General features: G+C 64.7%; 730 protein-coding genes, 5 tRNA genes, 9 pseudogenes and 1 riboswitch (1 of these 745 running past the window's edge). Of the genes and pseudogenes, 413 read left to right on the forward strand and 331 right to left on the reverse strand.

Annotated features, from left to right (window positions below; translation table 11 throughout):
* Nucleotides 1-393, forward strand: the 3' portion of a protein-coding gene (locus BMX99_RS02135) for an NrsF family protein (RefSeq protein ID WP_093446602.1). 249 nt of this gene lie to the left of the window's left edge; 393 of the gene's 642 nt are visible here — the last part of the coding sequence; the start codon falls outside the window, past its left edge; the stop codon is at nt 391-393.
* Between the two features lie 207 nt (nt 394-600).
* Entirely contained in the window at nt 601-1710 is a 1110-nt protein-coding gene (locus BMX99_RS02140) for an NADH:flavin oxidoreductase (RefSeq protein WP_093446605.1), read from the forward strand.
* A gap of 217 nt (nt 1711-1927) precedes the next feature.
* On the opposite strand, the gene thrS is transcribed toward BMX99_RS02140, so the two are convergent.
* A complete protein-coding gene (gene thrS / locus BMX99_RS02145; RefSeq protein WP_093448390.1) occupies nt 1928-3907 on the reverse strand; it encodes a threonine--tRNA ligase in 1980 nt (659 codons plus the stop codon).
* A gap of 435 nt (nt 3908-4342) precedes the next feature.
* Between thrS and BMX99_RS02150 the strand changes: the two genes are divergently transcribed.
* The 3 genes from BMX99_RS02150 to BMX99_RS02160 all read left to right on the forward strand — a co-directional run bounded on the left by BMX99_RS02150 (nt 4343) and on the right by BMX99_RS02160 (nt 7517).
* Nucleotides 4343-5701: an MFS transporter gene (locus BMX99_RS02150; RefSeq protein ID WP_244525609.1), complete on the forward strand. Its 1359-nt coding sequence runs from the start codon at nt 4343-4345 to the stop codon at nt 5699-5701.
* Nucleotides 5702-5895: 194 nt separating this feature from the next.
* The gene (locus tag BMX99_RS02155) at nt 5896-6651 is read left to right on the forward strand and encodes an alpha/beta fold hydrolase (RefSeq protein WP_093446607.1); all 756 of its coding nucleotides are present in this window, start codon (nt 5896-5898) and stop codon (nt 6649-6651) included.
* A 158-nt stretch (nt 6652-6809) separates the two neighbouring features.
* Nucleotides 6810-7517, forward strand: coding sequence for an alpha/beta fold hydrolase (locus tag BMX99_RS02160; RefSeq protein WP_093446612.1), 708 nt, complete (start codon nt 6810-6812; stop codon nt 7515-7517).
* 4 nt (nt 7518-7521) lie between these two features.
* Here the strand turns inward: BMX99_RS02160 and BMX99_RS02165 are convergent, their stop codons facing one another.
* From BMX99_RS02165 to fsa, 3 genes are all read right to left on the reverse strand, one after another.
* On the reverse strand, nt 7522-8502 hold the full coding sequence (locus BMX99_RS02165; protein ID WP_093446615.1) for a tyrosine recombinase XerC: 981 nt from the start codon (nt 8500-8502) through the stop codon (nt 7522-7524).
* A gap of 10 nt (nt 8503-8512) precedes the next feature.
* On the reverse strand, nt 8513-9217 hold the full coding sequence (locus BMX99_RS02170) for a DUF484 family protein (protein WP_093446618.1): 705 nt from the start codon (nt 9215-9217) through the stop codon (nt 8513-8515).
* Nucleotides 9218-9383: 166 nt separating this feature from the next.
* Nucleotides 9384-10037 (reverse strand): fructose-6-phosphate aldolase, encoded by a 654-nt coding sequence (gene fsa, locus BMX99_RS02175; RefSeq protein WP_093446621.1) that lies wholly within the window; start codon nt 10035-10037, stop codon nt 9384-9386.
* A 156-nt stretch (nt 10038-10193) separates the two neighbouring features.
* Between fsa and BMX99_RS02180 the strand changes: the two genes are divergently transcribed.
* Nucleotides 10194-12389, forward strand: coding sequence for a primosomal protein N' (locus BMX99_RS02180; protein WP_093446624.1), 2196 nt, complete (start codon nt 10194-10196; stop codon nt 12387-12389).
* Nucleotides 12390-12604: 215 nt separating this feature from the next.
* On the opposite strand, the gene BMX99_RS02185 is transcribed toward BMX99_RS02180, so the two are convergent.
* Nucleotides 12605-13678: a YeeE/YedE family protein gene (locus tag BMX99_RS02185; protein WP_093446627.1), complete on the reverse strand. Its 1074-nt coding sequence runs from the start codon at nt 13676-13678 to the stop codon at nt 12605-12607.
* Between the two features lie 111 nt (nt 13679-13789).
* On the opposite strand from BMX99_RS02185, the gene BMX99_RS02190 reads away from it, so the two are divergent.
* Both BMX99_RS02190 and BMX99_RS02195 read left to right on the forward strand, forming a co-directional pair.
* Nucleotides 13790-15022, forward strand: a complete 1233-nt coding sequence (locus BMX99_RS02190) for an MFS transporter (protein WP_093446629.1) — start codon at nt 13790-13792, stop codon at nt 15020-15022.
* Between the two features lie 37 nt (nt 15023-15059).
* Nucleotides 15060-16364, forward strand: coding sequence for an MATE family efflux transporter (locus tag BMX99_RS02195; protein WP_093446632.1), 1305 nt, complete (start codon nt 15060-15062; stop codon nt 16362-16364).
* 137 nt (nt 16365-16501) lie between these two features.
* Here BMX99_RS02195 and BMX99_RS02200 read toward each other — a convergent pair whose 3' ends face one another.
* Nucleotides 16502-17284, reverse strand: a complete 783-nt coding sequence (locus tag BMX99_RS02200) for a VPLPA-CTERM sorting domain-containing protein (RefSeq protein WP_093446635.1) — start codon at nt 17282-17284, stop codon at nt 16502-16504.
* Between the two features lie 218 nt (nt 17285-17502).
* Between BMX99_RS02200 and BMX99_RS02205 the strand changes: the two genes are divergently transcribed.
* The gene (locus tag BMX99_RS02205) at nt 17503-18375 is read left to right on the forward strand and encodes a 50S ribosomal protein L11 methyltransferase (RefSeq protein WP_093446638.1); all 873 of its coding nucleotides are present in this window, start codon (nt 17503-17505) and stop codon (nt 18373-18375) included.
* A 147-nt stretch (nt 18376-18522) separates the two neighbouring features.
* Nucleotides 18523-18882, forward strand: a complete 360-nt coding sequence (locus tag BMX99_RS02210; RefSeq protein ID WP_093446641.1) for a hypothetical protein — start codon at nt 18523-18525, stop codon at nt 18880-18882.
* Nucleotides 18883-18988: 106 nt separating this feature from the next.
* Here the strand turns inward: BMX99_RS02210 and BMX99_RS02215 are convergent, their stop codons facing one another.
* Nucleotides 18989-19192, reverse strand: coding sequence for a DUF1127 domain-containing protein (locus BMX99_RS02215; protein ID WP_244525608.1), 204 nt, complete (start codon nt 19190-19192; stop codon nt 18989-18991).
* A gap of 363 nt (nt 19193-19555) precedes the next feature.
* Here BMX99_RS02215 and ruvC point away from each other — a divergent pair, with 363 nt between their 5' ends.
* From ruvC to ftsH, 13 genes are all read left to right on the forward strand, one after another.
* Entirely contained in the window at nt 19556-20050 is a 495-nt protein-coding gene (gene ruvC, locus BMX99_RS02220; protein WP_093446644.1) for a crossover junction endodeoxyribonuclease RuvC, read from the forward strand.
* Nucleotides 20047-20724, forward strand: a complete 678-nt coding sequence (gene ruvA / locus BMX99_RS02225) for a Holliday junction branch migration protein RuvA (RefSeq protein WP_093446647.1) — start codon at nt 20047-20049, stop codon at nt 20722-20724. Before ruvC ends, ruvA begins: the two co-directional genes overlap by 4 nt.
* Nucleotides 20725-20727: 3 nt before the next feature.
* Entirely contained in the window at nt 20728-21756 is a 1029-nt protein-coding gene (gene ruvB / locus BMX99_RS02230; protein ID WP_093446650.1) for a Holliday junction branch migration DNA helicase RuvB, read from the forward strand.
* 102 nt (nt 21757-21858) lie between these two features.
* Complete coding sequence (locus BMX99_RS02235; protein ID WP_093446653.1) at nt 21859-22506, forward strand: hypothetical protein; 648 nt, start codon at nt 21859-21861, stop codon at nt 22504-22506.
* A gap of 116 nt (nt 22507-22622) precedes the next feature.
* A complete protein-coding gene (ybgC, locus tag BMX99_RS02240; RefSeq protein WP_093446656.1) occupies nt 22623-23012 on the forward strand; it encodes a tol-pal system-associated acyl-CoA thioesterase in 390 nt (129 codons plus the stop codon).
* Between the two features lie 131 nt (nt 23013-23143).
* Entirely contained in the window at nt 23144-23839 is a 696-nt protein-coding gene (gene tolQ / locus BMX99_RS02245; protein ID WP_093446659.1) for a protein TolQ, read from the forward strand.
* A 3-nt stretch (nt 23840-23842) separates the two neighbouring features.
* Entirely contained in the window at nt 23843-24313 is a 471-nt protein-coding gene (gene tolR, locus BMX99_RS02250) for a protein TolR (protein WP_093446662.1), read from the forward strand.
* Between the two features lie 11 nt (nt 24314-24324).
* On the forward strand, nt 24325-25491 hold the full coding sequence (locus BMX99_RS02255) for a hypothetical protein (protein ID WP_093446665.1): 1167 nt from the start codon (nt 24325-24327) through the stop codon (nt 25489-25491).
* Nucleotides 25488-26849 (forward strand): Tol-Pal system beta propeller repeat protein TolB, encoded by a 1362-nt coding sequence (gene tolB, locus BMX99_RS02260; protein ID WP_261315401.1) that lies wholly within the window; start codon nt 25488-25490, stop codon nt 26847-26849. The genes BMX99_RS02255 and tolB overlap by 4 nt, the downstream gene beginning before the upstream one ends.
* Nucleotides 26850-26947: 98 nt before the next feature.
* Nucleotides 26948-27460 (forward strand): peptidoglycan-associated lipoprotein Pal, encoded by a 513-nt coding sequence (gene pal / locus BMX99_RS02265; protein WP_093446668.1) that lies wholly within the window; start codon nt 26948-26950, stop codon nt 27458-27460.
* A gap of 22 nt (nt 27461-27482) precedes the next feature.
* Complete coding sequence (ybgF, locus tag BMX99_RS02270; protein ID WP_093446671.1) at nt 27483-28331, forward strand: tol-pal system protein YbgF; 849 nt, start codon at nt 27483-27485, stop codon at nt 28329-28331.
* Between the two features lie 114 nt (nt 28332-28445).
* Nucleotides 28446-29696 (forward strand): tRNA lysidine(34) synthetase TilS, encoded by a 1251-nt coding sequence (gene tilS / locus BMX99_RS02275; RefSeq protein WP_093448394.1) that lies wholly within the window; start codon nt 28446-28448, stop codon nt 29694-29696.
* Between the two features lie 79 nt (nt 29697-29775).
* Nucleotides 29776-31689: an ATP-dependent zinc metalloprotease FtsH gene (gene ftsH / locus BMX99_RS02280; RefSeq protein ID WP_093446674.1), complete on the forward strand. Its 1914-nt coding sequence runs from the start codon at nt 29776-29778 to the stop codon at nt 31687-31689.
* Nucleotides 31690-31783: 94 nt separating this feature from the next.
* Here the strand turns inward: ftsH and BMX99_RS02285 are convergent, their stop codons facing one another.
* Nucleotides 31784-32380 carry a histidine phosphatase family protein gene (locus tag BMX99_RS02285; RefSeq protein ID WP_093446676.1) on the reverse strand — a complete coding sequence of 199 codons (597 nt, stop codon included), beginning with the start codon at nt 32378-32380 and terminating at the stop codon, nt 31784-31786.
* A 122-nt stretch (nt 32381-32502) separates the two neighbouring features.
* Here BMX99_RS02285 and BMX99_RS02290 point away from each other — a divergent pair, with 122 nt between their 5' ends.
* From BMX99_RS02290 to folD, 4 genes are all read left to right on the forward strand, one after another.
* Nucleotides 32503-33288, forward strand: coding sequence for a methyltransferase (locus BMX99_RS02290; RefSeq protein WP_093446679.1), 786 nt, complete (start codon nt 32503-32505; stop codon nt 33286-33288).
* A gap of 31 nt (nt 33289-33319) precedes the next feature.
* The gene (locus tag BMX99_RS02295) at nt 33320-33919 is read left to right on the forward strand and encodes an MOSC domain-containing protein (protein ID WP_093446682.1); all 600 of its coding nucleotides are present in this window, start codon (nt 33320-33322) and stop codon (nt 33917-33919) included.
* 625 nt (nt 33920-34544) lie between these two features.
* On the forward strand, nt 34545-36221 hold the full coding sequence (locus tag BMX99_RS02300) for a formate--tetrahydrofolate ligase (protein WP_093446685.1): 1677 nt from the start codon (nt 34545-34547) through the stop codon (nt 36219-36221).
* Nucleotides 36222-36366: 145 nt separating this feature from the next.
* Nucleotides 36367-37269, forward strand: coding sequence for a bifunctional methylenetetrahydrofolate dehydrogenase/methenyltetrahydrofolate cyclohydrolase FolD (folD, locus tag BMX99_RS02305; RefSeq protein ID WP_093446688.1), 903 nt, complete (start codon nt 36367-36369; stop codon nt 37267-37269).
* Between the two features lie 464 nt (nt 37270-37733).
* Here the strand turns inward: folD and BMX99_RS02310 are convergent, their stop codons facing one another.
* The 4 genes from BMX99_RS02310 to BMX99_RS02325 form a co-directional block, all read right to left on the reverse strand.
* Complete coding sequence (locus BMX99_RS02310) at nt 37734-38144, reverse strand: PaaI family thioesterase (protein WP_093446691.1); 411 nt, start codon at nt 38142-38144, stop codon at nt 37734-37736.
* A gap of 156 nt (nt 38145-38300) precedes the next feature.
* Complete coding sequence (locus BMX99_RS02315) at nt 38301-38978, reverse strand: metallophosphoesterase (protein WP_409371763.1); 678 nt, start codon at nt 38976-38978, stop codon at nt 38301-38303.
* A gap of 609 nt (nt 38979-39587) precedes the next feature.
* Nucleotides 39588-42056 (reverse strand): ligase-associated DNA damage response DEXH box helicase, encoded by a 2469-nt coding sequence (locus tag BMX99_RS02320; protein ID WP_093448395.1) that lies wholly within the window; start codon nt 42054-42056, stop codon nt 39588-39590.
* 189 nt (nt 42057-42245) lie between these two features.
* Entirely contained in the window at nt 42246-42830 is a 585-nt protein-coding gene (locus BMX99_RS02325) for a MarR family winged helix-turn-helix transcriptional regulator (RefSeq protein ID WP_093446696.1), read from the reverse strand.
* A 192-nt stretch (nt 42831-43022) separates the two neighbouring features.
* Here BMX99_RS02325 and BMX99_RS02330 point away from each other — a divergent pair, with 192 nt between their 5' ends.
* The gene (locus tag BMX99_RS02330) at nt 43023-44603 is read left to right on the forward strand and encodes an MDR family MFS transporter (protein ID WP_093446699.1); all 1581 of its coding nucleotides are present in this window, start codon (nt 43023-43025) and stop codon (nt 44601-44603) included.
* A 72-nt stretch (nt 44604-44675) separates the two neighbouring features.
* On the opposite strand, the gene BMX99_RS02335 is transcribed toward BMX99_RS02330, so the two are convergent.
* Nucleotides 44676-45989: an ATPase gene (locus BMX99_RS02335; protein WP_093446702.1), complete on the reverse strand. Its 1314-nt coding sequence runs from the start codon at nt 45987-45989 to the stop codon at nt 44676-44678.
* A 210-nt stretch (nt 45990-46199) separates the two neighbouring features.
* On the opposite strand from BMX99_RS02335, the gene BMX99_RS02340 reads away from it, so the two are divergent.
* The gene (locus tag BMX99_RS02340; RefSeq protein WP_093490899.1) at nt 46200-47678 is read left to right on the forward strand and encodes a hypothetical protein; all 1479 of its coding nucleotides are present in this window, start codon (nt 46200-46202) and stop codon (nt 47676-47678) included.
* Between the two features lie 6 nt (nt 47679-47684).
* On the opposite strand, the gene BMX99_RS02345 is transcribed toward BMX99_RS02340, so the two are convergent.
* The 12 genes from BMX99_RS02345 to BMX99_RS02395 form a co-directional block, all read right to left on the reverse strand.
* Entirely contained in the window at nt 47685-48176 is a 492-nt protein-coding gene (locus BMX99_RS02345; protein WP_093446708.1) for a prepilin peptidase, read from the reverse strand.
* Between the two features lie 4 nt (nt 48177-48180).
* Nucleotides 48181-49026 carry a tetratricopeptide repeat protein gene (locus tag BMX99_RS02350; RefSeq protein ID WP_093446711.1) on the reverse strand — a complete coding sequence of 282 codons (846 nt, stop codon included), beginning with the start codon at nt 49024-49026 and terminating at the stop codon, nt 48181-48183.
* 31 nt (nt 49027-49057) lie between these two features.
* Nucleotides 49058-49621, reverse strand: coding sequence for a tetratricopeptide repeat protein (locus BMX99_RS02355; RefSeq protein ID WP_093446714.1), 564 nt, complete (start codon nt 49619-49621; stop codon nt 49058-49060).
* A complete protein-coding gene (locus BMX99_RS02360; protein ID WP_093446716.1) occupies nt 49618-50622 on the reverse strand; it encodes a type II secretion system F family protein in 1005 nt (334 codons plus the stop codon). The genes BMX99_RS02355 and BMX99_RS02360 overlap by 4 nt, the downstream gene beginning before the upstream one ends.
* A gap of 18 nt (nt 50623-50640) precedes the next feature.
* Nucleotides 50641-51612 (reverse strand): type II secretion system F family protein, encoded by a 972-nt coding sequence (locus tag BMX99_RS02365; RefSeq protein WP_093446719.1) that lies wholly within the window; start codon nt 51610-51612, stop codon nt 50641-50643.
* 5 nt (nt 51613-51617) lie between these two features.
* Nucleotides 51618-53126: a CpaF family protein gene (locus tag BMX99_RS02370; RefSeq protein WP_093446722.1), complete on the reverse strand. Its 1509-nt coding sequence runs from the start codon at nt 53124-53126 to the stop codon at nt 51618-51620.
* Between the two features lie 19 nt (nt 53127-53145).
* On the reverse strand, nt 53146-54393 hold the full coding sequence (locus BMX99_RS02375; protein WP_093446725.1) for an AAA family ATPase: 1248 nt from the start codon (nt 54391-54393) through the stop codon (nt 53146-53148).
* Nucleotides 54394-54584: 191 nt separating this feature from the next.
* Complete coding sequence (locus BMX99_RS02380; RefSeq protein WP_093446728.1) at nt 54585-55247, reverse strand: OmpA family protein; 663 nt, start codon at nt 55245-55247, stop codon at nt 54585-54587.
* A gap of 5 nt (nt 55248-55252) precedes the next feature.
* Entirely contained in the window at nt 55253-56674 is a 1422-nt protein-coding gene (locus tag BMX99_RS02385; protein WP_093446731.1) for a type II and III secretion system protein family protein, read from the reverse strand.
* 195 nt (nt 56675-56869) lie between these two features.
* A complete protein-coding gene (cpaB, locus tag BMX99_RS02390) occupies nt 56870-57730 on the reverse strand; it encodes a Flp pilus assembly protein CpaB (RefSeq protein ID WP_093446734.1) in 861 nt (286 codons plus the stop codon).
* A gap of 170 nt (nt 57731-57900) precedes the next feature.
* On the reverse strand, nt 57901-58071 hold the full coding sequence (locus BMX99_RS19610) for a Flp family type IVb pilin (RefSeq protein ID WP_170848798.1): 171 nt from the start codon (nt 58069-58071) through the stop codon (nt 57901-57903).
* Between the two features lie 195 nt (nt 58072-58266).
* The gene (locus tag BMX99_RS02395) at nt 58267-58446 is read right to left on the reverse strand and encodes a Flp family type IVb pilin (RefSeq protein ID WP_093446737.1); all 180 of its coding nucleotides are present in this window, start codon (nt 58444-58446) and stop codon (nt 58267-58269) included.
* Nucleotides 58447-58850: 404 nt separating this feature from the next.
* Here BMX99_RS02395 and BMX99_RS20065 point away from each other — a divergent pair, with 404 nt between their 5' ends.
* Nucleotides 58851-59330 carry a hypothetical protein gene (locus BMX99_RS20065; protein WP_409371756.1) on the forward strand — a complete coding sequence of 160 codons (480 nt, stop codon included), beginning with the start codon at nt 58851-58853 and terminating at the stop codon, nt 59328-59330.
* Nucleotides 59331-59348: 18 nt separating this feature from the next.
* Nucleotides 59349-59681, forward strand: a pseudogene (locus tag BMX99_RS20070) (lytic transglycosylase domain-containing protein); the annotation flags it as partial.
* A 170-nt stretch (nt 59682-59851) separates the two neighbouring features.
* On the opposite strand, the gene BMX99_RS02405 reads toward BMX99_RS20070, so the two are convergent.
* The 5 genes from BMX99_RS02405 to dprA all read right to left on the reverse strand — a co-directional run bounded on the left by BMX99_RS02405 (nt 59852) and on the right by dprA (nt 66676).
* Entirely contained in the window at nt 59852-60475 is a 624-nt protein-coding gene (locus tag BMX99_RS02405; protein ID WP_093446740.1) for a 3-oxoacid CoA-transferase subunit B, read from the reverse strand.
* Nucleotides 60476-60536: 61 nt separating this feature from the next.
* The gene (locus BMX99_RS02410; protein WP_093446743.1) at nt 60537-61244 is read right to left on the reverse strand and encodes a CoA transferase subunit A; all 708 of its coding nucleotides are present in this window, start codon (nt 61242-61244) and stop codon (nt 60537-60539) included.
* A 246-nt stretch (nt 61245-61490) separates the two neighbouring features.
* Nucleotides 61491-62120, reverse strand: coding sequence for a L,D-transpeptidase (locus tag BMX99_RS02415; protein WP_093446746.1), 630 nt, complete (start codon nt 62118-62120; stop codon nt 61491-61493).
* Between the two features lie 181 nt (nt 62121-62301).
* Nucleotides 62302-64977, reverse strand: coding sequence for a type I DNA topoisomerase (topA, locus tag BMX99_RS02420; RefSeq protein WP_093446749.1), 2676 nt, complete (start codon nt 64975-64977; stop codon nt 62302-62304).
* Between the two features lie 463 nt (nt 64978-65440).
* The gene (gene dprA / locus BMX99_RS02425) at nt 65441-66676 is read right to left on the reverse strand and encodes a DNA-processing protein DprA (RefSeq protein ID WP_342028099.1); all 1236 of its coding nucleotides are present in this window, start codon (nt 66674-66676) and stop codon (nt 65441-65443) included.
* A gap of 161 nt (nt 66677-66837) precedes the next feature.
* Here dprA and BMX99_RS02430 point away from each other — a divergent pair, with 161 nt between their 5' ends.
* Entirely contained in the window at nt 66838-67476 is a 639-nt protein-coding gene (locus BMX99_RS02430) for a TetR/AcrR family transcriptional regulator (protein WP_139199397.1), read from the forward strand.
* Nucleotides 67477-67859: 383 nt separating this feature from the next.
* Here the strand turns inward: BMX99_RS02430 and tldD are convergent, their stop codons facing one another.
* The gene (gene tldD / locus BMX99_RS02435; RefSeq protein ID WP_093446755.1) at nt 67860-69278 is read right to left on the reverse strand and encodes a metalloprotease TldD; all 1419 of its coding nucleotides are present in this window, start codon (nt 69276-69278) and stop codon (nt 67860-67862) included.
* Nucleotides 69279-69478: 200 nt separating this feature from the next.
* On the opposite strand from tldD, the gene coxB reads away from it, so the two are divergent.
* The 11 genes from coxB (at nt 69479) to BMX99_RS02485 (ending at nt 79561) form a co-directional block, all read left to right on the forward strand.
* Nucleotides 69479-70384 carry a cytochrome c oxidase subunit II gene (gene coxB / locus BMX99_RS02440; protein WP_093446757.1) on the forward strand — a complete coding sequence of 302 codons (906 nt, stop codon included), beginning with the start codon at nt 69479-69481 and terminating at the stop codon, nt 70382-70384.
* A gap of 79 nt (nt 70385-70463) precedes the next feature.
* Nucleotides 70464-71402: a heme o synthase gene (gene cyoE / locus BMX99_RS02445; RefSeq protein ID WP_093446760.1), complete on the forward strand. Its 939-nt coding sequence runs from the start codon at nt 70464-70466 to the stop codon at nt 71400-71402.
* A complete protein-coding gene (locus tag BMX99_RS19615) occupies nt 71402-71572 on the forward strand; it encodes a hypothetical protein (RefSeq protein ID WP_170848797.1) in 171 nt (56 codons plus the stop codon). Before cyoE ends, BMX99_RS19615 begins: the two co-directional genes overlap by 1 nt.
* A complete protein-coding gene (locus BMX99_RS02450; RefSeq protein WP_093446762.1) occupies nt 71572-72147 on the forward strand; it encodes a cytochrome c oxidase assembly protein in 576 nt (191 codons plus the stop codon). The genes BMX99_RS19615 and BMX99_RS02450 overlap by 1 nt, the downstream gene beginning before the upstream one ends.
* A 32-nt stretch (nt 72148-72179) precedes the next feature.
* Nucleotides 72180-72980 (forward strand): cytochrome c oxidase subunit 3, encoded by an 801-nt coding sequence (locus BMX99_RS02455; RefSeq protein WP_093446765.1) that lies wholly within the window; start codon nt 72180-72182, stop codon nt 72978-72980.
* A gap of 89 nt (nt 72981-73069) precedes the next feature.
* Complete coding sequence (locus tag BMX99_RS02460; RefSeq protein ID WP_093446768.1) at nt 73070-73756, forward strand: SURF1 family protein; 687 nt, start codon at nt 73070-73072, stop codon at nt 73754-73756.
* Nucleotides 73753-75141: a threonine synthase gene (gene thrC / locus BMX99_RS02465; protein WP_093446771.1), complete on the forward strand. Its 1389-nt coding sequence runs from the start codon at nt 73753-73755 to the stop codon at nt 75139-75141. Before BMX99_RS02460 ends, thrC begins: the two co-directional genes overlap by 4 nt.
* The gene (locus BMX99_RS02470; RefSeq protein WP_093446774.1) at nt 75138-76400 is read left to right on the forward strand and encodes a M16 family metallopeptidase; all 1263 of its coding nucleotides are present in this window, start codon (nt 75138-75140) and stop codon (nt 76398-76400) included. Before thrC ends, BMX99_RS02470 begins: the two co-directional genes overlap by 4 nt.
* Complete coding sequence (locus BMX99_RS02475) at nt 76400-76984, forward strand: GNAT family N-acetyltransferase (protein WP_093446777.1); 585 nt, start codon at nt 76400-76402, stop codon at nt 76982-76984. The genes BMX99_RS02470 and BMX99_RS02475 overlap by 1 nt, the downstream gene beginning before the upstream one ends.
* 177 nt (nt 76985-77161) lie before the next feature.
* On the forward strand, nt 77162-78007 hold the full coding sequence (locus tag BMX99_RS02480) for an MBL fold metallo-hydrolase (protein WP_093446780.1): 846 nt from the start codon (nt 77162-77164) through the stop codon (nt 78005-78007).
* Nucleotides 78008-78124: 117 nt separating this feature from the next.
* Entirely contained in the window at nt 78125-79561 is a 1437-nt protein-coding gene (locus tag BMX99_RS02485) for an FAD-binding oxidoreductase (protein WP_244525606.1), read from the forward strand.
* Nucleotides 79562-79664: 103 nt separating this feature from the next.
* On the opposite strand, the gene BMX99_RS02490 is transcribed toward BMX99_RS02485, so the two are convergent.
* Together BMX99_RS02490 and BMX99_RS02495 are read right to left on the reverse strand one after the other, a co-directional pair.
* Nucleotides 79665-80435, reverse strand: a complete 771-nt coding sequence (locus BMX99_RS02490) for an EcsC family protein (RefSeq protein ID WP_409371764.1) — start codon at nt 80433-80435, stop codon at nt 79665-79667.
* Nucleotides 80436-80615: 180 nt separating this feature from the next.
* The gene (locus tag BMX99_RS02495) at nt 80616-81110 is read right to left on the reverse strand and encodes a GNAT family N-acetyltransferase (RefSeq protein ID WP_093446786.1); all 495 of its coding nucleotides are present in this window, start codon (nt 81108-81110) and stop codon (nt 80616-80618) included.
* 78 nt (nt 81111-81188) lie between these two features.
* Here BMX99_RS02495 and BMX99_RS02500 point away from each other — a divergent pair, with 78 nt between their 5' ends.
* Both BMX99_RS02500 and BMX99_RS02505 read left to right on the forward strand, forming a co-directional pair.
* The gene (locus BMX99_RS02500) at nt 81189-81794 is read left to right on the forward strand and encodes a flavin reductase family protein (protein WP_093446789.1); all 606 of its coding nucleotides are present in this window, start codon (nt 81189-81191) and stop codon (nt 81792-81794) included.
* Between the two features lie 212 nt (nt 81795-82006).
* The gene (locus tag BMX99_RS02505) at nt 82007-82732 is read left to right on the forward strand and encodes a hypothetical protein (protein WP_139216908.1); all 726 of its coding nucleotides are present in this window, start codon (nt 82007-82009) and stop codon (nt 82730-82732) included.
* Between the two features lie 96 nt (nt 82733-82828).
* On the opposite strand, the gene BMX99_RS02510 is transcribed toward BMX99_RS02505, so the two are convergent.
* Nucleotides 82829-84457 (reverse strand): SulP family inorganic anion transporter, encoded by a 1629-nt coding sequence (locus BMX99_RS02510; protein WP_093446795.1) that lies wholly within the window; start codon nt 84455-84457, stop codon nt 82829-82831.
* 231 nt (nt 84458-84688) lie between these two features.
* Between BMX99_RS02510 and BMX99_RS02515 the strand changes: the two genes are divergently transcribed.
* On the forward strand, nt 84689-85561 hold the full coding sequence (locus tag BMX99_RS02515; RefSeq protein WP_093446798.1) for an S-methyl-5'-thioadenosine phosphorylase: 873 nt from the start codon (nt 84689-84691) through the stop codon (nt 85559-85561).
* Between the two features lie 200 nt (nt 85562-85761).
* On the opposite strand, the gene ptsP is transcribed toward BMX99_RS02515, so the two are convergent.
* From ptsP to BMX99_RS02575, 12 genes are all read right to left on the reverse strand, one after another.
* Nucleotides 85762-88005, reverse strand: a complete 2244-nt coding sequence (ptsP, locus tag BMX99_RS02520; protein ID WP_093446801.1) for a phosphoenolpyruvate--protein phosphotransferase — start codon at nt 88003-88005, stop codon at nt 85762-85764.
* A gap of 147 nt (nt 88006-88152) precedes the next feature.
* Nucleotides 88153-89388, reverse strand: coding sequence for an aspartate kinase (locus BMX99_RS02525; protein WP_093446804.1), 1236 nt, complete (start codon nt 89386-89388; stop codon nt 88153-88155).
* Nucleotides 89389-89570: 182 nt separating this feature from the next.
* Nucleotides 89571-90230, reverse strand: a complete 660-nt coding sequence (locus tag BMX99_RS02530; RefSeq protein WP_093446807.1) for an SDR family oxidoreductase — start codon at nt 90228-90230, stop codon at nt 89571-89573.
* A complete protein-coding gene (locus BMX99_RS02535) occupies nt 90230-90697 on the reverse strand; it encodes a DUF1178 family protein (protein WP_093446810.1) in 468 nt (155 codons plus the stop codon). The genes BMX99_RS02530 and BMX99_RS02535 overlap by 1 nt, the downstream gene beginning before the upstream one ends.
* A gap of 126 nt (nt 90698-90823) precedes the next feature.
* Nucleotides 90824-91279, reverse strand: coding sequence for an NUDIX hydrolase (locus tag BMX99_RS02540; RefSeq protein ID WP_244525605.1), 456 nt, complete (start codon nt 91277-91279; stop codon nt 90824-90826).
* A gap of 285 nt (nt 91280-91564) precedes the next feature.
* A complete protein-coding gene (locus BMX99_RS02545; RefSeq protein ID WP_244525604.1) occupies nt 91565-92599 on the reverse strand; it encodes an energy transducer TonB family protein in 1035 nt (344 codons plus the stop codon).
* A 1-nt stretch (nt 92600) separates the two neighbouring features.
* Nucleotides 92601-92999 carry an ExbD/TolR family protein gene (locus BMX99_RS02550; RefSeq protein WP_093446816.1) on the reverse strand — a complete coding sequence of 133 codons (399 nt, stop codon included), beginning with the start codon at nt 92997-92999 and terminating at the stop codon, nt 92601-92603.
* Entirely contained in the window at nt 92993-93394 is a 402-nt protein-coding gene (locus BMX99_RS02555) for a biopolymer transporter ExbD (RefSeq protein WP_093448399.1), read from the reverse strand. Before BMX99_RS02555 ends, BMX99_RS02550 begins: the two co-directional genes overlap by 7 nt.
* 37 nt (nt 93395-93431) lie before the next feature.
* Nucleotides 93432-94124, reverse strand: coding sequence for a MotA/TolQ/ExbB proton channel family protein (locus BMX99_RS02560; protein ID WP_093446819.1), 693 nt, complete (start codon nt 94122-94124; stop codon nt 93432-93434).
* On the reverse strand, nt 94121-94597 hold the full coding sequence (locus BMX99_RS02565) for a hypothetical protein (protein WP_254771991.1): 477 nt from the start codon (nt 94595-94597) through the stop codon (nt 94121-94123). Before BMX99_RS02565 ends, BMX99_RS02560 begins: the two co-directional genes overlap by 4 nt.
* 112 nt (nt 94598-94709) lie before the next feature.
* On the reverse strand, nt 94710-94889 hold the full coding sequence (hemP, locus tag BMX99_RS02570) for a hemin uptake protein HemP (protein ID WP_175480259.1): 180 nt from the start codon (nt 94887-94889) through the stop codon (nt 94710-94712).
* On the reverse strand, nt 94877-95161 hold the full coding sequence (locus BMX99_RS02575; RefSeq protein WP_093446822.1) for a DUF2218 domain-containing protein: 285 nt from the start codon (nt 95159-95161) through the stop codon (nt 94877-94879). The genes hemP and BMX99_RS02575 overlap by 13 nt, the downstream gene beginning before the upstream one ends.
* 128 nt (nt 95162-95289) lie before the next feature.
* On the opposite strand from BMX99_RS02575, the gene BMX99_RS02580 reads away from it, so the two are divergent.
* The 23 genes and pseudogenes from BMX99_RS02580 (at nt 95290) to BMX99_RS02680 (ending at nt 123745) form a co-directional block, all read left to right on the forward strand.
* The gene (locus BMX99_RS02580) at nt 95290-96219 is read left to right on the forward strand and encodes a siderophore ABC transporter substrate-binding protein (protein WP_093446825.1); all 930 of its coding nucleotides are present in this window, start codon (nt 95290-95292) and stop codon (nt 96217-96219) included.
* A 157-nt stretch (nt 96220-96376) separates the two neighbouring features.
* Entirely contained in the window at nt 96377-97402 is a 1026-nt protein-coding gene (locus BMX99_RS02585) for an ABC transporter permease (RefSeq protein ID WP_093446828.1), read from the forward strand.
* Nucleotides 97395-98411 (forward strand): iron chelate uptake ABC transporter family permease subunit, encoded by a 1017-nt coding sequence (locus tag BMX99_RS02590; protein ID WP_093446830.1) that lies wholly within the window; start codon nt 97395-97397, stop codon nt 98409-98411. The genes BMX99_RS02585 and BMX99_RS02590 overlap by 8 nt, the downstream gene beginning before the upstream one ends.
* Complete coding sequence (locus BMX99_RS02595; RefSeq protein WP_093446833.1) at nt 98408-99160, forward strand: iron ABC transporter ATP-binding protein; 753 nt, start codon at nt 98408-98410, stop codon at nt 99158-99160. The genes BMX99_RS02590 and BMX99_RS02595 overlap by 4 nt, the downstream gene beginning before the upstream one ends.
* Before the next feature lie 111 nt (nt 99161-99271).
* Nucleotides 99272-101257: a TonB-dependent receptor domain-containing protein gene (locus BMX99_RS02600; RefSeq protein WP_093446836.1), complete on the forward strand. Its 1986-nt coding sequence runs from the start codon at nt 99272-99274 to the stop codon at nt 101255-101257.
* 258 nt (nt 101258-101515) lie between these two features.
* Nucleotides 101516-102100: an ANTAR domain-containing response regulator gene (locus BMX99_RS02605; protein ID WP_093446839.1), complete on the forward strand. Its 585-nt coding sequence runs from the start codon at nt 101516-101518 to the stop codon at nt 102098-102100.
* On the forward strand, nt 102097-103287 hold the full coding sequence (locus BMX99_RS02610) for a CmpA/NrtA family ABC transporter substrate-binding protein (RefSeq protein ID WP_093446842.1): 1191 nt from the start codon (nt 102097-102099) through the stop codon (nt 103285-103287). Before BMX99_RS02605 ends, BMX99_RS02610 begins: the two co-directional genes overlap by 4 nt.
* A 266-nt stretch (nt 103288-103553) precedes the next feature.
* Entirely contained in the window at nt 103554-104921 is a 1368-nt protein-coding gene (locus BMX99_RS02615; protein ID WP_093446845.1) for a CmpA/NrtA family ABC transporter substrate-binding protein, read from the forward strand.
* 168 nt (nt 104922-105089) lie between these two features.
* A complete protein-coding gene (locus tag BMX99_RS02620; protein WP_093446848.1) occupies nt 105090-106172 on the forward strand; it encodes an ABC transporter permease in 1083 nt (360 codons plus the stop codon).
* Nucleotides 106173-106177: 5 nt separating this feature from the next.
* Nucleotides 106178-107887, forward strand: coding sequence for an ABC transporter ATP-binding protein (locus BMX99_RS02625; RefSeq protein ID WP_093446851.1), 1710 nt, complete (start codon nt 106178-106180; stop codon nt 107885-107887).
* Complete coding sequence (locus BMX99_RS02630) at nt 107887-108816, forward strand: GAF domain-containing protein (protein WP_093446854.1); 930 nt, start codon at nt 107887-107889, stop codon at nt 108814-108816. Before BMX99_RS02625 ends, BMX99_RS02630 begins: the two co-directional genes overlap by 1 nt.
* An 11-nt stretch (nt 108817-108827) precedes the next feature.
* Nucleotides 108828-111266, forward strand: coding sequence for a nitrite reductase large subunit NirB (nirB, locus tag BMX99_RS02635; protein ID WP_093446857.1), 2439 nt, complete (start codon nt 108828-108830; stop codon nt 111264-111266).
* Entirely contained in the window at nt 111263-111595 is a 333-nt protein-coding gene (nirD, locus tag BMX99_RS02640; protein ID WP_093446860.1) for a nitrite reductase small subunit NirD, read from the forward strand. The genes nirB and nirD overlap by 4 nt, the downstream gene beginning before the upstream one ends.
* The gene (locus BMX99_RS02645) at nt 111595-114264 is read left to right on the forward strand and encodes a nitrate reductase (protein ID WP_093446863.1); all 2670 of its coding nucleotides are present in this window, start codon (nt 111595-111597) and stop codon (nt 114262-114264) included. The genes nirD and BMX99_RS02645 overlap by 1 nt, the downstream gene beginning before the upstream one ends.
* A complete protein-coding gene (locus tag BMX99_RS02650; protein ID WP_093446866.1) occupies nt 114261-115151 on the forward strand; it encodes a glycosyl transferase family protein in 891 nt (296 codons plus the stop codon). The genes BMX99_RS02645 and BMX99_RS02650 overlap by 4 nt, the downstream gene beginning before the upstream one ends.
* A 43-nt stretch (nt 115152-115194) precedes the next feature.
* Nucleotides 115195-116235 (forward strand): NAD(P)-dependent oxidoreductase, encoded by a 1041-nt coding sequence (locus tag BMX99_RS02655; RefSeq protein ID WP_093446869.1) that lies wholly within the window; start codon nt 115195-115197, stop codon nt 116233-116235.
* A 107-nt stretch (nt 116236-116342) separates the two neighbouring features.
* Nucleotides 116343-117224, forward strand: a complete 882-nt coding sequence (locus BMX99_RS02660) for a fumarylacetoacetate hydrolase family protein (protein WP_093446872.1) — start codon at nt 116343-116345, stop codon at nt 117222-117224.
* A 214-nt stretch (nt 117225-117438) separates the two neighbouring features.
* Nucleotides 117439-117987: pseudogene (locus tag BMX99_RS19840) on the forward strand (nuclease-related domain-containing protein).
* A 1399-nt stretch (nt 117988-119386) separates the two neighbouring features.
* Nucleotides 119387-119743 (forward strand): hypothetical protein, encoded by a 357-nt coding sequence (locus tag BMX99_RS19445; RefSeq protein WP_139199403.1) that lies wholly within the window; start codon nt 119387-119389, stop codon nt 119741-119743.
* A 381-nt stretch (nt 119744-120124) separates the two neighbouring features.
* Nucleotides 120125-120865 carry a HipA family kinase gene (locus BMX99_RS19450; protein WP_322788134.1) on the forward strand — a complete coding sequence of 247 codons (741 nt, stop codon included), beginning with the start codon at nt 120125-120127 and terminating at the stop codon, nt 120863-120865.
* A 16-nt stretch (nt 120866-120881) separates the two neighbouring features.
* Nucleotides 120882-121787: a hypothetical protein gene (locus BMX99_RS02675; protein ID WP_093446881.1), complete on the forward strand. Its 906-nt coding sequence runs from the start codon at nt 120882-120884 to the stop codon at nt 121785-121787.
* A 793-nt stretch (nt 121788-122580) separates the two neighbouring features.
* Nucleotides 122581-122754 (forward strand): hypothetical protein, encoded by a 174-nt coding sequence (locus BMX99_RS19620; protein ID WP_170848796.1) that lies wholly within the window; start codon nt 122581-122583, stop codon nt 122752-122754.
* Nucleotides 122741-123745 (forward strand): tyrosine-type recombinase/integrase, encoded by a 1005-nt coding sequence (locus BMX99_RS02680; RefSeq protein ID WP_093446884.1) that lies wholly within the window; start codon nt 122741-122743, stop codon nt 123743-123745. The genes BMX99_RS19620 and BMX99_RS02680 overlap by 14 nt, the downstream gene beginning before the upstream one ends.
* A 398-nt stretch (nt 123746-124143) precedes the next feature.
* On the opposite strand, the gene BMX99_RS02690 is transcribed toward BMX99_RS02680, so the two are convergent.
* Nucleotides 124144-124217 (reverse strand) — tRNA-Cys (locus BMX99_RS02690).
* Between the two features lie 178 nt (nt 124218-124395).
* On the opposite strand from BMX99_RS02690, the gene BMX99_RS02695 reads away from it, so the two are divergent.
* The 3 genes from BMX99_RS02695 to BMX99_RS02705 all read left to right on the forward strand — a co-directional run bounded on the left by BMX99_RS02695 (nt 124396) and on the right by BMX99_RS02705 (nt 128274).
* Nucleotides 124396-125049 (forward strand): protein-L-isoaspartate O-methyltransferase family protein, encoded by a 654-nt coding sequence (locus BMX99_RS02695; RefSeq protein ID WP_093446891.1) that lies wholly within the window; start codon nt 124396-124398, stop codon nt 125047-125049.
* A gap of 37 nt (nt 125050-125086) precedes the next feature.
* The gene (locus BMX99_RS02700) at nt 125087-126511 is read left to right on the forward strand and encodes a TolC family outer membrane protein (protein WP_093446894.1); all 1425 of its coding nucleotides are present in this window, start codon (nt 125087-125089) and stop codon (nt 126509-126511) included.
* 71 nt (nt 126512-126582) lie between these two features.
* Complete coding sequence (locus tag BMX99_RS02705) at nt 126583-128274, forward strand: hypothetical protein (RefSeq protein WP_093446897.1); 1692 nt, start codon at nt 126583-126585, stop codon at nt 128272-128274.
* A 496-nt stretch (nt 128275-128770) separates the two neighbouring features.
* Here the strand turns inward: BMX99_RS02705 and BMX99_RS02710 are convergent, their stop codons facing one another.
* Complete coding sequence (locus tag BMX99_RS02710) at nt 128771-130237, reverse strand: cobyric acid synthase (RefSeq protein WP_093446900.1); 1467 nt, start codon at nt 130235-130237, stop codon at nt 128771-128773.
* Between the two features lie 149 nt (nt 130238-130386).
* A complete protein-coding gene (locus BMX99_RS02715) occupies nt 130387-130707 on the reverse strand; it encodes a DUF6280 family protein (protein WP_009805987.1) in 321 nt (106 codons plus the stop codon).
* A gap of 234 nt (nt 130708-130941) precedes the next feature.
* On the opposite strand from BMX99_RS02715, the gene efp reads away from it, so the two are divergent.
* Nucleotides 130942-131505 (forward strand): elongation factor P, encoded by a 564-nt coding sequence (gene efp / locus BMX99_RS02720; protein ID WP_093446903.1) that lies wholly within the window; start codon nt 130942-130944, stop codon nt 131503-131505.
* Between the two features lie 117 nt (nt 131506-131622).
* Here efp and ygfZ read toward each other — a convergent pair whose 3' ends face one another.
* Nucleotides 131623-132375, reverse strand: coding sequence for a CAF17-like 4Fe-4S cluster assembly/insertion protein YgfZ (ygfZ, locus tag BMX99_RS02725; RefSeq protein ID WP_093446906.1), 753 nt, complete (start codon nt 132373-132375; stop codon nt 131623-131625).
* A gap of 61 nt (nt 132376-132436) precedes the next feature.
* Here ygfZ and BMX99_RS02730 point away from each other — a divergent pair.
* A pseudogene (locus tag BMX99_RS02730) lies at nt 132437-133042 on the forward strand (glycosyltransferase); the annotation flags it as partial.
* Here the strand turns inward: BMX99_RS02730 and BMX99_RS02735 are convergent.
* From BMX99_RS02735 to BMX99_RS02745, 3 genes are all read right to left on the reverse strand, one after another.
* Nucleotides 132978-134879: an ABC transporter ATP-binding protein gene (locus tag BMX99_RS02735; RefSeq protein WP_409371765.1), complete on the reverse strand. Its 1902-nt coding sequence runs from the start codon at nt 134877-134879 to the stop codon at nt 132978-132980. The pseudogene BMX99_RS02730 and the gene BMX99_RS02735 overlap by 65 nt on opposite strands.
* Before the next feature lie 77 nt (nt 134880-134956).
* Nucleotides 134957-135637 (reverse strand): tyrosine-protein phosphatase, encoded by a 681-nt coding sequence (locus tag BMX99_RS02740; RefSeq protein ID WP_093446912.1) that lies wholly within the window; start codon nt 135635-135637, stop codon nt 134957-134959.
* 118 nt (nt 135638-135755) lie between these two features.
* On the reverse strand, nt 135756-136877 hold the full coding sequence (locus BMX99_RS02745) for a flavin-containing monooxygenase (protein WP_093446915.1): 1122 nt from the start codon (nt 136875-136877) through the stop codon (nt 135756-135758).
* Nucleotides 136878-137033: 156 nt separating this feature from the next.
* On the opposite strand from BMX99_RS02745, the gene BMX99_RS02750 reads away from it, so the two are divergent.
* Nucleotides 137034-138230, forward strand: a complete 1197-nt coding sequence (locus BMX99_RS02750) for a pyridoxal-phosphate-dependent aminotransferase family protein (RefSeq protein ID WP_093446918.1) — start codon at nt 137034-137036, stop codon at nt 138228-138230.
* Nucleotides 138231-138284: 54 nt separating this feature from the next.
* Here BMX99_RS02750 and BMX99_RS02755 read toward each other — a convergent pair whose 3' ends face one another.
* Both BMX99_RS02755 and BMX99_RS02760 read right to left on the reverse strand, forming a co-directional pair.
* Nucleotides 138285-138470: a hypothetical protein gene (locus BMX99_RS02755; protein WP_093446921.1), complete on the reverse strand. Its 186-nt coding sequence runs from the start codon at nt 138468-138470 to the stop codon at nt 138285-138287.
* A gap of 197 nt (nt 138471-138667) precedes the next feature.
* Nucleotides 138668-139783, reverse strand: a complete 1116-nt coding sequence (locus BMX99_RS02760) for a pyridoxal phosphate-dependent aminotransferase (protein WP_093446925.1) — start codon at nt 139781-139783, stop codon at nt 138668-138670.
* Nucleotides 139784-140004: 221 nt separating this feature from the next.
* Here BMX99_RS02760 and BMX99_RS02765 point away from each other — a divergent pair, with 221 nt between their 5' ends.
* The gene (locus BMX99_RS02765) at nt 140005-140793 is read left to right on the forward strand and encodes a crotonase/enoyl-CoA hydratase family protein (RefSeq protein ID WP_093446929.1); all 789 of its coding nucleotides are present in this window, start codon (nt 140005-140007) and stop codon (nt 140791-140793) included.
* Between the two features lie 923 nt (nt 140794-141716).
* Here the strand turns inward: BMX99_RS02765 and BMX99_RS02770 are convergent.
* The gene (locus BMX99_RS02770) at nt 141717-144275 is read right to left on the reverse strand and encodes a hypothetical protein (protein ID WP_139199407.1); all 2559 of its coding nucleotides are present in this window, start codon (nt 144273-144275) and stop codon (nt 141717-141719) included.
* Nucleotides 144276-144474: 199 nt separating this feature from the next.
* On the opposite strand from BMX99_RS02770, the gene BMX99_RS02775 reads away from it, so the two are divergent.
* Nucleotides 144475-145185 (forward strand): thiamine diphosphokinase, encoded by a 711-nt coding sequence (locus BMX99_RS02775; protein ID WP_093446935.1) that lies wholly within the window; start codon nt 144475-144477, stop codon nt 145183-145185.
* Here BMX99_RS02775 and BMX99_RS02780 read toward each other — a convergent pair.
* Together BMX99_RS02780 and BMX99_RS02785 are read right to left on the reverse strand one after the other, a co-directional pair.
* Nucleotides 145103-146053, reverse strand: coding sequence for a DMT family transporter (locus BMX99_RS02780; protein ID WP_093446938.1), 951 nt, complete (start codon nt 146051-146053; stop codon nt 145103-145105). The two genes, BMX99_RS02775 and BMX99_RS02780, sit on opposite strands and share 83 nt — an antisense overlap.
* 118 nt (nt 146054-146171) lie before the next feature.
* Nucleotides 146172-147551 carry an L-serine ammonia-lyase gene (locus tag BMX99_RS02785; RefSeq protein ID WP_093446941.1) on the reverse strand — a complete coding sequence of 460 codons (1380 nt, stop codon included), beginning with the start codon at nt 147549-147551 and terminating at the stop codon, nt 146172-146174.
* Between the two features lie 258 nt (nt 147552-147809).
* Here BMX99_RS02785 and rpiA point away from each other — a divergent pair, with 258 nt between their 5' ends.
* The 7 genes from rpiA (at nt 147810) to BMX99_RS02820 (ending at nt 155782) form a co-directional block, all read left to right on the forward strand.
* Entirely contained in the window at nt 147810-148598 is a 789-nt protein-coding gene (rpiA, locus tag BMX99_RS02790; RefSeq protein ID WP_093446943.1) for a ribose-5-phosphate isomerase RpiA, read from the forward strand.
* Between the two features lie 405 nt (nt 148599-149003).
* A complete protein-coding gene (gene gor / locus BMX99_RS02795; RefSeq protein WP_093446946.1) occupies nt 149004-150365 on the forward strand; it encodes a glutathione-disulfide reductase in 1362 nt (453 codons plus the stop codon).
* Nucleotides 150366-150429: 64 nt separating this feature from the next.
* Nucleotides 150430-151587 (forward strand): FtsH protease activity modulator HflK, encoded by a 1158-nt coding sequence (hflK, locus tag BMX99_RS02800; RefSeq protein ID WP_093446948.1) that lies wholly within the window; start codon nt 150430-150432, stop codon nt 151585-151587.
* Between the two features lies 1 nt (nt 151588).
* The gene (gene hflC, locus BMX99_RS02805) at nt 151589-152590 is read left to right on the forward strand and encodes a protease modulator HflC (RefSeq protein WP_093446951.1); all 1002 of its coding nucleotides are present in this window, start codon (nt 151589-151591) and stop codon (nt 152588-152590) included.
* On the forward strand, nt 152587-152796 hold the full coding sequence (locus BMX99_RS02810) for a DUF2065 domain-containing protein (RefSeq protein WP_093446954.1): 210 nt from the start codon (nt 152587-152589) through the stop codon (nt 152794-152796). Before hflC ends, BMX99_RS02810 begins: the two co-directional genes overlap by 4 nt.
* Before the next feature lie 304 nt (nt 152797-153100).
* Nucleotides 153101-154525 (forward strand): DegQ family serine endoprotease, encoded by a 1425-nt coding sequence (locus BMX99_RS02815; protein WP_093448402.1) that lies wholly within the window; start codon nt 153101-153103, stop codon nt 154523-154525.
* Between the two features lie 534 nt (nt 154526-155059).
* Entirely contained in the window at nt 155060-155782 is a 723-nt protein-coding gene (locus BMX99_RS02820; RefSeq protein ID WP_139199411.1) for a hypothetical protein, read from the forward strand.
* 99 nt (nt 155783-155881) lie between these two features.
* On the opposite strand, the gene BMX99_RS02825 is transcribed toward BMX99_RS02820, so the two are convergent.
* Both BMX99_RS02825 and BMX99_RS02830 read right to left on the reverse strand, forming a co-directional pair.
* Nucleotides 155882-156400: a peptidoglycan-binding domain-containing protein gene (locus BMX99_RS02825; RefSeq protein ID WP_244525601.1), complete on the reverse strand. Its 519-nt coding sequence runs from the start codon at nt 156398-156400 to the stop codon at nt 155882-155884.
* Nucleotides 156401-156752: 352 nt separating this feature from the next.
* Nucleotides 156753-157175 carry an OB-fold nucleic acid binding domain-containing protein gene (locus BMX99_RS02830; protein ID WP_093446963.1) on the reverse strand — a complete coding sequence of 141 codons (423 nt, stop codon included), beginning with the start codon at nt 157173-157175 and terminating at the stop codon, nt 156753-156755.
* Nucleotides 157176-157299: 124 nt separating this feature from the next.
* Here BMX99_RS02830 and BMX99_RS02835 point away from each other — a divergent pair, with 124 nt between their 5' ends.
* Nucleotides 157300-157623 (forward strand): 2Fe-2S iron-sulfur cluster-binding protein, encoded by a 324-nt coding sequence (locus tag BMX99_RS02835; RefSeq protein WP_093446965.1) that lies wholly within the window; start codon nt 157300-157302, stop codon nt 157621-157623.
* A 109-nt stretch (nt 157624-157732) separates the two neighbouring features.
* Nucleotides 157733-158473, forward strand: a complete 741-nt coding sequence (locus tag BMX99_RS02840; RefSeq protein WP_139199412.1) for an FG-GAP repeat domain-containing protein — start codon at nt 157733-157735, stop codon at nt 158471-158473.
* A gap of 261 nt (nt 158474-158734) precedes the next feature.
* On the opposite strand, the gene purD is transcribed toward BMX99_RS02840, so the two are convergent.
* From purD to ftsY, 26 genes are all read right to left on the reverse strand, one after another.
* Nucleotides 158735-160012 carry a phosphoribosylamine--glycine ligase gene (gene purD, locus BMX99_RS02845; protein ID WP_093446968.1) on the reverse strand — a complete coding sequence of 426 codons (1278 nt, stop codon included), beginning with the start codon at nt 160010-160012 and terminating at the stop codon, nt 158735-158737.
* Nucleotides 160013-160112: 100 nt separating this feature from the next.
* Entirely contained in the window at nt 160113-161378 is a 1266-nt protein-coding gene (locus BMX99_RS02850) for a DUF3422 family protein (protein WP_093446971.1), read from the reverse strand.
* A gap of 225 nt (nt 161379-161603) precedes the next feature.
* Nucleotides 161604-162650: a hydrogenase expression/formation protein HypE gene (gene hypE / locus BMX99_RS02855; RefSeq protein ID WP_093446975.1), complete on the reverse strand. Its 1047-nt coding sequence runs from the start codon at nt 162648-162650 to the stop codon at nt 161604-161606.
* Nucleotides 162651-162676: 26 nt separating this feature from the next.
* Nucleotides 162677-163825 (reverse strand): hydrogenase formation protein HypD, encoded by a 1149-nt coding sequence (gene hypD / locus BMX99_RS02860; protein WP_093446977.1) that lies wholly within the window; start codon nt 163823-163825, stop codon nt 162677-162679.
* Nucleotides 163822-164148, reverse strand: coding sequence for a HypC/HybG/HupF family hydrogenase formation chaperone (locus BMX99_RS02865; RefSeq protein ID WP_093446980.1), 327 nt, complete (start codon nt 164146-164148; stop codon nt 163822-163824). Before BMX99_RS02865 ends, hypD begins: the two co-directional genes overlap by 4 nt.
* Nucleotides 164149-164151: 3 nt before the next feature.
* Nucleotides 164152-165624, reverse strand: a complete 1473-nt coding sequence (locus BMX99_RS02870; protein WP_093446983.1) for a sigma-54-dependent transcriptional regulator — start codon at nt 165622-165624, stop codon at nt 164152-164154.
* The gene (gene hypB, locus BMX99_RS02875; RefSeq protein WP_170848795.1) at nt 165624-166532 is read right to left on the reverse strand and encodes a hydrogenase nickel incorporation protein HypB; all 909 of its coding nucleotides are present in this window, start codon (nt 166530-166532) and stop codon (nt 165624-165626) included. Before hypB ends, BMX99_RS02870 begins: the two co-directional genes overlap by 1 nt.
* Nucleotides 166532-166873, reverse strand: a complete 342-nt coding sequence (gene hypA / locus BMX99_RS02880; RefSeq protein ID WP_093446986.1) for a hydrogenase maturation nickel metallochaperone HypA — start codon at nt 166871-166873, stop codon at nt 166532-166534. The genes hypB and hypA overlap by 1 nt, the downstream gene beginning before the upstream one ends.
* Nucleotides 166866-167846, reverse strand: a complete 981-nt coding sequence (locus tag BMX99_RS02885; protein WP_093446989.1) for a hypothetical protein — start codon at nt 167844-167846, stop codon at nt 166866-166868. The genes hypA and BMX99_RS02885 overlap by 8 nt, the downstream gene beginning before the upstream one ends.
* Nucleotides 167843-168676: a [NiFe]-hydrogenase assembly chaperone HybE gene (hybE, locus tag BMX99_RS02890; protein ID WP_093446992.1), complete on the reverse strand. Its 834-nt coding sequence runs from the start codon at nt 168674-168676 to the stop codon at nt 167843-167845. The genes BMX99_RS02885 and hybE overlap by 4 nt, the downstream gene beginning before the upstream one ends.
* Nucleotides 168673-169488: a hydrogenase expression/formation protein gene (locus BMX99_RS02895; RefSeq protein ID WP_093446995.1), complete on the reverse strand. Its 816-nt coding sequence runs from the start codon at nt 169486-169488 to the stop codon at nt 168673-168675. The genes hybE and BMX99_RS02895 overlap by 4 nt, the downstream gene beginning before the upstream one ends.
* A 74-nt stretch (nt 169489-169562) precedes the next feature.
* The gene (locus tag BMX99_RS02900; RefSeq protein ID WP_093446999.1) at nt 169563-169946 is read right to left on the reverse strand and encodes a thioredoxin domain-containing protein; all 384 of its coding nucleotides are present in this window, start codon (nt 169944-169946) and stop codon (nt 169563-169565) included.
* A gap of 4 nt (nt 169947-169950) precedes the next feature.
* The gene (locus tag BMX99_RS02905; RefSeq protein WP_093447002.1) at nt 169951-170271 is read right to left on the reverse strand and encodes a HypC/HybG/HupF family hydrogenase formation chaperone; all 321 of its coding nucleotides are present in this window, start codon (nt 170269-170271) and stop codon (nt 169951-169953) included.
* Between the two features lie 4 nt (nt 170272-170275).
* On the reverse strand, nt 170276-170884 hold the full coding sequence (locus BMX99_RS02910) for a HyaD/HybD family hydrogenase maturation endopeptidase (RefSeq protein WP_093447005.1): 609 nt from the start codon (nt 170882-170884) through the stop codon (nt 170276-170278).
* 344 nt (nt 170885-171228) lie between these two features.
* A complete protein-coding gene (cybH, locus tag BMX99_RS02915) occupies nt 171229-171969 on the reverse strand; it encodes a Ni/Fe-hydrogenase, b-type cytochrome subunit (protein ID WP_093447008.1) in 741 nt (246 codons plus the stop codon).
* Complete coding sequence (locus tag BMX99_RS02920; protein WP_093447011.1) at nt 171966-172169, reverse strand: hypothetical protein; 204 nt, start codon at nt 172167-172169, stop codon at nt 171966-171968. The genes cybH and BMX99_RS02920 overlap by 4 nt, the downstream gene beginning before the upstream one ends.
* A gap of 20 nt (nt 172170-172189) precedes the next feature.
* Entirely contained in the window at nt 172190-173983 is a 1794-nt protein-coding gene (locus BMX99_RS02925) for a nickel-dependent hydrogenase large subunit (protein ID WP_093447015.1), read from the reverse strand.
* 3 nt (nt 173984-173986) lie between these two features.
* Nucleotides 173987-175081 (reverse strand): hydrogenase small subunit, encoded by a 1095-nt coding sequence (locus tag BMX99_RS02930; RefSeq protein WP_093447018.1) that lies wholly within the window; start codon nt 175079-175081, stop codon nt 173987-173989.
* Between the two features lie 219 nt (nt 175082-175300).
* Nucleotides 175301-177556: a carbamoyltransferase HypF gene (gene hypF, locus BMX99_RS02935; RefSeq protein ID WP_093447021.1), complete on the reverse strand. Its 2256-nt coding sequence runs from the start codon at nt 177554-177556 to the stop codon at nt 175301-175303.
* Nucleotides 177557-177688: 132 nt separating this feature from the next.
* Nucleotides 177689-179119, reverse strand: coding sequence for a nickel-dependent hydrogenase large subunit (locus BMX99_RS02940; RefSeq protein WP_093447024.1), 1431 nt, complete (start codon nt 179117-179119; stop codon nt 177689-177691).
* Nucleotides 179116-180105 carry an NADH-quinone oxidoreductase subunit B family protein gene (locus tag BMX99_RS02945; protein ID WP_093448405.1) on the reverse strand — a complete coding sequence of 330 codons (990 nt, stop codon included), beginning with the start codon at nt 180103-180105 and terminating at the stop codon, nt 179116-179118. Before BMX99_RS02945 ends, BMX99_RS02940 begins: the two co-directional genes overlap by 4 nt.
* A 5-nt stretch (nt 180106-180110) precedes the next feature.
* Nucleotides 180111-181484: a sensor histidine kinase gene (locus BMX99_RS02950; protein WP_093448407.1), complete on the reverse strand. Its 1374-nt coding sequence runs from the start codon at nt 181482-181484 to the stop codon at nt 180111-180113.
* Between the two features lie 87 nt (nt 181485-181571).
* Nucleotides 181572-182438: a carbon-nitrogen hydrolase family protein gene (locus BMX99_RS02955; RefSeq protein ID WP_093447027.1), complete on the reverse strand. Its 867-nt coding sequence runs from the start codon at nt 182436-182438 to the stop codon at nt 181572-181574.
* Nucleotides 182435-183067, reverse strand: a complete 633-nt coding sequence (locus BMX99_RS02960) for an inner membrane-spanning protein YciB (RefSeq protein WP_093448409.1) — start codon at nt 183065-183067, stop codon at nt 182435-182437. Before BMX99_RS02960 ends, BMX99_RS02955 begins: the two co-directional genes overlap by 4 nt.
* A gap of 25 nt (nt 183068-183092) precedes the next feature.
* Complete coding sequence (locus BMX99_RS02965; protein WP_093447030.1) at nt 183093-184001, reverse strand: DMT family transporter; 909 nt, start codon at nt 183999-184001, stop codon at nt 183093-183095.
* A gap of 361 nt (nt 184002-184362) precedes the next feature.
* Nucleotides 184363-185691, reverse strand: coding sequence for a signal recognition particle-docking protein FtsY (gene ftsY / locus BMX99_RS02970; RefSeq protein WP_093447032.1), 1329 nt, complete (start codon nt 185689-185691; stop codon nt 184363-184365).
* A 776-nt stretch (nt 185692-186467) separates the two neighbouring features.
* Here ftsY and BMX99_RS02975 point away from each other — a divergent pair.
* Nucleotides 186468-187493 carry an alkane 1-monooxygenase gene (locus BMX99_RS02975; protein ID WP_093447036.1) on the forward strand — a complete coding sequence of 342 codons (1026 nt, stop codon included), beginning with the start codon at nt 186468-186470 and terminating at the stop codon, nt 187491-187493.
* A 215-nt stretch (nt 187494-187708) separates the two neighbouring features.
* Nucleotides 187709-188131, forward strand: coding sequence for a hypothetical protein (locus BMX99_RS02980; RefSeq protein ID WP_244525600.1), 423 nt, complete (start codon nt 187709-187711; stop codon nt 188129-188131).
* 178 nt (nt 188132-188309) lie between these two features.
* On the opposite strand, the gene xseA is transcribed toward BMX99_RS02980, so the two are convergent.
* On the reverse strand, nt 188310-189938 hold the full coding sequence (gene xseA / locus BMX99_RS02985) for an exodeoxyribonuclease VII large subunit (RefSeq protein WP_093447039.1): 1629 nt from the start codon (nt 189936-189938) through the stop codon (nt 188310-188312).
* Between the two features lie 627 nt (nt 189939-190565).
* Between xseA and infA the strand changes: the two genes are divergently transcribed.
* From infA to BMX99_RS03035, 10 genes are all read left to right on the forward strand, one after another.
* Entirely contained in the window at nt 190566-190784 is a 219-nt protein-coding gene (gene infA, locus BMX99_RS02990; protein ID WP_005978431.1) for a translation initiation factor IF-1, read from the forward strand.
* Nucleotides 190785-190895: 111 nt separating this feature from the next.
* The gene (locus tag BMX99_RS02995; protein ID WP_093447042.1) at nt 190896-191471 is read left to right on the forward strand and encodes a Maf family protein; all 576 of its coding nucleotides are present in this window, start codon (nt 190896-190898) and stop codon (nt 191469-191471) included.
* 103 nt (nt 191472-191574) lie between these two features.
* A complete protein-coding gene (locus tag BMX99_RS03000; protein ID WP_093447045.1) occupies nt 191575-192642 on the forward strand; it encodes a ribonuclease E/G in 1068 nt (355 codons plus the stop codon).
* Nucleotides 192639-192839, forward strand: coding sequence for a DNA gyrase inhibitor YacG (locus BMX99_RS03005; protein WP_093447048.1), 201 nt, complete (start codon nt 192639-192641; stop codon nt 192837-192839). The genes BMX99_RS03000 and BMX99_RS03005 overlap by 4 nt, the downstream gene beginning before the upstream one ends.
* 162 nt (nt 192840-193001) lie before the next feature.
* Nucleotides 193002-194306 (forward strand): histidinol dehydrogenase, encoded by a 1305-nt coding sequence (gene hisD / locus BMX99_RS03010; RefSeq protein WP_093447051.1) that lies wholly within the window; start codon nt 193002-193004, stop codon nt 194304-194306.
* Nucleotides 194307-194437: 131 nt separating this feature from the next.
* On the forward strand, nt 194438-194917 hold the full coding sequence (locus BMX99_RS03015; protein ID WP_093447054.1) for a UPF0262 family protein: 480 nt from the start codon (nt 194438-194440) through the stop codon (nt 194915-194917).
* Nucleotides 194918-194921: 4 nt separating this feature from the next.
* Entirely contained in the window at nt 194922-195383 is a 462-nt protein-coding gene (locus BMX99_RS03020; protein WP_093447058.1) for an arsenate-mycothiol transferase ArsC, read from the forward strand.
* Entirely contained in the window at nt 195380-195769 is a 390-nt protein-coding gene (locus BMX99_RS03025; protein WP_093447061.1) for a ketosteroid isomerase-related protein, read from the forward strand. The genes BMX99_RS03020 and BMX99_RS03025 overlap by 4 nt, the downstream gene beginning before the upstream one ends.
* Nucleotides 195766-196359 (forward strand): GNAT family N-acetyltransferase, encoded by a 594-nt coding sequence (locus tag BMX99_RS03030; protein WP_093447065.1) that lies wholly within the window; start codon nt 195766-195768, stop codon nt 196357-196359. The genes BMX99_RS03025 and BMX99_RS03030 overlap by 4 nt, the downstream gene beginning before the upstream one ends.
* Before the next feature lie 215 nt (nt 196360-196574).
* Complete coding sequence (locus BMX99_RS03035; RefSeq protein ID WP_093447068.1) at nt 196575-199007, forward strand: Hint domain-containing protein; 2433 nt, start codon at nt 196575-196577, stop codon at nt 199005-199007.
* Between the two features lie 21 nt (nt 199008-199028).
* Here the strand turns inward: BMX99_RS03035 and BMX99_RS03040 are convergent, their stop codons facing one another.
* The 5 genes from BMX99_RS03040 to BMX99_RS03060 all read right to left on the reverse strand — a co-directional run bounded on the left by BMX99_RS03040 (nt 199029) and on the right by BMX99_RS03060 (nt 204938).
* Nucleotides 199029-200972 carry a sulfotransferase gene (locus BMX99_RS03040; RefSeq protein WP_093447071.1) on the reverse strand — a complete coding sequence of 648 codons (1944 nt, stop codon included), beginning with the start codon at nt 200970-200972 and terminating at the stop codon, nt 199029-199031.
* A complete protein-coding gene (locus BMX99_RS03045) occupies nt 200969-201739 on the reverse strand; it encodes a hypothetical protein (RefSeq protein WP_093447074.1) in 771 nt (256 codons plus the stop codon). Before BMX99_RS03045 ends, BMX99_RS03040 begins: the two co-directional genes overlap by 4 nt.
* A 125-nt stretch (nt 201740-201864) precedes the next feature.
* Nucleotides 201865-202248, reverse strand: a complete 384-nt coding sequence (locus BMX99_RS03050; RefSeq protein WP_093447077.1) for an S-adenosylmethionine decarboxylase — start codon at nt 202246-202248, stop codon at nt 201865-201867.
* Nucleotides 202249-202386: 138 nt separating this feature from the next.
* Nucleotides 202387-203532, reverse strand: coding sequence for an acetate/propionate family kinase (locus BMX99_RS03055; RefSeq protein WP_093447080.1), 1146 nt, complete (start codon nt 203530-203532; stop codon nt 202387-202389).
* Nucleotides 203529-204938, reverse strand: coding sequence for a bifunctional enoyl-CoA hydratase/phosphate acetyltransferase (locus tag BMX99_RS03060; RefSeq protein WP_093447083.1), 1410 nt, complete (start codon nt 204936-204938; stop codon nt 203529-203531). Before BMX99_RS03060 ends, BMX99_RS03055 begins: the two co-directional genes overlap by 4 nt.
* 167 nt (nt 204939-205105) lie before the next feature.
* On the opposite strand from BMX99_RS03060, the gene BMX99_RS03065 reads away from it, so the two are divergent.
* Nucleotides 205106-205381 (forward strand): phasin family protein, encoded by a 276-nt coding sequence (locus BMX99_RS03065; RefSeq protein WP_093447086.1) that lies wholly within the window; start codon nt 205106-205108, stop codon nt 205379-205381.
* Nucleotides 205382-205569: 188 nt separating this feature from the next.
* Here the strand turns inward: BMX99_RS03065 and BMX99_RS03070 are convergent, their stop codons facing one another.
* From BMX99_RS03070 to BMX99_RS03110, 9 genes are all read right to left on the reverse strand, one after another.
* Nucleotides 205570-206373, reverse strand: coding sequence for an enoyl-CoA hydratase-related protein (locus BMX99_RS03070; protein WP_093447089.1), 804 nt, complete (start codon nt 206371-206373; stop codon nt 205570-205572).
* Between the two features lie 86 nt (nt 206374-206459).
* The gene (locus BMX99_RS03075) at nt 206460-207395 is read right to left on the reverse strand and encodes an AEC family transporter (protein ID WP_093447092.1); all 936 of its coding nucleotides are present in this window, start codon (nt 207393-207395) and stop codon (nt 206460-206462) included.
* Between the two features lie 7 nt (nt 207396-207402).
* Nucleotides 207403-208203: an MBL fold metallo-hydrolase gene (locus BMX99_RS03080; protein WP_093447095.1), complete on the reverse strand. Its 801-nt coding sequence runs from the start codon at nt 208201-208203 to the stop codon at nt 207403-207405.
* Nucleotides 208203-209015, reverse strand: a complete 813-nt coding sequence (locus BMX99_RS03085) for a TatD family hydrolase (protein ID WP_093447097.1) — start codon at nt 209013-209015, stop codon at nt 208203-208205. Before BMX99_RS03085 ends, BMX99_RS03080 begins: the two co-directional genes overlap by 1 nt.
* A gap of 34 nt (nt 209016-209049) precedes the next feature.
* Complete coding sequence (locus BMX99_RS03090; protein WP_093447099.1) at nt 209050-210213, reverse strand: DNA polymerase III subunit delta'; 1164 nt, start codon at nt 210211-210213, stop codon at nt 209050-209052.
* Entirely contained in the window at nt 210210-210884 is a 675-nt protein-coding gene (gene tmk / locus BMX99_RS03095; RefSeq protein WP_093447101.1) for a dTMP kinase, read from the reverse strand. Before tmk ends, BMX99_RS03090 begins: the two co-directional genes overlap by 4 nt.
* Nucleotides 210881-212083 (reverse strand): D-alanyl-D-alanine carboxypeptidase family protein, encoded by a 1203-nt coding sequence (locus tag BMX99_RS03100; RefSeq protein WP_409371766.1) that lies wholly within the window; start codon nt 212081-212083, stop codon nt 210881-210883. The genes tmk and BMX99_RS03100 overlap by 4 nt, the downstream gene beginning before the upstream one ends.
* Before the next feature lie 121 nt (nt 212084-212204).
* Nucleotides 212205-213296, reverse strand: coding sequence for an SPOR domain-containing protein (locus BMX99_RS03105; RefSeq protein ID WP_244525599.1), 1092 nt, complete (start codon nt 213294-213296; stop codon nt 212205-212207).
* A gap of 184 nt (nt 213297-213480) precedes the next feature.
* Complete coding sequence (locus BMX99_RS03110; RefSeq protein ID WP_093447103.1) at nt 213481-214380, reverse strand: VPLPA-CTERM sorting domain-containing protein; 900 nt, start codon at nt 214378-214380, stop codon at nt 213481-213483.
* Nucleotides 214381-214530: 150 nt separating this feature from the next.
* On the opposite strand from BMX99_RS03110, the gene BMX99_RS03115 reads away from it, so the two are divergent.
* The 3 genes and pseudogenes from BMX99_RS03115 to BMX99_RS20075 form a co-directional block, all read left to right on the forward strand.
* A tRNA-Ser gene (locus BMX99_RS03115) sits at nt 214531-214620 on the forward strand.
* A 148-nt stretch (nt 214621-214768) separates the two neighbouring features.
* The gene (locus tag BMX99_RS19845; protein ID WP_244525598.1) at nt 214769-215113 is read left to right on the forward strand and encodes an Arm DNA-binding domain-containing protein; all 345 of its coding nucleotides are present in this window, start codon (nt 214769-214771) and stop codon (nt 215111-215113) included.
* A gap of 15 nt (nt 215114-215128) precedes the next feature.
* A pseudogene (locus BMX99_RS20075) lies at nt 215129-215326 on the forward strand (phage integrase central domain-containing protein); the annotation flags it as partial.
* A 271-nt stretch (nt 215327-215597) separates the two neighbouring features.
* Here BMX99_RS20075 and BMX99_RS03125 read toward each other — a convergent pair.
* Both BMX99_RS03125 and BMX99_RS03130 read right to left on the reverse strand, forming a co-directional pair.
* Nucleotides 215598-216058: pseudogene (locus tag BMX99_RS03125) on the reverse strand (transposase); the annotation flags it as partial.
* Nucleotides 216059-216995: 937 nt separating this feature from the next.
* Nucleotides 216996-217532, reverse strand: coding sequence for a GNAT family N-acetyltransferase (locus tag BMX99_RS03130; RefSeq protein ID WP_093447105.1), 537 nt, complete (start codon nt 217530-217532; stop codon nt 216996-216998).
* A gap of 258 nt (nt 217533-217790) precedes the next feature.
* Between BMX99_RS03130 and BMX99_RS03135 the strand changes: the two are divergent.
* Nucleotides 217791-218356 (forward strand): annotated as a pseudogene (locus BMX99_RS03135) (transposase); the annotation flags it as partial.
* Here the strand turns inward: BMX99_RS03135 and BMX99_RS03140 are convergent.
* Nucleotides 218324-219517 (reverse strand): annotated as a pseudogene (locus BMX99_RS03140) (IS3 family transposase). The pseudogenes BMX99_RS03135 and BMX99_RS03140 overlap by 33 nt on opposite strands.
* Nucleotides 219518-219539: 22 nt before the next feature.
* Between BMX99_RS03140 and BMX99_RS03145 the strand changes: the two are divergent.
* From BMX99_RS03145 to BMX99_RS03155, 3 genes and pseudogenes are all read left to right on the forward strand, one after another.
* A pseudogene (locus BMX99_RS03145) lies at nt 219540-220591 on the forward strand (IS3 family transposase).
* A 600-nt stretch (nt 220592-221191) separates the two neighbouring features.
* On the forward strand, nt 221192-221560 hold the full coding sequence (locus BMX99_RS03150) for a DUF2946 family protein (protein ID WP_093447107.1): 369 nt from the start codon (nt 221192-221194) through the stop codon (nt 221558-221560).
* Between the two features lie 181 nt (nt 221561-221741).
* Complete coding sequence (locus BMX99_RS03155; protein WP_093447109.1) at nt 221742-223097, forward strand: PepSY-associated TM helix domain-containing protein; 1356 nt, start codon at nt 221742-221744, stop codon at nt 223095-223097.
* 60 nt (nt 223098-223157) lie between these two features.
* Here the strand turns inward: BMX99_RS03155 and BMX99_RS03160 are convergent, their stop codons facing one another.
* From BMX99_RS03160 to BMX99_RS03185, 6 genes are read right to left on the reverse strand one after another with little or no spacing between them, the layout of a single operon-like run.
* The gene (locus tag BMX99_RS03160; RefSeq protein ID WP_212632878.1) at nt 223158-224189 is read right to left on the reverse strand and encodes a DUF6925 family protein; all 1032 of its coding nucleotides are present in this window, start codon (nt 224187-224189) and stop codon (nt 223158-223160) included.
* Nucleotides 224182-224835 carry an adenosylcobinamide amidohydrolase gene (locus BMX99_RS03165; protein ID WP_093447111.1) on the reverse strand — a complete coding sequence of 218 codons (654 nt, stop codon included), beginning with the start codon at nt 224833-224835 and terminating at the stop codon, nt 224182-224184. The genes BMX99_RS03160 and BMX99_RS03165 overlap by 8 nt, the downstream gene beginning before the upstream one ends.
* On the reverse strand, nt 224832-225581 hold the full coding sequence (locus BMX99_RS03170; RefSeq protein WP_093447113.1) for an ABC transporter ATP-binding protein: 750 nt from the start codon (nt 225579-225581) through the stop codon (nt 224832-224834). Before BMX99_RS03170 ends, BMX99_RS03165 begins: the two co-directional genes overlap by 4 nt.
* Entirely contained in the window at nt 225578-226561 is a 984-nt protein-coding gene (locus BMX99_RS03175) for a FecCD family ABC transporter permease (protein WP_093447115.1), read from the reverse strand. Before BMX99_RS03175 ends, BMX99_RS03170 begins: the two co-directional genes overlap by 4 nt.
* Nucleotides 226558-227439 (reverse strand): ABC transporter substrate-binding protein, encoded by an 882-nt coding sequence (locus BMX99_RS03180; protein ID WP_244525597.1) that lies wholly within the window; start codon nt 227437-227439, stop codon nt 226558-226560. Before BMX99_RS03180 ends, BMX99_RS03175 begins: the two co-directional genes overlap by 4 nt.
* Before the next feature lie 16 nt (nt 227440-227455).
* Nucleotides 227456-229330, reverse strand: coding sequence for a TonB-dependent receptor plug domain-containing protein (locus tag BMX99_RS03185; protein ID WP_093447120.1), 1875 nt, complete (start codon nt 229328-229330; stop codon nt 227456-227458).
* A gap of 145 nt (nt 229331-229475) precedes the next feature.
* Nucleotides 229476-229693, reverse strand: a riboswitch (cobalamin riboswitch).
* Between the two features lie 401 nt (nt 229694-230094).
* Between BMX99_RS03185 and BMX99_RS03190 the strand changes: the two genes are divergently transcribed.
* From BMX99_RS03190 to msrB, 14 genes and pseudogenes are all read left to right on the forward strand, one after another.
* Nucleotides 230095-231012 carry an NAD(P)/FAD-dependent oxidoreductase gene (locus BMX99_RS03190; protein ID WP_093447123.1) on the forward strand — a complete coding sequence of 306 codons (918 nt, stop codon included), beginning with the start codon at nt 230095-230097 and terminating at the stop codon, nt 231010-231012.
* Entirely contained in the window at nt 231009-232223 is a 1215-nt protein-coding gene (locus BMX99_RS03195; protein WP_093447126.1) for a GTP-binding protein, read from the forward strand. The genes BMX99_RS03190 and BMX99_RS03195 overlap by 4 nt, the downstream gene beginning before the upstream one ends.
* Complete coding sequence (locus BMX99_RS03200; RefSeq protein WP_093447129.1) at nt 232220-232513, forward strand: DUF6525 family protein; 294 nt, start codon at nt 232220-232222, stop codon at nt 232511-232513. The genes BMX99_RS03195 and BMX99_RS03200 overlap by 4 nt, the downstream gene beginning before the upstream one ends.
* Nucleotides 232510-234009: an ABC transporter substrate-binding protein gene (locus BMX99_RS03205; RefSeq protein WP_093447132.1), complete on the forward strand. Its 1500-nt coding sequence runs from the start codon at nt 232510-232512 to the stop codon at nt 234007-234009. The genes BMX99_RS03200 and BMX99_RS03205 overlap by 4 nt, the downstream gene beginning before the upstream one ends.
* Nucleotides 234010-234017: 8 nt before the next feature.
* On the forward strand, nt 234018-234935 hold the full coding sequence (locus tag BMX99_RS03210) for an ABC transporter permease (RefSeq protein WP_244525596.1): 918 nt from the start codon (nt 234018-234020) through the stop codon (nt 234933-234935).
* Nucleotides 234932-235744 carry an ABC transporter permease gene (locus tag BMX99_RS03215; protein ID WP_212632877.1) on the forward strand — a complete coding sequence of 271 codons (813 nt, stop codon included), beginning with the start codon at nt 234932-234934 and terminating at the stop codon, nt 235742-235744. The genes BMX99_RS03210 and BMX99_RS03215 overlap by 4 nt, the downstream gene beginning before the upstream one ends.
* The gene (locus BMX99_RS03220) at nt 235741-237183 is read left to right on the forward strand and encodes an ABC transporter ATP-binding protein (protein WP_093447137.1); all 1443 of its coding nucleotides are present in this window, start codon (nt 235741-235743) and stop codon (nt 237181-237183) included. The genes BMX99_RS03215 and BMX99_RS03220 overlap by 4 nt, the downstream gene beginning before the upstream one ends.
* A gap of 41 nt (nt 237184-237224) precedes the next feature.
* A complete protein-coding gene (gene zrgA, locus BMX99_RS03225; protein WP_093447140.1) occupies nt 237225-237884 on the forward strand; it encodes a zinc uptake protein ZrgA in 660 nt (219 codons plus the stop codon).
* A gap of 7 nt (nt 237885-237891) precedes the next feature.
* Nucleotides 237892-238584 (forward strand): ABC transporter ATP-binding protein, encoded by a 693-nt coding sequence (locus tag BMX99_RS03230; protein ID WP_093447143.1) that lies wholly within the window; start codon nt 237892-237894, stop codon nt 238582-238584.
* Nucleotides 238581-239831: pseudogene (locus BMX99_RS03235) on the forward strand (ABC transporter permease). The gene BMX99_RS03230 and the pseudogene BMX99_RS03235 overlap by 4 nt, the downstream one beginning before the upstream one ends.
* Nucleotides 239828-240349 carry a DUF3299 domain-containing protein gene (locus BMX99_RS03240; RefSeq protein ID WP_244525595.1) on the forward strand — a complete coding sequence of 174 codons (522 nt, stop codon included), beginning with the start codon at nt 239828-239830 and terminating at the stop codon, nt 240347-240349. The pseudogene BMX99_RS03235 and the gene BMX99_RS03240 overlap by 4 nt, the downstream one beginning before the upstream one ends.
* Nucleotides 240340-240846 (forward strand): DUF3299 domain-containing protein, encoded by a 507-nt coding sequence (locus BMX99_RS03245; RefSeq protein WP_093447146.1) that lies wholly within the window; start codon nt 240340-240342, stop codon nt 240844-240846. Before BMX99_RS03240 ends, BMX99_RS03245 begins: the two co-directional genes overlap by 10 nt.
* Before the next feature lie 265 nt (nt 240847-241111).
* Nucleotides 241112-241663 carry a fasciclin domain-containing protein gene (locus BMX99_RS03250; protein ID WP_093447149.1) on the forward strand — a complete coding sequence of 184 codons (552 nt, stop codon included), beginning with the start codon at nt 241112-241114 and terminating at the stop codon, nt 241661-241663.
* 89 nt (nt 241664-241752) lie between these two features.
* Nucleotides 241753-242190: a peptide-methionine (R)-S-oxide reductase MsrB gene (gene msrB / locus BMX99_RS03255; RefSeq protein WP_244525594.1), complete on the forward strand. Its 438-nt coding sequence runs from the start codon at nt 241753-241755 to the stop codon at nt 242188-242190.
* 678 nt (nt 242191-242868) lie between these two features.
* Here the strand turns inward: msrB and trhA are convergent.
* The 4 genes from trhA to BMX99_RS03280 form a co-directional block, all read right to left on the reverse strand.
* Complete coding sequence (gene trhA / locus BMX99_RS03265) at nt 242869-243516, reverse strand: PAQR family membrane homeostasis protein TrhA (protein WP_093447156.1); 648 nt, start codon at nt 243514-243516, stop codon at nt 242869-242871.
* A 421-nt stretch (nt 243517-243937) separates the two neighbouring features.
* Nucleotides 243938-245992: an NADH:flavin oxidoreductase gene (locus BMX99_RS03270; protein WP_093447159.1), complete on the reverse strand. Its 2055-nt coding sequence runs from the start codon at nt 245990-245992 to the stop codon at nt 243938-243940.
* Between the two features lie 24 nt (nt 245993-246016).
* Nucleotides 246017-247069, reverse strand: coding sequence for a flavin reductase family protein (locus BMX99_RS03275; protein ID WP_093447162.1), 1053 nt, complete (start codon nt 247067-247069; stop codon nt 246017-246019).
* Entirely contained in the window at nt 247066-248337 is a 1272-nt protein-coding gene (locus BMX99_RS03280; RefSeq protein WP_093447165.1) for an aromatic ring-hydroxylating oxygenase subunit alpha, read from the reverse strand. The genes BMX99_RS03275 and BMX99_RS03280 overlap by 4 nt, the downstream gene beginning before the upstream one ends.
* Nucleotides 248338-248506: 169 nt before the next feature.
* Here BMX99_RS03280 and BMX99_RS03285 point away from each other — a divergent pair, with 169 nt between their 5' ends.
* Nucleotides 248507-249391 carry a LysR substrate-binding domain-containing protein gene (locus BMX99_RS03285; protein ID WP_175480260.1) on the forward strand — a complete coding sequence of 295 codons (885 nt, stop codon included), beginning with the start codon at nt 248507-248509 and terminating at the stop codon, nt 249389-249391.
* 80 nt (nt 249392-249471) lie between these two features.
* Here the strand turns inward: BMX99_RS03285 and BMX99_RS03290 are convergent, their stop codons facing one another.
* Both BMX99_RS03290 and BMX99_RS03295 read right to left on the reverse strand, forming a co-directional pair.
* Nucleotides 249472-250233 carry a beta-keto acid cleavage family enzyme gene (locus BMX99_RS03290; RefSeq protein ID WP_212632876.1) on the reverse strand — a complete coding sequence of 254 codons (762 nt, stop codon included), beginning with the start codon at nt 250231-250233 and terminating at the stop codon, nt 249472-249474.
* Entirely contained in the window at nt 250233-251552 is a 1320-nt protein-coding gene (locus tag BMX99_RS03295; protein ID WP_093447170.1) for an aspartate aminotransferase family protein, read from the reverse strand. Before BMX99_RS03295 ends, BMX99_RS03290 begins: the two co-directional genes overlap by 1 nt.
* A gap of 125 nt (nt 251553-251677) precedes the next feature.
* Between BMX99_RS03295 and BMX99_RS03300 the strand changes: the two genes are divergently transcribed.
* The 12 genes from BMX99_RS03300 (at nt 251678) to BMX99_RS03355 (ending at nt 265116) form a co-directional block, all read left to right on the forward strand.
* Nucleotides 251678-252544 carry a MurR/RpiR family transcriptional regulator gene (locus BMX99_RS03300; protein ID WP_244525593.1) on the forward strand — a complete coding sequence of 289 codons (867 nt, stop codon included), beginning with the start codon at nt 251678-251680 and terminating at the stop codon, nt 252542-252544.
* Between the two features lie 29 nt (nt 252545-252573).
* The gene (locus BMX99_RS03305; protein WP_093447174.1) at nt 252574-253542 is read left to right on the forward strand and encodes a TAXI family TRAP transporter solute-binding subunit; all 969 of its coding nucleotides are present in this window, start codon (nt 252574-252576) and stop codon (nt 253540-253542) included.
* A 146-nt stretch (nt 253543-253688) separates the two neighbouring features.
* Nucleotides 253689-256298: a TRAP transporter permease gene (locus BMX99_RS03310; protein ID WP_093447177.1), complete on the forward strand. Its 2610-nt coding sequence runs from the start codon at nt 253689-253691 to the stop codon at nt 256296-256298.
* Nucleotides 256295-256729: a universal stress protein gene (locus tag BMX99_RS03315; RefSeq protein ID WP_093447180.1), complete on the forward strand. Its 435-nt coding sequence runs from the start codon at nt 256295-256297 to the stop codon at nt 256727-256729. Before BMX99_RS03310 ends, BMX99_RS03315 begins: the two co-directional genes overlap by 4 nt.
* A 286-nt stretch (nt 256730-257015) precedes the next feature.
* Nucleotides 257016-258077, forward strand: coding sequence for an extracellular solute-binding protein (locus BMX99_RS03320; RefSeq protein WP_093447183.1), 1062 nt, complete (start codon nt 257016-257018; stop codon nt 258075-258077).
* Between the two features lie 63 nt (nt 258078-258140).
* Complete coding sequence (locus tag BMX99_RS03325) at nt 258141-259241, forward strand: ABC transporter ATP-binding protein (RefSeq protein WP_093447186.1); 1101 nt, start codon at nt 258141-258143, stop codon at nt 259239-259241.
* Entirely contained in the window at nt 259241-260098 is an 858-nt protein-coding gene (locus tag BMX99_RS03330; protein WP_093447188.1) for an ABC transporter permease, read from the forward strand. The genes BMX99_RS03325 and BMX99_RS03330 overlap by 1 nt, the downstream gene beginning before the upstream one ends.
* On the forward strand, nt 260095-260946 hold the full coding sequence (locus tag BMX99_RS03335) for an ABC transporter permease (protein ID WP_093447191.1): 852 nt from the start codon (nt 260095-260097) through the stop codon (nt 260944-260946). The genes BMX99_RS03330 and BMX99_RS03335 overlap by 4 nt, the downstream gene beginning before the upstream one ends.
* Nucleotides 260947-261062: 116 nt before the next feature.
* On the forward strand, nt 261063-261899 hold the full coding sequence (locus BMX99_RS03340; protein WP_093447194.1) for an arsenate reductase/protein-tyrosine-phosphatase family protein: 837 nt from the start codon (nt 261063-261065) through the stop codon (nt 261897-261899).
* Nucleotides 261896-262894 (forward strand): ArsJ-associated glyceraldehyde-3-phosphate dehydrogenase, encoded by a 999-nt coding sequence (locus BMX99_RS03345; RefSeq protein ID WP_093447197.1) that lies wholly within the window; start codon nt 261896-261898, stop codon nt 262892-262894. The genes BMX99_RS03340 and BMX99_RS03345 overlap by 4 nt, the downstream gene beginning before the upstream one ends.
* Nucleotides 262891-264192 (forward strand): organoarsenical effux MFS transporter ArsJ, encoded by a 1302-nt coding sequence (gene arsJ, locus BMX99_RS03350; RefSeq protein WP_093447200.1) that lies wholly within the window; start codon nt 262891-262893, stop codon nt 264190-264192. The genes BMX99_RS03345 and arsJ overlap by 4 nt, the downstream gene beginning before the upstream one ends.
* A gap of 147 nt (nt 264193-264339) precedes the next feature.
* Nucleotides 264340-265116, forward strand: coding sequence for an SDR family NAD(P)-dependent oxidoreductase (locus tag BMX99_RS03355; RefSeq protein WP_093447203.1), 777 nt, complete (start codon nt 264340-264342; stop codon nt 265114-265116).
* Here the strand turns inward: BMX99_RS03355 and BMX99_RS03360 are convergent.
* Nucleotides 265070-266149: an AraC family transcriptional regulator gene (locus tag BMX99_RS03360; RefSeq protein WP_093447206.1), complete on the reverse strand. Its 1080-nt coding sequence runs from the start codon at nt 266147-266149 to the stop codon at nt 265070-265072. The genes BMX99_RS03355 and BMX99_RS03360 overlap by 47 nt on opposite strands.
* Before the next feature lie 129 nt (nt 266150-266278).
* Here BMX99_RS03360 and dmdD point away from each other — a divergent pair, with 129 nt between their 5' ends.
* Nucleotides 266279-267073 carry a methylthioacryloyl-CoA hydratase gene (gene dmdD, locus BMX99_RS03365; protein ID WP_093447209.1) on the forward strand — a complete coding sequence of 265 codons (795 nt, stop codon included), beginning with the start codon at nt 266279-266281 and terminating at the stop codon, nt 267071-267073.
* 448 nt (nt 267074-267521) lie between these two features.
* Entirely contained in the window at nt 267522-267878 is a 357-nt protein-coding gene (locus tag BMX99_RS03370; RefSeq protein ID WP_093447212.1) for a YigZ family protein, read from the forward strand.
* Here the strand turns inward: BMX99_RS03370 and BMX99_RS03375 are convergent.
* Together BMX99_RS03375 and BMX99_RS03380 are read right to left on the reverse strand one after the other, a co-directional pair.
* Complete coding sequence (locus BMX99_RS03375) at nt 267875-268702, reverse strand: sugar phosphate isomerase/epimerase family protein (protein ID WP_093447215.1); 828 nt, start codon at nt 268700-268702, stop codon at nt 267875-267877. The two genes, BMX99_RS03370 and BMX99_RS03375, sit on opposite strands and share 4 nt — an antisense overlap.
* A complete protein-coding gene (locus BMX99_RS03380; RefSeq protein ID WP_093447217.1) occupies nt 268699-270423 on the reverse strand; it encodes an FAD-dependent oxidoreductase in 1725 nt (574 codons plus the stop codon). The genes BMX99_RS03375 and BMX99_RS03380 overlap by 4 nt, the downstream gene beginning before the upstream one ends.
* Before the next feature lie 122 nt (nt 270424-270545).
* On the opposite strand from BMX99_RS03380, the gene BMX99_RS03385 reads away from it, so the two are divergent.
* From BMX99_RS03385 to BMX99_RS03410, 6 genes are all read left to right on the forward strand, one after another.
* A complete protein-coding gene (locus tag BMX99_RS03385; RefSeq protein ID WP_093447220.1) occupies nt 270546-271454 on the forward strand; it encodes a LysR family transcriptional regulator in 909 nt (302 codons plus the stop codon).
* A 134-nt stretch (nt 271455-271588) separates the two neighbouring features.
* Nucleotides 271589-272587 carry a Bug family tripartite tricarboxylate transporter substrate binding protein gene (locus tag BMX99_RS03390; RefSeq protein WP_093447222.1) on the forward strand — a complete coding sequence of 333 codons (999 nt, stop codon included), beginning with the start codon at nt 271589-271591 and terminating at the stop codon, nt 272585-272587.
* Nucleotides 272588-272782: 195 nt separating this feature from the next.
* Nucleotides 272783-273352, forward strand: a complete 570-nt coding sequence (locus BMX99_RS03395) for a tripartite tricarboxylate transporter TctB family protein (RefSeq protein ID WP_244525592.1) — start codon at nt 272783-272785, stop codon at nt 273350-273352.
* Complete coding sequence (locus BMX99_RS03400) at nt 273352-274872, forward strand: tripartite tricarboxylate transporter permease (protein WP_093447228.1); 1521 nt, start codon at nt 273352-273354, stop codon at nt 274870-274872. Before BMX99_RS03395 ends, BMX99_RS03400 begins: the two co-directional genes overlap by 1 nt.
* Nucleotides 274869-275714 carry a shikimate dehydrogenase family protein gene (locus tag BMX99_RS03405; RefSeq protein WP_093447231.1) on the forward strand — a complete coding sequence of 282 codons (846 nt, stop codon included), beginning with the start codon at nt 274869-274871 and terminating at the stop codon, nt 275712-275714. The genes BMX99_RS03400 and BMX99_RS03405 overlap by 4 nt, the downstream gene beginning before the upstream one ends.
* Complete coding sequence (locus BMX99_RS03410; RefSeq protein WP_093447234.1) at nt 275711-277588, forward strand: bifunctional sugar phosphate isomerase/epimerase/4-hydroxyphenylpyruvate dioxygenase family protein; 1878 nt, start codon at nt 275711-275713, stop codon at nt 277586-277588. Before BMX99_RS03405 ends, BMX99_RS03410 begins: the two co-directional genes overlap by 4 nt.
* A 76-nt stretch (nt 277589-277664) precedes the next feature.
* On the opposite strand, the gene BMX99_RS03415 is transcribed toward BMX99_RS03410, so the two are convergent.
* Nucleotides 277665-278444, reverse strand: a complete 780-nt coding sequence (locus tag BMX99_RS03415; RefSeq protein ID WP_093447236.1) for an IclR family transcriptional regulator — start codon at nt 278442-278444, stop codon at nt 277665-277667.
* A 194-nt stretch (nt 278445-278638) separates the two neighbouring features.
* Between BMX99_RS03415 and BMX99_RS03420 the strand changes: the two genes are divergently transcribed.
* The 16 genes from BMX99_RS03420 to BMX99_RS03495 all read left to right on the forward strand — a co-directional run bounded on the left by BMX99_RS03420 (nt 278639) and on the right by BMX99_RS03495 (nt 296277).
* Entirely contained in the window at nt 278639-279409 is a 771-nt protein-coding gene (locus BMX99_RS03420) for an SDR family NAD(P)-dependent oxidoreductase (protein ID WP_244525591.1), read from the forward strand.
* Between the two features lie 53 nt (nt 279410-279462).
* The gene (locus BMX99_RS03425) at nt 279463-280686 is read left to right on the forward strand and encodes an ABC transporter substrate-binding protein (protein ID WP_212632875.1); all 1224 of its coding nucleotides are present in this window, start codon (nt 279463-279465) and stop codon (nt 280684-280686) included.
* A gap of 82 nt (nt 280687-280768) precedes the next feature.
* Nucleotides 280769-281659 (forward strand): SMP-30/gluconolactonase/LRE family protein, encoded by an 891-nt coding sequence (locus BMX99_RS03430; protein WP_093447239.1) that lies wholly within the window; start codon nt 280769-280771, stop codon nt 281657-281659.
* 124 nt (nt 281660-281783) lie between these two features.
* Nucleotides 281784-283901, forward strand: a complete 2118-nt coding sequence (locus tag BMX99_RS03435) for an acetate--CoA ligase family protein (RefSeq protein ID WP_093447242.1) — start codon at nt 281784-281786, stop codon at nt 283899-283901.
* Nucleotides 283898-284449 (forward strand): nuclear transport factor 2 family protein, encoded by a 552-nt coding sequence (locus BMX99_RS03440; protein WP_093447245.1) that lies wholly within the window; start codon nt 283898-283900, stop codon nt 284447-284449. Before BMX99_RS03435 ends, BMX99_RS03440 begins: the two co-directional genes overlap by 4 nt.
* A complete protein-coding gene (locus BMX99_RS03445; RefSeq protein ID WP_093447248.1) occupies nt 284446-284970 on the forward strand; it encodes a flavin reductase family protein in 525 nt (174 codons plus the stop codon). Before BMX99_RS03440 ends, BMX99_RS03445 begins: the two co-directional genes overlap by 4 nt.
* 122 nt (nt 284971-285092) lie before the next feature.
* On the forward strand, nt 285093-286724 hold the full coding sequence (locus tag BMX99_RS03450; protein ID WP_093447251.1) for a long-chain fatty acid--CoA ligase: 1632 nt from the start codon (nt 285093-285095) through the stop codon (nt 286722-286724).
* Between the two features lie 145 nt (nt 286725-286869).
* Nucleotides 286870-288021, forward strand: a complete 1152-nt coding sequence (locus BMX99_RS03455) for an acyl-CoA dehydrogenase family protein (RefSeq protein ID WP_093447254.1) — start codon at nt 286870-286872, stop codon at nt 288019-288021.
* Nucleotides 288022-288057: 36 nt separating this feature from the next.
* Nucleotides 288058-288843 (forward strand): enoyl-CoA hydratase/isomerase family protein, encoded by a 786-nt coding sequence (locus BMX99_RS03460; protein ID WP_093447257.1) that lies wholly within the window; start codon nt 288058-288060, stop codon nt 288841-288843.
* Entirely contained in the window at nt 288840-290009 is a 1170-nt protein-coding gene (locus tag BMX99_RS03465; RefSeq protein ID WP_093447260.1) for an acyl-CoA dehydrogenase family protein, read from the forward strand. Before BMX99_RS03460 ends, BMX99_RS03465 begins: the two co-directional genes overlap by 4 nt.
* Before the next feature lie 20 nt (nt 290010-290029).
* Complete coding sequence (locus BMX99_RS03470; RefSeq protein WP_093447263.1) at nt 290030-290806, forward strand: ABC transporter ATP-binding protein; 777 nt, start codon at nt 290030-290032, stop codon at nt 290804-290806.
* Nucleotides 290796-291509 carry an ABC transporter ATP-binding protein gene (locus BMX99_RS03475; protein ID WP_093447266.1) on the forward strand — a complete coding sequence of 238 codons (714 nt, stop codon included), beginning with the start codon at nt 290796-290798 and terminating at the stop codon, nt 291507-291509. Before BMX99_RS03470 ends, BMX99_RS03475 begins: the two co-directional genes overlap by 11 nt.
* Nucleotides 291510-291513: 4 nt before the next feature.
* Nucleotides 291514-292398 carry a branched-chain amino acid ABC transporter permease gene (locus tag BMX99_RS03480; protein WP_093447269.1) on the forward strand — a complete coding sequence of 295 codons (885 nt, stop codon included), beginning with the start codon at nt 291514-291516 and terminating at the stop codon, nt 292396-292398.
* Nucleotides 292395-293342, forward strand: a complete 948-nt coding sequence (locus tag BMX99_RS03485; protein ID WP_093447272.1) for a branched-chain amino acid ABC transporter permease — start codon at nt 292395-292397, stop codon at nt 293340-293342. The genes BMX99_RS03480 and BMX99_RS03485 overlap by 4 nt, the downstream gene beginning before the upstream one ends.
* A 12-nt stretch (nt 293343-293354) precedes the next feature.
* Nucleotides 293355-295001, forward strand: coding sequence for a flavin-containing monooxygenase (locus tag BMX99_RS03490; RefSeq protein ID WP_244525590.1), 1647 nt, complete (start codon nt 293355-293357; stop codon nt 294999-295001).
* A gap of 70 nt (nt 295002-295071) precedes the next feature.
* Entirely contained in the window at nt 295072-296277 is a 1206-nt protein-coding gene (locus BMX99_RS03495; RefSeq protein WP_093447278.1) for an NADH:flavin oxidoreductase/NADH oxidase, read from the forward strand.
* 51 nt (nt 296278-296328) lie between these two features.
* On the opposite strand, the gene betA is transcribed toward BMX99_RS03495, so the two are convergent.
* The 3 genes from betA to betI are packed head-to-tail and all read right to left on the reverse strand — an operon-like array spanning nt 296329 to nt 300185.
* Entirely contained in the window at nt 296329-297999 is a 1671-nt protein-coding gene (gene betA, locus BMX99_RS03500; RefSeq protein WP_093447282.1) for a choline dehydrogenase, read from the reverse strand.
* Between the two features lie 12 nt (nt 298000-298011).
* Nucleotides 298012-299484, reverse strand: coding sequence for a betaine-aldehyde dehydrogenase (gene betB, locus BMX99_RS03505; protein ID WP_093447285.1), 1473 nt, complete (start codon nt 299482-299484; stop codon nt 298012-298014).
* Complete coding sequence (betI, locus tag BMX99_RS03510; protein ID WP_093447288.1) at nt 299481-300185, reverse strand: transcriptional regulator BetI; 705 nt, start codon at nt 300183-300185, stop codon at nt 299481-299483. The genes betB and betI overlap by 4 nt, the downstream gene beginning before the upstream one ends.
* A gap of 107 nt (nt 300186-300292) precedes the next feature.
* Between betI and choX the strand changes: the two genes are divergently transcribed.
* The 4 genes from choX (at nt 300293) to BMX99_RS03530 (ending at nt 305453) form a co-directional block, all read left to right on the forward strand.
* The gene (gene choX / locus BMX99_RS03515; RefSeq protein WP_093447291.1) at nt 300293-301213 is read left to right on the forward strand and encodes a choline ABC transporter substrate-binding protein; all 921 of its coding nucleotides are present in this window, start codon (nt 300293-300295) and stop codon (nt 301211-301213) included.
* A 79-nt stretch (nt 301214-301292) separates the two neighbouring features.
* Nucleotides 301293-302129 carry a choline ABC transporter permease subunit gene (gene choW / locus BMX99_RS03520; RefSeq protein ID WP_093447294.1) on the forward strand — a complete coding sequence of 279 codons (837 nt, stop codon included), beginning with the start codon at nt 301293-301295 and terminating at the stop codon, nt 302127-302129.
* On the forward strand, nt 302126-303148 hold the full coding sequence (gene choV / locus BMX99_RS03525; RefSeq protein ID WP_093447296.1) for a choline ABC transporter ATP-binding protein: 1023 nt from the start codon (nt 302126-302128) through the stop codon (nt 303146-303148). The genes choW and choV overlap by 4 nt, the downstream gene beginning before the upstream one ends.
* A gap of 325 nt (nt 303149-303473) precedes the next feature.
* Complete coding sequence (locus tag BMX99_RS03530) at nt 303474-305453, forward strand: polysaccharide biosynthesis protein (RefSeq protein WP_093447298.1); 1980 nt, start codon at nt 303474-303476, stop codon at nt 305451-305453.
* A 197-nt stretch (nt 305454-305650) separates the two neighbouring features.
* On the opposite strand, the gene BMX99_RS03535 is transcribed toward BMX99_RS03530, so the two are convergent.
* Nucleotides 305651-305725: transfer RNA gene (locus tag BMX99_RS03535), tRNA-Gly, on the reverse strand.
* 221 nt (nt 305726-305946) lie between these two features.
* Between BMX99_RS03535 and BMX99_RS03540 the strand changes: the two genes are divergently transcribed.
* Entirely contained in the window at nt 305947-306369 is a 423-nt protein-coding gene (locus BMX99_RS03540; protein WP_093447300.1) for a hypothetical protein, read from the forward strand.
* Nucleotides 306370-306548: 179 nt separating this feature from the next.
* Here the strand turns inward: BMX99_RS03540 and BMX99_RS03545 are convergent, their stop codons facing one another.
* The 4 genes from BMX99_RS03545 to BMX99_RS03560 all read right to left on the reverse strand — a co-directional run bounded on the left by BMX99_RS03545 (nt 306549) and on the right by BMX99_RS03560 (nt 313330).
* Entirely contained in the window at nt 306549-309989 is a 3441-nt protein-coding gene (locus tag BMX99_RS03545) for a pyruvate carboxylase (RefSeq protein ID WP_093447302.1), read from the reverse strand.
* A 306-nt stretch (nt 309990-310295) separates the two neighbouring features.
* The gene (locus BMX99_RS03550) at nt 310296-311834 is read right to left on the reverse strand and encodes a tripartite tricarboxylate transporter permease (protein WP_093447304.1); all 1539 of its coding nucleotides are present in this window, start codon (nt 311832-311834) and stop codon (nt 310296-310298) included.
* A gap of 9 nt (nt 311835-311843) precedes the next feature.
* On the reverse strand, nt 311844-312275 hold the full coding sequence (locus tag BMX99_RS03555; protein ID WP_093447307.1) for a tripartite tricarboxylate transporter TctB family protein: 432 nt from the start codon (nt 312273-312275) through the stop codon (nt 311844-311846).
* 77 nt (nt 312276-312352) lie between these two features.
* A complete protein-coding gene (locus BMX99_RS03560; protein ID WP_093447310.1) occupies nt 312353-313330 on the reverse strand; it encodes a Bug family tripartite tricarboxylate transporter substrate binding protein in 978 nt (325 codons plus the stop codon).
* A gap of 252 nt (nt 313331-313582) precedes the next feature.
* On the opposite strand from BMX99_RS03560, the gene BMX99_RS03565 reads away from it, so the two are divergent.
* Genes BMX99_RS03565 through BMX99_RS03575 form a run of 3 tightly spaced genes read left to right on the forward strand, consistent with a single transcriptional unit; the run spans nt 313583 to nt 316712 of the window.
* Complete coding sequence (locus BMX99_RS03565; RefSeq protein WP_093447312.1) at nt 313583-314254, forward strand: response regulator transcription factor; 672 nt, start codon at nt 313583-313585, stop codon at nt 314252-314254.
* Nucleotides 314251-315675, forward strand: coding sequence for a sensor histidine kinase (locus tag BMX99_RS03570; RefSeq protein ID WP_093447315.1), 1425 nt, complete (start codon nt 314251-314253; stop codon nt 315673-315675). Before BMX99_RS03565 ends, BMX99_RS03570 begins: the two co-directional genes overlap by 4 nt.
* Nucleotides 315675-316712 carry an ABC transporter substrate-binding protein gene (locus tag BMX99_RS03575; protein ID WP_093447318.1) on the forward strand — a complete coding sequence of 346 codons (1038 nt, stop codon included), beginning with the start codon at nt 315675-315677 and terminating at the stop codon, nt 316710-316712. Before BMX99_RS03570 ends, BMX99_RS03575 begins: the two co-directional genes overlap by 1 nt.
* 400 nt (nt 316713-317112) lie before the next feature.
* Here BMX99_RS03575 and BMX99_RS03580 read toward each other — a convergent pair whose 3' ends face one another.
* Complete coding sequence (locus BMX99_RS03580) at nt 317113-318249, reverse strand: alpha-hydroxy acid oxidase (protein ID WP_093447321.1); 1137 nt, start codon at nt 318247-318249, stop codon at nt 317113-317115.
* Nucleotides 318250-318452: 203 nt separating this feature from the next.
* On the opposite strand from BMX99_RS03580, the gene BMX99_RS03585 reads away from it, so the two are divergent.
* Complete coding sequence (locus BMX99_RS03585; protein ID WP_093447324.1) at nt 318453-320888, forward strand: ATP-dependent helicase; 2436 nt, start codon at nt 318453-318455, stop codon at nt 320886-320888.
* A 463-nt stretch (nt 320889-321351) separates the two neighbouring features.
* Here BMX99_RS03585 and BMX99_RS03590 read toward each other — a convergent pair whose 3' ends face one another.
* Nucleotides 321352-321567, reverse strand: coding sequence for a DUF1127 domain-containing protein (locus tag BMX99_RS03590; RefSeq protein WP_093447327.1), 216 nt, complete (start codon nt 321565-321567; stop codon nt 321352-321354).
* A 308-nt stretch (nt 321568-321875) separates the two neighbouring features.
* On the opposite strand from BMX99_RS03590, the gene BMX99_RS03595 reads away from it, so the two are divergent.
* The 11 genes from BMX99_RS03595 (at nt 321876) to BMX99_RS03645 (ending at nt 335097) form a co-directional block, all read left to right on the forward strand.
* Nucleotides 321876-322943, forward strand: coding sequence for an Mrp/NBP35 family ATP-binding protein (locus BMX99_RS03595; RefSeq protein ID WP_093447330.1), 1068 nt, complete (start codon nt 321876-321878; stop codon nt 322941-322943).
* An 809-nt stretch (nt 322944-323752) separates the two neighbouring features.
* Nucleotides 323753-324280: a division/cell wall cluster transcriptional repressor MraZ gene (locus BMX99_RS03600; RefSeq protein ID WP_093447333.1), complete on the forward strand. Its 528-nt coding sequence runs from the start codon at nt 323753-323755 to the stop codon at nt 324278-324280.
* A 3-nt stretch (nt 324281-324283) separates the two neighbouring features.
* Nucleotides 324284-325279, forward strand: coding sequence for a 16S rRNA (cytosine(1402)-N(4))-methyltransferase RsmH (rsmH, locus tag BMX99_RS03605; RefSeq protein ID WP_093447336.1), 996 nt, complete (start codon nt 324284-324286; stop codon nt 325277-325279).
* Nucleotides 325276-325674 (forward strand): cell division protein FtsL, encoded by a 399-nt coding sequence (gene ftsL, locus BMX99_RS03610; RefSeq protein WP_093447339.1) that lies wholly within the window; start codon nt 325276-325278, stop codon nt 325672-325674. The genes rsmH and ftsL overlap by 4 nt, the downstream gene beginning before the upstream one ends.
* Nucleotides 325671-327464, forward strand: a complete 1794-nt coding sequence (locus BMX99_RS03615; protein WP_093447342.1) for a peptidoglycan D,D-transpeptidase FtsI family protein — start codon at nt 325671-325673, stop codon at nt 327462-327464. Before ftsL ends, BMX99_RS03615 begins: the two co-directional genes overlap by 4 nt.
* A gap of 16 nt (nt 327465-327480) precedes the next feature.
* On the forward strand, nt 327481-328971 hold the full coding sequence (locus BMX99_RS03620) for a UDP-N-acetylmuramoyl-L-alanyl-D-glutamate--2,6-diaminopimelate ligase (RefSeq protein WP_093447345.1): 1491 nt from the start codon (nt 327481-327483) through the stop codon (nt 328969-328971).
* Complete coding sequence (locus BMX99_RS03625) at nt 328971-330401, forward strand: UDP-N-acetylmuramoyl-tripeptide--D-alanyl-D-alanine ligase (protein WP_093447349.1); 1431 nt, start codon at nt 328971-328973, stop codon at nt 330399-330401. The genes BMX99_RS03620 and BMX99_RS03625 overlap by 1 nt, the downstream gene beginning before the upstream one ends.
* Before the next feature lie 24 nt (nt 330402-330425).
* On the forward strand, nt 330426-331508 hold the full coding sequence (gene mraY / locus BMX99_RS03630; RefSeq protein WP_093447352.1) for a phospho-N-acetylmuramoyl-pentapeptide-transferase: 1083 nt from the start codon (nt 330426-330428) through the stop codon (nt 331506-331508).
* Between the two features lie 113 nt (nt 331509-331621).
* Complete coding sequence (locus tag BMX99_RS03635) at nt 331622-332458, forward strand: M10 family metallopeptidase domain-containing protein (RefSeq protein WP_093447355.1); 837 nt, start codon at nt 331622-331624, stop codon at nt 332456-332458.
* Nucleotides 332459-332542: 84 nt separating this feature from the next.
* Entirely contained in the window at nt 332543-333958 is a 1416-nt protein-coding gene (gene murD, locus BMX99_RS03640) for a UDP-N-acetylmuramoyl-L-alanine--D-glutamate ligase (RefSeq protein WP_093447358.1), read from the forward strand.
* Complete coding sequence (locus tag BMX99_RS03645; protein WP_093447361.1) at nt 333955-335097, forward strand: glycosyltransferase family protein; 1143 nt, start codon at nt 333955-333957, stop codon at nt 335095-335097. Before murD ends, BMX99_RS03645 begins: the two co-directional genes overlap by 4 nt.
* Nucleotides 335098-335101: 4 nt before the next feature.
* Here the strand turns inward: BMX99_RS03645 and BMX99_RS03650 are convergent, their stop codons facing one another.
* Nucleotides 335102-336280 carry a BaiN/RdsA family NAD(P)/FAD-dependent oxidoreductase gene (locus BMX99_RS03650; protein ID WP_093447364.1) on the reverse strand — a complete coding sequence of 393 codons (1179 nt, stop codon included), beginning with the start codon at nt 336278-336280 and terminating at the stop codon, nt 335102-335104.
* 150 nt (nt 336281-336430) lie between these two features.
* On the opposite strand from BMX99_RS03650, the gene ftsW reads away from it, so the two are divergent.
* The 3 genes from ftsW to murC are packed head-to-tail and all read left to right on the forward strand — an operon-like array spanning nt 336431 to nt 340142.
* Entirely contained in the window at nt 336431-337597 is a 1167-nt protein-coding gene (ftsW, locus tag BMX99_RS03655) for a putative lipid II flippase FtsW (protein ID WP_093447367.1), read from the forward strand.
* 2 nt (nt 337598-337599) lie between these two features.
* On the forward strand, nt 337600-338718 hold the full coding sequence (murG, locus tag BMX99_RS03660; protein WP_093448431.1) for an undecaprenyldiphospho-muramoylpentapeptide beta-N-acetylglucosaminyltransferase: 1119 nt from the start codon (nt 337600-337602) through the stop codon (nt 338716-338718).
* A 26-nt stretch (nt 338719-338744) separates the two neighbouring features.
* Entirely contained in the window at nt 338745-340142 is a 1398-nt protein-coding gene (murC, locus tag BMX99_RS03665; protein ID WP_093447370.1) for a UDP-N-acetylmuramate--L-alanine ligase, read from the forward strand.
* Between the two features lie 49 nt (nt 340143-340191).
* Here murC and BMX99_RS03670 read toward each other — a convergent pair whose 3' ends face one another.
* Nucleotides 340192-340722, reverse strand: a complete 531-nt coding sequence (locus tag BMX99_RS03670) for a winged helix-turn-helix transcriptional regulator (protein ID WP_093447373.1) — start codon at nt 340720-340722, stop codon at nt 340192-340194.
* Between the two features lie 48 nt (nt 340723-340770).
* On the opposite strand from BMX99_RS03670, the gene BMX99_RS03675 reads away from it, so the two are divergent.
* The 11 genes from BMX99_RS03675 (at nt 340771) to recN (ending at nt 353300) form a co-directional block, all read left to right on the forward strand.
* The gene (locus BMX99_RS03675) at nt 340771-341139 is read left to right on the forward strand and encodes a VOC family protein (protein WP_093447376.1); all 369 of its coding nucleotides are present in this window, start codon (nt 340771-340773) and stop codon (nt 341137-341139) included.
* 100 nt (nt 341140-341239) lie between these two features.
* Complete coding sequence (locus BMX99_RS03680; RefSeq protein ID WP_093447379.1) at nt 341240-342430, forward strand: APC family permease; 1191 nt, start codon at nt 341240-341242, stop codon at nt 342428-342430.
* A 105-nt stretch (nt 342431-342535) separates the two neighbouring features.
* Nucleotides 342536-342847, forward strand: a complete 312-nt coding sequence (locus BMX99_RS03685; RefSeq protein ID WP_093447382.1) for a hypothetical protein — start codon at nt 342536-342538, stop codon at nt 342845-342847.
* A 63-nt stretch (nt 342848-342910) separates the two neighbouring features.
* Entirely contained in the window at nt 342911-343849 is a 939-nt protein-coding gene (gene murB / locus BMX99_RS03690) for a UDP-N-acetylmuramate dehydrogenase (RefSeq protein ID WP_093447385.1), read from the forward strand.
* Nucleotides 343850-343941: 92 nt separating this feature from the next.
* Nucleotides 343942-344877 (forward strand): D-alanine--D-alanine ligase, encoded by a 936-nt coding sequence (locus BMX99_RS03695; protein WP_093447388.1) that lies wholly within the window; start codon nt 343942-343944, stop codon nt 344875-344877.
* The gene (locus tag BMX99_RS03700; RefSeq protein ID WP_322788130.1) at nt 344865-345914 is read left to right on the forward strand and encodes a cell division protein FtsQ/DivIB; all 1050 of its coding nucleotides are present in this window, start codon (nt 344865-344867) and stop codon (nt 345912-345914) included. The genes BMX99_RS03695 and BMX99_RS03700 overlap by 13 nt, the downstream gene beginning before the upstream one ends.
* Entirely contained in the window at nt 345914-347248 is a 1335-nt protein-coding gene (ftsA, locus tag BMX99_RS03705; RefSeq protein ID WP_093447391.1) for a cell division protein FtsA, read from the forward strand. Before BMX99_RS03700 ends, ftsA begins: the two co-directional genes overlap by 1 nt.
* 499 nt (nt 347249-347747) lie before the next feature.
* Nucleotides 347748-349376: a cell division protein FtsZ gene (gene ftsZ, locus BMX99_RS03710; protein WP_093448435.1), complete on the forward strand. Its 1629-nt coding sequence runs from the start codon at nt 347748-347750 to the stop codon at nt 349374-349376.
* Nucleotides 349377-349656: 280 nt separating this feature from the next.
* Nucleotides 349657-350580: a UDP-3-O-acyl-N-acetylglucosamine deacetylase gene (gene lpxC / locus BMX99_RS03715; RefSeq protein WP_093448437.1), complete on the forward strand. Its 924-nt coding sequence runs from the start codon at nt 349657-349659 to the stop codon at nt 350578-350580.
* A 189-nt stretch (nt 350581-350769) separates the two neighbouring features.
* Nucleotides 350770-351615 carry an outer membrane protein assembly factor BamD gene (locus BMX99_RS03720; RefSeq protein ID WP_170848793.1) on the forward strand — a complete coding sequence of 282 codons (846 nt, stop codon included), beginning with the start codon at nt 350770-350772 and terminating at the stop codon, nt 351613-351615.
* A gap of 38 nt (nt 351616-351653) precedes the next feature.
* Complete coding sequence (gene recN, locus BMX99_RS03725) at nt 351654-353300, forward strand: DNA repair protein RecN (RefSeq protein WP_093447396.1); 1647 nt, start codon at nt 351654-351656, stop codon at nt 353298-353300.
* Between the two features lie 159 nt (nt 353301-353459).
* On the opposite strand, the gene BMX99_RS03730 is transcribed toward recN, so the two are convergent.
* Both BMX99_RS03730 and BMX99_RS03735 read right to left on the reverse strand, forming a co-directional pair.
* On the reverse strand, nt 353460-355412 hold the full coding sequence (locus tag BMX99_RS03730) for a LuxR C-terminal-related transcriptional regulator (RefSeq protein WP_170848792.1): 1953 nt from the start codon (nt 355410-355412) through the stop codon (nt 353460-353462).
* Nucleotides 355413-355526: 114 nt separating this feature from the next.
* Entirely contained in the window at nt 355527-356903 is a 1377-nt protein-coding gene (locus BMX99_RS03735) for an FAD-binding oxidoreductase (RefSeq protein ID WP_093447401.1), read from the reverse strand.
* Between the two features lie 130 nt (nt 356904-357033).
* Between BMX99_RS03735 and BMX99_RS03740 the strand changes: the two genes are divergently transcribed.
* A complete protein-coding gene (locus BMX99_RS03740) occupies nt 357034-358722 on the forward strand; it encodes a chloride channel protein (protein WP_093447403.1) in 1689 nt (562 codons plus the stop codon).
* A 100-nt stretch (nt 358723-358822) separates the two neighbouring features.
* On the opposite strand, the gene BMX99_RS03745 is transcribed toward BMX99_RS03740, so the two are convergent.
* The 4 genes from BMX99_RS03745 to BMX99_RS03760 all read right to left on the reverse strand — a co-directional run bounded on the left by BMX99_RS03745 (nt 358823) and on the right by BMX99_RS03760 (nt 363672).
* On the reverse strand, nt 358823-359164 hold the full coding sequence (locus tag BMX99_RS03745) for a DUF427 domain-containing protein (RefSeq protein WP_093447406.1): 342 nt from the start codon (nt 359162-359164) through the stop codon (nt 358823-358825).
* Nucleotides 359165-359235: 71 nt separating this feature from the next.
* Nucleotides 359236-361029 (reverse strand): aminopeptidase P family protein, encoded by a 1794-nt coding sequence (locus tag BMX99_RS03750; RefSeq protein ID WP_093447408.1) that lies wholly within the window; start codon nt 361027-361029, stop codon nt 359236-359238.
* Nucleotides 361030-361203: 174 nt separating this feature from the next.
* Nucleotides 361204-363078 carry a cobaltochelatase subunit CobT gene (gene cobT / locus BMX99_RS03755; protein ID WP_093447410.1) on the reverse strand — a complete coding sequence of 625 codons (1875 nt, stop codon included), beginning with the start codon at nt 363076-363078 and terminating at the stop codon, nt 361204-361206.
* A 210-nt stretch (nt 363079-363288) separates the two neighbouring features.
* Entirely contained in the window at nt 363289-363672 is a 384-nt protein-coding gene (locus BMX99_RS03760; RefSeq protein ID WP_093447413.1) for a hypothetical protein, read from the reverse strand.
* A gap of 223 nt (nt 363673-363895) precedes the next feature.
* On the opposite strand from BMX99_RS03760, the gene BMX99_RS03765 reads away from it, so the two are divergent.
* The gene (locus BMX99_RS03765; protein ID WP_093447415.1) at nt 363896-364501 is read left to right on the forward strand and encodes an NADPH-dependent FMN reductase; all 606 of its coding nucleotides are present in this window, start codon (nt 363896-363898) and stop codon (nt 364499-364501) included.
* Nucleotides 364502-364794: 293 nt separating this feature from the next.
* The gene (locus BMX99_RS03770; protein WP_170848791.1) at nt 364795-365526 is read left to right on the forward strand and encodes an MHYT domain-containing protein; all 732 of its coding nucleotides are present in this window, start codon (nt 364795-364797) and stop codon (nt 365524-365526) included.
* A gap of 205 nt (nt 365527-365731) precedes the next feature.
* Here BMX99_RS03770 and cobS read toward each other — a convergent pair whose 3' ends face one another.
* Entirely contained in the window at nt 365732-366715 is a 984-nt protein-coding gene (gene cobS, locus BMX99_RS03775; protein ID WP_093448439.1) for a cobaltochelatase subunit CobS, read from the reverse strand.
* A 181-nt stretch (nt 366716-366896) separates the two neighbouring features.
* Here cobS and BMX99_RS03780 point away from each other — a divergent pair, with 181 nt between their 5' ends.
* The 3 genes from BMX99_RS03780 to BMX99_RS03790 all read left to right on the forward strand — a co-directional run bounded on the left by BMX99_RS03780 (nt 366897) and on the right by BMX99_RS03790 (nt 368527).
* Nucleotides 366897-367439, forward strand: coding sequence for a sigma-70 family RNA polymerase sigma factor (locus BMX99_RS03780; protein WP_093447420.1), 543 nt, complete (start codon nt 366897-366899; stop codon nt 367437-367439).
* Nucleotides 367436-368143, forward strand: a complete 708-nt coding sequence (locus tag BMX99_RS03785) for an anti-sigma factor (protein WP_170848790.1) — start codon at nt 367436-367438, stop codon at nt 368141-368143. Before BMX99_RS03780 ends, BMX99_RS03785 begins: the two co-directional genes overlap by 4 nt.
* A 69-nt stretch (nt 368144-368212) precedes the next feature.
* A complete protein-coding gene (locus BMX99_RS03790) occupies nt 368213-368527 on the forward strand; it encodes a DUF1272 domain-containing protein (RefSeq protein WP_093447425.1) in 315 nt (104 codons plus the stop codon).
* A gap of 82 nt (nt 368528-368609) precedes the next feature.
* Here the strand turns inward: BMX99_RS03790 and BMX99_RS03795 are convergent, their stop codons facing one another.
* Nucleotides 368610-369239 (reverse strand): J domain-containing protein, encoded by a 630-nt coding sequence (locus BMX99_RS03795; RefSeq protein ID WP_093447427.1) that lies wholly within the window; start codon nt 369237-369239, stop codon nt 368610-368612.
* A 73-nt stretch (nt 369240-369312) separates the two neighbouring features.
* Between BMX99_RS03795 and BMX99_RS03800 the strand changes: the two genes are divergently transcribed.
* The gene (locus BMX99_RS03800; RefSeq protein WP_093447430.1) at nt 369313-369576 is read left to right on the forward strand and encodes a BolA family protein; all 264 of its coding nucleotides are present in this window, start codon (nt 369313-369315) and stop codon (nt 369574-369576) included.
* 48 nt (nt 369577-369624) lie between these two features.
* Here the strand turns inward: BMX99_RS03800 and BMX99_RS20045 are convergent, their stop codons facing one another.
* The 7 genes from BMX99_RS20045 to pepN all read right to left on the reverse strand — a co-directional run bounded on the left by BMX99_RS20045 (nt 369625) and on the right by pepN (nt 378273).
* Nucleotides 369625-370329: a DUF4177 domain-containing protein gene (locus BMX99_RS20045; RefSeq protein ID WP_093447432.1), complete on the reverse strand. Its 705-nt coding sequence runs from the start codon at nt 370327-370329 to the stop codon at nt 369625-369627.
* Nucleotides 370330-370566: 237 nt separating this feature from the next.
* A complete protein-coding gene (locus BMX99_RS03810) occupies nt 370567-371037 on the reverse strand; it encodes a thioesterase family protein (protein ID WP_093447434.1) in 471 nt (156 codons plus the stop codon).
* Nucleotides 371034-371546, reverse strand: coding sequence for an acyl-CoA thioesterase (locus BMX99_RS03815; protein WP_244525589.1), 513 nt, complete (start codon nt 371544-371546; stop codon nt 371034-371036). The genes BMX99_RS03810 and BMX99_RS03815 overlap by 4 nt, the downstream gene beginning before the upstream one ends.
* 196 nt (nt 371547-371742) lie before the next feature.
* Entirely contained in the window at nt 371743-373260 is a 1518-nt protein-coding gene (gatB, locus tag BMX99_RS03820; protein ID WP_093447437.1) for an Asp-tRNA(Asn)/Glu-tRNA(Gln) amidotransferase subunit GatB, read from the reverse strand.
* Between the two features lie 157 nt (nt 373261-373417).
* Nucleotides 373418-374620, reverse strand: coding sequence for a hypothetical protein (locus BMX99_RS03825; protein ID WP_093447439.1), 1203 nt, complete (start codon nt 374618-374620; stop codon nt 373418-373420).
* Between the two features lie 196 nt (nt 374621-374816).
* Nucleotides 374817-375560 (reverse strand): SDR family oxidoreductase, encoded by a 744-nt coding sequence (locus BMX99_RS03830; protein WP_093448443.1) that lies wholly within the window; start codon nt 375558-375560, stop codon nt 374817-374819.
* Nucleotides 375561-375720: 160 nt separating this feature from the next.
* Nucleotides 375721-378273: an aminopeptidase N gene (pepN, locus tag BMX99_RS03835; RefSeq protein WP_093447442.1), complete on the reverse strand. Its 2553-nt coding sequence runs from the start codon at nt 378271-378273 to the stop codon at nt 375721-375723.
* Nucleotides 378274-378455: 182 nt separating this feature from the next.
* Here pepN and BMX99_RS03840 point away from each other — a divergent pair, with 182 nt between their 5' ends.
* Both BMX99_RS03840 and BMX99_RS03845 read left to right on the forward strand, forming a co-directional pair.
* Nucleotides 378456-378650 carry a hypothetical protein gene (locus BMX99_RS03840; RefSeq protein WP_093447444.1) on the forward strand — a complete coding sequence of 65 codons (195 nt, stop codon included), beginning with the start codon at nt 378456-378458 and terminating at the stop codon, nt 378648-378650.
* A gap of 119 nt (nt 378651-378769) precedes the next feature.
* Nucleotides 378770-379549 (forward strand): gamma-glutamyl-gamma-aminobutyrate hydrolase family protein, encoded by a 780-nt coding sequence (locus tag BMX99_RS03845; protein WP_093447446.1) that lies wholly within the window; start codon nt 378770-378772, stop codon nt 379547-379549.
* An 89-nt stretch (nt 379550-379638) separates the two neighbouring features.
* On the opposite strand, the gene BMX99_RS03850 is transcribed toward BMX99_RS03845, so the two are convergent.
* Both BMX99_RS03850 and BMX99_RS03855 read right to left on the reverse strand, forming a co-directional pair.
* Nucleotides 379639-381885 (reverse strand): xanthine dehydrogenase family protein molybdopterin-binding subunit, encoded by a 2247-nt coding sequence (locus BMX99_RS03850; protein ID WP_093447448.1) that lies wholly within the window; start codon nt 381883-381885, stop codon nt 379639-379641.
* A 3-nt stretch (nt 381886-381888) separates the two neighbouring features.
* Nucleotides 381889-382350: a (2Fe-2S)-binding protein gene (locus BMX99_RS03855; protein WP_093447450.1), complete on the reverse strand. Its 462-nt coding sequence runs from the start codon at nt 382348-382350 to the stop codon at nt 381889-381891.
* Between the two features lie 115 nt (nt 382351-382465).
* On the opposite strand from BMX99_RS03855, the gene BMX99_RS03860 reads away from it, so the two are divergent.
* Complete coding sequence (locus BMX99_RS03860; RefSeq protein WP_170848789.1) at nt 382466-383068, forward strand: TetR/AcrR family transcriptional regulator; 603 nt, start codon at nt 382466-382468, stop codon at nt 383066-383068.
* Between the two features lie 78 nt (nt 383069-383146).
* Here the strand turns inward: BMX99_RS03860 and BMX99_RS03865 are convergent, their stop codons facing one another.
* Entirely contained in the window at nt 383147-383899 is a 753-nt protein-coding gene (locus tag BMX99_RS03865; protein WP_093447454.1) for an SDR family NAD(P)-dependent oxidoreductase, read from the reverse strand.
* Between the two features lie 370 nt (nt 383900-384269).
* On the opposite strand from BMX99_RS03865, the gene BMX99_RS03870 reads away from it, so the two are divergent.
* On the forward strand, nt 384270-385844 hold the full coding sequence (locus BMX99_RS03870; RefSeq protein WP_093447457.1) for a Re/Si-specific NAD(P)(+) transhydrogenase subunit alpha: 1575 nt from the start codon (nt 384270-384272) through the stop codon (nt 385842-385844).
* Nucleotides 385845-385857: 13 nt separating this feature from the next.
* A complete protein-coding gene (locus tag BMX99_RS03875) occupies nt 385858-387291 on the forward strand; it encodes an NAD(P)(+) transhydrogenase (Re/Si-specific) subunit beta (RefSeq protein ID WP_093447460.1) in 1434 nt (477 codons plus the stop codon).
* A gap of 358 nt (nt 387292-387649) precedes the next feature.
* Here BMX99_RS03875 and BMX99_RS03880 read toward each other — a convergent pair whose 3' ends face one another.
* The 3 genes from BMX99_RS03880 to BMX99_RS03890 all read right to left on the reverse strand — a co-directional run bounded on the left by BMX99_RS03880 (nt 387650) and on the right by BMX99_RS03890 (nt 391435).
* Entirely contained in the window at nt 387650-388588 is a 939-nt protein-coding gene (locus tag BMX99_RS03880) for an ABC transporter permease (protein ID WP_093448445.1), read from the reverse strand.
* Nucleotides 388589-388637: 49 nt separating this feature from the next.
* Nucleotides 388638-389645, reverse strand: coding sequence for an ABC transporter permease (locus tag BMX99_RS03885; protein ID WP_093447463.1), 1008 nt, complete (start codon nt 389643-389645; stop codon nt 388638-388640).
* A gap of 89 nt (nt 389646-389734) precedes the next feature.
* The gene (locus BMX99_RS03890; protein ID WP_093447466.1) at nt 389735-391435 is read right to left on the reverse strand and encodes a peptide ABC transporter substrate-binding protein; all 1701 of its coding nucleotides are present in this window, start codon (nt 391433-391435) and stop codon (nt 389735-389737) included.
* A gap of 272 nt (nt 391436-391707) precedes the next feature.
* Between BMX99_RS03890 and BMX99_RS03895 the strand changes: the two genes are divergently transcribed.
* From BMX99_RS03895 to BMX99_RS03905, 3 genes are read left to right on the forward strand one after another with little or no spacing between them, the layout of a single operon-like run.
* A complete protein-coding gene (locus BMX99_RS03895; protein ID WP_093447469.1) occupies nt 391708-393558 on the forward strand; it encodes an ABC transporter ATP-binding protein in 1851 nt (616 codons plus the stop codon).
* 2 nt (nt 393559-393560) lie between these two features.
* Complete coding sequence (gene argE / locus BMX99_RS03900) at nt 393561-394730, forward strand: acetylornithine deacetylase (RefSeq protein ID WP_093447472.1); 1170 nt, start codon at nt 393561-393563, stop codon at nt 394728-394730.
* A 42-nt stretch (nt 394731-394772) separates the two neighbouring features.
* Nucleotides 394773-395936, forward strand: coding sequence for a M20 aminoacylase family protein (locus tag BMX99_RS03905; protein ID WP_093447475.1), 1164 nt, complete (start codon nt 394773-394775; stop codon nt 395934-395936).
* Nucleotides 395937-396018: 82 nt separating this feature from the next.
* Here the strand turns inward: BMX99_RS03905 and BMX99_RS03910 are convergent, their stop codons facing one another.
* Genes BMX99_RS03910 through moaA form a run of 3 tightly spaced genes read right to left on the reverse strand, consistent with a single transcriptional unit; the run spans nt 396019 to nt 399423 of the window.
* Nucleotides 396019-397098, reverse strand: a complete 1080-nt coding sequence (locus BMX99_RS03910) for a glycosyltransferase family 4 protein (RefSeq protein WP_093447478.1) — start codon at nt 397096-397098, stop codon at nt 396019-396021.
* A 2-nt stretch (nt 397099-397100) separates the two neighbouring features.
* Nucleotides 397101-398405, reverse strand: coding sequence for a 3-deoxy-D-manno-octulosonic acid transferase (locus BMX99_RS03915; RefSeq protein ID WP_093447481.1), 1305 nt, complete (start codon nt 398403-398405; stop codon nt 397101-397103).
* Nucleotides 398406-398415: 10 nt separating this feature from the next.
* A complete protein-coding gene (moaA, locus tag BMX99_RS03920; RefSeq protein ID WP_093447484.1) occupies nt 398416-399423 on the reverse strand; it encodes a GTP 3',8-cyclase MoaA in 1008 nt (335 codons plus the stop codon).
* Between the two features lie 113 nt (nt 399424-399536).
* On the opposite strand from moaA, the gene BMX99_RS03925 reads away from it, so the two are divergent.
* Nucleotides 399537-399971, forward strand: a complete 435-nt coding sequence (locus BMX99_RS03925) for a hypothetical protein (RefSeq protein ID WP_093447487.1) — start codon at nt 399537-399539, stop codon at nt 399969-399971.
* A 12-nt stretch (nt 399972-399983) separates the two neighbouring features.
* On the opposite strand, the gene BMX99_RS03930 is transcribed toward BMX99_RS03925, so the two are convergent.
* Genes BMX99_RS03930 through glmU form a run of 3 tightly spaced genes read right to left on the reverse strand, consistent with a single transcriptional unit; the run spans nt 399984 to nt 403849 of the window.
* Entirely contained in the window at nt 399984-400676 is a 693-nt protein-coding gene (locus BMX99_RS03930) for a DNA alkylation repair protein (RefSeq protein WP_170848787.1), read from the reverse strand.
* Entirely contained in the window at nt 400673-402493 is a 1821-nt protein-coding gene (gene glmS / locus BMX99_RS03935) for a glutamine--fructose-6-phosphate transaminase (isomerizing) (protein ID WP_093447490.1), read from the reverse strand. Before glmS ends, BMX99_RS03930 begins: the two co-directional genes overlap by 4 nt.
* A complete protein-coding gene (gene glmU / locus BMX99_RS03940; RefSeq protein ID WP_093447493.1) occupies nt 402494-403849 on the reverse strand; it encodes a bifunctional UDP-N-acetylglucosamine diphosphorylase/glucosamine-1-phosphate N-acetyltransferase GlmU in 1356 nt (451 codons plus the stop codon).
* A gap of 163 nt (nt 403850-404012) precedes the next feature.
* Between glmU and BMX99_RS03945 the strand changes: the two genes are divergently transcribed.
* The 3 genes from BMX99_RS03945 to BMX99_RS03955 all read left to right on the forward strand — a co-directional run bounded on the left by BMX99_RS03945 (nt 404013) and on the right by BMX99_RS03955 (nt 407275).
* Nucleotides 404013-404675, forward strand: a complete 663-nt coding sequence (locus BMX99_RS03945) for an HAD-IA family hydrolase (protein ID WP_093447496.1) — start codon at nt 404013-404015, stop codon at nt 404673-404675.
* A 103-nt stretch (nt 404676-404778) separates the two neighbouring features.
* The gene (locus BMX99_RS03950; RefSeq protein WP_093447499.1) at nt 404779-406041 is read left to right on the forward strand and encodes a TCR/Tet family MFS transporter; all 1263 of its coding nucleotides are present in this window, start codon (nt 404779-404781) and stop codon (nt 406039-406041) included.
* A 34-nt stretch (nt 406042-406075) separates the two neighbouring features.
* Complete coding sequence (locus BMX99_RS03955) at nt 406076-407275, forward strand: DegT/DnrJ/EryC1/StrS family aminotransferase (RefSeq protein WP_093447501.1); 1200 nt, start codon at nt 406076-406078, stop codon at nt 407273-407275.
* 99 nt (nt 407276-407374) lie between these two features.
* Here BMX99_RS03955 and BMX99_RS03960 read toward each other — a convergent pair whose 3' ends face one another.
* Entirely contained in the window at nt 407375-407851 is a 477-nt protein-coding gene (locus BMX99_RS03960) for a pyridoxamine 5'-phosphate oxidase family protein (RefSeq protein ID WP_093447504.1), read from the reverse strand.
* Nucleotides 407852-407990: 139 nt separating this feature from the next.
* On the opposite strand from BMX99_RS03960, the gene BMX99_RS03965 reads away from it, so the two are divergent.
* The 39 genes from BMX99_RS03965 to BMX99_RS04145 all read left to right on the forward strand — a co-directional run bounded on the left by BMX99_RS03965 (nt 407991) and on the right by BMX99_RS04145 (nt 442345).
* Nucleotides 407991-409154 (forward strand): isovaleryl-CoA dehydrogenase, encoded by a 1164-nt coding sequence (locus BMX99_RS03965; protein WP_093447507.1) that lies wholly within the window; start codon nt 407991-407993, stop codon nt 409152-409154.
* A gap of 2 nt (nt 409155-409156) precedes the next feature.
* Nucleotides 409157-410713, forward strand: a complete 1557-nt coding sequence (locus tag BMX99_RS03970; RefSeq protein ID WP_093447509.1) for an AMP-binding protein — start codon at nt 409157-409159, stop codon at nt 410711-410713.
* Entirely contained in the window at nt 410710-412317 is a 1608-nt protein-coding gene (locus BMX99_RS03975) for a carboxyl transferase domain-containing protein (RefSeq protein ID WP_093447512.1), read from the forward strand. The genes BMX99_RS03970 and BMX99_RS03975 overlap by 4 nt, the downstream gene beginning before the upstream one ends.
* Nucleotides 412318-412420: 103 nt before the next feature.
* Nucleotides 412421-413383: an NAD(P)H-dependent flavin oxidoreductase gene (locus BMX99_RS03980; protein ID WP_093447514.1), complete on the forward strand. Its 963-nt coding sequence runs from the start codon at nt 412421-412423 to the stop codon at nt 413381-413383.
* 11 nt (nt 413384-413394) lie between these two features.
* A complete protein-coding gene (locus BMX99_RS03985; protein ID WP_093447517.1) occupies nt 413395-415320 on the forward strand; it encodes an acetyl/propionyl/methylcrotonyl-CoA carboxylase subunit alpha in 1926 nt (641 codons plus the stop codon).
* A 2-nt stretch (nt 415321-415322) separates the two neighbouring features.
* Complete coding sequence (locus tag BMX99_RS03990) at nt 415323-415985, forward strand: glutathione S-transferase family protein (RefSeq protein WP_093447519.1); 663 nt, start codon at nt 415323-415325, stop codon at nt 415983-415985.
* Entirely contained in the window at nt 415982-416650 is a 669-nt protein-coding gene (locus tag BMX99_RS03995; RefSeq protein WP_093447521.1) for a glutathione S-transferase family protein, read from the forward strand. Before BMX99_RS03990 ends, BMX99_RS03995 begins: the two co-directional genes overlap by 4 nt.
* Nucleotides 416647-417501: a hydroxymethylglutaryl-CoA lyase gene (locus tag BMX99_RS04000; RefSeq protein WP_093447524.1), complete on the forward strand. Its 855-nt coding sequence runs from the start codon at nt 416647-416649 to the stop codon at nt 417499-417501. The genes BMX99_RS03995 and BMX99_RS04000 overlap by 4 nt, the downstream gene beginning before the upstream one ends.
* A gap of 32 nt (nt 417502-417533) precedes the next feature.
* The gene (locus tag BMX99_RS04005) at nt 417534-418319 is read left to right on the forward strand and encodes a crotonase/enoyl-CoA hydratase family protein (protein WP_093447527.1); all 786 of its coding nucleotides are present in this window, start codon (nt 417534-417536) and stop codon (nt 418317-418319) included.
* A complete protein-coding gene (locus BMX99_RS04010; RefSeq protein ID WP_093447530.1) occupies nt 418307-418675 on the forward strand; it encodes a hypothetical protein in 369 nt (122 codons plus the stop codon). Before BMX99_RS04005 ends, BMX99_RS04010 begins: the two co-directional genes overlap by 13 nt.
* A gap of 422 nt (nt 418676-419097) precedes the next feature.
* Entirely contained in the window at nt 419098-419463 is a 366-nt protein-coding gene (locus BMX99_RS04015) for an NADH-quinone oxidoreductase subunit A (RefSeq protein ID WP_093447532.1), read from the forward strand.
* Nucleotides 419454-419987, forward strand: coding sequence for a NuoB/complex I 20 kDa subunit family protein (locus tag BMX99_RS04020; protein WP_093447535.1), 534 nt, complete (start codon nt 419454-419456; stop codon nt 419985-419987). Before BMX99_RS04015 ends, BMX99_RS04020 begins: the two co-directional genes overlap by 10 nt.
* A 12-nt stretch (nt 419988-419999) precedes the next feature.
* Nucleotides 420000-420608: an NADH-quinone oxidoreductase subunit C gene (locus BMX99_RS04025; RefSeq protein WP_093447538.1), complete on the forward strand. Its 609-nt coding sequence runs from the start codon at nt 420000-420002 to the stop codon at nt 420606-420608.
* A complete protein-coding gene (locus tag BMX99_RS04030) occupies nt 420605-421519 on the forward strand; it encodes a sulfotransferase (protein ID WP_093447540.1) in 915 nt (304 codons plus the stop codon). Before BMX99_RS04025 ends, BMX99_RS04030 begins: the two co-directional genes overlap by 4 nt.
* A 91-nt stretch (nt 421520-421610) precedes the next feature.
* Nucleotides 421611-422831 (forward strand): NADH-quinone oxidoreductase subunit D, encoded by a 1221-nt coding sequence (locus BMX99_RS04035; protein ID WP_170848838.1) that lies wholly within the window; start codon nt 421611-421613, stop codon nt 422829-422831.
* Complete coding sequence (locus BMX99_RS04040) at nt 422828-423109, forward strand: hypothetical protein (protein WP_244525588.1); 282 nt, start codon at nt 422828-422830, stop codon at nt 423107-423109. The genes BMX99_RS04035 and BMX99_RS04040 overlap by 4 nt, the downstream gene beginning before the upstream one ends.
* Nucleotides 423106-423258 carry a hypothetical protein gene (locus tag BMX99_RS19625; RefSeq protein WP_170848786.1) on the forward strand — a complete coding sequence of 51 codons (153 nt, stop codon included), beginning with the start codon at nt 423106-423108 and terminating at the stop codon, nt 423256-423258. The genes BMX99_RS04040 and BMX99_RS19625 overlap by 4 nt, the downstream gene beginning before the upstream one ends.
* Nucleotides 423258-424568, forward strand: a complete 1311-nt coding sequence (locus tag BMX99_RS04045; protein ID WP_093447544.1) for an NADH-quinone oxidoreductase subunit E — start codon at nt 423258-423260, stop codon at nt 424566-424568. Before BMX99_RS19625 ends, BMX99_RS04045 begins: the two co-directional genes overlap by 1 nt.
* 99 nt (nt 424569-424667) lie before the next feature.
* Nucleotides 424668-425285, forward strand: a complete 618-nt coding sequence (locus BMX99_RS04050) for an NADH:ubiquinone oxidoreductase (protein ID WP_244525587.1) — start codon at nt 424668-424670, stop codon at nt 425283-425285.
* An 8-nt stretch (nt 425286-425293) separates the two neighbouring features.
* Complete coding sequence (locus tag BMX99_RS04055) at nt 425294-425515, forward strand: DUF5337 domain-containing protein (protein ID WP_093448451.1); 222 nt, start codon at nt 425294-425296, stop codon at nt 425513-425515.
* 3 nt (nt 425516-425518) lie between these two features.
* Nucleotides 425519-426808, forward strand: a complete 1290-nt coding sequence (gene nuoF / locus BMX99_RS04060) for an NADH-quinone oxidoreductase subunit NuoF (RefSeq protein WP_093447548.1) — start codon at nt 425519-425521, stop codon at nt 426806-426808.
* Entirely contained in the window at nt 426808-427164 is a 357-nt protein-coding gene (locus BMX99_RS04065) for a lipoprotein (RefSeq protein ID WP_139199420.1), read from the forward strand. Before nuoF ends, BMX99_RS04065 begins: the two co-directional genes overlap by 1 nt.
* Nucleotides 427165-427315: 151 nt before the next feature.
* Nucleotides 427316-427732: a DUF5333 domain-containing protein gene (locus BMX99_RS04070; protein ID WP_093447552.1), complete on the forward strand. Its 417-nt coding sequence runs from the start codon at nt 427316-427318 to the stop codon at nt 427730-427732.
* A gap of 104 nt (nt 427733-427836) precedes the next feature.
* Nucleotides 427837-429891 (forward strand): NADH-quinone oxidoreductase subunit NuoG, encoded by a 2055-nt coding sequence (gene nuoG, locus BMX99_RS04075; protein ID WP_093447554.1) that lies wholly within the window; start codon nt 427837-427839, stop codon nt 429889-429891.
* A complete protein-coding gene (locus BMX99_RS04080) occupies nt 429891-430286 on the forward strand; it encodes a hypothetical protein (protein WP_409371767.1) in 396 nt (131 codons plus the stop codon). Before nuoG ends, BMX99_RS04080 begins: the two co-directional genes overlap by 1 nt.
* 6 nt (nt 430287-430292) lie before the next feature.
* The gene (gene nuoH, locus BMX99_RS04085) at nt 430293-431333 is read left to right on the forward strand and encodes an NADH-quinone oxidoreductase subunit NuoH (protein WP_093447556.1); all 1041 of its coding nucleotides are present in this window, start codon (nt 430293-430295) and stop codon (nt 431331-431333) included.
* Between the two features lies 1 nt (nt 431334).
* Nucleotides 431335-431637 (forward strand): hypothetical protein, encoded by a 303-nt coding sequence (locus BMX99_RS04090; RefSeq protein WP_093447558.1) that lies wholly within the window; start codon nt 431335-431337, stop codon nt 431635-431637.
* Nucleotide 431638: 1 nt separating this feature from the next.
* Nucleotides 431639-432133: an NADH-quinone oxidoreductase subunit NuoI gene (nuoI, locus tag BMX99_RS04095; RefSeq protein ID WP_093447560.1), complete on the forward strand. Its 495-nt coding sequence runs from the start codon at nt 431639-431641 to the stop codon at nt 432131-432133.
* On the forward strand, nt 432130-432531 hold the full coding sequence (locus tag BMX99_RS04100; protein ID WP_093447562.1) for a carboxymuconolactone decarboxylase family protein: 402 nt from the start codon (nt 432130-432132) through the stop codon (nt 432529-432531). Before nuoI ends, BMX99_RS04100 begins: the two co-directional genes overlap by 4 nt.
* Complete coding sequence (locus tag BMX99_RS04105; RefSeq protein ID WP_093447564.1) at nt 432524-432946, forward strand: carboxymuconolactone decarboxylase family protein; 423 nt, start codon at nt 432524-432526, stop codon at nt 432944-432946. The genes BMX99_RS04100 and BMX99_RS04105 overlap by 8 nt, the downstream gene beginning before the upstream one ends.
* On the forward strand, nt 432943-433548 hold the full coding sequence (locus BMX99_RS04110) for an NADH-quinone oxidoreductase subunit J (RefSeq protein WP_093447567.1): 606 nt from the start codon (nt 432943-432945) through the stop codon (nt 433546-433548). Before BMX99_RS04105 ends, BMX99_RS04110 begins: the two co-directional genes overlap by 4 nt.
* A complete protein-coding gene (locus tag BMX99_RS19965; protein ID WP_280140398.1) occupies nt 433545-433673 on the forward strand; it encodes a hypothetical protein in 129 nt (42 codons plus the stop codon). Before BMX99_RS04110 ends, BMX99_RS19965 begins: the two co-directional genes overlap by 4 nt.
* 13 nt (nt 433674-433686) lie before the next feature.
* On the forward strand, nt 433687-433992 hold the full coding sequence (nuoK, locus tag BMX99_RS04115) for an NADH-quinone oxidoreductase subunit NuoK (protein ID WP_093447570.1): 306 nt from the start codon (nt 433687-433689) through the stop codon (nt 433990-433992).
* A gap of 4 nt (nt 433993-433996) precedes the next feature.
* Nucleotides 433997-436114 carry an NADH-quinone oxidoreductase subunit L gene (gene nuoL / locus BMX99_RS04120; protein WP_093447573.1) on the forward strand — a complete coding sequence of 706 codons (2118 nt, stop codon included), beginning with the start codon at nt 433997-433999 and terminating at the stop codon, nt 436112-436114.
* Nucleotides 436114-437670, forward strand: a complete 1557-nt coding sequence (locus BMX99_RS04125) for an NADH-quinone oxidoreductase subunit M (RefSeq protein WP_093447576.1) — start codon at nt 436114-436116, stop codon at nt 437668-437670. Before nuoL ends, BMX99_RS04125 begins: the two co-directional genes overlap by 1 nt.
* A gap of 12 nt (nt 437671-437682) precedes the next feature.
* The gene (gene nuoN, locus BMX99_RS04130; protein ID WP_093447579.1) at nt 437683-439119 is read left to right on the forward strand and encodes an NADH-quinone oxidoreductase subunit NuoN; all 1437 of its coding nucleotides are present in this window, start codon (nt 437683-437685) and stop codon (nt 439117-439119) included.
* A gap of 4 nt (nt 439120-439123) precedes the next feature.
* On the forward strand, nt 439124-439882 hold the full coding sequence (locus BMX99_RS04135; protein ID WP_093447581.1) for a biotin--[acetyl-CoA-carboxylase] ligase: 759 nt from the start codon (nt 439124-439126) through the stop codon (nt 439880-439882).
* Nucleotides 439883-439898: 16 nt separating this feature from the next.
* A complete protein-coding gene (locus tag BMX99_RS04140) occupies nt 439899-440678 on the forward strand; it encodes a type III pantothenate kinase (protein WP_093447584.1) in 780 nt (259 codons plus the stop codon).
* The gene (locus BMX99_RS04145) at nt 440675-442345 is read left to right on the forward strand and encodes a ribonuclease J (protein ID WP_093447587.1); all 1671 of its coding nucleotides are present in this window, start codon (nt 440675-440677) and stop codon (nt 442343-442345) included. The genes BMX99_RS04140 and BMX99_RS04145 overlap by 4 nt, the downstream gene beginning before the upstream one ends.
* Here BMX99_RS04145 and BMX99_RS04150 read toward each other — a convergent pair.
* From BMX99_RS04150 to BMX99_RS04170, 5 genes are all read right to left on the reverse strand, one after another.
* Nucleotides 442317-442658 carry a PilZ domain-containing protein gene (locus BMX99_RS04150; protein WP_093447589.1) on the reverse strand — a complete coding sequence of 114 codons (342 nt, stop codon included), beginning with the start codon at nt 442656-442658 and terminating at the stop codon, nt 442317-442319. The genes BMX99_RS04145 and BMX99_RS04150 overlap by 29 nt on opposite strands.
* Before the next feature lie 66 nt (nt 442659-442724).
* Nucleotides 442725-444161: a DEAD/DEAH box helicase gene (locus tag BMX99_RS04155; RefSeq protein WP_093447591.1), complete on the reverse strand. Its 1437-nt coding sequence runs from the start codon at nt 444159-444161 to the stop codon at nt 442725-442727.
* 139 nt (nt 444162-444300) lie between these two features.
* Nucleotides 444301-445236, reverse strand: coding sequence for a glycosyltransferase family 2 protein (locus BMX99_RS04160; RefSeq protein WP_093447593.1), 936 nt, complete (start codon nt 445234-445236; stop codon nt 444301-444303).
* Between the two features lie 131 nt (nt 445237-445367).
* Complete coding sequence (locus BMX99_RS04165) at nt 445368-446975, reverse strand: peptide chain release factor 3 (protein WP_093448455.1); 1608 nt, start codon at nt 446973-446975, stop codon at nt 445368-445370.
* A 62-nt stretch (nt 446976-447037) separates the two neighbouring features.
* Nucleotides 447038-448063, reverse strand: coding sequence for a Hint domain-containing protein (locus BMX99_RS04170; RefSeq protein ID WP_093447595.1), 1026 nt, complete (start codon nt 448061-448063; stop codon nt 447038-447040).
* A 196-nt stretch (nt 448064-448259) separates the two neighbouring features.
* Between BMX99_RS04170 and BMX99_RS04175 the strand changes: the two genes are divergently transcribed.
* The 7 genes from BMX99_RS04175 to BMX99_RS04205 all read left to right on the forward strand — a co-directional run bounded on the left by BMX99_RS04175 (nt 448260) and on the right by BMX99_RS04205 (nt 454221).
* Nucleotides 448260-449039 carry an SDR family oxidoreductase gene (locus BMX99_RS04175; RefSeq protein ID WP_093447597.1) on the forward strand — a complete coding sequence of 260 codons (780 nt, stop codon included), beginning with the start codon at nt 448260-448262 and terminating at the stop codon, nt 449037-449039.
* A 42-nt stretch (nt 449040-449081) separates the two neighbouring features.
* Entirely contained in the window at nt 449082-450197 is a 1116-nt protein-coding gene (locus BMX99_RS04180; RefSeq protein WP_093447599.1) for a hypothetical protein, read from the forward strand.
* Nucleotides 450198-450281: 84 nt separating this feature from the next.
* Nucleotides 450282-451364 (forward strand): ABC transporter ATP-binding protein, encoded by a 1083-nt coding sequence (locus BMX99_RS04185; protein WP_093447601.1) that lies wholly within the window; start codon nt 450282-450284, stop codon nt 451362-451364.
* A gap of 254 nt (nt 451365-451618) precedes the next feature.
* Nucleotides 451619-451834 (forward strand): twin-arginine translocase TatA/TatE family subunit, encoded by a 216-nt coding sequence (locus BMX99_RS04190; RefSeq protein WP_093447603.1) that lies wholly within the window; start codon nt 451619-451621, stop codon nt 451832-451834.
* Between the two features lie 15 nt (nt 451835-451849).
* Nucleotides 451850-452359: a Sec-independent protein translocase protein TatB gene (tatB, locus tag BMX99_RS04195; RefSeq protein WP_409371757.1), complete on the forward strand. Its 510-nt coding sequence runs from the start codon at nt 451850-451852 to the stop codon at nt 452357-452359.
* Complete coding sequence (gene tatC / locus BMX99_RS04200; protein WP_093447607.1) at nt 452356-453372, forward strand: twin-arginine translocase subunit TatC; 1017 nt, start codon at nt 452356-452358, stop codon at nt 453370-453372. Before tatB ends, tatC begins: the two co-directional genes overlap by 4 nt.
* A gap of 6 nt (nt 453373-453378) precedes the next feature.
* Nucleotides 453379-454221, forward strand: a complete 843-nt coding sequence (locus BMX99_RS04205; RefSeq protein ID WP_093447609.1) for an ATP-binding protein — start codon at nt 453379-453381, stop codon at nt 454219-454221.
* Between the two features lie 181 nt (nt 454222-454402).
* Here BMX99_RS04205 and BMX99_RS04210 read toward each other — a convergent pair whose 3' ends face one another.
* From BMX99_RS04210 to BMX99_RS04320, 23 genes are all read right to left on the reverse strand, one after another.
* Nucleotides 454403-455569 (reverse strand): peptidoglycan DD-metalloendopeptidase family protein, encoded by a 1167-nt coding sequence (locus tag BMX99_RS04210; RefSeq protein ID WP_244525644.1) that lies wholly within the window; start codon nt 455567-455569, stop codon nt 454403-454405.
* A gap of 197 nt (nt 455570-455766) precedes the next feature.
* Nucleotides 455767-456420 carry a protein-L-isoaspartate(D-aspartate) O-methyltransferase gene (locus BMX99_RS04215; protein WP_093447612.1) on the reverse strand — a complete coding sequence of 218 codons (654 nt, stop codon included), beginning with the start codon at nt 456418-456420 and terminating at the stop codon, nt 455767-455769.
* A gap of 10 nt (nt 456421-456430) precedes the next feature.
* Nucleotides 456431-457213 carry a 5'/3'-nucleotidase SurE gene (gene surE / locus BMX99_RS04220; protein ID WP_093448460.1) on the reverse strand — a complete coding sequence of 261 codons (783 nt, stop codon included), beginning with the start codon at nt 457211-457213 and terminating at the stop codon, nt 456431-456433.
* A gap of 132 nt (nt 457214-457345) precedes the next feature.
* Nucleotides 457346-457717, reverse strand: coding sequence for a DUF1801 domain-containing protein (locus BMX99_RS04225; protein ID WP_093447615.1), 372 nt, complete (start codon nt 457715-457717; stop codon nt 457346-457348).
* A 5-nt stretch (nt 457718-457722) separates the two neighbouring features.
* Nucleotides 457723-458364, reverse strand: coding sequence for an SDR family NAD(P)-dependent oxidoreductase (locus BMX99_RS04230; protein ID WP_093447617.1), 642 nt, complete (start codon nt 458362-458364; stop codon nt 457723-457725).
* A 102-nt stretch (nt 458365-458466) separates the two neighbouring features.
* Nucleotides 458467-458721 (reverse strand): hypothetical protein, encoded by a 255-nt coding sequence (locus BMX99_RS04235; protein WP_093447620.1) that lies wholly within the window; start codon nt 458719-458721, stop codon nt 458467-458469.
* Nucleotides 458722-458936: 215 nt separating this feature from the next.
* Nucleotides 458937-460430 carry an amidophosphoribosyltransferase gene (gene purF / locus BMX99_RS04240; RefSeq protein ID WP_093447622.1) on the reverse strand — a complete coding sequence of 498 codons (1494 nt, stop codon included), beginning with the start codon at nt 460428-460430 and terminating at the stop codon, nt 458937-458939.
* Nucleotides 460431-460569: 139 nt separating this feature from the next.
* A complete protein-coding gene (locus BMX99_RS04245) occupies nt 460570-461124 on the reverse strand; it encodes a CvpA family protein (protein ID WP_093447625.1) in 555 nt (184 codons plus the stop codon).
* A gap of 45 nt (nt 461125-461169) precedes the next feature.
* On the reverse strand, nt 461170-462534 hold the full coding sequence (radA, locus tag BMX99_RS04250) for a DNA repair protein RadA (RefSeq protein ID WP_093447627.1): 1365 nt from the start codon (nt 462532-462534) through the stop codon (nt 461170-461172).
* 32 nt (nt 462535-462566) lie between these two features.
* Nucleotides 462567-463016, reverse strand: coding sequence for a paraquat-inducible protein A (locus BMX99_RS04255; RefSeq protein ID WP_093447629.1), 450 nt, complete (start codon nt 463014-463016; stop codon nt 462567-462569).
* A 74-nt stretch (nt 463017-463090) separates the two neighbouring features.
* The gene (locus BMX99_RS04260) at nt 463091-463834 is read right to left on the reverse strand and encodes an ABC transporter ATP-binding protein (protein ID WP_093447631.1); all 744 of its coding nucleotides are present in this window, start codon (nt 463832-463834) and stop codon (nt 463091-463093) included.
* Nucleotides 463831-464607, reverse strand: coding sequence for an MlaE family ABC transporter permease (locus tag BMX99_RS04265; protein ID WP_093448462.1), 777 nt, complete (start codon nt 464605-464607; stop codon nt 463831-463833). The genes BMX99_RS04260 and BMX99_RS04265 overlap by 4 nt, the downstream gene beginning before the upstream one ends.
* Nucleotides 464608-464612: 5 nt before the next feature.
* Nucleotides 464613-465656 carry an alanine racemase gene (gene alr, locus BMX99_RS04270; protein ID WP_093447633.1) on the reverse strand — a complete coding sequence of 348 codons (1044 nt, stop codon included), beginning with the start codon at nt 465654-465656 and terminating at the stop codon, nt 464613-464615.
* A gap of 108 nt (nt 465657-465764) precedes the next feature.
* On the reverse strand, nt 465765-466601 hold the full coding sequence (locus BMX99_RS04275; protein WP_244525586.1) for a DUF1194 domain-containing protein: 837 nt from the start codon (nt 466599-466601) through the stop codon (nt 465765-465767).
* Between the two features lie 129 nt (nt 466602-466730).
* Nucleotides 466731-468230 (reverse strand): replicative DNA helicase, encoded by a 1500-nt coding sequence (locus tag BMX99_RS04280; protein ID WP_093447635.1) that lies wholly within the window; start codon nt 468228-468230, stop codon nt 466731-466733.
* Between the two features lie 602 nt (nt 468231-468832).
* Nucleotides 468833-469513 (reverse strand): orotate phosphoribosyltransferase, encoded by a 681-nt coding sequence (locus tag BMX99_RS04285; RefSeq protein ID WP_093447637.1) that lies wholly within the window; start codon nt 469511-469513, stop codon nt 468833-468835.
* A gap of 69 nt (nt 469514-469582) precedes the next feature.
* Entirely contained in the window at nt 469583-470617 is a 1035-nt protein-coding gene (gene pyrC, locus BMX99_RS04290; protein ID WP_093447639.1) for a dihydroorotase, read from the reverse strand.
* Between the two features lie 41 nt (nt 470618-470658).
* A complete protein-coding gene (locus BMX99_RS04295; RefSeq protein WP_093447641.1) occupies nt 470659-471591 on the reverse strand; it encodes a phosphoadenosine phosphosulfate reductase in 933 nt (310 codons plus the stop codon).
* Between the two features lie 75 nt (nt 471592-471666).
* Nucleotides 471667-472725 (reverse strand): glycosyltransferase family 2 protein, encoded by a 1059-nt coding sequence (locus tag BMX99_RS04300; protein WP_093447643.1) that lies wholly within the window; start codon nt 472723-472725, stop codon nt 471667-471669.
* Complete coding sequence (locus BMX99_RS04305; protein WP_175480261.1) at nt 472725-473477, reverse strand: FkbM family methyltransferase; 753 nt, start codon at nt 473475-473477, stop codon at nt 472725-472727. The genes BMX99_RS04300 and BMX99_RS04305 overlap by 1 nt, the downstream gene beginning before the upstream one ends.
* A 13-nt stretch (nt 473478-473490) precedes the next feature.
* Entirely contained in the window at nt 473491-475848 is a 2358-nt protein-coding gene (locus BMX99_RS04310; RefSeq protein WP_093447649.1) for a glycosyltransferase family 2 protein, read from the reverse strand.
* Nucleotides 475845-476486 carry a sulfotransferase gene (locus BMX99_RS04315; protein WP_244525585.1) on the reverse strand — a complete coding sequence of 214 codons (642 nt, stop codon included), beginning with the start codon at nt 476484-476486 and terminating at the stop codon, nt 475845-475847. Before BMX99_RS04315 ends, BMX99_RS04310 begins: the two co-directional genes overlap by 4 nt.
* Nucleotides 476483-477577, reverse strand: coding sequence for a glycosyltransferase family 2 protein (locus BMX99_RS04320; RefSeq protein ID WP_093447651.1), 1095 nt, complete (start codon nt 477575-477577; stop codon nt 476483-476485). The genes BMX99_RS04315 and BMX99_RS04320 overlap by 4 nt, the downstream gene beginning before the upstream one ends.
* Nucleotides 477578-477841: 264 nt before the next feature.
* Between BMX99_RS04320 and BMX99_RS04325 the strand changes: the two genes are divergently transcribed.
* The 5 genes from BMX99_RS04325 to BMX99_RS04345 all read left to right on the forward strand — a co-directional run bounded on the left by BMX99_RS04325 (nt 477842) and on the right by BMX99_RS04345 (nt 484308).
* Nucleotides 477842-478753 (forward strand): AAA family ATPase, encoded by a 912-nt coding sequence (locus BMX99_RS04325; protein WP_093448470.1) that lies wholly within the window; start codon nt 477842-477844, stop codon nt 478751-478753.
* A gap of 112 nt (nt 478754-478865) precedes the next feature.
* On the forward strand, nt 478866-480125 hold the full coding sequence (locus tag BMX99_RS04330) for a vWA domain-containing protein (protein ID WP_093448472.1): 1260 nt from the start codon (nt 478866-478868) through the stop codon (nt 480123-480125).
* Between the two features lie 107 nt (nt 480126-480232).
* Nucleotides 480233-482086, forward strand: coding sequence for an OmpA family protein (locus BMX99_RS04335; RefSeq protein ID WP_093447653.1), 1854 nt, complete (start codon nt 480233-480235; stop codon nt 482084-482086).
* Nucleotides 482087-482341: 255 nt separating this feature from the next.
* On the forward strand, nt 482342-483304 hold the full coding sequence (locus BMX99_RS04340) for an XdhC family protein (RefSeq protein WP_093447655.1): 963 nt from the start codon (nt 482342-482344) through the stop codon (nt 483302-483304).
* A complete protein-coding gene (locus BMX99_RS04345) occupies nt 483301-484308 on the forward strand; it encodes a molybdopterin-binding protein (protein ID WP_093447657.1) in 1008 nt (335 codons plus the stop codon). Before BMX99_RS04340 ends, BMX99_RS04345 begins: the two co-directional genes overlap by 4 nt.
* A gap of 76 nt (nt 484309-484384) precedes the next feature.
* On the opposite strand, the gene infC is transcribed toward BMX99_RS04345, so the two are convergent.
* A complete protein-coding gene (gene infC / locus BMX99_RS04350) occupies nt 484385-484960 on the reverse strand; it encodes a translation initiation factor IF-3 (protein WP_457920578.1) in 576 nt (191 codons plus the stop codon).
* Between the two features lie 169 nt (nt 484961-485129).
* Here infC and BMX99_RS04355 point away from each other — a divergent pair, with 169 nt between their 5' ends.
* A complete protein-coding gene (locus tag BMX99_RS04355; protein WP_093447661.1) occupies nt 485130-485612 on the forward strand; it encodes a hypothetical protein in 483 nt (160 codons plus the stop codon).
* Between the two features lie 10 nt (nt 485613-485622).
* On the opposite strand, the gene BMX99_RS04360 is transcribed toward BMX99_RS04355, so the two are convergent.
* Nucleotides 485623-486084 carry an Lrp/AsnC family transcriptional regulator gene (locus tag BMX99_RS04360; protein WP_093447663.1) on the reverse strand — a complete coding sequence of 154 codons (462 nt, stop codon included), beginning with the start codon at nt 486082-486084 and terminating at the stop codon, nt 485623-485625.
* A 143-nt stretch (nt 486085-486227) separates the two neighbouring features.
* Here BMX99_RS04360 and BMX99_RS04365 point away from each other — a divergent pair, with 143 nt between their 5' ends.
* From BMX99_RS04365 to BMX99_RS04390, 6 genes are read left to right on the forward strand one after another with little or no spacing between them, the layout of a single operon-like run.
* A complete protein-coding gene (locus BMX99_RS04365) occupies nt 486228-487223 on the forward strand; it encodes an NAD(P)-dependent oxidoreductase (protein WP_093447665.1) in 996 nt (331 codons plus the stop codon).
* A complete protein-coding gene (locus BMX99_RS04370) occupies nt 487223-487522 on the forward strand; it encodes a DUF2849 domain-containing protein (protein WP_093447667.1) in 300 nt (99 codons plus the stop codon). The genes BMX99_RS04365 and BMX99_RS04370 overlap by 1 nt, the downstream gene beginning before the upstream one ends.
* A gap of 1 nt (nt 487523) precedes the next feature.
* Nucleotides 487524-489197, forward strand: a complete 1674-nt coding sequence (locus BMX99_RS04375; protein ID WP_093447669.1) for a nitrite/sulfite reductase — start codon at nt 487524-487526, stop codon at nt 489195-489197.
* A 7-nt stretch (nt 489198-489204) separates the two neighbouring features.
* Nucleotides 489205-489948, forward strand: a complete 744-nt coding sequence (locus tag BMX99_RS04380) for a phosphoadenylyl-sulfate reductase (RefSeq protein WP_093447671.1) — start codon at nt 489205-489207, stop codon at nt 489946-489948.
* Nucleotides 489945-490331: a DUF934 domain-containing protein gene (locus tag BMX99_RS04385; RefSeq protein WP_093447673.1), complete on the forward strand. Its 387-nt coding sequence runs from the start codon at nt 489945-489947 to the stop codon at nt 490329-490331. The genes BMX99_RS04380 and BMX99_RS04385 overlap by 4 nt, the downstream gene beginning before the upstream one ends.
* A 55-nt stretch (nt 490332-490386) precedes the next feature.
* Complete coding sequence (locus tag BMX99_RS04390) at nt 490387-491214, forward strand: ferredoxin--NADP reductase (RefSeq protein ID WP_093447676.1); 828 nt, start codon at nt 490387-490389, stop codon at nt 491212-491214.
* Between the two features lie 213 nt (nt 491215-491427).
* Here the strand turns inward: BMX99_RS04390 and BMX99_RS04395 are convergent, their stop codons facing one another.
* The 11 genes from BMX99_RS04395 to BMX99_RS04445 all read right to left on the reverse strand — a co-directional run bounded on the left by BMX99_RS04395 (nt 491428) and on the right by BMX99_RS04445 (nt 502433).
* On the reverse strand, nt 491428-492642 hold the full coding sequence (locus BMX99_RS04395; protein ID WP_093447678.1) for a DegT/DnrJ/EryC1/StrS family aminotransferase: 1215 nt from the start codon (nt 492640-492642) through the stop codon (nt 491428-491430).
* Nucleotides 492643-492731: 89 nt separating this feature from the next.
* Nucleotides 492732-494036: an NAD(P)/FAD-dependent oxidoreductase gene (locus BMX99_RS04400; protein WP_093447680.1), complete on the reverse strand. Its 1305-nt coding sequence runs from the start codon at nt 494034-494036 to the stop codon at nt 492732-492734.
* A 46-nt stretch (nt 494037-494082) separates the two neighbouring features.
* Nucleotides 494083-495444: a glutamine synthetase family protein gene (locus tag BMX99_RS04405; RefSeq protein ID WP_093447682.1), complete on the reverse strand. Its 1362-nt coding sequence runs from the start codon at nt 495442-495444 to the stop codon at nt 494083-494085.
* Nucleotides 495441-496136, reverse strand: a complete 696-nt coding sequence (locus tag BMX99_RS04410; RefSeq protein WP_093447684.1) for a type 1 glutamine amidotransferase — start codon at nt 496134-496136, stop codon at nt 495441-495443. The genes BMX99_RS04405 and BMX99_RS04410 overlap by 4 nt, the downstream gene beginning before the upstream one ends.
* 165 nt (nt 496137-496301) lie before the next feature.
* A complete protein-coding gene (locus BMX99_RS04415; protein ID WP_093447685.1) occupies nt 496302-497618 on the reverse strand; it encodes a glutamine synthetase family protein in 1317 nt (438 codons plus the stop codon).
* A 3-nt stretch (nt 497619-497621) separates the two neighbouring features.
* Nucleotides 497622-498461, reverse strand: a complete 840-nt coding sequence (locus BMX99_RS04420) for an ABC transporter permease (RefSeq protein WP_093447687.1) — start codon at nt 498459-498461, stop codon at nt 497622-497624.
* Nucleotides 498458-499333: an ABC transporter permease gene (locus BMX99_RS04425; RefSeq protein WP_093447689.1), complete on the reverse strand. Its 876-nt coding sequence runs from the start codon at nt 499331-499333 to the stop codon at nt 498458-498460. The genes BMX99_RS04420 and BMX99_RS04425 overlap by 4 nt, the downstream gene beginning before the upstream one ends.
* A gap of 65 nt (nt 499334-499398) precedes the next feature.
* Entirely contained in the window at nt 499399-500133 is a 735-nt protein-coding gene (locus BMX99_RS04430; protein ID WP_093447691.1) for a transporter substrate-binding domain-containing protein, read from the reverse strand.
* A gap of 179 nt (nt 500134-500312) precedes the next feature.
* Nucleotides 500313-501086 carry an ABC transporter ATP-binding protein gene (locus tag BMX99_RS04435; RefSeq protein ID WP_093447693.1) on the reverse strand — a complete coding sequence of 258 codons (774 nt, stop codon included), beginning with the start codon at nt 501084-501086 and terminating at the stop codon, nt 500313-500315.
* Nucleotides 501087-501207: 121 nt separating this feature from the next.
* Nucleotides 501208-501975: a phosphate/phosphite/phosphonate ABC transporter substrate-binding protein gene (locus BMX99_RS04440; RefSeq protein WP_093447695.1), complete on the reverse strand. Its 768-nt coding sequence runs from the start codon at nt 501973-501975 to the stop codon at nt 501208-501210.
* Nucleotides 501976-501983: 8 nt separating this feature from the next.
* The gene (locus BMX99_RS04445) at nt 501984-502433 is read right to left on the reverse strand and encodes a tellurite resistance TerB family protein (protein ID WP_093447697.1); all 450 of its coding nucleotides are present in this window, start codon (nt 502431-502433) and stop codon (nt 501984-501986) included.
* 264 nt (nt 502434-502697) lie between these two features.
* Here BMX99_RS04445 and BMX99_RS04450 point away from each other — a divergent pair, with 264 nt between their 5' ends.
* Complete coding sequence (locus tag BMX99_RS04450) at nt 502698-503234, forward strand: hypothetical protein (protein WP_093447699.1); 537 nt, start codon at nt 502698-502700, stop codon at nt 503232-503234.
* 142 nt (nt 503235-503376) lie between these two features.
* On the opposite strand, the gene BMX99_RS04455 is transcribed toward BMX99_RS04450, so the two are convergent.
* From BMX99_RS04455 to BMX99_RS04465, 3 genes are all read right to left on the reverse strand, one after another.
* Complete coding sequence (locus BMX99_RS04455) at nt 503377-505020, reverse strand: CTP synthase (protein ID WP_093447701.1); 1644 nt, start codon at nt 505018-505020, stop codon at nt 503377-503379.
* A gap of 170 nt (nt 505021-505190) precedes the next feature.
* The gene (gene secG / locus BMX99_RS04460) at nt 505191-505559 is read right to left on the reverse strand and encodes a preprotein translocase subunit SecG (RefSeq protein WP_093447703.1); all 369 of its coding nucleotides are present in this window, start codon (nt 505557-505559) and stop codon (nt 505191-505193) included.
* A gap of 167 nt (nt 505560-505726) precedes the next feature.
* On the reverse strand, nt 505727-506122 hold the full coding sequence (locus tag BMX99_RS04465) for a DUF6524 family protein (RefSeq protein WP_093448474.1): 396 nt from the start codon (nt 506120-506122) through the stop codon (nt 505727-505729).
* A 293-nt stretch (nt 506123-506415) separates the two neighbouring features.
* Between BMX99_RS04465 and BMX99_RS04470 the strand changes: the two genes are divergently transcribed.
* The 3 genes from BMX99_RS04470 to BMX99_RS04480 all read left to right on the forward strand — a co-directional run bounded on the left by BMX99_RS04470 (nt 506416) and on the right by BMX99_RS04480 (nt 509354).
* Nucleotides 506416-507708: an adenylosuccinate synthase gene (locus BMX99_RS04470; protein WP_093447705.1), complete on the forward strand. Its 1293-nt coding sequence runs from the start codon at nt 506416-506418 to the stop codon at nt 507706-507708.
* A gap of 84 nt (nt 507709-507792) precedes the next feature.
* Nucleotides 507793-508029 (forward strand): DUF2842 domain-containing protein, encoded by a 237-nt coding sequence (locus tag BMX99_RS04475; RefSeq protein ID WP_093447707.1) that lies wholly within the window; start codon nt 507793-507795, stop codon nt 508027-508029.
* Nucleotides 508030-508184: 155 nt separating this feature from the next.
* Complete coding sequence (locus BMX99_RS04480) at nt 508185-509354, forward strand: multidrug effflux MFS transporter (RefSeq protein WP_322788132.1); 1170 nt, start codon at nt 508185-508187, stop codon at nt 509352-509354.
* Between the two features lie 135 nt (nt 509355-509489).
* Here the strand turns inward: BMX99_RS04480 and BMX99_RS04485 are convergent, their stop codons facing one another.
* Together BMX99_RS04485 and BMX99_RS04490 are read right to left on the reverse strand one after the other, a co-directional pair.
* The gene (locus BMX99_RS04485; protein ID WP_093447709.1) at nt 509490-512636 is read right to left on the reverse strand and encodes a valine--tRNA ligase; all 3147 of its coding nucleotides are present in this window, start codon (nt 512634-512636) and stop codon (nt 509490-509492) included.
* Nucleotides 512637-512725: 89 nt separating this feature from the next.
* A complete protein-coding gene (locus tag BMX99_RS04490; RefSeq protein WP_093448478.1) occupies nt 512726-513160 on the reverse strand; it encodes an Lrp/AsnC family transcriptional regulator in 435 nt (144 codons plus the stop codon).
* A gap of 124 nt (nt 513161-513284) precedes the next feature.
* On the opposite strand from BMX99_RS04490, the gene BMX99_RS04495 reads away from it, so the two are divergent.
* The 3 genes from BMX99_RS04495 (at nt 513285) to BMX99_RS04505 (ending at nt 517886) form a co-directional block, all read left to right on the forward strand.
* The gene (locus tag BMX99_RS04495) at nt 513285-514403 is read left to right on the forward strand and encodes a type III PLP-dependent enzyme (protein ID WP_093447712.1); all 1119 of its coding nucleotides are present in this window, start codon (nt 513285-513287) and stop codon (nt 514401-514403) included.
* Between the two features lie 137 nt (nt 514404-514540).
* On the forward strand, nt 514541-516835 hold the full coding sequence (locus BMX99_RS04500; protein WP_093447715.1) for a xanthine dehydrogenase family protein molybdopterin-binding subunit: 2295 nt from the start codon (nt 514541-514543) through the stop codon (nt 516833-516835).
* The gene (locus BMX99_RS04505; protein ID WP_093447718.1) at nt 516816-517886 is read left to right on the forward strand and encodes a DUF2235 domain-containing protein; all 1071 of its coding nucleotides are present in this window, start codon (nt 516816-516818) and stop codon (nt 517884-517886) included. Before BMX99_RS04500 ends, BMX99_RS04505 begins: the two co-directional genes overlap by 20 nt.
* Nucleotides 517887-517901: 15 nt before the next feature.
* On the opposite strand, the gene BMX99_RS04510 is transcribed toward BMX99_RS04505, so the two are convergent.
* Complete coding sequence (locus tag BMX99_RS04510; RefSeq protein WP_093447721.1) at nt 517902-518411, reverse strand: PaaI family thioesterase; 510 nt, start codon at nt 518409-518411, stop codon at nt 517902-517904.
* Nucleotides 518412-518510: 99 nt separating this feature from the next.
* The gene (metF, locus tag BMX99_RS04515; protein WP_093447723.1) at nt 518511-519377 is read right to left on the reverse strand and encodes a methylenetetrahydrofolate reductase [NAD(P)H]; all 867 of its coding nucleotides are present in this window, start codon (nt 519375-519377) and stop codon (nt 518511-518513) included.
* Between the two features lie 92 nt (nt 519378-519469).
* On the opposite strand from metF, the gene BMX99_RS04520 reads away from it, so the two are divergent.
* The gene (locus BMX99_RS04520; protein ID WP_093447726.1) at nt 519470-520375 is read left to right on the forward strand and encodes a LysR family transcriptional regulator; all 906 of its coding nucleotides are present in this window, start codon (nt 519470-519472) and stop codon (nt 520373-520375) included.
* Nucleotides 520376-520450: 75 nt separating this feature from the next.
* Here the strand turns inward: BMX99_RS04520 and BMX99_RS04525 are convergent, their stop codons facing one another.
* Nucleotides 520451-520852 carry a hypothetical protein gene (locus BMX99_RS04525; protein ID WP_093447729.1) on the reverse strand — a complete coding sequence of 134 codons (402 nt, stop codon included), beginning with the start codon at nt 520850-520852 and terminating at the stop codon, nt 520451-520453.
* A 101-nt stretch (nt 520853-520953) separates the two neighbouring features.
* On the opposite strand from BMX99_RS04525, the gene BMX99_RS04530 reads away from it, so the two are divergent.
* The gene (locus BMX99_RS04530; RefSeq protein ID WP_093447731.1) at nt 520954-521784 is read left to right on the forward strand and encodes a LysR family transcriptional regulator; all 831 of its coding nucleotides are present in this window, start codon (nt 520954-520956) and stop codon (nt 521782-521784) included.
* A 99-nt stretch (nt 521785-521883) separates the two neighbouring features.
* On the forward strand, nt 521884-522672 hold the full coding sequence (locus BMX99_RS04535) for an inositol monophosphatase family protein (protein WP_093447733.1): 789 nt from the start codon (nt 521884-521886) through the stop codon (nt 522670-522672).
* Nucleotides 522673-522713: 41 nt separating this feature from the next.
* On the opposite strand, the gene BMX99_RS04540 is transcribed toward BMX99_RS04535, so the two are convergent.
* The gene (locus tag BMX99_RS04540) at nt 522714-523460 is read right to left on the reverse strand and encodes a rhomboid family intramembrane serine protease (protein WP_093447735.1); all 747 of its coding nucleotides are present in this window, start codon (nt 523458-523460) and stop codon (nt 522714-522716) included.
* A gap of 158 nt (nt 523461-523618) precedes the next feature.
* Between BMX99_RS04540 and BMX99_RS04545 the strand changes: the two genes are divergently transcribed.
* The 3 genes from BMX99_RS04545 to BMX99_RS04555 all read left to right on the forward strand — a co-directional run bounded on the left by BMX99_RS04545 (nt 523619) and on the right by BMX99_RS04555 (nt 527001).
* Nucleotides 523619-523704 (forward strand) — tRNA-Leu (locus tag BMX99_RS04545).
* A gap of 147 nt (nt 523705-523851) precedes the next feature.
* Complete coding sequence (locus BMX99_RS04550) at nt 523852-524412, forward strand: PDC sensor domain-containing protein (RefSeq protein ID WP_244525584.1); 561 nt, start codon at nt 523852-523854, stop codon at nt 524410-524412.
* 36 nt (nt 524413-524448) lie between these two features.
* Nucleotides 524449-527001: a methyl-accepting chemotaxis protein gene (locus BMX99_RS04555; RefSeq protein WP_093447739.1), complete on the forward strand. Its 2553-nt coding sequence runs from the start codon at nt 524449-524451 to the stop codon at nt 526999-527001.
* Nucleotides 527002-527069: 68 nt separating this feature from the next.
* On the opposite strand, the gene metG is transcribed toward BMX99_RS04555, so the two are convergent.
* Nucleotides 527070-528782: a methionine--tRNA ligase gene (gene metG, locus BMX99_RS04560; protein WP_093447742.1), complete on the reverse strand. Its 1713-nt coding sequence runs from the start codon at nt 528780-528782 to the stop codon at nt 527070-527072.
* A gap of 19 nt (nt 528783-528801) precedes the next feature.
* The gene (locus tag BMX99_RS04565) at nt 528802-529548 is read right to left on the reverse strand and encodes an ImuA family protein (RefSeq protein ID WP_244525583.1); all 747 of its coding nucleotides are present in this window, start codon (nt 529546-529548) and stop codon (nt 528802-528804) included.
* A gap of 126 nt (nt 529549-529674) precedes the next feature.
* Between BMX99_RS04565 and BMX99_RS04570 the strand changes: the two genes are divergently transcribed.
* Together BMX99_RS04570 and BMX99_RS04575 are read left to right on the forward strand one after the other, a co-directional pair.
* Nucleotides 529675-530727, forward strand: a complete 1053-nt coding sequence (locus BMX99_RS04570; RefSeq protein WP_093447744.1) for an aldo/keto reductase — start codon at nt 529675-529677, stop codon at nt 530725-530727.
* A gap of 66 nt (nt 530728-530793) precedes the next feature.
* Entirely contained in the window at nt 530794-531678 is an 885-nt protein-coding gene (locus BMX99_RS04575; protein WP_093448480.1) for a DMT family transporter, read from the forward strand.
* A 30-nt stretch (nt 531679-531708) separates the two neighbouring features.
* Here BMX99_RS04575 and BMX99_RS04580 read toward each other — a convergent pair whose 3' ends face one another.
* Both BMX99_RS04580 and BMX99_RS04585 read right to left on the reverse strand, forming a co-directional pair.
* Nucleotides 531709-532440 carry an NUDIX hydrolase gene (locus BMX99_RS04580; protein ID WP_093447747.1) on the reverse strand — a complete coding sequence of 244 codons (732 nt, stop codon included), beginning with the start codon at nt 532438-532440 and terminating at the stop codon, nt 531709-531711.
* Nucleotides 532441-532506: 66 nt separating this feature from the next.
* Nucleotides 532507-532914 carry a DUF983 domain-containing protein gene (locus tag BMX99_RS04585; protein ID WP_093447749.1) on the reverse strand — a complete coding sequence of 136 codons (408 nt, stop codon included), beginning with the start codon at nt 532912-532914 and terminating at the stop codon, nt 532507-532509.
* A gap of 311 nt (nt 532915-533225) precedes the next feature.
* On the opposite strand from BMX99_RS04585, the gene BMX99_RS04590 reads away from it, so the two are divergent.
* From BMX99_RS04590 to BMX99_RS04605, 4 genes are all read left to right on the forward strand, one after another.
* A complete protein-coding gene (locus tag BMX99_RS04590; RefSeq protein ID WP_093447751.1) occupies nt 533226-533756 on the forward strand; it encodes an EF-hand domain-containing protein in 531 nt (176 codons plus the stop codon).
* Between the two features lie 128 nt (nt 533757-533884).
* The gene (locus BMX99_RS04595; protein WP_093447753.1) at nt 533885-534481 is read left to right on the forward strand and encodes an RNA polymerase sigma factor; all 597 of its coding nucleotides are present in this window, start codon (nt 533885-533887) and stop codon (nt 534479-534481) included.
* Nucleotides 534474-534872 (forward strand): hypothetical protein, encoded by a 399-nt coding sequence (locus BMX99_RS04600; protein ID WP_093447755.1) that lies wholly within the window; start codon nt 534474-534476, stop codon nt 534870-534872. The genes BMX99_RS04595 and BMX99_RS04600 overlap by 8 nt, the downstream gene beginning before the upstream one ends.
* Complete coding sequence (locus BMX99_RS04605) at nt 534869-535384, forward strand: periplasmic heavy metal sensor (protein WP_093447757.1); 516 nt, start codon at nt 534869-534871, stop codon at nt 535382-535384. Before BMX99_RS04600 ends, BMX99_RS04605 begins: the two co-directional genes overlap by 4 nt.
* A gap of 241 nt (nt 535385-535625) precedes the next feature.
* Here the strand turns inward: BMX99_RS04605 and BMX99_RS04610 are convergent, their stop codons facing one another.
* Nucleotides 535626-537056 (reverse strand): diguanylate cyclase domain-containing protein, encoded by a 1431-nt coding sequence (locus BMX99_RS04610; RefSeq protein WP_170848783.1) that lies wholly within the window; start codon nt 537054-537056, stop codon nt 535626-535628.
* Between the two features lie 172 nt (nt 537057-537228).
* On the opposite strand from BMX99_RS04610, the gene BMX99_RS04615 reads away from it, so the two are divergent.
* A complete protein-coding gene (locus BMX99_RS04615) occupies nt 537229-537507 on the forward strand; it encodes a DUF3572 domain-containing protein (protein ID WP_093448482.1) in 279 nt (92 codons plus the stop codon).
* 15 nt (nt 537508-537522) lie between these two features.
* Here the strand turns inward: BMX99_RS04615 and BMX99_RS04620 are convergent, their stop codons facing one another.
* A complete protein-coding gene (locus tag BMX99_RS04620; RefSeq protein WP_093447762.1) occupies nt 537523-537993 on the reverse strand; it encodes a MarR family winged helix-turn-helix transcriptional regulator in 471 nt (156 codons plus the stop codon).
* A gap of 138 nt (nt 537994-538131) precedes the next feature.
* Between BMX99_RS04620 and BMX99_RS04625 the strand changes: the two genes are divergently transcribed.
* The 3 genes from BMX99_RS04625 to BMX99_RS04635 all read left to right on the forward strand — a co-directional run bounded on the left by BMX99_RS04625 (nt 538132) and on the right by BMX99_RS04635 (nt 540555).
* Complete coding sequence (locus tag BMX99_RS04625) at nt 538132-538830, forward strand: HAD family hydrolase (protein WP_093447765.1); 699 nt, start codon at nt 538132-538134, stop codon at nt 538828-538830.
* Nucleotides 538831-538921: 91 nt separating this feature from the next.
* Nucleotides 538922-539506, forward strand: a complete 585-nt coding sequence (locus BMX99_RS04630) for a heme NO-binding domain-containing protein (RefSeq protein WP_315855911.1) — start codon at nt 538922-538924, stop codon at nt 539504-539506.
* On the forward strand, nt 539503-540555 hold the full coding sequence (locus BMX99_RS04635; RefSeq protein ID WP_244525582.1) for a GGDEF domain-containing protein: 1053 nt from the start codon (nt 539503-539505) through the stop codon (nt 540553-540555). The genes BMX99_RS04630 and BMX99_RS04635 overlap by 4 nt, the downstream gene beginning before the upstream one ends.
* 530 nt (nt 540556-541085) lie before the next feature.
* On the opposite strand, the gene BMX99_RS04640 is transcribed toward BMX99_RS04635, so the two are convergent.
* Nucleotides 541086-542123: a siderophore-interacting protein gene (locus BMX99_RS04640; protein ID WP_175480262.1), complete on the reverse strand. Its 1038-nt coding sequence runs from the start codon at nt 542121-542123 to the stop codon at nt 541086-541088.
* A 608-nt stretch (nt 542124-542731) separates the two neighbouring features.
* Here BMX99_RS04640 and BMX99_RS04645 point away from each other — a divergent pair.
* The gene (locus BMX99_RS04645) at nt 542732-545266 is read left to right on the forward strand and encodes an SdrD B-like domain-containing protein (RefSeq protein ID WP_093447771.1); all 2535 of its coding nucleotides are present in this window, start codon (nt 542732-542734) and stop codon (nt 545264-545266) included.
* A gap of 103 nt (nt 545267-545369) precedes the next feature.
* Here the strand turns inward: BMX99_RS04645 and BMX99_RS04650 are convergent, their stop codons facing one another.
* The 4 genes from BMX99_RS04650 to BMX99_RS04665 all read right to left on the reverse strand — a co-directional run bounded on the left by BMX99_RS04650 (nt 545370) and on the right by BMX99_RS04665 (nt 549032).
* Nucleotides 545370-545567 carry a DUF2783 domain-containing protein gene (locus BMX99_RS04650; RefSeq protein WP_093447773.1) on the reverse strand — a complete coding sequence of 66 codons (198 nt, stop codon included), beginning with the start codon at nt 545565-545567 and terminating at the stop codon, nt 545370-545372.
* Nucleotides 545564-547195: an FAD-dependent oxidoreductase gene (locus BMX99_RS04655; RefSeq protein ID WP_093447776.1), complete on the reverse strand. Its 1632-nt coding sequence runs from the start codon at nt 547193-547195 to the stop codon at nt 545564-545566. The genes BMX99_RS04650 and BMX99_RS04655 overlap by 4 nt, the downstream gene beginning before the upstream one ends.
* Nucleotides 547196-547232: 37 nt before the next feature.
* Entirely contained in the window at nt 547233-548183 is a 951-nt protein-coding gene (locus BMX99_RS04660; protein ID WP_093447779.1) for an MBL fold metallo-hydrolase, read from the reverse strand.
* A 171-nt stretch (nt 548184-548354) separates the two neighbouring features.
* Complete coding sequence (locus tag BMX99_RS04665; protein ID WP_244525581.1) at nt 548355-549032, reverse strand: TetR/AcrR family transcriptional regulator; 678 nt, start codon at nt 549030-549032, stop codon at nt 548355-548357.
* A gap of 126 nt (nt 549033-549158) precedes the next feature.
* Between BMX99_RS04665 and BMX99_RS04670 the strand changes: the two genes are divergently transcribed.
* From BMX99_RS04670 to BMX99_RS04690, 5 genes are read left to right on the forward strand one after another with little or no spacing between them, the layout of a single operon-like run.
* Nucleotides 549159-550223 carry a C4-dicarboxylate TRAP transporter substrate-binding protein gene (locus tag BMX99_RS04670; RefSeq protein ID WP_244525580.1) on the forward strand — a complete coding sequence of 355 codons (1065 nt, stop codon included), beginning with the start codon at nt 549159-549161 and terminating at the stop codon, nt 550221-550223.
* Nucleotides 550220-550771: a TRAP transporter small permease subunit gene (locus tag BMX99_RS04675; RefSeq protein ID WP_093447785.1), complete on the forward strand. Its 552-nt coding sequence runs from the start codon at nt 550220-550222 to the stop codon at nt 550769-550771. Before BMX99_RS04670 ends, BMX99_RS04675 begins: the two co-directional genes overlap by 4 nt.
* Before the next feature lie 2 nt (nt 550772-550773).
* Complete coding sequence (locus tag BMX99_RS04680) at nt 550774-552075, forward strand: TRAP transporter large permease (protein WP_093447788.1); 1302 nt, start codon at nt 550774-550776, stop codon at nt 552073-552075.
* A gap of 14 nt (nt 552076-552089) precedes the next feature.
* Nucleotides 552090-552860: a cyclase family protein gene (locus BMX99_RS04685; protein WP_093447791.1), complete on the forward strand. Its 771-nt coding sequence runs from the start codon at nt 552090-552092 to the stop codon at nt 552858-552860.
* An 11-nt stretch (nt 552861-552871) separates the two neighbouring features.
* The gene (locus BMX99_RS04690) at nt 552872-553813 is read left to right on the forward strand and encodes a fumarylacetoacetate hydrolase family protein (protein ID WP_093447794.1); all 942 of its coding nucleotides are present in this window, start codon (nt 552872-552874) and stop codon (nt 553811-553813) included.
* 1029 nt (nt 553814-554842) lie between these two features.
* On the opposite strand, the gene BMX99_RS04695 is transcribed toward BMX99_RS04690, so the two are convergent.
* Nucleotides 554843-557662: a tetratricopeptide repeat protein gene (locus BMX99_RS04695; RefSeq protein WP_175480263.1), complete on the reverse strand. Its 2820-nt coding sequence runs from the start codon at nt 557660-557662 to the stop codon at nt 554843-554845.
* A 317-nt stretch (nt 557663-557979) separates the two neighbouring features.
* Between BMX99_RS04695 and BMX99_RS19970 the strand changes: the two genes are divergently transcribed.
* Nucleotides 557980-558102, forward strand: a complete 123-nt coding sequence (locus BMX99_RS19970) for a hypothetical protein (RefSeq protein ID WP_280140397.1) — start codon at nt 557980-557982, stop codon at nt 558100-558102.
* A gap of 116 nt (nt 558103-558218) precedes the next feature.
* On the opposite strand, the gene BMX99_RS04700 is transcribed toward BMX99_RS19970, so the two are convergent.
* Nucleotides 558219-559355, reverse strand: coding sequence for a DNA cytosine methyltransferase (locus BMX99_RS04700; RefSeq protein ID WP_093447800.1), 1137 nt, complete (start codon nt 559353-559355; stop codon nt 558219-558221).
* Between the two features lie 79 nt (nt 559356-559434).
* Nucleotides 559435-560487 (reverse strand): NotI family restriction endonuclease, encoded by a 1053-nt coding sequence (locus BMX99_RS04705; protein WP_093447803.1) that lies wholly within the window; start codon nt 560485-560487, stop codon nt 559435-559437.
* 918 nt (nt 560488-561405) lie between these two features.
* On the opposite strand from BMX99_RS04705, the gene BMX99_RS04715 reads away from it, so the two are divergent.
* Nucleotides 561406-562641 (forward strand): MobA/MobL family protein, encoded by a 1236-nt coding sequence (locus tag BMX99_RS04715; protein ID WP_093447809.1) that lies wholly within the window; start codon nt 561406-561408, stop codon nt 562639-562641.
* A 548-nt stretch (nt 562642-563189) separates the two neighbouring features.
* Here the strand turns inward: BMX99_RS04715 and BMX99_RS04720 are convergent.
* Nucleotides 563190-564869 carry a primase-helicase family protein gene (locus tag BMX99_RS04720; protein ID WP_139199422.1) on the reverse strand — a complete coding sequence of 560 codons (1680 nt, stop codon included), beginning with the start codon at nt 564867-564869 and terminating at the stop codon, nt 563190-563192.
* Nucleotides 564870-565643: 774 nt separating this feature from the next.
* Between BMX99_RS04720 and BMX99_RS04730 the strand changes: the two genes are divergently transcribed.
* The 3 genes from BMX99_RS04730 (at nt 565644) to BMX99_RS04740 (ending at nt 569176) form a co-directional block, all read left to right on the forward strand.
* Nucleotides 565644-565958, forward strand: coding sequence for a hypothetical protein (locus tag BMX99_RS04730; protein WP_093447819.1), 315 nt, complete (start codon nt 565644-565646; stop codon nt 565956-565958).
* Nucleotides 565959-566631: 673 nt separating this feature from the next.
* On the forward strand, nt 566632-568515 hold the full coding sequence (locus tag BMX99_RS04735; protein WP_093447822.1) for an ATP-binding protein: 1884 nt from the start codon (nt 566632-566634) through the stop codon (nt 568513-568515).
* A gap of 214 nt (nt 568516-568729) precedes the next feature.
* Complete coding sequence (locus tag BMX99_RS04740) at nt 568730-569176, forward strand: sigma-70 RNA polymerase sigma factor region 4 domain-containing protein (protein WP_093447825.1); 447 nt, start codon at nt 568730-568732, stop codon at nt 569174-569176.
* 603 nt (nt 569177-569779) lie between these two features.
* Here BMX99_RS04740 and BMX99_RS04745 read toward each other — a convergent pair.
* Nucleotides 569780-570997: a DUF3644 domain-containing protein gene (locus BMX99_RS04745; protein ID WP_093447828.1), complete on the reverse strand. Its 1218-nt coding sequence runs from the start codon at nt 570995-570997 to the stop codon at nt 569780-569782.
* Nucleotides 570998-571332: 335 nt separating this feature from the next.
* Here BMX99_RS04745 and BMX99_RS19460 point away from each other — a divergent pair, with 335 nt between their 5' ends.
* The gene (locus BMX99_RS19460; RefSeq protein ID WP_139199424.1) at nt 571333-571533 is read left to right on the forward strand and encodes a hypothetical protein; all 201 of its coding nucleotides are present in this window, start codon (nt 571333-571335) and stop codon (nt 571531-571533) included.
* Nucleotides 571530-572738: a site-specific integrase gene (locus BMX99_RS04750; RefSeq protein WP_170848782.1), complete on the forward strand. Its 1209-nt coding sequence runs from the start codon at nt 571530-571532 to the stop codon at nt 572736-572738. The genes BMX99_RS19460 and BMX99_RS04750 overlap by 4 nt, the downstream gene beginning before the upstream one ends.
* A 33-nt stretch (nt 572739-572771) precedes the next feature.
* Here the strand turns inward: BMX99_RS04750 and BMX99_RS04755 are convergent.
* From BMX99_RS04755 to BMX99_RS04770, 4 genes are all read right to left on the reverse strand, one after another.
* A tRNA-Glu gene (locus tag BMX99_RS04755) sits at nt 572772-572846 on the reverse strand.
* A gap of 104 nt (nt 572847-572950) precedes the next feature.
* Nucleotides 572951-574690: a single-stranded-DNA-specific exonuclease RecJ gene (recJ, locus tag BMX99_RS04760; protein WP_093447833.1), complete on the reverse strand. Its 1740-nt coding sequence runs from the start codon at nt 574688-574690 to the stop codon at nt 572951-572953.
* 158 nt (nt 574691-574848) lie between these two features.
* Nucleotides 574849-576135 carry a homoserine dehydrogenase gene (locus BMX99_RS04765; protein ID WP_093448491.1) on the reverse strand — a complete coding sequence of 429 codons (1287 nt, stop codon included), beginning with the start codon at nt 576133-576135 and terminating at the stop codon, nt 574849-574851.
* 204 nt (nt 576136-576339) lie between these two features.
* Nucleotides 576340-576591 (reverse strand): hypothetical protein, encoded by a 252-nt coding sequence (locus BMX99_RS04770; RefSeq protein WP_093447836.1) that lies wholly within the window; start codon nt 576589-576591, stop codon nt 576340-576342.
* Nucleotides 576592-576763: 172 nt separating this feature from the next.
* On the opposite strand from BMX99_RS04770, the gene BMX99_RS04775 reads away from it, so the two are divergent.
* Entirely contained in the window at nt 576764-577351 is a 588-nt protein-coding gene (locus BMX99_RS04775) for a TetR/AcrR family transcriptional regulator (protein WP_093447839.1), read from the forward strand.
* A gap of 193 nt (nt 577352-577544) precedes the next feature.
* Nucleotides 577545-578042 carry a hypothetical protein gene (locus BMX99_RS04780; RefSeq protein WP_093447842.1) on the forward strand — a complete coding sequence of 166 codons (498 nt, stop codon included), beginning with the start codon at nt 577545-577547 and terminating at the stop codon, nt 578040-578042.
* 134 nt (nt 578043-578176) lie between these two features.
* Here BMX99_RS04780 and BMX99_RS04785 read toward each other — a convergent pair whose 3' ends face one another.
* The 3 genes from BMX99_RS04785 to BMX99_RS04795 are packed head-to-tail and all read right to left on the reverse strand — an operon-like array spanning nt 578177 to nt 580721.
* Nucleotides 578177-578773: a TadE/TadG family type IV pilus assembly protein gene (locus BMX99_RS04785; RefSeq protein WP_139216907.1), complete on the reverse strand. Its 597-nt coding sequence runs from the start codon at nt 578771-578773 to the stop codon at nt 578177-578179.
* Nucleotides 578770-579294, reverse strand: coding sequence for a TadE/TadG family type IV pilus assembly protein (locus BMX99_RS04790; RefSeq protein ID WP_244525579.1), 525 nt, complete (start codon nt 579292-579294; stop codon nt 578770-578772). Before BMX99_RS04790 ends, BMX99_RS04785 begins: the two co-directional genes overlap by 4 nt.
* A 14-nt stretch (nt 579295-579308) precedes the next feature.
* Nucleotides 579309-580721 (reverse strand): TadE/TadG family type IV pilus assembly protein, encoded by a 1413-nt coding sequence (locus tag BMX99_RS04795; RefSeq protein WP_175480264.1) that lies wholly within the window; start codon nt 580719-580721, stop codon nt 579309-579311.
* 340 nt (nt 580722-581061) lie between these two features.
* Between BMX99_RS04795 and BMX99_RS04800 the strand changes: the two genes are divergently transcribed.
* Complete coding sequence (locus BMX99_RS04800; RefSeq protein ID WP_093447851.1) at nt 581062-582501, forward strand: Glu/Leu/Phe/Val family dehydrogenase; 1440 nt, start codon at nt 581062-581064, stop codon at nt 582499-582501.
* Nucleotides 582502-582577: 76 nt separating this feature from the next.
* Here the strand turns inward: BMX99_RS04800 and BMX99_RS04805 are convergent, their stop codons facing one another.
* On the reverse strand, nt 582578-583336 hold the full coding sequence (locus BMX99_RS04805) for a hypothetical protein (RefSeq protein ID WP_093447853.1): 759 nt from the start codon (nt 583334-583336) through the stop codon (nt 582578-582580).
* Between the two features lie 192 nt (nt 583337-583528).
* Here BMX99_RS04805 and dnaG point away from each other — a divergent pair, with 192 nt between their 5' ends.
* The 7 genes from dnaG to ribD all read left to right on the forward strand — a co-directional run bounded on the left by dnaG (nt 583529) and on the right by ribD (nt 591028).
* Nucleotides 583529-585475, forward strand: coding sequence for a DNA primase (dnaG, locus tag BMX99_RS04810; protein WP_093447855.1), 1947 nt, complete (start codon nt 583529-583531; stop codon nt 585473-585475).
* Between the two features lie 136 nt (nt 585476-585611).
* Nucleotides 585612-587597, forward strand: coding sequence for an RNA polymerase sigma factor RpoD (gene rpoD / locus BMX99_RS04815; protein ID WP_093447857.1), 1986 nt, complete (start codon nt 585612-585614; stop codon nt 587595-587597).
* 187 nt (nt 587598-587784) lie between these two features.
* Nucleotides 587785-588426: a VPLPA-CTERM sorting domain-containing protein gene (locus BMX99_RS04820; RefSeq protein WP_093447859.1), complete on the forward strand. Its 642-nt coding sequence runs from the start codon at nt 587785-587787 to the stop codon at nt 588424-588426.
* Nucleotides 588427-588527: 101 nt separating this feature from the next.
* A complete protein-coding gene (locus BMX99_RS04825; RefSeq protein ID WP_093447861.1) occupies nt 588528-588866 on the forward strand; it encodes a hypothetical protein in 339 nt (112 codons plus the stop codon).
* 72 nt (nt 588867-588938) lie between these two features.
* Nucleotides 588939-589352 (forward strand): secondary thiamine-phosphate synthase enzyme YjbQ, encoded by a 414-nt coding sequence (locus BMX99_RS04830; protein ID WP_093447863.1) that lies wholly within the window; start codon nt 588939-588941, stop codon nt 589350-589352.
* A 98-nt stretch (nt 589353-589450) separates the two neighbouring features.
* Nucleotides 589451-589918 (forward strand): transcriptional regulator NrdR, encoded by a 468-nt coding sequence (gene nrdR / locus BMX99_RS04835; protein ID WP_093447865.1) that lies wholly within the window; start codon nt 589451-589453, stop codon nt 589916-589918.
* A 3-nt stretch (nt 589919-589921) separates the two neighbouring features.
* Nucleotides 589922-591028 carry a bifunctional diaminohydroxyphosphoribosylaminopyrimidine deaminase/5-amino-6-(5-phosphoribosylamino)uracil reductase RibD gene (gene ribD / locus BMX99_RS04840; RefSeq protein ID WP_093447867.1) on the forward strand — a complete coding sequence of 369 codons (1107 nt, stop codon included), beginning with the start codon at nt 589922-589924 and terminating at the stop codon, nt 591026-591028.
* A 144-nt stretch (nt 591029-591172) separates the two neighbouring features.
* Here the strand turns inward: ribD and BMX99_RS04845 are convergent, their stop codons facing one another.
* From BMX99_RS04845 to BMX99_RS04855, 3 genes are all read right to left on the reverse strand, one after another.
* Nucleotides 591173-593305 (reverse strand): capsular polysaccharide biosynthesis protein, encoded by a 2133-nt coding sequence (locus tag BMX99_RS04845; protein ID WP_093447869.1) that lies wholly within the window; start codon nt 593303-593305, stop codon nt 591173-591175.
* A gap of 3 nt (nt 593306-593308) precedes the next feature.
* Entirely contained in the window at nt 593309-594394 is a 1086-nt protein-coding gene (locus BMX99_RS04850) for a polysaccharide biosynthesis/export family protein (RefSeq protein WP_093447871.1), read from the reverse strand.
* A 147-nt stretch (nt 594395-594541) separates the two neighbouring features.
* The gene (locus BMX99_RS04855; RefSeq protein WP_093447873.1) at nt 594542-595906 is read right to left on the reverse strand and encodes a capsule biosynthesis protein; all 1365 of its coding nucleotides are present in this window, start codon (nt 595904-595906) and stop codon (nt 594542-594544) included.
* Between the two features lie 158 nt (nt 595907-596064).
* On the opposite strand from BMX99_RS04855, the gene BMX99_RS04860 reads away from it, so the two are divergent.
* From BMX99_RS04860 to BMX99_RS04870, 3 genes are all read left to right on the forward strand, one after another.
* The gene (locus tag BMX99_RS04860) at nt 596065-596658 is read left to right on the forward strand and encodes a riboflavin synthase (protein ID WP_093447875.1); all 594 of its coding nucleotides are present in this window, start codon (nt 596065-596067) and stop codon (nt 596656-596658) included.
* A complete protein-coding gene (locus BMX99_RS04865; protein ID WP_093447878.1) occupies nt 596658-597236 on the forward strand; it encodes a hypothetical protein in 579 nt (192 codons plus the stop codon). The genes BMX99_RS04860 and BMX99_RS04865 overlap by 1 nt, the downstream gene beginning before the upstream one ends.
* Nucleotides 597237-597421: 185 nt before the next feature.
* A complete protein-coding gene (locus tag BMX99_RS04870) occupies nt 597422-598354 on the forward strand; it encodes an MBL fold metallo-hydrolase (RefSeq protein ID WP_244525643.1) in 933 nt (310 codons plus the stop codon).
* 127 nt (nt 598355-598481) lie between these two features.
* Here the strand turns inward: BMX99_RS04870 and BMX99_RS04875 are convergent, their stop codons facing one another.
* Complete coding sequence (locus tag BMX99_RS04875) at nt 598482-599756, reverse strand: serine hydrolase domain-containing protein (RefSeq protein ID WP_093447884.1); 1275 nt, start codon at nt 599754-599756, stop codon at nt 598482-598484.
* A 294-nt stretch (nt 599757-600050) separates the two neighbouring features.
* Here BMX99_RS04875 and ribB point away from each other — a divergent pair, with 294 nt between their 5' ends.
* The 7 genes from ribB to BMX99_RS04910 all read left to right on the forward strand — a co-directional run bounded on the left by ribB (nt 600051) and on the right by BMX99_RS04910 (nt 607080).
* Nucleotides 600051-601193, forward strand: coding sequence for a 3,4-dihydroxy-2-butanone-4-phosphate synthase (ribB, locus tag BMX99_RS04880; protein ID WP_093447887.1), 1143 nt, complete (start codon nt 600051-600053; stop codon nt 601191-601193).
* On the forward strand, nt 601194-601742 hold the full coding sequence (locus BMX99_RS04885; protein WP_093447890.1) for a 6,7-dimethyl-8-ribityllumazine synthase: 549 nt from the start codon (nt 601194-601196) through the stop codon (nt 601740-601742).
* Nucleotides 601743-601749: 7 nt separating this feature from the next.
* Nucleotides 601750-602250 carry a transcription antitermination factor NusB gene (gene nusB, locus BMX99_RS04890; RefSeq protein WP_093447893.1) on the forward strand — a complete coding sequence of 167 codons (501 nt, stop codon included), beginning with the start codon at nt 601750-601752 and terminating at the stop codon, nt 602248-602250.
* A 153-nt stretch (nt 602251-602403) separates the two neighbouring features.
* Nucleotides 602404-603657 (forward strand): sigma-54-dependent transcriptional regulator, encoded by a 1254-nt coding sequence (locus tag BMX99_RS04895; RefSeq protein ID WP_093447894.1) that lies wholly within the window; start codon nt 602404-602406, stop codon nt 603655-603657.
* 236 nt (nt 603658-603893) lie between these two features.
* Nucleotides 603894-604895 carry a DctP family TRAP transporter solute-binding subunit gene (locus tag BMX99_RS04900; RefSeq protein WP_093447895.1) on the forward strand — a complete coding sequence of 334 codons (1002 nt, stop codon included), beginning with the start codon at nt 603894-603896 and terminating at the stop codon, nt 604893-604895.
* 118 nt (nt 604896-605013) lie between these two features.
* Nucleotides 605014-605682 carry a TRAP transporter small permease gene (locus tag BMX99_RS04905; RefSeq protein WP_093447896.1) on the forward strand — a complete coding sequence of 223 codons (669 nt, stop codon included), beginning with the start codon at nt 605014-605016 and terminating at the stop codon, nt 605680-605682.
* Nucleotides 605683-605685: 3 nt separating this feature from the next.
* A complete protein-coding gene (locus tag BMX99_RS04910; protein ID WP_093447898.1) occupies nt 605686-607080 on the forward strand; it encodes a TRAP transporter large permease in 1395 nt (464 codons plus the stop codon).
* 102 nt (nt 607081-607182) lie between these two features.
* Here BMX99_RS04910 and tpiA read toward each other — a convergent pair whose 3' ends face one another.
* Nucleotides 607183-607932 carry a triose-phosphate isomerase gene (gene tpiA, locus BMX99_RS04915; RefSeq protein ID WP_093447901.1) on the reverse strand — a complete coding sequence of 250 codons (750 nt, stop codon included), beginning with the start codon at nt 607930-607932 and terminating at the stop codon, nt 607183-607185.
* 163 nt (nt 607933-608095) lie between these two features.
* Here tpiA and BMX99_RS04920 point away from each other — a divergent pair, with 163 nt between their 5' ends.
* Nucleotides 608096-608998: an isopenicillin N synthase family dioxygenase gene (locus tag BMX99_RS04920; protein WP_093447904.1), complete on the forward strand. Its 903-nt coding sequence runs from the start codon at nt 608096-608098 to the stop codon at nt 608996-608998.
* A 26-nt stretch (nt 608999-609024) separates the two neighbouring features.
* On the forward strand, nt 609025-609447 hold the full coding sequence (locus tag BMX99_RS04925; RefSeq protein WP_093447906.1) for a hypothetical protein: 423 nt from the start codon (nt 609025-609027) through the stop codon (nt 609445-609447).
* A 3-nt stretch (nt 609448-609450) separates the two neighbouring features.
* Here BMX99_RS04925 and BMX99_RS04930 read toward each other — a convergent pair whose 3' ends face one another.
* The 7 genes from BMX99_RS04930 to rimK all read right to left on the reverse strand — a co-directional run bounded on the left by BMX99_RS04930 (nt 609451) and on the right by rimK (nt 615158).
* The gene (locus BMX99_RS04930; RefSeq protein ID WP_093447910.1) at nt 609451-609849 is read right to left on the reverse strand and encodes a TfoX/Sxy family protein; all 399 of its coding nucleotides are present in this window, start codon (nt 609847-609849) and stop codon (nt 609451-609453) included.
* Nucleotides 609849-610199 (reverse strand): HesB/IscA family protein, encoded by a 351-nt coding sequence (locus BMX99_RS04935; protein WP_093447913.1) that lies wholly within the window; start codon nt 610197-610199, stop codon nt 609849-609851. The genes BMX99_RS04930 and BMX99_RS04935 overlap by 1 nt, the downstream gene beginning before the upstream one ends.
* A gap of 28 nt (nt 610200-610227) precedes the next feature.
* Nucleotides 610228-610962, reverse strand: coding sequence for a DUF3307 domain-containing protein (locus BMX99_RS04940; RefSeq protein WP_093447917.1), 735 nt, complete (start codon nt 610960-610962; stop codon nt 610228-610230).
* A complete protein-coding gene (locus BMX99_RS04945) occupies nt 610959-611600 on the reverse strand; it encodes a MarR family transcriptional regulator (protein ID WP_139199429.1) in 642 nt (213 codons plus the stop codon). The genes BMX99_RS04940 and BMX99_RS04945 overlap by 4 nt, the downstream gene beginning before the upstream one ends.
* Nucleotides 611601-611651: 51 nt before the next feature.
* Entirely contained in the window at nt 611652-612014 is a 363-nt protein-coding gene (locus BMX99_RS04950; protein WP_093447924.1) for an SUF system Fe-S cluster assembly protein, read from the reverse strand.
* Nucleotides 612015-612093: 79 nt separating this feature from the next.
* Entirely contained in the window at nt 612094-613368 is a 1275-nt protein-coding gene (locus tag BMX99_RS04955) for a Hint domain-containing protein (RefSeq protein WP_093447927.1), read from the reverse strand.
* A 371-nt stretch (nt 613369-613739) separates the two neighbouring features.
* Nucleotides 613740-615158, reverse strand: a complete 1419-nt coding sequence (gene rimK / locus BMX99_RS04960; protein ID WP_093447930.1) for a 30S ribosomal protein S6--L-glutamate ligase — start codon at nt 615156-615158, stop codon at nt 613740-613742.
* A gap of 299 nt (nt 615159-615457) precedes the next feature.
* On the opposite strand from rimK, the gene tgt reads away from it, so the two are divergent.
* The 6 genes from tgt to BMX99_RS04990 all read left to right on the forward strand — a co-directional run bounded on the left by tgt (nt 615458) and on the right by BMX99_RS04990 (nt 620228).
* Entirely contained in the window at nt 615458-616585 is a 1128-nt protein-coding gene (gene tgt, locus BMX99_RS04965; protein WP_093448493.1) for a tRNA guanosine(34) transglycosylase Tgt, read from the forward strand.
* Between the two features lie 157 nt (nt 616586-616742).
* Nucleotides 616743-617795: a cobalt-precorrin-5B (C(1))-methyltransferase gene (locus BMX99_RS04970; RefSeq protein ID WP_093447933.1), complete on the forward strand. Its 1053-nt coding sequence runs from the start codon at nt 616743-616745 to the stop codon at nt 617793-617795.
* Entirely contained in the window at nt 617792-618520 is a 729-nt protein-coding gene (locus tag BMX99_RS04975; protein WP_093447936.1) for a cobalt-precorrin-6A reductase, read from the forward strand. Before BMX99_RS04970 ends, BMX99_RS04975 begins: the two co-directional genes overlap by 4 nt.
* Nucleotides 618517-619131: a DNA-3-methyladenine glycosylase family protein gene (locus BMX99_RS04980; RefSeq protein ID WP_093447938.1), complete on the forward strand. Its 615-nt coding sequence runs from the start codon at nt 618517-618519 to the stop codon at nt 619129-619131. The genes BMX99_RS04975 and BMX99_RS04980 overlap by 4 nt, the downstream gene beginning before the upstream one ends.
* Nucleotides 619128-619793: an alpha/beta hydrolase gene (locus tag BMX99_RS04985; RefSeq protein ID WP_093447941.1), complete on the forward strand. Its 666-nt coding sequence runs from the start codon at nt 619128-619130 to the stop codon at nt 619791-619793. The genes BMX99_RS04980 and BMX99_RS04985 overlap by 4 nt, the downstream gene beginning before the upstream one ends.
* Nucleotides 619794-619922: 129 nt before the next feature.
* On the forward strand, nt 619923-620228 hold the full coding sequence (locus BMX99_RS04990) for a putative quinol monooxygenase (RefSeq protein WP_093447944.1): 306 nt from the start codon (nt 619923-619925) through the stop codon (nt 620226-620228).
* Between the two features lie 247 nt (nt 620229-620475).
* Here BMX99_RS04990 and BMX99_RS04995 read toward each other — a convergent pair whose 3' ends face one another.
* Nucleotides 620476-620898 (reverse strand): VOC family protein, encoded by a 423-nt coding sequence (locus BMX99_RS04995; RefSeq protein WP_093447947.1) that lies wholly within the window; start codon nt 620896-620898, stop codon nt 620476-620478.
* Nucleotides 620899-621125: 227 nt separating this feature from the next.
* Here BMX99_RS04995 and BMX99_RS05000 point away from each other — a divergent pair, with 227 nt between their 5' ends.
* Nucleotides 621126-621710, forward strand: coding sequence for an HNH endonuclease (locus tag BMX99_RS05000; protein ID WP_093447950.1), 585 nt, complete (start codon nt 621126-621128; stop codon nt 621708-621710).
* Here the strand turns inward: BMX99_RS05000 and BMX99_RS05005 are convergent.
* The 6 genes from BMX99_RS05005 to BMX99_RS05030 all read right to left on the reverse strand — a co-directional run bounded on the left by BMX99_RS05005 (nt 621683) and on the right by BMX99_RS05030 (nt 626489).
* Complete coding sequence (locus tag BMX99_RS05005; RefSeq protein ID WP_093447953.1) at nt 621683-622159, reverse strand: PACE efflux transporter; 477 nt, start codon at nt 622157-622159, stop codon at nt 621683-621685. The genes BMX99_RS05000 and BMX99_RS05005 overlap by 28 nt on opposite strands.
* A gap of 113 nt (nt 622160-622272) precedes the next feature.
* On the reverse strand, nt 622273-622806 hold the full coding sequence (locus BMX99_RS05010; protein WP_093447956.1) for a hypothetical protein: 534 nt from the start codon (nt 622804-622806) through the stop codon (nt 622273-622275).
* 162 nt (nt 622807-622968) lie between these two features.
* Nucleotides 622969-623493, reverse strand: coding sequence for a bactofilin family protein (locus BMX99_RS05015; RefSeq protein WP_093447959.1), 525 nt, complete (start codon nt 623491-623493; stop codon nt 622969-622971).
* The gene (locus BMX99_RS05020) at nt 623483-624820 is read right to left on the reverse strand and encodes a M23 family metallopeptidase (protein ID WP_093447962.1); all 1338 of its coding nucleotides are present in this window, start codon (nt 624818-624820) and stop codon (nt 623483-623485) included. The genes BMX99_RS05015 and BMX99_RS05020 overlap by 11 nt, the downstream gene beginning before the upstream one ends.
* 271 nt (nt 624821-625091) lie before the next feature.
* Entirely contained in the window at nt 625092-625904 is an 813-nt protein-coding gene (locus tag BMX99_RS05025) for a ferritin-like domain-containing protein (RefSeq protein ID WP_093447965.1), read from the reverse strand.
* 111 nt (nt 625905-626015) lie between these two features.
* Nucleotides 626016-626489: a peroxiredoxin gene (locus BMX99_RS05030; RefSeq protein WP_093447968.1), complete on the reverse strand. Its 474-nt coding sequence runs from the start codon at nt 626487-626489 to the stop codon at nt 626016-626018.
* A gap of 97 nt (nt 626490-626586) precedes the next feature.
* Here BMX99_RS05030 and BMX99_RS05035 point away from each other — a divergent pair, with 97 nt between their 5' ends.
* The 7 genes from BMX99_RS05035 to BMX99_RS05065 all read left to right on the forward strand — a co-directional run bounded on the left by BMX99_RS05035 (nt 626587) and on the right by BMX99_RS05065 (nt 636197).
* Nucleotides 626587-629973 carry a YhdP family protein gene (locus BMX99_RS05035; RefSeq protein ID WP_139199431.1) on the forward strand — a complete coding sequence of 1129 codons (3387 nt, stop codon included), beginning with the start codon at nt 626587-626589 and terminating at the stop codon, nt 629971-629973.
* Between the two features lie 106 nt (nt 629974-630079).
* Complete coding sequence (gene queA, locus BMX99_RS05040; protein WP_093447974.1) at nt 630080-631126, forward strand: tRNA preQ1(34) S-adenosylmethionine ribosyltransferase-isomerase QueA; 1047 nt, start codon at nt 630080-630082, stop codon at nt 631124-631126.
* 46 nt (nt 631127-631172) lie between these two features.
* Complete coding sequence (locus tag BMX99_RS05045; protein WP_093447977.1) at nt 631173-632441, forward strand: MFS transporter; 1269 nt, start codon at nt 631173-631175, stop codon at nt 632439-632441.
* Nucleotides 632442-632601: 160 nt separating this feature from the next.
* The gene (locus tag BMX99_RS05050) at nt 632602-633180 is read left to right on the forward strand and encodes a DUF924 family protein (RefSeq protein WP_093447980.1); all 579 of its coding nucleotides are present in this window, start codon (nt 632602-632604) and stop codon (nt 633178-633180) included.
* 147 nt (nt 633181-633327) lie between these two features.
* Nucleotides 633328-634719, forward strand: coding sequence for a dihydrolipoyl dehydrogenase (gene lpdA, locus BMX99_RS05055; protein ID WP_093447982.1), 1392 nt, complete (start codon nt 633328-633330; stop codon nt 634717-634719).
* 174 nt (nt 634720-634893) lie between these two features.
* Nucleotides 634894-635517, forward strand: a complete 624-nt coding sequence (locus BMX99_RS05060) for a choice-of-anchor C family protein (protein WP_093447985.1) — start codon at nt 634894-634896, stop codon at nt 635515-635517.
* 143 nt (nt 635518-635660) lie between these two features.
* Nucleotides 635661-636197, forward strand: a complete 537-nt coding sequence (locus BMX99_RS05065) for a class I SAM-dependent methyltransferase (protein WP_409371758.1) — start codon at nt 635661-635663, stop codon at nt 636195-636197.
* 64 nt (nt 636198-636261) lie between these two features.
* Here BMX99_RS05065 and BMX99_RS05070 read toward each other — a convergent pair whose 3' ends face one another.
* Nucleotides 636262-636618: a rhodanese-like domain-containing protein gene (locus BMX99_RS05070; RefSeq protein WP_093447990.1), complete on the reverse strand. Its 357-nt coding sequence runs from the start codon at nt 636616-636618 to the stop codon at nt 636262-636264.
* A gap of 159 nt (nt 636619-636777) precedes the next feature.
* On the opposite strand from BMX99_RS05070, the gene uvrA reads away from it, so the two are divergent.
* Nucleotides 636778-639666 carry an excinuclease ABC subunit UvrA gene (gene uvrA, locus BMX99_RS05075; protein ID WP_093447993.1) on the forward strand — a complete coding sequence of 963 codons (2889 nt, stop codon included), beginning with the start codon at nt 636778-636780 and terminating at the stop codon, nt 639664-639666.
* Nucleotides 639667-639723: 57 nt separating this feature from the next.
* Here uvrA and BMX99_RS05080 read toward each other — a convergent pair whose 3' ends face one another.
* The 7 genes from BMX99_RS05080 to BMX99_RS05110 form a co-directional block, all read right to left on the reverse strand.
* Entirely contained in the window at nt 639724-640167 is a 444-nt protein-coding gene (locus BMX99_RS05080) for a hypothetical protein (protein WP_093447996.1), read from the reverse strand.
* A gap of 103 nt (nt 640168-640270) precedes the next feature.
* On the reverse strand, nt 640271-640663 hold the full coding sequence (locus tag BMX99_RS05085) for an excinuclease ABC subunit A (protein WP_170848780.1): 393 nt from the start codon (nt 640661-640663) through the stop codon (nt 640271-640273).
* An 84-nt stretch (nt 640664-640747) separates the two neighbouring features.
* The gene (gene mmsB / locus BMX99_RS05090; protein WP_093447999.1) at nt 640748-641620 is read right to left on the reverse strand and encodes a 3-hydroxyisobutyrate dehydrogenase; all 873 of its coding nucleotides are present in this window, start codon (nt 641618-641620) and stop codon (nt 640748-640750) included.
* Nucleotides 641621-641622: 2 nt separating this feature from the next.
* Nucleotides 641623-642645 (reverse strand): enoyl-CoA hydratase/isomerase family protein, encoded by a 1023-nt coding sequence (locus tag BMX99_RS05095; protein ID WP_093448002.1) that lies wholly within the window; start codon nt 642643-642645, stop codon nt 641623-641625.
* Complete coding sequence (locus tag BMX99_RS05100) at nt 642642-643781, reverse strand: acyl-CoA dehydrogenase family protein (RefSeq protein ID WP_093448005.1); 1140 nt, start codon at nt 643779-643781, stop codon at nt 642642-642644. The genes BMX99_RS05095 and BMX99_RS05100 overlap by 4 nt, the downstream gene beginning before the upstream one ends.
* A gap of 93 nt (nt 643782-643874) precedes the next feature.
* Complete coding sequence (locus tag BMX99_RS05105; RefSeq protein ID WP_093448008.1) at nt 643875-644294, reverse strand: hypothetical protein; 420 nt, start codon at nt 644292-644294, stop codon at nt 643875-643877.
* Between the two features lie 168 nt (nt 644295-644462).
* The gene (locus BMX99_RS05110; protein ID WP_093448011.1) at nt 644463-645962 is read right to left on the reverse strand and encodes a CoA-acylating methylmalonate-semialdehyde dehydrogenase; all 1500 of its coding nucleotides are present in this window, start codon (nt 645960-645962) and stop codon (nt 644463-644465) included.
* A gap of 114 nt (nt 645963-646076) precedes the next feature.
* Here BMX99_RS05110 and BMX99_RS05115 point away from each other — a divergent pair, with 114 nt between their 5' ends.
* From BMX99_RS05115 to coaD, 3 genes are all read left to right on the forward strand, one after another.
* On the forward strand, nt 646077-646994 hold the full coding sequence (locus BMX99_RS05115) for a LysR family transcriptional regulator (RefSeq protein ID WP_093448497.1): 918 nt from the start codon (nt 646077-646079) through the stop codon (nt 646992-646994).
* A 30-nt stretch (nt 646995-647024) separates the two neighbouring features.
* Nucleotides 647025-647459 carry a CBS domain-containing protein gene (locus tag BMX99_RS05120; RefSeq protein ID WP_093448499.1) on the forward strand — a complete coding sequence of 145 codons (435 nt, stop codon included), beginning with the start codon at nt 647025-647027 and terminating at the stop codon, nt 647457-647459.
* Between the two features lie 152 nt (nt 647460-647611).
* A complete protein-coding gene (gene coaD / locus BMX99_RS05125) occupies nt 647612-648106 on the forward strand; it encodes a pantetheine-phosphate adenylyltransferase (protein WP_093448014.1) in 495 nt (164 codons plus the stop codon).
* On the opposite strand, the gene BMX99_RS05130 is transcribed toward coaD, so the two are convergent.
* The 5 genes from BMX99_RS05130 to tkt all read right to left on the reverse strand — a co-directional run bounded on the left by BMX99_RS05130 (nt 648072) and on the right by tkt (nt 654140).
* Nucleotides 648072-649070: an alpha/beta fold hydrolase gene (locus BMX99_RS05130; RefSeq protein ID WP_093448017.1), complete on the reverse strand. Its 999-nt coding sequence runs from the start codon at nt 649068-649070 to the stop codon at nt 648072-648074. The genes coaD and BMX99_RS05130 overlap by 35 nt on opposite strands.
* A 40-nt stretch (nt 649071-649110) precedes the next feature.
* Complete coding sequence (locus BMX99_RS19630; RefSeq protein ID WP_170848779.1) at nt 649111-649254, reverse strand: hypothetical protein; 144 nt, start codon at nt 649252-649254, stop codon at nt 649111-649113.
* Nucleotides 649255-649408: 154 nt separating this feature from the next.
* Nucleotides 649409-650422, reverse strand: coding sequence for a type I glyceraldehyde-3-phosphate dehydrogenase (gap, locus tag BMX99_RS05135; protein ID WP_093448020.1), 1014 nt, complete (start codon nt 650420-650422; stop codon nt 649409-649411).
* Between the two features lie 235 nt (nt 650423-650657).
* Complete coding sequence (gene gap, locus BMX99_RS05140) at nt 650658-651659, reverse strand: type I glyceraldehyde-3-phosphate dehydrogenase (RefSeq protein ID WP_093448023.1); 1002 nt, start codon at nt 651657-651659, stop codon at nt 650658-650660.
* A 462-nt stretch (nt 651660-652121) separates the two neighbouring features.
* Nucleotides 652122-654140 carry a transketolase gene (gene tkt / locus BMX99_RS05145; RefSeq protein ID WP_093448026.1) on the reverse strand — a complete coding sequence of 673 codons (2019 nt, stop codon included), beginning with the start codon at nt 654138-654140 and terminating at the stop codon, nt 652122-652124.
* Between the two features lie 296 nt (nt 654141-654436).
* Here tkt and BMX99_RS05150 point away from each other — a divergent pair, with 296 nt between their 5' ends.
* The gene (locus BMX99_RS05150) at nt 654437-654853 is read left to right on the forward strand and encodes a hypothetical protein (RefSeq protein WP_093448029.1); all 417 of its coding nucleotides are present in this window, start codon (nt 654437-654439) and stop codon (nt 654851-654853) included.
* The gene (locus tag BMX99_RS05155) at nt 654853-655251 is read left to right on the forward strand and encodes a cell division protein ZapA (RefSeq protein ID WP_093448032.1); all 399 of its coding nucleotides are present in this window, start codon (nt 654853-654855) and stop codon (nt 655249-655251) included. Before BMX99_RS05150 ends, BMX99_RS05155 begins: the two co-directional genes overlap by 1 nt.
* Before the next feature lie 569 nt (nt 655252-655820).
* On the opposite strand, the gene grxD is transcribed toward BMX99_RS05155, so the two are convergent.
* The 5 genes from grxD to BMX99_RS05180 all read right to left on the reverse strand — a co-directional run bounded on the left by grxD (nt 655821) and on the right by BMX99_RS05180 (nt 660902).
* Nucleotides 655821-656183, reverse strand: coding sequence for a Grx4 family monothiol glutaredoxin (gene grxD / locus BMX99_RS05160; RefSeq protein ID WP_093448036.1), 363 nt, complete (start codon nt 656181-656183; stop codon nt 655821-655823).
* A gap of 54 nt (nt 656184-656237) precedes the next feature.
* Nucleotides 656238-656474: a BolA family protein gene (locus BMX99_RS05165; RefSeq protein ID WP_093448039.1), complete on the reverse strand. Its 237-nt coding sequence runs from the start codon at nt 656472-656474 to the stop codon at nt 656238-656240.
* Nucleotides 656475-656562: 88 nt separating this feature from the next.
* Nucleotides 656563-658722, reverse strand: a complete 2160-nt coding sequence (gene purL / locus BMX99_RS05170) for a phosphoribosylformylglycinamidine synthase subunit PurL (protein WP_093448042.1) — start codon at nt 658720-658722, stop codon at nt 656563-656565.
* A 61-nt stretch (nt 658723-658783) separates the two neighbouring features.
* Nucleotides 658784-659674 (reverse strand): glycosyltransferase family 2 protein, encoded by an 891-nt coding sequence (locus tag BMX99_RS05175; protein WP_170848778.1) that lies wholly within the window; start codon nt 659672-659674, stop codon nt 658784-658786.
* A gap of 307 nt (nt 659675-659981) precedes the next feature.
* Nucleotides 659982-660902, reverse strand: a complete 921-nt coding sequence (locus BMX99_RS05180; protein ID WP_093448047.1) for a LysR family transcriptional regulator — start codon at nt 660900-660902, stop codon at nt 659982-659984.
* Nucleotides 660903-661056: 154 nt separating this feature from the next.
* Between BMX99_RS05180 and BMX99_RS05185 the strand changes: the two genes are divergently transcribed.
* The 11 genes from BMX99_RS05185 (at nt 661057) to BMX99_RS05235 (ending at nt 674374) form a co-directional block, all read left to right on the forward strand.
* Nucleotides 661057-664479, forward strand: a complete 3423-nt coding sequence (locus tag BMX99_RS05185; RefSeq protein ID WP_093448049.1) for an indolepyruvate ferredoxin oxidoreductase family protein — start codon at nt 661057-661059, stop codon at nt 664477-664479.
* Between the two features lie 289 nt (nt 664480-664768).
* Nucleotides 664769-665707, forward strand: a complete 939-nt coding sequence (locus BMX99_RS05190) for a lysophospholipid acyltransferase family protein (protein WP_093448051.1) — start codon at nt 664769-664771, stop codon at nt 665705-665707.
* 11 nt (nt 665708-665718) lie between these two features.
* The gene (locus BMX99_RS05195) at nt 665719-666531 is read left to right on the forward strand and encodes a glutamate racemase (RefSeq protein WP_093448054.1); all 813 of its coding nucleotides are present in this window, start codon (nt 665719-665721) and stop codon (nt 666529-666531) included.
* A 159-nt stretch (nt 666532-666690) separates the two neighbouring features.
* Nucleotides 666691-667719: an N-acetyl-gamma-glutamyl-phosphate reductase gene (argC, locus tag BMX99_RS05200; RefSeq protein WP_093448056.1), complete on the forward strand. Its 1029-nt coding sequence runs from the start codon at nt 666691-666693 to the stop codon at nt 667717-667719.
* A gap of 7 nt (nt 667720-667726) precedes the next feature.
* Nucleotides 667727-668173: a cytochrome c maturation protein CcmE gene (ccmE, locus tag BMX99_RS05205; protein WP_093448059.1), complete on the forward strand. Its 447-nt coding sequence runs from the start codon at nt 667727-667729 to the stop codon at nt 668171-668173.
* A 304-nt stretch (nt 668174-668477) separates the two neighbouring features.
* Nucleotides 668478-669089 carry a holin-associated N-acetylmuramidase gene (locus tag BMX99_RS05210; protein WP_093448062.1) on the forward strand — a complete coding sequence of 204 codons (612 nt, stop codon included), beginning with the start codon at nt 668478-668480 and terminating at the stop codon, nt 669087-669089.
* Nucleotides 669080-669658, forward strand: coding sequence for a holin family protein (locus BMX99_RS05215; protein ID WP_093448065.1), 579 nt, complete (start codon nt 669080-669082; stop codon nt 669656-669658). Before BMX99_RS05210 ends, BMX99_RS05215 begins: the two co-directional genes overlap by 10 nt.
* 95 nt (nt 669659-669753) lie before the next feature.
* Nucleotides 669754-671715: a heme lyase CcmF/NrfE family subunit gene (locus tag BMX99_RS05220; RefSeq protein WP_093448067.1), complete on the forward strand. Its 1962-nt coding sequence runs from the start codon at nt 669754-669756 to the stop codon at nt 671713-671715.
* A 17-nt stretch (nt 671716-671732) separates the two neighbouring features.
* The gene (locus BMX99_RS05225; protein WP_409371768.1) at nt 671733-672191 is read left to right on the forward strand and encodes a cytochrome c-type biogenesis protein; all 459 of its coding nucleotides are present in this window, start codon (nt 671733-671735) and stop codon (nt 672189-672191) included.
* A 63-nt stretch (nt 672192-672254) separates the two neighbouring features.
* The gene (locus BMX99_RS05230; protein WP_093448072.1) at nt 672255-673034 is read left to right on the forward strand and encodes an enoyl-CoA hydratase-related protein; all 780 of its coding nucleotides are present in this window, start codon (nt 672255-672257) and stop codon (nt 673032-673034) included.
* 170 nt (nt 673035-673204) lie between these two features.
* Nucleotides 673205-674374: a Hint domain-containing protein gene (locus tag BMX99_RS05235; RefSeq protein ID WP_093448075.1), complete on the forward strand. Its 1170-nt coding sequence runs from the start codon at nt 673205-673207 to the stop codon at nt 674372-674374.
* A 101-nt stretch (nt 674375-674475) separates the two neighbouring features.
* Here the strand turns inward: BMX99_RS05235 and gltA are convergent, their stop codons facing one another.
* Both gltA and gltX read right to left on the reverse strand, forming a co-directional pair.
* A complete protein-coding gene (gltA, locus tag BMX99_RS05240) occupies nt 674476-675771 on the reverse strand; it encodes a citrate synthase (protein WP_093448078.1) in 1296 nt (431 codons plus the stop codon).
* 86 nt (nt 675772-675857) lie between these two features.
* Entirely contained in the window at nt 675858-677258 is a 1401-nt protein-coding gene (gltX, locus tag BMX99_RS05245; RefSeq protein ID WP_093448081.1) for a glutamate--tRNA ligase, read from the reverse strand.
* 86 nt (nt 677259-677344) lie between these two features.
* Here gltX and BMX99_RS05250 point away from each other — a divergent pair, with 86 nt between their 5' ends.
* Nucleotides 677345-679414, forward strand: coding sequence for a ComEC/Rec2 family competence protein (locus BMX99_RS05250; RefSeq protein WP_322788133.1), 2070 nt, complete (start codon nt 677345-677347; stop codon nt 679412-679414).
* On the opposite strand, the gene lexA is transcribed toward BMX99_RS05250, so the two are convergent.
* From lexA to trpD, 6 genes are all read right to left on the reverse strand, one after another.
* The gene (lexA, locus tag BMX99_RS05255) at nt 679408-680109 is read right to left on the reverse strand and encodes a transcriptional repressor LexA (protein ID WP_093448084.1); all 702 of its coding nucleotides are present in this window, start codon (nt 680107-680109) and stop codon (nt 679408-679410) included. The genes BMX99_RS05250 and lexA overlap by 7 nt on opposite strands.
* Before the next feature lie 160 nt (nt 680110-680269).
* Entirely contained in the window at nt 680270-681454 is a 1185-nt protein-coding gene (locus tag BMX99_RS05260) for a molybdopterin molybdotransferase MoeA (RefSeq protein ID WP_093448087.1), read from the reverse strand.
* On the reverse strand, nt 681451-681957 hold the full coding sequence (moaC, locus tag BMX99_RS05265; RefSeq protein WP_093448090.1) for a cyclic pyranopterin monophosphate synthase MoaC: 507 nt from the start codon (nt 681955-681957) through the stop codon (nt 681451-681453). The genes BMX99_RS05260 and moaC overlap by 4 nt, the downstream gene beginning before the upstream one ends.
* A gap of 48 nt (nt 681958-682005) precedes the next feature.
* On the reverse strand, nt 682006-682830 hold the full coding sequence (gene trpC, locus BMX99_RS05270) for an indole-3-glycerol phosphate synthase TrpC (RefSeq protein WP_093448093.1): 825 nt from the start codon (nt 682828-682830) through the stop codon (nt 682006-682008).
* Nucleotides 682827-683480 (reverse strand): uracil-DNA glycosylase, encoded by a 654-nt coding sequence (locus BMX99_RS05275; protein WP_093448096.1) that lies wholly within the window; start codon nt 683478-683480, stop codon nt 682827-682829. Before BMX99_RS05275 ends, trpC begins: the two co-directional genes overlap by 4 nt.
* Nucleotides 683481-683482: 2 nt before the next feature.
* Nucleotides 683483-684511 (reverse strand): anthranilate phosphoribosyltransferase, encoded by a 1029-nt coding sequence (gene trpD / locus BMX99_RS05280; protein ID WP_093448098.1) that lies wholly within the window; start codon nt 684509-684511, stop codon nt 683483-683485.
* A 473-nt stretch (nt 684512-684984) separates the two neighbouring features.
* On the opposite strand from trpD, the gene BMX99_RS05285 reads away from it, so the two are divergent.
* A complete protein-coding gene (locus BMX99_RS05285; protein WP_139199435.1) occupies nt 684985-686808 on the forward strand; it encodes a divergent polysaccharide deacetylase family protein in 1824 nt (607 codons plus the stop codon).
* Between the two features lie 179 nt (nt 686809-686987).
* Nucleotides 686988-688436, forward strand: coding sequence for an IMP dehydrogenase (guaB, locus tag BMX99_RS05290; protein WP_093448105.1), 1449 nt, complete (start codon nt 686988-686990; stop codon nt 688434-688436).
* Between the two features lie 94 nt (nt 688437-688530).
* Here guaB and BMX99_RS05295 read toward each other — a convergent pair whose 3' ends face one another.
* Together BMX99_RS05295 and BMX99_RS05300 are read right to left on the reverse strand one after the other, a co-directional pair.
* Complete coding sequence (locus BMX99_RS05295; protein WP_093448108.1) at nt 688531-689322, reverse strand: IclR family transcriptional regulator; 792 nt, start codon at nt 689320-689322, stop codon at nt 688531-688533.
* The gene (locus BMX99_RS05300; RefSeq protein WP_170848777.1) at nt 689315-689722 is read right to left on the reverse strand and encodes an acyl-CoA thioesterase; all 408 of its coding nucleotides are present in this window, start codon (nt 689720-689722) and stop codon (nt 689315-689317) included. The genes BMX99_RS05295 and BMX99_RS05300 overlap by 8 nt, the downstream gene beginning before the upstream one ends.
* Before the next feature lie 88 nt (nt 689723-689810).
* Here BMX99_RS05300 and BMX99_RS05305 point away from each other — a divergent pair, with 88 nt between their 5' ends.
* The 9 genes from BMX99_RS05305 (at nt 689811) to BMX99_RS05345 (ending at nt 699538) form a co-directional block, all read left to right on the forward strand.
* Entirely contained in the window at nt 689811-690953 is a 1143-nt protein-coding gene (locus BMX99_RS05305; protein WP_093448503.1) for an FAD-dependent monooxygenase, read from the forward strand.
* 66 nt (nt 690954-691019) lie between these two features.
* Nucleotides 691020-692654, forward strand: a complete 1635-nt coding sequence (locus BMX99_RS05310; protein ID WP_212632871.1) for a benzoate-CoA ligase family protein — start codon at nt 691020-691022, stop codon at nt 692652-692654.
* A 36-nt stretch (nt 692655-692690) separates the two neighbouring features.
* Entirely contained in the window at nt 692691-693668 is a 978-nt protein-coding gene (locus tag BMX99_RS05315; protein WP_093448116.1) for a TAXI family TRAP transporter solute-binding subunit, read from the forward strand.
* A 71-nt stretch (nt 693669-693739) separates the two neighbouring features.
* Entirely contained in the window at nt 693740-695683 is a 1944-nt protein-coding gene (locus tag BMX99_RS05320) for a TRAP transporter permease (RefSeq protein WP_093448119.1), read from the forward strand.
* Between the two features lie 24 nt (nt 695684-695707).
* Nucleotides 695708-696403 carry a fumarylacetoacetate hydrolase family protein gene (locus tag BMX99_RS05325; RefSeq protein WP_093448121.1) on the forward strand — a complete coding sequence of 232 codons (696 nt, stop codon included), beginning with the start codon at nt 695708-695710 and terminating at the stop codon, nt 696401-696403.
* 102 nt (nt 696404-696505) lie between these two features.
* Nucleotides 696506-697228: an alpha/beta hydrolase gene (locus tag BMX99_RS05330; RefSeq protein WP_093448124.1), complete on the forward strand. Its 723-nt coding sequence runs from the start codon at nt 696506-696508 to the stop codon at nt 697226-697228.
* Nucleotides 697229-697234: 6 nt separating this feature from the next.
* Complete coding sequence (gene maiA, locus BMX99_RS05335) at nt 697235-697882, forward strand: maleylacetoacetate isomerase (RefSeq protein ID WP_093448127.1); 648 nt, start codon at nt 697235-697237, stop codon at nt 697880-697882.
* A gap of 34 nt (nt 697883-697916) precedes the next feature.
* Nucleotides 697917-699020: a cupin domain-containing protein gene (locus BMX99_RS05340; RefSeq protein WP_093448130.1), complete on the forward strand. Its 1104-nt coding sequence runs from the start codon at nt 697917-697919 to the stop codon at nt 699018-699020.
* Nucleotides 699017-699538: a DinB family protein gene (locus tag BMX99_RS05345; RefSeq protein ID WP_093448134.1), complete on the forward strand. Its 522-nt coding sequence runs from the start codon at nt 699017-699019 to the stop codon at nt 699536-699538. Before BMX99_RS05340 ends, BMX99_RS05345 begins: the two co-directional genes overlap by 4 nt.
* Nucleotides 699539-699608: 70 nt before the next feature.
* Here the strand turns inward: BMX99_RS05345 and BMX99_RS05350 are convergent, their stop codons facing one another.
* The 10 genes from BMX99_RS05350 to BMX99_RS05395 form a co-directional block, all read right to left on the reverse strand.
* Entirely contained in the window at nt 699609-701300 is a 1692-nt protein-coding gene (locus tag BMX99_RS05350; protein WP_093448136.1) for an ABC transporter ATP-binding protein, read from the reverse strand.
* A complete protein-coding gene (locus BMX99_RS05355; protein ID WP_093448138.1) occupies nt 701297-702238 on the reverse strand; it encodes an ABC transporter permease in 942 nt (313 codons plus the stop codon). Before BMX99_RS05355 ends, BMX99_RS05350 begins: the two co-directional genes overlap by 4 nt.
* Nucleotides 702238-703206: an ABC transporter permease gene (locus BMX99_RS05360; protein ID WP_093448141.1), complete on the reverse strand. Its 969-nt coding sequence runs from the start codon at nt 703204-703206 to the stop codon at nt 702238-702240. The genes BMX99_RS05355 and BMX99_RS05360 overlap by 1 nt, the downstream gene beginning before the upstream one ends.
* Before the next feature lie 132 nt (nt 703207-703338).
* Nucleotides 703339-704919: an ABC transporter substrate-binding protein gene (locus BMX99_RS05365; RefSeq protein ID WP_093448143.1), complete on the reverse strand. Its 1581-nt coding sequence runs from the start codon at nt 704917-704919 to the stop codon at nt 703339-703341.
* A gap of 222 nt (nt 704920-705141) precedes the next feature.
* Nucleotides 705142-705798 carry a helix-turn-helix domain-containing protein gene (locus BMX99_RS05370; RefSeq protein WP_244525577.1) on the reverse strand — a complete coding sequence of 219 codons (657 nt, stop codon included), beginning with the start codon at nt 705796-705798 and terminating at the stop codon, nt 705142-705144.
* A 148-nt stretch (nt 705799-705946) separates the two neighbouring features.
* Nucleotides 705947-707029, reverse strand: a complete 1083-nt coding sequence (locus BMX99_RS05375; RefSeq protein ID WP_093448148.1) for a M24 family metallopeptidase — start codon at nt 707027-707029, stop codon at nt 705947-705949.
* Between the two features lie 102 nt (nt 707030-707131).
* Nucleotides 707132-707935: a heme ABC transporter ATP-binding protein gene (locus BMX99_RS05380; protein ID WP_093448150.1), complete on the reverse strand. Its 804-nt coding sequence runs from the start codon at nt 707933-707935 to the stop codon at nt 707132-707134.
* Nucleotides 707932-709002, reverse strand: a complete 1071-nt coding sequence (locus tag BMX99_RS05385; protein ID WP_093448153.1) for a FecCD family ABC transporter permease — start codon at nt 709000-709002, stop codon at nt 707932-707934. Before BMX99_RS05385 ends, BMX99_RS05380 begins: the two co-directional genes overlap by 4 nt.
* A gap of 4 nt (nt 709003-709006) precedes the next feature.
* Entirely contained in the window at nt 709007-709894 is an 888-nt protein-coding gene (locus BMX99_RS05390; protein ID WP_093448156.1) for a heme/hemin ABC transporter substrate-binding protein, read from the reverse strand.
* Entirely contained in the window at nt 709891-710961 is a 1071-nt protein-coding gene (locus tag BMX99_RS05395) for a hemin-degrading factor (protein ID WP_093448159.1), read from the reverse strand. The genes BMX99_RS05390 and BMX99_RS05395 overlap by 4 nt, the downstream gene beginning before the upstream one ends.
* Before the next feature lie 214 nt (nt 710962-711175).
* Here BMX99_RS05395 and BMX99_RS05400 point away from each other — a divergent pair, with 214 nt between their 5' ends.
* Both BMX99_RS05400 and BMX99_RS05405 read left to right on the forward strand, forming a co-directional pair.
* The gene (locus BMX99_RS05400) at nt 711176-713182 is read left to right on the forward strand and encodes a TonB-dependent receptor plug domain-containing protein (RefSeq protein WP_093448161.1); all 2007 of its coding nucleotides are present in this window, start codon (nt 711176-711178) and stop codon (nt 713180-713182) included.
* 202 nt (nt 713183-713384) lie between these two features.
* Nucleotides 713385-713894 (forward strand): cytochrome b, encoded by a 510-nt coding sequence (locus BMX99_RS05405; RefSeq protein ID WP_170848776.1) that lies wholly within the window; start codon nt 713385-713387, stop codon nt 713892-713894.
* Nucleotides 713895-713927: 33 nt separating this feature from the next.
* On the opposite strand, the gene BMX99_RS05410 is transcribed toward BMX99_RS05405, so the two are convergent.
* Nucleotides 713928-714803 (reverse strand): glucokinase, encoded by an 876-nt coding sequence (locus tag BMX99_RS05410; protein ID WP_170848775.1) that lies wholly within the window; start codon nt 714801-714803, stop codon nt 713928-713930.
* Nucleotides 714804-714923: 120 nt separating this feature from the next.
* Between BMX99_RS05410 and BMX99_RS05415 the strand changes: the two genes are divergently transcribed.
* Together BMX99_RS05415 and BMX99_RS05420 are read left to right on the forward strand one after the other, a co-directional pair.
* Nucleotides 714924-716099, forward strand: coding sequence for an RsmB/NOP family class I SAM-dependent RNA methyltransferase (locus BMX99_RS05415; RefSeq protein WP_093448168.1), 1176 nt, complete (start codon nt 714924-714926; stop codon nt 716097-716099).
* A gap of 251 nt (nt 716100-716350) precedes the next feature.
* Nucleotides 716351-718597, forward strand: coding sequence for an ATP-binding protein (locus tag BMX99_RS05420; protein WP_244525576.1), 2247 nt, complete (start codon nt 716351-716353; stop codon nt 718595-718597).
* Here the strand turns inward: BMX99_RS05420 and BMX99_RS05425 are convergent.
* Nucleotides 718594-719184, reverse strand: coding sequence for a sulfotransferase family 2 domain-containing protein (locus tag BMX99_RS05425; RefSeq protein WP_093448507.1), 591 nt, complete (start codon nt 719182-719184; stop codon nt 718594-718596). The genes BMX99_RS05420 and BMX99_RS05425 overlap by 4 nt on opposite strands.
* A gap of 166 nt (nt 719185-719350) precedes the next feature.
* Between BMX99_RS05425 and recA the strand changes: the two genes are divergently transcribed.
* From recA to BMX99_RS05445, 4 genes are all read left to right on the forward strand, one after another.
* On the forward strand, nt 719351-720427 hold the full coding sequence (gene recA, locus BMX99_RS05430) for a recombinase RecA (protein WP_093448170.1): 1077 nt from the start codon (nt 719351-719353) through the stop codon (nt 720425-720427).
* 82 nt (nt 720428-720509) lie between these two features.
* A complete protein-coding gene (locus BMX99_RS05435; protein ID WP_093448173.1) occupies nt 720510-720746 on the forward strand; it encodes a hypothetical protein in 237 nt (78 codons plus the stop codon).
* A gap of 157 nt (nt 720747-720903) precedes the next feature.
* On the forward strand, nt 720904-723594 hold the full coding sequence (alaS, locus tag BMX99_RS05440) for an alanine--tRNA ligase (protein WP_093448176.1): 2691 nt from the start codon (nt 720904-720906) through the stop codon (nt 723592-723594).
* A gap of 1 nt (nt 723595) precedes the next feature.
* Complete coding sequence (locus tag BMX99_RS05445) at nt 723596-723883, forward strand: DUF1330 domain-containing protein (RefSeq protein ID WP_093448178.1); 288 nt, start codon at nt 723596-723598, stop codon at nt 723881-723883.
* A gap of 51 nt (nt 723884-723934) precedes the next feature.
* On the opposite strand, the gene BMX99_RS05450 is transcribed toward BMX99_RS05445, so the two are convergent.
* Nucleotides 723935-724516: a VOC family protein gene (locus tag BMX99_RS05450; protein ID WP_093448180.1), complete on the reverse strand. Its 582-nt coding sequence runs from the start codon at nt 724514-724516 to the stop codon at nt 723935-723937.
* Nucleotides 724517-724657: 141 nt separating this feature from the next.
* On the opposite strand from BMX99_RS05450, the gene BMX99_RS05455 reads away from it, so the two are divergent.
* A complete protein-coding gene (locus tag BMX99_RS05455; RefSeq protein ID WP_093448183.1) occupies nt 724658-725617 on the forward strand; it encodes a glutathione S-transferase family protein in 960 nt (319 codons plus the stop codon).
* Between the two features lie 46 nt (nt 725618-725663).
* On the opposite strand, the gene typA is transcribed toward BMX99_RS05455, so the two are convergent.
* The 3 genes from typA to ssb all read right to left on the reverse strand — a co-directional run bounded on the left by typA (nt 725664) and on the right by ssb (nt 729647).
* Complete coding sequence (gene typA / locus BMX99_RS05460) at nt 725664-727481, reverse strand: translational GTPase TypA (protein ID WP_093448186.1); 1818 nt, start codon at nt 727479-727481, stop codon at nt 725664-725666.
* A 68-nt stretch (nt 727482-727549) separates the two neighbouring features.
* On the reverse strand, nt 727550-728401 hold the full coding sequence (locus tag BMX99_RS05465) for a GNAT family N-acetyltransferase (RefSeq protein WP_093448188.1): 852 nt from the start codon (nt 728399-728401) through the stop codon (nt 727550-727552).
* Between the two features lie 724 nt (nt 728402-729125).
* Entirely contained in the window at nt 729126-729647 is a 522-nt protein-coding gene (gene ssb, locus BMX99_RS05470) for a single-stranded DNA-binding protein (RefSeq protein WP_093448191.1), read from the reverse strand.
* A 260-nt stretch (nt 729648-729907) separates the two neighbouring features.
* Between ssb and BMX99_RS05475 the strand changes: the two genes are divergently transcribed.
* Both BMX99_RS05475 and BMX99_RS05480 read left to right on the forward strand, forming a co-directional pair.
* A complete protein-coding gene (locus BMX99_RS05475) occupies nt 729908-730525 on the forward strand; it encodes a lytic transglycosylase domain-containing protein (RefSeq protein ID WP_093448193.1) in 618 nt (205 codons plus the stop codon).
* 172 nt (nt 730526-730697) lie between these two features.
* Complete coding sequence (locus tag BMX99_RS05480; protein WP_093448196.1) at nt 730698-731216, forward strand: hypothetical protein; 519 nt, start codon at nt 730698-730700, stop codon at nt 731214-731216.
* 71 nt (nt 731217-731287) lie between these two features.
* Here the strand turns inward: BMX99_RS05480 and BMX99_RS05485 are convergent, their stop codons facing one another.
* The 6 genes from BMX99_RS05485 to miaA form a co-directional block, all read right to left on the reverse strand.
* A complete protein-coding gene (locus tag BMX99_RS05485) occupies nt 731288-733384 on the reverse strand; it encodes a dipeptide ABC transporter ATP-binding protein (protein ID WP_093448199.1) in 2097 nt (698 codons plus the stop codon).
* A gap of 191 nt (nt 733385-733575) precedes the next feature.
* Nucleotides 733576-734772: an ABC transporter permease gene (locus BMX99_RS05490; protein WP_093448202.1), complete on the reverse strand. Its 1197-nt coding sequence runs from the start codon at nt 734770-734772 to the stop codon at nt 733576-733578.
* Nucleotides 734773-734780: 8 nt separating this feature from the next.
* Nucleotides 734781-735824, reverse strand: coding sequence for an ABC transporter permease (locus tag BMX99_RS05495; RefSeq protein ID WP_093448205.1), 1044 nt, complete (start codon nt 735822-735824; stop codon nt 734781-734783).
* Between the two features lie 195 nt (nt 735825-736019).
* Nucleotides 736020-737675 (reverse strand): ABC transporter substrate-binding protein, encoded by a 1656-nt coding sequence (locus tag BMX99_RS05500; protein WP_244525575.1) that lies wholly within the window; start codon nt 737673-737675, stop codon nt 736020-736022.
* A gap of 434 nt (nt 737676-738109) precedes the next feature.
* Nucleotides 738110-738943, reverse strand: coding sequence for an AraC family transcriptional regulator (locus BMX99_RS05505; protein ID WP_093448208.1), 834 nt, complete (start codon nt 738941-738943; stop codon nt 738110-738112).
* Nucleotides 738944-739115: 172 nt separating this feature from the next.
* Nucleotides 739116-740006 carry a tRNA (adenosine(37)-N6)-dimethylallyltransferase MiaA gene (miaA, locus tag BMX99_RS05510; RefSeq protein WP_244525574.1) on the reverse strand — a complete coding sequence of 297 codons (891 nt, stop codon included), beginning with the start codon at nt 740004-740006 and terminating at the stop codon, nt 739116-739118.
* A 115-nt stretch (nt 740007-740121) separates the two neighbouring features.
* Here miaA and pyrH point away from each other — a divergent pair, with 115 nt between their 5' ends.
* From pyrH to lpxB, 13 genes are all read left to right on the forward strand, one after another.
* Entirely contained in the window at nt 740122-740850 is a 729-nt protein-coding gene (pyrH, locus tag BMX99_RS05515; RefSeq protein ID WP_093448213.1) for a UMP kinase, read from the forward strand.
* A gap of 393 nt (nt 740851-741243) precedes the next feature.
* On the forward strand, nt 741244-741807 hold the full coding sequence (frr, locus tag BMX99_RS05520; protein WP_093448215.1) for a ribosome recycling factor: 564 nt from the start codon (nt 741244-741246) through the stop codon (nt 741805-741807).
* Between the two features lie 12 nt (nt 741808-741819).
* Nucleotides 741820-742545, forward strand: coding sequence for an isoprenyl transferase (locus BMX99_RS05525; RefSeq protein WP_093448218.1), 726 nt, complete (start codon nt 741820-741822; stop codon nt 742543-742545).
* Nucleotide 742546: 1 nt separating this feature from the next.
* On the forward strand, nt 742547-743332 hold the full coding sequence (locus tag BMX99_RS05530) for a phosphatidate cytidylyltransferase (protein ID WP_093448221.1): 786 nt from the start codon (nt 742547-742549) through the stop codon (nt 743330-743332).
* Nucleotides 743332-744501, forward strand: coding sequence for a 1-deoxy-D-xylulose-5-phosphate reductoisomerase (dxr, locus tag BMX99_RS05535; RefSeq protein WP_093448224.1), 1170 nt, complete (start codon nt 743332-743334; stop codon nt 744499-744501). The genes BMX99_RS05530 and dxr overlap by 1 nt, the downstream gene beginning before the upstream one ends.
* A 47-nt stretch (nt 744502-744548) precedes the next feature.
* On the forward strand, nt 744549-745889 hold the full coding sequence (gene rseP, locus BMX99_RS05540) for an RIP metalloprotease RseP (protein WP_093448227.1): 1341 nt from the start codon (nt 744549-744551) through the stop codon (nt 745887-745889).
* Nucleotides 745890-746058: 169 nt separating this feature from the next.
* The gene (locus BMX99_RS19975) at nt 746059-746190 is read left to right on the forward strand and encodes a hypothetical protein (RefSeq protein ID WP_261315443.1); all 132 of its coding nucleotides are present in this window, start codon (nt 746059-746061) and stop codon (nt 746188-746190) included.
* A 246-nt stretch (nt 746191-746436) separates the two neighbouring features.
* Complete coding sequence (gene bamA, locus BMX99_RS05545; RefSeq protein ID WP_093448230.1) at nt 746437-748794, forward strand: outer membrane protein assembly factor BamA; 2358 nt, start codon at nt 746437-746439, stop codon at nt 748792-748794.
* Nucleotides 748795-748816: 22 nt separating this feature from the next.
* Complete coding sequence (locus BMX99_RS05550; RefSeq protein WP_254771992.1) at nt 748817-749554, forward strand: OmpH/Skp family outer membrane protein; 738 nt, start codon at nt 748817-748819, stop codon at nt 749552-749554.
* A gap of 126 nt (nt 749555-749680) precedes the next feature.
* On the forward strand, nt 749681-750145 hold the full coding sequence (gene fabZ, locus BMX99_RS05555; protein WP_093448233.1) for a 3-hydroxyacyl-ACP dehydratase FabZ: 465 nt from the start codon (nt 749681-749683) through the stop codon (nt 750143-750145).
* Nucleotides 750146-750147: 2 nt separating this feature from the next.
* Complete coding sequence (gene lpxA, locus BMX99_RS05560; protein WP_093448236.1) at nt 750148-750951, forward strand: acyl-ACP--UDP-N-acetylglucosamine O-acyltransferase; 804 nt, start codon at nt 750148-750150, stop codon at nt 750949-750951.
* 1 nt (nt 750952) lies between these two features.
* Nucleotides 750953-751759, forward strand: a complete 807-nt coding sequence (locus tag BMX99_RS05565) for an LpxI family protein (RefSeq protein ID WP_093448239.1) — start codon at nt 750953-750955, stop codon at nt 751757-751759.
* Nucleotides 751759-752898, forward strand: coding sequence for a lipid-A-disaccharide synthase (gene lpxB / locus BMX99_RS05570; protein ID WP_093448242.1), 1140 nt, complete (start codon nt 751759-751761; stop codon nt 752896-752898). Before BMX99_RS05565 ends, lpxB begins: the two co-directional genes overlap by 1 nt.
* Before the next feature lie 160 nt (nt 752899-753058).
* On the opposite strand, the gene mnmA is transcribed toward lpxB, so the two are convergent.
* Nucleotides 753059-754201, reverse strand: coding sequence for a tRNA 2-thiouridine(34) synthase MnmA (mnmA, locus tag BMX99_RS05575; protein WP_093448244.1), 1143 nt, complete (start codon nt 754199-754201; stop codon nt 753059-753061).
* Between the two features lie 134 nt (nt 754202-754335).
* On the opposite strand from mnmA, the gene sciP reads away from it, so the two are divergent.
* From sciP to BMX99_RS19980, 5 genes are all read left to right on the forward strand, one after another.
* On the forward strand, nt 754336-754608 hold the full coding sequence (gene sciP / locus BMX99_RS05580; protein ID WP_093448247.1) for a CtrA inhibitor SciP: 273 nt from the start codon (nt 754336-754338) through the stop codon (nt 754606-754608).
* Nucleotides 754609-754723: 115 nt separating this feature from the next.
* Nucleotides 754724-755440 carry a response regulator transcription factor CtrA gene (gene ctrA / locus BMX99_RS05585; RefSeq protein WP_093448250.1) on the forward strand — a complete coding sequence of 239 codons (717 nt, stop codon included), beginning with the start codon at nt 754724-754726 and terminating at the stop codon, nt 755438-755440.
* Between the two features lie 133 nt (nt 755441-755573).
* Nucleotides 755574-757817: an NAD-dependent DNA ligase LigA gene (gene ligA / locus BMX99_RS05590; RefSeq protein ID WP_244525573.1), complete on the forward strand. Its 2244-nt coding sequence runs from the start codon at nt 755574-755576 to the stop codon at nt 757815-757817.
* Nucleotides 757817-759901 (forward strand): ATP-dependent DNA helicase RecG, encoded by a 2085-nt coding sequence (recG, locus tag BMX99_RS05595; RefSeq protein ID WP_093448253.1) that lies wholly within the window; start codon nt 757817-757819, stop codon nt 759899-759901. Before ligA ends, recG begins: the two co-directional genes overlap by 1 nt.
* A gap of 96 nt (nt 759902-759997) precedes the next feature.
* Complete coding sequence (locus BMX99_RS19980) at nt 759998-760120, forward strand: hypothetical protein (RefSeq protein WP_261315444.1); 123 nt, start codon at nt 759998-760000, stop codon at nt 760118-760120.
* A 234-nt stretch (nt 760121-760354) separates the two neighbouring features.
* On the opposite strand, the gene BMX99_RS05600 is transcribed toward BMX99_RS19980, so the two are convergent.
* Together BMX99_RS05600 and BMX99_RS05605 are read right to left on the reverse strand one after the other, a co-directional pair.
* A complete protein-coding gene (locus BMX99_RS05600; protein ID WP_093448256.1) occupies nt 760355-761809 on the reverse strand; it encodes a methyl-accepting chemotaxis protein in 1455 nt (484 codons plus the stop codon).
* A 57-nt stretch (nt 761810-761866) separates the two neighbouring features.
* Entirely contained in the window at nt 761867-762319 is a 453-nt protein-coding gene (locus BMX99_RS05605; protein WP_093448259.1) for an iron-sulfur cluster assembly scaffold protein, read from the reverse strand.
* A gap of 104 nt (nt 762320-762423) precedes the next feature.
* On the opposite strand from BMX99_RS05605, the gene hisI reads away from it, so the two are divergent.
* Nucleotides 762424-762780 carry a phosphoribosyl-AMP cyclohydrolase gene (gene hisI, locus BMX99_RS05610; RefSeq protein WP_093448262.1) on the forward strand — a complete coding sequence of 119 codons (357 nt, stop codon included), beginning with the start codon at nt 762424-762426 and terminating at the stop codon, nt 762778-762780.
* A gap of 25 nt (nt 762781-762805) precedes the next feature.
* Here hisI and gluQRS read toward each other — a convergent pair whose 3' ends face one another.
* The 4 genes from gluQRS to BMX99_RS05630 all read right to left on the reverse strand — a co-directional run bounded on the left by gluQRS (nt 762806) and on the right by BMX99_RS05630 (nt 767702).
* The gene (gluQRS, locus tag BMX99_RS05615) at nt 762806-763672 is read right to left on the reverse strand and encodes a tRNA glutamyl-Q(34) synthetase GluQRS (RefSeq protein WP_093448265.1); all 867 of its coding nucleotides are present in this window, start codon (nt 763670-763672) and stop codon (nt 762806-762808) included.
* Nucleotides 763673-764020: 348 nt separating this feature from the next.
* Complete coding sequence (gene trmFO, locus BMX99_RS05620; protein ID WP_093448515.1) at nt 764021-765400, reverse strand: methylenetetrahydrofolate--tRNA-(uracil(54)-C(5))-methyltransferase (FADH(2)-oxidizing) TrmFO; 1380 nt, start codon at nt 765398-765400, stop codon at nt 764021-764023.
* A 41-nt stretch (nt 765401-765441) separates the two neighbouring features.
* Nucleotides 765442-766755 (reverse strand): cytochrome-c peroxidase, encoded by a 1314-nt coding sequence (locus BMX99_RS05625; protein WP_093448268.1) that lies wholly within the window; start codon nt 766753-766755, stop codon nt 765442-765444.
* Between the two features lie 161 nt (nt 766756-766916).
* Entirely contained in the window at nt 766917-767702 is a 786-nt protein-coding gene (locus tag BMX99_RS05630) for an enoyl-CoA hydratase (RefSeq protein WP_093448271.1), read from the reverse strand.
* 58 nt (nt 767703-767760) lie between these two features.
* On the opposite strand from BMX99_RS05630, the gene BMX99_RS05635 reads away from it, so the two are divergent.
* On the forward strand, nt 767761-768204 hold the full coding sequence (locus BMX99_RS05635; RefSeq protein ID WP_244525572.1) for a PaaI family thioesterase: 444 nt from the start codon (nt 767761-767763) through the stop codon (nt 768202-768204).
* Between the two features lie 48 nt (nt 768205-768252).
* Here BMX99_RS05635 and BMX99_RS05640 read toward each other — a convergent pair whose 3' ends face one another.
* Nucleotides 768253-768738 carry a hypothetical protein gene (locus BMX99_RS05640; protein WP_093448273.1) on the reverse strand — a complete coding sequence of 162 codons (486 nt, stop codon included), beginning with the start codon at nt 768736-768738 and terminating at the stop codon, nt 768253-768255.
* Between the two features lie 279 nt (nt 768739-769017).
* On the opposite strand from BMX99_RS05640, the gene rplM reads away from it, so the two are divergent.
* Both rplM and rpsI read left to right on the forward strand, forming a co-directional pair.
* Nucleotides 769018-769479, forward strand: coding sequence for a 50S ribosomal protein L13 (gene rplM / locus BMX99_RS05645; protein ID WP_093448276.1), 462 nt, complete (start codon nt 769018-769020; stop codon nt 769477-769479).
* Between the two features lie 3 nt (nt 769480-769482).
* Nucleotides 769483-769983: a 30S ribosomal protein S9 gene (rpsI, locus tag BMX99_RS05650; RefSeq protein ID WP_093448278.1), complete on the forward strand. Its 501-nt coding sequence runs from the start codon at nt 769483-769485 to the stop codon at nt 769981-769983.
* Between the two features lie 205 nt (nt 769984-770188).
* On the opposite strand, the gene BMX99_RS05655 is transcribed toward rpsI, so the two are convergent.
* The 8 genes from BMX99_RS05655 to BMX99_RS05690 all read right to left on the reverse strand — a co-directional run bounded on the left by BMX99_RS05655 (nt 770189) and on the right by BMX99_RS05690 (nt 778433).
* Complete coding sequence (locus BMX99_RS05655; protein WP_093448281.1) at nt 770189-772024, reverse strand: methyl-accepting chemotaxis protein; 1836 nt, start codon at nt 772022-772024, stop codon at nt 770189-770191.
* An 83-nt stretch (nt 772025-772107) separates the two neighbouring features.
* Entirely contained in the window at nt 772108-772725 is a 618-nt protein-coding gene (locus BMX99_RS05660; protein ID WP_093448284.1) for a TetR/AcrR family transcriptional regulator, read from the reverse strand.
* A complete protein-coding gene (gene ppk2 / locus BMX99_RS05665) occupies nt 772718-773587 on the reverse strand; it encodes a polyphosphate kinase 2 (RefSeq protein WP_093448287.1) in 870 nt (289 codons plus the stop codon). Before ppk2 ends, BMX99_RS05660 begins: the two co-directional genes overlap by 8 nt.
* A 112-nt stretch (nt 773588-773699) precedes the next feature.
* Nucleotides 773700-774641 (reverse strand): alpha/beta fold hydrolase, encoded by a 942-nt coding sequence (locus BMX99_RS05670; protein WP_093448290.1) that lies wholly within the window; start codon nt 774639-774641, stop codon nt 773700-773702.
* Between the two features lie 3 nt (nt 774642-774644).
* On the reverse strand, nt 774645-775568 hold the full coding sequence (locus BMX99_RS05675) for a homoserine O-succinyltransferase (RefSeq protein WP_093448292.1): 924 nt from the start codon (nt 775566-775568) through the stop codon (nt 774645-774647).
* A gap of 74 nt (nt 775569-775642) precedes the next feature.
* Complete coding sequence (locus BMX99_RS05680; protein ID WP_093448294.1) at nt 775643-776500, reverse strand: ATPase; 858 nt, start codon at nt 776498-776500, stop codon at nt 775643-775645.
* A gap of 58 nt (nt 776501-776558) precedes the next feature.
* Nucleotides 776559-777482, reverse strand: coding sequence for a DMT family transporter (locus tag BMX99_RS05685; RefSeq protein ID WP_170848774.1), 924 nt, complete (start codon nt 777480-777482; stop codon nt 776559-776561).
* 51 nt (nt 777483-777533) lie between these two features.
* Nucleotides 777534-778433, reverse strand: coding sequence for a DMT family transporter (locus BMX99_RS05690; protein WP_093448299.1), 900 nt, complete (start codon nt 778431-778433; stop codon nt 777534-777536).
* A gap of 343 nt (nt 778434-778776) precedes the next feature.
* Here BMX99_RS05690 and hemA point away from each other — a divergent pair, with 343 nt between their 5' ends.
* The 3 genes from hemA (at nt 778777) to ispG (ending at nt 782778) form a co-directional block, all read left to right on the forward strand.
* The gene (hemA, locus tag BMX99_RS05695; RefSeq protein ID WP_093448301.1) at nt 778777-780000 is read left to right on the forward strand and encodes a 5-aminolevulinate synthase; all 1224 of its coding nucleotides are present in this window, start codon (nt 778777-778779) and stop codon (nt 779998-780000) included.
* Nucleotides 780001-780227: 227 nt separating this feature from the next.
* Nucleotides 780228-781469: a helix-turn-helix domain-containing protein gene (locus BMX99_RS05700; protein WP_093448303.1), complete on the forward strand. Its 1242-nt coding sequence runs from the start codon at nt 780228-780230 to the stop codon at nt 781467-781469.
* A 181-nt stretch (nt 781470-781650) separates the two neighbouring features.
* Entirely contained in the window at nt 781651-782778 is a 1128-nt protein-coding gene (gene ispG / locus BMX99_RS05705; RefSeq protein WP_093448305.1) for a flavodoxin-dependent (E)-4-hydroxy-3-methylbut-2-enyl-diphosphate synthase, read from the forward strand.
* A gap of 27 nt (nt 782779-782805) precedes the next feature.
* On the opposite strand, the gene BMX99_RS05710 is transcribed toward ispG, so the two are convergent.
* From BMX99_RS05710 to BMX99_RS05720, 3 genes are read right to left on the reverse strand one after another with little or no spacing between them, the layout of a single operon-like run.
* Complete coding sequence (locus tag BMX99_RS05710; RefSeq protein WP_139199437.1) at nt 782806-783480, reverse strand: thioredoxin domain-containing protein; 675 nt, start codon at nt 783478-783480, stop codon at nt 782806-782808.
* Entirely contained in the window at nt 783477-784220 is a 744-nt protein-coding gene (locus BMX99_RS05715) for a DsbA family protein (protein ID WP_093448519.1), read from the reverse strand. Before BMX99_RS05715 ends, BMX99_RS05710 begins: the two co-directional genes overlap by 4 nt.
* A gap of 27 nt (nt 784221-784247) precedes the next feature.
* Nucleotides 784248-785573 carry a M48 family metalloprotease gene (locus BMX99_RS05720; protein ID WP_093448309.1) on the reverse strand — a complete coding sequence of 442 codons (1326 nt, stop codon included), beginning with the start codon at nt 785571-785573 and terminating at the stop codon, nt 784248-784250.
* A gap of 85 nt (nt 785574-785658) precedes the next feature.
* Between BMX99_RS05720 and BMX99_RS05725 the strand changes: the two genes are divergently transcribed.
* A complete protein-coding gene (locus tag BMX99_RS05725; protein WP_093448311.1) occupies nt 785659-786765 on the forward strand; it encodes a pyridoxal phosphate-dependent aminotransferase in 1107 nt (368 codons plus the stop codon).
* Between the two features lie 25 nt (nt 786766-786790).
* Here the strand turns inward: BMX99_RS05725 and BMX99_RS05730 are convergent, their stop codons facing one another.
* Entirely contained in the window at nt 786791-787612 is an 822-nt protein-coding gene (locus BMX99_RS05730; RefSeq protein ID WP_315855920.1) for a helix-turn-helix domain-containing protein, read from the reverse strand.
* 220 nt (nt 787613-787832) lie between these two features.
* Here BMX99_RS05730 and BMX99_RS05735 point away from each other — a divergent pair, with 220 nt between their 5' ends.
* Nucleotides 787833-788237, forward strand: a complete 405-nt coding sequence (locus tag BMX99_RS05735) for a hypothetical protein (RefSeq protein ID WP_093448313.1) — start codon at nt 787833-787835, stop codon at nt 788235-788237.
* 127 nt (nt 788238-788364) lie between these two features.
* Here the strand turns inward: BMX99_RS05735 and ilvN are convergent, their stop codons facing one another.
* From ilvN to BMX99_RS05750, 3 genes are all read right to left on the reverse strand, one after another.
* Nucleotides 788365-788931 carry an acetolactate synthase small subunit gene (ilvN, locus tag BMX99_RS05740; protein ID WP_093448315.1) on the reverse strand — a complete coding sequence of 189 codons (567 nt, stop codon included), beginning with the start codon at nt 788929-788931 and terminating at the stop codon, nt 788365-788367.
* 102 nt (nt 788932-789033) lie between these two features.
* On the reverse strand, nt 789034-790788 hold the full coding sequence (locus BMX99_RS05745) for an acetolactate synthase 3 large subunit (RefSeq protein ID WP_093448317.1): 1755 nt from the start codon (nt 790786-790788) through the stop codon (nt 789034-789036).
* 463 nt (nt 790789-791251) lie between these two features.
* Complete coding sequence (locus BMX99_RS05750) at nt 791252-792109, reverse strand: delta-class carbonic anhydrase (RefSeq protein ID WP_170848773.1); 858 nt, start codon at nt 792107-792109, stop codon at nt 791252-791254.
* 261 nt (nt 792110-792370) lie between these two features.
* Between BMX99_RS05750 and BMX99_RS05755 the strand changes: the two genes are divergently transcribed.
* From BMX99_RS05755 to BMX99_RS05765, 3 genes are all read left to right on the forward strand, one after another.
* Nucleotides 792371-793456, forward strand: a complete 1086-nt coding sequence (locus BMX99_RS05755) for a TRAP transporter substrate-binding protein (RefSeq protein ID WP_093448319.1) — start codon at nt 792371-792373, stop codon at nt 793454-793456.
* Nucleotides 793457-793525: 69 nt separating this feature from the next.
* Nucleotides 793526-794419 (forward strand): TRAP transporter small permease subunit, encoded by an 894-nt coding sequence (locus BMX99_RS05760; RefSeq protein ID WP_093448321.1) that lies wholly within the window; start codon nt 793526-793528, stop codon nt 794417-794419.
* 12 nt (nt 794420-794431) lie between these two features.
* Nucleotides 794432-796786: a TRAP transporter large permease gene (locus BMX99_RS05765; protein ID WP_093448323.1), complete on the forward strand. Its 2355-nt coding sequence runs from the start codon at nt 794432-794434 to the stop codon at nt 796784-796786.
* A 119-nt stretch (nt 796787-796905) separates the two neighbouring features.
* On the opposite strand, the gene BMX99_RS05770 is transcribed toward BMX99_RS05765, so the two are convergent.
* The 4 genes from BMX99_RS05770 to BMX99_RS05785 all read right to left on the reverse strand — a co-directional run bounded on the left by BMX99_RS05770 (nt 796906) and on the right by BMX99_RS05785 (nt 799560).
* Complete coding sequence (locus BMX99_RS05770) at nt 796906-797736, reverse strand: arginyltransferase (RefSeq protein WP_093448325.1); 831 nt, start codon at nt 797734-797736, stop codon at nt 796906-796908.
* Nucleotides 797737-797967: 231 nt separating this feature from the next.
* Nucleotides 797968-798417, reverse strand: a complete 450-nt coding sequence (locus BMX99_RS05775; RefSeq protein ID WP_093448327.1) for an RDD family protein — start codon at nt 798415-798417, stop codon at nt 797968-797970.
* Between the two features lie 108 nt (nt 798418-798525).
* Nucleotides 798526-798984: a DUF2852 domain-containing protein gene (locus BMX99_RS05780; RefSeq protein ID WP_093448329.1), complete on the reverse strand. Its 459-nt coding sequence runs from the start codon at nt 798982-798984 to the stop codon at nt 798526-798528.
* A 108-nt stretch (nt 798985-799092) separates the two neighbouring features.
* Entirely contained in the window at nt 799093-799560 is a 468-nt protein-coding gene (locus BMX99_RS05785; protein ID WP_093448331.1) for a YbaK/EbsC family protein, read from the reverse strand.
* Between the two features lie 63 nt (nt 799561-799623).
* On the opposite strand from BMX99_RS05785, the gene glnE reads away from it, so the two are divergent.
* The 3 genes from glnE (at nt 799624) to BMX99_RS05800 (ending at nt 803283) form a co-directional block, all read left to right on the forward strand.
* The gene (gene glnE, locus BMX99_RS05790; protein WP_093448526.1) at nt 799624-802431 is read left to right on the forward strand and encodes a bifunctional [glutamate--ammonia ligase]-adenylyl-L-tyrosine phosphorylase/[glutamate--ammonia-ligase] adenylyltransferase; all 2808 of its coding nucleotides are present in this window, start codon (nt 799624-799626) and stop codon (nt 802429-802431) included.
* Nucleotides 802424-802714 (forward strand): hypothetical protein, encoded by a 291-nt coding sequence (locus tag BMX99_RS05795; protein ID WP_093448333.1) that lies wholly within the window; start codon nt 802424-802426, stop codon nt 802712-802714. The genes glnE and BMX99_RS05795 overlap by 8 nt, the downstream gene beginning before the upstream one ends.
* Nucleotides 802715-802965: 251 nt before the next feature.
* The gene (locus BMX99_RS05800; RefSeq protein WP_093448528.1) at nt 802966-803283 is read left to right on the forward strand and encodes a hypothetical protein; all 318 of its coding nucleotides are present in this window, start codon (nt 802966-802968) and stop codon (nt 803281-803283) included.
* Between the two features lie 1092 nt (nt 803284-804375).
* Here the strand turns inward: BMX99_RS05800 and BMX99_RS05805 are convergent.
* Nucleotides 804376-804720, reverse strand: a complete 345-nt coding sequence (locus BMX99_RS05805; protein WP_093448335.1) for an ArsR/SmtB family transcription factor — start codon at nt 804718-804720, stop codon at nt 804376-804378.
* Between the last annotated feature and the right edge of the window lie 246 nt (nt 804721-804966).

The raw sequence follows: 804966 nt of genomic DNA on the forward strand, positions 1-804966 counted from the left end.
CCGGGCCGCGCGCCGGGCCGCACGGCCTGGGTGATCTGGGCGGTGCCCGCGCTGACGGCGGCGCTGTTCGTCTGGGCCTTTGCCGTGACCCCGGCCGAAACTCGCATGGTCGATTTCCTGGGCCATTCGATCCCGGTCTGCCTGCCGGCGATCAACCTGATGTCGCTGCCGATCCTGGCCGGGCTGATCGCGGCCCTGCGGCGCGGCGCGCCGGTGGATCCGCAGAAGGCCGGGGCGCTGGCCGGACTGGCCGCGGCGGGCCTGGCGACCGCGCTGTATTCCACCTTCTGCACCGAGGATTCCCCGCTGTTCTACAGCGTCTGGTATTCGGTCGGCATCGCCATCACCACCGCCCTTGGTGCCGTGGCCGGGTCGCGCTGGCTGCGCTGGTAACCGCTGCGCCGACCGGTCCATTCTACCCGTCGGTCAATCTTGTGACCTAACGGAACTGTTGTCCTGCCGCCCGGTCAACGTATCACTTCCCCCGGGAGGAGGCGCAGCACAGACCAAACACCACCCATTCGCGCGCGCGCCCCGGACGTAAACACCTGTCGCAAACCGATTGATCCGGTGCGACACGCAAACCTTTGGGAAAGACCGATGGCCTCAGTAGATATCCTGTTCCAACCCGTTGACCTGCCGAAGCTGCAGCTGAAGAACCGCATCGTCATGGCACCCATGACGCGGACCTTCTCTCCGGGGAATGTGCCGAATGACAAGGTGGTTGAATACTACCGTCGCCGCGCCGAAGGCGGCACCGGGCTGATCATCACCGAAGGCACCTGCATCGATCACCCCGCCGCCAGCGGCTATCCCAATGTGCCGTCCTTCTATGGTGAGGCCGCCCTGGCCGGCTGGAAGAAGGTTGTGGACGCCGTGCATGAAGCGGGCGGCAAGATCGCCCCGCAGCTGTGGCACGTGGGCGGCATCCGTCGCCCCGGCGTCACCCCCGGCGGAGACACCCCCGGCCACAGCCCAAGCGGCATGGCCCGCCCCGGCAAGGTCACCGGCCACGCGATGGAGCAGGCCGACATCGACGCGGTTGTCGCGGGCTTTGCCAAGGCGGCGGCGGATGCCAAGGCCATCGGCATGGACGCGATTGAACTGCACGGGGCCCATGGCTACCTGATCGACCAGTTCTTCTGGGATGGCACGAATGATCGTGGCGATGCCTATGGCGGTGACCTGGCCGACCGGTCGCGCTTTGCGCTTGAGATCGTACGCGCAGTCCGCGCCGCCGTGGGCGAGGATTTCCCAATCATCTTCCGCTATTCCCAGTGGAAACAGCAGGACTACAGCGCCCGCCTGTGCGAGACGCCCGAAGCGCTTGGCGATTTTCTGAAGCCGCTGGCCGAGGCCGGGGTCGACATCTTCCATTGCTCGACCCGCCGCTTCTGGGAGCCGGAGTTCGAAGGCAGCGACCTGAACCTAGCCGGCTGGACCCGAAAGCTGACCGGCAAGCCCGCGATCACCGTCGGATCTGTCGGGCTGAACGCGGATTTCCTGCCGAACGACGGCACCGCCAATTTCCGCGAGGCCGAACCGGCCAGCATCGACACTCTGCTGGAGCGGTTCGAGAAGGACGAATTCGACCTGGTCGCCGTTGGCCGCGCCCTGATCGCCAACCCCGATTGGGCCAACCAGGTGCGGGACGGCAAGTTCGAGGGGCTGGCGGCCTATGAAAAGGACATGCTGGCCGAGCTGGTGTGAAGGCCAGGGGCCTGTGTCGCCTTTGCCCAACCGGGCACGGTGTGGCCGGCGTCGCGCGGCGGGGGGTTTTGCACCCCCCGCACCCCCCGCAGAGTATTTCCGGCAAGATGAAGATGGATCGTCGCCCCATGGCGAGGGGATGCCTGGGATGCCTAGGGTGGATGCAAAAAAGGGTGCCCTGGGGCACCCTTTTGTTTGTTTTGTGACGGGCTGAGGATCAGCGCAGGTCCGGCGGGGTCGCTTCGCCCTTGAGCTGGGCGATGATCTCGTCGAGGCTTTGCACCTTGGTCTGTTTCTCGCCCAGGCGACGGGTCGAGACCGTGCGGTCTTCGACCTCTTTCATGCCACAGGCGAGGATATAGGGCACCTTGCCGACGGAATGTTCGCGGACCTTGTAGTTGATCTTCTCGTTGCGCAGGTCGGCCTCGGCGCGGATGCCGGCGGCCTTCAGCGCCTCGACCACCTCGAGGCAGTAGTCATCGGCGTCCGAGACGATGGCGGCCACCACCACCTGGCGCGGAGCGAGCCAGACGGGCAGCTTGCCGGCGTGTTCCTCGATCAGGATGCCGATGAACCGTTCGAACGAACCAAGGGTCGCACGGTGCAGCATGTAGGGGCGGTGCTTTTCACCGTCCGGCGCGATGTAGCTGGCACCCAGACGCTCGGGCAGGTTGGGGTCGACCTGGAAGGTGCCGCACTGCCAGACCCGGCCGATGGCATCGGTCAGGTAGAAGTCGAGCTTGGGGCCGTAGAAGGCACCGTCGCCCGGTTCCAGCGTATAGTCGCGGCCCACGGCCTTGATCGCGTTTTCCAGCGCGTTCTCGACGTAGTCCCAGCTTTCCTCGGTGCCGACGCGCTTTTCAGGGCGGGTGGCGAACTTGATCTCGAATTTCTCGAAGCCCAGTTCGGCGTAGATATTGGCGAGGAAGTCGATGAACCGGGCGCATTCCGTCTGGATCTGATCCTCGGTGCAGAAGATGTGGCCATCGTCCTGGGTAAAACCGCGCACCCGCATGATCCCATGCAGCGCACCCGAGGGTTCGAACCGCGCGCAGGAGCCGAATTCGGCCAGGCGCAGCGGCAGGTCGCGATAGGATTTCAGGCCCTGGTTGAAGACCTGAACATGGCAGGGGCAGTTCATCGGCTTGAGCGCGTTGATCCGGGTGTGATCGCGGTTCTTGGCCGCCGCATCGTCGTTTTCACCGTCGCGGCTTTCGTCCACTTCGACGATGAACATGTGGTGCTGGTATTTCTCCCAGTGGCCCGAGGCCTCCCACAGCTTGCGGTCCACCACCTGGGGTGTGTTGACCTCGTTGTAGCCGCCCTTGCGCTGCTTGCGGCGCATGTAGTCCTGCAGCTCGGTGTAGATGGTCCAGCCGTTCGGATGCCAGAAGACCTGGCCCGGGGCCTCTTCCTGCATGTGGAACAGGTCCATTTCGCGGCCCAGCTTGCGGTGGTCGCGTTTCTCGGCCTCTTCGATCATCAGCAGATGCGCCTTGAGAGCCTTGCGGTCCTTGAAGGCCACGCCGTAGATCCGTTGCAGCATGGGGCGGGTGTTGTCGCCCAGCCAGTAGGCCCCGGCCACATGGGTCAGCTTGAACCCGTCTGCGGGCACCTGGCCGGTGTGCTGCAGGTGCGGCCCGCGGCACAGATCCTGCCAGTCGCCGTGCCAGTACATGCGGATCGGTTCATCGCCGGGGATCCGGTCCAGAAGCTCGACCTTGTAGGGCTCGCCCGTGTCCTCGTAGTGCTTGCGGGCGCGGGCGCGGTCCCAGACCTCGGTGCGGACGGTGTCGCGGGCGTTGATGATCTCTTTCATCTTCGCTTCGATCTGGCCCAGGTCTTCGGGGGTGAAGGGCTCGGCCCGGTCGAAGTCGTAGAACCAGCCGTGGTCGCGGACGGGGCCGATAGTGACCTTCACGTCCGGCCAGATCTCTTGCACGGCGCGGGCCATGATATGGGCCAGGTCGTGGCGGATCAGCTCAAGCGCCTGTTCGTCGTCCTGCATGGTGTGGATGGCGATTTCGGCATCGCCCTCGATCGGCCATTGCAGATCGTAATGCGCGCCGTTCACGGTTGCGCTGATCGCCTTCTTGCCAAGAGATGTCGAGATGTCAGAGGCCACCTGCGCGGGCGTGATGCCGGCGTCGACCTGACGTTGATTGCCATCGGGAAAGGTAAGGGTGATCTGGGACATGATCGTCTCCTCGTCAGTTTGGCGCCCACGGAACGCCCGGTTGCGGGTCATATGGTGCGCCCCTGATGCAGAGGCCCCCGGATCAAGTCAAGACCCACATCTGCGGCGGAAGGTGGTTTTTGCCGGGCCGTGGCGCAAGGCCCCCTCCCTGGGCCCCGCCTCTGACGCAAAAGGAAAATTCGGAAAATCGGGAACCCATTCCCGGCTGCGGCGTTCGGTATCCGAAGGCAGGATGCCGCAGGTCATGGAAATGCGCGACAAGCGCGGGACCGCAGCACTTGGGGGAGGGACTTTTCGCGACGCACCGGCGATGGCCACGCCGGGGTGTGTCGCATGTCGAAATTTTCCGCGAATGCCAGGCATGGGATCTGCCCATCCTGTCTTCACGAATTCTGCCCGCCTGCACTGGGCAACTAGCCCGTCAGGAGGCCCCGCATGACCACCACCCAGACAGACCCCGCCCGGACAGGGGCCGCCCGGACAGAGCCCGCCCGGACAGAAGCCGACAGCAAGGACGACAGCTGGGCCGCCCGGGGCTTTGCCCGCATCGCCGGCGTCGACGCGGCGGACGATCACCCTGATGACCAACCCGACGGGCGCGAGGGTCGCAACGGGCTGCGCTTTATCGCGTCGCTGTCGATGACCAAGGTGGCGGACGGGCTGATTGATCCGAAACTGGTGCTGTCCTGGCTGATGACCGCGCTTGGCGCGCCTGGCTACCTGGCCTCGGCCCTGGTGTCGATCCGCGAAGCCGGGGCGCTGCTGCCGCAGGTCGCCTATGCCGGGGTGCTGAACCGGATGACGCAGCGCCGCTGGATGTGGGTCACGGGATCCATCGGGCAGGGGCTGGCGGCACTTGGCATCGCGGGCGTGGCCCTGACGCTGGAGGGCACGGCGGCCGGGCTGGCCATCTGTGTGCTTCTGGCGGTGCTGGCCCTGTCGAGGGCGGCCTGTTCGGTCAGCACCAAGGACGTCTTGGGTCGCACCATTGCCAAGACACGGCGCGGCGCGGTGACGGGGCTTGCGGGATCCGTGGCCTCGGTCGGGGTGGTGATCTTTGCGCTGCTGCTGATGTCGGGGCTGATGCAACAACAGACGCCCGTGATCATCGCCATCGCCCTGGCGGGGCTGTTGTGGCTGACTGCGGCGGCGGTCTTTTCGTCGCTGGACGAACCGGGGGCCAAGGCCGACGCAGACGCGGGCCTTCCGCCCATCCGCAAATTCCTGAGCGAGGACAAGGCGCTGCGCCGCTTCATCCTGGTGCGGGGGCTGCTGGTTTCGACCGCGCTGGCCCCGCCCTGGCTGGTCGTCGCAGCACAGAAGGGCGGCGACGCGGTGCTGCAACAGCTGGGCGTTCTGGTGCTGGCTTCGGCGGCGGCGTCGCTGGTCAGTTCCTTCGTCTGGGGGCGGATGTCGGACCAATCCTCGCGCCGAGTGCTGGCGCTGTCGGGCGGGATCGCCGCGCTGGCGCTGGCCGCCATGGTCGGGCTGTCGCTGGCGGGGCTCGCGGGCCAGGTATGGGCCGCGCCGCTGGTGCTTTTCGTGCTGATGCTGGCCTATCACGGCGTGCGGCAGGGGCGGTCGACCTATCTGGTGGACATGGCCCCCAAGGACCGGCGCGCCGGCTATGCGGCCACGGCGAACCTGTCGATCGGGCTGATCCTTCTGGCCACGGGCCTGTTTGGCGGCGGCCTGGGCGCGATGTCGCCCGACTGGGCGCTGGCGGGCTTTGCGCTGATGGCGGCGGCGGGCGGGGCGCTGGCCCTGACCCTGAAAGAGGTCGAAGCGGCCTGAGCCCCCCGGATCCCGCACGGAAATCCGCCGACGCCGCCGCAGGCCGACCGTAGCGGCAAGATTGCGTCCCGCCCCGTCACATGGCAGGTTTTGCATGAATTGCGCCCCGGGGTTGCCCCAAAGGTTGCTCCTAGGCTGCGCCAAGGGGCGGGGACTTGCCCCCAAGAATGACTGACACAAGCGATGGACCCAAGATGACCGATCAGACTGCGCCCCAATACCTGACCACCTCGCGCGGCCGCCGCCTGGCCTATCGCAAGACCGGAGGCACCGGGCCGACGATCGTCTTCCTGGGCGGGTTCAAGTCGGACATGCTGGGCACCAAGGCGGTGGATCTGGAAGCCTTTGCCAAGGACCAGGGTCGCGCCTACCTGCGCTTTGACTATTCTGGCCACGGCGAAAGCGACGGCGATTTCCTGGATGGCTGTATCGGTGACTGGGCCGAGGACGCCGAAGCCGCGCTGGACCGGCTGACCGATGGCCCGCTGGTGCTGGTCGGCTCCTCCATGGGGGGCTGGATTTCGCTGCTGATGACGCGCCGCCTGCCGGAACGGATCGCCGGCCTTGTCACCATCGCCGCCGCCCCGGATTTCACCGAAGACAGCATGTGGGCGGGCTTCGATCAGGCGCAGCGCACCGCGCTGGACATGGTGGAACAGGTGTCGCTGCCCTCGGACTATGGTGAACCCTACATCATCACCAAGAAGCTGATCGAGGACGGGCGCAACCACCTGATGCTGCGCGACCGGATCGACCTGCCGTTCCCGACCCGCTTCCTGATCGGGACCAAGGATGAAGCTGTGGACCTTTCAGTGGCATACCGCCTGCTGGACCGGGCCGAAGGCGGCGACATCCGCCTGACGCTGGTCAAGGGCAAGGATCACCGTTTCTCGGATCCCGAGTGCATGGAGCTGATCAAACAGGCCATTCTCGAAGTCTCGGGAAGCTGATCGGCGCAGGGGCGTGGGGCGGTAAAGGCCGAATATCCGTGCAACATTCCGCCGCCCCGTCCCGCGAAAACCACCGTGCCCCTTGACCTGTCGCCCAGATATGAGACGATTCCCGCAACGATAAGGTCTGAAAAAACAGATAAGGCGGGCAGGCCAGCATGACAGAGCCGATCGTATTCCTTCCGGGATACCTGTGCGACCAGCGTCTTTTCTATGCGCAGGCCTATGATCTGGCTCGGGATCACATCGTCATTCAGGCCCCTCTGATCGGTGAACGCTGCGAGGAAATGGCATCCAGCCTGCTGCCGCATCTGCCGCGCCGCGTGACGCTTGTCGGGGCCAGCCTTGGCGGCATCGTCGCGCTGGAAATCCTGCGCCGCGCGCCGGACCGGGTGGCGCGGATCTGCCTGATCTCGGCCGATGCGCTGCCCGATGCGCCGAATGTCTCGGCCGATCGCGAACCCCAGATCATCCAGTGCCGCACCGGCCGGTTGGACGAAGCGGTCGCCGCCGCCCTCCCGGCCGAGGCGCTGGCCCCCGGTCCCGCCCGCCCCAATGCGCTGGAGTTCTTTCAGGACATGGCCCGCAGTCTTGGCCCCCGCGGGTTCGAGGTCCACACCCGCGCCCTGCAACGCCGACGCGATCACCAGTCGTCGCTGTATCGGGCGCAATGTCCGGTGCAGGTCATCGCCGGGGCGCATGACACGGTCATCACCCCGAAGCGTCAGGAATTTCTGGCCGGTCTTGCCCCGAACGGTGCCTTCACCCTGCTGGACACCGCCGGGCATCTGCCGACGCTGGAAGACCCGCAGGCCGTCACCGCGATCCTGCGCAGCTGGCTGAAGCCCAAGGCCCGCGCGGCCTGAGGGCCTAGTCCTTCGCGGCAGTGTCCGAATTTCTGTCCGAAGACGTCGCCGAGGCGGGCAGCTGTGCGCGGGGATGGGCGGCGTCGTAGACCTCCATCAGGCGGGCGGTGTCGACGGCCGTATAGACCTGCGTTGTCGACAGCGAGGCATGGCCCAGAAGATCCTGGATCGACCGCAGATCGCCCCCGGCGCTGAGAAGATGGGTGGCAAAGCTGTGGCGCATCGCATGGGGCGTCGCCGTCGCGGGCAGGCCAAGCGCCATGCGGGCCTGCTCCATCGATTTCTGCACCGATCGCGGGCTAAGCGCGCCGCCCCGGATGCCCCGGAACAGCGGCGTGCCGGGCGTGATCGCATGGGGCATGATGTCCATGTAGGCCTCGACCGCAGCGCGGGCGGGGGCGATCACCGGCACGATGCGTTCCTTGTCGCCCTTGCCGGTGATGCGCAGCGTCTCGCCCAGGGGCAGGTCGTTGACGGTCAGCGACAGCGCCTCGGAAATCCGCAAGCCGCAGCCGTAGAGAAGCGTGACGACGGCGGCATCCCGGGCGCGCACCCAGGGGCGGTCATCCGTGCTGCCCACGGCCTCGATCATCGCCTTTGCCGCATCCTCGGCCAGCGGCCGGGGAAGGGAGCGCTGGAACTTCGGTGCCCGCGCGGACAGCACCGGCGTGACCTCGAGCCCGTCGCGCTGTGCCAGCCAGCGATAGAAGGTCTTTACCGCCGACAGCTTGCGCGCCAGCGACCGTGCGCCCAGCCCCGCGCCGCGTTCCCGTGCCATCCAGGCCCGCATGTCCCGCGTGCCGACCGCGCCGAGTGCGGCGATCCCCTGCGGGCCGCCCAGGTGTTCGCCCATGAAGGCCAGGTAATCGGTCACGTCGCGCCGATAGGCATCCACCGTCGCCTGGGATGCCCCGCGCAGCGATGTCAGGGCCGACAGCCAGTCCGCCAGGGCATCGCGCGCCGCAGGTGAGATCGCCAGGCTCATCTCCGCGCCCTCAGTCCAGATAGCGGCGCATGGTCCGTTCGAACACGCCGGCGAAAAAGCCCAGCAGGTCGGTGCCATGCTGCGGCGTGAACTGATGCGGGTCCTCGGCCCCCATGACCAGCATGCCCGGCAGGCGACCGGGGCCGAAGTTCAGGCGCAGGCAGGCCTCGGAGCGGACATAGGCCCCGGCGTCCCCGTAGATCGACGGCTCGCCCTGCTGGACCTGCCGCAGGGTGACCTGACGCGGCGGCGCGCCCCGGCCACCGTCGGCATATTGGTTGCAATAGCCCGGCGGCACGATCCGCAGCACGTCGCCCAGACGGCCCACGGCCGGGTCGTCATCGGTCTGAACGGTTTCCAGAACCAGCCGCATGTGATCGACGCCAAGCGTGTCGGCCACCTCTCCGCCCAGATCGCGCAGGAAGGCTTCGAAATCCAGCGGGTCCAGCATGCGCAGAACCGCGCGATGCACCTGATTGGTGCCGGCCAGGTTCTCATAGGCCGCCGCGATGACAGACCGATGCGTGTCTTCCAGCCGATCCAGCCGCGCCTCGAGCCGCTCCATCGCGATGCCGCGCAGGTCGACCACATTGGCCCCTATCTCGCGGTCATTGGCCGCGATCAGCGCGTTCATCAGGTCACGGTCGTCGAGAATGGCGGCGGGTTCCTCCATGATTTTCGCACGGAGGGATTCGTCGATCTGAGGAGTGGTCATCTTGTCTTCGGCCTGCTCGGGTACGTTTTTTGTTTGGCCCGAGGTTAACAAAAAGGCCGGGAGAAATCCCGGCCTTTCTGTGGTCATTGAATGACATTCACCCGGGGTGGGACCTGAATGCGACAGCGATGTGCATCCTGGTTTACCCGGCCGGGCGACGATCCGGTCAGAGGATCGAGATGCCCGCCGACTTGATGTCGGCCAGGAAGGCGTCCAGGCCCTTGTCGGTCAGCGGATGCTTGACCATGGACTGGATCACGGCCGGCGGCGCGGTGATCACGTCGGCACCGATCTTGGCGCATTCCGAGATGTGATTCACCGTGCGGATCGAGGCGGCGAGGATCTCGGTTTCATAGCCATAGTTGTCATAGATCGTGCGGATGTCGGCGATCAGGTCCAGGCCATCCAGGTTGATGTCGTCCAGGCGGCCGATGAAGGGGCTGATGAAGGTCGCGCCGGCCTTGGCCGCCAGCAGCGCCTGGTTGGCCGAGAAACACAGCGTCACGTTGACCATGTGGCCGTCGTCCGACAGCGCCTTGCAGGCCTTCAGACCGTCCCAGGTCAGCGGCACCTTCACGGCGATATTCTCGGCGATTTCAACCAGCTTGCGGCCTTCGGCGATCATCGTCTCGGCATCCGTGGCGGTGACTTCGGCAGACACGGGGCCGTCGACCAGGTCACAGATCTCCTTGGTGACTTCCAGGATGTCGCGGCCGGATTTCTTGATCAGCGACGGGTTGGTGGTGACGCCGTCCACCATGCCTAGGTCGTTCAGTTCGGCAATGGCGGGGACGTCGGCGGTGTCGACAAAGAACTTCATGTCTGGCCTCTTTGGCTCGGGCGGGGCAGATTACGTGGTCTGCGGCCCGCCGGGGGTTGGAAAGTGCTCGCCCGCGATTTACCCGATAGGGGGGCTTTGCGTAACCCCCGATCCGCGCGCCGCTGGTGGCGCTAACCTTTTCTACCGGAGTACCCTTTGGACCTGCCTTCCTATTACGACCCCGGCGCGCTGGTTTCGGTCCTGACCACTCAGCCGATCGACCGGCTGCTGGACTACCGCGCGCCCGAGGGCGGGCTGGCGCAGGGGGCCTTTGTGCAGGTGCCCCTGGGTCCGCGGCAGGTGATGGGCGTGGTCTGGGGACCGGGGCAGGGGAACTACGACGCATCAAAGATCCGGGCGGTGACCAAGGTGCTGGACGTGGCCCCGATGCGCGACGAGATGCGCGAATTCCTGATCCGCGCGGGCGACTACACCCTGACCCCGATGAACGCCATGTTGCGGCTGGCGACCCGCGCGCCTGGGCTGTCCGATCCGCCGTCGATGCAGAAGGTCTATCGCGCCGGGGCGGACGAGCCCGACCGCATGACCGACGCCCGCCGCCGCGTGCTGGACGTGCTGCGCGATTATGGCGGGCTGTCCTTCACCCTGAAGGAACTGTCCGAGATGGCGGGCGTGTCCACCGGCGTGGTCAAGGGGCTGGTGACCCAAGGCGCCGTGCGCGAAGAGCAGGCCCCCCGCGACACGCCCTATCCCCGCATGGACACAGACCGCCACGGCAAGCCGCTGACCGACAGTCAGGCTGCCGCCGCCGCGCACCTGGAACAGGGCATGCGCGCCGGCACCTATGGCACCACCCTGCTGCGCGGTGTCACCGGGTCGGGCAAGACCGAAGTCTATCTGGAAGCCGTCGCTTCCTGTCTGGCCCAGGGCCGCCAGGCGCTTGTCCTGCTGCCCGAAATCGCGCTGAGCGAGCAATTCCTGATCCGCGTCGAACAGCGCTTTGGCGCAAAGCCGGTGGAATGGCATTCGGGCGTCACCATGACCGAACGCCGCCGCGCATGGAAGATGGTCGGCCAGGGCCAGGCCGAACTGGTGATCGGCGCGCGCTCGGCCCTGTTCCTGCCCTTCCGCGACCTTGGGCTGATCGTCGTCGATGAGGAACACGATACCTCGTACAAGCAGGAAGACGGGGCGCTGTATTCGGCGCGGGACATGTCGGTGCTACGGGCGTCCATCGCGGGGGCGCGGGTGGTTCTGGCCTCGGCCACGCCCAGTCTGGAAAGCTGGGCCAATGCGGATGCGGGCAAATACGACCGGATCGACCTGGATGCACGCTTTGGCACCGCTGTCCTGCCCGAGATGCGCGCCATCGACATGCGCAATGAACAGATGCAATCGGGGCGCTGGATTTCGCCGTCGCTGGCGCGGGCGGTGCGCAGCCGGATGGAGAAGGGCGAACAATCGCTGCTGTTCCTGAACCGGCGCGGCTATGCGCCGGTGACCCTGTGCCGGGCCTGTGGCGAACAGATCAGCTGCGATCATTGCGACGCCTCGATGGTGGAGCACCGGTTCCTCAAGCGGTTGATCTGCCACCAGTGCGGCGACAGCAAACCCGTGCCCGAGGCCTGTCCGAAATGCGAGGTCGAGGGCAAGCTGGCCCCGATCGGCCCCGGCGTGGAGCGCCTGGCCGAAGAGGTCGAGGCGGTCTTTCCCGAGGCCCGTGTGGCGGTGCTGTCCTCGGATCTGTTTTCCTCGGCCCGGGCGCTGAAGGCGGCGATTGCCGAGATCGCCGAGGGCGAGGTCGACATCATCATCGGCACCCAGCTGGTGGCCAAGGGGCACAACTTTCCCAATCTGACGCTGGTCGGCGTGATCGACAGTGACCTGGGGCTGCAAGGGTCCGACCTGCGCGCAGCGGAACGGACCTTTCAGCTGATGCGCCAGGTGGCGGGCCGGGCCGGGCGGGCCGATATCCCCGGCGAGGCGCTGTTGCAGACGCACCAGCCCGAGCACCCGGTGATCCGCGCCATCCTGAGCGGGGATGAGGAGGAATTCTGGCGCGCCGAGGCCGAGGCGCGGCGCGCCGCCGGAATGCCGCCCTATGGCCGGCTGGCGGCGGTGATCCTGTCGGCCTCGGACCCGCAGGCGGCCTTTGCCGCCGGGCAGGAGCTGGCCCGCCGCGCCGGTCCCCTGAACGCGGTGCAGGCCCAGGTCTTCGGCCCCGCCGCGGCCCCCATTGCGCGGATCCGGGGGCGGCACCGGGTGCGGATGCTGGTGAAGGCCGACAAGGGCGTGGCGCTACAGGGGGCCATGGCTCAATGGGTGGGCCAGCTGCGCCCCGACAAGGATCTGCGCGTGGCGGTGGACATCGACCCGCAGTCGTTCTTCTGACGCCGCGCGGGCTGTGTGTTGCTGCGCCCCTGATCCAAAGGCGCCCGCTGTGCGGGCATTCTATCTATTTTTTGGGAGTGAGGGGGCTTTGGCCCCTCGCGCCGGAGGCGCGGTTTTTTGAATGGAACGAGGGGGCTTTGCCCCCTCGAGCTCCCCCAGGATATTTGGGAAAACCAAAGAGGGGGAAGGGGGGCGCGGATGGAGGCGCCAGGCAATCAGGCGGGGAGGGGGTGGCGCTGGTCGAGGAGGAGGTCGGTGGCCATCGCTCCGATCCACATGAAGAATAGCGCCAGCCAGGCAGTGCCCACGAAGATCGACCCGCCGGTGACGCCCGCGCCGATGGCGCAGCCGCCGGCCAGCATGCCGCCGAAGCCCATGAGCGCAGCCCCGATCATGGCGCGGCGCAGGGGGGCGGTGCCCTCGAATCCCTGAAAGCGGAATTCACGGGTGGCCAAGGCGGCCAGGAAGGCGCCGAGGACCACGCCGGGCACCAGGCCGATGTCGAATTCGAGCACGGCGGGCCGGGTCAGAAAGAACATCAGCGTATTGGCCGAGGGGCCGGTGAAGGTGGCGCTTTCGATCTGCACCGGCTCGAACGCGAGCGAGGAGAGCGCGAAGGTCAGAACCCAGCCAAGCGCCACCGCAAAGCCCACGCCGGCACCGAAGATCAGCCGGCTGGCCCCGATGCGGTTGTGACGCGCCAGGCCCAGGGCCAGCGCCGCGAAGCCGAGGCCGATCGCCAGCCCCGCCCCCTGCGGCAGGTGCAGGGCCGACAGCAGGTCGAGGTTCTGCCCGCCCGAGGTGACCCAGACCCCGGCGATCCGGTCGCGCAGAGGGGCAAGCATGCCCGAGAGAGACATCTGCGCCACCACCGCGAAGATCAGCCCCGAGACCACGGAGCGCAGGTTGCCCGTCGCCGCCAGCACCAGAAGCCGCCCCGAGCAGCCCCGCGCCAGCACCATGCCCACGCCGAACAGCAGCCCGCCCAGGATCGCCCCCAACCAGGACCCCGGCACCGCCATCATCCGCGCATCCGACGCCCGCATCAGCCCCAGTAGCTGCGCCCCCTGGACCCAGACCACCGCCGTCGAGAAAGTCAGGAACCAGATCGTCAGCCGATCGCTGAGCTGCCCGCGGGCGAAGTCCACCGTCGCGGCGCGCAGGCAGAACCGGGACCGCTGCGCCGCCACGCCAAAGACCACCCCGGTGATCAGTCCGAAAAGCGCGGCACTGGGCCCGTCGCCCAGGCGGTCCACAAGCGGCAGGAGGATATCGGAGAGCACGGACATGGCAGGGGTTCCTTGCAGGGGGATGTCCTGCAGTCGCATTCCAATATTGCAATGTCTTTGATGTGAATCATCTCTCTCGCCAAGGTCGGAATTTGAGCGTAAGGAAATTGCATGACGACGACACTTAATCTTGCCGACGCCCGGCATCTGCCCCTCTGGCGGCGTCCGCGCAGCCTTCTGTTCCTGATGGCCGCGGCCATGCCCATTGCCTTTGCGACCTGGTCCGCCCTGCTGAACAACTTTGTCATCGAGGTGGCGCAGTTCGACGGATCCGACATCGGCTGGCTGCACACGGTGCGCGAGATCCCGGGCTTTCTGGCCATCGGGGTGATCGCCCTGATCATCTTCATTCGGGAACAGGTGCTGGGGCTGGTGTCGCTTCTGATGCTGGGGGTGGCGACGGCGGTGACGGCCTGGTTCCCCTCGCTCGGGGGGATCCTGACGATCACGCTGCTGTCGTCCATCGGGTTCCATTACTACGAGACGGTGAACCAGTCGCTGCAGCTGCAATGGCTGCCCAAGGCCGAGGCCCCGCGCGTGCTGGGCCTGTTGCTGGCCACCGGATCGGCGGCGACCTTGTGTTCCTACGGGCTGATCGTCCTGCTGTGGGAGCCCCTGGGCCTGACCTACAACATCGTCTACCTGCTGGCGGGCGGGATCACGACGCTGATGGCGATCTTTGCCATGGTGGCCTATCCGCAGTTCGAGGCCCCCAATCCGCAGGTCAAGAAGATGGTGCTGCGCAAGCGCTACTGGCTGTACTACCTGTTGCAGTTCATGGCCGGGGCGCGGCGGCAGATCTTCGTGGTCTTCGCGGGCTTCATGATGGTCGAACGCTTTGGCTTTGACGTGCACGAGGTCACGGGCCTGTTCCTGATCAACCTGGTCGCCAACATGATCCTGGCCCCGTTGATGGGCCGCGCCGTCGGCCGGTTCGGAGAGGCGCGTGTGCTGCGCTTTGAATACGTCGGGCTGGTCATCGTCTTTTCGCTCTATGGCGGGATCTACTACTTCGGCTGGGGAGTGCTTCTGGCCTCGGTGCTCTATGTGATCGACAACCTGCTGTTCGGCCTGGCTCTGGCGCTGAAGACCTATTTCCAGAAGATCGCCGATCCCGGCGACATCGCGCCCACGGCGGCGGTGGCCTTTACCATCAACCATATCGCGGCGGTCTTCCTGCCGGCGGGGCTGGGGTATCTTTGGCTGATCTCGCCCGGGGCGGTCTTTGTCATGGCCGCAGGCATGGCGGCCGGATCCTTCGCGCTGTCGCTGCTGATCCCGCGCCACCCCGAACCCGGACACGAGACGATCTTTGCCCGCGCCATCCCCGCAGCCGCCGAATAAACCCGCGCTCGAGGCGCGGTTCACCGAAGGCCCGGTCATGCGCCACGTCGTGGTGATGACGGCCAGCGGGTCCGTCGGCCTGTCTTTCATGTTCCTGGTCGATTTCCTGGCGCTGTTCTGGGTCGGCCAGCTGGACGACACGCGGATGCTGGCCGGGCTGGGCTATGCGGCGATGATGACCTTCCTGATGATCTCGGTCGCGCTTGGCATGATGATCGCAGGCGTGGTGCTGGTGGCGCGCAGCCTGGGGCAGGGCAAGGCGGAACAGGCGCGCGATTTCGCCAGCGCCTCGATGATCTTCACCACCGCGACCCAGGCGGTTCTGGCGCTGATCGCCGTGCCCCTGCGGCACGAGCTGATGGCCCTGACCGGAGCCGAGGGCGAGGTGGCCGAGATCGGCGCGCATGTGCTGTCGATCACCCTGCCGTCGCTGCCGATCATCGCGCTTGGCATGAACGCCTCGGGGCTGTTGCGGGCCGTGGGCGATGCCTGGCGGTCGATGCTGGTGACGCTGATCGCGGGGCTGTCGGTGCTGGTGCTGGACCCGATCCTGATCCTCTGGGCGGGCTGGGGCGTGACCGGGGCGGCGGCCTCGCTGGTCTTTTCGCGGGTGATCATGGCGGGGCTGGGTCTGTACTGGCTGATCCGCACCCACGATCTATTGAAACGCCCGTCGCTGCCCGCGCTGAGGGGCGCGGCACGGCCCTATTTCGGCATCGCCCTGCCGGGCATCGCGACACAGGCCTCTCCGCCCGCGGGGCAATGGATGCTGGCGCTGGCCATGGCCCCCTATGGACCCGAGGCGATCGCCGCCATGGCCGTCGCCATGCGGCTGATGATGCTGGTCTTTGGCGGGATCTACGGGCTGTCCGGGGCGATCGGCGGCATCATCGGCCAGAACTTCGGCGCAAAACGGCTGGACCGGGTGCGGCGCGCCTATCTCGACAGCATGATCTTCTGCACGATCTATACGCTGGTGGCCTGGCTGGCGCTGATGGCGCTGACCGGCCCGCTGACACGCGCCTTCAACCTGGAAGGAGAGGGCGTGGCCGTCATGCGCGCCTTCACCACAATCGTGACCCTGTCCTTCCTGCTGAACGGCATGTTGTTCGTGGCGGGGGCGGCCTTCAACAACCTGGGCAAACCGATGTGGGCGACGCTGTCCGCCTGGTTCCGCGACGGTGTGCTGGTGCTGCCGCTGGCGCTTGGGCTTGGCGCGGTCTGGGGGGCTGCGGGGGCGATGATCGGCTATGGCCTGGCCGCCGTGATCGCCGGGGGCGCTGCCGGCTGGGTCGCCTGGCGCCTGATCGACCGGCTGCAGGGGCAGGTGGACGCGGCCTGAAGCGGCGTGTCCGGCCACTTGCGATCGGAAGGCGGCAAAAAAGAAGGGGCGGCCTGGCCACCCCTTCCGTTTCGGGTCATCGAACCGAGATCATTGGACTGAGATCATCGGGCCGAGATCATCGGACTAAGCCTGGGTTACCCCCGCTTGCGCCGGGCGCGCAGGGCCCCGGCAATCCCGAAGGCCCCGGCCAGCATCGGCAGCGTGGCCGGCAGCGGCACGGCAGGCACTTCGCCGTAGAAGTCCACGTTCAGGGTCAAATGCGAATTGGCCCCCCACGCCTCGTTCCCCGGAAGGCCGAACTGGTAAGAGGCCATGGTCAGTTCCTGCAAAGCCAGCGTGTTCGGATCAGCGCCGGGCGTCAGAGTCCAGTCGCCCCAGATCGTGTCCAGAACGCTGTTCGTTCCAATAACAGCTTGGGCCGCATTCGGGTTCGCGTCACCTGGGGTGCCTGCAAAGCTGCCGACCATATTCCAATTGGTGCCGCCATTGTTGTTCAGGACCGAGATCGTGTAAATGAACCGCTCGGGTGCCATCACGTCGGGCAGGCTGATATCGACGAAGGTCCTTGCCGGGCTTCCGCTTCCGCCAGCCAGGAAATGCGTGGTGGTCTGCGAATGAAACAGGGTGCCCAGGGCGGCATTGCTGCCGGAAAGGTCCACGTTATAAAGGTTTACCTGGATGTCGGCGTCATAATCGGCCCCGTAATTCGATGTATCCCAGATCAGGCCCTGCAGGGTGGCGGGGCCAGACGACAGGGAAATGTCATCGCCCATGGTGGTCGATGTCCCCGCGCAGGTTGGGCAGAACCCTCCGGCAGGAGTATCCGGCGCTTCGTAAAGCGTTCCGGCCAGGCCGGGCGCGACTGATACCGTCAGGGCGGCAATTGCGGCGAAAGCATAATGCTTCAGGTTGTTCATATTCAATTCCTCATAACCAACTTTGCAAATTATGGTGGAAATAGTAATTAATAGCCTATCGCGAATGAATGTCGCCTGTCGGCCTTTAAAAATGGATATGCGCCCTTGTTGAAACACTGCGTTTCCGAACGGCCATCAATCCATCCGGGCGGCAAGGGTTCTTCTTGACCGTTCCCCTGGTGGCGACTACGCGGGGGCGACCCATCAGGAGCCGCGCCATGCCCACATTCACCGCCTTCACCACCCTGCCCAGCAAAGCGCAAGCGGAAGCCCTGGGGGAGGCGCTGGAAAACCTGACGCCCGAGCCCTATGGCATCGGCGTGATCGAGATCGAGGACGGCTCGGGCCTTTATGAAGTCGGCGGCTATTTCACCGAAAGCCCCGATGTGGCGGGGCTGGCGCTTTTGTCGACGATGCACGACGCCAAGGCCTTCGTGATCTCGGAACTGCCCGACACCGACTGGGTGGCCAAGGTGAAACGCGAACTGGCCCCGGTGCAGGCCGGACGCTTTTATCTGTATGGCAGCCATGACGCCGACACCGTGCCCGCAGACAGCATCCCCCTGCTGATCGAGGCCGCGATGGCCTTTGGCACCGGCCACCACGGCACCACCCGCGGCTGTCTCGAGGCGCTGGATCGCCTGGCGACCCGTGGGTTCAAGGCCGACACCGTGGCCGACATCGGCTGTGGCACCGCCGTTCTGGCCATGGCGGCTGCGCGGATCTGGCCGGTGACGCCCATTGCCTCGGACATTGACCCCGTCGCCGTCGACGTGGCCGAGGCGAACCTGGCCGCCAACGACATGGCGGGCCGCGTCACCTGCCTTGAGGCCACCGGCTTTGACCATGACCAGATCAAGTCCGGCGCGCCCTATGACCTGATCTTTGCCAATATCCTCAAGGGGCCGCTGATCGACCTGGCCGGTGATCTGACCGCGCATCTTGCCCCCAATGGCTATGCCATCCTGTCGGGTCTGCTGAACGACCAGGCCGATGAGGTCGCCGCCGCCTATGCCGCCCAGGGCCTGACCCGGGTCGAGGCGACCCAGATCGGCGACTGGTCCACGCTGCTTCTGTCGCGCCCGGAATGATCCGGCGGCGCTGACCGAAAGGCACCGCCCGACACATCCTGTACGCCCCGGCAAAAGGCCCGGGGCGCTTCACGTTCCGGTCAAACTCTGGCCCGAATCCCGCGCTACACCATGCTCGAAGCAGTGTAATCCTCGGGAGAGGCAGAGATGAAAGACGGATACGCACATTTCGACAGCCGGCTGGAACGGCTTGACGCGCGCAAGGCGGCCCTTCGCGAAGGCCACCGCGTCGACGTTGACGAAAACGGGTTGATGAAACTGATCCCCACGGGGGCCCGCCGCCGACAGATCGGCCGGCTGATGCCGGTACGGGCGTTCATGATCATGACCGCCGTCCTGCTGGGGTTCAAAGCCTTCCTTCTCTACAACCTCGGCTTCGCCGATTACGCCGCCAAGGTGACCGAGCTTGAGGCGGGCGCGACCATGGACCAGGTCGGGGCCTGGCTGATGCAGATCGAACCCGTGACGCTTTGGCTGCACAAGATGATCGTGATGGTGGTCGGCTGACAGACCCGCCGCGCGGGGGGCTTTCCCCCTGCGACACCCGGTTCCGGATACAACAAAGGCCGCGCCATTTGGGCGCGGCCTTTTGCTCGTCGAGATGTCCGAGGGATCAGGACAGCTCGTCGATTTCGTGGCGCTGCAGACCGATGTCGTTCAGTTCACGGTCGGTCAGGTTGCTCAGCAGGCGGCGCGTCACACGGCGGTCGTTCCAGGCCCGCAGGGTCAGGTGCAGGTCGGACAGGGTACGGCCGATGCGGCCGATCGGAGTGGACAGCCCGGTCTGGGCGCGGGGAGTCATCGTGTAAATGCTCATGGAGCGGCTCCTTTCAGGGGCGTTGAAGTTTTCAAACCGCCCAATATTCCAGCGCCTGCGCCCACGGAAGAGGCTTTTTCTGCATAGCAGCATTCTTGTTTTTGCATGGCAGAAATTTTCCCTAAGCGTCTGTTTGAAGGTGAAAAATTCGTGTCGCCTGCATGTCGGTTTTGCGACGTGAAGGGTCGTGGCTGCACGGGGTGTGGCCAATAGCGACATGCGCGTGTCGCAAACGGATCGCGCGGCGCATCTGCGCATGGGTCTTGGCGGATGTTCACTATTCGTGCTATTTGTCGGAAAAACACCGGTGCCCCGCCAAAAAGGGGCCAGGCAGGCCGTGGCGGGCAGGATGATGAGGGCAGAATGAAGGTTATCGGAATCGATCCGGGACTGCGCAGCATGGGCTGGGGGGTGATCCTGGTTCAGGGCAGCCGGCTAAGCCATGTCTCCAACGGCCAGATCAAGGGCGAAGGCGATCAGATGTGCGACCGCCTGATGTCCCTGCACGACGGGCTGTCGCGAGTGATCGCCGAACACGCCCCCGATGCGGCGGCCGTCGAACAGGTCTTTGTCAACACCAACGCCGCCGCCACGCTGAAGCTGGGACAGGCGCGGGGCATCGCCCTTCTGGTGCCCGCGCAGGCCGGCATCGCCGTGGGCGAATACGCCCCCAACACGATCAAGAAATCCGTCGTGGGCGTGGGCCACGCGGCCAAGGAACAGGTGCAGCACATGGTGAAACTGCAATTGCCCGGCGCCGCGCTGACCGGGCCGGATGCCGCCGACGCGCTGGCCATCGCGATCTGTCACGCCCATCACCTCGGCTCGGCCGCCAGCCTGGCGCGGGTGCGCGCATGATCGGGCGGATCGCAGGGCGCATTGATATGCGCGGCACGGATCACGTGCTGATCGACGTGCGCGGGGTCGGCTATGTGGTCTTTGTCTCGGATCGCACACTGATGGCCCTGCCCGGTACGGGCGAGGCGACGGCGCTTTATACCGAACTCCTCGTGCGCGAGGATCTGCTGCAGCTGTACGGCTTCCCGACGCTGGTGGAAAAGGAATGGTTCCGCCTTCTGACGTCCGTTCAGGGGGTGGGGGCCAAGGGCGCGCTGGCGATCCTTGGCGCGCTTGGCGCGGACGGGTTGTCGCGTGCCATTGCCCTGGGCGATCAGGCCTCGGTCAAGGCGGCCAAGGGGATCGGCCCCAAGACCGCGCAGCGCATCGTGCTGGAGCTGAAGGACAAGGCCCCCGCCGTCATGGCCATGGGCGGATCGGCCCCCGCCGCGCCCGCACCCGGTGACGCGCCGGACGATGAGGTCATCGAACCCACGCCCGCCACGAAACCTGCCCCCGCCGCACCGGCCCCTTCGGCCTCGGCCCAGGCCGAGGCGCTCTCGGCCCTGGGCAACCTGGGCTATGCGCCTGGTGAGGCCGCCGCCGCCGTCGCCGAAGCCGCCGGAGAGCTGCCCGAGGCCGACACCCCCGGCCTGATCCGCGCCGCGCTGAAAAAGCTGGCACCGAAGGGATAACGGATGACCTCTGACCCCACGCTCCGCCCCGATCCGCTGCCCGAGGACGCCGACGACACCCGCGCCCTGCGTCCGCAGACGCTGGATGATTTCATCGGCCAGCGAGAGGCGCGGGCGAACCTGCGCGTCTTTATCCAATCCGCCCGCCAGCGCGGCGAGGCGATGGACCACACGCTGTTCCACGGCCCGCCCGGTCTGGGCAAGACGACACTGGCGCAGATCATGGCGCGCGAGCTGGGGGTGAATTTCCGCATGACCTCGGGGCCGGTGCTGGCCAAGGCGGGCGATCTGGCGGCGATCCTGACCAACCTTGAGGCGCGCGATGTGCTGTTCATCGACGAGATCCACCGCCTGAACCCGGCCGTGGAAGAGGTGCTGTATCCCGCGCTGGAAGATTTCGAACTGGACCTGGTGATCGGCGAAGGCCCCGCCGCCCGCACCGTTCGGATCGGACTTCAGCCCTTTACCCTTGTCGGGGCCACGACGCGCCTTGGCCTGCTAACCACGCCCCTGCGCGATCGGTTCGGCATCCCGACCCGCCTGCAATTCTATACCGAGGACGAGTTGCACGACATCGTCACCCGCAATGCCCGCAAGATGGGTGCGCCGGCGGATGACCTTGGCGCGCGCGAAATCGCCCGCCGGGCCCGCGGCACGCCCCGGATCGCCGGTCGCCTGCTGCGCCGGGTCGTCGACTTCGCCGTGGTCGAGGGCGATGGCACCATCACGCAGGAGTTGGCCGACAATGCGCTGACCCGTCTGGGCGTCGACAATCTGGGTCTCGACATGGCCGACCGGCGCTATCTGACCATGATCGGAGAGGATTATCAGGGCGGCCCCGTGGGCGTCGAAACCCTTTGCGCCGCCCTGTCGGAAAGCCGCGACGCGGTGGAAGAGGTGATTGAACCCTATCTGCTGCAACAGGCCCTGATCCAGCGCACCCCGCGTGGCCGGATGCTGGCTGCCCGTGGCTGGCGGCACATCGGGTTAGAGCCTCCGCGCGCGCAAGGGCAGGGCGCCTTGTTCGAGTAACCCGGTTTTCCCCGTCGGCCTTTCCATGCCCGGTTTCCCTTGATCTTGGGGCCCGGGCAGGGCATCGACCCCGTGGTCCAAGGCGCAAATGGGGGCGATACTGTGATCGAGACACCGCAACCGGAAACGATTGAAACCTTCTTCACCCGCGAAGATGGGTCCTTCCATTTTGCCAGATGGGGCCGGCCGATCGTTCCCGTGGTCTTCGGCACGGACGAAAGCAGCCTGCCGCCCCTGAAAGGCGCGTTCGAGGCCGTGACCGCAATGATCGGCCACAAGATGGCCGAGACCGACCCGGAACTGGGCACCAACCTGATGGTGTTCTTCCTGCAGGACTGGGAGGAACTGGCCGCGCTGCCGGATCTGGACCAGATGATCCCCGGCCTTGGCGCGCTGGTGCCCCGGCTGATCGCGGGCAAGGCCACCCAGTACCGCATCTTCCGCTTTGACGATCACGGCGCGATCCGGGCGTCCTTTGTCTTTATCCGCATGCGCGGGGCACAGGCGCAGCTTCCGGCCGAGGAAATCGGGCTGGAGCTGATGGTCAAGGCCCTGCTGGACTGGGGGCCATCCGCCTTTGCCGCCCGCACGCCGCTGGTGCGCGGCCGTGACGGCGTGGCGCGAGTGAACCCGGTCTTCGCCGATGTGATCCGCGCCGCCTATGATCCGGTGCTGCCGCCCGCCGCGCGGGACGGGTCCCATGCGCTGCGGCTGTTCGCCCGGATGCAGCGCGATCAGGCACAGGGCTGACGCCCCGGGGCGCGCAAGCCATTGGGATCGCGCCTTTCGTCGAGGATTTCGGACAGACCGCCCTTGTGATCCGGTCCCCTGCGGTGTTTTGATGCGCCCACGGCAGAAGGGATCCCATGGCACATCATTTCCAATTGCGCGTCTATTATGAAGACACCGATCTGGCTGGCATCGTCTATTACGCCAATTACCTGCGCTTCATCGAACGCGCCCGCAGCGAATGGATCCGCACCCTGGGCATCGACCAGAAGGCGCTGAAGGCGGACGAGGGCATCGTCTTTGCCGTCCGCCGGATCGAGGCCGACTATCTGTCGCCTGCCCATTTCGACGACGAACTGGACGTGCTGACCACGACCGAGGCCGTAACCGGCGCGCGCATCACCCTGAAGCAAGAGGTCCAGCGCGCCGGAGAGACGCTGTTTGTTGCACAGGTCACGATTGTTGCCATCGCGGAAACCGGCCATCCTGCGCGGCTTCCGGCAAATATCCGCCTGTTGATGCATTAAATCCCCGGTTTGCACGCCCATTACAGGCTGCTCTCGCCAATGTGTTGGCGAAATCCGTTGTGATCCGCTACATTCCCTGCAACGAGGCCGCGCAAAGACGGCCCCCTTATTGTTTCTGACGAGCAGGCAGAATGGAAACCGAAACTCTCGCTATGGCGCAACAGGTGGATTTTTCCATGTGGGCGCTTTTCGCACGTGCAACCCTGACCGTGAAGCTGGTGATGCTGATGCTGATCGCCGCCTCTTTCTGGTCGTGGTCCATCATCATCCAGAAAATCATTAGCTACCGCGCCGCCCGGGCCGAGGCCGCGCGCTTTGACCGCGCCTTCTGGTCCGGCGAACCGCTGGACGAATTCTACGAACAGATCGGCCCCGAACCCTCGGGGCGGGCGCATCGCGTCTTTGCCGCCGGCATGACGGAATGGCGCCGGTCGCATCGGGAAGACGGCGGTATGATCGCCGGGGCGCAGGCCCGCATCGACCGGTCGATGGATGTCTCCATCGCCAAGGAGGCCGAGGGCCTTCAGGCCGGCCTTCCCGTGCTGGCCACCATCGGATCCACCGCGCCCTTCGTCGGGCTGTTCGGCACGGTCTGGGGCATCATGCATGCCTTCATCGGCATCGCGGAAAGCCAGAACACCAACCTTGCCGTCGTCGCCCCCGGCATCGCCGAGGCGCTGCTGGCCACGGGTCTGGGCCTGCTGGCCGCAATCCCTGCGGTGATCTTCTACAACAAGCTCTCGACGGATGTGGACCGCATCGTCGGCGGGTACGAGGCCTTTGCCGACGAATTCTCGACCATCCTGTCGCGCCAGCTGGACGCCTGAGCCATGGGTGCCGGTGTCATGAGCAAAGAGGGCGGCGGGGGCCGCAGGGGCCGCCGTCGCGGTGGCCGCGCCCGACCGATGTCGGAAATCAACGTCACGCCCTTTGTCGACGTCATGTTGGTGCTGCTGATCATCTTCATGGTCGCCGCGCCTCTGATGGTCGTCGGCGTGCCGGTCAAGCTGCCGGAAACTGCTGCGAACTCCCTCCCGACCGAGCAGGAGGAACCGCTGACCGTCACCGTCACCGCCGAAGGTGCGATCATGATCCAGACCACGGACACGCCCTCGGCCGAACTGATCCCCCGTCTGCGCTCCATCGCGGCCGAACGCGACAGCGACCGGATCTACCTGCGGGCCGATGGTGCTGTGCCTTATGAGCAGGTGATGCAGGTCATGGGCGCGCTCAACAAGGGTGGGTTCAAGAACATCGGGCTGGTCACGGATCCCGGCGGTCCGACCATGGGCGGGAACTGACGGGCCCCGCGATGCACACCGGCCATATCATATCCGGGGCGGGCCATCTGGCCCTGTTTGCCTGGGCCCTGATCGGAAGCTTTTCTTTGCCGCCGGATGACGCGATCCAGGTGACCGATGTCGCCTTGATCTCGCCCGAGGAATTCGCGGCCCTGACCCCTGCGGAAACCCCGCCGGGCGCGGATACGAACGTCAACGAACTGCCCGTTCCGGCGCCCGCCGATCAGACGCCCGAGACCCCGCAGACCGACGCGGCCCCCGCCCGGGCCCAGCCCGAGGCGGCCGAGGCCCCGCCGGCGGAAACCGCGCCCCAGGCCCCCGATCTGACCACCCCGCAGGCCGAGGTCGCCGACGCCGCCCCCGAGGTCGCGCCGCCCAGCCCGACCACGGATGACGTGACGGTCGTGGTGCCCGAACAATCCGAAGAAGCCCCGCGCGACATTCAGCGCGTCGCCCCGCGTCCGATCCTGCGCCCCAACCCCGATGCCGCTGTCGGCGATGCGCCCACGGCCCCGACCGCGCCCTCGGAACAGGCCGAAGAGGTCCTGCCCGCCGAGGAAGAAAAAGCGCCCGAGGAAGCCACGACCCGCATCCTGACCGAGGCCGACGACAAGGGCGACGGCCCGCCGAAATCCTCGAAACGGCCGCCCTCGGCCCGGCCCGAACGTGTTGCGGCAGCCGAACCTGAGCCGAAGCCCGAGCCGAAACCGGAACCCAAGCCCGAGCCGAAACCCGAAGCCAAACCGACCGAGACGCCGAAACAGGCCGACGCGATCAATGACGCGCTGGAAAAGGCGCTGGCCGGGGCCGCCCCCGCAGCCCCCAGCACCGATGCGCCCGCCGGTCCCGCCGGCCCGCCGCTGACCAGCGGCGAAAAGGATGCGCTTCGGGTGGCGGTTTCCGCCTGCTGGAACACCGGGTCCCTGTCCACGGACGCGCTGCGCACTACAGTCGTTGTCACCGTGGAGATGTCCGAAGACGGACGGCCGCGGACAGATACCATCCGGATGCTGACCTCTCAGGGTGGTTCGGGTGAGGCCGTGCGCCAGGCCTTCGAAGCCGCCCGCCGGGCGATCATCCGCTGTGGTGCAAATGGTTTTGGCCTGCCGGTGGACAAGTACGATCACTGGCGTGACATTGAAATGACATTCAATCCGGAGAAGATGCGGATCAAATGACCAAAGTTCTGACCCATTCCGTGACCCGCCCGCTGGCGCTTTTCGCTGCTGCGCTGTGTTTGTCCCTTCCTCTCGCCGTGCCCTTCGCCACCCCGGCGGCGGCACAGGACGGGCCGCTGCGCATCGAGATCACCGAAGGCGTGATCGAACCGCTGCCCTTCGCCGCCCCGGTGTTCGAGGCCGAAACGAGCGGCTCGGCCGAGCTTGCGGCGCAGATCACCCAGGTGGTGGCCGATGACCTGACAGGCACCGGCCTGTTCCGCGCCATCCCGCAAGAGGCGCATATCGCCCGCGTCACCAGCTTTGCCAGCCCCGTGCAATATGCCGACTGGAAGGCGATCAACGCCCAGGCGCTGATCACCGGCGCGGTGGCCGTCACCGGCGACCGGGTGAACGTGAAGTTCCGCCTGTATGACGTCTTCTCGGGGGCGGAAATGGGCGACGGGCTGCAGTTTTCCGGCACCACCGCCGGCTGGCGGCGCATGGCGCACAAGGTGGCCGACGCGGTCTATTCGCGCATCACCGGCGAAGGCCCCTACTTTGACAGCCGCGTCGTGCACGTGGCCGAGACCGGGCCGAAGAACGACCGCCGCAAGCGCCTGGCGATCATGGATTACGACGGTGCCAACGTGCAGTACCTGACCGACAGCTCGTCCATCGTGCTGGCCCCGCGTTTTTCGCCCACGGGCGACCGGGTGCTGTACACCAGCTATGAAACCGGCTTTCCGAAGATCTACGTGCTGGACGTGGCTTCGGTGAACCGCCGCACGCTGAACACGCCCGAAGGCACCATGTCCTTCGCGCCGCGCTTCGCGCCCAATGGCCAGACGATCGTCTATTCGCTGACCCAGGGCGGCAATACCGACATCTTCTCGATGGATATCGCGTCGGGGGCCTCGACCCGGCTGACCAGCGCGCCGTCCATCGAAACCGCGCCCAGCTTTTCGCCCGACGGCAGCCGCATCGTGTTCGAAAGCGACCGTTCCGGATCGCAGCAGCTGTACATCATGCCCGTGGGTGGCGGCGAACCGACCCGCATTTCCTTTGGGCAGGGGCGCTACGGCACGCCCGTGTGGTCGCCGCGCGGGGACCTGATCGCCTTTACCAAGCAATCCAAGGGCCGGTTCCATATCGGCGTCATGCGCACCGACGGGTCCGAGGAACGGCTGCTGACCGCGTCCTTCCTGGACGAAGGCCCGACCTGGGCCCCCAATGGCCGCGTCATCATGTTCACCCGCGAAACGCAAGGCGCGGCGGGTGAGGCGGCGCTCTATTCCGTCGACATCTCGGGCCGGAACCTGAAACGCGTCCGCACCGAGGGCGCGGCCTCCGACCCGTCCTGGTCGCCGCTGCAATAACGCGGCGGCAGGGCCCGCAAACACTTACGTTCACCACCCGCCCGGAAAATGCTAGACACATACCAGATCCGGGCAAACGAGAGACAATGAGGCACAAGATGAAACATCTGACACGCGCGATGCTGATCGTATCCGCCCTGGCGCTGGCCGCCTGTTCGCAGAACGAACGCTTTGACAATGACGTCGCCCTGGGCGGCGCGGGCGCAAATGGCGCCATCGTTCCCGGGTCGGCCAATGACCCGACCTCGCCGCTGTATTTCCAAAGCGCCGTGGGCGACCGCGTGCTCTTTGCCGTTGACCAGCACACGCTGTCCGACGCCGCGCGCCTGACGCTGAACGCCCAGGCCCAGTGGCTGATGGCCAACCCCGATTACACCGCCGTGATCGAAGGCCATGCCGACGAACAGGGTACGCGGGAATACAACCTTGCCCTGGGCGGCCGCCGCGCCAATGCCGCGCGCGAATACCTGATCACCCAGGGCGTGTCGCCTGCACGTCTGCGCACTGTGACCTATGGCAAGGAACGCCCGATCGAGATCTGCTCGGTCGAAAGCTGCTATGCCAAGAACCGCCGCGCCGTGACCGTCCTGGCCGCCGGGGCCATCAGCTAAGTCAGCCAAAAGGGGGCACGCCATGCGGAACCTCATCGCTATCGGCCTGGTCGCCATCCTGCCCTTCGGGGCGGTGGCACCGGCCACGGCCCAGTCGCGCGATCAGACCCTGGCGGACATCCGCCAGGAGCTGACAGTGCTGAACGTCGAGATCCAGAAGCTCAAGCGTGAGCTGTCCACCACCGGCAGTGCCTCGGGTGCCGCCGTGGGCGGATCGGTGCTGGAACGGGTCGACGCGCTCGAGGCCGAGGCTTCGCGTCTGACCTCGAAGACCGAAGAGCTTGAGTTCCGCATCAATTCGGTGGTGCGCGACGGGACCAACCGGATCGGAGACCTGGAATTCCGCCTGGTCGAGCTTGAGGGCGGCGACGTTTCCAAGCTAGGGCAGACCTCGACCCTGGGCGGCCCGCTTCCCGAAGGTCAGGCCGCGGCCCCGGTGATGCCCGCGCCCACGCCCGACACGCCGACCGGCCCCGTCGCCGAGCTGGCCATCGCGGAACGCGCGGATTACGAGGCCGCGCAGGCCGCGCTGGACGCCGGCAATGCCGCCGACGCCGCCGCACGGTTCGAGAAATTCCTGACCACCTATCCCGGCAGCCCGATGCAAGCCCAGGCCGAACTGGGTCGCGGCAAGGCGCTGGATGCCAATGGCGAAACGACCAAGGCCGCGCGCGCCTTCCTGGCCGCCTTTTCCACCGCGCCCGACGGCCCCGTTGCCCCCGAGGCGCTGTTGAAGCTGGGGCAGGGCCTGTCGAAGCTGGGGCAGGGCCCCGAGGCCTGCACCACCCTGGCCGAGGTCGGCAACCGCTTCCCCGGTGCTCCGCAGGTCGCGCAGGCGCAGCAGGCACGGGCCTCTCTGGGTTGCCAGTAAGCGGTCGGGGTGCGCGCGCCGTCCGACATGGGACAAAAGGGCGGGGGGCCTGACGAAAGGCCCCTGGCCCAGCCCACCCCCGGAACCACCGTCGCGGGCGTCATCGCCCGCGCCATGACCCCGCCTGACGGTCTGCCGCTGGATGGCCCCCTGGCCGTCGCGGTCTCGGGCGGATCGGACAGCCTTGGTCTTTTGCTCGTCCTTCGGGATTGGGCGGCGACGCGGGGCATCACCCTTCATGCGGTGACCGTGGACCACCGCCTGCGCCCCGAGGCCGCGGATGAGGCCCGCTTTGTCGCCCGCACCGCCGCCGAATGGGCCATCCCGCATGACATCCTGACCTGGGACGCAGGCCCTGCGCCGACCGGCAACCTGCCCGATCAGGCCCGCCGCGCGCGCTATGGGTTGTTGACGGACTGGGCGCGGGACAGGGGCATCGCGGCCATTGCCCTGGGCCACACCGCCGACGATCAGGCCGAAACGCTGTTGATGCGCCTGGGCCGGGGCGCAGGGATCGACGGGCTGTCCACGATGGCGGCCCGGCATGTCCGCGATGGCGTCGCCTTCCTGCGGCCCGCCCTGTCGCTGCGCCGCGAGGATCTGCGCAACGTGCTGCGCGCCGCCGGTCAGACCTGGGTCGAGGATCCGTCCAACGACGACGACAGCTATGACCGGGTGCGGCTGCGCCAGGCGATGCCCCTCCTGGACGAGCTTGGGCTGGGGGTTCCGGCCCTGGCCATGGTGTCGGCCAACCTGGCCCAGGTGCGCGACGCACTGGACCATTACACGCGGGCCGAGGCCGTGCGCCTGGTCACTCAGGATGCGGGCGGCGACATCCTGATGCCGCTGGACCAATGGGCCGCCCTGCCGCCCGAGATCGCCCGCCGCCTGCTGCGCGCGGGCCTGACCCATGTGGCCGGCCCCGGCTACCCCCCGCGTGGGCGGGCGCTGGATCAGCTGATGCAGGCGCTGCGGGCCGGGCGGGGCCAGCCCCTGGGCGGCTGCCTTGTGCAAGGGACCCGCAATACCCTGCGCATCACCCGCGAACCCGCCGCCGTGGCGGGGCTGATCGCGAGGCTGACTGCTGAGCCGGCTTCTGGGCCGGGGGCTGTCTGGGACGGGCGCTGGCAGCTGTCAGGCCCCTTTGCCGACACCGACGAAATCCGCGCCTGCGGTGAGGCCGGGCTGGCCGCCATCCCCGACTGGCGCGTCACCGGGCTGCCCCGCGCCACGCTGATGGCGACCCCGGCTGTCTGGCGGGGTGATCGGCTGATCGCCGCCCCCCTGGCCGGCTTTGCCAGCGATTTCAACGCAACCCTGCTGCGCGGGCTAGAAGATTTCGATGCGGCAATCCGCACGCATTGAACCTGGGCCAGCAAATCTTATTTTAGTTCCCAACTGGGTATGATACGCCCCGCCTATCCCCAATCAGGAGGAGCTTTCCTTGGGCAACGCGAGACAATTCGCCTTCTGGGTCGTTCTTTTGCTGCTGATCGTGGCGCTGTTCAACCTGTTCAGCGGTTCCGGCAACACACTGCAAAGCCGTGAGATCCCTTATTCCGACTTCGTGACAGCGGTCGAGGCTGGCAATGTCAGCTCGGTCACGCTGGATGGCGAACAGGTCCGCTATCGCGGGTCCGATGGTCAGGACTACGTGACCATCAAGCCGGACGATTCCGATCTGACCGACAAGCTGATCGACGCCAACATCCCCGTGACGGCCAAAAGCCAGGAGGAGTCGGGCTTCCAGACCTTCCTCGTGTCGCTGCTGCCGATCCTGCTGCTGATCGGTGTCTGGATCTATTTCATGAACCGCATGCAGGGCGGCGGGAAGGGCGGGGCCATGGGCTTTGGCAAATCCCGTGCCAAGCTGCTGACCGAAAAGCATGGCCGCGTCACCTTTGACGACGTCGCCGGCATCGACGAAGCCAAGGAAGAGCTGGAAGAGATCGTCGAATTCCTGCGCAATCCGCAGAAATTCAGCCGCCTCGGCGGCAAGATCCCCAAGGGCGCGCTTCTGGTTGGCCCTCCGGGCACCGGTAAGACGCTGCTGGCCCGTGCCATCGCGGGTGAGGCGGGCGTGCCCTTCTTCACCATCTCGGGCTCGGACTTCGTGGAAATGTTCGTTGGTGTGGGTGCATCCCGTGTCCGCGACATGTTCGAACAGGCCAAGAAGAACGCACCCTGCATCGTCTTCATCGACGAAATCGACGCCGTGGGTCGCCATCGTGGTGCCGGCTATGGCGGCGGTAACGACGAACGCGAACAGACGCTGAACCAGCTGCTGGTCGAGATGGACGGGTTCGAGGCCAACGAGGGTGTCATTATCCTGGCCGCCACCAACCGCCGCGACGTTCTGGACCCCGCGCTGCTGCGCCCGGGCCGTTTCGACCGTCAGGTCACCGTGCCGAACCCCGACATCAAGGGCCGCGAGAAGATCCTGTCGGTTCACGCCCGCAAGACCCCCCTGGGTCCGGACGTCGACCTGCGCATCATCGCGCGCGGCACCCCAGGTTTCTCGGGTGCGGATCTGGCCAACCTGGTGAACGAGGCCGCGCTGATGGCCGCCCGTGTCGGCCGCCGCTTCGTCACCATGGTCGACTTCGAAAACGCCAAGGACAAGGTCATGATGGGTGCCGAGCGCCGGTCGATGGTCTTGACGCCCGATCAGAAGGAAAAGACCGCCTATCACGAGGCAGGCCATGCCGTTGTCGGCCTGACCCTGCCCAAGTGCGACCCGGTCTACAAGGCGACGATCATCCCGCGCGGCGGTGCGCTTGGCATGGTTGTCTCGCTTCCGGAAATCGACCGCCTGAACTGGCACAAGTCCGAATGCGAAGAGAAACTCGCCATGACCATGGCCGGCAAGGCTGCCGAGATCATGAAGTATGGCGAGGGCGAGGTCTCGAACGGCCCCGCAGGCGACATCCAGCAGGCTTCGGCCCTGGCGCGCGCCATGGTTCTTCGTTGGGGCATGTCCGACAAGGTCGGCAACGTCGACTATGAACAGGCGCACGAAGGCTACAACGGCAACGGTGCTGGCGGCTTCTCGATCTCGGCTCACACGAAAGAGCTGATCGAAGAAGAAGTGAAGCGCATGATCGACGACGCCTACAAGCGGGCCTACCAGATCCTCACCGACAAGCACGAGGAATGGGAACGCCTGGCGCAGGGGCTTCTGGAATACGAAACCCTGACCGGCGACGAGATCAAGCGCGTCATGAACGGCGAACCGCCGCAATCCTCGGACGAGGATGAAGGATCTGACGAAGGCTCCGCCCCCTCGGTCACCGCGATTCCGAAGACCAAGCCGCGCTCCAAGCCCGGGTCGGGTCTGGAACCGGAACCGACGGCATAAGGCCTATAGCCTGAGATCGAATGAACGAAGGGCCGGGGGGCGACCCCTGGCCCTTTTGCTTTGCGTCTTGGCCCGAAATCGGGCGATCAGGCGATCAGGCGATCAGGCTTTCCATCGGGGCCCAGGGCCCGTGCGGCAGACCGTCGGGCAGATCGAAGGCAAAGACACAGCCTCCGCCGGCCAGCTGATCATGCCGCCGGTCGATCGGCAGCCCGGCCAGTGCGCAATACAACAGCGTGCCGACCCCGCCGTGCCCGACAAACAGCACATCGCCCGCATCATCCGCGGCCGGGATCTGCGCCAGCAGGCGGTGCACCTCTCCTACCACGCGGGCCTGGGCGGCACGGGCGGTTTCCCAGCCCCGGACGCTGTCGTCGGGGCGGGCAAAGAACCGATCCGCCGTCCGTTCGAACTCATCCGGTGGCAGGAACCCGGTGGCGCTGCGGTCGTTTTCATGCAGGGCAGGGCGGATCCACAGGTCCGCGCCCAGGGCCTGGGCCAGGGGTCGGGCAGTGTCCGTCGCCTTGACCTCGTCGCTGCTGATCACGTGCCGCGTGCCCCGCAGCGCGTCCGATGCCGCAAGCGCCGCAACCCGCGCCCGCCCCTTGGCATTCAGCGACCAGTGGCGAATGTCGATCAGGGAATCGATCTGCACCTCGGGGTGCGTGAGGTATCGGGCGATGCGCGGCATGGCACCACCCTAGATCCTGCCCGTGTCAGCGGTATGACGCGGGCCCACGCGCCTTGGGCGAACTGACCCTTTGCGCGTAGCGGGCCGCGCGCTATTCATTGGGCAGACCAGTGTGAGGTTTCATGCAAGATCAGCCCCTTGAAGTCCTGTCACGGACCGTCCTGCTGCGCCCGGGCGTCGATCTGACGATGCGTCTTCCGGCGCGCAGCGCGCCCGCGATCACCGATCTTGGCTGTGGCTCCGGGCTGCTGGGTCCGGTGCTGCGGGCGCGCTTTCCCAAGGCGCGGATCACAGGCGTCGATGCCGGGGCCGCCGCCCTGCAAGAGGCCTGGAAGACCGGCTCTTACGACGCGCTGGAAGAACAATCGCCCCGCGACTGGACCCCGCAGACGGCCCCCGACATCCTGATCCTGAACGATCCCGGCTGGTTGGGGCCCGACTGGCTGGACCCCGAAGCGGCCGCGCTGATCCCGCTGTTCGAACGGTTGGCCCCGGGCGGCGTGCTGGCGGTGCAGATGGCGAACCAGTCCCATGCGCCGTCGCATCGCCTGTGGCTTGACCTGGCCGCGGTGCATTTCGCCGACCGCCTGCCCAAGGATGCCATGCCCGCCAGCCCCGACCCCGCGGCGCTGTATGATCTGCTGGAGCCTCTGGGCACCCTTGGCCTGTGGGAGACCGAGTATTATCACCGCCTGCCGCTGGACGGCCCCGGCCACCCGGTGCGGCACCTGACCCTTTCCGCCGCCCGGACGGTGCTTGCCGCGCTGACAAAGGATGAGCAGAAGACCCTGATCGCCCATTACGACGAGGCGATGCGCAGCATCTATCCCCCGCGGGGCGAGGGTGCGGTGCCCCATCTGCTATATGCGCAGAAGCATCTTTTCTTTACCCTGACCCGTCCCGCCTGACCTGACCCGCAGAACCAATCCCGGAGGCCCCATGCCCGCGCTGAAACTGACCGATTTTACCTGCACGATCACCTGGCTGGGGCGTGTGACCGACCGTGACGCGGCCCTGGAATCGCAGCCCTCGGACAGTCTGCGCGCCGGGTTCGACGGGCCCGAGGGCGAATTCCACGGCGGCATCAACCGCCCGTCCTGTTCGCGGGTGATGCACCTGCACCCGCGCAATACGCCGATCCGCAATGTCCGCCAGTTCTCGATCCTGTCGCAGGAGGACCTGGACCAGATCGCCACCCGGATGGAGGTCGATGCCCTGCACCCCGACTGGCTGGGCGCGACCATGGTGGTAAAGGGGCTGCCCGATTTCACCCATCTGCCGCCCTTGTCCCGGCTGCAGGGGCCGGACGGCGTGACGCTTGTGGTGGATATGGAAAACCGGCCCTGTCAGCTTCCGGCCAAGGTGATCGAAGGCCATCTGCCCGGCATGGGCAAACGCTTCAAATCCGCGGCCAAGGGGCTGCGGGGCGTCACCGCCTGGGTCGAACGCGAAGGCGTTTTGTCCCTGGGCGACAGCCTGCGTCTTGCCATCCCCGATCAGCCCGTCTGGTCCCAGCTTGAGGCCGCCCGGAAAGGGTAACCCTTGCCGGGGCGACGATGTACGGATTGCGCCGGGGGCCTTGGGCAGGGGCGAATGGGTCACCGCGGCCCGCCCACAGGGATTTGCCGCCTCAGGCACCTTGGCGCAGACCACCCCCGAAACCGCACTTCTGATAAAGCAAACGGCCGCCCCGAAGGACGGCCGCTGTGCTATTCCCCACGAACAGCGTCCTGACAGGCAGTAGGGCGCAAAGGCGTGGGGAAACCGGGGAAATTCCCGAATCTATATGGCTAGATAACCTTCGTCTCAGACGGCGGTCAGGATGCCGGCCGCGATCAGAAGGGTAATCGCAAAACTTGCGTGAAAAACGATTGCAGCAGCTTTCATGGTCAATTCCTTTATGCGGTGCGAGGGGGCGGCAGATCACCCATCCCGCAGGTCCGTTCTTGATGAAATAACGCCAGTATACCACGGTTGGTTCCCGCACTTGACGACACTTGTTTCATCAAACTGTTTCCGATTCGCCCGGATCTACGGCGAAATCATCGTCTCAAAGGTCGTAATAATCGGTTAACGACGCCGGCAGTCAGGCTAACGAATAGGGGTGCCAACCGCCCCCGGCAGATGTATCTGCCAAAGGAGCCAAACGGGAGGAGACGCAGGGATGAGCCATCTGACGGACATCGAAATCGCCCGCGCCGCGCGCGCGAAACCCATTCAGGATATCGGGGCGAGCCTTGGCATTCCACCCGAACACCTGCTGCCCTATGGCCATGACAAGGCCAAGGTTGACCAGGGGTTCATCACGTCCCTCTCCGACCGTCCGAACGGCAAGCTGATCCTGGTCACCGCGATCAACCCGACCCCCGCGGGCGAGGGCAAGACCACCACCACCGTGGGCCTGGGCGACGGGCTGTCACGCATCGGCAAGAAGGCGGCGATCTGTATCCGCGAGGCCTCGCTCGGGCCGAATTTCGGCATGAAGGGCGGCGCGGCGGGCGGCGGCCATGCGCAGGTGATCCCGATGGAGGACATGAACCTGCATTTCACCGGCGATTTCCACGCCATCACCAGCGCGCATAACCTGCTGTCGGCGATGATCGACAACCACATCTACTGGGGGAACGAGCTGGAGATCGACGAACGCCGCGTGGTCTGGCGGCGGGTGCTGGACATGAACGACCGGGCGCTGCGCGATGTTGTGACCTCGCTTGGCGGGGTGGCTAACGGTTTCCCGCGCCAGACCGGGTTCGACATCACCGTGGCCTCCGAGGTCATGGCGATCCTGTGCCTGGCGTCCGACCTGCAGGATCTGCAGCGCCGGCTGGGCGACATGATCGTCGCCTACCGCCGGGACCGCAGCCCGATCTACGCCCGCGATCTGAAGGCCGACGGGGCGATGACGGTGCTTCTGAAGGATGCGATGCAGCCCAACCTGGTGCAGACGTTGGAACATACGCCGGCCTTCGTGCACGGCGGGCCCTTTGCCAATATCGCCCATGGCTGCAATTCGGTGATCGCCACGACCACCGCCCTGAAGCTGGCCGACTACGTGGTGACCGAAGCGGGCTTTGGCGCCGACCTCGGGGCCGAGAAGTTCATGAACATCAAGTGCCGCAAGGCCGGCCTGTCCCCCGATTGCGTCGTGCTGGTCGCCACCATCCGGGCGATGAAGATGAACGGCGGCGTGGCCAAGGCCGACCTGGGCGCGGAAAACGTTTCGGCGGTGGAAAGCGGCTGCGCCAACCTGGGCCGCCATATCGAGAACCTCAAAAGCTTTGGCGTGCCGGTGGTCGTGGGCATCAACCATTTCACCGGCGACACCGAGGCCGAGATCGCCGCCGTCCAGGCCTATGTCGCGGGCCAGGGGGCCGAGGCCGTGGTCTGCTGCCACTGGGCCGAGGGATCCCGCGGCATCACCGACCTGGCCACCCGCGTCGCGGCGCTGGCCGACAGCGGCCAGGCGCAGTTCGCGCCCTTGTACGGCGATGAGATGCCGCTGTTCGACAAGATCGACTGCATCGCCAAGCGGATCTATCGCGCCGACGAGGTGCTGGCCCCGACAGCGATCCGCGACCAGCTGCGCGCCTGGGAAGAGGCCGGCTATGGCCACCTGCCGATCTGCATGGCGAAGACGCAATATTCCTTTTCGACCGATCCGAACCTGCGCGGGGCCCCGACCGGGCATTCCCTGCCGGTGCGCGAGGTCCGCCTGTCCGCCGGGGCGGGCTTCGTCGTGGCGATCTGCGGGGACATCATGACGATGCCGGGCCTGCCACGGGTTCCGTCCGCCGAAAAGATCATGCTAAACGACGCGGGCGCGGTCACGGGCCTGTTCTGACAATCCATCCGACACCGGCCATGACGGCCGCGTGACGCGCGTGTCCGGCCCGTCCGGTCCGGCCACGACGCCCCACCCGCCGTCCCGCGGGTCCGCAAGGACCCCAAGGATGGCCCCGAACCCGCACCCTTGAAGGAGTGTCTGAATGAGCGCCCAGATCCTCGACGGCAAGGCCTTTGCCGCCACCATCCGTGCCAAGGTCGCCGACCACGTGTCGCGCCTGATGGCCGATCACGACATCCAGCCCGGCCTGGCCGTCGTGCTGGTCGGGGAGGACCCCGCATCCGAGGTCTATGTCCGCAACAAGGGCATCGCGACCCGGGAATGCGGCATGAAATCGGTCGAGCACAAGCTGCCCGCCGAGACCTCGGCCGAGGATCTTTACGCGCTGATCGACAGCTTGAACGCCGATCCCTCGATCCACGGCATCCTGGTGCAGTTCCCCGTGCCCGACCACCTGTCCGAACGGGACATCGTCGCCCGCATCGACCCGGCCAAGGACGTCGATGGCCTGTCGGTGGTGAACGCGGGCCTTCTGGCCAGCGGTCAGCAGGCCATGGCCTCCTGCACGCCGCTTGGCTGCCTGATGCTGCTGCGCGATACGCTTGGGGATCTGTCGGGCAAGGACGCGGTGATCATCGGCCGGTCGAACCTGGTCGGCAAGCCGATGGCCCAGCTTCTGCTGCGCGACAGCTGCACCGTGACCATCGCCCATTCCCGCACCAAAGACCTGGCCGAGACGGTGCGCCGCGCGGATATCGTGGTGGCGGCCGTGGGCCGTCCGCAGATGGTGCCAGGCGATTGGATCAAGCCCGGTGCCACGGTGATCGACGTGGGCATCAACCGCATTCCCGCCCCCGAGAAGGGCGAAGGCAAGACGCGACTTGTGGGCGACGTGGATTTCGACAGCGCCAAAGAGGTCGCGGGCCATATCACCCCCGTGCCCGGCGGCGTCGGCCCACTGACCATCGCCTGCCTGCTGGCCAACACGGTCACGGCCGCCTGCCGGATCAACGGGCTGGATGAGCCCGAGGGCCTGACGGCCTGATCTTTGTATAGCGGGGCAGGGCGGAGGTATCCGGCCTGCCCTTATTTGGCTAACCTCTAGCCGGGGTGAGCCTTGTGAGGATGCCTGCTTCGCAGGAAGGGCCTGTGAAGCGTCGGCCGGGCCTGCAGTCTGGCTGCGTCTCCGCGATACATGTCCAATCTTCCCGCGCGTTGTCCGGGGTTTGGTGACGCAAACCTCAGGTGCTTGTTAGGTCGGCCCGCACCAGTTCAGGTCGACCTAGTCTTGGCCGGACCATGGCCACAAGGGTTCGTCACCCGTCACCCGTCATCTTTGCTGGCGACACGTCCGGGATGAGCGTGGGTCGTGCTGAAACAGAGGGCGGATTGGGAAACGTGACCCGCGCCCGTGTCGGAAGCCAAGCCGCGAAGCGGCGGGGGCCTGAGCAAAAGGCTCAGCACGGGAAAAGCACGCAAACCCGCCAACCACGCGGTCAGGCACCCCCGTCAAAGCGCCATCATAGACCCCTGAAGCACCGCCACGTCCCGTGCCGTGCCGTCCTTCACCGCCGTCACCGTGGCCCCGACCACGAACAACCGGCGGCCCGGTTTGATCACGTGGCCGCGCGCTTCAAGGTAGTCTCCGTCCGCCGGGGCCAACAGGTTGATCTTGATCTCGGCGGTCACGACCTGATCGCCTTCGGGCATCATCGACATCGCGGCAAAGCCCGCCGCCGTGTCGCCCAGGGCAAAGCTCAGCGCGGCGTGGCCATGGCCGGTGTGCTGCCGCGCTAGATCCAGGATCGGGGCGCGCAGCACGACCTCACCGGGTTTGGCGGAAAAGACCTCGGCCCCGAGGGTCTGCATCATCGGCTGTTGCGCAAAGGCGTCGCGCACGCGTTTTTCGATCGGATCCATCTGGGTCTGTTCCTCTTCCCCGTCTTGTTCCCCGTCTTGCGGGTGCCTGTTCGTGGCGCTTATTCAGGGCCATGGCGGCGGCCGCTTGGTCCGGGCTGCTTGTCCCACGGCGTCTTGCTCCGATGGCCCGTCCCGCAGCCCGTCCTTTCGCGCCGTCTACCGCCGGGGCATCGGCACGGCCCGCGCCACCCGTCCGGTCAGAATGGCCAGAGCCTGCGGGGCCATCAACCCGGAAAGCGCCGGATCATGGCACCACAGGCCCCCGGTATAGGTGCCGTAGGCGGGCAGGATCAGGCGGGCCCGGTCCACCAGAAAGCAGCGATGCGCCCGGCCGGCAACCCGCGCCTTGGGGTGGTAATGGCCCGAGACCTCTGCCCGCGCGTCTGCCCCAGTCCCGGCCGCGCTGCTGGCCTTTGCGCTTTTGCTCTCCGGCGGGTGCCGAAAGGCCGGTTCAGACCGGCTGAAATCCGGCGTGGCGATATGGCGGAACAGCAGCGGGCCAAGCACCAGCTCGGCCAGATGGGTGCCGCCCAGGGCAAGGGGGCCAGGGTCGTGGTTCCCTTCGATCCAGGTCCAGTCGCGCCCGGCCTGCAACCGCATCAGCCAGTCCATAACCTGATCTCCCAGGCCCTCGGCGGCGGCGCGGTCATCGAAACTGTCGCCCAGGCACAGGACGTGCTGCGCGGCTGTTGCCTGCAGGTCGGCCTCGAGCCTTTCGAGCGTGTCCAGGGCCTCGTACGGGGGCAGGCTGGCCCCGCCCAGCCGCGCGATCCGTTCGGATTTGCCCAGGTGCAGGTCCGAAACCACCAGCAGCGACTGCCCCGGCCAGTGCAGCGCCCCCGAGGGCAGGGCGATGAGCGACGCGCCCTGAAGCTCGAACGGAAGCCCGGTCTGGGGTGTTCCCCGGGGCTGGCATCGGGACGTGTCTTGGGTCACGGGCGGATCATGCGTCCTGTGCGGTGGCGGGGCGGGGGTGGTCGTTCTGATCGGTTTTGGCAGGAGCCGTGGGGGGTGTCCAGATAGCGGTCTGTCCAGATTGGGGCAGACAGGCGGGCAGACAGGAGCGCAGACACTTGGGGCATTCAGGGACACATCAGTATCGCCGGGTTGGTTCGGACTGTCCGATTGTGCCTGGTCGGATGACGTGGGCCAAATGAAACGGGCCGATTGCGTCTGGCGGGTTGGCGCGGGCCTATTGCGGCGGGCGGACGCGCAGCCCGTTTAGGCTATCGGATCGGGCCATCCGCGTCGTGCAGGCAAATGCCCGGGTCATGGCGGAGTAGGTCGGTACGAAAATGGCCGGTCATGGGCTGGCCCGGTGCGCTCGGCAAAGACACAGGGCGGCGGTGCTGTTCGCCATCGACCAATCAGTGGCCCCCAACACTGCATTCGACCTAGGGCGGGACAGCGAACCGCGCCCCCCCCGGGACCGGACAGGCCGCGCTAGGGATCAATCCCTGACAACCCGGCCTCGGCCATCATGCGCTCGGCCTCTTCCGCGACCAGCCTTTCGCGACCCATGCCATCCACCGGCACCTTGCCGACCTCCAGGAACAGCGGGGCCGAGAGCGGCGTCACCCGGTCCAGGCGCATCACGTCGATGCGGCCTTCGACCCGCGCCAGCATCTCTTCGATGCGGCCGAAATCGACCAGCCCGCGCATGGCCTCTTCGCGGGTGATGTCCATCAACAGATGCTCGGGGTCGTATTTCATCAGCGTGTCATAGAGGATGTCCGACGAAAACGTCGCCTGCCGCCCGGTCTTGCGCTTGGCGGGGGCGTTGCGCTGGATCAGCTGGGCGATATGGGCGGCATTGCGGAAGGTGCGTTTCATCACCGCGTTGTCCGCCAGCCAGCGGTCCAGCCCGGCATGGATCGCGTCCGACCGCAACAGGGGCACCGGGTCCAGCACGGCCTCGAGCCCCCAGATCAGCACCGCGTAATCCGAGGTGACGAAGCCAAGCGGATCCAGACCCATCTCCTCCATCCGCTTGGTCAGGATCAGCCCGAGCGTCTGCATCGCATTGCGCCCGGCAAAGCCGTAGACACACAGCTGTTCGCGCCCGTCAAAGGGGAAGCTTTCCACCAGCAGATGGCCGGGGCGGGGCAGGGCCGAGATCTCTCGCTGAAGGGCCAGCCATTCGGCGGTGTGGCGCGGAAGCTCGGGCCAGCTGTCCTGCTGGAACATCGCCAGGATGCGCTGCGACAGCTGGGTTGAAGTGGCGAACTTGGTGCCCGCGAAGGTTGCGATCTTGGGTTTCTTGACGCTGGCGCGGGTGACCTCGATCGCGGTTTCCTTCAGGCTTTCATAACGCACGATCCGCCCGCCGATCAGGAAGGTGTCGCCACGCACCAGCTGGGCGGCAAAGCTTTCCTCGATCTCGCCTAAGGGGCGGCCGCCGCCAAAGCGCATCCGCACCTTGACCTTGTCGGTGTCGACGATGGTGCCCAGGTTCATGCGGATCAGCGCGGCGGCGCGGGGATCGCGCAGATGCCAGCGCCCGTCGGTATCCTGCATCAGCCTTTGCCAGCGGTCATAGGCGCGCAGCGCGTAGCCGCCTGTCGCGCAATACTCCAGACATTGATCGAACTGCGCGCGGGACAGACCCGCATAGGCCCCGGCGGTCTTGACCTCGGTGAACAGGGCGCGGTCGTCGAAGGGGCCGGCACAGGCGGTGGCCAGGATATGCTGGCACAGCACGTCGCGCGGGCCGGGGCCACGCGGATCGCCATCAAGGTCGTGGGCGCGCACGGCTTCCAGCGCGGCCAGGCATTCCACCACCTCGAACCGGTTGGCGGGCACTAGCAGCGCCTTGGACGGCGCGTTGTAGCGGTGGTTCGCCCGCCCGATCCGCTGCACCAGCCGCTTGACGTTCTTCGGTGCGCCAACCTGGATCACCAGATCCACGTCGCCCCAATCGATGCCCAGGTCCAGCGACCCGGTGCAGACCACCGCCCGCAGCCGCCCCTGCACCATGGCCTTTTCGACTCTTTCGCGCTGTTCGCGGTCCAGCGATCCGTGGTGGATGCCGATCGGCAGGCTGTCTTCGTTGGCAAGCCAGAGGTTGTGAAAGAAGATCTCGGCCTGGGCGCGGGTGTTGTGAAAGATCAGCGTGGTCTTGTGTTGGCGCACCTGGTCGAGGATCGCGGGGATGGCATAGGCCCCGCCGCCGCCGGACCAGGGCGGGGTGTCTTCGGTTTCCAGCATGCGGATGTCGGGGGCGGGGCCGGGATCGGCCTGCAGGATCGGACAGGGATCGGGATGGCGGGCCAGCAGCCGGGCGATGGCCTGGGGATCCTCGACCGTGGCCGACAGGCCGACGCGGCGCAGATCCGGGCAGAGCCGTTGCAGACGTGCCATCGACAGCCACAGCTGATCGCCGCGCTTGCTGTCGGCGAGGGCGTGGATTTCATCGACAATGATGCGTTTCAGGCCTTTGAAGGTCCGCGCCGCATCCTCGTAGGAACACATCAGCGCCAGGCTTTCCGGCGTGGTCAGCAGGATATGCGGCGGGTCCGCGCGCTGGCGTTTCTTACGAGAGGCGGGCGTGTCGCCGGTGCGATCCTCGACCCGGATGGGCAGGCCCATCTCTTCGATCGGGGTCGAGAGGTTGCGGCGGATGTCCGAGGCCAGCGCCTTGAGCGGCGAGACATAGAGCGTGTGCAGCCCTTCGTGGTCTCCCTCCGCCAGCTCGACCAGGGTGGGCAGGAAGCCGGCCAGGGTCTTGCCGCCGCCCGTGGGGGCAATCAGCAGAAGCGAGGGATCGCCCGCGCGGGCCAGCATCTGTTCCTGATGAGGGTGTACCTGCCAGCCGCGCGTGGCGAACCAGTCGTGGAAGCGCCGGGGCAGGGGGCTGGCGGCATCGTCGCGCGGATCAGTCGCGGTGTCAGGAGGGGTTTCGGGGGCGAACATACCGTGAATATAGAGGCGGCGCGCCAAAGGCCAAGGGGGGAGCAGCAGGCGACGCGCGTGCCCGTTCCGGTCACGACGCCCCGCCCGCCGTCCCTTTGGGTCGCCAGGCGTCCAGGTATATGGTGGAAAGGGCGAGAGGCAGGTTTTGCGGGGCCGGGGCGGCGGTCCCCCCGGCCTTAACTGGCAACCTCAACCCTCGGCCAGTTGCCGCGCCAGTTCCTCGCGCAGGGTTGCGACTTCGCGCGCATAGCGGTCCGAGGCGTGGCTGCCGATCTCGTCCTGCCAATGCGACAGCCGGTGCAGCAGGGGGGTGAGCGTGGCCAGCTCCTCCTCGCTCCAGTCTGAGAGGAAGGAGCCCAGGATCAGGAACTTGATCGTGCGCACCGCCGTCACCACGGCGCGTCCCTTGCCGGTCAGCGTCACGATGGTCCGACGGGCGTCCTGCTGGCTGACGGCGCGTTCGGCGTAGCCCTCGGCGATCAGCTCGGTCACCAGGCGCGAGGCCCGCGACGGGTCGATCCCGAGACGCGCGGCAATGGTCGCCACCATCGTCTCGCCCTCGCGGTCTTCGCTGAATTCGTTCGAGGGGGCCCAGATCGCGATCATCACGTCCAGCTTGGGCAGGTCCACCGGCACGCCCAATTCGCGCAGGGCCATCTGCCCGAGCTCGCGTTTCTGCACGCGACGACGCCAGGCCTGCAGGATCGCGTCCAGTTCCAGCGCGTGATCCATCGTGTCCCGGTTCAGGCCAAAGCCCTCTAGGACGTCTTTCATTGTGTCATCACGCGAAGCTATGGCCGTTCCTCCGGAATTTACGTGCTATTGACATGTATATGACATCGTCACATATATGGGTGCAAGCGCATACCGCACGACAGATATTTTTCCGCCCCCCGGATCGCAAGGTCTATGCAGGACCCAGGCGCGCATCGGGGGCCGCGGCGCAATCGCAGGCACCCCGTTCCTATGCAAGAGCACGAAATTTCGACAAATCCCAAAGCCTCCGAGGCGCATTCGGGGCTTCCGCTGACGGACATGCCCAGCCCGGATCCCGCCACCCTGCGGCTGATCCTGATCACCGTGGCCACGACGCTGTTCCTGGCTTCGACCGGGAACACCATCGTCACCACGGCCTTGCCCAAGATCGTGTCGGACCTGGGCGGGCTTGCGCATATCTCCTGGGTGGTGACGGCCTATCTTCTGGCCTCGACCGTGGGGGCGCCGATCGCGGGCAAGCTGGGCGACATGTACGGCCGCAAGATCGTGCTGCAATCCGCCATCGGTGTCTTCCTCTTTGGCGGGTTGCTGTGCGGCATCGCCCCGACGCTCGAGACGCTGATCGCCGGGCGCTTTGTCCAGGGGCTGGGGGGCGGCGCCTTGATCGTCGTGTCCATGGCGGTCGTGGCGGATGTGCTGCCGCCGCGTGAACGGGGCCGGGCGCAGGGCACCCTGTCCAGCGTCTTCGGCTTTTCCACCGTGGTCGGCCCGCTGATCGGTGGCGCGCTGGTGCAGGCGGTCAGCTGGCACTGGATCTTCTTCGTGAACTTCCCCGTCGGCATCGCGGCCTTCGTGATCCTCAGCCGCACGCTGAAGCCACAGGCGGACCGGGTGCCGCACAAGATGGACTTCGTCGGATCCGCGCTGCTGCTGATCCTGCTGTCGACCTGCGTGCTGATCGCCAACCTCGCGGGTACGGTCTATGCCTGGTCTTCGCTTCCGGTGCTGTTCCTGCTGGTGCTGGCACCGATGGCGCTGGTCGGCTTCATCTCGGCCGAGCGCCGCGCGGCCGAGCCGGTGATGCCGCTGGACCTGTTCCGCATCCGCAACTTCCAGGCGGCCAATTCGGTCAACTTCCTGGTCGGCATGGCGATGTTCGGCACCATCGCCTTCATGCCGATGTTCCTGCAGATCGTGAAACACGTCGACCCGGTGCGCAGCGGTCTTTACCTTGTCGCAATGATGACCGGGCTGATCGGCACGTCCTTCGTGGCCGGGCGCTTCATCTCGGCGACGGGGCGCTACAAGATCCTTCCGACGCTGTCGACGGCGATCCTGACCCTGGGCATGCTGCTGATGACGACGATTGGACCGGACACGCCGATGCCCCTGATCACGCTGTACCTTTTCCTGGTCGGCATCGGCATTGGCCCGACGATGAGCGTGGGCATCGTGTCGATCCAGGCCTCGATCCCGCGCCAGCACCTGGGCGTCGGCACGGCCAGCGCCAACATGTTCCGCCTGATCGGCGGGTCGATCGGCACCTCGGTCTTCGGGGCGATCTTCACCATGGGTCTTGGCACCCATGTGCAGCCGTTGATGCCGCGCGTGCGCGAGGTGCGGGAACTGACGTCGTCGATGGTGGATCAGCTGGATCCCGCGACCCAGGCGGCAGTGCTACAGGGCTTCTCGGATGCGCTGTCGCCGATCTTCATGGTGGGGGCGGCGGTTGCGGCGGTGGCCTGCCTGGCCTCGACCCGGCTGATCGAGATGCCCTTGGGGCCCTCGGCCTCGTCCCCGCGTCGGGGCCAGGAAACCCCGGCGGAATAGGGCGGCACGCGGGCGGCGCGCACGTCAGGGCGCGACAACCGCGCGCCCCGATCCGCCGCAAAAGCCGAAGCGTTACTTCGTGATCTCTTCGTGCTTGACGAACATGTTGCCCCAGGCGCGGTCGATCAGCTCGGGCGTCATCTGGTAGGGGATCCCCTCGAACTCGCAGATCGAGATCATCTGATCGATCAGGAACACCGGCTGATAGTTCGCAAATGTGTTGTTGATCTCGGGGTATTTCTTCTTCAGCAGATGCACCAGCGCGCCTTCGTCCAGCGGCATCTTCCGCTTCCGCGCCACCAGGGCAAAGATCTTCAGGAAGTTTTCCTGGCTCGGCCCGTCGATCTTGATCTTGAAGAAGATCCGGCGCAGCGCGGCCTGGTCGAAGATCTCGTTCGGGTGAAAGTTGGTCGAAAAGATCACCAGCGTGTCGAAGGGCACCTCGAACTTTTCGCCTGATTGCAGCGACAGGATGTCCTTGCCCTCTTCCAGCGGCACGATCCAGCGGTTGATCAGCGCCTGCGGAGGCTCGGCCTGGCGGCCAAGGTCGTCGACAATGAAGACGCCGCCGGTGGCCTTCATCTGCAGCGGTGCCTGATAGGTCCGGGCCACGGCGTTGAAGTTCAGATCCAGCATCGACAGCGACAGCTCGCCCCCAGTGATCACCGTGGGCCGTTCGCAGCGGATATAGCGGCTGTCGAACCGGTTGCCGGACCGGCGCAGCGCCGTGGGGTCGTCCACCTGTTCCTCGACCGCCGTATGCACGATCGGGTCATAGACCGTGATCACCTGGCCGGAATATTCCACCGCGCGCGGCACATAGATCTTGTCGCCAAGCGCATCGCGGATCCCGTTCGAGATCGAGGATTTGCCGTTCCCCGGCGGGCCGTACATCAGGATCGACCGGCCCGAGCTGACGGCGGGCCCGAGGTTCGAAATCAGGTCGTCCGGCAGCACCAGGTGCCCCATGGAGCTGGTCAGCTGATCCCGGGTGATGTTGATGTCGCGGATAGACTGGCGCTTGATCTGCTGCTGGTAGACATGCAGTGGCACCGGCATCGCGCCGAAATATTCGGACTGGGCCAGCGCATCCAGCGCCCGCGCCTTGCCGTTGTCGGTCAGCTGATAGCCCATCTCGCGATCGGCCGTGGCCTTCATCGTCCCCGTCGCCTCAAGCAGCATCTGTTCGCGCGCAAGGTCGACCAGTTCCTGAGTGACATTGGGGGGAAGGCGGACAGCGTCCGAGATCCGAGAGATCTTGTCGACACTTTTGCGGAACATCGTCTTGATCAGGATGTCACGCATCATCACCATCGGAAGATCAAGCTCTTCCAATGTTCGAGGAGGCGGGGGCGCGACCACCGCTGATGAAACCTGCATATTCATGAGCTTCTACTCATTTTCTTCTTCGCAAACAATCATAGCGTGTTTCGAATCACCGGGCTACGAAATTCCTGTGCAACAATCTTTTTCCATTTATACCGTTTAGGAATTCGTAACCGGATCTCGCCCATGTCGCGTCAAATACGTTCAATTCTATTGGCCGCCGGGGCCCTGGCCGCGCTGTATACCTCTTGTTTCCTAATGGCCGGAGGCTTGATCCTGACCGCGCACGAGGCCGACATGATCCATCTGTCGGACATGGTTCTGCGCATGGCAGACGGGCAGGTCCCGCATCGCGATTTCATGACGCCGATCGGCGGTTGGGCGGTGCAGCCCATGGCTCTGCTGTTTCAGGCCGGTCTGGGGCTGGGATCTGCCATGATCTGGGGGCAAGTCTTTGTCGCGCTTGCACTTTTGGCGATTTCCGCCTGGGTGGGTGCCAGTCGGTTGACCTTGGGGCAGTCCTGGGGGCTTTTGATCGCTGTTGCGGGGCTTGGCTTTGGCCTTGTTTCCGGGGGGGATCAGCCGCTTTTGTCGCTGTCTATGCACTACAATCGCTGGTGCTGGGCGGCGGCCACGCTGGTGGTGGTGATGACCTTTGTGACGCCAGATGGCGACAGGTACGCCACCCGCGACGGCGCATTGATCGGGGGGCTGATGGCGGCCATGGCCATGGTCAAGGTGACCTATGCCCTGGCGCTGGCCCTGCCCATCCTTCTGGCACTGTTGCACGCGCGCCGCAGTCGAGCGCTTTGGGCCGCCCTTGCAACCGCGCTTTTCGTGCTTCTGGTGGTCACCCTGTTCGAGGGGCTGGCCTATTGGCGGGCCTATGCAGATGACCTGCTGGCGGTCACCAGGTCTTCGCATCGGGCGATGCCCTCGGCCGGTTGGCGGGCGCTGGTCTTCTCGCCCTCGGGGCTGCCGCTGACGGCACTGATGCTGGCGGCATGGTGGGCGCTGCGCCGGGCGGGGCTGCGGCAGGCGGCGCTGGCACTGGTGGTCTTCTACCCGGCCTTCGTCTTCATCAGCTGGCAGAACTACGGCAACGATCCGCTGTGGCTGGTTGCGGTGGCTTTGGTGCTTTGGTCGCTGTCGGGGCGGGTGGCGGATCCGCTGGCGCGGAAGGTCACCCTGGCTGCGACGCTGGCGGCGGGGGTCATGATCCTGCCGGTCGGGGTCAACATCCTGACCAGCCCTCTGCGCCACGCCATCCTGCCGCAGGACCTGACCCGCCCGATGCTGCCCGACCACGGGGATCTGCGCATGGCCACGGCGCGGGGGCAGGGGGCCTGGATCAGCCGTGCCCTGATCCCCTCGGGTCAAGGCGAACCGACGGTCTTTCAGGGCCAGAGCCTGCCCGATTGCACCCTGACCGGTGGGCTGATTGCCGTGCTGGAACGCGACGGGGCGGCGCTGATGCGTCTGGATCCGGCTCTGGATCGTCAGCCGCTGGTGGCCGATCTGCTATCACCGCATTGGATGTTCGAAGGTCTACGCCCGCTGCGGGGGGCGGCCCCGTGGTACTATGACGGCCTGCCGGGCCTTGCGGATGCCACCCATCTGATGGTGCCGGACTGCCCCGCAGATCCTTCTGCGCGGCGGCACTTCCTGTCCCTGATCGAGGCCCAAGATCTGCGCTTGGCTCCGGCCGGTCAGGCCGAGGGCTTCACGCTATATCGTATTGAGCGGTAAGGGTTTTCAGGAAAACGCCGCCAGCGCGACGTAAAGCGTCAACGCGGTCGACAGCGCCGTGCCCATGGGGAAATCCTTGTCCCGCCGCCAGCTTTCCCAATCCGGGGCCAGCCGGCGCAGCGGCGTGCGTTTGATCACCCGGTGCGTCACGAAAGCCGCCAGCATCGTGGCCGCCAGCAGCATGAACATCAGCCGCAGATCGGCCAGCGCCACGAAGGGCGCGGCGGCCGCCAGGAACTTGGCATCGCCCGCCCCCATGACGCCCATGACCGACAGGGCAAAGCCCAGCACCAGGATCGCCACCAGGTGCAACAGCCGCGGCCCGTAGATGTCGAGAGGCAGGACAAAGGGCCCCAGCACGACAAAGACCCCGGCCAGCAGCAGAACGCTGGCGTTCGGAATGCGCATGCCGCGCAGATCCGTCCAGGAGACGTAAAGCCCGATCAGGGCGACAAAGGGCAGGAACACCCGCGCCGCATCCGGCGCAAGCCCCAGCATCACATCAGCTTTCGAGAGCGCGGAGCGAACGCACAGCGTCTTCGAAATGCTGCGGATGGGTGTCGATCGCCTCGCGCAGCAGCGTCTTGCCGGTCTGCACGTCGCCCTGTTTCACCGCGCTCAGACCAAGCGTGTGCAAAAGCTGCGCCCGTTCGGTCTGTTGCATCGGGATCACCGGCAGCGTGTAGTTGCGCTGTGCCCCCCGCGCGAGAACCAGGTTGTTCTTGGCGGTGAACAGGTCGGGATCCTGCTGGATCGCCTGGGAAAACAGCTTTTCGGCCTCGGCGAAATCGCCGCGCGTCAGCTTGGAATAACCCCAGTTGTTCAGCACGCCGCCGGGGCGGGTCGTCAGACCCACGGCGGTTTCATAGAAGCTGTCGGACTTCTGCCATTCCTTGTTGCTGTCGGCGATCATCGCCTCAAGCCGGTAACGTTTGTAGGTCTCGTGGGTCGGCGGCACGCTGTCCAGCGTTGCATCGGCCTTTTCCCACTGGCTGTCGCGGATCAGCGCATCGGCCAGATCAACGCGGTCTTCATCGGTGGCATCGGGGTGCTTGGACACGCGGGTCCAGGCGGTCACCGCCTCGGTCGGGCGCTTGGCCTTGACCAGGCTTTGCGCCAGGCCGCGCATCACGTCGATCCGGTCGGGATTATCCTCGAGCGTGCGCTGGAAATACAGCACGGCCTCGTTCGGGTCACCGACGGTGAGCATGATGTCGTTGAGATTGCTTTCGTCCACCACGTTCACATCGCGGAAAGCGCGATTGACTTCGGTGTTCTTGGATCCGGTACAGGCGGACAGGGCCAGCGCCCCCGCCAGACAGGAGATCAGAAATCCAGAGTGGCGCATGTGCCTGCGTCCTTTACTGCCGTCGCCCCAATCAAGGTTCCATTTGGCGCAGCCGGTACAGGCTTTGGCCCGATCGAACCAGGTCGAGTTCTTTTTCTATCTCCGGATCATAGACTGTTTCGCTTTGCATTGCGAGTGCCAAGCGCAGATTGTCCCGGATTTCGTCATTTTCCCCATTGGATAGGGCAAATGCGCGACGCAGTATTTCGATGGCCTCGGGCAATTTCCCGGTGTCGAGAAGCACCATTCCGAGGTTGTTCCAGGTTTCGGGCGCGGCATTGTCGAATTCAATCGCCTTGCGCAATTGCTTTTCCGCCTGGCCCAATCGCCCAAGGCCAAGGTTGGCGGCCCCGATGCCGGCGTAGATTTCGCCGGTCATGCCCTGGTCGGCGGCGGCGCGGGTGAAGGCATCCAGCGCCAGTTCGTATTGCTTGGCCTCCAGCAGACGGTTGCCGACGATCAGCCCGTCCACGGCCTCTTTGCGGTGGTCGACGCCGGGGGCATAGCCATTGTCGCCGGTAGGCTGGCTAAGCCCGCCCGCGCAGCCGGGCAGGGTGGCCAGAAGGACAAGGGCGGCACAGGCCGCCCGGATCACTTCACCTGCTCCTTCGCGGATTGCTGGGTGGACTCCGCCGTCATCTCGCCCATCTTGGTGATCCCGAGGATCGAGGGGCCGATCAGGATGATCAGCAGGGGCGGCACGGTCAGCATCATGGTGGCCAGCGTCATCTTGGTGGGCAGCTTGTTGGCCTTTTCCTCGGCCCGCATCACGCGCTTGTCGCGCATTTCCGCGGCATAGACCCGCAGCGCGTCCGCGACCGAGGTGCCGAACTGCGCCGATTGCACCAGCACGGTGACAAAGCTGGCGATGTCCGACACGCCGCAGCGTTCCGCCATGTCGTTCAGCACGTTGCCCTTATCCTTGCCAGCCTTGATTTCATGGCTGACCAGCGCGAATTCATCGGCCAGCGACGGATAGGAGATGCGGATTTCCTCGGACACGCGCAGGATCGCCTGGTCCATGGATTGACCGGCCTCGACGCAGACCAGCAGCATGTCGAGCGCGTCGGGGAAGCCATTGGTGATCTCTTCCTTGCGTTCGGTCATCCGCTTGTTGATCCAGTACTTCGGGATCATGTAGCCGACGCCGCCGGGGCCAAGGATGTAAAGAACCGTCTGCTGCGTGGTCGGATCGTTGCCGGCCATGGTGGCCATGAAATAGATCACCCCGCCCAGCAGGCCGAAGATGCCAAGCGCGAACTGCGCAAAGTGGAAATAGCGAACGGCGTCCTTGTTGCGATACCCCGCCTGGAGCATCTTGACCCGCATCGCCGACATTTCCTTTTCGTCCTGCGGTTCCAGGAACGAGGAATAGCGATCCAGCCGGTTCGACCGTTTCTTCTGACGCAGACGATCCTTGGTGGTCGCGGCCTCGGCCCGACCAGAGTTCTGCTTCAGCTTCTCAAGCGGATCGACCTGCGTGCTCATCAGGAAGGGCAGGGTGCCCAGCACCATCAGCACGCCCAGGCCGCCCACGGCGATCAGGGGGCCAAGTGGTCCCATCAGGTCGGTCAGTATCTGCATCACTGCGTTCATGGTCCCCTCCCGACCCGATCAGACCTTGATGTCCACCAGCTTGCGCATGACGATCAGGTTCACACCCAGGAACGCCGCCACGGCAAAACAGGCCGGAATGAAGAACGGGTGATCCATCACCTCGTCGTAGTAATGCGGATCCATCACGTTGATGGCGACTAGCGCCACGATCGGGAAGGCGGACAGGAACATGCCGGACCACTGCGCCTCGGCGGTGATGGCCTTCACGCGGCGGAACAGGCGAAAGCGGGCGCGGATCACATTGGCCAGGCCGGCCAGGATTTCCGCAAGGTTGCCGCCCGACTGCTGCTGGATCGTCACGGCGACCGCAAGGAACCGCAGATCCTGAAGCCCGATGCGTTCGGCCAGGTCCTTCAGCGCCTCGCCCATGTCGCGGCCATAGGCGTTTTCATCCGCGATCACCCCGAATTCGGATCCAAGCGGATCGGCCACCTCGCGGCTGACGATCTGGATCGCCGACGAGAAGGGGTGCCCCACGCGCAGCGACCGCACCATCAGCTCAACCGCGTCGGGCAGCTGTTCCTCGATCAGGGACATGCGCTTCTTGGCCTTCTGGTTGACCCAGAAATAGATCGCACCGACACCGATCACCGTCGACATCATCACCCGCAGCGGAAGCGAAGTCTGCGTCATGATCGTCAGCACCGAAAAGCCCACGAAGGACAGGCCCGCCATCAGCAGGATCAGCTGCTTGGGCGAAAAGGCGATGGCCGCCTTCTGCGCCTTGTCGGCCAGCAGGGAATACAGCGGCACGCGCTGTGCGGTCATGTGCTGCTGCATCTCCTTGCGCAGCACCTCCAGCACCTCTTCGCGGTTGCCGTTGGTCTTGTCGAGCATCTCGAGACGGCGGTTCACCTTCTTGTTCGAGCTGATCGATTTGCCGAACATCACCAGGTAGATGCCTTCGACCAGCGCAAGCACGCCAACGAAGATCACCACGTAAATGATCGTATCTGGATTAACGGTCATTGGCGTCACTCCACCCGGGTCGGATCAAAGATATGCGGCGGCAGGTCATAGCCCCACATGCGGAAGCGTTCCGAGAAGTTCGAGCGCACGCCGGTTGCCGTGAAATGCCCGATGATCTTGTTGTCGGGCGTCAGGCCGGTGCGCTGGAAGCGGAAGATTTCCTGCATGGAAATCACGTCGCCTTCCATCCCGGTGATTTCCGTGATCGAGGTCATGCGCCGCGTGCCGTCCTGCAGGCGCGAGGCCTGGACGATCAGATGCACGGCCGATGCGATCTGGCTGCGCATCGCCTTCAGCGGCATTTCTATCCCGGACATCGAGATCATGTTCTCCAGACGCGACACGCCATCGCGGGCGCTGTTGGCGTGGATCGTGGTCATGGATCCGTCGTGGCCGGTGTTCATCGCCTGCAGCATGTCGATGACTTCCTCGCCGCGCGTCTCACCGACGATGATCCGGTCGGGGCGCATACGAAGGGCGTTCTTCAGACAGTCGCGCGGCGACACCGCGCCCTTGCCTTCGACGTTCGGCGGGCGGCTTTCCATCCGGCCCACGTGGGTCTGTTGCAGCTGAAGTTCGGCGGTGTCCTCGATCGTCAGGATGCGTTCGGCATCGTCGATGAAGGACGACAGGGCGTTCAGCGTGGTCGTCTTACCCGAACCGGTACCGCCCGAGACGATTACGTTCAGGCGGGTTGCAACCGCGGCTTGCAGATATGCGGCCATCTCTTCGGTGAAAGCGCCGAAATTGACCAGGTCGTCGATGCCCAGCTTGTCTTTTTTGAACTTACGGATCGACACCAGCGATCCGTCGACGGCAATCGGCGGCACCATGGCGTTGAAACGCGACCCGTCCTGCAGGCGGGCGTCGACATAGGGGTTCATCTCGTCCACGCGGCGACCCACGGCCGAGACGATTTTGTCAATGATCCGAAGCAGATGCTTCTCGTCCTTGAAGGTCACGTCGGACAGCTGAAGCTTACCGTTGCGTTCAACGAAGATCTGGTGCGGACCGTTGACCAGAATATCGGAAACGGTGTCGTCCTTCAGCAGGCTTTCCAGCGGGCCAAGGCCTTTGACCTCGTCGTACAGTTCCTGGTTAAGGGTCGTGCGTTCCTCGCGGTTCAGCACGATGCCCTTTTCCTGAAGAACTTCGGTCGCGATCGAGTTGATCTCCAACCGCAATTCCTGTTCCGAGGCATTGTCCAGCGCGGCCAGGTTCAGGTTGTCCAGCAGGGCGCGGTGCAGCTCCAGCTTGATCTCGCCCAGGCGTTCCTTGCGCTTGCGGTTCTTGTCGGCCGCCACGGGGCTGGCCGCAACCTTGGTCGAGGGCTTGCGCATCGTGGCCGCAGCGGGGCGCGGGGCCTCGTTCGAGACCTGCTGCTTGGGGGCGGCTTCGCGAACCGGAGTCGCAGCGCCGGCAGCCCCGCCTGCGGGGCGGGGGGCGGCGGCCGGCTTCGGCCGCGGGGCCGACGCAGCGGCGGGTGCGGCGTCCTTCTTGTAGCGTGAAAACATCCCTGGCCCCCTTTACCCTCTATGCCGCTTCGGCATCCGTGTCCGAAACGCCGACCTCGAAGAGAGACCGGGCAAGTTTCTGGATTTCCTTCCGCATCGGGTTCTTGGCCGAGGTCATGGCCAGAGGCTGACCATGGTCACAGCTTTGCAGAACCTGACGGCCGCCATCGGGCAGCTGCAGTTCAATCGAAATATCAAGGCTTTCCGCCAGGCGCTTCACGCGGCCCTTGCCGTTCAGATCCAGCGACTTCGGCGCGCGGTTCAGCACGTAGCGCAGTTTTTCAACCGGCAGATCCTCGGCCTGGAGCGCACGCTTCAGGCGCTGCGCGTTCTGGGCGGACCGCATGTCCAGCTCCATCAGCGCGAAATATACATGGGCCGCGTTCAGCACGGTTTCCGACCACTGCACCAGGGTCGAGGGCATGTCGATGATGACGAAATCGAAATGCGACCGGGCCATGTCGATCAGCCGGGACACGTCGTCCGAGGTGATCAGGTCCAGCGGCAGCATCTCGGTCGGCGAGGTCAGCACATGGACCTTGCTTTCGAAATCCAGCAGCGCCTGCTTGAAGGCCTCGTCGTCCATCGACTCGGTGTCGGACAGAAGCTCATAGATCGCTTCGCGGCGGGGCAGGTCCAAATAGGTTCCCACGGCGCCAAATTGCAGGTCCAGATCGAGGATGCAGACTTTCGGGGGCTCTTCGCCCTTCTTGACCGACTGGGTCAGTTCCCAGGCCAGGTTGACGGCAAAGGTGGTCGCACCGACGCCACCGGCCAGCCCGTGGGTCACGAAGACCGCGCCTTCCTTGGTGCCCGCCGCCGCCTTGGGGCGGGGCATTTCGGCGGGAAGCTCGGGCTCGGGTTCCTGGATGCGTTCGATCGCCGCGGCCAATTCACCTTCGGGAAGAGGGTAGGGGACGAATTCGTCAGCCCCCTGGCGCAGCAGCTGGTGCAGGGCCGAGGGCGACACGTCTTCCGCGATCAGGATGACCTTGATCGCATTGTCGCGCGCCTGGCGGATGACTTCACCGACCATGCCGATGTTGTCTTCGTCCTCGTGGTCCATCGCGATTGCGATGAATTCCAGCGTCTGGGCTTCGGGTTGGTTGAAGAACATCAAGGCTTCGGCAAAGCCCAGGTCGCCCCAGGTGTCGCCAAGCACGGCCTCCATGTCCTCGATAAGCAGCTCGAACCCATCCGGCTCACGACGGATGGTGCAAGCTACGATCGGCTCTTCGCCGGAGTGTCCAGTCTCTTCCGTAGTCATTGCCTCAAGTCCTGTAGTCACGCGCGTCCGGGTTTTCCGCCCGACGGCCCGGTTTGTCCGGGTTCTGACGCCGGCCCGAGTTATTCGGACCCCTGCTTGACCCCAAAGGTGACCGGAAATCTGGGCAATAGTAGGGCCAAATTCAAATTATTGTGCGGCTCTGGTAAACGATCCGTCACCGCACAACAGAATTAGCCACCGCTGCCCGACGCGGTCAGGTCCGTGCCGGTCAGACCGGTCGGCGGTGCCGCGCTTTCGACATAACCGCGATAGATGACTTCGGCATATTTCCCGTCCAGAATCAGCGGGTTGTTCGCAACGAACCCGGTGACTTCGGTGACCGTGCGGCGGTTCTTGCGTTCCTGCCCCTGGGTGACGATCAGCGGCTGCGTCTCACCCTTGGAGACCAGCGCTTCAAGCCGGTGACGGCTGATGCCATGCGACACGAGGAAGTTGACCACGGCCTGCGCGCGACGCAGCCCCAGGCGGTAGTTGTAGTTGTTCGATCCAACCAGGTCGGTATGGCCGTAGACCTTGAACCGGACCTCGGGGAACTGGGCGATCCAATGCGCCTGCTTCAGCAGGGTCTGGCGCGCCGACGCGTCCAGAACAGCCGAGTTGAAGGCGAAGGTGACCGTGCTGTCGACCTCTTCCGCAAAGCGCTTGGCCAGGTTCAGGACAAAGTCCCGTTCGCCCGACTGCACCAGCGTGTTGTTCATCGTCGCGTTGCCAAAGCCCACGTCGTTGATGCCGCCGGCCTCGGAATAGAAGGACCGGGCGCTTTCCTGCGTGCAGGCCGCGATGGCGGTGATCCCCAGGGACCCTGCCAGGATCAGTTTTGCAAACCGTACCATCACCCTCACTCCATCACGTAGCCATAGGACCCGGTGAAGTCCTGTTTCGCCACTTCCTTGGCTGCGCCGCGCAGCTTGGTGTTGTCCTTGGACGTCTTGCCAAAGAGGAACAGATCCTTCTCGGACGGCGGCCGGAGCCGGTCTGTAGGCAGCGCCAGCGCCTCGCCCCGCGTCGGGGACACAAGATGCGCGGTGATGATGATGACCAGTTCGGATTGTTCGCGCTGGTAATCTGCGCTGCGGAACAGGGCGCCCAGAACCGGGATGTCGCCCAGCCAGGGCACCTGGCTGTTGGTGTCGCGGAAGTCGTCCTGCAGCAGGCCCGCGATGGCAAAGCTGTCGCCGTCGCGCATCTCGACCGTGGTCGAGGTTTCGCGGCGCTTGAAGGCATCGATCCGGAAGGCGTTGAGTTCAAAGCCATTGTTCGGGTCGATGGCCGAAACGGCGGCCTTCAGTTCCAGGTTGATGATGTCCCCATCCACCACGCGAGGGATGAAGTTCAGCTCAACCCCGAAGGGTTTGAATTCGACCGTGACGGTGCTGTTGTCCTGCGCCACCGGCACCGGATATTCGCCGCCCGCCAGGAACTTGGCTTCCTGACCGGAGAGGGCGGTCAGGTTCGGTTCGGCCAGCGTGCGCACGACGCCCTTGGATTCCAGCGCCTCGAGCAGAACGCCGACCTGAACGGCCCCGGCGTTGAAGCCCAGCATGGTCGCGCCGGCATTGGTGTTGGATGCGGGCAGGGTGCCCGCCAGCCCGTTGGCCTGGTTGCCCGCGTTGGAATAGCGGCCGTTGCCGCTGTTCAGGGCCAGGTTGCCCAGCAGGTTGCCATTGGTCGCCAGCGAAGCCGACAGCGATTTCGAGACCGAGCGCTGCATTTCGGCGAAGCGGACCTTCAGCATCACCTGCTGCACGCCGCCGACCGACATCAGGTTCGACACCCGTTCCGGCGCGTAGCGTTCGGCCAGGTCCAGCGCGCGCTGCAGCTTCTGCGGCGACGACACGACACCCGACAGCACGATGCCGTCGTTTGCGGTGCGCACCTCGATCTTCTCGCTTGGCAGGATCTGCCGCAGCCGTTCCTTGAACTCCGAGATGTCGGCCGAAACGACCACATCCACGTTCGAGATCAGCGTGCCCTGCGCATCCAGAAGCGTCAGTGTCGTCGTGCCGGGCTGCTTGCCCAGAACATAGATCGACCGGTCAGACAGGGACGAGATGTCCGCGATCTGCGGGTTGGCGATCGACAGTTCCGCAAAGGGCACGTCGCTTTCCACGACCACCGCGCGGTTGATCGACACCTTCAGCTGGCTATCGGAATTGCGGTTCACGATTGTCAGACGCTCCGCCTGGGCGGGGGTGACAATGCTAGTGGTTGCAAGGGTCAGCCCCAACAGGGCGACCCCAAGAAGTCTTCTATTGCTCATGTGACCTGCCTCTCGGATCACGCCTCGGTTCGGGTCTTTTTGCCCGTAATTGCCGCCATACTGCGGCATTTGCCTTTTTTGTGCAACATTCTTCACGCTTTGCATGGGCGCTGATGCAATGAAGCCGCAGGGCATTGCCTGCGGCTTCATCGGGAATTCTGCGGTCCGGGGACATGTGCCGGACCGATTGGCGGGTCACTTGCAGGCGATCGGGGTCTCCACGACCTCGGCGCCGCGGCGGGTCCGGATGGTGCAGACCTGCTGTCGCGGGGCTTCGCGGACCTCCTGGATCTGCGGGGCCTCGGCCAGGCCAAGCAGGGACCGCTGGTCAACCTCGATGGCCTCGGCAACGGTGTCGTCCAGGTTCCCGACCAGCGACAGCGACAGGCTGCCGGTGGACTGGGCCTGGGCCAGCGCGCCAACCTGCTGCGGGTTGACGGCGACGGTGACGGTCCGGGCGATCATCGCCTCGGAGTGGTCGCCATTGGCCATCTGGTCCACGGCGATCAGCTGCACGCCGGTTTCGATCAGTTTCGTCACCTCGCCCGAGCTGTTGCGGTCCATGCCGCTGACACGGCCGGTCCAGTAGACGTCGACCCGGTCACCGGGGCGCAGGAAGCCCGACACGCCCGATGCCACGTCGACCTTGATGGCAAAGGCGCGCATGCCCTTTTCCAGGCGCGAGGTCAGGCCGGCATCTTCGCCGGGTTTGGTAACCTTCACTTCCATGACGGCCTCGTTCTCCTCCATCGCGCGCAGCACGAACCGGGGGCGGGGGTCATTATCAGAGAACAGCGGGTTCTCTTCCGAGAAAAAGCCTTCGGGCAGGGCGGCGGCGGGCCATTCGATCTGACGCACGTCTTCGCCGGTGATTTCTTCGCCATATTTCAGGCTGCGGCTGGCGATATAGACCATCTTGGTCGGCACCTTGACCGGCTCGGCCACGCTGGCCTGTGCCATCTGGGCCTGCTGCGCCAGGTAGTCCTTGACCATCATGACCGCGAACCCGGCAAGGCCAAGGCCAACGGCAAGTACAATTCCGAAAACTGCTCTCATTTTCTTGTCCTTTCACTGCAGCCCGTTCGGGGCTGCCCCACCTCTCCTCCGGGTGGACGCCGGGGGATATTGCCTGAAGCTACCGGGGGAATATGGCGAAATCTGGGGGTCGGCGGGGTTGTTGTTTGGCGTTTTCCGCGCCGTCCCGAGTGGTGCCGCCCCTATTGCCGTTACTGGCTGGCCATATAGGTGCTGAGGTTCGTCGACAGATCCACTGTGCCCGTGCGCACGGCCCCGAAGGCGACGCCCATCAGGATGATGACGCTGGCGGTCAGAACGACCCAGTCGACGGTTACGGCACCGGAGTCATCGCGGAAGAAAGTCTGTAAAACACGCTTCATCGTACTGTCCTGCTTTGCGGGCCAGGGGGCCGGCCTCTTGTGCTGATCTACCTTCCCCCATGCGGGCTATTGCTGCCCATGCCGGCCCTGGTCTGGCGATGCCAGGTGGTCCGGTTCTTCTGCTTCGGGGGGTTAGAAAGGCCGCGCCCATCATCTGGGCGCGGCCTGTTTCATAAGGTCAAGCCGGGCATGACCTTAGTTCGGGTCGATGGAGCCCATGTAGGTGGAGACCTTTCCGGTCAGCGTGGTCGCGCCGGTTTCGATGGTGCCGTAAGCAGCAACGCCCAGGCCAACCACGGCTGCGGTCAGGACAACCCAGTCAACCGTGACTGCGCCGTCTTCGTCTTTGCGGAAGTTCTTGATAAACTTGGTCATGTCGTCGTCCCTCCAGAGGATCAAATGCTATATGCGTCCGCTTGGGATGCACGATGCCGGGCTCTCTCTTCCGACATCTCCTTTGCGGTACGGGGCTATATAGCCTGTACATTTGGGCAGGATTTGGGCGCGATTGCAGCGAAGTGAAAGAAATTTTAAATTTCTGACGGCGAGTTGCTAAGTCTCTGTTTTCGAATTGAAAGAGACATGTGTGCAGGTGTTTTTCCAGGGGATTTGGGGCAAAATTACCCGCAAATCCGGGCAAGACTTCCCAGATGCCGTGGATTCTGCGACACTTCGGGGAAACAAAACCGAAGCAGAGCAGGCATTTCATGCGATCGGATTCCAATTCCCGGCCCCGCGCCGCCCCTGCGCGTGCGGTCCGGCCGTCTGTGCGGCCCCCCTTGGCCCTGCGCTGCGGGCTTGTGCTGATCGCCCTGTGTCTTGGCGGGCTGTTGGCGCTTCCGGCCCCGGCCCAGGCACAGGTGCAGCCCTATGAGGATTTCACCTTCAAGCGGGTGAAGCCGCCCGGGGCGTCTTCGGGCAAGCGGATCGACATCCAGATCACAGAGCCCCTGCCGGCCCCGCGCAAATCCCCGAAACCCACTGAGGAGGGTGCCACTAACGCCGCGCCCGCCGCCCCGCTGGCGCGCTACGAGTGGTTCTGGGAGGGTGTCTCGGACCAGTTGGCGGATGCGGGCCCGGAGAGGCTGGATCCCGCGCTGCAACGGTTGTCGAACCCGCCCGGCGGGCAGGGGGTCCCGGCCCCCCGGCTGGACACGCTGCTGGCCATCACCCGGGACCACGGCGCGCACATCCTGATGTCCACGATCGGCACCCAGGTGTCCCCGGCGCTGGCCCTGGCGGTGATCGCGGTGGAATAGGGCGGGCGTGCCGATGCGGTCAGCCATGCCGGGGCCGAGGGCGTCATGCAGCTGATGCCCGCCGCCGCCGCGCGCTTTGGCGTGAGCGACCGGCTGGACGCGGGTCAGAACATCCGCGGCGGGGTGCAATACCTTGACCGGCTGATCAGCGATTTCGATGGCGATCCGGTGATGGTCCTAGCGGGCTACAACGCCGGAGAGAACGCGGTGCGCAAGCACGGCGGCGTGCCGCCCTTTGCCGAGACGCGGGATTACGTGCCCAAGGTGCTGGCGGCCTTTGCGGTGGCGCGGGGGCTGTGCCTGACGCCGCCCTTGCTGATTTCGGACGGATGCGCCTTTCGCCAGCCCTGATCGTGGGTCTTTGGGCGGGGGAGGCCGCGCCGGGGCATCGAGCCCCGCCACGGCCTTGTGCCTCCGGCGGGAGTATTTTTGGCAAAATGATCAGGGGGCGCGGGTTTGGTCGCGGCCGTTCGGGCAAAGAAAAACGGGCGGCTGAGGGCCGCCCGTTGGGTTTGGTATGATCAGACGATCGTGGCTTCGGTGGCGGCGCGAAGGTCCGCTTCGGTCACGCCGTCAGCCAGTTCGACGATCTTCAGCCCGCCCTCGACCACGTCGAGCACGCCGAGGTTGGTGATGATGCGGTCCACCACGGCGGCCCCGGTCAGCGGCAGGGTGCATTTCTTCAGCACCTTGGTCTCACCCGCCTTGTTGGTGTGATCCATCACCACGATGACGCGCTGCACGCCCGCGACGAGGTCCATCGCGCCGCCCATGCCCTTGACCAGCTTGCCGGGGATCATCCAGTTCGCCAGGTCGCCGTTTTCGTCGACTTCCATCGCGCCGAGGATCGCCGCGGCGATCTTGCCGCCGCGGATCATCCCGAAGGAGGTCGCAGAGTCGAAATAGGCGGTGCGGGGCAGTTCGGTGATTGTCTGCTTGCCGGCGTTGATCAGGTCGGGGTCCTCGTCGCCCTCGAAGGGGAAGGGGCCCATGCCGAGCATGCCGTTCTCGGACTGAAGGGTGATGTCCTTGTCGCCCACGTAGTTCGACACCAGCGTCGGGATGCCGATCCCGAGGTTCACATAGGTGCCGTCTTCGAGTTCCTGGGCCGCGCGTTCGGCCATCTGGTTACGATCCCAAGGCATTATGCGTCCTCCCGAAATTTAGACTGGTCGCCGCGCGGGCATGAAAACCGGGTCCCACGTTTCATTGCGCGTCCTCCCGGCTGCGAACAGTGCGCTGTTCGATGCGTTTCTCATGCTCGCCCTGCACGATGCGGTGCACGTAGACGCCGGGCAGGTGGATGTTATCGGGATCCAGCGATCCGGTCGGCACGATTTCCTCGACCTCGACCACGCAGACCTTGCCGCAGGTGGCGGCGGGCGGGTTGAAGTTACGGGCGGCCTTGCGGAAGATCAGGTTGCCGGTCTCGTCGGCCTTCCAGGCTTTGACGATCGACAGATCCGCGAACATGCCGGTTTCAAGGATGAAGGTTTCGCCGTTGAAATCCTTGTGTTCCTTGCCCTCGGCCACCTGGGTGCCGACGCCGGTCTTGGTGTAGAATCCGGGGATCCCCGCGCCACCGGCGCGCATGCGTTCGGCCAGGGTGCCCTGCGGGTTGAACTCCAGCTCGAGCTCTCCCGAGAGATACTGGCGCATGAATTCCTTGTTCTCGCCCACGTAGGACGAGATCATCTTCTTCACCTGTTTGGTCTGCAGCAGGATGCCGATGCCGAAATCGTCGACGCCCGCGTTGTTGGACGCAAAGGTCAGGTCCTTGGTGCCGGCCTGCTTGATGGCGTCCAGCAGCAGTTCGGGAATGCCGCAAAGCCCGAAACCGCCCGACGCGATGAACATCCCGTCGAACAGCAGCCCGTCGAGGGCCTCTGCCGCGGATCCGTAGATCTTATTCATGGAGTCCTCCTGATTACTGCCTTCGTCATGGCGGCTGCGATGGCCTGTGTCAACAATTTGCCGCAGTGCGGAATTCAGCGCAGGTGGCGCAGCGCGCGGGCCTGCATGACCCAGGGACAGGTTAGGGCGGTTTCAGAGGGGCACAGATGCGGACCGGGGCCTGCCGCCGATGCGGACAGGCCCCGGAAGGTCAGGTTGAAATGGGTCAGGCCCGGGGGCGGGGCGCGGCGCGGATCCGGGCCCCGATCAGATCACGCGGACCTGGGTGCCGATCGGAGTGATGGCAAAGAGTTCCTCGATCGAGGGGTTGAACAGGCCGATGCAGCCGTCCGAGCTTTGCCGTCCGATCTTGCGCGTGTCATGGGTGCCGTGGATCAGGTAGGCGGGCCAGGCAAGATACATGGCGTGGCTGCCAAGCGGGTTGTCCGGCGCACCGCCCGGAACCGGTTTCCAGTCGGGGAAACGCTCCATCTGGCTGGCGGTCGGGGTCCAGGAGGGGCCGACCTTCTTGCGCACGATTTCGGTGTAGCCGCGCTTGGTCAGCTCGTCCGTGCGCGGCACGGAGGTCGGGTAGATGCGGTAATCGCCGTCCTGGGACCAGAAATGCAACGCGCGAGAGGAGGTGTCGCAGACGATCGCCGCCGCGCCGAGCGTTTCGAAATGGTCCTGCCAGTCCTGGCGCACGAAGCTGGAAGTGTTCCGGCGCACGCCGGGCTCATCCTCGACGACGCCCTCGGGCAGGGCGGTGTTCGCGGCCTCTGCGGTGGTGGCGGTGTCCTGGGCGCGCAGCAGGCGCGGGGTCGACAGCACGGCGGCCCCTGCGATCCCGGTCAGGATCAGGCCACGGCGCGTTAGCGGGAATTTGGGGGATGTCATTGCTCTGCTCCGTTGCGGTTTCCCGTCTATCTGCGGCAAGGCAGGGCGCAGGGCCAATCACATATGCTTTATACGCGATATATCCCCGCAAGGCCGGGTTTGCCCGCCGCGAAAGGGCGGGGTCTGGTCTTGCGGGTCTGATCGGGCGGGCGGATCGGAGAAGGTCCGGGGCGGTGGCGGATTACTCCGCCGCGTCGTCCTTGTCCGATGCCTTGGCGGCCGGTTTCTTGGCTGCCGTTTTCGCCGTCGTCTTGGCCGGGGCTTTCTTGGCAGCAGGCTTCTTGGCTGCGGTTTTCTTTGCCGGAGCTTTCTTCGCCGGGGCTTTTTTCTTGGTGACCTTCTTGCCGGATTTCGCGGCGCGTTCGGCGATCAGTTCAACCGCCTGCTCCATGGTGACCGTCTCGGGATCGGTCTCTTTCGGCAGGGTGGCGTTGATTTTTTCCCACTTCACGTAAGGCCCGTACTTGCCTTCCATCAGCGAGACCGGTCCGCCGGCTTCGGGGTGATCCCCCAGTTCTTTCAGGGTCTTGGCCCCACGGCCCCGGCCACCACGGCTGGCCACCTTTTCGGCGATCAGCTGCACGGCGCGGTTCATGCCGACGGTCCAGACCTCGTCGATCCCGTCGAGGTTGGCATTGGTACCGCCCCGGTCCGAGGTCGACTCGGCGTGTTTGATATAAGGCCCATAGCGCCCGATGTTCGCCCAGACGTTCACGCCATCTTCGGGGTGGGTGCCGATCAGGCGCGGCAGCTGCAGCAGCATGACGCCCTGTTCCAGGCTCAGATCCTCGGGCACCCAATCTTTGGGGACCGACTGGCGCGGCGGCTTCTTGTTCTCTTCCGTGACTTCGCCGCGCTGGACGTAAGGACCAAAGCGGCCCTTGAACACGCGGATCTCGTCGCCGTCGTCATTGCCCAGCAGCTTGCCTTCGGGCGGGATGGCCGAGGCCTCGGCTTCCGCATCGGGGGGACCGAAGGGGCGAGTGTAACGGCACTCGGGGTAGTTCGAACAGCCGATGAAGGCCCCGCCCGAGCGCGCGGTGCGCATCGACAACCGGCCCGCGCCGCAGTTGGGGCACAGGCGCGGATCGCCGCCATCCTCGGTCGGGGGGAACAGATGCGGTTCCAGCACCTCGTTGATCTTGTCGAGAACCTCGGTAATCCGAAGCTCGGACGTCTCGGCGATCGCGGCCGAGAAATCGCGCCAGAACCGGCCCAGCACGTCCTTGTAATCGCGATCCCCGGCCGAGACATCGTCCAGCTCGCCTTCCAGGTCGGCGGTGAAATCGTATTCCACGTAGCGGCGGAAGTAATTCTCAAGGAAGACCGTTACCAGGCGGCCCTTGTCCTCAGGCAGCAGGCGGTTCTTGTCCTTGCGCACATAGCCGCGGTCCTGGATCGTCGTCACGATCGACGCATAGGTCGAGGGCCGGCCGATCCCCAGTTCTTCCATGCGCTTGACCAGCGTCGCCTCGGTATAGCGGGGCGGGGGCTGGGTGAAATGCTGTTCGGGCGAGACCTTGCGCTTGTCCATCTTGTCGCCCGAGGAGATCTGCGGCAGGCGCTTGTCATCCTCGTCCACGACATCGTCGCGGCCTTCCTCATAGACCCGCAGGAACCCGTCGAACAACACCACCTGACCGGTGGCGCGCAGGCCGACCTGTTCGTCGCGGCTGCCGATTTCAACGGTGGTGCGTTCCAGGCGCGCGCTTTCCATCTGGCAGGCCAGGGTGCGCTTCCAGATCAGATCATACAGCTTCTTCTGATCGCTTTCCGTCAGGCGCAGGCTGTCCGCATCGGCGGCCATATCCGTGGGGCGGATACATTCGTGCGCTTCCTGTGCGTTCTTCGCCTTGTTCTTGTAGACCCGCGCACTGGACGGCACGTAGTCCTTGCCATAGCGGTCGCCGATGGCGGCGCGGCAGGCCTCGACCGCCTCGGGGGCCATGTCGATGCCGTCGGTCCGCATGTAGGTGATGTGCCCGGCTTCATACAGCCGCTGCGCCGCCTGCATGGTCTGGCGCGCGCCCATGCCGAACTTGCGGCTGGCTTCCTGCTGCAGGGTCGAGGTCATGAAGGGCGGCGAGGGGTTCCGCGTACCCGGCTTCGCCTCGACCGACTGGACCGTCAGATCGCGCGAGCTGACGGCCTGAACCGCCAGTTCCGCCGCCGTGGCATCACTGATGTCGAACTTGTCCAGCTTCCTACCGCCCAGCACCGTCAGGCGGGCCTCGAACTCCTGCCCGCGCGGCGTCGCCAGAAGCGCGGTCACGGACCAGTATTCCCGGGCGCGGAAGGCCTCGATCTCCATCTCGCGCTCGACGATCAGGCGCAGGCAGACCGATTGCACACGACCGGCCGAGCGCGACCCGGGCAGTTTCCGCCACAGCACGGGCGACAGGTTGAAGCCCACAAGGTAGTCCAGCGCGCGGCGGGCGAGGTAGGCCTCGACCAGGTCGCCATCGACCTGGCGCGGGTTCTGCATCGCCTCGGTCACGGCGTTCTTGGTGATCGCGTTGAAGACCACGCGGCTGACCGGGGTGTCCTTCTTGATCGCCTTGCGGGCGCGCAGCGCCTCTTCCAGGTGCCAGGAAATTGCTTCGCCTTCGCGATCGGGGTCGGTCGCGAGGATCAGTGCGTTGTCGTCTTTCAGCGCGTCGGCGATCGCCTTGACGTGCTTTTTGCTGTCGCTGGCGATCTCCCATTTCATGTCGAATTCATGCTCGGGATCGACCGATCCGTCCTTGGGCGGCAGGTCCCGGACGTGGCCGTAGGACGCCAGAACCGTGTAGTCCGGCCCCAAATACTTGTTGATTGTCTTGGCCTTAGCTGGGGATTCGACAACAACGACTGGCATGAAACATCCTCTCGACTCTGGGTCGGCTATATGGCGGCGGACCATGTGTCCCGCAAGGGGGGATTGTCAATCAGACCATCAGGCCCGCGTCAATCCTGCGTCGTTTCGACCTTTTGGGGGCCTTTTTCTCGTGCATTTGCTTGTCGGCGGGATCGCCCATGGCGGACAGATGGGGCGGATTGCTGCGCAGCCAAGGGCAGGGCGGTGGATTGTCGTGTAGCGCACGGGACATCGGCGGGAGGGTGCCGGAAGGGCGGCGGTCTTTGGGTATTGGTCTACTTGCCGCGGGCGGACAGTTTCCCCTGTATCCAAAGTGTCGGCGTCCTCTCTTTGTTCCAATCGCTTGGGCGGGGTTGGTGGCCACGCTGCCAAAGCAATCGTCCCGAATTTCTCTCCTTCCCCTCTGGCCTGCTTCCCTCTCGCTATGAGCCTCTCAACCCAAACCCAAACCCAAGCCCAAGCCCTACCGGGCCAGGGCCAGCAATCCACCGGCCTGGCGCTGCAGGCGGCCGTCCAGTTCCAACCGGGTGATTTCGGGCGTGACCAGGTGCGGTGCGCGGGCGAGGTCGCGGATCAGCTGATCCTCGGCCATGGGGGCGGGGCCAAGACGCCCCAGGATTTCCGTGTGCAGCTGAGCGGTTTCCTGAAGGCTGCGGCGATCCGGTGGCGGAACGGGCGGGGTTTTGGCCACCGTGTTGACCCGAGAGCTGGCCGGGGCGGCAGAGGTCGCGTTGTCCGAAGTCATATCTGACGGGCGCGCAGCCTGACCCTCAATGGGCGCGCGCAGGTCGAACTCTCCCTGCCGGGCGGAAATGGCGGGCAGGGCATCCAGCACATCCCTGGCGGACCGCACCAGAAGCGCCCCGTCGCGGATCAGCATGTTGCAGCCGGCGGCGCGGGCGTCGAAGGGGTGGCCGGGCACGGCCAGAACCTCACGCCCCTGATCCAGGGCGGCGCGGGCGGTCAGAAGGCTGCCGGATTTCGCCGCCGCCTCGACCACGACAAGCGCGCGGCCAAGACCGGCGATGATGCGGTTGCGCCGGGGGAAATGGCGCGCCTGCGGTTGCAGGCCCATGGGCATTTCCGACACCCGCACGCCGCTGTCCAAAAGCGACTCGGCCAGGGCGGCATTTTCAGCCGGATAAAGGGCATCGACCCCGCCGGCCATCACCGCGACGCCGCCCGTGGCAAGGCTGGCCTGATGCGCCGCCGCGTCGATCCCGCGCGCCAGTCCCGAGACGACGACATAGCCGCCGGCCGCCAGATCTTCGGCTACCCCGCGCGCCATCCGCAGCCCCAGGGAGGAGGCATTGCGCGCCCCGACGATGGCGATCATCGGCCGTTTCAGAACCTCGGCCCGCCCCATGAGCCAGAGCATCGGCGGCGGGTCGGCCAGATCAAGCAGCTGCGTGGGATAGTCGGGCGTGCCCAGATAGATCAGCCGCGCACCGGCGGCCCGCCCGGCCCGCAGTTCCGCTGCCACGACGCCTTCGGGGCAGATGCGATAGTCGGGAACACCCGCCTGGGCGGCAATCTCTGGCAGGGCATCCAGCGCCGCGTGCGCCGTGCCGTGATCGTTCAGAAGCCGGTAAAAGGTCGAAATACCAACCCGGTAAGAGCGCAAGAGACGAAGCCACGACAGCCGTTCATCTTCCGTGGTGGGTGGGAGTGGGGGGTGAGTGGAAGGATGTAGTTCCACGACCGTCGCGCCTCCGCCTACTTGCGGAATCAGGTATAGGGTCGACCCGGTTAATTAAGAGTGAATATGATGGTTAACATCAGCCTTTAGTTGGTTTGGCTGTCAGTTTGTCAGTGGTTGACGTATGGTAAGCCCGAATGGGTGTGGTTAGGGGGTAGCGAATGGCACAGACAGATAGCGCGGCACGGCGCAGACAAATCGTGGAAGGGGCCTTTGCCGCCCTGCAGGCCCATGGGCTGCCTCACATCAGTTATGACAGGATCGCGGAATTCGCCGGGGTGACCCGCCAACTGATGCGCTATCACTATCCCGACCCGGATCTATTGATGAAGGATGTCTGCGACCTTCTGGCCGCCCGCTACCGCGAGGCGCTGGTCAGCACGGCGGGAAAACTGGATGGACCCGCGCGGCTGAATGCCTTTCTCGACTATTTCTTCGACCTGCTGGACGGCACACCCAAGCCACGCGACGACCGCGCCTATGATGCGCTGATGTCGCTCTCGGCCAGTTCCGCCACGGTCCGGGGAGAGCTTGCCGGGCAGTACCGCCTGCTGGGCGAGGTGCTAACCCACGAATTCAGCCTGCAGTTCCCCGACCTGACCGCCCGCGCCGCCGAGGAGCTGTCCTGGCTGTTCGTCTGCCTGATGTATGGCCATTGGAAAATGGTCGCCTCGCTTGGCTATGACGAAAGCCACAAGCATGTCACGCGGGCGGCCATGGACCGCTTGATCCAAAGCTACCGGCAGCAACCCGACACGCCGGGCCGCACCACGGGCATCTGGCTGCGCGGTGCCGAGTAGCCGTTTTTCGAACCGAAAAAGTTAATCAGGCAAACTCCCGGCAAGGCTCAATTTTTTGGTGTTTTCGCATCAGAAACCACTACCTCTGGGTATTTCTGCGCTGCGGCGGAATTTTCGGAATGAAAATCGTTCGACGCCTGAATTGACACTAGGGAAACTTCTGCCACATCATGCACTTACCCCGAATGGAAGCGTGAATTTGGTCCCCGCCCAGGTCTCCTTCCCGATCCGGAACCGCTTGTGTCTTGTTTTTGATTGTCCCGGTTACGCGGTTCCTCACAAGTCGACCAGCCTGGTGCCTACACACCGGGCTGGTCGCACGTTTTTCAGGATCGGTATGAAGGACCGGGCGGGGCATCGCTGCCCCCCCTGACCGGAAACGCCTAGGCCGAGCCGCCGACGGTCAGACCGCCGATCAGCACGCTTGGCTGGCCGACGCCCACGGGCACCCATTGCCCCTGCTTGCCGCAATTGCCCAGGCCCGGATCCAGCGCCATGTCGTTGCCAAGCGCGCGGATGCGGGTCAGGGCCTGCGGGCCGTCGCCGATCAGGGTCGCGCCCTTGACCGGGGCGCCGCGCTTGCCGTCCTTGACCAGATAAGCCTCGGTACAGGAGAACACGAACTTGCCAGAGGTGATGTCGACCTGGCCGCCGCCAAAGCCGACCGCATGGATACCGTCCTTCATCTCGGCCACGATTTCATCGGGGGTGGCGTCGCCGCCCAGCATGTAGGTGTTGGTCATCCGGGGCATCGGCGCATGGGCATAGCTTTCGCGCCGCCCGTTGCCCGTGGGCTCGACCCCCATCAGGCGGGCGTTCTGACGGTCCTGCATGTAGCCGACCAGCACGCCATCCTCGATCAACACGTTCTTGCCCGAGGGCGTGCCTTCGTCATCCACCGAAATCGACCCGCGCCGGTCGGGGATCGTGCCGTCGTCCAGCACGGTCACGCCCTTGGCCGCGACCTGCTTGCCCAGTAGCCCGGCAAAGGCCGACGATCCCTTGCGGTTGAAATCGCCCTCAAGCCCGTGACCGATCGCTTCATGCAGCAGGATGCCGGGCCAGCCCGGGCCCAGCACGATATCCATCACACCGGCGGGCGCAGGCACCGCATCCAGGTTCACCAGCGCAATGCGCAGCGCCTCGCGCGCTTTGGCCTGCCAGTCGGCGGGGTCCAGCAGCCCGTCCAGCCCAAGGCGCCCGCCGCCCCCGGCGGTGCCGGATTCGCGCCGGCCGTTCTGTTCGACGATGACCGAGACATTGACCCGCACCATGGGCCGGGCGTCGCGCACGATGCCGCCCTCGGGGCGCAGGATCTCGACCTCTTGCAGCGAGGCCATGATCGTGGCCGAGACCTGCACCACCCGGGGATCCAGATCGCGGGCAAAGGCGTCGATCTCGCGCAGGGTTTCGACCTTTACGGGGAAATCCGCCCCGGCAATGGGGTCTGCGTCGGTATAAAGCCGGGCGTTCGTGGCGCGCGGGGCAGGGGCCAGCGCCCCGCCACCGTCCCCGACCGCCAGCCGCACGGTTTCCGAGGCGCGCTTCAACGCCGCCTCGGTCACGTCGGTGCCATGGGCATAGCCGGTGACTTCCCCCGCGACGGCGCGCAGGCCGAAGCCTTCGCTGGCGTCATAGCTGGCGGTCTTCACCCGACCATCGTCGTAATGCACCATCTCGGACCGCTTGCGTTCCAAAAACAGCTCACCATCGTCGCCGCCGGCGACCGCATCGCGCAGGATCTGCAGGGCCCGGCCTTCGTCCAAAAGGGATTCGAAGGGGCGGAAAGGGGTGTCTGACATGGCTCGGGCCTCCTGTCGCCGGGCTGCTTCGGGGCGGTTTTTCTTGATTTGGATCAAAAAAGCGTCCGTTTGCCGCAAGCGTGATTGTTGTGGTGTTGCAAAGAATATGGTTTTAAACGTCCGCAAACAACGGGAGGCCGTCGGATTCCGGCCCATGCCCCCGTGAACGGATCACGAGACTTAACCGATCAGGGTGTCATATGCGTAAAATCACCAGCCTTTCGGCCCTCCTGGGCTCTTTCGCCGCCCTTCCTGCGATGGCGCAGGAGCTTGAGACCATCGGCAAGCCGACCCCCGGTGGCATTGGGTTCCAACAGGCCGTGACCGAAATCGCGCGCGACCTGCAGTGGCTGGATCACATGATCCTCTACATCATCACCGCGATCGTCATCCTGGTGACCGGCCTGCTGATCTTTGCGATCCTGCGTTTCAACCGCAAGGCCAACCCGGTTCCCGGCACCTTCACCCACAACTCCCCGCTGGAAGTGGCCTGGACGATCGTTCCGATCCTGGTGCTGGTCTTCATCGGGGCCTTCTCGCTGCCGACGCTGTTCAAGCAGCAGACCTTCCCCGAAGGTGACATCCACATCAAGGTGACCGGCTACCAGTGGTACTGGGGCTACGAGTACACCGACACCGAATCCGGCCTGGCCTTCGACAGCTACATGATCGGTCAGCCGGCGACGATGAACGCCGACGACGAAGCCGCCGGTGCCGCAGCCTACGTCAACTCGGACGCGATGGCCGCCAAGCTGGCAAGCTATGGCTACAACGCCGACGAATTCCTGCTGGCCACCGACACCGCCGTTGTCGTGCCCGTGGGTGCCACCGTTGTCATGACCGTGACCGGCGCCGACGTGATCCACTCCTGGACCATCCCGGCCTTCGGCGTGAAACAGGACGCCGTGCCCGGCCGTCTGGCCCAGCTGTGGTTCCAGGCCGACAAGGAAGGCATCTTCTTCGGCCAGTGTTCGGAACTCTGCGGCAAGGACCACGCCTACATGCCGATCACCGTCAAGGTCGTTAGCCAGGAGGCCTATGACGCCTGGCTAGCCGCCAGCGAAGAAGCCGGCGAATACGTCGATCCTTCGCAGCTGAACGGCTGACCCTTCTGCGTCCGGTATGGTCCGGGCGCATAGCGACGGCGCAGCGGCCCCCCGCTGCGCCTTGGCCAACAGGACAGACATGACCGACGCGAGCATTCAGACACGGACCGACAGTGGTGACGCGCAGTTTGGCGACTATGTCGCGCTGCTGAAACCGCGCGTGATGTCCCTTGTCGTGTTTACCGCAGCCGTTGGCCTTCTGGCCGCGCCCGGCAGCGTGCATCCCTTCATCGCCTTCTTCGCGGTGCTTTGCATCGCCATCGGGGGCGGGGCCTCGGGCGCGCTGAACATGTGGTACGACGCCGATATCGACCTGATCATGAAGCGGACCCAGGGTCGTCCGATCCCCTCGGGCCGGGTCACCCGCGAAGAAGCCCTGGCCGTCGGCCTGACCCTGTCGGGCTTCTCGGTGGTGATGCTGGGCCTGGCGTCGAACTGGGTGGCCGCAGGGCTGCTGGCCTTTACCATCTTCTTCTATGCCGTGATCTACACGATGTGGCTGAAGCGCTGGACGCCGCAGAACATCGTCATCGGAGGTGCGGCCGGTGCCTTCCCTCCGATGATCGGCTGGGCGGCGGTGACCGGTGACATCGCGCTGGAATCGGTGCTGATGTTCGGCCTGACCTTCCTGTGGACCCCGCCGCATTTCTGGGCGCTCGCCCTGTTCATGAAGTCCGACTACAAGGACGCCGGCGTGCCGATGCTGACCGTGACCCACGGCCGCAAGACCACCCGCCGCCATGTCTTTGCCTATACCTTCCCGCTGGCCGTGCTGGCGATCGGCCTGGCCTTCACCAGTGTCGGTGGCCCGATCTACCTGACTGTGGCGGTGATCCTGAACGCACTCTTCGTCAAAGGTGGCTGGGACATCCTGCGCCGCGACGAACCGACGTCCGAGGCCGACGGCTACAAGGTCGAGAAGCGCTATTTCGCCTTCTCCCTGCTGTATCTCTTCCTGCATTTCGGCGCGATCCTGGCCGAAGCGGCGCTGCGGCCCTGGGGCCTGGGAGGCTGGTGATGTCATTCCGTGAACCCCACGACCTGCACAAACGCCGCTGGAGCCGGAACCTTGGCCTTGGCCTGGTCCTTGGCATCTTCGTCGCGCTGGTCTTTGGCCTGACGCTGGTCAAAGTGTCCCAGAACCCGATCCAGCTGCCCAACACTGCAACCCAGGAAGGAGGCAACTGATGGCTCTTTCCGGACCGCAGCGCACCGTGGCCACCACCGTGGGTGTCGTCGTCGTGATGGCATCGCTTGGTTTCGCATCGGTGCCGCTTTACGACCTGTTCTGCCGTGTCACCGGCTTTGGCGGTGTCACTCAGGAAGCCGACGCCGGATCCGACGTGATCCTGGAGCGCACCATCAAGATCCGCTTCGATGCCAGCATCGACGCCGGCATGCCCTGGGAATTCAAACCCGTCCAGCGCGAGATGGAAGTCCGCATCGGTGAGACGGGCCTGGCCTTCTACGAGGCGCACAATCCCACGGACCGTCCCATTGCCGGCACCGCCAGCTACAATGTCTTCCCCTACGAGGCAGGGGGATATTTCACCAAGATCGACTGTTTCTGCTTTACCGAACAGGTGCTGCAGCCGGGCGAGACGGTGCAGATGCCGCTGACCTTTTACGTCGACCCCGAAATGGTCGATGACCGCGACGCGAAACATGTCCAGACGATCACTCTGGGCTACACTTTCTACGAAACCGAGCTTCCCGAGCAGCAGGCACAGCTTGCGACGGATCAAGCGAAAGATGTAAACTGAAGACCTCACGGTGAGGGAACGAGGGCCCCAATATGGCGCATGAGAAAAACCACGACTATCACATCCTGACCCCGTCGATCTATCCGTTCCTCGGTGCGGTTGCGGCGTTCGTCATGCTCTTCGGGGCGGTGCAGTGGATGCACGACAGCGGTCCTTGGATGTTCCTGATCGGCTTTGTCGCCGTTCTGTACACCATGTTCGGGTGGTGGGGCGAAACGATCAAGGAAAACAAGGCCGGCGATCACACGCCCGTCGTCCTGATCGGCCTGCGCTACGGCTTCATCCTGTTCATCATGTCCGAGGTGATGTTCTTCTCGGCCTGGTTCTGGACCTTCTTCAAGCACGCCATGTACCCGATGGGCGAAATGTCCCCCATCAAGGACGGCGTCTGGCCCCCCGCCGGTATCGAAACCTTCGACCCCTGGCACCTGCCGCTGATCAACACGCTGATCCTGCTGTGCTCGGGCTGTGCCGCGACCTGGGCGCACCACGCATTGGTGCATGAAAACAACCGCAAGGACATGAAGTCGGGCCTGATCCTGGCCGTGGCCCTGGGCGCGCTGTTCACCGTGTTCCAGATCTACGAATACGGCCACGCGGCCTTTGGCTTCTCGGGCAACATCTACGGCGCGACCTTCTTCATGGCGACTGGCTTCCACGGCTTCCACGTCCTGGTCGGCACCATCTTCCTGCTGGTCTGCCTGTTCCGCGTCTACGCCGGTCACTTCACCCCGGAAAACCACGTCGGTTTCGAAGCGGCGGCCTGGTACTGGCACTTCGTCGACGTCGTGTGGCTGTTCCTCTTTGCAGCTGTCTACATCTGGGGCGGCTGACCCTGCGGCGGGCTGACGCCCGCCCTTTGACCTGATTGAAAGGGCGCGGGGCTGATGCTTCGCGCCCTTGGCTTTGAAAAGGCGAATAGATGCTGAGAAAACTGATCGGACCCGTCATCTTCGGGATTGGCGGCGCGGCTGTCCTTGTGTCCCTGGGGATGTGGCAGGTCCGGCGGATGGAGTGGAAGGAAGGCGTGCTGTCCGCGATCGAGGCGCGCATCGCCGCCGCCCCCATTGCCCTGCCGCAGAACCCGACCGAGCAATCCGACCAATACCTGCCCGTCACCCTGTCCGGGCATTTCGGCGAAACCGGCCTGCGGGTCCTGTCCTCGCGCAAGCAGGTCGGCCCGGGCCACCGCCTGATCCACCGTTTCGAAACCGGCGACAGGTCGATCATGATCGACCGGGGGTTCCTGCCCAATGCCGACACCGCCCCCGCCCTGCCAAGCGGAGAGGTCACGATCACCGGCAACCTCGCCTGGCCGGATGAAACCGACAGCTTCACGCCGGAACCGGACATCACCGGCGGCCTGTGGTTCGCCCGCGATGTCGCCGCGATGGCCGCCGCCCTGGGCACGGAACCCGTTCTGGTCGTGGCCCGCGACACCAGCTATGACGCCGGGGCCGTCGGCCCGATGCCGGTGACCACGGTCGGAATTCCGAACGATCACCGCGAATATGCCATCACCTGGTTCTCTCTGGCCGCGATCTGGCTGGCCATGACCGGCTATCTGTTCTATCGCACCCTGAGACCGCAGAAAGGTGAAGCGACGTGAAATATATCTCGACGCGGGGCCAGGCCCCGGATCTGACCTTTGAACAGGCGATGCTGACCGGCCTGGCGCGTGACGGCGGGCTGTATGTCCCCGAAACCGTGCCGACCCTCACCAGTGATGAGATCGCGGCGCTGGCGGGTCAATCCTATGAAGAGGTCGCCTTCCGCATCATGCGCCCCTTCATCGGTGACACCTTCACCGATGACGAATTCCGCGAGATCATCGCCAAGGCCTATGCCGGCTTTGCCCATGACGCCCGCGCGCCGCTGGTCCAGCTGGCCCCGGGCCACTTCCTGCTGGAACTGTTCCACGGCCCCACGCTGGCCTTCAAGGATTTCGCCATGCAGCTGATCGGTCAGCTGTTCCAGGCCTCCCTGTCGCGGTCGGGCGAGCGGGTGACCATCGTCGGCGCGACCTCGGGCGATACCGGGTCGGCGGCGATCGAGGCCTTCAAGGGCCTTGATGCGGTGGATGTCTTCATCCTCTTCCCGCATGGCCGCGTGTCCGAGGTGCAGCGCCGCCAGATGACCACCCCGTCCGAGGCCAACGTGCACGCCCTGTCGGTCACCGGCCACTTTGACGATTGTCAGGCCCGCGTGAAGGACATGTTCAACGACTTCGACTTCCGCGATGGCGTGCGCCTTGCGGGCGTGAACTCGATCAACTGGGCGCGGGTGCTGGCGCAGGTCGTCTATTACTTCACCTCGGCCGTGGCGCTTGGTGCGCCGCACCGCAAGGTCAGCTTTACCGTGCCCACGGGCAACTTTGGCGACATATTCGCGGGCTATATCGCGCGCAAGATGGGCCTGCCGATCGACAAGCTGGTCGTGGCGACGAACCAGAACGACATCCTGCACCGCTGCCTGACAACGGGCAAATACATCCCCGATGGCGTGATCCCCTCGATCAGCCCGTCGATGGACATCCAGGTGTCGTCGAACTTCGAACGCGTGCTGTTCGATGCCTATGGGCGCGACGGCGCGGCGGTGTCCCAGCTGATGGATGAACTGAAATCCGGCGGCTTCACCGTCAGCCAGGGCGCGCTGCAGCACCTGCAGGACCTGTTCCTGTCCGGCCGCGTCTCGGAAGAGGAAACCACCGCCACCATCAAGGCCCTGCGCGCCACCACCGGAGAGATCCTGTGCCCGCACAGCGCCGTAGGGGCCAAGGTCGCCGCCGATCACCTGGATCCGGCGGTGCCCATGATCACCCTGGCCACCGCCCATCCGGCGAAATTCCCCGACGCGGTCGAGGCCGCAACGGGCATCCGCCCGGGCCTGCCGCCGCATATGGCCGATCTGTTCGACCGGGACGAAAAAGTCACCCGCGTCGAAAACGACCTGGCCGAAATCGAACATTTCATTCGGGAAAACATCGCGAATTGACGATCAATCTTCACACCCTCGCCAATGGGTTCCGCATCGTGACGGAACGGATGCCGGGGCTGCAGTCGGCCTCGGTCGGGGTCTGGGTCGCCGCTGGCGGCCGTGACGAGGCCCTTGAACAGAACGGCATTGCCCATTTCCTGGAACACATGGCGTTCAAGGGCACCACGACCCGCAGCCCCGTGCAGATCGCCGAGGCGATCGAGGACGTGGGCGGCTATATGAACGCCTATACCTCGCGCGAGGTGACGGCCTATTACGCCCGCGTGCTGGGCGGCGACGTGCCCCTGGCGCTTGAGGTGATTGCCGACATCCTGCGCAACTCGACCCTCGATGCGCACGAGCTTGAGGTCGAGCGGGGCGTCATCCTGTCCGAAATCGGCCAGGCGCTGGACACCCCCGACGACATCATCTTCGACTGGCTGCAGGAACAGGCCTATCCCGATCAGCCCCTGGGCCGCACGATCCTTGGCCCCGCCGAACGCATCCGCAACGTGCAGCGTGCCGATCTGGCGCGGTTCGTCGATGAAAACTATGGCCCCGAACAGATGATCCTGTCGGCCGCCGGCGATGTGGATCACGACGCCATCGTCGCCATGGCCGAACAGCTGTTCGGCGACATGACGCCCGTGAACCAGCAGCAGGCCGGGGCGGCGCGGTTCATCGGTGGCGAGGCCCGGGTGGTCAAGACACTGGAACAGGCGCATCTGGCCATCGGTTTCGAAAGCCCCGATTACAAAAGCGCCGACGCCTATGTGGCGCAGATCTATGCCGCAGCACTTGGCGGTGGCATGGCGTCCCGCCTGTTCCAGGAGATCCGGGAAAAGCGCGGGCTTTGCTACACGATCTTCGCCCAGGCCGGGGCCTATACCGACACCGGCATGACGACGATCTACGCCGGCACCTCGGCCGAGAAGGTCGGCGACCTGGCCCGCATCACCATCGACGAGATGAAGCGCGCCGCCGGCGACTTCACCGAAGAGGAAACCGCCCGCGCCAAGGCGCAGATGAAGGCGGGGATGCTCATGGGGCTGGAGGGCCCGTCCTCGCGCGCCGAGCGCATGGCCCGCATGATCCAGATCTGGGGCAAGGTGCCGCCGCTGGAAGACGTCGTGGCCCGCATCGACGCGGTGACGCGCGACCAGCTGCGCAGCTATGCCGAGGGCATGGCGACCCGCGCCCCCATGGCGCTGGCGCTCTATGGCCCGGTCGAGGGCGCGCCGGATCACGCTCAGCTGAGCCAGGCACGGGCGGCCTGATGCTTCTGACCCGGCGCAAGGTGAAGATCGAGACCGAGCGGCTGACGCTGCGCCCGCCGGTCCACGCCGATCATCGCCCCTGGGCCGACCTGCGCCGGGACAGCGAAGCCTACCTGCGGTCCTGGGAGCCGTCATGGGCTGCGGACCACCTGTCGCGCCGGGCCTTCACCAACCGGGTCTACTGGGCGCAGCGCTCGATCTCGAACGGGTCGGCGGTGCCGCTGTTCCTGATCCGCCGCGAGGACGAGACGCTTTTGGGCGCGATCACCCTGGACAACATCCGCCGCGGCCCCGCCCAGGCCGGCACCATCGGCTATTGGACCGGTGAACGCTTTGCCCGCCAGGGCTATATGCGCGAGGCGATCGAGGCCGTTGTCCACCACGCCTTCCACCGCATGGACCTGAGCCGGGTCGAGGCCGCCTGCCTGCCGGAAAACACGCCCTCGCGCGGGGTGCTGGAGAAATGCGGCTTCAAGTATGAAGGCGTCGCGCAGAGCTACCTGCAGATCGACGGGCGCTGGCGCACCCACGTCCTGTATGCGGCGCTGCGCATGGACCGGCGGGGGCGCACGGACGTCGGTTGATCGGGGTTTGCCCCCGGTTTTCTGATCTGTGCGCTTGTGACAGGGGTGGGATGCCTCCGGCGGGGATATTTTCAGCAAGAGGATGGAGGGGCGCGCGCGAAATTGGCGGGCTGACGTCTTTGTGAGCGAAGGGGCGGGCGCGGGTCTGCTAGCCTCGGTGTCCAAAGGAGGCCCTTCATGCGGGGATGGATCTTTGGAGCGGCGCTGGCTTTGGTGGCGGGCGCGGGGGACGAAGCGGGCGCGCAGGTGCAGCCGAGGGCCGAGGCGCGGGCGAGCCATTGCATTGCCATCGCAGACGCGGCCCCGGGGCTGCAGTATCTGCACAAGGCGTCCTTTCGCGATCCCGTGCCGGAGTATTCCGTGCGGATCTCATACGTGGCGCATTCGGCCTATCTGATCCAGACGCGGGGCGGGCTGTCGGTGGTGACGGATTATCCGGGCTTCATCGGATCGGCCGATTTCATTCCCGACGTGGTCACCATGAACCACGCCCATTCCAGCCATTTCACCCCTGTGCCGGATCCGGCCATCCCCCATGTGCTGCGCGGCTGGTCCGAGACCTTCGGGCAGCCGGCCGATCATCACCTGGACCTGGGCGAGATGCTGATCCGCAACGTGCCCACGGATATCCGGTCCATGGGCGGGGTCGAGGAAAACGGCAATTCGATCTTCATCTTCGAGGTCGAGGGGCTGTGCATCGGCCACCTGGGCCATCTGCACCACGAACCGAATGACGACCAGTACGCCGCCATCGGGCGGCTGGACGTGGTCATGGTGCCGGTTGATGGGGGGATGACGCTGGACACGGCCTCGATGGTGCGGGTGGTGAGCTGGCTGAAATCCTCGATTGTGCTGCCGATGCACTGGTTCTCGGGGGCCTCGCTTGGCTGGTTCCTGGATGGCGTGGCGGAAGAGTTCGATGTCGACGTGCGCGATGCCTCAAGCCTGACGCTGTCGCTGCGCGACCTGCCGCAGCGGCGCACCGTCATCGTCCTGCGGCCGGACTGGTTGCGCGACGACTGATGCCTGGCGGGGCGGGCACCGCCGGTGCGGGCCCGTGCTGATCGGCCAGGGGCCGGAAGGGGCGCGCGCGATTTTCACTGGGCGTGGCTGTGGGCGGGTGCTAGCACTTGGCGCATGATGGATACTGCGACCCCCATGCCCGCGCTGGCCCCCGCCGATGATGCCTTTGCCGACCGCCTTCGTGGCCTGATCGACCCGCGCGGGCTGCGCCCGGCGGATGCGCGATACCTGGAGGAACCGCGCGGCACCTGGGTGGGCGTCGGATACTGGGTCGCCGCCCCCGCCAACGTCGGCGAAGTCGCGGCCGTGCTGAGCGCCGCGCATGAGGCGGGCGTGGGCGTCGTGCCCTATGGCGGCGGCACCGGGCTGGTCGGCGGCCAGACCCAGCCCGAGGGCGCGCCCCCGCTGATCCTGTCGCTGGAGCGGATGACCGCCATCCGCAGTCTGGATCCGGTGGAAAACGTCGCCGTGGTCGAGGCCGGCGTGATCCTGGAGGATCTGCACCGCGCCGCCGAGGCACAGAACCGGCTGTTTCCGCTGACCCTGGCGTCGAAGGGCTCGGCCCGGATCGGCGGGCTTCTGGGAACCAACGCGGGCGGGGTCAACGTGCTGCGCTATGGCAATGCGCGCGACCTTGTGCTGGGGCTCGAGGCGGTGCTGCCCGACGGGCGGATCTGGAACGGGCTGACCCGGCTGCGCAAGGACAACACCGGATACGACCTGCGCAACCTTCTGGTCGGCTCCGAAGGTACGCTTGGGGTGATCACCGCCGCCGCGCTGAAACTGTCGCCGATCCCGGCGGGGCAGGGGGTGGCGCTGGCCGTGGTGCCGAACCCGCGCGCCGCGCTGGACCTTCTGTCCCTGACCCGCGACCGCGTCGGTGAAGCGGTATCCTCGTTCGAGCTGATCGCGGGCGAGGGGCTGCGGTTCCTGGAGGAAAAGCTGCCGCAGATCCGCCGTCCCTTTGCCGAAGCCCCCGAATGGATGGTGCTGATCGACCTGGGCCTGCCCGCGGGGCTGGACCCCGAGGCCGCCCTGGCCGGCATCCTGGAAGAGGCCTTCGAGAAGGAGCTGGTGAGCGACGCGCTGATGGCGCAGTCCCTGGCCCAGGCGACCGAGTTCTGGGAGGTTCGCGAACAGATCCCCGAGGCCAACCGCCTGATCGGATCGGTCAGCAGCCATGACATCAGCCTGCCGCTGTCGAACCTGCCCGGTTTCATCGACCGCGCCGGGGCGATCTTGCGCGACATGGGGCCCTTCCGGATCAATTGCTTCGGCCATCTGGGCGACGGCAACCTGCATTACAACGTCTTCCCCCCGAAGGGCGGCGACCTGCAGGAATGGCGCGCCCATACCAAGGCGGTGAAGCGCACCGTGCACGACCTGGTGCACGAGATGGAGGGATCGGTCAGCGCCGAACATGGCATCGGCCGCCTGAAGGTCGAGGATCTGGAACGCTATGGCGATCCGGTCAAGCTTGAGGTCATGCGCGCGCTGAAACAGATGTTCGACCCCAAGGGGATCATGAACCCCGGCACGATGCTGCGCCGCTAACGGCACCGGCTGCGGCGTGCCGGGCGCGCGGGCAAGCGGGGCGTCAGGCCCCCTTGCCGGACCCGGAAACCGGACCCGGAAACCGGGCGCAACGGTGACCCTGTCAGGACCGCTTCAGCCGGGGTTTGGCCACGCGGGCCTGAAGGTCGGCCACAAGGTCGGCATGGTCGTGATCCGTCTCGATCGCCAGCTTGCGCAGGCGGAAATGGATATGCGCCATCTCCTGATAATAGCTTGTGTAGGCGTAATTGGTCAGCGCCCCGGCAAAGGCCCCCAGGACCGGCATCGTCTGCGCCGCCAGCTTCTGCCCCAGCACGGTGGCCAGGCGGGGCGCGACCTTTGCGACCAGACCGTGCACGGCCGTGCCCGAAACGGCCACCCGCGTCGTCAGGAACGCCAGGTCGGTGCCGTCGTCCTGCGCCAGCGGCCCGGCCGAGGCGAAGACGCGGATGCAGTCGAATTGCACCCCGTCGCTTTCGGGATCGAAACCGTGTTCCACCGCCACGCCCTGGATGGTGCGCAGCAGGATCGTCGTGGTCACCGGCAGTTCCGCCAGGGCCGAGGGCAGCCCGCCAAAGCCGCCCGCCGCCCCCATGGAGGTCGTCACCACGCGGTTCACCCAGTCCGGCTGATCCGAGACATAGCGCCGCGATCCATGCGCCGCCTGCATGGCGGTGGTCAGCGCGGCCTCGGTCGTCTGGTCCAGTCGGGACCGCACACCCGAGGGCAGGCGTTTCAGCAACCCCTCGGCGCTGTCCCCCACGATGTTGAGGATCTGCAAGCCCACGCCACCCGCGCGGCGATAGCGCCGGGCGAGAAGGTCCAACTCTGCGCCAAGGTCGATCGTCTGTGCCTGGTCGTCCGTCAGCAGAATGGTCTGCGCACTGGTGCTGGGCTTGGTCACGGGGGTGCCTCCTGCTGTGTCCCTGGGCCTTATCTATAGATTTGGGCGCAATGGGATCAGATCAAGGGCCAAAGCGAAGGGGCCGGGCCGATGCCCCGGACGAAGGGGGACCGAACAGGCCGAAGCAAAGGGCGGCACAGGGACCGCCGGTTAGCCCGCAGGCAGATCGCGTTCGACGGCCCCGGTGATCCCGTCCCAGGCACCATCGCTCAGCTCCAGCCCCAGAACCCGGTCGGGGTTGGTGGGGGGCGGCATGACCACGCCGGGCAGATGGGAAAAGCCGAACCGCGAATAATAGGGCGGGTCGCCGACCAGCATGACGCGGTCCCAGCCGATGTCCTGCGCCTTGTTCAGCGACTGCGCAATCAGCAGCGCGCCGACCCCTTCGCCCTGATGCGTCGGGTGCACGGCCACCGGCCCCAGAAGCAACGCCCGATGGCCGGAGATCCGCACAGGCCAATAGCGGATCGCGCCGCCGATCACGCCGCTGGCGTCCCGCGCCACAAGGCATAGCGCCGCGACCTTCGGAACCTCGTCCCGCAGGCGATAGGACGACAGCGCCTCGCGACCGGGGGCGAAACACAGGTCATACAGTGCCTCGACCTCCCACCAGTCGTCCGGGGTCTCTTCCCTCAGCTCGAACACGCGCCGCCCTCTTTCCTCTTTCGGGGTTTTGTCCGGGTTAACATGACGATACCACTAGGGCAAATGAAGGAGAGAGCGATGTTCTACGAACCCAAGGACGGCCATGGCCTGCCCCATAACCCCTTCAACGCGATCGTCACGCCGCGCCCGATCGGATGGATTTCGACCCGGGGCAGCGATGGCGCCGACAACCTTGCGCCCTACAGTTTCTTCAATGCCGTGGCCTATGTGCCGCCGCAGGTGATGTTCGCCTCGACCTCGTCGAAGGACGACCGCGAGTTCGGCAAGGACAGCACCGAGAACATCCGCGACACCGGCGTCTTCTGCGTGAACATCGTCGAATATGCCGCGCGGGACGTGATGAACACGACCTCTGGCACCTGGGACAAGGGCGACGACGAATTCACCCGCGCCGGGATCGAAAAGGTCGACTGTTCGCTGATCGACTGCCCCCGCGTGGCCAATGCGCCCGCGTCGCTGGAATGCCGCATGACCCAGATCGTCAAGCTGGAGGGCGAGGCGAACTACCTGGTCCTGGGCGAGGTCATCGGCGTGCATATGCGCGACGATTGCCTGACCGACGGGATCTTCGACGTGACCAAGTTCAACCCGCTGACCCGGCTGGGCTATCGCGACTATTCGGTCGTGCGTGAGGTCTTTTCGCTGGCTCGCCCGGATGATTGAAACCAAATGATGGTCCCGCCGCGTGACCGGCGCGGGCAGGCGGTGCAACCCTGACCGCCCCTGCGGCCCCGACACCGGGGCCGTTCCCCTTTTGCGCGAATCTTGTGACTATCCTTCGTGCAATCCTTAACGCGCCTTAAATCCGGCCCGCCAATCTTACCTCAAATAATACTAATCCTTGGGGTAAGAGGAAAATGCACAGACATTTGCTGGTGACGGGCCACAATCGCGCGGGGTCGACCCTGCTGTATTCCATGCTGCAGCGCAGCCTGTCGGGGTTCAACATACCCGGCCCGGAATTCCCCGCCCGTGCCGTGCTGCACATGCCCGGCAACACCTGTTCGCGCCGGGGCTACGACATCTTCGACTTCGACAAGATCGTGCGCGCCGCCGAAGGCCGCAAGCGTCTGGACATGGTGGTCATGCTGCGGGACCCGCGTGACATCCTGACCAGCTATGACCCCCGCATGCCCGAGGACTACGCCTGTTCCGCCGACAAAAGCTATTTCGTGGCTTCTCAGGGCAAGCCGGAACAGATCCTGCCCGGCATCCTGCAAACCCACGAGCAGATCGAAAAGGTCATCGCCTCGGGGCAGCTTCCCGACGGCGTGGTGATGCTGAAATACGAACACCTGGTCGAGAACCCGCGCCGCATCCAGAACCTGCTGTCGGCGGGGCTGGAGCTGAGCTTCTCCGGCGATTTCGGCGACTTCCACAAGCGCGAGATTGCCAGCCACGGCAGTGACCTGATGGGCACCCGCGCGCTGGACACCTCGCGGATTGAAAAGTGGCGCGCGCCGCATCACCGCGACCGCATCATCGACCAGTTCACCCGCTTCCCGGCGCTGAACGACATCCTTGTTTCGCTTGGATACGAGGAAGACGCCAGCTGGTTCGAGGCCTTCAAGAACGGCGGCGATCTGGCCCTGACGGCCTGATCCCGGCGGTCCCGGCCCGATTGGTCTGGACCGAACAACCGGAAACGAAAAAGGGCGGCCCCGAAGGCCGCCCTTTCTGTTGGTCCCAGGGTCGGCTCAATGCCCGCCAAGGATCCCCGTGCGCACGTCATAATTGACGGCCAGCGCGTAATCGGGGTCATCCTCGCTATCCACGACCAGGTGGCCGGCCTTGGTCAGCAGGCGGTGACAGTCGCGGCTCAGGTGGCGCAGCTGGATACGCTTGCCGGCGGCTTCGTACTTGGCGGCCACGGCCTCGATCGCCTGCAGGGCGGATTGGTCCACCACGCGGCTGTCGGCAAAGTCCACGATCACCAGCCCGGGGTCGCCCGCCACGTCGAACATTTCCGCAAATCCGTCCGACGACCCGAAGAACAGCGGCCCCTGCACCTGGTAGACCTTCGCGCCCTCGGGGGTGGCATAGGTCTTGGCATGGATGCGCCGTGCGTTGTTCCAGGCATAGGCCAGGGCCGATACGATGACCCCCACGACCACCGCGACCGCAAGGTCGGAATAGACGGTCACCACGGTCACCAGAACGATGACGAAGGCATCGGTCAGCGGCACCTTGGCCAGGATCCGGATCGAGTTCCAGGCGAAGGTCCCGATCACCACCATGAACATCACGCCCACAAGCGCGGCCAGCGGGATCTGTTCGATCAGCGGTGCGGCAAACAGGATGAAGGACAGCAGGAACAGCGCCGCGGCCACCGCGGCCACCCGCGTCCGGCCGCCGGATTTCACGTTGATCATCGACTGGCCGATCATCGCGCAGCCGCCCATCCCGCCGAAGAACCCGGTCAGCACGTTGGCCGCGCCCTGGGCGACGCATTCCTGGCTGGCCCCGCCGCGCTTGCCGGTCATCTCGCCCACAAGGTTCAGGGTCAGCAGCGATTCAATCAGCCCGATGGCGGCCAGGATCACCGCATAGGGCAGGATGATTTCAAACGTCTCCCAGGTCATGGGCACCATGGGGATGTGGAAGGCCGGCAGCCCCCCCTCGATCGAGGCCATGTCGCCAACGCGCGGCACGTCCAGCCCGAAGGCGATCACGACCACGGCCACGATGCCGATGCCTGCCAGCGGGGCAGGGATCGCGCGGGTGATGCGGGGCATGACCCAGATGATCGCCATGGTCGCCGCCACAAGCGCCAGCATCGTCCACAGCGGCGCGCCGGACAGCCATTCACCGCCCGCCGTGCCATGGCCCGAGGCCTCGGCCGAGCCGGGCACCTTGAACTGCGTCATCTGCGCCAGGAAGATCACGATGGCCAGCCCGTTGACGAACCCCAGCATGACCGGATGCGGCACCAGCCGGATGAACTTGCCCCATCTCATCACGCCCGCGATGACCTGCAGGATGCCCATCAGGACGACCGTTGCGAACAGGTATTCGACCCCGTGTTCCGCCACCAGCGCCACCATGACCACGGCCAGCGCGCCCGTTGCCCCCGAGATCATGCCAGGCCGTCCGCCGATCAGCGCGGTCACCAGCCCGACGAGGAAGGCGGCGTAAAGCCCGACCAGCGGGTGCACCCCGGCGACAAAGGCAAAGGCCACCGCTTCGGGCACCAGGGCCAGGGCGACGGTCAGGCCGGACAGAAGCTCGATCCGCAGGCGCGCGGGGGTCAGCTTTTCGTCCGGCGACAGGCGAAGATCGGGCAGATCGAGACGATTGGCAAAGGATGCCAGAATGGATCGGGGCATGGGAAACCTGGAATGGGGATGGAATGCTGGCCCCCGGTTAGCGCAAGGGGGCCTTTGGGGCAAGGGCGGGGCGGGTTTCGGCCGCGTACTGTGGCCCTGCGGGCCGCGCTCGCCGGTCGTGGCGGGGCCGTGTTCAGGCCGCGGGCCCATCCGCCCGCTTTCGCCCTTGCCCCCGCCCGGCCCGGCGGGCAGGCTTTGACCTGAACCGGATCAAAGCAAGGACCCAGGCACATGAGCACCCCCTATCTGGCCGTGATCGGCGGCTCGGGCATCTATGACATCGACGGGCTGAAGGACGCCGCTTGGCAGGCCGTCACGACCCCCTGGGGCGATCCATCCGAGCAGATCCTGACCGGCACTTTGGACGGGCTGCGCCTGGCCTTCCTGCCGCGGCACGGGCGGGGCCATGTGCACAGCCCGACGGATGTGCCCTATCGTGCCAATATCGACGCGCTGAAACAGCTGGGCGTGACCCATGTGCTGTCGGTCAGCGCCTGCGGGTCCTTCCGCGACCACATGGCCCCGGGTGATTTCGTCATCCCCGACCAGTTCATCGACCGCACCGTTAATCGCGAAAAAAGCTTCTTTTCAAAGGGCTGCGTCGCGCATGTCTCTCTGGCGCATCCGACCTGCACCGTGCTGGGCGGCCTGGCTGCCGACGCCGCGCGCGCCCAGGGCGTGACGGTGCACGAAGGCGGCACCTACCTCGCGATGGAGGGGCCGCAGTTCTCGACCCTGGCGGAAAGCCGGATGTACCGCGAAAGCTGGGGCTGCGATGTGATCGGCATGACCAATATGCCCGAGGCCAAGCTGGCCCGCGAGGCCGAGCTGCATTATGCCACCGTCGCCATGGTCACCGATTACGACAGCTGGCACCCCGACCACGGAGAGGTCGACGTGACCGAGATCATCAAGACCCTTGGCGCGAATTCTACCCATGCGCGCGGCATGATCGCCGGCATGCCCGCCCGTCTGGGCGCGGATACGGGCTGCGATCAGGGCTGTGCCACGGCGCTGGACTTTGCCGTCATGACCGCGCCCGACAAACGCGATGCCGATCTGGTGGCGCGGCTGAACACCGTCGCGGGGCGCGTTCTGGGCTGATTTCTGGCGGGGCGAACGCTTTATTCACACTCTGCCGCTAGGCTGGCCGGGCTGTGTGGGACCGGCACTGCTTGCCTTCTGGTATCGCCGGCCTGGGGTCTGATCGCGGGATCTGCGCCGGCGGCACCTTCAATCCCGCAAGCTCGATCCCGCCAGTTTGATCCAAATTGGTCCGTTCCAAAGGGCGTGACGGGCCGGGGTCAGCCCTGAGTGCGCAGGAACTCCATCACCGGTTCACGAACCGATTGCCGGCCCTCGTCGCGGGCCTTGTCGATCACCGACCGCAGCGCGCCCAGGTCGGTGCGCATCAGCAGCGACTTGACCGGCCCGATCGACGCCGGGCGCATCGACAGGGTACGCAAACCCATGGCGGCCAGGCAGATCGCCTCGACCGGGCGGCCGGCGTCTTCGCCGCAGAAGCTTAGCTGCGTGCCGGTGCTGGCGCAGCGGTCGACGATGCCCTGAAGGAAGGTCAGGAAGGACACGTTCAGCGTGTCATACCGCCGCCGGACCCGTTCGTTTTCGCGGTCGGCCGCAAAGAAGAACTGTTTCAGGTCGTTGCCGCCGATTGACAGGAACTCGACCTCTTCGAAGAACTTGGTGGGGGCAAAGGCCAGCGACGGGGTCTCCAGCATGGCACCCAGTTCGACCTTCTCGGGCAGGGGATGGCCCAGGATCCGTTCCCGCTCCAGCGCCTTGTCCATCTCGGCCGAGGCGGCGCGGTATTCTTCGTATTGCGCGACAAAGGGGAACATCACCGTCAGCGGGCGACCATTGGCAGCCCGCACCAGCGCCTGAAGCTGCATCCGCATGACGCCGGGTTTGTCCAGCCCGACCCGGATCGCCCGCCAGCCAAGCGCGGGGTTGGGTTCGTCATTGGGCTTCATGTAGGACAGGACCTTGTCCGACCCGATGTCGAGCGTGCGGAAGACCACCTTGCGCCCCTCGGCCGCGTCGATCACACGGGCATACAGCGCCGAAAGCTCGGACCGTTTGGGCATCTGGTTGCGGATCAGGAACTGAAGCTCGGTGCGGAACAGGCCCACGCCCTCGGCCCCGGATCCCGCCAGCGACGGCAGATCGGCCATGAGGCCTGCGTTCATCATCAGGTGCACGCGCTGGCCGCACATCGACACCGCCGGAAGATCGCGGATCGAGGCATAGCGTTCCTGCGCCTTGGCCTGCATGGCGATCTTGTCGCGGAAGGCGTTCACGACCGTGTCTTCGGCGCGCAGGTGTGCGATGCCGCCGTCGCCGTCGACCAGGATGTGATCACCGTTCAGCGCCTCGGTGGTGATGCGGCCGGCGTGGATGACCAGCGGAATGGCCAGCGCCCGCGCCACGATTGCCGCATGCGACCCGACCGACCCGCCTTCCAGCACGATGCCCTTCAGCGACCGGCCGTAATCCAGCAATTCCGCCGGACCGATGTTGCGCGCGACCAGGATCGGATCGGCGGGCATTTCCGCCCCCGTGGCCTTGCCCTGGCCCGACAGGATCCGGAGCAGACGGTTCGACAGGTCGTCAAGGTCATGCAACCGGTCGCGCAGGTAAGGATCGGTGATCGTTTCCATCCGCGCGCGGGCGGTGGATTGTTCCTTTTCGACCGCGGCTTCGGCCGAAAGGCCGCGCGCCACGTCTTCTTCCATCCGGCGCAGCCAGCCCTTGGAGTTGGCGAACATCCGGTAGGCTTCCAGAACCTCAAGCTGTTCCTTGTCGTCATCGGCGATATTGGCCACCAGCGTATCGACGGCGTCGCGCAGCTGGTCCACGGCCTCGGCCAGACGCTCGCCCTCGCGGTGCGGATCCTCGGCAATCGGGTTGGTGATGACGACGCGGGGTTCGTGCAGCCAGACGTGCCCCTCAGCCGCGCCTTCCTGCCCGGTGGTGCCGCGAAACAGCACGGGCTTGGTGTGCAGGGCGGACAGCGCCGCGCCTTCACCGACAAAGGCCCCCAGTTCGGCCATCTCGGCCAGGACCATGGCGACCACTTCCAGCGCGGTGATCTCGTCCTCGGAATAGCGGCGGGCGCGTTTCGACTGCACCACCAGAACGCCCAGCTTTTCGCCCAGGCGCTGGATCGGCACACCTGCGAAGGAGGAATAGATCTCTTCTCCGGTTTCAGCCATGTAGCGGAAGCCGGGTTCCGACGGCGCATCGGGGGTGTTGACGATCCGCCCGGTGCGGCCGACGCGGCCCACAAGGCCTTCGCCCAGCTTCATCCGGGTCTGGTGCACGGCCTCGGGTTTCAGACCCTCGGTTGCGCAAAGCTCAAGCGTGTCGGCATCGCGGAACAGGTAGACCGAGCAGACCTCGGTCTTCATCGAATCCGCGATCAGATGGGTGATCTTGTCCAGACGCGCCTGGCCGGCCGCTTCCTCGGCCATGGCCGCGCGAAGCCGGGCCAGCATCTGCCGGCTGTCAGTCTGAAAATCGTTGCTCATACCGGCGCTGGCTGTCCTTTATCCTGTCCGTACGAATAGTACAGACGCGCAGGCAAGCCAAACGGTAATCTGGTCGCAGCCCGGGCGGCGGGCCGGGCGGGCGCGGAAAAGCGCCCGAAAACCGGGCACCTCAGGCCATCCGGGGGATCAGGCTTTTTCCAGCTCGAAGGCGTCGTGCAGGGCCTGCACCGCCAGTTCCATGTACTTCCGGTCGATCAGCACCGAAATCTTGATCTCGGAGGTGGCGATGACCTTGATGTTCACACCCTCGTCCGAGAGCGTCTTGAACATCTGCGCGGCAACGCCCGACTGCGACCGCATGCCGATGCCCACGGCCGAGACCTTGGCGACATTGGTGTCCGCCACCAGGTCGTGGAAGTTGATGTCGCCGCTGTCCTTGGCCGCGTTCAGCGCCTTTTCGGCACGCGCCACCTGATCGACAGGGCAGGAGAAGGTCATGTCGGTGCGACCTTCCTCGGCGATGTTCTGGATGATCATGTCGACGTTGATCCCCGCCTCGGCCAGGGGGCCGAAGATGGCGGCGGCGATGCCGGGGCGGTCGGCGACCGAGATCAGCGTCATCTTTGCCTCATCGCGGGAATAGGCGATGCCAGAGACCGGGCGGTTTTCCATGATTTCCTCCTCGGCACAGACCAGCGTGCCGGCTTCATCAGATTGTTCTTCGAACGACGACAGGACGCGCAGGCGCACGCCGAACCGCATCGCCAGCTCGACCGAGCGGGTCTGCAGCACCTTCGCGCCCAGGGAGGCGAGTTCCAGCATCTCCTCGAAGGCGATCTTGTCGAGCTTGCGGGCCTTGTCGGTGATGCGCGGATCGGTGGTATAGACCCCGTCCACGTCGGTGTAGATGTCGCAGCGTTCCGCACCGAAGGCGGCGGCAAAGGCGACGGCGGTGGTGTCGGACCCGCCACGGCCAAGCGTGGTGATCCGGCCCTCGGGCGAGATGCCCTGGAAGCCCGCGACCACGGCGACCTTCATGCCTTCCGCGAACTTCGCGCTGATGTTGTCGGTCGGGATCTCTTCGATCCGGGCCTGGGAATGGGCGCTGTTGGTTTTCAGCGGCACCTGCCAGCCCTGCCAGGAGCGCGCGGGCACGTCCATTTCCTGCAGGGTCAGGGCCATCAGCCCGGCGGTGACGTTTTCGCCCGAGGAGACCACGGCATCATATTCGCGGGCATCGTAGAATTTCGAGGTCTCGTTCACCCAGCCGACCAATTCATTGGTCTTGCCGGACATGGCCGAGACGATGACGATCACGTCATAGCCCTTGGCGACTTCGACGCCGACGCGCTTGGCGGCGCGTTTGATGCGATCCAGGGTGGCGACCGAGGTGCCGCCGAATTTCATCACGAGAACGGGCATGGAACTTCCCAGAATTGTTCCGCGGCGGTCTAGAGGCCTTTGTGCAAAAGCGCAAGTGGCCTTGGCGCTGCTCCTCCGCCCTTATGAGCGTCCTCGCGTCCGGTCACCGGTCCGGTGCCCTTGTCCGGCGGCAGTGCGGGCGGCGGGCGGGGCGGTGAGTATTTAAGGCAAGATGATGGGGATCAGAAGGGGACGGGCTGGCCATCCCAGGTCTCGAAGGTGCCGGTGGTGTCGGGGGTGAGGAGGTCGAAGCGCGCGGCCAGGCCGTTGACCGAGGTGGTGACGTCGATATCGGCCGCGGATCCGCCCATGTCGGTCTGCACCCAGCCCGGGTGATAGGCCCCGACGGCGATGGCATCGGCGGCGAGGTCGCAGGCAAGGTTGCGCGCGACATTGGCGGCACCGGCCTTGGAGGCGCGGTAGACGTAGGAGCCGCCGGGCGCGCGGGCCTGGCTGCCCATGGCTGAGGAGATGATCGCGACCCGTCCGGCCGTGGATTTGCGAAGCGCCGGCAGCAGCGCCTGGGTGGTCAGAAAGGGGCCCGCGACGTTCACCGCCATGGTGGTGGCCCAGGCGGCGGCCGGGAATCCGGTGTCGAGGTCGTGCCCCTTGTCGAGGTAGACGCCGGCGTTGCAGATCAGCAGGTCGACGGGATCCGCGCCCAGGGCCTCTTTCAGGGCGGTGAAATCCGGGGTGCCGGTCAGGTCAAGCGGCACGAGGCTGTCGGACCCGGTGGTCGAGGTGCCGATGACACTATCGCCACGGTCCCGGTAGAGATCGGCCAGGGCGGCACCGATGCCGCGGCTGGCCCCGGTGATCAGAACGCGTTTTGCCAGGGTCATCAATTGGCCTTTCGGTTCGTCAGGAAGGGCAGGGGGGTGATGGGGATGCCGTCTTCGATCAGCTGGCGGGCGTCTTCCAGCCGGGCCTCACCATGGATGGCGCGGGCATCGCTGTCGCCGTCGTGGATGCGCCGGGCCTCTTCCACGAAGCGGTCGCCGACGTAATCCGATTCCGCCTCGATCTTGCGGCGCAGGTCAGCCAGGGCCTGTTCGGCAGCAGAGGCGGGTGCGGACAGGGGGCGGTTGGCGTTGGTCTTGGGCCGGTCCCGGTCCTGACCCTGATCGTGAACCGTGGCGGTGTCGCGCGTCGAGACACGCGGGGCCATCATCGCCTTTTCCACCCGGGGCGAGCCGCAGATCGCACAGCTGACATGGCCCCTGGCCTGCAGGTCGTCGAATGCGGCTGAGGATTTGAACCAGCTGTCGAACCGGTGGTCATTGTCGCATTTCAGGCTGAACTGGATCATCGCCTTCCCATCCGTGGAACTGACCTATTACATAGCCACCCCTGAGGGCGATGCAAGCGCAGCAGGATCACGGTTCAGGTTGGCAAATCAACAGGCTGTCAGGTGGCTGGGCATGCGCAGGGGGCGTCAGCCCAGCTGCCTGGGGTCGAAAGTGCGGATCAGCGCGGCCAGGTCGGGTTCGTCGACCCGTTTCGCCGCCTTCTTGCGGCTGAACCACTTGCGGTCGCGTTCATTGGCCTCGGGGTATTCGGTCTTGAGCAGCCGGGTGTGCACCGCGAAGAGCAGCCCGATGCAGGGCACTTCGACCCCGTTGTCGAGCAGTTTCATATAGCTGTACTGGCCAAGCGGGTCTGGATAGGCGCGGCCGATCACCCCGGCTTCTTCCCGGGCTTCCTGCAGCGCGGCCTCGTGCGGGGCCTTGCCGCGCATCGGCCAGCCCTTGGGCACGATCCAGCGCTTGGTGCCGCGGCTGGTGATCAGCAGGACGCGGATCTTGTCGTTCACCACGCGATAGCACAGCGCCGCATATTGCGTGCGGATGTCCTTTGGGTCGAAGGATTCGAAAGCCGGCGGAAGTGGCAAGTTTCGCTGAAAACTCACGCGGTACCCTGTGTCATGAAGCGCCTGCTGCGCGGTGTATGCTCGAAGATGGGTCTTGGGTCTTAACTTTCCATGAAGATCATAGCGCAGATTTGCCGAAAATTCCAGCGGGATCCGACGCCGGAGGGCGTCAGGGGCCGGGTGTCAGGAGGTCTGCACAAGGATTGAACTGGGATTGAACAGGGATTGCGCAGCGATTGGAGGCCGCGCAGGGGGGCAGAACAGCGACGCCCCCGGGAAGGGGGTGCCAGGCCGCGCCGGACAGGATCAGCGCGTGAAGTCGATCGGGATGCGGAAGTCGCGCTGCGCCCCAGATGGCGGGTTCGGGAAGGGTGCGGCCCGGCGCACCATCGAAAGCGCCGCCTGGTCGATCTCGGCGCTGCCCGAGGACCGCGCGACCGAAAGCCCGCCCAGCCCGCCCGAGCCGGTGACCGAGAAGCGCACCGTCACGCTGCCCCGGCCGCGCACCTTTGGTTTTCGCACCCGCGACAGCTTGCGATAGACCTGGCCTGGGTAATTGCTGGCGCGGGCATTCCCGGCCTCGCGGGTCTTGCCGCCGCCCTGGCCCTTGGTCGTGGCCTGGGCGGTCGCCTTGCCGTCACTCGCGCCAGCGGTCGCCTCGATCTTCTGCTGCGTATTGCCCTGTTTCTGCGCCACTTTCGGCTTGGGTTTCGGCGCAGGCTTGGGGTCCGGTCTGACCGGCGTCTCAAGCTGCGGATCACGCAGCATGGGCCGCTTGGAGCTTTCGGCAAGCGTCGGCTCGGCCTCGGCTTCCAGCACCTCGGTCACCTCGGGCGTCTCTGCGGTTAGGGGCTCGGGCGGCGGGGCCTCGGCCAGCTCTGTCACATCGGGCAGCACCTCGGGCAGCGGTTCGGGCTGCGTCTCAACCAGCTCGGGCTGCGGGGCGAGGGGGATCATCCCGTCGGGCGTCTGGGGGATCTGCGCGGTCAGGGGCTGGGTGTCGACGGGTGTCTCCACGGGCGTCTCGACAGGCACCTCGACGGGCGGTTCGATCGGCGCGGGTTCCGCCACTTCGGCAGTCTCGACCGGCTCGGGCTGATCCTGGGGGATCTCCTCGGGCGGTGTTTCCTCGGCCAGCTCCTCGGCGTCTTCCGGGGTCAGGGTGCCCTGGCTGACGTCTTCAAAATAGGACCCGATCCGGGCTTCTGCGGCGCCGGCGCTGCCTTCCAGCAGGATCTCGGGTTCACTGTAAAGTCCGCGGACGACCACGGCATGGGCGGCAACGGCCAGGGCGATCGCGCTGACGGTGGCGAGGCGCGACATGGGAATGCTGCGGGACATGTCAGTTCAGACCCTGTTCGGTGACGACGACGACGCGGGTGGCCCCGGCCTGGCGCAGATCGCGCGACAGGGCGACCAGCGCATGGGCCGGCGTGTCGCGATCGGGCACAAGGCGGACAAGGCCGGTCTGGCGGCCCGGAAGCTCGGCCATCGCGTCCATATAGGCCTGGGCCGAGGCAATGGGCGTGCCGCGATAAGACAGGCTGCCATCGTCGAACAGCACCAGCGCATCGGGCGGTGCCACGCTGTCTAGGTCGCGGGTGTCCACCAGTGTCAGTTTCTGGTCCAGCGGAGGGGCAAGGGCCCCGGCAACCATGAAGAAGACCAGCATCAGGAAGACGATGTTGATCAGGGCGATGGTCGGTTCGCGTTCGGACTTGCGCCGTTTGGGCTTCACGATGTGCCCCCCAGGACGGTCGGAAGAAAGCCGCGCACATCGCGCAGCACCACCAGTAGGTCGGTCAGACGCTGCGCGGTGACCTCGGGCGTCAGGGCGACAATCAGCGCGCGGGGCGGGGTGTCGCCATCGGCGGTTGGGCTGGCGTTGTCAGAGGGTGCCGTCCCGGAGGCCGTGTTCAGATCGGCCAGGGCCTGCGGCAGATCCTGCATCGCCACTTCACGGGCGTTCAGCATCAGCGCCTCGGGCGACAGCCGCAGGAACAGCGGCGGACGGTCCGAAGGGGCCGAGGCACTGGCCCCGGCGGCGGTCAGCTCGACCTCGGCAAAGCGCGAGAAGGTCGAGGACAGCATGAAGAACAGCAGCAGCAGGAAGATCACGTCGATCAGCGACGTCATCGACATGCGGCGGGCGCGACGCCCCCGGCGCATTGGCTTAGGCCAGCGCGGGCTGGCCCGCGCCCCCTGCTTTGGCCGCCGCAGCGGGTTTGGACCCCATGGGGGCCAGCACCGTCTGGATGGCGCGTCCGGCGATCACGCGTTCGGCGTCCATGCGGCCTTCCAGCCAGCTCAGCGCGACCGAGGTCGGCATCGCCACCACAAGGCCCACGGCCGTGGTCAGAAGCGCGACCCAGATGCCTCCTGCCAGGACCGAAGGATCAACCTGCGAACCGGCGTCCTGCAGGGCCTGAAACGCCTCGATCATGCCCAGAACGGTGCCAAACAGCCCCAGCAAAGGGGCCAGCTGGGCCACGTTGTCCAGGTAGCGCAGCCCGCGTTCCAGCCGGGCAAAGCGGATCTCGGCTTCGGCCTCAAGCCGTTCCGAGGCCGAGGCCACGGCGATGTCGTCCCGCCCCTCGGCGTCCAGCGCCAGCGCCACGACCGGCGCCAGGTACGAGGTCGATTTGCCAAGCGCGGCCTTCGCGCCGGGGCGGTCGCCCGCATCCCAGGCGGTGATCGCCTGGGTCAACGCCTTGTGGCGCCCCACGCCCGCGGCCGAGAACTGCCAGATCTTGTAAAGAACGACCGCAAGGGTCACCAGCGACACGGCCATCAGGGTCATGACGACGGGGCCGCCGACCTCTGCGATGTTCTGCAGGCTGGCGATCAGTTTGTTCAGGAAAGTCATCCCAGGACCTCGATATCGGTACGGGTGGAAAGGCGCAGGTTGGACATGCAGGCCCCGGCGTCCTGGCCCTCGACCTGGCAGCTGTGCGCGCCGTTGAACAGAACCTGGCCGATGCCTTCGCAGGTGGTGCCGGGGATCACGAACTGACGCACGCGGGTCCGGCCCTGCGGCAGAGTGCCGAAATCGAACAGGGTCATGCGGTTCACCTGACCGGCGGCGTCGAAGATCACGGTTTCAAGCACGGTCTTTGTGGCATCGGCACCATAGCCGTTCTGCACCACGAAGGAGAGCTTGCAGCCGGTTTCCTGCGCGGTGGCGGCGTTCAATTCGATGCTCAGGCCGGGTGTCGGGGCCGGGGTCGCCGCGTCCTGCCCGACGGCAGGTGCGGCGGTCACGGTCATGCAAAGGGCCAGCGCCGAGGCCAGCGCGGCAAAGGGCGCGCGCGGGGCGGTCAGGGTCATCTTGTCATCCATCGGGGGGCTGCTTTCGTGCTGTAGCAATGGGCTGGGGCGCGGGGGCGGAAAGGGCGTCACAGCGCGGGCGGCAGGGCAGGGCGCGTATTCCCGCGCCCCCGCCCGGCAGGGGTCACTTGGTCAGGATCAGCTTGCCGGTCTTGGTGATCCGCAGGGTGTAAACCTGTTCGTCCAGCTCGATCTCGACGGTCGGATTGTCGCCCGTCAGCTCGCGCGCATTGTGGCGGCGGCGGGTCGCATCGCGGCCCGGCTCGCGTGTGGTCAGTTCGGGGTTGGGGGTCAGGTCGACCATGTCAGTCCTTTCGGGTCTTCACGGAAGGCAAAGCGCATCAGGTGATCTTCGATGATGAATTTGGCGCGGGTCAGTCCGACGTCGTCCTGGGCCGTGACTTCGACATCAAGACCGGACGAATCGCTGCGCATATGGGCGGGGCCCGGGGGCAGATCCGCACGTGCCGTCGTGTCGTCGAATTCGACCGTGACCTTGTGCGCAAAGTGCTTGCAAAGCTGGTGCATGTACTTCGCGCCGTTGGGCGTTTCGAACCTGCAAGTGGCGGTTAACATCTGCAATCCCGTTTTCCGATTCTTTTGGTAAGGTATTTTGTTGACGCAGATTTGCCAAGCCTCTAGCTGTCGAAAAAAACACGGAAGATCCCGGACGGGGTCGGATTGCCCAAAGAATGGAAACTCGGATGTCCTTGTTTAAAAGCGCCTTTCTCGCCGGTCTTGTCGGTTTTGGTACAGTCGGTCTTGCGAATGCCGACCCGGTGACCTTCGCCACCGCCGCAGGTGAACAGACCCTGAAGGCCGTGCCCGACCGCGTCGTGGCGCTGGATGTGTCGGCCATGGATACGCTGGCCGCCCTGGGCGTGACGCCCGTCGGCGTGGTCAGCCCGACCTATGTGTCCTACCTGCCCGAAGACGTGGCCGGCGCGACCCCGGTCGGCACCTTCTTTGAACCGGACATGGAGCGGATCGCGGCCCTTGGCCCTGACGTGATTGCCGTGGGTGCACGGGCGCTGGCCATGGCGGATGCCCTGGGGCGGGTCGCCCCGGTCGCGGATATGAGCGTGGGCACCGACGCCTATGCCGACGGCCTGGCCCGCCTGCGCGGCTATGGCCAGATGCTGGGTCTGGAAGACAGGGCCGAGGCCCTGGCCCAAGGGCTGGAGGAAAAGGCCGCCGCCCTGCGCGCCCGGATCGAGGCCACGGGCGGCAGCGCGCTGATCCTGATGACGAACGGCCCCAAGCTGTCGGTCTTCGGTGCGCATAGCCGGTTTGGCTGGCTGCACACGGAACTGGGCTTTGCCCCGGCGGTCGAAGGCATCACCGAAAACCGCCACGGAGAGGCCGTGTCCTTTGAATACCTGGCCGAGGCCAACCCCGACTGGCTGCTGGTTGTTGACCGCGCTGCCGCCATTGCCGCCGCCACCGGCGACAGCGGAGACGGCGCGCGGGCCACGCTGGACACCCCGTTGCTGGCGCAGGCGGAGTTTTCGCGCAAGGGGCAGGTAATCTACCTTTCTCCGGCGGAACTGTACATCGCTTCGGGCGGCGCGACCTCGCTGGCGCGCACGATGGACGAAATCTCGGCGGCGCTGGACGCGGCGGCCACGCAGTAACCGGGCGGTAAGGCATCCCCGGAGGCAGTTCGGCCCCGGGGCTTTCCCCGCCAAGGCGCCGCTATCCCCTCCGGCACGCCACAACAAAGGGCCCGCAGGAAAGCGAACCCAGGACAAAAGGGCCGTCGGACGATCCGGCCCACAGACGGACAGAGTGATGACATTTCGAACGCCAAGCCGGATCTTCCTGTCCGGCCTAGCCCTGCTGATGATCCTTTCGGTCCTATCGATCGGCATCGGTGTCTCGGATCTCGGGATCTGGGGCACCTTCAGCGACCCGGACGCCCGGCAGATCCTGTGGGAGGTCCGCGTGCCCCGCACCCTGGCCGCGCTTCTGGCCGGAGCCGGGCTGGCGGTTTCGGGGCAGGCGATGCAGATCCTTGTCCGCAACCGGTTCATTGAACCGATGTCCGCAGGCGCGGGCCAGAGCGCCGCGCTTGGCGTGCTGCTGGTCACGCTTCTGGTGCCCTCGGCCGCGATCTGGGTCAAGATGGTCGGGGCCTCGCTGGCGGCGCTGACCGGGTCGCTGGTGCTGATGGCGATCCTGCGCCCGATGCCGCCGACCCAGCCGCTTTTGCCCGCGCTGGTGGCGCTGGTCTATGGCGGGGTGATCAGCGCGGTGGTCTCCTTCATCGCGTTCCAGGGGGACCTGGCACAATTCCTCGGCTCCTGGCTGACGGGCGAATTTTCGGGCGTGCTGCGGGGGCGGTATGAACTGCTTTGGATCGCGGGCGGGGCCTCGGTCCTGATGTACCTGATCGCGGATCGCCTGACGCTTTTGTCCCTGGGCGAAGACGCGGCGCGCGCCCTGGGCGTCAACGTGGGCCTCATCACGGCCACGGCGGTGGCGGGCCTGTCGGTGGTCACCGCGATGATCGTGGTCAGCGTCGGATCCATCCCCTTTGTCGGGCTGGTGGTGCCCAACCTGACGGCCCGGCTGACCGGAGACAACCTGCGCCGCGCCCTGCCGCTGACGGCCCTGTGCGGGGCGCTGATGGTTCTGGGCGCGGACATCCTGAGCCGGCTGATCCGCTTCCCCTATGAGATCCCGGTGGCCACAACCGTCGCAGTGATCGGGGCGGTGCTGTTCCTTGTGCTGATCAACCGTGACCCCCGGTCGCGTGGCGCCGCCGGGGTGAACCCTGCGGCCAGCGCGGACCGGAAAGGGGGCAGCCATGTCTGATACGGCACTTGCCCCCGCCCGGTCCCGCCGCCGCATCCTGCCGCTGTCGCTGCGCCTGTGGGGGCTGCTGATCCTGCTTGTGGCCTGCGCGGCGGGCTACATGCTGATCGGGGCCGAGGCCCCCTGGTCCTTCCTGCTGCCCTATCGCGGCGCGAAACTGGCCGCGCTGGTGCTGGTCGGCGTGGCGCTGTCCGTGGCGACCGTGGTCTTTCAGACGCTGACCGCCAACCGCATCCTGACGCCATCCCTGATGGGCTTCGATGCGCTTTATATCTTTGTACTGACCCTGATGGTGCACAGCCTTGGCGCGACGGCCTATGCGAACATCCCCGTGGGGCTGATCTTTACCATCAACCTCGGGTCCATGGCGCTGTTGGGGCTGCTGCTGTTTGCCGTGCTGCTGCGGCTGGCGCGCGGCGACATGGTGCGGCTGGTGCTGACCGGCATCGTGCTGGGCCTGCTGATCCGGTCCATCACCGAATTCGTGCAGCGGCTGATCGATCCGAACGAATTCCAGACCGTGCAGTCGCTGTCGGTGGCGCGCTTCACCCAGGTGGACACGGGCCTTCTGGCGCTGTCCTCTCTTGCGATCGGGGTGGGGCTGGTGTTGGCCTGGCGGCTGCGGCTGCGTCTTGACGTCCTGGCCCTGGGCGACGCGGCGGCGACGGGTCTGGGCGAACCGCCCGCGAAGCTTCAGCGCCACGCCATGCTGGTGATCTGCCTTCTCGTGGCTTCGGCCACCGCTTTGGTCGGGCCGATGGCGTCGCAGGGCGCGGGGCCGTCCAGCTTTTTCGGGCTGATCGTCACCGCCATCGCCCATGTGCTGACCCCGACGCATCGCCATTCGGTGCTGCTGCCCTCGGCCGCGCTGATCGGCGGCATCATCCTGGTCGGAGGCCAGCTGATGGCCGAACGGGTCTTTGCCCTGGCCACCCCCCTGATCGTCGTGATCGAGCTGATCGGCGGCGGGGTCTTCCTGATTGTCCTGCTGAAAAGGCGCGCCGCATGATCCGTATCTCTGGCCTGTCCCATTCCATCGCCGGCACCCCGATCCTGCGGGATATCGACCTGACGATCCCCAGGGGCGGCATCACCGCGCTGATCGGCCCGAACGGGGCGGGCAAATCGACGCTGCTGTCGCTGATCGCGCGGCTGCAGAAGATCCAGACCGGCACGATCACCGTGGGCGATCTGACCATCGGCACGGCCAGCGATCAGGACCTGGCCCGCACCCTGGCGGTCATGGCGCAAAGCAGCCATGTGCAGGCCCGCCTGCGGCTGTCCGAACTGGTGTCCTTTGGCCGCTATCCCTGGAACCGTGGCAGGCCGGGGCCGCAGGACCACGCCCGCGTCGAACAGGCGTTGGAGCGGTTCGGCCTGATCCCGCTGCGCGACCGCTTCCTGGACGAGATCTCGGGCGGGCAGCGCCAGCGCGCCTTTGCCGCCATGGCCTATGTGCAGGACACGCCCTATCTGCTGCTGGATGAACCGCTGAACAACCTGGACATCGCCGCCGCCCGCGATCTGATGTCCCTGGTGCGGGACATGGCCGATACCGATGGCCGCACGGTGGTGATCGTGCTGCACGACATCAACTATGCCACCGCCTTTGCCGACCACCTTGTGGTGATGAAGGACGGAGCCATCGCCGCCCAGGGCCGCCCCGATCAGACCGTGTCCGAGGCGCTGCTGGAACAGGTTTTCGGCACCCGCGCGCGGGTGGAAATTCTGCAAGACCGGCCTGTCGTTCTGGTGTGATCACGCATAGTTGACAAAATTTATCAGACTTACTATCGCGATCCCGGTCGCCAGCCGGAACCTCCCTCGTATCCCGCCAGCCAACACATTCAGAGACTTGGGATATGGGATATGACACTTTCAACAAAGGCGCGGGCAAAAAAGGCGCGGGCCAGAAAGGCGCTGATACTGCTGGGTGCCACCGCCATCACACCTGTGGCCATGCCAGCCGTTGCGCAGGACGTGGTTGACCTGAACGCGATCCGGATTCAGTCCGACGCCGCGCAGGACCTGCTGGGCAACACCGAAATCACCGAAGAGGAACTGGAGGACCGCAATCCCCAGACCATGGCCGACGTCTTTGCCGGCGAAACCGAGGTCACCGCATCCGGCGGCGCCCCGATCGCGCAAAAAGTGTTCGTGCACGGGGTCGAGGAAAGCCTGCTGAGCGTCACCATCGACGGCGCGCGCCAGAACAAGGCCGCCTTCCACCATGCCGGCAACGTGCTGATCGACCCGACGCTGCTCAAGCGGGTCGAGGTCTCCTCGGGGCTGGCCCCCGCAGATGAAGGCCCCGGCGCGCTGGCAGGTTCGATCGCCTATGAAACCAAGGACGCCCGTGACCTGCTGCAGCCCGGCGACACCTTTGGGGGCCGCGCCTCGATCGGCTATTCCTCGAACAGCAACACCTTCCACCGCAGCCTGACCCTTTATGGTCAGCAGGGCGGTTTCGAATACCTGCTGTCCGGCACCAAGGCGACCGGCGACGATTACAAGGACGGGTCGGGCACGCAGATGATCGGCACCGGTGCCGGCCTGTCGAATTACGTGGCCAAGTTCGCCTATACCAGCGACACCGGCAAACGGCTGGAATTCAGCGCCGACTATACCGAAGACGCGGGTTATCGCGCCGGTCAGGCGGGGGGTGCGGGCAATTACATCCGCCCCGACTTTGCCAATGTGCGCGGCAACGTGATCCCGGTCTGGGCCGTCTCGACCCGCCGGTCCTTCAACTTCACCTACACCGACGAAGCCCCCGAGGGCATCTGGGCCCCGGTGCTGCAACTGTCCTATAACGAGCAGGAGCTGGAAGGCGACATCGTCACCGAAGGCATCAACACCAGCCTGTCGGGCAAGGTGCAGAACGACTTCATGATCGGCAACGGCATCCTCAGCGCCGGCGTGGATTTCTTCCACGACACCGCCGAGGGCACCGGCCTGGCCAACACCGGCACCGCATCCAAGGAAACGCTGAACAACATCGGTGTCTTCGCCCAGATGCGCCAGGACGTCAGCGACCGGCTGTCGCTGTCCTACGGTGTGCGCGCCGACTTTCAGGAGTTCTCGACCCCCGATGGTCAGACCTTCCGCGACGGTGGCGTCAGCGTGAACGCCTCGGCCGACTTCGTGCTGACGGAAAACCTGTCGCTGAACATCGGTGCGGCCTCGGTCTGGGGTGGCTACGAGCTTAGCGAAGCCTCGCTGATCAACACCTCTGCCGGCGCGTCGACCTTCACGCCCTGGACCTATTCCTCGATCACCGCGTCGCGCGCGAACAACGCCCGAGTCGGTCTGCGGTACGAATCCGGCAACTGGGTTGCGGATGGTGCGCTGTTCTACACCCAGATCCGGAACGCGCCCTACCTCTTCTCCGGGGATCGGTCCAACAGCCCGACGATCACGTCGCGCGGGCTTGACGCCTCGCTGCGCTATTCCACGGGCGCGGGCTATGTTCAGGCGAACTATACCTACGCCAAGGTGCAGCTGGACGGCGCGCAGATCGGCACGACCGATTACTACTGGGGCCGTCCCATGGGCCACATTTTCGGTCTGTCCGCAGCCTTCGAGGTCGCTGACGGTCTGACCCTGGGCGGGACTGCGGAAATCGCGCTGGACAACAACGAAGGCGCGTCGACCCTGCCGGGCTACGAGGTGCTGAACGTTTTCGCCAGCTACACGCCCAAGCAGTACGACAACGTCGAGGTCCGCCTGGATGTGCGCAACGTCTTTGACCAGACCTACACGCGCCGCAGCGCCGATGGCATGGGCTTTGGCCCCGTCACCCCGCTGACCGAGCCGGGTCGCACCATCGCCCTGATGGTGACGACCAAGTTCTGATTGGCCCCGGTCTAGTCGGCCCCGGTCTGATTGGCCTGGGTCTGATTGGCTGGATCTGATCCGTTTCCCTCGATGCCCCCTGCGGGGCGTCCCGGCCCGGTCCCCGTTGCGGGGGCCGGGCCTCTTGCTGCCCTGCCGCGCGATCTGCCTGTTGGCTGCACAACAAATGTGCAACTGCGCCTTTTCTGTGCGCCTGATCCGCCCCGACAGCGCCCCGACCCTTGCCAGCCCGCCCCCGCCATGGCGATTGGCAAAGACATGAGCGGGACACTTACCATTGTAGTCGTCGAAGAGGACCGGGATCGGGCCGTGGCCATCGTGGATGCGCTGATGGACAGCGGCGACCACGAGGTCCACGTGATCGCCGACCCTTCCGGGCTGGCGCGCAAGATCGCGGCCCATGCGCCTGACATCGTGCTGATCGACATCGACCATCCGACCCGCGACATGATGGAGGAGCTGACGCTTGCCTCCGGTCCGCTGGACCGACCCGTGGCCATGTTCGTGTCCGGCGCGGCGGGCGGTCTGGCGCAGGCCGCCATCGAAAGCGGCGTGTCGGCCTATGTGGTCGACGGGCTGGCCCCCGACCGGCTGAAGCCTGTCATCGACACCGCCATCGCGCGCTTCCGCATGTTCCGCCAGATGCGCACCGAACTGGCCGAGACGCGCCGCGCCCTGGAAGAGCGCAAGGTGATCGACCGCGCCAAGGGCCTTCTGATGAAGGCCAAGGGAATCGACGAGGACGCGGCCTATGCCCTGCTGCGCAAGACCGCCATGGATCAGGGCCGCCGCGTCGCCGAGGTCGCCGAGGCGCTGGTCACCGCATCGGGGCTGTTGTCATGATCCCGGTCAGCCTTCCCGTCGCCTATGTGCCACTTGTCGATGCCGCGCCGCTGATCATCGCCCAGGACATGGGCTTTGCCGCGGCTGAAGGCATTTCGCTTGATCTGGTCTCTGCGCCCTCCTGGTCCTCGGTCCGGGACATGCTGGCCTTTGGCCGGGTGGACGCCGCGCATCTTCTTTCGCCCATGCCCGTGGCCATGGGGCTGGGACTGGGCGGCGTGACGACCGAACTGGTCGCGCCTTATGTCCTGTCGGCCAATGGCAACGTGATCGGTGTCGGCCGCACGCTGGAGGCCCGCCTGCGCGAGGCAGGCTATGGTTTCGACTTCACCGATGCTGCCGCTGCCGCCACGGCCCTGGCCGCCGTGCTGAAACAGGGCGGCAATGCGCCTGTGACCTTCGGCGCGCCCTTTCCCTTCTCGATGCACGTCGAACTGCTGCGCTATTGGTTCGACAGCACGCCGCTGCGCGAGTGCCGGATCGACATCCGCGTGGTGCCGCCGCCGATGATGGCGCAGGCCCTGGCCGATGGCGATGTGGATGCCTTCTGCGTCGGCGAACCCTGGGGGTCGGTCGCGGTCGAACAGGGGGCAGGGGCCCTGATGCTGCCGGGCAAGGCGATCTGGGAATTCGCACCGGAAAAGGTGCTGGCCGTGCGCCGCGCCTGGGCCGAGACCGAACCGCATCTGCTGTCGCGCCTGATGCAGGCGCTGTGGCGGGCCGGGCGCTGGCTGTCGCAGCCCGACAGCCGCACCACCGCCGCCGAGATCCTGTCGCGCCCGGAATGGCTGGGCATTCCGCCCGAACTGATCGACCGCGCGCTGTCGGGCCGGTTCACCATTTCCACCCGCGCCGAACAGCGCGAGGTCGAGGGGTTCCTGAACTTCCACGACGGTGCGGCGAACTTCCCCTGGCGCAGCCAGGCCAAGTGGATCGCCGACCGCATTGCCTTGGCCAACGGTTTGGACCGCGCCGAAGCACAACGCATCGCCGGCGGCATATTCCGCGCCGACCTGTACCGCGAACACATGGCCGGCGGCGACGTCGATCTGCCCGGGGCGTCAGAAAAGCTGGAAGGCTCGATTCGTCACGGAACCGCGGTGGCGTCGCACAAAGGCGGGCTGATCCTGCAGCCGGATCGGTTCTTCGACGGGCGCATTTTTGACCCCATCCCGGACGAGTGCTGAAAAAAGCGTCACTCTGCCCCGCATTTCGGTGCAATCCGCCCCGAAATGGCGCTGCAGCGGCAAACCCCTCTTTTCGCAACTGCAGCAATGCGTCATCAATAAGACATCGAAGCACAATGGCGTGCTTCGTAACGAATTCTCCCGACGCTTGGGATCCTTGAGCAAGGCTGCTCGCATCGTGTTGACCTCCTCCCTGTCAGCACGCGCGGCGACCTTATGTTTTTGGTCCGGGCGTTCTTTCCCGGACTTCATGGAAAGGAAAGAGAATGAAGAAATTGCTACTTTCGCTGGCAGCGACGACCGCCCTGACCGCACCGGCCTTTGCCGAGATGCTGGAACTGGAAAAGGACGAGCTGACCTTTGGCTTCATCAAGCTGACCGACATGGCCCCCCTGGCCGTGGCCTATGAGCAGGGCTTCTTCGATGACGAAGGCCTGTTCGTGACGCTGGAAGCCCAAGCCAACTGGAAGGTCCTGCTGGACGGCGTGATCGACGGCACCCTGGACGGCGCGCATATGCTGGCCGGTCAGCCCCTGGCGGCCACGATCGGGTTCGGCACCGAAGCGCATATCATCACCCCCTTCTCCATGGACCTGAACGGCAACGGCATCACCGTCTCGAACGAGATCTGGGAACAGATGAAGCCGAACATCCCGACCATGGAAGACGGCCGCCCGCAGCACCCGATTTCCGCCTCGGCCCTTGCCCCGGTGGTCGAAAAGTACAAGTCCGAAGGCAAGCCCTTCAACATGGGCATGGTCTTCCCCGTGTCGACCCACAACTATGAACTGCGCTACTGGCTGGCCGCCGGCGGCCTGCACCCGGGCTATTACTCCACCGACAACATCACCGGCCAGATCGGCGCCGACGTGCTGCTTTCGGTGACGCCCCCGCCGCAGATGCCTGCCACGCTCGAGGCCGGCACGATCTATGGCTACTGCGTGGGCGAACCGTGGAACCAGCAGGCTGTCTTCAAGGGCATCGGCGTTCCGGTCATCACCGACTATGAGCTGTGGAAGAACAACCCGGAAAAGGTCTTTGGCATCACCGCCGAATTCGCCGAGGAATATCCCAACACCACCAAGGCCGTGGTCAAGGCGCTGATCCGTGCAGCCCAGTGGCTGGACGAAAACGACAACGCCAACCGTGAAGAAGCGGTCGAGATCCTGTCCCGTCCCGATTACGTCGGCGCGGATTACGAGGTCATCGCGGCCTCGATGACCGGCACCTTCGAATACGAAAAGGGCGACAAGCGCGAAGTCCCCGATTTCAACGTCTTCTTCCGCTACAACGCGACCTATCCCTACTACTCGGACGCGATCTGGTACCTGACCCAGATGCGCCGCTGGGGCCAGATCGCCGAGGCCAAGTCGGACGAATGGTATGACGAGGTCGCCAAGTCGGTCTATCGCCCGGACATCTACCTGGAAGCCGCCCGCCTGCTGGTCGACGAAGGCCTGGCGAACGAGGCCGACTTCCCCTGGGACAGCGACGGCTACAAGGCACCGACCCCGGCCGCCGACATCATCGACGGCATCCCCTACGACGGGAAAGCCCCGAACGCCTACCTGGAAAGCCTGCCGATCGGCCTGAAGGGTGCGCAGATCGTCGAAGGCTCTGAAGTCAAAGGCTGAATTGGATGGGGTGGGCGAATGCTCACCCCGCCCTGACCACCGCAAGACACAACCGCCACAGGGCGGGCCCGGTTCGAATGCCCGGCCCGTTCCCACCCGAACTGTACCTCGCGTCCCGCTGACAGGGCCGCCCCCGATAGATCCCAGCCGCCCGCAAGGAGCCGCCCCATGACCACCGCAGACCCGAATTTCAGCGAAAGCGCCGAAAGAGAGGCCCGCCGGGCCCGGCTGTTCACCCGTATCAACAAGGCCGACGCCTGGTTCCAGGTCCTGGGCCTGGCCTGGATCACGCCGATCCTGCGCGCCGCCGCCGGTGACAACCCCCGCGCGCAACTGAAAGAAATCTGGCGTCTGCTGGCGGTGCCGGTCATCGCCATCCTCGCCTTCCTGCTGCTGTGGGGCACGCTTGCGCCGAAGGTGCAGACCTCGCTTGGTGCGATCCCCGGACCCTCCGAGGTCTGGACCGAAGCGGTCAACCTGCACGAGGATGCGCAGGCCAAGGCCGCCAAGGAACAGCAGCACTATGACCGGGTCGAGGCCCGCAACCAGCGCTTCATCGACCGTGGCCAGCCGGAAAAGGTCAAGGATATCCCCTATACCGGTTCGCCCAGCTACTACGCGCAGATCTGGACCTCGATCAAAACCGTCTTCTTTGGCTTCCTGATCGCCTCGGCCGTGGCCATCCCGCTTGGCATCCTGGCCGGCCTGTCCGCCACCGCCAATGCCGCGATCAACCCGCTGGTGCAGATCTTCAAACCCGTCTCGCCGCTGGCCTGGCTGCCGATCGTGACCATGGTCGTCTCGGCCGTCTATGCCACGAACGACGGGCTGTTTTCGAAATCCTTCCTGGTCTCGGCCATCACCGTGACGCTGTGTTCGCTGTGGCCCACGCTGATCAACACCGCGCTTGGCGTGGCCTCCATCGACAAGGATCTCGTGTCGGTTTCCAAGGTGCTGAAGATGAACACCTGGACCAAGATCACCAAGCTTGTTCTGCCCTCGGCCCTGCCGCTGATCTTCACCGGTCTGCGCCTGTCGCTTGGTGTGGGCTGGATGGTTCTGATCGCCGCCGAAATGCTGGCCCAGAACCCTGGTCTTGGCAAATTCGTCTGGGATGAATTCCAGAACGGCTCGTCGCAGTCGCTGGCCAAGATCATCGTCGCGGTGCTGACCATCGGCATCATCGGCTTCCTGCTGGATCGGGTGATGTTCGCGCTGCAATCCCTCTTCACCTTCTCGAACAATCGGTGAGCGATATGACCAAGCAACCGATCATCCAGTTCAAGAATGTCCACAAAAGCTTTGGCGAGGGCATCCACGCCAAGCACGTGCTGAAAGACGTCGATCTTGCGGTGGAAGAGGGCGAATTCCTTGTGCTGCTGGGCTTCTCGGGTTCGGGCAAGACGACGCTGATCAACCTGATGGCCGGGTTGGAAATGCCCACGAAAGGCGAAGTCACCTACAAGGGCAAGCCCGTCACCGGGCCGGGGCCGGAACGCGGCGTGATCTTCCAGTCCTATTCGCTGATGCCCTGGCTGACCGTGAACGGCAACGTCGGGCTGGCGGTGGACACGATCTTCCCCGATCTGCCCAAGGCCGAACGTGCGAAGAAGGTCGCCCATTACGTCAAGATGGTGGGCCTGTCGCACGCCACCACCCGCCGCCCCGCCGAGCTTTCGGGCGGCATGCGCCAGCGGGTCAACGTGGCCCGCGCCCTGGCCATGAACCCCGAGGTGCTGTTGCTGGACGAGCCTCTGTCGGCGCTGGACGCGCTGACCCGCGCCAATCTGGCCGACGAGATCGAGGCGATCTGGAACGAGGAAAAGCAGACCTGCGTGCTGATCACCAATGACGTGGACGAGGCGATCCTGCTGGCCGACCGCATCATCGCGCTGAACCCCGATGGCACCCTGGGCGAGGAATTCCGCGTCACCCTGCCGCGTCCGCGCGACCGGTCGGCCATGAACACCGACGATACGTTCAAGACGCTGCGCGCGAAGGTCACCAACTATCTGATGGACGCGGGCATTCAGGCCAAGGCCGAAGGCAAGCGGGTGCTGCCGGATATCGAACCCAACCACCTGCCCTCGGCCGTTGTGGATGCGCAGAAGGGCATGATCGACAACAACTTCCTGTCCTTCGATCACCTGCACAAGATCTATCCCACGCCCAAGGGCCCGCTGACCGTGGTCGAGGATTTCAACCTCAAGCTCAACCGGGGCGAATTCATCTCGCTCATCGGGCATTCGGGCTGCGGCAAATCCACCGTGCTGACCATGGTCGCCGGTCTGAACGACGTGTCCAAGGGCGTCATCAAGCTGGACGGATACGAGGTGCGCGGGGCCGACCCGGAACGCGCCGTGGTCTTCCAGTCGCCGAACCTCTTCCCCTGGCTTTCGGCCAAGGAAAACGTCGCGATCGGGGTCGAGAAAGTCTATCCCAAGGCCTCGATGCAGGAACGCCAGGACGTGGTGGAATACTACCTTGAACGTGTCGGCCTGGCCGATGCCATGGACCAGCCCGCGTCCTCGATGTCCAACGGCATGAAACAGCGCGTCGGCATCGCCCGGGCCTTTGCCCTGTCGCCGAAACTGCTGCTGCTGGATGAACCCTTCGGCATGCTCGACAGCCTGACCCGCTGGGAATTGCAGGAAGTCCTGATGGAGGTCTGGTCGCGCACCAAGGTGACCGCCGTCTGCGTCACCCACGACGTGGACGAGGCGATCCTGCTGGCTGACCGCGTTGTCATGATGACCAACGGCCCGCAGGCCACGATCGGCAAGATCACCAACGTCGACCTGCCGCGCCCGCGCACCCGCAAGGCCCTGCTGGAGCATCCGGATTACTACAAGTACCGCCAGGAAGTTCTGGATTTCCTTGAGGAATACGAACACGGCGCAAAGCCCAAGGCCAAGCCCGCAGCTGTTGCCGCCAAGGGCACCACCAAAGGCAAGGAAGCCGCGTGATGGACGGAGCGACGGATATGACGACCCGGCCTTTCATCGAGGTCTCAGAGGTCTGGGTGCCCGAAGGCGACAGGCTGGTCCTGTCCAAGGGCACCTATGGCGACCTGGCCGAATTTGCCTCGGTTTCGGAACGCGAAAGCTTTGCCCGGGGCGAAGGCCTGCCGGGCAAGGCCTGGGACGAAGGCCGCCCCGTGGTCCTGAAAGAATTCGACGGCAGCTATTTCAAGCGGACCGAGGCCGCCAAGGCCGCAGGTCTGACCGCCGCCGTGGCCATCCCGGTCTTTGCCGGCACGCAGCTGAAGGCCGTGCTGGTGACGCTGTGTTCGGATGACGACAGCCGCATGGGCGCGATCGAGGTCTGGTCCGGCGAAGGCAACATGCTGACCCTGGAAGACGGCTATTACGGGGCGGCGAAACAGTTCGAGTTCGTCTCGCAGCACGTGCATTTCCAGCGTGGCCAGGGCCTGCCCGGCGGCGTCTGGGGGGCCAATACCCCGCTGCTCTTCCGGGATCTTGGCGCGGGCTACAAGTTCGTGCGCTCGGAAAGTGCGGGGCGTGCCGGTCTGACCTGGGGCCTGGGCCTGCCGCTGCCCTCGCCCACGGGGCGGCCCTATGTGCTGACCCTGCTGACGGCCACGGGCACCCCGCTGGCCCGCCGGTTCGAAATCTGGGACGCCCGCGCCGCCCGCGTCGGCACCGCCAACGAAGCGGTGCTTATCGACGGCATCTGCGCCCGCGAAGGAAGCCTGTACGACCACGACACCGAACGCCGGATCAAGGCGTTCCAGGGCCCGATCGGCCAGGTGCTGGGCACCGGCCTTCCTGTCGTCGACGCCAGCGCGGCAGGCCAGCACGGCTATCGCACGCTGGTGGCCCTGCCGATCCATTCATCCCGCGAAGTGACGCATGTCGTCGCCTGGTATTGCTGAAAGGTGAACCTATGAAGAAACTTGTTGTTATCGGGGCCGGGATGGCATCGGGCCGGATGCTCGAACATCTTTTTGATGCCGATCCCGCGGCCTACGAGGTCACGCTGTTCAACGCCGAGCCGCGCGGGAACTACAACCGCCTGATGCTGTCGCCGGTGCTGTCGGGTGAAAAGACCTATGAGGAAATCGTCACCCACGATGAGGCCTGGTACGCGGATCACAAGGTCACCTGCCGCTTTGGCGAAAAGGTCACCGGCATCGACCGCGACCGCAAGGTCGTGATCGGCGAAAAGGGCGAGGTGGCTTATGACAAGCTGGTCATCGCCACCGGGTCCAACCCCTTCATCATCCCGCTGCCCGGGCATGATCTGGAAGGGGTGATTGCCTATCGCGACCTTGAAGACACCAATCGGATGATCGACCTGGGGGCGCAGCCCGATGCCAAGGCGGTCGTCATCGGCGGAGGCCTTCTGGGGCTTGAAGCCGCGGCCGGCCTGCGCCTGCGCGGCGTCGATGTCACCGTCGTGCATATCATGGGCCACCTGATGGAACGTCAGCTGGACGAGGCGGCGGGTTACCTGCTGCGCAAGTCCCTGACGGAAAAGGGCATCAAGGTGATGTGCAAGGCCAACTCCAAGGAGATCCTGGGCGAAGACGGCAAGGTCCGCGCCCTGCTTCTGGACGATGGCACCGAACTGCCCTGTGACCTGCTGGTCATGGCCGTGGGCATCCGCCCCTCGACCGCGCTGGCGTCCGAGGCCGGGCTGGCCGTCGGCAAGGGCGTGCACGTGGACGACCAGATGGTGACCTCGGACGCCGATATCCTGTCGCTTGGTGAATGCGTCGAACACAACGGCGCAATCTTCGGCCTGGTCGCGCCGCTTTACGATCAGGCCAAGGTTCTGGCCAACACCCTGCTGGGCAAACCCGATACCTTCGTGAACAAAGAGGTCTCGACCAAGCTGAAGGTCACGGGCTGCGATCTGTTCAGCGCCGGCGACTTTGCCGAGGGCGAGACCCGCGAAGACATCGTTTTCCGCGATCCCGCGCGCGGTGTCTACAAACGCCTGGTGCTGGAAGGCAACCGCATCGTCGGGGCCGTCATGTACGGTGACACCGCCGACGGGGCCTGGTTCTACAGCCACATCAAGGACGCCACCGACGTGGCCGAGATGCGCGACACCCTGATCTTTGGCCCGGCGTTCCAGGGGGGCGGCACTGCGGACCCTTTGGCGGCCGTTGCAGCCTTGCCGGATGATGCGGAAATCTGCGGCTGCAACGGCGTTTGCAAGGGAACCATCGTCGACGCCATCAAGGGGGGGGCAGGGGATCTGCCCAGCCTGAAGGCCCAGACCAAGGCCAGCGGATCCTGCGGGACCTGCACCGGCCTGGTCGAACAGCTGCTGGAACTGACGCTTGGCGACAGCTACGCGGCACCGGCCGCCCAGCCGATCTGCGCCTGCTGTGACCTGACCCACGAAGATGTCCGTCGCCTGATCAAGTCGAAAGAGCTGAAATCCCAGCCCGCCGTCTGGCAGGAACTGGGCTGGAAGACCCCGAACGGCTGCCATGTCTGCCGCCCGGCGGTGAACTTCTACCTGCTGGCGGACTGGCCGCTGGAATATCAGGACGACCTGCAGTCGCGCTTCGTCAACGAACGCAAGCACGCCAACATCCAGAAGGACGGCACCTTCAGCGTCATGCCGCGCATGTGGGGGGGCATCACCACGCCCGACGAATTGCGCGCCATCGCCGATGCCGCCGACAAGTTCAAGGTGCCGACCGTCAAGGTCACCGGCGGCCAGCGCATCGACCTGCTGGGCGTGAAAGGCGAAGACCTGCCCGCCATCTGGGCCGATCTGAACCGCGCCGGCATGGTCTCGGGGCATGCCTATTCCAAGGGTCTGCGCACGGTGAAGACCTGCGTCGGCACCGATCACTGCCGGTTCGGCACGCAGGACAGCACCGGGCTTGGCATCAAGCTGGAAAAGCTGCTGTGGGGGTCCTGGACGCCGCACAAGGTCAAGCTGGGCGTTTCGGGCTGTCCGCGCAACTGCGCCGAGGCCACCTGCAAGGATGTCGGTATCGTCTGCGTCGACAGCGGCTATCAGGTCGGTGTCGCGGGGGCTGCGGGCATGGACGTGAAGGAAACCGAACGTCTGGCCGATGCCACCACCGAGGAAGAGGCGATCGAACTGACCACCGCCTTCATCCAGCTCTATCGGGAAAACGCCAAATACCTCGACCGGCCCTACAAATGGGTCGCGAAAGTGGGGCTCGACTGGGTCAAGGAACGCGTGGTCGACGACCTGGACAGCCGCCGCGCCCTGGTCGAACGGTTCGAGATTTCCCAATCCGTCTATCGCAAGGATCCCTGGGCCGATCACGTTGAAAACGAACGCAAACGCTATGCCCCCCTTGCAGATCTAACCCTGGAGGCCGCGGAATGAGCTGGATCGACATCGGATCAATCGAGGACATCCCCCTGCGCGGGGCCCGCGTGGTCAAGACGCCCAGGGGCTGCATCGCGGTCTTCCGCACCGGCCTGCAAGAGGCCTATGCCGTCTCGGACACCTGCCCGCACAAGGGCGGGCCGCTGTCGGACGGGATCGTGCATGACCGCAAGGTGACCTGCCCGCTGCACAATTGGGTCTTTTCGCTGGAAACAGGCCAGGCCCAGGGCGCGGACGAAGGCGCGATCGAGACCTTCCCCCTGAAGGTCGACGGCGGGCGCATCCTGCTGGACGGCACGTCTGTCGGCAACAAGAGCGCCGCGTGATGGACGGCGCGGCCCTGCCCGGATCCACCCCGGCCCCCGCCGCCCATGCGGGAACCGAGGTGCGCTCGACCTGCCCCTATTGCGGGGTGGGCTGCGGCGTGCTGCTGACGGCGGACGGGCAGGGCGGGCTTGCCGTCCGGGGCGACCCGGACCACCCGGCGAACCGCGGGCGGCTGTGCTCCAAGGGGTCGGCGCTGGCGGAAACCGTGGGGCTTTCGGGACGTCTGCGCGCGCCGGTCGTGAACGGGGCCGAGGCCGGCTGGGACGAGGCGCTGCAACTGGTCGCGGACCGTTTCCGCGACACGATTGCCGAACACGGGCCGGATGCGGCGGCCTTCTACGTCTCGGGTCAATTGCTGACCGAAGATTACTATGTCGCCAACAAGCTGATGAAGGGCTTCATCGGGTCGGCGAATATCGACACGAATTCAAGGCTGTGCATGGCGTCTTCGGTAGCGGGGCACAAACGCGCCTTTGGCACCGACACCGTGCCCGGCACCTACGAGGACCTGGAACAGGCCGACCTGGTGGTTCTGGTGGGGTCGAACCTGGCCTGGTGTCACCCGGTGCTGTATCAGCGGCTGCTGGCCGCCCGGGCAGAACGTGGCACCAAGATCGTGGTGATCGACCCGCGCCGCACCGCCAGCTGCGACCAGGCCGAGATGCATCTGGCCATCGCGCCGGGTGGCGACGTGCCGGTCTTCAACCGCCTGCTTGCGCGGCTGTACGAGGGCGGGGCGCTGGATAAGGAATTCCTGGCGCGCACCAATGGTTTCGACGATGCTTTGCGGGCGGCGCTGACCTCGGACCCCGATCTTGCGGGCGTGCCGGTCGCGCAGCTGGATGCCTTCTGCGACCTCTGGATGCAGCACGACAAGGTCGTGACGATCTACAGCCAGGGGGTGAACCAGTCGACCTCGGGGTCGGACAAGGTGAACGCAATCCTCAACTGCCACCTGGCCACGGGTCGGATCGGCACGCCCGGATGCGGGCCTTTCTCGGTCACCGGTCAGCCCAATGCCATGGGCGGGCGCGAGGTCGGCGGCCTGGCCAACATGCTGGCCTGTCACCTCGATCTGGAAAACCCCGACCACCGCAGCGCGGTGCGGGAATTCTGGGGCGCGCCCTCCGTGCCCGACGCCCCCGGCAAGAAGGCGGTCGAGATGTTCCGCGCTGTCGGCGATGGCCGGATCAAGGCGCTGTGGATCATCCACACCAACCCGGCCGTCACCATGCCCGACGCGGATGCCGTGCGCGCCGCCATCCAGGGCTGCGATTTCGTTGTGGTCAGCGACATCACCGGGGCCACCGACACCGCGCGGCTGGCCGATGTGCTGCTGCCCGCCAGTGCCTGGGCCGAAAAGGACGGCACCGTCACCAATTCCGACCGGACCATCAGTCGCCAGCGCTCTGTCCTCCCCGCGCCTGGCACGGCCCGCCCCGACTGGGATATTCTGGCCGAGGTGGGTCGTCGGATGGGCTGGGGCACGGCCTTCGACTATGAAACCCCGGCCGAGATCTTTCGCGAATATGCCGCGCTTTCGGGTATCACCGGCCAGTTCGGACGGGATTTCGACATCTCGGCCCTCAGCGATCTGGACGACGCGGGCTATGACGCCCTGTCGCCCGCACGCTGGCCGCTGACGCCGACGCGGCAGGGCGGGCGGTTCTTCGGGGACGGGCAGTTCTTTCATCCCGACGGCAAGGCACGGTTCATCCCGGTGACGCATCGCCCGCCGGCGGCGCGCACCGACCGGCGCTATCCCTTCCGGCTGAACACGGGCCGGATCCGCGACCAGTGGCACACGATGACGCGCACCGCCCTGTCGCCGCGCCTCTCGGCCCATCTGGCCGAGCCCTATCTGGATATCCACCCTGCCGATGCCGCCGAACTGGGCGTGTCGCCCGCCGATCTGGTGCAGGTGCACAGCCCCGCCGGTCAGGCCATCCTGCGCGCCCGCATCACCGATGCGCAACGCCGGGGCGAGGTCTTTGCCCCCATGCATTGGACCGGTGAAACCGCGCCCTCGGCCCGGATCGACGCGCTGGTGCCGGGTGAAACCGATCCCGTCTCGGGGCAGCCGGAAAGCAAGGCCGCCGTGGTCCGCGTGACCCGGCTGGCAGCCGCATGGTATGGCTTTGCGGTCTCTTCCGCCCCGATGGCATTGGACACGCCCTATTGGGCGCTGGCCCGCACCGGCGCGGGCTATCGCGCGGAACTGGCGGGGCTTGATCCGGTCGAGGACTGGGAAGACACGGCCCGCCGCCTGCTGAATGCGCCGGACAGCGCCCGCGCCATGATCGTCACCGATCCGGGCCGGGGCAGCGCCCGTGTCGCCCTGTTCGACGGCGACCGTCTGATCGGCGCGCTTTTCGTGGCGCGCGAACCGGTGGCGGTGATGCGCGATTACCTGGCGACCCTGCCGGGCAGCGAGGAACCCGGCGTGCTCTCGGGCCGTCCGGCGGGGGACCGCCCCGATCCCGGCCCGATCCTGTGTTCCTGCTTTGGCGTCGGGGTGAACACCATCGTCACCGCGATCGAAACCCAGGGGCTGGCCACGGTCGGCGCAATAGGAGAGGCCCTGCAGGCGGGCACCAATTGCGGCTCGTGCCGGCCCGAGATTGCCGCTATTCTTGCCCGTGTCCATCAACAGGAGGCGGCGGAATGACATTGGCGACCCATGTCCGTACCTTGGGGCGCGGACCGGGGCGATCGCGATCCCTGACGCGCGACGAGGCAACAGAGGCAATGCAGATCATGCTGTCAGGAGAGGCCGAGCCTCAGGCGGTCGGCGCGCTTCTGATGCTTTTGCGGATGAAAGGCGAAACCGCCGAGGAAATCGCCGGCTTTGCCGAGGCCGCCCAGGCGGCGATTGCGCCGGTGCAGGGCGTGGCGCTGGACTGGCCCTCTTATGCGGCGGGGCGCACCCGGGGGCTGCCGCATTTCCTGACCGCCGCCCGGCAGATCGCCGACGCGGGCCACCCGGTGCTGATCCACGGCTGGAACGGGGCCGATACGGCGGTGCGCGACGGCCTGACCGCGCGCGGCATCGCCCGCACCGAGACAGCGGAAGAGGCCAGCGACCGGATCGCCCGCGACGGCATCGCCTATATGCAGATCGAAACCGCGCATCCCGCGCTGTTTGCCCTGCTGAACCTGCGCGGCGTTCTGGGCCTGCGGTCCTGCGTCAACACCGTCTGCCGGATGCTGAACCCGGGCCGGGCCAGGGCCAGTGTGCAGGGGGTGTTCCACCCGCCGTACCGCCTTCTGCAATCGGATGCCGCGCAGCTTCTGGGCTGGCGGTCGCTGAGCGTGATCAAGGGCGGCGGCGGCGAATTCGAGCGCAACCCCGCCAAGGACATCGCCGCCTTTGGGCTGCGCGCGGGCCAGCCGTGGCAGGACACCTACCCGGCGCTAACCGACGAAACCCGGCGGCTGAATGCCGATGTGCAGGACGAGGCCTTCGAACGCGCTATCATTGAAGGCACGAAACGCATCGCCCTTGATACCCTGGCCGGACGCGACGCCCCGGCGGAAACCCACGAACCGGCCTGATCGCCGACCCACCACGCAGCCCTGACCCAATAGGAGCCACGTCATGAAAGCCTTCCCGATGTTCATTCGCACCACCGACCGCCGCGTGGTCATCGTGGGTGGTGGCGAACAGGCGGCCCAGAAGGCCCGGCTGATGTTGAAGACCGACGCGCAGATCGTGCTGGTCGCGCCCGAGCTGGACGAGGAACTGACCGCTTTGGTCGAAGAGGGCCGGGCGACGCAGGAAACGACCCTTTCGGCGGCCAGTTTCGACGCGGCCGCCATGGCCTTTATCGCCACCGGCTGCCCCGGCTTTGACGGGGCAGCCCAGGCGCTGGCCCGCGCTGCGCGCTGCCCGGTGAACGTGGTGGATCGCCCCGACCTGTGCGACATCACCACGCCCGCCATCGTCGATCGGGACCCGATCGTGGTGGCGATCGGCAGTGAAGGCACCTCTCCGATCCTGACGCGCGAGATCAAGACCCAGCTGGAGACCCTGCTGCCGCCGCGCATGGGCGCGCTGGCCGCGCTGGCGGGCCGTCTGCGCCCCGCCGTCGCCCGCGCCATCCCGCACCACCAGCGCCGCGCCTTCTGGGGCTGGGTCTTCCGGGGTGCCCCCCGGGCCGCCTGGAACCGCGGGGCCGAGCGTGAAGCAGCCACCGCCATCAAACAGGCCCTGGCTGAAGGGCGCGCGCCCGAAACCGACCGGGCCGGCCTTCTGTCGCTGATCGACGCGGGCGCGGGGCAGTCAGACCTGATGACCCTGCGCGCCGTCGCCCGCCTGCAAGAGGCCGATGTGATCTTCCTCTCCGGGGATCTGCCGCAGGACCTGCTGGAGCTTGCCCGCCGCGATGCCGAACGGGTGATCCTGCCTGCGCCCGGCTCTGGCACCGCCTTTCCGCTGGACGGGTTTGAACCCGCCCTTCTGGCCGAGGCCCGCGCAGGCCGCCGGGTCGTGCGCCTGAGCGGTGCAGCGGATTACGCGCATCTGTCTTGCCTTCCCGCGCCCTCGGGCTGTGATCTGGAACAGATCCCCGGTGTCGTGCTGGCTGAGGCCTCGGACAATCAGACGCGCACCCCTGGTCGCGCCGCGCCTTTGCGCTGACATTCCGAAAATCCCGCGCTAAGCATGTCCCCGACAAGCGGGCCCGTCACCGGGCCCGGGCCGGGGGGAGGAGCCCTGCGGCTTTGCCAGCCCGAAGGACCAGACCCATGCGCATTCTCCGTTTCACCCGCCCCGACACCCCTGAAGCACAGCCCGAGATCGGCATCCAGATCCAGGACCCCTCGGGCGATCTGGTGGTGCCCCTTTCGGCCGTGGCCCCCGATGCACCTCAGGACATGATCGCCCTGATCGCCGGCTGGGACGCCATCGCCCCGCAGTTGGCAGATGCCGCGTCGCATCGCGCCCAGGCCCTGCCGCTTGTCGATCTGACCCTGGCCGCCCCGGTGCCGAACCCGCAAAAGATCCTCGCCATCGGCTTGAACTATGCCGACCATATCGAGGAAACCGGCCTGCCGACCCCCACCAACCAATTGTGGTTTTCCAAGCTGCCCAATGCGGTGAACGCCCCCCATGGCGACATCGAACTGCCCCGCACCGGCACCCAGATGGACTGGGAGGTCGAGATGGTCGCGGTGATCGGCAAGGGGGGGCGCCACATCAGCGCCGCCGAGGCCCCCGCCCATGTCTTCGGCTATGCGGTCGGCAATGACGTCAGCATGCGCGACTGGCAGATGAAGACCCCGCAGTGGATCCTGGGCAAAAGCTTTGACACCCATGCGCCCTTCGGCCCCGCCATCGTGACCGCGGATGAGATCGGTGATCCCCATGGGCTGGATATCACGTGTTCGGTCAACGGTGAGATGCGGCAATCGTCGAACACCCGCCACCTGCTGTTTTCGGTCTGGGACCAGATCGAGGAGCTGAGCCGCGTGATGACCCTGATGCCCGGCGACGTGATCTTCACCGGCACCCCCGGCGGCGTTGGCATGGGCATGCAGCCGCCCGTCTACCTCCAGCCCGGCGACGTGGTCCGCTGCGCGATCTCGGGGCTTGGCGCGATCGAGAACCGGGTGGTGGCGGAAGGGTGAAGTAGGGGCAAAAACCGCGTCCCGCCGCCCTTCACCATCAAGGCAAAGGTTCGACACAGGCAACGGCCGCATTGCGCAGCGACGCCTTGCGAAGTCTTGGCAAGGGGCTATCCTGCCAAGATTGTAGGTTGGGTCTCGTTGTCCAATGGTTACCCAATACAGTTTCGATAGTATCGTTTTCGGCTCGGTCTTCGCCGCCTGTTTTCTGTTCTTCATGGTATTGGCGGCCTATCTCCGGTCGCCAGGTGCCAAGGGCAGGGCGGGCGAAAGACGCGTCCGTGCCAGACTGCAGCGCATCTTCAAGAAGACCAACGCCCAGATCCTCAACGATCTGACCCTGCCCAGCCAGGGCGGGACAACGCAGATCGACCATATCGTTGTCTGCAACACTGGTATTTTCGTCATTGAGACGAAGAACATGTCCGGCTGAATCTTCGGCGGGGAAAATGACAAAACCTGGACCCAGGTGATCTACGGCAGCAAGACGTGCTTACAAAACCCGCTGCGGCAGAATTTCCGCCATGCGAAGACGCTCGAGGACCTGCTGGGCGTGAACCCCGACATCCTGCGCAACATTGTCGTCTTCGTCGGAAGTGCCCGGCCAAAGGCTGAGCGCCCCGCCGGCGTCCTGTGGAGCCTGCGGGCCTTGACCGAATTCATCTCTGCCAGCCGTCTTGCCGCCCTGACGGACGCCCAGGTTATTGATAGCAGATCCGAGAGGCCGCGCTTCATAACACCCGCGCCACGCGAAAAGCGCATATAGAGAACCTGAAAGCCGAGACCGCGCAAAAGGCGCAGCAGGGCCCGTCATGCCCGCGTTGCAGCGGCGACCTCCATCAATCTAGCCGACCGTCAAAGTCTTGCGTCGCTTGAGGCGGGTGAGGGGTAGAGAGTGATCCGCCATCCTCGAAAGGGTCGGCACCGAATTGGATCGATCAAGGTTCAGGAAACACAACGCGGCCAAGTAAAAATGTAACGGTCTAGAATGTCGGATAAATCGCGTTTGGGTTGCGTGTGTCTATCACTGCACCTAGTGTCCCGGTATTGAAATTCTCTAGGTCCGCGAATTGTGAGCGACGAAATCAGATTTGATTTATCGGATGCCAATCAGCCCAAGCGGCGTAAATGGTGGCGTTGGGCAATCGGCATCCTACTGTTGCTAGCGTTTTGCGATGACGATGACGATAGGAAGCGCGAGTACTGTTATATATTCGGCGATGATAAGCGTCTGTGCTTCGATGACCCGTTGCCTCAAGACAAAGACTGCTACCTTGAGGCCGACGACAGGGTGCGCTGCTATGATCGTTAGAAAGCGCGCCGTGCACCGGTCATGTACCCCAGAGCACTGACGTTCGATCGACGAGTTGACGGTGTCGTGGTCCCTAGGTGGAAACAGAACGTACACGGCAACGCTGGCGAATGTGAAGACTCACCTCGCCATGCCGGTCATAAATCCGCTAAGTCATTGAAACCGTTTGGAGGCGAGTACCGGAATCGAACCGGTGTACACGGATTTGCAAGACTTGGTATGTGGCTGAAAATGCTGACTAAAGTGTTTAGATTGAAGGGCGAAATCGGCGGAACAATACGCGAATGTTTAGACCGTCGATCTTAGTGATGGTTGTCGATCAGAGCTAGGAGTTAGGGTTCTTTTCCCAGTTCTCGATTTTGGCGACGAACTCGGATAGTGCAGCGCTTCTGTTGATCTCAGAATCTAAGAAGGAGAATTCTTCGGAGACAATCGCTGATCCTGTTCTCTCTAGGGAAAACTCGTAGCAACCTCCTTCGGTGTCCAGATTTGGGTTGTACCGGACAACCCGCCAGAAACCCAACTCCTTGGTAGATGCATTCCGGACCAAGCCCCATGCGAACGAACGGTTGTAGCCTGAAGATATCCAACGCTCATGGTCGATCAGGTTGATTTTGTAAGGGAGAGGCATTCTTACGATCCACGCAGTTGAGGCGCACGCATATTGTATCGAACTTGGACGTTTCAGGTTAGGTTTGAGGGTTAGTTTTCGGTCCAAACCCAACATTGGTCAACACAAACCGATGCAGCGGTGCGGCACGAGAAAGCCACCGCTGGGCAGTATGAAAAATTTCAGGTTGCAGACGAATCCTTATCGGTCATCTTAGATGTGAAACAATGCAAGAGTGGGTTGATGTATACACTTGAGGACCTAGCGGAAGCCAAGGCGGAGCTTTGCACTTGGCTTGGACGTTTTGATCGATACACAGGCAATAATCCCCAAAAGTACCAGTCAAATATAAGGACGGCACAGCGCAAGGTCAGTGTAATCGAAAGCTCATTGAGGGCTGTCGGGGCGATCCCACTCTCCGCTGTTGAGTTGCTGGAGAAAGAGCTGGATGCAGCTTTCCCTAATGCCCAAAATAAGCAAATCGTAGAATACAATGGACGAAATTTTCAGCGGCGTTACTGGCCGGTCGAAAAGAGCCGATCCGGAAAGTCTGTGGTCAAGTGGGGAAAATTTTGGGCTGAAATTTCGCTTGACGTTTGACACCCGCTCTCGCCAAGCGCGATGGGAGGCGCGCTCTGAATCAGTCTGTCACGCAGGCTGCGGTGAGGGGCCGAGCAGCGCATTAACGCAAGGAAGGCCGCGCACAGCATGACGCCCAAAGTCTTCAAAAAGGGGTGGGAAGCGGAGGTTCATTGAGCCAAGTTGATGGTGGCCAAGTGAACCTGTCTGACGCACGGTGCCCGTCAAAGGTACGAGAGAAATGGAGCCATTCAACCCCAAACGCTGTTGATCTAAGGCTCATTGCGCTTTATGCCGCCACAGAGCATATATGCTGTGTGAGGCTACACGTTCGGCTGGGAGCAATTTGAATTGACGCCAACTACCGGAACGCTGAACGGAGACCCTCTGCCTTTTGATGCAGTGAGAAGCATAAACTCACTCTTTCGAGGCCAAGTTCAGTTAGAAGATGGTTCGGTTCAGCCGTGCCTTTTGAAGAACATTGACCGTATAGAGGTCGTGAACGAATTGATTTCCAATTTGATCGCGGCTCGCCTCGGGCTTCCAGTGCCGAGAGCGGTTCTAACTTTTGTGCCTGATGAATTTAATGGCAAAAATCAGTTCTCAAAAGCACACAAAATAAAAGGTGGTGTTGTCGTCTTTTCTAGCGTCGACGTGCAAACACCCAATCTCGCTCAACGCGTGAGCTCTGCGCACCCATTGGGCCAGAAAATAATTTCTCATGCTCTCAATGCATGGGCGAAGAAAAGTGGCCTGTATGGGTTTGATACTTGGGTTGCCAACGTTGATAGGCATGCGGGCAATTTACTATTTGGTAGCCGGAACGAAGTATGGCTGGTTGACCACGGAAGATGTTTTACAAAAGAAGATTGGTCCCCACATGATCTGAGGCCAAATATTCAGTACCTGAACAGGCTCAGGGAGTGGTACACGCAAATCATGGATCCCGCGACCCGAAGTGCTACTGTGTCGGAGCTTCCAACTGTTCAAGGCACGATCGGCGCTTTGAACGTTGGCTCTATCTTGACTGATAGTTTGGCTTCTGGCCTGACTGACGCTGGAGAACAGGATGCTTTGCGTGATTTTCTGACTACGCGTGTCAGTCGCATTACCACCGACGCCACCGCCGCGCTACAGCCGTAAAGGGGGATGAGGTCCAATGGTCGATATACAGTTTAGCGCCTCATCGTTTCCTTCACTTCAAGGGCGCGACGAAGCGCTCTGGGCACCTATTTTCTTGACGCCGATAGCTGGATCTCCGGAGCGCCTGGTTGCAGCGGTCGCCGTCGTGAGTGGCGAAGAACGGTATATTTCCGTTGCGACAGGGCTTGAGAAGCTAAGGTGTCTTTATGGAGAAAATTCGCAGCTTATCCTTGCAGCCACGCATGCTGCGCTCGCTGAGTTTGAAGCGGAGCTGAAAGACCGAGGTAGGATCGCTCTTACAACCCCTCTACAACAAGGAGGAATTATCTCTGTTGGAGAGGCGCGGAGGGTTGCAGCCAATGATCTTAAAAGCATGGCGCTAAATTGGCTTCGGACGATTTCGTCGTTGCACGACAATTTCGCGCTTCAAGTCATGCCTGGGAATGACATCGCCCCCCGAAAGCCTAGGGGGGAGCAGCTTCCCGCGAGTGTCTGGGATTTCGCTGTAAGGAAGAAGTCACCGATCAGTAACTACTTCAACGCTTCAATCAGGGATAGAAGTCGCAGGGGTGCGCCACTCTCCAGGGTGGATCTCGATTACCAAGGAAAACGAGTAATTGCAAATTTCAGCACTATTCGCTCTTATGTGGCTGATGTTCGAGGCGAATTTAATCGAATGACGCGACGCCTTTGGGAGTTAGATGTAAGTCAAGTGAGGGCCGGCCATTACGATAGCGACGCCGTGATATACGAGCTGATAATTCAAAAGCCAGTGCTGGAGGATTTCCAAAATAGAGCTGATCGCATTTCTAATGCTTTGGAGGACCTAAAGGGGCAGGCTGACGAGAAGAACCTCGTTCTTCGGCAGTTTGATAACGCCGGGCAAATCGTCGAACATCTCGAGCGCAAGGAAACCGCTTAGAAAAAGGATTGAGGTCTGACTAAGTCGTGAGGTGCGATGCAAAGTGCGCCTTGCGTCTATCGCCACGGTGCCAGCAGAACTACACAGTCTGCGGATACAGTACCGCAGCCTCAGGGGCTGCTTTCCGCTCGCGGTGTGGGCCAGAAAGACGGGCGGCCAAAGTGGCCCTCTAAATTTCGGCTTGCGGGGCGGGGGCAAGTACCTACGCGCGCAACGAATGCGCGCTCTCCGCCCGTTTTCCATCCTGCCCAGGCGCGGAGGCTAGGTCTCTTTTGGCGGAAATGTGGCTTAGGGCCACGGAGGCACGTTTAGATCGCCGACGTTGCCCTTTTAGCGTAGCTGGGGCGAGCGACGGACAAGGCGCAGCCCTCTAGCGCCCCACAGCGAGCTCAGCGGCCCATTGGAGCGCAACGATCAGCCTCTCGTCCCCGAAGACATACACATCGAAGGGGGCGGGAGGCGGACCACATGCTCTCACCCCTTGTTCCTGTATACATTTAGTGACACTCCCTCCGAACTTCTCTCCAGCGAGTGGACTTCATGGCGAACTAGCTTACGCTCAAGTCCTTCTTTTTGAGCTCAAGCGTCTGGTGTGTGGGGAACACAGCGCGAACAGAGTGAGGCGTACTGACACCCTCCATCAGAATCATCTGCTATCTACAGCCCGTCTGTTGCCAGGGATTCAGCCGGCGAATACCTTTGCTATGAGAACGATTGCATGGGCGGAAACGCACATTCAGACGAAAGGATGCGCGAGCGTACTTAGGTAAAGGCGCAGCAACGGTGGACGGAAATGGCACGCACTACGATTGAAGATAAAGCACTGAGATTGCTCAATGCTTTCGAACGTGCAGGGAGAACGGTGGGGCGTGTCACTGTCGACGGTCGTAAGATCGAACTTGTGTTGGCGGGTGATCAACCTGGTGACGAATTTGAGGGGATAGATATGCGCCATGGCAAAACGTGAGCTTCCGAAGCATGTCTATCGGCAACGCAACGGCATCTATTTTCAGCGCCGTGGTTGGCCTTCTCAGAAATTTCAAAGCGAATTCGGAACGCCAGAATTTTGGCAGGAATATGCGGCGATACTTTCTCAGAAGGATGGCCCGCGTACAGTTATCTCTCGCAACTTCGGGGCGCTGATTGACGATTATAGGAAATCGCCCAGGTATCGAAACCTGAAACCCCGTACTGGTTTGGACTACGACAAACATCTCGACTTCTTTCGCGAGATCATGGGCGAGGCGAACCCGGCCAAAATGCAGCGCAAGGATGTGATCCGAATGCGCGATGCGAACGCCGAAAAGGCCTATTTCGCCAACTACTCACTTCGCGTGCTCCGGGTTCTGATGGAACACTGCGTCGACCTGGGGTGGCGAGACAACAATCCTGTTCGTGGGGTGCCCGAGCTGAAGACCGTCAAGAAAGAGCGCGAGCCGTGGCCGCAGGAGTTGCTGGACACCTATCGCGACACTTGCGCTCTGGGCACGCGGGAACGGCTGGTGATGGAGCTCTGCGTCGGGACGGGGCAGAGGATCGGCGACGTCCTGGAAATGCGTTGGTCCGACATTCAGGACGGCGGCTTCGTGGTTCGTCAGAACAAGACCGGCAAAGAACTCTGGGTGCCAATCCTGCCGGAGCTCAAGATGGCATTGGACGCGGCCAAGCGGAATTCGGTCTTCATCCTGACGAATGAGCGGGGAACCAACCGTTGGTCCTATCGCGGGGCCTCTGCTGCCGTCAGAAATGTCAGGGAGCGCATCGGAGCTCTCGACTACGATATCCATAGCTGGCGGTACAACGCGGCCTGTGAGCTTGTGGAGGCGGGCTGCAATGATGACCTGGTAGCCTCTGTGACGGGCCAGAGCCCGGCTATGGTGCTGCACTACACAAAGAAAGTGCGCCAGAAGGTTAGGGCGCTACAAGCTCAGCAGCAGCGCACTAAGCTGACCCGTTGAGGTCATCCGTCATTAGACCTGCGAGGGTCCGATAATTTTGAATATCTAAATAGGGATAAATGATGGAAAATTTTTTCGCTGCGGTCCTCACGCTTGTGTGGGTGGTTGTCGTGATTTGGGTGTTTTGGCAACTGTACATCACAGTGCCAAGCACGATGGCCAGTTCCCGGCGGCGCAGCCCGGCGGCATGGGTTGTGATTGGTTTCCTCTTTAGTCCCCTAGTGTCGATAAGTCTGCTCTTCATGCTCGGAAATGCAGACTAGGCGACGTCCAAGGCTGGCCAAGCGAGGCCCGAGAGTCTGCCATCGTGGGAACAGAACAAAAACAGAATGTTTAGACGAATGTTTAGACTTGCGTCACCGCGTCAGCACGAAACCCGCTAAGTCATTGAAACCGTTTGGAGGCGAGTACCGGAATCGAACCGGTGTACACGGATTTGCAATCCGCTGCGTCACCACTCCGCCAACTCGCCTCGGAACGGTTCGCGTGGACTAGCCGATCTTGGCGGGTCCTGCAAGCACCTAGGCGCATCGCTGCAACGTTTTGCAAATTTGTGAAGGGCGATTAAGCCTTTGCGCAGGGTTGCCGTTGCCGCAAAGCGAAGTTTGTGGCATGACCGCCGCAACAGAATTCGAACGGACAATTGCTCTATGACCGATTTCGCAGCGCGTCGCGTCATGATGGTGGACAATCAGATCCGCCCTTCGGACGTCACCAAGTTTCCCATCATCGACGCCATGCTGGCCGTCCCGCGTGAAAATTTCGTGCCGGGCGACAAGAAGGAAGCGGCCTACCTGGGCGAGAATATCGACCTGGGCCAGGGGCGCGTGGTGCTTGAGCCGCGGACGCTGGCCAAGATGCTCGACACGGTCGACATCCAGCCCGACGAACTGGTTCTCGATCTGGGCGCGGGCTCGGGCTATTCGGCGGCCGTCATGGCCCGCATGGCCGAGGCCGTGATCGCGGTCGAGGAAGACACCGCCCTGATCGCCGACGCTGAACAGGCGCTGACCGCGGCCGGGGCCGACAATGTCGTCCTGGTCGAGGGCAAGCTGACCGAAGGCGCGGGCGAACACGGACCCTATGACGTGATCGTGGTGGAAGGGGCGGTGGAACACTTGCCCGAAGGCATCACCGATCAGCTGCGCGACGGCGGCCGGATCATTGCCCTGTTCGCCGAAGGCCGGCTGGGCGTGGTCCGCGTGGGATATCGCATAGATGGAAAGATGACATGGCGCTTTGCGTTCAATGCAGGTGCCCCGGTTCTGCCGGGGTTTGAAAAACACCAGGCATTCACGCTCTGACCATAAAAAGCCGGAAAACGGCACAAGAGGCAGGCAGATGAGCAGACAGAAGAACAGATTGAAAATCGCGGTGGCGGCCCTGGCCGTGACGGCGTCCACCGTGCTGGCCCCGGTCAAGGTCACGGCCGAGACGCTGGCCGATGCCATGGCCGCGGCCTACAAGCATTCCGGCCTGCTGGAACAGAACCGCGCCCTGCTGCGGGCCGCGGATGAAAACGTCGCCCAGGCGATGTCGGCCCTGCGTCCGATCGTCGGCTGGTCTGCCGACCTCAGCCGGACCTATTCCATCGGTGCCTCGGCCAGCACCGGCTTTGCCGAGGTCTCGTCGCAGTCCACCGCCGCCTCGATCAACCTGACCACGCAGATCGTTCTGTTCGACGGCGGCCAAAGCGCCCTTGGGGTCGAGATCGCCAAGGAATCCGTTCTGGCCACCCGCGAAGGTCTGACCGCTGTGGAACAGCAGGTCCTGCTGCGCGCCGCCGTGGCCTATCTGAACGTCCGCCGCACGTCCGAATTCGTCGCCCTGCGTCAAAGCAACCTGCGCCTGATCACCCAGGAACTGCGCGCCGCGCAGGACCGGTTCGAGGTGGGCGAGGTGACCCGCACCGACGTGTCGCTGGCCGAGGCCCGGCTGGCCGCCGCGAAATCCGGCCTGGCCGCCGCCCAGGGTGACCTGGCCCAGGCCCAGCTGGAATACCTGGCGGCCGTTGGCCACAAGCCCGGCGCGCTGACGCCTTCGGGCGCGCTGCGCAACCTGCCGCGGTCGCTGGATGCGGCTGCCGCTGCGGCGCTGCGCACCCATCCGTCGATGGCCCAGGCGCGCCGCCAGGTGACCATCGCGGAACTGCGCGTGCGCCTCGCGGACGCGGCCCTGTCGCCTAGCGTGTCGCTGAACGGGTCCCTTGGGCTGTCGGACACGCTGAACACCGCTGCCCACGGCCGGTCGGCCACTGTTGGCATCGGCGCGTCGCAGACGATCTATGCCGGCGGGCGGCTCAGCTCGCTCCAGCGGCAGGCGATGCAGAATCGCGATGCCGACCGGGCGAACCTGCACGTTGTCTCGCATAATATCCGTCAAAATGTCGGCAATGCGCTGGCCACGCTGCAGGTTGCGCAGGCCTCGATCCAGGCAAGCCAGCAGCAGGTGCGCGCCGCCCAGGTGGCCTTCCGCGGTGTCCGAGAAGAGGCGACGCTTGGCGCCCGGACGACGCTGGACGTGCTGAACGCCGAACAGGAATTGCTGGACGCACGGGCAAATTTGATCTCGGCACAGGTTGACGAGTTGAGCGCAGGGTATAATCTGCTCGCCGCGATGGGAGAACTCACCGCACAGAAACTGAAGCTCAAGGTCAGAATCTACGACCCCGCAGGCTACTACAATCTTGTGAAGGATGCCCCGGCGGGTCGGAGCGAACAGGGTCAGAAACTTGACCGTGTTCTGCGCAGAATCGGAAAAGAGTAAAATCCGCCGTATCCATTGAGTAGAAACGCCTATCGCGTTACCTTGACGCTAGGCAAATCGGCGGGAATACCATGTCAGATCCTGTAACCAATGTGCAGATCGAGGATGTTTTGTCCTCGATTCGGAAACTCGTATCCGAAGAGGTCCGGGCCCAAAGCCGGGATGTCGTCGCCGAGGCGATTCCAGCACGCGTTGGCAGACCTGGCACCAATGGCACGGCACAGACGGGCGAGGGGGCGGACAAGGCCCCGACCGAAGGTACTAAGCCCGATGGCCGTCTGATCCTGACCCCGGCGCTGCGCGTGGACACGCCCGCGCCGGTGGAACCGCTGCATGATGACCAGGACGATTCGGAGTCCTTTGCCGATCACGGGGCCGATCATGGCACCGACCAGATCGCCGAAGCCCGGTTCGTGCATGCCGAACCCGAGGATGAGCCCCGCGCCGAAGCCGACCTTCTCAGCCTGATGGACCGCGTCCGCGCAGCAGGGGCCAAGGCCGCCACGATCGAGGAAAAGCGCCCCGCGGGGATCTCGGCCGTGTCGCGGCCCCAGGCAGGGGCACCGTCCGAACCAACCTCGCCCGAGAACGCGATCGAGGCGGCGCTGGCCGCGCTTGGGTCCGACCCCTTTGACGGCGGGCGCGATGCCGATGCCGACGATGCCGCCGACATGGCTGATGTTCAGCCCGTCGCGGAAGACGCCACCGCAAAGGACCGCACTGCACAGGACGACACCGACGCGCAGGTCACGCCGCTGTCGATGCCGGCCTCGATCCTGAACGACGACGAATGGCTGGCCCAGCTTTCGGCGCTTGGGCTGACCCGCAAGGCGGCCGACCCGGACGAGGTCATCGCCACCGCAGCGGCCGCCCTGGACGAAGAAGACCTTTCGGACGAGGATATCGAAATCGGGTCCTACGCTCGCAGCGCCGCCCCGGCCGAGGACGAGGGCGACGACATCGTGCCGACCTTCCTGCGTCATCAGGGCATCACCACCCTGCGTCAGCGCGTGACCGAGGTCGAAAACGTTGTCACCGAACACGGCGGCGACTGGGAACCCGAAGCGGACGAGGAAACCGACGCCGCCCCCGGCCCGCAGGCCGGCCCGGTGCCCTGGATCGACGACGAGGACCTGGACGAGACCCGCAAGCCGGTCTTCGGTGCGGACGCCGACGATGACATCTGGGCCGTCGATCCGATCGACGATCCCGATCAGGCGGCGATGGATGTGGCTCTGGCCCCGGAAGCAACACCCGACATTGCCCCGCAAGCCCCCGCAGAAACAACCGCCCGCCCGGCCATAGAGACCGCGTTCCTGGCGCTGACCGCGAAACAACGCGCAGCCGCCGACGCGGACCGGCCCCCCATGACGGTGGTCTTCGATTCCGCCCGCCGCGCCCAACCAGCCGAACCTGCCGCGCCAGAGGTTGCAGCGTCACCGGTGTCTGATGCCGCTGTCGAACCGACGCAATCCGCGCCTGAGACTGTTGAGGCCGACACCCCGACCGAGGCCGAACCAGCCACCGACTGGCAGGACGTCGCGGATCAGGATGCCTTGGACCAGGAAGCCCTGGCGACCGCCGACCGCGAGGCCCTGACGGAAGAGCCGGTTCTGCTGGACGAAGACATGCTGCGCGACATGGTATCGGAAATCGTCCGGCAAGAGCTTCAGGGTGCCCTGGGCGAACGCATCACCCGCAACGTGCGCAAGCTGGTGCGCCGCGAAATCCACCGCGCGCTGGCGTCCTACAACATCGACTGAGTGTCTCTATGAGACGCGCACACAGGGCCCCACTGCGGGCCCTGTTTTTGTTTCTGCGTCATGTGGAGCGCCCTAGTGCGCGTCCTGTGGTTCTGGCTTTTCCTGTGGTTTCCGCAGGCTCGGTACGGAAGATGCGCAGCGGGATTTGGGGGGCGTGCCTGATGCTTGCGAGGACAGGCACGAGCCCATTCGCCAACGACTTGTCATCCTTGGAACGAGCTGACGACATCCTCTAGCGGACTTGGGGACCATGCGAGGGGAGGGGGACTACACAGGTGGCTTCCGGTGCGGTCATCGCGAGAGCCAGTCCGCAACTTTAGCCGTCGTCTGATAACGCCGAGAGGGGACCACCCTGCGGGCTGGCGCGACCTTGGCGAGCTGCGCAACGACATTGCAACGGGCCGCGTCTTTGCGCCCTACAGGGGCCGTTATCCGGCCTCTGGGCCGTCCCGGAGGGCTGCGAAGGCCCGTAGCCCCAGACCGCCCGCCCGGACCCTCAGCGCGCAACAGGGGCGGCGATGTCCCAGAGCGCGTCCAGGTCGATGTGCTGCGCCACATGGGCGGCCAGGGCGTCCAGGACCTCTTCGACGCCCGCCTCGTAGGACAGGCCCGAGGCCGCGCCCATCCGCGCCAGATCCGCCGCCCGGAATCCATCCGAGGCATAGAGCCCATGCAGATAGCAGCCGCGCACCCGACCGTCGGGGCTGGAGGCCCCCTCGGGCGTGTCACCGATGCGCAGCCAGGCGCGGGCGCAATCCGGCCCCGTGGTGCGGCCCAGGTGGATTTCATACCCCTTCAGCGCCGCGCCGCTTTCGGGATGCACCGCGTCGGTCAGGGTGACCCGTTTCGCCGGCGTCATGACCGTCTCGATATCCAGATGGCCAAGGCCCGGGTGACGTCCCGGCCGCCCCTCGATCCCCTCCGGGTCGTCGATCCAGCGCCCCAGCATCTGGTAGCCGCCGCACAGGCCCAGCACATGACCGCCGCGCCGGATATGCGCCGCCAGGTCGATGTCCCAGCCCTGGGTGCGGAAATGTTCAAGATCCGCGATCGTCGCCTTGGACCCGGGGATCAGCACCATGTCGGCATCGCCGGGCAGGGGGCGGCCGTTCGGGATGATCTCGACCTGGACGCCGGGTTCCGACGACAGCGGGTCGAGGTCGTCGAAATTCGCGATCCGGTTCAGCTTGGGCACGGCGATGCGGAAGGGGCGGTCACCCTGACCGGCGGGGCCCGAGCCAAGGTCGAGGACATCCTCGGCCGGCAGCCGCCAGGCCTGATCGAACCAGGGCACCAGCCCAAGCGCGGCCCAGCCCGTCCGGTCGGCGATTTCGCGCATGCCCTCGTCGAACAGCGTCGGGTCGCCGCGAAAGCGGTTCACCAGGAAACCCTTGATCCGCGCCGCATCCGCGTCGGCCAGCACCGCCTGGGTGCCGACCAGCTGGGCAATCACGCCGCCCCGGTCGATATCGCCCGCCAGCACGACCGGCACGTTCGCGGCTTCGGCAAAGCCCATGTTGGCCAGGTCGCCCGCGCGCAGGTTGATCTCGGCCGGGCTGCCGGCCCCTTCGATCACCACCAGGTCGACGCCTTCGGCCAGGCGGTGGAAGCTGTCCAGGATCCGCGCCATCAACGCCGGTTTCTCGCGCGCATAGTCCCGCGCGGACAGGGTGGCATAGCGTTCGCCCTGCACGATCACCTGCGCGCCGGTGTCCGTCTCGGGCTTCAGCAGCACGGGGTTCATGTCGGTGTGCGGGGCGATGCGGGCGGCGCGGGCCTGCAGGGCCTGGGCGCGGCCGATCTCTCCTCCGTCGTGGCTTACGGCGGCATTGTTCGACATGTTCTGCGGCTTGAAGGGCGCGACGCGCAGCCCGCGATCGGCAAAGGCGCGGGCGATCCCCGCCACCAGCAGGGATTTCCCCACGTTGGACCCGGTGCCCTGGATCATGAGTGCGCGCGTCATCCTGTCCCCCGCCTGCGTGATAAGGGCCCCGTCTTGCCGACATGGGCCCATCTGCCTTGCCAGCGGTTTGAGCATAAAAAAACGCGCCCCGAAAGGGCGCGTCTTTTTCTGGTATGGGCCGCGATCCCCGAAGGGATCAGGCCCATGCGTTATGCAGCGTCGGCTTGTTCCGCTGCGTGGCGGCGTTCGCTTTCTTCGCGCGACAGCGCGACCGAGGTGCGGACACCGCGGGACACGAACTCCATCAGGCCCGAAACGACACGTTCGTTCGGGTCGATGCCGGCGCAGCTCAGAACTTCGCGACCGTCGCGGGACCGGGCCCAACGTGCGATCTGTTCCGGGCCGTTTCCGTATTTCTTGTCATCGGCAATGGCATCGTCCAGGGCAGCCAGGACGACGGCAGCGAACAGTTTCCGCGAGCGGTTGCCCTGTTCGTTGTTGAATGCGGTGCCGTCAACGAAATCTTTCATATCTCGACCTTTGTTATTGCTCTTGCGATTAGGGCGTGGCGCCGTTTATGGCGATTTTGTGTCGATTCGGGTGGGCAAGTTTTTCAACCCTGTTATGCAGCAGATGCATATCTAATCAACACATTTCCCGTCGCGTTCCCCCAGGTGTCAGGCCCGCGCAAAGCTTGCCAGATACCAGAGGGCCAGATATAGGACCGCGTTGACAAGGATCAACCCGGATAGGCGGTATTTGGCATGCCAAAGATTAACGGAAACGAAATTCGGCCCGGAAACGTGCTTGAGCATAACGGCGGTCTCTGGGCGGCGGTCAAGGTCGACCACGTCAAGCCCGGCAAGGGCGGGGCCTTCGCCCAGGTCGAGATGAAGAACCTGCGCAACGGATCGAAGCTGAACGAACGCTTCCGGTCTGCGGACAAGGTGGAACGCGTTCGCCTGGAACAGAAGGACATGCAGTTCCTGTTCGAATCCGACGGCGTGCTGACCTTCATGGACACCGAGACCTACGACCAGGTCGAACTGCCCGCCGACCTGCTGGGCGAACGCCGCCCGTTCCTTCAGGACGGCATGACCATCGTGGTCGAATTCCACGAATCCGAGGCGCTGAACGCCACCGTGCCGCAGAAGGTCACCTGCAAGATCGTCGAGACCGAGCCGGTCGTGAAGGGCCAGACCGCTGCCAATAGCTTCAAACCCGCGATCCTCGACAACGGCGTCAAGGTCATGGTGCCGCCCTTCGTGGGCCAGGACGAAGACATCATCGTCAACACCGAGACCATGGAATATTCGGAACGCGCCTGACGTGGTCCGGCCCCGGTGCGGGGCAGGGTTCTGAACCATCATACATGGAAAAGGCCCCGGAGCGTCTCCGGGGCCTTTTTCGTTTGAACCTGACCGGCGCGGTCTAGTCTGGCGCGCTCACTCCGGCACGGTGACTGTCGCGCCTGCGGCTTCCATCCCGTCGCCGATCCGGTCGAACCGCAGATAGGCCAGCGCGCGGTCGCCCGCACGGCTCAGCAGGGTGCCGACCGGCTTGCCATCGCGCAGGATTTCGGTCCCGGGGGATGCGTCGCCGTCGACATGCACCAGCCGCAGGCCTTTGCGCAGTTCGGTCTTGTGCTTCATCCGGGCGGTGACTTCCTGCCCGACATAGCACCCCTTGCGGAAATCGACGCCGTTCAGCCGTTCGAACCCCATCTCCAGGATATAGCTGTCGGGCCCAAGGTCCCGGCCGCTTTCCGGCACCAGGTTTTCCACCTGAAGCGCGGTGAAATCGCTGCCGTCATCGCCGCCCTCGGGGCCATACAGCCGCCAGCCAAGCGCAGCGCTGCGCGGGTCCGTCACCGCGCCTGTGGGCGCATCGCCGGTGCCCCGCCGGACTGACAGGCCGGTCTCTTCGATCGTCACGTCGGCGCGCAGCTTGTACATGGTCAGGCGCTGTTTCAGCATGTCGGCCCAGACCTCGGCCACGTCCAGCAGCACGCCGTCGCCGTCGGCCACCAGGATGAAATCCGCAATCAGCTTGCCCTGGGGCGTCAGCAACGCCGCATAGACCGGCCCCTTGGACAGCTTGCCCAGGTCGTTCGTCACGAGGTTCTGCAGGAAATCGCGCCAGTCGGCCCCACCTAGACGCAGGATACGGCGGGCACCATCGGGCTTTTCACTTGTCATTCGTCTGCTCACTTTGCATGGCTTCGGGTCAGATATAACACTCCTGACCGCGGACAAAACCATGCGCGCCCCGATCTCTGTCATCATTCCCACGCTGAACGCAGGCGCGGCGCTGCCGGGCTGCGTCGCGGCCCTGATGGAGGGGCTGGAGGCCGGGCTGATCCGAGAGGTCATCGTGACCGACGGCGGATCCACGGACGACACCACAGCCATCGCCGATCAGATCGGGGCCGAGCTTGTCACCGGCGCGGCATCCCGCGGCGGGCAGCTGCGGCGCGGCTGTGCGGCGGCGGCGGGCGACTGGCTGCTGGTGCTGCATGCCGACACGCAATTGGCCCCGGGGTGGACCGATGCCGTCGCCGATCACCTGGGCCTGGACGCCCCCGCAACCTTCCGGCTGGGGTTCGATCAGGGCGGGGCAGGGGCCGCGATCACCTCGGCCTGGGCGAACCTTCGTACGAGGCTGTTCAACCTGCCCTATGGCGATCAGGGGCTGCTGATCCGGGCCGCACAGTTTGAGGCCCTGGGCGGCTACGCAGACATCCCCCTGATGGAGGATGTGGACCTGGCGCGCCGCCTACCAAAGATCACCCCTCTGCCGGTTACCGCCCGAACAAGCGCCGCCAGATACGTCCGGGAAGGCTGGTTGCGCCGGGGTCTTCGGAACCTGACCCTGCTGCTGCGCTATCGGCTTGGGGCCGACCCGCACGCGCTAGCGCAAGCTTATCGGCCGTCATCCCGTCGGTCCTGAACTGCAGGTCATGCAGCCGGGCGTATAGCCCGCCATGGGCCAGCAGATCCTCGTGCGTGCCTTCATCCACGACGCGGCCGCGATCCATCACCACGATCTTGTCGGCCTCGCGCACGGTGGACAGGCGATGCGCGATCACCAGAACCGTGCGACCATGGCTCAGCCGGTCCAGCGCGTCCTGCACGACCTTCTCGGATTCCGCATCCAGGGCCGAGGTCGCCTCGTCCAGCAGCAGGATTGGCGTGTCGCGCAGCAGGGCGCGGGCGATGGCCACGCGCTGACGCTGCCCGCCCGACAGGTTCGACCCGCGCGGCCCCACGGGGCTGTCCAGGCCCTGCGGCAGCTTGGGCAGGAAATCGGCCACATGGGCGGCCTTCAGGACCTCTTGCAGGCGCTCTTCGCTGACGTCGGTGCGGCCCAGCAGGATGTTTTCGCGCAGCGTCTCGTCGAACAGGGCGGCGTCCTGTGACACCACCGACATCAGACCGCGCAGGTCGGGCAGGGACATCCTGTTCACGCCCACGCCGCCGATCTGCACCTGGCCCTCCTGCGGGTCGACCAGACGGGTCAGTAGGTTGAAGACGGTGGATTTCCCCGCGCCCGAGGCCCCGACCAGCGCGGTGGTCTGCCCGGCCTTGGCCACAAGGTTCAGCCCGTGCAGCACCTGGGTGTCGCCATAGGACAGGTTCACACCTTTCAGCGCCACGCCCGGCACGCCCGTGGGGGCGGGGACAGGTTTGGCGGGGGACTGGATGGTCGGCACGACCTCCATCAACGCGCGGACCCGTTCGATGCCCGAGGCCGCGACCTGCCAGACGCCCGACACCGTGCCCAGACGGCGCAGCGGTTCAAAGGCAAAGCCGATGGCGGTGAAGAAGGACATGAATTCGCCCACGGTCTTCTCGCCCGAGATGATCTGACCGCCGCCAAAGATCAGCACGCCCAGGAAGCCGACCCCGGCCATCACGTCGATCAGACCGGGGATGGCGGCGGTGCCCAGGGTGGCGCGGACCTCGGCCCGGACCAGATCGTCGGTCAGCCCGGCGAACCGGTCGGACTGATAGCGTTCCAGCCGGTTCAGCTTGACCGGGACCATGCCGTGAAAGACCTCGTCCAGGCGGGTGGCCAGACGTGCGCCGAAATCCCGCGCCTCGCGCGACCGGCGGCGCACGAAGCGCTGCACGATGATCGAGGGCAGCACCAGGATCGGCGCGCCGACCAGCGCAATCAGCGTCCAGCGCCAGTCGACCGACACCGCGACCCCCATCAGGATCACCAGCGCCACCGCATCGCGGCCCGCGCCCGTCAGGATGGCGTTCCAGACATCGTTGATCGAGGTCACGTCGCTTTGCACCCGCTGGATCAGGTAGCCCGGCGGATGGGTCTGGTGGAACACCCCGTCCTGCCGCATCAGCCGCGCCAGCAGGTCCTTGCGGATCTCGGCCGAGGAGGTCTGGGAAATCCGCGCCAGCAGCACCTTCTGCGCCACCGAGGCCAGCGCCCGCAGCACGAAGATCGACAGGATCGCCGCGCCGACCCAGCCAAGCGCTCCGGTGTTGCCCTGGATGAAGACGTCGTCGAACATCGGCTTCATCATCCACGACAGCGCACCCAGCATGGAGCCTTCCAGCGCCATGAAGACCAGCGCCGCCAGCATCCACCAGATGTGCCGGTGCAGATATCCCCGCCACAGCCAGGTCAGAAGCCCGCGTGCGTGCTGGCCTCCGTCCGTGCTGGCGGTGGTCTTGTCCAGCTGGGGGATCGCCTGATCGGGCTGGGCGGCGGGCGTCTTGGCACCCGCAATCTGGCTTTGGTCCTGGGCTGTCTCGCTCACGCCGCGGCCTTTCGTGTCAGGTAGGATCTTTGCATGTCCTGGTGATCGTACTCGCTGCGGATCCAGTCTTCAAAGCTGATTTGTCCCTGGGCCAGCCGCGCCTCGTAGCAATCCAGGATGTGGTCCAGCACCCCGGTCTTGGTCCATTTGAAATGGATGTAGCGCGGGCTCAGCATCCTTCGGGCCTGGGCGACGGTTTCGCCCTCGTAAGTGATCAGCCACAGCGCGGCGGCCAGGCCGGACCGGTCGGCCCCGGATTTGCAGTGCATCACGAAGGGTTTCTCGGCCGCGCGGAAGGCATCGAAAAGCTGCAGGAAGAAGTCGCGCGGCGGGGCCATGCGGGCCACCATGTTCACGTCGATCATCCGCAGCCCCAGGGCCGCGCAATCCTGCTGTTCGATCAGATAGGGGGCCCCGCCATTGGTGCCGCGCAGGTTGATCACCGTGCGGATGCCAAGCGCCTTCATCTTCTCAAGATGCCGCCGGTCGGGGTGGTTCGACCGATAGACCCCCGGCGCGACCTGGTGGAAATTGGACCACAGCTTGCGCAGGATCCCGTGGTCGAAATAGCTGGTATAGAACTCGGCCCGTCGGCGCAGGGCGGGTGTGTCCGGGGCCACGTTGAAGGAATGGCGAAAGGCGCGCTCCTTCTCTTTCAGTCTTTGAAACAGGCCCATGGCGATGCCTCGGCTTTCCGGTTGATCCCTGATCCGGGATCAGCCCGGCCCGCCCCATGTAGGCGAGCGGCGGGCGCGGGGCAAGCGATCGCCCCTAACGGCGCCCCTGACCGCGCCCCTAACCGCGATTGGGCAGCGACGGGGCGACGGCCCTTGCGATCGCCCGCGCCTCTTGCGCGCTGGCGGCCAGCTGACCGGTGGAAGACGCGAAGTAAGAGCAGAAGAACAACCCCGGCTCGGGCGAGGGCGCGCCGCTGACCAGGGGATGCCCGTCATCGTCCAGCGCCGCGCAATGCGGCCCGAACAGCGGCCGCAGATCCGAGGTGTAACCGGTCGCGGCGATGATTGTGTCGAAGGGATGCACCGTGCCGTCGGTAAAGGCGACGCCCGCGCCGTCCAGCCGCGCGATCCCCGGGGCGACACGGATGCGGCCTTCGCGGATTGCGGCCAGGGCCCCGACATCGATCATCGGGATGCGCCCGTCTTCGGCCACCATGGTCGCCGGACCCTTTTCATAGGCGTTCAGCCCGTATTCCTCTGGCCGGCCGACCTGTCGGCGCAGGATCGGCGCGGTCAGGCGATCCGCCAGCCGGGGGCCCAGAAGCCGCGACATCAGCCCGAAGGACGTGATGGGCATGCCGAACAGTTCCTTCGGCAGGATCTGAACCGGGCCGCGCACCGACAGCGTGACCTCGCCCCCCGCATTGGCCAGGTCCAGCGCGATGTCCCCGGCGGAATTGCCGAAGCCCACCACCAGAACGCGCTGACCACGGTGAGGGCTGGGGTTGCGGTAGTCCTTGGAATGCAGGATCGGCCCGTCGAAATCGCCCGGCCAGTCAGGCACCTTCGGCTTGCCGTTCAGCCCCGTGGCCATGACCAGCGTCCCGGCCTCTTCCGCGCCCTGGGAATGGGTGACCCGCCAGACCGGCCCTTCGCGGCGGATCGACAGGACCTCGTGCCCGAACTTGGGCTTTAGGCCGTGGTGTTCGGCATAGGCGTCAAGATAGGCGATCACCGCATCGCGCGACGGATAGCGCCCGGCGCTTTCGGGAAAGGGCAGGCCGGGCAGACCCGAACGCCCCCGTATCGTATGCAGGGCCAGGCTGTCATAATGGCTGCGCCAGCTGGACCCGACCGTATCGGCGCGCTCCAGGATGACCGGGCGGGCCCCGACCTTTTGCAGGCAGGCCCCGACGGCAAGCCCGGTCGGACCAGCCCCCACAACGATCACCTGCTTCATGACAAACCCTTTCACCAATTGTGCGTCAGGACACACGCTGAGGTCGCATCTGTCAACGCCGCCGCCGCCCGTCAGGCCGGAATTGCACTGCAGCAGATTGACGCCGCTGGCGGTGCCGCTAACAGTGGGCCGTCACGAACAGATTACAGGTGCCAGATGACCCTTGCCGCAGGCCGCCCCTACCTTGCCATTCCCGGTCCCTCGGTCATGCCCGATGCGGTCCTTCAGGCGATGCATCGCCCGGCGCCGAACATCTACGAAGGCGCGATCGTCGACATGGTGCGGGCCATGATCCCCGACCTGACCGCCGTTGCCGGCACGAATAACAAGGTCGCAATTTACATCGCCAATGGTCACGGCGCCTGGGAAGCCAGCCTGAGCAATATCGCCAGCGCCGGGGAAAAGGTCCTGGTCTGCATCACCGGGCGCTTCGGCAATGGCTGGGCCGAGATGGCCGAGGGGCTGGGCATCGTCGCGGACCGCCTGGATTTCGGCAAGACCGACGGCATCGACGCCGCCCGCCTGGAAGAGGCGCTGCGCGCCGACACCAACCACGATTACAAGGCTGTCCTGTTTAGCCATGTCGATACCGCGACCTCGCTTCTCAACGACCCCCGGGTGCTGCGGAAGGCGCTGGATGCCGCCGGACACCCCGCGCTGCTGATGGCGGATTGCATCGCCTCCATGGGGTGCGAGGAGTTCCGCATGGACGACTGGGGCGTCGACGTGGCCCTGACCGGCAGCCAGAAGGGCCTGATGGTCCCGCCCGGCCTGTCGTTTGTCTTCGTCAGCCCCAAGGCCGAGGCCGTGCGCCACGCGATGCCGCGCGTCTCGCGCTACTGGGACTGGGTGCCGCGCCTCGACGCGGAATTCTTCTATCAGTTCTTCGGCGGCACCGCCCCGACGCATCACCTGTACGGCCTGCGCGCCGCGCTGGACCTGCTGCACGGCGAAGGCATGGAGAACGTCTGGAAACGCCACGACACGCTGGCCCGCGCCATCTGGGCCGCTTGCGAGGCCTGGGGATCGGGCAACGGCGCGCTGCGCATGAACGTCCAGGATCCCGCGCTGCGGTCCCATGCGGTGACCGCGCTGTCGCTTGGCGGCAAGGACGCGGCCCGGCTGCGCGCCTGGGTGGCCGAGAACGCCGGCGTCACCCTGGGCATCGGCCTGGGCATGGAAACCCCCGAGGATCCGCGCGGCGAAGGCTATTTCCGCATCGGCCACATGGGGCATCTGAACGCCCATATGGTGCTGGGTATGCTGGGCACGGTCCAGGCCGGCATGCAGGCGATCGGCGTGCCCTATGGCCCCGGCGCGCTGGATGCGGCGGCGGCGATCACGGCCGTCTGAAGGCCTAGACGCTGACAGATGGTGAAGACGGCTGGGGGCGGCATGCACGCGCCTTCAGTCTCGGCGCAGGCGGTCGATGCCCAGATTGATCAGCCAGCCTGCCGCCATCACCGCCGGAAAGCCGAACAGCGACCAGATCACGCCGAAGATCCACAGCAGGTTGAAGAACCCCATGACCAGCGTGGGGCCCGTGTAGTTCGGCGCGCGTGTCACGCGATTTGAGAGGCGGCGGTCAGACATCTTTGGTCCTGCGGCGATCCCGATGAACCCCTACGGGCATCCCCGCCAGGGCCATCCTGTGACGCCCTGGCAGGGTCCGGCGGGACCCATGGGGCATTCAGGAAATCTAGACCACGGGTCCTTTGCGTCACGTAAATTCTGCGTGCGCCGCTGCGCAGCATAGGCGCAGGGGTGTAGGAAGGCCGCGCGGCCTCGATCTAGCCCTGGGCGGTCTCGCGGGCGTCCTTCAGCGCCGGGCCGAAGTGTTCGGCCAGCACCGCCATATCAGCGTCCGTGCCGCAGGAGACGCGGATGCAGCGGTCCTGTGGGGCGACAAACGGCATCCGCACGAAGACACCGCGCCGGGCCAGGGCCGCCACCATCGCGCGCGCCTGATCTCCGGTGCCGCCCATGTCGACGGTCACGAAATTGGTGGCCGAGGGCAGGGCCGTCAGCCCGTGGTCCTTTGCGACTCCGGCAATCGTCGCGCGCGAAGCCCGGACCTGGTCCACGACCTGCGCCAGATATTGCTGATCCTCCAGCGCCGCCAGCGCGGCCACCTGGGCCGTGCGGTTCATGCCGAAATGGTTGCGGATCTTTTCAAACGCCCGGATCAGCGGCGTGGCCCCGATGGCATAACCGATCCGCGCCCCTGCCAGCCCGTAAGCCTTTGAGAAGGTGCGCATGCGGATTAGGCGGGGATCCTCGATATCCAGATCGACGGCGGCCTCGGCGGGCGCAAATTCGGCATAGGCCTCGTCCAGGACGAACAGGGTGTCCGGGTTCAGATCCTCAAGCGCCGTGGCGATGTCTTCGCCGCGCCAGTGGCTGCCCATGGGATTGTCCGGATTGGCCAGATAGACCAGCTTGGCCCCGGTGTCGTTCGCGCGGGCGATCAGGGCGGGCAGATCCTCGGCATCATCGCGATAGGGCACCATCTCCAGCACGCCGCCAAAGCCGTTCACGTGGTAGTTGAAGGTCGGATAGGCCCCGGATGAGGTCACGACACCATCGCCCGGTTCGACCACCAGCCGCACCAGATAGCCCAGAAGCCCGTCGATGCCTTCGCCCACGACGATATTTTCGGGCGTGATCCGATGGTGCGCGGCCAGCGCCTGGCGCAGGTCGTGACTGATGGAATCGCCGTATTTCCAGATCTCGCGGTCGGCCTTTTCCATCGCCTTCAGCACCCGGGGCGAGGGGCCGAAGACGCTTTCATTGGCCCCAAGGCGTGCGGCAAAGGGGGCGCCCCGGTCGCGTTCCAGCGTTTCCGGCCCGACGAAAGGCACCGTTGCGGGCAGGCTCTCGACCAGTTTGGTGAACCTTGGTGGCATTGCAATTCCTCCCCTTCCGGGCCGCTTCGGGCCGACGTGTCTGCGCCGGGATACCCGGGGCCATGGGGTGGGGGCAAGGGAAAGCCCTTTCGTGATGCCCCGGACGTGGTGCCCCGCGAATGACGCCCCGCTAGTGACGCTATGTCGGACTGGCGCGCGGACTGCCGCCGGGGCAGTCTGCCGCCAATTGATTTGGTCAATTGAATTGGGAGGACCGAAAGATGAGCCGAGTAGACACGCAGATCCGCGATCACGTTGCCCACGTGACCCTGACCCGCGCCGACAAGATGAACGCCGTCGATCCGGAGATGGCCGAGGCCATCGTCGCCGCCGGCGAAGCCCTGAAGGGCAACGAGGAGATCCGCGCCGTGCTGCTTTCGGCCGAGGGCAAGGGCTTTTGCGCCGGCCTTGACGTGGCCAGCTTTGGCCAGCACGCCAGCGGCGGCGACCAGACCGACCGTATCGTCGCCCGGACCCATGGGCCGTCGAACCTGATGCAGCAGGTCGCCATGGTCTGGCGCGAGGTCCCCGTGCCGGTGATCGCTGCGGTGCATGGCGTGGCCTTCGGCGCGGGCTTCCAGCTGGCCCTGGGTGCGGATGTGCGCATCGCGGCCCCCGGCACGAAATTCGCGGTGATGGAGGCCAAGTGGGGCCTGGTGCCCGACATGGGCGGCATGGTCCTGATGCCGAAACTGATGCGCTCGGACGTGATCCGTCTGATGACCTACACGGCCGAACCGGTCAGCGCCGAGAAGGGCGTCGACTGGGGGTTTGTCACCGAAATCGCCGAGGATCCGCACGCCCGCGCGCTGGAGATCGTGACGAATATCGCGCAGAAGTCGCCCTCGGGCACGCGGCTGGCCAAGTCCCTGATCGCCGTGGCGGAAAGCAATTCTTCCGAGGCCGAGGTGCTGATGGCGGAATCCGTCGAACAGGCCAAGCTGATCGGTGGCAAGCACCAGCAGGAAATCGTCATGGCCAACATGCAGAAGCGCGCGCCGAACTTCTGAGGTTTTGGGGTTCGTCGGGCTTCTGGTCCGGCGGACCGCCCCACGGCTGGCGTCGGGGGGAGTATTTCTTGCAAGATGATAGGGAACCGGGTCGCTTTGGATTTCGGGCCGGTTTTGGTCGGGGGGCTAGGGTTGTCTTGGGCGGAGCCATTGTCTGGCCGGGTGCCCCTGGGCGGGCCGTGCTGTTGAGTATTTTGGGCAAGATGATCGATCGGGCGGGGCTTGGAGGAGGGGGGGCGCTGAGTTCCATGCGGGTCTTTTGGGGACTTGGAGCCAGAGGGTTTGGCAAAGCCGCGCTTTGGCGGGGCGAACGGGCAAGAGTTTTAGGTGATTTGAAGGTGCGGGCGGCTCTTTATTTGATTGCCGGTGCTTTGGGCCTATCTGGAGCGGCCCGGGAGTGGTGCCTGTAGAGTTTTATCCTTCGGGGTGCGCTTTGGGCGCGTTGGCCGGGCGAGTGATCTTCGCAAGTTGAAGGGCGCGGGGGGCTGTTGCACCCAAAGGTTCCGTGATGATCCGGGTGAGTGCCCGTCCGCGATGTTCTTTTCGACTGGTGGGGATGAGCGAGCTTTGCGAGGCCGGGGGCGCTTGCCAGCCATTTGGCCGAGCAATCGGGGGTCACGGAAGAAACGAAGCAGTGGAGGGATCTGCGAGCGCGTTCTTTGTAGGCGTAATCTGAGGTTCTGTCCGCTAGGGATCGCGGTGCTATGGGGCAGATGTGTCGTGCGGCGCGGGAAGCTTAGGGCCGTGCTGAGCCGAAAGGAAGGGGTGCCTTTTCGCGGCACAGAGGAAGCGGTGGCGACGGCGAAGTAGTGGCGGAGATACGATGCATGGGCATACGATGCATGCTCTGAAGAAAGCCCTAATGTCACAAAGAAAAAGGCCGGCGCGGGTGCGCCGGCCTTTTCGGTTCGTCCTAGTGAAGATCAGCCTGCAATCCGTTCCTCGGGGCGGAAGTTGATCCGGTCTGAGACGGTGAACTGACCCGCCGCGACCTTGCGCAGCTTGCCTTCGCGCAGCAGGCGGCCGAAGTGGCGCAGCCCGTCCTCGCGAGAGAATTCGTCGGCCAGCGCCTGGCGCGCCTTGCCCATCAGCTGGGGCCGGGTGAATTCGTCACGGCCTTCGATGAAGGCGAGATAGGAGGCCGCGGCCTCGAGGATCTCGGGCAGCTCGAAGGCCCCGACGCGATCCGCGAATTCGGTGAAGGACGCGGCGTTGGCGGCGGCGGCGCGGGCGTGGGCCTTAGCCCCGTGGTCCATGTCTTCGTCGCGGATCTGGCGCTGCTCGGCCTCTTCCTCGCGCTGGGCGAGGTCGGCGACGCGGATGCGGCGGGGGCGCACCGGCCCGGCCGAGGCGTCACGGTCGACGCGCTGTTCGGCCACCAGTTTCAGCGGCGCGGGGCGGTCTTCGGCCCGGCGGGCCGGCGTGTCGCCGCGCAGGGCGGGGCGGCGCGGGCGGACCACCTGGGCCAGGTCGTCGCGGTAGGCGTCGGCCTTTTCCTGGCTGTCGTCCTCGGGTTCGACACCGGCTTGTTTCTCGGCCTTGGTGGCGGCCACGGCGGCGCGCAGATGAGCGATCGCCGACCGGCGGCGGGTGCCATCGCTGTCACCCAGCTGGTTGTTGGTTTCCGCCAGGATCCGGTCCATGTCGCCATCGGCGCGGTCCATCAGGCGGCGGCGCGGAGAGATGCGGGGCTGGTCGTCCTGCGCCGGGGCCGCGTCTTCGACGGCGGCCTGGGCGGCTTCGTCCTCTTCCCACTGGGCGATGTCGGCGGCGCGCTGCGCGTCCTCGACGTCGTCTTCGTCCTGGTCGTCCGCAACGAGCGCATCGTCATAGGCGTCCGCGTCGTCGGCGTCGTCCGCCGCATCCCAGGAGGTCGTGTCGAAATCCTCGTCCTGCGCGTCTTCGTCGTCGAGGCTGTCTTCGACCATGTCGGCACCGGCGATCTCATCCTCCAGCGCTTTCAGCTCGCTCTGAAGCTCGGCCTCGTCCTCGGGGCTGAGGGTGCTGTCGCCGTAGGTGCGGACGGGGGTGTCCTCTTCTTCCTGCAGGGTGCCGTCCTGAACGGCGGCGTCGAAGTCGCGGCGCTTGACCTTCAGCACGCGGGCCACGGGGCGCGCGGGGGCGGCTTCGGGTTCGGCCTGCTGAACCGGGGCCTCGGCCGGGATGCTGTCGTCAAAGCTGGCGTCGTAGCTGGTGTCGGGCTCGGCTTCGACGGCGTCCCCGTCATGAGCCGCGTCATAGGCTTCGTTATGGGCCACTTCGGCGTCTTCGGCTGCGTCGTCACCGGGCGTCTCGGCATAGGCCAGGGCGGCGGTCAGATCGAAACCCTCGTCAGCGTCCTCGTCCTCGACTTCGTCGGCCTGCATCCAGTCGTCGCCTTCAACGTCGTCCTCTGCTTCGTCTTCGGCCAGGGTTTCACCGATCGCTGCGATGGCGTCGTCGATCTCGGCCTCGGTCTGCGCGTCAGGGGCGTCGTCCAGGTCCTCATCGGCCATGGCGAAGGGCGCGTCGGCAGCTTCTGCGACGTCGTCATAATCATCGTAGTCGTCGTCGGAGGCGGCACTGTCATCCAGCAGCATCTCGGGCATGGGATCGGCGGCAACGGGGGTGTTGTCGACGTCCGACAGGTTGCCCAGCAGGGCGGCGTCGCGGCTGTCCAGCTGTTCGTCGGCGTGTTCGTCTTCGCTGAAATCCGAGGGGGTGAATTCGGTGTCAGTCGGGCGGTTCTTGCTGACCACGTCGCGGATGCGCTGCAGCTTGGCCGCGACCGAAGTCATCTCGGACACGGGGCGCAGGGGCGTGGCGGATTTCGGGGCCTCGGGCGCGTCGGCAACGGGGGCCTGGGCGGCTTCGATGCGGGCGCGGCGGGTCGGGCCGGTCGAGACATGCACGTGCTTGCGCGTGGCCAGCTTGCGCGGGGCCGGGCGGGGCGCGGCGGTTTTGGCGGGTACGATCGCCTGGGCGGTCACGGCACGGGCCTTGGGGGCAGAGGGCGCGGGGGCCTCTGCCTTGGGCGCGTCCTCGGCGGACGGGGCTTCGTCAGCGACGGCTTCGGTGATCTCTTCCGTGATCTCTTCCGGGGCTTCGGCCGCGGGTTCTTCGATGACATCCTGGGCGGTGTCTTCGTGGGCGTCTTCGGCAACGGGCTGGGCTTCGGCCTGCGCGGGGGGCGTCACGGCTTCTTCGTCAGCCACATCTTCTGCCACGTCGGCCTGGTCCAGCGTGGCACTGTCCTGACGCAGCACGATACCGGTGTCGTCCTGGCGGGCTTCGACCCGGCGGGCGGCGGCGCGGCTGGCCAGACGGGCCAGAAGCTCGGGGTCGGGGGTCGGCGGTTCGGCCCCGAAGAAACGGTCATCCGCAGCCAGGTCGCGGAAATATTCGGCGATCGCCTTCATCGTGGTGAAAGCGTCATCGAACCCTTCGAGAGTGCACGAAAACGTGCCATAGGACACGGTAAGAATTTTGTTAGACTCAGCCACGGTTTCTCTCGCCTCTTGTCACTGCCTGTATGGGGGGACATGACTTTTCCCACCTCTGTCGGCCCTGACGATGCGTCCCAACAGGTTCGAATCTAAGGAAGGGACCGTGTCATTTTGTGACAATTTCGTGGAAGCTGTCCACTTTGGCCCCTAATCAGAGACAATCCCAATCACTTCAATACCGGGTTTATGACCATCAATGTCTGAAGAAATCGTTAGCGCCGAAGGACCTGTGCTGCTGTTCGGCGGTGCTCTGACGCCTGCCGCACAGGCCGCGCGCGATGCGCTGATCCCCTGGGCAGAGCTGAAGGATGCGCCCCTTGTGGCCGCAGACGGCGGCGCGCGGCTGGTGCTGGGGGGCGGGCTGGTGCCCGATGCGGTGATCGGTGATTTCGACAGTTTAAGCGATGCGGACCGCGCGCAGCTGGACCCGGCGCGGCTGCACCACATCCGCGAACAGGAAACCACGGATTTCGACAAGGCGCTGCGGTCGATCCGCGCCCCGGTCGTGGTCGGCATCGGGTTCCACGGCGCGCGCATCGACCATCACCTGGCGGCGATGTCGGTTCTGGCGCGCCATCCCGACCGGCCCTGCATCCTGGTCGGGGAAGAGGACGTCACCTGCCTTTGCCCGCCCCGGATCACCCTGGACATGACCCCGGGCGACTGGCTGTCGCTGTATCCGCTGGCCCCGGTGACGGGCCGGTCAAGCGGGCTGGACTGGCCGATCGACGGGCTGGACTTTGCCCCCGACGCCCGCATCGGCACCTCGAACCGGGTCGGCGCGGATCAGGTCCGGCTGACGATGGACGCCCCGGCGATGCTTCTCATATTGCCGCGCCGGGCCCTCCGCCCGCTGCTTGCGGCGCTGTCACGGTCTGACGCGCGATGGCCCTCTCGCGCAGGATGACGTAAAGCCCCGCGCCGCAGGTGATCGCGATCCCGACCGAGGCAAGCCCGTTCGGCAGGTCGGAAAAGACCACCCAGCCGATCATCGTGGCCGCCGGAATTTCCAGGTATTGCATCGGGGCGAGCGTGGCCGAAGGCGCATAGCGCAGCGACCAGGTCATCAGCAGGTGACCGAAGGATCCCAGCACGCCCAGCACCAGGTACAGCCAGATCGCGCTGTCGGGGATCGCCGCGAAGCTCAGCCCGGGCAGATCCAGCGCCGCGCCCAGTCCGGCCAGCGGAAGCAGCAGGGCGACGGCCATCACGCCGCTGACCCCCTGCATGGCGATCGGATCGGTTTCCTTGGCGATCCGCCGGGTCACCAGCATGAAGAACGCAAAGCTGAAGGCGACAAGGACCGGCAGAAGAGCGGGCCAGCCGACCTGGGCAAAGCTGGGCTGGATCACCAGAAGCGTGCCGACAAAGCCGACCGCACAGGCGCTTAGGCGCCGCCAGCCGACCTCTTCCCCCATGAAACGCCAGCCAAGCAGCAGCAGGATGAAGGGCATCACGAAAGCGATGGCGATGGTTTCCGCCAGCGGCAGGAACCGGAGCGAGGCAAACATCAGCCCGACCCCCGCCACATGGGTCACGGTACGCAGGAAGACAAAGAAGGTGACCCGCCGCGACATGGCAAAGGGACGGCGCAGCAGATAGGCCAGCGGCACCAGGAACAGCGCCTGCATGGTGAACCGCAGCAGCACCACCTGGAACACGGGTTGGCCCAGCTCGGGCTGGCCCAGAAGTTTCGCGGTCGCATCGCTTAGGGGCGCAACAAGGCAGAAGCCCAGCATCAGCATGATACCCAGAACCGGGCGGTCTTCGGACATGTCTTTTCCTGTCAATTCGGGTCAGACATGAAGATCACGGGTGCCCCCTTCGGGTCCAGCCCGAAGGGCGCGCACGGCGCGACATACCCGCCTCTGCAGGGATGCGCCGGCGTGGGGATCAGCAGTTGGGCACGTTCACGGCCAGGCCGCCAAGTGACGTTTCCTTGTACTTTTCATGCATGTCGCGCCCGACCTGCCGCATCGTTTCGATCGCCGCATCCAGGGGCACGAAATGCGTGCCGTCGCCGCGCAGCGCCAGCGATGCCGCGCTGACCGCCTTGATCGCGCCCAGGGAATTGCGTTCGATGCAGGGCACCTGCACCAGGCCCTTCACCGGGTCGCAGGTCATGCCCAGGTGATGTTCCAGCGCGATTTCGGCGGCGTTCTCGATCTGCTCGGGCGTGCCGCCCATCACGGCGCAAAGCCCCGCTGCCGCCATGGCCGAGGCCGATCCCACCTCGGCCTGGCAGCCTGCTTCGGCACCCGAGATCGAGGCGTTGAACTTGACCAGCCCGGCAATCGCGGCGGCGGTCAGCAGAAAATCGGGCACGCGCGCCTCGGCTGCTCCCGGGACATGGTCCAGGTAATAGCGGATCACAGCGGGCACCACGCCGGCCGCGCCATTGGTGGGCGCGGTGATCACCTGTCCTCCGGCGGCGTTTTCTTCGTTCACGGCCATGGCGTAGATGGCGATCCAGTCGTTGACCACATGCGGCGCGGCCAGGTTCAGCCCGCGATCGCGGATCAGCTGGTCACGGATCGCCGGGGCGCGGCGGCGCACGTTCAACCCGCCGGGCAGGATGCCCTCGGTCTCCAGCCCCCGGTCCATGCAATCGCGCATCACCTGCCAGATCCGCAGGCTGCCCTGTTTCAGCGCGGCGGCCCCGCCGCCACTGCGCGCGACCTCGTTGCGTTCCTTCATCTGCGCGATGCTCAGCCCCGAGCTGCGCGCCATCTCCAGCATCTCTGCGGCCGACTTGAAGGGGAAGGGCACCGGTGCGCCTTCGTCGCTGGCGGTGCCAGCGGCCAGTTCATCCGCGGTCAGGACAAAGCCGCCGCCGATGGAATAGTAGATCTCGGACAGGATGACGTCGCCCTGGCTGTCCAACGCCTCGATCGTCATACCGTTTGCGTGGCCGGGCAGGGGGGCATCGAAATCGAACCGCAGGTCGGTTTCGGGGTCGAATTTGAGCGTGGGCAGATCCGCCGGGGTGATCTGCCGGGTCTTGTGGATCTCGGCCAGGGTCGCCTCGGCGGCCTCCTGGTCGAACGTGTCGGGGCGGAACCCCGCAAGGCCTAGGATCACCGCGCGGTCGGTGGCATGGCCCTTGCCGGTGAAGGCCAGCGATCCGTAAAGCGTCGCCCGCAGGCCCGAGGCGGAGAAGGGCGCGGCCCGCAGACGGTCCAGGAACCGCGCCGCCGCCACCATCGGGCCCATGGTATGGGACGAGGACGGGCCGACGCCGATCTTGAAGACATCGAAAATGGACAGGAACATGGGGCAGACCTTTGGTTTCTTCCATGATCCTGACCGATAACGGCGCGGACACACCACCGGAAACGACGCTCGCCCGCGCGAAAACGCCGGTCACCCTTGCAGTCGGGCAGGCAGTGGGGGCCTGGCTGTGCGATCTCGCACAATCCTGCGCCGTCGCCGTGGCGCAGGAACGCGATGCGCGACCGGGCCGACCAATTCCATCTCGCCCTTCGGGGTCCCGCGCCCTATAAGCGAGACACCCCAGAGGAGAGCACGCCCATGTCCGGAGATCTGTCACCCATCGACAAGGCCAAGTATGTCGCGGCCAAGCGATCCGTGGATTATGTCGAGGACGGGATGCGGGTTGGTCTGGGCACCGGCTCGACCGCCGCATGGATGGTGCGCTGTCTGGGCGAACTGGTGCGAGAGGACGGCCTGAAGATCAAGGGCGTGCCCACCTCGACCCGCACCGCACAGCTGGCCCGAGAGGTCGGCATCGACGTGATTTCCCTGGACGAGGCCAAGTGGCTGGACCTGACCATTGACGGGGCGGATGAATTCGACGGCGGGCTGAACCTGATCAAGGGCGGCGGCGGCGCGCTGCTGCAGGAAAAGATCGTGGCCACCGCGTCCGACCAGATGATCGTGATCGCGGACGTGGGCAAGCAGGTGGACACGCTCGGTGCCTTTCCCCTGCCGATCGAGGTCATCCCCTTCGGCTGGCAGACCACCCAGGCCCTGGTCGAGGAAACGCTGATCTCTCTGGACGTGCTGGGCCGGAATTCGACCCTGCGGATGAACGGCGCGACGCCCTTTGTGACGGACGAGGGCAATTACATCCTCGATCTGCACCTCAACCGCATCGGAGAACCGCGCCAGATGGCGATGGTGCTGAACCAGATGCCCGGCGTGGTCGAGAACGGGCTGTTCATCGACATCTGCGACTGCGTGATCGTGGGCTATGGCGACGGCCGGGTTGAGGTGCGCGACATCAACGCCGGCACGGTCGAGGAAAGCCGGCTGGATTTTCTGGAAGACGACAACCTGTTCGCCGATCTGGGGGATTGATCGGATGGGGGCCGGGGTCTCTAGTTTCTCTCGGAACGGTGGTTGAGTGAGCCGCTTGCGAAATCGCCTTGGTGACGTAGCCACCCTTGTTTTAATTTCGTCCGTACATTCGAGTTAAGTCCCGCCCGGCGGCACGCCGGGCAGCGCCGACCCGCCCCCCTGGGGCGGCGCTTTTGCGCCACCCCGCGGGCCGGCGCTGCCCTTTGCACAGACCTCAGAACTTGATGTGCCGGTTTGAAAGGGGATTTGCGCCCCAGGGCTCCGCCTGTGATCTGGCGGCCCGCACGCACATCAAACCCGCATGACCCTGCATGCCTGCAGGGCAAGGGCCATTGCACTGGCCATCCCCGCCCCCATGTGGGATAGGAATGCGCAACGACCCAAGGATGCCGGAAAGTGAGTGATATGAGCGATTTCGACTATGACCTCTTCGTGATCGGAGGCGGCTCGGGCGGGGTGCGCGCCGCCCGTGTGGCCGCAGGCGAAGCCGATGCCAAGGTCGCCATCGCCGAGGAAAGCCGCTATGGCGGCACCTGCGTCATCCGCGGCTGCGTGCCCAAGAAACTGATGGTCTTTGCCAGCACCTACAGCGACATGGTCGACGACGCCCGCGCCTATGGCTGGGACCTGAACGACGGTGACTTCCACTGGCCCAAGTTCCAGCAAAAGCTCTCGGCTGAACTGGAGCGTCTGGAAGGCGTCTACCAACGCCTGCTGGACGGATCGGGCGTCGAACGCTTCGACCAGCGCGCCAAGTTGGCCGATGCCCATACGGTCGAACTGGCCGACGGCACGAAGAAGACCGCCAAGCACATCCTGATCGCCACCGGCGGCACCCCCGTCCGCCCGGACCTGGAAAACGCCGACCTGGGCATGGTCAGCGACGACATCTTCGACATGAAGGACCTGCCCGGGTCGATCCTGATCATCGGCGGCGGGTATATCGCCTGTGAATTCGCCGGCGTCTTCAACGGTCTCGGGGTCGAGGTCACGCAATATTATCGCGGGGCGCAGATCCTGCGCGGCTTCGATGACGAAGCCCGCGGGCTGATCGCGGAAGAGATGCGCACCAAGGGCGTCGACCTGCATTGCGGCACCGACATCCTTGAGATGTCGAAAGACGGCGATGGCATCCGCGTCAAGGCCACCAACGGCACCGAAAAGGTCTTTGACAAGGTGCTCTTTGCCACCGGACGCCGCCCCAACAGCCGCGACATGGGGCTTGAGGACCTGGGCATCGAACAGGGTCGCAACGGAGAGATCCTGGTCGACGAATATTCCCAGACCAAGGTGCCTTCGGTCTATGCGATCGGCGACGTCACCGACCGCGTCAACCTGACGCCGGTGGCAATCCGCGAAGGCATGGCCTTCGTGGAAACGGTCTTCAAGGGCAACCCGACCAGCCCCGATCACGACCTGATCCCGACCGCGATCTTCACCCAGCCCGAGATGGGCACCATCGGCCTGAGCGAGGAAGCCGCCCGCGACCAGGAGCCGATCGAGGTCTACGTCAGCTCGTTCAAACCCATGCAGCAAAGCTTTGCAGGCCGGTCCGATCGTGTTCTGATGAAACTGATCGTCAGCCAGGAAACCCGCAAGGTTCTGGGCTGTCATATCGTCGCCCCCCAGGCCGGAGAGATGATCCAGCTGGCCGGCATCGCCGTAAAGATGGGGGCAACCAAGGAAGATTTCGACCGCACCGTGGCGGTGCACCCGACCATGGCGGAAGAAATCGTGACAATGCGGGTTCCGACCCGAAAGTCTTGAATTTTGCCCTGAAATGCACAGTTTTGGGGACAAGAGCGAACACAGGTAAGTGAGAAGGATAGCTATGGCTGGTAATTCGGGCGGCCCTTGGGGCGGCGGCGGTAATTCCGGCGGAGGGCGGCAGCAGCCTCCCTCTGGCGGCGGAGGGGGCGGGCGACGCCCCGAGGGGGATGGACCGCAGATCCCGGATATCGACGATCTGATGCGCAAGGGTCAGGACCAGCTGCGCGTGCTCATGGGCGGGCGCGGCAACGGCGGCGGGGCCAATGGCTCTGGTGGTGCGCCGGGCGGGCCCAAGCTGACCCGCGGCTCGGTCGTGATCGGCCTTGGCATTGCGGCGGCTCTTTGGCTGACCGCCAGCTTCTACACCGTCCGACCCGAGGAACAATCGGTCGAGCTGTTCTTTGGCGACTACTATTCCACCGGCAACCCCGGTCTGAACTTCGCGCCCTGGCCCTTCGTCACCTACGAGGTGATCCCGGTGACCCGCGAACAGACCGAGGATATCGGCGTGGGCGGTCAGCGCGGCGGTGACGCCGGCCTGATGCTGACCGGCGACGAGAACATCGTCGACATCGATTTCCAGGTGGTCTGGAACATCAGCGATCCCAGCAAGTTCCTGTTCAACCTGCGTGACCCCCGCATGACGATCCGCGCCGTGTCCGAATCCGCTATGCGCGAGATCATCGCGCAGTCCGAACTGGCCCCGATCCTCAACCGTGACCGTGGTGCCATTGCCGGCCGCCTGCGCGACCTGATCCAGTCGACGCTGGACAGCTACGACAGCGGCATGAACGTGGTCCGCGTGAACTTTGACAAGGCCGACCCGCCGGCCCAGGTCATCGACGCCTTCCGCGAGGTCCAGGCGGCCGAGCAGGAGCGCGAGCGCCTGACCAACCAGGCCGATGCCTATGCCAACCGCGTCCTTGCCGGCGCACGGGGTGAGGCCGCGCAGGTCCTGGAAGAATCCGAAGGCTACCGCGCCCGCGTCGTGAACGAGGCCGAAGGTGAAGCCAGCCGCTTCAGCGCGGTTCTGGAAGAATACGCCAAGGCCCCGGAAGTGACCCGCAAGCGTCTGTACCTGGAGACCATGGAAGAGGTGCTGGGCCGCGTCGACAAGATCATCCTGGACGAACAATCCGGTGGTCAGGGCGTCGTTCCCTACCTTCCGCTGAACGAACTCCAGCGCAACCGAAGCAACGATCAGCAGGGGGGCAACTGACATGAAACGCTCTGGTTTCCTTTTGATCGCAGTCGCCGTTCTGGTGATGGTCGCTCTCAGCTCGCTCTTCATCGTGGATGAACGCGAAAAGGCCCTGGTGCTGCAGTTCGGCCGCGTCGTCGACGTGAAGGAAGACCCCGGTCTCGCCTTCAAGGTGCCGCTGATCCAGGAGGTCGTGCGCTATGACGACCGCATCCTGTCGCGCGACACCGACCCGCTTGAGGTCACGCCGCTGGATGACCGCCGCCTGGTGGTCGACGCCTTTGCGCGCTACCGCATCACCGATGTGGAACAGTTCCGCCAGGCCGTTGGTATCGGTGGCATCTCGGCTGCGGAAAGCCGGCTCGATTCGATCCTGCGCTCGCAGATCCGGGAGGTGCTGGGTTCGGTGTCCTCGAACGACATCCTCTCGGCGGACCGGGCGGCACTGATGCTGCGCATCCGCACCGGCGCACGGGACGAGGCCGCGAACCTCGGGCTTGAAATCATCGACGTCCGACTGAAGCGCACCGACCTGCCGCGCGAAAACCTTGATGCGACCTTCGCCCGGATGCGGGCCGAACGGGAACGCGAGGCCGCCGACGAAGTCGCACGCGGCAACGAGGCCGCTCAGCGCATCCGCGCCCAGGCCGACCGGACCCAGGTGGAAATCGTCTCGGACGCAAACCGCCAGGCCGACATCATCCGCGGTCAGGCCGATGCGCGCCGGAACGCCATCTTCGCCGAGGCCTTCGGTGCCGATCCGGAGTTCTTCGACTTCTACCGGTCGCTGACCGCCTACCAGCGCGCGCTACAGGACGGGAATTCGACCATGGTGATCAACCCCGACAATGAGTTCTTCACCTATCTGAAGTCCACCGGTGGCGCTGCACCCGCGGCCCGCCCGGCGGCGGCCCCTGCGGCCGATGCGGCCCCCGCCGGCGCGGCTCCGGCTGATCCTGCGCCCGACGCCCCGGCCGAGCCGGTCACGTCCGGGACCGGAGAGGCCCCCGCGACCGAATGACGGGTCTGCTGATCCTGGCCTTCGGGCTTGCACTGATCCTGGAGGGGCTGGCCTATGCGCTGGCCCCTTCGCTTGTGGAACGCCTGCTCGAGGCGCTGAGGGCGCTGACCCTGGATCAGCGCCGCCTTCTGGGCCTGTCGGCGGTCACCCTGGGCGTGCTTCTGGTCTGGCTGGCGCGCGCGCTTGGCACCCAGCTGGGCGTCTAGCCGCGCCGCCCCCGAGAGCGTAAGCCTTTTCACGCCGCCTTCACGCGCCTTTGTCTATCCGCGATTGGCTTTGAGTTGCGGACATGCCACCCTACATATCAAACCAGTGATATCCGGCGCGCCGGGCAAGGCCGCGCCACGTTCCATTCAAGGAGAAACGGGAGTGAGCATTGAAATGACATCTCCGCAACAGGCACACCGACAGGACCGGGGGCAGGAACAGGGGCAGGGGCTCGGCGGCAGGACCCGGTCCGGGGCCCGCGTGATCGCACGGCCCATGAAGGCCGCGACAGGGGCGCAGCTGATGCGCTCGCGCGGGTTCGTGACGCTGCTTCTGGCGACCCTTCTGGTGCTGGCCCAGGCCATCCAGGCCATGGCGCGCCCCGAAAGCTTTGCCGACCTCGCCGACCGCTTCAGCCCGGCGGTGGTCAATATCACCACCTCGACCATGGTGGCGGGCCGTGAACAGGGCTCTCCGATCGTACCCGAAGGATCCCCGTTCGAGGATTTCTTCCGCGAATTCCAGGACCGCAACCGTGGTGACCGCGCGCCGCGCCGCTCCTCGGCGCTTGGATCGGGTTTCGTGATTTCCGAAGACGGCTACATCGTGACGAACAACCACGTCATCGCCGGCGCCGATGAGATCACCATCGAATTCTTCAACGGGACCGAGTTGGACGCCGAACTGGTCGGCACCGACGAAAAGACCGACATCGCCCTGCTGAAGGTCACCGCCGACAATGCGCTGCCCTTCGTCAACTTCGGCGACAGCGACCTGGCCCGCGTGGGCGACTGGGTCGTGGCCATGGGCAACCCGCTTGGTCAGGGCTTCTCGGTCTCGGCCGGGATCGTTTCGGCCCGCAACCGCGCGCTCTCGGGCACCTATGACGACTACATCCAGACCGACGCCGCCATTAACCGCGGCAACTCGGGCGGACCGCTGTTCAACCTCGACGGAGAGGTGATCGGCGTAAACACCGCGATCCTGTCGCCCAATGGCGGGTCCATCGGCATCGGTTTCTCGATGGCTTCCAACGTCGTGAAGGGCGTGGTCGACCAGCTGAAGGAATTCGGCGAAACCCGCCGTGGCTGGCTGGGCGTGCGCATCCAGGACGTGACCGAGGACATGGCAGACGCCATGGGCCTGGAAACCGCCTCGGGCGCGCTGGTCTCGGACGTGCCGGAAGGTCCGGCGATGGAAGCGGGCATGCAGGCCGGTGACGTCATCACCTCGTTCGACGGGGTCGAAGTGGCCGACACCCGTGGCCTGGTCCGCCAGGTCGGAGCCACCCAGGTCGGCAAGACCGTGCGTGTGACCGTCTGGCGCGATGGCAAGACCGAAACGCTGAAGGTCACCCTGGGCCGCCGCGAAGAGGCCGAGGCACAGGCCGTGCCCGCCGCCCAGCCGGGCGGAGAAGAGCCGGTCGAGAAGGACCTGATGGGCATGTCCCTGTCCTCGATCACCGCCGATCTGGCCGAACAGCTGGGGCTGGATGCCGATGCAAAGGGGCTTGTGGTGCGCGACGTCGACGAGGCATCGGAAGCCTATGAGAAGGGCCTGCGCGCCGGGGACCTGATCACCGAAGCCGGTCAGCAGCAGGTCTCCACGATCTCGGAGCTTGAGGAACGCGTGGCCGAGGCCGCGGACGCGGGCCGCAAGTCGATCCTGCTTCTGATCCGCCGCGAAGGTGAGCCGCGCTTTGTCGCGCTGCCGATCTCGGACCAGTGATCCGCTGATCCGATACGATCCGGGCCGGGCCATGCGGCCCGACCGACCCAATCCAACCCCGAAAGGCCGCGCCGATGCGCGGCCTTTCTGCTTGCGCAGCGCTGTTCGCGCGGGGCTGTGTACATGTTGCGGGGCGGAGGGGGAAATGACCCGGTCAATCCGGCCGCTCGCCTGTTAGTTGAACCGGGCGTAGGCGCAGGAGGAGCCATTTGGCACACTAGAGCCTGTGGTGAAAATCTTTGAAAACAAGGGGCTTAAAGGGCTTTCCCTACCCGAAAGAACAGGCCCGTTTCCACTTTGGCAACGAAACCTGCGCCGAAGCCTCAAACCGATCATTTCCGAAACTTTGCCATTTTTTCGTCCCAAATAGTAATTAATAAATACCCCGAGCAGATAGGTAGAGCAGGTAGAACAATGCTTACGGAATCTTCGAGCAAAACATCCCTGTGGGGTGGGCTCAGCGCGGGGGCGAAGACCGCCGCAATGGGCACGGCAGGGGTCGCCCTTTGGGGGTCTCTCGCGTTTTATTTCGTAGTGGGCGGAGAAGAAGCACAGGTCGCGGATACGCTGGAGCCGTCGGAACGGCTGTTCCTGCGGATGGAACTTCCCGAAACGGTGCTTCTGGACGGATGTGTCGAAAACTTTGGCGGGTCCGCCTGTGCCGACAAGGGCTGGATCATCATCTCGGAAAACAAGGAACGCGCACGGTCGACCATGATGCCGCGGGGCCTGACCGAGGCGATGCCCGCGCCGCTCTGGACCGAGGTGGTGGCGCGCCATTCCATGTCCGATGCCGACTGCAAGGCCACGCTGGAAAAGGAACTGCCCGAGTGGCTGGGCAGCGGATCCCGCGCCCGCCCGGGCCTGCACGCCACGCTGGTGCCCGACCGGTTCACCGCCTGCCAGGCCCGCGCGTCGGGCATTGATCCGGTGATCGACGCCCAGGCCTTCTGGATCATGAAGGACCACAAGATCGTTGCCGAACTGCGCTGTTCCCTGCCGGTTGAAGACCGCAGCGCGGATTGTCAGCTTTCGGCCTTCCCCGACCACGGCGACTATGTCGTGTCCTATTCGCGGCTGCCCGCCGCCAACGTGTCGTCCATCGTCGATCAGACGGGGCACATGATGGGCGTCCTGTCCTCGAACATGCCCGAAGGCATGCAGGACCGCGTCGATCTGAGCTTCCTGGATGGGAAGATCGCCTTTGACGAGGCCTCGGCCCATGCGCTGTCCTCGCTAGGCAACATGGTGCGCTGAGAGCTTTTTGAATCTGATGCGAAAGGGCGGAGCGATCCGCCCTTTTTCTTTTCCGGCCCGCCGATCTGCTCACCGCGCCCTGACGTGCGCGTTTCGCCCCTAAAGCGCGTCGGGATCCTGGCGCAGCTCGATCACCGCATCGGGCAGGGGGTCTCTTTCCACGTCGATCTCTGCCAGCCCCAGCTTGCGCGCGCCCGCCAGCGACAGGATCCCGCTGTCGAGCCCGAGCGGTGCCTGGTAGCGCCGCACCGCCTGGCGCGTCGCCTTGTCCATCAGCCCGTGTTCCCGCCCGCGATACAGCCCGCGCGCCTTCAGCGACCGCTGAAGAGAGGCCACGAAATCCCGGGTCAGCATGTCGGGGCAGGGGGTGCGGAACCACAGTTCGCGCCGTTCGCGGACGATGCGCTGCTGGGTTTCGGTCTTGTAGACGGCCGGGGCCTCGACCGTGCCGTCCGAGCGCACCTGCGCCGGCTGCATCAGGATCTGTTCGGTGACGGTTTCGATCACGGCGGGGCTGGCCTCCTGTCCCCAGCAGGCGTCGGCGGGGGATCCCGGCGGCGGGGTGGAGTGGATCTGGATGACCTCGGGTTCGCCCACGCCCGGGACGGGCAGGGGCATGTCACAGGCGACAAGGGCCGTGATGGCAAGCCCGGCGGTCAGCGACCGGATTTGGATGCCCCTTGCGGACCCCCGGGAGGGCATTGCGCGGTCTTGGGCACGGGGGGAGGCGCTGGCGTCCGGGCGGCGCGCATGGGCCACGCCAGGGGGGGCGGTGCGTCTGCCTGGGATCATCGGGGCCTGCTGCTCTCTCTCGGGTCGCGCGCCCTGAGGGCGGGATCTGGCGCAGTCTATCCGGTTTCGCGGGCCGGCGGAAGGGGCGGGGGCATGGCCCGGGATCGTCACCTTCGGGACGGTGCCGGACTGCGCGCGCCGGGTTTCGGCTCCCCGAGTGCTTTCCGGCGCGGCCCGATCAGCCTGGTCCAGGGTCGCCGGGCATATGGTCCCCCGGCCCGCCGGGGCGCAGCAGCTCATCCAGCATGTAGGAGATATCCTCGACCTCTTCGGCGATCACATGGGTGACCTCGTTCTCGCGCTGAAGCCGGCCTGTGACCCGCAGCATCCGCCCGGCAATCACCGCGCGGCGGAACCGTTCGTAAAGCTTGCGCCAGACGATGACGTTCACCACGCCGGTCTCATCTTCAAGCGTCAGAAAGATCACCCCCTTGGCGGTGCCGGGGCGCTGACGCAGGATCACCAGCCCGGCCACGGCGATCCGCGCCCCCTGTGGCGGCAGGTCCAGCATCCCGGCCGGAAGGCAGGCGGGCGGGCGCGGCCAGGGATGGGGATCGGGCTGGCGCGGATCGGGAAAGGGCGGGGGCGTGACATCGCGCATACCTGAACAAATAGCGAACAACGTAACGTCCTGCAAGCTTTGCGGGATGGCGCGGCAGATTGGGGGCTGGCAGGGCGGCAGAAGCATGTCTAGATACGCAGCGAACAGGTAAAGGAACAGCGTTATGGCCAAGATCACCTATATCGAACACAACGGAACCGAACATGTCGTGGACGTGGCCAATGGCCTGACCGTCATGGAAGGGGCCCGCGACAACGGTATCCCGGGGATCGAAGCGGATTGCGGCGGGGCCTGCGCCTGTTCCACCTGCCATGTCTATGTTGCGCCCGAATGGGTTGAAAAGCTGCCCGCCCGCGAGGACATGGAAGAGGACATGCTGGATTTCGCCTACGAGCCCGATCCCGCACGTTCGCGCCTGACCTGCCAGATCAAAGTGACCGACGCCCTGGACGGGCTGGTCGTGCAGATGCCCGAAAAACAGATCTGAGGTGGCGGGGGTGCTCAGGCCCTTCGGCTCGCGCGCCCCGAGCCCGCCCTTCGGGGCGCGGCGCAGGCGTTTGCGCCCCTGGGGCCCGCGCGCCCGCCGCGCGGCGTCCATGGCGGGCCTGTGGCTGGCGGCGCTGGCCCCCGCGGTCGGGATGACCTCTGCCGCCCGGGCCCAGAACGCCGCCACCCGCGCCAATGCCGCGCCCACGGTGCTGGCTGCCCGCTATGACGGCCCCACGACCCGCTACGCCCACGGCGTGCTGGGCGATGCGATCGAACATACGACCCTTGTCCTGACGCTGGACGACGGGGTGGAGCGCCGCTTTACCCTGCCCGAAACCCTGGTCTTCGAGGACACCGCCCCCCGGCTGGCCGATGTCTCGGGCGATGGCCGCCCCGAGGTGATCGTGGTGGAAAGCGACGTGAAGCTGGGCGCGCGTCTCGCGGTCTACACCGCCCAGGGCCGGCTGACGTCCACCGCTCCGATCGGGCAGGCCAACCGCTGGCTGGCCCCGGTCGGTGCCGCGGACATCGACGGCGACGGCGCGATCGAGATCGCCTATGTCGACCGCCCGCATCTGGCCCAGATCCTGCGCCTTGTGCGCCTTGAAGGCGACGACCTGATCGAGACGGCAACGCTGCGCGGCGTCACCAATCACCGGATCGGCTGGGACTATATCGTCGGCGGCATCCGCACCTGCACCGGCCGCCCCGAGATCATCCTGTCCACCGGCGATTTCCTGGCGAACCTGTCGATCTTCTGGGCCCGGGACCAGCGCCTTGATACCCGCGCCGAGGGCCGCTTTACCGGCCGCGACAGCCTCGAGGCCCTGCTGCGCTGCGAAGGGTAGGCCTAGGGCGGTTCCGCGGGTCACAGCGAACGCTTCACTTGTACCAGGCGGTCCGGCTCTCGGGAAAATACCTCTTAAAATCGGCTAGGCATCAAAGACCCACAGAGATTTCCAGACACAGGGCAAGCGTCATGCCCCCTCCTCCCCCTCTGCCACAACGAACCAATGCCGGGCCAATCGACCCCGCACGCAAAACCGGGCCAAACCCGCCCCCGACCAAACCAGACAAAGAAAAAGGGGCCCGAACCGGACCCCTTCACCTTACCCCAGCATCCGCCAGCCGATGTCGGATCGATAGAACCCCTCGGGCCAGTCGATCGCCTGCGCCATGGCATAGGCGCGGTCGCGGGCCTCCTGCAGGGTGGCCCCGCGGGCGGTGACGTTCAGCACCCTTCCGCCGGTGGCCAGAACCTGGCCCTTTGCTTCGCCCTGACCCTGGGTCGTGCCGGCGTGGAAACACACCTGGGATGAGCTCTCCTCCAGCGCGTCCAGACCGCGGATCACCGTGCCCTTGTCGTAGGCCCCGGGATAGCCCTTGGCGGCCAGCACCACGGTCATCGCATGGTCATCCGCCCAATTCGCCCGCGCCTTGTCCAGCGTGCCCTCGGCGGCGGCGATCAGCAGGTCCAGCGCCTGGGCCCCAAGCCGCAGCATCAGCACCTGGCATTCCGGGTCGCCAAAGCGGCAGTTGTATTCCACCAGCCGCGCCTGGCCGTCCTTGATCATCAGCCCGACATAAAGAACCCCGGCATAGGGGGTGCCGCGCTTCTCCATCTCGCGCAGGGTCGGATAGACGATCTGGTCCATCACCTGGGCCTGGATCTCGTCCGACAGGACCGGCGCGGGGGAATAAGCCCCCATGCCGCCGGTGTTGGGGCCTTCGTCGCCGTCAAAGGCGCGCTTGTGGTCCTGGGCGGTGCCCACGGGCAGGGCGTTGACCCCGTCGCACAGCACGAAGAAGGACGCCTCTTCGCCCTCCATGAATTCCTCGATCACCACTTCGGCCCCGGCGGATCCGAATTCACCGCCGAACATGTCGTCGATCGCGGCGAGGGCGGTTTCTTCGTCCATAGCGACGATCACGCCCTTGCCGGCGGCCAGACCGTCGGCCTTGACGACGATCGGCGCGCCCTCGGCGCGGATGTAATCCTTGGCGGGCCCGGCTTCGGTGAAACGGGCGTATCCGGCGGTCGGTGCCCCGGCGGCGTCGCAGATTTCCTTGGTGAACCCCTTCGAGGCCTCAAGCCGCGCAGCTTCTTTCGACGGGCCGAATACCAGAAAACCAGCATTTCGCAGGTCATCCGCCACCCCGGCGGCCAGAGGAGCTTCGGGCCCGACGATAATGAAATCGATCGCGTTTTCTTCGCAGAACTGGGCGACGACACCGCCGTCCAGGATGTTCAGATCCGCACATTCCGCGATCTTGGCGATACCGGCATTGCCCGGGGCCACGATCAGCTTGTCGCACTTGGGATTTTGCAGCGTGGCCCAGGCCAGCGCATGTTCGCGGCCGCCGCCGCCAAGGATCAGGATGTTCATGGACAGGTCCCCCGGGGATGCTTTTGCGGGGTTCTAGGCAGGCCGGGCCGCAAAGGCAACGGGCAAGGGGCCGCAGCGCGCAAACCCTCGCCCCAGGACCCTAGTGCAGCCGCTTGCGCACGGCCCGCAGCGCGGCCCAGGTGGCCAGGACCACCAGCGGCGTGATCCCCGCCGCCATCCAGGTCTTGCTCAGCCCGATTTCCTTGCCGAAGGGGGCCGCCACGTATAGCGCCAGCGAGGTCGCGTAGTAGGAAATCGCCACGACCGAGAGCCCTTCGACCGTGTGCTGCAGCCGCAGCGCCTCGTCCGAGCGGCGGTCCATGCTGACCAGCAGTTCGCGGTTCTGGCGCGACAGCTCGACCTCGACCCTGGTGCGCAGCAGCTCTCCGGCGCGGCGGGCGCGGTCGGTCAGCCGGGTCAGCCGGTGGCCCGTGGCCTCGACCGTGCGCATGGCCGGGTCAAAACGGCGCATCATGAATTCGCCAAAGGTCTGGCGCCCCTCGAACCGGGTCTCGTTCAGCGCGTCGATGCGGATCGTCACGATCCTCTCATAGGCCGCGGTTGCCGACATGCGAAACGTGGCCCGCGTCGCCAGTTGTTCCAGCCTGGCCGAGATGTCCAGCAGCGCCTGCAGCGACACCTCGGCTGCCCCGTCCGAGGTGCCAAGCGTCGCGACCTCTTGGGCCAGTCGTGTGCCCAGATCGCTTAACGCCGGACCCATTTCGCGGGCGCGCACCAGCCCCAGCATGGCCATGGCGCGATAGGTCTCGATCTCGAGCAGCCGTTGCACGATCCGCCCGACACGCCCGGGGCCCACATCGGGGCGCACCAGCACGGAAAACCGCATGTCGCCATCGGGGGCGGGGCGGAAATCCCCGGCGATCACGGCGGAATTGTCCAGCACGCGCGACGCGGCCAGGCTGTCGGGCGCATGATCGGACCGGATGATCGCCAGCGCCTCGGCGTCGTCCTCGATCCGGCGGATGCGGAACCGGGCCGAGGCCATGCGCAGCCCCGGGCCGTCGGCCAGCACGCGTTGCGCCAGGGCGGTGACATCGCTTTCCTCGGGGCCCCAGATCAGGATCGTGACGAATTCCGTGTGGCTTTCCCATTTCAGGTTCAGCGGCCCAAGCCGGCCCGACCAATGGGTCGCGTCCTCTTCGGGCGGGGTCTGGCAGGCTCCCTGAATCAGCCGGTCCAGCTGCGCCCGTTCCGCCGCCCGGTCGCGTTCGATCCGCCGTTCGGGGCGCAGGGCGACGAACCAGGCATGGGTCGGGGCCTCGATCGAGGGGAAGGGCCGCGCGTGCAATTCGTCCACGGTGGCGGCGCGGTGCGGGTGATCGGCGGTGCGGGGCGTGTCGGTCATCGTCAGGTCCGGGTTTCGGGTTGGGTGTGTCGGTTTTGTGCGTCGGGGCGGGCGGTCCCGGCGCAGGCTGTCGTTGCGTCAAGATAGCCGAAGGCGCGGGCGAAATCGCCCTGTGGCGGGGCCTTGGGACAGGATGCCGCAGCCCCGCGCGCGCCAATCAAGCCAGCAAGGGGGTTCCGGCTAAGCCTCCGGAAATGCATGCAAAAGTATGCCGGATTTGCCCGGTCAGCAGATCCGGGGAAGCTGTTCCCCGACCAGCATGTCGACGATCCTCTGGCCGCCGAAGGCGGTGCGCATCACCGCCGGCACGCTGCCCTTGGGGCCGGCCCGCCCGATCACGACGGCACCGCGCCCGGCCTCGGTCCCGCGCATGGCGGTCAGGGCGGCCTCGGCCTGATCTTCGGGCACAAAGACGACCAGCGTGCCCTCGTTCGCCAGATACAGCGGATCCAGCCCGAGGATCTCGCACATGCCCTTCACCTCGGCGCGCAGGGGCAGGGCGGTCTCCTCGATCTCGACCGTCACGCCCGCCGCTTCGGCCATTTCATTCAAGGCCGAGGCCAGACCGCCCCGCGTCGCATCCCGTGCGGCGCGGGTATCGGGTGCGGCCGCCAGCACCGCCTGCATCAGGTGGTTCAGCGGCTGGCAATCCGATTGCAGCGGCGTCGACAGGGCCAGGTCGCCCCGCGCGGCCAGGATCGTGGCACCATGGTCCCCTAGCACGCCGTTGACGATGGCGACGTCACCGGGGCGGATATGCTCGGCCCGGATGTCGCAGCCCGGCGCGATGACGCCCACGCCCGCCGTGGTGATAAACACCTGATCACAGGACCCGCGCCCGACGACCTTGGTGTCACCTGTGACGATCCGCACGCCCGCCTTCGCGGCCTCGGTCGCCATGGACGCCACGATGCGGCGCAGCAGGGCGATTTCGGTGCCTTCCTCGATGATGAAACTGGCCGAGAGCCACAGCGGCACCGCACCGCCCACGGCCAGATCGTTGACCGTGCCGCAGACCGCCAGCTTGCCGATATCGCCGCCGGGAAACTCCAGCGGGGTCACGACGAAACTGTCGGTGGTAAAGGCCAGCTGCGCACCGGGCTCTTGCAGCGCGCCGGTCATCAGCCGCGCCTGATCCTCGGATCCGGGCGGCAGGAAGACATCCGTGAAGACCTCTTCGATCAGGTCGCGCATGGCGCGCCCGCCGCCGCCATGGGCCAGGGTCACATGGCTGTCGCGCAGTCGGGAAGGTTTGGGGCTGGGGGCGTTCATATCGGGCCTCGTATCTTTGCTGGCGCTTATTCCGCCGGTTCCATCAGCCGCGCGCCGCCATAGGTCCAATAGGCCGCGCAGGCCCCTTCGGAGCTGACCATCAGCGCGCCAAGCGGCGTGTCGGGCGTGCAGCCGCGCCCGAACTGGGCGCAGGCCGTGGGCTTCATCCGGCCCGTCATCACCGCGCCACAAGAACAGCCCTCGGGTTCGGCAACGGGGGTGCGACCCCCGGCGGCGGCATAGCCGATGCCGAACTTGGTTTCCGCGTCATAGACCAGGTACCTGTCCCGGATCCGCAAGCCAGAGGCGTCGATTTCCCCCAGCCCCCGCCATTCGAAACTGGGGCGCGGTTCATAGACATCCGCAATCGCGGCCAGAGACACCGGGTTGCCATGCTCCGGCACAACGCGGGCATATTGGTTTTCGATCTCGGCGCGGCCATCGCGGATCTGTTCCAGCACCATCAGCACCGATTGCAGCAGATCCAGCGGCTCGAACCCCGCCACCACCAGCGGCTTGCCGTAGTCGTCCGCAATGAAATCATAAGGATGCACACCGATTACCATGGACACATGGCCGGGGCCCACAAAGCCGTCCAGCTGCATCATCGGATCGTCCAGCAGCGCCTTCAGCGGCGGCGGCACGGTGATGTGGTTGCAGAAGACGGTAAAGTTGGTCAGCCCCTCGCGCGCGGCCTGCTGGATCGACAGCGCGGTCGAAGGCGTCGTGGTCTCAAACCCCAGCCCAAAGAACACGACCTCACGATCCGGATTGCGGCGGGCGAGTTCCAGCGCGTCCAGAGGCGAATAGACCGTGCGCACATCCGCGCCGCGCGATTTCGCCTGAAGCAGCGATCCCTTCGCCCCCGGCACCCGCATCGCATCGCCGAAGGTGGTAAAGATCACCTCGGGCCGTTCCGCGATCTCGATACATTCATCGACGCGGGCCATGGGCAGCACGCAGACCGGACAGCCGGGGCCGTGGATGAATTCGATCCCCTCGTGCACCAGTTTATCAAGGCCGTAGCGGAAGATCGCGTGGGTGTGGCCGCCGCAGATCTCCATGATCCGGACGGGGTGATCCCTGGTCGCGCCGATCTGGTCGGTCACGCGGGCGATGGCGGCCAGCAGGGCCTTGGCGGCCTTAGGGTCTCGGAATTCCTCGACGTATTTCATTGGCTTCCCTCCAGCGCCTTGTCGGCTTGGATGTCACGGTCACCCGCAAGGGCGCGGTCCCCCTCGGCCATGGCCTCCAGCGTCTCCTGCGCTTCGCCCAACCCGCGCAGCGCCTCGAGCGTTTCCGCGGCCTCGTCCGCGTCGATCACCGCCATGGCGAAACCCACGTGGATCAGCACCCATTCGCCAACCAGATCGGCAAGGGGGCGATCGGCGACACAGGCCAGAGAGACCTCGCGCCGCACGCCAGAGACCTCGGCCATGCCCATCAGCCTTGCCTCATCCGTAATAGCCACGATCTGGCCGGGAATGCCCAGACACATTGCTTAATCCTCCTCGGCGATCGACGCGTGGGGTTCGATCCCATAGCGGTCGAGTTTTGCGCGCAGACCGACGCGGGACAGGCCCAGTTCGGCCGCCGCGCGGGATTTGTTCCACTTCAGTCGGGTCAGGGTTTCGCCCAGAATGCGCATCTCCATGATCTCGACCCGGTCCTTCAGCGTGCCGTCCAGCTGGGTGAAATCCGGCATGGTCCCGTGGCCTTCGCCCTGCGGGTCGCGCGCCTGCAGGATGTGGCGCGAAATCAGGTCGGCCCCAAGGGTCACGTCCTGCGCCAGGATCAGCATCCGGGTGATTTCATTGCGCAGCTCGGGCAGGTTGCCGGGCCAGTCGTAGGCTTCCAGGAAGACGATGGCGTCGGGCGCAATGCCGCGCGCCACCTTGCCGTGTTCGGTGGCGGCCTCGCGCAGGAAGGCCTCGGCCAGCAGGGCCACGTCGGTTCCGCGGTTGCGCAGCGGCGGCATGGTCAGTTCGGTCACCTGCAGCGCGTAATACAGATCGGTGCGGAACCGCCCCTCGGCCACGCGGTCGCGCAGGTCGCAATGCGACCCGGCGACAATGCGGGCGGTGGTGGTCAGCACCTCATGCGCGCCAAGCGGCTGGAACGCCCCTTCGGTCACGATCCGCAGCAGCGCCATCTGCATCACCGGCGACAGTGCATCAACGCCGTTCAGAAAGATTGTCCCCCGGTCGGCCTTCTGCAAAAGCCCGGTGCGCGACTGGGTGACGCCGGGCAGGGACCCGCGCCGCGCGCCGAAAAGTTCCGCCGCCAGGGCTTCATCCCCCAGGCCGGCGCAGTTGAGTTCATAGAACGGCCGGTCGGCGCGCAGGGACCCGTAATGGATCGCGCGGGCCAGGTCGGTCTTGCCGGTCCCCGGTTCGCCCGTGATCAGCACCGGCACGTCGAAACTGGCGAAATGGCGTGCCTGGGCGATGGTCGCGTTAAGCGAGGAATTCGCCCCCCGCAGCACCTTGTCAAAGCCCAGCCCGGCCTGCAGCAGACGCCGCCGTTCCTCGGTCCGGGCCGAGGCCGCGGTGCCCAGGTACTTCATCTCAAGCGTCATGCGTTCGTGGTCGCGCGCCAGTTCGAACAGCCGCGTGGCGTTCTTCACTGCCATCACCAGCTGATCGGGATGCCAGGGCTTGGTGATGAACTGATAGATGCCCGCGTCGTTGATCGCCTGGATCATGTCGCCGGTTTCCGTATAGCCGGTGACGATGATGCGCACGGTGTCGGGCCAGCGGTCGCGCACCTCGGTCAGCAGCTCGATCCCGGTCTTGCCGGGCATCCGCTGATCCGAGACGATGACCTGAACCCAATGGTCCTCCATCAGCTGCCAGGCCTGGGCGGCGTCGGCGGCCTGAAGCACGTTGAAGTCGTCCTCAAGCGCCATGCGCATGGCGGCGACGGAATGCGGTTCGTCATCGACGACCAGGATGGTGGGCAGGGTTTCGACCATCACTCGGCCGCCTTTGCCTGGCGTTTGGCCTGGGCTTGTGACCGCAACCAGCCGATCCACTGGTTCAGCCCCTCGCCAGTACGGGCGGAAACACGAATGACCTCGATCCCCGGATTGACCCGTTTCAGGTTTTCCTCGTACAGGTCCAGGTCGACGTCGCAATGCGGGGCCAGGTCGACCTTGTTCAGCAGCGCCAGCTTGGATGCGGTGAACATATCGGGGTATTTCAATGGCTTGTCCTCGCCTTCGGTGACCGAGAGGATCGCGACCTTGCAGTCCTCGCCCAGGTCGAAGGCGGCGGGGCAGACCAGGTTGCCGACGTTTTCTATGAACAGGGTCAGCCCGTCGCCGAGGGTCAGGTGATCCAGCGCATGGCCCACCATATGCCCGTCCAGGTGGCAGCCCTTGCCGGTGTTCACCTGCACCGCCGGCGCGCCGGTTTCGCGGATGCGGTCGGCGTCATTGGTGGTCTGCTGGTCGCCTTCGATCACTGCAACGGGGGCATCCCCCATGGCGCGGATCGTGGCACAAAGCAGCGTCGTCTTGCCCGACCCGGGCGAGGACACGAGGTTCACCGCATAGATCCCTTGATCCGCCAGTCGCTGACGGTTCACCGCCGCATAGCGGTCGTTCTGCGACAGGATGCCGGTCTCGATCTCGATCAATCGGTCCTGCGACATGCCGGGCACCTCGGTGCCGGCGGGGCCGTGGCCAAAGTGGATGTCATGCGGGTGATCGGCGTGGTGGTCGTGGTCCAGCTCGCCGGGGGTATGGTGGTGATGATCGTCGTGGGAATGCCCGTGATCATGGCCATGATCATGCCCGTGGCGATGGCCATAGTGGTGCCCATGGTGAGTCCCATGTCCGCCAGCCAGTTTCGCATCTCCGCATCCGCAAACGGTACACATCAGACGACCTCCATGTCCTTGATCTGCATTTCATCGCCGCCCTGGGGCAACAGCTTGCCGCCGCCGCAATCGGGGCAGGGTGACAGGCGCTCGGCGATCTCGACCTCTTTCATGCAATCATAGCAAAGCGCACGGCCCGGCAGGTCGATCATCTCAAGCGCCGCGCCCTCGGCCTTGGAGCCGCGCATGACGACCTCCCAGGCGAAGCTGAGCGCGTTTTTCTCGACCCCCGCGAATTTGCCGATTTCCAGCCGCACGCGGGTGACGCGGGTCACGTCCGGGCGGTCGGCGGCCTGATCGACCACACGGCGGATGCCTTCGCATAGGGACATTTCATGCATCGCAGGCCTCCTTTCCGGCGGGGTCCAGGCGAACCGGCGCACAGGGATCAAGGATATCCAGCAGCAGGGGCCCAAGGCCGGCCTTGTCGGAGGGCAGGCTGGCCAGCGTCAGGTCCAGCACGCCGCCCGGTGCCAGCAGGCTGTCGGTCGGGGTGATGCGGGTCAGGGCCGTCACTGTGTCGCCTTCGGTTTCGATGGCGACAGCATAGACGCCCCGCGTGGCGGGGACCATGGCCTGACCGGGGGCCAGCGCGCGGGGCGCGGGCAGGGCGCCGGCCAGCACCATCTGCACGTCGAACAGCCGTGCGGCGGCCCGCCACAGCGGCCCGCGCCCCCGGGTGGCGGCAAGATGCGCCATCACCGGATGGGCGAGATGGCGGGCAGCGGTGGAATTCTCGATGGCCGCCGCGCCCCAGATGGTTTGGTCGTCGGCCGCCGGTAGGGCATGGGCCGTGGCCTCGCCCGGGGCGAAACATTGGTCGATCCCGCGCAGGACCGGCGCGCAGCCCTGGTCCGAGGCCAAGAAATGGTCGAAATCCTGGGGCGTGGCCGGGGCGGTTCCGGCCGGGCCGAAAAGCGCCTTGGCCACGCCGGACCCCGCCGCCCCCGTGCGGGAGAGGAGACCTTGAGGGGCAGGGTGGGGATCGCTGTTGGGATCGGTAAGGGGCGCGATCGGCGGCACCGCCCGCGCACCCAGGCCAAGATGCCCGGGCCAGGCCACGCAGAGTTTCAGCAGATGATCGCGCAGGATCTCGCGCCCGATGTCGGCCCTCTGAATCTGCGCCTGCGCCGGATCGGGCCGGCCAAGCGCGGTCGTCACCGCCGCCGCCTGGGCCGCGCGGCACAGGGAAAACAGCCGGGGCAGAAGCGCCGCCACCTCTGTCACCGGCTTGCCAAGCACCAGCCGGTCCAGCGGAAGGCCGGGGCTGCGGCGCGCGACAAGCGGCGGTGAAAGGGGGGCGGCGAGGGTCATTCGGCGGTTTCCCGACGGTCGCCGGCCAGCCCGGCGGTTAGCACTGCGCGGCGGGTCGGGCTATCGGTCAGGATGGGCACCGGCTGCTCCTCCGGCCCTTGCGTGCCGGCCTCGCTCTTGGCCTGCGCCTCGGCCTCGACCGCCAGCGCCTCTTCCCGCGCGGCGCGGATGTCGGCGGCGCGGTCGGTTTCGGCGCGATGCTCTTCCTGGAATAGCGCCTGCATCACCGCCTGCGCGACCTCGACCGCGTCCTTGTGGCGGGTGAAATCCCCCATGGGCGAGAACAGCGAACAGGCCTTGTAGCCGCCGATCTGCGGCCGCGTGTTATGGATGAATTCATAGGTCCCCGAGGGGAAGTCGATGTGTTCTTTGGCCCCGGTTTCCAAGCTCCACTCCGTGCCATCGGGCAGCAGGATCAGGTTCATGAACCAGGGCGCGATCAGCACGCCCAGGATCATGCCGTCATGCGGACGGAAGCCCACGGCCTCGACCCGCAGCGCCTTGTTCACCAGGGGCACGTCGCGCATCTTGGAATGCCAGACCTCGTTGAAGTCATCGACCAGACGGGCGGTGATCTCTTCAATCCGGCGGGCGGTGATCATCGCCTCGGCACCGGGATCTTCCAGCACCATGAACTGCGCGGCAGGGGCGGAACAGGTCGGGCAGGACCAATCCTCGGGCAGGGCGGTGAAGGGCGTGCCGGCGTCGATCTGGCGGCTGTCGTCGCCTTCGGCCGGGTCATAGGGGGTCCAACAGACCTTGCATTCCATCACGGCCTGCGGGCTGATCTTGTCCAGCGCGCCCAGGTAGGATCCTTCGAAGGTGGTCATCGGATCGCCTCGATCACTTCGCGCAGCCGTTCGCCGCTGTCGGTCAGATCTTCGCGCGCGGCCAGGGCGACCTCGGGCATCTCGGTGACCTCGTAGGTGTCGAGGATCAGCTGATCGGTGGAATTGTAGAACTGCACGTGCCAGGTACGGGGCAGGGCGGTGGCGGTGATCCGGCAATTGCCATAGCCGCGCGACAGGATGTCGACCGACCCTTCGCCCAGACGCGCCGAAAGCCAGGCCAGGTCTTCCTCGGTATGGGGCAGCAGGGTCAGGTTGACCACATGCAGCGGGGCGGGACCGGCCCGGGATTTGTCCGTCAGTTCGTTCAGCAGGGCGGGGGCGTTGACGACGCCGGCACCTGCGGGATCCGAGGTGGCGGGGCGATAGGGTTCAAAGGCGCGCGACAGGGCGTCCTGCGGCACCTGGGCGACCTCGACCCGGTCCACCCCGGCCCCGGACAGGCACCAGACCCCGGCAAAGACCGATTCCTGCACCCGCACGGCGGGGATGCCGCGGATCTTCATGGCGACTTCGCCTTCGCCCAGGGTTTCGTCCACGACCTTGCGGGCCTCGGGCGGCAGGGCGGACAGATCGAAGGTTTCCGCCGGGCCGCCGGTGGCGATCCGGTCGCAGGCCTGCGCGACCGAGGTCAGCAGGTCCAGCGCCGCCTGAGGCGCACCTTCGACCTCGGGCAGGTGATGGGAATAGGTGCGCATGTCCTGCGGCATGGACATGTATTCCAGGTCCTCGCCCTCTTCGGGGGCCTGTGATCCGGGGCCGTAGCCCGTGGGCGGCAGGTGGAAGTTCTGCATTGTCCTCTCCCCTTTGGGTGCCATTGTGTGGCGGGTGCCATTGTCTGGCGGGTGTCTGTGTTCGGCAGGTGGCGTTATTCGGCGGCCTCGGGGGCGGCCAGAAAGCGCGGGATGCGCGCGATGTAGTCGTCCCAGTCGCGGACCCGGGCGATGCCGCCCAGGGCCGCGCCGTCGCGGAAGAAGATCAGCGACGGGGTCTTCAACACGCCCGTGGCCTCGCGCAGGGCGGTTTCGATGCTGTCGCCGCAGACCGCACAGTCAAAGGCGCGCTGGAAGGCCATGTGCAGTTCCGGCAGGACCACTGCCACATCCGGCGTCTCGAGGTTGCGGGCTGCATCGCCGGGCACAAAGACCACATGGGTGCCGGGGGCTTGGGTGAAGGCGTCAAGGTCGGCCTGGTTTTCCAGCCGGGGCCAGCCGAATTCGGTTGTCAGACGGTCAACTAGCGGGTGGGTCATGGTCCTATCCTTCGGTTCGGCCAGCGGCCTGAGCGGCCAGAAGATGCGGCGGAAGCTGCGGCCCCCGCGCGTCGATATCGTCAAAGGCATCGCCGCCGGTGCCGCCCGCCATCACGTCGCGCAACCCGTCCAGCGCGGCGGCGATCAGCGCGGCGTCCTGGGCTGAAATCACCTCTCGCGCCGCGCCAAGATGGGTCAGCACCCAGGTGCCCGGCGGCACAGGCCCGGTCAGCGACAGGTCGATCAGCGCCTCTTCGCGGCCATCGCTGGCGCGGGCGGCGATCCCGTCGACCGAGAGCACCTGCATGGGGACGCCGACGCACATCGGATCAGGCCCCGGCCGGGAAGAACCGGTCGTCACCGGTGCGGCAGGCGACATCCTCGGACGGGCGTTCGCCTTCATAGCGGTCGCGGGTCAGCGAGGCATCGGCCAGGTCCGGCGTCTCGGTCCGGCCGTCGGCGGCGTGGATACCACGCGCGGCCAGCCAGTCGCGGGCGATCTGCACGGCGGCGGGAATGCGGGCGGCGGTGGCGTCCCGCAGCCCGCCGCCAAAATCCTCAAGCTCGACCGGCTGCACGCCGATCAGCATGATTTCTTCGGGGCAATAGCCCATCAGCTGGGCGGTCGCGATCACGTCCTGGAACCCGGTCTGATGCAGCGACATCTTCTTGGCCCCCATGAAGGCGGGGACGTCCTCGCCCTCGACGATCTTCATGGTGCCGGGCGCGAGCCCGTAGTCGACGGCGTCGAAGACGACCATGACCTCGGCTTCTTCCAGGAACGGCAGCAGATACAGCCCCTGTGTTCCGCCATCGAGGATCTTCACCGTATCAGGGTAGGAGAGCGTTTCGGCCAGATGTTCGACGCAGCGCACGCCAAAGCCTTCGTCTGCCCAAAGCACATTGCCGATGCCAAGGATAAGCGCGTTGCGGCCCATGATGTCCTCCTGTTGCCTGATCGGGCTCCTCTTCCCGACGGGTGACTGGAAACTTATCGCTTTGAATGGGGCGGTGGATGGCCCGCATGCGGTTCTGGCGGATTTCTTGCAAGTTGCTGTTTTAGCGTGGGAAATGGTCAATTGTGTGGGGGCGGTGCATCTTTTGTGTGGTTATCGAGTGTCCGGCTTATTGTTAAACTGGTTACAAAATGACCATAGCTCCCGAATCCACCCTGCACAGCCCCGACCAAAGCAGCAAACGCCCTTCCATCCGCGCAGGAAAAAGGGCGGACCAGAAGGCCCGCCCGATCGCTGTTCTAAATGCCCGCAATCCGCGGAAACGATCACTCCGGATCGTCGTCCTTGAAGGTGCGGTGGCCCGAGATCATGGTCGAAACCATCGACTGACGGGACATGATGTCTTCGCGGATCGCGGCATAGATGTGGATCATCATGAAGATCACGATGAAATACATGCCGATGTGATGCAGCGTGTGCAGCACCATGGAATTGCCGATCCAGTCGCGCAGCGGCCCGAAGATCGCATCCAGCAGCGACCCATGCCCCAGCCCTTCCGCATAAAGCGCCATGCCGGTCACGATCATGAAGGTCATGCCGACCGTCATGAAGAAGAACATGGCGATCTGTGCCAGAGGGTTGTGGCCGACGTATTTCTTGGGCGTGCGCTCCAGAAAGGCGTACCATTTGATCTCATGCCAGACCTCGCGCCACCAGGACTTGCGGTGCAGCGGCACGTAGAACATCTGCCGGGCGTGGGAATTGCCCACGAAGGCCCAGTAGATGCGCCCGAAGAAGCCCACGGTCATGATCATCCCGGCGGCAAAATGCGCGAACCGGATATAGCCAAAGACGAACTGATGCGTGGCCTCGGCGATCTGCATCGAGGGCGGGGGCGATCCGATGAACCACCCCGTCACGATCAGGGTCAGGATCGCCGCCGCATTGATCCAGTGCCACAGGCGCACCGGGGCCTCGTAGACGTAGACGCTGGTGCGGCGGGTGATGGTGCGGCGGTCGGCCTCGGTGGCGTCGCCGGTCAGCTGTGTCGATGAATAATCGCTCATTCCCGCACCTCGTCGCTGTGCCGGCGGGCCTGCCGCCAGGCGATCAGCGCGGCAAGGGCAAGCGCAGCAAGCCCAAGCCCCGCCCCGAAATGCGCCATCCCATGGTCCGACACCGGCGCATGAACCCCATGCGCCAGGGCAGGTCCGGTGAAGCCCAGAAGCACCGTCAGGGTGCAAAGGTAACGTGCCGTCTGTTTCATGGTCTCTCCTCCCATCGAGATCAGCGGACCTTCACTTCGGTCAACTCTTCGCCCTCGGGCGACATGACATGCGTGGAACAGGCCAGGCAGGGGTCGAAACTGTGCAGCGTGCGCAGGATCTCGACCGGTTCTTCCGGGCGTTCCATGGGCGTGTTCATCAGGCTGGCCTCAAACGCGCCGATATTGCCGGCGGTGTCGCGGGGCGATCCGTTCCAGGTGGTCGGCACCACGCATTGGTAGTTCTCGATCCGGCCGTCCTTGATCTTGATCCAATGGCCAAGCGCCCCGCGCGGAGCCTCGGTCGCGCCGACGCCTTTGGCCTCTTTCGGCCAGGTCGAGGGATCCCACTTTTCGATATTCGCCGTGGTTTCGTCGCCGTTCTTGATGTTCTGCACCAGCTTGTCGAAGAAATGCTTCTGCAAACGACCGCAGTATTCGGATTCCAGCGCCCGCGCGGCGGTGCGTCCCAGGGTCGAGAAGATCGCCTCCATCGGCAGGTTCATGTCACGCAGGAAGCCGTCGACCTGGTTCTTGATGTCCTCATGGCCCTTGGCATAGCCCACCACGTAGCGGGCAAGGGGGCCGACCTCCATCGCGTGGCCGCGCCAGCGCGGGGCCTTGATCCAGGAATACTTGGCCGCCTCGTCCAGTTCCTTGATGTTGGTCTTGGTGCCCTTGGCATTGGGACCCAGTTCGAACTTGGCCTCGGTGACGCCGTCCCAGGGGTGCAGGCCCTTGCCCGGCTCGCCATAGGTGTACCAGGAGTGGTCGACGAATTCCTGCACCTGTTCGGGGTCGCGCATGTCGACGTCATGCACCTCGTTGAGGTTGCCGTTGATGATCGCGCCGCGCGGCAGGTGAAGCTGCTCGGGGCTGAAATCATTCGGGTTTTCTGGGATGTCGCCATAGGCCAGGCAGGCCTTCGACGACAGGCCGCCGCCATAGAGCCAGCTTTTGTAGAAGCCGCCGATCGCCTTGACGTCGGGAAGATAGACGTTGCGGTTGAATTCGTCGCACTTGTCGATGATCGAGGACACCAGGTTCAGGCGTTCCATGTTGATCGCGCCGACAGCCCCGGTGGAATGCACGTTGATCGGGCAGGGCACGCCGCCGACCAGCCAGTTGGGATGCGGGTTCTTGCCGCCAAAGATCGTGTGGACCTTGACGATTTCCTTCTGCAGGTCCAGCGCCTCAAGGTAATGGGTCGTGGCCATCAGGTCCGCCTCGGGCGGGAGAAGATAGGCAGGGTTGTCCCAATAGCCGTTCTTGAACAGGCCCAGCTGACCGGATTCCACGAACTTCTTCAGGCGGTTCTGCACGTCGCGGAAATAGCCCGGGCTGGACAGCGGATGCGACGGGCTGACGGCCTGCTGCAGTTCCGACGTGGCCTTGGGATCGGCGCGCAGCGCGTTGACCGGGTTCACCCAGTCCAGCGCATGCAGGTGGTAGAAATGCACGACGTGGTCGTGGATTTCCAGGTTCAGCTGCATGATGTTCCGGATCGAATTGGCATTGTCCGGGATCTTGATGTCCAGCGCGTCTTCCACCGCCCGGACCGAGGTCAGCGCATGGGTGCCGGTGCAGACGCCGCAGATCCGTTCGGTAAAGGCCCAGGCGTCGCGCGGATCGCGGCCCTTCAGGATCACTTCCAGCCCGCGCCACATGGTCCCGGTCGAGACCGCATTGCGGATGACGCCCTGGTCGTCCACGTTCACTTCGCAGCGCATGTGGCCTTCGATCCGGGTGACCGGGTCGACGACGATCCGCTTGCCGGAATTGTCTAGCTCAAAGCCGTTAGGGGTTTGAATGACCATGGGTTACGCCTCCTCGCGGGATCTGGTGTCCTGCGTCTTTCTCTGTGCGGATTTCAGGGCGGAAATGGCGGCATGGGCGGCGATACCGGTGCCCACGACGCCGGCGGCGGCCAGGCCGACCTGATCTGCGTTCTTCTCGACCCCGAACTGGGTCAGATCGGTGACGCGGTTGTAGAAGGACCCCTGATCCCAGAAGCCATCCTCGGAACAGCCGATACAGCCGTGGCCCGACTGGATCGGGAAGGACGTGCCTTCGTTCCAGCGCACCGTCGAACAGGCGTTGTAGGTGGTCGGACCCTTGCAGCCCATCTTGTACAGGCAATAGCCCTTGCGCGCGTTTTCGTCGTCCCATTCCTCGACGAACTGACCGGCGTCGAAATGCGGACGGCGATAGCATTTGTCGTGGATGCGCTGTCCATAGAACATCGCCGGGCGGCCCTGGCGGTCAAGCTCGGGCAGGCGGTCGAAGGTCAGCATATAGGTGATGACGCCGGTCATGACCTCGGCAATGGGCGGGCAGCCCGGCACCTTGATGATCGGCTTGTCGGTGATGACCTTGTGCACCGGCGTGGCGCGGGTCGGGTTCGGTTTCGCCGCCTGTACGCAGCCATAGGAGGCACAGGCCCCCCAGCTGATGATCGCCTTGGCGTCCTTGGCGGCATATTTCAGTTTTTCGACAAAGGGCTTGCCGCCCGAAATGCAGAACATCCCGTCTTCGTTCAGGGGCGGGTTGCCCTCGACCGCAAGGATATAGTTGCCCTTGTATTTCTCGATGGTGTCGCGCATCGCCTCTTCGGCGGCGTGACCTGCGGCGGCCATCAGCGTGTCGTCGTAATCCAGGCTGATCATCGACAGCACCACATCCTTGGCCAGCGGATGGGCCGAGCGGATGAACGATTCCGAACAGCAGGTGCATTCCAGCCCGTGCACCCAGATCACCGGCGTGCGCGGCTTGGTTTCCATCGCATGGGCGATCTTGGGCACGAAGGCCGGGCCCAGGCCAAGCGCCGAGGCGGTCAGCGAACAATATTTCATGAAGCTGCGGCGGGTGATCCCCTGCCGCCTCATGACGTCGTAGAAGGTCTCGATCTGGCTCAAGGCTGGCTCCTCCGTTCCCCTGGGGACCGGGCCAAAGGCGCAACGGTCCCGTCCTGATCGGCACAGGATCGCGCGTATGCCGGTGCATGCAGAGGGAAAAGGAACGCCCGGGCGCGGCCGGCGAATTTCAGTTTGTATTCAGGGGTATACAGGGCGGTTTTGACGGGGATTTCGCAGCCGCATCCGGAAGCCTCTTGTCCGGGCGCGGGGCGGCGCCGGTCAGCGGCTTTCCAGCTGCGCCAGCGCCACCAGCGCCTGCCCAAAGGCCAGCCCGCCGTCATTGGCCGGCACCTCGCGCGGCAGGCACAGCTGATATCCGTCCAGCCTCAGGGTCATTTCCCGCAGCAGCCGCGCGTTCTGGAAACACCCGCCCGACAGCGCGATGACCCGCGTGCCGGCCTCATCCGCCGCCGCCCGTGCCGCCGTGGCGAAGGCTTCGGCCAGCCCGGCGTGGAAACGCGCCGCGATGACACCGGGGACGACGCCCATGTCCAAGTCCTCGGCCATAGCCCGGATCATCGGCGCGGGGTCGATCTCGGCCCCTTCGATAGACATCGCATAGCCCCCAGCACCAATCGGCTGATCCGCCAGATCGGCCAGCGCCTCAAGTCGCATCGCCGCCTCGCCCTCGTAACTCTGACCCATGGGGCAGATCCCCAGGCACCCCGCCACCGCATCGAACAGCCGCCCCGCGCTGGAGGATGCCGGGGCATTCACGCCAGAGCCCGCCACCTGCCGCGCCAGCGCAAGCGGGGCCTGCGGGAACAATCGCCCGGCCAGATCGCCCAGCCCCGCCTGGTCCAGCCGCACCAGCGCATTGCGCCAGGGTTCCGCCTGCGCCCGGTCGCCGCCAATCAGCGGGGCAGGGCGCAGCGCCGCCACCCGACGGACGGCGCGATAATCGCCCAGCAGGACCTCTCCGCCCCAGATCGAGCCGTCCGGCCCCAGGCCCAGCCCGTCCAGGATCACGCCGACGGCCCTGTCGTCCGGCGTTTCGGGGTGCCACCCGGCCTCACCCAAGGCGGCGGCCATATGAGCGTGGTGATGCTGCACCTCGATCAGCCTCAGCCCCTCGGCCTCGGCCCGCGCGCGCCCGTGGCGCGTGGCGCGGAAGTCCGGATGCAGATCCACCGCCACCGCCTGCGGCGCGTGGTCGAACAGAGCCGCATAGTCCCGGTCCGCCTGCTGAAAGGCCTCCCAGGTCAGGGCCTCGTCCAGCTCTCCCAGGTGGTGACCCAAAAGTGCGCGGCCGCCCTTCACCAGGCAGATCGCGGATTTCATCTGCCCGCCATAGGCCACCACCTGCGCGTCGGGCAGCCCTTTTGGCAACGGCAGCGTCCCCGGAACCCGCCCCCGCGCGCGGCGCAGCACCATGGGCGGATCCGCGCGCTCGACCGAATCGTCCAGCCGCCGCGCAATGTCGCGGTCGTGCATCAGGAAGCCGTCGACAAACCCCGCCAGTTTCTCGCGCGCGTCGGCGTTGCCGATCACCTGCGGCTGCCCCGAAAGATTGCCGCTGGTCATCACCAGGGGCCGGTCCATCGCATCGCACAACAGATGGTGCAGCGGCGTATAGGGCAGCATCCAGCCCAGCTGCACCTGCCCGGGGGCCAGCGCCTCGGGAAGCGCCGCGCCCCCCTTGCGCAGCAGGACAATCGGCGCGGCGGGGTCCCTCAGGCGCTGCTCCTCGGCCTCTGTGACCTGCGCATGGCGCTTCACCAACTCAAGCCCCGCCATCAGCGCCAGCGGCTTGCCGGGCCGGTGCTTGCGCGCCCGCAGCAGGTCAATCGCCCCGGTATTCGTGGCATCCACACACAGATGAAACCCGCCCAGGCCCTTGATTGCCAGAACCTTCCCCGCGCGCAGGGCCTCTGCCGCAAGGGCGACCGCGTCACCGTCCTGCGCGCCGCGCTCCCCCTCGAACCACAGGCGCGGGCCGCAGGCGGGGCAGGCTATGGGTTGGGCGTGGAACCTTCGGTCGCCGGGATCGGCGTATTCCCCGGCGCATTCAGGGCAAAGCGTGAACCCCGCCATGGTCGTCTGCGCCCGGTCATAGGGCAGGGCCTTCAGGATCGAAAACCTCGGCCCGCAATTGGTGCAATTGGCAAAGGCATATCCCTGCCGCCGCCCGGCGCTGCGGATTTCCTCGGCGCAGTCGGGGCAGGTGGCCGCATCCGGCGTAACGCCGGTCTCGGCCCCTGCGGGGCCCGAGGCGCGGATCTCAAACTCCGCGCTCTCCTCAGGCTCCCACTCCGTCCCCTCTACCGCGACCACCCGCGCCAGCGCCGGGGCCTCGGCGACCAGAGCGACCTCGAACGCCCCCAGATCGCCACCCGCCACCGCAATCAAAACGCCCTCGGCATCGTTCAGCACCCAGCCGCGCAGCCCCATCCGCTGCGCCAGTTGCCAGACAAAGGGGCGGAACCCCACCCCCTGAACCTGGCCGCGTACCCGGATCAGCCGCCCCTTAGCCACGCCCTGCCTCTTTGGTTTTTACAAATATCCCTCGGGGGTCGCCGTCTGGGCCACAGGCCCGGACGGGGAAGGGGGCAGACAGCCCCCTGTGCGGCTTGCCGCACTCCTGCGCGCCCTTTCCGCCCAGACCGGTCAATGAACCGTGCAGACCATGCAGGGATCGAAACTCCGCACGATATGCTGCACCGAAAGGGGCGTTTCCTCGCCCGCGCCGACCTTGGCCCCGACAAGGGCGGCCTCGACCGGGCCGGGGGTGCCGCCCGCATCGCGGGGGCTGAAATTCCAGGTCGTCGGCGCGATGATCTGATAGCCCGCGATCCTGCCCTTCTCGACCCGCAGCCAATGACCAAGCGATCCGCGCGCGGCCTCGACCAGGCCCGCGCCCTGTCCGTCGCGCAGGGTGGGGGCGGGATCCATGAACCGCGCCTCGGGGTCCAGCGCGGCGGCCCAACCTTCCAGAAGGATCTGCGTCCGCGCAATTTCCAGCAGCCGCCCGGCAATCCGCGCCCGCACCGATCCTTCCGCCGCCAGCGCCAGGGCAAGCGGGTGGCCGTCGACCACCTGCCGCGCCAGGGCCCCGACCTCGACCACCGCGCCGCCCAGGCGGGGGGCCTTGCACCAGGAATAGGCCGGATCGCGCATGTCCTCGTCCGGCACGGTCGCGCCCTGCGTGGGATGCGCGGTGTCGCCCAGCATCCAGGCGTGGCTCAGATCCTCGACGATCAGCGCGGGATCGACCGGCCCCGTCGCGCCGTTCTGCCAGAGCCCGCGGGAAAAGCCGGGACCATCGGGCAGGGGATAGGCCCCGAAGGACATGTAGCGGCGCGGCCCCTGACCGATCTTTTCCAGCCCCAGGTCGCGGGCGATGCGGAAGAACAGCGCCGCATCGCCGCCCTCCCAGGCGTCCAGCTGATCGACGGTTTCCAGCGCGGCGAAAGCCTCGACCGGGGCGTCAAACAGCGCCTCTTCCAGGTAGCGGCGGAAAGCGCGCAGCGTGGCCAGGATCCGCACCCGGTCGCGCGCATCGGGGGTCTTGGTGACGCCTCCGGGCTGGATGGCCAGAGTATGCGGCCACTTGCCCCCCAGAAGCCCCGAGATATGCATCAACCGCGCCCGCGCCTCGGCCGTCACCCGTGCCGCCGACCCTTCCATCGCGGTGAATCGCGCCACCGCCCGATCGTGCCAGGCCCGGCCCGCATAGGCAGGGCGGGCGAAATCCGGCATGAAGAACAGGTTGAAATGGGTCACATGGTCGGCCAGGTTTTCCACCCCATGCAGGATCGCCGCCGCCAGCGCCCCCTGAGGCGCCATCGCATGGCCCCCCGCCGCCCCGAGCGCCAGCGCGGCCGCCGCCGACTGGCTGACCGAGCATATCCCGCAGATCCGTGGCGTCAGGGTCAGCGCGTCGCGCGGGTCCTTGCCCAGCAACATCATCTCGAACCCGCGGAACAGGGGTGAATTGGCATAGGCCGCCGCGACCTGGCCGTCGCGGATATCAAGGCGGATTTCCAGATCGCCCTCGACCCGGTTGAAGGGGCCGACCAGAAGCTGACGGTCCGTCATGGCTTGCGCCCCCCGCCGGGCGGCACCCGGATGCGGTCGGAATGGGCGTTGGCCTCGATCCGCTTGGGGGTTGCGGCCTTGGACAGCGACGCCAGCGCCATGAACCAGGCCTTTGGCATGTCCGAGGGCAGGCCCACGGGGATCCCCGCGATGGTCGGTGTCTCGGTAAAGGGATGGCGCGGTTCCTCGAACTCGGGCGCGGTGCAGTTGATGCAGGGGTATCCCCCCCGGGTGCAGGACCCGCTGCCGTTCCAGGGCCGGATGTTGCAATCGCCATGGGCCTGGGTGCCGACACAGCCCAGATGTTCCATCATGCAGCCAAGTTCTGACAGTTCCCGCGCGCTGGCCTTGTATTCGTAGAATTCGTTTTTCGGACAGGCGTGGTGGACAAGGTGATCGGCGTAGAACCGGGGGCGGCCCAGGTCGTCCAGATCGCCTTCGCCCAGCTTGTCCTCGGCCAGCAGAAGCAGGGTTTCGGTGACCCAGTCGGGATGCGTCGGGCAGCCCGCCACGTTGATCACCGGCCGCCCGGACCGGGCGCGGAAGCCTTCTGCCAGGGCCCCGCCGCGCAGCTTACCGTCATAGGCCAGGCCGACGGCCCCGGCAGGGTTCCCCCCGGCGGACGTCACACCGCCATAGGCCGCGCAGGTGCCCACGGCCACCACGTCGCGCGCCAGCGGGGCCAGCGCCCGCACCCAGTCCAGCATCGACCGGCCCGTGCCCGCCAGCATGTGAAACCGCCCCGTGCCCTTGGGGCCTGTCACGATGGATCCTTCGACGCAAAGCACGTCCAGCACCTGTTCTCCCGCCTCGATGGCGGCCAGAAGGCGGCGCACCTCGTCCCCCGTCTGGACCGAGACGGAGGGGTGCCACAGCACCTCGATCCCCGCATCGGCCAGAAGGTCGAAAACATTCGGGTCCTCGGCACAAAGCAGCGACATCGTGCAGCCGCCGCAGCCCGCCGATTGCAGCCAGAGCATGTTCATGCGCTTCATGGGCGCGCCTTTCCGCCAATGGGCAATTCCAGCCGGAAACATCCCCCCGGCCCGGGGCCAAGGGTCAAAGACCCGCCGTGTTCTTCCGCGATCTTGTGGCTGATCGACAGGCCAAGGCCAGTGCCCTGGCCGACCGGCTTGGTGGTGAAGAACGGGTCAAAGATTGCATCGCGGTTCTCGTCGGCGACGCCGGGGCCGCTGTCGCGGACCTCCAGAACGGCAGTGTCACCTTCGCGGGTGATCGACAGGTGGACCTGCGGGTCCTCAAGACCGCGCACCGCGTCCATGGCGTTCTGCACAAGGTTCATCACGATCTGCTGGATATGGCCCGGGGTGCCTGTGACCAGCAGGGCCGGCACACCGGTGATCTGCGGCGTGATCCCGGTTTTCGACCCGCGTTCCACCCAATTGGCGGCGATGCGCGCGGTTTCAACCAGGTCGAAACTGGCCTGGGTGCCGCTGCCCTCGGCAGACAGGCGGCGCAGATCGGCGACGATGTCGCGCACACGTTCCGCCCCGTCGCGCGCGCCTTGGATCGCCTCGCGCAGGTTTCTCAGGTTGCGCTCCAGCTTCAGCTCTTCGCGCAGGTGCACCAGTTCGGCCCGGTCGGCCCCGGCCTGGACACGATCGAAATAGGTCTCGAACCGGCCCAGGTATTTCTCAAGCGCATGGGCGTTGGCGTAGACAAAGCTGATCGGGTTGTTCAGCTCATGCGCCACGCCCGCCAACAACCGGCCAAGCGAGGCCAGCTTTTCATTGCGCACCAGCTGGCTTTGCGCGTCCTGCAACTGCTGGTGGCTGCGGGCGAGGTCGGAATAGGCCTGACGCAATTCGCCCAATGGCCGCCCGACCAGAACCGCGCCGATCAGCCGGTTGTGATCGTTCACCCGGGCGGACAGCGCGATTTCGAAGGGGGCGGGGCCGTCGGGGGTGATCAGATCGGCCTCGAACAGGGCGACGTTGCGCGACAGGCGCAGATCCTGCAGGGCCTGGGCCAGAAGCTGCGCGCCCTCGGGCGCGAAAAGATCCGCCACCGCCCGGCCCACGAGCGCCGTTTTGTCGACTCGCGTCAGCCCGGCGAGAGAGGCGCTGACTTCCTCCATGCGGCCTTCGCGGTCGACCACGGCCATGATTTCGTTCACCGATTCCATGATCGACACGATGAAACGCTGCATGTCGTGCAGCTCTTCGTTCTGCCGTTCCAGCTGTTCCTGGTGCGCGATCAGATCCGCATAGGTGCGGTCGACCGCCGACAGCACGCTGACCCAGGCCTCGTCGGTGAAGTCGCCTGCGCCGGAAAGCGCGCCAGGGGCCGTCGCGGAGGGCGACAGGGGAGGCGTCGATCTGCTGTCTGGCGGCTGCGGGGGCATGGCGGGATCCATCGGTGAAAGCTCAGCCTAACCGATTGGCCCCGCGTTGCAAATGATAGCCAGGCCGGGGTGGATTCGGGGGTTGCGTCAGGGCGTTTCGCGCGTCTCGCGGCCCAGCTGAAGCGGCCAGTCGGCGCGGTTGCGCACGCCGCCCTGCGCCCGGATATGTGCCAGGTGATCCAGGTCGATCTGCGCGATGGTCCAGCCCGCGTCGTCCAACGCGCCCTGAGAGACGATCCCGTCCTGCGGCAGGCCGATGTCGGGCGGGCAATAGATGCCGCCCGCACCATGGCTGACGTCCACCGCCTCGATCGGGTAGGTCCCAATGATCGAGGCCATGGCGGTATAGCATTGCCCCTCGAGCGCGCGGGCCATCGCCCCGATCCGCACCCGCCAGTATCCGCCCAGGGTTTCCGTGGCCGAAGGGATCAGGATCACGTCGCAGCCCGCATCGGTCAATTGCCGGGCGAGAAGCGGAAATTCACAATCATAACAGATCAATATGCCGATACGGCCGTGTTCGGTGTCGAAAATCTGCAAGGGCCCGTGACCCGAGACACCCCAGGGCGCGACCTCCCATGGGGTCATGATCTGCTTGTCCTGGTGCAGGATCCGGCCGTCGGGGAACAGCATATGCGCCCGGTTGACCAGCGTGTCGCCGTCGATGACCGGACCCGAGGGCGCAACGACATGCACCCCGTGCCGCTGCGCCAGATCCGACAGATGCGCCACCGCGCGGGGCATGTGATCCGCGACCGCCCGTGTGGCGGCACCCAGGTCCGCGGGATCGACGTTCGACAGGGACGCCAGCTCCATCGCGCCATATTCGGGGAACAGCAGGATCTGCGCGCCAGCGTCGGCGGCACGGGCCACCCAGGCGTCCATCTTGGCGGCATATCCGGCCCAATCCTCGAACCAGTCCAGTGGATAGGCCGCTGCCGCCAGGGTGATCATTTGGATGCCTCGTTGCCATCTGCGTCGGCGTCGTCATCAGGCAGGGCGTGGTCGCGGAAGATCCGCCCCTGCGCCATGAAGAAGATGAACAGCGCCGCCGTCAGGCCGAAGGTCTTGAAATAGACCCAGGTCTCGGTGCTTTGGGTGCGCCAGATGACTTCGTTTGCGACCGCAAGGCCCAGGAAGAAGGCGCAGAGCCGGCGGGTCAGCTTCATCCAGCCCTCGTGGTCCAGGGGCATCAGTTCTTCCATGACCATGCGCAGCCAGCTTTCGCCGCGCAGCAGGCCGACCCCCAGAAGGCCGCCGAAGATCAGGTAGATCAGCGTCGGCTTCATCTTGAAGAACCGGTCGTCGTTCAGCCAGACGGACAGCCCGCCGAAGACGGTGACCAGTACGGCCGTCATCACCTGCATCCGCGACAGATGGCCGGTCAGCTTCCACAGCACGGCCGTCGAGAAAAGGATCAGCGGGATGAAGGCGGCGGTGACAAGGATGAAGCCCTCGTACTCGGTGCCGCCGATGGTGAAGATCCGGTCCTTCAGCTTGAGGTAGGCTGCAAAGAACAGCACGATCGGACCCAGTTCGAGCCCGGTCTTCAGCCATGGGTTCACTTTACGCTTTTCGGACATTTCGCCCCCGTTGTTCCGCAGATGTTCAGCCGCCAAGTTCCACGATCACCGCCCCGAGGGCAATAAGCGTCATCAGCGCGATCCGTCGCGGCCCGACGGTTTCACGCAACACCAGCCAGCCGATCACGGCGGCAAAAACGGTAGAGGTTTCGCGCAGCACCGCCGCCTCGCCCACCTTGTCGAGCCGCGTGGCCAGCATCACCGACCCGAAGGAGCCGAAGGCGATCACCGCACCGAAAAAGCCCAGCCGGATCAGCTTGCGCGGGTCCGGGCGGGAGGTGGCGGGCATGTTGCGCCAGCGCAGCGCCGCGATCACCGGCATGTCGAGCGAACAGATCACGAAGAACCAGGCGAGGAAGGTGAAGGGATCGGGCGTGCCCCGGATCGCAAAGGCGTCATAGGTGGTATAGAGCGCAACCAGCGCGCCCGTGCCCGCCGCCAGCCAGAGCGCCGGCACCAACGTGTCGCGCGCCACCGTGATGGTGCGCAGGTTGTAGACCGCAAGCCCGAAGATCCCCGTGAGCAGCACCGCGATGCCCAGCCATTGGATCGGGGTGAAGACCTCGTTGAAGACGATCCAGGCCCCGATGACCGTGAAGACCGGCCCCATGCCGCGCACCACCGGGTAGACCACGGTGAAGGCCCCGCGCGAAAAGGCCAGGGCCATGCCGATCTTGTAGGTGAAATGGATGGGCAGCGCGCCCAGCACCAGCAGCCATTCGCTGCCCCGGGGCAGCGGCACGAGGAAGAGCGCGATCGGCAGGGCCAGCACCACGAGGGCGGCGTCGATCGCCCCGCGCGACAGCCAGGGATCAATGCGCCCCTTCTGGAGTGATCCGAAGATCGCATGCAGGAAGGCTGCCAGAAGCGCCAGCGCCAGGGCGGCGTGATGGCCTGCGGGGGTGCCTTCGATGGCGAGAACCCAGTCGCTCATGAGTGGTGTCCGGTCTGTCTGTCGGGGGTGTCGCTTGCCGGCCTTGCCGGTCCGGCGCGCTGGCCGCGGTGCCCCATGGGCTGCGGGGGGCTTTGGCGGAGGGGGAGGGGAAGGGGGCTGAAGAAAGGGGCGCTGCCCCTCTTGGCCCGTTGGGCCAATTCACCCCGGAGTATTTTCTGGCAAGATGATAGGGGATCCGGGAGGGCGCAGGTAGCCGTGTGGTGTGTTTTCGGGCGGGCGGCTGCGGACGATTTTGGGGCGTCGGGGCCGGGGTACGTGGTCGGCACAGCGGCCAGGACGGCAGGCGATGGTACTGCCCTGTGGGCAGGATCTGGCGCGGAGGGGAGCGGGCGGTGGCGGGTCAGCTGTCCGCTCCGGTCAGGGCGCGGGCGAAATCCTGGGGGTCGAAGGGGGCGAGGTCGTCGATCTGTTCGCCCACCCCGATGGCATGGATCGGCAGGCCGAACTTGTCGGCCAGCGCCACCAGCACGCCGCCCTTGGCGGTGCCGTCGAGTTTGGTCATCACCAGCCCCGTCACATCGGCCATCTTGCGGAAGGTTTCCACCTGGGACAGCGCGTTCTGGCCCGTCGTCGCATCCAGCACCAGCAGCGTGTTGTGCGGGGCGGAGGGGTCCTTCTTGCGGATCACGCGGATGACCTTGGCCAGTTCCTCCATCAGGTCGGCGCGGTTCTGCAGCCGGCCGGCGGTGTCGATCATCAGAAGATCAGCGCCATCGGCCTCGGCCTTGGTGAGCGCATCGAAGGCGAGGGCGGCAGGGTCGGAGCCTTCGGCGGCCTTGAGCACGGGGACACCGGCGCGCTGGCCCCAGACCTCAAGCTGTTCGACGGCCGCAGCGCGGAAGGTGTCGCCAGCGGCGATCACCACGGATTTGCCGGCCGCGCGGAATTGCGACGCCAGCTTGCCAATGGTCGTGGTCTTGCCCGAGCCGTTGACGCCCACCACCAGCACCACCTGCGGTTTCTTGGGAAACAGCGGCAGCGGCTTGGCCACCGGCTCCATGATGCGGGTGACCTCATCGGCGAGGAGGGTCTTGATTTCCTGCGTGGACAGGCGTTTGCCCATGCGCCCCTCGGCCATGTTGGAGGCCACGCGCAGCGCCGTGTCGACGCCCATGTCCGAGGCGATCAGCAGTTCCTCGAGCTGTTCGAGCATGTCGTCGTCGAGGGTGCGGCGGACCACCGGCGCGGCACCGGGGCGGGTGAAGAGCCGGCCCAGAAGACCGCCTTCGCGGGTGGGTTTCGTGTCGGGTTTCGGGGCTTCGTCCTGAGCGGGGGCGGGCACGGGATCCGGCATCGGCACCAGGTCGGGCGCAGGCGCGGGCACTTCCGAGGGGCCGGGCGATGGCAGGATCGAGGCCGGCGGATCCTGGGGGATCTCGTCGGGCGCATCGGGCACGGGGGCTTCCTGCGGGGTCTCGGCCGGAAGCTCCTGCGGTGTCGGGGGGGCGGGGTGCTCGGGCTCCGGCACAGGGATCGGCGTCGGTTCTGGGATTTGCGTCGGTTCTGGGGTCGGCTCTGGTGCGGGCGAAGGCGCGGACGCCGGGGCCGCGCCGGTCTGATCGGAGGACGCATCCGCCGTGCCGCCATCTTCGACGATGCTGTCGAGCCCCTCTTCCAGCTTGGAGGAGGATTTGAACAGACGATCCTTGAGTTTGGAGAAAAAGGCCATGGGTGCTCCGCCGGGTATCTCATACCCACCTAATGCCTTCGACGGCGAAGGGAAAGAGGCGGCGGTGCAACGCCAAGACGCCGATTTCGGCATGGCGTGGAAATCTCTGGCCCGGAGGGGCGCGGATTTGCTATGACCGGGGCAGGGGAAGGCAGAGGCCTGACCCCGGCCTATGCCTGCAGGGCTGCCGCTAGTGCAGTCGGGGTTTGGGGCCAGAGGAACGTCCGGTCTGCGAAGGCCGGGACGCAAAATTGGGTAGGGTTTGATCCCTGCATGGGCCCGGATATCCCACGGACCCGCAAGGCAGGCCAGAAGGCCGCCAAAAAGTCGCCAGAATGGCAATATCCCGACAGGCTTGTGCCGTTAAGACAGCCGAAAGCCCTGCGATATAAATGTGGGCCCTGGTGCGTTGTTCGGTGGGTATTCCGGTGCTGGCCGGAGCGAGGACAAGGCACAGCCAGTGACCGGCGTGGCGCGATGCGCGCCCCGAAGGCCAGGGGCAATACAGACGGCCCGAAGTCGGGCCCGACCATGGGCCAGACAATGGTCCAGACGGACGGCCAAGCACCCGGAGAGGTGCGGGCCAAAAGGTGAAGGAGCCGCGAAGGCGCAGGACCCGGGGGTGCAACGACGCCCCGCCCGTCCCGCGACCGGAATGGCAGCAGCGCCGACACGGCAGGCCCGGGGTCCCGCAGGGACTGGAACCGGACCGCCGAAGAGGCAACACAGCCCGAAGAGGCCGCAGAGCCCAAAGAGGCAATAGAGGTAGTGCAGACATGATCGGATTTCTGATCGCAACCCTGAGTCCAATTCCCCTGCTGATCCTGGCAAGCGCCATGGGCGGGGCCGTCGCCTGGGCCGTCCTGGCCTATCTGACGGTCTTCACCGCGCTGCTGGATCACGTCCTGCCGCAGAACTGGCGCAACCACGATGCGACCGAGGAATTCCGCGCCGGGCACGGGCTGTCCATCGCCCTGGGCGTCATGCATCTGTTCCTGATGGTCATCGCCGTGCGCTACCTGGGCGGTCCCGGCGGGGCCGAGGGCTGGGGGGTGCTTCCCGCCGTTCTGGCCTTCGGCGTCTACTTCGGCCAGGTCAGCCACCCCAATGCGCACGAGCTGATCCACCGCTCTGGCAAAGAGGCCGTGCAGCTGGGCAAGATCGTCTACACGTCGTTGCTGTTCGGGCATCATGCCTCGTCCCACCCAAAGGTGCATCACGTCTACGTGGCCACGCCCTATGACCCCAACACCGCCCTGCTGGGCGAAAGCTTCTATCGCTTCTTCGTCCGCGCCTGGATCGGATCCTTCCGCGAAGGCATGCGGATCGAGACACATGATCTGCGCCGTGCCGGGCGACCGCTGACCAGCCATCCCTATATCGGCTACGTGCTAGGGGCGCTGGCAATGATCGGCCTGGCCTGGCTGCTGGCAGGGGCCGAGGGGATCGGCATCCTTGTTGCGATCGCGGGATTTGCCCAGGTGCAGATCCTGCTGTCGGATTACGTCCAGCACTATGGGCTTGAGCGTGAAGAGCGTTCCGATGGCAAACTGGCCCCGGTGCGCGCGCAGCACAGCTGGAACAGCCCGCACCGGGTGACCTCGGCCATGATGCTGAACGCCTCGCGCCATTCCGATCACCACATGCATCCTGGCCGGATCTACCCGAGCCTGCAGATCGATCCGGACATCATGCCGATCCTGCCGCGGTCCCTTCCGGTCATGGCGATGATCGCGCTTGTGCCGGGCTGGTGGCGGCGGGTGATGAACCCCCATCTGCTAGAATGGCAGAGCGACATCTGATCCCTTCAGACTGCGATGGGCCGGGACCATCCGAAGTGGCGGGCGCGGAAGATCGCCCGTCGGGGTGACACGTGCGAAAGCCGCTTTCCTTGCGTCGCGGGCTTTGGCATCTTGCCGCCATGACTGGATTTTTTGCGTCTCACCGCCTGGCTCGTGCCGCGCTTCGCACCGTGCCTAGTACTGCGCCCCGGCCCGGGTCCCAGTGCCGGACCTGGATGCCCGTTTTGGTGCCGGTGCTGGCGGCGGCTCTGCTTCTTGGACTGGCCGGACTTCCCGGGCAGGCCCTGGCCCAATCCCCGATGACGGCCGAGGATTTCGACCGCTATTCCCGGGGCAAGACCTTCTATTACGGCTCCAACGGGCAGCCCTACGGGGTCGAGCAATATTTCGACAACCGCCGCGTCCGCTGGTCTTTCCTGGATGGCGACTGCGCCGAGGGGCACTGGTACGAACAATCCGGCATGATCTGCTTTGAATATGACGCCGACCCGGACCCGGGGCCGCAATGCTGGACCTTCTTCGAAGGCGCGGGCGGGCTGGTGGCGCAGTTCCAGGGCGACCCGAACCAGACGACCCTGTACGAGGTGCAGGATGCCCTGGACCCGATGCTGTGCCTCGGTCCCGAAGTGGGCGTCTGATCGCGCGGGGGGGCGGTCGGGTTCGGTGCCGGTCTCGATCTCGGTCGCCGGGCAGCTGGTATCGCGGGTTCCGGGCCGAGCTTTTTCCAGCACGCAGTCGTTCTAACTCACGCTCTATAGTTCCGCGTCGACGCAGCTATCCATGCTGACCGGATTTGTCGTCGCGGACCAGAACCGCCTAGAACAGGCTGCCCTGTTCCGGCGGCGTCTTGGGCGTTTTCTTCGGCGCGGCTTTGGCCTGCGGCTTGGGGGCAGGCGCGGGCTTGGACGGTTCGGCCGCCTGTGCAGCAGGGGGCGGCGGCGCGTCGGCCAGTCGGGCGGCCCCGACCTCGACCGTGCCATCCGAGAACTGGATCGACAGGCCCGCCGCCTCGGACGCCTTTTGCGCGCCAGTCAGAACGGCCCCCGCGTTGTCCCGCACCACGACATAGCCGCGGTCCAGCGTGGCCTCATAGCCCAGGGTGAGGCGCAGCCGGTCCAGCGCGGCCAGCCGGTCGCGCCGGGTCTCGACCCCGCGCGCGGCGACGGTGGCAAAGCGGCTGGTCAGCTGGTCCAGGTCGCGGCGCTTGCGGGCCAGGTCGCGCGATACGGTTTCCGGGCGCAGGCGCGCGGCGGTCTGGGCCAGGGCGCGTTTGCGGTCCGTGACGCCCCGCGCCAGTGCCGGGGCCAGCCGGTCCGCCTGATCCAGCCGTCCGCGTTCGCGCGCAATGCGGGATTGCAGCACCGAGGGGCGCAGCGATCCGCCCGCCTCGGACAGGGCCACCCGCCGCCGCGCCACGCCCGAGCGCAGCGCATTGGGAAGCCGCTCGCCCCAGGTGTCGAGCCGCTGCCGCGCGCCCTCGGTCAGCCGTTCGGGACGGGGCAGGGCGCGGGCCAGGTCGGCCAGCCGCTGGCGGCGCGACAGCACCGCCTGACCCTGCGCCCGGATCAGCCGCGCCTGCATGTCGGCAACCCAGGCCTGCAGCTCGGCCCGCACGGGCACGGCGATTTCCGCCGCCGCCGTGGGCGTCGGGGCCCGCCGGTCCGAGACGAAGTCGATCAGCGTGGTGTCGGTTTCATGGCCCACGGCCGAGATCAGCGGGATCTGCGATCCGGCCGCCGCGCGTGCAACGATTTCCTCGTTGAAGCCCCAGAGATCCTCGATCGAGCCGCCGCCTCGCGCCACGATCAGCACGTCGGGCCGGGGCACCGGGCCGCCGGGGGCCAGACGGTTGAAGCCCTCGATGGCGCGGGCCACTTCGGGCGCGCAGTTCTGCCCCTGCACCGCGACCGGCCAGATCAGCACGCGCACCGGGAACCGGTCGCGCAGCCGGTGAAGAATGTCGCGGATCACCGCGCCCGAGGGCGAGGTGACCACCCCGATGACCCTGGGCAGGAAGGGCAGGGGGCGCTTGCGCTCCTGCGCAAAAAGCCCCTCGGCCTGCAGCATGGCCTTGCGTTTTTCCAACAGCGCCATCAGCGCGCCTGCGCCTGCGGGTTCGACGTTGTCGACGATCAGCTGGTATTTCGACTGGCCGGGAAAGGTGGTCATGCGGCCGGTGGCGATGACCTCCATGCCCTCTTCGGGCTGAACCTGCATCCGGGCGACCTGGCCCTTCCAGCTGACGGCGGCAAGGACCGCGCGGTCGTCCTTGAGGTCGAAGTACAGATGCCCCGAGCGGGGACGCGAGACGCGACCGACCTCGGCCCGCACGCGGACATGGCCGAATTCGCCCTCGATCGTGCGTTTGACGGCCCCCGACAACTCGGACACCGAAAATTCATGCGCATTGCTGCCCGCGGCGGGGCCGTCTTCGAACATATCCATGGGCGCAACTTATGCCGCGTGCGGGGGGAGGGCCAGAGGGAAGCTGGGGGAATTGGGGGGCAGCTCTGCCGTCGGAGGTGTTCCCCGCCCGGCGTATGCGCCCGGTGTTCCGCCCGTGATCAGGCGACATCGTCTTGTGGACGATTTCCGGGAAGGCTGATTGCCTCCTTGGGCCAGACACTACCCTGTGCAACGACCGTTTGCATGGGCCGTGGCGGAGCGTCGTAAGTGCTGACTTCTGAAGTGTGTCCCGCCCGGCGTTTACGCCGGGCAGCGCCGACCCGCCCCCCTGGGGCGGCGCTATTGCGCCACCCCGCGGGCCGGCGCTGCCCTTTGGGAAGACCGTTTCGGAGGGGAGAGCCGGTTGGATGGTCGGCGCAGGTCACGCATTTTGCTATAAGCCCTCAACCCCCAATACCGGTGATTAAACCATGACACCCGCGCAAGCCTCGCCCGCCAAGCCCTTGGAACCGCAGCCCATTCCGAACCGAAGCACCCCCGGCCCCCGACCCGCAGGGCGCGCCCGGGGACCCATCAACATATTCGACTTGAAAATCCCCCCGTTTAGGCCCATTTAACGCGCACCCGCGCGGCTTCCCGCACGGATCACGTAAGAATGGAGACTACATGGCCAAGGAAGACACTCTCGAATTCCCCGGCGTCGTGAAGGAACTCCTGCCCAATGCGACATTCCGGGTCGAGCTCGAGAACGGCCATGAGATCATCGCACATACGGCAGGCAAGATGCGCAAGAACCGCATCCGCGTTCTGGCCGGCGACAAGGTGCAGGTCGAAATGACCCCCTATGATCTGACCAAGGGTCGGATCAACTACCGCTTCAAGTAATCCGCGTTGCCCCGGCCGCAAGGTCGGGGCCCGCATCCCCCGCGCGCCTGACTGGGGATCCCCCGCAGCCGCGTTCTTCCGGCCCAGAGCGGCCCCGAAAGAGGCCCCGCGATGAAACTGATCCTCGGATCCGGCTCTCCCCGTCGTCTCGAACTGCTGGCCACGCTTGGCATCACCCCCGACGACATCCGCCCCCCCGACATCGACGAAGACCCCGCCAAGGGCGAACTGCCGCGCCCCTATTGCGCGCGTGTGACCCGTGAAAAGGCGCAGGCCGTGGTGGCGGACCCCGATGACATCGTCATCTGCGCCGACACCACCGTGGCCCTGGGCCGCCGCATCATGGGCAAACCCCGCGACGCGGGCGAGGCGGCGGAATTCCTCTATGCCATGTCGGGGCGTCGCCACCGGGTGATCACCGCCGTGGCCGTGCGCCGGGGCGACCGGATCTGGGAACGCGACGTGGTGACCACGGTGAAGATGAAAGCCCTCTCGGACGCCGAGGTGAACGGATACCTCGCCACCGGGGACTGGCAGGGCAAGGCCGGGGCCTATGGCATCCAGGGGCCGGCCGGGGCCTTCATTCCCTGGATCCAGGGATCCTATACTGCGGTCATGGGGCTGCCCGTGGCCGAAACCGCCAGCCTTCTGACCGCCGCCGGTTACCCGGTCTGGACCCCGGGCTGACGGAACCGCCCGGCCACCTGGGCGCGGGCGAGCCATCTAGACACGCGGCCCCGCAAGGGCCCAAAACGACGCAAGACCCAAGAGGACGCGAAAGGATATCGCCATGAAAGGCCACCTGATCCTGCTGGACCATCTGACCGGCCCCGACGGCCCGGTCGAGGCCGCCGCCCTGCTGCGCGACGGCAAGCTGGAAGACCTGCATGTCGACAGCGATGCGCCGCGTCCCGGCGCGATCTATCGCGCCTCGGCCGACCGTCCCGTGAAGGGGCAGGGCGGCATGTTCCTGAAGACCCCCGATGGTCCGGCCTTCCTGAAACAGGTCAAGGGCCTGTCCCCGGGTCAGCCGCTTCTGGTGCAGGTCACCGGCCACGCGGAACCGGGCAAGGCGATCCCCGTGACCACCCGCCTGCTGTTCAAAAGCCGCTTTGCCATCGTCACCCCCGAGGCCCCGGGCATCAATGTCTCGCGTCAGATCAAGGACGACGACGCCCGCGACGCCCTTCTGGAAATCGCTCATGAGGTCTTTGCCGGGCACGAGATGGCCGCGCGTAATGCGGGCCTGATCCTGCGGTCGTCCTGCGACGGGGCCGATGCCGATGCGGTGGCCGACGACATCGCCGCCATGGCCGACCTTGCGCTTCAGGTGCTGAACGACGCCGAGGGCGAACCCGAGAAGCTGACCGAAGGTGACGGCCCGCATACGCTGGCCTGGCGTGAATGGGTCATGGAGGCGCAGATCGAAACCGAGGCTGGCTGTTTCGAACACCACGGCGTGCACGAAAAGATCGCGGCGCTGTTCCGGCCCGAAGTCTCGCTTGGCACCGGCGCGGGGTCCTTCGCGGTGGAGCCGACGCGGGCCTTCGTGGCGGTTGACGTGAACACCGGCGGCGATACCTCGCTTGCGGCGGGGCTGAAGGCGAACCTGGCCATGGCGCGCGACCTGCCGCGCCAGCTGCGCCTGCGTGGCCTGGGCGGTGTTGTGGTGCTGGACCTGGCCCCGATGCCGAAAAAGGACCGCCGATCCTTCGAGGGCGCGCTGCGCGCCTCCCTGAAGACCGACGACACCGACACGGTCATGGCCGGCTGGACACCGCTTGGCAATTACGAGCTTCAGCGCAAGCGCGCGCGGCTGCCCCTGTCCGAGACGGTGACCGAAAGCATGCTGGAATGAGCTGCCCGATCTGCCAGAAACCCTCGGACGGGGACTACCGCCCCTTCTGTTCGAAACACTGCGCCGATGTGGATCTGGCGCGGTGGTTCAAGGGCGGGTATTCCATCCCCTCGACCGATCCCGAGGACATGGAAGAAGCGCTGGACGCCCTTGAACGCGGCGTGACCGGCGAGGACGAGGAACCGACGCGCCACTAGGTTCTATTTGTGACGTGCGGGGGCCTGCTCTCCGCCCCGGAACCGGGTGCGGCTCGCCACCCGCGCATGCAGCTGGGCGCATTCGCCTCAGGACCCGGGCTTGTGAGGCGCGGCCGGGGTCGGTAACAAGCGACAAACCTCCCCTCCTGCCGGAGCAGCGCCATGCCCCATTTCCTGTCCACCACCGACGCCGATTTCGACGCCCGTTTCGCCGCGCTTCTGAACATGAAGCGCGAGGACAGCCCCGACGTGGACGACCGCGTGGCCGGGATTATCGCCGATGTGCGCGCCCGGGGCGACGCGGCCGTCATCGAGCTGACCCGCGATCTGGACGGGCTGACGCTGACGCCCGAAACCCTGGCCATCCCCGCCGAAGAGGTCGACCGCCAGTGCGCCCTGGTCACGGACGAGGAACGCGCCGCGCTGGAACTGGCCGCCGATCGCATCCGCGCCTACCACGAACGCCAGCTGCCCGAAGATGACAGCTGGACCGATGCCTCGGGTGCGACCCTGGGCTGGCGCTGGACGCCGGTCTCGGCCGCCGGGCTGTACGTGCCGGGCGGGCAGGCGTCCTATCCGTCCTCGGTCTTGATGAATGCCATCCCCGCCAAGGTTGCCGGGGTGCCGCGTCTGGCGATCACCGTGCCGACCCCGCAGGGGCAGGTGAACCCCCTGGTGCTTCTGGCGGCGCGGATTTCCGGCGTGGACGAGATCTATCGCATCGGCGGCGCGCAGGCCGTGGCCGCGCTGGCCTATGGCACCGACACCATTGCCCCGGTCGACAAGATCACTGGCCCCGGCAACGCCTATGTGGCGGCTGCCAAGCGGCGCGTCTTCGGTAAGGTGGGCATCGACATGATCGCCGGCCCCTCTGAGATCCTGGTGATTGCCGATGCCGAGAATGACGCCGACTGGATCGCGCTGGATCTTCTGTCCCAGGCCGAACATGACGCCAGCGCCCAGTCGATCCTGATCACCACCGATGCCGATTTCGGCCAGGCGGTGCACAGCGCGGTGGAAAAACGGCTGGAAACGCTGGAACGCCGGGCCATCGCCGGCGATTCCTGGGCCGAGAATGGCGCGATCATCACCGTGCGCGACCTGGACGAGGCCGCCGCCCTGTCGAACCGTATCGCGCCCGAGCACCTGGAGCTGTGCGTTGCCGACCCCGAGGCGCTGGCGGCAAAATGCACCCATGCCGGCGCGATCTTCCTGGGCCAGTGGACGCCCGAGGCGATCGGCGACTACGTCGGCGGGCCTAACCACGTGCTGCCCACGGCGCGCTCGGCCCGATTCTCATCGGGGCTGTCGGTGCTGGACTTCATGAAGCGCACCACCCTGGCCCGCATGACGCCCGAGGCCCTACAGGCCATCGGCCCGGCCGCGGAAACCCTTGCGCAGTCGGAAAGCCTTGAGGCGCATGGCCTTTCGGTTGCGGCCCGTCGGCAACGCTTGAATCAGGGCTGAACCGGGAAACGTAAATTCGGGGTGACAAAGGTAATTTTTTTACCCTAATTTTACGAAATTGTGGAAATACGCTGCAGTGCAGCATAGATTGCATGGGGGGAGACCCCATCCAATCAGAGGGAACCGGACCCATGTCCTATATTGCCCAGATCGAGTTGGACGACCGCAACCTGCCGCCGCCCACGCCCGAGATCGAACAGGAACGTCGTGTCGCGATGTTCGATCTTCTGGAAGAGAACTCCTTTACCCTGCCCAAGCGGGACGATCGTGTCGTGCCCGACGGCCCCTACAAGATCGCCCTGTCGATCCAGGACAAACGCCTGGTCTTTGACGTGCAGACCGAACACGGCAGTCCGGCGGCGCAGTTCATCATGTCGCTTGGCCCCTTCCGCCAGGTGGTGAAGGACTATTTCGCCATCTGCAAAAGCTACTTCGACGCGGTGAAGAACCTGCCGCCCGCACAGATCGAAACCATCGACATGGCCCGCCGCGGTATCCATGACGAAGGCGCGCGGGTACTTGTCGAACGCCTTGAAGGCAAGGCCACGGTGGATCATGACACCGCCCGCCGCCTGTTTACGCTGATTTGCGTGCTGCACTTCGGAGGCTGACCGCGTGGCAGCAGAACTTCCCCAGTCCGTGCTGTTCTGCTGCGACCACAATGCCGTGCGGTCGCCCATGGCCGAAGGCATCATGAAGAAATTCTACGGCACGGGCACCTATGTGCAGTCGGCCGGATGCTACAACGATCTGGAAATCGACGGGTTTGCCATCGCGGTCTGCGAAGAGATCGGGGTGGAGCTGTCGCGCCACCGGTCCCGGTCCTTCGACGAGATGGAGCGCTACGGCGACGACCTGTCCAGCTTTGACCTGATCGTGGCGCTGTCGACGGCCAGCCAGAAGCGCGCGCTGGACCTGACGAAATACTACCACCTCTCGGTCGATTTCTGGCCGATCATGGACCCCACGGGCATCGGCGAAACGCGCGAGCAGAAGTTGAACGCCTATCGCCAGTGCCGCGACCAGATCATCGACAACCTCCGCCGCCGCTTCGGCCCGCCAAAGGACAGCGCATGAGCATCGTTCAGACCTATTTCGACGCCTTCAACGCCGGTGACACCCAGGCCATGCTGGACTGCCTGACAGACGACGTGGCGCATCACGTGAACGAAGGCAACGTGCGCATCGGGCGCGGCAAATTCGCCGAATTCTGCGCCCACATGGACCATTGCTACAAGGAAACCCTGACCGAGATGGTGGTCTTCACCTCTTCGGACGGGACCCGTGGCGCGGCGGAATACATGGTCAACGGCACCTACCTGAATTCGGACGAGGGCTTGCCGCCTGCCAGTGGCCAGACCTATCGCCTGCCGGCCGGGTCCTTCTTTACCCTGCGCGATGGCAAGATCGCCCGGGTGACGACCTATTACAACCTGTCCGACTGGATCTCTCAGGTCTCGTGACCGCACTGCGCATCCTGACCGGGCCGGACCTGCTGGCCGCGCTGGATGACCTGGCCCGCCTGCGGATTCAGGTCTTCCGCGCCTGGCCCTACCTTTACGATGGCGATGTCGCCTATGAACGCGACTACCTGACTGCCTATGACGATCCGGGCGCGATCGTGGCTGCGGCCTATGACGGTGACCAGCTGATCGGGGCCGCGACCGGCACGCCCCTAGCCAAACATGCGGATGACTTCGCCGCCCCCTTCGCGGGCAGGCCCGAGCCGCTGGACCAGATCTTCTATTGCGCCGAATCCGTCCTGCTGCCCGGCTATCGCGGCCGGGGTCTGGGCCATGCCTTCTTTGACGCGCGCGAGGCCCACGCCCGCGCCCTTGGCCTGCGCTATTCCGTCTTCTGTTCCGTTCTGCGCCCCGACGACCACCCGTTGCGCCCCGAAGGGGCCCGCAGTCATGATGCCTTCTGGCGGGGGCGGGGATACGCGCCGCTGCCGGGCGTCATCGCGACCTTCCGCTGGCGCGACATCGACCAGCCCGAAGACAGCGGTCACCCACTGCAGTTCTGGATGCGTGACCTGACGTCGCGCGGCTGATCCGGACCTGGGACAAACTTGCCCGGAAACCCTGCAGCTGTTTGGGGATAAAGGGAAATTCCCACTCAGCCCTCGGGCGAAAAGACGTGTTTTCAGAACGAACGCCATATTTCTGCCCCAATGTTGCCCCAACTTGGTCTTGGCCGCATGGTGACAGGCGGACCCAATCATTTGATCGCAAAAACGGCGCAGAACCGGCGACGTGTTGAGGTGGTATGGCGGACGGCAAGTATGACGGTTCGTCGGGGTCTGACAATATCAACCGCACCTCGGTCGACGGGGGCGGCGACCAGGTCGACGGCCCTGACGGTCTGAACGATTCCATATACGGCTACGGCGGCAACGACACGATCGAGGCCGGGCGCGGCTCGGACACCGTCTATGGCGGTGAGGGTGCGGATTCCATCGAAGGCCGCAGCGGCGACGACGTGCTGTATGGCGGCGCGGGCCGCGACACGATCGAAGGCGACGCCGGCAACGACACGATCTACGTCGGTTCGGGCGATGACGACATCTATGGCGAATCCGGCGACGACCTGATCCGCGTGACCCGCGGCACCAGCGCCTGGATCGACGGGCAAAGCGGCGACGACACGCTGGATTTCTCGGGCCTGACCGGCACCACCATTTCGTCGATCAACTATTACGGCGGCGATCCCAGCAACGGCTACATCATCTTCGCCAATGGCGAGAGGATGGAATACCGCGGGATCGAAGCCATCACCGGCACCCAGGACGGCCGCGTCGATGGCAGCACGGGCGCGGACAGCATCGGCGACGGCTATACTGACGGGCAGCTGGATGCCGTGGGCGATGCCGATGGCAGCCACAACGACAGCATCTACGCCTATGGCGGCAACGACACCGTGGCCTCGGGCGCGGGCAACGACACCGTCTATGGCGGGGCCGGGACCGACGCCCTTTATGGTGGCGCGGGCAATGACGCGCTGGATGGCGGGTCGGGCGATGATGCGCTGTCCGGTGGCTCCGGCGATGACGTGCTGTACGGCGGTGAAGGCTGGGATACGCTTTATTCCGGGCTGGGCAATGACACCTACTACGGTGGCACGGGCCTGGATTACATCGACTTCGGGGCCGAAACGGGCGGGGTCTATGTCGACCTGAGCAACGGCACCATCGGCGGGGCTGCCACGGGCGACGTCATGGGCTCGGGTATCGACGGGGTCTTCGGGTCGAACCACGACGACACGTTGATCGGCTTTGATCCCTGGTCGCCCACGGGCGATGTCTACACCAACGTCTTCTTCGGTCGCGCCGGCAACGACGTCTTCGATGGCCGCGGATCGCCCGACTACATGGACGGCGGATCGGGCGACGATACCTTCCTGATGACCGGCACCCCCGGCAGCGACACCATCATCGGGGGCGAGGGCGGGTCCGATCAGGACGTCATCGACTTCTCTTCGGTCTCCGGTCCGATCACGGTCGATTACACCGGGGCCGAGGCCGGGACGATCACCCATGGCGCGGACACCGTCACCTTCAGCCAGATCGAACGGATCTACGCCACCTCTTCGGGCGACAGCCTGACGGGCGGCGCGGGCACCGACCGGGTGGAAGGGCGCGGCGGCAGCGATACGCTTTACGGCGGGGCAGGCGGCGATGAGCTTTCGGGCGACAGCGGCGACGACAGCCTTTATGGCGGCACCGGGGCGGATACGCTTTATGGCGGGCTGGGGGCCGACCGGATCGAGGCCGGGTCCGGCGACGACCAGATCTATGGCGGGGCCGGGGCCGATGCGATCTATGCCGGCCAGGGTGCCGACAGCATCTATGCGGCCAGCGGCGACGATGCGATCTATGGCGGCTCGGGCAGCGATGTCGTCACCCTGACCGGGCCCGGAAACTACGCGCTGTTCGGGGGCGAGGACGCGGGCGACGCGGATGTCGATGTCCTTGATATCTCGTCGCTAGGCGCGGGCGGGCAGGTGACGGCGATCACCTACAACTCGGGCGACGACGAAAGCGGCACGATCACCTTCTCGAACGGCGATGTGGCGACCTTCTCGGGGTTCGAGATGATCGTCTGTTTCGCGCAAGGCACCCGGATCGACACCCCGCGCGGCCCCGTCGCGGTCGAGGATCTGCGCCCCGGCGATGCGGTGATGACCGCCGATCATGGGCCCCAGCCTCTGCGCTGGACCGGGTCGCGCCGCGTTCCTGCGCGGGGCGGATCGGCCCCCGTGACCTTCGCCACCGGCGCAATTGGCAACACCCGCCCCCTGACCCTGTCGCCGCAGCACCGCGTGCTGATCACCGGCTGGAAACCCGAGATGCTGTTCGGCGAGGCCGAGGTGCTGGTCGCTGCGAAACATCTGGTCGACGGGCACGAGGTGACGCAGTCCGAAGGGTCCCAGATCACCTATCACCACCTCTGCCTGGACCGGCACGAGGTGCTTTTTGCCGAAGGCGCCCCGGTGGAAAGCTTCCTTCCGGCGGAAGAGGCGCTGTTTTCCCTGACCCCGGCGCAGCGCCGCGATCTGTGCGCCGCGCTGCCGGATCTGGACGCCGCCGCACGTCCCGCCCGCCCGATCCTGCGCGGATACGAAGCGCAGCTGCTGGGCCCCTCGCTTCCGCCGCCGGACCTGCGCCGCGCCGGGCACCGGATGGCGAACCGGATCCTTTAGACGGGCCCCTTGATCGCCCAGTCAGACCTTGGGCCGGATCAGCGCAGCTTCGGCGACCGCCGGATCGAAGCGCAGCCCCGCCGCCTCGATCACCGGGCGGATCTGGCTGAAATCCCCCGAAGACAGCGCATCACTGTCCACGTCAAAGACCCGCGCGCCGCTGGCCCGCAGCCGGTCCAGCCGATGCGCATAGGCGTTGCAGAAGGGCTGCCAGTATTCGGGGCTGGTGGAATGCCGCGCCATGAAGGACGTCCGGCATAGGCTGTCGATCACCTTCCCGCGGTCACGGGTCACGATGACCCAGATTGCCTGCGGATAGCTGCGGTCAAAGATCTGCCACAGCAGGCTCAGCTTGGGGTCCTTGAAGCCCCAGGGCCGCGTTCCGTCGTGGCCGTCAGTGCGCAGCGCCCGCGCCACCTGACGCGCCAGCGGCGGGCAGGGGGGCAGCACATCCCAGGGCGGCAGTGACCGCACGCCAAGCGGATCCACCCCCATGCCCGAGAGCAGCGGTTTCACGATGCCGTCGCGGATCGCCCGGTTCTCGAAATAGCCCTGGGGGTTTTCGCGGTTGCCGGGCACCGTATCACCCAGCCACAGCCCGTGGTCATGCAGCATCCGCATCGTCATCGAAGTGGCCGATCGCGGCAGCCCCGTCACCAGCACCGGCCTGCGGCGCAGCTCGGGCGTGCGGACGCGTGCCGCCACCGCGCGGCCGGCCCAGGCCTTGCGCGTGTCCTGCATCCAGGCGGCGACGTGATCGGCGCGCAAATCCGCCTTGGGCACCGTGGTCGCGCAGGGATAGGCGCTTTCCGCCCGTGCCTCCGGCCCCCAGAACCAATGCGCGGTGCGGTTCATGATCGCCAGGATCGGCACGTCGCACAGCCCCGCCATGTGCCAATTGGCCGAGTCGACGGAAATCACCCCGGCCAGCGGACGGATGATCGCCATGGTCTCGACCGGGTTCTGCGTGATGTCCGCCCCCGGGATCAGGCACCGGGCGTCGGCCTGCAGCACTGCGCGTTCCTCGTCCGTCATGTCGAATTGCAGCGCCAGGAACCGCCCGTCGCGCGGCAAGAGGTCCAGGAACATCCGCAGCGGGATATGCCGTTCCTCGCGCCGGTTCTGACCCGACCCGCCGCGCCAGCAGATCCCCCAGACCGGAGGCTCTCCGGTCCGGCGGAAGGGCGTGTCGAACTGCACCGGCGCGGCCACGCGGCCCGTGCGCCGATAGCCCCGCCCGACGAAATCCGCCGCGAGATGCGCACGCGGGCGCGGCGAGCCTCCGGGCAGATCGTCATGGGCGGTAAAGCGCGCCTTGGGGAAATAGCGCCGGATCAGCGTGCCGTATTTGCGCAGCCCCACGAAATGCGACGCCTCGTGCCGGCCTTCGGCGCGGATATGCGCCAGGTGGAACAGCACGTCGCCCAGGCCCTGTTCCAGGATGATGGTGTCTTCATCCTTGCTTGGATCCTCGGGCAGGGGCGCATGGGTCAGCCGCCCGGGCACCGTGCGCGGAAACAGGATCGCGTTGTGGCGGCTGGCATAAAGCGGAAAGCCCCGGTCATAGCGCCCGGCCCACAGCAGGTGCAGCCCGGCGGTGGTGCGGAAATCGTCCCGTTCCCGATCCGTCACGCCGGGATCGCGCCGCAGCCGCGCCGCCGTCAGCGGATCACGCAACCGCAGTGACAGCCGATAGCGCAGCGGCCGCCACAGATCGGTCGGCAGATCGGCGTTCAACCGCCGCGCGGCATCCAGATCGCCGGTGTAGTAAAGCGCACAGGCCAGTTGAAGGTAGGCCAGAGTCGTGCGGTCCCGCGCGCCTAAATTGGAAACCGTGCGGTCCTGCGCCCCGTCAGGCAGATCGCCCAGAAGCGGCGCGATCAGCGCGTGGCATTCGGACACGCGCCCCGCATCCAGCGCCGTTCGGGCGCGCTGCAACAGCGTGGAAGGGGCCTCGTCCGTCACGGTTTGCGCGGGCTGACCAGGGTGGTCGGGCGCACCCGCTCGGCCGCCTCGAACAGCGAAAAGGTCTGGTTCACGTAGTTCACCGCGCCCGAGATGTGATCCAGGTATCCCTTCAGCTCGGGCGTCATCTCGGCCTCGACCAGCTGCACGTTGCGCTCGGGGTGGTCGCATTCGAACTGGCAGTAGAACAGCGGCTCTCCGCGCCGGATAATGATCGGCTGCTCCGGGTCGTGCCATTCAAAGGCCCACATCAGCGGGCGCGGCCAGACGTCGATCGGGAACCGCCCGCCAAAGATCGTGCCGGGCAGAGGCTGGCGACGGTAGTGCAGATAGGCGTCCAGCTGGGTCAGATAGACCGGTTCATCCGACAGGAAGATATAGGGCAGCCTAAGCTGGATCATCGGTCGGTCGGGGTGGCGCCATTCGTTTTCGTTGGTGATCGACACCCGCTTGCCCAGGGTCGAGCCACGGATCGCGCTGGACCCGCCCGAGAGGTTCCGCAGGGTCGGTCGCCCCTTGTCGTCCCGCGCAAAGCCCAGGTTCAGGTCAAAGGGGCAGGGGATTTCGAAATAGCGCGCTTCCAGGTTCAGCACCGCCGGGCAGCGCGCGGCGCTTTTGGCATGGTCCTTGCGGGCGTCGCGGGAATTCACCCGGCGGGGCGGGTCGTAGATCACCGGGGCCTCGACCTCGGTCAGGCACCAGCCGACGCGCACGGGGCCGGATTTGGGGTCTTCATGCCCGCGCTGATAAGTGACCGTGAAATGCATGCCCGCCTTTCCCGGACCCTCGCAGGGCCCGCTTTTGGCAAAGTGGTACGCACTTCGCGGCAGGCTGACAAGCGGGACGGTGCCCGAGGCGCGCCACGGTCGGGCGCGCGGGTGTCAGGCGGCAGTCAGGCGGCAGCGGGCGGCAGCGGGGTGAAATCGTTGCGCAGCACGGCGCGGATCTGGGTCCAGTCCGGCAGCAGCGCCCGCGCCAGATCGTCGGCCAGCTGTTTCGCCGCGCCCTCGCCGGGGACCAGAAGATCCAGCGACATATAGTCCTGATCCGCCCAGCTTTGCACCGCCACGTGGCCCGCGCTGAGAAGGGCGACACCGGTCACGCCATCGCGGCCCTCGGCCGGCTGGATCATGACCTGCTGCGGCGGCAGGCCCCGGTCGGTCAGGGCCCGTGTCAGAACCTGTTCCAGAAGCGCCGGGTCGCGCATGCCCTTGCCGCCGCGATGGTCGACCAGAAGCTGCGTGCCGGGGGTGAAGAAATCATGTGTCTCGGTCATGGGGATGTTCTAGCGCTGCGCAGGGGCGGGGGGAATAGCGATCGTTCAGGCCCCCGGTGTCGGGACCGATTGGAAGGGCCGGTGTTCCGGGTCGGGCCACGGACGCATCCGGTTCCGTTCCGTCATTCCGATCCGGGTCTATCCACCAAGCGCCACGGCGGCGCGGGCGATGACGATTTCCTCGTCCGTGGGGATGACCATGACACGCACCGCGCCGTTGTCATTGCTGATCACCGGAGCATTCGCGGCATTGCGGGCGGCGTCCAGCGTGATGCCGATCCACTCCATCCCGTCGCAGACGCGGGCGCGAATGGGGGCGGCGTTCTCTCCGATGCCGCCACAGAAGACCAGCCCGTCGATCCCGCCCAGTACCGCCGCCAGCGCTCCCAGTTCGCGCCTGATGCGGAAGGTGTAATAATCCAGCGCCTCGCCTGCGCGGGGATCGTCCGAGGCGAGCAATTCCCGCATGTCGTTCGAGATCCCCGACATCCCCTTCAGCCCCGCATCCTTGTACAGCAGGTCCGAGATCTGGTCCGCGCTCATCCCCTCCTGCGCCATCAGGTACAGCACCACGCCGGGATCCAGCTGACCGACCCGCGTGCCCATGGGCAGGCCGTCGAGCGCCGAAAACCCCATGGTCGAGGCGACGGACCGCCCGTCCCGCAGCGCGCACATGGACGCCCCGTTGCCCAGATGCGCCACCACCACGCGCGACAGATCCGGCGCGCTGCGGGCCAGTTCCCCTGCGATGTAGTCGTAGGAGAGCCCGTGAAAGCCATAGCGCCGCACGCCCTTGTCGTAATAGGCGCGGGGCAGGGCGAAGGTGTCGTTCACGAAGGGATGGCCGCGGTGGAAGGCGGTGTCGAAACAGGCGACCTGCCGGGCCTTGGGGAAGGCCTCCATCGCCGCCCGGACCCCGGCCAGGTTGTGCGGCTGATGCAGCGGGGCGAAGGGCGACAGCCGGTCCAGATCCTCGACCAGCGCGACGTCCAGCAGGACGGGCGCGGCATGGTCCATGCCGCCATGCACCACCCGGTGGCCGACCGCGCTGATCTGCGCCTGCGGATGGCTGGCGCGCAGGTGATCCAGCACGGCCCGCAGCGCGCCCGCGTGGTCGGTGACCTGCGGCAGGGGGCGGGTGTCGGCACCATCGGGCACCAGTTGTGCCGCGCCGCCGATCCGTCCGACCCGCCCATGGGTGACCACGCGGGGATCCTGCGCCGCCTCGTACAACCCGTATTTCAACGAAGACGAGCCCGCGTTCAGCGTCAGCACATGGGTCATTTTGCCGAACCCTGTCCAGACACTTTCCCCGAAACCCGGTGATGGTGCAGCGCCGCCACCGCGCAGGAGGCAAGGCGCGACATGTCGTCATCCGCCCGGCTGTTCAGGATGATCGGCACCCGCGCGCCCATCACCACGCCCGCGGCCTCGGCGTGGCTGATATAGGTCAGTTGCTTGGCCAGCATATTGCCCGCGTCCAGCCCCGGCACCACGAGGATGTCGGCCTGCCCGGCGACGGGCGACACGATCCCCTTGGTCCGTGCGGCGGCCATGTCGACGGCATTGTCCATGGCCAGCGGCCCGTCGACGATCCCGCCTGTGATCTGCCCACGCTCGGCCATCTTGGACAGAAGCGCGGCGTCGATCGAGGACGGGATATCGGGATTCACCGTCTCGACGGCTGAAAGCACCCCGACCTTGGGCACCTCGATCCCGATGGCATGGGCGACGTCGATGGCGTTCTGCACGATGTCGACCTTGGTCTTCAGATCCGGCGCGATGTTGATCGCCGCATCGGTGACCAGCAGCGGATGGGCCAGGCCGGGCACATCCATCACGAAGACATGGGTGAACCGCCGCCCGCCGCGCAGGCCGGTGGCGCGGTCAATAGCCGGGCGCAGCAGCTGATCGGTGTGCAGATGCCCCTTCATCAGCGCGTCGGCGCGGCCTTCGTTGACCAAGGCCACGGCGCGGGTGGCGGCCCGGGCGTGGTCGGGGATGTCGATGACCTCGATCCCCGTCAGGTCGGCCCCCATGTCCTGCGCGGTGGCCCGGATCCGGGCCGCATCGCCCACGAAGATCGGGTCGATCAGCGTGTGATCTCGGGCGAGCAGCGCGCCGCCCAGGGAATTGGCATCCTCGGGGCAGGCAACGGCGGTGCGCAGGGCGGGCAGGGGGGCGGCCCGGTCCAGCAGCGCGTCGAAATGGCGGTGGCGCTGCACGATCAGGCCAGGCAGATCGGCCACGTCGCTGTGGATACGGACCTTCGGGGCCTCGACCACGGCTTCGCCCCGCAGGATCACGCTGTCGTCGCGGGCCTGCCGGACCTCGGTCTTCAGGGTGACACAGCCGGTGGCGGCGTCCTTGGCGATGACCTCGACCGAGGAGATCAGTTCGTCCCCCGCGCTGGCCCGGCCAAGGAAGTCGAACTGCTGCGACCGATAGAGCGTCCCGGCCCCGGGCAGCACATTGCCAAGCACCGCCGAGATCAGGGACCCCACGAACATGCCCGGGCACAGCGCCTCGGGGATGCCATCGCCGTCGCCATCGTGATCGGCCAGGTGCATCGGGTTGTGATTGCCCGAGACATTGGCAAAGACGATCAGGTCATCCAGCGTGCACAACCGGCGCAGCTCTTCCCGGTCGCCGATGGCGAGATCCTCGAACACCTTGTTTTCCAATAGCATGGGGCGGCCTCGCGCGTCTGATAAGGGTTTTTAAGGGCTTTGGCGGCACCGGAGTGCCCGTAAAATGGTCATTGCATGGGAAGGTGACAGGGATATTGACACCGATCAATGCGCCGGGCGGGTGACCTATGGTAAACCTCTGGATCATCACCGGAGGGACGAAAGAAATGGCAAAAGAGGACACCTTCCTGGCCCAGTTGGCCGGGATGAACCCCGCGCTGAAGGTCTATGAGGCCTGGATGCGCGGCACGACGGACCTGATGGCCTTTGCCGCGAAGCGGTTCGAAAAGGACCTGGAGTTTCAGAAATCCCTGATCACCGCCAAGCCGCAGGATCTGCCGCATCTGCAGATGCAGTTCTGGCAGGGCGTGCTGGACGACTATCACGAGGAAGCCGGCCGCATGGTGTCCTATGCCCGCGAGGCCGGGGTGCCCAACATCTGAGCCACCGCAAGGGGCGGGGGGCTTGCCCGCCTTTACGGGGTCGGGCGCGCCACGCGCGCCTGCCGGTGACCTGTGCCTTGCTGCGGTCGTCGGGCCGGTTGCCCGCGTCGCGGCGAGCGCCAGATCGCTGTGTCAGGTCGCTGCGACAGGCTACGACAGGGCCACCGGCTAAACGGGCCATACTGGTCTCAGGCCCCGCGGAACACCGGTTTGCGCTTTTCCACGAAGGCGGCGGCGGCTTCCTGGTGGTCCGCCGTCTCGGTCGAGCACTGGTGGTTGTCGGCCTCAAGATCCATCACCTCGACCAGCGACCCGCCCCCGGCGGCGAGGTTGAGGTTGGCCTTCATCCGGCCCAGGGCCAGCGGCGCGCCCTCAGCTAGCGGCGTGATCAGCGACAGCGCCTCGTCCAGGGCCTGGCCGGGTTCCACGGCAAGGGTGACAAGGCCCAGGCGCTCTGCCTCTTTGCCCGACAGAACCGGCGACAGCATGTACAGTTCCTTGGCCTTGGCCGTGCCCAGGATCTGGGTCAGGAAATAGGTGCCGCCGAAATCCCCCGACAGCGCGACCTTGACGAAGGCGGTGGTCAGCTTGGCGGTGTCGCTGGAGACGCGGAAATCGCAGGCCAGTGCCAGCGCAAGGCCCGCCCCGGCGGCGGCGCCTTCGATGGCGGCGATGGTCGGCTTGGGCATCTCGTGCAGCAGGCGCGAACATTCCATCCGGTCGCGCAGGTTCTTGCGCTGCGCATAGAACGACGTGTCGCGGCCGACGCCTTCGTTCATTAGCTTGACGTCCCCGCCGGCGCAGAAGGCCCCGCCCGCACCGGTCAGCACCACGGCGCGCACGCTGTCGTCCTTGGCGGCGGCCTCTAGCGTTTCGTGCAGCGCATGGATCATCGGGCGGCTCATGGCGTTGCGCCGTTCGGGCCGGTTCATGGTGATGATCAGGATGCCGTCGCGGCGTTCGGTCAGAAGATCCTGGGTTGCTTCGGTCATTGTTGTCCTCCCTGTTTGCGGAAGACTATTCCGCAGGTTGGAAGGCCTGTCCAGCCGCGCGCCGGAAAACCGCAAACTCCGCTACGTCACGGCAGCAGTGTCAGCCACATCCAGACGGTGACCAGCGACAGCGCCGTGGTCATCAGAACGGACGAGGCCGCGACCCGTTTCGCCCGGTCGTAGATCGAGGCGAAGACATAGGTGTTGATCCCCGGGGCCACGGCGGCCGTGATCAGGGCCGAGCGGAACTGATCCCGGTCCAGCCCCGCACCGGTGCCGAAGACCCAGACCAGCGCCGGATGCACCAGCAGGGTGATGACGCAGATCACCAGCACGACGCGCAGGTCGCCTTCGATCTTGTACTGGGTCAGCACGCCCCCGACAGCAAACAGCGCGGCCGGTATCGACGCCGCGACCATCATGTTGATCCCGGCCATCACCGGAACCGGCACAAGGATATGACCCAGGTTCACGACAAACCCCAGGAACAGCGCGATCACCAGCGGGTTGCGCCCCATCTGGCGGGCGATCTTGGCCAGGATCCCGAAGAAGTTCAGCCCCGTGCCACGGCCCCGCGCCGCCTCCATCGAGGCGATGCCGAGCGTGTAGCAGAACGGCGCATGGATCGCGATGATGGCAAAGTTCGCCGCCAGCGCGTCTTCGCCAAAGGCGCGTTCGGTGATCGGAAGGCCCAGCATCAGCGTGTTCGAGAACAGGCAGCAGAAGCCGATCACGATGCTGTCTTCGATGTCGCGGCGGAAGATGAACCGCGCGGCCGAGAAGCCCAGAAGGGAACAGATGAAGGCAGCCGCGTAATAGCTGCCCAGCAGCGGCAGATGGAATTCCGCGCCCAGGTCGATGGTCGCCACCGCGCGGAACAGCAGGCAGGGGAAGGCATAGCTTTGGGTGAATTTCATCAGCCCGTCGATGCCCGACTGGGGAAAGCCCGCGAAGCGCGACGCGATATAGCCTGCGCCGATCAGGAGGAAGACGGGCAGGATGACGGTGATCAGTGCAACCATGGGGGCCTCAGATCGGGTAGGTGATCTGCATCCCGTCGAAGGCGGGCGTGATGTGGTCGGGGGTCTCGGCCTCGACCGTCGCGTAATCCAGATCGATATGCATGTTGGTCAGCACGGCGCGCCTGGGCGCGGCGCGGTCGATCCAGGCCAGCGATTGTTCGAAATGCGAATGCGTCGGATGGGGATCGCGGCGCAGCGTGTCCAGCACCCAGCAATCCAGGTCCGTCACGGCCTCCCAGGCGGCGTCGGTCATCTTGGCCACGTCCGGCAGATAGGCCAGGTCCCGCACCCGGAAGCCAAGCGCGTCGATCGACCCGTGGTTGACCGAGAAGGGCGTGAAGGTGATCGACCCGCCCGCGCCGTCGATGACAAAGGGGCCGTCATCAATAGTCTTCATCTTTAGGATCGGCGGATAGGGCGAGCCCTCGGGCTGGACGAAGGCATAGGCAAACCGGTCCAGCAGCGCGGCCTGGGTGTCGCCATCGGCCCAGACGGGCAGGCGGGCGCGCATGTTGAAGACGATCATCCGCAGGTCATCCAGCCCATGCACGTGATCGGCGTGGGAATGGGTATAGACCACGGCGTCAAGTTCACCGACGCCGGCATCCAGAAGCTGCGACCGCATGTCGGGCCCGGTGTCGATCAGCACGCGGGTGGTGCCGCCGTCCTGTTCCTGTTCGACCAGCAGCGAACAGCGCCGCCGCTGGTTGCGCGGGTTCGCGGGATCGCAATCGCCCCAATGCCCGCCAAGGCGCGGCACGCCGCCCGAGGATCCGCAGCCCAGGATGGTGAACCTCAGCTCTCCCATCAGGCGGCCTGCGCCTTCTGCCAGTCCACGGCCTTCCAGAACAGTCGGTCGAAATTGGCCTGGGTCGCGGCTGCGAAGTCTTCCAGCGACAGGCCGAAGGTTTCAGCGCCGACCTTCGCGGTGTGCATCGTATAGGCCGGTTCGTTGCGCTTGCCGCGGTGCGGGGGCGGGGCCAGATAGGGGCTGTCGGTTTCCACCAGGATCCGGTCTAGCGGTGCGGCGGCGAAGATGTCGCGCAGCTCCTGGCTTTTGGGGAAGGCGGCGATGCCCGACATCGACAGGTAGAAGCCCAGATCCAGTGCGGCCCGCGCCAGTTCTGCGGAAGACGAGAAGCAGTGCATCACGCAGCTGAAGGCGGCATTGCCGTGTTCTTCGGCCAGAATGCGGGCCATGTCGTCATCCGCCGCGCGGGCGTGGATGATCAGCGGCAGACCGGTTTCCGCCGCCGCCTGACAATGGATCCGAAGCGAGTCCTTCTGCACCTGTGCGCTGTCGGCGGTGTAATGGTAATCCAGCCCGGTTTCCCCGATGCCGACCATCTTGGGATGGCGCGCGATTTCCACCAGTTGCTCGACCGTGACGGCGGGGTGATCCGCCGCCGACATCGGGTGCACGCCGAAGGTGTGGAAGACCTGAGGATGCGCCTCGGAAATGGCGCGGACCTTGTCCAGCCCCGAAAGCTTGGTGCAGATCGACACCATGCGGGTCACGCCGGCCTCGATCGCGCGGGCGATGACGGCCTCACGCTCTTCGTCGAAATCGGGGAAATCCAGGTGGCAATGGCTGTCGGTGATCTGAATGTCAGAGGTCATGAAGGCCCGAAGGTTTGGGGATATCCCGGACCGATCAGGCTGCCTGACCGCCGGCAATGGTTTGAAGCTTGAAGACGGTATCAAGGATCAGCGCGGCAGGGTCAAGGTTGACCGCCTCGCCGTGGCGCAGCCGGGCGCCGATCTCTTCTGCGCCGGTGGCCCAGGCGCGCCCCACTGCGGGCGAGGGTGACAGGCGCATCAGCATCTCGGCCTCGCCCGGCGCGGCCTCTTGCGCGGGGGGCTGGCCGATGGCCCCGGTGCGGGCCAAGCGGGCCAGGGCAAAGTCGATCAGGTGATAGATCAGCGCGCGGGTCTCTTCGCCGCCGCGCCCGGCGGCCAGATCCGCCAGCGCCTGCGCACGCGCGGCATCAAAGCGCGGCATCGTGGCCAGAAGGCCGACCAACCCGGCATAGATCTTCAGCCCGTCCAGCGTCACCATGCGCACCGCTTCGCCGACGGACCCGCCGGCAAGCTCGGCCAGGGCGGCGGGATCGCCCGGCACCTCGATCTCGGCCTGGGCCAGGGCGTCGGTGATCAGGGCAGGGGCCATTGGCGTCAAGCGCAATTCGCGGCAGCGCGACCGGATCGTCGGCAACAGCCGCGACGGCTGATGCGAGATCAGCAGAAGAACGGTACGCGCGGGCGGTTCTTCCAGCAGCTTGAGGATCGCATTGGCGGCGCTTTCGTTCAGGTCGTCCGCGCTGTCGATGATGACCACGCGCCGCCCGCCATCGGCGGAACTGAGGCTGAAGAACCCCTTCATCTGGCGCGTCTCGTCGACGCGGATTACCTTGGAAAACTTTCCGTCGGCGGCGTTCTTTTCGCGATCCTTGTCCGAGGTGCCCATGCCGCCCCGGCGCAGCAGGAACAGCCCGGGCTCTGCCCCGGCCTGCACCCGTCGCGCGACCGGATGGTCGGGCGCGATGTCCAGCGTTTCAGGCGGCGGAGGGGCCCCGAACAGCCCGTCGCCCTCGTCCATTGGGGTGGCGATCAGGAACCGGGCGATCCGCCAGGCCATCGTCGCCTTCCCGACGCCGCGCGGTCCGGTGATCAGCCAGCCGTGGTGCAGCCGCCCCGAGGTATAGGCGGTCAGAAACGCCGCCTCGGCCGCGTCCTGGCCCAGCAGATGCGGGGTTTCGCGGGGGTGGGGCGCACCTTCGATGCGATCGGGTTCGGGACGGTCTTCGGCGCTGCTCATGCAGGGTCTTCTGCCATGACCTCGCGCGCGACGTCCAGCACATCCGCCGCGACCTGATCGGGGCTGCGCGCACCGTCGATCACGCGGAAACGGTCGGCGTATTCATCCGCCAGGTTCAGGAAGCCCGCGCGCATCTTGCGCTGCAGGTCCGCGCCGAAATCCTCGAACCGTTCCTCGGTGCCCTGGCGGCCCTTGGCGCGGGCCAGCCCGACCTCGGGGTCCATGTCGATCAGCAGGGTGATGTCAGGCTCGATCCCGATCATCAGCCGGTGCAGCTTGTCCACCATCGCGCGCAGGTTGCCGCGCGACAGGCCCTGATACATCCGGGTGCTGTCGGCAAAGCGGTCGCAGATCACCACGGCCCCGCGATCCAGCGCGGGCTGGATCGTGCGTTCCAGGTGGTCGCGGCGCGCGGCGGTGAACAGAAGGATTTCGGTGCGCGCCGACCAGCGGTCGGGATCGCCCTGCAGCACCAGCGCGCGGATCTCCTCGGCCCCAGGGGAGCCGCCGGGTTCGCGCGTCAGCACCACCTCGCGCCCCTGGGCGCGCAGGGTTTCAGCCAGCATCCGGGCCTGGGTCGACTTGCCCGAGCCGTCGATGCCCTCGAAGCTTAGGAACAGCCCGCGTTTCAAAGCAGGGCGGGGGGTGCCAGCGGCGGCACCGCTGCTCATGAGGCGGCCTCTTCGCTGGCGGGCTCGGTCGTCTCGGCGTCGGAGGCGTCGGGCTTGCCGCCGCCGATCTCGGTCAGCAGGTGATCCAGCGCGGTGGCCATGGTGGTCATGAAGCCACCCTTGGCGACGGTTTCACCGGCGACCAGCGGCACCCGCGTTTCGGGCAGGCCCTCGGGGGTCAGGATCAGTTCCGCCACGCGGTCGCCCTTTTTGACGGGCGCGGTCAGCGGGCCGGTATAGACCACCTCGGCCTTGATCTCGGCCCCGGCGAGGGTGGGGACCAGCGTGTTCAGATCCTCCTGCGGGGTCAGGGTCACGGTCGGCACCTGGCCCATGAAGACCTCGGCCTTGGAGATCGTCTCACCGGCTTTCAGAAGCGTCTTCTGGGTGAACTGGCGAAAGGCCCAATTCACCACCGCCTCGGATTCCTGGGCGCGGGCGGCGGTGCTGCCCAGGCCCGACAGAACAAAGACCACGCGGCGATCGCCCTGGCGTGCGGATCCGACCAGGCCATAGCCCGCCTCTTCGGTGTGGCCGGTCTTCAGCCCGTCAGCCCCGATCCCCAGACCCAGAAGAGGGTTGCGGTTGGTGTTGTTCGACGCGGCGCGGCCGTCGAAGTTGAAGGTCTTCTGCGAGAACATCGGGTAGAAATTCGGGAAATCCTCGATCAGGCGGGTGGCCAGAAGGCCCAGATCGCGCATCGACATGCGATGCCCCGCCGCCGGCCAGCCGTTGGAATTGGCGAAGGTCGAATTGGTCATCCCCAGGGCCTGGGCGCGCTGCGTCATGTAGACGGCAAACCCGGCCTCGGTCCCGTCGGGCGACAGCGCCTCGGCGATGACGGCGCAGGCGTCGTTGCCCGACAGCACGATGATGCCCTGCAGCAGATCCTCGACCGTGACGCGGTCGGTGGTGTCCAGGAACATTGTCGAGCCGCCATAGGACATGGCATGCGACGACACCGGCAGTTTTTCGTCCAAGCGCAGCCGCCCGTCGCGAAGCGCCTCGAAGGCGATGTAAAGCGTCATCAGCTTGGACATCGAGGCCGGCGGCAGCGGCGTGTCGGCGTTCTTGGCCAGCAGCACGGTGCGCGTGGTCACGTCATAGACATAGGCCGCGCGGGCCTGGGTGTCGAAGGCGCGCGCAGGCTGCGCCAGGGCGGCAAGCCCGATGGCAAGGCCCAGCATCAGCGGGGCCATCAGCCGGTTCGTGGCGCGGGCTTTCAGCGCGCGCAGGGATCCTTGGGGGCGGCGAATGGAACGGGTCATTCTTCCTCCTTCAGGCGGCGCGCCTGACAGGCGCCTGGCGGGGCTGCCCCCATCAGTTGGTCACCGCGTAAGCATCAGTAAATCCGGCCGCCTTGACCTTTTTCAGCAGGGCGGCGCGTTCATCGGTCGTGGTGGCGGGGCCGACAGTGACCCGCCAGAAGGTTTTCCCCTGCGACGATTGCTCAAGCACATTGGGGATCATCCCCGCCTGACGCATGGCGACGGCGGTGTTCTGGGCGTTCTGTTCGACACTGAAGATGCCGATCTGCAGGTAGGGTTTCGCCAGGGCCGAGGCCGGTTTGGCCGGACGGGCGGCGGGTTTGACCGGGGTCGCCTGCGATTGAGCCTGAGCCTGAGCCTGCGCGGCCGGAGCGGCATCCAGCGTGGCGGTCTGCACATCCGCCGGCGCAATCGACCCGGTGGCGATGTCGCTGCCTGCGTCAACGGCGGTCTCGGCCGCGGTATCCTTCTTCTTCCAGAACCAGCGGCGTTTCTTCTTGGCGGCGGGCTCGCCCGCCTCTGACATGGCGGTCTCGCTGGCGGCGCTTGTGTCCAGCGTCGCGGTCTCGACCTCGGCCGGGGCAGGCATGGACGAGGCCACGTCGGTCGAGGCAGGTTCGGTCACGGCGGGTTCGGGTGCAGAGGATTGCGGGGCAGGGGTGGGTTCGACCGTCGCAGGGGCTGTCGGCACCTCTTCGCGGCGCAGCGCAGTGACCTGGATGTTCACCGGCTGGCCCGCCAACATGCCAAGTGCCTCGGCCGCATCGGACGAGACCTGGAAGCGCGGCCCGGCCCGGTCGAGCGAGGGTTTGAACAGCGCGCCAATGACGAATTTGTTGTTCGCGGTGTTGCGGATCAGCGCCCGTTCCGGTTCGCTGACGTCCGGATGTGCCACCCAGACCCCACCAAGCGAGGGGCGGCCATCCCAGAGACCGGCCTCGGAGGCCTCGAAGACCTCGGGGGCCTCGACGTCGCGTTCCACCAGCCGGGTCGATCCGCCCGTACCCGCCGTGTCCGCCCCGTTCGAGGTGAAAAGCGCCCCGCCGCCACCGGTTTCGGTGCAGGCCGTGGCCAGAACAAGCAGGCTGACGCCCGCCAAAAGCCTCAGCCCTGGCCGGCCGGTGTCTGTCATCCCGAGTGCCATTCTTCGCCCCTTTCCCGCGCGCGGGTCCCCGCGCGGCCGATGTGATCGGCCTGCCCTTTGTTTTCGGGCACTCTAGCCAAAGCGCGGGCGTCTGAAAAGTCCGGCCGGACGGGTCGGCGAAAAATCCCACCAGAACGTGAACGGCCCCGCATGGGGGCCGTTTCAATCGTGGTGTCGTCCCGGCTTAGCCCCGGCGGCGCAGCGCGCCCAGGGCCCCAAGCCCGCCGATCAGCAGCAGCGCGGGGGCCGGCAGCGGCACCGCAGGCGCGGACTGGCGGGGATCGATCCACTGGTTGTTGACGATGCTGGCGTTGGCGTCCGTCACCGAATAGCCCGTGGCGTCAAATTCGAAGGCCGTGGGTGCAAAGCTAAGCGTATTGCCGCCCAGTGCAGCCGCCAGGCCGCTGGCGGTCTCATGCGCCGTGTAGCTTGCGCCGCCGCGGAAATGCAGCTGCACCTTCACCTCTTTGGTCGGGTCGATGGTCAGCCAGCCGCTGGTCAGTGCGGCATCCAGGCCCTGACTGTCGACGGCATTGCGCGTCAGGCTGTTCGATGTGGCAAAGGCCTCGGCCTTGGCGGACATGTCGGTCGACCGCTCTCTTTTCAGGTTCCAGTCGAAGTAGGACACGGTCAGGATCGCCTCGAGCGATGCGGTGGCGGTCGCGGTATAGCTGGCGATGAACTGCCGCGCTTCGACCACGCCATGGGCCAGCGCGTTCACCTTCATCCCGACCGGGCCATTGGCCCCCGGCGGGGTGGCCAGGTTGAAGGTATATTGCGCCCGCGCCACCGCCTGGCCGGTCGAGCTTCCGTGGTCCATGCCCGCATTGGCCCCGCCGCTGACGGTGATACCCACGTGGCCGGCGCCGACCCCGGCGTTGGAGGACATGTCGCAGCCAGAGGTGCCAGTCGCCTTCGCGGCCGCAACGGCACCGCCGGAATTGCTCCAGGGGTCGGTGTGAGTGGACGTGCTGCCGCAGCCGCCGGCAGACGCCTGGGCATAGGATTGAACCGATGCGGCCTGAGACGTGGTGCCGGCAAGGCAGGCAAGGCCGATCAGGCCGGAAAACAGGATGTGTTTCATAAAGGGCGTCCCTGAAATTGGTTGTGTTCGAGTAATGGTCGGGACCCTAGCAAAGGCTTTTCCGATGCGACAAGGGGATTCTTGTCGCATTGAAAGCCCTGCATTCCCGTCTTCCAGAATCGCGGATCACCCGCTAGACCACCCCGACGCGGAGGTTTGGCAGAGTGGTCGAATGCACCGGTCTTGAAAACCGACGGGCGTGGAAGCGTCCCCAGGGTTCGAATCCCTGAGCCTCCGCCATCTCACCTTTATGCTGAGTACGACTTCAATGCTTGTTTTTGGTTTTTCCCTATAACTCATGGGGTTGGCGTTCTATTTGGCGTATCTTGGATTTCCTTCGTTTGCCGCCATTTTGTTTCATTGGGTGGTATGAAATGTGGTATAAATATTGGCTCTTTCCGGAAAGCTGACGAAGAAGCTGGTGGAGAATCTTCAGGCTGGCCGTCATGGCGATGGCAATGGCCTCTACCTGGTGGTGGATCCTTCCGGCGCAAGGCGATGGATCGTGCGGGTCGTGGTCAAGGGACAGAGAAACCGCAAAGGCGGGCCTCTGCGTACTGACTTCGGCTTAGGGAGCGCGGATCTTGTCACGCTGCCTCAGGCCAGAGAACGTGCTCTTGAATACAGGCGCATGGCACGACGGGGCCTGAACCCAAGGTACAACGGCAAACGGGAAGCGCCAACTTTCGAAGAAGTGGCCCAGCAGGTGCATATCGATCGCTTGCCGACCTAGAATAACGCCAAGCACGGGACGCAGTGGATCAATACGCTTCGGGACTATTCCTTCCCGAAGATTGACCAGATGCCGGTGGACAGTATCGGGCAACCCGAAGTGTTGATGTGTCTGTCGCCAATCTGGACCGAAAAACACGAGACGGCCCGACGATTGGCGCAGCGCATAAAGATCGTATTGGATGTGGCCAAATCCAAAGGGTTTCGTTCAGGTGAAAACCCCGTCTCTGCGATACGCGATGCCCAGGTTCTGCGCAAGGTGAAGGCGAAGCCGAAGCATCACGTTGCAATGAAGTGGCAGGATGTCTCGGTTTTCTTTGCCGAACTTGCAACAAAAAAGGCGATGTCGGCGAAGGCCCTGATGATGACGTGCCTGTCGGGGTCCCGAACCGGCGAAGTTCTGGGGCTGCGATGGACAGAGCTTCATTTCGATGATCGCATCTGGATCTCGGCAGCATGCTTTGCATGCGCCTGCCGGGCAATGGATGGCCGTAGACCTTGCCGCTGTCCACCCACGCCTCCTTCAGCATCTCGGTCTGCCGCTTGTCTTCTTGGGCTCGCCTGCTCAGCGGTGCCTTCAGCCAGGCATAGAACCCGCTCGGCTGTATGCGCAGGCAACGGCACATGGCCCTGATAGAGAACTGCCCGCGATGCTCGGCCACGAACGCGTATCTCACTTTGCATCCCTGGCGAAATACGCGGTCGCCTTTTTTAAGATATCCCGCTCCTCCGTCACTCTCAGGAGCTCACGCTTGAGCCGACGGATCTCAGCCTCTTTCTCGGCGTCACCAGATGACGCCTTCGCGAACTTCTTCTTCCAGGAGTAGAGCGAGTATTGGCTCACGCCCAGACGCTCGGCCACCTCCCTGACCGGGTAGCCCCGCTCCGTGATCTGCGCGACGGCGTCTCTCTTGAAATCGTCGCTGAACTTGGTGCTGCTCACCATGGCCTCCTTGCCTCAAAATTAGCAAAGAAGGCGTCCACGATACACGGGGCTATTCAAATCGACACCATCAACGGTTGCGACATAGCTCCCGTTTTTACCTCCCATAAGGATATCTTTTTTGCAACATTTCGAGTTATTTTGGCACGCAGAAGCCTGCGCTCTCAATTGTGAAGGCGGCGTCTGAAAATGAGTGGCTAGACATCCTAGCAGATCCATCTTCATGAATTGTGATTAGGTGTAGTGTGTTCAGGAAAATATCTGAAACATACGATACCGTATTTATGGTATCTGGGTTATCTATATCCAGTTGTCTAATTGCCGGAATTGAACTTTCTGGTAGAGTTATTTGAGGCCTTTTCCCGTCCTGTTCGTCTATCAGAATGCGAAAATTCGCATCGTTTTGACATTCGGATTCTTCATAACATCTTGTTGGAAAAGAACAGCTGAAACCGCTGCCAGTGGTTTCAGCTGTCAAAGCGTTGGCCATCCCGAAGACGGAACATGCGGCTGATATTATCCAGAAATCATTCATCATTTTACTTGCTGTGCTGGCGAATGTGCCATGCAATGCCCCTTGCTCGCGTTACTTGTCGAGCTACTCAAGTACGAATGAGCGGAAAATCGAGCTTCGCCGTTCTCAAATATTGTAATGAGGTGAACAGTGCTGTTCTTTAGTTGAGTGATATATGCCTCAGTCCCTGAAGTGAATTTGGGCATCTTTTCCTTCATTCTTATTACCGGAAATGCACTGCTGTTTCGAAGGGTGGCCACGTGTCGGTTTTCGTCTATTTTATTTATTGTTATTTCAAGAGGTTTTGCGCTTTCGCAACTAGAACCACCGTAGCAAATTTTTTGAAATATACATATATAGTCCTCTGCTTTCGCAGTGTGAGCGAGAGGGAGTATGGCAATGATTGCCGCCACAGTGGGGATTTTTTTATGCCGTCTCAACATAACTTCCTCCGACGAACTTATATCCGATGCGCTTGGCCAGTTTATGGGTTTGAGCGAGGTTCACATCGGACGTGACATGGAACAGGATTTCTTTTACGCCCCTGGCCTTTGACCAGGTTTTGACACCCCGAAACAGACCAAGAGCAATTTTGCCGCCAGACAGGGATGACCTGATGGTGCGGGAGACATTCATGTTGTGGATGGTGGTCAGGAGAACATCCGATCCGATATGATATTCGCCAACAGAACAGTAGACGAAGCCAACCGCCTGACCGTGCCTTTCTGCTATCATGACCGCATGGTGCTTTTGATCTTTGAACGCGGCTCTTGCGATCTTAAGAACCTTATCAGCGTTGAACGGAATGTAGCCAAACCTGCTTTCTTTGTGTGCCTTTCGAGCAAGTCGCACGATAGCTGGAAAATCAGAATCGGTCGAGGCTAGTCGAAAAGATAGTTCTGTATTGGCGTTCTTAGCGGCGACGCTCTCACCCTGTTGTGTCGGCTGTAAAATCTTAAGCATTCATGTCCCAATAGACGTATATCAAAACGGTTAACCTTTGTTTTCCGTAGACGGTGGTTTTTGTTACGTGCAATCTGAGCGTGAGCGGTCAACAGCTTAGGTGTTCCAAAAACTATGACAAAACGCTTGGACTTTTGGAAAATATTTTTGGCATAATGCAGTATGATTATTGGCTATGCCCTCTGACCTGCCCCCCCCTCCCGCACGAAATCCCTCACCGTGATGTAAAGTCTGCGCCAACTCTGAAGGAGCAGACACATGCGAAAGAGCCGTTTCACCCAGGCACAGATTATCGGGATGATCAAAGAGCAAGAGGCCGGCATACCGACTGCGGAGGTGTGCCGCAGGCACGGTCTGGGCACGGCGACATTTTATACGCTGAAGGCCAAGTATGGCGGGATGGAAGTGTCTGAGGCGGCCAGGCTGAAGGCGCTCGAAAACGAGAACGCCAAGCTCAAACGCCTGCTGGCCGATACCATGCGCGGCAACGTCGTGCTGAAAGACTTGCTGGGAAAGAGCTGACGACATTGACTAAGCGGCGAGACGCGGCGCTCCAGGTGATGCGGGATCATGACATCTCGCAGCGCAGAGCCTGCAAGTTGGCTGGTGTCGATCCTAAGGCAGTTCGGCGAGAACGACGGCCGGACTGTGCTGAGATCCGCAAGGAAATGCAGGAGATCGCCGGCAAGCGACGTCGGTTCGGCTATCGCCGGATTGGCGTCCTGCTGGAACGCAAGGGCCTGATCATGAACCACAAGAAACTTCACCGGATTTACCGGGAAGGGGGACCGTCAGTGAAGCGACGACGTGGCCGGAAGCGCGCGTGGCGTGCCCCCATCGGGTGGTCCGGTTTGATTGTTAGTGCATCGTGGGCCGGTGGTCCATTGGAACGATGCTCTGTCGCCTGGCGGGCGGTAGCCCAGAGAGTTGTGTGCCCTGACCGTGTTGTAGTGGATGCGCCATTGCTCGATCAGGATTTGCGCTTCGCGCAAAGTGTAGAACATCTCTCCATTGAGCAACTCATCGTGGAACCGGGCGTTGAAGCTTTCACAATATCCGTTTTCCCAAGGTGATCCTGGCTCGATATAGGCCGTCTTGGCTCCAACGGCTGCGATCCAGTCCCGCGCTTTGTGAGCGATGAATTCCGGGCCGTTGTCGGACCTTATGTGTTCCGGCGGGCCGCGCAAGATGAACAGGTCGGTCAGTGCATCCAGCACATCTAGTTGAGTTAAGTTTGCGATCGACACGGATCATCAGCGCCTCCTTGATGTACTCGTCTATGATGTTGAGTGTGCGGTAGGCACGACCGTCGATGGTGCGGTCCTGGACGAAGTCATAGGGCCAGACGTGGTTCGGCCGCTTAGGTCGCAGGCGCACGCAGGAGCCATCGTTCAGCCAGAGCCGCCCCTTTTTCTTCTGCTCTTGTGGGGCCTTCAGCCCTTCACGTCGCCAGATGCGCTCGACCCGCTTGTGGTTCACGTGCCAGCCTGCATTGTTCAGCAGGCCGGCAATCATTCGATAGCCATAGCGGCCGTATTTGTCGGCCAGTTCGATGATGTCGTCGGTCAGACGATCTTCATCTGCACGGCCCTGGGGCACATTGCGCTGCGTAGACCGGTGTTGCCCGAACGCGCGGCAGGCGCGGCGTTCCGATATGCCAAGCTCCTGCTGCACATGGTCGATGCACTTGCGGCGACGTGAAGGGCTTAGAAGTTTCCCTTCGCTGCTTCACTCAGAATGAGCTTGTCCAAGGTCAGATCAGACACCGCTCGACGCAGCCGCTGGTTCTCTTTTTCCAGTTCCTTCAGTCGCGCGAGTTGTGACCGCTGCATCCCGCCGTAGAGCTTCCGCCAAAGGTAAAGCGTTTGCTGCGTCACGCCTATCTGGCGCACTGCCTCGGAAATCGTCGCGCCTTGTCCTTGCAGAACTTCAACCTGCCGAAGCTTCGATACTATCTCTTCAGGCTTCTCTCGCTTCCCAGCCATCGCTGATCCTCCATTTTGAGGGATATCCTATCCCAGTTGGTGGACCACTTTCAGGGGGCTACTCCAAGGTAAGCAGGGCGCGCCCGTCGCGGAGATTTGCCGTAAAGTGGGCATTAGCCAGACGATCTACTTCAATTGGAAGAAAAAGTATGGCGGGCTGTTGCCGGACGAGAACACGCGGCTGGAGATGATCGTGGCGGATCTGACGCTGGACCGGGAGATGTTGCAGGACGTGATCCGGCGAAAGCTCTGATGCCTGGATGTCTGCGAGAGATCGTGACCGGGATGTGCGTCGAGTGGGGCTTGTCGATAAGGATGGCTTTTGGGGCCATCAGATTCGACACGCCCAGCACCCACTGCATATCCCGGCGGACGCACCAGGCTGCCTTCGAAAGGTGGATCAGGGAGATCTGCGAGACGTTTGTGCCGTATGGTTATCGCCGTGTGCATGTCCTGCTGCGACGGGAAGGATGGATGATCAACATGAAGAAGGCCCGTAGGGTTGACAATGAGTTGGGCCTTCAACTCCGGAACAGGCAACCGAAGCGCCGGGTGAAGTCCAAACTGCGGGAGGACCGTCAGGAAGCGGTCAAGCCGAACGATTTCTGAGCCATGGATTTCGTGTAAAATCAGCTCGCCATGGGTAAGAGGCTCCGCATCTTGACGGTAGTGGACACCCATTGCCGGCTCTTTCCGGCGGCCGATCCCCACTTCGCCTACCGACGCGAGGATTTCGTGCAGACGTTGGAGAAAGTCTGCGCGAAGATCGGCTACCCGAAAACCATTCGTGTGGACAACGGCAGCGAGTTCATATCGCGCGACCTGGAGCTCTGGGCCTATGCCGACAACGTCACGCTGGACTTCTCACGGCCCGGCAAGCCCACAGACAACGGGACCACCTCTGGCTTCAACAGGAAGCTGTGCTCGGAGTGCCTGAACGCGCACTGGCTTATGAGCCTTGCCGCCGCCTGCGAAAAGCTGGAAGATTGGCGTAGACGCTACAACGAAGACCGACGTCGCAGTGCGATCGGATACAACGGCCCGATCGCCCCATGCATTATCACGATGGCGTAACCGGCCCGTCATTGTGAGAGAGCTGGTAAATTCCAGCTTCCGGCGATCAAGAGTTGGGGAGCAGTGCGGTGGCATCATGCAATAGTCAGCGCCCGCACCAAGGTCGCGACCGTATGAAGAGAATATCTTAATAGCTCAGTCAGCGACCGACCCAACTCAGAGCTTTTGACGCTGTAATTTGGTCTAGTGTCGTGTGTGGTTTTTTATGTGGTATGTTTGATTTTCATACGTAAAAAATAACTTTAAATCAAATTTTTGCTGGTTGAGTGTAGATGACTGAGCCGTCCGCCATCTCACCTTCAGGGCTATGAGGTCGGTCAGTTTTGTCCGTCTTCGACGCCTGGGGCAAAGCTGGGGGCGGTCGGCTAGGACCTTGCAGCGCTGGTTCGGACTGTTCCGGCTGGGCGGGTCGACCTGGGTGCGCATCCGGCAGCACCCTGCCACCTTTCCTCTCATTTGATCGGGCGACTGCCAGACTGTCCCGTGCCTGCGTTTCGGGCACAGCACAGCTGTGCACCGAGATCCTAGGGCGGCAATCGGCACCGGCCGCAAGGAAAATCCCGCTGGCCTCCGGTCTCGGTGACAGTGTAGTCCAACCCCATGAGCCGCCTGCTGCATCGCCAATTTCTGCTTTGGACGACCGTGATCATCCTCACGATTGGCAGCGCTGTGTCCGCCGCCATGATGGCCCCCGATCGCACCGATGCGACGAAGGCGACGCTTGCCATGCTGGGCATGACCCTGGACGACATCTGCAGCGATCATGCGCATGCCGATCAGTCCCATGATGAGCATGAGCATCGTTGCCCCTATTGCCACCTTCTGTCCGAAACGCCCCTGCCGACCCCGGTCACAATTGCCTTGGTCCTGATGCCCTTCAGTGGCTGGCAACAGGCGCGGGACCTGCATCGCCGGGCGCAGGCGCGCGATCATGCGCGGTCGCCACGGGCCCCTCCGGTCTTCATCTGATCGCGGCCCTGACGGGCCTTCCGACCAGTCGCGGCAGATGCCGCAGTTCAGCGCAGGCAGCAGGCAGGACAGCCTGACCGCTCGGCTTGCGCGATCCGATGGAGATACCAATGACTTCCAACACCTTTTCCGGGGCGCGTGTTGCGCTGACCGGGTCCTTCGCCACAGCGGGGGCACGCAGATGACCGACACCACCACTCGCGCGGCCTCGTCCGCGCTGTACCGCGCCGTCTGGCGCTGGCATTTCATCGCGGGGCTGCTGGTCCTGCCCTTCGTGATTATCCTTGCCGTGACGGGCGGGATCTACCTGTTCAAGGACGAGATCAACAACGCAGCCTATCGCGACCTGCGGGTCGTCGCGCCCACTGACGGCCCGGCACAACCCGCGTCGCAGATCACCGCCAATGCGCTGGCCGCCCATCCCGGCACGCTGAAAGCCTATCATCCCGCCCCGGCACCGGACCGCACGGCCGAGGTGAAGATCCTGGGCGAGGACGGGTTGAAGAACTCGGTCTTCATGAACCCCGCGACCGGAGAGGTGCTTGGTACGCTTTGGGATGCCGGGGCCTCGGGCAGCCCGGCGATGCATGTCGTGCGCAAGCTGCATTCGCTTGAATACGTCGGCTGGTTCGGCAACCGGGTGATCGAGGCCGTCGCGGGCTGGATGGTGCTGTTGACTGCCTCCGGCGTCTACCTGTGGTGGCCGCGCGGCAAGAAGGTCGGCACCGCGACGATCAAGGCCAAGAAGGGGCGACCCTGGTGGCGGGACCTGCATGCTGTGACTGGAATTTATACCGCCGGGTTCATCGTCTTCCTCGCCATGACCGGGCTGCCCTGGTCGAAGGTCTGGGGCGGGTATTTCTACGACAGCGCCTATGCCCTGGGTCTGGGCATGCCGGATGGCTATTGGTCGGCCTATCCGTCCTCGACCGTGCCAGCGGGCGAGGCGCTGGATCGCACGCCCTGGATCATGGAGAAACAGGCGATGCCCCAATCGGCGGCGGCCAACGGCGTGCCGGCCGGGATCGATCAGGTGGTCGCCACGGTCGAAACGCTCGGGATCGCGCCGGGCTATGCGCTGAACATGCCGTCCGGGGACACGGGCGTCTTTACCGCATCGGTCTATCCGGACGACATCACGCAAGAGAGGGTCATCCACCTGGATCAATACACCGGTGAGGTCCTTTATGACGCCACGCTTGCGGACCTCGGGGCGCTTGGCTGGGCGGCCGAATGGGGTGTCTCGATCCACATGGGGCAGGCCTTTGGGCTGGCGAACCAGCTGATCCTGTTGCTGTCCTGCGTTGCCATGGTGGTCATGTGCGTTGCGGGTGGTGTGATGTGGTGGAAACGGCGGCCCTCTGGTGCGCTTGGCGTGCCGCAGATCCCGGCGGACTGGCGCATTCCGCGCACCCTGTTGGTCATGGCGATTGTGGCCGGTGTCTTCTTCCCGCTGGTCGGGCTGACGCTGATCGTCCTTGCCGTTATCGAGGGAGGCGTGCACCTGCTGTCGCGTGCCAAGTTGCGCGCGGCCTAGCGGCCCGGACCGTCCCGCCATCGCGGGGCGGTCCATATCATGCGGCCAGTGCCTGCCGCATCACGCCGGATGTTCGGGTGGAAGATCCTCGGGCTTGGCAGCCCCGTCGAAAAGGGCGCGCCAGGCGCTCAGGGTCGGCGTCTCTCCGTCCTCACGCGCGGCCTGACGGATGGCGATCCGCACGGCGGCCCGCATGTGCCGCCCCGGGGGCGGGGCAAAGACATCGGGTTGACTGCCCGCTGCGATCAGATCCCGCACCAGCGCCTTCAGCTCGGCCTGCCCGGAGGGGGCCCAGTCCCGGAACAGCGCCTGGAACGCGGCAAAGGCCGCGGGATCCCAGGGCTTGTCCCGACCCAGCTGATCCGAAAGCGCGCTTGCCGGATGCAGACCCGCGACTGGCACCAGCCCGTCCGGGATCGGCGTGTTGGCGGAATGTGTTCGTCCCGTCGCCATGAGTTTCGGCAGGATATGGGTGTGCGGCCCGACGGGGGATTTGCCGCCCGTGTCCGGCCCGCCGATTTTCTGGAACACCTCGACCCGGCCGATGCGGGTCACGGCGATACGGTGAGGATGGGCGGCCAGGATTGCGGGCATCGCGGGGTTGCCTGGCGTGAACAGCGACTGTCCCTCGGCCTGTGTCAGGACGTCGATCAACTGCGGGTCATCGGTGCGGATGCAGAAATCGACCTGAGGCTGGTCAAGCCCCATGTCGAACAGCATCGCACCGCGATGTTCCGGCAGCAGCGCACCATGATCCGGCCCAAGCGCGGTCAGGACCTTGTGGCGTGACATGCGCGCCGCCGCCTCGGGCAGGCACAGCGCAACGCTTTGCCCCCATCTGTCGGGCTTCGGGCTAAGGGTTTCATAGGCCACCGCCGTGCAGTCCGTCAGATCGGTAAAGGCCACGCCGCCGCGATCGGTGACCCGCGTGAAGACGTCGGGCCAAAGCGCACCGGGGTCCCCTTCGACCTGGTGGAATTCGGCAATCGCACCGAAGGACCCCATGGACCAGCCGGTCTGCCGGTCATTCAGCGCGGTCAGGATCACCTTGCCCAGTTCATGGGATGTTTCTTTGGGGTGTCCATCAGGCATACTGCCGTCGCCGGTTGTCGATAATCCAGTCGCGCGCGCCCGCCAGAACGGCGGCATAGGTGGCGTGGCCGATGGCCTCTCCTATGTCGGTGTGCAGGCCTGTGTAATCCGCCGGTCCGCGGGGCGCGGCCATGGCGATGCAGTCGGTGCCCGTGCCGGTTGCGCGGCCCGTCGGCAGGTCGACGCCTGCGTCGATCACGGCGGCGGTCCGGGCCTGGGCGATGATGGTCAGCGCCTCGATCATCGCCTCGGTGGTCAGGCCCCGGTTCAGACGGACGGCAATGTTGATCGTGCCCCAGGACTGCGCGCTGCGGTCCAGCCGCGTGCCAACCCGTTCGGCATTCGAAAGCCCCACGGTGGCAACCGCGATGGCGCGGGTTGTTCCGGCCTGGGCGTCCCTTTGCACATGCGATGCGATGCTGCGCGAGGTCAGGAAACAGACGGCATCCGTGGCACCGCGCCCGGCCAGCTGCTGCGCCAGCCAGTCGCGCGCATCAAGGCGGGGCGGCAGATCGGCATTGCGAACCTCGCGCCACAGGATCCGGCGGGCGGTGACGAACCCGGGCCGATGCGGCGCATGGCTCAGCACCTGCATCTCGGCCCCGAGGTCGAAATCCAGCCAGGGCGCGGAATGCACGACCGTCATCGGATCACCTGCGTCGGCTGGAACACGGGGCCGTCGGGCGTGTCGGCGTGAAAGGCCCGGATGTGAAAGGCGCGGGCCATAAGGTCGTCGGTCAGCACCTGCGCCGGCGGGCCGTCGGCCAGTATCCCGCCCTTGACCAGCAGGATCAGCCGGGTGCAATGGCGGGCGGCAAGGCCCAGATCATGCAGCGACAGGATCACCCCATGGCCGTCGCGGGCAAGGCCCGCAAAGGTGTCAAGCGTTGCGATCTGATGTTCCGGATCCAGCCCGGCGATCGGCTCATCCGCCATCAAAAGGGGTGTTTCCTGCGCCAGGGCCCGGGCGATCAGCGCGCGGGCCTGTTCGCCGCCCGAAAGACGCGTCGCGGTGCGGTTGCGGAACGGGTCAAGGTCCATCCGCGCGATCGCGGCGTCCACCGCAGCCCGGTCGGCCACGGTTCCGCGCTGGCCATGGGGCATACGGCCCAGGGTCACCAGCGCCTCGACCGACAGGGCCCAGGCGATTTCGCGCGATTGCGGCATCCACGCCGCCTGCCGCGCGCGCAGAACGCGGGGCAGGGCAGCCAGGCTGGATGCGCCCTGAGAGGGGATCAGCCCAAGCGCCGCGCGCATCAGGGTCGATTTGCCCGCGCCATTGGGGCCGATCAGCCCGACCAGTTCCCCCTGGCCAACGTCGAAAGAGACATCGCGCAGGACAGGCCGACCGCGCAGCGTGACGGACAGGTTCTTGACCGACAGAAGGCTCATACCGGGGTCCTCCCCGTGCGCCAGACCAGGTGCAGGAAGAAGGGCGCGCCAACCAGGGCGGTCAGCACGCCAAGCTTCAGGTCACGCCCCGGCAGCACGACTCGAACCGCGATATCGGCGGCCAGCAGCATCGCCGCCCCGCCTAGCGCCGAGGTGATCAGCAAGGGCCCGGGCCGCGCGCCGACCAGGGGGCGCAGCACATGCGGTACGATCAGCCCGATGAATCCGATGGCCCCGGCCACCGCCGTGCCCGCGCCGACGACACAGGCCGTACCCAGAACCACTTGCCAGCGCAGCCGGACAAGGTTGATCCCCATGGAGGCGGCGGCATCTTCGCCCAGGGTCAGCGCCTCAAGCGGGCGGGCCAGCGGCAGAAGAAGCGCCCAGCCGACCACCATGATCGGCAGGGCCAGCCAGACATGCAGCATCGACCGGTCAGTCAGCGACCCCATCATCCAGAAGACGATTTCGTTTGCGGCAAAGGGGTTGGGCGAGAGGTTCAGCACAAGCGAGGTCAGCGCCCCGGCCATGGCGGAAATCGCGATCCCCGCAAGGATCAGTGTCAGCGACCCGCCGCGTGGCCCGGCCAGCGCCAGCAGCAACAGGACCGCGATGACGGCCCCTGCCAGGGCCGAGAACGGCAGCGCCAGCGCAAAGGCGGCCGAGAGCCCGGTCTGGATCGACAGAACCGCACCAAGCGCCGCCGAGCCGGACACCCCGATCAGCCCCGGTTCCGCCAGCGGATTGCGCAGATAGCCCTGCATCGCCGCCCCCGCCAGCCCGAGCGATGCGCCGATGGCCACGGCCAGGATCATGCGGGGCAGGCGGATTTCGCGCATCACCAAAGTCAGCGGGCCCTCATCGCCGGCAACAAGGGCGCGCAGGCTTTCCACGGGACCCACGCCCGCCGGTCCGATGACCAGCGAGGAAAGGCAAAGCACCACGATCAGTGGCACGAGGATCAGCATCAGGGGTTTCATTCGGCCTCCATCCGGCGGCGGGTGTTTCGCATGTCGTCAATCGCCCGCAGCACGTGCGGGGTGCCGCAGATCCAGTCGCGATCCGTCAGCACGGCCCCGACCGAGGTATTGCGCAGCGCCTGAACGGCGGGATGATCCAGAACCTCTTCGGATCGTGACGCACCGGGGTAGGGGCGGCCGGTGATCACCGCCTCGGGCTGTGCCATCGCCAGAACCTCAAGCGGCAGATGCCCGCCCGAGGGCAGCCCGGCCTCGGCCGCGATATTGGTGAACCCGGCGGTGGCGATGATCTCTCCGGCCAGGGTCTTATCGCCCGAGGTATAGCCGTTGGCGTAATACAGCGCCGCGCGCGGGCGGCGGGCGACCTCATCACGCAGGGCGGTGAGGCGGGTGTTGAAATCGGTCACCGCCGCTTCGGCAGCGTCCATGCGCCCAAGGGCTGTGCCCATCTCGCGCAGCCGGTCGGGAATGTCGTCCAACCCATAGGCCGGGCGCAGGATCACGACCCGAACGCCCAGCCGGCGCAGCATGTCCACCGTTGCGCGGGTCGAAAAGCTGCCCGCGATGACCAGATCGGGCTGCATCAGCCAGATCTCCTCGGCCAACCCGCGATTGATGCGATAGGCCTTGGCGTCCTCGGCCATGGCTGACCCGCGCGGGTCGGCGGCCAGGTGGCTGACCGACAACAACTGGCCCGGCGCGGCCAGCATCATCGCCAGCTGATCAGTGCAGAGGTTCATCGAAACGACCCGCTGCGGTTGGACGGGCAGGGGCACCGCCGAGGGCTCCATCGGGGCCGCGTGACCCTGGGCGGACGCCGGTCCGGCCAGGGCGATCATCGCGGTCAGAGCCGCCAGTAGGGTGCCTATCCTGCCCATCCTGCCCATCCTAACCTCAGAAGCTGGAGCTTAGCCCAACATAGACCGTGCGGCCGCGCGATGCGTAGCCCCAGCTGTCGGAATAGGCCGTGTCGAAAAGGTTCTCGACCCGGGCCGTCAGACGCAGGTTCGCGTTGACCTCATAGCTGGCCGCCACATCGACTGCCCAATAGTCCGGCAGCTGTGCCGTGGCATAGGACCCGAAGTACCGCGTGTCGAAATTGCCCGCGACATAACGTGCATCCGCCGAAAGGGTGCCGCGCCCGCCAAAGGTGGTCAGGGTCGCGCCAAGCGCCAGTTCATGCTTGGGGCGGCGCACCTCGACCGAGCCATTGGGGTTGGTCGCGTCCAGATAGGTATAGCCGAACCGCAGGTCCAGATCCTCGGTCGCGGCAAAGCGGCCCGAGATCTCGATGCCCTGACGTTTGCTGTCGCCGGCCTGGTTGGCATAGCTGTAGGTCGTCGGCCCCGTCTGCACGGATGTGATTTCGTCGGTCAGGGTTTCGTTGAAATAGGTCACATCCACGAGGCCGCGCCCTTCGGCAAAGGGAACCTCGACCCCGATGTCGAAGGACCGGTTGCGTTCGGGGTTCAGCGCCGGATTGCCCAGATAGGTGATCCCGCTCCAGGTCGAATTTGAATACAGTTCCGAATAGCTGGGGTTGACCACCCCGGTCCCGGCCGAGGCATGCAGCCGCACGCCGCTGTCCATCTGATAGGACACTGCGGCGTTCCAGGTCACGCTGTCCCCGAAGACCGAGTTGTCGTCATAGCGGGCGCCAAGTTGCAGATCCAACCCACTGTCAAAGCTGCCCCGGTATTCCAGCGCAAGAGAGTCGTTCTTCCGCGCATAGACCGGGTTCGAGGACGCGCTGTCCGCCTCACGTTCGGCCAGCAGGCTTAGGATGTGGCCACCTTCGGACACCGCGCCATCCAGACCGTAGGACAGGCGCAGCTTGGTGGCCTCGCCCTTGGTCACGGTCGGGGTGAAGCCGTTGTAGCCCTGGGCATTTTCCGTGCGTTCATGGGACAGCCGTCCTGTCAGCCGCCCGCCCAGGGTTTCGTATTCGGCATAGACCTGCATCGTCTTTTCGTCACGGTTGCTGAACTGGCTGGGGTCGTCCACGACATAGCCAGACGGGGCCGTCGCGCCGCTGTTGGTGTTGTCATAATCGTACCGCTCTTCGGATGTGCGGTAGGTGAAGCCAAGCGTCAGCCCCTTAGCCACCTCGTAATCCCCGGCAAGGGTCAGGGTCTGGCGGGTGATGCCATCCTTTTCTCCGTCCGCGCCGGAGTAGTCCCAGCCTTCGTCGTCCCGCTTGGTCGCACCAAGCGACAGCCCGCCGCGATCGTCGCGGAAGGCAACAAACCCCGAAGCCATCCAGCCCGCGCCGTATTCCGCGCTGCCGCCGTATTCGAACCCGCCCGTGCCCTTCTTGGTGATGATGTTCACCACCCCGGCCGAGGCGTTGGAGCCGTAGTAGACCGACTGCGGCCCGCGCAGCACCTCGATCCGCTCGATGTTGGCGGTTTCCAGACCGGTCAGGATGTATTCGCCGTCACCACCCGCGGCCTCGACCCCGTCGATCAGGATCAGCGTGTGGTTGCCTTCACCACCCCGGATCCTGACCTGGGTAGAGCTGTGGCCGGTGCCGTTCACGGAAACACCCGGCACGGCACGCAGCGCGTCCTGCACCGACAGGATGCCGCGCTCTTCGATCTCTTGCGCGGTGATCACGGACGCGGCCCGGCCATAGCGTGCGGCTTCGATCGGGGTCAGCCCGCCCGAAATGATGATCGGAGACAACGTAACGGTGTCTTGCGCGTGCGCCGGTGCCGACAGGGCAACAGCGGAAAGGGCCGCGAAAGCGGCCGGGATGGTCTTGGTCATATCTGTCCCTTCCCTGCGACCCCGCAAAACACGGGACCCGCATGGCAATGCAAAAGATACCGATGGAAGGGAAATGCCCCGCCGCCGGCGTTGAGATGCCACCACGACGGAAAGGTCCGCAGCCTCGAACGCGCCCCGCGTCCGGACAAGGTGATCGGCGTCGGCAGGTCTCCTGACTTGCGGGTCAATGCTTGGCCGGGTCTTCCCATCCAGCCCTCATGTTCGGGGCAGGGACAGTGACGTTGTCCGGCTTCGCTCTCCGCTTACAGTTGCGGGGGCAGTCGCGGAATTGGGCCTGAACCCGCACCGCGTTCCCTTTTCACCAGACGCGCGAACGTCCGGACCGAAGCAGTGCGGAAGCTATCGACGGCATGCGGCGGCGGCAAGCGCGGATTTCTCCGGGCGCGACAACGTCTGGGCAAGTGCGGAATTGCAGTGGGGCTGAACCGCTTCTGAGCAAAGGACAAACCGGGCGCGGGTAGGGGGGCGGACCCCGTGAAGCCAAGGATTTGGGGCCGGTCTGCATCATCCCGAACAGGACGGCGGGGCGGTCGGAACACCGGCCTTGCCGCCCGGAAAGATGCCGGGTGCGAGAATCGGGGTTGCGCAGCGTTTGTGTTACAAGATAACAGTATCGATACGTTATAACATAACCAGAGCGGGCTCAGCCCTGCGCGTCTGCACGACAGGCGTGCCGCCACCTGATCCGACCCCACACCCCACAAACCCGGCGCTCTTGCGACCGGGACAGGAGGACAATTGCCATGATCGATGCCATCGTCATCGGAGGGGCCTTTGCCGGCCTCAGCGCTGCGCTGCAACTGGCCCGGGCCAGCCGCTCGGTCCTTGTCGTGGATGCGGGCCAGCCCCGGAACCGGACGTCTCCTGCCGCGCATGGCGTGCCGGGCTGGGACGGTGTGCCCCCCGCCGACATCCTGGACCGGTTTCGCGCGGATCTGGCGGGCTATCCGACGGTCGGCATCCTTCGGGATCGGGTCAACGGCATCTCGGGCCGCATCGACGCGTTTCAGGTCACCCTGGATCAATCCGACCAGGTCGAGGCCCGCCGGATCATCCTGGCACACGGGGTGCGCGATATCTTGCCCGATCTGCCCGGCCTGTCGGAGGCCTGGGGGCGCACTGTCCTGCATTGCCCCTATTGCCACGGCTACGAGGTCAGAAACCGCCCGCTTGCCGTTCTCGCCGCGGGGCCGATGGTGGCCCATCAGGCCCATATGCTGCGCGCGGATTGGAGCGATGACGTCACCCTTCTGCGCAATGGAGTTGAAGGTCTGGACAAGGCGGCCCTTCAGGGTGCCGGCATCCGGGTCGATGACCGCATCCCGCAGCGCGTGGGCGGGGCTAACACCCTGAAGATTGCCTTCGTCGAGGGGCCAGACATGGATGTCGCCGCCCTTTTCGTGGCCCCGCGGGTCGATCTGTCGGACACGCCATCGGACGCCCTGGGCGTCGGGCTGGCCGACGGGCCCATGGGCCCCTACGTCCGCACAGGCCCGATGCAGCAAACCGACGTGCCCGGTGTGTTCGCCGCCGGCGACCTCGCCACGCCGATGTGGAACGTCAACTTCGCCGTCGGTGACGGAGCCCGCGCCGGTACGGGCTGCCACCAGTCGCTTCTCTTCCCCGATTTCATTCCAGCACTTGAAAAGGAGGCCGCATGACGACCGCCGCTGACCCCCGCCTTCCCGTCACCGTCCTGTCCGGTTTTCTGGGCGCGGGCAAGACGACCCTGCTGAACCGCGTCCTGAACAACCGCGACGGACGCCGCGTCGCCGTCATCGTCAATGACATGTCCGAGGTGAACATCGACGCCGACCTCGTCCGCGCGGATACCGAACTGTCACGCACGGACGAAACACTGGTCGAGATGTCGAACGGCTGCATCTGCTGCACCCTGCGCGACGACCTGCTGCAAGAGGTCCGGAAACTGGCCGGGGAAGGACGGTTTGACTATCTGCTGATCGAATCCACCGGGATATCCGAGCCGCTGCCCGTCGCCGCCACCTTCGATTTCCGGGATGAGGCGGGCGAAAGCCTGTCGGATGTCGCGCGTCTCGACACGATGGTGACGGTGGTCGATGCGGTGAACCTGCTGAACGACTATGCCAGTCACGATTTCCTGCACGACCGGGGCGAAACCATGGGAGAGGAGGACGAGCGCACGCTGGTCCACCTGCTGACCGATCAGATCGAGTTCGCCGATGTGGTCATCCTGAACAAGGTCACCGACGCTGGCCCCGAGAAGGTAGATGCGGCGCGCAAGATCATCCGCAGCCTCAACGCCGACGCCCGGATCATCGAAACGGATCGATCGGACGTTCCGGCGGATACGATCCTGAACACCGGCCTCTTCGATTTCGAACGCGCACACGAACATCCCACGTGGGCGAAAGAGCTTTACGGCTTTGCCGACCACGTGCCCGAGACCGAGGAATACGGCGTCACCTCATTCGTCTATCGCGCGCGTCAGCCGTTCGACCCGTCCAAGGTCATGGAGGTCCTGAACGGCGATCTGCCGGGCGTGATCCGTGCCAAGGGGCATTTCTGGATCGCGACCCGGCCTGACTGGGTGGCCGAGTTTTCGCTGGCCGGAGCGCTGTCTTCGGTCACGCCGCTTGGCCAGTGGTGGGCCACCGTTCCACGCGACCGGCACCCCGATCACGACGGGGCCCGGGCGTATCTTGCGCAGCACTGGCAGGAGCCCTGGGGCGACCGGCGGCAGGAGATCGTGTTCATCGGCGCGGGCATCGACTGGCCATGGCTGAAGGCCCGGCTGGATGCGGCGCTGGTGCCCGAGAACATCGCGCCCGGCCCGGATGCCCTGCCGGACCTGCCCGATCCCTTCCCGGTTTGGAGGAAGGCGGCAGCATGAGGCGCAACGTCGCCACCACCCTTCGTCGTCGCCGCAGGCCGGCCGATCCGATGCAGGCCTACGACGCATTGCCGCGTCCCCTGCGCGCCTGGATGGCGCAGGCCGCGCTGCCCTGGTCGCCCGCCTCGTGCCGCCGGATCTGGGTCAAGGCCCGGGCCGAGGGCGCAAGCCCCGACGATATTCTTGCCCGGCTGACCCGGGCCGAACAGAAAACCCTGTCCCGCGACCGGCTTTCGCTATCCGCCCCAAGCCCCGCATCCCTTGCCAATCATCAGGAATACAATCGATGAAACACACCCTGGCAGTCCTTGCCGCCGCCCTTGTCACCTCGGCCACGCCGGTGCTGGCCGACGACACGCTGGACGTTGTCGCGCAGTTCGAAATCCAGTCGGCCGAGCCCTCGACCTCGGGCTATATCTTCACGCGCATGGGCGTGGCCGAGACGCTGACCAATGCCGATCCCGCCGGCGTGCTGGTGCCGGGCCTTGCCACCGACTGGGCCGCGTCCGAGGACGGTCTGACCTGGACCTTCACCCTGCGCGACGGCGGCCTGTTCCACGACGGCACCGCAGTGACACCCGATGCGGTTGCAAACGCCCTGACCATCGCGCGCGGCAAGCCCGGTCCGCTGGCCAAGACGCCTGTGACCGCGATCGAAGCCGGCGAGGGGGCCGTTGTCATCACCCTGTCCGAACCCTTTGCCGCGCTGCCGGCCTACCTTGCCCACTACAGCGCACAGATCCTGGCCCCCGCCGCCTATGGAGCGGATGGCGCAGGGGTTCAGGTCATCGGCACCGGGCCTTACCGGATCACCGATCTGGCCCCGCCGCTGCGTCTGAAGGCTGAAGCCTTCGCCGACTATTGGGGCAACGCGCCGCATGTGCCGAACGTCAGCTATGCCGCCGTCAGCCGGGTCGAGACCCGTGCGCTGATGGCCGAATCCGGTGAGGCGGATTTTGTCTTTGGCCTCGACCCGGCCTCGGTCGCGCGTCTGGATATGTCGGACGCGGCCACCGTGCATTCCGTCGCCATTCCGCGCACGCTGCTGATGAAGGTGAACGCCAGCCATCCCGCCCTGTCCGAGCCCGAGGCCCGGCAGGCCCTGTCGCTGTCCATCGACCGCGAGGGCATCGCCAAGGCCGTCCTGCGCTATCCCGAAGGCGCAACGCAGCTGTTTCCGCCATCGGTTGGGGACTGGCATGACGCGAACCTGGCCCCGCTGGCCTACGACCCCGAGGCCGCCAGGGCGCTGCTGGCCGATCTGGGCTGGACCGCAGGCAGCGACGGCATCCTCACCCGGGATGGCGAACGCTTTGCCCTGACCCTGACCACCTATCCCGACCGCCCCGAACTGCCGCTGGTGGCATCTGTGCTGGAACAGCAGTTCCGCGCCATCGGGGTGGAGCTGACGATCAACACCACCAATTCCTCCGAAATCAGCTCGGGCCATCAGGACGGATCGCTCGACCTGGGTCTGATCGCGCGGAACTTTGGCCTGATCCCGACCCCCGTCGGCACGGTGCTGTCCGACTATGCGCCGACCGGCGACTGGGGTGCCATGGGCTGGCAGAATGACGAGATCATCGCATTGGCCCGCAGCGTCGGTCGCGGCGACGGTGGTCTCGAGGCCCAGAAACGCATCGCCGAGATCCTGCAAACCGAACTGCCGATCATCCCGATTGCCTGGTATCGCCAGACGCTGGCCGTGGCCAAGGGCGTCGAAGGCGCGGTGATCGACCCGTGGGAACGGACCTTCGGCCTGCAAGATCTGAAGCTCGCACAATGAACACGTTGATGACACGGGCCATTCAGGCCCTGATGGTGGCGGTCCTGATCGGGGCCGCCACGTTTGCCATGATGCGCGCCCTGCCAGGCGATGCGGCCTATCGGATCGCCGCCGGGCGCTATGGCTACGACAATGTCGACACCGCGGCCGCCGATGCGGTGCGCGATGAACTGGGGCTGGGCGGTCCGGCGCTGCCCGCTTTCCTGGGCTGGCTGGGCGATCTGTTGCGGCTGGATTTCGGCACGTCGCTGGTCACCGGCCAGCCGGTGATTGAAGAGATCGGGCATCAGCTGGGCGCGTCGATGGCGCTGGCCGGGGTCGCGGTGCTATTGTCGCTGATCCTTGGGCCGCCCCTGGGTATCCTTGCCGGGTTGCGACCCGGAGGCGTGCTTGACCGCGTGCTTCTGGTTGTCTCGACGGGGCTGAAGGCGGTGCCGCAGTTCCTGATGGCGCTGATCCTCATCCTGATCCTGTCGGTGCAGTTCCGCCTGCTGCCCGCCGCCGGGCATGGCGAGGCGCGGCACTTCATCCTGCCCGCCCTGGCGCTGGCGCTTGGGCTGGCCGCCGTCAACGCAAGGATCGCGCGGGACGCCATGGCGCGGATCGGCGCGATGCCCTTCTACAGCTTTGCCCAATGGATGGGGCTTAGCCCGCGTCAGACGCTGTGGCGGCACGGGCTGCGCAATGTCTCGGTCCCGCTGCTGACCTATCTCGGGCTGCAATTCGTCACGCTTGTCGAGGGCGTCGTGGTGGTCGAGGCCGTCTTTGGCTGGCCCGGCATCGGTCATGCGCTGGTGCACGCGATCTTCTCGCGCGATGTGCCGATGGTGCAGGGCACGGCGCTGTGCCTGGGGCTAAGCTTTGTGCTGATCAACACTCTCATCGACCTTGTCACGCAGCGCATCGATCCAAGGAGGGCCGCATGACCGACGTCGTGATGATCCCGCGCCCCGCGGGCCATGCCACACGCTGCACGGGGGGCGTTCTGGTCGCCGCCGTGCTGATCTTTTCCCTGATCGGGCCACTTGCCGTGCCGGGCGATCCCTTTGCGCAATCGCTGATGAAGGCGCTGTCGGGGGCTGAACCGGGGGCGCCGCTTGGCTATGACCACCTTGGCCGGTCGATCTTTCACCGGCTGGCCCATGCCCTGCGCCTGTCGCCCGCCATCGCCATCGCGGCGGTGCTGACCGCCGGGCTTGGCGGGCTGGTCCTGGGCACCTGGGCGGCGGCGCGTGGCGGCTGGACCGACCGCATCCTGACCACTCTGGCAGACGCATTGCTGGCGCTGCCGGGGCTGCTGCTTGTGCTGATCGTGCTGGCCATCGTGCCCGGCACGGCGCTTGGCTTCTGGGCCGGACTGTCGCTGGTGCTGTGGGTCGAGTTCTTCCGCCTGAGCCGTGCGGCAACGCATGAAGTCCTGGCATCGCCCGCCGTGCAGGCAACGCGGCTGCTGGGCTTCGGACCTACCTACGTCTTCCGCACCCACATCTGGCCGGAAATCGCGCCCATGATGCTGACGGCCGCCGCCTTCGGCACCGCAACCGCGATCATGGTCATCGCCGCGCTTGGCTTCGTGCATGTGGGTATGCGGGCTCCGACACCGGAACTGGGCCTGATGATGGTCGAACTGCTGCCCTACTGGCGCGAGGCGCCGATGGCGCTGCTGTCGCCCGTGATCGCCACCTTCGCCCTGCTTCTGGGCCTGACCCTATTGGCGGGGAGCCGCGAGACATGAGCCTTCTGAAAGCCGAAGATATCACCGTATCGCAGGGTGGCACGCCGATCCTGCACCCCGTATCGCTGCATCTGGAACCCGGAGAGCCGCTGGTCATCCTGGGCGAAACCGGGTCTGGGAAATCGCTTCTGGCGCAGGCCATCATGGGCACCCTGCCGCGCGACCTGACGGCGCGGGGCAGGGTGGCTTTGGGCGATCACCTGTTGGATGCGGCTCGGCCGGGTGGCTTCCGGCCACTCTGGGGGCGTCAGATCGCAGTCCTCCCGCAGGAGCCCTGGCTTTCGCTCGATCCGCTGATGCGGGCCGAACGGCAGGTCACCGAGGCGCATCATCTGGTGCGTGGTCTGGGGGCGGCTGAGGCGCAGGCACAGGCGGCCAGCGACCTGAACCACCTTGGCCTGACCGGGGCAGGGCAGCGCTATCCGCACGAGCTCTCGGGAGGCATGGCGCAGCGCGTGGCCATTGCCGCCGCGCGGGCCGGGGGCGCGCGGATCGTCATCGCCGATGAACCTACCAAGGGGCTGGACGCCGCGCGGCGGGATGAGGTGGCCGACCTGCTGCTTGCCGAACTGGCGCGGGGTGGCGGGCTGCTTGTCATCACCCATGATCTGGCGCTGGCGCGGCGTATTGGCGGGCAGATGATCGTCCTGCGCGAAGGCCGCGTGGTTGAGGCCGGCGCGACCGCCTCCGTGATGAGCGCGCCGACGCAGGCCTATACCCGCGACCTGATCGCGGCCGATCCGGAAAACTGGGCCCCGCGAAAACCGGCGGCGGCGGGGCTGCCCATACTGACCGCGACGGGCCTGGCGGCCGAGCGGGGTGGAACGCGCCTGTTCTCGGACCTGTCCTTTGACCTGACCGAGGGTCGCATCCTGGGCATCACCGGACCGTCCGGCTGTGGCAAGTCCACGCTTGGCGACGTGGTGCTGGGGCTGACCGGTGCTTCCGCGGGGCGTGTGGAGAAGGCCGCAGGTCTGACCGCCACGGCATTCCAGAAGCTCTATCAGGATCCGGTCGCGGCCTTTCCCCGCCACCAGACCCTTGGCCGCACGCTTGCCGACGTCGCCCGCCGCCACGGCCAGCCCGAGACCCGGATCGACACGCTGATGCCGCGCCTTGGGCTGGCCCCTGCGCTGCTGACCCGCAGACCCGGCGCCGTGTCGGGCGGAGAGTTGCAACGTCTGGCCCTGCTGCGCCTTCTGCTGGTCCGGCCCAAGGTCATCTTTGCGGATGAACCGACCTCTCGCCTCGATCCGATCACGCAGAAACAGGTGATCGACCTGCTTTGCGAAACCGCCACGGCCGAGGGCTGCGCCATCATGCTGGTCAGCCACGACCCGGCGCTGGTGGCGCGGACGGCGGACCATGTCCTGTCGCTAGGACCGGCTGCGGCAAACGCGGATGTGACCGCCCCGCGTGTCGTCGGGGCGTTGCAATGACGCCGACACTTCTTCAACACTCATCTTCAAAAGGACCTACCATGAAACCGATCCTCCTGACGCTTGCCGCCGCGACCCTTGCCCTTCCTGCCGTTGCGCAGGACAGCCGTGAAATGGAGGCCCATGTGCATGGCGTGTCCAAGGCGGAAATCGCTGTCGAACACGGCGTGGTCGAAATCAACATCCACGCACCGGGCATGGACATCGTGGGCTTCGAATACGCGGCGGCGACCGCAAAGGACAAGGACGCCGTCGAGGCCGCCATCCGCACCTTCCTGTCGCCCGATAACGTGGTGACCCTGCCGAAGGCCGCGGGCTGTCGCCTGACGGAAGTGCTGGCACATCTGCATGGCGGCGATCATGACCACGATGACGCGCATATGGAGGGGGATCACGAAAAGCATGACCACGAAGAGCACGCCGGGGAAGGGCATGACCACGATCACGATCATGCCGAAGACCATGCCAAGGATGACCACGACCACGATGGGCATGACGATCACGCCGACGACGCCCAGCACAGCGAATTCCACGTCAGCTATGCCTTCGCCTGCGAGGACGAAGACGCGCTGACCACGATTGTCTTCCCGTTCTTCGACCGGTTCGGAAACGCGCAGGAGATCGAGGCGCAATTCGTCACCGAAACCGGTGCCGGTCAGGCCGAGGTCACCCGTGATGCCCCCGAGCTGACGCTGGAGTGATCCTGACATGACGGCAAGCCCGGCCCTGACTCTTAGCGACGTCCGCTTCCGCTGGCCGGGGCGGGCGTCCTTCGGTCTGTCGGTGCCGGGGTTCCGGATGGAGCAGGGCGAGAGCGTCCTGCTTCTGGGCGAAAGCGGGTCGGGGAAATCGACCCTGCTGTCGCTGATCTGCGGGATCGTCACCGCCGATACCGGGCTGGTCGCGGTCGGCGGCACCGACCTCTCGACCCTGCGCGCCGGGGCGCGGGATCGGTTTCGCGCCGAACGGATCGGCGTGATCTTCCAGCAGTTCAACCTGCTGCCCTATGCCAGCGTGTCGGACAACATCCTGCTGCCGCTGCGCTTTGCGCCCGAACGACGCAAGCGTGCGGTGCGGGACGAGGCCGCAACCCTATGCGCGGCGCTCGGCCTGCCCGAGGGGATCACCGGCATGACCGCCGGGCGTCTGTCGGTCGGTCAGCAGCAGCGGGTCGCCGTGGCCCGCGCCCTGATCGGGCAACCGCCGCTGATCGTCGCGGATGAACCGACCTCGGCCCTGGATGCGGCGACGCAGGACACGTTCCTTGGCCTGCTTTTTGACCGGATCGCCGCGACAGGATCGTCCCTGCTGATGGTCAGCCATGACGAGAGGCTGGGTGCCCGGTTTGATCGTGTCGTGCATCTGTCCGACATCGCAAAGACTGAAAGGCTGGCCGCATGATCCTGCGCCTTGCCTATCGCTCGCTGCTGGCGCGGGCGCTGACCGTGGGGATGACGATCCTTGCCATCGCCCTGTCCGTCGCGCTGTTCCTTGGCGTTGAAAAGGTGCGCACCGGCGCGCGGGCCAGCTTTGCCGACACGATTTCGGGCACCGACCTGATCGTCGGGGCGCGGTCGGGGTCGGTTCAGCTTTTGCTTTATTCCGTGTTTCGGATCGGCAACGCCACGAACAACGTGACATAGGAAAGCTATCAGGACATCGCCGCCCGGCCCGAGGTCGACTGGATCGTCCCGATCTCGCTTGGGGACAGCCACCGGCAGTTCCGGGTGATGGGCACGACGCAGGCCTTTTTCGACCACTACAAGTATCGCGGCGGTCGGTCGCTTGTCGTAGGCCAGGGGCAGGGGCTGGATGACCTATACGATACGGTCATCGGGGCCGAGGTCGCGGCGACGCTTGGCTATAACGTCGGCGATCCGATCGTCGTGTCCCATGGGCTGGCCAGCTTCACCGAACACGACGATCAGCCCTTCCGCGTGGCCGGGATCATCGAGCGCACCGGCACCCCGGTCGATCGCACCGTGATCGTCAGCCTTGAGGCGATCGAGGCGATCCATGTCGACTGGAAATCCGGCGCACAGATCCCCGGTCAGACCACGCCGGTCGACCGGATCCGGCAGATGGACCTGACGCCCTCGGCGGTGACGGCCGCGCTGGTTGGGGTGAAATCGCGCCTCCAGATCTTCGGCCTGCAACGGTCGATCAACGACTACCCCGAAGAACCGCTTCTGGCGATCCTGCCAGGCGTCGCGCTTCAGGAGCTTTGGCAGATCGTCGGCGTGGCCGAAACCGCGCTGATCGGGGTCTCGGCCATGGTGGTGGTCACAGCGCTTCTGGGGATGATGGCGATGATCTTCTCGTCCCTGAACGAACGGCGGCGGGAAATGGCGATCTGGCGGGCAATGGGCGCGCGGCCCGCGACGATCCTGGGCCTGCTGGTACTGGAAGCAGCGCTGATGGCGGCCATCGGCGCGGTGCTTGGGCTGGCGCAGCTTTATGCCGGTCTGGCGATCGCACAGCCGCTGGTCGACAGCGCCTTCGGCCTCTGGCTGCCGATCGAGGCGCCGACAGCTGGGGAGCTGAGCGTTCTCGCAGGTGTGATCGCCGCGGCGGCGGTGGCGAGCCTTCTGCCCGCCCTCAGGGCCTATCGCCTGTCGCTTGCCGATGGCATGATGGTGAGGATATGACCCCGCATCCGTCCAGACGCGCCTTCATGGCCTTCGCTGCCGCGACCCTCGTTCCAAGCGCAATGCCGGGGCGCGCTCTGGCCAGTCCGTACCGCGAAATCACCTGGCAGGATCTGATCCCAAAGGGCGTACCCTACGGAGAGATTATCGGCCCCGGCCAGATCGACGCGGTGAATGACACCTGGGTTCCGGAATACGACGACAACGCCAGCAAGGTGAACACCCGGCTGGACGGCAAACCTGTGAAGCTGCCGGGCTACATCATCCCGTTTGATGTGACATCCGACGGCGTGACCAGCTTCATGTTGGTGCCTTATGTCGGAGCCTGCATCCACACGCCGCCGCCACCCCCCAATCAGCTGGTCTTCGTGACCACCGAAAAACCCTGGCCAAGCGAGTCCATGTGGGATGCTGTCTGGGTCTCGGGGCGGCTGTCGGCCAAGTCGATGTCGACGCAGATCGCGGACGTGGGCTATCAGATCGCCGCCGAAAAGATCGAGGTCTACAAATGGGACTGATCCGACCTGACCGCCGTGCCGTCCTGTTGGGCCTGGCTGCAACCGGGCTGGCAGGTCGCGCCAGTGCCGAGGATGTGACCGACCTGGATTGGCGGGACCTTTTGCCCGCAGACGACCAGTCCCTGCCCGGCAGTCTTGCCGGCCTTTTGCCGCACGATGAAAGCAGCCTGGCCGCGCGGCAGCCGATGTCGACCGGGATGCGCACCGACTGGAACGGTCAGATCGTCCGGCTGTCCGGGTTCATCGTTCCGATCGACTACAAGGGAACTGGCGTGACGGCCTTCATCCTTGTGCCCTACGTCGGCGCCTGCGTGCACGTCCCGCCGCCTCCGGCGAACCAGCTGGTCTTTGTCACAACGGGCACGCCCTATGAAAGCGCGGGCCTGTTCGAGGCGGTGACCGTGACCGGCATGTTCGGTACGGCCTCTACCTCGACCCAATTGGCCGAGATCGGATATGCGCTTTCGGCCGAGGATATCCGGCCTTACCGCGCGTAGCGCTCTGCCCCAAGCTTTCTGTCCGGCGCGGCCGAATGTGCGCAAAGGTCAAAGCGCGGTCATTCGCTGCGCAGCGCCAGATCGTCAGTTTCGGGCACCCGCCCATCTGAGCTTTGGCTGTATCGGCCTGAAATTACACACTCCACAGCGCGCCGGGTCATCTATGACAAAAAAAATCGTGGCGTTTTGAAACTTTCCACCCGGATCGACCCGTGTCTCCTGTATCGCAAGGCAAAGACGTCTTGCTTCACAAGGGAGACTGACCATGACCTTCAAGACACTTTTTGCCGCTTCCACCGCAGCTATCGCTTTGGCCACGGCGACTTTTGCCGCCAACCCGACCGTCGGCGGTGCGCCCATGCTGGAAGAGCGCAACATCATCGAAAATGCCGTGAACTCGCCCATCCACACCACGCTGGTTGCCGCCGTGCAGGCCGCAGAGCTGGTGGAAACGCTGCAGGGCGAGGGCCCGTTCACGGTGTTCGCGCCGGTCAACGACGCCTTTGCCGCCCTGCCGGCTGGAACGGTTGAAACCTTGCTGAAGCCCGAGAATAAGGCGATGCTGCAAAAGGTGCTGACTGCACATGTCGTTGCGGGGGATTGGTCGGCGGCTGATATCATTGCTGCGACCAAGAAAAGCCGCGACGGTTTCTACCATTTCAATGCCGTCTCAGGCGACGCTCTCTCGGCCAAGGTCGTGAAGGGCAACGTCTATATCTTCGACGAAAGCGGCAATGCCGCCAAGGTGACGGTGGCCGATGTGGATCAGTCGAACGGCGTGATCCACGTGGTCAATTCGGTCCTTGTGCCCAAGTAACGTTTGCACAGGTTGACCAGCGCTCTCTCCGCCCCGGCGGAGAGAGCATCATCACAGCTACAGGAGGTCCCATGAAACGCCGATCAATGATGGCCGGACTGCTTGCCTGCACCGCATTCCCGCTTCGGGCCGCCGAAGGCCCGTTCGAGGTGACGCGCAGCCGCGCGGAATGGCGTGCGATGCTCTCGGATGCCGAATACAAGGTCCTGCGTGAAGAGGGGACGGAACGTGCCTATTCCAGCCCGCTGGACAAGGAAAAACGCGCCGGCACCTATCACTGCAAGGGCTGCGAGTTGCCGCTTTATAGCTCGAAGCACAAGTATGACAGCGGCACCGGTTGGCCCAGCTTCTGGCAAAGCCTGCCGAACGCGGTCGGGACCAAAGCGGACAACAGCCTTTTCGCCACCCGGACCGAGGTGCACTGCCGCCGCTGTGGCTCGCATTTGGGGCACATCTTCGACGACGGACCGCAGCCGACCGGAAAACGGCATTGCCTCAACGGTATCAGTCTGGTCTTTCGGACCTGAACAAGGCGCCTGGCCGGACAGCGGCCATTCGCTGCGTGCTTGGCGAGCGTTGGCTTCGGCAGATGAGAGTTGCGAGGCGTCACCCCCTTGCGCACAGGCAGTTTGCGGGAAGCCTTCATCTCTTTGAGCGACAGGTCGGAGCGGATACTGGTCACGCCAGGCAAGCATCGCAGTGTGCCGTTGACGATGGTGCCAAAGTCGCCCAGATCGCGTGCAACTACGGGTAGCGGGAAACGCCCTCGCCAATTGTGTCGAGGCAGGCAAAAATCTTGAACGTCGCCTTGCTTGTGCGTTGGAATTCGGCTGTGGCCGTCTGATCAGGCTCTGAGCAGTTTGATTGACCGAAGGCTATGACCCCGAGACCCAAATTTCTACGATTGAGCCGGGCCTGATACCCCCCAATACCGCCAGCCCTTTCCGGTTTCCCGGGCCGCCGCCGATACGGTGTCTCTCTCACCTTCAGGCGCTCGGCGCATTTCGCGTTGGTCATACGCCCGTCGCGTTGATGCAGTGAAAGAATACGGGCGTCACCTGTGACGATACCGAAGACGGAGAGAGTCTTCGCAGCATCGTTGCAGGTGGCGGTGGCTGCTCAAAATTCTCACTTGAGGCGGCGGAAATGCCGTTCCGATCTTCAGCACACCGGGCGCAACAAGGAATTCCCGGCCTCAACAAAGTCTACCATTGGGTGGACAGGGCGATCCAGATGCCTGCAAACATCAGCGCCCCGCCGATGTTCACCCATTTGTGCCAGACGGCATACCGGTAAGGCATGGATTTCCGGGCGTAGAACACCGTTCCGACAACATAGGCGGCGGACCCGGCCAGGATGCACCACAATGTCGCAACAGGCAGGTGGGTCAGGTCCGGCAGGGCGCTCAGCCCGATGGCACCCAGCCCAAGGTAGGATGCCGTTGACCAGCGTGATTTCACCGTCTCGTTCGTGATCTTGTTCCGGACCGCCAGGACCGTCAGCCCCCAGCAGATCCACAGCAGGGCCATGGTCCATGTCGTGCCTGCCAAAACGAAAAACGGTGTGAACGTGCCCGAAATGCTGGGGTAGATCGCGGCGTGATCAATGCGCCGCAACAGTTTGCGACGGTGGTGCCAGGTGGAAAAGTGATAGGCGAGGGATGCCAGGTTGGAGGCCAGCGCGCAAAGCACGTAGACCAGGACGGCAAGAACCAGCATGGGGTCGAGGCCGAGGATCGACTTGTAAACAAGCAATCCTCCGGCCGTCAGGATCGCCACAAATCCGATTGCATGGACGGCAAGGTCGGCATGGCGGTGCGAATGGACCGGGCTTGGAAATGTCGTGTCTGTCATCTTGGTTCCGGGGCAGAGTTTGACATGCGCTACACCCGGTCGCGCGGAATATCCATTGTTTCGACGCGTCACATCCTGGGGCTGAGACAGTTGACCGCGCTGTTCTGCGGGTTTGTCAGAACCTTTCTGCGCCCCGCCGTCTTGCGGGGCACGTGCACGTTAACAAAGCCCTGGGCAAGAGAGCAGTGACTTGGTTCCTTGACCCTGCAACCGGTGGGCAGGGCCCAGCTTGGCTGAAGGGCGGGGGCGTTGTCGAGGTCACCAAGGAAGTTGCAACCGGGCGCGCAGGTGCACGAAGGCGACAAGGCGTCAGCTGCGGAATGCCCCGCGCCTGGTCCAGTCGTTGGTGAAAAGCGGGCGGGCAGCGCACATGCCTGTGCTGCGCCCGCCTTGCCAGAGAGGCCACCGCGGACACAGCACCTTACATGGGGGCCACCAGCCGCAGCGCGTCGTAGATCGCGGCATGCGTGTTCCGCGCCGATACCGCATCGCCGATGCGGAACAGCTGGAACCTGCCTTCGGGATTGCGAACCAGGGTCTGGGGGCGGATGTCGATGAACGCCGCCTGGTCGATCGCGCCGCCGTTCAGGGACGAAGGCCGCAGGTCATGATACAGGTCATCCAGCGGCATCGTGCCATAGTTCACGACGATCTGGTCATAATCCGCCTGAGTCAGCCGGTCCGAATAGTCGGTCCCAATCAGGGCGCGCAGGCGGTTGCCCTCTTTCTGCACGCCGCGCAGGCGTCGGGTGACGGTAAAGGTGACCTCATCGCGTTGCAGGCTGCGCATGTAGGGCACCAGGTTCATCGCCATGACCTCGGGCGCGAAGGTGCGGTCGGGGGTCATGATCTCGACGGTGCAGCCGGCGGCCACGGCCATCTCGGCGGCCTGCAGCCCGCTGTGATCGCCCGCCTCGTCGTAGATCAGCAGGGATCCGGCGGGTTTCACGTCACCCGACAGAATATCCCAGGCCGAAACGACGTGATCGGGCGTGTCGCCTTCGTACAGCGTGGTGTTGGCCATGCCGCCGGTCGCGATGATGACGACATCGGGGTTTTCGGCCAGTACGTCCGCTTCCTCGGCATAGAGGTTATAGCGCAGGTCGACGCCGGCGGCTTCGCATTGCGCGACCCGCCAGTCGATGATCTGCATCATCTCGGCCCGGCGTTTCGAACGCGCGGTCAGAAGGATCTGGCCGCCGGCGCGGTTGGCGGCCTCGAAGAGGGTAACGTCATGGCCGCGCGCCCCCGCGACGCGGGCGGCCTCGAGCCCGGCGGGGCCGGCCCCGACCACGACGAACTTGCGGCGGTCGGGCGCGGGGGTGATGGCGTGGGGCAGCGCAAGTTCCCGGCCCGTGGCGGGGTTGTGGATGCACAGCGCCTCGCCCCCCTGGTAGATCCGGTCCAGGCAGTAATTGGCCCCCACGCAGGGGCGGATGTCGTGTTCGCGGCCCTGCTGGATCTTTTGCACGATATGGGGGTCCGCCATATGGGCGCGGGTCATGCCGACCATGTCCAGTAGCCCCGAGGCGATGGCGTGCCGCGCGGTGGCGACATCCTGGATCTTGGCGGCGTGGAAGGTCGGCATGCCGGTCGCGCGCCGGACCTCTCCGGCGAAATCCAGATGCGGGGCCGAGGGCATGCCCTGGATCGGGATCACGTCCGTCATGGCGGGATCGGTATGGATCCGGCCGCGGATGACGTTCAGGAAATCGACCTGGCCCGTGTCGCGCAGCAGCTTGGAAATCGCGATGCCTTCTTCGGCGGTGATGCCGCCGGCCTGGGTTTCATCCGCAGTATAGCGGATGCCGACGATGAATTCGGGGCCGACCCGTTTGCGCACAGCGTCCAGCACATCGGTGGTGAACCGCAGCCGGTTTTCCAGCGTATCCGCGCCGTAAGGCCCGGCCAGCTTGTTGGAGAGGGGGGACCAGAACTGGTCCATCAGGTGCCCGTAGGCCTGGATCTCGATCCCGTCCATGCCACCGGCCTGCATCCTTTCGGCGGCGGTGGCATAATCGTCGATCACCCGTTCGATATCCCAGTCTTCCATCATCTTGGGAAAGGCGCGGTGTGCCGGTTCGCGGTCCGGCCCGGCCGAGATCGACGGCAGCCAGTCGCCCTTGTTCCAGTTGGTGCGACGGCCCAGGTGCGTCAGCTGGATCATCGCCGCGCAGCCGTGTTCGTGCAGCGCATCGGTCAGCTCGCGGATCCAGGGCACGACCTCGTCCCGGTAGGCGAGGATATTGTTGAAGACCGGCGGGCTGTCGCGGCTGACGGCGGCCGAGCCCGCGGTCATGGCCAGCGCCACGCCGCCCTTTGCGCGTTCCTCGTGATAGCGGCGGTAGCGGGCCTTGGGCATCCCGTCCTCGGGGTAGGCGGGTTCGTGGCTGGTGGTCATCACCCGGTTCTTCAGCGTCAGGTGCTTGAGGGTATAGGGCTGAAGCAGCGGGTCGGTGGTGGCAAAGTCTTTCATGGCGGGCACTTTCTTCGGCGCGGTTCAGCAATCAAGGATGATGTCGGTCAGCGGGCGGCTGACGCAAGGCAGGATGAAGCCGCGGTCGATCTCGCGCTGGCGGATGCCGCCTTCGTGGGCCATGACGACCTCTCCTGCGTGTTTGAACGTCTTGCAGGTGCCGCACATGCCGCGCGCGCAGGACGAGGGCAGGGGCAGCCCCGCCTGTTTCAGCGCCGCAAGGATCGTGGTGGTTTCCGCGCATTCGAACGACTTGCCCGTGCGCGCGAAGGTCACCGTGCGGATCACCGCGTCGCCGCCGGCCAGGGCCTCGGGCGGGGGGGCGGAGAAATCGAAGCTTTCCTCGCCATAGCTGTCGTCGGGCACGCCGGCGGCCTGCGCGGCGGCGCGCACCATCTCCATGAAGGGCTGCGGGCCGCAGCACAGCACCGTGCGCGCGGCAAGATCGGGGATGACGCGCATCACCAGATCGGCATCGGGGCGCAGTCCGCCGGGGCCGCGCGTGATCGTGGGCAGATGCACGAAGCGCGGCAGGCGGCGGGCCAGCCCGTCAAGCTCGGCCAGGGCGACAAGGTCCTGCGGTGTCGAGACGACCTGCATCAGCACGACATCCAGATCCAGCCCCCGGTCGGCGGCCGTGCGCAGGATCGACAGCATGGGCGTCACGCCGCTTCCGGCCGCGATCAGCGCATAGGCCGACCCCTGCCAGGTGGCCGGGCCGAACCGCCCCGAGGGCCCCAGGGCTTCGATCTCGGCCCCCGGCACCAGCGTCTCGTGAAGCCGTTGCGCCCCCGCGCCCGCCTGGCGTTTCACCGTGATCTCGATCCCGCCGTCGCGCGCGGCCGAAGAGGCGATGGTATAGCACCTTTCGACGCGGCCGTCGGGGGTGTCGATGCGGAAGGTCATGAACTGTCCGGGCGCATGTTCGATCCGGCTTCCGTCCTGCGGCACCAGGAAGAAGCTGCGCATCTCGGGTGTTTCGTCCCACGCCGCGCGGCAGATAAGCGTGCCCCATCGATCCGGGGCGAACCGCCGCCGCCGCCGTGCGCCCCAATCTGCAAGATCCACTTCGGTCATGTCGCGTATCCGTTTGCCTGCATCCGCGCGACGTACCAGCCGGCGAATTCGTCCAGCGCCCGTTCGGTGTAGGGCGAATAGGGGCCGGGCCGATACCCGGGCGACGATACCCCGCGATGCGCCAGCCCGACCAGGTGCGCGTCTTCGGCGTTGGTCGTCTTCCAGACCGTGGTCAGCGTTTCGAGGTCGTAATCCTCGCCCTCCACGGCTTCGGCATGGACCAGCCACTTGGTGCGGACCAGCGTGCGGTCCGGGGCCAGCGGAAAGGCCGTCACGATGACCGCGTGATCGGACATGACGTGGTTCCAGGAGTTGATCCCCCACAGGTGCACATCGCCCATCCAGGGCCGGTCGGCCCCCTGGCCCAGGGGGATCTGCACGGCGGCGCGGGTGTCGAGGGTCTGGCTTTCGCCCAGCCCCGCGATGATCAGCCGCTGCGTGCGGAAATTGGTGGGCCAGCCGACGGTATGTTCCACCGCCTCGAAGGGCAGCCCTTCGTCGCGCCAGTACGTTTCATAGCTGGCATAGGCATCCAGCAGGGCGTTGGCCTCGGCCTTTTCGGTTTCGGTCAGCCCCTCGGGGTCATAACCGAAATCGGCGGCATGGAAGGACAGGCTCAGCTGCGGATGGTTGGAGGCGCAATGATAACATTCGCGGTTGTTCTCCATCGTCAGCTTCCAGTTCCCCTCTTCGATCAGGTCCTGTTCAAAGGCGACCCGGGCGTTGCGCAGGTCATAGGGCGCCAGGCGCGGTTCCATGATGGTGGCCAGCTGGTCGATGTCCTCGGGCGGATCCTCGGCCAGGCAGGCGTAAAGGATCCCGCCGATGTCCCGCAGGGCCACGGGTTTCAGGTGATGCAGCGACCGGTCGAAATCCACGCCCATGTGCGGGGCCAGCGCCAGCGCCCCGTCCAGGTCATAGGTCCACTGGTGATAGGGGCAGACCAGCTTGCCGACCACCGACCGGCCCGGCGGCACCAGGCGCGCGCCGCGATGCGCGCACACGTTGTGGAAGGCCCGCAGCCGGTCGTCGTCGTCGCGCAGGATCACGATCGACACCGGCCCGATGTCGATGGCCATGACATCGCCTGCTTCGGGCACGTCGCAGGTCACGCCCACGGCGATCCAGTGCCGCCCGAAGATCGCGTCGCAATCCGCCTGCCAGACCGCCGGCGACGTGTAGAGCGCCGCGGGAAGGCTGTGGCCGGGACGGCGGGACGCCAGCAGCGTGGCGATGTCTTTGGTGTCGGCGGTACCATGATCCAGCATTATGCCTCCTTGGCGTGCGGGCCGTCGTAGCGGGGGAGATCCTGGCGCGCATGCTGCGCTTGACAGGGAAAAGCGACAACCGCACAAATGAACCTCAATCCATACGCTCAGATTATGTATCTGACGTCAGTAGCCCGGGGGTTCCTTGTCCCATCCCATCCGACGCAGCGTGCCATCCCTGACCGCGCTTGTGGCCTTCGAGGCGGCAGGCCGGCGCGAAAGCTTCACCCAGGCCGCGGCCGAGCTTGGGGTAAGCCAGGCCGCCGTCAGCCGTCAGATCGCCGCGCTCGAGGCGGACCTGGGGCTGGCGCTGTTCGAACGGGCAAACCGGCGGGTGCGTCTGACCGTCGGCGGCAAGGCGCTGCATGATGCGGTGAAGGGCGGGTTCGACGGCATCGCCGACACCATCGCCGAGCTGCGCACAACCCACATCGACCTGACCGTCAGCGTGTCGGTGGCCTTTGCGCATTTCCGTCTTCTGCCGATCCTGTCGTCGTTCCGGGCGACGGCCCCGCAGATCGGCGTGCGCGTCATTTCCGAAGATGACTGGCGCGCGCCGCTGGACCGGACGATCGACATGGCCATCCGCTATGGCCGGCCGCCCTTCGACGGCATGACCATCGTCGGGTCGCTGAAGGAAACGATCGTGCCCGTCTGCGCGCCCGAGATCGCGTCGCGGCTGAAGGGCGTGTCGATTGATGAGCTGATCCGGCAGGCCGAGGTCGCGCTGATCGAAAGCGAAGCCCCGGAGCCCAGCTGGCTGAACTGGTCGCAATGGCTGTCGCAGATTGGCGCGGCCAAGCACGTGGTCCGCGCCGGGCTGAACTTTACCAGCTATTCGGACGCGGCCTATGCGGCGATGGCGGGGCAGGGCGTCATGCTGGGGTGGACCGGCCTGCTGGAACGCCCGCTTGCCGATGGCCGCCTGGTCGAGCTGGACCTGCCCCGCCTGGTCCCCGAGGAACGCCAGTATGCGGTCGTGCCCAAGCGGGGGCGCCCATCACATGCGGTGGACGCCTTTGTGCGCTGGTTCAGCGAGGACGCGTTTCGATAGGGTTGGCAGGTAATCGGTGGCCGTCAGCCCCCTTGGTCCCTTTCGTCAGCCCCTTGATAGGTCCCGTCAGGCACGGCCTCTCACCCCGCCGCGATCGCGGCCCGCAGCGCACGGACGCGGTCGGCGTTTGATGAAGCCAGGCTGCCGTCCGCATGCCACAGCGAATTTTCAAAGCCCACGCGCAGCTTGCCGCCGCGGCGGTGCGCCTCGACCAGGCAGTCGGTTTCGCCGGCACCGAAGGCGCAGACCATCCAGTCGGGCGTCAGCCCCGTGCCCGCCAGCCAGTCTGTGAAAGGATCCAGATCGGCGGGGAATGAATTCTGATCTTTGGCATAGCGCCCCAGCACAAAGATCAGCTGAAGCCCGGGATCCTCGATCAGCGGGCGGGGCAGCACCTGCATCAGCAGATCACAGTCCTCAAGGCCATAGAGGATATGCTGGATGGCGATGCCCCGGTCCGCGCAGGTCTGGTAGAAGGCGCGCGCGGTCTCGATCCCGTCGCGCGTCAGTTCCGCGACCGAGGCCGAGACCAGCGCAGCCCCGCTGTTCAACGCGATGTCGCGCTGCGTGGCGGCGTCATAGATCCCGACGGCCTCGGTCGTGATCTGGACCTGCATGTCCGGCAGGTCCTGCCGCAGCCGGTCCAGCGCGGCGCGATAGCCCGCCGCGTCCAGCAGGTGCCCGCCGCCGGCGTCGCGCAGGTGCAGGTGCAGCCCGTCGGCCCCGGCCTCGGCGCAGGCGCGGGCCTCGGTCACGATCTCGTCCAGGGTGATCGGCAGGGCGGGGTGGTCGGATTTCTGGCGGCGGGCCCCCGTGGGGGCGACCATGAGGTGGGGCAGCATCAAAGAACCTGGTCCATGGCGGTGGAAAGCTTGTCGACCAGTTCGGCGATCTGGTCGTCGGTGATGATGAAGGGCGGGGCCAGCAGGATGTGATCGCCCAGCCGCCCGTCGATGGTGCCGCCCATGGGATAGCAGATCAACCCATTGGCAAAGGCCGCCTTCTTCAGCTTGGCCGCCACGCCGAGGTCGGGGTCAAAGGGGGCCTTGGTGTCGCGGTCGGCCACCAGTTCGATGCCCCGGAACATGCCGCGCCCGCGGATGTCACCGACGTTCGGATGATCCCCGAACCGATCCGCCAGCGCCTGTGCCAGCGCCGCACCCATGCGGGCCGAACGGTCGACCAGCCCGCCCTCGGTCAGCTTGGTGACCACCACGTCGGCGGCGGCGCAGGCCGTGGGATGACCCACATAGGTGTGGCCGTGTTGGAAAAAGCCCGACCCGTCGCGCACCGCGTCATAGATCGCGCCCGAACACAGCATCGCGCCGATCGGCTGATAGCCTGCGCCCAGCCCCTTGGCGATGGTGACGATGTCGGGGCTGATCCCGTCCTGTTCGCAGGCAAACAGCGTGCCGGTCCGGCCCATGCCGCACATGACCTCGTCCAGGATCAGCAGGATGCCGTATTGGTCGCAGATCTCGCGGATACGCTTGAAATAGCCCTGAACCGCTGGAAGCGCCCCGGCCGTGGCCCCCACGACCGGTTCGGCCAGGAAGCCGATGACCGTTTCGGGGCCGACGCGCAGCAGTTCTTCCTCAAGCAGGTTGGCGGCGCGCAGGCCATATTCGGCCTCGCTTTCCCCCTCGGCGCGCAGGCGGTAGTCGTAGCAGGGGTCGATATGGCTGGCCGAGACCATGACCGGATCGAAGGGCGCACGCCGCCACATGTTGCCGCCCGTGCCAAGCGCGCCAAGCGTGTTGCCGTGATAGCTTTGCTTGCGGGCGATGAAACGGCTGCGGCCGGGCTGGCCGGTTTCGATCATGTACTGACGGGCAAGTTTCAGCGCCGATTCCACCGCCTCGGACCCGCCCGAGACCAGGTAGACCCGGTCAATCCCCGCGGGCGCATGGGCGATCAGCCGGTCGGCCAGCGATTCGGCAGGGCCAGAGGTAAAGAACCCGGTATGTGCAAAAGCGAGCGTGTCGACCTGGGCCTTGATCGCGGCAATCACATCCTGATCTGAATGGCCCAGGCAGGACACGGCGGCGCCACCGGAACCGTCCAGGTACTTTTTTCCTTCCCTGTCAAAAAGATATATGCCATTGCCCCGCTCCGCGATCGGGGGGTGGCTTGCGGTGTGTCTGGGAAAGACATGGGACATGGGCTGATCTCGCATGGGTTGGACGCTGCAGTTTGGATGAAACAGATCGCACAGCGTTTGACAATGACTGAAACAAAGTGAACAGTCCTGTCAACTGGCAGCTGTCGAAAACAACGGGAGGCCGCGTGCCGACGAGCTTCGAGCAACGCCTGGCGGCGCAGTATGGAAATCTAAGCGTGGCCCTGCGACAGGCCGCGGATTTCCTGCGTGCGAACCCGGTCGAGATCGCGACCCGTCCACTGCGCACCGTGTCCCGCGACAGCGGCGTGTCGCCGGCGGCCTTTTCACGGCTGGCCCGCGCACTGGATTACGACACCTTCGATGACCTGCGCGAGGAATTCCGCGCCCATCTGGGCAAGCGGGTCGGCAATTTCGCCGACCGGGCCGAACGCCTTCAAAAGGACCATGCCGAAGGCGAGGGCGATTTCTTTGCCGCCCATCTGGCCGCCAGCCGCGCCGGGCTGAGCGAGCTAGAAGCCAAGATCGACCGCGCCCGCCTGGGCGAGGTCGCCGACCGTCTGGCCGCGGCGCGCCGGGTGCTGCTGCAAGGTGCGCTCGGATCGACCGGGGTGGTCGAATACCTGGCATACATGGCCACATTTCATAGCGATACATGGTCCCTGGCCAGCCGGATGGGCGCATCCCTGGGCAGCAGCCTGATCGGCCTGGATGCCCGCGACGCGCTGATCGTGGTGACCATGCCCCCCTTTGCGACGCGGTCGATCAAGGCCGCGCAACTTGCCCATGAAAGGGGCGTCTTTGTCGTGGTCATCACCGACACGCCAAGCTGCCCGGCATTGCAATATGCGGCGGCGCGTTTCATCGTGCCTACAGAGTCGCCGCATTTCTACTCGTCCTACGTGGTGACGATGTTCCTCCTCGAAGCATTGATGGGGATGGTTGTTGCCAGGTCGGACAGTGCCTCCAAGACCCGGATTGCCGAGGTCGAGGCGGCAAACAAGAGCCTCTCGGAAGTGTGGGGCGACACGTGACAATCATGAACAGACCAAGGGAGTTTAGGATGTTCAACAATTTCAAATTCATTGCGACCGGGGCCGTGGCCGCCGTCATGATGGCTCCGGCTGCTTACGCAGAAGAGTTCATCACCATCGGCACCGGCGGTGTGACCGGCGTGTATTACCCGACCGGTGGCGCGATCTGCCGCCTGGTGAACAAGGGCCGCAAGGAACACGGCGTGCGCTGCTCGGTCGAGTCGACCGGCGGGTCCGTCTACAACATCGAAACCATCCGCGCAGGCGAGCTGGAGTTCGGTGTCGCCCAGTCCGACTGGCAGTACCACGCCTACAACGGCACTTCGCGCTTTGAAGAAGCCGGTGCCTTCGAAGGCCTGCGCGCCGTCTTCTCGGTCCACCCCGAGCCCTTCACCGTCGTCGCCCGTGCCGACAGCGGCATCAAGACCTTCGAAGACCTCAAGGGCAAGCGCGTCAACATCGGCAACCCCGGTTCCGGTCAGCGCGGCACGATGGAAGTGCTGATGGCCGAAATGGGCTGGACCACCGACGACTTCGCGCTGGCGACCGAGCTGAAGGCGGCCGAACAATCCGCCGCGCTTTGCGACAACCAGATCGACGCGATGGTCTACACCGTCGGCCACCCCTCGGGTTCGATCCAGGAAGCCACCACCGCCTGTGATTCCGTCCTGGTGGAAGTGTCGGGCGACGCCGTGACCAAGCTGGTCGAGGAAAACCCCTTCTACCGGACCGCGACCATCCCGGGCGGCATGTACCGTGGCAATGACGCGGACACGATGACCTTCGGTGTCGGCGCAACCTTCGTGTCCTCGGCTGACGTGTCCGAAGATGCGGTCTATGCGGTTGTCTCCTCGGTCTTCGAGAACTTCGAAGACTTCAAGGGCCTGCACCCCGCCTTCGCGAACCTGAAGCCGGAAGAGATGATCTCGGCCGGTCTGTCGGCTCCGCTGCATGCCGGTGCCGTGAAGTACTACAAGGAAAAAGGCTGGATGGAGTAATCCATCCCCCCAAAACACGGGCAGGGGCGCATGTCGCCCCTGTCCACCAAGCGACGTGGGCCCTGTTCCAATAGGGCGGGGGCCTTCGTCACCCTCATAATAAGAAATGAATTTATCAGGCCAACAGGGCCAGGGACGGAGGGGTGATGTCCGTTAAGGAAAACAAAGCGCTCAGCGAAGCAGAGCTACAGGAACTGGTTGCGGCATCCGACAGCGGTGCGCGGTCCGTTCCGGGCCGGCTGGGCCTGTTCATTGCGGGCATCGCGCTCGTCTGGTCGATCTTCCAGGTGCTTCTTGCATCGCCATGGGCCCCATACGTGCTGCCCTCGGATGCGATCAACAATTCGCGCCAGATCCACCTGGCCTTTGCAGTCTTCCTGTCCGCCATGGCCTATCCGCTGTTCAAGCGCGCGCCGACCGACCGGGTGCCATGGTATGACTGGCTGCTGGCCCTGGGCGGGGCCTTCTTTGCGCTTTACGGTTACTTCTTCTACGCCAAGATCGTGCAGAACGGCGGGCTTGCGGACCAGACCGACGCCTATGCGGGTCTGATCGGCCTGGCGCTGCTGTTCATCGCCGCCTACCGGACCCTGGGCCCGGTCATGGTCATCCTGGCGATCATCTTCCTTGGCTACGTCTTCTTCGGCTCGTCCGAGGTGGTGCCGGATCAGATCAGATGGGCCGGGGCGTCGCTGCGAAAGGCGATGTCGCATATGTGGATCACCTCGGAAGGGGTGTTCGGCATCGCCCTGGGCGTGTCGACCAAGTTCGTCTTCCTCTTCGTGCTGTTCGGCGCGCTGCTGGATAAGGCGGGCGCGGGCAACTACTTCATCAAGATGGCCTTCGGGGCGCTTGGCCACCTGCGCGGCGGTCCCGCAAAGGCCGCCGTGGTCGGGTCGGCCGCCACCGGCCTGATCTCGGGGTCGTCGATCGCCAACGTGGTCACCACGGGCACCTTCACCATCCCGCTGATGAAGCGCGTCGGCTTCTCGGCTGAAAAGGCCGGCTCGGTCGAGGTGGCATCCTCGGTCAATGGTCAGATCATGCCGCCCGTCATGGGGGCCGCGGCTTTCCTGATGGTGGAATACGTCGGCATTTCCTACGTCGAGGTCATCACCCACGCCTTCCTGCCCGCGATCATTTCCTACATCGCGCTGGTCTATATCGTTCACCTTGAAGCGGTGAAGAACAACATGCCGACCCTGGGCAACAAGGTCGTGTCCATGGGCAAGACCATCGGCGGCATGTTCGCCTTCTTTGCTGGCTTCGCGGCGCTGTGTTACCTGACGCAGTTCCCTGTGCGGCTGATCACCGACATGGTGCCGTCGGGTTCGGGCTGGGTGCTGTCGGTCCTGCTGGCGGCGATCTATGTCGGGCTGATCTACCTGGCGGCCTCGGTGCCGGACCTGGAACCCGACGATCCCAATGCCGAACAGGTCGAGCTGCCCGAGATCCCGAAGATCTACAAATCCGGGCTCTACTTCCTGCTGCCGATCATCGTGCTGGTCTATTTCCTGATGATCGAACGCAAATCCCCCGGCCTATCGGCCTTCTGGGCGACCTTCCTGCTGTTCGGCATCCTGCTGACGCAGAAGACGCTGAAGGCCTTCTTCCGGGGTGAGGACAACGCACTGTCGAAGCTGAAGGACGGGGTCATCGACCTGATCCAGGGCATGATCGACGGGGCGCGCAACATGATCGGCATCGGCCTGGCCACGGCCACCGCAGGCATCATCGTCGGCACCGTGTCCCTGACCGGCATCGGCCAGGTGATGGCGGATTTCGTCGAATTCCTGTCGGGTGGCAACCTGATCCTGATGCTGATCTTCGTGGCGATCCTGTCGCTGATCCTCGGCATGGGGCTGCCGACCACGGCGAACTACATCGTGGTGTCGTCGCTGATGGTGGCCGTGGTGGTCGAACTGGGCGCGCAGTCGGGCCTGGTGGTGCCGCTGATCGCCGTGCACCTGTTTGTCTTCTACTTCGGGATCATGGCGGATGTGACGCCACCCGTGGGCCTGGCCAGCTTCGCTGCCGCCGCCGTGTCGGGCGGGGATGCGATCCGCACCGGCTTCACCGCGTTCTTCTATTCGCTGCGCACCGTGGCGCTGCCCTTTGTCTTCATCTTCAACACCGACCTGCTGTTGATCGATGTGACCTGGGTGCAGGGGATCATCGTCTTCGTGGTCTCGACCATCGGTATCCTGGTCTTTACCGCCGGGACCATGGGCTGGTTCATGACCCGCTCGAAGATCTGGGAAACCGTGGCGCTTCTGGTCATTGCCTTTGCGCTGTTCCGGCCGGGCGTCTTCATGAACCAGATCCAGCCCCCGTATGAACAGTTCGAACCCGCCGCCTTCGCCCAGGTGCTGGAAGATGCGCGCCCGGGGTCCGAGCTTCGGACAACAATCTCGGGGCCGGATTTCGACACGCTGGACATGAAGGACCTGACCGTGGTTCTGACCGTGCCCGAGGCCGAGGGCCTGGACGCGCGGCTGGACGAACTGGGCCTGATCCTTGTCCCCGAGGACGGCGTGATGCGCCTGGACGAGCCGATGTTCGGCACGGATCTGTCCGACAAACTGTCGAGCTTCGATTTCTACGCCGATGATCCGGTTGCGATCACCAAGGTGCAGGGATCGGCCGATCAGCTTCCGAAAGAGCTGATCTTCATCCCCGCGCTGGCGTTGCTGGGCCTGGTGGCCTGGTTGCAGATCGGCCGGGCGCGCCGTCAGCCGGAAGGAGTAGCCGCATGACCAAGACCGTTCTCTGTGCCGTCGACATCAACCGGCCCGTCGAGGAAAAGCCGGTGCTGGAAACCGCAGCTAAGCTGGCCGCGCTGGACGGTGCCCAGCTGGACATCCTGACCGTGGTGCCGGATTTCGGGTCCACCGTCGTGGGGGCCTATTTCCAGGATCACCACGTCGCGACTGCCAAGCAAGAGGCTGGGAAGCTGCTGCGCAACCTGTCCCGCACGACCCTGGGCGACGAGGTGGACATGAAGGTCCGCCACATCGTTGCGGTCGGCAAGGCCTATGAAGAGGTCCTGAAGGCCGCGACCCATGCCGGCACCGATCTGATCGTGATCGGCGCGCACAGCCCGGACCTGAAGGATTACCTTCTGGGCCCGAACGCCGCGCGCGTGGTGCGTCATGCCAAATGCTCGGTCTACGTGGTGCGCAGCTAAGGCATCGCGGCGGCGGGGCAGGACCCCGTGGCCAGACCGGAAAAACAGCAGGGGCGCGTTCGGACATCCGGGCGCGCCCCTTGCCTTTGCAATTGACCCGGCGTCGGGCTTTTCCCGGCAAATCCAGGCGATTGCACGAATGAAATTTGCGCCTTTGCGCCCAGTGTCATGCCAGTTTCGTAATTTCAGAGAATAATGAACCTTCATGCGTCGGATAAAATTTGACCAATTGGTCCGCCCCGCGCATGCTGACGGGAATTACAGAACCAAACCAAAGGATATCCCCATGACCAGAACCATTTTGCTGGCCAGCACCCTGCTGGCAGGTTTCGCAGCCCACGCGCAGGCCGACACGCTGCGTCTTCTGACCTGGGGCGGCTATGCGCCCGACGAGGTCGTGACCATGTTCGAGGAACAGACCGGCCACACCGTCGAAGTGACGAAATCCAACAACGAGGAAATGATCGCCAAGCTGCGCGCCACCAGCGGCGGCGGCTTTGACCTGGCGCAGCCTTCGCAGGACCGTGTCATGGGCCCGCAGATGGAATTCGGCATCTACAAGCCGATCGACGTGTCGAAGCTGAACCAGGATCTCTTCATCCCTTCGATGCTGAAGGCGACCATGGCCAACACCACCGTCAACGGTGACGTCTATGGCGTGCCGCATGTCTGGGGCACCTCGGGCCTGGTGATGAACACCGCCGAGGCGGGCGAGGTCGTGAAAGACTATGCCGATCTGTGCGACCCGGCGGTTGCGGGCAAGGTGTCCTACCGCCTGAAGCGTCCGACGCTGATCGGTTTCGCCTTCTCCCTGGGGGAAGATCCCTTTGCCGCCTACGGTGACGAGGCAAAGTACAAGGAGATCATGGAAAAGGTCGAAGCCAAGCTGATCGAGTGCAAGGCCAACGTGAAGACCTACTGGGGCGGCGGCGATGAGCTGATGAACCTGGTCCGTTCGGGCGAAGTCACTGCCTCGATGGCCTGGGACACCGGCGGCTGGAAGCTGAACGACGACAACGCCGACATCACCTTCGTGGCACCTGCCTCGGGTGCGCTTGGCTGGATCGACACCTTCGTGCTGCCCGCCAAGGGCCAGGCCGACGACGTGGCCTATGAATGGATCAACTTCGTGATGCAGCCGGAAGTCGCGGCCATGATCACCGCAGCGGCCGGCAACTTCACCGCCTCCGCCGGGGCCGACGAATTCGCCGAGGAAGGCCTGAAGGCCAAGTACCAGGCCAGCTTCCCGCAGGAAGCGATCGACAACATCAAGTGGTATCCGCCGGTTCCCGCGGGCCTCGAGTCGATCGAAGGCGAGGTTCTGGACCGCGTCCAGGCCGCCAACTGATCCTGTCCTGACATTCAGGCGGCATCCGGTGACCGGGTGCCGCCATCTATCTGTGGAATTCTCATGACCCCCGATCTTGAATGCGTCGACCTGGTGAAGCGGTTCGGCGACACGACGGCCGTCGACAACGTGTCGTTCTCGGTGCCGCCGGGCAGCTTCTTTTCGATCCTCGGCCCCTCGGGCTGCGGCAAGACGACGATCATGCGCATGATCGCGGGGTTCCTGGATCCGACCACGGGCGATATCCGGATCAAGGGCGGGTCGGTCCTGGATACGCCGCCGAACAAGCGCCCCGTGAACATGGTGTTCCAGCACCTGGCGCTGTTTCCCATGATGACGATCGCCGAGAACATCGGCTACGGGCTGCGCCGTCGTGGCATGTCCAAGCCCGAAATCGCCCGCAAGGTCGACGAGGCGCTTGAGCGGATCGGCCTTCCCGGCATCGGCGCACGCAAGGTCGACGAACTTTCCGGCGGACAGAAGCAGCGCGTGGCCATTGCCCGCTGCATGGTGCTTGAGCCGGACGTTCTGTTGCTGGACGAACCGCTTGGCGCGCTGGACCTGAAGCTGCGCGAACACATGAAGGTGGAACTGAAGGCGCTTCAGGCCGCCTTTGACACCACCTTTGTCTATATCACCCACGACCAGTCCGAGGCGCTGGTGATGTCCGACCAAATCGCCGTGATGAATGCCGGGCGGTTCGAACAGGTCGGCACCGGGCAGGATCTGTATTACCGTCCCGAAACCCCCTTCGTGGCCGGGTTCATCGGCGACACCAACCGCTGGAGCGGCCGGATCGAGAAGGCGGAGGGCGGCACGCTGCAACTGCGCACCGAAAGCGGGCTGGCCATGCGCGCCAGCGGCGCGGGCCTGGCGCCGGGCGACATGGCCGAGATCTTCGTGCGCCCCGAAGCCATCCGCCTGGCCGCCACGGCCGAGGGGCTGGCAGGCTTCGACAACCACCTGTCCGGCACGGTGACCAGCATCCTGTTCAACGGCGCGGCCTCTCGCCTGCTGGTGCAGGACGCGGCGGGCGAGACGCTGGAAGTCACGCTGCCCCAGTCGGGCGAATTCGACCGGCTGAAGCGCGGCGACATGGTGCACATCGGCTGGGGGGCAGGGCAGGCGACCTGCTTTGCCACCGGCGCGGCCGGAGCGCGGTGATGCGCAACCAGTCCCGCGTCGCCTTTTACCTTCTGCTGATGCCGCTGGTGCTGTGGCTGGGCCTGCTGATCATCATTCCGCATATCGACATGCTGTTGATTTCCCTGCGGGAACGCGTGTCCTTTGGCGTCTATGACCGCAGCCTTGCACAATATGAAAAGGCGCTGACCGAACCGCTGTACCTGCGCACCTTCGCGCGGACGGCGGTGATGTCGGTGCTGGCCACGGCGATCACCCTGCTGATCGCCTTTCCGGTGGCCTATTACATCGCCAAGATGGCGCGCGGCCGGTTGCAGCAGGTGCTGTTCCTGCTGTGCCTTATCCCTTTCTATGTTTCGGAACTGGTGCGGACCTTCGGCTGGATGATCCTGCTGCGCGAAACCGGCATCGTGTCGAACCTGCTGCAATGGGCCGGGCTGGCCGATCAACCGGTCGAGATGCTGTACACCGACGCCACCATGATGGTGGGGCTGGTCTATACCTCGATGCTGTTCATGGTGGTGCCCCTGGTGACCACGCTGGAAAGCCTGGACGACAGCGTGATCGAGGCGGGCTATGATCTGGGCGGCAGCGGGCTTTCGGTGCTGCGCGAAATCATCATCCCCCATGCCATGCCGGGCATCGTTTCGGGCTGCATCGTCGTCTTCATGCTGTCGCTCGGCAATTACCTGACGCCCACGATGCTGGGCGGCAAGGACAGCCTGTGGTTCACGGAAATGATCTATAACCAGTTCATCGTCCGTTCGAACTGGGAACTGGGCGCGGCCTTCGGCTTCATGCTGCTGGTGCTGTCCTCGGTCATCGTCTGGGGCATGCTGCGCCTGACGGGCCGGACCCTGAAGGAGACCATGGGATGATCCCGACCATTCCCCAATCCCGCACGGTCCGCATCGTCTATGGCGGCTACGTGGCGCTGTTCTTCCTGTATCTCGCGCTGCCGCTGACGGTCGTGGCGGTCTTTGCCTTCAACGACAGCCAGTTCCCGTCCCTCCCGTGGGAGGGGTTCACCTGGAACTGGTTCTTCGGAGACACCCGCCCGCAGATCGGCGTCTTCCATGAACGGGGCATCCTGGGCGCGGTCGGAACCTCGGCCTTTGTGGCGGCCTGTGTCGCGGTGCTTTCCGTGGCGGTCGGCACCACCAATGCCTTCCTGTTCAACCGCTATGATTTCCGCGGCAAGGGGCTGCTTTACGTGCTGATGCTGCTGCCGCTGGTGATCCCCGGTATCGTTCTTGGCATCTCGATCCTGGTCTTTTCCTCGACGCTGGCGAACGGCATCTGGGACCTGGCGCAGATGGACATCCAAGCGCTGCGTCCCGGCCTGCTTCTGGTGATCCTGGGGCAGTTCAGTTTTATCACCACGATCGCCACGCTGGTGATCTCGGCCCGGCTGCAAAAGTTCGACCGCACCCTGGAAGAGGCCGCGCTGAACCTTGGCGCAGATCGGCTGACGGCGGTGCGCACGATCACCTTGCCCTTCCTCGCCCCCGCGATGATCGGGGCCGTGGTCGTCGCCTTCCTGATGAGCTTTGAGAACTTCAACACCACGCTGATGCTGGTCGGGTCCGACGCGCCGCTGACCATCGCGATGTTCGACCGGTTGAAAGAGGGCTCGACCCCGCTTCTGAACGCGGTGTCGCTGCTTTTGATGCTGGGATCCTCGCTGCTGGCGCTGATGATGATCCTGTTCCAGCGCCGGTCCTGATCCCGCCCGTCTGAACCACGCACCTGCGCACCCCCGCTTTTGGCGGGGGCGCTGTCATGGCAATGTCATCAAAAATTCACTTACATTCCGGCCCATATTTCATTAATCCATGAAATATGGAAAAAGAGATTCCCGATCAACTGACGGCCCTGGGCCATCCGCAGCGACTTGCGGTGTTTCGCCTGTTGATGCGGCGTCATCCCGATGCCGTTCCGGCCGGTGAAATCGCCAATGCGCTGGCGGTGAAAGCCAGCACCATGTCCACCTATCTGGCCGCGCTGGTCAGGGCCGGGCTGGTGACGCAGACCCGGTCGGGGACCTCTCTTCTTTATGCGGTCAATATGACCACCGCACGACAGATGTTCGATTACCTCTTCCTCGACTGCTGCCGCGGTCGCCCTGAAATCTGCCTGCCTCAAAGCTCGGGATCCTCTGCCATGACCGACCACCGCACCTATTCCGTCCTGTTTATCTGTACCGGGAATTCCGCCCGGTCGATCTTTGCCGAAAGCCTGCTGCGCCAGATCGGCGGCAGCCGCTTCACCGTCTATTCCGCCGGCACCCGCCCGTCGTCCGAGCTCAACCCCTTTGCGCTTCAGGTGCTGACGGACAAGGGGCACGACATCTCGGACTTGCGGGCCAAGAACGTGGCCGAGTTCAGCGGCCCCGACGCGCCCGATCTGGATTTCGTCTTCACGGTCTGCAACCAGGCCGCGAACGAAGAATGCCCCGCCTGGGAAGGTCAGCCCATCAGCGGCCACTGGGGCATGGTCGACCCGGTGAAGGCCACCGGCACCGATGCCGAGAAAAGCCTGGCCTTCCAACAGGCCTATGGGGCGCTGAAACGCCGGATCGAGGCCTTTACGGCCCTGCCCGTGGAAAGCCTGGACCGGATCGCCCTGCAATCCGCGGTCGATGACATCGCCCGCCTGACGAACGAGGAAACGCAATGACCAACTATGCCGTGAACGGCCTTGGCCGCATGGGCAAGCTTGCCCTGAAACCCCTGATCGAACGGGGCGCAAGGATTGCCTGGATCAACGATGCCGTGGGCGATGCGGCGATGCATGCCCATCTGCTGGAATTCGACACGGTGCATGGCCGCTGGCAGGCGGATTTCGCCCATGACGACAGTGCCGTGATCATCGACGGCACGCGCATCCCCTTTGTTGGCACCAAGGCGATCGAGGATCTGCCCCTGGACGGTGTCGACGTGGTCATCGACTGCACCGGCGTCTTCAAGACTGAGGCCAAGCTGGCCCCTTATTTCGCCGCCGGGGTGAAGAAGGTTGTCGTCTCGGCCCCCGTTAAAGACGGACCCACGGCGAATATCGTCATGGGCGTGAACGACGACAGCTTTGACCCGGCACAGCATCGGATCGTCACCGCCGCCTCCTGCACGACGAACTGCCTGGCCCCGGTGGTCAAGGTCGTGCACGAGACCTTCGGGATCAAGCACGGGTCCATGACCACGATCCACGACGTGACCAACACCCAGACCATCGTCGACCGCCCCGCCAAGGACCTGCGCCGCGCCCGGTCCGCGCTGAATTCGCTGATCCCCACGACCACCGGTTCGGCCACCGCGATCACGCTGATCTACCCCGAGCTCAAGGGCCGGCTGAACGGCCACGCGGTACGGGTGCCGCTGCTCAATGCCTCGCTGACCGACTGCGTCTTCGAACTTGACCGCGCCACGACGGTGGATGAGGTCAACGCCGCCTTCGAGGCCGCCGCCAACGGCCCCCTGAAGGGCATCCTGGGCTATGAGACCCGGCCGCTGGTTTCGACAGATTACACCAATGATCCGCGGTCCTCGATCATCGACGCGCCTTCGACCATGGTGGTGAACGGCACGCAGCTGAAGGTCTATGCCTGGTACGACAACGAATGGGGCTATGCGCAGCGCCTGGCCGATGTCGCCTTGATGGTCGGGGCCTCGCTGTGACCCAGCAGGCCCCCGGCACCCAGGCGGCCAGGCCCGAGAAACCAAAAAGACCCGAGGGCCTGTCCGCCTATATCGCCGTCACCGCGGCCTATTGGGCCTTCATGCTGACCGATGGCGCGCTGCGGATGCTGGTGCTGCTGCACTTTCACACGCTTGGCTTCAGCCCGGTGCAGCTGGCCTATCTGTTCATCCTCTATGAGATCGCCGGGATGGTCACCAACCTGGCCGCCGGCTGGATCGCGGCGCGCTTCGGCCTGACCTCGACGCTTTATGCCGGGCTGGGAATACAGGTGGTGGCGCTGCTGGCGCTGTCGCAGCTGGATCCCTCCTGGACCGTGGCCGTCTCGGTCGCCTTCGTGATGTGCGTTCAGGGGCTGTCGGGCGTGGCCAAGGACCTGGCCAAGATGTCGTCGAAATCGGCGGTCAAGCTGCTGGCCCCCAAGGGCGAGGGCGGGTTGTTCCGTTGGGTCGCCCTGCTGACCGGATCGAAGAACGCGGTCAAAGGGCTGGGCTTCCTGCTCGGCTCGGCTTTGCTGGCTGTGCTGGGCTTCACCGGCGCGGTGCTGGGCATGGCAGGCGTCCTGGCGGTGATCCTTGCAGCGGTGGTGATCTTAATGCCGCCGGGTCTGCCCCGGGGCCGCAAGGGCGCCAAGTTCACCGAGGTCTTTTCGAAATCCGCCAATGTGAACTGGCTGTCGGCGGCGCGGGTGTTTCTGTTCGGGGCGCGCGACGTCTGGTTCGTTGTCGGCATCCCGATCTATTTCTACGCCGTCCTCTCGGACGGGAGCGAGGCGGGCAACCGCGCCGCCTTCTTCCTGATCGGCACCTTCATGGCGGGATGGATCATCCTTTACGGTTTTGTCCAGGCCAGCGCGCCGCGCCTTCTGAAGGCCGCCACCCGGGGTGAGGATGCGCTGATCCGCGCCGCACGCGGCTGGGCCTGGGCGCTCTTCGTGGTGCCCCTGGTGCTGAGTGGCGCGGTGCTGGCCGCACCGGGGCCGCAGGACTGGCTGACGGCAGTTCTGGTGGCGGGTCTGCTGGCCTTTGGCGCGATCTTCGCGGTGAACTCGGCGCTGCATTCCTACCTGATCCTGGCGTTTTCGAAATCCGAACGGGTGACCATGGATGTGGGGTTCTACTACATGGCGAACGCGGGCGGGCGGCTTCTGGGCACGCTGCTGTCGGGGCTGACCTATCAGATCGGCGGGCTGCCCCTGGTCATGGGGGCGACGGCCGCACTGGTGGCATTGGCGGCGCTGACCTCGGGTCGGTTGGACGACCGGGTCGCCCTGGACTGAGCCGGGACTGACTTCGGGACTGACCTCAAGGCAGGGGCCAGACCGGTCGCTGCCCCAAATTCACATCCGTGTATTGCAGCCCCCGCCCGTTGACGCCGGCGCAGACCGCGCGCTTTGATTGACGCCACATCAGGGGGAGGACTGGCCATGTCTTGGCTGAAACTGCAGGGCCGTGTGGCCGTCATCACCGGCGCAAGCGGCGGCATCGGCCGCGCCATCGCCCAGGCTTTCGTGGACGAAGGTGTGCGGGTCGCGATGCTGGACCTGCCTTCGGACGCGCTGAACGCGGCGGCAGAGGATATCGGCGGCATCCCCGTGCCCTGCGACGTCAGCGACGGTGCGGCGGTGGCCCAGGCGGCGGCATCCGTGGACAAGGCGCTTGGCCCAGTCGACATCCTGGTGAACAACGCCGCCCGGTCGATCCCCGGCGGGCTGGACCGCGTGTCAATTGCCGACTGGCAGAAGATGCTGGACGTGAACCTGACCGGATACCTGCGCTGCGCCCAGACCTTCGGCATTCCGATGCTGGAAAGGGGCCGGGGCGCGCTGGTGCACGTCAGTTCCATCGCCGCGCTGCATGCCACGCCACAGGGCAACGCCTATGCCTCGGGCAAGGCGGCGGTGTCGATGTTGTCCAAACAGCTGGCGGTGGAATGGGGCCCGCGCGGGGTACGCTCGAACACCGTCGCCCCCGGCCTGATCCGCACGCCTTTGTCCGAGGCCTTCTATGCCGACCCCAGGGACCTGGCCGCACGCGAGTCCGTCGTGCCCCTGCGCCGCATCGGCCGCCCCGAGGATATCGCAGACGCGGTGCTGTACCTGTCGTCCGACCGGGCGTCTTACGTCACCGGGGACGAGCTGACCGTGGACGGCGCCTTCACCCGTGGTCTGATGAGCCATATTCCCCGCCCGGGCTACGACTGACCCCTGGCCCTGAGTCCGTCTTGCCCCGGCGGTGCGCCCCGGGCGTGTCCCCGGTCCAGCGCAGAAAGGCGCGGTGGAAATTCGCCGCCGAGGAAAACCCGAGATCCTGAGAGATCTCCTCGATACTGGCCGCGCTGCCGGACAGCGCGCGGATGGCCAGGTCGCGGCGCAGGGCATCGCGGATCTCGCGGAAGGCGGTGCCTTCCTCGGCCAGGCGGCGCATGCAGGTGCGCGGCGTCATGCCAAAGGCGCGGGCGACGGGGGCCAGCTGTGCGCAGCTCCAGTCGGTTTGGAACAGATGCGCCCGGATGCGCAGGGACAGGCTGTGGTCGCGGTGGCGGGTGAACAGCCAGTCGCGCGGGGCGCGGCGCACGAACGCCACCAGCTCTGCCTTGCTGCGCGACAGCGGCCTTGTGCCATCGGCTGCAAAGGTGATTGCCGAGGCAGGCGCGTCAAAGCTCAGCGGGGCGGGGAAGATCACCGGGTAATCGGCGGCGAAGCCCGGCCGGGCAAAGGCGAAATCCACCGCCCGCACCGCGACCTCGCGCCCCGCCAGCCAGGACAGCAGCCCATGCGCGAGCTTCAGGATCAGCATGTGGCCAAAGCGCTGCGCCGGGGCATCGCCGGTCAGCTGCAGCGACAGCACCATCCGGGCGTCGCGCAGGTCCAGCGTGAAACAGGCATCGTCCAGAAGCAGGTTCCAGAAGGTCGAAAACCTGAACAGCGCGGCCGCAAGGCTGTCGGCTGCGCTGACGCTGGTCAGAAGGTGTTGCAGCGCCCGGGCACGGATCGGCCGGGACCACAGGCCCATCATCTCGTCCCCGCTTTGCGTCGCGGCCACCTGATACAGCAGCACGATCTGATCGAGCGTCACCCGGGCGTCAGGCCGCCCCGCGTCTGCCGCCAGCCCCGCATGGCGCAGGAAGCCGTTGGTCCGGTCAGGACCGAACCGCAGGCGCATGGCGCTGATCCAATCCTCGATCAGGGCGCGCGACAGGGTCGGCAGGTCACCGGGTTCGGAACGAAAGGTCATGGGGCAGGGCTACGTGATTTTGTCACTTTGGGGAAGTCTGCTGTCACCCAGGGCCATTGAGGGCAGGGTGGCGCAGCAAATATTGTCGCTTCCGAACATATCGCATGACATCCCCGAAAGGATTGAAAGATGGCCCGTGACAGCTTTGACAACCTCCTGATCGAAACCCGCGACAGCGGCGTCGACATCGTGACCCTGAACCGCGCCGCCAAGCGCAACGCGCTGGATGTGGCCACGGTGGACGAACTGGTCGACTACTTTGGCACCGCGCATCGCCGGGGCGTCCGCGCCGTGGTGCTGGCGGGATCGGGCGATCATTTCTGCGCCGGTCTGGATCTGGTCGAACATTGGAAGGCCGACCGCAGCCCGGACGAATTCATGCATGTCTGCCTGCGCTGGCACGAGGCTTTCAACAAGATGGAATATGGCGGTGTCCCGGTGATCGCGGCGCTTCAGGGTGCGGTCGTGGGGGGCGGGCTTGAACTCGCCTCGGCGGCGCAAATCCGGGTGATGGACCAGACCACCTATTTCGCCCTGCCCGAGGGCCAGCGCGGCATCTTCACCGGCGGCGGCGCGACGATCCGGGTCAGTGACCTGATCGGCAAGTCGCGGATGATCGACATGGTTCTGACCGGCCGCGTCTATCAGGGGCAGGAGGCCGTGGACCTCGGGCTCGCGCAATACCTGGTCGAGGGATCCAGCTTTGACCGCGCGCTTGAGCTGGCCGAGAAGACCGCTGCCAACCTGCCGTTGACCAACTTCGCCATCTGCTCGGCGGTCAGCCACCTGAACAACATGTCGGCGCTGGACGCGGCCTATGCGGAATCGGTGGTGGCCGGGATGGTGAACACCCAGCCCGCCGCCCGCGAACGGCTGGAGGCCTTCGCCAACAAATCCGACGCGCGCATCCGTCCGAACGGGTGAGGGGCGGGGGGCTGCGGTCCTACCCCAGAGGTGGCTTCAGCATGAACCTGTCAGCCAGAGCCCTTTGCGCACAGCCTAAGATATAGGTCCCGCCCGGCGTTTGCGCCGGGCAGCGCCGTCCCGCCCCCCTGGGGCGGCGCTATTGCGCCACCCCGCGGGCCGGACGCTGCCCTTGGCTTTAAGATCAACGGATGCTCTGTATGGTGACCCTTGCCATATGGCTGGTGAGAAATCAGACCGAGCGGCGTCGTCGCGCCTCTGGGCTCCGCCCGAGATCAGGCGAAATCGTCCACTGGACGATTTTCGAGAAGCCTGATCACCCCCGCGGGCCGGACGCTGCCCTTACCAAAGACCTATGAAGCTTGCGCACAGGTTTCAGAGGGCCTTCGCCCTCCGAACACAGACCACAAACCTTGCCGCCCTCAGGCCCAACCCCTAAACCGGGGCCATGCGCATTCTCGATAACATCATCAGCGACCGGGGTTCGAAATACGCGGTCTCTGGCGGGCCTTGCCGCAACGAGGACGAGGCGAAGGACTTCATAAAGACGCTCTGCCGCAAGAAGAAATTCGCCAAGGCCACGCATAACACCTGGGGGCTTCTGGCCGGCGACACGCCGGTCAAGAACGACGACGGGGAATCCGGCGCGGGCATGGTGATCCTGCGGATGCTGGAACGCGAAGGGCTGCGCGATCACATCGTCGTCGTGACCCGCTGGTACGGCGGCAAGCACCTGGGCGGCGACCGGTTCCGCCATGTGCGGGACGCGGTGCAGCTGTATCTCGACACGCTGCGGTCGGGTTAAGTCCCGATTTCGTCCTGCCCGATCCTGGCCAGAAACGCCCGCGTCCGGCGCATCACATGGGCCACCGTGGCCTCGGGCCCATGGGCGGCGGTATGGGCGGTCATGGGCACCTCGAGCGCGAGGGGAAGATCGGCGGGCAGGGCGCGGACATAGGCCGACAGGTCGATCCCGCCGTCACCGGGGGGCAGGCGCTCGGCCCGGCCGGCGTGCAGCAGATCCTCGGTCGAATAGGGTGGATGCACCGGCGCGTCGCACAGATGGGCGAACCGCAGACGTTCGGGGGGCAGGGCTTGCAGCGTCGACAAAAGGCTGTCCGAGCGGTCGAAATGCAGGCTGTCGGGCAGGATGCCGATCGCGGGGCCGGCCTGTTCCACCACCGCAAGCGCGGCGCTCAGGGACGGCACGTTGGTCCAGGGAAAGAACTCCAATGACACCCCCAGCCCGCGATCCGCCGCCAGCTGACCCAAGCGCCCCAGGGTCGCGGCCAGTCGCGACAGGTCAGGGTCGTAGGGCGCAGTGATGACCTCTTTGGCACCCAGCTCGGCCCCGGCATCAAGGAAGGGGATCAGATCCTCGGCCCGCGTTTCGGGCGTGATCTTGACGAATTCGATGTCATGCACGGTGACGCCGGTCTCCCGCAGGGCCGTGCGGCTGGCGCGCATCAGCGCGGCGTCCTGCATCAAGGGATAGCCGGGAGAGGTCTCGGTCACCCGGATCAGCCGCAGCCCGACCGCGTCGAACCCCGCCCGGGCCGCCGCATGGATCAGCGCGGGCGGGGGCAGGTCGATGGCCGTCAGATGCGCAAGCGAGAGAAGGCGGCTCATCCCCGCGCCCCCGCCGCATGGCGCCCGGCGATATAGCCAAAGGTCAGCGCCGGCCCCAGGTTGATGCCGCCCGCCGGGTAATGCCCGCCCATGACGCTGCGCATGTCGGTCCCTGCGGCGTAAAGCCCGGGGATCGGCGCGCCGCCTGCGTCCAGCACCCGCGCCGCACCATCGGTCTGCAGCCCGGCGAAGGTGCCGAAGCTGCCGGGGATGACCTTGACCGCGTAGAAGGGGCCGCGTTCGATCGGGGCGAGGCAGGGGTTGGGCGTGACCTCTGGATCGCCCTGAAGCCGCATGTAGGGGGTGGTACCGCGGTGGAACGCCGGGTCTTCGCCCCGCCGGGCGTGGTCATTGAACTGCGTGACGGTTGCGGCAAGGCCTTGCGCGTCGATCCCGCAGGCCTGCGCCAGGGCCTCGATACTGCGCCCGGTCTTCAGATAGCCCGAGGCGATCCAGGGCCGCAGCGGCAGGGGCGCGGGCCGCACGATTCCCAGCCCATAACGGCGGATAAACCGGTGATCGCAGACCAGCCAGGAGGCGACCTCCTGCCCCTCGGGGATAGCGTCGAAAAGCGCCTGGACGTAATCGTAATAGCCCAGGCCTTCGTTGCAGAACCGCCGGCCATCGGCCAGCACGCCGATCACGCCGGGTTTGCCGCGTTCGATGATATGGGGAAAGACGCCGGTGCTGCCGTCGGGCCAGTCCACGCGCGACACCGGGCACCAGGCCCCCGGCGCGGCCAGGTTTGCCGCCTGATAGCCGCCTGCTGCCTCTCCCAACCGCAGGCCATCGCCCGAGGCCTCGGGGACCGCCAGGGTGGCGTGCTGATCGGGGCGGGGAAAACTCGCCGCGCGGCGGGGCAGATCCTGGGGATAGCCGCCACAGGCCAGCACCACGCCCCGCCGGGCGCGGATGCGGCGCGGGCCCTGGGCGGTGTCCAGAACGGCTCCGGTTACGCCACCATCGCCGATCAGCTGCGCCACACCCTGGCCGGTTCGGACGACAACCCCCGCATCCAGCGCCGCGCGTAGCAGCCGTGCCACCAAAGCGTTGCCATTGCGAAGCTCCATCCCCCGTCCATGACGGGCCAGCGACCACAGGTGCCGCGCCATCCGGCGGGTCACATGCAGGGCCGAGGCGACGGATCGCGTGGCGGTCATGAAGGCGCGCAGATCCGCGCCGGCCTGAATGGTCATGCCCCAGAATGACGTCTCGCGCAGGGGGCGGCGCAGCAGCGCGATGTCCCGGCCAAGCGCCTGACCGGGATAGGGCGCGGCGATCACCGACCGGCCGCCAGTGCCCGCGCCGGGCAGATGGCCATAGGTGTCGGGGATCCGCGCGCCGCATTCAAAGGCCAGCCCCCGGTCTTCCAGAAACCCGATCATCTGCGGCGCGGCCTGCAGGAAGGCATCGACCAGCGCGGGGTCGAAGGCATTGCCCTGCACGGCCTTCAGATACTGGCGCGGGCCGGAACTGTCTTCGTCAAAGCCATGGCGACGGGCGACGGGGTTGCAGGGGGCCCAGATCCAGCCGCCGGACCAGGCGGTGGTGCCGCCGATGACGTCGGATTTCTCGGCCAGGATGACCTTCAGCCCGCCCGCAGCGGCCGCCAAAGCCGCTGCAAGCCCGGCCGCGCCCGATCCTGCCACCAGCAGGTCGCAGTGGTCGTCCCATGCCGCATCCTGCGTTGCCTGTTGAGAAAATTCCCCGGACTTGGTCATCGGCCCCTCCGCGTCTGGCCCCCTCTCCTGCGGGGAAGTGTCCGGTTGCGAGGCGTAACGTCAAATGCTTGTTTGCGGCTTTCGGTAACATCAGGTTAATCTTGCCCAAAGGGGAGGGCCGCATGAAGGAAATCACCCTGCGCCAGGTCGAGGTCATCCGAGCAGTCATGCTGCGGGGCACGATCAATGGCGCGGCCGAACTGCTGGGGGTCTCGGCCCCCGGGATCTCTCGGCTTGTGAAACATACCGAGGAAACCCTGGGCCTGCGGCTTTTCGAACGGCGCGCGGGGCTGTTTGTGCCCTCGGTCGAGGCGGGCAAGGTCTTTGACCAGATCCGCGAGGTCTACAAGGGCGTCGAGAACCTGCAATCGGCCATCGACTCGCTTAAAAAGGGCGAAGAGGTGCAGCTGTCCTTCGCCAGCGCGCCCTCGGTCGCGCAGTTCATCGCCGCCCGCGCCCTGCGCACGATCCGCAAACGCTATCCCGACCTCTATATCGACCTGAACATCCTGAAGATCGAAGAGACGGCGGATTACCTGCTGCTGGAGCGCGGAGAGTTCGTGATCATGAGCTCTGCCGTGCACAACCCGGGCATCCAAAGCGAAAAGCTGGCCCATGGCCGCGTCGTCGCCATCTTGCCCGAAGGCCATCCCCTGGCCGCCCAAGAGGTGATTTCCGTACACGACCTGGCCAAAGAAGAAATGGTGGGCATCGACCCTTCGGACCCCTACGGGCGCATCATCTCGCGCCCCTTCCGCGAGGCGGGGATCGACCTGCGCCACACCATGCGCGGCCGCTTTGCCCAGACCATCGTCAGCCTGGTGCGTCACGGCATGGGCGTGGCGCTGATCGACGAATTCTCGGTGGCCGAGGTCTATATGCCCGGTGTCGTGCGCCGCCCGATTGTCGAAGAGACCTTCATCGACATCTACGCGGTGACCAAGAAGGACAGGGTGCTGTCGAACTTCGCCGAATACAGCATTGCGCAGTTCCGAAAGGAGCTGAACGAGGCCGGCAAGAACTGGGCCTGAGCGGCTGACGCGATTAACCTGATGTTACGGTATGCGAAAAAGCGGTATTTGACGTTAATCTTCTGATCGTCGAAAACTTCCCGCCATGGGACGCACGGAGGATCGCGTCCAATAGCTTTAACGGGAGGAACCTCATGAAGCGTTTCGTAATTGGTGCCGTTTCGGCGCTTGTCCTGGGTGCATCCGCTGCCGGTGCGGCCGACTATCCGTCCAAGGAAATCCAGGGCGTCATCCAGTGGGGGGCCGGTGGCTCTACCGATACGGTGATGCGGTCTGTCACGCCCCATGCCGAAGAGGCCCTGGGCGGCACGGTCGTCATGCAGAACATGACCGGCGGTGTCGGTGCGATCGCGCTGAACCATGTCGCGGGCCAGGCGGCCGACGGCTACACCCTGCTGATGGGCGCGGAAAACCCGCTGCTCTACAAGGTGATGGGCCTGGGCGACAAGGACTACTCGGACTTCACGCCGATCTCGATCCTGGCACGCGGCACCCCGATCCTGGTGGCCAACCCCGATGCCCCCTTCGACGATTATGCCGGCATGATGGCCTATATCAACGACAACCCCGGTGAACTGCGCATGGGCGCAACCGGCCCCGGCGGCCTGCCGTCGGTCGTGACCGCGATGATCAACACCGTTGAAGGCAAAATGGACGTGATTTCCGTGCCCTACGACGGCGACGGCCCGGCGCTGACCGCGCTGCAGGGTGGCGCGATCGACGTCATGCCCGCGGTTCTGGGTGCGGCCATCGAAGGCATCCGTGCCGGCAAGATGAAGCCGCTGGCGATCTTCGACGTGGCGGCCAACGACAAGCTGCCCGAGGTCCCGCCGGTCACCGACTTCAACGACGCCTACAACACTTACCTGCCCTGGGGCCCGTTCTTCGGTGTCTTCGTCAAGAAGGGCACGCCGGATGACGTGGTCGCCAAGCTGGCCGACGCCTATGCCAAGGGTGCCGAGAACCCCGCCTTTGTCGAGCTGATGGACAACCGCGGCTTCTCGATGATGGGCATTTCCGGTGCCGAGGCCGAGGCCTTCCTGTCGAAGTGGCAGCAGGGCACCACCTGGCTGCTGCAGGACGCAGGCCTGACCAAGGCATCGCCGGAAGACTTCGGCATCGCCCGCCCGTAAGGCGCGCAGGTCAAGGCTAAGGCACAGGTCCGGCAGCCTGCCGGACATCGGAAAAGACCGGCGCCTGACGCCACCTGAAACCAGTCGGCGCCGCACTTCGCACCTTGAAGTGCGGCGCCTTTCAGTTCCGCAGCCCGGCCGCCCGATGGCGACAGGCCGATGGCGGGACCTGCGGACAACAGGGGGAGGGAACCCATGAAGATCGAAACGGAACACCACGACGGCACGTCCGACGCGACGCCCGGCGGCTACGAGGGCCAGCGCCGCCCCGGAGAGCTGATCTTTGGCGCGGTCATGTTCCTGGGCAGCCTCTTCCTGGTCTTCTCGGCCTGGGGGATCGAAAACACCTTCGGGCCCAATGGCCTGTCCTCGCCCCGGGCGATCCCGCTGGCCACGACGATCGTCATGGCGATTGCCGCCGGGGTGATCCTGTTCAAGGACGCGCGCCTGCCGCGTGTCACGGGCGAGACCGTGATGAAGGACATCCTGCCGGTCAATGTCATCATCCTTGCGGTGATGCTGGTGGCCTATGGCGTGGCGCTGAAACCGATCGGGTTCCTGCCCACCTCGGCCGTGTTCCTGATCATCGCGATCAAGCTGCTGGCCCGGCGTGGCTGGGGCTGGACGCTTCTTGTCTCTCTCGGAAGCCTCATCCTGATCTGGATCGTCTTCCGCATCGTCTTCACCGTCCTCATCCCGGCCGGCATCGTCCCCGAGGCCGAGGTCATCCAGATGTTCCGCAGCCTCTTCCAGGGAGCCCCGTGATGGACGCCGTTCTTGCCTTTCTGACCGTCTTCACCCAGCCCGAGCTTCTGCTGCTTGTGGGCCTGGGCACCTTTGCCGGGGTCTACGTCGGCGCGATTCCGGGACTTTCGGTGACCATGGCGGTCTCGATCCTAATTTCCTTCACCTTTTCCTGGGATGTCTACCCGGCGATCTCGCTGATGATCGGGATCTACATGGGCGGGGTCTATGGCGGGTCGCGCACCGCGATCCTGCTGAACATCCCCGGCGCGCCCTCGGCCATTGCCACGGCGCTGGACGGCTATCCGCTGGCCAAGCGGGGCGAGGCCGGGACCGCCATCGGCGTCACCACGGTGATGTCCTTCATCGGCGGCTTCATCGGCATCGGCGTGCTGGCCGTGGCCGCGCCCTTCGTGTCGGATTTCGCGCTGAAGTTCCAGCCGCGCGACTACATGCTGCTGGCGGTTCTGGGCATCCTTCTGGTCGGATCGCTTTCGTCCGGCAGCCTGATCAAGGGCATCTTTGCCGGTGCGCTTGGCATCGCCATCGGGGCCGTGGGCCGTGACCCGCTGACCTTTACCGAACGCTTCACCTTTGACCTGCCGCTGATGCAGGGCGGGATCAGCTTTATCGCGGTGATGATCGGCATGTTCGGCGTCTCCGAGGCGCTGATGCAGCTGCACCACGTCAACAAGGATGCCGTGCGTCAGAAGATCAGCCGCATCGTGCCCTCGCTGAGCACCGTGAAGAAGCACCTGCCGCTGTCGCTGCAGACCTCGACCATCGGGGTGGTGATCGGCGCGCTTCCGGGCACCGGCGGGGACATCGCGGCGCTGATGGCCTATGACCACGCCAAGCGCGTGACCAAGAACCCCGAACGCCCCTTTGGCGATGGCGCCATGGAGGGCCTTGTCGCCCCGGAGACCGCCAACAATTCGGCCGTGGGCGGGGCCTTCATTCCGATGATGACCCTGGGCATTCCGGGCGATGCGGTGACCGCGATCATGATCGGCGCGCTGTTCATCCACGGGCTGAACCCCGGCCCGATGCTGATGGTCGATCAGCCCGATATGTTCTGGTTCATCGTCGGCGCGCTGGTCATGGCCAATGTCTTCATGCTGATCTTCGGCCTGACTGGCATCAAGCTGTTCACCAAGATCGTGGAAATGCCGCGCGCCGTGCTGATCCCGCTGATCATGCTGCTGTCGATCGTGGGTGCCTATGCGGTCAACAACTCGCTTTCGGACGTCTACTGGATGCTGGGCTTTGGCTTCTTTGGCTATTTCATGCGGCACTACGGCTATCCGCTTGGCCCCGTGATCCTGGGCGTGATCCTGTCGCGGCTGCTGGATGACAACTGGCGCCGGGCGATCATTTCCGAACGCGAAGACCTGGGCCGGTTCTTTGGCGGCATCTTCTCCAGCCCGCTGTCGACCGTGCTGCTGATCGCCGTGATCCTGATCTTCGTGTCGCAGACGCCGCTTTGGACCCGCGCCAAGGCGCACATCCTGAAGCCGCGTAACCAAGGGGTGCAGGGATGAGCAAAGCGCTGAAACTGGGCCTGATCGGCGACAATATCGCCCGGTCCCGCGCCAATGTCCTGCACGGGCTGGCGGGGGATCAGAACGGCGTCGCCGTGACCTATGACAGGCTGGTGCCGAAGATGATGGAAAAGGACTTTGACGGGGTCTTCGACCACTGCATCGCCACCGGCTTTGACGGCATCAACGTGACCTATCCCTACAAGGAAAAGGCCGCGCTGCGTGTCACGGTGGACGATCCCCTTGTCCGGGCCATTGGCGCGGTGAACACGGTGATCTTCCACAAGGACGGCCCCAAGGGGTTCAACACCGATCACTCGGGCTTCATGGCGGCCTATCGTGCCGTCCGGCAGGAACAGCCCACAGGCCCGGTGCTGATGATCGGCACCGGCGGCGTCGGCAAGGCGGTGGCCTTCGGGCTGGCGGGGCTGGGCACACGCACCCTGCGCCTGGTCGACCGCGACGTCGCCAAGGCCGAGGCACTGGCCGCCGCCCTGATCGCCGTGGCCCCGGACATGGACATCTCGATCTGGATCAGCGCCGAAAAGGCGGCCGAGGGCTGCGCCGGGCTGATCAACTGCACCCCCGTCGGCATGGTCGGATACGAGGGCACGCCGCTGGATCCCGCCGCCATGGCCGGGGCCGAATGGGCCTTTGACGCGGTCTATACGCCGGTCGACACCCAGTTCCTTCAGGACGCCCAGGCGGCGGGCCTGTCGATCATTTCCGGGTGGGAGCTGTTCTTCTACCAGGGCGTCCACGCCTGGACGCTGTTCTCAGGTCTTTCGCTGGACGAGGCGCAGCTGCGCTCCAGCCTGCAACAAGAGGTCGCGCCCGCATGAAAACCGCCATCGCCACTGTCTCGATCTCAGGCACGCTGACCGAAAAGCTGGACGCCATCGCCGAGGCCGGCTTCGACGGCATCGAGATTTTCGAACAGGATTTCGTCACCGACACCGGCAGCGCCCGCGACGTGGGCAACCGGATCCGCGACAAGGGGCTCGAGGTCAGCCTGTTCCAGCCCTTCCGCGACTTTGAAGGTCTGCCCGAGCCCTATCGCACCAAGGCCTTCGACCGGGCCGAACGCAAGTTCGACCTGATGCAGGACCTGGGCACCGACCTGATCCTGGTCTGTTCGTCGCTGCATCCGCGTGCCCTGGGCGGCATCGACCGGGCGGCGGACGATCTGCGTGCCCTGGGCGAACGCGCCGCCGCGCGCGGGCTGCGCATCGGGTATGAGGCCCTGGCCTGGGGCCGCTATGTGAACGACCACCGCGACGCCTGGGAAATCGTGCGCCGGGCGGATCATCCGAACGTCGGGCTGATCGTCGACAGTTTCCACACCCTTGGGCGCGGGCTGGACCCGGAAACCATCCGGCGCATCCCCGGCGACAAGATCTTCTTCGTGCAGATGGCGGATGCGCCCAAGATCGACATGGATCTGCTGTATTGGTCGCGCCACTTCCGCAACATGCCGGGCGAGGGCGATCTGCCCGTCACCGACTTCATGCGCGCGGTGCTGGCGGCGGGCTATACCGGCCCCGTCAGTCTTGAGATCTTCAACGACCAGTTCCGGGGCGGCAGCCCGCGCACCATCGCGCGCGATGGCTATCGGTCGCTGATCACCCTGCTGGACGACGTGCGCCGGGCCGAGCCCGAGATCGACGTGCAATTGCCGCCGATCCCCGCCCGCCAGGACGTTCAGGGCACCGCCTTTGTCGAATTCGCCACCCGCGGGACCGAGGCCGAGACGCTGAAATCCCAGCTGACCGCCCTGGGCTTTGCCGAAACCGGCCGCCACCTGGCCAAGGCGGTCACCCTTTGGCAGCAGGGCGACATCCGCATCGTACTGAACGAGGAACAGGGCGATTTTGCCGGCACCGCCTATAACACGCATGGCACCTCGATCTGCGATATCGGGCTGACCGTGTCGGACGCGGGCGACACGGTGGCGCGGGCCGCCGCCCTTGGCGCGAAACGCTTCAGCCAGAACCCGGCCGTCGGCCAGCTGGAAATCCCGGCGATCCGGGGCCTGGGCGGCAGCCTGCTGCACTTGCTGGACCACCGTCACGCCGACGTCTGGAAAACCGAATTCGGCGCCGGGACCGAAGGCCCCGAAGGCGCAGGCCTGCGCCGGATCGACCATATCGCCCAGACCATGACCTATGACGAAATGCTGTCCTGGTCGCTGTTCTACGGATCGCTGTTCAAGATGCACAAGGCCCCCATGGTCGACGTGATCGACCCCGACGGGCTGGTGCGGTCGCAGGCACTTGGCACCGAAGACGGGGCCTTCCGCATCACTCTGAACGGGGCCGAGACGCACCGCACCCTGGCCGGATCCTTCCTGGCGCAAAGCTTTGGCGCGCCGGTGCAGCACCTGGCGCTGAGCAGCGACGACATCTTTGCCAGCGCCGCGAAACTGACCGCCGCCGGGTTCGAGGCCCTGCCGATCCCCGACAACTATTATGACGACCTGGCCAGCCGTTTTGACATCGCGCCCGACATTCTGGCGGCGATGAAACGCCATCAGATCCTCTATGATGCGGACGATCACGGCACCTTCTTCCAGATGTATGGTCGTCCCGTGGTCAGCGGTTTCTTCTTCGAGATCATCCAGCGCGACGGATATCGCGGCTATGGCGCGCCGAACGCGCCCTTCCGCATCGCCGCCCAGAAACGCCTGGGCCGCACGCGGGGGATGCCGGCGGACTGACTGGACTGACGGGCCGCGACGGGCCGCGACGGGGAAGGGCGGGACCAGCGGAGGGGCAGGGGAGAGCTTGGGGGGATCAGACCTCGATCTGCACCGGCGTCTCGAATTCGTCCTCGGGGCTCAGCGCCTGCACCGCGCTGCGCAGCGCCCCGAGGTATTTGTCGAAATTCTTGCGGAACCGGTAGACCGCGCCGCCGATGGCCAGCGTCGCGGGCTGGCCCTGCACCTTCAGCGGCAGCAGCACCGCAATCGTCGCGCCGCCCTCGAAGGGCAGATCCTCGACCGAGGCATAGCCCTGCTGGCGGATCTTCTCGATCTCGCGCAGGACCACGTCCAGCTTCATGCGTTCCGACGGATTGCTGGTCGCGATATTGGCGCGGCGCACCATGTTCTCGATCTTGGAATCCGGCAGCGTCGACAGAAGGACCCAGCCCGCTGCCGACCGCGTGATCGGCCGCACCGTGCCTTCGTCGATGTGGAATCGCAGCGCATGCAGCGAATCCTTGGTCTTGAGGTATTGCAGGTAGACGTCGTTCTTGGTGCCGATGAAGGTGCCTTCGCGGGTGATCGCATGCACGTCGTTGATCGCATCCAGGATCCGCCCCGACCCGAACAGCGCGCGGGGGATCCAGTCGCCAAGCGTCGTCACCTTGGAGGTCGGGAAATAGACCCGCCGCGCCCGGTCGTAGTTCAGATATCCCATCTTCACCAAGGTCTTGAGAAGCACGGTGGTCGAGGACTGCGGATAGCCCAGGTCCGCCGCCAGTTCCGACATCGACCGTTCCTGCTGGCTTAGCTTGAAATGTTCCAGGACCTCGAAGGCCCGCATGGCGGACTTCACCTGTGCTTCGGACATGGTCTTTCCTCCCTCTCGAATTTCACAAGTGTGAAACTCGACCTCACATATGGATTATTTCTAGGCATGTCCGGGGGCGCGTGACAACCTTTCCACAAGGCTGGCACAGGGTGAGGAGACCCGAGGCCCGGCGTCAGGGATCCCGATTGCGGACCCTGGCGCAGGGGTGCCGGCGCAAAGGGAAGGGGGCTGTCGTGACAACCATCGTCAAGGACAGATTTGCAGGGCGTGTCGCCCTGGTGACCGGCGGCGGTCAGGGCATCGGCCGGGCCATCGCGGAACATCTGGCAGCAGAGGGCGCGCGCGTCGGCGTGCTGGACCTGAACGCCGAGCTGGCGGAAACCACCGCCCAGGCGCTGCGCGACAAGGGGGGCGAGGCCATCGCCCTGACCGCCAACGCCGGCAAGCGGGACGAGGTCTTTGCCGCCGTGCAAAAACTGCGCGAGGCCTTCGGGCCGGTGACCGTCCTGATCAACAACGCCATGTTCAACCGCTATGGCCCGCTGGAGGACCAGACCGAGAAGACCATCAGCCTGATGATCGACGTCGGCCTGAAGGGCGTGATCTGGGGCTATCAGGCAGTGCTGGCCGACATGCGTGGCGCGGGCGGCGGGTCGATCGTGAACATCGCCTCTCCGGCGGCGGTGATCGCGATGAAACATGGTATCATGTACTCGGCCGTAAAGGCCGCCGTGGCGGCCGCAACCCGGTCGGGCGCGGCGGAATTCGGCCCCGACAACATCCGCGTCAATGCCGTGGCCCCGGGGCCGACCCAGACCGACGGGGCCAACCTTGTCGTGACGGAAGAGGCCTGGGAACGCCGCCGACAGCGCGTGCCGATCGGCCGCCTTGGCCAACCCCAGGATTCGGCGGCCGCCGCCGTGTTTCTTGCGTCGGAAGACGCGTCCTTCATCACGGGCGACATGCTGTTCGTGGATGGGGGCATCACTTACGCGTTCTCTTGATCGCGTTTGCATACCGGCGGGAGGACGCCGGTTCTTTTCTCAGGGAGGAAGACATGAACTATCAGAAAAAACTAAAGGGAATGGCCATCCTGCTGGCCGGTACAGCCCTGGTCGCAACGCCGGCCGCCGCCGAATTTTCCGATGACGTCATCCGGATCGGCATCATGAACGACCAGTCCGGCCCCTATGCGGACAACTGCGGCACCGGTTCCGTCACCTCGGCCAAGCTTGCGGTCGAAGACCACGGCGGCGCCATCAACGGCACCCCGATCGAGATCGTCATCGCCGACGACCAGAACAAGCCCGACATCGGTGTCAGCCAGGCCCTGAAGTGGGTCGAGGAAGACGGCGTGGACGCGATCATCGGCTGTTCGGCCTCGTCCATCGCGCTGGCCGTGGCGGACATCATGGGCGACAAGAACGTGCCCTACCTGGTGGCCGGCAGCGCGACCACCGAGACGACGAACTCCAAGTGCAACGCCATGACCACCAACTGGGCCTACAACACCTATACGCTGGCCAAAGGGTCGGTTCAGGCGCAGCTCGATAAGGGGCTGGACAAGTGGTACTTCATCACCGTCGACTACACGTTCGGCAAGGCCTGGCAGGAAGACGCCACCCGCTTCATCGAAGCCGCCGGAGGCGAGGTCGTCGGATCCACCCTGCACCCGCTTGGGGCCACCGACTTCTCGTCCCAGCTGCTGCAGGCCCAGGCCTCGGGCGCGACGGTGATCGGCATTGCCAACGCCGGTGCCGACCTTGCCAACGTGCTGAAACAGGCGCGGGAATTCGGCATCATGGACGCCGGTCAGACGCTGGCCCCGCTTGGCCTTCAGGTGAACAACGTGCATGCCATCGGCCTTGAGGCCACCGGCGGCCTGGTTGTGTCCGCCCCCGCCTACTGGGCGATGAACGACGAAACCAAGGCCTTCACCGCACGCTACGGTGCGGCCTTCGACGACCGCACGCCGAACGAAAGCCAGCTGGTGACCTATTCCGCAGTCAACCACCTGCTGAAGGCGATGGAAGCCTCGGGCACCGACGGCGGCGAAGCGGTCATGGCCTCGATGCGGGAACTGCCGATCACCGACATGATCTCGGACAACGTGATGATCCGCGAAGACGGCGTCATCAACCGTCCGATGCTGAAGGTGCAGGTGAAATCCGCCGACGCCACCTCGGGCGGCTGGGACTATTACGACGTCCAGGGCTGGATCGATGCGGGCGACGTCTGGCCGCCGCTGGCCGACAGCGTCTGCCCCATGGTCAAGATGTGATCTGAATTCACGACGGGGCGGCCTCTTTTGGGGGGCCGTCCCAGCCAGGCCCGCAAGGGCCGACTGCGATCAGGGGGGCGCGATGACCAAGCATATCAAGACCGTGACGGCCAGCCGCATTTCCGAGGCACCGGACCTTCTGGGCGAAAGCCCGGTCTGGGACGATCAGCTGGGGCGGCTGTACTGGGTCGACAGCATGTCGAAGAAGATCCGGTACTATCATCCCGCCGATCACAGCCACGGCGACATCGACGTGCCGCAGATCATCGGATCGGTTGGCCTTGGTGCGCCGGGCACGCTGGTCGCCGGCCTGGCCGACGGCATCTATTCCATCGAGATCGAGACGGGCGCCGCCACGCCGCTCTACCGGTTGGATCCGCCCAATGACCGCGTGCGCTTCAACGATGGCAAGGTCGACCGCCAGGGCCGCTTTGTCTGTGGCGGCATGGGCATCTATGCCGAACCCGTGGGTGAGGTCCTGCGCGTCGCCCCCGATGGCACCGCCGAGGTTCTGGCCAACGGGCTGCGGATCACCAATTCCATCTGTTTCAGCCCCGATGGCGACACCTTCTACATGGCCGACAGCCTGGACAAGCTGGTGCGCGCCTACAGCTATGGCACCGGGGAAGAGGCATTGTCGGAACCGCGCATGCTGGTCGACACGAAACCCTATGCCTCGGGCCCCGATGGCGCGACCGTGGACAGCGAAGGCTGCATCTGGATCGCCCTGGTGCAGACCGGCCAGATCGCCCGCTTCACCCCGGACGGGGACCTGGACGCGCTGATCGAGGCCCCGACCGACATGCCGACCTGCATGTGTTTCGGCGGGCCGGATCTGAAGACCCTCTATGTCACCTCGATCAAGGACAGCGGCTCGGGCCGGGCGATTTCGCGTCACCCGCTTGGCGGCCACCTGTTTGCCATCGAAGGCCTGGGCGTCACCGGATTGCCCGAACCGCGATTTGCCAGCTGATCTGCCTGGTTGATCGGGCCGCCGCCCGCCCAGGCCCACCCCGTTGCGATGGCCCGGACAGCGGCCATCCAGAAACCCCCAAAGGCCCCGGGTCCGCTGGCCCTGGCCGTGAAGGATTGCCGTGATGACCCGCACCCTCTCTGCACTTCTGGCCCCCTCCAGCCTGGCGCTTGTCGGGGCGTCGGACGATGCCACCCGCATCGGCGGCCGTCCGCTGCGCTACCTGCGCGAGGCCGGGTTTGCGGGCCGGATCTATCCGGTGAACCCCAAGCGCGACAGCGTGCAGGGCTTGCCCGCCTATGCCGATATCGCCGCACTCCCCGAGGTGCCCGACACCGCGATCCTTGCCCTTCCGGCCTCGGCCACGCTTTCCGCGGTTCAGGCCTGTGCCGACCGGGGCGTGCCCACGGCGACAATCTTTTCCGCCGGTTTCGCCGAAATGGGCGAGGAGGGGCGCGCGCTTCAGTCCCGCATCCTTGCCACCGCGCGCGAAGCCGGGCTGCGCCTGCTGGGGCCGAACTGCCTGGGCGTCTTCAACCCGGCGGCGCAGTATTACGGCACCTTCTCGGTGATCCTGGACGGACAGCTGATGCAGCCCGGCCCGGTCGGCGTGGTGTCGCAAAGCGGGGCCTATGGATCGCACCTGGCGCATCTGGCACGCAAGCGCGGGCTGGGGATCTCGAAATGGGTGACCACCGGGAACGAGGCCGACATCGACTTGTCCGAGGCGCTGTCCTGGCTGGTCGAGGACCCGCAGACCCGGGTCATCATGGCCTATGCCGAAGGCGTGCAGGACCGCGACCGGTTCATCGCCGCGCTGGAAGGTGCGCGCCAGGCGGGCAAGCCAGTGGTCTTCATGAAGACCGGGCGGTCCAGCGTCGGGGCCGAGGCCGCGGCCAGCCATACCGCGGCCCTCGCCGGGTCGGACGCCGTGTTCGACGCGGTGCTGCGTCAGTACGGGGCCTATCGCGCCGCCACCACCGCCGAACAGATCGACGTCGCCTATGCCTGCGCCCGGTCCATCGACAGCGCCGGCGGCCTGCCATCGGGCAACCGCATCGGCATCTTCACCATGTCCGGCGGCTTTGGCATTCAGCTGGCCGATGACAGCGAAGCGGCGGGGCTGGATGTCTCGCCCATGCCCGAACCCGCCCAGGCCGAGCTGCTGAAGGCGTTGCCCTTTGCCGCCCCGCGCAACCCCGTTGACGCCACCGCCCAGGCGGTTACCGACATGGGCCTGCTGACCCAATCCGTGCGCGCCATGCTGGAACAGGGGGGCTATGACATCTTTACCGCCATCTTGGGCACCGGACCGGGCAGCCCGACATTCTCGGCCAAGCTGCGCGCCGCACTTCAGGCCGCGCAACCAGAGCAGGGCAGCAAGATCCTGCGCGCCCTCACCATGTCCGCCCCGGATGACGCCGTGCGCGCCTATGAAGACGACGGGTTCCTCGTCTACGAAGACGGCAGCGCCCTGGCCAATGCCTTGGGCGCGTTGGTGCAATTCTCGTCTGCCTTTGGGCGGCCCGCGACGGATCCCGCCACGCTGAGCATGGACCAACAGGACCTGCCCCAAGGCCCCGTCAGCGAAGCGGGGGCCAAACGCCTGCTGGCCCGTGCCGGCATTCCCTTCCCGCCGGAACATCTGGTCACCGATGCCGCCGGGGCCGCGCAGGCCGCCCGCGACCTGGGCGGGCCGGTGGTGATCAAGATCGCCTCGCCCGACATCGCGCACAAGACCGAGGTCGGCGGCGTCGCGGTCAATATCCCCGCCGATCAGGCCGAGGCTCGCGCCGCCCGCATGCTGGCCGACATCGCACAGGCCGCGCCCAAGGCCCGGATCGAAGGGCTGCTGGTCGCCCCCATGGCCCCCGAGGGCGTCGAGACCATCATCGGCGTCAGCCGCGATCCGGTACTGGGCCCGGTGGTGATGTTCGGCCTGGGCGGCGTCTTCGTCGAGGTGCTGCGCGACGTGACCTTCCGTGCCGCCCCCTTCGACCGCGCCGAGGCGCACCGCATGATCCGCGACATCCGCGGCTATCCCATGCTGGAAGGCGTCCGGGGCGCAGGGCGCGCGGATGTCGAGGCGCTGGCCCAGCTGCTGTCGGACCTGTCGCGCTTTGCCTTTGCGCATCGCGATCAGGTGGCGGGCATCGACCTGAACCCCGTGCGCGTCCTGCCCGAAGGGCAGGGGGTGCTGGCGCTGGACGCGCTGATCGACTTCGGAAAGGACCCCGCATGACCCAAGCCGTTGACATCACGATCGACACCCTGCTGGATCGCGAAAAGATCCGTGACTGCCTGTATCGCTACGCCCGGGGCGTCGACCGCGCGGACGAAGCGGCGCTGAGATCCGCCTATTGGCCCGACGCCAACGATTGCCACGGGTCCTACAACGGCCCGATCGACGGGTTCGTCGACTGGGCGCGCAAGGTCTGGGCGGCCAAGGCGCGCAACGTGCACCTGATCAGCAATATCCTGATCGAATTCGACGGCTCCGCCCCGCAGCCGGTGCTGGCGCAGGTGGAAAGCTATTTCCTGGCCCTGCAACGCGGCCCCGCCCCCACGGGCGGTGAGGCGCAGGTCCTGCTGGCGGGCCGCTATTGCGACCGGTTCGAAAAGCGCGGCACCGAATGGCGCATCGCCGACCGGGTGGTGATCTACGACTGGATGGATCCGCAGACCGCGCCTGACCAGGACGAGGCCACGCGCTTTGGCCCCCGCCAGCCGATCGGCGCGGCCTTTCCCGACGACGTGATTTACCGCTGGACACAAGGGGGACCTGCATGACCGACACAACGATCAGCATCGCGGCCCCGTCGCCCGCCTCGCAGCGCTTTGTCGATGAATACAAGACCGCCATGCGGCATGTCGCGTCGCAGGTCGCGATTGTGACCTATGGCCGGGGCGAGGATCGGGGCGGCATCACCTGCACCGCGATCTGTTCCGCCTCGACCGAGCCGCCGGCGCTGGTGGTCTGCATCAACCGCAGCTCTCCGGCGCGCGACGGCATCGCCCGCGCCGGGGCCTTTGCCGTGAACCACCTGACCGACGAGCAGTCCGAGATCGCCCGCGCCTTTTCGCAATCCTCGCAGGTCGCCGCCCCCTTCGATCTGGGCCAGTGGTCCACCGGATCCGAGGGCGCGCCGATCCTGGCCCAGGCGACGGCGAATTTCGAATGCCGGATCGATCAGTGCATCGAGATCGGCGGCCACACGATGTTCATCGGCTGGGTCGTGGCGGTTCAGACGGCTCCGGGCAGCACGTTGCTGTATCGGGACGGGTTTTTCAGACGGCTGGCGCAGGAGTGACCTCCCGGGTTTTTCACACTTGTGAAAGTAAACATCAGCCGGTCGAAAAACCTTTGTAACAAGGCCCGGATGGGCGAGAATTTGACAGACGTTCGGATCCAACCCCGAACGAGGGAGGACACATGTTGGGATTGATGCAGGACAGGCAATTGCTTGTCTCGGGGCTGCTGCGGCATGCCGAAAGCTACCACCCCGATGTCGAAATCATTTCGAAGACCTGCGAAGGGGCTGTCGTGCGGTCATCCTACCGCCAGCTGGGCGCGCGGGTGCGTCGTCTGGCCCGGGCGCTTGAGGCGCTTGGCGTCAAGCCCGGCGACCGGGTTGCCACCCTGGCCTGGAACACGCACCGCCACCTGGAGCTGTATTTCGCCGTCTCGGGCATCGGGGCCGTTCTGCACACGGTGAACCCCCGTCTTTTCCCCGAGCAGATCGACTATATCGTCAACCACGGCGGCGCGAAGTGCGTCTTCTTCGACATCACCTTCGGGGATCTCGTGGCCACGCAGCGCGCCGGATTCACCGAGGTCGAAACCCTGGTCGCAATGACCGACGCCGACCACATGGGTGACATGCCCGACGGCGCACTTGCCTACGAGGACCTGCTGGCCGATCAGACCGACGCGCCCTACGACTGGCCCGAGTTCGATGAGCGCACGGCCTCGGCCCTGTGCTATACCTCCGGCACCACGGGCAATCCCAAGGGCGTGCTCTATTCGCACCGCTCGACCCTGCTGCATTCCTTCGTGGTGACGCAGGCCGACGGGCTGCAGCTTAGCAATGCCGACAGCACGCTTTTGGCCGTGCCGCTGTTCCATGTGAACGCCTGGGGGGTGCCCTATGCCTCGGCCATGGTGGGGGCGAAACTGGTGCTGCCCGGCCCGCAGCTGGACGGCAAAAGCCTGTACGACCTGGCCCGGGACGAGGGCTGCACCTTCTCGCTTGGGGTGCCGACGGTCTGGCTGGGCCTGTTCCAGCATCTGGACCGCGACCCTGCGGCCGACGCCGGGGCCTTGATGCTGAACCGCGTGGTGATCGGCGGATCCGCCGCGCCCCGCGCCATCATCCAGCGCTTCCGCGATATCGGTGTCACCGCCATTCAGGCCTGGGGGATGAGCGAGACCGGCCCCGTCGCCGCGATCTGCACCCTTCTGGCCCGTCAGCGCGATCTGCCCGAAAACGAACAGGTCGACATCCAAACCCTGCAGGGGCGCGGCATCTACGGCGTCGAACTGCGCGTCGTCGATGACGAAGGCAACATCCTGCCGCACGATGGAAAATCCGCCGGCGATCTTCAGGTGCGGGGCCCCTGGGTCACCTCGGGCTATTTCCGGGGCGAGGGCGGCGATGTGCTGGACGGGGACGGCTGGTTCTCGACCGGAGATGTGGCCAACATCAACCCCGACGGCTTTGTCCGGCTGACAGACCGATCGAAGGACGTGATCAAGTCGGGCGGTGAATGGATCAGCTCGATCGACCTGGAAAACGCGGCCATGTCCCATCCGGCGGTCGAGGAGGCCGCGGTGATCGGACGCCCGCATCCCAAGTGGCAGGAGCGCCCGATGCTGATCGTGGTGCGCAAACCGGGGGCCGAGGTCACCCCCGAGGAACTGACCACACATCTGGAGGGGCTGGTGGCCAAGTGGTGGCTGCCGGACGCAACCGAATTCGTCGACGAACTGCCGCATACGGCAACCGGCAAGCTTCAGAAGATGAAGCTGCGCGAACAATTCGCGGACTACCAGCTGCCCGCCTGAGGCGGGGCTGCGGGACCAAGGGGCTGTCCGCCGCAAGGCGGGCAGGGAGGAACAGGAAGGCCATCCAGCGCCCCCCGAAGCGGGGCGGCGGGGGCCGGTAAAACGGCCTTCTGCCCGCAAAGGGCCGAAAGGGGAGGACCAAGACATGCCCAAGATCATCCTGGATGACCCGGATCAGACGCTTTCGATGCTGCGCGAGTCGGTCGAGACGCTGGCGACCCGCGTCGACGGTGCCGCCCGCCTGCGCCGCCGCCGTGCCGACGGGGGCGACCTGGACCGCGACCTCTGGTCCGAGATGGCCGCCGCCGGTTGGCTGGGGCTTCTGCTGCCCGAGGATATGGGCGGATCGGCCCTTGGTCCCGCGGAACTGGCCGTCCTGGCCGAGGGGCTGGGGCGGAACCTGCTGACCGAACCCTTTGCCGCGCTGGCCGTGCTGCCCGGGCAGATCCTCTCCGCAATAGGCACGCCCGCTGCCGCCACGATCGCGCAGGGGCTGGCCGACGGATCCCGCATCACGCCGCTGCTTTGGCAGGACGCGCAGGGGGCACGTGCGCCCCTGACGCTTGCCGGAAACGGCGAGGCGATGACCCTGAGCGGCACGGCGCATTTCGTCACTGCCGCGGCCTCGGCCACTGATCTGCTGGTGCTGTCCGAACGGGACGGCGTGCCGGCGCTTGTTGTCCTCCCTGCCCGAAACGGGCCTGCCGGGTCCGGGGGGATCACCGTATCCTCCCGACCCGGATTGGACGGGGCGACGATCGGGCAGGTCACACTGTCGGATGTCGCGGTGGCGCAAGATCAGATCCTGGCCCAGGGCACCGCGGTCGAGACCGCGCTGCAGGCCGCCATTCAGATCACCCGCTTTGCCCTGGCCGCTGAACTGGCGGGCGTTGGCGCAAAGGCGCTGGAAGACACCGTGGCCTATACCCGCGACCGGGTGCAATTCGGCCAGTCCATCGCCAGCTTCCAGGTCATCCAGCACCGGCTGGTGGACATGTGGTCGGACGCGGAATTCGCCTGTTCGGCCGTCACCAACGCGGTCGAGATGCTGACCGAGGACACCCCCGCCGCCGCCGCCCAGGCCGTGCTAGCCGCCAAGGCTCGCGCCGGCGACAGCGCCGTGACGATCACCCGCCGGGCGATCCACCTGCACGGGGCCATGGGTTTTACCGATGAATGCAACATCGGCCTGTTCAACAAACGGGCCATCACCCTGAACGCCATGCTGGGCCAGTCCGAAGACCTGCGGCTGGAATTCCTGGCGCAGGAGATGGCGACCAAATCCACCGCCGCCTGAGCGCCGCACCCCCGATTTCACAAAGGACATGATCCCATGCGCAACGAATTGATCAAGACCACCATCGAAGACCATGTCGCGGTCGTCACGCTGGACAATCCGCCGGTGAACGCCCAGTCCCGCGAAACCATGGAAGAGCTGATCGAGGTCTTCGATGAGCTGAATGAAACCAAGGGCGTGCGCTGCATCGTGCTCACCGCCACCGGCAAGGTCTTCAGCGCCGGGGCCGATATCAAGGGCCGCGCCAAGATGGCGCAAGAGGCCCAGGCCGGCGACACCTACCGCCACCTGCGCCGCGCGCGCGAGGTCGGTTTTGTCATCATGGAATCCAACATCCCGGTGATCGCGGCCGTCAACGGCCCCGCGCTTGGGGCGGGCATGGGGCTGGCGATCATGTCGGATTTCATCGTCGCCTCGACCAAGGCCAGCTTTGGTCTGCCGGAAATCGACGTGGGCCTGATGGGCGGCGTGCGCCACACGATGCGCGTCTTCCCGATCGGCCTGACCCGCCGCATGGTGCTGACCGGCTGGCGCGTCCCGGCCGAGGAACTGTACCGCCGCGGCCTGATCGAAGCCTGTGTCGAGCCGGAGGAACTGATGGACACGGCGATGGAATTCGCCCGCAACATCGCCTCGAAAAGCCCGACGGCCACCCGCAAGGCCAAGCGCGCGCTGAACACGGTCGAGACCATGGGCCTGAAGGACGGCTACCGGTTCGAACAGAACCTGACGGTCGAGATGACCCAGCATGAAGACAGCCGCGAAGCGATGCGTGCCTTCATCGAAAAACGCCCGCCCGTCTTCTCGGACGAAGTATCATGAGCACACACCCCGACTACAACGCGATGAGTGACGCGGAATTTCGCAAGATCTTCCGCGACTGGGTCGATGTCAATTGCCCGCAGCACCTGCGCTTCATGCGCAAGCAGCGCCCCACCTTTGACGAGGTGGCCGACTGGTATCACGCGCTGAACGACAAGGGCTGGCTGTCGCCGGTCTGGCCGGTGGACTACGGCGGCATGGGGCTCGATGCGGCGAAACACATCGTCTATGTCGAGGAATGGGCGCGCCTTGGCTGCCCGCGCATCCCCGACCACGGCATCGGGCTGACCGGGCCTCTGCTGATCGAACACGGCTCCGACGAACAGAAGGCCGAATTCCTGCCCAAGATCCTGACCGGCGAACATGTCTGGTGTCAGGGCTATTCCGAACCGGGCGCGGGGTCGGACCTTGCGTCGCTGCGCACCCAGGCGGTGCGCGACGGCGATGATTTCATCGTCAACGGGCAGAAGATCTGGACCACGCTGGCCCATTGCGCCAACTGGATCCTGCTGCTGGTGCGCACGACGAAATCCGACAAGCGCCAGCATGGCATCACCGTGCTGCTGGTGGAACTGTCCTCGCCCGGGGTGCTGGTCCGCCCGATCAAGAACCTGCGCGAAGAGGAAGACTTCTGCGAGGTCTTCTTTGAAAACGTCCGCGTCCCCGCCCGCAATGTGGTCGGAGAGGTCGACGTGGGCTGGGCGCTGGCGAAATCGGTTCTGGGTCACGAACGCATCTTCCTGGGCGCGCCCTCGCGGCCCGAATATGCGCTGACCCGGCTGGAGATTCTGGCCCGCGATCGCGGGGCCTTTGAAGATGCCGCCTTCCGGTCGCGCTATGCCAGGCTGCGGCTGGATCTTTACGACCTCGGCTCGGCCTTTGAACGCTTTGCCAAGGTGCTGCGCGAAGGTGGCACGCTTGGGGCGGATGTCTCGGTGCTGAAGATCTTCTGCAGCGAGCTGTACCAGCGCATCACCGAAGAAATGCTGACCGTCGCGGGCGAAGAGGCCCGGTACTACGACGATCTGCCCGTGGGCGACGCGGGCGGGGCGATCGACGTCATGAACCTGTACCTCGATAGCCGGGCCCCGGCGATCTTTGGCGGGTCTAACGAAATCCAGCGCGGCATCCTTGCAAAAGCGGTGCTGGGCTTGCCGTCCAGGTAAGGACGCGAAAGGGGGGAGAGGTGGAGAACTCGACTGCAACTGCCGGCGACTACGCGCTTGAGGCGCGGGGGCTGAGCAAATCCTTCGGATCGTTCTATGCGGTGAAGGATGTGGACCTGAAGGTCAGGCGGGGCACGATCCACGCGCTGATCGGTCCGAACGGGGCGGGCAAGACCACCTGCTTCAACCTGTTGACCAAGACCCTGACACCGACCGCCGGTCAGGTGATCTATGAAGGGCGCGACATCACCGGGCTGCGCACCGCGCAGGTCGCCAAGCTGGGGCTGGTGCGCAGCTTCCAGATCTCGGCCACCTTCCCGCATCTGACCTGCCTGGAAAACGTCCGGGTGGCGCTGCAGTCGAACCATGGCAAGTCGTTCCGCTTCTGGTCGCCGCTTTCGGCGATCCGGTCGCTGGACCCGCGCGCGGTGGAGCTGCTGGAGCAGGTCGGCCTGGCCGATGCCGCGCATCTTCAGGCGACGGAACTGTCCTACGGCAAGAAACGTGCGCTGGAAATTGCCACCACCCTGGCGCTGGATCCCAAGGTCATGCTTCTGGACGAACCCACGGCCGGCATGGGCCACGAGGATCTGGAACCGATCACCGAACTGATCCGCCAGGTCTCGGCCGGGCGCACGATCCTGATCGTCGAACACAACCTCTCGGTCGTGTCGAGCCTGTGCGAAAGGATCACCGTCCTGCAACACGGAGAGCTTCTGACCGAAGGCACCTATGACGAGGTGTCCAACAACGAAGACGTCATCACGGCCTACATGGGAGGTGTCGATGCCCTCTGATCCGCAACCCATCCTGAAGGTCGAGAACCTCGAAGCCTGGTACGGCGAAAGCAAGGCCCTGCACGGCATGAATTTCGACGTCCGCGAGGGCGAGCTGGTGACCCTGATCGGGCGCAACGGGGCGGGCAAGACCTCGACCCTGCGGTCGATCATGGGGATCGTCGGCAATCGCACCGGGTCGATCCAGTTCCGCGGCAAGGAACTGATCCGCAAGCGCACCTATCAGATCGCGCAGGAGGGCATCGCCTATTGCCCCGAAGAGCGGGCGATCTTTGCCAGCCTCTCGGTTGCCGAGAACATGACCCTGCCGCCGGTGCTGCGCCCCGGGGGCCTGTCCGACAAGGACCTGTTCGAGGCCTTCCCCAACCTGCACGCCCGCCGCAAAAGCGGCGGCAGCAAGCTGTCGGGCGGGGAACAGCAGATGCTGGCCATTGCCCGCATCCTGCGCACCGGATCGCGTTTCATCCTGCTGGACGAACCAAGCGAGGGCCTGGCCCCCGTGATCGTCAAGCAGATCGGAACCCAGATCCTGCGCCTGAAGGAACAGGGGTTCACCATCGTGCTGGTGGAACAGAACCTGCAATTCGCCCGCCTTGTCGCCGACCGCCATGTGGTCGTCGAGAACGGTCAAGTCGTCGACACGCTGACGCCCGAGGATCTCTCGGCCGATCTGGACCGTGTCAAAACCTATCTGGGGGTGTGAGCCCATGTTTGACGGAATCTCGACCCAACTACTGTTCGGCCAGGTGCTGATCGGCCTGATCAACGGGTCCTTCTACGCGATGCTGTCGCTTGGCCTGGCGATCATCTTCGGCCTGATGTCGGTGGTGAACTTCGCCCATGGCGCGCAATACATGCTGGGGGCCTTCATCGCCTGGGGGCTGCTGAACTACCTTGGCGTGCCCTACTGGGGGGCGCTGTTCATCGCGCCGGTGGTCGTCGGGGCCTTTGGCCTGGTGATGGAGCGGCTGATCCTGAGGCCGATCCAGAACCTCGACCACCTCTATTCCCTGCTGGCCACCTTTGCCGCCGTGCTGATCATCGAAGGGCTGGTGCGGCAGGAATTCGGATCCACCGGTCTGCCCTACAACTCGCCCCTGCCGGGCGGGGTGAACCTGGGCTTCATGTTCATGCCCTGGTACCGGCTCTGGGTGGTGGTCTTCTCGATCGTGGTCTGCTTCGGGACCTATATCCTGATCGAACACACCAAGCTGGGTGCCTATCTGCGCGCCGCCAATGAACGCCCCGAGATCGTCGAGAGCTTTGGCATCAACGTGCCGCGCATGATCAGCCTGACCTATGCCTTCGGCGTCGGCCTGGCGGGGCTGGGCGGCGTGCTGGCGGCACCGATCTATCAGGTCTCGCCCTCGATGGGATCGAACCTGATGATCGTCATCTTCGCCGTGGTCGTGATCGGCGGCATGGGGTCGATCCTGGGGGCCATCCTGACCGGCTATCTCATCGGCATCGTCGAGGGGCTGACCAAGGTCTTCTACCCCGAGGCCGCGAACCTGGTGATCTTCGTCATCATGATCTTCGCCCTGATCCTGCGACCGAACGGCCTGTTCTCGGGCAAGGAGGGATACAAATGACCCGCACTCTCTGGCTTGGCCTGCTTCTGGTCGCGCTGATTGCCGCGCCCCTGGCCATCTACCCTGTGCTGCTGATGTCGATCCTGTGTTTCGTCATCTTCGCGTCCTCGTTCAACCTGCTGCTGGGCTATGCCGGGCTGCTGTGCTTCGGCCATGCGATGTTCTTCGGCACGGCCGCCTATGTGGCGGGCTACCTGCTGAAGACCTACGGCGTCTCGGTCGAGGTCGCGCTGATCGCGGGCACCCTGCTGTCGGCCGCGATGGGATATGTCGTCGGCATCATCTCGGTCCGGCGGTCGGGCATCCAGTTCGCCATGATCACCCTGGCGATTTCGCAGTTCGTCTACTTCCTGTTGCTGCAGGCCGAGTTCACGGGCGGCGAGGACGGCATGCAGCGCATCCCGCGCTCGACCCTCTTCGGGATCTTCGACGTCAGCGACCATATGGCGTTCTACTACGTGACGCTTACCGTTGCCGTGCTGGCCGTGGCCTTCTTCTACCGGGTGGTGCATTCGCCCTTCGGGGAAATCCTGCGCGCCATCCGCGACAACGAACCCCGCGTGGAATCCCTGGGCTTCCGGCCCGAACGCTACAAGATCCTGGCGATGACCCTGTCCGCGGGTCTGGCGGGGCTGGCGGGCGCACTGAAGGCCATGGTCTTCCAGTTCGCCACGCTGACGGATGTCTCCTGGCCAATCTCGGCCGAGGTGATCCTGATGACCCTGCTGGGCGGCCTTGGCACCCTGACCGGCCCTATGCTGGGCGCGGGCATCGTCATCCTGATGAACGACGAACTGGCACAGTTCGGGGAATGGGCGCTGATTGCCCAGGGCGTGATCCTGCTGCTTGTCATCATCTTTTTCCGGCGTGGTGTCGTCGGTGAACTTTCCGCGCTGTGGCGTCGTCTGCGCCCCAGCCCTGACCAAAATCAGGATCGGGGCTGACCCGGTCGACACATGAGGGAGGAACCCATGTCGAAATCCAACTCCACCCAGGCCGAACGGGTCGACGTCTTGGTCGTCGGTGCCGGCTTCGGCGGCATGTACGCCGTCTACAAGTTCCGCGAGATGGGCAAGAAGGTCGTCGGGATCGAGGCCGGCAGCAACGTCGGCGGCGTCTGGTACTGGAACCGCTATCCCGGGGCCCGTTGCGACCTGATGAGCGTCGATTACAGTTACGGCTTCTCGCCCGAGATCGAACAGGAATGGACCTGGTCGGAACAATTCGCCGCCCAGCCGGAAATCCTGGCCTATGCGAATTTCGTGGCCGACCGGCTGGATCTGCGCAAGGACTTCCGCTTTGACACCCGCGTGACCTCGGCCATCTGGGACGAAGAGGCCAAGCTGTGGCGCGCCACCACCGATACGGGCGCGGTGCTGGAAGCCCCCTATGCCATCATGTCCACCGGCCCGCTGTCGATCCCCAAGGATCCCGACATCCCCGGCATCGACCGCTTCAAGGGTGAACTTTATCGCGCCCAGAAATGGCCGCACCATGACGTGGATTTCGCCGGCAAGCGGGTTGGTGTGATCGGCACTGGATCCACCGGCATCCAGATCATCCAGGAGGTCGGGCGCAAGGCCGGAGAGCTGTTCGTCTTCCAGCGCACCCCCAGCTTCACCCTGCCGATGCGCAACCGCGAGATCACGCCGGACTATGCCGCCGAGATGAAGAAACACTATCGCCAGATGCGCGCGGCGATGAAGATGAACCCTACGGGCGGCACGCGGCCCGTGACCTCTCGGCCCTATTTCTCGCTTCCGCCGGATCAGCGGATCGAGGCGATGGAACAGGCCTGGATCAACGGCGGCCATACCTTCCTGGGCACCTTCGCGGACCTCATGGTCAACGAAGAGGCGAACGAGGCCGTGGCGGATTTCGTCCGCGACAAGATCGGCCAGATCGTCGAAGACCCGGTGGCGGCCGAGGCGCTGAAGCCGCGCGGCTACCCGATCTTCGCCCGCCGTCCCTGCCTGGATACGGAGTATTACGAGACCTACAACCTGCCGAACGTGCATCTGGTCGACTGCAAGAAGGACGCCATCGTCGAGATCACCGAAAAGGGCATCCGCACCGAAAGCGGCGAGACCGAACTGGACATGCTGATCTTTGCCACCGGCTATGACGCGCTGACCGGCGCGCTGCTGGCCTTTGACGTGGTGGGCCGCAACGGGCTGCGCCTGAAGGACAAGTGGAAGGACGGCCCGGTTTCGCATCTTGGCATCACCATGACGGGCTTTCCCAACCTCTTTGCCACCACCGGCCCGAACGGCCCGGCGGCATTGGCCAATATCATCACCATCAGTGAAAACGACGTCGACTGGATCGCCGATCTGATCACCCATATGGAGGCCAAGGGCCTGAGCGCGGTGGAACCCACTCAAGAGACCGAGGATGCCTGGATGACCCGCGTGGCCGAACTGGCCGCGCCCTCGCTGATCCGCAAGGCCAACACCTGGTGGGTCGGATCCAACGTCAAGGGCAAGCCGACCGGGTTGACGATGTTCGTGGGCGGCTTTGCCAAGTACCGCGAAGCCTGCGAGGCCGTCGCGGCATCAGGTTACGAAGGCTATGCCTTCGACCGGGTCAGCGAACCCGCCTGAATCCGCAGCCAGGACCGGACCCGGCCCGCGCAGGGCCGGGTCCCCCATCAGACCCAACCCGGGGGTGCCCATGGCCGATCTTTTCACTCCGCTGGTGCTGGGCGGGATCACCTGTCCCAACCGCATCCAGGTCTCGCCCATGTGCCAGTATTCCGCCGTGGACGGCATCGCGCAGGATTGGCACCTGATCCATCTGGGCGGGCTGATGATGTCCGGGGCCGGGCTTGTGGTGGCCGAGGCCACGGGCGTCGAAGCCGCAGGCCGGATCTCTCATGGCTGCCTGGTGTTGGAGACGGACGCACAGGAACAGGCGCTGGCCGATCTGGTCGCGCGGCTGCGCCCGCTGTCGGACGCAGGCATCGGCATCCAGCTGGGCCATGCGGGGCGGCGCGCCTCGGCCCGGTCGATCCGGGATCGCGGCAAGGGCGAAAGCCTACCGCCCGAGGAAGGGGCCTGGCAGACCTACGCCCCCTCGGCGCTGCCCTATAACGACCAATGGGCCACCCCCGCCGAGATGACCGAGGACGACATCATCCGCATCACCCGGGCCTTTGCCCAGGCCACACGGCGGGCGGTGCGCGCGGGCTTCGACCTGGTGGAATGCCACGCCGCCCATGGCTATCTGCTGCATCAGTTCCTGTCGCCCCGCACCAACCGGCGCAATGACGCCTGGGGCGGTACGCTGGAGAACCGCATGCGCTTTCCCCTGGCGGTGGTGCAGGCGATGCGCGACGCGCTGCCCGCCGACCGGGCCCTGGGCGTGCGCGTCAACAGCACCGACTGGCACCCTCAGGGCGCAACGCTGGACGACGCGGTCCCCTTCGTGCGCGCGCTGAAGGACCTGGGTGTGGATTACGTCACCCTGTCGGCCGGGAACCTGGTGCCCGACGCGGTGATCCCCAAGGCCACGCCGGGCCATCAGGTCGGCTTTGCCGAACGGATCCGGCAAGAGACGGGGATGACCGTGGTGGCGGTCGGCATGATCTCGGACCCCGTGCAGGCCGATGCGGTGGTGCGCGAGGGGCGGGCCGACATGGTGGCGATCGGCCGGGCAATGCTGGACAACCCCAGATGGGGCTGGCACGCGGCGGCGCGGCTGGGGCACGATGTGCCATATCCGCCGCAATACCTGCGCGCGCGGCCCAACAACTGGACGGATTTTCAACGCATCCATCCCGGGGCACAGCCGGTTGTGTCCACGCAGCAGGCGGATCGCCCGTCAGGATCGACCTGGGATCGGCCCGAGACTGACAAGCCCGCCGCCCAGCCCAGCTGATCAAAGCGATCAGGCCCCGCGGAGGGAGGGACACCGCCGGACCTGGCCCCCTTACCGCTGAGCCGTCTGCCAGTCCGGATGCATCCAGGGCTGGGCATTCTCGCGGGGCAGGGGGCTGCGGCCCAGGATGTGATCGGCGGCCTTTTCGCCGGTCAGGATCGAGGGGCCGTTCAGGTTGCCATTGGTGATCTGCGGAAAGATCGAACTGTCCGCGACCCGCAGCCCGTCGACCCCGATCACCCGGCATTCCGGATCGACCACGGCCAGCGGATCGTCGGCCGCGCCCATGCGACAGGTGCCACAGGGGTGATAGGCGCTTTCGGCATGCTCGCGGATGAAGGCGTCCAGCTCATCATCGCTTTGCACCGCGGCACCCGGCTGGATTTCATGGCCGCGATAGGGGGCAAAGGCCTCTTGCGCGAAGATTTCCCGGGTCAGGCGGATACAGGTGCGGAAATCCAGCCAATCGTCCGGATGGGACATGTAGTTGAAGACGATCTTCGGATCATCCGCCGGATCCGAGGATCGCAGCGTGACCGCCCCGCGCGACTTCGACCGCATCGGCCCCACATGGGCCTGGAAACCATGGCCCTCGGCCGCGGCCTGACCGTCATAACGCACGGCAATGGGCAGGAAATGGAACTGGATGTCGGGATACTCCACGCCCGCGCGCGACCGGATGAAGGCGGTGCTTTCAAACTGGTTCGACGCCCCGACACCCGTGCGGGTGAACAGCCACTGCGCCCCGACTAGCGCCTTGCCGAAGAGGTTCCAGTACTTGAACAGCGACACCGGCTGGGTCGCGGCCTGCTGGATGTACAGCTCCAGGTGGTCCTGAAGGTTCTGGCCCACCCCGGCGCGATCCGCGACGACCGGGATCCCGTGCTCTTTCAGATGCGCAGCGGGGCCGATCCCCGACAGCATCAGCAGCTTGGGCGAGTTGATGGACGAGGCCGCCAGGATCACCTCTTGCCCTGCGCGCAGCACTTCGGTGCGGCCCTTCCGCTCGACCTCGACGCCCGTGGCGCGGCCGTCTTCCATCACCACCCGGCGGGCCAGACCGCGCACCAGCGTGACCTTGCCCGTGGCGATGGCGGGTTTCAGGTAGGCCTTGTAGGCGGACCAGCGTTCGCCCTTGTGGATCGTCGCGTCGAAGGGGCCGAAGCCTTCCTGCTTTTCGCCGTTGTAGTCATCGGTGGTCTCGTACCCGGCCTGGGCTCCGGCCTCGACAAAGGCCTTGACCAGCGGATTGGTCCGCGTGCCGCGCGACACATGCAGCGGGCCGTCCTTGCCGCGCCAGTCCGGGTCGCCGCCGTGGCCGCCATGGTCCCAGGATTCCATCCGCTTGAAATAGGGAAGCACATCCGCATAGGCCCAGCCCTGCGCGCCCATCTCGGCCCAGGTGTCATAGTCGCGCGCATGGCCGCGCACATAGACCATCCCGTTGATCGAGGACGATCCGCCCAGAACCTTGCCACGCGGCGTCGCCAGCTGGCGATTGCCCAGGTGCGGTTCAGGTTCGCTGCGATAGCCCCAGTCATAGCGCTTCATGTTCATCGGATAGGACAGCGCGCCGGGCATCTGGATGAAGGGCCCCGCATCGGTGCCGCCGAATTCCACGACCACGACCGATTTGCCCGCCTCGGCCAGCCGATAGGCGATGGCGCATCCGGCCGAGCCTGCGCCGACGATGACGTAATCTGCCAAGGGAGTTTCTTGCATCAGCTGTCCCCCTTAGAACGCGGCTTCGGTCGGGTTCATGCCGACATAGACCGTCTTGATCTGGCTGTAGTGTTCGATCGCCGCCTTCGAATTCTCACGCCCCACGCCCGACAGTTTCGACCCGCCAAAGGGCGCTTCGACCGGGGTCAGGTTGTAGGCGTTGATATAGCAGGTGCCGGCCTCGAAGGCGGCGGCAACGCGATGCGCGCGGGTCAGATCGCTGGTGAAGACACCGGCGGCCAGGCCAAAATCGGTAGCGTTGGCGCGGGCGATGCCTTCTTCTTCGGTTGTAAACCGCAGGACCGACATGACGGGGCCAAAGATTTCCTCGCGCGCGATGGTCATCTCATCGGTGACATCGGCAAAGAGCGTCGGTTCGATGTAGAACCCCGCGCCCTCGATCACCTTGCCGCCCTTGACCAGACGGGCGCCTTCCTCGGTGCCCTTGGTGATATAGCCCTGCACGATCTGACGCTGCCGGTCGGACACCATGGGGCCGACGGTCGTGGCGTCCTTCATCGGGTCGCCGATCACGGCGTTTTCCATCCGCTCGGCCACGCGGGCGACGAAACGGTCGTACACAGCGTCCTGTACGAAGACGCGGGTGCCGTTGGAGCAGATCTGCCCGGTGGAATAGAAATTGCCGTTGATCGCGGCCGAGACCGCGCTTTCCAGGTCGGCATCGTCGAAGACCAGGATGGGGGATTTGCCGCCCAGCTCCATCGTCACATGGCGGATGCCCTCGGCGGCGGCGGCATAGACCTTGCGGCCCGTGGGCACCGACCCGGTCAGCGACACCTTGTCGACGCGCGGATCCGTCACCAGCGACGCGCCGACCTGCCCATAGCCCTGCACGACGTTGAACAGCCCCTTGGGGGCACCTGCTTCGATCAGGATCTCGGCCAGTTTCAGCGCTGAAAGGGGCGTCATCTCGGACGGTTTGAAGACCATGGCATTGCCGCAGGCCAGCGCCGGCGCGGCCTTCCAGCTGGCGATCTGGATGGGATAGTTCCAGGCCCCGATGCCGACACAGACGCCAAGCGGCTCGCGTCGGGTATAGACGAAATCGCCGCCCGCCACGGGGATATGTTCGCCGGTCAGCGTACCCGCCAGACCGCCGAAATATTCCAGCGCATCCGCACCCGAGGCCGCATCGGCCACCAACGTTTCCGACATCGGTTTGCCGGTGTCGTGGGTCTCGATCACCGACAGGTCATGGTTGCGTTCGCGCATCAGGTCGGCGGCGCGGCGCAGCACGCGGCCGCGTTCGGTGCCCGACAGTTGCGCCCAGGCCACCTGCGCATCCTTCGCGGCGGCCAGGGCGGCGTCGACGATGGCCGGGGTGGCGGCATGCAGCGTCGCGATGACCTCTCCGGTGTGGGGGTAGATCACATCGATCTTTTCGCCTGCGGTATCCTCGACATAGGCGCCATTGATGAAATGGCTGGCCGCAGGTTGAAAGGCGGGGTGGGAAGATTGGGTCATAAAAGCTCCTGCGGTCCTGCAAGTGGGGCGATCGGGTCTGGATCGGCGTCGGGGATGGGGTCGGCGGGGCTGGCCTGGGCCAGCTCGCATTCGGCGGCAATGGCGCGCAGCACGTGGCGCGCGCCTTCGGATCCGTCAATCTGCGAGCTGTCGCGGCGGCAGGCGTCAGAGGCAGGGCCATTGGCCTTCGCATCCAAGCCATAGCGCAGGTACAGCCCGTCGATCAGGCCGCCGATCCGCCGGGCCAGGTCCGGCGCGCGGTCCCCGACCTTGGGGCGCAGCGCCGAGACAAGGTTGCTTTGCAGCCGCCGCTGGTACAGCGACAGCATGCGCCGCGCGGGGTCAGACCGCAGTGCGAGCGCGTAGAAGTTCACCCAGGCCGAGATCGCCTCGCGGCGGAAACTGGTCATGCCAAAGCTGGCGCGCACGATCGCCTGCAGCCGGTCATCGGCGGTGCGGGCCTGGCGCAGGGCCTGGCGGACATCTTCGCCGTAGTCAGTCAGGATCGCGCGCATGGCCGCCAGGAACAGCGTTTCCTTGTCGCGGAAATAGTGGAAGGCCAGCGCCGGAGAGACGCCGGCACTTTTGGCGATCTGGCTGGTGGTCACGTCCAGAGTTCCCGATGCGCCGATCTCGCGAATCGTGGCGGCGATCAGTTCGGCCCTGCGCTCTTCCTCTGTTTTCCGTGACTTACCCGCCATTTAGACGCTCTCTGCTACAAGCTGTTGCTTTTCTCGAATATGTCATTACTAATTGACGCGTCAATCAATAAGGCCGAATTTGATCCGGCCAATCGAAGGGAGCCCCCATGAAGATTCTGCTGACAACCTCTGCCCTCGCACTTTGCGCAACCACGGCCATGGCCGACTGTGGGAAGGTCACCTTCTCGGACGTGGGCTGGACCGACATCACCGCCACCACCGCGGCGACCACCACTGTGCTGGACGCCCTGGGCTATGACACCGAAGTGCGCGTGCTGTCCGTGCCCGTCACCTATATCTCGCTGGAAGAGGGCGACGTGGACGTCTTCCTGGGCAACTGGATGCCGACGATGGAAGCCGACATCGCGCCCTATCGCGAAAAGGGCACCGTCGACACCGTGCGGGCGAACCTCGAGGGCGCGAAATACACCCTCGCCACCAATGCCGCCGGCGCGGCCCTGGGCATCACCAGCTTCGGCTCCATCGCGGCACATGCCGATGCGCTGGACGAAACCATCTACGGGATCGAACCGGGCAACGACGGCAACCGCCTGATCATGGACATGATCGCCGACAACGCCTTTGACCTGAAAGACTTCGACGTCAAGGAAAGCTCGGAGCAGGGGATGCTGAGCCAGGTGGCTCGCCTGACCAAGAAGGAAGACCCGATCGTCTTCCTGGCCTGGGAACCGCACCCGATGAACGCCAACTTCGACCTGACCTACCTGGAAGGCGGCGATGACTGGTTCGGCCCCGATTTCGGTGGCGCGACCGTCTTCACCAACACCCGCGCTGGTTACGTCGCGGAATGCCCGAACGTCGGCAAGCTGCTGGAAAACCTGGAATTCTCGCTCGCCATGGAGAACGAGATCATGGGTGCCATCCTGAACGACGGTCAGGACGCAGGTGACGCGGCCAAGGCCTGGCTGACGGCCAACCCCGCCGTCCTGTCGGACTGGCTGGACGGTGTGACCACCGCCGACGGGGCCGAGGGCCTTGCGGCCGTGAAGGCCTCTCTCGGTTTGTAAGGGACCATCAGAACCGGCGGCCCCGCAGTTTTGCGGGGCCGTTTGATATTGGGCAACGCACCACGGAAGGGATCAGGGATTGGACTGGCTGACGGATAGAAAGCTGCCCGTAGGCGACATCGCCAGCGCGGGCTTCGAATGGGTGCGCGATCATGCCGAGGGCCTGCTGGACGCAATGTCCGTGGCCATGGAAGGCCTGATCGACGGCATCCTCTGGGTGCTTCAGACCCCGCCGCCGCTGGTGGTCGTGCTGGTCTTTGTCGCCCTGACCTGGATCCTTCAGCGCAACTGGAAAACCTGTGCCCTTGTGGCGGCCGGCTTCCTGTTCATCCTCAATCAGGACTATTGGGAGGAGACGACCGAAAGCCTGACGCTGGTGCTGTCGGCCTGTGTCGTCTGCATGGCCATCGGCGTGCCGATCGGCATCGCCGCCGCGCACAGGCCCCGGCTTTATGCCTGGCTGCGCCCGGTGCTGGACCTGATGCAGACCCTGCCGACCTTCGTCTATCTGATCCCGGCCATCGTCTTTTTCGGCATCGGCATGGTGCCCGGGTTGATCGCCACGGTGATCTTCGTGCTGCCCGCGCCGATCCGCCTGACCCAGCTGGGCATTTCCTCGACCCCCGAACGCCTGACCGAGGCCGTGCGCGCCTTTGGCGGCACCAACCGCGACGTGCTGTTCAAGGCCGAACTTCCCTATGCCCTGCCGCAGATCAAGGCCGGGCTGAACCAGACCATCATGCTGGCGCTGTCGATGGTGGTGATCGCAGCCCTGGTCGGCGCCGATGGCCTGGGCGTGCCGGTGGTGCGGGCGCTGAACCAGGTGAACACCTCGCTTGGGTTTGAAAGCGGGCTGGTGATCGTGGTCCTGGCCATCGTCCTGGACCGCATGCTGAACAAGGGGGACACGAAATGACCACCGCCGTCAAAATCGACAATGTCTCCATCGTCTTCGGCAAAAGCCCCGATCAGGCGCTGCCCCTGATGGACAAGGGGCTGGACCGCGCCACGGTGCAGGAAAAATGCGGCCAGGTGCTGGGCGTACACGACTGCAACCTCGAGATCCAGGAAGGCGAGATCCTGGTGCTTATGGGCCTGTCGGGATCGGGCAAATCCACCCTTCTGCGCGGCATCAACGGGCTGAACCCCGTGGTGCGCGGCGCGGTGCATATCCGCGACAACGGCACGCTGATCAACGTGACAGATGCCAGTCCCGCAGACCTGCGCCGCATCCGCCGCGAACGCCTGGCGATGGTGTTCCAGCAGTTCGGCCTTCTGCCCTGGCGCACGGTGGCCGAAAACGTCGGCCTGGGGCTGGAGCTGGGCGGCATGCCCAAGAAGGACCGCCGCGCCAAGGTGTTGGAGCAGCTGGACCTTGTGGGCCTGGCCGACTGGGCCGACAACAAGGTAGGCGAGATTTCGGGCGGGATGCAGCAGCGCGTCGGCCTGGCCCGCGCCTTTGCCACCGATGCGCCGATCCTGCTGATGGACGAACCCTTTTCAGCGCTGGATCCGCTGATCCGAACCAAGCTGCAGGACGAGTTGCTGGAGCTTCAGGCGCGTCTGAAACGCACGATCATCTTCGTGTCCCACGACCTGGATGAGGCCTTCAAGCTGGGCAACCGCATCGCCATCATGGAAGGCGGACGCATCGTGCAATGCGGCACCCCGAATGAAATCGCCAGCAACCCCGAGAACGACTATGTCGCGGAATTCGTGGCCCATTCCAACCCGCTGACCTTCCTGCGCGCGCGCGACGTCATGCAGGCAGATGGCACCACGGGCGACATCGGGCAAGAGGTCGGGGCAGACACCCCCGTGCTGGACTTTGCCGCCGCCATGTCGGCCGAGGGCAAGCCCGTCGCGGTCACCGAAAACGGGGCCCGGATCGGCACCGTCACGCCCGAGTCGCTTCTGGCCAGCCTTCTGCGCTAGCCGCGCGGCTGTCACGGGCGCGCCTTTGTATGCGCGCCCTGACTCACGGCGACCCGCCTGTCGGACTATGGAAACAGACTGTTTCCTGTTAATCTTCCCTTAAGGAAAGCATCGCAGTATGGTGCTGATGCGTAGTCGCGTCAGTCCGCTGTGCCAGGGCCCTGGTGCCCCGGCCGGCGGGCCGCCAATGGCATGGTGAAACCATCCGGGAACAGGCGGCATTCTGCCGGCAGGGAAGGGTGCCAGCATCGCTTGTTCCATTTCGGCGGTTTGGGTAAGACACTCGCGCAGGGCGTATTGGTCTTGTCGTACGGAAAGAATTGGAATGACTGGATTTCTCGATCAGATCACGGGACTGCGCCGGAAGCAGAAGATCGCGATCCAGATGGCCGTGGATACGGTGCTGATCATCGCCTCTTTCGCCGTGGCCATGCTGGTGCGCCTTGAAAGCCTGGACTTCGCCGCCGACCCGATGGTCTGGGTGCCGCTGATCGCGGTGATTCCCGCCACCGTCTACACCCTGCATGTCACCGGGCTTTACCTGACCCTCGTTCGCTATATCACCGGCCGGGTTCTGGTCTACGTGACCAAGGGCGTGCTGGTCTCGGCCATCGTGCTTGGCGTCGTGTCACAGTTGCTGAATGCCGGGGTGCCGCGGTCCGTGCCCTTCATCTATGCCGCCTGCCTGCTGATCAGCGTCGGGGGCCTGCGCTTTGTCATCCGTCATTTCTTCCTGAAACCCAGCCGCAGCGCCCGCCAGCCGGTCATCATCTACGGGGCCGGTGAGGCCGGTGTGATGGTCGCCAATTCGATGAAAAGCGGTGCGCAATACGGGGCCGTGGCCTTCCTGGACGACAACCCTGACCTGCATGGGCTGACCAAGGCAGGGCTCAAGGTCAGCTCTCCGGACCGGGTGGCCGATCTGGTCGCAGCTACCGGCGCGCGGACCCTGCTGCTGGCACTGCCCAGCCTGACCCGTCGCCGCCGCCGCGAAATCGTCCAGACCATGCAGGACCGGACCGCGCTTGAGATCAAGACGATCCCCGGCATGTCGGACCTGATCAGCGGCCGCGCCAAGATTTCCGAACTGCGCAACGTCACCCCCGAGGATCTGCTGGGCCGCGACCCTGTCGCGCCGATCGACCGGTTGATGCAGCGCAACATCACCGGCAAGGTCGTCATGGTCTCGGGCGCGGGCGGGTCCATCGGCAGTGAGCTGTGCCGCCAGATCCTGTCCCTGTCGCCGGAACGGCTTGTGCTGTTCGAGATTTCGGAATTCGCGCTGTACCAGATCCAGATGGAGCTGTCGGAAGAAGCCGCCCGCATCCGCGCCGATGTGGACATCGTGCCGATCCTCGGATCCGTGCAGCATCCCCGCCGCCTGGAAGCTGCGATCAAGGCCTGGTCGGTTCAGACGATCTATCACGCCGCCGCCTACAAGCACGTCCCCCTGGTCGAGGAGAACGTGATCGAAGGCATCCGCAACAATGTCTTCGGCACCCTGGAAATCGCCACCGCGGCGCAGCGTCAGGGGGTAGAGAACTTCATCCTGATCTCGACCGACAAGGCCGTGCGCCCGACCAATGTCATGGGCGCGACCAAGCGTACTGCGGAACTGATCTGTCAGGCGCTGGCGGCGCAGGGCGGCACGACGACCTTTTCCATGGTGCGCTTTGGCAATGTGCTGGGGTCCTCCGGTTCGGTGATTCCGCGCTTCCGGTCCCAGATCGAGGCCGGCGGCCCGGTGACCGTGACGCACCGCGACGTGAACCGTTTCTTCATGACCATCCCCGAGGCGTCGCAGCTGGTGATTCAGGCTGGGGCCATGGCGCGGGGGGGGGATGTCTTCGTGCTGGACATGGGGCAGCCGGTGAAGATCATCGACCTGGCGATTTCCATGGTGAAGCTGCACGGGCTGCAGCCCTACGTGATTGACGCGGGCGATGCCTCGGGCGCGGAAGGCGACATTGCCATTGCCATCACTGGGTTGCGCAAGGGCGAAAAACTGTACGAGGAACTGTTGATCGGCAATGATCCCGCGCCGACCCAGCATCCGCGCATCATGACCGCCTCGGAACGGTCGCTGCCCATGGGGCGGCTGATGCCGGTGCTGGACGACCTGCGCCGCGCCTGCGAACGCTTCGACCTGCCGCGCATCGGTGAGATCCTGCATGATCTTCCGCTGGATTTCTCGCCCTCGAATGCCGAGCTGTCCGACCTTCTCTGGACCCGTGCCGGCCAGCCCGTGATCGAGGCAGAGCCCACGGGCGGTCACCTGCGCATCGCACGCGAGGCGACGGCCTGATCGCCCCAGGCAGGGAAACAGCCGAACACCGCATCAAGCCCGGTACGTCCCGACGTGCCGGGTTTTTCTTTGGATCTGAGGGGGAGGGATTTGCCATCCGGGCCGATCTGGGCATCGGCGCAGGATACAGGGCCCTGAAACGAAAAAGACCGTCCGAAGGCGGTCTGTTTCCCATCCTCTTGGGTGAGAGGAAATTTTGGAGCGGGCGAGGCGATTCGAACGCCCGACCCTAACCTTGGCAAGGTTATGCTCTACCCCTGAGCTACGCCCGCTTCCTTTTGGTAGGGCAGGATGTACAAAAGGGGCGGGCGGGGTGCAAGCGGTTTTTTCGGGCAAAGTGAAATTTTTTTGACTGCTGCCCTGGGCGATTTTCTTGATCGGAAAAAACCCCCGAAGTATCAGAAGTTACAGCAAATTTTTTGACCTTACGGAATGCGCCCGACCCAGGGATGCGCCGTTTTTTGAAACAACACTATTCGCACGAGGTTCCGCCATGAATCCCCTTCGTCTTGCCCCGCTTCTCCTGTGTCTTGCCGGTGCGGCCTGCGTCCAAGATCGCGAAACCACGACCAAGTTCGAATTCCGTGGCGAAACCTACACCGTGCGCGTCCTGCTTTCGGGGAGGCCCTGGAACGAGGAATACGACCAGATCGACCATTTCGTCTATTACCGGGGCGAGAGGGTCTTTTGCGACGGCAGCGGCGATGACTGCGCCGAAAAACTCGCCGCCGCCTATGAAGAGATCGACAAGCGCTGGCTGGCCGAGCAGCGGGCGAAGGCAGCCGCGAAAGCCGCGCGGGAAGACGGCGATGGCGCGACCCCGACCGGCACGGGGGGCGGGTCCGGTGGTGGCTCTGGCGGGGGATCCGGATCGGGTGGCAGCGTCAGCCCGGGCGGCGGCGGGTCCGAGGCTTGAACCATGGCCCTAAGGGGTGCCGCGAACGTGCGATCCTGGGCGATCGCTTGTAGCTGGCGACGTCGAACTGTCCGCGTCTCCGACGCGGGGCAGGGCTGGACCGACAAGAAAAAGGGCCGCCCCATGGGACGGCCCTTTTCCGATGTCTTGCCCTTTGGCCGAGGGGAGGGCCCAGGCCCTTATTCGAACTCGATCAGCAGGTCCTTGGCGTCGATCTGCGCGCCTGCGCCGACATGGACGGCCTTGATGACGCCGTCGCGGTCGGCCGAGATGCCGGTTTCCATCTTCATCGCCTCGATGGTCAGCAGCAGGTCGCCCTGTTTGACCTTCGATCCCGCCGCCACGGCAAGCGAGGCAACAACCCCCGGCATCGGCGCGGCCACATGGGCCGGGTTCGCCGGGTCGGCCTTGGGCGCGGCGGCCTTGGCTCCGGTCGCCTTGCGGTCGGGCACGCGGACCACGCGGGGCTGGCCGTTCAACTCAAAGAACACCCGCACCTCACCGTCGTCCTGGGTGGACCCCACGGTAACCAGGCGGATCTCCAGCGTCTTGCCGGGGTCGATCTCGGCGGTGATCTCTTCCTCGGGTTCCATGCCGTAGAAGAAGGTCAGCGTGGGCAGGGTGCGCACCGGGCCATAGGTTTCGTGGCGTGCGGCGTAATCGGTGAAGACCTTGGGATACATCAGGTATCCGTTCAGATCCTCGTTGTCGATTTCGACCCCGCCGGCGGCCGCGCTGGCCTCCTGCCGCTTGGCCTCTAGATCGACGGGGGGCAGGTGCTTGCCCGGCCGTTCCAGGTTCGGCTTTTCGCCCTTCAGCGCCTTGGACACGATCGTGTCGGGGAAGCCGCCCGGAGGCTGACCAAGGTTGCCGCGCATCATGTCGATGACCGAATCCGGGAAGGAGACGTCCTTCTTCGGATCCTCGACATCCGCGCGGGTCAGGCCCTGTGACACCATCATCAGCGCCATGTCGCCCACAACCTTCGACGACGGCGTGACCTTGACGATATCGCCGAACATCTGGTTCACGTCGGCATAGGCCTGTGCGACCTCGTGCCAGCGTTCTTCCAGCCCCATTGACCGCGCCTGCGCCTTGAGGTTGGTGAACTGCCCGCCGGGCATTTCGTGCAGATAGACCTCGGAGGCGGGGGCCTGCATGCCGCTCTCGAACGCCGCGTATTGGCCGCGCACGGCCTCCCAGTAGTTGGACACCTCGCGCACGGCGGCGATGTCGATGCTACTGGCGCGATCGCCATGGTTGATGGCGGCCAGGATGGACCCGAAGGTCGGCTGCGAGGTATTGCCCGACAGCGCATCCATGGCCGCATCGACCACATCCACCCCGGCGGCCGAGGCCGTCAGGATCGTGGCGATCGCAGCACCCGAGGTGTCATGGGTGTGGAAGTGGATCGGCAGGTCGACCGCATCCTTCAGCGCCGGGAACAGCACCTGCGCCACCGGCGCGGTCATGACACCGGCCATGTCCTTGATCCCCAGCACATGGGCGCCGGCGGCTTCCATCTGCTTGGCCATGTCGACGTAATACTTGATGTCGTACTTGGCGCGGGCCGGGTCCAGCGCATCGCCGGTGTAGCAGATCGTGCCTTCGCAGATCTTGCCGGACGCCTGCACCGCATCCATGGCGACGCGCATGTTTTCGACCCAGTTCAGACTGTCGAAGACGCGGAAGACATCGACGCCGGTTTCCGCCGCCTGGCGCACGAATTCCTGCACCACGTTGTCGGGATAGTTGGTATAGCCCACGCCATTGGACGCCCGCAGAAGCATCTGCGTCAGGATGTTCGGCATGGCCGCCCGGATGTCGCGCAGACGCTGCCAGGGGCATTCCTGCAGGAACCGATAGGCCACGTCGAAGGTCGCGCCGCCCCAGCATTCCACCGAGAACAGCTGGCTCAGGTTCGAGGCATAGGTGGGCGCGATCTTGATCATGTCGATCGACCGCATCCGCGTCGCCAGAAGCGACTGGTGCCCGTCCCGCATGGTGGTGTCGGTGAACAGCAGTTCCTTCTGATCTTTCATCCACTTGGCGACGGCCTCGGGGCCTTCGGCGTCAAGCAGATCGCGGGTGCCCTTGGGCGCGGCGCCCTTCAGCGGCGGGATGCGCGGGGGCTTCAGGTCGGGGTGCGGCAGGGGGCGTCCCTGGACCTCGGGGTGACCGTTCACGGTGATATCCGCGATATAGGTCAGTACCTTCGTGCCCCGGTCCCGGCGGGGTTTGAAATCGAACAGCTCGGGCGTCGTGTCGATGAACTTGGTCGTGTACTGGTTCGACAGGAAAGTCGGGTGTTTCAGCAGGTTGATGACGAAGTCGATGTTCGTGCTGACACCGCGGATGCGGAATTCGCGCAGGGCGCGGTCCATGCGGCGGATGGCCAGTTCCGGCGTCGGGGCCTTGGCAGTCACCTTCACCAGAAGTGAATCGTAGTACCGCGTGATCACCCCGCCCGCATAGGCGGTGCCGCCGTCCAGACGGATGCCCATGCCGGTGGCGGACCGGTAGGCGCTGATGCGGCCGTAATCGGGGATGAAATTGTTGGTCGGGTCCTCGGTCGTGATCCGGGTCTGCAGGGCGTGGCCGGTCAGGCGCACGTCATATTGGCTGGCCTTGCCGGTGGCCTCGGCCAGGGTCTTGCCCTCGGCGATCTGGATCTGGGCCTGCACGATGTCGATGCCGGTGACCTCTTCGGTCACGGTGTGTTCGACCTGCACGCGGGGGTTCACCTCGATGAAGTAGAACTTGCCCGTCTCCATATCCATCAGGAATTCAACCGTGCCCGCGCATTCGTAACTCACATGGGCGCAGATCTTGCGACCCAGTTCGCACAGTTCTTCGCGCTGCGCCTCGCTGAGGTAGGGCGCGGGGGCGCGTTCCACGACCTTCTGGTTGCGGCGCTGGACGGAACAATCACGTTCATAGAGGTGGTAGATATTGCCCATCTTGTCGCCGAGGATCTGAACCTCGACATGGCGGGCGCGGGTGATCATCTTTTCCAGATACCCCTCGCCATTGCCAAAGGCGGCCTCGGCCTCGCGCCGGCCTTCCAGCACCTTTTCCTTCAGTTCCTTGGAGTTGGTGACAGGCCGCATGCCGCGTCCGCCGCCACCCCAGGAGGCCTTGAGCATCAGGGGATAGCCGATCTCTTCGGCCTCTTTGGTGATGGCGTCGAAATCATCGCCCAGCACCTCGGTCGCGGGGATTACTGGCACGCCGGCGGCCATGGCGACCTTGCGGGCGCTGGCCTTGTCGCCCAGGGCGCGCATGGTTTCGGCCTTGGGGCCGATGAAGGTGATGCCCGCCGCGTCGCAGGCATCAACGAAATCGGGGTTTTCCGACAGCAGGCCATAGCCCGGGTGGATCGCATCGGCCCCGGACATCTTGGCGACGCGGATGATTTCCGGAATCGAGAGATAGGCGGCCACGGGGCCCAGCCCTTCGCCGATCTTGTAGGCCTCGTCTGCCTTGAAACGATGGAGGCCCAGCTTGTCCTCCTCGGCATAGACCGCGACGGTCTTTTTGCCCAATTCGTTGGCGGCGCGCATGATCCGAATGGCGATCTCGCCCCGGTTCGCGATCAGGATTTTCTGAAAATCCGGCATGGGTAGGCCCCCCTGTAAGAATTTCGGCGAGCAAACCGCACGCTGCGACGCAGCGCAAGGGGAAAGTTTGCTAATTGCAAATGTACGAAATTGCGGAATGCAAAACCTGCAAATAGCGTCATGTTCTGGTTGCGCAAACGACATCGCAGGGCAAGGCGTGCGCGGCGTCCGGGCCATGGGCCCCCCCGCGCATGCGTGGGCGGGCGGTCGTTGCAACATTTGTCCGGCGCGAAGGGGCAGGGCAATGAAATCGGGCCACCCCGGCGGATGCGGGATGGCCCGGTGATGTCGTCCTGTGCAGGCGGATCAGTCGCTGATCGCGCCTTCTTCGTCCCGGCGCTGGCGCATCTTGGCCTTCACGCGGGCCCCGAAGATCAGCGGCAGGATGAAGCCGATGATCGCCACCGCCCAGAGCCCAAGCGACAGCGGGCTGTCGATCAGGGTCCACCAGTCGCCATTGTCGATGGTCACGGCGCGGCGCAGGTTGTTTTCCATCGCGTTGCCCAGAAGCGTGCCCAGGATGATCGGCACCAGCGGCACGTCCAGCTTGCGCAGGCCCCAGCCCATGACGCCAAAGCCGATCATGACCAGCAGGTCAAAGGTCGACCCCGAGATGCCGTAGATCCCCACGAAGGACACCATGGCAACGATCGGCATCAGGATCCGCGACGGGATCATCAGCACGCGGGTGAACAGGCCCACCATCGGGATATTCATGGCCAGCAGCATGAAGTTGGCGATGAACAACGCCGCGATCAGGCCCCAGACCACATCGGGGTTCTGGGTGAACAGCAGCGGGCCGGGGGTGATGTTCAGCGCCAGCAGCACTGCCAGCAGAACCGCGGTCGTGCCCGATCCGGGAACGCCAAGCGCCAGCATCGGCACCAGCGCACCACCGGCGGCGGCGTTGTTGCCGGCCTCGGGGGCGGCGACGCCACGCGGATCACCGGTGCCGAAGGTGCCTTCCTTGTCGACCAGGCGTTTCTCCATCGAGTAGGAGATGAACGACCCAAGCGAGGCACCCGCGCCGGGCAGAACGCCAGCGATGAAGCCCAGGAACGAGGTCCGCAGCATCGTCGGCGTGGTCTGCTTGATCATCGACATCGGCGGATAAAGCTTGCCGATCACCATCTTCTTGCCTTCCGCATCGGACCCGCCATGGCGGTTTTCCAGGAAGATGAAGACCTCGGACAGGGCAAACAGACCCACGATCGCCACAAGGAAATCCAGCCCGTCGTACAGGTGCACTTCGCCGAAGGTGAAGCGCGGCACGCCGGTCTGGGTGTCGACGCCGATGGTGGCCAGGCCCAGGCCAAGCGCCGCGGCAAAGGCCGATTTCGCCTGGTTGGTCGAGGACACGCCGCCAAGCGTCATGAAGGCCAGCGCAAACAGCGCAAAGTATTCCGCCGGACCGAACAGCAGCGCGATCTTCACCAGCTGCGGGGCCAGCAGGATCAGGCCCCAGGTGGCAAAGAAGGCCCCGACGAAGGACGCGATGCCCGACAGAGACAGCGCCTCACCGGCCAGACCCTTCTTGGCCATGGGATAGCCGTCGAGACAGGTCATCATCGCCGGCTCATCGCCCGGAATGTTCAGAAGGATCGATGAAATCCGCCCCCCGTACATCGCGCCGTAATAGACCGAGGTCAGAAGGATCAGCGACGGTGTCGCGCCAAGGCCCATGGTGAAGGCCAGCGGGATCAGGATCGCCACGCCGTTCGACGGGCCAAGGCCGGGCAGGGCCCCCATGATCGTGCCCAGAAAACAGCCCAGAAGGGCCAGCAGAAGGTTCTGCCAGGTGATTGCGATGGCAAAGCCGTCGCCAAGGTTTGCAAGCGTTTCCATGATGCCCCCTCAGAACCCGAACGGTCCGCGTGCCAGCGACAGGCCGAGGACAAGGTGGAAGATGACGTAGATGCCGACCGACGTGCCGACGCCGACGAAAACCGATTCAAGCGCCGAGGACCCCAGACGCCAGGCCAGGTAGGCGGCGGCAAAGGCGGTTGCGATGACAAAGCCCGCGACAGGCAGCATCTCGGCGTAAAGGATCATCACGACCACGGCCGCGGCGATCTCGGCCAGGCGGCCCAGGGTGGGCCATTGCGGTTCGGCATCGGGGCGCAGCACGATCGCCAGGCTCGACAGGCCCAGGATGGCGGCGATGATCAGGGGGAAGGCTTTGGGGCCGACGGCATCCGACAGAAAGCTTTCCTCGATGGCCAGGGCCGCGAAGACATAGCCGATGGAAAGGAGAATGCCGAAGACACCGAAGATACGATCGCTCATGGCAGATCTCCTCTTGGTGGAAGTTCGAAAACCCGGGGGCCTACGCGGGCCCCCGGCAGGTGATCCGGAAAACCGGATTACTTGATGATGCCGATTTCTTTGGAGATCGACTGAATCTGCGCGACCGAGTCCTCGACGAAGGACTGGAAGGCATCGCCCTGCAGATCAAGCGGGGCAAGGCCGTTGGCCGCCATCACCTCTTTCCACGCGTCGGTGGCGTAGAGGTCGGAAATTTTGGACACCCAGGAGTCATAGGCCTCGTCGGACATGCCGCCGGGGGCGTAGAACCCGCGCCAGTTGGCACCGATCGCATCGACACCCTGTTCCTTTGCGGTCGGGAAGTCGGCGAATTCGCCGTCCAGACGTTCCGGGGCCAGCACGGCAATGACCTTGATGTCACCGCTGTCGACGAAACCCTTGGCTTCAGAGATGTCGCCGGTGAAGCCTTGAACCGACCCTGCCAGCAACTGGGTCACGGCTTCGCCGCCGCCGTCAAAGGCGATGTACTTGACCTTGCGCACGTCCTCGATGCCATAGGCATTGGCCGCGATCAGAACCTTCAGGTGGTCCCAGCCGCCCACGGCAGAACCGCCCGCGATGGACACCGAGGTCGGGTCCGCCTTGATCTGGTCCAGCAGCTCAGGCAGCGTGTTGACCGCGCTGTCGGCCGCCACGGCGATCACGCCGTAATCCGCACCGATCGACGCCAGCCAGCGGACCTGGTCCATGGTGTTGCCGGGGTATGCGCCCTGTGCCAGGCGGGTCGCCGTCGCGGACGAAGCCGCCACGATCAGGTTGTTGTCATCGCCGCGCTTGTTCACGACTTCGGCAAAGGCCACGCCACCGCCGCCACCGGCCAGGTTGACGACCTGCATGGTCTTGTCGATCAGACCGGCGTCCTGCAGCGACTTGCCGACCTGGCGGCAGGTAAAGTCCCATCCGCCGCCCGGGTTGGCCGGTGCGATGCATTCCGGGTTTTCTTGTGCAGCCGCCGAAAACGCGGACAGCGACAGGGCTACGGCAGCCAGTGCGCCGCGAGTAACAGAGAGTTTCATAGGGTCCTCCTCAGGTCCTGGACAGCGCACTCCCACGCGCTGTAATCGGTCCCGCGGGGCAGTAGAGAGGAGGTCGCGATGCGACCACTTCCCCGCGGGTTGCGAATATGTAACCGTTGTTCCTGTCACGAAGCTGTCATCGCGACAGGTTTTCGGGAACGCGAGGGAAAGGGCCGGCAAGGGGCACGGAATTGGGCCAGGGAACAGGCCAGAAAACAGGCCTTACAACAGGCCAGAGAACGGAAACGGAAAATGCGCATTCTGATGGTCGAAGACGCCAGGGACCTGGCCGAGGGCGTGATCGCGCATCTGGCCCGGTCGGGCATCGTCTGCGATCTGGCCGTGACCATAGAAGAGGCGCGCGATTGCCGGGCCGTGCAGCGCTATGACGCGATCATCCTTGATATCAACCTGCCCGACGGCTCGGGGCTAAGCTTCCTGCGCGACATCCGCGCCGCCGTTGATCGCACGCCGGTGCTGATGCTGACCGCCCTGTCCGCCGTGGACGACCGGGTCGAGGCGCTGGACCAGGGGGCGGACGACTACCTGTCGAAACCCTTCGACCAGCGAGAGCTTGAAGCCCGGCTGCGCGCCCTTGTCCGGCGCGAGGCCGACCGCAAGGAAGAACAGATCACCCTTGGATCGCTGACCTACAGCCCCAAGGACCGCAGCGCCCGGCTGGGCGACCGCCAGCTGGATCTGACCCGGCGCGAGGCCGCGCTTCTGGACACGCTGATCCGCCATCGCGGGCAATATCTGTCGAAGGCGCGGCTGTATGATTCCCTCTATGGCTTCGACGACGCCGACGTGGGCGTGAACGCGATCGAGCTGTATATCGCCCGGCTGCGCAAGAAATTCGCGGGATCCGACGTGGCGATCACCACGCAGCGCGGCGTGGGCTATCGCATCGGGCTGGAGGCATGAGCACCGGGCCTGAACCGCACCCAAAGGCCCGCCCGGTGCGCAGCCTGGTGTCCCGTGTGCTGGGCACGGTCTTTGTCATCCTGCTGCTGGGCGGGGTGCTGGTCGCGGGCTCGACCTGGTGGAACGGCCAGCAGGCGGCCCGCCAGGCCTATGACCGGATCCTGGTTGGCGCGGCCAGCGACATCGCGGAATCGATCCGGGTGCAGCGCGGTGCGCCGCTGGTGGATCTTCCCGTTTCGGCCTTCCAGCTTCTGGCGCAGGCCCCCGAGGACCGGATCTATTACGCCGTCATCGGCCCCGGCGGGCAGCTGGTCACCGGTGTCGATCCCGATCACCGTATCACCGCGCCCGCCCGTGGCGGGGCCCCGGTGCGCTTCTTCGATGACATGCTGGACGGCGAACCGGCGCGTTTTGTCATCCTGACCCGGCGGTTTGTGGAGCGTGACTTCTCGGGGCCGGTGGACGTGGTCGTCGGCCAGACGCTGCGCGCCCGCAAGGCCATGACCCGCGATCTGGTCATCGACGCGCTGCTGCCGCTGGCGCTGGCGGGGATCGTCATGATCGGCATCGCCTTTCTGGTCATCCGCTCGGCCCTCGCGCCACTTGGTGCGCTGATCGAAGACCTGTCGCACCGCGACCCCTATGATCTGACGCCGATGCCGACCGAACGCCTGCCGCGCGAACTTCAGGTGATGCTGGGGGCGATGAACCGCTTCATGCAGCGGCTGGACACCCAGGTCGAGGCGATGCGCAACCTGATCTCGGACACCGCGCATCAGCTGCGCACCCCAGTGGCCGCAATCCGGGTGCATGCCGAAACCGCCATGTCCGACCCCGAGGAAGAGGCGCGGGGCAGGGCGCTGGACCGCCTTGCGCTGCGCACCCGGTCCCTTGGCACCCTGCTGGATCAGCTTCTGTCGCGCGCGCTGGTGATCCACCGCACCGACAGCATGCCCCGCACCCTGGTCGACCTGCGTGAAATCGCGCTTGAGATCATGGAACGGGACGATTCCGCCGTGCTGGCCCCGGGGGCCGAGCTGCGGCTGGAGATCGGCGAAGATCCCGTTCTGGTCCGCGCCGACGCCTTTTCCCTGGCCGAGGCCGCGCGCAACCTTCTGGGCAACGCTCTTAGTCACGGTGAGGCCCCGATTGTCATCGGCGCGGCGGAAGAGGATGGGCAGGCTGTTCTATGGGTGCAGGACAGCGGGCCGGGCCCCGAGGACCAGGTGATCGCGCGGCTGGGCGCGCGGTTCAACCGCAACGCCGGCACGCGCGAACAAAGCACCGGGATCGGCCTTTCGATCGTGACTTCGGTCGCTGCGGCCTTCGACGGACGGGTCGAGATGACCCGCCGCCCGGATGGCTTCCGCGCTGCGCTGATCTTCCCCATGGTGCCCGACACGATGAGAGAGGACGCCTGATGCTCCGCCTGTTCCTTGTGGTCCTGGCCCTGCTGGGCCTGTCCCATGCCGGCGCCGCGCAAGAGATGACGGCCCGGTTCGGCTCCGGCGCTACGCCCTTCCTGGTCCGGTCGACCACCGATGTGGCGATCATCCGCCCGGTGATGGAGCGTTTTGCCGCGCTGAACCCCGAAATCGCGATCACCTATGAACAATGGGGGTCCAACGGGCTGTTCGATCAAAGCCGGGCCGAGTGTCGCGATGGCACGCCGGGTGCCGATGCGGTGCTGTCTTCGGCCGTGCAGCAGATGGTCTGGCTGGTGAACGCGGCCTGCGCGCAGCCCTACCGGTCGGCCGAGACCGCTGCGCTGCCCACGACGCGCCGGTGGCGGGACGAGCTTTGGGGTGTGACGATCGAGCCGGCGGTGATCGCCTACAACAAGCGGCTTCTACCGGTGGACGAGGTGCCGCGCAGCCGCTTTGCCCTGCTGGACGCGCTGCGCGAACGACCGCAGGTTTTTCACAACCGGATCGCCACCTATGACATCGCCGAATCCGGGCTGGGTTTCCTGTTTGCCTATAGCGACAGCCTTGAGGCGACGACCTTTGGCGGCCTTCTGGAAGGTTTCGCGCGGGTCGACGCGGTGGCCACCTGCTGCTCGGCCGAGATCATTTCGGGTGTGGCCAATGGGCGCTATGTCATGGCCTACAACGTGCTGGGATCCTACGTGGCGAACGCGAATGAGCCGGACGTGGGCATGATCCTGCCCGAGGATTACACCCTGCTTCTGTCGCGCGGCTACATGATCCCCAAGGGGGCCGCCCGCGCCGATATCGCCGCCCGGCTGCTGGACTACCTGCTGGGGCCCGAGGCGCAGCGCCTGCTGGTGCAGGCTGGCCTGGTGACCGAGATGGACGATACCGAACCTGCCCTTGCGGTCAGCGCGCGGCGCTATATCGCGCTGTCGCCGACGCTGCTGGTGGCGCGGGATGCGAACCGCCGGACGCTGCTGCTGCAGTTCTGGTCCGACACTTTCCGTCAGGCCGCTTTTCCTTGACGTGCCACGGGATTGGCTGACCCTTTCCTCGGTCCTCGGTCCTCGGTCCTCGGTCCTCGGTCCTCGGTCCTCGGTCCTCGGTCCTCGGTCCTCGGTCCTCGGTCCTCGGTCCTCGGTCCTCGGTCCCAACCCAACCGTCTGGTGCCTAAGGCGCAGACCCCGACCGGCGCACAACCGGTCACAACCCGGTGGCCCCGCAAGCCAAGCCTTTAGTCCTCAGAATTCCTGAAGTTCGCCAGCCCGGACCAAGCCAATACCAGCCCCGAAGGCCTATCGTCTCCTCCATACAGGCCTCTGGCATTGGCCGTTCACAACCGGCCGGACCCATAGACCACACCCGAAGCCCTCAAAATTCCCGAAGATCGCCAGCCCAGAACAAGCCGCTAACAGCCCCATAGCCCTACCGTCCCGTCCAGACCTGACCCCGGGCCTCCTCTGGCCGGGTGATGCCCATCTGGATCATGGCCGAGGTCATATCCTCGGTCAGGATATGCGTCAGGTGATCGGCCCCGCGCGCCCCGAAGGCGGCGACGCCCCACAGCCAGGGACGGCCCAGCATGATGAAATCCGCACCAAGCGCGATGGCCCGTACCACGTCGAGGCCGGAACGGACCTCTCCGTCGAACAGCACCGGGGTAGCGGGGCCAAGCGCTTCGCGCACCAGCGGCAGCGCCTCGGCCGAGCCGGGGCAGCCGTCGAATTGGCGGCCGCCGTGGTTCGACACCCAGATGGCGTCAAAGCCAAGATCCCGCAGCCAGACCGCATCCTCGGGCACCAGCACGCCCTTGGCGACGATCGGCCCATCCCACATGTCACGCAGCCGCTTCAGCAGATCGGGGTCCGGGGCGGCGTGCGGGGCCAGGCCAACGTGTCGCGCCGGTTCATGCGGAGAGGCGTATTTCGCCAGGCCGCGCACCGAAGGCACGCCGCTGCGCGCAACCGCCAAGGACCAATGTGGCCGCAGCACCGACTGAAGGAACAGCCGCGGCGTGATCCGGGGCGGCGTGGTCAGCCCGCCGCGCCGCTGGCGTTCGCGCCGGGACGGGCCCGGCACATCGACGGTCAGCACAAGCGTATGGAACCCCGCGGCTTTCGCCCGCTGAACCAGGTCCGCGCAATGATCTTCGTCCCGCGGCGGATACAGTTGAAACCAGCCCTGATCGCCCACATGCGGGGCCAGATCCTCGACCGAGGCCGCGGCGACCGTGGACAACCCGAAGGGCAGGTTGGCCGCCACGCAATGCTTGGCCAATGTCACCTCGGCCCCCGGCCAGAACAGCCCGGTCATGCCGACCGGCGACACGCCCCAGGGACGGTCATACCGACGCCCGAGCAGGGTCGTGCCAAGATCCGGGACAGTCCGCCCCTTCATCACGGCAGGCTTCAGGGCAACACGATCCAGCGCCTCACGCGATCGGCGGATGGCGATATCGTCCAGCGTCCCGCTGTCCAGGTATTCCCAGGCGAAATGTGGCAGACGGCGACGGGCGCGATCGCGCAGGTCAGCAAGAGTCGGGTAGGCGAGATCAAGATCCATGGTTGCGCGACCTTGTCGCGCGCCCTGCGGTTTGGCAAGGCACCCCGATGCAATTCCGGGGCCTTTGTCCGCAGTCCTTACATATCACAACCCTCCGTCGGCAAAACGAATCCGGCAATCACGCCGGCAATTGTGAAGAATTCTTGTGAACAAGTGGTGAACATGCCCTTCCGTTTCGCGCGCCATATGCGTATTCTGCGCCCATGAGCAGCTTTGACGATCACGACGCCTTTGAAGGCGCTTCCCGGGCCTCCCTGTCTTCCCGCGCCATGGCCGCGCGGCCGATGCCCTATCTGGACGAGCTCAACTCCGCGCAACGCGAGGCGGTCGAGGCGCTGGATGGCCCGGTCCTGATGCTGGCGGGCGCGGGCACCGGCAAGACCAAGGCGCTGACCGCGCGGATCGTGCACCTGCTGAACACCGGGCGCGCCCGGCCAAACGAAATCCTCTCGGTGACCTTTACCAACAAGGCCGCGAAGGAAATGAAGATCCGCGTCGGCAAGATGCTGGGCGAGGCGGTCGAGGGCATGCCCTGGCTGGGCACCTTCCACGCCATCTGCGTCAAGCTGCTGCGTCGCCACGCCGAACTGGTGGATCTGAAATCGAACTTCACGATCCTCGACACCGACGACCAGATCCGGCTGCTGAAACAGCTGATCGCGGCCAATGGCATCGACGAAAAGCGCTGGCCGGCAAGGCAGTTGGCGGGGATCATCGATCACTGGAAGAACCGCGCCTGGACGCCCGAAAACGTCCCCTCGGCCGAGGCCTCGGCCTATAACAACCGCGGGACCGAGCTGTATGATCAATACCAGCGCCGCCTGCTGGAGCTGAACGCCACCGATTTCGGCGATCTGCTGCTGCATGTGGTGACGATCTTCCAGAAGAACCCGGACGTGCTGCAGCAATACCAGCGCTGGTTCAAATATATCCTCGTCGACGAATACCAGGATACCAACGTGGCCCAGTACCTCTGGCTGCGGCTGCTGGCGGGCGGGCACAAGAACATCTGCTGTGTCGGCGATGACGACCAGTCGATCTATGGCTGGCGCGGGGCCGAGGTGGGCAATATCCTGCGGTTCGAAAAGGATTTTCCCGGGGCCAAGGTGGTCCGGCTGGAACAGAACTACCGCTCGACCGAACATATCCTCGCGGCCGCCGGCGGCGTGATCCGTGGCAACGAAGGCCGCCTGGGCAAAGAGCTTTGGACCGAAGCCGAAGGCGGCGAAAAGGTCCGCCTGATCGGTCATTGGGATGGCGAGGAAGAGGCCCGCTGGATCGGCGAAGAGATCGAGGCGATGCAGCGCGGCACCCGTGGCATGCGGCCGATTTCGCTGGACGACATGGCGATCCTCGTGCGGGCCTCGCACCAGATGCGCGCCTTCGAGGACCGCTTCCTGACCATCGGTCTGCCCTACCGCGTCATCGGCGGCCCGCGCTTCTACGAACGGCTCGAGATCCGCGATGCCATGGCCTATTTCCGGCTGGTGGTCTCGCCCACGGATGACCTGGCCTTTGAACGCATCGTCAACACGCCGAAACGGGGCCTGGGCGACAAGGCACAGCAGAAGATCCAGGTCTGCGCCCGTCAGAACGGCGTGCCGCTGGTCGAAGGCGCGCGGATCCTTCTGGCCGAAGGCGGCATCACCGGGAAGGGCGCGGGCCAGCTGCGCGCCCTGGTCGACAACCTGGAACGTTGGGGCCGCATGACCCGCGTGCCCGTGATCAACGTGAATGACGACGCGGTTCTGGAAGACGACAGCACCGCGCAGGCCATCGAATACGCCCGCCCCGAGGTCAGCCATATCGAACTGGCCGAGATGGTCCTGGAAGAATCCGGCTACATCGAGATGTGGCAAAACGACAAGACGCCCGAAGCCCCCGGCCGGCTCGAAAACCTTAAGGAACTGGTCAAAGCACTTGAGAACTTTGACAACCTTCAGGGTTTCCTGGAACACGTCAGCCTGATCATGGACAATGAAACCGACGACCATGGTGCGAAAGTGTCAATCATGACGCTGCACGCCGCCAAGGGGTTGGAGTTTCCCGCCGTCTTCCTGCCCGGCTGGGAAGACGGGCTGTTCCCCTCTCAGCGGTCGATGGACGAAAGCGGCCTCAAGGGGCTCGAGGAAGAGCGCCGCCTGGCCTATGTCGGCATCACCCGCGCCGAGGAAATCTGCACGATCTCCTTTGCCAGCAACCGCCGCGTCTTTGGCCAGTGGCAGTCGCAGCTGCCCTCGCGCTTTGTCGACGAACTGCCCGAGGAACACATCGACGTGCTGACCCCTCCGGGCCTCTACGGCGGCGGCTACGGGGCCGCAGCCCCTGTGGGCGAGGTCCGATCCTCCATCGACCAGCGGGTGAGTGAGGCAAACGTCTATAACTCTCCCGGCTGGAAGCGCATGCAGGCCCGTGCCAGCCAGCGCCCCGTCAGCCAGCCGCGCGAGACTCGCAACCAGGTGATCGATGCCCAGGCCATCAGCGCCTACACGATCGGCGACCGCGTGTTTCATCAGAAGTTCGGCTATGGCGAAGTCACCGGGATCGAGGGTGACAAGCTCGACATCGATTTCGAAAAGGCCGGCACCAAGAAGGTCGTCGCCAAGTTCGTCATGGCCAGCACCGACGTGCCCTTCTGACGCGGCTCAGGCGCTCCGGCCCCTGATCATCCTCTTGCCCGAAATATCCCGGGGGAATTGAGCCTTCAGGCTCAAGGGGGCAGCGCCCCTGCGCGCGCACCACGGGCGTGCCCTGCGCAACCGCGCCAGGCCCGCCAAATCCACGCGCCGACCAAACCCAAGCTTTGGAAAGAAAAAACCGCGACGCCAGGGAGGAGGAGAGGCGCCGCGGTTCATTTCACGATCACCCAGGGAGGAGGAGAGGGCGACCGATCTGGTTGTGAAGTCCGGCGACCCCAGGGAGGAGGAGAGGGGCCGCCGGTCTTGCTATCACCAACCCAGGGAGGAGGAGAGGGCTGGTGCATTCTGTGCGGAGCGTCTTACCCGGCTCCGGGGATAGGCGCGGTGACATCAGGGAGGAGGAGAGATGTCACCGCTTAGTTTCAGTCGACCCAGGGAGGAGGAGAGGGCCGCCTGATCCAAATTACATCGTGCGGTACGCTTCTTCGCGTGCCAGCGACTTGATCATCGAACGGTGCAGACCCAGGTCGCGCAGTTCGCGGTCGTTCAGGGCCGAAAGCTCATTGACGCACTTGCGATAGGCTTTGTTCTGTGCGTAGCGTTCGGTCAGACCGGCCACAATACGCTGGAAGATGCCACCGTGGGCGACTGCGTTGCGGGTTTCGGTCATCATAGTCATGTCTTCGTACCTTTTCGTCTTGCCTTGGGGCCGTATGCCCGTTCAGCGCTGTGTTGAGATGAAATTAGGATTTATGCTGCGCATGCACAACGCCCGATGCTGCAACGCGGCTATGCAAAATGTGCATAGTCAACTACGATGTGCAGGGCATTGAAAAATAATGAAATAATTCAGTTTCGCCCAAAAGTTCCTCAAAAGATTTGTTTTCGGGGCATGATTGACGTTACGTCCGCAAGCCCCTTTCCTTGGGTGGTCATCGCGCAGGCGACCCCTTATCTAGGGGCAGTAAGCAGGAAAACAGGTGGAACATGGCGCTCACACGGGAATCGGTCATTGCTGCGCTGCAGCGAATTGAGCTGCCGGATGGCGGCACCCTTGTCTCTCGGGACATGCTGCGGGCCCTGACGGTCGAGGACGGCATGGTCCGCTTCGTCATCGAAGCCCCGTCGCCCGAGATTGCCCGCCAGATGACCGGCCTGCAAAAGACGGCCGAGGCCGTGGTGCGCGATCTGCCCGGCGTGCGCGATGTCAGCATCGTGCTGACCGCCCATGACACCGCCGCGCAGAAGCCGCCCAGCTTGAAGGTCGGGGGCCACCACACGCCCCAGACCGGGCCGATGAAGCCTGCCGGGGTCAAGCGCATCATCGCCGTGGCCTCGGGTAAGGGTGGGGTGGGTAAATCCACCGTCTCTTCGAACCTCGCCGTGGCGCTGTCGCGGGCGGGCAAGAAGGTCGGCCTGCTGGATGCTGATATATACGGTCCGTCCCAGCCGCGCATGATGGGGGCCAAGGGGCGCCCCGCTTCGCCCGATGGCAAGACGATCGAGCCGCTGCACGCCCATGGGGTCACGCTGATGTCGATCGGCTTCATGGTCGAGGAAGACAAGGCCGTGGTCTGGCGTGGGCCGATGCTCATGGGGGCGCTGCAGCAGATGCTGGGTCAGGTGAACTGGGGAGAGCTTGACGTGCTGATCGTCGACCTGCCGCCGGGCACGGGCGATGTGCAGCTGACCCTGTGTCAGCGCAGCGAGCTGTCGGGTGCTCTGGTCGTGTCGACGCCGCAGGACGTGGCGCTGATCGACGCCCGCAAGGCCATCGACATGTTCGGCACGCTGAAGACGCCCGTCCTGGGCCTAATCGAGAACATGTCGACCTTCACCTGCCCGAACTGCGGCCATGAAAGCCATATCTTCGGGCATGGCGGCGTCGTGGACGAGGCGCAGAAGATGGGCGTGCCGCTGCTGGGGCAATTGCCGATCGATCTGGACACGCGACTGGCGGGCGACGCCGGCACGCCGATCGCCGCCGGAGAAGGGCCGATGGCCCAGGCCTATGCGCAGCTGGCCCAGGGGCTGATCCGCGGCGGCATCGTCTGACCTTTCAGGGCGCAGGCGGCGGGTCTTTTTTCCGGCCTACTATATAGACTCTGACGTCCCGACTTGCCGTGCCGCCCTGCGGGGCGTCTGGAGCGGGCGATTTTTTGGGGCGTTCCAAGAAGGGACGCCCCTTTTCTTGTGACCTTCATGCACTGTTCTGGGGTGGGCGGGATTTCATGGTCCGCATGGGATGATTTGGGACGGCCGGCAAATCACCCCGCAAAACACCATGGGACAGGGGTGTCGTGGTCGCGATTCACCCCTCGATTCGAGGTCGAATTCAGGGCAAATCCCGTCCCATCCCAGCCCGCTGCCTGTTTTTTCGCAAGCTAAACGAAAAAAAATTCATCTACCTTGGATCGTATGGGACAGGTTGGGTGCGCGCAGTTTCACACCATATATGGTGTCTCGGTTCCGTGATCGACCGAGATAGGCGTGTTTTTGCCGATATCCACAGGCTGTGCATAACTTCCGGGGCGACCCGGATCCCAGTTCGTCCCAAGAATACAGGCAGATTTTCCTTGTTTCCCATAGATACCCATGGCATCCATAGATCATCAGATGAAACGGGAAACGGGGCGACAAAGACCCCATAAAAAATCCCTAGGCAGGACTCATACAGGCACCCGCTTTCATCAAACAAAGAGATCCGGCGCGCGAGCGAGCAGACATCCCCCCCAGGTGGCGCGCGCAGTCGGACATACCCGGAAACGGGACGAGGGCGGCGGATAGGGCAGTGGCAGCAGCTCCTATCCGCCGTTTTCGTTTCCGGGGTTCACGCAACAGATCGGGGGGGCGGGACGCAGGAATTGGCTTACATCGAGCGGTTCCATGGCAGCGAAGACATGAAGGTGGACAGCAAGTACCGGCTGTCCGTCCCTGCAGACTTTCGCCGTGTCCTTGAAAGCCAGGATCCCGACTGGACCCCAGGAAAAGCCCCCCGCATGATGCTGTTGACCGGCCCCCGGCTGGACGGTTTCGTCGAAGGCTATTCGATTGATTCAATTGCTGAAATTCAGGACGCCCTGTCGAATTCCCCGAAGGCCGACCCGAAGTTCAAGGCGCTGCGCAACCACTACATCCACTCCGCCGTCTCGGTCACCGTCGATGAAACCGGCCGGATCGTGGTGCCGCAGAAGGTCCGCGACAAGCTGGGCTTGGGCAAGGATGAATACGTCACCTTCCTGGGTGACTTGAAGACCTTCCAGCTGTGGAAGCGTGATGAGTACCAGGCCCGTTTCGCCGAAGAAGCGGACGAACTGGGCGAAGATTTCGATCCCGATGCCGCGATGGACGAGCTGCTGTTTGCCAACGCATCGCCCAAAGAGGTGGAGTAACCCATGGCGGCAAGCGCCCAGACCCCGGACGCGCCCCATATTCCGGTGCTTCTGCGCCCCCTTCTGGAAAAGGTCGCGCCGGTCGGCGGTGTCTGGCTGGACGGAACCTTCGGGGCAGGGGGCTATTCCAAGGGTCTGCTGGCCGCCGGTGCCGACAAGGTCATCGGCGTGGATCGCGATCCGCTGGCGCTGCAGATGGCCGAATCCTGGAAAGACGACTTTGCAGGCAAGTTGGAAATCCGCCAGGGCAACTTTGCAAACCTTGACGAGATCGCCGGAGAGCCGCTGGATGGCGTGGTCCTGGATCTAGGCGTCAGCTCGATGCAGCTGGACCTGGCCGAACGCGGCTTCAGCTTCATGAAGGACGGCCCGCTGGACATGCGGATGAGCCAGGACGGGCCAAGCGCCGCCGACCTGGTCAATGCCATGTCCGAAGGCGATCTGGCCGATGTGATCTTCCTTTATGGCGAAGAACGCGCCAGCCGCCGCATCGCCCGCGCCATCACCCGCGAACGCGCCCTGGCGCCGATCACCACCACGCTGCACCTGGCGAAGATCGTCGAAGGCTGCCTGCCGCGGTCAAAGCCTGGTCAGTCCCATCCCGCGACCCGCACCTTCCAGGCGCTGCGCATCGCGGTGAATGATGAATACGGTGCCCTGGCCGAAGGCCTGATGGCCGCCGAACGCGCCCTGCGGCCCGGTGGCATGCTGGCCGTCGTGACCTTCCATTCGGTCGAGGACCGGATGGTCAAACGCTTCCTGCAACTCCGCTCGGGCGGGACGGGGCGGGCCAACCGCTATGCCCCCGAAGCCCCCGAGGACAAACCCCGGTTCGACGTCGTCACCCGCAAGGCCGTGGGCCCCGACGAAGACGAGCTGGATCAGAATCCACGCGCCCGGTCCGCCCGGCTGCGCGTGGCGCGCCGGACAGAAGAGCCGGCCGAACCTATCGACCGCAAAGCATTGGGCATGCCAGTCTTTCAGGGGAAACTGCAATGAGAACGTTGCTTTACATCCTATCCTTTGCCGCCCTGTTCGGGCTTGGCTTCTGGGCATATCAGGAAAACTACCGCACCAAGCAGATCGTCAACGAAACAGAACGATTGCAGCAGGAAATCGCGAACGCCCGCGCCCGTCTGGGCGTGCTGCGGGCGGAATGGGCCTATCTCAACCGTCCCGACCGGCTGCGCGAACTGGCCGAGCTGAACTTCTCTCCGCTGGCGCTTCTGCCCATGACCCCCGACCAGTTCGGCCGCACCGACCAGGTGGAATACCCGGTGCCCGCGCCCGAACCCGACCTGATCATCAACAACCCGGTCGAGGTCTCGACCTTGTCGATGGATGCAGCCCAGGGCACAGCCCTGCAGGGCGCAGAAGCGGAGGACCGGCCATGAGCGACGCCCCCCTTCGTATCCCGCTGCGCCCGCTGGCCCGTGTTCTTGACGCCCGCCAGAAGGGCGAGAACCCCGATGCGATCGAAAAGGAAAACCTCCGCCTGAGGCATGAGGAAATGCGCGACCGGGCCCGCACCAGGGCCGAGGGTCGCATTCTTGTTCTGGGGGCCATGTTCGCGCTGGCCTTCGCCACCATCGGCATCAAGATGTGGGTCGTCGCCGAAAGCGAACCGGCCGAGCCGCGGACCTCGATCGCCGGGGCCCAGATCGTCGCGCAGCGCGGCGACATCGTCGACCGCCACGGCCGGGTGTTGGCCACCAACCTGGATACTTATTCGCTGTACGCCCATCCGCATCAGATGGTCGAGCCGGTCAAGGCCGCGAAGGAATTGGCGCGCATCTTCCCCGACCTGGAAGAGGACCGTCTGACCAAGGATTTCACCGGCAAGCGCCGCTTTGTCTGGATCCGCCGAAAGATTTCGCCGGAACAGCGCCAGGCTGTGCATGATCTGGGCGAACCCGGGCTGCTGTTTGGCCCCCGCGAAATGCGGCTTTACCCGAACGGCGCCATCGCCGCGCATATCCTGGGCGGCGCAAGTTATGGCGAAGAGGGCGTGCATGCGGCCGAGATCAAGGGCACCGCAGGGGTCGAACGCCAGTTCGACGACTACCTCACCGATCCGGCCAACGGCGGCAAGCCGCTTGAGCTGTCGATCGACCTGACGGTGCAGGCAGCCTCGGAAAAGATCCTTTACGGCGGCATGAAGCTGATGAACGCCAAGGGCGCGACCTCGATCCTGATGGACGTGAAAACCGGAGAGATCATCTCGATGGTGTCGCTGCCGGACTTCGATCCGAACGACCGCCCCGCGCCGCCGACCGAAGGCCACCCCGACGACAGCCCGCTGTTCAACCGCGCGGTGCAGGGGGTCTATGAACTTGGCTCGACCTTCAAGATCTTCACCGCCGCGCAGGCGGTCGATCTGGGGATCGCCAAGCAGGACACCATGGTCGACATCCGTGGCCCGATCAGATGGGGCCGCCATTCGATCCGGGATTTCCACTGGTACGGCAAGGAATTGTCCGTCGCGGATATCATCATCAAGTCGTCCAACATCGGCACCGCCCGCCTGGCCGAACAGATCGGCATCGAACGCCAGAAGCAGTTCCTGGCCGACCTGGGCCTGTTCGAACCCACCCCGGTCGAGCTGATCGAAGCCCCAAGCGGCGCGCCCCTGGTGCAAAAGCAATGGTCGGAACTGACGACCATGACGGTGTCCTTCGGGCACGGCATCTCGATCAGCCCGCTGCACATGGCGGCGGCCTATGCGACCATCGCCAACGACGGCCAGCGCGTGCAGCCGACGCTGCTGCGCCGCACGGAACCCGCCAATGGCCCGCAAGTCATGTCGAAACCCGCCGCCCGCGAAGCGCAGGACATGCTGCGCCAGGTGGTGACCAAGGGCACGGCCTCCTTCGCGCGGATCGACCATTACGACATCGCCGGCAAGACCGGCACCGCGGACAAGCCCAAGCCCACGGGCGGCTATTACAAGGACAAGGTGATCGCCACCTTTGCCTCGATGTTCCCGGCGCATGACCCGCGTTACGTGCTGGTGGTGACCCTGGACGAAGGGGTCGAGACCTCGGGCGACGAACCCCGCCGCACCGCCGGCTGGACGGCCGTTCCGGTTGCCGCCGAAATGATCACCCGCGTCGCGCCCCTGCTGGGTCTGCGGCCTGCGATTGCACAGAGCCCTCTCGCTGGTATAACGCTGACATCGAACTAAGCCGGAAAGGCAGACGATGGCGGCAGACAGCGGGCAGACCAGAACCTTGACGCAACTGGGCCTCTCGGCCTTGGGTGGACGGGACGCGCAGATCACGGGTATCGCCGTGGACAGCCGCGAGGTCCGGGACGGATTCCTTTTCGCCGCCATGCCCGGCACCCGGGTCCATGGCGGAGAGTTCATCCAATACGCCCTGCGGCAGGGGGCTGCGGCCATCCTGACCGATGCCGAAGGGGCCCGCATCGCCGAGGCCGCGCTGTCCGACAGCACCGCCGCCCTGGTCATCGCCGAAGATCCCCGCCAGGCCCTGGCCGGCACCGCCGCCCTTTGGTTCGGCACGCAGCCGCGCGTGATGGCCGCCGTGACCGGGACCAACGGCAAAACATCCGTGTCGACCTTCCTGCGCCAGATCTGGATGCTGCTGGGCCGCGAGGCCGTGAACCTGGGCACCACCGGGGTCGAGGGCTGCTATTCCGCGCCGCTGATGCACACCACGCCCGAGCCGATCACCCTGCACCGCATGCTGGCTGAACTCTCGGACGCGGGCATCACCCATGCCGCGATGGAGGCCTCGTCCCACGGGCTGGCGCAACGGCGGCTGGACGGTGTGATGCTGAATGTCGGGGGCTTTACCAACCTGACCCAGGATCACCTGGATTATCACCATGATTTCGAGGAATATTTCCACGCCAAGGCCGGGCTCTTCACCCGCGTCCTGCCGCCCGATGCGGCGGCGGTGATCAATATCGACGGTCTGCGCGGTCCCGACATGGCCGAAATAGCGGCCGATCGCGGGCTGGACGTGCTGACCGTGGGTACCGGCGACGACGCCGAGCTGTGCATCCTGAACCGGCGTTTCGACGCCGATGGCCAGACCATCCGCTTTTCCTTTGATGGCGATGTGCATCAGGTGCACCTGAACCTGATCGGCGGCTTCCAGGCGGAAAACGTGCTGGTGGCGGCCGGCATGGCGATCCTTGCGGGCGAGGATGCGGATCAGGTCTTCAACGTTTTGCCTGCGCTCGACACCGTGCATGGCCGGATGGAGCTGGTGGCCCGTCGCACCAATGGCGCGGCTGTCTTTGTCGACTACGCCCATACGCCCGACGCCGTGGCCACTGCGCTGAAGGCGCTGCGCCCGCATGTGATGGGTCGGCTGATCGCCGTGATCGGTGCCGGCGGCGACCGCGACCGCACGAAACGCCCCCTGATGGGCGAGGCCGCGACCGCTCATGCCGATGTGGTTTTCGTCACCGACGACAACCCGCGCAGCGAAGATCCCGCCGCCATCCGCGCCGAGGTTCTGCTGGGCGCCCCCGACGCGACCGAAGTGGGCGACCGGGCCGAGGCGATCCTGCGCGCAGTCGATGCGCTAGGCCCCGGCGACGCGCTGCTGATTGCAGGAAAAGGACATGAGACCGGGCAGATTGTCGGGGATACCACCTATCCCTTTGACGATTCCGAACAAGCCAGCGTTGCGGTCTCGGCATTGGATGGACAGCTGTAATGACGCTTTGGACTGCTGAAGAAGCCGCCCGCGCCACCCTGGGCGAGGCCCGTGGCGACTGGTCCGTGACCGGCGTTTCGATCGACACCCGCACGATCCGGCCCGGCGATCTGTTCGTCGCGCTGTCTGCCGCCCGCGATGGCCACGACTTCGTCGCCCAGGCGCTGGAAAAGGGGGCAGGGGCCGCGCTGGTGTCGCGGATCCCTGATGGCGTTCCTGCCGATGCGCCGCTGTTGATCGTGCCCGACGTTCTGCCGGGGCTCGAGGCGCTAGGCCGCGCCGCCCGCGCCCGTATCGACGGCAAGGTCGTGGCGGTGACGGGATCGGTCGGCAAGACCTCGACCAAGGAAATGCTGCGCACCGTTCTGGGCGGCCAGGCCCGCGTGCACGCGGCCGAGGCGTCCTACAACAACCACTGGGGCGTGCCGCTGACGCTGGCCCGCATGCCGCGCGACACCGAGATCGCGGTGATCGAGATCGGCATGAACCACCCCGGAGAGATCGCGCCGCTGTCGCGTCTGGCGCGCCCGCATGTGGCGATGATCACCACCGTGGGCACCGCGCATCTGGAAGCCTTCGACAACATCGACGGCATTGCGCGCGAAAAGGCGTCGATCTTTGCCGGTCTCATGCCCGAAGGCTGGGCCGTGGTGAACGGCGACCTGCCGACCACCCCGATTCTGTCCGCAGCCGCGAAGGACGCCGGGGCGAAGATCCTGACCTTTGGTGAGGCCCCCGCGAACCACCATCGCCTGCTGAACGTCGAGATCGTCGATCAATCCACTGTGGCCGAGGCCCGGATCTGGCGCGCACCGGCGCTTTTCCGCCTGTCCGCCGCAGGCCGTCACTATGCGCTGAACGCGCTTGGCGTGCTGGCCGTGGTCCAGGCGCTTGGCCTTGACCGGGCGCTGGCCTGCACCGATCTGGCACAATGGGCCCCGCCGGCGGGGCGGGGGATGCGCGAACGCATCCTGCTGGACCGGGTGGACGACCATCTGGCGTTCGAACTGATCGACGACGCCTTCAATGCCAACCCCGTGTCCATGGCTGCCTCGCTCGAGGTGATCGCGGCCGCGAAACCGCAGAACAACCTTGGCCGCAAGGCGCAGGGTCGCCGCATCGCCATCCTGGGCGAGATGCTGGAACTGGGCCCCGACGAGATCGCTATGCATGCGGGCCTGGCTGATCTTCCCGCCATGGCGCGGATGGACGTGGTGCATTGCGTCGGTGATCGGATGCAGGCGCTGTACGAGGCGCTGCCGCCTGAAAAACGCGGCCGCTTTGCCGGCAAGGCCACGGATCTGGCCGACAAGGCCCTGCGCCTGGTCGATGCCGGCGATGTCGTGCTGGTCAAGGGATCAAAGGGGTCGCGCGTCTCTCTGGTTGTTGACGCGCTGCGGAAATTGGGCCATCCCGCGCCGGATGGCTAGGGGCCCCGCACAGGAGAACGCGAGATGTTGTATTGGTTAACTGCCCTGTCTGACGGTGGCGACCTGTTCAACCTGTTCCGCTATATCACTTTCCGTGCGGGCGGCGCCTTCATGACGGCGCTGATCTTTGGCTTCCTGTTCGGGCGTCCGCTGATCAACGTGCTGCGCCGCCGTCAGGGCAAGGGCCAGCCGATCCGCAATGACGGCCCCGAGGGGCATTTCGTCAAGGCCGGCACGCCGACCATGGGCGGGCTGCTGATCGTGGGCGCGCTGCTGACCTCGACCCTTCTGTGGGCGCGGCTGGACAATGGCTATGTCTGGATCGTTCTGTTTGTCACCATGGGCTTCGGCCTGATCGGCTTTGCAGACGACTACGCCAAGGTGTCCAAACAGAACACCAAGGGCGTGCCGGGGCGCGTGCGCATCCTGCTTGGCCTGGTGATTTCGCTGATCGCCGCCTACTGGGCCTCGATCCTCCACCCGGAAGAGCTTCAGTTTCGCCTGGCCCTGCCGGTCTTCAAGGACGTGCTGCTGAATTTCGGCTATCTTTTCCTGCCCTTCGCCATGTTCGTCATCGTCGGCGCGGCCAATGCCGTGAACCTGACCGACGGCTTGGACGGTCTGGCGATCATGCCCTCGATGATTGCCGCCGGTGCGCTTGGCATCATCGCTTATACCGTGGGCCGCGTGGACTTTTCCGAATACCTTGACGTGCACTACGTGCCCGGCACCGGCGAAATCCTGATCTTCGTGGCTGGCCTGATCGGCGGCGGGCTGGGGTTCCTGTGGTACAACGCGCCGCCCGCGGCCGTCTTCATGGGCGACACCGGATCGCTGGCGCTTGGCGGGGCCATCGGGGCCATCGCCGTTGCCACCAAGCATGAAATCGTCCTCGGCATCGTTGGCGGCATCTTCGTGGTCGAGGCGCTCTCGGTCATCATCCAGGTGCTGTATTTCAAGCGCACCGGCAAGCGGGTCTTCCTGATGGCGCCGATCCATCACCACTATGAGAAGAAGGGCTGGGCCGAGCCGACGATCGTGATCCGCTTCTGGATCATTTCCCTGATCCTCGCCCTGATCGGCCTGGCGACGCTGAAACTGCGCTGAAACGGCACCACGGCGGCCGGAAAGCTTGCCCGAGAGTCCGGGATGTGATTCAATTCCGCCCCAAGACTTAGTGAATTTCGAGCCGTAAAAGTCAGAAAATCGGAGGGACATCCGTGAAGAAAACTCATGTCACCATTGCCGTGGCCGCAACATGTGCGACCATCGGCCTGACCACACAGGCCCAGGCCGTCACGCTTCCAACCGCTGCGGCCGCATTCGATATCCAGCTTAGCGCCACGGGCCTCAGCGCCACGCAGTCGACGATCTTCGACAACGCGGTGACCTGGTGGGAAACGCTGATCGCCGGCTATATCTATGACATCTCGGGTGTCAGCGCCTTTAACAACACGCTGAACATCACTGCCACGATCGAAGCGATCGACGGTGTGGGCGGCGTCCTGGGCTCGGCCGGGCCGGACGGATATTACTATCAGCCCGGGGCGGTCTCGCCCTTTGCCTATGCGACGGCGGGCTCGATGCGGTTCGACAGCGCCGACATTTCCAACATGGAAAGCAACGGGTCCCTGTTCGAGGTGATCGTGCACGAGATCGCCCATGTCATCGGTATCGGCACCCTCTGGGACGTGGTCGGCGCCTATGATGAGGTCAACGCACCAGGGGAATACACCGGGGCCTGGGGGCTTCTGGGCTATCAGGCGGAATGCGACGCCGGGGCCACCTTTGTTCCGGTTGAACTGGATGGCGGGACCGGCACGGCCCATGGCCACTGGGACGAAACCTGGAGCTGTACGGACGGCAATCAGGCACTGATGACCGGCTACATCAATTCGCCCACCTTCCTGTCGATGGCGACCGTCGGGTCGCTGATCGACCTGGGCTATGCCATCAACGTCACTGCCGTCCCGCTGCCCGGTGGCGGCGCGCTGGCCCTTGGCGGCTTCGGCGTGATGGGGCTGATGGCGCGGCGTCGTCGCAAGGCCGCTGCCTAATCGCTTTTACGGGCTGAGAATTTTGGCTATCTGGGAAGGGCGTGGGCTGATCCGCGCCCTTTCATGTGTCAGCGAGGCAATCACATGATTCCAGTCAAAGGTGTCGAAGGCGCGCGGATCGGCGTGCTGGGGCTGGGCCGCTCGGGCCTGATCGCGGCGCGGGCGCTGCGCGCCGGCGGGGCGGTTCCGATCTGCTGGGATGACAACCCCGCCGCCCGCGAAAAGGCCGAGTCCGAGGGGTTCGAGACCGCCGACCTGTCGCGCGCCGATACCGTCGGATCCCTGGCGTCGCTGATCGTCAGCCCCGGCATTCCGCATCTTTACCCCACGCCGAACCCGGTCGTGGCGCTGGCCCTGCAGCAGGGCGTGCCGGTGGACAACGACATCGGGCTGTTCTTCCGGTCGCTGGCGGACGTGGAATGGGGCGATTTCGACGTCGAACCCAAGGTGATCGCGGTCACCGGGTCGAACGGGAAATCCACCACCTCGGCGCTGATCCACCACATCCTGGAACACGTGGGCCGCGACAGCCAGCTGGCGGGTAATATCGGGCGCGGCGTTTTGGACATCGACCCGCCCGGCGACGGCGGCGTTGTGGTGCTGGAACTGTCCAGCTATCAGACCGACCTTGCCCGCGCGCTGACCCCGGATGTGGCTGTTTTCACGAACCTTTCGCCTGATCACCTGGACCGCCACGGCGGCCCGGGCGGCTATTTCGCGGCCAAGCGCCGGCTGTTTGCAGAAGGCGGGCCGGACTGCGCCATCGTCGGTGTGGATGAACCGCAGGGGCAGTACCTGGCCAATCAGCTGTCCGAAGGGCCGGCGGATGACCGGGTGATCCGCATCTCCTCGGGGCAGAAACTGGGCGGGCCGGGTTGGCTGGTCTATGCGCGCAAGGGCTTCCTGACGGAATGGCGCAAAGGCAAGCAGGTCGCGTCGATCGACCTGCGGGGCGTGCCGGGGCTGCCGGGCGCGCACAACCACCAGAACGCCTGCGCCGCCTATGCCGCCTGTCGGACGCTCGGCCTTGCCCCGCGCGTGATCGAGGCCGCCTTCCACAGCTTTGCCGGCCTGCCGCACCGCAGCCAGATCGTGGGCGAGGCGAACGGCGTGCGCTTCGTCAACGACAGCAAGGCCACCAACGTGGATGCCGCTGCCAAGGCCCTGTCGGCCTTCGAAAATATCCGTTGGATCTGTGGCGGTCTGGCGAAAGAGGGCGGCTTGGACGATCTGCTGCCGGCAGCTGAGGCGCATGTGCGCAAAGCCTATGTCATCGGGCGCGAGGCCGCCGGTTTCGCCATTGACCTGCGCGGGATCGAGGCCGAGGTCTGCACCGACATGGCCACCGCCGTCGCCCGCGCCATGGCAGACGCGGAAGAGGGCGACACCGTGCTTCTGGCCCCGGCGGCTGCGTCCTTTGATCAATACGACAACTTCGAACAACGCGGCGACGATTTCACCGCGCAGGTCACGCGGCTGATCGGCGGGGGGGCAGGGTGATCGATCCGGCGCGGCAATCCCTGTCCGGTCTGCGACTGTGGCTTGCGGCCGAACCCGACCGCGCACGGCGGACCGAGATCCGCATCCTCATGGCGCGCACGATGCGCCATCGCGGCATGTTCAAGGCCGCGCGCGGCGTGTTGCGCGAAGCGATGAAGGAAACCCCGTCCGACCCCACGCTGCGCCGGTCCATGGGGTTGGAATTGTTCCGTGGCGGGCAGATCCGCGAAGGGATCGAATTGTACGATTCCGGCCGCTGGAAGCTGGAGTCCTTCCGCAAATACTACCGCGCTTATCCTTTTCCGACATGGGGCGGTGAACCGCTTCAGGGGCGGCGGATCCTTCTGTGGGCGGAACAGGGGATCGGCGATCAGATCATGCAGCTGCGGGTCATTCCCCAGCTTGTCGCCGCCGGGGCCGAGGTCACGCTTGAGGCCGATCCGCGCCTGAAGGCGCTTCTGGGGCCCATTGCCAGGCAGGTGAACTTCGTGCCGCAAATGGTTGAGCTTGATCGCTCTTTGGCGCGGGCCCGGTTCGATTTCCAAAGCTCTCTGCTGTCGGCCTGGGTCTATATGCCGGATCCGCTGGAATGCGGCGACTGCCTTTTTCCCGATCCGAAGTTAATCGAAAATTACCAGGCCGCCTGGCAGAAGCTGGGGCGCGGCATCGACGTGGGCCTGTCCTGGCGGTCCTCGGCCAAGGTAAATGGCGCAGAAAGGTCGATCCCGCTGGAAGAGCTTCGCCCGCTAACCCACGGTAAGACTGCGCGTTTCCACAATCTTCAATATGGGGAACTGGACGTCACCGCAGCCTCGCGCGCCTTTGGTGCGCCGCTGTTAACCGACCCGGACAGCGACCCGTTAACCGATCTGACCAGGCAGGCGGCGCAGATTGCGGCGCTGGATCTGGTGATCACCATCGACAATGCGACGGCCCATCTGGCCGGGGCGCTTGGCAAGCCGGTCTGGATCCTGCTGCCCAAGGGCTCGGACTTTCGATGGGGCACGATGGTGCGCCCGAACGAACTGTATCCGCATCAGCGGCTGTTCCGGTCGGGCAACGCGGGGGATTGGTCCTCGGCGCTTTGGTCGCTGTTCGAGGCGTTCCAGCGCTTTCAGCCGGGCACCACGACGCCCTGAAGGCTCAGCCCCCGATGGCCCGCGCCGCCGCCATGGCCGAGGCCCAGGCCCACTGGAAATTATAACCGCCCAGCCAGCCCGTCACATCGACGCTTTCGCCAATGAAATAAAGGCCGGGGGCCGCTTTGGCCTCCATCGTCTGAGAGGACAGCCCGTCGGTGTCGACACCGCCAAGCGTGACCTCGGCGGTGCGATAGCCTTCGGTGCCGCCGGGTGTGACCTGCCAGCTGTGTAGCCGCGCGGCGACACCGTCCAGCACCTTGTCGGACATATCCGCCAGGTTGCCGGGCAGCCCAAGGTCCTCGGTCAGTGCATCGGCCAGACGGGCGGGCACCAGCGTCGACAGGGCGCGCGCCAGCCCGCGCCGCCCGGCCCGCGCACGTTCATCCCGAAGCGCCGCCATGGCGTCCCGCCCCGGCAGCAGGTCGATCGTCACCGGCTCCCCTTCGCGCCAGTAGGACGACAGCTGAAGAACCGTCGGGCCGGACAGCCCGCGATGCGTAAACAACAGCGCCTCGTCAAAGCTGGGGCCGGTCGCGGCCTGTCCCCGCACGGGCAGGGCAACGCCCGACAGCGGCGCGAACCGGCCTTCGGGGAAGGTGAAGGGCACAAGGGCAGGGCGTGTGTCGGTCACCGCCAGCCCGAACTGGCGCGCGATGTCATAGGCCAGCCCGGTCGCGCCCATCTTGGGGATCGACTTGCCGCCCGTCGCCACCACGACGCGCCCGGCCTGCACCTGAACGGCCGCGCCACCGCGATCCAGCGACACGGTATAGCCTGCGCCGCTGGCCTCAACACCCCTGACGGCAGTGCGCATCCAGATCTCGGCCCCCGCTGCCGCGACCATCCCGGTCAGCATGTCGACGATCTGCTGGGCGCTGTCGTCGCAGAACAGCTGGCCCAGGGTCTTTTCGTGCCAGGCGATGCCATGTTCGGACACCAGCGACACGAAATCCCAAGGCGTATAGCGCGCCAGCGCGGATTTGGCGAAATGCGGGTTCGAGGACAGGAAATTCTGCGGCTCGCAGCCGGTATTTGTGAAATTGCACCGCCCGCCGCCCGAGATGCGGATCTTTTCGCCGGGCTTCTTTGCATGGTCCACGACCAGCACCCGCCCGCCGCAATGCGCCGCGCACATCAGCCCGGCCGCACCGGCCCCAAGAATGATCGTATCCACCTGCATGACCCGCACATGCCCCAATCTTGCGCGGGGGGCAATTCCGTCCGTGCCGGCCCTGCATGCATTGAGACTGGTCAGAGCCGCCAATTTTGGCTAAACTGAGGCATCAGATCCCGAAAAAACGGGACGGACAGAGGCAGAAGGCAGTGTCCAATGACAGAAATGGTGTATGGCGCGCTCCCCGCAGCTGACGGAGAGCCGATCCTTCCCAAGTGGTGGCGAACCATCGACAGATGGTCGCTGACAACGATCCTTATCCTTTTCGGCATCGGCCTGTTGCTGGGCCTCGCGGCCTCTCCGCCGCTGGCGGAACGCAACGGCTATGCGCCCTTCCATTACGTGACGCGGCAGGCGGTCTTTGGCACGCTGGCCATGATCGCGATGTTCGTGACCTCGGTCCTATCGCCGCAGGCGGTGCGGCGGCTGGCGGTCATGGGCTTTTTCGCCGCCTTTGCGGCGCTGGCGCTGCTGCCGGTCTTCGGCACCGACTTTGGCAAGGGCGCGACGCGCTGGTATTCGCTTGGCTTCGCCAGCTTCCAGCCGTCGGAGTTCCTCAAGCCGCTGTTCGTCATCGTATCGGCCTGGCTGCTGGCGGCGGCGCAGGACCTGAACGGCCCTCCGGGGCGGCTGTGGTCCTTCCTGCTGATGGTGATCATCGTCGGTTTCCTCGCCGCGCAGCCCGATTTCGGCCAGGCCAGCCTGGTGCTGTTCAGCTGGGGCGTGATGTACTTCATCGCCGGCGCGCCGCTGCGGCTGTTGATGGGCATGGCCGGGGGCGTGATCGCCTTTGGTGTGCTGGCCTACAACAGTTCCGAACACTTTGCCCGGCGGATTGACGGCTTCCTGACGTCCGAGGTCGATCCGACCACCCAGATCGGCTATGCCACCAACGCCATCCGCGAAGGCGGGCTGTTCGGTGTCGGCGTCGGCCAGGGCGAGGTGAAGATGTCGCTTCCCGATGCGCATACCGACTTCATCATCGCCGTCGCGGCCGAGGAATACGGTCTGGCGCTCGTCGCGGTCATCATCCTGCTTTACGCCAGCTTCGTGCTGCGGTCCTTCCTGCGGCTGACCCGCGAACGCGACAATTTCGTGCGCCTTGCGGGCGTCGGCCTTGCGTCCTCGATCGGGGTGCAGGCGATGATCAACCTGGGCGTGGCGGTGCGGCTTTTGCCGGCCAAGGGCATGACCCTGCCGTTCATCTCTTACGGCGGGTCCTCGGTCATCGCCAGCGGCATCGCCGTCGGCATGTTGCTGGCCCTGACGCGCACCCGTCCCCAGGGTGAGCTGACCGAGCTTCTGGCAGGGAGAGGCCGATGAACATGCGCGCGCCGCTTCTGGTGATCGCGGCCGGTGGCACGGGCGGGCATATGTTCCCCGCCCAGGCCCTGGCCGAAACCATGCTGGCCCGCGGCTGGCGGGTGAAGCTGACCACCGACACCCGAGGTGCGCGCTATACCGGGGGCTTCCCCCCGGGCGTCGAGATCGAAACCATGTCCAGCGCGACCTTCGCGCGGGGCGGGGCGCTGGCCAAGGCGCTGGTTCCGCTGCGTATTGCGGGCGGGGTGCTGAAGGCGCTGTGGAAATTCACCACCGACCGCCCGGCGGTTGTCGTGGGCTTTGGCGGCTATCCGGCGATCCCGGCCATGGCCGCCGCGACCCTGCTGCGCCGTCCGCGGATGATCCACGAACAGAACGGCGTGCTGGGCCGCGTCAATCAGGTCTTTGCCAAGCGCGTCAATGCCGTGGCCTGTGGCACCTGGCCCACATCCCTGCCCGAAGGCGTGCAGGGCATCCACACCGGCAACCCGGTGCGCGGCGCGGTGCATGACCGGGCCGGCGCCGGCTATATCGCGCCCGGCGACTATCCGATGAGCCTGCTTGTCCTGGGCGGATCCCAGGGCGCGCGCATCTTGTCGGACATCGTGCCCCAGGCCGTTGCCGCGCTGCCGGAACATCTGCTGCGCCACATCCGCGTCGCCCATCAGGCCCGCGCCGAGGATCAGGAGCGTGTCGCGCTTTACTACGCCGATCACGGCATCGACGCCGAGGTCGAGCCCTTCTTTCACGATGTCCCCAACCGGCTGAGCGAGGCGCAGCTGGTCGTGTCCCGCGCCGGGGCCTCGACCGTGGCGGACCTGACGGTCATTGGCCGCCCCTCGATCCTTGTGCCGCTGGCGGCCGCGATCCGCGACGAACAGACCGCCAATGCGCGGGGTCTGGTGAACGCCGATGCGGCCATCCTGATGCCCGAAAGTCAGTTCACCGTGCAAAACCTTGCCGAGCAGATCGAAGGGGTCTTGTCTAACCCCGCCGCGGCCGAGCATATGGCCCGCGCTGCCCTCTCCGTTGGACGCCCCCGCGCCGCCCGCGACCTTGCCGACCTGGTCGAAAGCCTTGCCGGTGACGCCGGTCGGGGCATCCCGGATCGGGCGCAGTAATTCGGACGAGATAGAAGGACACTCCTGTGAACTCAGCGACGAAACTGCCCGGTGACGTGGGTCCGATCCATTTTGTCGGCATTGGCGGCATCGGCATGTCCGGCATCGCCGAGGTGCTTCTGAACCACGGCTACGTCGTGCAGGGCTCGGACCTGAAGCGGTCCAAGATCACCGACCGGCTGGAGAAGCTGGGCGCGCTGATCTTCGAAGGCCAGCGGGCCGAGAACCTGGAAAACGCCGAGGTCGTGGTGATCTCATCCGCGATCAAGCCCGGCAACCCCGAGCTGGACGAGGCCCGCCGCCGCGGTCTTCCGGTCGTCCGCCGGGCCGAGATGCTGGCCGAACTGATGCGCCTGAAGTCCAACATTGCCGTCGCGGGCACCCACGGCAAGACCACAACCACCACCATGGTCGCGACCCTGCTGGACGCCGGCAACCTGGATCCGACCGTGATCAACGGCGGCATCATCCACGCCTATGGGTCCAACGCGCGCGTTGGCCTGGGCGAATGGATGGTGGTCGAGGCTGATGAAAGCGACGGCACCTTCAACCGTCTGCCCGCCACCATTGCGATCGTCACCAATATCGATCCCGAACACATGGATCACTGGGGTGATTTCGACCGGCTGCGCCAGGGCTTCCTGGATTTCGTGTCGAACATCCCCTTCTACGGGCTGGCGGTCTGCTGCACCGACCACGCGGAGGTGCAGGCGCTGGTCGGCAAGATCACCGACCGCCGCGTGACCACCTATGGGTTCAACACCCAGGCCGACATCCGCGCCGTGAACCTGACCTACAAGGCGGGCGTGGCGCATTTCGACATCCTGCTGCAAGCCGAGGGTGACAAGATCGAAGGCTGCACCCTGCCGATGCCGGGCGATCACAACGTCTCGAACGCGCTGTCGGGAGTCGCCGTGGCACGGCACCTGGGCATGAAGAAGGATGAGATCCGCAGCGCCCTGGCCAATTTTGCCGGGGTGAACCGCCGCTTTACCAAGGTGGGCGAGGCCAATGGCGTCACCGTGATCGACGATTACGGCCACCACCCGGTGGAAATCGCCGCCGTGCTGAAGGCCGCCCGCCAGGCGACCGAGGGCCGCGTCATCGCCGTGCACCAGCCGCACCGCTATTCCCGCCTGCATTCGCTGTTCGACGATTTCTGCGCCTGCTTCAACGAGGCCGACGTGGTCGCCATAGCCGAGGTCTATGCCGCCGGCGAACATCCGATCGAAGGCGCGTCGCGTGATGATCTGGTCGCGGGCCTTGTCCGCCATGGCCACCGCCACGCCCGCGCGATCAACACCGAAGACGACCTTGAGGCGCTGGTGCGCGAACAGGCGCAGCCCGGTGACATGGTCGTCTGCCTTGGGGCCGGTACGATTTCCGCCTGGGCCAACAACCTGCCGAAACGTCTGGGGGGCTAGGCCTTCCGGGCCCCGTTCAGGTTTTGCCCGGGTTACGTCCGGGCCCTGCTCAGGCCACTACGGCCTGGGCGATGCGCGACCCCAGATCAACCGCGCGATAACTGGGGCGCGGCGGGCGGGCGGTTGTGTCCACCTCTCTCTCGACCATCTTTTCGGTTTCAAGCTTCAGCAGCGATTGCGACAGCGCACGGTCGGTGATCGGCGTCAGCTTTTGCCGGATTTCACCAAAGAAACAGGGCTGCGCAGTGACCACCAGAACGGGCACGGTCCAGGACCGGCGCAGCAACGGGGCTTCGGGGCGGTTGCGCACGGTGCCGATGATCCGGGCGGCAATGGGCGCGATCCTTTCGCCGTCCTGCGTCAGCCGGAATTCCGGGCGCAGCGGGTGGCCGTGGCCGGGGTTCCGCTCCAACAGGCCAAGCGACATCAGATGTGACAGGCTGGCGGCAAAGGCCGTGCGCCCCGCGCCGGTCGCCGCGATCAGCGGGGCCTGCCGACAGGGCGTGCCTTCGGCGATCCGGGCCAGGATGTCCAAGGACCAGGCCCGCGCGGTCACGTTGACAAGAAGAGTGATGTCCATAAAGTATAGTAACAATATTTATGATTCTAGAAAAGCGCCAGGAATCCCATGCCCACAGTGACTTTGACCAAAGATCTTACCCTTGCCCTATCCGTCCGCGACCGCCACGCCAGTGCGGATTGGTATGCCGAAAAGCTGGGGTTCACCCTGCTGCACCACATGGATGAGGCCGGGTGGAGCGAGATGCAGACCACGACCCCCAATGTGGTGCTGGGCCTTGGCGAACAGGCCGAACCCGCGCCCGGCAACCTGGTGCCGGTCTTTGGCGTGGCCGACATCGCCACCGCCCGCGCCGCGCTGGAGGCCGAGGGCGTGCGCTTTGACGGGCCCACGGAAACCATCGAGGGGATGGTCAGCACGGCCACCTTCTATGATCCGGACAACAACGCGCTGATGCTGGCGCAGGATCTGACCTGAGTGTCAGGACGTCGCAGGGCCGTCTTGGCCTGATCTCGATCAAAACGGGCCGCCCTGCGGCGTGCTATGCCTGTGCCGTTCCCTGGCAAAAGGCGTGCCCATGTCCGAACCCACCCTGAAACGCCGCATCGGCCCGGGCCTTCTGACCGCCTACGGCGTCGGCGTCATGGTCGGCGCGGGGATCTACGTGCTTGTCGGGGCGGTGGCGGCGCAGGCCGGGGTGCATGCTCCGCTGGCCTTCCTTCTGGCAGGGCTGGTCGCCGCGCCGACCGCGCTGTCCTATGCCGAATTCTCGACCCGCCTGCCGCGCGCCGCCGGAGAGGCGCTGTATGTCGCCGAAGGGCTGAACATCCGGGCGCTGTCGCTGCTGGTCGGGCTGGCAATCGTGGTGGCGGGCACGATCTCGGCCGCGGCGGTACTGCGGGGCGGGGCGGGGTATCTGCAGCTGGTGATCGAGGTGCCGCCCGTCTGGGCCATCGTCGGGATAGGTGCTGCGCTGATCGCCGTGGCCGTCGTCGGCGTTCTGGAAAGCCTGGCGTTGGCGGCTGTTTTCACCCTGATCGAGGTCGCGGGCCTGGGGCTGGTGGTCTGGGCCGGGATGCAGGCCCCGCCCAGTCCCGACCTGACTACCACATGGCCCGATCTGTCGCTGATGCCCGGCATAGCGGCGGGGGCGGCGCTGGCCTTTTTCGCCTTCATCGGGTTCGAGGACATCGTCAACATGGCAGAAGAGGTGCGCGATCCCGCCCGCACCCTGCCGCGCGCCATCCTGTATTCCCTGGCGATCACGGCGCTGCTGTATGGCGGGGTCACCTATGTGGCCGTCCGCTCCGTACCGCTGGAGGCGCTGTCGACCAGCGAACGGCCCCTGGCGCTGGTCTGGCAGGCGGGGCAGGGCGGAGAGGCGCGGTTCCTGTCGGCCATCGCCGTGGTCGCGGCGCTGAACGGGGTGCTGGCGCAGGTGGTCATGGCGGCGCGGGTGCTGTTCGGCCTGGGCGACCGCCACGCCGCGATGGCCCTGTTCCACCGCGCCCACCCACGCACCGGCACCCCGGTTCTGGCAACGCTGCTGGTCGGGGCCTGTGTCATCGCCGCCGCGCTGATGTTGCCGGTGGCGGTTCTGGCGGGGGTGACCTCATCCGTCCTTCTGGCCGTCTTCGGACTGGTGAACCTGGCGCTGATCCTGCTGAAGCGGCGGGACCCTGCGGCCCCCTTCCGGGTGCCCATGGCGGTGCCGGTGCTGGGGCTGCTTCTGTCCGTCGCCGCATTCGCGGCGACACTGTTGCCCTGAAGACTCATCCTCTGGTTGCCGGGGGCTGGATCGGCAAAAATATGCTTGCCCCACAGATCTTGATGGCGGACCATCGCCGATATCAAGGGATTGAGGAGGCTTGGGATGTTCTTTGTCCAAACCTACTACTTCTTCATCGTCTCGGGATTGGCCTTCCTGGCCGGCGCAAGCTATTGCTTTGCCGCCACCTCGGACGCGATCTGGCCCAAGGGGATCGTCCTGCCGCTGGTCGGCGCGGCCTTCCTGGCGCAGTCGATCTACATACCCATTCCCGGCACCGACGTCCTGCTGATCGAGGCGATCGCGCTGTGCACCATGACCGGTTCGGCGCTTGGCCTGTCCGGCCGCCTGTTGCGTCGCCGCATGCAGCGCCGCACCGCCCGCCGGATGCAATTCGCCGAGCCCCGGCTGGTCTGAGCGCCCGCCTTGCCGTCCCGCGCGCCGGTTGCTATCCGTCCCAGGACCCGCGCAGGAGAGACCATGCCAACCCCCGACCAGATCGAGACCCAAGGCCGGCTAAGCGCCGACCGCCCCCTGTCTGACCTGACATGGCTGCGGGTCGGCGGCCCGGCGCAATGGTTTTTCCAGCCCGCCGATGCCGATGACCTGGCGCAGTTCCTGGCGCAACTGGACGCGGATATCCCCGTCTTTCCCATGGGGGTCGGGTCGAACCTGATCGTGCGCGACGGCGGGCTGCGCGGCGTGGTGATCCGGCTGGGGCGCGGCTTCAATTCCATTGAAACCGACGGCAATCGCGTCACCGCGGGGGCGGCGGCGCTGGACGCCCACGTGGCCCGGCGCGCGGCGGATGCGGGTATCGACCTGACCTTCCTGCGCACCATCCCGGGTTCAATCGGCGGAGCCTTGCGCATGAACGCCGGCTGCTACGGCAGCTACACGGCGGATCATTTCGTCCAGGCCCGCGCCGTGACCCGCGACGGCCGGCAGGTCACGCTGACGGCCGAGGATCTGCAATTCGCCTATCGCCACTCGGACCTGCCCGAGGGGTGGGTGGTCACCGAAGTCACGCTGGAAGGGCCGGACGGCATCCCCGAAGACCTGCATGCCCGCATGGAAAGCCAGCTGGCCAAGCGCGACGAAACCCAACCCACGAAGGACCGCAGCGCCGGATCGACCTTCCGCAATCCGGCCGGGTTTTCCTCGACCGGGCGGGCGGATGACGTGCACGATCTGAAGGCCTGGAAGGTCATCGACGACGCGGGAATGCGCGGGGCCCGGCTGGGCGGCGCACAGATGAGCGAGAAGCATTCGAACTTCCTGCTGAACGCCGATCAGGCAACGGCGGCGGATCTGGAAAATCTGGGCGAGGAAGTGCGAAAAAGAGTTTTCCAAAACTCTGGAATAACGCTAGAATGGGAAATCATGCGCGTCGGTGAACACACCCCCAAAGAGGGTTAAGGCCGACGGCAGAGCAGAAATAAATTCAGACTACAGGACCATCCCGGTTCAAAAGTTAAAAAGGGCAGTAAGCCCGGAATCTGAGGCACACAGTGGGTTCGTCGAGCAGGGCAACCCCGAAAGTGGCGGTATTGTTGGGCGGTTCCTCTGCAGAACGCGAGGTGTCGTTGTCAACGGGGCGCGAATGCGCGGCCGCCTTGCGGGGCGAGGGGTATGATGTGATCGAGGTCGACGCCGGCCGCGATCTTGCCATGCGTCTTGCCGAGATTTCCCCCGATGTGGTTTTTAACGCGCTTCACGGTCGTTGGGGCGAAGACGGCTGTGTCCAGGGTCTGCTGGAATGGATGCGCCTTCCCTATACCCATTCTGGCGTGCTGGCCTCGGCCCTGGCGATGGACAAGGAAAAGTCCAAGGCCGCCTATCGCGCCGCCGGTCTTCCCGTCGCCGACAGCCGCCTGGCCTGCAAGGATGAAATTCGCGCCCGCCACGTGATGCCACCGCCCTATGTGGTGAAGCCCTATGACGAAGGGTCCTCGGTCGGGGTCTACCTGGTGCACGAGGCCGCGAACGGCCCGCCGCAGGTGGCCGATGACCTGCCCGAGGTGCTGATGGTCGAGGCCTTCATCCCCGGCCGCGAGTTGACTGTTTCCGTCATGGGCGTGGCCGAAGGCGATCCCGGCGCGCTGTGCGTGACCGAGATCCTGACCGACGGCTGGTACGACTATGATGCCAAGTACAAGCCCGGCGGGTCGCGCCACGTCTGCCCCGCCGTCCTGCCGGAAGAGATCACCGAGGCCTGCCTGGACTACGCGCTGCGCGCTCACAAGGCGCTTGGCTGTCGGGGCGTGTCGCGCACCGATTTCAGATGGGACGACAGCAAGGGGCTGGCCGGGCTGATCCTTCTGGAAACCAACACGCAGCCGGGGATGACGCCGACGTCACTGACGCCTGAACATGCCCAGGCCTGCGGCTATGACTTCGGCAAGCTCTGCCGCTGGATCGTGGAGGATGCCTCATGCAACCGCTGATCGCCACACGTCCGTCGCGCGGGACCCCGACCAAATCCGCCCGGCCCGAGCCCGCCAAGACCCCTGAACAGAGCGCGCAGGAAAAGCGCGCCAACCTGATCAGCCGGGCTGTCGCCAACGTGCAGGCCAACATGAACACGGGCAAGGGCGGGGCGAAACCCCAGCCCGATGGCGAACGGGTCAAGGCCGATCCCGCGCCCTCGCGCGCCGCCTACCGGATGCAGCGGGTCATGCTGACCCCGGCCTACCGCCTGACCATCCGGGTGATCTTTCCCTTCCTGATCGCTCTGGTCGTCGCCACCGTCTATCTTTCCGACGAGGAGCGTCGCGACAACCTGCTGCTGACCTTCAACGACGTCCGCAACCAGATCGAGACGCGGCCCGAATTCATGGTCAAGCTGATGGCGGTCGACGGGGCCTCGGACGAGACCGAGGCCGACATCCGCGAAGTGGCGCAGATCGATTTCCCGATCTCGACCTTTGATCTGGACCTGGATGCGCTGCGCGAAACCATTCAGGGCCTGCCGGCCGTGGGCCATGCCAGCGCCCGCATCCGCCAGCAGGGCGTGCTGGAAATCGACGTGGTCGAACGCGATCCGGCGCTGCTGTGGCGCAGCCGCGACGGCATCCGCGTGCTGGACAAGACCGGCATCGAAATCGCCGAGTTGGACACCCGCGCCGCGCGCCCCGACCTGCCGGTTGTCGCCGGTTTCGGGGCCAACGACCGCACGGAAGAGGCGCTGCGCCTGATCCGCATCGCGTCCCCCTTTGCCGACCGCCTGCGCGGGCTTGAACGGATAGGGAACCGCAGATGGGACGTGGTGCTGCATCCCGACATGCGGATCATGCTGCCGGACGAGCAGCCGGAACTTGCGCTGGAACGCGCGATCGCCCTGCACGAGGCGCAGGACGTTTTGAACCGGGATGTTGCGGCGCTGGACCTGCGCCTCGCCGCACGTCCGACCATTCGAATGAATGCCCCGGCGCTGGAGCGCTGGCGGCAGATCAAGGACGTGTATCTGGGGGCCGGTAACTGATGACGATGTTGTACGAAACGCAACGGGCAATGCGGAACATGCGCAAGGCTGCGCTTCAGCGGGGCGTGGTGGCCGTGCTGGACGTGGGCAGTTCGAAGATCGCCTGCCTGGTGCTGCGCATCGACCAGTCCGGCGTGCACTACCAGGGCGACAGCGCCGGATCGCTGGCCGGTCAGGTCGGCTTCCGCGTCATTGGCGCGGCGACCACCCGGTCGCGCGGCGTGAACTTCGGTGAAATCGACGCCATGCCCGAGGCCGAGCGCGCGATCCGCACCGCCGTGCAGGCCGCCCAGAAGATGGCAAACATCCGCGTCGATCACGTCATCGCCTGTTTCTCCGGGGCCGAGCCGAGGTCCTACGGTCTGGCCGGTCAGGTCGAGGTCGAAGGACAGGCGGTCACCGAACAGGACATCGCCCGCGTGCTGGCCGCCTGCGACGTGCCCGACTACGGGGCAGGGCGCGAGGTGCTGCATGCCCAGCCGGTGAACTTCGCGCTAGACCACCGCTCGGGGCTGTCGGATCCGCGCGGGCAGATCGGCCACACCCTGTCGACCGACCTGCACATGCTGACCGTCGATGCCACCGCGATCCAGAACCTGGCCTATTGCCTCAAGCGCTGTGATCTGGAACTGGCGGGCGTGGCGTCGTCTTCCTACGTCACCGGGATCTCTTCGCTGGTCGAGGACGAACAGGAACTGGGGGCCGCCGTCATCGACATGGGCGGCACGACCACCGGCATCTCGATCTTCATGAAGAAACACATGATCTATGCGGACACCGTGCGCATGGGCGGCGATCACGTGACCAGCGACATTTCCATGGCGCTGCAGATCCCCGCCAGCCACGCTGAGCGGATCAAGACCTTCTACGGCGGCGTCGTCGCCACCGGCCGCGACGACCTAGAGCGGATCGAGCTGAAATGCGAGACCGGCGACTGGAACCACGACCGGCGCGAGGTTTCCGTGGCCGAGCTGATCGGCATCATGCGCCCCCGGGTCGAGGAGATCCTGGAAGAGGTCCGCTATCGCCTGGATGCCGCCGGGTTCGATCACCTGCCCAGCCAGCAGATCGTGCTGACGGGCGGGGCCAGCCAGATCCCCGGTCTGGATGGTCTGGCCTCGCGTATCCTGGGCCAGCGTGTCCGCTTGGGCCGCCCCCTGCGCGTTCATGGACTGCCGCAGGCCGCTACAGGGCCGGGTTTTGCGTCCTCGGTCGGCATGTGTCTGTTCGCGGCGCGTCCGCAGGACGAATGGTGGGACTTCGAGGTCCCCGTCGATCGCTATCCGACCAAAAGCCTTCGCCGCGCCGTGCGCTGGTTCAAGGACAACTGGTAACCCTTTCACATCCGCGTCAGGCCGTCCGCAGGGGCGGCCTTTTGCGTTTTGGGGGCGTTCTGGGGCAGGGGGATCGGCGGCTTGGCGCCGAAATCGCGCCCCAGCCCCGCTCACGACCTTGTTTGCTTGGTGAAAAGCCACTTGCGCTGGTCAGGGCAGGCCAATTCATGCGAAACTGTGCAGACCATAAGGGCAAAGCCCCGAGTCGGCACGGGCAGTGACCGTCACAAAAGGATCAGGAGAATCGCGTCTGGGTGTAACCACCCAGATTTGCTGGAAGTTCGGACTATTCTTGCTCGGTTCATGGCTATTCTTGCGGGTTGGCTACTTCAAGATCTGGGCGTAACGGCAATATTCCGCTGGATTTCTCTGCTTTCGCCCCAGATTTTGGGCGAAATCCTCCGATTTAAGGGTGACCTCCCCCCAGACTCGGGTTATGGTGAGCAACGATAGGCATGAATAGACAGCGCCAGAGATGGCACGACAGGCGGACAAAACCATGGCATTGAACCTCTCGGTCCCCGGACAGGAAGAACTGAAACCGCGCATCACCGTGTTCGGTGTCGGGGGCGCGGGTGGCAACGCGGTCAACAACATGATCGACAAGGCGCTGGATGGCGTCGATTTCGTCGTGGCCAACACGGACGCGCAGGCCCTGCAGCAAAGCCGGGCCGAGCACCGCATCCAGCTGGGCGTGAAAGTGACCGAAGGTCTGGGTGCCGGGGCGAAAGCTTCGATCGGGGCCGCCGCCGCAGAGGAATCCATTGAACAGATCGTCGACCAGCTTGCCGGGTCGCACATGTGCTTCATCACCGCCGGCATGGGCGGTGGCACCGGCACCGGCGCTGCCCCGATCATCGCGCAGGCCGCGCGTGAACTGGGCGTGCTGACCGTCGGCGTCGTGACCAAGCCCTTCCAGTTCGAGGGCGGCAAGCGCATGAAGCAGGCCGAAGACGGTGTCGAGGCCCTGCAGAAGATGGTCGACACGCTGATCATCATCCCGAACCAGAACCTGTTCCGTCTGGCGAACGAAAAGACCACCTTCACCGAAGCCTTCTCGATGGCGGATGACGTCCTGTACCAGGGCGTGAAGGGTGTCACCGACCTGATGGTCCGTCCCGGCCTGATTAACCTCGACTTCGCGGACGTCCGTGCCGTGATGGACGAGATGGGCAAAGCCATGATGGGCACCGGCGAAGCCGAAGGCGAAGATCGCGCCATCCAGGCCGCCGAGAAGGCCATCGCGAACCCGCTGCTGGACGAAATCAGCCTGCGCGGTGCCAAGGGCGTCCTGATCAACATCACCGGGTCGGACGATCTGACCCTGTTCGAACTGGACGAGGCCGCCAACCGCATCCGCGAAGAGGTGGATCCGGACGCCAACATCATCGTCGGCTCCACGCTCGACACCTCGATGCAGGGCAAGATGCGCGTTTCGGTCGTGGCCACCGGTATCGACGTGGTCGAAATGGTTCAGGAAACCCCGTCGCCGCGCCGCCGTCAGCCCGAGCCGGTTGCAGAAAAGCCCGCTTTCGTGGCGCCGGCCCCGGTTGAGGCCGACATCGAAGTCGCAGCCGAACCCGCACCGGTCCAGACCCGCAGCTATGCGCCGGTGGAAGAAGAGGACGACGCGAACGAGCCGTCGCTGTTCCACGACTTCCCCCCGGTCGAAAGCCAGGATGACGTGGTCGAAGAGATGACCGACGACGGTCTGCCCGCACCGGCCTACCGCCCGCAGGTGGTGCAATCCGCACCCCAGCCCGCGCCGCAGCCCGTTCCCCAGCCGGCCCCTCAACAGGACCGCATGGCCTCGGACGAATTCGTGGCTCCGCGCGCCCCGCGTGTCGGACAGCCCTCGGCTGAAACCCTGGCCCGCCTGCAGGCTGCCGTGACCAAGGGCCCCTCGGCCCGCGCGCCGCAGCCCCAGGCCGAACAGCACGAGGAAAAGTCGCGCTTCGGGATCAACTCTCTGATCGGTCGCATGACCGGCGATCAGAAGGCCGCCGCGGCGCATCAGGCGCAGCCCCAGCCCGCCATGCGGACCCAGGAAGCGCCCCGCAAGGCAGAATCGAACCCCGAGCAGGAACGCATCGAAATTCCCGCATTCCTGCGTCGCCAGGCGAACTGATCGACGAAACGACCCGAACGTCACTGACGTTCAGACGACCTCGACCCGAACGTCACCGACGTTCAGATTACCTCGGAACGGCTGCCCTTGGGTGGCCGTTTTCCGTTGTGGGGTAAGGGGGTAGGGTGCTGCACGGCCATGTTGCAGGCCATGTTACATTCCGTTGCAAAGCGTGAATTGAGCATTATCCACACCCATCCTATCTATGGGCAACGGACGCGATCTGCGGGGGCAACCGCATCAAGAACGGATCGCACCTGTCCGGGAAAACGAGGAAGTCGTGCAAAAGACGCTGAAAGCTCCGGTCCTGTTCAAGGGTGTCGGGCTCCATTCCGGGGCCCCGGCCAATCTGACCGTGCGCCCGGCCGCGCCGAACCATGGCATCCTCTTCCGCCGCACCGACATCCGCCTTGGCGACAGCGAGATCCCGGCCCAATGGGACCGCGTGAACCGCACGCCCCTGTGCACGATGCTGGAAAACGCCGCCGGCACCCGCGTGTCGACCATCGAACACCTGATGGCCGCACTGGCCGGCTGCGGCATCCACAACGCGCTGATCGAGATCGACGGCCCCGAGGTTCCGATCCTCGACGGCTCCTCTGCGCCTTTCGTGCGGGCCTTCCTGGAATGCGGGCTGCGGGCCCAGTCCGCGCCGATCCGCGCGCTGGAAATCCTGCGCCCGGTCGAGGTCCGCGCAGGCGACGCCGTGGCCCGGCTCGAACCCTCGCGCGTGATGGAAATCGCCTTTGCCATTGATTTCGAAGATCAGGCCATCGGCAGCCAGACCAAGCACCTGACCATGGAAAACGGCACCTTCGTGCGCGAACTTTGCGATTGCCGCACCTTCTGCCGCCAGGCGGATGTGGATGCGATGCAGGCGCAGGGCCTGGCCCTGGGCGGTGTGCCCGGCGAAAACGCCGTGGTCTTCGACGGCGACGCCGTGGTCAGCCCCGGCGGTCTGCGCCGCACCGATGAACCCGTGCGCCACAAGATGCTGGACGCGCTTGGCGATCTGGCGCTGGCCGGCGGCCCGGTCCTGGGGCTCTATACCGGGACGCGGTCGGGCCATAACCTGACCAACACGCTGCTCCGCGCGGTTTTTGGTGATCCGGCGAACTATCGCTTTGTCGATTGCACCGCCGCGCAGGCCGCACGCCTGCCCGGTGCCGGCGTGCACCTGGACGAGATTCCGCAGGTCGCCTGAGGCCTGCCGCACCACGAGGATCCGGCGCAGGCGATGTGCGAAATCCTCCTATGCGCAGGAAAGGGTTAAAGTCGATTTGCCCCCCCGATTTTCTGTGCTAGACCCTTGGGGACAAACGCGGGGTCGCAGGGCTGCCGCGGGATGTGAGTCATAAAAAGACGGAAGAGGCGGCACGTGGGGGAGTTTCGATTGTCAGGCGGAAAAGCAAGCGCCGCAGCCCTTCTTCTGTGCGCTGTACTGGCCGGCTGTGGCGGCACATCGACCGACGGCAAGGGCATTGGCGGTGAACCGATCGAGGCCTTCACCGCGGAACAGATCTTTGGCCGCGCCGAATATGAGCTGAATCGCCGCAAGTTCGAACGCGCCGCCGAATACTTCGGCGAAGTCGAACGGCTGTATCCCTATTCCGCCTGGGCCAAGCGCGCGCTGATCATGCAGGCCTTTGCCCATCACAAGGACAAGGACTACGAGAATTCGCGCTCGGCCGCGCAGCGGTATATCGACTTCTACCCGACCGACGACGATGCCGCCTATGCCCAGTACCTGCTGGCGCTGTCCTACTATGATCAGATCGACGAAGTGGGCCGCGATCAGGGGCTGACCTTCCAGGCGCTGCAATCGCTGCGCACGGTGATCGAACGCTATCCCGAAAGCGATTACGCGCGGTCCTCGATCCTGAAATTCGACCTGGCCTTCGACCACCTGGCGGCGAAGGAAATGGAGATCGGGCGCTATTACCTCAAGCGCGATCACTTCAGCGCGGCGATCAATCGTTTCCGCGTCGTGGTCGAGGATTTCCAGACCACCACCCACACCCCCGAGGCGCTGCACCGCCTGGTCGAGGCCTATCTGTCGCTTGGCCTGACCGACGAGGCGCAGACCGCCGGGGCGATCCTGGGCTACAACTACCAGTCCACCGACTGGTACGAAGACAGCTATCGCCTGCTGACCAAGCAGGGGCTGGAAACCAAGGTGCGGGGCCGCAACTGGCTGTCGAACATCTACCGCCAGATGATTCAGGGCAAATGGCTGTGATCCGGCCCCTGCGGCGGGTCCGGTAACGGGATAGCAAGATGCTGCGCGGGTTGGACATCCGGGACATGCTGATTATCGACCGGCTGGAGCTTGAGTTCCAGCCCGGTTTGAACGTGCTGACCGGCGAAACCGGGGCCGGCAAATCCATCCTGCTTGATTCCCTTGGCTTCGTTCTGGGCTGGCGCGGACGCGCCGATCTGGTGCGGCAGGGGGCCGATCAGGGCGAGGTCACGGCATCCTTCGACCTGCCCGAAGGCCACGCCGCGCATCGCGTGCTGGAAGAGGCCGGGCTGCCCGGCGGGCCGGAGCTTCTGCTGCGGCGGGTCAACACTGCCGATGGCCGCAAGACCGCCTGGATCAACGACCGCCGCGCCAGTGGCGAGGTGCTGCGCGCCCTATCCGAGACGCTGATCGAACTGCACGGCCAGCATGACGACCGCGGGCTTTTGAACCCGCGCGGCCATCTGGCGCTGCTGGATGCCTATATGGCGCGCCCCGATCTGATCGCCGCCACCCGCGACGCCTGGCGCGCCCGCCGCGAAGCGCACCGCGCTTTGGATCAGGCCCGCGCCGCGCTGGAAGAGGTGAAGGCCGAAGAGGATTTCCTGCGTCACGCCGTGGGCGAGCTGGACAAGCTGGACCCCCAGCCCGGAGAGGACGAGGCCCTGGATGCCCGCCGCCGGCTGATGCAATCCGCCAGCAAGGTCCGCGAAGACATCACCCGCGCCGCCCAGGCGCTTGGCGGTGACGGGGCCGAAGGCCTGATGACCGATGCGCTGCGGCGGCTCGAGGATGCCTCGGACCACGCGGGCGACCGGCTGGAGGCCGCGCTGGCCGCCCTGTCGCGCGCCCTGACAGAACTGGGCGAGGCCTCGGACGGCGTGGAACGCGCGCTGGACGAACTGGATTTCGACCCGATGGAGCTGGAACAGACCGAAGAACGGCTGTTCGCCATCCGCGCCCTGTCGCGCAAGCATGGCATCGTTGCCGACGATCTGCCCGCCTTTGCGGAAACCCTGCGGGAACGTCTGGCACGGCTGGACGGCGGAGCCGACAACCTGGCCGCGTTGGAGAAATCCGCCAAGGCTGCCGCCGCCGCTTATGATGCCGCTGCGCAGGCCCTGTCCGACGCCCGGGCCGAGGCCGCGACGCGGCTGGACGCGGCCGTGATGACCGAACTCGCCCCCCTGAAGATGGAGCGCGCGGTGTTCCAGACCGCCCTGGCCGCCACCGAACCCGGCCCCGATGGCCGGGACGAGGCGACATTCACCGTGGCCACCAACCCCGGGGCCCCGGCGGGTCCGCTGAACAAGATCGCCTCGGGCGGAGAGCTATCGCGGTTTCTTCTGGCGCTGAAGGTCTGTCTGCGCGGTGAACGCGCCGATGCCACGATGATCTTCGACGAAATCGACCGGGGCGTGGGCGGGGCGACCGCCGATGCGGTTGGTCGCCGTCTGGCGGGCCTTGCGGATGGTGGTCAGGTTCTTGTCGTCACCCATTCGCCCCAGGTCGCGGCCCTTGGCGCACATCACTGGCGCGTGGCGAAAAGGGTCGAGGACGGCATGACGCTGTCCACAGTCACCCCGCTGGCCGAGGATGAGCGCGTCGACGAAATCGCGCGTATGCTGTCGGGAGATCGGATCACGCCCGAGGCACGGGCTGCAGCGCTTTCCCTGTTGGGTTGACGCTAATATAGGCAGACCCCGATCAACCATGCCGATTGACCGGGGCTAACCAGACACTTTTTACTACAGTATCCGAATACGTGAAATTCGCGGGCGCGTCATACACCATATGGGTGATGCCTACTGTCTTGAGAAGGATAGCGCCTTGCTGGCAAGGCTTCACGCTTTCGTGAGGTGCATCAATTCTTCCAATTGACGCAACACCTCGAAGCAGTGCTGGAACAGCAGAAAGATACCCGCATTTTGCACCATTATGATGCGAACCTGCGGAAAATCCACCCTGTATTCGCCGACCGTCTCGGGGGCGACGGCTTGATCATCGGAGCCGATCATCGCAACGACCTGGACGCTGTCGGCCATGGCGCGGAACTCCTGATGCCAATCAGTGACATGGAACACGCGGGTGTCCTCGATATAGGCGTCGCTTGCGTCGACGCCTTCGCCCATCAGGATCTCGGTTCCGCATTCCAGCGCGTCGAAGATCCGTGGCGACCGGGTGGTCGCCACGTCCGAGGGGCTGCCGGAATAGATCAGCCGCACGAATTCGGCCTTGCCCAGCTGCCGCGCCATGGCAAAGCCCGCGCGCGAGGCAAAGGACAGGAACTGCGGCGCAAACCGCGCAGTGCCCAGCACGAACCGGTGCCAGCGTCCCATGCGCTGGTATTGCGCATCCCGCAGGAAGGGAAGGGAGGCCCCGCAGCCCAGAACCCCCAGCACCCGGTCCGGCGCGATGGCGTGTAGCCGGGCGGCAAAGGGCATGTCTTCGTCCAGCACAAGGCAATGGGCGGCGGGAATGTCCAGCCGGTCCATCAGGGCGATCACATCCTCGGCCACGGCCTGGGCGCGGTCGATGCCAAGCGGAAGCGGGGTGGACCCGCCATAGCCCGGCCGGATCGGCACGATCACCCGCAACCCGGTCTGCCCGGCGGTGAATTCCCCATCCGCAGGCCAGCGGCACATGCCGAAATTGGCGCAGAAATAGATCACGGGCCGGCCGTTCGGATCGCCGAACTCCAGGAAATCCACGCTGCGCCCGTCAGGGCGGTACAGGACCTGGAAGGGTAGCTCGGGCAGTTCCAGCCCCGCGCGGGCGACCCGGCCGCTGATCATCGCAGCGGTGTCCAGCGGCGCATCTGGGGCCGAGATCGGCACCGAGGTCAGCGCCAGGCGCATCAGGTCCGCCTGGCTGGAGGTTTCGGTCTTGGATAGAAGGGATTTCACCTGCGTCCGCACGGTGTTCAGCGACCGTCCGCGCAGGTCTGCGATCTCGGCCAGGCTGTGGTTCTTTGCCAGCGCCGTCAGCACCTCAAGCTCGGCCTGGGACAGGCCAAGCGTATCGCGCAGCCGGGCCAGGGCGTTGGCGGTCCAATGGGTTTCGGTCGTTGCCATCAGCACGAAGGGCGGGTGACGGTCGGGACGGCACAGATGCAGGCTGACCAGCACCGCCTGGCCGTCCTTTTCGGTCCGGGCACGGATCAGGCTGGGCAGGGGCGGTTCATCGGCGGCCCGGGTGCGGAACAGCTCGACCGCGGCGCGAGAGATCGCACGAAGATCCTCGCGCTTCAGGTGCAGCCCGCTCAGCGCGACGCCGCGGGAGATGCCCAGCCGGTCATGGGCCGCGCGGCTGACCCCGGTGACGCGCATCTGCCGGTCCAGCGTCAGCGCCACGGTCATGCGATAGGGCATCAGGGCCAGGTCCTCGGCCCGCCGGTTCGACTGGCCGATGGCCTTCAGCAGCAGATCCTCGACCTGGCGGATGTGTCGCGGCAGCGACGACCGCGCCAGAAGTCCGCGCAAGCCCCCCTTGGCGGTCCCTTCGGGGCCATGCCATTGCGGCGCGATCATGCGTTCCCACAGATCCAGAAGTTCGGGCAGGGTGCTGGGATCCAGCGCGGGGCTGTAAAGCTTGTCCAGCACCTGCGACATCAGCGCGGCATCCTCGGGGCTTAGCCCGGGCTGGGCGTCGTCGGCGGTGCTGTCCGGCATCGTATCCGCGCTTACCGGATCGACGGATCGCACGGCAGAGGCATCCCGGCTGTCCGACGGCAGCGTGGTGCCCGCGCTGCCTTCGCTGGCCGACCTTGCAATGCGGCTGTCCGTCGCTTTCGACACCTGTGCCCCTGATACCGTACCCTGTCCTCGAACCGTCCCGCGGTCGGCGTTCAGCATGGGCCATTTCAGGGCCGCCGGTCAATCGGTCGCACCTGCAAAGGCAGGTTATTGTTGCTAATTGGCGTCAGGCACCATCTTGCCCGGGTTCATCAGGTTATGTGGGTCCAGACTGCGTTTGATGTCGCCCATCACGCCCCAGGCATCGCCATGTTCGCGCGCCATGAAGACCTTCTTGCCGGTGCCGATGCCATGTTCGCCCGTTGCCGTACCGCCCATGGAAAGGGCGCGGTCCACCAGCCGGTCGGCGGCGGCTTTCACGCGCGCCAGTTCTTCGGTGTCGTCGGGATCGAACAGCAGGATGGCGTGGAAGTTGCCGTCGCCCACATGGCCCAGGATCGGCCCGCGGATGCCCTGGGCGTCCAGGTCGGCCTGGGTGGCCTCGACCGCCTCGGCCAGGCGCGAGATCGGCACGCAGATGTCGGTGACCACGGCGCGGGTGCCGGGCCGCGTCTGCAGGATCGCCCAATAGGCGTGGTGGCGCAGCGTCCAAAGCGCCTTGCGCTCTTCCGCGCCGCTGGCCCATTGGAAGCCGTGCCCCTGGTGATCCGCGACGATCTCGCCAAAGCTTTCCGCATCCTCGGCGACCGAGGTCGGAGAGCCGTGGAATTCCAGAAGAAGATGCGGCGCCTCGGGCATGCCGGCCCCGGCGTATTCGTTGAAGACCTGCACGGTGGCCGCATCGACGAATTCGACCCGCGCCATGGGAATGCCCATCTGGATCGCATCCGTGACCGCGCGCACCGCATCCCCGATGGTGTCAAAGGCGCAGACGGCCGAGGTCACGGCCTCGGGCTGGCCATGCAGCCGCAGGGTCAGTTCGGTGATCAGGCCAAGCGTGCCCTCGGCCCCGACGAACAGCCCGGTCAGATCATACCCGGCCGAGGATTTCCGCGCCCGCGTACCGGTGCGGATCACCCGGCCATCGGCCAGCACGACCTCGAGCCCCAGGACATTGTCGCGCATCGTGCCATAGCGCACCGCCGTCGTGCCGCTGGCCCGGGTCGATGCCATCCCCCCGATCGAGGCATTGGCCCCCGGATCGACCGGAAAGAACAGGCCCGTCGCGCGCAGCTCCTCGTTCAGGACCTCTCGGGTCAGGCCGGGCTGCACGCGAGCGTCCATGTCGCCCTGCGAGACCTCGAGAATGCGGTTCATGCGGCTGAAATCGACGCAGATCCCGCCCTGGAACGCCTGGGCCTGACCTTCCAGCGATGTGCCCGCACCCCAGCCGATGACCGGAACCGAATGCGCCGCGCAAATGGTCACAAGCGCCGAAACCTCTTGCGTATTTTCCGGATAGGCCACCGCATCGGGCAGGGTCAGGGGGAAATAGCTTTCCGATGCGCCATGGGTTTCCAGTTCGCTCTTGGACCTCGTGATCCGATCGCCTAAGAGTTTGGAAAGCTCCGGCCAAGCCGCTTCTATCGTCATGAGGGTATCCTGCCAGTCAGATTTGCGCCCTTGTAAGGTAGCTCGCAGTCCAGCGAAAGGGCAGGCCGGGCCCTGAACGCGCGCAATTGGCCCGGTGCCGCCGGGCCGTGACTTGAAGGACAATGACCGGATGACGGGGCAGAGCCGATCGCAGGTGGCCGAACTGGCCGATGGCATGATCGCCACCCTGCGCAACGGCTGGCAGGTGATCCGGACGCGCGGCCCCAACCAGGTGCAGTTCTGGCTGATCGCCCTGGCCGTGGGGATCGTTGCCGGATCGGCCGCCGTGCTGTTCCGCAACGGGATCGCCGCGCTTCAGACGCTTCTTTATCGCACCGACGACGTGGCGCACCTGCACAGCTGGGCGGGATCCCTGCCGTGGTATTGGGTGCTGTGCATCCCCATTGCCGGCGGTCTGGTGGTGGGGCTGATCCTGCACGTCTTTACGCCCGACGGGCGGGTGCGATCGGTGGCGGACGTGATCCAGGGGGCCGCCCTGCACGAAGGCCGGGTCGAGGAACGCGCCGGCCTTGCCTCGGCCGCGGCGTCGCTGATCACCCTGGGCACCGGCGGGTCGTCGGGCCGCGAAGGGCCGGTGGTGCACCTGGCCGCCGTCATCTCGTCCCGGGTGCTGACCTGGCTCAAGGCCGACGGGGTCACCGGGCGCGACCTTCTGGGCTGTGCTGTGGCGGCGGCGGTCTCGGCCTCGTTCAACGCGCCGATCGCCGGGGCGCTTTTCGCGCTCGAGGTCGTGTTGCGGCACTTCGCCATCCATGCCTTTGCCCCGATCGTCATCGCGTCGGTTGCGGGCACGGTGATCAGCCGGCTGCAATTCGGCGATGTGACCGAGTTTTCGCTGCCGGCAGCGTCCTTCCTGCAATTCTACCAGGAGCTTCCGGCCTTCCTGATGCTGGGCGCGATCTGCGGTGTGGTGGCGGGCATGCTGATGCGCACGATCTTCGCGGCCGAGGACCTGGCGAACCACGTCCAGGCCCGCACCGGCATTCCGCGCTGGCTGCGCCCGGCACTGACCGGCGCGATGCTGGGGGCCATGGCGATCCTGTTCCCGCATATCATCGGGGTCGGCTATGAAACCACCTCGGCCGCGCTGACGGGCCAGCTGGGCCTGACGCAGGCGATCCTGTTTGCGGTCATCAAGACCATCGCCGTGGCGATCACCATCGGCGGGCGCATGGGGGGCGGAGTCTTTTCACCATCGCTGATGGTGGGAGCGCTGACGGGGCTGGCCTTTGGCATCATCGCGACGTCGGTCTTTCCCGATGTCTCTGGCTCGACCGCGCTTTATGCGCTGGCGGGGATGGGCGGCGTGGCGGCGGCGGTGCTGGGCGCACCGATCTCGACCACGCTGATCGTGTTTGAACTGACGGGCGACTGGGCGACAGGCCTTGCGGTGATGGTGACGGTTTCGATCTCGACCGCGATCGGCACGCGGCTGGTGGACCGGTCCTTCTTCCTGACCCAGCTGGAGCGCCGCGATGTCCACCTGGCGGCGGGGCCGCAAGCCTATCTTCTGGCGCTGTTCCGCGTCGCGGACGTCATGCGCCCCATGGGAGGAGAGCGCAGCCCCTCGGAAGAGGCCTGCTGGGAGCTGATCGAGGCGGGCGATTACGTCGACGCGCAATCCACGCTGGAAGCCGCGCTGCCCGCCTTTGACCGCACCGGCGCGGTCTTCTTGCCGGTGGTGCAGATCACTCGTGCGGATGAGCCGCCCAAGCTTCTGGGCGCGATCTATCACGTGGATGCGCTGCGCGCCTACAACCGGGCCCTGGCCGCCACGGCGGCCGAGGAACACAGCTGATCATCTGATGGGTTGGGCGCTGGTCGCCACCCTGGGGGCCGTCACCCGTTTTGATCGGCCCCCTGCTGATCGACCCCGTCTTGATCGCCCGAAGACGCGATCAGACCCGTTCGACCGCCACGAAATCCGTAGCGTAAAAGGCGATGTGGCCGGCGATGCGTTCGGCCCCGTCGATGGGGTTTTCATAGGACCAGGCGGCGTTTTCCAACGTCGTGCTTTTCGTGACGATGGAAAAATACGTTGCGTCACCCTTCTTGGGGCAATGGGTCGTGTGGCCGGTCTGGTCCAGAAAAGCCATCGCGATATCGGCGCGGGGGAAGTAGATGACCATCGGCAGGTCGCCTTCGCTCAGCTCCAGCGCGTCGCGGCTTTCGCCCAGAACGGCACCGCCGGCGCGGACAACCCAGGTGCCTTCGGCACGGTGAATGGTAATATCGGACATGAACGGCCCTCCCCAAGGCTTAGGATCTTGTGCCCGGTCAACATCACAGGATGGTGACAAGGGCCTATTATTCAAAGTTTTTCCGTCGCGACGTTGAACCATGTCCCGCAGTCTTCCGGGATCAGAGGGCCGATTTTGTCGCGGCAGATGGCGTGATAGCTGTCGATCCAGTCGCGTTCCTCTTGGGTCAGCAGATCCGGGTCGATCAGGTTGCGGTCTATGGGAACCCAGGTCAGGGTTTCGAAGGCCAACATGTCACGGGCGTCGCCGCCGGGCAAGGGTGCTGCACTTTCCACGGCGATCAGGTTCTCGATCCGGATGCCAAAGGCCCCTTCGCGGTAATAGCCCGGCTCATTCGACAGGATCATGCCGGGAACCAGCGGCACATCGCCGCCACGCGCCAGCCGCTGAGGCCCCTCGTGCACGCAAAGATAAGCCCCGACGCCATGGCCGGTGCCATGGTCGTAATCCAGCCCCGCCAGCCACAGCGGATAGCGCGCCAGCGCATCCAGGTGCGACCCGGCCACGCCACGCGGGAAGCGGGCGCGGGAGATGGCGATCATCCCCTTGAGCACCAGGGTAAAGGCGCGCTTTTCCTCTGCGCCGGCCTGACCCACCACAAGGGTGCGGGTGATGTCGGTGGTGCCGTCCGGATACTGCCCGCCACTGTCCAGCACGATCAGATCGCCTTCGCCCAGGCGGCGGTTGGTCTGGGCCGTGACGCGGTAGTGCGGCAGCGCCCCGTTCGGACCGGCCCCGGCGATCGTGTCGAACGAGATTTCGCGCAGCATGTTGGTGTCGCGGCGGAACCCTTCAAGCTGGGTGACCAGGTCAATCTCGCTCAGCCCGGTGTGATTTGCCGCGTTGAACCAGGCAAGGAACCGGCACATGGCCACGGCGTCGCGCAGATGGGCATCGCGCATGCCTGAAAGTTCGGCGGCGTTCTTGCAGGCCTTGGGCAGGCGGCAGGGATCGGTGCCGGGGATCAGGTCCAGCCCCGCCTGGTCCAGCAGAAGCGCCACGGCCTGGGGTGCGGATTGCGTGTCGACCCGCACCGGCCCCTGGGCGAGGTCCGAGAGGACGTCGGCCAGATCGCCTTCGGGCCGGATGTCGACCTGAGGGCCCAGGTGGTCGCGGACCTCGTCGCATTTTGCCGGATCGGTCAGCAGCACGGCCGTGCCATCGGCACGCAGCAGGGCATAGGCATGGGCGATCGGGTTGCGGGGAATATCCGCCCCGCGGATGTTGAACAGCCAGGCCACGGAATCGGGCAGGGTGATCAGCGCGGCCGCATGGCCCGCGCGGGTCAGATCCTGTGCCAGCCGGGCGCGTTTGGCCCCGTGATCCTCGCCCGCGAATTCCAGCGGATGCGGCAGCACCGGGGCCGAGGGCGGGGCGGGCTGGTCGTCCCAGATCGCGTCGATCGGGTTGGCGATTGGGCGAAGGTCATGGTCGGGAAGCCCGGCGGTCAGGCGGGCGATTTCATCCAGGCTATGCAGCCAGGGATCAAAGCCCACCACCCCGCCCGAGGGCAGGTCGCGCGACAGCCAGTCGACATGGGTGGTCATGGGCCAGTCCACGGGGGTGAAATCCGGCGCGACCTGGGCGCGGACCTGCACCGTGTAGCGGCCGTCGACGAAGACGGCGGCACGGGTCGCGGTCACCACGCAGAACCCGGCCGAGCCGGTGAAGCCCGTCAGCCAGGCCAGACGGTCGTCATGGGGCGCGACGTATTCGCCCTGAAACCGGTCGGCGCGCGGCACGATCACCGCGTCGAGGCCCTGCTCCGACATCAGCGCCCGCAGACGGGCCAGACGGGGCGGCCCCTGGTCGGGCGAGGTCGGGCTGTCGAAACTCTGGAACATATTGGGCCTCTTGACTGAATTTGCCGCAGGATAGCCATTTCGGCCGTCTTGGCCAGAGCGGGCGGGGGGCTTTGGCAGCGGGGCGCCCGGGCCACGGGCCATAGCGCCCCTGACCGGGTCAGGGAGCGGGGCGCTGCCCCGCACCCCGGAGTATTTTCGGCAAGATGATGGGGATCAGGAGGCGCGTTTGATGCCGACCATCCGCGCCCTTGCACGCGGGTCGCTGTCAAACAGCGCCGCCAGCTGTTCGGTCATTGCGCCGGCCAGCTGATCCACATCGGTGATGGTCACCGCACGGTCGTAGTAGCGTGTCACGTCATGGCCGATGCCGATGGCCAGAAGTTCGACCATCTTCTTCTTTTCGACCATGGCGATCACGTCGCGCAGGTGTTTTTCCAGGTAATTCGCCGGGTTCACCGAAAGCGTGGAATCGTCCACCGGGGCCCCGTCGGAAATTACCATGAGGATCTTGCGCGCCTCGCGGCGGTTGACCATCCGGCGGTGCGCCCATTCCAGCGCCTCGCCGTCGATGTTTTCCTTCAGCAGTCCTTCCTTCATCATCAGACCGAGGTTCTGATGCGAGCGGCGCCAGGGCGCATCGGCGGATTTGTAGACGATGTGGCGCAGGTCGTTCAGGCGACCCGGCTGCTGCGGGCGGCCGTCGTTCAGCCAGCGTTCGCGCGATTGCCCGCCCTTCCAGGCGCGGGTGGTGAAGCCGAGGATTTCGACCTTGACCGAGCAGCGTTCCAGCGTGCGCGCCAGAACATCCGCACAGATCGCCGCGATGGAGATCGGCCGGCCCCGCATCGAGCCGGAGTTGTCCAGAAGCAGCGTCACCACGGTGTCGCGGAATTCGGTGTCTTTCTCGACCTTGAACGACAGCGGGGTCGTCGGGTTGGCCACCACGCGGGCCAGGCGGCCGGCGTCGAGGATGCCCTCTTCGAGATCGAACAGCCAGCTGCGGTTCTGCTGGGCCTGAAGCCGGCGCTGCAGCTTGTTGGCCAGGCGGCCCACGGCCCCCTTGAGCGGTTCCAGCTGCTGATCCAGATAGGCGCGCAGGCGTTCCAGCTCGACCGGGTCGGCAAGGTCTTCGGCGGCGATTTCCTCGTCGAAATCGGGGGTGAAGACGGTGTAGTTCGGATCCGCCTCGGAGGCGGGGGGCGGCGGCGGAGGCTCCAGCGGGGCTTCGCCCTCGGGCATCTCGGCCTCTTCGCCCATTTCCTCGTCGGCCATGTCGTCGGTGTTGACGCTGGCCTCGGCGCTGTCCTGCTGCTGGTCCTGGGATTGCTCGGGGTTGGCCTCGGCGTCCTCTTCGTTGTCCGAGTCGCCGCTGCTGTCGGGCTCTTCCTGTTCGTCCTGACCGTCTTCGGCGGCGTCCTGGTCGTCGTCATCGGACTGGTCGGGATCGTCGCCCAGCTGATCGCCATAGCCAAGGTCGTCGATGACCCGACGGGCAAAGCGGGCGAATTCGGACTGGTCGGACAGGGTTTCGTCCAGGTTTTCCAGCGTCGTGCCGGCTTGTTGTTCGATAAAGCCGCGCCACAGTTCCATCACGTTGTCGGCCCCCTGGGGCAGGGGGCGGCCGGTGGCGAGATGGCGGATCAGGTAGCCGGCGGCGACAGGCAGCGGCGCGTCGGACATCTGCGAGATGCCCTCGTAGCCCATGCGCTTGGCCTCGGCCCCGATCTTGGCATCGATATTGCCGGCGGTGCCGGGCATGTCGCGGGCGCCCATGGCCTCGCACCGGGCGGTTTCCATCGCCTCGTAGAGGTCACGCGCCATGTCGCCCGAGGGCGCATATTTCGCATGGGTCGCGGCGTCGTGATAGCGGTGATGCATCGCCAGGGCATCCGCGGTGCCGCGGGCCAGCAGCACCTCGTCCCGGGTCATGCGGCGGCTGACCTGGGGCAGGCGCATGTTGTCTCCGGATTTGCCGGCGGGGTCGACCGAATAGCTGACGTTCAGGTCGGGGTCATTGGCCATGACCTTGGTGGCCTCGGCCAGGGCCTTCTTGAACGGATCGGCGGGATTGTCGCTTGGCTTGCTCATGCCAGAGGTAAAGCATCCCCGAAGGGGATCGGCAATCCCTGATACGCGGGCCTGGTGCCTGCCTCGTACAGGTGACGCGGCGGCGGGGGGGCCGGACATGTCGCCGTCATCCACGTCGCGGCGGGCGAAGGGCAGGCCAAGGCCGCTCATCCCCGGGGTGTCGCCATGGGGCGGCGCGAGCCGGGGGTGCGGAACGAACTGGCCACCGGATCAGCCCGGCAGCAGCGCTTCGCACTGGCGCAGCGCGGCGCGGGCGCGGGCCAGGGCGCGGCTGGCCGTGCCTGCATCGCGGCTGAAACTGGCGCGTTGCAGCAGCATGGCCTGGGCGAATTTGGCTTCGATGCGCCGCGCCAGAACCTCTGGCCCCCGTCCGGGGGGCAGGGCCGCATCCACCAGGTCGATCATCGCCAGACGTTTGCCGCGCACCGCCGTTTCATCGCGGCCGATCAGCCAGGAATGTTCCATTTCGGCAGAGAAGCGACCGGCGCAGCCGGCGAAGATCATCACGGGATCCCCCAGATCGGCAGGCGCAGCATGGGTGGCCCCGGGAAGGGCAAGCAGTAGTCCTAGCGTGAGGTGTCGCAGATACCACATGATCTGGATGATAGCGCACAATCTTTAATCACAAATAAAAAAATACACCCGATCCGGTCCTTTTTGGGAAAAGCACTGTTGACGACCTGTCAGTCGGGGCGATGGCCCGCCGGTCACGTGCTCTGCATTTTCGCGCACAGAGGATGTGCGGCCATCGGGATTTTCTGCGCCTGCAAAAAGCGTAGCTATAAGCCATCGAACGCAAACGCTGAAGGAGACAGCAATGTCCCGCACCCCCCGTATCGCCCTTATCGTCACCTCGACCCGCGACAGCCGTTGGGCCGACGTCCCCACCCAGTGGATGCTGGAGCAGGCCAAGGCCCGCACCGACATGGAGATCGAGCTGGTCGACCTGAAAGATTTCGATCTGCCGCTGTTCAACGAACCGGCGTCGAACATGTGGATGCCGTCCTCGGATCCGGCCGCCGTCAAATGGCAGGAAAAGCTGGCCGAATTCGACGGCTTCATCTTCTCGGTCGCGGAATACAACCACTCGATCTCGGGTGCGCTGAAGAACGCGCTGGACCAGGCCTATAACGAATGGGTCCGCAAGCCGATGACCGCCATCGCCTATGGCTCCATGGGCGGCACCCGCGCGCTGGAGCACCTGCGCCACATCGCGATTGAACTGCAGATGGTTCCGGTGCGCAGCGCGGTCCACATCGGCGGTGCCGACTTCTTCACCGTGCACCCGATGGCAGGTGGCAAGCCGCTGTCCGAGATCGAAGCCAACATCGCCCCGGCCGCAACCGCCGCGCTGGACGACCTGGTCTGGTGGGCGAACACCACCATCGCAGCCCGCGACGCCGAGGCCGCCAAGGCCGCCTGATCGGCACAGCAAGACCCCAGGGACCGGCGCGCAAACTGCATTGCAGAAATCCGCGCCGTGTCACAGGACCACGCAGCCCCGCCTGCGTGGTCTTTTTTTGGGCATAAAGGGGAGGGGTGACGCTATTTGGCGTCGAAATTTACGTTGCCGATCAATAATATGTGGTGGATATGCATATTTTTGCATACCCGGCTCTGCTGACGCTAGGGAGATTCTTTCCATCAAGGGGTCCCTTGGCATACCTTCGCGTCAAAAGGCGTACCTACGCCTCAATAAATAGAAGCAGGCACCACATGATCACGACTCTGATTGAAGGCGTTCTTGAAACGCGTTCGAACTTCATACTTGCTGCAGGTGCAGTATGTACCCTGACAGCAGCCACGATGTTGCTGCTGATGCGCAATGCCGATATCGCCACGCGGCAACAGCGGATCTTTGCGGCGATCTGGGTGGCCATCGTCGCCGGGGTCGGCGTCTGGACCACGCATTTCGTTGCCATGCTGGGCTATCGCCCCGATGCGGCGCTGACCTATGATCTTCAGCTGACGCTGATCTCGATCGTGGTCGGGGTGCTTCTGGTCGGCGTGCCGCTGGCTGGCACCATGTTCATCACCGAAGACCGCACGCGGATCATCTTTGGCATGATCGCAGGTCTGGGCGTCGCCGCGATGCATCTGACCGGCATGTCGGCCATAGAGAACTGCCTGGCCACCTATAACCCCTTTGTCCTGGCCCTTGGCGTGATCGCAGGCATGGGCGGGTTCACCTTTGCCATGTTGCAGGATCTCAGCGTGCACGGATCGCACCTGCGCAAGGGGGCGGGGATCGTCGGCGGTGTCTGCGCGCTGCACTTCGTGGCCATGGCAGCCGTATCGCTGGATCAGGTCGAGGCCGCGGTGCGCGGGATCGGCGGATCCTTCCTGTCGATCCTGGTGGCGATCATCTCTCTGGCGGTGTTCACCATGGCGATGCTGGCGACTTTCAACCACCGCCGCACGCTGGCACAGCTGCGCGCCGGGGTCTGATCCCTACGGCGACAGGCCACGCTGACTGAACGGGTCGGATCCCCTGGGTCCGGCCCGTTTTCCATTTGATCGACCTGAAGGGCGGTTGTCCGGCACAGACGGCCCGCGCAAAGGAAAAAGCCCGAAGGCGCGAACCTTCGGGCTTTTCTATTTCCAATGTCTTGCAGCTGCCCGTCGGGCAGGGGCCAAGCGTCAGACCTGACGATCAGACCGCGCCAGACGCGGCGCTTTCCGGCAGTTCCTCGTCGAAGCAGCGCTGGTAGAACTCGGCCACGGTCTGGCGCTCAAGCTCATCGCATTTGTTCAGGAAGGTCAGGCGGAAGGCATAGCCGACATTGCGGAAGATCTCGGCGTTCTGGGCCCAGGTGATGACGGTCCGGGGGCTCATCACGGTCGACAGATCGCCGTTCATGAAGGCCGTCCGGGTCAGATCCGCCAGGTGCACCATCTGGCTGACCGTCTTGCGGCCCTTTTCATTGTTGTAATGCGGGGCCTTCGCCAGGACGATGTTCGCCTCGGCGTCATGGCTGAGATAGTTCAGCGTGGCGACAAGCGACCAGCGGTCCATCTGCGCCTGGTTGATCTGCTGGGTGCCGTGGTACAGGCCCGTCGTATCGCCCAGACCCACGGTGTTCGAGGTCGCAAACAGACGGAAATACTTGTTCGGCGTGATGACCTCATTCTGGTCCAGCAGCGTCAGCTTGCCGTCGGTCTCCAGCACGCGCTGGATCACGAACATCACGTCCGCACGGCCCGCATCATATTCGTCAAAGACGATGGCGGTCGGGTTGCGCAGCGCCCAGGGCAGGATGCCTTCGTGGAATTCGGTAACCTGCTTGCCATCCTTCAGCTTGATCGCGTCCTTGCCGATCAGGTCGATCCGCGAAATGTGGCTGTCGAGGTTGACGCGCACACAGGGCCAGTTCAGCCGTGCGGCGACCTGTTCGATATGGGTCGACTTGCCCGTGCCGTGGTAGCCCTGCACCATCACGCGACGGTTGTGCGAGAACCCGGCCAGGATCGCCAGCGTCGTCTCGGGATCAAATTTGTAGGTCGAGTCGACCTCCGGAACACGGTCGGTCCGGTCTTCGAACCCCTTGACCGTCATGTCGGTATCAATGCCAAAGACTTCGCGGACCGAGATCTCTTCGGTCGGTTTTGCATTGATATCGGTCATTCCCTCGGCCATCGTCGGCTTGTCCTTCTCGCTGTCGGGCCCAGGTTTCGGCCCAGGCTGCACCATATCGAAGACATGGGTGAGGGAAAGGGCAAAATGGGCCTGCGTCCGGATCACGCGGGGATGGGCCTGCAAAGACAGAGTGTGACGCACCGTCACGGGCAGATCGCACCAGGGGGGCAGAGGGGGAAAGATGTCCACGCGCGAAGAAATCGAGGCCCTGATAGACGCCACCGCCACAGGTGACCGTTCGGCCTTTGCCGCGCTTTACGGTCATACCTCGGCGAAACTCTTCGGCGTGGTGCTGCGTATCTTGAAGTCAGATACCGAAACCGAAGAGGCCGTGCAGGAGATCTATCTGAAGATCTGGCGCAATGCGGATCGCTACCGGGCGGGGGGCTACAGCCCCATGACCTGGCTGATCACCATCGCGCGCAACCACGCGATCGACAAGCTGCGGGCGCGCCGTGCCACGGGTGCGGGCCTGTCCGAGGCGGAAGAGATCGCCGATGTGACCCCGGGTCCCGAGGCGCTTGCCATGGCGTCGTCGGACCGGGCACGGATCGTCAATTGTTTCGGGCAATTGCCGCTGGACCGGGCCGAGGCCGTGCGCCGCGCCTACCTGCAGGGGGAAACCTACGCCGAGCTTGCCGCCCGGTTCGAGGTCCCCCTGAACACGATGAGAACCTGGCTGCGCCGCAGCCTGCTGAAACTGAAGGAATGCCTGTCGGAATGAGCGATACGCCCGACATACCGCAAGACGCGCCCCTGGACGACGACCGCATCCTTGCGGCGGAATACGTCCTTGGCCTGCTGTCCACGGCCGATCATCGCGCGTTCGAGGCGCGGATGGACGGCGACCCGATCCTGCGCGCCCGCGTCGCCGAATGGGCCGAGGATTTCGTCACCCTGACCGCCGACTTCCCCGAGGAAACGCCGCCCGAAACCCTGTGGCGCGCGATCGAGGCGTCGCTGGACCGTCCCGTCGTGGAACCGATGCGCCGCCGCACCGGCCTTGGCCTGCTGGGATATGCGCTTGGGGGCCTGATGGCGGCGGGGCTGGCCTTTGTCGTCGTGAACTCGGGCATGTTGTCGCCGGCAGCCCCCGAATTCCAGGCCCGCATCGCGGCGCAGGACAACGCGGTGCTGTTTGCCGCGGCCTATGATGCCGACACCGGCCAGCTGGCGCTTGAATACCAGGCCGGCTCGCATCCGCCGGATCGGTCCTTTGAATTCTGGCTGATCGCCGAAGGCGAGGCCCCGGTGTCGGTGATCGTCTGGCCCGACGGCTCCCCGGCCGAGGTCGTCACCCTGTCCGACGAGCTGTGGGCCAAGGTGCCGGGCGCGGTTCTGGCGATTTCCGACGAACCGGCAGGCGGGTCCCCGACCGGGCAGCCGACGGGGGCCGTCGTTGCCGTGGGCCAGATCGAACCCATCTGATCCGCGCCTTCTGGCCAATCGCACATCCTGTCTGTAGCCTTTCCAGGGATCCCCTTGGAAAGGCGCAACATGCTGGAAATCCGACCAAATTGCGAATGGTGCGACCGCGACCTGCCGCCGGACAGCGCCGAAGCGCGCATCTGTTCCTATGAATGCACCTATTGCGCCGACTGCGCGGACAAGGTCCTGCACAATGTCTGCGCGACATGCGGCGGCAACCTAGTGCCGCGCCCGATCCGGCCAAAGGTGAACCACCGGGACGGCAAGGCCCTTGGCCTGGTCAACCACCCCGCGTCAACCAGGCGCGTGCATTCGCAATGGACTCTGGATCAGGTGCGCGATCAGTCGGAGCGGCTGAAGAACGTGCCGCCGGATCAGCGTTAGCCGACCCGGCCCCGTCTACCAGGCCCCGTCTGGCCTGAACTGGCCGCCCTGAACTGGCCGCCCTGAACCGAGCGACCAGAAGTTACTTGAAGTTGCGGCTGTCCTTGATCTGGTCCCAGGCCCAGACCACCAGCTGAAGCTGCTCTTCCTGGCTGCGGTCGCCGCCGTTCATGTCCGGGTGCAGCACCTTGATCAGCGCCTTGTAGGCCTTGCGGACCTCGGCCTTGGACCAGTGATCCTTGGCTTCCAGGATCTCGATCGCCCGACGCTCGGTCGAGGGCAGACGCTTGGTGGTGACACCCGCGGCGTTCTTGCCCGGGTTGCGCGTCGCATTCGCGCCCAGAACCTGATGCGGATCGTCGATGCCCAGACGCGCCCAGGCGCGTGCTTCGGGATCCGAGAACGACTTGGTCTCGCGTTCCCAGACCTTGTCCTTGGACATCTGGGCATTCATCTCGGCTTCGGTCGTGCCGTCGAAGAAATTCCACTTGAGGTTATATTCGCGCACGTGCTGCTGGCAGAACCAGTAATATTCATCCAGCACGTCCGGCGCCTTGGGCGCGCGGAACTTTCCGGCCTCTTCACAGCCCGGATGTTCGCACAGTTTGGTCGAGGTCTCAGACGCCCCCGACATGCCCCGCCGCCCGCGCGGGTTTTTCTTCTTCGCAGAAGAAACCGACATATCGAATCCGAAGGGGTCACTCTTGGTCATGCGATGTCCTTTCCGAGTCAGGCGGTGCAGTTTAGACTAACCGTCCAGAGATTGAAGAGGCGAGGCAGAAAAAATGTCGGTCACAGCGGAAATTCGCGACAGGTTGAAGGCGGCGTTCGACCCGCAACAAATTGAAGTCATTGACGAAAGCGACAAGCATATCGGACATGCGGGATACCAGGAAGGCGGCGAAAGTCACTTTCACGTGGTGCTGAGCACGACGGCCTTTTCCGGCATGTCGCGGCTGGCCCGCCATCGGGCCGTGCATGCGGCGATCGGGGCCGATCTGATCGGCCGGATCCACGCGCTCAGCATGGATCTGCACGACGGATCCTGACCGGATCCACGGGCGGTTCCGGGGCGTTCTGGCGGTTGTCCGGCGGGGTTACTTCGCGGCCGACCGCGGCGTCCGGCTGACCGGTGTGGTGCGGTCGTGGAATTCCAGCGTGTCGGTCCCGTAAAGCGATGCCGCCAGGTCGGAGTCCGGCCGGCTGGGGGCGTCGTGCTTGGTGGGCATCGGCCGGGTGCGCGGCAGGGGCAGGGTGCTGCTGGGTGCGCCCCAGTCCTCGCTCTCGTCTTCGTAGGCGTCCGCGATGGCGGGCATGGTGTCCTGTGCCTCTTGCCGGGCGAAGGGGGCGGCAGGGGGCGTGTCCTCCACCGGTGCGGCCTGGGTCATCGGCGCGGGCGGCGTTTCGGACAGACGTGCCGCACGGCGCTTCAGCAGCGCGCTCAGCCCGTGATCATCCGCCGGGACCTCGTCCTCCATCCCCGTGTCGACGGGGGTGTCGGGCGTGGGCAATAGCAGTGGGGCCGGGGCTTCGGTGTCGAAATAGCGCGGATCAAAGGCCGACAGATCGCCCGACCGACGCCGCCGGAACACCAGGATCGAGCGATAGACCGTCTGGCTGGACAGGCCGCTGCGTTCTTCCGACGGCAGCGTTTCGGCGCGCTGGTATTCCCAGCCCTTGGCGGCCATCTGGTTCATCGTCAGCTCGAGTGAGAAGGCAAAGCGGCCCTCGGCACCCTTGATGCCGCGGCCACGCGCCCCGCGTGTCGGGGCCGAGATCACCTTGTATTCATACTCGCTCATGTGAACCTACACGTCACGTGCCCCTCACCGGAGGCTTGTTAACGAATTATCCACATCTTTGGCGTCAACTCGACCCAAAACTTGAATTCATGGTAAAACCAACGCGAAATAGCGGCTTTGCTACAACCAAAAGGGGCTTTTCCGGGGGTATTTCGCCCTGCGCGCCCTGAGTTGTGCCGGGATTGGGCCGGGATATGACTGGATTTGACCTGCGCCGCTGCGCTGCTCAGGCCCCGGTCACTTGCGGATCTGCATCGGCGCGCCGACCCAATCCGGCACGGGCATATCCGCCTGCGCGGCCAGAAAGGCGTCCAGCTTGGCCTTGATTTCCGGCGGATAGGCGGCGACGCGGGGGCCGGACTGGTCGATATGCAGGCTGATGCCTTCGCCGGTGGCCGCAACCCAGCCGTCCTGGTGGATCAGCTCCTGGCAGAAGTGAAAGGCCTTGGGGCCGACGTCCAGCATCTGGAACCGCACGCGCACCCTGTCGCCCAGGTGCAGTTCGCGGATATAGCGGATGCGGAATTCGGCGGAATAGGTCGTGTGGCTGCCCTGGGTGGTATAGTCCCAGCCCAGCCCGAAATCCTTGGCAATCTCATCCATGCCGGTGTCGAAAAGAACCCCGTAGTAGGCCATGTTCAGATGGCCATTCTGGTCGATCCATTCGGGCTTGATCCCCATTTCGGGGGACAGGAACCTGTCGGTCATGAACGTACTCCCAAGTCTGCGCCGACCCAGTCCGGCAGGGGCCAGTCTGCGTGAATTTTCGCCATGTCATCAAGCAGTTTTCGCTTTTCGTCGCCATAGGGCACGACCTTGCGCTGCGCGATGTCCACATGCAGGTTCACCGCCTCGGCGGTGGCGGCGACCCAGCCGTCGGTGTGGATCAGCTCCTGACAGAAATGAAAGGCGCGGCTGCCCACCTTCACGATGCGGAAGGAACAGCGCACCCGGTCGCCTTCGTGCAATTCCCGTAGGTAGCGGATGCGCAGATCGGCCATCATCGTGGTCAGCCCCTGATCGCGGCGATAGGCCTCTCCGAAGCCCAGGGCGGTGAAGCCGTGATTGCAGCCGGTGTCGAACAGCACCCCGTAGTAGGCCATGTTCAGATGCCCGTTGAAGTCGATCCATTCCGGCCGCACGACAAGCGGGGGGCTTAGGAAACGGCCGTTCAGGTATTCACCCTCCATCGGGCTGTGGTCGAGGTATTGGGTCATGGGGGCTCCACCTGTTTACCTGTTGGTAGGTAAATCACGGCGCAGAGTAAAGTCCGGGTGCCGCGTCGCTTTGCAAAGCCGGTGGCGCGGATTTTCAAACCCGCCCAAACCATTGGTCAGGCGAGAAAAACAAAAAGGACCACGCGCCGGGCGTGGTCCTTCAAGACTTGGCAATCGGGGGGCGACCCCTGCGCGATCAGCTTTCGGCCAGCTTCTGCGCCACCAGATCGTTCACCGCCTTGGGGTTGGCCTTGCCGCCGGTGGCCTTCATGACCTGACCCACGAACCAGCCTGCCAGCTTGGGGTTTTCCTTGGCCTTGGCGACCTGCGCGGGGTTGGCGGCGATCACTTCGTCCACGGCGGCTTCGATCGCGCCGGTGTCGGTGACCTGCTTCATGCCTTCGGTTTCCACGATCTCTTCGGGGTCGCGGTCCTGGGTATAGGCGATCTCGAACACGTCCTTGGCGATCTTGCCGGAAATGTCGCCCTTCTTGATCAGCGCCACGATCTGACCCAGGCGTGCGGGCGAAATCGGGCCGTCGCCAATCGCGGTGTCGTCCTTCTTCAGGCGACCAAACAGTTCGTTGATGACCCAGTTCGCGGCCATCTTGCCGTCACCGCCCGTTGCCACGACCTCTTCAAAGAAATCGGCATTCTCGACCTCGGCCGTCAGCACGGATGCGTCATAGTCCGACAGGCCCATGTCATTGATGAAGCGCGATTTCTTGTCGTCCGGAAGCTCGGGCAGGGTGGCGGCGATGTCATCGACCCAGCCCTGTTCGATTTCCAGCGGCAGCAGGTCGGGATCGGGGAAGTAGCGGTAATCATGCGCCTCTTCCTTGGACCGCATCGACCGGGTTTCGTTCTTGTCCGCGTCATAAAGGCGGGTTTCCTGAACGACCTCGCCCCCGGCTTCGACGATGGCGATCTGGCGGCGGGCTTCGTAATCAATCGCTGCCTGGATGAACCGCATGGAGTTCATGTTCTTGATCTCGCACCGCGTGCCGAGATGCGAGAAGTCCTGCGTTTCCAGGTACTTCTCGTACTGGCCCGGACGGCAGACCGACACGTTCACGTCAGCCCGCAGGTTGCCGTTCTGCATGTTGCCATCGCAGGTGCCCAGATAGCGCAGGATCTGGCGCAGCTTGGTGACATAGGCGGCGGCCTCTTCGGGGCCGCGGATGTCGGGGCGCGACACGATCTCCATCAGCGCCACACCGGTCCGGTTCAGGTCGACAAAGGACATCGCCGGGTCCATGTCATGGATCGACTTGCCCGCGTCCTGTTCCAGGTGGATGCGTTCGATGCGCACCAGACGCGCGACGCCTTCGCCCATTTCCACCAGCACTTCGCCTTCGCCCACGATGGGGTGATACAGCTGCGAAATCTGGTAGCCCTGCGGCAGGTCGGGGTAGAAATAGTTCTTCCGGTCAAAGGCCGAATTCAGGTTGATCTGTGCCTTCAGGCCCAGCCCGGTCTTGACCGCCAGCGCCACGCAGCCCTCGTTGATGACGGGCAGCATGCCGGGCATGCCGGCGTCCACGAAGGCGACGTTGGAATTGGGTTCGGCCCCGAACTGGGTCGAGGCGCCCGAGAACAGCTTGGCCTTGGACGACACCTGGGCATGGACTTCCATCCCGATGACGAGTTCCCAGTCGTGCTTTGCCCCGGCAATCACCTTGGGCTTGGGCGCTTCATATGTCAGGTCGAGCATGGCCATCCTCTCGGTCAGATACGGATGGCGTTCTAGGCGAGCCGGACGACAGGGGCAAGAGCGGCCATGCCCGCCCTGGCCGCTGATCGTCGTGGCCGCAGTGCGGCTGCCCTGAAAGTGGAACCCGGGACCCATGGCCCCGGATCAAATCCGGCGATCAGGCGCTGCGACCCATCCCGGCGGGGGCGGGGTGCAGCCGGATCGACAATGCGGCCTCGACCGCGCTGCGGGCCTGGGCGGTGGCGGCGGCGATCCGTCCGGCCGACAGGGGCCCGGCATGGCTGGCACCGGGAAGCGCATCGGCACGGGCCCAGACCTGCGGGTGCAGTTCAGTCAGGTGGCGGCCCGTCAGGGCGGGCAGGGCGGCATGGATGTGCTGGCGCACGGCCATGGCCCCGGCCGACAAGTCATCGGGCGCGGCGGCAGGTTTCATCCCGTCCACATAGGCGCTGATCAGGTTGGCCAGATGCGCGTTTTCGCTGCTGGCCAGGATTTCGTCCAGACCGGCCAGGAACCGGTCCACGTCCAGTTCCTCGGCGGCTTCGGGATCCAGGCGCAGGGCGTCGAACCACATCCAGGCATAGGCCTGGTTGCCCCAGATCGGCTGCGCCTCCTGCGAGAGGGTCTCGCTCATCCGTGCAAGGTGGCTGTAGGAGCCGAACCAGCGCGGCAGAAGATGCACGCCATAGCTGCGCAGGCGACCCGGGTTGCCCGGATCGGCGCGGATCACGTCGCGGTGCAGCGCATCGACCAAGTCTTCGGCCCCCGGCACGGCGGCCAGAAGATCGCATTTCGTTGCCGCGACCTCGACGCTTTCCGGGGCCAGGGCCTCGGCCTGCGCCAGCAGTTCGGAAGCCACGTCAAAGCGGTCCAGGAAGGCCTCAGACGCGACGCGCGGCATGGCATAGGGGTCGACCTGGCCTTCATAGGCCCAGGCACAGTCGATCTGCGCCCGCGCGGCGACCAGGAAGATCGCATAGGTGTTGGGCATGTCCTGGGTCAGCTCGGTCAGGGCGTCGATCCCCGCGGGCACCGGACACTCCTTGCCCTGGATCGCCCCGCGCGCATGGCGCACCGCATCGTCGCGGGCCCCCACGGCCAGCAGCGCGGCCAGCGAGTCGCCCGCAGGCGTCGCGCCCTTGGTGCGGTCGGTTTCGGCGATCAGCCGGCCCAGCATGTCCCATCTGTCCTGGCGGGCCAGGAACTGACCCTTCTGGAAATAGACATTGCGGCCCCGGTCGTGGCGCGTCTCGTTCCGGACGGGCAGTTCACTTGGGGCGTGCTGCACCCCCGGGGCGGCCGAAGAACCCTGGCCGATACCATCATGACGTGACCGTTTGGAACGGGAGATGCCGAACATCTGGGACCTCTTGTGTTGGTTGGCCACAAGATGATCCCGCAATTCGACTGAAAGTGGGCAGGTCTCGGGTCTTTCGACGAAATCCGTCGCGCATCGCGCCTTCAATTTGGCACAATGCGGGCGATTTCCGCCGACGGCCCGCCGCGCGCCGCGCCCCCGTCACAATGCCGACCGATTGCCGGCGGCATCCCGCCGGTCAGCGCCCGCCCGCCACGTCCAGGATCGACCGAGTCGTATAGCTGGCCCGGTCCGACAGCAGCCAGAGGATCGCCTCGGCCACTTCTTCGGCCGTGCCGGGACGGCCAAGGGGTGGCGTATGGCCGATCTCGGCCAGGCGGGCGGGCTCTCCGCCCTTCGCGTGGATCTCGGTGTCGATCAGACCGGGGCGCACCGCGTTCACCCGGATGCCTTCCCCGGCCAGCTCATCCGCCAGCCCGATGGTGAAACAGTCGATCGCGGCCTTCGAGGCGGCGTAATCCATGTACTGCCCGCCCATGCCCTTGCGCGCAGCGGTCGAGGATACATTGACGATCCCGCCCCCCGCAGACCCGCGCCGCATCAGCGCAACCGCCTGTTGCGCCACAAGAATTGCGCCGGTGATGTTCACGGCGAACATCCGCGTCAGCCGCGCGGGCGACAGATCGGCCAGGCTGGCGCGCTGATCGACGATGCCGGCATTGTTCACCAAGTGCAGCGGCAGGGCGGGATCGGCCACCGCGGCCTCTTTCCCCAGACGCAGGACATCGTCGGGACGGCCGACATCGGCCTGGATCAGCGTGATTCTGGCCCCGGCGTCGCGCGCGGCTTCGGCGGCGGCCTCTGCCCCGTCGCGGTTGCGCCCGTAGTGCAGGATGACGTGATCGCCGGGGGCTGCCCCCAGTCGCGCGCAGGCCGCCCCGATACCCGAGCTTGCCCCGGTAATAAGTAATGTCCGTGCCATGTGGTCCCCCTTGATGCGGCGATCATGCATCGAAGCGGGGGCGGGGGCCATCCTGCATTCAGCGCGGCAGGCAAAAGGCCGGCACAGCAAAACCCCCGCCCGGCGATCGGCCGGACGGGGGGGGGGCGTAAAATACTGGGGGGCCGTAAAAACAGCCGTATCAGTCGCCTAGGATGCGGCCGACCATTTCACCTGTATCGCGGCTAAGCCCCTTCAGCGCCGAGATCCGCAAAAGCTCGTCCCGGATCATGCCCTGCCGGTCTGCATCATAGCGCCGCCAGGTCTGGAAGGCCGAACACATGCGCGCCGTGGTCTGCGGGTTCACCGGATCAAGCTTGACCAACCAGTCCGCCATCAGGCGATAGCCCGCGCCGCTGTCGTGGTGGAACCCGGCCTGGTTCATCGCCAGCGCGCCAAAGACCGCGCGGAAGCGGTTGGGGTTGGTCATGGCGAAATCGGGCCGCTGCGTCAGCGCATCGGCCACCTGGGCGGCCAGATCGGGGCGGGCATGGGCCACCTGGATCATGAACCACTTGTCCATCACCAGCCGCTCATGCGCCCATTGCTCGGCAAACGACGCCAGTTCGAGCGAGCCGAGATCATTGGCCAGAAGCGCTGAAAGCGCGCCCATCTGCTGGGTCATATTCCCCGCATCGGCGAATTGCCCCTGGGCCACCGCCCCGCCATCGCGGCGGGTGATCAGCGACAAAAGCGCGTTGGTCAGCGACCGCTTGCCCGATTGCTCGGCGTCCGGGCGGTAGGGTGCGCGCACCAGGTGACGGTCATACAGCGGCATCAGGTCTGCCGACAACACATCGGCCATCGCGGCGCGCATCACCTCGCGCCCGTCCCAGATCGCCTGCGGATCGGGGGTGCGGCCCATGTCGGCAAAGCTTTGCGCCAGGTCATCTTCGGAGGGCAGCCCCATGCACAGGGCGCGGAAGGCCGGATCCAGCGTGTCGTCGGTGACCAGCTGGCGCAGCGCGTCCAGGTAATCGGCATCCGGGGCCGCGCCATTGCCGATCATCTCCATCAGGGCGGATTTGGCCAGCTGGCGGCCGGCCTCCCATCTGTTGAAGGGGTCGGTGTCATGCGCCAGCAGAAAGACCTGATCGGCCTTCGAAGTCTCACGTTCCAGGATCACCGGGGCCGAGAAGCCGCGCAGGGGAGAGGCGACGGGGCGCGCCTGCAACCCGTTGAAGGTAAAGGTCTGTTCTTCCTCGACCAGCTCCAGCAGGGTGGTCGGCACGACCTCTTGGCCGGTGCGGTCCAGCAGACCGATGGCAAAGGGGATGACCTGGGGTTTCTTGTCGCTCTGGCCGGGCGTGGCGGGCAGCACCTGTTTCAGCGTGACCGAGAACTGGTCGCCCTTCCAGTCTTCGGTCATGACCACCTTGGGCGTGCCGGCCTGGGAATACCAGCGCTTGAACTGCGACAGGTCGCGGCCCGTCGCATCCTGGAATACCTTCAACCAATCCTCGATCGTGCAGGCCTGGCCATCGTGGCGGTCAAAGTACAGATCCAGCGCGCGGGCATAGGCGTCATCCCCGACCAGCCGTTTCAGCATCCCGATGACCTCGGCCCCTTTTTCATAGACCGTGGCGGTGTAGAAATTGTTGATCTCTTGAAAGCTTTCGGGCCGGACGGGATGCGCCAGCGGCCCGCCGTCTTCGCGGAATTGCCGCCCGCGCAGGTCCAGCACGTCGGAAATCCGCTTCACCGGTTCCGACCGCATGTCGGCGGTGAACTGGGCGTCGCGGAAGACGGTCAGCCCTTCCTTCAGGCACAGCTGGAACCAGTCGCGGCAGGTGATGCGGTTGCCGGTCCAGTTGTGGAAATACTCATGCGCGATGATCGCCTCGATCCGTTCGAAATTGGCGTCCGTCGCGGTGCGCGCATTGGCCAGAACAGCGGAAGAGTTGAAGATGTTCAGCCCCTTGTTCTCCATCGCGCCCATGTTGAAATCGTCGACGGCAACGATGTTGAAGATGTCGAGGTCGTATTCCCGGCCATAGACCTCTTCGTCCCAGGTCATCGACTTTTTCAGCGCCTCAAGGGCAAAGTCGCATTTGTCCTCGTCGCCCGGACGGACCCAGATGTTCAGCTCGACCTTGTTTCCCGACCGGGTGGTGAAATCGCCGGGCAGGTTCACCAATTCGCCCGCGACCAGCGCAAACAGATAGGCGGGCTTGGGCCAGGGGTCGTGCCATTCGGCAAAGCCATCGCCCGCCTCGCCCTTGTTGCCGTTGGACAAAAGCACCGGCAGGTCGCTCTCGATCCGCACGGTGAAGGGGGCCATCACGTCGGGACGGTCGGGGTAATAGGTGATCTTGCGGAAGCCCTGCGCCTCACACTGGGTCGAATACATGCCGTTCGACATGTACAGCCCCTCCAGTGCGGTGTTCGTGGCGGGCGAAATCTCGACCTCGGCCTCCCAGGTAAAGGGGCCTTCGGGGACATCGCAGGTCAGGCCCTGGCCGGTCACCTGCGGGGTGACATCCTGACCGTCGATCCTGGCCCAGATCAGGCTCAGCTCCTCGCCCTCAAGAAAGAAGCTGCGGTCGCTGACGGCGGCATTCGGCACAAAGCGCACCCGCGACACGACGCGCGTGGCCTTGGGCGACAGGCGGAAGGTCAGGTGCACATCTTCAACCAGCCAGGACGGCGGGGTGTAATCCTTCAGATAGATCGTCGGATTTGCTGCGTCTTTCATCCCTGCCTCCGGTGCGGTCGTGCCTGTGGTGTTCCAGCAGTCTTGTTCCAGCCGGGGCAGGGGGATGCAAGGGGCGGTGGCCGCGCCTGCCGTCGCGGCGCGGTCAATTTTGAACCGATCGGCGGGTTTTTGCGTTGGTCCCCCAGAGCAACCTGACCGCACAAGCAACAAAGGAACACGCCATGTCCGCACCGACCACCAATATCGAACGCCAGGCCGGCAACCATCGCGCGCCCATCTGGGGCATCCTCGCCGCGCTGGTCTTTGGCGGGCTCATGGGAGCCGCGATCACCTTCTCGGCGACCAACACCGACGACCCCGAGGGAGCGAATGCGCAGATCGACGGGCGCACCGGGGCGGTTGTCGAAACCGAGTGACCGCATCACTGCACAATTGCCGGGCAGAGCGAAGGGACTTTGCGCTGACGCACAGTCAGCGCCGTTCCCGCCCGGCTGGGGGCCGTGTATAAGGGGATAACACAAAGGATCGCACCCAAATGGCACGCCCCCGTATCGGCATCATCACCAACCTTCACATCGTCAACGACAGCTACCGCACCCATGCCGGTGGCGTGATGAATTCAGAAGCGGTGGCCGAGGTCTCGGGCGGGCTGCCCCTGCTGATTCCCGCCGATCCGCGCCTGTGCTCGGTCGAGGACCTGATGGAGAACTTTGACGGTTTCGTCCTGACCGGCGGCCGTCCGAACGTGCATCCCGAAGAATACGGCGAGGCCGAGACCGAAGCCCATGGGGCCTTCGACCGCGCCCGCGACGCCATCACCCTGCCGTTGGTGCGGGCCTGCGTCGACCGCGGTCAGCCGATCCTGGGCATCTGCCGCGGTTTCCAGGAGGTCGCAGTGGCCATGGGATCCGCCCTGCACCCCGAGATCCGCGATGTGGAAGGCCGGATGAACCACCGCATGCCCCCCGTCGGCACGGTCGAGGAACGATTTGCCCTGCGCCACAAGGTGACGCTGACCGAAGGCGGGCCGTTCCACCGGCTTCTGGGCGCAACCCAGGTGATGACCAACACGTTGCACGGTCAGGCGGTGATCCGCGCCGGGGAACGCTTTGTCATCGACGGCACCGCCCCCGACGGCACGGCCGAGGCGGCCTATGTCAAGGACGCCCCCGGGTTCACGCTGTCCGTGCAATGGCATCCGGAATTCAACGCCGGCCAGGATCCCGTGTCCCGCCCGCTGTTCGAGGCCTTCGGCGATGCCGCCCGTGCCTGGATGGACGCCCGCCGCCCCGTTGCCTGGGCCAAAAGCGCCTGAGCTTTACTGACGCCCCGCGCCCGCCCTAGGCATGCCACCAAGCGAGGCGCGCACGGCCGGGCGCGACAAGCGGCCCGACCGTTCCGTTTCTAGATCGCAAAGTCGAACTGATCCGCCAGCGGCAGTCGCCGCGCGCGAACGCCCGTCAGGTCGTACAATGCATTGGCGAGCGCCGAGGCCGCGGGCGGCGTGCCCGGCTCTCCGATACCGCTGATGCGGTGGCCGTTTTCCAGGATGCGGATATCCACCACCTCGGGCATCGTATGCATGCGGATCGCGTCGTAATCGTAGAAGTTCTGCTGTTCCGCCGCGCCATCGGCAAAGGTGATCTGCTGGTGCAGCGCCGCCGACAGCCCATAGGCCATGCCGCCAAACAGCTGCGCCCGAACGTTCTGCGGATCGATCGCGCGGCCGGGGTCGGCGGCGATCCAGGCCTTGGCGATCTTGATGCCCGCGTCGGTCTGCTGCACCTCGATCACCTCGGCCACCGGCGTGCCGAAGGAATAGCAGAAGCCCACGCCCCGGCCCACGCCCTCGGGCGTTGTGCCGGTCCAGTTGCAGGCATCGCCCACGGCCTCCAGCACCTTGGCGGACCGGCTGTCTTCCCCCCGCATCAGGTCCAGGCGGAAGGCCAGCGGATCGGTGCCCGCCGCATGGGCCATCTCGTCCAGGAAGCTGTCGAAGAAGAAGGCGTTGACCGACGACCCGACCGACCGCCAGGGCCCCACGGGCACGCCCACATCGGCCAGGTAGCCGCGGATGCGCGCATTGGGAATGCCATAGGGCTGGTCAAAGGCCCCCTCCACATGGCCCTTGTCGGGACCCGAGGGCGCAAAGCCAAACAGGATCTTCATGAAGGACGCCGTGGCCGATTGCCCGGCGATCCGTCCGTCCAGCATGACCGCCCGGCCATCCTTGACCGCACCGCGGAAGGACCCGATCGCGCCGGGGCGATAGTACCCGTGGCCCATGTCCTCTTCGCGCGACCACAGCAGCTGCACCGGCTCGCCCGGCATTTTCGCGGCCAGCCGCGCGGCATAGCGGGTGAAGTCCAGGAAGCCGCGCCGCCCGAAGCCGCCGCCCATCAGGGTGGTGTGCATCTCGACCGCCTCGACCTCCAGCCCGACCTCTTCCGCCGCGACCTTGCGCGAATGGATCGGGGCCTGGTTGCCCGACCAGATCTCAAGCCGGTCACCGTGGAACAGCGCGGTGGCGCTGAGCGGTTCCATCTGCGCATGGCTCAGGTAGGGCACGGAGTATTCCGCCGTGACCTCGACCGCGCGCTCGGGCAGGGGGGCCGTCACGTCGCCCCGTTCGAGCATGGTGGAATTCGCCTCTCCCTCCATCGCGCGGGCGATTTCGGCATAGATTTCGTCCGTGGTCTCGGGGTGGGTGCCCTTGACCCAGTCGATCACCACGGCCTCGGCCCCCTGCATCGCGGACCAGGAGTTGTTGGCGATCACCGCCACGCCGTCGCCCAGGCCCACGACCTTTTCGACCCCGGGCAGCTTCAGCGCCTCGGTGTCGTCAAAGCCCGCCATGGTGCCGCCCTGATGCGGGTTGCGTTTGAGCGCCGCGAATTTCATGCCGGGCAGGCGCACGTCGATTGAAAACTGGGCCGTGCCGGTGGCCTTGGGGGCCTGATCGTGGCGCGGCTGGCTTTGGCCGATCAGTTTCCAGTCGCGCGGATTGCGCAGGCGGGGCGTCTCGGGCTCAAGCACGGCCGCCTCAAGCGCCAGGTCGACATAGGTCAGCCTTGTGCCGTCGGGGGCGATCACCGCGCCGCCTTCGGTCTTCAGCTTGGACCGCGCCACGCCCAGCCGCTGCGCCGCCGCCTCTTTCAAAGTTTCCCGGGCCGAGGCCCCGGCCTGCCGCATCTTGTCGAACCCGTCCACCATCGAGGTGGAGCCGCCGGTGATCTGACCATCCAGCAGTTTGCCCGCGACGCTCAGGTAACCGCCCAGGGTCTCTTGCCAGCCTGACAGCTTGTAATCGGCCGTGGGGAACAGCTGCGTGCCCATGCCCCGGTTGTAATAGGCCTTGCCCGGCGGGCCGTGTTCGATGCGCAGGTCGGCGGGATCCATGTCCAGCTCTTCCGCGGCAAGGGTGGCCCAAGTGGTCTGCACGCCCTGGCCCATCTCGGCCTTGGGCACGATGATGGTGACGCCCTTTTCGTCGATCACCACGAAGGGGTTCAGCGCCACTTCGCCGTCTTCCGGCGTCAGCGGGTTCGGCGCGGGCTTGCGGGCGACATAGACGCCAAAGGCCACGCCGCCGACCACGGCGGCCGAGCCGATCAGGAACGTGCGGCGGGCGATCTTTCCAATACGCGACATGGATCAGGCCTCCTGCATCTTGGCGGCGGCATCATGGATGGCCGCGCGGATCCGGGGGTAGGTGCCACAGCGGCACAGGTTTCCCTGCATGGCGGCGTCGATGTCGTCATCCGTCGGGCGCGGCGTTTCCGCCAGAAGGGCGGCCGCCTGCATGATCTGGCCGGACTGGCAATAGCCGCATTGCGCCACCTGGTGGTCGACCCAGGCCTGTTGCAGCACCGACAGGTTTTCCGGCGTGCCGGTGCCTTCAATCGTCGTGACCTCTCCCCAGACATCGCCGATGGCGACCTGGCAGGACCGCACGGCCTCTCCGTCGATATGCACGGTGCAGGCCCCGCAGGCGGCCACGCCGCAGCCGAACTTGGTGCCGGTCATGTTCAGCCCGTCGCGCAGCGCCCAGAGAAGGGGCACCTCGTCGGGCAGGTCGACGCTGTGCGCCGTGCCGTTGATCGTCAGATTGGCCATGGATCTCTCTCCAGTCTCGCTGTCTGAATCACGCCTGAATGCGTTTATGACAAAATGGGCGCAAAGTGTCAGGGTGTCAATTGACAAAATAGCGGGGATCTGTCAGATCGTCAGAATGAACTCGCAGATCTCCATGCAACTGCTTCCCGACACAGGGGAAAAAGAGGCGCGCATCCTGAATGCCGCGCTGTCTGTCTTTGCGCTATATGGCTATCGCCGCAGTTCGATGGAGGATATCGCCAAGGCTGCCGGCATGTCGCGCGCGGCGCTTTATCAGCATTTCCGCAACAAGGATGACATCCTGTCCCGCGGGGTCGAGGCCTTCTTTGCCCTGGCCGCCCAGGACCTGGCCGCCGCCCTTGTTCCCGCCCGCCCGGTGGTCGAGGCGCTGCGCGAAGGCTGTCTGTCGCAGACCGGCGGGCTGGCCCAGGCGCTGCTGGACAGTCCCCATGGCGAAGAACTGATGTCCTTGAAGCTGGGCACGACCCAGGATGAGATCACCGAAGGCAATGGCCGCCTGGTGTCGATCTGGGCCGACTGGCTGGCGCAAGAGGCCGGCGCAGGCCGCATCACCCTGCACGGAGCCGCCCCCGCCGAGGTGGCCGAAGCGATCATGGCCGGGCAACACGGCCAGAAGATGATCGCCAGCGGGTACGAAGATTACCTGTCCCGGCTTAGGATTTTTGCCGAACTGATGGCGCGCGGCCTTCGGCCCTGACGCGGCTCAAGACAAACGCGGGGACACGTGCCATCCGGCGCATGCCCCCGACGTGAAGTGCTCCCAGATCAGACCAGATCAGACTTGGCCGCCGTCGATGGCAACTTCGGTGCCATTCACGCTTTCACACAGCGGGTTGCACAGCCAGATGGCGGCGGCTGCGACCTCTTCCGGGCGGATCAGCTTCTTGTGGCGGTTCTGGTTGACCATCATGGCGCGCGCCTCGTCCGCCGAAACGCCCGCGCGTTCCGAGATCGAGTCGGTGTTGCGGGTCACGATCGGCGTATCCACATAGCCCGGGCAGATCGAATTGAAGGTGTAGGGGGCTTCCAGGAAGTCCTCGGCAAAGGACCGCATCATGCCGATCACCGCGTGTTTCGAGGTCGCATAGGCCCCGGCCCCCGGTGCCCCGCGCAGACCGGCCACGGAGGAAATCGCGATGACCCGACCCCAGTCGGTGGTCATCATGGATTTCAGGGCTTCGCGCACGGTGAAGAAACAGCCGTCCAGGTTCGTCGCCATGATCTTGCGCCAGAAGGCGCTGTCGGTCTTGTGCAGCTTCTTGCCCTCGGCGATGCCGGCATTGGCGACGCAGATCTGGATCGGGCCGCGGGCCGCGACGGCCTCGGCCATGCGGTCGATGATCTGGGCCTCGTCGGTGACATCCATGACCATCGGGTGCATCCCCGGCTCGGCCACCTGTTCCAGCACTTCCAGCCGGCGTCCGGTGATCGTCACCTGCGCGCCCTCGGCCACCAGGGCCCGCGCAATCGCCAGGCCGATCCCGGTGCCACCCCCCGTCACGATCGCATGTTTTCCTTGCAGCATCATCACCGCTCCTCCCTTTGGCGGAAATTAATTCCGCGAAACCATACGCCAGCGCGGCGAAATCGCAAGCACTGCCCCGCCGCGCCGGATCCGGGCCATCGGCGGGCGGCAAAACCCGCTGCATGCCAAAGCTTTGCGCCTGTTTGCGGAAACACTGGAAATGCCACCTAAAGAGGATGGACAAGGCGCGGAAATCCGTGCTGACTCCGCAACGGAACGCCGCCTGACCGATAGTTCAGTTTGACTCTGCGCTGCAGAACGGGCAGATCGGCGGGGAATGGCCGCGCAACAATCTTGCGCGGCGCATCATCATTTGGTCGGATTATTCCGATTTTTTGGAAGTCGAAGCGAAAGAAAAGGGGGGACGGATCAGGTGAAAATCGGAACGCCCAAGGAAGTGTTCGAAGGCGAGAACAGGGTTGCGATGACGCCGGACTCGGCCGCGCAGCTGCAGAAGCTCGGGCACGAATGCTATGTCGAAGCGGGGGCAGGTGCCGCCGCAGGGTTCGCGGATGCGATGTATGAAGCCGCCGGTGTGACAGTGGTCAAGACCGCCGCGGCCCTCTGGAAAGAGGTCGACATCATCGCCAAGGTCCGCCAGCCGAACGAAACCGAGCTGAAGCGCCTGACCGCCGACAAGACCCTGATCTCTTTCTTCAACCCGGCCGGGAACGAAGAAGGGATGGAGCTGGCGAAATCCAAGGGTGCCACCGTTATCGCGATGGAAATGGTGCCGCGGATTTCGCGCGCGCAGAAAATGGACGCCCTGTCGTCCATGGCAAACATCGCCGGCTACCGCGCCGTGATCGAGGCCGGCAACAACTTTGGCCGCTTCTTCACCGGTCAGGTGACCGCCGCCGGTAAGGTGCCGCCCGCCAAGGTTCTGGTTGTCGGTGCCGGTGTGGCCGGTCTTGCCGCCATCGGCACCTCGACCTCGCTCGGGGCGATCACCTATGCCTTCGACGTGCGCCCCGAAGTGGCGGAACAGGTCGAATCCATGGGTGCCGAATTCGTTTACCTCGATTTCGAGGAAGAACAGCAGGACGGTGCCGCGACTGGTGGCTACGCCTCTGTTTCCTCTCCGGAGTTCCGCGAGGCGCAGCTGGCCAAGTTCCGCGAACTGGCCCCCGAAGTGGACATCGTGATCACCACCGCGCTGATTCCGAACCGCGAAGCACCCGAACTGTGGACCGAGGACATGGTCAAGGCCATGAAACCCGGGTCGGTCATCGTCGACCTCGCGGCGGAAAAGGGCGGCAACTGCAAGCTGACCGTGATGGATGAAAAAATCGTCACCGACAACGGTGTCACGATCATCGGCTATACCGACTTCCCCAGCCGGATGGCCACCCAGGCCTCCAGCCTTTACGCCACCAACATCCGTCACATGATGACCGACCTCACGCCCGAAAAGGACGGCGTGGTCGATCACAACATGGAAGACGACGTGATCCGCGGCGCGACCGTGACCCACAAGGGCGAAATCACCTGGCCGCCGCCGCCGCCCAAAGTGGCCGCGATCGCCGCCCAAAAGCCCAAGGAAAAAGCCCCCGAGCTGACGCCGGAAGAAAAGCGCGCCGCCGAAGTGGCCGCCTTCAAGGCGCAGACCAAACAGCAGGTCACCCTGCTGGGCGTGGGTGCGGTTCTGCTGCTGGCCGTGGGCCTGGTGGCTCCGGCTTCCTTCATGCAGCACTTCATCGTGTTCGTTCTGTCGGTCTTCATCGGGTTCCAGGTGATCTGGGGTGTCGCACATTCGCTGCACACGCCGCTGATGGCTGTCACAAACGCGATTTCGTCGATCATTATCCTTGGCGCGCTGTTGCAGATCGGATCGGGGAGCTTCCTCGTGATCCTGCTGGCTGGCCTGTCGGTCTTTATGGCCGGGATCAACATCTTCGGCGGGTTCCTCGTCACCCGGCGCATGCTCGCCATGTTCCAGAAGTCGTAAGGAGGCGGGTATCATGGATTATGGATTCACAACTGCGGCCTATGTGGTCGCTGCTGTCCTCTTCATCCTCTCTCTGGGCGGCCTGTCCGGCCAGGAGAGCGCGAAGCGCGCCGTCTGGTACGGCATCGTCGGCATGGGCCTTGCGGTCTTTGCCACGCTGATCGGACCGGGCTCGGGCCTGTGGCTGCTGTCTCTCCTGCTGATTGCAGGCGGCGGTGTCATCGGCATGTACGTCGCGAAAAAGGTCGAAATGACCGAGATGCCGCAGCTGGTCGCCGCGATGCACTCTCTGGTCGGTCTGGCGGCTGTCTTTGTGGGGTTCAACGCCCACATCGAAATGGCGCGTGTGGCCACGATGGACGAAACCGCCCGCGAGGCGCTCAAGGGCTTTGCCGCCCTGATCGCCAAGAAGAACGGCGTTGAACTGGGCATCCTGAAGGTCGAGCTGTTCCTCGGCATCTTCATCGGTGCCGTGACCTTCACCGGGTCGGTCATTGCCTATGGCAAACTGGCGGGCAAGGTCACCTCGGCGGCGGAAAAACTGCCCGGTGGCCATGCGCTGAACGCCGGTGCGGCGATCCTGTCGGTCATCTCGCTGATCTGGTACGTCAACACCGGTGGCTTCCTGCCGCTGGCGATCATGACCCTGGCAGCACTGTTCATCGGCTATCACCTGATCATGGGGATCGGCGGCGCGGACATGCCCGTGGTTGTCTCGATGCTGAACTCCTACTCGGGCTGGGCCGCGGCGGCGATCGGCTTTTCGCTGGGCAACGACCTTCTGATCGTTGTGGGCGCGCTGGTCGGCTCTTCGGGTGCGATCCTGTCCTACATCATGTGCAAGGCCATGAACCGAAGCTTCGTTTCGGTGATCCTCGGCGGCTTCGGCGGCACGACGGGCCCGGCGATGGAAGTCGAAGGCGAACAGAAGCCCATCGACGTCGACGGTGTGGCCCAGGCGCTGGATGAAGCCGACAGCGTCATCATCATCCCCGGCTACGGGATGGCGGTGGCCCAGGCCCAGCAGAACGTTGCCGAACTGACCCGCAAGCTGCGCGGCAAAGGCAAGGAGGTGCGCTTTGCGATCCACCCCGTCGCGGGCCGTCTGCCCGGCCACATGAACGTGCTTCTGGCCGAGGCCAAGGTGCCCTACGATATCGTGCTCGAGATGGACGAGATCAACGACGACTTCCCGGATACGGACGTGGTCATCGTGATCGGCTCGAACGACATCGTGAACCCGGCCGCACAGGAAGACCCCAATAGCCCCATTGCCGGCATGCCGGTTCTGGAATGCTGGAAAGCCAAGCAGGTCTTCGTGTCTAAGCGTGGGCAGGGCACGGGCTACTCGGGGATCGAGAACCCGCTGTTCTACAAGGACAACACGCGGATGTACTACGGCGACGCCAAGGACTCGATCGGCGCGCTGCTGGCCAAGATCGACTGATCCGCGCCTGCGCATCCTGAACATCGAAACGCCCGCCTCTCCCCGAGGCGGGCGTTTTCCTTTGCCCTAGCCCAACACGTGGCACCTGAATGGGTTGCGCGGCCCCCTGGGCCTCGCCGGGGGGGAGGGGGCTGTCTGCCCCCTCTTGTCCCTGAAGGGCCAATTCACCCCCGAGAGTACTTTCGGCAAGATGATGGGCGGATCGGGCTTTGGCCCGTGTGACGGCGATCCGAAATCATCTTGCCGACAATACTCCCGCCGGAGGCACCGCGCTCCTTTGAAGGAGGAGCGCAATGGATCGCGTGCGCCGCATGGCGCGCTATTGGATCAAGGGTGAGAGTTTTTGGTGGGGGGCGCCTCAGCGCCCCCGCAGGCGGGGGTCGAGCGCATCGCGCAGCCCGTCGCCCAGGTAGTTCACCGACAGCACGGTGAGCGAGATCGCCAGGCCCGGCAGGACCACTCGTTCCGGGTTCTGCTGCATGTAGTCGACACCGTCAAAAAGCAGGCGTCCCCAGGTCGGGAAGTCCGGCGGGAAGCCGAGGCCGAGGAAGGACAAGGCGCTTTCGGTGATGATGGCATTGGCGATGCCGAGCGTCGCCGAGACCACGATCGGAGAGATCACGTTGGGCAGGATGTGCCGGGTGATCATCTTGGCATTCGTCGTGCCGATCGACCGGGCCGCCAGCACGAATTCGCGTTCCTTCAGGGCCAGCACGTCGCCGCGCACGATCCGCGCCGTGGGCATCCAGGAGGTCACCCCGATGGCCACCACGATCAGGATGAAGATGCCCGTCTCGGGGCCGAAGGCCGCGTTCAGCGGTTCGCGGAACAGCAGCACCATCACCAGCAGAAGCGGCAGCAGAGGCAGCGCCAGGAACAGGTCGGTCGAGCGCATCAGCAGGTTGTCGAACGCCTTGAAATAGCCGGCCAGCACGCCCACGAGCGAGCCGAGGAATAGCGCCAGCAGCATCGCCGTGATCCCGACCGAAAGAGACACCTGCCCCCCGGCCATCAGCCGGGCCAGCATGTCGCGGCCCAGCTGGTCGGTGCCGAAGGGATGCGCCAGGCTGGGGCCCTGGTTGCGGGCACGGATGTCGATGAAAGTGGCGTCGATGCTCCAGGCCAGGGGGGCCAGGAAGACCAGCGCCAGGATCAGCAGGAAGACGAAGCCGCCGGCCATTGCGCCCTTGTGGTGGCGGAACTGGCTCCAGACCTCGGCCCATTGGCTGCGCGGCGGCGCAGAGGGCAGGGGGGCGGCCAGGATGTCGGCAGCACCAGCTTCGCCGGGGCCAGGCATGGGGCCAGGCATGTGGTCCGGACCGGTCTGGCTCTGAGGTGTCTTGTCGTCAGTCATAGCGGATCCTCGGGTCCAGGATGCCGTAAAGCACGTCGGCGATGAGGTTGAAGAGCACGATCAGCACCGCGAAGATGAAGGTCAGCGTCTGCACCATCGGCAGGTCATTGGCCTGGATCGCGGTGATCAGCAGCTGGCCGATCCCGTTCACCTTGAAGACCTGCTCGGTGATGATCGCGCCGCCGAAGATCTGCGGGATGCCAAGGGCAATCACCGTGACCACCGGGATCATCGAATTGCGCAGCACATGCGACAGGACCACGACCTTTTCGCCCAGGCCCTTGGCGCGCGCCGTGCGCACGTAATCCTGGTTCAGGTTGTCCAGCATAGAGGCCCGCATGAACCGCGCGATCTGTGCGGTGATCTGCAGCGCCAGCACCATGACCGGCAGGATCATCTGGCGCAGCTGCACCACGAATGTGTCCCAGTCCACCACCTTGTGCGTCGTGTCGTAGATCGACGGGAACCAGCCCAGGTTGACCGAGAAGATCACGATCACCAGCACGCCGGAAAAGAACGGCGGCACCGAAAATCCGATCATTGAAACGAAGGTCCCGACATTGTCGAAAACCGAATATTGCCGATAGGCGGAATAGATCCCGATCGGCAGGGCGATCAGCACCGCGACCACATAGGCCGTGCCGACAACCCAGAGCGTCTGGGGCAGGCGCTGGACCACGATGTCCATGATCGGCGACCGGGTCTGCCAGGACAGGGCGCGCAGCTCTCCCTCGGCTAGGGATGTCCCGAAGATCGCATCGAACAGCACCCGGGGTTCGACCCAGAAGAACTGCCGCAGCCATTTCCAGTATTGCACGTGCCAGGCATCGCCCAGGCCAAGCGCCTCGCGCATTTTCTGTTTCACTTCCGGCGGCACCGTCAGCGGCACGTTGGCCATGGGATCGCCCGGGGCCAGCATCAGCAGGCCGAAGATCACCAGCGAAATGAAAAGCAGCGTGGGTACGGCCAGGACCAGCCGTCTGATCGTGAAGGTCAGCATTCAAATCTACCCGTCGGAAGGAAGGCAGGTCGGGCGTGACGCCCCCCTGCGAGGGGCCGGGGACAGATCTGCCCCCGGCCTGGCTTGCATCAGTTCACGCGGTGCCAGTCGGCCACGTTCCACAGTTCCGAATCCCAGGTGTTCAGGATCACACCGCCCAGGGTGTTGGAATGTGCGGACACACGACCACGGTCGACCAGCGGCACGACGACATAGCTGTCCTTCGTCAGCATGTCGTTCAGCTTCTTGGCGATCTCGGCACGTTTGTCGAGCTCACCGGTCTTGCCCAGCTCGGCCACGAGGGCGTCGTATTCCGGGTCGCAGAAGCGGTTGATGTTCTCGCCCTGCCACTGCGAGGACGGCTTGGGCGCCTTTTCGCAGGTGTGCTGGGCCAGGTAGCTTTCCGGATCGGTGCCGTCGAAGTTGTTGGCGTACATTTCCACGTCCGCATAGAACTTCTGGAAGGTGTCGGGCGAACCCGGGTCACCGCCGAAGAAGACCGAACCCGAGATGTTGCGCAGCTCGGTTTCGACGCCGATCTCGCTCCACCACTGTTTGATCAGGGCCTGGAAGTCCTGGCGCACGGCGTTGGTCGAGGTCTGGTAGAGCAGCTTCAGCTTCATCCCGTCCTTTTCGCGGACGCCATCGGCGCCAACGGTCCAGCCGGCCTCTTCCAGCAGCGCCTTGGCACCTTCGATGTCCTGGGTCAGACATTCGGTGTTGTCCGAGGCGTAGATCTCGGGTGCGGGCACCAGGTTACAGGTCGGGCGACCGGCCTGGCCATAGCCGATTTCCACCAGAAGCGGACGGTCGATGGCCATCGACAGCGCCTTGCGGACCTTGATGTCCGACAGGATCGGGTGCGGATGCGCTTCGGTTGCGCGTTCGCCCTCGGGCAGGTTCGGCGAGGGATCGGTCATGTTCATCTCGATCCGTTCCACCAGGGTGCCGAAGGCCGAAACGGGCGTACCCTTGCCGCCTTCTGCCATCTTCGCGATGACTTCGGGGGCCAGCTGCAGGTTCCAGGCATAGTCGAATTCGCCGGTTTCCAGAACCGCACGACCGGCCGCGGCCGCGTCACCGCCACCTTTCAGCGTGGCCGTGGCAAAGGCGGGCTTTGCCGCGTCACGGTAGTTGGGGTTGGCTTCCAGCGAGATCACGTCGTTCGGACGGAAATCGGTGACCACGAAGGGGCCGGTGCCGATCGGGGCAAAGTTCGCCTCGGTGCACTCGGGGGCCTTGGCACCCAGGCACTCGGCGAATTGTGCCGCCTGGATGATCGGGGCCTGGCCGCCCATGAACGCCTGGTAGGGGTTCGGCTTGGGTTCAGCAAAGTTGACCACGATGGTCAGGTCGTCCGGCGTCTCGATCGAGGAGATGCCCTCGAACTTGGCCAGCTGCGCGCAACCGCCTTCGGGATGCATGCAGTATTCCGCGGTAAAGGCCACGTCGGCCGAGGTCACGGGCGTGCCGTCGGACCACAGCAGGCCTTCCTTCAGTTTCCAGGTGATCTGTTTCAGATCCTCGGTCACGCCACCGTTTTCGATGGTCGGGATTTCCTGGGCCAGGTAGGGCACCATGTTGCCGTCCTGGTCGAACCGGCCAAGCGGTTCGATGACCATCGAGGCCGCTTCGATGTCCTTCGTCCCCGAGGACAGATAGGGCGTCATGATCGAGGGCGCTTGCCAATAGATGATATTGACGTGGCCGTCGGCACCGCGTTCGGCCATGGCCATGGGGGCCATGCCGGATACGGCAACTGCGCCAAGCAGCAGGGTTTTGAGTTTCATTTTCCTCTCCATTGTTGGATTGGCGGTTCCGGTTCTGATGCCGAAGTCGCCCCCGCGAGAAGAATGAGGGATAGGGAACACGTAAAACGTGCGCAAACCTGCGCGCCGAAGTGTCCTCACTAACCGATCACATTCCCGAGTGCGGCCATCGAAAAGCGGATTTGTCAAAATTGCAAGCCCACTTACCAGCGACGCCGGGGAAGCCGGTTCCGTCGTTTGACATTTTGCGCAAACCGTCGCTAGCGTCAGGGCGAACCCAACAGGATCGTCTCATGCTGGATCATACCACCGCCCCCCTCTCTGGGGAAAAAGACCCCATTGTGCGTATCGAAAACCTGCGCGTCGGCTTTCAAACCAAGGACGGAGAGGTCTTTGGCGTCGAGGATGTCTCGTTCTCGGTCTATCCCGGCGAAACCGTCTGTATCGTTGGCGAATCCGGGTCCGGCAAGTCGGTGTCATCGCTGTCGTTGATGCGCCTTGTGGAATTCGGCGGGGGTCAGATTGCGGGCGGACATCTGTTCTTTGACCGCGCCCAGGGCGACAGCCTGGATATCGCCGAGGCCGACCAGAGCCTGATGCGAACGATTCGCGGCAACGAGATCGGCATGATCTTCCAGGAACCGATGACGGCCCTGAACCCGGTCTTCACCATCGGCCGCCAGCTGACCGAAGGCCTGCGCCTGCACTTGGATCTCGACCGGGACGAGGCCGACGCCCGCGCGATCGAGCTGCTGCGAGAGGTCCGCATCCCCGAACCTGAGCGGCGCATGAAGCAATACCCGCATGAGTTGTCGGGCGGCATGCGCCAGCGTGTCGTGATCGCCATGGCCCTTGCCTGCAAGCCCCGCCTGCTGATCGCCGACGAACCCACCACCGCGCTGGACGTGACCATCCAGGCCGAGATCCTGGCCCTGATGGACCGCCTGAAACGCGAGACCGGCACGGCGGTGATGTTCATCACCCACGACATGGCCGTGGTGGCCCAGATGGCCGATCGCGTGGTGGTCATGTTCCGCGGCAACAAGGTCGAAGAAGGCCCGGTTGCCGAAATTTTCAACAACCCACAGCACAATTATACAAAGGCGCTTTTGGCGGCCGTGCCCAAGCTGGGCGAGATGACCGGCAAATCCGCCCCCGAACCGATGCGCCTGCTGGGGGCAGAGGACAAAGAGGTCAAGCCGATCCCGGGCACCCAGGAGGTGCTGCTGGAGGTCAAGAACCTGACCACGCGCTTCCCGGTGAAGGGCGGTTTCTTCCGCCGCACCGTGGCGCAGGTCCACGCGGTCGAGGACGTGTCGTTTACGATCAACAAGGGCCAGACCCTCAGCCTTGTGGGGGAATCCGGCTGCGGCAAATCCTCGGCCGGGCGGTCGATCCTGCGGCTGGTCGAACCCAATTCTGGCCAGGTGCGGCTGGGCGGCACCGACGTGATGGCCCTGAACCAGCGCGACCTGCGCCGCGCGCGGCTCGACATGCAGATGATCTTTCAGGATCCCTTCGCCTCTCTGAACCCGCAGATGATGCTGCGCGATCAGGTGGCGGAACCGATGTGGAACTTTGGCACCCTGCGCGGGCAGGCGATGGAGGACCGCATCGCCATGCTCTTCGACCGGGTGCATCTGCCGCGCAGCTTCATGCGCCGCTATCCGCACGAGCTTTCGGGCGGGCAGCGCCAGCGTGTCGCCATCGCCCGTGCCCTGGCGCTGAACCCCAAGCTGATCGTCGCCGACGAAGCGGTCTCGGCCCTCGATGTTTCGGTCCAGGCGCAGGTGCTGAACCTGATGATGGAGCTTCAGGCCGAACTGGGCCTGTCCTTCCTGTTCATCAGCCACGACATGGCCGTGGTCGAACGCGTCAGCCACCGCGTCGGCGTCATGTACCTGGGCCGCATCGTGGAAATCGGGTCGCGCCAGGCCGTTTTTGAAAATCCGCAACACCCCTATACCCGCGCCCTGATGAAGGCGGTCCCGATCGCGGATCCCGCCCGCCGCAAATCCGAGCGCGAGTTGAACTTCAAACCCATCCCGTCGCCCATCCATGACCTTGACTACCGGCCCGAAGCCTCGGCCTATGACAAGGTCGGCGACGATCATTTTGTCCTGACGACGGACAGCGGTTACTGAAAATGCCCCAAAAATTGACGCCCTACGCCCTCATGGAGAAGCTGGTCAGCTTCCCCACGGTCTCCCGCGACTCGAATCTGCCGCTGATCGACTGGGTGCAGGACTACCTGGACAGCCACGGCGTCCGCACCTTCCGCCACCTGCACGCCAGCGAACCCAAGGCCGGGCTCTGGGCCCATGCAGGGCCCTGGGAAGACGGCGGCGTGATCCTTTCAGGCCACACCGACGTGGTGCCGGTCGATGGCCAGGATTGGTCGACCGATCCCTTCACCGTGCACGAGGCCGACGGGAAATACTTCGGGCGCGGCGTCTGTGACATGAAAAGCTTTGACGCCCTTGCCATCTGGGCGCTGGTCGAGGCGCAGGAAAAGGGCGTCACGCGGCCGCTTCAGCTGGCCCTGACCTATGACGAAGAGGTCGGGCTGATCGGGGCGGACCCGCTGATCCGTGACGCCATAGGCCAGTTCCCCCGCGCCTCGGCCGCGATCATTGGCGAACCGACCGAAATGCAGGCCGTCACCGGCCACAAGGGCGGTATGGCCTGGGACATCCATGTCCAGGGCTTTGAAATCCATTCCTCGATTGCCTATCGCGGGGTGTCCGCGATCATGGAAGGCGCGCGGCTGATCCAATGGGCCAACGAGGTGAACGCCGAAAGCGCCGCCGCGACTCCCTCGGACATCAACGCGCCCTTCGATCCGCCCTGGTCGAACCTGCACGTGGGCATGATCGAAGGTGGGACCGCCCATAACATCACCGCCAAGGACTGCCATTTCGTCTTTTCGATCCGCATGGTGCCCGGCGACGATCCCAAGGCCTGGACCAAGCGCATCTTCGACAAGATCGCCGAGATCGAGGCGGACATGCAGAAGATCCAGCCCGACACGCGGATCACCGTGACCGAACGCTTTGCCGGGCCCGGGCTGATGGCCGAACCCGGCGGCACGGCCGAGACGCTGGTGCGCCAGCTGACCGGGGACAATGGCACCCATGTGGTCAGCTATGGCACCGAGGCGGGGTATTTCCAGGCGCATGGCTTCGACGCCGTCGTCTGCGGCCCCGGCAATATCGAACAGGCACACCAACCCGACGAATTCATTCAGATTTCCCAGTTCAACGCCGGCCATGACTTCATGCGCCGCCTGCTGGATCACCTGGACCAAAAGGGCTGACGGCAGGGTGCCGATCCAGACCCGAACAGAAGGACCCAAGACATGCCCGTGAAGAACCGCTTTGCAGAGCTGCTGCCCGAGATCACCGAATGGCGCCGTGACCTGCACGAAAACCCCGAGATCCTGTTCGACACCTTCCGCACCTCTGGCGTGGTCGAGGAGAAGCTGAAGGCTTTCGGCTGTGACGAGGTCGTCACCGGCCTGGGCCGCACCGGCGTTGTCGGCGTGATCAAGGGCAAGTCCATCGCCTCGGGCAAGGTGATCGGGCTGCGCGCCGACATGGACGCGCTGCCGATCCATGAACGGACCGGGGTCGACTATGCGTCCAAAACGCCGGGCGCGATGCATGCCTGCGGCCACGACGGCCACACCGCCATGCTGCTGGGGGCCGCCAAGTACCTGGCCGAGACGCGCAATTTCGACGGCACGGTCGTGGTGATCTTCCAACCCGCCGAAGAAGGCGGCGGCGGCGGACGCGAGATGTGCGCCGACGGCATGATGGACCGCTTCGGCATTCAAGAGGTCTATGGCCTGCACAACTGGCCCGGCCTGCCCGTGGGCAGCTTTGCCATCCGTCCCGGCCCGACCATGGCGGCGACTGACGAATTCACCATCGTGGTGAAGGGCAAGGGCGGCCATGGCGCGAAACCGCACCTGGCGATCGACCCGGTGGTCGCGGCCTCGAACGTGGTGCTGGCGCTGCAGTCGATCGTCAGCCGGACCAATGACCCGGTCGAGGCGGTGGTGGTCTCGGTCACCTCGTTCGAAACCTCGTCCAAGGCCTATAACGTCATCCCCGACAGCGTCGAGCTGCGCGGCACGATCCGCACGCTGACGCCGGAAAACCGCAAGATGACGGAAGAGAAGATCAAGTCGATCCCCGTCGCCGTGGCCCAGGCTTATGGGGCCGAGGCGCAGGTGACCTATCATTCGAACTATCCGCCGACGATCAATTCGCCCGAACAGACGGAATTCGCGGCCTCGGTCGCGGCTTCGGTCGCGGGAAGCTGTGGCGAGGCCGAGATGACCATGGGCGGAGAGGATTTTTCCTACATGCTGGAAGAACGTCCGGGGGCCTATATCTTCATGGGCAACGGCGACAGCGCTGACGTGCACCACCCCAAGTACAACTTCAACGACGAAGCCATCCCCGCAGGCTGTTCCTGGTGGGCCGGGATCGTCGAACAGCGGATGCCCGCGGCCTGACCCGCGCCGCTCTCCGCGCCCTTGCAGGCGCGGCTCGCGTAAAACAAAGCCCCCGGTGCCTTGCGCCGGGGGTTTTTCGTGCTCAGGCGGGGCGGTCCATCAGCTGGCGATAGATCGCGATCAGCGCTGCCGCTTCGCTTTCCAGCCGGAAATTGGCCAGGACATGGTCGCGGGCCTGTTGGCCCATCCGGGCCAGCGCGGCGCGGTCCGACAGCAGATCCTGCCCCGCCGCCCGCATCGCCGGAATGTCGTCGGGCGAGATCAGCGTGCCGGTCTGGCCCGGCACGATCAATTCCTCAAAGGCACCGACGCGGGTGGCGAGGACCGGCACACCGCAGGCCATGGCCTCGAGCGGGGTCAGGCCGAAGCCCTCCCACCTTTGCGGAGCGACATAAAGGTCGAGCACACGGTACCAGTCGGCCATCTGCCAGACCGGGACCTCGGGTTTGAACAACAGGCGATCCGCATGGCCGCGCGCCGTGACGCGGGCGCGCAGGTCCTGTTCGAACCCCTGGTGTTTTTCGGTGGCGCGGCCCATCACGATGCCGACCAGATCCGGCACCTGGTCCATCAGGTCGAGCATGGCATCGACGAAGGCAGCGGTGCCCTTCTGCGCCCGGATCCGCCCGTAACAGCCCGCGATCACGGCGTTTTCCGGCAGGTCCAGCGCGCGCCGCAGCGCCGCGCGGTCGGCGACGGGCGCAAACTGATCGCAGTCGATGCCGTGGTGGATGACGGTGGCCTCACGCTCCAGATAGCCGGCGGTTTTGGCCGAGGTGGCCACCACATGTTCCATCCGGCGGATCAGCCATTTCGTCAGCCCGCTGTGCTGCCGCTGCGACGCCGAGGTGAACATCAGCGCCAGGTCCTTGCGCAGCAGGTGCTTCAGCCCAAGGCCTGCGATCATCTCGACGTTGCGGCGGGCGTGCCAGACGCGCCGCCCCGAGGGGCCGCGCCGCGACATGGTCAGAAGCGAAGACAGCGGCACCTGCGGCACATCCTCGGGCAGCGCGGGGGCGGCGGCGGCAATGGCGATATCGCGCGCCTGAAGCGGCACCAGACGCACCACGGTCGAGGTCACGCCCGACAGCCGCCGTTTGAAGTTCGGGGCCAGCACGTCGATCTTGGAAATATCGGGCTGGGAGCCAGCGGACTGTGTCATCTTTATCCTTCCTCTGCGGCGGGCAGGGGTGCCTGCATCACCTGGGTCGACAGCAGCGCCGCCAGATCGTCCAGCGCCGCCCCATTGCGCCCGGCCAGATCGCGGGCGGCCTGACCCAGGGCGCGGGCCTCGTCAGGGGCAGTCAGCAGCGCGGCGACCTGTTTGCCCAGATCGGCGGGGCGTTTGGCAATGCGCAGGGCATCGGCGGCCAGGAATTCTGCATAGACGTCGGCGAAATTGGCATAGCGCGGGCCGGTCAGGATGGCACAGCCCGATTGCGCGGGCTCATAGGGGTTGTGCCCGCCCGCCTGCCCAAGCGACCCGCCCAGAAAGACCACCCGCGCCAGGGCATACCACAGCCCCATCTCGCCCAGGGTATCGGCCAGGTAGACATCGGCCATGGGGGCCTCGCCTGCCGACCGGCGCGCGACGCTGAAGCCTTCGTCGCGGATCAGGGTTGCGATCCCCTCGGCCCGTTCGGGATGGCGCGGCACCAGCACAAGGCGCAGATCGGGGAGGGTCTTGCGGGCGATGGCATGGGCCTTGAGCACCTGCTTTTCCTCGCCCTCATGGGTCGAGGCGGCGAGCCAGACCGGTCCGGGCAGGGCAGCCTGCATCTGCGCCAGCATCTCGGCATCGACCGGCAGCGGCGCGGCAAAGCTTTTCAGGTTCGGGCCCAGTTGCACGCGGGCCTCGTCGGCCCCGACGGAGCGCAGCCCGTCCAGCGTGGCCTGATCCTGGGTGCGGATCACCTGGAACAGCCCCAGAAGGAAGCGCGCCGTGTGATCGAACCGCTGCCAGTTCTTCAGCGTCGTCTTGGACATGCGCGCATTGACCAGCGCCAGGGGCACGTCCTGCGCCGCGGCCTCGACCAGCATCTGCGGCCAGATCTCGCTTTCCACAAAGATCCCCGCATCGGGCCGCCAGTGATCCAGAAAACGCCGCAGCGCCCCCGCCTGATCCAGCGGCGCAAACTGATGCACCATGCCCGGGCCCAGCCGTTTCGCCAGGATCTGCGCCGAACTGGCGGTTCCGGATGTGATCAGCACCGAGAGCCCGGGCCGCAGCGCCTGCATCCGCGCCGCCAGGCTGAGCACGGACAGGCTTTCCCCGACCGAGGCCGCATGGAACCAGGCCAGCGCGCCATCGGGCCGGGGCAGGGTGGCATGACCCAGCCTTTCGCGCTGACGCTCGGGCGCGATGCCGGACCGTGCCAGCTTGCGCGACACGCTGCGCCAGACCAGCGGCGCACTCAGCGCCGCGACGGCGCGGTAGAAGTGATAGAAAACAGTGCCTTGCGGCTGCATTGGGGAACCCTTAGCCGCCCGTGTGGCTCATGTGGCGGGACACCTGGCCATCGGCCCGTTGCCGGGAATAGTCGAAGTCATGGCCCTTGGGTTTCAGCGCGATTGCCTCTCGGATCGCCTGTTCCAGCAGGGCGTTGTCGTCGGGGCTGGCGCGCAGGGGCGCGCGCAGGTCGGCCACGTCTTCCTGGCCCAGGCACATGTAGATCTCGCCGGTGCAGGTGATCCGCACGCGGTTGCAGCTTTCGCAGAAATTATGGGTCAGCGGGGTGATGAACCCGATCTTCTGCCCGGTTTCCTGAAGCTGCACGTAACGCGCCGGCCCGCCCGAGCGTTCGGCCAGGTCGATCAGCGTGTAATGCTGGCTCAGATCGGCGCGCAGATCCTTCAGCGACCAGTACTGGCCGATGCGGTCCTCGTTTCCGAGATCGCCCATGGGCATGACCTCGATCCAGGTCAGGTCCATGTCGCGGGCGGCGCAGAATTCGGTCAGCGTCAGAAGTTCATCTTCGTTGAAGCCCTTCAGCGCAACGGCGTTAAGTTTTACCCGCAGCCCGGCCGCCTGGGCCGCATCCAACCCGCGCAGCACCTGGGGCAGGCGGCCCCATCTTGTGACCCGGGCGAATTTTTCCTCGTCCAGGGTGTCGAGCGAGACGTTGATGCGCCGCACCCCGGCCGCATACAGATCCTTGGCATAACGCTCCAGCTGCGACCCGTTGGTCGTCAGCGTCAGTTCCTTCAGCGCGCCGCTGTCCAGATGCCGCGACATCGACCGGAAAAACGTCAGGATATCACGCCGGACAAGCGGTTCGCCCCCGGTGATCCGCAGCTTTTCCACCCCCAGACCCACAAAGGTCGAACACAGCCGGTCGAGTTCCTCCAGCGTCAGAAGTTCCTTCTTGGGCAGAAAGGTCATGTTCTCGGCCATGCAATAGACACAGCGGAAATCGCACCGATCCGTCACCGAAACGCGGAGGTATGTGATCGCACGGGCGAAGGGATCGATCAAAGGGGCCGACATGGGGGGAATTTATGCGCGCGGAGGGGGCGGGGCAAGGGCGATAGTCTGCTGCATTGGTCGCGTGTCAGGTCAGGGGTATTGACGCGCGCCCCACAAGGCGCACCATCAGGGGCATGACACGTCTTCTGAGCCCCGTGATCAGTCTTGCGCTGATCCTGCCCCTTGCCCTGTCCGCCTGTGCCAATCTGCGCCAGGTCGGGCCGTCCCCTGCGCCTGTTGCCGATGCGGCGCCCTACGATGGGCCGCGTCCGCCCGGTCGGCCGGGCGATATGCCCGTGGCTGCGGAAGCGACCGGGCCGCTGAAAACGGGCGATCTGGGCGTGACCATCGCCTCGCTTGGCAATGCGGCGGAACCCGGGGTCTGGCTGAAGACGCCGCTGGTGCAGCAACCGGGCGAAGGGCAGGTCAGCTATCAGGGGCGCAGCGTGACGGCGCAGCTGATCCCGATTGCGGGGCCCGCAACGGCCGGTTCGCGCGCGTCCTTGCAGCTGATGCAACAACTGGGCGCGCCGCTGACCGGGTTGCCAGAGCTTCGTGTTAGCCGCTAAGCACCTGAAGGGTCAGCCTTTCAGGTATTTCCCGGCCTCTTTCCGGGCAAAGGCCTTCATCCCGTCGCCATGCGCGTCAAGAAAGGCAACGACACGCGGGGCGTCGTGTTTCGACAGATCGCGCAGCCACCAGGCGATGGCCTTTTGGATGAACCAGTCGCGGTCGGGCACATAGCCCGCCGCCCAGCCCAGCACACGGTCGCGCGCGGCGGCCTCATCGGCGCTTGGGTGGTTGGATTTCGTCAGATAGAGCGTTGCGATCAGCGCCGCCCGCCGGGTCCACATGTGGTCGGACTGGGTCCAGCCCTCGACAACGTCCAGCCGGGCCGGATCGGCCTGAAGCCGCCGCCCGATGGCGCTGCAGGCATGGTCGGCAATGGCCCAGGCGTCGAACTGCGGCACCCAGGATTGCAGCAGGTCCCAGACCGCATCATCGGGCCGGATCCGCGCCTGTGTCAGCAGCTTACCCGCCGCAATCCGCGCTTCGTGGATGTCACTGTCCCAAAGGCTTTCGGCCAGCGTAACCCGTTGATCCAGCGTCAGATCCTTGCGCCAGTCGCGGGTCAGGTCGTTCAGCGCCGGATTGGGCACGCCCATGTAGACGCGCGGTGCCTTGTGATAGGCGGCGGAGCCTTCGGCCCGCCCCGGTTCGACATGGGCGCGCATCTGGGTCAGCGCGCCGTCCAGATCCAGCGGGGCCGTCATTCGACGGTGACGGATTTGGCCAGGTTGCGCGGCTGGTCGACGTCCGTGCCCTTGGCGACGGCCGTGTGATAGGCCAGCTGCTGCGCCGGAATGGCATAGAGGATCGGGGCCAGAAGATCCTCGACCCCCGGCATCTCGATGCTGCGCCAGATGCCGTCGCCCGCCAGCTCGATCCCCTTGCGGTCGGACACCAGAAGCACCTTGCCACCGCGCGCCATGACCTCCTGCATGTTCGACACGGTCTTGTCGAACAGCGCATCGCGCGGGGCCATGACGACCACCGGCACATTCGGATCGATCAGCGCGATCGGCCCGTGCTTGAGTTCCCCGCTGGCATAGGCCTCGGCGTGGATATAGCTGATTTCCTTCAGCTTCAGCGCGCCTTCCAGTGCAAGGGGATACATCTGCCCCCGGCCCAGGAACAGCACGTCGCGCGCCTCGGCGAGTTCATGCGAGATCTGTTCGGTCACGCCTTCGCTGTCCAGCGCGATGTTCAGCCGCGCGGGCAGGCCGCGCAGCGCCGACACCAGGTCCGCCTGACGGTCGGCCGACAGGGTGCCACGCTGGCGTGCGGCCTCTAGCGCGAGGGTCAGCAGAACCGTCAGCTGGCAGGAAAACGCCTTGGTCGAGGCGACGCCGATCTCGACCCCCGCCAGGATCGGCAGGGCAATGTCGCTTTCCCGCGCGATCGAGCTTTCGGCGACGTTCACGACCGACACGATCTTTTTCGCCTTGCCCTGGCAATAACGCAGCGCGGCCAGCGTATCGGCGGTTTCGCCCGACTGGCTGACGAAAAGCGCGATCACGTCATCGCCCACGGGCGGTTCGCGATAGCGGAATTCCGAGGCCACATCGACCTCGACCGGGATGCCGGCGAGCTTTTCGATCCAGTATTTCGCCACGACACAGGCGTAATAGGCGGTGCCGCAGGCGACCATGACCATGCGGTTCACGCCGTCAAAGCTCAGGTTGTCCAGGCCCCGGATCTCGTGCCCGCTGGCCCCGAAGTAGTGGCCGATGGCTTCGGAAATGACCTGCGGCTGTTCCGCGATCTCCTTGGCCATGAAGTGCTTGTAACCGCCCTTGTCGACCTGCGCGCGGTCGCGCTGGATCTCGCGCATCTCGCGGTTGGCCAGCGCGCCTTCGGCATCGCGGATCTCGATGCTGGTGCGGGTGAGGACGGCCATGTCGCCCTCTTCCAGGTAAGTGACCTTGTCGGTCAGAGGGGCCAGGGCGATGGCATCCGACCCGACATAGTTCTCACCCTCGCCATGGCCGATGGCCAGGGGCGATCCCTTGCGGGCAGCGATCAACAGATCCTCTTCGCCTTCGAACAGAAAGGCCAGGGCAAAGGCCCCGTCCAGCCGCCGCAGGATCCGTTCCACCGCCGCGCGCGGGCTGTCGCCAGATTTCATGTGCTGATGCACCATCAGGGCGATGGTTTCGGTGTCGGTCTCGGTCTGGATCTCGACGCCCTGCGCCACCAGTTCGGCGCGCAATTCGCGGTAGTTCTCGATGATGCCGTTGTGCACGACCGCAACCGGGCCGGCCTGATGCGGATGGGCATTGCGGGTCGAAGGTTCGCCATGGGTCGCCCATCTGGTGTGCCCGATGCCCGACTTGCCCGCCAGCGGCTGATGCACCAGCAGATCCGACAGGTTCACCAGCTTGCCGACCGCGCGGCGGCGATCCAGCGCACCGTCATGGACGGTGGCGATGCCGGCGCTGTCATAGCCGCGATATTCCAGCCGTTTCAGGGCCTCGACCAGAAAGGGCGCGGCCTCGTGCGATCCCAGATATCCGATAATTCCACACATTTACTCGGCCCCTTGCTGCTTTTTGGCCTTCTGTGCCTTCAGCATTTCGAACAATTTCCGTGCCAGCCCCGGTTTGGTCACCTGCTTGGCCCGACCGATGGCCAGGGCCCCCGGTTCGACGTCCTGCGTGATCACGGAGCCAGAGCCCGTCATCGCATCATCCCCGATCGAGACAGGCGCCACCAACATCGTCGAGGACCCGATGAAGGCCCGCGCGCCGATCCGGGTCTGATGTTTCATGACCCCGTCGTAATTGCAGGTCACCGTGCCCGCGCCAAGGTTGGCTTCCTCTCCAACTTCCGCGTCTCCAACATAGGTCAGGTGGTTGATCTTGGCACCCCGATCCACGCGAGAGGCCTTGATCTCAACGAAGTTGCCGATCTTCACGTCCTCGGCCAGTTCGGCACCGGGACGCAGGCGGGCATAGGGGCCGACAACGGACCCACGGCTGACGTGGCAGCCTTCCAGATGCGAAAACGGCCGGACGGTGACACCGGATTCCACCGAAGCCCCGGGGCCGAAGACCACATTGGGTTCCACCACGCTGTCACGGCCGATCACGGTATCAAAAGCGAAATGCACGGTGTCGGGGGCGATCAGGGTCACGCCGTCCTCCAGCGCCTCGGTGCGGCGACGGGCCTGGAAGAGCGCCTCGGCCGCGGAAAGTTCCGCACGGGAGTTCACTCCAAGGGTCTCGGCCTCGTCACAGGTGACGGCCCCGGCGGACAGCCCGCGCCCGCGGGCCAACCCGATGATGTCGGTCAGGTAATATTCGCCAGAGGCATTGTCGTTGCCGACCGCGTCGATCAGGTCGAACAGAACCTGCGCATTGGCGGCGATCACGCCGGAATTGCAAAGGGTTATGCGGCGCTCTTCTTCGGTCGCGTCCTTGAACTCAACGATCCGTTCAAGATTTTTCCCGTCCATCACCAGCCGCCCGTAGCGGCCCGGGTCCGCGGCCTCGAAGCCCAGCACGACCACGTCATGGGCGGCGCGCGCCTCGCGCATCTTTTCCAGCGTCTCGGTCTGCACGAAAGGCGTGTCGCCATAAAGCACGATCACATCGCCCTCGAACCCCTCAAGCGCGCTGCGCGCCTGGGCGACCGCATGGGCGGTGCCCAGCTGTTCGCCTTGCTCGGCGATGTCGACCATGGGCTGATAGTCCAGCGCGGCCTTGCCAACGGCCTCTCCTCCGTGGCCGGTGACCACGACGATGCGCGACGGGTCCTGGAATTCCGCCGCGCGGATGGCATGCACCAGCATGGGCGCGCCGCCGATCTGATGCAGAACCTTGGGCAGGTCGGAGTTCATCCGCGTCCCTTGCCCGGCCGCCAGGATGACGAAAGCGATGCTCATATGACCTGTGTCCTCGATCTTCTGCTCTGATGCCACGCCCCGGATCGCCCGGGGAACAAGGCCTGATTGTCTTTCACTCGGGGCCGTTTTATCCAACTGCTGTCAGCGTGCAAGGGCGCGCCGGATCAACTTGGGTTTCGGACCCGTAACAGGAGAGCAGCGGATGACCACCATCGTTTTCGATCTGGACGGGACCCTGGCCGACACCAGTGGCGACCTGCTGGCCGCGGCCAATGCCTGCTTTCGCGATCTTGGCCACGGGGACGTTCTGCTACCCTCGGATGCAGGCACTGCGCTGCGCGGCGGACGGGCCATGTTGCGCCTTGGAATGGGCCGGATCGGACGCGTCGGGGACGAGGCGGAAATCGACCGCCAGTACCCCCGTCTGCTACAAGCCTACGAGGCGGATATCGCCCATCATACAGTGCTTTACCCGGGCGCGATGGAGGCGGTGACTGCCCTGAAATCCGCCGGCCATCCGGTCGCCATCTGCACCAACAAACCCGAGGGGCTGGCGCGCATCCTGTTAAGCGAACTGAATGTTCTGGATGCTTTCGACGCGCTGATCGGGGCCGATACATTGCCCGTGCGCAAACCCGATCCGGAACCGCTGCGCGAAGCGGTCCGGCGCGCCGGCGGGGATCCGCTTGCCTGTTGTCTGGTCGGAGACAGCGACACCGACCGCAACACCGCCAGGGCGGCGGGCGTGCCCTCGATCCTGGTGACCTTCGGGCCAAGCGGCGAGGACATGGCCGCGCTGGAACCCGAGGCGCTGCTGCACCACTTCGACGATCTGCCGGGCCTGATTGCCACGCTGACGCGGTGAAATACCCGGGCCCGCACGCCAAGGATTGACCGGACCGCGCCCCGGACCTACCCGGGGAAGGACCCGGCCACAGGGCCGGAGCCGCCATGGGAAGTGATGCCCGATGTCCCAGACGTCCGCCCCAACACCTGTCCTGTCGCCCGCCACGGCAAGGCGCTCGACCATCTTCATCTTTGTGACGGTGCTGATCGACATGATCGGCATCGGGCTGATCTGGCCCGTGGTCCCGGCGCTTTTGCAGGACGTGGGCGGAGTCGATCTGGCGGATGCCACGGTGATCGGCGGCTGGATGTTCGCGGCCTATGCGTTGGCGCAATTCCTGGGCGGGCCGCTGATGGGCAACCTGTCGGACGCCTATGGGCGGCGGCCCCTGCTGCTGCTGGCGATCGGCGGGCTGGCCGTGGATTACGTCTTTTCCGCCCTGGCCCCGACCGTCTGGCTGCTGATCCTGGGCCGGGCCATCGCGGGGTTCTGCGGGGCCTCGCATGTCATCGCGACGGCCTTCCTGACCGACATCACCCCGCCCGAGGGCCGCGCCCGCGCCTTCGGCCTGATCGGCGCAGCCTTTGGCATGGGGTTTGTCATCGGCCCGGCCATTGGCGGGCTTCTGGGTGAACTTGGCCCCCGCGTGCCCTTCTGGGCGGCGGCCGCGCTGGCCGGGGCAAATTTCATCTTCGGCTACCTGATCCTGCCGGAATCCCTGCCGCCCGAGAAACGCCGCCCCTTCCGCTGGCGCAGGTCCAACCCCTTCTCGGTGCTGATGATCTTTCGCGGTTACCCTTCGGTTCTGCCGATGACGATGGTGCTTGCGCTCTATTTCTTTGCGGGCAACGTCTATCCGACGCTCTGGTCCTTCTGGGGCATCGCCACCTTCGGCTGGAGCGAGGCGATGATCGGCGCGACCCTGGCGATGTTCGGCGTCATGGCGGCGCTGGTGCAGGGCGGGCTGTCGGGGCCTTTGGTGAAACGCTTCGGAGAAGGCCGCATGGTGGTCTTCGGGCTGATCGTCGGCACCACCGGGGCGACGTGCTTTGCCTTTACGCAAAGCTTCACCTGGGTGCTGGTCCTGCTGCCGATCGTGGCCTTCGAAGGGCTGGTGCACCCCTGTATCACCGCGCTGATGACCCGTGACGTGCCCGACGATGCCCAGGGGGAACTCCAGGGCGGGCTGGCCAGCATCACCAATCTGTCGACGCTGTTTTCCGCGCTGTTCTTCACCCAGCTTTTCGGCTGGTCCGTCCGGCCCGAGGCCGCGCAGCCTTGGCCCGGCGCGGCCTTCCTTGTGGCGGGGGCGCTGATGGGGCTTGCGCTGCTGCTGTTCCTCGTGGTGAATCGACGCTCAGACCCCAGGGCGGCGGATCGCTGATCCATCGCCGCCCCAGACCCGCGCAGGAGGCCGCATGACCGAAAGGTTCACAGGCAACTTCACCCAGCAGGAGCCGATCCCAGACGCCGCCATCGACGCCGCGATGGAGGTCCTGCGCTCGGGTCGGCTGCACCGCTACAACACTGCGGAAGGCGAGGCCGGGGAAACCGCGCTGCTGGAGCAGGAGTTCGCCGCCGCCATGGGCGCGCGCTATGCGCTGGCCACGGCTTCGGGCGGGTCGGCCATCGCCACCGCCCTGCGCGCGGTGCAGGTCCAGCCCGGCGAAGAAGTCCTGACCAACGCCTTCACCCTGGCCCCGGTGCCCGGGGCGATTGCCTCGCTCGGTGCGGTGCCGGTCTATGTCGGCGTGACCGAGGGGCTGGTGATCGACATCGACCACCTGCAGACGTTGGCCGAGACCGGCACATACCGCGTGTTGCTGCTGTCGCACATGCGCGGGCATATCTGCGACATGGACCGGCTGATGGCGATCTGCGATGCCGCCGGGATCCTCGTGATCGAGGATTGCGCCCATACCATGGGCGGGGCCTGGGATGGCACCATGTCCGGCCAGCACGGCGCAATGGCCTGTTATTCCACGCAGACCTACAAGCACATGAACTCGGGCGAGGGCGGATTTCTGACTTCGGACGATCCCGACCTGATGGCGCGGGCCATCGTGTTGTCGGGCAGCTACATGCTGTATGACCGGCACCTGGCCGCGCCGGGGCCAGAGCATTTTGAACAGGTGAAATACGTCACGCCCAATATCTCGGGGCGGATGGACAACCTGCGCGCCGCGATCCTGCGCCCACAGCTGCGCGCGCTTCAGGACCAGTGCGACCGCTGGAACGACCGCTACCGCCGGGTCGAGGATGGGTTGCGCGGCACCCCCGGACTGAGTGTCATCGAACGCCCTGCGAAAGAGCGCTACGTCGGGTCCTCGATCCAGTTTCTGCTGCTGGACTGGTCCGACAAGGCCGTGAACGAGGTGCTGCGCCGTTGCGCTGCCCGCGGGGTCGAGCTGAAGTGGTTCGGCGGGGCCGAGCCCGTGGGCTTCACCTCTCGTTATGACAGCTGGCGCTATGCCCCGTCGCAGCCCATGCCGCGCACCGACCGGGTGCTGAAGGGCATCGTCGACATGCGCCTGCCGCTGACCTTTTCCCTGCAGGACTGCGATCTTCTGGCCCGCATTATCCGGGCCGAGGTCGGCGCGGTGTTTCAAAGCAGCTGAACGGCACCGCCCAAGCGCTGAACGCAGAAAGGCCCCGGACGTCTCTGGGGCCTTTCTGTTTGATCTTGTTGATCTTGCGGGGATCTCAATGCCTCCGCATCAGAAGCTGATGGATCCATGTTCGCCCATGTCCGGCGTGTCGTCCGACATGTTCGCCTTGGCGATCTGGTACAGGAACCCGGCCGCGCCGTCGGTCGCCCAGATCTCGCCCCGCGTCGGGCGGAAGGCCAGCAGGCGCACGTCGTCGTCTTCGCGGCCGTCCTCGAACCAGGCGGCGGCGACGGGGGACCACAGTTCATCCAGCTTGGCGGAATTGTCGGCCTGGGTCAGGCTGCCTTCGACCGTGCCATACAGCTTTGCGCCGCTGTCACCGTAGATCAGGCGCACGGTGCCGGCCCCATTGGCCGCCGTCTGCGCATCCGTACCTTCGGCGGTGATGAACCAGATGACGCCTTCGTCCTTGTCGGCATAGGGCGACATCGGCACCGCGCGGCCGTCGATTTCCATCAGAACGGCGCGGGCGTCGCCGGCGCGGTCCCAGAAGGTTTCCTTCAGATTGTGCACATGATCTTTCATCTCCAACTCCTTTGTCTGGGGTCATCTGCCCCGTTGAAAGGCCAACGCCCGAACCGCGCCGATGTTCCTGCCTCTTGACCCGACTCACGCGCTGTGATCCATATATGAACAAGTGTTCAATAAACGGGAGGAGGGGCCCATGTTCACCGCATCGATGAAATTCGATCTGGGCGAGGACGTGAACGCGCTGCGCGAGATGGTGCATCGCTTTGCGCAGGAACGGATCAAGCCGATGGCGGCGAAGATCGACGCCGACAATGAATTCCCGGCCGAGCTGTGGAAGGAAATGGGCGACCTGGGCCTGCTGGGGATCACCGTTCCCGAAGAATTCGGCGGATCCGGCATGTCCTACCTGGCGCATGTGATCGCGGTCGAGGAAATCGCCCGTGCCAGCGCCTCGGTCTCTTTGTCCTACGGCGCGCATTCGAACCTTTGCGTCAACCAGATCAAGCTGAACGGCACCGAAGAACAGAAGGCCAGGTTCCTGCCCGGCCTCGTCTCGGGCGATCACGTGGGCGCGCTGGCCATGTCGGAACCCGCCGCCGGATCCGACGTGGTGTCGATGAAGCTGCGTGCCGAAAAGCGCAATGATCACTACCGGTTGAACGGTGGCAAGTACTGGATCACCAACGGTCCTGATGCCGACACGCTGGTCGTCTATGCCAAAACCGACCCCGACGCCGGGTCCAGGGGCATCACCGCCTTCCTGATCGAAAAGTCGATGAAGGGCTTCTCGACCTCGCCGCATTTCGACAAGCTGGGCATGCGGGGATCGAACACGGCCGAGCTGATCTTCGAGGACGTCGAAGTGCCCTTCGAAAACGTCCTGGGCGAAGAGGGCAAGGGCGTGCGCGTGCTGATGTCGGGGCTCGATTACGAACGCGTCGTGCTCTCGGGGATTGGCACCGGCATCATGGCCGCCTGCCTGGACGAGATCATGCCCTACATGCGCGACCGCACCCAGTTCGGCCAGTCCATCGGGGACTTCCAGCTGATGCAGGGCAAGATGGCCGACATGTACACCAAGATGAACTCGGCCCGCGCCTATGTCTACGAGGTCGCCAAGGCCTGTGACCGGGGCGAGGTGATGCGCCAGGACGCCGCCGCCTGCGTGCTTTACGCCTCGGAAGAGGCGATGGTCGTGGCGCATCAGGCTGTTCAGGCCATGGGCGGGGCAGGGTATCTGAACGACAACCCCGTTGGCAGGATCTTCCGCGACGCCAAGCTGATGGAGATCGGGGCCGGCACGTCGGAAATCCGCCGCATGCTGATCGGCCGCGAAATGATGGCCTCGATGAGGTGACCATGCTGTCGCGCGACACGGATTTCGACAGCCTGACCAAGGGCTTCAGCTGGGACATCCCGTCCCGGCTGAACATGGCGACGCAGGTCTGCGACGATTGGGCTGCGCGGGAACCGGCGCGCACGGCGATCATCGACATGACCGGCCCGCGCCGGCGCGACGTGTCCTATGCCGCGCTGCGCGAAATGGCGGAAACCATGGCCACGGCGCTGCTGGATCGCGGCATCGTTGCGGGGGACCGGGTCGGCGTGCTGCGGTCGCAGGACGCCTGGTGCGCCGCCGCCCATATCGCGATCTGGAAGGTCGGCGCGATTTCCGTGCCGCTGTTCAAGCTGTTCCGCGAAGACGCCCTGCGCAGCCGGGTGATGGACAGCGGGCTGACGCTGGCGATCAGCGATGCGGAAGGCGCGGCGATGCTGGGCCCCCTTGGGGTGACGTCCCTGGTGCCAGAGGACGGGCTGCCCGACATGTTCACCCCGACGCTTCAGACCGGGGCCGAGGATCCGGCCGTCCTGATCTATACCTCGGGCACGACCGGCAAGCCCAAGGGCGCGCTGCATGCGCATCGTGTGCTGACCGGCCATCTGCCCGGCGTGGAATTGTCCCATGATTTTCTGGGGGGTGAGGGCGATTGCCTTTGGACCCCGGCGGACTGGGCCTGGATCGGCGGGCTGTTCGACGTGCTGATGCCAGGGCTGGCGCTTGGCGTGCCTGTGGTGGCGGCCAGGATGCCGAAATTCTCGGTCACCGCCTGCGTTGACCTGATCGCGGAGACAGGCATTCGCAACGTCTTCTTCCCGCCGACCGCCCTGCGTATGCTGAAGGCCGAGGGCGCGAAGATCCCCGGCCTGCGGTCCGTGGCCTCGGGCGGGGAACCCCTTGGGGACGAGATGCTGGCCTGGGGGCGCGACGCCATGGGGCTGACCATCAACGAATTCTACGGCCAGACCGAATGCAACATGGTCGTGTCCTCCTGCGGGGCCTCTTTCCCCGGTGCGCCGGGCTGCGCGGGCCGGCCCGTGCCCGGCCACGACGTTGCGGTGATCGACGCCGCAGGAGAGTTAACGGATTCCGAAGGCGATGTGGCCATCAGGCGAGGATCGGCCTCGATGATGCTGGAATACTGGCAAAAGCCCGACGCCACCGCCGAGAAGTTCCGCGGCGACTGGATGCTGACCGGCGATCGCGGCGTGATGGAGGGTGGCTACCTGCGCCTGGTCGGGCGCGAGGATGACGTCATCACCTCGTCCGGCTACCGGATCGGCCCTGGCGAGGTCGAGGATTGCCTGCTGACCCATCCGGCCGTTGCTACCGCTGGTGTCGTGGGTAAACCCGATCCGCTGCGTACCGAAATCGTCAAGGCCTACATCGTCTTGAAACCCGGAGCTGCGGCATCGCCCGAGACCGAGCAAGACATTGTTAACCATGTTAAATCCCGCTTGTCGGGCCACAACTACCCGCGTGAAATCACCTTTGTCGAGGCGCTGCCGATGACGGTCACCGGCAAGGTGATCCGCAAGGACTTGAAGGCCCGCGCCATTCAGGAGGCACAGTCATGAAACTACGTTCCGGGGCGATCGCATCGTCCGAAGACTTCCGCCGCAACCGCGATGGTCATCTGGCCGCGCTGCAAGTGGTGCAGGAGGCCGCCGAAGCCGCCGCCCTGGGTGGAGGCGAGAAATCCCGCGACCGTCACCTGAGCCGCGGCAAGCTGCTGCCCCGTGACCGTGTGGCCGGGCTGCTTGATCCCGGCTCGCCCTTCCTGGAACTGGGGGCGACCGCCGCGCATGACATGTACGGCAATGCCGCGCCCTGTGCCGGGATCATCACCGGCATCGGTCGCGTGCAGGGCCGCGAGGTCATGGTGGTCTGCAACGACGCCACCGTGAAGGGCGGCACATATTACCCGATGACGGTGAAAAAACACCTGCGTGCCCAGGAGGTTGCCGAGGAAAATCATCTGCCGTGCGTCTACCTGGTCGACAGCGGCGGGGCCAACCTGCCGAACCAGGACGAGGTCTTTCCCGACCGCGACCACTTTGGCCGGATCTTCTACAACCAGGCAAGGATGAGCGCCAAGGGCATCCCCCAGATCGCCGTGGTCATGGGATCCTGCACCGCCGGGGGGGCCTATGTGCCCGCGATGTCGGACGTGACGATCATCGTGAAGGAACAGGGCACGATCTTCCTTGCCGGCCCGCCGCTGGTCAAGGCCGCAACCGGAGAGGTCGTGTCGGCCGAGGATCTGGGCGGCGGCGACGTGCACACCCGGCTGTCGGGCGTTGCGGATTACCTGGCCGAGGATGATGCCCATGCGCTGGCCCTGGCCCGCCGCGCCGTCGGCAGCCTGGGCTTTGCGCCCCATGTCAGCCACCTGCAACTGCAGTCGCCCGAGGAGCCGGCCTATGACCCCGATGAGATCATCGGCGTCGTGCCGGCCGATCTGCGCACGCCCTATGACATCCGCGAAGTCATCGCGCGTATGGTCGACGGATCGCGGTTCGACGAATTCAAGCCGCGCTTTGGCGAGACGCTGGTGACCGGCTTCGCCCATGTCATGGGCATGCCCGTAGGCATCGTGGCCAACAACGGCGTGCTGTTTTCCGAGGCCGCCCAGAAGGGCGCGCATTTCGTCGAGCTTTGTTCGCAGCGCCGTATCCCGCTGGTATTCCTGCAGAATATCACCGGCTTCATGGTCGGTCGGAAGTATGAAAATGAAGGCATCGCGCGGCATGGGGCCAAGATGGTCACCGCCGTGGCCAGCACCAATGTGCCCAAGATCACCATGCTGGTGGGCGGATCCTTCGGGGCGGGGAACTATGGCATGGCCGGACGGGCCTACAGCCCGCGCTTCCTGTGGACCTGGCCCAATTCGCGCATCAGCGTGATGGGCGGGGAACAGGCGGCGGGCGTGCTGGCCACGGTGAAACGCGACGGCATCGAACGCACCGGCGGCAGCTGGTCCGCCGAGGAAGAGGCGGACTTCAAGCGCCCCACCATCGAGATGTTCGAACGCCAGTCGCATCCGCTTTATGCCTCGGCCCGGCTGTGGGATGACGGGGTGATCGACCCGCGCAAATCGCGCGAGGTGCTGGCGCTGAGCCTGCGTGCCGCGCTGAATGCCCCGATCGAAGAGACGCGCTTTGGCGTGTTCCGGATGTGATGGCCTGCGTTTGCGATAGCGGAGAGGGCATGGGGCGCTGCCCCGCCGCGCAAGGCGCGGCCCCCCGGAGTATTTCGGGCAAGATGATCGAGGGGGGCGCGCGATGATCGAGACGAGATTGACCAGGGCCTTCGGGCTGGAGAATCCGATTGTTTCGGCCCCCATGGCGCTGGCGGCGGGTGGGGCGCTGGCCTCGGCCGTGTCGGGCGCAGGCGGTCTGGGGCTGATCGGCGGCGGCTATGGCGATGCGGGGTGGATCGACACGGCGTTCCGCGATGCGGGCAATGCGCGGGTCGGCTGTGGGTTCATCACCTGGAAGCTGGCCGAAAAGCCTGAATTGCTGAACCGCGTGCTGGAGCATGATCCGGCAGCGCTGTTCCTGTCCTTTGGCGATCCGGCACCCTTTGCCGCGGAAATCGCCGCAGCGGGTGTGCCGCTGATCTGCCAGGTGCAGACGCTGGACCATGCGCGCCAGGCGGTGGCTGCAGGTGCGCGCGTGGTGGTGGCCCAGGGCGGAGAGGCCGGGGGCCACGGGGCCACGCGCGGGACCATGACGCTGGTGCCGGAAGTGGCGGATGTCCTGGCGCGGGAAGCACCCGAGGTCATCTTGCTGGCCGCCGGCGGGATCGCCGACGGGCGCGGGCTGGCGGCGGCGCTGATGCTGGGGGCGGACGGGGTTCTGGTTGGCACCCGCTTCTGGGCCTGCCGCGAGGCGCTGGTGCCCGAGGCGATCCGCGAGGCCGGGGTGGCGGCGACGGGGGATCAGACCCTGCGCTCGTCCTTGCCGGATATCGCGCGGGGGCTGGACTGGCCCGCGCCCTTCACGATCCGCACCGTGCGCAACGCCTTTACCCAAGCCTGGGAGGGCGATCCCGACGGGCTCCGTCAGCGCCCCGACCTGCACGCCGCCTATGCCAAGGCCGCAGCCCAGGGCAATGCCGAGATCGCGCCGCCCATTGCGGGCGAAGCCGTGGGGCTGATCCAAGACACACCGGGCGCGGCCGAGATCGTGACCCGCATGGCCCGAGAGGCCGAAGAGTTGATCACGGGCGGCTGGCGCCGCTGAGGAGGACCAAGATGTTCGACAAGATCCTGATTGCCAACCGCGGTGAAATCGCCTGCCGCGTTATTGAATCTGCCCGGGCCCTTGGGGTGAAAACCGTGGCCGTCTATTCCGACGCCGATGCCGCGTCGCGCCATGTGGCGATGGCGGATGAGGCGGTGCATATCGGCGGGCCGGCCCCGGCCGACAGCTATCTGCGCGGCAATGCGATCATTGACGTGGCGAAAGCCACGGGCGCGCAGGGGATCCATCCGGGCTATGGCTTCCTTTCCGAAAACCCCGATTTCGTCGAGGCGGTGGAAGCGGCCGGGCTGGTCTTTATAGGCCCCACGGCCAAGGCGATCCGCGCCATGGGGCTGAAGGATGCCGCCAAGGCGCTGATGGAGAAGGCCGGCGTGCCGGTCGTGCCGGGCTATCACGGTGAGGATCAGGCCGATGCGGTGCTGTCCGAAGCCGCCGATCAGATCGGCTATCCGGTGCTGATCAAGGCCGTGGCGGGCGGCGGCGGCAAGGGCATGCGTCTGGTCGAGGCCCCCGGCGATTTCGCCGATGCGCTGGCCAGTGCACGGGGCGAGGCCAAGACTGCCTTTGGCAACCCCGCCGTGCTGGTCGAGAAATTCGTCGAAAAGCCGCGCCATATCGAGGTGCAGGTCTTTGGCGATGGCACCCGTGCCGTGCATCTGTTCGAACGCGATTGTTCCCTGCAGCGCCGCCATCAGAAGGTGATCGAGGAAGCCCCCGCGCCGGGCATGACGCAAGAAATGCGCGAGGCCATGGGGCAGGCGGCGGTGCGCGCGGCCGAGGCCATTGGCTATAAAGGTGCGGGCACGGTGGAGTTCATCGTCGATGGCAGCAACGGGCTGCGCCCCGATGGCTTCTGGTTCATGGAGATGAACACCCGCCTGCAGGTGGAACACCCCGTGACCGAGGCGATCACCGGCGTCGATCTGGTGGAATGGCAGCTGCGCGTCGCCAGCGGCGAAGCGCTGCCCGCCGCCCAGGAGGATCTGACCATCACCGGCCATGCCTTCGAGGCCCGGCTTTATGCCGAGGACGTGCCGGCGGGCTTCCTGCCCGCCACGGGGCGTCTGGCGCATCTGGCCTTTCCCGATGGGGCGAGGGCCGATACCGGCGTGCGCTCGGGCGATGTGATCAGCCCCCATTACGACCCGATGATTGCCAAGGTCATCACCCATGGGCCGACCCGCGACATCGCGCTGAAACGCCTGTCGCAGGCGCTGGGCCAGACACAGGTGGCGGGCACGGTGACGAACCTGGCCTTTCTGGGCGCGCTGGCTGGCCACGAAGGTTTCGCCAAGGGCGACGTGGACACCGGGCTGATCGGGCGCGACATCGACGCGCTGGCGCGTGCGCCGCAGACGGGGGGCGAAGATATCGCCTGGGCCGGGATGGTGGCGCTTGGGCTGGATGCGGTGCCGCAGGGGCTGGGGGGCTTTACCCTGTGGGACGGGCTGACGCGCAGTGTCACCCTGCGCCACGGCGCAGATGACCTGACCCTGCACATCACCAGCAAGGGGGCAGAACACCGGATCGCCGTCGGGGAGCACGAGGTCATTGCGACCTACCTCAACGGCTGGCAGCTGAACGGCAAGGCGGCCCCGGCCTTCCACCGCGACGGCGACGACATCACGCTGTTTACCGGATACGGCCATGCCTTCACCCGTATCGACCCGCTGGATCGTGCGGCCGATGGGGGCGCGGGCGGCAACCTGATCGAGGCCCCGATGCCCGGTCTGGTGAAATCCATGCTGGCCGCGGTCGGGCAGCAGGTGACGGCGGGCATGCGCCTGGCCGTGCTGGAAGCGATGAAGATGGAACATGCGTTGACCGCCCCGCGCGACGGGGTTGTGGCCGAGGTCCTGGTGGCCGATGGTGCGCAGGTCGAAGCGGGTGCCCCGCTGATCCGACTCGAGGAGTAAGAATGACCACACCCGTCCTGCATCACGTTCCCGGCGCGCGTTCCTTCCGGACGCTCTGGCTGCTTCAGGAAATGGGCATCACGCCCGAGATCGTCGAATGGAAGATCCAGGACGGCTCGATGCGCAGCCCTGAATTCCTGGCCAAATCTCCGGCCGGGCGGATCCCCGCGCTCGAGATTGACGGCACGGTGATCTATGAAAGCGGCGCGATCTGCGAATACCTGTGCGAAACGCGGCCCGAACACGGGCTGGGCCGCGCCCCGGGCGATGCAGAGCGCGTGCCTTTTCTTGAGGCGATGCATTACGCCGAGACCATCGGCCATTTGATCGCCGGTCTGAACCTGCAGTGGATCTTCCTGCGAAACCCCGAGGACCGGTCCGACACAGTGGTCAAGATCGAGGCCAAGCGGCTGGCCGCCACGCTGATGCCGCTGGAACAGCTGCTGGGCACGCAGGACCACATCCTGGCCAGCGGGTTTTCGGCGGCCGACACGATGTACGGCTTTACCCTGACGGCGGCGGGCAAATACGTCCGGCTAGAGAATTTTCCGAACATTCAGGCCTATAACGCCCGCATGGCAGACCGCCCGGGACACAAGGCGGCCTGCGCGCTGGACGGCGAACGCAACTTTCCCGGCAAGGATTTCTACGAGGTCGGGGCGTGATCACCCTTCACCATTGTCCGCAGACCCGGTCGATGCGCGTGCTCTGGCTGTTGCATGAACTGGACGTCGATTTCACCGTCGTGCCCCATGCCTTCGACAAATCCCTGCGCGCGCCGGAATTCCTGTCGCTGTCGCCCGCGGGCCGTGTGCCCGCGCTGGAAATGGACGGTGAGACCTATTTCGAATCCGGTGCGCTTATGGAAATCCTTTGCGAACGCTTTCCCGAACGCGGGCTGGGGCGGTTGTCGGGGGATCTGGACCGGCCCGACTGGCTGGTCTGGCTGCATTTTGCCGAAACCATCACCCAGCATTCCGCCGCCCTGACCCAGCAGCATGTGGCGATCTACGATGACGCCATGCGCTCTCCCATTGTGATGAAGCTGGAGGCCGCGCGTCTGGCCAAATGCTATGCCGCGATCGAAGGTCGGCTGTCCACGCCGGTCGAGAACCGCGATTACCTGCTGACCTCGGGCTTTTCTGCGGCGGATATCGCCGTGGGGCAGGCGGTCTATCTGGCGCGCTTCTTCGCGCCGCTCGACGAATTCCCGGAAACGGCGAAATGGTTCGAACGGCTGGAAGAACGGCCCGCCTTCCGATCCTCGCTGCCACCCGAGGGCGGTGGCATCTACACCCAGGACTTCTACCCCGCATGGACGATCCAATGACCCAGGTTGAGATCTTCGAGGTCGGCCCCCGCGACGGGCTGCAAAACGAAAAGCGCGACATTCCCGTGGCCGAGAAAATCGCCCTGGTCGATTGCCTGTCGGGGGCCGGGTTCCGCCGCATCGAATGCGCCAGCTTCGTGTCGCCTAAGTGGGTGCCGCAGATGGCCGGATCGGCGCAGGTTCTGGCCGGGATCACCCGTACCAAGGGCGTGCGCTATGCGGCGCTGACCCCCAATATGCGCGGGTTCGAGGATGCCATGGCCGCCGGCGCGGACGAGGTGGCGATCTTCGGCTCGGCCTCGGAAGGGTTCTCGCGGGCGAATATCAACGCCTCGATCGCGGAAAGCCTGGAACGCTTTGCCCCCGTGGCGCAGGCCGCGATGGAAAACGGATTGCCGGTGCGCGGCTATATCTCTTGCGTGACCGACTGCCCTTATGACGGCGCGACCCCGCCGGGGGCCGTCGCCCGCGTGGCCGCCGCGCTGCGCGACATGGGGTGCTACGAAATCAGCCTGGGCGACACCATCGGGCGCGGCACCCCCGAGAGCATCGGCGAGATGCTGGATGCGGTGCTAGAGGAACTGCCTGCGCCCCGCCTGGCCGGGCATTACCACGACACCGCCGGGCGCGCGTTGGAGAATATCGAGGTCTCGCTGGAAAAGGGCCTGCGGGTCTTTGATGCGGCCGTCGGTGGCCTGGGCGGCTGTCCCTATGCGCCGGGGGCCGCAGGCAATGTGGCGACCGAGGCGGTGCATGACCGACTGACCGCGCTTGGCTATGACAGCGGGCTGAACCGCGATCTGCTGATCCGCGCTGCCGACATGGCCCGCGCCATGCGCAGCCCGGCCTGACGCGCAATACTCCGAAAGGGGGAGGGACCAGAATGAGCCATGAAACCGTAACCGTCGAGGTGGAGGGCCGGGGCGTCGCGACGCTCTGGCTGGATCGGGCGGACAAGCACAACGCCCTCTCGGCGCAGATGATCCGCGAGGTGCACGAAGCCGCCACCGCCATCAGTCAGGATGACGCGATCCGCGTGGTGATCCTGGCCGCCAAGGGCCGGACCTTCTGTGCCGGGGGCGATCTGGGCTGGATGCGCGATCAGTTCGACGCCACGCCCGAAACCCGCGCGAAAGAGGCCGGTGCCCTGGCCTATATGCTGCAGGCCATAAACCTGATCCCCAAGCCGGTGATCGGGCGCATCCACGGCAATGCCTTTGGCGGCGGAGTCGGCATGGCCTCGGTCTGCGACATCGCCATCGGCACGAGTGAGGTGACCATGGCGCTGACCGAAACCCGGCTGGGCCTTATCCCCGCCACCATCGGCCCCTACGTCGCCGCCCGCATGGGCGAGGCAAACGCCCGCCGCGTCTTCATGTCCGGCCGCGCCTTCAAGGGCGCAGAGGCGGTCGAGCTGGGTCTGCTGGCCCGCGCTGTCGCCCCCGAGGATCTGGACGCCGCGATCGAGGCCGAGGTCGCGCCCTATCTGCAGACCGCGCCCCAGGCCGTCGCCCGCGCCAAGGCGCTGCTGCGCCACCTGGGGCCGCCGATCACGCCCGAAGTGATCGAACATTCCATCGGGGAACTCGTCGCCTGCTGGGAGGGTGAGGAAGCCCGCGCCGGCATCAGCGCCTTCTTCGCCAAGGAAAAACCGGCGTGGCAGTCCTAGGCGGACTGATCTTCGCGGCCCTCGCCGTGGTCGTCGCCGGGTTCCAGCTGGGGCTGGCGGCGGGCAGACCCTGGGGGCATCTGACCATGGGCGGCCGCTATCCCGGCCGCCTTCCGCTGTTCATGCGGTTTTCGGCGCTGGTCTTTGCGCTGCTTTGGCTGGCGATGGCCTGGCTGGTGCTGGCCCATGTGCGCGGCTGGGCGGTGGTGCAGGGCTGGGGGCTGTATTCCGTACTGGGTCTGTGCCTGATGACGACCGTCCTGAACCTGATCACCCCGTCGCTGCCCGAACGCAGGCTTTGGGGGCCGGTCACGGTGGTGATGAGCCTGGCGATGATCCTGGTCGTCACTCTCTGATCCCGTACCTGGGTCGGGGGCGGGGCACGGATGAGCGGCTTTGTCGCATCCCCCCGCGCAGCGTCTGATCCGGGGCCATCGCCCGCGACATGCCACCAACCCCGAACCCCACACCCAGCCTTCGAAACACGGGCCTCCGCCCGTGATTACAGGGGGTTCTTCACCGATGGTTCAGCCCTGGCTGCTATGCCGGGATTCGAGGTGCTGTTCGGGCATAAATCCGACAAAAAGACTCGGGATAGGTTTCCTAAGGCTTTGGAAACCATAGGAAGATTGATTTCTGGCGAAATCGCCATACAAAGACAGACACTTCGCGAATGTCGGTCCCCTTGGTTGACCCTGACAAGGGGCAGGAGTAAACCGCCTACAGCATGGACAGATGGCTTACGCTCTGTCCTGGCCACAGAAAAGGAGCCATCCACGTGGAAGAGATGCTTCGGGAATACCTTCCCATTCTCGTTTTCCTTGTTGTCGCTATCGGGCTTGGCCTCGTCTTTATCATCGCCGCGATCATCATCGCCGTGCGCAATCCCGATCCGGAAAAGGTCTCGGCCTACGAATGCGGGTTCAACGCCTTTGACGATGCCCGGATGAAGTTCGATGTCCGGTTCTACCTGGTCTCGATCCTCTTCATCATCTTCGACTTGGAAATCGCGATGCTGTTCCCCTGGGCTGTGGCCTTCAAGGATATCTCGATGGCCGGCTTCTGGTCGATGATGGTCTTCCTTGGCGTGCTGACCATCGGCTTTGCATACGAATGGAAGAAAGGCGCCCTGGAATGGCAGTAAGCACCGCTCTCAACACCGCAGGCGCCGACAAGGAGCATGCGACCCAGGCGCTGAACCGCGAGCTTCAGGACAAGGGCTTCCTGCTGACCTCGACCGAGGATCTGATCAACTGGGCGCGCACCGGATCGCTGCACTGGATGACCTTCGGCCTGGCCTGCTGCGCGGTCGAGATGATGCATACCTCGATGCCGCGTTACGACGCCGAACGTTTTGGTATCGCGCCGCGCGCTTCCCCGCGTCAGTCCGACGTGATGATCGTTGCCGGCACGCTGACCAACAAGATGGCCCCCGCGCTGCGCAAGGTCTACGACCAGATGCCCGAACCGCGCTACGTGATCTCCATGGGGTCCTGCGCCAATGGCGGCGGCTATTACCACTACAGCTATTCCGTCGTGCGGGGCTGTGACCGGATCGTGCCCGTGGACATCTATGTCCCCGGCTGCCCCCCGACCGCCGAGGCGCTGCTGTATGGCATCATGCAGCTGGCCCGCAAAATCCGCCGCACCGGCACGATCACCAGATAAGGGCCCGGAGACATGACCGAAGCACTCAAGGAACTCGGCGCCTATATCGAACTCAAGCGCCCCGACTGCGTCCTGGGCTGGGACATCACCCTGGACGAACTGACGGTGGACGTGGCCCCGGCGAACATCGCCGGGCTGGTGGACTTCCTGCGCACCGATGCGACCTGCAAGTTCTCGACCCTGGTGGACATCACCGGCGTCGACTACCCCGCGCGGGGCAAGCGGTTCGACGTGGTCTACCACTTCCTGTCGATGTACCAGAACCACCGCATCCGCCTGCGCGCTTCCGTGCGCGAGGACGAGATGCTGCCCTCGATCACCTCGGTGCACCCCTCGGCCAACTGGTTCGAGCGTGAGGTCTTCGACATGTTCGGCGTGATCTTCTCGGGTCATCCCGACATGCGCCGCCTGCTGACCGACTATGGCTTCCGCGGCTACCCGCTGCGCAAGGATTTCCCGACCACCGGCTACACCGAAGTCCGCTATGACGAGACCGCCAAGCGCGTCGTCTACGAGCCGGTGAAACTGGTGCAGGAATACCGCCAGTTCGATTTCATGTCCCCCTGGGAAGGCGCGAAATACGTGCTTCCGGGGGATGAGAAGGAGGAGGGGGCGAAGTGAGCCGAATCGCCACCAAAGTCGAATTGTCTCATGGTCTGTTCGACCGCGATGTCCGAACGGTCGTGATTGGCGTAGGGGCACAGAAAAGTGGTACGACTTGGCTAGCCGCCCAATTGGCGCGCCACGTCAACGTGCATATGCGCGAAAAGGAAGTCCACTATTGGGACGTCGTGCGCTCGCCCTACATTCGCTGGGACAAAATGGCCTGGCAGGGGGGGGGAGGCACGTCGCCGACCCCCCGGATCAAGAAATTGGCTCGGTCTTTCATGCGCAAACCGAAGGATCGAGGAGAGGAGCTTTTTGGTGCGGATCCGGTTTCCCACGTTGATTATGCCAATTTTCTTTCGAGTGGCCGCACCGGGCAAGCAGTCGTGTCTGAGGTGACGCCGGCGTATTCTTTGTGCAGCGCATCCACTTTCGCCGAGATGATTGAGATCCATCCGGATGTCCGTTTTGTTTTCTTGATGCGCGACCCGGTTGACCGCCTTTGGTCTGGAGTCAAACAACGGTTCCGGCCATTGCTTACCGAAGACAGCAAGCTGGTGCGCGAAGGACGCCATGCCGCAGCGCTTGAAAAGGCCTTCCTTCGTGCTTGTGACGATGTCTACGACCCTGACTATCGTCGGTCCAGGTATGATGAAACGATCACCGCTTTGGAAATGGCGGGGGCGAACGCGATCTTCATGTTTTATGAAACGCTATTCACCAAAAAATCGATCAATCGACTTGGCGCTTTTCTAGGCCTAGATGGTCTGGAGGCCCGGTTCGACCAACGTGTCTACGGTGGTCTCGCCGGTGAAGTGGAGCTATCCGCAATTGCACGCCGCACTGCACGCGAAAGCTTGGCTGGGACATACGATTATGTCAGGTCACGCTTTGGAGCAGAGGTTCCGGAACAATGGATGACATGACAGTGACGCACGCAAGCTGGCGGCTTGGTGTCCTAGAGCCGCATCAAAGATTCAAATTGAAATTGTGCCTTCGCAAGGGAGACCTGAAATGATGGACGGCTCCAACCAGTTCGGCGACGCCCAGACGGGCGAACAGAAGATCCGCAACTTCAACATCAACTTCGGGCCTCAGCACCCGGCGGCGCACGGCGTGCTGCGGCTGGTTCTGGAACTCGACGGTGAGATCGTGGAACGCTGCGACCCCCACGTGGGTCTGCTGCACCGTGGCACCGAGAAGCTGATGGAAAGCCGGACGTACCTGCAGAACCTGCCCTACCTGGACCGGCTGGATTACGTGTCGCCGATGAACCAGGAACACGCCTGGTGCCTCGCGATCGAGAAGCTGACCGGGGTCGAGGTGCCGCGCCGCGCCTCGCTGATCCGGGTGCTCTATTCGGAAATCGGCCGGGTTCTGAACCACCTGATGAACGTCACCACCCAGGCCATGGACGTCGGCGCGCTGACCCCGCCGCTTTGGGGGTTCGAACATCGGGAAGAGCTGATGATCTTCTACGAACGGGCCTGTGGCGCGCGTCTGCACGCGGCCTATTTCCGCCCCGGCGGCGTCCACCAGGACCTGCCGCCCAAGCTTCTGGACGATATCGAGGAATGGACCGGCCGTTTCTACGAATTCCTCGACGATCTGGACAACCTGCTGACGGAAAACCGGATCTTCAAGCAGCGCAACGTCAACATCGGCGTCGTGACCGAGGAAGATATCCAGAACTATGCCTTCTCGGGCGTGATGGTCCGCGGTTCGGGCTTTGCCTGGGACCTGCGCCGCGCGCAGCCCTATGAATGCTATGACGAATTCGACTTCCAGATCCCCGTGGGCAAGAACGGCGACTGCTATGACCGCTATCTGTGCCGGGTCGAGGAAATGCGCCAGTCCACCAGCATCATCCTGCAGGCGCTGGAAAAACTGCGCGCGCCGGAAGGGCAGGGCGACGTTCTGGCCCGGGGCAAGATCACCCCGCCGAAACGCGGTGAGATGAAGACCTCGATGGAGGCGCTGATCCACCACTTCAAGCTTTACACCGAAGGCTTCAAGGTGCCCGAAGGCCAGGTCTATGCCGCGGTCGAGGCCCCGAAAGGCGAATTCGGCGTCTACCTCGTGTCGGACGGATCGAACAAACCCTACCGCGCCAAGCTGCGCGCGCCGGGCTTCCCGCATCTTGCAGCGATCGACCATATCGCCAGCGGCCACCAGCTGGCCGACGTGGCGGCGATCATCGGGACGCTCGACATCGTGTTCGGAGAGATCGACAGGTGACCCGTTTTGCGCTTTCCCTTCCCGTGATCGGCCTGCTGGCCGCCTGTGCCATGCCGCCCTCGGGCGTGCCGGCGGATGCGGTGACGGCCTATGACGATGCCGTGGCCTCGGTCGGTTGCGTGATGCGGTCCGACAAGGATTACCTGCCTGTCGAACTGCAGACCGGCATGACCCGCGACCAGGTGCTTGAGATGACCGCCTTCAAACTGGCCAACGGCCAGGCTGGAAAGCTGGAAGACGGCAGCGTGAAACTGATGACCGGAGCCTGTGCCGCATGATCCCCGCGATTGTCCCGACCCTGATCGCCGCCGCGCTGACCGCGCTGCTTCCGGTCTTTGCCGGGGCCGGGGCATCTGCCAGGACAGCGGACCGCCGGAGTGCGGCCCGTAGATTGACCATCGTAGACTTCAAGGGGCAAACCGACTGATGCTGCGCCGCCTGCACAAAGACCAACCCGCTAGCTTTGCCTTCACGCCCGCGAACCAGAAATGGGCCGAGGCGCAGATGACGAAATACCCCGAAGGCCGCCAGGCCAGCGCGATCATTCCGCTGCTGTGGCGTGCCCAGGAACAGGAAGGCTGGCTGACCCGCCCGGCGATCGAACATGTCGCCGAGATGCTGGGCATGGCCTATATCCGCGCGCTTGAGGTGGCCACGTTCTACTTCATGTTCCAGCTGCAACCGGTTGGATCCGTTGCTCATATCCAGATCTGCGGCACGCTGTCGTGCATGATCTGCGGGGCCGAGGACCTGATCGGTGTCTGCCAGGAAGAAATCGCGCCGAAAGCCCATCAGCTGTCCGCCGATGGCAAGTTCTCGTGGGAAGAGGTTGAATGCCTGGGGGCCTGCGCCAATGCGCCGATGGCCCAGATCGGCAAGGATTATTACGAAGACCTGACCGCGGAAGGCCTGCGCCAGATCATCAAGGACCTGGGCGCGGGCAAGGTGCCGGTGCCGGGTCCGCAGAATGGCCGTTATGCCGCAGAACCTCTCAAGGGTCTGACCTCGCTGACGGAATATGACAGCGGGCGCACGCAGTACAATGCCTCGGCCGCGCTGGCGACGGACATCGGTGACACGGTCAAGCGCATCGACGGCACCGAAGTACCGCTGCTGACGCCCTGGCTGAACCAGTCCGGTGCCAAGGCAACGCCCAAGGCCAAGCCCGAACCGCGCCCCGCCAAGGGCGAAGCGGCCGACAAGACCGGCACGACGGAACAGGAAGCCAAGGCCAAATCCGCCGCCAAGCCGCAGTCGAAAGACGAACCCGCCGGCACCGGCGCGGATGCGAAACCCGCCAAGTCCGGAACCGCGATCAAGACCGAAGCCGCCAAGGCGAAGGCCGCGAAATCCGCAGGGGCCGCGTCCGAAGCAACCAGTGACAAGGCCGCCGCAGCCGCTGCCGCCGCCGAGGGCCCGGGCAGCGTAACCCCCGCCGAAGGCGAAGGCCGCCAGCCCGAGGGCATCAGCGCCCCGCAGGGTGGCCAGGCCGATGATCTGAAGATGATCAAGGGCGTGGGCCCGGCGCTGGAAAAGATGTGCAACGACCTTGGCATCTACCACTTCGGCCAGATCGCCGAATGGGGGGCCGAGGAACTGGCCTGGATCGATGGCAACCTCAAGGGCTTCAAGGGCCGCGCCAGCCGCGACAACTGGATCGACCAGGCAAAGATCCTGGCCGAGGGCGGCACGACCGAATTTGCCAACCGTGTGAAAAAAGGGGACGTCTACGACTGATCGGGACGCAGCTGACCTATGGGACTGACGTGTAAGACAATTTGCTGGATTATCGGTGTCATCGCCGGCCTCGCGGCCTTTGCGATGATGACGCCGGGCATGTCCGCATTTCTTGCGCTGGTCCTTGCGGTCATCGTGGCAGGCATCGTCGGTTACGCGCTGGTCACCTTTGTCTGCAATGACGCGGCAGAGCCCGAGGGCACGTCCATGACGCCCCCCGCCACCACGCCGCTGACACCGACGCCGACCCCGATGGCCCCCAGCCCGGCCGCAGCGCCCGTTGCTCCTGTGCCGCCGGCGCCGGTTGAGGCACCCGGCGAAGCGTCAGACGCGCCGGCCGAGGACACCAAGGCCCCCGCAGCCGAGGTTACCGCGCCGCTCGCGGCCCCGGCAGAGGACACGACGCCGCCGAAGGCCGCCGACAGTGAAGGCACCCGCCCAGAGGGCCTGGAACAGGCCCGCGACGGTGGCGCGGACGACCTGACAAAGATCAAGGGCGTCGGCCCGAAGCTGCAGGGCATGCTGAACGAGATGGGGTATTTCCATTTCGACCAGATCGCCGCCTGGGGCCCTTCGGACGTCGCCTGGGTCGATCAGAACCTCAAGGGGTTCAAGGGTCGGGTCAGCCGGGACGCCTGGGTCGATCAAGCCAGAACGCTTGCCTCCGGGCAGGAGACCGAATTTTCAAGCCGCGCTTCCAAGGGGCGCGCGCAGTGAGTGGAATGATGACGAACAGGGAAGACGCCATTGCAAAGAAGGGCCGGATGGTCGCTTTGGTAATTGCAGGCGCAATGGCGATCTGGATTGCGGCTCAATTCCTGGGCCCGATGCTGGGCCTGCCGATGCGCTATGCCTTCCTGTTCGATTTCCTGGCCATCGCCGCCTTTGTCTGGGCGCTGGTGGTCACGTTGCAGATTTGGCGCGCGCGCCAGGATGACAAAGGGTAGAGCATGCTCAAGGATCAAGACCGCATCTTCACCAATATCTACGGCATGCATGACCGTTCCCTGAAGGGCGCGATGGCCCGTGGGCATTGGGACGGCACCGCTGGCATCATCCAGAAGGGCCGCGACTGGATCATCGACCAGATGAAGGCCTCGGGTCTGCGCGGTCGCGGCGGCGCGGGTTTCCCCACGGGGCTGAAGTGGTCCTTCATGCCTAAGGAAAGCGATGGCCGCCCCGCCTATCTGGTTGTGAACGCGGACGAATCCGAACCCGGCACCTGCAAGGACCGGGAAATCATGCGCCACGATCCGCACACGCTGATCGAAGGCTGCCTGATCGCGTCCTTCGCGATGAACGCGCATACCTGCTATATCTACCTGCGCGGCGAATATATCCGCGAGCGCGAGGCGCTGCAGGCCGCGATCGACGAATGCTATGACGCCGGTCTGCTGGGCCGCAACGCTGCGAAATCCGGCTGGGATTTTGATCTGTACCTGCACCACGGGGCAGGGGCCTATATCTGTGGTGAGGAAACCGCGCTGCTGGAAAGCCTTGAGGGCAAGAAGGGCATGCCGCGGATGAAGCCTCCGTTCCCTGCCGGGGCCGGCCTGTACGGCTGCCCGACCACGGTGAACAACGTGGAATCCATCGCCGTTGCGCCCACCATCCTGCGGCGTGGCCCGGAATGGTTCGCGGGCTTTGGCCGGGAAAACAACGCGGGCACCAAGCTGTTTGCGATCTCGGGCCATGTGAACAACCCTTGCGTCGTCGAAGAGGCGATGTCGATCTCCTTCGAAGAACTGATCGAGAAGCATTGCGGCGGTATCCGTGGCGGCTGGGACAACCTGCTGGCGGTGATCCCCGGCGGGTCCTCGGTGCCATGTGTGCGCGGCGAAAAGATGCGCGACGCGATCATGGATTTCGATTACCTGCGGGGCGAGCTTGGCTCGGGCCTTGGCACCGCGGCGGTCATCGTGATGGACAAGCAGACCGACATCATCAAGGCGATCTGGCGTCTGGCCAAGTTCTACAAGCACGAAAGCTGCGGCCAGTGCACGCCCTGCCGCGAAGGCACCGGCTGGATGATGCGAGTGATGGAACGCCTGGTGAAGGGCGAAGCCAGCCCCGAGGAAATCGACATGCTCTGGGACGTGACCAAGCAGGTCGAAGGCCACACCATCTGCGCCCTGGGCGATGCGGCCGCCTGGCCGATCCAGGGCCTGATCCGCAACTTCCGCGACGTGATCGAGGACCGGATCAAGCACAAACGCACCCCGGCGGTGGCAGCAGAATGATGATGAAACCTGTCCTGATCCTTTCGCTTGTTGCTGTGACCGCCCTGACCGCCTGCGGTCGCAAGGGCAACAACAACATGTTCGGCAACCGCCAGTCCTTTGACGGCCAGTACTTCCGCGTGAAGCTGGACAAGGACCGCGACAACCGCGCCGCATTCGTGGTCACGGTCAATGATGCCGGCCGGTCGGTCCTGGGCGCGCGCGAAGCGGCGCGGCACCGGGCGAACACCTATTGCATCCGGCAGTACGGCCGGTCCGATCTGACCTGGGACGTCTCTCCGGACGTCGAGGATGCCGAACTGCCGATCGTCAACGGCGCCCTGGTTCTGAGCGGGGAGTGTCAGGGATGGCGCTAAGCGCCCCTCATATCCCTGGGATCGGCGAATTCGCACGCATTCCAACCCCTTGCGGGCCGCGTTATTGCATAGCAATGGCCCCTGCACCCATCTGCGTAGCAGATGGGGCGGCCCGATTTGCCGCCCCCGGCTGCAAGAAAGGGGAACCGACATGCGCCTGAAGAAGATGACCAAGCTGACTGCACTGCTGCTGAGCGGAGCCATGGGGCTGAGCGTTGCAAGCGCCAGCGCCGGGACACCGCTGCGCGACGTGCCCGAGATCGACCGCCCGATGTTCTCGGTCGCGATGGCGATCGAGATCAGCGACCGCTGCGACACGATCAACGCCCGCACGCTCAAGGGCCTGGCCTTCCTGAATTCGCTTCGGGTCAAGGCCAAGGACATGGGCTATTCGGACGCCGAGATCAAAGCCTACGTCAAAAGCGACGAAGAGAAATCCCGCATGCGCGCCATCGGTGCGGAATACATGCGGTCCAAGGGGCTTGACCCCGAGACCAACGAAGACCTGTGCAAACTGGGCCAGATGGAGATGGCTGCCAACAGCCAGATCGGCGCCTTCCTCAGGTGATGGCCAGCGGCCCGGACCGCACGACCCGAAACAATGACCCCGGCGGAAGCGCCGGGGAAAAGACAGCGCCGCACCCCGGCACAAAGACAGCAAAGTGAGAGACCATGTCTGACCTGCGCAAGATCATCATCGACGATCAAGAGATCGAGGTCGATCCCGCCCTGACCCTGATCCAGGCCTGTGAGCAGGCCGGGATCGAGGTCCCGCGCTTTTGCTATCACGAACGTCTGTCCATCGCGGGCAACTGCCGCATGTGCCTGGTCGAGGTCGTCGGCGGCCCGCCGAAGCCCGCCGCCTCCTGCGCGATGCAGGTCAAGGATCTGCGCCCCGGGCCGGAAGGCGCGCCGCCGGTGGTCAAGACCAACAGCCCGATGGTCAAGAAGGCCCGCGAAGGGGTCATGGAATTCCTGCTGATCAACCACCCGCTGGATTGCCCGATCTGCGACCAGGGCGGCGAATGCGACCTGCAGGACCAGGCGATGGCCTATGGCGTCGATTTCTCGCGCTACCGCGAACCCAAGCGCGCCAGCGACGATCTGGATCTGGGCCCGCTGGTCGAAACCCACATGACGCGCTGCATTTCCTGCACGCGCTGTGTCCGCTTCACGTCCGAGGTCGCGGGCATCATGCAGATGGGCCAGACCGGCCGCGGTGAGGATGCGGAGATCACCAGCTACCTGAACCAGACGCTGGAGTCGAACCTGCAGGGCAATATCATCGACCTTTGCCCGGTCGGTGCGCTGGTCTCGAAACCCTACGCCTTCACCGCCCGCCCGTGGGAACTGACCAAGACCGAAACCATCGACGTGATGGATGCGCTTGGGTCGAACATCCGCGTCGACACCAAGGGCCGCGAAGTCATGCGCATCCTGCCGCGCAACCATGATGGCGTGAACGAGGAATGGATTTCCGACAAGACGCGTTTCGTCTGGGATGGCCTGCGCCGCCAGCGTCTGGACCGTCCTTACGTCCGCGAAAACGGCAAGCTGCGCCCGGCCACCTGGCCCGAGGCGCTGACCAAGGCGGCCGAGGCGATGAAGGGCAAGAAGATTGCCGGCCTGATCGGTGATCTCGCCCCGGTCGAGGCTGCATTTGCCCTGAAGCAACTGATCGAAGGTCTGGGCGGCACCGTTGAATGCCGCACCGATGGCGCGAAACTGCCCGCCGGCAACCGGGGGGCCTATGTCGGCACCGCCACGGTCGAGGATCTGGACAGCGCGCAGTTCATCCAGCTGATCGGCACCAACCCGGCGGTCGAGGCCCCGGTGCTGAACGCCCGGATCCGCAAGGCCTGGATCAATGGCGCAAACATCGGGCTGATCGGCGAAGCCGCTGATCTGACCTATGAATACGCCCACATGGGCACCGACCGTAAGGCGCTGGCCGATCTGCAGAACCACGACTTCGGGGCCGTCAAGGACGCCGCGTCGATCGTGATCGTGGGGCAGGGTGCCCTGCGTGAAGCCGATGGTGAGGCCGTGCTGGCCGCCGCCATGGATGTCGCCGCCAAGACCAACTCGAAACTGATGGTCCTGCACACCGCCGCATCGCGCGTTGGTGCCCTGGACATCGGTGCCGTGACCGAAGGCGGGCTGTCCGCTGCCATCGACGGGGCCGAGGTTGTCTATAACCTGGGCGCGGATGAGGTTGAAATCGCCCCGCGCTCAAGCAGCGAAGCGGTAGCGCATGAAAAATCTGCGCCGTTCGTGATCTACCAGGGCAGCCACGGCGACCGGGGCGCACACCGCGCCGACGTCATCCTGCCCGGTGCCGCCTATACGGAAGAAAACGGCCTGTTCGTGAACACCGAAGGCCGCCCGCAGCTGGCGCTGCGCGCCGGTTTCGCCCCGGGTGAGGCCAAGGAAAACTGGGCCATCCTGCGCGCCCTGTCGGCCGAGGCCGGCCAGGCGTTGCCCTTCGACACCCTGGCACAGCTGCGCCAGGCGCTGGTGGCCGAGGTGCCGCATCTGAAACAGATCGACCAGGTGCCGGAAAACGACTGGGTCCCGCTGTCGACCGGCAAACTGGGCGAGGCAAGTTTCGTCAATCCGATCAAGGATTTCTACCTGACGAACCCGATTGCCCGCGCCAGCCAGGTGATGGCGGAACTGTCTGCCAACGCCGCAGCCCGCGCCAACCCGGCCGTGGCGGCCGAGTGATCCGCGCCGCTCTCATAACCTCGGCGGGCCTGCTGGCCGCCTGCACCGCGCAAGACCAGGTGTCGCGCGCGGCCCAGGTGCCCTTTGCGCCCAGCTATGAGGGGATCGAGACGCGGCTTCTGGACAACGACCTGGTGGCCTTTCACGTCAAGATGCGCGGTGCCCGCGGTGATCAGGACGTGACCGACTATGCGGAATGCGCCGCCGCCCAGTACACGCTGATCCGGGGCTTTGGTTTTGCCCGGCATCTGCGCACGAAAACCGCGGAAGTCTCTGGCCTCTGGCAGGCGGATGCGATTTATACCATCTCGGCGGCGATCCCCGCCGGGCTACGCACGATCGACGCGGAAGTGACCGTCGAGAACTGCAAAAGCAACGGAATACCCACGGTGTGAGGACCTATGGCTGATTTCTTTTCCACTCACCCCCTCGGCATCCTTCTCCTGACCCTTGGTCAGGTCCTGCTGCTGGTGGTCCCCCTGCTGGTGGCTCTGGCCTTCCTGCTGTACGCAGACCGCAAGATCTGGGCCGCCGTCCAGCTGCGCAAGGGCCCGAACGTCGTTGGTGCCTTCGGTCTGCTTCAGTCCTTCGCGGACTTCGGCAAATACATCACCAAAGAGGTGGTGATCCCGGCGGGCGCTGACAAGTTCGTCTTCCTTCTGGCACCTATGCTGTCGTTCGTGTTGGCGCTGATCGCCTGGGCGGTGATCCCCTTCAACGACGGCTGGGTGGTGTCGGACATCAACGTCGCGATCCTTTACGTCTTCGCCATGTCCTCGCTTGAGGTCTACGGCGTGATCATGGGCGGCTGGGCATCGAACTCGAAATATCCGTTCCTCGGCTCGCTCCGGTCGGCGGCACAGATGATTTCCTACGAGGTCTCGATCGGTCTGATCATCATCGGTGTGATCATCTCGACCGGGTCGATGAACTTCGGCGACATCGTGGCGGCGCAGGACGGGGCCTATGGGTTGTTCTCCTGGTACTGGCTGCCGCATTTCCCGATGCTGTTCCTCTTCATCATCTCGGCCCTGGCGGAAACCAACCGCCCGCCCTTCGACCTTCCCGAGGCGGAATCCGAACTGGTGGCGGGCTACCAGGTTGAATATTCCTCGACCCCCTTCCTGCTGTTCATGATCGGTGAATATTTCGCCATCGTGCTGATGTGTGCCCTGGCGTCGCTGCTGTTCTTCGGCGGCTGGCTGTCGCCGATCCCGGGCCTGCCGGACGGCGTGCTGTGGTTCATCCTGAAGATGGTCATGGTCTTCTTCGTCTTCGCGCTGGTGAAGGCCGTGGTGCCGCGCTACCGCTACGACCAGCTGATGCGCATCGGCTGGAAGGTTTTCCTGCCCCTGTCGCTTGGCTGGGTCGTGATCGTCGCCTTCCTTGCCAAATTTGAACTGCTCGGCGGGGCCTATGCCCGCTGGATGATCGGAGGCTGAGATGGACTATGCTCTTCGCTACGATCACGTGACGAAACAAGGCTTCAAGCTGAGCTTGGTGCCCTACCTCAGCGAGATCCGTCCTGAAAATAAGGGATATTACCTTGCTGTCGATGACCAAATTGAGGGGCTTTGGCCTGGCGAAGAAGCGGCCAACGAAGCTCATGAAGATCTGAAATTCGGGCATATAGATGCAATTGTTCCAAGCCCAAAAGGCTACATGACATTCCAATCTCGCAATGATTTTTCTGTGAACAATCTGTCAGACTGGCAGTCCAAGAATGTCCTGAGAAAGGTCCTTTGAGATGACTCAGATCGACTATACCCGCGCTGCAAAATACTTCCTGCTGATGGACGTCTGGCAGGGCTTCAAGATGGGTTTGAAGTATTTCTTCAAACCCAAGGCGACGCTGAACTACCCGCATGAAAAGGGGCCCTTGTCGCCCCGCTTCCGCGGCGAACACGCGCTGCGTCGCTATCCCAATGGCGAGGAACGCTGCATCGCCTGCAAGCTGTGCGAGGCGATCTGCCCCGCCCAGGCCATCACCATCGACGCCGAACCGCGCGAGGACGGATCCCGCCGGACCACGCGCTACGACATCGACATGACGAAATGCATCTACTGCGGCTTCTGCCAAGAGGCCTGCCCGGTCGATGCCATCGTCGAAGGTCCGAACTTCGAATTCGCCACCGAAACCCGGGAAGAGCTGTTCTATGACAAGGAAAAGCTGCTGGCGAACGGTGAAAGATGGGAAGCGGAAATCGCCCGCAACCTGGAACTGGATGCGCCCTACCGATGAGCCTGGACGACCCCAATAAGGACGCCTATGCGCGTGGCAAGGCCTTCACCGAGGACACCAACCCCGGAATGGAAGACGCCTTGCGCGCCCGTTATGACGCGCTCTTGCCGGGATTGGCGCGTGATCTGGTCGAACAGAACGGCCGGCTCTACACGCGTGGCGTTCTGGATCAGAAGACGCGGGAACTTCTGACCATTGCGGCGCTTGCGGCCATGGGGGCGCAGACCCGCCCGCAATTGAAAATCCACGTCGCCGCCGCCCGCAAGCTGGGTGCCAGCCGCGAAGAGGTGGCCGAGGCGATCTATCAGATGTCGCTTTATGGTGGCATGCCCGCCATGTTCAACGCCCTGAACGCCGCGCTTGAGGTTTTTGCAGCCGAGGAGACCGCCGATGGCTGACGCCAAAACCCCGTTCGAGCTGATGATGAGCCAGGCGCAGGAAATGGTGAAAGCGATGAACCCCGCGCTGGAAACCTTCACGCCCAAGGGCTTCGACGCGCTCTGGCCGACCATGCCCAAGGAATGGATGGAGATGGCCTTCGGCAAGACGCTGAACACGGAAGGTCTGGACGCCAAGACCCGCCTGTTCCTGACGCTGGCCGGCCTGACCATGCAGGGTGCCCAGGCCGAGGCGCAGATCCGCATGACCGTCCGCCACCTGATCGAGGCCGGCGCGACGAAACAGGAAATCGGTGAATGCATCGCCCAGATGTCGATGTTCGCCGGACTGCCCGCCATGACCAAGGCGGGCGAGATCGCCAATGACGTGATGAAAGATCACGAAGCGGCGCAGAAAGACGAGGATACGGAATGACCGTCACCGCACTGGCCTTTTACCTCTTCGCGCTGTCGACGCTGGTCGGCGGGCTGTTCACCGTCATCGGCCGCAACCCGGTGCACTCGGTGCTCTGGCTGATCCTGACCTTCCTGTCGGCGGCGGGGCTGTTTGTCCTGCTGGGCGCGGAATTCGTCGCGATGCTGCTGATCATCGTCTACGTCGGCGCGGTCGCGGTGCTGTTCCTGTTCGTGGTCATGATGCTGGACGTGGATTTTGCCGCGCTCAAGGCAGAAATGGCGCGCTACATGCCGCTGGCCCTGCTGATCGGGGTCATCCTGCTGATGCAGTTCGGCCTGGCCTACGGCTCGTGGGAGACTTCGGCCATGGCCGAGGCGAACCGCCTGGCCGTCGCGCCCGAGGGGCAGAACACCCAGGGTCTGGGTCTGCTGATCTATGACCAGTACTTCCTGATCTTCCAGCTGGCGGGCCTGATCCTGCTGGTCGCGATGATCGGGGCCATCGTGCTGACCCTGCGCCACCGCACCGACATCAAACGCCAGAATGTGCTGGAGCAGATGTGGCGCGACCCGGCCCAGGCGATGGAGCTGAAGGACGTCAAACCGGGGCAGGGGCTGTGATCGCGCTGATCACGGCCGTGGCTGCCAAGCTGGGCGTGGCGGGACTTGCCGCGCTGTGGATTTTGAAAGCCGGGCTGGGGCTGATTGCACTCCGCGCCTGGAAACAAAGAAGAACGAAGGTCTAGGGGACTGAGGGACATGATTGGGATCGAACATTACCTGACAGTAGCCGCCGCGCTATTCGTCATCGGCATCTTCGGGCTCTTCCTCAACCGGAAGAACATCATCATCCTGCTGATGAGCATCGAATTGATGCTGCTGGCGGTGAACATCAACCTGGTGGCCTTTTCGTCCTTTCTGGGCGACCTGGCGGGTCAGGTCTTCACCCTCTTCGTGCTGACCGTCGCCGCCGCCGAGGCGGCCATCGGCCTGGCAATCCTCGTCTGCTTCTTCCGCAACCGCGGCACGATCGCGGTCGAAGACGTCAACGTGATGAAAGGCTGACCCCATGGTATCCATCATCCTCTTCGCGCCGCTGATCGGCGCGCTGATCGCGGGCTTCGGCTGGCGGATCATCACGATCAAGGGGGCCCAGTGGGTCACCACGGGCCTTTTGTTCCTGGCCTGCCTTCTGTCCTGGATCACCTTCCTGTCCCACGGGCCGGAAACCCAGCACATTGAAATCTTGCGCTGGATTGAATCCGGCTCGCTCTCGACCTCCTGGGGGATTCGGCTGGACCGCCTTACCTCGATCATGCTGATCGTGGTGACGACCGTCTCGGCCCTCGTGCACCTGTATTCCTTCGGCTACATGGCCCACGACGACAACTTCCGCGACGGCGAGGACAGCTATCGCGCCCGCTTCTTCGCCTACCTGTCGTTCTTCACCTTCGCCATGCTGATGCTGGTGACCTCGGACAACCTGGTGCAGATGTTCTTTGGCTGGGAAGGCGTGGGTGTCGCATCCTACCTGCTGATCGGCTTCTACTACCGCAAGCCCTCGGCCAATGCCGCGGCGATGAAGGCGTTTATCGTCAACCGCGTCGGCGACTTCGGCTTTGCGCTTGGCATCTTTGGCCTCTTCTACCTGACCGACAGCATCGCCTTCGACGATGTCTTCGCCGCGGCCCCGGGTCTTGCGGAAACCCAGCTGCACTTCCTGTGGCGCGACTGGAACGCCGCCAACCTGCTGGCCTTCCTGCTGTTCGTCGGCGCAATGGGCAAATCGGCCCAGCTGATCCTGCACACCTGGCTGCCCGACGCGATGGAAGGTCCGACCCCGGTGTCGGCGCTGATCCACGCCGCAACCATGGTGACGGCGGGCGTCTTCCTGGTCTGCCGCATGTCGCCGCTGATGGAATATGCGCCCCAGGCCATGGCTTTCGTGACCTTCCTGGGCGCAACCACGGCCTTCTTCGCCGCAACCGTCGGTCTGGTGCAGAATGACATCAAGCGCGTCATCGCCTATTCGACCTGTTCCCAGCTGGGCTACATGTTCGTGGCGGCGGGCGTCGGCGTCTATTCGGTCGCCATGTTCCACCTGTTCACCCACGCCTTCTTCAAGGCGATGCTCTTCCTTGGCGCGGGGTCGGTCATCCACGGGATGCACCACGAACAGGACATGCGGAACTATGGCAACCTGCGCAAGAAACTGCCCTATACCTTCTGGGCGATGATGATCGGCACCCTGGCCATCACCGGGGTGGGCATCCCGCTGACCCATATCGGCTTTGCCGGCTTCCTGTCCAAGGACGCGGTGATCGAGAGCGCCTGGGCCGGCACCGCAGGGGGCTATGCCTTCTGGATGCTGGTGATCGCGGCGCTGATGACGTCCTTCTATTCCTGGCGGCTGATCTTCCTGACCTTCTACGGTGAGGCCCGCGGCGACAAGCACACCCATGACCACGCGCATGAAAGCCCGACGGTCATGCTGGTGCCGCTTGGTGTGCTGGCGCTTGGCGCGGTCTTCTCGGGTATGATCTGGTACGGGTCCTTCTTTGGCGACCACAACAAGGTCAACGCCTTCTTCGGCATCCCGGCCCATGCCGAGGCATCCGACCATGGCGCAACGGACACGCATGGCGACGCCGCCACGTCCGGGGCGGAGGAGCAGCACGCCGCGCTGAGTGATCACGCTGACGCCGGTCACGCCGATGCTGGCCACGGCATGGCCCCCGAGGGCGCGATCTTCATGGCCCCCGACAACCACGTCATGGACGAGGCGCACCATGCCCCGACCTGGGTCAAGATCAGCCCCTTCATCGCCATGATCATCGGCCTTCTGATCGCCCTGTGGTTCTACATCTGGAACCCGGCCATGCCCGCGCGCACGGCGGCAACCTTCGGGCCGCTTTACAACTTCCTGCTGAACAAATGGTACTTTGACGAGATCTACGATTTCCTCTTCGTCCGTCCGGCTCTCTGGATCGGCAAGTTCTTTTGGAAACGCGGTGATCAAAACACCATCGACGGCGGCATCAACGGCGTGGCCATGGGCATCATTCCCTTCTTCACGCGGCTCGCGGGCCGGGCGCAGTCGGGCTACATCTTCACTTACGCATTTGCCATGGTGATCGGCATCGCGGTCCTGGTGACCTGGATGACGATCGGCGGAGGGGCGGAATAATGAGCAACCTTCTTTCGATCACCACCTTCCTGCCTGCGATCGCCGCGCTGATCCTTGCGGTCTTCCTGCGGGGCGATGACCCCGCCGGGCAGCGCAATGCGAAATGGGTGGCGCTGATCGCGACCTCTCTGACCTTCCTGATCTCGCTGTTCATCCTGGCGGGCTTCAATTCCGCCGACACCGGGTTCCAGTTCGTCGAGGAACGCGACTGGCTGATGGGGCTGAAATACAAGATGGGCATCGACGGGATCTCGGTCCTGTTTGTCATGCTGACCACCTTCATGATGCCGCTGACCATCGCCGCCTCCTGGGGGGTGAAGACGCGGGTCAAGGAATACATGATCGCCTTCCTGCTGCTGGAAACGCTGATGCTGGGCGTCTTCATGGCGCTGGACATGGTTCTGTTCTACCTGTTTTTCGAGGCCGGGCTGATCCCGATGTTCCTGATCATCGGCATCTGGGGCGGACAGAACCGCATTTATGCGTCGTTCAAGTTCTTCCTCTACACCTTCCTGGGCTCGGTCCTGATGCTGGTGGCCATGGTCGCCATGTATGCCGACGCCGGCACGACCGACATCCCGACGCTTCTGGCGCATGACTTCGGGTCTGAAACCTTCTCGATCCTCGGGGTGCAGATCATCGGCGGCATGCAGACCGTGCTGTTCCTGGCTTTCTTCGCCAGCTTCGCGGTCAAAATGCCCATGTGGCCGGTGCACACCTGGCTGCCGGATGCCCACGTTCAGGCCCCGACCGCCGGGTCCGTCGTTCTGGCGGCGATCCTGCTGAAGATGGGCGGCTACGGCTTCCTGCGGTTCTCTCTGCCGATGTTCCCCGTGGGCTCGGACGTGATGACGCCGCTGGTTCTTTGGATGTCCGCCATCGCCATCGTCTACACCAGCCTCGTCGCGCTGGTGCAGGAGGACATGAAGAAACTGATCGCCTATTCGTCGGTTGCGCACATGGGCTATGTGACCATGGGTATCTTTGCCGCCAACCAACAGGGCATCGACGGCGCGATCTTCCAGATGATCAGCCACGGCTTCATCTCGGGCGCGCTGTTCCTTTGTGTCGGCGTGATCTACGACCGGATGCACACCCGCGACATCGAGGCCTATGGCGGCCTGGTGAACAAGATGCCGGCCTATGCGCTGATCTTCATGCTGTTCACCATGGCCAATGTCGGCCTGCCGGGCACCTCTGGCTTTATCGGGGAATTCCTGACCCTGATGGGGATCTTCCAGGTCAACACCTGGGTGGCGCTGGTTGCGACCTCGGGCGTGATCTTCTCGGCGGCCTATGCGCTTTGGTTGTATCGCCGGGTGGTCATGGGCGACCTGATCAAGGAAAGCCTGAAGTCGATCACCGACATGACCTCGCGCGAACGGTGGATCTTTGCCCCGCTTGTCGCCATGACCCTTCTGCTGGGCGTCTACCCCAGCCTCGTCACCGACGTGATCGGGCCCTCGGTCGAGGCCCTGATCGCAGACCACACAACCGCGCTGGCCGCAGCGGATCGCCTGGGCGATGCGCAGATGGCCACCGCAGCCTCGCATTAAGGGAGCCTGCCGATGTCGGCCGATCTGAATATCATCCTCCCCGAGATCCTGCTCTCTGTCTTTGCCATGCTGGCGCTTCTGGTCGGGGTCTATACCGGCAAGGACCGCACAGCGCCCGCGCTGACCTGGATCACCGCCGGTGTCATGGCGCTGATCGGCCTGTGGATGGCCCTGACGGGCGAGGGCACGAATGCAGCCTTCGGCGGCATGTTCCTCGATGACGCCTTTGCCCGCTTTGCCAAGGTGACGCTGCTTCTGTCCGGGGCCGTCGTCCTGGTCATGGGGCAGGAGTATATGGAGCGTCGTAATATCCTGCGCTTTGAATACCCGGTGCTGGTGGCGCTTTCGGCCGTTGGCATGATGATGATGGTCTCTGCGGGGGATCTGATCGCGCTTTACATGGGGCTCGAGCTTCAGTCGCTGGCGCTTTACGTCGTCGCCTCGCTGCGCCGCGATTCCGTCCGCTCGACCGAAGCCGGGCTGAAGTACTTCGTGCTGGGCGCTCTGTCCTCGGGCCTGCTGCTTTATGGGTCCTCGCTGGTCTACGGCTTTGCCGGCACCACGCTGTTCAGCGGCATCGTCGCCGCGGCAGGCGAAGGCCAGACGGCCCTGGGTCTGCTCTTCGGGATCGTATTCATGCTGGCCGGTCTGGCCTTCAAGGTCTCGGCCGTGCCCTTCCACATGTGGACCCCCGACGTCTACGAGGGCGCGCCGACCCCGATCACCGCCTTCTTTGCTACCGCGCCCAAGGTTGCGGCCATGGGCCTGTTTGCCCGTGTCATGCATGACGCCTTTGGCGGGCTGGTCGCGGACTGGCAGCAGATCGTGGCGCTTCTGTCGGTGCTGTCGATGTTCCTGGGCGCCATCGCCGCCATCGGCCAGACCAACATCAAGCGCCTGATGGCCTATTCCTCGATCGCCCACATGGGCTATGCGCTGATTGGCCTGGCCGCCGGGACGGAACAGGGCGTCGGTGCCATGCTGACCTACATGGCGATCTACGTGACGATGAACGTCGGCACCTTTGCCTTCATCCTGTCGATGCAGCGCGAAGGCGAACCGGTCACCGATATCTCGGCGCTGAACCTGTACGCGAAGCAGGATCCGGCGCGGGCACTGGCCATGCTGGTGCTGCTTTTCTCGCTGGCAGGTGTGCCGCCGATGATGGGCTTCTTCGCCAAGCTGGGCGTCTGGCAGGCGGGTATTGCCGCCGATCTGGTGTGGCTGGTGGCGCTTTCGGCCGTTGCTTCGGCCATCGGGGCCTATTACTACCTGCGGATCGTCTTCTTCATGTACTTCGGCCAGGAAGGCGTGCAGATCGACACCGCCCGCTCGCCTCTGCTCTGGGGGCTTCTGATGGGTTCGGCCGCGGTGATGGTCCTTGGGATCGTCAACCTGTTCGGCATCGACGGCATCGCCCAGGCGGCCGCCGCTTCGCTGGTGAACTAAGAAGATGAGCAACGTCCTGTCATGGCCGCAAGGCCATGACCGCATCGTGCTGGAGAGCGTCGACAGCACCCTGAACGAAGCGCAGCGCCGGCATGCCGCCGGCGTCACGCGCCCGACCTGGATCCTGGCGCTGGACCAGACCGCGGCGCGGGGCAGGCGGGGCCGACCCTGGGCCATGCCCCCGGGCAATTTCGCCGCCAACCTGATCCTGCCGACGACGGACCGCCCAGACCGTATCGCCCTGCGCAGCTTCACCACCGCCTTGGCGCTGTTTGATGCCTGTGTCCTGGCCACCGGCCGCCCCGAAGGGCTGAGCCTGAAGTGGCCGAACGACGTCCTGCTGAACGGAGGCAAACTGGCCGGTATCCTTCTGGAAACGCTGCAATCCGGCGGGCTGGTCACCGCCGCGTCGATCGGGATCGGTGTGAACCTGGCCGCCGCGCCGCAGCCCGACCAGGTCGAGGCCCGCGCCCTGCGCCCCGTTGCGCTAAGCGAGGCCGGCGGCGACGTCACGCCCGAGGACTTCCTGACCCTTCTGGCCAATGCTTTCGACCGCTACGAGACGCAGTTTGTCACCTATGGCTTCGCCCCGATCCGCACCGCCTGGCTGGACCGCGCCGCGCACCTGGGCGACACGATCACCGCCCGCACCGGGGCCGAGGAATTCCAGGGCGTGTTCGACACCATCGACGACCACGGCCAGCTGATCCTTTCCACCCCGCAGGGCCAGCGCGCCGTCGCTGCGGCCGATATCTTCTTCTGAACCCGGAGGGGCCCTCATGCTTCTTGCCATCGACTGCGGCAACACGAATACCGTCTTCTCGATCCTGGATGGGAAACGGGTGCTGTGCACGCTGCGCACCGCGACCGAACACCAGCGCACCGCCGATCAGTATTACGTCTGGCTGTCGACGCTGCTGTCGCACCACCGGATCCCTCTGGACATCAACGCCGTGATCATCTCAACCACGGTGCCGCGCGTCGTCTTCAACCTGCGCGTCCTGTCGGATCGCTATTTCCACTGCCGCCCGCTGGTCGTGGGCAAGCCTGAATGCCTGCTGCCCCGGCAGCCCCGCGTGGACGAAGGCACCGTGGTCGGTCCCGACCGGCTTGTGAACTCGGCCGGGGCGTTCGACAAATACGGCGGCAACCTGATCGTCGTGGATTTCGGCACCGCCACGACCTTTGACGTGGTCGCCGAAGACGGGGCCTATGTCGGCGGGGTCATCGCGCCGGGCGTGAACCTGTCGCTGCAGGCGCTGCATGAAATGGCCGCCGCCCTGCCGCATGTGGACGTGACCAAACCGCAGAAGGTGATCGGCACCAACACTGTGACCTGCATGCAATCGGGCGTCTTCTGGGGCTACGTCGGCCTGGTGCGCGGCATCTGCGACCGTATTCAGGATGAATATGCGCAGCCGATGAAGGTTATTTCGACCGGAGGCCTTGCGCCTCTGTTCGGGCAGGGCGATACGCTCTACGACGAATTTGATGAATTCCTGACGATCCACGGACTTCGGATCATCTACGACTACAACCGTGAACAGGGTAATGCATGACAACTGAACGGCTGATCTATCTCCCCCTCGGCGGTGCCGGGGAAATCGGCATGAACGCCTATGTCTATGGCTACGGCGCGCCGGGGAAGGAACGGCTAATCCTTGTCGACATCGGCGTCGCCTTTCCCGACATGGACAGCACGCCCGGCGTGGACCTAATCTTTGCCGATATCTCCTGGCTTGAGGAACGGCGCGACCGGCTTGAGGCGGTGTTTATCACCCACGCGCACGAAGACCACGTCGGCGCGATCGGCCACCTGTTCGAACGCCTGGGCGGCCCCAAGGTCTATGCCCGCGCCTTCACCGCGAATATCGCCCGCGGGAAACTGGCGGAATACGGCATCGGCGACAATGCCGTGACGGTGGCGAATGCCTGGCCGGATCAGATCAAGGCCGGGCCTTTCAACATCAGCTTCCTGCCGATTTCGCATTCGATCCCCGAAAGCTCTGCGCTGGTGATCGACAGCCCAGAGGGCCGGGTGATCCACACCGGCGACTTCAAGCTCGACACCGATCCGGTGGTTGGCGACCCATTTGACGAAGACCTCTGGCGCGAGGTTTCGGCCCCTGGCGTGCGCGCGCTGGTCTGCGATTCCACCAACGTCTTCACCACTTACCCCGGCCGGTCCGAAGTCATCGTCGGCCCCGAGATCACCAAGTTGGTCAACCAGTCCACCGGCATGTTCGTCGCCACGACCTTTGCATCGAACGTGGCGCGGGTCAGCACGCTGGCCCACGCGGGGCAGGCGGCGGGGCGGTCGATCTGCCTTCTGGGCCGGGCTATGCGCCGCATGATCGAAGCCTCGATCAAGACCGGCGTCTTGTCCGATTTCCCGACCGTCGTGTCGCCCGAGGATGCCAAGAACATCCCGCGCGAGAACCTGATGCTGATCGTCACCGGGTCGCAGGGTGAACGCCGCGCGGCCTCGGCCTCTCTCTCTCGTGGGAAGCACCTGGGGATCGAGCTGAAAGAGGGCGACACCTTCCTCTTCTCCTCCAAGACGATCCCGGGGAACGAAAAGGAAGTCATCCGCATCATCAACAACTTCTCCGAGATCGGGGTGGATGTGGTCGATGATACCTCGGGGCTCTATCACGTGTCCGGGCACGCAAATGGCCCGGATCTGGAACGGATGCATGATATCGTGAATCCCCAGATCGTTGTGCCCATGCATGGCGAACACCGTCATCTGCGCCAGCACACGAAACTGGCGGAACAGAAACGGCGCAAGGGTGTCTTGGCTGTGAATGGCACCATGGTATCCCTTTCCGGCAATGCGCCCGAGGTGGTGGATTACGTCGAAACCGGCCGCACCTATCTGGACGGTTCTGTCCAGGTCGGCGCCTTGGATGGCGTGATCCGTGATCGTATTCGCATGGCGCTGAACGGCCATGTGACGGTGACGGTCGTTCTGGATGAACAGGACGAACCCCTGGGCGATCCCTGGTGTGACCTGATGGGCCTTCCCGAACTTGGCCGGTCGCATGCGCCCCTGCGCGACGTGCTTGAAGAAGACCTTGGTCAGTTCCTGAACCGCGCCGGCCCGGCTACGCTGACCGATGACGACAAGATTGAAGAATCCCTTCGTCGCATCGTGCGCCAGTCGTCCCAGAACGAAATCGGCAAGAAACCCGAGGTTACGGTGGTCGTAAGCCGCCTGACCTGATCTGGTCGAGAACCCTGGTTATTCCCGTCCGCGACAGGTCGGGGGACCGGAACTCCACCCCAAGCTGACGATCCCTGGACCACCGGAAGATCACCCGCTGGTCCAGCACATCCTCGATTCGCAGCACGCTTAGGGCTGGCATGTCATAGGCGCGGGCGGGCAGGGGAAGTTCGATCCGGGCACCGCCAAGCGACAGATCCAGCACGACCACGGGCGTCGACCTTGGGCCAAAGGCCAGGTCGCCGGGCAGATTGACCCGTAAACGGTCGAAACGCCTTCGATTTACTGCATGTTCAAGTGCTGCAAGTGCCATCAGACCACGCCAAACTAAGCCCGGATGGGCAAAGTTTGACGCAGATGTCTGAAGATTCGCTGAAGATCAGCCTGCGCGGCGCTCTTCAAAGCTTAGCGCGATAAAGCTGGGCATGTGATCGCCCATGCCGACAACCTTGTTGTCATTGTCGCGACCACGGCGGCGCCCACGCTCCTGCTTGGAGTGTTCCGCCTGAACAGGGGCTTCGGATTTCTCCTGAACCTTGTCTTGAAACTTTTCCTGGGGCGCGTCCTTGGGCTGGGCATCCGCCGATTTGCGCGACCGGCTGCGGCTACGCTTGGGCTTGTCTTCCTTCGCGGCCTCGGGGGCGTCTTCCGCCGCCGAAGTGGCCGGACGACCAGGGGTTTCAAGCCGGGGAATCTCTTGTTTCACAAGGGCTTCGATGTCGGCCAGGTTCTTTTCGTCGCGCGGTACGCAGATCATCACGGCCTTGCCCTTGCGACCGGCGCGACCGGTGCGGCCGATGCGGTGCACGTAATCCTCGGCATGGCCGGGAACGTCGAAATTGAACACATGGCTCACGTTCGGAATGTCCAACCCGCGCGCCGCCACGTCCGAGGCGACGAGGAAACGCAGCGTGCCTTCACGGAAGCCATCCAGCGTGCGCATCCGCTGCGACTGATCCAGGTCACCGTGGATCGGGGCCGCGTCATAGCCGTACTTTTTCAACGACTTGGCGGTGATATCCACGTCGGTCTTGCGGTTGCAAAAGATGATCGCGTTGCGGCAGCCTTCGCCTTCCGCTTCGATCAGATCCCGCAGCACGCGGCGCTTTTCGGACCCTTCGCGATCCTTGCGCGACGCCTTGAACAGCAGCACGCCCTGTTCAATGTTTTCCGAGGTGGTCGCCTGACGCGCCACTTCCACGCGCGTCGGCGCAGACAGGAAGGTGTTGGTAATTCTCTCGATCTCGGGTGCCATCGTGGCCGAGAAGAACAGCGTCTGCCGGGTGAAGGGCGTCAGGCTGAAAATCCGTTCGATATCAGGGATAAAGCCCATGTCGAGCATGCGGTCAGCTTCATCGACAACCATGATCTGGACGCCGGTGAGAAGAAGTTTACCACGTTCGAAATGGTCCAGTAGACGGCCGGGGGTAGCGATCAGGACGTCGACGCCGCGGTCGATCAGCGCCTCTTGTTCCTTGAAGGACACGCCACCGATCAGCAGGGCTTTGGTAAGCTTTAGATGCTTGGTGTAAGTGTCGAAGTTTTCGGCAACTTGTGCCGCCAGTTCCCGTGTGGGGCAAAGCACAAGGCTCCGCGGCATGCGGGCCCGGGCGCGGCCTTTGGCCAGCAGGGTGATCATCGGCAGCGTGAAGCTTGCGGTCTTGCCGGTGCCGGTCTGGGCGATACCAAGAACGTCCTTACCTTCCAGCGCCGGGGGGATCGCGCCTGCCTGGATCGGCGTGGGCGATTCGTAGCCAGCTTCGGTGATGGCCTTCAGGACCTTCGGGTCCAGATTCAGATCAGAGAATTTTGTCATGCGTATCCGTGGTTTGCGGACACGTCTTGGCCCGCGCGGCTGAAAGGACCATTTGCCCGTTTGGCGCAGACTATACTCTGCTTTGGTCCGAGTGACGCGGATTTAACGAAAAAACACTGTTTCGTCAAACTGATAACCGTTAGCGCCTGTCAATAGCGCCGGGGAAGTGCCTTTCGCGGATGGCATCCAGTGGAAGGCTGGCCTGATGAAGCAGATTATGGGCCGACAGGCGGGCGCGGTGGTCCGGCGTATCTGCGCAGACTTCCGTGAAGAATTCCCTAAGCGCGGCCTCACCTCCGTCCGCTTCGATCGTGGTGAAAAGGTCGTGAAGCGTCAGGCGGCCACTCTGCGCGGGCTTAAGCTCCGACCGGTAAGACCCCTTGTCATGACGATACCGATACTGCGTTAACCAATCTTCCCAAGACTTGGCGTGAAGATGGGCAAGGGGCAGGGCGGGGGCCTCGGCCGCGCCGGGGTTTTCCTGCCCGCCTACAGTGACATTGTGGATCTTGAAGTCGAGGTCGGGCAGCCCTGTACGCACCATCAGCTTGCCCGCAACATGGCTTAGGAACCCGCAGTCAAGGTAGCTTCCGTAGGTCGGCCAGATCCGAGCCGAGAGGTCCCTGCGCGCGGCCCGATCAAGCGTCAATCGCTTGAAATGATTGGGGTAACCATCGTCCCGCGCCAAGGCTTCCATCGGGCGCATGCGCAGGGTTTGCACCTGCGAAGGACAGGACGAGAGGACCGCGTCGACCGAGCCTTCGGGCAAAAGAAATTCGTCCACGTCGATATGGCAAAGCCAGTCGACATCGGCCTGCCTCCGGTAGGCACGGGTGGCGTTGCGGACCTGCCGAACCTGATGTTTGCGAGGACGGGATCCGTGTTTATCCCAATAATCCGCATCGGTGACCGTGGGCCGAATGCGGGGATGCGCCTTAAGGATATCGAAGGCGTCCGAAGGATCATCGTCAAGATAGATGAACAAACGATGCGCACCCAGTTCCAGGTGCCAGGCGGCGAAGTTCAGGATCGTTTTCAGATCCGCCTTGATCGTCGACACGACGCCCCAGGTCACGCGGAAATCCCGCGCAAACAGCCGTTTGGAAGCGAGGAAACACCCACCACCGCACAGCGATTTACGATCTGTTCACCACGTTCCAACGTCATGAACAGATCCTTAACCGCGCGCGGGGCAGGAGCAAGTCCTCAGCCCATCATCTCTTTGGTGGCGGTCAGCGTCACGTCCGGGTAGTCGCGTTCGACCCGGTCGATGTCCCACTGCAGCCGCGTCAGGTAAACGATGTCGCCATCGTGGTCCGTCGCGATGTGCTGCTTGTTGGCATCGGCAAACTTTTCAACGGCTTGCCGGTCGCCCTTCACCCATCTGGCAGATGTGAATTGCGAACTGTCGAAACGCACGGGCAGGCCGTATTCCAGCTCGATCCGGCTGCCCAGAACCTCGAACTGAAGCGCCCCGACGACGCCAACGATGAAGCCAGACCCGAAGGTCGGCTTGAAGACCTTGGCGGCCCCTTCCTCGGCGAACTGCATCAGCGCCTTTTCCAGGTGCTTCGCCTTCATCGGGTCGCCCGCGCGCACCGATTGCAGCAGCTCCGGCGCGAACGACGGGATGCCGGTGACGCGGATCGCTTCGCCTTCCGTCAGCGTGTCGCCGATGCGCAGCTGACCGTGGTTGGGAATGCCGATGATGTCGCCGGCCCAGGCTTCCTCGGCCAGCTCGCGGTCGGCGGCCAGGAACAGCACGGGGTTCGAGATCGTCATCGGTTTCTTCGACCGCACATGGGTCAGTTTCATGCCGCGTTGGAAGTGGCCAGAGGCCATGCGGACAAATGCAACGCGGTCGCGGTGCTTGGGGTCCATATTGGCCTGCACCTTGAAAACAAAGCCGGAAACCTTCTTTTCCTCGGGCAGGATCTGACGCGGCTCGGCGGTCTGGATCTGCGGCTGCGGCCCATAGGTCGCGATGCCGTCCATCAGTTCCTTCACCCCGAAAGAGTTGATGGCAGAGCCGAACCAGATCGGCGTCATATGCCCTTCGAGCACCGATTGCGGGTCGAGCGCGGGCAGAAGCTCCTTCGCCATCTCGACTTCTTCCACCAGTTTTTCCAGCAGATGCGCGGGCACGTGCTCGGCCAGCTTGGGATCGTCGAGGCCCTTGATCTCGATCGTTTCGGCGACGCGGTTCCGGTCCGCGCGGTCCATCAGTTCCAGCCGGTCACGCAGGATGTCATAGCATCCGACAAAGTCCGAACCCGACCCGATCGGCCAAGAAGCCGGCGTGACGTCGATCGCAAGGTTTTCCTGGATTTCGTCAATAATATCGAAGGTATCGCGGCTTTCCCGGTCCATTTTGTTGCAAAATGTCAAGATCGGCAGGTCGCGCAATCGGCAGACTTCGAACAGTTTCTGGGTCTGGCTTTCCACGCCCTTGGCCCCGTCGATCACCATGATCGCGGCGTCCACGGCGGTCAGCGTGCGATAGGTGTCTTCCGAGAAATCCGAGTGGCCGGGCGTGTCGACAAGGTTGAACCGGAAGGTCTTGAAATCGAACGACATGGCCGAGGCCGAGACCGAGATGCCCCGGTCCTTTTCCATCTGCATGAAGTCCGAGCGCGTGCGCCGCGCTTCGCCCTTGGCCCGCACCTGCCCAGCCATCTGAATGGCCCCGCCGAACAGCAGGAATTTCTCGGTCAGGGTCGTCTTGCCCGCATCCGGATGCGAGATGATCGCAAAGGTGCGACGACGCGCGATTTCGGGCGGCAATTCGGGGCGGTTTTCAGGCGTATCCAGCATGGCGCGCATATATCCGCGCGCCGCCCGCCGCGCAAGCGCGCAGCGCGTTGGATACTTGGCGGCTACCCGGTGGCGGCGCGGGTCGAAGCCAGGCGCAGCGCATCCACCGCATCGGGCCGATCCAGAAGCGCCTTTGCCACTTCGAACTGCAGATGCGGGGCAGTGGCGTGATCGGGTAGGCTGCGGGCCAGCACATCGTCCAGCTCGGGCGGGAGGGCGGCGCGGGTGCGGGTGTCCACCAAAAGCGTTTCGGCCGCGATGCCTTCGGCGTAGATGATTTCGTGCTGATCGAAAAGCAGTTGATAATATTCGACAAAACCGCCGTCCTGCCGGGTGATCGTATCGCCGTTCACCAGATGCCGCGCCTTCACCAGAAGTGCGTTGCGCCCGGCCCCAAGCGTATCGTGGCGCTGGTAGATGAACAGCCGGTGATCGGGGCTGACCACCAGATCATGGTCGTTGTTCAGCGCGCCCTTGGCGATCGAGATCGGGGCGAAATCGCCCACGGCCCGCACGGTGGAATGGCCGATCCAGCGGATTTCCTGCACGCCATTGTCGCGGGTCAGGACCTTGTCACCGATCTTCAGCGCCTCGATCCGTTTCTGCGTGCCCGAAGCCAGAGTGATCCGCGTGCCCTTGGTGAAGGACACACAGGCGACCTCGGCGAATTTGCGGGCGGCCTTTTCGCGGTCGATGCCGACCAGGGTGTAATCGACGCGCGGATGCAGCTCCGACAGGGGCAGGGCGTAGACCCGGGCCAGGTGGCCGCTTGGGTCGACCTCGGCCAGGACGATGACCTCGGTCGTGGTGCCGTCGGGGGACATGAAGGTCAGGCAGCTGTCCAGGTGCAGCGCGCTTCCCGGCGTGCCCACGGCACTGTCTTCGCCCACGGTGATCCGCCCCTGGTCCGAGGAATCCACGCGCAGCCGCAGGGGCTTGGCCCCGTCGGCAAACCCATAGGTGTCATCCAGCGACAGGTCATCGGCACAGGTCAGCGCATCGCCTTCATTGGCCCCCTGCACGCAGGCAAAGTCGCGCCCCCGGAGAACCGGGATCGAGGCTGCGGGCTTGGCAATGGCGGAAATCATGCGGGTATCCTGATCGTGAAGGCGCGCGACTGGGGTCGATGCCCGACTTTTCTGGACCGCGATTGTGGCACCTTGCTGGCAAGTCCCGGGTCATTTGCCGTCATTGTTGCGTTTCTCCGCGCCAATCGAAATAACAGGCGCAACGCACAACAGGAAACCGGGCCAGGCAGACATCGGCCCAGGGGAGGAGTTTCACATGGATCTTGGTATTTCGGGCAAGCGCGCCCTGGTTTGCGCATCCAGCAAGGGCCTGGGCCGTGGGTGCGCCTTTGCCCTGGCCGAAGCCGGGGTCGATCTGATCCTGAACGCCCGCGGGGCCGAGGCGCTGGAACAGACCGCCCAGGAAATCCGCGACGCCCATGGCGTCAGCGTCACCACCGTCGCCGCCGACATCACCACCGATGAAGGCCGCGCCAAGGTGCTGGAGGCCACGGGCGCGGTCGACATCCTGGTGAACAACGCCGGTGGCCCGCCCCCCGGCTTCTGGTCCGACTGGGAGCGTGACGATTTCATCAAGGCGCTGGACGCCAACATGCTGGCCCCGATCGCGCTGATGAAGGCGCTACTGCCGGGCATGATCGACAAGGGCTGGGGCCGCGTGGTCAACATCACCTCGGCTTCGGTCCGGTCGCCCATTGCGCAGCTTGGCCTGTCGAATTCCGCCCGCGCCGGTCTGACCGGGTACGTGGCGGGCACCTCGCGCCAGGTGGCCAAGCATGGCGTGACGATCAACAACCTGCTGCCCGGCCTGCATCAGACCGACCGCGCCGTTTCGCTGGCCCAGGCCACGGCCGACCGCGAAGGCATCACCCTGGACGAGGCCGCCGCCGCGCGCGACGCCGCCAACCCCACGGGCCGCATCGGCACCGCATCCGAATTCGGGGCCACCTGCGCCTTCATGTGTTCGGTACATGCGGGCTTTATGGTGGGGCAGAACGTCCTTCTGGACGGCGGTGCCTTCAACAGCACCGTGTGATCTGAAGGCACTGACAAGACGGGAAGAAAAGGGGGGCGGCCCATGGCCAAGGGGGATGCGCTGAAGGATCAGCTGTTCAATGCGGACAAGCTGTCCTATCTCGCCGGCCTCTTCCGTCGGGTCGACCCTTCCTTCGACCCGACGTTCGAGGCGCGCTGCCTGGCGCGCTTCCCCGAGCTTGAGCTGAAACAGCGCATCGACTGGATCGCCAACTGCCTGATCCCCGCGCTGCCTTCGGACTTTCCGCAGGCGGCGCAGGTGATCGAGGCGGCCCTGCCGCCGCCCCTGGATCCGACCCTGCGCGACGACGACTTTGGCGATTTCATCTTTGCCCCCTTGGGCGAATACGCCGTGCTTCAGGGGCTTGAGGATCATCCCGAACGGCTCCTTGATCTGCTCGAGGCGCTGACGCAGCGGTTTTCCATGGAATACGCCATCCGCCCGGTGATCAACCGCTGGCCGGACCTGGCCTTTGACCGCCTGATGCTCTGGACCGGGCACGACAGCTATCATGTCCGCCGCCTGGTCAGCGAGGGCACGCGCCCGCGCCTGCCCTGGGGGATCGGCTTGACCAGCGATCCCGCCCGCCCGCTTCCTTTGCTGGACAGGCTTTACGGGGACCGTGCGCGCTTTGTCACCCGGTCGGTCGCCAACCACCTGAATGATATCGGGAAAAAGACCCCGGACGCGGTGATCGACAGGCTCACCGCCTGGAACGCGGCCGGAACCGGGGCAGAGCTTGACTGGATCACGCGCCACGCCCTGCGCGATCTGGTGAAAAAGGGTCATCCCGACGCGATGGCGCTGCTGGGCTTTCCCATGGATGCGCCGGTGTCGGTCGATCTGACCCTGCCCGAAAGCGCCCGCATCGGCACCGCGCTTGAATTCACCCTGCACTTAAGCAGCCCCCAAGGCCTCTCGGCGCTGGTGGATTACGTGGTGACCTTCCCGCCGGCCACGCCCGGGGCCAAGGCGCGCCGCAAGGTGCACAAGCTGACCACGGCCGACCTGACGCCGGACACGCCCCTGCAACTGACCAAGCGGCACAAGTTGCCCGCGGATGCCACGACCTATCGGCTGCACCCCGGGCCGGCCCGGGTCGAGATCCAGGTGAACGGCCAGATCCGCGCCTCGGGGGACCTGGTGCTGACGACCTAAGCGCGCGCGACCTTCCGGCCCTTTACCCGCCGGGGCGGCTTTGCTACCCGTGCCAAAGCCTTGCACAAATGATCGGCCAAGCACGTGACAACGCCCCCCCGCCTGGAAATCCGCAACCTGACGCGCCATTTCGACGGCCGGGCTGTGGTCGATGACGTGTCTCTGTCCATCCAGCCGGGGCAGGTGACCTGCCTCCTGGGCCCCTCGGGTTGCGGCAAGTCGACGACCCTGCGGATGATCGCCGGGGTCGAGATGCAGGACAGCGGGCAGATCTGGGTCGACGGCACCCTGGTCTGCGACACCGTTTTCCGCGTGCCGGCCGAACGTCGCCGCATCGGGCTGATGTTCCAGGATTTCGCCCTGTTCCCGCATCTGACCGTGGCCGACAACGTCGCCTTCGGCCTGACCGGAAGCGCGGCGGAAAATCGCGCCCGGGTCGAAACCATGCTGGACCGGGTCAACCTGCGCCGCTTCATCGACGCCTGGCCGCATGAGCTTTCGGGCGGCGAACAGCAGCGCGTCGCCCTGGCGCGTGCCCTGGCCCCCGATCCGCGCATCATGCTGATGGACGAACCCTTCTCGGGCCTCGACAACCGCCTGCGGGACGAGATCCGCGATACAACCCTGGCGATTCTCAAAGAAACCGGAACTGCGGTGCTTCTGGTCACCCATGAGCCGGAAGAGGCGATGCGCATGGCCGATGACATCGCCCTGATGCGCCAGGGTCGAATCGTCCAGCAGGGCGCGCCCTACAACATCTACAACGCCCCCCGCGACAAAGAGGCCGTAGCCTTCTTCAGCGATATCAACGTGATCCACGGCACCGTCCGCAATGCCCTCACCGACACGCCCTTCGGTCAGTTCCTGGCCCCCGGCCAACCTGACGGGGCGCGGGTCGAAATCGTGATCCGCCCGCAGCACCTCAAGATCGACTTCGACCGCAACGGGCAGGGGCCTTTGCCCACGCCGCAGGACGGCACCCCGGCGCGCGGTATCGTCACCCGTGCCCGTTTCATGGGCAGCGAAAGCCTCGTGGAATTCCGCATGGATCACGACGGATCCATGATCAAGGCCACCGTGCCCAATGTCTTCCTGCCCAAACCGGGCAAGCCGCTTTGGCTGACGATCCGCCGCGACCGCTGTTTCGTCTTTCCCGTGACCCACTGATCTCTTTGGTTTTTTCCAAATATCCCGGGGGTGAACCGGCAAAGCCCAAAGGCTTTGACGGGAGGGGGCTGGCCCCCTGCCGCCGCAGGGCCCATGCCCCGGCCTGGGGCAAAGGCAATCTGTCGCGCCCGATCACGGGGTTTTTCCGGACAATCCAAGGATTACACCTTCCCCTTGGCCCCCTTAGCCATTAGATACTTCTGGACTTTCGCACCGGGCGGCCCGATCGCCCGGCGAACAAGGGGAGAGAAGTCATGCTCAACAATATCGGCCTTCCCGGCCTTCTGCTGATCGCCGTCGTCGTGCTCGTTCTCTTCGGACGCGGCAAGATCTCCTCGCTCATGGGCGAGGTCGGCAAGGGCATCACCGCCTTCAAGAAGGGCGTCTCGGACGGCCAGAAAGAGATCGACGACGCCACCGCCGACACGGCGCGCGACGTCACTCCGGAAGAAGAAAAAGACAAGGCGTAACCAGCCATGTTCGGCATGGGCTGGACCGAACTTCTGCTGATCGGCATCGTCGCGCTGATTGTTGTGGGCCCCAAGGACCTTCCGGTCCTGTTCCGCAACATGGGTCAGTTCGTCGGCAAGGCGCGTGGCATGGCGCGGGAATTTTCCCGCGCGATGGAAGACGCCGCCGACCAATCCGGCATGAAGGACGCCACGGACGCATTGCGCGGCCTGTCGAACCCGAAGAAATTCGGGCTGGACAAGGTCAAGGATGCTGCGGATTTCACCAAGTGGGAACCGGGCTCCAGCACCGCCAAACTGGCCGAGGATCGCGCCGAGGCGGCCAAGAAGATCCATGCCGCCAGCGCCGAAAAGGCCACCAAGCGCCGCGAGGCCGAGGCCGCCGCCCAGGCCGACAAGACCGCGCAGGACGCGGCTAAGGCAGCAGCCAAGGCAACCGGGTCGGGTGCCTCTCAGGCCGATGCGACACCCGATGCGGGTGCCGCCGCACCGCAGGCCGACACCGCAGGGGACAGCAAGGCATGAGCGCCGCGCAACAAGACACCACCAACGACGAGATCGAAGACAGCTCCGCCCCCCTGATCGAACACCTGGCCGAGCTGCGCACGCGGCTGATCCATTCGGTCGGGGCCTTCATCGTCGGCATGGTGATCTGCTTCACCGTCTGGAACCCGATCTTCAACTTCCTGACCGAACCGCTGTGTTCGGCCATGTCCGCGCGCGGCGAAACCGGCGATTGCGGGCTGATCCTGATCAAGCTGCAGGAAGGCTTCTTCGTCGCGATCTCGATCTCGCTTCTGGGCGGGCTGGTCCTGTCCTTCCCCTATATCTCCTACCAGATGTGGCGCTTCGTGGCTCCGGGCCTCTACCGGTCTGAAAAGAATGCCTTTCTGCCCTTCCTGATCTCGTCCCCGGCGATGTTCTTCCTGGGCGCGGCCTTCGCCTTCTACGTGGTGACGCCGCTGGCCTTCGACTTCTTCCTGGGCTTCCAGCAGCCAGGCTCGGTCCTCGGTGATGGCGACAGCGACACTGGCATCGCCGGCATCGCCTTCCAGGGCTCGGCCCAGGAATACCTCTCGCTGACGATCAAGTTCATCGTCGCCTTTGGTCTCTGCTTCCAGCTGCCCGTCCTGCTGACCCTGATGGGCAAGGCCGGCCTGGTCAGCGCCGAGGGCCTGGGCAACGTGCGCAAATATGCCGTGGTGGCGATCCTGGTGCTGGCCGCGCTGGTCACCCCGCCGGACGTCATCACCCAGGTGATCCTTTTCGTCGTGGTCTACGGCCTTTACGAAATCTCGATCTTTCTGGTCCGCCGCGTCGAAACCAAGCGTGAAGAACGCCTGCGTGCCGAAGGCTACTACGACGACGAGGATGAAACCGACGACGACGCGGAAGCCGAAGCCGACGCAGATCTCGCCGATGCCGAGGATCCCCTGCTGAAAGAGGACCCCCTGATGAAGGAGTTCGACGCGGCAGAGGACGACGACAATGACGGCACTGGGCCCGAAGATCCGAACGCGCCGAAAAAGACCGACTGAGGACAGATGACGGACGATACCGCCCTGACCCGCATCGCCGAGGCGCTGGAGCGTATGGCTCCCGCGCCTCTCGCCTCTCCGGATTTCGACGCAGCCGACGCATTTGTCTGGGAAACCGATCCCGAACGGCTCGCCCCGGTGTCGCGGGTGTCCCGCGTCGACCTGGACCTGCTGGTCGGCATCGACCGATCCCGCGATACGTTGCTGGCCAATACGCGTCAGTTCGCCAAGGGCCTGCCCGCCAACAACGCCCTGCTCTGGGGCGCGCGCGGCATGGGGAAATCCAGCCTGGTCAAGGCGATCCACGCCAGTGTCAGCGCCGAAACACCGCTGAAGATCGTCGAACTTCAGCGCGAAGACCTGCCCACGGTCGCCCGCCTGATGGACATCCTGCGCGGCTCGGACCACCGCTTCGTGCTGTTCTGTGATGACCTGTCGTTCAGCCATGACGATCAGCACTACAAATCGCTCAAGGCCGTGCTGGATGGTGGCATCGCCGGCCGGCCCGACAACGTGCTGTTCTACGCCACCTCGAACCGCCGCCACCTGATGCCGCGGGACATGATCGAAAACGAACGCTCCTCGGCCATCAACCCCGCCGAGGCGGTCGAGGAAAAGGTCTCACTCTCGGACCGCTTCGGCCTCTGGCTGGGCTTCCACCCCTGCAGCCAGGACGAATACCTGGCGATGATCGACGGCTATTGCGCCGCCCACGGTCTCTCGATCGATCCCGCCACCCTCCGGGCCGAGGCGATCGAATGGCAGGCCACCCGCGGCGCGCGCTCGGGCCGGGTCGCCTGGCAATTCTTCACCGATCTCGCCGGCCGCCACGGCACCCCCCTGCGCTGACTCCCTCGGCCTGCGCCGCCCCCCAACATCCTCTTGCCCAAAATATCCCGGGGTGAATTGAGCCCGCCTGCGGGCTCAAGAGGGGCAGCGCCCCTGAAAAACCCAACAAAAAGAAATGCGCGGCCCCCGGGCCGCGCACCGCTGGATCACATCATTGCCCCATCAGGGCCGCCTGCAAACCTCAGTTCAGGTAATCCATCGGATCCACCGCCTCGAGCCCCTTGCGCACCTCGAAATGCACATAGGACGCCTGGCCGCTGCGGATCTCGGCGATCTTCTGGCCGCGCGTTACGCTCTGACCTTCCGAGACGGCGATATTGTCGACGTTGGAATAGATCGTCAGCAGCTTGCCCTGGTGGCGTACCACGATCACCCGCACGTTGTCCGCGTCCGAGGTGATGGCCGCAACCGTGCCCGCATCCGCCGCACGCACGGAACTGCCCGCAGCGGCCGAGATGTCGATGCCGTCGCTCTTGCCACGGGCGTATTCGCGGATGATCTGGCCCTTGACCGGGTAATCCATGGCCGTCTGCGGGGCCGCGCTCTGGGTCTGGCCCAGGTCGGGCGCGACGCTCGGCGCGGGCTCGGCCGTGGCGGCTTGCTGCACGGGCTGGGTCTCTTCGCGGGGCAGGGGGCGCGTGGCCGAGGGCGGCACCGGCGTCGGCGTGCCCGTGCCCGGAGGCTCGGTCGTCTCGACCGCTGCGGCCTGCTGCGGCACCGGCTGGGCGGCGACGGGGATCAGCAGGTATTGGCCTTCGCGGATCGTGTAATTGCTGTCCAAAGAGTTCCAGTCCGCAAGCGACCGGACCGAGACATCGTAAAGCCGCGACACCGTATAGGCCGTCTCGCCGCGCTGCACCTTGTGGCGCACCGGCTCGGGCCCGGTCAGCTGATCGGGGGCGGCGGGCGGCAGGGTCTCGACCGCGACGCTCTGATCGCCGGCCCGGTCGATGGCATCTCCGGCCAGGCTTTGGATGTCGACCTGCCCCGCGGGCAGGTAGGGCCCGGTTCCTGCGGCACCGGTGGCGATGCTGGGTTCCGACACGCGGCCGGGCAGGGCCAGGATTTCCCCGTTGCGCAGCCGGTCATCGACGCGCAGCCCGTTGTATTCCGCCAGCACATTGGCATCGACGCCGATCCGGGTGGCCACATCCGCGACGCTGTCGCCGCGCTGCGACACCGCCACCTGGTAATTGGGATACGAGATGATGCCGCGATCGTCCGGCGCGGGCCGGTCGATGGTGGCCGTCATCGCCGCCTGGGTGGTCGAGAACCCGCCGAGGTTGCCGCGCAGATCCATGTCGACGGATTCACAGGCCGTCAGCGCGATCAGGGCGACCCCGCCCATCAAGCCGCGCAGGGCGACCCGGTTAAGCCCGGCAAACCGCGCAACTGTCCCCGCTGTTGCGGCCTTCCGGCCCATATCGCGGCCAATACCCTGGGGCGTGCCAAAGTCCTGCATCTGTTCGATCCCTCACCCGCGCCCCTGTCTCCGGGACGTCACCATGTCCGGCCATCTGTCCCGCATTCCGGGACAGGCGGCATTCAATCTTCTTTTGCCACCCCTTCGACCAGCGGCACGAAGCGCACCGATCGAAGTTCTTCGTAGTCATAGCCCGTTTCGTGCCTGTGCACCCGGATCAGGCTTTGCACGGTATCCGACTGCCCCACGGGCAGCACCATGATACCGCCGATCTTGAGCTGAGCCAAGAGAGGCCCCGGCGCGTCCTCGGCCGCGGCGGTCACGATAATACGATCAAACGGGGCCTGATCGGGCAGCCCATGGCTGCCGTCGCCGGTGAAGGTGGTGATATTGCCCTGCTCCATCCGGTCAAAGATCGCCTCGGCCTCGCGGACCAGGCGGGGATGGCGGTCGATCGTGTAGACCCGGCGCGCCATCTGCGCCAGTACCGCGGCCTGATAGCCGCTGCCGGTCCCCACCTCGAGCACCCGGTGCCGCGACGCGACCTGCAGCGCCTGGGTCATCAGCCCGACGACCGAGGGCTGGGAAATCGTCTGGCCGCAGGCGATCGGCAGGGGCATGTCCTCATAGGCGCGTTCGGCAAACAGCCCGCGCACGAAATCACCCCGGTCGACCTTTTCCATGGCCACCAGGGTGGCGCTGTCCGTCACCCCGCGCGACCGCAGGGTATAGAGGAACTGCATCTTGCGTTCCGCGATGGACGCCCCGTCGTTCATGGTCTGACGCTCACTCGATGCCCTTCAGTGCGTCCAGCATATCATGCGCGGTCAGATCCGCGCGCATCGGCGTGACCGAGATGTAGCCATTCAGGTTCACCGCCGCATCCGTCCCCTTGGCCGACGCCTGGCGCTGGTCGGTGCCCTTGGCCCAGAGGAACCGTTTCCCCGAGGGCGACAGATGCGGTTCGACTGAGAAATGCGTATAGGGGCGGATGCCCTGCGGGGCCACGCGCACACCTTTGACCGCATTGGCGGGGCAGGGCGGAAAGTTGATATTGTAGAACAGCTTGTAGGGGTTCTTGTCTTTCAAACCGGCCTCAAGCACCTTGCGCACAACGGCCGCGCCATGCTGCCCCGAGGCCTCGAAAGGATCGGAAATGTTGAAATTGTCCGGGCCCAGGTACTGCGACAGGGCAAAGGCGGGGATGCCCTGAAGCGCCCCTTCCATCGCGCCGCCAAGCGTACCGGAATAGAGCGCGTTCTCGGCCGAGTTGTTGCCCCGGTTCACACCGGACAAAACCAGGTCGACGTCCTTGCCGTTCAGAACGTCATGCAGTCCGGCCATGACGCAGTCGGCGGGCGATCCTTCGGCCGCATAGCGCCGTTCGCCCATCTGGGAAATCATCGTGGGATGGGTGTAGCTGATCATGTGGCCGACGCCGGATTGCTCGAACGCAGGCGCGACGACCCAGACTTCGCCGTCGTCTCCGGCCAGCTCGGCCGCGATCTTTTCAAGGACCTTCAGCCCGGGTGCGTTGATGCCGTCGTCATTGGTCACGAGAATGCGCATGATCTGCCCCATCTGCCTGTTTTGGCCTGAATACCTGCGCAAATCCGGCGGGGCAAGGCGGCAGGCCATGCTGCCGGCCGGGGAAGGGCGGCGCCCACCCCGTCATCTGCCGCGAATTCGGGCAGGAAGGGGCTAGTGCAGCTCTTCCAGGCGCAGGTGGATCATCTGGTCGATCACCGCCTCGGGCGGCAGCGACCCGATCGGCACATGCAGCGCGCTTTTCGTCTGGCTGATCCCGCGGGTCAGCTTCAGCATCTGCGGCAGCACCGTGCCGGAATGCGGATAGACGGCCAGGTGATCCTTCCAGGCTGCGTAGCCCATCAGCATCTTGCCGGTGCCGCGCCCCGAAAGGATGCGGTAGCCGGGCATGGAGTAGGACATGACCTCTTCGACCGCGACGCCCGCGTGGGCGATACGTCCGGCCAGGAAGGTCCGCAGGGTTTTCAAAGCCTTGGCCGAGGCTGCCGGATGCGCCGCGATATAGGATGCCGCGTCGTCCGACATGGGCCTTACTCCAGCAGGGTCAGAAGCCGGGCGGCTTCCGCATCGGGATGGGTCAGGGCCTCGCGGTCCTCACCGGGGTGGAAACGCGCGCGCAGGGCCGTCGGCATGGGCGCGGGCGTCAGGATCTGCACCTTGGGGCCAGACACGGCGCTCTCGGCGGCCCAGGTACGCGCCAGGGCGATCTGCGCGGCCTTGGTGGCCCCATAGGCCCCGTGGAACTTCTCGGCCCCGGCGGGATCGTCGAAGAAGACGGCGCGGCCGTCGGTGCCCAGAAGCGGTGCGACAAAGGGAATCAGATGCCCCATGGCCGAGACATTGGCCGTGACCGTCTTGGCCCAGTCCTTGGCATCGATATGCGGCGCGGGCGACAGGGGCGGGACATGCACGGCCGTGTGCAGCCACAGCGCAACACCGCCCCATCTGTCGTGAATGGACCGGCACAGTTGCGCCATGGCGTCCGCATTGGTCACATCCATCGGGGCCAGGGTGGCGCTGCCGCCTGCGGCCTGGATGGAGTCGTCCAGCTCTTCCAGCGCGCCGACGGTGCGGGCGACGGCGACGATGTGATGGGTCGGGGCCAGGGCACGCGCCAAGCTGGCACCCAGCCCGCGGGACGCACCGGTGATAAGGGCGATCTGATCAGTCATGACAGCGGTTTGGCCACTTTGCCCGGGGCCGTCAAGATCCCCGTTGGATCCGTCCGCGCGTCCGGTCCGACACGGGGCAGGGCAGGACGTGCCGAAAGGGCATCAGCCCTGCGGCATGGTCAGCACCTGATGCCCGCCAAAGCCCGAGATCTGGACCACGCCCGCCCCGATGGCCTGCACCTGGGCCAGGCCGATGCGGTCGCCGGGCGCGACCTTGCGCACATCGCCGCTGGCCGTGCGCAGCAGCGCCTTGGGACCGTCGGGCTGGATCATCGTACCCAGAAGGGCGATGCCGCCAAGGTCCAGCGCTTCGGTGTCGGTGGCCAGCTTGGCCACGTTTTCGGGAGTTCCCGCCATGATTGCCTCTTGCAGACGCAGCCCCTGTGCGGGTTGCGCCGCGGGCTTTGCCGCAGTGCGGCGGGAAAGAAAAGGGGGCCGGCCGGCCCCCGATTTCCCTTGGCGGGTTTTCGCTTTTGAAAGCCCTTCGGCCCTGCAGAACATGGCCGATCACGCATCCCTGACCGGGTCGTGAAGCGCCGCCCCCTTGCGCAACAGGGGGGCGGGTGCGGGTCTTATTCCGCCGCGCTTTTGGGTTTGAATCCCTGTTCGATCATGTCCTTGGGGGCAATGGGATAATCGCCCGTGAAGACCGCATCGTGATAGGCGGGGTTCTTCGGGTCGCGTCCGTTTTCCTCGCCCACGGCGCGGTACAGCCCGTCGATCGAAATGAACTTGAGAGAGGCCACACCAAGATATTCGCGCATTTCCTCTTCGGTCATCTTTGCGGCCAGCAATTCTTCCTGCGTGGGCATGTCGACACCGTAGAAATCCGGCCAGATCGTCGGCGGAGAGGCGACACGGAAATGCACCTCGGCCGCGCCGGCCTCGAGCACCATGTCCTTGATCTTGCGCGACGTCGTGCCACGCACGATGGAATCGTCGATCAGGATGACCCGCTTGCCCTTCAGCAGCGACCGGTTCACGTTCAGCTTCAGGCGCACGCCCATGTTGCGGATCTGTTCGGTCGGTTCGATGAAGGTCCGGCCAACGTATTGGTTGCGCACGATCCCCATCTCGAAGGGGATGCCGCTTTGCTGGCTATAGCCGATGGCGGCGGGGGTGCCGCTGTCGGGCACGGGGCAGACCATGTCGGCCTCGACCGGGGATTCCAGCGCCAGCTGGCGGCCGATCTCGCGGCGGACCTCATAGACGGACTTGCCGCCCAGAACCGAATCCGGACGGCTGAAGTAAACGTATTCGAAGATGCAGGGACGGGGTTTGACGTCTTCGAAGGGGCGGAAGCTTTCGATCTTTTCTTCGCTGATCACCACCATCTCGCCCGGCTCGATCTCGCGGATGAACTCGGCCCCGATGATGTCCAGCGCACAGGTTTCCGACGCCAGAACGGTGCCTTCGCCCAGACGGCCCAGAACCAGCGGGCGGATGCCCAGGGGATCGCGCACGCCGATCAGCTTGGACCGGGTCATGGCCACGACGGAAAACGCGCCCTCGACCTGGCGCAGCGCCTCTTTCATGCGGTCGGGGATCGTCCGGCCCATGGATCGCGCCATCAGGTGGATGATGCATTCGCTGTCCGAACGGGACTGGAAGATCGCGCCCCGGCCGATCAGCTCGCGCCGCAGCTGGTTGGCGTTGGTCAAGTTGCCGTTGTGGGCAATCGCCGCACCGCCCATGGCGAATTCACCGAAGAAGGGCTGCACGTCGCGGATCGCGGTGTTGCCCTTGGACCCGGCCGTGGAATAGCGCACGTGGCCGATCCCGATCGACCCGGGCAGGGTTTCCAGCAGCGATTTCGAGGTGAAGTTGTCGCGCACATAGCCAAAGCGGCGCTGGCTTTGGAACCCGTGTTCCTCGTCGTGGGTGACGATGCCGCCGGCCTCCTGGCCGCGGTGCTGCAGTGCGTGCAGGCCCAGGGCGACAAAGCTGGCGGCGTCGGTGACACCAATGACCCCGAAGACACCGCATTCTTCATGCAGCTTGTCATCGTCCCATTCGGTCTGGTGGTCTTCGACGTGCGTTTCGGTGAGGGGCGTGTGGCTGGACAAGGCGAGCTCCGAATCCGTTCAGTCTTGGGCTTCTCTTACGACCTGAGGCGCGCAGTGTCACGAAAGGATCACAAATCCCGGGCCGCGCGCCGTCAATCGTGATGACGCTGCGGCATCCGGGCCGGCAAACGGGGCCGGATTACTGCGTGCAGGTGCCGATCAGCTGTTCATATTGCGTGGTGACCCAGCCAAGCGCGACCTGGGGGTCTTCTTCCTCGAATTGGCCGGTCAGCTGGCCAAAGACCTGGGCCGAGCGGCTGTTGTCGACCACATCGGTCTGTTGCGACGAGAACATGGTGTTGTAGACAAAGAAGGCGATTGCAACCAGCAGCAGCCCGCGCGCCACCCCGAAGAGGAAGCCAAGCGCCTGGTCCAGCCCGCCAAGGGCCGAGCGTTGAACGACCGACGCGAAGAGCGGCGTGAACAACGATGCGATGAGCAGCACTACCGCGAAGACGGCGGCGAACCCGGTGATCATCGACAATTCGCAATTGTCCGAGATGAAGGGCCCGATGACCGGCACTTCCTTGACCAGCGGTGCGACCTGCGGCGCGAAGATGAACGACAGCACACCCGCCGCGATCCAGCCGCCGATGGCCAGCCCTTCGCGCACCAGCCCGCGTGAATAGGCGAGAAGCGCGGACAGAACCACAACACCCGCCACGATGGCGTCAATGATAGTGAAACCTTCCATCTGCCCGTCCTTTGCTTTCGGCCCATGCGCGGGCGCTTTGCGGCCCTATCCGGCGCCGAATACTTCGCCCACGACTGCCGTCAGATCCGGCATTTCCCGAAGGCTCATTCCATCCCGGCCCCGGATCTTTCCGCCCGCCGGTGCTATGGCCGAGGAAAAACCAAGTTTTGCCGCTTCTTTCAACCTGTTTTCCGTCTGACCGACGGGACGAAGCGCGCCGGACAGGGAAATTTCGCCAAAGACGACACATTCTGCCGGAACCGCCACGTCTTCGCGCGCCGAAAGGATCGCCGCCGCCACTGCAAGGTCGGCTGCGGGTTCGGACACCTTCAGCCCTCCGGCGACGTTCAGGTAGACGTCGAGCCCGGCAAAGGGGATGCCGCACCGCGATTCGAGAACCGCCAGGATCATCGCCAGCCGCCCGCCGTCCCAGCCCACGACCGTGCGGCGGGGCTGGCTGTGCGGGGTGGGGGCGACGAGCGCCTGGAATTCCACCAGCACGGGCCGCGTGCCTTCGATGCCGGCAAAGACCACCGATCCCGGGGCCGGTTCGCCGCGTTCCGACAGGAACAGCGCCGAGGGGTTCAGCACCTCGGCCAGCCCGCCGCCGGTCATCTCGAAGACGCCGATTTCATCCGCCGGGCCGAAACGGTTCTTCACGCTGCGCAGGATGCGGAACTGGTGGCCGCGCTCGCCCTCGAAATACAGCACCGTGTCGACCATGTGTTCGACCACGCGGGGGCCGGCGATCTGGCCCTCTTTCGTGACGTGACCGACCAGAATGACCGCCGCACCGCGCCGCTTGGCGAATGTCGTCAGTTCCTGCGCGGTGGCGCGAACCTGGCTGACGGACCCGGGCGCACTGTCCACATTGTCCGACCACATGGTCTGAACCGAGTCGATGATCACCAGATCGGGCCGTTCCTCATCCAGCGTCGTCATGATGTCGCGCAGCGAGGTTTCCGTCGCCAGCTGCACCGGCGCATCCGTCAGCCCCAGTCGCGCCGCGCGGAGCCGCACCTGGGCGCTGGCCTCTTCGCCAGAGATATAGAAGGTCTTCAGCCCCGCATGGGCGAATTTCGCCGCCGCCTGCAAAAGCAACGTGGATTTCCCGATCCCCGGATCGCCGCCCACAAGGATGGCCGAGGCCGGAACCAGCCCGCCGCCCAGCACGCGGTCCAGCTCGTCCATGCCTGATGCGGTTCTTGGCGGCGGGGCCTCTTTCGCGGACAGATCCGTCAGCGCCAGTTTCCGCCCGCGCCCGCCCTTCAGCGCCTTGCCGGGCCCCGAGGACAACGGGGCCTCTTCCTGCAGGGTGTTCCATTCGCCGCAGCCATCACATTGCCCCGCCCATTTCGTGGAATGGGCGCCGCAATTCTGGCAGGTATAGCTGATCTGGGGTTTCGCCATGGCTTATCTTGTGGCCGATCGCCGGGGCAGGGTCAATCCGCCGCGCGGGCCAGATCCCGCTTGGCCCACAGCGACAGCGCCAGGGACGCCAGCACGCAGAAGGTGAACAGATACAGCCCCCAGGCGGTTTCGACCCGGCCCACGCCCAACCCCTTGGCCAGGGTGATATAGAGCGCGATCAGGAAGACATCGGCCATGGCCAGCCGCCCCAGCCCGGTCAGCGGGGCCAGCCAGCGTAGCGGCGCGCGGCCCGATTGCACCAGCGCCAGCGCCAGCACCTTGGCCATGGGCGCGACCAGCGCGAACAGCGCCACCACCAGCGCCAGAAAGACATCCGTCTGCCACAGCGACGCGATCCCAGACAGAACCGAGATTTCCGACAATCCGAACAGCGGCAGGAACCCCGCCCGCACCAGCGGCGCGACCCAGGACAGCGGGAAAAGCACCAGAAGCGACAGGTTCAGATAGAAGGGCAGGGGCATGGCGAGTCCTCGGGGGCTTTTCGCAGATAGGGGCGCGGCCCGGTCCTTGCCACCCCGTGCAACCCTGGCGCCCCCTAGCGCACGGCGGCAATCGGCCCCTCGGCCCGGCCATGGATGAACTGATCCAGGTAAGGATCGCCCGAGGCATCCATCTGCGCCACCGGGCCGGTCCAGCGGATCTTGCCCCCGTGCAGCATGGCGATGTCGTCGGCAATGGCACGCACGCTGGTCATGTCATGGGTGATGGTCATGGCCGTCGCCCCCATCTCGACCACGATTTCGCGGATCAGTTCATTGATCACGCCCGCCATGATCGGGTCCAGCCCGGTGGTGGGTTCGTCGAAAAAGATGATCTCGGGGTCGGCGGCAATCGCACGGGCCAGGCCCACGCGTTTCTGCATGCCCCCCGAAAGCTCCGCCGGAAGGCGGTCGGCCACATCCGGGGACAGGCCGACGCGGCGCAGTTTCTCGATGGCGATCTCGCGCGCCTCGGCCTTGGGGCGTTTCAGCGCGCCGCGCGTCAGGCGGAAGGCGACGTTTTGCCAGACCGGCAGGCTGTCGAACAGCGCACCGCCCTGAAACAACATGCCGAACCGCGCCAGAAAGGCATCGCGATCCGCATCGCGTGCGGCGCCATCGACTGTGATCGTCCCGGCATCTGGCATCACCAGCCCCAGCACGCATTTCAGCAGCACCGACTTGCCCGTGCCGGACCCGCCGATGATCACCATCGACTTGCCCTTGGGCACCTCAAGCGTCACGCCGCGCAGCACCTGGTTCGCCCCGAAGGCCTTATGCACATCGTCAAAGCGGATCATGCCGAGAAGAACACCCCCGTCAGCAGGAAGTTGGCCGCCAGGATCAGGACCGAGGCCGCCTCGACCGAGGATTTCGTCGCCCGGCCCACGCCCTGCGCCCCGCGACCCGAGTTCATGCCGGAATAGCAGCCCATGATCGTGGCGATCACTCCGAAGGCCGCGCCCTTGACCAGGGATGAGATCAGGTCGAGCGGTTCCAGGAAGTCGACGGTGTTCTGCAGGTAGGTCGCCGGGTTGAACCCAAGTGAGCGTACCGCCACCTGGTAGCCGCCGAAGATCCCGATCACATCGCCCACGCCGACCAGAAGCGGCACGGTGACCAGCCCGGCCAGCACACGCGGCACCGTCAGGTATTTCATCGGATGGGTGGAAAGCGTCACCAGCGCGTCGATCTGTTCGGTCACCTTCATCGTGGCGATTTCCGCCGCGATCGAAGACGTCACCCGCGCCGCGATCATCAGCCCGACCAGCACCGGGCCCAGTTCGCGCACCATGCCGATGGCCACGATCTGCGGCACCACCGCCGCCGCGTCGAACCGCGATCCGCCCGCATAGATCTGCAGCGCCAGCGCGCCGCCGGTAAAGACCGCCGTCAGACCGACCACCGGCAGCGACAGCCAGCCGATGTTCAGCAGCGCCGACAGGAATTCACGGCCGTAGAACGGCGGGGTCACCAAGTGGCGCAACGTCTGACCGGCAAAGATCGCGACCCGGCCGATGCCGGCCAGAAGGGCCAGGACCTGCGCCCCGATACCCGCAAGGAAGCCGGCCACCTGTGTCACGCGCCCCGGTAGCGGCGTGTCATCCGCCCGCCAAGCGAGGTGAGGACCTCGTACCCGATGGTGCCGGCATTGTCGGCCACCACGTCGATCACCTGCTGCGGCCCCAGCAGGGTCAGCCCCTGGGGTTCCTCGGTCAGATGGGTGATGTCGACGCCGATCAGGTCCATCGAGATGCGGCCCCGGATCGGGCAGGCGATGTCACCCGCGTAAAGCGAGGTCTTGGGCCCCATGATCCTGTGGATCCCATCGGCATAGCCGGCGGCGACCGTGGCGATCACGGTGCGGTCGCGGGCGACCCAGCTGTTGCCATAGCCGACGCTTTCGCCCGCCTGAAGTTCGCGCACCTGGATGACCGGAAGGTCAAGACGCGCCACCGGCAGCGCCTCGGCAAAGGGCAGGCCGCCGTACATGCCGATGCCCGGGCGGGTCACGTCGAAATGATATTCGGGCCCCAGCAGAATGCCCCCGGTCGCCGACAGCGACAGCGGCACGCCCAGCCCGGCGGTCATCTCGCGGAACTGGCGCAGCTGCCGCGTGTTCATCGCGTGATCGGGTTCATCGGCACAGGCCAGATGCGACATGATCAGGTTGGGCGACAGATCCAGCGCGGTGTCGCGCACGGCCATCCATTCGTCCGGCTCCATCCCCAGGCGGTTCATCCCGGTGTCCAGCTGGATGCCGAAGCCATGGCCGGGCAGGGCCTCGACATGGCGCAGCATCTGGTCGACCGAGTTGATCATCGGGATCAGGTTCAGATCGCCGATCATGTCGGTGTCGCCGCGCATATGCCCCGAGAAGACGTTGATTTCGACGTTCGGGCCAAGGCAGTCGCGCACGGCGGCGCCTTCTTCGGCCACGGCCACGAAGAACCGGCGCGCACCGGCCTTCGCCAGGGCGCGGGCCACGGGCTGGACGCCCAGACCATAGGCGTTGGCCTTGATCACGGCCCCCGTCTCGGTGTTGGAGGAAGAGGCAGCATCAAGCGCGCGCCAGTTGGCGACCAATGCATCAAGATCAACGGTAAGACGTGCGGTACTCATTCCGCCTTTTTACGGCAGGTTAAAACCCGTGCAAGCACAAAGGCACGAAAGCGCAGGGGTTCGCCGCCTGTTCCGCAACGGCCCCGGGGGCTGCTGCTGGATCCGCGCTCATGGCTCCCACCCCTCGCGGTAGCGTTGCCAGATCTTTTCGCCAATCATGCAGTCGGTTGCGGATTGCACGGGGATGACGCGGGGACCCATATGCGCGTCCGGTGCCCCGGGGGGCGGAACCGTCAGTCCGGCGATTTCAAGCACCAGCTTGCGGCGCACGGCGGCGGCGAATTCCGACCAGTCGTGCACCGGCACCAGAAAGGCCCCCGGCCCGCCGATCACGCAGTCGCGGTAATACAGATCCAGATCGTCGATCGTCCAGATGTTGCCCAGCCCGTCGCGGGTCATCAGCGGCAGCCCGTTGATGGTGAACCCCTGCGCGATGACCTCGTCTCGGGCCTGCTGCACCGGGACGCCCGCGTTGTTCGGCCCGTCGCCCGACACGTCGATCACCCGGCGCAGCCCGTTGTACCCGTTGTCCTGAAAATACGCGGCCCCGACGCTTAGCGCGGATGAGATCGAGGTGCGGCGCATGCCTTCACCGACGCTGAAATGGATCGCCTCGGCAAAGGCAAGCGCGTCCTCGCGGCTGCGGATGATCGTCCAGTCCTGCACTACGCGCTGCGAATAGGCTCCGGCCCATTCGACGTAAGCCACGGCCACATTACCGACCAGCCCGCCCTGGATGGCCGTGAACACCTGGTCCGAGGCCAGCGCCTCGGCATAGCCGCGCCGCTGGATCGCCAGTTCCTGCGGCGACATCGACCGCGAGACATCGACCAGAAGCAAAAGCTCAACGTCCACCTCGATCGCGGCGGGGTCATAGGGGGTGACCTGCGCCGTGGCCGGGGCGGCCAGACCAACGAAGGCAAGGCAGCAGAACGCACGGATCATGCGCCAGTGTTGCCCAAGCCCGACGACGTGTCGAGGAAAACCGCGCCCGGGTCAGGGGCGCGGCGATCACGGGTCCGCGATGTCGGAAAGGCCCCTGGGGCCCGCGCAAGATCCGGGGCGACAGCCCGATCAATAGCCGGCGTCTTGGCCTTGCTGCCAGGGCTTCACCAGGTTGCCAAAGCGGGTGAATTCGGATTCGAACGACAGCTCGACCGAGCCGATGGGCCCGTGACGCTGCTTGCCGATGATAACCTCGGCCTTGCCATGCAGGTTCGCCATGCGATCCTGCCATTCCGCCATCTTGTCCAGCTGGTCGTCCGAGGGTTTTTCCCGTTCCACGTAATATTCTTCGCGGAACACGAACATGACGCAGTCCGCATCCTGTTCGATCGAGCCCGATTCCCGAAGGTCCGACAGCTGCGGGCGTTTGTCTTCGCGGCTTTCCACCGTCCGGCTCAGCTGGGACAGGGCGATGACGGGAATGCTGAGTTCCTTGGCGATCGCCTTGAGACCCATGGAGATCTCGGCGATCTCCTGCACGCGGTTGTCGGCGGTGCCGCGCACCAGCTGAAGGTAGTCGACGATCAGCAGGTCAAGCCCATGGGTCCGCTTCAAGCGACGCGCCCGTGCCGCCAGCTGGGCAATCGGGATCGAGGGCGTGTCGTCGATGAACAGCGGGCAGGCCTCAAGCGCCTTGGCGGCCTCGACAAAACGGCGGAACTCGGTTTCCGTCATGTCGCCCTGACGGATCTTGTGCGACGAGATTTCCGAGGCTTCGGCCAGAACACGGGCGGCCAGCTGTTCGGCGCTCATCTCAAGCGAGAAGAACCCGACCACGCCGCCACTGACCGCGCCCTCGGTGCCGTCCGGCATCGCACCGCGCTTGTAGGCCTTGGCCACGTTGAAAGCGATGTTGGTCGCAAGCGAGGTTTTCCCCATCGACGGACGACCGGCAAGGATCAGAAGGTCGGACTTGTGCAGACCGCCCAGTTTCTTGTCCATGTCGACCAGCCCGGTCGAAATCCCGGCCAGCCCGCCATCGCGCTGATAGGCGGCATTGGCGACGTTCACCGCATCGGTGACCGCCGACAGGAACGACTGGAACCCGGACTCGGCCGAGCCCTGTTCGGACATCTTGTAAAGCTTCTGTTCCGCCCGGACGATCTGTTCCTTGGGCTCGTTCTGCACGTCCATGCGCATCGCCTCGGCGGCGATGTCCTGACCCAGCAGGATCAACTCACGCCGGATGGCGAGATCGTGGATCATCTGGGCATAGTCGCGCACCGCATAGGCCGCGATGGCCGAGCCGGCCAGACGCGCCAGATAACCCGGCCCGCCCAGTTCCTTCAGGCCTTCGTCGTCTTCAAGAAACGCCTTCAGCGTCACCGGGGTGGCAAGGGCGTTCTTGGCGATCCGCGCGGCGGCGACTTCAAAGATGCGGCCATGCACGGGTTCATAGAAATGATCGGCGGTGATCAGCTGCGCGATGCGGTCATAAACATCGTTGTTGGTCAGCAGGGCACCCAGCAGCTGCTGTTCGGCTTCGATGGAATGCGGAACGGTGTCCGCCTGCGCGACCTCGGGCTTTGCCTCGCCGCCGCTGGCGTTGAAATACGAAAGATCGTTCATCGTCTGCTCTGTCCCCGGCCGTCTTGTCCTAGGCTGTTTGAAACGGAAGGGTGGGGTGCGTCCGCTGACGCACCCGTCCCCCGATTTCGTGCCTGTTCACTGTCCTGTTCCCCAGTCCCCGTGCGGCGTGTCGGATGACCCCCAAGTCTGTCATCGTCACGTCCCCCCGCCGGGGTGTTATCCAGATAGCGGAGCCCCCGCGGGCGAGGCAATCTGGAAAAGTCTGTGGATAACGCGGTATGATTCAAACCCACTATATCTGGTGGGCGGTGATGCGGCAACGCTGGCATCCTGTAGGGCGCCATAATCGCCGAACCGCCGGGCGTGAGCAAAAAGTCACCAGTCAAGATGCGGAGAGGGGCGAATATGAAAAAGCCGACATACGTTGCCGTATGCCGGTCATGAATTCTTAACGGAAATCTGCCCGCTTCGATTCGCTCAAGGGTCCGGGCGGGGTTTTCGCATAGCGCGATTCGAAGATGCGGTCCGGAAAGCGGGCGCGGTTGCGCCGGTGCCGGATCTGCCGGCGCGCAGGGCCGAAAGGCAGGCCCGATGCGCCCCCGGGATCAGTCCACGGTTCAGCCTCCGGATCAGCCCACGTATCAAGCTTTGCCGCGGGCTTCCTGCCAGGCGCGGGGGGCGTTCAGGAAGGTTTCAACCTCGTCCAGGGTCTCGGCGTCGAAGGATCCGCGGCGGCGCGCCTCGGCCAGGACATCCCACCAGGTGCACAGGTGATGCAGCGTCACGCCGTGATCGCCAAGCGTCTTTTCCGTTTCCGGGAAGATGCCGTAGTAGAAGATCACCGCCGTATGGGCACAGCTGGCCCCGGTGTCGCGGATCGCATCCACGAAAGAGATCTTGGAGCCGCCATCGGTGGTCAGATCCTCGACCAGCAACACTCGCTGGCCTTCGCTCATCGCGCCTTCGATCCGGGCGTTGCGGCCATAGCCCTTGGGCTTTTTCCGAACATAGGTCATGGGCAGCGCCATGCGTTCGGCCACCAGCGCGGCAAAGGGGATACCGGCCGTTTCGCCACCGGCGATATTGTCGAAAGCCTCCAGCCCCGCGTTGCGCATCACCGTCACGGTCAGTAAATCCATCAGGGTCGAGCGGATGCGCGGATAGGAGATCAGCTTGCGGCAGTCGATATAGGTCGGGCTGGGCAGGCCCGAGGCCAGGGTAAACGGTTCGCGCGAATTGAAATGCACCGCCTCGATATCCAGCAGCATGCCGGCGGCCAGGCGGGCGATTTCTTCCGGAGCGGGATAAGAGGAGGGGATCATGTCAGAACCTTTCGCGGGGGGAGGCGTCGGAGGCCTCCGGCGGGAGTATTTTCGGCAAGATGATGGGGATCAGGACCAATAGACCGGGAAGCCGGGGTCGAAGACGGTGACCGGGCCGGCACCGCTTTCGATCTTGGCCGGGAAGGCGGTGGCCTGATCGGATTTGGTCAGGGTGATCGTGTCGTCATTGGGGGCGAGCCCGTAGAAGGCCGGCCCATGCAGCGAGGCGAAACCTTCGAGCTTGTCCAGCGCATCCGCCGCCTCGAACACATGCGCGAGCAGGGGCATGGTGTTCGTGGCGGTGAAACAGCCGGCGCAGCCGCAGGCGTGTTCCTTCAACTCATCAGGATGGGGCGCGCTGTCGGTGCCCAGGAAGAAGCGCGCATCGCCCGAGGTCGCGGCCGCGACCAGGGCCTGGCGGTGTTCTTCCCGCTTGGCGACGGGCAGGCAGTAGTAATGCGGTTTGATCCCGCCCACGAGGATGTGGTTGCGGTTGATGATCAGGTGGTGGGTGGTGATCGTCGCGCCGAGGTCGCTGTCATGGGCGCGCACGTAATCGGCCGCCTGGGCGGTGGTGATATGTTCCATCACCACGCGCAGACCGGGGGTGGCGCGGCGGATCGGATCCAGCACGCGGTCGATGAACACCGCCTCGCGGTCGAAGATGTCGATGTCGTGGTCCGTGACCTCACCATGGGTGCAGAGCGGCATGCCGATTTCAGCCATCTTTTCCAGCACGGGGCGGACGCGGTCGAAGTCACGCACGCCCGAGGCGGAATTGGTCGTGGCCCCGGCGGGGTAGAGTTTGACGCTGGTGGCGATGCCAGAGGCATGGGCGCGGGCGACGTCCTCGGGGTCGGTGTCTTCGGTGAGGTAGAGCACCATCAGCGGGTCGAAGGACATGCCCTCGGGCAGGGCCTTGAGGATGCGATCGCGATAGGCCGCGGCCTGGGCCCCCGTCACCACCGGCGGCACGAGGTTCGGCATCACGATGGCGCGGCCGAAGGTGCGGGCGGTTTCGGGAAGGACGGCCTCCATCATCGCGCCATCGCGCAGATGCAGGTGCCAGTCGTCGGGGCGGCGGATCGTCAGGGTGCGGGTCATGGCTGCCGATTACACAGGAAGGGCGCGAAGGGGAAGCCCGTTCACGCCTCTTCCCCGTCCAATTCCCCGTCCAATTGGCGCAGCCGGCGTTGGAAGCGCGGGGCCTGGAAGCGGGCGGTCACATTCTGGCACAGCAGGCGGATCAGGTCGGGCCGTTCCTTCAGTTCCAGCCGCGACAGCAGCCGGCGCAGATAGGGCAGGTGGTTGCGGCGCGCGCGGTAGAGCCCGGCGAAGAAGCGCGGGGTCAGGCGATCCTCGGCCACGGCCTGAAGGATGGGAAACAGCCGCTTCATGTACAGAAGGTGGGTCTGCAGCGCCTCGCCCATGTAGCGCATCCGGTATTTCGCCACGTTCGGCGCGGTGAACAGCGCCGCATGCATGGCGTCCTGCGTCACGTCCGGGTCGTAGATCACATGCATCTGCTGCGCCGCGTCGATCATGTTCGGCGCATAGCCATAGCGAGAGGTAAAATCGAGCCGCCGCATGTCGGTGAACCGGTCGTCCCATTCCGCCACCGCAGGGTCCAGCGTCGCCTGCGGCTGTACCGCCAGCACCCGCGCGCCGGGAGCGGTCACCGAATAGGCCGCCGCCGCATAGCCGCAGGGACCGGCCCCGTAAAAGATCACCCGGTCGAATTCATCGAAGAACCCGTCATCCACCAGCTGATCGAAATAGGCATAGACATCCTTGTCGCGGAACCAGGTGTCCCCGTCAGAGGCCAGCAGCAGGCTGGACCAGCCCATCTTCTGTGACATCAGCCAGCCCAGGGGTCGGGCACTTTCCGTCAGGCTGCGCATGCCCTGGACGGTTTCGAAACTGACGAGAAGCACCGGCCCCGCCTTGACGAAGGCTGCAAAGTGCCGCCGCCCTAGGCGGTCGGCCGCGCCGCGGGCCTGGGCTTCGTCCATGATGCGGTCGGTCCAGCCGGATTTGTCGAGACCCGTCAGGTCCTGCACCGGAAAATTTCCGTCCATTCCTTCACCCCCACTGCGGTCCGATCAGAAGCAGGGGGCCGCGAATGCCGGGCGCAGGTCTGGCAGGACCGGGGCCTAATCCGCGGCCTCAGGATTCTCCTGTCGGCCAAGATTTGCGTAGCCTACCAGAAACCGCGCCTCGTTCAACGGAACAGCGCGTGTCGGAGGCGTCATCAATAGCCGCCCAAAGAGCGCGCGGAAGGGTTCCTGTTTCATCAGCGTCTCGAAGCGCTGATGCCGCCAGGCCACCGTATCGGCATGCAGCTGCGCCAGCTGCGGGTCGGATTTCAGCTGGGCCAGCTCTTCCTCCATCCGCGGGGCGAGGGCCAGGATCGACACGTCCTTGTCCTGGTTGAAGTTGCGTTCCACCCAGTAATCCGTGCCCAACATATGATCTGAATGCACCGCGCGGCCCCGGTCCGCCTTGAGCACATAGCTTTCCATCGCGCCAAGCGCATAGTGGTTCAGCTGCACCAGCTTGTAATTCGACCGGCCATAGTTGGAGAAGATCCGCTGCGTGCGGAACTTGGCGTCCAATTCGCGCCCCTCGCCGTCGAACCAGCGGGCGGCATCGACACGGGCGGGATCGGGCGCGCGAGGGCGATGCACCCCCAGCTTCCGATAGGTGCCGTCGTTGCGATAAAGCGTCTTGAACATGGCCGAGCGCCAGGGCCAGTACATCACCACCGGTGCCGCATGGGTGAAGGTGCGCGTCACCGGCTGATCATGAAACCGCGCCTGACCGCCACAGCCGAACAGACGCCAGGTCAGGGTGATGGCATCCGCCTGAGGCAGGGCCTTGAGAAGTGCGGGCAGGGTGCGGTCGCCGGTGTGGATATTGACGAATTCGTCCACGTCCAGCGTGGCGATCCAGTCGGCCTGGCGCACGATCTCCATCCGGTCGGCCTGTTTGTAGGCGGTGAACTGGATCCCGCCCTGGTCATAGGGGCCGTCGTTGCGCACATGGGTCAGCAGCCCCATGTCGTGCAACCGGTCCAGCATGGCATCGGTGCCGTCCTGGCAATCGTTGGAAAAGACAAGGAAATCCGTAAATCCCACGGCGCGGTGGTGGGCCAGCCATTCCAACAGGAAGGCGCCTTCGTTGCGCAGAGTGAGAACGGCGAGAAAGCGCATCAATCGCCCCTCGCAAAGGTCACGACCTTGTTGCTGGAATGGCGCGGCGCATAGATCAGCCCGGCCCCGTGCATCGTGTCAAAGACCCGCCGCACGCCCTCCAGCCCCGTAACCTTGGGGTGCAGCACGACCATGGTGTGGCGCACGGTCTCCAGATCCAGCAGCGGCAGAAGCGAAACCTCGGCCCCTTCGATGTCGCACAGGATCACGTCGGGGGTCAGCGCGGCGACGGTCTGGCGGGCGGGCAGCACCGGCACCTCGGTCACGTTGACGATGCCGTCGGTCGGTTCGCGGCTGGTCGAGCTTTCGAAGAACTTGCGCCGGACATAGAAATGCCGGCTGCCGCGCGCCTCGCCCAGAATGGCGTGATGCACGGTGATCGCGTCAAGCCCGTTTTCCGAATGCACCCGGCGGATGCAGGGGATCAGTGCGGTGTTGGCCTCGAACGTATGGACCTGGGCGGGGGCGCAGTTCCGTGCCACCACGGCCGAAAGATACCCCAGCCCGCCGCCGAATTCGACAACCCGGTCGCCCGGCTGCACGATCTTCAGCGCGGCCTGGGTTTCTTTTTCCTCGTAGGTGCCGCTGGCCAGCATGTTGCGCGCCTTGGGAAACAGCGGCGGCATGTCGGTCGGAAAGGTGACCCCGTGACAGCTGACATGCGCGGGGCGACCCATCTCGGCCAGCTCGGCGCGTTTGAACCGGTCCGAGGATCCGGGGAACTGCGCGGAATGGTCGGGATGCTCGGTCATCGTGTTGGACATCTCAGCTTTCCAGGTCCTGGGCCAGGGCATAGGCCACGCGTTCGGTTTCGGTCAGACGGATCGACAGCGCCTGATCGTAAAGGTCCTGAAACTCGGGCGTTGCGTGCAGATCCGCCGCCTTGTCCTGATGCCAGGCAAAGCCCGCGTCATGCAGGGCGCGCAGCTGCGGATCGGCCAGCAGACGGTCCATTTCCGCCCGCAGGCGCGGCAGATTGCGCTGAATCGTGACGTCGGAATAATCGCCCCAGTCCATGCGGATCCAGTAGTTCAGCCCGATCGACCGATCCACATGCAGCGCGCGACCGCGCTGACGTTTGATCAGGTAACTGTCGGCGCTGCGCAGGGCATAGTGGTTCAACTGGATCAGATCATAGCCGATTGACCGTTTCGAACTGCGCCAGCCGTTCTTGATCAGCTCGGCCGTGGCGTCCTGGCCGGACCCGTTGACCCATTTCACCGCCCCCGCCTTGTCGTCAGAGAGCTTGTTGGGCCGGTGGCAGGACAGTTTCGAATAGGCCCCGATATTGCGGAACAGCGTCTTGAAGCCCCAGACCGTATGCGGCTTGGGGCAGAATTTCGGCGCACAGGCGGTGAATTGTTCGATCACCGGGCGGTCGGCCAGATCGGTGACGCCGCCATGGCCGAACAGCCGCCAGGTCATCGCCACGTTCGTGGCGTCCGGGGCTTCGAGAAAGAATTCGTCCAGCGTGCCGTTGCCGCAGCGCACGTTGACGAATTCGTCCACGTCGATATGGGCGATCCACTCGGCATTTTGCAGCACGGGTTCGGTCAGCGCATTGTCCAGCGCATGGGTCTGCGGCGACCGCCCCTGCCAGCCGTCGTTGTTGCGGTGGTGCACGATGCCCATCTCGTCCAGCCGGGACAGGATCGCATCGGTGCCGTCGGTGCAATCGTTGGTGTAGATCAGGAAGGTGTCGAAGCCGATGGCGCGGTGATAGGCGACCCATTCCACGATATAGGGCGCTTCGTTCTTCATGCAGCCGACGATGACCCGGCCACTGCTGCCCTTGGGCAGGGCGCGGGGCGGGGCAGGGTCAAAGGGCACATCCAGCGCGGTTTCATTGACCTTGCCGATCCGGTTGTGCGGCCGGAAGGTCGACGTCTGAAGCCCGTTGAATTTCTCGATCGCCAGCGGCGTCATGATCTTTTGCGCAGTCTCGGAAAGCTGCGGGGTTGCCGGGGCAGGGGCCTCGGCCCCGTTCAGCTGCGCCACGTCGGCCTTGATCGCCTCGCCCTGATCGGCGGTCGCGCGGTCCAGCCGCCACATCCAGGCCAGCAGATATTGCGAGGCACGAAAGCCATCGGGCGCGGGCGGTTCCTGCCAGCGGGCGGCGGCGGGATCGGGGCGCAGCAGGTCGGGCCGCAGCCCCGGGTGCCGGGCGCAAAGCTGTTCGACCATCGGGGCGAACCGTGCTGAAACCTCCGCCAGCGCGCCGGGATCAATGGCCGGTCCGTCGACGGCCAGATCCTCCATAAAGCGTTTCCACATCGGGCGGGGCAACACGTGCTCTCCCTGCCGCAGCAGGCGGATCAGCATGGCGTTCATCTGTCGCGCCCGCGCCAGCCACCGGGCCGAGGGCTCGGTCACCGGATCGACCACTCTGGCCTTGCCGATCTGGTCGCGGATGTCGAAGGCCACCTGCAACTCCTGCGTCACCTCGGCCGAAGCCCACAGCACCGGATCATAGGACCGGAACCGCATCGTGCCCGCCCCGAAGATCGTTTCCCACCTTGCGCCCAGCTTGGCGTAATCCAGCCAGAAGGCCGGGGCCTGAACCGACGGGAATACTCCCCGGGCCGGATCCGCCTGCGGCGTCGCCGTCAGGCAGCCGTCCCACCAATCCTTCGCCTGGGTCAGGCCCAGCTCCATCTCCAGCCCCCGGGCGCGGCCTTCCAGGACCTGCGCCGCATAGACCCGCGCCAGCGCCCGCGCAGGTTCGTCCACATGGGCCGTGACCACGATGTCGTCCGACAGGGTGGTCAGCATCTCGTGCAGGGTCTCCATCTCTCCGCGGCCGATCAGCCCGCTGGCCAGCTGCGCGGCCGACAGGATCAGCACATCTGGATTGGCCCGCGCCACGTCCCGCTCAAGCTGCTCCATCAGCTGCTCGCGCAGGGCGGTCTGCTTGTCCTCGGTGATGAAGCCGCGGGCAAAGCGCAGCGGATCGACGTTTTCCGGGTCGGTCACGGCCATGAACAGCCGCGTGTGGTTCTTCGCCCCGGCCGACCGGGGGAACAGAACGCCCTTGCCCTCAAGCTGGGATCGCTTGTCCGCCAGCACGTCCTGCAGACGGTCCGCCCCGCAGCCCTCAAGCCCGATATGCAGATGGATCCTCACCCGCCGGCCTTCTTCAGATTGCGGTTCGCCAGATTTCGATTGGCCTGGCCCCACCACGGCATGTCGCGCCCGGTAAAGGCCTGCAGCTGTTCGCGGGCATTGGGTGCGGCCACGTCAAGGATCAGGAAGTTCGGATCCCCTGCAAAGATCGCTTCCAGAAAGGCATAATGCGCCTCGATCCAGCGGATGCGGTCGGCCTCTTCCTCTCCATAGCCCACGGGCAGTCCGGGCAGGGCAGCCTTCTGCATCCGCGCCACCATCGAGGTCCAGTTGAGCATCGAATTGCTCAGCTCCTGCGGGTCGCGCCAGCTGGCCACGAATTTCACCTGCGGATGGGCGGCGCGGATCGCCATCAGCACCCCGTGATCCATCTGCGGCCAGGCGGGGTGGCGTTCGCGCAGCACGGAAATCTCGCTCAGCGCCTCGAATTCGTCCAGGCGGGCCAAGGGATCGCCGGTGCGGTAATAGCCGTCATAGATCAGATCGGCGACAAAGGCCTCGGCCAGCTCGGGGCGCTGACTTTGATCCGCCTTGATCCGATGGTCGGCGGTGTGCAGCCCGGCGCGGCGCAGCGCGCGCGCCAGGGTCGTGGTGCCGGATTTCGGCAGCCCGAGGTTGATCACCTGCATCTTGCTCATCCCGTTTGCACCCCTGTCGTCCGTGTCGTCCCTGTCGTTGCGGCGAAGGGCGAGGGCGGCGGCTGCACGCCAAGCGATTGCAACAGCGCCTCTTCCGCCGGACACAGCGTGCCGGCCCGCATCAAGTGCGCCTTCATGTCCCGATAGGCCTGTTGCCTCAGCAGCGCGTCGCGCTTTGCCTCGTGCAGGGCGCAGGCCTCTTCGTGCAGCGTGGCAATCCCGGGCAGGGCCTTCAGCGCGGCCATCTCCCGCTCCAACGCGGGCAGATACCGCTGGATCGAGCGGTCCTGATAGGCCACGTCATTGCGTTCGCGCCAATAAGTGTCGTCAAAGGCCCGGTTTTCGCGGTTCACATCGCCCCGGTCGTTCTTGACCAGGTAACTGTCCAGCGAGCGCAGCGCATAATGGTTCAGCGTAGCGTGATCCCTTGCGCCGGGGGCGGGGAACTTGCGGATGCGGCGCGGATTGGCCGCCACCAGGAACTTGTGCGGCACGTCGCGCCCCGATCCGTCCGACCAGCTGGGCCGCGCCTCGGCCGGCAGCTTGCCACGAAAGAAGGGCCTGTGCGCGCCGTAGTATTGCAGCGGGAAATCCTTGCGCACCAGGGACTTCACCTCGATCGCGAATTCGCCGCACCAGATGTCGGGATTATGGCTGCGATCGAACTGGGCGATGATGGGCACATCGCGAAACCCTTCGACCCCGCCATTGGCCATGAACTGGAAGTTCAGCGAAATCGCCTGCCGGTCTGCCCCGCAGGCAGCAATCAGCGCCGGGATCGTGTGATCGCCCACGTGGATGTTCAGGAACTCGTCCACATCCGCGATCCAGATCCAGTCGGCCCCCGTGACGACCTCCTGCCGACGCGCGTCCTTCAGCGCCTCCATCTGGTAATTGCGCCCCTCCGCCGGGTTGGGCAGGTGATGCACGACCCCCTGGGCAGCCAGGGCATCCAGGATCCGGTCGGTGCCGTCGTCACAATCGTTGGAGTAAAACAGGAAATCCGTGCAGCCGATCAGCCGGTTGAAGGCAATCCATTCGATCAGGAACGGGCCTTCGTTCTTCACACAGGTAACCGCAGTGATGCGCATTCTATGTCCTGCACCGCCCGCTTCGGCGGCCTTGTTGTGCCCCGGTTCACGCGGGGCCTGCTCGGGATGTTGGTCCGGCCTGGCGGTCTTGGCACCCGCCCCGGGATCACCCTTGTTTGCTTGCGCCGGACTTTTGCATCCCTTGGGTGCTGCGTCAACGTGTCGGGGAAAGTGCGGGACAAAATGCTACATATGGCCAACTTGACCCCGGCCGCCGCCCATGCGCTGTTACGGGGATTGACCGCAGGAAAGGCCGCCCTGACCATGACCCAGCCGATCGACGCCATCGACGAAGTGCAACAGATGCTCTCCGGGCAGGATTACGTGGCTGGCCGCGCGCTATCGACCGTGGTCTTCCTGGCGCTAAAACTGGGCCGGCCCCTGTTCCTGGAAGGCGAGCCAGGCACCGGCAAGACGGAAATCGCCAAGGCCATCGCCACCGGGCTGGGCCGCCGACTGATCCGCCTGCAATGTTACGAAGGGCTCGACGCCGCCTCGGCGGTCTACGAATGGAACTTCCCGGCCCAGATGATCGCGATCCGCACCGCCGAGGCCTCGGGCCAGGCCGACCGCGCCGCGCTGCAGTCCGAACTCTTCAGCTCGGACTACCTGACCGAACGGCCGCTGCTTCAGGCCATGCGCCCAGATCCCGCCGGGGCCCCCGTGCTGCTGATCGACGAACTCGATCGCACGGATGAACCGTTCGAGGCCTTCCTGCTCGAGGCGCTGTCGGACTTCCAGGTCACGATCCCCGAACTCGGCACGATCAAGGCGCCCGAGCCGCCGATCGTCATCGTCACCTCCAACCGCACCCGCGAAGTGCACGATGCCCTCAAGCGACGCTGCCTCTACCATTGGGTCGACTACCCTGACTTCGAGCGTGAAATGCAGATCCTGCGCGCCCGCGCCCCCGAAGCCTCCGAAGCCCTCTCGCGTGAAATCGTCGCCTTCGTGCAGCGCCTGCGCACCGAAGACATTTTCAAGAAACCCGGTGTCGCCGAAACCATCGACTGGGCGAAATGCCTGCTGGCCCTCGACGTGGTCTCGCTGTCCCCCCAGACAATCGCCGACACCCTGGGCGCGATCCTAAAATACCAGGACGACATCGCCCGCCTCGAAGGCTCCGAAGCCAAGCGCCTCCTGGACGAGGCCCGCGCCACGATCGGCCCCGCCTGATGCCGCGCAGCCACGCCTTTGGGGACCCAAATCCCCATCATCTTGCCGAAAATACTCTGCAGGGGGTGCGGGGGATGCAAAATCCCCCGCGGCGCGGCTGATGCCACAGGGCATACCCGAATATGCCCCGCTCGACCTGCCGGACAACCCGCAGCTGGCCGGCAATATCACCCATTTCGCCCGTGCCCTGCGCAAGGCCGGGCTGCCGATCGGGCCGGGGCGCACGCTGGATGCGATCCGCGCGGTCCAGGTGGCGGGTTTCACCGACAAACGCGATTTCTACTGGACCCTGCACGCCTGTTTCGTCTCGTCCCCGCAGCATCGTCAGGTCTTTTCCCAGCTCTTCCGCCTCTACTGGCGCGACCCGCGCTACATGGAACACATGATGTCCATGATGCTGCCCGCCGTGCGCGGCGTGGCCGAGGATCGTGCTGCCGAAGCCGGGGAAAAACGCGCGGCCGAGGCGCTGCTCGACGGGGCCGATCAGCCGATGCCGCAACCTCAGGACGACCCCGAGGAAGAGACAAAAATCGAGGTCGACGCCTCCCTCACCATCTCCGAGGAAGAGCGTCTGCGCTCCCTCGATTTCGAACAGATGTCGACCGAGGAAATCGCCCGCGCCAAGCGCATGCTGGCCCGGCTGACCCTGCCGGTGAAACCCATGCTGTCGCGCCGTCGCGTCGCCTCGCCCCATGGCGCGCGGATCGACACCGCCCGCACCCTGCGCGCTGCCATGCGCACGGGGGGCGAGATCCAGGCATTGCACCGCGCCCGCCCGCGCCCCCGTTGGCCGGCACTGGTGACGCTCTGTGACATCTCCGGCTCGATGTCGCAATACAGCCGCATGGTGCTGCATTTTCTGCATGCGGTGGCCAATGAAAAGGGCGCGGGCTGGGCGCGCGTCCATGCCTTCACCTTCGGCACCCGCCTGACCAATATCACCCGCCACCTGAACAACCGCGACGTCGACGCCGCCCTGGCCGCCGCCGGGGCCGAGGCCCAGGACTGGGAAGGCGGCACGCGCATCGGCGACTGCCTGCACGACTTCAACCGCGACTGGTCGCGCCGGGTCATGGGGCAGGGGGCGGTGGTGCTTCTGATCACCGACGGGCTGGACCGGGGCGATCCATCTGCGCTGGCGCATGAGATGCAGCGCCTGCATTTGTCCTCGCGCCGGCTGATCTGGCTGAACCCGCTGCTGCGCTGGGACGGCTTCGCCCCCAAGGCGCGCGGCATCGCCGCCATGCTGCCCCATGTGGACAGTTTCCGCGCCGGCCATTCCATCGCCTCGATCGAAGATCTGGCCCTTGCCCTTTCCCGCCCGGATGATCGCGGCGAAAAGGACCGTCTGATCGCCTCGCTAAGTGCCTGAAGTCACACGCGCTATCCGATAACATCGAACTTTTTTCGCTGACGATGCGTTGAGCTTTCGAACCGCGGCCCGACTTGGGGCTTTCGCGGACCTGAAAGGACACCGAGATGAACAGCAAGTTTCTGAAATCGACCACCGCCATCGTGCTGAGCCTCAGCCTGGCCGTGCCGCATGTGGCGCTGGCCCAGACCGCGGCCGAGCTCGAGGCTGAACTGGGCGTCGACACCTCCAACCTGACCGAGGCCGAACTGGAGGACCTGCGCAAGCAGCTGGCCGACCAGCGCGCGGCCCAGGCCGCGGATGCGCCCTCCGCCCAAACTGAAGCCCCGGCAAACACCCAGGCCGAAGCCTCTGCCAATGCACCCGCTGACGCTCCGGCCGACAGTGCCGCAACTGCCGAAGCCCCCGTTGCTGAACCTGCCGAAGAGCCCGGCCTGCTGGACCGCGCCGTGGGTGCCGTAACCGAACAGCTGAATGCCGTGACCGGTAATGACACCTCCGCCGAAGCGGCCCCCGAGGCCAGCGCCGAGGCACCGGCAGACACCGTGACGCCCGAGGCAACCGCCGAAACCACGACTGAGGAAACCGCGACCGAAGCCCCGGCCGCAACCGCGGCCGAGACGACGGCGGAAACCACGGCTGAAACTGCCCCGACTGCAGAACCTGCGGCAGAACCGGCGGAAGAACAGACCGCGGAAACGCCGGCCGAGACGACTGAAACCGCGCCCGAAGCCACCGCTCAGGCCGATGGCAGCGTCGCGACCGAAGAGTCTTCCGAACCCCAGGGCACCATGCTGGAACAGACCGTCGACAAGCTGCGCGCCCAAGTCGAGGAACTGACCACCAACACCGAGGATCTGGCTGAACGTCAGGCCGCCTCCGAAGCTGCGGCTGCCGAAGCCCAGGCCGGTTCGATGGCCGCTCAGGCGGAAGGCACCGAAGGGGCCGAGGTCGTGGAAAGCACCGTGACCGAGGAAACCGCCCGCTCCTCGACCGAGGAATTCCAGACCGATGTCGCCTCGACCGAAGGGGCGACTGACGCTGAAGCCACGGCCACGTCCGAGAAAAAGGGCCTTGATACCGCTGGCAAAATCGCCCTGCTGGGCCTTGGTGCCCTGGCCGTTGGCCAGATCCTGAAGAACGGCTCCGAAGTGGTGTCGAACTCGGGCGACCGCGTGGTCGTGCAGCAGGCCGATGGCACCTACAAGGTGCTGAAGAACGACGACGCCGTGATGTTCCAGCCTGGCACCGACGTGAAGACCTTTGCCTATGACGACGGCTCGACCCGCACGGTCGCTGTCCGTCAGGACGGCACGCAGATCGAAACCATCCGCGCCGCCGACGGCACGGTTCTGCGCCGCGCCCGGATTTTCGAGGACGGCACCCGCGTGGTCCTGTTCGACGACACCCAGGTCGCGCAGGAGGTCGAGGTGAACAAGCTGCCGCAGGTCACCGATACGCAGCGCGAGATCAACATTCGCCAGGCCGAAGAGGACGAGCTGCGCGCCGCCCTGGCCGCCAACCTGCCCGAGACGGTCGATCGCCGCTTCTCGCTCAGCCAGGTGCGCAATATCAATGCCGTCCGTCAGCTGGTGCCGGAAATCGGCGTGGACAGCATCAACTTTGAAACCGGGTCGTCCGTGATCCGCCCCGAGGAGGCCAAGGAGCTGGCCGCCCTGGGCACGCTGATGCGCGAACGGATCAGCCAGAACCCCGGTGAGGTCTTCCTGATCGAAGGTCACACCGATGCTGTTGGCGCAGCAGGCTACAACCTGGCGCTGTCCGACCGCCGTGCGGAAAGCGTGGCCCTCGCCCTGACCGAATACTTCGACGTGCCGCCGGAGAACATGGTTGTACAGGGCTACGGTGAATATGATCTTAAGATCCGCACCGCCGAGGCCGAGCGTGAAAACCGCCGCGCCGCCGTGCGCCGCATCACCGCGCTTCTGTCGGGCAATTGATCCGGCCCCGCGCCAGGGATTGATCCCTGAAGTAGGCAACAGGAAGGCCGGGCATCGCTGCCCGGCCTTTTTGGTGTCCACCTGACGGGGAGACGCGCCAGATGGCCACATGCGCCCGATCCTGACAGGGCAAAAGCCCCCGCGCCATGCGACCTTGATCCGGGTCCTGCCGGTGCCAAAAGGGTGATATGCCCTTGCTTGCGCCGCCCCGGGGCCCCCCCTAAGCTGCGGTGCAGATTGGAAAAGGGGCGTGCCATGGATCGGATCGCGGAACAGGCCTGGGAATGGCATCTGGCCGGCAAGGGCGCGGCCTTGGCCACGGTGGTCGAAACCTGGGGCAGCGCCCCGCGCCGCGTGGGCGCGATGCTGGCGGTCTCGGGCGATGGCGACCTCGCGGGCTCGGTCTCGGGCGGCTGTGTCGAGGGCGCGGTGGTGACCGAGGCCTTCGACGCCCTGGAAACCGGCAAAAGCACCATCCTGACCTATGGCGTTTCGGACGACGATGCCTTTGCCGTGGGGCTGGCTTGCGGCGGCACGATCCGCATCCTGTTGCAGCCCGTCGGGTTCGATGCGGGTATCCCGGTCGACACGTTGACCGCCCTCTGCGCGGCGCGGGCCGCCCGCACCCCCGTGGCCCATGTGGTCGATACCGAAGGCTGGACCAGCCACACCGCCGGTGCCGAGGACTTCCCCGACCGCTTCCGCGCCGATCGCAGCGGGTTCGAGGATGAAACGACCTTTGTTGCCATCCACAACCCGCCCTTGCGCATGGTTGTCGTCGGTGCGGTACATATCTCCCAGGCCCTGGTGCCCATGGCCCGAATGGCTGGCTACGATCCGCTGATCGTCGATCCGCGCCCCGCCTTCGCCACGCCCGAGCGTTTCCCGGGCGAAGATGTGCGCGACGCCTACCCGGACGAGGTGCTGGACGGTCTTCTGGACAGCCGTACCGCGTTGGTGCTTCTGACGCACGACCCCAAGATCGACGACCCCGCGCTCGAGATGGGGCTGCGGTCAGATGCCTTCTACATCGGCGCGCTCGGGTCCACCCGGACCCATGCCAAACGGGTGCAACGCCTGACGGACAAGGGCTTTTCCGACAGCCAGATCGCCCGCATCCACGCCCCTGTGGGTCTGGATATCGGAGCCGCGGGACCGGCCGAAATTGCCATCGCCACAATCGCCCAGATCACCCAGGTGTTGCGGAAGGGCGCATGAAGTTCGGCCCTGTTCCCCTGTCCCAGGCGGAAGGCGCGATCCTGGCGCACTCCGTTGGTCTGCCTTCCGGTCGGCTGCGCAAGGGGCAGCTTCTGGACCGGGACCATCTGGATCAGATGGCCTCTGCCGGCCTTGCAGAGGTCATCGTCGCCAGTCCCGATCCCGGCGACATTTTGGAAAACGACGCCGCCCTTCGCCTGGCTCAGGCTTTGGTGCCGGATCCCCAGGCTGTGCACCTGACCCTGTCCCATGCCTTCACGGGTCGGGTGAATGTCACCGCCTCCGGCCCCGGTGTGGTCGTGCTGGACCCGGATCGTATCGCGCGCCTGAACGCGATCGACCCGATGCTGACCCTGGCCACGGTTCCCCAGCATCAGCAGATGGGGCAGGGCGGCATGGTTGCGACCGTCAAGATCATCTCATACGCAGTGCCCGAAACGTCCGTCGCGGCGGCCGAGGCGCTTTTGTCCGGCGGCACGCCCCTGGCCTTGCTTCCGCCTGTTTTGCGCCGCGCCCGGCTGATCGTGACCGAAATCCCCTCTGGTCCCGGCGAAAAGGGCGTAGAGGCGATCCGCAACCGTCTGAGCGCGCTGAACATCACGCTAGACCAGGTCATTTCCGTCCCGCATCGCCAGGATGCGATCCGTGACGCTTTGTCGGCCACTGGGGCGCAGGATCTGACGCTGATCCTGACGGCCTCGGCCACCTCTGACCCGTATGACGTGGCCCCCCAGGCGCTGCGCGACGCCGGTGGTCATGTCGAACGGTTCGGGATGCCGGTGGATCCCGGCAACCTTCTGTTTCTGGGCGATCTGCACGGACAGCCCGTGATCGGCCTTCCGGGCTGCGTACGTTCGCCGGCGTTGAACGGGGCAGACTGGGTGCTGTCCCGTGTAGCTTGCGGCGTCCCGGTCAGCGGGGCGGATATCGCGGGAATGGGCGTCGGGGGATTGCTGAAGGAAATCCCGACGCGACCGCAGCCACGCTCTGGTCGTCGCACATAGGGATTAACAAATAGAAAACGGCCCCGCAGGGCCGTCTGTCATCTTCGATAAAATTCGATCCAAAAAGCGCTTGGGCTTATTTGGCGACCGGTCCGATCATCATGATCATCTGGCGGCCTTCCATCTTCGGCATGTTTTCGACCTTGCCGATTTCCTTGATGTCTTCCGCCACGCGTTCCAGCAGCTCACGACCCAGATTCTGGTGCGCCATTTCCCGTCCACGGAAGCGCAGGGTGACCTTCACCTTATCGCCTTTTTCCAGGAATTTCACAACGTTGCGCATCTTGACTTCGTAATCATGCGTGTCGGTGTTGGGCCGGAACTTGACCTCTTTCACCTCGATGATTTTCTGCTTTTTGCGCGCTTCGGATTCCCGCTTTTGCTGTTCGTATTTGAACTTGCCGAAATCCATGATCTTGCAGACCGGCGGGGTCGCGTTCGGAGAAATTTCGACAAGATCCAGCTCGGCCTGTTCGGCCAGTTCCATCGCCCAGGCGGGCGACACAACGCCAATATTTTCGCCTTCGGCGCCGATCAAACGGATTTCAGGGGCGCGGATTCGGTCGTTGACGCGGGGGCCGGTGTCACGGGTCGGCGGCGCGTTATGGGGTCTGCGGGCTATGTCTCTGGTCCTCTTATGGCCGTATGTCAGTGATCGCGTAAATTAGTCCTGCCGGACCTTTCTTTCAAGCGCCAAATGCGCGAAACCTATGGGTGCAGGCAATTCCTTCCAAGTGGTTAAGGCCGGGGAGGTGGATCGATTGCGCCTCTGTCGACAGGTCTGCCCGGACGGATAGGTTCTCATTTGTTAAGGTCTTCACATGCGTCTGGTTCTCGCCTTGTTTGTTGCCGCGGTGGTGCTATCCGTCTGGCTTTTCGCGCCCATGCGTGAGGGTGAGCCAGAGGTGATTTCCATGCCGCAGGTCCTTCGGATCGCGCCGCCCGAGAAGGGCGAGGGACCGGCGGACATCGGTGATGCCATCAGTGCCGCAGTCGCAGGTGCCGCTGAAAAGTCTTCGCAATACCAAGGCAATGCCGAAGCGATCGCCGCCGATCAAGCCGAGGCCCTTCCGGATCCCAGGGAACTGGCCGCAGAACTGGGGCTGTCCAAGGAAGAGTTACGACGTCGGCTCACGCCACCGGATTTTGAACCGGAGTATGTGGTCGAGATCATTGATAGATCTTTGTTGTCGCCTGTAGAAAAGGCGCAACTGGTCGAAGAATTGACCGCTGTCGTCGACCAACCCGAAATCCTTGCCAAATACCTGACGGCGCTGCGGCAGAGCCTGGGCTTCGACGACTAGTGGGCTGATTTCAAAGGGGCAGGGCGCTGGTCGACTTGATTTCCTCCATGGAAAGCAGCGCCGTCACATTGTGGATCTTAACCTCGGAAATCAGCGCCTGGTAAAAGACGTCATAAGCCCGCGCGTTGGCGACCCGTACCTTGAGGATATAGTCGATGTCGCCGGCCAAACGGTGCGCCTCTTGTACCTCGGGACGTTCGCGCAGCGCCTTGAGAAATGCGTTCTGCCAAGCCGCATCATGTTCGGACGTGCGGATCAGGACGAAGAAACAGGCCTCGAACCCAAGTGCGTCGGCATCCAGAACAGCGACCTCGCGCTTGATGATCCCGCGTTCCCTCATCTTGCGGATCCGGTTCCACACAGGGGTCTTCGAAGACCCGACGGAACGGGCGATATCCTCGATCGAGGGGCTGGTGTCCTGCTGCAGCTGCAAGAGGATTTTCCGGTCCAACTCGTCCAATCGGTCTGCCATTCCTGTTTTCCCCGCTTTGCTAGGATTCCGGCCCATGGCCCTTGGGTGTCGGGAACGCTGTTCTTATTTGGGCGCGCTACTGGTGTCAGGGTGGGAATATTTCCTATTTTGAGTGCAGTCAATGACACCCGGATTCGATCACGATGCAGCACTTTCCGATCTTCGTAGCGATGCAGGACGCCCGTGTTCTGCTGTCCGGCGGCGGCGATGCTGCGCTGGCGAAGCTGCGGCTGCTGCTCAAGACGCCCGCCCGGATCGAGGTTTTCAGCCGCACCCCGGCCGAGGAAATTCGGACCTGGCACCGTCAGGGGCGTCTGCACCTGATCGCACGCGACCTGCAGCCCGGTGACCTTAACGGCGCGACCTTGGTCTATGCCGCCGACGAAGACGACGCGCTGGATGCCCGGACCGAGGCCTTTGCCCGCGCCGCCGGCGTGTTGGTTAACGTGGTCGACAACCTCGCGGCTTCGGCCTTCATCACGCCGGCCATGATCGACCGTGCCCCGGTCACCATCGCGATCGGGACCGAGGGAACCGCCCCTGTTCTTGCCCGTAAGATCAAGGCAGAGTTGGAAGAATCCCTTCCCGTCGTTACCGGTGTGCTGGCGCGCGCCGCTGCAGCCTTTCGCACTCGTGCAGAAGTTCTGGCGCATGGCGAACCGCGCCGCGCCTTCTGGTCCGACTGGTTCGACCGCACTGGCCCCGCCGCCCATGCCACCGGAAATGATCTGGAAAAGGCCCTGACCGAGCTTCTGACGCAACACCTTAATAATACTGCGACCACCGACCGCGTGACCCTGGCCTGGAGCGGATCCGACGATCCGGACCTTCTGGTCATGAAGACCCGTCGTGCCCTGGATCAGGCGGACGTTGTCGTGCATGACGCCGACATCGCGCCCCAAATCCTGGAGCTCGCCCGGAGAGAGGCGGATTTCCTGCCGCTTCATGGGCCTGAAACCGTTCCGCCGCTGCCCCAGCTTCTGGCGCGCCGGGCGGAAGGGGGACGGCACGTCCTTTACCTTTCGACCTGCCCGATCCCGGTGGCGTTGATCGCAAGCCTGCAGGCCATCGGTTTGCAGGTCACTGAAATTCCCGGCATTCCCGCCGAAATCGAACTCAAGAAACGGGGGCAAGCCTGATGCCACGCGCCTTTACACCCAAAGTCGTCACCGCGAACGCGCTGCTGGAAGGCGATGTCGTCTACCTCACCGCAGATGACCGCTGGACCCGCCAGCTGAGCGAGGCCGAACTGCTGACAGACGAGGCCGTCGCGGCCGAACGCCTGCTCTCGGCCGAGCGTCGCCAGGCCGAGATCGTCGGGGCCTATCTGGTGGACATGGTCGCGGGTGACAACGGTCCCGAACCCACTCATTTCCGTGAAGGCTTCCGGCGCACCGGTCCTTCGAACTACCACCACGGCAAACAGGCGGAGGTCTGAGATGTACCGTTACAACGATTTCGACACCGCTTTCCTGGCCGAGCGTAACGCACAGTTCCGTCAGCAGGTTGAACGCCGCATCGACGGGTCGCTGACCGAAGAGGAATTCCGTCCGCTGCGCCTGATGAACGGCCTTTACCTGCAGCTGCATGCCTACATGCTGCGGGTCGCCATCCCTTACGGAACCCTGAATTCTGGCCAGATGCGCCAGCTGGCGCTGATCGCCGAAAAGTTCGACAAAGGTTACGGCCATTTCACCACAAGGCAAAATATTCAGTACAACTGGCCGAAATTGCCCGATGTTCCGGATATCCTTGACGCTCTGGGCGAGGTGCAGCTGCACGCCATCCAGACCTCGGGCAACACCATCCGCAACGTGACCGCCGACCATTTCGCCGGTGCCGCAGCCGATGAAATCGCCGACCCGCGCCCCGTGGCCGAGCTGATCCGCCAGTGGTCCACCGACCACCCGGAATTCCAGTTCCTGCCGCGGAAATTCAAATTCGCCGTGACCGGGTCGCCCAATGACCGCGCCGTGACCCGCGCCCACGACATCGGCGTGCGCATGGTGCGCAACGCTGCCGGAGAGCCGGGTTACGAGATCCTTGTCGGCGGCGGCCTGGGCCGGACCCCGATGATCGGCAAGGTCATCCGCGACTTCCTTCCGCCCGAGGACCTGCTGCCCTACCTCGAAGCAATCGTCAGCGTTTACAACGTCTTGGGTCGCCGCGACAACAAGTACAAGGCGCGCATTAAGATCACCGTGCACGAAAACGGGCTCGACACCTATCGCGACCGGGTCGAGGCGCGCTTTGCCGAGATCAAGCCGCTGTTCTCGGGGGTCGACCAGCAGATGCTGCGCGAGATCGAGGATCACTTCGCCGCGCCGGCCTTCCGCAACGCACCGACCGACGCCTACGACGCCGCCCGCGATGCCAATCCCGCCTTCCGTGCCTGGTCCGACACCAACCTGGCCGAGCATAAGGCAAACGGCTATGCGATCGTTACGGTTTCCCTGAAGAAACATGGGGATACGCCGGGTGACGCCACCGCTGAACAGATGCGTGTTCTGGCCGATCTGGGCGAGAAATACAGCCATGATGAGCTGCGGATCAGCCACGAACAGAACGCGATCTTGCCGCACGTTCACAAATCCGACCTTCCGGCCGTTTACGCCGCGCTGCGCGAGGCCGGGCTGGCCACCGCCAATGTCGGCCTGATCTCGGACATCATCGCCTGCCCGGGCATGGACTATTGCGCCCTTGCGACCGCCCGTTCGATCCCCGTTGCGCAGGAAATTGCGCAGCGTTTCGATGACCTTAAGCTTGAGCACGACATCGGTCCGCTCAAGCTGAAGATCTCGGGCTGCATCAATGCCTGCGGCCATCACCACGTGGGGCACATCGGCATCCTCGGCCTCGACCGCGCGGGTGTTGAGAACTACCAGATCACGCTTGGTGGTGATGGAACGGAAACGGCCGAAATCGGGTCGCGCACCGGGCCTGGCTTTGCCTATGACGAGATCACCGACGCGATCGAACGCATCGTGCTGGCCTATCTCGACCTGCGCGAAAGCCCCGAGGAAACCTTCCTGATGGCCTATCGCCGGGTCGGAGCGGACCCGTTCAAGGCCGCGCTCTACCCAGAGGACAAGGGGAAAAGCCGTGCCGCCTGAAGCAGCTATGGATTTCGGCGCGCCCGCGCTTCCTGAACAGGAAGAACGCGTGCGCGTGCTGAACGATCGCTATCGCCATCACAGCGCGACCTCTGTTCTCGAGGGCGCGTTGCGCGACCCCGAGGCCGGGAAGATCGCGCTTGTCTCGTCCTTCGGGGCGGAAAGCGTCGCGCTTCTGCACCTTGTAGCGATGGTCGATTCCTCGACACCGGTGCTATTCATCGACACGCAAATGCTGTTCCAGGAAACCATGGATTACCAGGCTGAACTGGCCGAACGTCTGCACCTAAAGGACCTGCGCATCATCAAGGTCAACCCGTTGGATTTGCAGAAGGAAGACCCCGAGGACAACCTTCATCAGTTCAACACCGATGCCTGCTGCGACCTGCGCAAGACGCGCCCCCTGCAGCGCGCGCTGGACCAGTTCGACGGCTGGATCACCGGGCGCAAGCGGTTCCAAAGCTCGACCCGATCGACGCTGGAGTTCTTCGAGGCCGATGGCCCGCACCGGATCAAGGTGAACCCCCTGGCGCATTGGACGCCTGAGGATGTGCGCAACTACATGGAAGAAAACCGCCTGCCGAAGCATCCGCTTGTGGCCCGCGGGTATCCTTCGATCGGCTGCGCGCCCTGCACGTCGCCCGTGAAGCCGGGCGAAGACCCCCGCGCCGGTCGCTGGCGCGGTGAAGACAAGATCGAATGTGGTATCCACTTCGTTAACGGAAAAATGGTCAGAGGAGGCGCAGCATGAGCGTCCTAGTCACTGATAACGGTTTTGAAACCAACGATTGGGCCGCCGACCTGGCCGAGGATCAGATCCTCGACCTCGGCTCGGACACCGATGTGCCATCCCTGGATGCACCGGAAGGGATCACCCTGGTTCGCGTTGATTTCCCTGCGTTTTCCGACGGTCGCGGGTTCACCATCGCGCGTGCTTTGCGGCAGCGCGGCTACACTGGAAAGCTGCGGGCGAAGGGGCATGTGATCTCGGATCAATATGCCATGGCGCGTCGCTCTGGCTTTGATGAGGTCGAAATCTCGGATGATCTGGCTGCCCGCCAACCGGCGGAACAGTGGAAATTTCGTGCAGATTGGACCGCCCATGACTATCAGTCGCGGCTGCGCGCGGGCTGAGAGCTTTCTATTTCCTGACAGAAACGGTAGAGGGGGCCCAAAGGCCCAGTACAACATGACCGAGGCGACAGTGACCGAACTTGCAAAACCCAAAGCTCCGACTCTGCCGGATGCCCAGAAGATCACCTATGTAAAACACTGGACGGACAGGCTTTTTTCCTTCCGTGTGACCCGCCCTGCGTCGCTGCGGTTCCGTTCCGGCGAATTCGTGATGATCGGCCTGATGGGCGACAACGGCCGCCCGCTGCTGCGAGCCTATTCCATCGCCTCGCCGTCCTGGGATGAAGAGCTCGAGTTCTACTCGATCAAGGTTCAGGACGGTCCTCTTACGTCCCGCCTGCAACACCTTGAAGTTGGCGATGAATTGATCATCCGGCCCAAGCCTGTCGGCACCCTGGTGCATGACGCGCTTCTGCCCGGTAAACGGATTTGGTTCTTCGCCACCGGCACCGGTTTTGCGCCTTTCGCCTCGCTGCTGCGTGATCCGCAGACCTACGAGGACTATGATGAGGTCATCATCACCCACACCTGCCGTGAAGTGGGTGAACTGACCTATGGTGCTGAATTGATTGATTCTATCCGCAAGGATGAAATGCTGGTCGAACTGATCGGGGCCGAAAACCTGGCGAAGCTGCGCTACTATCCGACCACCACCCGGGAAGAGAGCCCGAAGATGGGGCGGATCACTGACCTGATGCGCTCGGGCGAGGTGTTCAAGGATCTAGGCATCGACCCGATCAACCAGGACAACGACCGTGCAATGGTGTGCGGCAACTTGGCCTTCAACTTGGAAATCAAGGAAATCCTTGAGGAATTCGGCCTTCGCGAAGGCGCCAATTCCGATCCAAAGGAATACGTGGTCGAAAAAGCCTTTGTCGACTAACGGTTTCGCGATCCTGCGGACAAGGGCCCTTCGGGGCCCTTTTTCAATGGGATGTCAGCCGAAATGGTTTTGAAGCCGCACCGGCGCAAAGGATTTGGCAGTCTTTCTTGCCAAAATCTTACCTGCCTTCCAGTGAAAGATCAGGCGAATTGACGATTTCGAAACGTCAAAGGGCGGCCCGGCAGGACCGCCCTTTGTTTATTCATCAACCGTTCAGGTGCCGTAGGCCTGAACCCGTCCCATGACATCCTCGGCCGCGGCGACCAGGGCCTCGGCCACCAGGCTGCATTGCTCGGGCGTAAGGCGGGCGGGCAGGCGGGTATCGCAGGCACGCATCAGCATGGCGCGTGTCTTGGGAAGCTCGGGCAAATCGCCCAGGAATTGCCAGTTCCAGAAGGCGCGCGCATTGTCGGTGGACATGCCGAAGACCTGTACTTTCACGCCGCGCGCTGCAGCCGCGTCCTGAAAGGCCTTGGTCTCTTCGTCGCTCAAGCCAAGCAGATTGAATTGCAGCGAATCCGGTGCGCGATCCTCTTGCGGAAGTTTGTCGGGCACCGTGATCCAAGGAGATTGCGCAATAATACCAGCAACATGGTCGTGATTGCGCCGACCGTCTCGGACCCTGCGATCCAGCTCGGGCAGCTGGGCGCGGGCGATGGTTGCGCTCATGTTCGACAGGCGAAGATTGTACAGCGGCAGCTTGTTCTGCCAGCGTTCCAGCGCGTCGATCAGATCGCGGGAATTCTCGCCGTGGCGCGACTTGTGCTTTTTCCACATGTGTTCGTAGGCGCCGGACATGATGATCGCGCGGGCCACCAGATCGGCGTCGTCGGTGACAAGGATTCCGCCCTCGCCCGAGTTGATCATCTTGTAGGACTGGAACGAGAAACAGCCGATACGGCCTATCGTACCGATTTTCCGGCCATTCCAAAGGGTTCCAAGCGAATGCGCCGCGTCCTCAACAACCGGCACACCGGCCGCATCGCAGGCGAGCATGATCGCATCCATGTCCGAGGTATGCCCGCGCATGTGCGAGATGATGACCGCGTCGACGCCGGGCAGTTTGGCGTAAAAGTCATCCAGATCAATGCGGTAGTTGTCTGCGCATTCGCAAAGCACGACCTCGCAATCCGCATGGACGATCGACGACGGCACGGCGGCGAAGGTAAACGCCGGGATCATCACCTTGGCACCACGGGGCAGGTCCAGGGCTTTGAGAGACAGGAAAAGCGCGGCAGAACAAGAGCTTACCGCAAGAGCATACCGCGTGCCCATCATGCCGGCGAATTCCGTTTCCAGCAGAGTCACAGGGGCGTTTTCGGGCGCGGTATAGCGGAACAGATCGCCGGATTGCAGCAGGCGCTCGATCTCCTCGCGGGCGGCTTCGGGGATGGGCTCTGCGTCATAGACATTCGGCGGGAGAGTCATCTTTTCGGCTTTCCTTAAGTGTTCTTTCGGAAAACCTAAACGATGCGCGCATGACAGCCAAATGAAATCTATACGACAGCCATCTTGCGCTAGACGCCCAGCCGATCCCGCAGGGCAAACCACGTCATGGCTGCGCGCAACAATGGTTGCCGCATCGAGGAGCCGCCGGGGAATGACGGGGCGGGCAGGTTGGACATGGCGTCGAAGCCGGCGGCCTGGCCCTGGATTGCATTGGCCATCAGCCAGCCCGCGTGGGTTGCCGTGCCGACCCCATGGCCGGAATAGCCCGAGGCCGACAGGATCGTGCGCCCGATACAGGTAAAAAAGGGTAGTCTTTTCATGGTGATGGCCAGGGTCCCGCCCCAGGCATAGTCGATGCGGACATCGCGCAGATGGGGATAGATCTCGGTCATCGGTTTGCGCACCTTGGCCGCGATGTCGGCAGGAAAGCGGTAACCATAACTCTCGCCGCCGCCAAAAATTAACCGTTTGTCAGCAGACAGCCGGTAGTAATTGACCACGAACTTGCTGTCAGCGACGGCGATGTCTTCGCCCAGGACCCGGGCGGCGTCATCGCCCAAGGGTTCCGTCGCGACAACGAAATTATTGATCGGCATGACCCGCGCCGCGACCTTTCGGTCGAGCGTGCCGAGGTAGCCGTTGCAAGCCAGGATCACGTGGTCGGCGTGGACCTGTCCGGAACCGGTGCGCACGATGTTCGGGCTGCCGGGGTCAAGCCGATGCACTTCGGAGCGTTCGAAGATCTGCGCGCCGGCTGACTTCGCCGCGCGGGCAAGGCCGAAGGCGAATTTCAGCGGGTGCAGATGACCTGCGTCCCAATCCACGATGCCACCCTTATAGGCTGGGGAGGGGATGGCGCGAGAAAACTGATCAGGATCAAGGATCTGGATATGCGGATAATCATAGCGGGCATTCAGATGGGCCGCGTAATCATGCAGATCATGCACCTCGCCCGCGCGCGAACCGGTCCAGGCGACGCCCGGCTTCAACTCGGCATCGATCCCGTGCCTGGTGATCAGCGCCTTGACCAGCGCCTTGGCCTCTTCACCAAGGCCCCACATCGTCCGGGCATCATCCAGGCCAAGCATCTTCTCAAGCGTCTGCTGGTCCTGACGCTGGCCCGAGCCAAGCTGTCCGCCGTTGCGGCCAGAGGCCCCGAATCCGACGCGCTGTGCCTCGACCAGGATAACGGACAGGCCGGCCTCGGCCGCGTGCAGGGCCGCGGAAAGGCCGGTGTAACCGCCGCCGATGACACAGACGTCGGCGCGCTGTTCCCCCTTGAGCACGGGGAAGGGCCCCGGGGCTTCGGCCGTCGCGGCATAGTAGCTTGCCGGGTATTCGCCGGGGCGGTCGTTGGAATGCAACAGGTTCACGCCGGTCCTCCGCTGCGCGAGATACGGGAAAGAAGCCCGCCGGGCATCAGACGTTCAGCAACAGGTGTTCGCGTTCCCAAGGGCTGATAACGCCAAGAAATTCCTCGTACTCCGTGCGTTTTACGATGGAATAGACGCGGCAGAATTCCTCGCCCAGGATTTCGGCGATGCCGGTGGCCTCGTCCATAGTATCCAGCGCCTCGCCCAGGGTGCGGGGGAAGTCGCCGTCGCCCTCGTAGGCGTCACCCCGGAATTGTTTGGCAGCGCGTTCTTCGCCCATCAGCCCCAGGTAGCCGGCGGCGAGCGACGCGGCGATGCCCAGATAGGGGTTACAGTCCATGCCGGCGACGCGGTTTTCCACCCGGCGCGAAGACGGATCGGAAATCGGAACCCGGATCCCGGTGGTGCGGTTGTCGCGGCCCCATTCCAGGTTGATCGGCGCGGCGTGGTCCTTCACGTAGCGGCGATAGGAGTTCACGTAAGGCGCAAGCAGCGGGATCACCTGCGGTAGATGATGCTGCAACCCGCCGATGAAGCTGTAGAAAGCGTCCGTTTCGCCCCCCTGGGGACCGGTGAAGATGTTCTTCCCCGTTTCGATGTCGAGGATCGAGTGGTGGATATGCATGGCGCTGCCGGGTTCGTCCCCGATCGGTTTCGCCATGAAGGTAGCGAAACATTCGTGGCGCAGGGCGGCTTCGCGGATCAGGCGTTTGAAATAAAAGACCTCGTCCGCCAGTTTGACCGGGTTGCCGTGGCGCAGGTTGATTTCCAGCTGTCCGGCCCCGCCTTCCTGGGTGATACCGTCGATCTCGAACCCCTGGGCCTCGGCGAAATCATAGATGTCGTCGATCACCGGGCCGAATTCGTCGACAGCCGTCATGGAATAGGCCTGACGCGCGGCGGCGGGGCGACCGGAGCGGCCCATCATCGGCTGGATCGGCTTGGCCGGATCAAGGTTGCGCGCGACCAGGTAGAACTCCATCTCGGGGGCGACAACCGGTTTCCAACCCTGGTCTTCGTAGAGTTTCACCACCCGTTTTAAAACGTTACGGGGGGAGAAGGGGATCGGGTTGCCCTTGCGGTCATAGGCGTCGTGGATCACCTGCAAGGTCCAGTCGCCGGTCCAGGGCGCGGCGGTGGCGGTGGAATAATCCGGCCGCAGGATCATGTCCGGCTCGATGAAGCCCTCGTCGCCCGCAGCCTCGCCCCAGTCGCCGGTGATGGTCTGGAAGAAGATCGAGTTGGGCAGGTGGAAATACTGTTGGCGGGCAAATTTCGACGCAGGCACGGCCTTGCCGCGGGCGATGCCGGGCAGGTCCGAGATGATGCATTCGACCTCGTCCAGTCGACGGTCCTGCAGATAGGCCTGGGCCGCTTCGGGGATCTGGGTGGTCCAATCGTCGCTCATGTGGGCACCTTCTGGAAGAAATCGGCAACATGCCGGGCCAGTCGCGCATTGTCGACGGGCCGGGCCAGGTCGGCCTGGGCCTTGGCCATCTCGGCCTTGCTCAGCACCTCGACGCCCTTGATCTGCAAGAGACCGGAGAGCTCGGGCGCGTTGAATTCGGGGTGGGGCTGCATGGTCAGGATCTGGTCGCCATAGGCCACCACCGCATTGCGGCAGGTATCAGACGAGGCAAGCAGCCGCGCGCCTTCGGGCAGCCTCAGGATCTGGTCCTGATGCCAGGCATTTAGCCAGAGATCCCCGTCGAAGGGCGCATCGGTCACCATGTGATAGGCCGTCCGGCCGATGGCCCAGCCGCCGTCGAACTTGGCCACGTGACCGCCCAGGGCCTGGGCAATGATCTGGTGGCCAAAGCAGATCCCGACCAGCGGGCGCTGGCTGTCGCGGATGTCGCGGATCAGCGCCTCGAGCCGGGGGATCCAGGGCAGATCTTCATAGGCCCCATGCTTGGAGCCGGAAATCAACCAGCCGTCACAGGCAGTTGGCCCGTCGGGGAAAGTGCCATCGCAGACCGGGTAGACCGCGAAGTCAAAGCCCTGATCCGCGAGGAATCTTTGGTAAATGTCGCCATAATCACCGACCTCTCCCTGAAGCTCGTCAGGGAAATGGCCGCATTGCAGGATGCCGATCAGCATGAGTCACCGAGGTTTGGAATACCGCGACGGTAGAGGAGCGCGCGGCGGGCGACAAGGGGGGGTAATCCGATTGTGCGCCGGGGGCGCATTCCTTTTATGCGACTGCGGTCCCAAGGGACCGCAGTGCGAGGCCTCCGGCGGGGATATTTAACAAAACCAAAGAGATCAGACCGCTTCGAGGTAGGTCTTCCAATGCGATTTGGGCGGTATTTCCGCCAGGCGCTCCATCTCCTGGCGCTTGGTCAGGGTCAGGTTGCGGATCAGCGCGGGCGAGAAGATGCGCGCGATCAGCGGGTCGGTCTCGAAGGCTTCGATGGCCGACAGCCAGTCGGATTTCAGCTGTGGGAGGTCCATGTCATAGGCGTTGCCGGTGATGGGCGGCGGCGCGACGAGCCCGTCTTCCATCCCGATCAGCGCGGCCCCGAGGATCGCGGCGAGCACGAGGTAGGGGTTGTTGTCCCCCCCGGCGACGCGGTGTTCGATCCGGCGGGCGGCGGGCGCGCCGCCGGGGATGCGCAGCGCGGCGGTGCGGTTTTCATAGGCCCAGCAGGCCCCCGTGGGGGCATGGGCCCCGGGCACGAAACGGTCGTAGGAGGGCCCGTGCGGCGCAAAGACCAGGGTCGACGCGGGCATCGCCTCGAGGCAGCCGGCAACGGCGTGGTGCAGCAGCGGCGTGCCGGCGGGGCCGCCGTTGCCGAAGATGTTGCGCCCTTCGCGGTCGGTGACCGAGAAATGCACATGCATGCCGGAGCCGGCTTCATCGGGCAGGGGTTTCGACATGAAGGTGCCGGCCATGCCGTGCTTGCGCGCCATGCCCTTGATCAGGGCCTTGAACAGCCAGGCGTCATCGGCGGCGCGCAGGGCCTCGCGGTGGTCGAGGTCGATTTCGAACTGGCCCAGCCCGGCCTCGGAGATCGTCGACTGTGCGGGGATGTCCATATCCTCGCAGGCCTCGTAGACGTCCGAGATGAAATCGTCGAAGGCGTCGAGCTGACGCAGCGACAGGATCGCATGACCCTGCAGCGGGCGGCCGGACTGCGGGTTTTCCGGCGGCGCAAGGTCCGGGCCGCTGTCGTCGACCAGGTAGAATTCCATCTCGATCCCGGCGCGCACGGTCCAGCCGTTGTCGTCGTAGCGTTTCAGCACGTCGCGCAGCGCATGGCGCGGGTCGCCGGCAAAGGGGATCCCCTGATCCGAGAACATCTCCATCGGGACGAGGGCCGAGGGCGTTTCCAGCCAGGGCATCGGCACGGGGCCGCGTTCCGTGGGCATCATCACGCCATCCGCATCGCCGGTCTCGAAGACCAGTGGGCTGTCCTTGATGTCGGCCCCCCAGATGTCGACGTTCAGCACCGACAGGGGCAGGCGGGTGTTGCCCTGGTCCAGCTTGTCGAAAGCCGAGCGGGGCAGGCGTTTGCCGCGCATCTGACCGTTCAGGTCAGCTGCTGCGACGCGGAAGGTTCGGATGTGGCCTAGGCTCATCTGTCAGCGCATCAATTGGGGGCGCGGGCGCAGGCGCGGTTTGCGGGCTTGCGGCAGGTGCCGGTTGAGGTGGCGGTAGACCCGCCCGTAGAGGAAGATGATCGCAAGCGAAAGCAGGATGAAATAGAACGCCAGGATCGGGTAGGAAATGAACGGGTTGAAGGTCTTGTCGGCGAAATAATTCGCGTAATACAGCGCATCGCCTTTCTGTTGCCAGGCCGGGAAGGACGAGAAATAGACCAGCGTCGTGGCATGGGTCAGAAAGATCGCCTCGTTCGTGTAGGCGGGCCAGCCCAGGCGCAGCATCGTCGGAAAGGTGATCCGGCGGAACTTCTTGAAGCCCGAGAAGCCATAGGCATCCGCGGCCTCGAGATCGCCCTTGGGAACGGACCGCAGCGCACCATGAAAGATCTCACCGGCGTAGGCCGAGGTATTCAGGAACAGCACGATCAGCGCGCCGGCGCCCGCGCGGGTCAGCCAGCGGGTTTCGGCGGTGAGGGTGGTGAAGCCCAGGTTCAGCTCCAGCCCGTTCTTGGGCAGCAGGGTGAAGGCCTCGTAGAACAGGAAGAACTGGATAAAAAGCGGCGAGCCCCGGAAGACGAAGATGAACCAATCTGCCGGTTTGCGCAGCCAGGGCGAGGCAGAATTGCGCGCCAGGGCCAGGCTGATCGACAGGCCAAAGCCCAGGATCAGCGCGCAGAGCGCGAAGTAGACGTTCCAGATCAGGCCCGAGCCGATCAGGGTGAATTGCTGGCACAGCGTGATGTCGGCCTTGGGCAAAAGCCGTTCGCCGATCCCGATGGACCGCAGGCCATAATCCGCGATGGTCTGAAGACAGCTCATGCCTTGGCCCCTTCCATGCCGGCCAGGGTGGCCTGCCCGCGGGCGAGGCGGCGCGATAGCCGGGCAAAGCCGATCTCGCTAAGTTTGGTCAATAGAAGGTAGAAGACCAGCAGCGCCAGGAAATACCACAGCCGCCAGTCGGGGTGCGGATAGTCGAAGGCCTGGGTCTTGCGACCGCCCAGTTCGCGCGCCCAGAAAACGACGTCTTCGATCCCCAGAAGGAACAGCAGGGGCGTCGCCTTGATCAGGATCATCCACAGGTTCGACAAGCCGGGCAGGGCATACGTCCACATCTGTGGCACCAGAATCCGCCAGGTCGCCTGGCGGCGCGTCATGCCATAGGCCTCGGCGGTTTCCATCTGGGCGCGGGGCACGGCATTCATCGCACCGGCCATGACAAAGGCGGCGAAGGCCCCGAAGACAAAGGCGAAAGCCGCGATCCCAAGCGCGATGGAGTAATATTCATGCACCCATTGCGGGGACGAGGACAGCGGCAGCTTGGCCTCGGCACAGACGACGAAATCGTTGCCCTGGCGGATCGCGTCGGTCCAGTCGGGGCATTTCACCTTGTGGCGCACCCATTCCAGGCCCTGGTCCAGCGCAAGCGGCATGAAAAGGAAAAAGGCGATATCCGGCACGCCGCGCACGATCGAGGTATAGCCCACCCCCAGCCAGCGCACGGGCGGGATATGCGACCGAGAGGCGAGCGCCCCGGCAAATCCCACGGCCAGCGCGATCGGGGCCGTGATCAGCATAAGGACGATGACGAAAACAAAGCTTTGATAGAACAGCATATGTTTGCCCGTCGTCAGGTAACAGGCAAGCCACTGGAATCCTTCAAGGCTTTTCGGGTCGGCGCAGAAGTCGAACATGCGGGTCCGGAATTTGGTCCGTCGGATGGAAACGGGGCCGTCAGACGGCCCCGTTCCTTATTGGATTATTCGTAGGTCTGGGCTTCTTCGCCGAAGTATTCGACCAGCCACTTGTTCAGCGTGCCGTCAGCCTTCATCGAGGCGATGGCCTCGTCCAGCTTGGCCTTCAGCTCGGTGTCGCTTTCGCGCACGCCCAGGCCGATACCGCCGCCCAGCTGCACCGCGTCGCTGACGAACATGAAGTCACCGTTGGATTCGTCCACGAAGGGCTTCAGGTAATCGGTGTCGGCGAAAACCGCATCCGCTTCGCCGTTCTGCAGCGCCGAGATGGTTTCGTCGGGCGTTGCGAATTCCACCAGGGTCGCGCCGGATTCGGCCACGTGACCGGCCTGGATCGTGCCAGTCTGTGCGGCGACCACGGCGGTCTTGACGTCGATGTCATCGCTCATCGCGATGTAGGACGAGGTGGCGGGCGGGAAGTAGTTCTGGGTGAAGTCGATGACCTCGTCCCGCTCGTCCGTGATGGACATGCCGGCGATGATCACGTCGTAGTTGCCGGACACCAGGTTGGGGATGATCGAATCCCAGTCGTTGGTGACCCATTCGCAGGTCAGGTTGGCGCGTTTGCAGATCTCGTCGCCCACGACGCGTTCGTAGCCGGCCACTTCGCCGTTGTCGTCGATGAAGTTGAACGGAGGATAGGCGCCCTCGGTGCCCAGGCGCACGGTCATCGAATGGCTTTCCGCCAGGGCCATGCCAGCGGTCAGGACCAGTGCGGTCGAAAGCATCAGTTTTTTCATCTTTGTCTTCCCTATTGTTGCCGGGGCCCGTGGTTGCGGGCCCTTCGGTTTCGTCGCCGGTCTTGGCCGGCCATGACATGGTAGCCTTGGCATGAATTTCTGCCGTGGCAAGAGGCACTCGCCCGAAAATTGCGCAAAACACCTCTGACGACGCGTTAAGCAGCGGGCCGAAGCCGGGTTCAGGCGGCGCTGGTGGCCGAGAGGAAACCGCGCAGACGTTCGGACTTTGGCGCACCGAAAACCGCGTCGGGCGTGCCTTCTTCTTCGATCAGGCCCTGGTGAAGGAAAACCACCCGGTCCGAGACATCGGCGGCCATCTTCATGTCGTGGGTCACGATCAGCATGGTGCGCCCCTCGGCGGCCAGGTCCTTGATCACCTTGACCACTTCCTGTTCCAGCTCGGGGTCCAGCGCGCTGGTCGGTTCATCGAACAAAAGCGCCTCGGGCTCCATGCACAGGGCGCGGGCGATGGCGGCGCGCTGCTGCTGGCCACCCGAAAGCTGCGCGGGCCAGGCGTCGGCCTTGTCGCCGATGCCCACCTTGGCCAGGTAGTCGCGGGCCTTCGCCTCGACCTCTTTGCGGTCGCGGCCCAGCACGGTCAGCGGGGCCTCCATCACGTTTTGCAGGATCGTCATGTGGGACCACAGGTTGAACTGCTGGAACACCATCGACAGGTTCGTGCGGATGCGCAGCACCTGTTTCGGATCGCCCGGACGGCGCGCCATGCCCTGACCGCGCCAGTGAACGCCTTCGCCCTTGAACAGGATCTCGCCCTGCTGGCTGTCTTCCAGAAGGTTGGCGCAGCGCAGCAGCGTCGACTTGCCCGAACCGGAGGACCCGATCAGCGAAACCACTTCGCCCTGCCGCGCCGTCAGGGACACGCCCTTCAGCACTTCCAGCGCGCCATAGCTTTTGTGTAGGTCGCGAATTTCGATGACGGCTTCGGTCTGCACTGGACCCCCTGCAAGCTTCCCCGGATGATCGCCCAATAGGATGCAGAAACGCGCAAAATGCAACCTTTCTGGCTGATTTGGCCGCACTGACCCGACGCAAGCGTATCCTGACGCTGCTATTTCAGGCCGCGGTGGCGTCTTCGGGGGCCGGGGTGGGCACGTCCAGATAGGCCTGCGCGGGCACATCGACCAGGTCGTGGATATGCAGGACCGCCCGGTCGCTGTCGGTCAGATCGCGCACGGCCGCAGCCACGGCCCGGCGCAGCAGCGCCACGGTCTCGGGCGGAGTGGTCGCGGCGGTGATCAGCGGCAGCCCCGGCGTCGGTTCGGTAGTGTCGATGATCTTCAGGGCATCCGCCCAACCGTCATAGGCCGAGATCATGCGCCAGGTCTGTGCGTCGATACAGGCGATATCAGCCCGCCCTTCCGCCACCGCGCGTGAAGCTTCGCGATGCGATCCGGTTTCCCTGGCCGAGGCAAAGAAGGTGCCCAGCCCGAAGGCGTGGTTCAGCATAGCCGCCCAGCCGGACTGGGACCGCAACTCGTTAAAGGCCATGCGCTTGTGCGGCCAGTGCTCTGGTCCGATCGCCTGGTCATCCGCCCGCACCACGATGTGGGACGCATAGTACCCCGGCGGACAACCCGGCAGCCGATAGTCCGGGACCGCTACGATCTGCACCTTGTCCTTCAGTCGCGCCCGGTAGGGCAGGCCGCAGGTCAGCGACAGGATCATCTGCGGATCCTCCCACTGTGCCCAAAGGTCGTCGCCTCGCGTCAGCGGCGGCAGGTCCAGCCCCTCCTGCGCCGCGTGATCCCGGATCAGCGCCCAGAAGGCATCATGCGCAGCGGCCGTTTCCGGCCGGTCGTACATCGGAAGCGATGCGATCATTCCCGCGCTCATCCCCAGGGGCTGCCCTTGCCGACCCGCAGCCGGGCGGCGTTGCTGTCCTGATCGGTCACCCCAAGCAGAGAGGCGGCCAGCCGCAGAAGCGCGTCCTCTTCCGGGTCGCGGCTGCCATCGGCCAGCACGACCTTCCACAGCGCCTCGATCACGCCCAGGCGGTCGTCATAAGCGACGCTGTCCTTGATCGCGCGGGTAAAGCGCACGGTGTCCGGCGCTTCGGCTTCCAGCGCCTCGGCACGGGTGGCCAGCGCCTCGGTTTCGGCAGAATCCAACTGGTAACGGGCGGCGATGATGCGCCGGATCTGGTTGCTTTCCGCGACGTCATACACGCCATCGCTCTTGGCGACACGCACCAGAAGGGCGGTCAGCGCAAGCTGGGCGTCCAGATCGGTCAGCGGGGCGGGGTCGGGGCGGACGAGCCGCGTTAGGAAATCGGCAAACATTTCTGGGATATAAGAAATTCAAGCGCGCCCGCCAATGGGCAAGATGGCCTGATGCCCGGAAAGTGAGGTGGCGAGATAGTCAAATTTAATGCATTTAATAGCTCTCGGTTAAGCTGTTTAATTGCATAGCTGTATACTGGATATAAATTAAATGCACCTTAAGGTTGTCGGGACAAATTTTCGCCTTAATCCGATGGTTGTGTGAGTTATCGGCATACCGCCGTTTCGAAAACACAATAACCCCCGAACGGGAAGGTCGAGCGCATGCTGGCAATTGTTCACAAAGATTGGGTCGCGATGCCCGCAGACCGTCAGGTGACGGTTCTGAAGAAGCTCAAACCCGAAATGTTATGTAGTTTCGTCCGCCGCATCGATCCGCTGACGACGGATGTATCGGTTCTACGCTGGATTGCAGCGCGACAGGAAATCGATCTGGCGACGGCACTGACGTTGTTCTTCAACTTCAATCCCAGGAAGCTGACGGCACAGCGGGCCGACAAGACCTCGGACGATATGCGCAACTATTGCTCTGTCATGGATGTTCTGTGCCAGCGCATCAATTGCGGTTTCTACATTCCCATGGCTTCCCGCGCGATGGACGACCCGGCGATGCTGCGCGCCTGGCTGGATCAGCAAGCGGCCACGCAACGCAACGGCCATCAGCTGCGCTGGACCCTCTCCGCCAAGATCCTTGAGCCGATGTTGCAGGGCGGCAAACCCGGGTTGCGTCCGACCAAGGCACGCCCCGGCCTGATCCAGGGTCTGTTCACGCCGCTTTTCGTTGCGAACCGCACACAATAATCGGTCAGGGGCAGGGCTGCCCCCGACCGTCTGAAGCCGACCTTCCGACACGGACCCGCCGAAAGGCACTGCGGGACAGATGATCCCCGCAAACAGAAACAGGCCCCGTAGGGCCTGTTTGTCGTGTTGGTTCTGTGCTGGCTTAGACCAGGCGCGAGACTTCTTTTGCGGCGCGCACGAAATCCTTGAACAGCGGATGTGGATCGAAGGGCTTCGACTTCAGCTCGGGGTGGAACTGCACGCCGATGAACCAGGGGTGGTCCTTGACCTCGACGATCTCGGGCAGGCGGCCGTCTGGCGACATCCCCGAGAATTGCAGACCGCATTCTTCCAGCTTGTCGCGATAGGCCACGTCGACCTCGTAGCGGTGGCGATGGCGTTCCTCGATCGTGGTATCGCCGTAAACCTGCGCGACCTTGGACCCTTCGGCCAGCGACGCGGTATAGGCCCCAAGGCGCATGGTGCCGCCCTTGTCGTCACCCACGGACCGCTTCACCTGATGGTTGCCCTGCACCCATTCCTTGAGGTGATAAACCACCGGTTCGAAACGCTTTTCACCGGCTTCATGGTCGAATTCCTCGGACCCTGCGTCGGACAGGCCGGCCAGGTTCCGCGCCGCTTCGATCACCGCCATCTGCATGCCAAGGCAGATCCCGAGATAGGGGATCTTGCGCGTGCGGGCGAATTCCGCCGCCTTGATCTTGCCCTCGGTGCCGCGTTCGCCAAAGCCGCCAGGCACGAGGATCGCGTGATAGCCCTCCAGATGCGGCGCGGCGTCGTCCTTGTCAAAGACCTCGGCATCGACCCATTCGACATTCACCTTGATCCGGTTGGCCATGCCGCCGTGGATCAGCGCTTCTTTGATCGATTTGTAGGCGTCTTCCAGCTGGGTGTACTTGCCCACGACCGCGATATTGACCGAGCCGTCGGTGTTGTGGATGCGGTCGGACACATCCTGCCAGACGGTCAGGTCGGGACGCGGGGCGGGGGCGATCTGGAAGGCATCCAGAACCGCCTGGTCCAGGCCCTCGCGGTGATAGGCCAGCGGGGCCTCGTAGATCGATTTCAGGTCATAGGCGGCGATCACCGACTCGGGGCGGACGTTGCAGAACAGCGCCAGCTTTTCGCGTTCCTTGTCGGGAATCGGCTGTTCCGAGCGGCAGACCAGGATGTCCGGCTGCAGCCCGATCGAGCGCAGCTCCTTCACCGAGTGCTGGGTCGGCTTGGTCTTCAGCTCTCCACTTGCCGCCAGCCAGGGCAGCAGCGTCAGATGCATGAAGATGCACTGCCCGCGCGGCTTGTCCTGGGCGAACTGGCGGATGGCTTCAAAGAAGGGCAGGCCTTCGATGTCGCCGACCGTGCCGCCGATCTCGCAGAGCATGAAATCGACCTCTTCATCCCCGATGTTGATGAAGTCCTTGATTTCATTGGTGACGTGAGGGATCACCTGAATGGTCTTGCCCAGGTAGTCGCCCCGCCGTTCCTTTTCCAGCACGTTGGAATAGACCCGGCCCGAGGAAATCGAATCCGTCTGCCGCGCCGCCACGCCGGTGAAGCGTTCGTAGTGGCCCAGGTCGAGGTCGGTTTCGGCACCATCGTCGGTCACGAAGACTTCGCCATGTTCGAAGGGCGACATCGTGCCGGGGTCGACGTTCAGGTAAGGATCCAGCTTGCGCAGGCGAACGGAATAGCCACGGGCCTGAAGCAGCGCGCCAAGCGCCGCCGAGGCCAGACCTTTCCCAAGGGACGACACAACGCCGCCCGTGATGAAAATGTACCTCGCCATGTGCGAAAGCTCCCGTGAAATCTGGTGCGAATGAACGCAAATCTGATCAGATTGCGTGCCAAAGCAACGCATCATCACGGGGTTTAAGCCCTAACAGATTCGCGACGGATTGTCTATGCGCACCGCAAGATGATGTTAACCTTGCGATGCGATACTCAAGGGGTGGTGGATCAGTCCGCGGACGGCGTCAGCGTGCCGCCAGTCGTGGGCGACGGGGGCAGAAGCGACCCGCCACCCGGCAGGGCCGGAGCCTCTTCGCCGGTGCTTTCCGTGGCTGCGCCGCCGGGCGTCAGACGGTCAAGGACCGAGGCATCGGCCGATTTTTCCGCCGCCACGATGGTCAGCGCGATCGAGGTGCCGATGAAGGCTGCCGCCAGGAACCAGGTCACCTTGCTCAGGGCCGTTGCGGCCGAGCGGCCCGACATGGCCCCGCCGCCACCGCCCATGCCCAGGCCACCGCCCTCGGACCGCTGCAGCAGCACCGAGACGATCAGCGCAAGCGCCAGAAGCAGGTGGACGATCAGGACGACATTTTCCATTTGGGCGGGCCTATCGGTTATGTTCGGCAGTCAAAGGGCACGGCACCGGAAAACCTCCGGCGCGGGCTTCGCGGCTAGATAGGCGTTTCACGTCCGGGCCGCAAGGCTTTTGCCAAGATGCTTGCCCCGCCGTCGTATTGGCGGTGTCGCCTGAGCGGGCGGGCGCGTCATTCATCCACGTCATCCACATCGGCCTGGCCAGAGAGCTTGCGTCGAACCAGGCTCCAGCTCAGGCCGATGCCAAGGACCAGCGACAGCGCCAGGATGCCAAGCCAGGTGTTCACCCCGGGATTGGACAGCCGCACGACCCCGAAATCCACCAGAACCCAGATCAGCGCCCCGAAGACCGCGGCAACCAGCCCCATGCCAAAGGGCCCGATCGAGCGCAGCGTGGCCCGAAGGTAGATCACGTAGCCCACGAAAAGCAGCAGGCCAAGCAAAACGGCCAGGGGCATCTGCTGAGGCCAGGTCTGTCCGACCCAGGCGGTATAGTTCCAGTCGGTCGGATTATAGGTGGCGGCGATCAGCAGGAAGGCCGCGCTCCATCGCAGTATGAATCCCATCTTCATCTTCCTTGCCGGATCGTGTCTGTCCTTCATCTGCCGGATGAGGTTCGCTCTGTCCAGCGTTGGAACTTTGGGCGGATTGACCCGCGACGCCCTGCCGATACGGGGCGCGCCTGTGGCAAAGGCGCACGGGGGGCTCGCCCCCCGAACGGGTCAAATGCCAGGGCATTTGACCCGACCCCCGAGGATATTTGGAAAAACCAAAGAGAGGGGGGCGCGAAAATCGGGTTTCGCCCCCCGGTTGCTTTGGCTAAAAGGACGCCGTTTGGACCCGAGCCGGAGGAAGTGCCATGGCCAATGTCGTTGTTGTCGGAGCCCAGTGGGGTGACGAAGGAAAAGGCAAGATCGTCGACTGGCTGTCGGAGCGCGCCGATGTGGTCGTCCGATTCCAGGGGGGGCACAACGCCGGCCACACCCTTGTGATCGATGGCAAGGTCTACAAGCTGCACGCGCTGCCCTCGGGCGTGGTGCGTGGCGGCAAGCTGTCGGTGATCGGCAATGGTGTCGTGCTGGACCCCTGGCACCTGATGAAAGAGATCGCGACCGTGCGCGAGCAGGGCGTGGAGATCACCCCCGCGACGTTGATGATCGCCGAGAACACCCCGCTGATCCTGCCGATCCATGGTGAGCTGGACCGTGGTCGCGAGTCGCAGAGCGCGGTCGCCAAGATCGGGACCACCGGCCGGGGCATCGGCCCCTGCTATGAAGACAAGGTCGGCCGCCGCGCCATCCGCGTCGCGGACCTGGCCGATGAAGCCACGCTTGAGGCCCGCGTCGACCGCCTGCTGGTGCACCACAATGCCCTGCGCCACGGCCTGGGGCTTGAGCCCGTCGATCGCGACGCGCTCATCGCCCAGCTGAAGGAGATCGCGCCCGAGATCCTGCCCTTTGCCGCGCCGGTCTGGAAGGTGATGAACGACAAGCGCAAGGCCGGGAAACGGATCCTGTTCGAAGGGGCCCAGGGCGCGCTTCTGGACATCGATTTCGGCACCTATCCCTTTGTGACCTCGTCCAACGTGATCGCCGGCCAAGCGGCCACCGGTGTGGGTATCGGCCCCGGCGCGGTCGATTTCGTCCTGGGCATCGTCAAGGCCTATACCACCCGTGTCGGCGAAGGCCCGTTCCCGACCGAGCTGCACGACGACGACGGCGAACGGTTGGGCACCCGTGGGCATGAGTTTGGCACCACCACCGGCCGCAAGCGCCGCTGTGGCTGGTTCGACGCGGCCCTGCTGCGCCAGACCTGCGCCACCAGCGGGGTCAACGGCATCGCCCTGACCAAGCTGGACGTGCTGGACGGCTTCGAGACGCTGAAGATCTGCGTCGGCTATGACCTGGATGGCGAGCGTCTGGATTACCTGCCGACCGCTGCCGACCAGCAGGCGCGCTGCACCCCGATCTACGAAGAGATGCCGGGCTGGAGCGAGTCGACCGAAGGCGCACGCAGCTGGGCCGAGCTTCCGGCGAACGCGATCAAATACGTCCGCCGCGTCGAAGAGCTGATCGAATGCCCGGTTGCGCTTCTGTCGACCTCGCCCGAGCGGGAAGACACCATCCTGGTCACCGATCCCTTCTCGGATTGATCGTTGATGGCTGGCCCCTTTCCGGGGCCGGCCAGATCGCCGCATACTTTGCTGGCGTGGCCCCCAAGAGCTGAGGACAAGACAATGAGCGCACCGAAGAAAGGCCTGAGCCACAAGGCAAAACGCCGCTGGTCGCTGGTCATCCTGCTGGTTGGCCTGCCGCTGTACATCGTGCTGGCGGTCAGCCTCGTGAACCTGTTTGAACGCCCCTCGATCCTGGTCGAACTGGCGATCTACATCGGTCTTGGCGTGCTTTGGGCGCTGCCCTTCAAGTTCGTCTTCAAGGGCGTCGGCCAGGCCGATCCCGACGCGCAGGACTGATCGCGCCTGCGTCTTTGACACCTGCCGAAATTGCGGGCGCATAGACTGTCTTGCAGGACGAAAACTTGCCTTTCCGGGTGGTTATCTGTCAGATGGCCGAAAATTCGGAAACGTTTCCCATGCGCGCTGCGACCACGCCCCCCCATCTTTGGACCTTGATCCTTCTGACCGGCAATTCGGTCCTGACCGTGAACATGTTCCTGCCGTCCCTGGCCCACATGTCCGAGGATTTCGGGGTCAGCTATGGGCGGATGAGCCTGGCCGTCGGCGGCTATCTTCTGATCACGGCCTTCACGCAGATCATCATCGGGCCGCTGTCGGACCGCTACGGGCGTCGGCCGGTGATCCTTTGGGGGATGGCGATCTTTACCCTGGCCTCGGTTCTTTGCGCGGTTACACGGGATTTTAACCTCTTCCTTCTAGGACGGGTGCTGCAAAGTGCGTCGGCCACGGGGATGGCGCTGTCGCGGGCGGTCATCCGCGACCAATATGACGATCGGGAATCCGCCTCCAAGATGGCGACGGTGGCAATGATCATGGCGCTGGCCCCCATGATCGGGCCAACCATGGGCGGCTTGCTGGATGCCGCCTTTGGCTGGCGGGCGAGCTTCCTGCTTTATACCGGGCTGGGTCTGGCGCTTTTCGTGCTGGTCTGGGTCGATCTGGGCGAAACGCACCACCATCGGTCCGTCACCTTCGGGGCGCAGTTCCGCGAATACCCCGAGCTGTTCCGGTCGCGCCGATTCTGGGGCTATGCCACCTGTGCCAGTTTCTCGGTCTCGACCTTCCATATCTTCGTCTCGGGCGCGCCGCTGGTCGTGGCCGCGGCCTTTGGCATGGGGCCGGCCAAGCTAGGCATGTTCATGGGGACGATCACGCTTGGTTTCGTCATCGGGTCGGGCATTTCAAGCCGGGTGTCGAAACACTCCGAACTTTCGACCATGATGATCGCCGGCCGCCTGATCGCGGTGATCGGGCTGGGCCTGCCTGCGCTGGCGATCTGGATGGGGTACCTGTCGATCCCGCTGTTCTTTGGCGCGATGGTCCTGTCCGGGCTGGGCAACGGCATGACGACGCCCAATGCCAATGCCGGCGCTATGTCGATCCGGCCGCATATCGCCGGCAGCGCCTCGGGGCTGTCCTCGGCGATGATCGTCTTTGTCGGGGCCTTTGCCACGACTTTCACCGGGGCCGTCCTGACGGAAGAGCAGGGGGCCTGGATGCTGCCCGCGATCATGTGCCTGGCCAGCGTGATCGGCCTGGTCGCCGCGCTGATCGTCCGTGCCATCGACCGGCAAGAGGCCCGGATGGCGACGGCCGGGTAAGCCCAGGGGCGCAAAGGAAAAGGCGGGACATCGGCCCCGCCTTTCAACCTGTGACAACTGCGCAACCGACGCGAGGCCGGGGCGCTTCAGCGGGCCGGAGGAGCACCCCGGCCCAAATATTTTGCCCAATAGCTATCAGCCCAGTTCGGCCATCCGCGCCAGTGCCGCTTCCAGCTTTGACGCCTCGTCCTGGCGCGCGGCCAGGTTTTCGCGGGCTTCCACGACAACCTCGTCCGGGGCGCTTTCGACGAACTTGGGGTTCTTCAGCCGGCCTTCCAGCCCGCCGATTTCCTTGGCCAATTTCGTCAGGCTCTTCTCCAGCCGCGCCTTTTCGGCCTCGACATCGATGATGTCGGCCAGCGGCAGGCCAAAGGTCGCGCCCTCTGCGGCGATGGTCACGCAGCCCTTGGGGAAGCTTTCCACCCAGGTCAGGCTCTCGACGCGGGCAAGCTTCTGGATCAGCGCCTCGTTCCGGCCCCAGGCGGCCTGCGCGGCCTCGTCCCAGTCGGTGACGACCAGCGCCACCTGCAGCCCGGCGGGCACATGCATCTGGGCGCGGGCCGAGCGGATATCCTCGATCAGGGAAATCACCCAGTTCATTTCGCGGTCGGCTTCGGGCTGGATCAGATCGGCCCCATAGGTCGGCCAATCGGCGTGGATCAGCATCTTGGCGCGGTCACCGGTCGCAGACCAGAGTTCTTCGGTGATGAAGGGCATGATCGGGTGCAGCAGCACCATGCATTGATCCAGCACCCAGCCCATCACGCGTTGCGTTTCCTCGCGCTCGCCCGCGTCCTCGGCCAGCAGGGGCTTGGCGAATTCCACGTACCAGTCGCAGACCTTGCCCCAGACAAAGCGGTACAGCGCCTGCGCCGCGTCATCGAAACGATAGGCGGCCAGCGCGGCATCAACCACTTCGCGCACGCGGGCGGTTTCGCCGATGATCCAGCGGTTCACCGTCGCGACGGCCTCGGGCACCTGGTCCGAGGGCGCGCCGCGATCGTAAACGCCGTTCATCTCGGCAAAGCGGGTGGCGTTCCACAGCTTGGTGCCGAAGTTCCGGTATCCCGCGATCCGCTGCGCATCCAGCTTCAGCACCCCGCCAAGCGACGCCATGGCCGCATTGGCGAACCGCAGCGCGTCCGCGCCGTATTCGTCAATGATCTCAAGAGGGTCGATGACATTGCCGACGGTCTTGGACATCTTCTTGCCCTTCGCGTCGCGCACCAGCCCATGCAGGTAGACGTCCGAGAAGGGGATCTGATCGACCACAGCCAGCTGCATCATCATCATCCGCGCAACCCAGAAGAACAGGATGTCCTGCCCGGTCACCAGAACCGAGGTCGGGAAGTATTTTGCCAGCGCCTCGGTCTGGTCGGGCCAGCCAAGCGTACCGATCGGCCAGAGCCCGGAGGAGAACCAGGTATCCAGCACGTCGCTGTCGCGCCAGATCGGATAGACCAGATGCGTCGGGTCCTGGCTGGCGGTGTAATCGGCCAGCGATTTCGCCAGCATCTCGCGCGCGGCGGCACGGTCGGCGACCTCAACCACGCGGGCGTGGTTCAGGGGTACGGGCAGGCGGTTCAGCACATCGGCAAACTGCCCCTGCACCGCGTCGAAATCGTGGGCGCAGCGCAGCTGTTCCTCGCCCCGCAGCAGGTGCTGGTCGGACAACAGGCGGGTCAGTTCCACCATATCCAGCGCGCCGTCGGCCTCGTCATCGCGGAAGCCCTCGCGGGCCAGGTCAAAGCCGTACCAGACGGGGATCTGGTGGCCCCACCACAGCTGACGCGAAATGCACCAGGGTTCGATATTCTCGAGCCAGTGGTAATAGGTCTTCTCGCCGCTTTCGGGCATGATCCGCACGGTGCCGTCGCGCACCGCGTCCAGCGCGGGGCCAACGATCTTTTCGGCGTCGACGAACCACTGGTCGGTCAGCATCGGTTCGATCACGACCTTGGAGCGGTCGCCAAAGGGCTGCATGATCGCCTTGGCCTCGACCAGCGGCACCTGCAGATGCGCATCCTCGGCGTCGGGCTTCAGCGCGGCCTTGCCCAGGCGCGGATCGTCGGCGCGGGTGGTCACGGCCAGGCCTTCGCGGGTGATTTCCTCGACGACCTTCGCGCGCGCCTCCATCCGGTCCAGGCCGCGCAGGTGGTCGGGCACAAGGTTCAGCGCGTCGACTTCCGTGCCGGTGAACTCGGCCCCGTTGGCGATCTCTTGTGCGCGGGCGGCACAGGTGGCGTAATCCTCGCCATCGGCGCGCATCTGGGCGCGGGCATCCATCAGGCGATACAGCGGAATGCCGCCGCGCTGCGCGACGCCATAGTCGTTGAAATCATGCGCGCCGGTGATCTTCACCGCGCCCGAGCCGAAAGTCTTGTCCGGGTAGTCGTCGGTGATGATCGGGATCAGCCGGCGGTGTTCCTTGGGGCCGACGGGGATTTCGCACAGCTTGCCGACGATCGGCGCATAGCGTTCGTCGGACGGGTGCACCGCAACGGCGCCGTCGCCCAGCATGGTTTCGGGGCGCGTCGTGGCGATCGAGATATAGTCCCGCGTCTCGCGCAGGGTGACATTCCCGTCTTCGTCCTTCTCGACGTATTCATAGGTCTCGCCACCGGCCAGCGGGTACTTGAAGTGCCACATGTGGCCCGCGACCTCGACATTCTCGACTTCGAGATCGGAGATCGCAGTTTCGAAATGCGGGTCCCAGTTCACTAGCCGTTTGCCGCGATAGATCAGCCCCTTGTCGAACATGTCGACAAAGACCTTGATGACGGCGTCGTGGAAATTCGCGGTCACCGTGTCGCGGTCCGGATCGCCCGCCGCGCCGCCCATGGTGAAGGCTTCGCGCGACCAGTCGGCCGAGGCACCCAGGCGCTTCAGCTGGCCGATGATCGTGCCGCGCGTCTTGACCTTCTGTTCCCAGACCCGTTCGATGAACGTCTCGCGGCCCATCTCGGTGCGCGAGGGTTCGCCATTGGCGGCCATTTCGCGTTCGGTCACCAGCTGGGTGGCGATGCCCGCGTGGTCGGTGCCCGGCTGCCAAAGCGTGTCGAACCCCTGCATCCGCTTCCAGCGGATCAGGATGTCCTGCAGCGTGTTGTTGAAGGCATGGCCAACGTGCAGCGACCCCGTCACGTTCGGCGGCGGGATCATGATCGAGAAGCTTTCCGCCTTCGAGGCATTCGCGCCGGCCTTGAAGGCCCCGCTGTCTTCCCAGCTCTTGTAGATCCGGTCTTCGGCCTCGGCCGCGTTGAAGGTCTTTTCCATCGCCATGATCGTCGCCTTTCATTCCACCGCGCCGGTCTACCCAATCCCGCCCGCAAGGGCCAGAGGGGAAACTGGGCCGGCTGGACGGCGGGATCCTAGCGGCTGCGATCCAGCTTGACCGACAGGTGGATCAGGCTTTCCGTCGATTTCACGCCGCGCGCCATGACGATCTGGTCCAGCGCGTCGTTGATCCTTTCGGTCGTGGGGGCGGATAGCTGTGCCATCAGGTCATAACGCCCCGAGGTGGTGATCACGCTGTCGACCTCCCGAAGGGCGGTCAGGCGTTTCAGCACCTCGGGCTCGCTGCGCGGCTCAACCGTCATCAGGACGGTGGCGCGAACGGCCGCGCGGACGGCCTGACCCAGCCGCAGGGTGTATCCGGCAATCGCGCCGCTGCGTTCCAGCCGGTCGATCCGCGTCTGAACGGTCGACCGCGCCAGCCCCAGATCCCGCGCCAAATCAGCGACGGACCGGCGGGCATCATCGGACAGCGCCGTCAGAAGCGCGCGGTCGGTGTCGTCGATCTGCATGGCAATCTCGTCAATATGTTCAGAATTTCCGTCATAATAGTCGATCTGCCCGGTGATATCGACCGTTTTCAGGGCGACAATAGGGTGCAGACACCTGTTCCAAAGACGCGAAAAGGACGCCCGCATGAAACACGCCCCGATCTCGACCCTGACGCAGCATCTTGTGGATCATGGTCCCGATCATCCGGTCCTGTTCTTCGCGCCCGAGCGTCTGCACCATTCGGCCCGGGTCTTTCAGCAAGGCTTCCCCGGTCTCACCACCTATGCGGTCAAGGCCAACAGCGATCCCGGCGTGCTGGAAAACCTTGTGACGGCGGGGCTTCATGCTTTCGATGTCGCCTCTCCGGCCGAGATGGAGGCGGTGCGCGCCGCCCACCCCAAGGCCGCGCTGCACTACAACAACCCCGTCCGCTCCGAGGCCGAGATCGCCGCGGCGCGCGCGTATGGGATTGCCTCGGCCTCGGTCGATGATCTGCGCGGGCTGATGACGATCGCACCGCTTGGCTGCGAAATCGCCGTGCGGTTTAAGCTGCCGGTGAAGGGCGCGGCCTATGATTTCGGGTCGAAATTCGGTGCCACCCCGGAGGAGGCCGAGATGCTGCTGCGGCGCGCCGCCGATCTGGGGTTGCCGCTGGCCATGACCTTTCACCCCGGCACCCAATGCACCGACCCCGAGGCCTGGGCCGTATATATCCAGACCGCCGCCCGCATTGCCGCCCGCGCGGGCGTCCGGCTGGGCCGTCTGAACGTCGGCGGCGGGTTCCCGGCACATCGCTATGGGCAGGCCCCGGATCTTCACCGTTTCTTCACCCGGATCGGCGAGGCTGTGGTTCAGGCCTTCGGCGCGGACACCCCCGCGCTGGTCTGTGAACCCGGCCGCGCCATGGTGGCCGATGCCTTTGCCCTGGCCACCCGGATCAAGGCCGTCCGCGACACCGGCGCGATCTTTCTGAACGACGGCATCTATGGCGGGCTGTCGGAACTGCGCGACATCGGTCCCAGTGACCGGATCCGAATCCTGTCGCCGCAGGGGCTGCGCCGTCAGGGGGCGGCGGAACCGCATATGGTCTTTGGGCCGACCTGCGATTCCCTAGACCACCTGCCGCAGCCGCTGGCGCTGCCCGGCGACGCAACGGAAGGGGACTATGTGATCTTTGACGGAATGGGGGCCTATTCCCTGTCGATTGCCACGCGGTTCAACGGTTATGGGCTGGGCGCTCCGATTGCGGTGACCGCTCTCTGACGGCCTTCTGACGGGCGTCCGCATAGGCGCAGGGCAGGGGCGGTGGTGCATTGCGCAGCGCCGCCCTCTCTCGGGTTCCGCTGGACATGCGCCCTGTGGCCGCTAGTGTCCGGGGAAAAGACCAGCGAGAGAGCCCAATGGAAAAATTCGGCAAAAGCCAGTCCATCGCCCGGACCGAAGATCTTCGTCTGCTGACGGGGCACGGTCGCTATGTCGATGATATCACCCCCGAAGGCGCGCTGTTCCTGCATGTTCTGCGGTCCCCGGTTGCCCATGCGACGATCACCGAACTGGACCTGTCGGCCGCGCGCGAGTTGGACGGCGTGCTTCTGGTGGCCACCGCGCAGGACCTGCACGACTACGGCATCACCGAAGGCCTGTCCTGCGTCACCGTGAAGAACCGCGACGGATCCACCGCCGCCAATCCCAAGCATCCCATCCTGGCCGAGGAAAAGGTGCTTTGGGTCGGCCAGCCCGTGGCGATGATCGTGGCCGAAACGCCCGAGGCCGCCAAGGACGCGGCCGAGCTGATCGGTTTCGACTATGACGAACTGCCCGCACAGATGGCCCTGGCCCGCGGCGACACCGACCTGCACGCCGAAGCGCCCGGCAACCTCGCCATCGACTACCTTCTGGGCCGCGAGGCCGAGACCCACGCCGCCTTTGCCGAAGCCGCGCATGTCGTCCGGGCCGAGGTTGCGGACAACCGGGTGCATGTGGCCTCGCTTGAACCGCGGGGCTGTTTTGCGGAATGGAAGGACGACCGCATCCATCTGGCGGTGAACGGGCAGGGGGTCTGGGGGCCGAAACGCGAACTTGGCCGCCTGATGGGGCTGGAAGATACTCAGGTCCATGTGACCACGCCCGACGTGGGCGGCGGCTTTGGCATGAAGGCCAAGCTCTATCCCGAATACGTCATGGCCGCCTATGCCGCGCGTTTCCTGGACCGCCCCGTGCGCTGGATGTCCGACCGGACCGAGGCGATGTTGTCCGACAATGGCGCCCGCGACCTGACGCATGACGTCGCCCTGGCCTTCGACGCCGATCACAATCTGATCGGTTACCACGTGAAGACGAAATCGAACCTTGGGGCTTTCAATTCCAACTTTGGCCAGCTGATCCAGACCTATCTGTTCGGCCGCGTTCTGATGGGCGTCTACGACTGCCAGAACGCGCTGCTCGAGGTCGAGGGCTATTACACCAACACCACCCCCACGGATGCCTATCGCGGGGCGGGCCGGCCCGAGGCGAATTACCTGCTGGAACGCGGCATGGATTACGCCGCGCGCGAATTGGGTGTTGATGGCTGGGAGCTTCGGCGCAAGAACTTCATCAAGCCCGATCAATTCCCCTACAAGACCGTCACCGACGAACTGTATGACGTGGGCGAATTTTCGCGTCTGCTGGACCGCGTGGCCGAAACCGCCGACCGTCCGGGCTTTGCCGCCCGCCGGGCCGAGTCCGAGGCGCGCGGAAAACTGCGCGGCATGGGGCTTTGTTACTATATCGAAAGTATTCTGGGCGATCCTTCCGAAGGCGCGAAGGTCGAATTTCTGGAAGACGGTTCGGTGAACATCTACGTCGGCACGCAATCGAACGGGCAGGGGCATGAAACGGTCTATGCGACCTTCCTGTCCGACCAGACCGGCATCCCGATGGACCGCATCCGCGTGATCCAGGGCGACAGCGACCTGATCGCCCAGGGTGGCGGCACGGGCGGGTCCCGGTCGGTCACCACCCAGTCGAATGCGACGCTGGCGGTGGTGGGCACGATCCTGACCGCCTTCACCGGCTATCTCGCCGACAAGATGGGCGTGGATGAAGGCGACATCAGCTTTGATGACGAAGCCTTCCGTATCAAGGGATCGAATGCCGCGCCCACGATGCAGGACGTGGCTGAAATGGCCCGCGAAGACGGCCGCGAAGACCTTCTGATGCACGAGGCGCGGGCGACATTGCCCGGCCGATCCTACCCGAACGGGGCCCATGTGGCCGAGGTCGAGGTCGATCCCGACACCGGCCACACCCAGGTCGTCGCCTATACGGTCGTGGACGATTTCGGAAACCTTATCAATCCGATGCTCGCCATGGGGCAGGTGCACGGCGGCGTGGCCCAGGGTCTGGGCCAGGCGCTGATTGAAAACGTCACCTATGATGAGGACGGCCAGCTTCTGACCGCCAGCTTCATGGATTACGCCATGCCGCGCGCCTCTGACATGCCCTTTGTCGGCTTTACCGCCGAACCGGTGCCTTCGACCGCGAACCCCATGGGCATGAAAGGCTGTGGTGAGGCCGGGACCGTCGGCTCCATGGCCTCGACCGCGAACGCCGTTCTGGATGCGCTCTGGTCGCGGGGGGTGCGTCGGGCCGATATGCCGCTGACCCCGCTGCGGGTGTGGGAGATGCTGGAAGATGCTGACACGGCTCAGTAAGGGCCTTCTTCGGGCGATACGGCCGCGCTGGCTTTTCCGGGCACAGCGCAAGGCCCCGGGGCTGCGCCGGGGCCCTGTCACCCACGTGGTGATCCTTGACGGCACCATGTCTTCTCTCGCCCCGGGCGAGGAAAGCAATGCCGGGCTGATCTATCGCCTGCTGTCGGAACAGCTGGGTCCGAACCTGTCGGTCTATTACGAGGCCGGGCTGCAATGGACCTCGTGGCGGAACACGCACGAGGTCATGATGGGGCGGGGCATCAATCGCCAGATCCGCCGCGCCTATGGATACCTTGCCTCTCGCTACCGGCCGGGCGACCGGATCTTCTTGTTCGGCTATTCGCGCGGGGCCTTCGCGGTGCGGTCTCTGGCCGGGATCATGGACCGCGTCGGCCTGTTGCGCGCCGATCAGGCGACCGAGAGGAATGTGCAGCTGGCCTATCGCCACTACCGCGCCGGGGGGCAAAGCCCCGCCGCCCATGCCTTTGCCCGCGAAAACTGCCACCCCGACGCGGTGGTCGAGATGATCGGCGCTTTTGACACGGTGAAATCCCTGGGTCTGCGCCTGCCGATCCTGTGGCAGCTGACCGAACCGGGCCATGCCTTTCACAATCACGCCCTGTCGCGCTGTGTGAAATCCGGCTTCCACGCGCTCGCGCTGGAAGAACGCCGCGCGGTCTATACGCCGGTCATGTGGCACAGCGATCCCGACTGGTCCGGCCGGTTGGAGCAGGTCTGGTTCCCGGGCACCCATGGCGATGTCGGCGGACAGCTGGGCGGGTTCGGCCCGGCGCGCCCGCTGTCCAACCTGCCGCTTGTCTGGATGCTGTCCCAGGCCGAGGATCGCGGCCTTCCAATGCCCGACGGCTGGAGGGATGCCTTCCCGGTCGATGACGCCGCGCCCTCGATCGGGATGTGGCGCGGCTGGGGCAAGATGTTCCTGATCCGTCAGAAGCGCACGATCGGCATCGACCCATCCGAAAGGCTGCACGACAGCGCCGCCGCCCGCGGGCTAAGCCTGCCGACCCACGATCCCACGGCGCACGCTTGACGGGACTTTTGTGGGTTACGTGTCCGTGGGAAGGGGCATGACGATGCAGGTGGTGGATCCGGTGGCATAAAGCTTGCCATCCTGCGCACCACGGATTTCGCCGTTGGCGATCCCGGTTGACCGACCGACATGCTGGGCAAATCCGCGGGCTTCGATTTCCATCCCGACGGGGATCGGGCGGATGATATTCACCTTGTATTCCAAGGTGGTATAGGTCGACCCCTCGGGCACGCGCGTCGCCACGGCACAGGCCATGCAGCTGTCCAGAAGCACGCCGTACCAACCGCCATGTACCGCGCCCATGGGGTTGCAGAACTGCGGTTGCGGGGTGCCGGTGAAGCTGACCTCTCCGTCCTCGACCGAGGCGATGCGATAGTTCATCACCTGCGCGATCGGCGGGCCAAGGCTCTCGTCGTTCAGCATGCGTCGCATGGCCTCAAGGCCGGTGTGGTTCAGGCGTTTGGCGTCACCCGCGCTTGCACGTGAATCGTTTGACGGCGTCCCGCCATCCTTGGTCGCTGGCATGAAAAATCCTCCCGACGTCACGCTATTTGCGCGACGCGGAAGGATCAACCGCTATGCGAATTTAAGGCTGGGTTTGGGCCCCTGTTTTCAGGCCCAGTATCAGGCGACGTTTTCCAGCCGTGCTTCGGGCGTGACGCCAAGCGCATGGCAGACGTCGCGCGTCAGTTCCGGGCGGTTCAGCGTGTAGAAGTGCAGCTTGTCCACGCCCTCGGCCAGAAGGTCGGTGCACATCTCGGTGCACAGCGCAGTGGCCAGCAGATCTTCGCGCCCGTCGCGGCCCGCCTTTTCAAAGGCTTCGTCCATCCAGGCCGGCACATTGGCCCCGCAGCGCAGGGCGAAATTGCGCATTCCCTTCCAGTTCTCGATCGGCAGGATGCCCGGCACGATCGGCGCGGTGATCCCGGCCTTGTCGCAACGGTCGCGGAACCGAAGGAAGGTTTCGGTTTCAAAGAAGAATTGGGTGATGCCTTCAGAGGCCCCGGCGTCCAGCTTGCGTTTCAGCCACTCGACATCCGCATCCGAGGACGGGCTGTCAGGGTGGCGTTCCGGGTAGGCCCCGACGCGGATGGTGAACTTGCCGGTGGCGGCCAGCGCCTCGATCAGCTCGACCGAATTGGCAAAACCGTCGGGGTGGGCGGTGAACTTGCCTTCGCCTTTCGGCGGGTCGCCACGCAGGGCCACGATCTCGGTCACGCCGGCGGCGGCAAAGCTGTCGGCGATGGCCAGCGTTTCCTCGCGCGTGGCGTTCACGCAGGTCAGGTGGGCGGCAACATTCAACCCGGCGTTCTTATGCAGCGTGGCCACCGCGTCGCGCGTCAGGTCACGGGTGGTGCCGCCGGCCCCGTAGGTGACGGAGACGAAGCGCGGGTTCAGCGGGGCCAGCACCTGAACGGTGTCCCACAGACGGAAAGAGGCTTCGAGGTTTTGCGGCGGAAAGAATTCGAACGAAACGGCAGGCGTGGTCATCTTGTGTCCCCTTGGGTTTGATCCCTTGTCCCAGATCGTGCTTTGTGAGACAAGCTCATAACATTCACGAACATCATGAGCATAACTCACATATGCATATCGAGTTCCGCCACCTGCGCACGATCAAGGCCATTCATGACGCGGGCGGGCTGCAGCGCGCCGCCGACATGTTGCACATCACGCAGTCTGCCCTGTCGCATCAGATCAAGGGGCTGGAGGACCAGGCCGGGGTCGAGCTTTTCGTGCGGAGGTCCAAGCCGCTGAAACTCTCGGCCGCGGGGCAGCGGATGCTGCGCCTGGCCGAAAAGATCCTACCCGAGATCGACGCGCTTCAGGCCGAATTTGAAGCTTTGGAAGAAGGCAGCGCCGGGCGGCTGCACATCGCGCTGGAATGCCACGCCTGCTATGACTGGCTGTTCCCGGTGCTGGAACAGTTCCGCCGCGCCTGGCCCGAGGTCGACGTCGATATTCGCCCCGGCCTTGCCTTCGACGCGCTGACCGCCCTGCGCCGGGAAGAGGTCGACCTGGTGATTTCCTCCGATCCTGAAAAGGATCCCGATACCGTCTTTGCGCCGCTTTTCGACTATTCTCCTATCCTGATCGCCCCGGCTTCGCATCCGCTGGCTGCGAAACCCTTTGTCGAGGCCGAGGATTTCGCCGGTGAAACCCTGCTGACCTATCCCGTCGACCGCACCAAGCTTGATATCTACAAGCTGCTGCTTCACCCCGCAGGAGTCGAGCCCGAAGCCATCCGGCAGGTCGAACTGACGCCCATGATCCTCATGCTCGTCGCGTCGGGGCGCGGGGTTGCCGTGCTGCCCGACTGGGTCATGAACTCTGCCCGCAACCGCGCGGAATTCATCACGCGTCCCCTGACCGAAAAGGGGATGACCCGCCGCATGTATGCCGCGTCCCGCGCCGATGACGCGGGAAAGCCTTATCTTGCGCATTTCATCCGCCTTGCCCGGACCGAGGCGGTGAAGCTGCAGCGGGGTTAGACCACCCCGCTGCAGCCAACCTATCACCGAAAAACCAAAGATCTGGTTAACGCGTGCCCGTCCGGCCCAAAGACCCTAGTCCGAGACGATATTGGTCACGGTCTCGCGGAAGAAATCTATTTTTCCATCGGCTTCGTGCGACAGGATATAGGTCACGCTCGTGACCTCTTCCTGGCGGACGCCATAGAAGAACCGCTGGTGAAACCGTGTCAGGTGCCAGCCCCCGCCAAGATCATGCGGCGCAATCTCAAGAGCATTGGTTCCCTTGGGAAAAACCTCTTGCCCTAGGCGCACGACCACGCCCATCAGCGCCTCTTTGCTGTCGGCACTCTGCCAGCCGGTGTCGGCCTCGTCGCGGTAATGGTCGATCCGGAAATCGACGTCATCGGCGACCAGCCCGAACAGGTTGGCATCGCCCTTTGCGAACAGGTCCAGAAGCTGGCCGATCACGGTAGTCTCTGCGTTTACAGGTGTCATTCGGGGGATCCTTTCGAAATGTTGGTGAACATCCCCTTGCTACGGGCCGCCAAATGTGAAGTTAATTGCTATAATGAGTATTGATTACATAGGCATTCGCTATGATTGACTTGACCGCGCTGAAATACTTTGCCGCCGCCTATGAGACGGGAACCTTCAGCCAATCCGCGCGGGTGAACAATGTCAGCCAGCCGACGGTTTCCGCCGCAATTCAAAGGCTTGAGGATCGTCTGGACACGGCGCTGTTCACCCGGTCGAAATCCGGGCTGACGCCCACGCCGCTTGCCACGCGGCTGTATCACGACGTAGTGGAAAGCGTCGGCCACCTCTCGGGGCTGGAGGCGCGGCTTCGCAACACGCCGCAGACCAGGCTGCGCTTGCACGTCGCCCCGGACATGATGGTGGGCCGAATTGCCCCCGCGCTTCAGGGGTTGCGTCGCCGCGATCCCACGCTGGTTTTCACTTTCTGCGATACCGCTGAAGAGGCTGATATCGCGTACCTTTCAGAAGACTGCATGCCGAAGGGGCAAGCCTTTATCGCCCTAGAGGACGAAGCGTTCATGATCGCGCTGCACCGCCTGCATCCGTTGGCCCGGCGCAACGCCCTGACGCTTGCCGACCTGACGGATCAGCAGATCATCCACCGCCCCTATTGTCCGCGTGCCGACCGGATGGACCTGGGCGTGCTGCCCACAGCCCCTGCGGCCGAGGTCACGAATGATGCGCAGCTGCTTGATCTGGTCGCCGCCGGTCTGGGCATCGCCTTTGTGCCGCGTGGCCATGGGGCAGGGCGGGACGATCTGATCCTTCTGCCCCTGGCGGACGCCGACGCGGGCATCCGCCGCACAGGTCTGGCACACCGGAAAACCGACTTTGCCACCCGGATCGCGCGCGATCTTGCTGCGGTCATTGCGCCTCAGCACAGGGCCTGACAAAACGGAAATACCAACGGCACGTCATCCCAGGGGCCTTCCCCCTTGGCATCGCACCCCCTTCAGTCTATACGCGCGACCTGATCCAAGGAGCCGACGATGACCCTTAGCGCAAATCTCAACATCATGAAGAAAGCTGCCCGCAAGGCGGGGCGGTCTCTTGTCAAGGATTTCCGCGAGGTCGAAAACCTCCAGGTGTCGATGAAAGGTGCCGGCGATTTCGTCAGCCGTGCCGACATCGCCGCAGAAGAAATCATCAAGGCCGAACTGATGGAGGCGCGTCCTTCCTACGGCTGGATCGGCGAAGAGGGCGGTGAGGAAACCGGCAGCGATCCGACCCGTCGCTGGATCGTCGATCCGCTGGATGGCACCACCAACTTCCTGCACGGCCTGCCGCATTGGGCGATCTCGATCGCGCTTGAGCACAAGGGCCAGATCATCGCCGGCGTCGTCTATGACGCCGCCAAGGACGAGATGTTCTTTGCCGAAAAGGGCGAAGGTGCCTGGATGAACGAAACGCGGATCCGCGTGTCGGGCCGTCACCGCATGATCGAATCGATCTTCGCCACCGGCGTGCCCTTCGGCGGACGCTCGGACCTGCCGAAGACGCTGAAGGACCTCGGTCGTCTGATGCCAGCCTGTGCCGGTGTGCGGCGCTTCGGATCTGCCGCGCTGGACCTGGCCTATGTGGCCGCCGGCCGCTACGAGGGCTTCTGGGAACGCCGCCTGAACGCCTGGGATATGGCTGCGGGCATCGTCATCCTGCGCGAAGCGGGCGGCCTGGTCGAGCCGATCAACCCCGAGGCCGACATCCTGGCCAGCGGAGAGGTCATCGGCGCGAACGAAGCGATCTTTGAACAATTCGCCAAGGTCATCCGCAACAGCTGATCGCTTTGCGGCGCTACGGATTTTGATCGAACCCCCGGCGCTTAACGGCGCCGGCGTACCTGTGGCACGTTTGATCGTGTCAGCCGGTATTCCGCCGGCGGGTGGTCCGGGTGGCCATGGGTGCGGTCCCAGAAGGCCGTGCCGCCCAGGCGTCGAAACAGCGGCAATGTCAGCGCGAAGCCCGCGATGAAGCCCCCCGCATGCGCCCAGTAGGCCACGCCGCCCGCGTTCATATCTGCGCCCAGCCCGTTCACGAATTGCAAGCCGAACCAGATGCCCAGCATGATCCAGGCGGGCACCGGGATCACCTTGAAAAACACAATGAAGATGAACAGGATATCGACCCGCGCCTTCGGGAACAGAAGAAGATATCCCCCCATCACCCCCGCGATCGCGCCCGAGGCCCCGACCATCGGCACCATGGATCCTGGTGCCGCGACATATTGCGCCAGCGCCGCCGCCACGCCAGAGGCAAGGTAGAAGCCCAGGAAGCGGCCATGCCCCATTTCGTCTTCCATATTGTCGCCAAAGATCCACAGAAACAGCATGTTGCCCGCCAGGTGCATGAAGCCCCCGTGCAGGAACATCGAGGTCACGAAAGACCCGTACCCTTCGCCGGATGAAATGCGCGCCGGCACCAACCCATAGGTCATGAAGAACCCGTCCAGCGCCTGGGCCGACGGCAGTGAGGTCATGTAGAAGGCGAAGACCGCGATATTGATCGCGATCAGGCTCCAGGTGACAAAGGGCGTGCGCCCCGAGGGGTTGTGATCGCGCAAGGGAAACATGCGCTCAAGCTGGGGCGGCAGGGGGGGAAGGTCAAGCCAAAGCCCGGATTTCCCTGAAAATTTGGTGTCCTGAAATTTTTACGGATTGTCCCGGCGCTGTCTCTTTCCCATCCCGCCGGGCAGGTCTATGGTCCCGCCAGCCTTCCGGAAACGGATGGGCCCGCGTGGTGGAATGGTAGACACAGGGGACTTAAAATCCCTAGGCTTTGATGCCGTGCCGGTTCGAGTCCGGCCGCGGGTACCAGAAATCTTTTCCTCTAGTCCTTTGTTTTTATAGGGCCTTTGGAGAAGGGGGCGGAGGGGTGGAATTTTCTGCCCGCGATTAATCCCGTTTCAACGCTTCATGCGCATCCTGCGCCCAGGCAAGTTTGCCCGAGCGAAAGGAATGCCGATGAAATACGCTGTGTTTGCCGTGATCCTCGCGGCGGGACCGGCCTGTGCCGACCAATATACCGCCGTGATGACCACATTCGCCCGCGACAGTATCGTGGGCTGGGCGGAAGCCCCTGTGTTGATTGAAGAAATCGTTGCTCAGAACGCGGAACATGCCGGGTTGAGCCAGGCGGACATCGACGAAATGGACCGCCAGTGGCGGAACCAGGTAGGGCAGGGTAACCGGCCGATTGTCGAACCGGTCCTGTCCAACCCCGCGGCCGACTATCTCCGCCAGATTGTCGAGGAATCCGGTGGCATCGTGACCGAGGTTTTCATCATGGACAACAGGGGGTTGAACGTCGCTGCCTCGGATCCGACCTCGGACTACTGGCAGGGGGACGAGGCGAAATTCACCGAGACTTATGGCAAAGGCGCAAGCGCCCTGCACATCGGGGATATCGAGTTTGATGACTCCACCCAGTCCTATCAGGGGCAGGTTTCCGTTCCGGTGATGGGGCCGGGCGGCGCGGTGATCGGTGCCATGACCGTGGGTCTGAATGCCGAGATGCTGTTCTAAGCCCCTGAGACCCAGATCAAGAAAAGGACCGTGTCGATGCCGGATTCGACCGCGCGCAGCCGTGTGCCCAAGGCGCTGAAGCAAACATTCTTTGTCGGAACGGTGCTGGTCGCGATCAGCATCCTCCTGGTCGTGTCCCTGATCGAATTCATGTCGCACCGCCGCTCGATCGAAACGGTCGAGACTTTGGTCGCCGAAAGAGCAGAGGAAAACACCGCCTTCCTGGCGGAACAGGTGGCCGGCATGGTCAAGTTCGGCAAGGTCACGCCGTTGGAGGCAGCCTTGAAAAGCCTGATCGACCGCGCCGAAGGCGATGTCCTGTCCGCCCTTGCCCTTCAAGCGGATGGACAGGTGATCGGCCAGGTCGGGAAGGGCGATGATCAGGTGATGGCAGAGCTTGCCGCCCGCGCCCTGCAATCCGGCGTGCCAGAGATCAGCGCCGACGGTTTCTTCGTCGCCATGCCCTTGCGGTTCGGGCGGGATGCCCAGGTGATCGGCGCGGTCGGCACCCATTGGACGGCAGATCAGAAACGGGCCTTCCTTGACGCCGAAAGGCCGCAGATGATCCTGACTGGGGCCGGTATCTGTCTGGCCGCCCTGATCGTTGTCGGGGGGATAATATGGCTGTGGTTTTCGCGCCCGCTGCGGCGGACCGATGCCGCGATGCGGGCCGTCGCCTTTGGCGCGCTGGATCGCGATGTGCCGTATCAGTCCAGGCAGGACGAAATCGGCGGCATTGCCCGATCGCTCGCCGAATTCCGGGACAAGCTGATCGACGCACGCGCCTCGGACGAGGAAAACGCCTTTCGCAGTGCGGGAATCAAAAGCGCGGGCTCCGCGCTGGCGTTGCTCGATCAGGATCACGCGATACGCTACGCCAACCCGGCATTTCAGGACCTTATGGTCGCCTTCGGGGGCCAGGTGAAGGGGGAGTGGGGCGCCTGGGCCACCCCGGACGAGAGCGGGTTGAAAGGACGGTCCGCACGGGACATCCCGGGCCTGTCCGACGTGCTGGAACAGATCGCCTCGGGCCAGATTGCGCTGCCCGCGGTTGTTCAGCGCCGCTGGACGCGCCACCGGCTGGAAGCCCGGGCATCGGCCGTCCTGAACCCCGAGGGAGAGAACATAGGGCTTGTCCTTGAATGCAAAGACGTCTCGGAAGAGGTGTTGAACGCCGCCATCCTCAAGGCCATCGATCGCAATCAGTTGCGGATCGACATAGGCGAGGACCGGCAGGTTGTGTCCTGCAATGATGCCGTGCTGACCCTAACCGGCCTGTCTGTAGAAAAGCTGAAGAGCCTTACCGGGCGGGACATGCTGCAAAGCGTCGATGTCTCGGATCAGGTGAAAGAGGCGAATGTCGCTGCCGTGCGCGCTGGAAAGACGGTCTCTGGCCGGTTCGAACTGGTTTCTGCCGGCGCCCGAAAGCCGGTGGTCGAAGGAACGATCACCCCGATTGTCGGGTCCGACGGGTCAGTTCAACGGCTGGTTTTCATCGGGACCGATACCACCGAAGAACATTATGCAAGGATCGCGGCCACCGCGGAACGTGCCGCCCAGCAGGAAGAACAGCAGCGCGTGGTCAGTGCCCTGCGTCGCGGCTTGGACAGGCTTGCGAATGGGGATCTGACGATGAAGATCGATGATCCCCTTGGCCCCGACTATGAAGAGCTGCGCTTGAATTTCAACGCGGCAGTGAAAAGCCTTCATGATGCGATGGATGCCGTGGTGCAGAATGCGACCTCCATCCGGACCGAAGCCGGAGAGATCACCTCGGCCGCTGATGATCTGGCGCGACGCACCGAACGGCAGGCCGCCACGCTGGAAGAAACGGCGGCGGCGCTGGATCAGCTGACGGCCTCGGTCGCCTCGGCGTCTTCCGGCGCAATCGAGGCGAGCAACATCGCCCAGACCACGCTGTCCCAGGCTGAAACCGGCGGTGGCGTTGCCCGACGGGCGGTGGACGCGATGGATGGCATAAGGTCTTCCAGCAAGGAGATCTCGAAAATCACCAGCGTGATCGACGACATCGCCTTTCAGACCAACCTTCTGGCGCTGAATGCCGGGGTCGAGGCTGCCCGTGCAGGCGAAGCCGGGCGCGGCTTTGCCGTGGTCGCGACCGAGGTTCGGGCGCTTGCACAACGTTCCTCGGAAGCTGCGCGCGAGATCAACGATCTGATCACGGCCTCGGGGCAGCAGGTGAAGACCGGCGTCGACCTTGTGGATCAGACCGGAGAGGCTCTGGCGCGCATCGTCAGGGGTGTGTCCGATATATCGGAGCGCGTGAAGGCCATTTCCCAATCGGCACAAGAACAATCCACCGGCTTGAGTGAGATCAACACGGCGATGAATGATCTGGACCAGGTCACGCAGCAGAACGCGGCCATGTTCGAAGAAACAACCGCCGCAAGCCATGCGCTGACAGCAGAAGCAGAGGCCCTGGTCACCGCATCGGAACAGTTCAAGCTGATAGGCTCGGGCCCGCGGACCACGCGGGACAGAACAGCCGGAAAACCGGCGGACGCGGCGAAAAAAGTGGTGAACGCCCCTCCGGTGGTCGCAGACGACCGGGGCTGGGCCGAATTTTGATGCCTCAGCTTGCACTGAAACTGAGGTATCGCGCGCCGCCCGGGGCGGGGTGGCGCGCGAAAATCTGGTCAGCGTGTGCCCGAATAGCGTTCCTGCCAGTCGGCGGTTTCTTCATCCGTGACCTTGCGGAACAGGTTCTCGGGCACCGCAAAGGTGTGACCGGCGGGCAGGGTGGACAGAGCCTCGGACAGCGGGGCCTTGGGCCAGTCGACCGTCTCCAGCCCGAAGGCCTGCGCCATCTGGGCAGAGGCGTCCGGAATGAAGGGCGACGACACGGCTGCGTAGAACCGGATCAGGTTCAGCGACAGCCGGACGATCGCCGCGGCGCGCTCGGGATCTTCCTTGAACGCCGCCCAGGGGGCCGCCGATTGCAGGTATTCGTTCCCGGCCACCCAAAGCGCCCGCAACTCTTGCGAGGCCTTGCGCACTTCCATCGCCTCCATCTGGGTCTCATAGGCCGCAAGCCGCGCTTCCAGATCGGCAATCAGCGCTTCCTCCTGCGGGCCATAGCTGCCGCTTTCGGGCACCTCTTCGCCAAATTTCGACCGGCAGAACTTGGTCACCCGGCTGACGAAGTTGCCCAGCACATCCGCGAGGTCCTTGTTGACAGAGGCTTGGAAGTTTTCCCAGGTGAATTCCGCATCCGAGGATTCCGGCGCATGGGACAGCAGCCACCAGCGCCAATAGTCGGCCGGCAGGATCTCAAGCGCCTGGTCCATGAAGACACCGCGCCCGCGCGAGGTCGAGAATTGGCCGCCCTCATAGTTCAGGTAATTGAACGACTTGATGTAATCGACCAGCTTCCAGGGCTCGCCCGAACCCAGGATCGTCGCCGGGAAACCAAGCGTGTGGAAGGGCACGTTATCCTTGCCCATGAACTGGGTGTAGGTCACATCGTCGGCACCCTTGTCCGTGCGCCACCAGCGTTCCCAGTCCGCGCCCTTGCCGGCGTCGACCCATTCCTGCGAACAGGCGATGTATTCGATCGGCGCGTCGAACCAGACGTAGAATACCTTGCCCTCCATTCCGGGCCAATCTTCGTTGCCCTTCTTGACCGGGATGCCCCAGTCGAGATCGCGGGTGATGCCACGGTCCTGCAGCCCGTCACCGTCGTTCAGCCATTTCTTGGCGATCGAGGTGGTCAGCACAGGCCAGCCATCGCGGGTGTCGATCCATTCCTCAAGCTCGTCCTTCATCTTGGACTGGCAAAGGTAAAGGTGCTTGGTCTCGCGCATCTCAAGGTCGGTCGAGCCCGAGATGGTCGAATGCGGATTGATCAGGTCGACCGGGTCCAGCTGCTTGGTGCAATTGTCGCATTGGTCGCCGCGCGCGCTGTCGAAACCGCAGTTGGGGCAGGTGCCTTCGATATAGCGGTCGGGCAGGAAACGCCCGTCCGCATGGGAATACATCTGCGTTTCCGAGACTTCGCGGATGAGCCCGGTCTCGGCCAGGCGGCCGGCGAAATGCTGGGTCAGCGCATGGTTGCGATCCGAGGACGAGCGCCCGAAGTGATCGAAGGACAGGCGGAATCCTTCGGCGATCCGGGCCTGAACCTCGTGCATTTCGGCGCAATACTCGGCGACGGGCTTGCCGGCCTTGGCCGCGGCCAGTTCCGCCGGGGTGCCATGTTCGTCGGTGGCACAGAGGAACAGCACCTCCTGCCCGCGCGCACGCTGGTAGCGGGCATAAAGATCCGCCGGCAATTGAGAACCCACAAGGTTCCCCAGGTGTTTGATCCCGTTGATATACGGAATGGCCGAGGTGATCAGATGCCGTGCCATAATGCGCCTTTCGTCCGTTTCAGGCGCTGTTTAACCGCGCAGGCGGCGCAGGACCAGAGGGCTGTTGCCCTGCAGGCGTGGCCTGAACCCGGGCGGTGGGCTGGAGGGCGCGCGCGGGCCGGGCCAAGGCCATCGCGAAACGCGACCGCGGGTAGCCTTCATTGGCTTCGGCAAGGTGCCAGCTGCGCGGCGGCTCCATCCGGGCGCGCAAGCGGTCAAGTTGCCAGCCCGCAGGGCGGCTCGCGTGATCCGCCTCGCACCGCCAGCGGCTTTCGACACCCTGCGCGCCCCCCGCACCGGGCGTCAGCAACAGGCCAAGCGGCGCGCGCCCCGCCTCGGTCCCGGTTTCGGCGGCCAGATGCAGCCGGCGCACGGAGGTCAGGCTGGGCAGACCGGGAATATCCGCCACCGCCAGCGGGGCAGTGCCGCTGCGCAGGATCTCCTCCAGCGTCCAAAGAACGTCCTCGGCACGCTTGGGGCGCACGAAGATCAGACGCTCTGGCCCGATGAACCGCACGACACCCTCGGCATAAAGCTGTTCGGCCTGCCAATCCGGACTGATCCACCAGATCGGGGTAAAAGGGGGCAGATCTGGCCCCAGGTCGCGCAGAAGACAGGCCGCCACATAAAGCGCAAAGCTGCGCCGCGCCCCGCCGCAGATTTCGTGCAGGCGGGCAAGGGACAGCGTGGCCTCGGGGCCAAGCGACAGGGACGGAACGGCCCTGTGCGGCCGGCGTGACAGCAGGGGATGGGGCGGGGCAGACATGCGATGAATATAGAATGTTCATCAAATGTTCTCAATGTGAGTCGTGGGAAAAGAAATCCGCCTCTGGGCTTTCCTGTTTCGAATTCCGTAACATCTTGGCGGTAGACAAAGGAAAAAGAGGGACCGATGCAGAAGAACCGCCTTGGCCGAAGTGATATCAACGTGTCCCGCTATTGCCTGGGGTCCATGACCTGGGGGCGGCAGACGACCGCGCGTGCCGCCCATGCGCAGATCGACATGGCGCTGGATCACGGCATCAATTTCATCGACACGGCCGAGATGTATCCCGTGAACCCCGTCAGCGCCGAAACCATCGGGCGCACGGAACGCATCATCGGGCTGTGGTTCGACGCCTCTGCCGGACGGCGCAGTGATGTGATCCTTGCCACGAAACACTCGGGCGAAGGGCTGCGCGCCGTGCGCGACGGGGCCCCGATCACCGCGCGCAGCATCCGCGAAACCATCGAAGGGTCGTTGCGGCGGCTCAAGACCGACTACATCGACCTGTATCAGTTCCACTGGCCGAATCGCGGGTCGTACCATTTCCGCCAGAACTGGGGCTACGACCCCTCGGGGCAGCAGCCGGCCAAGGTGCGCGACAACATGGCCGAATGCCTTGCCGCGCTGGAGGAGGAGCGCAAGCGCGGCACCATCCGCGAATTCGGCCTGTCGAACGAAACCGCCTGGGGCGCGGCACAATGGCTGCGCCTGTCCGAGGACGCCGGGGGCGACACCCCGCGCGCGGCCTCGATCCAGAACGAATACTCGCTGCTTTGCCGGCATTTCGACACCGACCTGGCCGAACTGTCGCTGAACGAGGATCTGGGGCTGCTGGCCTATTCGCCGCTGGCCGCAGGCCTTCTGACCGGCAAGTACCAGGGCGGAGCGGTGCCGGACGGATCGCGCATGGCCCGGGTGCCTGAACTGGGCGGCCGCAAATCCCCCCGGGTCTTCGACGCGGTCGAGGATTACATCGACCTGGCCTTCAAACACGACCTAGATCCGGTGCACATGGCGCTGGAATGGGTGGCCGGGCGCAAGTTCACCACCTCGGTCATCATCGGTGCCACCACCGGAGACCAGCTGGACCACATCCTGAAAGGCACCAGCCTGAAGCTGACAAAGGAGGTTTGCGACGACATCGACAAGGTGCATCGCGCCCATCCAATGCCCTATTGATCGGCCATCAAACCGATGCGGAAGGCGCTGGCATAAGGGTCCGTGATCCGTCATGTAGAAAGCATGATGGAATCATGGATTTTCTTCTCTCTCGCGGCGACCCTGTTTCAGACGATCCGCTTCATGCTGCAAAAGGTGCTTGCAACCGGGGGGCTTAGCGCGGGCGGCGCGACCTTTGCGCGCTTTCTCTACTCCGGGCCGATCGTCTGGCTGATCGTGCTGCTGGTCCCCGATTGGCCCACCATCGCGCCGGGGTTCTGGCCCTATGCGGTGGTTGGCGGGGTGACCCAGATCCTGGCCACGGTCTGTGTCGTGCTGCTGTTCCAGACCCGGAACTTCGCCGTCGGTATCACGCTGAAAAAGACCGAGGTTCTGCTGACCGTGCTCGTCGGCATCGTGATCCTGGGCGAAGGCGTCAGCTGGCCGGGGTTTGCGGCCATGGTCCTGGGCGTTCTGGGGGTGCTTTTGCTGTCGGATCCGCCGAAAGTGCAGGGCAGCTGGCGGTCACTTCTGTTGAATCGGGCCGTCGGGCTGGGCCTGACCTCGGGCATTTTTTTCGCGATCTCGGCCGTGACCTATCGCGGCGCATCCCTTCAGGTCGAGGCAGAGCCGGCGATCCGGTCGCTCTTCACCTTGGCCTGCGTCCTGATGGTCCAGGTCTCGGCTCTCGGTGCATGGCTCTTGATCCGCGAACCGGGGGAAGTGACCCGCGTGGCCCGCGCCTGGAGACGCGCCGCCTGGATCGGGGTGACCTCGCTTGCGGGGTCCTATTGCTGGTTCACCGCCTTCACGCTGGAAAACGCGGGCTATGTCTTTGCCGTCGGCCAGGTCGAGGTCATCCTGTCGCTGATGGCCTCGGTGCTGTTTTTCCACGAAAAGATCAGCCGGAAAGAGGTTTTCGGCATCGGGCTGATCACGCTGTCGGTCGTCGTGCTGATCGCCGTCACCTGACGGCGATCAATTGGACGGCCGGGGTGCCCGTCAATCCAGGCGACCGTCCATGTCGACCAGCCCGCGCAGCCGGTGAAAGGCCGAATTCGATCCTGTGTTGGCAAAGAACGGCACGCTTGCCGGGGGCTCCGGATCCTGGGCGCGCTGCTGAACCTCGGCCAGGACGACCTCGGTTATGAAGGGAAGATCAAAGCTGCGCGCTTCTTCCAGGGGGATCCACTGCAGCGTCGACAATTCGTCGCAAGCGGCTGAAAAGTCGTCCAGATCCGTGGCCACATGCACATCCGCATCGACCAGGAAGAACCGCGCATCAAAGCGCCGCGGCCGTCCCGGAGGGGTGATCGCGCGGAACACGAACTGCAGCGCAGAGGCGTCGGGCACATGGCCAGTGGCGGCGAAGGTTTCCCAATCGGCCGGCGCGCCGGTCCAGCTGCCCTTTTGGCCAAGGACCAGCCCGGTTTCCTCCCAAAGCTCGCGGATCGCCGCCGCGCCAAGCGCGGTCACCAGGTCCCCCTCGGCCGATTCACGCAGCCGCGTGGCGCAGGGATCGGGGATCGGCGCCGCCAGGGGAATGTCCGCATCGCCCGCGTCCACGGCCCCGCCGGGGAAGACCACCTTGTTCGGCATGAACACGGCCTTGGACCCGCGCTGGCCCATCAGGACCTTGGGGTTCGAGGCCCGGTCGCGCAGGGCGATCACCGTGGCGGCATTGCGAATCTGGGATTTGTCGACCGGTTTGGTCGCGGGCTCTACAACTGTCATTCATCCTCCTCAGGCGCCGTCGTCTGGACCGGGCTCATCAGAGACCGGGACGCCACGAGGGGACGATCACTGCGATGACCCGAACCCGTGCATGCGCCGGGCCCATTGAAACGCAACCAGCGCCCCCTTCAGTCTGGGCAGAAGGTAAAGCGACAAGGTGACGGTGCCAATAGCGAAACCGGTAAACATGACAAGTGGATCGGGCTGCCATGCGGTGTATGACGCCAGCATGACCGGAGCCAGAAGGTGCCCGACGATCAGGATCGTCAGATAGGCCGGGCCGTCGTCGGCGCGGTGATGATGCAGATCTTCGCGGCAGACCGGGCAATGATCGCGCACCTTCAGATAGCCCTTGAGCATCGGGCCGGACCCGCAATTGGGGCATTTGCGCCGGAAGCCACGCCAGACGGTCGGCCAGAGCTCGCGCTCGGCCGTCTCGGGCTGGGGCATCGGATCGACCTGGGTGTCTTTCATAATTCTCTCGTCGAATGGGGTGCCGGACCGCGCAGGTCCGGACTTTGGAGGGACCGGCCCAAGATGACGGCCCCGCGCCCCGGGATAAAGGGGACGGAATGTCCTTGCGGCGGGATGTCGCGCAAATCCCCTGTTTTTCCGGGCGAAACCGGGGCTTGGCCCGGTGCAGCGGCTCCGGCCTTGGGGGCGGTTACAAGGCATGTGAAAAAAACTTTGCCGATTGGCGACGGAAGTTTTTGCCCCGCCCGTATGAGCTTGTGAAGGTTGAGCGAAGGCCTTCTCCTAGCAGTCAAGAAATGGAGAGTACTGATATGAAACGCGCATTTGCCCTGACCGGTGCCATGATCCTGGCCCTGACCGCCAATGCCCTGCCGGCCGTTGCACAGGATGCCGGCCCCGCCCCGAAAGGTCCGCGCTTTGACTTTGCGCAGGTCGACACGGATGGCGACGGCAAGATCACGCCCGAAGAGCTTCAGGCCCATTCCGCCGCGCGCTTTGCCCAAGCCGACACTGATGGCGATGGCACGCTGAGCGTCGAGGAAATGGTCGCTCGCATGGAAGCCCGCCAGGCCGAGCGCCTGCAGCGCGGGGCCGAACGGATGATCGAACGGATGGACAAGAACGACGACGGAGTCCTGTCGGCCGATGAAATGGCCCCGCGGGATGAAGGCCGCATGTTCGCCCGCCTCGACGCGAACGAAGATGGCGCGATTTCCCAAGAGGAAATGGAAAAGGCCCGCGACCGGTTTGAAGAGCGCCGCGAAAAGGGCGGACGCCACGGGGATCATGACCGTGATCACGACCGGGGACACGGTAAGCCCTGGAAAAAGCACAACGACTGATCCTGTCGTGAAAGCCCGGTTCGGGGCAGGGGCGCTGACCCCGGACCCGGATCAGGGCAATGAACCAACGGCATCCCGGCCCAGCCCGGGATTGCCAGCCGCCCGATCAAGAGATACGCCCGCCGGATATGACGGACATGCCTTTCGACGATCTGTCCAGCCTGGATGACGATGCTCTCCTTGTGCTTTATGCCAATGGGGATCCCATGGCTGCGCGGGTTCTGACCGGGCGTCTGGCCCCTGTGGTCATGGCCCATGCCTATCGGCTGACGGGCAACCGGACCGAGGCCGAGGACGTCACCCAGGAAGCGCTGTTGCGCCTGTGGAAGATCGCGCCCGAGTGGCGTCAGGGCGAGGCGAAGGTGACCACCTGGCTCTACCGGGTGACCGCAAACCTGGTGACGGACGGGCTGCGCCGGCGGCGCGGCGGATCCGTCGATCTGGACGCGATCCCCGAGCCGGAAGACGATCGCCCCGGGGCGGATCAGGTCATGCAGGACCGTGCGCGGATGGATGCGCTGAACGCGGCGCTGATGACCCTGCCGGACCGGCAACGCCAGGCCGTGGTGTTGCGCCACATCGAAGGGCTGACAAATCCCGAGATCGCAGAGATCATGGATCTGGGTGTGGAAGCGGTAGAAAGCCTGACCGCGCGGGGCAAGAGGGGACTTGCCAAGGTGCTGGAATGGCAGAAGAAAAACTTGGGGTATCAGGACGATGACTGACAAGTACACGGATAAGGACGACGGGTTCGCGGGGCTGGACGCCCTGTTCGATACCGCGCGTGCCGCACCCGCCCCCCTGTCGGAGGACATGCTGGACCGGCTGACCCGCGACGCGTTGGATGTCCAGGCGGGCTTTGCAGCGTCGCCGGCTGCACCGCCGCGACGCGGACGCCTGGCCGGTTGGCTGGCCGCGATCGGCGGATGGCCCGCGATGGCAACGCTTGCCACGGCCGGGGTGGCCGGGCTGTGGATCGGGGCCATGCCGCCGGCCTTTGTCGAAACCCTGGGACTTGGCTCTGCCACGGCGAGCGATACGGCCGAAGATGATCTGTATCTTGTCGATCCGCTGCCGGGCTTTGTCGTGTCCCTGACGATGGGAGAGGGCTCATGACCCGCACCACTGACACTGAAAAGTCCTCTGTCCGGACGGGCGGCGCGTCGCGTCGGCTGCGCTGGTTGCTGGTGCCGTCCCTTGCGCTGAACCTTCTGGTGGTCGGTGCCGTGGTCGGACACGCGGTGTTTGACGAACCCGACCGCAAGGTGCCGCGTGTCGACCGGATTGGCGGCCCGCTGACCTTTGCGCTAAGCCATGACGACCGCAAGGAAATCGGCAAGGCGCTGCGCCAGCAGTACCGCCAGGGGCGGCCGACCCGGGCGCAAATCCAGGAAGAATACCAGCAGGCGATCACGGCGCTGCGGGCCGATCCCTATGATCGCGCGGGGCTTGAGGCGGTCTTTGCCGCACAGCTGGCAGGGGCGACGGAACGGGTGGCGATTGGCCAGCGATTGCTGTTGGAGCGGATCGCGCAAATGTCTTCGGATGAACGCCGCGCCTTTGCCGATCGTTTGGAAGAAGGGCTGGAGCATCCTGAACGCTTTGGACGACCGGAAAAGCGGCCCTAGGCGGTCCTCGCCGGGCCCTGACATGCCCGTCTCGGGTGTGGAGGGCGGTTTGGTCTGATCATCGGGTGGTTCTGCTTGGGGTTGTGTTGCGGGGTGCTGCTGCTGGTTTTGCGAGTCTGTTTTGCGGCAATATCCTGTGCGGGCATTTCTCTAAGATATTAATACAATTAGATAGTTCTGGGATTTTCTCAGATCAGATCGGACGTTCTGAAATTTGCTGCGAAATCAGATCAATCATTCTTTAACCGCTCGCGACACGAGGTAGCACGTCCTCAGGAGCCTTCCGAACCGACCGCCGGAAATCCGAAATCACGCAGTCGCGTCCGGCAGCCTTTGCCCGGTAAAGCGCCTGATCCGCGCGGGTAAGCAGGCGCGATGCGTCCTCTTCTGGTGTGCGGAACTGGCGAGCGGCGGGGCAGTCAAGGGTTGCCAGGCCGATCGACATGGTGACCTGCAGCCCGTCCGGCGCGCCGGGATAGGGCACGCAGGTCCGCGCCACGGCCAGGCGGAGCCGGCGGGCCAAAGCCGAGGCCTCGGCCCGCGCGCACCCGGGTAGCAGGATCAGGAACTCCTCTCCTCCGATGCGGGACGCGATCCCAGAGGTGCCGAGGGTGTCGGAAAGACACCGCCCGATGGCCTGAAGGACCGCATCCCCGGCGGGATGTCCGAAGGTGTCGTTCACCCATTTGAAATGATCGAGATCGCCCATCAGTACGGCAACGGGGGCGTCGCGGGTCCGGCTGTCGCGGATCAGCTGGTCTAGCCGGGGCAGGGCGTAGCGACGGTTGTAAAGCCCGGTCAAGGGATCGGTCAGCGCGGATTGCAGCCCATGGCGCAGCTGATCCCGGGTCCGCAGCATCGAGCGGCGGCGGTCGGCCAGCAGGGTCAGGCGCGCCATGGCTTCGTCGGCATGGAAGGGCAGGGTCATGACGCCGCCTGCGCCATAGTCCAGCGCCTCGATCACCATGGAAGGATCGGTCGAGCCGTGGCCGGAATGCGCCAGAAGCACCTCGGGCCCGGCCTCCTGATCCAGACGGGCCGCGCGGGCAGTCAGCCGAAGCGTCGCGTCGCGGCCCAGGCTGTCGGCATCAAGCAGGGCCAGATCCACCCCTGGCGGCAGCGCATCCGCAGGGCCCAGCACTTTGACCGCTGGCAGGGGCAGGGCCCGCGCCCAATCCGCCGCCCGCGCATCGCCCGAGAAGATCGCCACACGCGGCGGCGGGGCAAAGGCCCCGGCCGCCTCGGCCAAGCCGGCGGGGCGGATGCCGGGAACCTCTTGCATCGTCAGGTCGCTCATGCGGGCGCGATACTCAAATAGCCGCCGGACGCGGGCCAGGATTTCCGCGTCGGAACAGGACCTTGGGATAACCTCATCCGCACCGGCCTTGATCAGCATGGCGCAGCGCGTCGCATCCGCGCGGTCAGTCAGGACGATGCGCAAGGCATGGCGGGTCTCATCCCCTCCGCGCAGGCTGTCGCACAGGGCCAGCGCCCCAAGCCCCGAAATCCCGTCCGAGATCAGCACGGCCCCCGGTTGATCCTCTTGCACGATGGCACCGACATCCTCGGACCGGTCGGCCTGCATCACGTCATAGAAGGCGCCGCTGAACAGCGCGGACAGCATCAGCCGACTGGCGAACCTGTCATCCGCGATCAATATGCGTCCGGTCATCGCAGCAACCTTTTCTTCACGAATTCCCACGCGCCCGACAGGCCCGCGGCTTGGCTGAAGACAGGATTTGCGAATTTGGTTAAGAAAGCGTTGCCCGGCCCAGGCGATTCCGACGGTCCCGTCGATTTTCGCGCAGATCTCGGCCGGATTGCCACGCAGAAAAGGAGACCCCATGGACAGCGAACAGGCGCAGATCATCGCCCTGGCTTCCCTTAACTGGCTGATCGCGAACGACGATCTGCGGGGGATTTTCCTGGGCTCCAGTGGGTTGTCACCCGAGGACCTGATGGCCCGCGCGGCCGAGCCCGAACTGCTGGGATCCGTGCTGGATTTCATCCTGATGGACGATTCCTGGGTGGTCTCCTGCTGCGATTCCCTGGGCTATCCCTACGAGAACCTGCAACGCGCGCGCATGGCCCTGCCCGGCGGACAGCAGGTGCACTGGACCTGAGCGCCGATTAGCCCGTCACAGAGCAGACAGATCGGCCGGCGTGCCTTCGATGATCACATCGAGCAGACGGATCAGTTCGGCGTGTTCGGCGGGGCTGAGAAGGGCGGCCATCAGCTCTCCGTTTTCGCGGGCATGCGGGGTGCCCTGGGCAACCGCGCGACGGCCCTTTTCGGTCAGCGTGATCCTTCGCGTACGGCGGTCTTCCTCGCCCGAGCTGCGGGCAACCAGCCCGTCGGTCTCCATCCCGCGCAGCGCGCGTGACGTGGCGGTGCGGTCGATGCCGACGAACACAGCGATATCAGAGGGTTGCGATAGCCCTTCGTTGGCGATGGCCAGCAGGATACACCAGGTCGTCCGGTTCAGCCCGATCTGGCGCAGACGATCCTCAAGCCGCCGTTCCTGCAGCCGCGCGGCAAGCGACAGGTGGTAGCCAAGCGAGGAATGCAGGCGATAGGGCGGGGGCGTGGTGTCTTGCGTGTCGGACATGGACCGAGAGGGCCGCAGCGAAACCCGCTTGTCAAGCCGATCCTGCCCGCGCAGTGTCCCCGCAAGGCGGCACCGGCCCTGGCACCGGCCCTGGCACTGGGCCTGTGCTGCGAGAGCGACTGCGACAGGAAAGACGTGATGATCATCAAGGGGATATTGTTCGACAAGGACGGGACGCTGTTCGATTATGGGGCCACCTGGAACGGCTGGGCGTTGCAGCTGATCTCGGATCTTGCGGCTGGTGATGTCACTCTGGGCCGTCGCCTGGCCGAAGCCGCAGATTTCGACCTGGCATCCGGCGCATTTCGCCCGACCAGCCCCATGATCGCCTGCACCAATCGCGAGGCCGCAGAGATCCTTCTGCCATACCTCCCCGACACTGACCTGGCCACGTTGGAAGAGCTTCTGACCCTGCGCGCCACCGAGGCTCCGCTGGCCCCGCCCGTCGACCTGCATCCGCTGCTGGATGACCTGGGCGGTCGCGGCCTGTCGCTAGGCGTCATGACGAATGACAGCGAACAGGCCGCGCTGGTGCATCTGCAAGAGGCCAAGATACTGGACCGGTTCGATTTTGTCGCAGGGTTCGACAGCGGCTACGGGGCCAAGCCCGCGCCGACCCCGCTGCTGGCCTTTGCTTCTCAGCTTGGACTGGATCCGGCGCATGTGGCCATGGTCGGCGACAGCACCCATGATCTGATCGCGGGCCGCGCCGCCGGCATGGTGACGGTTGCGGTCCTGACCGGCTTGGCCGATGCCGAAACGCTTGGCCCCCATGCCGATGTTGTGCTGCCGCATATCGGCCATATCCCGGGCTGGCTTGCGGGTATTTCGGCATAGGGGCGCCTGTTCGCGGCTTGTTAAGCCCTTGATGCCATAGTGCGCGGATCACCAAGGGGATCGACAGCGCGGGATGGCCATGCATGGGCTGATGAACAGGGCGATACAATGTTTTGTGCGGGACACCTACGGGGGCGAGGTCTGGGAACAGGTCGTGCGCCGCGCCGGGCTGGGGTTTTCCGACTTTGCCGCGATGCTGACCTATGATGACCCGCTGACAGACGCGGTGCTGGACGCGATCTGTGCCTGCCTGTCGAAACCCCGTGCGACGGTGCTGGAGGATATCGGCACCTATCTAGTCTCGGACCCGCAAATTCAGGCCCCCCGGCGGCTGCTGCGCTTTGCCGGCATCAGTTACGAGGATTTCCTGCAATCCCTGGACGATCTGCCGGGGCGGGCGCAGCTGGCCGTCTCGGACCTGGTCCTGCCACGGTTGGAACTTCGGGTTCTACCGGCCGGGCGCTATATCCTTGTGGTCGACAGCGGCGGCGGCACGCCGGCGGGGTTCGGGCATGTCATGGTCGGCATCCTGCGCGCCATGGCCGACGATTACGGGGCGCTGGTCATGCTGGATCATCGCGGCACCCGCCAGGGCCGGGAAGAGATCGAGATCACGCTGGTCGAAGCCGCCTTTGCCGAAGGGCGCGCCTTTGACCTTGGGGCCCGTATGTCATGAGCGGGGCCAATCACAGGCCCACGGACCTGCCCGAAGACAGCATGCTTCTGGCGCTTGATACCCTGTGCCCGATGCACTGCCTGGTCGACGAAAGCGGCAACATCACCCATTGCGGCCCGACCCTGCAAAAGCTGCGGCCACAGGTGACGATGGTTGGTCAGCGCTTCCTGAAGGTGTTTCAGACCACCCATCCGGGCAATATCACCACCCTGCCGGATCTGTGCAATGCGGCGGGGCGGCGGGCCCGGCTTCGGCTGCGGTTTCGGTCCGCCCCGCGCACGGATCTGCAAGGTGTCCTGGTGCCGCACGGGCTGGGCGGGGCGATCATCAACCTGTCCTTCGGGATCTCGATCCTGGATGCCGTGCGGGACTATGCCCTGACCAATACCGATTTCGCCGCCACCGACCCCACGGTCGAGATGCTGTTCCTGGTCGAGGCGAAATCCGCCGCGATGGAGGCATCGCGCAAGCTGACCCGCCAGCTGCACATCGCCAAGATTGCCGCAGAAGAACAGGCCTTTACCGACACTTTGACCGGGTTGAAGAACCGCCGCGCGCTGGACCACATCTTGAACCGTATGATCGAGGCCGAGCAGGAGTTCGCGCTGATGCACATGGACCTCGATTACTTCAAGGATGTGAACGACAGCCTGGGCCATGCCGCCGGGGATCATGTTCTGACCCAGGTCGCGCAGATCATGGTCGAGGAAACGCGCAACGAAGACGTGGTCGCCCGTGTCGGAGGAGACGAGTTCGTGCTTGTGTTCCACGGTCTCTGCTCTCGCCCCCGGATCGAGGAAATCGCCCGCCGCCTGATCACGCGGGTCGAGGTGCCCATGCCCTGGCAGGATCAGACCTGTCGCATCTCGGCCTCGCTTGGGACGACGCTGTCCACGGACTACGCCCATGTCCAGGCCGAGACGCTTCTGGCCGACGCCGATGCCGCGCTATACGCCGCAAAGCGGGCAGGGCGCGCGCAACACCGGTTCCACGACCCGCCCCCCGCCGGAGCCCTGGCCGCCGGGGTCGGCCCTGCGACAGGGTCCTGATTTGGGCTGTGCGGACGGTGCATTGTTCGTTGTGGCCGGTCCTGCGACAGGGCTTTCAAGTCGGGCCAATAGGGCGGTGCTTTGCCCGCCGGTGGTTTCAGCGGAGCGGACCGGAGTGGACAGCTGGTTAAGTAAGGGTGCAAAGCAGTGCCAACGCTGCGCTCGGGCAATCTGAGTGGGGGGTGGGAGCCCTTCTTCCCCTGGTCGCTTGGTTTTGCGCAGGCATGTGCCCGTGAGCCACCGTCCTTAGCCTATTGAGCGGTGGAGGGCCTAAGTGCCCGTCGCCTTCGCTTGCCAAAGTCAGAAAGCGCGGACCTCTGCCGATGCCACCCGCGCCGCGACCCGCCCTGAGCAGTTGAACGCAGGAAAAAGCTCGCTCAGGCGCCGACCCGATGACCGCCAGAAGGACCCAGCTTGGAGGCTCCGTCAGGACGCTGCACGGAATTTTCCCCTACACCAGCGCGTGTTTCGAATGCTACCTCTCCGCCGCTCCAGCCCGCCACCGTTCCAGCGACAGCCGAAAGCCCCCCTCAGGCGCTCCAGTAGGAGGCGGCGAGGAATTCGCCCCGGATCAAACCGCGCTCGGTCAGCGCCTCTTTCGCGGCGGCTGCTTCGGATTTTTCAGCGGCGAAAAGCACATAGCGGTCACTGTCGGGCAAAACCAACAGCGGCAGGCCGTCCAGCGGGCTCTTGCCCTCGCTGCGGTACAGCCAGGTCACCTGAACCCCGGAGGGGCCCGCAATCTCCTGCCGGTCCTCGGGTGAGGGCACGACCAGAACCGTCTGACCCGTCACCGCAGGATCGGCCTGGGCCAGGATCCGCGCGACGACCGGCACGGCGGTTTCGTCGGCGATCAGGCCAAGATAGGCGCTTGGCTTCGGCATGGCCGATCCGCTTGGCCCCATCAGGGCGATTTCGTCGCCGGCCACAAGCGACGCGACCCAACCCGGCGTGCGTCCCGTATCGTGCCAGAAGACGTCGAAGGTCAGCACAGGGCCATCGGGGCCTTCGGTGATCTCGCGCGTGGTAAAGACAGGGCGATGCCAGGCCTCGGCCCCGCCGGGCCAGCGGGTGACGCCGCCTTCGTCCGTGAAGGGCCAGTCCTGCCCCTCGGCCCCCTGCGGCAGGGTGAAATGCAGCCCGCCTTCGCCAAAGCGCGCAAGGTCGGGGGCGGTCACCGCAATGCGTTGAAACGACGGGGAAATCCGTTCAGAGGACACGACGCGCGCCAGGCTGAGGTTGGCGGGCCGACCCTTGGGAAGCGGATCGTCCCAGGTCAGCGTCACCCCCATGCGGCTGGTCAGAGTGTCCAGCAGGTCGCGCAGCACCTGGGCCCCCATGCGGTCCTTGGGCAGCAGCTGCAGCTGCGTTGAGGCTCCGTCGGCGGACACCAGGATCTGGCCGCGCGACAGCGTCACGCTTGCCCCACCCTCCGCGTCGACGACCTTCATGCCCATGCCTTCAACAGCCGTGCGGAACCCCGGCAGGACCACGTCCAGGGGGCGGCCCACGTGGGCGGCGATCGCAGCCGGGCCGGTCGGGGTTTCGGGCGAGGAAGGCGGGGGCATGGACATCGATCAGGGGCTTTCTGGCGTTTCGTCCGCCCGTTCTAGCATCCTTTTGCGCCAGGTCCACGATCCGGCAAATCCCCGCTGATCGCGGCAGGGGATTCGAGAATCAATTCGCCCTATGGTTGCTGAAAATGCCCACCCAAACAGCCACCCGCTGTGTCCGTCCGAGTTACCCACAGATCCGAATGTTCAGTGCAATCAGTCAATTCGGGTAGATCTTGTGTATTGTTTCCGGTCAGCCCGCAAGTCTGGAGGAAAAACCCAGCTTGCGGCACGATTTTGGCAATCATGGCATTTTTTGGACTTATTCCGGTTAAAAGTTCGTTAAAGTGCCTCCATGGCTCGCACTGCGCGGGAAGCTGCGCAGGGTGATGTGAATTAAATGGACGCAAGTTTGTAGTCGACGTGAAATTTTGATCGGTCGGGCCATATTAGGCCCCCAAATCGAGAAAACCCGAGGCCCGTTGTCTGGTCGCGTCTGCTGCGCGACCTGGGGTGTTCTCCTCGGCCGTTTCACATCGCTCGGGCAAGCGGATCAGCAACCTGAAGGCACCCTGTACGGGGTCTGAAACAAGAAGGCCCGACCTGGGTTTGAAGGGACGGAAATGACCTATTCTTACAGCAAGTACAGCTACAAAAGCTCGTATTCCTACACCAAGTCCTACGAGTGGACCGCCTATACTGAAAGCGATTTCCTGGGACCGAACACCGGATCCTCGATCAGCTGCGGCGACACCTTCACCATGCCCGGCGGCGCGACTGTCTGCATGTCGACCTATGACAACGACGGCTATCTCTCGGGCGATGCCAAGTGCAACGAGAACGCCACGGACAGCTATGGTCAGAAGGCCTATGTCGACGGTCAGCGCGAAGGCGGCCAGATGTACGCCGAATGCTACCACGTGCTGAAGGGCTCGGACGGGCGCACCTATTACCTGATCGAGATCGAGGTCGAAGGCTATGACGCCCCCGGTGCCGGCGACGACTTCTTCACCTTCTACGGTGCCGTGCCGCCGAAGGGTGTTGAGCTGACGGTTGTGAACACCTGCAACGTCAAGGGCTGCATGATCGACTACCGTTGCCTTGGCGCGGGTGAAAAGGCTCCGGAGAACACCCCGCCGGAATTCACCAACGACCCCAAGTATGGCAAGATCTGCATCGACGAAAACACCGCCTTCGTCATCGATCTGAACGCCAATGACGCCGACGGCGACACGCTGACCTACGAAATCATCGGCGGCAAAGACGCCGACAAGTTCCAGATCGACGCTTCGACGGGTGAGCTGACCTTCAAGGAAGCCCCCGACTACGAGAACCCGACCGACTATGGCCAGGACAACGTCTATGACGTGCAGGTCCGCGTCACCGACGGCAAGGGCGGCGAAGACACCACCTGTCTGTCGATCTGTGTCGAGGACGTGCAGGAAGGCCAGCCCAAGTGCATCGTGATCGAGGCCGAGGACATGTGCGCCTGGGGCTTCTCGAAGGCCTGGGGCTGCAACGCATCCGGCGGCAAGCTGATGAAGCTGGGCTGCGCGGGCGGTGAAGGCGTCCTGTGGACCAAGTTCACCGGTGAAGCGGGCACCTATGACCTGAAGCTTTTCGTCCAGGACGAAAACGACGGTCAGTCCAAGATCTACATCAAGGTCAACGGCGAAGTCGTGAAGACCCTGGTTCTGGACAACGACAACAACGGTGCAGGCAGCAACAACGGCTATTTCTCGGAAATCGTGCTGGACGATATCGAGCTGAAGCCCTGTGACACCCTGTCGATTTGGGCCGACGGCAACTGCGGCGAATACGTCCGCATCGACAAGATCGAGCTGTGCAAGGACGACGCACCGCTTGGGTCGATCGGTGACCGTGTGTGGTTCGACGCCGACAAGGATGGCGTGCAGGACGCGGGCGAAGACGGCGTGGCCGGCGTGACCGTCAACCTGCTGGACGCGGGCGGCAACGTCATCGCGACCCAGGCCACCGACGCCAACGGCAACTACCTGTTCGAGAACCTCGAAGCGGGCGACTACAAGGTCGACTTTGACCTGCCCGCCGGCACCTTCGGCTTCACCACCCAGGACGTTGGCGACGACGCGCTGGATTCGGATGCCGATGCCTCGGGTCAGACCGCGACCATCACCCTGGCCGCCGGTGAAAACAACCTGACCGTGGATGCCGGTATCATCGATCTCAACACCGCACCCGAACCGGTCGCGGACGAGGCGATGACCTGTGCCGACCAGGTGAAGACCGTGGACGTCTTGGCCAACGACTTCGACTTTGACGGCGACACGCTGATCATCACCAAGGTCGACGGCCAGGCTATTTCCGAAGGTCAGACGATTACCACCTCGGCAGGCACCCTGGTGACCCTGACGGGCGGCGAACTGGTCATCGACGGCGAAGCCGCCTATGCGGCGCTCGACATCGGTGAAAAGGACGTCGAGGTGATTTCCTACACCGTGGCCGACGGCAACGGCGGCACCGCGACCACCGATCTGACCATGACCTTCTGTGGCGACGCAAACACGCTGGAAAGCTTCTGCGCCAGCCTGCCGGAGACCATGGATTACCAGATCGTGTCCGATCAGACCTTCCCGCTGGACCCTTCGTCTTTCGAGATTAAGATCAGCAACTCGGGTGACACGCGTCTGGACGGCGTCATCTTCGAAAACGCCTACTGCCTCAGCTTCTACGAGGAAGTGGCCGAAGGCGACAATTACACCGACGCACCGATGAACTCGGGCACCGTGCTGTGTTCGACCGATGCGGATGTGGCATCTGTCTTCAACCCGAACCAGATCTCGGTCTTCAACGGCAACACTGCGGCCGAGAACATGGACCTGATCAACTGGATCCTGAACCAGAACTTCGAGGGCAACGGCTATTCCGGTTGGGAAGTTCAGCGCGCGATCTGGGAACTGACCGACGATCGGGATCTGGGCTACATGGACAACGTCGAGGACATGGGCGAGGACGTGAACGTTCAGGAAATCCTGAACCTGGCGTCGGCGCACGAAGGCTATGTCCCCTCCATGGGTGGCAACATCGGCCTGATCGTGGATCCGGGCGATGCAAACGAACTGAACCTGCAGCCGTTCATCGTCTCGGTGAACATCGAGCAGTACGACTGCCTCTGCTGATCGCAGCGCGATATGACAGATGAAAGGCCCGCCGGATTGGCGGGCCTTTTGCTTTCCCTGGACACTGGGCGGATCGAAGGTGTCCGCATGGCGGCCCGGCGGCTCAGCCTCCCGGATGGCGCGCCGCTGACAGGGCTGCGCGCAGGACCGAACGGTCGCCGATCTGGTTGGCCAGCAGCAGGATCAGCCGGGCGTTCAGCGCGGCGCTTTCGTCCTCGCTCAGGCCAGCATGGGCTTCGATCAGTTCGGCGTAGAACCCGTCGGGGTCGGCGATGTTGGGATCGGTGCAAAGTGGTGTCATTGCGGGTCCTTTCCGGTGGCTTTGCGCAGCGCTGCCCGCAGGGCCCTGGCGTCATAGCTGTCCCATCTGGCGGCGACGTGCTGATCCGGGCGGATCAGATATACGGCTTGTGCGGCCGCACCCAGGTATCTGTCGCGCAGGGCCCCGGTCCGATCGTCCTGGGCCGACAGCGACAGCTGCGCCACAGGAAGCCCGTCGATCTGCAGATCGCCCGGGCCGTCGCAATCGATCACCAGAAGCGTGAACTGCCCGCCTAGATGGCGCAGCAGGTAGTCATCGCCAAGCGGCGCATCAGGGCAGGGGCTGCCGACCCGCGTCCGGGCGGGGCCACCCGACAGGGTGTCGGGGCCGTTCAGCGACAGCGCGTCATAGGTGCAGGGCACGGACAGCCGTCCTGAATTCACCAGTGGCCGGGCAAAGGCATAATGTTCGGCCAGATCCAGCACCGCATTGCGGAACAGGTGGCTGACCTTGGACTTGGGCGTGATGAAATCCGTCGAGCGGGTAGAATTCAGGATGTTTTCATCCGCAGCATGGCACCGTTCCTCGTCATAGCTGTCCAGAAGGCGCTCGGGGGCCAGACCCTGCAGCACCAGCCCCAGCTTCCAGCCCAGGTTGTCCACGTCCTGGATGCCGGAGTTCGCCCCGCGCGCGCCGAAGGGGGACACCTGATGCGCGGAATCCCCGGCAAAGATCACCCGGCCATGGCGGAACCGCTTCATCCGGCGGCACTGGAAAGTGTAGATCGAGGACCAGACCAGATCGTAGTCCACATCCCTCCCCAGCATTGCGTCGATACGGGCGCGGATGTTGTCCTCTTTCAGCTCTTCCTTGCGGTCCACATCCCAGCCGATCTGGAAATCAATGCGCCAGACGTCGTCGGGCTGGCGGTGCAGCAGGGTCGAGGCCCCGGACTTGAACCAGGGCTCGAACCAGAACCACCTTTCGGTCGGGAAGCTGGCATTGGTCATGCGAATATCGGCGATCAGGAAACTGTCCTCGAAGACGCGGCCTTCGAAATCCAGCCCCATCATGCCCCGCAGCGGGGAAGAGGCCCCGTCGCAACCGATCAGCCAGTCGGCCTCGATCCGGTAGGGGCCTTCGGGCGTCATCAACGACAGCGCGACGTGATCGTCCTGCAACTCGACCGCTTCGACCCGGTTCTTGCCGCGGATCTCGATCGGGGCTCCCTTGGCCTGGGCGGCCCGGACCTGTTCGACCAGGAAGCGTTCGAAATAGGGCTGCTGCAGGTTGATGAAGGCGGGGAAACGATGCCCCGCCTCGGGCAGGAGGTTGAATTCAAACACCTTTCGGTCGTCGTGAAAGACCTTGCCCAGGTTCCAGACCACGCCTTTGCCCACCATCGCCTCGCCACAGCCATAGCGGTCCGCGATCTCAAGCGTGCGCTTGGCGAAGCAGATGGCGCGCGATCCCTGTCCAACCCCTTCATGGTCGTCCAGAACCACCACAGGGATGCCCTGCAACCCAAGGTCCAGCGCCGTCGCGATGCCGATCGGTCCACCGCCCATGACCACCACAGGGTGACGCACCGGCGCGGGCGCATCCTGATCCGCGTGACGCGCATAGGGGTAGAGCCTGAAGGCCAGTGAATATCGGTCGTCCAGCATGGGTCCTCCTCCCTTCTGATCCGGCACCGAAGGGCGGTCAGCCCTGCAGCGCCGCCCACATCTCTTTGTCGCGCTCGGCGGTCCAGACGCGCGGCGTGTCGATGCCGCGGGCCTCGTCATAGGCGCGCGCGACGTTGAATGGCAGGCAATGTTCATAGATCGCATAGTCCGAGAACTTGGGGTCGCAGGCAGCGCGTACCGCATCCCAGGCCTCTTTCAACGTGCCACCCCGGGCGACCACGCGTTTGACTGGCGCATAGGTGCTGTCGACGAAGTCGCGGGTGTTCTCGATCGCGGCGTTGACCATGTCGGACCCGATCAGCGCATCGCCCCGGCCGGGCGCGATGGCGTCGAGGTCATAGGCCTTGATCCGGTCCAGCGTGCTGCCCCAGTCGGTGTAATGCCCGTCGCCGCAATAGCAGGCCGAATGGTATTCAACGATGTCGCCGGTGAACATGACGTTCTGATCCGGCACATGGATCACCGTATCCCCGGCCGTATGGGCGCGGCCGATCTGGCGAATGTCGACGCGGCGGTTGCCGAGGTAGACCGTCATGCTGTCCGAGAAGGTGGTGGTCGGCCAGGTCAGGCCGGGGATCGATTCATGCCCTTCGAAAAGGCGCGGGAAGCGTTCGAATTCGCTGTCCCAATCTTCCTGTCCACGTTCGGCGACCATGGCCCGCGCGGTGTCGGACATGATGATCTGATCCGCCCCGAAGGCCGAAGCCCCAAGCACGCGCACCGCGTGGTAATGGGTCAGCACCACATGGCTGATCGGCTTGTCGGTGACGCCGCGCACACAGTCGATCACCTTCTGCGCCAGGCGCGGGGTGGCCTGGGCTTCGACGATCATGACGCTGTCGTCACCGATGATCACACCCGAATTCGGATCCCCTTCGGCGGTGAAGGCATAAAGCCCGTCGCCCACCTCGGTGAAGGAAATTGTCTTCTCGGTCATGTCGCCTTGGGATGCGAATGCCTTGGCCATGGGCGTCTCCTCTCTGCATATCGTAGCATTTGCAACGATCTTTAGCCGGAGAGGGGGAGCTGCGTCAATCCCAAGCTTCCGGGCCCGATCTTAGGGCAGGTCAGGGCATGTCAGGACGGTCGGGCAGGGCGAGGGCCAGGTTCAGGGCCAGGTTCAGGGCCAAGGTCAGGGTCAGCCCTTGCCAAGCGCCTGCTGGATGCCACCGGTGCAAAAGTCGATCAGCATCTCGCGGTAGTCCATGGGGCGGTCGCTGGCGGGGCCGTCCGACAGGCCAGCGATCCGCGACTGGCTGGCCACGATCGACAGCATCGAAGCCACGGTCAATGTCAGCACGGTCGCCAGTGCGGTGGCATCGGCCGAGGGGTGCAGGGTCTTGATTTGCGCAATGAAGGCGCGGGCGGTCGGGTCATACAGCTCTCGGATGCCATCGGAAAACCGGTCTCGCGCCACTTCGCGCGCGACCAGCTGGGCATAGGCGCGCCACTGCGGATCGCCGCGCGACGCGATATCCAGATAGGGGGTCAGATAGGCATCGACGATGTCGCGCAGCTGCATGTCCCCGCGCGCGATCAGATTCCGCAGGGCGGCCATGCGCAGATCATGCAAGGTCGCCGCGCGGCGGCTGAACACGGTCATGAACAGCTCTTCCTTCGAGCCGCCGTGAAAGCCCACCACACCCAGGGTCACCTCGGCCTCGGCGGCGATCTGCCGGATCGAGACCGCTTCGAATCCCTTGGCCGCGAAACAGCGTTCAGCGGCGTCCAGCACCCGTTCACGTGTCGCCTCGCCCCGGGCCAGACGTCCATCGGTCGTCGGGGAAATGTCTGCGTTCTCCTGGGGTTGCGGCACGCGTCGGCTCTCCTTTTCGGGGTCTGACTTCGCCCCATTGACTTTTTATACGTACGTACAGATAGTTTTCCGTGAGGAGAGAATGCCGGAGCTTGGACCCCGGCGCAACTGGGAGGAGAGGACCCCATGAGTTTCAACCGTATGCTGGTCGGCGCATCGCTGGCCGCAACCCTTTCGCTTGGCACCGCGCTGCGGGCCGAGACGATCGATGTCACCACCGTTGCGGGCCATCCGCCGGTGTTTCTGTGGGTGAAGACGCTGTCGGAATCCTTCATCCCGGCGGTCGATGCCGCGCTGGAGGACAGCGACATCACCATCGACTGGACCGAGGCCTATGGCGGCACGCTGGCCAAGGTCGGCGGCGAGATGGAGGCGATGGAGGACGGGCTGGCGCAGGTTGGCATCGTGTCGTCGCTGTTCGAACCTTCGCTGCTGAGCCTGCAGAACGTCACCTATGTCACCCCCTTCGGGTCGCCGGATGTGGATCTGGTGCTGTCCACCGTGGACGGCATGCACGACGAAATCCCCGCCATGCGGAAGCTGTGGGAAGACCTGGACCTGGAATATCTGGGCGGCGGGTTCGGGCTGGAGGATTATCTGCTGATGACCACCTTCCCGGTGACCTCGATGGCGGATCTTGAAGGGCGCAAAATCAATGCCCCGGGACCGGCCGTGAACTGGCTGAAGGACACCGGCGCGGTCGGTGTCTCGGGCAACCTGACTACCTACTACAATGACATCCAATCCGGTGTCGCCGAAGGGGTCATCGTCTTCCCGACCGCCGCCGCGGCGGCCAAGCTGCATGAGGTCGCGCCCTATGTGACCCGTGTCGGCTTTGGTGCGCAGTTCGCGGGCGGCATCGTTGCCAACAAGACCTGGTTCGAAGATCAGGACCCCGCCGTGCAAGAGGCCCTGCGCAAGGCGGCAGATACCTTTGCCGCGGACTATCGCACCGGACTTGAGGCGCGCGTGGCCGGGGCCTTCAAGGCAATGGAAGCCGGCGGGGCCGAGATCAGCGAAATGTCCGACGCCGAACGCGTCACCTGGGCCTCGGCCCTGCCGAATGTGGCGATGGACTGGGCCAAGGCGCTGGACGCCAAGGGCCTGCCGGGGACCGAAGTGCTGACCACCTACATGCAGCACCTCAAGGACGCAGGGGTCACCCTTCCGCGGGACTGGTCGGTCGAATGACGACGTCCGAAACTCCGGTCGGGGCGCCCACGCGCCTCGACCGTCTGGCCGATGCGGTGATGGGCACCGCCAATGTGGTGGCGACGCTGTGGATCCTGGGCCTGATGGTGCTGATCGTGGCGGATGTCCTGGGCCGCGAGACCCTGGGCCAACCGATCGCAGGCGTGCCCGAGATGGTGAAATATTCGATCGTCGGCATCGTCTTTCTGCAGATCGCCCATACGCACCGAAAGGGAGAGATGATCCGCTCGACCGGGATCCTGGGCATGCTGACCGCCCGCTACCCGCGCGCCGCAAAGGCGATGGAACTGACAGCCCAGCTGTGCGGCGCCGCCTTTGCGCTGACGCTGGCCTGGGCGGTCTGGCCCAAGGCGATCCGCGCCTATGAACGTGGCGAGATGGAGGGCGTGCAGGGTCATTTCACCCTGCCGGTCTGGCCCTTCCTGTCATTGATCGTCCTCGGCTCGGTCCTTCTGGCACTGTCCTTTCTGCTAAGCGCTGCACGCGAAGTGCAGTCCCGACCCACACAAGCTTTCCGGAACACCTGACCATGGATCCGATCACTGTCGGCTACCTGTCGCTTGGCGCGATTGCCATTGCCATCTACGCCGGGCTCCACGTTGCGATTGCCCTTGCAGGCGTGTCTCTTTTTGGGGTCTGGGCCATCACCGGTAAGCTCAAGCTGGCGATGAACTTCGTCGCCCTGGCCGCAACCGATTCCATTGCCGATTACACCTTTGGTGTCGTGCCATTGTTTGTCCTGATGGGCCTTGCGGTTTCCGAAAGCGGCATGGGGCGGGATACCTTTGCCGTGATCGCGCGCGGCCTGCGCCGCTGGCGGGGCGGGCTTGGCGTGGCAACCGTGTTGTCCAATGCGGTCTTTGCGGCGATCACCGGGATCTCGATCGCCTCGGCGGCGGTCTTTTCCAAGGTGGCCGTGCCCGAAATGGTCCGCGCGGGAACCAACCGGTCGATTGCCGTTGGCGTCGTCGCCGGGTCGTCAGTGCTGGGCATGCTGATCCCGCCGTCGCTTCTGCTGATCCTCTTTGCGATCCTCACTGACAGTTCGATCGGCGATCTGTTCATCGGCGGCATCGGCCCCGGCCTGCTGCTGACCCTTGCCTATATCCTTTATCTCACCGGTCTCGGGGTCGCCCGACCCAGCCTGTTCGAAGGTGTCCTGACCAAGGCCGAAGACGACCACACCCCGACCTGGCGCATCCTGCCGGTGCTGGGCCTGGCGGGGCTGGTCCTGTCGGGCATCTACCTGGGCTTCTTCACCCCGACCGAGGCCGGGGCCATCGGGGCCGCAGCCGCCCTGGTCATCGGCACCGTCCTGCGCCGCATCGGCTGGCGCGCGGGCTGGCGGATTGCGGTGCAGACAGGCCATATCACCGCCGCCGTCTGCTTCCTGATTATCGGCGCATCGATCTACAGCCGCATGCTGGCCTTCTCGGGGCTGCCTGCCTCGATCACCCAGGCGGCGATCGAAAGCGGCATTGGTCCGGTCGGGTTCCTGATGCTCTTTGCCGGGCTTCTGGTCCTGCTGGGCACCGTTCTGGACAGTTCGTCGATCATGCTGGTGACCGTGCCTCTGGCCTTTCCGGTGACGCAGCAGATGGGCATCGACATCGTGCACTTCGGCCTGATCACCGTGCTGGCTGTCGAGGTCGGGCTGCTGACCCCGCCGCTTGGGCTGTCGGTCTTTGTGGTCCATGCCACGCTGAAGGACACCGGCATCACCCTGGGCGAGGTCTTTCGCGGTGCCGCGCCCTTTGCTCTTATCATGGCGCTGACACTGGTCGCGCTGATCCTGATCCCTGAAATCGCAACCGGCCTGCTGGGCCGCTGAAGAAAGGACAAGCCATGCGCCTGATCGACCTGGCCCGGCCACTGGAAAACACCGAATACGCCGATCCGCCGGGGCTGGCCCCGCAGATCACCTATTTCAAACACGCGGACACTGCGCAGCAGATCCTTGACTTCTTTCCCGGCGTGACCCGCGATGGCCTGCCCGGAGGCGAAGGCTGGGCCGTCGAACAGGTGGCCTTGTCGACGCATAACGGCACCCATTTGGATGCGCCCTATCACTACCATTCCACCCAGGACGGCGGGCAACGCGCCATCACCATCGATGAGGTGCCGCTGGAATGGTGCATGGGGCGCGGGGTCAAGCTGGACTTCCGCCACCTGCCCGACGGCCATGTCGTCACGGCAGAAGAGGTCGCGGCAGAATTCGACCGGATCGGGCATGACCTGCAGCCTGGCGATATCGTTCTGGTAAACACCGCCGCCGCCGCGCACTACGGCACGCCGAAATACGTGCCTTCGGGCTGTGGCATCGGCCGCGCGGCGACCAACTGGATGACCGAACGCGGCATGCGGGTCTGTGGCACCGACGCCTGGAGCTGGGACGCCCCCTTCATCCACACCGCGCAGCGCGTGGCGGAAACGGGCGATGCGTCGCTGATCTGGGAAGGTCACCGGGCGGGCATGGATCGCGCCTATTGCCATATGGAGAAGCTGGCGAACCTTGAAGATCTGCCCGCCACCGGGTTCGAGGTCCAGTGCTTCCCCGTCAAAATCAAGGGTGCCTCGGCCGGCTGGTGCCGCCCTGTTGCCATCATCCGGGACTGAAGGAAAATCCTATGAAACTAGCAACTTTTGACGCCGGGCAGGGTGCCCGGCTTGGGGCGCTGATGCCCTCGGGTACCGATCTGGTCGATCTGTCGGCTACGGATCAGGCCGCGCTGGCCTCGATGCAGGCGCTGATCGATGCGGGCGACGCGGGGCTGAGCCATGCGCGCGCCGCGCTGGAGGCCGCCGCCGTCACCGTGGCGCTGAAGGATGTCCGCCTGCTGGCCCCGCTGCCCTGTCCGCTGCAGATCCGCGATGCCTCGACCGCGCCGCGCCATATTGCCAATGCGCCCGTCGGCATGCGCCGTCTGGCCGCCGCGCTGGCGGGGGAACCCGATCCCGGCCATGCCGAGGGCGGTGTGCCGGACATCTACAAGGCCCAGCCGATCTTCTACATCACCAACCGCTTCAGCGTGGCGGGGCATGACGACACGATCACCTGGCCCGGCTACTCCAACTATATGGACTACGAGCTCGAGGTCGCCGTGGTCATTGGTAAGGGCGGCCGCGATATCGCCGAGGCCGACGCGATGGACCACATCTTCGGCTATACCATCTTCAACGATTTCTCTGCCCGCGACACACAGTTGCGCGAAATGCAGGGCATGCTTGGGCCGGCCAAAGGCAAAAGCTTTGATGCGGGCAATGTCTTCGGCCCCTGGATCGTGACGCGAGACGAGATTGCGGACTACCGCGACCTGCGCTGCGTGGCCAAGATCAACGGCAAGGTCGTGACCGACAGCCGCCTGGGCGAGATGCTGCATGGCTATGAGGCCATGATCGCCTTCATCTCGAGTGCCGAAACGCTTCATCCCGGCGAGATCATCGGCGGTGGCACGGTCGATGACGGCTGCGGGCTGGAGCGGTTTGAATTCCTGTCCGACGGCGACGTGGTCGAACTGACGGTCGAGGGGATCGGCACCCTGCGCAACAAAGTCGTGCGCGCGGGCTGATCTTATGACAATCGACAGAGGCGGCGGGGTCGCGGCCTCTGTCTTTGCGCCTTCGGCGCACAGGGGGGCTATTGGTTTCCCGGGATATCTTACTGAAATGAACAGCGCGCTAGTGCCCGAGCCGATCTGGTCGCGGGCGGATTTCGCCTATGGGCGGGTTGGGGACTGATCCTGTCCAAAAGGGCTGCAACGCGCCCCAAATGGCGTCCTGCAAGGGGTCGTTCATGAAACGTTATCAATGTCTTGGAGGATAGCCAATGGCAGCCCGTAGGGGGCTACCAGAAAACCAGGTTCGGTGAACAAAATAAGGGCAAGGGTGTCCCACGGAGGCATGAAGTTGGGGACATGGAGATCAATGGGTTAGCAGGTAGGTGTCCCACGGTTGTATGGAGTCAGGAAGCCACATCAGGTGCCGGGCTCATGCGCTCATCCGTCCGATCTCTTTTGATCGCTGACGCGCTGTATCCTGCGATCAGCGCCGCCAGGCGCTATTGCCATAATTATCGCTTTTGCAACCCTGTGCCGTTCTTCATACCTGCTCGTGTTTATTTCATTTCTTCGTTGTCGGCTGCGCGAAGGCAGTGCGCCGAAGATTTTTGCAGCGGCGGTGATTTTCGGTCCCGTGTGTACTCTCCGGTGGATAGTGGAGTTGCCCGACTTTTGTGGAGAGCGATTATTTCACATCACGTGCCTTTCGCTCGAAGGCGGAAGGGCTCATGAAGTCGAGCGATTAATGGCGTTTGAAGGGCTTGTAGAATCCGCCGATGTATCTGGCGATGGCGTTTTCCACCTGCTTACGTGATTGCCAGGTGACTGGCCAAATCAGTTCCGATTTGATAGTCTTGAAGAGCGTCTCGACCAGCGAGTTATCATAGCAGTTCCCGCGACCGCTCATTCAGATCAGGATGTTCCGTCCACGGACCGATATTCTGGGTATGTCGATCACGCTGCGTGCTTACCAAAACGACGAGACTGCGGCCCTCTTAAAGGCGCTTCGAGATAGCCGCCGTCCTGCGCTTGTCAAAAGCTTTATAGGTCCAGGAGGCTCTCCTGCGACTTGAGACGCTCAGCCAGGCTGTGCGCAACCTTCTCGCTCTCCGCGTAGGCCTCCGCAGCCCGGGCATGATCACCGGTCGCTTCAGCGGCGCGGCCCACGTTTTTTAGCGATACCGAAAGGTCGCGCAGACTCGTCGGCGTATTCAGGTGCTCCGCGAGATCGCGCGCGAGCTCCAGGCTCTCCGCGTAGGCTTCAGTGGCGGCTGCTTGATCCCCGCCGGCCTCCGCCGCGCGGCCCACGTTACCGAGTGACACCAAAAGGTCGCGCAGGCTTTCCGGCGTCCTCAGATGCTCTACCAGATTACGCGAGATTTCCACGCTCTGCGCGTGAGCCCCGGCGGCGAAGGCATGATCCCCAGCGAACTGCGCCGCACGGCCTACGTTGTCGAGCGACACCGACAAGTCACGCAGACTCGCTGGCGTCTTCAGGCGCTCCGCCAGGTCGCGCGCGATTTCCAGCATCTCGATGAAGGCCGCGGCGGCGGCGGCATGATCCCCGGAGATCTGCGCCGCGCGGCCCACGTTACCGAGCGAAACCGAAAGGTCGCGCAGGCTTTCCGGTGTCTTCAGGTTCTCCACCAGATCGCGTCGCAACTCCATGCTCTCCCCATAGGCCGCAGCGGCGGCGGCATGTTGCCCAGCGATCTGCGCCGCGCTGCCCACGTGGTCCAGCGACACTGACAAGATACGCAGGCTCTCCGGCGTCTTCAGGCGCTCCGCCAGGTCGCGCGCGACCTCCAGCATTTCGACGGAGGCCGCAGCGGCGGCGGCATCATCCCCGGTGACCTTCGCCGCGCTGCCCACGTTGTTAAGCGACACTAACAGGTCGCGCAGGCTCTCCGGTGTCTTCAAGTTCTCCACCAGATCGCGCCGCACCTCCAAGCTCTCCCTGTAGGCTTCGGTGGCGGCGGCATGAGCCCCAGTGAGCTGCATTGTGCGGCCCATGATGTCCAGCGACACCGACATCTCGCGCAGGCTTTCCGGCGTCTTTAGGCGCTCCGCCTGTTGGCGTTGCCTCACGAGCAAAGGGCCGGAAATCTCGAGAGCTTCGGCTATTTTGCCATCATTTTGCAGTAGCCTCGCAACATTATTAAGCAGCCAACTCTCGACTTTATTCGCCACAGCAGGTTCGCGGTAATAAAGTGAAAAGAACTTATCAGCAGCCTCCAATGCCGACTCGTGGCAGTAGCGTTCGGCCTCTGCCCGCGCCACGTGCGCCAGTGCGAGCAAGACGTAAAAACGCTCCTCGAGATCTTCTTCAGAAAAAATCTGTGCCGCGAGGCTATATGTGAGAATCTGTTCCTCAATTCCTGAGGCCAGGTCGCCATTCTCGAGCCGAGTGCGGAGAAGCGCTTTTAGGGATGTCCTAAGGGCAACCTCATCGCCCAGAGTTTTCAGCGATCGACGTCGACGCTCGGCCACCATATAGAACAGACGCTCGGAGAACTCCGCTATCTTCTCCCGTCGCCGGGACGACACGATGCTGTATGGGTTGACTGCTTTCGCAAGCGCCTCTCCACGCGTTTCGCCCAGATGCAATCGAGCGAGCTCATCGATCGTTTCGGAAACGAAGCGAACTCCTTGCAAGCTCGCAAGGCAGATTGCTTCCTGGACATCTTGGGGAGCGTCTCGCAAGCGACGCATGACAACCTTGAAGATGTCATGGGTCTCCTTAAGCGCCTCGGCGAAACCTTCTTCAGTCAGCGCGGCTTTCGTGTCGAAGTCGTTGAAGAAGTCTTCGTTCTCCCGCAGAAACGCGATGATCTGCTCGAGGTGTCGTGGATTGCCACCGGCGTGATTCAACAGGGCCGACGCTTGGTCCGGCAAAAGCCCGGGAAAGGCCTCAACAAGGGCGCCAGTCAGATCAGGCACGATCGGCAGGTCGATCTCCAGAGTATTGCTGGTTTTCAAGAATCCGCCGGGCAAGCCCGCTGCGGGCCCATTGTCTAAGGGTGTGCCGTCGCGGCCATGTTTCAAGATGCCCGCAAAGCAACGCTCGGACTTTATGAATTCCGGGGCGAGATCGCGCTTCCAGTGCGTGACAAGGATCAGTACCGGCCAGGACTGGGTCATGGCGGAATGAAGCAAGCGCTCCGTGAAAACCGATAGGCCCGGATCGTCCTTCGAGAACTGTGCATCGTCAATCAATATTACGCCTGCCGTCTTCGCGTAGGTGTAGCACCGTGGATTGAAGATGCTCTCAAGGTCTTCCAACACCGCGTCGACCCGGCTCATCGACCGTTGGCCTGCTTGCTCGCGGGCGATGTTGGCGGGCGAACCGAGGGTTCCTCGCAGAATGCCTACAGTCTTCAGCAGGCCTTCCCCGACAGAAATCACTGTGTCGTAGCCACTCCAACTGGCGGCCTCGCTTTTGGCCACGTCCCGCCAAACATTCACGATGGACTTACTGGAACTCCTCATCCTTGCACGCATTGTCAGGGCAACCAGATGTGGGGCGAGGAAGTTATCATAGGTGGCAATTGCATCACCGGCTATACTGTTCTCGGCGCCTTTGTCCGATGCCCTTAGGCCCCACCAAAGGTACGGAATCGGCACATTATAACGGCAGCTATCAGGATCAGGATTCACGTCCATACTGCGGTCAAGAAGCGAGACTGCGTGAGGCCAATATCCCTCGCGTCCAACTCCATCGATAGTCTCGCTTAGCCAGCGGTAAAACTCCAGGGCCAGCCGGGTCTTTCCCACGCCACGTTCCGCCTTCAGTATTACAAGCTGTGGTTCCGGTGCCTCGACCTTGCTCGCACGCTGCCAGCGCTCAACAATCTGCGCCATCTCTACGGCGCGACCACAAAACTGCATGAAAAACCATCCTCAGAAACATTCCGATCCTAACATTCTCAGCGTAGGAGGAATTTCTCGAGCCTGGCAAGGCTGGTAATCCCCCGGGCAATCCCCCCGTTTTTGCCGAGGCTTGGACGCAGAATTTATGCGGCCATCCTCAGTTTCTGGACGGGTGTCTCACGCCTTTCGAGGGTTTGTTGGCAAACTCTCAAGCAAATAACATCGAATGGCCGGTGTGATTGCGCATCGCACTGTCTAACTCAATGACGCAGCTGATCAGCTGATGGCCAGTCTGATTCCAGCTGCAGTTGACCCAGCTCATCGACCATTCTCGTGGTCACCTTGAGGAGAGCTTTGTCAGTATCAACGCTGCCATCGAAATCGAAGCGGAGCGCGGATTGATGGATTTTCCTGTGCCCCATTTCCTGTAAACAGACCTATTGCATTAGCCCGATGAAACGGAACATGGAACGCGGTCGGGATTCCAAAATGACTTCGGCCCCGGCGACATTTATTGTCGTGTAAGGCGTTGGAATGGAGAGTGGCTCTATGCCGCTGTCTCTTCGGTTGCCGCGATCTCCATCGCCTCTATCAGCGCGTGACCAACCGCTTTGCCGAGGAGCGGTGGAACTGCATTGCCGACTTGGACATATTGATCAGTTTTAGAACCGGAAAAGACAAAACTGTCGGGAAAAGACTGTAGACGGGCAGCCTCGCGGACAGAAATTGCGCGGTTCTGTTCTGGATGGATGTATGCGCCCCAATGGATATCGCACTTGGTGAGGACCGTGCAGGAGAGCCCGTCCCAAGTCATCCGTCCATAGCGCTTCGTGTGATCGGATCGCTTCGCCCGCTTCATCCCCGCCGGCAGCAAGTCGAACGGGATATCGCGCCAACTCCCCCCAGGGGGAATGTGCTCGAGCCGATCCATATTCACTTGGCCCAGGCGCGGCGCAGAATGGTTCTCCACGGTCGTCCGATTTCCGCGGACTAAGATCTGGAAATCTCCTTTGGGCTCGGACGCATACTCCATAAGGCCGCAGTCTTCTCCGTTCTTCAGTGTAGGAAGGTCGCCAATGGCGTCCTTGATCGTCACATATGGCTTCAAGCCTGGCCCATGTGTCGGCTCCGGATGAATGATCGGCGCACCAACACGATTGCCGATGATGACGACTCGCCGGCGCTCCTGCGGTACGCCGTATTCCTCGGCGCGCAGGACCTGCTCTTGGACCTTGTAGCCAAGCTTTGCGAACTCGTCCTTGATTGCTTGGAGTGCCTCGCCACCACCGGCAGAGAAGATCCCCGTGACGTTCTCCATAACCACGAACTTCGGGTGCATCTCTTTCACGACCCGAAGGTACTCCCGAAAAAGCTGGGAGCGCTCATCGTGCATTCCGCGTTGATGATTGTAGACTGAGTAGGCTTGGCACGGGGGGCCGCCGGCCAGGACGTCCAACTCTCCCTTCTGTAGGCCAGTCGCCGCTTTCAGATTTTTCGCCGTCAGGTCTTGGATCGGACCAGGGATGAAGGTGGCTCCGGTATGTGACTTTTCGAAGGTTTCTCCAGCGGCATCGAAGCAGTCGTTTCCGGCCAGAACACGGAAATTGGCCATCTCGAGACCGGCGGTCAACCCACCAGCACCGCAGAAGAGGTCCACAACTGTCGGTTTCCACTGCTCGCCCATGCCACCCTCTGAGTCTTCTTTTGTTCTCTACGCGGATACCAGATATCGCGGTTTCCGGCAATTCCATATCGACATGGCGTTACGGACCAGCGATCATTTTGTCTTCGATCGAAGCCTCAAAGTCTCCCTTTGCGACGGGGATCCCGCCCGTCAAACCTTCGATTGAGTGTTCCAGTGTCGTCAGGCGGCGGTCGACCACCTGGAGCGCGAACGCGGCCCCAGGCGTAGGCTGGACGAAGTCCACAATATACCAGACAATGTCGCAATTCGACACATCGGGGACCTCGCGCATCTTACCCATCGACTCGAAGAAGGCGATGTCGACAACGACAGCCATTTTCTTTCCCCAACGACGCAAAGTCGGCACTTTGATCTGCAATTGGGGCATAAAACGCTTGGGGCCGCTTGATCGGTAATCCGGTCGACGGCCTTCCTTTGGCATCGAGAGACGCCCACCGTCGTTCGCGATCGCGGTGAGCTCCTTGCCCATCTCCTTTCCAGAGAAATAGACAGCCTGGACTTCGACGGCAGCCCACTGCATTGGATGTCCTTGAGGCGTGTTCGTGGCCGCCAGAACCATGTCGATGTTCCCGACGCTCTGTCCGGGGTCACTGTCAAGGTTGCCGGTCGATTCCAGAAAACCAACCTCGCCGACTTGGAACGGGTTCGGATCGCCAAGGAGATCCTGACCAATGTGTTGAACTACAGTGTTGTCCTCTTGATACCGCACGGGGCACATGCCGCGGATGTAGGCTCGCTTGCCCGTGACCGGCTGGATCCCGCCGCCAGGCTTCTCTTGGTAGAGACGCATTGAGCAGACGCCGCCCTTTTTGTTGCAGAATGGGAAAGGGGCATCTGTGCGGAACGGACAGATCATTTGCGTTGACTGCAAAGATGCGAGGCGGGCCTCGAGATCTGCTAACCGTTTCTGCTCCGTGGGTGTCAGAGGACCCGCCTTGACCTTTTCCCGAAGGTCAACGATGCGCTGCATTTCTTTCTTATCCAGCATCTTGCCAGATGCTTTGAATTTTCCGAGGCGGAGGCGATCCCCATCCGAGAGATCGAGAAACGGCATTCCATACCATTCGGCGATATGGAACATTTCTTTTTCCTTGGATTTCTTTTTCGCCATGCCGCTTCCCCTGATTCGATGGTTGTTGAAACCAGTACCAATCGCGGTGCACGTGTGGGAAGAAAAAGAAGACCCGTTCAATGCATCCCGTTGAAACCGAGACACGGATTAGAACGACAATTGCTGGCGCCAAAAACTGTATTTGATGGCCGATACCAACACATCTGCGCCTTGGGTCTCATGTGAACTGTTTCTCTTGGAACGCATCTGTAGAAAGCTTGCAGCATTGTCAGTTGGAGCGTGACTGGCATCCCCCGCTCAGTCTTCCCGAGTACTTGGGAAAAGTCAGTTTCCGATGGACCAAGATTCGGCGAAGCGCACAAATCCGCCAACTATGGTTAGGGATGAAACAGCCTCGCGGGCGAGCCGCAAGGCATACAGTTTGTGTGGTTGTCACTCGTGCTACCGAAATTTGCGCTGCACGCATGCGTCTGGCTTGCCAAGAGTTTCTTCGACGGCGGACAGATGCCAAGGCTCGATGTGCATGAGCAGGTACTGTCGCAATGTCTCCGTGTCTGCGTCCGAATTCTCGGTAACAATTCGCTCAATCGCTCCGCCGAGAACGCAGAGGCGGTGGGTCCGTTGGGCTCGATTTTCTGCTCTGGCAGCCATTTCGAGGCGCGCTATCCGATCACGATACCGTTGGTATGACTGCGACCTTGACACATGATACTTTTTCATTGTTCCAACCTCCATTCAGGACTTTTCCTGAAAAGGAAATCGGGCCCCGTTCCGAGAACCGCGTCGGTAGACGTTTAGCTTTTGCTGGATCGCCATAACGGCATGAGACAGCTTGCCGTTAGGCGACCTGCAACAACGATAATGTCGTTTTGCATCCTTGCGCCCCTTCCTTGAATTTTGCTCCCGCGTCAGCGGTACCTATTTCCAACTCGATAAAAACGGGGTCGGGGTGAGAGCATGACTTTGACCGTCTCACATACAGAGAGACACAGCGCCAGCTGGGCACGTTTCAAAGTTGTGCAAAGGAGCAAGGGGCAGTCAGCCGTCGCGCGCGCGGCGTACCACCTCGGCGCCAAACTCCACGATCCTCGCACTGGCAAGACGCACAATTACACCAAGCGCCATGGCATCGAATTGGTAGGCGTTTTTGGCTGGCGAAACCGCGACCCACAAGACCTCTGGCAAGCTGCGGAAGAGCGCGAAAAGCGTAAGAAAAACGGTGCCTGGATCGCAAATGCGCAGACTGCGCGCGAGATGACCATTGCGCTTCCCGTCGAACTCGCAAGAGAAGACCTCCACCGTATTCTCCGAGGCTACGCTCTCTGGCTCGTTGAGCGCTACGGCGTCGCGGTCCAAGTAGTCGTTCACGATCCGCCAAGAGACGGCTCAAAAAACTTACACTGCCATATCCTGATGACAACTCGGCGCGTGGAACCAGATGCGCCGCAGGGACTGGGTAGGAAGGCCCGGGAATTGGACGATCGTTCAGCGCAAGAAGACATATCGGGGCACAAATCCAAGTCCCGTGGCTCTTCTGAGATAATGGCGATGCGTGAGGAGTGGGAAGACCGCATGAACCGTGCGCTGGACAAAGCCGGATCGTCGCGAGGTCGGGTCGACCTGTGCAGTCACAAAGTGCGCTATGAAAAAGGTCAAGGCGCGCCGAAAATGCCAGCCCGCCATCTCGGTCCGGCGCGTGCTGCTGCCGCCCGCAAAATACTGGAACTGAACGCTTCATTCGAAGCAGCTGGCATTGCCAAAGAACCCGAACCAAACTGGCTGAAAGAGGCTCGCGCCGACGCAGAATTGAACGCTGAGTTAGATAATCTTTATCGCTCACTTTTGTGGGAAGCGCGTAGAACGCACGGCTCCGATGAAGAGGTGCCGTTGGTTCTGATGGCGAACATTGGTCTGGTCTTGCTCGGAATCGCAAGAGCAATCTGGGGGGCCGATTTCGGTCGCGATCCGATCGATCCGGCCTCTCGAAAAAATCCACAAAGACCAAATATAAGATACGGTGGCGGTGAGGATGACCGCGCCGATTCCAGCAGGCAGGATGTTGCACAGGGCTTCGACATGCCGCTGGATCTTGAACACCAAAGCGCTGCGTTGCCACAAACTCCAGAGCCCCCGCGGGTCTCTCCGAAGAAAGTCTGGCGCCGCGCCCCAGACCGTCAACGCACAGGACACTGAGACCGCCGCGAACTTGCCCGGGCGCCAATATCCTTGGCCCGGCGATCATAATGAGATGCTGCCAACACGATCAGATTACAGTAGGTTTTAGAGCGATACGAGATGGCCGGCGATCCGAGGTTTTCCAGGCAGCCTTGCCCTGCTCAGGGCCGTCCTTACTCGCGCCTCCACTTCGACTCTTGTAATCCGCTCTGTCGCGGTGAATTGGCCTATTTCGAGGCCATCAGCGTGGTTGATAGCCAGGACGGTCAAGTCCGGCCATGTCAGACGGACCTGGCTTCCGGAGTAGATCATGCAAGGGGCAAGGTGTGCCATGGTTCGATCGTGCACTGAAAATGGTTGCCAAAACATTACAGCGCATTGTGCCTAATCCGCGGTGCCCATTCTGCGACGACAGGCAGGTTTGTGAGGCCGGGCAGCGGGAACGCCGTCTTGCTCAGAGAGAGGTAACTGATCACGGCAGTTGGGTAACCTCCGCAAGGAACATTCCTCCCAAAATGGACGCATCAAAGTCATAGAGGGTAGCCACAACCCCAACAACGGAGGTCTTACTTGGCGCCTTGGCGCAATGCACGGGCTTTGATCTCGCGCGTATCACAGATCATCTTTGCACGCGCTACGCTTTCGCCTTCATAACAAAGCTTAATGACACTCATTGGCGCATTCTGCAGTTTCTTGAAATCTCGTACTGCATAGAGGCGTATCTGGTTGCCCTTAGGTCCGATGCGGGGCTTGCCCAGATCGCCTCCACCAATACGCTCTTTTCCAAGGAATGCCGCTATAGACTGGACTGATGTCTGACGCGGTGCTCCTGCATCTTGTGCAATCTTCAGTGCTTCACGCGTGTTGATGATATCCCTGTCGAAGGGAGCCGATTGAGAATGCCAAGCATCCTCAAGCCACGCTTCGACGCCATTTTGCGTCGCATTGCGTACCGTGTCTTTGTGCTCTGTGTGAGGAGCAGGTGCATGCGGATTGAACGTTGAAAGGTCTCTGGTATGCAACGCGTGCGCGAAAGCAGCGATCTCTTTGCCCCAAATCTTTGAGTAAAAGTCGTCGAAATAGGCTGGTGACTTCGGTTGCTGGCGGCAGATTATTACAAAATATCTGCGGTCTTGGTCTTCAACGTACGCTGCGTTCTCGTAGTTCGAATACATCATGAAGTTCGCATGGTTTGGCACGCGGTAAGGCTTCACATTCTTCTCGTTGATCCGGATGATCTCTTGGGTAATGAGGGGCTTCAACTTGTTCGCCACCTCGCGGCGCTCGCCGCACATAATCTCAGGCACTACCACAAGAGACGAGCTCTTCATGAAGTCGAACCGACCGTCGCTTAGGGCATCGTCCGGCAAGAAGTATGCATTGTCGTATCCGAGAACTCTTGCAAGCGCGATTCCGAGGGTGTCTTTGCCGACACCCTGAGCGGGCGAAATGATAAGGGGCGAGTGGTTGATTTTCGCTCCAGGGTTTTGAGCCGCGAATGCCATCCAGTCGAGAAGATGCTCTGCGTGCTCTGTCACGCCATTGCACAGATACAAAATGTGGTCAGTCATCCAACTTGCATCTCCATCTTTTGGAGCAATGTCAGGTTTGGTGTAGGTGTTCAGCCACTTTACGCCGTCGACCTCGACAATCTCTCCATCGTCTTTCGGAAGGAAGCGTTCATTGTGAACGCGATGCGCGGTAGGGTCTTCGCGAAGCATCTTGAAAGCGTCGAGGCGTTCTCCTTTTTCTGATTTCGCGTCGATAGGCATGATGTGTGCCTCAGAGTTCGAGAGCGCCTTGGTTGAGATCCAATCTTTCGCACGGCGATCCCAAATTTCATCCCTAAACGCCGCATAGACGTAGCGCTTGCGCAGATAATCAACGACATTGAATGCCTTCCGATTCTCGTTCGCCTCTATCTTGTCGAGGCCGAGCTCAGAAGCTTGAGCGGCTTCCCGTTCAAAGTTTGCGAGGATCCACCAAACGTGTGCAGGCTCAATAGACGGCACTGCCGCGAGGAACGACCGTGCCGCAGCTATATCCGGATCATCTCCTCCTCCGTCGCCGTCAGAATTTTCGTCGTCGGTGCCTTCGACAATCGCCAAGACAGCAGAGCTTTTCACACCAGCGCCCTTCGTGCGCACGGCGGCGATGACCTCTTTCGAGAGGGCGGAGGGGCGGCGGCTTAGAGCCGGAAGAGATTTTTTCATTTGGTTTTTCCTACCTGTGTCTTTCTCCGCCATGGTCACCCCCGGGGGATCAATCCCAGGGGTATGTGACACAGGTGAAGAGCAGCGTTTGTCGCTACAGGAAGAATATAAGTCTCTTCGAAAGGCGTGGCTTAACGGGACTTGAAAGAAAAATTGAAAAAAATACTTAAGGCTATGTAATATAACAAAAAAAATATATTGACAGGGTTTTCCTCCGGGGTCGGCTTGGTACAGAAGCATGAAGTGAGCTCTCCATCTGTCCCGACGGCAAAGAGGTCCAACAGTTTGTTTTCAAGGAGAAAAATATCGTCTCGGGCTGTGGGACAGATGGGGCGGAGGAATCTGTCACACACCATAGCGATCTCATACATAGTTTACGTATGCCCGACTAAAGATGTCTCTCACGTGGAAGTATTGTATTTTATCTGTCTCGTCTGTCCCAATGCAGGAAAAGAGATTTTAAAACAGTAGGATGCCCTGGGACAGTTGACGAGCCAGCCTTTGTCTCGGAATGGCTCACCTGTCCCAGCAGCAAAATCTCCTTCGTCACCCAACAAAACGGCCAATCTTAGCGTCGCAACAAATACAGAGGCGACCGATGATTGATTTTCCTCAACAGCTCATTGTTACATGCGAGAATGTACACGGTGAACAAATATCTATGCCCGTCCCTCCAATTATCGCAGTTCGCTGGCTGCTTAATGGATGGCATATAAACCCTCCAAAAGGTCAACAATGGCGAGAGAGAGATCTCCACGAACTCGAAGAAAATGCGCGCTTGCTCTGCATACTTGCTGGAGATGACGCATGAATCCGACCGACGCTTTCGATGTTGCCGCATGGCTAAGTGTCAGATTTCCTGACATCACCGCGATCGAGTTCTTTTCGAACGGGCGGGCGCTGGCTGGTCTTGTCTGGATTCACCCTCTCGAAGCCACCGACGAAGCGATTGCAGCCGTCCATCAGGTTGTCCTCGCTCTCGGCTATGTCGTCGAACCCGCCGCTGAATACCAAGACGAAATCCGAGCTACAGCTGTCGGCATGTGCGCTCACCGCCGCGCCGTCGGCATCTCCCGTATTGACGATGCTCTGGATGTCTATTCTCCCGGTAGTGCCCCGTAAAAAATAGGTGATGTCCGCAAACCGTGTTGATCTGCTATGCGGACTTTGCCGCCGTTCGCATCGCGTGCTTACTCATATTCTCAATTGCGCAGTCATTCGACGGAATGGGCGTAGAGCATGCGTTATTGGGCTGACCCTGCTCAGAGATCGAGCTCCCGATAGGATCACAACGATGCTGTGAGAAAGGGAGAAAGAGCATGGAATACTTCGTTGGTTTGGATGTGTCGCTTCGGTCCTGTGCGCTTTGCATTGTGGATGTCTTCTGCGCCAATTGAAGCGCGCCGGAAAGCGGGGCTCTCCTCTACCAATCCGACACCAGCATGCAACGGCGCCCGTAGAACGCCACACCAGAAGCGAAGAGAAGCGTGACCCGGATAAGCGATCCTTGCAGAGAATGAAAGGAAACGAGCTTGACCCAGAAGGCCAATTAGAGAAGTGGACATTCGCTGCGGTCGCCATCAACGACCGCATAGCCCGTGACGTCTACGGGGCCTGAAGTCGAGTCTCGCCGACGTACGGTCCTCCGGAATGGTGCTGCACCGGTCGCCGCCACAATAAATTTCGCAAAGCGGCGCAACCATTGCTCTCGCTGACCGACAATATGTTTGTAGGCGCTACGCGTCTCAGCACCCTGGCGATCACAGCGATCGCTACAAACACCAGGAGCACTACGATGAACGACAAAACCAAACACATCGACGTCGAAGACGACTTCCAGTTCGAGCCGCAATGGGGCGATCACGCACCCCGGGGCGGCAAGTCGGTCCTTAACCGCGTTCTGAAAGAAGGTACCAAAGTTCCGCTCTTTCTCGGGCAAACCTTCATCAATTCGCTGCGGGACGTTGGGTACAACACCACCACCTCGGCGCTCTGCGAGCACGTGGACAACTCCATCCAGGCTGGCGCGACCGAGGTCCGCGTCTACTTCCATCAAACCGGTCAGCGCGGCGCCTATTCGATCGACGGGCTGGTCCTGGACAACGGACGCGGGATGGAACCGCACGTCCTGCAGGTCGCGATGTCCTTCGGCGGGTCTATGTATTACGATAACCGGCAGGGCATCGGTCGCTTTGGCGTGGGCATGAAGACGGCGGCCCTGAGTATGTCCCCGGCCGTGGAACTGTACTCGTGGACCGAGCCGGGGGCGATCTACACGATGACCCTGGACGTCAATGACATCAGTTCCAAGATGTCAAATCTCCTGGAGTTGCCCGAGCCACAGTTGCTGGATGCCCTGCCGTCGAGCGTGGCCCGCATCCTAACGAAACCGATGGTTTATCCCCGTCTTCATGCCGATCAGGACTTGTTCGCGGATGACGAGGACGAGCTTCTGGATCGCATGGGTGGGTCCGGCACCATCGTCCACATACCGGATTGCGATCGTGTGACCTATAAGAAGGCTCAGACGTTGGCTGAGGATGCCATCCGGGAAATGTCCCGCATTTACCGGGTTCAACTGAGCCAAGGCCTTCGCCTGTTTGTTAACAACCGGCGCGTCCACGCGTTCGATCCAACCTACTGGGACCTGAACGCTCGTCACACCCGTGTGGAAGGGATCAAGGAAAAGCGCAGCAAACTGATCAAGTCCTGGCCCGAAATCCATGTGCCCGTGAGCGAGAACAGCGATCGGACTGCACCTGTGGCGGTGAGGCTTTACATGCTTCCGATCGAGGAATGGTACGACCTGCCGCGGAAGATTCTAAAGAACGATCTCCACGTGTTCGACGGCCACACGGTGTCATTCATGCGAAACGACCGCGAGGTGTTCAGCGGAACTGTAAGGGAGTTGGCTGGCGCCGGCCACGGAGACAACGACTGGCTTCGCCTCCAGATCGATTTCGGTGGTGAATTGGACGAGGCATTTGGCGTAGCGATGAACAAGCAGGGCGTGCGGCCCAAGAAGTTTGCGCTCGACTACATCCGAGAGCAAATCCGCGAAGAGGTCACGCGGGTACGAAACCGCACCGCTCAGTTCCGAAAAGAGCGACGTGCGTTGGACTCCGGAAACAAGGTGAGTGACGCGGAACGACGTGCCGGTGAGGCGGATGCTATGCAGGCGAAGCCTCTGCCGAGTCCTGCGCCGACTACTCCGGAGGAAGCTGCGGAATTGGATGCTAACCTGCGCGGACTGGCGGTTTCCCTGAAGCGCAAGGACGAAACCAACGACGAAGCGTTCGAGCGGATCAAGAATTCGAAGTTCATCACGACGTTTAAGCACGATGAATACTGGCCATTCTACCACGTGGATTACCAGTTCGGTAAAGTGGTGCTGACGATCAACACTGCCCATCCATTCTTTTCGAAACTGTACGATCCGATCGCACAGTTGACAGTCAACGCTGGGAGCGACATCGACGGCAATACCGGTCCTGACGATGATGGCGCCGCCGACGAGACATCCGATGTTCTGGTGGCTTTGCAGATGCTTTTGTTCAGCCTCGGACGGACGCAGAGCCAGATGAGCCTGGAGGGCGATAACCCCGAACGCACCAAGCTGTTCGAGGACCTCAGGCGCGAATGGTCGGAGACGCTCAAGACCCAGCTAACGACCCTTTAAAATCATCTCGGGCACCTCTTTGCGGTGCCCGACATTTTTTGCAACCCAAGATCGATCTGGGTTACAATGTATCTGAGGGGCTTCGTGCCAACCTGATCCACACGCCATCATCGGGCACAGCGACCGCGATGAGACGTGCAGGCCGGACGCGAATCTTCCCTCGCCCAACCTCCGCGTGGCGATAGCCGCCCGCACAGAACAATGGAGACGAAACATGGATGCAGATCCGTGGGTGGAGTATGCCCGCCTTCAGTCGATGCTTAAGGGCACGACCGACGCATATAAGGCTGCCGGAATCGAAGCGGCAATGACAGACCTGCTCGACAGTATCGCGAAGCGCCGTACAATCGATGCGAGGCAGGTCAAGAACCTCGTCGTGAACCGCATCGGGAAGGAGCGTCGTCGCCGCGCTATCGTCTACGCGCATAGCCACGACATCGCAGGTGAACATGAAGGTCGAGGCGTCGCAGACGCCGCGGAGAGCCGCATTATGCTGCAAAGGTATGCGAAGGCGTGCGGCCCCCGGGACTTCCACCTGCTGGTTCGCCAGGCCCAAGGCAACACGTTGGCGGAGATCTCCGCCGAAACTGGGTCTCCGATCACAACCCTGAAGGCACGCGCGCACCGCGCGCGAAAGAAGGTGCTCGCCCTCGCTGCCTGAGGGCAAACCGGCGTGGGCGCCAAGGCGCCCATGCAACTTCGTTTACAGAGAGCTGACTGCGAGCTGGGCCCGCTGAAACAGATGCAGACTGCCTGTAGAGATCACCGTCGACTTTCGCCCCAATCGATACGAACGGTTTGCTCTGGGCCGCTTGCGACGGCTGCGCCCTTGCCGCAACTGCGAAGTCACCTAAGCTCGACGTAGACCTCTGCGCGACCCCTCGTCTACGATGCACGGACAATCTCTGCCGGGCTCATACCTGCCAACCGCACCTCCAACCAGCGGATGTAGCCGCTGAGGTTCTTCGTGGCTGGTCCGGAGAACGGCTTGATGAACCTATTGTAGCGGTCGTGCCCTGCATACCCGGTTCAGAACGGTTTTCGCTGCCAAGCCTTCGACAGTTGTCGCTTTCGAGGGGTTTTTTGACACGGATTATGGAGGGGCAGGGGGGATGCGATCTTGTGCATACTCTTGGCAACGCAAAATTCATAGCCGTGCCTGCCGGTCCGGCCCCACGGCTGCTTCACTGCCTGGGTTTTGACTTTAGAAGTCCAGCCTCGGTTTCTGAAACCAGAAGTGAAGAAAGGGGGGTATAGCGAAACGTTATCGATATTTCCCGCCTTCTTGCTCGCAGTGCTCAATAACCCGGTAGAACCATCTATCGAACCAAACCCATGTTCCATTGTAGTCGCCTTGGCAACCGTATCCCTTCGCAGGGTTTTTGCCGTCCAGTGACTGCCAGAGTTCTATGTGGTCTTGCATACGGAAGTTGGGAAAACCCGCCGCCTGCACCTTTGCGACGACTTTTCCCGGTGGATACCGAGTTTTGTTCACCTCTTTGAGTATGATTTTCTCTATTTCGTCTGCCTCGTCGCTACCCGTTGCCACAATAGAGACCGCTGCATCAGCAGCGCCGGGCTTTTTCGCGGTCATGGGCACGAAACCGTAGGACATCCGGTACGCTGGGTCTTTCAGTTGCTCTTCTGTCAGCCCTTGCTCGAACGCATCGATTGTAGTTTCAATGCTTTTCGGCAGGCCCGATGCCTTCTTCAGTGCTGAGATCTGCTCCGTTTCGAAAGACACGAACTGAAGTGCAATCGGTAGTCTCTTTTCCAGCCCATATTGAAGTCCGAACTCCTTCTTCAGAAGGTCGTTGAAGTTCAATGCGCAGGACTGGAGTTTGGCGCCGAGGGCATCGTCGATACGGCTCGTGGTCCGGTGTTCGATCTCATGTCGGATCTCGATGAGAAACTCCAGGTTCTTGGCAACACCACCTTTCGCCGGGCATTTTCCTTGCTTCAAGCAGTGCCCGAGATCCCAATACTTGTCCTCGCCGGCCTTCGTCGTTTGTCCTGTGTACGTATAATCAATGCCCTCGCGCTTGAACCAGGCATGCATGAGGTAAGTCCATGCGATGATTGCGGTGACGATGAAAAGCTCTGCTCGGAACGTGAGGCCCGCGCCGTTGAAGGTCTGAACTGCCGCTATCATAGCTTCACGAGCCTTGATCAACAGTTCATCTCCCCGAACGCTCAAGCCGGTTTCATGATCGATGTCTGGCCATATCGAAAGAAATGTGTCGAGATCGGTTTCAGGCGCAGTTTTGATAGCCTTGTGTTTCGTCTCGGTCCGGATTTCAGCGATCAGCCGATGGTTCACGGAGCGCGTCGGTCGTGTGAAGTATGCCAAGATATCCTGGTCGTTTGAGAAATTACCGCCGCGGGCTATCATTGCCTTAACGATCGCAATCTCCCAGGTTTCAAGCGTGTTACCTCGCCGGCGTTTTTTCTTCTTCGGTTGTTCTTCTTCGTGATCCGGCATGAGGCACCTCCATGAGAATTGGTAACTGTCTCATGAGAAAGGGCAAAGACCATTTTCTCGCCGGGACGCACATGACGCCTGCGACCAACTCACCCACGATCGGCAGGCCGATTAAGTAAAACAATGAACCGCAAAATCTTTCCTGAGAAAGATTGGGCTCTATACATTTCAATGGCTTAGGTGTTTTCCATTGAGCGGATGAGATTCTCACCCACATTTTGAGAGACAGAAACAGCCCTGGCGGTTGACCGTGCTCCATCGAGATATCGAACCTAAAATTCAGATCCGTCCGTTTGATCAGAGTCGAACCGATCTCCTCGGAAAGGAGATCTGACATGCCCGCACCAAGAATAACTGCCGCAGCTGCACGACAAGCGCTCGAAGGCGCTATTGCCGCTGGGCTCACGCCGACCGCCGCCGTGTGGCTCGCGGATGGAAGCTACCGACTTGAATTCAGCTCACAGGAATTGAAACCTGGACAGGATGTCGCCGCGAACGACGCGGGCAAGCCGAAAAAATGGGGCGAAAAATCGTGAAACACGACTACCCAGGACTTCTCAAAGACAAAACGCCAGCCGGATCGATCCGTTGGCGCGTCCGAAAAGATGGCGACAAGAAGCACCGAACCACAATACCGGTCGGGCCAGGCGAACCCATGTTTCAAGAGTACTATGACGCCGCGCGCCTGGGCCGCGCGCTTGAAATTGAGGCCCCGAAAAAATCGAAAACAGGCTCTCTGGACAACCTCAGTGAACGGTTTATCGACTGGATGCAAGACCGCGTAATGTCTGGAAACCTTTCGAAATTGACGCTTTCAAGTCGCACAACGGGTCTGAACCAGGCATGTGACACGCTTGACCCTGATGGCGACAGAATGGGAACCCTCAGCGCGGACCTGCCGATCGAGGCCTTTCAACACATCGTCGATGGTTTTGGTGTCAAGACGGGCGCCGCGGACACATGTCTAAAAGCATTAAGGGCAGCATATACATGGGGAAAAACAAGGGGTTTTCCTAAGCATAGCGCCGTTTTCGAGGCCAAGTCAGGGCACAAAAGTAAAGGTGGAGCATTGCAATGGGATGCCAATGATATCGGGAAATATCTTTCTACGCACGGCCCGGGAAGCATGGCCAGGCTTTGGTTTTGTCTCGCATATGACAGTCACGGTCGGATCGGAGACATGCACCGACTCGGTCGGGAGAATGAAGTTATGCATGGAGATGATCGGTATCTTGAGTGGCAGCCGTCGAAAAAAGGCTCCGCGTTTGTATCGATTCCCTTCGGAGAGATGCTTGCTGCCGAGCTTGAGCATCATGACGAGCGCGACACGTATCTTGTGACCGAAGCCGGAGCACCGTTCGCGTCATCCGGCGCACTCGACAACAAAGTCAGAAAATGGATCATTGAGGCCGGGCTTTGTGTCGATGCTACGGACGCCGATGGAGAACCGATTTATGTCGGGAAGGGCAAGCGGAAGATCGTGAAAAAGGTCGCCACACGCTCTCAGCACGGGATCCGCAAAGGAGTTGCAGCGATGATGGCGAACAGCGGCGCAAGTGAATTCGAGATCATGGCGTCATTCGGGTGGACGGAGGCCAAGACCGCAGCGATCTACACTAAAAAATTCGCACGCCGTGGTTCAGCTGCGTCGGCCTCGAAGAGGATGGCTTCGGCCGCCGAGGCATGCAAATCCACAAAAGGTGTCCCACGGCCTGTCCCGCGTGGGACACCTTCGGACTGAAGCGCCAGTAAAACAAGGCCGGGAAAAACGCCATGGCAGCCCGTAGGGGAATCGAACCCCTCTTTCCAGGTTGAAAACCTGGCGTCCTAACCGATAGACGAACGGGCCGCGCTTGGCGTGAGGCGGTGTTTAGGCAAAGCGCGGGATGACCGCAAGAGGCTTTTTTCATCTTTTGACGAAAAAAATTCACACGCCGGGAAAATCCCTTGTTTCTAAGCGGTTGCAGCGTCTTCCAGCCGCATCTGAACCGATTGCCGGCCCTGCCAGGTGTTGATCTCAAGCCGTCCGGCCAGATGGAATCTCTGCCCCGCGCGATCGCTGAGCGCCGGACCAAGCGGGCCGTCGAAGGCACCGAATGCGATTCCGTCCAAGGACGCGCCCAGACCGTCGCCAAAGCGGATCTTCAGGTGTTTTTCGCCGACCCGTTTGGCAAAGCTGACGGTGACATCGGGGAAGACATAGCGCGGGGCCGAGGCCCCGGCACCGAAGGGGCCTGCCGTCTCGATCGCCCGCACCAGCGGCACGGTGGCGGCACCGGGCATCAACAGACCGTCCAGGCGCAGATCGGCCGCGCCACCCTGTCCGGCCCCCTGTTTCGCCAGCAGTTCGGCCAGACGCTCCATCGCCGGGTCCAGCTGATCGCGGGCCACGGTCAGACCGGCGGCCATCTTGTGGCCCCCGCCCTTGATCAACAGCCCTTCGCCCGCCAGCCGCTGGATCGAGGCCCCAAGGTCCACGCCTGCGATCGACCGGCCCGATCCCTTGCCCTCGTCCCCGTCCAGGCCGATCACGACCGAGGGGCGGTTGGTGGCCTCTTTCAGGCGCGAGGCGACGATGCCCACGACGCCGGGATGCCAGCCTTCGCCGGCGGCCCAGACCAGCGGGGCGTCCAGCCCGCGGGCCTCGGCCTGGGCCATGGCGGCGGCGGTCACGGCGGCTTCGATCTCGCGCCGTTCAGCGTTCAGGTCGTTCAGGCGGTCTGCCATGGCGGCGGCTTCGTGCGGATCGCTGCAGGACAGCAGCCGTGCGCCCAGGTCGGCCTTGCCGATGCGCCCGCCCGCGTTGATGCGCGGCCCCAGCAAATAGCCCAGGTGATAGGCGCTTGGCGCGGTGTCCATCCGGGCCACATCGGCCAGCGCCGCAAGGCCGGGCCGGGCGCGCCGGCCCATGACCACCAGCCCCTGGCGCACGAAGGCCCGGTTCACGCCGATCAGCGGGGCCACATCGGCCACCGTGGCGAGCGCCACCAGGTCCAGCATCCCCATCAGGTCGGGCAGGGTCTGCGCCCCGTCCTCGCGGGCCTGGCGGTTGGCCTCGACCAGCATCAGGAAGACCACGGCGGCGGCACAGAGATGCGCCAGCGCCCCGTCCTCGTCCTGGCGGTTGGGGTTCACGCAGGCGACGCAGTCGGGCAGGGTTTCCCCGCCCAGGTGGTGGTCCAGGATCACCACGTCGCAGCCCGCCGCCGCCACCGGTTCGTGGGAAAGCGTGCCGCAGTCGACACAGACGATCAGATCATGGGCGCGGCCCAGCTCCTGCATGGCGGGGACGTTCGGGCCATAGCCTTCGTCGATGCGGTCAGGGACATAGAGCGTGGCCTCGCGCCCCATCTGCCGCAGCCAGTCCAGCAAAAGCGCGGCCGAGGTGCCGCCATCCACGTCGTAATCCGCAAAGACCGCGATCCTTTCGCGCTGCTTCACTGCGCGCAGGAACCGGGCGGCGGCGGGCTCCATGTCGCGCAGGGACCGGGGATCGGGCAGCAGGTCGCGCAGCGAGGGGGCCAGGAAGGCCTCGACCTCTTGCTCCTCGACCCCGCGGCGGGCGAGGATCTGCGCCAGCGCGCGATCCAGCCCACGGGCCTGCACAAGCGCCTCGGCGGCGCGGTCAATCTCGACCGAGGGGCCGACCCATCTGCGGCCGGTCAGCGAAGCGGAAACGTTCAGAAAGTCCATGCGCCCGTTTTGCATCGCCGCCGGGGCGACGGCAAGCGGCAGCGACGCCCGGTCAGGCCTTTGCAGGGCCTGCCGGGCGGGGCTGAACGGTCAGATCGGCGGGAAGAGGCCGGGGGAGGCGGGCCCAGGGTGGGCCCGAAGCCAGCTGAGGACGACCCTCAGACCTCTTCGATGCGGATGGCGACGGGGGTGGTGACGACCACGCCGGTGCCCTCGATCGCCGCAAGGGCGGTGTCCAGCGCGTCGCGGGCGGTGCGATGCGTGACGATCAGCACGGGGGCGTTTTCCCCGTCGTGGTCGTACTGGCGCATCCGGTTGATCGAGATCCCCGATTCCCCCAGTACCGCAGCGACCTTGGCCAGCGCGCCCGGCTTGTCCACCAGCGTCATGCGCAGGTAATAGGCGGCGGGCGTCTGCGACAGCGCCGGAACCGGCTCCGACAGGCTGGCGGCGGGCTGACCGAAAACCGGGACGCGGATGCCACGCGCGATGTCGCAAACATCGGCGATCACGGCACTGGCGGTCGGGCCTTCACCGGCACCGGGGCCACGCAGCACGATCTGGTCCACCGCATTGCCTTCCAGCACCACCATGTTGGTGCCGCCTTCCAGCTGCCCTAGCGGAGAGGTCGCCGGCACAAGGCAGGGCGACATGCGCTGTTCCAGCCCGCGCCCGGTCATGCGGGCGACGCCCAGCAGCTTGATCCGATAGCCCATGTCACCGGCGGCGCGGATGTCGTCGATGGTCAGGCGGCCGATGCCCTCAAGCTCCATCGCGTCAAAGGCGACACGGGTGCCAAAGGCGGCGGCTGCCAGCAGCGACAGCTTGTGACCGGCGTCGATGCCGCCCACGTCCAGTTCGGGATCCGCCTCGAGGTAACCCAGCTGGTTGGCCTCTTCGAAGACGGTTTCATAAGGCAGGCCCGCGCTTTCCATCCGGGTCAGGATGTAGTTGCAGGTGCCGTTCATGACGCCCATGACGCGGGTGATTTCATTCCCGGCCAGCCCTTCGATCAGCGATTTGATAACCGGAATGCCGCCAGCAACGGCGGCCTCGTACCGGATCACGCTGCCCTTGGCTTCGGCCAGTTCCGCCAGCGCCTGGCCATGCACGGCCAGCATCGCCTTGTTGGCGGTGACCACGTCCTTGCCGGCGTTCAGCGCGGCCTCGGTCGCGGCCTTGGCGGGGCCGTCCGATCCGCCCATGAGTTCGACGAAGACATCCACGTCGTCGCGGGTGGCCAGCACGACGGGATCGTCTTCCCAATCATACCCGGAGAGAGAGACGCCCCGGTCCTTGTCGCGGTTGCGCGCCGACACGGCCGAGATCGTGATGTCCTTGCCGGTGCGGGCCTTCAGCAGGGCGGCTTCGCGCCGGACGATCTTGATCAATCCGGTCCCGACAGTGCCCAGACCCGCAATGCCCAGCCTAATCGTGTCGCCCATGCCCATATCTCCTGTTGCGGAATTCCTGCGCGGCCTTAGCCGTTTCCGCGACGCCATGCAACGCGCTGCGTCCTGATTGGGCGCGGAAGGCGGGCGGGGCAGGCGGCGCGGTCACAAGTTGGGCGCGCGGTCCTCTCTCTCTGGCGCGCTCTCCGGCCCGGGAACGGGCACGGCTCGCTTCCCAAGCGGCCCGGTGGCAACGGGTTACTGGGACTTCAGCCGGGCGGCGCGGGCGCGTAGGGCGGCGGCGCGGGCGGCGAGTGCTTCGTCCTCGGTGTCGTCCAGCCGGGGGGCTTCGGCCTGGGCCAGAAGCGTTTCGACCGGGACCAGGGGCGGATAGCTGCCCTGCTGTTCCGAGGCCGGAATGGCGGCATCCAGGTCGGGCGTGTCGGTGCAGCCCAGAAGGGACAGGCCCAGAAGGGCGGGCAGGATCAGCCGTGTGGCAGTGCGGGTCATGGTGCGGCGGGGTCCCAGGGCAGTGGTGGTGTCGGGCTGGTCTGGCCCGCAGATGGATCAGGGCGGATGGTGACGGATCCGGGCGGCGGGGGCAAGCGGGCTTCGTCCGGGCATGTGCGCGGCGCACCGGTTCCGCCTTGATCTGAACGCACGTTCAGTTAATAACCCATGCATGGCCCGTACCGCTGGTTCCCATTCCGCCCTGACCGCGCCGCGCATCCGCGCCGCGGCGCAAAGCCTGTTCGCCCGTCATGGCTTTGCCGCCGTGTCGATGCGCCAGATCGCGGCTGAGGTGGGCGTTCAGGTCGGCGCGCTCTACAATTACACCCCCGACAAGCAGAGCCTGCTGTTCGACCTGATGGTCGACCACCTGGACGATCTGATGCGCGCTCTGGATGCCGAACCGCTGCCCGAGGATCCGATGCAGGCGCTTGAGGGCTTTGCGCGGTTCCACATCCGCCACCATGCTGCCCGTCCCGAGGCGGTCTTTATCGCCTACATGGAGCTGCGCAACCTGAGCCCCGAGAATTTCGCCCAGGTCGAGGCGCTGCGCCACCGTTACGAGGACCGGCTGACCGCGATCCTGACACGGGGCCAGGCCGAGGGACAGTTCCGCATCGGCGATCCGCGTATCACCACGATGGCCATCATCGCCATGCTGACCGGCGTGAACACCTGGTTCCGCGAGACCGGCCGCCTGCGGCTGGACGAGGTCGAGACGATGTATTGGGACATGACCCGGCAGCTGGTCGGCGGCTGAGCCTTTGGGGCGCGCCTGAACTATGTGGCTGATCCGGGGGGCTGATCCCGCGTCTCTCCAACCGACCGGCATCCTGCCGCCAGCCCCGCCCGCCAGCCTCCGCACATCAAGGCGCTTGCATCGCGGCGGGCGCTGCCGTAGCCCCGCGGGAACGCCGGAAGGCCCCCAAAGGGGCCAGCGAGGGAGACATAGGATGCAGCAGGACACCATGGGTGACGTGATCGGGGAATTGCGGGCTTCTCCCGGGCGGCGGGTCTTCGGGGTCGGCGTGCTGTCGATCCTCGGGCTTCTGCTTCTGCGCATGGGGTTGTCGGGCGGCACCGGCACCTGGCTGGACGGTCTGGTCCTGGTGCTTGGGATCGGCGCGCTCTGGGCCGGCTGGATCATGTATCGCGCCACCGAACGCAGCCTTGTCCTGACCGAGGAAGAGCTGCGCGACAGCACCGGCACCGTGCTGGCCCGGCTGGAGGACATCCGGGGCGTGGATCGCGGCACCTTTGCCTTCAAGCCCTCGAACGGGTTCCTGCTGCGCACCGAAACGCGCCAGCCGCGGCTGTGGCAGCCGGGGCTCTACTGGCGGACGGGGCGGCGCATCGGTGTGGGCGGTATCACCCGCGCCGCGGAATCCAAGGCGCTGGCGGATCTGATCGCGATCAAGCTGGCGGAACGGGCCGCAGTGGACGCGGACTAAGGTTTGCGCGCCAGGGGGGGGGGCAGGCCAATCAGGCCAGGCACCCCGTACAGGCACCGGATACCAGGCACCCGATAGAACGCAAAACGGGCCCCGAAAGGCCCGTCTTGAAAGATCTGCACGACACCAGACGCCTAGCTGGGCGTGCCGTCGTCCCATTTCAGCTGATCGGCGAAACGCGGGTTCATGAAGACATGGCCCTTCATCTTGAAATCGCCCAGGCCAATCTTGAACGGCACCTTGTAGTCGTTCCAGGTCTCGAGAAGGATGAACTCATCCCCGTCGACGATGCCCGGAAGCTGTGTGCGCAGGGTGTTGACGTTGTTGTCGTCCAGCCGCGACGCCACGCCCGAGCCACGGATCTGCGACCAGCGCACGGTGTATTTGTCAGTATCCGCGTCATAGGAAATCACCGAAACCCGCATGCCGGGGCTGCTGACCCGGGTCAGCGCCTGGAACAGGGTAAAGGTGCTGTCGACGTAGGTGTCGTTGATCTTCTCGGTTTCGCGGGAATAAGCGTCGGCCAGGGTAAAGGCCGCCTTCTGGTTCACGCTTTTCATCCGCAGCATATCGAAGAAGGTGAACATGGCCACGTAGGTCCAGATCACCAGCGGCAGCAGAACGATGGATTCCACCGCGACCGATCCGCGGCTGTCGTCGGCAAAGGCGGAGAGGCGGGCGCGCAGCAGGGCGAAGGGGCGGGGGCGGAAACGGGTCATCTCAGCGCTCATGGTTCGTTCACGAAGGCCGTGGTCGAGAACAGGGCGACATCGCCGTTCCCGTCTTTGGCCACCTGGTTGCCAAGCCCCACGGTCGGGAAGACCGGGGCAATCTTGATGCAGGCGCGCATCACCATCAATTCGTTGCCGCCGCCGTTGACGAAGGCCCGCACCGGAGAGATGTCCTGCGACTTGTCGATGCAATCGGCCGACTGCGGCAGTTCGGTGTAGTCGCGCGGGTCCACAGGCTGCATTTCCAGCCGCAGGCTTTCGGCGCAATTGGGCAGGAACCCGGCATAGGTGCAGATCTGGTTCTTCACCTTCAGATGGGTCGGATCCTCGATGAACCCCAGGCGCAGGTCGCGCACGGTCATGTCCAGCCCGCGTTCCAGCATCGTCTGACGAAAGGTCATCATCCCCATCTCGACCGAGGAGAGCATGAACATCAGGAAGACCGGGAACATCACCGCGAAATCCGCGATCATGGCCCCCTCTTCGTCCCGCAGCCAGCGGGTCAGGCGCGTCTTGATCATCGCTTTCATCCGCATCACAGGGTCAGCCTCAGTTGCACCAGCTGGCGCGCGATGGACGAGAAGGCGTCCGAGATGTTCACCCCTTCGACCCGGTAGAAGTGCGACGGTGACGACGCGCAGTCTTCCATGGCCTGGGCCGAGGTGTTGCTGATCTCGAACCCGATCGAATAGATCAGGATGCCGTTGTTCTTGGCCGCGTCACAGATGTTCTGCAGCAGCGTGTTCCCCAGGCTCGACGAGTAATAGGTGTCGAACAGGTCGTCCTGGATGCTGGAATAGACCTGGTTGTCCCAGTCGCTGATCGCATGGCGTGCCCAATGTGCCCGCATGTCCGGGGTGTCATAGGCAAAGTCCTTGATCCGCTTGGTCTCGGTGTTCACGCCGTCGGTCATCACCACCAGCACCTTCATGCTCTGAGAGTTGAAGTTGGCGGGACGGTCGCGGAAGACCTCGTCGATCAGGCTGTCGTCGACCATGTCGTTGACCAGCGGACGCGCGGCGGGATCCAGCAGGGCTGCCCCCCATTTCACACCGATATGGATCGAGGTCCGTTCGCGGCCGGTCAGGCGGCCGATCTGGGTCTTCAACGCCTCCCGGTTCTGGCTTAGCGCGGTGATCTGTTCATAGCTCTGCGTCGGGCAGGAGATATAGTTGAAGTTCCGGTCCACGTGGCTGAAGTGCTGCCCGTGCAGGTAGTGGTCATCGGGCGACACGGCGGTGGTCGAGAAATCGTCGGGCGTGAACTGCACGCAGTAGGAATAGTTGTGCAGCTGGCGCACGTTCATGCGCGAAAAGATCTCCCAGCCGGCGTTCACGTCACCGGTATAGGGCACCAGCGACAGCGACACCCGGTTCGAGGAATCGTCGGTCAGCACGGTGTCGACGAATTCCTTCGCCGCGGTGTGCAGGCGCGTCATGCGGCTGTTTTCATCCATGGAGCCGGAGATATCCAGCACCAGCGAGACCTCGGAATTGCCATAGGCCTGTTCTGCACGACCGCGCGCCGGAACGGTGAAGGTTTCAAACCCGATGTTCTTCAGGAAGGGGGTCTTCACCTCGGCCCGCAGGTCGACCATGACCGAGGTGCCGCCGTTCTCGCCGCCGATGGTGATGTCGTCTTCGGTCACATAGGACGCCAGGTCGGCCTTGGCGAAGTAATCCATCACGACCTGCTTGGGCAGGATCTGGTTGTCCTTGTGGGCTGCGGCCAGGGCGGACGAATCAATGGTCTGCTGCAGGCGGGTGCGCTCCATCTCGGTGCGCATCAGGTCCACGCCGATGCCCGCGACAGTGAACATGACCAGCATCATGACCATGACAAGCGCCAGCATCACGCCGTCTTCGGCACGCGAAAACTGCTTGATTTCCTTGGAAAACCACTGGCGAATCCCGATGGTCATGCCGGGATCTCTGTCTCGTCTGCTCATCTGTCTACCTCTCAGCGCAGCGCCGTACGGGCCTGGACCCGAAGTGCCGCAAACGCAGCTATGTGAAGGAATTGTTAGCCGTAGAATCGGGCCGAAATGGGGCACGAATGGGGTTCGCCGGTGGTAAGCCCCCGGGAACATGGGCAGTTGACCCATGGTCAGATGAGTTGAAGAATGGTCCGGACCGGCCCTACCGCCCGGTGGTGACTTTCGGGACTCAGTTTAGAAAAAGGTTAGACTGTGCCTCTAATTTAAGCACAGAAGCCGCGTTAGGCTGCCCGGTATCGCACGGGCACCCCAGGGTCCGAAGCGGTCTGTCTGCCATACAAGGAGAAGCAGCATGTCAGTTCAGGGTCAGATCCAAGAACCGACCTTCCGTCAAAGCGTCGACCTCATGTTCAACCGCGCCGTTGGTCTGATGGACCTGGCCCCGGGGCTTGAGGAAAAGATACGGGTCTGCAACGCGACCTACACGGTACGCTTCGGGGTCCGGCTGCGCGGTCAGATCCAGACCTTCACCGGCTACCGGTCGGTGCATTCCGAACACATGGAGCCGGTCAAGGGCGGCATCCGTTACGCCATGTCCGTCAACCAGGATGAGGTCGAGGCGCTGGCGGCGCTGATGACCTACAAATGCGCCCTGGTCGAGGCCCCGTTTGGCGGCTCCAAGGGCGGGCTCTGTGTCGATCCGCGGGAATGGGAAGAACATGAACTGGAACAGATCACCCGCCGCTTTGCCTATGAGCTGGCCAAGCGCGACCTGATCCACCCCGCGCAGAACGTGCCCGCGCCCGACATGGGCACCGGCGAACGGGAAATGGCCTGGATCGCGGACCAGTACCGCCGCATGAACACCACCGACATCAACGCCGCCGCCTGTGTCACCGGCAAGCCGACCAATGCGGGCGGCATCCAGGGCCGGGTCGAGGCGACGGGCAGGGGGGTGCAATACGCCCTGCGCGAATTCTTCCGCGAGGCGCGCGATGTGGCCGCCGCCAACATGTCCGGCACGCTCGAAGGCAAGACGGTCATCGTGCAGGGCCTGGGCAACGTGGGCTATCACGCCGCGCATTTCCTGCAGTCCGAGGATGGCTGCACCATCAAGGCGATCATCGAACACGACGGCGCGCTGCTGGATCACCGCGGCCTTGACGTGGAAAAGGTGCGCGAATGGATCAACAAGCACGGCGGCGTCACCGGCTATCCCGATGCGCGCCATTTCGAAGACGGCTCCATGCTGCTGGAAGAGGAATGCGACATCCTGATTCCCGCCGCGATGGAGGCGGTGATCAACCTCTCCAACGCCGAGAACATCAAGGCCAAGCTGATCATCGAGGCCGCGAATGGCCCGATCACCGCCGGTGCCGATACGATCCTGCGCGAAAAGGGGGTGATGATCATTCCCGATCTTTACGCCAACGCCGGCGGTGTGACGGTGTCCTATTTCGAATGGGTCAAGAACCTCAGCCACATCCGCTTTGGCCGGATGCAGCGCCGCCAGGAAGAGGCCCGGCACGAGCTGATCGTGAAGGAACTGGAACGTCTGGACCGCTACCTGGGCAATGCCTGGACCCTGTCGCCGGACTTCAAGACCAAGTACCTGCGCGGCGCGGATGAACTGGAATTGGTGCGCTCAGGCCTCGACGACACGATGCGCGGGGCCTTTGAATCGATGCGCGCGATCTATCACAACCGTGCCGACGTCACCGATTACCGCACCGCCGCCTATATCGTCGGGATTGAACGTGTCGCGGCCAGCTACCGCGCCAAGGGGCTGTAACAGGATCCGCGTTGCGCGGGCGGCTCGGGGCGGGACGTGTCCTGCCCCGGGCGTTAGGCCCGGCCGCCTGTTGTCCTCACTCGGCGAACAGCATGTCCGCCAGCCCGGTCAGCACATAGGTAAAGTGGTGGTCGATGCCGTTGGCGCGCTCCAGATCCACCGACAGCCAGGTCGCATCGCCACCAAGCGCATTCCAGGCCCGTTTCATCATCCAGATCGGCACATAGGCGGTGACAACGGCCACGCGTTCCGTCCGGTCGGGCGGGGTGTCACAGTCCTGTGGCAGCCCGCGCGCGACCGAGGCCATGTCGGCATAACAGCTTACATAGACATAGCCGGTATAGCTGAAGGCCCCGTAGGTCCGGCTGAACGAGGCGTCGAGTAATCCACCGAAGGCCTCTCCCTTTTTCAGGCTCAGGCCGGTGACGTCGACGATCGGGTTGGACGCATATTTCACGTCCTCCAGGTCGATGACGAAATCGAACTGGATCGCCGCGTCGTTCCAGGTCAGATGCGCGCAGCTCATCTGCGGGCGGGGGGTGCTGCCGGCCGCGGTCTGGCAGTCGTCATGCCTGATGTACTGCGGGTCCAGAGGCGCAGTCTGCGTGCGGAAATCCAGCTTCGGGGCCTCGACCCGTCCGCCCCAGCTTAGCGTTGCGGCGGCAAAATCGCGGGTGAACATGTAGGGGCTGTCGAACTGCGCCCCGCGTTCGGACCGGTCCGTGCCATGGGTGGCGCGGGGCACCCATTCCGCAAGGGCAGGTGTGGCGGTCGATGCCGCCAGACTTAGGCCGGTCAGGCATCCGGCAAGCAGGCTTTTGGTCAGGCGCGTCATCTGAAATCCTTTTTGAAACCGCACGAACTGAGCCCGGAATTTTTCCACCTGACAAGAGAGATTGCAGCACAGCCGCTTTTCCGGTCGCCGCCGCCGGAAACCACGCCGCACGATTAGGGCTTGCCGCCGGCGCGGGCGCGACCCATATCAAGCGCGCTGGACACCCCCCCAACAAGCCCTGATACTTGCCCCATGAGTCTGCCTCCCGGTTTCCTCGACGAATTGCGCAATCGCGTCAGCCTGTCCACGATCGTGGGCAAGAAGGTCATGTGGGATCAGCGCAAGTCCAACCAGGCCAAGGGCGACTGGTGGGCCCCATGCCCCTTCCATCAGGAAAAATCCGCGTCTTTTCATGTGGATGACCGCAAGGGGTTCTATTACTGCTTTGGCTGTCACGCCAAGGGCGACGCCATCAGCTTTCTCAAGGACAATGAAAACATGTCCTTCATGGAGGCGGTCGAGGTCCTGGCCCAGGAGGCCGGGATGCAGATGCCGGCGCGCGACCCCCGCGCGGCCCAGAAGGCCGAAAAGCGTGCCGAACTGGCCGATGTCATGGACATGGCGGTGCGGTACTATCGCATGATGCTGAATTCGGGCGCGGCGGCGGATGCTCGCGCCTATCTCGATCGGCGGGGCATGACGCGCGACCAGATCGAAAGGTTCGAGATCGGTTTTGCGCCCGAGGGCTGGCAGGGCCTCTGGGATCATCTGATCGGCAAGAACGTCCCGCCCGAACTGATCCTGAAGGCCGGGCTGGCCAAGCCCTCGGACCGGGGGCGCAACCCCTATGACGTCTTCCGCAACCGGATCATGTTCCCCATCCGCGACGCGCGCGGCCGCTGCATCGCCTTTGGCGCGCGGGCGATGGATCCGAACGACAAGGCCAAGTACCTCAACTCGCCCGAGACTGAACTGTTCGACAAGGGCCGCAGCCTGTACAACCACGGCCCGGCGCGCGAAGCGGCGGGCAAGGGCAAGCCGCTGATCGTGGCCGAAGGCTATATGGACGTGATCGCCCTGGCCTCGAACGGGTTCGAAGGCGCGGTCGCCCCGCTTGGCACCGCCGTGACCGAACATCAGCTGGCGATGCTCTGGGCGATCAGCCCCGAACCGATCATCGCGCTGGATGGCGACACTGCCGGGATGCGCGCCGCGATGCGCACCATGCATGTGGCGCTGCCCCTGATGGAGGCGGGCAAATCGCTGCGCTTTGCCCTGCTGCCCGAAGGCAAGGACCCCGACGACCTGATCAAGGGCGACGGGGCCGAGGCGATGCAGAAGGTGATCGACGGGGCCTTCCCGCTGGTCGATCTGATGTGGCGCGAGGCGACGGAAGGCAAAAGCTTTGACAGCCCCGAACGCCGCGCCGCGCTGGACCGCGACCTGCGCAATGCCATTAAGCGGATCCCCGATCCGTCCCTGCGCCACCACTATGGCGAGGCGATCAAGGAACTGCGCTATCAGCTGTTCCGCCCGCAGCGCAGTGGTGGCGGCGGCGGCAAGGGCTGGAACCCGCGCAAGAAATTGCCGCCGACCCGGTCCACGACCAAGGCGTCTTTCCTGACCTCGGGCGGTCCCCAGGCCGAGGAACACCTGCGTGAAGCGGTGATCCTGGCCACCGTGATCGCCACCCCCGAGGCCGCCCAGGGGTTCGAAGGCCAGCTAGAGCTGATGGAGTGCATGGATCCCGACCACGCCCGCATGCGCGACGTGATCCTGCGCAGCTATCACGCGGGCAGCGACGGGGTGCGCGACGCGATTTGTGACGCCCTCGGCCCCGAGCGTCTTGATTACCTCATGGGCCAACCCCATGTGGCTATCTGCCCGACGGTCCGAAGCCCGGGCGATCTGGACCGCGCCCGCATGACCCTGGCCGAGGAACTGGCCAAGCTGAAAGCCCGCAGGGGCCTGGCCGAAGAGATCGCCGAAGCCGAGGAAGAGCTGTCCGGCGCCGCGGACGAGGCCGTCACCTACCGTCTGAGCCATGCCGCCGAGGCCGCCAATCGCGCGGTTCAGCCGGTGCACAAGGACAAGGGCGACTATGAGATCGGCCAGAACGGGGCGCGAATCAGCCGGGACGAAAAGGGCGCATTGGACGCGCTTCTGGAAACGATTCGCTTCGATAAGGGCCGGAACTGAGCGATTTGGGTAACGGATCCCTAAAGAAATAACGTTAATTGGGTGTGCGTCGGCGCGAATCACGCTATTGATTCGGTCAAGCGAATCACGCCCGACCCGTGTGCGCAGAACGCGACACGAGAGAGAGGAGCAGAGCATGGCCCCCAAGGACAACGACGACGACCAGCGCCAGGACAACGATTCCGATCAGGACGTGTCCCTTGATCTGAGCCAGACTCAGATCAAGAAGATGATCGCGGAAGCCCGGGAAAAGGGCTTCATCACCTATGATCAGCTGAACCAGGTTCTGCCCCCTGATCAGGTCTCCTCGGAGCAGATCGAAGACGTGATGTCCATGCTCTCGGAAATGGGCATCAACATCATCGAGGACGAGGAAGCCGAGGAAGAGGAACAGAAATCCACCGCCGTGGTCGAAACCTCTTCGAACCGGGAAATCACGCTTGGCTCGGGCACTCAGGAAAAGCTGGATCGCACGGACGACCCCGTCCGCATGTATCTGCGCGAAATGGGCAGCGTCGAACTGCTGTCGCGCGAAGGCGAAATCGCCATCGCCAAGCGGATCGAAGCCGGCCGCAACACGATGATCGCGGGCCTCTGCGAAAGCCCGCTGACCTTCCAGGCGATCACCATCTGGCGTGACGAACTTCTGTCCGAAGACATTCTGCTGCGCGACGTGATCGATCTGGAAACCACCTTCGGTGACCAGATGGAAGGGGACGAGGACGCGCCTGTCGTCGACACCACCGGTGCCGCCGCCCCGGCCGCGAAATCGCAAAGCGACGAACCCGAGTACGACGCCGATGGCAACCCGATCGCCAAGGACGACGACGAGGACGAGGACGAACAGGCCAACATGTCGCTGGCCGCGATGGAAACCGCGCTGAAGCCCCGTGTGCTTGAGACGCTGGACCAGATCGCCCGCGACTTTGCCGTTCTGTCCGAACTGCAGGACAGCCGTATCTCGGCCACGCTGAACGAAGACGGCAGCTTTGGTGCCGCAGACGAGGCGATGTACCAGAAGACCCGGTCCGAGATCGTCGAACTGGTGAACGGCCTGCACCTGCACAACAACCGGATCGAAGCCCTGATCGACCAGCTGTACGGCATCAACCGCCGCATCATGCAGATCGACAGCGCAATGGTGAAGCTGGCCGACCAGGCCCGCATCAACCGTCGTGAATTCATCGACGAATACCGCGGCCACGAGCTTGACCCCAACTGGGTCGAACGGATGGGCGAGAAGTCCGGCCGTGGCTGGCAGATGTTCATCGACCGCTTCTCGGACAAGGTCGAGGAACTGCGCACCGACATGGCCCAGGTCGGCCAGTACGTCGGCCTCGACATCAGCGAATTCCGCCGCATCGTCGGTCAGGTCCAGAAGGGCGAAAAAGAAGCCCGGCAGGCCAAGAAGGAAATGGTCGAGGCGAACCTGCGTCTCGTGATCTCGATCGCCAAGAAATACACGAACCGTGGTCTGCAATTCCTTGATCTTATTCAGGAAGGCAACATCGGCCTGATGAAGGCCGTCGACAAGTTCGAATACCGTCGCGGTTACAAGTTCTCGACCTACGCGACCTGGTGGATCCGCCAGGCGATCACCCGGTCCATCGCCGACCAGGCCCGCACGATCCGTATCCCGGTCCACATGATCGAGACGATCAACAAGCTGGTCCGCACCGGCCGCCAGATGCTGCACGAGATCGGCCGCGAGCCGACCCCGGAAGAACTGGCCGAAAAGCTGCAGATGCCGCTGGAAAAGGTCCGCAAGGTGATGAAGATCGCCAAGGAACCGATCTCCCTCGAAACCCCGATCGGGGACGAGGAAGACAGCCAGCTGGGCGATTTCATCGAAGACAAGAACGCGATCCTGCCGCTGGATTCCGCAATTCAGGAAAACCTGAAGGAAACCACGACCCGCGTTCTGGCATCCCTGACCCCGCGCGAGGAACGTGTGCTGCGCATGCGCTTCGGCATCGGCATGAACACCGACCACACCCTGGAAGAGGTCGGCCAGCAGTTCAGCGTGACCCGCGAACGGATCCGCCAGATCGAGGCCAAGGCGCTGCGCAAGCTCAAGCACCCGTCGCGCTCGCGCAAGCTTCGGTCTTTCCTGGACCAATAAGCGGCCAGCAGGCTGCCATATAGATAAACAGGGGCGGTCCATTGGGCCGCCCTTTTTGCACTCTCGTGCGCGAAATTTATCCAGTTTTCCTATGCGCGCGGTGCGGCGATGAAGGCACTTTCAATTCCGCAATCCATGCATTACGAAATTCGATACTGTCTATACTTTTTCAATCGAGATTAACCACATGTTCAAAAAACTGATGGCCGCTGCGGTCCTTGCTACCATCGCGACTGCTGCCTCTGCCGCCCCGACCGAGCTGTTCTTTGATGACTTCGACAGCAACAGCAACATCCCCGGCGGCAACGCAACCCCCACTGGATGGAGCGTCAGCGGTGGCACGGTCGATATTGTTGGCCCGCCGTCCTATTTTCCCACGATCTGTGCCGCCGGTGCGATCAACTGTATCGACATGGATGGCTCCTCCGGCAACGCCGGTCGTCTGACCAGCAATGCCAGCTTCAGCCTGCTGGCTGGCGTCGAGTACACGCTCAGCTTTGACTACAGCTGGAACTGGCATATGCAGGGGAACCCAAACACCATGACCTTTGGTGTCGGCGGGTTCTCGGACAGCCTGACGACGAACGGCACGCGCACGGCCTATGTCCACAAGCCCTACACGGCCCTGTCGTTTTCCTTCATCGGCAACGGCTCCTTTGGGTCGATCTTCTTCGATCATCAGGGTGGTGACAACGGCGGTATCGTGATCGACAACGTCCGTCTGGTTGGTGAACTTGGCCAGACGGCCCCGGCCGTTCCGCTGCCCGCCGGTGCGCCACTGATCCTGACGGCCCTTGCTGGCCTTGGCCTGCTGCGTCGTCGCGGCTAAGCGCGACTGAAGTAAACCAGAAAACCTTTCGCGCCCTTTTTCGGCGCGAAAGGGAACCGGTGCCTCGGGCCCTGGGTTGTCCCCCAAAGCAGGAGGGACCCATGCCGTACCGCACCCCAGTTTCATCCACGCCGAAATCGCTGGCCGCCCGATCGGGTCTGGCCTTGGCCGCCTTGGGTCTGATGGTAACCGGAGCCATGGCCAATTTGCCGCCCGATCCCGTGAACAGCCGCAGCCCAATCCTGACCCCGGTGAGTGATGAGATCGTGACGATCAAGGTCTCGGCCGATGAAATCGACGCCTGCCGCGCGACGCTGGCCGACGTGCTGGGTGCGCCACTGAAGGCCCCGATGACGCCGGACGCACATGATTTCGACAGTGTCGGGGGCGCGCTGCCCTTGCCGATGGTGCAATGCGTTGTCGAGGCCCGCGCCGACTGAGCTCCCGGCCTGGCCAACCCAGCCACGCTGACAACGCTGGACCCGGGGCAGGCGCAGCGCCATAACGGCCCTATGCAGACGACCTTCACCCTTCCGACCAGAGGCCCCGGCCTCTACGAATTCACCCGCGAGATCCGCGCCTGGACCGCGGGGCAGGGCGACGGTCTTCTGACGCTGTTCATCCGCCATACCTCGGCCAGCCTGCTGGTGATGGAGAACGCGGACCCAGAGGTCCGCACCGACATGACGGCCTTCTTCCACCGCCTTGTTCCACCGACCACCGATCCCGCCATGTCCTACCTGACCCACACCTACGAGGGGCCGGACGACATGCCCGCCCATATCAAATCCGCCCTTATGCCAGTCAGCTTGTCGATCCCGGTCGAAAAGGGCGTGCCAAGGCTGGGAACATGGCAGGGGATCTACGTGGTCGAGCATCGAAATGCCCCGCAGAACCGCCAGGTTGCCGCATATTTCGGGAACTGAATTCGCCTCTACCCAATCCCTTGCGGCTGCCCTATAGTGGCTGTGGATAAATTGGGGGAACCCCCATCAGGCGGCTGGGAATAGGGGAATTTTAGGCTATGCGTTGCCCGTTTTGCGGAAATATTGACACCCAGGTGAAGGATTCGCGGCCCGCCGAGGATCACGTTTCGATCCGCCGCCGCCGTTTCTGCCCGGCCTGTGGCGGACGGTTCACCACCTACGAACGGGTGCAGCTGCGCGACCTAGTCGTCATCAAATCCTCGGGCCGTCGCGAGGATTTCGACCGCGACAAGCTGGAACGCTCGATCCGGATTTCCATGCAGAAACGTCCCGTCGATCCGGAGCGGATCGACCAGATGATCTCGGGGATCGTGCGCCGGCTGGAAAGCATGGGCGAAACGGACATCTCCTCGAAAGTCATCGGTGAGATCGTGATGGAGGCCCTGGCCCGGATCGACACCGTGGCCTACGTGCGCTTTGCCAGCGTTTACAAGAACTTCCAGGCTGCTGACGATTTCGACAAATTCGTCAGTGAACTGCGCCCCGACACCGCACCCGACGAATAAGCCATGAGCACGGCGCAGGATCGCCGGTTTCTCGCGCTGGCCCTGTCATTGGGGCGGCGCGGGCAGGGCCGGACCTGGCCCAACCCGGCCGTGGGCTGTGTGCTGGTCAAGGACGGCCGCATCCTGGGACGCGGCTGGACCGCGCCCGGCGGCCGCCCCCATGCCGAAGTGCGCGCCCTGGCCCAGGCCGGTGATGCAGCGCGTGGTGCCACGGCCTATGTGTCGCTGGAGCCCTGCGCCCATCACGGCAAGACACCCCCCTGTGCCCAGGCGCTGATCGACGCCGGCGTGGCCCGTGTCGTGGCCCCCTTGACCGACAGCGATCCCCGCGTTTCTGGCCAGGGGTTCGAGATGCTGCGCGCCGCGGGCATCGAGGTCTCGACCGGGCTGATGCATGACGCCGCCGCCGAAGATCACGCCGGGTTCTTCCTGCGCACGGAACTGGGGCGTCCGCTGGTCACGCTGAAGCTGGCGACATCCTTTGATGGCCGGATTGCCACCGCCACCGGCGACAGCCAGTGGATCACCGGCCCCGAGGCGCGCCGGGCGGTCCACGCCATGCGCATGCGCCACGACGCGGTTATGGTGGGCGCAGGCACGGCGCGGGCGGATGATCCGTCTTTGACGGTGCGCGATCTGGGCGTTTCGCATCAGCCGGTCCGGGTGGTGGTGTCGCGGCGGCTCGACTTGGCCCTAACGGGCCAGCTCGCCCGGACTGCGGCGCAGGTTCCGGTCTGGCTGTGCCATGGGCGCGACGTAGACCCGGTTTTGCGCGAGGCCTGGGAAGGGTTGGGCGCGACCTTGCTGCCCTGCGATGTCGTGGGCGGCCAACTGGATCCGGTCTCGGTGCTTCAGGCGCTTGGGGCAGAGGGGCTGACCCGGGTCTTCTGCGAAGGCGGCGGGGCGCTGGCGGCATCGCTGCTGGCGGCGGACCTGGTGGATGAGCTTGTCGGAATGAGCGCTGGCGTGGTGATCGGGGCGGAGGGTCTGCCATCGCTTGGGGCCATGGGGCTGGCGCGCCTGGCCGAGGCCCCGCGGTTCACCCTGCGCACGGGGCGGCCCCTGGGAGGGGATGTGCTGCACCACTGGCGGCGGGCGACGTTCGGCTGAGCTTTTGGTTTAATGGCTGATGGTGCGCGTGGGAGGGATCCTGCGCGTTTTTCATTTGGCGGGTGTTGGGCGGGCGAGGGGGCGCTGGCCCGTCACACTCCCCCGGGATATTTTTGGCAAGAGGATGGAAGTGGGGGTGGTTCTTCAGCGCCAGAGCCAGGGGGTGGAGGCGAGGAGGCCCTGGGCCTTGGAGAGCAGGCGCAGGGGGCGCGGGTGGTGTCTGGCGGAGGCGCTGGAAAGGCGCGTGACGGCGGTTTCGACAGAGCAGATCTGGCGGCTGACAGGGTCGTAGTAGCGCGGGTAGTCGATCAGCGCGGCATGGGCGAGGCCGAGGAGGCTGGGCCTGGCCTGGCGGCGCAGGGGGACGCGGCCCAGGTCGGTGGTCAGGCCCCAGCCGGCGTAGAAGGGCGTGCCGGTGGTGGTGACGGGGATATTGCGCAAGAGCGCCTCGAACCCCATGAGCGAGGTCATAGTCCAGAGCGCGTCGACCTGCGTCAGCAGCGCGCCGGTGTCGGTGGTGTCGAGGATGGCATCGGCCAGGGTCGTGGCCTCGGGCAGGACACCGGGGCGCAACCCGGCGACGACATCGGGGTGCGGTTTGTAGAGGATCTGCGCATCGGGGTGGGCGTCGCGCGCGGCCTGCAGCAGGGCGCGGTTGGTGTCGATCTCGCCCGCGCCGAGGCGGATGGAGGCATCGTCTTCGACCTGGCCGGGGACGAGGATGCGCAATTGCCCGGGGGCGCGGGGCGGCAGGGTGAAAGTTTGTGGTGCGCTAGTGTCGCCTGAAGGCGCAGCAGGGGGAGTTGCGGGGCCGGGTTTGGGCGGCCCGGGCTGCGAGGGAGCCAAGGGGGGGACCCGATCAGAGGCGTCCGCAAGGTTGTATTTCGTCAGGCCAAGCGCGATGAGCTGCCGGACCAGCTGCTCGGCCCGCAGGGCTTGATCGGGGCGCAGGGTGGCGCGGGCGGTGATCAGCCGTTCCAGCCGGCTTTCGCGGCTGGGATCGTAGTAGATGCCCAGATCGTCGCAGGCCAGGGAAAGGGGCGGAACCAGCTGCGCCCCAAGCCCGCGAGACCGCAGGAAGCCATCCTCGATCCGCACGGCCGTGCTGTCCGGCGGGGCGGCGCTGGCCCAGACCATGGCGCGGCGCGGCGGTGTGGGTGGGGCTTGGGAAAAGCGCACCCCGGCCTCCTGTCCGAAGATTCGGGCGATGGCGGGGCGCTTCCACAAGCGCATGCCCGAGGCCTGCCAGCCGTGGCGGTCTTCGTGCCAGGCGCGGGCGCGGGCCTCAAACCAAGACAGCGCCTCTTCGAACGTGCAAAGGCGGTCTTCGCAGGGGTGGTACCAGGTTGGATAGAGGATCATTGCGCAGGCAAAAAGCTGTGCTTTCGACAGGTTGCGGCCCCGGCGCGCGGCGGGGAACTGGATCGGGTGGCGGTCGTCGGTCAGGCCCCATCCGGCATAAAACGGCCGGCCGAAGACCACTGGGCGATGCCCCGCAAGGATCGCATCGAACCCCATCTGAGAGGTCACGACGTAGACCGCCACCGCCCCTTCCATCAGGGTCCAGGGATCGACGGCCTGGGTCACCAGCGTGATGCGGTCCGTCACATCGGCGTCCGAGAAATAGCCGGGGCGATGGCCCGCCTGCGTCTCGGGGTGGGTCTTGATGACGATGCGGGCGGCGGGGTGATCCTCTTGCGCCCAGTAGAGCATTTCCTTGAAGCTATTGGCGTCGGCCCCGCCGTGGGTGACGCTGGCATCGCCGCGCGTCTGGTCGATCACCAGCACATAGCCGGGATCGGGGGCGGGGGCGTCGCGATCATGGGCGGCGTATTTGGTCAGCCGCGCCTCGCGCAGGCGGGCGATGACGCCGCGGGCGCGGTCCATCAACACGGTGTCGTCCAGCGGATGATGGCGCAGCAGGTGTTCCAGGTCTGAAGGTGTTTCCGCATCGAAGTAGATGCCCCGCCGGTCCAGAACCAGGCCCAGGGGCGGCTCGCCCTCGCGGCCGGGGTGGAGCGAGCGCAGGAAGGCGTCCTCGATCCGGATCAGCGGGGCACCGGTGGCCGCGGCCACGGCTTCGCCCCGCGCGGCATAGGGGGAGCGGCCCCAGACCGCCACGCCGTCCCCGTCCGTGGGTTTGCCAAGGGACAGGGGCGTGCCGGCCAGCGACAGGATCCGCCGCACCCGGGGCTGTTTCAGGAAACCTGCGTTGAAATAACGAAGCCGCCGGGGGCTGTCCCCGGCGGCATCATTTGGATCGGACCCGAAGGTCACGCGTCAGTTCCCGGTGGCGGTCGAGAGCGTGTTGACCGAGGCCAGCGTGCCGGTCAGCGCCGCGATCGCCTTGTTCCACTGCGTAAAGGGCGCTTCGGTGACGTAAAGCGTGTCGCCGTCGCGGATCGCGAAATCGCGGGCGTGGAACATGCCGTTCGGCTGCGTCAGGTCCAGCACATAGACCATGCGCTGCGCACCGATCAGGTCGTCGCGGGCCAGCACCTGGTTGGCGATCTCGGCCGGTTCATTGCGCAGCACGAAGACGCCCGTGGGATCGGCCGCACCGGCCAGAAGGCCGCCGACCTGGGCAATCGCCTCAAGCCCCGAAAGCGTCTGGCTTTCGAAAGGCACCAGCGACTGCGCGCCGGTTGCCCCAAGGGCGGTGAACTTGCGGGTGTCGGCCTCGACCAGGACCTTGTCATTGGCGCGCAGGGCGATGTCCAGCTCGGGGTTCTTGTAGAGATCCTCGAACCAGATGGTGCCCTTCTGATTGCCACGGATCACGGTGATGCGGGCGATCTCGGGCGGGATGGTGACACCGCCGGCGCGGGCGATCATCGCCGCCAGCGTGCGCGTGGGCCGTTCGATGGCAAAGACACCCTGACCGCCGATCGCACCGACCAGCGAGACGGTGGACCCGTCACCGGCCAGGCGGCGCACCTGCACCTGCGGATCCGGCGTCTGGTCTTCCAGCTTGGTGGTGATGATGCGGCGCACGGCCTCGGGCGTATTGCCGGCGGCGCGGATGCGGCCAGCGTAGGGCACGAAGATAAAGCCCGCGCCATCCACCTGGACCTCTTCCAGCAGGGTGGCGTTCGCCCCTTCGGACGCCAGCAGCCCATCATCGACGTTTTCCCAGATCGTCAGGCCAAGCGTGTCGCCCGGGCGGATCGTGTCCGACCCCAGGGTCGCGGCATGGATGAAGGCCTGGGAAAAGCCCAGGGCAGGGGCCACCGCGGTGGCGCGGGTCACCCGGTCGTTGACCGAAACGACAAAGGCATCGCCTTCGCGCTGCACCGATCCGGCAAAGATCTCGCGCTTGTTCGGGCCGGTCCGGGGCAAGACGTCACAGGCCGCCAGGGATGCCATGGCTGCCACGATCACAACGGGCCGCGCCCATCTGGAAATGGGGGAATTCACTGCTCGGTCTCCTCGACCTATCTCTGCCTGGTTCTTATTTTTGGAATAAACTAGCGGAATCCGGGTCATAACGCTAGCCCCGTGAACAGGGTGCCCCTAATGCACCACCCGCAACTGTTGCCGTGGGGTCGCGGTGCCGGATTTCAGCGCCTCATAGGGGTCCTCGTCCGACAGCATCATGTCGACCACCGTGCGCAGCAATTGCCGTCGTGCGCGCGAGGAATAGAACCCCCCCGCGACCTGAGAGGTCTCCAGCAGGAAGCGCCGGTAATCGCGATAGGCCTTGCGGTCGGGCCGCGCGGGCTGGGCAAAGAAATCCGTCAGCGGCTGGGTCGAGACGAATTCGGGCTTGGCATAGACCGCGCTGCCGAAGGTCTTCAGCGGGATGCCCCGGAACAGCACCTGCTGCGCGGCGGTCGAATTCACGGTCACGGCGGTGCGCGCATCGGCCAGAAGCTGGGCCAGCTTGCCGCCGCGCACGAAATGCACCCGGTTCTGCACGCCGGCCTCTTTTGCCAGGCGGCGGATGTCGTGGCGCACGGGCACACGGCCGTCCTCAAGCGGATGGGCCTTGAAGACCAGGTGATGGTGACGCGGCGCGCCTTCGGCAAAGCCGCGAATCACCACCGTCAGGAAATCCGACACGGTGTCAAAGGGGCTATGTGCCTGGAACGACGCGTCATGTTCCAGCTGGAGAAGCGCAAGGTGATAGGGAAAACCGCCGCGCCGGATCCGCCAGGACGCCAGCCAGCGTTCGAACCCATGGGCGGGCATCAGCAGAAGGCGGCGCAGGTACAGCTGGAATTCCTTCGACACGCTCAGCGCGCGGTGCGGGCGGAAGTTGCGATAGCGGCTGTTCCGGAACATCACGAACCAATGGTAGAGCGCGCCATAGAACACATGATGCCGCGTGTCGCCCCATTTCGCGGGCGGCAGGGCGGTGTCGAGGTCGGATTGTTCCAGCATCCGGCGCATCTCGGGCACGGTCATCCGCATCAGGCGGGAATTGCCGTTTGATCCGTCACGTTCATAGGTCACCCAGTAGGGGCGGATGTAGCCTTCTTCGAAGACATGCACGGCCAGACCCATCTTGCGAGCGCGGGCGACGGCCTCGGCATGGATGGCGCGGACGTCCCCGTAAAGCACGATGTCCGTGACGCCCTTGTCGCGGACCAGCGCGGTGAAGGTGTCACCCCAGGCCTCGGGCGTGCCGCGATAGGGGATATAGCTGTCTCGATGGAACCAGAAGGCGCGGTCGCCGGCGTTGAAGCCAACCCGCCACACGGTCGATCCGGCCAGGCGCAACATCTTGGCAAGGCGGTGAAAGAACGGCCCATGCGGCCCCTGAAGGAACAGAAAGACCCGGGCGTCGGCCGGGCTCCGGGTGCCGGTCTTGCCTCCGGTCGTATCCCCGTCCTTGACCTGATCCCTGGTCTGGTTCTCCGCGCGTGGCGCTGGCATGGGTTTTGCCCCTTGGTGACTGCTCGGACCGGTTCCGGCCCTCTCGAGTGGAACGCTACCCATCTAAACGGCCAAAAATATGGCGTGGTCAAGGAATAGCATCGGGGATTGCATGGGCGCGGCGGCGGGGGTAGCCAAGTGCGCAAGGAGATCTTCACATGTTCACAGGCATCATTACCGACGTCGGCCAGGTCCGGCATGTTGAGAAACGCGGCGATCTGCGCGCCCGCATCGGCACGTCCTACGACACCGCCGGCATTGACCTTGGGGCGTCCATCGCCTGCGACGGCGTCTGCCTGACGGTGATCGAAACCGGCCCCGACTGGTTCGACGTGGAAATCAGCGCCGAGACGGTGTCGAAGACCAATATCTCGCACAACACCTGGGACGAGGGCCGCCGCCTGAACCTGGAACGCGCCCTGAAGGTCGGGGACGAGCTGGGCGGGCACATCGTTTCCGGTCACGTCGATGGCGTGGCCGAGCTGATCGCGCTGGAAGACGAAGGCGACAGCACCCGCGCCACCTTCCGCGCACCCGGGGAACTGGCGAAATTTATAGCACCCAAGGGGTCCGTCACGCTGAATGGGACCTCTTTGACAGTGAATGATGTTGACGGCGCGACCTTCGGCATCAACATGATTCCGCATACGAAATCGGTCACCACCTGGGGCGATGCCCGCGTCGGCGACCGGATCAACCTGGAAATTGATACGCTGGCCCGCTACGTCGCGCGCCTGCAGGAGTGGCAGTGATGACCCAACACCCGCAAGGAACCCCGCATGGGATCGGCCATAACAACGGTCCGGCCATGGATGCGGGGCGCTCCTGGCGGGTGCACGCCTGGCGACGCGCCAAGGCAAACATGAGCCGGGCACAGCTGTCGCCCGCCACCGCCCGTCGCCACGTCGCCCGGGCCAAGGAACTGGGGCTGAGCTATCGCGACTATGCGGCGATCCAGGCCTCTTCGGGGCGCGATGTCTGCGGGTTCCTGTTTTCCTCGAACGCGCTGGACCTGGCCTATGGCCGCCACCGCGTGTCCCAGCCCACGGCTGAAACGCTTACGGCGATCCGGGATGCCGCCCGCATCGCGCTGGTCCATGCGCCGCTGACGCCCGCCCAGGTGGCCGAGGCGAACGAGATGCTGGACCGGGTGCACCGTGCGCCGCAGTTCCTGACGACCTTTCCCAAGATGCGCGAAGCCCTGGCCGAGGCGCAGGGCAGGCTGCCCGCCAATGGGCTGGTCGTCGTCGGCACGGGGCTGGAGCGTGAGTGGCTGGCCGCCGGACGCTTCGGGGCCTTCCTGGACGCCAAGCTTTACTTCGGGACCTGACGCGCCCGCGCAAGGGCATCAGATGAACACATTCGCGAATGTTGTTGCGTTGCGGTGTCACCGCTCCTAGGCTGCGAACCGAGGAGGAGACACCCATGTCCGCACATCCCACGCCCCCCCGCCGTGCCTCTGGCCGCCTTTCCACCGGCAGATCCGGCGCGGGTCCGTCCCGCCGTGATCTTCTGATGCTCGCCGCCGCGGCGCCGGCACTTGCGCTGCCCGCCGGACCGGCGCGCGCCAGCCTTGGGGCCCCGGCTGCGGGCAACCCGGCGCATTTTTCGTTCACGGTCGGGGATGTCACGGCGACGATCGTCTCGGACGGCTATTTCGAAATCCCGGCATCCGGCCTGGGCGTCAATGCCGACCCGAAGGAGGTCCAGGCCTTCCTGGCGGCGCATTATCTGTCGGTGGATCAGACCTACAGCCACACCAATCACCTGCTGATCGAAAAGGGAGCGGATCGGATCCTGGTCGACGTCGGGTCGGGCCATCGGTTCTTTGACACCGCCGGGCGGCTGGTTGCGAACCTTTCCGCACTGGGCCTGTCGCCCGAGGACATCACCCATGTGGTCATCACCCACGCCCACCCCGATCACATCTGGGGTATCCGCGATGAATTCGACGAACCGCTGTTCCCCGAGGCGCAGTATTTCATGGGCGAGGTCGAACACGGCTATTGGCTGAGCGACGGTCTGGTCGACCGGGTCGCGCCCGCCGAACAGCAGTTCGTGGTCGGGGCGATCAACGCCATCCAGGCCGAGGGCGTGGACTGGACCCTTCTGAACGACGGGGACGAAGTCGTGCCCGGCGTCTCGGTCATCGCCACGCCGGGGCATACGCCCGGTCACCTGTCGGTGCGGCTAAGCGACGGTGACGACAGCCTGATCGCTTTGGGCGACAGCATGACCCACGGCTGGATCAGCTTTGCCCGGCCGGACTGGTACCATTCGGTCGACGTGGACGGGCCGCAGGCGGCGGCATCACGGCGCAGGCTTCTGGACATGGCCGCCAGCGATGGCATCGCGGTTCTGGGCTATCATTTTCCCTTCCCGGGCGTCGGCCATGTCATGGCCGAGGGGGACGCCTATCGGTTCGTCCCGGCGCTTTGGAAATTCTGACCGCGCGGCTCATCACGCCCTGACGTGCGTGCCTCGCGGGGCGAGGCCGGCATGCAAAGGCCGGAGGAGCAGTCCCCCCCGGCGCGATCCGGGGCCATTGCGCGGCCCCGGACAGGTGACACAGCGATCAGTCAACCTTGCTGTCGATGATCGTGGGATAGATCAGGTTCTTGAAGGTCAGCCGCACCGGCGTGCGGTTGGTCGGAGACTGGATCATCAGAAGGGCGATGAAATCCTCCTGCGGGTCGGCGACGTAATAGGTCCCCGCGGCACCGCCCCAGTAGTATTCCCCGGCGCTGCCGAAGGACGGCGCATTGCCGGTCTCCAGCCGCACGCCATAGCCCAGGCCAAAGCCATAGCCCGGCCCCGGCAGGTAGTATTTGCCCGGCGCGATCCCCTCGAGGTGGTTCGAGGTCATCAGCTGCACGGTCTTGGGCGACAGGATGCGGGTGCCGTTCAGCTCGCCTCCGTTCATCATCGCCTGCGCGAACAGCGCATAGTCATGCACGGTCGACACCAGGCCACCGCCACCGGATTGCGACGGCGCGCGGCTGCGCGGATCGAACATGCCGAAGGGACCAATCTTGGCGTGGTCGGGATAGGCTTCGGCGATGCGGCCGTGATCGGCGCTGTCATCGACGTAGAAATCCGTGTCCTCCATGCCAAGCGGGTCGAAGATTCGCGCCTTCAGCACCTCGCCCAGGGGCTGGCCGGTCACGGCCTCAATCACCCCGCCAAGGACGTCCGTGGACCGCGAATATTCCCATTTCGTGCCCGGCTCATGCTCCAGCGGCAGGCTGGCCAGAAGCTTTGCCTGCTCCAGGCCCGAAAGTTCCGAATTGGCAACGCCGGCTTCGTTATAGGCCTCGCGCGCGGGGCCAGAACCGAAGAAACCGTAGGTCAGCCCGGACGTATGGCGCAGCAGGTCCTGCACCGTCATCGTGCGGGTCGCCGGCACCGTTACCGCCTTGCCTTCGGCGTCCGTTTCGCCTGTGGCCACGGTCATCTTGGCGAATTCGGGAATATAGGTCGCCACGGGCGCGTTCAGCACCAGCCTGCCCTCTTCGACCAGCTGCATGGCCGCGGCCGAGACGATCGGTTTGGTCATGGAATAGATGCGGAAAATCGCGTCCTCGGTCATCTCGGGCCCGTCCGGGGTCAGCGTACCCATGGACGACAGATGGGCGATCTGGCCGTCCCGGATCAGCATGATCACCGCGCCTGGCATCATGCCCTTGTCGACCAGCGCCTGGAACGTGCCGTCCAGGCGGGCCAGCCGCGCGGGGTCCAGGCCAAGCGCCTCGGCCTCTCCTCGGGGCAGCTGATCGGCCAGGGCAGGCAGCGCCAGGCCGGTTGCAACAGCACAAATTCCGGCCAGAAGGCCGGTTTTCAACGTATTCATGGTATCCTCCCTTTGCTGGCCCATACGGGTCAGTACGGCCACCCTAGACGCGGAATTAAATTTCGCGCAATAAAATTACCGCATGCCCCGGTTTGCGGCGGATCCCGGGCGGCGATGCGGGGGCAGGGCGCACGGCACCCGGCCCGGGCCTTGCAGCACAGGGGCCATTGCCGCGCCCGGACGGAAACGGCACCGCACATGACCCCTGCGCAGATGCAGCCCCGGGGACGCAGCGACGGACTGGTCTTTCCCCGCAACAGCGCGTATCTGGCATCTGGGATAAGGAGAGCACCGATGGACAGCACCACCTACGAACAACCCGGCCCGGTCGAAGAAAGCTGGTCGGACGCCATCAGCAGCATCGAAGAGATCATCGAGGACGCGCGCAACGGCCGGATGTTCATCCTTGTCGATCACGAGGATCGCGAGAATGAAGGCGACCTGGTGATCCCGGCGCAGATGGCCACGCCCGAAGCGATCAACTTCATGGCGACCCATGGCCGCGGGCTGATCTGCCTGTCGATGACCGGGGACCGCGTGGACCAGCTGGGCCTGCCGCTGATGTCCTCGACCAACTCGTCGCGGCATGAAACCAACTTCACCGTGTCGATCGAAGCCCGCGAAGGCGTCTCGACCGGGATTTCCGCCCATGACCGCGCCCGCACCGTGGCCGTGGCCATCGACGCGGGCAAGGGCCCGGCCGATATCGCAACCCCCGGCCATGTCTTCCCGCTGCGCGCCCGCGAAGGCGGCGTTCTGGTCCGCGCCGGCCATACCGAGGCCGCGGTCGATGTCTCGCGCCTGGCCGGGCTGAACCCCTCGGGCGTGATCTGCGAGATCATGAACGAAGACGGCTCCATGTCGCGCCTGCCGGAACTGATCGCCTTTGCGCAGAAACACAACCTGAAGATCGGCACGATCTCGGACCTGATTTCCTATCGCCGCCGCCACGACAACCTGGTGCGCGTCCGGCAGGAAGAAACCGTCACCACCGAATTCGGCGGCGACTGGACCATGCGCATTTACACGGATGAAACCCAGGGTGCGGAACATATCGTCCTGATCAAGGGCGAGGTCGAAGGCGATGATCCGGTGCTGGTGCGGATGCATGCGATGGATCCGATGAAGGACGTGGTCGGCATCCGTGGCGAAGCCCGCGCCGATCTGTTCCGCGATGCCATGCGCGTCGTGGCCGAGGAAGGCCGCGGCGTCGTCGTGCTGCTGCGCGACCTGACCATGAAGATCGCGGCCGAGAACGAGGTGTCCCCCCAGACCCTGCGCCAGTACGGCCTGGGCGCGCAGATCCTGTCTTCGCTCGGGATCCACAAGATCGAGCTTCTGACAAACTCGCCCCGCCCCAATGTCGTGGGCCTGGATGCCTATGGTCTTGAAATCACGGGCACCCGCGCGATCAACCACGAAGGGGAGGGCGCGTAAATGGCGGCCAATGAACAGCACTACGTGATGGAACGCGGTCAGGTCGACCGCCCGACCAAGGTCCTGATCGTGGTCGCGCCCTATTACCGCGACATCGCCGACGACATGATCGCCGGTGCCAAGGCCGAGATCGAGGCCTGGGGCGCCACCCATGACCTGATCGAGGTGCCCGGCGCGCTCGAGGTGCCGACCGCCATCGCCATGGCCGGCCGCATGTCGAACTACGACGCCTTCGTCGCCCTTGGCTGCGTCATCCGGGGCGAAACCACCCATTACGACACCGTCTGCAACGATTCGTCCCGTGGCATCACCCTGCTGGGCCTTCAGGGCCTGTGCATCGGCAACGGCATCCTGACGGTCGAGAACCGCCCGCAGGCCGAAGCCCGGGCCAACCCGAAAGATCAGAACAAGGGCGGCGGCGCGGCGGCTGCGGCCTTGCATCTGGTGGCGCTTTCGCGCAAATGGGGCGCTTCGAAAGGCAATGTCGGTTTCAAACCGGTTGCCGAGGAATACAAACTCGCCGGGGATCCCGACACCCCAACCGCCTGAGGCACAGATGACCGACGACCTGCCCATCCCAGAAGCGCCCAAGCCCCTTTCGGGCAACCAGAAGCGCCAGATGAAATCCGCCTCGCGGCTTTATGCCGTGCAGGCGCTGTTCCAGATGGAGCATTCGTCCCAGACGATCGAGAAGGTCGCGGCCGAATTCGAAGATCACCGCTTTGGCGCGGTCTACGAAGGCGACGAGATGGCAGAGGGCGACATCGACCTCTTCCGCAACACCCTGCGCGATGCGGTGAGCTATCAGGCGAAGATCGACCAGATGACCGACCGGGCGCTGGTGGCCAAATGGCCGATCGCGCGGATCGACCCGACGCTGCGGGCGCTGTTCCGTGCCGCCGGGGCCGAGCTGGTGCAATCGGACACGCCGCCCAAGGTGGTCATCAAGGAATACGTTGACGTAGCCGCGGCCTTTTTCCCCGAGGGGAAAGAGGCGCGCTTCGTCAACGCCGTGCTGGACCACATGGCACGCGAGGCCCGTCCCGAGGCCTTCTGAGGCCCCAGGGTTCTGCCCCGCGCCACCCTGGGCCACCCTGGGCCGGGCGTGATCCGGTCCTGAACCGCGATGGCCCCCAAAAGATCCGCCAAAGTTCCCGCCCCGGCGACATCTGGGGCTGGACCATCGCGCGCCCCTGCGCATCATGGTGACATGACCGAAGCACCCGCCCGCAAAGTCCTGCTTGTCGATGACGACGCCGCCGTGCGCGAGGCGCTGGCCCAGACGCTTGATCTGGCCGATCTAGAGCCGCTGACCGTCGGATCTTTCATCGAGGCCAAGGACCACATCGGCCCGGATTTTCCCGGCGTCGTCCTGTCCGACATCCGCATGCCCGGCCGCGACGGATTCTTCCTGCTGGACCATGCCCACAAGGTTGACCCCGACCTGCCGGTGATCCTTCTGACCGGCGAAGGGGATATTCCCATGGCGGTGCGGGCGATGGATCGCGGGGCCTTTGGATTTCTGGAAAAACCCTGCGCGTCCAAGGACATGCTGGCCGTTCTTGAACGCGCCCTGCACACCCGTCAGCTGATCCTGGAAAACCGCCGCCTGAAGGCGCAGCTTGAGGCCGGCGACCCAGCCGCCCGCCTGATCTTTGGCACATCCGCCGCCAGCCACGCCCTGCGCGACCGGGTGCGGCAGGTCGCCCGCACCAATGCCGAGGTGCTGATCACCGGATCGCCCGGGGCGGGGATTTCCAAGGTGGCCGAGGTGGTGCATCTGACCTCGGCGCAGTCGCGGCTGTCCTTTGTTAAACGCTCGGCCGCCGGGCTGACGCCCGAGGCGCTGGCCGACGCGGTGCAAGAGGCCCAGGGCGGGTCGCTGTTCATCGACGAAATCGGATCTCTGCCGCGCGAAACCCAGTTCGCCCTGGCCGAGGTGGTCGAGACCAAGACCGACCTGCGCGTCATCGTGGGCAGCACCCAGAACCTTGAAAAGGCGGTGGAATCCGGGGCCTTCAACGGCGATCTCTTCTACCGGCTGGACGTGATGCGCATTCACAGCCCCTCCTTGGCCGAACGGCCCGAGGATATCCCGGTGATGTTCCGCAAATACGTCGCCCAGGCCTCTGAACAGGCCGGGCTGACCGCGCCCGAAATCACCTCGGAAGTCATTGCGGATCTCATGTCGCGCGATTGGCCCGGCAATGCGCGGGCCCTGATGTCCGAAGCCATGCGTTTCGTGCTGGGGGTCGAGGGCGCGAAGGACCAGCCCGACCAGGACGGAGACCTGGGCCTGGCCGAGCAGATGGCGCGGGTCGAACGGTCGCTTCTGGCCACGGCGCTGCGGCGCCACGATGGTCAGGCCAGCGCCGCCGCCCGGTCGCTGAAGCTGCCGCGCAAGACCTTCTATGACAAGCTGACCCGCTACGGGCTGAAGCCGGAAGATTTCCGCCACGGCTGATTTGTGCGGTTTTTCGCACAAACCCGTTAAGCCCCTGTGCGGCTTTTCGCACAATGCTGCCATGCAGCAATCGCGGATCGGCAATGCGTGTAGCGCAAGGCTATGAAAAATATCCGAAAATTCGCTTCAATGGGTCGGGCCTTCACGACCGCTTGAGCCGATCCCCGCCGAAGCGCATTCCTGTCGGCAGAGGCAAGACCTCACGATTCGAATTCCAATCCGGGAGGAGACCCGACATGAAATTCCTGACCACTGCCGCAACGGCTCTGGCGCTGTCCGTGACCGCAAACGCCGCGATGGCCAACTGCGACGCCGGCGAAATCGTCATCAAGTTCGCCCACGTGACCAACACCGACAAGCACCCCAAGGGGATCGCCGCGTCGCTGCTGGAAACCCGCGTCAACGAAGAGATGAACGGCAAGGCCTGCATGGAGGTCTACCCGAACTCCACCCTCTACAACGATGACCAGGTTCTGGAAGCGATGCTGCAGGGCGACGTTCAGCTGGCCGCGCCGTCGCTGTCCAAGTTCGAGACCTTCACCAAGAAATACCGCATCTTCGACCTGCCGTTCATGTTCAAGGACATCAACGCCGTCGACGCCTTCCAGAACTCTGACACCGGTCAGGCGATGCTGGACAGCATGCAGAAGCGCGGCCTGCAGGGGCTGGCCTTCTGGCACAACGGCATGAAGCAGATGTCGGCAAACAAGCCGCTGAACCTGCCGACCGACGCCAACGGCCTGAAATTCCGCGTGCAGCCTTCCGAAGTGCTGGTTGCCCAGATGGAAGCCATCGGTGGTTCGCCGCAGAAAATGGCCTTCTCGGAAGTTTACGGTGCGCTGCAGCAGGGCGTCGTGGACGGCCAGGAAAACACCTGGTCCAACATCTACGGCCAGAAGTTCTTTGAAGTTCAGGACGGCATCACCGAAACCAACCACGGCATCATCGACTACCTGGTCGTGACCTCGGTTGACTGGCTGGACAGCCTGGACGCCGACGTGCGCGACCAGTTCACCACCATCCTGAGCGAAGTGTCCGCAACTCGGAACGCCGAATCCACCAAGGTCAACGCCGAAGCCAAGCAGGCCGTGATCGACGCCGGCGGTGTCGTGCGCGAACTGACGCCCGAGCAGCGCGCTGCATGGGTCGACGTGATGAAGCCCGTCTGGGACAAGTTCGTCGGTGACGTGGGCCAGGAAAACATCGACGCCGCGCAGGCGATCAACAACCAGATGTAATCGCGCCCGACGCGTGAACCATTGGTAAAACCGGGGCGCGGGCATACCGTCCGCGCCCCTTTGCACACCCGGATCACGGCGCATCCCGCCGGGACCGGGCAGGGGAAGGGGACAAGAGATGCATTCCGGACCATCCGAAACCTTTGTCGACCGGCTGGAGGAAACGGCGATCGCCGTGATCCTCGGTCTGATGACAATGATCACATTCGCCAACGTCGTGGCGCGCTATGTCTTCAACGCCAACATCCTGTGGGCGCTTGAGATGACCGTGTTCCTCTTTGCCTGGCTGGCACTGATCGGGGCCTGCTACGCGGTGAAGAAGGGTGCACACCTGGGCGTCGACGCGATCATCGACATCCTGCCGGCCGGCCCGCGCCGCATCCTGGCGCTGATCTCGATCACCGTCTGCATGATCTTTGCCTTCCTGCTGCTGAAAGGTGCCTGGGACTATTGGGCGAACTTCGCCAACCTGCCCCAGACCGAAGGCCGCTGGTTCCCCCTGGGCTTCGAAGAGAAGTTCCGCCCCAAGGCCTGGTACGAGGTCAACGACATTCCGATGCCCGACTTCCTGCGCTTTATCGAGCCGCTGATGAACGACGGCGATTCCTATGAAAAACTGCCCCGCTTCATTCCCTACGCGATCCTGCCCTTCACCATGGCGCTGCTTCTGTTCCGCTTCGTGATGGCCGCAATCGCGATCTGGCAGGGCAAGATGGACCGAATCGTGGCCAGCCACGAGGTCGAAGACGAAATCGCGGAAGTCCGCGAACAGCGGGGTGAGGTGTAACCCATGGACGTCGCAATCCTATTTGTCATGGTCGTGGGCCTGATGCTGATCGGTGTGCCGATCGCCGTATCGCTTGGCACCTCGTCCATCCTGTTCCTTCTGTGGTTCTCGGACACCTCTCTGGCGTCCATCGCCCAGACGCTGATGCAGGCCTTTGTCGGCCACTTCACGCTGCTGGCGATCCCCTTCTTCATCCTCGCCTCGTCGTTCATGTCGACGGGCGGGGTGGCGAAACGGATCATCCGTTTCTCCATCGCCTGCGTGGGTCACCTGCGCGGCGGCCTGGCCATCGCGGGCGTCTTCGCCTGCATGATCTTTGCGGCGCTCTCGGGCTCCTCTCCTGCGACCGTGGTGGCCATCGGTTCCATCGTGATCGGGGCCATGACCCAGGCCGGCTATTCCAAGGATTTCGCCGCAGGCGTGATCTGTAATGCCGGCACCCTGGGCATCCTGATCCCGCCGTCGATCGTGATGGTGGTCTATGCCACCGCGACCGACGTGTCTGTTGGCCGGATGTTCCTGGCCGGTGTGATCCCGGGCCTGATGGCCGGCGGCATGCTGATGGCGGCGATCTACATCATGGCGCGCATCCGCAACATGCCCGCCGGTGAATGGAAGGGCTTTGGCGAGATCTGGCATTCCTTCAAGGATGCCTTCTGGGGCCTGATGCTGATCGTCATCATCATGGTCGGGATCTACGGCATCCCCGGCGTCACCGGCGCGATCTTCACTCCGACCGAAGCGGCGGCCGTGGCATCGGTCTATGCCTTCATCGCGGCGGTCTTCATTTACCGCGACATGGGCCCCCTGGCGACCGAAGGCGACGCGCCGAACGTGCCGCTGTACCGCAAGCCGATCGCCCTGGTCACCGCCTGGTTCCACCGCGACACGCAGCGGACCCTGTTCGAGGCCGGCAAGCTGACCGTCACCCTGATGTTCGTCATCGCCAACGCGCTGATCCTGAAGCACGTGCTGACCGACGAACAGATCCCGCAGCACGTGGCCGAGGCCATGCTGGGCGCGGGCCTGGGTCCGATCACCTTCCTGATCGTGGTCAACGTGATCCTGCTGATCGGCGGCCAGTTCATGGAGCCCTCGGGCCTTCTGGTCATCGTCGCGCCGCTGGTCTTCCCGATCGCGATCGAACTGGGGATCGACCCGATCCACCTGGGGATCATCATGGTCGTGAACATGGAAATCGGCATGATCACCCCGCCCGTCGGCCTGAACCTCTTCGTCACCTCCGGTGTCGCGGGCATGCCGATGATGCGGGTCGTGAAGGCGGCCGCGCCCTTCCTGGCCGTGCTCTTCGTCTTCCTGATCATGGTGACCTACATCCCGTGGATCTCCACCTGGTTGCCGACGCTTGTCATGGGACCCGAGATTATCACCAACTGATCCCGGTCCTTCCTGGCAAACGAAAAGGGCGGCGCGTCATTCGAACGCGCCGCCCTTTGACTGTCTGCAGGGCCGTTTTGAGTATTTACGGCAAGATGATTTTCAGGAGGCTTCAAGAGCCGAGATGATCGGCGAGAAGTCCTTGGCCGAGAGGGAGGCCCCGCCAACCAGCGCGCCGTCGACATTGGAGATCGCAAAGATCTCGGCCGCGTTCTCGGGTTTGACCGAGCCGCCATAAAGCAGCCGCACCGAGCGGCCGACCCCTGCGCCGAAGCGCCGTTCCAGGCGGGTGCGCATGAAGTCATGCACTTCGCCGATCTGGTCGGGGGTGGGCGTCAGGCCCGAGCCGATGGCCCAGATGGGTTCGTAAGCCACCACCAGGTTTTCGCCAGTCGCGCCATCGGGAACCGAGAGAGACAGCTGCGCGCCGATGATGTCGAGCGTATTCGTCGCCTCGCGCTGCAGCAGGCTTTCGCCCAGGCAGATCACCGTCATCAGCCCGGCCGCCTGTGCCGCCTTGGCCTTGGCGCGCACGTCTTCCGAGGTCTCATGGTGGTCGGCGCGGCGTTCGGAATGGCCCAGGATCACCGCGCTGGCACCGGCATCCACCAGCATCTCGGCCGAGATGTCGCCGGTATGCGCCCCGTTGGTCTGGTCGTGGCAATCCTGCCCGCCGATGCGGATGTCACTGCGCGACACCGTCTGCACAGCCGGGGCCAGCAGGGTGGCGGGGGGGCAGATCAGGATATCCACCCCGGAGCCCTTATGGGCGGAGCCGAGCGCGGACAAGTCCTTCAGGCTCTGCGTGGTGCCGTTCATCTTCCAGTTTCCGGCTGCCAGTTTCCGCCGCATCGTCTTCTCCGCTTGTTGATCCGCGCCATCATTCAAGATTGGCCCGTGGCGTCAAGGTGGCGCGCCCCGTGTTCACCAGAGTTTTCGCGGTGTTAGCGTTCGCAGGGGGCTTGCGCTTACCCCCTGCTGCGGGCAGGAAGCGGCACCGAGGAAAGGCAAAGCGATGATCCCCAGACTGGACATGTCCCGATTGCTGGCCGGCGACCCCGCCGAGATCGAGGAACTGCGCCGCGGCGCGGGCGAGGTCGGGTTCCTGACGGTGCACAACACCACGCTTTCGGCTGCGGACGTGCAGGGCGTGATCGGTGCCTATCGCGCCTTCTTCCACCAGGATGCGGCGGTAAAGGCGGCGGTCGACATGGCCCGCACCGGATCGAACCGGGGCTGGGGCGCGCCGCAGTCCGAACAGGTCGATCCAGAGGCCAATCCCGACTACAAGGAGGTCTTCGACTGCGGCTTCGAGCTGCCCGCAGGCGACCCCTGGTCCGAGCTGTCGGTCTATGCCCTCAACCTCTGGCCCCAGCTGCCCGGCTTTGGTGAAACTGTGCGCGGCTATTACCGCGCTGCCACGGGGGTGGCGATGGACCTGCTGCGCTGCATCGCCGGCGCGATCGGAGAGGACCCGGCCTATTTCGACGACAAGTTCGACCGCCCCATGGCCCTGCTGCGCGGCAACTTCTATCCCGAACGGCCCGACTGGGCGGGGGACAGGGATTTTGGCATCGCGGCGCATACGGATTACGGCTGCCTGACGCTGCTGGCCAGCGACGGCGTGCCGGGGCTTGAGGTTCAGGGCCGCGACGGCACTTGGATCCCGGTGACCGCAGGGCCCGGCGAATTCGTCATCAACTTTGGCGAGATGCTTGAGATGTGGACCGGCGGCCGCGTGCGGGCCACGCTGCACCGGGTGAAGGGATCAAGCGAGGAACGGATTTCCGTGCCGCTGTTCTTCAACCCCAACCATGACGCCAATGTCGCCCCCGAGGGGCAGGGCGAAATTCTGGCCGGGGCGCATCTGGCGAAACGCTTCAACGAGACCTACCTGCACCTGAAGGACAAATCCTGAGGGATGGATCTTGAAAGGGGTGGGCCATGCGGTTCCCGGTTGAAGACCTGAAGATCACTGAAATTCGCCACAAGCAATCCGCCTTCGGCCTGGATCTGGAGCTTGCGCTGGCCCCGTTCCAGCTGAACCTAGAGGATGACACGCCGGTCGAGACGCGGGTCAGCCTGGACGGCATCACGCTGCCGTCGTCGGATCCGGGGGCGCTGGCGGGGCAGGGCTGGGATGTCCCGGTCAATCCGGCGGAAGGCTATGTGGACGGGTCGGTCTATATCGAACACGCGCATCACCCGGTGGACCTGCATCACATCGCGGTTGGCAATCGGACGGGCGACCATGTGCCCGTGACCCTGTCCATGCGCATGGTCTTCAGCTTCGAGGGGCTGGGGAACTATGAGGACGCCGACTGGCAGGTGACGATCGATCTGCCGGTGGCCGCGATCACGGGGTAGGCTCTAGCCGCCGGCTTTGGCGGCCTTGCGCGCGGCCTTCCGGGCCTTTTCGGCGCGTTTCTTCACGGCGGCCTCGCGCGCGGGGGGCAGGGCCAGGCGCGCCCAGGTAACGGCCTCGGACGGGTCGTCCAAGGCGCTGTCGGGCAGGGACATGTAGGACATCACCCGCTGCGGGCCCGAGGTGCGGCTATAGGTAAACGGCTCTGACCCGGCATCCAGAAAGCGCGGGGTCAGGCTGTCGTCGGATTTCAGAAAGATCGTCCCGTCCGAGGTGATCATGCCGAACATGACGTCCTCTTCCACGAACAGGCCGACGCCCGCGAACATGCGGGCGATGCGGATCGGGCCGAGCGCACGGAACAGGTCCAGGGTATGGTCCAGGACCTCTTCCGAGACGGCCATTACTGGTCCGCGAACTTGATCGATTCCCCGCAGCCACAGGCCTCGACCACATTGGGGTTGTTGAAGCGGAAGCCGGATTCCAGCAGCGAGGTCTCGTAATCGATCTCGGTGCCGAACAGGAACATCTGCGCCATCGGGGCGATCATGATCCGTGCGCCGTCCTGTTCCACGACCTCGTCCATGGGATCGACCGCGTCGACGTAATCCATGGTGTATTCCATGCCGGCACAGCCGCCCTTCTTGACGCCGATGCGCAGCCCCTGACGGCCATCACGGTCCATCAGCTTGGAAATCTGCGCCGCGGCGCGGGGGGTCATCGATACGGCCTGTTTGCCGGGAATGCCGAACATGAAGCGGGTCTCCTTACTTGTGACTAATCTAGGGATCCAGGGCCAGGAAGCCAAGGGGCGGGTAGGCCTGAAGCAGCCCGAGAACCGCATAGGCGCATATGACGGCCCAGCCGAACGAGGCCAGCGTGCCGATGATGACGTATTCGGCCGCCTTCTGGCGACGGCGCGAGGCATCGAAACGCAGCACCGATTTCGCCGCGATCAGGAACCCCACGGCCGAGGGCTGGCCGACAAGGATCAGGAAATAGATCAGCCCGCGTTCCAGCTGACCGATCAGCTTGCCGCCACGGGGCAGGCCCTCGGCCCGGAAGGACCGTCCGAAGGGCTGCACCAGAAGGCCGATCGCATAGCCGCCCGCCTGGACCGAGATGACGGCCCCCGCCAGCAGGACCATCACGGGCGCGGCCAGGGGCAGCCCGCCCAGCCAGCCCGAGGGGGCCAGCATCGGGAACACCCAGGCGATGGCGACAAGGCTGGCCAGATGCGCCGCCTGGTCGGCCAGAAAGGCACCAAGGCTTTTGCCCGGGGCCAGGGTCTTTGCCAGGTCGATCAGCAGATGCGCCCCGGTCAGCAGCAGAAGCGGGGCCATGGCCGTGGCGTCCCGCGGCGCGATCAGCAGGGTGGCCGTGGCCAGGACAATGATCCCGTGCAGCAGCAGCGCACCGGGGTGCCGGGCCTGTTTTGCCCCGGCCATCCAGTTGCTTTGCAGAAGGAAATCGGCGCTGACATGGGCCAGAAGTAGGGCGGCGAAGGTTTCGGTCATGGGGGCGCTTCCAGCTGGGCAAGGGCGCGGGCGATGGCGGGAAAGCCGGCGGCGTTCAATGCCTGACGCACCGCCTGACGGGAAATGCCTAGCTGGGCAGCGACCGTGTCCTGGGTCGGGCGGTCGGGGGCGAGCATGGGAAAGACGCTACGCGCCTGCGCCTGTGTCCACCCGCGCGAGATATGATCCGCCAGGCTGGTCGCGGCCCCCGCGGCCCCGCCTGCGGCATCGGCCATCTCGCCTCCGGATTTCAGCTGATCCAGCAATTGCCCCGAGGTGATGAAGGCCGGGCCGCTGGCGCGGTTCAGGTCGCCATCCTCGGGGATCTCGGCGGGGCCGGTGGCCAGGGCCATGCGGCTTTCGATCCGGTCGCCAGCGCGTGCCAGGGCTGCGCGCATCACCAGCGCCACGCGCAGCGGCGCAAGCGGGGGGGCACCGGCCGGGCAGGGCACCGCCAGCTGCCAGCCATCGCCACGGTGGCGCGCCAGAAGGCAGGGACGCCCCAGCCAGTGAGTCAGCGTCTCGGCCCCGTCGCGCAGCGCCTGCTGCGCCGCGTCGAATTCCGCCGCCTCCAGTGTGCGGGAGGCAACGAGATCGCCGGTCACAATGATGTGCGTAGAAGAAAGGGGGGTATTCATGATGCAAGCCATATCACTTGCATTGCAGAAATGAAACCCCTTTCGCTTGCGTTACATGAAGCCGAGTTCCAGCCGGGCCTCGTCCGACATCATGTCCATGCCCCAGGGCGGTTCCCAGGTCAGGGCCACGTCGACCTGTTTCACGCCGTCCAGCGGTTCGACCGCATCGGCAACCCAGCCGGGCATGTCGCCGGCCACCGGGCAGCCCGGAGCGGTCAGGGTCATGACGACTTTGACTTCGCTCTCGGGCGAGATGTCGATCGTGTAGATCAGGCCCAGGTCATAGATATTCACCGGGATTTCAGGGTCGTACACGGTGCGGCACGCCTCGACCACCGCGTCGTACAGCGGATGATCCGTCGTCGAGGGTGCAATCAGCGGTGCGCCTTCCAGGGGCTCTTGGGGGTCGCTCATATCGTCCTGCCTTGTTCCTGAGCGATTATATAAGATTTCACTGCCCGAAGGTCCAGACCACAGGCACCACCGATCCCGGTCACCCGGCGCGCGGAAGGCGGCGCGGATGGGGCAGGGCAAAGGCCCGTGCCAGGGCCTGGGGCACCAGCGGGCGGACGCTGTGCGGACCCTGCTGTGCCAGGCGGGGAAACAGGCGCGTGATCTCGTCCCGGTAAGCCTGGGACAGGGTGGCCAGGGCGATGTCGCCCAGCAACAGGCTTTCGGCCGGGGCCCCGTTGGCAAAGATGACCTCATGCGCGTCGAACAGGATGTGCCAGTATTCGACGGCGCGCCCGTCGGCGACGGGGCGGACGCTGCGGTCGTTGACCAGGCCAAGCGCTGGCACCAGGCACTCTGGCTCGCCCATCAGCAGCTCGGCCTGCCAGCCGGTGACCAGCATCCGGTGTTGCGGCGACACCAGCAGGGGCGCGTGGTTGCCGATCGTGCCGGGGGCAAAGCGGATCGGGGCCAGCGTGCCCTTGGCCAGCGCCCGGGTCGCGCCGATCCAGCGGATCACCTGCGGGCCGTGGTCGCGTGTTTCGACCAGGTCTCCGACCTCAAGCCGTTGCACCGGCACCTCTCCTTTTGGGGTCAGGATGCGGGTGCCGCGCACGAAGCAGATCGTGCCGGTCATCTGGATGTCCCGCACGGCCTGTTCGTTCGACGCCCCGCCGGTCGAGCCGCCGAAGGTAAAGATGACCCGGTCAGACCCGCCCAGAACCGTATCCAGATCGTTAGCCGAGAAGCCGTCGCCATTGGCGTCACCCACATCAAAGACGACCTGGCCAAGCGTTACCCCGTCGAAGGTGACCGTCAGCGTCTGGGTCGCGGCCGTCCAGGTGTAGGTGTTGGTGTGCCACAGCCCGTCTTCGACGTTGGCGGCATCCAAGGCCAGTTCCGGTGTCGCGCGATAGGCGGGATCAAAGCTGCCGCCCGCATCCGACTGCCCGCGCAGCTGGATGTGGTCGTAAGACACCTCTCCGGTGTTCTGGTAGGTGTCGTATTCCAGCACCCAGGCGTTCTGGATGTTCTGGGTGCCCAGGAATTCGCCGCCCGGGCCCGGGGTGACGGCCGATCCGGCGGGATCGGCGTGCATCAGCCAGGTGATGCCATCCGCGCCGGCATCGTCATCGCCGAAGTAGCTGTCGAACGAGAAGGTGAAATCGTAGCTCAGCGAATAGCTGGTGCTGCTGGTGACCAGCCCGGCCTCGAACGGGGTATCTGGGGTCAGCGTATAGACGTCCGAAACCACGTCGTAGGTCGTGGACCCCGACGTGACGGTATTCGTACCATCCCAATCTACGCTACGCGCCATGGCCTGTTCATGAACCCGGAGGAGGGAATCCCCCGGATGCTCTGCCTCTCGATCCTTGTGGGGCGCGGTTTGTCCGGCCCTTCTTCAGCTGCACGGCCGGTTGTCCGGCTTATCGTTGATGCGCCCGTTCGGTGAACAGGGCGCAGACCTTCAGATCCCGTGGTTCAGCGGTATGCAGTGAAACCGGATGAACAATCGGGAAGCTTAAAGGCGTTAGTTTTATAAGGTATTAACTGGCAGGGTTAACTGCTTTGCCAAACATTCGCGAGATCTGATTTGTGTCAGATCCCGCGCCCGTGTTTGACCGGGTTTTCAGCGCCTTGCAGGGCCTTGGGCCCCCCGCGCGCCCCTTTGGCTCGCCGCGCGCGCTGTCAGTCCGCGCGGCTGCTGCGCCGGCGCGGCACCGGGGCGGGGCGCACCCGGGCCTCGATCTGGTCGTACAGCGGCGCGACGACGTCCTTGCCGCTGGCCTTTTCCACGCCTTCGAACCCGGGAGAGGAGTTCACTTCAAGCACCTTGGGCCCGCTTTCGGACCGCAACAGGTCGACGCCCGCCATGTTCAGCCCAAAGGCCTTGGCCGACCGGATCGCGGTTTCGCGTTCTTCCTTGGTGATGCGCACCGGGCTGGCCTTGCCGCCCAGGTGCAGGTTGGACCGGAAATCGCCGCCCTCGGCGCTGCGCTTGATCGCCGCCACGACCTTGCCGCCGATCACGAGACAGCGGATGTCTTCGCCCGCCGCCTCCTTGACAAAGTTCTGCACCAGGAAGTTGGCGCGCAGCCCCCGGAAGGCCGAGATCACCGATTCCGCCGCCTTGCGCGTCTCTGCCAGCACCACGCCGCGGCCCTGCGTCGATTCGAGCAGTTTCACGATCAGGGGCGCGGATCCGACCAGCCCGACAAGGTTGCCGGTGTCCTTGGGCGAATTGGCAAAGGCCGTGGCGGGCATGCCGATCTTGTTGCGAGCCAGCACCTGGTGCGCGTGCAGCTTGTCGCGCGACGCGGTGATGCCGGCGCTGCTGTTGACCGAAAAGGTGCCGACGGTTTCGAACTGGCGGATCACGGCGGTGCCATAGGCGGTGATCGAGGCCCCGATGCGCGGGATCACGGCGTCATAGCGGGGCAGGCGCTTGCCGTCGTAATGCACCTCGGGGGCGAGGGCATTGATCGCCATGTAGCAGCGCGCAGTGTCGATGACCTCGACCGCATGGCCGCGCTTTTCGCCCTCTTCCACCAGGCGGCGGGTGGAATAATTGTCCTCGCGGCTGAGAACGGCGATGCGCAGCACCCGGTTCGGCGCGGCCTTGCGCACCTTGGCGGAATGATAGACCTCGTAGCTGAGTTCCGGCTGGCAGAACTTGTCGCCGGGCACCACGGTGACATTCTCGCCCAAGGCCTGACGGCCCAGAAGCATGTGGGTCTGCATGCCGCGCCGGTCGGTCAGCGTCAGCTCGATCTCGCGGGTGGTGTCGCCGACGGCCAGGTTGGTGCGGATGACATAGCGCATCTCGGTTTCGCCGTTGGAGGACGTGACCTCGCGCCGGTCGATGATCTCGGCCGAACAGGGGATGGCCAGGTCGTCGCGCCCGGGGATCGGATGCACGGTGAACCGCACCTGGGGCTTTTCCGCCCGGCCAAAGGTTTCGATGTCGGTGGCATGAAGCGCCGAGGTCCGCGCCCCGGTATCCACCTTCACCTTGAGCGCGGGCAGCCCGAGATCCGGCAGGGACACCCATTCCTCCCATCCCAGGCGGAGGGCGTTCGGGCTGTCGTCCTGTAGCGTATCGTCCATGCGGCTGTCCTTCCCTTGTCCTTGGCCCTTAGTCCGGCCTGTGCTGGCCCCTTGTTCAGGTCCTTATTCCGACCCATGCCGGCCTGTCGTTGGCCGTGGCCCGGCCCTGATGTCCGGTGCCCTGGGGGTGCCGGTTAGATTGACGTCTGACTGACTATAGGCCCCGATCCGGTCGAGGCGATGCCTTTAGCGATTTCCTACACCGCGTCCAGCTAAGAAATCATGTCAGTTGCAAAAGGCGCGATCCTGCCGTGACGCGCCCCCTTTCCTCGGCCAGCGGTTCGGATTACGAACATCCGATGACCCGCTTTAGCTTTTCCCTGAACGCCACCGACGGCAAGGCCCGGACCGGCGTGATCTCGACCCCGCGCGGAGAGATCCGCACCCCCGCCTTCATGCCCGTGGGCACCGCTGCGACCGTGAAGGCGATGATGCCCGAAAGCGTGGCCGCCACCGGAGCGGACATCCTTCTGGGCAACACCTATCACCTGATGCTGCGCCCCACGGCCGAACGGATCGACGCCCTGGGCGGGCTGCACAGGTTTATGAACTGGGACAAGCCCATCCTGACGGATTCAGGCGGGTTCCAGGTCATGTCGCTGGCGTCTCTGCGCAAGCTGACCGAGGACGGGGTGACCTTCAAATCCCATATCGACGGGTCCAAACACATGCTGTCGCCCGAACGCTCGATGGAGATCCAGCGCCTGCTGGGGTCCGACATCGTGATGTGTTTTGACGAATGCCCCGCGTTGCCCGCCGACCGCCGGCGCATCGAAGAAAGCATGCGCCTGTCGATGAGATGGGCGCAACGGTCGCGCGACGCCTTTGGCGACCGGCCGGGATACGCGCTGTTCGGGATTCAGCAGGGCGGGCTGGAAGAGGACCTGCGCGCCGAAAGCGCCGCCGAGCTGACCAAGATCGGGTTTGAGGGCTATGCCATCGGCGGCCTTGCCGTCGGCGAGGGGCAGGAGGCGATGTTCGGATGTCTCGACTACGCGCCCGACCAGCTGCCCCAGGACAAGCCGCGCTATCTGATGGGCGTGGGCAAGCCGGATGACATCGTCGGTGCGGTGAAACGCGGCGTCGACATGATGGACTGTGTGCTGCCGTCGCGTTCGGGGCGGACGGGGCAGGCCTTTACCCGCCACGGCGTGGTGAACATCAAGAACGCCCGTCACGCGGACGACCCCCGCCCGCTGGACGAGGATTGCACCTGTCCCGCCTGCCGCAATTACTCCCGCGCCTATCTGCACCACGTCTACCGCGCGCAGGAGATGATTTCCGGCATGCTGCTGACCTGGCACAACCTGCATTACTACCAGGAAATCATGGCGAGCATGCGCGGCGCCATCGCCGAGGGGCGGTTTGACGCCTGGGAGGCGGAGTTCCATGCGGGTCGGGCCGAAGGGGACATTCCGCCGCTGTGAGGGGCGCGTGTCGCACCGCTGGACCCCGTGCCGGGGCCCGCGCCGCGACCCGACGAGAGACGCTGTCTCTCGTGCTCTCTGGAGTATTTTCGGCAAGATGATGGGGATTTGCGGTTTCCGGTCTGGTGTCGGGATGGTGCACAGGTAATCTGACGGCATGAGTGAGGGATCGAAGGAGCTGCGCCGGGGCTGGACCACGGGGGCCTGTGCCACCGCGGCCATGAAGGCTGCGCTGGAGGATCTGTGGCGCGATCACCGCGAGGACGAGGTGCGCATCACCCTGCCACGGGGCGAGCGGGTCGGCTTTGCCATCGCGCAGCGGGCGCGGGGCGCGGGCTGGGCCGAGGCGGCGGTGGTGAAGGATGCGGGCGATGATCCGGACGTGACCCATGGCGCGCTGATCGTGGCGCGGGTTGGCGCGTCTCCGGGCGGTGTGGTGTTCCGCGCGGGCGAGGGCGTGGGCACGGTGACCCGGCCCGGTTTGCCGATCCCGCCGGGGGAGCCCGCGATCAACCCGGTGCCGCGCCAGATGATGCGCGCGGTGGTCGAGGAGCTGGCGGCGCGGGAAGGTCGCGCGGCGGATGTGGAGATCGAGATTTCCATCCCCGGTGGAGCAGAGATTGCCGAAAAGACCTGGAACCCGAGGCTGGGCATCGTCGGCGGCCTGTCGATCCTGGGCACCACCGGCATTGTGCGGCCGTTTTCCTGTGCGGCCTGGATCGCGTCGATTCATCGGGGCATCGACGTGGCGCGGGCCGGGGGGATTGCCCATGTGGCGGGCTGCACCGGGGCGAGTTCCGAGAAGGCGGTGCAGGCACTGTTTGACCTGCCGGACATCGCCATGCTGGACATGGGGGATTTCTACGGCGGCATGGTGAAATACCTGCGCCGCAACCCGGTCGAACGGGTCACCATCGGCGGTGGCCTGGGCAAGCTGACCAAGCTGGCGCAGGGGGCGGTGGATCTGCATTCCGGGCGGTCTCAGGTGGATTTTGCGGGCCTGGCGCAGGCGCTTGGGGTGCCGCAGGTCGCCGGGGCGAATACCGTGCTGGAGGTGTCGCAGAGCCATGGTGCGGCGCTGTTGGCCTGGCTGTTGCCTGAAGCCTTGAAGCGGGCGGAGGAGGCCCTGCCGGGCGTGACGGTCGACATCGTGGCGGTCAGCCGGGCGGGCGAGGTCGTGGGACAGGTATCCTCGGAGGGGCGGGCGTGATCCTGATCCTCGCCGGTACGCAGGAGGCGCGGGCGCTGGCCCGCGATTTGGCCGGGGCAGGGATCGCGGCCGAGGCGAGCTTTGCCGGGGCCGTGGCGCAGATCGAGGCGCTGCCCATTCCGGTGCGCGTCGGGGGCTTTGGCGGGGCCGAGGGCTTTGCCGATTATCTGAAGGCACGCGGCATCGGGGCCGTGATCGACGCGACCCATCCCTTTGCGCAAGTCATGACGCCGCGGTCCTTTGCGGTCTGTCTGGCGCTGGATCTGCCCTTTCTGCGGCTGGAACGCGCGGCCTGGCAGGCGGTTGAGGGCGATCGCTGGAGCCATGTTGCGACGCCAGAGGACGTGGCGAATGTGGTGCCCGAAGGGGCCCGGGTCTTCCTGTCGGTCGGGCGCAAGGAGATCGCGCGCTATGCGGGCCTGAGGGCGCAGAGGGCCTGGATCCGCAGCATCGACCCGGTGGCGGATCTGCCCGAGGGGTGGAGCCATATCGCCGGAAAGCCGCCCTTTCCGCTGGCGCAGGAAGAGGCGCTGTTGCGCGACGCCCGCATCGACTGGCTGGTGACGAAGAATGCGGGCGGCGCGGTGTCTTATGCCAAGATCGCGGCGGCGCGGGCGCTTGGGGTGCGGGTGGCGATGATCGACCGGCCCATGGCACCGCAGGGCATGGTGCGGGTGACCGAGGTGGCCGAGGCGCTGGACTGGGCGCGCGGGCTGGTCCCGTGATCATCGAGACGCCCGAGGATATCGCCCGGGGTCATGCCGCTCTGTGTGTGCTTGATCCGGCGTTCAGGCAGCTGGCGCATCTGACCCCGCCGCTGCGGCGCAGGCCGGGGGGATTTGCGACGCTGCTGCAGGCCATTGTCGGGCAGCAGGTCTCGACCGCCTCGGCGGCGGCGATCTGGGCGCGTGTCGAGGCGGCGGGGCTGACGCGGGCTGAAGCGGTGGCCGAGGCCGGAGAGGAGGGCCTGCGCGCCGTCGGCTTTTCGCGCCCCAAGATCCGCTATGCCCTGGCCCTTGCGGACGCAGGGCTGGATTTTGACGCGCTCACCACTTTGCCCGATGATCAGGCCATTGCCCGGCTGACCGCGCTGCCCGGGATCGGGCGCTGGACGGCGGAACTTTACCTGCTTTCGGCGCTTGGGCGGGCGGATGTCCTGCCGGCGGGCGATCTGGCCTTGCAGGAGGCGGCGCGCATCCTCTACGACCTAGACCAACGCCCGGACGAAAAGGGCCTGCGCCGGATGGCCCAGGCCTGGTCCCCCTGGCGGGCCGTGGCGGCCCGGTACCTATGGGATCTCTACCGCGCAACAAAACAAAGGGAGGGCACGCTGTGACCCGAGTATTGAACGCAGGCCGCAAGGAGCCTGTTTCCGGCACCACCCGCTCTGTCGTGGTGTTCCTGCATGGCTACGGTGCCAATGGCGCGGACCTTCTGGGCCTGGCGGATCCGCTGGCGGAACATCTGCCGGATACGCTCTTCGTGGCCCCCGATGCGCCCGAATCCGTGCCCGGCGCGCCCTTCGGCTATCAGTGGTTCCCGATCCCCTGGCTGGACGGATCGTCGGAAGAAGAGGCCGAGCGTGGCATGGTCCAGGCGGTCGAGGATCTGAACGCCTTTCTCGACGCGCTGATGGTCGACGAAGACGTCCTGCCCGAGCAGGTCGTGCTGTTCGGCTTCTCTCAGGGCACGATGATGTCGCTGCATGTCGCCCCCCGGCGCGAGGACGAGGTTGCGGGGATCGTCGCCTTCTCGGGGCGGCTGCTAAAGCCCGAGCTGCTGGCGGATGAGGTCGTATCGCGCCCTCCGGTTCTGCTGGTGCATGGCGATCAGGACGACGTAGTGCCGCCGCAGTCGCTGCCCCAGGCGGCCGAGGCGCTGCAGGGCGCGGGCTGGAAAGAGGTCTACGCCCACGTCATGAAGGGCACCGCCCATGGCATCGCGCCCGATGGTCTGTCGGTGGCACTGGCCTTCATGCGCGACAAATGCGGGCTGTGATCGCGGTTTGACCGGCGATTGAGCACGGGAAAGGTGCAGGGCCGCAGGGTCCTGCACGGAGGTGTCGTTATCTTCTTTACCGATCGGTAAGTTCGTGAAACCTTGCCCCCGATCAAGGAGGAGATAGCGATGATCATCATCACCGGCACGATGGAAGTGGCCCCGGGCAACGAAGACAAGGCGAAAGAGAATTTCGCCCTTGCTGCCGAAGGTGCCAAATCCGAACGCGGCTGCATCGAATACCGTTTCTGGCAAAGCGTCAGCCAACCCAACCTGTTCCGCGTCTACGAGGAATGGGAAGACAAGGGTTGCCTGAAAGAGCATTCGGAACACCCGAACTTCAAGGCCCATGGCGAACGCATGGCCCCGCTTGGGGTGACGAACCGCAAGCTTAAGCTGATCGAGCCGGACCGGATCAAGGATCTGGCCATCTGATTGGGTCTTCCGATCGGGTTACGTACGAAGGAGGCGGCGGGTTATCCCGCCGTTTTCTGTTTTTGGCGTTTTGTCTTTGCGTTCCGGGGAGTGGGGCGAGGCAGTCCGAGAGTGGCGTCGCGGCCAAGTCTTCGGAGAGTTTGAAAGCGTGCCTCCGGGCGAAGACTCTGCATGCCAGGGCTTGGGGGGACCAGAGCATAGCAAAAGATCACCCGCACGCCCCAGTATGCCAAAGGCACCGAACCCCCTAGTCGTCGAACCAAAGCCGGGGCTCGGCAATCTCGATGGAATTATGCGCGGGATCGCGGAAATAGATCGACCGCGCGCCATTGGGCCAGTGGAAATCGGCCTCGATCGTGACGCCCCTGGTTTCCAGCGTCTGGACCCAGGTGGCGATCTGCGGGGCGGTTGCGCGCAGGCACAGATGCCCCGGCCCATGCGCCCCGTGGGGCGGGACGGGAAGCGCGGGGTTGGTGCCCCCCGCGGCGGTGCGCGCCGGGTTGAAGATCAGCAGCACGGTCTGGCCGACGCGGAAAAACACATGCCGGTCCTCGACCCGGGCGATCTTTTCCAGTCCAAGGATGCCGCCATAGAAGGCCTCGGCCGCGTCCAGATCCTCGGCGTAAAGGGCGGCCTCAAGGATGCCGTCGAAAGGCGATGCGATGCTCATACCGGGTAACCTAGTTTGACTGGCGCGCCTGGCCAGTTGGGCCTGTTCCACCGGCCCGCCATTGCCCAATGTCACGGCAGTGTCACCGAATCCCGTTAGCCCTGTGGATAAGCTGCATTTCGGGGGCTTGCCTTGGGTCATCCCCGATATATAGTCGATGATACGGCAGGGGCGGGACACCCCGCCCTGGGGCCAGAATGGCACACCGGGCGGGAGCGATTGCGCAGATGGACGGAGATTTCAGAACCGAATTCGTGAGGGAACCAGCGGCGCTGAAACAGCACCCCGCCTTGGTGCTGAACGCGGATTACCGGCCCTTGTCCTACTACCCGCTCAGTCTTTGGCCCTGGCAAGAGGCGGTCAAGGCGGCCTTCCTGGATCGGGTGGACATCGTGGCGGAATACGACGCCTATGTCCGCAGCCCGAGTACCGAGATACGGATCCCCTCGGTCGTTGTCCTGAAAGATTATGTCAAACCTCAAAAGCGCGTGGCCTTCACGCGCTTTAATCTTTTTCTGCGGGACGAATTCCGCTGCCAGTACTGCGGGGCCAGGGGCGATCTGACCTTTGATCACGTCGTGCCGCGCGCCAGTGGTGGCATCACCTCATGGGAGAATGTCGTGGCCGCCTGTTCGCCGTGCAACCTGCGCAAGGGGTCGAAATCGCTGCGGCGGGCGGGCATGGGCCTGCGCAAGCCGCCCCGCGCGCCGGGCGCGGAAGAATTGCGCAACATGGGCCGGAAATTCCCGCCGGGCTACCTCCACGAAAGCTGGGTCGACTATCTTTACTGGGACGCAGAGCTGGAGGCCTGAGCCCCGCCCGTCTCCGTCCCCCTGCTCGACACTGGCGGGGTCGGCATCGGGAAGATGGCGTCATAGGCCCAGTTGTAGGCAAAGCTGTAGACTAGGTAGAAGACCACGAAGGCGGCATCCATGATCAGCGCCTCGATCAGGCCGATGTTCAGGTAGATCGCGATGAAGGGCAGGCTGACCATAAGAAGCCCGCCTTCGAACAGCACCGAATGCACCACCCGCAGGGCCAGCGTCTTCTGCGCGTGACCCTGCCGCCGCAGCAGCACCCGGTCGAAGATCAGGTTGTAGACATAGGTCCAGCCCGTCGCGACGAGCGAGGTGAAGATGGCCACCACGCCGATGTCATGGGCGGGCTTGTCGAACAGCACAGCGCCAAGCGGGATGGCCAGCAGAAGGCCGATCACTTCGAACATCAGGGCATGGCGGATACGGTCGCGGGTCGTGCGCATTGGGGGGCCTCTTGTCGTCGCGGGCCGTCCCGGGTGCTGTCCCTGTCTGGGGGAGGTCGTCCTCTCTCTGTCCCCAGAGATAGGGCAGGGCACGCCCGGGGTCCAGAGGGGGATCACTCCGGGCGCAGGTCGGCCTCGGGCGGTGCGGTCAGAAAGGCGGTCAGCCGCATGCCCTGCATCAGAAGGTGATGCGCCTGCGGGCCGACCGGCCAGCCCCGCACGCGGTAAAAGACGCGTCGCAGCCTTCGGTCGAACTGGTTGAACCGGCGCAGCACATCGGCGTCCGCTCCGACGGTGTAAAGACGCGAAGGCAGCAGCGCCCCGCCCGGGTGCAGCCCGTATTCGTCAAAGCACAGTCCCCGGCCAACCTGGGGCGGGCCAAGCCGGTATCGCATCCGGCCCGAGGCGTGCAGTTGGCCCGCAGGTTCGGGCGCATGGCCCCGGTCGACGATGAACATCTGCCGCGACAGGGTGCCGGTCGGGGTTTCCAGAAGCTGCGGGATGTCACCGGCAGAGGCATACCGCATCAGGTCCGGCGACCAGATGTCGGGCAGGCAGATGTAATCGACCGGTGCCTGCGCTTCGATGTCCAGCAGCAGGGGCAGAAGATCGGTGTCGGTGGCGTAGAAGGCGCAGCTGCGCGGCATGATGCGAAACCTTGGGCTTGGGATTCCTGGCGGTGTCTTTTAGAGGTCCCGGGGTGCCATCCCGGATCCTGAGCCGGGCCGGACGGCGCGCCGGATCCAGCTTCACGAAAAAGCCCCCGCAGTCACCTGCGGGGGCTTTCGGAAATGCGGTGCGGCGGGGGCTTAGCCCTCGGCGGGCTTCGGCGCTGCGGGGGCAGTGGCCGGCGCGGCGGCAGGGGCCGCGGCCTTGGCCTTGTTGCCCGACAGCGGGTCGTCCTGACGCTGCACAGAGCCTTCGAAATGCGCGCCGCTTTCGATGGCGATGGTCTTGTGGATGATGTCGCCTTCGACCCGCGCGGTCGAGGTCAGGCGGACCTTCAGGCCACGCACGCGGCCCACGATGCGGCCATTGATCACGACGTCATCAGCAATCACCTCACCCCGGATCGTGGCGGTTTCGCCAACGGTCAGCAGATGGGCGCGGATGTCGCCATCGATGGTGCCTTCGATATTGATATCGCCGGTGGTCTTCAGGTTGCCGGTCACATGCAGATCCGAAGACAGCACGGAGGCCGAGGGCTTTGCCTTGGGCGTGGAGGGTTTGAAATCCGTCGACGCCTTGGGTGCGTCCATTGCCGCCGGGCTGGACGGGGTGGACGTATCGCCTGCCTTGGGACCGGGTTCGTTGATTTTGCTTTTAGAAAACATCGTTAGCAGCCTTGATATAGATCATGGGGTTTACGGCCTTACCGCCGACACGCACCTCGTAGTGCAGATGGGGGCCGGTTACCCGTCCGGATGCCCCCATATCACCGATCCGATCCCCGCGCGAGACTCTTTGTCCAACCTTCACGCGAATGCGCGACATATGGGCATAGCGGGTCTCGATCCCGAACTGGTGCTGGATCTTCACCAGCCGACCATAGCCCGACTGCCAGCCGGCGTGGATCACGACACCGTCACCGGTGGCATAAAGCGCGGTGCCGACGGGGCCGGCGAAATCGACACCCGAATGCATCCGGCGGCCACCGTTCTTGGGATCGCGGCGATAGCCGAAGCCCGAGGTGAACCGGTAAGAGGCCTTCACGGGGATCGCAAAGGGCGCCTTTTCGGCGGCGATGCGATACAGGTTCATGCGGTCCAGCTGATCGATGATGCGGTTGGCGCGGCTGGCATCCAGCGACGGCTCGTCCCCCATGGTCGACAGGCTGATCGGCGTCAGCGGGCCGCCCTGGCCGGAATAGCCGCGGCGCACCTGGTCGATGATACGGTCGGTGTTCATGCCAGCGCTGCGGAACATCTTGTCCAGCGGCTTGATCGACACGGTCATCGCCTCTTCCAGCTGGCGGAAGATGCGGTCGTTCTGGTCATGCAGGTTGGCGATCTGGATCTGCATCTCTTCCGCCTGGTCCAGCGCATCCTGCGCATCGGCGGTCACCTGGTCGCGTTCCTGGGCGGTCTGGGCCAGCGCTGCGGTCATGAACTGCAGCGCTTCCTTGTTGACGGCCGCGGCGGTAGATCCGGGGACCGGCGTGTCGCCCTGACCCAGCTGGGCGGTCAGCGCCTCGGCCTCGTCGCGGGCGGTGTCGCGTTCCTTCAGGGTGCGGCGCAGGGTGGTCTGCACCACGCCCAGGCCGGTCTCGGCTTCGCGCAGGCGGGTTTCGGCCTCGAGCAGCTGCGACTGCATGACCGAGATCTGTTCCAGGGCCGAGTTGAAGCGTTCCTGCGCCGCCAGCGCCTCTTCTGCGCGCATGTCGCGTTCGCCGGCGACGGCGTTCAGGCGTTGCTGATAGACCCGCTGGTCGCGCTTGGCCTGTTCGCGGAAATTGCCCGAACCGATGGAATCGATCAGCAGGACGGCGGTGGCGATGATGGTCCAGGCCACGACGGCCGCGGATCCCGAGAAGGCGATAAGCTGGGTGGCTGGCTTGAGACGGATGAACCGCGTGTCGGTATCAGACCTCAGGAAAAGTCTGCGTTCCGGAAAATGCTTTTCCAACAAAGCATGTGCACGAATAGCCAGCCGTGTCCGCACGTGATGCGTCCTCTGTCCCGTTTCCCCAATCGAACGCAGCCTTATGTCCCCGCGGCCACGTTTGCGGAATTGTTAACCGCGCGATTCGGGGCGGGCAAGGTTTTTGGCCCTGAACCCCTGAAATCAGGAGGTTTTTCGCCGATCCGGCGGATTTTTGCCGATGCTGAGTCCGAAAGGTCACGCTTTCCCTATCCTTTCGAAGGGGGAAATACGGCTGCGTAGGGTTCCTGACGCAAGGGGGATCGGACCCGGCCTGCGGCCAAGGCGGGACTTAGCCGCGCTGCTTGGCGGCGGTCTCTTCGGCCAGGGGCCAGTAGAAATCCGGCGGCAGCCCGGCCTCGGCGCGCTTTTCCTCGTTGAAGGGGGGCTTCAGCGCCGAATGGAAATAGCGTTTTACCAGGTCATGAAAGACCGGCTTGGGATCCAGCCCGTCGCGCCCGCACAGCCAGTGGAACCACTTGGACCCATAGGCGACATGGTGGACCTCTTCCGAATAGATCACCTTCATCGCCGCGACCGCCTGGTCGATCCCGGCCTTCTCGAAGACCTCGATCATGCCGGGGGTCACGTCCAGCCCGCGCGCTTCTAGCACCATGGGCACCACGGCGAGCCGGCCAAAGATGTCGTCCACCGTATCCTCGGCCGACCGCCACATGCCCGCATGTGCGGGCAGTGCGCCGTAGTGCGACCCCAGGCTTTCCAGGCAGTCGCAGATCAGGTTGAAATGCTTGGCTTCCTCATCCGCCGATTGCACCCAGTCGTCATAGAAGCCGGGCGGAAAGCCCACGTCGGTAAACCGCGCGACGATGTCCCAGTGCAGGTCCACCGCGTTCAGCTCGATATGCGCGACCGCATGCAGGATGGCGATCTGGCCCTTCAGGCTGCCGGGCCGGCGGCGCGGCACGTCGCGCGGGTCCAGCAGTTCGGGCTTCTCCGGGCGGGCCGGGCGCAGGGGCGGATCGGCGCGGCCCACGGGGATCTCGGGGGCCTCACCGGCGCGAGAGGCCCGCCAGGCCGCCGCATGGGCATGGGCCAGCGCGGTCTTTGCGCGCCCGTCCGCCGTGGTCAGAACCTCGACCGCCATCTCTGCCAATGTCTGTGCCACCTGAGCCTCCGGTTTGCTGTGCTGTGTCGGTCGATCGGCGGTCGCACCGGGGCACCCGCCGATCGAAGTATTGATCTCAGCGGATCAATCTCACAGGGCCTTGACGGCCTCAAGCACCTCTTCGGCGTGGCCTGCGACCTTGACCTTGGGCCAGGCGCGGGCGATCCGGCCTTCGCCGTCGATCAGAAAGGTCGCGCGGGTGATCCCCATGAAGGTCTTCCCGTACATCTTCTTTTCACCATAGACGCCGTAGTCTTCGCAGACCGCGCCCTCGGCATCAGAGACCAGCACCGTCGTCAGATCGTGCTTGGCGCGGAACTTGGCGTGCTTCTCGACCGTGTCCTTCGACACACCGATGATCTTTGCCCCGGCGGCCTCGAACTCGGCCCCCATGGCGGTGAAATCCTTGTTCTCGGTCGTGCAGCCGGGGGTGTCGTCCTTGGGATAGAAGAACAGCACCACCGGCGCGGGCCGCAGGGCCGAGAGGGTCACGGGATCGCCGCCATCCTGGGGCAGGGTGAAATCGGGCGCCATGTCGCCTTCCATGGGGATCTTGTTCGTCATCGTGATCGGCTTTCCTCTACCTGTTTGGTCATTTCCATAATAGACCGAGAGACGTAGGGGGAAACCCTGACCGACGCGGAACCGCAAGAGGACCCCGGTGAGAGAGACGCCACAAAGCCCCAAGGACACAGCCGCCCCCGAGGCGGGGGATGCGGGCGTGGCGAGTGGGCAGTCCCGGGCCGGCCAGCCCGGAGTGGGCCAGACTGGTAAGGCGGGCAAAGGCTTTGGCCGCACCCTGCCGGGGCGGGTGCTGCGGGGCTTTGCCCTTGGCGTCCTGTCCTTTGTCCTGCTGGTGGTGATCGCGGGCGCGGCGCTGCTGTGGTACGCCCGGGGCACCGATTTCGCGGCCCCGCCCTGGGTCAAGGCCCGCATCGACGCGCGCCTGGCGCAAGAGCTTCCCGATCTGGCCATCGCCTTCGACGATCTGACGCTTAGTGTCAGCGACAGCTACCAGCCCAGTCTGCACCTGACCGACATGCGCATCCGTACCGCTGCGGGCGGCGACCAGATCGTCCTGTCGGATGTGACGGGCAGTTTCGACAAGGCCGCGCTGCTGGAAGGGCAGGTGCGTCCGCGCGTGATTTCCGTCACCGGGGCGCGCATCCATGTCAGCCGCGACGCCAATGGCCGCGTCGGTGTGGCCTTCGGGGCCGATCAGAACGCCCCGCCCGCCCTGGCCGGGGGGCTGGACGCGGCGCAGACCATGGGCGCAATCAGCACGCTGCTGGATCGTCCGGCCTTTGCCAAGCTGCGCCGGATCGAGGGGGCGAACCTTATCGTGCAATATGAAGACCGCCAGGCGGGCCGCTCCTGGATCGTTGACGGCGGCGTGCTGGGCCTGTCGCGGGATGGCGAGGCGCTGAAACTGAACGGCAATTTCGCCCTGCTGGGCGGCCATGCCTTTGCCACGACGATCGAACTGGCGGTCAATGCTCGGATGCACAGCCCGGCGGCGACCCTGTCGCTGGCCGTGCAGGATGCGCCCGCCCGCGACATCGCAACGCAAAGCCCGGGCCTGGCTTGGCTGGGGGTGCTGGATGCGCCGATCTCGGGGGCGCTGCGGGTGTCGATGGACGATCAGGGCGTGATCGGCCCGCTGAACGGCACGCTCCAGATCGGGCAGGGCGCGCTGGCCCCGGACCAGACCGCCGACCCCATCCCCTTTGACAGCGCGCGCACCTATTTCACCTATGACCCGGCGCGCCTGCGGCTGACATTTTCCGAAATCGCGGTGAAAAGCGCCTGGATCGAGGCCGTGGCCGAGGGCCGCATCGACCTGACCGAGGTGTCGGGCGCGCTTCCCGATGCGATGATCGGCCAGCTTCGGATCACCGAACTGATGGTGAACCCCGCAGGGATCTATCCCGCGCCGCTGTTCCTGGAACGGGCCGAGGCCGACATGCGCGTGACCTTCGATCCCTTCCGCCTGGACCTGGGCCGGCTGGACCTGCGCGACCGGGGCCAGACGCTGACCCTTGCCGGATGGGTCGCCGCCCAGCCCGAGGGCTGGGATCTAAGCCTGACGGGCCGCGTGCCGGAGCTGACCGCCGACGACCTGCTGGAACTTTGGCCCCCCGGCGCGCTGGAAAAGACCCGCGGCTGGGTCGCAAAAAACGTGTTGGACGGGCGGGTCAGCGACGTGCAGCTGGGCATCCGGTCCCAGCCCGAGGCACGGCCCGACCTGATGCTGGGCTTTGACTTTCACGACCTGATCACCACCTTCGCCCCCGGTTTCCCGCCGATCGACAGCGCCAGCGGCCACGGAGAGCTGCGCGGTGACCGTCTTGTCATCACCGCTGACAGCGGCCGGATCTATGCTGCTGAGGGCGAAGGGCTCGAGATCGGGGGCACGTCCTTCATCTATGAAAACACCCGGATCAAGCGCGGCCCGGCCGAGGTCCGCGTGAAGGCGCGGGGCGAGATCACCGAGGTCCTGAGCCTTATCGACAGCGACCCGCTGAAGATTCTGACCAAGGCCGGGCGCAGTCCCGACCTGGCGCAGGGTCAGGCGGATGTGACCGCAAAGCTGAACTTCAACCTGGTAAAACCGCTGCCCGCTGACCAGATCCGTGTGACCTATCAGGCCGAACTGCGCGAGGTGACAAGCGATGTCATCCTGCCCGAACGCCGCTTCTCGGCCGATCACCTGCATGTCGAAGGCACCGCCCGCCAGATCGCCGTCACCGGAGAGGCCGACCTGGGCGGCATCCCCGTCGGCGGCACCTGGTCGTCGGAATTCGGCCCCGACGCCCCCGGCGGCAGCCGCGTTGACGGCTGGGTCGAGGTCAGCGAAGCGGTCGCCGCACAGCTGAACCTGGGGCTTGAACCCGGAACCCTTGGCGGCACCGGCCGCGCCGACATCGCGCTGAACCTGCCCAAGGGGGGCGTGCCGTCGTTCGATCTGCGCAGCGATCTGTCGGGCATCTCGCTGTCGCTGGCCGCGCTGAACTGGTCCCTGGGCGCGAAACAGACCGGAGAGCTGACGGTCACTGGCACCCTGGGCAAACCCGCGCGGATCGAGGCGCTTTCGGTTTCGGCCCCCGGGTTGTCGGCCAGCGGTGCGATCAGCCTGCGCGAGGGCGGCGGGCTGGACGCCGCGCGGTTCGACCGGGTCCGGATCGGCGGCTGGCTGGACGCGCCGGTCACCCTGACGGGGCGCGGCAAGGGCACCAGCCCGGCAGTGGCGATCACGGGCGGAACGCTTGATCTGCGAAATGCTAGCCTGGGCGGCGGCAAGGCGGGCAAGGGCGGGCCGCTTGCCATCAGCCTGGACCGTCTGACGATCTCGGACACGCTGGCCCTGCGCAACATGCGCGGGGATTTCACGACCCAAGGCGGCATGCAGGGCCAGTTCACGGGGGCGTTGAACGGCAGCGCCCGGATCGACGGAACGATTGTTCCGCGCAATGGACAAAGCGCTGTGCGCATCCGGTCCGACAACGCCGGGGCCGTTCTTTCGGCCGCAGGCCTGATGAAGAAGGGGCGTGACGGCACGCTGGATCTGACGCTGAACCCGACCGGGGCAAAGGGCACCTATGACGGGGTTCTGGCGGTGCGCAACATCTGGCTTCAGGACGCGCCCTCGATGGCGTCGCTGCTGTCGGCGGTCTCGGTCGTGGGGCTGCTGGAACAGATGTCCGGCAATGGCATCCAGTTCACCCATGTGGACGCCGATTTCCGCCTGACCCCGACCCAGGTGATCCTGCGCAAGTCCAGCGCCACCGGGGCCTCCATGGGGATCGCCATGGACGGCTATTACGATCTGGGGCGCAAGGTGCTGGACATGCAGGGGGTGCTGTCCCCGGTCTATGCGATCAACGGCATCGGACAGTTCCTGACCCGCAAGGGCGAAGGGCTGATCGGCTTCAACTACCGTCTGACCGGGCCGGCGGCGCAGCCCAAGGTTGCGGTCAATCCGCTTTCGATCTTTACACCCGGCATGTTCCGAGAGATTTTCCGCCGCCCACCCCCCAAGACGAATTAGGCCCCCACGACGAACTAGGCCCCCACGACGAACTGGGCCCCAAGACGAACTGGTGCCCCGCAGCGCGGCACAGGCCGCGCGACGCAAAGACCCCGGAGCAGACCCAATGCAGCTGAGCGATTTTGATTTCGACCTTCCCGAGGGGCTGATTGCCACGCGCCCCGCGCGGCCGCGGTCCTCGGCCCGGCTGCTGGTGTCCGAAGGCCGCGCGATCCACGATTGCATCGTGCGCGACCTGACCGACTGGCTGCGCCCCGGTGACCGGCTGGTGCTGAACGACACCCGTGTGATCCCCGCGCGCCTCTCGGGCACCCGGTCGCGTGACGGGGTCGAGGGCACGACCCAGGCTCGGATCGAGGTCACCCTGCTGGAGCCGCGCCCGAACGGCCATTGGGCGGCGCTTCTGAAACCCCTGAAGAAGATCCGCGAAGGAGAGGTCATCCGTTTCTCCGACGCGCTGTCCGCCACGCTGATCGCAAAGGACGGCGGGCAGGGCGTGCTGGAGTTCAACCTGACCGGCGATGACTTCGACACCGCCCTGGCACAGGCGGGGGCCATGCCCCTGCCGCCCTATATCGCCGCGCTGCGGGCCCCGGATGACCAGGACAAGGACGATTATCAGACCATCTGGGCGCGTCAGTCCGGGGCCGTGGCCGCGCCGACCGCTTCGCTGCACTTTGACGACCCGCTGTTGCAGCGCATCGCCGACATGGGCGTCGAGATCACCTATGTCACCCTGCACGTGGGCGCGGGCACCTTCCTGCCGGTCAAGGTCGACGACGTGACCACCCACAAGATGCATGCCGAATGGGGCGAGGTCACCGATGAGGCAGCCGCCCAGATCCGCGCCACCAAGGCCAGCGGCGGCCGCGTCATCCCCGTCGGCACCACCGCCCTGCGGCTGATCGAAAGCGCCGCGCGCGGCGGTCAGATCGTACCCTGGCAGGGCGAGACGGATATCTTCATCTATCCCGGCTTCACCTTCCACGTCACCGACGCGCTGATGACGAATTTCCACCTGCCCAAGTCGACGCTGATGATGCTGGTCTCGGCCCTGGTCGGGCAGGAAAGGATCCGGAAGATCTATGCCCATGCGGTCCGGCAGGAATACCGCTTTTTCTCTTATGGCGACGCCTCCTTGTTGATCCCTTAAGGCCGCCTGTGTCAGCAGGGGACCACAAAAGGGAATCGGAAGACGCATGTTTCAGGTACTAGGATCCGCATGGGCGCTGCTGCTCGGACTTTGTCTGCTGATGGTCGGAAACGGCCTTCAGGGCACGCTTCTGGGGGTGCGCGGCAACCTTGAAGGCTTCTCGACCTTCGAGATGTCGATCGTCATGTCGGCCTATTTCCTTGGCTTCCTGGGCGGGTCGCGCATGGCCCCCGAGATGATCCGAAGGGTCGGCCACGTGCGGGTCTTCGCGGCGCTTGGGTCCTTCATCTCGGCAGTGCTGATCCTTTATCCGGCCTTTGCGCATCCCGTGGCCTGGACCCTGGGCCGCGTGGTCATCGGATTCTGCTTTTCGGGCGTGTACGTCACGGCGGAAAGCTGGCTGAACAACGCGGCGTCCAACGAAAACCGGGGCAAGGCGCTGTCGCTTTACATGATGGTGCAGATGATCGGCATCGTGGCGGCACAGGGGCTGATGCTTGTGGGCGACCCTTCGGGGTTCATCCTCTTCATCATTCCTTCGGTGCTGGTTTCGATCTCCTTCGCGCCCATTCTGCTGTCGATTTCGCCGACACCGGCGTTTGAACGCACCACGCCCATGTCGCTGCGCCAGCTGTTCCATGTCTCGCCGCTGTCCTGCGTCGGGGTCTTCCTGCTGGGCGGGGCCTTTTCGGCGCAGTTCGGCATGGCGGCGGTCTACGGGGCCGAGGCGGGGCTGTCCCTGCGCCAGATCTCGATCTTCATCGCGACCTTCTACATCGGGGCTACCGTGGCGCAGTATCCGATCGGCTGGATCTCGGACCGGATGGACCGGCGACAGCTGATCATGATCGTGTCCTTCGTCGGCGGCATCGGCGCGCTGATCGGGCTGGCGGTGAACACCCAGGCCGGTCTGCTGGTCGCGGCCTTCATGGTGGGCGGCATGTCGAACCCGCTGTATTCGCTGCTGATTTCCTACGCCAACGACTTTCTTGAAGTTGAAGACATGGCCTCGGCCTCGGGGGGGATGATCTTCCTGAACGGGCTGGGCGCGATCTCCGGCCCGATCGTCACCGGTTGGATCATGACGGTCTTCGGCCCCGGCGGCTTCTGGGTCTTCATCGGGGTGCTGCTGTTCGCCATGGCGGTCTATGCGCTGTACCGGATGACACAGCGCGCCGCCCCGTCGCCCGACGATTCCGCCAGCTATACGCCAGTGATGATGTCGGCCTCTCCGGTCGTGGTCGAAGCCGCCCAGGAATGGGCCGCCGAAACCGCCGAAGCCGAGGCGGAAAGCGCCGAGCAAGCCAGGGACTAAGCCAAGGACTAAGCCGCAAAATGGGGCATGAAAGTCACGCCCCCGGACTGATAGCGCCCAAACCATCCGTTTGGGGCCGGACCGATACCAATTAGCGATTGCGTGTTGTGAAACTTTTGCGACACTTGTGGATACATGCGGCGGCGAAGCGGAGGATCCCATGGTAAGCCCCGAGGAAATCTTGACCTTCTGGCTGGACGAGATTGATCCCGCCGGCTGGTACAACCCCACGGATGAGCTGGATCAGACGATCCGGACGCGGTTCGGTGCGGCGCTTCAGGCGGCGATCGACGGGTCCTTCGGGCTTTGGCTGACCTATCCTTCCGGCACGCTGGCCTACCTGATCCTGACCGATCAGATGCCGCGCAACATGTTCCGCGGTGAAGGCCGCGCCTTCGAGACCGACCACCTGGCCCGCGCGGCCGCCAAGATGGCGATCGACCGCTGCTGGGACATGAAGATCGACGAACCGGCCCGGCAGTTCTTCTATCTGCCGCTGATGCATTCGGAAAACCTGTGCGATCAGGAACGTTGTGTGCGGCTGATGAAGGAACGGATGCCGGAAACCGGCGCGTCGAACATGCTGCACGCCCAGGCGCATCGCGCCGTGATCCGCCAGTTCGGCCGCTTTCCCTACCGCAATGCCGCGCTGTCACGGACCGAAACGGAAGGCGAAGCCGCCTATCTGGAACAGGGCGGCTACGGCAGCACGGTTCGGGAGCTTCAGGCCGCCGAATAAATGGCCCCCGGGGGCTTTCGGTCCCGGACCGCAACGACACATTACCAACGGCCCCCGGCAAAAAGCTGCGGGGCCGTTTTGCGTTGTTGAGACCGTGGAAAAAATAGTTTAACGTCAAACTATCTTGCCGGACAAAGGGGAACAGCCATGGCCGCAACCTACGATTTTCTTGTCATCGGGGCCGGTCCCGGTGGCTACGTCGCCGCAATTCGGGCCGCCCAGCTGGGGCTGAAGGCCGCGGTGGTGGAACGCGAACACCTGGGCGGCATCTGCCTGAACTGGGGCTGCATCCCGACCAAGGCGCTGCTGCGGTCTTCCGAGGTGTTCCACCTGATGCACCGCGCCAAGGAATTCGGCCTGAGCGCGGACAAAATCGACTATGATCTGCCGGCGGTGGTCAAACGGTCGCGCGGTGTGGCCAAGCAGATGGAAGGCGGGGTCAAGCACCTGCTGAAGAAGAACAAGGTCGACGTCGTCATGGGCGAGGCCCGGCTGGCCGGCAAAGGCAAGGTCAGCGTCAAGACCGACAAGGGCACGGAAGAGATCAGCGCCAAGCACATCGTCCTGGCCACCGGTGCGCGGGCGCGGGAACTTCCGGGGCTCGAGGCGGATGGTGATCTGGTCTGGACCTACAAGCACGCGCTGAACCCGCCGCGGATGCCGAAGAAACTGCTGGTCATCGGCTCAGGCGCGATCGGCATCGAATTCGCCAGCTTCTACAACACGCTTGGGGCCGACACGACCGTGGTCGAGGTCATGGACCGCGTGCTGCCCGTCGAAGACGCCGAGATCAGCGCCTTCGCCAAGAAGCAGTTCGAAAAGCAGGGCATGAAGATCATGGAGAAGTCCATGGTCAAGCAGCTCGACCGTGCCAAGGGCAAGGTGACCGCCCATATCGAGGCCGGCGGAAAAGTTGAGAAAGTGGAATTCGATACGGTGATTTCCGCCGTGGGCATCGTCGGAAATGTCGAAAATCTGGGATTGGAAGAGGCCGGCGTGAAGGTCGACCGCACCCATGTGGTCACCGACGAATACTGCCGCACCGGCGTGGATGGCGTTTATGCCATCGGTGACGTCGCCGGGGCCCCCTGGCTGGCGCACAAGGCCAGCCACGAAGGTGTTCTGGTCGCGGAATTCGCTGCCGGTGGCCACCCGCATCCGATCAAGCCGAATTCGATCGCGGGCTGCACCTATTGCCATCCGCAGGTCGCCTCTGTCGGCCTGACCGAGGCCAAGGCGAAAGAGCAGGGCTACAAGGTCAAGGTCGGCAAGTTCCCCTTTATCGGCAATGGCAAGGCCGTCGCCCTGGGCGAACCCGAGGGGCTGGTGAAGACCGTCTTTGATGAAAAGACCGGAGAGCTTCTGGGTGCCCATATGGTCGGTGCCGAAGTGACCGAGCTGATCCAAGGCTATGTGGTCGGCAGGGCGCTGGAAACCACCGAAGAAGACCTGATGAACACCGTCTTCCCGCATCCCACGCTAAGCGAGATGATGCATGAATCCGTGCTCTCGGCCTATGGGCGCGCGATCCACATCTGATTGATTTCCTTTCTGATTGTTCAGAATAACGCGGTCCCGACCCCCGGGGGCCGCGTTATTGTTTCCAGACTGTTTCCAAAATCGCGCTTTGGGATCCGCAAAGGTTAACGTAGGGTTAATTTGTTATCTGTCTGGCCGGAGGCGTTTCTTCGGCAAGTTACCTGGGGGTATTTCATGAGTATCAGAACAATAGTGGCCGCATTGGCCATGACCACAATCGCCAGTACGGCCGGCGCTGTCGCCGTCGTGAACGGCGGGTTCGAGGACCCGTCCGGCTCTGGTTCCTTCAACACATATTCGGCCGGATCAACGGCCTTGACCGGCTGGACGATCTCGGGGGCCAGCATCGACCACATCACCAATTATTGGCAGAACTCCGAAGGTCAGCGCAGCATCGACATGCAGGGGAACGGCGGCAACGCAACGATTTCCCAGTCGGTTTCTGGCTTCAGCGTCGGGCAAAGCTATACGCTGATGTTCGATATGGCCGGCAACCCGGCGGGCAATCCGGCGGTGAAAAAGCTGATCGCCAGCATCGGCGGCACCTCGGGGAGCTATACCTTCGACAAGACCGGCAAGACGCTGTCCGACATGGGATGGGAGACCATGACGCTAAGCTTCGTGGCCGGGGCGACGACCCTGTCGCTGGCCTTCTCGGCGGACAATTCCGGCACCTCTTTCGGGCCGGCGCTGGACAACGTCCGGATCGTCGATGCGCCCGCGGTGCCGCTGCCGGCGGCGGGCTTCCTGCTGATCGGAGCCATTGGCGGCCTGGGCCTGATGCGCCGTAAAGGCTGAGCCGAGCCGATGAAGACGTGCTGGGGGGGCGCTGCCCCCCTGCAACAAAGCCATGGCTTTGTTGCTGCCCCCCGGGATATTTCTGGCAAGAGGATGTCAGGGGACGTGAAGGGGGGGCGATGCCCAGTCTGAACAGGATTGTCATGCGGCGCGAAAGCCGCGCCTGGATCAATGCGCTTGGTCCCAAGTCCCTGCGCGTGGCCGAGATCAGCGGCAAATGGGGCAGTTATTTTCCGTTTCGCAGCTATGACGTCTTTCGCTATCCCGAGCATGATATCTGCGAGGGGCCTTTTCGCGACGCCGAAGGCAAGGTGCGGAAATTCGACCTGGTGATCGCCGACCAAGTCTGGGAACACCTGGACCGCCCCTATGCGGCGACCCGCAATGTATTGAAGATGCTGAGAAAGGGCGGGCATTTCTATATTGCCACGCCCTTCTTCATTCCCTTCCATGCTGCGCCGGTCGATTGTTCGCGCTGGTCCGCGCGCGGCCTGACCAACCTGCTGATCGAAGCGGGCTTTGCCCCCGAAGGGATCCGGGCCGAGCAATGGGGCAATCGGGCGGCGGCGCGGCGCAATCTTGAGCAGCCCTGGCCGCCCGAGCATGATGCGCAGGCGGATGACCTGACGAACGATCCAGAGTTCCCGCTGACGGCCTGGGCCCTGGCGCAGAAGCTGTGACAGGGGCCTTCGTGGGGGCCTTCGCAGGGGGCTAGGCCAGGGGGGCGGCGCGTCTGCGGAAAAATCAGGCGCGCTCGACCGCGCCGCCGGCCTGGCACCAATGGCCGAAGCCGCCGATGTTGTGCACGTCCTTATATCCCAGCCGGTCCAGGATCGTCTTGGCCGAGGATGACCGCCCGCCAGAGGCGCAATAGACCCCGATCCGGGCCGAGCGGTCGAGCAGGGGGTCATAGTCCGGGTGGCGGGGATCGGCGCGGAACTGAAGCATCATCAGGGGGATATGCAGCGCGCCCCTGGCCTTGCCGCTGGCCGCGACCTCGGCGTGTTCGCGCACGTCGATCACGATCGTGCCGTCGGGGGCGGTGACGAAATCCCGGGCGGTCAGCCCGGCGGGGGCAGAGCGGGTGAGAAAATTGAACATGGTCGTTTCCTTGAACCTGTCATGTCGGTTGAGCTCTACATAACATTCGAAATCATGAATGTGAAGGGGTGCTGCGATAGTTCCCTGTTTGTTCTTCATTTTCACTTGGAACGGCGGGCCACCTAAACTATTTCTTAGGCACTCACTGCCGGGGGTATCATGGCCGAGCTGAAGAACATCGAAGTGCGCGGCGCGCGCGAACATAACCTCAAGAACATCGACGTGGATATTCCGCGCAACGAACTGGTTGTTATCACGGGGCTTTCCGGGTCGGGGAAGTCGTCGCTTGCCTTCGATACGATTTATGCGGAAGGCCAACGCCGGTACGTGGAATCGCTGTCGGCCTATGCGCGCCAGTTCCTCGACATGATGGAAAAGCCGGACGTGGATCACATTGCCGGCCTGTCTCCGGCGATTTCGATCGAACAGAAGACGACCTCGAAGAACCCGCGGTCGACCGTTGGCACGGTGACCGAGATCTACGACTATCTTCGTCTGCTCTTTGCCCGCGTCGGCACGCCCTATTCCCCCGCCACCGGCGACCCGATCGAAGCCCAGCAGGTCCAGGACATGGTCGACCGTGTCATGGGTATGGAGGAGGGCACCCGCGGCTATCTTCTGGCCCCGATCATCCGCGACCGGAAGGGAGAATATAAGAAGGAATTCCAAGAGCTTCGGAAGCAGGGTTTCCAGCGGGTCAAGGTCGACGGGTCCTTCTATGACCTCGATGAGCCGCCGGTGCTGGACAAGAAGTTCCGCCATGACATCGACGTGGTCGTGGACCGGATCGTGGTGCGCGAAGGGATGGAGACCCGGCTGGCCGACAGTTTCCGCACCGCGCTGGACCTGGCCGACGGGATCGCCATCCTGGAAACCGCGCCGCGCGCCGGGGACGACGGGATCGAGCCCGAGCCGGAGCGGATCACGTTTTCCGAGAAATTTGCCTGCCCGGTCAGCGGCTTCACCATCCCCGAGATCGAACCGCGGCTGTTTTCCTTCAACGCGCCTTTCGGGGCCTGCCCCGATTGCGGCGGCCTTGGGGTTGAGCTGTTCTTTGATGAACGGCTGGTGGTGCCGGATTCCACCCTGAAGATTGCCGACGGCGCGCTGGCCCCCTGGCGCAAGGGCAAGTCGCCCTATTTCCTTCAGACGATCGAGGCCATCGCGAAGCATTACGAATTCGACAAGAAGACCCGCTGGAAGGATTTGCCCGCCCATGTGCAGCAGGTGTTCCTGTACGGGTCGGGCGATGAGGAAATCCCCTTCCGCTATGACGAAGGCGGGCGCGTCTACCAGGTGTCGCGCACCTTCGAGGGCGTCATCCCCAACATGGAACGCCGCTATCGCGAGACCGACAGCAACTGGATCCGCGAAGAATTCGAGCAATATCAGAACAATCGCCACTGCGGCACCTGCGACGGCTATCGCCTGAAACAAGAGGCGCTGGCGGTCAAGATCGGCTCCAAGCCTGATCTGCTGCACATTGGCCAGGTGGTCCAGATGTCCATCCGCGAGGCCTATGACTGGTGTCAGACGGTGCCTGACCACCTGACCAATCAAAAGAACGAAATCGCCCGCGCGATCCTGAAGGAAATCCGCGAACGGCTGGGGTTCCTGAACAACGTGGGCCTGGAATACCTGACCCTGTCGCGCAATTCCGGCACGCTGAGCGGCGGTGAAAGCCAGCGGATCCGCCTGGCCAGCCAGATCGGGTCCGGCCTGACGGGCGTGCTGTACGTGTTGGACGAACCTTCGATCGGGTTGCACCAGCGCGACAATGGCCGCCTGCTGACGACGCTGAAAAACCTGCGCGATCAGGGCAATACGGTCATCGTGGTCGAACACGACGAAGAAGCCATCCGCGAGGCGGATTACGTTTTCGACATCGGCCCGGGGGCGGGGGTGCACGGCGGCGCAGTGGTGTCCCATGGCACGCCGCAGCAGGTGGCCGACGATCCGGCCAGCCTGACCGGGCAATACCTGTCCGGCACGCGCGAAATCGCCGTGCCCGCCACGCGGCGCAAGGGCAACAAGAAGAAGATCACCGTGGTCAAGGCGACCGGCAACAACCTGAAAGAGGTGACGGCCGATTTCCCCTTGGGCAAGTTCGTCTGCGTGACTGGCGTGTCGGGCGGCGGCAAGTCGACCCTGACGATTGAAACGCTGTTCAAGACCGCCTCGATGCGGCTGAACGGGGCGCGCCAGACGCCCGCGCCCTGCGAGACGATCAAGGGGCTGGAACACCTGGACAAGGTCATCGACATCGACCAGCGGCCGATTGGCCGGACGCCCCGGTCGAACCCCGCGACCTACACCGGGGCCTTCACCCCGATCCGTGACTGGTTCGCCGGCCTGCCCGAGGCCAAGGCGCGCGGCTACAAGCCCGGGCGCTTCAGCTTCAACGTCAAGGGCGGCCGGTGCGAGGCCTGCCAGGGCGACGGTGTCATCAAGATCGAGATGCACTTTCTGCCGGACGTCTACGTCACCTGCGAAACCTGCCAGGGCGCGCGTTACAACCGCGAAACGCTTGAGATCAAGTTCAAGGGCAAGAGCATCGCGGACGTGCTCGACATGACGGTCGAGGACGCGCAGGAGTTCTTCCAGGCCGTGCCCTCGATCCGGGAAAAGATGGATGCGCTGGTCCGTGTCGGCCTTGGCTATATCAAGGTTGGCCAGCAGGCGACGACCCTGTCCGGGGGCGAGGCGCAGAGGGTCAAGCTGTCGAAGGAACTGGCAAAACGCTCCACGGGCCGCACGCTGTATATCCTGGACGAACCGACCACCGGCCTGCACTTTGAAGACGTGCGCAAGCTATTGGAAGTGCTGCATGAACTGGTCGAACAGGGCAATTCGGTCATCGTGATCGAACACAATCTGGACGTCATCAAGACCGCCGACTGGCTGATCGACATCGGCCCCGAGGGCGGCGACGGAGGAGGCGAGGTCGTGGCGACCGGCACCCCCGAGGACGTGGCCAAGGTCGAACGCAGCCATACCGGCCGCTACCTGATCCCGATGCTGAACGCCGGAAAGGTTGCCGCCGAATAGGCACCTGTGACGGGCGTCCTGCGGGGCGCCCGCTAAACCCCCCGGGCACCCACGCGATCAGCGCGTTACGCGGGTCTGGATATGCGGATTGACGAAGTCGAGCACGATCCGGTCGTCAAGATCGGCGCGATAGATTTCTCGTCCGACGGTGAAATAGACCCAGCCATCGCGGGGGCTGGGAAGGCCGTAGCGGCCGGGGTTCATCAGAACCATCACCTCGGCCGGCAGGATGTCACCGTCTTCATAGCTGCGTTCGATCGGGGGCACGCGCCGGGCGCTGACACGCTTGAACCGCTTTTCGATCGCGGCGGGACTGTTGCGCGGCTCTTCCTCTGCGGCGGGGGCCTCGGGTTCGATCGTTGGCAGATCGGCGCGCGGCACCTGAATGCGGTCCGGCCCCACGTACAGGCATTTGATGTTCGTCCCCTGCGTCGCGCATTGCGCGAAAGCCGGCGTCGAAAACGCGGCCAGGATCAGGGCGGAACAGGTCAGACGCAGCATGCGGGGTCTCCGGACGGGGCGGAAGGTGCTATTGGGACAGGTCCAATATGGCACGGGAAATGCCTTTGAACAAAGGCACTTCCCCATGTTTCGACGGAAACACTCAGTTCAGGATGTTGGACACGGCCCCGATCAGCGCGATTACTTCGCTGGTTTCGCGGTCCACCTGAATAACCTGACCGTCGACGCGGTAATAGGTGCCATAGGGGTCGAGCCCGTAGCCGCCGGGATCGCGCACAAGGATATAGCGGCTGCCGTAATAGGACCCGTCCAGCCTGTCACCGACGCGCGGCATCGTGTGTTCGACCATCTTTCTAGCCTGATTTTTAACTTGTCCGGGCGGCACGCAGGCGGGGCTTTTCTTGGCCAGACCCGGCGGGCAGCTTTGCGCATGACCCGGGGCGGCACCGTGGTGCGCGGGGCCGTTGCCCGGTTTGGCAAGGGCGGGAAGCGGGGCCGCAAGGGCGGCCATCATGGGAAGGATCAGCAGTTTCATGGCAAACTCCGTTCGTTTGCGGATCAACGCGGGGCTTGCACATGGGGTTCCCGCCGTGACGGAAACCCCAGACTTAACGGGCGGTTATCCGCGCGAGCGGCTTTCGAACCGGGGCAGCATGGCGCTGAAGTCGCGGCCCTTGCCGTCTTCGTCCTCGACGAAGCGGGCGTAAAGGTCCATGGCCACCTGGCCCATGGGGGTGTCGGCATCCGCGGCCTCGGCGGCCTGCTGCGACAGGCGCAGGTCCTTCAGCATCAGATCGGCGGCAAAGCCGGGCTTGTACCCGTTGTCCGCAGGCGATTGCGGGCCGACGCCGGGCGCGGGGCAATAGGCGTTCATCGACCAGGAATACCCCGAAGACGTGCTGACCACATCGAACATCGCCTGCCGGTCCAGCCCCAGCTTGTCCGCCAGGGCAAAGGCTTCGCAGGTGGCGATCATGGTCACGCCCAGGATCATGTTGTTGCAGATCTTGGCCGCCTGACCGTTGCCCGAAGGCCCGCAATGCACCGCCTTCTGGCCCATGATGTCGAACAGCGGCCCGGCCTTGGCGAACCCGTCCTCGGCCCCGCCGACCATGAAGGTGAGCGTGCCGCCCTGGGCCCCGCCAACCCCGCCCGAGACCGGCGCATCCAGCGGCAGGATCCCCGCCGCCTGCGCCTGATCGGCCACCGCCCGCGCGCTTTCCACGTCAACGGTCGAGCAATCCAGAAAGACCGCGCCGCGGTGCATGGCAGGCAGGATCTGATCCGCGACGGCGCGCAGGATCTGACCGTTCGGCAGCATGGTGATGACCACATCTGCCCCTTTTGCGGCCCCTGCGGCGCTTTCTGCCTGCGCCACCCCGTCGATTGCGACGCCTGCGGTGTCGAAGCCGGTTACCTCATGTCCCGCCTTTGCCAGGTTGGCCGCCATCGGGCCGCCCATGTTGCCCAGGCCGATGAATGCGATCTTCATTGTTAGTCCTCCTCGAATGTCAGGTCGCGGGGCAGGGGGGCGAGGATCGCCTGCACCTCATCCCGCGTCACATGTGTGTGTTTCCACTGCGGATTTCTGTCGCGGTCGATGATCTGGGCACGGATGCCTTCCAGAAAATCGCCATGCTCCATCGCGCGGGCGGTAAAGCGGTATTCCAGCGTCAGAGCGGTGCGGATGTCCTGAACGCCGTCAAGCCGGTCCAGCATTTCAAGCGTCGCCGCCATGGCAAGAGGAGAGTTCCGCCGCAGCGCCTTCAGGGCCGAGGCGGCGAAATCGCCCTCCATTCCCTCCAGCCGGGTCAGGATCTGATCCAGCGGGCCGACAAATGCCGTATCAATCTGCGCCTGCACATCGGCCAGCGGGGTCTCCAGCCCGTCAGTCGAGGGCGGCAGGGCGCTGATATCGCCGGTTTCTTCCAGACGGGCGATCAGCGCGGGCCAGTCGGCGCGCGGCACATGGCGGTCGGCAAAGCCCGCCCGGATCGCATCGCCCGGACCCATGCGCGCAGCGGTCAGCCCCAGATAGGCCCCCAGACGCCCCGGCGCGCGCGCCAGAAGCAGCGACCCGCCCACATCCGGCACCAGCCCGATGCCGCATTCCGGCATGGCGATCTGGGTGCTGTCATCCACGACTCGGTGCGCCACGTGACAGCCGACGCCGACGCCGCCGCCCATGACAAAGCCCTGCATGAAGCTGACCACCGGCTTGGCATATTCCGCCAGCCGCGCATTCAGCCGGTATTCGTCGCGCCAGAAGGTCTGACCAAAGGCGTAATCGCCCTGAAGCCCGTGGTCATACAGCTGCTGGATATCGCCGCCGGCGCAGAACGCCTTGTCGCCCTCGGCGTCGATCACCACCAGCGCAACGCGGTCGTCCCCGGCCCAGTCCTTCAGCGCGGCATCAATCGCCATCGCCATGTCATAGGTCAGCGAATTCAGCGCCTTGGGCCGGGTCAGGGTGATCCGTCCGGCGCGGCCCGTGATGCGGATGTCGATATCGCTCATGCCGCCACCATCTGGCGGGCGACGATCAGGCGCATGATCTCATTCGTGCCTTCCAGAATTTCATGCACCCGCAGGTCGCGCACCAGTTTTTCGATCCCGTAGTCGGCCAGGTAGCCATAGCCGCCATGCAGCTGGAGGCAGTCGTTCACCACCTTGGAACCGGTTTCGGTCACGAACTTCTTGGCCATGGCGCAGAACTTGGTGGCATCCGGCGCGCCCTGATCCAGTTTCCAGGCGGCCTGCCGCAGGAAGGTGCGGGCGGCCTGAAGCTCGATCTCCATATCGGCCAGGCGGAATTGCAGCGCCTGGAACTGGTTGATCGGCTGACCAAAGGCCTTGCGTTCCGACATATACGTCAGGGTCAAGTTCAGCGCGGCCTGCGCCGCCCCAAGCGAACAGGCGGCAATGTTAAGCCGGCCGCCATCCAGCCCTTTCATCGCATATGTGAAACCTTTGCCTTCTTCGCCAACCAGATTTCCGCCCGGAATATCGCAATTGTCGAATTGAACCTGGCGCGTCGGCTGGCTTTTCCAGCCCATCTTGTCCTCGAGCCCGCCAAAGGACAGCCCGTCGCGACCGTCTTCCACATAGACCGTGCTGATCCCCTTGGGGCCATCATCGCCGGTGCGCGCCATGACCACATAGGCATCCGAATAGCCCCCGCCCGAGATGAAGGCCTTGGTGCCGTTCAGCCGGTAGCCTTCGTTCGTCCTCTCGGCCCGCGTGCGCAGGGCGGCGGCGTCCGATCCCGAGCCCGGCTCGGTCAGGCAGTAGGACAGCACCGTGTCCATCGAGACGACGCCGGGCAGGACACGGTCGCGCAGATCCGGCGCGGCGAAGGCGTCGATCATCTTGGCGCACATGTTGTGGATCGACAGGAAGGCGGCAACCGAAGGGCAGGCCATCGAGAGCGCCTCGAACACCAGCGTCGCATCCAGCCGGCCCAGGCCTGCACCGCCATTGTCTTCGTTGACGTATAGCCCGCCAAAGCCTAGCGCGCCGATCTCGGGCCAGAGATCCTTGGGGATCGTGCCTTCGGCCTCCCATCTGCGGGCATTGGGGGCGATCCGGTCCTGGCCGAAATCATGCGCCATCTCGAAAATGGCCGTTTGTTCTTCGCTCAGGCTGAAATCCATTCATTCCTCCCTTTGAATGGCTTGAACATCCCCGTCACGCAGCCGGCGGGCGGGCGTGACCGGGGGATGTCCAAAAATGTCGGGGTGGGGCCGTCAGGCGTTCCGGAACGGCAGATCGGCAAAGCTGCGGGCGGGCAGCCCCAGCATCGACAGCGCCTCGTCCATGTCCTGCGCGGTGCGCCCGACCGTCACGTCGAGCCCGTCCCAGGACTTCAGGATCGACCGCGCCATGGCCTGTGCAACCTGCGTGGGTGCCAGATAGACCATCATGGTCGGGGCCTGGGATTGCAGGATCGCATCGGCCTTGGCCGCCTGCGCCGACACGAGATCCACGAAGGACCGCTCGAAATCCGTGATCTCGGACAGGTCGATCAGATGTTTCTGGTCGGGACGAAAGGCGGGGTCGGCGGCATAGTCGCCAAAGACCTTCAGCGTGTCCGACAGCTGCGCAAAGCCCCAATAGCGAACATAGACCAGATTGTGGTCTGGAATGATCGTATAGGTCAAAGGCATCGGCGGACAAATACTCCGGAATTGCGGGTGCAGAAAATGCGTGCTGCACCGCGAGACAAGCATATTTGACCGATTGGTTCAATCCGACGCCTTCAACATTTTTTCAATTTGGCAATATGGGCCTGCCGCAGGTCAGTTTCGCGACAGGCCTGTGATTGCCTTTTGGGATCAGTCCATTGCCTTGAAGTTGAACTCACCGCCTTCGCGGATGCCCGAGGGCCAGCGCGAGGTGATCGTCTTGGTCCGGGTGTAGAACTTGAAGGCATCCGGCCCGTGCTGGTTCAGGTCACCGAAGCCCGATTTCTTCCAGCCGCCAAAGGTGTGATAGGCCAGCGGCACGGGGATCGGAACGTTGATGCCGACCATGCCGATGTTGATCCGGTTGGCGAAATCGCGCGCGGTGTCGCCATCGCGGGTGAAGATCGCGGTGCCGTTGCCGTATTCGTGGTCCATGGCATAGCCAAGGGCCTCTTCGTAGGTCTTGGCGCGGACGGTGGACAGGACAGGGCCGAAGATCTCGGTCTTGTAGATGTCCATGTCGGTGGTCACGTGGTCGAACAGATGCGCGCCGACGAAGAAGCCGTCTTCATAGCCCTGCAGTTTGAAGTCGCGGCCATCGACCACCAGCTTGGCACCCTGGTCGACACCGGTCTGGACCAGGCGCAGGATGTTTTCCTGGGCGGCCTTGGTGACGACCGGGCCATAGTCCACGTCATTGCCGGCGGTGTAGGGGCCGACTTTCAGCTTTTCGATCCGGGGGACCAGCTTTTCGATCAGGCGGTCGGCGGTTTCGTCGCCAACAGGCACGGCGACCGAGATCGCCATGCAGCGTTCACCGGCGGCACCATAGCCCGCGCCGACCAGCGCGTCGGCGGCCTGGTCCATGTCCGCGTCGGGCATGATGATCATGTGGTTCTTTGCACCGCCGAAGCACTGCACGCGCTTGCCGTTGGAACAGCCGCGGCCATAGATGTATTCCGCGATCGGGGTCGAGCCAACAAAGCCGATCGACTGGATCACCGGATGATCCAGGATCGCATCGACGGATTCCTTGTCGCCGTTGACGACCTGCAGGATGCCCTTGGGCAGGCCGGCCTCTTCCATCAGCTCGGCCAGCATCAGCGGAACCGAGGGGTCACGCTCGGACGGCTTCAGGATGAAGGCGTTGCCGCAGGCGATGGCGGGCGCGAACATCCACATCGGGATCATGGCGGGGAAGTTGAACGGCGTGATGCCGGCCGACACGCCAAGCGGCTGGCGCATGGAGTACATGTCGATGCCCGGACCGGCGCTGTCGGTGAATTCACCCTTCAGCATCTGCGGCGCGCCGATGCAGTATTCCACGACCTCAAGGCCGCGCTGCACGTCACCGGCGGCGTCGGGCAGGGTCTTGCCGTGTTCGCGGCTCAGCGCCTCGGCCAGCTTGTCCATGTCGCGGTTCAGCAGGTCGACGAATTTCATCAGCACGCGCGCCCGGCGCTGCGGGTTCACCGCGGCCCATGCGGGCTGGGCATTGGCGGCCACCTGAACGGCGTGATCCAGTTCCTCGGTCGAGGCCAGCGGCACCTTGGCCTGCACTTCGCCCGTGGCGGGGTTCATGACGTCGGCAAAGCGGCCGGACGTGCCCTTGACGTGTTCGCCGCCAATGTAATGTGTCAGTTCCTGCATAGGATCCTCCTGAAGTTTGGCCGAAGGATACGGTTGCAGCTTTGCCCGGAAAAGAGGAAAAAGGGCAGGGTTGTTTTGCATTTTTGCAAAGCGCGCAGCGAAGGGAACAAGCCGATGCAATGGGACGATCTGCGGGTGTTTCTGGCGGTGGCGCGGGATGAAAGCCTGTCGGGGGCGGGGCGGCGGCTGCGCATCGATCCGGCCACTGTCGGACGCCGCATCGCCCGGCTGGAAGAACAGATCGGCACCACGCTATTCGCCAAGTCGCCGCAGGGCTATGCGCTGACCGATGCGGGGGAACGGCTGCTGGACCATGCGCTGCGCGCCGAACAGGCCGTTCTGGCCGCGTCCGAGGAAATCGCCGGCCAGGCCAGCCGCCTGTCCGGGCAGATCCGCATCGGCGCGCCGGACGGGGTGGCGAACTTCCTTCTGCCGCAGGTCTGCGCCGCGATCCAGGACGACAACCCCGAGCTTGAGATCCAGATCGTCGCGCTGCCCCGCCTGTTCAACCTGTCGCGGCGCGAGGCCGACATGGCGGTGACTGTCAGCGCGCCCTCGGCCGGGCGGCTGCTGGTGCAGAAAATCACCGACTACCGGCTGCACCTGGCTGCGTCGCAGGATTATCTGGACCGGCACGGCCCGATCCCTTCAGTCGCGGCGCTGCGCGATCACCGGATGATCGGCTATATCCCCGACATGATCTTCGACAAGGAACTGGACTATCTGAACGACCTGGGCGGCGGGCGGGTGCCGCTGGCGTCAAATTCGGTGGTGGTTCAGTTCCACTGGCTTCGGCAGGGCGGGGGTGTCGGCATCGTGCATGACTTCGCGCTGCCCTCGGCCCCGGATCTGCGCAGGATCCTGACCGATCAGCTGTCCCTGACCCGCAGTTTCCACCTCGTGCGCCACGCAGATGATGCCCGGCTGGAACGGATGAACCGTTTTGCGGCACTTCTGTCCGACGGGCTGCGTCAAGAGGTGGCCCGGCTTGAGGCCGCGCTTGACAAAATGTCGCAGGCGTCAGACGCTTAACCGTACGCGCAAGCCAGAGGAGGAATGGCGATGATCGTACAGCAGATCCTGAATTCCAAGGGCGGTGGCCATGTTGTGACCGTGACCCCGGAGACCCTGATTTCCGAGGTTTCGCAGATCCTGGCCGAAAAGCGGATCGGCGGCGTGATCGTCACCGCATCGGGCGAAACGGCCGACGGGATCCTGTCTGAACGCGATATCGTGCGCGCCCTTTCGCATCGCGGGGCCTCGATCCTGACCGATACGGCGGAAAAGCTGATGACCCGCAATCCCGTCTGCTGCGAACGCGGCGACACCGCGGACGAGGTGCTGCGCCGCATGACCGACGGACGGTTCCGCCACATGCCCGTGACCGAAGGCGGCAAGCTGATCGGCATCATCACCATCGGTGACGCGGTCAAGGCCCGGCTAAGCCAGCTTTCGATGGAGCGCGACGCGCTGGAAGGCATGATCGCCGGAAACTGATCGGGGCAACTGATCCAGGCAACGGGTCGGGGCCGCACGGCGGTCTTGGCCGGGATTACTTCGGCAAGAGGCGGGAAATAAATACTGCGCCTCTTGCATTCTGCAGCGCAATAATGTTGCGTGCGCAGAAACTGCGACAGCGAGAGGACGCCATGCGCATCGGCCTATATCCCGGCACCTTCGATCCCATCACCCTTGGACATGTGGACGTCATCAGACGGGCCGCGACGCTGGTCGACCGTCTGGTCATCGGCGTGGCCATCAACCGCGACAAGGGCCCGCTGTTCAGCCTGGAAGAACGCGTGGCCATGATCGAATACGAATGTGCCAAGCTGACCGAGCTGACCGGCACCGAGATCATCGCCCATCCCTTTGAAAACCTGCTGATCCACTGCGCCCGCGACGTAGGCGCAAACGTGATCGTGCGCGGCCTGCGCGCCGTGGCGGATTTCGAGTACGAATACCAGATGGTCGGCATGAACCGTTCGCTCGACAGCTCGGTCGAGACGGTCTTCCTGATGGCGGATGCCAAGCATCAGGCCATCGCGTCGAAGCTGGTCAAGGAAATCTGCCGCCTCGACGGCGACGTGCGCAAGTTCGTGACCCCTGAGGTCAACGATAGACTTCGGGCGAAGCTCGGGAAATGAACTTGCGGTCCTTCATCGCCTCGGCTGCGGTGCGGATGAAGGACACACAGGCCTGAGGATGGGTGACGGGCAGCATATGCCCGCCATCAACCATTTTGAGGCCGATCTGCGGGTAACGCCGCACCAGCAGCTCTCCGTGATATTCCGGGTCCAGAACGCGATCATCGCGCCCGTATAGCACCCGCACCGGAACGGCGAGCCGCGCGTATTCGCGGCTGAGCGCCGGCATGTCGTCGTTCATCGCGCGGAAATCGCGGCTTGCGTTGAAGAAGGCCCCCGGGCGGATCGCCAGGATGCCGCCGCCGCGCAGCGCAAAGTTGCCGGGGATCGCATCGGGGCCAAAGACCTGCTGACGCACCGGTTCGGGATGGCGCAGCATATGCGGCACGGCGGTCGTCCAGGCCTTGATGCGGCGGTAGACGTCCGACTTGATGTCCATTTCGGAAAAGATGGCCAGCTGTTCCTTCAGGCCCATGGCCATCGGCGACAGCAGCGCCAGGCCGCGCACCTTTTCCGGAAACTCAAGCGCAAGGGCCAGGGCGATGGCCCCGCCAAGCGAATGGCCGACAACCAGCGGGTTGTCCAATTCAAGCCGGTCGATCGCCTCTGCCACCAGGCGGGCCTGGGCGCGGACGTTGGCGGGGCTGTCGTCGGGACGTTCGGAATAGCCCGACCCCGGACGGTCGATCGCCACCACGCGGAAATCCCGCGCCAAGTCGTCGATCACGCCACAGTCGAAATGGCCCAGGTTGCCCGAAAGCCCGTGGATCAGCAGGATCGCCGGCCCGTCGCCGCAATCCAGGTAATGCAGACGCCCGGTCGAGATCTGCGTGAAGGCGCCGCGCGGCGGGACCAGCTGTTCGAACTTCTTCGCCTTCCGATAGGAATAGGCTACATAGCCCAGTGTCATCAGGACATAGAGCGTCAGAAGCAGAAGAATGAGGTTCGGCAGGTAGTCGATCATGGGGTGTGCATGGTTCGGGGTCGCGTCGCTCTGATACGCATTAGCGCCAAAAGGCGACCCATTCCAGCAAGTCTGCAAACTTTCTGGCAAGAAACAGACTGTTGGACAGATCGAATAGCTGCCAATCCGCGACAAGCAGCGCAAGAATCGACGCCGCCAGCACGATGGCGATCTGGTTGGTCACCTCAGCCTCCCCTTAGGTCACACAAGGCCTATGCCCGAGCAGGCGGCACGGTTCAAGCCTGCTGAAAGGGCCGCGCGGAAACCCGTGCGGCCCTGTGTCTTTTTGCCCTGTCTATGGCAGCCCGTGATCTTGGTGCCTGGTCGGAAGGATCCGATCAGCCCAGCTGCCCCATCAGTGCGGCCACATCCGCCATGCGGTTGGAGAACCCCCATTCGTTGTCATACCAGGCCAGGACACGCACCATGCGGCCGTCCATCACCTTGATCTGGTCCAGCGCCACCGTGGCCGAGGCCGGGGCATGATTCAGATCGATCGACACCAGCGGTTCCCGCGTGACGGCCAGGATGCCCTTGAGCGGTCCATTGGACGCAGCCTCGAATGCGGCGGCGAGGTCTTCGGCATTCGTGTCGCGCCCGGCATCAAAGGTCAGATCCACGCAGGACACATTGGGCGTCGGCACCCGGATCGCCACACCGTCCAGCTTGCCTGCAAGCTCGGGCAGGACCAGGCCCACGGCCTTGGCTGCCCCGGTCGAGGTCGGGATCATCGACATCGCCGCCGCCCGCGCGCGGTAAAGATCCTTGTGCCCGGTATCCAGCGTCGGCTGGTCGCCCGTGTAGGAATGCACCGTGGTCATGAAGCCACGCTCGATCCCGACCGTGTCGTTCAACACCTTCGCCACCGGGGCCAGGCAGTTCGTCGTGCAAGAGGCATTGGACACCACCCGGTGATCGCGGTTCAGCGTCTTGTCGTTGACGCCGCGCACGATGGTGGCATCGGCGTTCTTGCCGGGGGCCGAGATCAGCACCCGCCCGGCACCGGCCTCCAGGTGCGCTGCGGCCTTGTCGCGGTCGGTGAAAAAGCCGGTGCATTCCAGAACCACGTCGACGCCGGACCAGGGAAGGGCGGCGGGATCCCGTTCGGCACAGACCCGGATCCTGCCCTTGCCGATGTCGATCCAGTCCGCGCCTTCCGTGACCTCGCCCCGGATGGGGCCATGCACGCTGTCATAGCGCAGCAGATGCGCATTGGTGGCGGTCGGATAAAGATCGTTGATCGCCACGACCTCAAGATCGCTGCGGCCCTGTTCCGCGATGGCCCGCAGCACGTTGCGGCCGATGCGGCCAAAGCCGTTGATGGCAATGGTCGTTGTCGATGAAGATGTCATGAGGCCCTTCCCTCCCGGCTAGCGTCTGACGCGCGCCGACGTTCCGTTAGCGCTAACTGAGTCATACAGGCAAGACCCGGCGGCGTAAAGCTTTGCGCGCGTAAAATTCACGTGGCGGGGGGCGGGGACGGGCGCGAAGGTGCCGGAATGCGAAAGGGCGGACCAATCGGCCCGCCCTTCGTGAATGCTGCGTGACGCGCCCAGGTCGTCCGGGGCGTCGGGCTTGGGCCGGTCCTTAGACCAGGCGGCCCATGGCGGCGGCCACATCGGCCATACGGGCCGAGAAGCCCCATTCGTTGTCGTACCAGGCCAGGACGCGCACCAGGCGCTTGCCTGTCACCTTGGTCTGATCCGGCGCGAAGATCGAGCTTTCCTCGGTATGGGTGAAGTCGATCGAGACCTTGGGCTCAGGGTCATAGGCCATGACCTTGGCCATGCGGCCGGCCACGGCTTCGCGCACCACTTCGTTCACGTCCGCCTCGGTCACGTCCTTCTTGGCGATGAAGGTCAGGTCCACGGCCGAGACATTCGGCGTCGGAACCCGGATGGCCGAGCCGTCCAGCTTGCCCTTGAGGTCGGGCAGAACCTCGCCCAGGGCCTTGGCGGCACCGGTCGAGGTCGGGATCATCGACATGGCGGCGGCGCGGGCGCGGTACAGGTCCGAATGGCGGCGGTCCAGCGTCGGCTGGTCGCCGGTGTAGGAATGGATCGTGGTCATGATGCCCGACTCAATGCCGATGCCTTCGTTCAGCACCTTGGCCAGCGGGGCCAGGCAGTTGGTGGTGCAGGACCCGTTCGAGATCATCGTGTCGCCAGCCACCAGGTCGTTGTGGTTCACGCCGAAGACGATGGTCTTCTGCACGTTCTTTGCCGGGGCCGAGATCAGCACCTTCTTGGCGCCACGCTCCAGGTGCACGGCGGCCTTGTTGCCGTCGTTGAACTTGCCAGTGCATTCCAGGACCACGTCGACGCCGGACCAGTCCAGTTCGTCGGGGTTGTAGGTCGAGAAGACCTCCATCGGGCCGCGACCGATGTCCATGGTGTTGCCGGCGATCTTGATGTCACCGCCGAACCGGCCGTGGACGCTGTCGTACTTCAGAAGATGGGCATTGGTCTCGATCGGGCCGGTGGCGTTCAGCTTGACCACCTGCACGTCGTTGCGTGCGCTTTCCGCGATATGGGCCAGAGTGCAGCGGCCGATGCGGCCAAATCCGTTGATCCCGAGCGTGATGGTCATGCGGGTGTCTCCTGATGTCGGTCGCCGGAGGAGGGGGGCAACCTTGTGCAGTGATTGGGGTTGGTCGGTCTATAGCCGGGGTTGATGTGAAAATTAAGGGCGGAATGCCAGTTGTCCCAAGGTGTTAGCGATAAACCGGCGGCGGATTTCGCTGTTCGCGCTAACCCCGGTGAACGGTTCGCGCTAACAGCGGCGCATGGTTGCCGAAGGCGCGACGACGCCGGGCCTGTGGCTGTGGATTTGCAGGGAATCACATGCGGTCCGTTCAGGCCGGACGGCGGGATGTGGCGTGCTTGGTGGGGCGTGGGAAGCCAGGGGGCCGATTGCCGGTGGCAACCGGCGGGGGGCGAGGGGCGCTGCCCCTCTTGAGCCCAGAGGGCTCAATTCACCCCGGGATATTTTCGGCAAGAGGATGGAGGGGGCGCGGCGCGGCCCCTCCGGTTGGTTCTAGGGGGGCGCTGCTTAGAGCAGGGCCTTGGCCTTGGCGACGATGTTGTCGGCGGTGATGCCGAAATGGTCGTAGAGCACCTCGGCTGGGGCGGAGGCCCCGAAAGAGGACATGCCGACGAAATCGGACTTCGCCTCGCGGCCGCGTTCGCCCAGCAGCCAGCGGTCCCAGCCCTGACGGACCGAGGCTTCGACCCCGACGCGCACCGGACCGGCGGGCAGCACGCGCTTGCGGTAGCTTTCGGGCTGGTCCGCAAACAGCTCCATGCAGGGCATGGAGACAACGCGGGTGCCGATGCCTTCGGCCTCGAGCGTGGCGCGGGCTTCCATGGCGAGAGAGACCTCGGAGCCGGTGGCAATCAGGATGACCTGGCGCTTGCCGGCCTCGGCGTCGGCCAGCACATAGGCCCCCTGCGCGGCGAGGTTCTTGGTCTTGTGCTCTTTCCGCACGGTCGGGACGTTCTGGCGGGTCAGCGACAGCACCGAGGGCGTGCCGGGCTGCGTCAGGGCGACTTCCCAGGCCTCGGCGGTTTCCACCACGTCGGCGGGACGGAAGACCAGAGTGTTCGGCGTGGCGCGCGAGATCGCCAGGTGTTCCACCGGCTGGTGCGTCGGGCCGTCTTCGCCCAGACCGATGCTGTCATGGGTCATCACGTAGACCACCGGCTGCTGCATCAGCGCCGACAGGCGCATCGCGGGGCGGGCGTAGTCGGTGAAGCACATGAAGGTGCCGGAATAGGGGCGGATGCCGCCATGCAGCGCCATGCCGTTCATCGCCGCCGCCATGCCGTGTTCACGGATGCCGTAGTGCACGAACCGGCCATCGCGGCTATCGACGTCGAAGACGCCCATGTCGCCGGTCTTGGTGTTGTTCGACCCCGTAAGGTCAGCCGAGCCGCCAACGGTTTCCGGCATCACCGGGTTCACCACCTCGAGCACCATTTCCGATGCCTTGCGGGTCGCGACCTTGGGTTCGTTTTCGCTGGCCTGTTTCTTCAGGGCGCGGATGACCGACGACAGCTTCTTGGGCGCTTCGCCGGACATGGTGCGTTCGAATTCAGCGCGCTTGCGGTCCGAGATCTCGGCCAGGCGGCCTTCCCAGGCGAACCGCTCTTCGGTGCCGCGGCGGCCGATTTCTTCCCAGGCGGATTTCACGTCCGAGGGCACCTCGAAGGGGCCGGTGGTCCAGCCATAGGCGTCCTTGGCGGCGGCCATCTGATCGGGATCGGTCAGCGCACCATGGCCCTTGGATGTATCCTGCGCGGCATGGCCAAGCGCGATATGCGTCTTGCAGGCGATCATCTGCGGGCGCTTGCCCTTCTTCGCCTTGGCAATCGCCGCGTCGATCGCAACCGGATCATGGCCGTCGATTTCCTGCACGTCCCAGCCAGAGGCCTTGAAGCGCGCCACCTGATCGGTGCGGTCAGCCAGGTCGACGGTGCCGTCGATGGTGATGTTGTTGTTGTCCCAGAAGACGATCAGCTTGGACAGCTCATGCCGGCCAGCAAGCGAGATCGCTTCCTGGCTGACGCCCTCCATCAGGCAGCCGTCGCCGGCGATCACATAGGTGTGGTGATCGACGATCTTCTTGCCGAAGCGGGCGCGCAGCATTTCCTCGGCCATGGCGAAACCGACGGCGTTCGAAATCCCCTGACCCAGGGGGCCGGTGGTGGTTTCGATGCCATGGGCCAGGAAGTTTTCCGGGTGACCGGCGGTCTTGGCGCCCAGCTGGCGGAAGTTCTTGACCTCATCCAGCGGGAAATCTTCATAGCCCGTCAGGTGCAGCAGCGAATAGAGCAGCATCGAGCCGTGGCCCGCCGACAGGATGAACCGGTCGCGGTCGTGCCACAGGGGCGCAGAGGCGTCGAACTTCAGGTGCTTTTCGAACAGCACGGTGGCCACGTCGGCCATGCCAATCGGCATGCCGGAGTGTCCGGAGTTCGCCGCGGCAACGGCATCCAGCGTCAGCGCGCGGATGGCAGTGGCCTTGGACCAGTGATCGGGATGGGCGGAACGGAGGGCAGCGATATCCAAGAGGCAGCTCCTTGAGGACCGGTAGAGGGCAGGTGTTAGCGCTGAATAGCAGCACAAGGGCGAGTTGCAAGTCACGCGATGCCCATCCAGGGGCACAAGCCGTCGCACCCATGGTCCCCGGGGACACGGCCGGACGGAAATTATCTCAATTTTACAGACAGATTTGGGCAATCCTTCATGTTTTGGATAGAGTTGTGCAATATCGCGTACGGTCGCTGATTCGCGCGGCCGTGTCCGGTAGATGTCCGAAAGCCCGTGAAGGGATGGACAAAGGTTAGGAAGGGGCGGCCCCGGCAATGAGTGAAATCGACGATCTTCAGCGGCGACTGACGGCGGCACTGGACCGGATCGGTCAGGGTGTGCAAAGCCTTTCGGCAGCCCCGAAGGAAGACCGGTCATCGGCGCAAACCATTGAAGATTTGCGGAAAAACCTGGATGACCTGCGCAAGTCGAACACCGCTCTGCAGACCCGCCTGTCGGACATGAGCCAGGAAACCGACCGCCTGCGCCAGGCCAATACGGACCTGCGCGAAACCATCCAGGCGCTGCGCGAAGCCGGTGAGGAAAAGCTGGGCGACCCGGCCAAGATCGACACCGCCATGGCGGCCGAGCTCGAATCCCTGCGCGCGGTGCAAGCCACCAGCGAAGCCGAAGCGCGGGCGATTCTCGATGCGCTGGCCCCGCTGCTGGCCGAAAAGAAAGAGGACGCCTGATGCCCGAGTTGGAGATCCTGATCGGCGGACGTGCCTTTGAAGTGGCCTGCCAGGAGGGCGAGGAGCACTATCTGCAGTCCGCCGCCGAGATGCTGAACATCGAAGCCCAGACCCTGATCGCCCAGACCGGCCGCATCCCCGAAGCGCGGATGCTGCTGATGTCGGGCCTGATGCTGGCCGACCGCACCGCCGGGGTCGAAGACCGCCTGAAGGTGGTCGAGGACGAGGCCGAGGCCCTGCGCGCCGAGGTCGACCGCCTGAACGCCGCGCTGAAACGCGCGAACGAGGCCGCCGCAGCAACAAGCCTGCCCGCCGGTCTGACCGACCAGCTGAAGACCCTGGCCGACAAGGCCGAGGCCCTGGCAGGTGAGGTCGAGGACAAGGCGAAGGCGGGCTGAGGTCGGCGTTTCTTTCGATCCAGATAACGCGTTCAAATTTGGACCAGATCTATGCAGGCCGCCCGTTTGGTTGCCGGAAAACCATTTCCACAAATTGTGAGGCATTTATCATGTCCTATGTCCCCAATCAGTTGGGTGGTGATCCTGCAGCCGATCAGGATCAGGACGCGATAGAAAAGTACCTGAGGTCCCGGAAGGTGGGCGATGAGGTGGCGATACACTCGACACAGGGTGGGCCGCGCATGCTGCAGATCACAATAGCCAAAGTGATAGAGGTTAGGCCAAGGGGAAGGCTATGGACCGATCGCGCTGCCCCATGGGGGGATAATCGCTGGTTCATGAAATCTGGCAAAAATTGCGGTGCGCCGACGGGGTAAAGTCGTCTTGTCATTCCGACAGAGAAAGTTCGGCGTTATTCCGAAGAAGGACGTTACCATCTTGATGCCCAGTGATTTTGCTTCGAAATTGGTCCTGTAAGGTCACATTTGGTGGCTGATCACCAATTGAAAAAGGCCGGGGCGCAATGCCCCGGCCTTTTCTGCATTCGGTTTGTCGGTTGTCCCAAAGGATCAGCCGTTGGCGGCGCGGATCTTTTCGGCGGCGTCCTTGTCATAGGCGACACCGTTCGCGTCGAACAGCGTGTCCAGCTCGCCCGACAGGGTCATCTCGGTAATGATGTCGCAGCCGCCGACGAATTCGCCCTTCACGTACAGCTGGGGGATGGTCGGCCAGTCAGAGTAATCCTTGATGCCCTGGCGGATTTCCTCGTCGGCCAGAACGTTCACGTCGGCATAATCGACGCCCATGTAGTTCAGCACGCCCGCCACGCGCGAGGAGAACCCGCACTGCGGCATGGACTTGGTGCCTTTCATGTAAAGGACCACGTCATTGCCTTTTACGATTTCGTCGATGCGGGTTTTCGCGTCAGTCATCTGTCTTGTCCTTCTGATCCGATCGCTCGGGATCTGATGTATCGGGGTCGCGCCTTAGTCGGGCGCGCGGGTGGTCAGGGCCAGCGCGTGCAATTCGCCCGCGGGGCCGTCCATCTTGCCTTTCAGCGCGGCATAGACGGCGCGCTGCTGCTGCACGCGGTTCTTGCCGCGAAAGCTTTCGTCCACGACCGTGGCCGCGAAATGCTGACCGTCATCGCCCTGCACGGTGATCTGTGCCTCGGGGAAGGTTTCGCGGATAAGGTTTTCGATGTCCTGGGCCTGAATGGGCATGATGCGCCTGTCTTGGTTTGCTTTCCGGAAATGTAGTCGCCAGCCCCGGCCGTTGCAAGCAGCGCCCGGGGTGGGATCGCGGAAGGCCTTAGCCGAAGTGGCCGCCGAACGAGGTGCGGTAAAGGCCGGACAGTTCTTCCAGCGGGGCAGAGGTGCCGCCAAAGCTGACCGCGTCGCCGGTGAACTTGCCCACGGTGCTTAGCGTGACGCCGGCCTGACCGGCGGCCACCATCAGCGCCTCGGCCATGTCGAAGTTGCAGGCGATCAGGTAGCGGCCCTGGTCTTCGCCAAACAGCTGCGCCTGGTCCGCATCGTCCAGAACCACGCCCACGCCCGAGGCTTCGGCCATCTCAAACGCCGCCAGGGCAAGCCCGCCGTCCGACAGGTCGGTGCAGGCGGTGATCATGGCGCGGTTGGCCAGGATGAAATCGCCCGCGGCGCGTTCCGCCGCCAGGTCCACATGGGGCGCGTCGCCTTCGACGCGGCCGAAGACCTCGGCCAGAAGGGCGGACTGGCCCAGGTGGCCCTTGGTTTCGCCCACGACCAGCGCCACGTGACCGTCGCGCGCGGTGCCAGTGATGGCGTCGTCGGCGTCGGCGATCAGGCCCACGGCCCCGATGGTCGGGGTCGGCAGGATCGCCTGGCCGTCGGTTTCGTTGTAGAGCGACACGTTGCCCGACACGATCGGCATGTCCAGCGCCTTGCAGGCCTCACCGATACCCTGGATCGCACCGACGAACTGGCCCATGATCTCGGGCTTTTCGGGGTTGCCGAAGTTCAGGTTGTCGGTCGAGGCCAGCGGTTTGGCCCCGGCGGCGATCAGGTTGCGGAAGGCCTCGGCCACGGCCTGCTTGCCGCCTTCGACCGGGTTCGCCTTGACGTAGCGCGGGGTCACGTCCGAGGTGAAGGCCAGCGCCTTGTTGGTGCCATGCACGCGGATCACGCCCGCGCCAAAGCCCGGGATGCGCATCGTGTCGGCCATCACCTGGCTGTCGTATTGCTCATAGACCCACTGGCGAGAGCTGTAGTTGGGCGAAGAGATCAGCGCCTTCAGCCCGTCGATGGGATCGACGGCTGGAATGTCGTCCAGGTCGGCGTTCACCTCGGTCGGGACATGCGGGCGGTCGTATTCCGGTGCCATCGACGACAGTTTCGACAGCGGCAGATCGGCCCAGGTCTTGCCCTGGTGCTGGATCAGGAACCGGTCTTCGGGGATGGTTTCGCCGACGATGGCAAAATCCAGGTCCCATTTGTCGAAGACGGCCTTGGCCTCGGCCTCTTTCTCGGGGCGCAGCACCATCAGCATGCGTTCCTGGGATTCCGACAGCATCATCTCGTAGGCGGTCATGCCCTGTTCGCGGCAGGGCACGCTGTCCAGATCCAGCCGGATGCCCAGACCGCCCTTGTCGCCCATTTCGACCGCGGAACAGGTCAGGCCGGCGGCCCCCATGTCCTGGATCGAGATCACGGCACCGGTCTGCATCAGCTCCAGCGTGGCTTCCATCAGGCGCTTTTCGGTGAAAGGGTCACCGACCTGCACCGTGGGGCGCTTTTCCTCGATGGTCTCGTCGAATTCGGCCGAGGCCATGGTGGCCCCGCCAACGCCGTCGCGGCCTGTCTTGGCGCCAAGGTAGACCACCGGCATGCCGACGCCCGAGGCGGCGGAATAGAAGATCTGATCCGTCTCGGCCAGACCGGCGGCAAAGGCGTTCACAAGGCAGTTGCCGTTGTAGGCGGGGTCAAACCGGACCTCACCGCCCACGGTCGGCACGCCAAAGCAGTTGCCGTAGCCGCCCACACCTTCGACGACGCCATGCACAAGCTGGCGGGTCTTCCAGTGATCCTTTTCACCGAAGGACAGCGAATTCATCGCCGCGATCGGACGCGCGCCCATGGTAAAGACGTCGCGCAGGATGCCGCCTACGCCGGTCGCCGCGCCCTGGTAGGGTTCGATGTACGAGGGGTGGTTGTGGCTTTCCATCTTGAAGACCACGCACTGGCCGTCACCGATGTCGACGATGCCCGCGTTCTCACCGGGGCCGCAGATGACCTGGGGGCCATCGGTCGGCAGGGTGCGCAGCCATTTCTTCGACGACTTGTAGGAACAATGTTCGTTCCACATGGCCGAAAAGATGCCCAGTTCGGTGAACGTCGGTTCGCGGTTCAGGATCCGCAGGATTTCCGAATATTCATCGGGCTTGATGCCGTGGCTTGCGATCAGCTCTTCGGTGATGGCCGGTTCCTGCATTGGTATCCCCTTGTTCCAACTGCGCCCCCTTTACGACAGGTCGCGCGGCGGGAAAAGGGGCCTATAGCGGTGGCGGCCCCAGCTTTGCCCCCAGAAGGGACCGCAAGCCGCGCAAACGGCCAAAGGCGTCGTGCCGCCGGTCGACGGATTTCAGCATCCGCATCGACAGGAACCGCCGCAGAACGGACCAGATCGTGCGCGCCATCGGGGCGCTGCGGCCGAACTTCTTCATCACGTGATAATAAGAGCGGATGTAGTGATAGCCCTTGAAGGCGCTCAGCGCGGGTGAGGCCTCGGTGCTGCCGCCGCTGGCGTGATCCACCCGTGCCTCGGGCACATAAAGCAACGGACCGGCATCGCGGTCCAGCCGCAGGGTCACGTCATCATCTTCGAAATACAGGAAGATTTCGGGGTCGAAGCCGCCGATCTTCTCAAAGGCGCTGCGCCGCACCATCAGGCCGGCCCCGGACAGCGACGGCACCTGGGTTTCCACTGTCGGCCGCGACTTGCGGCGCGCAAAGGGACCGCGCGGCAGGATAATCGAGGGGCGCACGCTGAACATCTTGCCCGATCCGGCAAAGAACGCCGGCCCCGAGGCCGAGGCATCGGGGCGACGATCGAGTGCCGCCACCAGCAGATCCACCGCACCGGGGCGAAGCGTCGCATCGGGGTTGAGGAAAAACACGAACTCGCGCGTCGACCGCGCCGCGCCCAGATTGCAGGCAGTGCCAAAGCCCAGGTTCTTGCCCGCGGGGATATAGATATGTCCATTGGCCTGCGCCCAGGCCTCCAACCCGTCGGGCGGGCCGTTGTCGACGCAGATCAGCTGGGTGCCTTCGGGAAGGGTGGCGGCCATGGCGGGCAGGACGTCGAAGCTTTTGAAGGCGACGGCAACGACCGAGACACGCGCGCCCGCGGTCTCCGTGCCCTTGGTTTCTGTGCTGGTCGCCATCGGCCTGTCCCCAATCTGTGCTGGGTCCCGGTTAGCCAGCCCCCCGCGGCGCGTCAATCCGCGCGGCACCGCCATCGCCCATGCCGCAATGCGGCATCGCCGCCGAAAGGCGGGTGCAAAGGAAAACGCAAGCGGAAAGAAAAAAAGGCCGGACAAAAGTCCGGCCAAGTCCAACAGGGAGGTATGAAGGTGATGAAGCGTTAAGCAGCATCACCGTCGAATGTGGACATATGAGGCGCCTTTGAGTCGCGCAAGGATCAAAATGCCGCAGTCGCAGCAAAGCCGCTATGCGATTTGCGCAATGCTCTCAGCTGGCCGGCGACTCGCCTTCCGCCTGCTCGCGCAGGTGGCGGCGGTGCTGGATGATCTCTTCCTGCACGAAATCACGGAAGGCCGCGACGCGCTTGGAATGGCGAAGCTCCTCCGGGAAGGCGAGGAAGATGGGCACCTCCTGGCTTTCCACGTCGGGCAGGACGCGCACCAGATGCGGGAAATCTTCCACCAGGTAATCCGGCAGAACCCCAATACCCAGATTGTTGACCACCGCCTGCAGCGCGCCGAAGTAGTTGTTCACCGTCAGGGTCGATGCGACCTCATGGCTCATCAGTTCCTGGACCAGCAGGGCACCGGCGGCGACCTGCGGGGTCGAGGGGTTCTGACAGATCAGCCGGAAATTGCGGATATCCTCGATCCGCTCGGGGCGGCCTTCGCGGTCCAGGTATTCCGGCGTTGCATAGAGCTGCATGCGCAGCGACATCAGCCGCTTGCGGATCAGGTCGGCCTGGCTGGGTTCCTTCATGCGGATGGCAACGTCAGCTTCGCGCATGGGAAGGTCCAGCACGCGTTCTTCCAGCATCAGGTCGATCTTCAGATCGGGGTACTTTTCATAAAGCTTGGTCAGGCGCGGGGCCAGCCAAAGCGTGCCGAAGCCGGTGGTGGTGGTGACCCGCAATTCGCCAAAGACTTCTTCTTCGCTGTCGCGGATGCGCGCGGTGGCGGTGTCTAGGCGCTTGGCCATGGCGCGGGTCGCGTCAAACAGAAGCTCCCCCTGTTCGGTCAGAATCAGCCCCCGTGCGTGACGGTGGAAAAGGGTGGTGTTCAGCGATTCTTCCAGCCCGCGGATCTGGCGGGAAACCGCCGATTGCGACAGATGAAGGGCATCCCCCGCGTGGGTCAGGCTGCCGGCGTCCGCCACCGCGTGAAAGATTCGTAGTTTATCCCAATCCATGCCCGTAACTTTCCACTCAACCGCACTGCTTTCTGGTAATTAACGGTCACATAGCGGCTATGCGTCTGTGCGTTAAGTCCCCCGGCTCAATTTTTTGAAATTGGTCATATGTTGTGACCTTTTTTTCGGCTACACTTTGAGCGGGAGGAACATCATGACCATAGCCGATATTTCCTTGAACGATCGTTTCGATCTGGAAAAAAGCCAGGTCCTTCTGAACGGTACACAGGCGCTTGTTCGCCTGATGCTGATCCAGAAGGAACGCGACCGCCTTGCCGGTCTTAACACCGCCGGTTTCGTGACCGGGTATCGCGGTTCGCCCCTTGGGGCGGTCGACCTGCAGATGAACCGCGCGGCCAAGCAGCTGGCCGCCGCCGACGTCCGGTTTCAGGAAGGCCTGAACGAGGATCTGGCCGCCACCGCCCTGTGGGGCGCGCAGCAGGCGGAACTGCGTGGGGAAGGCAAGTACGACGGGGTCTTTGGCCTTTGGTACGGCAAGGGTCCGGGCGTCGACCGGTCGGGCGATGCGATGAAACACGCCAACATGGCCGGCACCTCGCCCCACGGCGGCGTGCTGATGGCCATGGGCGATGACCACACCGGAGAAAGCTCGACCGTGCTGCACCAGTCCGAATGGGCGCTGGTCGACAGCTACATGCCGATCGTCAGCCCCGCCGGCGTGCAGGAGATCCTGGATCTTGGCGTCTATGGCTATGCTTTGTCGCGTTATTCCGGCCTCTGGGTCGGGCTGAAGACCATGAAGGACACGGTCGAGGCGACGTCGGTCGTCGATGGCCGCCCGGACCGGATGAACCTGATCCTACCGACGGATTACGACATGCCCGCGGGCGGGCTGAACATCCGTTTGGTCGACACCCCGACAGAACAAGAAGCGCGGATGATCGACCACAAGCGCTTCGCGGCCGAGGCCTTTGCTCGCGCCAACAAGATCGACAAACGCATGTGGGGCAAGCCGGGCGCCAAGATCGGCTTTGTCGCCGCCGGCAAGAACTGGCTGGACCTGGTCCACGCGCTGGCGCTTCTGGGCATTGACGAGGCCGAGGCCGAGCGTCTGGGCATCACCACCTACAAGGTGGCGCAGGTCTGGCCGCTGGACATGGACGGTTTCCACGACTGGGCCGAGGGGCTCGACCTGATTGTCGTGGTCGAGGAAAAGCGCAAGCTGATCGAGGTGCAGGTCAAGGAAGCCATCTTTGATGACCGCCGTGGCCGCCGCGTCTGGGGCTGGCACATGGGGGGCGGCGCAGGGTCTATGCACGGGCCAGAACTGTTCCAGACCAAACAGGCGCTGGACCCGATCATGATCGCTCAGAAGCTGGGCGCGATCCTGATCGACGAAGGCCGCGACACCGACCGCATCCGCGCCGGCCTGTCTGCGCTGGAGGAAGCCAAGCGCAACGACAACGCCCCCGAGATCGCGGCGCGTCTGCCGTATTTCTGCTCGGGCTGTCCGCACAACACCTCGACCAAGGTGCCCGAGGGCTCGCGCGCCTATGCGGGGATCGGCTGTCACTACATGGTGCAGTGGATGGACCGCTCGACCCAAGGGTTCACCCACATGGGGGCCGAGGGCGCGAACTGGATCGGAGAGGCCCCGTTTTCCAACACCTGCCACGTGTTCCAGAACCTGGGCGACGGCACCTATAACCATTCGGGCGTGCAGGCGATCCGTGCGGCGCTCGCCAGCGGTGTGAACATCACCTACAAGATCCTCTTCAATGACGCGGTCGCCATGACCGGCGGTCAGAAGAACGAAGGCGGGCTGACCGCCGACCGGATCGCGCGGGAATTGACCGCCATGGGCGTCAACCGGATCGAGGTCGTCTTCGACGAGAAGGAAGAACCGCGACGCGAGGATTTCCCCAAATCCGTCGGCTGGCACGAACGCGCCGAGATGGACGCGGTGCAGAAAAGCCTGACCGGCGTGAAAGGCGTCAGCGCGATCCTTTATATCCAGACCTGCGCCGCCGAAAAGCGCCGCCGCCGCAAGCGGGGCCAGTTCCCCGATCCCGATCAGCGGGTCTTTATCAACCCGGCGGTCTGCGAAGGCTGCGGCGATTGCGGGGTGCAGTCCAACTGCGTTTCGATCGTGCCGAAGGAAACCGAACTGGGCCGCAAGCGTCAGATCGACCAGTCCTCGTGCAACAAGGATTTCAGCTGTCTCAAGGGCTTCTGCCCGTCCTTCGTGACGCTGGAAGGGGCCAAGGTGAAGAAGGCGACCGGATCGGGCATCGATCTGCCGGATCTGCCTGCGCCGGATCTGCCCGCGATCCAAGGCACCCATAACCTGGTCATCACCGGGGTGGGCGGCACCGGCGTCGTCACCATCGGTGCGCTGCTGGCCCAGGCCGCGCAGCTGGACGGCAAGGGGGCGGGCATGATGGAGATGGCCGGCCTCGCCCAGAAGGGCGGTGCGGTGCATATCCATGTCCGCCTGGCCAACCGGCCCGAGGATATCAGCGCCATCCGCGTCGCCACCGGCGAGGCGCACGCGCTGATCGGCGGCGACCTGGTGGTCAGCGCCGGGTCCAAGACCCTGGGTCTGACCAAGCAGGGCGCGACCGGCGCGGTGGTGAACAGCCACCAGATCATCACCGGCGATTTCACCCGCGACACGGAATTCCAGATCCCGTTCGACCGGTTGGAAATGCAGCTTCAGGCCCGGCTGGGCGAGGGTGTCGCGCTTTTCGATGCCTCGGAGCTGGCGCGAATGGTGATGGGGGATTCCATCTTTTCCAACATGATGGTGCTGGGTGCGGCCTGGCAGCGCGGCCTGATCCCGCTGAGCCTTGAGGCGCTGGAAGGGGCGATCCGCTTGAACGGGGCCGCCATCGACAAGAACCTGGAGGCCTTTGCCATCGGTCGCTGGGCCGTGCTGCACCCCGAAGAGGCCGCGAAACGCGCGTCGTCCAAGGTGGCCACCCTGCCGCCCAGCCTGTCGGACCGGATCGACATCCGCGCCGAACAGCTGGTGGCCCATACCGGGCGCCGCCTGGCCAAACGCTATCGCAAGCTGGTCGAGGGGATCGAGGACGAGGCCCTGCGCCTAGCCGTCGCCAAGGGCTATCACAAGCTGCTGGCCTACAAGGACGAATACGAGGTCGCGCGGCTGCTGCTGGACACCGAGGAACGCGCCCGCGAGGAGTTCGAGGGCGATTTCCGCATGTCCTATCACATGGCTCCGCCGATCCTGTCCAAGACAGGCCCCGACGGCCGCCCGGTCAAGCGCAAGTTCGGCCCCGGCATGAAGCGCGGGCTGAAGATGCTGGCCGCACTGAAAGGGCTGCGCGGCACGCCGCTGGACCCCTTCGGCCGCACCGAGGAACGCCGGATGGAGCGCGCGCTGATCAAGCAATACGAGGCCGATATGGCCGAGGTGCTGCCGAAGGTCACGCCCGCGACCCATGACGTCGTCGTGGCGCTGGCCGAACTGCCGCTGAAGATCCGCGGCTATGGTCCGGTGAAACAGGCGAATGAGGCCAAGGCCGCGAAGGAGCGCGAGGCGCTTCTGGCGAGTTTCCGCGCCGGCGGGGCGATGGACCGCGCCGCAGAGTAAGGCGCAGTTCAGGTCGGGGCAGGGCGGCGGGACCAGCGCGCCCTGCCGAGGACAGCGAAGGCCGCGTCCGGGGGGATCCCGGGCGCGGCCTTCTGCCTTTTGGTGGGCGGGCGTGCCATTCGGGCGGATGGCCCCCTGCGCCTCCGGCGGGAGTATTTTCGGCAAGATGATGCAGGCGGGGCGCGCGAAGGGGGAAAGGGCGCGCGCGCGATTTTGGGCCGGTTGGTGGCGCGAGGCTGGATCCGCGAAGGGGGAGGGGTTACATCGGAAGGAAGCCCTTGGTGATCCGATGACAGCACAGACCCCGCCCGAGACAACCGGCAAGCCCCCCAGCAATCGCCAGATCGCGCGCGATATTTCCTATGCCCATTCGGCCGCCACCAAGGGGGGGCGCGCGCTGATCCGGGTGATGGAGAATGTCACGGGCCGCCCCGGGCTGATCAAGCGGGCCGACGGCTATGGCCGCGACGTGGCGGCGGGGCGCGATTTCTGGTCGGTCATGGTGGACCGCTACGGGCTGTCGCTGTCGGTCGCGGGGGGCGCGCTGGAGAATATCCCGCGCGAGGGCCCGCTTATCCTGGTCGCCAACCATCCCTATGGCATCCTTGACGGGCTGATGATGGGGCATCTGCTGCAACAGCAGCGCGGCGATTTCCGCATCCTGGCCAATTCGGTCTTTCGCAAGGCCGAGGACATCAACCGCGTGATCCTGCCGATTTCCTTCGACGAGACCAAGGAAGCCGTGCAGCAGAACATCGAGACCCGCAGGACCGCCCTGAGATACCTGGCCGAGGGTGGCGCGATCGGCGTCTTCCCCGGCGGCACGGTGTCCACCGCCCTGCGGCCCTTTTCGCGGCCCATGGATCCGGGCTGGCGCGGGTTCACCGCCCGGATGATCACCAAGTCCGAGGCCACGGTGGTGCCGATGTTCTTTGCCGGCCACACCTCGCGGTTGTTCCAGCTGGCCTCTCACCTGCATTCGACCCTGCGTATGGGGCTTCTGATCAAGGAGTTCCGGTCGCGCATCGGCACGCCTGTAGAGGTGGTGATCGGCGATCCCATCCCCCGCGAGGAAATCGCGCGATTTGCCGGCGAAACCCGCGCCTTGATGGATTTCCTGCGGCGCCAGACCTATGCGCTTTCGCCCGAGCCTCTCAAATCCTTTGAATATGGTTTCGAATTCGAGGATAAGCACCGGACCGGGGGCGATCCCCGGCGCAGATACTGAGGGCGAAGGCGATGGCAGTTGGGGTATTCGACAGCGGACTTGGCGGGCTGACCGTGCTGGACGCCGTGGCGAAGCGCCTGCCCGAGGTGCCCTTTGTCTATTTCGGCGACAACGCCCATGCCCCCTATGGCGTGCGCGATGCCGACGACATCTACGACCTGACCACCGGGTCGGTCGCGCGCATGTTCGACGCGGGCTGCGATCTGGTGATCATTGCCTGCAACACCGCCAGCGCCGCCGCGCTGCGCCGGATGCAGGAAAGCTGGGTGCCCAAGGACAAGCGGGTGCTGGGCGTCTTTGTGCCGCTGATCGAGGCGTTGACCGAACGCCAGTGGGGCGACAATTCCCCGCCGCGCCAGGTTGCCGTGAACAACGTGGCATTGTTTGCTACGCCCGCCACCGTTGCCAGTCGCGCGTTCCAGCGCGAACTGGCCTTTCGCGCGATCGGCGTCGATGTCGAGGCCCAGGCCTGTGGCGGCGTGGTTGATGCCATCGAAGACGGTGACCTGATCCTGGCAGAGGCGCTGGTGCGGTCCCATGTGGATGCGCTGAAACGCAAGATGCCGCATCCCGACGCGGCGATCCTGGGCTGCACCCATTACCCGCTGATGCAGGAAGTCTTCCAGGACGCGCTTGGCCCGGATGTCACGGTCTATTCCCAGGCCGACCTGGTGGCGTCGAGCCTGGCGGATTATCTGACCCGGCGGCCCGAATTCATCGGCCCCGGCACCGAAGAGATGTTCCTGACCACCGGCGATCCGGCCCGCGTGTCGTCGCGTGCGACGCAGTTCCTGCGACGAAAGATCACCTTCACCGCGGCCTGAACGGCGGGTGCCATGCACGGGGCCGATGTAAGGACCCAGTGCACCCGCAGGCGCAGAGGGTGACCAGACAGATCGGGGGCGCGCTAAGCTGACGCACTGGCGCACCCGCAGAAGATTTCCTATCTCGACGCTAAGGCGTCCGACCCGCAGGGGACCAACATGACCAAGAAAATCGCAATCATCGGCGCATCGGGCTATACCGGGGCGGAACTGATCCGGCTGATCTCGTCCCATCCGGGGATGGAGATCGCGGCGCTGGCGGCCAATTCCAAGGCCGGACAGACCATGGATCAGGTCTTTCCCTTCCTGCGCCACCTGGACTTGCCGCAGCTGGTGACCTGGGAGCAGATTGATTTCACCCAGATTGACCTGTGCTTCTGTGCCCTGCCGCACAAGACCAGCCAGGAGGTGATTTCCCAACTGCCCGGCGACATGAAGATCGTCGATCTGTCGGCTGATTTCCGGCTGCGCGACCCGCAGGCCTATAAAAAGTGGTACGGCAACGATCATGCCGCGGTCGAGATGCAGAAAGAGGCGGTCTATGGCCTGACCGAATTCTACCGGGACGAGATCAAGGGCGCGCGGCTTGTGGCCGGCACCGGCTGCAATGCGGCGACGGGTCAGTTTTCCCTGCGGCCGCTGATCTCGGCCGGGGTGATCGGGCTGGATGACATCATTCTGGACATGAAATGCGCCGTGTCGGGCGCGGGCCGCAGCCTGAAGGAAAACCTTCTGCATGCCGAGCTGAGCGAGGGCTACAATGCCTATGCCGTCGGCGGCACGCACCGCCACCAGGGGGAATTCGATCAGGAGTTTTCCCTGCTGGCAGGGCGGCCGGTTCAGATCCAGTTCACCCCGCATCTTCTGCCGGTGAACCGCGGGATCCTGTCCACGGGCTATGTCTCGGGCGATGCGCAGGCGGTGCATGACACCTTTGCCAAGGCCTATGCGGATGAGCCCTTCATCCAGGTGCTGCCCTTTGGGCAGACGCCCTCGACCCATGATGTGCGGGGATCGAACTTTGTGCATATCGGTGTGACGGGCGACCGGATCCAGGGCCGCGCGATCGTGGTGACCGCGCTGGACAACCTGTGCAAGGGATCCTCGGGGCAGGCGTTGCAGAATGCCAACCTGATGCTGGGCCTGGGCGAAACCGAGGGGCTGATGATGGCCCCGCTTTTCCCGTGAGGACGCCATGAAAGGGCTGAAGAAACAACGCCGTATCCAGATCATCGTCCTGGCCTTCGTGGCCCTGGCCGTGGCCACCGGACTGGTTGGCTATGCGATGAAGGACGGAATCAATTTCTTCCGCTCGCCCACCCAGGTGGCCGAGGCCCCGCCGCCGCCGTCCGAGACCTTCCGCCTGGGCGGGTTGGTCGAAGAGGGGTCGCTGATCCGCGGCCAGGGTGAGGCGATCACCTTTGCCGTGACCGATGGCAATGCCACCATCCCGGTGAGTTTCACCGGCATCCTTCCCGACCTTTTTGCCGAGAACCAGGGCATGATCGGTACGGGGCGCTTTATCGACGGCACCTTTGTCGCCGATGAGATCCTGGCGAAACACGACGAGAGCTATATGCCGAAAGAGGTCGTGGAGGCGCTGAAGGAACAGGGCGAATGGAAGCCCGAGGCGACCAACTGACGTGATCTGCGCCTGCGGCGGGCGGGGGAAGGGGTGGCCCCGATTGGCTCTGCGCAGCGCCCCTGCGCGGGATTATGTAGCCAGGGCGACGTGGGTGCATTTGTCTGACGGCATGGGGTGTGACTGACGGTGCAGGGGGGGGGGCTGCCCCCCTGCGACAAAGCTGAAGCTTTGACGCCACCCCCCGGGATATTTTCGGCAAGAGGATTTTGGGGGCGGGGCGCCGGCCCTGCGTGCGGTGCGGGAAGGGTTTGTTAGGGTGTCGGGGGGATCCTTGGAGCGTTGAGCAATCCGCGAGGGGCCCATGCAGACGATCCGCCAGATGGCCGAGGCCATCGTCAGCCGCGAAGGCGGCTATGTAAATGATCCCGACGATCCCGGTGGTGCGACCAATTTTGGCGTCACCATCGGCACAATGCGTCAGCTGGGGCTGGACCTGGACGGTGATGGGGCTGTGGGGACATCTGATCTGCGCGCGCTAAGCCGCGACCGCGCGGTCGAGATCTATCTGGACCGCTATTTCCACGCGCCCCGGATTGCCGAACTGCCCGAGGTTCTTTGGGACACGGTCTTTGACATGCAGGTCAATGCCGGGACTCATGCGGTGAAGATCCTTCAGCGGCTTCTGGGCGAGATGGGGCAGGCGATTGCCGTGGACGGGGTGATCGGACCCGAGACGATCCGCGCGGCCGCGCTGGCGGCGGCGCAGGCGCCAGATCATCTGCGCGACGCCTATGGGATCGCGCGGAGGAATTATTACTTTGCCCTGGCGGATGCGCGGGTGAACAGCCGGAAGTACGCGCGCAGCCGCGCAGGTGGCAAGGGCGGCTGGATCCGCCGGGCGGAAGAGTTCATCGCGCCGCGTTATCACATGACAGACCGAGAGTTCCGCAACAGGGTGGCAGCATGGGGATGATCGGGCGCGCGCTGGATTTGGTCTTTGGCGGCGGGGCCGAGGGGCTTCGCCAAACCGCTGAAGTCTTTAGGGAAAACGCAGAAAATCGGGCTGTGCGTGATCAGGAGAGGATGGCGCAGGCGCTGGCGCAATACGGGGCCGAGTTCCGCGCGACACGCGGGATCTTTGATCAGGTGATGGACGGGTTGAACCGGCTGCCGCGGCCGATGCTGGCTTTCGGATCGATCGGTCTGTTTTGCGCCGCCATGGTCGATCCGCTGTGGTTTGCCGAAAGGATGCAGGGTCTTGCGCTGGTGCCCGAGCCGCTTTGGTGGCTGATGGGCGCGGTGGTGAGTTTCTATTTCGGGGCACGTCATCAGCTGAAGGGGCAGGAGTTCCAGCGCGACATCGCGCGCAGCCTGGCCCGCGTTCCGGTGGTGATCGAGACGACCCGCGCCCTGCGCGATGCCGAAGGGGGCCGCACCGACGAAAACCGCAACGACGAAGACCGGGGGGCCGAGATCGGCGGGAATGCCGCGCTGGAGGACTGGCGGGCGTCGCGCGGCGGCAACGGGGGGATGCGGCCCTGACACCGCCCTGACATGCGACACCCCCGCGACAATGTGATCCGGCCCGGATGCGCGAAGTCGTTGGCGCAGCGCGGGGACAGGCCTATAACCGGGGCATGGTTACTGAACTCGGTCACTTCGCCCTTATCCTCGCGCTCTTCGTGGCGCTGATCCAGACAATCGTTCCGCTTGTGGGGGCGCATAAGCGCTGGCCCGGCTGGATGGCCGTGGCCGAACCCGCGGCCAATGCGCAATTCCTGCTGGTGGCCTTTTCATTTGCGGCGCTGACCCATGCCTTCGTGACCTCGGATTTCACGCTGCGGCTGGTGGTCGAGAATTCCCATTCCCTCAAGCCGATGCTCTACAAGGTCACGGGCGTCTGGGGGAACCACGAGGGGTCGATGCTGCTGTGGATCCTGATCCTGGCGCTTTTCGGGGCCTCGGCCGCCTGGTTCGGAGGCGCGCTGCCTCCGGCGCTTCGGGCGCGGGTGCTGGCGGTGCAGGGCGGGATCGGCCTGGCCTTCCTGGCGTTTCTCCTGTTCACCTCGAACCCCTTCCTGCGTATGGCCATGCCGCCGCTGGACGGGCGCGACCTGAACCCTCTGCTGCAGGATCCCGGCCTGGCCTTCCATCCGCCCTTCCTTTACCTCGGCTACGTGGGGCTTTCGATGGCCTTCAGCTTTGCCGTGGCCGCCCTGATCGAGGGGCGCGTGGACGCCGCCTGGGGCAGATGGGTGCGGCCCTGGACCCTGGCGGCCTGGATCTTCCTGACCATCGGCATCGCCCTGGGATCGTGGTGGGCCTATTACGAACTGGGCTGGGGCGGGTTCTGGTTCTGGGACCCGGTGGAAAACGCCTCGTTCATGCCCTGGCTGATCGCGGCGGCGCTGCTGCATTCCGCCATCGTGGTGGAAAAACGCGAAAGCCTGAAAAGCTGGACCATCCTTCTGGCCATCGTCGCCTTTGGCTTTTCGCTGATTGGTGCCTTCATTACGCGCTCGGGTATCATCACATCGGTGCATGCCTTCGCGACGGACCCGGAGCGCGGCGTCTTCCTTCTGGCGATCACGGCGCTGTTCATGGGCGGGGCGCTGACGCTGTTCGCGGCGCGGGCCGAGGTTCTGTCGTCCAAGGGTGTCTTCGCCATGCTCAGCCGCGAAAGCCTGCTGGTGCTGAACAACATCCTTCTGGCGGTCGCGGCCTTTGTGGTCTTTGTCGGCACCATCTGGCCGCTGGTCAGTGAACTGTTGTTCGACCGCAAGCTGTCCGTGGGTGAGCCGTTTTTCAACCTGGCCTTCACGCCCTTCTTCGTGGCCCTGGGCGCGGCGCTGCCCATTGGCGCGATGATGCCCTGGAAACGCGCCAAGGCGGGCCGGGTGCTGCGCAAGCTGCTGCCGGCGGCGGTGCTGGCGATTGCCGTTCTGGCGCTGGTCTATGCGCTTCAGACCGGGCGGTCGGCGCTTGGGCCCGTGGGGCTGATGCTGGCGACCTGGCTGGTCGTCGGCGCGCTGACCGATCTTTGGGCGCGCAAGGGCAACAGCCCCCTGTCGCGGCTGCTTCGGCTGCAACGGTCTGACTATGGCCGGGTCATCGCCCATGCCGGCCTTGGGGTCACCATCGCCGGTATCGCCGGGCTGCTGGCCTGGCAAAGCGAAGACATCCGCGTCATGCAGGAAGGCGAGAGCCTGACCCTGGCGGGCTATGACATCACCCTGCAATCGGTCGAGCGCGTGCAGGGGCCCAACTATATCTCGACCACGGGTCAGGTGCTTCTGTCGAGGAACGGCCAAAACATCGCGACGCTGACGCCCGAGAAACGCTTCTACCCCGTGGCGCGCATGCCCACGACCGAGGCCGGGATCGACAATGGTTTCCTGCGCGACGTCTACGTGGTGATCGGCGATCCACAGGACGGCGGCGGCTGGGCCTTCCGGTCCTATGTCAAGCCTCTGGCCAACTGGATCTGGGGCGGGGCCATCCTCATGGCCCTGGGCGGGGCGTTTTCGCTGTCGGACCGGCGCTATCGCGTGGCCGCAGGGGCGCGCAAGACCAACGTGCAGGGGGTGCCCGCGGAATGAAGGACCTTTTGCGACAGATGGGGCGGGCCGCCGTTTTGGCCATTTTGCTTGGCATGACCCTGGCCCCGCAATCCGCCCTGGCCGTGCAGCCGGACGAAATCCTTGACGACCCGGTTCTGGAACAACGCGCGCGGGACCTGTCCAAAGGCCTGCGCTGCCTGGTCTGCCGGAACGAGAACATCGACGACAGCAATGCCGAACTGGCCCGCGACCTGCGTCTTCTGGTGCGTGAACGGCTGGTGGCGGGCGATACCGACGACGAGGCGATCGATTTCATCACCGACCGCTACGGCGAATACGTCCTGCTGAACCCGCGCACCGGCGGGTCAAACTGGGTGCTTTGGGCGGCGGGGCCTGTGATGCTGATCACAGGTCTGGGTATCGGGCTGATCTACCTGCGCCGCCGGTCCCGCGCGACCGAAACCGCACTTAGCCAGGATGAAGAAGCCCGGTTGAAGGAAATTCTTGACCGCTGACGCAATGTTTCCCTTGCGCCCCTGCTGCCCAGACAGTGATCTACCGGCGAAGAGGAGACGCCCATGACGGACTATCAAACCATCACCAGCGAGATCACTGGCGGCAAGGCCGTGATCCGCCTGAACCGCCCCGACAAGTACAACGCGCTGACCAGCCAGATGCGGGCCGAGCTGACGGATGCCATCCGCACCGCCGAAGGCAAGGCGCGGGTGATCGTGCTGACGGGCAACGGCCCCGCCTTCTGTTCCGGCCAGGATCTGAGCGACGGCACCAATATCGCCGACCCGGACCTGGAACGCGTTCTGCGCGACGAATACCAGCCGCTGGTGCGCGCCATTGACGAGGCCCGCGTGCCGGTGATCGCCGCCGTCAACGGCCCCGCCGCCGGGGCAGGCGCAAACATCGCCCTGGGCTGCGACGTCGTGATCGCCACCGAAAGCGCCTATTTCCTGCAGGCCTTCAGCCGCATCGGCCTGATCCCCGACGCCGGTGGCACCTATTGGCTGCCACGCTCGGTCGGTGGCCCCAAGGCCATGGGGGCCGCGCTGTTCGCCGACAAGATCACCGCCCGCCAGGCCGACGACTGGGGCATGATTTGGGAAGCCGTGCCGGATACCGTTTTCGAGGCGACATGGAACGCGCGGGCCGACCACCTGGCCAATGGCCCGACGGCGGCCTATGCGATGATCAAGCAGACCATCCGCCAGAACTGGGGCAACGACCTGACCGGCCAGCTGGACCTGGAAGGCAAGCTTCAGGGCAAGGCCGGCCAAAGCCGCGACTTCAAGGAAGGCGTCATGGCCTTTCTGGAAAAGCGCGCCCCCAAGTACGAAGGCCGCTGACGCAGATACCCGAGTGTTTTAATCAAAATGGTTGAATTTAGGCTGTCTTTCCCATTGGAAAGGCAGTCTTTTTTTCGTATTCGCCACAGTTTCGCCCTAGGCCTTACCAAAGACCGCCCGTTTATACCTGCATACACGTGTTTGCGTAAATCAATGGGCGGCTTTGGGCGATGGCGACCAATGTCACAATCTCAACCCTCTATCTCGGGACCTTCGCGGATCTCGATACCTTCGAGGGTGACAACGACATGGAGAACCCGGGGGCCCTGATTGGCACCTACGGGTCCGTCGGCGCGCCGCTGTACAAGGACCGCACCGATGTCGTCACCAACAGCCCCCTGGACGGCTTTGGCAGCGACACGAATGACGCGCTGACGGCGGATCATTCCGACACCGGCACCCCGGACACGATCAGTTACGACCTGGGCGGCGGGCCGGTGGTCAGCCAGGTCGACAGCATGGCGCTGGTCACGGGCACGGTCACCTTCGCCGACGGCGCGACCCTGACCGACAATTTCGTGGTCTTCCAGGATCAGACCGGCGCGCTGTTCCTGACGATCTACGACAGCCAGGCGACGCTGGACGACAAGGGGGTCACCAGTTTCTCGATCAGCAGCGTCAACAGCACGGGCTATGACGGGCTTTCCCAGACCACGCGCGATGAGCTGAACTTTGTCGCCTGTTTCACCGATGACGCGATGATCCTGACGCCGCAGGGCATGGTGCCGATCACCGCGCTGAAGACCGGCGACATGGTGATGACCCGTGACCACGGGCCCCAGCCGATCCGCTGGATCGGCGGCACCACGATCCCCCGCGCCACGCTTGAGGCGCGGCCGCAGCTGCGCCCCTTTCGGATCAAGGCCGATTGCTTCGGGCCGGGCATGCCGTTGCGCGACATCACTCTGTCGCCGCAGCACCGGGTACTGATCGGCGGCCCCCTGATGCGCAACATGTTCGACCAGTCCGAGATGCTGATCGCCGTGAAGCACCTGGAGAAGCTCCGCCGCGTGCAGCAGCCCCGGGTGAAGGGCGACGTGACCTATCGCCATATCCTGTTTGACCGGCACGAGGTGATCTATGCCAACGGCCTGCAGACCGAGAGCCTGTTGATCGGGGACGAGGCGCGCCGCAAGCTGCCCCGCGCCCTGCTGGAGGAAATCGACACGCTGGTGCCGCAGATTTCGCAAAGCCCGGCCGCGCAGCCGCCCGCACGGGTGCTGGCACGCGGGCATCAGGCGCGCCTGCTGACCGAACGGCTGCGCCGCCGCCGCGCCCATGGGCGCAGTCATGACGGCAGCGCCATCGCGCCCTCGGCCCCCGGTGTTGCGGGCGAATGACCCTGTGAACCTGCGGTCGCGCCGCCCCCTTCTTTCCTGACATCCGCGCAAAGAAAAACCGCCGGGGCAGGGCCCGGCGGTTTCATCAGTCTGATCAGACCTTAGCGCTTTTCGACGTCGACATAGTCGCGCTGCGTCGCGCCGGTATAAAGCTGACGCGGACGGCCGATCTTCATCGCCGGATCTTCGATCATCTCTTTCCACTGCGAAATCCAGCCGACGGTGCGCGACAGCGCGAAGATCGGCGTGAACATCGAAGTCGGGAAGCCCATGGCTTCAAGGATGATGCCCGAATAGAAGTCCACGTTCGGGAACAGCTTCTTCTCGGCAAAGTAGGGATCGGCCAGGGCCTGCTGTTCCAGTTCCTTCGCGGTGGCGAGGATCGGGTTGTTTTCCACACCCAGCAGGTCCAGCACTTCGTCCGCGGATTGCTTCATCACCGTCGCGCGGGGATCGAAGTTCTTGTAGACGCGGTGGCCAAAGCCCATCAGGCGGAACGGATCGTTCTTGTCCTTGGCGCGGGCGATAAATTCGGGAATGCGATCGGGCGTGCCGATTTCCTTCAGCATCTCCAGGCAGGCCTGGTTTGCGCCGCCATGGGACGGACCCCAGAGACAGGCGATACCGGCAGCGATACAGGCAAACGGGTTCGCCCCCGAAGAGGACGCCAGACGCACGGTCGAGGTCGAGGCGTTCTGTTCATGGTCCGCATGCAGCGTGAAGATCCGGTCCATCGCGCGGCTCAGGATCGGGTCGACCTGGTAATCCTCGGCCGGGACGCTGAAGCACATGCGCAGGAAGTTGGACGCATAGTCCAGATCGTTGCGCGGGTACACGAAGGGCTGACCCACGGTGTACTTGTAGGCCATGGCGGCGATCGTCGGCATCTTGGCGATCAGGCGGATCGTCGCGACCTCACGCTGCCAGGGATCCGAGATGTCGGTGCTGTCGTGGTAGAAGGCGGACATCGCGCCGACCACGCCCACCATGATCGCCATCGGGTGCGCATCGCGGCGGAACCCGGTGAAGAAGCGGTGCATCTGTTCGTGCACCATGGTGTGATTGGTCACGCGGCTTTCGAAGTCTTCCAGCTGTGCGGCGGACGGCAGTTCACCGTAAAGCAGCAGGTAGCAGACTTCGAGGAAATGCGACTGGCCGGCCAGCTGGTCGATCGGGTAGCCCCGGTGCAGCAGCACGCCCGCTTCGCCGTCGATATAGGTGATCGTGCTTTCGCAGGACGCGGTCGAGGTGAAGCCCGGGTCATAGGTGAACACGTCGGCCTGACCATAGAGCTTGCGGATGTCCAGGACATCGGGGCCCGCGCTTGGTGACAGGATCGGCAATTCATAGGTCTGCCCCTTAAGGTTCAGCGTTGCCGTTTTGTTCGTATCTGTCATACTCTTCCCTTCCTCTTGTCGCGCACGAACCAGTGCCGCACGCCCCTTCTATGGCTTCCGGGTAACCGGAACGTTACGGTCGCTGCCTAGCCGGCAGCATCCCCGATCCGGGCACAGGATTCCTCCTGTCCAAGGACCGTCATCATGTCAAAAACACTGGGTGTCGCGGCGCGTCCGGCAAGGGCTGCGCGCAGGGGACCGGCCAATTGCCCGAACTTCACTCCGCGGTCTTCGGCAAAGCTGTTCAATAGGGCCTCCAAATCCTGACGCGTCCACGTAGCATTTTGCAGGTGCGGCGTCAAATCCGACAGCATGGCCCGGGCGTCTTCACCCAGGTTCTTGGCCGCTTTCTCTTCTACCTCGATCGGCCGTTCGACCAGGCAGAAGTGAGCCTTTTCAAGAAGTTGGGGTAGGGTCTTGGCCGAGGTTTTCAGGAACGGCAAGGCCTGCGAAATTTTGTATTCCGTTGTATGCAAAAGCGGAGTTTGACCGGTCGCAGCCATGAAATCCTTCAGCTCGTTCAGCAGCGCAGCATCCTCGGCCGCGGCCATGTGCTGACCACAGATATTCTCAAGCTTCTTGAAGTCCAGACGCGCCGGGGATTTGCCGATCCCCTTCAGGTCGAACCACTCCTTCGCCTGGGCGTCGGTGAAGAATTCGTCGTCGCCGTGGCTCCAGCCCAGGCGGGTCAGGTAATTGCGCATGCCGGCGGCGATATAGCCCATGTCGCGGTATTCCTCGACACCCAGGGCCCCGTGGCGCTTGGACAGCTTCTTGCCGTCGGGGCCGTGGATCAGCGGGATATGCGCATAGGTCGGCACCGGCCAGCCCATGGCCTCGATGATGGCCATCTGGCGCGCGGCATTGTTCAGGTGGTCATCGCCCCGGATCACATGGGTCACGCCCATGTCGTGATCGTCGACCACAACCGCCAGCATATAGACCGGCGTCCCGTCCGAGCGCAGCAGCACAAGGTCGTCCAGCTGGTCGTTGCGGATGCGCACGTCGCCCTGCACCTCGTCCCGGATCACCGTCTCGCCATCGCGCGGGGCCTTCAGGCGCACCACATAGGGCGCATCGGGATGGGTCGCGGGATCGGCATCGCGCCAGGGCGATTGATACAGGGTCGAACGCCCCTCGGCCCGGGCGGCGTCGCGGAACTCCTGGATCTCGTCCTGGGTGGCGAAGCACTTGTAGGCCTTCCCGGCCTCAAGCAGCTGCAGCGCCACTTCGCGATGGCGGTCGGCACCGTCGAACTGGGACACCGCTTCGCCGTCGTAGTCCAGACCCAGCCAGTCCATCCCGGCCAGGATCGCCGCCGTCGCCTCCGGGGTCGAGCGTTCGCGGTCCGTGTCTTCGATCCGCAGCAGGAACTTGCCGCCGCGACCCCGGGCATAGAGCCAGTTGAAAAGCGCGGTACGGGCCCCGCCGATGTGAAGAAAGCCGGTCGGAGACGGCGCGAAACGGGTGACGACCTGCGTGTTCACGGGGGGAGTAACCTTTCGTTTACCGAGATGGCGCAAGCTGCGCCTGAAGTTGAGCGATCTGTATCTGGCCGCAACGGGGGTGACAAGTGCCGCGGGGGCTTCTGCACCTGGTGAACCGGGCGGCCAGCGGGGCCGCGATGATCGTGCTGAACCAGCGCGGGGCCTTGTTTCCTTGGGCTCCGGTCCTGCTGGCACTTGGCATTGCCAACTATTTTGCTTGCGCCACGGAACCCCGGGGCGGGCAGGTGGCGCTGGCCTGTGCGGGGGCTCTGGCGGCGGGCGTCCTGGCGGTGCGGTCGGGGGCCTTGGCGGGGCCGATGCTTTGGGCCGTGGCGCTGGTGCTGGCGGGCTTCTGCCTTGGGGCGCTGCGCGCGCAGGTGGTCGCCGCCCCGGTGCTGGGCTGGCGATACTACGGGCCGGTGCAGGGGCGCATCGTGATGATCGACCGCTCCGGCTCGGACGCGGTGCGGCTGACGCTGGACCGGGTGCTTCTGCCGGATGTCGACCCCGCCCGCACGCCCGACCGCGTTCGCCTGTCGCTGCATGGGGAACAGGGTGCAATGACCCCGCTGCCCGGGCTGACCGTCCAGGCCACCGCGCATCTGTCGCCCCCCGGCGGCGCGGTCGAACCGGGCGGTTTCGATTTCCAGCGCCACACCTGGTTCGCCGGTCTGGGGGCCATCGGCTATACCCGCGTGCCGGTGATGGCCCATGCCCCGCCCGAACGGGGGGCGACGCTGGTCTTCGCCGCCCGCATGGCCCTGTCGGACCGCATCCGCGCCGTGCTGCCAGGCGACACCGGGGCCTTTGCCGCCGCCATCACCGCCGGCGACCGATCCGCGCTGAGCCAGGAGGTGACCGAGACCCTGCGCCGCACCAACCTGGCGCATCTTCTGGCGATCTCGGGGCTGCACATGGGGCTGGTCACCGGCTTTGTCTTTGCCGCCCTGCGACTGGGGGGCGCGTTGTGGCGGCACGCGGCGCTGAACTGGCCGGTGCGGTCCATTGCGGCGGGGGCGGCCATCGCGGCGGGGGCGGTCTACCTGGCGCTTTCGGGGGCGGCCATCGCCACGGAACGCGCCTTTGTCATGGCCTGCGTCGCCTTCCTGGCGCTGATCGCGGGGCGCCGGGCGATTTCCCTGCGCGCCCTTGCCCTGGCGGCGCTGGTGGTGCTGATCCTCCGCCCCGAGGCGCTTTTGTCCCCTGGCTTCCAGATGTCCTTTGCCGCGACCACGGCGCTGGTGGCGGCCTTCGGTGCGCTGCGGGGGCGGGGCGGCGCCTGGCCACGCTGGACCCGGCCGGTGGTGGCGCTGCTTGTGTCCTCAAGCGTGGCGGGCTTTGCCACGGCCCCGGTCGGGGCGGCGCATTTCAACACATTCGCGCATTACGGGCTGGTGGCGAACTTGGTCGCTATGCCGGTCATGGGGCTCTTCGTGATGCCGGCCGCGGTGCTGGCGGTGCTGCTGATGCCCCTAGGGGCCGAGGCCGTCCCCCTGACGCTCATGGGGCTGGGGCTGGACTGGATCCTGCTGGTGGCGCGAAGCGTCGCTGCATGGGATGGCGCGGTCGGCAGGGTGATCGCACCTGGGCCGCTGGTATTGCCGCTTTATGCGCTAGGCGGGCTTTGGGTCATCCTGTGGCAGGGGCACTTGCGCTGGCTGGGTTTGGTGCCCCTGGTCCTGGCCGCCTGGCTCTGGTCCGGGGCGACACGGCCGCAGGTGCTGATCGAAGAGGGCGGGCAATTGGTCGGGGTCATGACGCCCTCGGGCCGCGCGCTAAGCCGGGGGCGCGGCGCCGGGTTCCCGGCCGAGGTCTGGCTGGAGAATGACGGATCCGCCCTGGATCAGGACGCGGCCTTTGCCCTCTGGCCGCCCGATCTGCCGATCCGGCATCTGACGGGCAAGAAGGCCGCCGCCGCGCTGACCTGTTCCGAGGGCGAGATCGTGGTGCTGAACCACGATCCCCCGGGCCGTCCCCCCTGCAGGGTCTTCTCGCCGAAGACCCTGCGCGACACCGGGGCGCTTGCGTTGACCCTTGCGCCGCGAGGCCTTGAAATCACGTCGGCCCGCGCAATGGCGGGCCGACGGTTGTGGAATGATAAAGACATCCGCGTCAGCCATATCTGGCGCTGGCCGGTCCAAGGTGCGGATCAATAGGTGCGGATCAGCCCGACCAGCCGGCCCTGCACCTTCACCCGGTTGTCGGGCAGCACGCGGGTCTCATAGGCGGGGTTGGCCGCCACCAGCTCGATCTGGCCGGAGCGGCGGAAAAAGCGTTTCAACGTCGCCTCCTGGTCGTCGACCAGCGCCACCACGATGTCGCCATTGTCGGCCGAGGTGGTTTCGCGCACCACAACCACGTCGCCGTCGTTGATGCCCGCGTCGATCATGGAATCCCCGCGCACTTCCAGCGCGAAATGGCTGCCCGAACCGGACAGCATCGACCCCGGCACCGCCACGTGATGCGACACCTGGTTGATTGCCTCGATCGGCACGCCGGCGGCGATCCGGCCCATCACGGGAAGCTCCAGCGCATGCACGGCCTCGACCGCCATCGTGTCGCCAAGGGGTTGTTTTGCCGTGCTCTGACCGCCTTCGATGACCTTCGGGGCAAAGCCGCTGGCCTCTCCTCCCAGGCTTTCGGGCAGCTTCACGATTTCGATCGCCCGGGCCCGATGCGCCAGGCGGCGGATGAAGCCGCGTTCCTCTAGCGCCGTGATCAGCCGGTGGATCCCGGATTTCGACCGCAGATCAAGCGCCTCTTTCATCTCGTCGAAGGAGGGCGGGACGCCATCGCGCTGCACGCGTTTGTGGATGAATTCCAGCAGGTCGAGTTGTTTCTTCGTCAGCACGGCACTACTCCCTCGCGCGGCTTTTGTTGCCGTTTGTTCTATACGTGTTCACGTTTTGTGTCAACTGCGGGGGTGCCTGGGCCGGTTTCGCCGGGGCGACGTCGGATCGGGGGCTGTCGTCAAAGGCACCGCCCGGACCCCGCCGTGCAGGCGCAGGCGGTCAAAGCGGCAGATAGTCGACCGCATCCCCGGCTTTGGCCGCAGGCGCATGGGGCGGGCGCACCAGAAGCGCGCCGGACCCGGACAGGACGGACAGAAGGGCGCTGTCCTGGCGGGCGTCGGCCAGGATGCCTTCGGGCGTGATGTGGGCGCGCATATAGTGTTCGCGCGGGCCATTCGCGGCGACATCCGCAGCCAGGACACCGCGCAGACGCGGGGCGGGGGCGGCCCCAAGCCCAAGCATGTGCCGCAGCACCGGCACGACAAACAGATGGCCGCAGACCATGGCCGAGACCGGGTTGCCCGGCAGCCCGATCATCACCGCATCGCCCAGTCGCCCCGCCATCAGCGGTTTGCCCGGCCGCATGGCGACCTTGTAGAAGGATTGCTCCATCCCGATGCCCTGCGCGGCGCGGGCCACCAGGTCGTGATCCCCGACCGACGCGCCGCCAATGGTCACGATCAGATCCGCCGGGGCAGGGCCGTCCTGTGTCAGGGCAAAAATCGTCTCGAGGCTGTCGATCCGGTCGCGGGCGATCGGAAGCAGCCGCACCTCGGCCCCGGCGGCAATGAACAGCGCCTGAAGACCGTAGGAGTTCGAGGCCACGATCTGATCCGGGCCCGGCGTCTCTCCGGGTTGGACAAGCTCATCCCCGGTGGCGATCACGGCCACGCGGGGGCGGCGGGTGACGGGCACCTGCGGAATGTTCATCGCGGCCATCAGCGCCACATCGGACGGAGAGATCAGGCGCGGGGCTTCAATCCGATCGCCGATGCGGAAATCCCCGCCGGCGGGGCGGATGTTGGTGCCCTCGCCATAGTCGCCGGTCACGGTAATGCGCGTGGCCTCTCGGGTCACGTCTTCCTGGATGACGACCCGATCAGCGCCCTGCGGGACCGGCGCGCCGGTGAAAATCCGCACTGCCTGACTGGGGCCGACCTGACCCGTGAACCCCGAACCGGCGGCGGCTTCCCCGATGACGTCGAACACGGCACCAGGCGACAGATCCGCGCCCCGCACCGCGTAGCCATCCATGGCCGATGCCGCGAAGGGCGGCTGGTCACGCCGCGCGGTGATCGCCTGGGCCAGAACCCGACCCGAGGCGCGGATCAGCGGAACATCCTCCGCCGGCAGCGGAGAGGACAGCGCAAAAAGCCGATCCAGCGCCTCGGTGACCGAGATCATGCGGGCTCTCCCCCTCTAGGGCTCGCGTCGGGGGCGGCTTCGTAACGGCCGGACTTGCCGCCGTCCTTCAGCAGGACCCGCAGCCCGCCGATCTCCATCGCCTTGTCCACGGCCTTGCACATGTCATAGACGGTCAGCGCCGCGGTCGAGGCGGCACTCAGCGCCTCCATCTCGACGCCGGTCTTGCCGGTGGTCTTGACGCTGGCTTCGATCCGCACGCCGGGCAGGGCGGCATCGGGCACCAGATCGACCGTCACCTTGGTGATCGGCAGCGGGTGACACAGCGGGATCAGGTCCGACGTCTTCTTGGCCCCCATGATCCCCGCCAGCCGCGCGATCCCCAACACGTCACCCTTCTTCGCGCTGCCGCTTTCGATCAGCGCCAGCGTGTCGGGCAACATGCGGATATGGCATTCGGCCACGGCGATGCGATCGGTGTCGGGCTTGTCCGAGACGTCGACCATATGCGCCTGTCCGGCACCGTCGAAATGCGTCAGGCTCATGATCTTCCTCTCTGTTTCAGCGATGGTTCGAGGGGTTCAAAACCCCGCTTAAAGACCCGTGCCCTGGCCCATGCCGCCCGCCGGATTGGCTAGAAGGCTGCGCGTCGCCTGTTCCACGTCTTCCTGACGCATCAGGCTTTCGCCGATCAGGAAACAGCGCGCGCCATATTGCGCCATGTCGGCCAGATCCTCGGGCGTGAACAGCCCGCTTTCGGAAATCAGGATGCGATCCTCGGGCGCGCGGCGCGACAACTCGCGGGTGGTGTCCAGCGTCGTCTCGAAGGTCTTCAGGTTGCGGTTGTTGATGCCCAGAAGCGGCGATTTCAGCTGTGTCGCGCGCTCAAGCTCTTCGGCGTTGTGCACCTCGATCAGCACGTCCATGCCCCAGTCGAAGGCGGCGGCCTCAAGCTCGGCCGCCTGTCCGTCTTCCAGCGAGGCCATGATCAGCAGGATGCAATCCGCGCCAAGCGCCCGCGCCTCGGCCACCTGGTAGGGGTCGTACATGAAATCCTTGCGCAGCACCGGCAGGTCGCAGGCCCCGCGCGCCTGCACCAGGAAGTCTTTGGCACCCTGGAAGCTGGGGGTGTCGGTCAGCACCGAAAGGCAGGTCGCCCCGCCCGCCGCATAGGCCGCCGCCAGCGTGGTCGGGTCAAAGTCTTCGCGGATCAACCCCTTGGAGGGAGAGGCTTTCTTGACCTCGGCAATCAGCCCATAGCCGCCGCGCATGGCACGGTTCAGCGCCTCGCCAAAGGGGCGGACGGGATCGGCATCGCGGGCCTCGGCCTCGACCTCCGACAGGGGCTTGGCCTCTTTGTCGGCGGCAATCTCTTCCAGCTTGTAGGCCTTGATGCGGTCCAGAACGGTTTCGGTCATGTGCTGCCTATCCAGTCGATCGGGGTGTCCCCTTGTGTCCTAAGCCAGTTGTTCACCGATGAAAATGGTCGGGAACCGAAAAATCCGCGCCGCGCCGACAGCGGTGAGGGATGGGCCGAGGCCAGGATCAGGTGGCCGTCCCCGGTGATGGCGTCGCGGAATTTCTGCGCATGACCGCCCCAGAGCACGAAGGCCCGGGGCCGGTCCGACAGCCGCGCCAGCACCTGCCGGGTCAACGCGGACCACCCCAGTTTCGCATGCGCCCCGGCCTGACCGGCGGGCACGGAGAGCGAGGAATTCAGCAGAAGCACCCCCTGGCGGGCCCAGAACCGCAGGTCGCCATTGACCGGCGCGCCGCCCAGATCGTCCTGCATTTCCTTGTAGATATTGTTCAGCGACCGGGGCAGGGGCCGCACGTCCGGTTCCACCGAAAAGGCCAGCCCATGGGCGTGGCCGGGGGTCGGATAGGGATCCTGACCCAGGATCACCACGCGGCAGGCCTCGGGCGGGCACAGGTCCAGCGCGGCAAGCCGCTGTTCCGCAGGGGGCAGGATGTCCGGCCCGGTCAGCTGCGCGGCAATCGCCGGGTAGGCATCGGAAAAGAACGGCAGATCGGCCCAGGGGCCGGGGATCGGCGGCAGGCCCGGCACGATCAGACCTTGCCTTTGCCCTTGGTGATCGCCGCCAGCCCTTCGACCTTGCGCAGCGCGGCCCCGCTGTCGATGCTTTCGCGCGCCATCTCGACACCCGTCCGCAGGTCAGAAGCCTTGCCCGAGACCACCAGCGCGGCGGCGGCATTCAGCAGCACCGCGTCGCGATAGGCCGAGGCCTCGCCCGCCAGCAGCGCCCGGAAGGCGCGGGCGTTTTCTTCCGGGGATCCGCCCAGGATCGCCTCGAACGGATGCACGGGCAGGCCGGCGTCCTCGGGGTGCAATTCAACCTCGCGGATGGTGCTGTCTTCCTCCAGCGCCGCCACCCAGGAGACGCCGCAGATCGTCAGCTCGTCCGTGCCGTCCGAACCATGCACCAGCCACGCCCGGTCCGACCCGAGCGCGGCAAGCGTTTCCGCCATCGGCCGGATCAGATCACGCGAAAACGCCCCGGTCAGCTGACGCTTGACCCCGGCGGGGTTGGTCAGCGGCCCGAGAATGTTGAACATCGTGCGGGTGCCAAGTTCCTGCCTGGCAGGCATGACGTGACGGATCGCCGGATGATGCATCGGCGCCATCATGAAGCCGATGCCGACGGTATCCAGCGCCTCTTGCACCACCTCGGGGCCGACCATGACCTCGATCCCCATATGGCTCAGCGCATCCGCCGCGCCGGATTTCGACGACAGGTTGCGGTTGCCGTGCTTGGCCACGACCACGCCCGCGCCCGCCACCACAAAGGCCGTCGCGGTGGAAATGTTCAGTGTGCCCTTGCCGTCGCCGCCGGTGCCGACGATGTCCATTGCGCCGTCGGGCGCGGTGACCGGGTTGCACTTGGCGCGCATGACGCGGGCGGCGGCGGCGTATTCCTCGACCGTTTCGCCGCGGGTGCGCAGCGCCATCAGCAGCCCGCCGATCTGTGCCGGGGTGGCCTGACCTTCGAACAGAAGGTCAAAGGCGGTCTCGGCCTCGTCGCGTGTCAGCGCCCGCTCGGGGGCGGCCGCGATCATCGGTTTCAGCGCATCGCTCATTTTTTGGTCCTTCCGCCGTCAAGTCCCGTTCAAACCGCCGCTTGGGGCGGCTTTTGCCGCCTATTCGTGGCCAAGGGGCGGTCCCGGGTCAACTGCCTCCGCCATGCCAGCCGAACGGGCCTCTGGCAAGGGGCGGTTTACGTGGTATCATGTCTGCGGGCGTGCGCAAATCGCTTTGCCGACCGGGGGTTATCCCTGCGGGTTCGGGGCTGCATTGGGGCCGCATGGAGGCGGCGGGGACCGCCCGCAAGGCAGGCGGCGCTGGCTTGCGCCCGCAGCAGGGCGGCCCTAGATGGGGCGCGGCCAATAATGACCGGGCCCGGACCGAGGAAAGGACCGGGAGCAGGCGGTGCAAAAGATGGGCCCGGGGCAGGGCCCGAAGGGGCACGGGTGCGGGGCAGGGATCCCAGGTGCGCGGGTCCCGGCAGGGGACAGGACAAGACCGGCCCGGCCGGCAGAAGGAGAGCAGAGACGTGCTACGCGGTATCATCCAGGGGGGGATCTGGGGCTTGGCCCTGGCGCTCGCCATCGGCGCGATCCTGTCGCTGTCCATTCCCTTGCACCGGTCCGGCCCGCCGACCGCCACGCTGCCCCTGGTGCCCGAGGGCGCGGCCTTTGACGATGCCCGCGCCGATCTGCCCGTCCGCCTTCCGACCCCGATCGAGGCCCCGGTCAGCCCCGAAGGGCGCGCCGTGACCCAGCCGCAGGGCCCCACGCCCGAAGACACCGCCGCGCTGGACGCCGATACCCGCACCGGGGGCGAAACGCCCGAACTGGCCGCCCCGGTCGCACCGCTGGCCGAGGCCCCGGATGCCGCGCCTTCCTCCGATGTGGCCGCCCCTACGCCGATCGCGCCGGTGTTGCCCAGCCCGCAGGCCATGACGCCCGAGGCCCCGGCAGGCGACACGCTTGCCCTGGTCGACCGCGAAACGCCACAGCCGCCCCGCGCGGCGCCCGATGCGGCGATCACCGGCTTTCCTTCGGCCGATCTGGACGACATGACGGTGACGCCCGCGCCCGACGCGCCGCCCGCCACCGCCCGCACCCCCGAGGCGCTGCCGCAGACCCCCGCCGACCCGGCGGTTCCCCCGGTGTCCACGGGGCCGGTGTCCACGGGGGATGTCCCTGCGGACAAGGCGCAGGACACGGGCGAAGAGAGCGCGCCTGCCGCGCTGGATGAGCCCGCCGGTATGGAGCAGCCCACAGAAGAGGCCAGTGCAGAGGCCAGTGATAAATCCGGCGCTGAAGCCCCTGCGGAACCAAAGGTGTCTGAGACCGCGCCCATTGAGGCCCCCAGCCCAAAGGCGATGACCGAAGCCGCCCCCGCCGACGCAGAGACCGCGGCACCGACAGCCCCCCCTTCGGCCAGCGCTGATCCTGCGCCACAACCAACTGCCCCGGACACGACGACCGAAGCCGCGCCCGCACGCCCCCGTCTGCCCACCACCGAAACGCCGATTGAACCCCAGACGGAAACCCCGGCCGAGGATCCCGTGGCCAGAAGCCTGCCCGGCACCCCCGGCATTCGCATCATCGACCGCACCGATCCCGCGCCCGAGGCCCCCGAGGTCGCCTTGACAGAGCCCACCCCGGATCCCGCCCCGGCGACGGATACCGCCCCGATCGATCGCTTCGCCGCGCCCTTCGACAACCCCGAGGGCAAGCCCATCCTGTCGATCGTCATGATCGACGATGGCACTGCCGGCATCCCGCTGCCCGACAGTTTCCCCTATCCGCTGTCCATCGCGGTGCCGGTCAGCCGCCCCGACGCGCCCGAGGCCATGCGCCGCTATCGCAACGAAGGGCACGAGGTCCTGGCCCTGGTCGACCTGCCCCGGGGCGCGACCCCGCAGGATCTTTCCGTTGCCGCGCAGGACTGGCTGGCGCGCATGGACCAGGTCGTCGCGGTGATGGAGGCCCCCTCCGCAGAGGGCACCTCGGCCCTGCAGGCGGGGCGTGCGATCGGGGAACAGCTGGCCTCGATCCTCGAGACCTCGGGTCATGGGGTGCTGCTTTATCCCCAGGGGCTCGACACCACCCGCAAGCTGGCCAGCCGCAAGGGCGTGCCAGCCGCGACTATCTTCCGCGACCTTGATGCCGAAGGGCAGAATGCATCCGTCATCCGGCGGTTCCTGGACAATTCCGCCTTCAAGGCCGGGGTCGAGGGCAGCGTGATCCTGGTCACCCGCCTGCGCCCTGACACGATCGAGGCGCTGCTGATCTGGGGGCTGGCCGACCGCGCCAGCCGCGTGGCCCTGGCCCCGGTGTCGCATGCGCTGAAGGCCGCCGCCCCCTGATCTGCACAGGCCTGGCCCCCGGGCACGAACGGGACGCCTTCGCCCCAGATCGGGGCGCAGGGCCGCACATGCGCCAATGGGGCGGGCCTGCGGCCGTTCGCCCGAGATTCCCCCCTTTTCCCCATCCGGCATCCATGTAATAGGGAAGCGCCAAGTGATCCCATCCAAGGAGAGACCCCATGGAGATTCGCGCGGCCCTGACATTTGATGACGTTCTGCTGGTTCCGGCTGCGTCCACCGTGCTGCCCTCGACCGCAGATACACGCACGCGCGTCACCAAATCGATCTCTCTGAACATTCCGCTTCTCAGCTCGGCCATGGATACGGTGACCGAAGCGCGCATGGCCATCTGCATGGCCCAGGCCGGCGGCATGGGGGTGATCCACAAGAACCTGGACGCCGAGAAACAGGCCAACGAGGTCCGCCGGGTCAAGCGGTTCGAATCCGGGATCGTCTACAACCCCGTCACCTTGCGCCCCGATCAGACCCTGGCCGATGCCAAGGCGCTGACCGAACGCTATGGGTTCACCGGCTTCCCGGTGGTCGACGAAAACCGCCGCGTCGTGGGGATCGTGACCAACCGCGACATGCGCTTTGCCCAGAAGGACGAAACCCCGGTTTCCGTCATGATGAGCAGCGACAACCTGGCCGTTCTGGTCGAACCCGCCGACCGTCAGAAGGCGATCGAGATGATGCGCGAGCGTCGGATCGAAAAGCTGCTGATCACCGATGGCGCGGGCAAGCTGACGGGTCTTCTGACCCTGAAGGACACCGAGAAATCGGTGTTGAACCCGACCGCCTGCAAGGACGACCTGGGCCGTCTGCGGGTTGCTGCCGCCTCGGGCGTGGGCGACGCGGGCTTTGAACGCTCCGAGGCGCTGATCGACGCGGGCGTCGACATCGTCGTGGTCGACACCGCGCATGGCCATTCCGCCGGCGTGCTCGAGGCCGTGACCCGCATCAAGAAACTGTCGAACGAGGTTCAGGTCATCGCCGGCAACGTCGCCACGGCCGAAGCCACCAAGGCGCTGATCGCCGCCGGGGCAGATGCGATCAAGGTGGGCATCGGGCCAGGTTCGATCTGCACCACCCGCATGGTTGCGGGCGTGGGCGTGCCCCAGCTGACCGCGATCATGGATTGCGCCGGTGCGGCGGGCGACGTGCCGGTCATTGCCGATGGCGGCATCAAGTTCTCGGGCGATTTTGCCAAGGCGATTGCGGCGGGGGCCTCTTGCGCGATGGTCGGTTCGATGATCGCGGGCACGGATGAATCCCCGGGCGAGGTGATCCTGTACCAGGGCCGGTCCTTCAAGTCCTACCGCGGCATGGGGTCCCTGGGCGCGATGGCGCGCGGCTCGGCCGATCGGTATTTCCAGAAGGACGCCGCCAGCGACAAGCTGGTGCCCGAAGGGATCGAAGGCCAGGTGCCCTACAAGGGCGGCGCCGGCGCGGTGATCCACCAGCTGGTCGGCGGCCTGCGCGCAGCCATGGGCTATACCGGCTGTGCCACCGTCGACGAGATGCGCAAGAACTGCCAGTTCGTGCAGATCACCGGCGCGGGCCTGAAGGAAAGCCACGTGCACGACGTTCAGATCACCCGCGAAAGCCCGAACTACCGGATCGGCTGATCCCGACAGGTTTCTCGTCATGACAAAGGCGGCGGCGATCCTGGATCGCTGCCGCCTTTTGCTTGCCTATACCTGTCCCGCACAAGCGAAACACCTAGGCCGAGGGTTGGGTCGGCACCGACTTTTCGGCGCAATAGGCCATCAGCATCTTCAACTCGGGCGAGCCGGGCATCCGCGTCTCGGGCGCAACCCCGATCAAAGAGATCACGGCCTGCGCTTCGTCCTGCCAGTCAAGGATGGGCGCGGCGATGGCCACAAGGCCGGGCACGAACTGACCGTCGACCGAGGTATAGCCATCCGCGCGCGCCTTGGTTGTCAGCTCTCTCAGTCCTGCGCGGGTGGCGGGGACATCGGGCAGAAGCGACGGGTTGCGCGCGGCGCGGCGCAATTCCTGTTCACGGATCCGGTCGATGGCACCGTCGGGGGCCCAGGCCAGAAACGCCCGGCCGGTGGCCGAATTCAACAGCGGCAGCGTTGTTCCCAACCCCATGGAGGTCACCGCAGGCGATGCCCCGCGTTCCCATCTGACGACCGTCGCGCCGTCATTCCCCCAGACCGACAGAAGCACCGTCATGCCGGACCGCCGCGCCAGATCCGGCAGATCTTCGGCCGCATGGTTGACGAAATCATGCCGCGCCAGGGCGGCAAGACCCAGGTGGATCGCCTCTTTGCCCAGGTCATACAGGCCCGAACGGCCGTGCTGCTGCGCCAGTCCCGCCGCCACAAAAGAGGCGAGGTAGCGATGCACCTTGCTTTTGGGCATGCCGCTGGCGCGTGCGATATCCGACAGCGACTGTGCCCCGTCGGCCCGCGCCATCTGTGCCAGCACCCCAAGTGCCGCATCCAGCGATTTCAGCCCCGGGCCGCTACTTTCTGCATCAGCCATCTGTGCCCTCCTCGAGAATCTTCCGCACCGCATCCATGGGGGCTGCAAATACACCGCGCTCACCGGTCTTGAAAAGGCAGCGCACCTCGGTTGCCTCGAAGGCCAGCCGGGATCCGACGTGGCCGGTGTAGCGAATCGTAACCGACCGCGGGCCCCATTTTTCGATCTCAAGCGTGACGCGCAGCAGGTCCCCGTCGGTGAGAGGAGAGCGGAATTGCGCATCCGCACTGGCCAGCCCCAGCCCCTTCGCATCCAGTTTTTCACACAAAATTGCGTGGCCTTCGAAATTTTTTAGAAGGTCGTGAAAGGTGGCGTCAATCCAGCGGAAGGTGTTGGGATAAAATGAAATACCGGCTGGATCACAGTCTCCGAAACGGACGTTAAAGCTGGATTCATGCATTTCGATTGTTCCAAATAGTGATTGTGTTTGCGTAATGATGAACGTTAAGTGTGCCTTAAGCAAGCGTGGAGACACTGGGGGAGGAACCATGGGACAGCTCGCGACAGTCGACATTCTGGGTGGGGGTCCGGCTGGGCTCTATACAGCGATCCTGCTGCGTCGGCGGATGCCACATGTGAACGTCCGCGTGACCGAGCAGAACCCCGAAGGCGCGACCTTTGGCTTTGGCGTCGTCTTCTCGGATCAGGCGTTGGAATTCCTGCGCGCCGACGATCCCGAGACCCATGACCTGATCCTCCCGCATATGGAGCGGTGGCGGAACATGACGCTGAACCTGCCGGGCGACAGTGTCACGCTGGATGGGGTGGGTTTCACCGCCATCGGGCGGCTTGAACTGATCGAGATCCTCAAGGACCGGGCCCGCGGCCTGGGCGTCGACATCCGCTTTGCCACCCAGATCGCGGATCTGAGCCAGTTGGATGGTGACCTGATCGTTGGTGCGGATGGTCTGAATTCGCTGGTCCGGCGCAGTCTGGAGGCTCAGTTCGCCCCGAAGATGGAGTTCTTCGACAACCACTTCGCCTGGTTCGGGGCCACGGTGCCCTTCGATACGCTGACCCAGACGTTCATCAAGACGCAGCACGGTCCGATGAACGCGCACCATTACCGGTTCGCGCCCGACCGCTCGACCTTTATCGTTGAATGCGAGGATGCGACCTACAAAGCCTGGGGCTTTGACGGCATGGACGAGGACGAGAGCGCGCGCCTGTGCAGCGACCTATTCGCCGATGTGCTGAAAGGCACGCAGTTGATCACCAACAAATCGATGTGGCGGCAGTTTCCCCGGCTGTGGTGCGAGACCTGGGTGTCGGGGCGCTATGCGCTTCTGGGGGATGCGGTCCATACGGCGCATTTCTCGATCGGGTCGGGAACACGCCTGGCGCTGGAGGATGCCATCGCCCTGGTCGATGCCCTGGCGGAATTCGACGATGTGGACGCGGCGCTTGCAGCCTATCAGGATCGCCGCCCGCCGATCGCCCACAAGATTGTGCGCGCCGCCAATACCTCGGCCAGCTGGTACGACGGTTTTGGGGCCAAGATGCACTTGGAACCGCTTGATTTCGCGCATGACTACCTGATGCGCTCGGGTCGGATGACGGAAGACAGGCTGCGCCAGATCGCGCCGGGCTTTGCCGCCCGATACGAGGCCGAAAAGGCCGCTGTCGGCTGAAGGGCCATCCGCCCGCATGGCGGATCACCTGAAATGAACTGGCCTGAAATGGACTGGGAGGATTCAATGTCGGTAAACACGGCACAGGTTTTTGCGACCTCGATCAAGGACCCGGTCGGGGATGATGTCCCCGGCGCAGCCGAGATCGGCTTTGATCGCGCGGCGCATGCCAATTGCTCGGACATCCTGTGGCAGAACCTGTCACGCAACCCAAATGCGCTGGCCGTCACCGGCCCTCAGGGCAACCTGACCTATGCCGAGCTGATCGCCCAGGCCGCTAAATGGGGCCAGGCATTCACGGCCCTCGGGCTGGCGCGGGGCGAAAGGATCGCCTTTTTCCTTGATGATACGCCGGCCTTTCCCGCGGCCTTCTTCGGGGCGGTGCGTGCGGGCTTTGTCCCGGTGCTGCTGAACACCCAGACCCCGGCCGAGGTGCTAAATTATTTTCTGGTCGACAGTGGCGCGCGCTATGCGCTGGTGGATGCCGATGCCTCGGGGATCTTCACCGGGGCGACGGTTGCGGGCACCGCCCTGACCACCACGATCGTGGTCAATGGCGCGCCTGTGCAGGATGGCCATGTCGCGGCTGCGGATATCCTGGCCGACCGCCCCGACACGCTGGACTGCGCCGACACGGGCCCGGACGACATGGCCTTCTGGATGTATTCCTCGGGCTCGACCGGGCGGCCGAAGGGGATCGTCCACCTGCACCATGACGCGGGCTATATTCAGGACAGCTTTGGCGCGAAGGTGCTGAAGCTGACGCCGCAGGACATCTGCTATTCCGTGCCAAAGGCCTATTTCGCCTATGGGTTCGGCAATTCCATGGTCTTTCCCTTTGCCGTTGGGGCCGCAGTTCTGCTGATGCCGGGCCAGCCGCGTCCCGAGGTGGTGCTGGATGCCATCGAAGCCTACCGGCCCACGGTACTGTTCGGGCTGCCGACGCTGTACACCGCCGTCGCCAAATCCGATGGTGTGACGTCCCGCGATCTGTCGTCGATCCGGCAATCGATGTCCGCCGCAGAAACGCTGTCGGCAGACATCTATTCGGCCTGGAAGGATCTTGTGGGTCACGGTCCGACCGAGGGGCTCGGCTCGACCGAGATGTTGCACATCTACCTGTCGAACATGTTGGACGATCACCGGATCGGAGCCGCCGGCGCACGCGTTCCCGGGTATGAGATCCGGTTGGAAACGCCCGAAGGCCAGACCGCCAAATCGGGGGAAGAGGGCGTGATGTTCGTGCGCGGCCATTCCTCGGCTCCGACCTATTGGAACCGGCCCGACAAGACCGCCGACACGATGCGCAGAGACTGGATCTATACCGGGGACCGTTTCATCGAGCGGGACGGATTTTATTACTTCCAGGGCCGCGCCGACGACCTTGTGAAGGTCTCCGGGCAATGGGTCTGGCCGCTCGAGGTCGAACGCTGCCTGAACGAACACGCGGATGTCTACGAATGCTGCGTTCTGGCCGAACAGCAGGCCGATCGGCGCACCGTGCTGCGCGCCGTTGTGGCGCTGCGTGACGGGGCCGAGGCGGGCGCGCCGCAGGTCAAGCTGCTGCGCGACTACGTCAAATCCGTCCTGACCCCCTACAAATCGCCCAAGCTGGTCGAATTCGTTGCCGAACTGCCCAAGACCGGCACCGGCAAGATCGACCGCCAGGCGCTGATCCGGCCCGTCGCGGCCGCCGAATAAGTCACTGAATTGAGGATGCATAAGGGAGGAACCACAATGGCATTCATCAAGATCAACACCCGGGGCGCACTGGCCGCCGCCGCGCTGACCCTCATCGGCGGCATGGCATCGGCGCAGGTCTCGTCCTTTTCGACCCCGCCGCAGGGATCGGTTTGGAACACCATGGCCACGGTGATTTCCGGGCAGGCCCGTGAAAGCGGCGGCGGGCGCTTCGTCGTGCAGCCCTATGGCGGCAATGCCCAGATGATGCAGGCGGTGAACGACAAGCTGGCCGAATTCTCGCTGAACGACGTCAATGACGTCATCACGGCGGTCAGCGGCACCGGCGAATACACCATGTCCATGCCCGAATTGCGCGTGGTGGCTCGGATCAACCCCTTCCCGGTCGGGCTGTATGTCAAGGAAAGCAGCGGCATGACCTCGGTCGCGGATCTGGCGGGCAAAAGCGTGCCGTCGGGCTGGGATGCCTTCCCGATTGCGCGGGCGCATATCTCGGCGATCCTGGCGGCGGGCGGACTGACCTGGGACGACGTCAAACAGGTGCCTGTGCCGGAACTGATCCGGGGCTCTGACGACATGGCGTCTGGACGGGTCGACAGCGCGTTCTTCGCCCTCGGCGGTCCCAAGGTGGCCGAGGTGGATGCCTCGGTCGGGGGCGTGCGCTTTCTGACGGTCGAGGCCAATGACGACACCCTGGCCGCGATCCAGAAGGTGCGGCCGGCCTTCTATTTTGCCGATATCGAACCGGCCCCGGTCCGCGTCGGCGTGAAGGAACCTATGGCCTTTGTGACCTGGGACAATGTGCTGGTCGCCGGGGCGCATGTCTCGGACGATCAGGTCAAGGCGCTGATGGCGGTGATCTTCGATCAGCGTGATGCCATCGCAGGGGCCTATCCGCCGCTTGGCGCGATCAATCTTGAGACCGCCTACAAGGCCTATCCCGGTGTCGATTATCACCCCGGTGCCATCGCCTTTTTCGAAGAGCGCGGCGTGACCATGGCCCCGGCCAACTAAGGCCCCGCGCCTGACACTGAAGGGGGCGGGCCCGCAGGCCCCCCCCGCACATTCGCCCAGGAGGAGCCAAGGTGAGCGAAGTGAGCGATATCGGACCCCAGGGACCCCGACCCAGCCCCGTTGTGGCCGGTCTGGCCGGTCTGCTGACGATTGCGGCCGTGGTGCAGGCGGCGGATCTGCCGTCCCGTCTGGGCTATTCCTATTATACAGAACAATTCCTGGCGCTGGTGCTGGGCCTTAGCCTTGCTCTGGTTTTCCTGATGCCGCGCCGCGACTGGGATCAGCCCGGCGGCATTGCCGCCCCGCGCCTGATCGACTGGGCGCTGTCCGGCCTGGGACTGATCCTTGGGCTTTACATCATGGTCTTCTATCCCAGCCTGGTCGGCCGGGCGATGTCACTGCCCTGGGACGCGCTGATCGTCGGGGGCGCGATGTTCCTTCTGGTGCTTGAGGGGCTGCGCCGCACCGTTGGCTGGACGCTGGTCATCGTTGTTCTGGTGATCGTCGGCTACGGGCTGATCGGCCACCTTGTCCCCGGTGCCTTGCAGACCCGAGAGGTCGCGGCCCCGCGCATGGCCGTCTACCTTGCCTTCGATCCAAACGGCGTTCTGGGCCTGACCCTTGGGGTCGCGGCCACTGTGGTCGTCGCTTTTGTCTTCTTTGGTCAGCTCCTGCTGCGCTCGGGCGGGGCGGATTTCTTCAACGATATCGCCATGGCCTCCATGGGGCACCGGCGCGGCGGCGCGGCCAAGATCTCGATCGTGGCTTCGGGGCTTTTCGGCTCGATCTCGGGGGTGGTGGTGTCGAACATCGTGGCCACCGGGGTCGTCACCATCCGGCTGATGATCCAATCGGGCTTCCGGCGCACCACCGCCGCCGCGGTCGAGGCCGTCGCATCGACCGGGGGGCAGATCGCGCCGCCCGTCATGGGGGCCGTGGCCTTCCTGATGGCCGACATCCTGCAACGGCCCTACAGCGAAATCGTCGTGGCCGCCATCGTGCCTGCGCTGCTGTACTACGTGGCGCTGTTCGTGCAGGCCGACCTGCAGGCTGCCAAGCAAAACATCGTGCCGCTGGACACGTCGGACATGCCCGCCACCGGGCCGGTCCTGCGCCGGGGCTGGGTCTTTATCCTGCCCTTCGCGGCAATCATCATCGCGCTTTTCTGGATGAACCAGCGGGCCGAGACGGCCGCGCTTTGGGGTGGGGCTGGGGCGCTCTTTATCGGGCTGTTCCTGGGCTACGGCAAAACCCGCATGGCGCTGCGCGATCTCTGGGATGCTGCTGTCGAAACTGGCCGCTCCATCACCGAGATCATCATGATCTCGGCCGCCGCAGGCTTCATCATCGGTGTGCTCAATGTGACCGGACTGGGCTTTGCCGCCACCTTTGCGCTGGTCGATCTGGGGCAGGGCAGCCTGTTCCTGCTTCTGCTGATCTCGGCGCTGGTCTGTCTGGTGCTGGGCATGGGCATGCCGACGGTCGGGGTCTACCTTCTACTGGCCGTGCTGATCGCGCCGTCACTGGTCGAAACCGGGGTCGAGCCGATCGCCGCGCATCTGTTCATCTTCTACCTCGGCATGATGTCCATGGTGACGCCGCCCATTGGCATCGGGGCGTTCTTCGCTGCGTCCATCGCCAAGGCCGGCCCGATGTCCACCGCCTGGGAAGCGATGCGCTTTGGCTGGACGGCCTATATCGTGCCCTTCCTCTTCGTCTTTTCGCCGGCGCTTTTGCTGATCGGCGAACCGGGCGACATCGCGCTTGCGGTCTCGACCGCTGTGATCGGGGTCTACGCGGTCTCGGCGGCCTTCGTCGGCTGGCTGCGGGGCCCGATCGCCACGCCGCTGCGCCTGGCCACAGGCGCTGCCGGCGTCGCCCTGATGCTGCCGCCCGGCGTGGGCGGTGCGCATACCCTGTGGATCAACGGTGCGGGTTTCCTTCTGCTGGCCGCGCTCTGGCTGATGGCCGGGACCCGTCCGTCGCCCGCCGCCGCCCCCGTTTCCGACACCTGAACGACCAAAGACAAAGGATATCCCATGAGTTTCGTCATCGACCCGCCCAAACAGGCCAGCGTTGCTGTCGCAGGGACGGACGCCCGTTTCCCTGTCCGCCGCATCTTCTGTGTGGGCCGCAACTATGCCGCCCATGCGGTCGAGATGGGCAAGGACCCAGAGCGCGATCCGCCCTTCTTCTTCACTAAACCCGCCGATGCCGTTGTCGAAAGCGGTGAAACGGTTGTCTATCCGCCCGAAACCGGGAACTTCCACTACGAGGCCGAGCTGATCGTCGCCATCGGCACCGGCGGCACCGCCATCACCGAGGACAAGGCGCTGGAACACGTCTGGGGCTATGCCGTCGGCAATGATCTGACCCGCCGGGATCTGCAGCTGCAGGCCCGCGAACAGGGGCGTCCCTGGGACTGGGGTAAGGCCTTTGACCGCTCGGCCGTGATCGGCCCGGTGCATCCGGCATCTGAGGTCGGCCATGTGGCTTCGGGGGCGATCACCCTGTCGGTCAATGGAGAGACCCGGCAGAACAGCGACCTGGCCAAGCTGATCTGGTCCGTCCCCGAGATCATTTCGATCCTGTCCCAGTCTATCGCGCTGGCCCCCGGTGACTTGATCATGACCGGCACCCCCGAGGGAGTCGGCCCGCTGGTTCCCGGCGACACCTGCGTGGTCGAGATCGCGGGACTTGGCCGGATCGAGACACCGATCGCCCCGCGCGACTGACCCCATTCAGGCAGCACACCGCCCCCGGGCAAGCCAGACAGGCCAGCTGGGGCCGGTGTCAACAAGGCCATAGTCAAAGGCCACACTATAAGGGAGGACACCATGAAATTCGTATTGGTACACGGAGCGGCCCACACGGGTGCCCATTTTGACAAGGTCGCAGAGATCCTGCGCACAGAGGGGCATCAGGTCTGGTGCCCGACGACCAAGGGCAACCGGGCGGGCGATGACCCGACCAAGGTCACGCTCGACGATGCCATCGGCTCGGTCGTGGATCTGTTCGAGGAGGAAGAGATCGACGATGCGGTGCTGCTGGGGCACAGCTGGGGCGGCATGGTCATCACCGGCGTCGCGGACCGTCTGGCACCGGGCCGGATCCGCCGTCTGGTCTACTACAGCGCCTTCGTGCCCAACAACGGCGAAAGCCTGATGGATATGGTGCCGCCCCATTACGCCGCCATGTTCCAGGAGATGGGCGATGCGAGCGGCACCGTCGGCTTCCCGTTCCCGATCTTCCGCGAAGCCTTTATGAACGATGCCTCTTTGGAAGACTGTCAGCACCATTTCGACACGCTGGTTCCGCAGCCCTTCCGCACCATGGCCGACAAGATAGTCCTGTCGACCGATCCCGCGGCAATGCAGATCGGCAAAAGCTTTCTTCTGATGAATGAAGATATCTCTCAGCCCGCGTCCTACCCCTGGCACCCCCGCCTGTCGGAAAAGCTGGGCCTGTATCGCTTGGTCGCCATGCCGGGCAGCCATTCGACCTTTGCCACCAACCCCGAGGGGCTGGCGCAGAAGATCGTCGAAGCAGGGCGGGACTAAGACGACATGGATCTCCGGCTGCACAATTTCTTCCGCTCTTCCACCTCGACCCGCGTGCGGGCGGCGCTGAACCTCAAGGGGCTGCCCTATGAGTATGTTCCTTACGTCCTGCGCGACGGGGAAACCCGCACGCCGGCCTATCTGGGGCGCAATCCCCAAGGGCTTGTGCCGACGCTTGAACGGGGGGACGGCGTGAACCTGACCCAGTCGCTGGCCATCATCGAATGGCTGGACGAGGTGCAGCCGGAACCGCCGCTTTTGCCGCGCGATCCCGACGACCGGGCCTGGGTCCGGTCGCTGTCCTACATGATCGCCTGCGAAATCCACCCCCTGAACAACCTGCGCGTTCTGTTCCGCCTGTGTGATCAGTTCGGGGCCGATGACGAAGCCCAGAAAGAGTGGTTTACCCATTGGGTCAGCCTGACCTTCGACGCCCTCGAAGACGCACTGGCCAAGGATCCGCGCAGCGGGCGCTGCTGTTTCGGGGACACGCCGACCATGGCTGACGTCTGCCTGTATGCGCAGGTCTGGAACAACCGGCGCTTTGCGATCCCGCTGGATCGCTGGCCGACGATCCGCACCATTTTTGAACATCTCGAAACGCTTCCCGCCTTTGCAAAGGCCGCGCCGCCGCGCCAGCCCGACGCCGCCTGACCCCACCACCCGGCCCGCATCTGAAAGGACTACCATGAACGAGCAGCTGACCCACGACACCGTCGCGCATTCCATGCAACCCAACGATACGCCCGAACTTCGCGCGCTATACGACAGCTTTGACAAGCTCTCGATCATGCCGCTCTGGACGCAGCTGGGCGATCTGATGCCGGTACATCCCAAGTCCAAGGCAGTGCCCTATCTGTGGCGCTGGTCCGACCTGCTTCCGCTGGCCGAAAAGGCCGGCGAACTGGTGCCCGTGGGGCGCGGCGGCGAACGTCGGGCGCTTGGTCTGGCCAATCCGGGCCTTGCGCCGAATGCCTATATCTCACCGACGCTCTGGGCGGCGATCCAATACCTTGGCCCACGCGAAACCGCGCCTGAACACCGCCATTCCCAGAACGCCTTCCGCTTTGTGATCGAAGGAGAAGGCGTCTGGACCGTCGTCAACGGCGATCCGGTGCGCATGTCGCGCGGCGACCTCTTGCTGACCCCGGGCTGGCATTTCCACGGCCACCACAACGACACCGATCATCCCATGGCCTGGATCGACGGGCTGGACATCCCCTTCAGTCAGCAGATGGACGTGGGCTTTTTCGAGTTCGGATCGGACCGGGTAACCGATTATGCAACGCCGAATTATTCGCGCGGGGAACGGCTGTGGTGCCATCCCGGCCTGCGGCCCCTGTCGCAGCTGCAGGACACCGTGTCTTCGCCGATCGGGGCCTATCGTTGGGAATATACCGACCGCGCCCTGACCGAACAGCTGCTGCTTGAGGACGAAGGCGTGCCCGCCACCGCAGGCCAAGGGCATGCCGCCATCCGCTATACCAACCCGACCACCGGCGGCGATGTCATGTCGACGATCCGCTGCGAATTCCACCGTCTGCGCGCCGGGGTCGAGACACCCCTGACCCATGAAGTCGGATCCTCGGTCTTCCAGGTCTTCGAAGGCGAGGGCAGCGTGGTTCTGAACGGCGAGACCCGCAAGCTTTCCAAAGGGGACATGTTCGTGGTGCCTTCGTGGATTTCGTGGCAGCTGCAGGCCGAGACGCAGTTCGACATCTTCCGTTTCAGCGATGCCCCGATCATGGAGAGGCTGAACTTCATGCGCCGCAAGACCTCGGACCCCGCATGAGCGATACGGCAGCACAGCAGGCCCTGAGGGCGCGACAGGGGGCGGGGGCCCGTTACGATGCGCCTTCGGCCCCGGCGGGGGATCTTTTGCTGGCGCGTAGGGGCACAGCCTATTTCGCCCGCCTTTTGAACGGTCTGCGGGATGAGGACCTGACCCCGCAGCGGCGGCAGGTCATTGCCCGCGTCAGCCTTCAGGCCCGCGCCATGGCCCTTGCGGTCAAGCATCTGCGCGCCCCCCTGAACGAGGAAGAAACCGACTGGCACCCGGATCCCGAGATGACCGTGACCCTGCCGGCCCATGCGCTGCGTTATCTGTTCGACCACGCCCAGATCCATCTGAACGTGGAGTGGCGGGACACGCGGGACGCGGATTGGGACGGCACGGTGGTTTTTCCCGGTTGGATCGATGCCCCGGCGCGGCAGGTGCCGCTGATCCGGGCCCGCGCGATCTGGCACGCCGCGCTGGAGCTTGGGGCAGGGGGCAAGGCCCAGGACCTGCCCGAGGGCTTGGAGCCCTAGGCCAAGGTCTCAGCAAAGAAAACGGCCGCCCCGATCAGGGCGGCCGTTTCGCATGCGGGGTCTGCGCGGATCAGTCCGACAGCTGTGCCAGGCGCGGCATCAGGTTCAGAAGTTCGCGGGTATAGGGATGTTCGGGCGCGGAAAACAGCGCCTCGGTCTCCTGGACCTCGACCATTTTGCCACGCTGCATCACCCCGACCCGGTCGCACATCTGGCGCACCACCGGCAGGTCGTGGCTGATGAACAGCATGGTCAGGCCCAGGTGTTCCTGCAGGTCCTTCAGGATGTTCAGGATCTGCGCCTGGATCGACACGTCCAGCGCCGAAGTCGGTTCGTCGCAGATCAGGAAGCGTGGCTGCGTCGCCAGCGCCCGCGCGATCGAGATCCGCTGCCGCTGCCCGCCCGAGAACTCATGCGGGTACTTGCGATAGGCATCGCTGGCCAGGCCGACCTTGTCCAGAAGCTCTCGCACGCGGGCCTCGACCTGGTTGCGGGGCAGGATCTTGTGGTGCAACAGCGGCTCGGCCACGATGTCGCCGACCTTCATCCGGGGATTGAGGCTGGAAAACGGATCCTGGAAGATCATCTGGATCTGCCGGCGATACCAGGCCTGGCCTTCGCGATCCAGCCGGGTCACGTCCTTGCCGTCGAACATCACCTTGCCGCCGTCCACCGGCAGCAGCGTGGCGATCATCCGTGCCACCGTCGACTTGCCCGATCCGCTTTCCCCGACGATGCCAAAGACCTCGCCGTCGTGGATGTCGAAGCTGACCTCGTCCACGGCGGTGAAATAGGTCTGGCGCGACGGGATGATCGAGGATTTCTCGACAAAGCGCTTGGTCAGCCCCTGCACCGACAGGATCTTGCCCGAGGACGAGGCCTGGGTCTTGGGCCAGTTGCGGGCCAGATCCTCGACCTTGAAGACCGTCTCGCGGCCGCCATAACTGACCTGCGGGAAGCGGTACTGCTTTTCATGCGGGCGCGGCACGGCCGAGATCAGCGACTTGGTGTATTCATGCGTCGGGGCACCCAGGATCTGATCCGTCGTGCCGCTTTCCACCACCTTGCCGGAATACATCACCGTCACCTGTTCGGTGGTATCGGCGATCACGCCCATGTCGTGAGTGACAAGGATCACGCCGATCTGCCGTTCGCGGGCCAGCTTCTTGATCAGGTCCAGAACCTGCGCCTGGATCGACACGTCCAGCGCCGTGGTCGGTTCATCCGCCACGATCACCGAAGGTTCCGAACACAGCGCCAGCGCGATCACCACGCGCTGCCGCATGCCGCCCGAAAACTGGTGCGGATACTGGTTGAACCGCTCGGGCGGGTTGGGGATCGACACCGCCTCAAGCAGTTCCAGCGCGCGGGCCTTGGCCTGGGCCTGGGTGAAGCCCAGGTGCAGCTGGATCGTCTCGACCAGCTGTTCGCCGATGGTGAACAGCGGATTGAGCGAGGTCAGCGGATCCTGGAAGATCATGCCGATCTCTTTGCCGCGGATGCGGCGCTTTTCCTCGGGGTCGAGCGCATCGATGCGGCGGCCGTTCAGCCAGATTTCGCCCTGCGAGATATGCGCCGGCGGATCAAGCAAGCCGATCACCGCGTTGCCGGTCATTGATTTGCCGGCCCCGCTTTCGCCCACCACGCCACGGATTTCGCCGGGCCGGATGTCATAGCTGACGTTTTCGACCGGCTTGAAGATGCCGTGCCGCGTGGGAATTTCGACCGTGAGGTTGCGAATGGAAAGGATCGGTTCGGTCATTTCAGCCTCGGGTTCAATGCGTCACGCAGCCAGTCGCCCATCAGGTTGACGCTAAGCGCCAGCGCCAGAAGCGTGCAGGCCGGGAAGAAGAGGATCCACCATTCGCCCGAGAACAGGAACTGCTGGCCAATGCGGATCAGCGTCCCAAGCGAGGGCTGGGTGGGCGGTGCGCCGACACCAAGGAAGCTCAGCGTGGCCTCGGCGATGATGGCCAGCGCCAGCGAGATGGTGGCGATCACCAGAACGGGCGACAGCACGTTCGGCAGGATGTGGCGCAGCATGATGGCCAGCGGCGGACGTCCGATCAGCCGGGCGGCGGCGACGTAGTCCTTGCTTTTCTCGACCAGGGTGGCACCGCGGACGACGCGGGCGAATTGCACCCAGTCCGACAGGCCGATGGCCAGGATCAGCACCCAGATCGCCATCTGGTCGCGGTATTCCACCGGCGTGATGCCCTTGGCGATGCCAAAGACCAGCATGGCCACAAGGATCGACGGGAAGGTCAGCTGCACATCGGCGGCGCGCATGATGATCGTGTCGGTCCAGCCCCCGGCATAGCCCGCCAGAAGGCCCAGGATCACGCCCAGCACCAGCGCGAACAGCACCGCCGCGACGCCCACGAACAGCGAAATCCGCATGCCGTAAAGGATGGTCGAGAAAACATCGCGCCCCTGGTCATCCGTGCCCATGATGAAGCTGTCGCCGGTAAAGGCGTTGTCGGTCATGGGCGGCGTGAAGCCGTTCATCAGGTTCAGGCTGGACGGATCGAAGGGGTTCGTCGTCGCGACCAGCGGCGCGAAGACCGCCGCCAGGATCAGCAGGATCGACACGAAGGCCGAGATCATCGCCACCGGAGAGGTCCGGAAGGCGTAGTACAGGTCACTGTCCAGCGCGCGGCGTAGACGAGAGGGGGATTTGGTCATGGTTTGGTCACTCATCAGCCGCTCACCCGCATGCGAGGATCGATAAAGGCGTAAAGGATGTCGACGATCAGGTTGATCACCACGAACATCACCGAAATCAGCATTAGGTAGGCAGCCATCACGGGGATGTCGACGAACTGGATCGCGTTGATGAACAGCAGTCCCATGCCGGGCCACTGGAACACCGTTTCGGTGATGATCGCGAAGGCGATGATCGCGCCCAGTTGCAGGCCGATGATCGTGATCACCGGAACCATGGTGTTCTTCAGCGCGTGGCGGAAATTGATCACCCGGTCGGACAGGCCACGGGCACGGGCAAAACGGATGTAATCCTGCCGCAGCACCTCAAGCATCTCGGACCGCACCAGCCGCATGATCAGCGTCATCTGGTAAAGACCCAGGGTGATTGCCGGAAGGATCAGCGACTTCAGCCCGCTTTCGGTCAGCAGGCCGGTGGTCCACCAGCCCAGGCGCACTGTCTCGCCCCTCCCGAAGGATGGCAGCCAGCCCAGTTCGACCGAGAAGATGTAGATCAGCAGGATGCCGATCAGGAAGGTGGGCAGCGATACCCCGACAAGCGAGGCGGACATGATGAAGTTCGCCAGGAACCCGTTTCGTCGGATCGCGGTATAGACCCCGAAGGCGATGCCAAGCGCGATGGCGATCAGCGCCGAGACGGCCGCCAGTTCAAGCGTCGCGGGCGCGCGTTCAAGGATGATTTCGGACACTTCACGCCCCTGCCGGTAGCTGACGCCAAAGTTGCCCTGGGCCGCTTCTTGCAGGAACTTGTAGTATTGCACCGGGAAGGGCTGATCGAGTCCCAGCTGCGTGCGCAGCCGGTCGATATCCGCCTGGGTCCGTTCCTGGCCAAGCATGTTGTCGATCGGATCGCCGACAAAGCGGAACATCGAAAAGGCGACAAGGCCGACGACAAGCAGCACCAGCGCAGATTGACCGATACGTTTGAGGATAAAGGAGAGCATAACCGTGTGATAACCCTGTCCGCGAGTGGTTGAATGCGGGCGTCAGGGGCCCTGGAAGCTTTGTCGCAAAGCGTCGGGTCGGGGCCCTGGAAGGGGGCCGCCCCGCGGGGATGCGGGACGGCCCGGACGCGATTACTTCATGGTGAAGTATTTGACTTTCGGCTGGTCCTCGGGGTCGACGGTGATGCCAACGCCTTCTGCCATGGACCAGTTCAGCACCTGGTGGTGGATCGGGATGTACAGCTGTTCATCCTGCACCACGCGCCAGATCGCGGCGATATCCGCGTTCCGGGCGTCCAGGTCGGTGTTCGACTTCAGCGTCGCGATCTTTGCGTCGATCTCGTCGTTGTCAAAGCCGGTGCCGTTCCAGGTGCCGATGTCGCTTTCGCGGCCGTGCACCAGGAAGTTGAAGATGTATTCCGAGTCATAGGTCGGAACGCCCCAGCCCAGCATGTAGAAGTCGGTCTTGCTGTCGGTGATCAGCGGGAAGTGCTGCGCCTTGGGTTGCGCGTTCAGGTTCACCTTGACCCCGATCTGACCCAGCATGCCGACGGCCGCCTGACAGATCGCTTCGTCGTTGATGTAGCGGTCGTTCGGGCAGTCCAGACGGATCGAGAACCCGTCGCCATAACCGGCTTCAGCCATCAGCGCCTTGGCACCTTCGACGTCGGTGGTGCTTTCGGCGTCCATCTCGGCGGTCCAGCCGTTCACGAAGGGCGGGGAAATCATGCCCGCGGGCTCGGACTGGCCGCGCATCACGACCTGCTTGATCGCATCGCGGTTGATCGCCATCGACATCGCCTTGCGGACGCGCACGTCTGCCAGCGGGTTCTTGCCTTCGACGTTGTCCGCCTCGATGTCATCCGCGCCCATGTTCAGGCCGAAGAAGATCACGCGGTTCTGCGGGGCCTGCTTGACCACCAGGCCTTCGGCCTGATCGACGCGGCTGATGTCCTGCACCGGCATGTCCTGAAGGAAGTTCACCTCGCCCGAGAGCAGGGCGGCGACGCGGGTCGCGGCGTTCTGGATCGGGGTGTAGATGATTTCGCTGACTTCCATCGGGAACTGGTCACGTCCCCAGTAGGCTTCGTTCCGGGTCATGACGGTTTTCACGTCAGGCTCGCGGCTGGTCAGAACGTAGGGGCCGGTGCCGTTGGCGTTGGTGGTCGCAAAGGTGATCTCTCCACCTTCGAAATCCTGCACGTTCACGGTGTTGTTCGCCTCGGTCCAGCCCTTGTCCATGATGAACAGGTTGGTCAGGTTCGACGGCAGGATCGGGTTCGGACCGTCGGTCACGAATTCCACGGTCAGATCGTCGACCGCGCGCACTTCCTTGATCGAGCCGATCAGTTCCTTCATGTCCGAGTTCGGCTGCATCGCACGTTCGAACGAGAAGACGACATCCTCGGCGGTGAAGTCTTCGCCACCGTGGAATTTCACGCCTTCGCGCAGTTTGAAGACCCAGACGGTCGGGTCATCGGCCTTGGGGGCCCATTCGGTCGCCAGCGCGGGTTCGAAGGCGCCGGTGACGTCACGGATCACCAGCGGTTCGTACATCTGGTGACGGATGGTGTGGGTCGGACCTTCGTTCTGCGAATGCGGATCCAGCGTCAGCGCATCGCCCGAACGGGCCCATCGCAGCGTTTCGGCGTTTACCAGCGCCGTGGTCGACATAAGCGCCGCAGCTGCCAGTAGTCCTGTCATCGTCTTCATGGAATTCTCCCTGTTGGACTTGGTTGGTGTTGATTTGGTCTTGGTCTGATTTGGAAGGCGGCAATCCTTGGCTGCCGCGTCCCCTTGTGGCTTTTGCCCCGGCCTTAGGCCGCGTGGGCCCAAGCCGGGCAGCCTTGTCGCGGCTGCCGCGAAACATCCCAGTTCGCTTCCGTCTGATGATGGTCCACATGGACCACCGAAGTGGGCACCTGCGCCATCATATCATTGCTCTTGGGAATTCGGGTGATCCGATTGCACCGCAACCGGGGCCTGATGCAGCGGGGGGATGGCCGATGGCTTGTCGCCAAAGACATCCACGGTCCCGCACCACAGGAAGGACGCCGCCTGATCCCCGTGGTTCCACGAAGAATGCGTCCGGTGACTGTCGAAATGGATGGAATCGCCGGGGCCCAGCACATGGCGGTCGCCCTCGATCTCGATCGTGATGGTCCCCGAGAGCATGTAGAACAGCTCTTCTCCGGGGTGGCTGATGGGTTCGTAGCGGTGGCCCGGAGGCTCGTGCACGATCAGCGCATTCAGCTGGGAATGGTTGAACCGGGTCGACAGCCGCTCATAGCTCAGCTCGTCCTCGGCGATGGCAAAGGTCTGGCGCGCGGCGCGCAGGGTCTGGCCGGTGCTGGCCTGCGGCTGGTCCAGCAGCGCCGAAAGCGGAATCTCCAGGATCCCCGCGATCGAGGTCAGCGATCCAAGCGACGGGGCAGAGATGCCGCGCTCGACCTGGCTGATGAAGCCCACGGACAGCCCGGCCTGATCGGCCACGGACTGCATCGACAGGCCAAGCTCTTTCCGGCGCTGGCGCAGCGCGTCGCCCAGGGGCGGTCTCTCCGTTGTCGGAATGGTGTCCTGTCGTTTTAGCACGAGTAAACGGTAAGGCTGCTTTTACCAGATGGTCAAGACTTTTGCAGTCAGGCTAAAGATGATGACGTCGGGTCGGCCAAGGGTTCGGCCTGTGATTGGGCCGGATGACCGGCGCGGCGTCAGGCTTGGGCGGGGCAGGGATGGCGGTTCAGGCGATCACCTTCAGGTCTCGCGGCAGGTCCGACAGGATCTCGGGGCCGTCGGCGCGCAGAATCACGATGTCCTCCAGCCGGATGCCAAACCGGCCGGGCAGGTAGATCCCCGGTTCGATCGAAAAGACCATGCCTTCGTCCAGGATCGTGTCAGACGCACCGGTGATATAGGGCGGTTCATGCACCTCGCTGCCCAGGCCGTGGCCGGTGCGGTGCAGGAAGGCTTCGGCATAGCCCGCGTCCGCGATCACCTGGCGCGCGGCCAGGTCGACATGGCTGGCGGGAACGCCGGGGCGGGCGGCGGCCAGGGCGGCCTGCACGGCCTCTTCCACCACCGCATGCACCGACAGGTAGTCTTCGGACGGGCTGCCCAGCACCGCCATCCGCGTGATGTCCGAGGAATAGCCCGCAATGCGCCCGCCGATGTCCATCACGACGCTGTCGCCCGTGGCCAGCGCGCTGTCCCCGGTCTGGTGATGCGGCATGGCGCCATTGGCCCCGGTGCCGACGATGGCAAACAGCGGCTGCGCACCCGATGCGGCAAAGCTGTCACGGACCACCTGCGCAACCGCCGTTTCCGTCATACCGGGCGTCATCGCGGCCCAGGCCGCCTGCATGGCACGGTCGGCGGCCAGGGCATTCTGTTTCAGCAGCTTGTATTCGCCCGCCTCCTTGCGCATCCGCAGCGCCCCGATGGTGCTTGCGGTGAAGCGACGGGTGGCGCGGGGCAGGCGGTCGGTGACCAGTGCGGCGTGATCGGCGCGCATGCATTCGTCCAGAACCACCACGCCCGCGTCGCCCGCATCCAGATCGGACAGCAGCTGATCCAGCGCCGCATCCGGGCCTTCGGTGTCGGTCCAGGTCACAAAGGGCAGGTCGGTGCCGCGCCGGGCGCTTTCTGCTTCCAGCGCGGGCATGACGAACCCGGCCCCCGTCAGGGACACGCCCAGCAGCAGGGGGCGTTCATCGCCATGCGGGGCCAGGCCGGTCAGCCACAGCATATGCGCGCCGGGGGCAAGGACCACCAGATCCACCGCCTCGCGTTTCATCTGGTCACGCAGACGATCTAGACGGGTCATGGCGGCTCCTTCCGGGAATTCTATAGTCCGGGTGAAAATGAGCCGCGTATCCGGCGAAGGTCAAGGCAAAATTTTAGCAGAGCTAAAGTCGGGGCGCGGATATCAGGCCGCGCCCGCCCGGTCCGCGGCCCCCGCCTGTGGCGCAAGCAGCGGAAGGATCACGGGAATATCGCTTCCCGGCTGGGTGCCAAAGCTCATCCGGCAACCATAGGCGGGCTCCAGCACCTCGGGCCGGATGGTCTGCGCCACCGACCCCGAGGCCAGCACCGCACCGTCGCGCAGGACAACCACATGATCGGCGAACATGGCCGTCAGGTTGAGGTCATGCATGATGGCAATCACGCCGCCGCCGCCCAGGGCAAAGTCCCGCGCGATCTGCATCACCTGCACCTGGTGCGCGATATCCAGCGCCGAGACGGGTTCATCCAGGAACAGCCAGCGCGCGCCGCCATGCCAGACCGGCGTGCCGATCTGGGTCAGGACGCGGGCCAGCTGAACCCGCTGTTTCTGCCCGCCGGACAGGTCCTGGTAAAAGCGCGCCGCCAGGTCCAGCAGCCCGACCTGCGCCAGCGCATGCCGCACCGGGCGGGGATCGCGACGGTCCAGAAGCCCCAGGCTGACGACCTCTTGCACCGTGAAGGGGAAGGACAGGGCGGACGCCTGGGGCAGCACCCCGCGCAGCCGCGCCAGCGCATCCGGGGTCAGGCGGGCCACGTCCTGCCCCTCCAGTTCGATCCGCCCGTCATAGGGGATCTCTCCGGTCAGGGCCTTCATCAGCGTCGTCTTGCCCGATCCGTTCGGGCCGACGATGCAGGTCACCTCTCCGGCGCGTGCGGTCAGGTCGACACCGTGCAGGATCTGCGTGCGCCCCAGCCGGACGCGGACATCTGTGGCAAGCACGCTCATAGGTCCAGCACCCCGCGCTGACGGAACAGGATCCACAGGAAGACCGGCGCGCCCAGAACAGCGGTAACGATCCCGATGGGAAGCTCGGAGGGGGCCACTATGGTGCGCGACACGATATCCGCCAGCAGCAGCAGCGACGCGCCCAGCAGGGCCGAGTTCACCAGCAGCTGGCGATGATCCGGCCCCGAGGCCAGGCGCAGCAGATGCGGCACCACGATGCCGACAAAGCCGATGCCGCCCGACATGGCCACGGCCGCCCCGGTGGCCGCCGCGACGGACAGGATGGCGATATTCTTGACCCGCTGGACATGCACGCCCAGGTGAAAGGCCGCGGATTCCCCAAGCGTCAGCGCGTTCAGCCCCCGCGCCAGGAAGGGCGCGGCGATCAGCGCGGGCAGCATGATCGGCAGCCCGGTCAGCACCTTGGACCAGGTCGCCCCGGCCAGCGATCCCAGCCCCCAGAAGGTCAGATCCCGCAGCTGCGTGTCATCGGCCATGTAGACCAGGATGCCCGATACCGCGCCCGCAAGCGCCCCCAAGGCGATCCCCGCCAGCAGCATCACCGCGACCGAGGTCCGTCCCGCCCGTGTCGCCACCCGATACAGCAGCAGGGTCGAGCCCCAGCCGCCCAGGAAGGCCGCGACCGGCACCACGTAATAGCCCAGCTGATCGGCCAGCGCGGCGGGCAGCAGCCCCGCCAGCACGATGGCCGCGATGGCCCCCAGCCCGGCCCCCGCGCCGACACCGACGATGCCCGGATCGGCCAGCGGGTTGCGGAACAGCCCCTGCATCAGCGCCCCGGAAACCGCCAGTGACGCGCCCACGCCCATGCCCAGCAGGGTGCGCGGCGCGCGGATCTGCCATAGGACCACCCGGTCGGTCAGGCTGATTTCTTCGCCGCGCAGCAACGCGCCAAGCGTCGACCACAAAGAGGTCCCCGCGGCCCCGATGGCCAGGCTCATCAGGACGGCGATGATCAGCAGCAGCGACAGCAGCAGGGTAACCGCGCGGGCCCGTGCGGCGCGGTCGCCGTCACGGGCAGCAAAGGACAGATCCAGCGCAACCATTGCCTTACCCTTCGGCGTCGCCATGGCCGGCGTTCAGGGCCGCCGCAAGATCGCGCAGCGCATCGGGCGTGCGCACCGAAAAGCCCAGCAGGTACATGCCATCCATGCGCACCACCGCCCGCGACTTGGCCGCCGGGGTGGTCGAGATCGCCGGGTTGGCAAACAGCTGATCGTTCGCTGCTGCATGATCGCCCTGACGGTCCATCATCAGGATCACATCGGGGGCGGCCTGGGCCACGGCCTCGTCCGTCAGGGGTTTGTAGCCGCTGAACGAGGTCACGGCATTCTGCGCCCCGACCAGCCGGATCATGCCAGCCGCCGCCGTATCCGTGCCCGAGGCCAGGATACGCCCGCCCTGCATCGACAGGATGAACAACACCCGCTTGTCTTTGACATCGACGCTGTCCAGCGCGGCCCGCATGTCCGCGCCGACGGTTTCGGCCAGGGCCTCGGCCTTCTCAGGGACCTCAAGCGCCGCGCCGACGGCACGGATCTTGGCCAGGATCGCTTCGGCGGTGAAGCCGTCGGGCACTTCGGCAAAGGGAATGTCGGCCTGGCGCAACAGATCAACGGATTCCGGGGGACCTGCGCCCTCTTCGGTCAGGATCAGATCGGGCGACACCGACAGCACGCCCTCGGGCGACAACGCGCGGATATAGCCGACGTCGGGCAGATCCAGCACAGCCGCCGGGTGGTTCGAGGTCGTGTCGCGTGCCACAAGGCGATCCTCTTCGCCCAGGGCATAGACGATTTCGGTGACCGATCCGCCAATCGACACCACGCGCGACGCCGGATCGGCCTGGGCCGGAAGCGCTGCGCCAAGTGCCGCCGCACAGAGCAGCGACGACAGGACCGGGCGAAGAAGCGGGCGAACGAGGGAACGGGCGATCATTCTGCGGCCTCCTGCGCGGTTGCGAAGCCCGCCACCAGGTCCATCCAGGCCCCGTTGTGATCCACATCCGCCGTGCGATGTCCGAAGATCTGGGTGATCAGCCCGCCCTTGGCATCAAAGGCCTCGACCGAGACCGCAGGCCCGCGGCGTGTCGGCTTGGTCACGACCCAGACCTCGGCCACGTGGTCGTTGCGCAGGTGCATGTCGAAACCGGGATCCAGGTAGTTCAGCCAGGGCCCCATGGGTTTCACCGCGCCATAGCTGCCCGATTTGATCTGGATGCAGCCCTGGTTGCCGACAAAGATCATCGCCGGGGTGCCGGTGTCGCCCATGGCGGTCAGAAGCTGCCCGAAGGCGGCGGCGGGCAGGCGGCGTGCATAGGGCTCACCAGCCATGCGATAGGCCCCCAGACGGTTGATCCGCAGCTTGCGGGTCAGCATCAGGAACTGATGGGTGTCGGTCAGCGCGTCCCATTCGCTGCGCAGCTTTTCGACCTTGTCGGCATCGGTGATCGCGTCCTCGATTGCCTCGCGGGGGGCAGTGTCCAGCGTATCGGACGTATTCCCGGTGGCCAGCTGATCGCGCAGCACCAGCCAGTCGGTCGGATCGGCATCCAGCGGCAGATAGACCTTGTGGATCGCATCGCCCGCGGCATCGAAGATCTGGAAGGACCGGCGCAGACCCTGCTTGGTCTCGGCCTCGACCGCGAAGCCGTGCACCCAGTGCTTGGGGAAGATGCGCAGGTCGATCTGGTCGCCCAGCACCAGCGCGGCGTGATCGCCGGCGCGGTAGCCGCCATAGGTGCCCGTGACCTCGGAAACGATGGAATCGTTGCGCGTCAGCGCCATCAGCGGACCCAGCTTTTCCAGCGCGGGCATCAGCCGGTCGGGGTGCGGGTCGATGCGCGTGACGCTGTGACCATCGTGCTGACCGGTGCGGGCGGCCAGCAGATGCGCTTCGCTCACGCCCAGCTGATCGGCCAGGTCGCGGGGGCGCAGGGTCGCGTCCTTTTGTGCCTGGCGCAGGGTGGCGGGGTCGGTCGATTGCGGAAGGGTGTTCACAGCCATGCGTGATCCTTTGGTGCTGACGAGTGTGGGGAGGATCAGCTGGCGCGCGGGCTGCGGCTGGCGGATGCGTGACAAAATCGCCACGTCAATTCTTGACAGTTTTACTCGGACACCTTAGGCGACGCAAGAGCCGAGAGCGAAAGCCCGGTCACACTTTACAAAAATCGCCAGCCCCAGGCCAGCAAGACACCCACTCAAACTGGAAGGGGACCCCATGCCCGTGCAATCCCTGCGCGCGCTGCTGATGTGCAGTGCCGCCGGCCTGATCGCTATGCCTGCCCTGGCGCAGGAGACCGTCGATCTCGCCCCTATCACCGTCAACAGCAAACGTGCCGTTCAGGTTGACGAAAGCACCTCGGAAACCGTTGTGGACGAAGAGGAAATCAAGGACCGTCAGGCCGCCACCATCGCCGAACTGGTCGACAGCGTGCCCGGCGTGAACCTGATCAACGGCGGATCGCCCGTAGGATCGGGGATCAACATCCGCGGCTTTGGCGCAACCGGCACCTATGGCACCGACCAGAAGGTCGGCATCCAGGTCGGCGGCGCGAAAAAGGGCAGCGAAGAACTGTATCGCATCGGCACCCAGCTTTACACGGACCCCACGCTGTATCGTGAGGCCGTGGTCAAGCGCGGCATGGGCGGCACCTTCGAATATGGCTCGGGCAACTTTGGCGGGCTTCTTCTGCTGGAACCGATCCACGCCAGCGACCTGACCAAGGGCGAAGACGGTTTCCGCCTGCGTCAGACGCTGGAATATTCCTCGAACGGGGATGGGCTGGTCAGTTCGACCATCGGCGCGTTCCAGCAGGGCAACCTGGAGGTGTTGGGCAACTACACCTACCGTCACATGGGCATCACCAGCGACGGCGACGGGGTGGCGCGGTCTTCGTCCGGTTACGACCTGCCGTCCTGGCTGATCAACGGCCGCCTGACCTTTGGCGATGCGGATCAGCACAAGATCAGCCTGCTTCTGTCCGAAACCAGCACCGACGAACGCGACGTGCCCTATGACACTTTCGGCACCACCGGCGGCAGCTTTGGCAACGTCGACCGGCAGACCGAAGATCGCACCGCCGTGTTGCGCTATGACTTCGATGCGCCCGACACCGAACTGGTCAACCTGCGGGTTGAACTGAGCTATTCCGACCAGAAGATCGATCAGGAATATGTCGCCGGAAGCTCGACCTGTGACGATCCCACCAACCCCTGTGGCTTTCCTGGCGGTTTCCCGGCCGGCGGCTTTGCCTCGGTTAATGCCGATCACCGCTATGAGACGACGGGCCTTCTGATCAAGAACACCGCCTATCTCGACACCGGCATGATCGCGCATGAACTGCGCACCGGCATCGAATACACGCACCGCAAACGTCTGGATGCGAACTCGGCCCCCGGTGGCGTCGACAAGCGGCTGGCGCTTTTTGTGGTCGACGACATGTCGATGGGCAATTTCACCCTGTCGCCTGAACTGCGGTACGAGACGCAGGAAATCGGTGGCAGCGGCTATGGCACCTACAACAACTCGGCCCTGATGGGCGGTGTCTCGGGCACGGTCGACCTGGGCGGCGGTTTCAAGCTTCTGGGCGGGGCCTGGTACAACGAGAACCTGCCGATCCTCGACGATCTGGGCACGCCCGCCTACATGACCCAGTCCGAAAAGGCGACCACGGCCGAGCTTGGGTTTTCCTATGATGGCGGCAATGTCGTCGCGGCCGGCGACACGCTGGCGCTGAAGGTCGTGGCCTATCGCACCCACATGTGGGACGTGACCAGCTATACCACCCCGACGCGCGCGCCCTATGAAACGGTCGACATGAAGGGCGTCGAGCTTGAGGCCTCCTGGTCCCATACCTCGGGTCTGTATGTCGATTTCAACGCCAACATCTCACGCGGGACGGGCGCGGCAAGCGGCACGACCTATGATTGGTCGGGCATTCCCGCCGATACTGCGCAGATCTCGTTCGGCAAGAAATGGGGCGAGACCTTCGACCTCAGCTGGGAGGTCGTGGCCGCCGCGGACATGACCCGCGCCACCACCCCGACCAAGGGCTATGCGGTGCACAACCTGCGCGCCGTCTACCGCCCGCAGGACGGTGCCCTCGACGGGACCGAGATCCGCGTGGGTGTCGAGAACCTGTTCGACCGCACCTACCGGCCGCACCTGGCGACCCGCAACGCCAATGGCCGCACGCTGAAGGTGTCCCTGGCCAAGACTTTCTGATCAAAAGAGCATCGAGCAGGGAAAGGGGGCGTGGGATTATTCCTGCGCCCCTTTTTTGCGCTCGCCCCCGGGGCCTAAATGCCCCGGGCCATGTCCCCGCTGCATGGCTGCCGACCGTTTGGATTTTTTGTCGAATTCCGGCGACGGAAGTGCCCCGTTTCTGCGTTCCAGTCTTGAAAGCCAGTCAAGAAAGGGGCCGCCGATGTCCGCCACCGCATCCCATTTTCCCGATACCACCGCGCCAGAAGGCTACAGCCGCCTGCAGAAGGTCCTGCACTGGGCCGTCGTCGGGCTGTTGCTGCTGCAATATTTCGTCTTTGATCGCATGGGCCGCATGTTCCACACCCTGATGGACAGCGGCGTGACCACCTGGACCGTGACCTCGGTCGCGCATGTGGTGATCGGTGTCGCGGTGCTTCTGCTGGTCATCGCGCGTCTGGGGCTGCGCGCCCGCCACGGCGTCCCCGACGCCCCGCAGGAAGAACCCGAGCCCTTCCGCATCGCCGCCAAGCTGGCCCATTGGGGCATCTACGGTCTGCTGGTGCTGATCCCCCTGACCGGGCTTGCCGCCTGGTTCGGCCGCGTCGGCCCCGCCGCCGGCGGGCACGAGCTGATGACGACCGCGCTGCTTTGGCTGGTCGTTGCGCATGTGGGTGCGGTTCTGGTGCACCAGTTCTGGTGGAAGACCAACCTGATCAAGCGGATGACCTGATCCCGGCGTCGCGCGTGGTTGGCGATACGCCGGCTAGTCGCGGGGCAGGGCCGCGCGACAGCCGATCAGCGCCACGTCCGGCGCGTCCAGGATCGCCACGGGCACATGGCGCAGGAAGGGATAGCGATAGTCCGCGCCGTTCAGGGCTCCGATCAGCTGGCGGGTCGTGTCCTGTGGCCCCGTGGCCGGGAACAACGCCGCCGCCACGCCGCCGCACAGGTGCACCCCGTCCAGCGGCAGCGTCCCGGTGATCAGCACCTGCAGCATCCGCGCCAAGGCCCGGGTCATCACGCCCTGCGGATCGGTGACCTGGTTGCCCAGCCAGGACAGGCCGCGCCCGCTGAACAGATCGTCCAGCATCGCGGGCGGGGTCAGCCCCTCGGCCTCAAGCACCTGGGCCACGGGACGGGGCAGGGCGGTCATGCCCCATTCGGCCGCCGGGCTGACGGGACGCCCCGCCACATGCAGCCCAAGGCCTGCGTTGAACCCGGTGCCCAGGTTCACCACCAGCCATTGCCCGTTGCCCGGCTGATCCGCCTTTGGCCCGCGCAGGATGCGGGCATCGCCCGGCCCCAGGTCGGGCACCGCCAGCACATGCGCCGCAAGGTCGTTCATCAGGCGGACTGGCCCGCCGATCCGCGCCTGCAGCTCGGCCTGATCCAGCTGCCAGTCCCGGTTGGCCAGCGCCACCCGGCCGCCCCGCACCGGCCCCGCCGCCGCGATCACCGCCTGATCGACCGGGCCGAACTGCCCAAGAACATGGTCGAACAGCGCCCGCGTGTCGGGGAAATCGTCGTTTCGGATCAACAGGCTGTCCCTGATCGCGCTGTCGGACCCCGCGCCCGGATCCACCCGCGCAAAGCGGCTGTTGGTGCCGCCGATATCGCCCAGCAATGCCGCTGCCTTCATCCTGTCCCCGTCGCCTGATGTTCCCCGGATCCGGCCCTTCATATCGTTCCACGCCCCAAGAGGAAGGCTTTTCCTTGCGCCCCGCCCGCTGTATGCCCGCCAAAAATACCGGAGCCGCCCATGACCCCCGACGCCCGCATCGCCACCGCAGCCGAGCTGCTGGACAGTATCCTTGATGGCCAGCCGGCCGAGCAGGTTCTGACCGGCTGGGCGCGGCGCAGCCGCTTTGCGGGCTCCAAGGATCGGGCGGCGATCCGCGATCATGTGTTCGACGCCTTGCGCTGTCGCCGGTCCTATGCGCTGCTTGGTGGCGGGATGACCGGGCGCGGCCTGATGTTCGGCCAGCTTCTGGCGCAGGGTCGGGCCCCGGAAGAGGCCTTTACCGGACAGGGCCATGCCCCCGCACAGCTGACCGAGGACGAGACCGCCGCGCTGCGCCGCGATGTCGAGGCCGCCCTGGCCGAGGCCCCCGCGCCCGTGGCGGGCGACATGCCCGACTGGATCTGGCCCCTGCTGACCGAGGCCCTGGGCGCCGATGCCGCCAGGGCCGCCGCGCTACTGCGCCAGCGTGCGCCCGTGTTCCTGCGGGTGAACACCGCCCGCGGCGATCTGGAAACGGCCAGGGCCTCTCTTCTGCGTGACGGAATCGAGACGCAGGAACATCCCCTGTCTCCGACCGCGCTCGAGGTCACTTCGGGCGCGCGTCAGGTCGCCCGCAGCACCGCATATGAAACCGGCCTGGTCGAGCTTCAGGATGCCGCAAGCCAGGCCCTGTCCGATGCCTTGCCTTTACGCAACGGCATGACAATTCTGGATTATTGCGCCGGTGGCGGGGGCAAGACCCTGGCCATGGCGGCCCATGTCCAGGCCCGGATCACGGCCCATGACGCCAATCCCGGCCGCCTGTCCGATCTGCCCGCCCGCGCCGCCCGCGCCGGTGTGGATGTGGCCATCGCCCGTCAGCCTAAGGGGCCCTTTGATCTGGTGCTTTGCGATGTGCCCTGTTCCGGCAGCGGGGCCTGGCGCCGGTCCCCCGAAGGGAAATGGGCGCTGACGACGGACGCTCTGGCCGATCTGAACCGCACCCAGGACGAGATCCTGCAAAAGGCCGCCGCCCTGACGGCGCAGGACGGTGTGCTGGCCTATGCCACCTGTTCGCTGTTCCGGGCCGAGAACGAGGATCGGATCGCCAAATTCCTTTCTGAAACAAAGGGCTGGGTTTTGGACTTCGATCGCCGCTGGCTGCCCCAGATGGGCGGCGACGGGTTTTACCTGGCCTGCCTGCGGCGGGGCTGACGCCTCGGTTTCGACGACAGGTCCGACGGGCGTTAATTAAATCTTAACCATTCCCCTGCAAACTCGCATGCACTTTGGCACAGGGGACAGGTTTGGATCACTATGTGAGCGGTGCGCCTGCGTCGCGTCGGCGTCGGTCGCGCCCGTCGGCGCGCCGGATCAATGCTTTGCGCAGGGCTTCACGCCCGCGCTGGTCCCTGCGTCCGTCGCGGGCCGGGGCCACTGTTCCGCGCCACACCATTTCCATCACCTTGTTTTTGGTCGCCCTTCCGCTTCTTGCCGCAGGAATCCTCGCGGCAGAGCTTTCGCTGCCCCCGCCTTTGGTCCTGGTGCTTTCCGCAGCGGCAGCCACGCTATTTGCCATCGCCACGGCAGTTGGGGTCTGGTCCATGGTCGAACGCCGCCCCCGCCTGCGCGGCGAAGAGGCTTCGACCAGCGCCGCCCTTGAGCTGATTCCCGACCCTGCTGTCGTCACCAATCCCGATCTTCTGGTTCAGTCCGGCAACACCCGCGCGCGCAATCTGCTGGGTCATACCCTGCCGCGCTGGCTTAGCAGTTCGACAATGATCGCGAAATCGGATCGGGCGGGGCTGCGCGACATGTCGGACCGTGCGCTTGGGCGTCGAAGCCCGATTTCGCGTTGCCTGACCATAGACGGTGCGCCGCACGAGGTCACGGCGCACCCTCTGTCGCGGCGGTCGATCCTATGGCACCTTACCCCGCTTGGCCAGGGGCCTGATCCCGCGATCGAAGCTGTGCTGCCCGTGGTCACGCTGGACAATAACAACAAACTGATATCATGGAACAATCGGGCGGCGGTGCTGCTTGGAACCGAACCCGCCAAGCAGGCCGCGATCTTTGCCGATCTGCCCCGCCATGCCGCCGGTTTGACACTGTGCCTGGGCAGTGGCCGAAGTCACGGCACCGTCATGCTTTCTCCCTTGCCGGGGGGCACGCAGGCAAAAAGGCGTATCGCTTTGGTTCCCTTGACCAATCCCCGCTACGCCGGGGCCGAAGATGCGAATTGGGATGGGTTCGAAAACCTTCCTGTACCGCTACTCTGGCTGGATCCGGGCGGCATCGTGCAAAAGGCCAATCGCAGCGCGGTACAGCTCGTCGGCGACGATTGCCTCCCTGGTGCGCGGCTTGGTGATCTGACCGAGGGGCTGGGCCGTCCGCTTCAGGACTGGCTGGACGAGGCGATCCATGGAGCCAAGGGCGGCAGCCCGGAATTCCTGCGTGTCACCGGAGCCGAACACGAGGTTTTTGTCCAAGTCCTCCTGAAACCCTACACGATCGGAGAGGAGACGACGTTGCTGGCCGTCCTCAACGACGCGACCGAGCTGAAGACGCTGGAAGCCCAGTTCGTACAAAGCCAGAAGATGCATGCTATCGGCCAGCTTGCTGGCGGGGTTGCGCATGATTTCAACAACTTGCTGACCGCGATTTCCGGTCACTGCGATCTGCTTCTGCTGCGCCATGACCAGGGCGATACGGAATATGCCGACCTCATGCAGATCAACCAGAACGCCAACCGCGCGGCCGCCCTAGTCAATCAGCTGTTGGCCTTTTCGCGCAAGCAGACCCTGCGCCCGGAAGAGATTGACCTACGCGACACGATTTCGGATCTGACACATCTGCTGAACCGGCTGGTCGGTGAAAAGATCACCCTGTCTTTCAGCCATGATCCAGTCTTGAACGCTATCCGTGCCGACAAACGTCAGCTGGACCAAGTGCTTATGAACCTCGTGGTGAACGCACGCGACGCCATCCGCGGCATCGGCGAAATCCGCATCATTACCGAAAGCCTGCACTTCGACACTGCGCAGACGCGCGATCAGGCCAGCGTGCCGCCGGGCGACTATGTTTCGGTCAAGGTGATCGACACCGGATGCGGCATCCCTCCGGACAAGCTGACCAAGGTGTTCGAACCCTTCTACACAACCAAGCGGGTCGGAGAGGGCACTGGCCTTGGCCTGTCAACGGTTTACGGGATCATCAAGCAGACCGGAGGCTATATTTTCGCAGACAGCACAGTGGGGGAGGGCACCTGCTTCACCCTGTTGTTCCGTGCCTCGAAGGACGCGGGTAAGTCATTGAACCAAAGAGCTGATCCGGCGCCGCAGGCCCGGCACGCCGATGGTGTCGTCCTGCTGGTCGAGGACGAGGCCCCGGTCCGGTCCTTCGCGGCCCGCGCCCTGCGGTTGCGCGGCTACACGGTGCTGGAGGCCGAGTGCGGCGAAGACGCGCTTGCCCTGCTTGAGGATGTCGAAACCCGGGTCGACATCTTCGTGACGGACGTTGTCATGCCGGGCATGGACGGGCCAACATGGGTGAGCGAGGCGCTGAAAACCCATGGCGATGTCCGCGTGATCTTCATGTCAGGCTATGCCGAGGAGCATTTCGGCGACGACCAGGCCCGCATTCCCAATTCGATCTTCCTTCCCAAACCCTTCTCGCTGGCCGAACTGACCCAGACGGTTCAGGGCGTACCTTAGATCGATTGATAAAGCGTGAACTCGGCCGCACATTTCCGGCGCAGCTTGGCCTCGGTGGCCTCTGACAGCTCTAACGGCATCTGGGGAGAGACGTTTTCACGGGTCAGCCCGATTCTCTGCTGCAGCCGATCCTCGAGAAAGGCGTGTAGGGCGGGCTGGTCCTCATAGCGGAAGAACCGGGTCACGCAGGTGCCATTCCCGGCGGGTTCGACGAATTTCGACTGGGCCCCCACGTTGGCAAAATCCGGCCGGTCGCCGCGGCAATAGGCATCGACGAAATCATCAAAGCTTACGTTGTAAGTGTTGTTCGGTCGGTCCTGCATGAAAGGCCGCCTGCGATAGCGATACCAACTGCCAAGCCAGCTGATCGGTTCGCGGATCGTCGCAATGATTTCAACCTCTTCGCCGATGAACTTGTCGACCATCGGGCGGAAGAACCGATTGTAGCGAAAGACTGGTGCATGCTTCAGTTCGGGCGGGTCGTTCACCACGATATCCGCGACCGGGGCCAGGGCCTTTTCCCAGGCGGTCGTGCCCGTCTTGGGCACCGACAGGAACACCAGGCGAGCCTTGGCGAATATCAGCATCATGTCCTCCGAACATCTTCATTCTTCCTTAATCACTTCGGTGAAAACTGTCAGCGGGAAAGATTTTTCTTGAAATGTTCTCATTTTGATCTCATATGAGAACAAGAGGCGAACAAAGGCGGTCATTGCCGCCGTTTATCGGGTATGAAATAAGGGGCTGAACCAGATGGCAACGGCAGATCTTCTCTCAATGGACAGCAAGCGCGACACGAACAAACAAAAGGCGCTCGACAGCGCCCTGGCCCAGATCGAACGGCAGTTCGGAAAGGGGTCGATCATGAAACTGGGCGGCAAGGACGCCATCCAGCAGATCGAGGCGACCTCGACCGGCTCTCTCGGGCTCGACATCGCGCTTGGGATCGGCGGCCTGCCCAAGGGCCGGATCGTCGAAATCTATGGCCCCGAATCCTCGGGTAAAACAACGCTGACCCTGCATTGCGTGGCTGAGGAACAGAAAAAGGGCGGCGTCTGCGCCTTTGTCGACGCGGAACATGCGCTGGACCCCGGCTATGCGAAGAAACTGGGCGTCGACCTGGACGAGCTGCTGATTTCCCAGCCCGACACCGGCGAACAGGCGCTTGAAATCACCGACACGCTGGTGCGATCGGGCGCGGTTTCCATGGTCATCGTCGACTCGGTCGCGGCGCTGACGCCGAAATCGGAACTCGAAGGAGACATGGGCGACAGCTCGGTCGGCGTGCACGCCCGCCTGATGTCCCAGGCCATGCGCAAGCTGACGGCCTCGATCGCGCGGTCGAACTGCATGGTGATCTTCATCAACCAGATCCGCATGAAGATTGGCGTCATGTTCGGCTCGCCCGAAACGACGACCGGCGGTAACGCGTTGAAGTTCTATTCCTCCGTCCGCCTCGACATCCGCCGCATCGGCGCGATCAAGGAACGCGACGAGGTCGTGGGCAACCAGACCCGCGTCAAGGTCGTCAAGAACAAGGTCGCCCCGCCGTTCAAACAGGTGGAATTCGACATCATGTATGGCGAAGGCATCTCGAAAACCGGGGAACTTCTGGACCTTGGCGTCAAGGCCGGCGTGGTCGAAAAGTCGGGTTCCTGGTATTCCTACGGTGACGAACGCATCGGCCAGGGTCGCGAAAACGCCAAGGGCTTCCTGAAGGAAAACACCGAAATCGCGCTGCAGATCGAAGACAAGATCCGCGCCGCCCACGGGTTGGAATTCGACATGGCCGACGAAGACAAGGTCGAGGATGACGTTCTGGACGGTTGATCCCGGCATCTGATGAACAAAGCCCGGTGCGCCCGAAGCGCGCCGGGCTTTTCTTTTGCGCGGTCCCGTGATTGTTTGCCCTATGGCACATGAAAATCAGGTTCTTCAGTCGGTTAACCTGGAGGGAGAGACGATCTGCGTCGACATCTTCCGCCGCCCCGACGGCAGCTATGGGTTCGACGAATTCCGCCGCGACCCAGAGGATGGGCGCGGCTGGTACAGCATCGGATATTACGGTGATCAGCGGTACCCGAGTGAAGACGCCGCCCGCGCCGCCGCGCGTCAGGCCGTGGCCTGGTTCGCTGATCTGACCGCGTGATCCCGCCCGCACCAATGGGAACCGGGAAACCGGGGCAGGGCGCAGACGAAAATCCGACCCAAAGCCCGGCCTGTCCCCCCCGCAAATGCCTTTACCATATGACCGACAAGGTTTATCCCCGCTCCAACCGGAATTCTGACCGAAAGCTCATCATCCCATGACTGGCCTCGCCGACATCCGCTCGACCTTTCTGAACTACTTCAACAAGCAGGGGCATGAAATCGTGCCCTCCAGCCCGCTTGTGCCGCGCAACGACCCGACGCTGATGTTTGCGAACTCTGGCATGGTGCAGTTCAAGAACCTGTTCACCGGGGTCGAGACCCGCGACTACAAACGCGCCACCACCGCCCAGAAATGCGTGCGCGCCGGCGGCAAGCATAACGACCTCGACAACGTCGGCTATACCGCGCGTCACCATACCTTCTTTGAAATGCTTGGGAATTTCAGCTTCGGCGATTATTTCAAATCCGACGCGATCCCCTTTGCCTGGGAAATGGTGACCAAGGAACTGGCTATCCCCAAGGACAAGCTGCTGGTCACGGTCTATGAGACCGATGATGAGGCCGCCGAGATCTGGAAAAAGGTCGCGGGCATTTCCGACGACCGCATCATCCGCATCGGCGACAAGCCGGGCGGCGGCTCGGACAACTTCTGGCAGATGGGGCCGACCGGTCCCTGCGGCCCCTGCACCGAGATCTTCTATGACCACGGCGACAAGTTCTGGGGCGGCCCTCCGGGAAGCCCGGAAGAAGACGGCGACCGGTTCATCGAGATCTGGAACCTCGTCTTCATGCAATATGAACAGTTCGAGGACGGCTCGCGGCGCGAGTTGACCGCGCAATCCATCGACACCGGCATGGGCATCGAACGGGTCGCGGCGCTGTTGCAGGGCACCAATGACAACTATGCCACCGACCTGATGCGCGCACTGATCGAAGACAGCGCGCACAAGACCTCGACCGATCCGGATGGGCCGGGCAAGACGCACCACCGGGTGATCGCGGATCACCTGCGTTCGACTTCGTTCTTGATTGCCGATGGCGTCATGCCCTCGAACGATGGGCGCGGCTATGTGCTGCGCCGGATCATGCGTCGCGCCATGCGTCACGCGCATCTTCTGGGGTCGCAGGACCCGCTGATGCACCGACTTGTACCGGAACTGGTCCGCCAGATGGGCGAGGCTTACCCTGAGTTGCGCCAGGCTCAGGCCCTGATCGAGGAAACGCTGAAACTGGAAGAAACCCGCTTCCGTCAGACACTTGACCGTGGCCTGAAGCTGCTGGACGAAGAACTCTCTGGCCTGTCCGACGATCAGGCCCTGCCCGGTGCGGCGGCGTTCAAGCTGTATGACACCTATGGCTTCCCGCTGGATCTGACGCAGGACGCGCTGCGCGAAAAGGGCCGCACGGTCGATACCGACGGCTTCGACAACGCCATGGCAGAACAGAAGGCCAAGGCGCGCGCCGCCTGGGCGGGCACCGGCGAAAGTGCTGACCTGACCATCTGGTTCGACGTCGCCGATCAGCATGGCGCGACCGATTTCCTGGGCTACGACACCGAAACGGCCGAGGGACAGATCATCGCGATCATCAAGGACGGCGCGTCCGTGACCGAGCTGAAGGACGGTGAAGAGGGCTGGATCGTCACCAACCAGACGCCGTTCTACGGCGAATCCGGTGGCCAGGTCGGTGACACCGGCTGGCTGCGCCGGCTGGAAGACGAAGACGACATCGCAACCGTGACCGACACCCAGAAAATGGGCGGCGGCAAGGTCTTTGCGCATCACGTCAAGATTGATCGCGGCACCTTCAAGGGCTCGGATGCCGTCGCGCTTGAGGTCGATCACACCCGCCGCGCCACGATCCGCGCCAACCACTCGGCCACGCACCTGCTGCATGAAGCCCTGCGCGAAGCGCTTGGTGATCACGTCGCGCAGCGCGGGTCGCTGAACGCGCCGGATCGTCTGCGGTTCGATTTCAGCCATTCCGCCGCGCTCTCGGCCGAGGAACTGGCCCGTGTCGAGGGTGAGGTGAACGCCTTCATCCGTCAGAATACGCCGGTCGAAACCCGGATCATGACGCCCGATGACGCCCGCGGCCTTGGGGCCCAGGCGCTGTTCGGCGAGAAATACGGCGACGAAGTGCGCGTCGTCTCCATGGGGCGGAAGAACACCGGTAAGGGGACCGACGGCAACACCTATTCGCTGGAGCTTTGCGGCGGCACCCATGTAACCCGCACCGGCGACATCGGGGCCTTTGCCCTGACGTCCGAAACCGCGTCCTCCGCCGGCGTGCGCCGGATCGAGGCGCTGACCGGGCAGGCCGCCATGGCGGAACTGCGCGGGCGCGACCAGGCGCTTGGCCAGATTGAAGGCATGCTGAAAGCCACCGGCGATGATGCCGTGGCCCGCGTCAAGGCCATGCTGGAAGAACGCCGCGCCCTGCAGAACGAAGTGGCGCAACTGCGTCGTGACCTGGCCATGTCCGGTGGATCCGGGCAGGGCGGTGGCGCGGAAGCCAAGGAAATCAACGGGGTGAAGTTCCTGGCCCAGGCGCTGACCGGCGTGTCCGGCAAGGATCTGCCCAGCCTGATCGATCAGTTCAAGGACCAGATCGGCTCTGGCGCGGTGCTTCTGATCGCCGACACTGGTGGCAAGGCCGCCGTGGCGGCCGGCGTGACCGCCGACCTGACCGACAAGATCTCGGCCGTGGACCTGGTCCGCGCGGCCGTGCCGGAACTGGGCGGCAAGGGCGGCGGTGGCCGTCCGGACATGGCGCAGGGCGGGGGCGCGGATGCCTCCAACGCCGACGCCGCAATCAAGGCCGCCGAGGCCGTATTGGGAGGATAAGATGCCTGCACTCTGGATTGCCCACGTCACAGTGACCGACGCGGAAGCCTATGGAAAATATGCCGAATTGGCCGGTCCTGCGATCGCCAAGCACGGCGGAACCTTTGTCGCGCGCGGCGGTCGTTTCGTGCAGCTGGAAGGCAAGGAGCGTCCGCGCAATGTCGTGGCCCGCTTCCCCTCGGTCGAGGCAGCGGTGGATTGCTACAATTCGCCGGAATACCAAGAAGCGCTCGACCACGCCCGCGGCGCGAGCGAGCGGGAGCTGATGGTCGTCGAGACCTCGGAATAAATTCCCCTTCACGGGGATCGAAAGGGCACCCCACGGGGTGCCCTTTGCGTTTCAGTAAGGATTGCGCGGGGATCGGTCGCCCGACAGCGTTTGCTGGCGGCGGGTCACAAGCAGTTCAATTGCATCGGCCAGGTGCTCCTGGGCGATGTTGTAGTCACCGCGGTCGACGCGGATGCGATGCGCTTCGATCATCACATCGGCATGGGTGCAGCCGACGGGCGGTTCGAAGCGATAGCTAGCCAGTTCGATCAGCAACCCCATGGGATCCTTGAAGTAGATCGAATCCATGAACCCCCGGTCCTTGGGGCCGGAATGTTTGATCCCGCGTTCGTCCAGCCGTTTGACGGCCTGATCCCAGGTCGCTTTGGACATGTTGAACGCCAGATGGTGCACGCATCCCGGGTCGGTCGGAGTGCGGCGTGGATCGGGCGTGCGTTTTTCATTGGTGAAAACGGTGATCAGCCGCCCGTCACCGGGATCGAAATACAGGTGCCCTTCGTCAGGGTTATCAAGATTCGGTTGATCAAAGATGAAGGGCATGCCCAGCACGCCTTCCCAGAAATCAATGCTAGTCTGCCGGTCGGCCCCGGTCAGGGTGATGTGATGAACCCCTTGGGTCTGCAGTTTACGCATGTTGTCCTCCGTCGTTGATCCAAGAATAGGGCCATGGCGGTGAAAGGGAACGCCCGGCTGCGCACCATTTCTGTGTGCAAACGCGCAAATACATCGCGGAAAACTGGGGTATATGTGCGTCGAAGCTGTTTGGAGATGACGATGCTGGTGAATGGAACATGGTCCAAGGACTGGGACCCGGTGCAGAAATCCGACGAAAAGGGGCGTTTTGTGCGCCAGACCTCCAGCTTTCGCAGCTGGATCACCCCGGATGGCAGCGCCGGTCCAACTGGGGACGCGGGGTTCAAGGCCGAACCCGGGCGCTATCGCCTGTACGTGGCCTTCATCTGCCCCTGGGCCTCGCGCACGCTGATGGCGCGCAAGCTGAAGGGGCTGGACCAGATGATTGCCGTCACTGTCGTGAACCCGACACTGACCGATCAGGGCTGGGCCTTTGGCGGCTATCCCGGCGCGGACGACGATCCGCTGTTTGGGTCGGCCTATATGCACGAACTCTACACCCGTGCGGATCCGCAGTTCACCGGCCGCGCCACGGTTCCCGTGCTTTGGGACAAACAGACCAGCACCATCGTGAACAACGAAAGCGCCGACATTCTGCGCATGCTGGACACCGCCTTTGAACACCTCGTGCCCTCGGACCTGCGGCTGTATCCGACCGATCTGGGGCCCGAGATCGACGCGCTGAACGCCGATGTTTACCAGTCCTTCAACAATGGCGTGTACAAGGCGGGCTTCGCCACCACGCAAGAGGCCTATGACGAGGCGGTCACAGGCGTCTTCGACACGCTCGCCCGGTTAGAGGACCGGCTGACCGGGGATTACCTGTTCGGGGATCGCCTGACCGAAACGGATATACGCACCTTTGTCACGCTGATCCGCTTTGACGCGGCCTATCACGGGATCTTCAAGACCAACCGCCGCCAGATTGCCGATTACCCGCGCCTGCAGGCCTATATGGAAAGGATCTATCACCTGCCCGGCGTGGCGGAGACGGTGAACATGGACCACATCACGCGCGGCTATTATTCGATCAAGGCCTTGAATCCGAACGGTATTCGCCCGACCGGTCCGGCGCATATCACCGCGCTGACCGGCGGGTGACCCATAAACGAAGACGGGGGGCTCAGCGCCCCCCGTTTCAATTCAATCAGCTGGATTTCGACATCCGCTTCCGCTCATGCGGGTCCAGATAGCGCTTGCGCAGACGCACCGCGTTCGGCGTCACCTCGACCAGCTCGTCGTCGTTGATATAGGCGATCGCCTCTTCCAGCGACATGGTCACTGGCGTGGTCAGGCGGACCGCTTCATCGGTGCCCGAGGCCCGAACGTTGGTCAGCTTCTTGCCCTTAAGCGGGTTCACTTCCAGATCGTTGTCGCGCGAATGTTCGCCGATGATCATGCCGGTGTAGACAGGTGCCTGGGCACCCAGGAACATCTTGCCGCGATCTTCCAGGTTCCACAGCGCATAGGCCACGGCCTCACCATTCTCCATCGAGATCAGAACGCCAGCGCGGCGGCCGTCGATCGGACCCTTGTGCGCGGTCCAGCCGTGGAACACGCGGTTCATCACGCCCGTGCCGCGCGTATCGGTCAGGAATTCACCGTGATAGCCGATCAGACCGCGCGACGGCACGTTGGCCACGATGCGGGTCTTGCCGGCACCGGCGGGGCGCATCTCGACCAGTTCACCCTTGCGGGGGCCGGTGATCTTTTCGATCACCGCACCGGTGTATTCGTCATCCACGTCGATGGTGACTTCTTCGACCGGCTCTTCGCGGCCGCTGTCGCCGTCGCGCATGATCACCTGCGGGCGAGAGATCGACAGTTCGAACCCTTCGCGGCGCATGTTCTCGATCAGCACACCCATCTGAAGTTCGCCCCGCCCCGACACCTCGAACGCCTCGCCACCCGGCGTGTCGGCGATCTTGATCGCAACGTTGCCTTCGGCTTCTTTCATCAGGCGTTCGCGGATTACGCGCGACTGAACCTTCTTGCCGTCACGACCGGCCAGCGGGCTGTCGTTGATGCCGAACGTCACGGTAATGGTCGGCGGATCAATGGGTTGAGCTTCCAGCGGTTCATCGACGGCCAGGGCACAGATCGTGTCGGCCACGGTCGCCTTGGTCATGCCGGCCAGGGTGACGATGTCACCGGCCGCGCCTTCGTCGATGTCAGCCTGGGCCAGGCCGCGGAAGGCCTGCACGCGGGTGACGCGGAATTGTTCGATCTTCTGGCCGACACGCGAAATCGCCTGAACCGTCTGACCAACCTTGACCTTGCCGGTTTCGACACGACCGGTCAGCAGGCGACCCATGAAGGGGTCCGAGCCAAGCGTCGTGGCCAGCATGCGGAAATCGTCATTCTGGTGCTTGATCTGCTTGGGTGCCGGCACGTGGTTCACGATCAGGTTGAACAGTGCGCTCAGATCCTTGCGCGGGCCGTCCAGATCCGCATCGGCCCAGCCGTTCCGGCCCGAGGCATACATATGCGGGAAGTCCAGCTGATCCTCGGTCGCGTCGAGCGAGGCAAAGAGGTCGAAACATTCGTCCAGCGCGCGATCGGGTTCGGCGTCGGGCTTGTCCACCTTGTTCAGCACGACGATCGGACGCAGGCCAAGGCGCAGCGCCTTGGAGGTCACGAATTTCGTCTGCGGCATCGGGCCTTCGGCCGCATCCACCAGCAGGACAACGCCGTCGACCATCGACAGGATCCGCTCGACCTCACCGCCGAAATCGGCGTGGCCGGGGGTGTCGACGATGTTGATCCGCGTGCCCTTCCACTCAACGCTCGTCGGCTTGGCGAAGATCGTGATGCCGCGCTCACGCTCCAGATCGTTGCTGTCCATGGCGCGTTCGGCAACGGCCTGGTTTTCCCGGAAAGCGCCGGATTGCTTCAGCAGCTCGTCCACGAGCGTGGTTTTGCCGTGGTCAACGTGGGCGATGATGGCGATGTTGCGCAGATCCATAGGGCGTCCTTGAGGTGGTTTGCGCCCGCCTACAATGCAAATGCAGAAAAGGCAAATGCTGAAACGCGTCAGGCAAGGGCGCGCACCCCCGGCGGGATCAGCAGTGTAGGGCCCAGAGGCCTGGCCCGCGCCCCGCAGCCCAGCTTGAACCGGGCAAGGGATCTGCCGCGATCCGTGTCGAGGCTTCCAAGGTCGATACGTCGGATGCCCCGGTCGCGAAAGCCCGTCATGGCGTACCACATCAAGAGGTTATGGGCGTGGGTCCTGCGCCCCTCTGCCCCCGTCCAGCCGATAGCATAGGTGGCGACAGCACCATGGATCAGGAACAGCATGAAGGCGAGAGTTTCGCCGTTCAGACGCGCCTGGATGAGGCAAGTCTGGTCTTTGGTAGTTTCCGCGTAGGCGGCAAGAAAACCCAAGGGATAAGAAGAATAGCCGCGTTTTGTCCTTTGTGTCTGTTCCAGGTGGATGAGGGGGGCGTGACGCGCGTATTCCAAGGGACTTTCCCGGACGGTCAGCGGGCCGTCCAGTGCCCGTCGCAATCGGTTGCGCCATTTGCCGTGCATGCCACGCCAGAGGTCGTCTGCGCCGGGACCGGACAGGGTCAGTTCGGCAACATGCTGCGGCGTCAGGATCGGCAGGCCATTGCGAAGAGAGGGGCTGAGGCCCGAGGGGTTGCATTCCTCGGGGATGATGATCCGGAAATGCCTGCGGGGCAGGTTGCGAAGCGCGGATCGTCGCGCGCCCCTCAGGTCCGCGCGGGGGGTATAGCAGATCGCCGTAGGACCAAACCGCCGCCGCAACATCAGGATCGGCGGCCCTTCGCCGGCGTCTATGTCCGTCACATCGCGGCCAAGGTGCCGCAGTGCTGCCGCGTAGCCGGGCGATTGTTGCAAGGGAAGAAGGTCAGGATCATACATCGTTCCCGCAGTATCGCGCAAACCACTGAACAGATGATGAACGGCGCAGCGAATAAATTTCGTCGGCCATCAACGCTTTGTCAAGCATTGCCCTCTACCTTCGCCGCATGAGAGATCCGCCGCCCTCGGAGTATCCAGCACCGCGCTTGACCTGGCAGGGCGCGCTGCTGCTGGCGGTCGCGTTGTCCTGCCTTTGGAGTGTCGGGGTCGGAAGCGTTTGGGTTGTGATGGTGATCCTTTAGGGCTGGTCGTGCAGTTGGGCGGAACTGCGTCGGATGATCGGTTTGGGCGCGCAATGATTGGAATGCCGCGAGGAGAAGGGAGATGTGTGCGTCTGCGAAACAGAGCGTAAGTCTGCGATAGGTGCCTCAGGCAGAAGTTTTCGGAGGTTGGGGCAAAATGCGGCGATCATCGAAATTTGTGGGGCTGTCGTTCAAACGCCTTGGTTTGGAAACCGCGGTAACATCGTTCAAACCAACTTCGCAGTCACGTCGGGACAGGCTTGGCGCAAGTACGACAGGCTGGGCACATGCAAGTCAGGCTCTTCACGAGCAAGCATAGACGTTCAACACTAGCCAAACGCTCAGCACAAAGAACAACACTAGCCAGACGCTCACTACGAAGAAGCCCCTCGCAAAGAAAAGGCCGGGCAAAACCCGGCCTCTTGATTAGCATCAGTCGCGGATCAGTGCCTTTTCAGCCCGAGGCCCCGCGAAACGTCCAATCAGAACGGGATTTCGTCGTCCAGGTCGCGGCCACCGCCACCGCCACCACCCGAGCCGCCCGACGGGCCGCTGTCGTAGCCGCCGCCATAGCTGCCGCCGCGGTCGTCGTAGCCACCACCGGAGGAGGAGCCGCCACCGTAGCCGCCACCACCACCGCCGCCGCCTTCGCCGCGACCGTCAAGTAGGGTCAGCTCACCCCGGTAGGGGCGCAGCACGACCTCGGTCGAATAGCGATCCTGGCCGGACTGATCCTGCCATTTGCGGGTTTCCAGCTGGCCCTCGATATAGACCTTGGAGCCCTTGCGCAGATATTGCTCGGCGATACGGGCAAGCGGTTCCGAGAAGATCGCAACGGAATGCCATTCCGTACGCTCGCGCCGTTCACCGGTGTTGCGGTCTTTCCAGTTCTCGGACGTGGCGATCCGCAGGTTGCAGACCTTGCCGCCATTCTGGAACGAACGCACCTCTGGGTCGCGGCCCAGATTGCCTACCAGAATGACCTTATTGACAGAACCGGCCATCGCAGCCCCCCATGCTTGTTCCTCAGATTTCGACGGTTACACCAGAGTGGCGGGGAAGAGTAAAGTTTTCGCAAAAATCTATTTTGTATGTCCCAAGGGTAAGCGCACAAAACTGGCCACGCCGGGCCCGCCAACAGGCGGCAAGGCTTTGCCGATAAGGGGAATTTGCCAAAGTCGCCGGAAAAACGGGGTGGAAAAATCCGTAAAATTCTGCCTAATCTGCGGCCGGTAAAGCGAGAAACGGACCGAGGGACAGCAATTTGGCACAGAGGAAAGCCTGGCGTGGCACCGCGCTGATCGCCGCGGCGCTTGGGGTTTGCGTGGTCCTTCCCGATCTTGCACAGGCCGAGATTCTGTCGTCACGCAACCGGGCCAAGCTGTTCGGCAGCCAGGTCGGCGTGCTCGATAACCGGGCGTCCCAGCAATACAACAACTCGGTCCGGCTGCAGCCGACGCGGATCGTCACGCCCTCGAAATGGGGGGATGAGACGGTCAAGGCCTGGCGCGGTCGCTATCGCGGCCCGCATCTGTCCACCGCTCGCGCCGCCGCGCGCCGTCATGGCGTGCCCGAGGATCTGTTCCTGCGTCTCGTCCAGCAGGAAAGCGGCTGGAACGATCAGGCACGATCGCACAAGGGGGCCATCGGCCTGGCCCAGCTGATGCCCGCCACGGCGCGCAAGCTGGGGGTCGATCCGCATGATCCGCGCGAAAACCTGGAAGGTGGCGCGCGTTATCTGGCCGAGCAATATCGCAAGTTCAAATCCTGGCGTCTGGCGCTGGCCGCATATAACGCGGGCCCCGGCGCGGTCGAAAAATACAATGGCGTGCCGCCCTACAAGGAAACCACCAACTACGTCCGGATCATCTGGGGCAGCTAGCCGCAGCTGCCCGCGATTGGGCGCGATCTGGTCCAGTCCTGCCGCGTCCGACCCGACGTCACGGGAACCTTTTCGATCCGTCGCAAGTTGTCCGTCCAGAAACGCAAATGATGCGAATGCTTAATGTCGGACCCTCCCCATGGGGTGTCCGCTTGGGCGGAAAGGACTGACAATGTTCAAGAAAACAATGACCGCAATGGGCATCGCCCTGATTGCCGCCACCCCCGCACTGGCCCTGGAAGGCCCGTTCCCGATCAAGGACATCGACGCGGATACGAATTTCCAGGCGATGGAGAACCCGAATGCGCTGGACCATTACCCGGACCTCGCCAATGACATCGAGAACGCCATCCGCGCCCGTGCCGATCTGGCCGATGAGGACGATTATCGCCCGCTGAACCTGGACATTCAGGTCACGGCGCTGCGTCTGAACGACAACCCGGTGCTGACCGACGATGGGGAATTCAACATCCTCGAAGGCATCGTGAACGTCTACGACGAGGCCAACCCGCAGCCGATCCGGACCGAGCCGATCATCCTGGAGGCGATGGAAGCCGAAGTGCCGTACCCGGCCTTCTCGCCGGACAATGACGATTTCTACAAGGCGATGGTCTATGCCTTTGCAGACCGCGCCGTGTCGATCGCCGGTGAGATCACCGAGCTTCCGGACGAAGCCGAAATCCGCAACTGATCCAAAGCCCTGGATCGCGAAAGGCCCCCGCCATGTCGGGGGCCTTTTTGCATGGGGCGTGCCGTCGGCGATCAGCCCGAGGCCAGCTTGATCACCGGCTCCATCGCGGCCAGCTGTGCCTCGCTCAGGTGGCATTTGATCTGGTGGCCATCGACCTGGCGCAGGGGCGGCACCTGGGTGTCGCACAGGTCGCCGGGGACCTGGGATTTGCGATGGCAGCGGGTCTGAAACGGGCAGCCGGGCGGCGGGTTCATGGCCGAAGGGATGTCGCCGTCCAGCACGATATGCTGTTTCTTAACGCTGGTGCCGGCGATCGGGACGGCGGACAAAAGCGCCTCGGTATAGGGGTGGTAGGGGGGCGAGAAGACCTGATCGACCGTGCCCAGTTCGACCACATGGCCCAGGTACATCACCATCACCCGGTCGCTGAGATAGCGCACGATGGACAGGTCGTGGCTGATGAAGAGCAGCGTGGTCTTTTCTTCGCGCTGGATGTCCATCAGCAGGTCCGTCACCGCCGCCTGAACTGACACATCAAGCGCCGAGACGGGTTCATCCGCCACCACGATCCGCGCGCCGCCGGCAAAGGCGCGGGCGATGCCAACCCGTTGTTTCTGCCCGCCCGAGAGCTGACGGGGCATGCGATCGGCAAATTCGCGCGGCAGTTTCACCAGGTCGAGCAGGGTCAGCATCTTGTCGCGGCGTTCGGCGTCGCTGTCGCCGATGCCGAAGACCTCGAGCGCGCGGATGATCTGACGGCCCACGGACATTGACGGGTTGAGTGTGTCAAAGGGGTTCTGGAACACCATCTGCACATCGGCCACCGCCTTGGCCCCGCGGTCCTCGATCCGGGTGTTCTGGATTTCGCGCCCGTCCAGGGTGATCGTGCCGCCGCTGGCGGTTTCAAGCCCCATGAGAACCTTGGCGAGGGTGGATTTGCCGCAGCCGGATTCGCCAACAATGGCAAGGGTTTCGCCTTCGCGCGCCTCGAACGACAGGCTTTCGTTCGCCTTGACCACCTTTGTCATGCCCGAGCCGATCAGCGCATTGGCCGAGACCTCGTAATACTTGCGCAGATCGTCGATCTTCAGCACGACCTCGCCCACCTCGGCGCGGAGTTTGCGGTCGCCTAGGTCCGGGGGCGTGTCCCAGTCGATTTCCGCGTGGCGCAGGCAGCGGGTTGTGTGGGGGTCATCGCCGGCGATGGCCTCCATCGGGATCGGGCGGGCATCGCAGCGGCCGGGTTCGAAATAATCGCAGCGCGGGCCGAAATTGCAGCCGGGGGGCCGTTCATGCGGCAGGGGGAAATTGCCGGGGATCGCCACCAGCGGGCGCGCGGTCTTGTCCGCGCCGGGCAGGGGGATCGACCGGAACAGCGCCTGGGTATAGGGGTGGCGCATCTGGTCGAAGACATCCCCGATCGAGCCGCGTTCGACCGCCTCGCCAGAGTACATCACGCAGATCCGGTCGCAGGTCTCCAAGACTAGCCCGAGGTTGTGCGAGATGAACAGCATCGAGGTGCCGTATTTGCGGCCCAGGTCCTTGACCAGATCGACAATCGCCGCCTCGACCGTCACGTCAAGCGCGGTGGTCGGTTCATCCAGGATCAGCAGCGCCGGTTTTGACATCAAGGCCATGGCGATCACGATGCGCTGCTGCTGCCCGCCGGAGAGCTGGTGCGGATAAGAGTTCAGGATGCGTTTCGGGTCGGGCAGCTTGACGTCGGTGACGACCTGCAGGGCGCGGGCCATGGCCTCGGGTCTGGAGATACCTTCGTGGATCATCGGCACCTCGATCAGCTGCTTGCCGATCTTCATCGCCGGGTTCAGCGAGGCCATGGGCTCCTGATAGATCATGGCGATCTGGTTGCCGCGGATGTCGCGCAACGCCTGGGGTGAGAGTGCCGACAGGTCCTGGCCCTTGAAGCGGATCGTGCCGCCGGTGATCCGCCCGTTCACGCCGAGATCCTGCATGACGCCAAGCGCCACGGTGGATTTGCCGCAGCCGGATTCGCCGACGAGGCCGACCGCCTCGCCCGGCTGAACCTTGACCGAGAAGTCCATGACGGCGGGGATTTCGCCGTCGCGGGTGAAGAAGGAGATCGAGAGCTGGTCGATTTCCAGGATGGGGGTGTCGGTGGTTGGGGGGGCGGTGTCAGCTTGGGTCACGTAAAGCTCCTTGGCGGACGTTGCGCAGGCGAGGGTGGCGCTGCCCCGTCACACCAAAGGCGTGCCGACGTGGAAGGGGCGAGGGGGCGCTGCCCCGTCACGCCGAAGGCGTGCCGACGTAGAAGGAAGCGAGGGGGCTCTGCCCCCTCGCGCTCCCCCGGGATATTTCTGGCAAGAGGATGGGGCATGGGTCAGTCCTTCAGGCTTTCTTCGCGCAGGCCATCGGCGAGCAGGTTGAGGCCGAGGACAAGCGACAGCAGGGCGAAGGCGGGCACGATGGCGGGGTGCGGGTAGATCGACAGAAGCTTGCGGCCCTGGTTGATCGTCGTGCCCCAGTCTGGGCTGTCCGAGGGCAGGCCGAGGCCGAAGAAACCAAGCGTCCCGAGAAGGATGGTCGTATAGCCGATGCGCAGGCAGAAATCGACGAACAGGGGCCCGCGCGCGTTTGGCAGGATTTCCCACAGCATGATGTACCATGGGCCTTCGCCACGGGTCTGGGCGGCGGCCACGTAGTCGCGCGTTCGCAGGTCAAGCGCGAGGCCGCGGGTGATGCGGAAAACCGTGGGCGCATTGACGAAGACCACCGAGACGAAGACCACGAGGATGCCGCCGGGGATGTCGAAGAGGTCGAGCGTGGCGGGCAGGATGTTGACGGGAGTGCCTGCGTCAGAGACCAGCGAGAGGTAGAGCCAGCCGAGGATCAGCAGCGTGCCTGCCACCAGCAGGTTGCGCCGTGTCGGTTGCGTGTGGAAGCGCGCGTTGATCATCACCACGATGAAGAGGATCGGCAGCAGGAACAGCACCACGGCCATGTAGGAAGGGATGCCCGAGGCGACCATTTCCGGCGTAACCAGCAGGTAAAAGAGCAGGATCACCGGGAAGGCAAGGATCAGGTTGGCCAGGAACGAGAGCGCCGTATCCAGCCGCCCGCCGAAATAGCCCGCCGGCAGGCCCAGGGTGATGCCGGCCATGAAGGCGAACAGCGTGGCCAGCGGTGCGATGCGGATCACCACCCAGGCCCCCTGCACCATGCGAGAGAAGACATCGCGCGCCAGCGTGTCGCCGCCCAGCAGGTAATAGGGGTAATCGCCGTCTCCGGCCCCGCGCAGGGGCGTGCCGGGGACCTTGTTCTTCATTCCCGAGGCCGTGGACAGCGGATCATGCGTCGCGATCCAGTCGAAAAGCCCGGCAAAGACGGCCGTATAGACCCAGAACATGACGATGCCAAAGCCGATCATGCCGATCCAATTGTCGAAGAGTTTACCGTAGAGCCCCAGCCGCCGCTTGAAGGCGATGGACAGCGCGAAGGTCAGCGCAAGCGCGATCCAGACCGGGGTGAACTGAATGGCGAGGCGGAGGAGGATTTCCCCCCAGGACAGGGTTTCCATGGGCGACCTCAGCTGATGCGGATGCGGGGGTTGAGATAGACATAGCCGATGTCGGAGATCAGCTGTGTCACCAGAACCACGATGACCGACACGACCGAAATGCCCATGAGCAGGTCGATGTCATTGTTGCCCGCCGCCTGCACCAGCGCCCAGCCCAGGCCCTTGTAGTTGAACAGCGTCTCGACGATCACCACGCCGTTCAGCAGCCAGGGGAATTGCAGCATGATGACGGTAAAGGGCGCGATCAGCGCGTTGCGCAGCGCGTGTTTCAGAACGATGTTGCGGAAGGACACGCCCTTGAGCCGCGCGGTGCGGATGTATTGCGCCGTCATCACCTCGGCCATCGACGCGCGGGTCATGCGGGCGATATAGCCCATGCCGTAAAGCGCGATGGTCAGGACGGGCAGGAAGAAGTTCTCGAAGGTGGCGTTTTCCATCGCGCCGGTCGCGGTGCCCTTGAACCATTTCAGCCCCACGGCCGATGACGCAAAGACCGAGATCAGGATGACGCCCGAGACATATTCCGGCGTCGCCGTGGTGGCGATCGACAGGGTCGACAGGCCCCGGTCCAGCCGCGATCCTTCGCGCATGCCCGCCAGCACGCCGATCACAAGCGCCGTGGGCACCATCAGGATCATCACCCACAGCATCATCTTACCCGTCAGCGCAAGGCGGGTGCCGATGATCGTGCCGACCTCGTCCCGGAAGACGCGGCTGCTGCCCCAGTCGCCCTGAAGCACGCCGCAATGGCTGGGCGCGGTGGCGGCATCCTGACCCGGCGCGATGCAGCGGCCCTTGATGCTGTCGCCGTCGTCCTGGGTCCAGCCGGGCAGCACGCCCAGCCATTCGCCATAGCGCACCGCCATGGGCTGGCCAAAGCCGTTCTTGTCCAGGAACCGCGCGACCTCTTCGTCGGACATGCGCGCATTGCCTTCGAACTTGGCCACCTTTTCCAGCATCGCCGGCTGGTTGGTCAGAAAGAAGACCACGAAGCTGAGGCAGAGCGCCGTCAGCAGCATAGTCCCGATCCGCTTCAGAAGGAAAAGGAGCATCGAAATCCCTGTCTGCCTGGGCGCGCGGCCGGGACCGCCGCGCCTGGGAACTTTGGTGAAGATTGCTCTCCGGTCCTATGGCCCGCTTTTGGCCGGGCGCGGTTCAGGCCCGCGCGCGGATGCGAAAGGGCCGGTTCCGAAACCCCGGGCCCGGGCCGCGAAACGGGGCACCCCGGGGGATGTCCCAAAGCCGGATCAGGCCGAGACCCACCACTTGTAATGATGCATCTCGAAGGTGGGGTGCATCTCGGTGCCGTGCACGTTCGATTTGTAGTGCCGGAACAGGGACCGCCAGTAGGGCTGCACCATGACGCCTTCGTCCAGCATGATCGCTTCGAGCTTGGCCATGACCGCGCGCCGCTGGTCGGCATCGGCAATCGCCATCGCTTCATCCAGGAGGCCGTCGAATTCAGCGTTGGCCATGGCGGTTTCGTTCCAGGCGACGCCGCTGCGATAGGCCAGCGACAGGACCTGCACCCCAAGCGGACGCATGTTCCATTCGGTCGCGGACCAGGGATAGGTCAGCCAGTCGTTCCAGAAGGTCGAACCGGGCAGGATTTTGCGTTCCACGTTGATCCCGGCGTCGCGGATCTGGGCGGCAACGGCGTCACAGGTCTCGGACTGCCACTGGTCGTCGATCGAGATCAGCTCGAACACCGTATCGCCATGGCCCAGTTCTTCCAGCTTGGCGCGGGCGGCGGCGGGGTCGGTCGGGATGCCGGGGATATCCGCATATTCCGGGTGGATCGGGCAGACATGATGGTTTTCCGCCACGGTGCCATACCCGGCATAGCCCAGTTCCAGGATCACCGCGTTGTCGACGGCCTGGATCAGCGCCTTGCGGACCTCGCGGTCATTGTAGGGTTCATTCGCCTGGTTGAACCGCACGGTGATCGTTGCGGCGGTGACGGCCTCGGACTTGGTCCATTCCATGGCGTCCAGCACCTCGATGAACTCACCGGTGGACTGGTAGGTCATGTCGATCTCGTCCGCGTCCGCCGCAGCCACCCAGGAGGCCATGTCGGTGCCGAAATCGATGAACTCAATCCGGTCAAGATAGGCACCTTCGCCCCACCACGTGTGGTCGGTGTTCTTCACCAGCACCTGTTTCACGCCCACTTCGTTCTGCTCGGGCAGGAAAGGGCCGGTGCCGATCGGGTTCGAGGCCGGGTCTTCCCCGTCATACGACGGATGCACCACCGCTGCCGGGTAATCGGCAAAGCCCGCGATGATCGCGATGTCAGGCGTGGCCGGGCGCAGCACCACGGTGTGGTCGTCGATCTTTTCGGCCGCGCCGACGCGCAGCACGCCGGTTTCGCTGTCGATCAGCGACGCCATGCGCGAAGCCATCGAATTGCCTTCGACATTGGTTTCGCACCAGCGGGTGATGTTGAACAGCACGTCGTCCGCGGTAAAGGGATCGCCGTTGTTCCAGGTCACGCCCTTGCGGATGTTCAGCGTATATTCGGTGGCGTCGTCATTGGTGTCCCAGCTTTCCAGCAGCATGCCCTTGAACGACCCGTCGATCTGGTATTCCACCAGGTATTCCAGCCAGCCCCGGGCAAAGTTCGCCATCTCGGACCAGTCGAAATTGCGCGGGTCCTTCAGCGCCTTGGTCTGCATCTGCACGCGCAGGGTGCCGCCGGCCTGCGGCTGCATGTGGCTTTCGGCGTGCGCCGGAGTGATCCCGCCCAGCCCGTAGATCGTCGCGCTGGCAACGCCAAGCGCCGAGGCGCGGGTGATGAATTCGCGGCGGCTAAGCTTGCCGGCCTTGAATTCCCGGGCATACATCCGGGCGGCCGGGTGCACGGGCGTTGCTTCCCCGGGCTTGTTTTCCTTGTGAAGACTCATCGTCTACTCCCTGTGACACGTCTTGTTTCGCGGCGTTCTGGTTTTCTTCGGGTTTTGGGGCGGGCGCGGATCCTGCATCGCGTCTTTGGCCCTGCGCTCCGCCGACCCGGGGCCGGATGCGTAACAGATAGGCCAGAGGGCGGCGCAGTCCCGTGGTTTCTTTCTGGCCGGTCGTGGGCTTGCCCCTCGCGACCTGGCCTTCAGGTTTGGCCTTTCGGCGATCTTCTCCCCCCCCTGGGCCCGGTCAGGCTGTTTGCGACGCGGGCCTATGTCCAAAACCGACATTTCCAGCCAGCAGAAACGACATACCTTGAGATTGCAACAGGATTTCAAAGGCTTTGCAAATCACTTGACCGGCATGGAAAAAGGGCGCGCCGCTGGCACGCCCTTTGCATCCTGTCACGCGGGTCCGGCGGGGGCTGGTGCCGCTATCCTCAGGGCCGCGCCTGCTGGCGCAGGGCCGAGGGCGTCTTGCCCGTCTGGTTCTGCACGAACCGCGTGAAATAGGCCGCCGAGGAGAAACCCAGCATCTCGGCGATCAGCCGGATCGGCAGGTCGCCGCTTTCCAGCATGTCCCGCGCCGCATAAAGCACCCGCTGCGTGATCATGTCCGCCGCCGTCAGCCCCGCGACCTGACGGCAGGCCCGGCTAAGATGCGTCGGCGTCACGCCCAGGGCAGCGGCGTAATCCGCCATCGGCTTGCCGGATCGGTAATCCTTTTCGACCAGCGCACAGAAGGCCCCGATCAGCCGGTCCGCCGCAGGGATCCGCGGGTTCGGCTTGTTGTCTTCCTGTGCCAGCATCCGGCGCATCCAGACCGCCAGCAGCCCGGCGTGGGCGCGCGCGGCTTCGTCCCCGAACGCGCGGTGCGTGGATTGTTCGCGCTGCATGTTGTCCAGAAGCGCGTTGACCTCGTTCTGGGCCATCACGTCGCGGATCCGCAGGTGCTGCGGCTCTTCCGGCCAGATGCCGCTTTCATGGGCGGGCAGGTCGATGGCGATACCATAGCACTGCTTGCCCAGGTCCATGGACATCAGCGCCCCGGCCGGCACGAACAGCGCATTGTGCGCGCCGACACCCCGGCGCTTGCCCAGGATCGTTGCACGCCCCTGGCCCTTGGTCAGCCACAGGAACAGATGCGAGGCCCGGGCGTGCTGTACCTCCAGCCGCCAGGGCGACCCCATGGTCAGCTGACCCAGGCTTCGGATACGAGGAGAGGCCACCGACGCCTCATGCGGCGTCTGCGCCAGAATGTTCTGTATCTGCATGTCACACCCCTGTTGATGCACCAACGCTACGCCCTCATGTTCCAATTGGTAAAGCCCGCGACGACTTATCCACAGTATTCCCACAGAAATCCGCCGCTCCCAAGGCATTTTGGGGATGGTTTGTGGATAGCTCGGGGATAAACACCCATGCGGGCGCGGCTGGCGTTAAGAATCAACCCTTGGGTGTGTAGGGCCGCCAGTCCTTCATACGGGCCCGGAACCAGGTGCGTTGTCGTTTTGCAAACTGCCGGGTGGCAATCGTGGCCCGGTCGCGGGCCTCGTCTAGCGTCAGCTCTCCTCGCAGATGGGCGATCAGCTCGGGCGCGCCAATGGCCTTGGAGGAGGGTAGGGCGGGATCCCATCCCTCCAGGTTTTCGCGCGCTTCCTCCAGCGCGCCCTGCTCCAGCATAAGGTCAAAGCGCGCCTCGATCCGCGGGGTCAGCCAGTCCTTCGGAGCATCGACGACGATGGTCTCGGCCTCGGATGCGGGAAGGGCGGGCGGCGGCGTGTCGTCCTGCCAGGCGGCAAGCGGCCGCCCGGTGCTGCGCCAGACCTCCCAGGCGCGCTGCACCCGCATCGGATTGGCCTGGTCGATCCGCGCCAGGGTCTGCGGATCCAGATCCTTCAGCAGCGCGTCCAGCCCGTCCTCGGTCCGGATCCGGTCCGCCTCAGTGCGGATCTCGGGCGGTGTCGCCGGAATCACGGCCAGTCCTTCGGTCAGGGCCGCAAAGTAAAGCCCCGTGCCGCCGATGATGATCGGGCGCGGCCCGTCCAGAAGCGTCAGGACTTCTCGCAGCCATTCCCCGACGGAATAGGCATGATCGCGCGCCACGTGGCCATACAGCAGATGCGGAACCTTAGCTTCGTCCTCGGCCGGGGGGCGGGCGGTCAGAACGCGCCAGTTGTCGTAGACCTGGATCGCGTCGGCATTGACCACGACCCCGCCGTGACGTTCGGCAATGGCCAGGGCCAGCGCGGATTTTCCCGACGCGGTCGGACCGGCAATCAGCACGGGCCGGTCTTTCGACAGGCCATCAGGGATATCCGCGTGTGTCCCGCTCATCTCGATCCGCCGATCATCGCCGAGCTTCGGCTTTTGTGACAAAGGTGCATTGAACTGCCCTGCATTTTCGACCATTTTGCGCGCAACTTATCCCCCCGCAAATACGGAGCGCAACATGGCCGCCGATCAGCCCCAAACCACCTACAAGCGTGTCTTGCTGAAAATCTCGGGCGAGGCGCTGATGGGCGACAAGGGCTTCGGGCTGAATCCCCCGACGGTGGAACGCATCGCGCGCGAGGTCAAATCGGTGCATGACCTGGGTGTCGAGATCTGCATGGTCATCGGCGGCGGCAACATCTTCCGCGGGCTCGCGGGCTCGGCCCAGGGAATGGAACGCACCACGGCCGATTACATGGGCATGCTCGCCACCGTGATGAACGCGCTTGCGATGCAATCCGCCCTCGAAGGGCTGGGCGTATTCACCCGGGTTATCTCGGCCATTCCGATGGACCAGGTCTGCGAACCCTACATCCGCCGCCGCGCCGTGCGGCATCTGGAAAAGGGCCGCGTCTGCATCTTCGCCGCGGGCACCGGCAACCCCTATTTCACCACCGACACGGCCGCCACGCTGCGCGCCAACGAAATGGCCTGCGAGGCGATCTTCAAGGGCACCAAGGTGGACGGGGTCTACGACAAGGACCCGATGAAGCACGACGACGCCAAGCGCTATGACAAGGTGACCTATGACGAGGTGCTGGCCCAGCACCTGAACGTCATGGACGCCTCGGCCATCGCCCTGGCGCGCGACAACAAAAAACCGATCATCGTCTTTTCGCTGGACGAACCCGGTGGCTTCCGCGGCATCCTTGCCGGCCAGGGCACCTATACGATCGTCCGCGACTGATCCTCCGGGATGGTCGGATCGCCGCGCGTGGCCTCCGCCAGGCCGGAGCCCACGACGCCCCGCCCGCCATCCCGTAAACCGATCCAACCCAAGGGGCCGGTGCGCAATAGGGGGCGCTGCCCCCTCAGCTCAAAGCCAGGGCTTTGAGCTTTCACCCCCGGGATATTTATCGCAAGAGGATGTCCTGAGGTCCGTCCCCAAACATCCTCTTGCCGGAAATATCCCCGCCGGAGGCATCGCGACTGTCCTTCAGGACAGGCGCAATTGGATCGTGCGCGCCAAAGGCGCGCATTTGGATCAGCTGAGGGCTCGGGCCGGAGGATTGGTCCCTATACAAGCGCGGCGGGAAAGCTTAGAACGCCTGAGACCTGACAAAGACCGACGGGGAACCCAATGTCTGACGATTTCGAGCTGGATACAGACGACCTGAAACGCCGCATGGACGGGGCCATGAGCTCTCTGCGGACCGAATTCGCCTCTCTGCGCACGGGCCGCGCTTCGGCCTCCATGCTGGAGCCGGTGATGGTGGATGCCTATGGCAGCCCGACGCCGATCAACCAGGTGGGCACCGTCAACGTGCCCGAGCCGCGCATGGTCACCGTCAACGTCTGGGACAAGGGCCTTGTGAACAAGGTCGAAAAGGCGATCCGCGAATCCGGGCTTGGCATCAACCCGCAGCTCAATGGCACCATCATCATGCTGCCGATCCCCGAGCTGAACGAGGAACGCCGCCGCGAGCTGACCAAGGTTGCCGCTCAGTACGCCGAAAGCGCGCGGGTGTCCGTGCGCAACATCCGTCGCGACGGCATGGACCAGATCAAGAAGGCCAAGGCCGATGGTCTGTCGGAAGATGACCAGAAATTCTGGGAAAGCGAAGTGCAGGACCTGACGGACACCTATGTCAAGAAGGTCGATGCCGCGCTTGAAACGAAGCAGGAAGAGATCATGCAGGTCTGACCTGCGATCATCATGACCAAGCCCGAGGATATCCGGCGGGGGCCCCGCCATGTCGCCATCATCATGGACGGCAACGGAAGGTGGGCCACCTCCCGCGGTCGGCCACGTCTGTTCGGCCATCACGCCGGCGCGAAACGCGTCCGGGAGATCGTTGAGGCCTGCCCGGATCAAGGCGTCAAGTACCTGACGATCTTCGGATTTTCGACCGAGAACTGGAAACGCACCCAGATCGAGGTCGCCGGGCTGATGAGCCTCTTTCGCCGCTATATCCAGAAGGAAACCCGCGCGCTGAAGGCCAACAACGTCCGCGTGCGTTTCATCGGCGACCGGCCGGGGCTTGATCCCAAGCTGCAATGCCTGATGGACGACCTTGAGGAAGCCACCCGCGAATGTGACGGCACCAACCTGACCATCGCGTTGAACTATGGCGGGCGGGACGAGGTCGCGCGCGCCACCAAGCGGCTGGCGCGGGACGTGGCCGCAGGCAAGCTGAACCCCGAAGAGGTCAACGAGGAAACGCTTCCCAAGTACCTCGACACCCGCGTGCTGCCCGATCCCGACCTGGTGATCCGCACCAGCGGAGAGGCGCGGATCTCGAACTTCCTGCTGTGGCAGTCGGCCTATGCGGAATACGAGTTCATCGACACGCTCTGGCCGGATTTCTCGGAAGAGGTCTTTGCCAGGCTGATCGCCAATTACGCCGGGCGCGAGCGGCGTTACGGCGGGGTCAAGGCCTGACATGGCGCGCTCCTGGGAGGATCTGACCGCCCGCGTGATCTCGGGCGTTGCCATGGTCGCCGTGGGGCTGACGGTCATCTGGCTGGGCGGCACCGCGCTGCGCCTGGGCTTTGCCCTGGTCGTGGGCGGCATGGTCTGGGAACTGGTCCGCCTTCTGACGCCCGAGGCGCGGAAATCCGCCCTGGCCATGGCGGGGACGGCGGGCGTGGCCCTGCTGGGGGCGCTGTATCTGCCGATGCTGATGGCATTGCCGCTGCTGCTGGCCCCGGCCATGGCGGGCATCGCTTGGGTGCCGCGCCACCGGGTGCTTTACCTGACATTCACCGCCATGATCCTTGTGGCCGCCTTCGGCATGGTCCAGCTGCGCGAGGTCTCGGGCATGGGCTGGCTGCTGTGGCTGGTGCTGGTGGTCGTGGCCACCGATATCGCGGGCTATTTCGCCGGGCGCGCCATTGGCGGGCCCAAGTTCTGGCCCCGCGTCAGCCCCAAGAAAACCTGGTCAGGCACCGTTGCCGGCTGGATCGCCGCGGGCCTTGTCGGCGCGGTCTTTGCCGCGCAAAGCGAGGTTGGCTATTCCCTGATCGGCCTGTCCATCGCCGTGTCGATGGCGTCCCAAATGGGTGACATGGCGGAAAGCGCGATGAAACGGCGGGTCGGGGCCAAGGACAGTTCCACCCTGATCCCCGGTCATGGCGGTCTGCTGGACCGCTTCGACGGCATGCTGGGCGGGGCGGTCTTTCTGCTGCTGATCGGCCCCTGGGCCGGGCTGCCCGTGGGCACGTTCTGATGCGCAGGATCTCGATTTTCGGCGCAACCGGGTCGATCGGGCAGAACACCATCGACCTGATCGACCGCAACCCCGGGGCCTATGACGTCGTGGCGCTGACCGGCGGCCAGAACATCGCCCGCCTGGCCGAGGATGCGATCCGCCTGAAGGCCGACCTGGCCGTCACCGCCGATGAAACCCGCCTGGACGATCTGCGCGCCGCGCTGAACGGATCGGGGGTTGAGGCCGCCGCCGGAACCGAGGCGCTGAGAGAGGCCGGCGCGCGTCCGGCCGACTGGGTCATGTCCGCCATCGTCGGGGCCGCCGGGCTGCCGCCCGGGATCGCCGCGCTGGACCAGGGGGCGACCCTGGCGCTGGCCAACAAGGAAACGCTTGTCACCGCGGGGCCGCTGGTCATGCAGCGAGCCAAGGCTACCGGATCGACCATTCTGCCTGTCGACAGCGAACATTCCGCAGTTTTTCAGGCGCTTGAGGGCGAGGGCCTGGAAAGCGTGGAACGTGTGATCCTGACCGCCAGTGGCGGTGCCTTCCGCGACTGGCCGATCGAGACGCTGCGATCTGCCACCCCCGCGCAGGCCGCCACCCATCCAAACTGGGACATGGGGCAGCGCATCACCATCGACAGCGCCTCGATGTTCAACAAGGCGCTCGAGGTGATCGAGGCCAAGGAATTCTTCCATCTGCGTCCCGACCAGATCGAGGTTCTGATCCATCCCGAAAGCATGATCCACGCCATCGTCGGCCACGTGGACGGCGGCATGATGGCGCATCTGGGGGCGCCCGATATGCGCCACGCCATCGGCTATGCCCTGCACTGGCCCGAACGCGCGCATCTGCCGGTGGAACGGCTGGACCTGGCCAAGCTGGGGCAGCTGACCTTCCGCGCCCCCGATCCCGACCGTTATCCCGCGCTGACCCTGGCCAAACGTGTGATGGAGCGGGGCGGCCTGGCCGGGGCGGCCTTCAACGCCGCCAAGGAACGCGCGCTGGATGCCTTCATCGCCGAACAGATCGGGTTTACCGACATGGCGCAGGTGGTTGCACGGGTTCTTGATCGCCTTGATCCCGACCTGGGACCGATTGAAGCGGCCTTTGACCTTGATAACATCCTTGAAATGGACCATCTCGCCCGGAGAGAGGCCGAAAAGGTCATGGCCCAGGCGCTGTAATCCGGCGCATTTGAAGCACGCAGTTTGTCACAGCAATAGGCAGGTTCATGGAATTACTTCCTCAGTTCGGCAGCATTTTCATGACACTTCTGGCCTTTGTGGTGGCCTTGTCGATCATCGTCGCGATCCATGAATACGGCCATTACATCATTGGCCGCCTGTCCGGCATCCGGGCCGAGGTCTTTTCGCTTGGCTTCGGGCCGGTGCTCGTGTCGCGGGTCGACAAACATGGCACCCGCTGGCAGCTGGCCGCGCTTCCCTTTGGCGGATACGTGAAATTCCTGGGCGACAGCGATGCTGCCTCGGGCAAGGACGGGGCGGCGATGTCGCATCTTTCCGACGCCGACCGTCGCATGACCATGCATGGCGCGCCGCTTTGGGCGCGCAGCGCCACCGTCGCGGCCGGGCCGGTCTTCAACTTCATCCTGTCAATCCTGATCTTCGGGGCGCTGTTCTTTGCCCGTGGCGACGTGGCCTATCCGCTGACCGTGGACCAGATGCGCCCGCTGCCGCCCAGCTATGCGCAGCTGGAGCAGGGCGACCAGGTGCTGCGCATCGGTGGCGTGCCGCTGCCCGAGGACGAGACCGCAAGCTTCGACGGCTTTGACGAGGCCCTGCCGCGCGAAAAGGCGCTGGACTATGACATCATCCGGGGCGGTTCCGAAATGACCGTTCCGGGACCTTACCCCTATCCGCCGCTGATCACCCAGCTGGCCCCGAATTCCGCCGCCTATGACATCGGCCTGAAGGTCGGGGACGTGATCGAGACCATCGACGGGACCGAGATCTTTGCCTTCGAACAGCTGAAGGACCGGGTCGAGGCCTCGAACGGGGCCCCCCTTGCGCTGACCGTCTGGCGCGACGGCGTTGCGGATCCGCTGGACTTTGTCCTGGCCCCGCGCCGCGTCGACGAACCCCAAGCCGAAGGCGGGTTCCGCACCGAATGGCGCATCGGCATCGCCGGCGGCATGGCGTTCGAGCCGGGCACCGAAAGCGTCGGTCCCCTGGCGGCCCTGTCCAACGGTGTCAGCACGACCTGGCGGATCGCGGAAAGCTCGATCTCGGGGCTGTATCACATGATCACCGGGGCGATCAGCACCTGCAACATGACCGGCCCGATCGGCATCGCCCAGACATCCGGTGCGATGGCCAGCCAGGGCGCAGTCAGCTTCATCTGGTTCGTCGCGGCGCTGTCGACCGCCGTGGGCTTGCTGAACCTGTTTCCGATCCCCGTGCTGGACGGTGGCCACCTGGTGTTCTTCGGATACGAGGCCATCGCGGGCAAGCCGCCGTCGGACAATGCGCTGCGCATCCTGATGGGGGCCGGGCTGACGCTGATCCTGTCGGTGATGATCTTCGCTTTGACAAACGATGTGTTCTGTCCCTGATCGAACCCGGGTCGGGGCAGGGTGCCACAGCCTTTGCGGCCCGTCGCATCGGCCCTGAAATCGCTGCCCTGAAATCGTCACATTTGCCGTCCCAATTCCGCCCCAATCCTTGACGAGAGTAAGCGCAAAGGCGGCCCCTGGGCTGCGTGCACTTCAAGGCGGTGGCAGGATGCAACTGATTCAGAACTCTTATTCCGGCGTTTCCCTTCTGGTGGACCTGAACCGTGATCGTCTGTTCACGGTCGGCATGATCGCAATGGCCCTGGCCGGCGGTTACTGGATGGCGTCGCTGGTCGCCTGATCGACCGCCTTTCGGGCCCGGCCCTTCGCGCCGCAGCCCCTGATTTCACAAGTTCCCCCCGGCCGTGGCAGCGGCCGACCTCAGCAAGACCGGATTGGGCAGCACATCAACCCGGTCTTCAACTGAACGGTGCGCATTCCACACGGTCTGCGCACCTTTTTCTTTTCTGGCCCGGATGATTTTGACAAGCCCCGGCTCACGCGGTACTCACTTTCTCAACTGGGGGCATTCCATCCGGGTGGGACAATGAAGAAAACAACGCAGAGCAGGGCTGCCAACCTGTCTTTCCGCACAATCGCAAACCGCGTTCTGATCGCAGCATTGTTGACCAGCGTCGCGCTGCCGTCACTGCCCGATCGGGCCCACGCGCAAAGCTACAGCTTCGGATCGGTACAGGTGCAGGGCAACGCCCGAATCGAAACCGGCACGATTCTGTCCTATGCGGGAATCGCCCGGGGCCAGACCCTGTCCGCCGCCGAACTGAACGACGCCTACCAGCGCCTTGTCGCCTCCGGTCTGTTCGAGACCGTCGAGATCACGCCCCGCGGCGGCACCCTGGTCATCAACGTCACCGAATATCCCACGGTCAACCGCGTCCGTTTCGAAGGCAACCGTCGCCTGAAGGACGATGCGCTGGAATCCATCGTGCAGTCCAAGCCGCGCCTGGTCTTCTCGCCCTCCAAGGCTGAAGCGGATGCCGCCAAGATCGCCGAAGCCTACGCCCAGCAGGGCCGCCTGGCCGCCCGCGTCACGCCCAAGATCATCCGCCGGTCGGACAACCGCGTCGACCTGGTCTATGAAATCATCGAGGGCAAGAATTCCGAAGTGAACCGCATCGGGTTCGTCGGCAACACCGTCTATTCCGACCGCCGTCTGCGCCGCGTGCTGCAGACCAAGCAGGCCGGGCTGCTGCGCCAGCTGATCCAGCGCGACACCTTCGTGGAGGATCGCCTGCAGTTCGACCAGCAGGTTCTGCGTGATTTCTACCTGTCGCGTGGCTACATCGATTTCCGCACCACCGCCGTGGACGCCGAACTGGCGCGTGAACGGGACGCCTATTTCGTCACCTTCAACGTCCAGGAAGGTCAGCAATTCCGCTTTGGCGAGGTCACGGTGGTCAGCGACTATCCCGCCGCCGACGCCGAGCTGTATGAAACCGTGCTGAAACTGCGCCCCGGCGTGGTCTATTCGCCCAGCCATGTCGAAAACGCCATCGCGCGGATGGAGACCTTGGCCGTGCGCGAAGGTCTGGACTTCCTGCGGGTCGAGCCGCGGATCACCCGCAACGACCGCGACCTGACGCTGGACGTGGAATTCGTGCTGACCCGTGGCCCGCGCATCTTCGTCGAACGCATCGACGTCGAAGGCAACACCACCACGCTGGACCAGGTCATCCGCCGCCAGTTCAAGATCGTTGAAGGCGACCCCTTCAACCCGCGCCAGATCCGCGAAGCGGCCGAGCGCATCCGCGCGCTGAACTTCTTTGAAAACGCCGAGGTCAACGCACGCGAAGGGTCGTCCCCCGACCGTGTCGTTGTCGACGTCGATGTGGCCGAGAAGCCGACCGGGTCGCTGTCTTTCGGCGGCACCTATTCGACCAACTCGGGCTTTGGTCTGGCGATCTCCTTCACGGAAACCAACTTCCTGGGCCGCGGCCAGTCGCTGAACCTGACGCTGTCGGGCGCGGAATCGAACCAGAACTATTCGCTGTCCTTCATTGAACCCGCCTTCCTGGGCCGTGACGTGGCCTTCAACTTTGACGCCGGCTATGTCGAAACCTCGACCTACAACGCGGAATACGACACCTCGGCCACGAACTTTGGCATGGGGCTGACCTTCCCGGTCGGCGAACGCGCCCGCCTGGGCCTGCGCTTCGGGCTTGAGGCTTCGGCGATGCGCGATCCGACCGGTGGCGGTTCCCCCGCCGTGGGCAGCATCATCAACAGCGAAATCGCCCAGGCCAACGTCTATGCCGGTGTGGTCGGCTACAACTACACCTTCGATACCCGCGATGCGGGCTTTGACCCGACCAAAGGCGTTCTGCTTGAATTCGCTCAGGATTTCGCGGTTGGCGGAGACGTTCAATTCGTTCGGACCCGCGCCCGCGCGGTGGCCGAGACCCGCATCCTGAACGAGGAAGTGACCCTGCGCGCCATCGTGAAGGGCGGCATGCTGAACTATTCCAAGGGCTCGTCCCGGACCATCGACCGTCTGGCGCTGCTGGGCGACGACCTGCGCGGCTTCGAAGCCGGCGGTGTCGGTCCGCGCCACATCGACGGCACCGCGAACAACACGCTTTACGGCAACATGTACATGGTTGGCAGCCTCGAGGCCGAATTCCCCCTGGGTCTGCCCGAGGAATACGGCGTGTCGGGTGGTGCCTTCTATGACATCTCGAACATCTGGGATGTGGGCGCATCGGCCAATTCGGTCGGCACCGGTACGTTGCTGTACAACAACGGCTCGGCCCGCCATGTGGTCGGCCTCTCGGTCTTCTGGGATACGCCGATCGGCCCGCTGCGCTTCAACTTCGCCAAGGCGCTGAAGAAAGAACAGAACGACCGTGAACAGTTCTTCAACGTATCGATCCGGTCGGAATTCTGATCCGGTGCACAGGGCCCGCCGCGTGCGGGCCGCAGGGCCGCGCCTGAGGGGGGCGGCCTTCGTGCTTGCGGGGGTTCTGCTGGGCCTTCCGTCCGGCCCCGTGCTGGCGCAGACCGCCCCTCAGGATCCGGCCGCAACCTCCCAGCCTCGGCTGCGCCCGACGGCAAGCCCCATCCTTGTTCTCGACAGTGAACGCCTGTTGTCCGACAGCGCGACCGGCCAGGCGATCGACGCCCAGCTGGCCGACCGCAGTGCCGAACTGGCCGCGGAAAACCGCCGGATCGAGGCCGAGCTGACCGAAGAGGAAAAGGACCTGACCACGCGGCGCGCCACGCTTAGCGCGGATGCCTTCCGCGCCGCCGCCGCTGCCTTTGACGACAAGGTCCAGACCATCCGGGAAGAGCAGGACGCCAAGCTGCGCGCCCTTCAGGATCAGGCCAATACCGCCCGGCGTGAAATCCTGTCCGCCGCCAACCCCGTGCTGGTGTCCATCATGCAAGAGGCCGGCGCCGTCGTGGTGGTGGAAAAGGCCAGCCTTCTGGCGTCTCTCCAGGCGATTGACGTGACCGCGTTGGCCATCGCCCGCCTGGATCGTGCCATGGCCGGGGATACCTCCGTTGAGGGCGGGTTCGACCTTGGCACGCCCGATCCCTCGGCCCAGCCTTCCGAAACGCCCGCCCAGACGTCCATCCAGACGCCTGTAGCGCCCTCTGCGGCCCCGAATAGCACCGCCGGCCAGCCCTCGGTCAGCGGCAACTAGACGCGCCCGGATTGCCCTTTGCACGGGTCACCCGATGGTGCGGCGGATGCGCCCCTCTCTTGCCGCCTGCCGCCCGGCTTGCTACGCAACACCAAACGAAAAGAACCGGACCCGATAGGAGATCCCATGAGCGACAGCCTGAAATCCGCCGACATTGGCCTGATCCAGCGGATCATTCCGCATCGCTATCCCTTCCTGCTGGTCGACCGGGTCGAAGACATCGACGGCTATCAGACTGCTGTGGGCATCAAGAATGTCACCATGAACGAGCCGCACTTCCAGGGCCATTTCCCCGGCAAGCCGATCATGCCCGGCGTGACCATCGTGGAAGCCATGGCCCAGACCGCCGCCGTCATGGTGGGCGTCGCCATGGACATGGCCGACAAGGACCTGCTGGTCTATTTCATGGCCATCGACGGCTGCAAGTTCCGCCGCATGGTGGTGCCGGGCGACGTGCTGAAGATGAACCTGGAAACCGTGCGCGGCAAACCCGGCGGCAAGGTCTGGAAGTTCAAGGGCGTGGCCACGGTCGACGGTGAAATGGCCTGCGAGGCCGAGTTCACCGCCATGATGGACCTGCCGAAGGAGTGACCATGTCCATTGATCCCACAGCGCAGATCCACCCGTCTTCGATCATCGAAGAGGGGGCGGTGATCGGTGCCGAGGTCCGGATCGGCCCCTTCTGTCACATCGGTCCCAAGGTGCGCATCGCCCGCGGCGTGACCCTGCAAAGCCACGTGGTGGTGCAGGGCATCTGCGAGATCGGCGAAGACACCCTGGTGCATCCCTTTGCCGTGCTTGGCGGCATCCCGCAGGACAAGAAGTTCAAGGGCGAGGAAACCCAGCTGTTCGTCGGCGCGCGCAACCGTATCCGCGAACATGTCACCATGAACACCGGCACCGAAGGTGGTGGCGGCGTCACCCGCGTCGGCGATGACGGGCTGTTCATGGCAGGCTGCCACGTGGCCCACGACTGCCAGATCGGCAACAACGTCGTGGTGGTGAACAACGCCGCCCTGGCGGGCCATTGCATCATCGAGGATGACGTGATCATCGGCGGTCTTTCCGGCGTGCACCAGTTCGTGCGCATCGGGCGGGGCGCGATCATCGGTGCGGTGACCATGGTGACCAACGATGTGATCCCCCATGGTCTGGTTCAGGCCCCGCGCGGCGTGCTGGACGGGCTGAACCTGGTCGGGCTGAAACGGCGCGGCGTGGCGCGGGCGGACATCACCGCCCTGCGCGCCGCCTTCCAGATGCTGGCCCAGGGCGACGGCGCCTTCCAGGACCGCGCCCGCCGCCTGGGGGAAGAAACCGAAAGCGATTACGTCCGTGACATCGTCCGCTTTGTCACCGCCGAAAGCGACCGGTCCTTCCTGACGCCCGGAAAGGGCTGACATGTCCCGGATCGGTATCATCGCCGGGACAGGCGGCCTGCCGCTAGCCCTGGCCCAGGCCCTGCCGGACGCCCATGTGGTGGCCTTTGAGGGTGCCTCGGTCGCCGTGCCCGAGGATCGGCTGGACCGCCACCGGATCGAGAAGCTGGGCGGCGTCTTTGACGCGCTGCGCGCGGCCGGGGTGAGCCGGGTGGTTATGGCCGGGGCTATGTCGCGGCCCGCGCTCGATCCCTCGGCCCTCGACCCGGTGATGATGGCGCTGGCACCGCGGATCTTGATGGCGATGCAGGGCGGCGACGACGCGCTGCTTCGGCTGGTGATTACCGTTTTCGAAGAACAGGGGTTCGCGGTTGTGGGCGCGCATGAGCTTTTGCCCGATCTGACCGCTGGCGACGGTCTTTTGGCCGGACCCGCGCCCTCGGATCGCGCCCGCGCGGACATCGCGCGGGGCAGGGACATCCTGGCCGCAATTGGCCCCATGGACGTGGGCCAGGGCTGTGTCGTGGCCGAGGGGCTCTGCCTGGGCGTCGAGACCCTGCAGGGCACCGACGCAATGCTGCGCTTCGTGGGCGAAACGCCCGGATCTTTGCGCGGCACCCGGCGCGGCGTTCTGGTGAAACGCCCCAAGCCGGGACAGGACCTGCGCGTCGACATGCCGGCGATCGGCCCCGCCACGGTGGAAGCCGCCGCCGCCGCCGGCCTTGACGGCATCGCCATCCAATCCGGTGCGGTGCTTCTGATCGACCGGGCGGAATTGCTCTCCATGGTCGAGGCCAGGGGCCTCTTCCTGCTCGCAGAGCCCGCCTGATGCGCGTCTTCCTGATCGCGGGCGAACCCTCGGGCGATGCCCTTGGGCAGGCGCTGATGGCGGGGCTTAAGGCTCTGGTGCCGGATGTGCAGTTCTCGGGCGTGGGCGGCCCGCTGATGTGCGCGGAAGGCATGACAAGCCGCTTCCCGATGGATGAGCTGTCGGTCATGGGCCTGGCCGAGATCCTGCCGAAATACCGCCACCTCAAGCGCCGCATCCATGAGACCGCCCAGGCGGTGCTGGATGAAAAGCCTGATGTTCTGATCACCATCGACAGCCCCGATTTCTGCCTGCGCGTGGCCCGGCTGGTCAAGGCGGAGTCCTCTATTCGCACGGTGCACTACGTGGCCCCGACGATCTGGGCCTGGCGGCCCGGCCGCGCGAAGAAGATGGTCGGCGTGATCGACCAGGTCCTTGCACTCTTCCCGTTTGAGCCGCCGCTGATGCAGGCCGCGGGCGTGACTTGCGATTTTGTCGGACACCCGATCGCGACCCAGCCCCGCGCCACCTCTGACGACTGCGCGGCCTTCCGCGCCGCACATGACCTGACAGACACGCCCTTCGTCCTCCTCCTGCCCGGATCCCGGCGCGGAGAGGTCAGCCGCATGGCTCCGGTCTTTGGCGAAACCGTCGCCGCCCTGGCCCGCGCACGACCCGACCTGCGCTTTGTCCTGCCCGCCGCCGGACCCGTGGACCAGATGGTGCGCGAGCAGACCGCGACCTGGTCCCAGAAGCCCCTCATCCTCGATCCCGCAACGACCACCCCCGCGATGAAGCGCGCAGCATTTGCCGCTGCGGACCTTGCCATCGCGGCCTCCGGCACGGTCTCGCTTGAACTTGCCGCCGCGCGCACGCCCATGGTCATTGCCTACCGGATGAACCCGCTGACCTTCGCCATCATCCGGCGCATGGCGATCACCGATACGGTGACGTTGGTGAACCACGTCACCGACAGCCGTGTCGTGCCGGAATTCCTGGGCCCCGAGTGCCAGGCCAGCAACATCGCCCCCGCCGCCCTGTCGCTGCTGAACGCCCCCGGCGAACAGCTGGAGGCGATGAACCTGACGACGGAGCGGCTGGGAGAAGGCCAGGAAGACCCTGGGGTGCGCGCCGCCCGGGCCGTGCTTTCACGGCTCTGACAGGACGCCTCCGGCGGGAGTATTTCTGGCAAGATGATCGGGGGAGGCCGAGCCCCCCTCTTTGGTTTTTACAAATATCCTCGGGGGTAGCCATGACTGCCCCTGGCAGTCGTGGCGCAGGGGGCAGACAGCCCCCTGCCTCCCTTGGCCAGAGAGCGCGTCAGCCCTTGTGGATCCAGCCGCCACCCAGGATGCGCGTGCCGCCCGTTTCATAGAAGACGCAGGCCTGCCCCGGAGAGATGCCTTCCTCGGCCGTCAAAAGCTCGACCGTGGCCTCGGTGGCCGAGATCGGGCGCAGGATCGCCTCGCGCGGGGGGCGGGTGGAGCGGACCTTGACCGAGATATGGCGCTCTGCTTCGTCGAGGAAATTGCCGTCGCCCAGCCAGTTGATTTCACGCACCGGGACCTGGCGGGTGGCCAGCATCTCTTTCGGGCCGACGATCACCTGCCGCGCGTCCACGTCGAGCTTCACCACGTAGAGCGGATCGGCAAGCCCGCCGATGCCAAGCCCGCGGCGCTGGCCGATGGTGTAATGGATCACACCCTCATGTTCGCCCAGAACGCGGCCGTCCGCATGCACGATCTGACCGGGTTCGGCCGCGCCGGGGCGCAGTTTCTCGATCACGCTGGCATAATTGCCATTCGGCACGAAGCAGATGTCCTGGCTGTCGGGCTTGTCCGCCACCGCCAGCCCGTATTTCGCCGCCAGTTCGCGCGTGGCGTCCTTCGAGGGCAGATGCCCGAGCGGGAAGCGCAGGAAGGACAGCTGTTCGGGCGTGGTGGAGAAGAGAAAATAGCTCTGATCGCGATTCGCATCTGCCGCGCAGTGCAGTTCCGGGCCATGATCGCCCATCTTGCGTTGAATGTAATGGCCCGTTGCCATGCAATCGGCGTCCAGGTCCTTGGCGGTTTCCAGCAGGTCCTTGAACTTCACCCTCTCGTTGCAGCGGATGCAGGGCACCGGGGTCGCGCCGGCCAGGTAGCTGTCGGCGAATTCGTCGATCACGGCGTCCTTGAAGATGTTCTCATAGTCCAGGACGTAATGCGGAAAGCCCATTTCCTCGGCCACCCGGCGGGCGTCATGGATGTCGATCCCGGCACAGCAAGCGCCCTTTTTTGCAAGGGCCGCACCGTGATCATACAGCTGCAGGGTCACGCCGACCACGTCATAGCCTTCTTCGGCCAGCTGCGCCGCGACCACGGAACTGTCGACGCCGCCCGACATGGCGACGACCACGCGGGTTTCCGACGGCGGTTTTGCAAATCCAAGGGAGTTCAGCCCCGAAGTCCGATCAAGTGCCATGGCTCTGGCTCCGACGTATGTGAACGAAAGATTGCGACATAATCGAAAATGCGAACGAATAACAGCCCGCGATTTCATCCCCCGTTAAGCTCGAGAGGCAAGGATGCCTCGGGACGGAAAGGGGTTCGGTTGCGATGTACCTTAAGAAAATCTCGGGGCCAAGGGCGATCACCCTGCCGGACGGCTCGATCATGACACAGGCGGATTTGCCCCCGAAAGAGACGCGCAGATGGGTCGCCTCGCGCAAGGCGGCGGTGGTGAAGGGCGTCATGCACGGGCTGATCACCCAGGATCAGGCGCTGGAACGTTACGCGCTTTCGGCGGATGAGTTTCGTGAATGGGTCTGGGCCGTGACAAAACACGGCGAAGAAGCGCTGAAAGCAACGGCGGTTCAGAAATTCCGATAGGAAGTCTTGAAAATGACAACTTTGAGTTGTTGTAAATATTGTTCCGATCGGTAATTCTACGTTAACCATTTGTGGGCAAGTTAATTGGTAATCAAACCTGATGGAGAGATCGGTTATGCGTGTGCTGCTCGTCGAAGACGATCCAACTACCTCGAAAAGCATTGAATTGATGCTTAATCATGCCAACCTGAATGTTTACACGACAGATCTTGGCGAAGAAGGAATCGATCTGGCAAAGCTTTACGATTACGATCTGATTTTGCTAGATCTGGGCCTTCCTGACATGAACGGACACGAAGTCCTGCGCCAGCTGCGCCTTTCCCGGATCGATACGCCGATCCTGATCCTGTCGGGGGCCGATGACACGGACAACAAGATCAAGGGCTTTGGTTTCGGGGCTGACGATTACATGACGAAACCCTTCCACCGGGAAGAGTTGATTGCGCGGATCCATGCAATCATCCGGCGGTCCAAGGGGCATTCCCAATCCATTATCAAGACGGGCAAGGTTTCTGTTAACCTTGATGCCAAGACGGTGGAGGTCGATGGAAAATCGGTTCACCTGACCGGCAAGGAATACCAGATGCTGGAATTGCTGAGCCTGCGGAAGGGCACGACCCTGACCAAGGAAATGTTCCTTAATCATCTCTATGGCGGGATGGATGAACCGGAATTGAAAATCATTGATGTTTTTATCTGCAAGCTGCGGAAAAAACTGTCGAATGCCACGGGCGGGGACAATCATATCGAAACTGTATGGGGCCGTGGTTACGTCCTGCGCGATCCGCAGCCGGAGGAAATGGATGACCAGCGTCTGGCCGTCGGGGCCTGAACGCCCTGCGCAGATCAACTGAAATCCGGGTGTCTTCCGGGATGGGGCGGGTTTCCGCTCTGGACCCCGGGGGGCGTGCCGCCTAAATCTTTTCCAGGCTGATATCGCCGGATCAGAAGCAGGGGGCGCTTTCGTGTCAGACATTCCCGTTCACGCGCTGACAGAGGATCAGGCGAAAGAAGAGCTTGCCCGCCTGGCGGACCTGCTGGCGCGCGCCAATACGGCCTATCACACAGAAGACGCGCCCGAGATTTCGGATGCCGACTACGATGCCGCCAAGCGCCGGAATGCCGAGATCGAAGAGCGTTTCCCGAATCTGAAGCGCGCCGACAGCCCTTCGGACCAGGTCGGGGCGGCCCCGTCCGAAGGTTTTGGCAAGATCCGCCACGTGGTCCGGATGATGTCGCTGGCCAATGCCTTCGAAGATGCGGGCATCACGGATTTCGACGCGCGGGTGCGGTCCTATCTGAACATTCCCGCCGGGCAGCCTCTGGCCTTTACGGCGGAACCCAAGATCGACGGGCTCAGCCTGTCGCTGCGGTACGAGGGCGGCCGCCTGATTCAGGCCGCAACCCGCGGTGATGGTGAAGTTGGTGAAAACGTCACCGCCAATGCCCTGACCATCGAGGACATTCCCGAGCGTCTTAAAGGCGCGCCAGAGGTGCTGGAAGTCAGGGGCGAAGTCTACATGTCCCACGCCGATTTCGCGGCGTTGAACACCCGCCAGGAAGAGAGGGGGGGCAAGACCTTTGCCAACCCGCGCAACGCTGCCGCCGGTTCCCTTCGGCAATTGGATCCGGAAATCACCCGGTCGCGTCCGTTGAAATTCTTCGCCTACGCCTGGGGGGACCTGAGCGCACCGCTGGCCGACACCCAGGTCGGCGCTATCCAACAGCTTGAAAAACTTGGCTTTCAGACCAACCCGCTGACGCACCTGTGCAAAAGCCCGGAAGAAATGCTCGCCCACTACCGTTCGATCGAGGAACAGCGCGCAACGCTTGGCTATGACATCGACGGTGTGGTCTACAAGGTTGATGATCTGGCGCTGCAACAACGGCTTGGCAGTCGCTCGACCACGCCCAGATGGGCGCTTGCGCATAAGTTTCCGGCCGAACTGGCCTGGACCCGGCTGGAAGCCATCGACATTCAGGTCGGCCGGACCGGCGCGCTTAGCCCCGTCGCCCGCCTGACGCCGGTGACCGTAGGCGGTGTCGTTGTGTCGAACGCGACGCTGCACAACGAAGACTACATCGCCGGCCGCGACAACAAGGGCGAAACCATTCGCGACGGCAAGGATATCCGCGTTGGCGATTGGGTCCAGGTCTACCGGGCCGGCGACGTGATCCCCAAGGTGGCCGACGTCGACCTGTCGAAACGCCCCGAGGGGGCCGCGCCATACGTCTTCCCCGACAGCTGTCCCGAATGCGGATCCGAGGCCGTCCGGGAAGAAGGTGACGCTGTCCGCCGCTGCACAGGCGGCTTGATTTGCCCGGCTCAAGCCGTTGAAAAGCTGAAACATTTTGTGTCACGCGCGGCCTTCGACATCGAAGGCCTGGGCGCAAAACAGATCGAGATGTTCTACGCGGATGAGATCCTGCCGATCCGCGAACCGGTGGATATCTTCACCCTGGCCAAACGCGATGCGAACCAGCTGGCCAAGTTGAAGAACCGCGACGGCTTTGGCGAAAAAAGCGTGACCAACCTGTTCGCAGCGATCGACGAAAAACGTCGTATCCCTCTGAACAGGCTGATCTTTGCCCTTGGAATCCGCCACGTCGGAGAGGTCGCGGCCAACGATCTGGCCCGCCATTTCGGCGGCTGGGCGGGCTTTGCCGCCGCCGTGGACGCCGCCGCCCCGGCGGCACAGCAATTCATCGCCGGGGAAGAAGCCGTGCTGCGCGAACGCCGTGCCGCCGCCGCCGAAAGCCGCCGCGCCGCCGTTTCCGCGATTCGCAACGCCGCATGGGAGGACGTGCCGGCCAGCGCAAAAGCCGCCTGGGACGACATCGTCGGCATTGACGGTATCGGCGCGGCGGTGGCCATGTCGCTGGTCACGACCTTCCATCAGAAGGCCGAACGCGCGTCGATCGACCGGCTGGTGGCGGAACTGGACGTGCAGGACGTGGCTGCTCCGGCGACGTCCGACAGCCCGGTGGCGGGAAAAACTGTCGTCTTTACAGGCACTTTGGAGAAGATGACCCGGGCGGAAGCCAAGGCGACGGCGGAAAGCTTGGGCGCGAAGGTTTCGGGCTCGGTCTCGGCCAAAACCGATCTTCTCGTCGCGGGCCCGGGGGCAGGATCCAAGGCCAAGAAGGCTGCCGATCTAGGCATCGAAACCATCGACGAGGATGGGTGGATCGCCCTGATCAGCGGCTGATGGCTGAGCGGCCGGAAATCCTGTTTCCCCTGTTCGGGCAGGTCCAGACCCTGCCGGGGATCGGCCCGAAATCCGCGAAAAGCCTTGAGAACATGGGCGTTTTTGCGCCCCGGGATTTGCTGTTCGTCCTGCCGCACGGTGCGATCGACCGTCGGCTTAGGCCCTCGATCCGCGGGGCCGAGATCCCAGGCGTGGTCACGGTTGAGATCGCGGTTGGCGCGCATCGTCCGGCGGCCCGTCGCGGCGGTGCCTACCGGATCATGGTCGAGGACGCAGAGGAGAGTTTCGCGCTCGTCTTCTTTCATGCCCGCGGGGATTACCTGAAAAAGCTGTTGCCGGAGGGAAGCAGACGGATCGTTTCGGGCCGGTTGGAGCTGTTTGACGGTGTTGCGCAGATGGTGCATCCGGATCACGTCTTGCCGGTCGCGGAAGCCCGGGACCTGCCGGAATTCGAACCGATTTATCCATTGACGCAAGGGGTTAGCCAAAAGGCTATGGGGAAGGCGGCGCAGGCGGCACTGTCGCGCGCGCCGGAGGTTTCGGAATGGATCGATGCAGAGCTTGTATCGCAGCGGGCCTGGCCAACCTGGCGGGACGCCCTGAATCAGGCGCATGCACCAAATGACGACACGAGCGTTCTGGATAGGGCGCGGGCTCGCCTGGCCTATGATGAGCTGTTTGCGCACCAGGTGACGCTGGCCCTGGCGCGGGCGCAGTCGCGGCGCAAGAAGGGGCAGGCCACGGTTGGTCCCGGGCACCTTCGGGACAAGGTTCTGAAATCTTTGCCTTATGCCCCGACCGGCGCGCAGCAACGCGCGATCCAGGAGATCGCCAAGGACATGGGCGGTGACACGCGGATGTCGCGGTTGCTGCAGGGGGACGTGGGCGCGGGCAAGACGCTGGTCGCGGTCATGGCGCTGCTGATCGCGGTCGAGGCCGGAGGGCAGGGTGTCATGATGACCCCGACGGAAATCCTTGCGCGCCAACACCTTGAAAGCGTGCAGCCCCTGGCCGAAGCCGCCGGCGTGCGGGTCGAGATCCTGACGGGCCGTGACCGGGGCGCGGACCGGGCGGAAAAGCTGCGGGCGCTTCAGGCTGGGGACATCGACATCCTGCTGGGCACCCACGCCGTCTTTCAGGACGATGTGATTTTCCGCGACCTGCGGCTGGCCATCGTCGACGAACAGCATCGGTTTGGGGTGCGCCAACGGCTGCTGTTGGGCAAGAAGGGCGCGCAGGCGGATGTCCTGGTGATGACTGCGACGCCCATCCCACGGTCTCTTGCGCTGACGCAATACGGGGACATGGATGTCTCCGTCCTCGATGAAAAGCCGCCGGGGCGGAAGCCGATCAAGACGGCCCTCATTTCGACCGACCGGCTGGAAGAGGTGGTGAACCACCTGCGGCCCGCCGTTGCCGAAGGCAAACAGGCCTATTGGGTCTGCCCCCTGGTCGAGGAAAGCGAAACGGTCGATCTGACGGCGGCCGAGGACAGGTTCAAACACCTGCGCGCAGCACTTGGCGAAGACGTCGTGGCGCTGGTCCATGGCCAGATGCCCGCCGCGGACAAGGACGCGGCGATGGCCAAGTTCGTTGCCGGTGATCGCCAGGTTCTGGTTGCCACGACAGTGATCGAGGTCGGGGTCAACGTGCCCAATGCCTCGATCATGGTGATCGAACGGGCCGAGACCTTCGGCCTTGCGCAATTGCACCAGCTGCGCGGCCGCGTCGGCCGGGGGGAGGCCGAGGCCACCTGCCTGCTGATGTATCGCGCGCCCATGTCAGAAACGGCTGAAAAGCGGCTGATCCTGATGCGCGAAACCGAAGACGGCTTTCGAATCGCGGAAACCGATCTTGAGATGCGTGGTGCGGGCGACATGATCGGCACGGCGCAATCCGGTCTGCCCCGTTTCCGGATCGCCGATCTGGAAAGGGATGCGGGGCTGATGGCCCTGGCCCAAAGTGATGCACGCACCCTTCTGACGCTGGATCCCAAGCTGGAAGGCGACAGGGGCCGGTCCGTGCGCGTTCTTCTGTGGCTGATGGGGCAGGATGAGGCAATTCGTTTGATTTCAGTCGGTTAGGATTTTTGTTCTCAAATGTTCTCACAAAGTTCTTTACAGGTTCTGAAGGATATGAGAACAAAGGAGCAACAAAGAGAACACTGACAGGAGCCCACGATGATCCGCCAGATTTCAGACCTTGCCCGCCGGTCCCGCAGCACGCTGATCGAAGACATGGCTGGTGTTGCTGCCTTGACCGTTCTTCTTCTTGGGGCGCTTCATCTGCCCGGCCTGATCTAAGGACCTGCCCCCGATTTCTGCTTTTCTGCCTGCATGATCACGTCCGGCCTGTCCCGCATTCCCCGATGCGGAAGCTGCGACTGCCTGTCCCCTTTCCGGGTTGCCTCATCCCCGGTTCGACAGGCCGGTGTCCCACGTGAGCATGCTGACCTGCCGCCGCCATTCCTTCCCCGGATGTGCGGCGGTTCTTTTTTTGGGAAAGACCGTTGAGCCTGGATCCAAAGGGGCGAGGCGTCAGAACGTATAAGCCAGGCGCAGCCCGCCCCAATGGCGACCCTGAACCTTGATCGGGGCAGAGGCGTCCTTCATCAGAACGAATGATCCGCCACCCATGTCGCGGCGATAGACCTGCAATAGGAAGGGGGCGAGATTGCGCCCGGCCTTCAGCCCGACGCGGTCGTTGAAAATCCGCCTGTTCCGGCAATTGGCGGTGTTCCAGACCGGATCGGCCCCCTGCGGTTGAGAGAACTTCTTGTTGTGAGTCGGCAGATACCCGTTCCGATCGACGGCGGCGCAAAAGGCGATGCGATCATCCATCTCAAGCACCGGTTCCTGGATCGCGGGCAGCACCTGGTCGGTGAAGCGGGTGAACCGGGTGGTGACCTGCTGCGGGTTGGAATTCGCGACTGGCCGATAGTCGGAATCAAACAGATCTTCCAATGAGATACGTCCATCCGCCACAGCCTTGGCGAAGATGTCAGAGATCTGCGCGGCCCGATCCCGCACCTCGGAAATCCAGCGCGCATCGCCGGTATTGCCACCCAGGGAAACGGAATCCTGCACCAGTTTTTCCGAGGTGTCGATCATCCGGGACACCCTTTGATGCGCCTCCTGCACGCCGGAAACGCCCTGTGTCACGGATCCATCCATCGCGGCGATATTGGGCAGGAAATCCCGCAAGGCCCCGTCCGCCTGACGGGCATCGCCTGTAATCAGCTCGGTCCGCTTGTGCGAGGCGCGCATATCTTCGAGCGCGTTGGACAGGGCCGTGCGGCTAAGCGTGCCACTGTCGCGCATCTCTCCGGCCTGGCTGTTCACCTGGCCGGATTCCGTCTGTAGTTCGGAAATCCAGGCGATCAGAGCGTTGACGTTCGTGCTGATATCCTCGGCCGCCTTGCCGGTGCGGTGCGACAGTTCGTTGATCGCATCGGCCACAACCGCAAAGCCCCGGCCGGTTTCCCCGGCGCGCGCGGCTTCGATCTTGGCATTGATCGCCAGCATGTTCACCTGCGCGGCGATATCGGCGATCTGGTTGTTCGAGGATTGCACCGCGTCCAGCGTGCCCTGCACCGATTGCGACCGGTCATCCAGGCTTTGGACCCAGGTGGTGATATGGGCGGATTTCTCTTCGGTGTCCTGAAGCAGATCGTTGGCTTCGGTCAGCTTGTTCAGCGTGGCGGTGATGGTTTCCGACATGGCCGTCAGCGTTTCCATGACCGAAGCGTTCATCTGAACCACATGCCCCGCGCCTTCGCGAAGGCTGCGCAGGGTACGCAATTGTTCGTCGGTCTGTTCTTCCAGCTGATCCAGGAACCCGGCCACGTCGACGATTTCGCCCCCGAGGGCCGAGGCGCTTTGCGCCACGCGGTTCAGCGTGTCGGCATCGGCCTGGCCAGAACCGGCCTGGCCTGAACCAGCCTGTCCAGAGCCGGTCTGGCCCTGTCGGAACCCGCTTTGATCGTGGTGCATGCTGATCCGTCCCCAATTCGTCCGGGGCAGGAATAGCGTTAAATAAAGAACAAGCGGTTAAGCGCCCTGGGTTTCGCCGATCTGTTCCATCGCCTCGCTCAGCGCTTCAAGCGTCAGCAGGATCGAGGCATGGCGATTGCGGTATTCCTTGGCGGGGCGCAGCACCTCGAGGCCGTCGAAGGGGGCAGGCGGGGTTGGCCCGTCTTCTTTCAGCATCGCCTTCAGCGCATCGCGCGCGGCAACGATCTGATCCGCCGTGGTGCCGATGACCGCATGGCCGACCACGGCCGCCGCCGCCTGACCCAAGGCACAGGCCTTCACGTCCTGCCCATAGCCCGTAACCTTGCCGTCCTGCATGGTCACATCCACCGTCACAGTGGATCCGCACAGCGGCGCGCGGCGCTTGACGCTGGCGTCCGGTGCGTCCAGCCGGGCCTGGTGCGGGATGTCCGTGGCAAGGGCCAGGATGCGGTCCGAATAGAGCTTCACAAGATCGTTTTCGGCAGTCATGGCGGCCTTTCTAAGGTGGTGCTGCGGGGGGTGACCCGATAGCTAGCCCGAGACGGCTAGATCCATTAGATAGCCCCCAGGACCCGGTTTGGAAAGGATGCCCCATGCGCTTTGATGTCGCCACGCTGAAATTCGACGACAAGGGGCTGATCCCCGCCATTGCCCAGGACGAGGGCGGCGCCGTGCTGATGATGGCCTGGATGAACGCCGAGGCCGTGACCCGCACGCTGGAAACCGGCCGTGTCACCTATTGGTCGCGCTCGCGCCAGAGCTTCTGGATCAAGGGCGAGACAAGCGGCCACGTGCAGGAGCTGGTGGAGATGCGGGTCGATTGCGACCGCGACTGTCTTTTGATGGTCGTTCGGCAGGAGGGGCCGGCCTGTCACACCAACCGCCGCAGCTGTTTCTATACCGCCATCCGGGACGGGGATGAGGTCGAGCTGATGGCCCCGATGGCGTGATCGCCGGGGTCTGATGTTGGTGGCTTTACAGCCCGACCATACGGCGTAAGTCTGCGGGCGAGAGCCCTTCGTCCCGGTAGGTCGCGATGGCCCGCGCGTCGTCGCGCTTGGCCAGGCGCTTGCCCTGGTCGTCACGGATCAGGCGGTGGTGGTGATAGGTCGGGCGGGGCAAGCCCAGCAGGTCTTGCAAGACGCAATGGATCTGCGTCGCCTCGAACAGGTCCTGACCGCGCGTCACATGGGTAATGCCCTGCGCGGCGTCATCCACCACGACCGACAGGTGATAGGACGTCCCCATATCCTTGCGCGCCACGATGATGTCGCCGGTGGCCGCCAGGATCTGATCGGCGGGCAGGGGAATCTTCCCGGTTTCGCCATTGGGTCCCGTGCCCTCTTCGGTGAAGTGCAGCGCCCCGGTCCGCGCCAGGGCCTTTCCCATGTTCAGCCGTAAAACGGCGTCTTGCGGCATCTGCTCGCCGAGCCCTGACGTGCCCGTCTCGCGGCAGGTTCCGGGATAGATCAGACCGTCCGGCCCGTGGGTCGGCGCGCCCTCTTGCGGGGCGGAGAGGGCGTTTTCGATGTCCTTCCGGCGGCAGGTGCAGGGATACAAAAGCCCGTCATCCCACAGCCGGGCCAGCGCCGCGCGGTAGCGGGGCAGGTGGTCGGACTGGCGCAGCACCGGTTCCTCCCACGTCAGCCCCAGCCAGGCGAGGTCGTCATAGATTTGTGCCTCCCACTCCGGGCGGGCGCGGGATTGGTCGATGTCCTCGATCCGCAGCAGGAACCGCCCGCCCGCCTGCTGCGCCAGATCATGCGCCAGCAGTGCCGAATAGGCGTGGCCCAGATGCAGCGGGCCGGTCGGGGACGGGGCAAAGCGGGTGGTAAAAACCATGAGTGATTTCAAACGGGGTTGTGGGGTGCAGCAGGGCTAGGACGAATTGAGCGGAGATTGAAGAGGAAAGTGGGTAAGTGAAAGGTGAGTTAAAGTGATCCGATTTGTCCAGAGGCGGCTGTAAGCGTCAGAATTTACGTGATTTCTGTTTGGTTTTTGCTTGCCTTCGCACAGCCGGTTTTGAGGATCCAGTGATGCCGTTTCCTGTACGGAGTTGGCCTTTGGCGCGGAGACCTTGCCCCCACGACAGTCGCCAGAAAGGCAAAGAAAAAGGCCCCGGACCTATGCCCGGGACCCCTTGGTCGATCTGCAGATTCCGCGGGCACAAGCCCTGTGCGAGAGCTAAACTTACTCCGTAAGCTCGCCCGCTTTCGCGTTGTCCAGCCAACCCTGCCACAACTCTTTCGCGCGGTCGGTGTAGCCCTTGTAGCGCTCCTTGCGGCCGCGGCGTCCGCCGCGCACACCGTCAAGCGGCGGGAAGAGCCCGAAGTTCACGTTCATCGGCTGGAAGGTCTTGGCCTCGGCCCCGCCGGTGATGTGGTTCACCAGCGCGCCCATGGCTGTCTCGGGCGGCGGGGCGGGCAGCTCGCGGCCCAGGATCTCGCTGGCGGCCATGCGGCCCGCCAGCAGGCCCATGGCCGCGCTTTCCACATAGCCCTCGACCCCGGTGATCTGACCGGCAAAGCGCAGGTGCGGGCGCGAACGCAGGCGCATCTGGTTGTCCAGCAGCGTGGGAGAGTTCAGGAAGGTGTTGCGGTGGATGCCGCCCAGGCGGGCAAAGCGCGCGTTTTCCATGCCAGGGATGGTCTTGAAGACCTCGGTTTGTGCGCCGTACTTCATCTTGGTCTGGAACCCGACGATGTTGTAGAGCGTGCCAAGGGCATTGTCGCGGCGCAGCTGAATTACAGCGTAAGCCTTCTGGTCCGGCTTATGCGCATTGGTCAGGCCGACGGGCTTCATCGGACCGTGGCGCAGGGTTTCACGGCCGCGTTCGGCCATGACCTCGATCGGCAGGCAGCCGTCGAAATAGCCCGCCGTCTCGCCTTCGTGGAACTCGGTCTTGTCGGCGGCCAGAAGCGCGTCGATGAAAGCCTCGTACTGGTCCTTGGTCATCGGACAGTTCAGATAGGCCTTCTGTTCCTCTTCCGTCTCGCCCTTGTCATAGCGCGACTGCGCCCAGATCACATCCATGTCGAGGCTGTCGGCATAGACGATCGGCGCGATGGCATCGAAGAACGCCAGCGCGTCCTTGCCGGTCTCGGCGGCAATCGCCTGACCCAGACCTTCAGAGGTCAGCGGCCCGGTGGCGATGATCCAATGGCCATCCTCGGGCAGCGTTGAGATCTCGCCTTCCTCGACGCGCACCAGCGGATGGGCGCGCAGACGTTCAGTGACCCCGGCCGAAAAAGCATCGCGGTCCACGGCCAGCGCCCCGCCCGCAGGCAGGGAATGGGCATCGGCCATTTCCATGATCAGCCCGCCGGCGGCGCGCATTTCCCAATGCAGCAGACCCACGGCGTTCTGTTCGTCGTCATCCGACCGGAAGGAATTCGAGCAGACCATCTCGGCCAGGTCGCCGGTCTTGTGGGCAAAGGTTTCGACCTGCGGGCGCATCTCGTGGATGACCACGGGCACGCCCATTTGGACGGCCTGCCAGGCAGCTTCGGAGCCGGCCATGCCGCCACCGATGATATGCAGTTCGGGTGTGTGTTCAGCGCGTTTTGACATGGGCGCGATGTAGGGGATCGCGCGCACTTTGGGAAGGGCGCTTAGTTCAGGCGATCCATCGGTAGACCCGAGGGCACGCTGGACGGCGCGCCCAGCCGTCCGCTGCGGGCCTGCGGGTCGGTCAGCGCGCCGAGAAAGGCCAGCAGCGCGGCGATCTCATCTTCGCTTAGGCTGACAGGGGCGATTTCTGTGGCCTCGGCAATGCGCAGGACCTCGTCGAAGTCCTCCATCGCCTGCCAGTCGGGCGCATCGGGCAGGGCGTGCAGCCGCGCCTGGGACCGGTCGTACCCAGCCAGCGACCGAATGGGGGCAAGGTGGTGGCGCACCATCCCCTCAAGATCCGCATAGGCCCCGTTGTGGCCATAAGGCCCAGTGATCGCAACGTTTCTCAGCGACGGGGTGCGGAAGCGATAGCGGTCTTCGGGATCGCCGGTGACGGCGATGCGGCCGCGGTCTGCATATCCCCCGGCCTCTTTTCCGGGACCCAGCTGGGGCAGGCCGATGGCGTGGAAAGAATGGTCGGTCTGGAACGGGCCGGAATGGCAACTGGCGCAGTTTCCCTTGCCATAGAACACCTGCATCCCCGCGATCTGCTGCGTGTTCAGCGCGTCCGCGTCGCCATGCAGGTAGCGGTCAAAGGGGCTGTTAATCGACTGGAATTCATAGGTCTCGAATTCCGCAAGGGCGCGGGCCACATCGGTGAAATGCAGCTTTCGCCCCGGCGGCAGAAGGCGGGCGAAGCGGTCGGCATAGGCGGGAATCGCCTCGATCCGCTGGCACAGCAGATCCCAGACACCGCCCTCACCACCGAACCGCTTGTCGCGCGCAGCCAGGGCAACGGGGTTTTCCTGATCCTGCCCGGCCATTTCGTCGAAGCTGGTCGGCGGCATCATCGCCTGCGCCGTCAGGACCGAGGCGACGGGCCGCTCTAACGCGGCCCCTTCGGGCATGCGCATGCCGAAGGGCGCATGGGGATCGGCCTCGACCCGGCCGTCGTGGAACAGCGACCCGAATTCATAGGCCCCAAGGTTGAACAGCGCGGGCGCATTGCGCGGGATCCGCGCCTGGGGGGCATTGCTGGGATCGACCCTGCGATTGGGGCCCAGATCGACCGCCCCTTCGCCCAGCCCAAGCGACATGCCATCGGCGGAGGCCAGGCTGGGATGGTGACAGGTGGCGCAGGCGATGTTGCGATTTCCCGAAAGGATCGGATCGAAGAACAGGTCGCGGCCCAGCAGGACCAGCGCCGGATCGGTCGGAGGGAAGTCCGCCTGGGTCACCGCTTTCGGCAGGTCGGCAGCCAGAGAGAGTGTGGCCAGGAGAGACAGAAAGCCGGCGGTGACCCAAGTGTGCATGCTGTACCGTTTCGATACCTGGTGACCTTGGTACCCCATGGGGGACGGTCGAAAAATGCCAAATCGGGCAAAACTGTGGCGCGGTCCTGGAAACGATGGCCAATACCAGCAGGATTATTCGCGTCCGCCTAAAGAACTGGATCTGCGCCCGGGGGGGACGGTCAGTCTGCCCAATCGGGGCTGCGTTTTTCAAGAAAGGCGTTGATCCCTTCTTCGGTGTCGCGCAGCAGCATGTTCTGCACCATGACCTCGCCGGTGTAGGCATAGGCCTCGTCCACGGGCATCTCGACCTGATTATAGAAGGCCTCTTTCCCGATGGCGACGGCGGCCCCCAGTTTGCCGGCGACCAATTCGGCCAGGGCCTGGGTTTCTGCCATTAGCTCGTCCTCGGGCACGGACCGGTTGATCAACCCCAGCTCCTGCGCGCGGGTGTCGTCGATGAACTGGCCGGTGGTCAGCATCTCGAACGCCTGCTTGCGTGGGATATTGCGGCTAAGCGCGACCATGGGCGTGGAACAGAACAGCCCGATGTTCACCCCGTTCACGCCAAAGCGCGTGCCGGTTGCGGCCACGGCCATGTCACAGGTGGCCACCAGCTGACAGCCGGCGGCAGTGGCAATGCCGTGGGGCATGGCGATCACCGGCTGGGGCAGGGTACGGATTGACTGCATGACCCGCGCGCAACGGGTGAAAAGATCGGCGAAATAGGCGGCCCCGCCATCCGGGGCCTGCCGTCCGGCCTGCATTTCCTTCAGGTCATGGCCGGCGCAAAAGGCCTTGCCCGCGCCCGACAGGATCACCGCCCGGACGTCGCGATCGCCGCGCAGCTGATCCAGCTGATCCTGCAGCGCCGCCAGCATCGCATCGCTGAGCGCGTTCAGCTTTTCCGGCGTGTTCAGCCGCAGGTGCGCGACCCGGTTTGTGTCGTGACGTTCCAGAATTGCCATCTTGTGCCTCCCCTCGCTTTGGCGAAGTCTAGGCCGCGAACAAGGGAGAGGAAAGCACATGTCCGCAGCAGGCCCGGTGATGACCACCGATGAGCTGAACGAATTCCTGGCGGCGGAATTTCCGCAGGTCCGCAACGATTTCCTGGTGGAAGAGGTGCGCCAAATGGGCGTCCGCGTGCGCCTGAAGGTCGAAGACAAGCACCTGCGCCCGGGCGGCACGGTCTCGGGCCCGACGATGTTTGCCCTGGCGGATGTGGCGGTCTATTTGGGCGTGCTTGGCATGATCGGACCCAAGGGGCTGGCGGTGACGACCAATTGTTCGATGGATTTCATGCGCAAACCGGCGGCGGCGACGGATCTGGTGGCCGACTGCACGATCCTGAAACTGGGGCGCGTGCTGGCCGTGGGCGACGTGATGATCCGATCCGACGGGCAGGAGGCCCCGGTGGCCCGCGCCACGATGACCTATTCGATCCCGCCTGAAAGGGCACCGCAGGGCTAGGCACCTGGCCGGCTTCGGGCGGTGGTTGGGAAGGTCGGCGTTACCGGGTCAATCGGCCAGCTCGATCACGATCTCTTCGTTGCGCGCGGCATAGGTCCAGAAGTCCAGCGCATCGGCGACGGCGTTGGACAGAAGCGACACGATCATCTCGAAGGAGCGGGGGCGGGGATCGCCCTTGATCTCGGCCACCTGCTTGGCATGCACCAGGCGCGAGGCCTGATGATCCAGGTAGGTGCAGAACAGCGTCGCGGGCGGTGGCGGCCGGTGATAGACCGGCAGGTCGATCACGGCGGGCGTGACGAAACCGCTGTCGATTTCAGTCGACCGCAACCCGCAGACCGCCCCCGTGACCGGAACACCGTTCAGCGTGGTGGTGACACGGGCATAGGTGTAATTCTGCACCCGGTCCGCGGCCTCGGGCGGCACGCTGACCGCAAACTGGCTGGGCGGCGGGCTGAAGGTGATCGGTCCCGTATAGCCGCAGCCGGCCAGGGCCGTAAGACCGGCCAGAAGGGCAATCTGGGAGCGATGCATGAAGGGCCTGCTTTGCGTTGTCCTGCTTTACCTATTGGGTTGGTCCACGCGAAAGAAGCCGGCCGGGGAAATTTGGGAAAGCTGTTGCCCCAGAGACTCGCATTGTGACCCGCATTTTGTGGGGTAATATGATACCTATTTTGCAAGGTGTTGTTTTTGCTTGTGTAATCCGTGCGCGGTGCGCTTGACTGGCTGCGCGCGCCCTGTATAACCCGCCCATCAATCTGCCCGGTCGGCATCATACCCGTCCGGGCTGCCATATTCCAAAGGGCACCCGATATGAAAACCTTCTCTGCTACTCCGGCAGACATCGAGAAGAAATGGATCGTGATCGACGCCGAGGGCGTCGTTCTGGGCCGTCTCGCCTCGATCGTTGCCATGCGCCTGCGCGGCAAGCACAAGGCGACCTTCACCCCGAACCAGGACATGGGCGACAACGTCATCGTGATCAACGCTGACAAAGTCCAGCTGACGGGCAACAAGCGCGCCGACAAGAAATATTACTGGCACACTGGCCACCCGGGCGGCATCAAACACCGCACCGCAGGTCAGCTGCTGGAAGGCAACTTCCCCGAGCGTGTCGTGACCGCCGCGGTCAAGCGCATGCTGCCGGGCAACCGCCTGTCCCGCAAGCAGATGACCAACCTGCGCGTCTACGCCGGTGCCGAACATCCGCACGAGGCGCAAGCCCCGGAAGTGCTGGATGTCAAATCCCTGAACTCCAAGAACACGCGGAGCTGATAGATGGCTGACCAGATCAATTCGCTCGAAGAGCTGAAGGGCGCCGTGACCGAGAACGTCGGTGGTGTGGCCGCAGCCGCAGAACCCGAAACCCCGCGTGAGCCCGTCCGGGACGAGCTGGGCCGTTCCTATGCGACCGGCAAGCGGAAAGACGCGGTTGCCCGCGTCTGGATCAAGCCGGGCTCCGGCAAGGTCACCGTGAACGGCAAAGAGATGGACAAGTACTTTGCCCGTCCCGTTCTGCAGATGATCCTGCGCCAGCCCTTCACCATTGCCGGTGTGGAAGGCGAATTCGACGTCTACGCAACCGTCACCGGTGGCGGCCTCTCCGGTCAGGCCGGCGCGGTCAAGCACGGCATCTCCAAGGCGCTGCAGCTGTACGATCCGTCGCTGCGCGGTGCCCTGAAAGCCGCTGGCTTCCTGACCCGCGACAGCCGCGTTGTGGAACGTAAGAAATACGGCCGCCGCAAGGCACGCCGGAGCTTCCAGTTCTCCAAGCGTTAAGCTGCCAACGCACCTGCGTTGTATCATTCCGAGGGTTCGCAAGAGATTGCGGACCCTTTTCTTTTGCCGCCCTTTGGGGTGTGTCGGGATCTTTGTGGTGTCGGTTGCTTGCGCAAAGGGCGGTTGCGGGTCTGACGCCCCGCGGCGGGGCCCTCGTCGCGCCGTTCGCCCTGCGGGCGGCCTGCGCGCCTCGGGCGGTGGTGCCTTAGGCCGATCTTAGGCGCGGGGCGGCTGGCGTTGGATCGGCGCGGGTGGTCAGCGGCTGCGTCCTGTTGCCGACCTTGAACTGGCCCACGAGCTCCGCCAGCCGGCGCGCGTTTTCGGACAGGACGGCATTTGCGGCGGTAGTTTCTTCGAAGCGGGCGGCGAATTCCTGGGTGACATTGTCGAGGTCCGAGATCGACTGATGCACGCCGACCAGGCCGTTCGATTGTTCCCCTGTCGAGGCGGCGACCGTGCCCATGCGTTCGGCGATCGTGTTGACCGAGGATTGGATTTCATCCAGCGCCGTGCCGGTTTCCTTGACCAGGCGCACACCGTCGGTGATCTGCGAAACGGAGGTATTGATCAGGTTGTCTATCTCGCTTGCGGCATCGGAAGAGCGTTGCGCCAGCGCCCGGACTTCGGTGGCGACCACGGCAAAGCCGCGACCGGCGTCGCCGGCGCGCGCGGCCTCGACCCCGGCATTCAGGGCCAGCAGGTTGGTCTGAAAGGCGATGTTTTCGATCACGCTGATGATCTTGCGGATTTCCGTAGACGAGGTTTCGATCGCATCCATGGCCGTGACCGTGCGCCCCATGATTTCCGTTCCGGTTTCCGCCTGCTGCCGCGTGCCTTCCGCCTGGCTGCGCGCGCCCTTGGTGTCATCGGCCACCCCGGTGATCAGCGAGGTCAGCTGTTGCAGCGAACCGGCGATATCGGACAGGGTCGCGGACTGCTGTTCGATCCGTTTCGCCAGATTGTCGGAGGTGTTCGAGATTTCACGCGATCGGGTCTGGATGGAGTCTGTTTCCGCCAGCACGTCGCATAGCGCGACTTCAAGACTGTCGACCGCTTCGTTGAAGATATCGCCCAGCCGTTGATAGCCCGGGGGCAAGGGTTCGGTGATCCGCACGCGCAGATCGCCCGAGGCCAGGCCCGCAAGCTTCTTGCTGAGCAACTCGAGCAGTTCCGCGACCTCTGCGTCATGTTCGTCGCGCAGCGCAGCGGTCTTTGCATCCGATGCGCGGGCGGTTTCGGCCGCCTGATGCGCGGATTTCAGGGCCTCTTCGGCTTCGGACTGGGCGGTGGCGGCTTTGGCCAGGGCGGCATCGGCGCGGGCGCGGGCGGCCTCGGCCTCTTTCTTCTGGGCCTCGGCTTCTTTCAGGGCGGTTCGTGCATCCTGCATCGTGCCTTCCAGCCGTCGCGCGTGCCGCTGCGCAGAGGCGGTCTGGGCGAGGCGCACCCAGACAATCAGCATCAGGTTGCCGGTGGCCAGCGCGATGGTCACCGCATGCACGGACACGCGGGCAAGGTTGAAGCCCAGGTCACTGGAAAGGAAAAGGAATTGCGGCGCGACAACCACCATCGAGGCATGATGCAGCGCAACCAGACCCGCGGCTGAAAGCAGGGCGGCGCGGCAGGCATAGGTGGCGATTGCTGTCAGCGCGACGAAGAAGACCATATGCATGTCGGGCTGCATCGGATGGCCGCGTAGCGCGGCGGTCAGCATGACGACCTGCCCGATCAGCGCCAGGGCGACGGTGATCCGCGCCGCACGCCCCTTCATGCGAAGGCCCATCAGGCCCGTGCCCGCCATCAGCAGCGATCCAAAGGCGACGGGCAGCCACATGCCGCTGCGCGCAAGAAGCGCGGCAAAGATCGTGATCAGCGGAGAGACCAGAACGACATAGACGACAAGGCGCAGCGCATGACGGCGGTGCGCTTCGAACCGGTCGCCCAGGGTGTCGCTGTTGAATATCAGCTTCGCAGGCCGCGCGGTGCCGGGATCATGCCCTGCCGCAGCCGTGGAAGCCGTCGTATCGATCCTGTCCGCGCCCAAAAGAGCCCCCGCAATCTGTCCGTCACGGGCAGCTTTGACAGATTCGTCTTGATCAGGGCTTAACGCGGCAGGCCAAAGGCTCTTTAACCGTCGCCGTCGATCAGCCCCAGGCCGCGCAGGTAGACGCCGATGCCGGATTCCAGCAGATCCTCGGGCGGGAAAGGCGAATGCCGCCCCGGAGAGTTCCGCGCAAAAAGTTCGACCACACCGTGGCTTAGCGCCCAGATATGCGCCGAGAACATCGAGGCGGGCGGGCGTTTTTCAGGCGGGATATGTTTCGACAGATCCTCGGCCGCGCGTTCCAGAACGGCGTTCGCCCGGTTGGCGACAGATGCCAGTTCGGGCGTTCTGTTAACGGAAATCCCGCTTTCGAACATCGCGATGTAATGGCCGGGATACTTGCGCGCAAAGGCCAGATAGGCGCGGCCCGTGGCCTCGAAGGCCGCCAGCGCCGAGGGCTGGCCCTTGTCATAGGCGTATTGCATCACGTCCGAGAAGATCTCGTACCCCTGGCGCGCGGCCTCGGCGATCAGGTCGTCGCGGCCTTCGAAATGGCGATAGACGGCGGCGGGGGTGACGCCCGCGACCTTCGCGGCCTCGGACAGGGTGAAGCCCGTGGGGCCTTTCTCCTCGATCAGCTTCAGCGCCGCGTCGACAAGGGCTTGCCGGAGATTTCCGTGATGATAACCGCGTTTAGGCATCCCAGATGTCCGGGCCTCCGCAGATCTTGCTGTCGACCTCGCCCAGGGCCCTGGCGTCCTTGCGGGCATAGTCCAGATGGCTCAGCACCTGGCGGATGGCGGCCAGACGGGCCCGTTTCTTGTCGTCTGACCGGATCACCGTCCAGGGCGCGACATCCGTGTGCGACCGGTCGAGCGTTTCGCGGATCGCATCGGAATAGGCATCCCATTTCTTCAGCCCCTCGACGTCGATCCAGGACAGTTTCCACTGTTTCAACGGATCGCTTTCGCGGGCAAGGAAGCGGCGCAGCTGTTCGGCCCGGCCGACGTTCAGCCAGAACTTGAACAGGTGGATGCCTTCATCCACCAACATCTTTTCGAAATCGGGAACCTGGGTGAAGAAATGTTCGCGCTGCGCCTCGGTGCAGAAGCCGAAGACATGTTCGACAACGCCCCGATTGTACCAGGAGCGGTCGAAAAACACGATTTCCCCGGCACTTGGCAGATGGTCGATGTAGCGCTGGAAATACCACTGGCCCTGTTCGGTTTCCGTGGGCTTCGAAAGCGCTACGACCCGCGCACCACGCGGGTTCAGGTTTTCGCGGAACCGTTTGATCGTGCCGCCTTTTCCGGCGGCATCCCGACCTTCAAAGACACAGACGACCCTTGCGCCAGTCTCCTTGGCCCAGGCCTGCATCTTGACCAGTTCGATCTGAAGCGCCTCGAGCTCATCCTCGTAGGCCTTTTTCTTCATCTCTTCGTCGTAGGGATAGGAGGGGCTGAGGATGTCGTCCTTGCCAGCGTCCGCAATGGCCTTGCGAACCTCCTTCGGGGCGTCCTGATCGTGGAAGGCGCTGATTGCGCCGTCAAAGGGCAAGTCCATGTCTCCCGGTCCTTTTTTTCCCGATGTGCTTTGATCCAATATGGCGGGCGCGGGCCCGGCATGCAACGGCTGGCATGTTTGAAGCGGTCGGGATGGCCGCCTGGCCAGAGGCTCAGGCGCGGCCCAGCCCGGCCCGAGCAGCAGCCCGGTCGATGGCGGCGATCACGTGATCCTGGGACACGTGATGCGGCATGTGGCCGACGCCGGGCAGGCGGGTCAGCACAGCGCCGGGGACATCGCGGGCCATGGCCTCGGAATGGATGGTCAGGGACACGGTGTCATCGGCGTCCCCATGCACGATCTCAATCGGCAGGGTTAGGCCCGCATAGGCCGGAGAGAGGTCTTCAAGATGGGCGCGCAGATCGGTGCGCTGCTGGGCATTGGCCATCAGGCTGTGCGGCCGCGCCACCAGCGGGGCCCCGATATGGCCGGCATAGCCGAAGGGCGCGCTTTGCGGGGCGAAGACCCCTTCGATGGCGTCCTCGATATAGTCATCGCTGACCCAGGCCCCGATCACATGCGCCAGAACCGGGCCGATCACGGGCCGGGACAGCGTTGCATAAAGCCGGTCCAGCGCCCCCGGCCAGGGGTAGGTCGCGCCCGAGACATTGACCACCGCAGCCACCGAAGGGTGGTGAACCGCCCAGGCCATGGCGACAGCCCCGCCAAAGCTTTGCCCCAGAAGGATCGGATCCTTTACGCCCAGGCGCTGCGCGGCCTCGGCCAGCAGGTCGGCCTGATCGCGCAAAGTCACGCCACGCCGGGCCAGCCGGGGCGAATGCCCCAGTCCCGGACGGTCGAAGATCGTCACGCGATAGCGGTCGGACAGCGCATCCATCAGCGCAAAGGTGAAATCGCGCGTATTGCCGGACGCCCCGTGGATCAGCACCAGATCCGGGCCCTTGCCCTTCTGGACATAGTGCACGCGGTTCTCGCCGAAGTGCAGGAACAGCCCCTCGGGCGGGAAATCAGCCTCGGCCCGGCGGGAACGGATCCGCACGCGCCACAGGGTCACCAGCGCCAGAAGCGCCAATAGCGCAAGGATCCAGATCATCGATCAGCTGCCGATGTCTTCGATCTTGAAGGGCGTCGTCTGGTAGATCTCGTTGATCCAGTTGCCGTACAGCAGATGCGCATGGCTGCGCCAGCGGTTCTGCGGCGGCTGGCTGGGATCGTCGTCGGGGTAGTAGTTCATCGGCACGTTGATCTTGGTCCCGGCGGCGACGTCGCGGTCGTATTCCTGCTTCAGCGTGTCACTGTCGTATTCGAAGTGATTGAAGACATAGAGCGCGCGATGCACGGAATCCTCGACCAGGCAGGGGCCTGTCGTCTTGTCGCCCAGCAGGGTGGTCAGCCCGCCCGCCGCGTCAATTTCAGACTGCTTGTTCTCGGTCCAGCGGGACACGGGCACGACGCAGATATCCGAGAACCCGCGCAGGTAGGGCGAGGATTTCGCAAGGTTCTTCTGCGGATAACAGCCGAACAGCTTGTGCGGCAGGATATGCTTGGGCACGTTGTGGAAGTAATGGATCATCGCCATCGCCCCCCAGCAGACGCCGAAGGTCGAATGCACGTGGCTTTGCGTCCAGTTCATCACCTCGACCATCTCGTCCCAATAGGTCACATCCTCGAACTCAAGATGTTCGATCGGCGCGCCGGTGATGATCAGGCCATCGAATTTCTCGCCGCTGTCGCGCACCTCGGAAAAGGGGCGATAGAAGCTTTCCATGTGTTCGGCCGCGGTGTTGCGGGTCTGGTGTTCCGACATCCGGATCAGCGTCAGTTCGATCTGCAGGGGCGTGGCCCCGATCAGCCGGGCGAACTGGTTTTCCGTCTGGATCTTCTTGGGCATCAGGTTCAGCAGGGCGATCCGCAGCGGGCGGATGTCCTGACGCGCCGCCTGATCGTCGCCCATGACCATCACGCCTTCGCGGTTCAGAACGTCGAAAGCAGGAAGGTCGGAGGGAAGCTTGATCGGCATTGGCTTGGCCTTGTTCAGAAGCAGGGGTCAGGTACGAAGAATTGGCTGGGGGTTCTGGTCACATAAGGGACGGGTCACCGGGTCTCAAGTGCGTTCCGGATCATCGCATCAAAGGATTGCGCATCCGTAACCGTCGCCATCTGGTCCATGGTAACGGTCACGCCGCGCCGCGCCATGGCGGCATAGCGGGGCTGGCGGTGATCCAGCGCGCGGGCATAGGTCCAGCGCACGAAGTCGTCGGGGTTGACGCGATCGTCGGGCAGGCCGGTTTCAGTGCGGTAGTCATCCCAGGCCTTCAGAAGGAAGTCGGGCTGGTAATACATCGGCTTGGGGGCGCGGTCGAAGCGGCGGATCAGCTTTTCCCGGTGCGCCTCGTCCCCCTTGAGCCAGACCATCAGGCCCAGATCGGACAGGGAATCCAGCACCGGATCCTCGTCATCCTCGGGATCGACGACCTCGCAGATCGACCCGCCGCAATCGCAGACGAAATGCGGGTAACCGTAAAGATCCACGGCCCGCTGTGCGAAACGTTCTGCATCTAGCAGGGCCGAGATTTCGGCCATGCGGTGCTGATCCTGGCGCAGGCAGTATTCGTCAAAGGGCAGACCGCCCTTTTCCGGATCGCCCGGCTTGCCCAGGTAGGTCGACAGCGGCGCAAGGTTGTCGAAGGTGATGTTCGATCCGATGTAGATCGAATCCGACATCAGCAGTTCGCGCAGGAAGGGCACCTGCATGGCATGGGCCTTGGCGTTGTCGGCGATCAGCTCTCCCATGTAGCGGGTGCCGATGCGGTAATCGATCGAATAGTGGAACCAGGCCCCGGTGTCGCGCAGCATATTCGCCAGGTAGGTCTTGCCCAGACCCGACATGCCGAACAGGATCACGCGTTTCTGCGTCGCCGCGTCCCAGTCCTGAGGCGTTTGATAAAGCATGAGTATCTTCCCTTGGTCCGCGCCTTTGCTACGCGCGGGCCGGGCGTGCGTCAAACGCCTATTGCGCGCGGCCTTTCGGGCGGCGCAGGGCCCGCAGCAGGCGGCCATCCAGAATGACCAGTCCAAGGGCGATGATGCCAAAGCCCGCAAGGTGGCGGGTCAGCAGCACCTCGTCCAGGTAGACATGTCCCAGAAGGATCGCCACAGGCACCAGAAGCAGGGTCACCAGCATCAGGTTGCCGCTGCCGGCCTTGGACAGGATGGAATAATACAGCAGATAGGCGATGCCCGTCGCGACCAGCGAATAATAGGAAATCGCAAACCAGGTGCGCGGCAGCAGATCCAGGCTTGGCACGCCCTCGGTCAGGATGGCGACAGGGATCATGATCAGGGTCGAGGCCGTCAGCATCCCGGCCGAGGCGGTGATCGGCGGCAGATGCGACAGCTTGGCCCGGCCAAAGCTGCCCGCCAGCGCATAGCACAGCGTCGCCCCCAGAACGGACAGTTGCGCCAGTGACCGCAGGTCGATCTGCGTCAGCGTCTCAAGCCCCATAGCCGTGGCCACGCCCAGCACGCCGCAGGCGACACCGATGGCCTTGGGCGCGGTCAGCTTCTCGTCAGCAAAGGCGATGGCGGCGACGACCACGCCGAAGACGGCGGTGAAGGAATTGAAGATCGCCGTCAGCCCGCTTTCGATATGCAGCTGCCCCCAAGCCAGGAAGGAAAAGGCCAGGGCGTTGTTCAGCAGCCCCATGATCAGGAAATAGCCCCAGATCTTCGCGCCCCGCGGCACCGGCTTGCCGGTCACCAGGACCACGGCCCACAGCACGACCATCGCCCAGAGACAGCGGTGCATCACCGCCGTGAAGGGGCCGATTTCGTCCAGCGCTACGCGGACGGAAGGAAAGGACCCGCCCCAGATCAGGGCCAGAAGGATCAGTTGCGCCCAGGCGGTGCCGGACATGGTCTTTTGCTGTGTCATGGCAGCATTAGCCGCAGCACGGGGCGATCCGGCAACCCGTTTCCTGTGCAATCACGGTGATGTCGGGACCGTACGGTCGCCGCGGATATTGGCGTAATTGGCACCAAAGATGATCGCGGCGCCGATCAGCACATAGGGATCCAGCGCTTCGTTATACAAAAGCAGCCCAAGCACGGCGGCCGAGGGCAGGCGCAGGAAATCCATCGGCGACACGACCGAGGCCGGGGCGATCGACAGCGCCGTCGTCAGGCAGAAATGCGCAAACAGCCCAGCCAGCCCGACCAGCACCGCCGCCGGCCAGAGCGCGGCGGAAGGCGCGGCAAAGTCCATGTCGTAGCCGCCGCAGATCAGCCCGAAGACGGCCTGCATCGCGGTCAGCCAGAACAGGATGTTGATCGTCGGCGTGTCGCGGGTCAGCCGTTTCGTCGAAATGATCGTTCCGGCAAAGCAGATCGCCGCCAGGGCCGCCGCGATCAGACCGGGGCTGAGCGGTTGCGATCCGGGGCGCGTGATCAGCAGGATGCCGGCAAAGCCGGTCAGCGCCGCCAGCACCCGCCGGCGCGACATCTTCTCGCCCAGCAGCAGCGGCGACAGCACCAGCACCCAGAGGGGGGCGGTGAACTCCAGCGCGAAGACCTGCGCCAGGGGCACCACGGTGATGGCGTAGAACCACAGGTTCTGCCCGGCGAAATGCGCCACGTTGCGCAGCCCGTGCAGGGGCAGGTGGCGCGTGCTGATCTGGTCCCATCTGCCGCGCAGGGTGATCACGCCCAGAATGATGATGACGCCAGTGAAACTGCGCCAGGTCATGATCTCGAAGGTGTCCAGCTCGGCCGCAAGGATCCGCCCCGCCACGGCCATGGTCAGGAAGGACGCAATCGCCCCCAGCATCCAGATCGCGGCCCTGAGGGTCGGGGACAGGGCAGGCGCGGCGGTTTGGGATGAGGACATGTCGGATACTCTGATCTTGGGCTGCGCGACCCTATCAGGGGCCGACCAAAGGTCCAGAGACGAAAGTCTAGGTTGACATATTCGCATTTGTTAATTCATTCTTGACCAGATCCTGCCAGGCTGACCGGACAGCGGCCGTCAGCACGCGGGAAAAGGGGAGGATGGAAAAAAGATACGCGTTCGGAACACCTTTGATTCAGATCAAGGGCCGGGGGGGCGGCAATTTGTAACCTCGCCGTGAATGGAAGCGCGACTTAAAACCATTCCAATTCGGAACCGACGGTGTTAGCACCGGCTCGCCCGGGCCCCGCGCGGCCCGGACGTCGACCAAGGAGGATCGCCCGTGACCTACGAGGCTTATCTGGATCAGGCCATCGGCCAGCTGCACGAAGAAGGACGCTATCGCACCTTCATCGATATCGTGCGTCACAAGGGGCAATTCCCCCATGCGACCTGGCGCAAGCCCGACGGATCCGAACAGCCCGTGACCGTCTGGTGCGGCAATGACTACCTTGGCATGGGCCAGCACCCCGTCGTGCTGGAGGCCATGCATGACGCGATTGATTCTGTTGGCGCCGGTTCCGGCGGGACGCGCAACATCTCAGGCACGACGCTGTATCACAAGGCGCTCGAGGCCGAGCTGGCCGACCTGCACGGCAAGGAATCGGCGCTGCTGTTCACCAGCGCCTATATCGCCAACGACGCGACCCTTTCGACGCTGCCGAAACTGTTCCCCGGTCTGATCATCTATTCGGACGAATTGAACCACGCCTCGATGATCGAAGGCGTGCGCCGCAACGGCGGGGCCAAGCGGATTTTCCGCCACAATGACGTCGAACATCTGCGCGAACTGCTGCAGGCCGATGACCCGGCCGCACCCAAGCTGATCGCCTTCGAATCCGTCTATTCGATGGATGGCGATTTCGGCCCGATCAAAGAAATCTGCGACCTGGCCGACGAATTCAACGCGCTGACCTATATCGACGAAGTGCACGCCGTCGGCATGTACGGCCCGCGTGGTGGCGGTGTCACCGAACGCGACAACATCGCGCATCGCATCGACATCATCAACGGCACCCTGGCGAAGGCCTATGGCGTGATGGGCGGCTATATCGCCGCCTCGGCCAAGCTGTGCGATGCCATCCGGTCCTATGCGCCGGGCTTCATCTTCACCACCTCGCTGCCGCCCGCGGTGGCCGCGGGCGCTGCCGCTTCGGTCAAGCACCTGAAGACCGACCAGGCGCTTCGCGACCTGCACCAGCAGCAGGCGAAGATCCTGAAAACCCGGCTGAAGGGCCTGGGCATGCCGCTGATCGACCATGGCACCCACATCGTGCCCGTGATCGTCGGCAACCCGGTGCACACCAAGATGCTGTCCGACATGCTTCTGGACGACCACGGCATCTACGTGCAGCCGATCAACTTCCCGACCGTCCCCCGCGGGACGGAGCGCCTTCGCTTTACCCCGTCGCCCGTGCACGGCCCGGACGAGATCGACAAACTGGTCCGCGCGATGGATGCGCTCTGGTCGCATTGCGCGCTGAACCGGCAGGAACTCGCCGGGTAAGGGCGGCACACCCCGTGGACTGCCCGTAGCGGTCACCAGGGGCAGGGCACACAACCCCTTGTGTGCAGGCCTTTTGATAGCAGAAACGGCGAATGGGCGCTTATACGTGGTATGAGCGCCCGTTTTTCTGGAATACTCCTTGAATCGTGTTAGGGTCGTGTAAACAAAGTGCATGACTCGAATCGGGGAAGATAACGAGTTCTGCAAACATCGGACGGGGCAGCAGCATGATTCTGCGCAAGGCAAGACCCAAGCAGGTGGACACGGACGTCCAGCCGAAGGGTTTTGATGACTATGAGCTGAAGCTGGGGGATCTCATGCGGGGCGAACGCGCCACCATGGGGAAATCCCTGCTGGATGTTCAACGGGAACTGCGCATCAAGGCCTCCTATATCTCTGCGATCGAGAATTGTGACCCCGAAGCCTTTGAAACCCCTGGGTTTATCGCGGGCTACGTGCGGTCCTATGCACGCTATCTGAAGCTGGATCCGGACCGGGCCTTTGCCCAGTTCTGTGCCGAAAGCGGTTTCGCCACCGCCCATGGCATGTCCGAGGAAGCCTCGGGCGTGAAGACCCGCGCGCCGGAACCGAAGAAAAAGCCGATCGGGGCCGATGCCCTTGGATCCTCGACCGCCTTCCTGCCGGAAAAGGAAAGCTTTTTCAGCCGGGTCGAACCCGGTGCCCTGGGGTCGGTCGCCGTGTTGGTCGCCCTGATCGCGGCACTTGGCTATGGCGGCTGGTCTATCCTGACCGAGGTGCAGCGCGTGCAATTCGCGCCCGTCGAACAGGCCCCCGATGTGCTTAGCGACCTGGACCCGATCCAGGCCGTGCCCGGTGGCACCCTGCCGACCGCGCCTGAACTGGTCTCGACCTCGCCGCGCGCCAACGAAGGGCTGGACCGCCTGTATCGTCCGCAGGCGCTGGACGTGCCGGTGCTGGTCGCGCGCGATGCGCCGATCTCGACCCTGAACCCGAACGAAGGCGGGGCCTTTGCCACCGCCGATGCCTCGGACCCCGTGGATACTTCGACCGCCGAGGATCGCGCCGTGGCCGCCGCCCTGGCTGGCCTGGCGCAGGAAGACACCGCACCGCAAAGCACCACGCCCCGCGTGACCGAAGCGGTTGGCCCCGGCGTTACCCTTGTGGCCGTGCGTCCCGCCTGGGTGCGCGTCAGCGCGGCAGACGGGTCGGTGATCTTTGAAAAGATCCTGGACGCGGGCGAAGAATACCAGGTGCCGCTGACCCAGGAACCGCCGCTGCTGCGCGCGGGCATGTCCGGGTCGATCTACGCCTCGGTCAACGGAGAGCTGCGCGGCCCGCTTGGTCCCGGCACTTCGACCATCCGGGGCGTCGCCCTGACCTCCGAGGCCGTGACGCAGGGCTATGCCGTGGCCGATCTGACCACCGATCCGGTGGCCGAAAAGGTCATGCTGGCCAAGGCACGCCAATTGGAAGTCCCGACCGAATAAACGCCCGGTCCCGTCCAGGCAAAGACATCATCCCGGCACCGCAAGGTCGCCGGGATTTGTCTTTCCTCGCGCGGACGTGAGCCGCAGACCGCCGCCCGACAGCCATTGCACCGCCACGCCGCATTGCCCCGGACCGCCTGTCGCGCTATGCCTCGGCCAACAGCGCAGATCCGAGGCCCCAATGTCCCACAATCCCGTGCGTCCCTGGCGTAACATCGACCGCCGCAAGAGCCGCCAGATCATGGTCGGCAACGTGCCCGTTGGCGGCGATGCCCCGATCTCGGTCCAGACGATGACCAACACCGATACTTCGGACGTGGCGGCCACCGTCGCCCAGGTGCAGCGCGCCGCCGAGGCCGGGGCGGATATCGTCCGCGTCTCGACGCCCGACGAATCCGCGACCCGGGCGCTGAAAGAGATCGTGCGCGAAAGCCCGGTGCCGATCGTGGCCGACATCCATTTCCACTACAAACGCGCGATCGAGGCCGCCGAGGCCGGGGCCGCCTGTCTGCGGATCAACCCGGGCAACATCGGTGACGAAAAGCGCGTGGCCGAGGTCGTGCGCGCCGCCAAGGACCATGGCTGTTCGATTCGTATCGGCGTGAATGCCGGGTCGCTGGAAAAGCACCTGCTTGAGAAATATGGCGAACCCTGTCCGGACGCGATGGTGGAATCCGGGCTGGATCACATCCGCATCCTGCAGGACCACGATTTCCACGAGTTCAAGATTTCGGTGAAGGCCTCGGACGTCTTCATGTCTGCCGCCGCCTATCAGCAGCTGGCCGATGCCACGGACGCCCCGATCCATCTGGGCATCACCGAGGCCGGCGGGCTGATGTCCGGCACGATCAAATCCGCCATCGGTCTGGGCAACCTTCTGTGGATGGGCATCGGTGACACCATGCGCGTGTCCCTGTCCGCCGATCCGGTGGAAGAGGTGAAGGTTGGTTTCGAGATCCTGAAATCCCTTGGGCTGCGGCACCGCGGCGTCAACATCATCTCGTGCCCGTCCTGCGCCCGCCAGGGGTTCGACGTCATCAAGACGGTGGAAACGCTGGAAAAACGGCTGGAGCACATCAAGACGCCCATGTCGCTGTCGATCATCGGCTGCGTCGTCAACGGCCCCGGAGAGGCGCTGATGACCGACGTCGGCTTCACCGGCGGCGGAGCGGGGTCCGGCATGGTCTATCTGGCGGGCAAGGCCAGCCACAAGATGTCCAACGACCAGATGATCGAACATATCGTCGAAGAGGTCGAGAAGAAGGCCGCCCAACTGGACGCCGAGGCCGCGCAGGACGCCGCCGAATAATAGACCGAATAAGTCACCTCAGCGCCCCTAGCGGCGCAGGTGCTTTTCCAGAACGATTGCGGGCATGGCCCCGCGCAGGATCAGCCCCGGCAGCACGTAGGACGGGGCGACATCCAGATCCAGCGCGGCAAAGGCCTGCGCCTCCATCTCCGGGGCGGGGCGCAGCATGCGATCCTGAATCCAGCGGTTTTCCGTCAGAACCTGCGCCATGGCGTCCTCGTCCGGTGCCGCCAGAAGTTTCAACCGCGCGGCGTGATAGGCGTCCGGCCCTTCGCGATCCAGCAGCGACAGAAGCAGCTGCGCGGGGCCGGTGGCCTCGGCAAAGCGCGCCTCGACCCTGAGGTCGGGGATGTCTTCGATCAGCTTGGTCAGATCCTGCCAGCTGCGCGCGCAATCGGGGCAAGGAAAGCGATCAAAAACCACCAGCGTGACGCGGGGGCTGTCGGACCCGATGCCGCGCGCCGTCGGTTGAAACAGCGGTGCAAGCTGATCCAGCAGGGCGCGATCTGCCGCGGCCTCTTCGCTGAATTGCGCCGCCTCGGGGCGCAGTGCGGCGATCACTGGGGTTGGGTCGGCCAAAAGCGCCGCGCGCACCTCTGCGCCGAAAGCCGCGCGGTCGGCGGCCGAAAGGTCCAGCCCTTCGGCCTGGGCGGATCCGGCGACCAAAGCCGCCAGAACCCATGTTCTGAATAGAAGGGTCACCCTTCGCGCTGCTCTTCCACGATCTGTTCCATCGCGTTCAGCGGCACGTAGCCGCGCAGCAGCTGATCGCCAAAGACAAAGGTCGGCGTGCCGTTGATCTGCAGCTTCTGCGCCAGGTCGTGGTTGGCACGGATGGCGGCATCGACCTGCGGATCCTTCAGTGCGGCGACGATCGGCTCCGGGTCCAGACCCAGGCTGGCGGCCAGACGCGACAGCGCCGCCGGTTTGGTCGAGCCGCGGTATTTCATCAGCGCCTCGTGCATCAGGTCATAGGCCTCGTCCCCGGCGGCGATCTTGGTCGCCACGGCAAAGCGTGAACTGTCCAGCGACGCCTGGCCGAGGATCGGGAACTCCTTGACGATAAAGCGGATATTGCCGTCAGCGGTGATCAGTTCCTTGACCTCGTCAAAGGCCTTGGCGCAATAGCCACAGCGGTAGTCGAGGAATTCGACCACCGTCACGTCGCCCTCGGGATTGCCACCGACCCAGGAATAGCCGTCGTTGAAGATCGCATCGGCATTGTCCGAGACAAGCGTCAGATCGGCGTTCTCCTGCGCGGCGGCATTGCGTTCTTCCAGCACCGCGACCGCATCCAGGATCACCTGCGGGTTCTCCATTAGATAGGCGCGGACTTCGGCGCGGAACGCCTGCCGTTCGGCATCGCTCATTTTGGTCAGGTCCAGCGCCTGCACGGGGGCGGCCATCAGGCCGATCAGGGCAAGGGGGGCGAGGCGGGTCATGGCGTGTTCCTTGAGCATCAGGGTCATTCAATCGTCTACAGCATTGAGCACATCCTGCGCCCGCCGCCAACCAGGAGAGCCGCGCGGCAGAAGGTCTGCCGCCCGCTGTGCGAGGATTTTCGCTTCTTTCTGCCGACCATGCATCGCGTGACGTTCGGCCGTGACCATATTGGCCATGCCGGTCTGTCCCAGCTGGGCATAGGCCTGTCCCAGATCGCGCAGCGCAAGGTCGTTGCGCCAGTCGCGGGCGGTGGATGTTTCAAGCAGGCTGACGGCCTGTTTCAGCCGCTGTTGCCCGCCCAGAGCGATCAGGGACCGGGCATAGCCGGCCATGATCAGCGTGTTCTGCGGCGCGCGGTTGAGCGCCCGCCCATAGGTCTGCGAAGCGGCGGCCCAGTTGCGGCTTTCCATCAGGATCTGCGCGCGCAATTCGTCATACAGCGGATCGCCAGGGCGGGCGGATTGGGCGCGGTCCATGGCCGCCAGCGCCTTTGCGGTCTGGTTGCGTCGGTGCAGCGCCACGGCCTCGCGCATGGCGCGCACGTCCGGATAGGGGCTTTCCTTCATCCGCTGGAAGGTCCACTTGGGGTTGCGGATAAAGGCCGACAATTTGCCCTTGGCCCGGTCGAACCAGTAATCGGCATTGGGATCGGGCTTGGCCACCTTGCCATAGCTGACGGCCAGCGCCTTGATCTGGCGCAGCCGGTCGCGCGACAGCGGATGCGACTGGGCGTAGATGTCCTGACGGTTGGTGGGAAGCGCTTCCTGGCCCGCGAAAAGCTCCATCACCGAGACGGCGCCGGCGGTATCGACCCCGGCGGCGGCCATGTAGCGGATGCCGGATTGGTCGGCGGCGGATTCTTCGGCCCGGGAATGGCCAAAGAACACCCGCTGCGCGGAGGACGCGACACCAACGGCGATCCCGCCCGCGGCCCCGGCATTGCCTGACAGCGCCCCGGCGGCGACCGACAGCGCGGCCCCAAGCGCCATGGCGTTGCGCGCGGACTGGCGGTTGGCATAGCGGCGGGTCAGATGGCCGTTGGCGATATGCGCGGCCTCATGGGCGATCACGGCCTGAAGCTCGGACGCCTTGGTCAGCCGCAGGATCATGCCGGAATGGATATAGATCGCCTCTCGGTCCAGGACGAAGGCGTTCATCTGGTTGTCCTGCACCACATAGATGCCGACCCGCGACGGGCTAAGCCCCGCAGCCCGCAGCACCGGCGCGGCCAGCTGTGTCAGCGCATGTTCGATATCGGGATCGCGCACCAGGGATCCGGCCGCGACTGTGCGCGGCAGCAGGGTCGCAGCCAGCGCCACGGCAAAAATAAACAGGCGGAGGAAGGGCCTCACATTGTGCTCCGATCCTTAGGTGCTAATAGTCTCAGACATGCAGACACGGGTTTCAAGACGCGGGGATGTCGATCCCTTCATTGTGATGGAAATTCTGCGCCTAGCCGCGCAGGCCGAGGCCGCGGGACGGCACGTGATCCACATGGAGATCGGCCAGCCCGGTACGCCCGCGCCCGAAGTGGCGCGCGCCGCGCTTGGCACGGCCATGGGGCAGGGATCGCTTGGCTATACCGAAAGCCTGGGGCTTCCGGCGCTGCGCCAGCGGATCGCGGGCCTGTATCGCGACTGGTATGGCGTGGACCTGGACCCGGACCGGATCCTGGTTACGCCGGGGTCCTCGGGCGGCTTCCTTCTGGCGTTCACGTCGCTGTTCGATCCCGGCGACCGCGTCGGCATCGCCAATCCGGGGTATCCGGCCTATCGCCAGATCCTGAAGGCCCAGGGGCTGGAGCCTGCGCTGATCACCACCGACCTGGCCGACGGCTATCAGCCGCGCCCAGACCAGATCGAAGGCGCGGGGCTGGACGGTGTGCTGATCGCGTCGCCTGCAAACCCCACGGGCACCATGCTGGATCATGACGCGCTGAAGGCGCTGATCGAGGCCGCAGAGCGGTCAAACACCGCCTTCATCTCGGACGAGATCTATCATGGGCTGAACTACCAGGGGCGCTGTACCTCGGCGCTGGAGATCACCGACAACGCCTTTGTCATCAACTCCTTCTCGAAATACTTCTCGATGACCGGATGGCGGGTCGGTTGGATCGTCGCCCCGCCCAACCACATCGACCGCGTGAACAAGCTGGCCCAGCACATGTTCATCTGTGCGCCCCATGCCAGCCAGATCGCCGCCCTTGCGGCGCTGGATGCGGCGGATGAGCTTGAGGCAAACCGCGCCACCTATTCCCGCAACCGCGACATCGTGCTGAAGATGCTGCCCAAGGCCGGCATCACCCGCTTTGCGCCGCCCGATGGCGGGTTCTACGTCTATGCGGACATCAGCCATTTGGGTGACGACAGCCTGACGCTGGCCCGCGCCCTGCTGGACGAGGAAGGCGTGGCCGTCACCCCGGGGCATGACTTCGACCCGGTGCGCGGTGGATCAACCTGGCGTCTGTCCTACGCCGCATCGACCGCGGATGTGGAAGAGGGAATGGCGCGCATCGCCCGGTTCACGGAGCGACGCGCGCGCTGATCTGTCAGCCAGGGCCGGTCGGGCCCTAGCGGAAAGGTTCGTCCAGGCGCAGCAGGCGCTGGTGGAACTTGGGCAGCTGATCAAAGGGGATCAGACCACCGTTCCGCGCCGTATGGCGGATCGCGGACAGGTTGGTGCCCAGGTGTTCATAGACCGTGCGTTCAACCCGGCGGCTGCGGATGGTTTCCCGCACCGACCGCGCCGAATAGCCTTCCAGGAAATGCCCATCCATCGACGGATAGCGGGACAGGAACTGGTAGGAACAGGTGATCGACCCGCGCCGCGCCGCTATATTGGCAACCCCTTCTTCCTGCAGCAGGAAAATGCCGCGGAATTCACGCGCGGGGCCGGTCGTGGGCAGGCCCTGCTGCTCCATCGCGTCCTTTGCCTCGTATCCGCGCAGGAAGGTGTAGCCGTCTTCGCGGAAGACCAGCAGCATGCCCATCATCGCAACGGTGTCGTCGACGAAGGACCGGCGCGAAAAGCGGTACAGCCCCGAGGGCACCGTTTCTTCGGGCACGTTGGTCGAGTTCTGGCCAAGGAATTCACGGATCGACGGATGGTTCAGCAGTTCGCTGTTGCCATCGGGAATGGCATCCACCGGTTCCAGAAGGATCCGCGCATCCTTGTTGAAGAATTCGCATATTCGATGAAGCACGTCAGGCCGGGGAAAGCTCTCTCCCGAAAGATACCTGTTGTACTGTGTCCGGTTGATCCCAAGTTCGCGGCACAGGCCCGCGATCGACGGATATTGCGAACTAAGCTGACGCAGGTTCGCGCCAAAGATGTTCCTGATCCCGGCCGGATCCATCGGAACCTGTCGGTTGATATTGGCAGCTCTGGACAATGCCTCGCTCCGCTTCTTCTTGTCTTACCTTCCTTATGACGCCATTAAGCGCCAAAATCAAACCTGATTGACGTTATTTGGCGTCAGTGGATGCACCATATAGCGACAGGTCTTAAAATGCACGACACAATTTGCCGGTAAAATGAACAGGATTGGGAATTTGCGGACGCTACTCGCTCAACCACACTGGGGTGGGAGCAAAATTTTTCCGGAGAAACAGATGTTTGGCGTCGTTCTGTGGAGCAATGGGGTCAGTGGTAAGGCCGTGATCTGGTGTGAGGACCAGGGCGATCTTGCCTTCATGAACATGCGGGATGACCTGGCCGAGGGTACGGCCGAGGTCTCGCCCGGAGATCTCTTGCGATTTGAACTATTTACGGAAGAGTCGATCCGCCGCGCGCGCAACGTATGCGTGATAGAAACGCAGCACGCACCGGATCTGGCAGACGCGCTTGAGGGCGTGGATGCCGTTTCCAGGGCGACGCAACGTCAAGCTGCGCCCTCTGGTCAAATTGTGTGCGAACCGGCAACAATCCTGCCATTTCCGGGCGGATCTGTTCCGAATGCGCATCAGGCCGGGTCCGACAAACAACAACAGCGCCACATGGGCGCCGTTCTGGCCTGAGCTGATTCAGGCAATTCAATGAACTGGAATTCCAGGGGCGGGGGCTCTCTTGGATCCGGGCCTGGATGCGGGGGACCGAACCGGTCCCCCGCGTCCTTCACCCAGGTGCTGGCCCCGTGCGGTGACCTTACGCCTCGGCCCCGCGCGACAGGGCGGCGACGCCCGTACGCGCCATTTCGATCAGCCCCAAGGGGCGCATCAGGTCCGCGAAGGCGTCGATCTTGTCCGGCGCGCCGGTGATTTCGAAAACAAAGCTGTCCAGCGTGCTGTCCACGACATTGGCGCGGAAGATATCGGCCAGGCGCAGCGCCTCGACCCGCTTGTCGCCGCCGCTGGCGACCTTGAGCAGCGCCAGTTCACGCTCGACCGAGGGGCCCTCGACCGTCAGATCATGCACTTGGTGTACGGGGACGATCCGGCCCAGCTGCGCCTTGATCTGTTCGATCACCTGCGGCGTGCCGCGGGTGACGATGGTGATGCGCGACAGATGACCCAGATGGTCCACCTCGGCCACGGTGAGGCTTTCGATATTGTAGCCCCGACCCGAGAACAGGCCGATCACGCGGGCCAGAACGCCGGCTTCGTTGTCGACCAGAACGGCCAGGGTGTGGGTCTCGACCTGGTCCGAGAAGTTGGGGCGCAGGTTGTAGGCCGAATGCTTGTTCGAGCCCTTCTTGATATGTAGTGCGTTCATTTTGGTTCGTCCTTGCTGACGGGCGTTGGTCCGGTGGAAGGGCGGCCCCTTGGGCCGCGCCTTCGATGGGGCGCAGGGCGGGGCAGGCCCGCCCGTCGCGCGTTACACCAGAACCGCGCCTCCCTCTTTGATGGCGTCCTTGGTCGAAGCGTCGCCAAGCAGCATCTTGTTGTGCGGCTCGCCCGACGGGATCATGGGGAAGCAGTTTTCATGCTTCTCGACCAGGCAGTCGAAGATCACCGGACCGTCGTAGTTGATCATCTCCATGATCGCGTCGTCCAGGTCGGCAGGATCCTTGCAGATGATGCCCTTGGCCCCGAAGGCCTCGGCCAGCTTGACGAAATCGGGCAGCGCCTCGCTCCAGGACTGGGAATAGCGTTCGCCGTGCAGCAGCTGCTGCCACTGGCGCACCATGCCAAGCCGTTCGTTGTTCAGGATGAACTGTTTCACCGGCAGGTTGAACTGCATCGCGGTGCCCATTTCCTGCATGTTCATCAACCACGAGGCCTCGCCGGCCACGTTGATCACCAGCGCGTCACGATGCGCCATCTGCACCCCGATCGAGGCCGGGAAGCCATAGCCCATGGTGCCCAGGCCCCCGCTGGTCATCCAGCGGTTGGGGTCTTCGAAGTGCAGGTACTGCGCGGCCCACATCTGGTGCTGGCCGACCTCGGTCGTGATATAGCGGTCGTGATCCTTGGTCAGCGCCTGAAGACGTTGCAGCGCGTACTGCGGTTTGATCACGCTGTCCGAGCCCTTGTAGGTCAGGCAGTTGACGGCGCGCCATTCCTCGATCTGTTTCCACCACTTGGCGACAGCTTCGGAATTGGTCTTGCGGCCGCGGGCCTTCCAGACCTTCAGCATGTCTTCCAGCACATGGGCCACGTCGCCGACGATCGGGATATCGACATGGATCACCTTGTTGATCGACGAGGGGTCGATGTCGATATGCGCCTTGCGCGAATTCGGGCTGAAGGCGTCGATCCGGCCAGTGATCCGGTCGTCAAAGCGCGCGCCGATGTTGATCATCAGGTCACAGCCGTGCATGGCCATGTTCGCCTCGTACAGCCCGTGCATGCCCAGCATGCCCAGCCATTTGTCACCCGAGCCGGGATAGGCCCCGAGGCCCATCAGCGTCGAGGTGATCGGGAAACCGGTCGCCTCCACCAGTTCGCGCAGCAGCTGGCTGGCCGCAGGGCCAGAGTTGATGACGCCGCCGCCGGTGTAGAAGATCGGTTTCTTCGCCGTCTCCATGGCTTCGACCAATTCCTTGATCGTCTCCATGTCGCCCTTGACCTGCGGCTGATAGCGGTGCTGCGTCGCCTTGGTCGGGGGCGTGTAGCTGCCATTGGCGAACTGCACATCCTTGGGGATGTCGATCAGCACCGGGCCGGGGCGGCCGCTGGTGGCGACGTGGAAGGCCTCGTGCAGGGTGGCGGGCAGGGCGTCGGTGTCCTTCACCAGCCAGTTGTGCTTGGTGCAGGGGCGGGTGATGCCCACGGTGTCGGCTTCCTGGAAGGCGTCCGAGCCGATCATGAAGGTCGGCACCTGGCCGGTCAGAACCACGATCGGGATCGAGTCGAGCAGCGCATCCGCAAGCCCGGTCACCGCATTGGTGGCCCCGGGACCCGAGGTGACAAGAACGACGCCCGGCTTACCGGTCGAACGGGCATAGCCCTCGGCCGCGTGCACCGCGCCCTGTTCGTGACGCACCAGGATGTGCTGAATGTCGTTCTGCTGAAAGATCTCGTCATAAATGGGTAGGACCGCGCCGCCCGGATAGCCGAATACGGTGTCGACGCCGTGATCCTTCAGCGCTTGCACCACCATTCTTGCACCAGTCATCTGCCGTGCCATCGTGTCTCTCCATCTCGCGGCGCTGTTGCGCCCATCTTCGATTGCCTAATCCACAAACAAAAAAGCCCCCGGTGGTTTTCCGGGGGCGCATGGGGTCCTAATCAGGTTCCGGTGTTACCGGCCCATGCGCCTTACTCCTACGATGACGACTAGCGTTGCCATGCCCGAAGGGCCTCCTGATCATTGGTAATGGATGATTATGGCCTTGGTGCACCAAGGTCAACCGCAATTCTGCGGCTAAAATGTCGCGTATCGGTCAAAATCTTTGCGAAAGTTGCGTGACGTGGCGGCATTGCGAAGGAAATGGAAATTTGCGTGGTTCGGCCCGCTGTCTGCCTGACCTTTGGGCAATCTGCCGGGGCTTTGGGGGAGTCTCTGATCGGGCAGGGCAGTGCCCGGCCCGATCATGGCGCAGCGGCTGGCCGCGGACCCGATGGTCCCGGCGGGGCGGATGCTGGCGGGGTCAGTCGATCGGCGACAGAAGCTCGGGCGCGGTGACAAGGGCGCGCACCCCGTGGGAGTGGTCTTCTTCGAAGACGTTCCCCTCTAGCGCCCATTCGTAGATCGAGGTGATATCGACCCGCGCACAGCGGGGGCGCACCGACCATGTCACCTGAAGGGGGGAGCAGGTCGCCTGATCGTACTTGGGCCCCGTGGTCGATCCGGCGAAGACCACGGGCGTGCCGGTATCCAAGGGCAGGCTGCGCGGCTGCGACCGCCCCTCGACCTGGTGGCCGCCATGGGCAAAGGCCATGAAGTCCAGCGCATGGGGATCGTTCACCACCAGGAAGACCTGGGATTCCACCCGCAACGTGGGATTGGCGCAGGCCGGTGACAGGCAGGACCCAAGGCCTGGGCCGGGTGACACATCGCAGGAGGAATAGACCCAATGAACCTCGATCGTGTCGCCGGGTTTCACCCCGTCAAAGGTGCCGTGACCAAAGGCGGGATCCTCAAGTTCGGCCGGGGTCAGCTGATCGGCGTTGTTGCAGATGTAACCGCCGGCCCCGGAGGAGCCATCCGTCACGGCAGCAGTCATGAAGCCGGGGCCGCGATGTTCGGCGTTGGTGTGCATGTGGATATTGCACAGGTTCATCTGGTCAGGTGGCGGCGCGGCGGGAAAGCGGACGGGATTTCGTCCCTGGGCGTTCCCGATATCGCGCGGCGTCTGGGGGCCGAACCCCTGGCACAATGCGCCCGGCGCGGCCTCCGACACCGGGGCGGGGGCAGGCGTATCCCCGGCCGCGAGGCCCGGCAGGGGGAGACAGGACAGCATCAGGGCAAGTACCGACAGTTGCGACAGAATCTGGGGCGGGATCATCCGATCCTCCTCTTTCGGGTAGGTAGGAGAAGCCTATCCCCAAGTCCTTTCCAAAAGATGAAACCGACACGTATTTTTCCCATAGTCTCAATAAATAAGGGGCAAAAGCTATTCCAGGTCACCCGCGGCGGCTAACCATACGGCAGCGTCAAAGAAAATGTTTGCGCTCGCTCACGGCATCTGTAGGTTTGGGCCACTAAATAAGGCCGGGAGACCTGTTTGGGGAGAGCCGGCCAGATTGATCTGTTGGGAGGAAACAAGATGGATCGTCGTTCTTTTCTGAAAACTTCTGCTCTGGGTGGCTCTGCAGCTGCCGCGACCACGCTGGCCGCGCCTGCGATCGCACAGGGCAACACCACGCTGACCATGGTCACCACCTGGCCGCGCGGCCTGGCAGGCGTCTGGGATTCGGTCGAGCGTTTTACCAATAACGTCAACACCATGTCCGGCGGCACCCTCACCATCGACCCCAAGGGCGCAGGTGAGCTGGTCGGCGCGCTGGAAAGCTTCGACGCCGTGACCTCGGGTCAGGCCGACATGTACCACGGTGCAGACTACTACTGGGTTGGCCAGCACCCCGCATGGGCCTTCTTCACCGCCGTTCCCTTTGGCATGACCGCGCCGGAAATGATGGTGTGGTACTACGCTCAGGACGGCATGGCGCTGCACCACGAGCTGGGCGAAGTCTTCGGTATCAAGGGCTTCATTGCCGGTCAGACCGCCGCACAGGGTGGCGGCTGGTACCGCAACGAAATCAAGTCGGCAGAAGACTTCAAGGGTCTCAAGTTCCGTATGCCCGGCCTTGGCGGCAAGGCGCTGGCCGAATTGGGCGCATCCGTGCAGAACATCCCTGGCGGCGAGATCTACCAAGCGCTGTCCACCGGCGCGCTGGACGGCACCGAGTGGATCGGCCCCTGGTCGGACGAGAAGTTGGGCCTGCAGGAAGTCTGCGACCACTACTACCCCGCCGGCTTCCACGAGCCGGGCGCGGCGCTGTCCGTCGGCTGCAACCTCGACGTCTTCAACGGCCTGTCGGCCGAGCACCAGGAGATCATCAAGGTCGCCGCGGCAGATGCGCATCAGCACAACTACGCGGTCTTCATCGCCAACAACGGTCCGGCGCTGCAGCGTCTGAAGGACGGCGGCACGCAGATCCACCAGTTCTCGGACGACGTGTGGGATGCCTTCGGCGCGGCCTCCAAGGCGGTTCTGGACAGCTCCATGGATGATGAGCTGTTCGCGAAGATCCGCAACTCGGTCGACAAGTCGATGGCAGCGACCGCAGGCTGGGTGTCCCAGTCCGACGGCACCTACACCGCACAGCGCGCCCGTGTGACCGGCGCCTGATCGGCTGTAACATCGCTAACAAGGATGCGCGCGTATTCCGCGCGCATCTGACGTTCCGGGGGATGGGACATGATTGACGCGCTTTCATGGCTGTTTGGCCATATCGGGCTGGGATTCTACCACTTCTTCTACGCCGTGACCCATCCTGGGCTTTGGCTGGACTGGTCGAACAAGGAAAGCCTGCTCCGCTTCGTGTACTACGGCGGATCCACTGAATTCTTCTTTGTTCTCTTCGACATATTCCTGGTTCTTACAGTTGCCGGCGTGATCTTCCGCCGCTTCATGTGGGGCATGGTCCGGGTGCTCGAAGGGTTTGCGAACTTCGTCGGGCGCGCGGCCGCCTGGGCGGGTCTGATCATGGTCGGTCAACAGATCATCATCATCTTCCTGCAATCCATCTTCCGCCTGGGCGAGATCACCATGTCGCCCTTCGGCATCGGCTTTGCCCATTCCGTCACCTGGTACGGTGAAGGGCTGAAGTTCTGGAACGCCATCGTGGTCGGGCTCTGCGTCAGCTATGCCTTTGTTCAGGGCAGCCACGTCCGCGTCGACCTGATCTATTCGGGCGTCAGCCACCGGGCGAAGAAGGTGATCGACATGTTCGGATCGCTGTTCTTCATGATCCCCTTTGCGGTGCTGGCCTGGATGTATTCCTGGTACTTCCTGTGGCGGCACCTGATCACGCCCAAGGTCTCGGCCAGCGACAAGCTTGAGCTGATGCTGCGCAAATCCAAGATCGTGAAATGGAACGTCGAACGCACCGGGTTCAGCCCGGATGGCTTCGATGCCTATTTCCTTTTCAAGATCCTCATCCTGTCCTTCATCGCACTCGTCTTCCTGCACGGCATCGCGTTCTTCTACCGGTCGCTGCTGGAGTTCATCGAGGGCGAGGAAGCCCAGGACAAATACCTCGACCGGGACACCCTGGGCGCAGGTGAAGAAGCCTATGAAGGCACACACTAAGGGGGCAGGGGCATGTTGTTCGGACTAGACGGCGTCGAAATCGGCCTGATCATCGTATTCCTGTCTCTGTTTGCAGGAATTCTCTCGGGCTTCCCGGTGGCTTTTGCCATTCCGGGTGCGGGCCTGATCTCATTTGCGGTCATCGCCTGGCTGGATAGCCAGGGACTGCTGATCCACCAGGCCATCGACCAGGGGTCGGCGGCCTACAAGGAGCTGGTGAACTCGGGCATCCACCGCGATGCCATATCGCACTTCCGATATCCTGAACTTCCGACGGTCGGGGTGCCGGTCTTTGACCGCGGCTGGGAAGTCGCGATGGACAGGAACATCAGCTTCATCGTGAACCGGATGAATGAACGGGTCTTCGCGGGCCAGTCGATCGAGACGCTGCTGGCGGTTCTGATGTTCGTCCTGATGGGCATCACGCTGGAACGGTCGAAGATCGCCAACGACCTGCTGACCACCATGGCGCGGGTCTTCGGCCCGCTGCCCGGCGGCCTGGCCGTGTCGGTTGTTGTCGTGGGGGCCTTCCTCGCCGCATCCACCGGCATCGTCGGCGCCACGGTCGTGACCATGGGCCTGCTGTCGCTGCCCACCATGCTGCGCAACGGCTATTCGCCCGAACTGTCGACCGGCGTCATCGCCGCGTCGGGCACGCTTGGGCAGATCATCCCGCCGTCGATCGTGATCGTTCTGCTGGGTACCCTGGCGGGGGATCTGTATTCCGCCGCGCAGGAAACCCGCGCACAGAGCTTTGGCTGTACCGATGCGCTGACTTACCTGGGCCGTCCGGCCGTGGTCTCGGTCGGGACGCTGTTCCAGGCGGCGCTGCTGCCCGGCATTCTGCTGGCCTTCCTCTATGGGGCCTATGCCTTCGGCTATGCGCTGTTCAACCCGTCCAAGGCGCCAGCCGTCCATATCGACGACACCGACGGTGAGGTCATCACCCGCGCCGAGGGGCTGACCTGGTTCCTTGCGGTTCCGGTGATCATCATCGCGGGCCTTGTCGGGGCCGGGCAGACCGGTCTGATCGGGGCACAGGACGCCACGGTTTCGGCCTATACCCAGGTCGAGCGTCTGGATGCCCTGCGCACCAACGTGAACGAACAGTGTCAGGCGGCGATGATCGACCTGCACGGTCAGGAACGTTGGGATGAATCGGTCGCCGCCCGCAAGGCGCTGGCCGACAGCGGCGGCAGCGAGGAAACCCGCGAACTGACGCCCGAGGAACTTGAGGCCGCACGCGCCGCCAAGATCGCATCGGCCGCGCCGATCGGGTCGGGTGTTGCGACGCTCTTTGGCATGGTCCTGCTGACGCTGGCGGTGGCCCGGGGCGTGAAGCCCTCGGCCCCGGTTGGTCCGCTGGCCATCGGCGTGCTGGGCGTGGCCCTGGCCTTTGTGCTGGATGCCATGTTCATCGGGCCGCAGGCCACGGGCGGCACCAAGGTGCTGATCCTGGCGATCCCGCTGGCCATGTGCTTCTGGTCCATGCGTCACGCCGTGGCCCGCATGGCCGAAAATGACTTGATCCGCGTGGTCTTCCCGCCGCTGGTTCTGATCATCGCCGTGCTGGGGTCGATCCTGGGCGGCATCACCAACCCGACGCCCGCCGCGGCGCTTGGGGCCGGTGGTGCGCTGATGCTGGCGGCCTACCGCAAGCTGAAGGACGAAGGCAAATCCGGTCAGATCATCATCTGGGCAACCCTTGCCCTGGCGGTGCTGATCCTTGCAGGCGTCAACTTTGACCTGCGGATGAACCAGGCCGAGGTGACCTTTGAAGACAGCGTCGCCTTCGTGGTCGCCTATGGTGCCTACACTCTGGCGGCCATCGCGCTGATCTATGCCTGTATCGTGCTGTATCGGAACGGGGTTCTGACCCCGATCGTGCGCGAAACGGCCAAGGTCACCTCGATGGTCTTCACCATCCTCATCGGCTCTCAGCTGTTGAACCTGGTGGTGATCTCCTTCGGGGGCGAGCATTACATCCAGCAGTTCCTGCGGTCGTTCGACAACGAATTCACCGTCTTCCTGCTGGTGATGCTGGTGCTGTTCATCCTGGGCTTCGTGCTGGATTTCCTCGAAATCATCTACATCGTCGTTCCGATCGTCGGCCCCGTCATCTATGGCGGCAGCTTCGATCCGAAATGGGTGACGATCATGATCGCGGTGAACCTGCAGACGTCCTTCCTGACCCCGCCGTTTGGCTTCGCGCTGTTCTATCTGCGCGGTGTCGCCCCGGCGTCGGTCACCACGGGCCACATCTATCGCGGCATCATTCCCTTCGTGCTGATCCAGGTTCTGGGTCTGGCGCTGCTGTGGTTCCTGCCGTCGATCGTCACCATCGTGCCGGACCTGATCGGGAAGTAACCCGATCAGGCCGCCCCTGGCCCCTGAAGGGCCGGGGGGACCTGCAAACGCGAAAGGCCCTGGAGGATCCTCCGGGGCCTTTTGTCATTCCGATGATGGTCCTTTGCCGGGCAATAGCCCTAGCGGCGCGGCGACCGCAGATCGGGAAGCGAGATATTGGCGACCTGTTCCGCGATCGGATCGGTCTTCAGCGGATGGCGTTCGGTGTCGTAATCGGCCGGGTCGCGCATCGGCACCCATTGGCCGCCCACGTACAGCTCAACCCCTTTGAACTTGGCCTTATAGCCCATCTTGGGCGATCCGGGCACCCAGTAGCCCAGGTAGACATACGGCAGGCCGGCTTCGCGCGCGATCTCGATATGGTCGAGGATCATGTAGGTGCCCAGGCTGTCCGCAGTCCGGTCGGGATCGTAGAAGGAATAGACCATCGACAACCCGTCATCGAGAACGTCCGTCAGCGCCACGGCGGTCAGCCGGCGGTCGGCGTCCTTTTCCGGGTCGTTGTATTCGATGACTCGGCTGCGGATCGGGGTTTCCTCGATCATGGCGGCGAATTCGAAGACGTCCATGTCCGCCATGCCGCCATCGGCGTGGCGTTCATCCAGGTAGGTGCGGAACAGGTCGTATTGTTCCTCGGTCGCCCAGGGCGAGGTCGCCTGACGCACCAGACGCTTGTTGCGGTTGATCGCACGGCGCTGGCTTTTCGTCGGCGCAAAGGCTTCGACGTCGATGCGGGCGGACAGGCAAGCCGCGCAATCCGCGCAGGACGGGCGATACAACACGTTCTGTGACCGGCGGAACCCCTGCTTGGACAGCGTGTCGTTCAGCTGCGTCGCGCCTTCTCCGGTCAGAGATGTGAACAACTTCCTTTCCATCCGGCCCTCGAGGTAAGGGCAGGGCTGCGGGGCAGTTACATAGAACTGCGGGGTCAGCGGAAGCGTATGGCGCATAGGGGCAGGATTGTTGGCAGAGTCTTTGTCAAAGACGATACATAGTGCGCCCGGCATGTCAAAGGAAGAGCAGGGATGCAATTGGGTTAAGGCGGAAATCTACGGTTTTCCACAGCTTACACCCCGTTCTGCCAAGGGATGCGACCGTTCGGCGCACACGCATAGGATGAAATGCGACACGCCCGGGCAGGTTCCGGGCGTGTAAAGTGGTTTATTGTTTCAGAATCGGCATCAGTAGGCGGCGCGGCGATTGATTGCCACCGTGCCCAGAACATTGTCCGTCAGGCCCTGGGACTTCGCGCCCATCAGCATCATCACGATCGAAACAAACTGTAGAAACGGGAAGGCGAGCGACACGGTATAGCCAAGCGTGTGCAGGAAGGCCGTCGCGCCGTCGAACTTGCGGCCGTAGCCGTCGCGCATCTCGACCGCCATCAGGCGCATGCCCCAGGTGGCCGATCCGCTGGCCAGGGTCATCCAGCGATAGAGAAAGCCCAGCACCAGGAAGAGGAAGGGGAAAAAGAAGATCCCCGTGAAGGCCGTGAAGGGCAGGGCCAGCAGCACAACGCCCAGGATCACGATGCAATCCACCACCCAGGCCAGAAGCCGCTTCACCGGGATGTCGGCGTAGAATTCGGGTTGGTGATAGGGATCGGGAATGGTCCAGGTCTCGGCGGTCATGGTGTGTCTCTTTCTCTCCTGTCCTTGGGACGGGTTGAACGGGGGATTGGCTGGCATCGGAAGGGCTGGGGGCCGCACTCTGCGGCCCCTGGCGGTCATGATATGGGATCAGGCGTCTTCTTCTTCACGGGTTTCGGCCTGATCGCGGGCCTTTTTCGCACGGTCGTCCATGAACTGGTCGAATTCGGCCTTGTCCTTGGCTTCGCGCAGGCGGTCCAGGAAGCTTTCGAACTGTTCCTGTTCCTCTTCCAGGCGGCGCAGCGTGTCGGCCTTGTAGGCGTCGAAGGCGGTGTTGCCGCTGGATTTCATCGCGGCCATCCCGGACCGGCGCATTTCATAGCCACGGGCGTGGCGGGATTGGCGGCAGGATTTGCTGAACATGCGTTTGCTCCAGATCATATAGGCAAGAATGGCAAGGCCGACGGGCCAGACAAAGATGAAACCCAGCACCATTGCGGCGATCCAGGCCCCTTTGCCCTTACTGTCCAGCCATGCCTCGGACTTGGCCAGCCAACCCATGTGGCGGGTGTCCTGACCTTGATAGGCAGTTGCGGTGGCGGGGGTCATGTTTGTGCTCCTTTGCGTGTCAATGTGAATGCTTTTCACATTACACAGATTGGCACTGCGACCCCGCCCCGCAAGGGGTTATGTGAAAGTTTTTAACATTAATCGTATTTACTGCGTAAAATCAGCAGCTTGCGCGCCGGAAATTTCCGGAAGATCGGCGGGATCCATACCAAAAACATGGTGCGGGGTGCCCGCTGCGGCCCAGATCCGGTCGAATTCCAGCAGGCGGGGATCGATCCAGGCGCGGATCGGATTGATGTGTCCCACGGGCGCGACTCCCCCGATGGCGAACCCGGTCTGCGCCCGGATCAGCGCCGCATCGGCCTTGGTCAGAGGCTCACCCGCCACGGCGCTGGCCTTGTCGGCATCCACAAGATTGCCTCCGGCGGTCAGGAACAACAGCGCCTCGCCGCTGGTCTCTCCGGCGAAGATGATCGACTTGGCGATCTGGTCGATGTGACAGCCAACCCCATCCGCGGCCTCCTGCGCAGTGCGGGCGGCACCCAGCTCCTGGATTTCGGTTTCGATCCCGGCTTCGGTCAGCGCGCGGGCCACGCGTTTCATGCTCTTGCTCATGGGGCATGCATGACCCATCCGATCCCCATTGACCAGACCCCGCGGGGGCGCGAATGTCCGGGCATGAGCTTTGCCGATAGACTGACCCGCATACCCCGCCCGCATGATCCCGAACGCGCCGCCGACGCGCGCGCGGCGCTGCCGCTGGAGGGGCCCTTGGGCGAGCTGATCGGCGGGGCCGGCGGGTCCAGCCCCTATCTGTTGTCGCTGATCCATAAAGAGGCCGAGTGGATCGCCCCCGCGCTGCGTGATCCCGAAACGGCCCTGGCGCAGGAATTCGACCGCCTGCGCGCCGCCGACCCGACACAGATCGGCACCGCCCTGCGCCAGGGCAAGCGCCGTGTCGCGCTTTTGACCGCGCTGGCCGATCTGGGCGGGGTCTGGCCCCTGGCCGAGGTCACCGGCCGCCTGACGGAATTTGCCGATCTGTCCGTTCAGCTGGCCCTGCGCGCCGCGCTGGCCCCGTTGATCCGTCGTGGCAAGCTGCCCGGCAAAACCGAAGCGGACCTTGATAAAGGCGCTGGAATGGTCGTTCTGGCCATGGGCAAGATGGGCGCAGGAGAGCTGAACTATTCCTCGGACATCGACCTGATCTGCCTGTTCGACGATGGCCAGTTCGACCCGGACGATCTGGGCGATGCCCGCGCCACCCTGATCCGCGCCACCCGCACCATGGCGCAGACCCTGTCGGACATCACTGACCAGGGCTATGTCTTCCGCACCGATCTGCGGCTGCGGCCCGACCCTTCGGTCACGCCGGTCTGCCTGTCGATGGATGCGGCCGAACGCTACTATGAAAGCCTGGGCCGCACCTGGGAACGCGCTGCCTATATCAAGGCGCGGCCCTGCGCCGGGGACATCGCCGCCGGAGAGGCGTTCCTGTCCAACCTGCGCCCCTTCGTCTGGCGGCGGCACCTGGATTATGCCGCGATCCAGGACGCCCACGACATGCGTCAGGCGATCCGCGACCACAAGGGGCACCACGGCAGGATCTCATTGCCCGGGCATGACATGAAACTGGGGCGCGGCGGCATCCGCGAGATCGAGTTCTTCGCCCAGTTCCATCAGATCATCGCCGGCGGCCGTGACCCCGATCTGCGCATCCGCCCGACCTGCAAGGCGCTGGACATGCTGGCGACACGCAAATGGATCCCCCGCGACATCGCCGAAAAGCTGGCTGACCACTACCGCGTGCTGCGCGATGTCGAACACCGCATCCAGATGGTCAACGACGCCCAGACCCACGCCCTGCCGCAAAGCGACGACGGCATCCGCCGCATCGCCGATCTGTCGGGGCAGGACTTCGACAGTTTCCGCAAGGATCTGCAGGCCCGGCTGGAAGAGGTCCACGCCCTGTGCGAAGGCTTCTTCGCCCGCGAGAAAGAACCAGAGAGAGAGGCGATCCCCCAGAACGCCCCCGAGGTTCCCGCCGAGCTTGTGACCCGCTGGCGCAGCTATCCCGCGCTGCGGTCGTCGCGTGCCCAGGCGATTTTTGACCGACTGCGGCCGCGCCTGATCCAGGCCCTGTCCCGCGCCGCCAAACCTGACGAGGCGCTGCAGGCCTTCGACGGCTTCCTCGCCGGGTTGCCCGCCGGGGTTCAGGTCTTTTCCCTCTTCGAGGCCAATCCGCAACTGATCGATCTGATTGCCGACATCGCCGGAACCACGCCCGACCTGGCGCGCTATCTGTCGCGCAATGCCTCGGTCTTCGATGCGGTGATCGGTGGCAGTTTCTTTGGCGACTGGCCCGGGGGCGATGCGCTGACCGCGGATCTTTCGGTCACTTTGGCGGCGGAAGAGGATTACGAACTGCGCCTGGACGCCGCCCGCCGCTGGCAGCGCGAATGGCATTTCCGCGTCGGCGTGCATCACCTGCGCGGGCTGATCGCCACGCCCGCCGCCGCCGCCCAGTACAGCGACATTGCCGATGCGGCGATCCGGGCGCTTTGGCCCGTGGTGCAGGACAATTTCGCCCGCCGTCACGGACCCCCGCCGGGTAACGGAGCGATCGTTCTGGGCATGGGCTCCCTGGGCGCACGGCGGCTGAACGCGCGGTCGGATCTGGACCTGATCGTGATCTACGACCCGGCAGACGTGGACAGTTCTGACGGGAAACGCCCGCTGCCGACTCGTGCCTATTACGCCCGCCTGACCCAGGCGCTGGTCACGGCCCTGTCGGCCCCGACCGCGGAGGGGCGGCTATATGAGGTCGACATGCGCCTGCGCCCCTCGGGCAACCAGGGGCCGGTCGCGACCTCCTGGACGGCCTTCCGGGACTACCAGGAAAGCCAGGCCTGGACTTGGGAACACCTGGCGCTGACGCTGGCCCGCCCGGTCGCCGGCCCAAAGGCCCTGTCCGACCAGGTCGAGGCCTTCCGCTGCGATGTCCTGTCCCGCCCGCGCGACACCGATGCCCTGCGCCGCGACGTGGCCGAGATGCGCGCCCGCATCGCCCAGGCCAAGGGCGAAGGCGGCCAATGGGAGATGAAGCTGGGGCGCGGCCGCATGCAGGACATCGAACTGCTGTCCCAGGCGGGCACACTGGCCTCGGGCACCTCGGGGTCCGATGTGGCGACGGGCCTGTCCCGCGCCGCCGCCCAGGGCTGGATCACGGAAGAGGCCGCCGGGCAGTTGACCCAGGCCTGGACCCGGTTTTGGTATATGAACCTGACCGCCAAACTGCTGACGGATCAGCAGCTTGCCCCCGAGACCCTGGGCAAAGGCGGGTGTGAGCTTCTGCTGCGCGAGTTGCAGGCAGATGATATTGACCGCCTCGGCGCCGATCTGGCAGAGCAGGCCATCAAGGCCGCCGCAGTGATCGATGCGGCCCTGGCAGACGGGACCGACCCAGACGGAGAAGACGATGGCTGAGACGACAAGCACCCGGGGCCCCCGGGACGACAACGACCCCAAGGGTCTGATCCGCGAAGCCTATCGCATCGACGGGATCAGCGATGCGGAATGCCGGTCGATCCTGATGGACTGGGCGCTGAGCCTGGCCGACGGCGCATCCCAGCAGCAGGCGCTGCAGCACCTGGTGGCCCGTTACGGGGCCGAGACGCCGGACCACCCGATGACGCAGCTTCTTCAGGAAGGCCAAAATGCGCTGATGCCCCAGGGCCGGCGCGGCGGTCGGGCCGGGCGGCTGCACTGATATCGGGATCTCTGATTGGCTGGGGTCTTTAGTTGCCCGGCGCTCTGCATCGGGTAGCTTCTGTCTCTGGCCTATTTCTGCTTTGGTAAACATGTCGCCCGGCACTCGCAGATCACGCGAACCGGCTGCCCTGGTCCTGGGCGAAGACCCGCCTGCGACAGCAGGGCGCGGCAGAAGGGCGTGACACATCGCATTCCTGCGATATGATCCTGGTACTTGCGGGGTATCGCCCCGCAGGAAAGGATATGACCATGCCCAAGCTGATCCGTCTGTATATTCGCAATGTCCTGATCGGTTTCGGGATCTCGGCCATTTTCGTGGCCGCCCTGATCGCGTTTGACGTGGCCGGTCTGCGCCACCTGATGCTGGGATCAAGCGCGGGCTGGATGGCCATCGCCATGATGTGGTTCGCCAATGGCATCGTCTTTGCGGGCGTTCAGTTCGGCCTTGCCGTCATGGCGCTGAGAGAGAGGGACGACACCCCGCGCGGTGGCACCCGCGCCCCTTTGGCAACCCGCATTCCCGCCCCGGTCCGCGCCAACTCTGCCACACCTCGCGTACGGCGCTGACGGGCCTTCGCCCGCGCGTCTGGAAACGCGCTGCTGGCCGCGCGGCCACTCTGACTGCGGCCGCTATCGAGTGTGACGGTATTTCGTTCAGCTGCTTTTTGGGGTGGCGCTGAACAAATCCAGCGCTTCCAAATGCAACGTGTTTCCAGGGAAGGAAACGGCGGGCCCGCACGCAGCCGTTTGGGTGACGCATTCCCGAGGACCTGTATCTACAGGTGGGCACCGGGTAACCAGACCACGGTCCGGACAGAGCCAGCTCCCTCGGATTTGCTTAAGGCCACCGGAATGTACCCGTTCACGAGAAGGGCAGCACCCGCCTGATCCCCAGATAGTCCCGGGCAGGGCGCGGGGCAAGGGGGGCCTTGCGAATTGGTTTTTGTTTCGTGAAACGGGGCGGATTGGTGCCGGTGTCGGGTGCGGCGCCGGTAGAGATTGCCAGAGGCAATCGCGCCTGCGGCGGGCGGGGCGCAGGTGGAAAGGTCTGTGCGTTTTCGGCTAGGGGCCCGGGAGCGGGGCGGCGATCTGGTGAGGCTTTGGGGCGGTGGTCAGGCAGTGGCGAGGCTTCCGCTTTGGGCGTGTCGACGGAGCGGGAGGCACGGGGTCTGATTGGCATTTTTCTGGGGGCAATGCTTGCGCAGACCTGAGAGGATTGAAGGACCTGCCAGAATTCTTCAGTCAACTTTGAAAACGAATGTGGGACATGAAGATCCCAACTTGGCTGGGGGATTTTCCCGAAGAGATGCGCCGCGGTTGCGGGCGGCGGTCCGTTAGCCTGGGGAAATGCAAACGGCGCAGCAGGAAGGGAGCCCAGTCTAACCGTGGCCTACTGTGCCCCTAACGCGAAAAGCTGCGGCCCGTTTGGACTTCGTTCCCCATCCCAAGGAAGAGTGCAGATGCCGAAGGTAGCAGGGGGCGCTGCCCCCTCGGCGGCAAAGCTGAAGCTTTGACGCCGATCCCCCGGGATATTTTTGAAAACCAAAGAGGGTGAGGGCTGTGCTTCGGAGTGAGCGGGCGGCGCTTTTCTTTTGAGCGTTGCGCTTGGACTAGGGCGTTCTGCGGATGCGGCGGGTGAGGCTTCGAAGGGACGGCGGATCAGGTGCCAGAGGGTTTGGCGTAGAGCGACTTGGCCAGTTGGGAGTAGCGCGGTTTCTCGCGGGTCCAGAGCGGGCGGTAGGGGGTGAGCCAGGCCTCGATCTCGCGCAGGCGGGCGGGGGCGAGCTTGCAGGTGCGGACGCGGCCGGACTTGCGCGACGTGATCAACCCGGCCTCTTCCAGCACGGTGATGTGACGCAGGAAGGACGGCAGCGCCATGTCGTGCGGGGCGGCGAGGTCCGAAATCGGCGCGGGGCCGGAGGCAAGGTGGGCCAGCACCGCCCGGCGGGTCGGATCGGCAAGGGCCTGGAAGAGGGCGTCGAGGGTGGGGTCTTGCTTAGTCATGGGGCTAAGTATCATTGATAATTGGTTAGGGGAATGGCTAAGTTTCTGGTGGCGTTTTCGTTGGGTGGGCGGTTGCAGAACGTTGTATGTGAAATGTGCGTAGAGGGCTTTTTTTATGGGTTGCCGTGAGGGTGCACGCGGGGCATGCATTCTCAGGGCTCAGGGCTCAGGGCTCAGGGCTCAGGGCTCAGGGCTCAGGGCTCAGGGCTCAGGGCTCAGGGCTCAGGGCTCAGGGCTCAGGGCTCA

The sequence above is a fragment of the Pseudooceanicola nitratireducens genome (assembly GCF_900109195.1).
Lineage (GTDB): Bacteria > Pseudomonadota > Alphaproteobacteria > Rhodobacterales > Rhodobacteraceae > Pseudooceanicola > Pseudooceanicola nitratireducens.

Coding starts and splice junctions, on each gene's coding strand:
- BMX99_RS02140 (WP_093446605.1), top strand. CDS start 601: ATGGCCTCAGTAGATATCCTGTTCCAACCCGTTGACCTGCCGAAGCTG.
- thrS (WP_093448390.1), bottom strand. CDS start 3,907: ATGTCCCAGATCACCCTTACCTTTCCCGATGGCAATCAACGTCAGGTC.
- BMX99_RS02150 (WP_244525609.1), top strand. CDS start 4,343: ATGACCACCACCCAGACAGACCCCGCCCGGACAGGGGCCGCCCGGACA.
- BMX99_RS02155 (WP_093446607.1), top strand. CDS start 5,896: ATGACCGATCAGACTGCGCCCCAATACCTGACCACCTCGCGCGGCCGC.
- BMX99_RS02160 (WP_093446612.1), top strand. CDS start 6,810: ATGACAGAGCCGATCGTATTCCTTCCGGGATACCTGTGCGACCAGCGT.
- BMX99_RS02165 (WP_093446615.1), bottom strand. CDS start 8,502: ATGAGCCTGGCGATCTCACCTGCGGCGCGCGATGCCCTGGCGGACTGG.
- BMX99_RS02170 (WP_093446618.1), bottom strand. CDS start 9,217: ATGACCACTCCTCAGATCGACGAATCCCTCCGTGCGAAAATCATGGAG.
- fsa (WP_093446621.1), bottom strand. CDS start 10,037: ATGAAGTTCTTTGTCGACACCGCCGACGTCCCCGCCATTGCCGAACTG.
- BMX99_RS02185 (WP_093446627.1), bottom strand. CDS start 13,678: ATGTCCGTGCTCTCCGATATCCTCCTGCCGCTTGTGGACCGCCTGGGC.
- BMX99_RS02190 (WP_093446629.1), top strand. CDS start 13,790: ATGACGACGACACTTAATCTTGCCGACGCCCGGCATCTGCCCCTCTGG.
- BMX99_RS02195 (WP_093446632.1), top strand. CDS start 15,060: ATGCGCCACGTCGTGGTGATGACGGCCAGCGGGTCCGTCGGCCTGTCT.
- BMX99_RS02200 (WP_093446635.1), bottom strand. CDS start 17,284: ATGAACAACCTGAAGCATTATGCTTTCGCCGCAATTGCCGCCCTGACG.
- BMX99_RS02205 (WP_093446638.1), top strand. CDS start 17,503: ATGCCCACATTCACCGCCTTCACCACCCTGCCCAGCAAAGCGCAAGCG.
- BMX99_RS02210 (WP_093446641.1), top strand. CDS start 18,523: ATGAAAGACGGATACGCACATTTCGACAGCCGGCTGGAACGGCTTGAC.
- BMX99_RS02215 (WP_244525608.1), bottom strand. CDS start 19,192: ATGAGCATTTACACGATGACTCCCCGCGCCCAGACCGGGCTGTCCACT.
- ruvC (WP_093446644.1), top strand. CDS start 19,556: ATGAAGGTTATCGGAATCGATCCGGGACTGCGCAGCATGGGCTGGGGG.
- ruvA (WP_093446647.1), top strand. CDS start 20,047: ATGATCGGGCGGATCGCAGGGCGCATTGATATGCGCGGCACGGATCAC.
- ruvB (WP_093446650.1), top strand. CDS start 20,728: ATGACCTCTGACCCCACGCTCCGCCCCGATCCGCTGCCCGAGGACGCC.
- ybgC (WP_093446656.1), top strand. CDS start 22,623: ATGGCACATCATTTCCAATTGCGCGTCTATTATGAAGACACCGATCTG.
- tolQ (WP_093446659.1), top strand. CDS start 23,144: ATGGAAACCGAAACTCTCGCTATGGCGCAACAGGTGGATTTTTCCATG.
- tolR (WP_093446662.1), top strand. CDS start 23,843: ATGGGTGCCGGTGTCATGAGCAAAGAGGGCGGCGGGGGCCGCAGGGGC.
- BMX99_RS02255 (WP_093446665.1), top strand. CDS start 24,325: ATGCACACCGGCCATATCATATCCGGGGCGGGCCATCTGGCCCTGTTT.
- tolB (WP_261315401.1), top strand. CDS start 25,488: ATGACCAAAGTTCTGACCCATTCCGTGACCCGCCCGCTGGCGCTTTTC.
- pal (WP_093446668.1), top strand. CDS start 26,948: ATGAAACATCTGACACGCGCGATGCTGATCGTATCCGCCCTGGCGCTG.
- ybgF (WP_093446671.1), top strand. CDS start 27,483: ATGCGGAACCTCATCGCTATCGGCCTGGTCGCCATCCTGCCCTTCGGG.
- tilS (WP_093448394.1), top strand. CDS start 28,446: ATGACCCCGCCTGACGGTCTGCCGCTGGATGGCCCCCTGGCCGTCGCG.
- BMX99_RS02285 (WP_093446676.1), bottom strand. CDS start 32,380: ATGCCGCGCATCGCCCGATACCTCACGCACCCCGAGGTGCAGATCGAT.
- BMX99_RS02290 (WP_093446679.1), top strand. CDS start 32,503: ATGCAAGATCAGCCCCTTGAAGTCCTGTCACGGACCGTCCTGCTGCGC.
- BMX99_RS02295 (WP_093446682.1), top strand. CDS start 33,320: ATGCCCGCGCTGAAACTGACCGATTTTACCTGCACGATCACCTGGCTG.
- BMX99_RS02300 (WP_093446685.1), top strand. CDS start 34,545: ATGAGCCATCTGACGGACATCGAAATCGCCCGCGCCGCGCGCGCGAAA.
- folD (WP_093446688.1), top strand. CDS start 36,367: ATGAGCGCCCAGATCCTCGACGGCAAGGCCTTTGCCGCCACCATCCGT.
- BMX99_RS02310 (WP_093446691.1), bottom strand. CDS start 38,144: ATGGATCCGATCGAAAAACGCGTGCGCGACGCCTTTGCGCAACAGCCG.
- BMX99_RS02320 (WP_093448395.1), bottom strand. CDS start 42,056: ATGTTCGCCCCCGAAACCCCTCCTGACACCGCGACTGATCCGCGCGAC.
- BMX99_RS02325 (WP_093446696.1), bottom strand. CDS start 42,830: ATGAAAGACGTCCTAGAGGGCTTTGGCCTGAACCGGGACACGATGGAT.
- BMX99_RS02330 (WP_093446699.1), top strand. CDS start 43,023: ATGCAAGAGCACGAAATTTCGACAAATCCCAAAGCCTCCGAGGCGCAT.
- BMX99_RS02335 (WP_093446702.1), bottom strand. CDS start 45,989: ATGAATATGCAGGTTTCATCAGCGGTGGTCGCGCCCCCGCCTCCTCGA.
- BMX99_RS02345 (WP_093446708.1), bottom strand. CDS start 48,176: ATGCTGGGGCTTGCGCCGGATGCGGCGCGGGTGTTCCTGCCCTTTGTC.
- BMX99_RS02350 (WP_093446711.1), bottom strand. CDS start 49,026: ATGCGCCACTCTGGATTTCTGATCTCCTGTCTGGCGGGGGCGCTGGCC.
- BMX99_RS02360 (WP_093446716.1), bottom strand. CDS start 50,622: ATGAACGCAGTGATGCAGATACTGACCGACCTGATGGGACCACTTGGC.
- BMX99_RS02365 (WP_093446719.1), bottom strand. CDS start 51,612: ATGACCGTTAATCCAGATACGATCATTTACGTGGTGATCTTCGTTGGC.
- BMX99_RS02370 (WP_093446722.1), bottom strand. CDS start 53,126: ATGTTTTCACGCTACAAGAAGGACGCCGCACCCGCCGCTGCGTCGGCC.
- BMX99_RS02375 (WP_093446725.1), bottom strand. CDS start 54,393: ATGACTACGGAAGAGACTGGACACTCCGGCGAAGAGCCGATCGTAGCT.
- BMX99_RS02380 (WP_093446728.1), bottom strand. CDS start 55,247: ATGGTACGGTTTGCAAAACTGATCCTGGCAGGGTCCCTGGGGATCACC.
- BMX99_RS02385 (WP_093446731.1), bottom strand. CDS start 56,674: ATGAGCAATAGAAGACTTCTTGGGGTCGCCCTGTTGGGGCTGACCCTT.
- cpaB (WP_093446734.1), bottom strand. CDS start 57,730: ATGAGAGCAGTTTTCGGAATTGTACTTGCCGTTGGCCTTGGCCTTGCC.
- BMX99_RS19610 (WP_170848798.1), bottom strand. CDS start 58,071: ATGAAGCGTGTTTTACAGACTTTCTTCCGCGATGACTCCGGTGCCGTA.
- BMX99_RS02395 (WP_093446737.1), bottom strand. CDS start 58,446: ATGACCAAGTTTATCAAGAACTTCCGCAAAGACGAAGACGGCGCAGTC.
- BMX99_RS02405 (WP_093446740.1), bottom strand. CDS start 60,475: ATGCCTTGGGATCGTAACCAGATGGCCGAACGCGCGGCCCAGGAACTC.
- BMX99_RS02410 (WP_093446743.1), bottom strand. CDS start 61,244: ATGAATAAGATCTACGGATCCGCGGCAGAGGCCCTCGACGGGCTGCTG.
- BMX99_RS02415 (WP_093446746.1), bottom strand. CDS start 62,120: ATGACATCCCCCAAATTCCCGCTAACGCGCCGTGGCCTGATCCTGACC.
- topA (WP_093446749.1), bottom strand. CDS start 64,977: ATGCCAGTCGTTGTTGTCGAATCCCCAGCTAAGGCCAAGACAATCAAC.
- BMX99_RS02430 (WP_139199397.1), top strand. CDS start 66,838: ATGGCACAGACAGATAGCGCGGCACGGCGCAGACAAATCGTGGAAGGG.
- tldD (WP_093446755.1), bottom strand. CDS start 69,278: ATGTCAGACACCCCTTTCCGCCCCTTCGAATCCCTTTTGGACGAAGGC.
- coxB (WP_093446757.1), top strand. CDS start 69,479: ATGCGTAAAATCACCAGCCTTTCGGCCCTCCTGGGCTCTTTCGCCGCC.
- cyoE (WP_093446760.1), top strand. CDS start 70,464: ATGACCGACGCGAGCATTCAGACACGGACCGACAGTGGTGACGCGCAG.
- BMX99_RS19615 (WP_170848797.1), top strand. CDS start 71,402: ATGTCATTCCGTGAACCCCACGACCTGCACAAACGCCGCTGGAGCCGG.
- BMX99_RS02450 (WP_093446762.1), top strand. CDS start 71,572: ATGGCTCTTTCCGGACCGCAGCGCACCGTGGCCACCACCGTGGGTGTC.
- BMX99_RS02455 (WP_093446765.1), top strand. CDS start 72,180: ATGGCGCATGAGAAAAACCACGACTATCACATCCTGACCCCGTCGATC.
- BMX99_RS02460 (WP_093446768.1), top strand. CDS start 73,070: ATGCTGAGAAAACTGATCGGACCCGTCATCTTCGGGATTGGCGGCGCG.
- BMX99_RS02475 (WP_093446777.1), top strand. CDS start 76,400: ATGCTTCTGACCCGGCGCAAGGTGAAGATCGAGACCGAGCGGCTGACG.
- BMX99_RS02480 (WP_093446780.1), top strand. CDS start 77,162: ATGCGGGGATGGATCTTTGGAGCGGCGCTGGCTTTGGTGGCGGGCGCG.
- BMX99_RS02485 (WP_244525606.1), top strand. CDS start 78,125: ATGGATACTGCGACCCCCATGCCCGCGCTGGCCCCCGCCGATGATGCC.
- BMX99_RS02500 (WP_093446789.1), top strand. CDS start 81,189: ATGTTCTACGAACCCAAGGACGGCCATGGCCTGCCCCATAACCCCTTC.
- BMX99_RS02510 (WP_093446795.1), bottom strand. CDS start 84,457: ATGCCCCGATCCATTCTGGCATCCTTTGCCAATCGTCTCGATCTGCCC.
- BMX99_RS02515 (WP_093446798.1), top strand. CDS start 84,689: ATGAGCACCCCCTATCTGGCCGTGATCGGCGGCTCGGGCATCTATGAC.
- ptsP (WP_093446801.1), bottom strand. CDS start 88,005: ATGAGCAACGATTTTCAGACTGACAGCCGGCAGATGCTGGCCCGGCTT.
- BMX99_RS02525 (WP_093446804.1), bottom strand. CDS start 89,388: ATGCCCGTTCTCGTGATGAAATTCGGCGGCACCTCGGTCGCCACCCTG.
- BMX99_RS02530 (WP_093446807.1), bottom strand. CDS start 90,230: ATGACCCTGGCAAAACGCGTTCTGATCACCGGGGCCAGCCGCGGCATC.
- BMX99_RS02535 (WP_093446810.1), bottom strand. CDS start 90,697: ATGATCCAGTTCAGCCTGAAATGCGACAATGACCACCGGTTCGACAGC.
- BMX99_RS02545 (WP_244525604.1), bottom strand. CDS start 92,599: ATGTCCCGCAGCATTCCCATGTCGCGCCTCGCCACCGTCAGCGCGATC.
- BMX99_RS02555 (WP_093448399.1), bottom strand. CDS start 93,394: ATGACGTCGCTGATCGACGTGATCTTCCTGCTGCTGCTGTTCTTCATG.
- BMX99_RS02560 (WP_093446819.1), bottom strand. CDS start 94,124: ATGACTTTCCTGAACAAACTGATCGCCAGCCTGCAGAACATCGCAGAG.
- BMX99_RS02565 (WP_254771991.1), bottom strand. CDS start 94,597: ATGGATGACAAGATGACCCTGACCGCCCCGCGCGCGCCCTTTGCCGCG.
- hemP (WP_175480259.1), bottom strand. CDS start 94,889: ATGGTCGACCTGACCCCCAACCCCGAACTGACCACACGCGAGCCGGGC.
- BMX99_RS02575 (WP_093446822.1), bottom strand. CDS start 95,161: ATGTTAACCGCCACTTGCAGGTTCGAAACGCCCAACGGCGCGAAGTAC.
- BMX99_RS02580 (WP_093446825.1), top strand. CDS start 95,290: ATGTCCTTGTTTAAAAGCGCCTTTCTCGCCGGTCTTGTCGGTTTTGGT.
- BMX99_RS02585 (WP_093446828.1), top strand. CDS start 96,377: ATGACATTTCGAACGCCAAGCCGGATCTTCCTGTCCGGCCTAGCCCTG.
- BMX99_RS02590 (WP_093446830.1), top strand. CDS start 97,395: ATGTCTGATACGGCACTTGCCCCCGCCCGGTCCCGCCGCCGCATCCTG.
- BMX99_RS02595 (WP_093446833.1), top strand. CDS start 98,408: ATGATCCGTATCTCTGGCCTGTCCCATTCCATCGCCGGCACCCCGATC.
- BMX99_RS02600 (WP_093446836.1), top strand. CDS start 99,272: ATGACACTTTCAACAAAGGCGCGGGCAAAAAAGGCGCGGGCCAGAAAG.
- BMX99_RS02605 (WP_093446839.1), top strand. CDS start 101,516: ATGAGCGGGACACTTACCATTGTAGTCGTCGAAGAGGACCGGGATCGG.
- BMX99_RS02610 (WP_093446842.1), top strand. CDS start 102,097: ATGATCCCGGTCAGCCTTCCCGTCGCCTATGTGCCACTTGTCGATGCC.
- BMX99_RS02615 (WP_093446845.1), top strand. CDS start 103,554: ATGAAGAAATTGCTACTTTCGCTGGCAGCGACGACCGCCCTGACCGCA.
- BMX99_RS02620 (WP_093446848.1), top strand. CDS start 105,090: ATGACCACCGCAGACCCGAATTTCAGCGAAAGCGCCGAAAGAGAGGCC.
- BMX99_RS02625 (WP_093446851.1), top strand. CDS start 106,178: ATGACCAAGCAACCGATCATCCAGTTCAAGAATGTCCACAAAAGCTTT.
- BMX99_RS02630 (WP_093446854.1), top strand. CDS start 107,887: ATGGACGGAGCGACGGATATGACGACCCGGCCTTTCATCGAGGTCTCA.
- nirB (WP_093446857.1), top strand. CDS start 108,828: ATGAAGAAACTTGTTGTTATCGGGGCCGGGATGGCATCGGGCCGGATG.
- nirD (WP_093446860.1), top strand. CDS start 111,263: ATGAGCTGGATCGACATCGGATCAATCGAGGACATCCCCCTGCGCGGG.
- BMX99_RS02645 (WP_093446863.1), top strand. CDS start 111,595: ATGGACGGCGCGGCCCTGCCCGGATCCACCCCGGCCCCCGCCGCCCAT.
- BMX99_RS02650 (WP_093446866.1), top strand. CDS start 114,261: ATGACATTGGCGACCCATGTCCGTACCTTGGGGCGCGGACCGGGGCGA.
- BMX99_RS02655 (WP_093446869.1), top strand. CDS start 115,195: ATGAAAGCCTTCCCGATGTTCATTCGCACCACCGACCGCCGCGTGGTC.
- BMX99_RS02660 (WP_093446872.1), top strand. CDS start 116,343: ATGCGCATTCTCCGTTTCACCCGCCCCGACACCCCTGAAGCACAGCCC.
- BMX99_RS19445 (WP_139199403.1), top strand. CDS start 119,387: ATGTATACACTTGAGGACCTAGCGGAAGCCAAGGCGGAGCTTTGCACT.
- BMX99_RS02675 (WP_093446881.1), top strand. CDS start 120,882: ATGGTCGATATACAGTTTAGCGCCTCATCGTTTCCTTCACTTCAAGGG.
- BMX99_RS19620 (WP_170848796.1), top strand. CDS start 122,581: ATGGCACGCACTACGATTGAAGATAAAGCACTGAGATTGCTCAATGCT.
- BMX99_RS02680 (WP_093446884.1), top strand. CDS start 122,741: ATGGCAAAACGTGAGCTTCCGAAGCATGTCTATCGGCAACGCAACGGC.
- BMX99_RS02695 (WP_093446891.1), top strand. CDS start 124,396: ATGACCGATTTCGCAGCGCGTCGCGTCATGATGGTGGACAATCAGATC.
- BMX99_RS02700 (WP_093446894.1), top strand. CDS start 125,087: ATGAGCAGACAGAAGAACAGATTGAAAATCGCGGTGGCGGCCCTGGCC.
- BMX99_RS02705 (WP_093446897.1), top strand. CDS start 126,583: ATGTCAGATCCTGTAACCAATGTGCAGATCGAGGATGTTTTGTCCTCG.
- BMX99_RS02710 (WP_093446900.1), bottom strand. CDS start 130,237: ATGACGCGCGCACTCATGATCCAGGGCACCGGGTCCAACGTGGGGAAA.
- BMX99_RS02715 (WP_009805987.1), bottom strand. CDS start 130,707: ATGAAAGATTTCGTTGACGGCACCGCATTCAACAACGAACAGGGCAAC.
- efp (WP_093446903.1), top strand. CDS start 130,942: ATGCCAAAGATTAACGGAAACGAAATTCGGCCCGGAAACGTGCTTGAG.
- ygfZ (WP_093446906.1), bottom strand. CDS start 132,375: ATGACAAGTGAAAAGCCCGATGGTGCCCGCCGTATCCTGCGTCTAGGT.
- BMX99_RS02740 (WP_093446912.1), bottom strand. CDS start 135,637: ATGGGCCTGTTTCAAAGACTGAAAGAGAAGGAGCGCGCCTTTCGCCAT.
- BMX99_RS02745 (WP_093446915.1), bottom strand. CDS start 136,877: ATGAAGCAGGTGATCGTTGTGGGGGCTGGTCCGACCGGGCTTGCCGTC.
- BMX99_RS02750 (WP_093446918.1), top strand. CDS start 137,034: ATGACCCTTGCCGCAGGCCGCCCCTACCTTGCCATTCCCGGTCCCTCG.
- BMX99_RS02755 (WP_093446921.1), bottom strand. CDS start 138,470: ATGTCTGACCGCCGCCTCTCAAATCGCGTGACACGCGCGCCGAACTAC.
- BMX99_RS02760 (WP_093446925.1), bottom strand. CDS start 139,783: ATGCCACCAAGGTTCACCAAACTGGTCGAGAGCCTGCCCGCAACGGTG.
- BMX99_RS02765 (WP_093446929.1), top strand. CDS start 140,005: ATGAGCCGAGTAGACACGCAGATCCGCGATCACGTTGCCCACGTGACC.
- BMX99_RS02775 (WP_093446935.1), top strand. CDS start 144,475: ATGTCTGAAGAAATCGTTAGCGCCGAAGGACCTGTGCTGCTGTTCGGC.
- BMX99_RS02780 (WP_093446938.1), bottom strand. CDS start 146,053: ATGTCCGAAGACCGCCCGGTTCTGGGTATCATGCTGATGCTGGGCTTC.
- BMX99_RS02785 (WP_093446941.1), bottom strand. CDS start 147,551: ATGTTCCTGTCCATTTTCGATGTCTTCAAGATCGGCGTCGGCCCGTCC.
- rpiA (WP_093446943.1), top strand. CDS start 147,810: ATGTCCGGAGATCTGTCACCCATCGACAAGGCCAAGTATGTCGCGGCC.
- gor (WP_093446946.1), top strand. CDS start 149,004: ATGAGCGATTTCGACTATGACCTCTTCGTGATCGGAGGCGGCTCGGGC.
- hflK (WP_093446948.1), top strand. CDS start 150,430: ATGGCTGGTAATTCGGGCGGCCCTTGGGGCGGCGGCGGTAATTCCGGC.
- hflC (WP_093446951.1), top strand. CDS start 151,589: ATGAAACGCTCTGGTTTCCTTTTGATCGCAGTCGCCGTTCTGGTGATG.
- BMX99_RS02810 (WP_093446954.1), top strand. CDS start 152,587: ATGACGGGTCTGCTGATCCTGGCCTTCGGGCTTGCACTGATCCTGGAG.
- BMX99_RS02815 (WP_093448402.1), top strand. CDS start 153,101: ATGCGCTCGCGCGGGTTCGTGACGCTGCTTCTGGCGACCCTTCTGGTG.
- BMX99_RS02825 (WP_244525601.1), bottom strand. CDS start 156,400: ATGCCCCTGCCCGTCCCGGGCGTGGGCGAACCCGAGGTCATCCAGATC.
- BMX99_RS02830 (WP_093446963.1), bottom strand. CDS start 157,175: ATGCGCGATGTCACGCCCCCGCCCTTTCCCGATCCGCGCCAGCCCGAT.
- BMX99_RS02835 (WP_093446965.1), top strand. CDS start 157,300: ATGGCCAAGATCACCTATATCGAACACAACGGAACCGAACATGTCGTG.
- BMX99_RS02840 (WP_139199412.1), top strand. CDS start 157,733: ATGGCGGGCCTGTGGCTGGCGGCGCTGGCCCCCGCGGTCGGGATGACC.
- purD (WP_093446968.1), bottom strand. CDS start 160,012: ATGAACATCCTGATCCTTGGCGGCGGCGGCCGCGAACATGCGCTGGCC.
- BMX99_RS02850 (WP_093446971.1), bottom strand. CDS start 161,378: ATGACCGACACGCCCCGCACCGCCGATCACCCGCACCGCGCCGCCACC.
- hypE (WP_093446975.1), bottom strand. CDS start 162,650: ATGAACGCCCCCAGCCCCAAACCTTCCCGACTGCGCGACAGCCATGTG.
- hypD (WP_093446977.1), bottom strand. CDS start 163,825: ATGAAATACGTCGAGGAATTCCGAGACCCTAAGGCCGCCAAGGCCCTG.
- BMX99_RS02865 (WP_093446980.1), bottom strand. CDS start 164,148: ATGTGTCTGGGCATTCCCGGCCAGATCGTGGCTATTACGGATGAGGCA.
- BMX99_RS02870 (WP_093446983.1), bottom strand. CDS start 165,624: ATGGTCGAAACCCTGCCCACCATCCTGGTCGTCGATGACGAACCGCAT.
- hypB (WP_170848795.1), bottom strand. CDS start 166,532: ATGTGTACCGTTTGCGGATGCGGAGATGCGAAACTGGCTGGCGGACAT.
- hypA (WP_093446986.1), bottom strand. CDS start 166,873: ATGCATGAAATGTCCCTATGCGAAGGCATCCGCCGTGTGGTCGATCAG.
- BMX99_RS02885 (WP_093446989.1), bottom strand. CDS start 167,846: ATGACCCTCGCCGCCCCCCTTTCACCGCCGCTTGTCGCGCGCCGCAGC.
- hybE (WP_093446992.1), bottom strand. CDS start 168,676: ATGACCACCTTCGAAGGATCCTACCTGGGCGCGCTGGACAAGATCAGC.
- BMX99_RS02895 (WP_093446995.1), bottom strand. CDS start 169,488: ATGCAGAACTTCCACCTGCCGCCCACGGGCTACGGCCCCGGATCACAG.
- BMX99_RS02900 (WP_093446999.1), bottom strand. CDS start 169,946: ATGACCCACCCGCTAGTTGACCGTCTGACAACCGAATTCGGCTGGCCC.
- BMX99_RS02905 (WP_093447002.1), bottom strand. CDS start 170,271: ATGTGCGTCGGCGTCCCCATGCAGGTGCTCTCGGTCGACGGGATCGCC.
- BMX99_RS02910 (WP_093447005.1), bottom strand. CDS start 170,884: ATGGGCCGCAACGCGCTTATCCTTGGCATCGGCAATGTGCTTTGGGCA.
- cybH (WP_093447008.1), bottom strand. CDS start 171,969: ATGAGCGATTATTCATCGACACAGCTGACCGGCGACGCCACCGAGGCC.
- BMX99_RS02920 (WP_093447011.1), bottom strand. CDS start 172,169: ATGAAACAGACGGCACGTTACCTTTGCACCCTGACGGTGCTTCTGGGC.
- BMX99_RS02925 (WP_093447015.1), bottom strand. CDS start 173,983: ATGGTCATTCAAACCCCTAACGGCTTTGAGCTAGACAATTCCGGCAAG.
- BMX99_RS02940 (WP_093447024.1), bottom strand. CDS start 179,119: ATGACGGACCGTCAGCTTCTGGTCGGCCCCTTCAACCGGGTCGAGGGC.
- BMX99_RS02945 (WP_093448405.1), bottom strand. CDS start 180,105: ATGAACATGCTCTGGCTGCAATCGGCGGGCTGCGGCGGCTGCACGATG.
- BMX99_RS02950 (WP_093448407.1), bottom strand. CDS start 181,484: ATGCCCCCGCAGCCGCCAGACAGCAGATCGACGCCTCCCCTGTCGCCC.
- BMX99_RS02955 (WP_093447027.1), bottom strand. CDS start 182,438: ATGATCACCCTGGCGGCAGCGGCCTATCCACTGGACTGGTTCGAGGAT.
- BMX99_RS02960 (WP_093448409.1), bottom strand. CDS start 183,067: ATGTCCGAAAAGCGTAAAGTGAACCCATGGCTGAAGACCGGGCTCGAA.
- BMX99_RS02965 (WP_093447030.1), bottom strand. CDS start 184,001: ATGAGCGACTGGGTTCTCGCCATCGAAGGCACCCCCGCAGGCCATCAC.
- ftsY (WP_093447032.1), bottom strand. CDS start 185,691: ATGGCCTTTTTCTCCAAACTCAAGGATCGTCTGTTCAAATCCTCCTCC.
- BMX99_RS02975 (WP_093447036.1), top strand. CDS start 186,468: ATGATCGGATTTCTGATCGCAACCCTGAGTCCAATTCCCCTGCTGATC.
- BMX99_RS02980 (WP_244525600.1), top strand. CDS start 187,709: ATGCCCGTTTTGGTGCCGGTGCTGGCGGCGGCTCTGCTTCTTGGACTG.
- xseA (WP_093447039.1), bottom strand. CDS start 189,938: ATGGATATGTTCGAAGACGGCCCCGCCGCGGGCAGCAATGCGCATGAA.
- infA (WP_005978431.1), top strand. CDS start 190,566: ATGGCCAAGGAAGACACTCTCGAATTCCCCGGCGTCGTGAAGGAACTC.
- BMX99_RS02995 (WP_093447042.1), top strand. CDS start 190,896: ATGAAACTGATCCTCGGATCCGGCTCTCCCCGTCGTCTCGAACTGCTG.
- BMX99_RS03000 (WP_093447045.1), top strand. CDS start 191,575: ATGAAAGGCCACCTGATCCTGCTGGACCATCTGACCGGCCCCGACGGC.
- BMX99_RS03005 (WP_093447048.1), top strand. CDS start 192,639: ATGAGCTGCCCGATCTGCCAGAAACCCTCGGACGGGGACTACCGCCCC.
- hisD (WP_093447051.1), top strand. CDS start 193,002: ATGCCCCATTTCCTGTCCACCACCGACGCCGATTTCGACGCCCGTTTC.
- BMX99_RS03015 (WP_093447054.1), top strand. CDS start 194,438: ATGTCCTATATTGCCCAGATCGAGTTGGACGACCGCAACCTGCCGCCG.
- BMX99_RS03025 (WP_093447061.1), top strand. CDS start 195,380: ATGAGCATCGTTCAGACCTATTTCGACGCCTTCAACGCCGGTGACACC.
- BMX99_RS03035 (WP_093447068.1), top strand. CDS start 196,575: ATGGCGGACGGCAAGTATGACGGTTCGTCGGGGTCTGACAATATCAAC.
- BMX99_RS03045 (WP_093447074.1), bottom strand. CDS start 201,739: ATGCATTTCACGGTCACTTATCAGCGCGGGCATGAAGACCCCAAATCC.
- BMX99_RS03050 (WP_093447077.1), bottom strand. CDS start 202,248: ATGACCGAGACACATGATTTCTTCACCCCCGGCACGCAGCTTCTGGTC.
- BMX99_RS03055 (WP_093447080.1), bottom strand. CDS start 203,532: ATGACCCATGTGCTGACGCTGAACGCGGGCTCGTCTTCGTTGAAATAC.
- BMX99_RS03060 (WP_093447083.1), bottom strand. CDS start 204,938: ATGCTATTGGAAAACAAGGTGTTCGAGGATCTCGCCATCGGCGACCGG.
- BMX99_RS03065 (WP_093447086.1), top strand. CDS start 205,106: ATGGCAAAAGAGGACACCTTCCTGGCCCAGTTGGCCGGGATGAACCCC.
- BMX99_RS03070 (WP_093447089.1), bottom strand. CDS start 206,373: ATGACCGAAGCAACCCAGGATCTTCTGACCGAACGCCGCGACGGCATC.
- BMX99_RS03075 (WP_093447092.1), bottom strand. CDS start 207,395: ATGGTTGCACTGATCACCGTCATCCTGCCCGTCTTCCTCCTGATCGGC.
- BMX99_RS03080 (WP_093447095.1), bottom strand. CDS start 208,203: ATGGGAGAGCTGAGGTTCACCATCCTGGGCTGCGGATCCTCGGGCGGC.
- BMX99_RS03085 (WP_093447097.1), bottom strand. CDS start 209,015: ATGACCTCTGACATTCAGATCACCGACAGCCATTGCCACCTGGATTTC.
- BMX99_RS03090 (WP_093447099.1), bottom strand. CDS start 210,213: ATGAGCAGCGCCGAAGACCGTCCCGAACCCGATCGCATCGAAGGTGCG.
- tmk (WP_093447101.1), bottom strand. CDS start 210,884: ATGAGCAGCGGTGCCGCCGCTGGCACCCCCCGCCCTGCTTTGAAACGC.
- BMX99_RS03100 (WP_409371766.1), bottom strand. CDS start 212,083: ATGGCCCCGCTGATGCTGGGCCTTGCCATCGGGCTTGCCGCCCTGGCG.
- BMX99_RS03105 (WP_244525599.1), bottom strand. CDS start 213,296: ATGGCACTCGGGATGACAGACACCGGCCGGCCAGGGCTGAGGCTTTTG.
- BMX99_RS03110 (WP_093447103.1), bottom strand. CDS start 214,380: ATGAAACACATCCTGTTTTCCGGCCTGATCGGCCTTGCCTGCCTTGCC.
- BMX99_RS03130 (WP_093447105.1), bottom strand. CDS start 217,532: ATGCTTAAGATTTTACAGCCGACACAACAGGGTGAGAGCGTCGCCGCT.
- BMX99_RS03150 (WP_093447107.1), top strand. CDS start 221,192: ATGAGCCGCCTGCTGCATCGCCAATTTCTGCTTTGGACGACCGTGATC.
- BMX99_RS03155 (WP_093447109.1), top strand. CDS start 221,742: ATGACCGACACCACCACTCGCGCGGCCTCGTCCGCGCTGTACCGCGCC.
- BMX99_RS03160 (WP_212632878.1), bottom strand. CDS start 224,189: ATGCCTGATGGACACCCCAAAGAAACATCCCATGAACTGGGCAAGGTG.
- BMX99_RS03165 (WP_093447111.1), bottom strand. CDS start 224,835: ATGACGGTCGTGCATTCCGCGCCCTGGCTGGATTTCGACCTCGGGGCC.
- BMX99_RS03170 (WP_093447113.1), bottom strand. CDS start 225,581: ATGAGCCTTCTGTCGGTCAAGAACCTGTCCGTCACGCTGCGCGGTCGG.
- BMX99_RS03175 (WP_093447115.1), bottom strand. CDS start 226,561: ATGAAACCCCTGATGCTGATCCTCGTGCCACTGATCGTGGTGCTTTGC.
- BMX99_RS03180 (WP_244525597.1), bottom strand. CDS start 227,439: ATGGGCAGGATAGGCACCCTACTGGCGGCTCTGACCGCGATGATCGCC.
- BMX99_RS03185 (WP_093447120.1), bottom strand. CDS start 229,330: ATGACCAAGACCATCCCGGCCGCTTTCGCGGCCCTTTCCGCTGTTGCC.
- BMX99_RS03190 (WP_093447123.1), top strand. CDS start 230,095: ATGATCGATGCCATCGTCATCGGAGGGGCCTTTGCCGGCCTCAGCGCT.
- BMX99_RS03195 (WP_093447126.1), top strand. CDS start 231,009: ATGACGACCGCCGCTGACCCCCGCCTTCCCGTCACCGTCCTGTCCGGT.
- BMX99_RS03200 (WP_093447129.1), top strand. CDS start 232,220: ATGAGGCGCAACGTCGCCACCACCCTTCGTCGTCGCCGCAGGCCGGCC.
- BMX99_RS03205 (WP_093447132.1), top strand. CDS start 232,510: ATGAAACACACCCTGGCAGTCCTTGCCGCCGCCCTTGTCACCTCGGCC.
- BMX99_RS03210 (WP_244525596.1), top strand. CDS start 234,018: ATGACACGGGCCATTCAGGCCCTGATGGTGGCGGTCCTGATCGGGGCC.
- BMX99_RS03215 (WP_212632877.1), top strand. CDS start 234,932: ATGACCGACGTCGTGATGATCCCGCGCCCCGCGGGCCATGCCACACGC.
- BMX99_RS03220 (WP_093447137.1), top strand. CDS start 235,741: ATGAGCCTTCTGAAAGCCGAAGATATCACCGTATCGCAGGGTGGCACG.
- zrgA (WP_093447140.1), top strand. CDS start 237,225: ATGAAACCGATCCTCCTGACGCTTGCCGCCGCGACCCTTGCCCTTCCT.
- BMX99_RS03230 (WP_093447143.1), top strand. CDS start 237,892: ATGACGGCAAGCCCGGCCCTGACTCTTAGCGACGTCCGCTTCCGCTGG.
- BMX99_RS03240 (WP_244525595.1), top strand. CDS start 239,828: ATGACCCCGCATCCGTCCAGACGCGCCTTCATGGCCTTCGCTGCCGCG.
- BMX99_RS03245 (WP_093447146.1), top strand. CDS start 240,340: ATGGGACTGATCCGACCTGACCGCCGTGCCGTCCTGTTGGGCCTGGCT.
- BMX99_RS03250 (WP_093447149.1), top strand. CDS start 241,112: ATGACCTTCAAGACACTTTTTGCCGCTTCCACCGCAGCTATCGCTTTG.
- msrB (WP_244525594.1), top strand. CDS start 241,753: ATGGCCGGACTGCTTGCCTGCACCGCATTCCCGCTTCGGGCCGCCGAA.
- trhA (WP_093447156.1), bottom strand. CDS start 243,516: ATGACAGACACGACATTTCCAAGCCCGGTCCATTCGCACCGCCATGCC.
- BMX99_RS03270 (WP_093447159.1), bottom strand. CDS start 245,992: ATGAAAGACTTTGCCACCACCGACCCGCTGCTTCAGCCCTATACCCTC.
- BMX99_RS03275 (WP_093447162.1), bottom strand. CDS start 247,069: ATGACCGAAGTGGATCTTGCAGATTGGGGCGCACGGCGGCGGCGGCGG.
- BMX99_RS03280 (WP_093447165.1), bottom strand. CDS start 248,337: ATGCTGGATCATGGTACCGCCGACACCAAAGACATCGCCACGCTGCTG.
- BMX99_RS03290 (WP_212632876.1), bottom strand. CDS start 250,233: ATGCTGCCCCACCTCATGGTCGCCCCCACGGGGGCCCGCCGCCAGAAA.
- BMX99_RS03295 (WP_093447170.1), bottom strand. CDS start 251,552: ATGTCCCATGTCTTTCCCAGACACACCGCAAGCCACCCCCCGATCGCG.
- BMX99_RS03305 (WP_093447174.1), top strand. CDS start 252,574: ATGTTCAACAATTTCAAATTCATTGCGACCGGGGCCGTGGCCGCCGTC.
- BMX99_RS03310 (WP_093447177.1), top strand. CDS start 253,689: ATGTCCGTTAAGGAAAACAAAGCGCTCAGCGAAGCAGAGCTACAGGAA.
- BMX99_RS03315 (WP_093447180.1), top strand. CDS start 256,295: ATGACCAAGACCGTTCTCTGTGCCGTCGACATCAACCGGCCCGTCGAG.
- BMX99_RS03320 (WP_093447183.1), top strand. CDS start 257,016: ATGACCAGAACCATTTTGCTGGCCAGCACCCTGCTGGCAGGTTTCGCA.
- BMX99_RS03325 (WP_093447186.1), top strand. CDS start 258,141: ATGACCCCCGATCTTGAATGCGTCGACCTGGTGAAGCGGTTCGGCGAC.
- BMX99_RS03330 (WP_093447188.1), top strand. CDS start 259,241: ATGCGCAACCAGTCCCGCGTCGCCTTTTACCTTCTGCTGATGCCGCTG.
- BMX99_RS03335 (WP_093447191.1), top strand. CDS start 260,095: ATGATCCCGACCATTCCCCAATCCCGCACGGTCCGCATCGTCTATGGC.
- BMX99_RS03340 (WP_093447194.1), top strand. CDS start 261,063: ATGGAAAAAGAGATTCCCGATCAACTGACGGCCCTGGGCCATCCGCAG.
- BMX99_RS03345 (WP_093447197.1), top strand. CDS start 261,896: ATGACCAACTATGCCGTGAACGGCCTTGGCCGCATGGGCAAGCTTGCC.
- BMX99_RS03355 (WP_093447203.1), top strand. CDS start 264,340: ATGTCTTGGCTGAAACTGCAGGGCCGTGTGGCCGTCATCACCGGCGCA.
- BMX99_RS03360 (WP_093447206.1), bottom strand. CDS start 266,149: ATGACCTTTCGTTCCGAACCCGGTGACCTGCCGACCCTGTCGCGCGCC.
- dmdD (WP_093447209.1), top strand. CDS start 266,279: ATGGCCCGTGACAGCTTTGACAACCTCCTGATCGAAACCCGCGACAGC.
- BMX99_RS03370 (WP_093447212.1), top strand. CDS start 267,522: ATGCGCATTCTCGATAACATCATCAGCGACCGGGGTTCGAAATACGCG.
- BMX99_RS03375 (WP_093447215.1), bottom strand. CDS start 268,702: ATGAGCCGCCTTCTCTCGCTTGCGCATCTGACGGCCATCGACCTGCCC.
- BMX99_RS03380 (WP_093447217.1), bottom strand. CDS start 270,423: ATGACCAAGTCCGGGGAATTTTCTCAACAGGCAACGCAGGATGCGGCA.
- BMX99_RS03385 (WP_093447220.1), top strand. CDS start 270,546: ATGAAGGAAATCACCCTGCGCCAGGTCGAGGTCATCCGAGCAGTCATG.
- BMX99_RS03390 (WP_093447222.1), top strand. CDS start 271,589: ATGAAGCGTTTCGTAATTGGTGCCGTTTCGGCGCTTGTCCTGGGTGCA.
- BMX99_RS03395 (WP_244525592.1), top strand. CDS start 272,783: ATGAAGATCGAAACGGAACACCACGACGGCACGTCCGACGCGACGCCC.
- BMX99_RS03400 (WP_093447228.1), top strand. CDS start 273,352: ATGGACGCCGTTCTTGCCTTTCTGACCGTCTTCACCCAGCCCGAGCTT.
- BMX99_RS03405 (WP_093447231.1), top strand. CDS start 274,869: ATGAGCAAAGCGCTGAAACTGGGCCTGATCGGCGACAATATCGCCCGG.
- BMX99_RS03410 (WP_093447234.1), top strand. CDS start 275,711: ATGAAAACCGCCATCGCCACTGTCTCGATCTCAGGCACGCTGACCGAA.
- BMX99_RS03415 (WP_093447236.1), bottom strand. CDS start 278,444: ATGTCCGAAGCACAGGTGAAGTCCGCCATGCGGGCCTTCGAGGTCCTG.
- BMX99_RS03425 (WP_212632875.1), top strand. CDS start 279,463: ATGAACTATCAGAAAAAACTAAAGGGAATGGCCATCCTGCTGGCCGGT.
- BMX99_RS03430 (WP_093447239.1), top strand. CDS start 280,769: ATGACCAAGCATATCAAGACCGTGACGGCCAGCCGCATTTCCGAGGCA.
- BMX99_RS03435 (WP_093447242.1), top strand. CDS start 281,784: ATGACCCGCACCCTCTCTGCACTTCTGGCCCCCTCCAGCCTGGCGCTT.
- BMX99_RS03440 (WP_093447245.1), top strand. CDS start 283,898: ATGACCCAAGCCGTTGACATCACGATCGACACCCTGCTGGATCGCGAA.
- BMX99_RS03445 (WP_093447248.1), top strand. CDS start 284,446: ATGACCGACACAACGATCAGCATCGCGGCCCCGTCGCCCGCCTCGCAG.
- BMX99_RS03450 (WP_093447251.1), top strand. CDS start 285,093: ATGTTGGGATTGATGCAGGACAGGCAATTGCTTGTCTCGGGGCTGCTG.
- BMX99_RS03455 (WP_093447254.1), top strand. CDS start 286,870: ATGCCCAAGATCATCCTGGATGACCCGGATCAGACGCTTTCGATGCTG.
- BMX99_RS03460 (WP_093447257.1), top strand. CDS start 288,058: ATGCGCAACGAATTGATCAAGACCACCATCGAAGACCATGTCGCGGTC.
- BMX99_RS03465 (WP_093447260.1), top strand. CDS start 288,840: ATGAGCACACACCCCGACTACAACGCGATGAGTGACGCGGAATTTCGC.
- BMX99_RS03475 (WP_093447266.1), top strand. CDS start 290,796: ATGCCCTCTGATCCGCAACCCATCCTGAAGGTCGAGAACCTCGAAGCC.
- BMX99_RS03480 (WP_093447269.1), top strand. CDS start 291,514: ATGTTTGACGGAATCTCGACCCAACTACTGTTCGGCCAGGTGCTGATC.
- BMX99_RS03485 (WP_093447272.1), top strand. CDS start 292,395: ATGACCCGCACTCTCTGGCTTGGCCTGCTTCTGGTCGCGCTGATTGCC.
- BMX99_RS03490 (WP_244525590.1), top strand. CDS start 293,355: ATGAGGGAGGAACCCATGTCGAAATCCAACTCCACCCAGGCCGAACGG.
- BMX99_RS03495 (WP_093447278.1), top strand. CDS start 295,072: ATGGCCGATCTTTTCACTCCGCTGGTGCTGGGCGGGATCACCTGTCCC.
- betA (WP_093447282.1), bottom strand. CDS start 297,999: ATGCAAGAAACTCCCTTGGCAGATTACGTCATCGTCGGCGCAGGCTCG.
- betB (WP_093447285.1), bottom strand. CDS start 299,484: ATGACCCAATCTTCCCACCCCGCCTTTCAACCTGCGGCCAGCCATTTC.
- betI (WP_093447288.1), bottom strand. CDS start 300,185: ATGGCGGGTAAGTCACGGAAAACAGAGGAAGAGCGCAGGGCCGAACTG.
- choX (WP_093447291.1), top strand. CDS start 300,293: ATGAAGATTCTGCTGACAACCTCTGCCCTCGCACTTTGCGCAACCACG.
- choV (WP_093447296.1), top strand. CDS start 302,126: ATGACCACCGCCGTCAAAATCGACAATGTCTCCATCGTCTTCGGCAAA.
- BMX99_RS03530 (WP_093447298.1), top strand. CDS start 303,474: ATGACTGGATTTCTCGATCAGATCACGGGACTGCGCCGGAAGCAGAAG.
- BMX99_RS03540 (WP_093447300.1), top strand. CDS start 305,947: ATGAATCCCCTTCGTCTTGCCCCGCTTCTCCTGTGTCTTGCCGGTGCG.
- BMX99_RS03545 (WP_093447302.1), bottom strand. CDS start 309,989: ATGCCGGATTTTCAGAAAATCCTGATCGCGAACCGGGGCGAGATCGCC.
- BMX99_RS03550 (WP_093447304.1), bottom strand. CDS start 311,834: ATGGAAACGCTTGCAAACCTTGGCGACGGCTTTGCCATCGCAATCACC.
- BMX99_RS03555 (WP_093447307.1), bottom strand. CDS start 312,275: ATGAGCGATCGTATCTTCGGTGTCTTCGGCATTCTCCTTTCCATCGGC.
- BMX99_RS03560 (WP_093447310.1), bottom strand. CDS start 313,330: ATGAAACTCTCTGTTACTCGCGGCGCACTGGCTGCCGTAGCCCTGTCG.
- BMX99_RS03565 (WP_093447312.1), top strand. CDS start 313,583: ATGCGCATTCTGATGGTCGAAGACGCCAGGGACCTGGCCGAGGGCGTG.
- BMX99_RS03570 (WP_093447315.1), top strand. CDS start 314,251: ATGAGCACCGGGCCTGAACCGCACCCAAAGGCCCGCCCGGTGCGCAGC.
- BMX99_RS03575 (WP_093447318.1), top strand. CDS start 315,675: ATGCTCCGCCTGTTCCTTGTGGTCCTGGCCCTGCTGGGCCTGTCCCAT.
- BMX99_RS03580 (WP_093447321.1), bottom strand. CDS start 318,249: ATGGATCTTGATCTCGCCTACCCGACTCTTGCTGACCTGCGCGATCGC.
- BMX99_RS03585 (WP_093447324.1), top strand. CDS start 318,453: ATGAGCAGCTTTGACGATCACGACGCCTTTGAAGGCGCTTCCCGGGCC.
- BMX99_RS03590 (WP_093447327.1), bottom strand. CDS start 321,567: ATGACTATGATGACCGAAACCCGCAACGCAGTCGCCCACGGTGGCATC.
- BMX99_RS03595 (WP_093447330.1), top strand. CDS start 321,876: ATGGCGCTCACACGGGAATCGGTCATTGCTGCGCTGCAGCGAATTGAG.
- rsmH (WP_093447336.1), top strand. CDS start 324,284: ATGGCGGCAAGCGCCCAGACCCCGGACGCGCCCCATATTCCGGTGCTT.
- ftsL (WP_093447339.1), top strand. CDS start 325,276: ATGAGAACGTTGCTTTACATCCTATCCTTTGCCGCCCTGTTCGGGCTT.
- BMX99_RS03615 (WP_093447342.1), top strand. CDS start 325,671: ATGAGCGACGCCCCCCTTCGTATCCCGCTGCGCCCGCTGGCCCGTGTT.
- BMX99_RS03620 (WP_093447345.1), top strand. CDS start 327,481: ATGGCGGCAGACAGCGGGCAGACCAGAACCTTGACGCAACTGGGCCTC.
- BMX99_RS03625 (WP_093447349.1), top strand. CDS start 328,971: ATGACGCTTTGGACTGCTGAAGAAGCCGCCCGCGCCACCCTGGGCGAG.
- mraY (WP_093447352.1), top strand. CDS start 330,426: ATGTTGTATTGGTTAACTGCCCTGTCTGACGGTGGCGACCTGTTCAAC.
- murD (WP_093447358.1), top strand. CDS start 332,543: ATGATTCCAGTCAAAGGTGTCGAAGGCGCGCGGATCGGCGTGCTGGGG.
- BMX99_RS03650 (WP_093447364.1), bottom strand. CDS start 336,280: ATGCAGGTGGATACGATCATTCTTGGGGCCGGTGCGGCCGGGCTGATG.
- ftsW (WP_093447367.1), top strand. CDS start 336,431: ATGACAGAAATGGTGTATGGCGCGCTCCCCGCAGCTGACGGAGAGCCG.
- murG (WP_093448431.1), top strand. CDS start 337,600: ATGCGCGCGCCGCTTCTGGTGATCGCGGCCGGTGGCACGGGCGGGCAT.
- BMX99_RS03670 (WP_093447373.1), bottom strand. CDS start 340,722: ATGGACATCACTCTTCTTGTCAACGTGACCGCGCGGGCCTGGTCCTTG.
- BMX99_RS03675 (WP_093447376.1), top strand. CDS start 340,771: ATGCCCACAGTGACTTTGACCAAAGATCTTACCCTTGCCCTATCCGTC.
- BMX99_RS03680 (WP_093447379.1), top strand. CDS start 341,240: ATGTCCGAACCCACCCTGAAACGCCGCATCGGCCCGGGCCTTCTGACC.
- BMX99_RS03685 (WP_093447382.1), top strand. CDS start 342,536: ATGTTCTTTGTCCAAACCTACTACTTCTTCATCGTCTCGGGATTGGCC.
- murB (WP_093447385.1), top strand. CDS start 342,911: ATGCCAACCCCCGACCAGATCGAGACCCAAGGCCGGCTAAGCGCCGAC.
- BMX99_RS03700 (WP_322788130.1), top strand. CDS start 344,865: ATGCAACCGCTGATCGCCACACGTCCGTCGCGCGGGACCCCGACCAAA.
- ftsA (WP_093447391.1), top strand. CDS start 345,914: ATGACGATGTTGTACGAAACGCAACGGGCAATGCGGAACATGCGCAAG.
- ftsZ (WP_093448435.1), top strand. CDS start 347,748: ATGGCATTGAACCTCTCGGTCCCCGGACAGGAAGAACTGAAACCGCGC.
- recN (WP_093447396.1), top strand. CDS start 351,654: ATGCTGCGCGGGTTGGACATCCGGGACATGCTGATTATCGACCGGCTG.
- BMX99_RS03735 (WP_093447401.1), bottom strand. CDS start 356,903: ATGACGATAGAAGCGGCTTGGCCGGAGCTTTCCAAACTCTTAGGCGAT.
- BMX99_RS03740 (WP_093447403.1), top strand. CDS start 357,034: ATGACGGGGCAGAGCCGATCGCAGGTGGCCGAACTGGCCGATGGCATG.
- BMX99_RS03745 (WP_093447406.1), bottom strand. CDS start 359,164: ATGTCCGATATTACCATTCACCGTGCCGAAGGCACCTGGGTTGTCCGC.
- BMX99_RS03750 (WP_093447408.1), bottom strand. CDS start 361,029: ATGTTCCAGAGTTTCGACAGCCCGACCTCGCCCGACCAGGGGCCGCCC.
- cobT (WP_093447410.1), bottom strand. CDS start 363,078: ATGAGCAAGCCAAGCGACAATCCCGCCGATCCGTTCAAGAAGGCCCTG.
- BMX99_RS03760 (WP_093447413.1), bottom strand. CDS start 363,672: ATGTGGTATCTGCGACACCTCACGCTAGGACTACTGCTTGCCCTTCCC.
- BMX99_RS03765 (WP_093447415.1), top strand. CDS start 363,896: ATGTCCCGCACCCCCCGTATCGCCCTTATCGTCACCTCGACCCGCGAC.
- BMX99_RS03770 (WP_170848791.1), top strand. CDS start 364,795: ATGATCACGACTCTGATTGAAGGCGTTCTTGAAACGCGTTCGAACTTC.
- cobS (WP_093448439.1), bottom strand. CDS start 366,715: ATGGCCGAGGGAATGACCGATATCAATGCAAAACCGACCGAAGAGATC.
- BMX99_RS03780 (WP_093447420.1), top strand. CDS start 366,897: ATGTCCACGCGCGAAGAAATCGAGGCCCTGATAGACGCCACCGCCACA.
- BMX99_RS03785 (WP_170848790.1), top strand. CDS start 367,436: ATGAGCGATACGCCCGACATACCGCAAGACGCGCCCCTGGACGACGAC.
- BMX99_RS03790 (WP_093447425.1), top strand. CDS start 368,213: ATGCTGGAAATCCGACCAAATTGCGAATGGTGCGACCGCGACCTGCCG.
- BMX99_RS03795 (WP_093447427.1), bottom strand. CDS start 369,239: ATGACCAAGAGTGACCCCTTCGGATTCGATATGTCGGTTTCTTCTGCG.
- BMX99_RS03800 (WP_093447430.1), top strand. CDS start 369,313: ATGTCGGTCACAGCGGAAATTCGCGACAGGTTGAAGGCGGCGTTCGAC.
- BMX99_RS20045 (WP_093447432.1), bottom strand. CDS start 370,329: ATGAGCGAGTATGAATACAAGGTGATCTCGGCCCCGACACGCGGGGCG.
- BMX99_RS03810 (WP_093447434.1), bottom strand. CDS start 371,037: ATGACCGACAGGTTCCTGTCCCCCGAAATGGGGATCAAGCCCGAATGG.
- BMX99_RS03815 (WP_244525589.1), bottom strand. CDS start 371,546: ATGACCCAATACCTCGACCACAGCCCGATGGAGGGTGAATACCTGAAC.
- gatB (WP_093447437.1), bottom strand. CDS start 373,260: ATGCTCGACCTGACATATGAAGCGCCCAAGCCCAAGGTGATTGCCGGG.
- BMX99_RS03825 (WP_093447439.1), bottom strand. CDS start 374,620: ATGTTCGGCATCTCCCGTTCCAAACGGTCACGTCATGATGGTATCGGC.
- BMX99_RS03830 (WP_093448443.1), bottom strand. CDS start 375,560: ATGGCACGGACATTACTTATTACCGGGGCAAGCTCGGGTATCGGGGCG.
- pepN (WP_093447442.1), bottom strand. CDS start 378,273: ATGAAAGACGCAGCAAATCCGACGATCTATCTGAAGGATTACACCCCG.
- BMX99_RS03840 (WP_093447444.1), top strand. CDS start 378,456: ATGTCCGCACCGACCACCAATATCGAACGCCAGGCCGGCAACCATCGC.
- BMX99_RS03845 (WP_093447446.1), top strand. CDS start 378,770: ATGGCACGCCCCCGTATCGGCATCATCACCAACCTTCACATCGTCAAC.
- BMX99_RS03850 (WP_093447448.1), bottom strand. CDS start 381,885: ATGTCGCGTATTGGAAAGATCGCCCGCCGCACGTTCCTGATCGGCTCG.
- BMX99_RS03855 (WP_093447450.1), bottom strand. CDS start 382,350: ATGGCCAATCTGACGATCAACGGCACGGCGCACAGCGTCGACCTGCCC.
- BMX99_RS03860 (WP_170848789.1), top strand. CDS start 382,466: ATGAACTCGCAGATCTCCATGCAACTGCTTCCCGACACAGGGGAAAAA.
- BMX99_RS03865 (WP_093447454.1), bottom strand. CDS start 383,899: ATGATGCTGCAAGGAAAACATGCGATCGTGACGGGGGGTGGCACCGGG.
- BMX99_RS03875 (WP_093447460.1), top strand. CDS start 385,858: ATGGATTATGGATTCACAACTGCGGCCTATGTGGTCGCTGCTGTCCTC.
- BMX99_RS03880 (WP_093448445.1), bottom strand. CDS start 388,588: ATGCCTGGCCCCGGCGAAGCTGGTGCTGCCGACATCCTGGCCGCCCCC.
- BMX99_RS03885 (WP_093447463.1), bottom strand. CDS start 389,645: ATGCTGACCTTCACGATCAGACGGCTGGTCCTGGCCGTACCCACGCTG.
- BMX99_RS03890 (WP_093447466.1), bottom strand. CDS start 391,435: ATGAAACTCAAAACCCTGCTGCTTGGCGCAGTTGCCGTATCCGGCATG.
- BMX99_RS03895 (WP_093447469.1), top strand. CDS start 391,708: ATGCTGGATCATACCACCGCCCCCCTCTCTGGGGAAAAAGACCCCATT.
- argE (WP_093447472.1), top strand. CDS start 393,561: ATGCCCCAAAAATTGACGCCCTACGCCCTCATGGAGAAGCTGGTCAGC.
- BMX99_RS03905 (WP_093447475.1), top strand. CDS start 394,773: ATGCCCGTGAAGAACCGCTTTGCAGAGCTGCTGCCCGAGATCACCGAA.
- BMX99_RS03910 (WP_093447478.1), bottom strand. CDS start 397,098: ATGACACAGTCCGCTGGCTCCCAGCCCGATATTTCCAAGATCGACGTG.
- BMX99_RS03915 (WP_093447481.1), bottom strand. CDS start 398,405: ATGCAGCCGCAAGGCACTGTTTTCTATCACTTCTACCGCGCCGTCGCG.
- moaA (WP_093447484.1), bottom strand. CDS start 399,423: ATGTCGGCCCCTTTGATCGATCCCTTCGCCCGTGCGATCACATACCTC.
- BMX99_RS03925 (WP_093447487.1), top strand. CDS start 399,537: ATGACACGTCTTCTGAGCCCCGTGATCAGTCTTGCGCTGATCCTGCCC.
- BMX99_RS03930 (WP_170848787.1), bottom strand. CDS start 400,676: ATGACGGCCCCGCTGGATCTGGACGGCGCGCTGACCCAGATGCGCGCC.
- glmS (WP_093447490.1), bottom strand. CDS start 402,493: ATGTGTGGAATTATCGGATATCTGGGATCGCACGAGGCCGCGCCCTTT.
- glmU (WP_093447493.1), bottom strand. CDS start 403,849: ATGAGCATCGCTTTCGTCATCCTGGCGGCCGGGCAAGGGACGCGGATG.
- BMX99_RS03945 (WP_093447496.1), top strand. CDS start 404,013: ATGACCACCATCGTTTTCGATCTGGACGGGACCCTGGCCGACACCAGT.
- BMX99_RS03950 (WP_093447499.1), top strand. CDS start 404,779: ATGTCCCAGACGTCCGCCCCAACACCTGTCCTGTCGCCCGCCACGGCA.
- BMX99_RS03955 (WP_093447501.1), top strand. CDS start 406,076: ATGACCGAAAGGTTCACAGGCAACTTCACCCAGCAGGAGCCGATCCCA.
- BMX99_RS03960 (WP_093447504.1), bottom strand. CDS start 407,851: ATGAAAGATCATGTGCACAATCTGAAGGAAACCTTCTGGGACCGCGCC.
- BMX99_RS03965 (WP_093447507.1), top strand. CDS start 407,991: ATGTTCACCGCATCGATGAAATTCGATCTGGGCGAGGACGTGAACGCG.
- BMX99_RS03970 (WP_093447509.1), top strand. CDS start 409,157: ATGCTGTCGCGCGACACGGATTTCGACAGCCTGACCAAGGGCTTCAGC.
- BMX99_RS03975 (WP_093447512.1), top strand. CDS start 410,710: ATGAAACTACGTTCCGGGGCGATCGCATCGTCCGAAGACTTCCGCCGC.
- BMX99_RS03980 (WP_093447514.1), top strand. CDS start 412,421: ATGATCGAGACGAGATTGACCAGGGCCTTCGGGCTGGAGAATCCGATT.
- BMX99_RS03985 (WP_093447517.1), top strand. CDS start 413,395: ATGTTCGACAAGATCCTGATTGCCAACCGCGGTGAAATCGCCTGCCGC.
- BMX99_RS03990 (WP_093447519.1), top strand. CDS start 415,323: ATGACCACACCCGTCCTGCATCACGTTCCCGGCGCGCGTTCCTTCCGG.
- BMX99_RS04000 (WP_093447524.1), top strand. CDS start 416,647: ATGACCCAGGTTGAGATCTTCGAGGTCGGCCCCCGCGACGGGCTGCAA.
- BMX99_RS04005 (WP_093447527.1), top strand. CDS start 417,534: ATGAGCCATGAAACCGTAACCGTCGAGGTGGAGGGCCGGGGCGTCGCG.
- BMX99_RS04020 (WP_093447535.1), top strand. CDS start 419,454: ATGGCAGTAAGCACCGCTCTCAACACCGCAGGCGCCGACAAGGAGCAT.
- BMX99_RS04025 (WP_093447538.1), top strand. CDS start 420,000: ATGACCGAAGCACTCAAGGAACTCGGCGCCTATATCGAACTCAAGCGC.
- BMX99_RS04035 (WP_170848838.1), top strand. CDS start 421,611: ATGGACGGCTCCAACCAGTTCGGCGACGCCCAGACGGGCGAACAGAAG.
- BMX99_RS19625 (WP_170848786.1), top strand. CDS start 423,106: ATGATCCCCGCGATTGTCCCGACCCTGATCGCCGCCGCGCTGACCGCG.
- BMX99_RS04045 (WP_093447544.1), top strand. CDS start 423,258: ATGCTGCGCCGCCTGCACAAAGACCAACCCGCTAGCTTTGCCTTCACG.
- BMX99_RS04050 (WP_244525587.1), top strand. CDS start 424,668: ATGTCCGCATTTCTTGCGCTGGTCCTTGCGGTCATCGTGGCAGGCATC.
- BMX99_RS04055 (WP_093448451.1), top strand. CDS start 425,294: ATGACGAACAGGGAAGACGCCATTGCAAAGAAGGGCCGGATGGTCGCT.
- nuoF (WP_093447548.1), top strand. CDS start 425,519: ATGCTCAAGGATCAAGACCGCATCTTCACCAATATCTACGGCATGCAT.
- BMX99_RS04065 (WP_139199420.1), top strand. CDS start 426,808: ATGATGAAACCTGTCCTGATCCTTTCGCTTGTTGCTGTGACCGCCCTG.
- BMX99_RS04070 (WP_093447552.1), top strand. CDS start 427,316: ATGCGCCTGAAGAAGATGACCAAGCTGACTGCACTGCTGCTGAGCGGA.
- nuoG (WP_093447554.1), top strand. CDS start 427,837: ATGTCTGACCTGCGCAAGATCATCATCGACGATCAAGAGATCGAGGTC.
- nuoH (WP_093447556.1), top strand. CDS start 430,293: ATGGCTGATTTCTTTTCCACTCACCCCCTCGGCATCCTTCTCCTGACC.
- BMX99_RS04090 (WP_093447558.1), top strand. CDS start 431,335: ATGGACTATGCTCTTCGCTACGATCACGTGACGAAACAAGGCTTCAAG.
- nuoI (WP_093447560.1), top strand. CDS start 431,639: ATGACTCAGATCGACTATACCCGCGCTGCAAAATACTTCCTGCTGATG.
- BMX99_RS04100 (WP_093447562.1), top strand. CDS start 432,130: ATGAGCCTGGACGACCCCAATAAGGACGCCTATGCGCGTGGCAAGGCC.
- BMX99_RS04105 (WP_093447564.1), top strand. CDS start 432,524: ATGGCTGACGCCAAAACCCCGTTCGAGCTGATGATGAGCCAGGCGCAG.
- BMX99_RS04110 (WP_093447567.1), top strand. CDS start 432,943: ATGACCGTCACCGCACTGGCCTTTTACCTCTTCGCGCTGTCGACGCTG.
- nuoK (WP_093447570.1), top strand. CDS start 433,687: ATGATTGGGATCGAACATTACCTGACAGTAGCCGCCGCGCTATTCGTC.
- nuoL (WP_093447573.1), top strand. CDS start 433,997: ATGGTATCCATCATCCTCTTCGCGCCGCTGATCGGCGCGCTGATCGCG.
- BMX99_RS04125 (WP_093447576.1), top strand. CDS start 436,114: ATGAGCAACCTTCTTTCGATCACCACCTTCCTGCCTGCGATCGCCGCG.
- nuoN (WP_093447579.1), top strand. CDS start 437,683: ATGTCGGCCGATCTGAATATCATCCTCCCCGAGATCCTGCTCTCTGTC.
- BMX99_RS04135 (WP_093447581.1), top strand. CDS start 439,124: ATGAGCAACGTCCTGTCATGGCCGCAAGGCCATGACCGCATCGTGCTG.
- BMX99_RS04140 (WP_093447584.1), top strand. CDS start 439,899: ATGCTTCTTGCCATCGACTGCGGCAACACGAATACCGTCTTCTCGATC.
- BMX99_RS04145 (WP_093447587.1), top strand. CDS start 440,675: ATGACAACTGAACGGCTGATCTATCTCCCCCTCGGCGGTGCCGGGGAA.
- BMX99_RS04150 (WP_093447589.1), bottom strand. CDS start 442,658: ATGGCACTTGCAGCACTTGAACATGCAGTAAATCGAAGGCGTTTCGAC.
- BMX99_RS04155 (WP_093447591.1), bottom strand. CDS start 444,161: ATGACAAAATTCTCTGATCTGAATCTGGACCCGAAGGTCCTGAAGGCC.
- BMX99_RS04165 (WP_093448455.1), bottom strand. CDS start 446,975: ATGCTGGATACGCCTGAAAACCGCCCCGAATTGCCGCCCGAAATCGCG.
- BMX99_RS04170 (WP_093447595.1), bottom strand. CDS start 448,063: ATGATTTCCGCCATTGCCAAGCCCGCAGCCTCGATCCCGGTTCTCCGG.
- BMX99_RS04175 (WP_093447597.1), top strand. CDS start 448,260: ATGGATCTTGGTATTTCGGGCAAGCGCGCCCTGGTTTGCGCATCCAGC.
- BMX99_RS04180 (WP_093447599.1), top strand. CDS start 449,082: ATGGCCAAGGGGGATGCGCTGAAGGATCAGCTGTTCAATGCGGACAAG.
- BMX99_RS04190 (WP_093447603.1), top strand. CDS start 451,619: ATGCTCAACAATATCGGCCTTCCCGGCCTTCTGCTGATCGCCGTCGTC.
- tatB (WP_409371757.1), top strand. CDS start 451,850: ATGGGCTGGACCGAACTTCTGCTGATCGGCATCGTCGCGCTGATTGTT.
- tatC (WP_093447607.1), top strand. CDS start 452,356: ATGAGCGCCGCGCAACAAGACACCACCAACGACGAGATCGAAGACAGC.
- BMX99_RS04205 (WP_093447609.1), top strand. CDS start 453,379: ATGACGGACGATACCGCCCTGACCCGCATCGCCGAGGCGCTGGAGCGT.
- BMX99_RS04210 (WP_244525644.1), bottom strand. CDS start 455,569: ATGGGCGGGGTCGCCCTGATCGCGCTGACGGCCTGTGAATCCGTCGAC.
- BMX99_RS04215 (WP_093447612.1), bottom strand. CDS start 456,420: ATGAACGACGGGGCGTCCATCGCGGAACGCAAGATGCAGTTCCTCTAT.
- surE (WP_093448460.1), bottom strand. CDS start 457,213: ATGCGCATTCTCGTGACCAATGACGACGGCATCAACGCACCCGGGCTG.
- BMX99_RS04225 (WP_093447615.1), bottom strand. CDS start 457,717: ATGTCGGACGACGCGGCATCCTATATCGCGGCGCATCCGGCAGCCTCG.
- BMX99_RS04230 (WP_093447617.1), bottom strand. CDS start 458,364: ATGACTGATCAGATCGCCCTTATCACCGGTGCGTCCCGCGGGCTGGGT.
- BMX99_RS04235 (WP_093447620.1), bottom strand. CDS start 458,721: ATGGCGGGAACTCCCGAAAACGTGGCCAAGCTGGCCACCGACACCGAA.
- BMX99_RS04245 (WP_093447625.1), bottom strand. CDS start 461,124: ATGGAAGGTTTCACTATCATTGACGCCATCGTGGCGGGTGTTGTGGTT.
- radA (WP_093447627.1), bottom strand. CDS start 462,534: ATGGCGAAACCCCAGATCAGCTATACCTGCCAGAATTGCGGCGCCCAT.
- BMX99_RS04255 (WP_093447629.1), bottom strand. CDS start 463,016: ATGCCCCTGCCCTTCTATCTGAACCTGTCGCTTCTGGTGCTTTTCCCG.
- BMX99_RS04260 (WP_093447631.1), bottom strand. CDS start 463,834: ATGATCCGCTTTGACGATGTGCATAAGGCCTTCGGGGCGAACCAGGTG.
- alr (WP_093447633.1), bottom strand. CDS start 465,656: ATGAGTACCGCACGTCTTACCGTTGATCTTGATGCATTGGTCGCCAAC.
- BMX99_RS04275 (WP_244525586.1), bottom strand. CDS start 466,601: ATGATCCGTGCGTTCTGCTGCCTTGCCTTCGTTGGTCTGGCCGCCCCG.
- BMX99_RS04280 (WP_093447635.1), bottom strand. CDS start 468,230: ATGAACGATCTTTCGTATTTCAACGCCAGCGGCGGCGAGGCAAAGCCC.
- BMX99_RS04285 (WP_093447637.1), bottom strand. CDS start 469,513: ATGATCCCCTCCTCTTATCCCGCTCCGGAAGAAATCGCCCGCCTGGCC.
- pyrC (WP_093447639.1), bottom strand. CDS start 470,617: ATGACCCGCACCCTGACGATCCGCCGCCCCGACGACTGGCACCTGCAT.
- BMX99_RS04295 (WP_093447641.1), bottom strand. CDS start 471,591: ATGGACGGAAATTTTCCGGTGCAGGACCTGACGGGTCTCGACAAATCC.
- BMX99_RS04300 (WP_093447643.1), bottom strand. CDS start 472,725: ATGCGCTTTCTCGCCGTTCTCACTCTGCGCAACGAAGGCGCCTTCCTG.
- BMX99_RS04305 (WP_175480261.1), bottom strand. CDS start 473,477: ATGACCGAGCATCCCGACCATTCCGCGCAGTTCCCCGGATCCTCGGAC.
- BMX99_RS04315 (WP_244525585.1), bottom strand. CDS start 476,486: ATGAGCAAGATGCAGGTGATCAACCTCGGGCTGCCGAAATCCGGCACC.
- BMX99_RS04320 (WP_093447651.1), bottom strand. CDS start 477,577: ATGCGCATCACTGCGGTTACCTGTGTGAAGAACGAAGGCCCGTTCCTG.
- BMX99_RS04325 (WP_093448470.1), top strand. CDS start 477,842: ATGACCCAGCCGATCGACGCCATCGACGAAGTGCAACAGATGCTCTCC.
- BMX99_RS04335 (WP_093447653.1), top strand. CDS start 480,233: ATGAACAGCAAGTTTCTGAAATCGACCACCGCCATCGTGCTGAGCCTC.
- BMX99_RS04340 (WP_093447655.1), top strand. CDS start 482,342: ATGGATCGGATCGCGGAACAGGCCTGGGAATGGCATCTGGCCGGCAAG.
- BMX99_RS04345 (WP_093447657.1), top strand. CDS start 483,301: ATGAAGTTCGGCCCTGTTCCCCTGTCCCAGGCGGAAGGCGCGATCCTG.
- BMX99_RS04355 (WP_093447661.1), top strand. CDS start 485,130: ATGCGTCTGGTTCTCGCCTTGTTTGTTGCCGCGGTGGTGCTATCCGTC.
- BMX99_RS04360 (WP_093447663.1), bottom strand. CDS start 486,084: ATGGCAGACCGATTGGACGAGTTGGACCGGAAAATCCTCTTGCAGCTG.
- BMX99_RS04365 (WP_093447665.1), top strand. CDS start 486,228: ATGCAGCACTTTCCGATCTTCGTAGCGATGCAGGACGCCCGTGTTCTG.
- BMX99_RS04370 (WP_093447667.1), top strand. CDS start 487,223: ATGCCACGCGCCTTTACACCCAAAGTCGTCACCGCGAACGCGCTGCTG.
- BMX99_RS04375 (WP_093447669.1), top strand. CDS start 487,524: ATGTACCGTTACAACGATTTCGACACCGCTTTCCTGGCCGAGCGTAAC.
- BMX99_RS04380 (WP_093447671.1), top strand. CDS start 489,205: ATGGATTTCGGCGCGCCCGCGCTTCCTGAACAGGAAGAACGCGTGCGC.
- BMX99_RS04385 (WP_093447673.1), top strand. CDS start 489,945: ATGAGCGTCCTAGTCACTGATAACGGTTTTGAAACCAACGATTGGGCC.
- BMX99_RS04390 (WP_093447676.1), top strand. CDS start 490,387: ATGACCGAGGCGACAGTGACCGAACTTGCAAAACCCAAAGCTCCGACT.
- BMX99_RS04395 (WP_093447678.1), bottom strand. CDS start 492,642: ATGACTCTCCCGCCGAATGTCTATGACGCAGAGCCCATCCCCGAAGCC.
- BMX99_RS04405 (WP_093447682.1), bottom strand. CDS start 495,444: ATGAGCGACGATTGGACCACCCAGATCCCCGAAGCGGCCCAGGCCTAT.
- BMX99_RS04410 (WP_093447684.1), bottom strand. CDS start 496,136: ATGCTGATCGGCATCCTGCAATGCGGCCATTTCCCTGACGAGCTTCAG.
- BMX99_RS04415 (WP_093447685.1), bottom strand. CDS start 497,618: ATGAGCCTAGGCCACATCCGAACCTTCCGCGTCGCAGCAGCTGACCTG.
- BMX99_RS04420 (WP_093447687.1), bottom strand. CDS start 498,461: ATGAGCTGTCTTCAGACCATCGCGGATTATGGCCTGCGGTCCATCGGG.
- BMX99_RS04425 (WP_093447689.1), bottom strand. CDS start 499,333: ATGTTCGACTTCTGCGCCGACCCGAAAAGCCTTGAAGGATTCCAGTGG.
- BMX99_RS04430 (WP_093447691.1), bottom strand. CDS start 500,133: ATGAAAAAACTGATGCTTTCGACCGCACTGGTCCTGACCGCTGGCATG.
- BMX99_RS04440 (WP_093447695.1), bottom strand. CDS start 501,975: ATGATCGCATCGCTTCCGATGTACGACCGGCCGGAAACGGCCGCTGCG.
- BMX99_RS04445 (WP_093447697.1), bottom strand. CDS start 502,433: ATGTTTGCCGATTTCCTAACGCGGCTCGTCCGCCCCGACCCCGCCCCG.
- BMX99_RS04450 (WP_093447699.1), top strand. CDS start 502,698: ATGCTGGCAATTGTTCACAAAGATTGGGTCGCGATGCCCGCAGACCGT.
- BMX99_RS04455 (WP_093447701.1), bottom strand. CDS start 505,020: ATGGCGAGGTACATTTTCATCACGGGCGGCGTTGTGTCGTCCCTTGGG.
- secG (WP_093447703.1), bottom strand. CDS start 505,559: ATGGAAAATGTCGTCCTGATCGTCCACCTGCTTCTGGCGCTTGCGCTG.
- BMX99_RS04465 (WP_093448474.1), bottom strand. CDS start 506,122: ATGGGATTCATACTGCGATGGAGCGCGGCCTTCCTGCTGATCGCCGCC.
- BMX99_RS04470 (WP_093447705.1), top strand. CDS start 506,416: ATGGCCAATGTCGTTGTTGTCGGAGCCCAGTGGGGTGACGAAGGAAAA.
- BMX99_RS04475 (WP_093447707.1), top strand. CDS start 507,793: ATGAGCGCACCGAAGAAAGGCCTGAGCCACAAGGCAAAACGCCGCTGG.
- BMX99_RS04485 (WP_093447709.1), bottom strand. CDS start 512,636: ATGGCGATGGAAAAGACCTTCAACGCGGCCGAGGCCGAAGACCGGATC.
- BMX99_RS04490 (WP_093448478.1), bottom strand. CDS start 513,160: ATGCAGATCGACGACACCGACCGCGCGCTTCTGACGGCGCTGTCCGAT.
- BMX99_RS04495 (WP_093447712.1), top strand. CDS start 513,285: ATGAAACACGCCCCGATCTCGACCCTGACGCAGCATCTTGTGGATCAT.
- BMX99_RS04500 (WP_093447715.1), top strand. CDS start 514,541: ATGGAAAAATTCGGCAAAAGCCAGTCCATCGCCCGGACCGAAGATCTT.
- BMX99_RS04505 (WP_093447718.1), top strand. CDS start 516,816: ATGCTGACACGGCTCAGTAAGGGCCTTCTTCGGGCGATACGGCCGCGC.
- BMX99_RS04510 (WP_093447721.1), bottom strand. CDS start 518,411: ATGCCAGCGACCAAGGATGGCGGGACGCCGTCAAACGATTCACGTGCA.
- metF (WP_093447723.1), bottom strand. CDS start 519,377: ATGACCACGCCTGCCGTTTCGTTCGAATTCTTTCCGCCGCAAAACCTC.
- BMX99_RS04520 (WP_093447726.1), top strand. CDS start 519,470: ATGCATATCGAGTTCCGCCACCTGCGCACGATCAAGGCCATTCATGAC.
- BMX99_RS04525 (WP_093447729.1), bottom strand. CDS start 520,852: ATGACACCTGTAAACGCAGAGACTACCGTGATCGGCCAGCTTCTGGAC.
- BMX99_RS04530 (WP_093447731.1), top strand. CDS start 520,954: ATGATTGACTTGACCGCGCTGAAATACTTTGCCGCCGCCTATGAGACG.
- BMX99_RS04535 (WP_093447733.1), top strand. CDS start 521,884: ATGACCCTTAGCGCAAATCTCAACATCATGAAGAAAGCTGCCCGCAAG.
- BMX99_RS04540 (WP_093447735.1), bottom strand. CDS start 523,460: ATGTTTCCCTTGCGCGATCACAACCCCTCGGGGCGCACGCCCTTTGTC.
- BMX99_RS04550 (WP_244525584.1), top strand. CDS start 523,852: ATGAAATACGCTGTGTTTGCCGTGATCCTCGCGGCGGGACCGGCCTGT.
- BMX99_RS04555 (WP_093447739.1), top strand. CDS start 524,449: ATGCCGGATTCGACCGCGCGCAGCCGTGTGCCCAAGGCGCTGAAGCAA.
- metG (WP_093447742.1), bottom strand. CDS start 528,782: ATGGCACGGCATCTGATCACCTCGGCCATTCCGTATATCAACGGGATC.
- BMX99_RS04565 (WP_244525583.1), bottom strand. CDS start 529,548: ATGTCTGCCCCGCCCCATCCCCTGCTGTCACGCCGGCCGCACAGGGCC.
- BMX99_RS04570 (WP_093447744.1), top strand. CDS start 529,675: ATGCAGAAGAACCGCCTTGGCCGAAGTGATATCAACGTGTCCCGCTAT.
- BMX99_RS04575 (WP_093448480.1), top strand. CDS start 530,794: ATGGAATCATGGATTTTCTTCTCTCTCGCGGCGACCCTGTTTCAGACG.
- BMX99_RS04580 (WP_093447747.1), bottom strand. CDS start 532,440: ATGACAGTTGTAGAGCCCGCGACCAAACCGGTCGACAAATCCCAGATT.
- BMX99_RS04585 (WP_093447749.1), bottom strand. CDS start 532,914: ATGAAAGACACCCAGGTCGATCCGATGCCCCAGCCCGAGACGGCCGAG.
- BMX99_RS04590 (WP_093447751.1), top strand. CDS start 533,226: ATGAAACGCGCATTTGCCCTGACCGGTGCCATGATCCTGGCCCTGACC.
- BMX99_RS04595 (WP_093447753.1), top strand. CDS start 533,885: ATGACGGACATGCCTTTCGACGATCTGTCCAGCCTGGATGACGATGCT.
- BMX99_RS04600 (WP_093447755.1), top strand. CDS start 534,474: ATGACTGACAAGTACACGGATAAGGACGACGGGTTCGCGGGGCTGGAC.
- BMX99_RS04605 (WP_093447757.1), top strand. CDS start 534,869: ATGACCCGCACCACTGACACTGAAAAGTCCTCTGTCCGGACGGGCGGC.
- BMX99_RS04610 (WP_170848783.1), bottom strand. CDS start 537,056: ATGACCGGACGCATATTGATCGCGGATGACAGGTTCGCCAGTCGGCTG.
- BMX99_RS04615 (WP_093448482.1), top strand. CDS start 537,229: ATGGACAGCGAACAGGCGCAGATCATCGCCCTGGCTTCCCTTAACTGG.
- BMX99_RS04620 (WP_093447762.1), bottom strand. CDS start 537,993: ATGTCCGACACGCAAGACACCACGCCCCCGCCCTATCGCCTGCATTCC.
- BMX99_RS04625 (WP_093447765.1), top strand. CDS start 538,132: ATGATCATCAAGGGGATATTGTTCGACAAGGACGGGACGCTGTTCGAT.
- BMX99_RS04630 (WP_315855911.1), top strand. CDS start 538,922: ATGAACAGGGCGATACAATGTTTTGTGCGGGACACCTACGGGGGCGAG.
- BMX99_RS04635 (WP_244525582.1), top strand. CDS start 539,503: ATGAGCGGGGCCAATCACAGGCCCACGGACCTGCCCGAAGACAGCATG.
- BMX99_RS04640 (WP_175480262.1), bottom strand. CDS start 542,123: ATGCCCCCGCCTTCCTCGCCCGAAACCCCGACCGGCCCGGCTGCGATC.
- BMX99_RS04645 (WP_093447771.1), top strand. CDS start 542,732: ATGACCTATTCTTACAGCAAGTACAGCTACAAAAGCTCGTATTCCTAC.
- BMX99_RS04650 (WP_093447773.1), bottom strand. CDS start 545,567: ATGACACCACTTTGCACCGATCCCAACATCGCCGACCCCGACGGGTTC.
- BMX99_RS04655 (WP_093447776.1), bottom strand. CDS start 547,195: ATGCTGGACGACCGATATTCACTGGCCTTCAGGCTCTACCCCTATGCG.
- BMX99_RS04660 (WP_093447779.1), bottom strand. CDS start 548,183: ATGGCCAAGGCATTCGCATCCCAAGGCGACATGACCGAGAAGACAATT.
- BMX99_RS04670 (WP_244525580.1), top strand. CDS start 549,159: ATGAGTTTCAACCGTATGCTGGTCGGCGCATCGCTGGCCGCAACCCTT.
- BMX99_RS04675 (WP_093447785.1), top strand. CDS start 550,220: ATGACGACGTCCGAAACTCCGGTCGGGGCGCCCACGCGCCTCGACCGT.
- BMX99_RS04680 (WP_093447788.1), top strand. CDS start 550,774: ATGGATCCGATCACTGTCGGCTACCTGTCGCTTGGCGCGATTGCCATT.
- BMX99_RS04685 (WP_093447791.1), top strand. CDS start 552,090: ATGCGCCTGATCGACCTGGCCCGGCCACTGGAAAACACCGAATACGCC.
- BMX99_RS04690 (WP_093447794.1), top strand. CDS start 552,872: ATGAAACTAGCAACTTTTGACGCCGGGCAGGGTGCCCGGCTTGGGGCG.
- BMX99_RS04695 (WP_175480263.1), bottom strand. CDS start 557,662: ATGGCGCAGATTGTTGAGCGCTGGCAGCGTGCGAGCAAGGTCGAGGCA.
- BMX99_RS04700 (WP_093447800.1), bottom strand. CDS start 559,355: ATGGGCGAGCAGTGGAAACCGACAGTTGTGGACCTCTTCTGCGGTGCT.
- BMX99_RS04705 (WP_093447803.1), bottom strand. CDS start 560,487: ATGGCGAAAAAGAAATCCAAGGAAAAAGAAATGTTCCATATCGCCGAA.
- BMX99_RS04715 (WP_093447809.1), top strand. CDS start 561,406: ATGACTTTGACCGTCTCACATACAGAGAGACACAGCGCCAGCTGGGCA.
- BMX99_RS04720 (WP_139199422.1), bottom strand. CDS start 564,869: ATGGCGGAGAAAGACACAGGTAGGAAAAACCAAATGAAAAAATCTCTT.
- BMX99_RS04730 (WP_093447819.1), top strand. CDS start 565,644: ATGAATCCGACCGACGCTTTCGATGTTGCCGCATGGCTAAGTGTCAGA.
- BMX99_RS04735 (WP_093447822.1), top strand. CDS start 566,632: ATGAACGACAAAACCAAACACATCGACGTCGAAGACGACTTCCAGTTC.
- BMX99_RS04740 (WP_093447825.1), top strand. CDS start 568,730: ATGGATGCAGATCCGTGGGTGGAGTATGCCCGCCTTCAGTCGATGCTT.
- BMX99_RS04745 (WP_093447828.1), bottom strand. CDS start 570,997: ATGCCGGATCACGAAGAAGAACAACCGAAGAAGAAAAAACGCCGGCGA.
- BMX99_RS19460 (WP_139199424.1), top strand. CDS start 571,333: ATGCCCGCACCAAGAATAACTGCCGCAGCTGCACGACAAGCGCTCGAA.
- recJ (WP_093447833.1), bottom strand. CDS start 574,690: ATGGACTTTCTGAACGTTTCCGCTTCGCTGACCGGCCGCAGATGGGTC.
- BMX99_RS04765 (WP_093448491.1), bottom strand. CDS start 576,135: ATGGGCGACACGATTAGGCTGGGCATTGCGGGTCTGGGCACTGTCGGG.
- BMX99_RS04770 (WP_093447836.1), bottom strand. CDS start 576,591: ATGACCCGCACTGCCACACGGCTGATCCTGCCCGCCCTTCTGGGCCTG.
- BMX99_RS04775 (WP_093447839.1), top strand. CDS start 576,764: ATGGCCCGTACCGCTGGTTCCCATTCCGCCCTGACCGCGCCGCGCATC.
- BMX99_RS04780 (WP_093447842.1), top strand. CDS start 577,545: ATGCAGCAGGACACCATGGGTGACGTGATCGGGGAATTGCGGGCTTCT.
- BMX99_RS04785 (WP_139216907.1), bottom strand. CDS start 578,773: ATGAGCGCTGAGATGACCCGTTTCCGCCCCCGCCCCTTCGCCCTGCTG.
- BMX99_RS04790 (WP_244525579.1), bottom strand. CDS start 579,294: ATGATCAAGACGCGCCTGACCCGCTGGCTGCGGGACGAAGAGGGGGCC.
- BMX99_RS04795 (WP_175480264.1), bottom strand. CDS start 580,721: ATGAGCAGACGAGACAGAGATCCCGGCATGACCATCGGGATTCGCCAG.
- BMX99_RS04800 (WP_093447851.1), top strand. CDS start 581,062: ATGTCAGTTCAGGGTCAGATCCAAGAACCGACCTTCCGTCAAAGCGTC.
- BMX99_RS04805 (WP_093447853.1), bottom strand. CDS start 583,336: ATGACGCGCCTGACCAAAAGCCTGCTTGCCGGATGCCTGACCGGCCTA.
- dnaG (WP_093447855.1), top strand. CDS start 583,529: ATGAGTCTGCCTCCCGGTTTCCTCGACGAATTGCGCAATCGCGTCAGC.
- rpoD (WP_093447857.1), top strand. CDS start 585,612: ATGGCCCCCAAGGACAACGACGACGACCAGCGCCAGGACAACGATTCC.
- BMX99_RS04820 (WP_093447859.1), top strand. CDS start 587,785: ATGTTCAAAAAACTGATGGCCGCTGCGGTCCTTGCTACCATCGCGACT.
- BMX99_RS04825 (WP_093447861.1), top strand. CDS start 588,528: ATGCCGTACCGCACCCCAGTTTCATCCACGCCGAAATCGCTGGCCGCC.
- BMX99_RS04830 (WP_093447863.1), top strand. CDS start 588,939: ATGCAGACGACCTTCACCCTTCCGACCAGAGGCCCCGGCCTCTACGAA.
- nrdR (WP_093447865.1), top strand. CDS start 589,451: ATGCGTTGCCCGTTTTGCGGAAATATTGACACCCAGGTGAAGGATTCG.
- ribD (WP_093447867.1), top strand. CDS start 589,922: ATGAGCACGGCGCAGGATCGCCGGTTTCTCGCGCTGGCCCTGTCATTG.
- BMX99_RS04850 (WP_093447871.1), bottom strand. CDS start 594,394: ATGGCATCCCTGGCGGCCTGTGACGTCTTGCCCCGGACCGGCCCGAAC.
- BMX99_RS04855 (WP_093447873.1), bottom strand. CDS start 595,906: ATGCCAGCGCCACGCGCGGAGAACCAGACCAGGGATCAGGTCAAGGAC.
- BMX99_RS04860 (WP_093447875.1), top strand. CDS start 596,065: ATGTTCACAGGCATCATTACCGACGTCGGCCAGGTCCGGCATGTTGAG.
- BMX99_RS04865 (WP_093447878.1), top strand. CDS start 596,658: ATGACCCAACACCCGCAAGGAACCCCGCATGGGATCGGCCATAACAAC.
- BMX99_RS04870 (WP_244525643.1), top strand. CDS start 597,422: ATGCTCGCCGCCGCGGCGCCGGCACTTGCGCTGCCCGCCGGACCGGCG.
- BMX99_RS04875 (WP_093447884.1), bottom strand. CDS start 599,756: ATGAATACGTTGAAAACCGGCCTTCTGGCCGGAATTTGTGCTGTTGCA.
- ribB (WP_093447887.1), top strand. CDS start 600,051: ATGGACAGCACCACCTACGAACAACCCGGCCCGGTCGAAGAAAGCTGG.
- BMX99_RS04885 (WP_093447890.1), top strand. CDS start 601,194: ATGGCGGCCAATGAACAGCACTACGTGATGGAACGCGGTCAGGTCGAC.
- nusB (WP_093447893.1), top strand. CDS start 601,750: ATGACCGACGACCTGCCCATCCCAGAAGCGCCCAAGCCCCTTTCGGGC.
- BMX99_RS04895 (WP_093447894.1), top strand. CDS start 602,404: ATGACCGAAGCACCCGCCCGCAAAGTCCTGCTTGTCGATGACGACGCC.
- BMX99_RS04900 (WP_093447895.1), top strand. CDS start 603,894: ATGAAATTCCTGACCACTGCCGCAACGGCTCTGGCGCTGTCCGTGACC.
- BMX99_RS04905 (WP_093447896.1), top strand. CDS start 605,014: ATGCATTCCGGACCATCCGAAACCTTTGTCGACCGGCTGGAGGAAACG.
- BMX99_RS04910 (WP_093447898.1), top strand. CDS start 605,686: ATGGACGTCGCAATCCTATTTGTCATGGTCGTGGGCCTGATGCTGATC.
- tpiA (WP_093447901.1), bottom strand. CDS start 607,932: ATGCGGCGGAAACTGGCAGCCGGAAACTGGAAGATGAACGGCACCACG.
- BMX99_RS04920 (WP_093447904.1), top strand. CDS start 608,096: ATGATCCCCAGACTGGACATGTCCCGATTGCTGGCCGGCGACCCCGCC.
- BMX99_RS04925 (WP_093447906.1), top strand. CDS start 609,025: ATGCGGTTCCCGGTTGAAGACCTGAAGATCACTGAAATTCGCCACAAG.
- BMX99_RS04930 (WP_093447910.1), bottom strand. CDS start 609,849: ATGGCCGTCTCGGAAGAGGTCCTGGACCATACCCTGGACCTGTTCCGT.
- BMX99_RS04935 (WP_093447913.1), bottom strand. CDS start 610,199: ATGTTCGGCATTCCCGGCAAACAGGCCGTATCGATGACCCCCCGCGCC.
- BMX99_RS04940 (WP_093447917.1), bottom strand. CDS start 610,962: ATGACCGAAACCTTCGCCGCCCTACTTCTGGCCCATGTCAGCGCCGAT.
- BMX99_RS04945 (WP_139199429.1), bottom strand. CDS start 611,600: ATGAATACCCCCCTTTCTTCTACGCACATCATTGTGACCGGCGATCTC.
- BMX99_RS04950 (WP_093447924.1), bottom strand. CDS start 612,014: ATGAGCGACCCCCAAGAGCCCCTGGAAGGCGCACCGCTGATTGCACCC.
- BMX99_RS04955 (WP_093447927.1), bottom strand. CDS start 613,368: ATGGCGCGTAGCGTAGATTGGGATGGTACGAATACCGTCACGTCGGGG.
- rimK (WP_093447930.1), bottom strand. CDS start 615,158: ATGGACGATACGCTACAGGACGACAGCCCGAACGCCCTCCGCCTGGGA.
- tgt (WP_093448493.1), top strand. CDS start 615,458: ATGACCCGCTTTAGCTTTTCCCTGAACGCCACCGACGGCAAGGCCCGG.
- BMX99_RS04970 (WP_093447933.1), top strand. CDS start 616,743: ATGAGTGAGGGATCGAAGGAGCTGCGCCGGGGCTGGACCACGGGGGCC.
- BMX99_RS04990 (WP_093447944.1), top strand. CDS start 619,923: ATGATCATCATCACCGGCACGATGGAAGTGGCCCCGGGCAACGAAGAC.
- BMX99_RS04995 (WP_093447947.1), bottom strand. CDS start 620,898: ATGAGCATCGCATCGCCTTTCGACGGCATCCTTGAGGCCGCCCTTTAC.
- BMX99_RS05000 (WP_093447950.1), top strand. CDS start 621,126: ATGGACGGAGATTTCAGAACCGAATTCGTGAGGGAACCAGCGGCGCTG.
- BMX99_RS05005 (WP_093447953.1), bottom strand. CDS start 622,159: ATGCGCACGACCCGCGACCGTATCCGCCATGCCCTGATGTTCGAAGTG.
- BMX99_RS05010 (WP_093447956.1), bottom strand. CDS start 622,806: ATGCCGCGCAGCTGCGCCTTCTACGCCACCGACACCGATCTTCTGCCC.
- BMX99_RS05015 (WP_093447959.1), bottom strand. CDS start 623,493: ATGTTTTCTAAAAGCAAAATCAACGAACCCGGTCCCAAGGCAGGCGAT.
- BMX99_RS05025 (WP_093447965.1), bottom strand. CDS start 625,904: ATGGCGGTCGAGGTTCTGACCACGGCGGACGGGCGCGCAAAGACCGCG.
- BMX99_RS05030 (WP_093447968.1), bottom strand. CDS start 626,489: ATGACGAACAAGATCCCCATGGAAGGCGACATGGCGCCCGATTTCACC.
- queA (WP_093447974.1), top strand. CDS start 630,080: ATGCAGCTGAGCGATTTTGATTTCGACCTTCCCGAGGGGCTGATTGCC.
- BMX99_RS05045 (WP_093447977.1), top strand. CDS start 631,173: ATGTTTCAGGTACTAGGATCCGCATGGGCGCTGCTGCTCGGACTTTGT.
- BMX99_RS05050 (WP_093447980.1), top strand. CDS start 632,602: ATGGTAAGCCCCGAGGAAATCTTGACCTTCTGGCTGGACGAGATTGAT.
- lpdA (WP_093447982.1), top strand. CDS start 633,328: ATGGCCGCAACCTACGATTTTCTTGTCATCGGGGCCGGTCCCGGTGGC.
- BMX99_RS05060 (WP_093447985.1), top strand. CDS start 634,894: ATGAGTATCAGAACAATAGTGGCCGCATTGGCCATGACCACAATCGCC.
- BMX99_RS05065 (WP_409371758.1), top strand. CDS start 635,661: ATGCGGCGCGAAAGCCGCGCCTGGATCAATGCGCTTGGTCCCAAGTCC.
- BMX99_RS05070 (WP_093447990.1), bottom strand. CDS start 636,618: ATGTTCAATTTTCTCACCCGCTCTGCCCCCGCCGGGCTGACCGCCCGG.
- uvrA (WP_093447993.1), top strand. CDS start 636,778: ATGGCCGAGCTGAAGAACATCGAAGTGCGCGGCGCGCGCGAACATAAC.
- BMX99_RS05080 (WP_093447996.1), bottom strand. CDS start 640,167: ATGCTGCGTCTGACCTGTTCCGCCCTGATCCTGGCCGCGTTTTCGACG.
- BMX99_RS05085 (WP_170848780.1), bottom strand. CDS start 640,663: ATGAAACTGCTGATCCTTCCCATGATGGCCGCCCTTGCGGCCCCGCTT.
- mmsB (WP_093447999.1), bottom strand. CDS start 641,620: ATGAAGATCGCATTCATCGGCCTGGGCAACATGGGCGGCCCGATGGCG.
- BMX99_RS05095 (WP_093448002.1), bottom strand. CDS start 642,645: ATGAGCGATATCGACATCCGCATCACGGGCCGCGCCGGACGGATCACC.
- BMX99_RS05100 (WP_093448005.1), bottom strand. CDS start 643,781: ATGGATTTCAGCCTGAGCGAAGAACAAACGGCCATTTTCGAGATGGCG.
- BMX99_RS05105 (WP_093448008.1), bottom strand. CDS start 644,294: ATGCCTTTGACCTATACGATCATTCCAGACCACAATCTGGTCTATGTT.
- BMX99_RS05110 (WP_093448011.1), bottom strand. CDS start 645,962: ATGCAGGAACTGACACATTACATTGGCGGCGAACACGTCAAGGGCACG.
- BMX99_RS05115 (WP_093448497.1), top strand. CDS start 646,077: ATGCAATGGGACGATCTGCGGGTGTTTCTGGCGGTGGCGCGGGATGAA.
- BMX99_RS05120 (WP_093448499.1), top strand. CDS start 647,025: ATGATCGTACAGCAGATCCTGAATTCCAAGGGCGGTGGCCATGTTGTG.
- coaD (WP_093448014.1), top strand. CDS start 647,612: ATGCGCATCGGCCTATATCCCGGCACCTTCGATCCCATCACCCTTGGA.
- BMX99_RS05130 (WP_093448017.1), bottom strand. CDS start 649,070: ATGATCGACTACCTGCCGAACCTCATTCTTCTGCTTCTGACGCTCTAT.
- gap (WP_093448020.1), bottom strand. CDS start 650,422: ATGACATCTTCATCGACAACGACCATTGCCATCAACGGCTTTGGCCGC.
- gap (WP_093448023.1), bottom strand. CDS start 651,659: ATGACCATCACGCTCGGGATCAACGGATTTGGCCGCATCGGCCGCTGC.
- BMX99_RS05150 (WP_093448029.1), top strand. CDS start 654,437: ATGAGTGAAATCGACGATCTTCAGCGGCGACTGACGGCGGCACTGGAC.
- BMX99_RS05155 (WP_093448032.1), top strand. CDS start 654,853: ATGCCCGAGTTGGAGATCCTGATCGGCGGACGTGCCTTTGAAGTGGCC.
- grxD (WP_093448036.1), bottom strand. CDS start 656,183: ATGACTGACGCGAAAACCCGCATCGACGAAATCGTAAAAGGCAATGAC.
- BMX99_RS05165 (WP_093448039.1), bottom strand. CDS start 656,474: ATGCCCATTCAGGCCCAGGACATCGAAAACCTTATCCGCGAAACCTTC.
- purL (WP_093448042.1), bottom strand. CDS start 658,722: ATGCAGGAACCGGCCATCACCGAAGAGCTGATCGCAAGCCACGGCATC.
- BMX99_RS05175 (WP_170848778.1), bottom strand. CDS start 659,674: ATGGCGACCAGCACAGAAACCAAGGGCACGGAGACCGCGGGCGCGCGT.
- BMX99_RS05180 (WP_093448047.1), bottom strand. CDS start 660,902: ATGGATTGGGATAAACTACGAATCTTTCACGCGGTGGCGGACGCCGGC.
- BMX99_RS05185 (WP_093448049.1), top strand. CDS start 661,057: ATGACCATAGCCGATATTTCCTTGAACGATCGTTTCGATCTGGAAAAA.
- BMX99_RS05190 (WP_093448051.1), top strand. CDS start 664,769: ATGACAGCACAGACCCCGCCCGAGACAACCGGCAAGCCCCCCAGCAAT.
- BMX99_RS05195 (WP_093448054.1), top strand. CDS start 665,719: ATGGCAGTTGGGGTATTCGACAGCGGACTTGGCGGGCTGACCGTGCTG.
- argC (WP_093448056.1), top strand. CDS start 666,691: ATGACCAAGAAAATCGCAATCATCGGCGCATCGGGCTATACCGGGGCG.
- ccmE (WP_093448059.1), top strand. CDS start 667,727: ATGAAAGGGCTGAAGAAACAACGCCGTATCCAGATCATCGTCCTGGCC.
- BMX99_RS05210 (WP_093448062.1), top strand. CDS start 668,478: ATGCAGACGATCCGCCAGATGGCCGAGGCCATCGTCAGCCGCGAAGGC.
- BMX99_RS05215 (WP_093448065.1), top strand. CDS start 669,080: ATGGGGATGATCGGGCGCGCGCTGGATTTGGTCTTTGGCGGCGGGGCC.
- BMX99_RS05220 (WP_093448067.1), top strand. CDS start 669,754: ATGGTTACTGAACTCGGTCACTTCGCCCTTATCCTCGCGCTCTTCGTG.
- BMX99_RS05225 (WP_409371768.1), top strand. CDS start 671,733: ATGGGGCGGGCCGCCGTTTTGGCCATTTTGCTTGGCATGACCCTGGCC.
- BMX99_RS05230 (WP_093448072.1), top strand. CDS start 672,255: ATGACGGACTATCAAACCATCACCAGCGAGATCACTGGCGGCAAGGCC.
- BMX99_RS05235 (WP_093448075.1), top strand. CDS start 673,205: ATGGCGACCAATGTCACAATCTCAACCCTCTATCTCGGGACCTTCGCG.
- gltA (WP_093448078.1), bottom strand. CDS start 675,771: ATGACAGATACGAACAAAACGGCAACGCTGAACCTTAAGGGGCAGACC.
- BMX99_RS05260 (WP_093448087.1), bottom strand. CDS start 681,454: ATGATCTCGGTCACCGAGGCGCTGGATCGGCTTTTTGCGCTGTCCTCT.
- moaC (WP_093448090.1), bottom strand. CDS start 681,957: ATGAGCCTGACGCATTTCGACGGTGCCGGACAGGCGCATATGGTCGAC.
- trpC (WP_093448093.1), bottom strand. CDS start 682,830: ATGACCGAAACCGTTCTGGACCGCATCAAGGCCTACAAGCTGGAAGAG.
- trpD (WP_093448098.1), bottom strand. CDS start 684,511: ATGAGCGATGCGCTGAAACCGATGATCGCGGCCGCCCCCGAGCGGGCG.
- guaB (WP_093448105.1), top strand. CDS start 686,988: ATGGAGATTCGCGCGGCCCTGACATTTGATGACGTTCTGCTGGTTCCG.
- BMX99_RS05295 (WP_093448108.1), bottom strand. CDS start 689,322: ATGGCTGATGCAGAAAGTAGCGGCCCGGGGCTGAAATCGCTGGATGCG.
- BMX99_RS05300 (WP_170848777.1), bottom strand. CDS start 689,722: ATGCATGAATCCAGCTTTAACGTCCGTTTCGGAGACTGTGATCCAGCC.
- BMX99_RS05305 (WP_093448503.1), top strand. CDS start 689,811: ATGGGACAGCTCGCGACAGTCGACATTCTGGGTGGGGGTCCGGCTGGG.
- BMX99_RS05310 (WP_212632871.1), top strand. CDS start 691,020: ATGTCGGTAAACACGGCACAGGTTTTTGCGACCTCGATCAAGGACCCG.
- BMX99_RS05315 (WP_093448116.1), top strand. CDS start 692,691: ATGGCATTCATCAAGATCAACACCCGGGGCGCACTGGCCGCCGCCGCG.
- BMX99_RS05325 (WP_093448121.1), top strand. CDS start 695,708: ATGAGTTTCGTCATCGACCCGCCCAAACAGGCCAGCGTTGCTGTCGCA.
- BMX99_RS05330 (WP_093448124.1), top strand. CDS start 696,506: ATGAAATTCGTATTGGTACACGGAGCGGCCCACACGGGTGCCCATTTT.
- maiA (WP_093448127.1), top strand. CDS start 697,235: ATGGATCTCCGGCTGCACAATTTCTTCCGCTCTTCCACCTCGACCCGC.
- BMX99_RS05340 (WP_093448130.1), top strand. CDS start 697,917: ATGAACGAGCAGCTGACCCACGACACCGTCGCGCATTCCATGCAACCC.
- BMX99_RS05345 (WP_093448134.1), top strand. CDS start 699,017: ATGAGCGATACGGCAGCACAGCAGGCCCTGAGGGCGCGACAGGGGGCG.
- BMX99_RS05350 (WP_093448136.1), bottom strand. CDS start 701,300: ATGACCGAACCGATCCTTTCCATTCGCAACCTCACGGTCGAAATTCCC.
- BMX99_RS05355 (WP_093448138.1), bottom strand. CDS start 702,238: ATGAGTGACCAAACCATGACCAAATCCCCCTCTCGTCTACGCCGCGCG.
- BMX99_RS05360 (WP_093448141.1), bottom strand. CDS start 703,206: ATGCTCTCCTTTATCCTCAAACGTATCGGTCAATCTGCGCTGGTGCTG.
- BMX99_RS05365 (WP_093448143.1), bottom strand. CDS start 704,919: ATGAAGACGATGACAGGACTACTGGCAGCTGCGGCGCTTATGTCGACC.
- BMX99_RS05375 (WP_093448148.1), bottom strand. CDS start 707,029: ATGACCCGTCTAGATCGTCTGCGTGACCAGATGAAACGCGAGGCGGTG.
- BMX99_RS05380 (WP_093448150.1), bottom strand. CDS start 707,935: ATGAGCGTGCTTGCCACAGATGTCCGCGTCCGGCTGGGGCGCACGCAG.
- BMX99_RS05385 (WP_093448153.1), bottom strand. CDS start 709,002: ATGGTTGCGCTGGATCTGTCCTTTGCTGCCCGTGACGGCGACCGCGCC.
- BMX99_RS05390 (WP_093448156.1), bottom strand. CDS start 709,894: ATGATCGCCCGTTCCCTCGTTCGCCCGCTTCTTCGCCCGGTCCTGTCG.
- BMX99_RS05395 (WP_093448159.1), bottom strand. CDS start 710,961: ATGGCTGTGAACACCCTTCCGCAATCGACCGACCCCGCCACCCTGCGC.
- BMX99_RS05400 (WP_093448161.1), top strand. CDS start 711,176: ATGCCCGTGCAATCCCTGCGCGCGCTGCTGATGTGCAGTGCCGCCGGC.
- BMX99_RS05405 (WP_170848776.1), top strand. CDS start 713,385: ATGTCCGCCACCGCATCCCATTTTCCCGATACCACCGCGCCAGAAGGC.
- BMX99_RS05410 (WP_170848775.1), bottom strand. CDS start 714,803: ATGAAGGCAGCGGCATTGCTGGGCGATATCGGCGGCACCAACAGCCGC.
- BMX99_RS05415 (WP_093448168.1), top strand. CDS start 714,924: ATGACCCCCGACGCCCGCATCGCCACCGCAGCCGAGCTGCTGGACAGT.
- BMX99_RS05425 (WP_093448507.1), bottom strand. CDS start 719,184: ATGCTGATATTCGCCAAGGCTCGCCTGGTGTTCCTGTCGGTGCCCAAG.
- recA (WP_093448170.1), top strand. CDS start 719,351: ATGGCAACGGCAGATCTTCTCTCAATGGACAGCAAGCGCGACACGAAC.
- BMX99_RS05435 (WP_093448173.1), top strand. CDS start 720,510: ATGGCACATGAAAATCAGGTTCTTCAGTCGGTTAACCTGGAGGGAGAG.
- alaS (WP_093448176.1), top strand. CDS start 720,904: ATGACTGGCCTCGCCGACATCCGCTCGACCTTTCTGAACTACTTCAAC.
- BMX99_RS05445 (WP_093448178.1), top strand. CDS start 723,596: ATGCCTGCACTCTGGATTGCCCACGTCACAGTGACCGACGCGGAAGCC.
- BMX99_RS05450 (WP_093448180.1), bottom strand. CDS start 724,516: ATGCGTAAACTGCAGACCCAAGGGGTTCATCACATCACCCTGACCGGG.
- BMX99_RS05455 (WP_093448183.1), top strand. CDS start 724,658: ATGCTGGTGAATGGAACATGGTCCAAGGACTGGGACCCGGTGCAGAAA.
- typA (WP_093448186.1), bottom strand. CDS start 727,481: ATGGATCTGCGCAACATCGCCATCATCGCCCACGTTGACCACGGCAAA.
- BMX99_RS05465 (WP_093448188.1), bottom strand. CDS start 728,401: ATGTATGATCCTGACCTTCTTCCCTTGCAACAATCGCCCGGCTACGCG.
- ssb (WP_093448191.1), bottom strand. CDS start 729,647: ATGGCCGGTTCTGTCAATAAGGTCATTCTGGTAGGCAATCTGGGCCGC.
- BMX99_RS05480 (WP_093448196.1), top strand. CDS start 730,698: ATGTTCAAGAAAACAATGACCGCAATGGGCATCGCCCTGATTGCCGCC.
- BMX99_RS05490 (WP_093448202.1), bottom strand. CDS start 734,772: ATGGAAACCCTGTCCTGGGGGGAAATCCTCCTCCGCCTCGCCATTCAG.
- BMX99_RS05495 (WP_093448205.1), bottom strand. CDS start 735,824: ATGCTCCTTTTCCTTCTGAAGCGGATCGGGACTATGCTGCTGACGGCG.
- BMX99_RS05500 (WP_244525575.1), bottom strand. CDS start 737,675: ATGAGTCTTCACAAGGAAAACAAGCCCGGGGAAGCAACGCCCGTGCAC.
- BMX99_RS05505 (WP_093448208.1), bottom strand. CDS start 738,943: ATGCAGATACAGAACATTCTGGCGCAGACGCCGCATGAGGCGTCGGTG.
- miaA (WP_244525574.1), bottom strand. CDS start 740,006: ATGAGCGGGACACACGCGGATATCCCTGATGGCCTGTCGAAAGACCGG.
- pyrH (WP_093448213.1), top strand. CDS start 740,122: ATGGCCGCCGATCAGCCCCAAACCACCTACAAGCGTGTCTTGCTGAAA.
- frr (WP_093448215.1), top strand. CDS start 741,244: ATGTCTGACGATTTCGAGCTGGATACAGACGACCTGAAACGCCGCATG.
- BMX99_RS05525 (WP_093448218.1), top strand. CDS start 741,820: ATGACCAAGCCCGAGGATATCCGGCGGGGGCCCCGCCATGTCGCCATC.
- BMX99_RS05530 (WP_093448221.1), top strand. CDS start 742,547: ATGGCGCGCTCCTGGGAGGATCTGACCGCCCGCGTGATCTCGGGCGTT.
- dxr (WP_093448224.1), top strand. CDS start 743,332: ATGCGCAGGATCTCGATTTTCGGCGCAACCGGGTCGATCGGGCAGAAC.
- rseP (WP_093448227.1), top strand. CDS start 744,549: ATGGAATTACTTCCTCAGTTCGGCAGCATTTTCATGACACTTCTGGCC.
- BMX99_RS19975 (WP_261315443.1), top strand. CDS start 746,059: ATGCAACTGATTCAGAACTCTTATTCCGGCGTTTCCCTTCTGGTGGAC.
- bamA (WP_093448230.1), top strand. CDS start 746,437: ATGAAGAAAACAACGCAGAGCAGGGCTGCCAACCTGTCTTTCCGCACA.
- fabZ (WP_093448233.1), top strand. CDS start 749,681: ATGAGCGACAGCCTGAAATCCGCCGACATTGGCCTGATCCAGCGGATC.
- lpxA (WP_093448236.1), top strand. CDS start 750,148: ATGTCCATTGATCCCACAGCGCAGATCCACCCGTCTTCGATCATCGAA.
- BMX99_RS05565 (WP_093448239.1), top strand. CDS start 750,953: ATGTCCCGGATCGGTATCATCGCCGGGACAGGCGGCCTGCCGCTAGCC.
- lpxB (WP_093448242.1), top strand. CDS start 751,759: ATGCGCGTCTTCCTGATCGCGGGCGAACCCTCGGGCGATGCCCTTGGG.
- mnmA (WP_093448244.1), bottom strand. CDS start 754,201: ATGGCACTTGATCGGACTTCGGGGCTGAACTCCCTTGGATTTGCAAAA.
- sciP (WP_093448247.1), top strand. CDS start 754,336: ATGTACCTTAAGAAAATCTCGGGGCCAAGGGCGATCACCCTGCCGGAC.
- ctrA (WP_093448250.1), top strand. CDS start 754,724: ATGCGTGTGCTGCTCGTCGAAGACGATCCAACTACCTCGAAAAGCATT.
- recG (WP_093448253.1), top strand. CDS start 757,817: ATGGCTGAGCGGCCGGAAATCCTGTTTCCCCTGTTCGGGCAGGTCCAG.
- BMX99_RS19980 (WP_261315444.1), top strand. CDS start 759,998: ATGATCCGCCAGATTTCAGACCTTGCCCGCCGGTCCCGCAGCACGCTG.
- BMX99_RS05600 (WP_093448256.1), bottom strand. CDS start 761,809: ATGCACCACGATCAAAGCGGGTTCCGACAGGGCCAGACCGGCTCTGGA.
- BMX99_RS05605 (WP_093448259.1), bottom strand. CDS start 762,319: ATGACTGCCGAAAACGATCTTGTGAAGCTCTATTCGGACCGCATCCTG.
- hisI (WP_093448262.1), top strand. CDS start 762,424: ATGCGCTTTGATGTCGCCACGCTGAAATTCGACGACAAGGGGCTGATC.
- gluQRS (WP_093448265.1), bottom strand. CDS start 763,672: ATGGTTTTTACCACCCGCTTTGCCCCGTCCCCGACCGGCCCGCTGCAT.
- trmFO (WP_093448515.1), bottom strand. CDS start 765,400: ATGTCAAAACGCGCTGAACACACACCCGAACTGCATATCATCGGTGGC.
- BMX99_RS05625 (WP_093448268.1), bottom strand. CDS start 766,755: ATGCACACTTGGGTCACCGCCGGCTTTCTGTCTCTCCTGGCCACACTC.
- BMX99_RS05630 (WP_093448271.1), bottom strand. CDS start 767,702: ATGGCAATTCTGGAACGTCACGACACAAACCGGGTCGCGCACCTGCGG.
- BMX99_RS05635 (WP_244525572.1), top strand. CDS start 767,761: ATGTCCGCAGCAGGCCCGGTGATGACCACCGATGAGCTGAACGAATTC.
- BMX99_RS05640 (WP_093448273.1), bottom strand. CDS start 768,738: ATGCATCGCTCCCAGATTGCCCTTCTGGCCGGTCTTACGGCCCTGGCC.
- rplM (WP_093448276.1), top strand. CDS start 769,018: ATGAAAACCTTCTCTGCTACTCCGGCAGACATCGAGAAGAAATGGATC.
- rpsI (WP_093448278.1), top strand. CDS start 769,483: ATGGCTGACCAGATCAATTCGCTCGAAGAGCTGAAGGGCGCCGTGACC.
- BMX99_RS05660 (WP_093448284.1), bottom strand. CDS start 772,725: ATGCCTAAACGCGGTTATCATCACGGAAATCTCCGGCAAGCCCTTGTC.
- ppk2 (WP_093448287.1), bottom strand. CDS start 773,587: ATGGACTTGCCCTTTGACGGCGCAATCAGCGCCTTCCACGATCAGGAC.
- BMX99_RS05670 (WP_093448290.1), bottom strand. CDS start 774,641: ATGATCTGGATCCTTGCGCTATTGGCGCTTCTGGCGCTGGTGACCCTG.
- BMX99_RS05675 (WP_093448292.1), bottom strand. CDS start 775,568: ATGCCGATCAAGCTTCCCTCCGACCTTCCTGCTTTCGACGTTCTGAAC.
- BMX99_RS05680 (WP_093448294.1), bottom strand. CDS start 776,500: ATGCTTTATCAAACGCCTCAGGACTGGGACGCGGCGACGCAGAAACGC.
- BMX99_RS05685 (WP_170848774.1), bottom strand. CDS start 777,482: ATGACACAGCAAAAGACCATGTCCGGCACCGCCTGGGCGCAACTGATC.
- BMX99_RS05690 (WP_093448299.1), bottom strand. CDS start 778,433: ATGTCCTCATCCCAAACCGCCGCGCCTGCCCTGTCCCCGACCCTCAGG.
- BMX99_RS05700 (WP_093448303.1), top strand. CDS start 780,228: ATGATTCTGCGCAAGGCAAGACCCAAGCAGGTGGACACGGACGTCCAG.
- ispG (WP_093448305.1), top strand. CDS start 781,651: ATGTCCCACAATCCCGTGCGTCCCTGGCGTAACATCGACCGCCGCAAG.
- BMX99_RS05715 (WP_093448519.1), bottom strand. CDS start 784,220: ATGACCCGCCTCGCCCCCCTTGCCCTGATCGGCCTGATGGCCGCCCCC.
- BMX99_RS05725 (WP_093448311.1), top strand. CDS start 785,659: ATGGAAATTCTGCGCCTAGCCGCGCAGGCCGAGGCCGCGGGACGGCAC.
- BMX99_RS05735 (WP_093448313.1), top strand. CDS start 787,833: ATGTTTGGCGTCGTTCTGTGGAGCAATGGGGTCAGTGGTAAGGCCGTG.
- ilvN (WP_093448315.1), bottom strand. CDS start 788,931: ATGAACGCACTACATATCAAGAAGGGCTCGAACAAGCATTCGGCCTAC.
- BMX99_RS05745 (WP_093448317.1), bottom strand. CDS start 790,788: ATGGCACGGCAGATGACTGGTGCAAGAATGGTGGTGCAAGCGCTGAAG.
- BMX99_RS05750 (WP_170848773.1), bottom strand. CDS start 792,109: ATGATCCCGCCCCAGATTCTGTCGCAACTGTCGGTACTTGCCCTGATG.
- BMX99_RS05755 (WP_093448319.1), top strand. CDS start 792,371: ATGGATCGTCGTTCTTTTCTGAAAACTTCTGCTCTGGGTGGCTCTGCA.
- BMX99_RS05760 (WP_093448321.1), top strand. CDS start 793,526: ATGATTGACGCGCTTTCATGGCTGTTTGGCCATATCGGGCTGGGATTC.
- BMX99_RS05765 (WP_093448323.1), top strand. CDS start 794,432: ATGTTGTTCGGACTAGACGGCGTCGAAATCGGCCTGATCATCGTATTC.
- BMX99_RS05770 (WP_093448325.1), bottom strand. CDS start 797,736: ATGCGCCATACGCTTCCGCTGACCCCGCAGTTCTATGTAACTGCCCCG.
- BMX99_RS05775 (WP_093448327.1), bottom strand. CDS start 798,417: ATGACCGCCGAGACCTGGACCATTCCCGATCCCTATCACCAACCCGAA.
- BMX99_RS05780 (WP_093448329.1), bottom strand. CDS start 798,984: ATGACCCCCGCCACCGCAACTGCCTATCAAGGTCAGGACACCCGCCAC.
- BMX99_RS05785 (WP_093448331.1), bottom strand. CDS start 799,560: ATGAGCAAGAGCATGAAACGCGTGGCCCGCGCGCTGACCGAAGCCGGG.
- glnE (WP_093448526.1), top strand. CDS start 799,624: ATGAGCTTTGCCGATAGACTGACCCGCATACCCCGCCCGCATGATCCC.
- BMX99_RS05795 (WP_093448333.1), top strand. CDS start 802,424: ATGGCTGAGACGACAAGCACCCGGGGCCCCCGGGACGACAACGACCCC.
- BMX99_RS05800 (WP_093448528.1), top strand. CDS start 802,966: ATGCCCAAGCTGATCCGTCTGTATATTCGCAATGTCCTGATCGGTTTC.
- BMX99_RS05805 (WP_093448335.1), bottom strand. CDS start 804,720: ATGACTAAGCAAGACCCCACCCTCGACGCCCTCTTCCAGGCCCTTGCC.